The following is an 853,187-nucleotide window of genomic DNA, read 5'->3' on the forward strand; positions in this document are numbered from 1 at the left end:
GAAGAAGGCAAGAATGTCTTTTTGGAGCTTGGTTTCCTCATAACCAATACTTGGGAGACCGAAATTGCGAGGAATGTTCTTATGAACCATCGTCTCAACCTATATACCGATTATGTGCGGAGTTTTGGTAACATAGATGTGGATTGGGAGCTGAATTTCAATTTAAAGGTCAACGACTTTCTGAATGCAAATATTGGTACCCACATCATCTTTGATGATGATATCAAGTTCGACGAGGAAATTGCAGGAGATGGAACCGTGATAGATCCTGGAATATCCCGAATCCAGTTCAAACAGCTACTGGGAGTTGGGTTGCTCTATTCCTTTTAGATTTTACGCCCCGTTAATTTATCATGGATGTGCACTGCTGCACTATCGGATAAGCTGGCTACAAAACAACTGGTGTCCAGTAGTATTTTATAGATTGACGTATCCGTGTTCCTGTAGTTTTCAGGTAAGCTTTTGATGAGCAATCGATCGTAATTGGTATCGCTCCCCTTCTTCACATTGATCAGGGCCGTGGTGTAGATATCCAATAAGTCCGAAATGATTCGGTATCCGGCCAATTCTTTATCGATCACCTCGGTGGATTGATAAATTTTCTCCACACTCAATTTAATGATGTCTTCCACCTGTGCCGTATATTTACCCCTATCGAGCAACGATGCATCGAACTCGCCCTTCAGAATTTTTTCTTCGTTCTTCACAAAAACGTCCACTGCATCGCCTATCAGGGTACTAATGGCAAGCGCCCTCAAATAGCTCAATCGGTCACTTGAGGTGGTCATTGCATTGTATTTTTTGGTATTGATATTGTCCTTTACCAAATTGATGAGATATTCCAAGGCATACTCTTCAGGTATCAACCCTAAATTGATACCATCTTCAAAATCGATGATGGTATAGCAAATATCATCCGCCGCCTCGACCAAATAGGTCAATGGATGTCTCAAAAACCCCGTTTCCGGATGATTCGGGTTGGGCAATAAGCCAATTTCTTCCACGAGTTCATTGAAAAACCCCTTTTCGGATTGAAAAAAGCCAAATTTTTTATCGGCAATGTTCTTGGAAGGCTTCTTGGGCAAGGACCCCTTCGGGTATTTGATAAACGCGCCCAAAGTGGCATAACTTAACCGTAATCCACCCGGCACCCCTTCCCTGGATTCGGTCAAAAGCTTGAAACCGTTGGCATTGCCTTCGAAATCGATAAGGTCTTGGTATTCTTCTGGAGTCAAGGCATCTTCGTAAAATTTCCCTTTACCTTGTTTAAAATAATTGCCAATGGCCTTTTCCCCACTGTGCCCAAATGGAGGATTGCCAATATCGTGTGCCAATGCAGCAGCGGCCACGATAGCTCCAAAATCGTTAAAATGATGTCCATGGACCTCGGACAAAAACGGATATTTGGTCAAAATCTGTTGCCCGGCGATACGTCCAAGACTTCTTCCTACAACCGATACTTCCATACTATGGGTCAAACGAGTATGCACAAAGTTCTTCTGCGAACCTAAGGCAATGGGCATGGGAAACACTTGTGTCTTGTCCTGCAAACTTCTAAAAGCTGACGAAAAAACTATCCGGTCGTAGTCCACCTCGAACCCTAATCGGGTCTCATTTTGTTCCTTTCGTAGTCGTTTTCCGGTATCCCCGTGACGTTTTAAAGAAAGTAATTGCTCCCAGTTCATTGGCCATTGATTTGCAGCGAAGATATATCAAAAGATGAACCTATGTCCAACCCATGGAAAATATTGATATTTTTGACGCCGTATTTGGTAACATTTTGTTAACCTTATTGCGGATTTATAATGGCATTTTTGTCATATTTCTGAAAGAATGGGTGAGAATATCTACATTTTTATGGTCATTGCCTTAGGTGTTTTGGCAATTACTGATTTGGTTGTCGGTGTTAGTAATGATGCTGTCAACTTTTTAAACTCCGCTTTAGGGTCTAAGGCAATCTCTTTTAAAACAATAATGATTGTTGCTAGTATCGGAATTGCTTTTGGTGCAATGTCTTCAAGCGGCATGATGGAAGTTGCAAGAAAAGGAATTTTTAATCCCTCAGAGTTTGTATTCGCCGAAATCATCATCATTTTTATGGCCGTGATGATTACCGATGTTTTGTTGTTGGACTTTTTCAACACCTTGGGAATGCCTACTTCGACCACTGTGTCCATTGTTTTTGAATTACTTGGGGCTGCCGTGGCCATTGCTTTGGTAAAAGTAGCCAATGATGGTGGAGGGATTGATGCCCTGGGAAGTTATATCAATACCGGGAAAGCAACTGAGATTATTCTTGGAATATTGCTTTCTGTGGCAATAGCTTTCACTATTGGGGCGTTTGTACAATTTTTATCTCGATTGCTCATTTCTTTTAAGTTTCAAGAACAACCTAAATGGATAGGTTCGATTTTTGGTGGTTTGGCCATTACTGCCATTATCTATTTTATCTTGGTAAAAGGCTTAAAGAGTGCTGAATTCTTGAATGGTGCGATAACAGAATATGCCGCAACAAAAACCGAGCTCTTTCTTTTGGCAAATTTTGTTTTATGGGCCTTGGTTTCTTGGGTTCTGACTGCAATTTTCAATAAAAATATTTATCGGATCATCATCGTTCTGGGCACTTTTGCTTTGGCCATGGCCTTTGCTGGAAACGACTTGGTAAACTTCATTGGTGTCCCAATTGCCGCATTGCAATCATTCCAAGATTGGCATGCATCTGGAGTGGCAGCAACTGACTATTCTATGGGCGGATTGGCTGAAGCCGTGCGAACCCCGACCTATTTATTACTTATTTCCGGTTTAATCATGATTGTTACCCTGTGGCTTTCCACCAAGGCACGATATGTAACCGAAACAGAGATTAACCTTGCCCGTGAAGGCGATGGCGAAGAACGGTTCCAACCAAATTACTTGTCACGTCAAATTGTCAAGTTCTCCATTACGGCTTTTGACAATATCTCCAATGTATTTCCAGTTAGTACAAGAGAAAAATTGAATGTACGGTTTACAAGGTCCACTAACTATGTCCCAAAAGGAAAAACACAAGACCAACCCGCATTTGATATGGTCCGTGCTTCCGTAAACTTGATGGTGGCGAGTGTGCTTATCTCCATTGCCACTTCCATGAAACTACCTTTGTCCACCACCTATGTAACCTTCATGGTGGCCATGGGAAGTTCTTTGGCTGATAGAGCATGGGGCTCCGAAAGTGCGGTGTACAGGGTTGCAGGTGTGCTCAATGTTATTGGCGGTTGGTTTTTTACTGCAATCTGCGCATTTGTTTCTGCAGCTACAATCGCATATCTGATTCACCTTGGTGGATTAATTGCCCTTGTCATCCTTTTATTGATAGCTGGTGTTCTTATTACCAGAAACTATCTCAACCATTCCAGAAAAAAAGAAGAAAACAAAGCAGAAGATAGCCTAAGAAAAGCCGAAAGTTCTTCCATTCAAGGTGTAATTGAAGAGAGTGCGGCCAACATTGCCAATGTGATAAAGCGTAGCAACCGTATTTACTCCAATTCCATACAAGGGTTGTCCAAACACGACCTCGACTTCTTGAAAAAGAACAAAAAGCAGAGCAAAAAGCTTTCAAACGAAATTGATGGGTTAAGAAATGATACTTTTTACTTTATCAAGAATTTAGAAGAAGCCCATATCGGTGCCAGTAATTTCTATATCAATATTATGGACCTCCTAACGGATATGTCCCAGTCTTTGGAATATATCGGGAAGGTCAGCTACAACCATGTGAACAACAATCACAAAAAATTAAAATACAATCAAATCAAGGAGCTTAAGGAAATTGATCTAAAACTGGAAGCTATTTTTGAAGTTACCGAAAAGGCTTTTGCTGAAAGATCGTTTGACCAAATCGGCACAATCCTTGCCACCAAAGGAGAGCTGAACGAACTCGTTTCGCAAAAAATAAACAAACAAGTTTCCAGAACAAGAACCGAGGAATCAAGTCCAAAGAACACTACTTTGTATTTCTCTCTCTTGTTGGAAAGTCGCGATTTGATTACATCTATGATGGATCTTCTGGAACTTTATTACGCCGAGCATGACAGTTCGGTCTCCCCAGCCACTATCGAAAAAAATTAGATGCCCCCACCATCCAAAGCAAGGATTGACAGATTGGATTGTTCAACGGCAGTATCCTATCTGTAAAAATTCATTTCGTCCATATACTTCCATACCGAATACGGGAGCAATGGGCGAACATTTTTACCCGCTTTGTGCGCTTTTCGTATGAAGGTGGATGATATTTCCATGACGGGTGCATCCACTTTTGTGATTTTTGGGTGCCCTTGAAATTGATGTTCTATTTTACCATCTGAAATTCGTGGGTACACATGGATGGAATAGTGCTCCAAAATGGTCTCATAATTTTTCCATTTATGGAAACCCTTCAAGTTATCCTCCCCCATGATGAGTGAAAATCGATGGTCCTTACCATATTTATCATCCAAATGGGCCAAGGTATTGGAGGTGTAGTTGGGTTGGGGCAAATCGAACTCGATTTTGCTCGGTTTCAACTTGGGATAGTCCTGTACTGCTTCGAATACCATCTGATAGCGATGATTGTCGTCCAAGAGCGATTGCTTTGCCTTAAATGGACTTTGTGGGGTAATGACGAACCAAACCTCATCCAAATCGGAAAACTCCACCAAATGGTTCGCTATGACCAAATGGCCTATGTGTATCGGGTTGAAGGTCCCAAAAAAGAGCCCTACCTTTTTCATATTTCAATCTTCTTTTTGGGGTATCTGGGCCCCAACGAAATCGGCGACCAATTTATGGGCCTCGTCCAAGGCAATATCGAGGTCGTAATTTTTGATGATTTCATCAAACTGTGGAGCGGTGGCCAATTCCACGGATGCCTTGGCAATCCTCATGTTTATTTTATCATCGCTCTCGGTACTTCTCTTCTTCAGTCTGATTTTTAACTCATCCACACTGGGGGGCTTTACAAAAACGGCCAATGTTTTATCGGGAAACTTCCTTTTGATGCGTAGTCCTCCTGAAACATCAATATCAAAAATCACATTTTTGCCTTCTGCCCAGAGCCGTTCCACCTCGCTCTTTAAAGTGCCATAAAAATTATCCCTGTACACTTCTTCCCATTCCAGAAAGTCACCGTCCTTGATATGTCGTTTAAACTGGGAAACGGACATAAAATAATAATTGACCCCATTTTTTTCCTTTCCCCTACGTGGGCGTGAGGTGGCCGATATGGAGAAGGCCAAATTCAGTTCAGGCTGGTCCAGCAAGTGTTTGACAATAGTGGTTTTACCACTGCCCGAAGGTGCTGAGAAAATAATGAGTTTACCACCTTCTGTCATAGCACATTGAGCATTTGTTCCTTGATCTTTTCCAATTCATCCTTCATCTGCACTACCAATTGCTGCATGGGTGCATAATTGGCCTTGGAACCAATGGTGTTGATCTCCCTCCCTATTTCTTGGGAAATGAACCCCAGTTTCTTTCCGTTTGATTCGGTCGAATTCAAAGTGGTTTCAAAATATTTTAGGTGATTGGCCAAACGCACTTTTTCTTCGGTAATGTCATATTTCTCCAAATAATAGATGAGTTCTTGTTCAAACCTATTGGCGTCCAGTTCCACTTTCAAGTCAGCAACTGCTTTTTCCAAGCGCTCGCGAACCATGCCCAAACGTTCTGGGTCCATGGCCTTCACCGCTTCCAAAAGTTTGTTCAAATTATTCAGCCTAGCCACAAAATCCTCCTCCAAAACTTTTCCTTCTTCATTCCGGAACTCGACTATTTTGGCAAGGGCCTCGTTCAAGGCATCTGTGATTGCCTTGTACTCCTCTTCATTTACTTCGTCCTTGTCGGTTTTAAGGGTGTCGGGCATCCGCAGGGCCATTTCCAGCAACTTGATATCGTCTCCTTTGGCAATTTCCGCCAACTGTTCCATGTAGTTTTTTACCACTCCAGTGTTTACCTCTGCCGTGGTCTCTTCCCCTGTTATTTCCACATAAAGATTAAAATCCACCTTTCCCCTATTCAAGGCACCTGCAATCATTTTACGAAGTTCAAGTTCTTTTTCCCTATAAAATTGGGGAAGTCTGGCATTGATATCCAAATTCTTGCTATTGAGTGATTTCAACTCAATGGTAATTTTCTTGGAGGGAAGCTGCACTACGTGCTTCCCAAAGCCTGTCATGGATTGAATCATATAGGTATGGTAAATTTTGCCAAAGGTAACCAAAATAGGTTTCTGGCCCCAAGGGGATTTCTATTTCCGAATTGGGCAAAGAGAACTAATCCAGCTCCCTTACCCAAATATTTCTATAACTGACCCGACTGTTGTCGCCATGATCCTGAAGTCTAAGTGGTCCTTTGCCATGTGGTGGGTTTTTTGGCCAACCGATATATGGCGTAGTACCTTTGATCTCCACATGGTCTTGAATCAATACGCCATTGTGAATCACTGTCAAGGTTCCCGATTTCACTTTTTGACCTTTTTCGAACTCGGGTGCATGATAAATAATATCGTATGTATTCCACTGGCCTGTGGGCACTGAGGCCATGGCCAAGGGCACGTGTTGCTTGTAAATGGACCCTACCTGTCCATTGACGTAGGTGTCGTTATCGTTATTGTCCAACACCTGAACTTCGTACATACCGTTCAAGAACACACCGCTATTGGCCCTATGCTGCCCTTCTTGCTGAACTTCGGCTGGCGATTTCCACTCAATATGAAGCTGAACGCTCCCAAAATCCTGTTTGGTCTGGATATCGCCGGTCCTGTTCTTCACGGTCATACTACCATCCTTGTTCAAGGTCCATTTAGCAGCTGTACTATCCGCGGTATTGATCCAATTATCCAGGGAAGTACCATCAAAAAGGACAATGGCATCACTTGGTGGTGCTCCATCTTCGCCCGGGGTCACTTTTGGTGGCACGGGTTTGTAAAACTCGGTTTGTTCCGGCTTGGTGGGTTCAACTTCCTGGGCGGATATAAATCCGACGAAAAGTAGAGACAAAGCCAATAGTTTGCTTGTTAATTTTGACATGCTACAATTCTTTTATTTTAATGTTTCTGAAGGCTACCACGTTGCCATGATCTTGCAATCCAATCTTACCGGTTTTAAAAGCGGCAAAGTCTTCCCAATCGGCAAATTTTGAATTGGCCACCAACGCTTCCCATTCAGGTCCTTGTACGGGGAACTCCACTATTTTGGTGCCGTTCAAAACCACATGGCCTTCGTTCGTTTTATGATTGATCATCAATTCGACCGAATTCCATTCTCCTGCGGGCTTCACTACATTTTCTGATGGAGGGATGATATCGTACAAAGAACCTGCTAAACGGTCTTCCCCATTTTTCGCATCAGGATGCCTTTCATCATCCAATACTTGGATTTCAGGTCCTGTGATGTAGGGCTGTCCGTATTTTTCATCTTCTTTTACCGCCCAAAAGAAACCACTGTTTCCGCCTTCGGCAATTTTCCAATCCATGGTAAGCACAAAGTCGGTAAACTCTTCATCCGTTACCAAGTTGTAATTGGCACCTTCGGGTCTTTCTTCCGGTGGGTAAAGTACCATGGCCCCATCTTCGAGTTTCCAAGGCTCTGTTACCTCTCCGCCATTGTACATGTGCCAGCCATCAAAGCTTGTTCCGTCGAATAGAGTTGTCCACTCATCAGCAGAAGACTTTGGCGTTTCAGGAGCTTCTGCTTCCATACCCGACATTGGGTCGGAGTCAACGTCTCCCTTATTTTCTTTTGGTTTGTCTTTACATGCAAATGCAATGGCAAGAGCTACGAATAACAATGGTTTTCTCATAATCCCAATATATTTTTTAGTCTTTGTTTGTCAATATCCGCACCGGCAAAATCATCGAAGGTTTTGGTGGTTGCTTCTATAATGTGGTCTTGAATGAATTTGGCTCCTTCGCGAGCGCCTTGTTCTGGACTTTTGATGCAGCATTCCCATTCCATTACGGCCCAAACATCACATCCGTATTGGGTCAGTTTGGAGAAGATGGTCTTAAAGTCTATTTGTCCATCTCCCAAGGAACGGTATCTCCCTGCTCTATCCCCCCAATCGTTATAGCCTCCAAAAGCTCCTTTTTTACCTGTTGGATTGAATTCGGAATCTTTTACATGGAACGATTTGATGAATTCGTGGTAAAAATCGATGTATTCGATGTAATCCAATTGTTGCAACACAAAGTGGCTTGGGTCGTAAAGGATGTTCACCCTTTTGTGATTGCCCGTTGCTGCCAAAAAGCGCTCGAAGGTATCGCCATCATGAAGATCCTCGCCAGGGTGAATTTCGTAGCACACATCGACTCCTTCTTCATCAAAATGGTTGAGAATGGGCATCCAACGTTTCGCCAATTCCTCAAAACCCATCTCCACCAAACCAGCAGGACGTTGTGGCCATGGGTGGGCGGTATGCCAAAGCAGGGAACCCGAAAATGTAGCGTGTGCGTTCAGTCCTAATCTACGGCTGGCGGTTGCGGCTTTTTTCACAGTTTCCATGGCCCATTTGGTACGCTCCTTTGGTTTTCCGTGCAGTGCTTCGGGCGCAAAGTTGTCAAACATAATATCGTAAGCAGGATGTACTGCCACCAATTGTCCTTGTAAGTGCGTGGACAGTTCCGTGATTTCCAAGCCATAGGAATTGACTTTTCCTTTAAGCTCATCGCAATAATCCTGACTTTCCGCCGCCTTGTCCAAATCTATGAGAAAGGATTCCCAGGTGGGTATCTGAATTCCCTTGTATCCTAGGTCCGAGGCCCATTTACACATTCCGTCCAAGGTGTTGAACGGAGCTTGACTGTCCACAAATTGTGCTAAGAACACTGCAGGTCCTTTAATTGTCTTCATTATATTTAATTTTAAGAAATTAGGAAATCCCAATTAAATTGGGATTTATCTTCTATATTTAAGAAAAAAACTATGCTATTTTTATGTCTCATGTGGTAAGATATAAATATAGCGATTCGTTAACAATTAATACAGCTTAGAGTTTTTTTTTAAATACTACTTATGGAAAATGCTTCTGCCCGAAATCTGTGGGGCGATTTTTTGGATGCCCATTTAGAGTTTGCATCTGAAGATGCGCCCAAAGTCATTCATTTTTGTGACAATGAAAAAGATGCCGATCTATGTGCCAATTTGGTCTGCAAAGAAACCAAAAGGGCTACCAGCCATTCTTTACAAGGATTACAACTACGCAATGAAGCTTTGCCCAAAATCGGGGATTTTTACGTGGTTACCGATTGGGAGGGCAATGCCAAATGTGTCATACGTACCACCGCGGTAAAACTACTCCCCTATTTTAGCGTTCGGAACGAGCATGCCCGTTTGGAAGGGGAGGGCGACAAAAGCCTGGAACATTGGAAAAAAACACATTGGGATTACTATACCCGTGAACTTGCCAAGTTTGGAAAAAGCCCCAAGGAAAGTATGATCGTAGTCTTCGAAGAGTTCGAGATGCTTCATAAAAAATAATGGCCGCCCATGGGCGGCCATTATTTCTACTTTTTAGGGCTTTGGATTAGTCCATATCAACCCAAACGTTCCCTTGTTTGTGTGAAGCTACGGTGTTCTCTATAAAGTTAAGACCACGTACCCCATCCATCATGGTTGGGAACTCCCCACTGTTGTATTCCTCGCCTCGAATGGCTCGAGCCACACCCAAATAAATATTGGCCATGGAGTCAAAAATACCTTCTGGGTGTCCTGGAGGTAACTTGGTCCCATCCAAAGACAAATCTGAATTATATTCGTGACCTGGTTTATACACCTGTAATGGTTCCGGGTCATTCAACCTGTAGAGGTAATTGGGGTTCTCTTGTTCCCATTTTAACCCTCCTTTTTGACCGTAAATGGCAATGGTAAGATTGTTCTCTTCCCCTGTGGCCACTTGACTGGCCCTGATAACACCTTTTACGTTCTTGTCCATACGGATAAGGGCAGTACCGTCCATATCCATCACATTGTCGTCGTACATATAATTGAAATCGCACAACAAAGACTGTACTTGCAAGCCTGTTGTATACTCGACCATATTAAAGGCGTGCACCCCAATATCTCCCATACAGGAACTGATACCCGCTTTTTTAGGGTCTAGTCTCCACACGGTTCCTCTCTTTTCCTTATCGTGAATAATGGGATTCATCCAACCTTGATAATATTGGGCATCTACTTTGTGTACTTTTCCGATGGCCCCCTCTTTGATCATCTCACGCATTTGACGCACCATGGGGTACCCCGTATAGGTATGGGTAACGGCAAAGACGGTTCCCGCCTTTTTAAGAGATTCCTGAAGAATTTTGGCTTCTTCGTAGGTTGTGGTCATTGGCTTTTCACAGATGACATGAAAACCATTGTCCAACAACTTTTTGGCCATTGGAAAGTGTAAAAAGTTTGGTGTAAGGATGGAACACACCTGAATACGCTCGTCCTCTGGAAGCTTCATTTCCTCCTCGACCAGAGTATCAAAATCCTTATAGATACGGTTGGTCGGAATGTCAATTTCCTCTGCGAAAGCAACACTGTCTTCATATTCCGGAGTAAATACGGCCCCAACAATTTCATAATTATCATTAATGAAGGATGCTACCCTGTGCAAAACCCCGATAAGGGAATCGCCACCTCCTCCAAGTATTCCAAGTCTAATTTTTTTAGGCATTTTCTTTTGTTTTATTTTCTCTAATTATACTACTTCTTCTGCGGTGTGACCTTGGGGCACTCTTCGCTCTTCCAGCTTTTTCCGTAATAGGAACAGAATGGAGAACAGAATCAGTACCGCCAACGGGAAGAACATCATTTTTCCCAAAGTTGCTTTTCCTGCAGCCAGTTCCGCTACTTCATCCGCTAATCCGGATGCAACAGCTGTTTCCTTGGCAGAGTCCAACCATCCACCGATCACAGGTTGCCAAATAGCGGTGGAGAACATTCCTGCACCACCGACCAAGGACATTCCCAGTGCACCCGTCTTCGGAAGATACTCCGAGGTAAACCCGATCATGGTAGGCCAAAAATAACAAACTCCCAAGGCAAAAAGAATGGCAGCCAAATAAATCATCGATCCTTCGGCAACACTCATACTGTAAACTGCTGCGGTGGTGATCAAGGCAGACATGACCAGTACCCCAATTGGGTTTAGCCTATGCACAATGGGCCCTGCAAAATATCGGCCTATGGCCATAATACCGGTTACCATGGCCAACACCAACATTGGGCTTGCTCCCGAATTACCCAAAATACGCTCTACCCATTGCTGTGGTCCAAATTCGGATATCGCAGTCAAGGTCATACACACCATGATAAAAATGAACAAGGGATCGGCAAGGCCTTTGATGTTCTTGGTGGTGTCGGTTTCGATATGCTCGCTTTCGGGAAACTGTTGCTTAAAGAACATATATCCGTAAATAAGTGTTGGTATCAACATTATCGCGATCTGCAATTGCCATCCCATTCCAAAATCCGTCATGAACTTGGAGATAAGCGAACCAATCACAATACCGCCAGGGAACCACACGTGGAACCTGTTCAGCATAGCTGTACGGTTCTTGGTGAACATATCGGCGATCATAGGATTACAGGCTGCTTCAACCGAACCATTGGCAAAGCCAATAAAGAACGTGGATATGATCAAGGTCCAAAATCCGCCTGCCATAATGGTCATGACCAACCCGATAACGTGACACACAAATGCCGTTACCATGAGTTTACGTGCTCCAATTTTATTGTAGAGCAAGCCCCCAAAGATCATGGCGATCGGGAATCCAAAAAAGCCCATACTGTTTATCCAACCCAATTGTTGGTTGGAGAGCATAAATTCCTCGCCCAACTGGGTCAATATACCCGCTCTGATGGCAAAGGTCATGGATGTAACCACCAACGAAATACAGGCTGCTACAAATAGCTGATTCTTGTTTACGTTTTTCATGTTTGTTTCGGTTAATTTTTGGTTGTATCTATAATTTTTATGTCACTCTTTCTGAATTTTAATTCCAAAGTTGAACCATTCAACGACCGATCATGTGCGTATCGGTATTCAATGAATCATGATTTATACTCTATTTTCTCATTTTTGAATATCAGCGCAAACAGGATAAATACCACTGCTGCAAATACTGCCGGATAAATCCAGATGCTTTCCCAAGCATGGGCACCGTCTTCCATGGTCAGGGAATCGGTAATTTGTCCTGCAATCCAGAAACCGATCAACATCCCCACTCCATAGGTCGCCAAGGTAATCAAACCTTGAGCTGCACTTTTGTACTTCTCCCCTGCTTTGGTATCGGTATAAATCTGCCCGGAAACGAAAAAGAAATCATAACAGATGCCGTGCAATGCTATTCCAATGATCAACATAAACGATAATTCATCGGCATTACCATAAGCAAACAAAAGGTAACGAACCGTCCAGGCCAACATACCCACCAATATCGTCTTCTTAAACCCGAATCTGGTAAAAAAGAAAGGCAGTGCCAATATAAAAAGTGCTTCGGAAACTTGCCCTATTGCCATTTTTCCCGTTGGATTCGCCAATCCTATTTCTGCCAAAAACGGGTTGGCATTTTGATAATAAAAAGCCAACGGAATACAGATCAATACCGACGAGATAAAGAACACCAAAAAGTTTTTATCCTTTAAAAGCTTCAATGCATCCAGCCCCAACATATCTGAAATGGTCACTTTTTCACTTTTATCCACTTTTGGTGGTGTTTTTGGCAAGGTAAAGCTGAACAGCCCCAAAATTGCGGAGGCTATCCCGGCCATCAAGAATGTGTTCTTGAGCATTCCCGCTTCCAAAGCCTCCGGCGAATCCCAAACAAAGAGATAGCTGATCACAAGTCCGGCAATAATCCATCCAATGGTCCCGAACACGCGAATGTTGGAAAACTCTTTTGCCGGGTCCTTCATTTGATTGAACGAAATGGAATTTACCAAAGCCAATGTCGGCATATACAAAATCATGTAACCCAATACGTAGGGGTAGAAGGCGACGAAATCCTCTGATTGATACATTTGGTACATCAAAAATGCGCCAATTAAATGTAGCACACCTAAAATTCGTTCGGCATTAAAATATCTATCGGCGATCAATCCTATGATAAATGGGGCTATAATCGCTCCCCACGATTGTGTGGAAAAAGCCATTGACGATTGCCCTGCCGTTGCTTCAAGATTGCTCCCCAGAAACGTTCCAAGGGTAACAAACCAACCTCCCCAGATAAAAAACTCGAGGAACATCATAAAGGATAGTTGGAATTTGGTTTTAGTATTCATGTTGGTATTTAAAAATTAGTAATTATCGTTTGTAATGCACATAATCCAAAGGTTCGGGCACAATCCCAACATTTCTCAACTCCATCATAATTTGCCCTCTATGGTGCGTGGAATGATTTATGATATGGAAAAGAATATCCTCCAATTTATTTGAAAAGTTCTTTCCCGTACTGTTGGTATACTCCACGCGGCGATCAAAAGTATCCGTGTTGGATATAACTTCAAAGGAAGTCCGTTGATTTTCGTAATGAATATCCTCCCATAAGCCTGTATCGTGCAGGTCCCAGACACCAAATTCTGCTGGCCTCTCCTGAATCCTTTGGTTCCAAATATGATGGGCATTGAGTATATGACTAAAAAGTCTAATGCAGTTGTCCGGAACATGGTCCAGACCACTGCATTGTTCAATTATTTTTTTGTTACAATGGAAATTGTAATCGAAGAGCTGTTGTAAAAATCCCTTCATCTACCCATTCATATTTTATTTTTGGACTACTCCAATACTTTTTCCAAAAGTTCCTTGGTTGCCAAGATTCCTTCTTCTTCACTAAGTTCGGAGCCTTCATATTCCACACCTACAAAACCCTCGTATCCGGAATCCAGCACAATGTCCATAATTCTTGGATAATCCACTCGGGTCTCGTAGCCCTCTTCATCAAAACCATAGGATTTGGCACTTACTCCCTTAGCGTAGGGCATCAATTCCTCAACACCTTTATATCTGTCATATTCTTCCAAACATTTGGATGAATAATAATCCCCCTCTTCTCTTTTGATACAGAAATTACCAAAATCGGGCAAAGTACCACAATTATCCATTCCCACTTTCTCCATAACCTCAGCCAACAGTTGTGCATTGGAAGAAGGCCCACCGTGGTTTTCCACAATGATGTTGATGTTTTTATCCTTGGCGTATGTGGCCAATTGGGTAAGTCCTGCTACAGATGCAGGTATCCATACTTCTGGCTCCATGCTTCCGTTGAGGTTAACACGGATAGAGTGACAGCCCAATGCTGCGGCTGCATCAACCCACTTGTAATGGTTTTCAACTGCTTTTGTCCTTTCCGCTTCATCAGAAACGGCAATATCCCCTTGGCCATCCACCATGATCAACAGGTTCGTAAGTCCATATTTTTCGCTTTCGGCCTTACTTTTTTCCACCCAGTTGTTCATCGCTTCTTCGGAAAAATCCGCTGCCTGCAATTCCTTGTAATATAGTGCGCTCACGTACTCAAGACCTTCGAAACCCCATTCGCTTGCTTTTTCTGCAAACGTATACGGGTCTACGCCTTCTTCAAAAATCATTTTATGGATGGACCATTGCGCCAAAGAAAGTTTAATGTCCGGTTTGGTCGCTTCAACAGCCACCTCTTCTGTGATATTTTCTTCGGCCGAATCCTTCTTTGTGTTCTGTTTACAGGAATAAATCCCCAAAAAAGCCACTAAAATAAGTGTGGCGATACTTTTCTGTGCTAAACTACTTCTGCTCATATTTTTATGTTGGTTAATTTCGTGCGGAATCCAAAAACTACAACGTTATAGTGCTGAATTCTCAATAAACATAGGGATTAAATGTAGAAAATTAATTTAATAATTAATACATTTAGCAAATAAACAATCCGAATAAATGAGTAAATTTTATTACAATCAGGAGCAGGAATCCTATGATGCCATCGTGGTGGGTACGGGTATCAGCGGTGGTTGGGCTGCCAAGGAATTGTGTGAAAACGGTCTCAAGACCTTGGTCTTGGAACGTGGGCCCATGGTAAAACACCGTGAAGACTATCCTACAGCCAATAAGGACCCTTGGGATTTTCCGCATGGGGGAAGAGCAACCCGAGAAGACATTAAGAAACAAGAAAAACAATCCAGAACAGGTTATACCACTGGAGCGGCTTCCAAGCATTGGTTCGTGAATGATTTGGAACACCCTTACAACGAAACCAAGCGTTTTGATTGGATGAGGGGATATCATGTTGGTGGACGTTCCATTATGTGGGGTAGACATAGCTACCGATGGAGCGATATTGATTTTACCGCCAACAAAAATGAAGGTATCGCAGTGGACTGGCCAGTACGCTATAAAGACATTGCACCTTGGTACGATAAAGTGGAAAGCTACATCGGGGTATCCGGTGAAAATTTGGGCTTACCACAATTACCCGATGGGCAATTTGAACCCATGATGGAGTTGAACTGCGTGGAAGACCACGTAAGAGGAAAGGTCGCCGAACATTTTGGTGGGCGTGTAATTACTGCCGGTAGGGTAGCACACATCAACAGTGACAAGAAATTTGAAGGTGACGGACGTGTACGTTGCCAATTTAGGAACCGTTGTATTAGAGGATGTCCTTTCGGAGCATACTTCAGTAGTGTTTCCTCTACATTGCCAGCTGCCGAAGCTACTGGAAACATGACACTTCGACCTGATTCCATTGTGCATGAGATAATATACGACCCAAACACCAAAAAAGCTACAGGTGTCAAGGTTATCGATAGGGAAACCAATGAAGAATTCGAATTTAAGGCCAAAGTGATTTTCCTTTGTGCCTCAGCCATTGCATCCACTTCCATTTTGATGCAGTCCAAATCCGATAGATTCCCTGATGGATTAGGAAACGATTCCGGAGAACTGGGCCACAATGTGATGGACCACCACTTCTTGGTTGGTGCATCCGGCAAGTTTGAAGGATATGAGGACAAATACTACAAGGGTAGGAAACCAAACGGAGTGTACATCCCAAGATTTAGAAACCTTGGTGGAGACTCCAATATGAAGGATTTTGTTCGTGGGTACGGTTACCAAGGTGGTGCCAACAGGGGCAATTACGAAGAAATGGTTGCCGAGGCTGCTTATGGAAAAGCTTACAAGGATGCCATGATGACCCCAGGGGGATGGAACATGAGCATCAACGCTTTTGGAGAAACACTTCCATACCACGAGAACAAAATGACCTTGGATTACGACAAAAAAGACAAGTGGGGCCTACCTACAGTGACTTTTGACGCCGAAATCGGAGAGAACGAGTACAATATGCGTAAAGATATGCAAGAGCAAGCTGTTCAAATGCTTGAAAAAGCAGGAGCCAAAGATGTCACTGCTTTTGATGCACCATACGCACTTGGGCTTGGAATCCATGAAATGGGTACCGCCCGTATGGGATTTGACCCTAAAACTTCCGTGGTCAATGGCAATAACCAAGTACACGGATGTAAGAACGTATATGTTACCGATGGTGCCTTTATGACCTCTGCAAGCTGTGTCAACCCATCGTTGACGTACATGGCCTTTACTGCAAGAGCAGCCAACCACGCCGCTCAAGAACTTAAAAAAGGAAATATATAATGGAAAGAAGATCAGCACTTAAAAATATGGGGTTGGCTTTCGGTTATGCCGTGGCCACGCCAACGTTATTGTCTTTATTGCAGAGCTGTAAGGACAAACCAGCTTATGCCGAATGGACTCCAAGTTTCCTAAGTAAAGAACAAGGATATGCCTTGGCACAGACCTTGGACGTCATCCTTCCAAAAACGGATACACCATCCGCTACGGAAATGAATGTCCATACTTTTATCGATGCCTATTTGGATGAAGTCATGCCTTTGGAGCAAAGGGATTTCGTGGTCATGAAAATGAACAAGTTCTACGATAAGGTTCTTGCCGATTCTGGCAAGGAATCCTTAATGGATATTGAAGCAGCGGACATAGAGCCTGCCTTGCAAACCTATCTCAGAAAGCGTTCGGACGAAGAGGAAGAAGCACATTCAGAAGCCATTATGAACTATATGGAAGCCATCATGAAAGAAGGCCAAGGTAGTTTGGACGATGATATTGCACGTTTCTCCTTTGCCAACGATTTAAGGGATTTGGGCACATGGGCCTATAAATCATCGGAATATATCGGTGAGGAAGTATTGGCCTACGCACCGATTCCAGGCGAGTACATTCCTTGTGGCGACTTGGAAACATTGACCGGTGGAAAAGCATGGTCCTTGTAAGCCATACAGCGCTATAAAATTCAAAAACCTCCATTGAATGGAGGTTTTTTTATATCCTTTATTTTAAGAAAAATACCCCGGAATGTTCTTTTGTGGGGTGAACTTGTCCGAGGTATTAAATCAATAAACACTATCACACGTACTGATATTCAGTACAAAAGAACTGCATCAATGGAAACAAATCTTTGCAGTCGTGCAGTAATTCCCTGCTTTTTTCAAAATGGATTCAAGCAATACCGAATCCAATTCAACAGCAACAGTAAACTTTGAAATCTGCGTTGGCAAAGATTTAAAAACCAAGCCATATTTTAAAGAGCCACTTTATAAAACAGCCATAAAGTTTTTAACATAAAATGTTGACATCTAGATATGGATGATAAATTGTGAAGTAGTGGGTATGGGATACATTAAATAAAAAGGCCAGGTAAATCCTTTACCTGGCCTCGCTTTTATGATGAACTGGCCAATTGACCAAAATATTACCAAAGAGTACGGCCTCTTCAATTGGGCCTTTATATAATCCTTCTTTGTTATAGGTAGTTCCCCCGAAACCTAAAATCAAATCCAGATTATGGGCCTAACCGAAGATGAATTGTGCAAGCGGTTTATACAATCAAAAGATTGGTTGCTGTGGCCGTACAATTATTTGGTAATACAAAATTTCCATGAACACTTGGTTGTTGCCACTTATTTCGTTGCAACCACCTTATTCCAGTCCGAACTTAGTTCGGCATTATTCTTTTCTGACACTGCTGCAAAAACCAAAGCCACAATTAAAATCAGAAACAATACTGCACATTTTCTCATTCCCTAAGGTTTTTATAACCGTCAAATTTTTGACAAGCCGAATATAATTAACATAAATCCTGAAATATGGCCTCTATGTATAAACTGTTCCTTTTTATGTATAATTGGATTTTCGGTTTTTAAAATTTGTAGGTGTTTTCTTAATTTATTTTACTTTAACCTTAAAAAAAGAAGCGGTTTTCCCCTTGATTTCCCTTTTTTTACCAGTTATACGCACTACGCATCCATTAACACATAATTTTAGTACTATGTGAAGAATAATTCTAAATTTGATATAACCTATATTATTCTATGCTAGAAGCAGTAATAGTTGACGACGAAATCAAGGCCCTTCAGAGTTTGAGCTGGGAACTTACCAACTTGAGCGATGAGGTGGATATCATTGCATCTTTCACAGATGCACGAGAGGCCTTGAATTATCTGGAGCAGAACACTCCAGATTGCTTGTTCTTGGATATTGAGATGCCTGCAATGGATGGGTTTCAGTTTATAAAAAACCTCAAGAACAAGGATTTCCCCGTTGTGATCACCACTGCTTACAATCAATACGCACTGCAAGCCTTGAAGAATGAGGCCATTGACTATCTTTTAAAACCCATTGATTCCGATGACCTTGAAGAAACCATTGTCAAAATAAAAAAATTCAATGCCAAAAATTTGACGGTCAATCGTCTGGAAAAAATCCTTCTCAACTTCAATGCAGAATCCCAGAGCAAAAAAATAACCATCAATACCGATGGCAAACTGGTCTTCCTGAACAGCGACGATATTTTGTACGCTGAGTCCGATGGCAACTACAGCACCATATTCCTGACCGATGGGCAAAAAATACTTCTTACCAAAAAACTGAAGGAAGTAAACACCCTTTTACCCGAAAACAGTTTCTTTAGAATCCACAATTCCTATATCATCAATCTCAACAAAATAAAGGAGTTTCTTAAAACCGATGGTTACGTGGTTTTGGAATCCAATCATAAAATCCCAGTTTCCCGGCAAAAAAAATCCGATTTTTTGGATATGCTTTAATACCGTTATGTTCCCGTGCCTATCGTAAAGTTCCATCACATCGAAAACCTGCATCGAGTACAAAGAACTACTCTGCTTATGCTGTTTTTGTTTTCGTTCTTTGGTACATTGACCGCACAGGAAATCCCCAAAGAGTTTCAGGAAAAGGCGGAAACCATTGTCCAACTTCAACCCCGCACCTATGGGGCTCTTGACAATGAACTATATTCGGAAAAAGGAGACACCACACTGTTGCGATACTTCGTGAATCTGAGCAGGGAACATGATTATTTGGAGGGGCAGGCTTTTGCCCTGAACCAATTGGGAATGAAATATAGGAACATTTCGCAATATGAAAAAGCTGTAGCGCTGCACGAAAATGCTCTTGCAATTTCCGAGGAAGCCAACAATACCGGGTTTAGGATTCTTAGTCTTAATATGTTAGGCGTGGTCTACCGGCGCACGGATGCCATAAAGACCGCAATAGACTATCATCAAAGAGCACTGGAACTTTCAGAACAGATAGAGAATCCATCACATCACATTAAAAGGAGCATCAATGTTGCCTTAAACGGTATTGGAAACCTTTATCAAACCCTAGAACAATATGATCTGGCCATATTGCAGTTCCGCAGAGCCCTTAAACTGGAAGAGGAGCTTGGCAACAAACTAGGATTGGCCATCAACCACCAAAATATTGGGCATTGTCTCGAAGAGAAAGGGGATTTGGAAGCTGCTCTCGAGAACTATCGAAAATCCTTGGCCTACAACGAGGAAATCGACTCGGACATTGGGAGATTGATCTGCAAAAACAGTCTTGCACAGATTTATCTTAAACAAGATATGCCTTACCTTGCCCTAGTGCTCTTAGAGCCTCTCCACGCTGAATCGAAAAAAATAGGAGATCTTTCCATGTCCTCAGTGATATATATCAATACGGGTTGGGCACATACCAAATTGGGCAATTACGACGAAGCAAAAAGCTTTATACAGGAAGGGCTGCAAATGGCCCAAAACAGAAACATGCCCAGCAATATTTTGTATGCCTACGAGAAAATGTCAGGCCTGGAAAACGCCAAAGGTGATTTCAAACAAGCCTATGAGTATTACAAAAAGGCGGATGAGTATGACAAGGAAATCTCCAGTGCCACCAACTTGCGGTACATGAACGATATTATTGTCAAATATGAAAACGACAAAAAAAACAACCAGATTGCCGTACTTGCCAAAGAAAATGAAATCGTACGTTTAAGGCTAAAAAAGAATCAAACCACATTATTGGTAAGTGCATTGATCGTAGGCTTGATATCTTCCATTCTTTATATTCTTTACCGACAGTACCAGAGCAAAAATGAAAAAAGGGTACTCACATTGGAGCAACAGATGTTGCGCAGCCAAATGAACCCACATTTCCTGTTCAATTCCCTGAACTCCATCAAGCTTTATATTATCAACAACGAGCAAAAAAATGCCGTTCATTACCTCAATAAATTTTCCAAATTGGTAAGGAAGATTTTGGAGGCTTCGTCCCAGAAGGAAATTCCCTTATCTGAAGAACTTGGGACCATGGAACTTTATATGAATATTGAAAACATACGGTTTTCCAACGAAATAGATTTTAAGATCGAGGTCGAAGAAGACATCAACATAGACAACATCAAAATTCCATCCCTAACTCTGCAACCCTTTTTGGAAAATTCCTTGTGGCATGGTCTATCCCCAAAGGACGGCGAAAAGAAGATTCAGATAAACGTTAAACACAAAGACAGAGGGCACGTCACCATTGAAATCGTGGACAATGGTGTCGGTAGAACAATGGCCGAGGTGAACAAAGAGAACCGGGTACTAAAGAAAAAATCCTTGGGTATTCGCATTACCAAGGAGCGACTGGCGAATTTTGCCAAGGATTACCAGAACAAATTCGATGTGGATATTTTGGACCTGTTCGATGAAAATGGAGATCCAAACGGTACCAAAGTCATCTTGGATATTCCTACGGTTTAGTGTTTTCCGCTGCCACTTCTTCCAATTCCCTATACCAATCTTCCCCAAATTTTTTGATGAGGGCATCCTTCACAAACTTATAGATCGGCACCTTTAGCTCTTCTCCCAACGCACAGGCTGGATCACATATCTCCCATTTGTGATAGTTTACCGCAGTGAACTCGGTATATTCCCGTGTCCGTATGGGGTAGAGGTAGCAAGAAATGGGTTTTTTCCATTTGGTGGCACCCGCTTCGTAGGCTGCTTCCAATCCACACTTGGCTATGCCATCATCGGAAAATATCACATAGGCACACTCGTTGTTGTTTACCAAAGGGGTTTCCCATTCGCCGTCCTCGCCTTTCACAAAAGTACCCTGTTCCTCTATCGCCGCAATTCCCTCGGCACGTAAAAAAGGTTTTACGTCTTGATAGATATTTAGCAGCTTGTCGGTCTCGGAATCCTCCAATGGGGCCCCATACTCCCCTCCCACACAACACGCTCCTTTGCACGCATTTAGGTTGCATACAAAATCGTTCTGCAATATTTCCTCGGACACAATGGTTTTTCCTATCTGAAACATAGTCGACCCTTAGTTTTTGGGCAAAGGTAGTTCAAAACAAAAAATTTGATGATTTCTAAACATTTTATGTAGTCCAAAAGTCATTTTTAGCCGTAAATTTGCCGTCCGAAAAAATAAGGGTATGAATTTTAACTTTAAAGAAATAGCCACCGCTGGAATGGTATTGTTTGCCGTAATAGACATCTTGGGCAGTATCCCGATTATTCTATCGCTTCGCAACAAAGTGGGGCACGTACAATCCGAAAAGGCCTCCATTGTGGCCATTTCAATCATGATCGCATTCCTATTTGTCGGGGAAAGTATCCTTTCGCTGATTGGCATCGATGTGAACTCGTTCGCCGTTGCAGGTGCTTTTATCATATTCTTCTTGGCCATTGAAATGATCTTGGGGATATCGCTTTACAAAGACGATGAACCCGAAACCGCCTCCATCGTGCCCATTGCATTTCCGTTGATCGCGGGAGCAGGTACCTTAACATCCATCTTATCGCTTAGGGCGGAATATCATGTGGAGAACATTATCGTGGCCATTATTATAAACGTTATCTTTGTGTACATCGTGCTTAAGTCAAGTGCCCGAATTGAACGGATTTTGGGTAAAAACGGACTCAACATCATACGAAAAGTATTTGGTGTGATTCTGATGGCCATCGCTGTCAAGCTTTTTGCGACCAATGTGAATGAACTGCTACAGCACGGTGCTTAACCATACAACCATGAACAAGACCTTTGCTATAGTTTTGATTATTTTGGCGTTGGCGCTCATTGCCTACAACGTGACCCTGGTCGACTTCGAAAACCCACTACAGGGCGATAGCACCATTGCGTTGATCGGGATAGTTGCTTCTTTGTGTGCCATTGTCCTTATGCTGATTTTCATGACCTCCAAAAAGATTGATAAAAAGCTGAAGAAATAGATCAAGGTTTTATTTCAACCGCTCCCAACTGGGATTGGTCTATCTCAGCTTGATCCAAGGCTTTTACCCTTTTCAGCATGGCATCATAATCCCCCTTGATCTGTGCAGATAGGTTTGGCGAATACAATTGTTCAGCTATATTGGCCTTTAGATAGGCTTTTATCTTATCCTCGTAAGCGTAGAAATCCAACTTTACCTTGCGGTTGAGCACAAATTCAATGAACTTGTCGAAAAGAATGTCATCCACGTGGAATTCGTCCAAAAATTCGTTTTGGGTGTAACCATCATACAATGTCCTGTCCTCCTCCAAGTGCTCAAAAACAAAACGGGCGAAGAACTGATACGTATCGTCCATACTTTCAATCGCCTCTTCTTGGTTACTTCCTATAGGAACAAAAACATCGGGGATAATACCACCTCCCCCATAAACCACTTTGCCCTTTGGGGTAACAAACTTTAACGAGTCGGCCACCTTAATACTGTCAGCAGAGGTAAGTTCTCCACTGGCATAGCGCTCCATGAACCTTTTATAATAATCATGGTTGCCATCTTTGTACGATTTTTGGATGGATCGTCCAGTTGGAGTGTAGTATCTCGATACGGTCAACCTGACCGCGGAACCATCGCCTAGATCCATTTCGCGTTGCACCAATCCTTTTCCGAAGGAACGGCGACCTACAATGGTCCCTATATCGTTGTCCTGCAATGCCCCAGCAATGATTTCACTGGCCGAGGCGGATCGTTCATTGATTAAAACGTAGACAGGTTTGTCTTCAAAATCCCCTTTTTTGGTAGCATAGGCTTTTTTGATCCGTCCTTTTTTGTTCTTGGTAAAGAGAATCAGTTTGTCATCTGACAAAAACTCATCTGCCAATTTTTCGGCAATGCCCAAATAGCCCCCGGGATTGTCCCTAAGGTCCAATGTCAATTTTTCCGCTCCCCTCAGTTTTAATTTTCGAAGGGCATCCTTGAACTCCTCAAAAGTGGATTCGGCAAAACGGTTGATCTTGATGTAGCCCATATCCTTGGTAAGCATATAATAGGCATCCACACTCCGGATCGGAACGCGGTCGCGGACCACGGGGACATCCATCATTTTGTTCTCGGTCTTTCTGAAAACCTTCAATTTGACCTTGGTGCCTATTTTACCCTTAAGGGTGGATACCACGTCATCGTTGGCGATTCTTCTGCCAAAAAGTGTGTCATTGTCGGCCATAAGAATCCTGTCTCCAGGCTTAATGCCACTGATGTAACTGGGCCCATTTTTGATAGTTCTTATAACCGTGATCGTATCGTTGTACATGTAAAAACTTACCCCGATACCAGCGAAGTCGCCTTTCATGCTTTCAGCAACATCCTTCATTTCATCCTTTGGAATATATACTGAGTGCGGATCCAGTTTTCCCAAAATATTGTTCACGGTAACATCCACGATGCTATCTGTGTCCACATCGTCCACATATTCATAGTCGATATAGTCAATAAGCCGATTGAGTTTGTCCTTTTTGGAATTGGTGGAAAAGAGTTTCTCGGGGGAATCGTTAAAATGAAGTTTCCCTCCTATAAATATGCCGATGGCCACCGCGAAAGCAAGTAGGGCAGGCCAAATATATCCTTTGATCTTTTTCATATAGCAATATGGTTTTAAACCATTTCTTCCAACACGGGCATATGGACGATTTCAACTCCTGCCCGTTCCAGAAACTTTATTCCAGAGTCGTCTTTGTACGCACTCTGGTATACCACACGTTTTATGCCAGCTTGGTGAACAAGCTTGCTGCACTCCCTACATGGCGATAGGGTAATATACAAGGTAGCACCCTCACAGGATTGGGTGGAAGAAGCAACTTTTAAGATAGCATTCGCTTCTGCGTGGAGCACATACCACTTGGTGTATCCCTCATCATCCTCACAAAAGTTCTCAAATCCAGTTGGCGTTCCGTTGTAGCCATCGGATATGATCATTCTATCCTTGACGATGATAGCCCCCACCTGCCTTCTTTTACAATACGAAAGTTTGCCCCATTCTTGGGCCATCCGCAAGTAAGCTTTATCGTATTTTTCCTGTTTGCTCGCCTTCATAAATGCAAAAACACTGATAATTAAATAAATATACCTGCTTTGAGAGACCCTTACAACCTTATTCGATAAATTTTAACGGAAGGGCCTACATTGGGAACGTAGCAATGAGCAAGGGTATTGTAATGGCGATGATCAAAATTGAGGCGGCCGCAATAAAAATGGGACGTTTTACCTTCAATAAGTTCAAAACCACATAAGCAATGCTCAAAACCACTAAGATGACGGTCACCTGAGATAACTCTATTCCTGTTGCAAAACCCAATAAAGGCGTGATTTTATCCTCCTCTTCGGCCATCAACATCTTAAAATAATTGGAAAAGCCGAATCCGTGAATCAATCCAAAGAATGCAGTGGCCAAAACATGGAGAAAAATACCAACATCCAATGCCTCCTTGTACACATAGGCAAAATTAAACAGGGCCGTGAGCAAAATGGTCACAGGAATCAAAAACTCAATCAATCCAACATCCACCGTGGCAACCTCGTAAACCGATAAGGCCAGGGAAGTACAGTGCGCAATGGTAAAAATAGTGGCCAAAAGCAGCACACGCTTCCAATGCTTGAAAGTAAACGGAACCGCCAAGGCCGATAGAAACAAAATATGGTCGTAGGCCCCAAAGTCCAATACGTGATCAAGTCCCAGTTTGATGTAGAATAAAAACTCTTGCATAATTTATTGATTTAAGATAAACCTCTTTCTTTTTGAATGGTCTCGTATGCTTTCTGTACCTCTTTGAATTTTTCCTCGGCCCCATTTCTGATAGCTTCATTTTCAGTGACCACTCGATCGGGGTGGTATTTTTTGGCCATTTTCCTGTAGGCCTTTTTTACCTCTTCGTCAGTAGCGGTCTTCTCGATTTCCAAAATCTTGTACGAGTTGTCCGTGGATTTGATGAACATCGCCATGATACTTTCGAAATCGTGTTGATTCACTCGAAAATACCCCGCAATCTCCCGTAGTTTTTGAATTTCCGCCTTGCTTACCTGCCCATCCGATTGCGCAATACCGAACAAAAAGTGAAGCATTTGCAAACGCACCTCATAACGGGTACGTTGTACCATAAAATTACAGATGCGCTGCGTGGATATCTCCCGCTTTTTTATAACATCATTGAACGTCCTAAAAATAGCATTTGCCTTTTCCTTACCATAAGTGCTCAAAAAATATTGTCGCACATAATCCAGCTCCCTTTGGTTCACATGCCCATCCGCTTTGATAATAATGGAGCAAAGGGATAGCAAGTTCAACTCAAAATCGGCCGGGGACACCGATTGCCGGGTCACGTTTTCGAATACCGATCTTGATCGATTACCGGAACCTCCAAAATTATCTAAAAAGGTCCCCACGATAAACCCTAAAACCGCTCCGGGAAATCTAAATAAAAAATAACCGAGAAAAGCGGCTATCCACTTGATCATACTTCAAAAATTAAAGGGCAAATATAGGGGTTTGATAGGTAAACAAAGCTTTAAGCAATGTTAAGGGTAATGAAAAAACCCCAACAATACCCTATCTTTGTACCATAATCAAAAAGAAGTCTATGTATCCAGAAGAATTGGTAAAACCTATGCGCGAAGACTTGGCCGGTGCCGGGTTTGAAGAACTACATACAAGCGAAGCTGTTGAAAATGCTCTAAAAAAGGACGGAACCACCTTGGTAGTGGTAAACTCTGTCTGTGGCTGTGCAGCGGCAAATGCTAGGCCAGCTGCCAAATTGAGCCTACAAAACAGCAAAACCCCAAATAACTTGGTAACCGTTTTTGCAGGTGTGGACATGGAAGCTGTGGAAACTGCAAGAAACCACATGGTTCCCTTCCCTCCTTCTTCTCCAAGCATGGCCTTGTTCAAAGACGGGGAGTTGGTCCACATGATCGAAAGACACCATATTGAAGGTAGACCTGCAGAACTTATTGCTGAGAACTTGATGGAAGCCTACAACGAGTTTTGCTAAATCAAGCAAATTAAAATATCTAATACGCCACCCCTAAAGGGTGGTTTTTTTATTTTTACGGTAACACTTAAACATGTAAGCGTGCAAAAAATCATATCGTATCCACTGACCGTAATTTTCTTTTTGCTCTTTGGTTTGGTCCTGGTCATTTTCCACCCTATACAATGGATTTGCCTTAAAGTGTTCGGGTACAATGCACACAAAAAAAGTGTTTCCATCCTAAACTGGTTCATTATGCGATGTACCAATGTACTCGGAACACGGTACAGTTTCACGAACAAACAAAATATTCCGATCAACAGACCGCTCATCATCGTTACCAACCACCAAAGCATGTACGATATACCTCCAATAATTTGGTATATGCGCAAGTTCCACCCCAAGTTTGTGAGCAAAATCGAGTTGGGAAAGGGCATACCGAGTGTGTCTTTCAACCTAAGGCATGGCGGTTCCGCTCTGATTGACAGAAAAGACCCGAAACAATCCATCGCCGAGCTTCAAAAGTTGGCCAAATACATTGATGCAAACAACCGTAGTGCCGTTATTTTTCCGGAAGGTACCCGAAGCAGGGACGGAGTACCCAAACCGTTTAGGACCACGGGCCTTAAAGTGATGCTTAAAAATGCACCTTCCGCTTTGATCGTACCCATCAGTATTAACAATTCATGGAAGTTGTTACGTTATGGTAAATTTCCGATGGGGTTGGGGTCCCATGTTACATTTGAGGTACATCCACCCATGGAAAACAAGGGAAACGCTGATGAACTCATTGCCCAAATAGAAAACCAAATTGTTGCTGGGGTCAATACTAAGTAATGAAAGAATACCAATTGGTACAAAATACGATCGATTTTGTAAAGGAAAAACTCCAAAATGCGGAAGGTGGACATGATTGGTTCCATATTGAACGTGTTTTCAACACCTCCAACTTACTTCTGAATCACGAGGAGGGGAATACACTGGTAGTACAATTGGCTGCGCTGCTTCATGATATTGCTGACCCTAAATTTTATGATGGGGATGAAAGCGTGGGACCAAAAACAGCAAGAAACTTTCTTGTCTCCCAATCCGTGGATGAAAAGATCATCGAACATGTGGTAAGCATCATCAAGCACATGTCCTTTAAAAATAGTTTGGAAACGGAAGGAACAAAATTCACATCCAAGGAACTTCAAATTGTACAGGATGCCGACCGTTTGGATGCGATTGGAGCCATTGGTATTGCAAGAGCTTTCAACTACGGAGGTTTTAAAAACAGGGAACTACACAATCCGGATGTTCCGCCCAACCTCAACATGACCAAAGAGGAATACAAAAAATCCACAGCTCCCACCATCAATCATTTTTACGAAAAACTATTGTTGCTCAAGGATAAAATGAACACCAAAACCGGTAAAAAATTGGCGGAAGAACGCCATCAGTTTATGCTGGACTACCTCGATCAATTCTATAAAGAGTGGAACGGAGCTGAATAATCCCTAGGATTTCTCTGCCCCTTTTTTGTATCTTGGGAACTCACATAAAAATCAAACTAAACAAGATGCAAAGAAGAAAGTTCATCAAAAATACCGCAGCTGCTTCGGCTGCATTTTCCATTGTCCCGAGCCATGTGATGGGCAAAACCCATGTCCCTCCAAGTGATACCTTGTATGTGGCAGGTTTTGGTGTTGGTGGAAGAGGAAATGCCGTAATAAATGGCTTAAACGATACAGGGAAGGTAAAATTTGTGGCATTCTGCGACGTAGATGACCGTCGCGCCCAACAAACCTACGAGCAATTCCCCGATGTAAAACGGTTTAAGGATTTTAGAAAGGTTTTTGATGCACATTTAAACGATATCGATGCCATTGCCGTAGCGAGTCCAGATCATACACACGCTACCATCTCCCTACCCTTTATGCGAGAGAAAAAACACGCTTACGTGGAAAAACCATTGACCCACAATATTTATGAGGCCCGTTTGATGACCCAAGTGGCAAAAGAACAGGGAATCGTGACCCAAATGGGAAATCAGGGAGCTTCCAGCGATGGTAGTCGAATAGCCCGCGAATGGGTAGAATCCGGCATTATTGGAAAGGTTCATACCATAGATTGTTGGACCAACCGACCTGTATGGCCACAAGGTGTTCCCCTACCCACGAAAAAAGACAGAATTCCTAGAGGGTTGGATTGGGACCTTTGGTTGGGCCCTGCAAAAATGAGGGACTATAACGATGCCTATCTGCCATTTAAATGGAGAGGTTTCTGGGACTTCGGAACTGGAGCATTGGGAGATATGGGATGCCACATCATGGAAACACCTTTCAGTGTGCTTGATCTAGGATATCCCAAAGAAGCCGAAGCTAGTTGTACCACGGTCTGGGTAGATGATTTTGTTGAGGCCGATTACAGTCACTCCTGCCCCCCATCTTCCAAAATCCATTTGAAGTTTGAGCATGAAGAGCATGGTGATATCGCTTTAAACTGGTACGATGGTGGGATCAAGCCTGATCTTCCAGACGAATTGAAAGATGATGAAACTATTGGCGATTCCGGTGGAGGAAGTGTGATTTATGGCGATAAAGGTATTTTGGTATGCGATACGTATTCCAGAAATGCAAGATTGCTACCTTCCGAAATGATGGATCTATACAAATCCCCTGCTCCCAAATATGATAGAGTGCCCGGTGGAATCGATGGGCACTTTGCCAATTTTGTGGATGGTTGCCAAAACGGTACGCCTACCTCCTCCAACTTTGAAAAAGCGGGAAGACTGACAGAAACCGTACTTATGGGGAATTTGGCTGTCAAAGCATACCAATACAAAGAATTGCAGGAAGGCAAAACTCCACGGGATTGGAACCCTTACAACTCGCCTGGAAGAAGAAAACTGTTCTGGGATGGCGATAATATGAAAATTACCAATTACGAGAAAGCCAACGAATGGGTAACCCGTGATTACCGCGAAGGCTGGGAATTGAAATAAACAAAACACAAATATCAATGCTGAAAATGGCCCGTTTTGGGCCATTTTCTTTTTTGTCATTCTGAGCGAAGCGAAGAATCTTTTCAACGTTGTAGGGTTAGACACCAATTCCCCCAAATACATTTCCAAGCCAAGGGATTCTTCTATCATTGTGCTCCCTCAGAATGACAAATGCTGGAAAAGTTGAAAATCATATCAAAAATTATCCAGAATCAACAAAGAAACAACCCAATACGTAATACCTGAACTACCAAATCATTGTCCAATTGAGGCTAGAACAATTTCATCTGCCCATCCTTGTATTGCCCATGAAGTTCCATGTTCAGGCTTGGAAAACTTTTATCACTAAAGTATCGTTTCCTGGCAATTTGAGCCATTTCGTGTATTTGTTCGGCTATTTTTCCTTCTCCCCTCGTCCTTGTGCCAAACCTACTATCATTTACTGTTCCCCCGTGGCAATCCTGAATCTGGTGCAGTACTTTTTCCGCCCTTTCAGGCATGGTTTTTTTAATCCAGTCCGAAAAGATTTGTCCTATGGCCCCATTGAGTCGTACCACGGTCAGCCCAAAAGAGAGAGCTCCATGGTCGGCCACGGTCTTGGCCAACGGCAACAATTCGTGGGAGTTTATTCCTGGTATCATGGGGGCCAACATTGCATTTACAGGAATACTGTTTTCGGATAATACCTGGATTGTTTTCAGTCTTTTTTTGATGGATGCCGTTCTGGGTTCCAGCGTTCGTCTTGTTTTTTCTGACAAAGAAGTGACCGATATGTTGACACCGACCAATTGATGCTTGTTCAGTTCCTTCAAAATGTCCAAATCACGCAACACCAATGCATTTTTTGTAATGATGCCCACTGGATGTCGGTATTTTAAAAATACTTCGAGGCATTTTCGGGTTATCTCAAACTTTTGTTCTGCGGGCTGGTAACAATCCGTGTTTCCCGATAATACAATGGTCCGTGCCTTCCATTTTTTTTGCCTGATTTTCGCCTCCAAAAGTTCTGGAGCTGATTTTTTGACCAATATCCGTCGTTCAAAATCCAAGCCTGCGCTATAGCCCCAATATTCGTGGGTGTTTCTTGCATAGCAATAAATGCATCCATGCTCGCACCCTTGGTAGGGATTCATGGAATAGCCCATTCCCACATCTGGACTGTCCACTTTGTTGACGATGGTCTTAGGAAAAATGGGGATGTACTGTGTTTTGTTGCTTTCCGCTTCTTCTCCTTCCAATCTACAGAATTCCAAAAAATCATCACGCATTTCAAACTGGTGCTGCAAAAATCGATTGCTGGTGTTTTTCTGCGCTCCTCTTCCCTTTAAAAATTTTCTGGATGACATATATTGGATTTATTCCAAATATATGGATTATTTCCTTTAACTAAATATGGTTGTATAGATGATTAGCTGCAAAAGGACTGATGCGAATAGCACAAATCAGCGTAGAAATCCCTGGTCATTTCGAACCGAACAACGGAAGTGCAAGACGTCTGAAGCATCTAAGAGATTTCTCGTCGCAAGCCCACTCGAAATGACAACGCCAACCTGTTATTCTGAATGTAGTGAAGCATCATTTCAACGTTGTAGGGTTAACACGAGTTTCACGGATTTCCTCAAATCTTTTACTTCAACCATTATTAATATGGTTGCTGAGCGTGGTCGAAGCGCAACACTGAAATAAAAAAGCCGAGCTTACGCCCGGCTTTTTCCATCTTTGGTCAGGTGCCCCAAGGGGAAATATCCTTTACTATTCCAAACCAAAATAGGCTGCCACAGCATGGTAATCATTGACGTCCACCCCAGCAGCTTTGAGTTCGCTTAACACATTTTCTTGGGGGCTCTTTAAATTTAGATTTAATACCTGGGTTCCTTTCTCAATAGCTACAATCATCAAAGATTCTAATTCACCCTCTGGGACAAAATATGAGCTGTCATCCGCTTTATTAAAAAATCCAATTGTCACATCTGCATTATTTTGGCCAGCCTTAAATTGAAGTGTTGTAAATTGAAGGTTGCCTCGGTAATTACCGGGAACAAAATTATATAAGGAAAACTGATCATCCTTTATATAAAAAAGAAATGCATAGTCCTGTGGATTGGAAACTACATCAAGGATATCAAAATTTATGGTGTTGCCTGAAAACCCTTGGAGATTCAATACATAATAAAAAACATTGGCGTTACCATCCTGCCCGTCTGCCCCATCTTGTCCATCAACTCCATCTTGCCCATCTACACCATCTTGTCCGTCAGCTCCATCTTGTCCATCCACTCCTTGGCAGTCCAAACTATCATAGTTGCCATCCTCGTTGACGTCTTCTTTCTCGTCGCCAATTCCATTCCCGTTCAAATCCCAACAGCTAACGCCATCAGCGCCATCGGCCCCGTTGACACCATCTACCCCATCAAGCCCCGGAATTCCGTCAACACCATCCGTTCCATCCTCTCCAGAACAGGATACCAACATTGCTCCCATGCACATTACGGCCATAACCGTTATTCTAATTGTTTTCATATTATTATGGTTTTATGTTATCATCAAAATCCTAATGTATAAAAGTGCCATGACAGTTTCGGGGCCCAATTGACCTATACTAACTATGGATTGACGGATACAGGAAATGAATTGATGAGCTCAAGGAGTAGAAAGTATATTACCTTGCTTTTTCATTGTTCTTGCATTCTGAACAAAAGTGAAGGACCTCTTCAACGTTGTAAGGTTAGACATGAATTTCACGGATTTCCTGAATCTTTTACTTCTGCCATAATTCCGTGTGGTTGCTGAGCGTGGTCGAAGTGCAACATGGAAATAAAAAAGCCGAGCTTACGCCCGGCTTTCTCCGTCTTTGGTCAGGTGCCCCAAGGGGGAAATATCCTTTACTATTCCAAACCAAAATAAGCTGCCACAGCATAATAGTCACTGGTGTCTATTCCAGCATCTTTTAGTTCACTTATTACGCTTTCTTGTGCACTTTTGTTTCCTTGACTACTAAATTCAATAGACACTACTCTAAATTGTGTAAATGTTCCTTGTGGGACATCCCATGCTGAATCATCAGAAGTATTGTAAAAAAACACATTAACATCCGCATTATTTTCATTGGCATACACCCTAGAATATCTAGTATTATTCCCAAGTGGACCAGGAACAGAGTACCATAGATCATCAAAACCATTGTTGACCTCCAAATAATACAGAAAAGCATAGGAATTCATCTCCTCTTGGGATAATCCTAAGTTTACTGTAAAATCAGTTCCTGCAAAATCGGTAATCAGAAAATCAATCTTTTCTACATTCGCATTGCCATTTTGACCATTTTGGCCACTGGCACCTTGACAATCCAAGGCATCTACAACTCCATCCAAATTGATGTCCTCATTGTTTTCGTCTACCGTAATGTCACCAACACCGTTACCATTCAAGTCCCAACAGCTAATGCCATCAGCACCATCGGCACCATCATTGCCATCAGCACCGTCTACGCCATTTATTCCATCCGTGCCATCTTCACCGGGAATTCCTTGTTCCCCATCAGATCCAGAGCAGGAAGCCAATGTAATTGCCATTGCCAAGATGGCCATGCTAAATAATTTCAAATTTTTCATAAATTTTTGTTTTAATTAGGGTTATTAATGGCTCAAAAATAAGGTGGGCAAATGAGGTAATTCGACCCTAATTAACGTAGAGGTGCTGCCACTTGATGAATACCCTATTTGAATTGATAGCAAAAATAATTTGTAGGAATATTCTTTCTTTTTGTTGTTTAAATCAAGAGTGGAAAAGAGTGTCAAATAGAATTATCGTCGCAAGCTCACTCGAAATGACATTACATTTTTTATCATTCCATGCGGATATAGAACGTAGCAGAATCAAGACGTAAAATCCTTTGTAGTGTATGTTGCTTCGATTCCGCTCAGCAACCCGATATTCACTTATGAATTTGATATTCGAAATAACTTCTACATGCAATCAAACAATGAACAAAAAAACTGGTCATTTTGAACCGACCAACGGGAGTGTGGGAACTCTATAAGTATGTTATGGGTTTCGTCAGTCGCTATTCCATCAGAATGACAAGCATTGCTCAATGAGCGATAAACAGTTCACAACAATCAATTGTCCAACGTCTTGACTCTTGCCCCTTGATGCCTCCAAAATGGTTCTCGACCACCCTTTCGACTGCGCTCAGGGTAACAGCTCGAACTGACACATATACCAATCCAACAACATACAATGTACCGTAATCAATAAAGCAGAGTCACGGCTCTTGATTCTTTTTCTTATTTAAAGTCGACCTTTACCAGCTGTTTTCTACTTCCGTGTTTGGCATAGAAAAGCATTTTATCGTCAGCCTCATCTTTAAGGGGTTTGGAGACCATCAATGGTAATCTGGCTTCTTGTTGGTCAATTACTTTTTCATAATCCATTGCCCCATTTTCATCCAAGGAAATCATGAACACATTTCGGTTTCTACTGAATCCTTGCTTAAATATCAAGCGTTCGTTGTTGATCAACTGTGGCTGTTCGGAGGAAGTGCAGATAAAAAAGTAGGTGTTTCCATTTTTGCAGTACGAACTGTAGGATGCATAGGCGCCATCTCCTCGTGTAACTTCGGTCTTATTGATGTTTCTTGCCCATTTCAAATCGCCGTTAATGCCAAGTTTAACGCTGACGATATCATTATAATGATATCGTTCGACCTTTAGAGCATCTCCTGCACCAGTAACTTCCATTCCTGATGTAACAAAATATTCCTCTGCATTGAACAAAATATCTTTATCATCGGTAACCTCAACTCCTTTAAACACCAAATTTTTGATGTCCTTATCTTCTTCACGGCCAAATTTATCGTCCATGAACTGTTGTGAAAACCCATTGTACTTTTGTGCCTCAATATCCATGGTATTGGGGTTTACATCAAAATAGGCGACCCCATTGTACCGATTATCCTTTCTATCCGCATAAAAACCCACACAGACCAGTTTGTCCTGAACCAAGACTGGATACAATGCTTCGGGATACTTGCCCGGGTCCACAAAAGACTGTGATTTGTTTCCGTTTTGGGATACCTTGATCAGCTCGTACTGGAACTTTCTTTCATCCACACGAAAACGTCTCTTTTTAAAATAGGCCTTCCCCACAATGTATGCTGTTTGCAGGTCAGATGAGAATGCAACATTTTCAAAGGCATAGTTTTTCTCCTCGATTTCATCGGAAAAATCGTATTCAAATTTTTTATTGAGGGCAGTATCGAACATGTGGATCATGTGCTTGTTGCTCTTTCCTCTTTTGTGATGCGTACTGATCACAAACCCTTTTTTTTCTTCATCAAAAAGGATGGCAGTCGTAAATCCACGAGAAAAATCACGGTTATAGTAATTCTTGCCTACGGGATCCCTTACCTCTTCGGAAGCAATGGAAAGCAGTTTTTTCTCCTTGAAGTCAAAATCGATAATTGGGCTGGTATGCACCCAATACTCATATTCTTGTTTATTGGGGTTGTAATTTAGGAACAAGAGGTTCAATTGACCGTTCTTTAGAAACCCTTTAACAAAGTCCAGCCCCCTGAGTTTGTAATTGTATTCGGAAACCAGTTCCAGATCACTATTGTATTTTTCTATAAGGTAACCTTTGGGTTTAAGTACCAACCCCTGGTAATAGGCCCGTACCAAAACGTAGCCCCCGGAATCGTCCTCATCGATGGCAACTAGATTGGAATAGCGGTACCTATCGCGGTATTTTTCTCCAAAATCGTAGGAAACGGGCATTTTTTGGCTGTTCACGGCCATGCCCATGAGCACAAAGCTAAATAGAAGAAGTAGGTTTTTTTTCATGATCTGGCTTGGTTAGGCCAATGGTCATGATCCAGGGAAATCTGCTTTGCGTTTTTCCAAAAATGAGGAGGTGCCTTCTTTAAAGTCGTCCGTACCAAAGCAACTGCCAAAAGCATCAATCTCCACCGAATAGCCATCAGCGTCATACTTAAAACCAGCATTTACCGCTTTTATTGCGTATTTTATGGCCACAGTGGAATTATTCGATATCCTGCTCGCTATTTTCATGCAAAATGGCAACAATTCTTCGGAGGATACTACGTGGTTTACCAATCCATACCCAAAAGCCTTGTCTGAATCGATCATACCAGCAGTCATGATCATTTCCATGGCACGGCCCTTGCCCACCAATTGTGGCAAACGTTGTGTGCCGCCATATCCCGGGATGACACCCAAGGATACTTCGGGCAAACCCATTCGGGCATTGCTACTGGCCACTCTAAAATGGCAGGCCATGGCCAATTCCAAACCTCCGCCAAGGGCAAAACCATTAATGGCCGCAATAACGGGAGTGGACAGGTCTTCCACAAAATCGAACAGGTTCTGCTGACCCGCAGCCGCCAACTGACGGCCTTCTTTTACCGAAAAATCGGCAAATTCTGAAATATCGGCGCCGGCAACAAAGGCTTTTTCCCCTTTTCCGGTAATGATGATCACTTTGGTTTCCTCATCCTCATCCAACTCCTTGAATGCCACATGAAGTTCCTCTATGGTTCTTTTGTTGAGCGCATTGAGCTTTTTGGGTCGGTTTATGGTTATGGTGGCCAAATTGTTCTCTTCTTCAATGTAGATGTTCTCGAAATCCATGTATACTGATGTTTGAGACGGTATCTTAATTGTCCGCCATTGTTTTTTTCTGTTCCTTGGGGAATTGAATGCAAAAAACCGTCCCCTTTCCTACTTGGGAAGTAAAGTTAATGGTTCCGCCGTAGTTTTCCACAATGTTCTTTACCATTCCCAATCCGAGTCCCGTTCCGCTGGACTTGGTAGTGAATTTAGGTTCAAAAATCCGATTCTTATATTCGTCGGCAATGCCCGTTCCATTGTCGGCAATGGAAATTTTCACTTGATCGCCCACCGTTGCAACACTGACCAGAATCCTTGGGGATTCCACATCGGGTACCGCCTGAATGGCATTTTTAACCAAATTGGTAATGACGCGAATCAGTTGTGTACGATCCAGTTTGGCCACGATTTCCTCTTCATCGGCAATAAAATGGATGTAATCCTCCTGGAAAATCTCCAATGCCAATCTTACCACTTTGACCACGTTCAAGGTCTCATTTTGTTGTGCGGGCATATCCGCAAAACTGGAGAAGGCCGTGGCAATATTGCTCATAGTGTCTATCTGTTGGATCAAAGTCTTGGAGAACTCCCTTACTTTATCCTGGATGTCAGGGTCGTTGGGGTCGAACTTACGCTCAAAACTCTGTACCGAAAGCCGCAAAGGTGTCAACGGGTTTTTGATTTCGTGTGCCACCTGTTTGGCCATCTCACGCCATGCCTGTTCCCTTTCACTACGGGCCAATTTCACGGCACTTTCCTCCAGTTCATCGATCATACGGTTGTACGAATCCACTAATTTACCGATCTCCTCCCCAGGGCTCTCCAAATAAATTTTCTCATTCTGACGGGTCAAGTTGGTCCTATTGATCTTGTCCGATATGGTCTGGAGGGACCTTGTAATGTATTTTGAGATGAAATATGCCAGAATAATGGCAATGATCAACATCAACACATATACCATCCCCAACCTGAAGAGGAACTCCTTCAATTCCATATTATTGAAAGTGTTGTCCTCAAAATAGGGAAGGTTCATAATCCCAATGGGCTTGAACTTGAGATCGTGGATATAGGTATAGGTGGACTGATAATTATCTCCTGCCGCCCTTTTTTCCTCAACAAAACGTGTCTCCCCACTTTCCCTCAAAAAATTCAGCACTTCAGCATCCAAACAAGTGGCAATGGCATTGGATTCAAACGTGGGTCGAGAGCTTTTTATCAAATTGCCCTCAAGGTCATAAATATTGAAATTGACATTTTGAATATTGGCTATCTCATAAATTTCCTCACTGAAGATCAAATGAAGGTTTTCGGTGCTTATGGGATAGGTGGTCTCCTTGAGTGTGTAATTGATGCTTTTCATCAATTGCTCTTCCTTTCGCTCCAACCTCTCGTTGTGGTAATCGTTTCCTTGCTCCTTGTATTGGTAGACCGTTACCCCTGCAATCAGGACAGATGCCAGTACCACCAAGGTAATCATGGCAACGAATATGCGTGATCGTAAGGAAAGTTTTCTTAACAAGCTCACTTGATTTAACGCTAAATTTAAGCAATTATCAAGCCAAACAAGAGGCAAATGCAAGAGACAAGTTCAAATCCAAATGAAAAGTGTGCCCGTATTTTCCCTGATTATTGGACTTGTGCTTGGTTTTGAGTTTATTAAGCATTGGGGTTCCTATCACGCACCTTTTTGTACCATCGAATGCCCAACATCAACAAAATCATCAGGACAAACATGCCCACAATGCCGTAAATCCAATTGAAAGCACTTTTGAGGACCACCAAGAATACCACCGCAAATAGGATAATGGTGGCCACCTCGTTCCACATCCGCATAAACTTTGAAGTGTACCTTACCTCATCGCACTGCAATTGCTTAAAAATCTGATGGCATTTGAAATGATACCCAAAAAGCAACAGTACAAAGACCAGCTTTACATGCATCCAAGGTTGTTGCAACCATCCGGGCATCAAAATCAACAGCCAAATAGCTGTCAGCGTGCACAAAATCGCTGATGGCCAAGTGATGATGTACCACAATCGTTTCGTCATCAACTTTAGTTGATCGGAGAGGATTTCCTTATCGGGAGATGGTTTCTGCCAAGCCTCGATATGGTAAATAAAGAGTCTAGGGATATAGAATAAACCTGCAAACCAGGTTACCACAAATATCAGGTGCAATGATTTTATGTACGGGTACAGCAATTGCTCGGTTTTTACGTGTTACATCCAAATGGCAACAATACCATTCGCTAAAAGTTCGGCATTAAAATTACGTATTTCTGCATTGACTGCGCTTTCGTATCCAGTACTATTCTTCAATGCTCAAATAATCCAATTTAAGTTGGTTGAACTCTTCGTTGAATGCTGAAACCTCCTTGTCCACCAAACTATCGAATGCACTCAATTGTGCATTTATTTTCCTGGACATTTCATTTTTAACCGCAATATCCTGATCGGTCGGCGGGAAATCATCAATGGAAACCAAGCTGTTCAGATGCGCCAACTTGTTGGTCAACTTAATCGGGAAGTTCAATGGGTCTTGACCGCTTCTGTTTTTGGTCTGATACAATTCCTTCTCAATGGACCGAAATTCCTTCTTCATCTTTTTGGCCTTCTCCACCAAAGCTTTTGTAGTTTCATCATCCTTGTACTTTTTGATGAATTCATCCAACTTGCCATTGACAGCCCTTATTTTTTTGATGGACTGGTGTGCCCTGTCCACTGTTTCGTTTACTTCGGTAATGAAATCGTATTGCTTCTGCATATCTGCCACGGAAACCTCGGCCCTTGGATCGGGAAGAATGGTAAACTCCTCGGTTTGGTCGCTTCCGTTAACATTCAAACTGACCTTGTAGGTTCCCGGTACGGCTTTAGGACCGCTCAGATTGGCCCACCAAAGAATCATGCCCTTTAATCTTTCGGCTCTTTTTCCGCGAGTGTTCCACACATAAGTGTTGCCTCCTTTTTTGACTTCCAGTTTTTTGTCCTTATCCTTGGCATAAGTACTGTAGGTTGCCAAAGTATCCCCGTTCATTTTGGTATAGGTCAAGGCTATGCTGTCCTTTTCGGTGAAATCTTTCAGATAAAAATGGGTTATGACCCCGTTGGCCAAGTTTTTACCTTCCGTTTTTGACGGCCTACTGGCTGCTCTACCCTTGGTTCTGTAACTATCCCTCGGTTTGTACAAAATGGCATCCGCTGATTTCTTGGCATCATCCAATTGGTGCAATACGGTAAGATCATCGATTACCCAAACACTTCTACCCTGTGTGGCCACGATCAAGTTATCATCTTTAATGGCCAAATCGGTAATGGGCACTATCGGCAAGTTCAACTGAAACTTCTCCCAATGGACCCCATCATTGAAAGATATGTACATTCCTGTCTCGGTCCCTGCATAGAGCAAACCTTTTCTTTTCGGATCTTCCCTTACCACACGGGTAAAGTGTTCATCTTCGATTCCGCTGGTAATTTTAGTCCACGATTTTCCATAATCAGTGGTTTTGTACAGGTATGGAGAAAAATCTCCCAACTTATAGCGAGTAGCTGCAATGTAGCAGGTTCCTTCATCAAAAGCTGAGGGTTCTATACTGTTGATCATGTTCCACTCAGGTATGTTCGGAGGGGTTACATTTTCCCAAGTCTGACCCCCATCCTTTGTCACATGGATAAGTCCGTCATCGCTACCTACCCAAAGTAATCCTTCTTTCAAGGGACTTTCATTGGCCGCGAAAATGGTACAGTAATATTCCACACTGGTATTATCCTGTGTAATGGGCCCTCCACTGGACACCAATTTATCGGGGTCGTTGCGGGTAAGGTCACTACTCAATAATTCCCAACTTTGACCCTCGTTGGTGGTCATGTGCACATGGTTTGAGAACGTGTACAATTTATTGGGGTCGTGCTTGCTGAACATTATGGGGAAATTCCACTGGAAACGGTACTTCATCCCCTCGGCGCCATAACCCATAGGGTTATCTGGCCAAACGTTGACTGCCCTAGTGGTTTTATTGGCGTGGTTCACACGGGTCAATAATCCACCATAACTACCTCCGTACACGATATCATCATTGGTTGGGTCCACCGCAATATGTGCCGACTCGCCTCCCGCAGTGGACTCCCAATCATCCTCTCCTATGGAACCATCATCACTTCTATAATTGATTCTCAGGGTAGAATTATCTTGCTGGGCCACATAAATACGGTACGGGAAAGCATTATCCGTGGTTACCCTATAAAATTGGGCAGTGGGTTGGTTGTTCATGGTACTCCACGTTTCCCCTCCATCGTAGGTTACTTGTGCTCCACCATCATCGGCCATGACCATACGATTGGAGTCCTCCGGCGCAATCCATAGATCGTGATGGTCCCCGTGAGGAGCATTATCGGATGTAAAGGTTTTTCCTCCATCGGTACTTTTGTGGTAACGAACATTCAGAACATATACCACATCCTCATCGTTGGTGTCAGCATAGACCCTTGTGTAATACCAAGCACGTTGTCTCAAGTTTCTATCACTATTGACCAAGGACCATGTTTTACCTGCATCTTCCGAACGGTACAAACCTCCTTTGTCCTTGTTTTCGACCATGGCCCAAATCCTATTGCTGTTTTGAGGCGAAACAGCCACACCGATTATCCCCAAAGTATCGGTTGCGAAGCCTTTATTTTTGGAAATCTCCGTCCACGTTTCTCCGCTATCGGTACTTTTCCAAAGCGCAGAACCTTCGCCACCACTACTTAAACTATAGGGTGTACGTTGTATTCTCCATGTGGAAGCATATAGAATCCTTGGGTTGTTTGGGTCAAAGGTCAAATCAACAGCTCCAGCCATATCGTTGGCATAAAGCACTTTTTTCCATGTCTCACCACCATCGGTACTTTTATAGACCCCTCTTTCAGTAGTAGGTTTATACAAATTTCCCATTACTGCTGCATACACAATGTTGTAGTCCTTGGGATGGATTCGCATTCGGGAAATGTGACGGCTTTTATCCAAGCCCAACGATTTCCAGGTTTTTCCCGCATCCTCGGTTTTCCAAACACCATAGCCTGACGAAACATTACCACGAACCGTCTGTTCACCTCCTCCTACGTAAATCACATTATGGTCGCTTTGTGCCACCTCCACAGCTCCGATACTTCCTCCAAAATACCCATCTGAGATATTTTCCCAACTACGGCCGCCATCTTCAGTTCTCCAAACACCACCACCTGTGGCGCCAGAATAATACAGGTTCGGTTCTCCGGGCACCCCGGTAACGGTTCCGGAACGGCCACCACGAAATGGACCGATCAATCGATACTCCAAACTTGAATAAAGCTCTTCGGAATATTCAGGTACGCTTTGTTTTTTGTTTCTGCGCTGAGAGTGAATTGGGCTTACGGACAACGATACGGCAAGAAGGATCAAACCTATCTTGAAAAAGCAAGTCTTCATTTTTAAAGTGTTGAGTTAGTCGTCCTTAAAAGTAGTGAAAAAAGGCACAAAAAAAGTTGTCCAATATTTTGTACTTTAACCCATCGGATAAAACTCAAAAACTAAACCATGCTCAAATTTTTTAAGCTCGCTATCTTGATTTTGGCCATAGCAGCTTGTAAAGACCAATCAAACAAAAAAGAAGAAACCACAACTGCCGAGCCCAAAAAAAACCAATCCGAATGGACTTACCTTTTTGATGGCACCAGTTTGGAAGGATGGCGCGGTTATAACATGGATTCCCTCCCTCCAGGATGGACCATAAAAGACAATGTCCTCACTTTTGACACTGAGCTGGGGCTGGAACAAAATTACACAGGCGGAAGAGATATCATTTATGGGGCTGAGGAGTTCGATAATTTTGAACTCTATGTGGAATGGAAAGTACCAGAAGGGGCCAACAGTGGAATTTTTTATCATGTGAAAGAAGGTTATGACGGTCCTCCCGTAGTGGCACCCGAATATCAAATCATCGATGATGAGAACTACGCCGACATCCACGATTTGACAGCTTACAACTCACAGTTTGGGGCCGAGCACCCGGAATTGCTTCAGGATTGGCAGAAAACAGGTGCCGATTATGCCATGCATACCGCGGATGAATCACAAAAGCAATTGAATCCGGTCGGCGAATGGAACTCCTCAAAAATCGTCTTTACCCCCGAAAAGGTGGAGCACTGGCTCAACGGCAAAAAATTATTGGAATTCGTGCCATGGTCAGACAATTGGAAGGCCAAAAAGAATTCAGGGAAATGGGACAGTGCCCCTGATTACGGAAAATTTAAAACAGGCTACATTGCTCTGCAAGATCATGCGAGCCCGATTTGGTTCAGAAACATAAAAATTAAAAAACTATAACCTCCAGACCATGAACAAAAGAGAATTTATCAAGAAAAGTAGTGTGGGAGCACTCGGAATTATGTTTGCCCCTTCCATTTTAAAAGCAGGATTCCCAAAGGACAAACTTAGAACGGCCCACATTGGGGTCGGAAATATGGGAATGGAGGATCTAAAGGCTGTTTCGTCACACGGAGCCGTGGAAGTCGTTGCACTCTGTGATGTGGATGCCATCAACCTATCAGCAGCGCATAAAATGCATCCAGGGGCTCGTATCTTTTTTGATTACCGAGCCATGTTGGAAGAAATGGGGGACGAAATCGATGCAGTCATTGTTTCCACGCCAGATCATACACATGCGCCTGCTTCCTTGATGGCGATGAACATGGACAAACCTGTGTACTGTCAAAAACCGTTGACCCACTACGTTTCCGAATCCAGGGAAATGAAAAAGTTGGCCGCCGAGAAGGGCTTGGTCACGCAAATGGGCATACAAGTGCATTCATTTTATGATTACAAATTGGCTACCCTTTTGATTCAATCCGGCATTATCGGAAAAGTACATACCGTACATGCATGGTCTCCCAAAAACTGGGGGTACGATGGCCCATTGCCCGAAGGCGAAGACGCTGTTCCAGACCAATTGGATTGGAACCTTTGGTTGGGAACATCCAAAAAACGTCCTTATAAAAAAGACATGTACCACCCCGGTAACTGGAGAAAATTGATGGATTACGGCTGTGGTACCTTGGGCGATATGGGCGTCCATATTTTCGATACTCCCTACAATGCATTGGAACTTGATGTCCCTAGAACCATTATGACGGAGTGTCGACCCACAAACGGATTTGGTTTCCCTGAAAAAAATACCGTCACTTATGAATTCCCCGGCACCAAATACACGGGCAAATCCCTAAAATGGATTTGGTATGATGGCCCTGGTGCGCCCGAAATGCATGAAGACCTTATGTTGCCAGGTATGCAAATGAAGAAGGACAAAAAGGCGAGCAAAAAAGATGAAAACAGCATTTCCTTGGATGCGGGCGTAGCCGGAGAAAATGAATTGCCGGAACAGGGCGCTATGTTCGTCGGCACCAAAGGACGTTTGCTCCTGCCCCACTTCATGCAATTGCCAAAGAAAATACGAAAAGGGAAATATGTGGATATTTCCGAAGAAATAGCCAAGGTTTCCGAAGAGCACAATTTGGGAGAACCCATTCGTAATTATGCAACGGAAGGTCCAAAACATTACCACCAATTCGTGGACGCTTGTCTTGGGAAGGATACTACAACCGCTCCTTTTGATTATGCAGCCAGGTTGACAGAAACCATTCTATTGGGTACCATCGCAGGACGTTTTCCCGGGGAAACCTTGCATTGGGATGCCGAGACTGCTAAGTTCAAAGAGGAGAAGGCCAATAAATATTTGGCTGGGGACTACCGTGATTTTTAACCATTTTCCATGTCATCCAACCAAGAGTATTGGCTAAGTGGCCCCATTCCCGATGTACCTGCATTGTTGCAACCAGCGGCCCATGCCTTGTTGCAATCGGTACGGGAGGTAAAACAATATCTATTGGGTTTTCCGGAAGAAAAGCTCTGGGAAAAACCATTTGGAAGGGCTTCGGTGGGGTTTCATTTAAGGCACATAACAGGCGTTTTAGATCGTATGCTGACTTATTCCGACAAGAAAGCATTGACTTCCGAACAATTTGACTTTTTGAAGAATGAAGGCAATGGAAAAAATGCTCCATCATCCAAAGCATTGATAACTGATTTTGAAACAAAGGTACATCAGGCCTTGGAGTATTTTAAAAATACGCCCGAAGCCATACTCGCAGAAGAACGTTTTGTGGGTCGAAAAAAGTTGCCCTCAACAGTCATAGGATTGCTTTTTCATGCTGCCGAGCATAGTCAACGCCATGTGGGCCAGTTGTTGGTTACAGCAAGTGCCTTAAAAGAATCAACGTAGCAATTTTTGCTTGAAATCATAACTATAGTAATCCATTACATTAAATCATGATCAAACCAACCTGCAACCTTCTTTATCTTTTCTTCTTATTCCCACTATTGATGCTATCACAAAATCGACTTAGAGACCATGGTGTTCAGATTGGCGTACTGCAACCAGGTAAATTCAATGCCATTACAGATGTCCCCGGAGTTCAAGTAGGGCATTTGACCCTGATCAAGGATGAAAATATCCGAACCGGGGTCACTTCGATCCTACCCCACTCTGGAAACATCTTTCAAGAGAAGGTGCCCGCAGCCATTTATGTTGGCAATGGTTTTGGAAAATTGACCGGGTACACTCAAGTAAAGGAACTGGGCAATTTGGAAACGCCTATCATCTTGACCAACACCTTGAGTGTTCCCACGGCGGCAAATGCACTTATCGGTTACACCCTCAATCAACCTGAAAATGAAAATGTCCGCTCTGTAAATGCGATGGTCGGCGAAACCAACGATGGCTACCTCAACGATATTCGAGGCCGTCATGTCACAGAAAAAGATGTGCTTCAAGCCATTGAAAACGTAACATCGGGCCCTGTTACTGAGGGTAATGTTGGAGCTGGAACGGGAACCATTTGTTTTGGTTTCAAAGGAGGTATTGGGACATCTTCCAGGGTTTTGCCTAAAAAATCGGGAGGTTATACCGTAGGCGTATTGGTACAGACCAATTTTGGAGGCGTTTTGCAAGTAGCCGGTGTGGAAGTCGGCAAAAAACTGGGACACTATTCCAACAGTTTTAAATATTCCCCCGATGGTTCCTGTATGATGGCCGTGCTTACCGATGCACCATTGGATGCCAGGAATCTGGAACGTTTGGCCAAGCGGGCCATGTTGGGACTTTCTCGTACAGGTGGCATTGCAAGCAATGGTAGTGGGGACTATGTCATCGCTGTTTCCACGGCTGAGGCGTGTCGAGTTCCTTATCAAAGTGATGACCCAATTCAAACCCATCCGACTTTGAGAAATGGGGCCATGACCCCTTTGTTCCTTGCTACCATCGAAGCCACAGAAGAGGCTATTCTGAATTCCCTTTTTGCAGGAGAAACCATGATTGGACGGGATGGACACAAAATCGAGGCACTTCCAAAGGAAAAAGTATTGGAAATGTTGAAAGAGGCAGGGAAAATCGACTAATCAAACACCAACTGTAACAATACAGTGTCATTTCACACTAATCTAACGGAAGTAATCTTCTTTTTTTATAAATTAAGCATCAGATAAACTAAAAACACTACCATGGATATTTTTGGGAAAATAAAGGAAAAACTCAGTAATGAATTTATCGACATTGTTGAGTGGCTCGACTACACTGACGACACTATCGCTTACCGCTTCGAACGGTATCAAAATGAAATAAAAAACGGTGCCAAACTAATTGTTCGCGAAGGGCAGACCGCCGTTTTTATCAACGAAGGGCAATTGGCTGATGTTTTTGAACCGGGCACTTATGACCTTACCACCCAGAACCTTCCCATCTTAGCTACTCTTAAGGGGTGGAAATATGGGTTTAACTCTCCCTTTAAGGCTGAAGTTTACTTTGTGAACACACACCTGTTTACCGATGAAAAATGGGGAACCAAAAGTCCCATCACATTAAGTGATGACCGCTTTGGACTTGTGGAAATAAGAGCGTTCGGGACATACGCCTTCAAAATTTCCGATGCAGGTAAGTTCATCAAAGACATTGTTGGGACAGACAGCAACTTTACCAACTTTGAAATCAACGAACACCTAAAAAGTTTGATTGCTACACGATTCACAAATACAGTTGGCCAAGCCAATTTGCCCATTGAGCTCTATGCTGCCAACACCACAGAACTTTCGGATACCTGCCGTGAAGTAATGTCGCCTGAGTTCGAAACTGTTGGGATATCCTTGGAGAAATTCTATATCGAGAACGTATCCATGCCAGAAGATCTTAAAAAGGAAATCTTCGAGTATAGCCGCATCGATAAACTTGACTTGGACAAATTGACCAAATTCAAAACAGCCAAAGCCATCGAAGCTGCCGCCCAGAACGAAGGCGGAACTGCTGGCGCCGGAATGGGTATGGGAATGGGATTTGTATTGGCCCAACAAATGGGGGGTATGATGGGTGGAACCCCTCAAACTGCTCCACAACAAGCGGCTCAACCTGTTGGCGGTGCAGTACCTCCCCCAATGCCTACCCAGACCATGTATTATTATGCCACGAATGGAACACAACATGGCCCGGTAACCTTCGAGCAAATGCAATCCTTGTTTGCTTCGCGAACCATCAACCGTGACAGTCTGGTTTGGAAACAGGGTATGTCCGCATGGGCGGCATTGAAAGAAGTGGAAGAATTGAAATCGTTCTTGGGAGGCAACACCCCACCGCCATTACCAGCGGAGTAATCATATTCACTGTCATTCTGAGCGTAGCGAAGAATCTATTCTTTTCATGATTGTGAGATACTTCACTTCGTTCAGTATGACCTTCAAAACAGTATACATCCTGTCATTCCTGTAAAAACAGGAATCCAAACACGATGAGATTTTCGCCTTTGCGGAAATGAAATTATGGAAGAGCAAACAATCCAAAAGACCGAACTCAAAAAAGCCTGTGCCAATTGTGGGGCAGAACTTAAATACAAGCCTGGCACCACTAGCATTAGTTGTGAATACTGTGGTCACCAAGAGACCATTGCCGTAGACGAAAATGGGTTCAAGGAATTGGAACTGTATCCTTTTCTTAAGGAAATGGGCGCACAAAAACACAGCGAGGAAATTTCCATGCTGCATTGCAAAAATTGCGGTGCCGACCAACATGTGGAAGAAAACTACAAGTCGCTCCATTGTGTATATTGTGGCCAACCTTTAGTGATAGAGGACGCCTATAAAGAAAATTGGATCTTACCCGGTGCGGTATTGCCTTTCCAAATTGATCAAAAGAAATCTTTTCTCATTTTTAAAAACTGGGTAAAGCGGTTGTGGTTTGCCCCGAACAACTTAAAAAAGGCTGCTCTGGATCCTCAATTTACCAAAGGACTGTATTTGCCCTACTGGACTTTTGATGCGCAACTATACGCCTCGTACATCGGTCAACGGGGCGAATATTATTACGAAACACGAAGGGTTCGCAATTCAAAGGGTAAAATGGTAACCCAACGAGTTAGGAAGACAAGATGGTATCCAGCATCGGGACAAGTTTCAGGCTTTGTGGACGATACATTGATCAAAGCTTCCCACCAAAAAGAAGGACGGATTCCGGGCAAAATCGCCTTCTGGGACTTACAAAAACTCCAGCCTTTCAGCAGTGGCTTTCTATCTGGTTTTGTCACGGAAAAATATACCATTCCATTACAGGACGGACACCTTCACTCCAAAGAAGTGGCCAGGGGGATAGCTGATACTTGGTGCCGACGAGACATAGGTGGGGACACGCAGCGCGTGACCAGTATGGACATGAAATTGAGCGAGGAGACCTTCAAGCATATCTTATTGCCCGTATATGTGAGTGCTTATCGATACAATGGCAAGGAATACAACTTTTTTATCAATGGGGAAAACGGGCAAATCTCTGGAAGTCGTCCATATAGTTTTTGGAAAATCTTCTTTACCGTAGTAGCTGTGCTTGCGGTAATTGCAGTGATTGTTTTTCTATCAAAAAAATAAAAGATTCTTACAGGTCTTCCAAACAACAACTTCAATTTATATGTCATACTGAGGAGTCGGAAAAGACGCCGAAGTATCTCTTACCCAGTCTAGAGATTCTTCATCCCGATAGCTATCGGGACCGATAACATCACTCAAACACCAAACAAACAGGATTGGGCAGTTTGGCCTCATTGAAAAAAGCCGAAACAATTGTAATGTAATCTACACATATTTTGTAAGTTAGGGTGTCTCTTCACACTAACCTCTTTTTATGAAAAAATTTTTTCTTCTAGCCATTTTGGTGTTTTCAATATTAATATGTTCTGCCCAAAAAGATTCTATTTCAATTCAAGAATTAACAATCATTCAACTTGAAGACGAGATTAATGACTTAAATAGAACATTACAAAACAGCAATGAGCATATAAAAGATCTTCTTATTGAAAATGAGAAATTGAGCAATTCCAATTTTGACAAAGTTGATAATAGACTTACCAATTTTATTTGGTTAATCTCTGTTGTGGGTAGTCTTGCAATAACTTTTTTAACCTTTTTTGGTTGGAAATATTTATCTAACTCCATAAGTAACTTCTTTACGGAAAGAGCACAAGAATTATCAGATGCTAAGTTGAATAAAATAGTTACCGAAAAATGGATACGGGAACAGGTTGAAAAAAAGTCAGAGCAACCTATAAAAAAAGCTATTGAAGCTTTACAGCTGGATTTTGTAAGTATTAGTGAGCAGTTGATAAATGATGAGAAATCTAAATGGGAAAAACATCACGAAATAGCAAAAAAATCAGCGGAAGAAATTCAAAAATTAAAAGATTCTTTAGGATTTGAAGAAAAGTCGGACAACGTAAGCAAAGAAAAAATAAAAGAAGCAGCTAATACCCCTAAAGAGACAAAAGATTTTAATTGGGAAGATTGGTATTGGCAAGGTAGAAATCAAACCGAAGAAAATGACATAAAAGGAGCAATAAACTCTTTTCTTAAAGCATTAGAAAAAGAACCTGGAAATTATTTAAATTATACTTGGCTTGGATATTTAAATATATTAAATGAAGAATATACCCAAGCTCTAAAATTTTTGGACATAGGTATTAAATTAGGAGCAAAACATGAGTCTGTTTGGAACAATCGGGGTTATTGTTATCTTAATTTAAAAAAATTCACAAATGCAATTGAAGATTTTAATAATGCATTAAAAATTAACCCTAACTATGCGAACTCATACTGTCATAGATCATATGCAAACTTTCAATTGGGAAATAACGAAACGGCATTAGCCGATGCAAATAAAGCTATAGAATTAAACTCCAATTATGGTAATGCCCACTACAATTTAGGTTTAATATTTGCAGCCTCAAACAAAAATGATATGGCTTGCTTGTCATGGAAAAAAGCTCTAAAACTTGGTTTTGAAAAAGCTCAAGAAAAACTAAATGAATTTTGTAATTCAAAAGATTAATTTAAAAACACCAAACAAACAGGATTGGGCAGTTCGGTCTCATTCAAAAAAGATAGGGTTCCATTTTCCACATCCCTTTTAAAAACGCCAATATTACTCGTCTTTTTATTGGCGACCAACAAGAATTCGCCCGTAGGGTCCATGGAAAAGTTTCTGGGCCAATCCCCGTGAACCGATTCCCTTCCCACCAACTCCAATTGGCCCGAGTCTCCATCCACTGCAAAAATCACTATAGTGTTTTCCCCACGATTGGAACCATACAGAAATTTGCCATCTGGGGATAAATGAAGATCCGCACAAAAGCTTTCCCCTTCAAAATCAGCAGCCAAGGTTGGAACCACCTGAACTTCTTGGTAATTCCCATTCTCAACCCGTTCAAAAACGGAAATGGTACTGTTCAATTCATTGATGACGTATGACAATTGACCATTCTTACCAAAGGTAAAATGGCGTGGGCCCGCCCCATCTTCAAACGGTATTGAACTTTGTTCGGCAGGAACAAACTCCCCATCCTTTAGACTATATCGTTTGATCGCATCCAATCCCAAATCCGTAACCATGAGTCCGTCAGCATTGAACTGTGCCATGTGCGCATGGGATGTTTTCATGGAATCCAGCGGTTTATGGTCTATGATTTGTGGGTTTTCGGCTAGGGAACCATCATCATTCAGGGAAAAAATGGAAACATTGCCGCCCGTATAGTTGGCAACGGCCAAATGGCCATCTCCTGAAAGTGAAACATGGCAGGGGTGCACTCCTTGGGTTCCCATACTGTTTTGAAGCTCCAATACATCCTTGTTCAAACTGAAAGCGGTGACACCTCCTCCCAAGCTATCAAAATCAGACGTTTCCTGAACGGCATAGAGGTTCCTTTTGTCTTCCGAAATAGCCAAATAGGAGGGATTGGTCAATTTGGCGGCTAGTTTTTGATTGGAAAGCTCTCCAGTATTCGTATCAAAAGTGTAGGTGTAAATACCTTCACTATCGCCATCGGTATACGTTCCAACAAATAGGGTGTACATGGATTTTTCTTCTGGTTTTTCTGCACAGGCTATTACTAATACAGCAGCTATGCCCGCTAGGATAATTTTTTTCATGGATGTTTAGTTAGGCCACCCAAATTAATCATTCTAAATCAAAGAAAGTGATATTTACGACAGTTCGGACTTGATTTCCTTTTGAAGGAAAAAACCTGTGACAATCGTGGATAGCACATCCGCAATGCAAAATGAAAGCCACACCCCGATTTCCCCCATAAAATTGGGCAGAACCAAAATCAATGGGATAAAAAAGAATCCTTGACGGGTCAAGGTCAGCAACAAGGCGGGAATGGCTTTGCCAATGGCCTGAAAATAAGCGGCACCTATCAATTGTATGGCAATAATCGGAGTCGCGGCAAATACCAAGCGCATGGCCAAAGGTATGTGCTCCAGTACAAAGTTATTCGCTACCATCTCTTCAGAGGACAATCCCGGACGATCGCTCAAAAACAAGGAGGCTATTTCCGAAGGAAAAACCATCAGTACCACAAAGACAACGGTGGCGACCAAGGCCGCATATTTGATGGCAGTATAAATGGATTCCTTTACCCTATCGTACTTTACCGCTCCATAATTGTAGCCCGCTATGGGTAAAAATCCTTGTGTGACCCCAAAAACGGGGAACAGGGCAAACATCAACATTCTACCGATAATGGCATACACCGCCACCATGGCCTCCCCTCCCAAATTGAACAATATATTGTTCATCAACAAATATGTAGTGCTGGTCACCGCTTGTCGGGCCAAGGTCACGAATCCCAATGAACCGATTTCCCGAAGAATGGAACGGTCCAATCCAAAATGGGAAACATCAATCTTTAATTCCGAATTTTTGGACAGAAAAAAATAAAATACATAAAAGAAACAGAGCAAATAGCCCACCGTGGTGGCCCAAGCGGCTCCGTGCATGCCCCAATCAAACACATAGATAAAAATATAGTCCATGAGCAGGTTGCCTATGGAAGGTATGATCATAGCTACCATGGCAAATCTCGGTTTGCCTTCAGCACGAATCACGGAATTCCCCATCATACAGAGGGCCAAGAAAGGAACCCCGTACAAAATGATGGTATAGTAAATTTTTGCGGGTTCAAAAATGGAACCCTTGCCGCCAAAGGCTGGGATCAAACTGTCTACGTAGTAAAGCCCAAGGACCACCATGGTAATGGTAACCAATAAGGTCAAAGTGATCTGGTTCCCGAAGGTCTTGAGTGCCTTTTCGCGATTATTCGCCCCTAGCGCTCTTGATATGATACTGGAACCACCGATACCAATGGCCATTCCCAAGGCAGCGATAAAAAAGGAAACGGGAAGCACTACGTTGATTGCAGCAATGGCGATGGAACCTATCCAGTTCCCTACAAAAATGGAATCCACCAGAACGTTCAGGGACATGACCAAAATACCTATTGAAGCGGGTACGGCCTGTTTGACCAGTAATTTTCCAATGGGTTCTTCCCCAAGTTCATCAGAGGTGATTTTGGCCATGCCAACGGGTATTCTTAGGGTTTTCTATTAAAGTGAACGGTAAATCTAGTTCAAAGCTACAACGCATTCACCAAATTACCTTTGTTCTCTTTTAGTTTTTCGGCAATACTGTCCCAGAGCTCAATTCTATATTGAAGTGCCTGCTTGCTGTATTTCAACACATCGTCCCATTTTTGCTTATCGGAACCGCAAAGTGCCTTGATCATGCGCAATGCCAAGGGACCGTGCTCATCACCGTCCAATTCAATGTGCCTTTTGAGGTAGTATTCCAGTTTTTTGTAGTTACTCGGTCCATTTTCACCCGACTGCTCGATGATGCCCAGAAACATATCGGGAATCAGGTCTTCGCGACCAAAGGTAAAGGCAGCCGCGATCAGGTGGGGTTGTTGGCTGTTGATGACATCAAAAGTGAACTCAAGAAAATTCTTTTCGGCCTGATTGAGTTGGGCAGCTTCAATTTGGGTTGAAATGGTCTTTACATCAGTGAAAGATGAAATGATGGCTTCAACTTTTTGAGTATCTCCTTGTACTTCTTCCATGGCATCCAAGTACATTTCAAAATGACTTTTTGCTTTTCCATTTTCGTTGAAATCGCTCTCTTCTTCCAACACAATCTCATTGATGAAACGGGCCACAGAGGTATCGTTGGCCGGATGCCAAGGCAAGCCCACGCAAGTAAGGTGCTGCTGTAAGGCTTTTAAGAGCGACATAAAGTCCCAAACCGCGTAGACATGACTCTCCATAAAGATCTTAATGTCATCAACCGACTCCAATTGGGCGTACAGTGGGTGGTTCTTGAGTTGTTCGCGCAGGGGTTGAAGCTCTTGCTCCAAGTTTTCAATTTTCATAGCAATTCTTTTGTTCTCTTCTTTTTACGGAATTTATCGGATGTTGGTTTCGGGCAAAGCATCTTTTTCTTCCCATTCCTTGATCCATTTGGCCATAAGTTCGGCCCAATCGTCACGATCGTTCAAACATGGAATGTGGATGTAATCTCCACCTCCTGCTTCTTGGAACTGTTCTTTCCCTTCCATGGCGATTTCTTCCAACGTCTCCAAACAGTCACTGACAAATGCTGGGGTAATCACGGCCAATCTTTTGACACCTTCTTCTCCCAGTCTCTCAAATTCCTTATCCGTAAAGGGTTGTAACCAGGGGTCGCTTCCCAATCTGGATTGAAAAGAGGTACTTACCTTGTCCTCTGGCAAGTTCAGTTCTTTTTTTACCAGTTCGGTGGTATCATAGCATTGGTGTCTATAACAAGTGTGATGCGCAACGGAGTTGGTCTTGCAGCACTGCCCGTTCAACTGGCAATGGAACTTGGTCGGATCCGATTTTCTGATATGCCTTTCAGGAACTCCGTGATAGGAAAAAAGGACATGGTCGTAATCAAAACCCTTGAGACCTTCGGCAATACTGGCCGACAGTATCTTGATATAATCAGGGTTACTGTAAAATGCGGGCAATGTCGTTACCTGCATTTCGGGAAAATCCTGTTGCTGTACCTCAAGTGCCTTTACCACGACGGTTTCATAGGATGACATGGCATAATGCGGATACAAGGGAACCAAGAACACCTCATCAACTCCTTTCTTCTTTAATTCTTGCAGCCCTTCTTTAATGGACATGGAACCATATCGCATTCCGAGGGCTATGGGGAGGTCCGTATGTTTTTGCACTTTTCCCATGAATCTTTCGGAAAGTACGATCAACGGGGAGCCTTCTTCCCACCAAATTTTGGAATAGGCCTCAGCCGATTTTTTGGGGCGTGTGTTCAAGATGATTCCGCGAACGATGATGTTCCTTAAAACGGGATTCACATCGATGACGCGTTCATCCATCAAAAATTCATCCAAATACGGCTTTACGTCCTTTGCGGTAGGACTATCCGGCGAACCCAAATTGACCAATAAAACTCCTTTTTTCACGGCTTTTTTGTTTAGGCCGCTAAAATACAACACGAAGTGGACTTCACCTTTTGCATATCAAAATACTTTCTTATGATGAAATAATGTTTTTCGATTTTGTTTGACCGATTTTCCGTCCTTGGGCATTTCTGTCTTATTTTTGGGATATGGAGTCCTTTTACGACAATGTTTCCAAAGAATCCCTCATCTATCTAGGCATAGCTTTACTAGTTCTGATCGTTCTGTATTGGGGCACTTCGGTTTTGCTCAGGCGTTTGGGCAAAAATCCAAAATACCTCTTGCCCAAAAGTGCCTTTAAACGGTTGGCCACGCCACTGATATTGATTTTTGTTTCGGTCCTCCTTAGAATGAAGGCCCTGCGTGATATTTTGAATCTGGAGGATGCTGGTTTCTGGTTCAGAAAAGCGAGTACCGTTCTTTTCATTTTTTCCATGGCATGGGTAATGATCGCTTTGCTCAAGATCATTAAAAAAATTGTCATCAGCAATTATGACATTGGGGTTGAAGACAACTTAAAAGCCCGAAAGGTCTATACCCAATTTACCATACTGGAGCGTATTTTTATCTTCATCATCATTTTGCTTGGCGTAGGTTTTATATTGATGAGCTTTGAGGAGATCCGCGAAGTGGGCATTAGTATTTTTGCCTCTGCAGGTGTGGCGGGAATCATCATCGGCTTTTCTGCCCAGCAATTTATTGGCACTATCTTGGCGGGTATTCAAATTGCTATAGCCCAGCCCATTAAACTGGATGATGTTGTGATCGTGGAAGGCGAATGGGGTCGAATTGAGGAAATTACCCTGACCTACGTGGTGGTAAGCATTTGGGACAAAAGACGCTTGATCGTACCTACCCCTTATTTTATAAACCAACCTTTCCAGAACTGGACCAAGACCTCTTCGGAACTCATGGGAACCGTATTCTTATATGTGGACTACAATGTTCCTTTTGATAAAATACGGGAAGAGCAAACACGTATTTTGCAGCATACCGATCTCTGGGACGGAAAGGTGGATGTGGTCCAAGTTACGGACACTAAACCCAATTATGTGGAGATAAGAAGCTTGGTCAGTGCCAAGGATTCCCCTACGGCATGGGATTTACGGGTGCACGTCCGCGAAAAACTGATTGTATTTCTACAGGAAAATTACCCTGAGAGCGTTGCGAGAACCACCCGATTGACGGTTGAACGTAAAAATGAAATTAGTGATGAAGAATAAGATAGTAGCAGTTTTTTTGGTTTTGGCAACCTATACCTCTGCCCAACAAATCACATGTTCCCCAGAGGACAAATCCCTTTTTGAGGTCAAAATCGCCGATTTGGAACGCACAAAAGGCACCAGCTTGGGCGACACCATCGCCTTGGTAGGTCAATCCTTCCTGGGGACTCCTTATGTGGAAAAAACCCTTGAAGTTGGCGATACAGAAACCTTGGTCATTAACTTTGGTGGCTTGGACTGCACCACCTTTGTGGAAAATGTTTTGGCCTTTAGCTTGATGCTGCAAAACCAACAGAAGGATTTTGAAAATTTTACCGGAAACCTAGAAACCGTTCGGTATAGAAATGGGAATTTAAACGGATATCCATCTCGTTTGCACTACTTTACAGAATGGATTCGCAACAACGAGAAAAAAGGATTGGTAAAGGACATTACTTCCGAACTGGGTGGTGTGGAGCTGGAAAAACCCATTAATTTTATGGGCACGCACCGTAATTTATATCCTTTTTTGGCCAGCGATGAAAATTATGAGGCCATGCTCTCCGTGGAAAAAGAAATTGCCAAAGAAACACTTTGTTATTTGCCACAGGACCAAATTGAAAGCAAAGAACAACTCATCAAATCAGGGGATATTCTCGCCTTGGCGACTTCCATAAAAGGCTTGGATGTGACCCACACGGGAATCGCCATCCATCAACCTGACGGAAGGTTGCATTTATTACATGCTTCAAGCAAAAACGGCGAGGTCGAAATTTCCGAACTGCCCTTGTCGGATTACCTCAAAAATATCAAAAGTAATATTGGGATTATTGTCGCGAGGCCAACTTTACTCTCTTTTTAAACACCATTCAATGGCACCCAAAAGGTGTTGACGGAACATGGGTTCATCATAAGAATCCTTGGTATGGCCTCCTCCAGTGTAAAAAGCCCTTCCGCCATCAAACTCGTGATACCAAGCTATCGGGTGGTTGGAGCCGTTGGTTCCACCTTCGTAGCTGCTTTCATCCAAATTGAGCAAAACGGTTACATCTGGATTTAATTTTTTGTAATTGTACCATTCATCTGTTCTTGCCCAGGAGTCGTTCAGGTGTTCTGTGGACGGATGCGATTTGTCCATAACAGCAATGGTTGCTTTTCGGACATTGGGATCATTGGGGTGGGAATCAAAATAACCGCCTACCAATCTTCCATACCAAGCCCAGTCATATTCGGTGTCGGCAGCAGCGTGGACACCCAAGAAAGCCCCTCCTCCTTTAATGTAGGATTCGAATGCACTTTGCTGCGCGTTGTTCAAAACATCCATCGTCGTGTTCAAAAAAACAACGAGTTTGTAGTTGTTCAGGTTTTGGGCGGTAAAGTCTTCGCTGGATTCTGTTTGCAAAGCAACAAATCCATTTTGTCTGCCCAGTTCCCTCAAGGTCTGTACTCCTTTTTCAATGGATTTATGCCTCCAACCCTCTGTTTTGGTAAATACCATTACCAACTCGGGCATTTTTACATTTTCATTTTCCGATGTAGGTTCCTCTTGTGCAAAAGCACCAATTACAAAGCAAAAAACAAGTAGCAGGACAGTGAATCTCATAGTCATGATTTTATACGTTTGAAGTTAAATATTTTTTAGGTGTGGTGCCGAACTTCTTTTTAAAAGATGCTATAAAATGACTGGCTGTACTGTACCCCACTTTTAAACCGACTTCGTTGACATTGTGCTTCCCTGTTTCCAACATTTTACGGGCGTATTCCATTTTATAATCGAACAGAAATCCAAACACGGAATCCCCATAGATTTGTTTAAAACCCTCCTTTAATTTTTTCAGGCTCAGCCCCACTTCTTGTGATAGTTCGGCCAAGGTTGGTGGTTCGGCCATCCGGGAAATCATGATTTCTTTCGCCATTCGGATACGTCGTACATTATCTTCATCGGCCAAATAAGGACATTGCTCCAAATCGGCATCCTCCGTTTTGTTGAAATAGAGGGAAATCAGTTCATATACCTTTCCTTTGAGATACAGCTTTTTAATGGACGGATGCAAATTGTAGTTCATCAACTGGCTCAGAACCACTGCAGTTGCCGGAGATACCATTTCTTGAGAATAGTACTTTTTCTCCTTATTTTCCTCACTTAAGAATGGGATATAATCCGCTTCATCGGAGAACAAAGAGTGGAATTTCCTGATGGTCATTACCACCGAGAGCAACCAGGACCCATGTGAGACCACTAAATCGAGTGGTAAATCCTTTTGGGTATTATAAAGCAACAAAGAGTTTTCTTCGTTTACCTCCAAATAGTAATTGCCCTCATTAAAATTGAACTTTGACTTGCCCTTCAAACAAAAATGGAATTGAATGTAGGAACTATCAATATCCCTTTCTATAAGCTTTGGTTCTTTGGTATCGTTTTGGATTTTGAGGATGTAAATCCCGTCTTCGACCAAAATTTCATCATACGAACCGCTAGCGATATTTTTCATGCTGGTTTTCAATGTGATTCTGTTTTTCAATTAATTTAGAATCGCTCTAAATTACATTGTTCATTATCAAATTTATCAATAATACCAATGCTTTACGTCATTTTTTTCAAAAATAAACCATAAAATAACACCCGTGGTTATTTATAGTTCCGCTAGCGTTATTTTTTGACCTACAACCCTGTTATTTTTGTGCTACGATTTATATCCTTTATGAGGGACTACCATATTTCAAAACATAATTCCTTCTATGCCGTTGGGTTGAGTTACAAGAAGGCGGATGCAGAGGTTAGAGGAAAGTTCAGTCTGGATGTTCCTGCCATTGACCATATTTTGGGCAAGGCCAAGGAAATCGGAATTGATGGCTTGCTTGCCATTTCCACTTGCAACAGAACCGAACTTTACGGTTTTGCACAGCATCCTTACCAGCTTATCAAACTCCTTTGCGACGAGACCCACGGAACTGTTGAAGAATTTCAGGAAGTGGCCTACGTTTACAAAAACCATGATGCCATCTCGCATATGTTCAAAGTAGGCACTGGTCTCGATAGCCAAATATTAGGCGATTTTGAAATCATCAGCCAAATCAAGCAAGGGTTTTATCGTGCAAAGAAACACGATATGGCCAATCCATTCTTGGAACGGTTGTGCAATTCCGTGATTCAGGCCAGCAAGCGCATCAAAAATGAAACAGAATTGTCCTCGGGTGCCACATCGGTGGCATTTGCCTCGGTCAAATACATTCTTGACAATGTCGATGATATTTCCAACAAGAACATTTTATTGTTCGGAACGGGTAAAATTGGAAGGAACACCTGTGAAAACTTGGTAAAGCATTCCAACAATTCACACATAACGTTAATCAACAGAACACGGGAAAAAGCGGAGGATATTGCAGGTAAATTTCAATTGACCGTTAAGGATTATGGCGACCTTCAGACCGAAATCCGAAAAGCGGATATACTTGTGGTAGCCACTGGAGCACAATTGCCAACCGTTTCCAAAGCATTGATCTATCCTAAAAAACCATTATTGGTATTGGACCTGTCCGTGCCCAAAAATGTATCCGATGATGTGAAGGAACTGGATAATGTGACCTTGGTGCATTTGGATCAACTCTCCCAGATTACGGATGAGACCTTGGCCAAAAGAAAAGAATACGTTCCCAAAGCGGAAGCCATCATAGAAAAAGTAAAAAAGGATTTCCTAAAATGGCTGGAAACCCGCAAGTTTGCCCCTGTTATCAATGCACTTAAGGACAAACTGAATACGATGAAGACCGAGGAAATCGATTTTCAGACCAAAAAAAATGAAGGTTTCGACCAAATTCAAGCCGAAATCATCTCCGATAGGATCATTCAAAAAATCACCAAGCAGTTTGCCAACCACTTAAAGAGCAACGAAGTCGATACCGATGATAGTCTGGAACTGATCCAAAAAGTATTTCAGCTAGAACTACACTCCAAATGAGCAAAATAATCCGCATTGGAACCCGCGACAGCGAATTGGCGCTGTGGCAAGCCACCACCGTTCAACAAAAGCTGGAAGCACTCGGGTTCGACACCATTTTAGTACCGACCAAATCCATGGGGGACCAAGTGTTGGACAAGCCACTGTACGAGCTAGGAGTTACGGGAATATTTACCAAGACCTTGGACGTTGCTTTGCTCAAAGGGGACATTGATATTGCGGTACATTCCATGAAAGATGTGCCTACCCAATTACCCAAGGGAATTGTGCAAGTAGCCGTTTTGGAACGCGCCATTACCCATGATATATTGGTCCATAAAGGTGCTGGCTTTTTAAATTCTGATGGGCCGGCAACCATTGCTACGGGAAGTTTACGGCGAAAAGCCCAATGGTTGAACAAATACACCAATCACAAAGTGGTGGACCTTAGGGGAAATGTAAACACCCGTCTCCTAAAACTCATTGAAAATGATTGGCAAGGAGCCATTTTTGCCCAGGCAGGATTGGAACGCATCAAATTATTGCCCAAGGATGCCATTCAACTGGACTGGATGATTCCAGCTCCAGCGCAAGGTGCCATGCTCGTGGTGGCTAAAGAGGAAGATGATTATACCAATGAAGCTCTTGGCAAACTAAACCATCCCGAAACCGAATTGGCTACAACCATTGAGCGTGAATTTCTACGCACCCTGGAAGGTGGTTGCACTGCGCCAATAGGCGCCTTGGCCCAAATTAAGGACGAAACCGTGTGTTTTGAAGGCGTTGTTTTCTCTTTGGATGGTAAACAGAAAATCGATATTAAAAAACAAGTAAAGCTTTCCGATGCCAAAGGCCTTGGAAAAACCTGCGCCGAAGAAGTATTGCAAAAAGGAGGCGACAAATTGATGCAAGAGATCAGAAATGAAAACAGTACTGTCCACTAAAATGCTGAGTCCGTCCCAAAAAGAGCTATTTCTGAATTCTGGTTTGGGATTGGTGGAGTACGATGCCCTAAAAATTGAACTGTTGGATGTAAAAATCCCGTTCAATTACAGCAACTATATTTTTACCAGCAAAAATGGAGTAAAAGCATTTTTAAATCAGGCAAATGAATTGGATCTGTCCAAATACAATGCTTTTTGTGTTGGAGAAAAGACAAAATCCCTTTTGGAAGAAAATGGAGTAAAAGTGGTAGAAATGGCCGAAAATGCATCAGAATTGGCAGAAATCATTGCAAAAAACCATCAAAACGAGTCTTTCTTGTTTCTTTGTGGCAACAAAAGAAGGGATGAACTTCCTGATACTTTGGCAGAAAATAACGTTTGGTATAAAGAGCTGGAGGTGTACCGAACCCTTTTAAACCCAAAGGCGTTTCAAAGAGATTTTGATGGTATCCTGTTCTTTAGTCCTAGTGGTATTAGAAGTTATCTTTTGGAAAACACTTTAGGGAACAGCACATTGTTCTGTATTGGGGAAACCACGGCCAATGAAGCAAAAAAACATTCAAAAAATAGTATTGTAGCCAACAAACCGACCGTGGAAAACGTGTTGGTACAGGCGATAAAAGAAATGTTATTCCGCACTTGATGCGGAATCCAAAAGGAATTTAAAAAATTCCTGTATTCACAGGAATGACAAATTAAAATTTATGATAAAAAACGACTTGTTCCTAAAAGCATTAAAAGGCGAAACCGTTGAACGTCCTCCCGTATGGATGATGCGACAAGCAGGACGCTATTTGCCTGAGTTTATGGAACTCCGTAAAAAATACGATTTCTTTACCCGTTGCCAAACCCCAGAATTGGCTTCGGAAATTACCGTACAGCCCATTCGCCGATATGGTATGGATGCCGCTATTTTGTTCAGCGACATTTTGGTAATTCCACAAGCCATGGATATCGAGGTGCAGATGAAGCCCAATTTTGGTCCTTATTTGCCCAACCCTATTCGTTCGCAAGCGGATTTGGACAAAGTAATCGTGCCCGATATTCAGGACACGTTGGGTTATGTGATGGACGCGATAACCTTGACCAAGGAAAAATTGGATGGCGAAGTTCCCTTGATCGGGTTTGCAGGTTCTCCGTGGACACTCCTTTGTTATTGCGTGGAAGGACAAGGCAGCAAGAGTTTTGACAAGGCCAGAGGTTTTTGTTTTACCCAACCCAAGGTTGCTCACGAATTGCTTCAAAAAATAACGGATACCACTATTGCTTATCTAAAAGCCAAGGTTAAGGCTGGTGTGAATGCCGTACAGATTTTTGATTCCTGGGGCGGAATGCTTTCACCTCTAGATTACCAGGAATTTTCTTGGAAATACATTCAGCAAATCGTGGATGCATTAAAAGACGAAGCTCCAGTAATCGTTTTTGGAAAAGGATGTTGGTTTGCGTTGAAAGAGATGGCAAACTCGGGAGCTTCGGCCGTCGGGGTTGACTGGACGTGTTCTGCTCAAAACGCACGGTATTTAACAGGGGGCAATGTTACCCTTCAAGGCAACTTTGATCCAGCTCGCTTGCTTTCTCCACCCGAGAAAATCAAGGAAATGGTCACACAAATGATTCGTGATTTTGGTAAGGACAAATATATCGTGAACCTAGGCCACGGTATTTTACCCAATATTCCTGTGGAGAATGCCAAAGCATTTATAGATGCGGTAAAAGATTATAAGGAGTGAACCTTATTGCAATAGCAAAACGGGTCGATTTTAAAAATATACTGAAAGGTGTATTTGTTGGATTGAGCCGGCCCCACTTTATTTTGCCCACCATCAAGGCGACCAAGGATTGCATAGCCATATCGACCAAAAACTATGGCAAGCAGCACCATAAAAATGGTCCAGCGAATGCTTTCAGGCACGCATTATGGAATTATATGATTGCCAAAAGATGTTTTCCTTGGAACAGAGATGAAGAAACAGCTTTGGCTTGGGCAAAAAAAGTAACTGATTGGCACGAGGATTCATTTCCGAATAAAGAGCTGCCCAAGAAAATGGATTTGCACAACAATGAAGTGGGACGCTTCATCTTTGCCCAAAACACGGAAAAATCTGAGCAGGAAATCGTTGGACTATTGAAGAAAATGGCATTGAAATCCATCAAAATTAATGAAGACACAACACTTTCTGAATTTAAAAACCGAATGGTACATATTTTAGAACAATGAAAGATAAGTTTTACCAATACATTCAACAATTACAAGATACCATTACCTCCAAATTGGAAGAATTGGACGGAACTGCCAAGTTTCAACAAGATTTTTGGGAACGCGAAGAAGGTGGGGGCGGTAGAACCCGTGTTATCGAAAATGGTTCCGTTTTTGAAAAAGGCGGAGTAAACATTTCCAAAGTTCATGGACCTTTGCCAAAAAGTATGCAGAACTATTTTGGAGTGGAAGATGTTGATTTCTTTGCTTGTGGCCTCAGTTTAGTAATCCACCCCAAAAGTCCGATGGTTCCCACAGTGCACGCCAATTGGCGTTATTTTGAAATGTACGACAAGGAGGGCAACATTGTGGATCAATGGTTCGGAGGCGGGCAAGATCTTACCCCTTATTATTTGTTCGATGAGGATGCCACCCATTTTCATGCAGTTTGCAAAAAAGCCTGTGATACCCACAACCCAGCATTTTACCCTGTCTACAAAAAGAAATGTGACGAATATTTCTGGAATGCCCACCGGAACGAAGCTCGTGGCGTAGGTGGACTGTTCTTCGATTATTGCAAAGCAACCAAAGAAACCAGTATGGAAGATTGGTATAATTTTGTGACCGAGGTTGGGAATAGTTTTTTGGATGCCTACGCTCCCATCGTTGAAAAAAGAAAAGGCCTTCCCTATTCCCAAGAACAACGGGATTGGCAAGAAATCCGTCGAGGCCGTTACGTGGAATTCAATCTAGTACACGATAAGGGCACCCTTTTTGGACTTAAAACCAACGGGCGTATCGAAAGTATTTTGATGAGTCTTCCTCCCCACGTACAATGGCGATATGACCATCATCCCGAAAAAGGAAGCGAAGAAGAGAAACTGATAACAGTACTGCAGAGCCCTAAAAATTGGGTTTAATCCGTAGCTTTGTCCTCAAACCAAATCGATGAGACAGAAAATTTATCAAATAGATGCGTTCACCAACCAGACCTTTGGCGGAAATCCTGCTGCGGTCTGTATTTTGGATTCTTGGTTAAGTCCCGAACTGATGCAAAAAATTGCGCAGGAGAACAATCTTGCGGAAACCGCCTTTGCAGTAAAAAAAGACGGGCTTTATGAAATACGATGGTTTACTCCAGAAGTGGAAGTGGATCTTTGCGGGCACGCCACCCTGGCAACAGCCTTTGTTCTGTTCCATTTTTATGAGCTTGAAAAAGATACCGTTCAGTTTTATTCAAGCCGAAGTGGTCATCTAACCGTTGCGAAGGCCGATAATGGCTGGTTGACCATGGATTTCCCGACGGACAACTTGGTGGCAATTCAAAATATTGAAGAGCTGGACACTGCAATTGGGCAAACTCCAATAAAAACACTGAAAGGCAAAACCGATTATATGATGGTCTACAGCTCCCAGAAAGAAATTGAAGCCATTGAACCCAATCATCATTTATTGGCACAATTGGATGTTCGTGGGGTAATCGTAACCGCACTAGGGGATGAAGTGGATTTTGTTTCCCGCTTTTTTGCTCCTGCCTGTGGCATTCCAGAAGACCCTGTGACCGGTTCCGCCCACACCTCATTATCGCCTTATTGGAGCGAAGTATTGGATAAAACCAAAATGACAGCCAAACAGCTTTCCAAAAGAGGGGGTGATTTGGTCTGTGAATATTTGGGCGAGCGTGTTAAAATTTCAGGGAAAGCCGTGCTTTATCTCACAGGAGAAATTGATATTTAACATTAGCGATAAGTCTTAAGCAATAAGCTCTAAGCTATGGGAAACTATAAGAATTACAAGGTCTGGGAAAAATCACATCAACTTGTCTTTAAAATTTATGGGTTGACCAAGAATTTTCCAAAATCGGAACAGTACAATCTGATTTCCCAGATGAATAGAGCTTCTATCTCTATTCCAACAAATATTGCCGAAGGATGTGGTCGCGAAACTCAAAAAGAATTTATTCGATTTTTGTATATCGCTTCAGGATCTGCCCACGAATTGGATTATCTTTTACTTTTGGCCTCCGACTTGGGTTATATTGAATCGGAAATATCCAAAACCGTTATTTCAGAAATAGATGAGATCAAGAAAATACTAGCAGCATTGATCAACACCATAAAAACATCACTAAAAACTTAAAAGAAACGGCTTGAAGCTTAAGGCTTACAGCTTAAAACAAAAAACATGTATCCATTAATACGAAACAGAAGACTTCGCGCATCCGAATCCATCAGGAGATTGGTTCGGGAAACCACCTTGACCCCGGATGACTTTTTGGTGCCCCTATTTGTTACTGAAGGTAAAGGGGTAAAAAAAGAAATCCCTTCCATGCCCAATTATTATAACTTGAGTCTGGACCTGCTCGAAAAGGAGGTGAAAGAACTTTGGAAAATGGGACTTTGTTCCGTTTTGCTTTTTGCCAAAGTGGAAGACGAGTTGAAAGATAATAAAGGTACTGAAGCCTTGAATCCCGATGGTTTGATGCAACGTGCCATAAAAACCGTGAAAAATGCCTGTCCACAGATGTTGGTAATGACAGATGTTGCCATGGATCCCTTTTCATCTTATGGACACGATGGCATTGTCGCCGAAGGTCAAATCCTGAATGATGAATCTGCAGAGATATTGGCCGAAATGAGCGTATCCCACGCCAAGGCAGGTGCAGATTTCGTGGCGCCAAGCGATATGATGGACGGTAGAATCCTGACCATTCGCGAAGCCTTGGAAGATGAAGGATTCACCAATACAGGGATTATGGCCTATTCCGCTAAATATGCGAGTGCTTTTTACGGTCCGTTCCGAGATGCATTGGATTCCGCACCCGTTGATATCGCCAATGTACCAAAAGACAAGAAGACCTACCAAATGGATTATGCCAATCGGTATGAAGCTATCAAGGAAACCCAAATGGACATAGATGAAGGAGCCGATATCGTAATGGTAAAACCTGGATTGTGCTATTTGGACATTGTTCGGGAAATCAGGAACGATGTGGATGTTCCCGTTGCCGTATATCAGGTTTCTGGGGAATATGCCATGGTAAAAGCTGCTGCCGAAAAAGGTTGGTTGGACCACGATGCCGTAATGCTCGAGCAATTGACTGCCATTAAAAGAGCAGGTGCCGATATCATTGCCAGTTATTTTGCGAAGGATTTTGTAAGAAATATTTTATAATATTGTAAAAAACAGCAAATGACAGCGGTAATTGGAATTCTAAACAAAAATGCTATTGCTATCGCTGCGGATTCAGCAGTAACCGTGTCTGGAAGTAACGGCAGAAAGATTTATAATACAGCAAATAAAATTTTTACACTATCCAAATTTGAACCTGTTTCAATCATTGTTTACAGTTCCGCTAACTTTATCTCTACACCTTGGGAAATTATAATTAAAATTTACAGGAATGAACTTGGAAAGAAATCTTTCCCTCACTTAAAAGATTACTCAGAGGATTTTTTCCGGTTTCTCAAGGAAAAAAACTTTTTTGCCACTGAAGAAACCATTTCACATTATATAAAATCTTTGATTTTTTCAGCATTTGACATCATGAAACAGCACTCACTTGATGAATGTTTTGAGTCAGAAACTGATTTGATTTCTTTAACCCCCGAACAAAGAATTGAGTTATTTAGGAAAACTCTTATAAAGGTTATTGATGATGAAATTGAAGAAATGAAAGAAGAGGAGCAGTTAGCAGATTTTAAATCTTTAACAAAAAAAAGGTTCAGGGAAATCATCAAATCCGATGTTTATGAGATCATAGAGGAGGATTTCCCTGAATTTGACACACCAGAAATAAAAAAAATATTTATATCTATGCTTTTCTATTATTACAAAAGTAAATCCTTTCGAAGTCAATGGTCAGGACTAGTTTTTGCCGGATATGGAAAGGATGAAATATTTCCAAATGCAATTAGCACTAAAGTTTCAGATGTATTTGATGGAAAACTAAGGTTCCATACAGAGGGAATAGAGGAAATAGATGACGGAAACGACGGGTCTATTATGCCATTCGCACAAAGAGATGTAATTGACACTTTAATTACTGGTGTAAGTCCAGAAATCAATCAAACTTTATTTTCTACTTTCAATAAATTTTTAAGTGGTTATAATAATCATATAATTTCCATTTTAGAAAAAACTAATCCAGAACTATCAAAAAAATTACAAGAAATTGACATTGATAATATCTGCCAGCAATTGTTGCATGAAATTGATGAAGTCAAAGAAGTAAAGCATATACGACCAACGGTAAATACGGTTTCTATTCTTTCTAAAGAAGATTTAGCTGAAATGGCCGAAAGTTTGATATATTTGACCTATCTTAAAAGAAGAATCAGTTCAGACGAAGAATCAGTTGGTGGACCAGTTGATGTTGCATTGATTTCAAAAGGAGACGGTTTTATATGGATTAAGAGAAAGCATTATTTCGAAGAAAAATACAATCCTCAGTTCAATAAAAACTATTTCAACACATAAAAGAAAAAATGGTTCCAAAAAGTAAATCTAAGATTCAATATGACGTGCTCTCTTCCGCTTTTCTAAAAGAACTCTCAAAAAAGAAAAGTGCTAGTTCAAAGGAAAAGAGCCAAATAAACGTTGATACAGAATCAGACAAGATAGCAGAGATTATTGCTAAAAAGTTGTTAGACTCTGTCGAAAAAAAAGTTGGATTTTAAACTAGTTCAACAATTCTAATAATATATATTCAGAGGTCTCTTCAAAAGAGACCTTTTTATTTTCTTAGAACTAAAAAGTACTTTATGAGCCGTATTATTTTATCTCTTTTCTTTTTTGTTATCCTAACCAAAGTTGGTCTAGCCCAACGGGAGCTTATCCACGCCTACCCTTCCAAATTGGGGTTCGATGAGGACTTCATCAACCAAAAAGTGGATTCCATTATGGAGATGGGCATCGATAGTCTGGCATTCCCTGGAGCGCAACTCTTGGTCGCCAAGAACGACACCATAATTTTCCATAAAGCATACGGTTTCCATACCTACGATAGCATTCAGCCCGTAGCTTTGAACGATATGTACGACTTGGCCTCAGTCACCAAAATTTCCGGGCCGTTGCCAGCTTTGATTAAGTTGGTGGACGAAGGCAAACTTGACCTGGACAAACCCTTCAGTACTTATTGGAAACCTTGGAAAAAAAGAAAAGACAAAAAAGACCTGACACTCCGGGAAATTCTGGCGCATCAAGCAGGTTTGATTCCATACATCGTCTTTTTACAGAAAGTGCTTCGGAAAAATGGCAAGATCAAAAAGAGGTTTGTTCACCTTTCATCCAACAAAAGATTTCAAGGGCAAGTATACGATGGACTCTACATCAACAATCGTTTTGAACGGAAAATGAACCGGATCATCAACCGATCCAAAGTCTCGGGTGAAAAGAAATACAAATACTCTGGACTCACTTTTCTGATTTTCCCCAGTTTGATCGAGCAGCTCACAGGAACCGATTATCAAACCTATTTGGATGAAAATTTCTATCAACCTTTAGGTTGTCATACTCTTGGATATCTCCCCAAGGAAAACCATTATGTGAATGCCATTGTTCCCACCGAAGTGGATTCTCTTTTTAGAAAAACCTTGGTAAAGGGTTGGGTACACGACGAAAATGCATCACTTAAGGGAGGTGTTTCTGGCAATGCAGGTTTGTTCGGCACAGCGGATGACTTGGCCAAGTTGATGCTCTTTTATCAAAATTTTGGCAATGTGGATGGCCAACAGCTTATTTCAGCAAAGACCGTAAAAGAATTTACCGAAGTGCAATATCCCGAAAACGAAAACCGCCGGGGATTAGGGTTTGACAAACCCTTGCTTGACAACCCAGAACTTCCGTTAGAGGAAGCCTATCCTTCCCCTTTGGCGAGCCCCAAAAGTTTTGGACATTCCGGTTTTACAGGAACCTTTGTATGGGCGGACCCAGAAAAAAAGCTCACTTTTATTTTTCTATCCAACCGAGTGTATCCGTCAAGGGACCATCGACAACTTTATGGTTTGAATATTCGAACGGCACTACAAGATGTCTTTTATCAGGCGGAAGGGTTATAGCTTGACTAGGGTTTCCAAAGGTTAAGAAATAGAGAAATTTCCTTCAAAACATCCCATTGCTTTATATTATTCTTTACATTTAAATGTTCCCCTAGTCATTTTAATCTTAAAACCTTTTGGATATGGATTTGACCAAGGCAATTATCTCCTCGATTTTTTTCATAGGCTGTTTTACAATTACAGCCCAAAATATCAACGGGGTGGTTATTGATTCAGAAACAAAAAAACCGCTAAAGGGTGTCAATATTTATCTCAAAAACAGTTCTGTCGGAACCGAAAGCGATGATGATGGTAAATGGTTTTTGGAAAATACCATAACGAAAGGTCCAATTCTATTCACACACTTGGGATACCATACATCCAGTTATGATCTAAAAGAATTTCTCGACAAACAAAGGGACACTATTTTCCTTATCCCAAAAGAGGAGCAGTTGGATGAGGTCAAAGTTGCTGGCCGCAGAAAGATGCGCGACAAAATCAAGGTGGAAAAACTTGCCCCAATGCATTATGCACTGACAGGTTTTGGGAGCACCATAGTTGATGGAAAAATTTATGTGATCGGAGGGGACCAATCCATAAACAATGATGATTTTAGAAAAGGTTTCGAACAACTTAGCGAGATGGATCCATCGCAGTTTTCAGACCCAATGGTATTTGCAAAAATGGCTCTGTCCCAAAGCACTTCCTGGGAATCCTATTCAGATAAGCTTCAGATTTATAATATTTCAAAGGATAGTTGGATTAAATCAAACACCGAGTTTTCAAAAAGGGCATACCACAGTATCGTTCCACTTAATGGAAAAATATACGTGATTGGAGGTAAGACTATTTCCGATAACGGTCTGTTTGAATATTTGGCCAATACCATAGACGTCTACGATATTGCCAAGGACACGGTCCTTGTGGACTATGTGAATCCACATCAAGCATCTAGCCCTTTGGGCATTGCCTATGGCAATGATATCTTGTTGATCGGCGGTTCCACAAAAATGACCAAAAATGACAAAAAGACATTTACCAACAAAATGCACTTTTACAACGTCACTTCGGGAAACTGGTACGAACTCGACAATATGCCTGTAGGTCTTGAAACCGATGGTGCTCTTGTGAACAACAAACTATATATAGCGGTCAATGACAAAAATGATAGAAAAATTCTTCATCAATTTGACCTTATCAATGGAAAATGGAAAAAACTGGAAGAATTGGAACTTTCTTTCGAAAACGCAAAATTCACTCAAGGAAATGGAATCCTTTATATCTATCAAAAGGAAATACTTTTCACTTACGACCCTAAATATGGGGAGTTGAAAAAGTATTTTTTAAGTGTGGATGCTGAAAACCCCAACATCCATTATTACAAAAACCATATTTATATATTGGGCGGAAAACAATCAAGGGATTTCTCTGACAAGACATCCAATGAAGTTTTTCGTATTGACCTTAAGGAATTACAATATACGAGACCTGTATCGACCACTACCCTTTGATTTGGTTGACAGAAATTTTTAATTGTTCCTTTTACGCATAGCATTATATTTTCTTAATCGCTATCTTGCTGATTCAGAATCATTCTATGGGACTACTGATATTTTATGCCCTTATTTCCATTTTCTTTTCATTTCTATGCTCCATTTTGGAGGCGGTGCTATTGAGTATTACCCCCACCTTTATCAATGTGAAAAAGCAAGAGGGGAAAGATTATGCCGCCACATTGGAAACCCTTAAAAAGGACGTTGACAAGCCACTGATCGCCATCCTTACCTTGAACACCATCGCTCATACCGTTGGTGCCATTTTGGTAGGGGTACAGGCAAAAGTTGCCTATGCTGAACTATATGGGAGCACGGAACGGGCCATTTTTGGTTTTACCTTGACCGAAGACCTTATGGTGGGAATCGTTTCAACCTTGATGACGATATTGATCCTAGTAGCTTCAGAGATCATCCCCAAGACCATAGGTGCCACTTTTTGGAAGCAGTTGGCCAACTTTACCAGCAAAGCATTGAACATTATGGTATTCATCCTAAAATGGACGGGGCTGTTATGGCTATTACAACTGTTCACCAAACTTGTTGGTGCCAAAGGAGAACACGGAAGCGTATTGAGCCGTGAAGATTTTAGCGCTATGACGGAAATTGCTCACGAGGAAGGTGTATTCAAGGAATCGGAATCCAAGATGATCAAAAACCTGCTCTATTTTGATGAAATACTGGCACGGGATGTAATGACACCAAGAACCGTAATGAAAGTGGCTTCTGAAGATATGCCCATTAAAGAATTTTTTGAAAAAAACAGACCCTTGCGCTTTTCCAGAATTCCATTGTACAAGGACCGGATGGACAACATTACTGGTTTCTTTCTAAAAGACGAACTATTGGAAGCCATCATCAATAAAAAGGGGAACGAAACCTTGGCCACTATCCGAAGGGAGTTATTGGTAACCAACAGAAGTAAATCCATAAACGACCTTTTCAAAAAATTTGTTCAGAAAAGAGAACACATTTCTTTGGTTGTCGACGAGTATGGATCAGTAAGCGGGTTGGTCACTATGGAAGATGTGATCGAAACCTTGCTCGGGTTCGAGATCATGGATGAAAGTGACAACGTGGAAGACCTTCAAAAGCTGGCTAGAAAGAACTGGCATGCCCGAGCAAAGCGATTGGGAATTATTGAAGATGAAGATGAAGTAGAGTGATGGAAATAGCTTACATACAGACACCTATAGGAACTGCGGAATTAAAAGGCGATGAATCTGGCCTCTCCTCCATTACTGTATTGGACAACAAAAAACCAAACGGTACAATTCCTGTGGTCCTAAAAGAAGCCGTTGAGCAATTTCAAGAATATTTTAATGGAAACCGAACGGTATTTGACCTTAAATTGAATCCATCTGGTACCGATTTCCAGAAGAGGGTCTGGGATGCCCTTTTAAAAATACCTTTTGGAAAAACCATTTCTTATTTGGAACTTTCCAAACAACTCGGTGACGTAAAGGCCATTCGTGCAGTAGCCTCGGCCAATGGCAAAAATCCACTTTGGATTGTGGTTCCCTGTCATCGTGTAATAGGAACCAACGGAGACCTCACAGGATATGCAGGTGGACTGCATAGAAAAAAATGGTTATTGGAACACGAGAGTCCTGCAAAGCAGACGACTCTTTTTTAATTGGCTACCATGCTTTATAAACTTAACCTGGAGCATATCCTTTTTTTGGATATCGAGACCGTACCCCAACAACAACATTTCTCCGATTTGGATGAAACCACCCAGCTTTTATGGGAACAAAAAACGCAATACCAGCGCAAAGACGAATTCACGCCCAAAGAATTTTATGATCGTGCGGGCATTTGGGCAGAGTTCGGTAAAATTATCTGCATCTCCGTAGGCTATTTTAAAATGAAAGGGGATGTAAGAACCTTTCGGGTCACTTCCTTTTCTGGAGACGAAACCCACATCCTAAAACAGTTCAAACAACTGCTTCAAGATCATTTTAGCCACGTAAAGCACCTTTTGTGCGCCCACAATGGCAAGGAGTTCGATTTCTCCTATATCGCCCGAAGAATGATCATAAACGGTATCAATTTGCCCTACAAACTAGATCTTTTCGGAAAAAAACCATGGGAAGTCCCCCATTTGGATACGATGGAACTATGGAAGTTCGGCGATTATAAACATTACACTTCCTTGAAACTCTTGGCCCATGTGCTCGGAATCCCATCTCCCAAAGAAGATATGGATGGCAGCATGGTAAAGGATGTGTTCTACAAGGAAAAGGATATCGATAGAATCATTACCTATTGCGAACTGGATGTAGTGACCACCGCCCAAGTTTTCTTGCGATTGCGAAATGAGGAACTTCTGAACAACGATGAAATTAAAAAAGTGTGAATTCAGATATCAGTAGTCAGAGAATGGTCACTTAGCGGAGTCGAAGCGACACGACGCCTTACCTGGCATTTGATTAGATAAGCCCCTATTCCTGCCGTGTTTAAATTGAACCCAAAAGCTTTGATTCCGTTAAAAACCTTCCATTTTCCCGATTGTTTGTTGCAGATTACCGTTCAACAGCACACAAAAATAGAGTGACCGTTCTGTTGTCATTAATTTCGATGAGTGGTCATGTTCAACTTACTATATTGCTTATTGAACCGGCACCAATTCCACGGATAATCGAACTTTCTCTGAAGATGTCCGAAATCTGATGTCTTGGTTCTCGACTGCGCTCGAACTGACACTGAACAAATTGTAATTCTGAACATCCCGATAACTATTCGGGATGAAAAAACCATTGATTATCGAAAGATTGAAACATTGGCACGAATTACACGAATTGACCCGAACTCTCTCTTGTCATTCCTGCGAAAGCTGGAATCCACTTTAAAGCCCAATGGATTCCACATCAGAATGACATCAAGCATTAGTTTTTATAAAATTTCGTGCTCTTGATGCCTCCATAATCCTGAACCACCAATACATACAATCCGGAAGCTAGTGAGGATACATTGATTGAACCTTCGGTCTTACCCTTTTTAATGGTGTTTCCAGATGTGCTCACGATGGAGAATTCGGCATCTTTGGACAACTCAGCATTTACATTTAAATAATCAACAGCAGGATTTGGATAAACTGATATGTTCAGTTCCTGTGGCACGGACATCGGAGCATTTTGAATCAATACGGTTTCCGCTCCGTTGAACTCGAATTCAATGGTTTCCGAAAACTCCGATACTGCATTCTCGGTACAAATGGAACGCACACGGGCTTCGTACACTTTGCCTACTTCCAAGGCAGCAAGCTCAAAAGTGTTCTCCCAAATCAACTCGCTTTGCCAGCCATCCACATCAATACTTTTATACTGCACTTCGAACAAGGTTTCTTCAGCTTCTTCCCATGAAAGGACAGTGCTCTCACTTGATGTATTTTCCAAGCCCAAACCAGAAGGGGCTTCAATGGAACAATTGGAGATCTGGGCGCCGGAAACTATCAACGAAAAATCCTGAAATCCATTTTTCAAGCTACCCTTATGCGAAATGGTAATTGTATAGACCCCTCTTGCATTCTCTACCTCTACGCGCTCAAAGGGATCAACTTTGTTGTCGCCCTTGGTTGCAGCGTTATTCACTTTGGCGGGATTCAGTTTCCAAGGGAAATGGGTTTCATCATTCTTAGTGATTCTAATATCCAAATCATTCACCAAAGCAGCTTTTGTACTGTTAAGGTCTCCTCGGTTCACATATTCGGATTCCGGGTCCGTCCAAGAAATGGATGCCATCAAAGGTTCATTTTCCATGGCCATTACGGTAATGGAGTAGGTTTCCCCTTCGGATAATGCTTCTTCATTGACCAAAGTGGTATATTCCTTATTTTGAAGTACTTCTGCCGCAGATTTTGCATTCATCACACCCCAACCCATTTTATAATCAGGCCCTTTGGCATCCACATCATCGGCAGTATGAAGCGCAAGCCCCTTTAAGGTGGCCGCTTTCATATAAGAACCGAAGAGCTCTTCGTGATACTGTTGCAACAACAAAAGGGATCCCGTAACCCCGGGAGCGGCCATGGAAGTTCCAGCAGAAACCTGATAACTGCTATTGGTAGCAGAGCTAGTGGAAAGAATATCCCCTCCATCTCCGGCAAGGTCCGGTTTTACACGCCCATCATCCACTGGGCCAAAACTACTGTACCCGGCCACCGACGCTTTTATCAAATCCCCATTGCCATCAATCTCCGTAATGGCTCCGGCAATGGTCAATCCGTTTTTTGTGGTGGTAAAGCCCAATAACAAATCAAACCCATCAGCGGTTTTGCCAAAATTCGGGGCTTCGTTATCATAAGATTTCTGGGCATTACCTGCAGCGGTCACCATCAGATAGTAAGGTGCGTTGTACATGATCCTGTCCCAATCTTGGGTAACCTTGATATACGAACCAAAATACCAATCGGGTACCCTGTCGGACAATATCCCATAGGAATGGTTGCTCAACAAAAGTCCATTGGCCGCAGCTTCGGCAACTTCAATTTTATCTCTGCTCCAATCGTGGGTCAAGGCTTGGGCTCCATATGCAACACCTCTGGCATTGGGTTCCACACCAGCGGAAATAAGGTTTCCCGTAACCAAAGTGGCATGCAAGCTTACCTCGTCCCCATTATCAGCATTTTTAGCACGGGCATCAAACTCTTGATGGGAAGATAGCGCAACACCGGAATCCCAAACACCAACTTCCATGTTGGCTCCCGTTAAGCCTAAATTCAATAGCCCTTTATCATAAAGTGTATGCGCCCTTGAAGTTTGTGATGCAGGGTCGCTAAGTGTGGTATAGTACAGTGGTGTACCGTCTGTACCGATATCCTTTAATGCTATTTGGGCACCATTGTTCTTCTGCTCTGTAGCCTTAAGCCCCTTGGACTTTATCAAATTACCTATTTGTTTGAGTTTGGATTGGTGCTCCATTTCCATTTGGGAAATAAAAGTGGACATTTTCCCTTGATCGTAGGAAAAACGAATTCGGTCTTTTGCATTTTGGGACTGGGCATGGACGGAAATCGCTCCTAAAAGCGAAACTAAAATGGAGAAGATCACTCCCTTGGCCCCTAAAGGAAATCTGTAGTCCATAATTAAGTTTAGGTAAGATTTGGACTACGAATATATAATTAGATGTAGTATTTATCGATAAAATTCCTACTTTATTCGATGAAATACATAGTGTATTACCTCTTTCTGTTGTGAAAATCCACTTTTATGTGGTGTAACTTTTTTCGTACAATTAAGATTTGTTTTCATCCAAAACAATATAAACGGGAAAGTGGTCGCTATAGCCACCCAAATATTTACTCCCCGCAAAGGTTCTGAATGGATTTCCCTTGTATCTTCCTTTCCATTCTTTTAGAAAACGAGGTGAGAATATCTTGGCCTTTACAAAACTATGAGTACCTACCTCAAAGTTCAAAAAACTGTGGGAGAGCAATATTTGGTCAAACAAACTCCATTCCCCCCTATAATTGGCACTTCCGGATACAGGGGACAATAGTTTTTTCATGGGATTGATGAATCTTCCGGTCTCCATAATTGTTTTTATACTTTCCGAATTGGGGTCATCGTTGAAATCGCCCATAATGATGATATTCGAGTTGTTCCCTTGGATTATTTCAATTTTTTGAAGGATAGTTTCCGCAGCCTTGATACGTTTATAACTGGTTTCTTCGGCCCTCTCCCTTCGGGATGGCCAATGGTTTACAAAAACATGGATTTCTTCTTGATGCAACTTGCCGTGTACGTACAAGATATCACGGGTAAGGTCCCTGTCCCCATTGGTGTTCTGTACCAACAAGGGAATGGTCTCGGCATCCAGCACGGAGAAGTGCTGTTTATCATAGATCAGTGCCGTGTCAATGCCTCGTTCATCTGGTGAATCAAAATGAATCACATCATAATCAAAATCCCGTAGTTTTTTGGTCTCCAACAGGTTTTCGATCACACCCTTGTTCTCCACTTCGGCCATACCCACCAAAACCGGGGGATACTCACTATCCTCCAATCCTATTTTCGATATTGCCCTGGAGATTTTCTTGACCTTCTTCCAAAACTTTGATTTATTCCATCTTCTAAAGCCCTTGGGAGTAAAATCATCATCCAGCAAATATGGATCGTTCTTCGTATCAAAAAAATTTTCGAGATTATAAAAGGCTATCGTATACCTATTTCCCTTTTTCTGCAAGATATCTGTTTCTTTAATAGTTCAATAGAAATGCCAAAGTACAAAAACAGCTTCCAAAACATTGTGTAGATTTGTACTTTAAACCCATTTGATGTTAGAAAATAAGTCAATAAACTATGAGAAGGTGGTACTCATTGGTGTAATGAACCAATACCAGAACGAGGACAAGGTAAAGGAGTACTTGGATGAGCTTGAATTTTTGACATACACTGCCGGTGGCGAAGTTGAAGAAAAATTTGTGCAACGGATAGATGTGCCCAATCCCAAAACCTATATCGGTAGTGGGAAAATGGAAGAGGTACGCAAATATGTGAAGGAGAACGAAATCGGATCCGTTATTTTTGATGATGAACTCTCCCCTGCACAGCAGAACAATATTGAAAAGCTGCTACGCTGCAAAGTACTGGACAGGACCAGCCTTATTCTGGACATATTTGCCCAAAGGGCAAAGACGAGTTATGCAAGAACACAGGTGGAACTCGCCCAATACGAATACCTATTGCCCAGATTGACCGGTCTGTGGACCCACTTGGAAAGGCAGCGAGGGGGTATTGGAATGCGTGGCCCCGGTGAGACGGAAATTGAAACGGATAGACGTATTGTTCGTGACCGAATTGCTTTGCTCAAAAAGAAACTTGCCAAAATAGACCGTCAAATGGAAACCCAACGGGGCAATCGCGGCTCTTTGGTCCGTGTAGCTTTGGTCGGGTATACCAATGTGGGGAAATCCACTTTGATGAACGTCATCAGTAAGAGTGATGTATTTGCGGAAAACAAGCTTTTTGCCACCTTGGACACCACCGTACGAAAAGTGGTCTTGGGCAACCTTCCTTTTTTGTTGAGTGACACAGTAGGATTCATCAGGAAACTGCCCACCCAATTGGTGGAAAGTTTTAAAAGTACCTTGGACGAGGTTCGCGAAGCTGACCTATTGCTTCATGTAGTGGATATTTCACATCCCAATTTCGAAGAGCATATCGACTCGGTAAATAAAATCCTGGATGAAATCGAAAGCAAGGATAAACCTTGCATCATGGTCTTCAACAAAATAGATCAGTACATTCCGGAAACCATCGATGAGGACGACTTGGTAACAGAACGCACAAAAGCGCATTTCACATTGGAGGAGTGGAAAAAAACGTATTTCAACAAACTTGGGGACAAAGCGCTATTTATCTCTGCCTTGAACAAGGAAAACATTGACGAATTTAGAAAGCGTGTGTACGATGCCGTACGTGACATTCATGTAACCCGCTTTCCGTACAACAACTTTTTGTACCCAGAGCATTTGGATGAGTACTAGACCTTTCCAATTTCTTCGGTAAACTGCAAACACCTATTCCGTTCACAACATATTTGGACCAGTTCACAACAAAAGTTTAGGGAGTGACCACAGATGACCTACTTTCACACTGTTTTTAAGTCATTTTAGTGTCAAACGCAGATCTTATGGATCTTAACCTACTTAGACCATGGTCTTAAAAACACAGAAAAACATTTTTCACCCCACAAAAAAGCCCTCGATAATGAGGGCTTTTTTTGTAGACTTCATTCGCTTCTTAAAACTTATAGCTCAATCCCAAGGTCCAGTACGTTTGTAGTTCATTATCAATCGTATCGAACGTAGCATCAGGGTTTGGAGTTGGCGCATTGTTCACAATGTAGTTCAAGGTTTCCTGCTTGTTGTTCCGCAGCCCAAAATCGAATCCAACACCTATCATTTTCCATAAGGTATAGCTAAAAGAGTTGGTCCAGGTCCAGTTGCTCAAGTCACTGCTCTCATAACTCTGGAACATGGAAAGATTACTTTTAAAGCTAACGGAACCTATTTGCTTGGTATAATCTGCAACAATCTTAGCACCCAATGATGATTCAAAGATGGTATCTTCGCTACTGAACACGAAATTGTAGTTGAGCGGATGCATTACAACCACCAAATCTGGAATGGGCGTCCACGTAGCACCTACACCAAGATCAAGATAACCTGGATCGTTAAAGTTGCTCAATATAGTGGTTCGATATTCCGCCAAGGCTGAAATAGCAAACTTCTCGCTCAGTTTTCTACCATACAATGATGATATATTGAAAACATCTGTAGCTTGACGAAAGCTATCATCATCGGTTGGGTCATCTTTATCGTCCAGTTTGACCCAAGACAGGTTGAGATTGGCCGCATTTCTCCAGAAAAACTTTTCTTCTTGAAGATTGGCAAAAGCATTTACGGTAAATCCGATATTCCCTGATGAGTTGTTGGGTATTCCCTGTGCAAACCAGTTATTGAACTGGGATACACTCCCACCAATGGTTCCGAACGCACCGATTTTCCAACCTGGCAAAGCATCCAGTTTTGCTTGAAGCGCATCAACCCTTTTTTGAATGGCAGCAATGGAATCCTTTTTGGGGGCGATTTGTGCCTTGAGTTCTTCCCCGGTCTGTGCCATGGCTGACGATAGGGCAAAGAAAGCCATAGCGGCAAAAAGTAGTTTTTTCATAGTATGGAGTTTACTGTTTAGAACCGCAAAAGTAAGAAATGTCACGTCTTTTTATAATCGAACAAACAATTTAGAGCCCACAAGCGATAAATATTAAACATAACCACCCACCAGACCACTGCCTACTGACATACTGCCTACTGACCAGTCCATCTTTTACCAAAAAAATTCCCACGCCCCTCCGCTCAGCTCGAAATGACAATGATTATTGTTCATTAAAAATAGCCATCCGTCAACCCAAACGGGGCATCCGTCAGATCGTGCACCGAACTCTTCCCGAAAATCGGCACCTTGTACCATTCAATTTAAAAATTAAAGACTATGAATCTTAAAAAATTAGCCCTTTCGCTCTTTGCCGTGGCCGCTCTCTGGTCATGTTCCAAGGACGACGGGCCCAGTACGCCAACAACAAAAGCCCCGACCATAACAAGCTTTAGCCCCACATCGGGGCCCGTGGGCACCGTGGTCACCGTCAACGGGACCAATTTCAGCACCACCGCGGCCTCCAATACCGTGAAGATCGGCAACACCGCGGCGACAGTGGCATCGTCGCCAACGGCCACCAAGCTTACCATCACCGTGCCCGAGGGGGCCACCACCGGCAAGATAAGTGTTACCGTGGATGGTGATACCGCCACGAGCAGCAACGACTTTACTGTGGCCCAAACCGTGAACGAAGCTCCAACGGCAGAGGATAAACAACTGTTCACCGTGGCCGAGAACATCAGCGACACCGATGAAATAGGACTGGTGGCCGCCACCGACCCCGAAGGGGACGATCTGACCTTCAGCATCGCCACCAACGACAATGACCTGTTCGAGATAACGGCTACGGGATTGATCACTCTGGCCGATGGAAAGGCATTGGATTTTGAGACCGCCACCGAGCACAACATTACCGTGACTGTGAGCGACGGCACCAACCAGATACAGGCGGAAGTGACCATCCAAGTGACCAACGTGATCGAGAGCATGGCCGAAGACCCTGCCTCCTTTGTCACCACCTGGAACGCCGAAGCGGGAAAACAGGTAAGGATAGGCCTGGCAGAAGGTAACAATTTTGACTTTGACTTTACCGTGGACTGGGGCGATGGCACCGTGGAGGACATTACCATAGATGCGGGTCTCATTTCCCATATCTACGAAGCTGATGGCACCTATACCGTGGCCATACAGGGAAGCTTTCCTGGGTTGATCATGCAAGAAGAGCTTGGGGCCACACCTCTATTTTTGGCAAGTATAGAGCAATGGGGGAACATCCAATGGAAAACCATGTATTCCACATTTTATGCTTGTGCCAACATGGTCTATAACGCCACCGATGTGCCCGACCTCTCCAATGTAACGGATATGACCTCCATGTTTTCTTATGCCAGTTCTTTCAATGGGGATATTGGCAACTGGGACACCAGCAATGTAACGGATATGGGAGATTTGTTCTATGGGGCTACCTCTTTCAATGGGGACATCAGTGGTTGGGACACCAGTAATGTAACGGATATGGGCTATATGTTCCATGGGGTATCCTCTTTTAATGGGGACATCAGTGGCTGGGACACCAGCAATGTGACGGATATGAACCGCATGTTCTATGGGGCTAGCTCTTTCAATGGGGACATTAGCGGCTGGGACACCAGCAATGTGACAACTATGAGCAATATGTTCTACAACGCCGTGAATTTCAACCAGGATATATCCACTTGGGACACCAGCAATGTGACGAATATGTTCGGCATGTTCGGCGAGGCTGTAAGCTTTAACCAGGATATCTCCACTTGGGACACCAGCAATGTGACCGCTATGTATAAAATGTTCTTTAATGCAAGCTCCTTTGACCAAGATCTGGGGTCCTGGAATATAGGAAGCGTGCTGGGCGCAGGTATAGATGACATGTACCAAATGTTGAACAACAGTGGCATGTCCCCTCAAAGCCTGAACGCCACGCTCATTGGTTGGCACAATTTTGTACAACAGAACAATGGACCCAATAATATTGAACTGGGGCTCGAAGGGCTCACCGCCTGTGGGACGGATTCCTTCCAAGCTGCCTTTTCACTGGATGTGAATTACGGCTGGGACATCATTGGGGCAACCTTTGAGGAAACCTGCAATTGATCTTTTAATAAATTAAAATCCCAATATTTTACCACCGGAAGGCCATAATGTCTTTCGGTGGTTTTTTTATAACTAACTACCACCTATCATTTAACAGAACCATTACCTGGATTAGATTCTTCGCTTTGCCCAGAATGACAGTGACAAGACCTTCTGTCTTCAAAAAAACATTAAAGTCAATCCGAGAAATTCGTATCAACGCAGTTAACAATGACACCCACCGACCACTGCCTACTGCCTACTGCCTACTGCCTACTGCCTACTAAAACTACTTCTTTCTTTTAAAAATAGGCACCGAAGAACAGGCTTCGCCGTACATTACGCTTTTGGCTACTTGTTGAATTTTTGCCACAGCCATTATGTAAGCGTTTTCAGGAACAGGTTTATTGGAACACCCTTTTATGATTACAGGTTTATCGGTAAAATCGGTTACGTTCAATTGTTCCAAAATTGTCTGATAGAGAGCGGTTTCGAGATTATCCAAGTTTCCCTGTACCACTTTTTTGGCATACGGTTGCAGTTTGGAAGCAATCAGCATAAACGCCCAACCGGGTACTATGGCATCCGAAGAACATTGAAGCGCCACGTAAGCATCCTGATAAGTTGACCAATCATGCTCATCAACATAGGCACGAAACTCCTTTTCACGCAAGATAAAACCTTCATACAGCCAATCTTTGATGTCCAATACCTTCCGTTCCCCTTTTGGATAATAATCCTCTAGGTCGAAGGTCATCAATTTGCTTTGCGCTACTCTGTTTATGATTTCATCTTCCATCTTGTCATTCCCGCGAAGGCGGGAATCCATTTATATACTTTTAATATATGCAACGATGCTTCGACTCCTCTCAGCATCCGTGAAGTGAATTAACTAAAACACCCCTGAAGTCCCCTCAAGGGGACAATTTAAAGAAGTCCCAATTCCAGTTTCGCCTCTTCGCTCATGAGTTCTTGGGTCCACGGGGGATCAAAAGTGATTTCCACTTCCACATCCTTCAGCAGATCAATGGACTTTACTTTTTCCTCTACCTCCACGGGCAAAGTTTCGGCCACGGGACAATTGGGCGATGTAAGGGTCATTAAAATCTTTACTTCGTATTCCTCGTTCACAAATACATCGTAAATCAATCCCAACTCGTAAATATCCACGGGAATCTCCGGATCATAAATGGTCTTGAGCACCTTTACGATTTTTTCTCCCAGTTCTTGTGTATCTATGGTAGTTTCTTCGCTCATTGTTTCTATTTTAACTGTGTTTGATAAGCAACTGCATACAATTTCAATTGCTTGATCATGCTTACCAATCCATTGGCCCGTGTCGGTGATAAATGTTCCTTTAGACCAATTTCATCGATAAAGTCAACATCCGCATCAATAATATCCTGTGGTTTTTGGTTGCTAAAAGCCCTTACCAAAATTGCTATGATGCCCTTTGTGATAATGGCATCACTATCCGCGGTAAATACCAATTTGTCTCCATCAAGTTCGGCATGCACCCATACCTTGCTTTGGCAACCTTTTATCAGGTTGTCATCGGTTTTGTATTGTTCTTCTATCAACGGAAGTGATTTTCCAAGTTCTATCATGTACTCGTAGCGTTGCATCCAGTCGTCGAACATGGAGAATTCGTCTATTATATCTTCCTGTATTTCTTTTATGGTCATGCGATGGTTTTGTTCAAAAGTACAACTCGATGGGTTGCCATTCAAGTCTTTATGATAAAGATAACGGTTCTGCTATAGCAACATATTCCGTGCGCGTTTTACGCCCTCAACCAACTTGTCCACCTCTTCCTTGGTGTTATAAAAACTAAAACTGGCCCTTACTGTTCCCGGTATCTTGTAAAAATCCATAATGGGCTGGGCACAATGGTGTCCGGTTCTAACAGCAATGCCCAATTTGTCCACAATGGTTCCAATGTCGTAGGGGTGAACCCCTTCAATATTAAAGGATATCACTGAAGTTTTGTGCGCAGCGGTTCCGTAGATCTTTAAGCCATCAATGGCCAACAATTGCTCTGTGGCGTATTGCATCAGCTCATCCTCGTACTGGGCAATGGCCCCAAAACCGATACTGTTCATATAATCCAATGCTGCTCCAAAGGCAATGCCCCCACAAATATTGGGCGTTCCCGCTTCAAACTTATGGGGCAAATCGGCATAGGTGGTCTTTTCAAAGGTTACCTCGGCAATCATTTCGCCACCGCCTTGATAAGGTGGTAACTTTTTGAGCCACTCCTCCTTGCCATACAACATTCCAACCCCTGTTGGTCCACACATTTTATGGGCGGAAACGGTATAAAAATCCACGTCCAAGGCTTGCAAATCAGGTTTGACGTGCGCCGCGGCCTGTGCTCCATCAATCAATACGGCCGCCCCAACTTTATGGGCGGCTTGGATGATTTCCGCTATCGGGTTGATGGTTCCCAATGCATTGGAAACGTGGTTGCAAAAGACCAACTTTGTCTTATCCGACAGTAAATTGTGGTATTCTTCCATTACCAACTCCCCTTCCAGGTTCATTGGAATCACTTTAAGAACTGCTCCCGTACGTTCACACAACATTTGCCAAGGCACGATATTGGAGTGATGCTCCATGGCAGAGACCAAAATCTCATCTCCCTTCTTTAAAAAGGAAGTGAAACCGGTTGCCACCAAATTGATGCTTTGCGTAGTCCCCGAAGTAAAAATCACCTCGTGGGAATGGGCAATGTTAAAGTGTTTTTGGATTTTTTCACGTGCCACTTCGTAAGCATCGGTCGCCTCTTGTGACAAGGTATGTACCCCACGATGGATATTGGCATTATAGCCTTGGTAATAATCAACAATGGTATCGATTACCTGCTGTGGTGTCTGCGAGGTGGCTGCATTGTCCAAATACACCAAAGGCTGCCCATTGACCTCTCTTTGGAGGATGGGAAAATCCTTTCTAATGGCCTGTATGTCCAAAGTGGTCTCTATCATTTTCTAAATTTGAGGAAAAGGTCGGATTATAAGTCAAACCCCATGCGTACACCCAGTTTTTCGGCAATGATCTTATTGATTCGTGCCTTTAACTCGGGAATACGAACACTCTCCAACACATTATTGGCAAAAGCATACATCATCAAAGCCTTCGCTTCTTTCTTTGGAATTCCCCTTGATCTTAGGTAGAACAAGGCCTCTTCATCCAACTGACCAATGGTACATCCGTGCGAACATTTTACATCATCCGCAAAAATCTCCAATTGTGGTTTTGAGTTGATGGTCGACCTATCGCTCAACAAAATATTGTTGTTCTGCTGAAAGGCATCCGTTTTCTGGGCGATCTTGTCCACAATGATCTTACCATTGAACACCCCTGTGGAACTATCCCCGAATATACCTTTGTAATCTTGATGGCTCTCGCAATTGGGCTGTGCATGGTGTACCAATGTGTGATGGTCCACATGCTGTTTGTCGCCCAAAATGGTTACACCTTTCAGGGTAGAGTCGATACGCTCTCCATTCTGATAGAAGTTCAGGTTGTTACGGATGAGTTTCCCTCCCAAAGAGAAAGTATGCACCCTTACGACGCTGCTGTTCTTTTGTGAAATATAGGTGTTGTCCACCAATGAAGCGGTCGGCTCATCGTTCTGGACTTTGTAGTAGTCCACAATGGCATCCTTTCCTGCAAAAATCTCCGTGACAGAGTTTGTGAAGACTTCGTTGCCAGTCAAACTTTGATGACGTTCTATGATCTGAACCTCGGCATTGTCCTCGGCAACAATCAAGTTACGTGGCTGCAACATCAAGGCTGCCTCATTGCCTGTGGCCAAATGTAAAATTTGGATAGGCTTTTTGGGCATTTTGTTCTTTGGAATGTAGATATAGGCTCCTTCCTTACTGAAAGCTGTGTTCAATGAGGTCAACGACTCGTCTTTAGAGGCCACTTTATTGAAATAAACTTCAATTACTTGCTTGAACATCGGCTTACTGAAGGCAGAACTCATCAAACAGATATCTACACCATCGTGTGTTGTCTCAGACAGATAAGAACTGTATACCCCATCAACAAATACAATTTTATAGGTGTCTATCTCGTGAAGAAAGTACTTCTTCACATCTTTATATTCCAAAGTGGTCTCTTGCTTTGGAAAGATACTGAAATCGACCTTTTGAAGGCCTCTCAAAGAGGTATATTTCCATGCTTCATCCTTTTTGGTGGGAAATCCCTTGGTCTCGAAATTCTTAATGGCATTGGATCTTTCCTCATGTACTGGATGATCTAAATCCAAACCATCTTCAAAAGCCAAAAAAGAGGAGACTAATTTTTCCTTTAAATCCATATTTTTTCAGTTTTCAGTCATCAGTTTTCAGTGTGAAGTTTTCTGAACTCTGACATCTGAAGTCTTACATCTAATTTATACCGCAGCTTCTTCTTTTAACCAATCGTATCCTTTTTCTTCCAATTCCAAAGCCAATTCCTTGGTTCCGGATTTCACGATTTTTCCATTGTACAACACGTGTACAAAATCAGGGACGATATATTCCAACAATCGCTGGTAGTGCGTGATCACGATAATGGCGTTGTCCTTGCTGCGCAACTTGTTCACACCATTGGCCACGATGCGTAGTGCATCGATATCCAAACCAGAATCGGTCTCGTCCAATATGGCCAATTTAGGCTCCAACATTGCCATTTGAAAGATTTCGTTACGTTTCTTTTCACCTCCAGAGAAACCTTCGTTCAAGGAACGTGAAAGGAATTTTCTATCGATTTCCAACATTTCTGACTTCTCACGAATCTTTTTAAGCATTTCGTTGGCCGGCATATCCTCCAAACCTTGTGCTTTTCTGGATTCGTTGATAGCAGTCTTCATAAAGTTGGTCACCGATACCCCTGGAATCTCAACTGGGTATTGGAAAGACAAGAATACTCCTTTGTGGGCTCTTTCCTCTGGGGAAAGGTCTTCCAAATCTTCTCCTTCCAGGAGAATGTTTCCTTCTCCCACTTCAAATTCTTCTTGACCCGCGATCACTTCCGCCAAGGTACTTTTACCTGAACCGTTGGGGCCCATAATGGCGTGCACCTCTCCCGCATTCACTTTTAGGTCGATTCCCTTAAGGATTTCTTTATCTTCTACGCTTGCGTGTAAATTTTTGATTTCTAGCATGCTATTCTTCTTCAAATATTATTTTATGATGGTCATTTATTATCCTACGGAGCCTTCCAAACTGATTTCCAACAATTTTTGGGCCTCCACCGCAAATTCCATTGGGAGTTTGTTCAACACTTCCTTGCTAAATCCGTTCACGATCAATGCAATTGCCTTTTCAGTGTCAATTCCTCTTTGGTTACAATAGAAAATCTGGTCCTCACCGATCTTACTGGTGGTAGCCTCATGTTCTATCTGCGCGGTCTTGTTCTTGACTTCGATGTAGGGAAACGTGTGCGCTCCACAACGGTTGCCCATCAACAGGGAATCACATTGCGAAAAGTTCCTTGCATTCTCCGCTCGGCTGTTCACCTGCACCAATCCGCGGTAGCTATTTTGCGATTGACCTGCAGAAATACCTTTGGAAATAATGGTACTCTTGGTGTTCTTGCCCAAATGAATCATTTTGGTCCCCGTATCTGCCTGCTGAAAATTGTTGGTCACGGCAATGGAATAAAACTCACCTATGGAGTGATCTCCTTTCAATATACATGAAGGATATTTCCAAGTTACCGCTGAACCGGTCTCTACTTGGGTCCAAGAGATTTTCGCATTCTTTTCGCAAAGACCGCGCTTGGTCACAAAGTTGAAAACCCCTCCTTTACCTTCATCATTACCTGGGTACCAATTCTGAACTGTTGAGTATTTGATTTCTGCATCATCGAGTGCGATCAACTCCACAACAGCGGCGTGCAATTGGTTTTCATCACGTGATGGGGCGGTACAACCTTCCAAATAACTTACATAACTTCCTTCGTCGGCAACCACCAAGGTTCTTTCGAACTGGCCGGTTCCGGCTTGGTTGATACGGAAGTACGTTGATAGCTCCATTGGACATCTGACTCCTTTTGGGATATAACAGAACGAACCATCGGAAAATACAGCTGAGTTCAAGGCCGCATAAAAGTTATCTTTTTGAGGCACTACAGTCCCCAAATATTTTTTTACCAACTCCGGATGCTCCTGAATCGCTTCGGAGATGGAACAGAAAATAATGCCTTTTTCTGCCAATGTCTTTTTAAATGTTGTTGCCACCGAAACGGAATCCATCACGATATCAACAGCAACACCTGCCAACTTTTTCTGCTCGTCCACTGAGATTCCCAACTTTTTGAAGGTTTCCAATAATTCTGGATCTACTTCATCCAAGCTATTGTACTTGGGTTTTTTGTTTGGGGCAGAATAATAGGAAATATCTTGAAAGTCAGGCTTATTGTAGGTCACATTGGCCCATTCCGGTTCTTCCATTTCTTTCCAAGCACGAAAGGCTTCCAATCGCCATTCCGTCATCCAATCAGGCTCCTCCTTCTTTTTGGAAATGGCAATAACAATATCCTCGTTCAACCCTTTGGGCAGGGTGTCCGATTCAATGTCGGTATAGAAACCATACTCGTATTCCTTGGTCTCCAGTTCTTTTTTTAATTCTTCCTCTGTATAAGCCATATATTGTCTCAGTTAAAAGTTAAAAAGTCAAAGGCTGCTTCGCTTTTTAACATACTTGATATAATTTGCAAGCTGTCTTGAAATATTGATTACCTGCTTTTTGTAATCAACCAACTCTTCAGCTTTAAAATATCCAATCTCTTCCATTAAGTTAAAAAGATTTCTGATTTCTCCGGCCGAACCTTTAGAGAAATAAAGGAATCTTATCAACTCTTTATCTGTTTCCCTTTCAAACCCTTCAGAAATATTGTTCGAAATTGAAATAGTTGCTCTTCTTACTTGGTCAACCATCGCAAAATCTTCTTTCAAAGGACTTTTCTTTAATAAATTATAGACATGGGCAGTGAACTTCACAGTTGTTTTATATACTTCCAAGTCTTCAAAAGAGCTATACATTTTTACTTTTTTAATACTTAGCTCTTTATCTCATTTTATAATGAAAAACTTTCCCCGCATCCACAGGTTCTTTGGGCATTGGGATTATTAAAAACAAACCCCTTTCCGTTCAAACCTCCAGAATATTCCAATGTGGTGCCCACCAAATACAAAAAACTCCTCTTATCCACGATGATTCTCACATCGTTATCTTCAAAAACCTTGTCTGTATCTCCTGCAGTATTGTCAAAAGTCAATTCATAAGACAATCCACTACACCCTCCACTCTTTACGCCAACACGCACATAATCCGTGGCCGCATCAAAACCTTCCTCTGTCATGAGCGACACCACTTTGTGCCTTGCTGACTCCGAAACCTTAATCATCTTACTTGTATTTAATCTAAATAGCCCACAAATATACAGTATAAGTAGGGTTTTACCATAGCAACTAACATTAATATAACGAATGATTCCATAGGTGTTTCCTATGGAAATTTGGGTCAATTTAACCCTAAGGCCTATCAAGCGTGTATTTGCAAGAAATTGTCATGGCTTTTGGCATTGTTTCTTTCAAAAAAATTTTATGTTCCATCCGACACTAGAATTTACGATTATCCTCGTTATTTTTGCAAAATGCTAGAAGACAAGAATCAAGAACGTACCTCGTTGGAAGAATTGGGCGAATTTGGCCTAATCGAACATCTTACCAAAAACTTTGAACTCAATCAACCATCATCCATAATTGGCGTAGGCGATGATGCGGCCGTGATGGACTACAATGGCAAAAAAACTGTTGTTTCCACGGATATGTTGGTAGAGGGCGTTCATTTTGATTTGAGCTATATGCCCCTGAAGCATTTGGGGTACAAATCGGTAATGGTAAACCTTTCCGATATTTATGCCATGAACGCCATGGCCACTCAGGTTACGGTTTCCTTGGCCATTTCCAACAGGTTTCCTTTGGAAGCGCTAGAAGAATTTTACGAAGGTGTTGCCCTGGCCTGCAAATTGTATAATGTTGATCTGGTCGGTGGAGACACCACCTCTTCCACCAGAGGAATGATCGTTAGCGTAACGGCAATCGGTGCTGCGGATGAAAACGAAATCGTTTACCGAAACGGAAGTAAACCAAACGATCTATTGGTGGTAACCGGTGATTTGGGCGGCGCCTATCTCGGCCTTCAAGTGCTGGAACGTGAAAAAGAGGTTTTTAAAGTCAACCCGAACAGTCAACCTGATCTTGAACCCTATTCCTATATCGTGGAGCGTCAGTTAAAACCTGAGGCCCGTAAAGACATTGTTGAATTACTCAAAAAATTGGAGGTAAAGCCCACTTCCATGATCGACATCAGCGACGGCCTTTCTTCTGAAGTGATTCATTTGTGCAAGCACAGTGATGTTGGCTGCAACGTTTTTGAAGAGAAAATCCCCTTGGACCCCACGGTGATTTCTGCTTCCGAGGAATTTAAAATGGACAGTACCATGATCGCCTTGAGTGGTGGTGAAGATTATGAGTTGTTGTTTACCATCGATCAGGCAGATTTTCCAAAAATAAAAGGGAATCCCAACCTAACGGTAATAGGTCACATGACGGAAAAGAATGAAGGTATTCACTTGATCACCAGAGCAGAAAGCAAAATACCGATCGCAGCCCAAGGATGGAACTCGTTCAACAAATAAAAAATCCCGAAAATCAAGGGCATCCCTACATCATGGCATTGGGGCACGCAACCATTAGCAGCAGGCAATTACTTAAGTTTCCGGGATAAGATTTGGGCTTTTCCTAAAATAAAAAAGGGCTATGCCACTTGGTGCACTACCCTACTTTTCCTTTTCCTGTACATGTCCTCCAATGTACTGTTGATCTCTTGCATTTGCGGAGTCAATGCGGAAAGCTTGCCACTGACATCCGTTGTGACTTCTTTTTGGCAATGAATGCATTTGTACTCTTTAATGTGCTGGGTCACTTTTTTGGAAACCACATAATGGTGCCCGAACAAGCTACAGAAGAAAGAAGAAAATTTGTTGCCATGTTGCGTAGTAGTTGTTTTCATAAGTTGGTGGTGTTTGGAAAAAGCAATGGTTTACGAAATGGGGCTTCGAAAAATGCTTAAATTGGTTCGTAGTTTTTTGTTATATGAAATGATTTTTAGAGGTTCATCTTTGTTATAGGAACGGATGTTGATAACTTTTTATTTTATGATCACATCGATAAAGTATTTTTTTCGATGAAATACCATAAAATCGATAAAAAGCCATCTTTTTCCGCTCAAAAACGCTTTTGTAATATACCATATTGAAAACAAATTATCAACAACCCACGAACAAAAAATCGTTAACTGTTACAGCATTTGCTCTTTTTTCACTCTTTTTTGGGGCGGGAAACCTGATTCTTCCACCTTTATTGGGCTTTAAATCGGGCAATTTATGGTGGTTGGTCGCCTTGGGATTCTGCGTCTCGGGAGTATTGATCCCCATTTTAGGGATTGTTGCGCATGCCAAATTACAGGGCACCTTGTTCGATTTTGCAAAAAAAGTATCCCCCTTATTCAGTGTGGTCTACTGCTATTTGATATACGCCATTGCCATTGCATTGCCATCTCCACGGACAGCATCGGTAACACACGAAATGGCCATACAGCCCTTTTGGGATTCCTCATCACTACTTACCAGTCTCGTTTATTTTTTGTTGGTATTCGTATTTGCCATCAACCGAACCAAGGTTTTGGATGCATTGGGCAAGCTTTTGACTCCCGGTATCCTCATCATTTTGTTGATGATGATATTGACCGCTGTTCTTACCATGGATTTTGACTTTATTCCTTCTGAAATGAGCCAACCTTTTAGCTCGGGTATTTTGGAGGGGTACCAAACTTTTGATGCCATTGGCGCTGTTGTAGTGGGGGCGGTAATCATCATATCCATCAACTTAAAAGAGAAAACCGCCACCTTTGAAGAAAAACGAAGGCTTATTGGAAAAGCCGGGCTTTGGGCAGGAATCGGTTTGTTTTTGGTATATGGAGGCTTGATTCTTACTGGGGCATTATATATGGATGCATTTGATAGTGAAATCTCAAGAACAGCCCTTCTACGGGGTATAAGCACAAAAACATTGGGGCAAACGGCCAATCTTTTGCTCAGCGTTCTGGTAAGTTTGGCCTGCTTTACCACCGCTGTTGGAATTGTGACGGGTACTTCGGATTTTATAAAGGGCAGGTTCAACAATTCCATTCTAGCCTATCGCATCACCGCTTTTTTAGGGTGCTTATTGGGGGTTCTCGTGGGGCAGTTTGATGTAGGCTACATCATTACCGTAGCAGTTCCTTCACTGATGTTTATCTATCCAATTACCATCATTTTGATTTTACTGAATGTTGTGCCCGATAATTGGAGTGCTCCAAAAGTGTTCCAACGTGTGGTCGGAGTGACCATTCTATTCAGCATACCGGATTTTTTGGGAAGTGTGGGGCTGGGTGGACACATTTTACCATACTTGGATTGGATTCCGTTGAGCCAGCACCAAATGGGGTGGGTGTTGCCTGCACTGATCACATTCGTTTTTTCCAATGCTTTCAATCGAAACTTTTAATCGTTAGTCACAAGCTGTCTCCCAATAATCAAATCTATTCTGAACATTGTCTGCCTCAACTGTTGAGAGTCCCTGTTTTAGATTCTCTCGCCATTCAGCCCATGTGTGCCCCATAACATTCTCAATTTCTTTTAAGGTAAAATCTGCATGATGTGATTCAAATACTGGGTTAGATTCATTTGCTCCATTGTCATCTCCTCCAGGGTGCAGCAAGTCTTTTACGATATATGTAGTGTAATTGGGCCTATTGGGAAATACGCAGTCCGTCCAATCCAATAAAAATCCATGTTCCTTAGGATAAACTTCTTTTATAAGCTCTATTTCAATACCATTTGCCCAACTTTCTCCAACAACCCTTTCCAGATTCTTCCATTTGAGTTGTTTGTCCATGTAGAAAAGATTTCTCTGTGAAGCATGTCCAAATTCATGAATTACAGTACTGTATAACCTATTATGGTTTTTATCAAAGTCCTCCCCATATATCCATTTTTTCTCACCATCCAATTTATACTTCGCAAAAACTGAAATTGCATGGGGAGCATTTTCATAAAAATGAGCCGCATATCCAAGTATGGAAGCTTTTTTATGGGCCCTGATCCACATCCTGTCGTTTCCAGGTTTATTATGCATAGGTCTGGTAATTCCATAATTCTCACCATAATATGAGTGATAGGCAGCTCTATGTATCTGTGCATAAAAGGATTGTATGCTCCCATTGATCAAACTGTCCCATTCACCCTCTTTTTTAGGACCAAAATACCACGCTCTGGTCACACTGGAACCTTTGATGATGTACCATTCATGGTTGGACCATCTTACGCTGTAGTTTACCTTTTTCTTGAAATCTTTTTTCACACGGAATACTCCATGCTCATCCGTAATGCCCCAAGACCACTTAAGGCCCCTTCTGGCCATTACCTGTACCCCTTTTACAGGTACGGCCATTCCATCTGTAGGCTCCCCTTGTGCATGGTCGACGACCCTGATTCGGCCTTCGGGCCTCCATTTTTTCGATGTCTTGCTTAATTCATTCGAAGATTTGCCCGCCGCAATATTTTCAGCCACTAATTCCAAATCATCGGCTAAATCAGGAGGTATGGTTCTATCTTCATCGGGCATATAAAGCTCCTCGATGATTTCATAAGGGATAGATGAAGGGAACGCATAGTCATCATCAACCACGGTGTATAAAGGACTTGGTGTTTCCAAAGGCAGTGATCTATCTCTGTAGCTGTCATTTTCATCTGTTGTTGGTTCAAATTCATAGTGCAGGGGAAAACCAAACAAATCCAAGTTTTCATCATATCTGGCCAGTTCTGATATTTGATTTTTGTTTTTGGGCAAAAAACGGATGTAGAGTTTATTTACTTTGACAGGATTCTCCATTCCTGGATAAAGGTCTCGTCCCTGTAGCTCCTCCCATGCCTTTTGCATATTCTCCATGGTCTGAGGAATATTCATCTTACGGCCAAGGGTTATCGAACCTTCATAATCAATAGCGGAAATAGGTTCTTCTTCATTGACCAAACATGATTGACTTCCATCCAAATCATAGTCGAAATAAGCTTGCGCTTCTTCTGTATTTTCGAGCTCCTCGTTCAAGATTTCGCTGTCACAGGAAATAAACCCCAGCACACTGATTATCAATACAAATCCCTTTGAAGATGTTTTCCAACTTTTCATTTTCTGATATTGTTATCGATTTATTGACTATCGAAACTCAGAAAATTATTCATCATAATGTTCAATGAATTGACCAATACAGGTAATTTGGGCATGGATGGCCCTTTTCAATTGACGGAGGACAATTAAACCATACCATTTATGGCTTTTTAAAACTGCAAAAGATAAAATGCTGTGTGGTTCCAAATGGTGTTGTGTGCTCCTCAGTTTTGCATTCCATCTTCTCAAAATCCTGGAATGTTGTTTCCATGGTTTCCTCATTGTACTGTTTGATGTCCAGCCCACTACATTTTTTGGGTCCGTTTTTAGAGAAGGTCCCCAAAACCATATAGCCCGTTACCGCTTTTTTGGTCAAATCAACATAGGTCTGAATCTGTTCGGATTCCGTCAAAAAGTGAAATGCCGCACGATCATGCCAAACATCATAAGTTCCATCTGGGTTAAAATCGATGATATCGCTTTCGACCCACTTCACTTTTTGGGCCTTGCTCCCAAGTCTTGCCTTGGCCCGCTCGATGGCATTGCTCGAAATATCGAGCACAGTAATATCCTCAAACCCTTCGTCGAGCAGAAAATCCACCAATTTACTATCGCCGCCACCTACATCAATAATTTTGGCAGTTTTCTCCAGTTCCAAAGAATGAATAAAATCCAGAGAGGTCCGCGGAACTTCCTGCGTCCAACTTACCTCATCCGGATTTTTGGTACTGTAAACGGTTTCCCAATGGTTTTTTCTGTCCAACACTTTTCAATTAATAGAGAATCAAATCAAAAAAGGCATATCCCGCCCCTTCAACCTGAGTATATTCCACGGCTTTATCATTCGTTTTTAAGTCTTCCTCAAAAGGTTCCACCACTTCGTTACTGATTAATGGGTCTTGGGTTCCCCTTACCATAAAATGTGGAATTACCCTTTCTCCTAGATTTGGAACATGTGCTACGGGCGATACCGCAACAAAATAGCCTTGTCCCATATCGTGAATCACACTTAAATTGTCCACCAAGTCACTTTCCACAAAAGTGGCCCCAACGAACATATCTTTGTCCAAGGTTATCTTCATGGTCGGAGTAAAGTTTTCCACGCTGGTAGTGTTCCACATGCTATCCTTATGCGCTTACGTGTTTCGTTTGAAGTATTAAAGTTAGCGTATTTTCTTGGTCACAACAACAGATTTCATGGCCATTTCAGCTATATCCCGCGTGATTTTGGTGGGGGAGTTGCAATCACAATTACTCAATCCGATCACATAAATATCCTCTTTTGGCAAATATACCCCCATGGATTTATATCCAAAAATCGACCCGCCATGTTCAAAGCTCTTGGTGCCATTCAACGTTTTAACATGCCATCCATAGCCATAATCGGTTTGTCCCCCATTGTTCAACATATAATTGGTAAAGGCCTTGTTTGTGGTTTCCTTGCTGAGTAACTCATGGTTTTTGATTGCTTCCCACCATTTGAACATATCGTCCACAGTGGACATCAAAGAGCCAGATGCAAAGGGTATGGAATAACTGATATGCCTAGAGTTGATATATGCCTCCCTTTTATGGTAGCCTGAAGCCCTATTGGGTACCACTCTTGAATGGCTTGCATAATATGATGACGACATTCCCAATTTTTCAAAAATCCGCTGAACCACAAAATCGGCATAGCTCATACCTGAAGCTTTTTCAATGATGTAGCCCAAAATGAAATAACCCGAATTGTTGTATTTGAATTGTTCCCCCGGGTCGAAGTCCATGGGTTCGTTCTTAAAAAAATCGATTACCTCCAAGGGATCCATATCATTGTCAGCAATGGCATTGAGTCCTTTTACACTTGTAAAGTTTTTTATTCCCGAAGTATGGTTCAACAAGTGGTGGATGGTAATCACATTGCCCTGCGTCGGATAATCGGGGATGTATTTGGTTATTTCATCATCCAAGCGCAACTTTCCTTCTTCCATCAACATTAAAATGGAAACAGCGGTAAACTGTTTGGTCATGGAACCAATCTCGAAGACATGATTGGTCTCCATGGGCACTTGAAGTTCGATATTGGCCAGCCCAAAAGCCTTTTTATAAATGATGTCCCCTTTTTTGGCCACCAGGAAAACGGCTCCTGGTCCGTTTTTGGTAAATTTCTCTTCAAGCTTATTGTTTATTTGGGATGATAGGTCCTGTGCATTCAACGATAATTGAGACCCTATTGAAATAGTCACTAAGAGGAACCTCAATAGTCCCTTACAAAATTTGGTTTTCATTTTTACCTTACGTTTTTTGATTTGTAAGGTATGACGACACTTTATCGGAACAGGTTACATTGCTTACAAAAAATCATTGACCATAAGATCGATCTTGTCGCTTAACTCGGCAACGCCCAAGGCGGTCCAAAAAATAAGGAGTGCCAAAACAATCTTGATCCAAAGTGGAATGACCACTCCTGTTTTTCGACTCAAATAATCGGTCACTGGATTGAAAAAAACCAATGAGGAGAGCATTACAAAAATGCCATAACCTGGATCGTTTCCCCAAAATGTATTGATGAGGCCTATGGTCAGAACCAGAAAAGCAAAAAACCAGCCTGCTATTCTCATTGTTTTTCAAACTTTAAATTGGTTACCCTTCCCGCATCAAACTCAAAGCCCGATACTTCATCACTGCTCCTATTAAACCGAAGCCTATATCCCTCTGCTTCAAAAACATCGACACCTTTAACCATCATCACTTTGGGGTCAGCGTTGGCAATTATAAGTTTTAAGGAATCATCGTCACGATAAATTTTATAGGTGGTGTCCAGTTCGTCACTATAAAATTCGCCTACGTAGGCTTTCAAATCAATATTGGACAAATCAAACTCTTGTGTTCTACTGATTTCTTCCTCTTCTGGTTCGGATTCCTTTTTCCCGTGCTGGGTTTCTTTCAGTTTGTCCTTTAGAAAGATGTCCGCCACCTGGTAGGCCTTGCTGGATGGATCGGCATCCGCCCTGTTGGCCAGTATGATCACAGAGAATTCTTCGTCCGGAAAACGAAGCAACTGTGCACGATAACCGGCCAATGAGCCAGCATGATGAACCGTTCGCAAACCCTTGTAGGTATCGTTGTGCAGTGCGAAGGCATACCCAGCACTCTCGCCATTGTTCAAAACCCCTTCCTTGTGCATTTTATTGATGATGTCCTGCCCGCCTTTTCCCAAAATGTTGTGATAAAAATTTTGATCCCACAGATACAGGTCCTCTATACTGGAATATACCCCTCCGGACCCCACAAGGTCGAATCGCATGATCAAATTGTCAAATCCAATGCCATTGCTCTTTTTACGGTAACTGAACACCCGGTTTTTGACCAAGTCCAAATTATTGTCATAGAATTGGGTATGCTCCATTCCCAATGGCCCAAAGATGTTATTGGCTGCAAATTCCTTTATGGTTCGGCCCGATGCTTTTTCGATGATCATGGCCAGCATAAAGTAGCACGAATTACTATAGAGATATTTTTCCCCAGGGGTAAAGTTGAGCTCTTTTTGATTTTTGATCAGTTCATACACCTCATCCACATCCGAATTGTCCAAATAATCCCTACCCTTCAAGTACATTAATGTCAGGTAGTCACGAACTCCACTCGTATGATGGATAAAGTGCCTGATTGTAAGCGGTGCTCCGTACTCGGGAAAGTCTGGCAAGTATTTTTGAATCTTGTCATCCAGATTCAATTTTCCTTGCTCTTCCAATAAAAGGACACAAAATGTTACAAACTGCTTGGAAACAGAGCCAATGTAAAAAACGGACGAAGGTGTAATGGGTAGGTCGTGCTCCAAATCAGCACTGCCATAGCCCTTGGCATAGACCAGCTTGCCATCTTCCACAATTCCCAAAGCTGCACCAGGGACCTGCATGTCCCATTCAGCAAAAATGTTGTCCACATCTTGGTCCTCCGCTATTTGGGAAAAGGACAAATAAGCAACTGAACAACACAGGAAAAGAAATACTTTTTTCATAAGAATTGTTTGTAAGTCCTGTGAAGTTCGCTGTTTTAGCGGCAATAAGCAAATAAACAATTGACAACCAAAGGATTTGCATTTATTCCAACATCGCCACAACCCTTGCCGGTGCCCCAGAAGCACCCACTATCTTTAGTGGGAATACGGCAACTTTGAATCCAGAGTACGGCAATGCATCCAGATTGACCAATTGTTCCATGTGGCAATACTCTTTTTCCCGACCAACCAAATGGGCTTCCCAAAAATATTCCGAGTTGCCACTTTCCTTGGCCTTCTTCAACATATAGGGCAAGGGCAGATCCCAGCCCCAAGAGTCGATTCCCATCACTTTTATGCCCTTATCAATAAGCCATTCCGTGGCAGCGGCGCTCATTCCCGTACCTTTTTTGTGAAAGTCCTTGGTGCCATTGTATTTATCCCTTCCCGTTTTGATCAGAACAATCATTCCAGGTTCTAGGTCCAACCCATTTTCATCCAAAAAAGACTGTATGTCAGCAATGGTAATGGGGTCAAAATCCTGTTTGTGGTTCATATCGATCACAATACCGTCGCCAAAACACCAATCCAACGGAACTTCGTCTATGGTTTTGGATTTTTTGCCATTTGTGGTCGGGGAATAGTGCCAAGGCGCATCAATATGTGTGGTGGCATGAACACCCATTTTTTGAATGGTGTCGTCTGCCCATCCATTGAATCCCTTTGGAAAAAGTTTGAACGGCAGCCCCATGGCACGTAAAAGCCATTTTGACTTGCGGTGCGGTTTATGCTTGATTTTGACTTTCATGAACCAAGGGTCGGCCTTATTGAACCGAATAGGCTTGGAGAGATCTACGATTTTCATTTGTTTTTTGATTGATGATGAATGATTGACGTTTGGGGGCCCTGTCCGGTTTATTCCGAGCCCCGCTTCTTCTTATTGTAGTAATATATGGCATAGGCGATTCCTGCCAATACCACAAAAGGGAGATAACTCCCGATGACAACGCCTATTCCATAGGCACTATCAGGAGCTTCCTCCATCTTTTTTTCAATGTTTGATTGTTGGATCAACCAAATTAGGTTCATATTGTTCCTTTTTTGTCATGTTGAGCAGAACGAGGTATTTCTGCCTCGACTGCGTTCGATAAAACAATTTACTTGTTCATTAACTCCTCTATCTCTTCAATTTCGATAGGAATGTTGTGCATCAAATTGAATGGTTCCCCTTTTTCTTGGATGACAACATCATCTTCCAAACGGATGCCCATTCCTTCTGCTGGAATGTAAATCCCGGGCTCCACGGTAAATACCATGTTGGCTTTCATCGGGGTTTTCAATTCGCCATAATCGTGGGTATTCAATCCAATGTGATGACTGGTTCCGTGCATGAAGTACTTTTTGTATGCCGGCCAATCTGGGTTTTCGTTTTGTACATCGGCTTTGTCCAATAAGCCCAGACCTATCAACTCGGAAGTCATCAATTTACCCACTTCTTTATGGAATTCGGCCCAAATGGTTCCGGGCACCAACATTTTGGTGGCCTCGTTCTTAACCCGAAGCACCGCACTGTAGACCTCCTTCTGTCTATCGGTAAATCTTCCGTTTGCAGGAATGGTACGTGTCATATCACTGGAATAATTAGCATACTCAGCGGCAAGGTCCAACAATATCATGTCCCCGTCTTTCACTTCTTGATTGTTTTCCAAATAGTGAAGTACGTTGGCATTGTTTCCTGCTGCAATAATAGGAGAATATGCAAAACCCTTGGAGCGGTTGCGAACAAATTCGTGCAAAAATTCCGCTTCAATTTCGTGTTCCCAAACACCAGGTTTTACAAACCCCAATATTCTTCTGAACCCTTTTTCCGTGATGTCGCATGCGGTTTGCATCAATTCAATTTCCTCGGGTTCTTTTACTCCACGAATGTTCTGCAAAATTGGGTTGCTCTTGGCCCATTGGTGGGCTGGATACTCCTTTTTGCACTTTTCAATAAACCGAGCTTCGCGGGTCTGCGTTTCCACAGCTTGGCGGTAATGCTCATTGGTATTGAAATATATGGTATCCGCCTCGGTCATCAAATCAAAAAATATTTTATCGAAATCGGTAAGCCAACACACAGTTTCAATACCCGATACTTCGGTCGCTTTTTCCTTGGTAAGCTTTGCTCCTTCCCAAACGGCAATATGGTCGTTGGTTTCCCTTACAAATAGAATTTCCCTGTGCTTTGGGTCCATGGCATCTGGAAACAACAATAAAATTGTCTCTTCCTGATCCGCACCGCTCAAGTAAAAAATGTCACGGTCCTGTTCAAATGGCAAGGTACTATCAGCGCCTATGGGGTAAATATCATTGGAATTGAAAACCGCAATACTCTTCGGCCTCATTTGGCCCATGAATTTTTTACGGTTTTTAACAAAAAGGTTGCTGTCTATTTGAGCGTATTTCATAAGTGTGATTTGATTTGTTCAAATGTAGGTAATTGCGTTACCGAAGACAAATTCTTACCTTCCATATCAAATTGAAAAAATGCAGCTCAACCTAAGCATCCCTGCGCTTCTATTCCCCGCCATCTCTTTGACCATGTTGGCCTACAATGCCCGGTATTTGGCCATAGCGGCATTGATCAGGCAATTGCACAAACAGTTCGAGGAAACTTCAGCACAACCTTTAAAGGAACAGATCAATCAACTACGAACACGCTTGGGCATCATCAAAAACATGCAGGCTTCTGCCATTATAAGTTTTTTGCTCGCGGCCGTGACCATGTTCTTGATCTATGTGGAAATGCGTGTTTGGGCCAATGTCATTTTTGGTGTTAGCCTCGTTTTTTTGATGATTTCCTTGATACTCTCCCTTTTGGAAGTGCAACTATCCACCAAAGCGCTTGGAATCCAATTGAAGAACATGGAGAAATAATCAGTTATTAAAACAACTAATGTAGGAATACTTCTTTTTGGCTGAAATGTGAAAAATCGGCCGTCAATTGAAAAGGCCTTTGTACCAATTCTAAAAGGGCATTGGTAAAACAGCCTCAAATAGAACGAACTCTTGCCTCTACTTTTGATGTATAGAATTGATTCATCAAACAGATAGAAGACATGCAGCGCGTTCAGAATTTAGAGTTTTTTAAACATATTAGAGAGATACGGGAATACGAATTTGGAATTTTTTACTTTTTTGATGGGTTGGTCATTTCTGAAATGAACGAAGGCGAGATCTTCAATTGGACCATTGCTGAAAAGATAATAGAAGTTGCTTACGAAGTCCTCGGTCAAGACAAACCCATAGCCTACATCAGCAATCGCATTCACAACTATTCCGTAGTGCCCACCGATTGGCTGAAGTTTTACAAACATCGGCACCAATTGGAGTTTTACTCCATAGTCGCATACAACAATAGTGGATTGGCCAGTGTAGTTTTGGAACGCATGTTCTTCAGAAATAAGATCAGACAGTTCTCCAATCTGGAAAACGCCATCAAATGGAGCTTGGCCAAAATCAATGAAAAAAAAATCAATCGCTCTGCCTAAGACTACCTGCTTCGGTTATTTTCTGTTTCTCCTCCCATTTTTTTCCACAAATTGAACAATGCTTTTGGCAACGTTTACCCCAGTGGCCGCTTCAATGCCTTTAAGTCCAGGGGATGCATTTACCTCAATCAACAAAGGGCCATTTTTGGAACGAATCAAATCCACCCCGGCCACACCAAGTCCCAAATGCTTGGTTGCATTGATGGCCATAAATTTTTCCCTTGGTGTCAGTTGCACCTTTTGGGTTTCCGCTCCACGGTGCACATTGGATCTAAAATCGTCAAGGCCACTTGTACGCTTCATACTGGCCACTATTTTATTGTCCACAACAACAATCCTAAGGTCTTCACCATTGGCCTCCTCGATATATTCCTGCAGCAAAATACTGGTGTTCATATTATATAAAGTGTCTATTACGGATTTTGCGGACTTCTTGCTTTCCGCCAGAATGACCCCTTTGCCCTGGGTGCCCTCCTGTAGTTTAATGATCACAGGTGCACCGCCCAAAAGTTCTATCTGATCTTCAACATTGTTGGGGTTGATGGAAAACACGGTTTTGGGAACGGAAATCCCTTTTTTGGACATCAGCTGCAGTGTAGAGACCTTATTCCTGGCCCGAATGATTCCCAACGACTTTGCCGTGCTGAAAATATGGTTCATTTCAAACTGCTTCACTATGGCAGCACCATGCCTAGTGACAGTAGTGCCAATTCTTGGGACAATGGCGTCAAACTCATCCGTAATGTTCTCTGTTCCGTAAAAAATTTGTGGTTTGTCCCCACCCAGTTGTACCGAGCATTTCGTATGGTCGATATGCTCCACATAATGGCCCGCTTTTTCAAATTCCTCGGCAATCCTAAAGGTGGAATACACATTAAGGCTTACGGAAAGAATGGCAATGTCCATGTTATTTGCATTGATTTGAAAATCAATCGTAATATCGGTTAAAATTCCCAAAATCAAATCCTGAAGGATTAAATCCCAGTAGCTTAAAATGAGTCTAAATAACCATGTTTACAATGTTGAAAGCTTGTTAAAAACTCATCCGTGCCGTAAATTTGTGTAAAAACTAACTTCTAATGAGTTTGATAAAATCTTCGTTGGCCCGAAAATATGTCATGGCCCTATCGGGTCTTTTTTTGGTCACATTTTTGATTCTTCACGTGGCCATCAATTTGGCCTCGGTATTTTCTCCCGATTTTTTTAATGAAGCATCCCATTTTATGGGCTACAACCCAATAATCCAGTTCTTGATGCAGCCCATCTTGATCATTGGTGTGATTGTACACTTTGTTATGGGCTTTGTTTTGGAAATCCAGAACAAAAAAGCCAGGGATGTAAGCTATGTTAAGTACAAAGGTAGCGCCAATGCGCCTTGGGTATCCAGAAACATGATCTACTCAGGTCTAGTGATCCTTGCTTTCTTGGCATTGCACTTCTACGATTTTTGGGTACACGAAATGGCCTACAAATATGTTGAAGCCAATCCAGAGGACCCAACACGTTACTATTATGAAACGGTAGAGAAATTTGCTCCTTTTTGGAGGACCATTCTTTACGTGGTTTCCTTTGTGTTGCTAAGCTTGCACTTGTGGCACGGCTTCGCTTCATCGTTCCAATCCATGGGTGTGAACAACAAGTACACCGCCGGATTCAAAAAATTTGCTAAAATATTCGCGGTAGTGGTACCCTTGGCATTTGCATTTATCGCCATATACCACCACCTTAACCCAATAACACATTAAGCATGGGCATATTGGACTCTAAAATTCCATCTGGGCCGTTGGCCGACAAATGGACCAAGCATAAAAACGACATCAATCTGGTTAACCCTGCCAACAAAAGGAACATCGACATCATCGTTGTAGGTACAGGTCTTGCTGGAGGTGCCGCTGCAGCTACTTTGGCCGAGTTGGGTTACAATGTAAAAACATTCTGTTATCAAGATTCACCACGTAGGGCGCACTCCATTGCTGCCCAAGGGGGGATCAATGCAGCAAAAAACTATCAAGGAGATGGCGATAGTAACTACCGTCTCTTTTACGATACCATAAAAGGTGGGGACTACCGTTCCCGAGAAGGTAACGTTTACCGATTGGCCGAGGTCTCAGGCAACATTATCGACCAATGTGTGGCACAAGGGGTTCCCTTTGCCCGCGAGTATGGCGGTATGTTGGACAACCGTTCTTTTGGTGGGGTATTGGTATCCAGAACCTTTTATGCGAAAGGACAAACTGGACAACAATTGTTGCTCGGTGCCTATTCTGCCATGAACCGTCAAATCAACCGTGGTAAGATCCAAGCCTACAACCGTCACGAAATGATGGATTTGGTTTTGGTCGACGGCAAAGCAAGAGGTATCATCGCCAGGGATTTGGTCAGTGGAGAGATTGAAAGACATAGTGCACACGCAGTGGTTTTGGCAACTGGAGGGTATGGAAACGTATTCTTCCTTTCCACCAATGCCATGGGAAGTAATGTAATGGCCGCTTGGAGAGCACACCGCAAGGGGGCTTTCTTCGCCAATCCATGTTTTACCCAGATCCACCCAACATGTATTCCCGTTTCAGGTGACCATCAATCCAAATTGACATTGATGTCCGAGTCGCTTAGAAACGATGGACGTATTTGGGTGCCCAAGAAAAAAGAAGATGCCATAGCCATCCGTGAAGGTAAATTGAAACCAACGGAACTCGCCGAGGAAGACAGGGATTACTATTTGGAAAGAAGGTATCCTGCCTTTGGTAACCTAGTGCCCCGTGATGTGGCATCCAGAGCAGCAAAGGAACGTTGTGATGCTGGTTTTGGAGTAAACAAGACCGGTGAAGCCGTATTCTTGGACTTCGCATCTGCCATTGAACGTTACGGAAAGGAAAAGGCCTTGACCTCTGGACTTAAAAACCCTGACAAAGCGACGATTACCAAACTCGGTGAAGAGGTAGTAGAGGCCAAGTACGGAAACCTTTTCCAGATGTACGAAAAAATCGTAGATCAGAATCCGTATAAAACCCCAATGATGATTTATCCTGCGGTACACTACACCATGGGAGGCCTTTGGGTGGATTACAACCTGCAGACCACAATTCCAGGATGTTACTCGGCTGGTGAGGCCAACTTTAGCGACCACGGCGCCAACCGTTTGGGAGCTTCCGCTTTGATGCAAGGTCTGGCCGACGGATATTTTGTGTTGCCGTACACTATTGGTGATTACTTATCCGATGATATTAGAACAGGGGCCATTCCAACAGACTCCAAGGAGTTTGATGAAGCCGAACAACAGGTTCGTGATAGAATGGAAAAACTGATGGGCGGTTCTGGAATCCATTCCGTGGATTACTATCATAAGAAACTGGGCAAGATCATGTGGAACAAATGTGGTATGGCCCGTAACGAAAAAGAACTGAAAGAAGCCATCAAAGAGATTTCCGATCTTAGAAAAGATTTCTGGGAGAACGTGAAAGTTCCTGGAACCATCGATTCCAAAAACCAAGAGCTGGAAAAAGCGGGACGTGTTGCCGATTTCTTGGAATTGGGCGAACTTTTTGCAAAAGATGCCTTGCACAGAAACGAGTCTTGTGGCGGACATTTCCGTGAAGAGTACCAAACAGAAGAAGGCGAGGCACTCCGTGATGACGAGAACTTTAAATATGTGGCCGCTTGGGAATACAAGGGCGAGCCCAAAGATGCCGAATTGCACAAAGAGGATTTGGTATACGAGAATATTGAACTGAAGACAAGATCCTACAAATAAGAAACTATGAAATTATATCTAAAAATATGGCGTCAAAAAGACGCATCCACACCAGGAAAAATAGTTGATTATACCCTTGACGGGGTAGAAGGTGATATGTCTTTCTTGGAGATGCTGGACATCTTGAATGAAGAATTGGTCTCCAAAGGAGAAGAGCCTGTGGAATTTGACCACGATTGTAGAGAAGGTATCTGCGGAACTTGTTCCCTGCAAATCAACGGGGAACCTCACGGTCCCGACAGATTGGTGACCACTTGCCAGTTGCACATGCGCAAGTTCAACGATGGGGATACCATCGTGATTGAGCCTTTCCGTGCCAAAGCATTCCCCGTGATCAAGGATTTGATCGTGGATCGAAGCGCTTTTGACAGGATTCAGCAAGCTGGGGGATATATTTCCGTAAACACATCTGGTAACACGATTGATGCCAACACCATTCCAATCAACAAATACGATGCGGACGAAGCCATGGACGCTGCTACTTGTATTGGTTGTGGCGCCTGTGTGGCCGCTTGTAAAAATGCAAGTGCCATGTTGTTCACTTCTGCCAAGGTTTCTCAATTTGCCTTGTTGCCCCAAGGACAAGTGGAAGCTACAGAGCGTGTACAAAATATGGTTCGCCAAATGGATCTGGAAGGTTTTGGTAACTGTACCAATACTGGAGCTTGTGAAGTGGAATGCCCCAAAGGTATTTCCTTGACCAATATCGCTCGAATGAACCGTGAGTACTTATCCGCTACATGTAAAGGATAAACATTATAACATTTCGATTTACAAAGCCCAAATTCCAAGAGGAGTTTGGGTTTTTTGTTATCTTACGGTATGCCCAAAGAATATCCGAAAAAACGCATAAAAGTACCTCGGTTCAATGAGGAATCAGGTTTTTACACCACGCCGGAGCGTTCCAAGATCATGGGAAAGATTCGTGGCAAGAACACCAAGCCAGAACTCGCCTTTAGAAAAGCGTTGTGGCAATCGGGCTACAGATATCGCATCGACTATAAAAAGCTCATAGGAAGGCCTGATATTGCATTAAAAAAGTACAAAACCGTCATATTTATTGATGGGGAATTCTGGCATGGCCACAATTGGGAGGAACGCAAACATAGGATAAAGAGCAACCGTGAGTTCTGGATTCCCAAAATCGAACGTAACATACAACGGGATCAAGAGGTAAACCAAACATTAAAGGAAGAAGGATACAAAGTATTCCGTTTCTGGGAAACAGAGGTGAAAAAAGATTTGGATGAATGTTTGGAACGGGTGTTGACCCATCTCAATGCCGTCAAATCTGCTTTTTCACAATCGTGAAGACTTGTATCACATCATCCAGAGGCAACTCAAAGTCTTTGAATTCCGGGGATGTATTCAAATTGTGACACTGTAGCGCCTTATCCTCTTTATTGTACCCTGTAAGTCGTTTACAAATAATTCTGTCGGCACAAACCAATATATAGGATTGGTTCCAATGGGTTTCATTGTGACGTGTCAAGGATTCTTTTTTGATTTCCAACCCAAGTACATACGTCTTATTCGGAATGGCAGCTGCACTATTATCGTTCATGGAATCGCCAGAAACCTCGAAGATACGATGTGGTTCATCTGTCAAAAAATCAATGATAAACCCCCCCTGAAAGGGATTGATGAGACTATCCTTCTGTAGGCCTTGAATATATTTTTGATGCCACTCGACCAATACCAAGGGTGCCATCACGAGATACTTTCCATGCTCCAATGGGTAAAAAACACTGCCATGTTTGGTAAAAGGTTGCCGTTTGGTGTAGGCCTCCCCCATATCGTTGACCTCGTGCATGTACAACTCGGCAATGGTAAGTCCAAAGTATTCGGCAATCTTGGTAAGGTTTTTTATGGGAATATTGGCATCCTTGCGCTCATAAAGCTGAATCGTGCGTAAACTGACCCCAATTTCTTTGCCCAATTGTGATTGGCTGATATTATTTTTTCTTCTTAATTGCTTTATTATATACATTTATTTCTATATTGTGTAATATTGTTACGCAATATGCGCTCAACGCAGCAATTCATCTAGTTTTCTGTAATTGGGTTACAAGCCAAATATAGAAAATAGGATTTGACCCCGACATATAATTATTTTAAACACGAATTATATATGGGATCTATTAAAGGCCTTGGGCCATTTTTAAAAAGTGAATTGATCTTCAAAGAAGAGGATTACGGAAAGCCAATAAACGAAAGACTCTCCGAGGTACTGCGAAGAAACACTTCCAAAAACGATTTTGCCAATATTGCCATACAGAGCAATGTGAGTTTTTCCACCATCAGGGATGTGGTTTACCGCACCAATAGTTTAACCAAGCTGAACGCAAATGCCATTTCACTATTGGTCCATGCCGCTTTCGAGAATTCTTTTGCTTACAAATTGCAGGCCGAAGGTGATATTCTGTATTTGGGGAACTTATTAAAGTTGTAAAATATTGGTTGCTCGGCCTTACTACAAAAAAAAGAGCCTAACAAAACGTTGGCTCCATATTTTTCAGGGGGATGTCTACTAATCTATAGCATAAAAAGCTTCTTGATCAAAAGCATAAAACCTGTGAAAAAATCGTTTTTGTAAACTTGAACATTCTCGTCCATCGTAGTGTTTGATTTTAGTGCCATGGTTAATTTGGTTTGCGGTGTTAATTTGGGTAAAAATTTCGATATAACCAAATATATAATCGATGAATGGCAATTTAAAACTATTGTTGTGTAATGCCATATTTATGTTGTAAAAATGGCGCAAATATTTATCAAATATTCATTTCGGGAATGTCTCCCTCCACCACTAATTTACCTTCGGTAGCTTCCTGAATTTCTTCAACGGATACCCCAGGCGCCCTTTCCAATAATTTGAATCCATCTTTCGTAACTTCCAGCACGGCAAGGTTGGTCACAATTTTGGTCACACAGCCTACTCCGGTCAGTGGCAAGGTACATCGCTTCAACAATTTCGATTGTCCTGCTCTATTGGTATGCATCATGGCCACGATGATATTCTCAGCGGATGCCACCAAGTCCATGGCACCTCCCATCCCTTTTACCATCTTTCCCGGAATCTTCCAGTTAGCGATATCGCCATTCTGTGCAACTTCCATTGCCCCTAGGATGGTCAAATCCACATGTTGGCCCCTAATCATGGAAAAACTCAGAGCGGAGTCAAAAAAAGAGGCTCCTGGCAAGGTGGTTATGGTTTGTTTGCCTGCATTGATGATGTCGGCATCCTCTTCTCCTTCAAATGGGAAAGGCCCCATACCCAACACTCCGTTCTCACTCTGAAATTCCACACTTATATCATCACGGACAAAATTGGCCACCAAAGTAGGTATCCCAATCCCAAGGTTAACGTAGTATCCGTCCCTGACCTCTTGTGCAATGCGTTTTGCTATTCCGTTTTTATCTAACATAATTTGAAAATATCTTAATTGTTCAATTAGACAATTTTACCTTTTTGCTTGTCGAAATGATTTTTGATATGATTAAAATAATTGACCTAAGCTCACTTATCAAGCTATCATTTGGAGATGGATAGTGGATAGAATCTTTACATAAATCCAACCAATATTCCAATTCATTAGCTTCTTTGGCTGCTATTTTGAATTTATGAATAAAGTCTGCCAAACTTTCTGCATTTTGTTTATCGTTTCTCATCTTCAAATTACAGCATTGAATAATTATTTAATGGGCTCTTACTGTTCTTTGCTCAATTCGTTTCTCAAATGTGTCCCCTTGGAAAATACGTTGCACAAATATGCCGGGAATATGTATCTCATTGGGGGCCAAACTACCTGCTGGCAGAAGCTCCTCTACCTCGGCCACGGTAATGGTGGCAGCCCCACACATGCACGGATTGAAATTCCTTGCTGTGCCTTTGAAGATCAAGTTGCCCGCTTCATCCCCCTTCCATGCCTTTACAAAAGCATAATCGGCCTTGAAAGCTGGTTCCAACACATACATTTTCCCATCGAATTCACGGGTCTCTTTTCCTTCGGCCACCTCGGTCCCATAACCTGCAGGTGTGTAAAAGGCGGGGAATCCTGCTTGTGCCGCTCTACATTTCTCCGCAAGCGTTCCTTGCGGTGTGAGTTCCACTTCGAGTTCTCCGCTCAGCATTTGACGTTCAAACTCATCATTTTCACCCACGTAGGAGGAAATCATTTTCTTGATTTGATGTTTCTGTAAAAGTAGCCCCAGACCAAAATCATCGACCCCGGCATTGTTGGATATACAGGTAATATCCTTAATGCCCAATCGCACCAATTCGGCGATGGCGTTTTCAGGTATTCCACATAGGCCAAACCCGCCCAGCATGAAGGTCATGCCATCTTCGACACCTTTTAAAGCTTCGGCAACATTGGCAACTGTTTTGTTGATCATAGAATTCTTATTTATTTTCCCTGAAATTACGATTTAAATAAAAAAGCCCCAAGCAAATTTAGATATGCTTGGGGCTTTATTTCATTAAAATGGGTTCCTTCTAGAAATCCAAATCGTCCAAATCGTCTTCGGTATCAATTTGCTCCTCTTCTTTATCTTGCTGCTTGGAACAATCCACATTGATGGAGAGTTCCTCTGGTTCTTCAAAAGCATCCTGGGAAATACCTAGTTCCTCATTGGCATAGTTCTTTTTCATATAGACGGCCCAAATGGGCAATGCCATTGCCGCTCCTTGTCCATAAGCCAGACGGTTAAAGTGGATGGACCTATCCTCGCCTCCTACCCAGACTCCAGTCACTAAGTTGGGCACCATACCCATAAACCACCCATCACTTTGGTTCTGGGTAGTTCCTGTTTTCCCCGCTATTGGGTTATTGAGTTCGTAAGGATATCCAGTAATAATCTCTTTATACACCGTATTGTTAACTCCATAGGTATGCCTTAGTCTCCCACCGGAACCATATTGTGTCACCCCTTCCAAAAGGTTGACCATGGCATAGGCCACATCTTTACTGAGCACATCCTTTGTCTCGGGCGTATATTCGTAAAGTACGGTTCCATTTTTATCCTCTATACGGGTAACCATTACGGGTTTTACATAAACGCCTTGGTTGGCATACGTTCCAAAAGCACCCACCATTTCATAAACACTTACATCGGGCGTACCCAATGCAATGGATGGCACTTCTGGAATTTCTTTGGTAATGCCCATGTTCTTGGCTATTGAGGCCACCGATCCAGGGCCTACCCTATCAATGAGTTGTGCCGTTATGGTATTTACCGAATTGGCCAAGGCATTTTTCAAGGTCATATCTTCCCCGGAATACTTTCCGTCCGAGTTCTTTGGGCACCATGCAGCCATGTTTCCATGTTTTCCAGGTTCAATACAATATTGGTTGTCCGGAAGGGTGTAACATGGCGAATAGCGAAGCTGATCGATGGCAGCGGCATACACAAAGGGCTTGAACAAGGAGCCTGCCTGTCTTGAGCCTTGTATCACATTGTCATATTGGAAATGTTTGTAATCCACACCTCCCACCCATGCTTTTACATGGCCTGTTTGGGGCTCCATGGACATCATGGCGGTTCGCAGGAAGGTTTTGTAGTACCTAATGGAGTCCATCGGGGTCATTATGGTATCCTTATCATAAGAATCGCTGTTCCAATCAAAAACGGTCATTTCCGCCTTCTCATGGAAGGTTGTCTCGATTTCTTTTTCGGACAATCCCTCTCGTTTTAAGTGGCGCCATCTTGCCGATCGTCTCATGGCCCTATCCATAATGGTATCAATAGCTCCCCTGCTCACATCCAGGAATGGAGCGGTTGGGTTGCGATCGGGTGTATTTTGATGAAAGAATTCCGCTTGAAGGTTCTTCATGTGCTCCTGCACGGCTTCTTCCGCATTTGCCTGCATTCTTGCATCTATGGTCGTGTAGACCTTTAATCCATCCAAATAAATATTGTATTTCTCGCCATCGGGTTTCGGATTGTCGCTTGCCCAGTTATTCAACCAACGCTGCATGTACATCCTAAAATAAGTGGCCAGTCCTTCATTGTGCAGTTCTGGACTGTAATTTAAGTTCAAGTCCAATGTTTGGAGTGAGTCTTTTTCCTTTTCGGAAATGTAACCGTATTTAGCCATTTGTGATAGGACAACGTCCCTCCGGCTTTTAGTGCCCACAGGGTTTCGATGTGGTCTGGGGTTGTACAGGGAAGAGTTTTTGAACATTCCGACAAGCATTGCGGCTTCTTCCGTTCTAAGCTCCATCGGTTCTTTGCCAAAGTATACCCTAGCTGCCGATCTAATTCCATCTGCATTGTTCCCAAAGTCATAGATGTTGAAGTACATCGCCATGATCTCCTCTTTGGTATAGTTTCGCTCCAATCGGACAGCAATGACCCATTCCTTTACTTTTTGAAGAATTGCATTGGTAGTACTTTCCTTGTCCCTGACCCCAATAAAAAGCTGTCTTGCCAACTGTTGGGAAATGGTACTGGCACCCCCTTTTGTCCCTAAAAAAGCCAAGGCTCTTGCGAATCCACGGGCATCGATACCGGAATGGTCATAATATCTTACATCTTCGGTGGCCACCAAAGCATCGACCAAGTTTTGAGGAAGGTCACCGTACGCTACTGGGGTACGGTTGTCATCCAAATAATATTTACCCAAGGTCTCTCCATCGGAAGAAATTATCTCTGTGGCCAAATTGGTGCTTGGGTTTTCCAAGCGTTCAAAAGTGGGCATCTCTCCAAAGACCCCCCATGAGGCCAAAAGAAAAATGAGAACGGCAGAAAGAACTCCTGCTCCGAATAAAATCCAAAACCACTTAATGAAAGGGAAAAAATTCTGCTGCTGTTTTTTTTGACGCTTCTTTGCCATTATAATTTGGGTGCTTTTTCTATTTCCAAACCAACATCCGTTACTCCTTCAAGAATATGAAGGCCTTCCACATCGCCATTTTTGCGCATGGCATGGGAAATGTTCACTTTATATACGCCGGAATCCGGAAAATCGATGTTTTCTTTGAACCAAAGTTTATTTTCCTTAACGCTTCCCATTCCTTTTCCCAACCATTCGCCATTGGATTCCGCCATTCTGTATTCCAGTGTATCCTTAACGGTATTTCCGCTTGGATATTCCATCTCGGTAATCAGGAATAAATTGCTAAAGGCAAACGTATCATCGTTTCTGATATTGATGAACAGATTGTAGGCCTGGGTAGAATCCAGTTCAGAGAATTGGAAGTCGATTCCTTGGTCCATCTCCCACTTTCCTTCCTTGATGGGCCGGTAGTCGGAATAAACCAACAACTCATTGCAGGATGATAGGGCAAGTACTGCAATCAGTGGCAACAAAAATTTATTTCGCATTGGAAGATGCTTTAGGTTTTGGTTTTCTGCGCTTTTTCTTTCTGCGCTTTTTCTTTTTGGGCCTATCAAAACGGGTAAGACTATCTTGGCCCACTACATTTTCAAAAGTCGTTTTTTCCTCGATAACATTGTCTGCCGCATATTCTTCAAGACTTGCCACTTTTTGGTTCTTCTGGTTCAACTCTAAAATCTCAAGAACCTGGTCCTTGGTCAACGCATGCCAGTTTGCTGGTTCATCCTTATAGGAGAACCAGAGTGTTTCTTTAAAAATATCCGCTTTTTGGCAGAATGCAATCCCTTTTTGAGTCTTTAGCTTGCTATCGGATGGTGGGAAGTTTTTCAACGCCTCCAGATACATATCCAATTCGTAGTTGAGGCAACATTTGAGCTTTCCACATTGTCCTGCCAATTTCTGTGGGTTCAGAGCTAATTGCTGATAACGGGCGGATGCAGTACTCACGGACCTAAAATCCGTCAACCAAGTGGAACAGCAGAGTTCCCGACCACAAGAGCCTATTCCGCCCAATCGCTGGGCTTCTTGTCGGTAGCCTATTTGTCGCATTTCAATACGGATGCCAAATGCCTTGGCCATATCCTTGATGAGCTGCCTAAAATCAACTCGTTCATCAGCAGTATAATAAAATGTGGCCTTGGATCCATCCCCTTGGAATTCCACATCGCTCAACTTCATTTCAAGTCTTAACGAGATGGCAATTTCCCTGGAACGTTTTTTTATCTCCTCTTCCCTATTTCTGCATTTTTGCCAAATATCGATGTCCCTTTGTGTGGCTTTTCTGTAGATTTTAGGAATGGTCTTATCTTCAGGAGACACTTTCTTGTGTTTCATCTGGATTCTTACCAATTCCCCTGTCAGGGTAACCACGCCCACATCATGACCGGATTTGGCCTGGGTGGCCACAACATCGCCAATGGACAATGTAAGGTTCTCCGTATTTCTAAAAAATTCCTTTCTACTGTTTTTGAAACGTACCTCAACACAATCAAAGGGTTTTTGATCGTTGGGCAACGACATATTGGAAAGCCAATCAAAGACTGTCAGCTTATTACAACCATCAGTGCCGCAAGTACCATTGTTCTTGCAACCACGCGGTTGTCCATCCTTGCCGGTTGAACAACTGCTACACGCCATATTTAATATCTTGATTGAGGTGTCAATAAAACGTTGTCAGTTGGATTACAGCCAAATCTACTTCAAGCACTGAGAAATTTAAAACACATCTCGACTGCGCTCGATATGACATGAAATTTCTTCCCATCCGTTTCAACAACCTCAATAGGGTTCATAAAAATTACTAATTGTAAATATAGTACAATTTGTTGCAGTAGTGAAATGCTACTTCTTGTATTTCAACACGGGGGAACGTCCTTTTTTGAATATTTTGTTGCTAGCTCCCTTGCCTTTACGCAAACGTTTTTGTTCTTCGTAGGGCAATGCATGTACCTCCATGCAATCCACAGAGCAGCAATTGTTCATTTTTTCGGCGCACTCCTCACATTGAATAAACAACAAATGACAGGCTTCGTTGGCACAATTTACATGAGTATCGCAAGGTTTGCCACATTGATGGCAATGCGCGATCACTTCATCCGAAATGCGTTCGCCCCTTCTATGGTCAAAAACAAAGTTTTTCCCCAGGAATTTATTTTCCAATTGCTTTTCGCGGACTTGCCTGGTGTATTCTATGATGCCACCTTCCAACTGGTAGACATTTTTAAAGCCTTTGTGTTTATAGTATGCACTGGCTTTTTCACAACGGATGCCTCCCGTACAGTACATGACCAATTTTTTATCTTCCTTGTGCTCTGCCAAGTCTTGTTCAATAATGTCGAGAGAATCACGAAACGTGTCCACATCGGGCGTAACGGCATTCTTAAAATGCCCTATCTCACTTTCGTAGTGGTTTCGCATATCCACCAGAACGGTGTTCTCATCCTCAATAAGTTCATTAAATTGTTCTGCCCCTACGTGGATTCCTTTGTTGGTCACATCAAAGGTGGCATCGTTCAAGCCATCGGCCACAATCTTGTTGCGGACCTTCACTTTCAACTTTAAAAATGATTTATTGTCCTGTTCAATAGCAATGTTCAACCGAACATTTTCCAAAAATGAAATGCTGTCCAAGTGCTCCTTAAAAACCTTGAAGTTATCCGCAGGAACCGAAAGCTGCGCATTGATGCCTTCATGGGCTACGTAAATCCGACCTAGAACTTCCATACCGTTCCAGGTCAAGAAGAGATGGTTCCTCAAAATTTGAGGGTTGCCTATGTGTGCATATTTGTAGAAAGAGATGGTAAGCCGATCTTTACCGGCCTCCTCAATAAGCGCCTCCCTTTCTTTTGCACTCAATGTATTGTACAGTTGCATGCTATACCTAATTAAGTTAAAGAATGGTTCTTGAAAATGTGGTGCAAAGATAAAAATTAAAGGGAGAGCAAATCAAAAGGGCCTGTTAATGGCCCCTTGATCCACTATTCTTTTTCACAGCTATTATTTTCTCCCTCCTAGCAATTGTGAACTGTAGCCAGTTCTATATAGATGAGTTAGTACACTTAAGATGTATTGTTATTAAAAAGGTTGCGTGCCCTTTTTTTCATGTGGAAAGAAATGGTATTTTAGCCTTCCTAACAATTTTAACCATGAGCAAAGAGAAAGAAGCAAAATTAAAGGCCCTTAAACTTACATTGGACAAGTTGGACAAAACCTATGGAAAAGGGGCTGTCATGAAAATGGGTGACAGTGTTGTTGAAGATGTAGAGGTCATTCCTTCCGGCTCGTTGGGATTGGATATTGCTTTAGGTGTGGGGGGTTACCCCAAAGGAAGGGTTGTGGAAATTTACGGTCCGGAATCGTCCGGTAAAACCACATTGACCCTGCACGCGATTGCCGAAGCTCAAAAAGCCGGCGGTATTGCTGCATTTATTGATGCGGAACATGCTTTCGACCGTTTTTATGCCAAAAAATTAGGGGTTGATATCGACAACTTGATCATTTCACAGCCCGATCACGGTGAGCAGGCCCTGGAAATTGCCGACAACCTGATTCGCTCCGGAGCCATCGATATCGTAATCGTGGATTCCGTGGCAGCCCTGACCCCAAAAAGTGAAATCGAAGGGGAAATGGGCGATTCCAAAATGGGATTGCACGCCAGGTTGATGTCACAGGCTTTGCGAAAACTGACATCCACGATCAGCAAAACAAAATGTACCGTGATTTTCATTAACCAGTTGCGGGAAAAAATCGGGGTCATGTTCGGTAACCCTGAAACAACAACTGGTGGTAATGCCCTAAAATTCTACGCATCCGTTCGATTGGACATTAGGCGTTCCACTCAAATTAAAAGTACCGATGGCGAAGTACAGGGAAACAAGACCCGCGTCAAAGTTGTGAAAAACAAGGTGGCACCCCCTTTTAAAACAGCCGAGTTCGACATTATGTACGGGGAAGGAATCTCCAAGATCGGGGAAATCCTTGATTTGGGTGTAGCCTACGAAATCGTCAAGAAAAGCGGTTCTTGGTTCAGTTATGGCGACACTAAATTGGGACAAGGACGGGATGCCGTGAAATCATTGCTGATGGACAACCCCGAACTGGCCGAAGAATTGGAAGACAAGATCAAAGAGGCCATTGCTGCGGTAAGTGCATAATACTTTTATCGATTTTTTTGGGAGATTAACTTTTAGTTGTGATGATTCCACGCAACCCTTGTGTATACTGTACATCTAGGGAGTAAAAGGATTATTATGAAAAAAGTGCTAATGCCCTTTATTTTTATTGTGGCATGCTCATGGTTCATTTCATGTGAAGTGGACGATGATTCCCCAAATTTTTACTTTGCCGCCCTGACCACGGTCGAGGCTGATATGCCTGAATCTTTTGAATATGGGAAAACTTACGACATTGACGTAACCTACCTTAGACCTAATGGCTGCACCTTTTTTGAAGGGTTCGATGTGACACAAACCACAGAGACAGGCCGCGATGTTGTGGTAATAGGGTCTGTACTAACGGATGAAGACCGAGTATGCACAGAAATGGCAGAGGAAGTTGTGGCCAACCTGAAGTTTAAGGTAATTTATAAGGACGATTATACATTTAGATTTTATGCAGGGGATGATGCCGATGGCAACGCCACTTTCTTGGAATACACTGTCCCCTTGGTAGAGGAAACACCAACAAATTAAATGGCAACAATCCAAAATTGACCAACATTTGGATCTTGATGAATTGATACATAACTGTCAGAAGGGAAACCGACAGGCCCAAGCTGAACTATACCGGAGATATTCCGGTATTCTTTTCGGTATGTGCCTCAAGTATTCCCGGAACAAAACTGAGGCGGAAGACAATCTGCATGACAGTTTTATGACCATATTCGACAAGGTCGATCAATTTGGTTTCAAGGGGTCTTTTGAAGGTTGGATCAAGAGGATAACAGTAAACACAGTCCTCCAGAAATACAGAAAAGACCAACATCTCAACCTTGTTTCGGAAAACACCGAAGATGAAGTAGAGGTGGATACCGAAGATGTGGATATCAGTCTACCCACCCTTTTGGGATACATTCAAGAACTGCCACATAAATATAGGTTGACGTTCAACCTTTATGTATTGGACGGCTACAGTCATAAGGAAATCAGTGAGATGTTGGGGACATCCACTGGCACCTCAAAATCCAATTTGGCAAGGGCAAAAGCCATTTTGAGGGATAAAATAGAAAAAACCAAAATCAACATTGCTTAAATAAATCAATGATGGGGAAAAAGAATTTAGAGCAATTGTTCAAAGAAAGTTTTCAGGACTTTCAGGAAGTTCCGGACGAAAAAGTCTGGAACTCCATTGAAGCTTCTTTGGACAAAAAGAAACAAAAAAAGCGGGCCATACCCATTTGGTGGAGCCTTGGGGGTGTCGCCGCTGCCTTGGTGCTACTGCTGATGGTCATCAATCCATTTGCTGAGCAACCCGTGGAAGAACAGATCATCACGGACACGGAAAACAGTGCACTTCCCGAAGCGCCGAACAAATCGGAAGAAAGGGACAGCGATGATTTCAATGGTTCCGCAATCACTTCAGAAAAACAAAAAGGGGGATTGGCAAATACGACCAACGATGAAAACGCAGAGAAAACAAACCATCAGACCACAGGAAAAAACCTAGGCGTTAAGAGTGCATCAATGGTTGCTGAAAATGCTGCTTCCAGTTCAAACAGAGATGGTTCAGTTACAGCGATGGCACAGGCTGAAAACAGTCGTTCAAACGATGCTGAAGCGCTTACCAACAACAAAGATGCTGCAAACAACAGTGCCGTTGCAGTGACAATGAATCCCAATGAGACAAAACCTGTTCAAAGTCAATCAAACATATCATCCGAAATCAATGATGAACAAGTTGCTGAACATACCGAAGAAAAAGATGAAGATAAAAAGCAGTCCATTTACGATGCGATAAAAGAGCAGAACGAAATCGAGGAGGCCATTGCCGAAAACAAATCGGGCAAATGGTCCGTTGGTCCATCTTTGGCACCCGTATATTTTGATGCATCCGGAGACGGTTCCCCCGTTGGTCCTGACTTTTCCTCCAACTCAAAATCGGGACAACTTAATCTAAGTTACGGCCTTACCGTCGCTTATGAAGTGGGTAAAAAAGTGAAAATCCGTTCGGGGGTACATCGCGTAAACTATGGATACGACACCAATGATGTCCTGTTCTCCTCTACCCTTCGAGCCGCTGCAACCGATAAATTGGCAAACATCGACTATGGCCCAACCTCAGAATCCATTGTGGTACAAAGCAAGGAAAATCCCAAAAACCAAGCTGCTTTCGATTCCAAAGAGATCGCCCTGAGCGAGGCGCCCACTCTTGACGGCAAAATGGTCCAGCAACTCGGCTATATCGAGGTTCCTTTGGAAGTAAACTATGCGATTTTGGACAAAAAATTCGGAGTCGACCTCATTGGCGGGGTAAGTTCTCTGTTTCTTGTGGACAATTCGGTCCTCTTGGAATCCAATGAACTGGTTACCGAAATGGGCGAGGCGAACAACATAAACTCATTGAATTTTAGTGCAAACTTTGGTATGGGACTCAATTATCAATTCAGTCCAAAAATCAGATTCAATGTGGAACCTGTATTTAAATATCAACTGAATACTTTCTCCAATGTGTCAGGTAATTTCAGGCCATATTCCATTGGGGTGTACAGTGGATTCAGCTTTAAATTCTAAGGTTTTAAGAAGTTGGTTAGGAAGATTGCTCCTTTAAAGCAATCAATTGAGCGCTCTACTAAAATGGGGCGCTTTTTTTATCTCACTATAACATTCACATATTTTTCTTACTTTAAACGCTTGAATACTAACCAACTTATTGATACCGTGAAACATGAGCAATTTGAGGACATTCTCATTTACTTTTCCAAATCACTTATGGGAAAGGAAAACGAAGAAGACATCCTGTGGGACCTAGCCAAAAATTGCATCTCCAAATTGGGGTTTGTCGATTGTGTCATCTATCTGGTCGACCATCCTAAGCAAGTGTTGGTACAGAAAGCGGCCTATGGTCCAAAAAATCCAAGAGACTTTAAACTGCACAATCCCGTGAACATTGCCATCGGAGATGGAATAACCGGATGTGTGGCTAAAACAGGAAAGCCGGAATTGGTAATGGACACCTCACTAGACCCGAGATATATCTTGGATGATGACAATAGGCTTTCCGAAATATGTGTCCCCATAGTCTACGAGGATGTCCTTTACGGAGTAATTGATTGCGAGCATCCCGAAAAAGGATTTTTTACCGCCCGCCACCTTAAAATGCTTTCGGCCATTGCTTCCATTTGCGCCATAAAAATCAAAAGCGTCAGGGACAACAAAGAACTCATTGAAAAACAGGACAAGCTTTTCCAACTAAGGGAGGAAATGTTGGGACTGAAATTAAAAACCCTTAACTCGCAGCTCAACCCCCATTTTGTGTTCAATTCCTTGAATGCCATCCAATATTTCATAACCACACAGAACACCAAACTGGCATTGGATTATTTTTCCACTTTCAGTAGGTTGGTCCGTTTCTATTTGAAGCAATTGGGAAAAGACACTGTTTCGCTTTACAATGAAATAGATATGCTCCATTGGTACTTGAAACTTCAAAAGTTGCGGTACGACGATTCTTTTGAATACTCCATTTCCATAGAAAAGAAAAGCGGAGACCTTAAAGAGATCACAATCCCCTCGTTCGTAATTCTCCTTGTCTTTGAAAATCTGGTCGAGCAATCCAACATCAACAAAGTGATCGATCAACATTTCAACATTGATATAGCTACCTCTGAAAAAAAAGTGGTTTTAAAAATACAGTATCATTGCAAGAGTATGGAGCAAACCACACCTCCAAAAAACGATTATCGCAATGAAATCATGAAATGGCAAGATCAGGTGGAACTGCTCAATACGGTCAAAGGATATCAAATTACCCACAATACCACCAGTGCAAATAATGATGGTGTAAACATCAAAAGCATTGTTCTAGAGCTTCCCAATCTTGCCTAGAAAGTGCTTTCCTAAGAATTCATGTCTTTCAGGATTACTTGCCTAACCTCCTCCCGTAAGGTCGACGTGTCGGAAGCACTCAATATCCCAGTTTCAAAAAAAGGATGAACTATTGCCCGTATTCTTCCAGGCCCGCCGCTAAAAAAAGTGAAGGAAAATCGCTTTTTATTATCCAAAAAAGTCATGGGCACCACGGGGATTTTATGTGCTATCGCCATTTTAAACGCTCCATCCTTGAACTTGTCCAAGATCACATCCTCTTCAGGGACACCTCCTTCCGGAAAAATACAAATGCTCAGGCCTTGATCCAACCTTCTCTGGGCACGCCGATACACTCCTGTTCTACTGCGAACACTGTCCCTATCCACCATGATACAGACCCGCTTATAGAAAAATCCAAAAATGGGGATTTTTACCAGTTCTTTTTTACCCACGAACACAAATGGATTTTTGCTCAAATGAAGCATCAGCATAATATCGAGCATACTCGTGTGGTTGGCCACCAACATATAGCTCTTACCCTTTTCCATACGTTGTTCACGAACAACCACCGGAACACAGCCCATGCCATACAAAATGGGGCGGGCCCATAGATTTCGGGCCAACCAAAAAAATTGAGGATAGGTTTTTTCGGAAATGGTCAGCAGGAGCAAAAACGGAAAAAACAAAAGAATGGGAACGGTGACCAAAATATAGAACCAAACCCTGTACAACAAATGCCCCGCATTTCTGATCACTCCATTCATGTGTCAAAAGTAGAATTTTTGAATATCTTTATAGGACTAACCATTAAAACTTAGGATATGGGAATTTTATATGCTTTATTGATTGGCGCCCTCGCTGGATGGCTGGCTGGCAAAATTATGAAAGGTGGTGGGTTTGGAGCCCTCATAAACATTATTTTGGGAATTGTTGGAGGTGCTGTCGGCAATTGGTTGTTCTCCACACTGGGAATCCATGTGGGTTCCGGCATTGTTGGAGACCTCATAACCGGCGTTATTGGTGCCGTAGTGATTCTATTCATTGCAGGGCTCTTCAAAAAATAAACCCTGATTAAATCAATTTTATATGAAGCGGCATTGGCCGCTTTTTTTATACGTAAGGGATGCTTACTTTTACGGGCAAAAATTTAGCATGGCCCGAATTCTGACCGGAATACAAAGTACAGGAACACCACACTTGGGGAATATTTTGGGTGCCATTGCACCAGCCATTGAAATGGCCGAAGACCCCAAAAACGATTCCTTCCTGTTTATCGCCGATATGCACTCGCTTACCCAAATCAAGGATGGGGAACTGTTACGGAACAATACCTACGCCATAGCCGCTGCTTGGATGGCCTTTGGACTGGATATTGAAAAAACAGTTTTTTACAGACAGAGCGATATTCCACAAACTGCGGAATTGGCCTGGTACCTCAGTTGCTTTTTCCCCTATCAAAGATTGACCTTGGCCCACTCCTTTAAGGATAAGGCCGACAGGTTGGAGGACGTAAATGCGGGTTTGTTTACCTACCCTATGTTGATGGCAGCCGATATTTTGTTGTACGATGCCGATATTGTCCCCGTAGGGAAAGATCAGCTACAACATTTGGAAATGACCCGAGATGTGGCCTCCCGATTCCACAATCAAATGGGTGAAACTTTTGTGATGCCCGAAGCCAAAGTACATGAGCAGACCATGTACGTGCCTGGAACCGATGGCGAAAAAATGAGCAAAAGCCGTGGCAACCTCATCAATTTGTTCCAAACGGACAAAAAGTTACGCAAGCAGATAATGGGGATTGTAACGGACAGTACGCCAATGGAAGAACCAAAAGACCCGAGCAAGGACAATGTATTTGCCCTCTATAAACTTTTGGCTTCCCCGGAACAAGTGGAGGAAATGAGCGCCAACTATTTGGCAGGAAATTACGGCTACGGTCATGCCAAACAGGCATTGTACGAGCTTATTTTGGAAAAGTTCGAGGAGCCTCGTGAAAAGTTCGAATACTACATGAACCATAAGAACGAAGTGGACGAAGCCTTGGCCTTTGGTGCCCAAAAAGCCCGTAAAGTGGCCGATGGGGTCCTGACTAGGGTTCGAGAGAAGTTGGGGTATTAATTAGGCTCGACAATCCACAAATCCAATGTTTCATATTCTGGCTGCTCCATAACAAACATAGCTGAAAGTTTAACATATTTAGTCGTAACCTCTTTTATAAAATATACCGAGCCTTTACCCTGAACACTTAAGGTAGGAGCTGATTTGAACACAGGTAAGCTTTCATTATTAACTGTTTCCATCTGGTCAAAATAGAAAGTAACATCCCCTTCTTTCTGATGATAGTGTTTAAGTCCTTTAACAATGAAAATCTTCGATGTATATCTTAATGCTTCCTGCGTTTTTGCAACTTTATTGTTTATTATAGCAAACTCTCTTTTAACATCATTTAGGTTTTCTATAGATTGTCCCTCTTTAGATTTCAAAGAATCCAGTGATTTTGTGTATTCCGCCACTTTTGTTTCAAAATCAATCGTTTCTTTTCTTAAAGCTTCTATTTCGTCCTCTAAATCTGATTTGTATTCAGTCTTTATTTCATTCAAAGATGCAGCACCTAAAAAAGTCCCAACAAAAAGCAAAATTGCTGCAACCGCCTCTATAACCCTAAGTTCAAATTTGAGTTCGAAAAAACGTTTGTCAAAACTATTTCTGTTTCTGGTAATTGGACTTTTTTGAATCCTATAAAGAAATACCACATCCAAAATCAACAATACCAACACTATGATTAAAAGAACATTTGTAAAGACTTGCATAATGATGATTTTCAAAGCAAGGTACAATTTATTGACTTATCCCTTCGCACTTTGTCGGGTTTGGGGCTTTTTACCTTCCTAATTAAACCTACTGTAGAATCATCAGAAACAACTAGTTTGTCAATTTTAGTTTAGAACCTCGATTTTTTGTGGCACCTTCCCGTTGAACTACCCTTAAAAACAGAGTGACTGTTCTGTTATCATACAATGGGATAAACGGTTGTTTTCCAATGTTGCAATTCGTTTAGTTGTAAAGCTTAATGGATAAGTAGCATCTTGTCATTCTGAATCTGAGTGAAACGAGGATGAAGAATCTCAATGTTAATGGCATTGCTGAGATACTTCGCTCCACTCAGCATGACAAACACTAAAAAAGGTGTCATTCTGAAGACGAACAACGTGAGGATGAAGAATCTCGCATTAATTTTGACCTTTGTTCGAGATACTTCGCTTTGCTCAGTATGACAAAATCATTTAAAAAGAAACCCTTCCTCTAAAAAATCCAAATTTGGGTTAACCGACTTAATCAATTTTAGTTTTTTGGCCCTAACCCATCCTTTTATTTCTTTTTCACGCGCAATTGCTTCTTGAATCCATCCATATTCCTCATAGTATAGTAAATGCTTGCACTTATATTTTGCAGTAAATGTCTTTCTTCCCTTTTCTATATTATCAATATGCTCAACTAATCTTCGAGCTAAATCGTTCGTAACCCCAGTATATAAAACGGTTTTGTTTTTATTTGTTATTATGTAGACATAATGTTTGTTCATCAATCGATTGTGTTTCTTAGAGATACTTGGCTTTGCTCAGTATGACAAACAAATTCTCAAAGCCCACATTTGTCATTCTGAGGCGGAACAACGTGGAGCTGAAGAATCCATAATTCCTAATGAATTGAGTCGAGATGCTTCCCTTCACTCAGTATGACAATGCTTACACCGCCTCGAACATTTTACCGGGCAGGGGTCGGATCACACCCTTCATTTCCATGTTCAATAAAGTGGACGACACCTTAAAAATGGGCAAATTACACTCCAAAGCTACGGTATCCAACAACTGTTTGCCGTTTAACTGCAAGTACGAGTAGATTGACTGTTCTGTTTCATCCAACTCGACGAACAGCTGTTTTTGTACCATTTTCTCCTTTTTTTCCTCTTCTATTTCCCATCCCAAAAGGTAAATCAGCTCTGCTGCTGATGTCAATAAATGTGCTTTTTGGTATTTGATCAGGTCGTTGCAGCCTTTACTCCACTTATCGGTCGCCCTACCTGGAACAGCGAACACATCACGATGGTAGCCATGAGCCAAATCCGCTGTGACCAAACTACCCCCCTTCTCGGCTGATTCGATTACAATGGTAGCTTCGCTCATTCCGGCAATAATACGGTTGCGCTTTAGGAAATTCTCACGGTTGGGCTGGCTCGAACTCCAAAATTCGGTCATGAACCCTCCGTTTTCCTCAATCTTGGATTGGTATTTGGCATGAACCTTCGGATAAATTTGATTGAGCCCGTGCGCCATACAGGCAATGGTCTGCAACCCCTGGTCCATAGCCGCTTTTTGGACCGCCATATCCACGCCGTACGCCAATCCACTAACGATAACAGGGTTCAAGGGCGCCAATTCTTCAATAAATCGATGGCAAAACGCAGTACCATAGTTGGTAACATTTCTTGTTCCAACAACACTGATCACTTTTTGATGCTGTAAGTTGATATTTCCCCGTTGGAACAATAAAATGGGCCCATCGACACAATGCTTCAAACGGGCCGGATAATCCTCATCCATAAAATAAGAGAAGGAAATGTCTTCTTTGGACAGAAACTCGAACTCCTTTTGGGCCTCTTCCAGATAGATAGCATCAAATAGACCTTTCAAAGTCATCTTTCCAATGCCATCGATTTTTAAAAGGTGGGGCAGTTTGTCCTCGAAAACAGCTTTTGGACCACCACAGTGGGCAATTAATTTTTTTGCAGTGACATCCCCGATATTCGGGATATTTTGCAGTCGCAAAGCCGCAATAATTTCAGGTTCAGTCATTTGATTTGGGATCAAAGTTGTCCACAAAATACAGATTTTCAAATGTTAATAAAAAGTTATCCAGCATATTTTGTACTGTCCCTTTTTTTACAATATTTGTGGTCATGCGGATAGATTCATACATAGAAAAATTGTTGTTCGATTACAACTGTGTTGTGGTACCTGGTTTTGGCGCTTTTTTGGCCCATGGTAAATCCGCAGAAATTGATTTGGCGACCAACACCCTAGCACCTCCAAGCAAGACCATTTCCTTTAATGCCCAGCTTTCCAAGAATGATGGTTTATTGGTGTCCCATATTTCCAAAGAGAAGAATTTGGGGTATGAGGAGATGCTCCGGGAAGTGGAAAACATGGTCCAAGATTGGAATAACAAGCTGGCCCAAGGGGAAAGCATTGAGCTTTTTGGCATTGGAAAATTGTGGCACAACAGCGAGCAACGTATTCAATTTCAGCCTGAGGAAAAAATCAATTTTCTAACATCTTCCTTTGGACTCTCCACATTTGCCGCCACACCCATACAGCGTGAAGTTATCAAAGTGGAAGTGGAAGAAATGGAAGAGCGCATTCCATTCATCATCACACCGGAGAAAAGGGAACAAACTTCCTTTAGGCCTTGGCTAAAATATGCTGCGGTGATTTTATTGGCGGTTTCTTTGGGCGTGACCTCGTATCGCACCTATGGTGATCTTCAACAAAAGGAAGTGGCCGCACAACAAGATGCACAGGAAGAGGTGTCCCGCTTGATTCAGGAAGCCACCTTTTTTGAAAGTGCTCCATTGGAACTTCCCGCCATCAACATTAAGGTAACCAAAAAACAATTGGGCAAACACCATATTATTGCAGGCGCTTTCCGCGAAGAACTAAACGCTGACAAAAAAGTGAACCAACTTAAACAAAAGGGGTACAATGCTTTTTATTTGGGCGTGAACAAATATGGGCTTCATCAAGTGGCCTATGATAGTTTTGACGACCCCAAGGAGGCACTTGTCTTTTTAAGAAAGGTAAAAGCCGAGGATTCAAGGGATGCCTGGATGCTTTCCGAGAAATAATCCGCTTTCCTTTAAAACCATTACACACTTCAATATCTTTGCGCAAAATTTTAAGGTATGCGCGCTAAAACTCCTAGTGAATCCCGCACGGTTATGACCGATTTGGTCTTGCCAAGTGAAACCAACCCCCTCAACAATCTTTTTGGTGGGGAGCTTCTCGCCCGTATGGATCGAGCCGCCAGTATTTCGGCCCGTAGGCACAGCCGACGTATTACTGTGACCGCTTCGGTGAACCACGTAGCCTTTAACCGAGCTGTTCCGCTGGGTAGTGTCGTGACCGTTGAAGCATCAGTTTCCAGAGCATTTAAAACATCCATGGAGATTTTCATCGATGTTTGGATTGAAGATCGCTTTACCCGTGAGCGCACCAAGGCAAACGAGGCCATTTATACCTTTGTTGCGGTGGATGATACTGGAAAACCTACCGAAGTACCTCCATTGGAGCCTGAATCCGACTTGGAAAAGGAACGCTATGCCGCTGCTCTTCGGAGAAAGCAGCTAAGTTTAGTGCTGGCAGGTAAAATGAAGCCCAGCGACGCTACGGAGCTTAAGGCGCTTTTTACTTCCTAGTTTATTAAAAATCAAAATTATCAGGGTCGGGGCCAAATCGTTTGTTCCTTTCCAATCCATCGAGCAGTTGAACATCCTCTTCGGAAAGTTCAAAATCGAAAAGGTCGGAGTTAGCGATGATGCGTTCTTCTTTGGATGATTTTGGAATGGTGACCACTCCTTTTTGAAGATCCCATCGCAATACGATCTGGGCAATGCTCTTGTTGTATTTGGAGGCCAAATCCCTCATGATATCCAAATCAAAGATATTTCCCTGCATCAATGGGGACCACGCTTCGTATTGAATGCCTTTGGAGTTGCAGAAATCAATCAAACTCTGTTGCACCAAATACGGATGAAATTCCATTTGGTTGACCATCGGCACAATTTCTGCCGAGGTCAATAGTTCTTCCAAATGATGCTGCAAAAAATTGCTCACTCCAATGGCTCGGACCCTTTTTTCCTTGTACAATTTTTCGAGGGCCTTCCAGGTTTCCTTCGAAATTTCGCCTTTTGGCCAATGCACGAGGTACAAGTCCAGGTAATCGGTTCCCAAACGGTCCAAACTGGCATCAAATGCTTTGAGGGTGGAGTCATAACCTTGATCGGTGTTCCAGACCTTGCTCGTTAAAAAAACATCCTTTCGGTCCACATTACTTTCGCGAATCCCTGTACCCACACCTTCCTCATTATCATAAATAGCGGCAGTATCAATGTGGCGATAACCATGGTTTAATGCCGCTTTTACCGCGTTGATCACTTCGCTACCATCTTCTGATTGATACACGCCCAATCCAAAATAGGGCATCTGGACCCCATTGTGCAATTCAAAGGAGCCTTGTAAATCTGTTATTTTCTGCATAGTAATTAGAGTTGATAGATCCAATCTTCAGGGTTCAAGCGATTGGAGTCCTTATAAAGATAGAACTTCAATTTGGTAGTGCCGTCCAACCGATTGGTGTTGATGTCTCCCAACACCTCTTTGGCGACTACTTTATCCCCCTTTTTCACGTACAGATTGGAAAGGTTATAGTACGTGCTTATGTAGTTTCCGTGTTTTATTTGCACTCCTTTGTTCCCTCCTGGAACAGATAGTATGGCGATGACTTCACCTTCAAAGATGGCTCTAGCCTTGCTGCCCGCATCAGTGGTAATGGTAACCCCGTTGTTTCGGTGCTTTATGCCAGGGTACAATTTATCCGCATACACCCCATATCCCTGACTTTTCACTCCTTTTTCCACAGGCCAAATCAATCTTCCTTTGTTGGAAGTGAAATTATCGGCCAACAATCTGGTTTCGGGTGTCATTGCAAATGTAGCGCTGCTGATGGACTTTCCCGAACTTTTGTTGGAACTGGCAATAGCACTCTTGATCATTCTTTCTATCTCACGATCAATTTTACGGGCTTCTTTTTGCTTTTCGGCAATTGCGGCGGTGTATTTTGCCTCGTTCTGCTTTATGCTCGTTAAAAGGCTTCTTTGGGATTCGATTTCCTTGGACAGTTCGGCTTTGGCTTTTTGATTTTCTGCAATCAACTGGTCCTTTTCTTTACGTTGTCGAACCATATCCTGATTCAAGGTCTTGAGTTCTTCCGTTTTTTTGACGATTCCTTCTCCCTGCTTTTTCCGGTGTTTTGCATATTGTTGCATATACTGCAACCTTTTATAAGCCTGATAAAAGTTTTCGGCTGATAGCAAGAACATCAATCGATTACTCTGGGATTTGTTCTGATAGGTTTTTTGAATGAGTTCCGCATAATCCTCTTTCAGGATCTTTAAATCCTCCCGGAGTTTACTAATGTTTCTGATGTTGACATTGATCTGTCTGTTAAGCAAATTGGACTGTTGATTAGTGACCCTAATCAATTCTTGGCGAACATTTATCTTCTTGTCCAAGGCTTCCATTTGATCCAAAACGGAACCTTTTTCTTTGCGTTCAGCAAAAAGCAATCTATTGATTTCCTTGATTTCTTCTTGGAGTCGTTCCCTTTTGGCCTCGAGCACCTTCTGCTCACTTGTTTGGGCATAGGACTCTACTGAAGTGAAAAATATAACTATCAGACAATAAATAAAATATGAAATTTTACCTTTCATATTACTTTAATGTAATTTTATCATATCCCTTGGGCACTTTGTAAGGGAAATTCATGGGTTTGTTCAGTTCCAAGTTACGAAAACTTAAATCTATCGTGGTTAAACCCCCAGCCTCTTCGGCAACGATTTTCACTTCATCTGGCAGTACGTTTCCTGAAATATCCTGATAGGTATATTTTGCCATTAATTGTCTGGCATTTTCAGGCTGGGCTATTTCCTGAGTTGCAATTTTAAAGTTTTTGGGCTCTAGTTGAAATAATATCTTGAACAAATCCCTAGCTTTTTTTGGCTTTAATTGATACGTGCCATTGTATACTTCCGAGTTGAATTTTTCCTTTCTCAAATCCAATACGGCATTCCCCAGAAGAAGGTTCTGTACTTTTTCAAAATCGAGTTCCGTTCCGAGCAAGTCGCTCAAATAACTGAAGTCACCATCGAAATATTCATTTTGAAGCTTGTTGTAGAAGGATACTTTGTTCGGGGTAATATGGACCTTTACCACACCAAGCGGTGCGCTCATCCAGATGACCTTATCCTTTTCCATACGAAGGCTCACATTCACACCTTGCGAATCGTCCCCGTTGGCATAATCGATTTTAACCCGCCCTCTCAAGGTTTTAAACTTGGGCTGATTGGAGTAATGCGCATTGATGATGTTCTTTGCGGACAGTTTTGAATTCACCTCTCCCCCCGTAATGGACTTGGTACTTTTACAAGCCCCAAGGGTAAGGAGGAAAGCTATCAGCATGACAATTCTTTTTATGTTTTTATATAGGCTCATTATAATCCTGAATTGATTTTGTTCAAATATTCGTTCGCTTTTTGGGTGTTCCCGATTTGGGAATACCCTTCGGAAAGCTGTTGGTATATTTTATTCTCTAAATTATCATCATCCAAAAGATAATCAAGCCCGCTTTCCAAAACCTCAATGCCCTTGTTGGGATTTCCCGTATTGATTAAAGCAGTTCCGTAGGCATAATAAAAATAGGGCTGTAAAGGATAGGAATCCAACGCTTCCAGGGAATCGCCCAATAGCTTTTTAAAGTCTGAAGCCGTGATTAACTGCTCCATTTGATCCTTTAGTTGGGCCACAGGGTCGTCCAAATCCACTTCCCTCTCAACAATCGGGGCAATTTCAGGCTGCTTATCCTTTTTAAGGGAGTCGCTTATCTTACGGGTCAAGTCCGATTTCAATTGGGAATTCTCTAAATCATCCAGCACTCTTGAAGCTTCTCCGTACTTTTTCATTTTGAAAAGAGAAACGGCCATGTTCTGTTGTAGCTTTGTGTTCTCGTAAGGTATTCGTTGTTTAATGTTTTCTATGGGGCTTCCTTGCTTGTCCAAAATGGTCAGTAAATTGTCCAAATACCAATAGTCGGTTGGTTCCGATAGCAAGGCTTCAATGGCATAGTCTTGGGCCTGTACATATTTTTTGTCCAACATATAGGCTTTGGCCAGTTCATAGTCCAAAACACTATTATTGGGTTCCAGCTGTTTGCATTTCAGGAACAAATCCACAGCCCTATCATAGTTCTGGATGCCTTTTTGCTTTAATGCTTCAAAGAAATTTTCTTGAAACTCATCGGTATATTCCTCCAGATAGACATCGGCGCTCTGCTGTTCTTCTTGGGCATAGGTGTCGTAATGCATCATAAATGATGCTCCCAAAACCATCCAAACAAGAAGTTTCTTTTTCATATTAACATCCTAAGTCCCCATCAAACTAAAAATCCATTCTAAAGTTATTCCAAAACAGAATAATCTCCAATACTAATGGTCTCAAAATTACCATTGTACACTACATGGTTGCCAATCATGGCATTATCCAAGTTGGCATTGCTGATCTTACTATTGCTCTGGATCAGGCTGTTTTTTACCGTTGAGTTTTCTAAAACGGTGTTCGCACCAACGGATACATAAGGTCCAACCGTTGTGTTTTTGAGTACCACATTCTCCCCAATAAAACAGGGCTCAACAATATTGGCATTTTCCTGCTTTACGGAATCGGCGATCATTTGTTCCCCTTCTTTTTCCAAAAAGCCCAGCATACGCTGATTGGTCTCAACGGTAACATTTTTGTTGCCACAATCCATCCACTCGTCCACTTTACCTGGAACAAATTTCATGCCCTTTTGCATCATGCGTTTGATGCCATCATTGATTTGGTATTCACCACCGTGCTTGATATCGTTATCCAGTACGTGCTGGAGTTCATTTTTGAGTACTCCAACGTCTTTGAAGTAGTAAATGCCGATGACAGCTAAATCTGATACATACTCCTGTGGTTTTTCGACCAACTCAACGATTTCATTTCCCTCGTTCAATTGAACCACTCCATAGGCTTCTGGACACTCCACTTGCTTTACCCAAATAACGCTATCAGCAGATTTGTCCAAATCAAAATCCGCACGGATCAAGGTATCGGCGTAAGCGATTACCGCAGGTCCGCTCAAGGACTCTTTGGCGCTCATAATGGCATGACCTGTTCCAAGCGGTTTATCTTGTCTGTATATGGATCCTTTGGCTCCCAGTTCGTCGGCCAGTTCCAATAGGCTTTCCACAACATCATCTCCAAAAAAGGCGGGGTCGCCCAGAATAAAAGCGACTTCTTCGATAGGTTCTCCCAAGACCTTGGCTATATCGCTTACCAGTCGGTGCACGATTGGCTTGCCCGCAACGGGAATCAATGGTTTTGGAATTGTCAAAGTATGTGGTCTTAGACGGGAGCCTCTTCCCGCCATTGGAACGATTATTTTCATAGGAGTGCCCGCGGAAGCGGGTATCTTTTATTTGTTAGACTTTTATTTCAAAGAGATTCCTGCCTTCTCAGGAATTTATTTTACTTCGTGCCGGTACTTCCAAACCCGCCTTCGCCCCTATCGGTTTCCGAAAGGGTCTCCACCTCTTTCCATTCGGCACGCTCATGCTTGGCGATGACCATTTGGGCAATGCGCTCGCCATTTTCCACGGTAAAATCCTCATTGGACAGATTGACCAAGATCACCCCTACGTTTCCACGGTAATCGGCATCTATGGTGCCAGGCGCGTTCAGTACCGTAATCCCTTTTTTGGCTGCCAATCCGCTCCGTGGTCGCACTTGTGCTTCGTAACCCACGGGAAGTTCCATAAACAATCCTGTGGGGACAATGGCCCTTTCCAAGGGTTTCAATGTTATGGGTGATTCCAAATCCGCCCTTAAATCCATCCCCGCCGAAGCAAGGGTTTCATAATGTGGCAACTTATGGCCTGATTTGTTGATGATCTTAATTTTCACGCTTTATAAATATGCTTCTTAATTTATCTCCTTCCATCTTATACACTAACCCCAAAAATAACAAAAACAGTATGCTGCCAGCTATTAAATTTCTATTAAAAACATAGAACGAAAATATCGAAAACACGAGTGATACGGATAGATAGAACACAATCTTCCGCATATTATAGGGTACAGGGTAGTATTTTTTCCCGAAATGATAGGACAATAGCATCATGCTGCCATAGGCTGCCAAAGTGGCCAGGGCCGATGCCATATATCCAATCTTCGGAATCAAACTTATGTTTATGACCAGTGTGATGATGGCCCCTACTGATGAAATGTATGCTCCGAACTTGGTTCGGTCCGTTACCTTGTACCAGACGGACAGATTGTGGTAGATACCCAAGCAGAAACTGGCCAAAAGTATGATGGGAACCACGTCCAAGGCTTCCCAAAATGCTTGGTCGCGGACCAATAATTTCTTCAAAGGATCGATAAACACCATCACACCCAAGAAGATTAAACTGCCCATAATCACAAAATAATTGGTGACCTGTGCATAGGCTTTTTTGGGGTTCTCTGTGTTCGCATGACTGAAAAAGAACGGTTCTACCCCTAATCGGAAGGCAGTGCCGAACAATGTCATGAATACCGCCAGTTTATAGCAGGCTGAATATTTCCCTATTTCCGCCTTGGCAATGTCTTCGGGCAATAACCTATCCAGAAGGATACGGTCGAACACCTCGTTGACCGTAAATGCAAGTCCAGCTATCATAATGGGCAAGGAATATTTGAGCATTTCCTTCCACAATTGCTTGTCGAACTTGTATTTGGTATCAAAATAGATGCCACTAATCCAAAGAAAAGCCACGCCGCTAGAAATAACATTGGCGATAAAGACATATTCTATCTGAAAGTCATCTTTATAGATTTCCGACCAGAATGGCTGTCCATTTTCAGCCATTTTTGGCAACAGGGTCAAGAAGAAAATGTTCAGCAGCAAATTGATTGCCACACTGGTCACTTTTACAATAGAATACCGAAGGGGTCGCTCCTTTGCCCGGAGCCAAGCAAAGGGAACTATGGCCAGTGCATCCAAAACCAGAATCAAGATGATGTAGATTATCAATGATTCCTTGACATCAATTATCGAAGCAAACGTCTCTTTGAACATCAGTGCCGCCACAAAGAATATCAGGGAAGACAGTAACAATGACAGCAAAGAAGTTGAAATTACATGCTCTTTATTCTCGTGCTTGTTGAAAAAACGGAAAAAGGCCGTTTCCATACCGTAAGCGAGCACCACATTAAAAATGGCAAACCACGAGAAGATCACTGAAATCTCACCGTAGGTTTCAGGATTCATTACGGAGGTGTACAACGGCACCAATAGAAAAGAGAGCACTCTTGGCAATACCGTGGCCAAACCGTAGATAAACGTTTGTTTAAAAAGCCTCTTTAGTGGATTCAATAGGTGTTGCTTCTTTAAAAACCTTGATTAGGTGCCCACAAGTTACGCAAAAGCCATTAGTAGCTAAACCTTCTTGTCCTAAGAAAAACAAAAAGGCCACCGATGTGGTGCCCTTTATATTAGTTTAGCTATTATTTCACCAGCCCATCACATTATTACTTGTTTTAAAGTAACTTCTTGTTTAATTTCATAATCATCATTGTTCCCCAATGAAAAAAGCACTACACCATATTTATAATTAAATCGCCCTGTAGACCTATAATGGTAAATTAAAAACAGGTTTTTTCCAACCATTAGCGGCGAGGAAAATTTATGATAACTTTCCCATTTCGGGGTTTCTGCTATCAGTTTTATTTCCCTGGAAATATTGGATGTATCGTGTAATCCATCTATCTCCGGTAATTTATCAATTGCCTTGGTCAGATCTTCTTTAGAAAGGTAACTCATCAGGTGTTGATTTTCATGCATATCTTTTACCAATGCATCTCTTGCGAGAGAATCCGCTTTTTTGTAGAACAAGGAGAGCTTGGTAGCTTTGATAATGTTAGAATACCTAGAACTATCTTTCCGTTCAAGTTGTCCACTTTTGATTCTAGCCTCAATTATTCTATTTTTCCAATCCGAAACTAAAGTATCACGTGAAATTATATCTGTAATCAATTCGTAATAGGCCAAATCACCGACTACGTTTTGATGTTGTGCTTTACATGATGTCAAACTAATTGCACTCACTGCCAATAGCAAGAATATCGAAATTTGCAATCTCATAATCAATGATATTTTCATAAGTTTCTTTAAGGTTTTGGTCCATTACAGTCCATGCAATGGAATCATCAAGACCAATCCATGCCATTGCTTCTGCCTGAATCATATTTATATTATATCCCTTATTTGAAGAAAAGCTTTCAATATATTCTGCCATTGTTTCAATCAAATTAGACATAATTTCATGTTGAGTGTAAGCTAATTCGTTCGGAGGGAGCGGACCTCCATTACTTTCTGCAACAACCTTTGACCACTGGTCTGCCAAAATAGAAAAATCAACGTTGGGGTCATCAGGCGCAATGTTCATTTTATCCAATTGATAAAACATCAATGGTCAATGCCATTATCTGTACATTCTTATCCGCCGTTTCTTGGATTGGTTCAAGATTGTGTGCCTCTTCCTTTTGGCAGTTCCAGCCCAAGGGGGTCAATAGCATCACGAAGAGCAGGTTCTTCAATCGTTTCATTACTTGTCAAGTTTTAAGAATTAATAAGACCTGGGAGGTCTAAAAAAATCATCGCAACAAATGGTATACAGCCGTTTTGGACGTACCCTTTTATGCTGCACTCAACAAGTAATGGGGATTTGTACTAGGACTAAACTAATGACTTTAATCCAAATCGCATTGGGGCAAAACCTTAAAAAAACTGGGGTTTTTCCAGAATTGTTTGGAAAATAGGGGGGGAATGAGCTGTAAAACTAACAAAAAAGCCACCGATGCGGTGGCCTTTTAATATTAATGAATGGTTATTTTAACTCTATTTATTTGATTGTATCTTTTGTAAATGGAATATCCCCTATCGTCAATTCTGTTCTGTTGCTTTCCCTGATAATGGATAACATCATCTTCAATTCAGGATTATCCCATATAATAAATAAAGGGTCGTCCCCAATGCCACACTTCTTTAAGGTGCTTTTAGTCTCGGTGGACGTTGTTCCATTAACTTGTATAACCTTTCTTTGGGTTTCAATTTCATGCTTAAGCATTAGATCGGCCTTTCCAAATTCAAGTGCCAAAAACCGATAGAATTCTTCATCCACAACACCTTGAAAATCGGTCATTAACTGTTTTATAACTCCCTCCTCATCGGTCTTTACCAAAATATGTTTCAATGGTTTGGTATAAAACTCCTGCTTGGCACCAGTAATCAAATAGGTAATTGAACCTGAATTACCCACCGAATCAAGCACTTTGAATTCGAAAGGAACATTCAATAGGTTCTTACCTATCATGTTTTCGATTTTCATATTTTGGTAAAACGTATTAAAGCAAAATACTATGGTAAAAAGAAATAAATTTTTCATACCTAAGTACTACAATCAGTTTTATCCCAAACCCAATCTTCTGTATAAGGAGCCAAATTGTTGATTGGAAATGGGGCATTCTTGCTAAAATCTCCTCCTATTGCCTTCATAGCTGATTTGATATTCTTTTCCCATTCATAAATTAGCATATTAGGATTTGACAAAAACCAAGCCTTCGTTACAAGATTAGCCTGATGTAACGCTGTTGCCGTAGCATTCGCAGCTTTACCATTTGTCCAGTATTTAGGCATAGTAAAATATGATTTGGTAATATTGAGATGAAATGAATGAGTAAATGGACCATTATCGTCAATACCCGCTGCTACAAAGATATTTTGAATATTCGACACACCAGCCCCCTTTACCAAACTTCCGTCAGCATATTCAAAACTTTGACAACTCGGGATTAATATTACATCTTCCTCCTCATTAATTGGCAGTAGTGTTTCCTCCTCGGGGCAGTCGGCGCTCTTGCCCGTAAGGGAAAAGGCCTTTAAAATGCCATCTTCCCCATAGTTGCCGAACTTACCCTCCCCGATCTCCACAAAGGGCTCAGTATTGTCACCGTTGCCCCCTCCATTGTCTGGCGCATAGGTGTTCCAATAGTCATAGTAACTGCCGGGGTCGTGGTCGGTTCCATTACCTTGGTTATTGCCCTCTTCGTTGTTGCTATTATTCCCTCCGCCACCTTCGTCTTGATCTCCATTGGTATCCAGTTGCAAACAGGGCTCGGGTTCGCTGCCCATTTTACCGTTCTGGTCCATCTGCAGGCCAAAGGCTTCCAAGCTATATACCTCTATGGTTCCCTTGAACGGTTTTTCCTGTCGTGGGCCCATCACATACTCCCGCCAGTAGTCCTTCTCCACCTCGTAGCGTAGCACAAAGGGCTCTTTTTGTATACCATCGTGGGTCCGTTTGGACACCACATTGTAAAATACGTTGTGTGGCGTACCCGGTACATACATCCGCAGGGAGTATGTGGTATTACCCACCGAGTCCGTAACGGCCAGTACGCGGCTACCGTCCAGCACCGCGTCATCGCCATTGTTCTTTGAGGCCCATTCCACTTTAGAGTTCTGCTGTTCTATGGAGCCCGAGAGGCCCGGTAACTCATCAATGGTCAATGCCTTTAGCAGTACATTTTTATCTTCCGCTTCTTGGATAGGTTCAGGGTAGTTGGTCTCTTCTTTTCCACAATTAAGGGCCAATAGGGCCAATAGCACCATGGGCAGTAGGTTCTTCAGACGTTTCATTGCTTGTCAAGTTTTAAAGTTCATAAGATCTGGGAGATCTAAAAAATCATGGCAACACATCGCATACGGCCACTCTGGCCATACACCTTTATGCTGCACTCAACAAGTAATGGGGATTTGTGTTGGGACTAAACTAACAACTTTATTCGACTTTGCATTGGACGAAAACCTTAAAAAAATCGGGGTTTTTCCGTAATTGCTTTATGCAAACGGGAAAATGGGCTGAAAAAGACACAAAACAAAAAGGCCACCGAATTCGGTGGCCTTTAAATATTGACTAGGCTATGTTTTAGTTGTTCAACGCCTCTGTTATTGAATATTTAGCCTCACTCTTTGGCTCGGCTTAATTGTTCAACGCCTCTGCTCCACCAACAATTTCCAGGATTTCGTTGGTAATCGCTGCCTGACGGGCTTTGTTGTAGGTAAGGGTCAGTTCATCTTTCAACTCACCTGCGTTATCAGTTGCTTTGTGCATGGCTGTCATACGGGCTCCGTGCTCGCTCGCAAAGGAATCCCTGATTGCCTTGAATAATTGTGTCTTCAAGGATTTAGGTATCAATTCCTTTACGATTTCCACTTTGGATGGTTCAAATATGTAATCGGCAGCAATGGCTTCATCTTCCTCTGCTCCAACGATGGGCAAGAACTGTTCGGTCATTACAATTTGCGTAGCTGCATTCTTGAACTTGTTGTACACCAACTCGATTTTATCGTAATCGCCCTTGGTAAACAAACGCATCAGTAGTTCGGCAATCTCAGCAACGTTGTCAAAGGTCAAATCATCATACACTTTGCTCTGGTCACCCAAAATGGTGTGCTTTTTTTTGAGAATGTCGTGTCCTTTCTTACCAATGGTGTAGAAGTCAACTTGCTTGCCTGGGTACGTATTGGACACTAAATTGTTGCTCTGCTTAATGATATTGGAATTGAATCCGCCACAAAGACCTCTATTGGAAGTAATGGCAACCACCAATACCTTGTTTACGGGTCTTTTGTCTGCATACTCGCTTCCCCCGTCTCCTTCCAAACTAGCACTAAGCCCTTGCAGGAGCTCGGTCAGCTTATCGGAATACGGACGCATCGCTGTAATAGCATCCTGAGCCTTTTTCAACTTTGCAGCAGAAACCATTTTCATGGCACTGGTAATCTGCATCGTTGATGAGATGGATGATATCCTGTTACGTATTTCCTTTAGATTCGCCATTGTTTTAAATTATGGGTTATGAGTGCTGAGTTATGAGTTTTTGACTATTGCCACAATGATTCTTATTAACTCTTCACACCTATCCATCAAATCCTTGGGGACTTCTCTGCCAGTCGCTTCTAAAATCTCAAGCCAATACTTTGTTTCGTCAGCTTCTTTTAGGGCAATCCCAAATTTATTTTTAAAATCCTTTGTGCTAACCCCTCTTTGTGCTTCCCTAGTGTTTGCGCCAATACTGGTGCCACTTTTCAACAATTGAGAGGCTATCTCAAAATCCTTTTTAATCTTTAATTCATCACAGTAATGAACAATCTTACAAGCAAACTCGAAACTTTTAATTCTTACAGGACTCGTTTCAAGCTTTCCCATAACCCATCACTCTGAACTCTTAACCTTTGTACTTGCTTGAAAGATCCTTGCAAACAGCAGTCAATGTATCGGTAACCTCATCGGTCAATTTACCGGCTTTAAGCGTATCCAAAACATCTCTGTGCTTGGCGTTCAAGAACTCCAAGTAATCTTTTTCAAATTCTTTTACCTTGTCCACAGGAACATCCCTCAACAAGTTCTTGGAACCTGCAAAGATGATGGCCACCTGATCTTCCACGGTAAATGGATCGTTCTGACCTTGTTTCAAGATCTCCACATTTCTACGACCTTTTTCAATAACGTTCAAGGTAGCAGCATCCAAATCGGAACCGAACTTGGCAAAGGCTTCCAATTCACGGAACTGGGCCTGGTCAAGTTTCAAAGTACCTGCTACTTTCTTCATGGACTTGATCTGCGCAGAACCACCCACACGTGATACGGAGATACCTACGTTAATCGCAGGACGAACCCCTTGGTTGAACAAGTCTTGCTCCAAGAATATCTGACCATCGGTAATGGAAATTACGTTGGTCGGGATATATGCGGAAACATCACCTGCCTGTGTTTCGATAATTGGAAGTGCAGTCAAAGAACCACCACCTTTTACCATGGGTTTCAATGATTCAGGAAGATCGTTCATGTTCTTTGCAATCTCATCGTCCCCGATTACTTTGGCAGCACGCTCCAACAATCTGGAGTGAAGATAGAATACATCCCCAGGGTAAGCCTCACGTCCCGGTGGTCTTCTTAAAAGCAAGGAAACCTCACGGTAAGCAACCGCCTGTTTTGACAAGTCATCATAAATGATCAAGGCTGGACGCCCTGTATCCCTAAAGTACTCACCAATAGCTGCACCTGCAAAAGGAGCATATACCTGCATTGGTGCAGGGTCGGAAGCGTTAGCGGCAACAATGGTTGTATAGGCCAATGCACCTCTTTCTTCCAAGGTCTTGGCGATAGCGGCCACCGTTGATGCTTTCTGACCTACGGCAACGTAGATACAGTAAACCGGTTCACCTGCATCGTAAAATTCTTTTTGGTTAAGGATGGTATCGATACAAACGGTGGTCTTACCTGTTTGCTTATCACCGATTACCAACTCCCTTTGTCCACGACCTACTGGAATCATGGCATCAATTGCCTTGATACCTGTTTGCATAGGTTCGTCAACGGGTTGTCTAAAAATTACACCAGGAGCTTTACGTTCCAAAGGCATTTCGTAGGTTTCGCCAGCGATAGGTCCCTTACCGTCGATTGGTTTACCCAAAGTATCCACCACACGACCAACAATTCCTTCACCAACATTGATGGAAGCAATACGCTCGGTTCTTTTAACAGTTGCGCCTTCCACAATCTCTTTGGATGGGCCCAACAATACAACACCCACGTTGTCTTCCTCCAAGTTAAGAACGATACCTTGCATACCACCCTCGAACTCCACCAATTCCCCGTACTGGGCATTGGAAAGTCCATATACACGGGCAATACCATCACCTACTTGCAATACGGTACCTACTTCATCCAAAGAAGCGGATGCTTCGAAACCTGATAACTGTTTTTTCAAAATTGCTGATACCTCAGCGGCTTTTACTCCTGCCATTTTTATAGACTATTTGTAAATTCTCTTTTTAATCCGTTCAATTTGTTTGCGATGCTAGCATCGTATTGGGTGTCTCCCACCCTTAGCACAAACCCTCCGATGATACTTTCATCGATTTTATTTTCAAGGGTAACCTTGTTTCCGGTTGCCTTGGTGACCGTTTCCAAAATTTTCTTCTCCAAATCTGAAGTCAATGGAACGGCAGTTGTTACGTAAGCTACTTCCTCGCCCTTCAATTTTTCGTGAAGAATGATATACTTATAGGCTACTTCCTGCAACATTGCTATTCGCTTGTTGCTGATCATAGTTTGAAGAAGACCTTTGGTAATCTCGTTTGCACCTTTGAAGATTTCCAACAAGGTGTTCTTTTTAACCTCAGCTTTAATAATGGGGCTCTCCAATACATTTTGAAGCTCCACATTTTCAGCTAGGGTCGCAGCAATTTCGCGCATGTCCTTTTCAACGGCATCAGCCGCTTTCTTTTCAACAGCGAAATCCAAAGTTGCTTTGGCGTATCGTATGGCTGCCCTGTTCTGGTTCATGCCTTAGTTTAATTTGATATCACCCAACATATCGTCAACCAACTTAAGTTGCTTGTCTTTATTGGAAAGTTCTTCTTTGATTACCTTCTCTGCAATTTCCACTGAAAGATTGGCCACTTGCGATTTGATGTCGGCAACCGCAGCTTTTTTCTCAGCTTCGATAGTAGCTTGAGCTTGCTTGATTACCTTATCACCTTCAACTTGGGCTTGTTCCTTGGCTTCAGCAATGATGCTTTCTTTGATTTCTCTAGCTTCTTTCAACAAAGCGTCTCTTTCCACTTTGGCTTCTCTCAAAAGCTTCTCGCTATCTGCAGTAACGTTCTGCATTTCCTTTTTAGCAGCCTCGGCAGCTTCAAGGGCATCTTTTATACCTTCTTCCCTTTTTTCAACGGAATTCATTATAGGTTTCCAAGCATATTTGGCCATGATAAAAATCAATACCAACATGATCAATGTTTGCATCACAAACAAGCCTGGAGAAAAATCGTTTAATAATTGTTCCATAACTAAATTAAATTTTAAAAGGCTGCCGATAGATAACCAACCGTTACCATCGGCAGCTTAATGATTTTGCTTTTTGGATTACTTTCCTAAGAAAAGTGCACCAAATGCCAAACCTTCCAATAGTGCAGCAATGATAATCATCGCTGTCTGAATTTTACCGGTTGCTTCTGGTTGACGTGCAATACCTTCCATTGCACTACCACCAATTTTACCTAATCCGATACCAGCACCGATTACAATCAAACCTGCACCTACTAAATTTGGAACTGTCATAAAAGTCAATTTATATAGTTAAAAATAAACTCAATTTAAATAAAATCCGCTCTTACGTCCTCTGCATCAACCTCTTCGTCATGGTCATGTCCATGGTCGTGTTCGGCCACGGCCATACCGATAAACAATGCAGACAACATAGTAAATATATACGCTTGCAAAAATGCAACCAACAACTCTATAAGAGTTATAAACAAAGAGAGAACGAACGACAACAAACCAGAACCAAATACAGTAAGTTCTGATTTCATTGTTATTAGAATTGCGATAAGGCTCATTACCACAATGTGACCCGCAGAGATGTTCGCGAATAAACGAACCAAGAGTGAGAATGGCTTGATTAGAAATGCTCCCGCAAGTTCAATTATCGCCAAAACCGGACGAATCAAAACAGGAACACCTGGCATCCAAAGCATGTGTTGCCAATAATCCTTATTTCCTTTAAATGTATAAATTACCAATGTAAAAATGGCCAAAGCAGCTGTTACAGCAATCTGACCAGTAACATTAAACCCAAACGGAGTTAGTCCCAAAAGGTTCAAAATCCATATAAAAAAGAAAACTGTTAGGAGGTAGCCCGTAAACTGACGGTATTTTTTACCAATATTCGGTTCGGCAATCTCGTCACGAACATAAATTACCAAAGGCTCCAAAATTCTACCAAAACCAGTTGGAATTTGTTTGCTTTTATATTGCCTGGCCAAACCACCAAACCATACAAACATTAGAATACCAATCAAAAGCATTCCAAAAACACTTTTTGTTATGGAAAAATCCAACACTTTGTGTGCGTTTACCGGATGATGCCCTTCATCAAAAGAAATTTCATCTGCGCCTGAATTCAATTCGTAAATTTTACTGTGAAGCTTCACAAAACGAGTACCACCAGCTTCAACAACCTGATGACCTGAATCATCGTGGTGAAATCTTGAGGACATAAAAGTAACCAAGCCTTCACTGGACCATACAATTACGGGAAGAGGAAAGCCAATATGCTTGCGCTCGCCCTCTGAATTGGTATAGGAAAAAATATGGAAATCGTGAGAATCCTTTATATGGTGCAGAATATAACCCTCCACCTCTTCTTGGGTATTTACTGGACCCTCTTCTTTTTCGTCCGAGGAGGAGTTTGCACTAACCCCGATGGAAAACAATAATATAAACAGTGTGGCTGCTAAATCAATCGATCTTTTAAATACCCGCATTGTAACTATAGAATTTATCCGTTCGTCAAATTCCGCGCAAAGGTAGTATTAAAAAGTCAAAAAATAATTTTTTTTCGAGATTTCATTCCATTCTTTTCAAAAGTTTGCTTAAAAAGTACACTTCACAGGCTAATCCCAAAAAAACAGGCACTAAGAAATGACCCTTATTTATCTCGATTTCAGCCAAATCATCAAAAAAATAACTTTGAAACAGGATTACAAAAAGCACAGGTTTCAACACTAATGTGGACAAATAAATAAAGCCCAACTGATTCTTGAACTTCTTCATTTGGAACAAAATTTTGAACACGGCGACAACCAGCAAAACAAAAGACAATAAAAAAATGTAAGGGTTAAATAAAATACAATTTTCAACAAAGGAATTACAGCCAATTATATACGCGTGCAAAAGATAAATTAAAGTAAACGACAGTATAAAAATTGCTGTCTGTAGAAGACCTCTTCCTCTCATTTGTTCAATTGAATAGCTTGCTTTATTAAAATATACATAGCCATGATTACAGCCACAAAAGTAATTAGTTCCTCTGCAAATGAAAACCCGTACTTATTTTCAACCCAAGAACCCAACAAGTTACCTAAATAAATAGTAGCGCCCATTTGAATGGCGGAACCAGACAAACGGGCGGCTGTATTAATTGCTTTGTTATACTTTTTTTTAGGAGGCTTTTGCTGGCTCATCTTTCTTTGTGGACTGCATTTTTGTGGTGGATGCAGCACCTTTGCCCATGGCACAGGACGCATTGAAGGTCGCCCCTGGCTCCACCGACAATTTGGCCACACTAACGGTACCCTCAATGGTTGCGGACGATTTAAGGGAAAGTAGATCCTTTACCATAAGCTCTCCATTGAACCTTCCTTCGATATCTGCATTCACACACTCCACTTTTCCGTTGATGTAGCCATCCTTTCCTATGACAACCTTGCCGGAAGTGGTCACATTTCCCTCCAATTTACCGTCTATCCTAAAGTCGGCTTCGGAGGTAATATCACCCTTTATTTTCGTGTTCTTTTCAATTCTATTGGGCTGTCCGCCAAATTCATTCATAGGCCGGGGTTTTTTGTTGTCAGAAAACATTGTGTTCTAGGGTTTTGGGGTTAAAATTGCGCTTTGTATGATTCTAAGTTCTTGTGGACTTGGATAATTTTGTAATTGTCTGATAAAACTACAAAATTCTCATCTTTAATAAGGTAGTCCCGATTGTTTTTTATAAGCTCGGCAAAGCCAAGGGCAAAGTCTTTCGATGGAAAGCCATGAACCACTACAAACTCATCCTCCAAGTTATAGATGTCCTTGGAAACAATGTTTTTATAGTTCAGTTCATCGATGGCCTCTACCAAACGATCTCTGAGCTTGGTCGCCTTTTCGTCATTTTTGATCTTGAACGGAAACACCACTTTCCAGTTTCCTGCTCCCGTGGAACCCGTTTCCGGAGAGAATTCCTTAGCCTCCAATTTGGGCAATTGCTCTTCCACTATTTGTTCCGCTTTTTTCCCTTCGGGATTGTTGGGATAGGTAAGTGCCACATAGTTCAAGGCTTCCTTAAAAGGTTCAAATCCTTGCAAACGACCAATGGCGTTTGCTTTTAACATCTCAAACTTGGGAACAATGGGGTCGCCCGTAAATTGGCTGATGTATTCTTCCGATTGGGTAATGACCTGCAAAAACTCTTGTTTTTGGTATTGTTTGAACAAGGCCGCATACCTCGCATCCGGGCTATCGGTATTTCCGTCCAACACCGCTTGCGGGTTCAACAAAATTTCCGCGTAGCGGGTATCAGGATGATTGATAATGATATTTTGTTTCATGTCCATAGCCAAAGGACTTCCAGTTTCCTCGTAAATCTTGTACAGATTGTATTTTGATGGGAGAATCAAGCGTTCCTCGGGATTGGAGGAAAGTACACGTTCCAATTTTGCGGCAGCCAACATATTGTCCTTGAACTTCTCCTTGTAAATCAGCCCCAATTGGTAATTGGCAAAGTTGCGTTCGCCCTTCAAACTGTCAATAACGGCAATATCGGTGGGAACCTGCTCCAAATAATAGTCAACTGAATATTTTTGGTCCTCCGTCAACACCTCTTCGTTGCCTACGATTTCCTCTCCGGTAGCTTCAGAAACCAATGTTTTGGATTTGTTGCTCCAGCGCCAATCGTCTTCCAAGGTTCTGGTGCCCCATCGGGTTCTAAAATCGTTTCTTCCGTGGCCTAGACTCGTAATGTTGTAGAAGTAGAACTTACCCTGGTTTTCCTTCCCTCCTTTGCTGCTCGCAAACGTAGCAAAACCAGCATTGGTGCGTTCCTGTTGCTTCTCGGCCTCGGCTTCTTCTTTACGTTTCATCTCGGCGATATAGTCCTCAAAATAGGCGGTACGCTCAGCAACGGGCATTTGGTACAATGTAATTACACTATCGGCATGCTGAACAATGTCCTCATACTTGATAACATCCTCAAGATTATCCAATCGTTTTTTGATATCGCGATGCTTTCTTGTGTTCTCATTCAGGTTGGTCAGCGTGCTATCGTAGTAAGAACCTGCCATTCTGTACTCGTCCTCATCAAAATAATAATCCGCCAAACTCTGATAGTTCAAGGCGAATAATTTGCGTTCGCCTTGGGTAGCCTGAATAGATTTGTTGAAATAGGCCAAAGCCAAACTGTCCTCCTCGTAGGCCATGTGGTATTGGGCCACCTGTCGATAAATCTTGTCCAAGAAGGGCCTGTTCTCCCGGTTCTCTTCCAAATCGGTAAGGTATTCCAACATCTCCTCCTTGTTGCCCTCGGTAAGTTCGGTGTTCTGGATTTTTTTTAGATGCGCATTGATCATGTACACCCTTGGCGATTTGCGGTTGAGTTCAATGACCTTGTTGTAAGCGTAATTGGCACTATCCTGATGCCCCATCTGGTCGTACAGCTGCCCAATAATGAACAGGTATCTTCCTTTTTCATGGTTCTTTTTGGTATAGGCTTGTGATATTTTCAGCTTTTGAATGGCGGTATCGGGTGCATTCAGGTTGATGTAGCATTGGGCCAAAACTGCATTGGCGTCGGCATATTCTTGATCCTTCAGCTTTTCATATTTGAATAGGCGCTTCAGGTTTTTGATGGCCACTTCGGGATTGTCCAACCGCATATTGGTTTTTTCCCTCCAAATAGTGGCTTCGTTCAACTTGTCGCTCTTACTATATTTTCTGAGGATATAATTGAAGGACTCCAAAGCCGGGATATAACGCTGGTCAAAATAGCGGGACTTCCCGAGCAAAAGGAAGGCTTCATCTATCTGTGGGTTATGCTCTTCATCCTTGATGTCCATGCTGTGCTTTTGGATGGCCTTGGTGGCCTTTTCCTCAGCAATAAGAAAGTTGGGGTTGTTGTCCTCAGAGTCGAGTTTTATCTCATCGGTAACCTTGAGACGTTCCACGGGAAGGATTTCCCAATAGTCATCCCTGTAGTTGGCATTGATTTCTTCCAATCCTTGTTGAAAGGCCAAATTGCCGTTGTACAGGGTGTTGAACTCGGTGTTGAGTGCGTGCCAATTTCGGTTGATGAATTTATCCTTTTGGGTGGAACATGCATTGAATGCAAGTCCTCCCAAAACCATGGCGCCTAAAAATGTATGATGAAGCTTCAAAATTATCGATAATCTTGTGTAACCTTAAACTCAAAAATGAGCAGATTATTATAAGGCTTATCGATAAAATGCATTATTCCTTCATCAAGGCTTCAGTTTTAAGAAAATCGTGTCTCCCAATCCCAACCAATACTTTGATCCGATCACTATTCTGGAGATGGTTTCTTTGATGGGGAGCACATTTTTATATCGGTCCACATTGAGCAAGGCAACCAAACTTTTTGATGACCCATCGAGGATTAATTTTGGTTCGCCCTTGAACATATATTCCTTCAGGAACCCAAAACCACCCTGGCCGGTTCCTTCTGCCAAAGTTAACTGTATCTGACCCGTTTCAATTTTGACCACATCGATATAGGCTTGCTTTTTCAAATCAAAATAAACCGTGAATCCTTCGATTTCTTCGTTGATCAAAGAAAATATTGCTTCATCCAATATCTGGGTTTCCTCAGAGGCAATTGGCCGTTTCTTTTTTAATTCCTCCAATTCCCTTTTGTATTGGTTGATTTGAGATTTAAAATAGCCTGAAGAATCTTCTTTGGAATATGAATCAATATTTCTTTTAAGCCGTTGAATTTTTCGGTGATTCGCATTCTGAAGTTCCAAAAGGCAATCCAGTTCATTCTGGACATATCGTAGCTCGTCTTGAGTATGATGAACTGCCATATAATCCTGACCTCTTTTATTTTCATCAATCTCGAGCAACAGGCGCTGCTTTTCCCATTGATAAAAATCGATCAACAAGTCTAAGTCGCTGGACATGGTTAATGGTTGATGTCCTAAAGTTGGCGATTTTCAGATCAACCTGCAAAGAAAGCCTCAAGTTCCTTCATGGTTTCGGCAGAAGTATGGATATCCTTCACTATTTCGCCTTTGTTGAGCACCACGATACGTTCACAGACTTCGGTAACATGAATCAAATCGTGACTGGAAACCAAAACGGTAACTCCTTCTTTTGCCGCCAAATCTTTGATGATTCCCTTTAATCGGATTTGCGTGGTGGGGTCCAAATTGGCAAACGGTTCATCCAAAATCACCACTTCAGGGTTCCCGATAAAACTGGCCACAATGCCCACTTTCTTTTGGTTTCCTTTGGAAAGATCTCTCAAATACTTTTTTTGGCCCAAGATCTCCCCATGGAAAAAATCATCAAAATTGGACAAGAGTGCATCCACATCGGCTTTGTTCCTGCCACGCAGTTCCCCGATAAAGTAGAAGTATTCTTCGGGTGTAAGGTACCCTATCAAAAAGGTCTCATCAATGAAAGCGGAGGTAAACGGTTTCCAATCCTCGCTTTGGTCCACTTGCACATCCTTGTTGATGATATAGCCAGATGAGGGTTGTATCAAATCCAACAACAGACTGAAAAGGGTTGTCTTTCCCGCTCCGTTGTTCCCTACCAGGCCAAAGCTCTGCCCTTTGGGGATTTCCAGATTATCAATGTTCAAAACGGTGTTCTCACCGTAGGTCTTGGTTAAATTATGAACTGTGATCATGTATTTTTCTGTTAATGGAGGTTATTTCTGTTTGTATGCTTGTAATGTCTTGTATTTCTCTTTCTTGTAAATGCCCTCGATCATGGTGAACACCTTGTCCCTGAAAACGAATCCGAGTAGGCCAAAAACAGCCACAAAAATGTATCCAGCCATGGGGCTGATCAAAAAGTGGCCAATGGCATAAATCCCGATGGGCAATACCAGCTTGGGCAAGGTGAGCAAAAGTGTCTTCGCATTAAAGGCCTGTTTATCGCCAAATGCCTTTTTGTTCGATGTAAGGTCTATCGGGGTTTTCACATAAGCTCCACCCCAAAGCACTAAATAACTGTTGATTCCAATATTATAAATGGCGCCCACCAATACAGCGGCATAGGCCTCCCACCCAAAATAGATGTAAAAAGTGGCCAAAATGGTTGAAATAATGGTCGCTATGATCACCAAATACCATTTTGATGAGAGGTACTCCCTATACTTAATGTTTTGACTCATCATCAAAGGGTAATAGCTACTGTCCCAGCTGGGCACGTACTGCCCAAAACTGAAGAGAAACCCTCCCGTGACGAATATCCCTGCAAAGATTTTCCAGAAAGGCCCATCGTAAACCTCAAGTGCGCCCGTAAAAAAGAGGAGTCCGTAAAAAATAAAAAAGGCCCCTGCAATCACGGCAGAACGCGATCTTTTGTTTCGTTTGATGAGTTTGATGTCGTTCTTCAAAAAAGTCCCCAGGTTCCCGAAGCGGTCCAACCATTCCAGGTTCTCGGTTTTGGCCTCGGTCTGTTTTTTGGCCAATCCGCCATCCAAATACATGTGCTTTTTAAAATAGGCAAAAGCGCCATAATACAATCCTACTAATACCACCCAAGGCACAATTGCTGTCCAGGGTATATCATAGAAAAAGTCGAAAATGGGCTGGGTGTACAGGGTAATATCAAACCATTGGTAATATTGTGATGCTCCCGCCACAATAAACAAGACTGCGAATACATAGAAAACCGTGTTCTGGTTGTTTACCATAACATTGATGAAGTTGTTACAGTAGAACAATGCCATCAACGCCAAATGCCACCCGATTACCTGTAATGGTGGATAGCCCTTGGTAAGCAATACAATACTAAAAGGCACAAAGAAAAACGCATGGGCAATATTGAAAAAGGATATTATCGTTTTTCCCAACGAAAAGTTGACCACCTTGGTTTTGCTGATAGGCAAATACAGCAAGGGCTTTATGTTGGTCACGGGCATTTTCTGAAGCATGTACCTGAATACGAGGTCAAAGGCCAGATAATAGATCATGAACTGGTTGACCACACGCAAAGGGTCGCCTATTTCCATTTCCTCGATAATGAAAAAGGCCCCGACGCCCATTCCCAAGAACATAACGATGAAGTACAGTGCCCCTAAGGCCATCAATATCTTAAACCAGATCTCTGTTTTAAAACTGGCGGACCTAAAAAAAGACTTCCATTGGAGTCCAATAAAATGTTTGAGCATGGTTGGCATTTTTTTAGTTGGTGTCTAATTTATTGGATTTGTTACATAAAGAAATGCTTTTTATTAAAATTGATGCTCAAAAGGAGTGTATTGCTTAATTTTGCTGCAAAATTCCATACATGAGTCATTTTCATGCCTTAAAAATAGCCGCGGTGGATCGATTGACCCCAAATGCCGTGGCCCTTACCTTTGACATTCCTGAAGATTTAAAAGAGGATTACAGCTTTAAAGCGGGACAATACATTACCCTAAAGCACAACTTAAACGGCAAGGAGCTTCGTAGGGCCTATTCCATTTCATCTCCACCATCGTCGGGCAAATTAACGGTGGGAATCAAAAAGATGGAAGGCGGAACCTTTTCCGTGTATGCCAACGAGGAACTAAAAGCCGGTGACACCATGGATGTGATGCTTCCCGAAGGTCGGTTTGTTTTTGATGAAACCTCGCCACAAAAAATAGCGGCCTTTGCTGCTGGAAGTGGGATTACCCCTATCATGAGTATTGCCCAAACTGTTTTGGAGAGTAATGCTGACAGTACCTTTGTGTTGGTGTTCGGAAACCAGTCAGTTGAAGAGACCATGTATTTTAAACAAATCCAAGCCCTTAAAGAGCAATATGGAGAGCGTTTGTTCGTGCAGTACATATACAGTAGGTCCCATGAGGAGGATGCCCTTTTTGGAAGAATAGAGCGATCAACCGTGAACTTTGTGCTCAAGAATAAGTTCAAGGGAACCGAGTTTGATGGTTTCTACCTCTGCGGACCAGAAGAGATGATCGAACAGGTGACCGACACCTTGAAGGACAACGGGGTGTCCAAAGAGAAAATCCATTTTGAGCTTTTTACCAGCGATGATACCGAGGATGAACTTGCCGAAGAACTCGAGGGCAAGACCAAAGTTGAAGTGCTCTTGGATGATGAGACCTTCACTTTTGTGATGGACAAAAAGGAACGGGTTCTAGATGCCGTCCTCAAAGAAAATATCGATGCTCCCTATTCGTGTCAAGGAGGTGTTTGCAGCAGCTGTATTGCCCGCCTTACCGAAGGGAAAGTGGAAATGGTAAAAAATCAGATTCTTACTGATGGTGAAATTGAAGAAGGATTTATTCTTACCTGCCAATCACATCCATTGACCCCAGTAATAAAGGTGGATTACGACGATGTGTAATTGATGATGGGCTACGTCTTGGACAATAGTTTCTCCAAGGCCCTACTACCGTGCTCGTATCCGATATCGAAGGCATTCTTTATCCCTTTTTTGTCCAGCACACCAATGGTGTCCAATTCCCCAGGCTCAATAAAAAGGTCACATTCCTGTAATTTTTCATGGTTGGAGGCATGGATCATTAAACTGGTGACCCTGGCCGTTAGCTGTAATGAATTGCGCAGATCTTTTTTCTGCAAAGGAACGGTTATGGAAACGTTGCTTCCAATAATATAGTCGGTTAGATGGTCTACATATTCCTTTGGAAAGTTGTTCATAATGCCCCCATCGGCATAAAGGACATCTTCTATGTTCACGGGGCTGAAAACAGGGGGCAAAGCAGCAGATGCCAATAACGGCTTAATGAGTTCCCCATCATAAAACACTTTTTCATTTCCCTTCATCAAGTCCGTGGCCACCACAAAAAGGGGGCGCTTCAAACTTTTAAAGCTATTGTCGGGGAAAAAGTTCTTGAAAATACTGACATAGCGTTCCGTATCTATAAATCCAGGTTTGTTGATGGCAAAAAAACTGTACTGGAACAATGGTGTTTCCTTAAAAAAGGTCAGCATTTCATCCACCGTATTATCGTTGGCATACAGCGCGCCGACCAATGCACCGATACTGGTGCCCGCCACCACTTTGGCCTCAATTTGGTGTTCGCGCATGGCCTTGATCAGTCCTATGTGTGCCATTCCGCGAACGCCGCCCCCGGAAAGCACCAAGCCTATGGATTTATCTTCAAGCATTTGTATGGTTATTGTTTCTGACCAAATAAAAGTACCCTTTAGTTTGATCTCATTTTTCAAAGCTAGGCAAAAGCTTTAATAAAGAATACATCCTTTATCATAAGAAATTGTAATCTCTCCCATACTCTTTCGACCTAAATGAATAGTATTTGTTGTATGTTTAGGTAAAACATTAAATTAAAAACATGGCTAAATCATATTACGACCCAGCAGACCTAAGAAAATTTGGAAACATCACGGAATGGAGCGAAGAATTGGGCAATAAGTTTTTTGACTATTACGGAAAGGTTTTCGAAGAAGGTGCGTTGAGTGCCCGAGAAAAATCCTTGATCGCACTAGCGGTTTCACACGTGGTCAAATGTCCGTACTGTATTGATGCCTATACCAAAGATGGCCTGCAGCGAGGCATCACAAAAGAAGAGATGATGGAGGCGGTGCACGCTGGGGCTGCCATAGAAAGTGGAGCAACCTTGGTTCACGGTGTACAGATGATGAACAAGTACGACAAGCTTTCCATGTAAACCAATTTATCAATGACGCAAAGTATACTCACAGACATAAAAAAAGCAGCTAAAAAATCTTTGAAGGCACGGAAAGATGCGCTGGCCAACACCCAAACGCAAATGGAAGTCTTGAACGGGGACCTTTTTGCCGATGGCGAACTGCCGTTTTTTAAGGACAAAATTGCCGAGACGGGGCAGTTTCCGTTGAAGCCCAAAACATTGGAAGTGCTCCAAATCAATGTGGGGTATATGTGCAATCAGGTTTGTGCACACTGCCATGTGGATGCAGGTCCCGATCGAAAGGAAATCATGACGCGGGAAACCATGGGACAATGTCTGGAAGTCATTCGCAACACTGGGGCACACACCTTGGACCTTACCGGCGGTGCGCCCGAAATGAACCCTGATTTTAGATGGTTTGTGGAAGAGGCTTCCAAAGCAGGCATCAAAGATTTTATCGTTCGCTCCAACTTGACCATTATTTTGGCCAATAAAAAGTACCACGACCTGCCAGAGTTTTTTAAAAAGCACAATGTACACGTAGTTTCATCCATGCCGCATTACACACGTGGCAAAACAGACAAACAACGTGGGGATGGTGTTTTCGATAAATCCATAAAAGCCTTGCAAATGCTCAACGAGGTGGGTTATGGGATGCCAGACAGTAATTTGCGCTTGGATTTGGTGTACAATCCCTCAGGAGCGTTTTTGCCTGCCGACCAAGCGGCCATGGAACACGATTTCAAAAAGGCATTGAAAGAAGATTTCGACATTGATTTCCACAATCTATTTGCCATTACCAATTTGCCGATTTCACGCTTTTTGGACTACCTCATCGCTTCGGACAATTATGAGGATTATATGTACTCTTTGGTAGAGGCCTACAATCCTGCCGCGGTGGAAAACGTGATGTGCACCAACACCATATCCGTAAGTTGGGACGGTTGGCTGTACGATTGTGATTTTAACCAAATGCTGGACCTTAAGGTGGCGAGCAAGGTAAAGCACATCAAGCATTACAATGATGATGTGCTGAACAATCGGGATATCATTATCTCGCAGCATTGTTACGGTTGTACGGCAGGGGCAGGCAGTAGTTGCCAGGGAACGGTGGCTTAATTCACTATGGAAGGGAATACGCCTCTTGTACCCATATCCACGACGGTTTCGCCCAACAAGGGCTCATATTTGCCATTGCCATTGCCATCTTCCCATTCAAAACTATTGTTGATGGATATGACGACTTCAATATTAATATCCTCCGAAGGATTTTCAGGAATTACCAAAGCTGTTGGGAATTGTCCCGTAACTACACAAGAGCCTTCGGGTACGGGAGAAGTATCATCGATTGGATTAGGCACCGTGGTCTGAGGAGTTTCTCCTTCAGTAAGCTGTATAAATTGGAATCCTTGGATATCCCCAGAAGTTTCCAACCCAAAATATCCTTGGGCCCTGTTTCCATTTACCGTGACGGTTTGCGTATCGATAACATAACTTCCAATATAGGTGTTGTATCCTAAAAAGGAAGCAACAGCACCGTCCACATCAATATTATCGTCCACGCCTTCGGGCCAATCGGGAATCTCCATTTCAGCACCTTCCAAATTGTAAACGATTTTATACTTCTGATACCCAATAGAACTTCTCAAATATTCGTAAGTGCCTGCGTTAACGTAACTCAAAGGCACACTTATGGTATTTACCTCTTCGTTGAAAAAGATCTCACTGTTGAAGTCTATTGCGGTTTCGCCCCCACTTCCAGTAGTTGCCGTGGAAGAAATGGTCACGCCACTATCGTAGGGTGTAAATTTATCGGGGTACAGACCAATGAAATGCAGTCCCAGAATCTCAAAGTCTGGGTCTTGTGCGGCATTGCCTTCAGGCACCGCTACGGGGTTGCCCAAATTGTCCAATCGTTCGGCATCAACATCCATGATAAAGGTAATGTTCAGTCTTGGGTCTTCTTGGTCTGGGTTAACAACTGGCTCATCGGTGGAGCAGGAAAACATGGTGATTCCGATTAATGCTGAAAAAATCAAGTTTGTCTTTTTCATAGTTTGTTTTTTATGTGATTTGGGTTGAACCTCCATAAAAGGACATGGAAAGTTATGAAAATGATGCGACAACCATTAATAGGTTGCTCAACTATCCAGAAATAGCATCAACTTATCCATTACCTCTTGTGGTTTGATGGTACTCATGGCTTTCTCATACCCTTCGGGCACTTTGTTGCCATACACAGAGGTTGGAATCAAGGGATAGGCTTCTCGGTCGGCCATAAGTGCATTGTCCATGGGCTGTCCGAAGGGATAAAAACCGGCATACGGGTGGGTAACGCCCCAGAGAGTGACCACGGGAATACCGTAATTGGCAGCCATGTGGGCATTGCCACTGTCCATGGACAGCATCACATCCAAATTGGAAATGAGCTGTAATTCTTCAGAAAGATTTAGTTTGCCAGCCATACAAATCGCATTATCGTAGTTATTGGCCAACTCCTCCAACACCTCTACTTCCTTGATCCCTCCACCAAACAATAAAATTTTATACTTGTCGGTATTGTCTAGCTGCTTGATGATTTCTTCCGTGGATTCCAAGGGATACATTTTGCCCTCGTGAGCCGCAAAAGGGGCAATGCCGACCCATTTCTTGGTGTCCTGTTGTACCAAATCCAATACCTTTTCGGAAAGTTGGATTCGGTCAAGTGGTTTGGCAATGGTTAGGTCAATGGGGAAACCTAGTTCTGCAAAAACATCCGCATAGCGCTCGTGGGTCGTCTTTAGTTGCTCAAAAACTTTGTTTTTGGGCCGTGTAAGTGCTTTTTTGTCCTTTCTTCCTTTATCAATTTGGGCAAAAGGGATACGTCCCAACGCAAAGTACTTTTTAAGCACTCGACTGCGTAATACATTATGGAGGTCCGCAACGGCATCAAACTGCAAGGGCTTTAGCTCTTTGTACAGGCGCCATAGTCCCATCAAGCCCTTGTGACGATTTTTAACGTCGGCCACTTTTACTTGTACATCCTCCAATCCATCAAAAATAGGAGCGAACGGTTTTTTGGTAAGAACGGTTAGCTGTATTTCAGGATATTTTTCTGTTAGTGCACGAAGCACGGGGACGGTCATCGCCACATCGCCCATGGCCGATAAGCGAATGGCCAAAATATGGGTATGTTTACCCTTTTTGTCCACGTAACACTGGGTTTAATTCGTCGTCGTTGTACATTTTCATCTGCTTGTAGACTTTCATGTACTTGTTTCCCGCCTCAATATCGGCCAACAATTGGTCAATCGCTGTGGAAAGGTCTTTTTTCTGCTCCAAAAGCACGGCCAACTTCCCGCTGCATTTATCGATGTGTTCTTGAGATGCATCGGTTCGGTTGACCTCTTCTTGCATATGATATATTTTCAAGGCCAAAATGGAAAGTCGGTCGATGGCCCAAGCTGGGCTTTCTGTATTGATGGTGGCATCATCCTTCGCTTGAACCGATTGGTATTTATTCAGAAAATAGCTGTCGATATACTCCACTAAATCCGTACGGTCTTGATTGCTGGCATCGATTTTTCGCTTAAGGTCCAGCGCTGCTTCGGGATCAATTTCGGGGTCACGGATAATGTCCTCGTAGTGCCATTGCACGGTATCTATCCAGTTTTTTCTGTAAAGTAAATGCTCTACTTTATCGGTTGGATAAGGGTTGGTGAATTCTTGGTACACATCGTCCTTGATGTGGTAGGTTTCGATACTTTTCTGAAATATGTTGAAGGCAAAATCGCTGAACATAGCTTAAAATTTGTCCAAAGATATTGCTTTATGGCGTACTTAATTCAAATGGAAGGCAAAAAGCGTACAGGCCAAAACCATACAGCCAATAAGCAACACCTCTTGAAACTTGCGTTTTTTGATGCCCTCGAAATAATTGGTCAAAAAAACCGCTGAGGGGAAAAAAGTGAGCAATACGGGCGAAGCATCGGCCGGGGTAAAGAGTGTAATACACGTTCCCAACAAAAATATCAGGAACACTATGCGAAGTAACAACAACTTTCCCCCACTTACATTTCTAAGCCGGACAAATACGGTCACGGAAACGATAACTGTCAAGATCAGATAAATCAGTGTCTTGATGTTCAGTACTTGAAAAAAAGATTTTGTGGTAAAAAGCCCCAAGGAAAATTGGTAATGGTCTTCAAAAAAATTCAAAGCCCCATTTAGTTTCAGCACAGTGAAGGTAAGCATATATATTGTGGCCATTCCCAAAAAAGGGACCAACCAATTTTTGAGGGTTTTCCGATCGTATACCCCAATCACAAAAAAAACAAGGAGCATAAAGGCCAAGGCCCAATCGTAGAACAAGCTTGCAATGGCAATCAGCAGGGAGGCATCAAAAATTTTGTGTTTTACGCTTCTTGTGGACTTTATGGAAAGTATTCTCCAAAAGGCCAAGAGTAAAAAAAAGTTGGCGAAAATCACATTTTGGAGCACCAATTCATCGGAAAACGACACGATCATCAGAACAAAAAAGAGCATGGCGTAGGAGTTGGATTCCGTTGCCTTTTCCGTTTTCACGATTTGATTGACGATGAAAACAGCGAACAGCATTACCGCGAACAACACCAGTTTTAAAGCAATGACTTGGTTGATTTTCTGCCCGTTAAGTTGAAAAAACACATTGGTGAAATAGAATAGGAACAGGAAGATGGCAAGAACTATATGGTTTATGGGTTTAGTTTTTCCGAAAAAGCTTGAAATCATCCTATCTTTTGCTACTTTTGTAAAGTAAATATAGCCAACATGAGCAAGTTTTTTTACGGTATAGAGGACTTATTTGTAAACTACCTTTTCGCACCATTGGATTTTTTCCGTTTTATGCACAGCTGGTGGGGTTCCAACACCATTAACTGGATTTTTATGATCATCGGTTTTGTGGCGATGGTATATTGGATGGGGCAGCTGAAAATTTTCAACGAAAGTGGCGAGGAAGATAAGAGCATTAGCTCCCACTCTTACCTATAGATCAAATCCTAAATCTTTTCGGTAATACATGCCATCAAAATGGAGCTTTTCCATGTTTTGATAGGATGTTTTCAATGCTTCCTTAAAGTCTTTTCCAAAGGAAGTAACGGCTATGACCCGGCCTCCATTTGTAACCACCTTTCCGTTCGACAGTTTTGTTCCCGCATGAAAAACAATGGAATCTGCAATCCTTTCCGCTCCTGTGATTTCCTTGCCTTTTTCATACGCTTCTGGGTAACCTCCCGATACGGCCATTACCGTAGTTGCTGCTCTTTCGTCAATTTGAAGGTCTATTTGATCTAATGTGCCATTGGCCATTGCCTGTAGCACTTCTACCAAATCACTTTTGAGCCTTGGCATGACCACTTCAGTTTCTGGATCACCCATACGAACGTTGTATTCAATTACCTTGGGCTCATCGCCGACCTTTATCAGTCCGATGAAGATAAAGCCCACATAAGGCAGATTATCCGTTTTAAGTCCCTCTACAGTTGGTTTTACAATTTGACGCTCTATCTTGTCCATAAAGACGGCATCGGCAAAAGGAACGGGGGAAATGGCGCCCATGCCTCCTGTATTGAGTCCAGTGTCGCCCTCGCCTATTCTTTTGTAATCTTTAGCGGTCGGAAGAATTTTATAATTAGTACCATCGGTCAGTACAAAACAGCTCAGCTCTATACCGTCCAAAAACTCTTCGATGACCACCGTGGCACTTGCGTTTCCGAATTTGGAATCGAGCAGCATGGATTTGAGCTCATCCTTGGCTTCTTGCAGATCCTGTAGAATCAAAACGCCTTTACCTGCTGCCAAACCATCGGCCTTGAGTACGTAAGGTGGTTTTAGGGTTTCCAAAAAGGCATAGCCTTTCTCCAGTGTTTCGCTGGTAAAACTTTCGTAAGCAGCTGTTGGAATGTTGTGCCTCATCATAAACTCTTTGGCGAATTCCTTGCTTCCTTCGAGTTCTGCAGCCGCTTTTTTCGGACCGATCACAGGAATGGATTTAAGCTTGGCATCATTCAAGAAAAAATCATGTACCCCATTTACCAAGGGGTCCTCTGGCCCCACCACAACCAACTCGATGTTTTCTTTCAACACCAATTGTTTGATGGCTTGAAAATCATTGACCCCTACCTCAACATTGGTGGCAATCTGTGAAGTCCCTGCATTGCCGGGTGCTACAAATAATTTGGATGTTTTAGGGCTTTCTGAAATTTTCAGGGAAATGGCGTGTTCGCGACCCCCAGCTCCCAGGACCAAGATGTTCATGATTCAATGTTTTGGCAAAAATAACTCAATTCAAATTTAATTCAGGGGTTATTTTCAAATGATCTTCGCTTACTTCTTGGCACAATATCCTACCAAGTCGATCTGGATAGCAATCAACACCTGTAACGTATGGGATAATATAAAAAAGGTCCGATAAACATCGGACCCTTGTAATCTTAAAAACAAAAATTATTTTTTGTTGTGAGTGGTAAAATCCCTGTGCTCTGTTTTTTCGAGTTCTTCTTTGGAAAGCCCTTTAAAGAATTCAAATGTTTTGCGCATACCCTCTTCACGACCCACTTTGGGCTCCCATCCCAAAATCTCTTTGGCTTTGGTAATATCCGGCTGTCGTTGCATGGGATCATCCTTGGGCAAAGGTTTATAAATTATTTTTTGATCGGTTCCTGTTAGCTTGATGATTTCCTCTGCAAAATCCTTGATGGAAATTTCATTCGGGTTACCAATATTGACGGGAAGCGTGTAGTCGCTCATCAACAAGCGATAGATTCCTTCGATTTCATCATCCACAAAACAGAAAGAGCGGGTTTGCGATCCATCTCCAAATACCGTTAAGTCTTCCCCTCGAAGGGCCTGTCCCATAAAAGCGGGTATCACACGGCCATCATTCAGTCGCATTCTGGGTCCGTAGGTATTGAATATCCGAACGATTCTTGTGTCCAACCCATGAAAACGGTGGTATGCCATGGTAATCGATTCTTGAAAACGTTTGGCTTCATCATACACACCTCTTGGACCTATAGTGTTCACATTCCCGTAGTACTCCTCAGTTTGAGGATGCACCAGAGGATCCCCATATATTTCGGAGGTGGATGCAATCATGAAACGGGCATTCTTTTCCTTTGCAAGGCCTAGCAAGTTATGTGTCCCCATTGCCCCCACCTTAAGGGTTTGGATGGGTATTTTAAGATAATCTATCGGGCTTGCCGGCGAGGCAAAGTGAAGTATGTAATCCAGTTCTCCAGGAACATGCACAAAGTTGGTTACATCATGGTTATAGAACGTAAACCGTTCCAATGGAAATAGATGTTCTATGTTCTTAAGGTCCCCTGTGATGAGGTTGTCCATGGCAATGACCTCATGGCCTTCTGCGATAAATCTGTCACAAAGGTGTGACCCAAGAAAACCAGCCGCCCCGGTAATAAGGATTCTTTTCATTTATTTAGATATCAATTGAAGTATTCAACTTCCACAAACATAGCTTATACGCACACAGAATGAAAACTTTTCTAGGCAAGCTACACTAATTTCTCGGCTCAATACGCTTTTTCTTCTCCTTTAATGGCATTTAGGACCGTTTGAACGATGATTTTAAAATCTAGAACCATGGACCAGTTCTCGACATAGAATATGTCATATCTTAATCTATTAAGACCGTCCATGTCCGTTTCTATTCCACCTCTTTCCCCTTTAACTTGGGCCAAACCTGTTATCCCTGGCTTTATAAGGTGCCTAACCATAAACTTATTGTGCTTTTTGGCCAAATCATCTGTTAATTTAAGCGGATGGGGGCGAGGCCCTACCACGGACATCTTTCCAAACAACACATTATAAAATTGGGGCAACTCATCAATACTTGTTCTTCGAATAAACTTTCCAACTTTTGTTACTCTCGTATCATTTCTGGTCGCCCATTTTTTATCTGAATCGGAATTTACGGCCATAGACCGGAATTTATAGCAATAGAAGGGCTTATTGTCTATACCGTTTCTTAACTGTCTAAAGAAAATAGGCCCTTTGCTCTCCAGCCTTATGATGACCGCCATTAAAGGCACCAACCAAGACAGAAGAAATAAAATGACCACTGTTGAAAAAAGGACATCGAAAATACGTTTTGACAAAGCATTGAGCTTTCTATCCAAAGGGGCATCTCTCAAGCTTAAAACCGGAACATATTCATAATATTCAAACTTTAGCTTTGTTGTATAAATAGTATTGTCGGGCACAAACTTTAATCTTTTCAGATTGTTGTCGGCATAATTGATTATTTCCGTTATTTGTTCGTTACGCATTTCGGATATCGAAAAGAATATCTCATCAACATTATTATTTGATATAAACTCAAAGCAAGACTCCAAGCTAAAATCTTTTTCGTCAGTATCGAATTGACCTACGAGCAAATAACCCAGCTCTTTTTTTTCCTTAAATGTGGTAATCAGTCTTTCGGCCCTATTGTTTTTGCCAATCACAACTACTCTTTTGACATTAAACCCGAACCTTTCCCTTAGTGCCATCAAGAGGAAATGAATCAAGAATTTATTGGTTGAAATCACAAAAAAACAAATAAGGAAGTAATACCCAAGGTTAAGCCTGCTGATCAATGGCTGCTTCAAAAAACCAATGTAAGCGTACAACACCAAAAAAAATAAAATGAACTGATAGAAAACGAGGTTAAATATGTGGGTGAACTTATTGTTGTTGTTGATGAGATAAAATTGATTTTTCAATGAAATGATTATCCAAGTCAGGGTTATATAAAAATGGAACAGGATTGGACTTGAAAACAAAGGGTTCATATAATCAAGGGGAAATAAATAAAAAATGAAGTTGATCATAAAAAGATCAAAAAAGATAAACAATCCCTCTAAAAACCTGGTGCCAATATTATTCTCCAACCTGTTCATACTTCTAATGCTATAACAACTTAAGTCTTTCTATCTGAGTGACCAACCTATTCCAAAGACCTAAATAAAATTTTCATTTTCCACTTGAATACTCTGAGTAAACTTGTTCCAATTTTTGAATGGTGTTTTCTATGTTGAGCCCTTTATTGAACAATTGTTGTGAGGCCTTGCCATATCTTTCCCTTACATCTTCATTTTGGTACAATTCAATTACTTTCCCTGCCATTTCCCCATCATCTCCTTGGGATATCAAAAAGCCATTTTGTCCATCGTACACCAAATCCCTATTCCCGTCACAGTCAGTTGCAATAATCGCTTTGGATAATGCCAAGCTCTCGATCATTGCATATGGCATTCCCTCATATCTGGCAGTAGACAAGTAAAGTTGTGCCTTAGATATTATCCCAAAGATTTTTTTTCTTTCCATCCATTTAATAAGGGTAATGTTGCTTTCCAATGCATACTTTTCAATCAAATCGTTTACCTTATCCGTGTTTGGGCTTACAACACCGACCCCCATGACCACCAGATGAATGTCCGGAATCTTGGCCTTTACTTTTTTTATTACTTCCACCATCATTTCAATATTTTTTTGATACGATGGCCGTCCCACTGTGCAAATATATTTTTTTGGCAGATTATATTCATGGATTGCGCTCAAATCAAGGTCCGTTATTGGCTTTATGCAATTATTGAAGACTATTGTATTTTCCTCCGCATAGCCAACTTCTTTTATCCCCCTGATCTGTTCTGAAATAGATGTTGCCAACAAAATGGAGTTGAAATTTTTGAACAGCCTCTCGATGAACAAAAATAATTTTTGTTTTACCCCTCCTTTTTGGCTTAGATAGGAAAATGCATGGGGAGTGTGCAAAACAGTTACCGGGTAGAACAATGATGCGAACCTGCCTATTATCCCTCCCTTTGCGCTATGTGCATGAACAACGTTTGGCTTTTCTTTTTTTAGGATTTTTACAAGTCCCCAAATACATCTAAAATCCTTTATTGGGCTGATTTCTCTTTGTATTGGCAAATAATACTCTTTAATCCTATTCCCATTCTTATCAAGATAATCTTCCCTATTGTCCATTGGGCGGCCATGTACTATTACACTGGAGATTTTGGACGCATCGACATTTTCCGACACAAGTCTTAAATATACTTCAACGCCACCAACGGAATGGAGAACATGTAATACTTTAATCATTTTTGATTTTTTTACCCAAAACAGCAAAACAGGTTGCCAATAAAAACACTCCTACTTGCCTCATCAGCACGTTTTCTACTAAACTAAATACGATAATCAAGAACAAAAGCCACATACTGGGTAAAATGCCTCTATAAGAATATGCATAAACCAGTATTAAGATCAGAACCAGAACAATCCCAATTATTCCGTGCATCAAATATGTATGCAAAAATTGATTGTGGGTATTATACCTGGCCTTAACGAACCATGCTCTCTTATCTTTAATATAAATGGTTTTACCATAACAGTCAACAAGCTTTTCCTGAAGTTCCCTTTCTGTATCCAACCCGATAAAATGACTTTTCCCCCATTCTTTGCCAGCAATCTGAAACGCACAGCGCCATATGGCATACCTTGGTTCATGGATTTTTAATTGGAGCATATAATTGTCAATGGAGCTCGAATTGAGAAAGAACCTCTTTTTAAACCCCTCATTTTTGAGGCCAATTACGGTTAAAACAGATAATGCCATCAACAGAATAAAAATATGTTTGAATGAAATCTTCGATTTTAAATCAACATAGATATTATAAACAAGGAAAACTGTGAGGAACAAAAAAGAGAGCCTTGAGGCCAAGATGAAATTGACTATGAAAATCGCCGCTAACAGCACATATTTCATTTTTAGGTTTGTTTTACACAGCATGTAAACAAAAACTGCCGCTATCATGCTCATAAACCCAAAATATAGCCTCTCAAAAATCAGAAAGCTTTGGGTGTTCCCACCAAACTTATAAAAATTAAACTCTCCATATTGCCAATAATTACTGACAATACCAACAATAACAAACAAGAAGACAACTGCATACGCCAATAAGTATGCCATAAGGAATCTCTTAAAAAACCTCTTCCCGCCGCCCATTAAAATAATCGGTGTGCACAACAGTATGAGATATCTTAAACCTACCTTGTAGTCCTTGGGGGTTTCGGCAAAGACCACAATGTCAATCAACAAAAGAGCAACGATTACAATGGATAATATACTCGTGCGGCTCAGTCGCACATTTATACCTTCTTTTGCCGTGTAATATAAACCACAAGCTATCAACAAAACAAAACATATGTTATTCAAGGCCGTGGAAAATGCCATGCTCAAATAAAATAGGAACACGAGAAAAACCCTTATCTTGTCCAGACCGAACAATCGCTGTGTAAATTTTGTCATCATTTGTTTCCCGCCTTATTGAGCACCACTAGGAAAAAACTGAAAAAAATCCAATACCCAATGACCCTGAACGTGTCAAATTGTACCCACGTAAGACCGAATCCTATAGATGACAGTACCAGTAAGGCATTAAGATTTTCCTGTCCATATAAAACTTTTCCCCTATAGTATAGCAACAAACTTCTTAAAAAAACAACCAATTGAAAAGCCACAAAAGTAATCAATCCAAGTAATCCAGTGTCAACACCCACTCGAATATAGGTGTTATAAACCGGAGGAAAAATTTTCTTGCCTTGGACGAACCTTTCTAATTCAATATTATCCTCTCTAGACCAGTCTGGGTATTTATTGACTACCGTAAACCCCGCTTGTCCAAAACCATGGCCCAACACTGGCTTTTCCTTAAAAGCCTCCAGAGACGCCACATATGTACCTAACCTTGTTTTATTAGATTGAGAGGCTTTGTAATTTTTGACAAAGTTATAGCTGTCCATTCGTTTTTGCACGAACTCACTATTACTCAAATAATAAATCGCAAAGGGCAACATTATTATTGATGTCATTACCACAAATATTATGTTCTTAAGCCTTTTTGAACTTATTCTCCCCTTGGTTTGGTTTAAACCAATGAATGTTGCGAATTGCAATAAGATGATTAAAAGCCCAGATCTGGAATTCGAGAAAATTGCCAGGAACAAAATCATTCCCAAGGGTAAATAATACCGAAGAATTTTTCGAGTATTGGGTTTAACACTGATTATCCAGGGCAATGCTGTAGCCAAGAAGAGACCCAATGAAGGTGGTTCCTTGGTAACTGAGGAGATTCTTTTGTCCCAAGTGTTTTTAACTATTCTAACCAAGGGCATCGAATCAAAAAAATCCAGTACTGCATTGGCAAAAGAAAAACGATAATGGATATAAATCACTTCAAAAAAACCTACTATGAAAACAATGTATACCGCCCAGAGAAATGGTTTTCTTATCCGGCCTACAATATTCGGCGTATCCATAAAATAATTATACAAAACCAAAGTAAGGAAGGGAAAGAAGAACAAAAAGACCAGCACCTGCGACAATAACTTTTGAATTCCTGTTCTAAGTGGATGGGCGTTGTTAAAAATAGATGACAAATTTACCAAAGAACTCAGCCCGATTATGAAAACAAATAGAATAAGCAGCTGTAATTCCAAGGATATCCTTGGAACACGGACTGAGAATCTATTTTTTAAAAAGATGAAAAAAAAAAGGAAAATCAATAAAAAAAGAATATATCCCTCCCTTGAAAATTCGCCCAACGGTAGAACCCCCACCCCATCAAATGGAATAAGGAAAACTGTTAGGAAAAAGAAAAGATATATGATTTTTGATGCTTTGATCTTCAATTTTTCTTGTGATTACGTTAAAAGTCCGCTTTCAGGTTTACAAAACTTGATTTTTCAATATTTATCGATCCAACCCGATAAATCCCTATCTATAAGTTCTTGTAAGTTATATAAATCTTGTGTATAAAGCCTTGAGAGCGATTTTTTTTCTTCTTTGGAAATTTCTATATCCGACAGGTTGATTTTTTGAAGTCTTGACTGCAATTTAATTGCTGCGTTCTTACCTACCATTTTTGTCCCCATCCGTCTCAAAAAGCTGTCCTTGATCAACAAGCTATTCAGAAATTGCCATTTCGCTTTGCCAGAGGCATTTAATTTTAAGTTCTCTTCTGCCTCGATGTATGGAATACCCAAAAAGTCACAGGTTTGGTCCAGAACTTCTTGCGTGTTTTGAATCAAATCCTCAAAAAGGTACACCTTGACCTCAGGGAAATTATCCATATAGCTCTTTACCTGGTCATGGTAAAATCCGCCTTTTTTATATCCCCAAATAAATTCAAACCCTTTTGCGAGTCTTTCCTCTTCCATCATTATCGCCTGCTCTATGGACATTTTTTCCCTGCCGTCCCTAATTAGATGCTTATATGCGGATACGGCCCTGTCAACAGGGTGTCTTAGCACTATGATAATTTTAGGCGCGCCCAAAAGTGATTTTATTTCCGGTATTACCTCTGTGTGATAGAAGAGATTGTCCACACTGGAATCCCCCATACATTTATATTCCTTGGACGTATTGAACAGCCTTTTATAGCTGTCCAGCGAAGATATAACCCTCTTTTTTGTAAAGGCAATATCTCCAGGTCCTTTGTATTTCGCAAATTTTGATGAGAAATATTTGGGTTCTTTAGGGGTTGGCATCAAGACATCCGAATGTTTGTCCAAGTAGTAGTTCAGTGTGGTTGTCCCGGATTTCGCAGCCCCTACAATTAAAAAATTTGGTAAATTCATCTCAGGCCGTTGGTTTAAAAAATATTCCCTTAAAAAACGCACCAACTACTATACTAAAGGCTTTTAGCTTATGGTTTTTTCTGGAAACCGACCGATATAAGTTCCTTGCAAAAAACAAGAACATTAGATTGTACTCGCCAAATTTCCTGTGCATAAACGTTCTGTTCCTGAAACCATATTCCATTTTCCAAAACTCTTTTGGTGTACAGTTTTGGATATTGGTGTTATGGTTGGTAACCGTTTTGTGCACTACTTGACTTTCTTCTACAAAGAGCCCTTTGTATCCCGCTCGGATTATTCTTCTACTATATTCTAGATCATCACACCATATAAAGAAATCCTGATATGGGAGGCCCAGTTTATCCACTATGCGCGCAGGAACCATCATCGATACAAAAGAGCAGGATTTTACGTTGATATATCCTTCATCGCCAAAAAATGCCACCCCATTATCGTTTACCCTTGAAACATCGGGAATGTTCATTTTGTGTGGTGTACCGTCCGTCCAAATAACTTTGCTACAGGTAAAGCCAACATCCTCAACTTTTTTAAAAGGTTCCAAAAGCGGGCCAAGACTGTCCTTTTTGACTATGGAATCATCATCCATGAGCCATATATAGTCATACCCCTGTTCAAAAGCGTATTTTAGCCCAGCCTTAAAACCTCCTGCACCACCTAAGTTTTCTTTCATCAGGTACTCCTCGACCTTTGGGCTTTCTTTACTTAACCCTTGGAGATATTCATGGGTATTGTCGGTACTGGCATTATTTACCACAACAACTTTTTCCAAACTGCCATTTACCTCCAAAAGTGCGTTCAATGTCTCCTTTAAAAGCTCAAGCCTATTATATGTCACAACTACTGCACAAACCCTATCCATCGAATTCCTTTTTAACTGCTACCAGAGCACTGCCTATTACTTGATGCATATCATAATATCTGTATTCCGCCAACCTGCCCCCAAAGATAACATTGCTTTCTGATTCCGCCCTTTTTCTGTAGGCCGTAAAGGTTTTGGAATTTTTGTCGTCATTTATTGGGTAATACGGCTCGTTTAGTGAGTTCCATTCCTGTGGGTACTCTTTGGTTATCACAGTTTTGTCCTGTTTCCCAAATTCAAAATGCTTGTGTTCGATAATTCGAGTGTATGGTGTTTCTTTATCCGTATAGTTTATGACTGCATTTCCTTGGAAATTATCACTGTTCAGCACTGATGATTCAAATCTTAGGCTACGGTATTCCAATCTTCCGTGCTCAAACCCATAGTATTCATCGATTTTTCCGGTAAAGACAACTTTTTTGGCAAGCCTTTCCCAGGCCCCCCTTTCTTTAAAAAAGTCAACACCAACCTTGCATTCAATCCCTGCCAGCAATTTGTCGATCAATTTATTGTATCCCCCTATTGGGATTCCTTGGTATTTGTCCTTGAAATAATTATTGTCAAAGGTAAACCTCACTGGTAAACGTTTGATAATGAATGCTGGCAACTCGGTTGCTGGTCTTCCCCATTGCTTTTCGGTATACTCCTTGATCAAAGCTTCGTATATGTCCCTCCCTACGAGTGACAATGCTTGCTCCTCAAGGTTCTTGGGATTGTCTATATCCAGCTCCTTTATCTGCTCTTCAATCTTCTTTTTGGCTTCCTCTGGGGTTTTTACACCCCACATTTGATAAAAGGTGTTCATGTTAAAGGGCAAATTGTAGAGCTTACCCTTGTAATTGGCCAATGGGGAGTTGGTAAATCTATTGAACTCCACAAAAGAGTTCACATAATCCCAAATTTGCTTGTCATTGGTATGAAAGATGTGTGCTCCATATTTGTGCACGTTTATCCCTTCTATATTTTCACAATGGACATTGCCCCCTAAATGCTCCCTTTTTTCAATTACCAGACATTTTTTTCCTCTTTTGTTCGCTTCATGGGCAAAGACCGACCCAAAAAGGCCAGAACCAACTATTAAATAATCGTACTTTAATTCACTCATTTTAGCCAATGTGATAAATCTCTATTTATTAAATTTTCCAATTCCTTTATATCCTCTCTATACAAAGATTTTAGTCTTTCTTTATCTCTTTCTGGAATTATAGTTTTTGCAATATTTTTCCTAATCATTTTTTGTTTTACCCCTTTTAATGCATTAATGATTTTTTGTGGGGCTAACTCTCTAACAAATTTTGGAAAAACTAGCCTTGAATATATTTTTTGCAAAGAGATATTTTTTGGACTACCAGATACGTTGTATCTATTTTTAAAATCATATTCGATTGGCTTGATTTCCAAAAAATCGGAAATTTCATTTAAAACATTTTGATTGTCTCTTTTAAAATCATCATATATAATAATCTTCACCTTTGAGAAATTCTGTAAGTAAGCCTCAACCTGTTTTAGATAGAATCCAACATCTACATACAACCAAGCCCATTCCCAATTTCTCTCTTTTCTTGAGTTTTCAAGTTCAATGGCCTCTGTGAAGCTTTCCTTTTCCCTTAAGTCTCTTACGAAATGCATATACTGAGAAAATGCCCGTTCAACTGGGTTTCTAAGTATTATAATTATTTTAGGTTCTTTTTGATTGGTAGAGGCATATGACTCTTTTATTTTCTCAATTGAATTCTTATAATAATATAAATAATCCGGAGATACATCTCCTTTTATTTGGTTAGAATTTGCCCTATTAAATAACTTGATATATTCTTCTTCACTTTTAATTATCGACTTGTTCACCAAATAATCTTTAGGGCCTTGAAAGTTCCCATCCATCATAGAAAAATACCTGCATTCTTTTCGTATTGGCATAAATACAGAAGGATGTTGACCCAAGCATCTCGCGATAGTTGATGTTCCTGCTTTAGCTGCGCCGACAATCAAAAAGTTTGGAAATACACTCATTTTTGTTTTGTGGTTTTTATTCCTGGAAGTAACATTATTCCATCTGTTCTCCATATTTTATATGCTCCGTACAAGTTCCAAAACGCCAACGATATTGCTGTACTTAGGGCTGCTCCATTCATTCCATAAATCGGTATAAGAACCAAATTTAACACTATATTGAGTACCAGCGAGACAATCAACATATTTCTAAACAGGACTTGTCTTCCCGTCATATTCAAATAATTGCCCACAGGACCACACATAGCATTGATCATTTGCCCCAGAATTACAATTATCAAAGCATTTTTAGCCAAATGGTAATTGTTTCCGAAAAAACCCAGCAATTGTTCTGCAAAAACAATCGCGATGACCAAAATGGGAAAGGTCAACAAAAAATTTAGATTAACAGCTGTTTTTAATAGTTTCTTTAATTTGGTATGCTCTTTTGATGTATACAGTTCAGAAATACTAGGTGATAACACTGTATTTATGGTCATGAGAACAATATTGATTATAACTGTAATCTTCATTGCTGTACCATAATAGGCTATTATTTCAAACCCTTCATAAAACTTTAAAATAACACTATCGATGCTTTGCATGATCAACAATGACATGGCACTGAACGACATGGGTATTGAAACCCTTAAAATATCCCGATAAGACGTTTTAAATGAGGTTTTATCCATCTTTCTTGTCCCTTTCTTCAATTTTAAATGGATAAATGCCGTGGACACTATTGCGACAATATACAGGGATATGATGTAACCCCAGATGACGTACCTATCCAAATCATTGAAAATAAGAGCCAAAAAAATAATCAGAATCAGCCCAAACCGTAAAATTGACCGTAAGAATTCTGAAAAAAATAGTTTGTTGTATGCCCTGATTACCTGGAAATTCAAAGTCATAATTGCAAAAGGGATCGTCCCGATTATTGAAAAGTCCAGCACTTCTTTGTTCTCTATTACAAATGCTGGCTTTAAAATGAACGAAAACCCAACATAGATCAATAAAAGAACAGCATAGGCCGCAAGAATCAAAAGCGTTGACCTAGTATATAAAATGGACTTGAAATGCCCCTTGCCAGATGAGTCGTACTGTCCTGAAAATTGAAAAAAAGAAGTGTTCATCCCCAATAAAACAATAGTGCCCAGTATAACTATTAAATATGATATATAGTTGTATTTTCCAACCAAAACATCATTTGTAAAGTTTGTTAGCACAAGTAGGCTGCAGAACTGCAGAAATACCCCTGAGACCCTAATAAACAATGATATAATACTGGATTTTACGAACCCTTGCTTTTTTGCTGAAAAAAGTTTTCTTTTTATATCATGAATCATTACACGATCATTCCAGCGGCCACGGTCTCGTTCGTGGCATCATCAATCAAAATAATGCTACCCGTGGTCCTGTTTTCACGGTAAGGATCCACCATCAATGGTTTGGTGGTTCTGATGCGCACCTTGCATATATCATTCATGGACATTTCCACGTCCTCGGCACTGCGATTCAAGGTATTGATGTCGATTTTGTACAACACCTCCTTGATCATGGCTTTTTGCTCGTTAGAGGTGTGCTTTATGGTGTATTTTGCCCTAGGCTTTGCAGGGCTGTTGTTCAACCAGCAGAGCATTACCTCAATATCTTGCTGTGCTTCCGGTTTGTTATTGGAACGAACGATCATGTCGCCTCTACTGATATCAATGTCATCCTCAAGGGTAATGGAAACCGACATTGGGGCGAAAGATTCTTCGACCTCCCCAGAAAAAGTGTCGATAGTTTTAATTTTTGATGTGAAGCCTGAAGGCATTACGGTGACCTCATCGCCTTTTCTCAATACACCGCTTGCCATTCTGCCCGCATAACCGCGATAGTCTCTAAATTCATCGCTTTGGGGCCTCAGAACTGTTTGTACCGGGAATCTGGCGTCCACTTTGTTGATGTCGCTGCTAATGTGCATGGTCTCCAAGGTGTGCAAAAGAGGGGCCCCTTGATACCAATCCATATTTTCCGATCGATTTACCACATTATCCCCCAACAACGCACTTATTGGTATAAACCGAACATCCTTAACCAGCAATTTGGAAGAAAACTCTTCAAACTGGGAAATCACTTTGTTGTATGCCTCTTCCGAAAAATCCACTAGATCCATCTTGTTGATACAGACGATAACGTGTGGTATTTGTAGCAAAGAAGCAATAAAAGCATGCCTCTTGGTCTGCTCGATGACACCGTGTCTTGCATCCACCAAAATAATGGCAGCGTTTGCCGTTGATGCCCCAGTGACCATGTTTCGGGTATATTGTATATGTCCAGGGGTGTCTGCAATGATGAACTTTCGCTTTGGGGTTGTGAAGTAACGATAGGCCACATCAATGGTGATTCCTTGCTCTCTTTCATCACGAAGACCATCGGTGAAAAGCGCCAAATCCACACCTTCGTGACCTTTCTTTTTACTGGTGCTCTCAATAGCTTCCAGTTGATCCTCGAATATTGACTTGGAATCGAATAATAGTCTTCCTATCAGGGTACTTTTCCCATCATCTACACTTCCTGCCGTAGTAAATCTTAATAGCTGATTGTTGTCCAACATATCTCTCTAAAAATATCCTTGTTTTTTTCTGTCTTCCATTGCTGTTTCCGAACGTTTGTCATCGCTTCGATTTCCACGCTCAGTTTGTCTCATAGCCGATACTTCTTGTGCAATTTTCTCTACCGTATCCGCATCCGATTCGATTCCGCCGGTAATGGTAATGTCCCCAAGTGTTCTAAAGCGTATTTTCTTGGTGACCACTTCCTCCCCTTCATCCAACTTTAAGAATTCAGAGTTGGGAATCCATGAGTTACTTCTCCAAACAACTTCACGCTCATGGGCAAAGTAAAGTGATGGTATCTGTATGTTTTCCCGTTTGATATAGTTCCAAACATCCATTTCGGTCCAATTACTTATTGGAAAAACCCGGAAATGCTCTCCTTCGAATTGTTTTCCGTTGAACAAATTCCACAGCTCTGGGCGCTGGTTCTTTGGGTCCCATTGGCCAAAATCGTCACGATGTGAGAAGAAACGTTCCTTGGCACGGGCTTTTTCTTCGTCCCTTCTACCTCCACCTATCGCACAATCCACTTTATTGGATTCAATCGCATCCAACAAGGTGGTTATTTGAAGTGCATTTCTTGTGGCGTTCTTTCCTTTTTCCTCGGCAACCCTTCCTTGGTCGATCGATTCCTGTACAGAACCTACAATAAGTCGTACGCCCAAACTATCGATAAGGTCGTCCCTGAACTTGATAGTTTCCGGAAAGTTGTGTCCCGTGTCCACGTGCATCAAAGCAAATGGTATTTTACTGGGATAAAATGCTTTTCTTGCCAAATGGGTTACCACAATGGAGTCCTTACCTCCAGAAAACAAGATTACCGGGTTTTGGAACTGGGCCCAAACTTCCCTAAGCACAAAAATGGCTTCGGACTCTAGCTCGTCTAAATAGTTTAAATAGTATTTACTCATTACAATTGTAATTTGGGTCGAATCAATTCGTATATTCTGTTAACGGCACCTTCAACGGTCTCTTTCTCCGTTAAAGTGATATCTGGGCGCAAAGGTACTTCATACGGACTGGAAATGCCCGTCATATCCTTTATTTCTCCTTTTCTTGCTTTTTTATAAAGACCTTTTACATCTCTTTTTTCACATTCTTCCAAACTGGTGTTGACAAATACCTCAACATAATTTTCCTCGCCCACGGTTTCTTTGATGAAATTTCGGTCTTTTTCAAAAGGAGCCACAAAAGCCGCCAAAACCACCATTCCCGCATCTACGAAAAGGTTGGCTACCTCTCCTATTCTTCGATTGTTCTCTGAGCGATCTTCAGCCGAAAAACTTAAGTCCTTATTGATTCCCTTGCGTACATTGTCACCGTCAAGAGTATAGGTTTTTATCTTCTCTTCTACCAATTTTTGTTCAAGAGCATTGGCTATAGTGGATTTTCCCGAACCTGAAAGGCCCGTGAAAAATATAAGGAACGAACTATGGCCGTTGGCCTTTCTTCTTTCGTTCATTCCGATTTTATAGTTATGTTTTATGATGTTCTCCTCCATTTTTTTGCTCGTTTTCTTTTATCAAGACCATAGTTGATTTTGTACCATCCTCTTTCATGAAAATAGTACAATATCATTTTTGTAATGACTTCGGCAAATCCGATTTTAAGACCCGTATAGGGGTTTCCTGATATTATCCAGGACAGCACAATGGTATCCAAGGTTCCCAATACACGCCAGGTAATGGTCTTGATGATGTGTCTTTTTCTACTATCACCTATACCAACTTTGACCCAAACCCTTTCATGAAAATAATATAGGGTCATTTTGGTAATGACCTCTGCCAAACCTATCTTAAGTCCGGTAAAAGGATTTCCCGTGATGATCCATGATAGCACAATGGTGTCCAACGTGCCCACCATTCTCCATGTGATGGTCTTGGCCAAGTGCCTTTTATAGGAAACCTTTTGTGTCATTTACCTAACTAAGAAAAATGGGTTTAGTAGGTTTTCCTTATTGTAAGTAAGGTCTTTGCCTGTTTCCCAATTGGTCACTTTCAAGCCAATCGCCGTGCAAATGGCATGGCCGGCAGCCGTATCCCATTCCATAGTGGGGGCTACCCTGGGGTAGATGTCCGCTTTTCCTTCGGCCACGATACAAAACTTTAATGAACTTCCTTTGGAGACAATTTCCACTTCTTTTCCTTCACTTTTTAATCCCTCTATGAACTGTTCCGTCTTTTCATTCATGTGAGATCGACTACCCACGACCTTGGTTATTGAACCACTCTTTTCCGAGGAGAGCAACTGATTTTCTTTATCAAAAAGATTGCTTGGCAATTCTTTTGTGTTACCAACCACTATTTTATATGACTTTCCTTCCTCAACATTGGCGTAATAGAGTTCTTGAGTGACAGGAACATATATTGCCCCTAGAATTGGGGTTTCATTTTTTATCAATGCTATGTTTACCGTAAACTCGCCATTTCTTTTGATGAACTCCTTTGTACCGTCCAAGGGATCTACCATCCAGCAAACATCCCAGTTTTTCCTTTCACTGTAATCAAGGTTCTTCTTCTCCTCACTGATTATGGGAATATCCGTCTTGGTCAAATAGGACATGATTACTTTGTTGGACTCAAGATCGGCACGGGTTAGTGGTGAGTCATCTTTTTTGAATTCGGTTTCAAAATCAGCCGAATCATATATTTCCATGATAACATTTCCAGCATCAATGGAAGCCTCTATGGCAAGGGCAAGTTGTTCTTTTAAATCTATGGGGTTCAATTTTGTGTTTTTTATGTTAGTGTGCTCAAATAGTTTGGCAAGTTCTTATCTTTTTTAGAGAGTAGCAAATCCTCCGTACCGATTAACCACTTTATATTCAGTTCGTGACAATCGAATCGAATGCCTCCTTCAGCTCTTTTGTTATAATGATTGTCGCATTTATACAACACCTTCGCCGATTCGCTCAATGTTAAAAAGCCATGTGCAAAGCCTCTTGGCACAAACAATTGTTTTTTGTCTTTACTGTTGAGCTCCATTGAGAAATATTTTGCAAATGTAGGAGAATCTTTACGTAAATCAACCGCTACATCCTGAATTCTACCCTCTAACACTGAAACCAGCTTGGCCTGGGCATGCTGTCCTTTCTGAAAATGAAGTCCTCTCAACACCCCTTTTTTGGAAAAAGATTGGTTATCCTGTACGAAATTCACTTCACGACCAATGGCTTCACAAAAATCCTTGTGATTATAACTCTCAAAAAAATAGCCTCGATTATCTTCAAAAATTGTTGGCTCTATAATAAAGCATCCTTTTAATTTGGTCTCCGTTGCTTTTATCATGCTTCTTTGTTCAATATGCCCAACAATCTTTCTCCATAACCACTCTTCATCAGGGGTTCGGCCAAATCCTTCAGTTCCTCTTCGGTAATATAGCCCATTTCATAAGCGGCCACCTCTATTGAACCCGTTATCAAGCCCTGACGCTCTTCAATGACCTCCACAAATTGCGATGCCTGCATCAAAGCCTGAAATGTCCCTGTATCCAGCCAAGCAGTTCCCCGATCCAATATACTTACGCTGAGCTTTCCTTTTTTCAAATATTCTTTGTTCACATCGGTAATTTCCAATTCGCCCCGTGCGCTTGGCTTAATGTTTTTGGCTATGGATATTACTTCATTGTCATAAAAATAAATGCCCGGCACCACATAATTGGATTTCGGTTTCTTGGGCTTTTCCTCTATACTGATGGCTTTTCCTTCCTCATCAAACTCTACCACACCATATCGTTGTGGGTCGTTTACCCGATAGGCATAAATAATTCCCCCTTTAGGGTTGTTGTTGGTTTGCAGCAGTTTGGACAAACCTGCACCATAAAAAATATTGTCCCCTAAAATCAAAGCGACCTTGTCCTTTCCAATAAAGTTTGCCCCAATAATAAATGCTTCCGCCAAGCCATTAGGGGATTCTTGGGCCGCATAGGAAAAAGAGCAACCGTATTTTTTTCCATCGCCCAACAGCTCTTTGAAGAGGGGCAGGTCCTTTGGTGTGGAAATAATCAATATTTCATGGATTCCCGCATACATTAAGGTGGACAACGGATAATAAATCATCGGCTTGTCGTAAATGGGCATCAACTGCTTGCTTACCGAAAGGGTAAGTGGGTGCAACCTGCTTCCTGTTCCTCCTGCCAAGATGATTCCTTTCATTTTTTTATGCTTGATATTGCTTTTTATAATATTCCAAATAGTCTCCTGATGTAACATGGTCCAACCATTCCTGATTTTCAAAATACCAATCTATGGTATTTTCGAGACCTTCCTCAAAAGTAACAGAGGGCTTCCAACCCAATTCCTGGTTGATTTTGGTCGCATCAATGGCATACCTTAAATCGTGTCCTGGGCGATCCTTTACAAAGGTTATCAGTTTTTCAGATGCCCCCTCTTGTCTGTTGAGTTTTTTATCCATCAATCGGCACAACAATTTGGTCAAATCGATGTTCTTCCATTCATTAAAACCACCAACATTGTAGGTTTCTCCTTTTTTTCCTTTGTGGAAGATGAGGTCAATGGCCTCTGCATGGTCTTTCACAAATAGCCAGTCCCTAGTATAATTTCCATCGCCATATACGGGCAACGCCTTATTTTGAATGATATTGTTAATGAACAAGGGTATCAACTTCTCTGGGAATTGATTGGGGCCGTAATTATTGGAGCAATTGGAAATCACATAGGGCAAACCATAGGTTTCTCCGTATGCTCTTACAAAATGATCGGAACTCGCTTTTGAGGCAGAATAGGGAGAATTGGGGTCGTATGCTGTTTTTTCGGTAAAAAGCCCCTCTTTGCCCAAACTGCCATAAACTTCATCGGTGCTGATATGATAAAACAAGAAATCTGGGTTGTCCTTGGCAACTTGCAATGAGGCATTCAACAAATTGACCGTACCCAAAACATTGGTGCGCACAAAAGACACAGGGTCGGTAATGGATCGATCCACATGGGATTCTGCGGCCAAATGAATGACGCCATCAAAATGGTTTTGAGAGAAAAGGTCATTCACAAAATCTGCGTCGGCAATGTCCCCTTTAACAAATGAATAATTGGGGGCCTGCTCAATTTCTTTGAGGTTTTCCAAATTACCGGCATAGGTCAACGCATCAAGATTGAGAACTCTGTAGTTACTGTACTTGTTAACAAACTGCCGAACCACATGGGAGCCAATAAAACCGGCTCCTCCCGTGATCAATATATTTTTGAGGGTGTTCTTTTTCATATAAGCTCCCTTAAAATCCCAGTGTCCATTTATTCTGCAAGAACACTGTTCTTTGGCCTCTTGGCGAAAGTACGATAATTCGCATCCAAAACAAGCTTGACCTTATGTTTAAGCCCGTTCTCATCCAGTATCTTCTGGGCAAAATCATACCATGTCATCGGTTCCCCATCGGTAAAATGATATAACCCAAATGGCTTGTTTCCCAATACAATTTCCTTCATAATAAACATTGCCAATCTTTCTGTATTGGTCGGACATCCCTCTTGAGCATCTGTTACATACAAGTCTTCTCCATCCAATGCCTTCCTTAGAATTGTTCTGTAGAAATTATGTCCATATTTTTTGCTGTACAACCAAGATGTACGAATGATATAATGGTTGGGCAGAATCTGTTGAATAAATTTTTCCCCAGCCAACTTGGACTTTCCGTATTCATTGATGGGGTTTGGTGTGTCATCAATGGAGTATGCGCTCTTCTTTTCCCCATCAAAAACATAATCCGTGGAAATATGGATCAGGGTTGTGCCATGCTCCTTGCAAATCTCGGCAAGGTTTTTTACCCCTTCTGCATTGACGGCAAAGGCCTCTTCTGGGTGTTTCTCTGCATTTTCGACATTGGTATACGCAGCACAGTTGATGCAGAAATCATACTGTCCTATACGAAAAGTATCGGCCAACTGTACTGGCTGGGCAATATCCAGCTCTGAAGATGTTTTGAGATCAAAGGAAACTTCGGGAAAATCATGGATATGTTCTTGAAATGTAAGGCCCAATTGGCCTCCGGCTCCAGTTATCAAGATTCGCCCCATAGCATTTTCAGATTCTCCCAAATTATCAACTCACCTCTTAAGAATCAACCTGTTCCTTGTTATAGGATTTCAAATACTTGTTAAGCTCCAACAATGCCAAGAATGCAAATGTGAACACCAACAATAGCACAGGCAGCAAAAATTTATAACTGTTCCAAAAACCTTTTTGTTCAACTCCACGAGTGGGAAAGTCACTTATGACATTTATGATGCTTGATTTGTTGGCTCTTTCCCTATTTAATTGGACCAGCCTTTCCTTGAGCACATCTTTTTCTTGCACCAAGGCAAGTTCCCTACTACTCGACTCCCCAGTTTCTGCCATGTTTATACTGGTGCCCTGCATGGGTTTTTCAGCTTCTTTTACCAAAACCGTTCTGTATAAGCTTTGGAGGGAATCAATCTCCGAGAGCTGGTTTTTATATATATCCTCCTGAAGATCCAAGTTTTCATCATTGATTTTTTTCTGAAGCTTGAAATACTCGTTGACCGCAATAGAATTGATTATGGCCGGTTGTGTTTTTTTGGCGACTCTATTATCAGTGCTTATTACAGAAATTTGATGAAACCTAGCGTCCAATGAATTGAAGTTTTGCAAGTAATTTTCAAAATCAATGGTCTTGACCGTGGTGGTGTCCAATTCCCGGATGAACTCATCAAAGAGTTTCACCTTTTGATTTTCATCAGAATAGGAATCTGTAAAAATCTCTTTTATTGTAGATGCTTCGTGCTCTGTAATATTCAATGCAGTTGCCAGTGCAACAGAATCCTGCGCCTCGGCCAAGTCGTTATAAAAGGCAATGTTGTTGTACAGCTGTTGAACACTGTTGAAGTTTGGCTCCACTACCATTCTGGAGATGTATTTCTCCGGCAAGACCTTATCCAGAATAAAGCCTCCAACACCACCTATGATAATGGCTGCCGCAATCACAATTATGTTCTTTTGAACAAAAAGGAGAAACAACATGATCAAGTGGAAAATCCCCTTAAATATGCTGCCAATGAAATTGAAGAACTTTTGAAAGCCTCTTCCGATCATTTGGAACAACTGTCCCAAATCTATTTCATCTGAATTGTTCTGATTTACTGGTTGGTCTGCCATTACCTTATGAATTGAATAGTTGTTTTAAAATCCTGTCTGTTATTAAATATGTGGGCTTTACCCCTGTTGTCCCCAATCCCCCCGAAGCTAATGTGCTGCCTGTCTCCAAGGGATTGTCCGATGCGTAGTAGGCATATCGTACTTTCACATCTTTTTTGATGCTCTTTCGTATTTGGGATGCGGATTGTATTGCTTTTTGATAATGCACCCCTTCCATTTCCAACCCTATCACATTCCAAGTGGATTCATGGAAAAACTGAAGAATATCCCTATTCTGCAACGATGTCCCCAATACGGTTACCATAGTGCCCTCCATTACTTTTAGTCCATGGCCTTCAAAATCTTTACCGTTAAGCTCGTTTTTAAAAGGATAATTATCCGCTGTTCCCTCAAAGATATGGGCCGATGGAATCATCAAATCGCCCTTGCCCCCTTCCAAAATACCAGCTTTTCCCATAATGGAAACCGAATCCACATTAAGAAAGGTTTTTTCATCTCCTTCTTCCATGGGCTTCAACAACTCGTCTATGGTCTCATATGCTTGTTCTCCAAAGGCATAGTCCATCACAAATATAACTGGTTTTTCTTCCTGTGAAATATCCTCCGGTAACTTATAGCAACAACTTTGTTTGCCGAACTTGGCAGTATCAAAAATCTGAACATCGATGTTGGCCCCAGATTCATCCTCCAGAAAAATCATACCGTTCTTTTCGGCATGGCTTTTTACCTTTTTGTTGAGAGCTTTGTGCTGTACCGAGCCCAATGCTTCATAAATGTCCAAGGAATCGCTGTCTCGGAACTCCTGTGCCAAGGCCTTTTTCGCAAAAAGGGAATTCATCACACTGTGCATATTGGCACTGATAATGTGAAGCGGCCTATGCATTAAATTATGTTGCTTTAGAGTGCTCTTGATTTTATCCGCCCATTTTTCTCCGTGGATGTGATGTCCTAAACGCTCCCTAAGCAGCGGGCTGAACGTAATGGTTCTTTTATTTCCCGTCGTCTCTTCCTCAATGGCCAGTTTACCCAACCAATAGATCACATTTAAAAAGCGATCGGGGTCTTCGGAAGTCTTCAGTTTGTTTTCGATTTCCACCACCTCATCAAAAGTCCTCCCCAAGATATTGGCACAATGTATCAGCGCCACTTCCCTTTCTTCATTGTCCTTTTCCTCGGTAAGCACAAACTCTGTAAGCTTGTCCCAATCGCGAATGGTAGCATTTCCATTATCGACCAATACCCTTCTACAGATCTTGCCCGATTCAACAAACAAAAACGTTAGGTGGGTCAGAATATCATAAATATCGCTCCTGCCCCGAGTGATTTCGATGTTCATCTGCTCATCATCAATTCGGTAGCAGTTTCTTCTACGCTTAGGTGGAACAATGGGCTTCAAATGCGATTTGGCAAAACCTTCATCCGAGGTCAGATTAATGAAACGGCACTCCTCTATGCCCTCGGGCAATCGTTCCAACACATAGATCAGTCCGTTGAGTTCTGCTTTATCTTCGGCAATAGTGCCATAAATTTCGGGCCTGAGCAATAACAAAGCGCTGCGAAGCGCATTCCCGGAAACGCCCGAAGGCTTATAAAATCCGCGGTTAAGCAAATGTCGCATGGTAATGTACAAACGCTCTATCGCATTGGTGGATTCCTGTGCCCTAGTAGTCTGTTTTACTTCTGTTGCCATCATATCTTCTGGCAAAAATAAGTGAATTCCTATGAAAATGAAGCTGTTCCAAGTCAACTAATTTTAAAGGGGTGCAGTCCATCGGCCACTTTACGGTCGTTGGCAAGGCGCTGCACCTTGTTCTGTCCTCCCAATTTTCCGATGGATTTCATGTAATCTTGAAAACCATTTGGTTGAATGCTACTGATTTTTAAAGGCTGAAGAATGTTGCCGTCAATCAAATCAAAATAGTAGCTGTTCTGCTTCTTCATGCTCTCCTCTATGATTTCAGAGAATTTCGCTGGATCAGATGGCGCCCGTTCAAACTCAATGAACCATTCATGATAGGGTAGTTCCCCCTCATCAGGGCTAGTCTGTGGAGCAACGGTAAACTCGTTTACCAAGGCATCCGTCTGCTCCACCGCCAGTCTAAGTGCTTCTTCCACCTCTTTGGCAATCACATGCTCCCCAAAAGCTGAAATAAAGTGCTTTATTCTTCCCGAGACAACAATTTTATAAGGGTTCCTTGAAATAAACCGAACAGTATCTCCTAGGTTGTACCCCCACAATCCAGCATTGGTGGAAATTACCATGGCATAGTCCACATCCAATTCCACATCGGCAATGGTCAATCGTTTAGGGTTTTCATCAAAAAACCCGTCGGCTTTTACAAACTCATAAAATATCCCGGCATCCAAGAGCAAAAGCATCCCCTTCTCCCTTTGGGAGTTTTGATAGGCAAAAAAGCCTTCGCTTGCGGGGAAAAGTTCAATGCTATCCACTTTTCTACCGATCAGGTTTTCAAATTTGGCACGGTATGGCTCGTAATTTACACCTCCGTAGATGAACAATTGGAACCCTTTGAAAAGGTTTCCGACCTTTTTGCCCGTCTTGGCGTGGAGCTTTTCAAAATACATCTGCACCCACGATGGAATCCCGGCAATGACGGTCATGTCTTCGTTTTCTGTCTCCTCAACGATTTTGTCCACTTTGGTCTCCCAATCCTCAATACAATTGGTCTCCCAGCTGGGCAAACGGTTTTTTTGGAGATAATTGGGCACGTAATGTGCGGAAATCCCGGAGAGCCTACCCAATTTAATGCCGTTCTTTTCTTCCAGTTCGGGACTGCCCTGTAAAAAAATCATCCGTCCATCCACAAAATCGGCATTTCCCGTTTCATGGATATAGTTCAGAATTGCATTTCGTGATGCCTCTACCTGATTTTTAATGGATGGTTTGGTAATGGGAATGTATTTGGCTCCCGAAGTGGTCCCAGATGTTTTCGCAAAATAAATGGGTTTCCCCGGCCACAACACATCTGCTTTGCCCCCTATGATTTGCTCAACGTAACCCTTCAGCTCTTCGTAATCCCGAATGGGAACTCGTTCCACAAAATCTTGGTGCGAATTGATTGTCGTGAACTGATGGTCCTTGCCAAAAACAGTGTCCTTGCCCTGAGCAACCAGGTGATTGAAAACCTTTTGTTGGGCTTTCACGGGCTGGTTGACCCACTTCTCGGTCTTTTTGGCTATCCGATTCGCAAATATTTTGGCTGCAAATGCTTTTAAGGACATTTAATTGAAATCAATATAGTTCTGGGGGTTTACGGGCTTTCCTTTTCTCCAAAGCTCAAAATGAAGGTGTGGGCCCGTAGTGAGTTCTCCCGTATTTCCGATAGAGGCAATCACTTCACCTGCTTTGACCAAATCGCCTTGCGACTTGCTCAAGGAGCCATTGTGTTTGTAAACCGATGTTATTCCTTCTTGATGCTCTATGATGATGACATATCCTGTTTCGGTGGTCCATTCAGCAAAGAGCACGGTTCCGTCCGCAATGGATTTTACAGGTGTATCTTTCGGGGCGACCAAATCCACCGCATAGTGTTTGGTCTTTTGGTCGAAACCCTGGGAAACTGTCCCATTCACTGGGGAGAAGAACAAGGTTCCCAAATTCTCCACATCCCTTTCAAAGAGATTGTACTTGTCCTCCAGTTCCACTTCTTCCCGCAATAACAGATCTTGTCGTATTGGGGTTAGGTCAACGGAAGCCGGATCTAATTTATATTGTTCGAACAAAGAATCGCGATTGGTCTGATTGTTCTCAACATCACCCCGCAAAACCTTCCTTACATTGTCAAGGTACCGATTGGTATAATTAAGTACGGTAACCAAAGAATCAGTTTTATAGGTCAGTTCTGTTGCCTGACGCTTCAATTTTGTGGAGGAGTATCCCGGAATGTATTCCCGCAACGGGGTAAAGGCAATGATCAATGTGGTAATGCCTATCAAAACAATAATGAACATGGTTCCGGTAACAAAAACATTAAGCCTGTTGAGCTTAAAGGATATCTTTTCCTCAAAAGTGCTTTCATTAAGAATAACCAAGCGGTACTTGTGCAGTAGCTTGCGTTTTATCTCCTTTCGTTTCTTTTTGTCCTTTGCCATGGTGAACAAAGATAGGCTTAGATTTTAATATGCATGTTAAGCTTTTTAAAAAGCTGAAGAGGATAAGTTCTTAAAAATCATTTTCAAATGCTAATTTTCGTTAATCGAACATTCTCTTCCACATCTTTTTAGTACTTTTACATTTCTAATAAAAGGTTTTGAAGATATGATTGCTCAAACTATATTTCTTGGAATGCTGGGTCCTTGGCAGATTGTTTTGATTGTCGCCGTGGTTGTTTTGCTGTTTGGAGGTAGAAAAATCCCAGAACTTATGAAGGGCCTTGGAAGTGGAATCAAAGAATTTAAGGACGCTACCAAAGAAGACGACAAAATCGAAGGAGAAAGAAACGAGTCAAAATCCTAACTGACTGTTTGTGGCTTGAAACCCGTTGCTTTTCAGTTGGTTTTCGACCAACGACAACAACATTTCAGGTTTCAATGCTGCAAATCCATTCTTTCACAACAAAAAATTATCCCCCCACTTACCATATTCTATTTTAGCAGTTCAAACTAAACTGTTAAGCCCCCTATGCTTAACCTCCAAATGAACACAACCGTTCATTTGTGCAGATGGAGTGGTAATGAAAAGACTGATCTTGCATTTATTCTTCCTATGCTCTATTGGGATGTTTTCCCAAGAGCTTGCCCTGTCCGAGCATGATGGGATGTCTTCCCGTTCCAATAAATTAACTCCATCTGTAGAAAATAGTTCCTCTGATTTCGTAAGACATCTTGATGGGTTGACCGATAAAAAACTGGCACGATACCTTAAAAAAGACGGTGTCGCCGAAAAACTTATCGAAAAAGGTAACGAGTACTTCGACCAAATGTGGTACGCCGAGTCCGCGCGCATTTTTGACATAGTGCTCGAGAAAACCGAAGCGAAGCATACCTTGTCCTTGTTGTCCAAGGCAGGAGATTCCCATTATTACATTGGCAATCTGGAGAAATCATACAAATGGTACAACGAAATCTACCAATCGTACCAAGACAACATGCAGGAGGAAACTTTTTTTAAGTACACCCAAACCCTTAAAGGAACAGGTAAATATCGAAGAGCTGCCGCCCTCACTAAAATTTTACGACAAAAAAGGGATGAGCCTTTGAATGAGCTGGAAAAAATCGACAACAGTACATGGAAAGGCGCTTATACGGTAAAAATCAAAAATTTGGGAATCAATTCCCCTTATTCTGATTTTTCCCCAATGTTCCATAATGGTTCGGACATCGTTTATTCATCCGCAAAGGATTCCTCTATTCTGATCACTAGGAAATATCGTTGGACCAACCAGCCTTTCTTGGATTTATATGTTTCAAAAAGAAAGAATGACGAAGGTGATCTATCCTCCCCGAAAAAATTCTCCAAAACGATCAACACCAAATACCATGAAGCTTCAATGGCTTTCTCGCCAGACCAGAAAACCATTTATTTCACAAGGAACAACTATGGCAAACGACTTAAAAGGGGGAAAAATGGCATCAACCATTTAAAAATTTACCGCTCAAGATTCGTTGGCGGGGAATGGACCAAGGCTGAAGAGCTACCCTTCAATAGCGAAGATTATTCTACAGGCCACCCTGCCGTAAGTAAAGATGGCACAAAAATGTATTTCGTGTCGGATAGACCTGGCGGTTATGGAGAAACAGACATCTATATGGTGGACATTTATGAAAATGGCACGTTCTCCGAGCCTCAAAACCTGGGAAGGACCGTCAACACCACAGCAAAGGAGATGTTTCCTTACATCGCGGAAAATTCGCTTTATTTCTCTTCCAACAGACCATTGGGGTTTGGTGGATTGGATGTGTACAAATCCGATGGCACGGATGGCCAATTCAGTGTTGGGAGCAATATGGGGCAACCTATCAACAGTAACCGTGATGATTTCTCCTATATTATTGATGACAAGGGATTACAGGGTTATTTTGCATCCAACCGGAAAGGCGGTAAAGGAGACGACGATATCTATTCCTTTGCATACACCCTTAACTTGAATACTATTTCGGGTAGTGTCGCTGATCTTGCAACAAGACAACCTATTCCAAACGCAAATATTTCCCTGATCGGAAAGGATGACTCGGTACTAAATACCACTGCTTCCGATTCCACTGGGAATTATACCTTCAAATATCTGAATCCATCCACAGACTACGTGGTGGCAGCAAACAAGGAAGGTTATGCGAGCAATAGTCTATCAGTAAGGACCAAGGATAACGAAGATGTTTCCGTATCACATCTTTTAAAGGAAATCGAGGAAAAAGCCATTGTTGAAGTATTCGAGCCCAAGGATGTTCTTTTCAACTTTGACAGTTTTGAAATTACCTCAAAATCTGCCCGGGAATTGGACAAACTCGTTACTGTATTAAAAGACAATAAAGGGTTATCCCTGAAGATAGCATCCCATACCGATGCTATTGGGCCAAAGGCCTATAACAAATATCTGTCCGAAAAGCGGGCCAAATCCACCAAGGCCTATCTGATTTCGCAAGGTATTGACGAATCCAGAATTGTTAGTGCCATTGGTTACGGAGAAGAGCGATTGCTCAATGACTGTTCAGATGGTCATCCCTGTGTTCCTGCACAACATCATTTGAACAGAAGGTCAGAGCTTATTCTTATATCTGATTAATTCCTTCCTTATTTTATAGGTTTCATAGCATTATAAGTCCAACAGCAACGGACAAAGTGTATTTCATCGATCATTTCCATCGGCTATCCGTTCATGACAATATGCATTTCATCGATCAAAGAAATGGTCTTGCGGATTTTTGCCCTTCGCCATTCTATTTCATCTTTTTTTTATACCGTTCACCTTCTGAATTTAAATTCTCGCCCCACAAATCAAATCTTTGACCTGTCTTTAAACCTTAAATCATACTTATGAAAAAACTACTACTCGTTAAAGAAATTTATATTGAAGGATTCCGCAATTTGGGACACATAATCGTGGAAAAATACTTTAAGATATTCGCCTGGTTCAGCTTTATCATGTTCTTTATAGTGCTTTATGCATTTGTGTACAGAATAGCTACGGGCTTTGCATTTGATTAACCCCCTAAGCTTTAAAGAACAAAAAGGCCCGAACCATAGGTTCGGGCCTTTTTGCTTTATACAAGTTGTGATTAGTCCGAAGCTGGAGTGGGTGGCTCAAAATCCACCGTCTTTAATATGGCCTCCAATTCAAACATATAGTCTCTTTTCGCCTCGGAAGGTGCAAAGGTAAATCCTTCTATTACCATTTTCCGGTTGTTGTCCTTATCGCTGATGATGTAGGTCAAAAATGGGCCTGCCATTGGATAACCATGGATTTCCCAAACCCCTTTTACCTCTGCAGCCTTTTTACCTCCGATTTCTGCAGGGAACACATACGGGGAAAAAGCTTTTTCCGTGATCATATAAGTGTCCTCATAGGGCCCTGGTATATACTTTTGACCAATGGAGTCACGCATTCGAACAATATCCTGTACAAAGGTGGAATCGTTGCTAAAATAATCCCATGGCATTTCGTAAGCGATGATGTTCATGGTGCCCTTCGGTATCTGAATATCCATCCAAACAAAATTATCTTCCCTTTTTCCAACTTTGTACAAGGAGGGTACGTTCAAATGAATTCCAAACTCTTCCTCCAAGGCTTTGTCCTTGCTCAAAGAACGTTCAAATCGTCTTTGGGCCTCAGCAATTTCGTTCGCCCTGAACTCTTTAATGGCCCTGTCGGCCAAAGAATCCAAGTTTTTGACCATTACTTCTTCCGTGGGTCCTGTTACCACGGCCACTTTCTGGGGTTTGGAATATGCATCGTCCTTGATGTGGGCCAAAGAAGTGGAATCCTGTTCCACATAGAGAATGGATCTGGAATGGGTCGTGGTCCCTTTGAACACTTTTGGAGGTACTTGGGTTATAGTGAATTTCGGTTCTATTTGTGGTAGCCCTACAATTTGGGCCGCAAACTCATCCCTGATCTTTTCTCCTACAGGCCCTCTCCAGAGCTCTGTGTCCATAATAACCATTAAGGAGTTAATGCCTCCAGTGGAAGGCGGAAGAAATCTTTCTTTTGAACCTGAATCCTTACAGGCTCCCAATGCCAACATCGCTGTGGCAAACAATAGTGTTCCTAATTTTTTCATCTTGCGCTAAATTTACGAAGAACAATCACACAATTTAAGTTTTGTGCCCGGTTTTAGGTTATTACCACTAATACCATTCCATTCTCGTAAATTTTCTATGGAAATCCCTGGATATTGTCTAGAAATGGTCCAAAGTGAATCGCCGGACCTTACCGTATGAATTTTGGAACCTCCTGCAACTGTGGTGCCAGACCCTTTGGAACTGGTGCTTTTTGCCGTGTTTTTGGCGATGTAGGGTTTTCTTGGAAAAATCGTCAGACGTTGGCCAATGCGAAGGTTATTGCTTCGTAACCCGTTCCATCTTTTAATTTGGCTCACGCCAACGCCATATCGTTCGGCTATCTTACCCAAATAATCCCCGCTCTTTACACGATATCTAATTTGGTCTTGAGCCGTTACCATGTTGGGCAACGGCTTTTCAAGGGAGTCCAATTCCTTTTTTACAAAGGCATATATTTCCGCTTCGTTGGATACAAACTTCCCTATTTTGGAAACCGGTAACCTAAGGGCATAATTCTTTCCTTCAACCTTTGGAATGATGTTCAACTTATAGGCCGGGTTCAACATTTCCAATTCCTCTGTTCCGATATCCACTAACTTGGAAATTTGGTCGAAAGTGATCAGGTTTTTTACATGAACAGTATCGGTTTCAAAGTATGGGCGTTCTGCTTTTTTGTATTGCAACCCGTGCTCTTCCGCATATTCAAAAATGTACATGGTCGCCAAAAAAGCCGGAAGGTATCCTGCTGTTTCACGTGGAAGAAATGGTCGAATGTTCCAATAATTCTCATATCCGCCAGAACGTCGAATGGCCTTGTTCACATTGCCGGGTCCGGAGTTATATGCCGCCAAGGCCAAATCCCAATCCCCGAAAATAGCATAAAGTCTAGAAAGGTATTTGCTAGCAGCTTTGGTCGCCATAATGGGGTCGTGCCTTTCGTCCACATAGCTGCTCACATCCAGTCCGTACATTTTGCCCGTGCTGTACATAAACTGCCAAAGACCTTTTGCTCCGACCCTAGATCTAGCCTTGGGATTCAATGCAGATTCCACAATGGCCAAGTATTTAATTTCCAAGGGGATGTTTTGGTTGTCCAACTCCTGTTCGAACAATGGAAAGTAGAACTGGCTTGCTGTCATCATGCGTTGCATCAAGTCCCTTCTTCTGGTTAAAAAAGACTTGATCACACTTTCCAAAGATGAATTGTAACTGATGTTGAATGGGGTTTTTTCATCCATTCTGGCCAAACGGGCCTTCAAAGTATCGGTGGGCAAATCCACCACAAAAGTAGAATCTTGCTCGGGTCCATTCTGAATCTCCAATAACATATCGCTGAACAGATCGGCATTGCTATGGAGTTCGTTTAGCCAAAGGCTATCGTAACGCCACGCCTCTTCCAAATCACGCAATTTGAACTTTCCGTCCCCTTGGGTTTCCAAGGCCATTAACTGACCATCTATTTTAATGTTGGATACCGAGATAGTTGCTTTTTCCGCTTCTTGAAGCAAAGCGGAATCTTTCTCCTTAATCGGCGCTGCATCCGATTGTTGCGCAATTAAATAAGGAGCTGAGGACAGTATGGCCGCGAAAACAGCTATTTTAATCTTTTGGTTCATTTGGACAAGGTTTGATTTTTGGGGCAAACTAAAATGGCTTTTTTTTCTGAAATAGTAAAGCCCGGAGACAAAAATCTCCATCTTTTAACGTTTCCCCCAATAACTCATAACGTGATACTTAGTCCAATATTGCGGCGATTCCCGGTAAGGTTTTCCCTTCCAAGCTCTCCAACATGGCACCACCCCCTGTGGACACATAGCTTACTTTGTCCTCGAATCCAAATTGCTTTACCGCAGCAACGGAATCCCCACCACCTACAAGGGAGAATGCTCCACCTTGGGTAGATTCGTCGATATAATTGCCCACGGCAATGGTTCCCTTGGCAAAGTTTTCCATCTCAAAAACACCTACGGGACCGTTCCACAAAATCGTTTTTGATGCCAAAATTACTTGCTTGAAGATTTCCAAGGTTTTTGGACCGGCGTCCAACCCTTGCCATCCGTCAGGTATCTTGTCCACATCAACAAACTGGGTGTCAGCACCGTTATCGAAATCGTTGGCCGCCAAAACATCAACAGGTAGATATACTTTTACATTTTTGGCCTCGGCTTGTTTTAGGATATTCAATGCCAATTCCATTTTATCATCCTCACAGATGGAATCCCCTACTTTACCTCCTTTCGCCTTCACAAAAGTGTAGGTCATCCCTCCTCCAATAATAAGGTTGTCAACTTTGTCCAATATGTTTTCAATGATGGTGATCTTGGAAGACACCTTGGCCCCGCCCAAAATAGCGGTTACGGGTTTTTCCCCTGTTTCCATCACTTTATCGATTGCTTTGATCTCTTTGGCCAACAAATACCCAAAGCATTTGTTTTCCGGGAAAAATTTGGCCACAATCGTTGTTGAGGCGTGGGCCCTATGAGCGGTACCAAAAGCATCGTTCACATAAACATCCCCGTGTTTGGACAATTGTTCAGCGAAGGCCTCATCACCAGCCTCCTCCTCTGCATGAAAACGAAGGTTCTCCAACAAAAGCACTTCCCCGCTCTGCAAGCTGGCAACAGCCTCATCAGCTTTTGCTCCCACACAATCCTCTGCAAACTTAACCTGCACCCCAATAACATCGGATACTTTTTCAACAATATGGGATAGGGACATCTCCGGGTTTGCTTTCCCCTTTGGTCTGCCCAAGTGGCTCATCAAAACGGCGGAACCGCCATCTTCCAAGACTTTAAGGATGGTTGGTTTCGCAGCATCAATACGGCTGGTGTCGGTCACATTGAAATCGCCATCCAGCGGCACGTTGAAATCAACTCTGATCAATGCTTTTTTGCCTTCGAAATTAAAATCATCTATTGTTTTCATGTAGTGTGTTCTTTTTTGAGAGCTTCAAATGTAAAGATTTCCTGCTTTTTCCATGGTTGGACAGATCTAATATTTCAAAGTTTCATGCTTTTTAACCATTTCGGTTTGATATGTTAAACCACCATGGGGCCAAGCAGGGGTTCCATGCCATACTTCAGCAGTTAAAAATGTATCTTTGGGATATGCTTTTTAAAAATGTTTTAGGTCTCGAGCACATTAAAAACCACTTGGTGACCACAGCGGAAACAGGTCGGGTGGCCCATGCCCAATTGTTCGTGGGGCCCGAGGGTTCCGGGGTGCTTCCCATGGCCATCGCCTATGCACAGTATCTGCTCTGTGGCAATACGGGCGGCGAAAATGATGGGGAAAATACGGTTTGCAATACCAAATGTAACTCCTTGACCCACCCAGACCTTCATTTTGCCTTTCCCGTTTCCAATTCGGACAAGGTAAAATCGCATGCCGTTAGCAACCATTATTTGGAAGAGTGGAGACAATTTGTGAAGGAACAGCCCTATGGCAACTTGTTTGATTGGTACCGACACATCGGCATTGAAAAAAAGCAGGGCCAAATCGGGGTCGATGAAGCCCAGGACATGGTAAAAAAGCTCTCCTTGAAATCCTACGAAGGGGGTTATAAAGTCCTGATTGTTTGGATGGCCGACAAAATGAACATTTCCGCAGCCAACAAACTGCTAAAACTAATTGAAGAACCGCCCAATAAAACCATATTGCTTCTTTTGGCGGAAGACGAGGAACAGATCATCAATACGATTCGTTCCAGATGTCAAATTTTAAACTTTCCTCCGCTGGCGGAACAGGTCATTACGGATACGCTTTTGATGAAAGGTGTTTCCCAGACCGAAGCATTGACCATTGCCCTTGAGGCAAATGGAAACTTTAACAAAGCTTTGGACCTGCTCAACAAAGACTCCGAAGATTTAGTGTTCGAACGTTGGTTTGTTCAATGGGTTCGCAGCGCTTTTAAAGCAAAGGGTAACAAGGGTGCCATACAAGAACTGATTTTGTGGAGCGAAGAAGTGGCCAAAACAGGTCGTGAAGTACAAAAAAAGTTCCTGAACTATTGCCTTACCATGATGAGACAAGCGCTTTTGCTGAATTACAAGGCGAATGAGCTTGTACATGCCAAAGTACACATGGAGGGGTTTGATTTAAGAAAGTTTGCCCCTTTTGTACATGAGAACAATATTTTGGATATTGTAAAGGAGTTGGAGCAGGCCATTTTTCACGTGGAACGTAACGGAAATTCCAAGTTGATATTCACAGACCTGTCCATTAAGCTCACTAGGCTCTTGCATGCCAAGGCCGCTTAATTTAAATACTGACCATGAACAATTTATTAGCGAACGCAACGGAAATTCTATTGTTGGCGTTTTTGACCATTACATTTTTACAGAGCGGAATAGACAAACTTATGGATTGGAAAGGCAATCTAAGCTGGCTCACCGGTCATTTTTCCAAATCAATTTTCAAGGGAACCGTCCCAGTTCTTCTGAGCATTGTTTTGGTGTTGGAAATGCTTTCAGGAATATTCTCCGGAGTGGGCATATTTGAATTTGCCGTGGATGGAGAAAGCATGTTTGGTTTTTATGGCGCCGTTCTTTCTGCCGTGACCTTATTGATGCTTTTGTTGGGCCAACGTGTTGCCAAAGATTATGTAGGGGCACAGACGATTGTAGTGTATTTGATTCCGACTGTTTTTTTGGTGTATTTGATGCAGTAAAATCCTACCGAACATGATTCTAGAACCTATCCAACGTCCTGAGCTCACCGATAAAACCCAAAGGGCCTACGAGCAATTCGAACGATTGGTCGTTGAAATCAAAAAAAAGAAATTGCCCGAAGAAATCGAGTTGGCCATCAATAAACATATTACACAACTAAATTTGGTTGCGGATACCGGTAAACCATTGCGGAACAAGGTTCGAAAAGAGCAATCCAAAATTGTTGGTATACTAGCTCAGAAACTTAAGGTCGTCCCCATAAGCTATTTCAGAAAAACATGGTTTGTTTTGGGCATGACGATTTTTGGTGTTCCTATAGGTGTGGCATTGGGGTCCAGCCTCGGAAACAATGCATTTTTAGGCATAGGTCTGCCGGCAGGAATGTCTATAGGCCTTGCCCTGGGCACACGAATGGACAACAAGGCCAAGGAAGAGGGCAGACAACTTGACATTGAACTTTAAACGTAACCCATGTTCGGAAAAAAAGCAATCGCACCTTTGGTGCTCATCATCATCAGTTTGGTTTTATTTGTTTTCAATCTCTTTGAATTGAAGAAAAGCAATAATGCTATATGGGGCATGGTCTCCAACGTTTTATTGATTGTGGCCATGATTTTTGTAATGGTCGGTAACAAGAAAAAAACAAAAGAATGATCCTATCTCATCAAAAAAATGAAAAACCAATTACAAAACACGGAAGCTTCTTCTACTAATTCTATTTTAACTGCACAATCAGATTTGCGTAATGGCTATGCCGATGGCTCTTTGGGGGTTTTAGCTTCGGGAATGGTTTGGATGACAGCCGCAATTGTGGCTTTTTTGGTTTCTTCACAAACCGCTATTTGGACCTTGTTTTTTGGCGGTATGCTCATTCATCCTCTGGGGTTGTTAATGGCCAAGCTGTTGGGTGTTCAAGGAAGTCATTCCAAACAAAATCCTTTGGGCAAACTGGTTATGGAGGGAACCATTTTTATGTTGATGTGTATTCCTTTGGCCCTGCTCCTCTCCTTGCAGAACCATGCTTGGTTCTTCCAGGGCATGTTATTGATCATTGGGGGGCGGTATTTAACCTTTACCACCCTGTATGGTATTAAAACCTATTGGATTTTAGGCGGATTGTTGGGCGCTGCGTCCTTTGCCTTGTTTTTTTTGAAGGCGTCTCCCGCCATTTCTGCTCTTTCGGGATCGATTATGGAACTCGGTTTTGGGGTTTTTATGTTTTTTTCATACAAAAAGTCAATCCTAAGGTAACAACGGTTTGGAACAAATCAGACAATATTTTGAATCGGAATTCAGGATCACACCTTCTGATTGGGAGGTTTTTTCATCAAAATTAAGCCGACATGTGTTCCCCAAAAAGAGTAAGCTCCTTCAAATGGGGAAAGTGGAAAACCATCTATCCTTTATCGAAAAAGGCATTGTTCGACTTTACATTCCACTGAAGGATGGGGAACTCACTTTTGGTTTTGTGTTCAGCGGTGCCTTTGTAAGTGCTTATGACTCTTTCCTGACCCAAAAACCGTCCGAATATGTGGTAGAAACGATAACGGATACGGTACTTTGGCGTCTTGGCCATAAAGAGCTTCAGGAGGTGTATGCATCTTCCAACATCGGGAACTTGATAGGAAGAAAGGCCAGCGAGGAGCTTTTCTTGAAAAAATCAAAAAGAGAGCTTTCCCTTTTGCGCGACAGTGCCGAACAACGCTATCTCAACCTTTTTGATGAGCGGCCCGAGCTGCTCCGTGAAATTCCCTTAAAATATATTGCTTCATACATTGGTGTTACACCGCAGGCCTTGAGCCGCATCCGTAGGCGTATTTCTTAACTTGGGTTCATTGACCTGCAAAATGTAAAGTTGGATTTTTGCCCAAAAAAAGATGAAACCTCTCTTTGTGCTCCTTGGGACCTTTGTATTGTCCGCTTTAGTCTTAAAACTCTTTACAAAAGAGTTGAACCTGCAATTGGCTGGTAGAATTGCCATGGCCTGCATGTTGGTGTTCACCGCTATTGGGCATTTTGCCTTTATGGAGGGGATGGCCGCCATGGTTCCCTCTTTTGTTCCCTTTAGGAAAGAGATTGTACTCATAACGGGAATTATGGAAGTTCTGTTTGCCATTGGACTTTTGCTGCCCCAATATCAAAAGCAAACAGCATGGTTGTTGATTGTCTTTTTTATCCTGATTCTTCCCGCGAATATCAAAGCGGCATTGGAAGAAATCAACTATCAAACAGGGCAAATGAACGGCCCAGGGGCCACTTATCTGTGGTTCCGTGTCCCGTTGCAGTTGCTTTTTATCCTTTGGGCCTATGTTACTTCCATTCGATAAAATAAAAAGCCCACTCTAAAGAGTGGGCTTTTTCAATTTATTGGATGTATCGAGTTTAGTTCTCGTACTTATCGTTCAAAATTTTAAGGATTTCATTGGTCAGGTCTTTTGCGTCGTCTCCATAAATTACAGAACCACCATCGCCACCACCCAAAATATAAGTGTAGCCGTTGGCCTTACCATACGCTCTAATCTCTTTTTTAACTTTTCTTACCAAGGTGTCCATTTCGGCTTGGCCTTTTTGCTGTAGTTGTTGCTCTTCTTGTTGCAACTGCTGACCTATTTGTTGTCCTCTTTGCTGTAGTTTAGAATATTCCTCTTGTGCACTTTGTTGTGACATACTCTGTGCCTTTGTTTGGAATTGTTGCAATTCCATTTGGAACGCTTGAGAAATACTGTCCCTTTTTTGGGTTATGGCCTGGGCCTTGTTTTGATATCTGGCATCAACGTCAATTTTTTCTTGATAGTCGTCCATGATCTTAACACTGTCCACATATCCAATCTTGTTTTGCTGACATGCCATTGCTGTGATGGCAATCGCAAGCACTACTAATTTTTTCATCTTTTACTTTTTATCGATGCGCAAAAATAGAAAAGCTTTTGGAATGGGGATCATTAAGTTTATGCGATATGAAAATTGGCCTTTGCCCAACCATAAGATTTTCTTATGGAAAGTTTACAACCATATTAGATTAGATTATTTTGTCGGCACCCATAAACGGCGCGATTTAAGCAGATCTTTTTTGTTTGGTGGGATTGTGTGGCCAGAGGTGGATTAGTCCAACATAGGTGCTGAAAATGGCTTATTTCTTCTTTTTAAGGACGTAAATCAAAGAAGAATGCTCTTTGGTAAAGATGGCCTTGAAGTTGGACCACAATCCAACAAAAAATGCACTGACCAGATAAAGTTTGTTCCCCTTGTATTTTTCTGATAAGATGGAAACGTAAAAAGCATCGAACCACATCGGTTTTATTTTTACCACCTCCATTTGATGTGGAGCAAAAAGTTTGGAAATCGATGTTTTTGAAAAATGCCAAAGATGCCTAGGAACATCAAAAGCAGCCCAATGGGATTTGTAATGCTTCGCGTCATAGGATTTAAAGTTAGGAACGGCAATTACCAAAACGCCATCCTCCTCTAAAAGATTGACCAAGTTTTTGATTTGTTCATCAAGATTGGGCAGATGTTCCAGAACATGCCAAAGCGTTATGGCCTGAAACTTTTGTCTGGATATCTCTTTTAAGCTTGACAAAAGATTTATCCCTTTTTGTTCAGCAAGTTTCCTTGCTTTATCATTTGGCTCTACCCCTGTAACGTTAAACCCAGAATTTTGGGCCGTAATTAAAAAATCCCCTGTTCCCGCACCTAAATCAAGCAACGTTTTGCTGTTATTTAACTGATTATCAACTATTTGAATCTTTTTTTTAAGATTGTTAGTCTTTACTAGTTGATATAATCTGTCCGTAAAGGAAGATTTGGAGTCTGTATGTGAAATATAGTCCTCGCTTTCGTAATAAGGCAATAAGTTTTGGGGTTGCGGTTTGGTTACCAGCATATCCAATTCTTCATCTCGATGTAATTCGAATTGCTCCCCAGAAACAGAAAAATCTTTAGTTTTTAAAAACAACTTCATTATAGTTATCGGTTGCCAAATATTCATTTTTCAATTCCCGAAGATAGGATAAAACCAACTCTCTTGAAATTGAATTTTCAGATATACAATCTTCTTCACTACCACTAAAAACTTCCATGGCAATGTACCAGTTTCCTGTTCGTGACGTATGCACATCATCAAAAACCGGGTCCATATCTGCAGCTTTATTCAAAGCAACATCCAATGCCAACGGAATCAAGTTTATTGTTTTGGTTGGAATTTCGACTTCATAAAATGAAAAGTAAAATGTTTTGCCTTGGACCAAAAACGGAACTTGTACATCCACATAATAATCGTCAAGTTGAAACTTTGTGTTGATGTAATTATAAAATTCATTCGCATCTTTAGGGTCTTCAAAAACAAAAACATTTTTTTTGGGAAGCCCTTTTTTGAATCGCTTTCCTTGGGTCAATTTATAGTCCTTTATATTTGGAGCAATCCTCAGCGGAATACAAGAACTTGAAAAAACCAAAATAAAAATGACAGGTAATATTCGTTTCATCCGGCGTAGTGTTTCGCTTAAAATGAAATCAAAAATTGAGCCATTTATTTATAAATGGAAAACAAAAAACTGTGTTCCACGTGGAACAAGTTCGTCGATTATCTCCCCAAATACACCAAAAGAACACTGATATCTGCAGGGGAAACTCCACTAATTCTAGAGGCATGGGAAATGGTAACTGGTTGAATGGACTCTAACTTTTCACGAGCTTCATAGGACAAAGATTTAAGTTTTGAATAATCAAAATTATCAGGGATTCGAACATTCTCTAAACGCTGTAATTTATCCGCATTAGTCTTTTCCTTTTCGATATAACCAGAATATTTCACTTGGATTTCGGCCTGCTCCAACACCTCGGTATCCAATTCATTTTCCTTAACGAACTCTGAAACGGATTCCAATTGAAGCATATGGTCCATTGTAACTTTTGGTCGAGAAAATACCTTGAACAACTTGTCGGATTGCTTTACCAAAGAGGAGTTTAATGATTCCAAAATGGGGTTGATTTCGTCCGTAGTGAAGCTTGTCCTTTTAAAGAAATCCACAAAATTGTCGGACTTGCTCATCTTCTCCTCCATCCGTTTTAGGCGCTCTTCTTTGGCCAAACCTATATCATGGCCCTTTGGCGTCAATCGCAAATCGGCATTATCCTGTCTTAGCAAAGTCCTATATTCCGCCCTGGAGGTAAACATACGATAAGGCTCCTCTGTGCCTTTTGTGATCAAATCATCGACTAAAACGCCAATATAAGCCTCATCTCTTTTGAGAATAAACGGGTCTTTACCATTGATTTTTAAGTGGGCATTTATGCCTGCCATCAAACCTTGTGAAGCTGCTTCTTCATACCCGGTGGTCCCATTGATTTGACCTGCGAAATACAGGTTGCTTACCAACTTGGTTTCAAGTGTGTGCTTTAATTGCGTTGGTGGAAAGTAGTCATATTCGATGGCATAACCAGGTCTAAAGAACTTCACGTGTTCAAACCCTTTTACGGATTTCAATGCTTTATATTGAACATCCTCGGGCAATGATGTGGAGAAACCATTCACATATACCTCAACCGTATTCCACCCTTCTGGTTCCACAAATATTTGGTGCGAATCCTTGTCCGCAAAACGATTGATTTTATCCTCAATCGACGGACAATATCTCGGACCAATACTCTGAATCCTGCCATTGAACATAGGGGAACGATCGAAGCCTTCTCGAAGTAAATCGTGCACCAATTTACTGGTATGCGTCATATAACAATCACGCTGAGTTTGTAGAATTGGGGTGTTCAAATAAGAGAATTTCTCGGGTTGGTCATCCCCTGGTTGTGGAATCATTTTGGAATAATCCAAAGACCTTCCATCAACCCTTGGCGGAGTTCCTGTTTTCATTCTGCCACTGTCAAAGCCCAATTCAACAAGCTGCTCGGTTATTCCAGTTGCGGCTTTTTCTCCCGCTCTTCCCCCTCCTAATTGTTTCTCTCCGATGTGAATCAAACCATTTAAAAAAGTGCCGTTTGTTAACACTACGGCTTTGGCTCTAATCTCTAATCCAAGGCTGGTTTTAACACCGACCACCCTATCTCCTTCAATCAACAAACCGTTGACCATTTCCTGATAGAAATCTGCATTTGGTGTGTTCTCCAAAGCCATCCGCCATTCCTCTGCAAAACGCATACGGTCGTTTTGTGCTCGTGGACTCCACATGGCGGGGCCTTTTGATTTATTGAGCATCTTAAACTGAATAGCGGACTTATCCGTAACGATTCCGCTGTAGCCCCCAAGCGCATCTATCTCTCGAACAATTTGCCCTTTGGCAATACCTCCCATTGCAGGGTTGCAAGACATCTGCCCGATAGTTTGAAGGTTCATTGTGACCAATAAAGTGCTTGATCCCATGTTGGCAGCAGCAGCAGTTGCTTCAGCTCCAGCATGACCTCCCCCTACAACAATAACATCATATTCCTTTTCAAACATATCTATAGTTCCACGTGGAACATTTTAATCTTTTCTTCTTCTTTTTCCCGCATCAATTTAGCTTCCTCTACACCTTTATCCCCATATCCTGCGAGATGTAATAGGCCATGACTCATTACTCGACGGAGTTCATTTAAGATGTCAACTTTAAACTCCTTGGCATTCTCTTTGACCCGGTCAGTGGATATAAAAATATCCCCTGAAATGGTTTTCCCGTCCGTATAATCGAAAGTGATAATGTCGGTGAAAGTATCGTGATCTAAATACTCCTGGTTGAGCTGCAACAAATATTCATCCGTGCAAAAAATGTAGTCAATTTGACCCGCTACAAATCCTTCAGATTCTATAATCCTAGCTATCCAATCGACATACTCGGATTTGTTATTAATCAACAAGTCGCTTTTAAAATGAAAATCAATCATTGTCGAAATAAACCTTTACCTTCTTTTCAAAATTTTGCCGCAAAGGTAATGCTTGTCTATTTAATATTTCAATGCTATTCCGGTAATCTTGAAGTAGTTCGGGTTTAGTGGTGATTGGATTCGAATACTGATTCTGATTTGTGTTACTTTCACGCTCTTTCTTTTCTCCTTGTTCCATAGAGGCGTTTTCTAGTTTCATCAACTGGTGCTGAATGCTGTTTGCCTTATTTCGAGTACGTTCTGTTATACCATTTTCCAACAATTCATTCTCGAAATCCTCCATTTGCTGAATCAACTTTTTAGCGAGATTCTTATCGGATTCCCGCATCATATCTTCCAACTGCTTTTCTAAATTCTCTCGTAGAAACTGCTGCTCCTTATAAATTTCATACACTTCATTCAGGTCCATCTCACCTAGCCCATTTCCGTTGGATTGACCTCCATCGCCTTGTCCAGAACCTTGCTGACCATTCTCTCCCTTTTCTCCTTCTTCACCATTATCGCCTTGGCCTTGATTTCCTTTCCGGCCTTCTTGCTGACCGCCTTCATTCTCTCCATTTTGCTCTCCTTGTCCTTCTGATGGTTTGCCTTGCTGACCTGACCCATTCATTTTTTCCTGTATGCTCTGTTGACCTTTGATAATGTCCGGCAGCTGAAAATCTTGACCTTTGCCTCCACTACCTTGACCAGGGCTCATATTCTGCTGCATGTTGTCCAAAATATTTGCCAAGAAATCCGCAAGTGAATTGGTGGCATTAATAACATACTGCTGGTACGAGGCTCCTTGATAAATTTGATTCTCAGCAATGCTTTCAAGAGACTTATCAATATTATAATACACCTCCGTGATTTGTTTGTTGACAAATTCAGACAACTCAGCTCTTCTTAATGAAAGTGCAAAAAGACTATCATCGACGTGTTCAAATAAACTTCTGAGATTTTGTTGGTCCTTAACAGTTCTGGAGAATTGAGAAATGTCTACATCGGCACTTTGTATATTATCAAAAAGATTTTCTTGTTTAAAAGAAAAGGTTAGCAAATTATCTAAAATCTGTCGTAGCATTTCGGCATCTTCAGCATCACTTTCACCGCCACCCATGGAACCTGATTTCATGGACTGACTCATTTCTTTCATCTTTTGAGCTGCGGATTTTTGCTTCTTAGAGGCATTGTTTCCTGCTTGTTGTTTCTCCTCGGATTGCGAAGACTCCTCCATACCTTGATGCTTATTGATTTCCTCAAGGGCTTCCTGCTGATCTTGTTTTACCGCATCGGTTTTCTTTTTATCAGTATCTAATGCAATCGGCTTACGAAGCTCTTCATTATCTTTTTCCAACTCCCGTATCTCTTTTTCCAAGTCGTTAAACTCCTCGTTTAACTTTTGTTGTTCCTTATCACTGAAATCCTTACCCAATTTTAATTCTGATAATATTTCTTGCTTCTTTGCCAACTCGGTTAGTTCTTTCGAAATATGCGACGCCTTCTCTGTGACATAGTACCGTTTTGTCAACTCTAAAATCTGCTCCAGGTTGCGTGTGTTTTTCCCTTGGTTTTTACCCAGCTCCTCCAAACGTCTTTGCAGTTCCTCTTTATCGATTTTTTCCGCAATCTTATTAAGCTCTTCAAGCAACTTGGCATTCTTCTTGGCCTCAGCCTCTTGACGCTCCAAACGCTCTTGTAGCATCTTCTTCATTTCGGTATCATCAGTATTTTTATCAATACTTTTATTCAAATCCTGACTGAACTTCTGCATCAACTCTTCTTGCATTTGCTGTTGCTGCAAAAAGTTTTTGATCTGGCTCTTATCCTCAAAACTCAGTGACTTTTCTTCTTTGTGAAGCTTATTTATCTCTGATAGTTTTTCCTCCTGCTCCTTAAAATTCTGCAAAGACTCCCCCATTTTGTTCAAAGTAGAATTTTGAAATTGTAACTCTTTGCTATTCAACTCATTATCATTATAAAGGGCAGCATTAAAAACAGTGCTTTTGGTTACTTTTCCTCCTCTAACACCATCATTATCAACCACTTCGAAAAACAATTTATAACGCTTTCCGGCCTCCAGTGCTAAGCCTGAAGGAAACGTATAATAAAATTGATAAACATTGGTGTTTGGTCGTTCGAGGGATATCCGTTGTACATTGGTCAGGTCATCAGAAGGATAACATACCAACCTGATCTCTTGTAAACCATAATCATCTGCCGCTTGACCCGAATAATAGGATTGATTGGGGTTCAAGGAATCCAAAACCTGATCTACTTGAACAGTGGCCTTCGCATCCTTGATGACATTAAGCCGGTACGCTAATTTTTCAAAATCTTGAACCTTACTATTCGATGTGCTCAACTCGTAATCAAAATCATTGAACAGTCTTTTGGAATTGGAAAATAGATTATTGTCCTTATGAAAGGAAAGCGTTGTATCAGCTGTAATCATTCTGATATTTTCAACGTAGTCCCCTTGAATCTTCCAAGTAACTTTGGTTCCCTCCGGAACCTCGGCGTTGCCTGTTCCGGTAATGGCTTCTGACATTAGATTTAGGTACTTGGGGTATTCCAGTTCCAAAACAAAATCCACTAAGGTCGGTGTTCTATAACTACTGATGGTATAACTTCTAGAATCCCATCCATTAGCAGATAAATAAAAACTAGTTTCCTGAACAGGTGGTTGAAAGGTATATTCATAAAAAGATCCACGATTCTTCATTAAAAGTGCTTCCCCTTTCACAACAATTTCAACATTATCCGGTCGAATATCACCAACGGTCTTTACCTGAATGGTCAAGGCCTCATTGTCCATTACCTCAAGTTCTGTATTCAAAACTTGAAACGTAAATGGAGCAGGTCTTTCATAAGCCATATCGTAATGTATAACCCTTTGGTGCGAATTAAAAAAGGAAACGATATCCCCGGCAATCCAGATAAAGCCAAAAAGTAATACTGGTATAATGATGTACCTCGCATAGGAATAGCTTTCCTTGAAATTCACAGCTTCCGCAAAAGGAACTGGTCCTAAATTCGCAGCACGTTGTTCAATACTGGCCAGTAATAAGTCAGACTTTTGGGTGTTCTCGGAAAGTTCCAACAAATTCAACAATTTGTCATCTACATTGGGAAAATGTTTTCCAATCAATTTAGAAGCAGCTTTGTTGTCAATCCCCTTTCGCATATTGGACAAATACATCAGTGGTACAAGTACGTATCGATACAACAGATATGCCTCCACAACAATAAAAAGAATAAACAACGTCAATCGCCAAGAATTGTCAAGCCATAACACATACTCAAAAGAGGTAATGGCAATCCAAAAAAGGGTGCCTATAGTTAAGAACAAGAAAATTCCTTTTATCAACTGTTTGGTATAAAACCGCTTGATAAACCCTTCTAGTTTGACCAATATATCCTGATATGCGCTCAAAATCCTCTATTGTTATTACCAAAATACCCGATCCAAGGGAAATGGGCGGAAAAATTTTGTTAAACCTTAATCATTACAATCCTAAAAATCAATCAAAAGACAGTCAACAAACGCTTTCCAATTCATTGGCAGCACTGTATCTTTGCGAACTAATTCATCATTGTTATGAGTCAAAAAGTACGAGTTCGATTTGCACCAAGCCCAACGGGACCCCTACATATTGGAGGCCTTCGTACCGCTTTGTTCAACTATTTGTTTGCCAAAAAAAATGATGGCGATTTTGTACTTCGTATCGAGGATACCGACCAAAACCGCTTTGTTGAAGGGGCTGAGGAATATATCATCGAAGCATTGAACTGGTGCGGGATTCCTTTTGATGAAGGGCCTGGAAAAGAAGGCGCCTTTGGTCCGTATAGACAAAGCGAACGTAAACAACTATACAAATCATATGCCTTGGACCTTATTGAAAAAGGTATGGCCTATTACGCTTTTGATACCGCAGAGGCTTTGGACCAGCATAGAAAAGACCACGAGGCAAAAGGGAAAACCTTTATATATAATTGGCACAATCGCTTAAAACTGGCCAACTCACTTTCCCTTTCCGCCGAGGAGGTTAAAAATAAAATAGCCGCCGGGGAGGATTATGTGATTCGATTTAAGTCTCCTGAAAACGAAGAGTTATTGCTCAACGATATCATCCGTGGCGAAATAAAAATAGATACCAACATTCTTGATGATAAAGTATTGTTCAAAAGTGATGGTATGCCCACCTATCATTTGGCCAATATTGTTGATGACCACCTAATGCAGATTACCCATGTCATCCGAGGCGAGGAATGGTTACCTTCCTTAGCGCTGCACACTTTATTGTATAATGCTTTTGGTTGGGATGCTCCAGAATTTGCTCACTTACCCTTGATCATGAAACCTGTGGGAAAAGGAAAATTGAGCAAACGTGATGGCGATAAAGGTGGGTTCCCCGTTTTTCCACTCACGTGGAACCAGTCCGAAGGTTATCGGGAAGCTGGGTTTTTCCCAGAGGCCGTGGTCAATTTTTTAGCATTGTTGGGGTGGAACCCTGGCACAGAGCAAGAAATCTTTAGCTTGGAAGAATTGGTCAACACCTTTACTTTGGAGCGTGTCAACAAATCAGGTGCACGCTTCGACCCCGAAAAAAACAATTGGTACAATCAACAATGGCTGCAAATAAAAACAGATGATGAGCTTACTGAACTGTTTGCCGCTGAACTTATTGCAAAAGGAATTTCCGCAGAGCCGAGCTATATCAAGCAAGTAGTCTCTTCCATAAAGGAACGCGCAACTTTTGTGAAAGATTTCTGGGAACTTTCTGATTACTTCTTTCAAGCTCCTACCTCGTACAATGAAAAGGCGGTCAAAAAACAATGGAAAGAGGGCACACCAGAAATTATGGAAGGTGTTGCAACCGTATTAGAATCCGTTCAAGATTTTGAATCATCAAAAATTGAAGAAATGGTAAAAGCCTGGATTGCAAATAAAGAGCTTTCCTTTGGAAAAGTTATGCCGCCGTTGCGTTTAGTAATTGTTGGCGATATGAAAGGACCACACTTGTTCGATATTATGGCCCTAATTGGTAAAGAGGAAAGTATCAACCGTATTAAAACGGCTATTGCCCAGCTTTAGAAATTGATGGATGTGTAACATTATTTGACGAATGGTTACTAATACATTGGTCAAGTTTCGTAATTTCCATTTCTAACATAAAATCTATAACTATGGGCAACTATCTTTTTATACCTATTGCGTTTGTAGCGCTTATCGTTCTTTTCAAGTTTTTCTTTATCGTAAAACAACAGACGGCCGTCATCATTGAGCGCTTTGGTAGATTCCAGAGTATCCGTAACTCGGGGCTACAAATGAAGATCCCTATTGTAGACCGTATTGCTGGTCGACTGAGTTTAAAAATCCAACAATTGGATGTCATTGTTGAGACCAAAACCTTGGATGACGTATTTGTGAAGTTGAAAGTTTCCGTACAGTATGTGGTAATACGGGAAAAAGTATATGAAGCATTCTACAAATTGGAATACCCTCACGATCAAATCACTTCTTACGTTTTTGATGTGGTACGTGCCGAAGTGCCAAAAATGAAACTGGATGACGTTTTCGTCAAAAAAGATGATATCGCCATTGCGGTTAAAACAGAATTGCAAGATGCCATGTTGGATTATGGTTATGACATCATCAAAACTTTGGTAACGGATATTGATCCCGATGCACAAGTAAAAGCTGCGATGAACCGCATCAATGCTTCGGAACGTGAAAAAATAGCCGCACAATTTGAAGGTGACGCACAACGAATCCTGATCGTTGAAAAAGCTAAAGCAGAGGCAGAAAGCAAAAGATTACAAGGACAGGGTATAGCAGATCAGCGAAGGGAAATTGCCCGTGGTTTGGAAGAGTCCGTAGAAGTACTGAACAAAGTGGGAATCAATTCCCAAGAAGCATCAGCTTTGATCGTGGTCACCCAACACTACGACACACTGCAAGCCATTGGGGAAGAAACAGATACCAACTTGATCCTATTGCCCAATTCGCCACAAGCAGGCAGCGATATGCTGAACAATATGGTGGCCTCCTTTACCGCCAGTAACCAAATTGGTGAGGCCATGAAACGTAAACAGAACGAGAAAGGTTCTGCTGACTCTTAAGACTACTATCCATAAGAGAAAAAGGCTCCCGAAAAGGAGCCTTTTTGTTTTAGTATGAGGACTAAAGCTTCTAGAGTTTGTTCAATAGCTTCTTAGCAATCAAGGAGATGGCTACTTTTTGAATCAAGGGCGCCAATCCGCCAAGAATATTGGTGGGGTATAACTCCTTTTTGGTATTCTGAATCGCCAACTTAACCTTTTCCTCCTCAATCTGTCGCTGCAGCTTTAATATTTTAAGGTTGTCATCAATTTCTTCAAAAGATGTGTATTGTGTCTGAATCATAATTCATCAAAATAAAAATTAGAGAACTTTTTCAAGAGTGGCTTTTCGATTTTTCTTCTCATCAAGTAAAGGACAATACCAACCAGTACATAAAATCCACCTACGATTAAAAATCCTTGTGCCGTGCTGTCCAGCATAGTGCCGAACCAAAAGGCTACACTCAACGAAAGAAACAGTAGGGCCATGGAAACCACCCCCGCTATGAGGAGTACTTTGGTGGCCATGGTTATTCCCTTCATCATAGACCTGAAACTTTGAAGTCTGTAAAAGTCCAAGCTGATCTTAACGTAGGACTTAACACCATCTTCTACATGGTCTATCTGTTCTTTGATTTCTTCGAATGCCATATATTATTTCTGTAATTGGGCGTTCTTTTCTCTAAGATCTTCGAGTTTCTTTTCCAGTGCCACTAAAATATCATCGGCCTTGTAACTCATGTTGGATAGTGTATCCTCAAGCTTTTCCTCAAACTCCTCTTTTTTGGCATCAGCGCTTCTGGAAAATTCCTCTTTGGCTGTAATCAAACTTTTTGAAATATCGTCTTTTGCTTTTACAGCACTTTTCTTGATTTTTTTTCTTGTCTTTTTTCCTTTATCCGGTGCATAAAGAATACCTATTCCCGCTCCCACAACAGCTCCAGTTAATAATGCGGTTAATACGTTTCCAGTGTTATTTGACATAATGTTGTAAATTTTAAATTAGACTTCAGTGAATTAATCAATCGGTCAGATCTTACAAGTGAAGAATTGCCTGTCCCAATCGATTTACTTCAAAATTAAGATAGGTCAAGTACAATGATCGATGCAATTGCTCGAAACCTTGACGCTTTAGATAAATTTTGAGAAAAAATTGAAAATAAGCGCATTTGAGCGCATTTCAACAACGGATTTGGACAATCAATCTAGCCCAATTCATTTTTCGCACACAAGCATCCTAAAGAACCCTGTTTTCATAAGATTCTTCAATGACACAAACTATTAAAATAAGAAAATGTTATGCTACCCCTTTTGCTCTAATTTGGCCCAAGTGTCCCTTAAAGTGACCGTTCTGTTAAACACCAAATTTTCGGGTGTGGAATCTTTGTCCACATTAAAATAACCCAATCGTTGAAATTGCACTTGATCTCCGATTTTCGAATCTTTTAAACTGGGCTCAAGATAACCGGTTACTTTTTGCAAAGAATCCGGGTTAACAAAATCCAGGAAATCTTTATCCTTATGACTATCAGGTGTAGCATCGGTAAAAAGACGATCGTACAATCGTACTTCTGCGGTAATTGCGTGAGGAATGGAAACCCAATGTAATGTTCCCTTCACTTTACGTAAACTTTCCTCGGTACCAGAACCACTTTTACTTTTGGGGTCGTAGGTACATTGTACTTCGGTGATATTTCCATCATCATCCTTGGTACAGCTTTCGGCTTTGATGATGTATCCATTCTTTAAACGAACCTCTCCTCCCAACTTCAGTCTAAAGAATTTTCGGTTAGCCTCTTCACGGAAGTCTTCTTGCTCTATATACAATTCTCTTGAAAAAGGTATCTGTCTGCTTCCGGCTGATTCATCCTCTGGGTTGTTTTCAGCTTCAAGCCACTCCTCTTTCCCCTGTTCATAATTGGTAATGACAACTTTCAAAGGATTAAGAACTCCCATAACACGTGGAGCAATTTTATTGAGATGTTCCCTTACATGGAAATCGAGCAAGGAAACATCAACCACGTTTTCACGCTTGGCAATTCCGATGGTATCAGCAAAATTCCTGATGGACTCTGGAGTAAAGCCCCTTCTTCGCAATCCAGAGATTGTCGGCATTCGGGGGTCGTCCCAACCTGTTACTAATCCCTTTTCCACCAATTGTAACAGTTTACGCTTACTAACCACGGTATGACTCAGGTTCCGGCGAGCAAATTCACGCTGTTTAGGGCGCAATTTGTCAGAAGATACCACTTGGTCCAAAAACCAATTGTACAATTCTCTGTGAGGTAAAAACTCCAGTGTGCACAATGAATGGGAGACTTGTTCTATATAATCACTTTCCCCATGGGTCCAGTCATACATCGGATAAATACACCAATCGGTATTTGTGCGGTGGTGCGCTTTGTGCAACACACGGTACATCACAGGGTCACGCATCAACATATTGGAAGATGCCATATCAATTTTGGCTCGCAATACATGCTCTCCATCCTTAAACTCCCCGCTTTTCATGCCTTCAAAAAGCTTCAAATTCTCTTCAACAGAGCGATTTCTATATGGGCTTTCCTTTCCTGGTTCTGTGGGTGTACCCTTTTGACTGGCAATTTCTTCAGAAGATTGGCTATCGACATAGGCTTTGTCATCCTTGATGAGCATAACGGCCCAGTCGTATAACTGCTGGAAATAATCGGACGCATAGCATTCGGTATCCCATTCAAAACCAAGCCAGCTTACATCTTTCTTTATGGCCTCCACATATTCCTTCTCCTCCTTTGCCGGGTTGGTATCATCAAAACGTAGGTTTACCGGTGCATTATAGCGTAGTCCCAAGCCAAAATTGAGGCAAATGGAACTCGCATGTCCTATATGCAGATATCCATTGGGTTCGGGGGGAAACCTGAACCTCAAGTCCTTTTGGGTATACCCCTCTCTAAGGTCCTCCTCAACAATATGTTCGATAAAATTCAACGATTTAGCTTCTTCTGCCATACCAGTAATTTGATGCGCAAATGTAGTAAAATCCCATGTTGAAAGCTATTTTTCGTGCATCTGTGTATACAAAATAGGCGATTTCACAACACTTTGGGTATAGCCTACAACAATATCTTTCCTTTAGTCGAAAATAGAGACATATTTGTTATTGAATACTATATGCGAAAGAGACGCCTGAACAACGTCTTTTTGAATGAATTACAATTAAGGGGCACAAACTAACAGGGCTATTAAGCCCATAACCTCTTAAAAACTAACGGTGATGAGAAAAAGTAATTCAACGTATAGCATTCTGGTTTTAGCCTTGGCTTTTTTGCTATGGGGCACCATCGGTATGCAAGCGCAAGTGCTATACCAACCGCAGCCAGCTGTCAACCCCAATCTTGGTGGAAATACACCATGGACAGCAGTATGCGCTTCCAACAACTTCAACGAGTACTTTGTAAGCTTTAACTGGGATCCGCCCATGGTGGAAAGCGATAATGAGTTTATCCTTGAACTATCGGATGCTGACGGTTATTTTGCTTCTCCCACCGAACTGGCACGCGTCAGTGATAAAAATGCCGTTTTTGATTTTGAATTTCAGTTTGAACTTCCCTCTGATATTAGGGGGGATAATTTCAAAATGAGAGTTAGAAGTACCTATCCCGCCAAGACCAGTCCAGCTTCGGAGGCTTTTTCCATGTATTTCATCGACCACAATTTACCGTTGTTGATCAGTGAGAATGGAAGCGGAAATATTCCTTCTGGAGGCCTTATCCAAATATGTGGCGGAGGTTCGGTTACCTTGAAGCCACACAATATCCCAAATTCAAGCACTTACATATATAATTGGTACCGCAGTGGAACATTACTGTCTGAAAAATCGGAAAGCATCACCGTTTCCGAACCCGGCATGTACTATGTGGAACTCGATTATGGAGATTGTTCAGGAGCAGCCAATACATTGTCCAACACCATTGAAATTTCAACCGGAACCAGTTCTGGACTAGCCATCAATGGCGCCAACGATGTTGAGATTTGCCCAGGGGAAACCCATTTGTTGGAGGCCAACATCAGCGGGCAAGGTTATACCTATACTTGGTACAAAAACGGAAACATTGTCAATGGCCCAACTGTGGATGCAAGTACATACACAGTAGATGCAGGTACAAGTGGTTTTGAGGGATCTTATGAGGTTGAGATTTCCGGATCAGGAATTTGTGTGGAGCTATCCGACCCTGTAACAGTTACAAGTTCAGGTTCCTACGAGATTACACTGGACAATGAAGAAAATATTGTATTGCTTCCTTCTCAGACCAAAACATTGTCGGTAAGCACTACTGCAACAAGCCCAACATTCCAATGGTTTAAAAATGGGGCCGCTATTACGGATGCCACTAACAACTCATTGACCATCAGTGAAATAGGAGAGTACTATGCTGAAGTGACCGAAAACGGAGGCGCTTGTACCCCTGCACCAATGGCCTCAACAACAACTACTGTTGTTTCCCCGGATTCCTTTGAATTTGTGGTCGACTATGTAACCTCTTATTCATCTTGTGAGAGCACAGATGCTACTTTGAGCCTTACCAAAATCAATGCGGTAAGCGATAATGGAATCAAAACCGATGTTACCGGGGATTTACAAAACTCATTTACTTATCAATGGAAACTGGACGGTACCGATGTAACTGGAGAGAATTCCAAAACCATTACGGTATCAAGTCAAAACGATAACGGAAATTATACACTGATCGGCTCTATTGATGCTTTTGAAGCATCATCCAACAGTTTACAGCTAAAGCTTGCTTCCAACGAAGCACTACAGATAACCACCAACGGTACTGTCCTGTGTGAAGGAGGCGAGGCGATAGTACTTGAAAGTGCTACGGACCTTTCCAACGAATCCTTCCAATGGAAGAAAGACGGAACTGTGGTTGATTCATCAACCCAAAACTTGACCGTGAACGGAACCGGTGTGTATCAACTCGTTATTGTTTCCAACGAATGTCCCATCGTATCGAATGAAATAACCATCAGTGCTTTTGATGAGTCACTATTGGTTCTAGATAAACCCAAAGACCTCATCATCATTGAAGGGGAGACCAAAACCCTTACCGCAAGCGGTGCAGATTCCTATGAGTGGTACGATGCGGGCAACAACCTTATTTCTTCAAGCAATTCCTATGATTTTGCCGAAGAGGGGGAGTACCTGTTGGTTGCCAGTTTTGGAACCTGTACTGTTAGCAAAGTCATCACTGTAACCTACAGGGATATGTTCAACATACCAAACGTTATTACCGCTAATGGCGACGGTATCAACGACCTATGGGTGTTGCCCAACACATATTCCAGAGACCCCAATGTTCTCGTTACCATTTTTAATGAGCGTGGAGAACAAATATTTAGCCAAGCTGGCTATGAAAACAACTGGCCACAGTCCACCACAACTTTCAACAAACAAAGCATGATTTTCTATTACAAAATCACGCGTGGTGGTAATAGCCTGAAACAAGGTACCATCACTGTTATTAAATAAGCAGCAATGCAAATCAACAAACCTCTACTATTACTTGCCGTCTTGCTACTTGCCTTCTCTGGAATGAGAGGACAGGAAGAAGAAGCCTATGTGCCGTATAACGTGCCATCCCAAAACCTATTGAAGTTCAATCGGTTCTTGCTCAACCCTACCTTTTCCACGGTCAGGGAAGACAAGTCATACATCAACCTTTTTCATAGAAACCAATCGGTATCTTTTGATGACAACAATCAGGTTTACTTCTTGAGCTATAGTGGTAGAGTGAGTGATAGAAGCGGTGTTGGTGTTAGTTTGTTTACCAACCGCGAAGGCTTGTTCAACAACTTCGGTGTACACGCCAACTATGCCTATGGAGTGCGTTTGAGCCCAAAGAGTACTTTTACCTTTGGGGCCAACGTAAGTTATTATCAGAGTGCCTTCAATCAGGATAGGGCAAATTCTGTTGAGGTAGATCCATTGTTGAGCACTTTGGAAAGCAGCTCCTTGGTAAGCTTTCAACCTGGTTTCAACCTTTCCATAGGGAAGTTTGATATTGGTGGTTTTGCGGAAAATCTGTTCGATTACAACCTAAAAACCAGCGAATCCGTAACCGATTTCAACGAAAAAACATATTCAGGGCATCTACAATATACCCATCAGTTTGAAAATGGAAGGGGCATTATGGAAAGTGCACGTTTAATGCCTTTGGCAAGAGTGCGCAAGGTGGGCGAAGAAAACATAACCCTTGGAGGAAACTTGATCCTTGACTTGCCCAAATTAGGCTGGGTACAAGCGGGATATGATGATTATTACGGAGCATCCGCAGGGCTTGGTTTCAATCTTACCAAAAACATTTCCTTGGGATATACGGTGGAAAAGGGACTGTCCAACGAATTTGAAAACTTTGGTGTTACCCACGAAATCTCTTTGGCATACTCCTTTACACCCAACCTTACCGAGGATCGTGTAATGCTGGAGAAGGATGATGAAGCATTGGTTTCCAATGATGAGGACGTACCTCAGGATAGCCTCAACATTACTGATAAAGATATTGAAATTGCACAATTGCAAGAGAAGTTGGCAGAAAACGATGCCATACTTGATGAGCTGCTGATGCGTCAAGATTCCATCGAATCCACACGTAAAAAAGACTTGGAGCGTCGCTTTGAGACCGTAATGAAAATGGTAAAGCGCGAAACACGCGGGCAAAACCCAGTATTGGAGGAGAAAGCCAAGCAGGTATACTTTGCCAACATGGATACTGCCGATATCGTGACCCAAAGAAGACAGCCCTTGGCCAACCATGGATTGTCCAATAACACATCCACCAAAAAGGTCATTAAAATCAACGAGGCCAACGATAACACCAAGGCTAGCTATGCATCAAATTCCAAGGCCAAAAAAGACAATACCTACAGATCGGTAAGGAGCAAAAAAGCAACAGGGCTCAAGTCCCATTCCGTGCCCAATGTGGAAAGTGGCCATTACTTGATTGCCAATGTATTCAGAGACACTGATAACCTAAACAATTTTATAGAGAAACTACGTTCACAAGGGATTGAGGCTGATTATTTCCAAAACCCCAAGAACGGACTCAACTACGTGTACATTGGCGACTTCAGTAACAAAAATGAAGCTCTGGATGCCTACCATTCCAAAATGGACGGTGCCTACCAAGGCGATGCCTGGTTAATGAACGTGAACGGCGGGAATTCCCAAATAGCGGGATACACTGGAGAAGTGGACAACAAAGGTTCCAAGTACGGAAACAACCTATTGTCCAAAAATGTAACCAATAACCCCAAAGGGAAACGTCACGTTGTAATCAGTTCACAATCGGGCGAAGGACTTGCTGAAGGGTATTACATTATTGCCAATGTATTCGAAAACTCATCGAGTGCAAAGGAATTTGTTAAAGAGCTGAATTCAAAAGGCTTGCACGCAAGCTACTTTATAAGTCCCCAAGATAAGCACAGGTACGTGTATTTGAAAAAACACGAGACCTGGAACAATGCGTTGACCTCATACTATACCAAATTGAACGCTTCGTATAATGACGAAATGTGGATCATGCGTATAAAACCAAACACAACCATTTAACCTAACCACCATGCTTATGAAAACATCATTACTCCGGTGGGGCACAACTATTTGTATACTTTTATTTTCGTATACAGGTATTGCACAGGTAAAAAACAACTTCGACGTTCGTTACGAAAATGAACTTCGAGGGGACCTAACCTTTATTGCCAATAATATTGTAAACAGAGACGAAGGTGGCGACAACCCTGAGGACCCCTATAATTTAACGGGTTCAAGCTCAGAATACAACGATAGGCTCAACATGCAATATATTGATATTGATGGTGACCCTTCGACCTTTAGTTCCAGTAGTGCAACCCTGGCCGTACCGGACTCAAATTGTTCCTTGGTCAGATATGCTGGTCTATACTGGTCCGCCGTATACAGGGATAACAATAGGAGTAGTGATTTTGATGAAATTAAGTTTAGGGTTCCAGGTGGTTCTTATGTGGACCTTACGGCCGATGAAATCCTATTTGATGGTGATGGTGATGCCGATTTTGGTAACTATGCCCCATACGCTTGTTATAAAGATGTAACTTCAATAATAACCGGACTTGCCAACCCAGATGGCGACTATTTTGTGGCCAATGTTAGGGCCAGTTCCGGAGATAATGTACAGGGTGGTGTATCCGGTGGTTGGTCTTTGGTTGTCGTTTACGAAAACCCGACACTTCCCGGAAAATACATTACCACTTTCGATGGGTACGCAGGTATCAAATCAGGAGAAACCGTAGATATTCCGTTTAGCGGATTTACCACATTGCCAGCCCCCTTTCCAGTAAATGCCAAACTTGGTGTTGCTGCATTGGAGGGTGACAACAGAATATCAGGGGATCGCCTATCCATTCGTGCGGACAGCAATGGCTCTTTCACGACATTATCAAACTCTGCAAATCCTTCAAATAACTTTTTTAACAGTAATATTACCGATGAAGGGGTTATACAAACAAACCGCAACCCAAATAGTGTCAATACATTAGGTTGGGATGTAGACCTTTTCACTATTCCCAACCCGAGTAATTCGGTAATCCCAAACAGTGAAACAGGCGCTACTTTAAGAGCATCATCATCACAAGATAAATACGATATTTTCTTCACTTCATTGGATGTAGAGATCATTGAACCTATAATGAACTTAGTCAAAACAGTGGAGGACATTGGGGGTAATGATATTACTGGACAAGGGGTTAATTTGGGTCAATATTTGGATTATGTCCTTACATTTCAAAATGTAGGTAATGATGACGCCATCAACTACACCATTCGAGATGTTCTTCCAATAAATGTAACCCTGGATGAGTCCAGTATATCGATGCCGGCTGGTGTATCGTACACATATGACCCCGTTACACGGACTGTGTTATTTACAGTGCCTGATAATATTATAGAAGAAGGGGACCCAGCAAGGACCATCCGAATGCGTGTACAGGTAGCTGAAAACTGTTTCGATTTTGTCGACGCCTGTACCGATATCATTCAAAATTTAGCCTATTCAACCTACCAAGGAGCTATCAACTCGGCCCAGATTACCGACGACCCCTCAGTATCTGAATTTAATGGTTGTGGATTTGGTACACCCGGAGCCACAAACTTTCTTTTGGATGACCTAAGTGCCTGTAACTTTACCAGAACCGTTCAACTTTGTGGCGATGATGTGCTCTTGGATGCCGGGGACAACTTTGACAATTACATCTGGTATCGCGACGAGAACGGAAACAATACCATTGATGTTGGTACGGACACCGTAATTACCGACGGTGATTCCGACAACGACCCCAGTACCATGGTGGTTACTGAAATCGGCACCTATATTGTGGACAAGCAAGTGGCCGATCCATGTAAGGATTTTCAAGAAATCATTACGGTTGAATTGTTCGGCTCCGTTCAATCCAACCCTATCACAGCATTGATCAACGATACCTCCAACACCATTGATGGGGCTATTGATTTTTGTCCCAACGATGGTAGTGAGCTTCCAGAAATATTCTTGTGCGGGCTAAACGACACGGAATTAATTCAGATAAACATCCCGGATGCCACAAGTATTGAATGGGAACAATTGGATGAAAACAGCTGTACTGAATCAGATGAGGGTTGTGCCAACACAAATGCAAGCTGTACATGGAACACTGTTGATACCGGAAACGACTTTTTGGCCGAAAATACTGGTCAATACCGATTGGTGATCAACTATCAAAATGGATGTTTCAGTAGGTTCTATTTCAATATCTACAAAAACCCATTAGATCCTCAATACACCTCTAGTGATATTATTTGTGATACCCCAGGTAACATCACGGTAACCAATATGCCATTGACCTATGAGTTCCAACTTGTAGATCAAGCAACAGGAAACATATTGGTGCCTTATGGCCCTAGCCCAAGTTTCAACATCACGAACAACGGTGCGTACATGGTGGAAATGAGACAACAAGGCGTAACCGATGGTTGTGTGTTTGTTTTGGACAACATCGGTATTCTTGAAAGGGATTTCCAGGTGGATGTAGTTCCTCAGGATACAGACTGTAACGGTTTGGGCGAGATTGCCATTTCCGTGCTCAATGTGGAGGCACAATACTATTATGAAATCTCCCAAGGGGGTACTGTAGTGGATACCCATGGACCATCAAACGATAATAATTACACTTTTGAGAATTTAAATGATGGTATCTATGATGTAACGGTTACCACCGATGATGGTTGTGACCATACAGAACAAGTAACGATAAATGATGTAACCGATTTGGCGGTTAGTGCCATAACCACCAAAAACATCGATTGTACGGATGGAATAATTTCGGTAACCGGATCCGGTGGATTCCCAAATCCTGATTACTATTATGCTATTTGGAGCTATAATGGCACAAATCTCTATACTGACATCAGTGATATTCCTGCGACTGCCTACCAAACAACCAGCGATTTCACTTTTGCCAATGGTGAAGAAGGAACATATCAGTTTGTAGTTGTCGATGGAAACAATTGCCATGCATTTTCAAATAGTGTGATTATTTCCATTTCCCCCTCAGTGGAATATACAACTTTGGTGGTTGATGAAGCCTGCTTTGGTGCAGAGGACGGCTCCTTTTCTGTCAACGTAACCAATTCCAATGGCTACATCCTATCCTATACGTTAACTTATCCAGATTCTTCAACAACTTCCAATACATCCGGCACTTTTTCCAATTTGCCTCAAGGGGATTTTTCTTTGACCATAACACAGACACAAGGGTCCATCTCTTGTGATTTTGTTGAAACCTTTACTATTGACGGACCTGATTCTGGAGTAACTGCGGATGCCGTATTGATTCAGGATTATACCTGTTTGCAAGATGGTATCATAGATGCTCAAAATGTTACAGGAGGTACCGCTCCTTACGAATATAGTATTGATGGCGTCACCTTTAATAGTACTTCCACCTTCACAAATCTAACCGATGGAACTTACACCATTACCGTAAGGGATGACAATGGGTGTACTTTTACGGATTCGGTTACCATTGATTCTTTGGACCCTCCAACGGATATTGATTTTTCGGCCACCGACCCACTGTGTCCAACTTTTCTTTCTGATATCACCTTATCTGTAACAGGGGGAGAGCCCGCCCTGGTCTATGAAATAATTTCCCCTGCCGGAAGTGCCATAAACAATGGAAACAACAACACATTTGCCGACTTGGCTCCAGGAACCTATATGTTCAGGGTAACCGATGGCAATGATTGTTTCTATGAAGAAAGCTATACCATCGCGCCAGTAACGGAAATTTCCGTTACCGGACAATTGGTAAGCAATATTACTTGTTTTGGTGATAGTGATGGTGAAATTCAATACACCGTAAACAATTTCAACACGGATTACAATTACACAGTTACTGGTCCGGACAATTTCTCTGGAACAAACGAAACCAACAGTACCATTTCCCTTACCGGGTTGGCCGAAGGAACATACACCATTACCGTTACGGACAATCTTACCAATTGTACGGATACTACCGATGTTACCATAAATGCTCCGCCCTCTGCCCTTGATGCGATACCAACGGTTGTACAACCTACCTGTTTGGCAGATGGTTCAGTGAACATTGTAGCCACAGGCGGATGGGGAAGCTATACCTACGAGATCACTTCCGGTCCTGCCAGTTATACCCTTCCTGCTCCACAGAACAATGGTTTGTTCAGTGGACTGGATATTGATGGACTCTATGAGTTTACCGTTACCGATGCTAATGGATGTGAGTTCACGGATACCTTTACCATAAACGAAGCCGTTGCCCCAGAACTGGAAATTGTTCCCAACGATATTTGTTACGATGACGCCGTGGGATTGACCTTGACAGCCAATGTTATCGCTGGAGGTGATGGAAATTATGAATACAGCTTAAATGGAGGACCATTTGTTACGAACAATGTGTTTTCTGGTCTAACACCAGGAGATTACACGATTGAAGTTAGGGATGGCAACGGATGTACCGATTCCGAATCCTTGACCATTGACCCAGAACTAAGCGTTGTGGCTTCCGCTCCAAACATTACCGCTTGTGGCACAAACACTGATATAACCATTACTGCCGCAGGTGGAGATGGAAATTATGTGTATGCCGTGGTTGCGGATGGAGCTACCCCTGCCGATACGGACTTTGCCCCAACAAACCCTGTTACAGGTGTAGTAGCTGGTAACTATGATGTTTATGTACGTGACAATGGCGGAGCTGCCGGATATTGTGAAGCCTCCTACGACATTACCATTGTCCAAGATGATCCATTGGCTATTTCTGTGACCAATACCGATATTCTATGTAGTGGTGAGTCACAAGCTCAAATTACCATAACAGCAAACGGTGGAGAAGCACCATACACATATAGCATCGATAATGGTGCTACGTATCAGACTTCCAATACATTTTATAATCAGCCAGCTGGTAGTTACAATATTCGCGTAAGGGATGCCAACAATTGTGAAGTAACCGAAATATATTCCATTACAGAGCCCATTACCCTATCGGCTTCTGCTGCGGTTACCGCTTTGGTGGAATGTAACCCTAGCTCAGGTGCTGAAGTACGAATTACCAACGCCATCGGGGGTACCGCTCCTTACGAATATAGTTTTGATGGTGGGTCCACTTATGGGGGCAGCTCCATTGGATATCTTTTGCCTGGAACACATACCCTTTATATAAGGGATGCAAATCTATGTACCTACCCTATGTCGGTTACCATTGATCCAGAACCAACTCCACCAAATGCAACTGCATCCGTGGATTATGAGTGTGATGGCGAAGGAACGATTACGGTAACTCCTGACAGTCCGGATTTTGATTACACCTATGAAATCGATGGTGCGCCAAATACGCCAAACGACTCCAATGTATTTAATGATGTTCCCGTTGGAAACCATACCATAACCGTTAATTATGTTAGTAATTCGGCGCCATCCCCAAGTATTTTACTCTCAGAAAACTTTGGAACAGGACCCAATACCAGTATTTCTGAAATAGATCCCGTTTATTGTTATGAACCACAAGATGGCAGTGCTAGCTTATGTGGTTTTGGTACGGATACCCATATTCAAGATGGGGAGTACTCCGTAACACAAAATATTACCAATCCTTACGGAACTTGGCAAAGTCCCGATGACCATTCAGGCTTGTCCAATGGTAGGTTCTTGGCCATCAATGTGGGTGGAGTAGCTGGTGTAGGTGGTATTGTATATCAAAAAACAGGGGTTGAAGTGATTCCCAACCGGGACATTACCGTATCGCTTTGGGCTTTCAACCTATTACGTAACGGAGAAAGCGGGGGTGATCCGTCCATAGAAATCCAATTGGTAGATGCAGGAGGAACCGTGATTCAAAGTACTACTACTGGAAGTATCCCAAAAAATACCAGTGCCACTGATTGGCACGACTATAACGTTACGCTTAACCCAGGTGCCAATTCCAATTTGGATATCGTAATCCGTACAAACTCTTCCGTAACAGATGGCAATGACATCGCCATAGATGATATCGAAGCGTATCAGATTCCTGAAGTTTGTGGTGGATTCATCACATTGGATGTAAATGTTGAGGACGGCCATGCTTTTGATGGTGCTATCACAGCTTATACAGATTTAACTTGTAACAGTGCCGATGATGGAAGCATTACCTTTGAAGTTGAAAACTTTGATCCTGGAACAGGGTTTACCTATCAAGTGGATAGTGATCCAGTGTCCGGCATCCAAACAGCCAGTCCAATTACTGTTTCCGGTCTTTCGGCAGGAAATCATACCATCACCCTAATTGATTTAAGAGATCCTGCATGTTCCGTAGTGTTGAACCAAACCTTGACACAACCCGATGTGGTTGATGTTACAGCATCCGTCACTACAGAACTTACCTGTACCAATGGTGGAGCAACGGTTACCGCAACAGCAACGGGAGGTACGCCGGTCTATCAATATCAATTGGAGGATACAAGTGCTACGCCCACGATCATTGCAGCATTCCAATCTTCCAATGTGTTCTCTGGTTTACCTGTTGGTGATTACGTAATAAGGACTAGGGATATCAATCTTTGCGAGGATACAACAACCATTACCGTTGATCCTTATGAAATCATTGCGTTTGATTTAACACCAACCGTTTGTTATAGCGGAAACAATGACGGAAACATTCGAGTGGATGTAACCAGTGGAAATGGCAACTATCAGTTCAGTATCAATGGTGGTGCTTGGATGACGCCTACGCCTTCTGATGGTACAACTTATATGTTCAATAATTTAGTTGCAGGCACATACACGGTGGATGTAAGAGATCAATATGGTTGTTCTGTTCAGGATACAGCGACCATCAATCCCGCTTTGACCGCTTCGGCCTTCCTTGACAGTGATTTGACTTGTTTGGCAGATGCCACCATTACCATAACTGCAAACGGAGGTACAGCTCCTTATTCCTATCAATGGTCCAACGATGGAGGAACCACCTATAATTCAACTGGATTCACAGGAAATGTATTCAACACGGATACTGCTGGAACATATATGTTCCAAGTAACTGATGCCGCCGGTTGTACCACAACGACCAATAGTATCATAGTTACGCCAGCTGATCAACCTGTAATAAGCAACGTTATACCTACGGATATTTTATGTAGCGGGGAAAGTACCGGTACTTTGGATGTAGTGATAGACACTTCGGTTGGAGTTCCACCATATACCATTAATGTGGTGGAAACAAGTGGTCCTATCAACTATGGAAGTCAAACCACTGGATTGCCAGCAGGTTCTTATGAAGTAACCATAACTGATGATAAAGGATGTGTTTCGGATCCGTTCCCTGTGATTATTTCTGAACCCACTCCAATAGTCCCAAATGTTACGCACACCAATCTTACTTGTGTTGCATCATCCACCGAGTTGGGAACAATTACCGTGGATGCTTCTGGAGGAACGCCAGACTATATCTATCAGGTATACAACAATGACTTCAGTGTAAATCTTACTTACGACACCTCAACCGGCACCAATGATCATACCTTTACAGGACTCGATTTTGGAGATTACACCATACAAATTACTGATGCCAATGGCTGTCAAAATATTTCCACAGTTACCATTACAACAGGTCCAGATATATTGATAACCACAGTAGGTGCTTCGGGATGTACACCGGGCAGTGGAGAAATGACCGTTGAAGCACAAGCTTCCAATGGAACCTTGGGTATTGGAACATTCTATTTTGCCATTTACCCAGCACCTGCGTTCAACGCTGCCGACCCAGCATGGTTCCCAGAGGACCCACTACCTGCAGCGGACAACACCCATTTGTTTACCGGTCTAACCCCAGGGGTTACCTATACCTTCATTGTATTTGATACCGATACCAATTGTGAGTATATACAGGAAGCAACGGTACCTGTCGCTACAAATTCAACCTTAATATCAACCATAGACGCTTCTACCAACATTACTTGTACAGGAGCAGCCGATGGTACTGTAGGCTTTACCATATCTGGGTATGGAGGAAACAATGTGAATTACGAAATTTTCTATACCAACACCCATACGACAACAGGAATCACCGGGACAATATCGGGAGCTGTTGGAGGTCCGGAAAGCGACACTGCGTCTGGATTGAGTCCAGGAGAGTATTATATTCTTTACGAAGAGGCTGATGGACCCAATGCGGGTTGTGTCATTGCCTCGGATGAATTCCTTATCGAACAAGCGCCGACTTTGCTACAGGTTACTGCAAATTCACCAATAAATGACAATTGTAATCCAAATGCAGGTGTAATTAATGCATCGGCACAGTATGGTATGGCTCCTTATGAGTACCTATACCTACTAGCATCTGACCCTGCACCAACAGCTTCTACCGGAAGTTGGACAAGCAATACAACAGCAAATGTGGATGCGGGTAATTACATTGTCTATGCAAAAGATGCCAACGATTGTATTCAAAGTGATCCCGTTACCGTACTTGAAGACCCAAGCCCGGAAATATCCATTTCCATTGTGGATGAATGTGTGGATGAAGGCTTGTTTGAAGTAATGGTCACATTGGACAATCCAGCTGACGCCATGGCACCTTTCCAAATCAGTGTAAATGGTGCAGCATTCCAAAACTTTACTTTTGATGGAAGCAATCAGTATCTGATTTCCGGATTGAGCTCAGGGTTGGGTCATACTATTGAAGTAAGAGACCTAAACGGTTGTATTGATATCGAAACTTTCGATATACATCCACCACTTGAATTTATAGTGACTCAAACCGTTGATTTGGATTGTGAGCTAGGAGCTGCTGGTAATGCAGAATTGTTGATTGAAGTAATTTCAGGGTCTGGAAATTATGAATATACCATAGATGGACCAGGAATAACTTATGACGTATCCAGAAGTGTTCTGACATCCAATCCATTTACTTGGACAGGTGCTGGTGTGGCAGGAAGCTATGATGTAGTTGTATTCGATATGGGAACAGCACCACCTAACTGTCCCAAAACAATTACTGTGGACGTGCCTGAAGCTACTCAACCTTCTTTTACAACAACTTATACAGATGTAACTTGTAACGGAGATGATGATGGAACCATCACGGTTACTGCGGTTGACAATGGTATAGGACCATATACTTTTGAAATTATTGGTGCATCTGATGGATCAATAAGTGTTCCCATTGCTCCAACAAGCACTACGCCTACCACGGCTACATTTACAGGTCTAGCAGGTTCGGCGGCAGGTATTACTTATGATATAGAGGTCGTCGCAGCCAATAATTGCGATGATATAGAGTCGGTAACCATAACTGAACCCGATCCAATTGACAACATCGATGTGGATGTAGTGGAATTTGCATGTTCCGTAGGCAATAATCCAAACAACGCCAGCATTACTGTGGATACTTCATCCATTACTGGAGGTAGTGGCAACTATGTGACTTACGAATTTATCAACGATGCCGGTTCCGTAGTGGTTCAATCCGGTAGTAATCCTACATACATTGAAACCGATATAAATGGAGGTAACTATACCATCAACGTATATGATGACAACGGTTGTTTGGGAACAACAACAGCGGTTATTGCTCCTTATGATCAAATTACAAATGCCGTAGCAGCCGTTACAAACCCATTGAGCTGTTCTCCAGGTCTGGATGGGGAAATTACCATTACCGTTACATCGACCTTAGGCGACCCATCTCGTTTTGAATACAGTATCGACAACGGTAGTAATTGGCAAAATTCCAATGTATTTGGCAATTTGGATGTTGGAACACACAATTTCCTTGTTCGTCATTTGGATACAGGTTGTGTGGTTTCAACTTCTGAAACCATAACCAACCCCAACACATTCAATATCGATGTGAATGTGGTAAGCAATGTCATCTGTTATGGTACTGCCACTGGCGAAGTAACATTTGAACTTCTGGATGCCACATATATAGGAGGATTTAATTGGACCATTTATGATACCAATGGAACACCTACCAACACAGCTGATGATATTCCTGTAACTAACGGTACTTCAGCTACTACAGGTCCAACCGCCCCTATTTCTTTGCCAGCTGGAAGCTATACCGTTGAGATTTCACAGGATGCATTCCCTGAATGTACCAATGTGGAAGCCTTCAACATTGCGGGACCTAATGCAACAATCACTGGTTCTGCCATTGTTACTGACATTACTTGTGTGGATGACGGTACCATTGAAGTCATCGCTTCTGGTGGATGGGGTGGATACACTTACTATGTGGGCGTTGGTGCTCCTGGTACTTACGTATCAAACCCTATTTTCTCCGGACTTACCGCAGATACTTATGAAGTTTGGGTAAGGGATTCAAGTGGTTGTGAAGAACATATTGATACGATCACTCTTGATGACCCAGACCCTATATCGGCCTTATTGCAAATCAACCAGTCCAACTGTGTGGATTTACAAGGAGAAATCGAAGTAGTCGGTACCATTGGCGGTCAAGGAAGCAACTATATGTATCAATTGATCAAGGATGGAACCAACTTTGGCTCTCCTCAGACCAATACTATTTTCTCTGGATTGGGTGCAGGTTCTTACACCGTTGAAATTACCGATCAGTGGGGCTGTTCCATAACACTTCCAGCTACCTTGGAATTGTACAATGCCATGACGGCAAATGCTACCGTGGATAAAACCATCGATTGTACAATGAATCCAGGAGGGCAAATTACCATCAATGTAACAGGTGGCTCCTCCAACTTGCAATACAGCGTTGAAGATCCATTGGGCAATGTAACCATAGATGCGGACGCGGATGGTGTTTTCACAGGTCTTACAGAACCGGGAGAATACATCTTTACCATTACCGATTTGGATACTTCCGAGCCTTGTACCTATGAAGTACGCCAAACATTGGATGATAAAGTAGATCCAATATTATTGGATGCAACTATTGTGGATGTAAGCTGTGCTGGGGGTAGTGATGGTAGTATCTTGGCCAATCTTGATCCTGCTACGGCCCTAAATCCACCTTACCAATACGAATTGATTGGTTTAGCTGGTGCCCCGAGCAGACCTCTTCAAGATGAACCATTCTTCGAGAATCTTCCCCAAGGAACCTACCAAGTACGTGTGGTTTCTGAAAGGGAGTGTGAGGACATCAAAACCGAAACTGTTGATGAACCCAATCCCCTGGGTGCTACGGCTACGGCTACGGCCTTTGAATGTACTCCAAGCAATTCTGTGGATGAATCGACCATTACAGTAACCCCTAGTGGAGGTACTCCTTTTGCGGGTCCTGATCCTTATCTGTACAGTTTTGAAGGAAACAGTTTCACATCGGACAACACTTTTGATGTCGTGGACGATGGAACCGTTCAAACTATAAATTACATTGTTAGGGATGCCAATGGTTGTGAATATTGGGATAGTGTTGATGTTCAACCTTTGAACACTTTCACATTGGATGCTAATCAAGATTTTGCCATCTCCTGTATCAATCCAGAAAGCGTAATCCTTACCGTTACGGAATCTACCCCTGGCGACACCTATACATTCGAATTATTGCCTACTGGTAATCCTTATGGAAATGTTGTACTTAGTTCTGTCACACCTATTTCCGCAACTTTTGAGTTGACCGAACCTGGCAGTTATACATTCCGTGCCACCAACGATGTCACAGGATGTTACGTAGAGGAAATCTATACAATCGACCCATTCGACACCATTGACGTTGATGCCACAGCTACAGCACCAGCTATGTGCTTTGATGATGCGGGAGAGTTGACCATAGATGTTTCAGGCTATACAGGAGACTACGACTATTATGTTTACAGAACCGATGGTACACTTATCGTATCAGGAAGTGAAAACACTTCTTCTGGTTCACTGGCCATAACCCACCCCGACTTGAGAGGTGGTAACTATTATGTTGAGGTAGAAGCTACTGAAGCTCCTTTCTGTACCGCTACATCTGGTACAGTAACTATAATATCTCCAAGTGCTGAATTGGATTACACACCACAAGAAGTGGCCAATGTTACCTGTACCAATGATCAAGGCGAGATATTGATCAACCCAACAGGAGGCTACGCCCCTTATGATATTGTACTGACCAATACGACCACATCACAAGTTTATACCATGGATGATGTACAAAGCTATGTCTTCACAGGATTATCCGCGGGAGTGTATACCGTAAGGGTTACCGACGATGGGGGTTGCTTTGAAGATAGAGGACTGACCTTGGAAGTACCAGACCCAATCACAGCAGACATTGACGCTGCACCAATCGATCTATTGTGCTATGGAGATGATAGTGCTTCTGTTTGGGCGGACAATGTTGCTGGAGGAAGTGGTTCTTATGCTTACCAATTGAACATTTACGAAGATGATTCTCCAGGCGCTGATATTACTTTCACTTCTGGTGCACAAAGCAGCAACATCTTCAATAATTTGGGTGCTGGAACCTACAGTATTACCGTTACCGATGGTTGGAACTGTAGTGATACAACGGATACCGTGACCATAACGGAACCCACCGAAGTAAGGGCCTCCCTAATTCAGTTGAGCGAAATGACCTGTAATGATGATGCCCAATTGGAATTAACAGCAACAGGAGGTACTGCACCTTATTTCTACAGTACGGATGATATCAATTTCTTTGCCATGGATGGTGGGGATACCCATACTTTCGATGTGGGAGCGGATGAATACCAATACTATGTACGCGATTTCAATGGTTGTGATGCAATACTATCAAACCAGGTAACTGTTGACGAAGTTCCTGAATTGATGCTGGAAATCGATGAGTCCGCAGCCATTATCAACTGTATGGGCGAAGCATCTGCCACCATTATTGCTCAGGCAACAGGTGGATTGGGCAACTATAGTTACGAATTGTTCAGCGATGCAGCCTTGACCAACTTGGTCGATGGCCCACAAACCAATGGAACATTCAGTGGACTACCAGCAGGTGAATATTATGTAAGGGTAACCAGTGAGGACTGTGTAGAGGTATCACCGGTAATTACCATAATAGATCCAGAACCATTGGTAGTGGATAGAGAAGAATTTACAGATATTACATGTTCAGGAATGAACGATGGTACTATTACAGTAGAGGTATCGGGTGGAACAGGTGAAATCCTTTACGCCATTTCACCGAATCTAGATCAGTTTGATACGACGAACACATTTACTGATCTAGAACCCGGTATCTATGATGTAATCGCTCAAGATGTGAACGGATGTTTCATTACTTTCCAATTTGAGATTACACAACCAGAACCCATCGTGGCAGAGGCTGTCAACATCATGGACGAAGTATGTTTTGAAAGTGGTGATGGTTCATTCGAACTACAGATCACTGGAGGAACAGCTCCTTATGAAACAAGCTTGAACTCCAGTGCTGATGGAAACTTTGTGCAAGACCAGTTCTTGTTCCAAGACCTGACCACAGGAACCCATGTGGTATTTATCAGGGATGCCCAAGGCTGTGAAACCAATGTGGTTGTGGAAATTGAACCAGGAGTCAATCTGGGTGCCACAGTAACACCCGTTTATGAGTGCACAGGTAGTGTCCCTGACAATTATTTGGAAATTGTATTGGAGGACGAATCCATAGCAGGTAACCTTATGTACGCCTTGGATTCCACAGACCCAGCGGATATGCTATTATCCGCCGATTTTACCAATATGGTACCTGGTGACCACTATCTTACCATTGCACATGCCAATGGATGTATGACCACCTACGACTTTACCATTGAAGCTTACGAACCTCTTACATTGGTTTTGGAAAACAATATATACAATCAAATAACTGCAATAGCAGCAGGTGGAGTAGAGGATTATACCTTTTATTTCAATGATATCGACAACGGAACCGATAACATATACTACATCAGTGAAACAGGTACGTATACGGTAACTGTTATTGATCAGAACGGTTGTGAAGCTACTGCAGAGATATTCATGGAGTTCATGGATATAGATTTTCCGAACTTTTTCACTCCAGATGGCGACGGTCGCAACGATATATGGATACCTGACAACATTGAAGGGTTCCCAGACGTACTAATTAAGATTTACGATCGTTATGGTAGAGTAGTGGAAGAGATGGCCCGAAACGTTCAAGGTTGGGACGGAAATTACGATGGAAAACCATTGCCAACCGGAGACTACTGGTATGTTGTTCGACTCGAAGGAGAACAAGACAACCGAGAGTTTGTAGGTCACTTTACATTATACAGAAAATAACGCTTAACCTACTATTGCCCCATGTTAAAAAAAGTCTACTCAACTATACTATTATTCTCCTTGGCATTTGTTGTTCAAGGACAAGAGTTGACCGTACCCCAATTATCCCAATACATTGCGGATAATCCATTTTTAATGTCCCCGACCTACGCAGGTATAGGAGACCATATAAAAGTGCGTTTAAACGGCTTGACGCAATGGGTAGGTATAGAAGACGCTCCAGATACCCAGACCTTGGCAGCCGATGCAAGGGTTGGAAATAGATCTGGAGTAGGTATGCTATTATACAATGATAGTAATGGACATACCAGACAAAGAGGAGCAAGGGTATCCTTTGCCCACCACTTGACATTGGACTATTACGAAGATATTTTCCTATCGTTCGGTATTTCCTATAACTTTAATCAGTTTAGGATAGATGTGGAACAATTTGAGGAAAACAACGGTCAATTGCCTACAGATGACAAGGCCACCACAAACCATAACTTTGATCTTGGTGTGCTTTATAGATATAATAAATTCTTTTTCAGTCTAAATGCGGGTAATGTTCTTAATAAGGATTTATCAAATTTTAATACGGACATAATCCGCATAGAACCTAATAAACTAAGGAACTACTATGCTTATACAGGCTATAACTTTTCCAAGAGCAAAAACAGCAAATTGGAAATAGAACCTTCTGTATTTTTTCAATGGTTTGAAAGTGATGGCCGTTCCGTTACCGATTTGAACACCAAGTTCCGTTTTAGGGATTTTGAAGATTATTATTATGTAGGTCTAACCTATCGTTTTTTGAACGACCAATTAGGTGAACCGCTGTACATTGCTCCCATAGCGGGATTCAAAAAAAGTAACTTCTATTTTGGCTATTCCTATCAAGTCATTACCAACGAAATATTAGGTTATAGTACAGGAACCCACGTACTTACCGTGGGAATGGATCTTTTCCAAGGGATAAGTAACTGTAGGTGTATGTATTGAATTAAACTGTTTTACCCTATTTTTGCCCTTTCTTAATACAAGGGTTTTGGGCAAAATCAGGTTAAAGAACATTAGAATACATTCAAACCACGGATGTTTAAAGGAAGAAATGCTCATAGGGAGCGATTATAGGGTAGATCTTGAAATTACCGCTGACCTTTCCCAACCTGCGATTTCCGACCAACTTTCCGAAACTGTGGATTACGTTCATTTAAATAATATAATAAAAGAAGAAATGACAGTGCGTTCCAATTTATTGGAACATGTGGCCAAACGTATCATTGACCGTATATTCAAGGAAATCAATCAAGTGACCGAAGTGGAAGTGGAAGTTTCCAAAATAAATCCACCGATTGGCGGCGATGTAGAGAGTGTTTCGGTAAAACTCAAGAATACCCGTTGAACAGATAATCTTAGAAGACAGATACTTTTATCTTTATTCAAAATTTGCCTACAACAAAAACGGCATTGTGGTCGAATTGGATAGACAAAATCCCGCAAGGATTTTCATGGTGGTTCGAGTCCACCCGATGCCTCAATAATTTTGCTGAATATTTAGACTATCTTTCAAACTGAATATTCGCAAAATATTTTTAGCTTTGCGATCCAATTGGCATCGTGGCCGAGTGGCTAGGCAGAGCTCTGCAAAAGCTTGTACAGCGGTTCGAATCCGCTCGATGCCTCAAAACCCAGTACTATGTGCTGGGTTTTTTGTTTTTACAAATCCTCTATTTTTTCTATTCTTTCTTGAATGTCAAATTTGTCCTTGGGTAAAAATCCCTTGGTGATCAGCACAATCCCACAGATGATTAGCACAATCCCCAAACCTTTTTTTATAAGTACAATACGCTCTTGGGTCAAATAGCGTTTCAATTGTTTGGCCAATAATATCTTCATCAAATCCGTACCAAAATAAACCAACAATACCGTCCCGAAAAAAACCAGCATCCTATCCGGATTGTTCTGTAAACTGGGGCCTACCACAATGATCATCCCCAACCAAAAAGCAAGTACGCCAATGTTGATGAAGTTCAAAAGAAAGCCTTTTACCAACAAACCCAAATAAGTTCCCTTGGTGGCCTTGACATTGGACTTTTTCTTTGCCTTCTTCACAAAAAGGAATATCCCATAAACCAGTAAAATCATTCCTCCGAACACAAAAAGCCCCGGTTCATTGCTCAAATTCTCCAACAACTGAAAACTACTGAAATAAGCAATGAGCAAAAAAACGATATCGGCCAGTATTACCCCTATGTCCAAACTGACCCCCGCCCTAAAGCCTTTGGTGGCACTTGTTTCCAACAAAACAAAGAAAACCGGGCCAATCATAAAGCTCAACAAAAACCCCAAAGGGATGGCAGCTTGGATATCATCAATCATTTTTTACTTTACTCTTTTTATTTTTCCACCAAAAAGGGTGTGTTCGTCCATTGTTTTGGGATCCCCATAGACCAGCACTTCGCCACCGGCCTTCACATTGGCCTTCACATAATTTGAAGCGAATATTTCCGCATTTCCTCCCGCGTTTACGTTAATCGTCGTAAATTTTGTCTTAAAGGTTCGCCCATTGTAAGTACCACCAGTATTGATGATAACATCCTGGGTATTTGAAAATCCACCGGCAAAAATCTCCCCACCGGATACCGCTTTGATCAACAGTTGGTCCACTTCGCAATTGATTTCGAGCTTACCACCCTCTTGGGCCTTAAGTTCCAAAACTTCCTGTACATAGGTATCATCAGATGATATCTTTGCATCTTCATTGACATCGATCACTATCAGTTCTTCTGAATGGTACAGATCCACATAGGTTCTGTATCCACTGAATATTTTAAAGATTTCCATCCGGATTTTCAGGACCCCATCGTTATTGACAATGGCAACATTAGTGGTATTCGCGCCCGTGATTACCGCTTTGTTCTCATTTGATTTGATAAGATTGATGGAAATGCCATCAAACCCCTTGACTTCGGTAAACTTTTGTAGGTTTTGGGTTACGGTTGCATCCTGCGCTTCAATATATTGAAGGGATAGGAACAAAATAACAAACGTAATGACTTTCATGTTATAAAAATTTGGTTCTCAATAGGATAACAAATTTCATTCCAAAATAGTATCAACTCCTTTTACCTATCAACGAAAAATCCAGATGCCGTTTGATCAAATCCGTGTTCTTTACCATCACATAGACTTCATCACCCAACTGGTACATTCTCTTGGTCCGCTCCCCAACTATGGCATACTGACGTTCATCAAACACATAATAGTCATCTTTGATGTCGCGGATACGAACCATGCCCTCACATTTGTTCTCCACAATCTCCACATAAATGCCCCATTCGGTAACCCCTGAAATCACGCCCAAGAACTCTTGATCCTTATGGTCTTCCATGAACTTGATCTGCATGTACTTTATGGAATCCCTTTCAGCATTGGCGGCCAACAATTCCATATCCGAAGAATGTTTGCACTTTTCCTCGTACAAAGTGGCTTTTGGTGTTTTTTCCTTGTCCAGGTAATGCTGGAGTAATCGGTGCACCATGACATCGGGATAACGCCGTATGGGTGAGGTAAAATGCGTGTAATATTCAAACCCCAATCCGTAGTGCCCAATATTCTCTGTGGTATAGATGGCCTTGCTCATACTCCGAATGGCCAAGGTATCCACCAAGTTCTGTTCCTTCTTGCCCTTTACATCCTCCAATAACTGGTTCAAGGACTTATTAATGGTCTTACTGTCCTTGAGATTGATACTATGACCAAATCTGGAAATAACACCGTTCAGGGCCATTAATTTTTCCTCATCGGGCTTGTCGTGCACACGATACACAAATGTTTTCTTTTGCTTGCCTATAAATTCCGCAACCTTTCTATTGGCCAAGAGCATAAACTCCTCGATGAGCTTATTGGCATCCTTGGCTTCCTTGAAATAGACACCCACGGGTTCATTGTCTTCGGACAGATGGAATTTAACCTCAATTTTATCAAAAGAGATGGCCCCCGCATCCATGCGAGCTTGGCGCATGAGCTTGGCCAATCTATCAAAAGTGAGAACTGCCTGAACGATATCATCCGTAACGGAATAAGCCCCTTCCCTAATGGATATGTCCTTCGGTATCTTACCTTGTTCGGTTTCTATGATATGCTGTGCTTCTTCATAGGCAAAGCGCTCGTTGGAATTAATGGCTGTCCTGCCGAACCATTGTTTTACCAATCGAGCCTTATCGTCCATTTCAAAAACAGCGGAAAAGGTATATTTCTCTTCGTTGGGTCTTAGTGAACAGGCCTTGTTGGACAATACTTCGGGCAGCATCGGAACCACACGGTCCACCAAATAAACCGATGTCGCGCGATCGTAAGCTTCATCTTCCAGCACGGTATCTGGCTGTACATAGTGGGAAACATCGGCAATATGAATGCCTATCTCATAGTTTCCGTTCTCCAATCGTTGAAAGGAAAGTGCATCATCAAAATCCTTGGCATCCTTGGGATCGATGGTAAAAGTCAACACATCGCGCATATCCCTACGCTTGGCTATCTCCGATTCTTTGATACTGGTATCCAATGTTTTAGCGAACTGTTCCACTTCATACGGGAATTCGTGCGGCAGACCATACTCAGCCAAAATTGCATGTATCTCGGTATTGTGCTCTCCAGGTCTGCCCAATACTTCCACAATTTCCCCATAAGGGGAATCGGTATCATCGGGCCAATCGCCAAGGTTGACCAATACCTTGTCCCCATCATTTGCTTTCTTCAACTTTTCAGGAGGGATAAATATATCGGTGTACATCCTGGAATCGGTAGGTCGAACAAAGGCAAAGCGCTTTTGTTTATCCACAATACCTACATAAGAAGTCTTTTTACGTTCGAGAACTTTGGAGATTTCCCCCTCCATTTTCTTGCTCTTTCTTCTAGGCCTTATGAATACTTCGACAGTATCGCCATGGAAAGCTTTGTTCAGGTTATTGTTGGCCACAAAAATATCGTCCTCCAATTCATCCACTACTATATAGGCATTACCACTTGTGGTCAAATCCACCTTTCCTGTGTAGTAAGTATATTGGGATGGCTTCTTTTGATACTTGCCCCTATCCACTTCAATAATGCGTTCACTGGCCTTTAGCTGCCCCAAACGTTTGATCAAAAGGTTCCTATCTTGTGTATCGGTAATACCTAATTTAGAAGCTATTTGCTTGTAATTGAAGGTTTTGGATGGTTCTTTTTCCAGTACGGTGAAAATGCCCTTCGTAATTTCATTCTTTCGCTGACTACCAGCCCTCTTCTTTTTCTTTGACATTAACGTCCTTATTTTTTTGAAAAATACGAATTATAATCCTTGACCAACAAGGAAAGGAAGAGTAATCCAAAACAAAATAAACTTTATCAACAATAATCAATATTATCTTTTTTCTTCTTTTTTAAATTTTATTAAAATGATGATTATGATGGATCGTTGAAATGTGGAATAAAATTTTTAGGAAAAAATTGCTTTGAACGATCAAAATATTTTGTTCACAATTTATCAGAACACAAGAAAATTAAGAATCAAAGGATTAGAATTTTTGTCCACGGTTTTTAATAACCGTTATCAACATCAATTTATTGAAAAGTTAATGTGTTTTTAATGTTAATTACCTACAAAAAAGGGTTCATATTGGTTGATTAATTTTTAATGGAATATTATCCCAACATTAAATAATAATTCCTACTGATCGATTTTCTTGAAAAACAAAATTTCATTACCAATAGTTTTCTGTAAATAGTTAACAAAATGGTGGCATTGTTAATTGCTTGTTTTTTAAACCAATGCAAAAATCCACTCGTTTTTATAAACAACATAACATGAAAAGATATTGTACCTTTGTTATGTACCCATTTTAATACAAAACCATGAAAATTGCCATAGGAAATGACCATGCAGGAACCGATTATAAACTTGCCATTATAGGTCTCTTAAAATCCAAGGGAATAGAAGTTGTCAATTATGGAACCGATGGAACCGATAGTGTGGATTATCCAGATTTCACACATCCCGTGGCCAATGATGTGGCCGAAGGAAAGGTTGATTTTGGAATTGTGATTTGTGGTAGTGGCAATGGCGCTACCATGACAATCAATAAACACCAAAACATTCGAGGTGCTCTTTGCTGGAACAAAGAAATAACACAGCTCGCACGAGAACACAACGATGCCAATATTTTAAGTTTGCCCGCTCGCTTTATATCACTTCCCCAGGCATTGGATATGGTGGAAACATTTTTGAACACTGAGTTCCAAGGTGGTAGGCACGAACGCAGAATAGAAAAAATTCCTTGTAGATAAGCCCTATGGGTCATCATCATCACGGACATTCACATTCGCACGCACATTCAGATCTAAAAGGAAGAAACCTTCTTATTTCCATTTTCCTGAACATTGGCATTACCCTGGCCCAAATTATAGGGGGATTGTTATCGGGAAGTCTAGCCTTGTTATCGGATGCCCTTCACAATTTTAGTGATGTACTTTCTTTGGTCATTAGTTATGGCGCCCAAAGATTAGGGAAACGCCAGGCATCCAGTCTTAAAACCTTTGGTTATAAACGTGCCGAAATTTTAGCAGCATTCATAAATGCTGCCACCCTTGTTGTTGTAGCCATTATTTTGATGAAGGAAGCTGTGGAAAGGCTGCTTGATCCACAAGAAATAGCATCCAATCTTGTTATCTGGATGGCTTTGATTGCCATTGCAGGCAACGGATTCAGTGTATTGCTGTTGAAAAAGGATTCCAACCACAATATGAACATGAAATCCGCCTATTTGCATCTACTTACCGATATGATGGCTTCAGTGGCCGTATTGATAGGTGGTGTTCTGATGAAATATTTCCAGATTTACTGGGTAGATGCCTTACTTACCATGATCATTGGTGTTTATTTGATTTATATGGGATATGATTTGTTGAAGGAATCCACCAAGGTATTGATGCTTTTTACACCGAAATCAGTGGTAATTCAAGATATTGTGGAATCCATCTGTACCATAGAACCCGTAAAAAATGTGCACCATGTGCATATTTGGCAACTGAATGAAGAAGAGGTTCACATGGAGGCCCATATCGATTTCAAAAATGATATCCGACTATCGGAATTTGATGAAATCCTTGAAAAAATCGAGGAGCATGTTTACCATAAGCACGGTATCAACCATGTGAACATACAGCCTGAGTTTGATAAATGCGATTCCAAAAGCGTAATAGTACAAGATTAATGCAAGTAACCGTTAAAACTTTTGACGAGCTCTCTACCAATGAGCTCTACCAAATTCTGCGACTCCGTAGCGAGGTTTTTGTGGTGGAACAGGATTGTGTGTATCAAGATGTGGACAACAAGGACCAAAAAGCACTTCATGTGATGGGTGTTAAAGATGGCGTAGTAGTTGCTTATACCAGGGTGTTTAAACCGGGCGATTATTTTAGCAATGTAAGCATAGGCAGGGTAGTGGTAAGCCAAGACCAGCGTAAATATGGATTGGGCAAACGGATAATGAAAGCCTCATTAGCTGCTATTGACCAAAGATTTCCGAATCAACCCATTGAAATTTCCGCACAATCTTATCTATTGAAGTTTTATACGGAACTTGGTTTTACCGCCTTTGGCGAAGAATATTTGGAAGATGGAATTCCCCACCGAAGAATGTTGAAAGAGTAATTTTATGATGTCATGCCGTACCAGATACGGCATCTATCATCCAACAACAATGGATTTCTGCCGGAGTTTATGCTGAGCAAAGTCGAAATGCAGGAACGACAGTATCAAACCAACTTTTTCGCCACACCAATGCGTTCCAAATAGTCCAACTTAAGAACAAGGTTTATAGGTTTTTCCGCTTTGTTCTTCCTGGAAAAAAATAGATATCCTTCAGTTTGGGGATTCAATTTTTCCAACACCAATTTGCCATGTACATCTTGGTTTTCAGTAATGATTTGTTCTAAATATGTTCGGGACAGTCCAGTTTTATCCAATAGGAAAATCAGTTTTTCCCGATTTACAAAAGTGATACTGCATGAAGTGAACATATCCGTTTCGTCCGAATAAATACTGGTAACCAAGGCATAAAAATGGGTCTTTTTGGAAGTATCGAACAACCAACCCTGTTTTTGAATTCCAGCCTTTTGATAAAACAGTTCAAAGGCAAATGTAGGCAAGCTTTCGTTGATGTAATCCAGTTGTGCTTTTTCATCCAGATAAAAACTTTTTCCCGATTGGTTATCCTTTAGGATAAGGTCTATGCCCTGCAACTGCTTCTTAATATGGGAAACACGCTCAAAGCTGTGATGCTTTAGGTGTTTTTTATAGTAAAAATCCAGTAAGGGGGTTAATTGTTTTTCTTTGGATAGATCAGCTTTGAAATTGCTTTTCAAGTTGGGATATTTTCTGGAACAGGGAAGAACCAACCCGTTCCACAATTCCCACAACCAGGGCGTTGCCCATAAAAAAGGCACGTTTGGCATCCGAAATGCCCTCCAACTGTGTGTGATTATCCGGAAACATGTTCAACCGTTCCAATTCTACAGGTAAAAGTCTTCGCAATCCCTTGGAGGTTTGGACCACGTGCTTAAACCGGGATGGGGACTTGCCGCCTTCTCCGGTTATTATAGTTCTGGAAGGTTGAACAAGGGCATCTGGGAAAACCATGCTGCCCTCACTGTAATTGTATTCAAAACCGGCTTTGGTCTTGCGTATTTCTTTTTTGGCACCTTTTAGATATTCCCATTTGGGCAAATCGGCATCATTGATAAAATATTCAGAAGGAATAGATTCTTTTTCAAGAATATCGGAAAGCAAAGTTCTTTTACCATCGTAGGAAGGTGTTGTTTTAAGGGTTGAAACCTTCCCATCTACACAAATACCGGTGTTCAAAAACGGGGAAAGGCCTTTTTCGGCATTGAAATTATTGGATAGGGTTACTAAATCCTCTTCCAAATCAAATTCAACAGGGTCTTGGTTGGTTTGCGCAACAGGAAAGGCATCGCAGAAAGTTCCATCCTTGAGCATCCAGTCTGTTGGATGCGCATTGTGGAGTTTTTGGTACATTTCTGTATCCTTAAAATATGCCAGAAAAAAAACGCGCCTTCGGCGCTGAGGCATTCCATACTCAGCCGCATTGATTACGCGCCATTCCACAGCGTAACCCAAATCCGACAAACTTCGGAGCATCACGGCAAAATCCCTTCCGCGTTGACTCGAAGGAGATTTTAACAGACGATCCACGTTTTCTAAAAAAAGATATTTCGGTTTCGTCTTCTTATGGGACAAAATACGATGGATGGACCACCAGAGCACCCCTTTTTTACCGAGAAGACCTTTGGAATTCTTCAAGGATGTGGCGACGGAATAGTCTTGGCACGGAAAACCGCCCACTAGAATGTCGTGGTCCGGAATTTCTTTGGTTTCCACTGTTTCAATGTTGCTATTGGAATGATTTTCATTACCAAAGCGCGCCTCGTAGACCAAGGATGCATGTTGCATTTTGGTGGAAGGTTCCCATTGGTTGCTCCACACTACTGAATAGTGCCCTGTATTTTCCAATCCCAATCGAAAACCACCCACACCGGCAAAAAGCTCGCACACCTTTAGTTTTTGCATGCCCAAAAATAGGATTTATTCTTTCTTTTTCGATTTTAAATTTGGGGCCCGAAAACGGTTTGGTAAAAAGAGAATACGAACACAGCAGAAAAAATAAAGGCCACGACCATAAATATGATGTTCAGGAAACGGGTAAAGTTTTGGGACTCCAGATTTTCGGTAAAGCGGGATATCGTAGGATCACCGGCAATGTACATAACCCCTATTTGGTCTATTTCTTCGGGTGATTGACCTTCTTCCATCACTTTTTTGTCCGTTCCTTCAACTTTTTGCCCAGTATGGGATTCAAATAAATAGGTAAATCCCACAACGGGATTGTTGTTGATCAATGTTCCGGTATTCTTAAACCCAGTGATTGTTGCCGTAGTGCCAAGCCCGTAAAACAACAAGTTCCAGATTTGGGCCAAGGTTTTACCGTTTATCAGAACACCTATCTTCTGTAAAAGGAAATACATAAGTGTGGTTACGCCGATAAAGATCAGTCCCATTTCCCATACGTTGGAATGCTTAAAAACAGACTCATAACTTTCTGGAGCGTCAAATATTTTCTTCAAAGCCTCTCCCATAAGAACATAACATCCCATTACATAAACAATGGTTTTTAAACTACAGATAATGACAAACACAAAAGAAAACCGACAAACATCTTGAGAAAGAAAAACAGGGTCTTTTGGTTTTCTTGCCACATTTAATCCCACGGGAATTGTTTCATCTTGTTGAAACCTGTTTAAGCTGGGTTTACTGTCCCACACCCTTAATTTTCTATGGATATGATACCCGGAAAAGTTTTCGAACAGCACCAATAGTTCCAAAAGTGGTTTTTTTCCTTTTTTGATGGTTTTGACGGAGATGATGGAAGCATCTTTGGCAATAATGGAACTACTTTTTCGATTTCTCAAAATGCAGAAAGACCGAGAAAAACAATTCTTCATGAGGTTATAAAGCCAAAACAAAACAACAATCCCAATCAAAGTCAGGGTTAAAATCGTGTAGGTCATTTACAAGTTTTTCAGTTAAGTTAACACCTTCCATGGTAACTTATTTGCTAAACTTGACGGTTACTGTATTTGAATTGATAGATACCCTATATGAGTTGGTCGAGAGGTATTTTATTTTAAAATATCAGTATATTTTGTTGCATCGGCCAACAATTCTTTGGCGGTAAGAATAGCCTCATCATGACTTAAATAGTATTTGTAAAGCCCATCACGATAAAAGTACCGGGTTATGATTTCGTCCTCCAGATTCTTTCTGATTTCTTTTTCAAAGGTGTCCAAAGCCTCAATTTTCCCCCTGTTTGCAGTAACCAGGAGGTCTTTGTATTTTTCTTGGACCTCTGCACCCAAAAGAGTGTCATCACTATTGATGGTTTCCTCCAGCACCTTTTCCGTTTTGGTCTGGTAAGAGAAATTCTGGTCTTTGGCATAAGCCTTAAAGCCACTGTAGTCTGCATCGGAAAAGTTAAAGCCATCGACTGAATCAAAACTATGATCATAGAAATATTCCGTTGCAAAGTCAAAGACAATATTATTGGTCTCCAAGGCATCGATAAGTGAGTTGGTCTTCAGGGATTCAATGGTTATATCGGGCATTACACCACCGCCGTCCCATACTTTGCGGCCATTTCTAGTGGTGAATTCATTGAATTTTGTGTTTCGAACCGCATTGCCTTCTTCGTCCCGGTTCCAATAATCCAACGACTGTATACACCTTCCTGATGGAGTGTAATATCTGGAAATGGTCACTTTTAATTGGGTGCCATAAGTCAATTTCAATGGGCGTTGCACCAATCCCTTACCAAAACTTCTGGCCCCGACAATTACGGCACGATCCAAATCCTGCAGTCCTCCTGAAACGATTTCACTGGCCGAGGCACTTTTTCCATTGACTAAAACGACCAACGGAATTTCCTCATCCTCAGGTTTGTTTCTGGTCCTGTATTCCTGATTGAATTTTTTAACCTTGGATTTCGTTGTTACGATCAATTCGCCCTTGGGCACAAAAAGATTGGTAACGTTAATGGCTTCTGATAGGAGTCCTCCGGGGTTTCCACGCAGGTCCAACACCAGTCTTTCCGCACCACGACCTTTAAGGTCCTGCATGGCCGATTTTGTTTGTTTGGAAGCTTTCCTGTTGAACCGGGACAATACAATATATCCTGTTTTGTCGTCGATCATATCATAAAAAGGCACGGCATCCACTTCCACACCTTCACGTGTGATGGTTGTGGTTTTGGTTGCTCCCTGCCTTACAAAAGTAACTTCGACGGAAGAATTATTGGCGCCTTTAAGTAATTCCCCTGCATTATCGTCAAAATCGGCCACCAAGGTCTCCCCGATCTTGATGATCTCATCCCCGGCCTTAAGGCCAGCCTTGTCCGCGGCATATCCTTGATACGGCTCCACCACCACCAATTTGTTCTCGTATGAACGCACCAAGGCACCAATTCCGGAATATTCGCCAGAATTGTTGATTTTGTACGATTCCACATCCTGCTCGTTCAAGAACTGGGTATAGGGATCTAATTCGCCCAACATATTTTTTATGGCAGAATCCATCAGCTCTGCGGGATTGGTCTCGTCTACGTAGTTCATGTTGAGTTCCTTGAACAGGGTGGTAAAGATCTCTATTTGTTTGGCAATCTCGAAAAAGTCGCTTTTAAAACTACTGGCCCCGACCAGAACGGTCAGTGCCAAAACGGGAATCAAAACCTGTTTTTTAATCAATCTTTTCATCGGATTCTTTATTTATAAAGGCATGTAACAGCTTTTTCATGGCTGTATCCACTTCATTGAAAGTTGGTGTCTTCTTGCCAAGGTATAAAAATATGAACGCAAAATTTCCCTCAATGTTGTTAAAAATCAAGGGCTTGTTGAGCCTGTACGCCTCTCGCAGCAACCTTTTGATACGGTTACGGTCCACTGCTGTTTTAAAGCGTTTTTTGGGAGCGACCACTGCAACCCTGACCTCCGTGCCATCATCAAAATGGGTGGGTAGATAAATAAGTTTGATGGGAAATTCTTGAAGGCTTTTACCTTCGGTAAAAAGGGCTTCGAATAGTTTTTTATTGGTAAGCTTCTCTTTTTTGGGGAAGGAAATGTCCCCTTGAGGGGACTTTAGGGCTGTATTTGCTATTTCAGGACCAGACTTTTCACTTTGCATTTCTGATATGACTTCTTTTAAGGTCATCAAAACACTGAACATATTTTTTTTAACCTCACTATCCTGTAACCGAATCAAATGTACACCTACTTTTTCTAGTTGACGCTCTCTTTCTGCATCCTTATCATATTTGAACTCATGGGATATTCCATCAATTTCAATTGCGAGCTGCAATTCATGACAATAAAAATCAACAATATACTCAAGCAGAGGGACTTGTCGATGAAATTGAACCCCCAAAGCCCGCTGTTTTATTTTTTCCCATAGAAGGACCTCAGAAAGCGTACTGTTGTTACGTAGTTGCCTGGCAAACTCTTTCAACTTTGGGTTATATGGAATAATCTTGTTTTTCAATGACTACAAAAGCTAAATATATTAAGAATAATTGGTCAATGAACACCCCTAAGGTCCCCTCAAGGGGACAAGGAAGGGCTTCTTCTTAATGTAAAAGGGCGGCACAAACGGCCGCCCTTGCTTTCTTACAAAGAAAAGGGAACTACTCCTCTTCAGCTTGGTATACGTTGTTTTCCCCATCTACATCGGCCATCAATTGGGATGGATCGATCATAATGGCTTCAACATTTTCCAAAGGCATGTCCAAGGTAAACTCGTACGTTGGGTAAGCCCAAGGCCAATCTTCCAAAACGGTGCGCTTTAGGTTGGGGTAAGGGTTGTCTTTTTCTCCGTACATCATACGCAATGGTACATAGTAAGTTTCTTGTGTTCCATCCTTGCCAACGACCAAAATATCCAATGGCATTGGCATTTCGCCTATGCGCTCCATGGTAACTTTGGTGTTTTCACCATCTGTTTCAACACTTTTAATACCATAATCAATGGTATTGGTGGTCTGTGTCCAATCCGTCAAATACCAGTTAAGCTCCATGCCGGATACTTTCTCTGCTGTTCTTTTGATGTCGTTTGGCACAGGATGCTTGAATTTGAAGTCCTCAAAATATTTATGAATGGTTTCCATGAGCTTATCCTGACCGATTATATAACCCAATTGGGAAAGGAAGATGGACCCTTTGCTGTAAGCGGCAACACCATAGGCAAAATTGGTGGTATATCTGTCTGCATGTGTGGATTGTGGCATTTCCAAACCGGAGTTGACCAAGGCAAAATAACCTCTGTAGGATCCTTGAAAGGGGTTCTCCTTGTTTCTATCCATAATTTCGTTCATGCATAGACTACTTATGAACGAAGTAAAACCTTCATCCATCCATTCATGCTCTGACTCATTGGTGGCCAGTACATGTTGAAACCAAGAGTGGGCCATTTCATGAGCCATTACTCCCACCAAACTCCCAAGTTCACGCCCACCGGTGATCAAGGTGCTCATGGCATACTCCATTCCCCCATCACCTCCTTGAATCACAGAGTATTGATCGTATGGATATTTTCCTACGTTTTTGCTAAAGAACGCCATTGCTTCCGCTGTTTTGGGCTGAAGCTTTTTCCAGTTCTCAATGAAATCAGGGTTGTCCTTGTACAAGAAATGAAGTGTTGGACCATCTTCCATTTCATAAACATCGTGAATGTATTCTGGATCGGCAGCCCACATAAAATCATGTACATTGGGAGCCTTAAAGTGCCAGGTCAATGTTTTTCCCTTTGTCTTTACCTTGGTATCAGGGGCTTCATAGCCATGGCCTATTTCCTGAGGATTTCGAAGGTAACCGGTACCACCAACAGTGTAATCTTTATCCAATGTGAGTTTTACATCAAAGTCGCCCCATACCCCATGGAATTCACGGGCAATATAAGGGTTGGGATGCCATCCTTCAAAATCGTATTCGGAAAGTTTAGGGTACCATTGACTCATGGATAGCGCCACGCCCTCTTTACTGTTTCTACCAGCACGTCTGATTTGTTCAGGAACCTGACCCTCAAATGTCATTTCCAAGGTGGTTTTTCCTCCAGATGGGATAGGTTTGGCCAAGTCTACCACCAAAATGGTACCTTCTTCAGTAAAGGTAACGGGTTGGCCATCTTGGGTAAGGGATTTTGCGTGCAAATATCCTATTTCGGTTTCTGATAGTGACGCAATTCTACTTTTGTCGTCTTCCATCATCCTTTTGTCAGGATCTTTGATGTTCTGTAGCCTTATGTCCATTTCACTTCCGGGTTGGAAGGCATTGTAGTACAAATGATAAAAAACACGGCTCAATTCATCCGGGGAATTATTGGTGTAGACCAATTTTTGGGTACCGGAGTACTGGAATGTTTTTACATCCATTTCCACATCCATGGTATAGTCAACGTGCTGTTGCCAGTATGTATTATTCTGTGCAGTTAAGAAAAAACTGCCTCCAAGAAAAGCGGAGAAAAAGATTGATTTTAAATGCTTCATAGGTTATTTTGAGTTAGTTTCTAAGGTCAATTTACCTTTTGAGATGTTATCTGCTAAAATTAAGGCATTATATGCATTTACCATTTTACCTGACTTGGAAATTTTGTCAAAAGTTGTGGCTTTGGTCTCATCTCCGGCCACAATGACCGATATTTTTGTTCTAAGACCGGACTGCATGATGATATTTTTTACCTGTGAAGCGGATAAATTTGGATGAAAGGAGCGAATCAAAGCAGCCACGCCGGCAACTGCAGGGGCGGCCATTGAGGTTCCACCCTGAAATTCGTATTCGCTATTGGGCATGGAAGAATAAATCTCGGCTCCAGGGGCGAACACATCAACACGTTGATTGCCATAATTGGAGAAAGAGGCCACCATTTCAGAACCATAACTACTGGATAATGCACCAACGGTTATCATATTGTCCACAAACTCGCTATCCCCTTCCATATCGTCGTTGGGGTAATTTTTGTTTTTAGGGTCTTCCAGGTCCTCGCCATCATTACCTGCGGCGTGCACGATCAAAACATCTTTGGATGCGGCATATTTTATGGCTTCGTAAACCCATTCGGCCTTTGGGGAGAAGGATTTTCCAAAACTACAGTTTATTATGGACGCGCCATTGTCTACGGCATATCTAATGCCCAATGCAATGTCTTTGTCATATTCATCTCCATTGGGAACAGCCCTAATGCTCATAATCTCAACATTATTGGCCACACCGTCCATTCCAATGCCGTTATTTCGCTTAGCGGCGATAATTCCAGCTACATGGGTGCCGTGGCTTTCGCTAACCACTTGATTTTTGGGATTTCCGTTTCCATAGGGAACATCAGTAATATCGTAAGGATTATCGCCCACAGGAGCCCTTCCGTTGAAATCTTTGTTGAGGTTGTAATTGGCTTGTTCGGCAAAATACTTGATGCCTTCTTCGAGCTCGTCCAATACTTCTGGAATACTGTCGCCATAAGTGAACATTTGGGTCAAAACGGCAACACTTTGTTCCATTTGTGCGGTCTTGGGCTCGATGGAAAGCAAATCCTCTTTGGTGTAGTTTTCTTTGCCCAGTTCGGTTTTTACCAACTGGTCAGCACCTTTTACCACTTGGAATATTTGCTCGTACTGTTGTTTGTTCTGAACAGCTTCGGGATATTCCTTGTCAAGCAGAAGTCTTGCTTCGGCCCTTTCAGATGCATCCCCGATGTTCAAACGAAGCATTCGAACGTACTCCAATTGCTCGTTGTAAGAATCGCCCAAAAAGTTATAACCGTGGACATCGTCCACATATCCATTGCCGTCATCATCCTTACCATTGTTGGGAATTTCATCGGAATTGGTCCAAAGAACACCTTTTAAATCTTCGTGTTCCAAATCCATGCCCGAATCCAAAACGGCGACTACAACCGTTTTCCCTTTTTTGTTCTGTATGATTTCATTGTAGGCCTTATCCACACTCATACCGGGAATGGTATCTTTAATAAGGTCAAGGTGTCCCCAATGTTTTTTCTCAGCATCGGTTAGTTCAGCAATTTTTAAGGGAACAGCATCAATGTTTTCAACGGGGGTTGAAACCAATGCGGTTGATCCACACCCCATTAAAAAGAGGGCTGCGGATACGGATAGGAATGATAGTTTGTTGTATGTGCGATTCATAGAATGTATTTGTAAAAGAGTGAGGTGTTTTATTGTACTTTGAATAGTTCGTTGTAGGTAAACAATTGATCCAAACGAGCTCCTTTTTCGGTCTGTTTTAATGAACAGATTTGATTGTGGGCATCGTGCTCGAACAATAGCAGCCAATCGTTCTCAACGGCTTTGTTTAAAAATGATTGTTTTTCTTTTAAGGTCAATAATGGGCGGGTATCGTACCCCATCACATACGGAAGTGGGATATGGCCCACGGTAGGAATCAGGTCGGCCACGAAAACCAAGGTCTTGCCTTTGTAGGTTAAATGGGGAAGCATTTGCTTATCGGTATGCCCATCCACAAAGTGGATGCCGAAACCGAGTTCCGAAGTTTCCATAAAGGAGGATTCTTCTCGGTCCACAAAATGAAGCTGACCACTTTCTTGCATGGGCAAAAGGTTTTCCTTTAAAAAAGAGGCTTTTTCCCGTGCATTGGGTTGGGTCGCCCATTCCCAATGGTCTTTGTTCGTCCAGAATTTGGCGTTCTTAAAGGCGGGTTCGTAACCAGTTCGGTCCTTGTTCCACTGAATGCTGCCTCCACAATGGTCGAAATGCAGGTGGGTCAAAAAAACATCGGTAATATCATCTCGATGAAATCCGACATTCTTTAAGGACTTGTCCAAGGAATGGTCGCCCCACAAGTAATAGTAGCTGAAGAATTTCTCGGATTGCTTGTTGCCAAGTCCATTGTCGATTAAAATAAGCCTGTCACCATCCTCTATCAAAAGGCAACGAGCGGCAAGGTCGATCATGTTGTTACTGTCCGCAGGGTTGGTTCTGTTCCAAATGGATTTGGGGACCACACCGAACATGGCGCCCCCATCCAACTTAAAATTACCGGTCTCTATGGGATAAATTGTCATTCTGAAAGTAAAATGGGCTGCAAAATAAGAAAAGCACGACCCAAATGGCGAAAAAATAAAGATATATTGGCCGTATTTTAACAAAAAACGGATGTGTTCCATTAAATCGGTAAAGGTTTCTACCAGTACTGTCTTACCAATCTTGTTGTGAACCAAGGTCTAGAATGATTATCTAAAAGAAAAACAGTAAATTTCCACAAAACTTAGACCATGCTCGAACTTGCTGGAATTATAATTCTTGGCATTATTGCTCAATGGGTGGCTTGGCGGTTTAAACTACCTGCAATTTTACCTTTGATATTGATTGGATTGTTGGTGGGTCCCATCGCCACTTTATATACAGAAGACGGATCAAAACTTATAGAACCTATTTGGAATGGAGAAAAAGGACTTTTTCCAGGTGAAGGATTGTATTACTTTGTGTCCCTGGCCATTAGTGTCATCCTTTTTGAAGGTGGCCTAACGCTAAAAAGGGCCGAAATATCCAATGTAGGCCCAGTGATCACCAAATTGATTACCATAGGAACCATCGTTACCTTTTTCGGAGCGGGTGTGTCGGCACACTATATTTTTGGACTTTCTTGGCAAATTTCCTTTTTGTTTTCCGGTTTGATCATAGTGACCGGACCTACGGTAATCACACCGATTTTAAGGAACATTCCGCTTAAAAAGGACGTGTCCGCTGTATTGAAGTGGGAAGGAATCCTCATTGACCCCATTGGAGCATTGGTCGCGGTATTGGTATTTGAATTCATAAGTGTTGGAGAGGGGCAGGCCTTTACACAAACTGCCCTTGTGGAGTTTGGTAAAATCATTCTGTTCGGGACCACATTTGGATTTACCTTCGCCCACGCACTGGCATTTGCCATAAAAAAGGACTTTATCCCGCACTATTTGCTGAATGTAGTTTCCTTGAGCACCGTGTTGTTGGTTTATGTGGAGTCGGATCTATTTGCCCATGAATCTGGGCTATTGGCCGTTGTGGTCATGGGGATGGTCATGGGAAACATGAACTTGCCCAACCTCAAAGAGCTTCTTTATTTCAAGGAATCGCTCAGCGTTTTGTTGATTTCGATTCTCTTTATCCTTTTGGCGGCCAATATCAACATCAGTGATATGGAACTGATCTATAACTGGAACACCGTTGCCCTTTTTGCCGTCATTGTATTTATTATACGGCCCTTGGGGGTATTCCTCAGTTCGCAGGGTTCCAATTTAAAGTTCAATGAAAAACTCTTTATCGGTTGGGTGGGTCCAAGAGGTATCGTTGCAGCTGGTATTGCATCGCTTTTTGGTTCTAAATTGATGCTCCGCGGCGAGCCCGGAGCGGAGTACATTACCCCTTTGGTCTTTATGATTGTTTTGGGAACCGTTTTGTTGAATGCCACTACCGCACGCTTTTTTGCCAAGCTTGTAGGGGTGTTCTTGAAGAAGTCCGAGGGAATTTTGATAATTGGCGCATCCAAACTATCAAGACTGATCGGTAATTATTTGAGAAAGAACAATAGGCACGTTGTTTTGATAGACAACAACCAAAACAATGTGGATAAAGCCAAAAAACTAGGGCTGGAAGCCATTACGGCCAACATTTTTTCGGATACACTTACCGACAACATCGAGCTGAACGATATGGGGTATCTGATGGCGCTCACGGGTAATTCGGACATCAACAAATTTGCGATAAACAAGTTCCAGAAACAATTCGGGGAAAACGGGGCCTTCCGTTTGGTCAACACCGAGGAGGTAAACGACCCCGAGAACAATCCCAAAGAAGGACTCTTTTCCCACACGGATGATTTTATACAGCTGATGGACACGGTGCGCAAGCATCCAACCATCCACGAAATAGACTTGAAGGACAAAGAGCATTACGACAAGCTTATTGACATTACTTTCCAAGAGCGTGATATCGTACCATTGTTTACCAAATCCCCCAATGGAAGCATCGAGATTATTCCTGCCAACGGCAAGGACTTTACCCCTAAGGGCGAAGGCTACAAATTGGTTTACCTAGGTAAAATCCTAGAGGTTGAGAAAAATGGGGAAAAGTAGAGTAGCGCAAACAGCAAATGAAGGCATATTGCCGATACATCAATTCATATAGGGCATCCGTCAATTGAGGGGTAAGTAAAAGATTGAGTACAAGTATTTTGGTGGCTCATTAACCAACAAATCATTTAAAAGATGAAAAAACTTGTACTTACAGCACTTGTGGCTGCCGCATTAATGACTTCCTGTTCCAAAGACGATGGCCCCAAATGTGAATCATGTACCTCAGAACTTGGAAACAAGTTTGAAATTTGCGACAACGGCGATGGTACTTACGACGCCACTTCAGGTGGTGTTACTGAAACAATTACAGAGGGGGAACTTGAAGGGTTTACCCCTAAACAGGATGTAGAACTTTCTTGTGCTTTAGACTCTGGACAAGACCTTTAAAATATAGCGGCATGTGTTAAAGTGGGTAAACAGGGCTTAGTCATTCAACTTAAGCACGGCCATAAAGGCCTGCTGTGGAATTTCCACATTCCCCACTTGGCGCATGCGCTTTTTTCCTTTTTTCTGCTTTTCCAACAATTTACGCTTACGGGAAATATCCCCGCCATAACATTTGGCCGTAACGTCCTTTCTCAAGGCTTTTATGGTTTCCCTGGAAATAATCTTGGAACCGATCGCTGCTTGGATCGGAATATCGAATTGTTGTCTTGGAATCAGTTCCTTCAATTTCTCGCACATCTTTTTACCGATATGGTAGGCATTGTCAAAATGTACCAAGGCCGATAGGGCATCAACAGGTTGTGCATTCAATAAAATATCCACACGCACCAATTTTGAAGTGCGCATTCCTATTGGGGAATAATCAAACGAGGCATATCCTTTGGAAACGGTTTTTAGGCGATCGTAGAAATCAAAAACGATTTCCGCCAAAGGCATATCAAAGATAAGCTCTACACGCTCAGGGGTCAAATAGGTCTGGTTCACGATCTGCCCTCGTTTTTCAATGCAGAGCGACATTACATTCCCTACAAAATCAGCTTTGGTAATGATGGTCGCTTTTATATATGGCTCTTCGACCCTGTCAATGGTAGAGGGGTCGGGTAAGTCAGATGGATTGTTGACAATAATTGGCTCGGGGTCACCCTTGGTGGTGTAGGCGTGGTAGCTCACGTTGGGCACCGTAGTGATCACGGTCATATCAAATTCGCGCTCCAAACGCTCTTGAATGATCTCCATGTGCAGCATCCCCAAGAATCCGCAACGGAATCCAAAGCCCAAAGCAGCACTGCTCTCGGGCGTGAACACCAAGGAAGCATCATTCAATTGCAATTTCTCCATTGAAGAACGCAAATCTTCAAAATCTTCGGTATCCACAGGGTAGATACCAGCAAAAACCATAGGTTTTACATCCTCGAAACCACCGATTGGATTTTTGGTAGGGTTTGCAGAATCAGTGATGGTATCCCCCACTTTTACTTCGCGAGCATCCTTTATCCCGGTAATCAAATAACCTACATCGCCGGTTGAAATCTTGTTTTTGGGAATTTGGGTCAACTTTAAAGTCCCAATCTCATCCGCGTCATAGGATTTTCCCGTAGCAACGAATTTTATTTTTTGTCCTTTGGCAATCTCCCCATTTACCACCCTAAAATAGGTCTCAACACCTCTAAACGGATTGTAGACGGAGTCAAAAACCAAGGCCTGTAATGACTCGTCACGATTCCCTTTGGGCGGGGGAATACGTTCAATGATGGCGGTTAATATTTCTTCGATTCCAATCCCGGTTTTAGCACTTGCTTGGATTACTTCTTCCGGCTTACACCCCAAAAGGTCCACGATATCATCGGTAACTTCCTCTGGGTTGGCACTTGGAAGATCCACTTTGTTGAGGACAGGAATAATTTCCAAATCATTTTCCAGCGCCAAATAAAGATTGGATATGGTCTGTGCCTGAATGCTCTGAGCGGCATCCACAACCAAAAGAGCACCCTCACAAGCAGCTATGGATCGAGATACTTCATATGAAAAATCAACGTGACCGGGAGTGTCAATCAGGTTAAGTGTGTACGTTTCCCCATTGTGCACATAGTCCATTTGAATGGCATGGCTCTTGATCGTGATGCCACGTTCGCGCTCCAAGTCCATATTGTCGAGCAACTGGTCCTGTTTTTCACGTTCGGTCACCGAGCCGGTAAAATCCAACAAACGGTCTGCCAAGGTACTTTTACCATGGTCTATGTGTGCAATGATGCAAAAATTCCTGATCTTCTCCATATCAACAATAATATACCTTACAAAGGGATATAATCAACTGCAAATATAATTGTTTTAAATACCCGCAAATGGTTTTTATGAATAAGAAAATTGCAGCGCATTCCGCTCAAAAATAATTTCTTAGATTTGATGTTCAACCCAAACCACAGATGAAGAACCTCGCCTCTATTGTTTTATTGGTGTTTTTTGCAATATATGGCATGCAAGCCCAGACCTTTACGATTACCGGAAAGGTGGTGGACGAACAGAATCAGGTAATTCCCTATGCCAATATTTTATTGCTTCAAGCTACGGATTCCACTTTTGTGCAAGGGAGTTCTGCCAACGAAAAGGGCATCTTTGAATTATCTGAGGTAGTACCTGACCTTTATTTGTTACAGGCCAGCTATGTGGGCAGAGGTTCTGAGCCAAGGGCATTGGACATAAAAAACAACATTTCCCTTGGAGCACTTATCATTCCCATGGAAAGCAACGAGTTGGATGAGGTTGTGGTCACTGCTCAGCGACCAAAACTTCAACGATTGCCGGACAGACTTGTCTTTTCGGTCGAAAACACAGTGGTTTCCCAAGGAACATCATGGGATATTCTGAAAAATACGCCAGGGGTCATCGTCAATCAGGATGATCTCTTGATTCGTGGTCAAAATGCGACGGTCTACCTCAACGATAGGAAGGTACAGCTCTCGGGACAAGAGGTTCGGGATTTGCTACAGGGGCTTTCGGGCACCAATATCAAATCCGTAGAGGTAATAGCCAACCCTCCTGCACGATATGATGCCGAAGGTGGCCCGATATTGAACATTGTGACCAGTAGAAACATCATCCCAGGATACAAGGGCAGCATCAACGGAACTTTCACACAGGCTGTTTTTCCAAAATTCAGCGTAGGTACAAGTCATTATTACAAAACGGATAAACTCAACTTGTTTGCCAACTATACCATCAACCCTAAAAAGGAAGTCAATAAAACCAAGAAGGGCATCAATTTCATGGACGAATCCAATGATGTTTTCTCTATTTGGGACACGGATTACAATCAAACGGATAAATCACAATCGCAAAATGCCAGCTTTATCTTGGATTATGATTTTGACGATCGAAACAGCTTGAATGTCACCTCCAATCTGCTCTTTAATCTGGATCAAGAGCAAAGAACCTTGCTGAACAATGAAATAAGGAATGGTCAAGCTCAATTGGATTCCACTTTTACCACGCAGAACAATGCCAATATGGACAACACAAACTTGGCATTCGACCTGTCCTACGTGCACAAATTGAAGAAAGAGGGTGCACAAATCAGGGCCAATGGACACTATACCTACTTTAATGGGGAAATGTTCCAACGGCTGTCCTCTGATTATTTTGATGCCGATGGCACTTTTTTGAGGGATTTTGGATTTGATACCGATTCGGACCAAGAAATCAAAATTTTTACGGGGCAATTGGACTATTCCACCCCAATCGGCAGCGCTTCTTTTGAATCCGGAGCGAAGATTTCATCAATTACTTCGGAAAACACGATGAACTTTTTCAATTTTAATGGGTCCAGCAATACGGTGGATGCATCTCAGTCGGACAGGTATATTTATGATGAGGACGTGTATGCTGCTTATTTGAGTTTTGTGAAAAATTGGGATAAATGGTCCATGAAGCTGGGTGTTCGCGGAGAGCTGACCAAGGCCGAAGGGAACTCCATCACTTTGGGAGAGACCAATACCCAAGACTTTTTTGAACCGTTTCCGTCCGTTTACTTGCTGTATTCGCCATCGGACAAGCATAGCTTTTCTTTTGATTACGGAAGAAACATCAACAGGCCCAAGTATAACGACTTGAATCCTTTCCGATTTTTCTACAATGAAAACGATTATGAGGAAGGAAACCCCGGGCTTCGACCAAGCTTCAGCAACAATTTCAACTTTAATTATACGCTCAACAGCGAATATTTCTTTGATGTGTACTATCGCGACAATGGCAGCAACATTGCCTATTTGGTGTTTCAGGACAACGAAGACCAAACCTTGGTGGAACTCAAACAGAATGTGCTGGAGAGTCAATCCTATGGATTGGATTTTACCTTGAGCAAATCCATTGCTCCGGCCTGGTTTATGTATGCCTATACTTCATTGTTCCATGAGGAGGAGACATATTTGGCCGAAGAAAGCGGAAACGTGCCCTTTACCAACGAAGTGAACGGGGTATATGCTTATTTGGGCAACTATTTGACCTTGTCCAAGGATGGAACCTTCACGGGAGAGATTACGGGAACCTATGTCTCCAAGTTTCTTTTTGGATCGTATGTGTCCGATGAGCAATTCAATTTGACCATTGGTTTGAGAAAGACCATGTTTGATGATAAAATTATCTTATCACTCGCTGCCGAGGATATTTTGGAACAATACGTGCCCACCTATCGTTCACAGTACCTCAATCAGGACAATTTTTACCGAAGACGCCCCGAAACACAGTTTATTCGCTTTGGTTTTACCTATAATTTTGGAAACTTCCGATTGGAGGACAACGAGCGCGGAATAGATAAAAATGAGCGCGATCGACTTCAATCGCAGGACTAGCTTTTTGGTTTTAAGCTATTTTGTACTTTTGCAGTCCAAAAAACCGTAGGATTTGCCAAAAATTGGAAACATAGAACTTCCTGATTTTCCGCTTCTTCTAGCTCCGATGGAAGACGTGAGCGACCCTCCTTTTCGTAAACTGTGCAAGGAGCAGGGCGCCGATGTGGTGTATACCGAGTTTATTTCTTCCGAAGGATTGATCAGGGATGCCGCAAAGAGTGTCATTAAACTGGACATTTATGAAAAAGAGCGCCCCGTGGGCATCCAGATTTTTGGCGCCGAACTGGATTCCATGTTGCAGGCTGTGGATATTGTGGAAGCATCCAACCCTGATATCATCGACATCAATTTTGGCTGTCCCGTTAAAAAGGTGGTCTGCAAAAATGCTGGTGCCGGTATATTGAGGGATATTCCCTTGATGGTAAAGCTTACAGAAGAAATCGTAAAGCGTACCAAGTTGCCCGTGACCGTAAAAACACGATTGGGTTGGGACCAAAATTCCATCAAAATTGTTGAGGTAGCGGAACGCTTGCAGGATGTCGGCATTGAGGCCATCTCCATTCACGGACGTACCCGTGTTCAGATGTACAAGGGTGAGGCTGATTGGAAGCCCATTGCCGAGGTAAAAAACAACCAACGAATGCACATTCCTGTTTTTGGGAACGGCGATGTGGACACCCCCGAAGCGGCAGTAAAAATGCGTGACGAATTCGGATTGGACGGTGCCATGATCGGTAGGGCAAGTATTGGTTACCCTTGGTTTTTCAATGAAGTGAAGCACTACTTCAAAACAGGCGAGCATTTATCGCCTCCCACCATGCAGGAACGCGTAGAGGCCGCCCGCAGACACTTGCAAATGGCCATTGATTGGAAGGGCGAAAAACTGGGTGTTTTTGAAACCAGAAGACACTACACCAACTATTTTAAGGGCATTCCACACTTTAAGGAGTACCGAATGAAAATGGTGACCAGTGATGCTGCTGCGGATGTTTTTGCTGCCTTTGATGAGGTTCAGGAAAAATTTTGGGATTACCAGTTTGCTTAAGCGGAGATTAATTTTTTGCTGATTCGGCTGCTCGCAATTTTTGAAGAGATTAAGCCCAAAACAACTATGGTTCCGATGACAATCAACAAGTTGATCACATTGAATTCCACAGGATAGGCTAAAGATGGTGTGATCTTCAACCACCCGAAAGCCAGCTGGGACCCAATCAACAAAGATCCTATCAACACGCCAATCAGACCGCCAAATGAGGTAACCAAAATACCCTGAATAAAATAGATGTGGCGCAACTCCTTGATGGTCGTACCTAGACTGAAGAGTGTTTTGGAGTTCTGCTGCTTATCCAAGATCATCATGATTATCGCCCCAACAACATTAAAAAGGGCAATGATCAATACCAAGGTAAAAATCAAATAGGTCGCCAAGTTTTCGGTGTTCAGCATACGGTAAAGGGAGGTGTTTTGTTCCCTGCGGGTCAAAACGGATGTTTTTTCGCCCAAAACCTCGACAATGGAGTTTCTGACATCATCTGGGGAGGCATTTCCCATCAATTTAAAATTGATACCAGAGACTTCTGTACTGTCTTTCTGTAACAGGCCTTGTACCACGGGAAGGCGGGCAAATACATATTTTTTATCCAAAGATTCCTCAACGGCAAACACGCCGCTCACGACCAAGGGAAGATCATTATAAGGTTTGGAATTAAATCCTTGTTGCGAAAAGGAACCTTCGCCAGGTTTGGGCACCAAAACCTCCATTGCGGTCCTGTTGTTCATGGGCACGCCCAACAGGTTATATATCCCAAAACCAATAACGCCATTGTAGACATCGGCACCCCAGTTTCCAAAAATGAGGGTGCTGTCCACTCCCGTAACGGCACGGTAATTTTCGTCCACCCCCTTAATGTAGGCAATGGTACTTTTTTCTTTATAGGTAAGGTAGGCCCGTTCTTCCAGTTCCTTAGAAAAATTGGCCAGTCCCTCTATTTCCGAAAGGGCCGATTCTTCATCCGCAGAAAGGGTAAAATGTTTTCCAATAGTTGGCGAAGCCTTCAGGTCTGGATCAAACGTATTGGAAAAGGAAAGGCTGAATGTCTTTAGACCAGCAAAAGCGGATAGCACAATAAAAAGGGCCGCGGAGCCTATCACAATCACTAAAAAAGTAATGAAATTGATGATATTTACCGCATTTTGGCTGCTTTTGGATCGTAAGTAACGCTTTGCGATATAAAGGGGAAAGTTCAAAATCAGGATTTCTTACGTTTGTCGAGCAAGTCCCTGTTCTCGATAGGGTTTTCTTCTCTTTTCAATGATTTTTCAATCCCTTCGATGTACTCCAAGGAATCGTCCAGATAAAAATTGAGTTCAGGTACACGTCTTAACTGGTGCTTGGTACGCTGGGCCAGTTCGTAGCGAATGGCTACTTGGTTCTCTTTGATGCCTTCCAATAGCTTTTTGGCACCCTTGTTCGGAAAAATGCTCACATACACCTTGGCCAAGGATAGATCTACGGTTACGGAAACCTTGGACACGGAGATCAATGTTCCCTTGAGGCCACCATCGGTAGCGGCACGTTGTAAAATGTCGGCCAGGTCTTGTTGAATGATTCCTGCGATTTTTTTCTGTCTTTGTGTTTCCTCCATACTGCAAAAATAAGCGAATTAATGACTAACCTCACTTTATGAACCATTTACAGTGCTTAATTTTGGCAAAAGGTGAACATTAAACGCTTATTATAGCCACTATGGATAAAATTGAACACATCGGAATCGCGGTGGAAAACTTGGAAGCATCCAATACCCTGTTTGAAAAATTGTTGGGCGTGCCCCACTATAAAATTGAAGAAGTGGTCTCGGAAGGGGTAAAGACGTCATTCTTTCAATCGGGCCCCAATAAGATAGAATTGCTGGAGGCGACAAAGCCCGAAAGTCCCATTGCCAAATATTTGGAAAAGAAAGGAGAGGGCATTCATCATATAGCATTTGCGGTGGAGGATATTATTTCGGAAATAGAACGATTAAAGGATGAGGGTTTTGTGGTTTTGAACGAAACCCCAAAAAAAGGAGCGGACAACAAACTGGTGGCATTTTTGCATCCAAAAGGGACCAATGGTGTACTGGTGGAGCTTTGCCAAGAAATAAAAGAGTAGTAGAGCCGTTAAAACCTTGCGCTGAAGAAAAATAAACACTAATATTGCATCCGCAAAATGCGGGTCCTATAGCTCAGCTGGTTAGAGCACCTGACTCATAATCAGGGGGTCCCTGGTTCGAGCCCAGGTGGGACCACGGAAAACCTCTCTAAACGTTTGATTTAGAGGGGTTTTTATCTTTATAGGGGGCAATTTAGGGGGCAATGTTTTGGAACTTTAACTTTTAACGCTTTAGGAAAGTACTGATTATCTTGTTATAGCTTAATTGCTTCCTTTGGAACAATAAACCCCAAGATAAAGCGTTGATTCTGTTAACAATACTGTTAATAACTTGGTTATTAGTAAGAGTTGTCATAGATTTACACTGTCAATACCCAAAGGGTAAAGGACTTGGCTTAGCACTAGTTGCATCGATCGTATTGCCTTAAGATACGTGCCTCACTTACGAAGTGGGGTTTTTTTTGTCTTTAATTTTGGTATTGATTATACCAGTTCTGAAACTTCCTTCTCTCAATTTCATCAACTTTAAAGGCAGTTACTAATTGCAAGCTTTCCGTAATTTCTCTTATAATGACAACATAGTCTTTCTCATAGAGCCAAAAATATCTTTGGTTATGGCCATTTGCATGTGACCGTTCAAAAAATCTTATACGACCATTATCCCTATAATGAACAACAGGTTTTATCCAATGGATTTTATTTGCTCTTTCAGGATCAAAATTTCTTTTACCAGAATGCTTGCTCTCTCGTGTACAAATATGTTCAAAACCTACGGGTTTTCCTCTGAAAAGGGGGTGTCTTGACCTACGATTATCATATACAACCCTAATGTCATCTATATAAATAGGTTCCTCAATAATGTCTTTTTTAAAGACTCCGTACAATTGGTACATTTGGTCGTCTGTTGGAGCATCCAGATCTAAATACTCAAATAAATCTTCAATGAGGTCAAGCTCATGTTCATCATCAAAAAAATCGTGCATGACTTATTCCTTGGTTTGAATTTGAAAATCGAAAATGTTAAACTTCTCTTCAAACGGCGGGGTACCATCATTTAAAAGATAACCAGACCTTTTTTCTAAATATGAAACTATTTCTTTTTTTACTTCAGAAGCACCAACATTTTTGTGCAGTTTTCTAGCCTTGTAAGTTATAGCTCCAATAAAAAAGTCAGCAAGCTGTAAAAATTCATTTTCATCTGAACGAATGTGTTGAAAAAAGTTAAATGGAGATTCACGGTTATATTTATTTTGATATTCTTGGTTAAGCCTCAAATCTAACTTATTCAATCGTTCTTTGCCTCGAGTATCCTTAATATCCAATATTACTTTATGCGGTGACTCTATATAGTTTACATAAGGGTTACGGAGTAATAAATAAACCAATGTGTAGTAAAAAGCATTGTGATCACCTCGATTATATTTTTCATGATCTAGTTGGTTCTTGTTTTTTACCAAAATAGCCCTGAATTGGATATCATTTTCAAAGAAAAAATCAATTAAACTTTTATAAAGATCTATTCTTGAATGGGATAACTTATTCCACTTTATCTCTGTGGGAGATTTATATTTTAGTTTTAGTTTTTTTAAGGAATCCTTATAGGCTTGATAGTTTTTTGAAGCAATCTTTGTGTACCCGATACACATCAAAGGTTGACCATCATTTTCCAAATGGCAACTCTCATCAATGTAAATTGTGTAATCGTAAGGACTTTTCATAAATGGTGGTTTCTACTCCTCAAAATAATCTAAATCAATTTTTTTAATCTCAATTGTATCGGCAATTTGAACACCTAGATTGTACTCAATTGCCAACTCTGACAGTTCTTTTCCGTCAATTAATACAATCTTTTGTTGTTTACTATCCAGCGCTGTTTGTATGGCACTTGACGAAAATCTACTAGTGGTTAAAAACACACCTTTATTCACACCTTGTAAAGCCAAGGAACCGATGAAGTTTCTTATTTCTGGAGAACCTACTGAGTTATTAGTAAATCGTTTTGCTTGAATATATACATTTTCAAGTCCTAATCTGTCTTGGGAAATAATACCATCTATACCTTGGTCTCCTGTTTGTCCTGTATGTGCGGATGAATCTTTGTTAAAGTCACCGTAGCCCATTTTTTGCAATAGTTGAATAACAAATCGCTCAAAATATTGAAACGAATTTTCCTTGAGTTTATCTAATAATTCAGATGCTAATTCATTGTTTAATTGTTCAACTGTTGTTGCTAAAACTTCTTCGGGTGTTTGCTCTTCACTAATTTCCGAAGTCACCGTTTTAGGTTTGCTGTTCCCTTTATTAAAAGTCTTTCGCCATTCTTGATAATCAGGAAATTGCTCTAGCTGCTTCATTCTTAGTTTTTGAGGATTCTTTGCTAAAAAACTTTTCCCAACATCGGTAATTTGGTAAACTCCTCTATCAGGGTATTTTATTAGTCCCGCCTTTTTGAGATAACTTCGCGTCCAACCAACACGGTTTCTAAACAAGCCCATTTGCTTACTTGGAACTTGTATCTTTAAATGTGCTTCAGTAAGATTAAAATGCTTGGAGAGCAGCCGCATTACCTCGTTTAAAGATTTTGGGGCGCCATCTTCCAACAGTTTAAGCATAGGGAGCATTATAGACTGAAAATCTGGAATATCATTTTTTAAATCGCTCATTTACAAAGGTTTTAAGTTATCCATTCTCAACAATCGCAATTTCTTCCTCTGTCAACCCAAAAAGCTGATAGATTAGGTTATCGATTTGATTTTCAAGTTCGGAGGTGTCGGCTGATGAATCCTTGTTTTTAAGCTCTAATATTTTATCTACAGTTATCTCGATTTCTAAAAGCTCACTTTTTGAAGGCTCCTTAACCGGCAATAATTCAATTTTGTATTTTTTCCACCTATTTGTACCCATTCCCGTTGTAGTTCCGATTAAATTAAAATACCACTCCGAAACTTTTGAATTTAAAACAGCCAAAAGGAACTTCAACTTTTTCCCAGTCATTAAAAAAGTGGTTGCCTCCGCATAAAAACCTTTGTCATCAAATGCAAATTTGGGTTTGTCCGAAATTTCACCCCAAACAATTTTGGGCTTTTCAAAATCTTCTAAGTATGCACAATTACGAAGATTTGTCCAATGATCTCCTTGATCATAACGACTCTCAACCTTTGGTAAAAATGTTTTTAAATGTTCATAGATTATTGGATATTCATTTTCTACATCAATTCTTTTTAATCCGCTTGACTTTAATCCATTGTGAGAGTTGATTAAATACACATTTTCAAATTGATAGCTAAATTTTTTCAAATCCCTTCCTCGTAAAATTGGCATTATAATTTCTTCATTGGATGCATCAAGCATTATAAGCTCATCCTTTTTATGTTCATCAATGATAAAAGCCGCATTGTAACCCGTTAAAAATCCCCTGTTAATCTCAACATCAAACTCTTTTAATTGCCTTCCTTGTTTTTCTATTTTTGCTTTAAGTGCTCCTTCTGCCTGATTCCCCACGAACCATTCAGATGTTTCCGGTATTGCAAATTCAAAATGATTGATTTCAAAATAGTCGGATAAAGAGGCCCCCAAAGTGTAATCATTCGATAAGTTTACAACGGAAAAGGGTTCCGTGAGTTTTCTTTTTTGTAAGGTTATTATGTTTGACTCAACCGTGGCCTCTTCAAATATTTGGATATCCTCAATGTTCAAAAGGGAAATAGGTTGAAGGGTTTTCATAAAGTAGGCTTTCAATGATTCACCATAAATAGCCCTGAGCCAAGAATTTGAAGTGATATATGTTAAATACCCCTCATTTTTTAGAATACCCCCTCCTAATTCATAGAAGAGGCAATAGATATCGGCTCCTTTGGAGTAAGTTTCATACCCTGCGTTTGAAAAGTAGTCTGCTTGCTCTTTAATTTTAGACATTGAAAAATATGGTGGGTTGCCTATGACCACATCGAAACCAACATAGTCACCATTATCATTTAAAACTTCAGGAAATTCAAACCGCCATTCAAAAGCATTTTCATAGATGACATTGTTTACAATTTCCTCTTTTTCTAACAGAGCTTTTTCAGCCTTTTGTCGTAGTTTTTTAAGATTGTTCTTATCGACTTTGGTTATATTTTCCCCAAAAGCTTCTAGGTTATTTAGCCTCTCCTGTTCATTGATTACTTTACCTTGAGCTTTTTGGAGCTTGGCAATAAACCTGTTGTCCAGAGTACTCCTAAAATTATTTTTGACCTCGTTGATGATTTGTAAAATTTCGCGCTTTTTCTCTTTTGAGGCCGTGTTTTTATAGTCGGCAACGGCTTTTTTATAATCCAAAAATCCGTAGGGTATTGTTTTGTCCTTAAAAGCTGCTTTTAGATCATCGTGCAAGGCAAATCGGCTTATCAAGGAGTTGCCAGTTTTGATGTTGATGTCAATATTGGGTAACGTCTCCAGCTCGTTATCCCCTTTGTAATAGGCATTCTTGAGCAACTCGATCCATAACCGCAAACGGCATATTTTAACCGAATTGGGGTTAATGTCCACCCCAAAAAGACAGTTTTCTATCAGGGTTTGCTTTTCATGGAAAAGAGCCATTTGAACCCGTTGACTCTCTTTGTTGCCGGGACGGTACTCAAACAGTCCTCCTTCATCATCGGTTATCACTAGTTCATCATTGACGACTTCAACCTCATATTCTTTTAATCGTTTGCCCTCAACATCCTGCAATATTTTAAGGTCGTTCTTAATAGCGATCAGCTCGTTGAGTGCTGAAACCAAAAAATGGCCTGAGCCCACGGCAGGGTCACAGATTTTTAAGCTGTTGATGACGGTGTTTGCTTCATTCCTGTCTTCAATCTTATCATATACATCATCTAGGCCTTTACAGCCCCAGCCTTTTACCTCATTGAATTTTTGGACCACTGCTTTACGAATGGTCTCCTGGCACATATACATGGTGATAAAACCAGGGGTAAAGAACGAACCTTCCTTATAACCATTTATCTTTTCAAAAATGAGCCCAAGTACCGAGGCGTTGATCAGTGTTTTGTTGTCTTCTTGAATATCTTCGGAGCCCTCGCTACTAAAATCGTAAGCATCCAAAAATTCAAATAAATATTCGAGTGTTGAAAGTTCACCTGAACGTTTTTTGCCCTTTTCATCTTTAAGTACGGTTAGAGCAATTATGGGTATAGGCTTATCGTCTCGAAGATTGCTAACAAATATGGTATCATGCTCTATGTCAGTTGGTTCAAAAAGCGATGAATTCAGGTATGGTACTTTATTAAAAAGGGTTTGAGCTTCCTCATTTCGCTCTTCTTGTCTTTTTGCCAGCACTTGAAAGAAAAGACTATCAAGATCATCATAGTCCTTAATCATTTTTAGATTGAGGAAAGCATATTTAGAATCTCCTTTATGGTAGCGAATAAGTTGTGCTTCGAGCAACTTTAAAAAGAGAACTCGATTGACCCAAGTAATAACAAGCTCCAAAGCCACATTAAACAACCGCTCTTCTTTAGTATCTCCATATTTTCTAGGGTTGGGCAATCGGTTAATTTTATCCCGACTATCCAATTGAAGTATGGTGTTCTCCAAAAGGCTTCCTAAGTTTCGTTGCTCTTCCTCGTTTCGTTGAATTAATTTCTTACTGCCTTTTTTGATTTCCGAAAGCCCTATGATATGTAGTAATTCACTATAAAACTTTTTATCAAGGCTATTGCTATCATTTACAAAAGGTTCTTTTAAAAGATGTTGCGGAGAAAGCACCTTTAAAAGGGAAACAAGTTTTTGGTCATCCTTCGGGTCATCATTGCGAACTACTTTTTCGTATTTGCGCAAGTCAAAGTATACAAAAGCCAATGTCTCTTCAAATGCAGTTAAAAAAGGCTTTGCAATTTCATTATAGAAGAAATCGGTGTTTGTGCCGGATAAAATTCCAGCTTCAAAATCTTTGAATTGTTTCACCAAGCTTTTATTGGCCACAAATTTTTTTTCAAAATCATTGGCATCAAAAATGAACCACTCAAAAAGATTAGTGATAATTAGGTTTTTTACTTCTAGGTTTCCATTGGAAATACGTTCCCTTAAAAAGTATAAGAGCAATTCGTGAAACGCTTTTTTGTTGAGATTTTCAACAGAAACCATTTCACTTTTATTTTTTGGATTCTTAGCCTCGATTATTACACCAACTGGGCTATTGGGTTTGGGGCCTATATGGATTACTTGGTCCTTGCGCCCACTTGTGTTAATGAAATGGTTATTGTGATAAAGAGAATCTTTCAGAAACCCTGAAACCAGGTTTTTATGATATTCTTCTGATTCATGCTCATTGGAAAAGTCTAAAACCTTTATCAGGTTTGTTTTAAAAAGTTCTATTTCCTCACGATATGGCTTTACTTTTAAAAAGGCCTTGTTTAACGCCTTTCGCGGTTTAATTGGTTTGGCAATTGAATTCATATTCTATAATTCTTGAAACCTTTTTGAGCTTATAACATTGCCTAGTAAGCTATACGATGCTGCAGCTGCGTTGCGAGCTGAAGGATGATAAAAATCGATGATTTTTGAATTTTTATATCTTCCGATAGTGATGTTGTATCCACTACTTTTCCATTCAACTGTGTCAAATAGTTTATTGCGAAGCTTTCCCCAGGTTAAACCAGTAATGATAATATCAGGTTCAATAATTTCTATTTGTTTAAGCAACCACTCCTTGTTTTGTAACAAGTGTTTTTCCATTTCTGAATAGTTGGATTTTCCACCACCACCAATTTTCTTGACATTCATAAAAGCTACATGAAAAATAACATTTTTAAACCCTTCTTTGTCATGCCACATTAATTCAAATTCAGGAAAATCCTTTAAAATTCCGTAACTCCACTCGGCTAAACGATGTGAAAAAGTATATTTAAGGCCTTCCTTCCACCATTCGCGAAAATCACCAGCTTCCTGTTTGGGGTTATTAGGTTCCTTGGTTAAAAAAAGAATTTTTGTTTTTGCCTTTAAATAGAGATCCTCATTGTTTATACCATCTTTTATAAACTTACCTTGATAATCAGGAGTTTCATTCTCCCATTTTTTAAATAATTGGTTTAACTGTTCTGTTTTGGTCATTTGCTAATCTACATTTTCAAAAAACTTTACAGCATATTTGCAATATTCCATGATGGTATCCTTACAGGTCTCAAACTCTTTTCTACTTCCTAGCCAATTTCTGCATTTTTCCGTGATTTCCTTACCTTCTTTGAGTTCAGAATAAGAGATGCATTTTATATGTTTTGGCGTAACCAAAACAAATAGCGCATTCTCAAATGGGTAATCGCCATAGTTTTCAATATCCTTAATGCTGAGTTTTCCACTTTTTCGGTATTTTACTTCGATGAAGTGGGCCTGCTTGTCTTTAAACACCACAAAGTCGGGCATCTGTCGAATGTTTTTGGAGACATCGCCTCTAACTCCCTTCAACAAATCAGCTATTCCGGGTATAGTGTTTTCCATACCATATTTGTAAACCTGAAAATCTAAGGATATAAAAAGTTGTTCTATGATGGTTTCGGCAATGCGGCCCTTTATTACGCCGGCCACCCATTTATTTCCGTTTTCTTTTTGGTAACAATCGGTACAAAGACCGTTTTTGAACTTGGTGTATTCACCACATTCTATGCAATCTGGCATATTTATTTTGATGGTTTGGTAAACTACCAAAATAGCTATTACACTCCACTTTAACAATTAACCACGATGAGAATTCAGAATTTTCTTATTTAATTCTTGAAAGCATTAATTTTTCTATGGGTCATTTTGCCACTTCTTTTTTCGTAAGTCACATTCATTTTTGAGAAGATTGGGCTTTGGATTGATGGTTCGAGAAGCATTGACCATATTAAGTTCATGTTCTCAAGTACCTTAATATGAGTATCTAAGTTTATTAGACCCGTTTTGTGTTTTAAAATCGGATTATTGTGTGAAACACCCTATATTTGAGATATGGAGACAACGACCAAGAACAACCATTTAGGCAGAAAAATCAGCAGGATTAGGGAACTCCGTGGCATGAAACAGGAGACCTTGGCCGAGGAACTCGGTATAAGCCAACAGGCCGTTTCCAACATTGAGAACTCCGAGAAGGTGGATGATGCCAAGTTGGAGGAAATTGCCAAGGCATTGGGGGTTACAAAGTGGGCTATAGAAAATTTCTCAGACGATGCCGTGTTCAATTACTTCAACTCTTTTAGTGATAATAGTATTAACCAAGGGCCAATTGGTGCTCACAACACATGCAACTTTAATCCATTGGATAAAGTAGTTGAGCTATATGAACGCCTTGTTCAGGCGGAAAAAGATAAGGTTGCCTACTTAGAAAAGCTATTGAATAAATAGTTTTTTGAATTTTGAACCAGTTAATTCTTCTTAGATTATCCTATTGCTTCACAACGAATACGGTGCATCAAGAATATATAGCATAATCTTTAAGATTATATTTTTGAGATTATTTGATTTTTGATGATTTCGTAAGCGTTTCTTTGATCGTATTCAATGCCAGGTCTTAGCAAGGCGTAGATATCCCCGCCGAAATCTGAATCATCTATTTTTTCATCCATATTCAACAGGAACTGTTTTTGTGTTGGTGATTGACCTCTTGAGAAATCCATATAGTGCTTGTATATTGATACTAATTTGTCTGTATCAACTCCCAGTACACTTATTGCATGGTACAAGTCAAATAGATCCCGTCCCTTTCTACGTTGATATAGTGCCCTTAGTTTCGTGGCCAATAACTCCTCAATAGAAAAAGAATTCATGGTACAGCTTCCGGAAAACCATCCGTTCTCCATACTATGTTCCAACTCGGTATAGCCCATGACAGTAAAATGTTCACGAGTGTTGATTTCAATCTTCAACCGCATATTGACAACCGGGGGGATTTCAGATTCAAAGCGATAGGTCGCCGTATTCATGTTGATATTCTGCTTAATGTTCCTTTTGGTTCCCAAAAAGTCAAGCTGCTTTCCAATAGCTTGCAATATGGGCTTTATTGGGCCGTCTTTTATCTGAACCAAATCAATATCCTCGGAATAACGGGCCTGGGGTTTCAAATAGATTTTATGTAAGGCCGTACCGCCACGAAACGCTACATGCTCCTTTAAAAAAGGATCCGAAAACAAAGCCACCAAAGCGCGTTCTATGACTAAGTCTTGTTCCACTTGTGCGTCTGTCGGCCATGGGGCATTTGCTTTCCATTCCGTAATATATCTCCTCGGTATCATGAAAAATCCAGTTCATTATTAATGATCAAGTTCCATTTATCATCCGTGAAACCACATTTGTTCTTTTGGGATAATGATAATGGAGCCGTATTGGTTTTATTTGCCCTCAAAAAAGTAGACAGATCATCTACAAGTTTAGTTTCTGACAACTGCTCCAATAGATAGCCCAATCGCTGTATGGTGGGCAAGGATGATTCCTTGGCAATAGCTAAAATTCTTGACGACTTAAAATTCTCGCTTAGTTCTTCAAGAACCGGAATCACTCTGTTTAATCCTCCTATTTGCTTATGATAATGCACTAAATCAACAGCGGTCAATTCAGGAGTTGAGACCAAGACATATCCGGCATCGGTTTTCTTTTGCTCCAGCCAATCACTCTTCCAAGAGCCCTTGGTAAAAAATTCTAGATGTTGATTTTTGGCCTTTATGTCCCTTAGGGCGGGTTTTTTAATTATAATCTGCGATTGCATCGGCTGTTGGTGTCCTGCGCCATGAAGTGCAGCAGCGGAATATAAACCAAGATAGTATTCCCTATTTAGGAAATTCATCATATCATCCAAATAATAAGTAGTGGGCAATATTCCCTGGTGGGAATATTGAGGAGGGACGATTACATAAAATTCTTTGCGTACCTGGGCAAGTTTGTTTTCCTTTTTTAAACGGTGTAGCTTTTGGGCAATCGCCTTTTCGTTTGGACCAAAGCGTTCCCTAAGTTCTTGCAAACTAACAGCATATCTGCCTTGAGCTTGGATTTCATATAAATAGTCTGAAATATCGTGGCCTATCACCTCAAATCTGTTTGCGTAAATTTATGATAAATGTAGTTAATTGCAAACAAATATTCGCTAAGTCTATTCAGAATTACAGTTTCAGCTTAGATAAAACCCAAATCTTACCTCCAACTTCAGCGCATGGATCCTATCCTATTTTTGCAGTGTTCGGAAAAATAAGCGTCAAGCAAAAATAGGATAGGGCGCTGCTCTACTTTTTGCTGTTATCCTCCAGCCATTTTTGGTAGTGTTCATTTGCTTGTGGGCTTGATTCAAGGAATGCCCCAAAATGTCCCATCGCACTGTCCCGTCCTTTGTTGAATGATGCCTCTTCTTTCTTAGTTATGCTTGATACCTGATAGATTGAAAACCCAAGGACCAATAGGATACACACCAACAATCCCCATGAAAGTTTTATGGCCCAACTGGGCAATAGTATGGATCGCTCTATCTTGTAAAGGATTCTCTGCATCAATCTTTGCTGTTCCTCAATGTTGTTTTTTTGGTTGCTACCGTACTCCTTTAGAAGTGCATTTAATTCGCTGGTATCTGGCTTTAATGGAAAGTTTTTCAAACCTTCATTTGCCTTTTCCAGTCGACCGATGCTCTTTTCAAAGCTGTTGATCTCCTCAGTCAACAGTTCCGCTATTTCATCCAGTTTTGCCATGGCATGTTCTTTAGATTCCTATTCCCGTGTCCCTGACCACCTTGATGGCCAGTTTGATGGATTTCTTTATGATGGTCTTGGTCAAACTTATGGGGACATTTACCGTCCTGCCCAAAAGTTGCATGCTCTTTTCCTTTGCGATTCGCTGTACCATGTCCTTTTCAAAGTTCATTTGACTGGCTATCCTTCCCATGGACATGGAACGGTGCACCTCACTGCCCTTGAGGTTGGTTCCCTTGTACTCAAACCGGAAGCCCTGCAACTGGTTCTGCCTGTTGATGCTCGGGATGACCTTTACATTGTTCTGCTCCATGGATTTGATGTACTGGTCAAAATCTCTTGGCCTGTCCCTGGCCATGACCTTTTCATGTATCCGCTGTATTTCAGATCGGAGCTCCTGCATCCGATACAGTTTTTCCTGCTGCGCCTCCCTTACCGTGGTAAGTTCCATTTGTCTGGCCACCCGCTCGGCCATCTGTTGGCTTCGCTTTCCTATAAAACTGTCATTGTAGGCCTTTCCCTCGAAGCTTATTCGGTTGGCATACAGATGGACGTGCACATGTTCCTTGTCCCTGTGGACAAAGGCAACGGCCTGGTGATCCCGAAGTTTCATTTCCTTTAGGAAGCGCTCGGTCAATTCCTTGAGCTGTTGCGCTTCCAGTTTCTTGCCATCCTCAATGGTGGGACTGAGCACAAAACTCAGTGTATTCTTTTTGCACAGCTCGTTCTGCTCTTGGATCACACGGAACTCCTCTGTAATTTCTTGTGGGGTCTCCCCTGCCAGAAATTGGCTGTGGATGATCTCGGCTTCCTTCTCCTCGTTCATTCCATAGCTCATGGAGGCTGCAGTGTGCGATATGGATTTTCCCATGCCGATCATTTCTTGAAATTTAAAAGGTGTTGTCTAATCTCTTTGGCCAATTGGGCCGTTTCCTCTGCCAATTTGGGGTTCCGTTTTCGGAACATGTTGGTGATCAGCCTGAAATTTCGCTGGTATTTGACCAATAGCTTATAGGCCTCTATCTGTTCATCAGTCATCCGTTCCACAATACGGTCATCGAAGGCTGCACGCCTACAGTACGCACTGATGGACAGACCGCTTTTTCTGGCCTTGACCTTCAGCAGTTTCTTCTCGTAGACCGAGCACCGGAACTGTACGAACTCCTTTTTCATTTTTCCTTCATCTTTTGCGACCTTCGGGAGCAAAAGCAAGATTTGTCATGACAATGACACATCTTGAATTCGTTGCCGAACTTCATCTGCAGTGCTTTTTACCATCCATTCGTTCATATCCTTGAATCCATCATAGAAAAAGGACATATCCTTACTGTTCGGACACCTTTCCAATAAAAGTTCCGTCATTCCCATCCCAGTTCTGTCCCTGTCCAGAAATAACATAACATCTTCATATTCCATGATCTCTGCAACCATTCGTTTTACAAAGGCTGTGGTGTTCAATATCAATAGGTCATGGGTTGTTCCAAGTTTTGGTCTTTGTTCGATAAGGGAGAGCATATCGAACATCCCTTCTACAACGACCAATCCTTTGGAACCGTTCTTGATCAATGAAACATCCTTAGGGGATGTGGATCCCTTCCAATATCTGTTCCGCAGTTCCCATCCCCCGGACCTATTGGGAAGTCCGATGGCAAAATAGTTACGCCATCCGATTTTGTAGTGGACCTCCCTGCAGTGTTTTATTGCGGTCTTGGTCGAAATCTTTCTGGACCGCAGATAGGTCTGCAGGGCCCAGTGTTCGATTTCCTTTTCCTCCATGATTTCAATCGGTTTGTCGTTGTGTTCGGCTTCCTTCATTTTGGGTTGCCAGTGAAAAGAAAAATTGTTCAAGTTCCCCGACAATCGTTCCAAGGCCTCCTTAATCGTACAGTTGTCCATTTTCATGATCAGGTCTATCGTACTTCCGCCCTCAAAAGTCCCAAAGTCTATCCAATAATTTTGTTTTATCGATACCTTGAAAGAGGCTTGGGTCTCCCGTCGGAACGGACTGAGGAACCAAGCTTCTTTTTCCGTTTCCCGGACTGGAAAGTGCCCCAACTTGGCCAGCGTGGACACGATGCAAATGTTGCGGGCTTTTTCGCAGTCCAATCTCTTTTCTTTCATGGTTCTGTTTTTAATCGATTTTTGATGATTTGATGACAAATCTCTGGGAGACCCTATAAAAACTGGTGGTAGCCCCGTCATCATTTTGTCATCGTTTCATCGTTTTTGTTTTTTTATTCATTGTCCCTGTCATCATTTTTTATTTTGATGACAGAATGATGACAAAGTGATGACAGCTTGAACCCTTATAAACACTGGGCTTATATCAATCTGTCATCAAATCATCAAAATTTTGGACCAAAAAATTCTTTTTTATGGTAAAGTACCTACCCTTGGCGTCCTCGATGTTGATTTCACCGTTGGTCCAGATGGTGATCTTTTGGTACTTGTTGGAATTGGGCTGGTTGTCCAGTTTCCAATCATTTTTCAGCAACCGCCTCAGTTGGGTCAGGTCGGTCTTGACCCGTGTGCGGTTGAGTATGTGAAGGGCATCGATGGGACAGAGGTCCACGGAGTCCATCTCGAACTTTTCCATGGCACTGAGCAAAAGGCTGGCCAGTTCCTTCTCCACCCGGTTCCGGTTATTGTTCACCAGTTTCTTTAGGGCAGGGGTATAAATCTGTTTTGGCGTGAACCACATTCGGGTACTTTGCTTTGAACTGTACTCCCTTTTTGAAAGGAAATGTAAAAAAGCGGGCACTTCCTGGCCCAACTTGTCCAAGAAATCGGTGTCCTCCTTTTTTAGGGAAGTTATCTTCCTCACCCAGAACCGTGTCTCATGGGCGTCGATCTTGATAAAACTGTCCTCGTTATTGCTACAGAGGATGAACTTGCCAAAAAATTCCACTTCCCTTTTGTCCTTACCCTTGGCCTCCAGCTTGTTCCGATTGGTCGTGCTCAGGTACTTGATGCGCTCGGTGAGTTCCTCTTTGTTGAACAGTACCTCGTCCACGCATATCAGCAGCTTGTTGGCCCAGTCCGCATTGAACTGGCTTGCAAAGCTGTCATTGGTCAGGTAGGTCAGGTTGTTCCCGAAGATTTCCTTGAGCCATTTTAGAAAGGTACTTTTCCCGGTGTTCCTTTCGATGGAGACCAGACAAAGAATTGGAAGCACCTGCACCGGTCTTTGGTATAGAAGTTTCAGGTAGTCCAGCCCTAGCTCCATTTGGTTCCCGAATATATGGTCCAATAAAGCCTTTGTCCTTTTGATGCTTCCCTCTTTCGGTTCGTGCGCTAAAGGGGAATAGGTGTTGTAGAAACCATGGTGCTCCTTTTTGAAATCAGTATGGCAGGGGATACAGGCAAACCCATCATATTTGGGCACCTTACTAAGATAATCCTTGCCATGATCCTGCTTGATGATATGCTCGTTCCAAGGAACCAGCTGCTCGTTGAAATGTCCGGATATGGTGGGATACTTCACGATTTTATAGAAAGACGTGCCAATGCGGACATATGGAATATTTTTCGACATGACACTCTCATTTTGTTGATACACGACGGAACTTTCCATTTTTTCTCGCGCATTCCAACAGTTCTTTTTTGGAATAGAAAATTGAATTCCCAATTTGGTAATAGGGAATCAAATTCTTTTTCTTCCATTTGATAAGGCACTGTTCAGATCGACCCAAGAATTTAGCAGCTTCCTTTTGGGTTAGACGGTCCTCCTCTGAATGGATCACCGATTCATTGGCGAGATTTGTTCTTTGGAGCCTTTTGATTACCAATTCGATGGTGTTCTCAAGGTCTTTTTTTGTAAAGCCGTATAGAATGGGATTTGACATAGTTTAGAAGATTTTAATGAAACAATCAATTCATCGACTAAACTAGATGTAACATTAGGCTAAATCGGATTGCCTGATGAACCGGGTAAGCGGTTTTTTTGTGTTGAAAATCAGACTTATAAGTTTTGATTTACGTTTGTAGGGGGGGGAGGAGCCTATTGATGGAAGAGTTGACCTCTATTTGCACATTTTTGGGTAATGTTCTTTTAAATTGATACTCTTCCGAAAAGTTCTTTCTCCACGTTTGCCGGGAAAATCCATTACTTTCAGTGAATATTTCCAAGATTCTAGTCAATTTGTGGTGTGAATTCTCTGTTGTTGAACGTTTGATAACGCCTTTGATAATCAAGTACCTTATTAGTGCAATGAAGGTTAAAACTTCATCTTGGGACAATTCGGTGTAGTAAGGATGAAAGATATTTCTCAAATTATATTTGTCAGGGTCATAATCTGAAAACCCAGTATAACAGGCCACAAAATCTTTGGCGTTTAAATTTGGCAAGTATCTTTTACAATAAGAATCAAGAACAAGGGCAAATTGCTTTTGGGTGATTCTACCGTTCAGGATAATCCTATTTTCCAGATTAACGGAAGTGACATTTTGATTTATGTCGATTAACATAGCCTTCAGGCCTTTGGCATCAAGGATTACGCCATTACTGCCAATATTGATGTTTATCGCCAATGCTTTGTGTATCTCATTCATGGAATTTAGAACCGAAGCATCGCTCGCATTTTCCATCGTGATAGCCAATGCTCTTTCCATGGCAATTTGATAACTGAAAAATGAACGAATCCATTGAGATTTATTTTTTTGATTTTTGATTTCACTGTTTAGTCTTTCAAAAGAGAGTTCCGATAACAATCGTCTTTTGAACTTTTTGGAGGAAAGATCTTGGATGAGCGTTCTTGTGATTTTTGGGTACGTTTCAAATGCGCACATATAACTATCAAAGCCCATGTCTTTCTCCCTTATGGATTTAATCAGGTATTTGTGAAACGTCCTTTTTTCTGTTTCGCCCAAAGCTTCATATAGGGACATTGAACAATTGGAGTATTTGACGACATTAAAATCTTTTGGAGCTTTAAGGATACCGCTGAAATAAATAAAAAGAACCCATCCAAAGCTTATGAAAAGGAAGGCCACTATGAATATTTCCAGATTGGCCCCGGGGAAAGTCACCAATTCCCAGAGCGTAATGCCCAAATAGAGTAATAGGGCTATAAAAACTATCGGCAGGGTCAAAAACAAGGTATACTTGTTCTTGGCAAGTACTTTATGGGCAATATAGTCATAGGAAGACGTCATATCATTTAATGTTTTCTTATTGCACGAGATTCCAGGTGTTGTCCATTTCCTTTTGTTTAAAGTCTTCGGCTATATCAACATATCGTTTAAAGGAAGCTTCATCCTTGTGACCGGTAATGTTTCTGACCACCATTTCCTTCATGCCAAGGACCAAACTATTGGTTACAAATGTCTTTCTTGCCGTGTGGCTGGTTATCAGGTCATGTTTGGCCATGGTTTTATCGATTCTTTTTTGCCCTATGTATCTCGTAATAGTGATTTGGGTATTTATTTTGGCTTTTGAACAACACTTTTTTATATACTCATTGAATTTCTGATTTGAAATAGTGGGAAGAGGCTCATAGATTGTTCCCTTGTAGCGTTCCAAAATTTCTAAGGCATATTTGTTCAATGGGATTTTTTGGTCAATGGTCTTTGTTTTTACAATAGTGATTTTCAAATGATCCGAAAAGACATTTGAAGATTTAAGATTCATGATGTCACTAAAGCGTAACCCGGTAAAGCACCCAAAGCAATAAATGTCCCTTATCTGGGAATATCTTTTAGATTTAAAATCGAATCGGTACAAAGCCATCAATTCATCCATCGTAAGATAGATTACCTCAATGTTATCCTCAGTTCTTCGGAATTTTTTAAATTCCAGATTATCGTGATATCCTCGTTCATATGCCCAATTCATAAAGGTTTTAAGTATGGACACCAGTTTTCCGAAGTAATTGTTCAAGGTTTTACGATCCTTGAAGCAATAGTCCCTGAATTTCTCATAGAAGTCCATATTTATATTATCGAAGCGTAATTGGTAGGAAACTTCGTTTTGAAAATCCTTTAAGAATCCTGTCACGGTGTTGTATTTTTTTATGGTGCCATGAGCTTTTATGGTTCGGCTGGTTTCAATGAACTCATCGAAGCTTTCAAAAAATTTTGGAGCCAGTGAATTTGACCCGAATGACCCATCATCCAGTTTCTCTTCTACCAATTCGGCACTAAAAGGGATATTGTTCAAATGGAGGTATCGAAATACGGTAAATACCTTTTCCCTAAACTCATCGAGTTTTTGGTTGAATTCGATATGGTTGTTATAGCCTTCTTTTTGTGTATTGGATTTTATCCGTTGATTTTTCCAATGTCTAGGCAATACTTTTACTCCTGCAATATTTTTTCTGATTCTTATCCCTTTAAAGGTGATTGTTGCCCTGACAGGCAAAGTTCCATCTTTGTTTCGCTTATCGTTTCGTGTGGAAAAGGTTAATTGCATTTAATGGAGATTAGTGATGTTTGTATTGACATTGATTAAATTGATAAAAAGGGGGGCAAAACAGGGGGCAAATAAGCACAAATAAAATGCTAAAATTGATTCACCTTTATTCTTATCAGCCCTTATATAGCATAAGATACGGAATGTTAGGTGATTATAAAACAGCGTAGAAAAAAATTACTCCAGGTGGGACCACTTCTTTTTAAAAAAGCCCGGTAAACATTGTTTACCGGGCCTTTTGTTTTTTAAGGCACTAATGTGTTGTTTTGGTAACAATGAATTGATTTATCAAAGCTTTACGCTCCTATTGAACCAGTATCTAATTCATTCATTATTTTTTGATCTTTTTGATTCCCGCCACAATCGCAATAGGCAAACTATTTTCAGGAGGAGGAATTGGACATGAATATTTAGGGTTGTAAGCGCAATAAGGATTATAAGCTTTATTGAAATCTATGGTTATATGGTCGCTCGTTGGAATTTCCAAGTCAATAAATCTACCCCCCGAATAAGTACTATCTCCATTTGTCAAGTCTGTAAATGGGAGGAATAGATAGTCCCTATACTCTTCGGTTTCCCTTAGTTTGTGGCTTTGGTAGATGTTTAATTTAAATTCCTGATTATTTAATTCAAATGTCGCAACACCATAAATTTCATAAGTGGGGAGTCTACTTGTAGTGGTTTTCATTAAGAAGGGAACTGCATCATCAACCCTTTCAAATTGGGCTTTAACTTTGAAACTTTCATCAATCGGAAAATATTCGTGGCCTTTGAATTTTTTAATATCCTTTTTTGTTAGGGGCGATTCTTCTGGGTTGGAATATTCTTCGTTCAGGTGGTTTTGAAAATCCAGGATTGAATCCTTGTAGGTCTGACCAGTTAGTTTGGAATTAAACATGAATAGCAGAATAATCGAAAATAGTAACTTCATCTTTTTTGGTTTGTTCCCCAATGTAAGATATATCGGCGAAAATTAAGGCAATAATTTATTCATCATCAAAGATCAGACTTAAAATTTGTGTGCGCACCAAAACATTATTTCCTCAAGGGTTTTCCTCAGAACCAAATGTAGTGAAGGATACTGCAAATCTTATATTTTGCCGTTGGATTTTAAGAAAGCCATGATTCAATCCAGACTCAATACGTTGCTTAAAACACTGGAAACCTTCTCTTCATCATAACCTGGCTGGTTATAGATTATTTCTCCTTTTTTGTCAATAATGACAATCGTTGGGCCAGCCTGTACATTTAAAGACGTAGCTAACGGACCTCCCATATACAAACTGGGATAAAGCATATTGGTTTTTGATTTATAGGCTTTCAGTAAATTGAGCGATGCTTCTCCTTCGATGAACTCGACACCGAATATATTCAGACCTTTATTCCCATACTTCGTATGAAGCATATTGATGGATGGAACGGCCTTGACACATGGACCACAATTCCTAAACCAAAACTCCAACAAGACAACTTGCCCCGTTATGTTAAAGGGCTTGATGGTATTGTTACTGCCAATTACGGGAAGTTCAAAATCTTGTCCAATAGGTTCTTGTTTGGAATTATTACCATCAACAGTTTCTTTTTCGGGGGTTTGGAAAAATTCTTCCAATGAGACCCGCTTGTAATCTGGAAGTTCATTCCCTTCCCAGAAATCCTCTGACTTAGTATAATCAAACCTATAATGATCAAACGTTCGAGTTAAATGACCTGTTGGCCCATTTTCTTTAGTCATTCGTTTGGGCAACAAATTGTCCGCGTAGAGGTGTAAAACATAGTTGCTGTCCTTATAACCCTCCTTCTGTGTTATTTTTCGCCTTTCCCAATCAAACCAACCTTCATGTATGGTTATTTTGAATTCAAAATCATTACTTGAAGACTTGTTATCAACTAATTTCACAGTAGTGGAATCGTTTGTCAACACCTCTGCCATAAAATTTCTTATGGGTACAAACGTTAACAAAAGTGGATTGTTGACAAGAGGTTTGTCATTGACCATAACAAGTTGTTTCTTTTTAGAGCTTAGCAGTTGCCTTTTACCATCATACAATAATTTATCCTCATCAGTTCCTAAATAATACCTTGGTGTTTTCAAAAGAGACCCTGACTTCAAATCAAAATAAATAAAATCCTTCTGTGTAAGGTAGGTAACATTGCTCTCTTCCGCTTCCTTGTACGAATCATAGGCAACACTCTGCAATTCCATCATTCGCTCAAAGCTTTTTTCCAAAATTTTGGTGTTCTGTTCGGGGCTTTGGGAAAAAGAAAAGTGATGGAATAGGATGTAAAGGAATACAATTTTTAATTTCATAAGGAACAAATTTTCCACTCCTTTTGGAGGGCGAATAGTTTTTAAAATCATCAAATAGCGGGGAAACTTGTAAGTGAATAGCACATAAGTTACTAAGAAGGATTTGATTAGGTATGGTTTTGGGAATTAATTAAGAACTAACAGTATTCCGAAAAGAGCCTGATTATTTTTGGCCCCCACTCTTTTAATAATTCACTAATTTGCTATAAAGGAGAATCCCATGCTCACGGCCGAACAAAAACTCAAGGAACGCATCAAGGAACTTACCTGCTTGTATGAGGTGACCTCGCTCATTGTCAACTGCGATTACGATGATATGGAAACTGCATTGCTCGGCATAGTGCAATGCTTGGAACGTGCCTGGCAGTTCGATGAGGAAACCTATGTGGAGCTGTCCACTCCAGATTACTTCATCAAAACCGAGGAGAAAGGAGACGCCTATGTGTTTTTGGAGTCGGTCATTACGGTGTTCAACAAACCACAGGGCGAGATAAAAATCGGATACCCTTCCCCAAAGTACCAGCTCAAGGATTTTTTGGAGGAGGAGCAGCTACTATTGGACAATGTTTGCCTTAAAGTGGGCAATCTGTTGGAGCGGAAGGAAATCAAAGAAAAGGAAGAGCACATACGCCGACAAGTGGAGCAATCCGATAGGCTCCGCATCTTGGGTGAAATCACAGCGGGTATCGCCCACGAACTGAACACACCGCTTGCCAACATTCTGGGCTTTACGGAATTGTTAAAGGAACACATCAGCGATGATCCACAAGCCCTCAAGGATTTGGATAAAATCATTGCCAATACCATATTTTCAAGGGAAGTGGTCAAAAAACTGATGTTCTTTGCCTGTGAGATGCCCGAAACACGAGAAGTCATCAATGTGGTTGAGGTAATTGAAGAAGCCATCAATATGTTGCGTACCACTTTGCGCCAAAATGATGTCTCTTGCGAATTTGAACACTCCGAAGAAACCATCGAGTTGCGCATCGATAAAATCCAGTTGACCCAAGTGGTCTTTAACCTGATTGTGAATGCCATTTATTTTGCACCGCCCAAAAGCACCATTTCGGTTTTTCTAACCATCGAAAATAACAATGTCATCCTAAAAATTGCTGACCATGGACCAGGAATCCCAGAGGAATCCGTATCCCATATTTTTGACCCGTTTTTTACCACCAAACCTGTCGGCGAAGGGTCGGGATTGGGTCTTAGTGTGGTGCACGGCATTGTACAGAGTCACCAAGGAAGTATTGAGGTAACCCCAAATACCCCAACAGGCACTATCTTTACATTGCAATTCCCTAAAAAGTAAGCGCTTTGTTGAAAAAGGAGAACATATTGCTCGTTGATGATGATGTCGATATTCTGGAGCTGCTGCAACGGCACCTAAAATCGATGGATTATCACACCTACAAGGCCGTTTCGGTAAAGGAGGCGCTTTACATCCTAAAAGATACGGAGATAGATTTGTTGGTAACCGACATTAATATGCCAGAGATTGACGGGCTGCAGTTGGTTAAATATGTTGCTGAACATTATCCGAACATGCCCAAACTGGTAGTGACGGGATTTCCGTCCGTGGAAGATGCGTCGAGTGTTATCAAACATGGAGCAACGGATTACCTGACCAAGCCTTTTACCAAAAGCGAACTGGAAGTGGCTGTAAAAAAGGCTTTCTCCAGTGAACAATCCAAGGAAACGGTTAAAACTCCGCCAATAAAACCCGTTGCCACCAATGGCGGCTATGCCGATATGATCGGAAGTTCCGAGGCATTCCTAAAAGTTACGGAAATTATAGATCGAGTAAAGGATAACCGGGCCACGGTCTTGGTAGGAGGGGAAAGCGGAACAGGGAAAGAACTGGTAGCACGGGCCATTCATTATTCGGGCAAATTTGCACGGGCGCCTTTTATAGCGGTAAACTGTGGGGCCATTCCCGAGAATTTGCTGGAGGCCGAACTTTTTGGATACGCCAAAGGTGCTTTTACGGGTGCCAATGAAAACCGCGATGGATTTTTCCAAGCGGCACACAAGGGCACCATTTTTTTGGATGAAATTGGAAATGCCACCCTACCCGTTCAAAATAGATTGTTGAGGGTGCTCCAAGAAAAAGAAGTAACCAAAATCGGCTCCCAAAAACCGGAAAAGTTGGATGTTCGGGTCATTGCTGCCACCAACAGTGATTTGGACGAACTGATTCAAAAGAAAACCTTTCGCGAAGACCTGTTCTACCGCCTTTCTGTCGTTACTGTGGAAGTACCACCGCTCAGGGAACGTACTTCGGATATTCCATTGTTGGTGGACAAGTTCATGCAGAAGTACGGTATTGAATACAAGGACCGCTATGTCCGTATCGCTGATGATGCCCTTGACGTATTGAAACGATATTCCTGGCCGGGCAATATCCGAGAGCTGGAAAATGTGGTACAGCGCGCTGTGATCATGTGTGATGGCAAAATCACTTTGGAACACCTTCCAGATGAGTTGAAATACAAAATCGACTTTCCCAAAAAAGGATATAAAACGCTTCAGGAAAAAGAAAAAGAGTACATCCAGGAAGTGCTCCTATCCACACAAGGCAACAAGACCAAAGCTGCCGAAATCTTGGGCATCAATCGAAAAACACTACGGGAAAAACTTAAATAACCACTGGGGTGTTTTGCCCCATCCGGGTAAAAATTACCCAAATCAACTTTTCTTTACTTTAAATAAAACTATTTTAAAATACTGATTATCAAATTATTATAATCATGTTTTGATAATTGTCCTATCAAATGGCATAGGCTTTGCCTTTTCATGGGCAAAATGCTGGGATGCTGAATTTTAGTGCCCCGTCCGTTAAGAACTGGAAATGAAATACGGAAGCCTGATCATGGAAAAAAAGGATTACCTCACACTGAAACGCATACTGAACTTCCATAGGTTCTATGAGGATTATGCCCATAAGGATGCCTTGGAACAGTTAGGCGAAAGAATCGACCAGGCCCTGGTAGAGGATGAGCAGGACATTCCCGACGATGTAGTTCGCCTAAACTCCAAAGTAATAGTGGAATTTGTGCAGGGAGCGATACAAACGTTTCAACTGGTTCCATCGACCCGGGGAAATCTTGAAAAGAACATGATCTCTGTAGTGAGTACCCTTGGGGCCAGCTTGGTTGGATTAGCTGTGGGCGACCACATCCAACTTGGATTTCCATCGGATGTTCAATCCTTCAAGATCGTCGGTGTGGAACAGTCACACCAATTATCGTCCAGTTTTGACCTATAGAAAAGCAAAAGAAAATTAATTGTAAACCCTAATATATATAGTCATGAGAATAATGATTTTAGCAATTCTGTTCGTGGTAGCCACCACAAATATCAACGCACAAAATATAAATCCACAAGATGTAAAAGTTGGGGACGTGCTGGAAATTGGTGATCCAGATGCACCCAAGTTCAAGCATATTGATTTTCCAAGAGCCAACTTCATCATAAAAAAAGGTGGAATTGCCGACTATAAAAGAGTAGTCGGCCGTAAGGTTGTGGTTACCGATGTCAAAGAGAAAAAAGACGGTACTGTTGAGGTCAAAATCAAAATGACAGACGGGAAAAGATTTTTTAACAGCCATCCTGTTGTTAAAGTGGATTTGAAGAATGCACTTGAGTCTGGCGAGTTGAGTGCACTGTAGTTGATTGATGATTTCCGCCCAGCCTCCAGCATTAGGTTTGCTCTAATAGAATGGTTAGCTAATGGCTGGGCGGATACTTTTCCATCACAAATCGAGGTGTAGTCCCCAATATCATTATATAAAAAACAGCAAATGCCAAAGAACATGTCCATAAAGCAGCGAATAAATGCAAGTTTCATTCTTGCAGCTGCTTTTTTATTGGTACTGGCCTCCAACCGATTGAACCAGCGAAATTTTTCCACAGTAGAGCAAAGTGTAAATTCAGTTTTTGAAGATCGCCTGGTGGTTCAGGAATATATTTATAGGCTCAACAATTTGTTTCATAAGAAGGAATTGGCCTTGGCCAAGAATGAGACAAATACAGGGACACTAACCCAATCTTCGGATATTGAGACCATTCTTTCAGATTTTGAAAAAACGGAATTAACGACCAAGGAGTCGAAATATCTGGCCGATTTGAAGAACAGCTACACAGAACTTCAATTCATGGGAGAAAACCTGTCCATCAACAAGGGGGCAGACAGTGCCGAGCTGAAGGATAAAATTTCATCAATGTTGGCTAGGATAAACAATGATCTTGACGAACTTTCCGAAGTTCAACTTTCCGAGGGCCGCCAATTGACCCAACGATCACAACGATCACTTGGAATGAACCAATTATTGTCCACTTTGGAAATTGTGTTTCTGATTATCATAGGAATACTTTTCCTTCTGATTGTTTTTCATCGCGAAGAGCCCAGTATGAAAATGGTGGGGGAAGATTCCTAAAACACTTCCAAGACGGAGTGCTCTTTCCCGTTGAAAACAAAGCACTCTGCTTTTCCCTTTCCCAGCAGCAATCTTGCAATCGGAGCATTGGCCGAAATGCAATAGACCACACTGTCATCTTTTTTGAAAGCACCAGCGGAGATGGCGATAAAATAATCCGCCATACTTGTTTTTACCAAAGAGCCCAAACGTATTTTGTCCGATGGTTTTTCAATATTGATTTTGTTGAGAATGCTTCGGGTGGCATCGAGTTCCTGTAATTGTTGGCCCAATTTCTCTTGTTCCAACTGAACCATGGCCCTTCCCGTTTCGTGCTTGTCACCTGCCGAACTCTTGGTTTCAGAGCCCAGGGATTCTTGGAGTTCATGGCTCTGTTTTTTGAGACGAGCTGTTCGTTCGTCCACTTGTTCCCAACAAAATTCCAAAAGCTCTTTTTTCATGATTTGATTAGGCAAAGGTAAGTCGGAAAACGGTTTCGGTATGTGGAACAGAGCGCACTTGGATGCTGCCACCATGAAGTTGCATCACACGCTTGGAAAGACTCAGACCAATGCCGGTCCCTTCGCTTTTGGTAGTGAAAAAAGGCACGAATATTTCGTCCATCACTTCTGGAGGAATACCCGGCCCATTATCTCGAATGTCTATGAATTTGGAACTGTTATCATCAATGCCCGCGACCATTAGCACCTTTCCACCTTCGGTGGACTCAACTGACTGCAGGGCGTTTTTGCCCAAGTTGATGAGCACTTGGGAAATTTGTTTTTCATCAATATAGAACTCCAAATCCTCTGGTTGGCAAATGGTGGAAAATTCGCTCTCCCCATCAATCAATCGGGCGGACATGAGCACATCGATTTTTTCCAATAGATCCTTACCTTTTACCAAGGATTTATTGGGTTCTGGCACGTGCAACAAACTTCGGTACGACTGTACAAAATCCATAAGGTCCCCTCCTTGCTCCTTAATGACCTCCAACCCTTTCAGGGTATTTTTGATTTGGCTCTCCTCCAATTCTTCCATCGGAGTTATTTTGTCCCCTTTGCGATAATATTTGATAATGGAATCGGAAATGGAGGCAATCGGGGTTATGGTGTTCATAATCTCGTGGGTCAGCACACGGATGAGGCGTACCCAGGATTCGGTTTCTTTTTCATCCAACTCTTTGTGAATATCCTGTACAACGACCAATTGTAATGACTGGCCGTCCAATGTCAAAGGGGTCGACTTCAGGGCCAATTGTGTTTGTTCACGCTCATTGGATAATTGGAAAAGCTTCCGTTGAAAAGGCTTAAAATTTTTAAAGACCTGATACAGGCTTTCATCTACCTGCTTCAATTGTTTGATGTGGTTCAGGGGCGTGTAATCCAGCAATTGTTCCAAAGTTGGGTTGGCGAAAAGGATGTGCCCTTTTTCATTGTAGGTCATGATGCCAATGCTGGCCTGTTTCAAAATTTCCTGATAATATTGTTCCCTGATCTGAAGCTGTAAATGCACCTCTTGAATCAGTCCGTTGACCCGATTGAGACTGCGATTAAGCTCCTTGAAAGATTCAATGGTGACCCCTTCGGGAAAACGAAGCGTGAAATCCTCGTTCTTTATGGCATCGAAAAAATAGGCGATTTTCCGGTTGGTGCGGTTGATATAAGTAATCAGTGAAACCACTTGTGCCACCAAAACAATAGCACAAAGCCCCAAAGTAAAATACCATTTGTAGGCAACGGAAAATGCCAATGCCACGGCGGTAAGGGTTAAAAAAATGACCCTGAGGATAAGTTGGATGTAAAAGTTTCTACTGGCCATGAATTACTTTTTTTTCAACTTGTTGTAAAGGGTTTGGCGGGATATGCCCAATTGTTCGGCGGCAGCACTGTAGTTCCCCTCATTTTGCTCCAAAGCCCTATTGATCATCTGTTGTTCCATTTCGTTAAGGGTCATGGGTTCGCTATCCAAGGATTGCATGGGCTTGGCGTGCAAAAGAAAGTCCGAAGGCTTTAACACATTGCCATCGGAAAGAATAACGGCCCGTTCCATGGTATGCTGTAACTCGCGAACATTCCCTGGCCACGGATACTCCATCAGTTTTTCCTGTGCCGTTTGATTGATGCGCAGGCCCGATTTATCGTATTTATGTGCAAACTTTTTCAAGAAAAAATCGGCAAGCACCAAAATATCCTCATTACGCTCACGCAGTGGAGGCACTTCTATATGTATGGTGTTGATGCGGTATAGCAAATCTTCACGGAACAAGCCATCCGAGACCATTTGCTCCAGATTGCAATTGGTGGCACAGATCAACCGAATGTCCACATCAATAGGTTTGTTGGAACCTACCCGAACCACTGATTTATTTTGGATGGAGGATAACAATTTCGCCTGCATCTGCAAAGAAAGGTTTCCTATTTCATCCAAAAACAAGCTGCCTTGGTGCGCGGCTTCAAATTTGCCCGCCCGATCCTCTTTGGCATCGGTAAATGAACCCTTGGTATGCCCAAAAAGTTCACTTTCGAAGAGGTTTTCGGCGATGGAGCCCATATCCACACCTATAAAAACCTCATTTTTTCGGTTGGAGAGTCGGTGCAGTTCGCGGGCTATCAATTCTTTACCCGTTCCATTTTCACCGGTGATAAGTACATTGACGTCCGTTTTGGCCACTTTGGCCACGAGATTCAAAACAGAGGTCAGCGCCTTGGATTGGCCGATGATATAGTTCCGACCCTCATTGATGACCTGCTTTAAGTTGCTCTCCTTTTTTTTGAGGTTGTGGATTTCCTGCTTGGACTTTCTCAGTTCGTAGGCCGATTTTACCGTGGTCATCAAACGCTCATTGTTCCAGGGTTTCAGTACAAAATCGGAAGCTCCCTGCTTGAGAGCCCTAACGGCCAAGTCCACCGCTCCGTAGGCTGTCATCATGATTACCGATGTGTTGGGAGACCTTTTTTTGATTTCGTTGAGCCAATACAAGCCTTCATTTCCTGTGTTTACCCCAGCGGAAAAGTTCATGTCCAACAGCACGATGTCGATATCCTCCAAATTCGGAAAAGAAGAAATCTGGTTCGGGTTGAAGATGGTTTGAACGCTTTTGTACTCAAATTGCAAAAGAATTTCCAAAGCGCTCAATACGCTCTTGTTATCGTCAACCACTAAAATTTTGGCATCGACCATAAAGCTTTGTATTGAAATTGATGGTCAAAACTAGTAATTGCTCCGACATGTTTTGTTTAACTGTAAAATATTTGGACATTTTTTGTACAAAAATTTTACACCAAATAAAGAAATGTTATAATTTTAAATGTATAACAAGCTGATAATCAGCAAAAAACAATTTTGGCACAAGAATAGAAAGTAGTTTGGCACAGGATAAAACTATGAATCTAAAAATATACATAACAAGCTTACTATTATTGAGTTCCTTCATCGGGATTTCCCAAGAGGTTTGGACGCTGGAAGAATGTGTGGATTACGCCATTGAGCACAACCTTCAGGTAAAGAACACTTCATATAACAATGAATCCAGCAGGGAATCTTACAGACAATCCATTCGAGATTTACTACCATCCGTCAGCGGGTCCACCGACTATACGATTAGATACGGGAGGTCTGCTGATCCTCAGACCAACGATTATGTGAACACGGAATTCTTTAGCAATAACTATTCACTCAATGCCAGTTTGGATTTGTTCCGGGGCTTTCAAAAATTGAATACAATCAGAGCCTCCAAATTTATCTACAAGGCCACCCAAGAAGATATTTTACAGGAAAAGTTTTTGTTGGCTTTTAGGGTAATGAGTGCCTTTTACGACATCAAATTTTACGAAGGATTGGTGGCCAATACCTTGGAACAACTGGAAATTTCACAAGCCAACTACGATTTGGTCGAAAAACAAGTCGAGCTTGGGTTAATGGCGGGGTCAGACTTGTACGAAGCGGAATCCAATCTTTTGGGTGATAAGTTCCTATTGACCCAAAACCGAAACCAATTGGCCAATGCCAAGCTGGTACTTCTGCAAGAAATGAATTTAACCGAAGCATCGGATATCAATATTCAGGAAACTTTGGAGGAAACTTCCATGAATGAAGATGTTACTTTGGATTCCTTGTATCAAAAAGCAAGAGGATTTGTGCCACTTGTCAAATCACAAGAGTACAGGGTAAATGCAGCAAAAAAACAATTACAGGCCACTAGGGGAGACTTGTTCCCATCCTTGTCCCTGTTTGCAGGTTACGGAACCAGCTATTTTGAGACCAATGTGGATGAAAACGGCAATGTTATACCTTTTAAGACGCAATTCAACGACAACCAGTCCAAATTTGTGGGCGCACAATTGAACATTCCAATAAGTAGCGGATGGTCCAACCACTCTAGGGTAAAGCAACAGAAAATCGCATACATGCAGGCCAAGAACAACCTGGAGATTCAGGAGCAGGAGTTATTTCAGTTGTTGCAGCAATTGGTTCAGGACAATCAGGCCCTCATAGCAGAATACGAACAGAGTGCAAAACAAGTGGAATCACAACAATTGGCCTTTACAATCGCACAAAAACGTTATGAAAAAGGATTGATAAATGCGTTGGAACTCTTTCAGGCCAAGAACCTCTATGGGGTGGCACAGAACCAAAATTTGCAGGTAGGTCTTAGGTTGAAAGTCAACCAAAGCACTATGGATTTTTACAGCGGACTGCCCATTTTTAATATCAACTAAAACATACCATGGATATACAATTAGAAAAAAAGAAAGGACTTAAACTCAAACATTACGGCTATATCGCCTTGGGCATATTGCTCTTGTTTGTGGGCTATAAATTAATTTTTGCCAGTTCCATGTCAACCTTTAGAACGGAAAAGGAACGTTTGTCCATTTCCTCGGTAACCGATGGCAAGTTTGATGACTACATTACCATAAATGGTAACGTTGCGCCGATTGCCACTATTTATATGGATGCCTACGAAGGTGGTCGGGTTTCCGAAAAGTTGATAGAGGAAGGTTCCATGGTAAAAAAAGGGGACATTATCCTGAAGTTGGAAAACATGGCCCTCTATGAGCAGATTTTGGCCAGCGAAAGTAACTTGGCGCTTAAGCAGAACGACCTGCGTTCCACCAAGCTCACTTTTGACTCCAGACAGGTGGAAGGAAGAAAATCCTTGGCCACTGCACAATACGATGTGCAACGCTTGAAGCGTGCTTACGAGCAGAACCAAGAGCTTTACGAAGAAGAGTTGGTCTCCAAGGAAACCTATTTGAAGTCCAAGGAAGATTACGAATTGGCGCAAAAACAATACGAAATCGTAAAACTGCAAACAGAACAGGATGATCAATTGCGTGAAACCTCCCTAAAAGGATTGGACACCGACTTGGAACGAATGCAAAAAACATTGTCCATGGTCTATGAACGACTGGATCATTTAAATGTTAGGGCTCCAGCAGATGGCCAATTAGGGTTTTTGGATGCAGAAATCGGTCAGAATATTTCACAAGGACAACGTATAGGACAGATCAACGTGCTTACGGATTTCAAAATTGAAGCCGACATTGACGAACATTACATCGATAGGGTAAAGAGAGACCTCTCCGCTACTTTGGAACGAAATGGCAAAGAGTACAAATTGCGTCTGCGCAAGGTATACCCCGAGGTAAGGAACGGTAGGTTCCGTGTGGATCTGGTTTTTGTGGATGAAAAACCTGAGACCATCCGAGCGGGACAGAGCTACAACATACGGTTGCAATTGGGCGAATCTAACGATGCCCTATTGTTGCCCAAAGGCGGCTTCTTCCAGAGCACTGGCGGACAATGGGTGTTTGTGGTAAGCTCTGATGGCAACGAAGCTATCAAGCGCAATGTGCGATTGGGAAAACAAAATTCAAGATACTATGAGGTCCTTGAAGGGCTTCAGCCAGGAGAACAGGTCATTACCAGTAACTACGACAGTTTTGGTGATGCGGAACGGATTGTATTAAAATAGTCCGGGGAAATGTAACATCAATCAAAAAAGAATAGTCTTTACATAAAAACAACCATCAAAAATGATACAGATAACAGATCTAAAAAAGAGTTTCCGAACAGAAGAGGTCGAGACCTTGGCTTTGAACGGGGTAAATTTAAAAGTGGAAGAAGGCGAGTTTGTTGCCATCATGGGGCCATCCGGATGTGGAAAATCCACTTTGCTGAACATCATCGGAATGCTGGACAACCCCACCGAAGGCAGCTACAATTTTGCAGGGCACGAAGTGGGTGGACTAAAGGAAAGCCAGAGAACCCAGCTGCGGAAAGGGAACCTTGGTTTTGTGTTCCAAAGTTTTAACCTGATCGATGAACTCACGGTTTTTGAAAATGTGGAACTCCCTTTGATCTATCTTAAAATGAACAAGGCCGAGCGCAGGGAAAAGGTGCAAAAAGTGCTGGAGCGCATGAAGATTGCACACCGGGAAAAACACTTTCCACAGCAACTGTCTGGTGGTCAGCAGCAGCGGGTAGCCATTGCACGGGCCGTAGTGACCAACCCAAAATTGATTTTGGCAGATGAGCCGACGGGTAACCTGGATTCCAAAAACGGTATCGAGGTAATGAACCTGTTGACCGAACTCAATCAGGAGGGTACCACCATTGTAATGGTAACACACTCCGACAGGGATTCACATTATGCCCACAGGGTCATCAACCTGTTCGACGGTCAAATTGTGACCGAAAGCCAAAACAAGCCCATGGGAGCCATGGTTTAAGAGTTTATTCATCAATCAAAAATTCCAATATGTTCAAGAACAACCTAAAAGTCGCGTGGAGAAACCTGAAATCGAACAAATTGTTTTCAGGAATCAACATTATTGGACTTTCCATGGGGCTGACCATTGTCATGCTCCTTTTCCTGTTTATTTCACAAGAGAGGAGTTTTGACACCATGTTCCCCAAAAAAGATCGCATCCAACGGGTTTTGCTGAAAACCGATGGTGATTTCGGTTTTGAAACCTGGGCCACGGTACCTCCGGTAACCGCCTTGGCCATGAAGGAAGAGGTGACCAATGTGGAAAGTGCGGCAAGGTTGTTAAAACACAATTTTGGAAGACCCGCATCCTTGCGCATAAACAACCAAAACTTCACCGAAGACTTTTTTTATTGGGTGGACAAGGAGTTGTTGACCATTTTCGATATTGAACTGATAAAGGGGGATGCGACCACAGCTTTGGATAGGCCAGGTACGGTCATTCTTTCTGAAATGGCTGCAAAGACCTATTTCAACCGGGAAAATCCGATCGGCCAAACTATTCTGGTTGATAACAATCGTGAACTTGAGGTAACCGGGGTATACAAGGATTTTCCGGAAAACAGCACGCTTGATGCCGACATCATGGCTTCCAGCAATGGATACTGGTTCTACGACCGAAAATCTTGGAGCAATGCCAGTTTTGAAACCTATTGCCTCTTGAAGGACAACGTTTCGGTGGATGCCACCCAAACACAGATAGACCAAATGTTGGAGGCGAATGTTACAAAAGAAAGTAGATGGTATTCCTTCGGTTTACAGCCATTGGGCAAAGTGCACCTGTATTCTGCCTCTTACGGAAATTCGTATTCGTCCCGCATTGGCGATATCAATGAAGTGCGCAACCTGACCTATTTGGCCATTTTGATTCTTTTGATTGCATGTATCAACTATATGAACCTTACCACGGCACGTTCCCAGAAGCGTTCCAAGGAGGTGGGCATCAGCAAAACCTTGGGAGCCTCTTCAGAGTCTTTAGTGGGTCGGTTTTATGTGGAAACCGGATTGATCACGGCCATTTCCATTGTTTTGGGAGTCGCATTGACGATGTTGTTACTGCCCAGCTTTAATGGTTTAACCGATCAACATCTGACCATGGAGCTGTTGCTCAACCCAACCTTTGTGTTGGCTGCATTGGGGGTTTGGCTTGTAACTACTTTGTTTTCTGGATTGTACCCTTCCATGTATCTGTCCAGATTTCTGCCCAAAGAAATCCTATCCCCTTCTTTAAAGCAGGGAAAAGGCAATGTCATGATCCGAAAAGGTTTAGTGGTAATGCAGTTTGCCGCCTCTACCGCATTGATCGTAGGCGTGATGATTATCTACCAGCAAACCCAATACATTCAAAACAAAAACCTTGGTTTTGTCGCCGATAACGTGATGGCCATTTCCATTGGTGGATTGCGAGGCAATGAAAATCGCAACGCTTTGGAGCAAGAATTCAAAAACCTCTCAGAAGTTACCGCAGTATCCATGGCCCAAGGATATCCCGGTATGGATGTAAGTGGACGGACCATTCGAAAAAATGACACGGAAGAAAATGGTCTGAACATTCAAACCAATGTGACCGATGCAGGTGTTGTGGACGCCCTTAAGCTACATCTATTGGCGGGCAGTAGCTTGCCCAAGTTCAAAAGTGAAAAGGATACATTGGTGGAAGTTGTGTTGAACAAAAAGGCCATCGATTATTTAGGGCTTTCCCCAGAACAAGCGATTGGAAAAGAAGTTTATATGGATTTTCCCTGTACAATAGTAGGGGTGGTAGACGATTTCAATTACGAATCCTTGCACCAACCTATTGGAGCCTATGCATTCCATAACAGCCCTAGTGAGGGCAAGTCCTTCATGCTGGTCCGTTTCAAGTCTGGGAATTTGGCCAATACGGTTGCCGACCTGAAAAGTACCTTCACCAGAATTGTTCCCAATCTAGATTTCAACTATTCTTTTTTAGATCAAAATATTGCAAGAATGTACGCTCGGGAAAAGCGGGCGGGACAAATCAGCATTGTGTTCTGTATACTGGCCATTTTTGTAGCAGCACTGGGTCTTTTTGGTTTGGCAGCCTATACAGCAGAACAACGTAGAAAGGAAATAGGTATCCGGAAAGTGCTTGGGGCATCTGTTGCCAAAATCAGCCAAATGCTTTCCATGGATTTTGCCAAGTTGGTGCTTATTGCTTTGCTCTTAGGATTCCCATTGGCCTACTTATCCATGGAAAATTGGCTCGAAGGATTTGCTTATAGAATCGAGATCCAATGGTGGGTATTCGCTTTGGCCGGATGCATTGCTTTGGGCATAGCGCTTATAACGGTCAGTTTTCAATCTATCAGGGCAGCATTGGCCAACCCGACAAAAAGCCTGAGAACAGAATAAATCAATCAAAAAACCATCAATCATGTTTAAGAATTATCTAAAAATTGCCTGGCGGAACCTCTGGAAAAATAAGAGCTACAGCTTGCTAAATATTTTCGGACTGACTATTGGGGTTACATGTGCCGCCATGATCTTGCTTTGGGTAGAGGATGAGGTAGGGTACGATAAAAATTTTGCCAAACAGGATGTGGTGTATTATGTACCTACCAATCAGCAGTACGATGGCGAGTGGAGAACCTTTTTTGAGGCCACTCCTGGTCCGTTGGCAGAGGTTTTGAAAGCAGAAGTTCCCGGTATTGTAGGTGCAGCTAGAACAAAAGGCGCAGATCTTTTATTTAGGGCCAATGAAATATCGATCAATAAGAACGGAAGATTTGCAGACCCTGATTTTTTGAGCATGTTCAGCTTAACGTTTCTAGAAGGAGACCTGGAAACCGCTTTCAATGAGGTGGATGCCATCATCATTTCACAAGAAACTGCAAAGCAATTATTTGGGGAAAATTCTTCTGCCATTGGTAAAGTGGTTAGAATAAATAATGAAACCAATTATACGATTTCGGGGGTATACGAAGATCTACCGAATAACGTAACCTATAGTTTTGATTGGGTAGCTCCGTTTGAACGATTCGCAAAAGGGAAGGATTGGATGAAGGAATATGGAGCTAATTTTTCTGACACTTTTGTGGAACTATCTCCTGAAGCGAGTTTCGATGTTGTCAATCAGAAAGTGAAGCAAATACTTCCCGAAAAGACGGAAGACGATGAAACCGTTGCTTTTTTGTTCTCAATGAAAGATTGGCATTTAAGGTCCACTTTTGAGGGAGGAAAAAATGTAGGAGGCCAAATTACCTACGTTCGGCTGTTCAGCCTTATCGCGATCATCATTTTGTTGATCGCCTGTATCAACTTCATGAACTTGGCGACTGCCCGTAGCGAAAAACGGGCCAATGAGGTTGGAGTGCGAAAAGTATTGGGGTCTGGTAGAAAGGGATTGATTTCCCAATTTATGGCAGAAGCCGTAATAACCGCTACCATCTCCACTTTAGTGAGCGTATTGCTTTTAAAATTACTGGTGCCGCAATTCAATATGTTGATCGACAAGCAATTGGAGCTACGTGTTTTAGACCCCGTTCATTTACTTGCCCTAGTAGGCATTACGTTGGTCTGTGGTATCGTTGCCGGGTGGTATCCCGCCTTCTATTTGTCCTCTTTTAGGCCAGTGGAGGTGCTAAAAGGGGTACGAATGACAAAAGGAAGTGCAATGTTTATTAGAAAAGGATTGGTAGCCGCCCAATTTGTGGTTTCCATTGTATTTATCATCAGTACCATTATCGTTTACCAACAGATACAGCATGTAAAAGCACGCGATTTAGGTTATGATAAGGAAAACCTGGTCAAAATACCAGTGACTGGGGATATGATCAAAAATTTCATTCCCATTGAAGAGGATATGAAGGCATCGGGAAAGATAGAAAGCATCGGACTTAATAATTCCGACATCCTTTCCGGAGGAAACAATACATCGGGGTTAGAATGGCAAGGGGGAGTAGATACCGAAAATGTTTTGGTCTCGGTCAGAAATATTACATCCGATTTTTTCAATACCGCAGGAATGGAAATTATTGAAGGAAGGGGTTTTAGTAAAAATCCCGCCCAAGATAGTACCAACATCATCGTAACCGAATCTTTTGCAAAATTGATGGGAAGCGGCAGTGCCATTGGCAAAACGGTGGAAGAGGACTATCCCGTAATCGGGGTGGTAAAAGATTATTTATATGACGATATGTATGGATCCAGTGACCCTGTCATTTTTTTTAACGACCCAAGCGAAGCCCGTTTTATGTATGTGAAGGCCAAATCGGGTATCGCAACGGCAACGGCATTGGCCGCTATGGAGGCATCGCTGAAAAAGTTCAATCCTGCGTTTCCTTTTGAATATGAATTTGTGGACGATGCGTATGATACCAAGTTTAAGAGCGAGAAACTAATAGGAAGCCTTTCCCAGATTTTTGCAGTGCTCGCCATACTCATTTCCTGCTTGGGATTGTTCGGGCTGTCGGCCTTTACCGCAGACCAACGAAGAAAGGAAATAGGTGTCCGTAAGGTATTGGGATCTAGTATTACCGGAATTGTTGGCCTGCTGTCCAAAGATTTTATGCGATTGGTCCTTATGGCCATTGTCATTGCCATTCCAATCGCGTGGTTCTTTATGCAGAATTGGCTGGAGGGCTATGCCTATCGAATTTCCATAAATGCCTGGGCCTTTGTGATAGCAGGGGGCATTGCCATAGTCATAGCCATGTTGACCATTAGTTTTCAGGCAATTAATGCAGCTAGTGTAAATCCGGTAAAAAGTTTACGTTCAGAATAAATCAATCAAAAAACCATCAATCATGTTTAAGAATTATCTAAAAATTGCTTGGCGGAACCTTACCAAGAACAAGGGGTATACTATTATCAATGTGGGCGGTCTTGCACTAGGGATGGCCGTAACCTTGATTATCGGCCTATGGATTAAAGACGAGCTTTCCCATAACAGTTATTTCTCCCAAAAAGACCAAATAGCACAAATCTACCAGTCCCAGACTTTCAATGGAGAAACAGGAACAGGGCCGGCCATACCCCGCCCCCTTGAAATGGCGTTTAGGGAGGGGTATATGGATAATTTCAAGCATTTGGTCATGTCGTCCTGGACTACGCCCCAGTATCTTAAATACAAAGAAACCAGCATTTCACGGGAAGGAAATTTTATGCAGCGAGGGGCTCCAGATATGTTTGACCTCAATATTTTGAAAGGAGAAAAGGATGGCATTCGGGAAATCAATTCCATTATGTTGTCTGAATCCACTGCCAATGCTTTGTTTGGAAATGAAGATCCCATTGGCAAAACCATAGAGGTCAACAGTCAATATAACATGATGGTAACTGCTGTCTTTGAAGACCTCCCTTTCAATACCTCTTTTAGCGATACTGATTATTTGATGCCTTGGGACAAGTATGTTTCCGTGAATGAATGGATTAAAAATGCGGAAGACCAATGGGGAAACAATTCGTTTCAAATGTTTGTCCAAATTGCGGACAATACCACGATGGAAGGTGTTACGGACAAGATCAAGGAAGTAAAGAAAGAGCTCAACGAAGAAACGGTGGAATTCAACCCCCAGCTTTTCCTTTTGCCCATGGAAGACTGGCATTTGCGTTCTCGATTCGAGAATGGCAAGCAAGTAGGGGGAAGAATCAAATATGTTTGGCTTTTTGGGATAATCGGAGCATTTGTACTGTTGTTGGCGTGTATCAACTTCATGAACTTGAGTACAGCACGCTCGGAAAAAAGGGCAAAGGAAGTTGGTATCAGAAAATCCATTGGATCTCAGCGAAGCCAATTGATCAATCAATTTTTAGGGGAATCTTTTGTCGTGGTTTTGTTGGCCTTTGTGATTGCAATATTTATTGTGGTTTTGTCTCTGAACGGATTCAATGAATTGGCCAGAAAAGAGATGGAATTTCCGTGGTTGTCCCTTGGATTTTGGGGTGCATCCTTGGTTTTTATATTGATTACGGCCCTATTGGCAGGCAGTTATCCTGCACTTTATCTGTCCTCGTTTAGGCCGGTCGATGTATTGAAAGGCACCTTTAAAGCCGGAAAGCACTCTGGATTGCCCCGTAAGATTTTGGTAGTGGTTCAGTTTACCGTTTCCGTGGCCTTTATCATAGGTACTGTAATCGTGATGCAGCAAATCAACCATGCAAAAAGCAGACCTATAGGTTATGATAAGGAAGGTTTGGTGCAAGTGCCCACCATGAGCAAGGATTTTACGGGAAAATTTGAGTTGATGCGGGAAGAATTCATCAATTCCGGAGCTATTACTGAAATGTCCACTTCCAGTGCGCCTACTACCCGAATTTGGTCGAACCGAAGCGGGTTTGACTGGGAGGGCAAGCCCGAAGGATTCCAAGAAGATCTCGCTTGGACCGAAGTGTCGCCAGAATATGCCCAAAGCCTCAATTTGAAAATTGTCACCGGAAGAGACTTTTCGCGGGAATTCGCCTCTGAATCCACAGCAGTGCTCTTAAATGAAACCGCAGTAAAATACATGGGCCTCAAAGACCCTGTGGGCAAGTTCATAACGGACACCGATACGGAAGACCCCTTTGAACCGATGAAGATCATTGGCGTGGTACAGGATATGATTGCTCAATCCCCCTACGAACCTGTTAAACAAGGGATGTATGTGTTTGATAAGAACAGTAATGGATCTTACTACAACATGAGATTGAACCCAAACCAAAGTGCCAGCCAAAATATAGCGATAATCGAAAGGGTTTTTAAGGAGCATTTCCCCAATATCCCATTCCAGTACGATTTTGTGGATGAAGAATACGGTAAAAAGTTTGCCTCCGAGGTTCGTATTGGCAGACTATCGGGAATTTTCACGGTTCTTGCCATTTTGATCAGTTGTCTGGGCCTTTTTGGACTTACTTCTTTCGTGGCCGAGCAGAGAACCAAGGAAATAGGGGTGCGAAAAGTGTTGGGTGCTTCGGTGTTCAATGTTTGGAACATGCTCTCCAAGGACTTCTTAAAACTGGTGGTTATTTCCTGTTTTATAGCGGTGCCCATCGCCTATTATGTGATGAACGGTTGGTTACAGGAGTACCCGTACCGTGTGATTTTGAAATGGTGGATTTTTGCCCTGGCCATGATGGGAGCCTTGGCCGTTACCATTTTGACAGTGAGTTTTCAGGCAATCAGGGCAGCAAAATCCAACCCTGCCCGTAGTTTGAGAACGGAATAGATCAAACAGAAAAACGAAAACCATGTTTAAGAACAACATCAAAATAGCCTGGAGAAGCCTTAAAAAACAGCCATTCTTCACATTTCTCAACATCTTTGGATTAGCTATCGGAATGGCTGGAGGGCTTTTGCTGGGGCTTTATATTTATGACGACCTGAGCCACGACAAAATGTTTACCGATGCCGATCGTATCTACCGAATCAATTCGGATATGAAATTCGGGGGGGCTGCACAAAGATCGGCAGAAGTATCGGCACCTATGGCCCAAGCCATGGTTACCGACATACCAGAAGTGGAAATGGCCACAAGGTTCAGGAGCATAGGGAGTGTTTTCATTCGGCCACAAGATGTGATGGACAATGTAAGGGAACCCCATATATCCTATGCCGACTCCACTTTTTTCAAGATGTTCGGCATTGAGTTGTTGTATGGTGATGAACGTACGGCATTGGTGGAACCCAACACCTTGGTAATGACGAGAACGGCTGCTGAAAAACATTTTCCCGTAGATGAAGCCGTGGGGCAAACCCTAGTTATCAACGACCAAGAGGTGTTTACCGTTACGGGAGTAATGGAGGACCTTCCCAAAAACTCAATTTTTAAGGACAGGCCCCTTTTCCTTTCCATGTCAGGGTATGAAGATGCACAGCTTGCCGAATGGGGAAACCATAATTACTTCACATTTGTGAAGTTGGTTCCAGGCACTTCAGGCTCGGATATTCAAGCTGAAATGCAATCCATGGTAGGGAAATATCTCATTCCGTATGCGCAAAGATTCTTTCCAGGCATTACCGAACAACAATTTTTGGATTCGGGGAATTATGTGAACTATTCCACCATTCCGTTGACCGATATTCATTTACATTCAAAAAGAAGTCCGGAATTCAGTGTAGTGAGCGACATTAAAAACGTATACATTCTTGGGGCGATAGCCATTATTCTGTTGGTGTTGGCCAGTGTGAACTTTATGAACCTGTCCACGGCCCACTCCCTGAAACGATCAAAGGAAGTCGGGATTCGAAAAACGTTGGGCTCCCAGCGTAGTGGATTGATCGGACAGTTTTTGACGGAATCTGGCTTGATTGCCATGGGGTCTTTGGTTTTTGCATTGATCATAGCATCGATCGCCATGCCCTTTTACAACGATTTGGCGGGCAAGGAACTCTCCATACCCTATTCAAACCCCTTCTTTTGGTTGATTTTGTTGGTTGCTGCCTTGATTCTAGGTTTGTTTTCTGGAAGCTACCCAGCGTTTTTTATGTCACGTTTTGTGGCGGCAAAAGTGTTGAAGGGACAAGGAGACAATGCCATCGGTGGTGGTAGGGTTAGAAATGCCTTGGTCATATTTCAATTCAGTATATCGGTGTTTTTGATCATGGGTACGTTGACCGTATTTCAGCAACTTCGCTTTATTCAAGGCAAGGACCTTGGATATGGGAAAAACCAAGTGTTGATCATTGGCGGGGTAAATTCACTTGAAGGAAAAAGGCAATCGTTCAAAGATGCTGTGGTTCGAATAAGTCAAGTGAACAACGCAACGTTAAGTAGCTATTTACCTACGCCATCATCACGAAGCAGCGGAACGTATTTGCTGGCAGAAGATCGTAGCCAAGAAAAATCCATCAATATGCAGCAATGGGCGGTGGACGAAGATTACCTATCCACAATTGATCTAACCTTGATTTCAGGAAGGGCTTTTGACTTGGATAGGTTCGCTACGGATTCATCGGCCGTAATCATAAACGAAAAGGCCGTGGCCATTTTGGGAAAAACCCCAGAAAGTGTGATCGGGACCCAATTTGTGGGCCATTTGGATGATGGGGGAAACTTATCCACTGTAATCGGTGTGGTAAAAAACTTCCATTACGAAACACTCAGGGATGAGGTTGGGGCATTGGCCCTTTTCCACGGAGGGGAATATGCAAGTAATTTGGCCATTAAACTAAATGGGGGAAATGTTGCGCAAACCGTGGCAGAAATAGAGAGCATTTGGAGAGAGATGGCGCCCACACAGCCTTTTGACCATTATTTCATGGATGACTCCTTCAACACAAGCTATGAGGCCGAACAGCGTTTGGGGCAGATTTTTATGATTTTTACCCTGTTGTCCATCATAATTGCTTGTTTGGGACTGTTGGGCCTTGCCACATTCAACGCACAGAAGCGTGTCAAGGAAATAGGCGTTCGCAAGGTACTGGGTGCTGGTGTTGGGCAAATAGTCTACCGATTGTCCGTTGATTTTTTAAAGCTTGTGGGACTTGCAGTGATCATTGCATTGCCATTGGGTTGGTATGCGATGGATAGATGGTTGCAGGATTTCTCCTATCGAATCGACATTCCTTGGTGGATTTTCGCATTATCGGCATTGTTGGCGGTGGGAGTTGCTCTCTTGACGGTAAGTTATCAAAGTATAAAAGCGGCCATTGTAAATCCGGTCAAAAGCCTACGAACGGAATAGATCAACCCAATCAAAAAAACGAACCATGTTGTTGAACAACCTTAAAATAGCTTGGAGAAGCATTCTGAAGAACAAACTTTTTTCCTTGATCAATGTCATTGGGCTTTCCATTGGTCTCTGTTCGGCCTTGGTCATTGGGGCCATAATTTATTTTGATTTTTCCTTTGACACCTTTCACAAGGATAAGGATAGAATCTATAGGGTAACCTCGCTTTTTAAGTCAGATGGGGATGAATTTCCCAACAGGGGGGTGGCCGTTCCATTGATGCGCACTTTCAGGGAAGGCATTCCAGGAGTGGAGCTCACGGCACCTTTTATGAACACCAGTTTTTCCAAGATAGAGAACAAAAAGCAGGACTTACTTTTTAAAGATGGAAGCGATGCTATTTTAGCTGATGATGCTTACTTTCAATTGTTTGATTACGAGTGGTTGGCCGGGGACAAGCAAACCGCGCTATCCGAACCGGCACAGGTAGTGCTGTCCCAGAAGAACGCCGAAAAGTATTTCCCTCACAAAAACTTGACGGATATCGTTGGGAGCACATTGCTCTACAACGATTCCATAAATGTAAAGGTAACCGGTGTTGTAGCTGATTTTGAAAAAAACACTGACCTCAAGTTCAATGAGTTCATGTCCCTTTCCTCGGCCAAAATGTTTGATGAGAAAGACATTGCCACCTACGACCAATGGAATAGCACAAGTTCTGGAGATCAGTTGTTTTTAAGGGTCAAGGATGAGTCAAGTGTCGCTGGAATCCAATCTCGGTTGGATGCCTTGGCCAAGGAGCATAAAAACCCGGCTCCTTGGGCCGCCAATAGCGAAAGATTATTCCAACTCCAAGCACTATCGGACATACATTTTGGAGGCGAACACGGGGATTATCCTTTTAACAACTCGGATCATGTGGCCAGCAAGAAGGTTTTGAAGAGTCTTGCTTTTGTTGCATTGTTCCTCTTATTGCTCGGTTGTGCCAACTTTATCAATTTGAATTCCGCACAAGCATTGACAAGAGCCAAGGAGATAGGAATTCGCAAAACCTTGGGAAGTTCTAAAAAGCAAGTGGTGCGGCAATTTTTGGGAGAAACCATCATTTTAACCACAATAGCCACTATGTTGTCGCTTCTAATGGCACCATTTTTACTGCGCCAGTTTGCAGATTTCCTGCCACAGGGAATAGACTTGTCTGTTCTGTACAGCACCGAAGGAATCATCGGGATTTTGATTTTAGTGGTTTTGGTAAGTCTGTTGTCCGGATTCTATCCAGCTTTTGTGTTGTCCAAATTCAGGCCGGCCACCGTTTTAAAAGGGCAATTCACCAAAGGGGACAAAGGTGTGCGACTTCGCAAAACCTTAACCGTGTTTCAGTTTGTTGTGGCTCAGGTTTTTGTGATAGCAACTCTGTTGGTGGCCAAACAACTGCATTTTGTGATGAATTCCGATATGGGCATAAATACCGAGACCGTGGCCTATGTTAGGACTCCTTGGAGAGATGCATCGAAAGTAAAGAAAGAAAGATTGTTCTCTCAAATAAAGAACATTGAAGGTCTTTCCAATGTGAGCAAGGGAGGTAGCCCGCCTGCATCCAATAGTATGTCCTCAACGATGCTAAGTTATTTTAAGGATGGCAACGAAACACATCAAGAAACCGAAATATTGATGGGGGACACCACTTATCTTAAAACATACGGAATTCCTTTACTTGCAGGCAGGGAACGAATGAATGATAGCATTGATGAGTACGTTGTCAATGAAACTTTCGCTAGGGCCATTGGTTTCCAAGACCCAAAAGAGGTGGTGGGAACCGTTGTTAAACTAGACACGCTTCAAATTCCCATTGTGGGGTTGATGCGGGATTTTAACCAAAGATCTTTGCGTTCAGATATAAAGCCATTGGTCATAAAAGGACATTATAATGGTAGGAGCTTTAGCAATATCCATTTTGACTTGGGCAAGAATCCCGAACAATGGGCAAAGTCCATTGATGCGGTGGAACAAGCTTTGGCCTTGGTTTATCCTGATGATGAATTGGAAGTCCAGTTTATGGATGAAATGGTGGAAGGCTTTTACCAAAGGGAAAAAAGTACCGTACAGCTTTTAAAGTGGGCCACGGGTTTAGCCATCCTGATCAGTTGTATGGGCCTCATGGGCTTGGTGGTCTATACTACCGAGCGTAGGGTCAAGGAGATAGGAGTCCGTAAAGTACTGGGTGCCAATCTCACACAATTGAACCTTTTACTATGTAAGGAGTTTTTGATCTTGGTGGGGATAGCCTTTGCCATAGCCGTGCCCATTTCATGGTACCTGATTCAAGAATGGATGCAGGAATTTGCCTATAAAACATCACTGAGTTGGTGGGTATTCATGGCGAGCGGAACAGGAATGGTACTGGTTGCTTTGGCCGTAATAGGGGCCAGAACCTACAAAACAGCCAATATAAATCCAGTCGAAAGCCTAAGGAATGAATAAACATTGAGTCATGATGAACTTTTTAAAATTGGCATTTCGAAGATTGTTCCGAAAAGGGGAACATGCCCTTACCAGAATCGTATCCTTGACGGCCGGATTGGCTTTTGGAATATTGCTTCTGTCCGAGGTACTGTACTATTTTAGTTACGATAGTTTTTATCCAAATGCGGACAGGATATATTTAGTTCATGAAAACTTCAATATGGATAAATCCTCCAACGAACTGGAGAGTTATCCGAGGGTCAGTGGTGCCATTGCTCCGGGACTTAAAGCAGAGGTGCCTGGCATTGAGGCAGCCACCCGTCTCAACCCCTTGGGAGACCATATGATCTATACCGATGATTTCAACAGCTACGATGCCAAGGTATCATTGGCTGATGAGCATTTATTCGATGTGCTCCCAGTTCCCATGATAAGCGGAAACCCTGAAGAAATTTTAAAAAGCCCAATGACCTGTATGGTATCTCAAGAGATTGCGGAAAACATGGGGGGTAATGTTATGGGAAAGGTCATTGGCATCAGAGCTTACCCAGATAAAAAACTGACCATTGCAGGTGTATTTGAGACCTTGCCCGAGAATACCAACTATGAGTACGATGTATTGATATCCATGGTGTCCACTGATCAATTTACATGGGATGGAACCGAAAATTGGATGGGAAACGATAGGTATTATGCTTGCGTAAAATTAAGTCCGGGGGTAACTCCGTCAGATTTGGCCCCAGCAGTACGGGCCATGCAGGTAAAGCATCAGGACATTGAAAAGCTGGAAGAAGAACATCAAGGAATCGTACTTCAGTATTCGTTCAAACCTATCAAAGAGATAAAAGTGGACGATGTAAAGGATATGATTCTGATCCTGGCCACCATAGCACTTTCGGTTTTGTTTGTTTCATTGATGAACTACATTTTGTTGACCATGGGAACCTTGATTGCCAGGGCAAAGAGTTCCGCCATACATAAAACCTGTGGTGCGGACACCAAAAACCTGCAACGAATGATTCTTTCCGAGACCGTTGTTGTTTTTGCAATCTCAATAGTAGGGGCACTACTGTTGATATGGGGCTTAAGGCCATTGGCAGAGGCCCAATGGGGGCATGACCTAACCTCTGTTTTGAACCCATACGTGATTGCTCCCCTGGTTTTGCTGATACTTTTCCTTGTGTTCGTCACAAGTTATTTCCCAGGTCGATTCTATTCACGTATCCCTGTGGCTACGGCGTTTAGAAGCTATCAACAGAAAAAAAGTAAATGGAAGTTGGTTCTTTTATCTTTTCAGTTTGTAGGAGCCACATTTATACTTACCGTTTTGGTATTTGTTACACTTCAGTACAACAACATGAAGAATGCCGATCATGGATATACCGCGGAGGGAGTATATTACACATCCACCGAGGGAATGGATGGCAATAAGATTGGAATGGTGTTGAACGAGCTTCGGGCTATGCCAGACATTGAAATGGTCGGTCTTGGGGACGACGACCCCGTAAGTGGCGCTTCGGGAAACAATGTGCTCTCACAAGACGGTAAAAGGGAGTTGTTCAATGTGGCTGATTTTTATGAAGTGGACAGTAACTATTTATCCATTTTGGGCATCCATGTGGATGAAGGAGAAAGCTTTTCCAGCAATCAAGCGGTTCCCAATGATGTGGTTATAAGCAAAAGAGGGGCAGAGCTGCTCAAATTGAACAATGGATGGACCGATGGTGTTGTAGGAAAGCAAATTACCTTGACCCAACACGGGAGCACAACCATCCGGGGTGTGTTTCCAGATTTTGTGATCCAATCGATTTCTGATCCCGATTTGAGGCCCTCCGTATTTTTTTATCAGACCGAGGAAAAGTTTGAAGAGCTCAAAATCGAAGACCCTTCCACTCGATTCAATATTATGATAAAGACAAGCAATGGAGCTCAAGAGGGTATCATGGACAGGATAAGGGCCGTCGTCAATTTAGGCTTCCCTCATGAGGATGCAGTGGTCAAGAGTCTTGAGACGGAACAATTGAATGCGTACCAAGGGCAAAAGGGCTTCCGAAACGCCATGATCATTGGTAACGCCATCATTTTGTTGGTTACCATTATCGGCCTGTTGGGGTATACGTTCAACGAATCAACACGTCGTAGAAAAGAATTGGCCATAAGAAGGATTAGCGGGGCCACACTATCGGACATATTGAAATCATTTATCTCTGATTTGGAATACGTTGCAGTTCCAGCAGTTGTGTTAGGGCTGTTGGGGGCATGGCTTACATTGGACAAATGGATGCAGAATTTTGCCTTTAAAATGAATTTGCATTGGGGCATTTTTGCCGTATGCAGTCTATTTATATTGTTTATGATAGCCGTGATTGCGACCATAAACTATACCCGAACCGCAAACCGCAATCCTGTGGATGCACTTCGGCAAGAATAAAAAGGAATTCATCAATCAAAAGACATGACCTATGTTCAAAAACTATTTGAAAATCGCTTGGAGAAACCTGATTAAGAACAAGGTTTTTAGCATTGCCAACATTGTGGGGCTGACCTGTGCATTTGCGGTGGCTATTTTATTGTCAATGACAGCCTTGTTCGAACTGTCTTTTGATCAGTTCCATGAAAATAAAGACACCGCGTATCAAGTTTACCTTACTAGCCAAACCCCTAGGGGTGCTGAAACGAGCACTTCCAACCCTGTTCCATTGGCAGGGGCACTGGAGGAAGAGGTGTCGGGAGTAAAACGAATCACACGTGCCTTGAGTGAAGACGCACTGGTTTCATATAAGGAAAAAGACTTGGACCTGGATGCAGAATATGTGGATGCGGAATTCTTCAACATATTTACCTTTCCTGGTATTAATGGGAATACGAACAATCCATTGCCATCAAAAAATACGGTTTCCATTACTGAAGAAACCGCAACAAAAATATTTGGAAACACCGATGTGGTCGGAGAGGTCATTCAGATTAGGATAGGAAACGAAGAGCGTCCTTTTACAATTGCGGCCATATTGGAGAACACTCCCGCCAATAGCAGTATTGATTTTGATATTGTGATTCCGTTTGAGAACCACCCAGAATACGAGTCCAATAAAGATGTGTGGAATTCTCAATTTCATCCCGTTTACCTTCAGTTGGAAGAAGGAGTGACCACCAAACAGTTCGAGGAGAATACAAGGGATTTTGCCAACCTTCACTATGAGGGGAGCATAGAAAGTGATAAAAGGGATGGAGCACTGCCCGATGGAAACGGTCAGTACAAGCAGTTCCACCTCTTGTCCATTACCAACATGCATTTTGCATCTTACAAAGCAGGTAAGGCGGATGTAGCTCGTACGTTTCCCTACATCATTCTTGGGGTGGCGTTGGTCATCCTATTTATCGTTTGCGCCAACTTCATCAACATGAACATTGCCTTGAGCGAAAAAAGATTGAAGGAGATTGGAATGAGAAAGACCCTTGGAGCTGTAAAAAAACAACTGTTCTTTCAGTTCTGGATGGAAAGTGTGATCGTTTTCCTTATTGCCATAGGTTTGGGACTTATGGCTAGTAATTTGCTCATAGACCCGTTCAAGACCCTTTTCAATACCAAGGCCACCTTTGCCGATGTAACCCAACCAGAAATAATAGCACTATTTGTCACAACGGTCTTTGTCATTACCCTGATTGCAGGGGGGTATCCTGCATTGCTTTTGAGCAAGTTGAGTACACTTCGGGCATTAAAAGGCAAGCTCGACCTTGGCAAAAACCGATTGCGCAATGGACTAATCGTGCTTCAGTTTGTGATTGCCATTGTTTTGATCACCGGAACTATGGTTCTACACGGCCAAATTGAATTTTTGCGCAACAAGGACTTGGGGTACAATAAGGAGCAAGTAGTATCCATTCCCTTGAATGGGAAAAAAAATAGTTACAGTGTTGTGGCTCTACTACGTGACGAGCTCAAGAACAACCCTGATATCATAAGCATATCCGGTGCGGACAATAATTTAGGGCGTGGTAGGGACGGTAGTCTTTCCAGTAGTAGAATGGGATTTGATTATAAGGAGAGAGGGGTTTTTACATACACTATCACTGTGGACCACGATTATGCAAAGACTTTAGACTTGGAGTTGGTTTCTGGGCGTATGTTCGATAGGGATTTTGCCATTGACAGTCTTAGCTTGGTCATCAATGAAACCATGGCAAAGCAGCTTGGGGAAGAAGACCCACTTTCCATACGTATTCCCATGGGTGACAATGTAACCTACTCCGTGGTCGGAGTGGTAAAGGATTATAATTTTCAAGAAGTCAGCAAGAAGATACAACCACTCACTCTCTTTATGAACAAAGATTGGGACTTGTATTATGCTTATGTGAAAATTGCTCCGAACAATCCCGCACAATCATTTGATGCCATAAAAAGTGTTTGGGAAAAAATTGAGCCGCAAGCCGAATTTTTGGGCTCTTTTTTGGATGAAAATGTAGACCGTACATTCAGGAGGGAAAAAACCATGGCCACCATTATAACCAGTGGAAGCGTTTTGGGTATCATTTTGAGCTGTTTGGGGCTTTTTGCCATATCAATGCTCGTGGTTGCCCAGCGTACCAAGGAAATAGGGGTGCGAAAAGTGGTAGGTGCCAGCGTATCCTCAGTGGCACTGTTGCTTACCAAGGATTTTTTAAAGTTGGTGGGCTTTGCCTTTATCATTGCCACGCCCATTGCATGGTACTTTTTAAACGAATGGATACAGAACTATGCATCACATGTTCCCCTCAGCCCTTTATTTTTTGTTGCCGCAGGGTTAACCGCTTGCTTGATTGCCTTTATTACAGTGGGTTCACGTACCGTAAAAGCAGCATCGGCAAACCCTGTAAAAAGTTTACGAACCGAATAAACCAACCATCATGTTAAAAAAACACCTGATTACAGCCCTCCGACAGTTACAGCGAAAGCGATTGTTCACGGCATTGAACATTTTTGGGCTGGCAATTGGAATCAGTGTATGTTGGGGCATCTATAGGATTGTTTCATATGAATACAGTTACGATCAAAACCTTGCCCAAAAAGAAAATATCTATCGTGTTGTTTCAGGTTTCATTTTTGATGAAAAAGAAGATTATAATGGCGGGGCCTCTAAGCCATTGTACCAAGGTATTCGGGAACAAATGGACGGATTGGAACACGTGGTGCCGGTATTCGAAAAATCCTACCAGAATGTTGAGGTAAAAAAACCTTCGGGCAACATCTTAAATTTTGGGGAACAACGAAATATTGCCGCCATTGATTCGGCCTATTTCAAAATGCTAAACTACCATTGGTTGGCAGGAACTGAATCATCTTTCTTTGACAATCCCAATAGCGTAGTATTGACAGAAAGTAGGGCAAAACAATACTTTCCAGGCAAGGCTCCGAACGAAATTTTGGACCGGACCATTATCTATTACGGGTATCGTGACACTATTCCCAAAACGGTGACAGGTGTTGTGGCCGATTTTGAACAACCCTCTGAGTTTACCACAAAGGAATTTTTTCCCTTGGAACACATTGCATATAATTTGAACACCTGGACCAATACCAATGGTTCGGATAGGCTCTATCTTCAATTGAATGAGGCTTCAAGCCCCGCGATCATCGCCAAGCAGGTGGATGCCATTATCCAACAAAAAACCAAAGAGTGGAGGGTCGAATCTGAAAGCACGTTTGAATTTAATCGATGGATCGAATTGTTGCCCTTAAGTGAATCCCATTTTTCCACGCATATTAGTGAAGGGAAAATAAGAAAAGCCAATAAACCTGTACTATATGGGTTAATGGGGATGGCCCTTTTCTTACTGCTCTTGGCATGTGTCAACTACATAAATTTAAGCATTGCGGGCATACCACAAAGGGCCAAGGAAATTGGAGTCCGAAAAACCCTGGGGGGGAATAAATTCCAGTTGATAAGCCAATTTTTATTGGAAACCTTGGTAACCACCCTTTTGGCCGCGATCTTGTCCATGATCTTGATCAAATTGGATTTTTGGTTGTTGAGAGGGATTATTCCACCAGAAATTTCACCTTTTACGGAAGTCTTGGAGTTTGTCCTTTTTATATCCGCCATAAGTATTTTGATTGCATTTCTGGCCGGTTTGTACCCCGGCTGGTTGATTGCTCGGGTAAATGCCATCAATGTCTTCAGGAATACTTCCTTGCGCACCAAAAACAACAAAGGTTTCAACCTACAAAAAGCACTTATTGTATTTCAGTTTGTCATTGCTTTGGTATTCATTACTTCTTCTTTGGTCATTGGAAAACAACTGCACTACTCCCTTACTTCTGATATGGGTTTTGATAAGGATGCCGTTGTTTTGGCACCTATTCCCTTTAAATATATTTTGGACGACAACTACAACGGAAAACAATTTGCCTTATATGAAGAGCTCAAAGCCATATCCGGCATCCAAAGTATTTCCTTGGGAGAGGCTCCATTGGAAGGAGGACATTCTTCAAGCCAATATGAGTATGCTGAAGATGGAAATCCCACCATCAATCGACAAGTATCCCGGAAGTGGGTGGACACCTCATATCTCGATTTATACAACCTAAAGTTGTTGGCTGGAAGAAATCTCCATTCTTCCGAAAAACCTAAAGAATTTGTAATCAATGAAACGGCCGTCAAAGCATTTGGTTTTGACTCTCCTCAAGACGCTTTGGGCAAACTCATTGGCCAAAAAGGGGAAAAAATGCCTATTGTAGGCGTTGTAAATGATTTTCACATGCGGGATTTCTATTCCACGATAGATCCCATGGCCTTTCAAATGGAAAAAGATAATCTGTACAATTTCAATATCAAATTGGCAGGCAATAGTGCCGAATGGTCGACCACTTTAAAGAAAATTGAACAAAAATGGTATCAATTTTACCCTTCGGATAGTTTTTCCTATACCTTTTATGACGATTCCATAGCGCAATTATACCAACAGGAACAACAATTGGCGACCTTGGTGAATTTAGCGACTATTATTGCCATATTCATTAGTTGTTTGGGGTTATTTGGACTAGCGGTCCTTACTGCATTCCAACGAACCAAAGAGATTGGTATCCGAAAAGTGATGGGGGCCTCCGTAGAGGGTATTGTTGGATTGCTTTCCAAAGAGTATATCTTTTTGGTAACCCTTGCACTGGTGATTGCATCGCCTATTGCGTGGTTTTTTATGGACAAATGGCTTCAAAAATTTGCCTATCGCATAGAAATTGAGTGGTGGATGTTTGTGGCTGCTGGATTTTCGGCCTTGGCGATTGCCTTATTGACCGTAAGCACACAGGCCATAAAGGCGGCCATTGCCACCCCTGTACAAAGCTTAAGAGACGAATAAAAGCTGAGAAAATCAATTAAACAGTATAACATGATTGGAATAAAATCTTTCTTAAGGCACCTTTCAAGGAATAAAATGTATACCAGTGTTACCGTTCTTGGATTTGCACTGTCTTTGACTTTTGTGCTCATTCTTGGCATATACATCCAGAATGAACTTTCCGTAGATGATTTCCATGAAAATAAGGACAGAATCTATAGGCTTGAGAATGAAACAGTTGATTTTTCCCCTCCCATTGCGACTGATTTAGCTGATATCTACCCTGAAATTGAAGATTTCACAAGGGTTTATAATGCATCTGGAAGAATTTCCAGGTCGGGAGGGCAAAAAGTAAAGTTTGACTATTTAGGTGTTGACCCTGGTTTTTTCAATATGTTTTCCTTCCCTTTGATTCAGGGAGATTCCAAACTGGTACTTCAAACCGAGGATGAGATTGTTTTGTCCAGGAATAAGGCCGTACAAATATTCGGCTCAGTAACAGGAGCTATGGGCCAAAACATTTTTATTGAAGGGAACAATAAATTTACAGTCACGGGTGTGATGGAAAATTTCCCTGACAACACCCATTTTACCCAGCAGGATGCCTTGGTAAATCTTGGAGCGTTCAAAAAAGTATACGCTTTTGAAGATATAATGGAGGAATATGGCTGGTGTTCGCTCAGCATCTACCTCATGGCGAAGTCCAATACGGATCTTCCGGCAAAAGCACCTGAAATATTGGAAAATTTCAAGAAGAATTTTTGGCTTTACCAAGAAGGATGGGCAAAATCAGTGGTAATGACCCCTTTACCGCAGCTTTATTTTAGCAATAAGATAGGAAATGGCACAAAATCCAATAGTAAAACCATGATTTTGGTGCTTTCAGGGATTGTATTCATCATCCTTTTGTTGGCTATAGGGAATTATATCAACCTCACTATTGCACAAGCCACTTTCAGAGGGAAAGAAGTAGCTGTAAAAAAATTGTTGGGAGGCTCAAAAAGACAGTTGGTACGTCAGTTGGTCGTAGAATCCTTTGTACTCTGCTTTTCGGCATTTTTCATAGCGTTTTTATGGGCAATAATGCTGGAACCTGTACTTGATACCATGCTGGACACCAAGCTTGAAATTCATCAGGCATTGACAGGGACCAATATGTTGATGGCTTTTGCACTACTAGTTTCGATAGGGTTCATTTCAGGAATTATTCCCGCAATCAAAATATCTAGATTTAAGCCCATCCAAGTGGTAAAGGGAGAATTGCGTACCAGGTCAAAAAGCATTTACTCCAAGGCGTTTATCACTTTTCAATACACAGTGGCCATTGCTTTATTGGCCAGTAGTTGGATTATTCTTAAACAGACGAATTATTTAAGAGATAAGGATTTGGGATTTGACAAGGACAACATTGTCCAAATGGAATATTTGGGAGACACCAAACAGAAAGAGACCATAAAGGGCGAACTTTTGAAGATCCCCGGTGTAAAGGATGTGTCCATTACTTGGCAAAGTCCATTGAGTGGAGGAAGTAACCAAACGTTTGACAGTAATGGGAAATCGGTGAGCTTTCAGGAATTTGCGGTGGATTCATCTTTTTATGATGTTTTCAGCATTAAGGTTGCTCCTACAGAAGTGGCGTATACCCCAAATGGAGTGGTTTTGAATGAGGCCGCTTTAAAGGAATTGGGCATGACGAACAATCCAGTTTCGTATCAAATGGGAGATCGGGAAATACCTGTTTTGGGTGTAGTAAAGGATTTCAACTTTAAACAATTAAGGGACAATGTCGGTCCTTTGATGATCAGGCAACAAAACCCCGGACAATTTGCAGATAATGTTTTTTTAAAACTGGACGGCAAGGGGGCAATCAATACAATCAGTCAAATAAAAACCACGTATTCCAACATTATCGGAAATGTGGAGTTTGATGTCCGATTTGTCGATGAAGCCATATCCCAGTGGTATAAAAAGGAGGAGCGTACAGGAAAAATCATCAGTTATTTTACTGTTTTAGCTGTGATTATCTCTTCTATGGGCATATTGGCGATGGCGACTTTTTACATGCAACAACGTAAAAAGGAAATTGGTGTCAGAAAAGTGAATGGGGCCACTATAGGAAGGGTCATGGCACTTTTGAGCAAAGATTTTATAAAATGGGTAATGTTGGCATTTATCATAGCGGTTCCCGTATCATGGTATGCTATGCATAGATGGCTGCAAAGCTTTGCCTATAAAACCACAATGGATTGGTGGGTATTTGTTTTTGCTGGTATCCTTACGCTATTGATGGCATTGCTCACGGTAAGTTGGCAAAGCTACAAGGCTGCTTCTGCCAATCCTGTTAAAAGTTTGAGGAACGAATAACCGCTTATAAAATGAACCATTTAAAGAAATTTCGAAGTAATCTGTTCATTGTTTCATTGTTGTCTTTGATGTTCAATGCTGTCGTTACCGGACAAGAGACATCGGAAACAAATCTCAAAACCAGGATAGATGAATATGTAAGTCAAAGTGTGGAAAATGGCTACTCAGGGAGCATTTTGGTTGCGAAGAAAGGAGAAATCATACTGTCCAAAGGATATGGCTGGGCAGATAGATTAAAAAAAATACCAAATACGCCATCTACGGTGTTCAATATAGGGTCGGTTACCAAACAATTCACTGCAACGGCGATTTTAAAGCTTCAGGAAGACGGGAAACTCAACGTACAGGATAAGATTTCAAAATATTTTCCAGAAGCCCCGGCCGATAAAAAGGATATTACCATACATCAATTGCTCACCCATACATCTGGCGTATCACCTGGTACAGGAGGTTTCAGGTATGATAAAGCAAGCAAAGAAACATTTTTAAGCGACTTTTTTGCAGCAGAGTTAATGTATTCACCAGGATCAAAGCATACTTATGCCAATGCCAACTACATATTATTGTCAGCTATAATTGAACAGGTCTCACAACAAGACTATGAAACCTTTTTAAGGGAAAGCTTTTGGACTCCTTTGCAAATGCACCATACAGGTTATAAAGGAATATACTTTGACAGTGAGAAACTTGCCCACGGGTACTATTTCCATTATACAGATGGCGAATGGAGAGATTGGGGAACAACCCAAAAATACCTTCCGTACAATGAAGATCATTGGTACAGCATAGGAAAAGGCGATATCTATTCCACGGTTGAAGACCTTTATAAATGGCATTTAGCACTGGAAAAAAATGTAGTACTACGTGTGGAAACAAAAAAATTAATGGAAGAAGCCCATGTTCCAGAGAATGAATCAAAATCATCATTTTATGGTTATGGTTGGGCGATATTCAATTCACAGAACAACTCAAAAATTGTGGCACATAACGGGAGCAACGGCATTTATTTTGCGGATTTCTTGCGATTTGTGGAAGATGATATGGTTGTAATTGCACTATCAAATATTATTTTAAACCAGCAATCAGAAAGTGTGGCGTGGGAACTTGCCAAAATTGTCATGGACTCTGGATACCGACCCAAAACCATTCCAAAAAACAAGTATGAACTGGTTTTTGATTTTATCAGATCTAATAATCCGGAGAATGTGAACCAATTGCCTCAATTTATTGAGGCCAAAACAGGAACCCCGATTAACGACAAAGCACTTTTGAACCGAATTGGATTTAAACAAGTATCGGAAAATAAGGATACAGCATGGGGCATATCTCTTTTAAAGCTCAATGCAAGTCTTTTTCCAGATGATGGAAATCTTTGGGACTCCCTTGGAGAAGGATACTATTTAATAAATGACAAAGACAATGCAATTAAGAGTTTTACAAAAGCAATTGAGCTCAGACCTGAAACCAATTGTTATTGGTGTGAAAACTCAGCACAACGATTAGAGAAATTAAAAAACGAATAAAATGCTATTACAACTCAACAACATATTCAAATGGGTCAACTCGGGAGGCCAACGTATTTTTTTACTGAAGGACATTAACCTGGAAGTCGAAGAAGGAGAATTTATCTCTGTCATGGGGCCATCGGGATCAGGCAAGTCCACTTTGCTCAACGTCATTGGGATGCTGGATACTTTTGATGAAGGGGAATACAATTTTCTGGATGAATCTGTTCATTCCCTCAAAGAAAAACACCGATCCAATCTGTACAAACAATATATTGGTTTTGTATTCCAATCCTATCATTTGCTCGATGAACTTACCGTTAAAGAGAATCTGGAAATGCCCTTGATCTATAAAAAAATAAAAGGCTCGGAGCGTAAGGCCATGGTGGCCGATATGCTGGATCGTTTCAATATTGTGGGCAAGAAAGACCTTTTTCCAGCTCAACTGAGTGGTGGTCAGCAACAGTTGGTAGGCGTGGCGAGAGCCTTGATTGCCAATCCAAAATTGATTTTGGCAGATGAGCCAACGGGCAATCTAAATTCTAAACAGGGCGAGGAGATTATGGAGCTGTTCAAGCAATTAAATGAAGAGGGAGTAACTATCATCCAAGTGACCCACTCCGAGAAAAATGCGGAATACGGCTCTAGAATCATCAATTTATTGGACGGGAGAATGGTTTGATCTTGGGAATTGTTGGGTAATTGAGTTATTAGGTTAGTACTGTTCTGTCATTCTGAACCCGGCGAAGAATCTAAATAGTCATATGTGAACTAATCGGCTAGATCGGCTAATTCCTTGCCCACAAGACTGCCTAGCGCCACGCCCATTCCACCCAAGCGGACCCCGCAGTAAATGGATTCTGAAACTTGTTTGACTATAGGGGATTTTTGGGAACCAACCCCCATGATACCGCTCCATCTACGTTCAATTTTCACGGGATGATCGGGTAGAATCATATTGCGGAGCAATGCCTCCAATTGGTTTTGGATAATCTTCGTTTCTCCGAATGCGGTAGTTTCCTCGGTTTCAAAATCAAGGTTCCTTCCCCCACCGAACAGGATCCTATCATCAATGTTGCGGAAGTAATAATAACCCTCCTCAAAATGGAAGGTGCCTTTAATGTGTAAATTTTTGATGGGCTCTGTAATCAAAACTTGGGCTCGAGCAGGTTTCACCGTTTCTGATTTCAATAATTTCGATGCAAACCCGTTGGTGGCCACAAATACTTTTTTGGATAAAAATTCAAAGTCAGCGGTTTTGATGATTCCCCCTCCATTGGATTCAACTACCTCTTCGACCATAACCCCATTTAAAATGGGTATTTCCATCGACATACACTTTTGAATCAAGGAACGCATCATCTTACCCGTGTCCAATTGTCCTTCCAGCAGGTGTGTGATGTATTTTTTTTGGATATTGGAGAATCCAAATAAATTGGAATTGGAGACAAAAGGCTTTTTGGCAAAAATGGGTTCCATCAAATTATTGAGGTAAGGGACAGATTCCAAGCATTTTTCGTAGAACCCAGGTTTTTCCATAGGAAAAAGTTCGTGACTGCCATGCAGTTGAAAACCGATGGCCTCATCTCCCAACAGACTGCGTAACCTCTGAATGCCATTCCATCTTTTTTGAACGAGTTCCACCACTTCTTCTTCGTTGTGATGCTCTAGGTCTGCTAAAATCTCAGAAACGCTTCCAAAACAAGCAAAACCAGCATTTTTGGTGCTGGCACCTTGTGGCAAACTGCCCTTTTCGAGAATCAAGATGTTGCTTTTGGGGTATTTTTCCTTTAAACTGATGGCACAATTGATTCCAACAATACCACTGCCGATAATGGTAAAATCGACATGGGTAAACCAGCTTTTATGTTCCCAATAACTTAACTCCATAAAAGAAAAACCCCGAATTTATCGGGGCTTTGTTTAATGTTCTTCTTTATACTTTGGATCCATTTCAAAATCCTCCATGAATTTGGTGGTGTAATTGCCTGCCAAATAATCGGGGTGGTCCATCAACTGACGGTGAAACGGAATGGTGGTCTTGATTCCCTCGATAACGAACTCGTCCAAGGCCCTTCTCATTTTATTAATGGCCTCTTCCCTTGTTTGCGCCGTTGTGATCAACTTGGCGATCATGGAATCATAATTTGGCGGAATCATGTAACCGCTGTACACATGGGTGTCCAAACGAACACCATGTCCACCAGGAGTGTGTAGGGTGGTAATCTTTCCTGGAGAAGGCCTGAAATCGTTGTAAGGGTCTTCCGCATTGATACGGCACTCGATGGAGTGCAATTTTGGGAAATAGTTTTTCCCTGAAATTGGAACACCGCCTGCAACCAAAATTTGCTCACGGATCAAATCGTAGTCCACAACCTGTTCGGTAATGGGGTGCTCGACCTGAATACGGGTGTTCATTTCCATAAAATAGAAATTTCGGTGTTTGTCCACCAAAAACTCAATGGTTCCCGCGCCTTCATATTTAATATATTCTGCTGCCTTCACGGCTGCTTTCCCCATATCTTCACGGAGCTTGTCCGTCATAAACGGTGAAGGAGTCTCTTCGGTAAGCTTTTGGTGCCTACGTTGTACTGAGCAATCCCTTTCGGACAAGTGACAGGCTTTGCCATATTGGTCGCCCACAATTTGGATTTCGATATGGCGAGGCTCTTCAATCAGTTTTTCCATGTACATTCCGCCATTTCCAAAAGCTGCAGTCGCTTCCGTTACGGCACTGTTGAAGTTTTTCTCCATTTCGTCCTCGGACCAAATGGCACGCATACCTTTACCACCACCACCGGCGGTAGCCTTGATCATTACGGGATAACCCATTTTTTTGGCTTCCTTTCGGGCATGGTCAACATCCTTAAGCAAACCTTCTGAACCCGGCACCGTTGGGACACCAGCTTTTTTCATGGTCTCTTTAGCAGTTGCTTTGTCCCCCATTTTGTCAATCTGTTCGCCAGAAGCTCCAATGAACTTGATATCATGCTCGGCACAGATTTTTGAGAACTTGGAGTTTTCTGAAAGGAACCCGTATCCTGGGTGAATGGCATCGGCATTGGTGATTTCCGCTGCGGCTATAATATTTGGGATCTTTAAATAGGATTCGCTGCTGGGTGCTGGACCAATACAAACGGCTTCGTCGGCAAAGCGGACGTGAAGACTTTCCTCGTCGGCCTTGGAGTAAACGGCCACGGTTTTAATGCCCATCTCCTTACAGGTCCTTATGATCCGCAGGGCAATTTCGCCCCTATTTGCAATCAATACTTTTTTAAACATAGAACACAATCTTAAGTTAGGAATTCTAAATCTTAAATGGTTTTGGGCAACAGAATGTCATCCAAAATTTATCATTCAAAATTCACTACGATGGGTCTACCAAGAACAATGGCTGGTCAAATTCCACTGGAGACGAATCATCAACCAATATCTTAACAATTTTACCAGAAACTTCGGATTCGATATCGTTGAAAAGTTTCATGGCCTCAATCACACAAAGTACATCTCCTTTATTGATGGAGCTTCCCACCTCCACAAATGGCGGTTTGTCCGGGGATGGTTTTCTATAGAATGTTCCTATGATAGGGGACTTTACTGTGATATATTTTGAATCATCCTCTGCTTTTTTCGCATCAGCGGGTGCTGGTGCTGCAGCTTCCTGTGTGGCAGCTGGCGCTGGAGCGGCAGGAGCTGCTGCGGATGGTTGAGCCATTGGGATTTGTTGAACAATTGTGGTTTCGGGTATGCTGGAGCCAGTGTTTCCCGTTCGAATGGTGATCTTAATGTCCTCCATTTCCAACTTTACCTCGCTGGCACCGGATTTGGCTACAAACTTGATTAAACTTTGAATTTCCTTTACGTCCATGGAATATAATTTTGTTAGTTGTTGATTAAGAATTATAGGCCCATTTCAAATAAATGGAACCCCATGTAAAACCTCCTCCAAAGGCGGCAAAAATTATGTTATCTCCTTTTTTCAACTGCTTTTCGTAATCGTAAAGCAACAAAGGTAACGTGGCGGATGTTGTATTGCCGTATCGATCGATGTTCACCAAGACTTTTTCGGCCTCAAGGCCCATTCTATTGGCAGTGGCATCAATGATACGTTTGTTGGCCTGGTGTGGCGCCAACCATTGTACATCATCTTTGGTCAAGTTGTTTCGCTCCATGATCAATGCGGATACATCGGCCATGTTGGATACGGCAAATTTAAAAACTGATTTACCGTCTTGAAAAACGTAATGCTGTTTGTTCTTTATCGTTTCTTCGGATGCGGGCAAAATAGAGCCGCCAGCATCGATTTTCAAAAATTGACGACCGATACCATCAGAACGCAGGTACTCATCTTGCAAACCCAAACCTTCCTCATTGGGTTCAAAAAGAACAGCCCCAGCACCATCTCCAAAAATAATGCATGTGGTTCTATCGGTATAGTCTATAATGGAGGACATTTTATCGGCTCCGATGACCAATACTTTTTTGTACCTACCTGATTCTATGTAACTGGCCGCGGTGGACATTCCGTACAAAAAGCTGGAACACGCCGCTTGTAAATCATAGGCGAAAGCGTTGACTGCACCAATTTCCGAAGCTACATAAGCCGCAGTGGAAGCGACGGGCATATCAGGGGTGGCAGTGGCAACAAGCACAAAGTCTATTTCGGAAGCATCGATGCCCCTTTTTTGAAGCAGGTCTTCCGCAGCTTTGATGGCCATGTAAGATGTTCCCGCGTTCTCTTCTTTTAAGATTCTTCGTTCCTTGATTCCGGTTCTAGTGGTAATCCATTCATCGTTGGTGTCCACCATGGTTTCCAATACTTTATTGGAAAGAACAAACTCAGGAACATATCCTCCTACAGCTGTTATTGCTGCTGCTGTTTTCTTCATTTTTAGCCTCTCTTTATTGTCAAAAAGATTCAAATTTGACCCAAAAGGTGTGAAAATTAGTCATTTTATATGACTTTACCGTGATAATTGAGCCGATTTTGGGTGTTAACGTGGGTCCATAAAAAAACTCCCGTTAATATATTGAACGGGAGTTACTGTATTATGGGGGATTTGCGGTTAGGCCGCAGTTTCCTCTTCTGTTTTGTCAATCAAAACCTGACCTCTGTAGTACAATTTGCCTTCGTGCCAGTGAGCTCTGTGGAACAAGTGCATTTCACCTGTAGTTGAGTCTTTGGCAATTGTTGGCGCAACAGCTTTGTAGTGGGTTCTTCTTTTGTCCCTTCTGGTTTTTGATATTTTTCTTTTAGGATGTGCCATTATAAACCTATTTATCCGTTAGTAACTTTTTTAAATCATCCCATCTGGGATCTGTTTCTTCTGTTGATTTTGTATTCTCTTTTGGCTGAAGCTCTTCGAGCTTGTCCAAGATGTCCGATTGCAACGTGCCATCTTCAACTCCGGGGTGAACCCTTTTTTGCGGAACGGCCAGCACCAACATTTCGTATACGTACTGTGCAATATTGAATTGGTGCTCTCCATGTGGGATGATCAAGATTTCATCATCCTCATCATTGAACTCTTCGCCAAACTTGACAACTAGTTTTAAATTGGAGTTGATTGGCTGATCAAATGGTTCGCCCGTTAAATCACAATCCACATTTATGGTTCCCTCCGCTTCAATCTGAAGTTCCATCATGGTGCTCATTTTTTCCAAAATGGCATCTATGCGAATGGAAGCTCCATTAAATTCTTGGTAGTCAAAAGATTCAAAGAACGCATCATCAATTTCGTACACAAAGTTATGTTTTCCCAACTTCAGACCTGAAAAAGGGATATTAAACTCTTTCAGCTTCATCATTTCTACACTTAAGGTTTGTGTACCAGCCTTTAAAGGCGGGTGCAAAGATACTACTAATTTACAAAACTGCAATTCTTGCCACAACAAATATCTAAAATGCAGATAACTTTTTACCCTCCTCGCTTAATTTTCTGCTTTTTAAGGGGATTTTCGGTAAGTTCCAGATACTCGGTCCTGTTTTTAAATACTTTAATCGCAGTGAATACGGCTTCTTTAAAAGAACTTTCATCCGCCTTGCCTTTTCCAGCGATTTCATAGGCGGTTCCATGGTCTGGGGATGTTCGCACTTTATCCAGTCCTGCAGTATAGTTTACCCCTTTACCAAAGGAAAGGGTTTTGAACGGGATAAGGCCTTGGTCGTGATAGGCAGCCAAGATGGCGTCAAAATTATGATGGTTGTTGGAGCCGAAAAAACTATCTGCCGAGTAGGGCCCATATACCAAAGTGCCCTTGTCGAACAATTCCTTTATGGTTGGCTTTAGAATTTTATCGTCCTCTTCGCCAATGGTCCCATTGTCTCCGCTATGTGGATTGATACCGAGCAGCGCAATCTTGGGCCTGCGAATACCAAAATCCATTTTCAGGGATTTTTCCATGGTGGCCACTTTGCTGCGAATGAGTTTTGGGGTAATGGCCTTTGCCACATCCTTAACTGCAATATGATCGGTAAGTAAACCGACACGCAATGAATTCGTTACCATGAACATTAGGCTTTCACCTTCTAGTTTTTGGGCAAGGAAGTCCGTATGTCCTGGAAAGGTAAAGTCTTCGGATTGGATATTTTTTTTGTTGATGGGTGCCGTGACCAACACATCGATTTTATCTTCTTTTAGGGCGGTAACGGCCGCTCGCAATGATCGAATGGCAAAATCGCCTCCTTCATTGGTGGCTTGACCGTATTCGATTTTTGGCACTTCTTTCCAAACATTGACAATGTTGACTTTGCCTTCCAAGGCCTGACCGGCATCCCGGACACCGTTGAACTTGATATCGATTCCCAAATCTTTGATTTGTTGGGAAATGGTTTTGTTGGACGCAAATATCACTGGGGTGCAAAACTCCAGCATCCGTGGGTCTTCAAATGTTTTGAGCGCCACCTCACACCCAATGCCATTAATGTCCCCAATGGAGATCCCTAACCTTATTTTTTGCTTTTCCTTCATAAAATGAATGCCGTTATGGCTACTTTTGCATTACAAATCTAGTCAATTAATAAGAGACATGTTCACAGGGATTATTGAGACTTTGGGAAAGGTTGAAAAGCTGGAAAAGGATGGTGGAAATCTTCACATTACCGTTACTTCGGATATTACTTCGGAATTGAAGATAGATCAAAGTGTTTCCCATAATGGGGTATGCCTTACCGTAATTGCCATTGATGATAAGAACTATACGGTAACGGCCATTGAAGAGACCTTGAACAAGACCAATTTAGGCGATCTGAAGGTTGGTGGTATTGTTAATTTGGAACGCGCCATGTTGCTCGGCGCCCGTTTGGATGGACACATTGTTCAAGGACACGTGGACCAAACCGCTGTTTGTAAATCCATTACCGAAAAAGATGGCAGTTGGATCTACACTTTTGAATACGACCCCAAACTCAATAATGTAACCATCGAGAAAGGTTCCATTACCGTGGACGGTGTCAGCTTAACTGTGGTGGGTTCCGAAAAGAACAGCTTTAGTGTGGCCATTATCCCCTATACTCACGAGCATACCCGCTTCCACACCTACAAAGTAGGTGCTACTGTAAACTTGGAGTTTGATGTAGTGGGGAAATATGTTTCCAGATTATTGGAATTGAGGGGTTAAAATCCATCAAAATACATTCCTCATCCCACGCCAAATACGTAAGAGTACAAATGTGGCTATCAATACCAATACAGTGAGCCCAATCGCCAACGGATAATTACCATAAATCCAGTTTCCTGTGGCAAAAAGACATCCGTAGACCAAAATACAACCTACGATCATGGCCAAAACACCTGATGGGACGCTCCATTTGGCATTTTCATCTTCCAGGGAAACGCCCTCTTTCTTTGCCTCGGCATGAATTTTTTTCCACCCAGGGCCCCCTGGTTTTGTGATTTTATAGAAGCGGTAGAGCACTTTGTTTTCCTCTGGTTTGGTCAAAAAGGTAGTGGCCAACCAAAGGACGGTGGTGATCAGCACCACTAATGGAAACTTGCTCCATGTTGGAAACGGTGCTCCTTCTGCCAAAAACAGAGGTTCTTCCAGCTGCCAGAAAATAATCGAAATAATACCAGATGAGAACATGGCGACGATTTCGCTCCATGCATTGATTCGCCACCAGAACCATCGCAACAAAAAGATGAGACCCGTTCCTGCTCCGAACATGATGATGATGTCGAAAAGCTGTGTGGCATTATTGAGTTCCAAGGCAAAAAGACTGCTCAAAACCATCAGAACAACTGTGGAGATCCTTCCCACGTTTACCAATTCTTTTTCCGAAGCATTTTTGTTGACCTGCTGTTTGTAGAAATCATTTACGATATAAGAAGATCCCCAGTTGAGGTGGGTTGAAATGGTCGACATATAGGCGGCACCCAAGGAAGCCATTACCAGACCCAACAAACCCGTGGGCAGCATGGTCAACATGGCGGAATAGGCCAAATCGTTTTTAAGGATATTTTCGGGCACATTGGGAAATGCCTGTTGAATGCTTTCCAAATCGGGGAATACCACAATGGAGGCCAAGGCCACCAAAATCCAAGGCCAAGGTCTTAGCGCATAATGCAATATGTTGAAGAAAAACGTCGCCCCGATGGCGTGGTTTTCATTTTTTGCGGCTAACATACGCTGTGCGATATACCCGCCACCTCCAGGCTCACCTCCAGGGTACCATGCACTCCACCATTGCACGGCCAAGGGTATGATCAATAAGCCTATCAGGGCATCGGTGTCCGAAAAATCGGGAAGGATGGACATTTTTTCCTGCACTTGTGCATTCGCCAAAATATTATCCAATCCACCAACTTCGGGGATGTTTACCAAATAGATCGCAGCTCCAATGGCTCCGCCCATGGCGACAAAAAACAGTAAAAAGTCTGTATAAACCACTCCTCTAAATCCACCAACGGCACTGAAAATCACCGTAATTGTTCCTCCTAGCAGCACAGTTTCCACGGGTTCCAGCCCGAGCATTACCTGTCCAATTTTTATGGCGGCCAAGGTCACGGCCGACATGGCCATCACATTAAAGACCACACCTAAGTACAACGATCGAAATCCACGAAGAAAATGTGCAGGTTTTCCGCCGTACCTTAAATCATAAAACTCCATATCCGTGGCCACGTTGGATTTCCTCCAAAGCTTGGCATACACAAATACGGTAAGCAAACCTGTGAGCAAAAAGGCCCACCAGCCCCAGTTTCCCGAAACGCCATCGGTACGGACGAAGTCCGTGACCAAATTGGGCGTGTCCGTGGAAAAGGTAGTGGCAACCATGGAAAAGCCCAAAAGCCACCAAGGCATGCTACGGCCCGATAAAAAGTATTCTGCGGTGTTTTTTCCTGATTTTTTGGAAACATAGATTCCAATGAAAAGGACTATGGCAAAAAATCCAAAGATGATGGTGTAATCTAAAAGTTCTAGTTTCATTTGTTTAGTTTGGCTGGAGTTAAAGATAGGTTTTTTGGGTTACTTTTGTGAACCAGTAAAAAGTCTTCATGTTTCTTTCCACCTACTCAGATATTTCCGTTGCCGCATGGACCATGGCCGCCACTGCCGTTTTCTTAATGGGGGTCTCGAAAGCGGGGCTTAAGGGGATGTCCATTTTTAATGTGACGCTAATGGCATTGGCATTTGGTTCCAAGGCTTCAACGGGACTTTTTATTCCCCTACTGATCGTGGGCGACACTTTTGCCGTGATTTATTACAACCGACATACGCAATGGAAATATATCATAAGGTTCCTTCCGTGGATGATTCTGGGGATTCTTATTGGGGTTTTGATTGGAAAGGACCTGCCTGAGCGAGAATTTAAGTGGGCCATGGTGGTCGTGATATTCATCAGTTTGGGCATGTTGGTTTTTTGGGACCTCCGAAAATCCAAAAAAGTGCCCACCCATTGGTTGTTTTCGGGTTCCATGGGTGTTTTCTCGGGGATATGTACCATGATCGGGAATTTAGCGGGGGCATTCACCAATATTTTCTTTTTGGCGATGCGTTTGCCCAAAAACGAATTTGTGGGTACCGCTGCATGGTTGTTTTTCATTACAAACCTGTTTAAAATGCCGTTCCATGTTTTTGTTTGGAAAACGATTACAGTGGAAAGCCTTTTGATCAACTTGCGATTGCTCCCAGCCATATTTGTGGGATTGTTTTTGGGCGTTTTCTTGGTAAAGAAAATCAACGAGAAAAATTACAAGCGATTTATATTGATTGTAACCGCAATTGGTGCGGTGGCGATTTTGTTTAGATGAGACTATTATTCTTCAGTTTTAATCTGTCGGATGTAATCATCTTTTTGTTTGGAGATAATCTTACTTCTCATAACTTCTTTGTCATCAAACACTCTGGAAATATTCATCAAGGTTTCTCGATAGTTGTCATTTCCACCCTCATATTTATTGTAAAAGATTCTAATCTGTTTGCAGTTATCCTTTTGCATGATTGTATTCAACAAAATTTGATCTGACAATCCACAAGAAAGGCCATAGACATAAACCTCATAAGGGTTATTTAATTGGGTCTCCAAATCCTTGTAATGGGTACTATTAAAATAATGGGTTGATTTTATATTTTCTAAATAATCATTCCCCAGGCTCTCCAATTTAGAATAATTTTCGCCAGTTTCATTTCCATAACCAAAGATTATAGGAAAATCGTTTAAATCTCCATGGATATGATTTATTGTGTTTTCATTCTCAGCAGACTCCGGAGCATAATCCAATAAATGACTCAAGAATTTTGTATAATTAAAGTTTACAAAGTAATAATGTGTTGGCTTTTCTTTAGTTTCTTCATAAACCTGCAAAGAAGCATCATACTTGAGAACTTTTCCGAAAAAATGCTTTCTATATTTTGAAATTAGTTCATGCCCCTTATTTGTGTTTATCTCAAGAGTTTGTAGGTACTTCAAAAGTTCTTTTTTTAATAACTCAAAATACAAATGAAAGTATTTGACACTTTCCTTTTTGGTTTCTAACAGTCTCTTAAAATATACCTGTTCAATATCCACCCAAGAGTTTTGACCATAGAAAGAAAATAATTCTTCAATAAAACTGTGTTTACATTGGAAGATAAAATGATATGCTGGATGATCTTTGATTTTATCCCTTTCTAAAAGATATTCGCTATAGCTTTTTTTATATTCTATCAATTCTTTTATCCATTGTAAATTTCCAGTACTTACCTCGAGCTTTAATAAATTATTTTCAAAGGAATGAGGATGACTTGAACGTAAAAGACCATGAGATTTCATGGCTTTAGAATGGAGCTCTTTTAGGGCCTCTTGAAAAATCCAATCCAAAAAATGAGAATAGGATGTAGGCATTCCTAATGAACGGTCAAACCCATTTCCAATTAAAATTATTCTGTTCAGTTTTGAGTTCTCGTCCATTTAATACATTTGAAGAATCAAATTACAAAAAAGCCGCATCAATTTGATGCGGCCTTGCTTTATACACTATATAGTTTTGCTATTCAGAAGCTCCTTCGTAAATCGCATTAAAAATCAATTTGTAGGTGCCGCGGGGTTGCGCCCTAAATTGTGGACGGAATGCAAATAAGATGGCCGAACCTTTTCCGTATTTCGCTTTGACCATCGCGGGCTTTTTGGCAATATATCGGTTTTCTCCCATGGCCCAGCCACTCATCAACAAGTCTTTGGCGGCATAGGTGGCGATTACTTCAACTTCGGGTGCGGGGGCATCTTCGATTTCTTCCTTACCGCCTTCGCCTGATTTTCTCTGGCTGTCTATTCTGAAAGCTCTACTCTTGTTGAACGAAACGGCAACAGTATCCTTCATTCCGAAGGCCAAAGGATGGCTTGTGTCCACTCCTGTTTTGATCAAAGATCCTGGAATGAAAAAGCTATTGCTACTCACACCTGCTACGGCATCGCGCAAGGGCAATCCAAATTGTTCAATGACAAAATCGCTGGCTTCATCAAAGGCAATCAATGTTCCTCCATCGTCCACATAGTCACTAAGGGCCACAGAACCTTTTAGCCCGATTCCTCCCGTGAATTTTTCAGGCATGCTCAAATTACTGTGTCCATGTAAAATGGAACTTGGTCTTTGAGATGGAATGATGATGGCATCATACTGGGAGAGATCCTTGGTTTTAATGTCGGCATCGTGCAAGGTATCCAAGTCAAATTCATACTCATCCATTACAAAACGCGTCCACCCTTCATCCATGTTGGCCACCCAAGATTTGTACAGTCCCACTTTGGGCAAATGGATTTTCTTTAACTGAACCTCTGGCTTGGCAGCCAATCCCGTGAATACAAGTCCGTATTCATTGGCCAAGGACTCCATCAATTCCTTGTCGCCCGATACAATGTAAGACCCTGCCGGGAATGTTTCTTTTCCGGCCTTGAACTCGGTCATGCTCTTGTATGCGGTTCCTCCAGCCTTCAAAACCTTGTTGGTGGCGACCACAGAGGCATTGGTGTTTACGCTAAGCGCATATCCAAAAGAACCGTTTCTGTTGACATCGCCTTCGTAGTACTTAACAAGACCAGTGACTTTTTCGGTTGGCGCATTGAATGATTCGGCAATTTTGTCCACATCAATGCCCATTTGCATGGGCAATGTCCATCCGGCTAAGTCATAAGGTGTGTCTGGAGGCCCTCCAGGATATTGAAAACGTGTGGGGTAGTTTTGTTTTTCCATAAGGTCCAACAGATAAGGTCTAAAGGCTTGAGCAGTATATATCACATAAGAACCTTTTTCATATTCCTTACCATTGACCGTAAAGTTTTTGGTCGCTTTTTCAACTTCGATTCCTCCCCTTAGCAGAACGTTAACCAAGTTTACAGCTTCAAAAGAATCCCATTGCTCTTTACTGATGATGTAGGCAAACAAACCTTCGGTCTTACCTTTTTCAACTGCAGATTTGCCCATTTTGTATATGTTGTAGAGGTAGTTGCTCTTGCGGTCAGCTGCAAGGTCCAATGTGGCCCAAGTGGCTGTCAACATATAGTCGAGGGCATCCCTAAAATGGGATTCACCACCTTTCCATGGGTTAGGGTACATTATATCGGTTCCATCGGTCGGAGTTCCTCCTGCAACGGTTTTGGGCAATTTTTCGGGGTCATAGAATCGTGGTGTGGGTGTGGCGTGACCTGTTTCGGTAAGGATGCCAATCATATTGTGGTAATAGGGTACGGTACGTGCTCCACCGTTCCAGAACATGGTATAATAGTTGTCTGCAATGGCTCCTGGCATGTTTTCCATAGAAAAACGCTTGGACATGGCGGAGCCTACCTCGCTAACGCCAGCGGTAATTGCAGGATGGATTTTGGGGTTTACAGGGTCTGCATAGGGGGGGATTGAAATTTTTGTCCATGATGGCGAGGTTTGGTGATGGTTAAAAACAATCTGTGGATACCATTCATTGTACAACATTTTGGTTACATGATAAGTTTCCGGTAAGTTGTTCATAAACCAGTCCCTATTGTTGTCGTGCCCCATATAGTAATGGTAAAGAATCGGGGGGCGTGAGGTTTCATAGGGAGTTCCCAAATTTTTTCGATACCAATCAGTAACAATGTCCAAGCCATCAGGATTCATGTTTGGCATAATCATGGTAATTACATTTTCCCTGATTTTTTTCATTTCAGGGGTTTCCGAAGTAGCCAAGGTATAGGCCATTTCAGGTGTGAACTGTGTTCCTGCCAGTTCGGTGGAGTGAATACCTCCATCTACCCAAACAATGGCCTTTCCCTCTTGGGAGAGTTTAACAGCTTCTTCTTCGTTTACTTGGACACGTGCAAGTTTTGTGCTAATATCTTTCCATTTGCCCAATTCCGCAAGGTTTTTTTCTGTCGAAACAAAAAGAACGTACATTTTTCGTCCCAATACTGTTTCCCCTATTTCAATCATTTTCACTCTGTTGGAAGCCTTATCCAGCTTAATCAGGTAATCTTCAATTTGGGAATAATCGGCCAATTTGTAATCGTCCCCAAGCTTAAATCCAAGCACATCTTCAGGGGAAGGAACAGTTTGTGCTGTGGAAAATGTAGTGCAAGACAAAGACATCACTACAGAGAGCAGCAATGTTTTAAAAGTCATTTTTTTAGAAGTCATTTTTTTGAGTCAGTTATAATTTGATTGAAAATTAAGCATTTGTGGTGAGGTAATTAAATCTGGCTATTGGGAATTATGGCAGCAGAGGTTTTTTTGATGGGGTTGTAATCTGACAGATGAAAAAACAATGGATTCTTATTGACCCCAATCCGGTTTTTTGCGGGATGCCTTTTTCTCTGCCGTTATCTTTTTGGATTTCAACCGTTTTTCCTTGGAAGATTTGGAAGGCTTGGTCGGTTTTCTCTTTTTGGGGACAACAAGTGCATTTTTGAGGGTTTCGAAAAAGCGTTTTACTACTAAATCCTTGTTTCGGTGTTGGCTTCGGGCTTCGTCACATTGAAGAATCAAAGCACCGGCATTGGTCAACCGAGACTGCAATTTTAATTGGATACGTTGTTTTTCCCTGTCTGATAATCCTTCTGAGGCAGGTACATTAAAGGTAAGCTCCACTTTGGAGGAAACCTTGTTCACATGTTGTCCTCCTGCACCGCTGCTACGCATGGCTTTAAACTGTAACTCCCTATGAATTTGTTTTTTGTCCAACCTGAAGCCTTCTGTTGATGGTCTCCAAAGATACATTAAGAAAAATGGTTGTTCCTTTTTCCTGTTTCTTATCGGAATTGAAAAAAACCATGGTGCCGTCTTCTGCAACTCCTTCAATTAAATGATGACTCCCTTTAAAAAAGGAATGGGTTACGGCTACTTTCAATCCGGATGAATCGGAAAATTTGAACTCATGCGGATATACCAAAACGGACCTATCGATTTCGGAATAGGATTTTAAAAGCTTCATGGAAACCTTGTTTACCTGTCCAAACAGCGAAGCGGTGTAATAATCGGGAGGGTTTTTGTAGAGGTCTTGGGTATTCCCATTGGCAATGATCTGTCCCTGTTCCAAAATCAGGGTGCGCTCTGCAAATGGTAACACATCACTGGGGTCGTGACTAGCGTTAAGCACGGTAATACCCTGTTTTTTGAGATATAGAAAGAGATTTCTACGGAGGGAATTCCGCTTAAAATTATCAATATGGCCAAAGGGTTCGTCCAAAAGAAGGATTTCTGGCTCTTGGGCCAATACCCTAGCGAGCGCTACGCGTTGTTGTTGACCACCGCTGAGGTATTTTACCTTGGTCTTGGCGTAGGATTTCATCTCAATCAAATCCAGTAGCTCATTGATGCGTTCTTCGTGGGTTTCGCGATCAAAAACAGAAAGGAACTGCCCTACGTTTTCTTCCACGGATATATATGGCATCAAATCAAAATCCTGTGCCAAATATTTCATGTAGGGTTCGCCTGGAACCAGATTAAAATTGGGGCCAAGCGCTTCCTTATCGTTCCAAAAAACGGAACCTTCTTCCACATGAAGCAATCCATAGATGATTTTTAGCAAGGTGCTCTTTCCTGAGCCACTTTCGCCCATCAAAGCCACATGTTCCCCTGGGGAAACTTCAAAGGAAATGTCCTTTAAAATGGTCTGGTCTTGGTAACCAAAAGAATCTACTTGGACTTTTAACATAAATTTGATTAAAAGCTATTCACAGAGCAATTGAAAATGCCATTCTAAAATTTGACACGAATTCCATAAACCCCCTCGAATCCTTTATATTTTACTACGACTGTCATTCCGTGCTTGGACACGGAATCCATCATACTTATTTTTTCTTGTTTTAAGAAATTGCAACTTGATTTTGCCCATAGGTGGGCAAGTTTAGGTTGACAAACATACTTTCTGGACAGCCCTAATATATCAATCTTTAAACTCTTTGAGGACTGTTTGGTTGGGCAGTTCATCATAACCCATATTGAAAAAGGTAAACCCAAAAATATCCGCGTATTGCTCTATGGTTTTGCTTACGGGTGTACCTGCTCCGTGACCTGCGTTGGTCTCAATACGAATCAAAGTGGGCTGTTCCCCAGCCTGTTTTTCCTGCAGTTCCGCAGCAAACTTAAAGCTGTGTGCAGGGACCACGCGGTCGTCGTGGTCTCCAGTGGTAACCAAGGTCGCAGGGTATGCGGTGCCTTCTTTTACATTATGTACGGGTGAATATCCCTTGATGTAGTTGAACATTTCCTCACTGTCTTCAGAAGTTCCGTAATCGTAGGCCCAACCTGCTCCAGCGGTAAAGGTGTGATAACGGAGCATATCCATTACGCCCACAGCTGGTAACGCAACCTGCATCAGGTCTGGACGCTGGGTCATAGTGGCACCCACCAACAAGCCCCCGTTGGAACCTCCGCGGATGGCGAGATATTCTTTTGAGGTGTATTTATTGTCGATTAGGTATTCTGCAGCTGCGATGAAGTCATCAAACACATTCTGCTTTTGGAGCTTGGTACCGGCAATGTGCCATTTTTTCCCGTATTCCCCGCCTCCTCTAAGGTTAGGAACGGCATATACACCGCCTTGCTCCATCCAAACGGCATTCACGATGCTGAAAGAAGGTGTCAAACTAATATTGAACCCTCCATAGCCATATAGGATGGTTGGGTTTTTACCGTTCAGTTCGGTTCCTTTTTTATAGGTAATGATCATAGGCACTTTTGTGCCGTCTTTTGAGTTGTAGAACACCTGTTTGGATTCGTAATCTTCGGAATTAAAATCAATTTGAGGCTTCCAATATTGCTCGTATTCGCCAGTCTCCACATCGTATTTGTACAACGAACCTGGTGTGTTGTAATTGGTAAAGGAGAAGTAGAATTCCTTGTCCTCCTTTTTACCGCCAAAACCTCCTGCGCTTCCTACGCCGGGTAGTTCCACCTCACGGACCAAATTCCCTTCATAATCATATTGGAGTACTTTGGAAATGGCATCCACCATATATTCGGTAAAGAAATAGCCCCCACCTGTTCCTGCGGTCAACACATTTTCGGTTTCTGGAATCAAATCCTTCCAATTGTCGGGGGTTGGATTGGCCGCATCCACGACCACCACTTTTTTGTTGGGCGCCTCTCGATTGGTAACCATATATAGTGTGGAACCTTCATTATCGATAACGTAGGTGTCAGAATCGGTGTCGTCCAAAATAGTGACCAGCTTGGGGTTCTCTTGGGAAAGGTCCATCATAAACAGTTTGTTCCCTGATGTGGAAACCGAAGCAGATATAAAAAGATACTTCTGGTCTTCGGACACGGAACCGCCCACGTAGCGGTGCTTTTCCTCGGGCGTGCCGCCGAAAATGATCTTATCCTCGGATTGTGGCGTTCCCAATTTATGATAGTACAGTTTGTGCTGGTCCGTTTTTGCGGAAAGTTCGCTTCCTTCGGGTTTATCGTAGCTGGAATAAAAGAAACCCTCGTTTCCTTTCCAAGAGATGCCACTGAACTTGATATCTACCAAGGTGTCCTCCACAATTTCTTTGGATTCGGCATCGATGACAATACCCTTGCGCCAATCGCTTCCTCCTTCCGAGATAAGGTAGGCCGCTTTGGAACAGTCCTTGGTAAAGCTAAGGCCCATTAAGGATGTGGTGCCATCTTCGGAAAAAGTATTGGGGTCCAAGAAGACTTCTTCTTCGCCACCCTCTTTTTTACGGTACACCACGTATTGGTTTTGCAGCCCATTATTTTTGTAATAATAGGTGTAGTTTCCTTCTTTAAAAGGGGAACCCACTTTTTCGTAGTTCCAAAGTTTCTCCAATCTGTTTTTTAGGTCTTCCCGGAAAGGAATCTTGTCCAAATAGCCAAAAGTAACCGCGTTTTGCTTTTTTACCCAAGCTTCGGTCTCCTCGCTTCGGTCGTCTTCCAACCAACGATAGGGGTCAGGGACTTCATTTCCAAAATAATTATCTACGGTGTCAACTTTTTTGGTAGTGGGGTAGTTCACAGTAATGGGCTCTCCTTTTTTAGTGTTTTCCTGACAGGCTGCAAATAAAACCAAAGCAGCCAACAGACTTATGTTTTTCATGTTTTTTCGGATTGATTCCGATAAAAATAGCATAAAAGACACAAACCTATTGGCTGCAATCGATGCTTTAACTAATTTTATGAAATAGCTTCAGAAGTATTCGAAACCAAGTTGTTTTCCACCAAATACTCCGCAATCTGCACAGCGTTGGTAGCAGCCCCTTTTCTTAGGTTGTCCGCAACTATCCACATGTTCAAAGTATTGGGTTGTGTCTCATCCCTGCGGATTCTCCCCACAAAAACATCATCCTTGCCATTGGCAAAAACAGGCATGGGATAGGTGTTGGTTTCAGGATTGTCCTGCACCACTATGCCTGACGTTTCACTTAGCAGTTTTCTGACTTCCGCCAAATCAAAATCGTTGTGGAACTCCACGTTTACTGATTCTGAGTGCCCGCCAGCAGTAGGAATACGTACTGCAGTTGCGGTTACGGAAAATGTGCGGTCGTCCAATATTTTTTGTGGCTCACGGGCCAATTTCATCTCTTCTTTGGTGTATCCATTTTCCAAAAACATATCGCAATGCGGCAATGCATTTCGGTTGATGGGATAAGGATAGGCCATTTCCCCATCGATTCCTGCCGCTTCATTTTCCATTTGTTCAACGGCTTTTACACCTGTGCCGGACACGGACTGGTAGGTAGAAACTACCACGCGCTTCATCTGATATTTTTTGTGCAAGGGGTCCAAGGCCAATACCATTTGAATGGTGGAGCAGTTGGGGTTTGCTATGATTTTGTCTTCAGCAGTCAATTCTGAAGCATTGATTTCAGGCACCACCAATTTTTTGGACGGATCCATACGCCAAGCAGATGAGTTATCGATTACTGTGGTGCCGACTTCAGCAAATTTCGGAGCCCACTCCAAAGAGGTGTCTCCACCTGCAGAGAAAATCGCGATATCGGGTTGAGCGGCAACGGCATCCGCCAAACCGATTACGGTGTGTTCCTCATTTTTATAGGTAAGTTTTTTGCCCACGGAACGCTCCGAGGCAACCAACAATAATTCTGAAATAGGGAAGTTACGTTCTTCCAACACTTTCAACATGACTTCGCCTACCATTCCGGTGGCTCCAACAACTGCTACTTTCATTTTTGATTTATTTCTTGTCGCAAAGGTACTTCAGTCAGCGAGTTAAACAAGCTTTTTCTTTACCAATCAATAAAAAATAACAAAATGTTATAAATAAAACAACCATCAACATGTCAGCGAAACACATTGATGGTTTTTAAATGATTATTGTGGTGTAGCGGCGGTACCAGAAAAATCTAGTACCAACGATTTTATTTTTTCAACAAATCGCGAATCTCTGCCAACAATTCCTCTTGGGTCGGACCCTTTGGAGGTTCTGGGGCGGGCTCCTCTTTTTTCTTCAATTTGTTCACGCCTTTTACAATAAGGAACATAACAAAGGCTACAATGATGAAGTCGATGACATTGGTAAGGAACGATCCGTAGAGAACGGCAATTTCCCCAACAGTTTCACCTGCATCATTCACAGTTCCCTCGTTAATCACATATTTAAGGTCGTTAAAATCAGATTCGAATAACAATCCGATCAACGGAGAAACAATTCCACCGGTAAAAGAAGAAACCACTTCTTTAAAAGCGGCACCCATAACGAAACCTACGGCGATATCCACCAGGTTTCCTTTCATTGCAAAGTCTTTAAACTCTTTTAAAAATCCCATTTTATAGTTAAGTATTGGTTAACAGCAACAAATTAAGTAAAAAAGATAATATTCAAGCTCCGACAGCAACTCTTTTTACACGTTGGGATATGGCTGTCAGAATTTCATAGGAAATGGTATTGGCGGTAGCGGCGAATTTTTCAGCCGATTTCTGATGACCAAAAACGATGACTTCATCCCCTTCTTTGCAATCGATTTCAGTAACATCCACCATGATCATATCCATACAAACGTTGCCCAGAATTGGCGCTTTTTTATTGTTGATGGTCACAAAGCCTTTGCCTTTACCATATTGTCGGCCTATACCATCTGCGTGTCCAATAGGGAGTGTGGCACTTTTGATGGGTTTGTTTGATTTAAAAGCTCGATTATACCCTATGGATTCGTTGGCATCAATTTGATGGATTTGTGAGATAATGGTTTTTAATGTTGCAACAGGCCTTAATTGTGCATCTACCTGCGCTTGGTTGCCATAACCATATAGCCCTATGCCACTGCGGACCATCTCGAACTGAGCTTCTGGGTAATTGATGATGCCCGAAGTGTTCAACATATGTTGCATAGGCTGATAGCTCAACTTATCCATAAGTGCATTGCTCAAATTTTTGAAGGAGTTGATTTGATTCAGGCTAAAGTCACGTTCGTTTACATCTTCTGAAGCCGCCAAATGCGAAAAAGCAGAAATTATTTTGATGCATTCGCTACGCTTGGTTTCTTCAACAATAAAATCCACATCCGTCTCTGAAAATCCCAAACGGTTCAAGCCTGTATTGAATTTAATGTGAACAGGATAATTGGTTTGCTCTTGAGCTTTTGCCGCTTCCAGAAATTGGTTCAGGATATTTCTGGAATATATGCTGGGCTCCAATTGGTTCGTAATCAGATCATCAAAATTGGAAACCAAGGGGTGCAACACCAAAATAGGAAGTTGAATACCCGCTTTACGCAATAAAACCCCTTCGCTGACATAGGCAACTGCTAAATAATCGGCACCCAATTGTTCCAGTTTTTGGGCAATCGTTACCATGTCGCTTCCGTAGGCAAAGGCTTTTACCACGCCTAAAAATTTGGTTTCAGGCTTTATTTTGGAGCGCAAGTAGTTGTAATTGTGTTCCAAGGCAGCAAGGTCCAAGACCAAAGTTGTTTCCCCGACCTTACTCATTGGGTTTTTCCTTTTTGGAAGTTACCTCCTCGGATTCCACATCCATTCCCTTTATTTTTTCGCGTAACATGGCTTTATAAAAAGCTGCTCTGCTCAAAGGCTCATATTCCTCGGTTTCGCCCAGCAATACCAAATTGTCGTTGAGTGATTTTCTAAAACTGTAGTTGGCCAAGTTTCCTGTACGCGTACATACAGCGTGCACCTTGGTCACGTATTCCGCTGTGGCCATCAATGCGGGCATAGGGCCAAAGGGATTGCCCTTGAAGTCCATATCCAGTCCGGCGACCACGACGCGAATGCCCCTATTGGCCAAATCGTTGCAAACGGTTACGATTTCATCATCAAAAAACTGGGCTTCGTCTATACCGATTACATCACAATCGTCCGCCAAAAGTCGAATATTGGCAGCGGCCGGAACGGGAGTGGACCTGATTTCATTGGAGTCATGGGAGACGACCATTTCTTCATGATAGCGGGTATCCACAATGGGTTTGAAGATTTCCACTTTTTGCTTGGCAAATTGGGCGCGCTTTAGCCTTCGGATCAGTTCTTCGGTCTTTCCGGAAAACATGGAACCGCAAATCACTTCAATCCATCCAAACTGTTCCTTAGGGTTGACTGTGTTTTCGAGAAACATACCGTATTTTTGAAAGAAATTGTTTGTTTTCCCGTTATATTGGGACGATCACAAAGCTACTAAAAAATTGCACCCCTGTTTTCAATAAGATTTTAACCTTTTGTTGATAGGGTATTGGTAAAATCATTATATTTTTATAATAAAGAAGAAAAGCTATGATACGGAAATTGAGGGAAGAGTTGATCAAGTTGTCCACAGAAATAATCACTGCAAGAGAGGACACCGATCTTGCGGCACTTTACGAGAGGTCCAAAGAGATTTATGAAAAGTTGGCCGTATTGAAATTCATAGATGAAAAATTGAGCGATGTTGAGGTGGATGTTTCCCAAAATGTGATAGCTTCCAGGTTTGAGAAAATGGCCAATGCCGTTTTGAGTGGAAATACATCCGTACCGGAAAGTAATCCACACCAAGAAGATATTATGACCCCGGGAATGGATACCATTAAGGACATGGTTTCCGAGATGCCATCCAATGCTGATCTGGAAAAGGTGTTTGCTGAATTCGTGGCCAAACCCGATTTCATGAAGAACGATAAGGAAAATGTTACTCCAACGGATAATAGCACTGTGCCTACCCAACAGAAAAAGCCAAAATCCTTGAACGATCGATTGGCAAAAGATTTTCAGGTTGGTCTCAACGATAAATTGGCCTTTGTAAAACATCTGTTCAATAATAGCATGGAGGACTATACTCGAGTACTTTCGCAACTCACTACTATAGATTCGGAAGAACGTTCTGTGGCATTTATTAAGAACATGGTAAAACCTGAGTATAATAATTGGGAGGGCAAAGAAGAGTACGAAGCACGTTTTATGGTGCTCATCCAGAGAAGGTTCGCATAAATCAATTTTTACAATTTTAATTTAACCGCAAGGCCGTAACTTTGGTTTATGGGAAAATTATATCTGGTTCCAACACCAATAGGAAATTTGGAAGACATGACGCTTCGTGCCATTAAAGTGCTCAAGGAAGTGGATGTGGTTTTGGCGGAAGATACCCGGACCAGTGGCAAGCTGCTCAAGTATTACGAAATCAACACTCCTCTGCAGAGCCATCACATGCACAACGAGCACAAACAGGTTGATGGTTTGGTGCAAAAAATGAAAGACGGAACCACCTACGCCCTCATTTCCGATGCTGGTACCCCGGCTATTTCCGATCCAGGATTTTTATTGACCCGCGCTTGTGTTGAAAACGATATTGAAGTGGAGTGTCTGCCTGGAGCAACTGCCTTTGTTCCAGCTCTGGTAAACAGTGGATTGCCCAATGACCGATTTGTTTTTGAAGGTTTTTTACCCGTAAAAAAGGGACGCCAGACACGACTTTTGGAACTTGCCGAAGAAACCCGAACCATGGTTTTTTACGAATCGCCCCACAAACTCCTTAAAACCTTGACACATTTTGCCGAGTATTTTGGGGAAGACAGACCCGTTTCCGTATCCAGGGAATTGACCAAATTGTATGAAGAGACCGTTCGCGGAACTGTTACGGAGGTATTGGAACACTTCAACAATAAAGCACCCAAAGGCGAATTTGTGATTGTGGTCGGTGGACGTAAAGATCAATAATCCTCATCAATAATAAATAATTCTTCCACGGGAAGATTGAACAACCTGCCCATTTTTAATGCCAAGGTAACCGAAGGATTGAATTTATCCTTTTCTATGGCATGAATGGTCTGTCGTGAAACACCTAATTCTTTGGCCAACTCTGCTTGGGTCATATCCAATCGTGCTCTTTCCACTTTTACCAAATTCTTCATGAATGAGCCTCTTTTTTGAAGTAGAATATGACCAAAAACAATATCATGAATAACGATAAAACCATGTCTAAACTGACCTTGTAATCAACGTTGAAAAGATAAATGGCCAGAGCAACCATCAACAATAGAATTACGGTAGACTGATAGGATTGTAACCGAATCAACCGGATATAATCATCTTCAACACTTTCTTTGGACAACATGTAGATCAAAAGACCTATCAATGGCAGAACATTGAAAAAATAAAAAAGTGTTGTTCCCAGTAAATCTTCGAAATAATGATGTGTTCCTTCTGGAGAACCATTGAATCCATCCAAAAAGCCATCCCCTGCTACTAAAAACAAGGAGATAAAGAAAATAAAAAGACCAAGTCGTTTGCCCCAGTTCGGTAGTATTTGAAAATCCATTTGCTAGTATTTTTGTCTAAAAGTAAATAAAACTTTACATTTTTACAAAAATTATTGCTTTTATAGCAAAGTTGGACTCAAACGTTCGTAAATGGTAAATATATAGTTGTTAACTTCAACGTAGCTTAGCGACCCAATAAACAGGATGGATGAACTACTTACTGAAATACGGAACTGTTCCCATTGTGAGGAGCATTTGCCCTTAGGGCCCAGACCCATTGTTGCTGCCCATCCTGATTCAAGAATTGCCATTATTGGGCAGGCACCAGGAACTAAAGTGCACCAAACAGGAGTTCCATGGGATGACCCCAGCGGAAGGCAGCTTAGAAAATGGCTGGGTGTAACGGACGAACAATTTTATAATGAACAGCTTTTCGCCCTGATCCCAATGGGATTTTGTTATCCGGGCAAAGGAAAATCAGGGGATTTGCCACCACGTCCCGAGTGTGCTCCCTTATGGCATAAAGCTTTGATAAGTCAGATGCCGAACTTGACATTGACCATCTTGATAGGTCAATACGCACAAAACTACTATTTGGGTAGTACGATGAAGCGAAACCTGACCGAAACAGTCAAGCACTATCAGGAATATTTGCCCGATTGTTTTGTACTGCCCCATCCATCGCCAAGAAATCGATTTTGGTTGAGCAAAAACCCATGGTTTGATCTAGAGGTACTCCCAGAGTTGAAAAAAAAGATTTTAAATAGCCTGGTTTCTTGAATCTAACCTCTAATATCTCGACCCATCATGCTTCCCTTTTTGCCATCCCACTTCGCCCAAATATTTTTCTGCACTTTCCACGGCCCCATCTTCAATATTTGTACCCATGGAATCGTTCCAGCGGTTGAGGTAACCAAAAAGTGAGATAACCCCCATCATTTCTACGATTTCGCCATCATTCCAATGTTGGCACAGCCGTTTTTTAATATCGGCATTAACCGTATTTGGTACTTGTGAGGCAGCCAAAGCAAAGTCGAGCGCAGCTTTCTCTGCGTCGGAAAAGGCACTGTGGGTCCTATATTCCCAAATGTTGTCCAATTGCTCCTGTTTGGCACCGTAGCGTTCCGCCGCCCTAATGGCATGTGCTTGACAATAGCGGCAGCCCGTGGCATTGCTGCTTACCCAGGCAATCATTCGTTTTAAAGCAGAGGTTACACGGCCCTCATTGGCCATTACCGCTTTGTTAAGGTTGATGAAAGCCTTGGAAATCGCTGGTCTATGCTGCATGGTCAGCACGGAATTGGGACAAAACCCAAGGGTTTCGTTAAAGAACTCGGCCAGTTCTTTGGTTTCCAGATCATGATCTGGGCATAGGGGATCAACTAAAGCCATTATGATATTTAATATTGTATTTTTGGAATCTACAAGAAACAAAAATTAAATTTCATGACAAATCACGTCACTACTACATGGCTGGGTGGAACCACTTTTGAAAGTACAAATCCTTCTGGACATACGATTAAAATTGACACATCTCCAGAGCATGGATGGGGAGGAGAAGGACTACGGCCCAAGGCATTGATGCTTACTTCATTGGCAGGTTGTTCAGGATTGGATGTGGCTTCGCTCATGAAAAAAATGAAACTTGAAGTAGAAGAGTTCAAGATCGAGACCATAGCCAACCTTACGGAGGAGCACCCTAAATATTACGATTCTGCGATTATAGAGTATCATTTTACGGGGGCCAATCTTAAGGAGGACAAACTTAAAAAAGCGGTAGACCTTTCCGTGGAAAAGTATTGTGGTGTTATGGAAATGTTCAGAAAATTTGCCAAATTGGACATTAAGATTTTCTATCACAACAAATAGGCTGAACACAAAGGACAATAACCTCAAGTTCCTTTTTGACGAAATAGGGTTTCTCGTAAATCCTATATTGTATGCCGTAAACATTAAAATTAAAAACAAATGTGGCTAAAAAAGAATGGGTTATATGTGTTATTGGCGATTTCTGTCGTTCTTGCGGTCTTAGGGGTCGCCACTTCTAATTTCATCTTTAAATCGGGTACCGCAGGCATGGGGATAATTATTATCCTAGTGCTTAATATGGGTTTAAAAAAGAGTGCGAAGGATACATGGTGGATTCTTGCGGCATTTTTGTTTTCCATCATAGGGGATTGGTTTTTATCCAATATGAACGGGGACAGTCTTATGTTCGTCAAGGGAATTGCCCTTTTCTTTTTGGCACACGTAGGGTATCTGCTTTATGCCTTGGCCAATGGTCGCATTAAAGAAGTCTTCACGAGTATTTTATTGGCGGCCTATTTGGCATTTTTCTTTCTGGTGCTCTATCCCACCTTTACCGATGTTTCTTTGATGGTCGCATCTTTGGTGTATTTGCTCATCTCCTGTTTTTCTTTGGGAGCGGCCATGGGAATGAAGAGCAATCCAACAGCAAAACGAAGCTTTATTCTGGGTATTGTTCTCATTATTTTTTCTGATACCATTATCGCTTTTAAAGAATTTGTGGACTATCACACCTTCGATTTTCTGATTACACCTACCTACTACCTCGCCCATATTTTCATTACATTTTCACTCATCAAAAGATTTGAAAGCAACGTCCCAACATCAAACTAATACCTAATATGCGCTGGACCATTAAACCAAGACCCGAACAAGAATCCATTGACCAACTTTCCAAAGCCTTGGGGATAGATGATTTGATTGCCCAGTTATTGATTCAGCGCGGAATCACTAATTATGATGAAGCAAAGGCATTCTTCCGACCAGAATTGAATCATTTACATGACCCTTTTTTGATGAAGGGTATGCACAAAGCCGTTGAACGGATTGAGCAAGCCATGGACAATGGGGAAAACATATTGGTTTATGGAGATTATGATGTGGATGGAACCACTTCGGTGGCTTTGATGAGTTCCTATTTATTGGAAACTTACCCGAATGTAGCGACCTATATTCCTGATCGTTATTTGGAGGGATACGGAGTTTCGTTTCAAGGTATCGATTTTGCGGCCGACAATGATATTGGCCTTATGATTGCCTTGGATTGTGGCATCAAGGCCATCGAACAGATAAAATATGCCAAGGAAAAAGGTATTGATGTAATTGTTTGCGATCACCACCGACCAGGGAAAGAATTACCTGAAGCCGTAGCGATTTTGGACCCCAAACAAGAGGATTGTGAATATCCGTACAAGGAACTTTGTGGATGTGGGGTTGGCTTCAAACTGATTCAGGCTCTGGGAGCAAAGCAGGGCAAATCCATCGATGATATCTTGCTTTATCTGGATTTGGTGGCCACCGCCATTGCTGCCGATATTGTTCCAATAACCGGAGAAAACCGAGTGCTGGCCTATTTTGGACTGATGGTCATCAACGAAAACCCGAGAACAGGGATCAAAGCATTGATTGATCAGACCAAAAAAAGGGAACTTACCATTACCGATGTAGTGTTCATCATTGCCCCGCGAATCAATGCAGCAGGACGTATGAAACACGGACAACATGCTGTCGCGTTACTTACCGAGACTAACTTTGCCCAAGCACAACAATTTGCGGCAGAAATTGAACTGTTCAATACCGAACGAAGAAGTTTGGATCAAGAAATCACACAGGAAGCCTTGATTCAAATCCAAGAAAACCAAGAAGAAGATAAGTATACTTCAGTGGTCTATAGCGAAAACTGGCACAAGGGCGTAATAGGCATTGTGGCATCACGATTAACGGAGACCTACTATAGGCCCACACTGGTGTTTACCAAAAGTGGGGATAAATTGGCCGCCTCGGCCCGATCGGTCAAAGGATTCGATATCTACAATGCCCTTGAAGGCTGTTCCGATTGTTTGGAGCAGTTTGGGGGGCACATGTACGCAGCAGGTCTCACGTTATTGGAAGAGCAGTACGAAGCATTCAAAAAACAGTTTGAAAAAGTAGTATCGCAAACCATCGACCCAAAACTGTTGCAGCCCGAAATTTCCGTGGATGCCAAAATTTTAATGCATCAGATTACACCAAAATTAATGCGGATCTTGAAGCAATTTGCCCCGTTTGGCCCGGGAAACATGACCCCAATCTTTATGGCCGAAGGGTTAAAGGATACCGGTTATGCACGTGGCGTTGGGGAAGGTGAAAAACACTTAAAATGCAGTCTCTATCAACCAGGTTCCAATCCCATTGGGGGCATTGGGTTCAATTTAGGTGACAAATTGGATATAGTTAAGGGCATAAAACCATTTGATGCCGTATTTTCGTTGGATGAAAATGAATGGAACGGAACGGTGAGCCTTCAACTAAAACTAAGAGATATTCGCTAGCTATTTATGGACCCCTACGCAGCACTTCGCTATAAGGAATTCAACATGTTTTTACTGGTACGCTTCGCCATGGTATTTGCATGGTCCATGCAGTTTATTGTGATTGAGTGGCAGGTGTATTCGCTAACCAAAGACCCACTTTCGCTTGGTATTATTGGGTTAATGGAAGTCATCCCTGCGGTGAGCATGGCCCTTTTTGCAGGTCACATTGTAGATCAGCGGGAAAAACGAAACCTTTTGGTAACTTGCATTGCGGGATTCTCCGTTATAAGTCTTGGCTTGTTCTTGTTGAGCTGGCCTGGGCTTGAAGAATCATGGGAATCCAAAACCATACTGTATTCTATTTACGCACTAGTATTTTTAGGTGGTTTTGTACGGTCGTTTTTGGGCCCGACCATATTTTCATTGATTGCGTTGATCGTTCCCAAGAAAATATATCCCAATGCCGCTACGTGGAGCAGTTCCACATGGCAATTGGCATCGGTTTTGGGTCCTGCACTGGCAGGATTTTCCATTAGCTGGATTGGAGTGCATTGGAGCATGTGCGTTATTTTCGGGTTTTCTTTATTTGCTTTAATTTTCCTCTTCCAGATTCCCAGAAAGCCTATTTTAAATCCAAAAATCGGTGAACCCGTCTTTCAAAGTCTACGTGATGGACTCAAATTTGTTTTTGGTAATAAGGCCATTTTTGGTGCACTTACTTTGGATATGATTGCCGTGCTTTTTGGTGGAGCCGTAGCGCTGTTGCCCGTTTATGCCCAAGACATTTTGCACGTGGGTTCGGAAGGATTCGGAATTTTACGGGCAGCCCCTGCTGTGGGAGCTTCCATTACCATGTTGGGGTCCACCAGATTTCCTTTGCACAAAAAAGCGGGTAAAAAATTACTGATGGCGGTTTTTGCTTTTGGAATCTGCATTATCGTCTTTGGATTGTCGGAATTGTTTTGGTTATCCGTAATCGCCCTGTTCTTGAGCGGTGCGGTAGATGGAGTTTCCATGATCATACGCCAGACCATCCTGCAATTAAAGACCCCGGATAATATGCGCGGTAGGGTAGCTTCGGTAAACTCCATGTTTGTAGGGTCTTCCAACGAGTTGGGTGCTTTTGAAAGTGGATTGGCCGCTAAATTACTGGGAACGGTGACCGCGGTGGTGTTCGGTGGATGCATGACACTTTTGACTGCGGGCACAACGGCGATTGTATCGCCTACCTTTAGGCGATTGGACCTTCAAAAGGACATTGATGAGCATGAAAAGGAAGATTAGTTTAAAGGGTAACGTGCGTTTGACATAAAGAGGTTATTAATCATTTGGTGATTAATAGGTAGAGCTTAATTGTCAGGTCGAGCGCAGTCGAGACCCTGTTTTTATGACTTCTCGACTGCGCTCGAAGTGACAGTCTACCTTAAAAAGTCCAATATTTACAGACATCAATTTCTTGTTTCAAACTCTTGCAAGCTTAATTTTTCGCCATCAAAAACGGCATAGGTAAAATAAGAAATCCAATCCCCGAGGTTGATATAGGTCGATTTTTCGTTGAGTTTGATTTCCATCGGAAGATGGCGGTGACCAAAAATAAAATGGTCATAGTGTTTATCTTCCAACTTACGTTTGGCATATAAAATCAACCATTCTTTGTCCTCTCCCAAGAATTTGGCATCGGCTTCGCCCGAAATTATCTTGTTGTTCACGGATAAATGTTGTCCCAAACGCACCCCAAAATCAGGATGCAACCATTTAAAAAACCATTTGGCCACAGGATTGGTAAATACCTTTTTCATCCGTTTGAAGCCTTTGTCGTGTGGCCCCAGTCCATCGCCATGACCAATAAAAAAGGAAGTGTCGTTGATTAAAAATTGTTGCGGTTTATGGTATACTGGAATGTTCAGTTCTTCTTCAAAATATCCGTTCATCCAAAGGTCGTGGTTGCCCACAAAATAGGTGATGGCAATTCCCATATCCGATAGTTCGGCCAGTTTGCCCAAGGTGCGCGTAAAGCCTTTGGGAACCACGGTTTTGTATTCGAACCAAAAGTCGAAAAGATCGCCCATTAAAAAAATGGCAGCGGCATCATCCTTGATGGAATCCAACCAAGCCACAAACTTTTTCTCACGGGGCAGACTATCCTTTCGGGTGGGAGCCCCGAGGTGGTTATCGCTAGCGAAATAGACTTTTTTGCCTTTAGGAAGTGAGATATTGTCCAATTGGGTCTACGGAAAAAGTTTATAGATGTCATTTCGTTTTACAAAACGAGACAATATTAGGATATTGTTTTCGTAATAAAAACCAAGTCGGTATGAACCTATTCGCATTCTGAAAGCATTCGGGTGTCCTGTTAGTTTCTTAATGGATTTAAGCTCGTCCAAAACTTTGGCCTCTTTCATTTCAAGAATGATAGGCTTTAACTTTTGCTTTATCTTTTTATCATTAATCTTTCTTAAATCTTTTTCAAGTGATTTATGATATTTGATTTTCATTCATCAAGGATTTTGAAAATGTCATCCTCATCGGTAAAATCTTTGTTATCAGCTTGTTGCATCAAAAGGAGAAGCCCAAGGTCTTCTTTCTCTTCTTCTGATAGCTTTTCGAAACGTTCCAGTTCTTTGTTTTTAACATATTCAACCACGGCCTTTTCCATCAAGGCCTTAACGCTTAGATTTTCAAAAGCGGAAAGCACTTTGAGTTTTACTACCAGTGATTTATCGACTTCAATCAGTTTTTTAACATGTTCCATAAAACTTGGTCTTTCAAATTCTATAGCAACAAATATATAAAATATATACCATATATATTATTTTTTGTAACGTCTATTGCTTCGTATTCTGTTGACCACATATACCACGATTACGAAAAGGGCCAATATGGGGAATAATAAATCAGTCATAACTACTTTTATTTTTTAAACTTTTCCAATGCTTTTTTAGTGTTCGGTGACAGTGCCAATTTTCCGGATGCTTCGGCACGTTCCAGTAATAGGTCGTCCCAATGCTCGGTTCCTTCCCACAACACTTTTTTCATTTCGGCCAGGGCCTCGGGATTATAGGTCGCCAGTTTTTGCAGGTGAATGTCCAGTTCTTTGTCCATTTCGGAAATGGAATCGTACACCTTAGCATAGAGGCCTTGTTCTTTGGCCCAATAGGCATTTTTCCATTCCGTGGGATACAAAGTGAGCTCTGCTAAAGCGGTTTTTCCCATTTTACGTTCCACAGCGGGAGCAATCACAAAGGGACCAATTCCTATGGAAATTTCCGATAGCTTGATGGCCGCATCGACAGTTGCATGTACATAATCGCATGCCGATGCCAATCCGACCCCGCCACCAACGGTTTTCCCTTGCACCCGTCCGATAATCGGTTTGGGACATTTGCGCATGGCATTGATCACATGGGCAAAACCACTGAAAAACTGTTTGCCTTCCTCTACATTGGACACGGCCACCAATTCATCAAAAGAGGCACCTGCACAAAATGCTCTTTCCCCTTCGGATTTCAAGACAATGACGGAAACTTCATCGTTTTCCCCAAGCTTGTCAAATTCCTTGGCGAGACGGGCCAAAAGTTCGGACACAAAGGAGTTGCTGGCGGGATGGCCAAATTCGACCGTAGCAATTCTATTTTCTATTCGGGTGTATAAACTTCCGTTGGTTCTATCTGTTGTCATTAAAGTTGATTATCAGATGTCTTTGAGCACTAAATTAAGGGTTTTGCACCAAGGGCCTGAACTTTCTTCTAAATTTCCAAACCAGGGAGAATCCGCGAATCATCATCCAGACCACAAAAGCGATCCAAATGGCATAAAAGCCCAACCCCAAATACATGCCTAAATAAAGACAGGGGATAAAGCCTAAAAAGGTGGCGGCCAAGAGTACATTTCTCAAGTATTTCATTTCGCCCATCCCTTTGAATATGCCATCAAAAATAAAGGCTAGGGTATTCATGGGCAGTCCAAGAATCACAATGTAAAAGATGCTATAAAAGGTGTTGAGCACGATGTCCTCATTCGAAAACAGGTAACCGATAGGCCGGTAAAAAATAAACCCGAAGCACATGAGGACGAAGCTTACGATCATCCCGTACTTGAATATGGTCTTGGCGAGTTTCCACAACCCATCGTAATCTTCAGCGCCCAAAAGCTTACCTCCCATACTGTTGCCCGCTGCGGCATAGCCATCAATAAAAAATGCGGCGAATAACCAAAGGTTGACGGCTATGGTATGTGCACCGATAAAGCGGTCTCCCAATGTGGTGGCTTCGCGAACCGCCAACATTAAAGCAGCATTGAGGGCCAAGGTCCGTACAAAAAGGTTGAGGCTCATGAAAATCAACCGTTTGATCTCCTTGTTTAACGGAAAGGTCAGTTTTATGCTGATATCTGTCTTCTTTATCAATAAAATGAGAGCCAATATGGCCATAATGGCCTGGGCTATCAAACTGGCCCATGCTGCACCCTCCAAATAAAGAGCCGGAATGAAACCTTCAACTCCATAAACCAAGGCAAAATCCAATATTATATTAAGACCTGCGCCCAGCATGGCAATGACCATCGGGTAAAAGGTGTTCTGCAATCCACGGAAGATGCCAAACACGGCAAAGGTGAACAGCGTGAGGGGGAATCCCCAGACCCGAATGGAATAATAGGAAACACAATACTCCAAAATTTTGCCGGATGCGTTGAAGAGCGAAAAAATCTCCTCGATGACAAAAATGGTGGTGAGCAGTACCACAAGGCTCAAAAGAATGTTGAGGAAAATGGCCTGTGCTGGCATGTTTTTTACTTCGTCAAGTCTTCCAGCACCCAAATACTGGGATATGATGGCAGAAATGGAACTACGTGTTTGACCGAGTACCCAAATAAGCATGGACAAAAAAGAACCAACGATTCCCGCTGCAGCTAAAGACTCCAGTCCATCCACGGGGATGTTGCCCACAATGGCCGTGTCCGTAATGGAAAGGATGGGTTCCGCAATGCCCGAAATGGTAGCGGGAATCGCCAATTTGTTGATGCTCTTAAAATTTACCTGTGTGCTCAAATCGGGCGCAAGTTACAGCACTAATTCATAACAATGAAAAGGATGATTGCTTTGTTTGGGAAAGAAGATATCGCCGAGTTTTTGATATCCTCTTTGCTCGTAAAAATGCTGGTTTCTTTTGTTTTGGGAAAAGGTGTCCAACCGCACCGATACAAATCCGCTTTTCTTGGAATAATTTTCAGCAAAATCCATCATTTGTTGGGCCAGTCCCTTGCCTTGAAGGTCTGGGTGTACTGAAAGACGGTGGATATACGTACTGTTACCATTGGGAGTGAGCCATTGGATGGGTTTGTATTCTTCGTCCATCAATGTGGATATTACGATGGTGCCCTGAATGGAATTGTTTTCTTCCAACACGAAAAGTTCATCACGCTCAATGTCTTTAATAAAGGCTTCTTTGGTGGGGTAGTGCTCGTTCCATTGAAAAATTCCGTTCTCCTGCATTTTTATGGCACAGGCTTGGGTTATGGTCAAGATATCGGGGATTTCAGATATCTTTGCGTGTCTTATCATTGATTCGTTTCAATTTAATTGTAAATTTAAGGTTTAATCGTAATCACCAAACCATGAACAACATACTTGTACCCATTGGAACTTCTCCCAATGCAGCACAAACATTACAATATGCGGTTGACTTTGCTTCGGAATTCGGGGCCAGGATCTACGTTATGGATGTGTTTGCCGTAACCACGGCCGTAGGAAGCTTGGCCAATGTGGAAGAAAAGGTTGCCAAGAGCAGCAAGGAACATTTAAAGGAAGTGATAAACCAAGTGGACACCAAAGGTGTTGAGATAAAAATGGCCACCTATAATGGCGATATTATCGATGGTTTAAAGAGCATTAACAAAGAACTTGGCATTGACTTGATCATTATTGCACCTAGGAGTAATGATATCCAAGAAGAGCTTTATTTGGGGAACACTTCAGGAAGAATCATCAAACAGACTGAAATTCCCACCTTGATCGTTCCCAAAGGAACAACCTTTAAACCAGCGGAAAAGATATTGACCGCTTTTGGGTCTGGAATTTTGAAAAGAAGCAGTATTCTGACCCCATTGATAATGATCAAAAACAAATTCAGATCGGAAGTAAGCCTATTATTGGTAAAAAGACCAGGGTATACCGAGGATGACCTTAAGGTAAACACCGCTTTGATGGATTTAAGCTCTCATTTGACAATTACTGAAAACGGCACCACGTATTTGGGGGTAACAGAGTATTTCCAGAAAGAGCATCCGGACATGCTGTGCGTGTTTCGTAGAAAGCGTGGGTTCTTTAAAAAACTATGGGAAAAGAACACGATACCAAAATCGGAATTCTTTGTAAAGATACCCGTGCTGGTACTCAGCGTTAAAAAAGATTAAGGAAGCGGCGCAATTTTTGATACTTTCGGAAAAAAGTATTTCCTTTGCGCTCTCTTTGGGGGATTAGCTCAGTTGGCTAGAGCGCTTGCCTGGCAGGCAAGAGGCCACCGGTTCGAATCCGGTATTCTCCACTAATGTTTACAAGGGCTTCAAGAGTTTATGACTTTTGAAGCTTTTTTCATTTGCACGCAATTTGCACGCAATTTTGGTTTCAAATTAAACTTAGTTTTTTATGATATAAACTGGTCTGTTTTGATGTTTTTCACTCTTTGGAGTATATTTTGAAAGAGTATCACATCATCTATTACATTCTTAACTTCTTCTTAGCTTTAAAAAGCTATGTCCCATAAAAGGTGAATTTACGAAACCATGAAAGAAACCACAATTGAGACTAACTCTGGGAAAGTAGTAATTATTGGAGAACCGTTCCTTAAATCGCCCGTTGTGAAAGACTGGAGTGAAAAACCAGCAGATTCCTTTAAATTCTTCGGACCAAGAAATCTTTTAAAAAACTTCAAAAAGAAGTTCAATTCTTAGGTGAGCACGAACGACTACAACACTGTGTAAGGTTTAAAAATATTTGAGTAAGGTTTCTAAGAAATATTCCTTTATAACCTATCCGAATCTGGCCAATATTCCTCGTCCAATTTAAGCTCATACTTCTTGAAAAAGAAATGATTGTTTACCATAGGATTTTTGTCATTGTAAAAGAAGGTTTCGGTTAATTGTGCAATAAGTTTTTCCTTCAGTTGCTTTTGGGACAATTTCTCTTTCCTTATCCATAGAAATAATCTTTTTAGAAGATTTTTCTACCTCAGGTTTTTCAACTAATATTCTTCCTTATTCTTTGGGATGTATAACAAATGTTCACCACTGTGGCTGTTCTCCCTTATACACACCTTTCCATTGAAAGGAAAGATTTCAACGGATTCGGCGAGTCCTTTACGAAATAAAAACATTGATGTTTTAAATCTTCACGATGACTATTAAAGAAAAATATGATATTAAAATAGCCTTAATGCCAACTTTTACCGTTTTTGTAGGACTAATTGAATCAGCTTAAAAAATATCAATCTTAAACAAAAAAGTGAGTGTTCCGTTTTTTTATAGTTGATATCATATTACTCCTCCAATATTTTTTTTAAGTATTCAGAGACTTCTTCGCATTCGGGAACAAATATTTTGGTTATAAAAGCCTCATTATCAACTTTGTATTTTTCAAACATCCTTGAACCATTATTTTTTGAATGAGTTACATTGGCAATTCTATCGCAAAACTTTATGAATGAAGCATTTTTGGTCTCTCTGATTCCCTTATAGTATTTGTCATTGGCCCGCTCCTGCCTGGTCCGTCCCTTTTCATTTGTCAAGGCATAAGCAAGTTCAGCAATTGTTTCATTTGTCTCCCTCTTGACATCGTTGTAGGTCTCTCTTGCATCTTCAATAATATCGTGTACCCAACAAGCAGCCAATACATTTTCCCGTTCATCAAATTCTATCAAGTGTATAAATTTCAAAGCTGTTTCAAACACCATGTTTAAATGAAAATCATAATCATGTTCGCCATATTTTTGATTTACACTTTTATGTTTTCTGATAGCGTAGTCTTTTGTTCTTTCCAGTATATCCATAATTGTATGGTCTATTTTTGTCTTTGGAGAATTATGGTCACCTTCTCAAGGAATTCAAAATTTGTTTTAAGAAAAGAGAAAACCCAAATAGTCATTACATTAAAACTTGAGTAAATATCCTGATTCTTTTTCACTTTTTGCTTCCCAAAACCAATGGGAAGATCATTCATATCATTCTCCAACTACTAGTGGATGGAGGCATAGATGTTCTTTCAATCAGGTTTTCATGTTTTGAACCATAGGAGTATATTGATAAATTTCATTAAAAAAGGAATCTCCACAAAAAATCTACCTGGAATATTCTCCTTTCGCATAAGAAGCCAATATGGATGCATTTGGTGTTTTACAATTATTCGGGAAATCGGAGAAATAGATACATTTCGGAATACCTTTTTCAAAGGTGATCCTAACAGTTCCTGGACTGTTGGTTTTGAACCCGTTGTATCTGTAATTTGCGACCAGCTCTGTGGGTCTTCCTCTGGCATTTGTATATTTTTTTACACCGGATACACTGTTTGGAACGTAACGATTGAATGCCCAAGTTTTTGCCTGGTCGTCCACTAGGTCGTCTATCAATCTTTCAAAGTCTTGGTCACCACTTGGCCCTCCTGAATTTTTCATTTTTTCATATTTGCTGCGCTCCTTCATTCGAATTGCCGGCCGGTCCAATGCAAACAATCGCAAATTCTCTTCAAGGCGCTCAATAGAGGGACTGGAACAGGGATTAAGATTGAAGATCATGGTCATATCCGTTGCCAGACCTTTGGCTTTATGGGCCATATCAACGGTATTTCCCATGGCGTTGGGATCGGTCATAATCTCAATAGTAGTCTTTAGTGCGTTTCTGTTCTGTATGTCACGAACGGTCAAATAAGCCCCGTAAAGTTGAGGACGTGCATAGATTCCTGTACCCACGGTTTCCCACTGTACGCATGTCCTATCCGTCTCCACCCCGAAAACATCGGTTTTGACTCGTTCCCTAACGCAAACATCTTCCATAATCTCAACTTTATCATAGGGTAGTGCTTGAGGGCAATGCTTTCCAAAAGCCCTTAGATATTGACTGAATAAAGATAGGAATTCCATGTCCTCCCTGGTCATTTCAATGTTTTCAAAATGCCCCCGAAAGATATAGTCAAAGAACTCTGCATAGTATAATCCTTCTGTATTCAGTTCCATGGAATCGCCGCTCTTTTTAATATTGATTGGATGTTGTTCAATAGGGTAATCAAAGGAACTAAGGAACATAACTATCATTATAAGGACTGAATTTTTTAAATACGTATTTTTCATCGGTTCAAATTTTCTATAGAAGTTTTTAAGGCTCAAAGCAGTACCTATATCTTATCAATTTTTATTAGGTAAAAGGAGTAATTATCCTTCGTGTTTCCCTTTGCCTCGGCCGTTATCATTGCTGATATTTTCTCAACAGGAATTTCCTTTTTAAACAACTTTCCAATTTTTTCCTCGTCTATATTCTCGAGGATTCCATCGGAACAGAGCATAAAGAAATCATTCTCTTGAAGATTTTCGATGGTTTTCACATCTACTTTGGATGGGTTCAGGCCATTGATTGCCCTCGTAATGATATGCCGTTTGGGATGGTTCCTTGCTTCCCGCGGCGTAATCTCTCCCATATCCAACATTGCCTCCACAACTGAATGGTCCTTGGTGCGGTAGAGCACTTCTCCATCACGAATATGGTATATCCTGCTATCACCTAACCAAGCTATCTGCACTTTTCCAACTTGGTCTGATATATACAAAAGACTCAATGTACTTGCCATGCCCTTTGATTCCGGAAAGTTTCTTAAATGTTCACGGAAGGTATTTTCCACAAATTCTAGGGCTTTCGACCAATAGGCTGGATCTTGCACTCCCCTGGAAGGGTTATCTTTGATAAAGGAAGCCATTTCGTTACACACCAGACGGGATGCCAATTCACCTTTGGCTTGGCCACCGACACCGTCACATACCATGAACAGACGGGAATCCTTGGTTGGAATTGCAGGGTATATGGTATCCTCATTTGATTCCCTACTGCCTATTTCATTGCAACGGACCGGTAGTTGAATTTCCATTTTCTTCAATATTTTTTAACAACCCAATCACAGGCTTTTTTATACCCCTTTTCACAAGATCGTTGAAACCAGGTTTTTGCCAGATAGATGTTTTTTCCGGTTCCAAGGCCACTATAGTAACAAGAGGCTAGGTTATACATTCCGACTCGATCACCATTTTTGGCAGACTTTTGATATAGTTCAAAAGCCCGTTTCATGTTTTTAGACCCTCCGAGGCCACTGTCGTACATATAGCCGAGATAACTTTGCGCATTGGCATGATTTCGATCGGCCGCCTTTTGGAACCATTTTTTGGCAGCGTAATAATATTTGCCATTGTAATACATCACCGCCACCCTGTATTGGCTGTGCAAGTCACCATTTTCTGCGGCTTTCAAATACCACGGGGTAGCATTTCCTTTTTTGTCCTTGCCCAACTTGAGGTCGTAATACAGGTCAGCCAATTTTATTTGAGCTTCGAGATGGCCTTTAGTAGCTACATTGAGATACCTTCTTTCGGCTTCCAAATAGTCTACAGGCCCAGCCAAACCCTTTTCAGCCATAGTGCCTAACATGAAGTCTGCAGCTAAAATATCTTGGGCCGCTGATTTGGTAAAAAATTCTTTGGCCTTTTCGTAATCCTTGTTTATTCCTTTTCCTTCATAATATAATCTGCCTAAAGCGTAAAGAGCTGAACCTTGATTTTGACCAGCGGCAAGCTCATAATATTTTATTGCCTTGGGCAGATCTACGGTTCCATCCGCTTCCCCATATTCAAGGATTTTAGCCATCATGTATTGTGAGTTGGCATACCCTTTGTCAGCGGCTTTTTGGTACCAACCTTTTGCATTTTTTATGTCTTTTGTAATACCCCATCCATAATAGTGCAGAAGACCCATATTGTGCATTCCGAACGTATTTCCCTTATCGGCCGCCAATTGGAACCATTTCTTGGCCTCTTGATAATTCTTGTCGGTGAAATATAAAGTGCCCAATTCATTTTGAGCTCCCAAATGTCCTTTATCTGCCGCTTTGGTCAACCATTGTATTGCCTTTATGCGGTCCGTTTTAGCCAATACTCCATTTTTATAGAAAATGCCCAGATTAAATTGGGAAATAATATCCTCGTTCTCAGCAGCGATTGTAAATAGTTCCAAAGCCTTCACAGTATCTTTGGCCACATACTGACCAAACCTGTACATATTTGCCATGCCCCGATATCCAGAATACCTGCCGATGGACGCGCATTTTTCATACCCCTCGAACGCTTCCTTATAATTTTTTTCAGACGTATTGAGGATTGCTAGGTTTTCGATTGCAGCTGGATGGCCCTTACTAGAAGCTTTTTCATAATACAGTTTTGCCTTACTCGCGTCCTTTTCCATAACAAAACCAAAAAAGTGCATTAACCCCCTTAGATTTAGAGCCTCTGGGTTACCATCATCGCTTAGAGTCACAATGCTGTTCTTTGCCTTTCCATAGAATTTTTTGGCCTCGACCGTGTCCATATCCACACCGAGTTCGTTCTGATAGGCCCATCCATGATTAAAGTTCGCCAGGTCATATCCTGCATCAATGGCCATATCCGCATATTCAAAGCCCTTTTCGTAATCGACCTCTGTCCCGTACCCATTTTGATTGAATCTGGAAAGGAAATAAAAGGCTTCTCCGGACCCATAGTCGGAGGCCTTAATAAAGATGTCATAGGCCTCTTTGAATTTGCCTTCTTTATAAAGGTTCCACCCATCTGCCAAAAGCGTATTTATCTTGTTGGAGCGATAAAAAGCGTAGCCCCCGAAGCCCAGTCCCAAAACCAAAAAGAATGTTATCAGGGCAGGCCAGACCTTTTTCCTTTTTCCCCTTTTACCTTTGTCCTTGGATATATTTGAAGGAATAAAAATGGTGCCCTCGCCACCATCGATTTCGTTCACCGCACGTACGAAGCCGGAGACAGAGGAAAATCTATCTATGGCATTTTTCTCAAGACTGGTGCGTAAAATGGCTTTATATTTTTCTGGAACTTCCGAGTAATCCGGTTCTTCACCAATGATACTATCCCTGGTCAGTTCATAGTCCTTACTGCCATGACCAAAAGGTAATTTACCCGTCAACATCTTGTAAAACATGATTCCCAAGGCCCAAACGTCCGTTCGTTCACCGATTTCACCATTCAATCCAAACTTCTTTTTGAAGAACTGCTCAGGGGCCATATAATGGGGTGTTCCTACCCCCTCGGTCATGGACTGTTGGATGGTTTTTTCGGATAGGACATCTTGACTGATACCAAAATCCGTTATTTTGGAAACTCTATTTCCGCCTCTATCCTTGCCGAAAAGAACATTGCCAGGCTTTAAATCCCTATGAATGATACCCTGTCCATGAAGATAATCCACGGCTTGGGCGACTTCCAAAATGATTTTTTCGGAATCCTCTAGGGACAGGCCTTTTTGTATGGCCTGGGCTAAGGTGCCCTCCCCAGCATATTCCATAATAAGAACTGGATAGCTGGCATTTCTTCCCATGGCATCTTTGTGGACAATGTACTCGAGATCATAATAAGTGATCAGATGCGTATGAGAAAGCCCATCAATTTTGGAGAACTCCTGTTCCAGACTGTACTTTTTCTGTCCCGTACTCCCTTGTGTACCCCTGGATACGGCTTCTTTGTAAATCTTTAGTGCCACATACCTGCCTTCGGTATTTAAATCACGTGCCTTGAAAACCTCGGCAAATCCACCTTCCGCGATTAGGTCTTTTTCAGGGTCCCACTCATAATGTGATAGTTTCATAGGTTTTTTGTTGTTTGTTCGGTCGTTTCCTAAATGTACTAAAAATCAATGTTGTTCTTGGATATGAGCCACCATTTTGCATGCCCCATCATGGCCTTGTCCACAAGCTTTGTTGAACCATACCTTCGCCTTGCCCAAGTCTTTCGGAATTTCCACCCCTTCATAGTAGAGGTTGCCCAACGTCACATTTGCATTGGTGTTTCCTATATCCGATGCTTGTTCAAATAGCGGAACGGCTTGCTGGATGTCTTTTGGCACTCCCTGGCCCTTGAGGTGCATGATTCCCAAATTGAATATCGCCGGGGCATATTTCTTTTTTGCCGATTTTTGAAAGTATGCAAAAGCCTTGGAATAGTCCACTTTGACATTTTTCCCAAAATAGTATGTGCAACCCCTTTCAAAAAGGGACTTTCCGCTTTTTGGAAAGAACCAAATCACCGCCAATATTACCATTAATATCCAAAGAGAAAAACCCCATAGCCAATCCGTAAATGGTATTTCGTAAGACGGCATAGGATTCGGGAGACTACCGTTTTCTTGAAAGGATAAAAGTTGTTGGTTATCCAGTGGATAGTACGATCCAAACTTTCCCCTAATGCCCAAAACGTAGCCATCATCCTTTATGTATACTCCCATAAAGAAGAATTGGGAAGTGGTCTTATATCCTAAATAAAGATCTTCCCCATTCGAACCCTTTATGTCTACATCCATAATTTTTTCTATGCGTTCGCTTTTTCCGAAAAGACCCCTGACTCTTTTGGCCATGGCTATGTTTGGAACGAGGGCCATTAAGAATACTATCAAAACAAATTTTTTCATTATTTCAGCTTTTATGGTTATAATTAGAGTTTGATCTACTTACTTTTTTGAAAGCCCATTTCCTGGCTTCTTCCCCAAACCGGGTATGCTCTCCGAGCAAGTCCCTAAAACTGTGCGATTCGAAAAATGCACAACCAGCACAAAACGATACCTCGCTTTCCGAATCATAGAGACCTTTAACGTAAAGTTTCTCCAAATTGGTCAATTTGATAACTTTTTGTTCTTCCAATGCCTCACATAGCACTACCGCCAAATATCTTTTTCCGGTATCATTCGAGAAAAGCAGCTTACGGATCTTTTCATGTTCCGATCTTTTTATGGCCAACTCCATTTCCAAAACCAACTTTGTTGGTCTGCCGAAAAAAGAGCAGTGAAATCCTATGACTGACCGTTGTTCTTGTGCATTTTGGGTATATCCATGTTTCATCCCTGATATTAGGAACCAGAATACGAAGGAAATAATCAATAAAAGTGGGGGTAATTTAAAGCTTATGTAATTTAAGGTCTTCATCTTCTGTTTGGTTCATGTTTACATACATGTATAACCATAAAATGAAAATGTCATCTTTTTTACGACTTCTATTCTTTTATCCGTTCAAAGGGTGAGCTGCATTTTCTGAAAATTCCCAAATAATCAAGGCTTACAGGAATGACCTCATCGCCGTCGGTATTCACCGCGCCCCATTTTTTTTCAAATTTGACCGGGGCCAAACCGTAGGAAAACCTTTTGGCTTCCCAGTACCTTAGAGGAACTACCTCATCCCCATCACTATTTATAAAGCCTCCAAGGGAATTGACAACGAAAGCAAACCCGTCTTTAAAACCATGAGTCATAGAAAACTTGAATGGTATGACCTCGATTCCTTCTGAATTGATGAAACCATATTTGTTACTGAATTGAACCGCTGCCAGGCCTTCAGAAAAAGCTTGGGGTTCATTGAGCACATAATGGAATGGGGATTCCTCATTATATTTAAATTCAGTAATGGGATTTCCTTGGGAATCAAGATATCCCCAATATTTATCTTTCGCCACGGCAACCCTGCCCTCAGAAAATATACTGGCATGCTCATATTTGCCAGGAATTGTTTCATTGCCCCTCTTGTCTATAAAACCATAACCGTTTCCAAATTCTACACGGGCCAAACCTTCTGAAAATTCCGAGGCATCGGTATACTTTAAAGAAATGATCTCGTTACCTATTTTGTCGATGTAGCCCCATTTCCCATTTAATTCGACTTCGGCCAAACCTTCTTGAAATTCGTAGGTAGTGCTATACTTTGGGGGTATGACCATTTCGCCAAGTTTATTGATGTATCCCCATTTTCCATTTGTTTTGACCGCGGCCAGACCTTCTGAAAACCCATAAATTTCTTCAAATTTACTTACGTCGATTTCTTCTCCATCTGTATTTGCTATGAAGGACTTCTCTTCTAGTTTTAACTTGACAAAACCATCATTAAAAAAATTATAGGAACCATCTATGTCAAAAATGGGAGGAATCACGAATTCTCCCACAGTATTTATGAAGCCGCATTTTTCTCCAAGCACTACCTTCGCTAAGCCTTCATAAAAACCAAAGGCCCTATCAAATTGGAGCGGTATTTCAAAATCGCACGCTTTATTGATATATCCCCATTTTCCGCGAACGAGAGCCGGGGCAAGGATTTTGTCTCTTTTTTCCATTCCCATTTATCTTTCTTCGTAAACTACTGTTTTTATGGGTTCCCTTGTTATAAAAAGTCGTGCCAATCTGTTCGTGGTAATATCAACGGTAACTAAGGGCGTCGCATCTTTTGCATCTTCATCCAAAGCATAAATTTGACTGTCCTGGACCAGGTAATAGTAATATCGTCCAGCTTCTTCCACACGGTATACCATTGCCTTTTCCAAATCCAGATCGGCTTGGATTATAAGTTCCAACTGCCGTTCTTCTTTATTGAAAAAATATGTTTGTTCTCCACTATTGTCATTATCAAACCTAACCAACAATTCCGATAGGACAGTTGAAGCATTTTGGACGCCAACAATGTTCACGGTTACCTCTTCTTGGGATGGAACTGATTTAATGGGTCTATTGAAAAGTGTATTCACCCCCTTGTTGTTGCGCTTTGCATCAACCTTTATCAACGGTAACCTCCGTTTTGTTTTTTCCAGATCATAGTAGTCGTTTTTATACTTAAGAAAATAGCCAGATTCCTTGTTCTTTAAAATCCTAAGGGACAGGGCTTCCAATTTCCCCATCAATGGACGACCGTACAATTTGAAAACACCGTCATGAAAAGTATAGGAAAGGGACCTAGAGGATTGATATTTTCTTACCGCTCTGCTTGGAAGGGTTTTGTAACCACCAATAGCCAATTGTACCTCGCTCTCTGTGTTGGGATTTTGAACACTGTCGTGTTTTTGTAAACCATCGGTATTCTCTCGATTGACCAGATTGTCATTATCCTGCACTCTATCAATATCTGGCTTATCCAGCTTATTTTCTTCGACCAGTTTTCCCTCATCCAGATCAAAAATGGAATCGGTCTTCATTGTGGATGTTGTATCCACGTCCACCACGGTGGGTTCGGTGTTTGATGTTGAAGGGCCGTACTGATTGAACAGTAAAATGGCCCCACCGATTATCAAACAGGCTGCTATTGCCCAACTATAAATGAAAAGTCTTCGATATCTTCCGTTTGGTCGGTCTGAAGTTGGAGTTTCTTGGTTTTCTTGATACTCTTTATAGTACTTTCGTAAGCGGTTCTTTAATTCTGCCTTTTCTTTCTTGGTTATTCCCTCATATATTTTTTCATAGACCCTTACCTCTTTGGCAAAATCGGGATTGTGGTGCATTAATTCCTCTACCTCATCTTTTTCCGATGGGGCCAGTGTACCTCGAAGGTATTTGTCTATCAATGCTATGTACTTTAATTCCTCTATCATTTTACTGTTCTAAAGCGATTATGTCCTCGTACGAAATGCTGGACCTTAGCTTTTTGAGACATCTTAATTTTTGCTGGCTTGCCGACCTGGCGCTTGAATAGTTGAACCTTTCGGCGATATCCTCCATGCGCATGCCAAAAAAAATAGCGGTTTCCAGAAGGGATTTGCACGGTTCCCCCAAGCGTGACATGGCCCTGCCCAAATAATCCTTTAATCTGGGCCCTGGGTGGGTAACCTCATAGATCAGTTCTTCTTCAAACTTGCTTTCAAAACCATTGGCTTCCCTAGGTTGTTCGTGGCGCTTTCTTCGGTTGAGTTGGTTGAGCCACTGTCTTTTAGAAATTTCAAACAGGTATGTGCTTATTTTACTTCTTTGCTCGTATTTTCCCGACATGACATTCTTGTAAAAGACGATTATCGCTTCTTGGAACACATCGAGGGCATCTTCCTCGTCCCCATTGTTTCTGCAAATCCAGCTTTTTACCATCCCCAAATGGGCATATAACTGCCCAAGGCATTCCTCGTTACCTGATTTTAGCTGGCGTAAAAGTTCGTGGTCAGTCATTTAGTCAAAAGGCTTTCTTAAAAACTTATTTCAAGTAGGTCTTCTATGGGCACATTGAACCTATACCCCTCTATAAGTACCTGTGCCTCCCCCAAAATAACAAAATTCACTTTTTGATCGGTCAGCCAAGAGAATTTCATTTGTTTCAACAAGTCCAGATTGTTAAAAGTAACCTGTAAAGGAATTATTTGTGACCCCATGGGTTTCTGATCATATGGTTCTTCCAACGTCCAATGTGCTACGGATTCTTTAGCCTTATCCAGATAAAAGCCCAGCTCCAAACTATCGATTTGATATGCAATGGGCATTTGGTTGATGGCCTCCATTTCGAGTCTGAGTTGCGTTTTTCTTAAAGAAGGTAGCTTGTCACTGGATATGGAGCGTAACTTAAAATTTTTACCATAGTCCAAGTTTTGCTCAATCTGGGTCAGAATAGCTTGTTTGGTATTAAGATGAATTTGGTCATCCAATCCTATACTGAAAGAGTTCAACATAAAGCTGACCTTTCCGTTTCCCTTGAGCTCAAAAGTCGAAGAGTCCGAGGTAAGCAGTTCGGGATAAAATGTGCTTAACCTTTTTAGGCTTATTTTGCAGCTTACAGGGATTCCTATGGTATCATTTGCATTTAGCGCAATCTGTTCCTTTAAGAATCCATTGCCCACCAACGAGTCCCTATAGTAGATTTCCATACTGGATTGGCGCAATTTTGTCCTGACATTGTTTGGGTTGTAAACAATGTAGTCCATCCCTACCATAAGGGTGTCATTTTTGGAATTCAAAATGGCAATGTTGTCGATGGCCACGAATTCCGGTCTCTTGGCACATGAGATAATGACAGAAAGGACGGCAAACAGGACTGTTGCCTTTATTTCGGTTGTTATTTTCATAGGGCATCCTTCTTTTTAAGTGATACGAAAATCAGCAGGTAAAAAAGCATGCTGAGAATGGCGATGGCCAGAAGGTTCCTATCAAACCCATCAAAGAGACTTCCTATCAATTTTCCTTGGTCCACCAGTTTTTCATTATAAAGGTCCAATATTCGAAGGGCTGAGGAGGGGGCATCCCGTACCCCGTTGGCAGGAGGGGGCAGTGCCACTGTAGCAATTACGGATTGTGTGGTATCGACAGTGCCTTCCAAATTCGGGGATACTTTGTCCTGTACCCGTGCCAATCCCTCGGTGCCCCATCTTCCCAGAGTGAAAAAACTCAACAGTTCCACAAGGGTATTGTTTATTTTGGTCATTACCCCTGCCAACATAATCTGTGGCATCAATGCAATGGGTACCACTGTCATCACCTTTTCTGTATTGTTGAAGGTCGCTGAGAGCCAAAGCCCTATGAGTGACGCCGAAACGGAGATATAGAACATGAATGCCGCGCTTCCCCAAAACGAGCGAAGAAATATCTCTTCAAAGTCGGGGTGGGAATTCCATTTAAAGTTAACATACACAATGCCCACAAAAATCAAGGTCTGAATCAGTGCGATGAGCGCAAGAACCGCCCATTTGGAAAGAATATATGTATTGATGGCCAAATTGAACATGCGCTCCCTTTTGTAAATGGGGAGTTCCCCGACAATTTCCTTGGCGGCATTACTGACTCCGAACCAAATCCCTGAAATGGCCATCAAGAACAGCACCCCTACCTGGAACTTGTCAAAGACCAAACAAACAAGCCCCCCTATAATAACAGGTTGTGCCAAGAGAAGTCCGAGGTTCTCCCTGTCGTTGACCTTGATTCTGAAATACCTGGAAATCAGCCAGAACAATTGCAGCCAATGGGAGTCTTTCCGCTCTTTTTTGATTTCCTGGTTAATCGTCCTAGGCACACTTTGCTTGGGCGGTTTTTGATAAAACTTACCAACCACCTCGAAATCGCTCATTTTGCTGTAAACCTCTACAATATTGCCCACTTCAAAATGGGCTGTCAATAAATCCGCTGATCCTTTAAAGACCAAATGCCCCTGTACTCCCAGAAATATGACCTCATCCACATAACTGAGGTCTTCTGGTTTGTGAGTGACCATGACTATAGTAGTCCCATTGTGTGCCAATTCTTTTAAGCTGGTCAAGAAACCCTCTATAGTTTCAGGATCCAGTGGAGAGGTGGGTTCATCCAAAAAGAGGATAGTAGGTTCGGTCAAAAGTTCCACGGCAATGGAGACACGCTTGCGTTGACCGCCAGATAGACTACCTACTTTTATAGTCCGAATATCTTTCTCTTTGTCTTGGTCCAGATTTAGATCGGAGATTACCTTGTCTATTCTTTCATTGATTTCTTCATTGGTCGTATCATCCGGCAAACGCAATTTGGCGGCATAGAACAAGGTCTTGTAAACGGTCAGTTCCCTATGGACAATATCATCCTGTGGTACGTATCCTATCTTTTTTTTGATTAAGCCAAAATTTTCTGTCAGCGAAAGTCCATGAATCAGTACTTCCCCAGAAGTGGCGGGATTCTCCCCATTGAGACATTTTAATAAAGTTGATTTTCCGCAACCTGAGGGACCCATCAATGCCACGAACTTGGATTGATGGATATCCAGTGACATATCTTGGAGCCCGATTTTGTTGTTCGGGTATTTTTTTTGTATGGCACGGGCCATAATGGCACTTTTGATTTTTCTTAGGTCTCTGGGACCGTTACCAAGTGTTATGCTGTAAAAGGATATGGTGATAGTATCACTGTCGTTCAGCTTTGTCTTGGTCTTTACTTCTTTTCCGTTTAGATAGGTCTTATTGGTAGACCCTAGGTCCTCAACCCAAAAACTTCCCTGGGAATATGACAGCAGGGCATGTTCACGGGTCACCGTAGGGTCTTCCAAAACAAGGTCATTACTTTTTTGGCGTCCAACTTTTAAAATCCCTTTCGCCATTATTTTTTGTTTGAAATCGAATGGACCTTGTCTTTCAATTTCTTCTTGTTCCTTTTTTTTGGTAGGTTTTTCAGTGGAAAGGTAAAAGGTTAAAGAAGCGATATTGACCATGTCCCCTGGTTTCAAACTTGACCAAACATTAGGCTGCAGGCGTTTTTCATTCACCTTGGTACCATTGGCACTCTCCAAGTCGATGATAAAGACCCCTTCTGATCTTCGTTCAATTTGGGCATGCTCCCGGGAGACCCTTCTACCGTCCACTTCAATCTCCGCACCGTGTCCATTTCTTCCAATGGTCAGCTTTTTCCCCGGCTCAAGGGGTATCGACCGTGTATTGTAAATTAAATACATCTCTTTTATCTATTGTTGTCTATATAGGAGTGTATGCAGTTCTTTCTATGTTCTGCAAAGGGGTGTGTCGAAGTAAGCTTTCTTAGCAAATCCTGTTTTTCATATCGCTCCAATTTTTTGAAAAAATCCGCAAATCGGTTAACATTGTAACCTGCGGCCTTGGCAAGCTCAAAGCCGACTTTGTCGGCCTCATATTCGTCAATTTGATCAAAGGGCGGGGCCAGTGTTCTGTTGATTTTACTGGCTATTTCCGCAAAACCGTCCATTCGGGTCATATCCCCTAGATCAGTGGAGAGTGTGAGCTTGGTCACTTTACGCTGGGTGTGCAATCGGTCCTCGTGGGCAACTTCATGACCAATGATGAAGGCCAGTTCGTCATAGGAATCCACAAAGTCCAATAGTCCGGTGGTGATGTAGAGATAGCCACCAAGAGTGGCGAAAGCATTGATTTCATCCGATTTAAGTATGCTCAATTTGTAGTTTACCCCTTTACGGGAAACGTTCTTTGAGATTTCTTGTAGGATTTCCTCGACCTTTTCCCTGGCAAAATGGGTGTTGTCCAATTGGCCCAACAAGACGTATCGGCTGTAAATTTCCCTGCCGATGGAGCTTTTGGAATTACTGCTGATATAGAGTGCAAAATCAAGCCAATTGTTCTCCGCCTGTTTCAATAGAAAGGCGGGGCCATCAAATGCATGGCCACAGTTGTTCAACAAGGCTGCATCTTCAACTTTGGAGGTGTAGACGGCTATAGCTTCGTCAAGTTTATCCAAGGGCAGTTCCTGTGCACCGGACCATTTAAAAAGGAGAATGACTAGAAGAGTGGAAAGGGTTGGTTTCATCTTGTTTTTATGGTATATAACCAAATGTAGCAAATGTCATCTTTTAAGTGGAAAATTTCCCTATAAATCTTTGCTACAGACACTTGACAACCACTGCTTGGTCACTTTGGATTCCTCCTCCGAAGGTCTTCTGTTGCCTTTGCCCAAGCACTGTACCAATATGCGGAACTTTGGACTTATCTCGATTGTAATGACCCTGTTTCCATTCTTTTTCAGGGAGAAAATTGCCGAAGTGCCCGAGGCGCACCTTCCTGCATAGGTTCCCACACAATGACGCATAATCCGTCCTTCTTCATACAATTGTTTGCCGTTGGTCAGTTCCACAAAATCCCATGTATTGTCCTTCCCGTCCGTAAAGGTCCAATCCCAATAATGCCCCTCCCATTGGTATCCTATCCATGAGGGCAAGTATCGGGAGGCCAAATATTCCTCGCTGGCCGCGAGCACGTTATTTACCGTCCTCCCCTTCCATGTAAATTCCGCTTCATTACCATTACGAGTCGCTTCAGTATATCGATGAAGAGCCCAATCAATTATTAGGTTGCTTTCCTCGTCGCTTATTGACTCTCGGTTCCTAATCAACCATATCACCGTGTTTTTCCAAAATCTGTGATAAGGCTCATCGGACGTCCGTTCCGTCGGGTCAATCACCAGTGAACGACTGTACATTATGCGCATGAAGTCCTGTTGGTTCCCTCCCAACCTTCGTATTTCTGCATAGAGACATGATTCCATGGGGTAATCGGTGTTGGGTGCGTCTTTAAGAAAGTGCTGGAATTTATTGGAAATATTCCATCCAAAGTATTCTGACGCCTTCTTAAGACTTCCACCTTGTCCAATAATCAAGTACCAGCATATCCACTTGAAGGGAATGTAGTCTCTTCCAAAGCCGCCATTGTGATTTGGGAACCATTGTTCATTGAGAAAACTGGGCACATCGTATGCTGTGAAAAGGTGATCAAGGATGTGTGCTCCGCTTTCCGGTGTCCAAGATTCAGGACCTCTCAACCAAAAAGGGGACAACAAACTGCACCACTTTGCAATAAACTCCCCATGTTCTGGGCCTACCGCCTTTCTGATTATTTCAATATTTGATAGATCACCAATCGCTTTTCGTAGGTATTCCACGGTCTTGTCCATAGTGTCTGGTAGATTATTTAAATCCTTAAAATAGGAGTGCAGTCTTTCCTCGATTTGGTTTCCCGGCACCAAAGTCTTTTGAAGTTCTTGTAGACGTGAATCCCAAGGCAGCATATCACCGATGTTTAACTTCTGAACCGTCCTTTCCTGGCTGATGACCTTCTCGTACACCCTTTGATAATTGTATTCGCAGATATCCTCTTGGCTTCCCATGCCAATGTCGCTATAATAGCAATCAACACAACAGTGGAAACCGGGAATATAACCATTCAAAGCGGCCAAAGGGTCCCTTAGGTTGTTCCAGTACATATCATGGACATGGCCTCCAGATTTGTCTAAATGGTATTGTTCCAGTTCTTGCTCCAAAGAAGTCTGGGAATTCTTCAATTCATAAAATCGTTGCCAACGCCAGTTGTGGGGTTTTTTGTAAAACTTACGGCCCATTTTGGAATGCTTTTGATTATCCTCTAGTAGTATATAACTAAAATAAGGGAATATCATCATTAAAGTTTGTTTGTAAGCAGATTGAATGAAATTTATTGGTTTAACAGTTTTCTTAGCCGTATTTTAAATCCAGTGTTTAAAGGGATGGTTTGTTTTTTTGTTTTCATTGAGTTACCCGTTTTAATTGATATTCATGAGTATCACAATAAGAAAGAATTTTAGAACAGTTTTTCCCAGAAATGTTTAGCTTTCTATCAGAGGCATTAAAACTTGAAATAAACAAACACAAAAATCCACCTCTTCTATAGCACCAGTTTTCAACTTCTGCTAGTCTTAATTGTTGATAACCCCAATTTCTTCTATTCAACCACCTATTTGCCCATATTAAAAATAGCTTGATTTGGTATCAAATAAAACCAAATAAATCTAAGGATTCATCAATGCTATTTAATCTGAACTATTTTGATGTAAAAAACAGTAAATCAGATATTTGTGAATAAAATATGTCGTCCAATCTTACTTTTCCCTAATCCTCTCTTTATCTTTATCCAAAGAATTCTTCAAAAGAAAACAAAAGCGCTTTTGTTCATTTTTAATCTATAAAAAGAAACAAAATGGACAATTTTTTGATACTCGAACGGCTCGACCGTTTGGAAAGGCTAATGATAGCCAACAAAGAGGTGCTCACATTTGATGAGGCCTGTGATTACACCGGCATATCAAGAAGCTATCTGTACAAGCTTACCGCTGCGGGGCATATCCCGCACTCCAAGCCCAATGGAAAACTGATATTCTTTGAAAGGGAAAAGATAGTCAGTTGGTTGCTACAGAACCAACGTAAGCCATTGCCGGAAAGCGATACGATTGTGGATTCAAATCCTTAGCCACGGAATCATTTTTAAATTATTTGTGGATTCACCAAAAGTGGAAGTAATCACAAAATTCCAAAAAGCACCAATATGGAAACAGTACCATACATAAGGGTCGGGACCACTTTTTACAAGTTGGTCAGGGTTCCGACCATTTCCGGACATTTCAACGAGCAGCTGGTCCCTTGGAACGAGCATATCATCAAGCAGGACCATGGCAAGGACTATCTGGGCAAGGTGCCCAAATATGATGGGTTCGCCTGTATTCCCTGCCATGTGGATTTTAAAAAGGAGCACCATGGTTTCTACAACACCTATTCCCCATTGTCGCACCAACCGAAAGAGGGAAGCATCAAAAGGACACGGGCCTTTTTGGGGCATATCTTCGGCAACCAGCTGGAGCTGGGATTGGACTATCTGAAACTCCTGTACCAAAGACCGGTGCAGGTGCTCCCCATCCTCTGTCTGGTCTCCACGGAAAGGAACACCGGGAAAAGCACGTTCCTCAAATGGCTCAAGGAAATCTTTGGAAACAACCTTACCTATCTGACCAATGACAGCTTTGCAAGCCAATTCAATGCGGACTGGGCCAACAAGCTGCTGATATGCGTTGACGAGGTATTGTTCAACAAAGAGGAGCTTACTGAGCGCATCAAATATCTGAGCACCACCAACCGGAACAAACTGGAGGCCAAGGGAAAGGACAAACGGGAAGTGGAGTTCTTCGGGAAGTTCATCCTCTGTAGTAATAACGAGGACAGTTTTATCAAGATCGATGCCCATGAGACCAGGTTCTGGGTTAGGAAGATTCCTTCACTTAAAAGGGAGGACACCGATTTCTTGGACCAGTTGTCCAAGGAAGTGCCCGCTTTTTTGGATTTCCTGTCAAAAAGGGAATACAGCACAAAACAAAGAACCCGAATGTGGTTCACGCCCAAACAGGTTTATACCACAGCACTGAAGAAACTGGTGAACAATAACCGGAACAGGGTGGAGAAGGAACTGGCCAGCCTATTGCTCAGTGCCATGGAAAAGTTCGAGATGGACTATGTGGACCTTTGTCCCATCGATGCCCTGCACATGCTCAACCGCACACGGGTCAAGACCGACCTTACCCAACTGAGGCGGTTGCTGAAAAATGATTGGAAACTGGACAACCAGCCCAATTCCAATAAGTACCAAAAGATTACCATCTGGAACACCGGTGAGATCAACATCGAGGACGCCAAGGGAAGGTACTTTACCATAAAAAAGAATTTTTTGGTCCAAAATTTTGATGATTTGATGACAGATTGATATAAGCCCAGTGTTTATAAGGGTTCAGGCTGTCATCACTTTTTCATCATTCTGTCATCAAAATAAAAAATGATGACAGGGACAATGAAGAAAAAAACAAAAGTGATGAAACGATGACAAAGTGATGACGGGGGAACAACCAGTATTTACAGGGTCTCCCAGAGATTTGTCATCAAATCATCAAAAATCGATTAAAAACAGAACCATGAAAGAAAAGAGAATGGACTGCGAAAAAGCCCGCAACATTGACATCGTTTCCTCGCTGGCCAAGTCGGGGCACTTTCCAGTCCGGAAAACGGAAAAAGAAGCTTGGTTCCTCAGCCCGTTCCGGAGCGAGACCCAAGCCTCTTTCAAGGTATCATTGAAGAAAAACTATTGGATAGACTTCGGGACCTTCGAAGGGGGCAGTACCATAGACCTGGTCATGAAAATGGAGAACTGTTCCGTAAGGGAGGCATTGGAGCGTTTGTCCGGAAATATGGACCATTTTTCTTTTCACCGGCGGCCGAATCCAACCAAAACTGAACATAAGGCCAATCCTATTGAAATCATCGAGGTAAAGGAAATCGAACACCGGGCCCTACAAAACTATCTGAGCTCCAGAAAGATCTCGACCAAGACCGCAAGAAAACTTTGCAAGGAAATCCATTATCGAATAGGTGGTCGAAAATACTTTGCCATCGGACTCAGGAACAGGTCGGGAGGCTGGGAGCTGCGAAACAGATATTGGAAAGGGTCCACATCGCCAAAGGATGTTTCGATGATCGGGAAGAGATTCAAGAAATTGGCCATTACAGAAGGTGTGTTCGATATGCTTACCCTATTGGAGCTGATGCCAGAAATCGGGAACGGCCATGACCTTTTGATATTGAACACCACGGCCTTTGTAAAACGGATGACCACAGAGATAGGGGAATATGAAAATGTGGAGCTGTTTCTTGATAGGGACAAAACGGGACTGGGGATGACGGAACTGTTATTGGAAAAGTGCCCGAACAGCAGGGATATGTCATTTCTCTATGAGGATTTTAAGGACATGAACGAATGGAAGGTAAAAAGCGCGAAGGATGAAGTTCGGCAACGAATTCAAGATGTGTCATTGTCATGACAAATCTTGCTTTTGCTCCCGAAGGTCGCAAAAGATGATGGAAAAATGAAGAAAGAGTTCGTCCAGTTCCGGTGCTCGGTCTACGAGAAGAAACTGCTGAAGATCAAGGCCCGGAAGAGCGGTCTTTCCCTCAGTGAGTACTGCCGCCGTGCGGCCTTCGAAGACCGGATAGTGGAGCGGATGACGGACGAACAGATAGAGGCCTATAAACTATTGGTCAAATACCAGCGGAACTTCAAATTAATCACGAACATGTTCCGGAAGCGGAACCCCAAGTTGGCAGAGGAAACTGCTCAACTGGCCAAAGAGATACGACAACACCTTTTAAATTTTAAGAAATGATTGGCATGGGCAAATCCATATCGCACACTGCAGCCTCGATGAGCTATGGGATGAACCAGGAGAAAGGATCGGAGATTGTCCACAGCCAATATCTGGCCGGGGAGACCCCTCGGGAGATTACCGAGGAGTTCAAGGTCATCCAAGAGCAGAACGAACTGTGCCGGAAGAACACGCTGAGCTTTGTGCTGAGTCCCACCATTGAGGACGGGAGGAAACTGGAAAGGGAACAGCTCAAGGAAATGACCGAAAGGTTCCTTAAGGAAATGAACCTCAAGCAGCATCAGGCCGTTGCCTTTGTCCATAGGGACAAGGAACATGTGCATGTCCACCTGTATGCCAACCGGATAAACTTTCAGGGGAAGGCCTATAACGACAGTTTTATCGGGAAGCGTAGCCAACAAGTAGCGGAGCGGGTGGCCAAACAAATGGACCTGACCACGGTAAGGGAGGTACAGCAGGAAAAACTCTACCGGATGCAACATGTCCGCTCTGAAATACAGAAGATCCATGAAAAGGTCATGGCCAGAGAGCGGCCAAGGGACTTTGACCAGTACATCAAGTCCATGGAGCAGAACAATGTAAAGGTCATCCCGAGCATCAACAGGCAGAACCAATTGCAGGGTTTCCGTTTTGAGCATAAGGGAACCAATCTCAAGGGAAGCGAGGTGCACCGGTCCATGTCCTTGGGCCGGATTGCCCGTCAAATGAACTTTGAAAGGAACATGGCACAACGAATCGCCAAGGACAAGAGCATGCAGCTTTTGGGCAGGACAGTGAATATCCCGACAAGTTTGACTCAGACCATCATAAAGAAAACCATAAAATTGGCCATAAAAGTGGTCAGGGACACTGGAATAGGAATCTAAATACAACAACATGGCAAAACTGGATGAAATAGCGGAACTGTTGACCGAGGAGATCAACGGCTTTGAGAAGAGCATCGGCCGATTGGAAAAGATTAATGAGGATTTCAAAAACCTTCCACTAAGGCCAGATACCAGCGAATTAAATGCGCTTCTAAAAGAGTATGGCAACAACCAAAATAACAATATTCAGGAACAACAAAGACTGATGGAAAGGATTCTTCATAAAGTAGAGCGGTCCGTTCTCTTGCCCAGTTGGGCCATAAAACTTACTTGGGGGTTGTTGGTCACTGTCCTGTTGGTCCTTGGTTTTTCCATCTATCAGGTATCAAGGATTTCCAAGAAAGAAGAAGTTGCATATACCAAAGGACGGGATAGTGCCGTGGAACATTACGGGACGTTCCTTGATGGGAGCCCAGAGGCAAAGGAACTCTACCAAAAATGGCTGGAGGATAATGGCAAAAAGTAGGACAGCGCCCTATCCTATTTTTGTTCAACGCTTATCTTCCCGAACGCTGCAAAAATAGGCCAGGAACCATGCGCTGAAGTTTTGAGTAAGGATTTGGGACTAGGAAGGGTTAAGGCTACAGTTTAACCAACTTCTGATTATAATTGTCTAGTATATTATTCGGTAGGGACTTCAGATATATTTGAGTAGTTGATAGTCGATTATGGCCAAGCATTGAAGAAATAGCTTGTAAGGGAACGTCCTGCAGCATAGCTTGGGTTGCAAAACTATGACGAGATACATATGAAGTCAACCGCTGTTCTATCTTGCATTTTATTGCAATTTCTTTAAGTCCTTTATTATATCTCTTCCGTGCCCATAAGACGTCTTTATATTGAAGTTCAAATGTGGCTCTTTTAATTATTGGAAATATAAACTCAGACCTCTCTTTATCCCTAAGATAAAACGAGAGGATTTCCTTTAACTGAGGCGTAATGTTAATATCATACGGTTTTGATGTTTTTTTTCTTTGGAATTTAATTCGGTTGTCAATGATATTTTGAACCCTTAAAAAAGCCAAGTCCATAAAGGAAATACCATAAAGCATGTAAGAGGCAAGGAAATAATTTCTATAGTGAAACAGACTATCCGTTTCTTCTAGTTTTAAAAGCATAATTGATTTGATGCTTTTAATGTCCAGCGCTCTTTTTTCTGTAGGAGTAGTTTTAATCCTATAATGTGTAAAAGGATAAGCATCTCTAGAAACAACATCAGACTTAATGGCCTTGTTAAAGACAGCTTTGATTGTTCTCATATACGTCGATAGGCTGTTAACAGAATTGCCTTTGGAAAAGTGCCAGTTCTCAAATCTTTTGAGAAAATCATAATTGATTTCATTGAATTTGATATCATTTCCATTAGCGAATTTCTCCAACACCTTAATTACCGCGTAATATGTGTTTGCATTACCATAACGTTCAGCTGCTTTTAACTCTTCGACAATATCCTCGCTAAACTGAAAAAATGAATCTAATGATGCGGTTTTTACAATTTTCTTCTTAAGCTGCAAAATGGATAAAAAGTTGAGCTCGTCCTTTTCGTTCAGGTCATTAATTATGTCGACCGCTCTCGTCTTTTCTTTTAAGAGTTGATTATTTAGTTTACTAACTGATGAAGTGCCTTTGAACGCTCTCTTAACTTTCTCATTTTTATTATCCCAAAATTCCTTTTTTATAGATAGACCTAAGCTTATGGAAGTTGTTTTTCGAAAATGAGTTAATCGCAAAATTATAGGGTAGGAGGCATCTTTTTTCTTCCTACGCGTATCCAAAGAGAGTTTTATATTGGTATTCATCCTAATCAAAGATAAAAAAATTTGCACGCAATTTGCACGCAAATAGATGGTTTTAATTGAAATCAAATAAACACAAAATTTTTTAAAACACTGAAAAACAAATGAATATGTATTTTTTTGATTCGATATAGTATAGTAATCCTCTTTCTGGCAGGCAAGAGGCCACCGGTTCGAATCCGGTATTCTCCACAAAAATTGTAAAAGCACCTCATGGACGGGGTGCTTTTTATTTGTAGCATTCTAGAAAAAAACTTAGCAGATCACTTCTTTTTACAAAAAAGAAGTGTAAAATAATTTTTTAGATGCTTGAGGTGTTCGGCTGTAAGGTCTTTTCCCTTGTACCCTTTGGATATTATAAAAGCTCCTTCAAAAATTACCAGTATATGGTCTGCTAAGGATTGAACATCTATTTCCATTTGAGGCTCATATTCCTTAAGGACATTATTGATCAACTTTTCCATAGTTTTCCTCCAAGTCAACAGGGTGTCCGTTATTTGGTCTAGAATATCTTGGTCAAATTGGTTGGGCTCATAAAGGTAAGACGCATAAAGGCAACTGTAGGGGTCGCCAAGGCCGGACATCATATTTATAAATTCTTGAATAAACTGTAAAAGGCGACTTAAAGAATCTCCATTTAGGCCCTCAGTTTTTGTTAAGGCCGCGTTCATGTGATGAATGTCCTCCAAGGCAAATTCCTCTATCAATGCTTTAGCCAAGGCGTTTTTGGTTTTAAAATGATAAAAGAAGGCACCTTTTGTTATACCAGCTTTTTCCAAAATCTGATCAATACTCGTGCCCGAGAATCCGTTCTGAAATACTAAGTCCTTGGACTCGGCCAAGATTTTATCACGAGTTGGTTTTCCACTTCTTGCCATATGTTAAAAGTAGAAAAACTAAACAAACTAGTTGGTATGTTTGTGAAAAATTTTATATTTGCACCAACTAGTCTGTTATAATAAAATTATAACCATCAAAAAACGAATCAATTATGAAAAATTTTATTTTACAATTACCGACTCCCTTTGAGTTGATTTTCAACCCTATTTCCTACATTATTTTCGGAATGTATGGAGTTTTAATGCTATGGGAAGCCATTTTGCCAGCAAGGAAACTACCACATGTAAAATTTTGGAAACTACGAGGCATCATAGCCTTTGTGTTTTTCTTTTTCCTTTCTTCCTATCTACCCATTATATGGGATGGGTATTTTGCCGAGTATCAAATCTTTGACCTTACTGGTTTGGGTACAGGTTGGGGAGCATTTGTGGGTGTAATGGTCTATGAATTTGGGGAATATGTATGGCATAGAACCATGCACAACAGTAATTTCCTTTGGAGAAGTATGCATCAGATGCACCATAGTGCAGAGCGTTTGGACAGCTATGGCGCGTTTTACTTTAGTCCATTGGACATGGTCGGATGGATTATCCTTAGCAGTATCTGTCTTGTACTTGTAGCTGGTTTTACACCGGAAGCTTCCACTTTAATAATTTTAATAACAACATTTCTAAGTATTTTTCAGCATGCCAATATTAAAACCCTAACATGGATTGGCTATTTGATACAACGTCCGGAATCCCATACCATACACCATGCAAAGGGGGTGCACGCCCATAATTACGCTGGAATAGCGTTATATGATATCCTTTTTGGAACTTTTAAAAATCCTAAGGAATACACGCACGAAACAGGTTTTTATCACGGAGCTTCTGCAAAAGTGAAGGAAATGCTTCTTTTTAAGGACATTTCAAAAAAAGTGAAATAGGACTAATGTTTTTTGGCGTTTTGAATGTCAGGTCAACAACTATGCTTCAAGCATAAAAAATAGAAAGGGGCAGCTAGGATATTAGTGTATGAAAACGTATATTTTTAGATAGATGAAGAGATTTTTCACCATAATCGTTATCACACTTTTATCTGGACAAGTATTTGGACAAGTTTTAAATACGACAAATATGGCAACCATTAATGGCATTGAAATGCATTATGAGGTCCGCGGCAAAGGAGAGCCGTTGCTGCTTCTTCATGGTTGGACCCAATCGTCCCGGTTTTGGGAAGATTATATTCCAGAATTTGCTAAGCACTTTCAGGTATATGCCTTAGACCTTAGAGGGCATGGTAAAACCTCGGCGTTAACACCCGAATTTACCATAGAAAAATCTTCCGAGGATATTTTGGCACTTTTGGAGTATTTGAACTTGGAAAGTGTAAAAGCAATCGGGTTAAGTTTTGGAGGGCTCACACTGCTTGAATTGGCGAAGAGTAATCCTGAAAAGATAGCATCTATGATTCTAATTGGGGCTTCACATAACTATAATGGAGCTGACAACAATATGGATGACTCATTTTCCTATGAAAACCTGCCGGATGCATTCAAGGAAGAGCTTAAATTGAACCATCAAAATGATGAGGTAAAAATCAAGGCATTGTTCGATCCAAACTTGAACTATCAAATCAATCTTGGTAAAGAAGCTTTAGAGGATATACATGCCAAAACATTGATAATAAATGGGGATAGGGATGAAATTTTAGGGATTGACCCTGCAGTTACACTTCATGAAAGCTTGCCGAATTCAGAATTATGGATTGTTCCAGGAACCGGGCATATTGCCATCGTGGAGCTTAATAAAAACAGTTTTATCACGAAGAGCATTCAATTTTTAAAACAATGAGTAAACCCTTGAAACGGTAGTTTTTTTAATTACTGTTGAGACAAGTTATCCATTAAAATCACAAAAGCACCTCAGGAACGGGGTGCTTTTTTATTTGGCTTTACCATTAAAAATCTTACCAAATTTCTCTGGAAGTTCATCAGTAATGCGGATGATTTCATTGGTAAACGGATGTTCAAACTCTAGTGAATAGGCATGCAAGTACGGGCCCTTGCCTCTTAAAATCAAGCCTTCCAAGGAATAGTCTTTATCCCCGAGGATGGGATGCCCCAAACTGTGAAGATGTTTACGCAATTGATGTCTTCTGCCCGTTTTGGGGTGTAATTCCACCAAATTCAGCGTGCCAAATCGCTCTGAGGTAACAGATTCCTTTACTTGGTAGTTGGATTGTGATGGTTTCCCATCGATATCGGAATTTATAGTTTCACTTGGTTCCATGTTGCCAATGGCGACCGCATAATAGGTTTTGAAAATGAGCTTATCCTCAAACATTCGGTTCAAAGCACGGATGCTGCTATTGGTCTTGCCCACCAAAACAATACCCGTAGTGGCATAATCCAAACGGTGGACAGGTTGAGGAGTTACAGCATCTGATAGCGAACTGGTTTGTAGGTTTTGCGGCAAAGCATTGGCAATGGTCTTGAACTTGTTGCCACTCACTTCGATGCCAGCAGGTTTATGGATGGCAGCCAGATATTCATCTTCAAATAATACGTTGAGTGGAAAATGGAATTGCTTTTTAGGCTTTGTTTCCTTTGGAATCGACAATTTTATTTCCTCTCCGCCTTTGATTAGGGTTGCCGTGGTGGCAATGGCTCCATTGACAGTGATATACTTTTTCTTAAGGGCTTTTTTGAGGGCTGATTTGGTGGGAATCGTCTCAAAAACACCCACACCATATTCCTGTAACCGTTGGGCAGGAATGTTTTTGGGGACGATATGGGTTTCGGTAGCTTCGATATATAAGATAATTGCGTAAAAGTACCATTTTTGAAAAAAGTCATTAATGGGTTACATACAAACATTAACCATCCTTTAGGATGGATTTTTTGTATTTGGCCCATGCTTTTTTGAACTTTACTTCAAAACAAAATCAACATGAAATTAGAAGGAAAAGTAGCATACATCACAGGAGGAACCAAGGGTATCGGATACGGTATTGCCGAATGCTTATTGGAGCAGGGCATGAAAGTCGCCATTAGTGGACGAAGCCAAGAAAGTGCCGATGCCGCTGTAAAAAGCCTTAACAATTCGGACAAGGTGTTGGGATTGGTGTCCGATGTATCCAAGTTGGAGGATGAGAGGAAGGCCGTGGCCGACATTCTTGATAAATGGGGACAATTGGATGTGGTAATGGCCAACGCAGGCGTTGGCCATTTTGCCCCGATTGATGAATTGGAGGATGAGAAATGGCATCAGATGATCGATACCAACCTCAATGGGGTGTACCACACACTAAAAGCATCCGTGGATGCCTTGAAAAAATCTGAAGGCTACTATATGACTTTGGCCAGTTTGGCGGGAACCAACTTTTTCCCAACAGCAGCGGGTTATAATGCGACCAAGTTTGGCGTGGTCGGTTTTACCCAGGCAGCTATGTTGGATTTGAGACGGTACAACATTAAAGTTACCACCATTATGCCCGGTTCCGTGGCAAGTCATTTTAATGATCATGAACCATCGGAAAAAGATGCTTGGAAAATCCAGCCTGAGGATATCGGTAAATTGGTCATCGATTTGCTTACGATGCACCCACGTACTTTACCAAGTAAAATCGAAGTGCGTCCCACACGTCCCGATTTAAAGTAATTAATCAACTTTTTCAGTCAGTGGAACTGTAGGATTGCATATTTCATTGATTAATCGGAACAGATAACTTTCAAAGGTTGCAAGGGTATCCGTATGTATTCGGGTATCCTTGTCCTCTGAAAACGGGAACAATCCCTTGCCTAAATGTTTAAATGAAACAATTCCCGCCTTTACATCGCTTACACCATGTTTTTTGGAATATAGGTAGGCGTAACAGAGCAATTGGAAGGCCTTGCTCTTATCATAATCCATAATGATTGTTTCCCAATCGGTTATTTTCACGTTTTTGGGCTCTACCTTGCCCGTTTTGTAGTCAATAATACGAACGGTCCCGTCAAATTCGTCCACGCGGTCCAAAGTTCCCTTTAGTTTGATGGGAAAACCAAGCCCGGGAACTGTAATGAATTCTTCATAGCGTTCCTCCAGCGCCAATATTTTAATTTTATGACGCTTGAGCTGTTGGAATTCATCGTTCAAAAAGTTGTTGAGATATTTTAGGATGACATTGTAGACCAAAAGAAACTTTCCTTTGGAAACATTGACTCCGGAAAGGTTTTTGGTAAAATGATGTTGCACCACCTCGGGCACTTGCTTTTTTAGGGTTTTGATGTGTTCTTCCGTCAATACTTGATCAATGAGTGGGGTATAAAGTTGTTCCAAACTATCATGAATGATGGTCCCGAAGGTATTGGCCGCAATATTCTCTTCCACTTCTTCCAAATCATTGATCTTAAGAATGTTTCTGGTGTAAAAATCAATTGGATTCCTGATGTAATTGGTCAATGAGGTTGGTGAGAAACCGTTTTGGGCAAATGCTTTCAAGTCTTCCATGAACTGCCCATCCTTTTCAATCTGGATGAGTGGTTTGGGATCAATGGAAATTTTAGGAGTTGCAATGGTGTGCGTAATATTATTTTTTAGGTTCTTATCGGTCAGCAACTGTGTGATCAATCGACTTTTTTCCCCACCCTCCAGTACATCGGGTTCGGTGTTGTAGGTAATGTAAATGTTCTTTGCTCTTTGAATCAGCCTATAAAAGTGATACACATAGATGGCATCTTTTTCTTTGTAGGTGGGCAGACCATAATCCCGTTTTACATCAAAAGGAATAAAGGAATTGTTGGATTTTCCCGAAGGAAGGATTCCCTCGTTCACGCAGGTAATGATAACGGTTTCAAAATCGAGATTTCGGCTCTCTAGCATCCCCATGATTTGAAAGCCTGTCAATGGCTGGCCAATAAAATCCAAGGTTTCCATATTGGCCAATTCTTTGAACAGGTTTTTGATGGATTTCAGTTCTCTCATAAAGTCCACCTTGTCCAAATATTGCCCAAGTTGGTTGAAAAGGGCATAGAATCGATACAGATATTCCAGTTCCAGTGCATTTTTCTCTTCTTGATAGATGGTTTTCAAGCGTTCAATGAGCAACAGACAGTTATTTATCCAGTCCATTGGAGTTAGAGTCTCCTTTGGAAAAATGATGGACAGTAATTTTTTTGCTTTTGGGTATTTTTCGAGCTTCTCTGAGTTGATGTAAAGCAAGTTGCCCTCCTTGATATCCTTCGACATTCTTTGTGCAAAGTCACCTTGATCTTTGTTGGACAGGGTCAAGGTATAGGGGTTGGATATAAACTCCAATACCCGTTTAAAAAACCAACCTTGCTCAGAAACATTTAAGTGCAGTTCCAATAAATTCACAAAAAAGGAATACAGTACCGTTTTGTTCAACGGCATTCCCATAGTAATGTTGACTTCGGGAATTGTACTGGGAACGGCATTGAGCATCGGATTCAGTAGGGTTTCATCTGCTAGGACCAAGGCGGTTTTTGTCAGGTCAATATCTTCTTTCTCACCGATTTCTTGCAACAATTGCCCCACATATTTGGTCTGTGAGATACTTTTGGGAACACCTGTTATTCTGATGTCTTTATTGTGGAGAAAATTATCCTGTGCTTCTATGTTGTGCCCGTGCTTGTAGTAGGGCCAATTGTATAGGTACTCCCTTATAAACAAGCCTGCATCATGAATGGAGTCGTTCAAAAAATAGGAATCGATGTCCCAGTAGATATGTGAGTTGCCCTGCTCCAGATAATGTTGAATAATAGTGGATTCCGCAGCATTCAGGGCATTAAAACCAACAAATACGATGGGGGTCTGGCAAATCTCTTTACAATTTCCGTTTTGAATTGCTTTGACGGCTTCACGTTGAATCAGTCCTTGGTAGCCTCTTTTTTGCTCAAGTAGGGATTTATAAAAGCTGGTGTAGATGGTTTCGAGGTTCTTCCAGAGTTGAAGATAATTCTCGACCAGTTCCGATTTTTCATTGCTGGATGACCAATGGTTGATTTCCTTGATGGCGGATAGGTAATTCAGGATATTGGTTGCGGGAATCAGATAGCCATCAATTTCGTTGAAGTCCTGTAATAAAGTTTGCCCCCAATTGATAAAGGATGCAAAATCATCTGATTCCTCAATTTGTGATTCTTTGTACACTTTAAAGAGTTGGAGCAACAAATCAATGTTCGATGCCTGATTCAAATCGGATAGGTTTCCGATAAACTCCTGAATGGAGAGCACTTCTGGACTGAATATGTTCTTCTCCAGCCTATTGGCGATGTGTTTTTTTAAGAAGGTTCCCGACCGTTTACTGGGTAGCACAAAAGTACACTGGGTAAAATCCAGTTGTTTGGCGTGGAGGTCATCCAGTACATATTCAAGGAAAGTATCATGCATGGATTAAAAATAAAAAAGGCCCCGCATTTGCGGGGCCTTTTTCTAGAAAACTTTGTTTCTAATTATTTTACCAAGTTGATTTCAACTCGTCTGTTTTGCGCTCTACCAGCTCTTGTGTTGTTAGTTGCGATTGGCTTAGCCTCACCGTAACCGATAGCGGATAGTCTGCTTGAACTGATTCCTTTGTCGATCAAGAAATCTCTAACAGAGTTAGCTCTTTCTTCAGAAAGTTTTTGGTTCAAACTTTCGCTACCTACGCTGTCAGTGTGACCTTCTACAGTAAACTTAGCAGTAGGATACTCGTTCAAGATCTGGATGATGTCAACCATTACAGAAGTGGATTCTGCTTTGATGGAAGATTTACCAGTGTCGAACAAGATAGTTCTAGCGTAGTCGTTCAATTGTTTTTGAACTTCCTCAGTTACTTCAGGACAACCGTTGTTAGCAACAGTACCGGCAACATCTGGACATTGATCGTCTTTGTCAAGAACTCCGTCTCCGTCAGAATCTGGCCAAGGGCATCCGTTGTTTTCAGCAGGACCAGCTTCGTTAGGACACTCATCATCTTTATCAGCAACACCGTCGCCGTCAGCATCAGGACAACCAGCTAGTGCAGGAAGACCTGGAGTTTCTGGACAAGCGTCATCTTTATCGGCAACACCGTCACCGTCAGAATCAGGACATCCGTTCATTTCTTTGGAACCAGCTTCGTTAGGACAAGCATCTTTAGCATCTTCGATACCGTCACCGTCAGAATCAGGACATCCGTTGAATGCTTCCAAACCAGCTACTTCTGGACAAGCATCGTCTTTGTCGTAGATTCCATCACCATCAGTGTCAGTACCACCAAATTTGATGCTGATACCGGCCAAATGTTGGAAGTGAGAAACCAAGTAATCTTCGAAAGCGTGCTTATACTGAGTTTGAAGTGTCAAACCAAGGTTGTCTGAGAACCAAAAGTTAAGACCTACACCACCGTTTACGGTTCCAGCTCCGATTTCATCAATCCAAGTGTAACCACCGCCTACTTCTACGAAAGGATCTACAACGGTATTTTTAAGGATGTTGTATTTAATGGTACCATCTATAGCATAGTGAGAAAAGTCATCAACAGACATATCTCCTATTTTTTCGATTCTATTCAAAGAACCTCTTGCTCCTACAGAAAAACCATCTCCAACGTACTTGGAAACAGAAACGTAAGAAACCGATGGTAAAATGTTCCAGTGATCGGATACATTGAAATACTCGTCGAACAAAGTTGTGCTAGAGTAAGGATTGTCACTATCGTTAGTAGGATAAGCGTCTATTGCATTCACCCCTATGCTAACCTGCCAGGGATTATTTTCGTCTTGCGCTTGTATGCTGTTGATCCCTACAAATACAAGAGCAACAACCAATAATTTGCTAAGATGTTTCATGCTCAAAATTTTAAGTTTAAGTGTTTATCAGCAGCAAATGTAAGTTGTTAAGACTTATTAACAAAATCTAAATTTCTTTTTTTTTGACTCATTTGCCAGAAGAATTGCTGCATTTCATCGATTTTAGATGACCTTCAACGATTTCCCCACCTTTATAAAGGCATTAATCGCATGATCCAAGTGTTCTTTTTCATGTGCTGCGGAAAGCTGTACCCTGATTCTTGCTTTGTCTTTTGGAACCACAGGATAGAAGAATCCAATCACATAAATCCCTTCGTCCAATAGCATATCGGCCATATTTTGGCTCAATTTAGCATCGTAGAGCATAACTGGAACTATGGCGGAATCCCCGTCAATAATGTCAAAACCGGCGGCTTTCATTCCTTTTTTGAAATATTCCGTGTTGCTTTGGAGCTTGTCCCGCAACGATGTGTCTGTGTCCAGCATTTCAAACACCTTAATCGAAGCCCCGACAATGGCTGGCGCCAATGAATTGGAGAATAAATATGGTCTAGAGCGTTGGCGAAGTATCTCGATGATTTCTTTTTTGCCCGTAGTATAACCACCCATGGCCCCGCCCAAAGCTTTGCCGAGTGTACCGGTAATGATGTCGATACGGTCCATTACCCCTTTTTCTTCCAAGGTGCCACGACCTGTTTCGCCAATAAAGCCTGCGGCATGGCATTCATCTATCATGACCATGGCATCGTATTTGTCCGCTAGGTCACATATTTTGTCCAAAGGAGCTACAAGTCCGTCCATAGAGAAAACACCATCGGTCACGATTATTTTAAAACGAGCGCCATCGGCATTGCTTTGTTTCAGTTTTTCTTCCAGATCAGCCATATCGTTGTTGGCATACCTGTATCGCTTGGCCTTGCACAAACGTACTCCATCTATAATGGAAGCGTGGTTCAGGGAATCGGAGATAATGGCATCTTCTGAGGTGAGCAAGGGTTCAAAAACACCACCGTTGGCATCAAAAGCAGCAGCATATAATATGGTATCCTCTGTACCGTAGAAATCGGCGATTTTCTGTTCCAGTTCTTTATGAATATCCTGGGTTCCACAGATGAATCTTACCGAGGACATCCCAAAACCGTGGGTGTCCATCGTGTCTTTTGCAGCTTGGATGACATCTGGATGGGAGGATAGGCCCAAATAATTGTTCGCACAAAAATTGATGACTTCCTCGCCCGTGGAGATTTTTATGACAGCTCCTTGTGGAGAAGTAATGATCCGTTCTTTCTTAAATAGGCCAGCTTCTTCTATTTCCTTCAACTCTTTGGCCAAATGTTCTTTAATTTTTCCGTACATATCTTTGATTTAACTTTACCCTTTTTGCATTTTTATAAAATTCGTCATTTCGAGTGGATTTCACGACAGCATGAGTGAAATTTGTATCGAGAAGAAGAATTTTATTTCAAAAGGTTCTCGATATAATTTTTCGTTCCTCAAAATCACTCGAACTGACGCCTTGAACTTTTATGTTCAAAAAAACAACAGCTTAACTTTACACAAAAATAGGGTCTATTTCTTGGTCAATATAAACAATGACCGATTGTTTGATTTTATAATCCATTTCTCTTAAAATATCCGCGTAGTTGGCAATCTGCTCTTTGTGCTTGGGCGATGGTTTTCCTGTTTTGTAGTCAATAATAGTGGCTTCGTTTCCTGAGATAACGATTCTATCGGGGCGAAGCGAATGTCCGTTCGTTGTCAGGATTTCCCTTTCATTCAATATGTGAAGATTATCCAAGAACAAATCCTTCAATTTTGGATGGTTCACAACGGCCATGATTTTTTGTTTGATGTCACTTGCGGCCTTTTGAGGAAAATGTCCTGCTATCTCCAGACGTTCCAAAACGGTATCAATGTCGGTTATGGTTTCAATTTGGCTCAAGGCAAAGTGGATCACATTTCCCATTTCAATGGCCTCCATCCGTTCATCGTCCCACATGCGACCTGATTTTGTGGAAATGGTAAACCCAGTATCCCCTTTGGGTCTAGTGATGTAGGAAATATAATTTTCTGTTGACTTGGAAGGAGAGGTTTCCATTTTCTTTGATGGAAATGTTCCGATGATATGCGCTCCAGTTTCATTTTTGGGAATGTTCTTTTGCTGCATGTACCATTGAAAAAGACCAGAGTAGGATGAAGCATCCTCGATGGAAGCGACATCTTTCTTAGGGGTTTCGGTAATTACAAAGAGTCCTTTTACGGGACGGGTAAGGGCCACGTAGAGCACGTTCATCGAATCCAACAAGGTCTTTTGCTCTTCTGCCACATATTTTTCTTTGGCAATCTCGTTGTATTCCAACATATCCTTATTGTTGTTGATCAAGAACTCATCCAGCCCCAAACCTTCATCATTGGTGGTGGCTGGTACCCAAGCCTTCTTTTTCTTTCGTTTGTCGTCCAGAACGGCATTCGCAAAAGGGAAAATCACAAAAGGAAACTCTAGCCCCTTGGCTTTGTGGATGGTCATGATTTTTACAGCATCCACTCCATCGGGTGCGGCAATGGACAGGGATTCTTTTTTTACCTCCCAATAATCAAGGAAGGCATAAACACTGGGCCCTTCCCTTTTTTCCAGATCGAGCACTTCGTCCATCAAAAAGGAAATATGTGCCACGGAACCTTGGTAAAGCTCAAATTGTACAATGGCGGTTTCCAGTATGGTCAATACAGGCTCTCCTTTTAACCCATTTATGTTGAAATTGTATTCGAAGGCCAAGAACGTTTCAATGTTATCTAAGTTTTTACTGATGAAGTTGTGCTTGCCATTTTCGTCAGGGGACAGATACATTAATATATGGTATGCCGCCTCTCGGTCTTTTGCGTTCTCAAAAATCCGGAGCATTGATATCAAAAAAATGACTTTCTCATTCTTTGCCAGCAAAAGTGCATCCGAAGAAATTATGGGGATGTTCTGCTGCGCTAAAAAATCCGCCAACAACATTCCTTTTCTATTGTCGCGCACCAGCACGCAGATATCCGAATAAGCGTGATTTTCCGAAACAATGGTTTGGATGGATTTCAAGGTTTCTTCACAATAGACTTCATCCTTGTTTTCCAGATCGGCATCCAAAAAGGACATTTGAATGAAGCCTCCAGGCTTGTTGTTGGTTTTTTGATGGGAATCGTTTAAAAATAGATTTCGATAATCTTCATTGGCAAGCACAGGAGCCGTTTCTGTAAAGAAGCTATTGTTAAAGTTGACGATTTCGTCAAAACTGCGCCAATTCGTATCCAACGAACGAACACTTGGTTCCACAACAAATGGGTGCGATTTTCCATTGATCAGGTTCAAGAACTGTTCTGCACGTCCTCCGCGCCAGCGATAAATGGCCTGTTTTACATCGCCCACCAAAAACAGGGAACCGCGTTCGTGTTTTTCATCTTCGCTTTCCAAGGCATTGCCAATAAGCGGCACCAAGTTTTCCCATTGCATTTTGGAAGTATCCTGGAACTCATCAATAAAATAATGACGGTATTTTTCGCCCATCCGTTCATAAATGAACGGTACAGGTTGATTCTTGATTTCTTTGGAGAGAATCGCATTTAGAGAAGAAATGGGGATAATGTCCCTGTCCAGCTCAATATTTTTGATTTCCTTGGCGATTTCGTTCAAGACTGTCATCGGCACTATATTGCCATACATATTTTGGAGATAGCTGTGTCGATAAGCAAGACGTTTTATAGTGAGATACTTTTCCAAAATGATCGCGGCCAATTGGGTTACGTCTCTTTTGTCGGTTGCTTTGAGCAACTTACCTTCCGCCAGATTGGGTTCCAAGGTTTTGGCGGCATATAATTTTTTTGGGTTGAGTTCACCATCCATCATTTTTTTAAAATGATTGGGCAAAGTTTGTCTAGGAAAATCACTAGGCTCAAATCCCTGTTGCTGTATTTCTTGGAGCACATTTTGAGCCATTTGTATAACTTTTTCCTCAATGACTTTGCTTTCTGATGCTATCCGTTTTTGGATGTCTTGAAAGTCTCCGATGGATTTTTCACGTAGAGGCTCCAAATGTTCCGAGTGATTTTCTTGAAAAAGTAGCTCTCCAATTTGTTTTAGGTCATAAGCGATGTTCCAGCTTTTGTCATCATCGATTTTTTCGAGCGAAAAGGCAATCAGGACCTCCGTGAGTTTTTCGTCGTTGCCGGCACGTTCCAGCAATCTTCCCACGGCTTCTTCCAACAATAGGTCTAGATTGAGTTCCACCTCAAAATTTTGGGAAAGGTGGAGGTCGCGGGCAAAGGTTTTTATGATTTTGTGGTTGAACTTGTCAATTGTCGAAATCTCAAAAAAGGAATAATTATGAAGAATCCGTTTTAAAATGAGTTGGGATCGTTGCCGAAGTTTTTCCTCGGTAAGGGATAGCTCAAGACAAAGGGATTCGAACAAACTTTTCTGCTTTTCGGGAACCTGATCATGGCCAAAGGCGAACAAGTTGTCCAATATCCGGCTCTTCATTTCGTCCACCGCCTTATTGGTAAATGTAATGGCCAGGATTTGGCGGAATTTTACCGCAGCATCGTTGGAAAGCAATAGTTTGAGGTATGCTTTTGCAAGGGCATAGGTCTTGCCCGAACCTGCGGATGCGCTGTATATTTTAAAATTGGAGCCCTCCAAAAACCTTTTTCCTGCAAAATAAGGATTCCTTACCTGATGTTAACATGGTTTTAGCGGAATATAAATGTTAAAACCCCTATTTTTACGTAAATTGATTAATAACCTAAAAAAAGAGAATATTATGGCTTTTGAGTTACCTAAATTACCGTATGCATACGATGCATTGGAACCTCATATAGATGCTAGGACCATGGAAATCCACCATACCAAGCACCACAACGGCTATACCACTAAGTTGAATGCCGCTATCGATGGAACAGATTTGGACGGAAAAGGAATTGAGGATATTCTTTCCAATTTGGATATGTCCAATGCCGCTGTCAGAAACAACGGTGGTGGATTTTTTAACCATAGCCTTTTTTGGGAAGTGATGTCTCCAAACGGTGGAGGAACTCCATCCGGTGAGTTGGCTTCCGCAATCGATGAGGCTTTTGGTTCTTTTGATGCTTTCAAAGAGAAATTTTCAGCGGCCGCCGCCACCCAGTTTGGGTCAGGTTGGGCTTGGTTGTGTGTAAATAAAGGAGGTAAATTGGAGGTTTGCTCCACGCCAAACCAAGACAACCCCATTATGCCAGGAGTAACCTGCGAAGGACAACCTATTTTAGGATTGGATGTTTGGGAGCATGCGTACTATTTGAACTATCAGAACAAGCGACCAGAATACATCGATGCATTCTTCAATGTGATCAATTGGGACAAGGTTGCCGAAAATTATGCTGCTAAAAAATAGAGTGGTATTTAAGATAATCAAAAAGCCGTTCACTCTAGTGAACGGCTTTTTTGTGTTCAATTTTTTAAAATAGAAAAGGGCGAGGAAGCCCTCGCCCTTTTCGTCCCAAATCTTACCATAAACTTAACCTACTTATGCTATGGCGGGACTAAAATACTGGTATTGTGCAAAATAACAAAGGGTTTTAAAAAATATTTTACGTTTTTGAAGAAAAAGAAAACGTGCAGTTCATCGATAAAACGGATAAAACCTTGGTAGTCAAATATAAAGAAGGCGGAGCATGCTCCGCCTTCTTTCCCCAAATCTTACCATGAACTTAACCTACTTATGCTATGGTTCTCCAAATGTAAGCCAAGCATGGTTTGTAGGCCTAAGCTTTTAGATGAAACTCCCTTTAATTGGTTGAAGTGTTCAATGGGGGCCCTGAATTGATAAATGTCAAGAAAGTTGTGCTTTTTTGATGGTTTAGGGAAAGTGCAGAAAATAAAAAAGGTGGAATAGCTTCCACCTTTTTTGCCCCAAATCTTACCATGAACTTAACCTACTTATGCTATGGCAAGTACTAAAGTAGGATTGCGGGTTGCTGTACGTATAAAAACCCGCCATACTGCTAGTTTCATCGATAAAACGCACAGATTGCGCTCTTTTTCTATGTTATTGATTAATAAGCTCTTTCGTTCTTACCTTCAAAAAAGTTGATAAAAGCCTTGTTGACCACCCTGTTACCTCCAGGTGTTGGATAATTTCCTGTGAAATACCAGTCACCCAAATTTTTAGGACAAGCACTGTGTAGTCCTTCAATGGTTTGATAGATGATCTCCACTTCTGCATTGATCCCTTCGGGGCTCAATATTTCGCCAATCTTTTTGGAAATCTGCTTGGCAGAGAACGGGGCATAAAACTCCTTCACGTAGTTCACTGCTTCTTTATTGGATGCACCCACCTGAGTGAGGCACTTCTCATAGATTTCCTTGACCAAATGGGTGGTTCCGTGGTCTTCATGAAGGGCCAAAGCGGCCTTAAATGCTACAAAGTCTTCCAGTCTGGCCATATCGATACCGTAACAATCCGGATAACGAATCTGCGGAGCAGAGGAAACCACTACTATTTTCTTGGGGGACAATCTGTCCAAGATTTTAAGGATACTTCGTTTCAATGTAGTTCCGCGAACAATACTATCATCGATAATAACCAAGTTGTCCGTAGGTTTTACCGAACCATAAGAAATATCGTAAACGTGTGTTACCAAATCATCACGACTGCTATCTTGCGTGATAAATGTTCTCAGCTTTGCATCTTTAATGGCGACCTTTTCAATACGTGGTCGAATATTCAATATTTTATGAAGTTCTTCTGCCTTCATATTGGAACCCAAGGCCAAAATCTGCTCCTCTTTTTTCTTGTTGAGGTAATTCTGGGCCTCTTTAACCATTCCAAAGAACGATGTTTCCGCTGTGTTGGGGATATAAGAGAATACGGTGTTCTCCAAATCGTTGTCGATGGACTTCAATATTTCGGGAAATACGAGTTTCCCCAATTTTTTTCTTTCCTGATAGATTTCCTTGTCACTGCCACGGGAAAAATAGATGCGTTCAAAGGAACAAGCCTTACGTTCCGTTGGCTCCAATATCTTTTTGAGGTCCATGGAACCACTTTTCTTGACGATTACGGCATGTCCAGGGTCCAGTTCATGCACATCATCAAAATTGACATTGAAGACGGTTTGAATCACAGGGCGTTCCGATGCTACGACGACTACTTCATCATCCTTATAATAATAAGCGGGTCGTATGCCTGCGGGGTCACGCATTACAAAGGCATCCCCATGTCCGATAAGTCCGCTCATGGCATAGCCACCATCCCAGTTTTTTGAAGCTTTCCTCAAAATCTTGGCTACGTTCAGTCGCTCTGCAATCAAGGCAGAAGCTTCTCTTTTGGTATATCCTTCTTTTTTGATCTGTTTGTAGAGCTTGGCCACGGCATCATCCAAAAAGTGACCGATTTTTTCCATTACGGTTACCGTGTCCGCTTTTTCCTTGGGATGCTGTCCCAGTTCCACCAAGTTGCCAAAGAGTTCATCAACATTGGTCATGTTAAAGTTTCCTGCAACGATAAGATTACGGTGCATCCAGTTGTTCTGTCTCAAAAAAGGGTGTACGCTCTCTATGCTGTTTTTTCCGAAGGTACCGTAACGAACATGCCCCATTAAAAGTTCTCCGATGTAGGGAATGTTCTTTTTTTGCCAAGCCACATCGTGTTCGTGCTCCGGATTTTCCGCCAAGGCCGTGTTGATACGGTTGTTTATCTGGGCAAAAATATCCTGAATGGGCTGTTGTTGGGCAGATCGTACACGGCTCATGTACCTCTCTCCAGGCTCCATGTCCATTTTTATGCTGGCAAAGCCCGCACCATCCTGTCCGCGGTTGTGTTGCTTTTCCATCATCAAATACATCTTGTTTACACCGTAGAAAGCCGTACCGTACTTTTCTTTGTAGTATTCCAGAGGTTTAAGCAAACGGATCAACGATATTCCGCATTCGTGCTTAATGGGATCACTCATAACAAACCAAATAAAAAAGCCCCGAAATTTTCAGGGCAAACATTTATGTTAATTCAATATTGAACTGCGTCAATTCTTTAAACTGTACCAAGCGGGCCTCGACCTCGCTCTTTTTTAAATCCACCATCCGTTCGGTTCCAAAACGTTCCACACAGAACGATGCCAAATTGGATCCATGGATAATGGCGTTTTTCATGCTTTCGAAAGAAATGTTTTCTGCCTCTGTCAGATATCCTGCAAAACCTCCGGCAAAGGTATCTCCTGCACCTGTCGGATCAAAAACTTCTTCCAAAGGAAGAGCGGGCGCAAAGAAAATATTGTCTTTATGGAACAAAAGTGCTCCATGCTCCCCTTTTTTGATGACCACATATTTAGGGCCCATTTCCTGGATCTTGGCGGCAGCTTTCACCAAAGAATATTCGTTGGTCATCTGTCGCGCCTCTTCATCGTTAATGGTAATGACATCGATTTTGGAAATGACCGCCATCAATTCATCCCATGTATTGTCCATCCAAAAATTCATGGTATCCAAAACTATAAGTTTTGGTCGTTTTTCCATCTGATTGATTACACTCAGTTGGATGTTGGGGTGAAGGTTACCGAGCATTACAATATCTGCCTCGGTATAATCGTTGGGCACAACGGGGTTAAAATCGGCCAAGGTATTCAGTTCTGTGGCCAAAGTATCCCTGGAATTCAGGTCGTTATGGTACTTTCCTTCCCAAAAGAAGGTTTTTCCTCCTTTTACCACTTCAACCCCCGAAAGATCAATGTCCTTGTTTTTTAAAATATCCATGTAAGATTCCGGAAAATCATCTCCCACTACGGATACAATCGCGGAGTCAATTTTAAACTGTGAAGCTGCCAAACCGATAAAGGTTCCAGCGCCCCCCAATATTCTTCCTGTTTTCCCGAACGGTGTTTCAATGGCATCGAAAGCCATGGTTCCCACGATCAGTAATTTGCCCATTCCCTAATTTTTGCTGCAAATATACGGTATGGTTGTGCCAATTATCAAAAAATGGGTGTTTTGTTCGTGAAACGGATTATTTTCTTCCGAAATCAGCAGGAATTTCGCCCCAAGCTTTGGTCTCCCATTTTACGATGGGAGTATTGAACCGATTCTTTTTGAGCCACTCTTCGGCACGTTCGATCAGTTCAAAAAGTTGGGCGTTTTTAGCTGTTTTGTTCAGTTTGGTGCCACATTTTTTCTTTCGCACCCATCCGATGGCGATTCTCGAATCTGAATAGAGGATGCGGTCACTTTTTTGTTGTTTCAAGAAAGCGAGACCATGGACCAGTGCCAAAAATTCCCCAACATTGCTCGTACCCTGCTCGAAAGGACCTTGATGGAAAAGAACTCGCTTGGTTTTGGTATCCACACCGCGATATTCCATTTTTCCCGGATTTCCGCTGGACGCAGCGTCCACGGCGATGGAGTTGTAGTTGGGGTCCCCAATTTTGAGGAGCTCTTCTGGAGTGAGTTCCTTTTTGCCTTTGGATTTGCCCTTATACTCCAAATAGTTGCTGTTGAAGGCTTTTTTTGCTTCTTCAAAAGTGGCGAACGATTTGTATTGTGCCCCTTTTACCCCATCAATTTGAGCCTTGCAATCTGCCCAGGACTCAAAAATACCAGGGTGCTTGCCTTTCCAAACCACATAAAACTTCTTTTTTTTGGCCATTAGGACAGCAGTTTTTCTATCACTTTCGGAAAATGCTCATATTCCAGTTGGTGCACTTTTTGGGCAATGGTATTGGCATCGTCCGAAGACTCCACTAAAGTTGTGGCTTGAAAGATGATGGCGCCCTCATCATAATTTTCGTTTACATAATGTATGGTAATGCCCGTTTCGGTCTCATTATTATCTTTCACGGCTTGGTGCACTCTTTCCCCATACATGCCTTTTCCTCCATATTTTGGCAATAGGGCAGGATGAATATTGATGATTTTATCTGGAAATGCTTCGATGAGGTTGGATGGAATCTTCCATAGAAATCCAGCAAGTACGATGAGGTCAGTCTGTAAGCCCTTAAGAAACTGTACCACGGCATCGGAATCTTTAAAAGCAGCCTTGTTGAAATAGAAGGCGGGAACGTGGAGTCGGTCACAACGCTCGAGCACTTTTGCCGAACTCTTATTGGTAAGTACCGCGGATACTGTTATGTTGGATTTCTGACGAAAAAAGGAAATAATATTTTCTGCATTGGATCCGCTTCCCGAGGCGAAGATTACAATTCGTTTCATTCGTTAGGAATTCATATGATTTTGGACTAAATTACGTCGGCTAAAGTAAGATACAGTAATTAAAGATGTTTAATTTGGAGCACATTTTATCGTCAAATAGTGTATTTAATCCAAAGTTTTATATTTTTGCCAACGATTTAAATTTTTAAAACCACAATAATTATGTCAGACATTGCATCAAGAGTAAAGGCTATCATCGTTGATAAACTAGGTGTAGATGAAAATGAAGTAGTTGCAGAAGCTAGCTTTACCAACGACTTAGGAGCGGATTCCTTGGACACTGTTGAACTTATCATGGAGTTTGAGAAAGAATTTGATATTCAGATACCAGATGACCAAGCAGAGAACATTGCCACTGTTGGTCAGGCCATTAGCTACATTGAAGAAGCTAAGTAATTATATGATATATCGCTAAAGATTATAAATTATCCATGTGGTTATTATCACATGGATAATTTTTTTTATAATTTACGTCTAAAGGGTAAAAAAATAGTTCAATGCAGTTAAAGCGAGTTGTGGTTACCGGAATGGGAGCGTTAACGCCCATAGGTAACAATTTGGAAGCTTATTGGGAAGGACTACGGACCGGTAAGAGCGGTTCTGCCCCCATTACTTATTTCGATACCGAAAAATTTAAAACAAAGTTTGCTTGCGAGCTCAAGGGTTACGATCCTTCCGATTTTTTTGACCGCAAGGAAGCCAGAAAACTCGACAGGTTCGCCCAATATGCCTTGGTGTCTTCAGACGAAGCCATTGCAGACTCTGGGATTGACCTGGACGTTGTAGACAAGTTTAGGGTAGGCGTTATATGGGGTGCAGGAATAGGCGGATTGGAAACTTTTCAAAATGAGGTGATCAACTATGCCAATGGCGATGGTACACCGCGTTTCAATCCATTCTTTATTCCTAAAATGATCGCAGATATCGCGCCTGGTAACATTTCCATCAAACATGGATTTATGGGACCAAACTATACCACAGTTTCTGCTTGTGCCTCTTCGGCCAATGCCATGATCGATGCGCTTAACTATATTAGGTTAGGTCATTGTGATGTTGTTGTTACCGGTGGTAGTGAGGCAGCTGTAACTATTGCAGGTATGGGCGGATTTAACGCCATGCATGCACTTTCTACCAGAAACGAAAGTCCTGAAACCGCTTCCAGACCATTTGATGCTACCCGAGATGGGTTTGTATTGGGTGAAGGTGGAGGTGCACTTATACTTGAAGAGTATGAGCACGCCAAAGCTAGAGGAGCTAAGATATACGCAGAAGTTTTGGGCGGGGGGCTATCCAGTGATGCCCACCACATGACCGCACCGCATCCTGAAGGGATTGGGGTGGTTAAGGTTATGGAAAACTGCTTACAGAACGCTGGGCTAAAGCCAGAAGATGTTGATGCTATTAACACTCACGGAACTTCAACACCGCTTGGGGATGTTGCTGAGCTAAAAGCAATTTCCAAAGTATTCGGTGAGCATGCCAAAAATATCAATATCAACTCAACCAAGTCCATGACCGGACATTTGTTGGGTGCGGCAGGAGCCATTGAGGCTATTGCATCTATTTTGGCAATGGAGCACAATTTAGTACCTCCTACCATTAACCATAGTGTTGTTGATGAGCAAATCGATTCATCGCTAAACTTGACCTTGAACAAGGCCCAAGAGCGTGAGGTAAAGGTAGCTATGAGCAATACATTTGGCTTTGGAGGACACAATGCTTGTGTCTTATTCAAAAAAATAGGGTAGTTTTGTAACATGAAACTTACTTCCAAAATATTCAATTCCCATCCGAGCACGGATGGGGATTTTTTTTTGGGAATGAAAAGAATTCTTGGGTTTAAGCCCAAGAACTTGGAAATCTTTAAAACAGCATTCCTGCATAGGTCCATGAATAAAAAGGACGATAAGGGAAACCCGGTCAACTACGAACGTTTGGAATTTTTGGGTGACTCCATGCTTGGAACCATCATCTCTAAATATTTATACAACGAAGTCCCGGAAGGGGATGAGGGCTACTTGACTAAAATGCGCTCCAAGGTGGTCAGTCGAAAGCACTTGAACGAACTAGGCAAGGATTTGGGACTGTTGAAGTATGTGGAAAGTAGGATTCCCAAAGAACATTTCGGGGAAAATATTCATGGGAATGTATTTGAAGCCCTAGTGGGAGCAATCTATCTGGATAGGGGCTATGCCTACTGTGAAAAGTTTATTGATGAGCGCGTGATAGAACCCTATGTGGACATAGAGCAGCTCGAGGGCAAGGTCATCAGTTACAAAAGTTTAGTGATCGAATGGTGCCAAAAAGAGAAAAAATCCTTCAATTACAATGTGTACGAGGACACTGGCAATGATGAGCTGAAACATTTTGCCGTAAAACTTACCATTGGGGACAGAATGCTTGCTAAAGCAAGAGCCACATCCAAGAAAAAAGCAGAGGAAAAGGCATCCAAACGAGCCTATTTTGCATTGCAGAACAGGATTGAAAACAAGTAACTTTAAATAATGGTAAACTCAAACGTTTTCGCTTGTTTTTAGAAGTGTATTGTTATGTATTAACTAGGCATTCAATGGGATTAAGCCTATATTTACCGTTCGTGTTATGGGCATGTTAACAACGCATAAGATATCGGCAGACCTCTACGATGATGGTTTTTCTCTTATCGCCATACACAGTAACCTGGAAGATTATGCCATTACCTATGCCATAAACTCCATCTGTGGGCTATACTTAAAACGCATGGAAAAAGACCTGCACCTTGATGATCGTATGTCTTTTTCAGTGTTCGATTGGGACGATGAGATAAACGATGAGTATTGGACACTTATTTCGAACAAGTGCGAAGTTGAGGAAGAGATCCCTTCATTGGGACTGTTTGAAAACAATATTTCCAAGAGAACCGATTACTTGGTAAGAGAACGTAAAGAAGTTGATTATTTTTTGAAAGTGGATGCAGCAGATGAAACGATGTTTTCCCATAAAATAAAATCCATAAACCAGATTGCCAAGGTAATTACTGCATATCCATTGGACACGCAAAACTTAAAATCAAAAAGAAATTTAATCTTTTAACAATGCCAACTAGAAAGAAGACTAAAATTGTAGCGACCCTGGGACCCGCCACCAGTAAAAAGGAAGTTCTAAAGGAAATGATCCTGGCAGGTGTAGATGTTTTTAGAATTAATTTTTCCCACGCTGCTTACGAAGATGTTGCCGAACGAATCAAAATGATAAGGGAGCTCAATGAGGAGTTGGAAATCAACACAGCCATACTTGCCGATTTACAAGGCCCTAAATTAAGAGTTGGGGTAATGGGCGGCGAAGCCATAGTTTCCCCAGGTGATGAAGTTACTTTTGTTACAGGCGAGCCTTTCGAGGGAACGGCCGAAAGAGTATACATGAACTACCAAAGTTTTCCAAAGGATGTAAAAGCTGGAGAGCGTATTTTGCTTGATGATGGCAAGCTTATTTTTGAAGTGAAATCCACCAATGGAGAGGATGAAGTAGTAGCTACAGTAATTCAAGGCGGTCCCTTAAAATCCAAAAAAGGGGTAAACCTGCCCAATACGGATATTTCTTTACCAGCTCTTACCAAAAAAGACATCAAGGATGCCATTTTTGCCATTGGGCAAGATGTGGACTGGATTGCATTGTCGTTTGTGCGCCACGCACAAGATTTGTACGACCTTCATAATTTGATCAAGGAGCACACAGAACATAAAATCCCTGTGATTTCCAAAATTGAAAAGCCGGAAGCACTGGAAAATATCGATGAAATTGTAAAGGCTTCGGACGGACTTATGGTGGCCCGTGGAGACTTGGGTGTGGAGATTCCTGCACAAGAAGTTCCATTGGTTCAGAAAAAATTGGTATTGAGTGCCAAAAAAGGTAGAATTCCAGTAATTATTGCCACTCAGATGATGGAGACCATGATCACCAGCTTAACACCCACCCGTGCCGAGGTAAATGATGTGGCCAATTCCGTAATGGACGGTGCCGATGCCGTAATGCTTTCTGGGGAAACTTCTGTTGGGAATTATCCAGTTCAGGTAATCGAAAAAATGGCAAGCATTGTAACCAGTGTTGAAAATTCCAGCTTGATCAAGGTCCCCCAGAACCCACCACATATTCGCACCAAAAGATATATTACCAAGTCAGTATGTTATCATGCGGCCCTAATGGCCAATGAAATCTCGGCAAAAGCCATTTCCACATTGACCAATAGTGGCTACACGGCTTTCCAGATATCAGCTTGGAGACCTGCTGCGCACATCCTTGTATTTACATCCAACAAAAGGATATTGACCCAGTTGAACCTATTGTGGGGCGTAAAAGCATTCTATTACGATAAGTTCGTGTCAACTGACCAAACCATTGAAGATGTGAACCAAATCGCCTGTAAAAAAGGTTTCTTGGAAGTAGGGGATATGCTGATTAGTTTGGCGGCTATGCCGATTAAAGAAAAAGGAATGGTAAATACCTTGCGTGTAACCGAAATAGAGAGCTGTAATTTCTAACAGTCTTACATACATGAATATCCAAAAGGCGTACATTTTTGATGTACGCCTTTTTTATTGGACACCAATTTCTTGCATCACGGTCCTTGGTATTGTAAGTATGTTTAATGAAATAGGACTAATTCTTAAGCAACCAAGCAATTAATCCATGAGACACGAGTACAAAGATTCCAGGTTAGGGGCCATTTTAGGGTTTACGGATAATATCAAAAGAGACGCAGAACGATTCTCCGTAACCTCCAAGACCATCAAATTTTTGTGGAACAGGAACAATTGCCCACTTACCATTCAGATAGATGGAATGGATTTGGAATTGATGCCAGATCAAATTATAACCGTCACTTACCTTCAGCATGTTTCTTATGTTGAAACCCATTTGCCTCTTTCGGCCATACTTTTCAACAGGGAATTTTATTGTATATCCGATCATGACAGCGAGGTTTCTTGTAACGGAATCCTGTTTTTTGGAACGCAGGACATCCCAATCATTACCATTGTACAAGAACAATTGAACAAGTTCAATCTGTTGCACGATATGTTCATTGAAGAGTTTTCCACGCCGGACAATATCCAAGGCGATATGCTTCAAATGCTCCTAAAAAGGTTGATCATCATGAGCACGCGCTTGGCAAAAGAACAATTGATCGTAAAAACACTCGGTAACGAACAAATAGATACCATCCGAAGATTCAACTTTTTGGTGGATATGCATTTTAAGACAAAACGAAAGGTGGGGGATTATGCCGATTTGTTGCACAAGTCGCCCAAGACACTTTCCAACCTTTTTGCGATTTACAACCAGAAATCCCCTCAACAGATTATTCTGGAACGAATTGCCTTGGAGGCAAAACGACTCATCAATTTTACCGATAAGCAAAATCAGGAAATAGCCTTTGAACTCGGCTTTAACGACCCCGCCCATTTTAGTCGCTTTTTTAAGAAAATGACCCAAATGACCCCATCGGAATACCGTGAAAACCTGTTTTTGGTGGCCTAAGGGAAAATTCGTCAAGCCGTCGGGAAATCCTTCCTAACACCCACTCTTCTTTTCGGAGCATCTTTGCCCTGTAATTAAAAAACAGATAAAAGATGAAACCCACGGAAAAATCCATTTTCAATCTCATTGAGATTTTTAGAACATCACAGAAAACCGATGCACAAACCGTAACGGTTTCGGAACACTGTGAGCAAAAGTACCATCATGATTTCTATTGTGATGCGGAACAGCCCTTTGTACAGACGTATTAATCCATTAAAAACAATTCATATTAAAAATTACAATTATGAGCACAATCAATGTACCTAAAAGAGAAGAAGTAAGTGTGGCCAATCAGGCTATTTTTGACAACTTGGAAAAAGCGGTGGGCTTTGTTCCCAACCTTTTCGCCACCTATGCCCATTCAGAAAATGCCTTGGGCAATTATTTAGGCCTTTCCAATGCCAAAACCTCATTGAAGGCCAAGGAAAAAGAAGTCGTCAATTTGGCCGTGAGCCAAGTGAACAATTGTATCTATTGTTTATCCGCACACACTGCCATTGGAAAAATGAACGGTTTTACGGATGAGCAGATTTTGGAATTGAGAGCGGGAAAAGCCTCGTTTGACGATAAACTGGATGCTTTGGCGAGATTGGCCAAAAACATTACCGAGAACAGAGGTGCAACAGACGAACAAGTGTTGGCTGATTTCTTTGCAGCCGGATGGACCAAGGAAAACCTCATTGATACTATCGTTTTAGTGGGAGATAAAACTATCTCCAACTACGTACACAGCACTACAAAAGTCCCTGTGGATTTCCCAGTGGCACAACCCTTGGAAGCTGTAGAAGCCTAACGAAAATTTAGATAATAAATATCAACATCGTTGATATGAATGTCACATCGAGCGTAGTCGAGGTGTTTTGTCAAAACAAGGCATAAATAGTTCTCGACTGCCCTCGAACTGACATTTTCTCTTATTTCAACTCCACATCATGGTATAGTGCAGGGGCAATACTTTTGGCCATAAAAATGGGCCAGTCGTTTTTGAATAAATGGCTCTCCGTAACGGCACTTTCATACAAAAGATAGAGTCCTCCCGATATTTTTTCCGTTTCCGCTTTGGACAAATTGGAAATGTTATCGCCCACGACCTCCCCTAAATTAAGGAGCAGTTCCTTTTTCTGTTGCTGAATCATGTTAAGAATCGTGGTTTGGTCCAGGGACAATTCCCCTAATGTCTTAAGTCCCCAACACCCTTGAAAATTCTCTTCGAGGTACATGTCCCGTAACAAATCAAAAATGGCCAACAATTGGTTTCTGCTTTCATTTCTTTGATCAACATAGCCCTTAAGCCTGTCCATAAAAGCACTGTGCCGCTGATTCAGATAAGCCACACAAATATCCTCCTTGGATTTAAAATGGCTGTACAGCGTAGCTTTTGCTATATCGCATTTGTTTATGATTTCGTTGACCCCCGTTGAATTATATCCTTGGGAATAAAAAAGATCTCCCGCTGAGGATATGATGTGCTCGTGCAATTCGTTTCGTTGCATAAAATCAGTAAGAATAGAGTTAATGGTGGTCGATGGTATTACAAAGTAATAAAGAAATATTGGCCCGAGCAATTAAACCGATACCTAGGAGAAAATAAAATCCACTTTTTTAGATAACAATGGGGTGTTTTTTTTGAGAGGAAAGCTTTTTCTTAAGCTAACTGTTTAAAATAGCGTTTGTTGCAAACAATTTCCTATATTGTAATATTCATTTTATCAATCAAATTAAAACACTACCTAAATGAAAAAGTTACTTCTGGCCTCTATTGTGGCCCTTTTGTCCTGTTCCATGGGTTTTGGACAAGGATTTCAGTTTAAAGCAGATGACATTGACATCGATTACAAAAAGTACACCCTTAAAAACGGACTTACGCTCTTGGTACATGAGGATCATAAAGCTCCCATTGCTGCGGTGAACGTTTGGTACCATGTAGGGTCTAAAAACGAAAAGCCAGGAAAAAGTGGTTTTGCCCATCTTTTTGAACATTTGATGTTCAACGGAAGTGAAAACTACAACACCGATTATTTCCAAGCTTTGGAAAGCATCGGGGGAACCGACCTTAATGGAACCACGAACAATGATCGGACCAACTATTTTCAGAATGTACCTGTTTCCGCCTTGGACCAAGTCCTATTTTTGGAATCCGACCGGATGGGGCATTTGTTGGGTGCCATCGATCAGGGAAAATTGGACGAGCAGCGAGGTGTTGTTCAAAACGAGAAGAGACAAGGGGAAAACCAGCCTTACGGGATGCAATGGGATTACTTGACCAAGGCCATGTACCCTAAAGGACATCCGTATTCCTGGACCGTTATTGGAGAAATGGAAGATTTGAACGCAGCCTCATTGGAAGACGTGCAGGAGTGGTTCAAATCCTATTATGGTGCTGCCAATGCGGTAGTTGCCGTGGCAGGGGATATTGATGCAGAGGAAGTGCATCAAAAAGTGATCAAGTATTTTGGGGACATACCTTCGGGCCCAACAGTGGAACGGCAAGAGGTAAACATTCCCAATAAGATTTACGATTCGCGTCAAGAATACCAAGACCGTGTTCCTGAGACCAGAATCCTATTTGCTTGGAACACACCACCATTTGGTGCACAAGAAGACCTTCACTTTGATTTGATTTCCGCTATCCTGAGCAGTGGAAAGAACTCAAGATTGTACCAAAAATTCATTTACCAAGATCAATCGGCCAGTGCTGCAGTCTCTTTTCAATCATCCAGTGAAATCGCAAGTCAGTTCATCACGTATTTGAATGTGAAACAAGGGGAGGATCCAGCAAAACTGGAAAAAGAGTTGGAGGCCGAAATCGAGAAGTTTATTAAAGAAGGTCCCACAGCGGATGAACTCAAAAGGGTAAAGGCCAATTACTTTGCCAATTTCATCAAAGGTTTGGAACGAATTGGTGGATTCGGTGGAGTTTCGGACATACTCGCTTCCAATCAAACATATCATGGAGATGCATCCTACTACAAAACACAGTTGGAATATGTGGAAGAAGCTACAGCCGAAGACTTGAGGAGAACAGCAGAAAAATGGCTTAGCAAGGGGAAACATGTCTTGATTTGCCGACCATTTCCCGAATATGATATCGTTGAATCCTCCGTAGACAGAAGCAAGTTGCCAGAACTAGGGGCGCCAAAAAGTTCAAAATTTCCGGAGCTTCAGCGTATGCAGCTATCCAACGGACTCGATGTGGTATTGGCACAACGAAAAGGCGTACCTACGGTAATCATCAATCTGGTTGCGGATGCAGGATACAAGACCGACTATCTGTCCAGCCCTGGAACAGCCAGTTTGGCCATGAATTTGATGGATGAAGGGACCAAGGATATGACCTCCTTGGAAATAAATGAACAACTTCAATTGTTGGGGGCATCTTTGAGCACTTTCTCAAGTCAAGATGAATCCAATGTGTACATGAGTACCTTAAAACCAAGCTTGGATGCCAGTTTGGATTTGTTCATGGATGTTCTGCTCAACCCTGTGTTTCCTCAAAAAGAGTTTGATAGGCTGCAAAAAGAGCAAATCAACAATATAAAACAAGAGAAGTCCCAACCTATTGGCATGGCACTTCGGGTAATGAACAAATATCTTTACGGCGAAGACCATCCATATAGTAACCCTTATACTGGAACGGGTTATGAGGATACGGTTTCAAAATTGACTAGGGAAGATGTGGTCGATTTCTACAATACGTGGTTCAAGCCCAACAATTCCACCTTGATCGTTACAGGAGACGTGGAGATGAGCGAGTTGAAATCCAAGTTGGAGAAAACATTGGCCAAATGGAAGCGGGGCGATGTGCCCACCATTACATTCAACGAACCCAAGACCAATTCCAAGAACACATTGTATTTAATGAACCGACCAGAGTCCCAACAATCGGTGATTTTGGCTGGACATTTGACCGAAAAATATGGAGATGTTTCCGAGATAGCCTTGGAGCAGATGGTGAACATTCTTGGCGGAGATTTTACTTCGCGGATCAATATGAATTTAAGGGAAGATAAACACTGGTCCTATGGGGCGGGAGGATTTGTTCTGGGTTCCAAAGAAGAACGTCCATTCATTGTTTATGCACCTGTACAAACCGATAAAACAGCCGAATCGGTAACGGAAATTAGAAAGGAAGTATCAGAATTCACTTCCACAAGGCCCGCAACCAGTGAAGAACTGGAGAAAGTAAAGACCAATCAAGTGCTGAAGCTTCCTGGTCAATGGGAAACCAATAGTTCCGTAAACAGTTCGGTAAGGAATCTGATTCGATATGATTTGCCGGACGATTACTATCAAAAATATGATCAGAACGTAAGAAACCTTTCCGTGGATGATATCAGAAAAGTGAGCAACGAAGTGGTAAAGCCAGAAAAGGTAAACTGGTTTATGGTAGGGGATAGAGCCAAGATCATCAACAAGTTGGATGAACTTGGTTTTGATAATATCATAGAAATCGATGCCGATGGTAATCCCAAAAAGCCTGTGGTGGAATCCGTGGACACGGATATCAAAAATTAGTTGAAGAGGTTGTCTGAAGCATTTAAAAGTGTTGACTTTGTCAGTTCGAGCGCAGTCGAGAACGTTTATTGGGTTTCGACTGCGCTCAACCTGACAGATACAAAGCTATCAGACAACCTTTTTTTTAAAAATCAAATTTGAGCTGAACCAGCACGGATTCCTTTTCAGGTTGTTCCTTTTTCTTTTCCGTGTTGAGGTTGGCCAACGAAATACCCAATAGCCTAACCGAATTTTCCAAAGAGGATTGGTACAAAAGTTCTTTGGCCGTTTCCAAAATCAAATCTTTGCTGGCAATAAAATAGGGGAGGGTCTTACTTCGGGTTTGTAATGTAAAGTCACTGTATTTAATCTTCAAAGTGACTGTTTTTCCTGCAATTTTCGATTTTTGAAGTCTTCTTTCCAGTTCGCTGGAAATGTTTTCCAATTTCTCGAGCATGAAGATTTCACTGCTCAGGTTTTCAAAAAATGTACGCTCAGCACCGACGGATTTTGGAATGCGATGAGGCTTTACACTGCTTAAATGGATTCCTCTTACCACATTATAATAATGGCCCCCACTCTTTCCAAAATGCTGATTGAGGAACTCCAATGACTTTTCTTTGAGGTCTTTCCCCGTAAAAATTCCCAAACGGTACATCTTTTCGGCTGTGACCTTGCCCACACCATAGAATTTTCGAATGTCCAAGTTTTCCAAAAATTCGATGACTTCCTCCGGGTTGACCGTTTTCTGTCCATTGGGTTTATTGTAGTCGCTGGCGACCTTGGCGATAAACTTGTTTATGGATATTCCTGCGGAAGCTGTCAAACCGGTTTTTTCAACTATTTTTTGCCGGATTTCTTTCGCGATCAAGGTTGCTGATGGGTTCCCTTTTTTGTTTTCCGTCACGTCCAGATAGGCCTCGTCCAAGGAAAGGGGTTCCACCAAGTCGGTGTATTCAAAAAAAATACTCCGAATCAGTTTGGAGACTTCTTTGTAGCGATCAAAGCGGGGTTTTACAAATATGAGATCGGGACAATTTCTGCGAGCAATGGTACCTGCCATGGCACTTCGCACCCCAAACTTTCGTGCCTCGTAGCTTGCAGCGGAGACCACGCCGCGTTTGGATCCTCCCCCAACGGCAATTGGCTTCCCTTTCAGCTCTGGGTTATCATGCTGTTCCACGGACGCGTAAAAGGCATCCATGTCCACATGAATAATTTTTCTTAGGGGAAAATCAAAGTCCATTTTCAAATTTAGGGTATATTTAGTTTGATGGAACATTTGGAAATAGAACGAAAGTTTTTGGTCAATTCGGACGGATATAAACAAAAAGCGACATCCCAGACTCGGATAGTACAGGGATTCTTGAACACGGATCCAGACAGAACCGTTAGGGTAAGGATAAAAGGGGAGAAAGGCTTTTTGACCGTGAAGGGGGCCAGTAATGAATCGGGTACCACACGATTTGAATGGGAAACCGAAATCAGTGCATCCGAAGCAACGAATTTGATTGATCTGTGTGAGGCAGGGATTTTGGAAAAAATACGGTTTGAGGTGCCTTTTGGAAACCATGTATTTGAAGTGGATGAGTTTTTGGGCGAAAACAAGGGGCTTGTACTGGCAGAAGTTGAACTCAAACACGAAGAAGAACGTTTTGAAAAACCAGATTGGCTGGGCCAGGAAGTTACGGGCCAAGTGGAATATTATAATTCCCAATTAAGCAAAAAACCATTCAAGACGTGGTAGAACAATCAAAAAAAACTGGTTTGATCATCAATGTGTTGATTGCCATCAGTGCTGTTTTAGCCATGACCATGGAGTTTTTTGGCCATAGAACAGTTTATATGGTCTTTAAACCGTTGACTACCATTCTGGTTATTTCCCTGTTGTTCATTATTCCCCAAAAGCAGCATACTAAATTCAAAAGTATCATGATTAGTGCGCTGTTGTTTTGTTTGATGGGAGACATACTTTTGTTGTTTTCTGCTTATTTTGTGTTTGGACTCGCCGCTTTTTTGGTAGCGCATATCCTATTTGTAATTGGTTTTATACAACTAAAAGGATTTAACGGAAGTTGGGCTGCTTTCATCATTTTATATGGAATTGGCACTGCACTTTTCTTTTGGCTAAGGCCCGGTTTGGGTCAATTTATGATCCCTGTAGCGGCTTATGTGGTGGTCATTTGCTTTATGGCGTGGCAGGGAATCGGACTTTTCCTAAAGGAAAAACGAACTGAGTTTCTTTGGATAGCCATAGCCGTTCTACTTTTTATGTTTTCGGATACCATGATTGCTATTAGCAAGTTCAAATCGGATTTTGACTATTCCAGTATTATTATTTTAGGCACGTATTGGTTAAGCATCGGATTGATTGCCAATGCAGCCAGAAACATCATTTTAAAAACAGATGTTAGGGAAGAAAAACAATCTGTATAAAAAATGACCACCTGATCTTTAAAAACCAGGTGGTCATCATGCAGTTGATTTTATTAAAAAATTAGGCAGCTTTTTCCGTGGCTGCAGAATTTATTTCATGATCTATTAATTTTTGCTCGGACCACTTTTTTTTACTCACACCGCTGATCAATGGAATCGTAAATCCAACAGCTAGAAGCACAACGGCTATCATAAAAATATTGAATGGGTTCATAAAGAACGATCCGCTGTTCAACGTTGCCAAAATCAGCATGGTTGACAAAGGAAAGGACAATGCCAGAATGGCCACACCAAAGTCGCTGCTAAAGGTCTTCTTTTTGGATTTTTTGTCCATTTCCATACTGTCCACGGCAGCTATATGGGCATAAGGCCAAAAGCTACAGGCACTCAAACCAAAAGCGATGGTCAACAATATTTCGTTCCTTGCTTCAATTCCGGTCAAGGTCACAAAAATTCCTGATATCAATAGTACGAGCCCTGCTCGGGTACATAACAGTGAGAAAATCTGGAAAAATTGTTTCCTTTTGATCTTTACGGCCAATCCTATGAACAACAACACCAAAGGTGTCATAATCAAGCTGAGTTTTTCAAGTGTTTCGCTCATAAAGAAAGGTAAGGAGTCCATGTGCAATCCAAACGCCAATAAAATCAAGGCTGCTCCGATAAATACATTTACCGGCTCTGAAATCATGGCCTTGATCAAGGGTTTCAACTTGGTTCCGCCATTTCTTTTTTCGTTGGATTGAAGGCTGTAATGCCAGTTCATCGCCACCAAGTACAAAAAGAACAGTACAAAGACCTTGTTTCCCAAATCTGACATGGCTGCTTTGGCCAAATACTCATCTCCCAAAAATTCCAATATAAATGGAAAAGAAGAAAGGCCCGGTGCCAAGGAGGGAACCAACAACTTAGCAGTTCTGTACTCCGGTGTTCCTTTGCCAATACCCATAAGGGGCAATATAAATGGCATGGCAAAAAACAACAGTAGGTTGAGCCCAAGCGCCAACAAGGGCAATATTAATAGATGCAACTCTACCTTTACGCCCAACAATGCAATAAAAATCGTTGCGGGCAAAGCTAGGTTGAGAATTACTTTTTTTATTCCCGTAATCTCTTCCTTGGACTTAAACTTTACTTTAAGTAAAACCCCAATGAAGATGAAAAAAAGGAATACAATGGTTTTTTGAATTCCGATATCCACTATACCAACACTTTATTGAGTGCAGCGGTAAATGTTTTCATTTCGTCCATGGTTCCCATACTGACACGACACCAGTTTTGGTCCATAAACTGGAAAGCACGAACCCCTACCTTTAATTCGGTCATTTGCTCTAAAAATGCCCTACCTTCCATTTCAATAGGGAAAATGATGAAACTTGTAGAAGAAGGCACATACGAAGTGATGCCGAGTTTTTCCAGGCTTTCGTAAACATAATCCCTGCATTCTGCATTGAGGCTACGGGATTTCTCTATAAATGCATCATCGTCCATTGCGGCCATAGCAGCATATATGGACGGCAAAGAGATTCCCATGCCTCCACGAGTGATTTTTTGTATTCTTCCCAAGGTCTCTTCCAAGGCAACAATATATCCGACACGCAGACCTGCCATACCGTGTATTTTGGAGAATGTTCTGGCAATGATTACATCTTTTCCTTGTTCCACTAGAGAAACCATACTCTTTTTAGCGCCATCATCCAAGAACCATAGGTAGGCTTCATCGACAAAAACAGGAACTTTTTCTGAAACTCTAGAGCAGAAATCCACAAGCTCCTCATGGTCTGTCATTGAACCTGTTGGGTTGTTGGGGTTACAGATGTATACCAGTTTTGTTTCGTCGTCAATAGCCTCTTCCATGGCCTTGAGGTCATGCGACCAATCATCTTTCAATGGAACGGGCTTCCAAGTAGCTCCTACGGATTCAGCCACCCTGATAAGTGACATGTATGCTGGGTCGGCGGAAACAACATTGCCTCCGTTCATAAAGAAGACCATGGCTGTTTTTTCCAATAGGTCGGAAGAACCGGGCCCCATCATTATGTTTTTGCTCTTTACACCTTCAAAATCCGCAATCTTTCCAATCAACTGGTAGAGTTCTCTCCAAGCGTACCGGTTTCCTCCAGCAGCTGAATTTTTAAAGGCTTCCAGGGCCATTGGAGATGGTCCGTATGGATTTTCGTTGGCATTCAGTTTTGCTGCCAATTCCGGCAGTGCATCTTCAGGCTTTGGCAAATATTCTTTAAAGAAAGGACTGTAAACCGCATTTCCCTCGGCATCCAAGGTCAATGGAGCTTTTGGTGTTTCAGCCAATCCTATGTACGGCAATGCCATTGCACCACCTGCGGTAAGTACGCTTTTTCTTATCCAATCGCGTCTGTTGATGTTAGTTGTAGTTCCCATTGGTTTTTTTGTTTTAGAAGAATTTAAAAATACGCGATCGTTTTCCTAAAAACAATGGTAAAAACGTAAAAATCAACCTCTTAAGAACAGATGTGTTAAAATTGACAAGGGTTTTTTGATAAATTGTCAAGAAAAGTTGCTATTGCAAAGGACTTTTTTGAAGATATTCCAACGTGAGAATGCCGCGTAGGTTGTTGATAATGATATGCTCCAACAATTCGTGGATGCTGTATTCGTCAAATAAATTGGCCTTTGAATACACGGTTTCTTCCATTCGGGACAAAAAAAGTGAGCAGACCAACTCCACATTCACGTTACTTCTAACCTGATTGAGTTGCTGTGCTTTTTGTAATAATGGACATACAACATCCCAAACAATGTCGTGCTTTAGTTGGGAATAAACTTCATAGGCTTTGGGGTAATATTTGTTGAGTCCATGAAGAAAAGCAGGGTTGATCTCCTGAAAAGCGATCAACCCTTGCTTGTAAATGTATATTATTGTGATAAGTGGCTGTTCTTCATTGTGGTTGCTGAGCATATAGTTGTCGATATTGGCACGGATTTTACCGAAATAATAGGATAAACTTTTCTTGACCAATTCTTCTTTACTACTAAAATGCTTGTAGAGGGTTTTTTTGGAGATACCGAGGTTTTTGGCCAATTCATCCATGGAGAACCGCTTACTTCCAAATTTGGTAAAGTTCTCTATGGCATAGACCAGTATATCGTTTTTACGCTCTACCATTTTTTTATTTCCAACCTCCACCCAATGCTCGGTACAATTCCACTATAGCACTCAGTTGTGCATATTGGGAATCCACATAGTTCAGTTCGGAACTCAATGCATTTTGTCGAGCGGTCAACACTTCCAAATAGTTGGCCAGACCGTTGTTCAACAATTCTTCGGAATAATCCTCGGCTGTTGCATAAGCTTCCAACTCCTTGGAGCGGGCTTCCATTTTTTGGGTTTCTGCATCGTAAGTGTAAAGCGCATCGCTAACTTCCCTTCCGGCCGTAAGCAAAGCTTGTTTATAGTTCAGGAAGGCCTGTTGTTGTTGTGCTTTGGCGACTTCCATCTGGGTGCGTAGCCGCCTTCCATTGAATATAGGTTGGGTCAAAGAGCCAACCAAGCTGGAAAAGAGTGAACTGGCATCCAACCAATTGTCAAATTCCAAGCTTTGAAATCCTCCTGAAGCGGATAAACTCAATGATGGGTACAGACTGCTTTTAGCCACGTTGGTCAATTCAAAAGCATTGATAAGACTGTATTCTGCCTGCATCACGTCAGGGCGGTTCGCCAATAACAGATAAGGAACACCCGTGCGCAATTCCGTGTCAATGGCCTGATTGTCCAAACTTCCCCGTTGAATTTTTTGTGGAGCTTTACCCAAGAGGATGCTAAAAGCATTTTCCAACAGCTTGATATTGTTTTCAAGGTCGATCACGATGATTTCCGTTGTATGGACTTGGGCTTCCGTTTGCTTCACGGCAACTTCGGTTACTTGTCCTGCGTCTTTTAGCGCAACCGTCGTCTCCAAACTGTTCTTTCTGGCTTCCAAGGTTTGTTTGGAAACTTCCAGCTGTTTGTCCAAAGCCAACAATTGATAATAGGTGGAGGCAATGCTAGCGATCAAGTTGGTTTTTACTGCTTGATGGGCAGAAACACTCTGCAAATATGAAGCACCAAAAGCTCGTTTATTGCTTCTGATCTTACCCCAAACATCGGCTTCCCACGAAAGACTGCCAGATAATTCGTATTGTTCCAAAGCACTGGTAAAAAAGCTACCAAACTGACTGTTTTGGGAGTTTTTGGTCCTCGTGAAACTAGCCGTGCCCGAAAGCGTAGGGTAGTAACCAGCCTTACCTTGTTTTACGTAAGCTTCAGCGGCCACGACATTTTGTAGCGCAATACGGATGTCTATGTTGTTCTCCAGACCTTGTTCAATGTAGGATTTCAATTGCTCGTCATTGAATAGGTCCCTCCAGGATACATCGGCCATGGAAACGCTGTCCTGTGGCAAATTATCGGTTCGGTAGAGATTTTCTGTCTCTACTTCTGGTCTTGAGTAGTTTTTGGCCACGAAGCACGATTGCAACAAAAGTGGCGCTGTAAGTACCAAGAGCAGTTTATATGTGGATTTTATTTTCATGGATGATATACTTTGTCTGATCAAAGGATAATTAGGCATTGTCAATATGTTGAAGTTCTTCGGGCTTGCCGGAAATACGTTCCTGCAAGGCTTGGAACACTACAAACAGTACGGGTATGATAAATACACCGAGTATGGTTCCCACTAACATTCCCCCTACGGCACTTACACCGATGGATTGGTTTCCGATGGCCCCGATTCCTGAGGAAAGTGCCAATGGCAACAGACCAAAGATGAATGCGAAGGATGTCATCAAAATAGGTCGAAGCCTTGCACGTGCACCGTCCGCTGCGGCATCAAACAATGAGAGTCCTGCCCGTCGACGTTGCAATGCAAACTCCACGATCAAAATGGCGTTTTTGGCCAACAGACCAATCAACATGATCAGTGCAATCTGGAAGTAAATGTTGTTCTGCAAACCAGCTACGTTGATAAAAAGAATGGCTCCTGCGATACCAAAAGGTAAAGACAGCAATATGGAAAGGGGTAAAATATAACTTTCATATTGTGCACTCAGCAGAAAGTAAACAAAGACCAAGCTCAAGATAAAAATGAGAATGGTCTGAGACCCAGCATTACTTTCTTCCCTTGTCAATCCGGAATAATCGTAGGTATAGGAGTTCGGCAACACCTGTGCCGCTACTTCTTCAATCGCTGTAATGGCATCACCTGTACTGTACCCTGGATTGGGCACACCGGTAATGCTCACGGAGCTCAATAGGTTGAATCGCTGTACCACTTCCGGCCCATATATTTTCTTGAGGTCCACAAATTGACTTACCGCAACAGACTCCCCGTTGGCATTTCTAACAAAAATATGGTTCAAGGAGTTTTCGTTGGCACGGTCTTCAGGTTTGGCCTGAATCATTACACGGTATTGCTTCCCAAATTTGTTGAAGTCGGTTGCATATATACCTCCAAAATAGCCCTGAAGTGCGTTGAATATGTCGGTTGCGGTCAACCCGGCCATTTTTACTTTTTCCATGTCGATGTCCAAGTCGTACTGAGGGAAACCGGGATCGAACTGGGAAATGGCATATTGGATTTCGGGTCGAGCATTTAAGGCTCCCAAAAACTGATTCTTCACATCGTTGATGGAGTTCCAGTCTTCTCCCGTTTTGCTCTGAAGCTGCACTTCGAAACCAGAACTTGTACCAAACCCTTGAATACTCGGCGGTGTAAAGTAAATGATCTGTGCATCATTGAAACCTGCTGTGATTCCGTATAGTTTCTGCATGGTTGCATTTACCGATAGGGAATCGGCATCCCTCTCGCTCCAGTCTTTCAATTTCATTATGGAGAAAGCATAAGATCCAGCACTTACCCGGTTCAGCAAACTGAAACCTGCCACACTCATCCTGGCATCGATTACATCTATGGATTCATAAATGGAATCCAACTTCATGATGGTCTCCTCCGTTTTTTCAATGGTGGTGCCAGGAGGCATGCTCACATTGGCAAAGATCATCCCACGGTCCTCATCGGGTACAAACCCGGATGGTGTGGAACGGAATAGGAATATAGCTATGGCACTAAAGCCCAATAGGAGTGCAAGGGTTATCCATTTACGTTTTACCAAGATACCAATGGTGTTGGTGTACTTATTGGTCATTGCTGTAAAACCAACGTTGAAAGCCCTAAAGAATCGGGCCAAGAAATTCTTCTTTTTCCCTTTTTCATGGTCATGTGGCTTTAAGAACAATGCCGCCAACGCGGGACTCAAGGTCAAAGCGTTTATGGCCGAGATCAAAATGGCCACGGCCAAGGTAATACCAAACTGTTGGTAGAATACTCCCGAGGAACCTTGAATAAAGGAAACGGGGATAAATACCGCTGACATGACCAAGGTAATGGAGATAATGGCTCCCGAAATTTCGCTCATCGCGTTCTTGGTGGCGGTTTTTGCCGAATCTGCACCTTCTTCCAATTTGGCATGTACGGCCTCGACCACCACGATGGCGTCATCCACCACAATACCAATGGCCAAGATCATGGCGAAAAGCGTTAACATGTTGATGGAATAGCCGAACAATTGCAGGAAGAAAAAGGTACCTACAATGGCCACGGGTACTGCAATAGCTGGAATTAACGTGGACCTGAAATCCTGAAGGAACAGGAACACCACAATAAATACCAGGATAAATGCTTCAATTAATGTTTGTACCACATGATCTATGGAGGCGTCCAGGAAATCTTTGGAGTTAAACGGAATTACATAATCCAATCCCGCGGGGAAATCAGCTTTGGATTCTTCCAAAATTGCTTCGATCTCATCAATGATCTCTTTCGCATTGGATCCTGAAGTTTGATAAACCCCCACAGCAACACCGGGGTTTCCCATACCAGAGTTTTTCCTTACGTAGCTCAATGCCCCCAATTCAATTTCGGCCACATCTTTTAGGCGAAGGAAACCACCATCATCCGTTGTTCTAAGGATAATGTTCTCGTATTCTTTTACTTCGGATAAACGCCCTTTGTATTTCATTACGTATTCAAAAATACCATCCGCGTTCTCCCCGATTTTACCTGTTGCCGCTTCGGTATTTTGCTCACGCAATGCAGCTTGAATATCGGCAGGTACCAAATCATAGGCGGCCATTTTATCGGGAGAGATCCAGATTCGCATGGAATAATCCTTGGATCCAAACACATTTACGTTACCAACCCCTTTAATTCGTTGTAATTGGGGAACAAGATTGATTTTGGCATAGTTTTCCACAAATATGGCATCGTAATCCTCATTTTCGGAGAAAATGGAGAAAAACAGAAGGCCACTGTTTTGTGCTTTTTGGGTGGTAACCCCTGTGTTTATAACTTCTTGTGGCAACAAGCTATTGGCCCTTGCCACCCTGTTCTGTACGTTTACCGCCGCAATATCGGGGTCAACACCAAGCTCAAAAAACACACTGATGTTGGCCGTACCATCGTTACTGGCGGAGGAGGTCATGTAGGTCATACCCTCCACACCGTTGATTTGCTCTTCCAGTGGAATAACCACACTTTTAAGTACCGTCTCAGCGTTGGCACCAGTGTAGTTGGCGTTTACCTGCACCGTTGGCGGGGCAATCTCGGGGTACTGTTCTACGGGTAATGTACTCAGCCCTAGAATACCCAAAATCACAATGATTACGGATATTACTGTGGAGAGTACAGGACGATCTATAAATTTCTGGAACATATATAATTCGTTCTATAAGTGATTGATGGTAATTATTGTTTTACTGGATTAATGGTTTGTCCATCCTTCAGTTTGGATACACCTTCGGTAACAATGGTGCTTCCTTCTTCCAAACCTTCCTCTACGACGAATTCCTTATCGGTTTGGGCCACGATGTTCAAGGGAACGGTTTTTACCGTATTGTCATCATTCAGTACATAAACCATTTTAGTGCCCTGCAAGTCCACCGTTACAAATTGTGAGATGACAAAGACCTTCTCATAGGTAGAAGGGACCTTTATGGTTCCAGTACTTCCAGAACTCAACAGCAAATTGGGATTGTCAAAATCTGCCCTTAGGGTTACACTTCCTGTTGTTGGGTTGATGATATTGTTCACCATGGCGATTTTTCCTTTTTTGGGATACGTCTCGCCATTGATCATTACCAATTCCACTTCGGGCGTATTTTCAGATGAAACTGTAGAGCCATTATCGGTCATCTCGCTTTTCATTTCCAAAAGTTCCTTTTCGGTCATGGAAAAATAGGCGCGAATACCGGTTATATCGGAAACCACGGTCAATGGTTCGTCCATGGTACTGCTGACCAAAGCCCCTACTTTGTAGGGAATCTCGCCGATGTACCCATTTACGGGACTAATAATATTGGAGTAGCCAATGTTCGCCGCAATACTGCTATAGTTGCTTTTGGCCTGTTCCAATTGGGCTTTTGCAGTTTCCAATTGTACTTCGCTGATGATGTTTTTTTCCACAAGTGGGACAAGTTTATCCACTTCTACCTGAGCAACGTTAACCGCAGCCTTGGCCGCTTCCGCATCCTGTGAAAGGGTTTGTGTTTCCAGTTTGAACAACAATTGGCCTTTTTTTATCTTTTGGCCCTCTTCCACATAAATGTTTTGGACAAAGCCCGAAACTTTGGGCCAAATTTCCACATTCTGTTTTCCTTGAATGTTGGTGGAATACGAATTGTATATAGTGATGTCCTGCTTTTCCAAAGTGTTTACTTTAAGGGAAGGGGCTTGGGGTCCCGCAACAGCTTGCTGCTGATTTTTGCCCCCACAAGATAAGATCAATAGTGCGCCTGTTGATACTAAGATTGATTTGATTGTTTTCATGTACGAACTTCCTTTGTTACGTTTATGGTTGTTGGAGTGATTACTCTTTTAAAATTGATTCTAGTTTATCGATGGATTTTTTTAAGATCTTTTCGTTCTCGTTGACGTAGTCCAGATAGATTTGTGTCCTTACCTGTCCTTCTTCATACTTTTTTGGGCTGTATTTTTTATGATATCCCATTACCAACGTGATAATGTGCTTTTCAGTTTCAATTCGGTTCAGGCTTTCTTGAAGCTTGGAGAGAAAAAAGGTCTTCTTCTTAGCCGTTTTAAAGTACCTTCTTCTATCCCCCGGTTTTGTGAAATAGGTAATTACCCCCATATTCATCAATAGGTTCAATGATGTGGAAGTGGAACTTTTGCTGGCCCCTCGTTTTTCCAAACAGTCCTCAAAGGTTAGTCCGTCTTGGTCCGTTAAGATTAAAATGGCATAAATACGGGATGCCAGTGGAGGTAGGTTATGTTCCTGCTCCAAATGCACCCCTAAGATTTCAATGATTTCTTCCTTCGAATATTCCATATAATGGATTTTGAAGGCGCAAAGATAAAATTGGTTCGGAACAAACCGAACCAATAGAACTTAAATATTTGTTAAAAGGAAGTTGTTGCCATGAAAATATCCATTAACCTTCAGAAAGAACACCCTCCTTATCTATGATAGGGATGTTGGTAAGGTGTTTTTCCGAAATGGAATGTTTGGGAAATAGGAATCTTTTTTCAAAGAGTTTGTTCTCTGCAAAAAAGGTAACAAAGAATTCATTGTTGAGCGCCAGTACTTCTTCTTGTAGAAACTCAATTTTTTTAAAGGACTTTGGCTCAACAACCCCAATACCATGTCGCATCGTGGAGGTCTTTTTGTTATCATCAAATCCTTTGGAAACCACAATGGTCATTTCAATGGCATCCGCTCTATTGTTGATGAGGTAGGCATTCCAATCTTTGGATAGAAATTCATCGTTCCACTCACGAATTACTGCTACATGGACATCCTTGGCTACGGGAATTTCAATATCCTTTTTCATGATATGGGTTACAATGCGCTTTTGAACTGTTCCAAGAAGCGGACATCATTCTCGCTGAGCAAGCGGATGTCGGAAATTTGATGAAGCAGAAGAGCAATACGGTCTATCCCCATACCAAAGGCAAATCCGGAATACACTTCAGGATCTATGCCGCAATTCTTCAGTACGTTGGGGTCTACCATGCCACAGCCCATAATTTCCAGCCATCCCGTACCCTTGGTCATACGGTAATCGGTCTCTGTTTCAAGGCCCCAGTACACATCAACTTCCGCACTTGGTTCCGTAAAAGGAAAGTAGGATGGACGCAATCTAATCTTTGACTTGCCAAACATTTCGGAAGTGAAATACTGCAGGGTCTGCTTCAAATCCGCGAAGGATACATTCTTGTCCACGTACAAGCCTTCCACTTGATGGAAAAAGCAGTGCGAGCGGGCAGAAATGGCCTCGTTTCTATATACCCTTCCAGGAGAAATGGTCCTGATGGGCGGTTTATTGGCCTCCATATAGCGCACTTGTACCGACGAGGTGTGTGTGCGCAAAAGGATATCTGGGTCCGTTTGGATGAAAAACGTATCCTGCATATCCCTCGCAGGATGGTACTCAGGAAGGTTCAATGCTGTAAAGTTGTGCCAGTCATCCTCCACCTCGGGTCCTTCGGATACGTTGAAGCCAATTCTGGAGAAAATATCTATGATTTGGTTTTTCACAATTGAAATGGGGTGGCGGGACCCAATTTCTACCGGTTCCCCGGGACGAGTCAAATCGCCGTACTTGCCAACTGCTTCAGATTGGCTCTCCAGAGCTTCCTTAAGTTCGTTGACTTTGTCGGTGGCAGCATTTTTCAATTGATTGACAACTTTGCCAAAATCTTTCTTCTGCTCGTTGGGCACGTTCTTGAATTCGGCAAAGAAACTGTTCAAAAGCCCCTTTTTTCCCAAATACTTGATTCGGAAAGCTTCAATTTCTTCTGTAGAGTTCGAAGTGAATTTTTCTACTTCGGCAATGTGTTCCTTTATGGTATCAATCATGATTGCTTACGCTATTGGCGGACAAATTTAGCAAATTGTCCTTGAATATATAGGCAATTAGAAAATGTACTGCGATTCCGCCCAACAAATGCCAAAGCCAATGGGTGCCCATGGGGAAGAAATTTTGATGGAGGTCAATGCTTCTGAAGAAAATGGCAATCGCAAAAATCATGAAGGCCGTAATGACCAAACCTATATTTTCCCCCTTGGTTTTTATCAAATACCACGTGATGGGAATGAGAATGGTCGCTGCGGTAATCACATATCCAAGAGAGATTCTCAATCCTACAGGGATGGGAAGAATCCGAAGTAAAAAGGAAGCTCCGAGCAGTATGATGATCCAAGTTATTCGTTGCCACCAAGAGTTGACGAGCTTAAAAATAAAATAGATGACCAAGGCTGCACAGAGCAACATGATGGGCATCCAATCCAAACGAAGCCAAAACTCATGGCTACGTGTAGCATGGTAAACCGTACCACCCACATAGCTGATTCCTATAATGGGAAGTACCCAAGCTAAAAATCGATGTTGTCTTGGATTTCGATATACCTTGATGCCCCAATAAATAATCAACACCAGAAAAATAAGGTTACTGAATGTGTTGAATGGCTCTATTGGAAACCTGCCTTCCATGGTTTCCAAATAAATAGGACCTGAATCTTTAGGAAATTCTTGAAAGAGCATCAAAAAAAGCGTTATTCATGATGGTTTAAATTTTTATCCACCCAATCCAAGCACGATTTAAAGTTTTTGAAAATATGTTCTTCGGGGATGAGATCAGGGATAATGTCGATACGTTCCAACATGTATCGGGGTTGATCTAAAATATTGACCAAAATTATTTGAATGTCTTTTCGCTTTAAATCCTGCAATACATCTTCCATGGCATAAAGCCCCGTTTGGTCCATGTACTGCATTCTGCCCATTCGAATGATCACTGTGGAGGCATTTTCGGGGATTTGAGAGGCCAGTTGTTGAAATTCGTTTGTGGAACCGAAGAACAAGGGTCCCTTGATGTGTTTTATAAAAACCTCTTCCTTGATTTTTTGAGGAATATTTTTCTCATCGGACCAGGGCTCTTCACGTAGTGCCCTCACATTCGAGCGCTGTGCGGTAAGGTCCCCGATTTTCTTCATGAACATCAAAGAAGCGATGACCAAGCCGATTCCGACAGCATATACCAAGTTCCAAATGGATGACAACACCATTACCACCAACATGATAATGACCTCTGAACTCAATTTTATAGGCCCCAATTTCATGTCTTTGGGCAAGTGTGGAATGGCTTTTAAACCTCTGTAATCCATCACACCGATACCAACGGTTACCAAAATACCCGCCAGTACAGCGGCCGGTATCTGTGATGCTACGGGACCCAAAGCGAGCAGAATAATGAGCAAAAGCACGCCGGCAATCATCCCGGACAACCTTGTTTTTCCTCCAGAGTTTATGTTCACCACCGTTCTGATAGTGGCCCCTGCACCGGGAAGTCCCCCAAAAATAGCTGCAATACTGTTTCCAATGCCCTGGCCTATCAATTCTTTATTGGGTTTGTGTTTGGTCTGGGTCATATTGTCCGCAACTACAGAGGTAAGCAATGAGTCAATGGCACCAAGCAATGCCAAGGTAAATGCGGTAAAAATATAGGGTGTGACAACATCAAGTTCGAAGGCTGTAAAAATCTCCAAGTTGGGAATGGGCAATCCGCTGGGGATTTGTTCAATGGGTCTGTAGTCCAATCCAAATCCGAAAGCCAACCCGGAAACAAGTATCAAGGCAACCAATGTACTGGGGATTGCCGTAGTAATTCGTTTAAAACCGTAAATAATGATAATGGTTGCCAAGGCCAAGGCCAATTCGAGCCAATTAATGTTTTTAAGAGCTCTGGGCAATACCTTAAATGTTCCTATGACCCCAGATGCTTCTTTGGAAGCCAAGGTGGCCGCTTCCTTGATCATATCAGCGTCAGTAATTTTTTCGGCACGTTTGATGGTTTCCGCAAAGTCCTCCAAAACCAAAATCCCTTCCCCAGCTTCTTCCTGTAATATATTCTCCAAGATTCCTTCTTCGGCCTCGGGCATAAATTGATTGACGTAAGCTTCATCCTCTTTTGGGTAGTACCCCACGGCCGGTAATATTTGGGTAACTAGAATAATGACCCCGATAGCGGTCATAAAACCGGAAACTACAGGATATGGAATGTACTTTATGTATTTTCCCATGTTCAATAGGCCCAAACCAATCTGCATGATTCCAGCCAATAGAAAAACAGTGAGAATAGCGGGAAGTGCCTTGTTGATGTCTCCATCATTAATGGCTATGATTCCAGCAATGACCACCATGCTCACGGCTGTCATTGGAGCTGTGGGACCCGATATTTGGGTATTGGTCCCTCCAAAAAGGGCAGCAAAAAAACTGATGAAAATGGCGCCGTACAATCCAGCACTTGGGCCCAACCCAGAACTTACACCAAAGGCAAGGGCCAAAGGCAATGCCACAATACCCGCGGTAATCCCTCCAAATAAATCTCCTCTCAGATGTTTGAACATGGTTAAGGCTGTATTTATACCGCCTGAATATAACAATTTTAGAAACACAAAAAGCCGATGAGAATGTTCGCCGGCTTTTATTTACATTAAGTTATAATTTGTTATAAGAAAGTTACTTTGCCATCGGAGATGTCGTACATGGCACCGACTATGGCAATTTCGCCGTTATCTTCCATTTCTTTGAGGACCTCACTTTGATTTCTGATGTTTTCCAAGGTCATTTCAACGTTTTTGAGGGAGACCGCATCCACAAACTCCAAGTTTTTGGAGTTTCGCAACGATTTGTCCTTGGGCTCTTCCACGGCTGCCACAGCAGGTTCAATCTTGTTGATCAATGCCGTAAGGTTGCCCAAGCGTGCATGGTCGCATGCTCCTTTTACAGCTCCACAGCTAGTATGTCCGAGGACCACTACAGTCTTTGTCCCTGCCAATTTACAGGCAAATTCCATACTTCCCAAGATATCTTCGTTTACAAAGTTCCCTGCAATTCTAATGCTAAAGATGTCACCCAAGCCTTGGTCAAAAACAAGCTCGGCAGAAACCCTTGAATCGATACAACTCAAAATGGTCGCAAAGGGAAATTGACCATCCTTGGTATCGTTTACTTGTTCCAAAAGGTTTCTATTCGCTTTTAGGTTTTGCTGAAAACGCTGGTTGCCCTCCTTTAAAAATTGGATGGCCTTTTCAGGCGTCATCGTTGATTGCGTTTCTCTTGTGTGTGCTTTCATAGCTATATTTTATGCCGATTTTTTCGGTCTTAGATTAAAGAATTCGATGTAACTATCCGGATTTTCGACTTCGCCTTTTTCCGAAATGATTTTAATGTCAATGTTCCTGCTCTTCGCTTTACTTGAAAAATCTTCAAGGATTTCCACGATGTCATTATCAAGAAAACGTGTTTTCCTAACATCCAATTCAAGATAGGAATTCTCAGGAAGACTGTCCAACTCTTTCAGGATAGCACCTTTGTTGAAAAAGGTAACTTCTTCCGCAAGGGTCATTTTAATTTTATGGGCCCCATTACTTTTATCTTCGATGTGCAAAAAGTGGGAGTTCTGGTAACTTTTGATGAGAACAACCACAATACCCACACCAAGACCTAAACTAATTCCGACCAAAAGGTCCGTGAACACAATGCCTACCACAGTTACCATAAAAGGGACAAATTGTTTCCAACCTGATTGGTACATGGTTTTGAACAGACTTGGCTTTGCAAGTTTGTACCCCACAATAAATAGTATGGCCGCCAATACGGATAATGGAATCATGTTGAGCAAGGTAGGAATTAAAATAACCGAACCTAAAAGGAAGAATCCGTGAATGATCGCTGATGCTTTCGTTTTACCCCCGGATTGGATATTGGCCGAACTTCGAACAATTACCTGGGTAACGGGAAGTCCCCCAACCAAACCAGAAAGCATATTTCCGACTCCTTGGGCCCTAAGTTCACGATTGGTGGGCGTTGTTCTTTTTTCAGGGTCCAATTTATCCGTTGCCTCCACACAGAGCAATGTTTCTAAACTGGCCACTAAAGCAATCGTAAAAGCTGTTACCCAGACTTCTGGATTGGATATGGCAGAGAAATTTGGAAAACTGAAAAAGCCCATGAACGATTCAAAACTGTCCGGAACAGGAACCTTTACCAAATGATCCGAAGAAATGCCCCAAGTGCCATTACCCTGAGTAAAGGAATAGTATACGATACCAATGACCACAGCGACCAAAGGTCCCTGTATAAGCTCAAAGATCTTGGATTTTTTCGTTAACACCTGACCCCACAGAATAAGGATGGCCAAGGCAACAACGGCAATCAGGGTTGCTCCCGGGCTTATGAAATTAATGGAGTTGATAATTTCACTAAAGGTATTTTCCCCATCCACTTGAAAGAAGGCCCAATCACCTTCTGGGTCAGAATCATACCCAAAAAAATGTGGTATCTGTTTTAAAATGATGATGATACCGATACCGGTGAGCATACCTTTAATTACAGACGATGGAAAATAATAGGCGATAATTCCAGCCTTCAGAAATCCGAAGATAAGTTGGATAATACCACCCAAAACTACAGCTACAAGAAAGTTTTGGTATCCTCCCAAGGTGCCGATTGCCGTTAAAACTATGGCAGCAAGTCCCGCAGCAGGGCCACTTACCCCAATATGGGAACCACTCAGTGCACCTACAACGATTCCCCCGATTATACCTGCGATAAGTCCCGAAAACAAGGGAGCTCCACTGGCCAGGGCAATACCCAAACATAGCGGTAATGCCACAAAAAAGACCACAATACTGGCAGGCAAGTCATTTTTTATATACTTGAACATATTTATAAAGTAAGATTAGTCCTCTACATTAATAAACTTTTGGTAGAAGACGATTAAAACTTGATTTAAACAATGAATGTGAGTGTTAAACCAGTTTTCGGGGAGGGGGGTCCAAGGTTTCAAGGGTAAACTCCAATACAGCAAATATATAACCTGATGTACTGTCACTTTTTTCTTGATGGTGGGATGGGTTAGTGGCAAAGAAGCTTTTTGACAAAAAATATTTGGCATCAAAAGTGTTACTGTTTGATGTGTCGTGGGTATTGTTTTCTTCTTCGGATGAACCAAGAATAATGGCAGTACTGTATTCCTGTCCCAAAAGGGGAATAAAGGATGATGTCAATAAAATTGATATCATCATGATGGAAATAAAAGGTATCGCCAGTATTCGCATTATCAAATGATTGTCACAAAATTAAAGTAAGGTGTAGACTTATTCGTTTAAAATACTAAAAATCTTTCAATGATTTAATGTTATCTCCCAACAACCACCCAGTTTGACCGTCGGCAATACGGATTCTTCTCCAATCATCAAGCTCGTCCAAAATGTTCACTTTGGTGCCTTCGTGAATGGTAAATACGGTGTTGCTGTTCGTGTTTGGCTCCGAGTTAACGCTCACTTCCTTTGCAAACACGATGGCAGGGGCATCTCTCTTATACTGTTGATGGTTGAGGTAAGCCAACAAAACGCAAACCACACATAGGGTAAGGGATAACATACTGGTAATAAAGGCAGCCCTTTTCTGGTCAGCGGGTCTAAGAAAGTAATAGGCCATATATGCCAACACAAACAAAAAGACCAATGCTATGGCCAAGTAAGCCCATTGATCGGATGAAAACATACCGACAATCGAATTATATATGCGGGATAACTCGGTTTTCGGCATTTCCTCAATGGCGTCAAGCCTCATATTTTGGGCAAAACGCAAATTGTTCTTGATTTCCTCATTGTTCGGACTCAAAAGCAAAGCTTTTTCGTAATAATAAATACTGGGTCCTATGGAATTGAGTTTGTAGTGGCAATTGCCCAAATTAAAGTAAAGAGAGGCGGAATGTTCGCCATTATCCAGAATCTGTTCATAGTTTTCGATGGCAGCGGAGTATTCACCTTTATTGTAAAGCTCCGTAGCTTCATTGAACAGCGTCTCGTTTTGGGCAAAACCAAAAGAGAGGCTAAGAAAACAAACCAAAAAGGTCATCTTTTTTATGCTCATAAATGTTTGTCCAAATTAGAGATTACTTCACTTGCTTTTTCATAGTCCTGCTGCATCTGTACATTGGAGAACGGACTGTAACGTGCCATTTCACAACTGGTCAACAACCCAATAAATCCTTCAATATCTTCTTTTCCAACATGCTTTTCGGATAGGATACTTGTGATTTTATCCTTGCTGAACTCCGATGTTTCTATGTGCAATTTGGCCTTCAGGTAGTTGTGCAAGCCTTTTTCCAAGGCAACATAAAAGGCTTCCTTGTTGCCCAGTTCTTTTTTGGCGGTGGACAGATACTTTCTGGCCAGTTTGTTCGCTTTTTTAATCTTGTTGCCGACCACGTCGCTTGCAATCGCCTCTCTTTTCTTGAAGGCGAAAATGGCTATTGGAATCAGCAATAGTGGAGCGAACAATAGGATGAAAAACAAGTTGGAACCAAAGAAACGATCTACTCCGATAGCATTCAGGTTCGGATTTATGTTGATGAAATGGAATTGCTCCCCTGTTGGCACCACGGCTTGTTTGTTTGTAGCAGTAGTGGCATTTGTAGCACTGCTTGTGGGCCCTTCGATTACTTCAATATTGATTTCTTCCGACTTGATGGTCTCATAGCTGCCCGTGTTGGGGTTAAAGTAGCTAAAGGAAATGCTGGGAATGGGGTATTTTCCTCTATAGGACGGAACAATAGTGTAATTGTTCGATACCTTTCCTTCCATACCCGAGCTGTAGGTGTTGATGGATTCCTCATATTCGGGATCATATACCTCCAACGAACTTGGCAATTCTGGTTCTGGAAGTTGGAACAGTTTTAAGTTTCCTTTTCCTGAAACCTCTACCTTGGCCTGGAGCGATTCAGATGCATTCAATTGGGTTTTGCTGGTGGTCACGGAAAAGTCAAAGTCCCCGACCGCACCACTAAAATCCACAGGTTTTCCCGATTCGGGCAATGGTTTTACGTTGATGGTTCTTTTTCCGGCGGAAACGGTCTTACTGGTCTGGGTATAAATTCGACCACCGAAAAAGTCCCGACGGTTAGTGGGGACATCCACAAATATTTCCAGGGAGAGCGGTTCAATGTCCAACTGACCTGATTTTTGAGGGTAGAGCACCACTCGTTTCAAGACTACGTAGCGGTATGGTTTGCCTTGATACGTTCCGTTTTGTGCCGTGTGCTTGGTCACTGGAATATCCTGGCTCCAAAAATTATTATAGGTGGGATTGTCCAGTGGGCGGTAATTTGTCACACTGATGTTGGGACTCACATAAAGCTTATAAATGACTGTTACGGCTTCATTGAGGTAAGGATTTCCTTTGGAAACCTCTGCTACCAGATGAAGGCTTTCATCCGCAACATCGTCCACGGTTTTCTCTGAATTGGGTTTGTCCACCGCAGCCGTGACCTCAACTTTTTGTGGCGTTGTTTTATAGGTCTGGCCATCAATTTCGATAGTGGCTTGGTTGATGGTAAAACTACCTCTTGCCGTCGGTTTTAGAATATAGGAATAGGTTTTGGAATAGCTACGTTTTCCATTTACCCAAGATGAAGCAATGGATTGGGATGGTCCCATTACCACATTGAACCCTTCAAATTGGGGTGGCTTGAAGTTGTCGCCATCCTTGTTCATGGTAAAATCCACCCTAAGGCGCTCGTTGATTCCCAATTCCTCTTTGCTCAGGTTCATTGTGAACTCAATCCCTTCGGTTTCGTCTTGGGCGTGGGAATGCAGCCCCAATAGCAGGAACATTCCCAAAAAAAGCAATATGTTGCCTTTCAACAGTTTCATTACCAGTCCTTCTCGTTTTTAACTTTCTTGCCGCGAACTTTTCGGGCCTCCATTTTTTCCTGCACTTTTTTCTCCTCGTTCTGCATGGCCTCTAGCAAATTCTGAATTTGCTGCTCAGATAATTGATTGGGTCTTGGCTGCTGTTTTTTATCTTCAGGCTGGTCTCCTTCATTGGGCTTTTTCTCCTGCTCCTTTTTCTTGTCGCCATCTCCCTCTTGGTTTTCCTTGGGTTTATCTTCCCCATTATCGCCCTTGTCGCCTTTATCTTTGTTTTCGTCTTCTTTTTGCTCGCCTTCGTCTTTCTTTTCGTTATCCCCTCCCTCGTTGTTCTGATCTTGGTTTTTGTCCTTGTCCTCGTTTTCTTGGTCTTTTTTGTCCTGATTGTCCTGATTCTGGTCGTTCTTTTGCTCGTCCTGCTGTTTTTCGAGCATTTTCTTGGCCAAGGCAAGGTTGTAACGGGTCTCGTCGTCGTTGGGATTTTTTCTAAGGGCTTGCTTGTAGGCTTCTACAGCCTGTTTGTAATCTTTCTGCTTCATAAACACATTGCCCATATTATGAAAGGCCTTGTGTTTTTCTCCTTTGTCCTCTGTGGCATCTCCAGCTTCCTTGAATCGTCCAAAGGCTTCTCCAAAACTTTCCCTGTTGTAGTAGGCGTTTCCAAGGTTAAATCTTGCAGCAGCATTTTTATTGCTCTTGGATATGGCTCTTCTGTAGTCGGCCTCCGCAGTTACAAAATCGTTGGAGGTCAACTTGTCATTGGCCTCGTAGGTTATGTTCGTGGAGGTTTGCAATGCTTTCTCCGCTTCTTTGTTCGCTTTTTCGGTAATGTCGTCCTGGGCTTGGACCACGCCAAAACATAGCAATAGTCCAAACATCAACTTAATCTTGCTCATCATCGTGCTCATTAAAAAGATTCAGTTTTTTCAACCATTGTGTTTTTCTATCCAAAACGAAGATGTCCAAAAATAGAAATAAAAAACCAGCGGCAAGGAACCATTGAAATTGGTCCTTGTACTCTGCAAATTGCTTGGCTTCAAACTCTGTTTTGTCCATTCGGTTCAGTTCCTCTTTGATGTATTCCACGGCATTTTCCGTATTGGAACCATCAATATAATCTCCATTGCCCCTGTCGGCAATCTCTGTCAATACGTTTTCATTAAGTTTGGTAATGACCACCTCACCTTCATTATCTTTCTTCAAGCTCTCCACGATTCCATTGCGTTTGATGGGAATCGGAGCTCCTTTGGCCTTACCTACCCCGATCGTATACACTCGAATACCATTTTGCGTGGCTTTTTCAACGGCGTTGATGGTAGAGTTTTCGGAGTGGTCTTCCCCATCGGAAACAATAAAAAGCACTCTGTTCGTCTGTTGGGAATCATCATAATAGGTGCTTGCCAAATCTATGGCTGCATTGATGGCGGTTCCTTGTGACGAGAGCATATCGGTGTTCATGCTCTGCAAGAACATTTTTGCCGCACCGTAATCCGTGGTAATGGGCAATTGTGGATATGCTTGTCCTGCGTAGGCGATTATCCCGATTCGGTCACTGGCCAATTGGTTGATGATTTCCGAAACTATTCGTTTGGATTTTTCAAGGCGGTTCGGAGCGATATCCTCTGCCAACATACTTTTGGAAACATCAATGGCGAATACAATATCCACACCTTCGCGTTTCACGGTTTCCAGTTTTGTGCCGATTTTTGGATTTACCAATCCCAACACCAAAAACGTGAGTCCTCCCAATAAAAATATCAGTTTAAGGGTTGACTTGAAGTTGGATTTGTTGGGTGCCAGACGCTTCAACAGGGTTGAATCGGCAAAACGCTTTTGTGTTTTTTTCTTCCAGATTTGAAGAAAAAAGAACGCTAGGGCCATAACTGGAATTATGGCCAAGAGGTAGAAATATATTTTTTCGTCAAACTGAATCATTCGTTAAATAAAACTTTTAAAGATGGAATTTCGCAATCCCCATTCCAACAACAATAAAATTCCTGCCAGGAAAATCAATGGCCTGAATTTTTCCTCGTATTTGTAATATTTGAATTCCTCTATTTCTGTCTTTTCCAACTTGTTGATCTCATCATAAATGGCTTCCAAAGATTCGTTGTCAGTGGCACGGAAGTATTTTCCGCCGGTCACTTCTGCGATTTCTTTTAGCAATTCTTCATCGATCTCCACTTGTCGCATTCCATATCTATAGGAGCCATCTCTATGGTAGCCAATGGGGGACAATGCGTTTCCGTTAGTGCCCAGACCAATGGTGTATGTCTTGATCCCAAATTCAACCGCTAGGTCAGCAGCGGTTCTAGGTTCAATAAAGCCAGAATTATTGACACCGTCCGTTAAAAGAATGATAACTTTACTGATTGCCTTACTTTCTTTTAAGCGGTTTACTGATGTGGCCAGTCCCATTCCTATGGCCGTTCCGTCCTCCAACACGCCATAAGTTATTTCCTCCAATGCGTTCAATACAATGGCCTTATCGCTGGTAATTGGGGTTTTTGTATAGCTTTCGGCCGCATAGCTCACCAAGCCGATACGGTCGTTCGGGCGACCTTCGATAAAGCTGGCCGCCACTTCTTTCAACGCGGTCAATCGGTTCGGCTTTAGGTCACGTGCCAACATACTGGAAGATACATCGATGGCCATCACAATATCGATGCCTTTAGTGGTTTTTGTCCGTGTTGAAATATCTTCAGTTTGAGGTCGTGCCAATGCCGTGATGATAGCTGCCAATGCCAACAATCGGATTCCGAACAGCACTGGTTTTAATTTTGATGCCCAACTCTTCACGGTAAACCCCTTGATGCTGGATATGCGCAGGGAGGCCATTTCATTTTTTCGCTTGAAAAAATACCATAGCAAAGCCAACGGCAACATCAGCAGCAGCCAGAAAAACTCAGGATTTGCAAATTCTATATTCTCAAACATTTATACTTGTGTTTTTACGTCAAGACTTCCTAAAATCCGTTCCACGATCTGTTCCGCATATTCATCGTCTTCCTCCCATGTGATCACCACTTGCTGGACAAAACCCTTGCCCCCAAAAGTGAGAATATTGTACTTGGCCCTTTTGGAGTCTCCATTGGGTCGTTCCAGCATTCCAGTGCCATAGGTTTTCATTCCCTTCACTCCGGATTGTGTCACAAACTCTTCTTGTTTGGTAATGATATTTTTAAGGCCCAATTGTTCAAAATTGGACAGGGTAGAACCAATTACCGCTTCAAATTGAGGCTCTTCTTTTTGTTCTTTAAAGGTGATGGAACTTGTGCTGACGGAAAAAATGCCGACATAGCTTCCATAGGAAAATGCCTGAAGTTCTTTGATGAGTTCTTCTGTTTCTTTGGGCAGCTCCAACTCTTGGCGTACCAAAACCTCCGGAGTTTCTATCTGAACTGGAGGGAAACCGTACGAACTGGCCACCCACTCACTCTCCAACAGATCCTTGGTAGGGTAGCCGAAAACGGTATCTCTAACCTTTTTGGTCCCAAAATAAATGGTGGACCCAATACCGCCCAAAACAATGATTCCTGCAAAAATTGCTGCGGCCCAGTAGATTCTTTTTCGTTGTTTTTTTCTCGCGAGTTCTTCCAGATATTCCTCATCCAACAACAAATCCTCCTCGGTAGGCTCTGGAAGCCCTTCGTGGGTTTTGGTCACGATTTCCTCGACCAATTTCCTGTCTTGTTCGGCAACGGTTGTGGCTGGTTTGTTTTTGGCGAACTTTACCAAATCGGCCGTTTGTAATATTTTTTGAAATTGTTCAAGGGTGTCATCTTCCAATTTTAGTTCGCCGGCATCACGTAACATTTCCAATTTGGTAATGAGCTCCGAGGTAGTACTCTCCATGGCTGTTACGTGCACATCTTCTTCCAAGTAGGATCGAACAATATCGGTAAGTTCGGAATAGTACTGCTTGTACTCATCCTGAATGAGATATTTGGAATTCTCAAGTTTTTTCAGTTCCATCAACGCTCGGTCATAGGGTGGGAGCAAGGCCACTTTTTCTTCCTCGGTCAATGGTTTTTTCCTCAAAAAGAACCAATAGACCAATCCGCCGACCACAATCAGCCCTAAAAGTATCCAAAGTGCGGTAAGCCACATATCAGCAGTACTACGTTCCACCTCGATAAGAGGTTTGATGTCGTACATCTTTTGTTTGGTGGTGTCCACGACCACATCGGCCACCTTCACTTGGAAGGAATCCGTGAAAAAAGGCTGCTCATTGATGGCGATTCGCTGCGGTGGAATGGTATACGCTCCACTATCAAATTGTGTGAGCGAATATATTTTTTGAAGAATGAGCTTATTGTCATTTTTAAGGGTATCGGACATTATGGCCTCTACGGTTTCAAGCGGGGAGAAGGTTTGTCCTTCGGGAAAGAAAACAATATCGGTCGAATCTGTTTCAACGGTAATTTTGTATTGGATCTGTTCCCCAATTTTAATGGCAAGGGTGTCTACTTTTGCAGAAACTTTGGGTCCTGTTTGCGAAAAACCGACAGTTGGCAGAAGCATCAGTAACAATAAAGTGCCCAAAATGAATTGGACTCTTTTTATGTTAATTGTTTTATGTTGACCGTTCTTTCTCATTATCCTCTTCGTTTAAAATAGCCCAACAGCTTTTTCACATAACTTTCGTCCGCCCGACAATTGATCACACCAGATCCTGATTTATTGAAAGAATTGGTAAAATACTCTACCTTCTCTTGATAGTGTTTGCCATAAGCCACTCTTACCTGTTTGGATTGGGTGTTTACCAATTGAATCTCGCCCGTTTCGGCATCCTGCATTTGCACCATGCCCAAATTTGGGATGGTTTCCTCACGTTCATCATAAACCCGTATTCCCGTTACATCGTGTTTATTGCCCACAATGCGAAGGGTGTTGTCGTAGTCATCCGCGATAAAATCCGAAAGCACAAAAACAATGGCTTTTTTCTTCATCACGTTGGTCAGGAACTTCAAGGCTTCTGCAAGATTGGTTTCGCTGCTTTTTGGGTGGAATTCCAGCAATTCCCTGATGATTCGGAGTACGTGGCTTTTTCCTTTTTTGGGCGGGATAAAAAGCTCTACCTCATCGGAAAACAAAATCACACCTACCTTATCGTTGTTCTGAAGCGCAGAAAAGGCTAGTGTAGCGGAAATCTCGGTAATGATTTCTTTTTTGAACTGGTTGGAAGTGCCGAAAAGTTCCGACCCACTCACATCCACCATCAGCATCATTGTAAGTTCACGCTCTTCTTCAAAAACCTTTACATAGGGTTCGTTATAGCGTGCGGTCACGTTCCAGTCAATGCTTCGTACGTCATCACCAAATTGATACTGGCGTACTTCACTGAACGTCATTCCCCGACCTTTGAACGTAGAGTGGTATTCCCCACCAAAAATATGGTCGGAAAGACGTCGGGTCTTGATTTCAATTTTACGTACTTTCTTTAGTAGTTCCTTTGTATCCATTTGGTTCAAAAAAAATAGGTTTTCGGGTTGGTTAAAGTATTGCTACTTATTCCGATAAACATTGAACCGCTAAGGCACTTCTACCTCGTTTACAATCTTGTTGATGATTTCTTCGGAAGTAATATTTTCTGCCTCGGCCTCGTAAGTGATCCCGATTCTGTGACGTAGTACATCGTGCACTACGGCCCTTACGTCTTCGGGAACCACATAACCTCTTCGTTTGATGAACGCGTAGCACTTGGATGCATTGGCCAAGTTGATGCTACCCCTTGGAGAGGCACCAAAACTGATCAATGGCTTCAAGTTTTCCAAATTGTATTTTTCTGGATATCGCGTAGCGAAAATGAGGTCGAGTATATATTTTTCAATTTTTTCGTCCATATAAACCTCACGGACGGTTTCTTGAGCCCTTAGGATTTGCTCCAGAGAGACTACTGGTTTAATAGGCTCTGTTTCACCCTTGAGATTTTGACGAATGATAAGCTGCTCCTCGTTGAGTTTTGGATAATCGATTACCGTTTTCAGCATGAATCGGTCAACCTGAGCTTCAGGAAGCGGGTACGTTCCTTCTTGTTCCACGGGGTTTTGTGTGGCCATTACCAAAAAAGGTTTATCCAGAATAAAGGTTTCATCACCAATGGTTACCTGCTTTTCCTGCATGGCCTCCAAAAGTGCGGACTGAACTTTCGCAGGTGCCCTGTTGATTTCATCTGCCAAGACAAAATTGGCAAAAATGGGTCCTTTTTTAATGGAGAAATCGTTCTCTTTGATGTTGTAGATCAGCGTACCGATAACGTCGGCAGGCAATAGATCGGGAGTAAACTGTATTCTGCTAAAACTGCCCTTTACAGCTTTTGCCAAGGTGTTGATGGCCAAGGTTTTTGCTAGCCCGGGGACACCTTCGAGCAAAATATGTCCTTTTCCCAAAAGGCCGATGAGCAATCGTTCTACCATGTGCGTCTGTCCCACTATCGCTTTGTTCATTTCAACCGTCAAAAGGTCAATAAAAGCGCTTTCTTGGGCAATTTTCTCATTCACAGCACTAATATCAATAGTAGTGTTTTCTTCCATCTATTTACTTTTGTTGTTTGGTGTTAAGGTCGGTGTTTTCACTAAGGTGTGCAAAATGAAAATTTATTTAAAACCTACCTGTTAATTAATGGTTAAAAAAAACGCTAAACCCCTAGTTTTATGAAGGATTTAAGGGTTTAATTTTATACTTTCAGCGTATATGGAACAGACAACGAAATTTTCCCGCATTATATCGGGAGCGATGACTTGGGGAAGCTGGGGGAAAAAACTTTCCAAAAAAGAAATGGTTGAATTGATGCACCATAGCATCGAATGTGGCCTTACTACTTTTGATCATGCCGATATTTACGGCAGCTATTCGACGGAGCGTGATTTTGGAACGGCCTTCGGGGATAGTGGAATTAAAAGGGAGGACATACAGCTGATTACGAAATGTGGTATTCAATTGACCAGGGGAAGGGACAACAAGATCAATCATTATCAATACGACAAGGATTACATTGTTTGGTCGGCGGAAGAGTCATTGAAAAAATTGAAGACGGATTATTTAGATTTTTTCTTAATGCACAGGCCAAGTCCGTTAATGCAACCCGAAGAGATGGCCGAAGCTGCACGACTTTTATTGCAAAGTGGCAAGATCAAACAATTTGGGGTGTCGAATTTTACGACTTCCCAAGTGGCCATGTTGGAAAATGTTGTCCCTGTTGAAGGAAACCAAGTCGAATTTTCCCTAACACACCACGACCCGATGTACGATGGCACTTTTGATGATTGCATAGCCAACAAAAGAATGGCAATGGCCTGGAGTCCGTTGGGGAGCTTTTTTAGAGAAACCGATGAACAGGTGGAGCGTATTAAAGAAGCCATGGCTCCCCTAATGGAAAAGTACAATGCTGATGAAAGCCAGTTGCTATTGGCCTGGATTTTAAAACACCCCGCAATGGTACATCCTGTAATCGGAACTACAAACAAAGAAAGAATTAAACAATCGGCTGCAGCCGCAAAAATAGATTTGGAACTTCAGGATTGGTTTACCCTTTTGGTGGCAAGCCAAGGACATGAAGTACCATAATAAAAAATAAAGATGTCAAAAACTGTACTGATAACTGGAGCAACCAGTGGAATTGGAAAGGCAACTGCCGAACTTTTTGCAAAGCAAGGCTTTAATTTGATTCTCTGCGGTCGCAGACAGGAACGTTTGGAACAACTCAAAAACGAGTTGGGGCGTGACACAGCTATTTTCATCCTTAATTTTGATGTGAGGAATCGTGAAGATGTATTCTCGGCCATAGAAAGTTTGCCCAAGGAGTTTTCTACGATAGACATCTTGATCAACAATGCCGGCAATGCCCATGGTTTGGACCCCATTGATAAGGGCAGCCCAGATGATTGGGATGCTATGTTGGACATCAACGTAAAAGGATTGCTGTATATGTCCAAGGCCATCATCCCAAAAATGGTGGAAAACAAGTCAGGACATATCATCAATATTGGTTCCACGGCCGGTAAGGAAGTTTATCCCAATGGAAATGTGTATTGTGCCAGCAAACATGCTGTGGATGCCATTAATCAAGGAATGCGGATAGATTTGAATGCGTATGGCATTCGAGTGGGTGCGGTAAACCCGGGCTTGGTGGAAACAGAATTCAGCGATGTTCGGTTTAAGGGAGATTCGGAAAGGGCATCGAATGTTTACAAAGGCTTTCAACCCTTAAAACCCGAGGACATTGCGGACATTATTCTGTTCGTGGTCACCCGACCCTACCACGTGAACATTGCCGACCTTGTGGTGATGCCCACCGCTCAGGCCAGCAGTACAATTGTTAATAAAAACAATTAAGTGTTGCGGGTTTTGTGTTGAAAGTTTAAAATAGCAATTTATGAATGGATTTGAGGAACTGGATGTTTGGAAACTGGCAAGAGAAATTTGTAATGAGGTCTGGATACTAATTGAAAGTACTTCTCTGGGTAATGATTACAGTCTCAAGAACCAAATGAATGCTTCTTCTGGGTCAATTATGGATAATATTGCAGAAGGATTTGAGCGAAACGGAAATCGTGAACTCATTCAGTTTTTAAGTATTGCAAAAGCTTCTTGTGGAGAATTGAGGTCTCAATTGTACCGATGTTTAGATAGGGAACATATAACAAAAACACAATTCGATAATATTTGTTCCAAAACTATCACGGAAGGAAAAAAGATAGGTGCATTTATGTCTTATCTCAAAAAATCGGAGAGAAAAGGAGCAAAATATGATTAAATCTCGCAACACACATCTCAAATCTCGCAACCTTTAGTTATGATCAATAAACGCCTACTCGTAAAAAACTTATTGGCCCACAACGACGAGAATAGTTTTTACGACAAAAAGCGTTTTATATCCATAGGAGAAAAGGAAGGCAAGGCCAAATTCTTAAAGCATGTCTGCGCTCTGGCCAACAGCAACCCCACAAACAATTCCTTTATCGTGATCGGTGTGGAGGATGAGGACAGCAAAATTGTTGGCGTTGACTTTTTTGATGACAGCAAAATCCAGAATCTCGTCAACGCCTATTTGGACAATCCACCACTGATTTCTTATGAAAACATTCCCTTTCCCCATTTGCCCGAAGGCAAGGTGGTTGGGTTGGTCACTATCAGGTCCAACGGTAAAGTCTGCGCCCTGCGAAAGAACATTTGGAAGTACTACGGAGGGGCGGTTTTTTTTCGTGAGGGAAGCATTAGTTTACCCAAAGCTTTTGATATTGAACTAAAGGATATCAATTCCGAAAAAGTGGCCACCATTGAGCAGCACGCTCGGAACAATATCGAATACACGCTGGATGCCGTAATCAATTTCTTCAATACCAGACACCCCGACTTAACAAGTGACTATAAAGTCTTCAAAGAGCAATTTGTTGTTTGTTGGGCGGGCAATAAAAAGAAGGTCAAGGGTAAGGTCTATTACTCCAGAGTGGATATTGAACTCATCAATGAACAGGTGAAATTGTTCTATTCCGCTTTGGACGAAATCACGATTGATTACGATGATGATTCCTTTAAAACCTTGGAATATGTGCAATTGGGATTAGGGTCTCAGCAAAAATACTATCCATTGGAGGAAATGACGATTACATTTTCTGACAATGGCAAATATACCATCAACAGTAAACTAATATTCGAACCTCCACAATTTGATAAAAAAACACTGTATCACGTGTACAACACCAATAATGCGTTGCTCAAAAAACTCGAAAACCGTATTCCATTGACGGATTCGGAGCATACTGATATGACCCATCTCCCAGCAACCTATCTCATATGCTATCTCAATGGATTTGAAGAGGCAAAAGATAAAATGGACGGAGCCAGGCAACTATTAAAGGCTTACGACAGCCATGTTTACCAATCCCTTAAAGAATCCCAAAGAATTTTACGTAAGGTAAGATACGCCTAGGACTTCATTAACCATAACATTTGATAGGGTTTAACCTCTAAAAGGGCGCTGTTCAAAATCACTTTTTCATCAGACACTAGATCCAGTGGTTCCCCTTTACTGAAGTACCCCAGTTTTTTGATCCAATTACTGTCGATGACCTGAGCATTTTCATCAAAATTGCAGATTACCAACAAACTTTGATCGCCTTGTGCTCTTTCAAAAGAAAAAACATGATCGTTCCCCGTATGGTACAGCTCAAGATTGTTTCGATCAGCAAAAACCTCGTTTTGCTTTCTTATTTTGATAAGTTTTTGAAGCGCATGGAATATTCGGGATTGGGGCGAGACCTTGTCGTTTAAATTTGAAATGGTTTCCCAATCATGCATGGGGCGGTTTACCCATCTACTATCCCCTTTTTTGGATGTATCATTTTGAAAGGAATAATCGTTGAGTGTGCCAATTTCGTCGCCAGCATAGATCAATGGAATACCTCCAAAGGCCAATGTGATGCCATGCAGCATAATAATTTTACGCACCGACTCTTCCAATAAGTTTTCATCTTTACTTTTGATGGCCTTCTCAAGTCCCAATAAAGAAGCAGCGCTTCCTGTAATACGCCCATCCCCAGTTTTTGGGTTGTACATAAAAAGCATTCCCATCGCAGGTGTCCAATCCAACCGTTGGCAATAGTAGTCCAGCAAGAATTTTCGGTGCATTTCGGGATTCCATCCCAGTTCTTGGATGAGGTGGTTTTCGTACCCCAATCCAATATCATCATGACAACGGATGTAATTGATCCAAGTACAATCTTTGGGTTTGGAAGGTACGTTCATCAGACTCTTGTAGAGCAATTGCGTTTTTTTTGTAGCAATGGAATTCCATAAAAGTGCCATTAAAGATGCGTTATAAGCCACTTCGCATTCATTCCCCTCCTTTTCTTCTTTCCCAAAATATTTTACAATATCAGTAGGGGCCACAATGGCTTCAGCCAAAAGAATGGAGCCCGGGGCCACCACTTGCATACACATTCGGAACAGTGAGATAAGGTTGTGGGCTTCGGGCAGGTTTTGCGATATGGTCCCTATTTTTTTCCAAAGGAAGGCAAGCGCATCAAAACGGACTACGTCTACCCCCATATCCGTTAGCTTCACCAAGTTGGTAAGCATTTCCAAAAATACTTCGGGATTGGTGTAGTTAAGGTCCCATTGATAGCTGTTGAACACCGTCATTACCCATTTTTCCATTTCGGGGATATAGGTAAAATTGCCTGGCGAGGTTTCGGGAAAAACTTCGGGCAGGATTTTTTCAAATTCGGCTGGGATGGTGAAATCCTCATAGATATAGTAGTAACCTTGGTATTTTTTATCCCCTTTTTTGGCTTTTTTGGCCCAAGAAAATTCGTTGGAGGTGTGATTGACCACAAAATCGAGCATCAAATAGATGCCGTTTTTGCGGAATGCCGTGGTCAATTGCAGTAAATCATCTTTAGAGCCATATTTTTTGTCCACCTCCAAATAATTGTTCACTGCATATCCACCATCATTTTCCCCTTTTGGCCTCGTAGTGATGGGCATGAGGTGCAAAAAGTTGACCCCTAGTTTTTTGAAGTAGGGTATTTTGTCTTGCAGCCCTTTCAAGTCTTTGTTGAAATGTTCAACATAGAGCTGCATACCCACTAGCTTTTCGGACTGGTACCAATTTCCCGATTGTAATCGAATCAAATCCTGTTCCCGCAATACTTCGGGCCTCTCCAAAAACAACTTGGGAAGTAATTTCAATAGTTTTTGGAAATGTTTTTCATGATGATCTTCGGAATAAAGGGAAAAGAATTGCTTCTGGATCAAAGTAAGATTGGTGGCCAAACGTTGATCAAAGAGTTCTTGGTCATTTTTCCCTTTTTGGGAAATAAGCCTGTGTAATTTCGCTTGGTTCATTTAATTTTCTAGCTGTTCTTTTGTGGGCAGGGCTACGATAGCACCATAATTTGTAGTAGTTATGGCACCCGCCTTGTTGGCCGTGGCGACCATGTTTTCAACGAGTGAGAAATCCTCGAATATAGGTTCAAAATTGCCCAAGTCCGAAATTTGGTACAACAGACACCCTATAAAAGCATCTCCGGCTCCCGTGGTATCAACGGGAGTTACTTTCACGCTCGGAATCACTTTTTTGGTGCCGTTCATGCTCAGTAAAGTACCGTCTTTGCCTAAAGTCACTGTAATGATTTTAGTTCCTGCCTTGTGCAGTACGTCGCAGGCTTCATGTAAATCTTCTTTTCCAGAGATGAGTTGCGCTTCTTCCATACTGAACTTGCATAGATGGGATTTTTCCACAAATGGCATGCATTTTTTTATGAAGGTTTCCTCATCATCTTTCCAAAGGTCAATCCTGAAATTGGGGTCAAAACTGATGAACATTTCCTTGGTAAGGCCATCAAAAAGATATTTGGCGTATGTCTTTTCCAAAGGCCCACCCAAAAGTGCCGTGGCAGCTCCCAAATGAAGGATGTTCCCTGGAAGGTTCTTCCGTAGATTCGGATTGTATTTCAATTCCTTGTCCGCACCTCTGCTAAAAACAAAGTCGCGCTCCCCATCTTCCGAGAGCGAAACAAAGGCAAGTGTGGTAAAGGTGTCCGATAATTGGGTCAGCGAAATGTCAACTCCTTCGTTCTTCAGAGTATCCAAAAGGAATTTCCCGAACGGATCATCGCCAACACATCCAATAAACACCCCGTTACTACCCAGTTTGGAAATGGCACAGGCAACATTGGCGGGGGCACCGCCTGCTTTTTTGGTAAACTCGTTGGCTTTTGTCAGGTCGCTTCCTTGCCGTTCAGCAACAAAATCTATCAACACCTCACCAATACAGTAAACTTTTTTCATATTGTTTTCGGAATATTCTAAGGTACATAGAAAAATATACCTTGTCCAAAAAACAGTTAGGTTTATTTGAATTCTAAGTTAAATACGTGATAAAGCAGCTATGATTTTTCACAAGCCAATCATTTGTGTGTAATATTGCCAAAAACTTTTTTATGCGAACACTTGTTGTGGGCGACATTCATTCAGGAGTACGGGCGTTGGAACAATTAATGACGAAGGTAAAGGTTACTCCGAACGATCATATTGTTTTTTTGGGAGATTATGTCGATGCCTGGAGCACAGCGGTAGAGACCATCGATTTTTTGATTCAACTTAAAGATGAATACAAATGCACTTTTATCCGAGGAAACCACGATGAACTTTGTAGGGCTTGGCTCGTAGATCAAAAAGAGAATCCACAATGGTTGGCGCATGGCGGTACAGCAACCAGAGCATCCTATTTAAATGCGGATAGGGACAAATGGGACATACACCTTAAGTTTTATGAGGAATTGAAAAACTACTATTTGGCGGAGGATAACCGCTTATACCTTCATGCAGGATATACCAATCTCAAGGGCATTGACTATGAATATTTTGAGCAATCCTTTTATTGGGACCGAACCTTATGGGAACTGGCAAGGGCACTAGATCCAAGTTTGGAGCCCACGGACCCCAAGTTTCCCAAAAGACTGACTCACTACAAGGAAGTCTTTATCGGCCACACACCATTGTCCAAGAATGAGTTTGTGCATCCACAGAACAAGGCCAATGTTTGGAATGTGGATACCGGAGCGGCCTTTAAGGGCGGGTTGACCATGTTGGACGTGGAAACCAAAGAGTATTGGCAAAGTGATCCTGTGCATACATTTTATCCTGGAGAAAGAGGAAGAAATTAGTCACAATTCATTATTTTATAGAGACCTTTGTAAAAACCCCGTACTATGTCTATTAAGAATGTAAGATTGGAAGTAATGCAGGCGATTGAACCCAAAGTAGAAGGGTTTATCAACGAATTTCTAATACCGACGGAAAAAATATGGCAGCCCACAGATTTTTTGCCAGATTCCCAAAGTGATAATTTTTTTGATGAAGTGGAGAAAATCCGAGGTGAAGCCAAGGAACTTGGTTATGATTTTTGGGTCACCCTTGTGGCAGATACCATTACGGAGGAAGCTCTGCCGACCTATGAATCTTGGCTGATGGATGTGGAGGGCATAGATCAGCATAGCGGTAAGGACAATGGTTGGAGCAAATGGGTGCGTGCCTGGACCGCTGAGGAAAATCGCCATGGCGATGTCTTGAACAAGTATCTGTACCTGTCGGGCCGCGTGAATATGCGCGAGATAGAGATTACCACACAGCACTTGATATCCGATGGATTTGACATTGGAACGGACAGAGATCCTTACAAAAACTTCGTATACACCACTTTTCAGGAACTGGCCACAAATATTTCACATAAAAGGGTGGGCAAAATGGCCAAGAAGAAAGGCAATCCGCTTTTGGCAAAGATGTGCACCATTATCGCTGGCGACGAGATGAGACACCATCTAGCATATCGGGAATTTGTAAAGACCATATTAGGGCAAGACCCGGACGGAATGGTTTTGGCCTTTGCCGATATGATGAAGAAAAAAATTGTGATGCCGGCCCATTTTTTACGTGAATCGGGCGGAACTATTGGCGAAGCCTTTGAGCAGTTTTCCAATTGCGCACAACGCTTAGGCGTGTATACTTCACAGGATTATATCGATATTCTGAAAAAACTGAATGATTATTGGGACATTGGAAACCTTAGGGGACTTTCCGACCAAGCGGATAAAGCCAGAGTATATTTGATGAAGCTTCCGGAAAGGTTACAGCGAATATCCGAGCGCATGAAATTTTCGCAAGAGCAGTACACTTTTAAGTGGGTGGAGGCCAACGGAATGTTATAGAAAGACCAGTCGGTCTATCAAATTAATATTTGCCGGCACGGTGTTTTTCTTGCCATTCAAATAGTTGTTCCCAATGCCCTTCGTAGGCCATTTTAGCTTGCATGGGCCATGAAGCTGGGTCGTGGATACGATACCTTTTTCCGCCAGAATCGAGTATATCTTGGCACTTATCTGCTGAGGTTTCCGATAGGTCTTTCCAAGTTTTAATACCGAAATTGTGGAAGAGCCCTTCAATTTTTGGACCAATACCTTCCACTAGTTTTAAGTCGTTTTCCTTGATGGTTTTCCCAAAAGCGGCCTTGGCCCCTGTAGCATCAAACGAGAAAGATGCATGCTCCGAAGGCTTTAAATCCTTATCAATTTTTAGCTGTCCGGTTTTCGTGGTGTATGAATCGAGTCGTTTTCGACAAGTTTCCAAATCGGATTTTAATTTGGCATTTTTTATTTCAAGGGAATTGATCTCAAAGGATTTTTCTTGCAGGGAAGGTGTGTCGGATTTTCCAAAAAAATAGCCAAGAACCCCAGAAATGATTCCTGTGATGGCCAATACAATCCAATACCACATTGTTGAACCTATCCAATCCATGATCAATATAAAATGAGTTGTAAGAACTTCTCATTTAAAATATTAAAAAAATCTTAAAAAACCTTGGATTTGACCATCAAAAATTGCGTGATAATGAAGAAAAGAGAATTTGTAGGAAAAATCAAAATCGGGAAATGAAGCAAAAGGCGCCAACCATACAGTTTTTTTGACCACTTGTAAGATACCATTTAATTTCTTGATGAAATATTTGGAAATTCAGGCCAAATATTAGGTAAAGAACCCTATTTCTCCCGACAAAGTTCCGGCATTGGAATAGGGTTTAATGTTAAGTTTGAGTTAGTTAAGTTGGTTTTAAAGACTGCCCATTTAGATTGAACCCTAAATGGGCGGCTTTTTTATGTTATAAATCGAACTTGATACCTTGTGCAAGTGGAAGTTCCGTAGTGTAATTTATGGTGTTGGTTTGCCTCCTCATGTAGACCTTCCATGCATCGGAACCACTTTCTCTACCACCACCAGTTTCTTTTTCTCCACCAAAGGCCCCGCCAATCTCGGCTCCTGAAGTACCAATGTTCACGTTGGCAATACCGCAGTCAGAACCTTCAACGGAAAGGAAGCGCTCGGCTTCACGCAGGTTGTTGGTCATTATGGCCGATGACAGGCCTTGTCTTACCCCGTTTTGCATATCCAAGGCGTTCTGTAGGTCCCCACTATACTTCAAAATATAAAGCACAGGCCCAAAAGTTTCGTGTTGAACAATTTCGAAGTGATTTTCTGCTTCGGCAATGGCAGGTTTTACGTAGCAACCACTCTCATAGCCTTCGCCTTCGAGCACACCACCTTCAACCAAAACTTTTCCACCTTCGGCCTCAACTTTTTCGAGGGCACTCAGGTAATTCTTTACCGCATCTTTATCGATTAGTGGTCCAACATGGTTGTTTTCATCCAAAGGATTTCCAATACGTATTTGTTTGTAAGCATCCACAATGGCATTTTTGACCTTGTCGTACACATCTTCATGGACAATCAGCCTACGTGTGGAGGTACATCGTTGTCCACAGGTCCCCACAGCACCAAAGACGGCACCGATTACAGTGTTTTTTATATTGGCATCAGGAGTAACGATGATAGCGTTGTTGCCTCCAAGTTCCAGTAGGGTTTTTCCAAGGCGCCCTGCCACGGTTTTGGCCACTATTTTTCCCATTCGGGTAGAGCCAGTTGCCGAAATCAATGGAATGCGTTCGTCCTTGGTCATGAACCCACCGACGTTGTAGTCTCCCGTGATCAAACAAGAAATTCCTTCAGGTGCACCATTTTCGGAGAATACACGAGCCGCAATATTTTGGCAGGCTACCGAGGTCATCGGTGTTTTTTCCGAACCTTTCCAAATACACGCATCGCCACATACCCAGGCCAGGGCTGTGTTCCATGACCAAACTGCGACAGGGAAGTTAAATGCGGAAATAACACCTACTACACCAAGGGGATGGTATTGTTCGTACATTCTATGTCCAGGACGTTCACTGTGCATGGTAAGTCCGTGCAATTGTCGTGATAGACCTACGGCAAAATCACAGATGTCTATCATTTCCTGTACCTCGCCCAAGCCTTCCTGATAGCTTTTGCCCATTTCGTAGGACACCAATTTGCCCAGAGGTTCCTTTAATCTGCGCAGCTCATCATTGAATTTTCGAACGATTTCTCCACGTTGTGGAGCGGGCATGGTCCTCCATTCTTTAAAACCTTGTTGAGCTGTATTGATGACTTTCTCGTAATCCTCACGGGTAGTGGTCTTCACTTTTCCGATCAAAGCACCATCAACAGGTGAGTACGATTCAATGATTTCTCCTTTGGAAAACCAGTTTTTCCCAGTGGAAGTACCATTGTTTATTTCGTTTAAGCCTAATTCTTTTAAGGCTTCTTCTATTCCAAAAGCAGTAGCTGTTTTTGACATTTATAACTTATTATGGATGAATTGTTATATTTTCACAAAAATACAAATAATCTTCAAGCCAATAAGCGGTTTACAGGAATTGATGGACCAGCAGCAGAAGAATTCCAATCAGTGCGGGAAGTGCCTGAACCCAAAATATTTTTTTTGAAGCGGTCATTGCGCCATATATACCTGCTACAGCTACACAACCCAAAAAGAACAAGCCCACATAAATTTGCCATGCATCATCTTGAATGATCAGGGACCAAATCAGTCCTGCCGCTAAAAAACCATTGTACAGACCCTGGTTGGCAGCCAGTGTTTTTGTGGGTTCGAACAAATCTTCCTTAAGGGTTCGGAACACTTTTTTTGCTTTGGTGGTCCATGCGAACATCTCCAACCACAAAAAATAGATGTGGAGCAATGCCACAATCCCAATGATGATTTTTGAGAAAAGTAGTATCATTCTTCTTTGGCTACAAAACGTTCGTCAACCGGCATAACGGTTCCACAATTGTTACAGGTTCGCAATTTTTCCGAACCGTAAAAGTGCTTAAAATGACCCAAGAAATCCTTCTCGATATCATTCAATTTAAAGTAAACTTCGTACAATTTATGGTTACAGTTGTCGCAAAACCAAAGCAATCCATCTTCAGCGTCAAGATGTGCCCTTTTACGCTCGATGACCAATCCTATGGAGCCCTCTTGGCGGGCAGGGGAATGCGGTACCTTGGCGGGATGAAGGTACATATCGCCAGGTCCAAGCTTCATGGTCCTTTTTTGGCCATCTTCTTGAATGTGAACCTCTATGTTGCCCTCCAATTGATAAAAAAGCTCTTCGGTCTCGTTGTAATGGTAGTCTTTTCGAGCATTGGGCCCTGCCACGATCATTACAATATAATCGCCGGACTCTTTGTACAAGTTCTTATTGCCAACCGGTGGTTTTAAGGTGTCTCGGTTTTCCTCAATCCATTTATTTAGGTTGAAAGGTGCCTGTATTGCCATGTTCAAAGATTTTACGAAAGGTAAAAAAAACCTCGCTGGCAACATAGCGATTAACAAAAAAGACCCGCCAACAGGCGAGTCTTCTTATAATATTTTTTTGTCAATTAGTCCACTTTAATAAAAATCTGAGTGTAGTAAGGTCTACCTTGTTTGTCCAATTGTACGCTAAGTGTTGTATGGGTAAAGTCTCCCTCCATAGCTTCTTTGTGAGATGTACTGTTGAGCCAACCTTCCAAGGTTTTTTCCGCGGAAGTATAATATCTAGCTACATTTTCAGATATGCTGATTGCATTGGTTTCTTCGGCAATCTTTTCTGCGCGGGATTGAAAATTATCGTGACTTAGACTGTTTTTGGAAATCATATAGTCGTTGTGCTCTTCAGCATATTTGTATGATGTACCACTATTTTCCAGCAAAGAAAGACCCTTTGAAGCTCTGTGGTTATTTACAAGGGCCATTACTTCACTTTCCATCTCTACTGGATCTATGATGATTTTTTCATTTCCCAGAGTAGCTTCGGCATAGTCTTGCTCCTCTTCTTGAATGGATGATGTGCTGCAATTACTTAAGGCAATAACAAGCACCATGACCAGCAACGTGCCATATAATTTTTTCATTTTCGGGGTGTTTTCCGGGAGTGTTCTAAGTTCCCAAGTGTTCTCGTTGCTAAACTAAAAGAGACACAATTCTTTTCCATGAAATTTCCATGTTAGGACAGATTATCACGTTGAAATGCAGTATGTTGGGCTGAACGGCAGGTATTAAGAAGAATCCAATTCCGTTTATCGAAAAAAACGTACCGTTTAAATAATATCCTCTCTGGCTTCAATTTCTTCAGAGGGAACGGTTTCTTCATCATCAAACACATAGGAGAACACTAAATCCCCTATTTCCTTAATGGGCTCGTAGAAAACGGATTGTTCTTTGGTTTCCTCGTTGATGAGTCCTAAAGGAGAGGCAAGTTTTTCAAAGAAAATGAGGAATGCGCCCAAGATTACGGCAACCTTTAGTGCTCCAAAAATGCCACCAGCGATTTTGTTCAATAGTCCGAGCATGGCAAAGTCGGCAATCTTGGTCAGGAATTTTCCGGCCAAGTTTACTACAATGATAATGGCAAAGAAAGTAATCAGAAATGCGGCGATTTTTAGATATTGGTCGCTCCAATCAAACCGCTCGGCAAGATAATCGCCCGTGATATACGAAAAATGGATGGCACCGTATATTCCAGCGATTAGGGCGATCAAGGAAGCCAACTCAACAAAAAGGCCGTTTTTCAAGCCTTTGTAAAGGCCCCAGACCAAAAGAATACCGATGATAATATCCAAAAAGCTCATACAAGGGTTTTAACAAATATAGAATATTGATTTGTACCTTTGGTACTCATATCAAATCACATGTCAAGAGACGAACAATTAAAGGAACGATGGGAATTTTTGGTGGAGAAACTCTCCGCACAATTTTCTGATGGTGACCCGCTGGAATTAGACGGAATTGTCTATTTGGTCGGGGTTCAGGAATTGGGCAATTTTCATCGAAAATTTAAAAAGGACGAAAAGGTCAATTTGATGCATATTGCCATCTGTAGGCTATTGGAGCCTTATGGATACTATGACTTTGATTTTTTTGATGACGATGGGTGGCCACATTATACCGTGAAAGAACAACTACCACCTCTTAAGGCAGGAGAGCAATCCATTTTAATGAAGGAAGCCTTGGTCAATTATTTCTTGGAAAAAGAGTACATTATCTAAATGGGACTTAAAAAACCGTACTATGCCGTAATTTTTACCAGCCTCAGAACCGAGGGCGACCAGGGTTATGCTAAAATGGCGGAAGAAATGGAGACTTTGGCCCAAAAGCAATCCGGTTTTTTGGATATTGAAAGTGCCAGGGATGGCGTGGGTATAACGGTAAGCTATTGGGAAAGTTTGGAAGCCATTGCCGACTGGAAAGCCAATATGGACCATAAACAGGCACAGAAAAATGGAATAAAAACTTGGTACTCCTGGTACAAGGTCAGGATTTGCAAGGTGGAACGCGAATACGAATTCAATAAATAGAAACATGGGCGAGAACATTGCTTTTTCCAACGTAGATAGAAAGAACAAACTGCAAAAAGCCACCAAGACTGCTTATGACTTAGTGGTAATTGGCGGGGGAATCACGGGAGCTGGTATTGCTTTGGATGCATCTTCTCGCGGGATGAAGGTGTTATTGTTGGAAAAAGGTGATTTTGCTTCGGGCACCAGTAGCAAATCCACTAAATTGATTCATGGCGGTCTACGCTACTTGAAGCAGTTCGATTTTTGGTTGGTGAAAGAAGTAGGTTCTGAAAGGGCCATCGTACATAAATTAGCGCCACATCTGGTAATTCCAGAAAAAATGTTGCTTCCGCTCATCGAGGGCGGTTCCTATGGGAAATGGTTGACGTCCATCGGTTTGAAGGTGTACGATATTTTGGCACAGGTTTCCGGGGATGATAAACGACAGATGCTGGAGAAAAAAGAGGCGATGAAACTGGAGCCCCTTTTGCCAAAAAAGATATTGAACGGAGCTGGCTACTACGCTGAGTATAGAACCGATGACGCCCGATTGACCTTGGAAAACCTGAAGACCAGTCTTCAATTTGGCACTGAGATTTTCAATTATACCAGGGTTACCGATTTTATTTACAAGGATGAAAAAATAGTAGGAGTCAAGTTCACGGACGAGGTGTCTGGAGATGAATACAGTGCTGCATCAAAATATGTGATCAATGCTGCTGGACCTTGGGTGGACGAACTTAGAAGTGTGAACCAGTCCAAAAAAGGCAAGCGATTGCATTTGACCAAGGGAGTTCATTTGGTGTTTCCAAAGGAAAAACTCCCTGTGAAGCAATCTGTGTATTTTGATATCCCCGACGGTCGGATGATGTTCGCCATACCACGAGGGAAGGTAACCTACATTGGCACTACAGACACCAATTACAATTCAGATAAGGACCATGTGACCACCGAACTTGCTGATGCCATTTATCTGATTTCGGCAGTCAACAATATGTTCCCTGACATTGAATTGGAGCTGGATGATATTATTTCCTCTTGGGCTGGACTACGCCCGTTGATTCATGAAGAGGGGAAATCAGCTTCAGAACTATCACGGAAGGATGAAATCTTTACTTCTGATACGGGATTGGTCAGTATTGCGGGCGGAAAGTTGACGGGATACAGAAAGATGGCCGAGCGTACCGTAAACCGTATTGCCAAAAAAATGGAGGAAGACCACAATGCAAAATTGGGGCATTGCACTACGGACAAAATTCCACTTTGTGGAAATGACTTTAAAAAGTTCAAACACGTCAAAAAATATATTTCCAAATTGCAAGAGCAACTCCAATCGGATGGGTTTTCCAAATATGATGCCTGGTATTTGGCAACTACGTATGGTAAGCAGACCGAATCCATTTTGGAACTATATGCCAAGATAAAGGGAGACAAACCCAAAGAGCGAATGATCAAGGCTGAAGCTCAATTTGCCATAGCTTACGAAATGGCATTGAACCCACTGGACTTTTTTATTAGAAGAACAGGCCGGCTTTATTTTGATATCGACAGCGTTCGAAAATACAAAGCTGTTGTTTTTGAGGAATTCCAGAAGGCTTACAACTACTCCACAGAAGAAATGGAGGCTTTTTCCACGGAATTGGATGTCCAATTAAAAGAACATTCCGATTTTTCGTTGGAAAGAGGTTAAAAACAACCTGTTATATATTTTTTCTTTACCAAAACCCGTCAATTCGAGTGAAATCCGTCGGATTTTGTATCGAGAATTGGGTTTTGTCGATTTCCAGTTCTCGATACGTTTTTTCTTTCAAAAACAACCCAAAATTATCAATCCGTCAATTCAAGACCACTATCCGTCAATCCAAAAGAAGCATCCATGGATTTTGAGGATTTTGAAAGATAAGTTTTACATAGCTTCACATCAATCTTAATTCCGTTAACAAAAGCCTACGTTATGCGATTTTATCAAATTAAACCTACTATTGCTTTTACAATCTTTTTTAGAATCGGAGCATTTGTTTTGGGTATATTATTAGTTTCATGTGAAAAAGAAGAAGAACAAAGTTTACTTTTAGAACAAAACCAATCCATTTCTTTACTTTTTGACAAGACAGGTATTGAAAAGGCTGAATTAAAGGAAAAATTAGCCTACAAGAATTATCATCTTACAAACTTGATGGAAGAGACACTTCTGATTTACCCAAATTTTGATGAACTGTCAGTTGAGAAATCAAATAAAATGGGGGTTTTGGGTACTTTATATTTTAAGGATTTACTGAGAGAAACATTGGAGGGTAAAGGGGAAAGAGAGTGTTGAATGATAGTGTACAGCTTTCATTACAAGCATTTGTTGAATTGGAGGGTGAATCTTGGTATCCATACGTACATAAAATTAAAGAAGGAAGGGGAAATGAACCATTGATTCTGATTAATAGCTACGACCCAGATACCAAAAAAGAAATTGTTCAAGGATATAAATTGAATACTACTGGTCAATTGAAACTCAAGTATCAGGATTTGTCAGAAGAAGACATTTTTGGACCTAACCCAATTCCAGAAGCAATAGGAAATAATGTTTTTGTACTGGGGATATCTCCAGAAGATCAGGAGTATATTATACCAGATCCGATACAAGGTTTTGAAGATGGAGAAGGGACTTCGCTTGGTGGGGGTGGAAGTGGAAACGTTCCCGAGGATCTCCAAATTCAAAAAATTAAGATTAAGGACAAAAAAGAGTCTTGGATAGAAAAAGCTGATGTTTATATCTATGGTTATGCAATGTCAGGTAATCCTAATTTTTTTGAACCTTTGGGATATTTTTGGGGAGACAGGGTAACTATAGATGGAGCCCAAATCCGAAATAATCCTGAGTATAAGCTAGGTAAATTCTCCAATAGCGACGTTAACAACGGAACTTTTAAAACCATTAACAAACATATAGTAAATAGGAGTGAATCATGCGGCCTATTTATTTCATACATTATTTATGAATACGATGGGTTTCCTGCACCATTGAAATCTGTTTATTTTAATCGCCCAGATGGGAGTAGTGCAAAGATTAGTTACAGATCATATAACCAAAAATACATTTCGACACAAGTTCGAGGATGTGATGTATTTGAGTATGACAACTTCTTTGTTTTGAATGGATTTGGGAATGTCATTGAGAATTCTGTTGTCGAATACCATTTCAGTCCTTCGTATTAGGTAAATTAATTTCAAATGAAAACACGCGCTCTCTTATTTCTTTTACTGCTCCCACTATATCTCACAGCGCAAAACAATTTGAGAGAGAGAAACTTCTTTCTCAATTTGGGTGCTGAATTCAGAATCACACCCATTCACAAATCAGGTGACCAAGCAATCGCTTCAAATTTTATTAATACCGATTTGCAAAATTCAGGTCCGGCAATTAATGTTGGCCTCGACTATTATTTACTACAAAATTTTAGCGTAGGGTTTAAAACTTCCATTCGCTATGATTCGATAACAATTAAGGTTGATGAAACTGATCCTGGAAGTGGGATGAACTACGAAACAGGAAGGGGACTAATGTTTGGTTATCATTTTAATTTGAACTATCACTTTCAAATTTTTAATAAAGGAGATTTGTTGGTCAATGCAGGTCTTAGCTTGCTCAATCGAAATAGTGAATATGTGCGTACCAAATCTATCTTCAATGCAGAAGGGGAGGTCGTCGATTCAACTACCTCTTCAGATAACTATAATTTAAACGCTAATAAAATTTCTATTGGTTACGGAAAAGGCAGGTCTAAAATAATGATGGGGATTTACATATCTCGAAACACAAAATATTTTGAAGAAAAGACAGCGTTTATTATACCATTTATATGTTATGGCTTTGATATTGTCAAGTTCTAAAATCACAAATTAATCCAACTTCTCCGTTAGCTTTTCAAACACCTTTTTGGGATTCTTGTTTTTGTAAAGGACTTGATATACTGCATTTATGATGGGCGTTTTGGACTTCTTTTGCAGTTTCTCCATAAGGTCGTGTGCACTTTGGGTCGCGTAGTATCCTTCGGCGACCATGTTCATTTCCATCATCGCGCTTTTAACCGTGTAGCCCTTACCAATCATGTTCCCGAACATGCGGTTTCTACTGAAAACGGAATAGCCCGTTACCAACAAGTCGCCCAAATAAGCAGAAGCGTTTATGTTGCGCTTCATTTTATACACGCGATCAATAAAACGTTTCATCTCACGGATGGCGTTGCTCATCAGCACACTTTGGAAATTGTCTCCGTAGCCAAGTCCGTGTGCAATGCCTGCGGCAATGGCATAAATGTTTTTCAGCATAGCTGCATATTCCGTACCGATAATATCGTCGGAAATTTTGGTGCGGATGTAGTCACTCTTTAAATGTTTGGCCACCATTTTGGCCTTGTCCGCATCGGCACAGGCAATGGTAAGGTAAGATAATCGCTCCAAGGCCACCTCTTCGGCATGGCACGGTCCTGTAATAACACCAATATTCTCAAAAGGAATCTCATATTTCTCATTAAAATGTTCCCCAACAATCCTTCCGCTTTCGGGAACAATACCCTTTATGGCAGAAAAAATGATTTTATCGGTCAAAGAAGCAGTCAAATTCTGTAATTCCCTATCCAAAAAAGCAGAAGGGATGGCAAAAATAAGCACATCGGACGCTTCGACCACTTCGTTAATGTCATGGCTCATTACAAGTTGATTCGCATCAAACTCCACAGAACTCAAATAGTTGGGATTGTGCCATTCTTTTTTAATGTGACGAATTGCGGAATCGCTTCGCATATACCAATTGACCTGGTCTAAATTTTCGGTCAACATCTTCACAATGGCGGTTCCCCAACTTCCACCTCCAAATACTCCAAACGTAAGTTTGTCTTCCATGCATCCAAATTAGTGTGTAAAGCTAAAGAATAAATTTATCAGCTTATTATTAATTGATTATCAAAGAGTTAAAAAACATGGCATAGTGCTTGGTCTACGTAAAGAGAACTTTAAAGCCTCGATTATGAAAAATAGAAAACTACTCTTTGGAATTTTGTTCATTGGTCTTTTGGCCAGTTCTTGTTACACTGAGGTTATTGTGGAAGATGATTTGATTACGGAGCCACCGATCAATATCGCCTTGGTCTTGGAATCGCACGACCTTTGGTACGTGGATATCAACGAAACGCGAGGAAACGGCGAAGTTCCCTTTTTACAGCGAGCGTTTACCATTTCTTTTGATAGGGGAATCGTATACGCCAACAACAACCTTTCCGGCCTGGGCAAAACAGGTAACGGATTGGGTATTGATGTGGGTGCCTACGCGACCTACAGTGGTCAAGTGGAAATAGATCACGATGTGGACGGTCTTTGGTTATTGGAAGTGGTAGCTTTGGATTATAATACGTTGGAAATCTACGATTCCCGTTCCAATACTTCCTATATCTTGGAAGGCTATCAAAGAAACAACTTTGATTACGACTTCGTGTTCTACGATAACATCCACTATTTTTTGCAGGAATATCAGGTTTGGGAGAAAACCTATACCAGCGAGATGGGTGCCCTTAACGAATTTGATGAAGAAAATTATCTGCAATTTTCTGGTGATGGAGGTGGTTATTTCAGGTCTTCTGTGGATGCGCAGGGTATACCGCTGTCCAACTTGCAGTGGGATTACGAAGGCGATTATGAAGTATATGATGTAGCGAATGATGCTTCCCTGAAAACTTTAACACTCGATTATGACTATTTGGGCAATGATTATTTTGAGCTGTACGTTATCAATGATAGCAACATAGAGTTGTACCATGTATCCAGCGGAACGGTGTATGAATTTACAGGAAGAGGATATATTCAATATTTGAAATCAAGCGACGGAACAGGTAAAAAACGTTCAAAGACCAACAACCCTGTAATGAACGTTACCCGTCAACGAGATATGTAAGGAAGAACAATTTTGTTCGACTATACAGACAGTTTTTTTGGTTGGTTATTTAGTTAAGAACCGCCCTGGGCAGTCACGCTCGGGGCGGTTCTTTTTTTAACGGTTTCTATTTTTATAATCCGATGGATTTTCCCCACTTATCTTTTTGAACGTTCTATTAAAATAGGATAAGCTCTCAAAGCCACATTCGTAACAGGTTTCGCCAATGTTTCTACCGGTCAACAATAAGCGTTTGGCCTGCGTAATGCGGTATTGGTTCAAGAAATTGGTAAAAGTGCTACCAGTGCTCTTTTTGAAATACCTACAAAAAGCCTCTTTCCCCAAATTGATGGATGCCGCGATATCTTCCAAGGCTATTTTTCTGGAATAGTGCTCATCAATATAGGAGTATACTTTTTGTAAACGTTCCTGCTGCTTATTGGCCCTATCATTAATAATTGGATTAGTGTGCAAGAGTTCAAACTCATCACTCTTTGCTAAAAGTTTGAGCAACTGTAAAATTTTAAGGAATTGCTCAAATCGGGTCATCCCTTGTAATTGTTTCATAGCGGCCCCCACAGTATCCTTGGTTTGCCCATAAAATGCAATTCCATGCTGCGAGTTATCCAATAGCTCATACACATCTTCCAATTCCTCGATTTCTGTAAAAACCTTCTCCTTGAACGATTCGCTTATGTGCAAAACTTCTTTGTGGTATTCTGTTTTGATGCCGTAATCAAAATTCAAATGGGGAATATTGGAACCGATCAAAACGAGGTCGCTTCCCTTAAAATTGGAGATATGCCTCCCCACATGTCGCTTTCCGTTCGCACCCTCGATATAGACCAACTCAAACTCTGGATGAAAATGCCAAAAAAAGAGGTCGTTCAACTTGGGATTGTGCAATAAATGGAAGGAACTTTTATCGTTGGGTTGTATGTTTTCAAGTTGAATTTTCATTGTATTGCTCAATTATTTATAAAAATAATCATTAAAAGTCAAAATAGTTCAAATATTGGTCAATGTTAGGGTGGAAACCACAGAACAGCTCCCATAGATTTGGGGTATAGAATTTTGCAACTAAAAAAACAGAAATACAATGCAGCAAAAAATGGAAATGGCCAATAAGGCCCACGAAGCAATTCCCGGAAACCCCTCTACGGCCACAAGTAGTAAAACAAAACTCAATGATAGATCCAATGGGAAACCGTTACGCGTGCTCTCCGGAGAGGACTGGGCGTTTTGGATAGAAAATGGATATATCGTAATCAAAAATGCCGTTCCAAAGGAACAGGCCAAGGCAACTGCCGATTTTTTATGGGAATTTGATGAAAAAGACCCAAATGACCCAGAAACCTGGTATGCTCCTCCCCGTGCAGAAATGAAAATGAAAGAGCTCACGGGAACTGGAATGGTAGAAGTATATAACAATCAACATTTATGGAACAACAGACAAACAGAAAAAGTATACGAAGCCTTTGTGGACATTTGGGGAACGGAAAAGTTATGGGTGACCATAGATCGCGCCAACTTGAACATGCCACAACGCCCGGGAGAGAACAAAAAAGGATTCATCCATTGGGACTACGATCCAGAGACCAGACCTCAAAATGTTCAGGGTGTGCTGGCCCTTGCCGATCAAACCGATGAGAACATGGGCGGATTTCAATGCGTACCTTGGTTGTACCGAAATTATGATACTTGGAAGCTGACCCAGCCCGAAGATCGTGATCATTTTCAGCCCGATGTAACGGGATTGGAAGACAAAATCGTAAAGGTAAAACTGGAAGCAGGAGACCTTCTGATTTTTAACAGCACCCAGCCCCATGGTATTCGTCCAAACAAATCAGGGGACAAGGTTCGGATTGCACAATACATTTCCATGATGCCCGCCGAGGAGGAGAATGAAGAAATGCGAGAATGGCGCATCAATTCTTGGAAAAATAGGGTAGCTCCAGAAGGCTATGCTTTTCCCGGAGACCCGAGAAATTGGGAACAGACCAAATACGATACCGCCAAATTAAGTCCGCTTGGAGAAAAGTTATTGGGACTGACTAACTGGTAGATTATCAAATCCTTAAAAATTTTCGTGCGATTAGGGTCTTGCATTTAATAATGCTACTTTTGCGCGCTTCAAGAAAGAAGCCATGAAAAAGTATCTCAACCTTTTTGATTTTTCACAAAAAGTAAACTATCGCACAGAAATTTTATCGGGCTTAACCGTTGCGCTTGCCTTGGTGCCTGAAGCCATAGCATTTGCCTTTATCGCAGGCCTTTCTCCATTGACCGGTTTGTATGCGGCATTTGTAATGGGGCTGGTCACTTCAATTTTGGGAGGTAGGCCAGGAATGATTTCTGGAGCTACTGGAGCCGTGGCGGTTGTCATTGTTACATTGGCACAGCAATATGGAGTGGAATATGTTTTTGCCACCGTGATTCTTGCAGGGATTTTACAAATGTTGGCAGGTGTATTACGACTCGGAAAATTGATGCGTTTGGTACCCCACCCCGTTATTTTCGGATTTGTGAACGGGTTGGCCGTAATCATATTCATGTCGCAGATGAGCCAGTTTAAGACAGTAGACGGTGAATGGTTGAGTGGAAGTACACTTTACATTTTCTTGGGATTGGTGTTGTTGACCATGGTGGTTATTTGGGGACTTCCCAAATTGACCAAGGTAATTCCCGCATCCTTGGCAGCCATTCTTTTGGTATTCGGCATTGTGTTTTTCTTTGGATTGGACACACGGACCATTGGGGATATCGCTTCCATTCAAGGAACATTTCCTCCTTTTCATATTCCCGACCTTCCTTTTACATGGGAAACCTTGCAGATTATATTCCCATTTGCCGCAATTATGGCGGGTGTTGGTCTGATTGAAAGTTTGTTGACCCTGAACATTGTGGACGAGATTACAGAAACAAGGGGTCGTGGCAACAAAGAAGCTGTTGCGCAGGGAACGGCGAACATCCTATCTGGATTTTTCTCAGGGATGGGTGGTTGTGCCATGATCGGGCAAAGTTTGATCAACACTTCCAATGGGGCAAGGGCGAGACTTTCTGGGATTTTTGCCGCTTTGATGTTATTGGTGTTCATCATGTTTGGTTCCAGCCTGATTGAAAAAGTGCCCATGGCGGCACTTACAGGACTGATGATCATGGTGGCTTTGGGAACCTTTGAATGGGCAAGCTTAAAAACCTTCCGTCGTATGCCAAAATCCGATGTATTGGTGATGGTATTGGTGACCTTGGTAACCGTATTCCTTCACAATCTGGCCTTGGCTGTGTTGGTGGGCGTTATTATTTCCGCCTTGGTATTTGCTTGGGACAATGCAAAACGCATCCGGGCTAGAAAGAGCATTGATGACGAAGGGGTAAAGCATTATGAAATTTATGGTCCATTATTCTTTGGGAGCACCACATTATTTGCTGAAAAGTTTGATGTATTGAACGACCCCGAAGAAGTGGTCATTGATTTTGCGGAAAGTAGGTTGGTTGATATGTCCGCCATTGAGGCCGTGAACAAAATCACGGAGCGCTACCGAAAAGTGGGCAAAAAAGTACACTTGAAGCATTTGAGCCGTGACTGTCGACGATTGCTGGCCAATGCCGACGATATTATCGAAGTGAACGTATTGGAAGATCCAACCTATAAGGTTGTGGTGGATAACTAGAGATTATTTACGGGTCTTTCCTAAAAATACATTCACATTGGGATTCTGCGGGTTGCCGCTGGCACGGCGCATCAAAACAATTTGACCTGTGTGATGGATGCAGTCCGAAATCATACCATTGATCATGTTCCAATAGGGAAACTCGGATGTCTTATCTCCTTGTTGAAATACGATGATGAGCTCCTGAAGGGTATCCATATCTTTACCAAGTACCAAATCGCTTGCCTGTTTTAAATTGTTCAAGGTCAGTTTTCGTAATTCCTCAAAGGAATAATCAGGAGGCCCACCTGGTCGGATGATGGTTTCTCCTTTGTTGGTCATTAAAATGGATTGCGATAAGCTATAAATGTGGGTAAGGGTTTGCATTGCCGCACGTCCTTCCTCTGAAGGTCGGTAGGCCAAATCCTTTTCGGTAAGTCCTTCGGTGGCCCAATAATAACGGAACCCCAATCCGTCAATCATTCTCGAGACCACATTGCCCGAAGCATAGTTTGAAGGGTAATCGGGTATTTCTTTATACGGAAGTTCCATTTCTTGGGCTTGTAGGTTTACTTGAAGCATCAAAATAAGGAGAATGGAAGCAAACTGAAAAGGAAAACGATATTTCATAAAAACTGAATTGGAATACAAAGATAGTTTTAATCGCATTCAGATTTGGTCAAAGGCATGGATGAGGTAAAATTGATGGTTTCCTTATCCTTAAATGCCGTGCCGGTTTCATCCAGTTCTCCATAACCTTCAACAAGTTGATCATCTTTGAATACAAAGGCAATTTCTCTGGAACTTTCCACGCCTTCAGACTTAAAAGTGTAGTTTCCTATGAGCACACTATCGTTTAAAATGCCAGAAAATGTCCCGGAATTGGCATCCTTCTCTTTGAGGGCATAATCGAGTTGACCCATCACGGAATCGTTGATTTGAGTAATTTCCATAACCACTTTGCTTCCGTTCGCATCATAAGTATAGCATCCAACTTCTAAACTATGCACTGGAACTTCTACAATAATATCTTCAGTGGTTTCCTCCGTCGTTCTCGTCTCTTTTTCTTTGGTTTTGCAGCTAACTACTGCAAATATTAGCAGCAAGGTTATTGTTGATTTTTTCATGATCAATCAATTTTTTTGAACACCAATAAATTCTCTTCCGATTCATTGGAGAGATACAGCCTGTTATTTTCAACATTGTATGTGGCACTGCCCTGAAGCGCAGTCAGGAACTCGGTTTCTTTGTCCATACTGGGACAGGCCATTCTGGTAGACGCAATTTGTGTAAAACGAAGGACATCTTGTTCGTAAAAAAGACTTCCCGTCATTCTGTTGCACCCAGAAAAACCAGAAAAACGATTGTTGTTGATATTGACCTCCATATTGGGAACATCCTTTCCGTTAAAATCTTCCTTAGAAACGGAAGAGCCTTTCATTTCTTCCAACACCCAAATATCGTGTAAGCGGTAGTCGGTAATGTATGATCCACAGCCCTCATAAACAGTGGTTTCATCTCCGCCAGTTGTTTTATAGGAAACCGTTACTGTATATGGAAACACCTCGCCTGACATGGCATTGGTGCATTCTTTATGCGCGATAATAATATCCAAAAGCGTTGCTTCTGTTTGGATACGGTACATGCTAATATTGGAGTCTTGGGCTTTTATGGGATTGGTAGGTGGTGTTTGGATGGTGTCTTCCATGGTCTGAAGGACCACTCTGTTATCATAAATTTTGAGTCCCCAAAACGGTTCGGTGCCCGTGGCCTTAAAATAGCTGCCATCAATGTTCATGGCAATGGGTTCCATTTCTCGTTTTTTTTCTTCAGTTTGAATGGTATCCGATGTAATTTCTTCTGATGCCTCCTCAGATGCTTCTTCCTTCTTTTTTTCAACGCAGCCGAAAAACAGCAATATGGCAAAGCTTAGGATGAGTGAACTCTTCATGGGGTTACTTTTTTGAATCGCATCATGGGTATTTCCCCTGTCAAAAGATTGAGTTTCCCATCTTCAAAGGAGTAGCCATCTATTTTCTTCATCATTTCCAAGAATTGACGCTCACTGCCTCCACAAAACATCATGGTTGTGGGCCCAGGTTCTCCAAAAGAAATAGAGTTGTTATCAAGAGTGTAATCAGCAGAATATCCATTGCAACTATCGGTTCCGGATACTTTGCCCGATTCTTTATTAAAAGTGATCTGCGGTTTTTTTTCTGGAAAGAGGCCTTCAAAGGCAATACGGGGCCCAGATATGTATTCGAGTTCCCAAGTGGGACCGGAAAGCGCTTCCGCACTCGATTTTTCTCCCCCGCAGGATTCTACCAGCAGGATGACGGAAAAAAACAGGATGATAGAGGTTTTCATTTTATAGAAGTTAATGGTTAATATTCTAGTAAAATACTAAAAAAATGAATGACCTCCTCAATCCATTGGATTGTTAAATTGCTAAATAATGTTTGCTTTATTGGCTTCTTTTGCTCCAGACTTCATAAATGGGACTTCCTTTGCTACTTAAACCGGAGTGGTGCCAATCGCCATCTTTCAATTCATAATTAAATTCCAAACTTGCACCCACTCTGGAATCGTCCCTGGAAAAGAAACCGATGTTTTCAGTGTATTTACCATCAATTGTGGTGTAGGTGCCTCCGCCAGTTCCCATAAATTCCTTGGTTTCTGTATTGTAAGCAATCCACTGAAAACGAGTTCCCGATAATATTTTCATGGTCTTTCGTGGCCCAGAGGTATCGCGTTTAACGATTTTGCCATCACGCTTTCTGCCCGATATCAACCAAGCACCAAAAAGGTCGCCTGGTGTTCCGTTGTCAATTCGGGACCATGTCGTTTGCCCCAATTCGAGCGTGCCGTTTTTTACGGTATAGGACTTGGATTGGGTTTCCCCAACGATTTCAGGGTTTTTTGTTGAAAATTCGTAAGAGAATTCGATAGCCCCTCCGTTTAGTATGTAGTTGCCCCCATTGGTTGCCACAAATTTTCCATTGGCTTTTTGAAAAATAGCTTCGGAAAAAAAGCCACCGGTAAAAGTAAGGGTATGTTTCAGTTGGACTCCTTCCTCGTTGGACGCCAAGGTGGTCCAAGCGCCTTGAAGATCTTGACCGTGCAAAAATGGAGTTAATAGCAAACAAAAGGTAATCAGTACATTTTTCATGTGCTAAAGTTTGCTATTAAGATAAAAAAAAGCTGCTGTTTTGTTGCAAAACAGCAGCCCTTACATATAATAGAGTTGGTTCGTTAGAGTGTCCTCAAGTACTCAGCTACATCTCTGGCTTCATCCTCGCTCAAATTTTGGTTGAGCATAATGGCGTTGTTGTACTCTTTCAACAAAGCTTTGGCAATGGGGTCTTCTTTCAACATGCCGTCAGGGTTCAAAATCATGTTCATTACCCATTCTGGGCTTCTCCTGTCATAAACTCCTTTTAACGCGGGACCTATCATACGTTGGTCTACCATGTGACAGGCAACACAAATGGATTCAAATTGTGCTTTGCCACGTGCCACCATTTCATCGTTGATTTCTGCTGGGAATTCCAAATCCGATATAGGGCCAACACCTTTGTTGTCCATATCCACGGGAACACCTTCTTTGGCTTCCGTTTTGGTGTCTTCCGTTTTGGTGCGGCTCACTTCAAAACCATCTTTCTTTTCTTCCTTTTTACCGCCGCAACTTGCTATCATGGCACCCAAGGCCAAGACCAAGACCATTACAATTTTTTTCATTCTGATTCTATTGAAGTTTGTTTGTGTAATCCAAGGTACTAAGATAGGTAATTAGGCACTAATAATCCGAGTGTTTTTTGTTTTGTCCATCACATAGGGTCTGCAAAAGGCCAATTTATAAGGAATCGAAAAAGCTCAAAGCTTTTTTTTCGGTGTAGGTGATGTTGTTCTTCCCCCAGAATCCTACATGGCCACCGTGGTTAGGGGTTTCCAAATACAATTGTGGGTTTTCGTCCGTTTCTTTTATGGGATAGCATTCAGAACCCAAAAAGGAATCATCCTTTGCGTTGATAATTAAACTGGGCACTTTAATGTTGGGTAAAAATTGCAGTGAACTGGATTTTTCATAATAGTCCAATGCATCCTTAAAATGGTGTGCCTTACTTGTATAGATATCATCAAAATCCTTGAGCGTTTTGATTTTCTTGATGTTGGCATCGTTGATTTTCTCAGGAAACAATTGTTGTTTTTGTCGGAGTTTACCCAATAGATTTCCTTTGAACCTTATGGCATACAATATGTTTTTTGGACTGAGCAGTTGTTTGCAGGAATCGTGGAGGTTACAGGGTACGGATACCGCAACGGCGCCTTTCAGTTCCTTTGGAACATCGTTGCCTTCGCCCAAATATTTCAGTAGTAGATTGCCTCCCAAACTAAATCCTTTCAAATAAATCTCAGAGTACTTCCTAGTGTTTAAAATATGATCAAGAACTTCAATCAAATCCTCAGTGGCTCCTGAATGATAGGAGCGGTACATGTTGTTGGGTTCTCCACTGCAACCACGGTAGTTCACTGCGCAAGTGTCGTAACCATTTTGATTCAGGATTTTGGCACTTCCCGTAATGTACGGGCGTTGGGCATCTCCTTCAAGTCCGTGGAGCAATACGACCAGTTTCTGGGTCGGAGTGAATGAATCGCTCCAGTCCAAATCCAAAAAATCACCATCGGAAAGATGAATGCGCTCCCGCTTCTGAACTACTCCATTGACCGATCGGATAATACCCGAATAAATCGTGGCAAAGTGACCATTTCTGAAAAGAAAAGGAGGAGCATAGTTGGAAACAACTTGGGGCATTTGCTATTCCTTTGGGTAGGTTTTTAAAAGATTTGCCTGTTCTTCTACCGCTGTTTTGAACCCTTCTTTTAAATGGTCAACGAGTTCGGATACGGGCAATACATCATCAATGGTGGTCACACCTTGGCCAGCGGACCAAATGGTTTTCCATGCTTTGGCTTCGGTATCGAGTTCCTTGCCAAAATCTATTTTTGTGTCTTTTTTTAAATCCTCTTCCGTAATGCCCGCTGCTTGCAGACTCGCTGCTAAAAAGTTGGCGTGTACTCCCGAAATGGCTGCAGTATAAACCACATCGCTAGCACCTGCATCAATGATCATTTTACGGTATTCTTCGGTGGCTTTGCTTTCTTCCGTGTTGATGAAACGCGTGCCCATATAGGCTAGGTCAGCTCCCATTTGCATGGCAGAAGCGACATCCCTTCCCGTACTGATGCATCCCGATAAAATAAGGGTCTTGTCAAAGAATTTTTTTACTTCCGCTATCAAGCTCATCGGGTTGATGGTCCCTCCATGTCCGCCTGCTCCAGCCGACACCAGAATAAGTCCATCCACACCGGCTTCAGCTGCTTTTTCGGCATGGCGCTTCTTGATGATGTCATGAAATACCAACCCACCGTAGCTATGAATGGCATCCACAACCTGGCTCACAGCACCAAGTGAAGTGATGACCAAGGGAACTTGATGTTTGATGCACAGTTTTACATCGGCCTCCAACCTTGGATTGGTGGGGTGCACTACCAAATTGACTCCAAATGGTGCCGCTTTTTTACCGGTTTCCTCTTCAAAATCCTGTAATTCCGATTTAATTTGAATGAGCCATTCCTCAAAACCTTCACTGGTACGTTGGTTTAGAGCGGGAAAGGTGCCCACTATTCCGTTTTTGCAACATTCCACCACTAATTTTGGTCCCGAAATCAAGAACATGGGGGCGGTAATTACAGGAAGCGATAGATTTTTGATGAATTCAGCTTTTTGGCTCATGGGTCTCGTGTTAAACTATGCTTAAAAATAGGAACAATTCTTCATCCTTATTGGAATCAGTTTTCAAAACTATGGTATTTTTACAATTATTATGCATGCATAACAAAATAACCCACTATGTTTTTTAAAGAATTTGAGATCAGATGGAGCGATACGGACGCTAATCGGCACTTGGCTAACTCGGCCTATATAAATTTCATGAGCCACACCCGAATGGCGTATTTGGGTTTGATCGGCTTTAACCAGAAGAGCATGTCCAAGCACAATATTGGCCCGGTCGTGTTTTACGAGCACGTATATTATTTCAAAGAAGCTTTCCCGGGCATGCCCGTAAAAGTATCGTTGGAGTTTGTAGGGATGAGCAAGGATGGGATGTTCTTTGAGTTCCGTCACAACTTTTACGACCACAATGGAAAGAACTTTGCCCGTTGCGAGATGATGGGCGCTTGGATCGATTTGAAAAAAAGAAAACTTACAGGTTTGCCCGATGAATTCCTTCAAGTTTTTGAATCCATGGAAAAATCAGAAGACTTCAAGGTATTGACCAAAGAGGACACCCGTAGGTATGTTCAGGTGCCGAAGGATATCGAGATTCCATAAATTCTTCAGCCTCGTGGATAACCGAACCAGCTCGGGGAAATCGTGATCAATTTTCCCGAGATGATTTCATCCAGCCAACGCTCGTACCAATCCAAAAAATCCGTGTCCTCGGAAAACTTTGGTGGTGATAGTTCGCCTCTATCTAAATTAATGATCATGCCTTTATAGGGCCCGTTCAAAACCAAGGCATGGATAAAAGAACACCCTTGCGAACCTATGGGCAATATGCCGCCATAGAGGTTCCCGTTCAATTCCTCATAATCTTCGTCTGGGATGTCGTCCTCATAAAGGGGCTCTAATTTTTTGTCCCATTCTTTTTCGGAGATATTGGGATGTAGTACGCACCTTTTTTTTAAATGATTTTCAACATTGCGATGAATCAAGTCATCCAGATGCTGCCCAAAAGGGTAGATCCCAAAAAAAGGTCCTGCTCCGGAGCATAAATAAGATCTTCCGCCATTGCCTATGTGCAGCAAAAAGGATTTATAGCAATCGGGTAATTGGACTCCATAGTTTTTTTCGAATGCATCAATATCCGAAATGGCCAATGGGGGATTGATCTCATATCGATGGTTACCTGCTCCAAACACTTTATAGAGTTCGTCAAACTCTTTTGCCTGCTGAAGTTTCTTTTTTATGCGGTGGATTTGTGGTATATAATTTGTCATAGTTGTCCTTTTGAAAAGGAAAGCTACACAATCAAACAGTTAAAATTCAGGGTAAATTGATGGATGACCCTTTCCTTTTGACGGAAGCAGGGTTTAAATCAATATTGAGAAATCCGCTTTGGTTTTTTGCTGGCCAAATACACGCCTACCAATACAAATGCCATTGCGGCCATCTTGACCATCGTTAATTCGTCTTTTCCGGCAAACAATGCGAAAAGAATGCCAACCAAAGGTTGCATGTACACAAAAGCTCCCACAGATGAAGCTTTGAGCTGTGTTAGCGCAAAAATATTGAACAAATAGGTCAAAAAAGTGGTCCCTATGACCACAAATGCCACGGAACCATAAGCCCAAAGGGGCATAGTGGACCATTGTATTTCCAATGCTTCGGGAAGTGTCAATGGTAGATTGATGACCACTCCTATGGTAAACAACCATTTCATTAGGGTAAAGGGATGATACTTTTCAATCAGTTTTTTAACAACCACGAGATAAGCACCATAGGAAGAGGCATTTATAATGAACAAAAAATTTCCCAAAGGTATGTTAGGTGCATTTTGACGTGCTTCCGCCCCAAAAAGAATGAGCCCGACCGCACCCACAAATCCTAAAAAAATGCCCAAGCCTTTGTTCAAGGTAATTTTCTCTTTCAAAAAAAGGGCTGAGATGATCACTACGATTATAGGAGTGATCGTTACCAATACAGCGCTATTGATGGGGGTGGAAAGTTGCAGTCCCTTAAAAAACGAAAGCATATTTATGGACATGCCCAATAGGGCACATACCAACATCCGGCCCCAATCTCTTTTCTCAATTTTTTCCTTGGGACCAAAAAGGGAGATGAACCAGAAAAGAAGTGCAGCCCCAACAACCCGAAGAAAAATAAACCCAAAGGGTTTAACATGCGTGGGCATGACCCCTTTGGCCAAGGTATGATTAATACCGTAAATTACGGTGGCGCCAATAGCGGCCAAAATGGCCAGGGTTCTTTTGCTCATCAATGTAGGGCTTCCTTGGCAGCTTCTACCGTTTTTTTGGAGTTTCCGACAAAAATCTCACCATCCACTACAACCACAGGCCTTTTTAAAAAGGTGTAATGTTCCAAAATCAAGTCTTTGTAATCATTTTCGGAGAGGTCTTTTTCGTGAAGCCCTCTTTGACGGAAAAGCATGGCCCTTCTACTGAACAAGGATTCATAGCTTCCGTTGAGTTCCGCCATTTGTTCCAATTGTTCAGGTGTGATGGCTTCGGATTTTATTTCCTGCAATTCCACGCCGTCCAAAGGCTCGAGTTCTTTTAGGATACGTTTACAAGTGGAGCAACTGCCCAAATGGTATATTTTTTTCATAGGTATAATGTTGGTTAGGCAAAGGAAACCAAAATTCCATCAAAACACATTACGAACATGTAAATTCAACAGCATTTAAGGGAGGTGTTTGTTTTTGTGGTTTGATATAATCCGATTAAAGGAAAGTTGTTTCAGTTTTTAGGGCTAGTTTTATAAAGAGAACTAAGGGTAACATTTTTAAGCTTATGGATAAGACATTCGACATTCTTCTTAAAAACAGAAAGATACTTCACGATTTTTTGCAGAATACGCCCAAAGAGGATTTGTTCAGAATCCCAGATGGTTTCAATAACAATATATGGTGGAACATTGCCCATGTGGTGGTAACCCCCCAGTTGTTGATGTACAAATTAAGCGGTCTGGATTTTACCATTGAGGAGGAATTGATCAATAAGTACAAAAAAGGGACTTTTCCCGAAGGGGAACCTTCAAATCAGGAGATGGAAAAAATATTGGCCTACCTTTTTAGTACCGTGAAGCACATTCAGCTCGATTATGGGCATGGAAAATTCAAGAACTTTCAGGAATATATGACCACTCCTAAAATCGGATTGAGCAGTCCGGAAGATGCTTTGTCCTTCAATGTTTTTCATGAAGGGCTACATCTAGGGGCCATCCTGGCATTGAAAAAGGCCCTGGCACAAGCATAGCTTTTTTGGGCGAGGGATAACTTTCTTCTGCTTCTGTCAAAATATTCATGGGAAAATCTAACCCAGTGAAAATCAATTATATTTGTCGGTAAATTATATTAAGAACCCAAATCTTAATCAAAATGAAACACTACCATTTATGCTGTGGGGTACTGCTGCTACTCCTTATTTTCTCTTTTCAAAAAGGATTTTCACAAAGAGGGAACTTGTCCTTGGGCATGGTACCCACATACAAAGCCGACGGTTACGGTCTACAGTTCAATGCAAACCATTACCATAGTACCACGGATTATGTTCAAGTATCCTTGGCAGCCACTTTTTCCAAGGAAAACCCTGATTCTGGAGTGGAATTCCCGTATGATGATTACTTGTTGGGAATAGGATATTTTACCACTATTTTGACTTCTCCCAAGCGGGGCATCTTCTTTTATTTTGGTGGAGGGCCATCCGTAGGGTACAAATACATTAACGATGGCGAGACCGATTTTCCTTTTGATGCACCTGAGGAAGCGGAAAGTAGTTTTATTTATGGAGGATATGCCTCTTTTGAGATGGACTTTTTTATTTCCGATCGGTTTTCCCTGATAGTGCCCATTAACGGTCACTACCATTTTAATAGCGACCTTAATGATTCCACATTGTTATTGGGCGCAGGGCTTCGGTATTACTTCAGATAGTGTCGAGCTTAAATTTTGACCTTTCGTTTGAGGTATGGGTTGATTTCTTGATATGGCAAGATCAACTCAATGGGTCCATCAGCATAGGAAGCCACTTCGTATTGGTTGTAGACCAACTTTAAACCCTCGGTGGTATACCCAATATTGTTGGGTAGGTGAAAGGAATCACTCTCGAACATAAAACCCGTATCGTTGATGTTGGCATCCTGCGGGATTTTCTCCTGTTCGCGAAACTTGGCCTCGGCGTATTCCTCAAATCCTTCCAAATCATCAAAAAGGTCCCAGTTGTCCAATTCCGTCCCCTGTTTTTTATCAAAATTGAGATAGGAAGTGGAAGCATAGCCATGAGCACCACCTGTAAAAGAATAGGAATTCATCAATATGGTAATGATGTTCCCATCTTCATAAATTACCTTGCCGTCTATTTCGGCTTCCCATTTTACTTCGTCGGGGAATTTTGCGATTACCTCTTTATAACTTTCGGTAAAGGATTGTAATGCCTTCTCCGCGCTATCAATGTTCTCATCTTCGGTAAATGATAAAATACTGATGATTTCTTCCCGCAATGAGCGATTAATGGCTTCGGAAATGGGGGAGCTGTCCAATGCATTGGGGATGTTGATGTCGATTCTGGGACAATCTTCACAAATTTCCCCCTGTAATTGAACGGGTTCAAAAGTAAGTTTGTTCTCAGTTTCGCAACCTAGCAAGAAGACTGAAAACAAAATGGAGGCAAGGTATCTTTTCATGGATCGAGGTTTTGGGTCATCAAAAATAATACTTCGGAAAGATAACGATACATTTGTATGAAGATAGTTTCAGTATGGGCAAAAAAGAGTTAAAATTCAATAGTAAAGCAATTCACGGAGGTCAGCAACCTGATGTGGCTTATGGAGCTGTAATGCCACCCATATATCAGACCTCCACATACGCACAGCCTACTCCAGGTGGGCATAAAGGTTATGAATATTCCAGGGGAGCAAACCCAACCAGAACGGCCTTGGAAAATGCAGTGGCCAGTTTGGAAAATGGGAAATTCGGGATGGCTTTTGGGAGTGGAATGGCCGCGATAGATGCTGTGATGAAATTGTTGGTTCTAGGGGATGAGGTCATCTGTACCCGCGACCTTTATGGGGGCAGCTACCGACTTTTTAAGGGCGTGTATGAAAAATATGGAATCAAGTTTCGGTTTTCGGAGATGGTGGATATGCAGGAACTGACTTCGCAAATCAACGAAAACACCAAGTTGGTCTGGGTGGAAACACCGACCAACCCCATGATGAATATTATAGATATAGAAGTGGTATCCAAAATCACAAAGGCCCATAATGTATTGTTGGCAGTGGACAATACGTTTGCCACGCCATATTTGCAGAGACCATTGGATTTGGGGGCGGATATCATCATGCATTCCGCTACCAAATATTTGGCAGGCCATAGCGATGTGGTGGTAGGTGCCTTGGTGGTAAAGGACCAAGAATTGGCCGATCAATTGTATTTTATCCAGAAGTCCAGCGGCGGTATTTGTGGACCCATGGACAGTTTTTTGACCCTTCGAGGAATAAAAACGCTTCATGTTCGTATGCAACGACACTGCGAAAATGGGGGATCCATCGCCAAATATTTGGAGAATCATGCTAAAATCGATAAAGTATATTGGCCCGGCTTTGCCCACCATCCGAACCATGAAGTAGCCAAAAAACAGATGAGCGGTTTTGGCGGTATGATTTCTTTTGTGCCCAAGGGAGGAAGCTATGAGGATGCCATAAAAATTGTGGAGAACCTTCAAATATTTACCCTAGCTGAATCGTTAGGAGGTGTCGAAAGTTTGGTGGGGCACCCAGCGAGTATGTCGCACGGCAGTATTCCAAAAGAAGAACGTGAGAAAAATGGCGTAGTTGATGCGCTCATCAGGCTAAGTGTGGGCATTGAGGACGTGGAAGATTTGATTGCCGACCTCGAACAGGCACTTAATTAATTTTTTTGAAAAATTTATAAAAAATAAATATTCAAATTATTGAAATAATATAATTTTGCCCCCAAATTCATAATTCAATAAAATATTACTTTTCACTAGCGGAAAGACAATTAATTTTTAACCCAGATATGGAAGAAAGAATAGAAGATAAAATAAAAGTGTTCATGGATGAGGTGATCTCCAGGAATGGTCATGAGCCCGAATTCATCCAAGCTGTACAAGAAGTCGCGGAAACCGTGATTCCTTATATTGTTCAGCACGATATCTATCACGGAAAGAACATTCTTTTAAGAATGGTGGAGCCAGAACGATTGATTTCGTTCCGTGTGGCTTGGATAGATGACGATGGAGAAATCCATGTGAACCGTGGTTACCGCGTGCAAATGAACTCTGCCATTGGGCCCTACAAAGGTGGACTTCGTTTTCACCCAACGGTTAATGCCAGTGTACTTAAATTCTTGGCATTTGAGCAAGTATTCAAAAATAGTTTGACCACGCTGCCCATGGGGGGCGGTAAAGGGGGTTCCGATTTTGATCCTAAAGGAAAATCGGACGATGAGATCATGCGTTTTTGCCACGCCTTTATGACGGAACTTTGTAGACACATTGGTCCAAACACGGATATTCCAGCTGGGGATATCGGAGTAGGTGCCCGTGAAATTGGCTTCCTGTTTGGTATGTACAAAAAGATACGTAACGAATTTACCGGAGTGTTAACTGGTAAAGGACGTTCCTGGGGCGGTTCTTTGATTCGCCCTGAAGCTACTGGATACGGTGCGGTTTACTTCGCAGATAGCATGTTAAAGACCCAAAACGAGACATTTGAAGGGAAGAATGTTGTAATTTCAGGTTCTGGAAACGTGGCCCAATACGCAGCAGAGAAAGTATTGCAACTTGGAGGCAAGGTGTTGACGCTTTCTGATTCTGGGGGATATATCCACGACAAAGATGGAATCGATACCGAGAAGTTGGCCTATGTGATGGATTTGAAAAATAACAAGCGCGGAAGAATTTCAGAATACGCAGATAAATACCCATCAGCAGAATACCATAAAGGGGAGACTCCTTGGAAGGTTGCTTGTGATATCGCATTGCCATGTGCCACTCAAAACGAATTGGACGGAGACGACGCTGCAGCATTGATAAAGAATGGATGTATTGCGGTGGCAGAGGGAGCTAACATGCCTTCTACGCCAGAAGCAATCCATGCGTTCCACGATGCCAAGATATTGTTTGCACCAGGTAAAGCTTCAAACGCAGGTGGTGTGGCCACTTCTGGATTGGAGATGTCCCAAAACTCACTTCGAATCAGTTGGACTAGGGAGGAAGTGGACAATAGATTAAAAGGCATTATGTCCGATATCCATGATTCCTGTCTTGAATATGGCGATGAAGACGGATATTGCAACTACGTGAAAGGAGCCAATATTGCTGGCTTTGTAAAGGTTGCAGACGCTATGTTGGCCCAAGGAGTTATATAACATAAACCATCGAGAATGGTTTTTGGTTGGCAGTTACCGGAAGGAGTGATTACATTTACACTTCTGGTAACTGCTTTTTTATTAGCCCATGCAAATCACTACAAAGGCCATAGTACTCTCTTCCATAAAATATGGGGACACCAGCCTTATTGTTAGGGCTTTTACCCAATCCGATGGGGTAAAGTCGTATTTGCTGAAAGGAGTGCTTGCCTCTAAAAAAGCCAAGATTAGGCCTGCGTATTTTCTTCCGTTGATGCAATTGGAAATTGTGGCCAACCATAAGAACAAAGGAACTTTGGAAAGCATCAGGGATGTTAAGGTGGCCATGCCCTACCAAACCCTGCACACTGATGTGATAAAGAACAGTGTGGTTCTTTTTTTGGCGGAGATGTTGGGCAATGGCATTCAGGAGCAAGAACAGGACGAAAGCTTGTTCAATTACTTGAAATATGCGCTCCATTGGATGGATATTCATCCATTATCCCCAAATTTTCACATCTTATTTTTACTGAATTTGACCAAGTATCTGGGCTTTTATCCCGATACATCATACCAAAATTCGCCATTTTTTGATTTGTTGGAGGGTGGCTTTTGTAAAACGCCTTCACTTAATCCATTGATTCAGAGTGAAAACCTGGAAAGTTTTAAGAAATTTTTGGGCATGGATTTTGAGGCATTACAGACGATACAACTAACTAAGTCGAACAGGCGGGAACTCTTAAAAACGGTAATCCAATATTTTAGTTTGCATGTGCATGGATTTCGGGAGCCAAAGTCTCTCGCCGTATTAAATGCGGTATTTACTTAAAAATGCAAAACCTAAAACCAACCTTAATCCTAATCTCCTTTTTATTTACCCTGACATTTTATGCCCAAGAAATAACCGTGTTGGATGCTGATACTGGAATTCCTGTGGACAATATCGCCATATACAATAAAGACCAGTCCAAGACCACTATCACAGATGCCAATGGTAAAAGTGAGCTTGATATTTTCTTGCCCAAAGAGAAAATTACCTTTAAGCATATCAGTTATGAACCATTTATATCGACAAAATCCCAAATTGAGAAACGTGGAAATCGAGTATACCTGCATTTAAAAACCGAAGAGCTTCAAGAAGTGGTCATGTCCGTTTCCAAATGGGAGCAACAAAAAAAGCACATCCCCCAAAAAATTGAAACTTTTGATGCCCGAAGCATAGCTTTTGCAAATCCACAGACCTCGGCAGACCTTTTACAGAATAGTGGAAAAGTGTTTGTGCAAAAAAGTCAATTGGGAGGGGGTAGTCCCATGATCAGGGGGTTTGCGACCAATCGAATTTTGTTGTCCGTGGACGGGGTTCGAATGAACAATGCGATCTTCCGGGGAGGGAACCTTCAGAATGTGATATCCATAGATCCGTTTACCATCAAAAAAACAGAAGTAACCTTTGGCCCGGGTTCTGTTATTTATGGCAGTGATGCCATAGGTGGCGTGATGAACTTCTACACTCAAACCCCCCACTTCTCCTATGCGGACAGTTTGGCTTTTTCTGGAAATGTGAATTATAGATTTGCATCGGCCAACAATGAGAGTACTGCGCATTTGGATTTTAATTTTGGAAAACAGAAATGGGCTTCGTACACCAGTTTTACCTATAACAATTTTGATGACCTGAAGATGGGCGAGCATGGGCCCGAATCGTATTTACGGCCCAATCATGTGATTCGAGAGAACGGCACCGATGTTTTGGTATCGAACGATGACCCCAAAAAACAGGTAAGTTCCGGCTATGACCAAATCAATTTCCTTCAAAAGTTTACCTACAAGCCCAATAGTATGTGGAACTACGATTTGGGGTTGTATTATTCCGAAACTTCTAATTATCCAAGGTATGACAGATTGATCAGGCCTAGCAGGGATGGGGATGGACTCCGTTCTGCTGAATGGTACTACGGTCCCCAAAAATGGTTCATGGGTAACGTTCAAATCACTCAAAAAGGAAAAAACAAGTTCTACGATGGGGTAAAATTGACCACGGCCTATCAGTTTTTTGAAGAAAGTCGACACGATCGGGGATTTCAGGATGTGGAGTTGTATTCAACTCGTGAAAAAGTGGATGCATTATCGGTAAACTTGGATTTTGAGAACAAAAAAATAGGAGATCTTAATTTGTACTACGGCGCCGAATATATTTTCAACAAGGTCAATTCCAAAGGAAGCATGCAAAACATTGAAACCGATGAGGTGGTGGAAACAGCTTCCAGATATCCTGATGGGGCCACTTGGCAAACCTTTGCGGGCTACATCAATGGAGAGTATCAATTGAAACCGAATCTTTCCTTGTTGTCAGGAATTCGTTATAGTCAAGTATGGGTGGATGCCACATTCGACACTACCTTTTATCCCTTTCCTTTTGATGAAGCTGACATAATTACTGGAGCACTTACAGGAAGTTTGGGGATAAGCTGGTTCCCAAGGTCCGATTTGCAGGTCACTTTGAATGGTTCCACAGGCTTTAGGGCACCGAATATTGATGATATCGGGAAGATATTTGATTCCGAACCAGGCTCCGTTGTAGTGCCCAATCCCGATTTAGAACCTGAGTATGCATACAATGGGGAGTTGGGCATCAGGAAAAACTTCAACGATGTTGTGGTTCTAAAAGGTGCTGCTTACTACACTTATCTGGTTGATGCCTTGGTAAGAAGGGATTTTGCCTTCGGAGGTCAAACAGAAATTGACTACAATGGCGAGCCCAGTAATGTACAGGCCATTCAGAATGCGGCCAAGGCCTATGTGTATGGATTTGAGTTTGGGTTGGAGACCTATTTTACCGAGAACCTGTCACTGAATACCAATCTAACATTAACTGAAGGTGTCGAGGAGGATGACGATGGTACAGATAGTCCATCACGCCATGCCGCACCAACCTTTGGTGATTTACATTTGATTTGGGAAGACCAAAAACTAAAAGCGGATCTGTTCATCAATTACAACGGAGAAGTCAGTAATGATGATTTGGCACTTTCCGAGCAGGGGAAAACGTATATGTATGCCAGCGATGTCAACGGAAATCCGTATTCGCCATCGTGGTACACTCTGAATTTTAGGTCGCAGTACCAGATTACCAATGCGATAAAAGCATCTGTGAGTCTGGAAAATATGACCAACCAGCGTTACCGAATGTACTCTTCTGGTATTGTAGCCCCGGGAACCAATCTGGTTTTGGGATTGGGATACGCATTTTAAAGATAAAGGCTCGGAAATTTCCGAGCCTCCTTTTTTATTGGGATTTTGTCCTGAGTTCGGGTAGGGCTACATGCTATCAATAGCTTTTTTTGCAGCTTCCTTTATATCCTCACCAGTCTTTTTTGCAGCATCCATGGTTTCTTCGCCGGCTTTTTTAATGCTGTCCAGCGCCTTTTCGCCTATTTCTTTGGCTTCTTCACCAGCTTTTTCCATGGCGTCAGCGGCGTCTTTAGCGGCGTTTTCCAGATCATCGCCAACCTCTTCCATGGTCTTGGCAGCTTCTTCAGTAGCCTCCTCTGTTTTGTCTTTTGCATCCCTGCAAGAAGTCATCACAGACATCGATAAGGTCAGTGCAATGGCAGTAAACAATACTTTTTTCATAATACAAATGGTTAAGTGTTAATGATTTTGAAGATAATGAAAATAATGTAAACTGGATATTGTCTGCTTATCATATTTAGGTTAAGGGAATTATGCAAATTCTAATGCTGAAAGGAAGGGTATAATTCCATCTAAATTTATAATTTTGCAAACTTGAATTCTACTAGAAGAAGCAGTATATGAAGTTTGCGGAGTATAAGGGATTGGATTTGCCAAAAGTATCTGAGAACATTCTTGACTTTTGGAAGGACAAAAAGATTTTTGAAAAAAGCGTTTCCACACGGGAAGGCAAGGAGAGCTATGTGTTTTACGAAGGCCCCCCATCCGCAAACGGAATGCCCGGAATTCATCATGTGATGGCGCGTACCATCAAAGATATCTTCCCAAGGTATAAAACCATGAAGGGGTTTCAGGTAAAAAGAAAAGCTGGTTGGGATACCCACGGTTTGCCTGTGGAAATCGGTGTGGAGAAGGAACTCGGTATTACCAAAGAGGATATTGGAAAGAAAATATCGGTTGAGGATTACAACGCAGCCTGTAAAAAAGCGGTAATGCGCTACACGGATGTTTGGAATGAAATGACCGAGAAAGTTGGGTACTGGGTGGATATGGACGATCCGTACATTACCTACAAACCAAAGTACATGGAATCCGTTTGGTGGTTGCTCAAGCAGATTTACGATAAAGGACTTATATATAAAGGCTATACCATACAGCCCTATTCGCCAAAGGCGGGCACGGGGTTGAGTTCTCATGAGCTGAATCAACCAGGGACTTACCAAGATGTGACAGACACTACGGTTACCGCACAGTTTAAAGCCAAAACCGAATCACTTCCGAATTTCTTGAAAAACGTGGAAGGTGATGTCCACTTTTTGGCATGGACGACCACGCCTTGGACGCTTCCATCGAACACGGCTTTGACCGTTGGTCCAAAGATTGAGTATGTATTGGTAAGATCATACAACCAATATACGTTTGAGCCAATCAACGTAATTGTGGCGAAAAACTTGGTCAACTACAATTTTTCTGGAAAATTTTCCAAAGTTGAAACTGAGGAAGAATTGAAGTCATTCCAAGAAGGAGATAAAAAGATTCCGTATTTGGTTGGAGAATCTTTCATGGGAAAAGACTTGGTCGGCATCCAGTACGAACAATTGATCGACTACGTACAGCCTTACCAAAATCCCGAAAATGCCTTCAGGGTAATTGGCGGTGATTTTGTAACTACCGAAGATGGTACCGGCATTGTACATACAGCGCCCACCTTTGGTGCGGATGATGCCTTGGTGGCAAAGCAAGCTACACCCGAGGTTCCGCCTATGTTGGTTTTGGACGAAAATGACAACCCGGTTCCATTGGTGGATCTTCAAGGGAAGTTCAGACCTGAAATGAAAGAGTTTGGCGGTAAGTACGTAAAGAACGAATATTACGATGAGGGTGGGGCTCCCGAAAAGTCGATTGATGTAGAGATTGCCATCAAACTAAAAATTGAGAACAAGGCCTTTAAGGTCGAAAAGTACGTCCACAGCTATCCAAATTGCTGGCGTACGGATAAACCTATCCTATATTACCCATTGAACTCCTGGTTCATCAAGGTGACCGATGTCAAAGACCGTATGTTCGAGTTGAACCAGACCATCAACTGGAAACCAAAATCCACTGGAGAAGGTCGTTTTGGCAATTGGTTGGCCAATGCTAATGATTGGAACCTTTCCCGATCTAGATACTGGGGGATTCCATTGCCTATTTGGCGTACCGAAGATGGAAAAGAGGAATTGATGATAGGTTCCGTGGAAGAGCTGACGTCAGAAATGTCCAAAGCTGTTGAAGCCGGAATGATGGAGAAGGGTGTATTCGAGGATTTTGTGGTTGGCGATATGAGTGAGGAGAACTACGATAAGATCGACCTGCACAAAAATATTGTGGATGGTATTACCTTGGTTTCCCCATCGGGACAACCCATGAAGCGTGAGGCCGACCTGATCGATGTTTGGTTCGATAGTGGTTCCATGCCCTACGCGCAATGGCACTATCCGTTCGAAAACAAGGAATTGATAGATGATGGAGTGGCGTTTCCTGCCAATTTTATTGCCGAAGGTGTGGATCAGACCCGTGGGTGGTTCTATACCCTCCATGCCATCGCCACTATGGTTTTTGATAGCATTGCCTATAAAAATGTGGTTTCCAACGGGCTTGTTTTGGACAAGGAAGGTAAAAAAATGTCCAAACGATTGGGCAATGCGGTAGACCCTTTTGAAGTGTTGCCGGAGCACGGTCCCGATGCCACACGTTGGTACATGATTTCCAATGCCAATCCTTGGGACAATCTTAAGTTTGATATAGAAGGAGTGGTTGAAGTAAAACGAAAGTTCTTCGGAACGCTCTACAATACGTACTCCTTCATGGCGCTTTATGCCAATATTGATGAGTTTGATTACTCTGAAGCCGATATTCCTTTGAAAGAAAGGCCAGAGATCGACCAGTGGATATTGTCCGAACTCCATACATTGATCAAAAATGTGGACGAAGCGTATGGCGATTACGAAGCTACCCGTGCTGCGCGTATGATTTCCGATTACGTTCAGGAAAACCTGAGTAACTGGTACGTTCGTTTGTGTAGAAGACGTTTCTGGAAGGGGGATTATGGAACGGATAAGATTTCAGCATACCAAACCCTATACACCTGCTTGTCCACGGTGGCCAAATTATCCGCGCCGATTGCTCCTTTCTTTATGGATCAATTGTACAGGGACTTGGACGCTACCACAAAAAAAGAAGGTTTTGAAAGTGTGCACTTGTCCGAGTTCCCGGTTTTTGACGCCAATATGGTAAACAAGGATTTGGAGCGCAAGATGCAATTGGCACAGAAAATTTCTTCTTTAGTGCTTTCCATCCGTCAAAAGGAGAAAATAAAGGTGCGTCAACCGCTTCAAAAAATCATGATTCCAGTTTTGGACGATCAACAAAAAAACGACATCGATGCCGTTTCCGATTTGGTCAAATCCGAAGTGAACGTGAAGGAGATAGAAATGTTGGATGATGCTTCGGGAGTATTGGTAAAACAAATAAAACCCAACTTTAAGGTGTTGGGCCCGAAATTTGGTAAGGATATGAAAACGATTGCCGCCGAGGTATCAAAATTGGGCCAAGAAGACATACAAAAAATTGAAAGAGAGGGAGAATTATTGCTGCAGTTGGAAAATAAAACCGTTAATTTACAGTTAACCGATGTAGACATCAGCTCCCAAGATATCGAGGGCTGGTTGGTGGCAAGCTCAGGCCCATTGACGGTAGCTCTTGACGTAACCATAGATGAAACCCTACGAAAAGAGGGGATTGCGAGAGAGCTTGTGAACCGAATCCAAAATTTGAGAAAGGAATCAGGATTTGAAGTAACAGATAAGATTGACATTAAAATATTGAAAGATGGGCTAGTGGAGAATGCAGTTTCCAGTAACGAGGATTATATCAAAACGGAAACCTTGACCGCTGAGCTCAACTTTGAAGAGAAACTTGAAGATGGTGTTGCAATAGCCTTTGATGAGGTGAACACAAAATTGTTTATTCAAAAACATTAAGAAAATGGCAGAAGATTCAAAAGTAAGATATTCCGATGCGGACCTTGCTGAATTCAGAACCTTGATTGAGGAAAAAATAGATAAGGCCAAGAAACATTTGGACCTTTTAAAGAGTTCTTACATGAACGATGGTAACAATGGTACGGATGATACCTCACCAACGTTCAAGGCTTTCGAGGAAGGTTCGGAGACTATGAGCAAGGAGGCGAACACGCAGTTGGCCATCCGTCAGGAGAAGTTTATCCGTGACCTTAAAAATGCTTTGTTGCGTATAGAGAACAAAACGTACGGTATCTGCAGAGTAACCGGAAAGCTTATCAACAAGGAGCGTTTAAAGCTTGTGCCCCATGCTACTTTGAGCATCGAGGCGAAGAACATGCAGAAATAATTGAAACGCCTTTGGGCGTTTTTTCTTTATGAGGGTGTTGTTGTTTTTGTTCGTTTTTTTTGCGCTTGTGCATGTTCACGCGCAAAAATTGGTTAAGAAGGCCTTTATTGGCCCCCGAACGGAAACGATTCAGATTGATGCCCAATATTGCTACCGAATTGATTTAAAGACGGCTCCGACCGATGAGGTCCATGTCTCCGCAAGTATGGAAGGGGAATATGCCAAGGATTTATTGATTTCCATAGAGCAAAACGGAACCACCGCATTGATAAGTGCGGACTTCCAACCTCTTTTTGTAAACCCAAACGATAAACTCAGTGCGCACAAAGTGGTTTCCATAGCCTTGGAAATCACTGTGCCTGAATATAAAAATGTTGATGTTTTTGGAACCAATACCAATCTGTACGCCACAGGAATATACGAGGATTTGAATGTGACTTTGTCGGACGGGCGCTGTACTTTGGAAAATGTTGCGGAATCCGTGCAGGTAACCACTCAAAAAGGGGATATTTTACTGACCGTCCCCAGTGGTGCCATCGATGCAGAGAGTGCCTATGGAAATGTGAAAAAGGAAGCCATACCTTTTGGGTACAATCAATTTGTTCTGAAGACGATAGAAGGTGATATCTTCCTGACCAAAACAAAATAATATCCATATTTTTGCAATCCTTTTAGTAAAAGCATGAATTTAAAAAAGTCCCTTATTGTCATCATACTGATCCTACTGGTGGACCAGATAAGTAAAATCTATATCAAAACCAGTTTTATCTTGGGCGAGTCCCATGATGTGTTCGGTTGGTTCAAAATTCTTTTTATTGAGAACGAGGGTGCTGCTTGGGGCACGAAATTGAGTGACTTGTTGCCCATTTCCGAGCCCGTAGGAAAATTGATTTTGACCATTTTCCGAATTTTCGCTGTTTTCGGTATTGGATATTGGTTGTGGGACATTATTAGAAAACAATCTTCCCGAACATTGATTTTGGCCGTTTCGCTGATTTTTGCTGGAGCCGTTGGGAACATTATCGATTCTGTTTTCTATGGGATTATTTTTGATCACAGCAACGGGCAAGTTGCCACACTGTTCGCAGATGAAGCTTATGGCAGCTTATTTCATGGCAAGGTAGTGGATATGTTATACTTTCCTTTAGTGGATACCACTTGGCCCGATTGGGTTCCTTCTGTTGGAGGTCAACGTTTTCGTTTTTTTGAACCGGTGTTCAATATTGCCGATACTGCAATAAGCACGGGAGTTGGTATTTTGATTGTATTCAACAAAAAGGCATTTCCAAAACAAGAGGAAAAGAAAGAGGAAGTTGCCGATCAGAATGCATAAACCTTTTCCGGGGTTACGCAATAATCCAATCTTACATCATTCTCATTTACATCGGAAATGGGTTCGTCTTCGACAGTAAAGAAAGACAGTCCAATTTTAACGATTTCTTTTTTGCATTTGTTTAGAAGGGTGTCATAAAACCCTTTACCGTAACCCACACGATTGCCTAAACTATCAAAAGCTAGAAGGGGTACAAAAACCACATCGATTTTGTTTTCAGGGATTTCTATGCCGTCCATAGGTTCGGGAACGCCCCAGGCACTTTTCTTTAAAGAGGTATTATCGGTAAGCAAATAATTTTCCATGGAGATGTTACCGGCAACTTTGGGAACCACCACATTTTTGTCCTTGCCCTGTAACAAGGTAATAATGGGCAAGGTATCGACTTCACTTTTTTCTTCTATGCTCAGAAAAATATGGTAATAAAAAAAATCCCAGATTGGGATTTGGAGTAAACTGTTGGCTAAGACCAAACTTAAATCCAAGACTTGTTCAGGAGAAACTTCAGTTCTCAGATTCTTATACTTTTTTCTTAATTCATGTTTCAACATTAAACTGTTGAAGATTTTGGGGTTGTTTTGGGGCGATTGACTATTATTCTCCTTTGTTGGTTGCAACAGAGAAAAAGATTTTGAAGAAAAGCATCAAAATCAAGTACATTCCCAAAACGATGATGTAGTTTTCCATAGGATTGTAATTATATGGTTAAATGTAAGTAAAACATTTGAAAAATTAACCATGAAATGCACTTTTTATCGATGAAATGCACGTTTTTTAGCAACAGTTTAACAATTTGGACTGATTCCCAATAGGTTGACTATGGGTTTTCCATATTTTTTTTGTGGAAAAACCCCAGTTTGAAAAAAAGTTAAAATTTTAAATGTAAAATTCTGATTTTGTGGTCTCTTGAGCAATCTGTCATCTGAAACCGATAACACGTCAAGGCAAACCAGTAATTGATCAAGTTTAACAACAATCACGACAATTAAAGTATAAATTTGTTATAAAGTCAAAACCAGTTCATTTTTCGGAGCTACCTATGTCCAAATCATCTTCATTAAAAGTACAATTAAGTGCACTTCCCAATAACCCGGGTGTGTATCAGTTCTATGATGCGGATGGAAAGATTCTGTATGTGGGCAAGGCCAAAAACTTGAAGAAACGGGTTTCATCCTATTTCAATAAAAAACAGGAATATGGAAAAACGCGGGTGCTGGTCAAAAAAATTGACTCCATAAAGCATATTGTGGTGCCCACAGAGTCGGATGCCCTTTTGCTGGAAAACAATCTCATCAAAAAACTGTTGCCCCGATACAACGTTTTGCTCAAAGACGATAAATCCTATCCATGGATCTGTATCAAAAACGAAAGGTTCCCTAGAGTGTTTTCCACCCGAAAGTTGATCAAGGACGGCTCTGAATATTTTGGCCCCTATACCAGTATGAAAACGGTACGGACACTCTTGGATTTGATCAAAAGCTTGTACCCGCTACGTACCTGTAACTACGATCTGTCCGAAGAAAAAATCGAGGCTGGAAAGTACAAAGTATGTCTTGACTATCATTTGGGCAATTGTTTGGGGCCTTGCGAAGGGTTTCAAACAGAGAAAGAGTACCATGACCAGATAGAGGATATCAGGCAGATCGTCAAAGGAAATTTGAAAAACTCCATACAGACCTTTAAGCAACAAATGAAGGATTATGCTGATGAGATGGCGTTTGAAAAAGCACAACGGGTAAAGGATAAGATCGAAGTCCTTGAGAATTATCAGGCAAAATCCACAGTGGTAAATCCAAAAATCAACAATGTGGATGTCTTCACGATCATTTCCGATGAGACATACGGCTATGTCAATTTTTTACAGATCTCCCATGGGGCCATAATCAGGTCGCACACTTTGGAAATCAAGAAAAAGCTGGATGAAACGGATGAGGAATTGCTGCAATTGGGTATCACTGAGATTCGGCAACGGTTCAACTCAAAATCAAAAGAAGTCTATTTGCCATTCCCAGTCACTGTTGATGGGGACTTAAAGGTCACCTTGCCCAAACTGGGCGACAAACGTAGGATTTTGGATCTATCGGAACGTAACGCCAGATTTTATAGGCAAGACAGATTGAAGCAAATCAAAATAACTGACCCAGACCGCCATACCAAACGGATCATGGGCCAAATGAAATCCGACCTGCGCCTGTCCGTGGAACCACGGCATATAGAATGTTTTGACAACTCCAACATACAGGGGAGCAATCCGGTTGCCGCCTGCGTTGTTTTTAAGGATGGAAAACCATCCAAAAAGGATTATCGCCATTTCAACATAAAAACCGTGGAGGGGCCAGATGATTTTGCCAGCATGGAGGAAGTGGTATTCAGAAGGTATAAAAGATTGCTCAACGAAGAGGAGCCCTTGCCCCAACTTATTGTAATCGATGGGGGGAAGGGCCAATTATCATCGGCCTTGAAAAGTTTGGAGGTTTTGGGATTGCGTGGAAAAATCGCCATTATTGGCATAGCCAAACGTTTGGAGGAGATTTATTTTCCAGATGACCCAGTGCCATTGTATTTGGACAAAAGGTCGGAAACCTTGAAAATAATACAACAACTCCGGAATGAAGCACACCGTTTTGGAATTACCCACCACAGGAACAAGAGGAGTAAAGGAGCCATTGGTTCGGAATTGGTGGATATTGATGGGATTGGGGAGAAAACCGCTCAACAATTGTTGAAAAGCTTTAAATCGGTAAAGCGAATCAAAGAAGCATCATTGGAAACTTTGACGGCATCCGTAGGGGAGTCCAAAGCAAAGAAAATTTATAAAACCTTTCACAAGTAAACCATGCGAAACAAGGCGGCCATTCTAACACTTCTATTTGCCTTTCTGGGCATGACGTTATTTGCCCAAAACACTTCAGAGGGCAAACCACCAAAGGTGGGGTTGGTTCTGAGTGGTGGGGGTGCGAAGGGTTTGGCCCATATTGGAGCGTTGAAGATAATCGAGGAAGCCGGGATAAAAGTGGACTACATAGGAGGGACAAGTATGGGTGCCATTGTCGGGGCCTTGTATGCGTCTGGCTATTCCTCGCAGCAATTGGACTCCATTTTCAGGAGCACCGATTTTACCAACTTGATTCAGGATAATGTGCCCCGAAGTGCCAAAACCTTTTATGAAAAAGAGGATTCGGAGCGTTATGCACTATCCCTGCCGTTCGAAAACTTTAAAGTATCCTTCCCACAGGCGATTTCTGGTGGACAAAACATTTACAATTTATTGGTGCAATTGCTTTTCCATGTAAAAGATGTAGAGGATTTCAGAAAATTGCCCACACCTTTTCTATGTGTGGCCACCAATGTGGAAACAGGGGAGGAAGTTTTGTTGGACAAAGGATATTTGCCTGAAGCCATTGTGGCAAGTGGGACATTTCCTTCGCTTTTTGAGCCTGCGGAAATAGATGGGCAAATTTTGATAGATGGGGGCGTGGTCAACAATTATCCCATAAATCAAGTAAAGGCCATGGGCGCCGATATTATTATCGGGGTGGATGTGCAACATGATCTGGCCACAAGGGAATCCCTTTCTTCGGCCACGGAAATATTGCTGCAGATCAACAACTATCGTACGGTAAACGATATGAAGAAAAAGTCCAAAGAAACGGATATCTATATCAGACCGGATATTGATGAGTTCTCTGTCATTGCTTTTGATAAAGGAAAGCAAATCGTAAAGAGTGGGGAAGAGGCCGCTCAGAATAAGTTAGATGAACTGAAGCAAATCGCCAAGAGTCAAAAAGTATCGCCAAAGCCAAGGAAGAGGGTTGAAATAGCCGATAGTTTGACCGTCAACCGGATGATAATCGAGGGTAACGATCAGTATACCAGAGGTTACATCAAAGGTAAGTTGCGGTTCGATTTGGCGGAAAAAATCTCTTTTGATGACCTAAGGCAAGGGATGAGCAATCTTTCGGCCACTGGGAACTTCAAGGCCATCCGATATGATTTGATATCGAATGGATTGGGCACGGATTTGATTTTAAAGCTTAAGGAAAACCCCACCAAAATGTTCATCAAAATGTCGGCGCATTATGATGATCTTTATAAAAGCGCAGCACTCATCAACCTTACCAAAAAGAACTTTTTAATGAAGGATGATGTGGCTTCCTTTGATTTTATTTTGGGTGACCACATTAGGTACAACATGCAGTATTATTTGGATAAGGGTTATTATTGGAGCTTCGGCGTCAACTCAAAACTGACCGATTTTGATGCGGAAACCGATTTTTCCCTGATAAAAGGAAATTTCAATGTTCTCAACGACCCCAATATCCAAAGAATCAATATCGATGTGACCGATTTTACCAATCAGGTGTATCTACAAACTGTATTGCAGGAAGAGTTCGCTTTTACCATTGGAGCGGAACATAAATTCCTGAATTATAGCACCCGGACGTTAAATAAAGTGGACCAGGACCCAGAAACGGAAACTTCAACTTCCAACCAACGCACCACTTTTGAAAACTCCAATTACTTTAGTGCTTACTCCCAAATAAAACTGGATACCTACGACGATAAATATTTCCCGACGAAGGGGCTTTTATTCGATGGGGACTTCCATTTCTACGTGCTTTCATCTGATTTCAACAATAATTTTAGTCAGTTTGCCGTGGGTAAGGCAAAATTGGGGGGGACCATGTCACTGTTGCCTGGTTTGAGCTTACAGTTGGAAACAGAAGGAGGAGTGAAATTGGGGACTTCCCCGGTCACTTCTTTTGATTTTATTTTGGGAGGTTTCGGCAACGACTTTGTAAATAATTTTGTGCCCTTCTTTGGCTATGATTTCCTTAGTCTTCCCGGCAATAGTTTTATTAAAGGCTACGGTAGACTAGATTACGAATTTACCTACAAACACCATTTTTTGTTCTCGGCCAATTATGCCAACATCGCTGATGATCTTTTTAGAACGGGCGATTGGTTCAAAGAACCCGATTTTTCCGGATACGGAGTAGGTTATGGTTTTGAATCTTTTTTGGGTCCCATCCAAGTGTATTACTCTTGGTCTCCCGAGTTGTCGGAAAGCAATGTTTTCTTTAGTGTGGGGTATTGGTTCTGATGAAAATCACTTGGTCAAACAGGTCGATTATCTTAATAATTTGTCAAAAAAACGGGTAAAACCAATCAATATCATAGGTGTTTAGTTAAAGTCCGTTAAAAACACTTTTTCCTACAAAACCTTGCCGTATCTTTGGCCCACATAAGGGGTGGTTCCCTTATAACTTTAAGTATTGGTTTTTCATAATTTAAAGTTTGGTTGGTTATTTAGGAAAAGCCCAGTCTCGAGACTGGGCTTTTTTTTGTTTATACTATTTTGGAATAAGTTTTGTTTAAGTATATGTGAACAGTGTAGCCCCTAAAGTGATTTTACTAATTTTATAATCATAAAATTGCAGATGAAAAAAATACTGATACCTACATTATTGCTTCTTTTGGCAATGCCTGTTATGGGTCAAAGTTCACGCCCGGCTTTTAAATCTGGGGAGTGGTTGAAATTTAGGATTCATTACGGCATCCTAAATGCAAGCTATGCCACTTTGCACCTTACTTCCGAAACCTTGGATGATGTACCTGTTTATCATGTAGTGGGAAAAGGCAAAACCACAGGTTTTGCTAGTATTTTCTTTAAGGTTGATGATACATACGAAAGTTATTTTGACCGTGAGCATGGCAAACCCTATAAGTTTATCCGAAAAATTGATGAAGGTGGATATACCAAGGATATAGAAATAGAATTTGACTATGGTAAGGAGAAGGCACAGCTAATGGATAATAAAAATGGCACAAAACAAGACTTTTCCATCCATGACGAAATACAGGATTTGATTTCCGCATCTTACTATTTAAGGAGCAATTATAACCTTGAAGAATTTGAAGTGGGAGACTCCATAAACCTTGACATGCTTTTTGATGATGATGGGGTTTTTAAATTTCAGTTAAAATATTTGGGAAAAGATATCCTCAGGACCAAGTTTGGAAAGGTGGAATGTCTTAAATTTAGACCTTTGGTTCAGTCCGGTCGTGTTTTTAAGGAAAAAGAGAGCCTTACCCTATGGGTTTCCAACGATTGGAACAAAATACCCATCCGCATAAAAGCCAATTTGGCTGTAGGTTCCTTAAAAGCCGATCTTGATGGTTATAATGGATTAAAGAACCAGTTTAAAATAATAATGAAATAGTATTAATGGATAAGGATGCAAAAATCGCTTCCCAAATCAATAAGCTAGAGGAAAAGTACAAAAACTCGGGACAGGACCTAAGTTCTTATTTGGATGGACTTCTTTATGAAAGGTATTTAACGTATTGGGATTACATCCATCTGGATACTTTGCTCAGTCTTCAGGTTCCCAGAACCCATTTCCCGGATGAAGAGATTTTCATCATGTACCACCAGATTACCGAGCTTTATTTTAAACTTATCCTTCATGAAGAAAAGCAAATTGTTGAGGATAGATCCCAGGATGTTGCATTCTTCATTGAAAAAGTCCGAAGAATCAATAGTTATTTCAAGGCACTCATATCATCGTTCAGTATTATGATCAAGGGAATGGAACGCGAGCAGTTCCTGCGTTATCGAATGGCCTTGCTTCCCGCTAGTGGATTCCAATCAGCACAGTATAGAATGATAGAGTTCTATGCCACTCCTTTGGAAAATATGGTGCATCCTTCTGAACGGGATCAATTTTCATCGGAGAACAGCATTGAAGAACTGTTTGAGCATGTTTATTGGAAAAAAGGCGCTACTGATTTGGCCACAGGCGAAAAGACCTTGACATTAAAACAGTTTGAGGTAAGATATACGCCAAGACTTTTACGGATAGCCAACCAAGTGAAGAACAGTACTATATATCAGAAATATCTTCAGCTTCCCGATTCATCCAGAAACAATGAAGAGCTGATTTTAGCGTTAAAAGAGTTAGATTTGAACGCCAATGTAAATTGGCCATTGATGCACATGGGATCAGCGTACAGATATTTGGCAAAGGAAGGCAAGGATGTGGAAGCGACTGGAGGTACCAATTGGAAGGAGTATTTGCCACCAAGTTTCCAGAAAATAATTTTTTTCCCAACTTTGCATACCAAAGAAGAGTTGGATACATGGGGCAAGCAATGGGTGGACCATGTTTTCAATCCAGATAAACAAGAATACAAGGAATAGAAGAACGATGCGGAAAATTATTGGGGCAATTGTGGTGCTGGCCGTACTGGCATCATGCAAGCAAACAAAAGAACCGGTTGAAGAAGTAGCAAAAGTGGAAGTCATTGAAAAGCTTCCAAAATTGCATTATGGATTTAATCTTGATGAATTCAATGTAGTTCACGATACCGTTCGTAATGGGGACAGTTTCGGTGAACTCATGCTCAAGAACAAAGTGGATTATCCCAAAATCGCCGCTATTTCAGAAAATTTCCGGGATACCTTTGATGTCCGAAAGATTATGGTGGGCAAGCCATATCTCATTCTTAAATCCAAGGATACTTCCGAGGTGGCCGAGGTATTCATCTACCAAAACGACAAAATCAACTACACTGTAGTGGATCTTCGCGATTCAACTAAAGCCTATAAGAGCAAGAAAAAAGTAACATTGGTAGAGCGTGAGATAGGAGGAATTATCGATCATAGTTTGTCCATGTCCATTGATACTTTGGGAGTGGATTACAACCTAACCTTTGCGCTTTCCGATATATATGCATGGACCATCGATTTTGGACGATTGGACAAAGGAGACAAATTCAAGGTGGTTTTTGATGAGCGCTATATCAATGACAGTATTTATGCGGGTATTGGAGCTGTAAAAGCAGCATATTTTGAGCATAAAGGGAAAACCATTTATGCATTTCCATATATGTCGGATGCTACCCATAATATATTGGAGTATTTTGATCAAGAGGCCAATAATCTGCGAAGCACCTTTTTACGGGCGCCGGTTAAATTCCAGTATCGATTGTCGTCTCGTTATAACCTAAGAAGAAGGATTGCCTATTACGGTAATAAGGTAAGACCCCATAGAGGAACTGATTTTGCCGCTCCAATAGGAACGCCCATTGTTGCTACTGCGGATGGTACGGTAACCGAATCGACACGCAGGGGCGGAAATGGGAAATACGTTAAAATCAAGCACAATGGTACTTACAGCACACAATACCTACACATGAAGGCTCAAAATGTTAAGCGTGGGGACTTTGTGCGCCAAGGTGATGTAATAGGCTGGATCGGTATGACGGGAAATACCGGAGGCCCTCACGTTTGTTATCGTTTTTGGAAGAATGGAAGACAAGTGGACCCATTCAAAGAAGAACTTCCCGCAGCAGAACCTATTGCAGATTCATTGCGCACCGATTATTTAGCATACATTCAACCGTTGCGTGATCAATTGGATTGCATCGAATTAACAGAGCCAACACCTGCAGAGCCCGAAGAAACCTTAATATCATATACCCAGTAATGGCACTACCCACAATCAACCCTACTACAACAGAAGCCTGGAAAAAACTTCAAGAACATTACCAAGAGACCAAAGATGTACATCTAAGGGAGCTGTTTTCTAAAGAGGAAGGCCGTGGTAAAAAGTTATCCATTCTTTGGAACGATTTTTTGGTGGACTATTCAAAGAATAGAATTACCGATGAAACGTTGAAGTTGTTGTTGGAGTTGGCTGAGGAGATTGACTTAAAAGCGGCCATGAAAAGTTATTTTGGTGGAGAACTCATCAACCAGACCGAAGGTAGAGCCGTATTGCACACTGCCTTGCGTGCCAAAAAAGATGACAAGGTTTTGGTGGACGGAGTCAATATCGTTGATGAGGTCTTTGAAGTAAAGGAAAAAATCAAAACTTTTTCTGAAGCCGTTATTTCTGGGGAAAGAAAAGGGCATACGGGCAAGGCATTTACCGATATCGTGAATATTGGTATTGGCGGGTCGGATTTGGGGCCAGTAATGGTCACTGAAGCCTTGAAGTTTTATCAAAATGACCTAAAAACCCATTTTGTAAGCAATGTTGATGGTGATTTGGTACACGAAGTGATAAAGGGACTTGACCCAGAGACAACCTTGTTTGTTATAGTATCAAAATCGTTTACCACACAGGAAACGTTGTCCAATGCATTGACCATTAAAAAGTGGTTTTTGAAAAGTGCATCAGAAAAAGATGTGGCCGACCACTTCGTGGCAGTGTCCACCAACTTGGAAAAAATCAAGGAATTTGGTATTGCAAATGACAATGTGTTCCCGATGTGGGATTGGGTAGGTGGTAGATTCTCCCTGTGGAGTGCTGTTGGATTGTCCATAGCACTTTCCGTAGGTTACGAAAACTTCGATGCCCTTTTGGATGGGGCCCATGAAATGGACGTCCATTTTAAAGAAACCCGGTTCGATGATAACATACCTGTGATATTGGGTCTCATCAGTGTTTGGTACAATAACTTTTATAAGGCAGAGACCGAAGCGATCATTCCCTATACACAATACCTGCACCGTTTTTCGGCATATTTGCAACAAGGTATTATGGAGAGTAACGGAAAAAGTGTGGACAGAGCAGGAAATAGGGTTGGTCATGAAACCGGTACCATTATATGGGGAGAGCCAGGGACCAATTCGCAGCACGCCTTTTTCCAATTGATACACCAAGGCACCAAACTGATTCCAACAGACTTTATCGGATACAAGAAATCACTGCACGGCGATATGGACCTTCACAATAAATTGATGGCAAACTTTTTTGCCCAGACCGAAGCTTTGATGAACGGTAAAACAGCAGATGAGGTAAAACAAGAATTGGAATCTCAAGGATTATCGGGCGAGGAACTGGAGAAATTGCTTCCTTTTAAAATCTTTGAAGGAAACAAGCCCACTAACACGATATTAATCGATAAACTGATCCCTAAAAGTTTGGGCGCGTTGATTGCACTTTACGAACACAAGATATTTGTTCAAGGTGTGGTTTGGAACATCTTTAGTTACGATCAATGGGGCGTGGAATTAGGGAAGCAATTGGCCAAAAACATTTTGTCCGATATTGAGAATTCAGATATTGGTAAACACGACAGCTCCACATTGAACCTTTTGCATTTTTTTAAGGAGTAAATTGCCATCTGCTCAAAACCTTATAAAATCTCCAAACAATTGTTTCTCAGATAATTTGATTTGTTAATTTAGTGTTAAGTATATTTGCTTGATTTTAACTTTGGCTTAATCGCAGAGTGTCAAAAATGGATCACATTTGCAGGGCTAATTAAACACTTAAACACTGAATTAAATGAAAAGAATCTACTTGGCTATTGCGGCTATTTTTGTTTCCGCGATGGCATTTTCACAAGGAACTCTTACTGGTACGGTTACCGATGGTGATATGGGCGGACCACTACCAGGAGCTACCGTAATGGTAAAAGGAACATCCAATGGAACATCCACTGATTTTGATGGTAACTTTACTTTGGAAGTAAGCCAAAGTTCAGGTACACTAGTGGTATCATACATTGGATTTTTGAAGCAAGAAGTCGCTTTCTCTTCCACAGGCAATGTGGGTACTATTGTACTAATGCCAGATGCTGAACAACTAGGTGAGGTTGTTGTTACTGGGGTAATGGATATTGCAAAAGACAGGGAAACCCCTGTTGCTGTATCTACCATTACATCAACAGAAATCGTTGAGAAATTGGGTTCTCAGGAATTTCCAGAAATTTTGAAATCAACACCTTCTATCTATGTAACAAAACAGGGTGGTGGTTTTGGAGACGCCAGGATCAACGTTCGTGGTTTTGACCAAAGAAATACAGCGGTTATGATTAACGGTGTACCTGTAAACGATATGGAAAACGGATGGGTTTACTGGAGTAACTGGGCTGGTCTTTCTGATGTAACTTCTGCTATGCAGGTACAAAGGGGTCTTGGTTCATCCAAATTGGCCATCTCTTCTGTGGGTGGTACCATCAACATTTTAACTAAGGCTGCCGACAATAAAGAGGGTGGTGCAATTGCTGCTACAGTTGGTAACAACGATTATTTAAAAACTACTGTGTCTTACAACACTGGTTTGATGGAAAATGGACTTTCAGTTAGTGCCATGTTCGGTCGTGCTGCTGGTGACGGATATGTTCAAGGTACTCCTTTTGAATCTTACAACTACTTTGTAGCTTTGGGATACAGACCTAACGATAAGCATGATTTCCAATTTATGGTAACCGGTGCTCCTCAGCAACACTACCAAAGAGGTTATGCTGAATCTATCTCCAACTATATTGCTTACGGTAACAATGGTGTAGATCCTAACATCCGTTATAACTCTGATTACGGATACAGAAATGGAAAAGAAGATACCTTCTCAGGTAACTTTTACCATAAACCAAAAGCTATGATCAACTGGGATTGGAAAATCTCTGATAAATCTACTTTGTCTTCAGTAGTATATGCTTCCCTAGGTCGTGGTGGTTCTATCGGCTCTATTGGTAGAATCAATGGAGGTCAATCCTATTATGGGCAATTCAAAGACGCTAACGGACATGTTCGTTTTGATGATATCGTAGCTTGGAACAGTGGTGCCAATGTTCCTGATTTTGGTGCGCCAAGAGAAGGATTTACAGGTACAAATGACCCAGCTTATCAAGGTCCTTTCTTAGGAATGTTTGTAAATGGTAATTCTAACAGTTATGGTCATGTAGATGAATATGGATTTACACGGGGATCTGAAAACGGTATCTCTCAACGTTCTTCTATGAACTCTCACAACTGGTATGGAACTATTATTAACTTCCATAACGACGTAAATGAAAATTGGTCATTCGATTTAGGTGTTGATGCCAGAACATATAAAGGTATCCACTACAGAAGGTTGGTGGACCTTATGGGTGCCGATGTGTATGTTGATAACGATGACGCCAATAATATTTACAACTTTACTACAGATACCTATGCTCCAACAATTGGAAATATCTGGAATGTATTCAAGAATGTTGATGACGAAACCAAAATTGATTACTATAATGATGGTAAGGTACAATGGTTGGGAGCTTTTGGTCAGGTTGAGTACAAAACCGACAAAATTTCTGCCTTTCTTCAAGGAGGTATTTCCAACCAGGGATTCAAAAGAATCGATTACTTCACTTATCTAGATTCAGATCCCGAGCAAGAAACGGATTGGATTAATATTGTTGGAGGAAACATTAAAGGAGGGTTAAACTACAACATCGACGAAAAACACAATGTGTTCGCTAATGCAGGTTACTATCTTAAGCAACCCATCTTTGATGCTATCTTCTTGAACTATAGAAATGACATTAATGATGACTACCAAAACGAGAAAATCCTTGGACTGGAAGTAGGATATGGCTTCAGAAGCCAGTACTTCAGTGGAAATGTTAACTTGTACAGAACTTCTTGGAGTGATCGATTCTTATCTGAGAGTGTTAATGTAACTGATGGGGATGGTAACTTGACATTCCAAGGAACGGCAAATTACGACGGTATTGAGCAGGTGCATATGGGAGTGGAAGTTGATTTCACTGCACGCCCATCACACTGGTTGACTTTCACAGGTATGTTATCTTTGGGTGATTGGCAATATGCTGGTAATCCTCAAGCAGATGTATTTGATGACGGACAAAATAAAGTTGGAGAAGTATCGATGATTTTAGATGGGGTAAAAGTGGACGATGCAGCTCAAACTACCTTGAGATTGGGTGCTACCGTAGAGCCTGTGGAAAACTTGTTCTTCGATGCAAGCTGGTATCATGCTGCTGACCTTTACGCTCAGTTCGACATTGTTAATTTCCAAGATGAGGATCCAGCTGATGGACAACCAGATGGTGGAGATTTCCAATTGAAATTGCCAGCATACGATTTGATCGATATGGGTCTTTCTTACAAAATGGCTTTGGGTAAAGAAAAAAGCAAGTACTTGAACTTAAGATTGAACGTAAACAACGTATTCAACGAAGTGTACATTTCTGAATCAACTTCCAATAACGAAGCTGAAGCAGGAGATGAAACTTGGAACGGAGTCAATGTATCTAACAACGTATTCTGGGGCTTCGGAAGAACTTGGAACTTTGGTCTACGTTATAGATTCTAATAGAATCTAGAAAAGATACAATTAAAAGCCCCTCGCACAAGCGAGGGGCTTTTTTTATGTTTAAAATTCCGTATTTTTAGACCATACAAACTTTACCTAATGGAAATCATCAAGAACCTACACTCTTATTTGGCCTACGTGGTGCTGGCCGTTTTAGTAATCGCCGTAGTCAATGCCATAGCAGGCTGGTTGGGCAAGAAGGACTTTACCTTACAAAAAGACCTTCGTATAAGCTTGTTCGCACTTATTCTTAGTCATATTCAATTATTGGTAGGGCTTATTCTTTATTTTATATCAGGTAATGGGTTTAAAGCCATACAAACCTTGGGAATGAGTGGACTGAACGCTCCTGCGCGTTTATTGGCCGTGGAACACCCGTTTATCAATATTATCGCTTTGGTGTTGATTACCATTGGGTGGTCACGTCACAAAAAATTGATGGAAGCCACTAAAAAGTTCAAGACCATTTCCATTTTCTACGGACTCGGATTATTGCTTATTTTGAGCCGCATTCCATGGGGGCAGTGGTTCGCTTAAAAAAATTGTAATGTCATTCCTGCGAAAGCAGGAATCTATTTTTCGTTTACTTCGCTTTTTTTCAATAAAAACAAATACGCAGGAAAGTGGTCACTGTACCCTGCTGTATACGTACCGCCCGAATACGTTCGTAGCGGATAACCTTTAAACCGGCCTTCATTTGTTCGGATAAATTGGGGTGCAAAAATTCCCGCTTTCCAGAAAGATAATGTAGTTCGGTCTTCGGTCATTATATTGGCAGTAAAGAATAGTTGGTCGAACAAGTTCCATTTGTCCTGGTACGCCAAGGAACCCACACCTTTTTTAAACATGGCTTCCATCGGATTAAATAGTCCCAAACTATCCAATTGGCCTTTTTTGCCTTTTGTTTTCAGTATTTTTTTCAAACTGTCATCAATGGGGTCATCGTTCAGGTCGCCCATAGCAATGATCTTTGCATCAACATTTAGTTCTTGGATAGAATCTATGATGCGCTTGTTCAACAAAGCAGCACGTACACGTAAAGGTTGACTTTTCGCTGCTCCTCCCCTTCGCGAAGGCCAGTGGTTCACAATAAAATAGATGCTTTCACGATCTATGGTGCCACCCACAACCAATTGGTCACGGGTATATTCCCGCTCCCCCATATCATCAAACAACAAAAGCCGATGACTCTTAAACGAAGATGGGATAAACGAAGCTTTTTTATAGAGCAGGGCCACATCAATCCCTCGTTCATCAGGCGAATCAAAATGAATGATTCCATAATCCTTCTCCTGTAAATTCGGGTGTTGCACTAAATCTTCGAGCACATCCAGATTTTCAACCTCGCAAAGGCCGACAATATCCGGAGATGTTTTGGAAGTTCCAGCACCAATTTGGGAAATAACTTTGGACAGGTTTTCCACCTTTTGTAAATAGCGTTCCTTCGTCCAATGATAACGTCCTTCGGGAGTACGGTCATCATCAAAAGTGAGGGTGTCGTTTACCGTATCGAAGAGGTTTTCACAGTTGTAAAAAGCAATCGTTCTTAAGGTGTACGTCTTGGACTTTTGTCCATAAAGTGAGGTCGATATTAATACAAGTAGGCATATTAATAATCGCATTTTATTTTGATTTTGTAGCTAAAATAAGTACAATTGTTCGCTTTTTCACAGTTTGTACAGCAATAACAACCCCTTTTTTCTTAATTAACCTACAATAAGCTATGAGGCTAGCCATAGTATTGGCCATGCTTTGTTGTAAATCGCTGTATGCACAACAAAGTACTCGAATTACAGGGCAATTGATGGAAAAGGGTTCAAACGTGCCCATTTCGAATGCAAAAATCATTCTGGGAAACACTTCTCAAGAATTCCCAACAAACAACAAAGGCGGGTTTGAAATCAATTTAGCACAAACTGGAGAGCAAATGCTCCATTTTTCTGCGTTGGATTTTATTTCGAAGCGGTTTTCGGTCTATTTGGATGGAAATACGATTGATTTGGGAATAATTTATTTGGAAAGGGATATTGCCCACGAACAAACAGATAATTTGATTTCGCTTACCGATGGGGACCTATCCGACGATTTTGAATCCGTTTCCAGTTCCATGGGATTGTTGCAATCCACTAGGGATATATTTCTGAACCGTGCTGCATTTGATTTTGGCCAGGCCTTTTTTAAGGTCAGAGGCTACGATTCACGAAATGGCCAAGTATTGATGAATGGTGTGCCCATGAACAAATTTTTTGATGGGAGGCCGCAATGGAATAATTGGGGCGGGCTGAATGATGTGGTCCGAAATCAAGAATTTACCAATAGCCTAACATTGAACCCATATACGTTCGGTGGGATTTTGGGCAATACCAACATCAACACCCGACCTTCAGGATTCCGCCCGGGTCTACGATTGTCCTCATCATTTTCCAACCGAACCTATCGCGGTAGGTTGATGGCCACTTACAATTCGGGAGAAAAGCCAAGTGGATTGGCATACTCTGTATCCGCTTCGCGTCGATGGGCCAAAGAAGGTTTTGTGGAAGGGACATTGTACGATGCCTATTCTTTTTTCGGAGCAGTGGAATATCAGTTCAACGAGCAAAACAGCATCACGTTTACCTCACTATTGGCTCGTAACCGACGGGGGCGCTCTTCTGCTTTAACCGAAGAGGTTTTTGATTTGATGGGAGGTCAATACAACCCGTATTGGGGAAAGCAAGACGATAAAATTCGTAATTCAAGGGAGCGTGAGATTTTTGAACCCTTGTTTCTCTTGAACTACGCATTGAACAAGAAAAAAATCAATTGGAATGTTGGACTTGCCTATCAAACAGGGATTAATTCCAGAAGCAGACTGGGCTACTACAATGCCCCGAATCCCGACCCAACGTATTACCGTTATATGCCCAGTTATCACATCAACAGTTCTATTGGAGCGGACTTTATCAATGCAAATCTGGCAAAAGAAGCTTTTTTGGGAAACCCTCAATTGGATTGGGAACTACTTTATACAGCAAACAGCAACAATGGCGAAAAAGCAGCTTATTTACTTTATGATGATATTGCCCAAAAGACGACCATTTCGAGTGCTACCAGCTTTAATTATACATTGAGTGATTTCATTGAACTTGGCTTTGGAGGGAATTACAAGACCACGACATCCGAGAACTATGCAGAAATTTTGGATCTATTGGGGGCCACCTACCACGAGGATATGGACACCTTCTCCAATACTTTGAACCATGTTGATGGAGAACTACAGAAAACCGAGGGCGAAAAATTCAATTACAATTACAATTTGGATGCATCCCAAATGGAAGGGTTTACCCAACTAAAATTCGCCTCTAAAAAGTGGGATGGTTTTGTATCGGCTTCGTATTCCAATTTTAATGTCCAAAGAGATGGTCTCTTCAAAAACGGGCGCTATTTGGAAAACTCCTTTGGAGCAAGCGAGAAAATAGCATTCTCCAATTTGGGCTACAAAGGGGGATTTACTTATTTCTTGACAGGAAGACATTGGTTCACAGCAAATGCAGCGATGGTGGAAAGACCGCCCATCATTCAGAATATATTCATCAACCCGAGAGAAAACAATGAAACGGTTCCCGAGCTTCAGAAGGAAATAGTGAGTAGTGTGGATTTGAGCTATTTTGTCCGTTTGCCCAGCTTAACTGGACGAATCAGTGCGTTTTACACAAGATTCCAGCATACCACGGATATCAATTTCTTTTTTGTGGATTCAGGCTTGGGTTCCGATTTTGTTCAGGAAGTGATTACAGATTTGGACAGACTTCACAAAGGCATCGAGTTTGGGTTTGAGTACGAAGCATCATCTACGGTAAAATTGACCGCTGCAGGAAATGTGGGGCATTATGTATACGCCAGCGACCCATCTGTCCAAATCAATTTTGATACGGCAGATGCCGAAGAAGACCTTATTGCTCCCGAAGGAAATATAGATCTGGGCATCGCAACCCTCAAGGGTTTAAAACTGGCCCAGGGACCCCAGACCGCACTTGCATTGGGAGTATCCTACAGAGCCCCAAAGTATTGGTGGATTAGTGGTACGACTAATTTTCTCACCAATAATTACAGCAATCTTTCGACTATCACAAGAACTTCCAGTTTTTTGATAGACCCTGAAACGGGCGAGCCTTTTCCAGATGATTCGGAAGAGAGTGTTGCCAAATTGCTAAAGCAAAATAAACTGGACGACATCTATTTGTTGAATCTGGTTGGGGGAAAATCATGGTTGGTTGATGGGAAGTATATCAGCTTTTTTGCAAGTATCAACAACGTTTTTGATACGGTTTTCCGCACCGGCGGCTATGAGCAGAGCAGGAACGGAAATTTTGGGCAGTTGAAACAGGATAACCTGAGCGGTTCGCCCTCCTTTGCCCCAAAATATTGGTACAGCTATGGAAGAACCTATTTCTTGAATTTGGCCATTAGCTTTTAAAACCTACTTATGAAAAAATTGATTTTTAAAATTATTGGAACTGTCATCTTGATATTCCTTTTATGTTGTGTTGATGGAAGGGAATTTGATGAAATTGGCGGGAATTGTGAGACCGATATGGTGGCCAATATCACTTTTGCAGAGTTGGATTCCTTGGTGCAAGATGAAGTGATTCAAATTCAAGAGGATTTGATTTTGGAAGGCTATGTAATCTCTTCTGACCGAGCAGGGAATTTTTTTGGTGTGCTTTACCTGCAAGATGCGTTGAGCAATCCATCCATGGGGATTCAATTGGAAATGGATTTGAGGGAATCACATTTGCTTTTTCCAGTTGGGAGTAGAGTGCTGTTAAAGCTAAACGAGCTTTATCTGGGCAAAAGAGGAAGCAATATTCGAATCGGAAGTGTTTTTTCTTCCTTTGGAAACCTTTCCATTGGAAGATTGCCCTCGGGAAAAGTTATCGACCATTTTTTTGTGTCGTGCGATGGAGGAGGGATTCCCAATCCTGAAGTTGCAACCATTCCCGAAATGGACAGCCTCCCATCAAACATATTGGTACAATTGGAAAATGTTGAGTTTGCTGAAGAAATTTTAGGCGAAACCTATGCCGTTGCCCAAGAAGAGACGGAAAGAAAGCTGATGGATTGCGAAGAAAATGAGATTGTACTGATAAACAGTGGCTATGCCGATTTCCAATCCGAACCACTTCCCAAAACGAACGGAACGCTAACCGCCATTCTAACCAAGGATGGGGATATACCCCAATTATTGATTAGAACGTTGGAAGACGTAAACTTTACCGAAGAGCGTTGCCCAGAGATTATTACCGAGTTCACTTCCACCCAAATATTTATATCGGAATTGGCCGACCCGGACAACAACTCAAAAGCCAGGTTTGTGGAACTGTATAATTCCGCATTGGCGCCCTTGGATTTGAACCTATGGACCCTCCGAAGATATACCAACGATAATACTGAAATAAGTTCCACTATTGATTTGTCAGGATTGATTATTGATGCTGGGAGTACATTGGTCATTTCCCCCAATGCGGAAGAATTTGAATTGGTGTATGGTTTTCCACCAGATTTGGGTGTTGGCACTAATAGCCCTGCAGATTCCAATGGAGATGACAATCTGGAATTGGTTGACCCTTTCGGAAAAGTAATCGATGTGTTTGGTATTATTGGAGAGGATGGTTCAGGAACCAATCATGAGTTTGAAGATGGTAGGGCTTTTCGCACTCTAGGTGTTATACAAGGGAGTGCGGACTACAATTTTAATGAATGGACCATTTTTAATGACACAGGAGAGAATGGCACCATTAATTTACCGCAACAAGCCCCACAGGACTTTACCCCCGGTAAACGGGAATAGATAAACATCTTGCAGCATAACCCCAATAACATTTTATAATTATTTGACATGAAAAAAATCTTTATTGCGGTGACTTTATGTTGTAACCTTGCTAACATAAGTGCCCAAGAATTTTCTTTTGATCAAAAAGAACGATTAGATCGTTGGGGTCTTAACTATGCCTATTTAATTGAACAAAGCGAAGCCAATGAACAACAACTTTGGGAAATTTTAGATATTGACCGTAAGCGAAAGAACAATCTTATTATGGGAAGTACTTTTGCAGGTTTGGGTCTGGTAATGCTTGCTGGAGGCAGTTTAATTTTTTCTCAGGATAGTGGTTGCGATGATGCACATATTTGTGAAAACACAGGCCAAGTTATTGTTGGAGGAGGGTTAATGGCGTTGGGGACATTTGAAGTGGGCGTATCCCTGCCTTTGTTTCTATCATCCTTAAAACGCAAGAAAAAACGGAATAAAATGGTTAGGGAATTGAATTTGAAATACGGAATACAATCTCAGTTGGAATAAAAAAAGCCCCTTTTAAAAGGGGCTTAAATCTATTTATTGGTTTGGGCTTAAAATTCTTTGTACTTAAATTTTTGTCCACCTACAGAAGCATCGGCCATAAGACCAGCTTTTGGAAGCGCAAAAACGGCTACGCCATCCTTATATTTGGCCTCAAAGGCAATGCCTGACTTTAAGGCTACTGCGGAGGTTTCTGCAGCAAACTGGAACTTTTCTGTTTTAAAACGTTGCAGGTCCACATCAGTCTCAAAGAAAATCACCTCAATAATGGCTTGTCCACCAGCTTGCAAGCCGATGTTCAATTTTTTAAGGTCGGCCATTCCAACGGCATTACCATTTTCGTAAACCACACCGTTTCCCGAAGCACCACCGATAATAAAGCCCCCTTTGCCAACATTGGGAAAAATAACATACCCTGCGGATTCATCAAAGAAGCGCTTCAAACTAGGGCTTGTTTCCAATAATGTCGTTTTGGCCTTTTCGGCATCACCCATAATTTTTCTGTCTTTTTTACTCTGTGCGAATACACTTGTTCCTAGTAATAATACAGCGATTACCAGGATGGATTTTATCGTTTTCATATTATTTGTTTTTTGTGTTCATCCAAAGTTAGAAAACCTAGTCGCTGATTTTAGGATGTGCTTTCCCAATAATTGTTAATAAAAGCATATGGGTTAAGATTTCTCTATATCGAATCAATACTCAATAGATAACAACTATGTTTTAATAGTATTTTAATATCAGTTCTCTATATTAAAAATTATCATTTTCGTATTTTTAAGATGACTAAAAATCTAATTTTAAACAAAATACTATCATGAGTAAAGAAATGGCAAACGGGGCAGATGCAAGTCAATGCCCATTTTTGAGCGAAGTTGCCGGTGGAGGTACACAAAACGAAGATTGGTGGCCCAACCGACTTAAGTTGGAACTTTTGAGCCAACATTCAGAAAAATCAAATCCACTTGGAGAAGATTTCAACTACGCAGAAGAGTTCAAGAAGCTCGATTACGCAGCACTTAAACAGGATTTATTGGACGTTATGACCGATTCACAAGATTGGTGGCCAGCAGACTTTGGTAGTTATGCAGGGTTGTTTATTCGCATGGCATGGCACAGTGCAGGAACCTATCGTGTGCAAGATGGCCGTGGAGGCGGTGGACGTGGGCAACAACGTTTTGCTCCACTTAACTCTTGGCCAGATAACGTGAGTTTGGACAAGGCACGTCGTTTGTTGTGGCCCATCAAACAAAAATACGGTCAGAAAATATCTTGGGCAGACCTTATCATATTGGCTGGGAACGTAGCACTGGAGTCCACAGGATTCAAAACCTTTGGTTTTGCAGGAGGCCGTGAAGATGTTTGGGAACCGGACCAAGATGTGTATTGGGGTAACGAAACCGAATGGTTGGCTACGAGTGATACACCAAACAGCCGTTATCAGCATAATAAAGAAGAACGTGAAATAGAAAATCCTTTGGCCGCAGTGCAAATGGGATTGATTTACGTAAACCCAGAAGGGCCAGATGGCAACCCTGACCCAGTAGCCGCAGCACACGACATTCGCGAAACTTTTGAGCGTATGGCGATGAACGATGAAGAAACCGTAGCATTGATTGCTGGTGGACACACCATTGGTAAAACACACGGTAATGGAGATGGCGAAAAAGTAATGATGGATGCAGATCCAGAAGCAGCAGATTTGGCATCACAAGGCTTTGGCTGGGAAAATAAAAATGGTACAGGAAAAGGTTCTGATGCCTTTACTTCTGGATTGGAAGTAATTTGGACCTCCACCCCGGTAAAATGGAGCAATGATTTCTTTAAGTTCTTGTTCGAATATGAGTGGGAATTGACCAAATCCCCAGCAGGTGCACACCAATGGGTAGCTTCAAATGCGGAGGCTGTTATTCCAGACCCTTTTGGTGGACCCAACAGAAAACCTACGATGTTAACTACTGACCTATCGTTGCGTTTTGATCCCGCTTACGAGAAAATTTCACGTAAATTTTATGAAGACCCTGAAGCTTTTGCCGATGCCTACGCCCGTGCATGGTATAAGCTGACACACCGTGATATGGGGCCGTTGTCCCGTTACCTTGGACCAGAGGTGCCTAAGGAAGAATTGATTTGGCAAGATCCAATTCCTGAGGTGGACTATACTTTGGTGGATGCTTCCGACGTAAAAGCATTGAAAGCAAAAGTATTGGATGCTGGTCTTTCGGTTTCTGATTTGGTTTATACAGCTTGGTCATCTGCAGCCACTTTCCGTGGTGGGGATAAGCGTGGTGGAGCCAATGGTGCCCGTATCAACTTGGAGCCAATGAAAAGTTGGGAAGTAAATAAAGGGACCGATAAAACCATCAAGGTTCTTGAGGACATCAAAGATGAATTCAATAGCAACGCCGGTGGTGGAAAGAAAATCTCCTTGGCGGATATGATCGTTTTGGCAGGTAGTGCCGCTGTTGAAAAGGCGGCCAGTGATGCGGGCGTGCCTACAGAAGTACCCTTTACCCCCGGCAGAAACGATGCAACTCAAGAGCAGACCGAAATTGATTCCGTTGATTATTTGAACACTCCTTATGACGGGTTCCGAAATTATGTGGTCAAAGGAGTAAAAGTGCCTGCAGAGCATTTGTTGGTGGATAAGGCGCAATTGTTGACGCTTACCACTCCAGAAATGACAGCCCTAGTAGGTGGTTTGCGTGTGCTTGGAGCCAACTTTGATGGTTCAAGACATGGAGTATTTACCGATAACATTGGTGTATTGAGCAATGATTTCTTTGTGAACTTGCTGGATATGTCCACCGAATGGAAGGCTGCCAATGAGGAAAAGTCACTTTATGAAGGCGTTGACCGTAAGACAGGTGATTTTAAATGGTCTGGTACACGAGTGGATTTGGTATTCGGTTCCAATTCCATCTTACGTGCTCTTGCAGAAGTATATGCAGAGTCAGGATCAGAAGCAAAATTTGTAAAAGATTTTGTTGCTGCATGGACCAAGGTAATGAATCTAGACCGTTTTGATCTGGATTAATTCAAACGAAAAAAAGAAAAAGAAAATTAACATCAAAGGCTGCCATGACCTATTCAGGTTGTGGCAGTTTTTTTATAACTTTCACATAGCTATGAATACTAAAGAAGAATTCTTCAACCAAATACGCAACGGGAACTCAGAAGCCGTGGAGATCCTTTTGCAAAACAATCCGAATTTTTTGGAAGCCAAGGACCAAAGAGGCTCTACCCCTCTTTTATTGGCAGCTTATTATGGTCATGATGATATCGTTTCATTTCTGTTGGACAAAGGGGCGCAAGTGGATGCTCTGGATGGTTCGGGGAATACCGCACTCATGGGAGTGTGTTTCAAAGGATTTGCCGACATTGCCGAGAAGTTGATCAATGCCGGGGCCAATGTCAGCCAAAAAAATGCCATGGGAGCCACTTGCCTCATCTATGCCGTAACCTTTAACCGGAAAGATATTGCCGAACTACTTTTGATGCACGGAGCAGATGCATCCGTTAAAGATGCCAGAGGAAAAACAGCTATGGGCTTGGCACTTGAACAAGGAAATGCCGAACTGGAAGAACTCTTAAAAAAATATTAGATGTCCATAACCTTGAATATTGCTTTGATTCAAACCGATTTGTACTGGGAAGATCCAGTTGGCAACCGAGAAATGTTTGAACAAAAAACAGCAAGCATCCCAGATGATGTGGATGTGATCATATTGCCCGAAATGTTCACAACGGGGTTTACTATGAAGCCGGAAAACATTAATTCCACGGAAGGACATAAAACTGTAGAATGGATGCTACAAAAGGCGAAAGAAAAGGATGCTGCTATCATAGGAAGTATTATTTCACAAGAAGAAAACAACTTTTATAATAGGTTGTGGTTTGTTCAGCCTGATGGAGGCATGTCAACATACGATAAGAGGCATACATTTACTTTAGCAGGGGAAGACAAAGTTTATTCAAGAGGGGAGAAAAAAATTATTGAATACTTTAGAGGGTTTAGTTTTTATCCATTAATCTGTTATGACTTGAGGTTTCCAGTTTGGTCTAGAAATGCGGAAAATTACGATGTCTTGATCTATGTGGCCAATTGGCCCAAGAAAAGAATAGATGCCTGGGATACGCTCCTAAAAGCCAGGGCCATCGAAAATATGGCTTATTGTGTTGGTGTTAACCGAATAGGTAAGGATGGTTTGGATTTTGAATATCCAGGGCATTCCGCAGTCTATGATGTGTTGGGGGAGCCATTGGCTTTTTCAGAAAATGAAGATATCCTATACGCTACCTTGAGCAAAGATCACATTGAGTCGAACCGAAAAAAACTAAGGTTTTTGGAAGACAGGGACCAATTTAGTTTGATAGGATAAAGGTTTCTTCCTTTTCCCAGTTGGCCCTGATTTCAATTGTTCCAGGATAATAGCTGATTTCTTCCGGCTGTCTTTTTTCAAGAAAGTTACCCGTATCCAATTGGCCATTTCCGTTTTCATCAAAAATTACACGGGCCACATAATTACCTGGGTCCAAATAGCTGAATTCAAATACCTGGGATTCGGAAGCTGCGATTTCCCGCTGCACCTCCCCTTTTTCGTTGGTAAGCTGAACAATGACAGGATAAGTGACATTACCGCCCAAAATCATACGTAAATTACCATAATCCGCATAGCTGCCGGTAGATAAATTATAGGCCAATGTATCGTTTTCCACTCCGAAGAAATCCGTAATGGCCCCTGGCAAGAACGAAAAGGAATATTTTTGGTTCGGTTCCACCTCAAAATCGAAATCCACTTTGTTTTGTACCGTGTCCAACGCATAGGTGTACGTCGCGGGAATGGAATCACTGACCATTAGTGAAATATGGGTGGTATCCAATTCAGAAATGGGTGTATTTGTAAGCACACTAAAAGTGTCCTCAAAATTGAACTTCCCGCTTACGGAGGTGGAAACCGTCAAGGAATCCATGGGCAAATCCCGCATTTTGACCGTAAAAGTGTCTATTGTTAGAGTTTTGTCATTTCTAACCATAAAAACGATGGAATCCAAATCGGCCGGGGTCATCCAATAATTTAAAGTGTCCTTGTTTCGTTCTTTCAATATTTTGGTGTCAACCGAATCGGGCAGTGATGTCATAGGTTCAATGACCATATCCCGATGATCGCCCTGATATCCGAAAATAATTTTATTCTTGGCCACCAAACTCGGTACCGTAGCCTTGTAATTGAGTTCTTCACGAAACAGGTTCAGTCCATAAATGGAATCCGTTGGCAGGGTAATGGTATCTTCTATAAATCCGATTTTGTCTTGCCCTTGGTCGAACATATTGTTTTTGTTCACATCCTTTAGTCCGAACAAGGCATATTTTCCTGCTTTAAGATTTTTCAATTCAAAAAAGGGAAGACTGTCGCCGGTATTCGAAATATATAATGGGGGTTCCTTGTAAATGGTGGAATCCGTATAAGTGCTGTCAATCTCGTATAGCATGACACTAATGAACTCATCCGCTTTTCTATTTATGGCATCTTTTACCGCCCCGGTAAGGGTAAGGGAGTCCAGATAATCCCCTGTCGAGAATACGTAGCTCAAAAAGCTGTTCGGGTTCCCCTCATTGTTGTCCACGATACTTTGTCCAAAATTGATGGTGTACGTAGTGTTTTCCCGAAGGGTGTCCTTGATGATGACTTCTATATATTTGCTGGCAGATCCCATCGGTGTTATCTCAGCTGGGTATTTAAAAGGAGGGGAAACCACCAATTGGTTTTGCACGTCCTCCAATTTAATGAGTTCATCAAAATAGAGACGTATTTTCTTGGCTTTGAAATTGGTGGTGAAGTTTTCGGGGTCGGTTCGTAAAAGTTCCGGGGGTGTGATATCCTTTGGTCCTCCACTTGGGGAACCTCGTTTGGCACATTGCCACATAGCAAGGGCAATAAAAGTGAAAAAAAGAAGTCCAAACAGTTTTTTTAAGTACACCATGCCTAAAAATAATGTGGAACAAAGAAACAACTAATTTGAGAACTGGGGCACCGCATTAATAAATTTTAACCCTCCGAAGCCATGGCTATACTCAGTACGTAAACTACAATGTTTTTTTGTTGGAGAAGTGTTTGTGCACACGATTCTATGGTTGCCCCGGTAGTGATGACATCGTCCACCAAGAGTACATGCTTAAAATTTTGGCTGTATGAGGCATCGAGTTCAAAAGCATCTTTGGAGCTTTCCCAACGCCCTTGCCTACCTTTTTTGGTTTGGGTTTTGGTGTTTATGGTCTTGATCAACCAATCATCACAATATTCCGCCCCAATATTCTGTGCAATGGTTTTGGCAAATAAAGCCACTTGGTTGTAGCCACGCTTTTTAAGTTTTTTTGGGTGTAACGGGACAGGGATTACTGCATCAATATGGGAAAGGTGTCCTTTTTCACGTAAATGCGCACCACACCATTCACCTAAAAAACCTCCAATCTCTTCTTGGTTTTTATATTTCATCCAATGCAACAAATTTTTTACCAGGCCATTTTTTGGAAAAAAAACGAAAGATGCAGCCTTTTTTATCGGAATTCTACCATAAAATATACGGTCCACTGCATTTTCTTCCAGGTAGTTATGATCGGTGAGTGGCACATCATGTCGACAAACGGCACACAAAATGTGTTCTCCACTAAATAATTGGGTATTACATCCAAAACATACCCTTGGCAATAGGATGTTGTTAATCTCGTTTATTATCTTAGCCAACCTTTTTGGTATCAAATCTTATACATATTTAGCGTAGTCTGTCAACCTCATGAACTCCCAAGATAACACTTTCAACTACAAAATTATCTTTGCCGCCATGGCCGCGGCCATAGTTGGGATTCTTATTGCTTTTTATTACAGCTATGCACAGTCCAAAAACCAAATGATTTTTTTGGAGGAGGAGAAGTCTCTTTTGGTAAAGGATTTAACATTGATGCGGGCCGAGGTCGACCGTTTATCCGGATTGAATGAGGTCAATGAAATCGAGTTGCAAACCTCTCGTTTCAGGGTACAACAATTGCTGGATTCGGTTGGGAGGCTAAACTTCAGTATTACCAAATTAAAGGAGACCAGAAAGGAGCTCCGTAAATTGGAATTGCGTTTTGACAGCCTTAAACTCAAGAACAACTTTTTGCGCTATAACAATAGTTTGTTGGCCAGCAAGTATGATGAAACCATCAAACAGCTCGAAGAACTGCGAGGAAGGGCCAATAGTATGGAACGGACAGAATCCTTATTGCGCGAGACCAACAAGGAGCTTACCCGTGAGTTACGTATCAAAAGCTACCTAAGATTGCAGGATGCAGAAGGAAGCGGATTCAGGTTACGGGCAGGAAGGCCCATCAAAACCAACAAAGCTTCTGTTATTGAAAAATTAAGGGGGTGTGTCACTATTCTCAGTGATGCAGATTCGGGTGGAGATATTAAAGTGCTCTATTTGCAATTTTTGGACCCCAATATGTCCATAATCGAAGATAATGCCAATACCATTTCGGTAAGCGGAAATACCTACAGCAAAAAAGTGGAGATTGTGTACACAGGAAAGGAAATCAGTATTTGTGACGCCATTACCGTTCCTGAAGGCTCTTTGGCTGAGGGAATTTACACTTTGAATGTATTCGAGGACGAAAGATTGTTGGCTTCCACCGAATTTCAGTTGAAATAGCATACTACTTTTTGGGTAAAACTCTATTTTTGCCCAATGGCAAATCAGGAAGACATTTTTAAGAAGGTTATCTCCCACGCAAAGGAATACGGATATGTATTTCAATCCAGTGAGATTTATGATGGTCTCAGTGCTGTATATGATTACGGTCAGAACGGTGCCGAGCTAAAAAAGAACATTCGCGAATATTGGTGGAAAGCCATGGTGCAGCTCAATGAGAACATCGTGGGCATCGATGCCGCCATATTCATGCATCCCACCACTTGGAAGGCCTCTGGCCACGTGGATGCGTTCAACGACCCGTTGATAGATAACAAGGATTCCAAAAAAAGATACCGAGCTGATGTTTTGATCGAAGACTATGTGGCCAAGATTGAAGCCAAAATCGAAAAAGAGGTTAAAAAAGCGGAAAAACGCTTTGGCGATAGTTTTGATAAGGAGCAATTTCTTGCGACCAATAATAGGGTAATAGGCTATCAGGAGAAAGCCGATTCCATTCTAAAAAGAATGGGAAAATCCCTCGAGAATGAAGATTTGGCCGATGTAAAAGCCTTGATTGAGGAATTGGAGATTGCCTGCCCACTTTCAGGTTCTAAAAATTGGACAGATGTAAAGCAGTTCAACCTGATGTTCGGCACCAAACTTGGAGCTTCTGCCGATAGTGCCATGGACCTGTACCTTCGTCCTGAGACCGCCCAAGGTATATTTGTCAACTTTTTGAACGTACAAAAAACAGGAAGGATGAAAATTCCGTTTGGAATTGCCCAAACAGGAAAGGCCTTCCGTAACGAGATTGTAGCCCGTCAGTTTATCTTCCGTATGCGGGAATTTGAACAGATGGAGATGCAATTCTTTATAAAGCCGGGCACCCAACTGGAGTGGTACGAAGCCTGGAAGGAAAAACGTATGAAATGGCACCTTTCCCTTGGAATGGGAGAGGACAACTACCGTTTCCACGACCATGAAAAATTGGCCCACTACGCTGATGCCGCCGCTGATATCGAGTTTAGGTTCCCGTTCGGTTTCAAGGAACTGGAAGGAATCCATTCCCGTACCGATTTCGATTTGGGCAAGCATGAGGAATACTCAGGTAAAAAACTCCAATATTTTGACCACGAGGAAAACAAGAGCTACACTCCTTATGTATTGGAAACTTCCATAGGATTGGACCGTATGTTCTTGGCCGTTTTCTCCAACTCATTGCAAGAAGAGGAACTGGAAAATGGTACCACACGAACTGTACTCAAGATTCCAGCTGTATTGGCACCCAACAAAGTAGCCGTTCTTCCATTGTTGAAAAGAGACGGACTTCCCGAAGTCGCCCAGAAATTGGTGGACGAGCTCAAATGGGATTTCAACGTGGAATATGATGAAAAGGATGCCGTAGGGCGTCGCTACCGTCGTCAGGATGCGGCAGGAACGCCATTTTGTGTTACCGTGGACCATCAAACCTTGGAAGACGATACCGTGACCATTCGTCATAGGGATACCATGGACCAAAAGCGTGTGAAACTTTCAGAAGTGAAAGACATCATCTCCAAAGAAGTGGATATGCGTTACTGGTTGCAGAAAATCTAAGGATTAAAACAAGCCCGTAATTTCTCCATCATCGTTAATGTCGATGCCTTCGGAGGCAGGATGAGCTGGTAATCCGGGCATACGCATAATGTTGCCCGTTATCGGAATCAAGAAGCCGGCACCAACGGCAATTTCTATTTCCCGTACCGTGATGATAAAATCCTTGGGTCTTCCCAATAATTTAGGGTTGTCCGACAGGGATTTTTGGGTTTTTGCAATACAAACGGGTAATTGGTCCAACCCGAGATCAGTGATTTTTCTGAGGTCGGCCTTGGCTTTAGAAGTATAGTCCACGTATTCCGCACCATAAATTTCGGTGGCGATGGTCGCTATTTTGTCTTTTACACTGGATTTCCAATCATAAAGCGGCTTGAATTCGGAAGTGCCAGATTCGACTATCTCAATTACTTTTTTTGCCAAATCTTCTGCGCCTTCGCCCCCTTTGGCCCAAACATTGGCTATGGCAACGCGAATGCCTTTGGAAGCTGCAAATTCTAGAATTACTTCGATTTCTTCATCCGTATCCGATACAAATTTATTGATGGCTATCACGGGCACTACTTTGAACTTCGCAATGTTCTCCAAATGCTTTTCCAAATTGGGAAGTCCCTTTTTCAAAGCATCCACATTGGGTTTGGTCAATGATTTTAAATCTGCCCCTCCATGATATTTCAATGCCCGAATCGTAGTGGTGAGCACAACAGCTTTTGGTTTCAGTTGGGCACTCTGGCATTTGATATCGAAGAATTTTTCGGCACCCAAATCAAATCCGAAGCCGGCTTCGGTAACGGTGTAATCCGATTGTGACATTCCCATCAAGGTGGCGATTACCGAATTGGTTCCTTGTGCAATGTTCGCAAAAGGGCCACCGTGAATAATGGCCGGGTTGCCCTCAATGGTCTGCACCAAATTGGGTTTTATGGCATCTTTTAACAGGGCGGCCATGGCGCCTTCGGCCTTCAAATCTTTCGCATATATGGGTTTTTTATCGTAGGTATAGCCCACAAAAATATTTCCCAGCCGTTTTTTGAGGTCGCTTAAGCCATCAGCCAAACAAAGAATGGCCATGATTTCCGAAGCAGCCGTAATATCAAAACCGGTTTCCCTGGGTACACCCGAAGTGGTACCGCCCAACCCTACAATTACATGACGAAGGGAACGGTCGTTCATATCCATTACCCGTTTCCAACCTATGGTTCTGGGATCTAGGCGTACGGAATTGGTCTTGCTCTGAATGTTGTTGTCGATTATGGCCGATAAGAGGTTATGTGCTTTTTCAATGGCCGCAAAATCGCCTGTAAAATGTAGATTGATGTCCTCCATGGGCAATACTTGGGAATAACCACCGCCCGTGGCACCACCCTTGATTCCAAAAATGGGACCTAATGAAGGTTCACGTAACACCACTGTGCATTTTTTGCCCAAACGGTTCAATCCTTCAGAAAGTCCAATGGACATGGTGGTTTTTCCCTCCCCAGCTGGAGTAGGGGAAATTGCAGAGACCAAAATAAGGTTGCTTTCTTGTGCTTTTTTACGATTTATGGCCTTTAAGGGAAGCTTTGCTTTGTATTTTCCGAACATTTCAATGTGTTCTGAATCAATTCCAAATTTTTCCGCAATGGCGGATATGTGTTTCAACTGAACACCTTTGGCAATCTGTAAATCGGTCATAGTCTTGTTTTTATGCGCAAGGGAAACCCAAATCTTTCCCAAATTAACATACAAGATACTATAATCGGGACACAAAAACCATGACATTTGTGGCACTGAAAAGAATCATTCCACCCGTCTGCCTTCTGTGGTAAAAGATAGGCCTTGTTGTCCTGACGTGGAAATCATTACACCTTCAAAATAAGGTTCATGTAAGGTAGGTTTTATGGACCATTGAAAAAGGAAGTTGGCACCTGTTCCGCCCGATCGGTCTTTTTCATCAATCACGATTTCCACGGTTTCCATGGGCTTGATGTAGATGGGCTCATCAAAATAGGTTCTGATGGGGTTGCCCTTTGTATCAAAATATTCGGCCTTTTGGATGTAAATGGTATCCTTCAGGTTGGTATTGCGCATGCTTATGGTGCTGGTAAGATTATGCGTTCGGTGTTCTGTTTCACTGTAAATCTCGGAATACACGGAAAGATAGGAGGTGCCGTTCAACAGGGAATCCTGTTCGGATATGTTGGCTATTCTATTGCTCCAGTTTACAGGGTCAATGGAACTTACTTCTTCCTTTGTTTTTTCGGTGCAGGAAAAAATCAGCAATAAAAAAATAAAGGGAACCCAGTTTCTCATCATAAGCTTTGCAATAGGATAACTAAGATACGGATTAGTTGTAAATATCCAGAGCATCAATTATTTTGAAGGGACTAGGCTCTCAGCTTCAAAATCCAGAGTAGCGAAGTTCTAGATAAATTACGGTAATGGGAAATTGTATCCCTAATTCATCCCATACAATGCCTTACCTGCTTCCTCATATTTATCGCCTTCGTTCCAAAACAATTTCTCCGAGCTGTTGGCAATCAATCTGCCACTGTATACATAGCCTTGGTAGAATTTTAAAAGGTAGTCGTAATCCAAACTATCGGCTTCGTCGTCGGCTTGGTGGTAGTACTTCATGATTTCTTCATCAAAACTATGGAAGCCAGTGGAATAGGTCGGGGCGGGAATTCCTTTTCTAGCAAAGCTAACATTGTCGCTACGGTCAAAAAGTCCCTGTTCCGGTGCTGGGTCCCCAATGGCCTTAAGGCCAAATGTTCCTGCGCCTTTGATGATCAATTCTTTTGCTGAGGTTCGTTCCAAACCGATTATGGTGGCCAAAGAGGTGTCGTTATAGCCTCCGCCATCGGTATTGAAGCAATAAGAGACTTGATTTAGAGGAATCAAAGGATGGTCTGCGTAGTACCGACTTCCCAATAATCCTTTTTCCTCCGCTGTGAACAAAATAAACAGTGCGGAACGCTTGGTGGGATACGTCCTGAGGTTTTCCAACATGGAAAGTACAGCGGTAACACCAATGTTATTATCACGAGCCCCGTTGTAAATGGAATCTCCTTCAGCATTGGGTTGCCCAATGCCCACATGATCATAATGCGCAGAGTAGATGACATATTCATTTTTGAGGGAGGGATCGGAGCCTTCGATAACTCCCACTACATTTTGGGTGTCCAAATACTTTTTGGATTGACCGTCGGATTTGATGGTGACCGGTATGGTTTCTCCCTTTTTTAGGTCTGGCCTGTTTTTATTCATATTGACCCACACGCTGAAAAATGAATCATCTTCTGTTCCATCGGATTCTTCTTTTATAGTTGTTCCAGAACCGGAATAGTGTTTTACCCTGCTCCAAAGGTCTTCCTCAAAATCAACCAGTTCAATCAAGCCCAAGGCTCCATTTTGTTGAGCGAGTTCTACTTTTTTTGACCTACTCCTGAACATGTCGTTCGGAGTGGCATCTTCGCCACTTCCGGCTAGTACGACTACGACCTTTCCTGAAATATCGGTACTTGCAAAATCATCTTCTGAGCCATACTCCAAAAACACGGCTTCTGCCGATTGGTCAATGGCGGGCATGGAAAAAGGGGCTGTCAACGGAAAACTTACCCCATTTAAGGTAAGGTCCAAAACGCTTGGGGGTCTGGATTGCTCCAATTGAAATTTTTGATAATAGGAATTATCCTCAGAAACAGGTTTTGCCCCAAATTTATGTAGTTGGTTGGCCAAATAGCTGGCCGCTATTTTGTTGCCTCTTGTGCCAGCTTCACGACCTTCCAGAAGATCATCCGATAGGAACTTGATATGGCTTTCAATGGTATTCTTGTTGACTGTGGCGGCTGCCTTTTCTTTGTCTGATTGGGCAAAGCTTAGGAAAGAGAAAAGGATGGAGGCAAAAGTAAATAATAGTTGTTTTTTCATTTTTTTGAAGTGTTTATAGGGCAGGCAATCGTGTTCGTTCGTTGGCAGAAAAAGAATCATAATTCACTCAAATATAATATTTAAACTTAAGTAGTCTTATGTCCAATATCCGGGATGCAGCTATTTTTTTGTGATAGGTATCCAGAACTCTTCCTCGGATTCAGGATGTTCTCCCTTATAGTTGTCTCCCATAAGTGCAAAATAGGGTCGGCTATCCATTTCATATTCCGAATTGGGTAGCCATTCGCCATACATATATCTGAAAGCTTTCATGGCTTCACTGGGTTTCCCTTTGTAGGGGAACACGGCATACAATCCTTCGGGAATGGTCAAGCTTTCCATGCCCACAGGTATTTCTTCTATTATGGAAACAGCAATGGCCGCCCATTTTTCAAATTGTCTTGTGGGGTCAAAATTTTGAAAAAAAGTAGTGGTGGGATAGATTTCCACCGCGTAGCTATCATTGTTGATGACATGATTGATTTCTTTTTTACGGGGAGAAAAACTTTGCCATAGTTCAAAGGTATTGTTGTCTGCAAAGGAGGTGATTGATTTTTTCCCAACCAATAGGGTGGTAGGCAAGGTTTGTATTCTTGGGGTCATCAAGCTTTATTTATGTTTTGCATTTTCTTCAACTCTAAACCTAACGATTTCTTCAATGAGGTCAAGAGGTAAGGGTTGGTCCAATGGAAATTGCACCGAGCCTTTTCCCTGTTTGTATTTGGAAAGCTCTTTTTGAAATGCTTCGTGTCCAGAAGGTGTCGCATAAAAACCGATATGATTTTTATATCCTGCAAAGTATACCAAAGGTTTTCCGTTGGTTTTGTAACCTGGCATGCCATAAGCCATTTGTTCGATGGCCTTTGGTGCTGTTTTTTTAATGATAGCCCTTACTTTTTGAAGTTGTTGTTGAACTTCCTTTGGAAACTTGGAAATATATTGGTCTATTTCGTTCATGATTAGACAGTTTGTATTTTAAAGATAGCCCATACTACTATGAAGCGTGTTAAAAAACATAGTTTAATTGCAGTCCGCCAAAATAATTGCGTCCATTGCCCGGATAATAATATCTGGGCTGTGCACCGCCAAATCCAGTGGCGTTGATCAATACGGACTGGGCGTAGTGGGTATCAAAAATATTGTTGATGCCGGCATTAAGTCCCAAACCAATATGTGATGACAGCGATGTTCGTAGTCCCAATTTGGCATGGAACACATTAAAGGAATCACTGCTTATGGAATTGGCATCCGTCATCGGAATTTCGTCCACGAACTGATGGGTCAAGTTCAATTGCAGGCCATTGGAATGTCTAAAATCGATTCCCGAGCTCAATAGATTCTTTGGAACACCTGTAAGCGGATTGCCCGAGTAATCGTTGTCGTCATCCACAAATTCCACAAAGCTGTGGTTGTTCAAGGTATAGCTGAGATAGGGTAAAAAAGTGACCGAAGGGGATAATCTTCCCCTGTAATGCAAGTCGAGTTCCAGGCCTTGATGCCTCGTTTTGCCCGCATTTCTCCCGATATACTGGTCCTCCCCGACCCGTTGTGCTACCAAAAGGTTTTTCACGTCCATTCGATACACAGCAATACTTGCTGAAAGCCTTTTCTGGAACGGTGTCCATTCGGTGCCCAATTCATAGTTTGTTCCCGTTTCTTGGGCAATATCTGGATTGATGATGCCATCCGGGGTCAGTGTCTCCTCCAAACTGGGATTGGAAAACCCTCTGCTGATATTTGCGTAGAACTTACCTTGTTGCCATTGGTAATTGAACCCAAGGTTCGAAAGCAATATGGCATTAAAATTTCGTTTGGCCGAAGCATTGAATTCCCCTTGGTTGAACAGATCCCTAAAATCATAATGGGTCTTGTTCCAGTTGATACCCATCTGAGTAGAAAAGTTTGCTGTAATGGGGTAGGTCAGTGTTCCAAAAAGGTTGAACTGCCTACGGAATTCCGTGTTGTCACTGAGCTGGGCTCCTCTCAAGCTGCCATTGCCGTTATTTTCTTCGTACAGATTCTCAAAAGTGCCCCAATGGTATTCGTCCCTGTAGAACTCTCCACCAAAGGTGAAATCCGCTTTCCCCCAAGTTCCGGCGAAACGAGTGCGAAAACCGTAGCCATTGGTAAACTCGTCCAAAATATTGAAAGGACGTGGCTCATAATGGTCTAAATATGTATGGAAGACGCTGGAGGTATTCTGTAGGTGTTCGGAAAACAGATAGGTGTGCGACAAGCCCGTCAAAATATATTTGTTGGCCTCGTACCCTTGAGCAGCCAACCAGTTTGATGCTGCACGCGTAGGATCTTCTTCAAAATCGGTCTGGTTAATGGAACTTGGAATTTGAGCCGTATAATCGATATAATTTACTAAAAGCGCCATACTGCTTTTTTTTCCTGTTCGGAACTGCGTGTTCAGTAGTAATCCATCACGTTGGAACTGGCTGTTTTGTCGGAAGCCATCGGTTTCCAAGTGGTTGTAACTCAAACTCAGATTAAAACCATCTTCCGAATGAGAAAAAGCAAGGTTGTCCTTGAGCATGTTGTATGAACCCATCGAGAATGAATTGATAAGCTGGGTTTTGTCTTGAACAGAAGCTTTGGTTTCCAATAAAATGGCCCCACCAAGATTGGAGCCAAAGGCTGTGGCCTTTGGGCCTTTGATAATTTCCACAGCACCCAGGTTCTCAAAATCGTAGGCCTCAATAGTGGAGGATCCGGTGCCATTGGTTACGGGAATACCGTTGAAATACATGCGGAGCTTATTGGTACCATAGGGCGTTCTGGAACCGATTCCCCGAACGGTTATCCGATTGGTATTGATGGCTCCAGATAAAATGTACACTCCCGAAACCTGGTTAATGGCCGAGGGAATGTCCGTAGGATTGAACCGCTCAAAAGTCTGACCTGCTATTTTTGATGAAGAGGTAATTCCCGTTGTTTTTTTGGGTATGGCTTCTTGGGTGAGTACCACTTCGTCCAATTGGGTTATGGAATCTTTGGGAGTAATTTGTGCCAGAACAATCGTGGGCAATATGCTAAAAAAGACAACTAAGACTTTCATCAGATGCGAATTGCAAGATTTATTTTTTGAGCTTAACTGTTTTGCCTGTTTTGGCACTTTTTCGTGCAGCATCCAAGATTTCGACCACGGTCAAATTATTTTCCAGTGCGGTAAGGTCTTCAGGATTTAATTTGATGGAACCGCGAACCACAGCGACCAATAGTGAGAATGGGTCATTATGGGGATAGGGCCGCTCCTCCAAAGTTGTAATCTCTTCTTCGTAGCCATCGTAGCCTTCTGCGATTCTAACCCGAAGGGTATTTCTGTTATCCGAGTAAATTGCTCCGGTCAATCCGTAAAGTTCCATGTCCTTTCTGCCAATGGGCCAGTTCCATGAAGGTTGTAAAACACCTTGGCAATCATCATAGGTAAGGATGATTACTGCATCATCATCCACCTTCGGATTATTCTCCGTCTGGAGTTGTTGGGTTACCGCAGTAACGGTATTCGGTTTTTTGCCTTTTAGGAGCCATGTCATCAAATTGGCCCCATAACAGCCAAAATCCGTAATGGCACCACCTCCATTCAGTACAGGATCTTGGAGCCATTCCAAAAATTCTTCATTTACACCAATTTTCACTGGCCCTCTATGGCCATCACGAACAATTACTTTTCGTAGTGCTCCAATTTTTCCATTGTCCAAAAGGTTTTTTGCCCGATGATTGGTAGGGTACCATGTGGTTTCGTAATTGGTGAGCAAATGTATGTTGTGTACTTCGGCCAGGGCTTTCATTTTTTTGGCATGTTGCATGTTAACGGCCAAAGGTTTTTCCACCATTACATGTATTCCTTTTGGTGCGCAGATTTGGACCACTTCCAAATGATCATATATGTTGCCAAAAGCGGTCACTGCTTCTGGTTGGGTGGCAGTAATCATTTCTTCCAAACTGTTGTAGACCAAATCCATGGAAAACCCATGTTGATCTGCATATTTTTGAGCAAGCTCGTGATTGGGTTCGGCAATGCCCACAATTTTTATATCTCCAATGTTTTCACGCCCCAAAATGGAATGTACATGGGTATGTGTAAGCCCTGCAATACCAATTTTAAGAGGGTCGGACTGTCCAAAAAGGTATGTGTTCGCAAAAAACAAACAGGTCAAAAAGAAAAAGGCTGATTGTGCCATACGGATCATGGGGATTTATAATGCTCTAAAAATAATAACTAATTGTCAAGTTCGTCCAACAAAGTGTCCGTATCCATGATGGTTGCAAATTCGCCCTTTAAATTCGCCAATTCTGCATGAAATATAACATCTGCAGGGTATTTATTGCCATCGTATCCTATTTTATCAAAAGCCGCGGTGGCATCAGAAACCAAAACAACATTGAAACCGAGGTTGGAGGCCATCCGTACCGATGTGGAAATGCAGTGTTCAATGGTCAATCCTGCAATTACCAGATCGGTAATGTTTTGTGCTTTTAAACTGATCTCCAAATCTGTTCCGATAAAGGCACTGTTTACATTCTTTTCGAATACAGGTTCGTTGATCAAGGGTTTCACGGCTGGATGAAATTCATTTCCCATTTTGTGGGGATATAGTGGGGAATCAATATTAGTGGAATTGTGTTTTACGTGGAAAACGGGCAGTTGCCTCTCTCTGAAAAACTGCAATAACCTACCACAATTTTTTTCCGCTTCAGGATTGTTCCGTTCTGTGCCATAAAAAGCTACTTCCTGAAGTCCGATTTGGATGTCTATCAGAACAAGTGCGATCATGAGGATGAATTTTGACCTAAAATTACAGGAAAACATCAAGAAAGAACATTTTGATTCTTTTCATCGATGTATCCATTGGCAAATTCAATTTTAGGGAGCCACTTACAATAGCTATTTTTGAACAAATTTGAGCACATGAAAATCGCATCATACAATGTAAACGGAATACGCGCTGCAATGAACAAGGGATTTGTAGATTGGTTGCAGACAGTTTCCCCAGATATCATTTGTCTACAAGAAACCAAGGCCATGGAAGAGCAAGTGGATACAAAACTATTTGAGGAAGCAGGCTACCCTTTCCACTATTGGTTCAGTGCCCAGAAAAAAGGATACAGCGGTGTGGCCTTACTTTGTAAGAGTGAACCCGACCATATTGAATTCGGTACTGGGATAGATTACATGGACCATGAGGGGAGAAACATCCGTGCCGATTTTGGAGACCTTTCGATAATGAGCATGTATTTGCCCTCCGGCACCAATATGGACCGACTGGATTTTAAATTGACCTACATGGCCGATTTTCAAAAGTATTCGGAAGAACTTAGAAAAGAACGCCCCAATCTTATTGTTTGTGGGGATTACAATATCTGTCATGAAGCCATAGACATCCACGATCCTGTTCGAAACAAGAATGTATCTGGATTTTTGCCCGTGGAACGCGAATGGATTGGCAACTTTATGAAAAGTGGCTTTATAGATAGTTTCCGACACTTTAACAAAGAACCGGACAACTATACTTGGTGGAGCTATAGGGCCAATGCAAGGGCCAACAACAAAGGATGGCGTTTGGATTATGGTATGGTGGCCGAGCCTTTGGAAGATAGATTAAAGCGTTCCGTGATTTTGTCTGAGGCAAAACACAGCGACCATTGCCCGATTTTATTGGAGGTCGAAAAATAACATTGGCATAAAGACTGATGTTTTTGTTTCAGTACTTTTAACCATCCTAAACTGCAAAAGATGAAATACACTAGAATTCCACATACCGATATCCGTATATCCAAAATTTGTTTGGGTACCATGACCTGGGGTCGTCAGAACAATGAGGATGAAGCCCACGAACAAATGGACTATGCATTGGACCAAGGTGTGAACTTTTTTGATACGGCCGAATTATATCCGGTACCTGCCAAGAAGGAGCTCTATGCGGTAACTGAAGAGCTTATTGGAAACTGGTTCAAAAAAACCGGAAACCGGGACAAAGTGGTGCTGGCATCAAAAATAGCTGGACCTGGACATGCAGCAAAGCATATTCGCAATACTGGTTTTAGTCGCGAATCCATTATCAGTGCAGTGGATGGCAGCTTAAAGCGGTTACAAACGGATTACATTGACCTATACCAACTCCACTGGCCAGAGCGAAACACCAATTATTTTGGCCAAAGGGGATATAATGCCTATGTTGTTGATGTTTGGGATGATACTATCCACCAAGTATTGGAAACACTTCGCGATTTGATCGCCGAAGGCAAGATTAGACACGTAGGGTTGTCCAATGAAACACCGTGGGGAACCATGCGTTTTTTGGAAGAAAGTAAAGTACATCAATCTTTGCCCCGAATGATGACGATACAAAATCCTTACAACCTTTTGAACCGATTGTTCGAGGTTGGACTTTCCGAGATTTCCATGCGGGAGCAAATAGGTTTGCTGGCTTATTCGCCACTTGGTTTCGGGGTCTTGAGCGGAAAATACCTTACTGAAGTTCCACCAAGAAAAGCTAGGGTAACCTTGTTCCCAAATTATAGTAGATATAGTGGCGATACAGCTGTTGCAGCGACTGAAAAATATGCGCAATTGGCAAAGGAACACGGTTTGAGCATGGCACAAATGGCTTTGGCCTTCGTAAATACCAGACCTTTCTTGACAAGTAATATTATTGGCGCAACCAGTATGGAGCAGCTAAAGGAAAATATCGACAGCATAAATGTGAATCTTTCCGATGAGGTGTTGGAAGGCATCGAGGAAATTCACAAAGCTATTCCGAATCCTGCGCCATAATTATTCCAAAGCGTAAGCCCGGTACTCATCACCAGAGGCGGTACCCATTTTGCCCCCACCGCACGAAATCACCACATATTGTTTGCCATCAACTTGGTAAGTGATTGGTGTGGCATACCCTCCTGCGGGCAGTTGGTCTTCCCAAAGTCGTTCCCCCGTTTTCATATGGAACGCACGTATTTTTTCATCCTTGGTAGCTGCAATAAAGAGCACACCACCTTTGGTGACAACGGGCCCTCCATAATTTTCAAGCCCAGAAACGGGAATATTCGGGTCCTGTAAACTTTCTTCATGCCCCAAAGGAACAGTCCATAAATATTCGCCCGTATTGAGGTCGATTGCATTCAAGGTTCCCCATGGCGGTTTTACCACAGGATAACCTCTGTCGTCTTTGAATCTTGCAAAACTGGCCACGGAATAGGGAACGTCCACTTTTAATTTTTCTACGCGGTGGTCTTTAGCTTTTTCGATATCCATTAAAAAGTCGGTAATGGCATTGGTTTCTTCTTCGGAAAGATTTGGCATGCCCGGCATGGCGCCACGACCTTTTTGGATAATTGTTTTTATGGAGTCGATTTCCAATCGCAACTTCACATTTTGAAGCTCAGGGATTCCGTTCAAGCCTTGCAAATCACCACCATGGCATCGGGCACAGTGAATTTGCGCCAAACTTTGACCCATGCTCGAACCTTCTGCATTGCCACCAACTTCTTTCATTTTAATGATCCATGCCATTTCGTTGGCATTCACGTACATTACACCATCTCGTGGGTCGAGTGCTGCCCCGCCCCATTCAGCACCGCCATCGGCCCCTGGGAACAGGATTACCCCGGTAGTATCCATGGGTACAAATTGTCCTTGTGATGTAATCGATTTGAATTTTTCCAGTACGGTGGGAGCATTATCGGTTTCGTTCCCGGTTACCAAATCATCAACAAAAGCAGTTCGGTCTGGAGCATATAAATCCTCCTCTGTTAAAATCTGACGTGCAAACGGCGCAGGTTTTTGGGGTAAGGGCTGTGTTTCAAATGCTTTTTCCCCAAGTAATGTTGAGTTTGGATAAGTTTTTTCCTCGATAGGGAATAAGGGTTCTCCAGTGATTCGGTTAAATACGAATACATGACCGCTTTTTGTGACTTGTGCCACGGCAGGAATGGTCTGCCCGTCCCTCACAATGTCCACCAAGTTGGGAGGTGCAGGTAAATCCCGATCCCAAATATCGTGGTGCACCATTTGAAAATGCCAAATTCGCTCCCCAGTATTGGCATTCAACGCCAATAGGGAATTTGCGAACAGATTGGATCCTTCGCGATCGCCCCCATACCAATCAAAAGCTGCGGAACCTGTGGGAATGTATACAATACCTTCCTCATTGTCCAATGCCATGCCTGGCCAGCTATTGGCGCCGCCCACTTTTTTGTATGCTTCGGCAGGCCAAGTATCATAACCAAACTCCCCTGGTTGTGGTATGGTATGGAATATCCATAAAATTTCGCCTGTGAGCACATCGTAGGCTCGAATGTGACCTGGGGAGGAACCAGGACCTTCGCCCACACGAGTGCCTTGAATCAATATGTTTTGAAAAACTGCCCCTGGTGTATTGGAGACTACTGATAATTTGCTTGGGTCCCTGCCCAGACCATCCCGAAGGTCAGTATTCCCGTTGTCGCCAAAATCATCAATGGGTTGGCCCGTTTCAATATTGATGGCATAGAGTTTTGGTCCTGATGAGAAAAAAATACGACTGGGCACCGTGCCATCAGATTTCCAATAATTCAATCCTCGGTTGAGCCCTAAACCTGATTCATCCTTTGTTTTTGGCGAAAATTTCCAGATTTCCTCTCCTGTTTTGGCATTGATGGCGAACAATTCAATGGCCGCATTTACCCCATAAAGCACATTCTCAACCATTAAAGGACTTGTCTGTATCTGTGTAGTTCTTCCTTCTTGTAGTCCTCCACTCTTATAGCTCCAAGCCAGTTTTAATTGTGAGACATTCGTGGTGTCAATTTGGTTGAGGTTGGAAAAATGTGTTCGTTCGGGGTCGCCCAAATAATGTTCCCATGTGGTAAAATAGACCTTGTCTGTATTAGTTGGATTTGAATCGCTACAGGAAATGAGAATGGATAGGGGAATTAGGAGAAAAAATCGTTTCATGTGCAGTTTGAATGTTCTTTAATTGAATATTAGTAATCAATCATGATGCCTTGTCTCTTCGAGCGCAGTCGAGAAGTTTTTGGAACCAACGTCTTAAAAATGAGGTCTCGACTGCGCTCGACCTGACAACCTGTTGTTTATGGGCAATCAGAATTTTAAATATAGAAAGAAACAGTTAAAAACAGATTTATCCGAAGAGATGGGCGACAACATCTTCAATCTTGGATACTTTTTGAATCTGGATGCCAGACTGTTTCAATCCAATTTTATTGTTTTTAGAAACAAAGATTTTGGAGAAGCCCAGTTTTTCGGCTTCAAGAATACGCTGGTCCACGCGTTGTACAGGCCTGATCTCTCCCGCAAGTCCAACTTCTGCAGCAAAACAAACGCCTTTTTCAATGGCGATGTCCGAATTACTCGAAAGGATGGCGGCCATAACGGCCAAATCAATGGCAGGGTCATCCACGGAAATCCCACCTGTGATATTGAGGAAAACATCCTTTGCCCCCAATTTAAAACCTGCGCGTTTTTCCAAAACGGCCAATAGCATGTTCAATCGTTTGGCATTGAATCCTGTGGCGGATCGCTGAGGGGTTCCATAAACAGCAGTGCTTACCAAAGCTTGAATCTCAATCAATAAGGGCCGCATACCTTCCACCGTTGCAGCGATGGCCGTACCGCTGAGGTCTTCGTCGTTTTTGGAGATCAACACTTCCGATGGATTGTTCACTTCACGGAGGCCGCTTCCCTGCATTTCGTAGATGCCCAGTTCAGCAGTTGACCCGAATCGGTTTTTAAGGGAACGGAGAATACGGTATACATAATTACGGTCGCCTTCAAATTGGAGAACAGTATCTACCATATGCTCTAAAATCTTGGGGCCTGCAATGGTGCCATCCTTGGTAATGTGCCCTACCAAAATAACGGGGGTGTGGCTTTCCTTGGCAAATTTGATGAGCTCTGCCGTGCATTCGCGAATTTGGGAAATGCTCCCCGCTGCGGATTCGATATAATCGGTGTGCAGGGTCTGAATGGAATCGATGACGACCAAATCGGGCTCGATGGTCGAAACTTGCTGAAAAATATTCTGTGTTTTGGTCTCGGTAAGGATGTAGCAGTTTTCGCTATTGGGCTGAATGCGGTCGGCGCGCATTTTTATCTGCCGTTGACTTTCCTCTCCCGATACATAAAGTATTTTGTAGGGCAGTTTTAGCGCAATCTGAAGCAACAAGGTACTTTTTCCGATACCCGGTTCGCCGCCCAACAAAGTCAATGATCCTGGGACGAGCCCACCCCCCAACACACGGTTGAATTCTTGGTCCAAGGTGTCCAAACGAAGCTCTTTTTCTTGTGTGATTTCCGAAACCCGTAGGGGCTTATTGGCTTGCTTGGCCACCTTATCGGCCTTCCAACTTTTTTTATCCTCTTTCTGGACAACTTCTTCAACAATGGTGTTCCATTCCTTGCACGAGGAACATTGCCCTACCCACTTTGGGAATTGGGCTCCACAGTTTTGACAAAAAAATGCTGTTTTGGTCTTGGCCATTCAAACTAAATGAGGGGCCTAAAGATATGGATTTAGATGATGGATTGGATATTTGGATGGTTAGATAGTTAGATTTTTAGAAAGGAAATTATCTAACCATCCAATAATCTAAGAATCATTCCTGCTAGTACCCGAAATCTGCTTTAAGCGCATCAATTTTTTCGAGGGCCATATCCTTGGTCAAAAAGTCGATTTCCTCTAATTGGAAAGCTTTTTCGAAGGTTTTGAATGCTTTTTTGGGTTCTCCGATAAACTCGTAGTATTCTGCTTCAAAATAAAAACCCATCATGGTGTCTGGAAATTCCTTTTTGCAAAGGTCTGCCAAAGGTTCCAGGGACTCATAGTCTTCTTTTTTAAGACAGGCAGCATAAATCGCCATAATATCGTTGAGTTCCACGGGCTTTTCAAATCCGAACAGGTCTTCTATGGTTTGGTATCGATTCTCCAAATAACTGAAAACGGGTTCTTCGGATGTCAAAATATCGGATTTGTATTCGGCTGGTGTGATTGGTCTGTAAATGCTGAATACATTATCAAAAGCTTTGCTTATCCCATAGGCCGCAATAGAGGTATGGTCGGCCTTTTCATATTCATCAAAAAAGTAATGCAAGGATTCTTTTGTAATCGAGTTGATGCTATGGTTCATTTGAAGGACACGCTGTCTATCGTCCGTCGGCTGTTTTTCCACGATCAAATTATAAAAAATGGTCTGATCCAGTTCGGACAAACGAGCGGGAACCCTACTTTCCATTTCGGTGGCCAATACTGGGGAAATACTGATGTAGGAATTAAAAAACGAGCGATCCTTGAACAGGAAATAGTTGCCAAAATTGGCTGTGATATCGTACCCCACGAACATTTTAAAAGGTGCAATGTTGTAGCTGGTTGCTAAATAGGGAATGAGTTCGGTGCCCAAAAATTCGTAGAACATTTTTCCTTTTTCGGTCGGTAATCCTGAGATGTCTTCATAGTCGCAATCTTCCCAGCGAAGATCGTTCTGCAATTGATGAACACCAACCACGATGGCTTCGGGCATACGGTCGAACTTACTTTGGAATTTTACATTGGCCACTACAAGGTCGAACAAATATTCGGCATCCAAAACCACGATCAACGGATATGATTTTTCTTCGGTGTAGTCTTCGGGAAAATAGTAGGAGACATCCCTTCGCTCTTGCAGTTTGAAGGATTCAAAAATCTCCTTTGTCACTTGAGCGCTTAGGTTCAAGCACGTAAAGCCTATCAGTAGAAATAGACATTTTTTCATTGGTTAAGATTTAGGCGGCTGGGGCTTACCGATTTCTATTCAATAACGGTAATACGATAAAGGATATTGTGCCGAAAACAACGACCATCAAAGTTTGGGCGATCCACATGATCCATCCGAATGCATCCCCGGAAACGGAACTGATGCCATAAATGCCCAATGCAGCACTTACCGCTATGGGATAAAGACCAATTCCGCCATTGGTGGTGGACATGGCGAAGGCTCCGGCCACAAAGGCGACCAATAACTCACCCAAGGATAAAGGAATAGTTTCTTCCACGGTGTATTTTATGACCCAAAACATACCAAAATAGGCTGCCCAGATGAATAGCGTATGGAGAATAAAGGGCCATTTGTTCTTCATTTTGAAAAGGCTGAGTACGCCATCTTGCAATCCGTTGAGGAATCCTTTCAGTTTTAATGCCAAAGGCGATTTGGATTTACGGATGATATAGGATCCCAAAAAGAGTCCGACAATGCCGACAAGCAATATTCCGATGGCACCGATGATATTCACGCCTCTTTCTTCCAAAAATCCAAGTATAAAATCGGTTTGTAGCACTAGGGTAGTCATAATGATGGCCAAAAGCATCAAAAGATCGATGACCCTTTCGGTGACAATGGTTCCAAACCCTTTTTCAAAAGGGACTTTCTCGTAGGTAGTAAGTGCGGTAGCCCTTAATATTTCACCTGAACGGGGTATTCCCAAGTTAGCGAAATAGGAAATGAGTACAATAAATATGGTGTTGACGGTTTTGGGGCGGTATCCCATGGGTTCCAATAAATATTTCCAGCGTATGGCCCGTGAAATATGGCTCAGAATACCAATGATTATGGAGATAGTCACCCAAAAAGGGCTCGCATTGGAAATGTAATGGATGATCTGTTTTCGTTCTTCTGGTGTGGTGGAGTTGTAGGAGTACCAAACCAAAAACAGCCCAAAGGCAATGGGTATAAATATTTTAAGGAATTTTTTAAGGGATTTGCCCAAAATTTACTTGAGTAGATTGGTCTCCTCGTTGGGGAACACCAATGCTGGATTAAATGTTTTTGCCTCTTCGATATCCATCCAAGCGTAGGTGATCAGAATCAATACGTCTCCCACGGCCACTTTTCTGGCTGCGGCACCGTTCAGGGTCAGCTCTCCAGAATTTCGAGGGCCAGGAATAGCGTAAGTTTCCAATCGCTCACCATTGTTGTTGTTCACGATCTGCACTTTTTCGCCCCTAATGATGTTGGCGGCATCCATAAGATCTTCATCTATGGTAATGCTACCTATATAGTTAAGGTCTGCTCCGGTAACTTTTACTCGGTGTATTTTAGATTTTACGACTTCTACTTGCATGGTGCAAAATTATCAATTCAATCTTAGATTATCAATTAAGCGTACGCCATCTGCGTAAACGGCAATAAACGCCCTATATTTTTGATTGTCCTGTATTTTTAAAGCTGGAGTCAATGTGTTCTCGTCCGCGATTTCGAAATACTCCAGATCAAACAAAGGGTGTTGCTCAAACTCGGATTTTACCGAATCCTTTATATTAATAGCACTTTTCGTGCCAAATTCAGCTTTGGCAGCTTGTAGCGTATTGTGGATGAAACCAGCCTTTTCACGGGTATTTTTTGATAGTCTTTCGTTACGGGAACTCATGGCGAGACCGTGTGGCTCTCTTTCAATGGGGCATCCGATAATGGCGTAGGGCAGGTTCTTGACTTCGGCCATTTTTCGGATAATCTGCAATTGTTGAAAATCTTTTTCTCCAAAATAGGCTTTATCGGGAGCTACGGTTCTGAGCAAAAGCTCTACTATAGTACCGACACCATCAAAATGACCAGTTCTGAATTCCCCTTCCATTACTTTGTCCAAACCATCAAACTCATAGGATTCGGACTTAAGATTTCCCTCATAAATTTCATCGACCGTGGGAGCAAAGACAACGATATTGTCGGATGTCTGTTTCAATAGTTCGACGTCCTTCTCAAAAGTGCGCGGATATTTTTCAAGATCGTCCTTTTTGTCGAATTGTGTCGGATTCACAAAAATGCTGACAACGACCAAGTCATTTTCCGAAAGTGCTTTTTTTACCAAAGAAATATGACCGGCATGAAGCGCCCCCATTGTGGGCACAAGACCAATGGTGCGGTCTTTTTTACGCTCTTCCGAAGTAAAGGCATTGAGTTCTTTTTTAAGGTCGAATATCTTCATATACAGGTACAAAAGGGTGCAAAAATACTATAAATACTGCTAATCAGCATAATTTTTGTATTTTTGCAGCTATGTTTTTCAGATAAACAAAAGAAAGTGTTTATGAATGGTAAAAAGGTATTGTTTGTATCTTCTGAATTAGTTCCCTACCTCCCAGAGAATCCTGTTTCCTTAATGTCGTACGAAGCGCCAAGAATGGTGAACAGCAACGGTGGGCAAATCCGCATTTTTATGCCAAGGTATGGAAACATCAACGAAAGGAGGCATCAATTACATGAGGTAATACGTTTATCGGGTATGAACTTGGTGATCAATGACATGGATATGCCCTTGATCATAAAAGTGGCATCCATTCCAAAGGAGCGAATCCAAGTCTATTTTATAGACAACGATGAATACTTCAAAAGAAAGGCCACGTTTGCCGATGCTGATGGAAACCTGTTTCCAGACAATGACGAACGTGCCATTTTCTTTGCCAAAGGTGTGGTGGAGACAGTTAAGAAATTGAATTGGTCCCCAGATATCATCCACGTACACGGTTGGATGGCTTCCATAGTGCCACTATATCTTCGGAAATACTATGCGGATGAGCCATTGTTTTCCGAAAGTAAAATAGTTACATCCGTATATGGTAAGGATTTTGAGGGCGAACTGGATAATACCATGATAGACAAAATTGCTTTCGATGGTATTGACAAAGAGGAAATTTCTTCACTTGCCCAGCCCGAGTATAATAATTTGTTAAAGGTTGCCGTAGATCATTCCGATGCCGTTATTTTAGCCGCGGAGGATTTGTCCGATGACCTTAAAAGCCATATCGATAATCTTTCCGTACCAGTATTGCCCTACGTTTCGCTTCAGGAAGCGGAAGAGGCATACATAAATTTCTATAATACAGAGGTTTTAAAATAGATTGAATGAGATTTTCCAAGATTTTCAAGGTTTCAGCACTGGTTGGGACTTTGTTTTTACTAATCGCCTCTTGTGAAGACGAATTGGACACCATAGGTGAAGGTGTTATTTCAGGAGAGCCCTTTACGACCGGCAAAGTGGAGTACGATGTTTTTGCCTATAACAAGAGCATTACCGCTGTGCAGACCAATAGACTTCCATTGTATCAATTGGGAACCTTTAACGACCCTGTTTACGGACAAAGGAAGGCAAGCATTATTTCGCAACTTGTATTGCAAACTGCCTCTCCGACATTTGGAGACATCAGTCAGACCAGTGAAGATGAGGCGGATAATGATCAAGAGAATGAAACGGTAAAGGAGGTTATGTTGCATATTCCGTTTCAAACGGCTCCTTCGCCAGATTTGGATGGTGATGGTATTCCCGATGCGTTTGAAAGTGATGATGATGCCACTGACCCAAATTCTGACTTGGATGGCGACGGTGTTTCCGATATTCAGGAACAAGCGATTGGATCTAATCCGTACGACTCCAGTGAAGACGGTACGGGAGCTGATTTTGTGGCCAATAGTTACCCGAATAAGTATGATTTGGACAGCATTTATGGCTATGTGGGTGAAGATCAGACTTTTAATTTAGTCGTCTCAAGGTCAAATTATTTTCTGCGAGGACTGGACCCCAACTCCAATTTTGAAGAGGCACAGGAATACTACTCCAATCAAGATTTTTCCAGTTTTATCGGAGAGACACTTTTTAATGGAGAAGTTACCATAGATAATGAAGAACTATTGTTTCGGGATAATGAAGACGACCCGGAAACAGAGGACGTTGATGAATCCGAAGAAATAACCAGTAGATTGGCCCCGGGCATTTATGTTCCCTTGAACAATGCATTTTTTCAAGAAAACATCCTGGACAAAGAAGGGCAGTCCGAATTGTTGACTCAATCCAATTTTAGGAATTTTCTACGGGGAATCCATTTGTCAGGGACAAATGCGGATGAGTTGATGTTCTTGCTGGATTTGACAGAGGCCAGCATTACCATCACTTATGAATATGATGATTACGATTCCGAGGCTGAGGAAATTGTAACTGCTGAAAAGGATTTTGTATTGGGCTTTTTGTCAGGAGATTTCCAATCTGGAATTTCGGGGAATGCGGTCAATGTTTTTGAAAATGAAATGTTTCCAAACCCAGATATAGCAAATGCTCTTGACAATGGGGAAAATGCTTCCAGAATATATGCAAAAGGAGGGCAAACACTTGCAGAAATAAGGTTGTTTGATGAAATGGAAAATGGGGGCTCCAATATCATTAACCAAATCAAGCAAAACAATTGGGTGATCAACGAAGCCAATTTGGTGTTTTATGTAGATCAAGAAGCATTGGGTGGATCTGTAGTTGAGCCGCCTAGGCTTTATTTGTATAATGCGGAAACAAATTTGCCCTTGTACGATGCTTCCAATGAGCCCATAAGTGCAAGTTCTGGGGCCAATTCATTGAGATATTATCCCAATCATGATGGCATATTGGAAAAGGAAAACGATTTGGGTGTAAAGTATACCATTCGTATCACAGAGCATATCAATGATATAATTGTCAGGGACTCCGCAAATGCCAAATTGGGATTGACATTGACCCCAAATATCAGTCTTACGGCAGCTCGAGAAGCGATTGGGGCAGATATGCAAGGAGTGGACTACCCAATAGGTGCGGCCATAAGTCCACTGGGAACCATATTATATGGTAGTAATGTGGCAGAAGGAGAGGAAGGGAATAAGTTGAAATTGGAGATTTCTTACACCGAGGCCAACTAATTACCTTTGATTTGTCGTGGATTTTTGAACGTTTATCGTTTTAGGGAACCATAACTACCCATTTTAACGTATACCCTTTAAATTTGATGACCAAACCCCCAAATGGTTATTAATTAAATAAAAGCTTATGTGTGGAATAGTTGGTTACATTGGTCATAGAGATGCTTATCCAGTTATAATCAAAGGTCTTCAGAGACTAGAGTACAGAGGGTACGATAGTGCGGGAGTTACCTTGTTCGATGGAGAGAACATCCACTTGGCCAAAACAAAGGGCAAAGTTGAAGATCTAAAATACAAAGCAGAGACATCCATACCCACTAAAGGAAAGTTAGGTCTGGGACACACACGATGGGCCACCCATGGTGTGCCAAATGATGTGAATTCCCATCCCCATTATTCAAACTCGGGTGATTTAGTGATTATCCATAATGGAATCATAGAGAATTATGGATCCATCAAACAAGCCCTCATAAAAAGAGGATACACATTTGAGTCCGATACGGATACCGAAGTGCTTATAAATCTCATTGAAGAAGTCAAGAAAAAAGAAGGGGTAAAACTGGGCCATGCAGTTCAGATTGCTTTGAACCAAGTGGTGGGGGCCTATGCCATTGCGGTTTTCGACAAGAATAAACCCGACGAAATCGTGGTAGCCAAACTGGGTAGCCCACTTGCCATAGGAATAGGGGAAAACGAGTACTTTATTGCTTCTGATGCCTCACCGTTTATAGAATTCACAAACAATGCCGTTTATCTGGAAGATGAGGAAATGGCCATTGTAAGGATCGGCAAGGAAATCAAGCTTAGAAAAATCAAGGATGATTCCATTGCCTACCCTAATATTTTGGAACTTCAGCTCAACCTCGAAGAAATTGAAAAAGGAGGTTATGACCATTTTATGCTCAAGGAAATCTATGAGCAGCCAAAAGCTATCCAGGATACGTATAGGGGGCGTTTGCTCGCGGACAAGGGAATAGTCAAAATGTCCGGTATTGATCAGAATCTTGAAAAATTCCTCAATGCCAATAGAATCATTATCGTGGCTTGTGGTACTTCGTGGCATGCGGGCTTGGTGGCCGAATATATTTTTGAGGACATGGCCAGAATTCCTGTTGAGGTGGAATATGCCTCGGAATTCAGGTACCGTAACCCTGTAATTACCGAAAAAGATGTACTGATAGCCATCTCGCAATCCGGGGAAACCGCTGATACCTTGGCGGCCATTAAGTTGGCAAAAGAAAAAGGAGCGTTCGTCTTTGGCGTGTGTAATGTGGTAGGTTCCTCGATCGCAAGGGAAACCCACGCAGGGGCATATACCCACGCAGGACCGGAAATCGGAGTGGCTTCGACCAAGGCATTTACCACTCAGATTACGGTATTGACCTTGATTGCTCTAAAATTGGCACAAGAAAAAGGGACATTGTCCCAGTCCAAATACCATGAATATTTGGCAGAACTGGAAGCCGTGCCCACAAAAGTGGAGAAGGCATTATTGTCCAATGCATTGGTGGAGGAGATATCCGAAACCTATAAAGATTCCTCCAACTGTCTATATTTAGGTAGAGGGTACAATTTCCCAGTTGCTTTGGAAGGGGCGTTGAAATTAAAAGAAATCAGTTATATCCATGCTGAAGGCTACCCAGCCGCAGAGATGAAGCATGGTCCCATTGCCTTGATCGATGAGCACATGCCGGTTGTGGTCATTGCCACCAAAAAAGGACATTACGAAAAAGTAGTGAGCAACATCCAAGAAATCAAATCCCGAAAAGGGAGGATTATTGCCATTGTTACCGAGGGGGATAAAGCAGTTAAGGAACTTGCGGACCACGTAATTGAAGTTCCGGAAACTTCAGAAGGTCTTTCTCCGTTACTTACAACCATTCCATTACAATTGCTATCATACCATATAGCGGTAATGAGGGGGTGTAATGTGGACCAGCCAAGAAACTTGGCAAAATCCGTCACGGTGGAGTAAAAAAGAACAAACCATACAATTTGAATTAAAAAGGCGCTGTTTTCAGTGCCTTTTTTATTGATAAAGTAGATTTGAACACTTTTTTTTGCCAAAAAAGTATTATGCATGCATAATTTTTTTCAAATTTGTATAATCGGAATAAAAAAAAATGTATCTTCCCGATTGATACTTAACATGCACAAAAACTAAATTAACTCTAATCCATAGCAAATGAAAAAACTTATGTTTGTTTCCCTGATGCTTTTGTGTTTGGCAACTTATGGTCAAACCACTGTACAGGGAAAGGTAGTTGATGAAAACAATGAGCCTATACCGGGAGCCAATGTGGTCTTGGTGGGTAAAGCAGAAGGAACCACTACGGACTTTGATGGAAATTTTGCCTTTAATACTGATGAAGACCCCCCTTTTCAGCTTGAATTTTCCAGTATTGGTTTTTCGAATTTCATAGCGAATGTCACATCAAACAACCAAACGCTCACCATTACACTTTCGGAAGTTAATACATTGTTGGACGAAATTGTGATCTCGGCGTCTAGGACACCGGAACGAATTTTTGAATCTCCTGTATCCGTTGAAAGATTTGGGCTAAGGGAAATTAAAAATACCACGGCTGAATCCTTTTACGGCGGCCTTCAAAACTTAAAGGGAGTGGATATCAACACCAACAGTTTAACGTTCCAATCCATAAATACCAGGGGTTTTGCAACCTTTGCCAATAATAGGTTCTTACAATTGGTGGATGGTATGGACAATACCGCACCTGGACTCAACTTTGTATTGGGTAACCTTGTGGGGATGTCCGAATTGGACGTGCAGAGCGTGGAGATTCTACCAGGAGCCTCTTCCGCCTTGTACGGTGCCGGTGCTTTTAACGGTATTCTGTTCATGACCAGCAAAAACCCATTCGACTTCCAAGGAATAAGTGCTTACGCCAAGGGCGGGGTAACCACCCAGGATGCTGCAGGCAGCAATTTTTATAAAGATTTTGGAGTGCGTGCCGCCCATGCCTTTAGCGATAAGTTGGCTGTTAAGGCCAACCTTTCTGTTCTGACAGGAGAAGATTGGCATGCCAATAGCCGAGCGGATTTGAACAATCCCGGAGCTGACCGTTCCAATCCAGCTTATGATGGGCTTAACGTTTATGGCGATGAAGTATCCACAGTATTGGATTTTGATGCTGCGGCAGGTTTCCCAACAGGTACCGTAGGTTCGGCATTAATTTCTAGAACTGGATACGATGAAGCAGACTTGGCGAATTATAATGCGGAAAGTGTAAAAGCTGATTTTGCATTGCATATCAGACCTTTTGCTGATGACTTGGAGGTAGTATTAAACAGTAGAATCGGAAGAGGTACCACCATTTATCAAGGAGCCAACCGATATGCCGTAGCAGGGTTTACCATGCAACAGCACAAACTGGAAATTAAAAACGACAATTTCTTTGTAAGAGGATATATCGTTTCGGAAAACTCTGGGGATGCTTATGATACCCGCTTTGCAGCCATTAATGTGAACAGGGCTTGGAAGTCTGATAGGCAATGGTTTACGGATTATGCATCGGCTTATATCCCAACGTACTTAGGGGGTATCCAAGGAGCTGGACTTACTCCTGACCAAGCTTCCGCCCAAGCGCACATTGCAGGTAGACAAGCTGCCGATCAAGGAAGATTGATCCCAGGAACAAATGCTTTTCAAAATACATTTAACAAGGTGATCAATGATGGGGATTTGACCACAGGAGCAAAATTCATTGATAAAACCAAGTTCCGTCACGTAAACGGTAATTACAACATTGCCCACCTGATTGATGATTGGGCCGATATCCAAATTGGAGGCTCGTTCAGGGAATACGAATTGAACTCCCAAGGAACCATTTTTACAGATATAGACGGCCCTATCAAATACAATGAGTACGGAGCCTATCTTCAAGTTCAAAAAAAGTTCTTGGACGATCGTTTAAAATTCACAGGTTCGGCCCGTTATGATAAAAACGAGTTTTTTGATGGATTCCTTTCGCCAAGGGTTTCTTTTGCCTATACTTTGGGTGAAAAAAGAAACCATAATCTTAGGGTTTCAGTGCAGCAAGGATTTAGAAACCCAACAACGCAGGATTTGTTCATTGGTTTGAATGCAGGTTCTGCAATATTGGTAGGTTCGGCACCATCAAACTTGGATAGGGATGTAAGAACATTTAATGTAAGTGAGGCAGGTCAGGAAGAATATGGACAACCTGCTACCGTTGAGCTCGTTGGTCGTGAAGCCTACGAAAATGCCTATTCCGTTAGTTCTTTGCAAGCAGGGGCACCAGAGGTAGTGAATACCCCGCTTTTAAAACCAGAGGAAATTATTGCTTACGAAGCAGGCTATCGAGGCCAAGTAGGTAAGTTTACCATTGATTTGAGCGGATATTATAATAGTTATTCCGACTTTTTGGCCAATACCACCACTGCCGTTCCTTTTTATGGTGAAGCAGGAGATGGAGGCTTATCTTTGGCTGCTATCCAAAATGGAGATTACCAAGTGTATCAAACCTATACCAATTCTGAGGCAGATATTAACTCCTATGGAGGTACCATTGGTGTGGATACAAAACTTGGAAACTTTGATCTAGGGGTAAACTATACATTTGCCGAATTGGATATCGATGAAGGTAAGTACCCAGACCTAAGAACCAATTTCAACACACCCAAGCACAAGGTAAAAGCATCTTTTGGGAACGCGGAGCTATTCAAAAACTTTGGATTTAACGTAAATTACCGTTGGAGTGATAGCTATTACTGGGAAGCCTCTTTTGCGGATGGTGATATTCCCGCATATACTGTGTTGGATGCCCAAATCAACTATTCGGTTCCATCCATCAAATCAGTTTTCAAACTGGGTGGATCTAATCTGTTGGGCGATGAATACTACACGGCAATCGGTACGGGACTTATTGGTTCCATATACTATTTGTCTTGGAGCATAAACCCTTAAACAACAGTAAAAAAGAAAAAGAAAAGGCGTTGGTTTGTCCAACGCCTTTTTTATTGAAAAAAAAAGCTGAAATCGGTTTCTGAATAAGAATGTAAAAGCATATCTTTGCAGCCGAAAAAATAGCGGTTAATTGCCGCGTATTCAATTATAAATAAACATACTAATGTCTAAAGTAACAGGTAAGGTTGCCCAAATTATAGGCCCGGTCATTGATGTTGAGTTTGAATCAGGGGTAGAGATCCCAAGAATTTACGACTCCCTTGAAATCGCAAAAGCTGATGGCTCAAGATTGGTTTTGGAAGTACAATCACATATTGGTGAGAATACCGTAAGGACCATTTCCATGGACTCTACCGATGGATTGAGCAGAGGTGTGGAAGCCGTAGCTACCGGAAATCCAATTCAAATGCCAATCGGGGAAGATGTTTACGGACGTCTTTTCAATGTGATTGGGGATGCCATTGATGGTTTGGAGGAACTGCCTAAAACTGGAGACAATGGACTTCCAATACACAGGGAAGCACCAAAATTCGAGGACCTTTCAACATCCACGGAAGTACTTTTCACAGGGATCAAGGTAATCGATCTTATCGAACCTTACGCAAAGGGAGGTAAGATTGGATTGTTCGGTGGTGCCGGTGTGGGTAAAACCGTATTGATTCAGGAATTGATCAACAACATTGCAAAAGGTCACGGTGGTTTGTCCGTGTTCGCAGGTGTTGGGGAGCGTACTCGTGAAGGAAACGATTTGCTTCGTGAGATGTTGGAATCCGGTATTATCAAATACGGGGACGATTTCTTGCACTCCATGGAAGAAGGAGGATGGGATTTGTCCAAAGTGGATAAAAAGGCAATGAAGGAATCCAAGGCAACCTTTGTGTTCGGTCAGATGAACGAGCCTCCAGGAGCACGTGCACGTGTGGCATTGTCCGGATTGACCATTGCAGAATATTTCCGTGATGGATCTGGAGAAGGGCAAGGAAAAGACGTTCTTTTCTTTGTGGATAACATTTTCCGTTTTACCCAAGCAGGTTCAGAGGTGTCCGCACTATTGGGACGTATGCCTTCCGCTGTGGGTTACCAACCAACATTGGCTACGGAAATGGGGGCCATGCAGGAAAGGATTACATCAACAAAAAGAGGTTCCATTACATCAGTACAGGCGGTTTACGTACCTGCGGATGACTTGACGGACCCTGCACCAGCGACAACATTTGCTCACTTGGATGCCACTACCGTACTTTCCCGTAAAATTGCCGAGTTGGGTATCTATCCAGCAGTGGATCCTTTGGATTCCACTTCCAGGATTTTGACTCCTGAGATTTTGGGTAAAGAACATTACGATTGTGCGCAGCGCGTAAAAGAGTTGTTGCAACGTTATAAAGAGCTTCAGGATATTATCGCCATCTTGGGTATGGAAGAGCTTTCTGAAGAAGATAAATTGGCCGTAGGTAGAGCAAGACGTGTACAGCGTTTCTTGTCCCAACCCTTCCACGTAGCCGAGCAGTTTACAGGTATTCCTGGGGTGTTGGTTGATATTAAAGAGACCATCAAAGGATTTAACATGATTATGGACGGTGAACTAGATCACTTGCCAGAATCTGCCTTCAACCTTAAAGGTACCATCGAGGAAGCTATCGAGGCTGGAGAGAAAATGTTGGCTGAAGCATAAAACAGAATTGGGATTTTAGTATTGAGTAGTTAGATATCTCAATACTCCTATCTCACATTTCAATACAAATAAATATGTATTTAGAAATAGTATCACCCGAAGCTACTTTATTCTCTGGCGACGTAACCTCGGTTACCGTACCTGGAGTAAATGGCGAGTTCCAGATGTTGGAAAACCACGCACCCATTGTTTCTTTGTTGCAAAGTGGGAACGTAAAGGTTAAAGGTAACATTACCATTGATGAGGATTTTGCTGATAAATTTTCCAAAGGAAACAATGGCGAGACAGTTTTGGCAATCTCAAGTGGAACTGTGGAGATGAAAGACAACAAAGTAATCGTACTGGCCGATTAAAATAAATGAATTCATTCACAAAAAAGCCGCTCGATCGAGCGGCTTTTTTTATTGAGATATTCGAAAATAAGAAGAGGCCAAAATAAAGGAATCATATTTCGAATGTTAATATGGAATTTTAATGGGCACATTTTTTTCTTGGAGCGATAAAAATCAATAACTTGTAGGAAAGAATTCTTGATTTGCGCCTTATTTTCAAGCATTTGCTAATCAAGAGTAGTTGAAACTAACTCTGGTTAATCACTTATTTTTGATATGAAAAACCTTTTCTTCTTTTTAGTTGTTGCTATTCTCCCCTTGGCTGTCGTGGCCCAAAACATTACTCCTGATGTTGTGCGTACTGTGGATGTCAATCTGCAGGTCCAAAAAAATAGGGGCGAAGTTTACGACACATATGTGGGTGTGGATGGTTCGCCATATATGAATGATGATTTTATGCCAGCCATGTTGTATCCTGATGAAAAACTCTATTTGGCCAGATACAATGCCAAAGATGATGAAATTGAGGTGCAACTCGCAGAAGATAAAATTTTGGTATTGGACAATTCCAGAAGGGATTACAAGATGGTTTTTAGAGATAGTGACCTTACGTACACCACGCTGTACAACCAAGGAGAGAAAATGTCAGGTTTTTATGTTGAAGTGGTAACAACTGATAGAATATCCGTATACAAGAAGCAAACAAAACGTTTCGTTGAAGGAAGAGAGGCCGTGGATAATTTTTCAAAAAACAAGGACGCCTATTTTACCGAGGCGAGTGAAACGTTTTATATACAGATGAAAGAAGATGGACCAATCCAGGAAATGCCGACAAAGCGTAAAAAGTTTTCAAAGTTATTTGATTCAAAAGAGGATGAAATCGATGACTACATAAAGGACAATGATATCGATCTTGAAGAGGAAAGCGGTATCAAAAAGGTAGTTGGGTTTATTATTACAAGTAAATGATGTGCCATTCCTTTTTATCTGAATGATACACTGACAGTGTTTTGAACCCTATCGCTGCATGTGCATCCAAGACCTCTTATTTTTTCCATCCACTTCAGTGACAATGGTATCGAACCCCACGGGTAGTTTCCTTTTCATGGTTTGATACAGCTTTCGGAAGATACCTTGGCCCCGATGACTTTTGGCTACGCAGATTTGGCCCATTACCATATAGCGGACATTATCATTTAGTGCGGTTTCGATTTCCTTGAACATGGGGCGAAGTACTTCAATATCCTCAGCGAATTTTGGGTGCATGCACAGGGCGTAACCCACAACCTGTCCATCATCAATAGCTATGATGTGTCCACATACCTCGTTCATGGATTTGAGGACGTCCAAGGTATGTTCCACAGTCACAAAACCTTCTTTTGTGCTTTCCTCTTGGCTTATGTTTTTGGGTAAGTTGAGCTGCTGAAGAGTCAGAATCTGTTCTAGCTCTTTTAAAGAATCGACTTGTTTGTAAACGATCATTTACTTCATCTTAAGCCACTCTTTTCGCTGTTCAAGCATTTTTTCGGATGGTTTTTCATCTTTGTCCTCCATTAAACTAAAGGAATAGTCTGGGCTGGGCGTCAAAACCAGTTCAGTGGTTTTTTCCTTTCCGTATCTTGTATATTTTACTTGTAATGGTTCTCCTAAATTGAATTGCTTCAAGTAATCATCAAAAGATTGGTCTTTCACAAAAGTTTTGTCGTTGATACTCAAAATTACATCCCCGTTGTCCAGACCGGCTTCGTATGCAGGACTGCCCATTTTTGTGTTTCTGAGAATCCTATAACCTGAGTTATCCCTGCTCATCGAGACATACGAACCAAAGTATGGTGCAGTTTCAGGTTGTTCCAGAACCACGCCTACTGACTCCATGAGTGTTTTGTAATCGGGCATGTCGCTTTTGTGGATATAGCTGTTGAAAAACTGGTCGCCAAAAGATTTTCCTGCGTATTCGTTCAAAGCACCGTGAAGATTTTCAATCGTATATGGGGTTTCGGCCTTGCCATATTTTTTCCAGACGTATTTCATGAAATCATCCAAATTCAGCCCATTTTCACGAAGGGATAGATCCAAAGCCAAGCCTAAAACACTTCCGTAGGAATAATAGGAAATAAACATATTCTCACGGTTAACAGGATCCACTGAGGTAGCCGCATCCACAAAAGGTGCTTGAAAACTCATTTCGATCGGGTTGAAAAATTGTCGTGCAGGGGAGTTCCAAACATAATTGAACGTTCCGGCCAATCCCTCAACATAAGATTTTGGTGTGGAGAGCCCAGCTCTGCATAAAATCAAACCCGTGTAGTAGCTTGTAAATCCTTCGGCAAACCAAAGCGCCCCGCTCATGTTGGCTTCTTCAAAATCAAAAGGCTCCAAAGTTTTTGGACGAATACGCTCTACGTTCCAAGAATGGAAAAACTCGTGGGATACGGTCCCAATATTACGTTCCATACCGCCATCAGCCAAGCTTCGGGTACTCGTCACTACGGTTGAGTTTCGGTGTTCCATGCCATCGCCCGAGGCATTGGGGATATAGCAGGCAAGAAAAGTGTAACTTCCATAATCGTAATCCGGCAACTCGCCATAGACTTCTTTTTCAGCCAGAACTACTTTCTTTACCTTTTCAAAATATTCGTCAGCTTCTTCCTCAGTTCCGTTGTGATGCAGTGCAAGGTTGACGGTCTTGCCATCCACTTCAAAAGAGCGTAGCATGTAATTGCTGATCTCGGTAGGGCTATCCATAAAATAATATAGGTTCGGCGCCGAATAAGTGGTGCCAGACACCAAAGGAAGCTGTGTTGCCACTTTCCAATCCAAATCTTCACGAACATCAAAGGTCACTTCAATTTTGCGCTCGCTCAATTCAGGCGAGAACATAAAAGTTGCAGGAATGTTCAAGTGGGCATGCGTTTCATCCACTTGGGAATAGGTGCCCCCACCGCGGTTGGCAAACAAAATATATTTGATGTTGATGGTGCCATCGTGTCCGTTAACCTCCCAAGCATAAGGATTGGGACGGGTAACAATCAAAGGGTTACCTTTGCTGTCCGTAGCTTGAAATCCATAAACGTTTTTTGCAAATTCGTGAAGGGCGTATCGTCCAGGGGAGGTTCTGCTCATCCGAAACTCCACGGTGTCCGAAGTTACATCTGGAAAAGTAGCTTCAATGATTGCCTCGTGATGAACGGCATTGTCAAAAGAAATAGAATAGGTATTGGTCTGGGCAGTCATCACTAGCCCAGTGAATAGCGCTAAAATGGAAAGGGTAAATTTCATTTTCGAGTTAGGTTTAAGATGCACTAAGATACTGTTTAATCACCGTAAGTGCTACATTTGTGCCATGGAGGAATTTTTCAAAAAGCTGTCTGATAAGTTGTCGCATCGATTGGAAAACAACGCATTACGAAGTCTTTCCCAATCAAAGCCACTTATCGACTTTTCTTCCAACGACTATTTGGGCATGGCCAGAAACGGAGAATTGGAACAAAATGCCTTGAAATTGCTTAAAAAATATATGGAAACATGAAAAGGGAGTTTCATACATTGGGCACTTTTGAGTTTCCGGCCGATGCTGTTGTGATTAAAGCCAAGCTGGAAGCTGAAGGAATTCCTGTGTTCTTGAAAGATGAGAACACCATAAACTCCTATTCCATGGTCAGTAATGCGATGGGAGGTGTTAGGCTCCAGGTGTATTCCAGTGATATGGAAAGAGCCAAACAGATTTTTGATGAAGTCAGAAGTTATGCCACGGATGATTCAGGAAACCCGATTGTGTGTCCGAATTGCAAAGCAACACGGTCGGAAATCTATTATTCTCGCAAGAACCTTTTCTTTAAGTTGTTTCCATTTTTTGAGTCGACCAAATACAGGTGCATGCAATGCAACTTTATTACAAGACCCGCTCAATGAATTATTTGTTATAGGAATTTCATTGGGAGTAGAAAAAAAGGTCGTTTCGGCCATTGTGGTGGAATCATTCTAAGCGTTGGTAAATAAGTCCTCTTCCCACAGTAGCCTCCAACTTGTAATGCTTTTCTAGGTAAGCATCGATATAGGAGTTATAATCCACCAATTTTTTATCAAAGATTTTCTTGCCATTTCGAGCCACCAAGGTTTTGGGCTGGATAACCTCCATAATATATTTAAGTTCTTCAATCCCTGTTTTTCTAGGATTGCCCAAATCGGAAAACAATTCATCACGGGTAATGTTACTAGGGTGGGTGGCGGCTTTGGTAGGAGGTGTTTCGTCCAAAACCCAATACCCGATATGGTACTCGGTAAAGAAAATAGTATTGGTCTCCAGATTATGGTCTTGAATGTATCTGGGCACATCAATGCCTTCGCCATTGTAAAAAGAGCCCTTTTTTATTTTGTTGGAAACAATGTTCATGTACTCCAAATAGGATTCCATAGGAATAAGCAAGAGCAAAGCAATGAAGAGAGGTTTGTAAGATTTTTTCAACTTGGGAAGTTTACCGAAGGCGATACCCATGGGAATCAAAATAAAGGGGTAGAGCTGAATCAAATAATGCCCATTGACCTTCCCCGTTTGCATAAAGGAAAGCAGAATACCAATGATGACAACGGTCAGCAATTGTGATTCCCTCGATTTAAAATCAATGATTTTGTACACAAAACCAACAATCAAAAGTCCAAGAACAATGAAAACAAAGGGCAATGTTTTTACAGGAGAGTGATATTTGCCACCAGCATAGGCCAAGGGTGCTTCAAAAATGGATTCCCACCAAACATACAAGCTGTCCTGAAGATAATAGGGAAATGCGGTTAGAAAAACGGTAATTGCGATGCCAATCCCCATAAAAAACAAATTTAGGATGCTCTTGGATAACTTGTCCTTTGAAAAACCCTCCGATAAAAAGTAGATACCCAAAGTCAAAACGGGGTAGGCCATATTCAACTTGGACATAATGGAAAGACCAAACAATAGTCCAGCCAATAAAAACCATTGCCATTGGCTCTTATAAATCACAATATATATACCTGCGACAAAAAAAAGCGTACAGATATGCTCCGACATTACCCCTTGCAGGCTACCAAACAAGCTTTGGAAAAAGACACAAAAAATAGCGGACCAAAATGCAATTTTTTTGGAAGTGATTTTTGTGGCGATACCATAGGTGAACAAACTGGTAATGGCCACCATTACGGCTCCAAAAAAGCGAATGGCAAAAAAGCTTTTTCCAAATAGTTTGATGATGATGGCAAAATACAGAAAGGTAATCGGTGGTTTAAGGTCCCAAAGTTGGGTGTAGGGCAAATGTCCGTTTACCCAAGACTGTCCCATCAGGATGAAAGTGCTCTCGTCACGATCCACATAATCCCTAAAAAAGAATGGAAAGCGGATAAAAACCGAGACCACCACCAAAACAAAAAGGACGGTTTTCCAGTCCAGATCTTGATATTCCAGGGAACGTAATTTTTTAAGCACAGCGGTATTCAGCTTTTTGGTCATTACTTATCATCATTGCAATATAGATAAATTTGAATGGTTAAACAGCCACCAACTGTAGGTACGCTTGTTTTAACTTTTCAATTACGATTTTAAGTTCTTCCTCGTTTAAATTCCCATAACCAAAACGTATGGCGCAGTTATTTTTATCTTGAAAGAGAATGGTTTTTGGCAAGAACAAATCTAGTTTTTCAGCTTCTTCGGCCAGTTTTAACAAGGATATGGGTCTTTTAAATCGCAACCACAGGGCAAGTCCTCCAGAAGGTATTTGCCAATCAAGTATGTTGTCAAAATGTTCTTTTAAAAAAGCGCATAAAGCATCCCTACGTTGTTTGTAGGTTACGATATTTTTTTTCTTGAGCCGGTATATTTCACCTTCGGATATCAGTTCAGAGAGCATTTGCTCCTGTATCAGGTCTCCTTGGGTATCCAATAATTGCAAGTAATTATTGGCTTCGGTAATTACCTGTTCTGGCGCCACCACAAACCCAGTATGAAAACTTGGAAATAAAGACTGTCCCAGTTTACCTAAGTAAATAATATTCCCATGGGCATCTGCACATGCCATGGGCAACATGGAAGACCCTTCAAACTGAAAATCATGGTCAAAATCGTCCTCAATTATGGCAATACCATGGATTTTGGCCAATTCCAATAATTGCAATCTTCTTTTGGTGCTCAATGTTGTGGTTGTAGGATAGTCCCTGTTGGAGCAAACATAGATACAACGAATGTGCTCATGTATAAAATACTTCTTTATATAACCAATATCCAATCCCTCATCATCTACAGGTACTGTTTTTATTTTTGCCCCAGCTTGTTGAAATATCATGTTGGCCACATAATTACTTAGTTGTCCAACCAGTACAAAATCACCTGGATTAATTAATACCTGCGAAACAATGTACAGGCTCATTTCCGTACTGCGGGTATTCAATAAATTGGTTGGCTTTATATGGAAGCCCCTGGTGGCATTTAAGTAGTTGCAGAGTTGCGTGCTAAAAACGGAAGGAATCAAGGCACTGGTTCTATTCCATTTGTTGATCAAAGGCTTTCGTTTCATTGCAGCGCTATACCATCTGGAAAATTGGTGCACGGGATGTAATCTTAAATCGGGCTTCCCATCACTTATGGAATATTTGGCAGTGGTCTCCTCTTTGGTAGATGCTAGATTAAAGGATTGTTGGAACGGGAATCCCGGAATTTTTGGATACTCATAAACTTGGTTGATATGTTGTGCGCTTGCCTTTATCTTTACTTTGGAATCTTCTGGAACAACCACAAAAGTTCCCTTGTTGGGTATGATGCTTACCCAACCTTGCGAGGCCAATTCATCATAGATGGCCACAGCTGTATTGCGATGAACGTTCAATAACTTACTTAAAACACGTGTTCCAGGCAACTTACTGCCTTTTTCCAAATAACCACGTTGAATGGCGTTCATGATTTGCTGAGCCACCTGTACATATGCAGGCTGAACAATAGACTTGTCTATAGATACTAGCTGGACCAATAAATCAAAAACCGGACTATTCATTGTTTTAAAACTGGACTAGTTTAATCGTCCGGAAAGTTAGGACTTTTGCAGCATAAAATAAATTGACTTTAAAACTTACCTTTTACAAGCTTACATAATGAAGAAATCAGTTTTATTTTCTGCGATTTTACTGGTCGGTGCTTTTCAGTTAAAAGCCCAACATGACGATGCTGCTATGAAGGTAGATTCGTTAAGCGAAGTGGTGGTGACCGCAAACCGAATTAACCTTCCTTTCAAGGAAAATTCAAGAACCATTAATATTATCACTTCCAATGATATTGAAAACAGTGCAGCTATAAATGTGGCAGATTTGCTACAACAAGTTGCGGGTGTGGATATTAGAAGACGTGGTACTGGAGGTAGCCAAGCAGATCTGTATATAAGAGGCGGCGGGTTTGACCAAACCTTATTGTTGATAGATGGCGTTAAGATGGACGATGCGCAAACGGGGCACCATACCATGAACGCTGCTTTGCCATTAGAGGTTATAGAAAGAATAGAAATTATAAAAGGTCCGGCAGCGCGGGTTTTTGGACAAAATGCATTTGCTGGTGCGATTAATATCATTACCAAGAAGAATTTGGATAATTCGGTTTCCTTAAATGTAGAAGCGGGTTCTTTTGGACAAATAAACGGCAGTGTAACTGCTGGCATTGATAAGGAAAACTCGACACATATAATACATGTGGGAAGGATGACATCTGAAGGTTATAGAAACAACTCAGATTACGACAACGGTAATTATTACTTGAAAAGCATTTTCAATAAAAACCTACAGCCTATAGAAATGACGGCTACTTTTTTGGAGCGTAATTTTGGTGCTGAGAATTTTTATACCACCAATCCTACATTTCATGAGTACGAAGAAACCCAAAATAGCCTATTGGCCTTTTCAACCACCTTTAAACAAAACAAGTTAAAAATACAGCCAAGAATCTATTGGAAACGCAATCAAGACTTGTTTCTCTTGAGGCGAAATGAACCAAGTTTTTACAGAAACATGCATATTTCCAATAAGATTGGGGTAGAGACCAATGCATCTTACGCCTCTAAATTGGGAATTACAGGATTTGGAGTAGAGTTTTCTAAAATATACCTTAGAAGTAACAACTTGGGTAACCGAAACCGTTCCATGTCCAATGTGTTTTTAGAGCACCGTTTTAGTATTGCAGACAATAAGTTGGATATTACCCCAGGTGTAGCGCTAACGTATTTTTCTGACTTTAAGTTTAAAGCATTTCCTGGATTGGATATAGGTTATAACCTTACCAATACTTTTAAAGTATATGGTAATGTTGGTTATACCTACCGCATACCAACCTATACAGATTTGTTCTATAACGATCCAGTTACCAGTGGCAACCCAGATTTGGAGCCAGAAGAAGCCTTTGCGCAGGAATTGGGCTTAAAATACATCACTCCTGAATTTAACGCCAGCGTTGCTGTTTTTAACAGAGATGCAGACAATCTAATAGACTATATTAGAAATGATGTTTCCGAAGATGTATTTGTAGCTACAAATATTACAGAAGTAAATACCAAAGGTTTGGAGTTGGATGCTGCTTATAATTTTAAGTTCAAAGACTTTACGCAAACTTTAAGTGTAGGCTATGCGTTTTTGGATGATAATATTTTAGATCAAAACGAAGAATTGTCCCGTTACTCGTTAAACACGCTAAAACACCAATATACCACACGCTTAAGCATGCAATTGTTCAAAAATGTACGCCAGAATATAATTTATAAGTATGCAGAACGTACTACGGGACAAACCTATAATGTTTGGGATGCATCGCTGGCGGTAAAAGTAAAACAGGCGGAGTTTACCATTACAGCAAGTAATATTTTCGATGCAGATTACATAGAGTCCGGCTTTATACCTATGCCACCGAGTAATGTGCTATTTGGTTTGCAATATAGTTTTAAATAGAAAGAACCGAAGCTGCCGTGGAGAAAGGTAAATTGGTGCCCAAATAGTAGTTTTCGAAATCATTTCAAAACGTTTTATTAATTTAGCTGTTTCAAATTCCTTGAAATTTTGAAGCTGAATCTTGAACAGATACCTCGGGAAAAGACCCTTACCAAAAAGGAGTTTATCCAAAAATATTTCAAGCCCCAAAAGCCTGTCGTAATCGAATGCTTTATTGAGGATTGGCCTGCGTATTCCAAATGGAACTTGGATTATATGAAGGAGGTTGCAGGGGGCAAGGAAGTGCCTTTGTATGACGATCGCCCCGTAAAGCACGATGAAGGTTTCAATGAACCACATGCCAAAATGAAAATGACGGACTATGTGGAGCTTCTTAAGAGCGGTCCTACCAAGTACCGTATCTTTCTTTGGAACATTTTAAAGGAAGTTCCCGAGCTGCAAAAGGATTTTTCGTACCCGGATTTTGGTCTTCGATTGATGAAAGGCCTTCCCATGCTATTTTTTGGCGGACAGGATTCCCACACCTTTATGCACTACGACATCGATTTGGCCAATATTTTCCATTTTCATTTTGAAGGAAAGAAACAGTGCATTCTTTTTTCACAGGACGAGACCAAATTTTTGTACAAGATTCCCCATTCGCTAATTACACGTGAAGATATCGACTTTGCAGACCCTGATTTGGAAAAATGGCCAGCATTACAGTATGCAAAAGGCCATGTTGCACAGTTGGAGCATGGAAACGTTCTTTATATACCCGAAGGATATTGGCATCACATGAAGTACATTACCCCTGGATTTTCCATGAGTTTACGAGCCATTGCCAGAAAACCCAAAAACTTGGGAAAGGCGGTTTACAACATTTTTGTGATGCGGCATTTTGATAACCTGATGCGTAGACTCAAAGGACAGGAATGGATTGATTGGAAAAATGAAAAGGCGGTGGAACGGACACAGAAACTATTGCTGCCGGATTGATGCTATTTGATAAGTTCATTCGTTTTTTCATATACCAAATGACTCTCCCAGCCACGGTATAGCAGATAATCCGCTAGTTTCTTTTTTTTCTTGAAGAGGTTCTTCTCTTTTATTTGGGCCATCCGTTTTTTTGCGAGCTCATCAAAAGTTGTTAGGTAATCCTCATTTTGTATTTCTGCCAATGCACTTTTAATGTTGTAAGCGGAGATATCACGGAACTTTAACTCTCTGATGATTCTGTTCGCTCCCCACTTTTTAATATTGAATTTACCTCGGGCAAACGCTTTGGCGAAGCGCTCTTCGTTGAGATAGTTCTCTTGGATGAGGTGTCCCAGTATGTGGTCTATCGCTTCAGGAATCATGTTCATACGCTTCAGTTTTCCCACCACTTCCTTGTGGCAACGTTCTTGGTAGGCACAGTAACGCTCCATCCTTTTGGTTGCTTCGGTAAGGGTGTGGCTTTTGGTGTGATTCATATTCCAAATGTACATAAAACAAAAAAGCGACCCCATTTCTGGAGTCGCTTCTTATTAGGGTCGTATTGTTTTGCCGTCTTTGTCCTTAAAACGATATTCAAGGTACTTGTAGGCATCCCTGGGTTGAACTTTAACCCACTTTTTATAGGTTTTGAACCACTTGGAACGAATGGATGGGAATCCTTTGGTAAGATAAGCCGCAATAAACGGGTGTATGTTCAGTACAATTCCGTTGTTTGTGCGCCCTGGTTTAAGGATTCGCTCCAAATCTGCCTGAATCTTATCGATCAAGACAATGGGAGCTTCCACTTCGGCACCCGATACATTCGGGTTTTCCTCACTGGTTTTGATGTTCATTTCGGGACGGACACGTTGTCTGGTAATTTGAACAAGCCCAAATTTACTGGGCGGCAAAATTTTGTGTTTTGCCCGATCGTCCTTCATTTCGTCCCTAAGGTGGTCAAACAATTTACGCCTGTGGTCACCTTTGGTCATGTCAATGAAATCTACCACGATGATTCCACCCATATCGCGCAAACGTAATTGCCTTGCAATTTCGGTAGCGGCCAATAGGTTGACTTCAAGTGCGGTATCTTCTTGGTTTTTCGCCTTGTTGGAACGATTACCACTGTTTACATCGATAACGTGCAAAGCTTCAGTGTGTTCAATAACAAGATAAGCCCCACGGCTCATGGATGCTGTTCGGCCAAACGAGGTCTTGATTTGTCGCTCTATCCCGAATTTTTCAAAAATCGGGGCCGAACCGGTGTACAACTTTACAATGGACTCTTTTTGCGGAGCAATTTCGTGCAAATAGTCCTTGATTTGGTTGTAGAGTGTTTCTTCATCAACATGAATTCCAGTAAAGGAATCGTTGAATACATCCCTAAGGATGGATGATGCCCTGTTCAATTCCACCAAAACTTTGGATGGATGGGGCGCTTTGTGCAATTTTTTGCACATGTTTGTCCATTTGGAAAACAAGTTCTGAAGATCTTTATCCAGTTCTGCAACCTTTTTGCCTTCTGCTACGGTACGTATGATGACTCCAAATCCTTTGGGCTTAATACTTTTTACAAGCCTGATAAGTCTGTCCTTTTCCTCTTTGCTCGCTATTTTTTGTGATACCGAGACTCTATCGGAAAAAGGTACCATGACCAGAAAGCGCCCGGCTATGGAAAGCTCGGAGCTGATTCTAGGTCCCTTGGTTGAGATGGGTTCTTTTACTATTTGTACCAGTAGTGACTGATTGGCTTTCAACACGTCGTTGATGCTGCCATTCTTGTCAATATCTTTTTCAAATGGAAAATTTCTAAGGGAATAATCTTTGAGTTTCCCTGTTCTAGCTTGTTTAATGAATTTCAACATGGAAGACAGTTGCGGGCCCAGGTCGTGGTAGTGCAGGAACGCATCTTTTTCATAACCTACATTGACAAATGCTGCATTGAGGCCTGTAACGGGTTTTCTAATCTTGGCTAGGAAGATATCCCCTACGGAAAAGTTATTATTGTCTTCTTCTTTGTGTAATTCTACTAATTTTCCATCCTTTAGTAAGGCAAAATCGACTGCATCTGGTGTAGATCTTACGATTAATTCTCTATTCACCTGAATCGATTTTTATTTATCCCACATGAATTTTGGGATAAATGATTAAACAATATATGGAATCGGTTATTTTTCGAACCGATTGAAATTCGTTTCTTGAATCTCTATGTCAAAGAACGTGATTGGGTAAAACGAAAAAGTAGTTGAAACAACTACTTTTTCTTGTGTCGGTTAGCTCTTCTGCGCTTCTTACGCTTGTGCGTAGCTACCTTATGTCTTTTTCTTTTCTTTCCACTCGGCATATGCTCTTGCTTTAGTGTTGTTAATTATATTATTTTACTTGTACATTAGTCTTTACGCCTTCCACAAAAACTTTGGCGGGCTTGAATGCAGGGATATTGTGTGCGGGAATTTTAATGGTAGTGTTCTTAGAGATATTCCTACCTGTTTTTTCCGCTCTGGTCTTAATGATAAAGCTACCAAAGCCTCTTAAATAAACATTATCACCATTCTCCAAGGATGATTTCACCTCTTCCATAAAGGATTCCACTGTCGCTTGCACATCTCCTTTTTCAATACCTAGTTTCTCCGAGATCCTAGTTACAATATCTGCTTTCGTCATTTTGTATTATTAATTTTCTAATTTTTTTCGGCTTGCAAATATAAACATTATAATTAATCTTTCCCTTTAACCCTTTAATTTTAAGTATATAAACTGATACATTTGAGCTTTATTACTTTCATTGATGAGTTTTGCCCCAAAAATCTTGAATTGGTACCATGAACATCAGCGTGATCTCCCGTGGAGGGAAACGCGTGATCCCTACAAAGTTTGGCTGTCGGAAATTATTCTGCAACAAACCCGTGTTGCTCAGGGAATGCCCTATTATTTAAAGTTTGTGGAAGCTTTTCCCACGGTGTATGACCTAGCGGATGCCCCCGAGGAGCAGGTGCTCAAATTGTGGCAAGGGCTTGGGTATTATTCCCGAGCACGCAATTTGCACGCCACAGCCAAAATGGTGGTAAATGATTTTGATGGAGAGTTCCCTAAGACCTACAAAGAGTTAAAATCGTTAAAAGGAGTGGGCGATTACACTGCAAGTGCCATCGCATCTTTCTGTTTTGATGTACCAGAACCTGTGGTGGATGGGAATGTCTACCGTGTTTTGTCTAGATATTTTGGGGTTGATATACCCATCAATAGCACACAGGGCATCAAATATTTTAAGGAACTTGCCCGTGAAGTGATGGATGCGGAGAACATCAGGGATTACAACCAAGGGATCATGGAGTATGGTGCGGTGCAATGCGCACCCAAAAAACCGTATTGTTTGTTGTGCCCGCTCCAAGAAAGTTGTGTGGCATTCCAAGAGAACAAGGTAGACCAACTTCCTGTAAAGTTGAACAAAACAAAGGTGCGTAACCGTTACTTTAATTATATGGTGTTGCTGGATGATGATGGAAATACTATTTTGGAACAACGAACAGGAAAGGGTATTTGGCAGAATTTATATCAGTTCCCACTTATTGAATCGGAAAAACAGCTTCAGGCCGAAGAATTGAGGCCCTTGATCCATAAAAAAGATGTAGTTCCCGAAACACAATCCATATCATTATATAATAAGGAACCCATTGTGCACAAACTATCACACCAACATTTGCACACCCGATTTTGGATCTTAAAAACTTCTGATATATTGGAGGAGGGAACCCCATGGAAAGAAATTGGTGGTTTTCCTGTACCAGTTTTGATAGCAGATTTTATCAAGACATTGAAAATTTAGTACTTTTGATTAATTAAGAGAGATATGAGCGGAACATTGAACAAGGTAATGCTGATCGGGCATTTGGGAGACGAAGTTAAAATGCACTATTTTGAGGGCGGAAACTGTATCGGTAGATTCCCTTTGGCCACCAACGAAACCTATACCAACAGGCAAACGGGCGAAAGGGTGACCAATACGGATTGGCATAATATCGTGGTGCGCAACAAGGCTGCTGAAATTTGTGAGAAGTACCTCAGTAAGGGAGATAAGGTATATGTCGAGGGTCGCTTAAAGAACAGGCAATGGCAAGGGGAAGATGGGAACATGAGATATACCACCGAAGTGCACGTGCAGGACTTTACCTTTTTGAGCACCAAGAAGGAGAGTATGGCCAATTCGCAATCATCGGGTTCATCGTCCGCCAATTACCAAGAACCATCGAAGGCTGAGAGCCCTGCTGCACCTATCGACAATACGGAAGAAGAGGATGACGACCTACCATTCTAAAATAAAAGACTAAAAAAGCAATATTAAATTGGATCCCGAGCCCCATTGTTTGGCATTTTATCTTACCACTTTTAGTGGAATCTTCACTTTAAAAATTGTTGTGCTAGTGCTTCTTTTGGCTTGCTCCGCCATGATTTCGGCAGCAGAGGTGGCTCTTTTTGGCCTTTCCCAGACCGACGTGAACGAAATGAACGAGAACGATTCTTCACGCAGCAAGTTGATTGTGGAATTACTGGATAAGCCCCAGAAGTTGCTCGCAACCATTCTTATCACCAACAATGCCATCAATATTGGAATTGTACTCCTGTTCAGTTCCATCGGCAATACAATTTTTGAGGGAATCGACGGAACCTTCCGCTTTTTGTTGGAAGTTGTTGTGGCTACCTTTTTGATTTTGATGTTCGGGGAAATTCTCCCGAAGATATATGCCAATAGAAACCGAGTACAGTTTTCACACTTTATGGCGGTCCCGTTGAAGGGCCTGAACTATTTGTTTTCCCCTTTAAGTTCCCCGATGCGTGCAGTAACCCTGTTTATGGAGGATAAATTGGGGAAGAAAAAATCCAATCTGAGCATCAACCATCTTTCTCAAGCCCTTGAATTGGCCTCTGAAGGAGACACCACTAAGGAGGAACAAAAAATTTTGGAAGGCATTGTGACCTTTGGAAACACGGATACCAAACAGGTAATGCGACCTCGGATAGATATTTTTGCGGTGAACGAAAAAATGAAGTTTCCAGAGGTGTTGCAGGAGATAAAAAGGAACGGATATTCCAGAATTCCTGTTTTCTCTGAAAATATGGATAATGTTTTGGGCGTTCTCTACGTGAAAGACCTTTTACCTTATATTGATAGGAAGAGTTTCAATTGGATGTCGCTCATCCGTGAGCCTTATTTTGTGCCGGAAAACAAGAAATTGGATGATTTGCTGTTGGAATTTCAGGACAAGAAGAATCACTTGGCCGTTGTGGTGGATGAGTATGGCGGTACTTCGGGAATTGTCACCTTGGAGGACATTATCGAAGAAATCGTTGGCGATATCAGCGACGAATTTGATGATGAGGACTTGATCTTCTCCAAATTGGACGACCACAATTATGTGTTTGATGGCAAAACCGCGTTAAAGGATTTCTATCGTGTAGTTAAGATTGATGAAGAAGATGAGTTTGAGAGTCAAAAAGGAGAATCGGAGACGATTGCTGGATTCGTCCTGGAAATTTCAGGGAGCTTCCCTAAAATAGGAGAGAAGGTCTTGTTCAAGGACTACCAATTTATCGTGGAGAGTATGGACAAGAAAAGATTGAAACGCATAAAAGTAACATTGCCCCATGAAGCATAGGATTTTATTTTTCGTTATTGCAGCAACCCTTTTTGTAAGTTGTAAAGATGAGGTATTGCCCAAGCCCAAGGCCATGTTGCGATTGGATTACCCTGCAGCTGAGTATACAACGGCAGGCTCGGATTGTGTGTACACTTTTGATCAAAACATTTTATCCATTAATAAAGAGGGTAAGGATTGTTCCATGATATTGGACTATCCTATGATGAACGGTTCCATTTACCTCACATACAAACCTGTTCATGGGAATTTGGATACGCTGCTAGTGGATGCACAAAAGCTATCTTACGAGCATGTGGTAAAAGCTGACAACATAGCAGAGCAACCCTTTATCAACCAAGAAGATGGTGTTTACGGGATGTTCTACGAAGTAAGTGGAAATGCAGCGTCGCAATCACAGTTTTATGTGACCGATAGTATCAATCACTTTGTTACGGGCTCTTTATACTTCTACGCCAAACCTAATTACGATTCCATTCTTCCTGCGGCCATGTACTTGCAGAACGATATCCGGAGAATTATGGAAAGTTTACGGTGGAACGAATAATTATTGGACCGTATCCTTGGCAAGGAGGGCTTCAGCTCTTGCGATACTCCCGTTGATTTTTTCCTTGACCACTTTTACTTTTTCTTCCTCTTCATCCAGCCATTGCTGTTTTTCTTCGGAAAGTTCCTTGCCTTCCAATATTTCTTCATGATTGAAACGGTCGCCAAATTCTTTCATCCAATCCATCATTGCCGTGTTGGCTTCCTGAAGGTCTTTCATGGCCACTTCATATTGTTGTCCGATTTCTGTGGAATCCACTTTAGGCTTTAGTTCCCCGACCAATTTGCCGATAGTGCCCATTTTGGGCATTACCTCATCATGAATTGCCATCACTTTTTCCATTTGGGCAGATTCTTCGGTGGTTTTCTTTTCTTCCTTACAGGAGAAACCTAAAAACAAAACGGTACATAAAAGGGTATACAATATTTTCTTCATGGTCATTGATTTGATTACAAAAATAACGATAAGCAAAACACCATCGTATAATAATAATTTAATATCTGTTAATGGATGATTATTTGGGCACCAAAAGTATCACGATGGAGAAGCCTTTTAAGTGACCTTTGTCACAAAACAGTATTTTTGATAGGCTTAAATTTGTGGTTTCAACTTGCGAGGTATAGCTAATTGAAGAATACACTCATTACATATATATGGAGAACAGGTTTCTCTTGGCTCTTTATTAGTTTGATACTAATGAGCAATCTACGTTTTTCGTCAATGTACGTGTATTATAGTTTGGATAGGGAAGGGTTCATAGAAAAACTTTGCGAGAACAAGGACAAACCAGAACTTAATTGTAATGGAAAATGTATGTTGGCGCAAATGCTCCGAGCACAAGCGGAGGATGATGAACCCATGCCCTTAATCGGGTGGGAAGAGGTTTTGGTATTCTTCATGGACTTGCCCGTCTATAACGTACCAACTGATGGTAAGGAAACCCACACTGCATTCCATTACAAGAACTCCTATTCTTATCACTTTAACGATACGCTCATCAAACCCCCGATGATTTAAGATATACTACTGATAGCGGCAAAAACCCATTGCCGAATATGTATAATCTTAAAATATAACATCAAAAATGAATAAAAGTACGATGGCAAAACTTTGTGTTTTGCTTTTTGGGACCACGGTGTCCTATGCGCAAGTTTCTACTGCGCAAGACTCTCTCACAAAACGACCCGTGCAATTGGATGAGGTGCTGGTAGAGGGAAAACAAAAAACAGACCCTGTTTTTTCAACTTTTAAGAGTGAACCGGAAAAGAAGATAGTCCAATCCAAGAATGTGGCCGACCTTTTTAAGGATATTAATGGGTTCAATTTGATCAAGCGTGGGAACTATGCCATAGATCCATCTTTCCGAGCCTCACAATACGAACAATTGAATGTGCAATTCAATGGGGGCACCAAGGTAATGCACGCTTGCCCTAACCGAATGGACCCTATTACCACCCATGTGATTCCGGAAGAGATAGAACGCGTGGAAGTGGTCAAGGGCCCTTATACCTTTAGATATGGGCCCACCTTTGGTGGCATCGTGAACTTGGTGACCCAAGAAGTGGAAAAACAGGAGAAAGGCTACCATGGCAAAGTAAATTTTGGAGGGGAGAACAATGGAAATGCCATTACCAGTTTTGCCAATGTAAAGTATGTGGGGGAGCAATTTGATGCCAATATCAATTTTGGATTCCGTGATTTTGGCAATTACGAAGATGGAGATGGCAATGAAGTTCCTTCCTCCTTCAAAAGCACCGATTATGGTGTTCAAGTGGGCTATAATCCAACGGATAATCAAAGGATTCAGGTGGGGTTCAGACAGTCTTTTGGACGGGATGTACTCCATGCAGGATTGCCAATGGATACTGAAGAGGACAATAGCAATGTCCTTTCCGTGGATTATAAGTTGGACAATATCTCCGATGGACTAAAAACATTGAGTGCAAAGGTATATCGTTCCAAGGTTGACCATATAATGACCAATGAGCTGAGGCCCACCTTTATGATGATGGAAGCTGTTTCCGCAGTGGATGCCACTACCCTTGGCGGAAGAGTGGAGCTGGAATGGCTGCCTATCACGAATTTTAAACTGTATACAGGGATTGATGCATTTTCAGTGGGAAGGACGGGAAACAGGACCCGTTTGGTAAAACGAAACATGATGACAGGAGAACCATTGCCCATGCCCATGGAATTTGTGGATGAGGTTTGGCAAGATTCGCAAATTGATGACTATGGAGCATTTGTGGAAGGAAAATACCCATTGTCGGAAAAGTTTTTGTTGAATGTTGGGGCAAGGTACGACAGGGTACAATCAAAAATTGATGCCCCAGCTGATGATTTTGTTGCTGAATACCCAGATTTGGACACCCGTACCGAACATAATTTTAGTACAACAGCATCAATTAAATACATGGCCACATCAAATCTATTGTTTGAATTGGCTTATGGTAGGGGAGTTCGTTCCGCCAATATGATCGAGCGTTTCATCAACCATTTTACCGTAGGTCAAGATCCATACGAATATGTGGGCAACCCCTATTTGGATGCTGAGGTGAACAATCAGTTTGAGTTGGGCGTGAAGGCAAATGCAAATTTTGATGGCTATGCTGTCAATAGGTTGGATTATGGGGCATCTGTGTATTATTCCATATATGATAATTATATAGTTCCTGTGATCGACCCATCGTTGGACAAAAAATACATGCCGATGGCAGAGCCCACCGAAGTCAAAAGATTCACAAATCTGGACGAAGCCTACAAAACGGGGTTCGAAATTTTTGGGGAATTGACATTTTTGAAGGATTTTGCCTTCAAAACGGAACTGTCCTATGTGTATGCCAAAAATCGGGATTTGGATGAATCGCTTCCGTTGACCCCGCCCTTGGTAACACGGTTTAACTTGCGATTTGAACGGGAGAAAATTTGGGCTAGAGCCGCCTACACCATTACATCCGAACAATCGGATATAGCACCTTCCTTTGGAGAACAGACCACTGATGGTTACGGTGTGGTGGATTTAAGTTTTGGGGCAAAACCCTTTGAACATTTGACGGTTGGTATTGCGGCATCAAACATTTTTGACGTTGCTTACAACAATCACTTGAATTTTTCCTTTGTGAACCAAGCAGATTATGGTCGGGTGCCTATCAATGACCCGGGCAGGAACCTATCGGCATTTATCCAATACAGTTTTTGAGGAACAGTGAAACAATAAAAAAGGCGCTCATTTGGAGCGCCTTTTTCTTTATAAAGAATCTTTTTATTTAAAATCCGATGCATCAACACCTTCGTTTACCTTGATATCTTTCACAATAAACTCCATATTCTGGGGTCCCATGCTTTGCATCAAGATAAATGGGAATTGAATGCCGGATACTTCTTGGTAATCTCCGTAACCAATGGTACTGGTCATTTGTTGACCATTGACTTCTTGAGTGATGACCTCTTGCACCTTAAGTCCGGTTTCCACATCATAGAAAGCGGTTTTGCCGTCGCTTATTTTCAATTTATAGGCCTTTTTGTCGCCCACAGGCTCAACGCCTTCCAAAGAAACATCGCCAGCAACCAAGTAGTTTAGTTCTGGGAAAGCGGCGGATTCTTCCTTGATTTTTGCAATTTCTTCAGGAGAAAGGTCTTTTCGCTGACCTTGCATCACCATATAACCAGAATCGCCATCCAATACCTGCTTTTGCATGGAATTGCCCTGTACTTTGATATTTTGCATGAACTGATCTTGGGAGGTCTTCTTCATCTCAAGCTCCAATTTCATCCCTTGCATTTCGGATTCGGCCATCATGGAATAGGAATCCACACTTTCAAGTTTTGATTTTCCTCCGATAGCTTCAATATAATTTTCCAAAACGGTAGTGGCATCCATACCCTCGGGCACGGCTGCATTGTAATCTGGTTTTTCCGTTTTATTGGCATACTTGTCGTAATAAAGTACGGGGACATTTTTACCGTTAAAGCTCACTTTTTCCAAGTTTTCCAAAACATCACTCCCTTTTCCTGTTACCACTACACGGGCATTGGAAGTGGAAAAATGTTTTTTGGCGGCTTTTTGGACATCTTCTTTCGTTATGGCATCAATTCGCTCCAGATACGTTTCATAAAAATCCTTTGGAAGATCTTCTGTCTCTATGTTTAGTGCATAATTGGCAACGGTCTCCGGTTTTTCGAGTGCCATCACAAAGCTACCTGCATATTTTGCCTTGGCATTGGCCAATTCCTCATCGGATACAGGTTCTGAAGTCATTTTGTCGATTTCCTTCAAAATCTCGACCACGGAACTATCGGTAACCGCATTTCTGACTTGGGCATAGGCATTGAATCGCATTGGGCTGAATTTGTTGGCCCTGATGCCAGAATATGAGCCGTAGGTATACCCTTTGTCCTCTCTTAAATTCTTGAACAAACGCGCCTGTGAGCCACCGCCCAATATTCTGTTGGCCATTAGGGCTTCCAAATAATCCTCATCCTTCATTTTCAAGTGCGTGATGTTTTCCACAGCTACCTCGGATTGTACAGCGTTGGGCACATCAACAAAGTTGATTTGTGTGTACTGTACGTCTTTAGGGTCCGAATAACTGAAGGATGGTGGTGCGGCTTTGGACCAAGGCGTAAAGGCTTCGGTAACCAATTCCTCAACAGTTTCAAAGTCTACATCCCCGATCACGACCAAATAGGCATTGGCGGGAACAAAATATGATCTGTAGAATTGCTCCACATCCACAAGCGTGACATTGTTGACGGTTTCCTTGGTCATAAATTCACCATACGGATGGTTTTTGCCGTAGGCCAAAGCTGCTTGTACCCTGTTTGCAATAGCGGAAACATCTTTTTCTTCCGATTTGATCCCTGTTATGATTTTCTCCTTTTCCTTATCGAATTCTTCTTGAAGAAAATTTGGGTTCAGTGCTGCATCTGCCATCAATTCCAAAATACGAGGGAAATATTTGGACAAGGAGCTGGCAAAGGCACTTTGCTCACCAATGTAGATGTTGGCGCCCAAGAAATCCACCTCTTCGTAAAATTCATCTTTGGGAATGTTTTTGGATCCTTTGCCCAACATGCTTCCTGTTAGGGTGGACACCCCAGCTTTGTCCCCTTCCAAAATGGGTGGGTTGTCAATGGAAAGCTGAATACGGACCCTGGGCAATTTGTGGTTTTCCACAACAAGCACCTTCAAACCATTTTTGAGTTCGAAGCGAGCGGGCTCCTTTAAGTTTATTTTTGGGGCCGGTCCTGGTTCTGGAGGGGTACTCCTGTCTATTTGTGCGTATGTGGCTGTCATAAACAAGGACAGCACAGCTAAAATCAAATACTTTTTCATTTTAATTAGCGTCTTTTTGTTCTGGTAAATACTCCAGCTCCACGCGCTGGTTTACCTTCAAATATTTTTTTGCCACTTCCATGATTTCTTCTCGGGTAATGGAACGATAAATGTCTATTTCCGTATTGATGAGGTTGGTGTCATCTTTCAACATATAGTTTTCGGCCAAAGAGTTGGCTATACCTTCCACACTGCTGTTAGCGTTCACAAATTGGTTTTCGAATTTGTTCTGAAGCTTTTGGTAATCTTTTTCGGAAATCAGATCCATTTGAAGCTTCAAAATCTCTTCGTCGATTTCTTTTTTGATATCCTGAATGGAATTGTCGCCAACGGGAAGCCCTCCTACAATGTACGAACTATAATCTTCCGCATCAATTGGAACTGAAAGTATCTGTAAGGCCATTTTTTTCTCGTACACCAATTTCTTGTATAGTTTAGAGCTTTCTCCACTACTCAAATATGTGGATATCATATTGATGACATAAGCATCTCTTTGCCCTTGTCCAGGTGTTCTGTACGCCAACAGAATGGCAGGAATCTGAATGTTGGGGTCGTAATATTTGGCAAACTTTGTCTCGGTAATTGGATCTTCCTTGGCATTGGGTCTTTTTATTTCAGCCCCTCTAGGGATAGGCCCAAAATAATCCTCGATCATTTTTTTGGTCTTTTCAGTCTCAAAATCGCCTGCTACCACGAGTACGCCATTGTTGGGTACGTAATAGGTTTTGTTGAATTTTTTAAAGTCATCCAAAGTGGCACTGGCCAAATGATCCAATGAACCGATAACACCCCATCGATAGGGATGTTTGGTATAAAGATTTTTCAAGATTTGCTCAAAAAATGCACCGTAAGGGGCATTGTCGGTCCTGAGTCTTCTTTCCTCTTGAACCACTTCTTTTTGGGTGTCCACCCCCACTTGCCCAATGATCGGATGCATCAAACGTTCCGATTCGAGCCAAAGACCGACCTCTAAGCTATTGGAAGGGAACACTTCATAATAATACGTGCGATCCAAAAAGGTGTTGGCGTTGTTTCTTCCACCATTCGCGGCGGTAATTTGGTCCCACTCGCCCCGCTCAATATTTTTGGTGCCTTCGAACAACAAATGTTCAAAAAAGTGGGCAAAACCTGTTTTGTCAGGGTCTTCATCCTTAGATCCCACATGATACATGACCGATGTGGTCACTACTGGGGCACCATTATCCTGATGTAGGATGACATGGAGCCCATTGTCTAGGTCATACTCTTCAAAAACCACCTCCTGTGCAGAAAGCAGGCTTACTCCAAAGAGCATTGTTAATGCAGAAAACAAATGTTTTTTCATTGTAAATAGTTAGTATTTAAAAATTGATGTTGCTACGAGGTTGGTATTGATTTTCCGATTGATGTTACGCTAAATATAGAATATTTTCAGAAGGCAAGTAAATTCCAAACCAGTCTTTAGGGTCGAAGAGTGGGATAATTCGCAAACATTCAGTAAATTATACAAAGAATCCAAAAAAAGATAACATGAGAAAATTAACCCTTCCCATTCGTTTCGGGATAGTGACCAGTGCTATACTGATTGCGTATTTTTTGATTTTGGCCTTAATGGGAAAACATACCAATGTTTTCTACAGTCTTTTTAATGGTGTGATCACAGGTTTTGGAATCTATGAGACCATCAAGTACACTAAGTTGAGACAGGGCAAGGCTTTTAGTTACGGAAATGGGTTTACCGCGGGCATAACCACTGGTTTTATTGCTACCTTGCTGTTTACTATCTTTTTTGCCTTTTATGCAACGGAATTGGACAGTACTTTTCTCGATGAACTCTCTACGGTTTGGTCCAACGACTACAAGAATTTCCAAGGAATTGTTTTTTTCACAGTGGCCATCATGGGGTTTGCCACAACCTTGGTTTTGACCCTTTCGTTTATGCAACTTTTCAAAACGAGCAACAACTCCAAAAAAATAATGGGTTAAATCAAAGAGGAATACTTGTAGATTAAGGATTTAGCAGTATATTTGCACCCGCTAATTTTGATAAAGCGCAGTAATTTTAATCTAATTAACGCATTATGTACGCAATTGTAGAGATGGCAGGGCAGCAATTCAAAGTTGCAAAAGACCAAAAAGTGTACGTCCACCGTTTGCAGGAAGATGAAGGTAAAAAAGTTACTTTCGATAAAGTTCTCCTTTTGGAAGATGGTGGCAACGTAACCGTTGGCGCCCCGGTCATAGAAGGTGCGGCTGTTGAAGCCAAAGTTGTAAAACACCTTAAAGGAGATAAGGTAATCGTCTTCAAAAAGAAAAGACGTAAAGGTTACCGCAAGAAAAACGGTCACAGACAATATTTGACTGAAATCGTTGTTGAAGGTATTGTAGCCAAAGGTGCCAAAAAAGCGGCTCCTGCAAAAGCTAAAGAAGAAGCAAAACCTGCTGCAGAACCTAAAAAGGCAGAGAAAAAAGCGGAAGCTCCTAAAAAAGAAGCTCCAAAAGCAGCTGAGGATCTGAGTTCCAAAACTGTTGCAGAATTGAAGGAAATGGCGAAAGCCAAGGAAATTACCGGTTACTCTTCCATGAAGAAAGCCGAGTTGATCGAAGCGTTAAGCAAATAAGAAAAGAACTAAAATTTATATATCATGGCTCACAAGAAAGGTGTAGGTAGTTCAAAAAACGGTAGAGAATCAGAATCGAAACGCTTAGGTGTTAAGATTTTTGGTGGTCAGTCAGCAGTTGCTGGTAACATTATTGTAAGACAGCGTGGTACCAAGCACAATGCCGGCGACAATGTATACGCAGGAAAAGACCATACCTTGCACGCCAAGGTAGATGGTATTGTTAAGTTTGAAAAGAAAGTTGGTGGTAAATCCTTTGTTTCCATCGAGCCTTTCGAAGCTTAATAAGTAACGATAATATTTGAAAAAGGCCCCGCATTGCGGGGCCTTTTTTGTTTGTAATCATTTTTTAATGGTTTCATAACCTAATGATGATGTTGGAGTGAGAGTGAAAAGCTTTCTTAAACTTTTGCTTTATCCATTATGTACACCATCAAAAAGGTTTTCGGATATGTATTCCTTCTTTTGCTGATTTTCGTGATTCCCATCAGAATCCATGGTCAACAAACCAATGACTTTTTGAAGGTAGGAAAAGCCAACGAAGTATATCATAGGCTTCAAAAACAGCTGGAAACCGCTAAGGAGCATCAGGAAAACTCCAAGCAAATTGCAAATGCCTACCTTGACCTTGGTGAGTACTATCATGCCCTTGCCCTTTATACAGAGGCCATAGCACAATACAATTTTGCTTTGGAGGAGTTGGAGTCCAATTTACAGGACCCACTATATATCACGCTCAACAACAATATTGGCAAAGTATATCTCTCCCTCAACAATTTTGAACTCGCAGAACAGCATTTTGAGGAAACCAGACTGGCTTCGGAAAAACTGAAGGATGATAAAGGTTTGGCGGTTTCCCTGAGTCTATTGGGGGCGAGTCACGAAAAACAAGCTGAATATGAAGATGCGCTTCAAGACCAAAGACGAAGCCTTGAACTATTTCAAAAACTGGACGATGATTTTGGTGTTGCCATTACCAATGAAAACATCGGAAGTATTTATGAGGATTTGGAGGAATTTGGTCTAGCGTACGAATACTTCAAAAAAGCCTATGATTATCTCCAAGGGTCACGAACTACGGAAGAAATCAACGTGCTGAACAATCTTGGTGACTCATTTCGGAAACGGGGCAACTATCGACCTGCACTGGAGTATACCACAAAAGCAACGGAACTGGCCAAGGAATTGAACGACCTCCATCAATTGGAAAGTGCCTATAAAGATCTTTCCAAAAACTACGCCTTTATGGGCGATTACGAGCTGGCCCATGCCCACTTGCTATTGGCCGAGGAATACAACAGCGAGATGCTCAAAGCGCAGAACAGTGACCAATTGAATGTACTGCAAACCATTTACGAAACCAACAAAAAGGAAGCGGAAATACAATTGTTGAAAGAGCAGAACAAGGTAAGTGTGGCCAATCAAAACCTGCTTTGGGTGGCCTTGTTTGCCATAGCGGCTATTTTCATCATCCTGTATTATTATTTGGGAAAGAAACGAAAAGCCAAGTTGAAAATTCAGGAATATAAGCAGCGGATGCTCAAAGCGGAGCTCGAAAAGAAAGAGATTGAAGAGAAAAATCTACAAAGGGAAATTCAGCTTAAGGCATCGTCGCTTTCCCGTTATAGCCTCCACTTATCCCAGAAGAATAAGATTTTACTGGATATGTCCAATACCCTTCGCAACATGGTATCCCGAAAGCATATGAATACTTCGGCCAAAATGAAAGAGTTGGTAAAGGAGATTGATTTTAACCTGAAACAGGAACAGGAATGGGATGAGTTCATGACTTTTTTCAAGGAAATCCATCCCGAATTCATCAAAAAGCTTTCAGCCTTATCTGAAAATTCACTTTCCCCAGCAGAACTGCGTTTGGGCATGTTGCTACGGTTAAATCTTTCATCCAAGGAAATTGCCTCCATTTTGCGGGTGACCCCAGATAGTGTTCGGGTGGCAAGATACCGACTGCGAAAAAAATTGCCCATCGACCAAAAAGAAGAGTTGGTAAACTTTATGATTGAACTTTAGGTCCTTATCGCCCCACTTTTTTAGAAAAGGTTATCCCAATGTAAAAAAACTGTAATTGTTGCCCTCTTGTTTCTGTTGATTTTCACTTTTGTTTCCTTTTTGTTTCCATTTAATTCAAATCATAACGAGTTGATATACATAGTTTTGGATAGCATTCTAACGTAAACCAAAATGAAATTGATGAACCTAAAAAAACTAGTTTTTGTAACGCTGTTTCTGGTGCTCGGAACGGCAATGGGCCAAGCACAATCAGGAAATATTCAAGGGACAATTACCGATGAGAACGGTATCTACGTTCCCGGTGCCAATGTGTATATCGAATCTTTGGTAAAGGGAGCCATTTCCAACTTTGATGGCAAATTCACTTTAGTGGGCATTCCTGAAGGAAGTTATACATTGAAAGTAACCTATATGGGTTATTCCGATGTTGAGCAAGAAGTAAATGTAAGTGCTGGAGAAACCACTCCCGTGAGCATAGTGCTCGTATCCTCCAATGTGGAATTGGATGAAGTGCAGGTAAGTGCTTACGGCTTAAGTGGTCAGTCCAAAGCACTGAACACGCAAAAAAATAACATGAACATTACCAATGTGGTGTCCACCGACCAGATCGGTAAATTTCCCGATGCCAATATCGGTGATGCCGTAAAACGCATCCCAGGAATCACTATGCAAGTGGATCAGGGTGAGGCACGTAATATAATTGTTCGTGGTCTTTCGCCTCAATTGAATTCCGTTACCTTGAACGGTAGCCGGATTCCTTCTGCGGAATCCGATAACAGAAATGTTCAGATGGACCTTATTCCTTCGGATATGATCCAGACCATTGAAGTGAACAAGGCCGTAACCCCGGATATGGATGCCGATGCATTGGGTGGTTCCGTAAACTTGGTCACCAGAACCGCTCCTCAAGGGTTTCGTGTTTCCACCACGGCAGGATCGGGAGTGAACTTCATTACCAATAAAAGAATATTGAACGGTTCATTTTTGATAGGTGACCGTACCAACGATGGTAAATTCGGATGGATGCTTTCCGCTACCATCAACGATAATGACTTTGGTTCCGATAACATCGAAGCAGAGTGGGATAACGAATTTGAGTACAACACAGGAGTCGAAGATGAAGAAGGAGAGCCCATTTTGGAAGAAACCGAAGTGAATCCGTATACTAACGTTACCGAACAGCGTACCTATTTGGTGCAAAGGGTAAGAAGAAGCTTTTCCGCCAATTTGGATTATCAAATCAACCCAAATAACAACATCTATCTAAAAACCATGTACAACTGGAGGGATGATCGAGAGAACAGGTTTCGATTGGAGCAGGAAATTTTGGATGGAGAAGATATCGAAGTAGGTGATTTTGCCTTGAACAATGGAACTTTGACCCGTTTCCCTGTGGAAGTCAAAAGACAGTCCAAAGGGGGAATTGCAGGTGGAAGGAACAACAATGCCCGTTTGGAAGACCAGCGTATGCAGAACTACACCTTGGGAGGTAACCACTTGTTTGGTTCTTTAAAGGTGGACTGGATGGCAGCTTATGCTAAGGCATCCGAAGAACGTTTGAACGAACGCTATGCCGAGTACGAGACTGAGTATATCATCAATAACGATAACAGTAATCCGAAATACCCGATTATGACGGCCGCTGATCCTAATGACTTCAGCAATTTAAGTGGTTTTGAATTCGGCGAAATCACCAATGAAAACCAATATACCGAAGAAGAAGATGTGAACTTCTTTGTGAACTTTGAGCTTCCTGCAGACTTTTTTGGGAATGGTGGAACTTTGAAATTTGGAGCACGGGGAAGATTTAAATCCAAATTGAGAAACAACGATTTCTTCGAATATGATTTGGAGGACATGTACCCAACCTTGGCCGATGTTCCCGTAAAATCCTATACGGATCCCGACTTTTTGGCCGGAGAAAAATATCAGGCCGGTACTTTTGCCAGCGAAGAGTGGTTGGGTGCTTTGGATTTGAACACTTCCAACGGAGAAGCTGTGGAAGATGAATACCTTCCGGGGAACTTTGACATCAAGGAAGATGTTTGGGCAGGTTATGCCATGGTAAACCAAAAATTGACAGATAAGTTAAGTGTTCTAGCAGGTCTTCGAGTGGAAAATACCAAACTGGAAACAGAAGGAAACCGAGTTGTTTACATTGAAGAAGATGAGGATGCTGGAATCGAGGAAGGGATTGAGGTACAAGCGGTTTCCGATGAGAACTCCTATACCAATGTTTTGCCAGGGATTCACTTTAAATATGATTTGAACAACAGTACCGTGCTACGATTTGCGTGGACCAACACCTTGGCACGTCCCAATTATGAGGATATGATTCCAAGGGCCGAAATCATTTACGAAGATAGTGAAGTGGTAGTGGGCAACCCAGACTTGGACCCAACAACATCCATGAACTTCGATTTAAATGCCGAGCACTATTTTGAGAGCGTGGGGATTGTATCAGGAGGTGTTTTCTATAAAGAAATTGATGATTTCATCTATACCTTCATTACCGAGGCACCAAACGATGCTTATGGTGCAGGAACAGAAGGATATGATGTGTTCCAGCCGTTGAACGGCGATTCCGCTTCCATTTTTGGGGCAGAAGTATCTTTCCAGAGACAATTGGATTTCTTGCCAGGCTTCGCTAGAAACTTTAGCATCTATTTAAATTACACCTATTTATCTTCAAGTGCTGATGGCATCCGTAACGAAGATGGTGATGAACGTACCGATTTGGATTTGCCGAACACGGCTCCAAATATGTTCAACGGATCTTTAGGTTATGCAGATAAAAGGTTCAGTGCAAGATTATCCGCCAACTTCTCCGATTCCTATATCGATGAAATAGGGGGCAACGCCTTTGAAGATAGATACTACGACACACAATTCTTCTTGGATTTCAATGCGAGCTATGCCATCAACAGCAATTTGAGGTTATATGCTGATGTGAACAACATCACTAACCAACCCTTACGTTATTTCCAAGGAGTGAAAGACAGAACACAGCAAATGGAGTTCTATGATATCCGATTTACCTTTGGATTGAAGTACGACTTGTTTAAAAAGTAATTTCAGGTAGTATATTTATATACGGTGTCATATCGAGTACCTGCCTTTTATGGTAGGTACTTGGGACTGACATTTCCTATCTTAACATTCAATATGAGAAAAATATATATCCCAATTTTAACTGTCCTGGTCATGGTGTCCTGTGAACAAGGGAGTAAACAGCCAGCCATAGCGCCAGATGTAATCACAGAAAAAACACCTAACGATACCGATGACCCCGCCATTTGGATCAACCCTGACGATGCATCAAAAAGTATCGTGTTTGGAACGGACAAAGAAACCAACGGAGGTATTTATGCCTTTGACCTTGATGGGAAGATCATAGCCGAGAAATCCATCAAAAACATCCAAAGACCCAACAACGTGGATTTGGAATATGGATTCCAATTGAACGATTCCGTTGCTGTTGATGTGATTGCATTTACGGAAAGGGAAAAGCAGCAGATCAGACTATTCTCCGTACCCGATATGAAACCACTTGATGGAGGAGGTTTCCCGGTTTTTGAAGATGAATCGAATGTAGAGCAACGTTTGGCCATGGGAATCAGTTTGTACAAATCCCCAAAGGATTCATCCGTATACGCCATTGTGGGTAGAAAGGTTGGACCAAGCGGTTCTTATTTATATCAATATAAATTTGAATCCGACAGCACAGGAGTTTCGGCCAATTTGGTGCGCAAATTCGGAAGTTTTACAGGCGGTAAGGAAATTGAGGCCATTGCTGTGGATAATGAACTAGGCTACGTCTACTATTCCGATGAAGGGGAATGCGTCAAAAAATACTATGCGGAACCAAGCATGGGCGATGAGGAATTGGCCTGCTTTGGTGGAGAGAAGTTTTTGGAAGATATAGAAGGTATTGCCATTGCCAGATATCCGAATGGAGAAGGTTACATTATTGTATCCGACCAGCAACGGGGTCAGTTCAATATTTTTTCCAGAAAGGACAACAGCTTCATAAAAGCGGTAAACCTATCCACATTGGAAACCGATGGTTGTGATGTGGTTACCGTTCCATTGAACGATACATTTCCAAACGGTCTTTTCACTGCGATGAACGACGAAAAGAACTTCTATTTTTACGATTTGGACAAATTGGGTCTAAAAGAGGACTAAATTCTTTTAGATAGGTCTTCAACTAGCTATATTTAAGGGAATAACCGTACAAAATGCCCTATAAATATACCATAGACCAAAAAGTATATTCATTTCCCGATCTGAAGTCGGTATTGGCCAAGGCTAGCCCTTTTAGAACGGGAGATGCCCTTGCGGGCTTGGCTGCGGAGGATAATATGGAACGTATTGCGGCTCAATATGCCCTCAGCGAAATCCCACTCAAGGATTTTTTAAATGAAACCATGATCCCTTACGAAAAGGATGAGGTGACTCGTTTGATTTTGGACACGCACGATTATAACGCTTTCCAAGAGATTTCAGGGTTTACCGTCGGAGATTTGCGCAATTGGTTATTGATGCACGAAGTGGATGCCAAAAAACTACAATCCGTTTCCCGAGGACTTACGCCAGAAATGGTGGCAGCAGTTTCCAAACTGATGCGCAACCAAGATTTGATTGCGATAGCTCAAAAATGTGAGGTCATCACACGTTTTCGAAATACCCTTGGAAAAAAGGGAAACCTTTCCGTTCGCTTGCAACCCAATCATCCTGCCGATAATCTACAGGGTATTGCGGCCAGTATCGTGGATGGCCTTTTGTATGGTAGTGGCGATGCGGTTATCGGAATAAATCCAGTAACCGATAGCGTGGATGTTGTGGGCAATCAACTCCAAATGATGGATGAAATCCGACAACGATTCGACATTCCCACCCAAATTTGTGTCCTTTGTCACTTGACAACCTCACTGGAATTATTGCACAAAGCACCGATAGACCTCGTATTTCAATCCATTGGAGGTACGGAAAAGACCAATGCATCCTTCGGGATCAATATTTCCATGCTTCAAGAAGCTTACGAAGGAACATTGGAACTGAATCGGGGCACGGTAGGTCAAAATGTAATGTATTTTGAAACAGGTCAAGGCTCCTCACTTTCTGCAGATGCCCATTGGAACGTGGACCAACAAACATGTGAGGCAAGAGCCTATGCTTTGGCGCGGCAGTTTAATCCATTGTTGGTAAATTCCGTGGTTGGATTCATAGGTCCCGAATATTTGTATGATGGCAAACAAATTACCCGTGCAGGTTTGGAAGATCATTTTTGTGGAAAATTGATGGGACTTCCCATGGGTGTGGATGTATGCTATACAAACCATGCCGAGGCAGACCAAGATGATATGGATAATTTGTTGACCCTTTTGGGTGTTGCGGGATGTAATTTTATCATGGGCGTTCCAGGTTCGGACGATGTGATGCTGAACTATCAATCCACCTCATTTCATGATGCGTTGTACGTGAGAAAAGTGTTGGACAAAAAACCTGCTCCGGAGTTTGAAGCGTGGTTGCAAACTATAGGGATTTTGGATGACAAAGGGCAGCGCAGGACCATTGAAGCATCCCATAAACTATTAAAGGCGTTGTGATGAAACCAGAGAAGACCAATTCCATCCAACAGGATGCTTGGGGGAATTTAAAGAATTTTACCAATGCCCGAATAGCTTTGGGCAGTACAGGGAACAGTATTCCTTTGGAAGAGGTTTTGCAATTTAGGTTCGCCCATGCCAAGGCCAAGGATGCGATTGTATCGGTTTTGGATAATGATAAGCTGAAAAGCCAAATACAAAAAATGGGATTTTCTGTTTGGGAGGCGCAAAGCAAAGTCAATAATAGGGATGAGTACTTGAAACGTCCCGATTTAGGCAGAAAACTCAATGAATCGTCAGAAAAGTTATTGAAAGAAGCTCAAGAAGCATTCGATATTGTTGTTGTGGTTGCTGATGGACTATCGGCAAATGCCGTAAATACGAACATACTCCCACTCTTAAAAGAAATAATACCCAAACTGAAGGGATATAAAGTTGGTTTTGTGCTTGCTACTATGGCCCGTGTAGCTCTCGGCGATCCAATAGGGGCTGCGCTAAACTCAAAATTTGTGGTCACATGCATAGGTGAACGCCCCGGACTTTCCTCCCCTGAAAGTATGGGGATTTACACTACCTACGCACCAAAGTTGGGATTGACGGATGAGCGAAGGAACTGTATTTCCAACATTCACAAAAATGGGTTGGACAGCAAACAAGCTGCTTCACTCCTGTTTTACTTGATCAAACAATCGTTTGCGAAGCAAATCAGTGGGGTGGACATCAAAATAGACGTAAAGGAACTTTTGCACTAAAAGTTCAGTTTTCGTTTTCTAGCTGTAATTGCCCAAGTATCCACTTTTTCCCCATTTTCGATGACCGAAACTTCATCGTGCAGGTTAATGGTTGGGCAAATGTGATAGGGAATGCCATAAAATACATCCCCGACTTTATATTGTTCCCACTCATTTACCTTGATTACACCATGTTCTTCACTTTGTGAAAGCAGCTCGTAGCCTTCAAGGTTCAAGAATTTTACCCTTTTGTCAATCGGGTTTTCCGCAGCAACTGATTTATGCCCTAGGTCCACGGTTATGATTCCCTCGGTGGGCTTGGAGATGATTCGGGTGACCAAAAGTGCGGCATGCTTAAATCGCTGCTCCGTTAACTTTTCGCCATAGCCCCAGTCCCAAAGCACGCAAGTCCCTGGACTGGTGATTCTGTGGTTCTCTTTAAGGTGTGATGTAAAAGAAGGCGTACCGCCACAAATCATTTGGGCATCTGGAAATTTTTCCTGTACTGCTTTAAAATAGGTGGTCACCACGTCCAGGCTTTTTTCGATTTTGGTGTTTCTTTCGGAAAAATCGGGGTCGCGCAAATGACCATCGTATACGTGAAAACCTTTAAAGCTTAATCCCTTGCAGGTATTTAGGAATGCCATAAGATCATCCAGTCCACTTCCTATCTTGATCCCAGACCGGTCCATTCCATTGTTGATATCAACATAAATATCGATGGTCAATCCGGCAGCCAAAGCTTTTTGATTCAAAAGTTCAGCACTGTCATCGTTATCCAAAATGGTGGAAAACTGTGTGTTGGGAAAGTGCTTTACCAGATTGATAAAGCGGTCGATTTTTGGTCCTACCAATTGGTGGGCGATCAATACCGAGGAGGCTCCCGCTTCGGCAGCAATCTCAGCTTCGGAAATGGTGGAAGATTTGAAGTTGGAGATTCCTGCAGCCAATAACTGTTCCATTACCTTGGGCATTTTATTGGTTTTGATGTGGGGCATCAACCGTTCTGTTTTGCCATCAACCAGTGAAATCATCTCCTTGATATTGAATGTAAGATGCTCCAAATACAATGCAATGGATGGTGAGTCCACGGTTTCGATATTTTGAATGGTATACCAATTGTTTTCCATGACATGTTTTTTTGAGTGGATAAAGGTAGTGATCACAATGGGATGGGGCACGTTTTTCATGGACCAAAAATGAAATGCATAGAGGGAAGGCAAGTAGCCAATGAAAATCTTTTGTAGCTTTAATAACATTAACTATAAATCTTATATCATGAAAAAAGCAATTATTTCTTCATTACTGGCCTGCTCAATTTTGTTTACCAGCTGTTTGGGTTCTTTCAGGGCCTTCAACAATTTGAAAGATTGGAACCAAGGACTTACAGATAGCAAATTTTTGGATAACTTAATTTTTTGGGGATTGAACATTGTTCCCGTCTACGGATTGTTTTTTCTTGGGGATGCCATTATTTTCAACGTAATCGAGTTTTGGTCAGGTTCCAACCCCATTGCTATGAAGGATGGCGAATCCGAAATCCAAATGGTGGAGCACGATGGCAATACTTTTGAGATGGTCGCCACTAAGAACAGAATACAGGTAACTGTAGTGGAAGGTCCCAAAAAAGGCAAGAAAATCGATTTGGTGTATAAGCCGGATGAAAAGTCTTGGAATGCAGTACGCCCGAATGGAGAAATCATTAAACTATCCTCTTTTGAAGAAGGCTTCTACATTGTTTACATGCCCAATGGGGAAGAAGTGAAAATCGACCCAATGAGCACAAGGGAAGAAGGATTGGCCCTTTTGCAACAGAACAGAACATTTGATTATGTGGAAGCAGAAACGCTTTTAGCCGAATAATAAAAAGCTTCTTTGAAAAGAAAAAACCCCATGAAGCATTACGGTCATGGGGTTTTTTCATATTATATATGGAATCTTAATATCTGTAGTACTCAGGTTTAAAGGGTCCATCAACTTGTACACCGATATAATCAGCTTGCTCTTGGTTCAGCTCCGTCAACTCGGCACCCAAACGGGACAAGTGCAACTTGGCTACTTTTTCATCTAAATGCTTTGGAAGCATGTACACTTCGTTGGCATATTTGTCATTATGGTTCCAAAGCTCTATTTGGGCCAAGGTCTGGTTGGTAAACGAGTTGCTCATCACAAAACTTGGATGTCCTGTGGCACAACCAAGGTTGACCAATCTTCCTTCGGCCAAAATCACTATGTCCTTGCCATCAATGGTGTATTTGTCCACTTGTGGCTTAATTTCGTCCTTGGTGTCACCATAGTTCCCATTCAACCAGGCCATATCGATTTCATTGTCAAAATGTCCAATGTTACAAACAATGGCTTTGTCCTTCAAGGCTCTGAAATGCTCCTTACGGATAATGTCCTTATTCCCTGTTGTGGTAATAACAATATCGGCATTGGGTACTACGGTTTCCAATTTTTTCACTTCAAACCCGTCCATACAGGCCTGTAGTGCACAAATAGGGTCAATTTCGGTAACGGTAACAATGGCCCCAGCTCCACGGAATGAAGCTGCAGTACCTTTTCCAACATCACCATAACCCGCAACAACCACACGCTTGCCTGCTAGCATGGTATCCGTAGCTCTGCGAATGGCATCAACAGCACTTTCACGACACCCATATTTGTTGTCGAACTTGGACTTGGTCACGGAATCGTTCACGTTGATGGCAGGCATGGGCAATGTTCCTTTCTTCATTCTTTCGTACAAACGGTGTACTCCTGTGGTGGTTTCTTCAGAAAGACCTTTTACACCTCCAGCCAATTCAGGATACTGGTCCAAAACCATGTTGGTAAGGTCGCCACCATCATCCAAGATCATGTTCAATGGTTGTCTGTCCTCTCCAAAAAACAAGGTTTGCTCAATACACCAATCAAATTCCTCTTCGGTCATCCCTTTCCACGCATAAACTGGAATACCGGCTGCTGCTATTGCTGCCGCAGCATGGTCCTGAGTGGAAAAGATGTTACAAGAACTCCAGGTCACTTCAGCGCCAAGGGTTACCAAGGTTTCAATCAACACTGCGGTCTGGATGGTCATGTGAAGACAACCGGCAATCCTAGCACCTTTTAGAGGCTGTTGGCTTCCATATTCTTCACGCAAGGCCATTAGCCCTGGCATTTCTGCTTCTGCAAGCTCAATTTCTTTCCTTCCCCAATCTGCAAGAGAGATATCTTTCACTTTATAAGGAACATATGGAATTGTCTTTGTGCTCATACTTTTTATAAATTTACTTTTGTAGCTTCGCTTAAATCGTGCGACAAAGATACGAATTCACTTAACTTTTGCTCATGCCCGTTTACAAAACAATAACAGTTTCCCCCACTACCCAGGCATACATCTGGAAGGTAACCGAGCCAGAGGCTGAACTTTCTAAGGATGTGGAGCTTACGGAGCATTGTCAAAATCGTATGGATGGCATGAAATCCGAGGCACACCGAAGAGCTTTTTTAAGTATCCGCCACCTTATGGCAAAGGCAGGCTATGTGGATCACGACCTGTATTATGATGATTTTGGGAAACCCCACCTCAAGGATGGAAAATATATCTCCATCACTCACTCACACAATTTCACGGGAATCATCATTAGTGAAACCGATGAGGTAGGTATCGATATTGAGATGCAACGAGATAAAATACTGAGGATTGCCCACAAATTCACGCCTATTCAAGAATACAAAACCTTGGCCAATTCTGAAGCGTTGATGCGAAAATTGACCATAGTATGGGGAGCCAAGGAATCCCTTTACAAAATTTATGCACAGCAAGGGCTGAGCTTTTTAAGGCATATCAACGTAATGGACTTTACTTTTGAGGATACCCGAACCGTGGCCGAGATACTGTACAGGGGTCAAAAATCCCATTACGAAATCGAATTTTTGGAGTTTGAAGGTTTTACCTGTGTATATGCTCTCAAAATGATGGGAGGATGATGAATCCTTTTTGTAGTTTTACGTCCTAAATCCGCAATCTCAATGAAAATATCCGTTGAACTGACTTTATCCCCTCTTCAGGATAATTTTGAAGCACCTATCATTGCTTTTATAAAAAAGCTGCGTGATTCGGGACTTACCGTTTTGGAGAATCCGCTGAGTACCCAGGTCTTTGGTGATTATGACAAGGTAATGGAATTGCTCAATTCCGAAATCAAAGAAAGTTTTGAGAATTTGGACCATGTGGTGTTGACCATGAAGGTGGTAAAATCCGACCGAAGCGAGTATGAACCTCATTTTTGATTTTTTCCTCGGGCCTTATGAAGACCGAGAACTATCCCTGATCATTCTTGAAGCCACGGCTTTTTTCTTTGGAATAGCCAGTGTGGTCTATGCCAAAAAGGAAGATATTTTGGTCTATCCTACGGGTTTGGTGGCCACGGTAATAACCACTTACATTTTTCTAGTGGACCAACTTTATGGAGATATGATGATGAACTTCTACTATTCCATTATGAGTATTTACGGATGGTGGAACTGGGCCAGACGAAAGAACAACAGGGAATTGGTGGTGAACATAACCAGGACCAATACCAAGGAGAAATGGGTGGGATTCGGTTTTTTCCTGTTGACCATGTTGGTCACGTATGGTGTTTACAAAGGATTTGGTGCGGAAATAGGTGCCACCAATTACGTAGATATATTCACTTCAGGCATTTTCTTCACGGGAATGTGGTATATGGCCAATAAAAAACTCGAAAATTGGACCCTTTGGATATTGGGTGATTTAATAACCGTACCTTTGTATGCCTATAGAGGATGGGGTATGTTCTCTTTGCAATACCTCATTTTTACTGTTCTAGCGATACAGGGATATCTAGCATGGAAGAAAAACTTGGCCAAGAGCCCACAAACCTCATAAAAGTTGTCCTTTTTGGACCTGAATCCACGGGCAAGACCACATTGTCCAAACAACTGGCGGAACATTTCAAAACCGAATGGGTGCCCGAATATGCTCGAGAATACCTTCAAGATAAATGGGACAGGGAACAAAAAACCTGTGAACCCCACGATTTGTTGCCCATTGCGTACGGACAAATGCGATTGGAGAACCAATTGGCAAAAAAAGCCAATAGAGTACTTATCTGTGACACTGACCTTTTGGAGACCAAAGTGTACTCTGAAGCCTATTACGACAGTACCTGTGATCCACTTATAGAAAAATATGCCGGGAAAAACACCTACGATCTATACTTTTTGACATACATTGATACCCCTTGGGTAGCGGACGATCTTAGGGACAAACCCGATGAAAGAGAACGAATGTTTGTACATTTCAAGGAAGCTTTGGAGAAAAATAACAGGAAATTCATTAATTTAAGAGGGGATAAAGCGTCAAGGCTTTCCATAGCAGTAGAACACATAGAAAAACTTCTCCAAAAACATGATCGAATTAAGTCCTAAAGACTTGGAACAACTGGATTCCAAAGGAATTTCCAAAGAAAAAGTAGCAAACCAAATACAAACATTTAAAGAAGGCATCCCATTTGTGCAACTCTCACAGGCCGCGGTAGTGGGCAATGGCATACTTCGGTTCTCAGAAAAGGAACAGCTGGACCTGCTTCAATATTTTGAGGATAATAGAAAAGATCTCGAATTATTAAAATTTGTGCCTGCCTCAGGTGCCGCATCACGGATGTTCAAGGCAATGTTCAATTTTCTTGACAGTTATGACCCATCAGAAGAAAAACTATCAGAATATATAGAACGTACTGGGGATACCGATGCGAAAAAGTTCACGGAGAACCTTTCTGACTTTCCTTTTCATGAATTGATCATGTCCAGAATAGAGGGCAAAGCCTCCAGTAAGGATGAAGAAGCCTATCTTTTTGTAAAGGAAATGTTGTCGGAAGAAGGGCTTAACTATGGGTTTTACCCTAAGGGACTTTTGCCTTTCCATAAATATGAAATAGGCACGGCAACCCCGTTCGAGGAACATTTAAAAGAAGCTGTGCTCTATGCCAAAACAAAGGGTAAAGCAAACCTTCATTTTACCGTATCGGAGCAGCATGATGAGATGTTTGCCAAGGAAGAAGCGACGGTGGGCCCAAAGATTTCAAAGAAAACGGATACCAATTTCGATGTGTCTTACTCCAATCAAAAACCATCCACCGATACCATTGCGGTGGATATGGAGAACAAGCCATTCAAAAACAGCGATGGTTCCATTTTGTTCCGTCCCGGTGGACATGGGGCACTGATCGAAAACCTGAACGATCAGGATGCCGATATCATTTTCATCAAGAACATAGACAATGTGGTGGTCGATAAAAATTTGGAGACCGTGTCCAATAGCAAAAAAATGTTGGCGGGCGTTCTTAAAAAAGTCCAGGATAAAGCTTTTGCCTATGCCAAACTTTTAGAGGGCGACGTGTCTATTGAAAAAGCCGATGAGATTAAGGCATTTTTGGAAAAAGACCTCAATGTGCGGATGCCCATTAATTATGATGATTTAAGTGTGGCAGAGCAAAAAGCTGTGATCAAGGATAGAATCAACCGGCCCATCCGTATTTGTGGGATGGTAAAGAACGAAGGGGAACCTGGAGGAGGTCCTTTTTGGATCAAGGATGCCAATGGAAGCATTTCCCTTCAAATAATTGAGTCCGCCCAGATTGATATGGATGATAAGGGCCAAGCTGCAATTTTGCAGAATGCAACGCATTTTAACCCCGTGGATTTGGTATGTGGGGTTCGAGACCACAAAGGGAAAAAATTTAATTTGTTGGATTTTGTGGATTCCAAACAAGGTTTCATCACAGGGAAAACCAAAGAAGGAAAGGAGTTGAAGGCATTGGAGCTGCCAGGTTTGTGGAACGGTGCCATGGCTTTTTGGAACACTATTTTTGTAGAGGTGCCTTTGGTGACCTTTAACCCAGTGAAAACAGTGAACGATCTTTTAAAGCCCACGCACCAAGCGTAAATATTTAAAAAACAATGAATTAAACCCGTTACAAAAAAAGTGGCGGGTTTTTTTGTGTCAAGATGTGACCTCCCTTAAAAAAGAGTGTCTAAAAGGTATAGTCAAAACTGTTATTCGATGACATGATTAAATTTTGATGATCCTTACGGGTTGTCGCAACTAGGTTGGTTGATTTGGCGAGAAGGCCGTGCACTCTGTACGGCTTTCTTTTCATAGGATTCGGAAACAGTGGGCAACAACGTAAATATATATGTTATATAAAATAGTCTTGTTCTTTAATCTGGTATCGTTGGCATTGGCCTTGTATATATTGATATCGTACATTAAAAACAAAAATAAGAACAAGAACATGAAGAATCAGGATGATGCTATATAAACACTATCCATGTATTATCCATTTCTGCCAATCTGTACCATGGTCTTTTTTCCTTGTGACCATTAATTGGCAATAATGAGAGGCTGCTTCGGCAGCCTTTCTTGTATAAAATTTACACACCCTGTTTACAGGATTACACACTTTTACCCAATCATTTAAAATGACATAAAAATTAAGTGCTTGATATATAGGTTTTTGCGTGTGCTTGAGTAAAAAAGAATGGAATGGCATTATGTTTTCAGTTAGATAAGCAAGTTTAACAATTAAAATCATATACCATGAAAAATTTAGCTTTAGCAACAGTATTGTCATTTGTAGGAATAACAGCATTTGCCAATGTTGAAACTCCAGAATTGGAAACAAACAACGCCATAGAGATCGTAGTAGGGGATTTTGAGGAAATCGATGTATCTGACCTTCCTTCCGCAGTAACTACTGCAGTAGAAGAGAATTATCCTACTGCTAAAATCGCTAAGGCCTACAAAAACGATGAAGACCAATATAAATTGGATCTTACCCTTGAAGACGGCACTACAGGAACTGTTTATGCCGATGCTGAGGGGAACTGGATTGACATGTAATTAGTTTTATCGCCCCACGGTAGTTAGTTTGGTTTGAAAAGGGCTGCATTTGCAGCCCTTTTTTTGTGATAATTTTATCAAAAACATATAATCTCCAGAGAGGTATGGGCCGTATATTAGATAACTGAGATATGCCCAAAATCCTAATCATTGAAGACGATACGGCGTTCTGTCAAATGCTTCAAAAGTTTTTGACCAAGAATGATTTTGTCGTGTCCATAAGCTATTCCATTAAGGAGGCCGAAGAGCTTCTTGCAAAATCCACTTTTGATATAATTTTGTCAGATGTAAGATTGCCCAAAGGGAACGGTGTGACCTTGCTTCCTCAAGTAAAGCGTGACTCACCAGCGACACAAGTGATTTTAATGACGGGCTATGCCGAGGTGAAAACTGCCGTAAATGCAATTAAAAAAGGTGCTTTTGACTATATTTCAAAGCCTTTTACCCCAGAGCAAATACTTTCCGTGATCAAAGATGCGTTGAACGCCAAAGTGATGGAACCGAAAGCTTCCCGCCACAGTTCAAAATCAAATAATAGACAAGAAAAGCAAGCCGGTTTTTTAAAAGGACAAGGGGAAAAATCAAAAAAACTCGAGCAGTATGTGGAATTGGTTGCCCCTACCAATATGTCCGTTTTGCTCACAGGCGAAAGTGGTACTGGAAAAGAAGTGACCGCCAATGCCATTCATCAAGCCAGTAAAAGAAGAGATCAGCCATTTGTTGCAGTGGATTGTGGAGCCATACCCAAGGAAATTGCCACCAGCGAGTTCTTTGGGCATGTAAAGGGCAGTTTCACAGGGGCGATAGATGATAAAAAAGGACATTTTGAAACGGCCAACGGAGGAACACTCTTTTTGGATGAGGTGGGCAATCTCTCCTATGAGCATCAGGTACAATTGCTCAGGGCCATTCAAGAGCGTAAAATAAAACGTGTGGGCAGTACAAAGGAAATTGAACTGGACATTCGAATCATAGCCGCTACCAACGAAAATCTTTCAGATGCGGCCGAAGAGGGAGAGTTTAGGGAAGATTTGTACCACCGTCTGAATGAATTTTCCATTGAAGTACCTTCCTTAAGGGATAGACAAGATGATATTTTGTTGTTTGCCGATTACTTCTTGGCCAAGGCAAATTCAGAATTGGACAAGAACATATTGGAGTTTTCAGATGAGACCAAAAGAATACTCCAAGATTATGATTGGCCAGGGAACCTGAGGGAAATGAAGAATGTGATCAAAAGAGCTGCTCTTTTTTCTGAAACGGAAACCATGTTTCCAAACGCTTTGGCCGAAGAGGTAATAGAAGGGGCTAATAAACACGAAAAAGCCAATTTTTCTAAATCTGACTATGAGAAGGAGCTGATTTTGAGAGCCTTAAAGCAAACCAATTTCAATAAAAGTAAAGCAGCAAAATTACTTCAGATTACGCGAAAGACACTTTACAACAAAATCAATCAATATCAATTGAATGTTTAGCTAAATATTGTTGGATCTCACTTTCCAGCTTGCTCACAACCACCTTTAGTTCCGAAAGGATATGGAATGCTTTTTCTCCTTTGGCATTATCGGAAATGTTTTCCAAAAGCACCAATAAGGAGATGGCACCTTGTACTTCCATTTGCCGGAACATGGGCAACATTTTATGGGAGGTTGCTCGGATATCATTGTAATCTTTATTGCCAACGGCCGAAAACATGAATTCAAGACTCTTGTTTGTATTCTCCAAAAAGACTTTCAAAACTTCCTGAACAGCACTTGGGTCATCCAAAAAAGGTGAAATATTGCTGAGGGTGAACACGGAAGAATCCGAAGTGGGTATACCATTGGACAGGGTCTTCTTTACCGTCGGTTTCAAGGCCTTTAGCAGGGATTTGGCTGTAAATGGTTTTTGCAGAACATCGGAAAAACCTGAATCCAAGTATTCACTTTTATTGCCGATCTGTTGTCCGGTCATGGCAATAACGGGTTTCTTGTATCCCATGCCTTGGATGGATTTTAGAACAGAGAAACCATTTGCGGAGGGCATTTGAATATCCGTAAGAACAACATCGAATTGGTGGATTTTTGATAGGTCAAAATCATCAAGGCTTGTAAAAGTCGATGTTTTGATGTTGTTTACTTTACAAAGTTCCAGGATAAGGCCGAGCATGTTCTCATCATCATCAAAGACCAAAACGTTGAGTTCCTCTTGTCTGGGAGCAATTTCTTTGGTATCATTTTCATCCGTTTCCGTTTTAGAAAACTCGATGGGAACCTGAACAGTGAAAGTGCTGCCCTTCCCAACCTGACTCTTCAAACTCAAGGAGCCACCCAACAATTTGGTCAACTTTCTGGAAATAGTGAGGCCAAGTCCATATCCAATCTGCTTTTTGTTGGTGGTTTCCCCTGCTTGTATAAACTCTTGGAAGATGGTTTCCTGTTTTTCAACCGGTATTCCCTTACCTGTGTCCTCTATATCTATCCTGGTCCAGATATCCTTTCCTTTTTCCATTGTTTTTGCTGAAACTTTCACATGGCCGGATTCTGTGAACTTAAATGCATTCCCAATGATGTTGGTAAGTATTTGGCGTATTCTAAAAGGATCGTTTTTGATAGGTGTTTTCAAATCTTCGGCTATTTCCAATTGTAGTACAACCTCTTTTTTTGATGGTATTTCTTCGAAATCAACAGCGATTTCCTCTATTAATCGATAAAGGGAGAACGATACGTTGTCCAACTTGATTTTTCCTGCTTCAAGTTTTGAATAATCCAAAAGGTCGGTTACTAAACTATCCACATAGCCCGAAGAGGACTTGATTTTCTTCAGATAGTTCAATTGTTTGGTATTCAAACCGCTTTCCTCGATTAAGTCGGAATACCCACTAATGGTATTTAGGGGCGTTCTTAGGTCGTGACTTACGGTTGAGATGAGCTGTTCTCTACTTTTTAAAAGTGATTCAGCATACTTTTTAGCTTTTTCAAGTTGTTCCCGGTATTGTTGTACTTTCCAGTAATCTTTTGATATCATCAGTGTAAACACAATTACAACTATGAGTCCTAGAATAACCGCTCCTGCAGCCAATCTTGAGCTTTTTTTAAGGGCCCGTTCTTGCTGAAGGTTGTCCAAATAGGCATTTTGGGCCATTTCCTGTTCAAAGTCGGATAAAATACCCCGCATTTTTTGTGATAGTTCAAGGTCGGTCCTGTAAATCTGAAGCTCTTTTTGAAGTACAGTGCGTTCTGTGGTGGCAGTCTCTGTTTTGGCCCTCTCTAAGATGGACTTGGAAATCGCTAAGATAGAGTCGATATTGTTGGCATCCGTATTTCCATGGGAATTCGGGATGTTCTTATTGAGCAGTGCCACATATTCTTTAATTGATTCCTGTGCCTCTGGGGACAATTGATGAAAGTTAGGCGCAAATGTTTCAGGTGTAATTCGCCCCATATCCACTTCCATTTCGTGAAAAGTATCCAAAACCGAATCCAACGAAGCACTTTTTTCATTTTGCACCTTCAGTTTACGCAGTTCGGCATTATTGAAAACCTTTTGTTTTAATAACTCTTGTACACTGTCCAATTTACCGTTGTTGGTTTGAGCAAGTGGTTTCAGGGAGTCGATGAAGCTGTTTATGGAGTCCACTTTTCTCGCATAGGATTTTAAATCCTGGGGCTTTTTGGTCTGCAAGGCCAATTTTGAAAGGTTTTCAGCGTCGTACAGTTGTGTGAGCAATCTGTTGGTTTTCAGTAGTTTTTGGTTGCTATCCCCTTGGTTTTTTACAGAAGCATAGCTTTTGAACTCATTATAGATGAAAAATGCAGCAAGAACGGCCAAAATACCAAGGACAGCATAGCTTAGTATGATTTTAAGGGTAAATCTATTTTTTGATTTAGGGTCCATACCCTTATATACGCAGGCCGTTAGGGGGCACAGTTGTTATCAAAAGTTAAATTTCCCGTTTGTATTTTATGAAAATCAATAATCGCATCTTACATTTGCGGCATCTCAAAGGGGTGCTTTTTACCAAAAAGGCTGAGATTATACCCAAAGAACCTGGGCGGGTAATGCTGCCAAGGGAATGCGCAAGCTGTGCATCTTGGAATTTCTATGTTTCTTTTAGAAACAACAATCAATTATTAACAAAGAATAATGACCCCTTTTATTCGTAACATTTTTACGAATGAAACTCTATTCAATTATTCAAAAAAGAGCCTTTTCCGGCTCATTGCGACCGACGCAAAACAACCATCGGAATTACATTAAAAAGGCATGTGCCACAATGGCTCTTTTTGGCTTTGTGTTGACCGCCAGTGCCCAAGAGGAAATCATTGACAGTCTTGAGGGGAAAAAAGTGGTGTTGGATGAAGTATTGGTACAGGCCGTTAGGGTAACCAAAGATTTCCCCATTACTTTTTCCGATTTGGACAAAGTGGAACTGGCCCCGCGTAACTTGGGACAGGACGTACCCATCTTGATGAACTTTATGCCAGCTGTGGTCACGACCTCAGATGCTGGTGCCGGTGTAGGTTACACGAGCATTCGAGTTCGTGGTAGCGATGCCACAAGGGTAAATGTGACCATCAACGGTGTTCCCTACAACGACGCTGAATCACAGGGAACTTTTTGGGTGAACATGCCCGATTTTGCTTCCTCCACACAAAGTTTGCAGTTGCAGCGTGGTGTGGGAACTTCCACCAATGGTGCGGGAGCCTTCGGGGCAAGTTTGAACATGCTCACGGATGCCTTTTCAAAAGAAGCTTATGCTCGAATTTCATCTTCCGTGGGAAGCTTCAATACCTTGAGGAACAATGTGAAGTTCAGTACAGGATTGATGAATGACCATTTTGAATTTTCTGGACGATTGTCACGGGTTACTTCAGATGGTTATGTGGACAGGGCAGCTTCAGAATTGGATGGCTATTTCCTCCAAGGTGTTTACAATGATGACAATACTTTGATCAAAGCTTTGCTTTTTGGCGGGCACGAAGTTACCTATCAAGCGTGGAACGGAATTACAGCAGACCAATTGGAAGATAACCGTACATATAATTCCGCAGGAGAGTATACCGGTAATAATGGCAATACCCAATACTACGATAATGAGGTCGACGATTACAAGCAAGACCACTTTCAATTGCACTGGTACGAAACCTGGAGTTCCGATTGGGATACCCATTTGGCGGTGCACTACACCCCTGGTCGAGGCTTCTTTGAGCAATATAGGGAGGATGACGATTTTGCAACCTATGGTCTGGAGCCTATCACGGTAAATGGTGATTTGGTGGAGACCACAGATTTGATACGCCGCAGATGGTTGGACAATGATTTTTACGGAACCATTTTTTCAGCAACGTATAACAGCGACAACTTGGAACTGATTATGGGAGGTGGTTATAACGAGTACAAAGGAGATCATTTCGGTGAGATTATCTGGGCCGAGTATGCCAGCAACAGCGAAATCAGGGACAGATATTATGATGATACCTCCACCAAAACGGATTTCAACGTATACACCAAGGCCAATTATAAGTTGACTGACCAATGGTCTCTATTTGGGGATGTGCAATACCGTGGCGTTACCTACGAGGCCAACGGTAATGATACAGGTCTGGTGGATGATTCATTCAACTTTTTTAACCCAAAAGCTGGGGTCACGTTTGATTTGAACCGCAACAACAATTTTTATTTCTCATATGCAAGGGCCAACAGGGAACCTAATCGCAACGATTACGAAAGTGGAAGCCCAAAACCTGAAAAGCTCAACGATTTTGAATTGGGATGGCGATATGTTTCCCCGAGTTTTCAGTTGAATACCAATGTGTATTACATGCGCTATAAAGATCAGTTGGTCTTGACAGGGGAATTGAACGATGTGGGTGCTCCGCTACGATCCAATGTAGGGGACAGTTACCGATTGGGTCTCGAAATCGAAGCGAATATCGACATTTCAAATTCGTTCCGATGGAGACCAAATATCGCCTTGAGCGATAACAAAAATCTTGATTTCTATTTTGAAAGGGACGGGATCCTTCAAGATTTGGGGAATACAAACATAGCCTATTCACCAGAATTGATTGCTGGCAATATCATTTCCTATATGCCCAATGCCAACTTTCAAGTGTCGTTGCTGTCCAAATTTGTGGGTAAACAATATATGGGGAACATCGATTCCGAGACTTCCGTTTTGGATAGTTATACACAGACTGATTTCAATATTCAGTACACCATCAATATGAACTCTTTTATAAAGAGTATTGAATTATCAGGTCTGGTAAATAACATTTTTGATTCGGACATTGTCTCCAACGGATATTTCTACACCTTTGATGATGATTATTCCAATCCAGGAACCATTACGACAATCGAAGGTGCTGGATACTACCCGCAAGCTGGAATCAATTTTTTGATAGGGGCAACAGTTAATTTTTGATGATACTCAGATAAGGGTTCTGTGTTAATCGCAGGACCCTTGATGTATCAATTGGAAATTATAACAGAGTTCCCGCTTTGGGTGGCCCTATAAGGAAGAAGGCCATAATATCTATTTCCATCATCTGGCGTATTCCATAACTGTCCAGTAGTAAGTTCATAGGTATAGTCTTCGCAACTACAGACCACATTTTGCCCATCAATCGACATGGTGGAACAATTGTTGGGGGCGTGATTGGGACAACTGGCTTCCCAAGCCATAAAACCCGATCCGGTATTGATGACAAACGCCCCGCGAGTGCCTACACCGGTATTCCCCACATAAATTGGATTCAAAGGGTATTGTAGGTCGTTATATAACGGAAGGTTCAAATTAAGCTCAAATCGAAAACTGGCGTCGGGCAAGTAGGGATTTCCATAGGAGGTATCCGAGCTGCAAGACAAAATAAGCGCCAGAATCACAATGGCCCAGAAGTGCTTCATAGTCAATGTTTGAATACGTTTCTTGGACAAAGTTGATGAAAATTTACCTATATTTGCGTTAAATCCTCGCAAAAATACCATGCAGGTCATTGGTATAGTTGAGGATTTTTCTATTTGTAGCGAAAGAGCACATTGGGGAAATTTTTTGATTTTCTTCAATGCCCCTTTGTATTAAAAATTAACGATATGAGCAAAGTTTCTTACTATACACCCGAAGGATTAAAGAAGTTAAGGGACGAATTGAATCACTTAAAAGATGTGGAGCGCCCCAAAGCCTCCCAGGCCATTGCCGAAGCAAGGGACAAAGGCGATCTTTCCGAGAACGCAGAATATGACGCGGCCAAAGAAGCCCAAGGTCTGTTGGAAATGAAAATTTCCAAAATGGAGGAAACCCTGGCCAATGCCCGTTTGATTGATGAATCGCAATTGGATACGTCCAAAATCTTGGTGCTTTCCACCGTCAAACTTAAAAATCAGGCCAATGGTATGGAAATGAAATATACCTTGGTGGCAGAAAGTGAGGCAGACCTTAAAACAGGTAAGATTTCCGTGACATCCCCCATTGGAAAAGGATTATTGGGAAAAGAAGTTGGCGATGTGGCTGAGATCAAGGTGCCCAACGGAACCCTGAAATTTGAAATTTTAGAGATCACACGAGAGTAACAGTAACTAAATTGGTTATATTTAATCCCGTTGAAAAACGGGATTTTTTATTTTAAAACCGAATCAAAATGGCCAGTATATTCACTAAAATCATCAATGGGGACATACCTTCATACAAAATTGCAGAGGATGATGACAACTATGCTTTTTTGGACATCAACCCAAATTCCAAAGGACATACCTTGTGCGTTCCAAAAAAAGAGGTGGATAAGATCATGGACCTTGATGAGGAATCTTATACAAAACTGATGGCTTTTTCAAGAAAAGTGGGACTTGCCATAGAAAAGGCTGTGCCCTGTAAACGTGTGGGAATGTCGGTAATAGGATTGGAAGTGCCCCATGTGCATGTACATCTTATACCACTTCAAAGTATGGCCAATGCCACATTTCAGCATAAGGAAGAATTGACCAAAGAGGAGTTCGAAAGTGTTGCCGAACAAATCCGGTCCTGTCTTAATTAAAGCCTTCTAGGTAAAAATACACACCAGCCGCCACCAAACATAGTATCAAAACAAGAATAATAAAGAAAAGCATCGTAAACCGTACGGCAGTTCTGTCCGGTTTAACTAGTTTATTGTAGTATTCAAAAACCCGCTCAATATCGGGTGTCCAGTCCACAGGATAAATGATCGATCTGCATTTTTTACATTTTATTTCATTGGTGACCACACCTGTGATCCTGTGGTACAGTGCGTTAAAAGTGTGTTTTTGGTAAAACGTAATCTTAAGTTCCTGATTAAAACATTTAGGGCAGTTGTTGGTAATATCAGCTTCTTGGATTACAAGTTGTTTTTCCTTGGCCATAATTCCATTTTATAGTGCTCGTAGGGAAATCTGCATGATAGTTCCTTCTTTACTGGACGAAAATACTTTAATTTTTCCTTTATGGTACTCCTCAACGATTCTTTTTACCAACGAAAGCCCTAATCCCCAGCCTCTTTGTTTGGATGTGACCCCCGGATTGAAAATGTTTTGAAAATCACTTTTGTGTATGCCGTGGCCGGTATCCGATACCAGAATATGGATGTTTTGTCCCTTTTTTTCAATTTGGATGGCAATGTTGCCCTTGCCCTTCATGGCATCGATACCATTTTTAACAAGGTTTTCAATGCTCCAGTTGTACAAGGGAGGGTTCATCAGAACACGGGCCTCCTCAACATTGGAGCTAAAGGAAAAATGTACCAATTTGGAACTGCGTTGCTTTAGGTAGTCGTAAGCTTTTTTGGTTTCGGCCACGATATCGTGTTCCCGTAATTCGGGAACCGAGCCAATTTTTGAAAAGCGCTCTGTAATGGTTTGCAAACGGTCAATGTCCTTTGCGATCTCTTGGGTGACTTCGGGGTTGATGTTCTCCGATTTCAACAGTTCGTTCCATCCCAAAAGAGAGGTAAGGGGCGTGCCTATTTGATGTGCCGTTTCCTTGGCCATGCCTGCCCAGAGCTTGTTCTGTTCCGATGCCTTGTTGGTACGGAAGAAAAAGAAGATCACTGCTCCGAACAAGAAAATAATCAATAGTAGTGCCAGTGGATAATATTTTAATTTATTCAATACTTCGGAGTTGCCGTAGTATAAGGTTTCCAATAGTTCCTCTTCCTGTATGATTTCTATGGGGTCGTTTTCATTCCTGAACTGCGCGATTTTTTTTTGGATGTATGCGCTGTCCGCAACTTTGTCTTCGGGAATGTTGTGGGTTTTGTACGATCCCTCTTCGTTAACCAAGATCATGGGGGTCGAGGTGTTGTTGCCCAGCACTTTTAGGGTAAGGTTGCCCAGTTCCTGATCTACTGAGGATTGAATCAGTTCCAACTGGGCCGTGGCCCATATTTCCATTTTAAGGCGTTCCTCCTCTTTGAATTTTTTAAAAAAACTATTGGTGTTCCATAAAATAAGACTCACAATGATGAATGCCGAAATCAGCATTATAATATTGGAAGTTTTCCTTTTTGGACTAAAGTTCATTGGCGGTCAAATTCTTTTTAAAGATAGGTAATTGGAAAACATGTTGATAGTTAGTTGAAATAACGGATGCCATTGGATTTCATTTTATGTACTTTTGATTTTCAACAAAAATTAACATTGCATGGAAGTTCAGGGAAGAATCAAAATGATAGATGAAACCAAAACATACGGTAACAACGGTTTCAGAAAAAGAGAGGTGGTCGTAACTACCGAAGAACAATATCCACAACATATATTGGTTGAGTTTGTGCAGGATAAATGCGATTTGCTGAATAACTACAGCGTAGGGCAAATGGTAAAGATCAGCATCAATTTAAGAGGAAGGGAATGGGTTAACCCTCAAGGAGAGACCAAATATTTTAATTCCATCCAGGGATGGAGAATCGAGAACCTGCAGTCCGAACCTGCTGCGGACAATATGCCTCCCGTTCCACCAATGGAAGCTTTTGAGCCTGCGGACGACCTTAACGAGGAAGATCATGATGATTTGCCTTTTTAATTGAGCTGAGCAGCATATAGAAATAGAATTAACAAAGAAAATCCGAACTTAAAGTTCGGATTTTCTTGTTTTAAACCGGATTTGTATTTTTAGGAAAAATTATCATTGCAACACACACCTTTACATTTTTTGAACAAGAAACTGGAGTTTCCTCCTGTAGATACCGCTAGTGAAGATGGTTTACTAGCTGTAGGGGGCGATTTATCTCCTGAAAGATTGTTGTTGGCCTACAAAAATGGCATTTTCCCTTGGTTCAATGATGATTCCTTGATTCTTTGGTGGGCACCGGACCCGCGGATGATTCTACATCCCAATAAAGTCAAGGTTTCCAAAAGCATGCGAAAAGTGATTCGCGATGGTGCTTTTACCCTAACCAAGAACACGTGCTTTGAACAGGTAATGGACTATTGCGCCCAGATTGAGCGAAAAGGCCAGGACGGCACATGGATAACGCCGGAAATGAAGACAGCCTATATGAACTTGTACAAAAAAGGGCATGCGAAGTCATTCGAAGTTTGGGAAGATGGTGAACTCGTAGGTGGATTGTACGGTGTTGATTTGGGCCATGTTTTCTGCGGAGAGAGCATGTTCAGTTTACGGCCAAATGCATCGAAATTCGCATTCATAGAAATGGCGCGGGAATTTGGGGAAAAAGGATACAAAATCATCGATTGCCAAGTCCATACCGATCATTTGGAGAGCATGGGTGCTGAACTCATTCCACGAAAAGACTTTTTAGAGATCTTACAACGATAATTGCACGCTTGTCAATATGAAAAGAATGTTTTGTGGCAGGTTGGAGTTATAATCTTCCATTCTATATTCCATTCCCATTTGAAATTTGACCCCTACATTTAGTTGCCAACCTATCTGTGCAGAAAGTCTTGTGTCATACTGTGGGGCATTGTCTTTGGCCACACTCAAAAGATTTTCAAAACTGCCCACAAAATAGGGTTCCCCAAGGTCTACTTCTTCGCCCATTAAAGGGAAGTCCATGGCAAAGCGATAACGAAATCTGTGAATGGTAAGCGAGTTGGTAATGCGTTCCTCGGTTCGTACCCTGTGTCCAAAACGTACAGCCAAGGGCTTATGGGTAATGTTGTACTGTTGGGTAAGTCGCAGTTCATTTTCCTTGTGCTCAAAATTGCTTCTGAATCTGTACTGGATTCCCAAGGCAATACTTTGGTTGTCCCTTATTTTAAGTTTGGAAAAGTGGGCAAGATCCAACTGCCTTCCTTTTAAGGTAAGTTCCTCATCATCATAGATGTAATTTCGGTTGGCCACGGAAAAATTGTGTGAGTACGTACCAGCGACCCTGTAATTGACGGCAATTTGTGGTTGCCAATAACCAGTAAGGTTTTCTTGGGCGTGAACGTTGCCCATCAATAATAAAAGGAAAAAAAATGGAAACCACTTAGTAGAGTACATGGTCATAACTTGGTGGGAAAGATTTGCGAAGACGTATCAGTTGCCCTTCTGAGTCGAAAAGGGCTTCATATTCTTGGAACTCTTTGTCTTTTTTGGCAGAAAACACCAATTCGTACTTTACTTCAGGTAAGATCAGGTTTTGAAAAGCATTGTGTAAGGTTTCTTCTGTGGTCTGCCCCTCTTGAATGGAATATTGTTGCTGCATTTTTTTTACCCGGGGCTTTGCATGATTTTTCTCGAGGTAATACATGATGGAGGCCCAAGTATCATTTGGAATGTCCCTTTCCTTTATTTTGAATTCCACATCTTCCAAAGAACCATTTTTGTTGAACTCCACGCTGTAGTGCAACCTTCCTTTTTTAAACTTTGCCTCGAAAGTTTTTTTGGCGCTGTCCGTTTCTTGGTAAAAACGTACCCTTTTGGCATCTTCCAAATAATCCTGAATCAGCGAATAGGATTTGTTTGGAAACTCATCTTTGTCTATTCGGGATTCCCGCTCGTACTTGTTTTGCGCATGGGATATCTGCACAATGCCAAGAAGCAATAAAAGAATGAGATTACACTTCATGGTACCTAAAACAGTTCACTTCGTGATCGTTTACCATGCCCGTCGCTTGCATATGGGCGTAAATTACTGTGCTTCCCACAAACTTGAATCCTCTTTTTTTCAAATCTTTGCTGATGGTATCCGATAATGCTGTTGTGGCCGGAGCATTTTTATAGTTTGCCCATTCATTTTTGATGGGTTCATTATCCACAAAGCCCCAAATATATTTGCTAAAGCTGCTAAATTCTTTCTGAATTTCCATAAATGCTTTTGCGTTGGAAACCGTAGCGTTTACTTTTAATTTGTTTCTGATGATGCCAGGGTCTTGCAAGAGCATGTTAATCTTGGATTGATCGTAGTTGGCAATCTTTTTATAGTCAAAATGATCAAATGCCTTCCTGAAATTTTCACGTTTTCTTAATACGGTAATCCAGCTCAGGCCTGCCTGGAAGGTCTCCAAAATCAAAAATTCGAATAAGGTGGCATCGTCCTTTACGGGAACGCCCCATTCCTCGTCGTGATAGGCCTCGTAAAGGGTGTCGCCTACGCACCACCCACATCTGTGTTTGTCCATAACCATCCGTTTTGCATCAAAAATAAGGGAAAAACACAAGAGTTAATTGAAAGTTAAAGTGTTACAGTTTAATAGTAATACTTTTATATTCGCGAGATTGAGTTTTAAAAGTGGTGTAAAATGGATTTATTGATGCAATCCCTTAAAATAGGAGTGAACGAAAAGCTTTATATAAAAGACCCCGAGTCTTCGACCTTGGGCAAGAACATTGTTGAGCAAAGTATCTTGATGATCGATGAAATGGGGTTTGAAGGTTTCACATTTAAGAAATTGGGTGTGGAAATCAATTCCAATGAAAGTTCCATTTATCGCTATTTTGAGAATAAACATAAGCTGTTGCTCTATTTGGCCACTTGGTATTGGGGGTGGATGGAATACCGCATGGTGTTTGCCACAAATGGTATCTCCGACCCTATGAAAAAATTGGAAAAGGGAGTTGAGATTCTTACTCAAAATGTGGAGGAGGACAGTTCCATAACGCATGTGAACGAAGTGGTCTTGAATAGGCTCATCATCAATGAATATTCAAAATCCTATTTGGTCAAAGAAATCAACCAAGAAAGCAAGGATGGCTATTTTGTCGTCTGCAAAAGATTGGTCAACCGTTTGAGTGATATGATTTCGGCTGTGGACGAAAACTATGCCTATCCCATAAGCTTGGCCAGCAATGTGCTGGAGGGTTCATTGCATCAGCATTTTTTAAAAACACATTTCCCAACACTTACAAACTGTAACGAAAAAGTTACCCCTACGGAATTTTTTACGGATCTCATATTCCGGACACTAAATAAAAAAGAGAATGGCTAAACCAATACTTACAGCATGGCAACGGCTTATGGGGCTGCTTGCCTTGGATAAAAAAGACATTTTTCAAATATTCTACTACGCCATTTTTGCGGGATTGGTCAATCTGTCCCTTCCTTTGGGAATACAGGCCATAATCAATCTTATACAAGGGGCCAGGGTAAGTACATCATGGATTGTTTTGGTGGTATTGGTTACCCTTGGGGTAGCGTTTGTCGGTGTGCTCCAGTTGATGCAGATACGGATTATTGAGAACCTCCAACAGAAAATTTTCACAAGGTCCTCGTTTGAGTTTGCCTATCGTTTTCCAAAAATAAAAATGAGCGAACTCCGGTATTATTACCCCCCAGAGTTGGCCAACCGCTTTTTTGATACCCTTACCGTGCAAAAATCCTTGTCCAAGATTTTGATCGATTTTCCCGCGGCATTGTTGCAGATAGTGTTTGGTTTGTTACTACTTTCTTTTTATCATCCATTCTTTATTATTTATGGGTTATTGCTGCTCTTGCTCATATACATTGTGTTCAAGTTTACGGCGCAAAGAGGATTGGATACCAGTCTGGACGAGTCAAAAATCAAATATAAGGTGGCACATTGGGTGCAGGAAATTGCCCGTTCCATCATCAGTTTCAAACTTTCGGGAAAAACTTCCCATGCCTTGGACAAAAACGACACCTTGGTCGATGAGTATTTGGAGGCTAGGGAAAGTCACTTTAGGGTCTTGGTACTGCAATTCATCCAAATGATTGGCTTTAAGGTCTTGGTTACAGCAGGCTTGTTGTTGATTGGCGGTCTGTTGGTCTTGGATCAGCAGATGAACATAGGTCAGTTTGTAGCTGCTGAAATCATCATTTTATTGGTCATCAGTTCAGTTGAAAAAATGATTTTGGGCCTTGAAACGGTTTATGATCTTTTGACTTCCTTGGAAAAAATGGGTCAGGTGGTGGATAAGGAACTGGAACCCCAAACCGGGGAGACGCCATTCAAGGAGGACGAAGGTTTGATTGTGGAGCTCGAGGATATCGTTTACAAAGTTCCAGGACTGGAAAAGAAGATCATAGACCATTTGTCGCTCACTATTAAACCGGACACCAAGTTGTTGGTGCAAGGAAAAAGTGGTTCGGGAAGATCCACACTTTTACGGATGATGGCGGGCATTCTTGAGCCTGATGAAGGAAAAATCTACGTGAACAATGTATCGCTCCAGGGTGTGAAATTGAGTCAATACAGATCATATCTGGGGCATTCCCTTAACGAGGAATATCCATTCGAGGGAACCCTGCTGGACAATATCACTTTTGGTAACAAGGACATTCCCATGGAAGATGTGTATTGGGCCTTGGAAAAAGTAAGTCTTACAGAATTTGTGAAAGAACAGCCCCAAGGTCTGAAAACCATCCTATATCCCGAAGGGAAAAAAATCCCTGATTTCATTTCCAGAAAAATAGTGTTGGCCCGAAGTATTGTGACAAGACCTAAACTCATGATTCTTAAAGATCCCTTGGAGCAATATGATGAGGAGGGCACAGAACGGATGATGGATTTCTTGACCGACCCAGCCAATGGATGGGCTTTGGTGGTAGTCAGTGAAAACCCAAAATGGACAAGTCGCTGCAATCAAGTCATTCGGATGGAAAAAGGTAGATTGATCAACGTAAAATAAAGTTCATGCTCAATATTTCTTCAAATAATAAATTGAACGATAAAGTAGACCTTACAGGTTACGAGGCGGGCAAAAAGGTCTTCCACAAAAGGCACTATAAGCAATTCAATCGCTTTTTGGCGGCTTTTTCCATCATTGTGCTTTTCATGATGTTTCTCCCATGGACCCAGAACATTTCCGGTAGAGGATATCTTACTACTTTGACCCCCGATCAGAGACCGCAAACCATCCAATCACCGATTCCTGGGCGTATCGAGAAGTGGTTTGTTAGGGAAGGGGATTATGTCGAAAAAGGTGATACTATTCTGCATATCTCAGAGGTAAAAAGTGAGTATTTCGACCCCGATCTAGTAGAACGCACCGGACAGCAAATTAAGGCCAAATCGATGTCCGTAACATCATACCAAGAAAAGGTAAAAGCCTTGACCCAGCAAATAAGTGCCCTGCGACAAGAGCGTGGACTAAAGTTGGAACAGGCCAGAAACAAACTGGTACAGTCCGAGTTAAAGGTTAAAAGCGATAGTATTGATCTTGAAGCGGCGAAGACCAACATCACAATTGCCGAACGCCAGTATGATCGTACAGAAAAACTGCAACAGGAAGGATTGAAGGCCGTGACCGATGTAGAAGAAAAGCGGTTGAAGTTACAGGAGACCCAAGCAAAACTCATAAGTCAAGAGAACAAATTGTTGAGCAGTAAAAACGATGTCATCAATGCGCAAGTGGAGATCAACAGGGTGCAAGCAGCGTATACCGATAAGATTTCCAAAGCGCAGAGCGACCTCTATTCGGCCCAGTCCAATCAGTTTGACTCCGAAGCACAGGTCACCAAACTGGAGAACCAGTACACCAATTACGAGATGAGGAGCAATATGACCTACATACGAGCTCCCCAAAATGGATATATTACAAAGGCCATTAAGTCTGGAATAGGTGAAACCTTCAAAGAAGGAGCACAATTGGTAGGTATAATGCCCTCGGATTATGATATAGCCGTGGAAACCTATGTAGACCCGATAGATCTTCCATTGATCCATTTGGACGAAAAAGTGCGTATCCAGTTCGATGGTTGGCCCGCTATCGTATTCAGTGGTTGGCCCAATGTTTCCTACGGAACATTTGGAGGTAAAGTGGTCGCTATTGAAACGTTCATCAGTCCCAATGGGAAGTATCGTGTGTTGTTGGCCCCAGATGAGGAAGAAGCGCCATGGCCCAAAGATCTTCGTGTAGGTTCCGGCGCAAGTACCATGGCTTTATTGGAAGATGTTCCAATTTGGTTCGAGTTGTGGCGACAATTGAACGGTTTCCCACCGAATTATTATCAACCCCAAAACACCAGTGCAAATGCTGCGAAGAAATAGAAGCCTGCTTTTATTTTGTACCCTCTTTTTCTTTTCTGTGAACCTGTTTTACGCACAGCAAGATTCCTTGGTGCTCGGGTTTAAAGAGTATTTGGGTTATGTGAAAAAATACCATCCCGTTGCCAAACAGGCCCAGTTGAACATAGCCATGGGTCAGGCCAACTTGATGAAGGCGCGGGGAGGTTTTGATCCTAAAGTGGAAGTGGATTACGATAGGAAAGAGTTTAAAGGAACCGAATATTGGGACCGACTGAACGCCACCTTCAAGATTCCGACATGGTTCGGTATTGAATTGAAAGGAAATTTTCAGCAGAATGAAGGCTATTATCTGAACCCCGATGAAACCTTGCCCGAAGATGGCCTCTACAGTGCGGGGGTGTCCATGTCCATTTTGCAGGGATTTTGGATCAATGAGCGCATGGCCACCCTGCGAAAGGCCAAATTGTTCAGGGAGCAGACCAAGGCCAATCAGGATTTACAGGTCAACCAAGTATTGTACAACGCTTCGCTTGCCTACTTTGATTGGTTAAAAGCATACAGGGATGCCGAGGTGTACAAGGATTTTTTGGATAATGCCGAAATTCGTTTTCAGGGAATCAAGGAAAGTGCCCTTGCAGGCGACATTGCAATGATTGATACCGTAGAAGCAAAAATTGCCGTTCGGAATAGGGATTTAGGGTATCAGCAGGCAAAAGTAAAACTGATGAAAAAGTCACTGGAGCTCAGCAATTTTTTATGGATTGAGGACGTGCCCGTGGAGCTTCAACCAGGCATACAACCCAATATGGAACCAGAGATGGACATCAACACAACTTTGGAAATAGAGGGTGTGCCCTTGGACAGTTTCAATTTGGAAACCCATCCTAAACTAATGTCCTTGGACTATAAAATTGAAGGGTTGACAGTGGACAAACGTTTAAAAGCGAATAAACTACTGCCCAAACTCAAGGCAGAATACAATTTTGTCACAGAAACCCCCGAGTTGATGAATTCCTTTGTTACCGAAAACTACAAGGCAGGATTGAGTTTTCAAATGCCCATATTCCTTCGGAAGGAGCGTGGGGATTTAAAACTGGCGAAGTTCAAGCTCAGGGATGCGGAATACGAAAGGGACAATGCCCAAGTGGAAATACAGAACAAGGTCATCGCTATTTATAACGAACTGGATTCCTTCACTGAACAGAACCAATTGATTGCCAATATCGTAAAAGATTACACAACGATGTTGCAAGCTGAGGAGCGAAAGTTCAGTTTTGGGGAGAGCTCCCTCTTCTTGATCAATTCCAGGGAAAGCAAACTCATTGATGCCTACCTGAAACAGAACGACATACAGAACAAGTATTTTTATACTAAGGCCATGCTGTTCAAGAGTTTGGCCATCAACCCAAAAACATTGTAAGGAAAAGGTTGTAAAAACAACCAATGACAAAAGTCACCTAATAGGAAGATTGTCCGCGGTACTTTTGCAAAAACATTTTTTATGGAAGTATTGGAGCAAAATAGATTGGAAATAGTTCAGGAGTACATTGAAAAAGCGATGGATTATCCAAGATACAGTGAGTTGGTGCGTCAACTTGCCAAAACTGGTAAGACCACTGGACCCAATCAGTCCGAAGTTATGGTCAACTATACCAAATTAGGCGACCGACGAATGGCTCGTTGGGAGAAAACTTTCAAGATTCCCGAGGATATTCAACAAAAATTGGAATCTCTGGAAAAGGATTTGGTGTTTTTGGCACTAACGGAAAGTTGGTGTGGGGATGCGGCTGCCAGTTTGCCCATCATCAACAAAGTGGCCGAAACAAGTCCAAATATTGCTCTAAAAGTTGTTCTGCGGGACGAAAGTGTTGATTTGATGGATACGTTCCTTACCAACGGTGCCCGTTCCATTCCCAAAGTCATTGTTTTGGACAAAACCAAAAACGAAATTGTAGGAGAGTGGGGGCCAAGACCAAGCATTGCCACCCAAATGGTGGAAGATTGTAAAAGAGAGCATGGAAAATTGACCGATGAGTTCAAACAAGAACTTCAGGTTTGGTATAATAAAAATAAAGGCGAAAATATTCTGGAGGATATCTTGGAATTACTTGCTCTGGAATAGATAGGTGATCGTTCCGATTTGCGATGCCTTGGAATCTGAGTTGAAACGTGCCTTTAATGCATAGGCAATGGCATTGTCCACCAAACATCCGTTACTGGTTCCAGAGCTTTTATCATTAAAAGTGGCTTCGGTTACATAGCCATTGCTGTCCACGGTTATATTCACAACGACTTTTCCCCCCTCAATACAGGTGTAAATCGGAGGAGGAAGATGGTATGCGTTTCTATCCACCAAAGAGTAGGAAATGGAGGTGCGCTTATCTTTTAGGTAATCGGTAAACTCTTCTTTTTGGGCATCACGTTCGCCCAATTTTTCCTTTTTCTCATCACGTTGGGCACGTAATTGTTTCAATTGCTCTTCAAAAGCGGAATTATCGGCATATTCCCCGGTTTCACTGCTCAAGGCTCTTTCTTCCATGAGCTCTTCCAAAGTTTTTAGAGGTTCTGGATTCCCCACACTGGGTTTTGCAGTTTGATTGACTGCCATGTGGCTTTTAATGGGATCGTTGGCGGCTTGCATTTCCTCCAATCGTTGCTCTTCCTCTTCGAGAAGTTCTTCGATATCCTCATCGGCCAAGCTCATTTCAATGACATACTCATCCTCTTGTATGCCCCCTAAGTGAATATTGAAAAGCAATAAAATCACTATGGACATAGCGAAGAAAGTGATCAAAAGTGATAACTGGCTCTTATTTAAGTTCATGGTTTTACTATAACCGCTTTTTTGCAAAAATATTTTATCCCAACCAGCCTAGGTCGAAGCGTTTACTTCAAGCTTTTCCTTGAAATCATTGGGACTTGTAGCATTATTTACGTTGTAATCCCCTATTTTGGTTCTCCGGAGCTTGGATAGATAGCCTCCAGAGTCCAAAACTTTACCAAAATCGTGCGCCAGGGAACGGATATAGGTTCCTTTACTGCACACCACCCGAAAATCCACTTCGGGAAGTTCGATTCGGGTAATCTCGAACTCTAAAATTTCTATTTTTCGTGATTTTACTTCGACTTGTTTCCCCTCACGGGCCAGTTCATATAATCGCTTACCATCTTTTTTTAAGGCTGAAAAAATAGGAGGCACCTGATCAATTTCACCAAAGAATTGTGTTGTGGCTTCTTTGATGGATGCATCTGTAATATGTTCAGTGGGAAAGGTCTCGTTCACTTCGGTCTCCAAATCGTATGATGGCGTAGTGGCGCCCAGTGTGAAAGTACCCGTGTATTCTTTTACCTGTCCTTGAAGCTCTGGGATTTTTTTAGTGAATTTCCCCGTGCAGATAATCAGCAGGCCTGTGGCCAAAGGATCTAATGTACCCGCATGACCGATTTTTATCTTTTTAAGGCCGAATTTTTTACGAATGGCCCATTTCAAAGCGTTCACTGCTTGGAAGGAAGTCCATTCCAGTGGTTTATCGATCAATAGAATCTGACCGCTTAAAAAATCTTCTTTGGTGTTCAAAAACTCGGGGTTTGTGGCAAATATACTGATCTATCCCCAAATGCTCCATGCAAGAGCGATGATGCCTACGATCAAACAGTAAATGGCAAAATAGGTAAGCTTGCTTTGGCGTACCAATTTGATCATCCAAGTACAAGCGGCAAGTCCAGCGATAAAAGCGGCGACAAATCCTGCGCCCATGGCCACGGCTTGGTCACCATGAAAAGAAATCTCACCACCCATCAAATCTTTGGCCACTTTTCCCAAAATCAGTGGAACCACCATCAAAAAAGAGAAACGGGCCGATTTTGTTTTGTCAACTCCCAAAAGTACGGCGGCGGAAATAGTTGCCCCACTTCGGGAAATCCCGGGCAGAATGGCAACCGCCTGCGCCATTCCAATGGCAAAAGCACTACGGAAGGATACATTTTTATCAGTGGTTTTGGCTAAATCTGCCAAATAGAGCAGAAATGCTGTGATCACCAACATAATACCAACAATGACGATGGCACCATCAAAAAACACTTCAATAAAGTCATTTAAAAAAAGTCCTACCAAAGCGGCAGGAATCATGGAGATAATGATTTTTAAGGAAAATTGGGTTTCCTCGTTCCATTTAAATTGAAACAGGCCCTTCAAAATTTCAAAAACATCTTTTCGGAACACCACGAGGGTACTTAATGCGGTCGCAAAGTGTAGCACTACGGTGAACAATAAACTTTCTTCGGGAACGGCTTGTGCTCCCAAAATGGCTTTTCCCAATTCTAAGTGACCGCTGGAGGAAACAGGTAAAAACTCGGTCAATCCCTGAATGATTCCAAGGATGATGGCATCGATCAATTCCAATTATTCCTTATTTTTCTTGTGAGGATTCAACAATATGGCGTACACCTGAATGCCAAGACCGATAAGAATCAAGGTCGGTGCAAGGCGGATTCTTCTAAAATTGTATATCTCAGGATTGAATACTTCAGGGTCGTCGCTTCCACCACCACTCATCAAAATAAACCCAAGGGCAATAAAGGCAATACCTATAAATAGAAAGAGGTAGTTTTTCTTTTGGAAGACAAACTCTTTGGTAGGTTTTTGACCGTTCTTGTTTTTCTTGCTCATGCTGCAAATTTAGTAATAAAGATCGTCCGTTCTCAGGTTTAGAAAGCGTTGTGTCGCAAAATGGGTGCTGGCCCATGAAATAATGACGCCCAAACCAAATACACTAACGAACAAAATGATGAGAACAATATAATCTTGCAAAAGATTCAGTTCTGGGAAATTTTTGTTGATATAATAGACCAAAACGCCCAGTCCAATCAAGGCGACTACCGCTCCGACCATACCTAGTTTAATGTTCGTCCATATAAAAGGTCTTCGAATAAAAGTCTTGGTAGCGCCCACCATCTGCATGGTTTTAATAATGAACCTTTTGGAATAAATGGACAGTCGGATAGAGCTGTTAATCAACAAAACAGCGATGACCGTAAAAATGGCACTGGCCACCAATATCCATAGGCTGATTTTTCGGGCATTGTTGTTCAATAAAGAAATCAAAGGTTTGTCATAACTGACTTCGTCCACGTAGGCTTTGGCTGCCAAGTCTTCTGCAATCCCATCAATTTGTTGTGGCGAGACAAAATCGGCCTTCAAATGCACATCAATGGAATTTTTTAATGGATTGTAGCCCAAAAACTCTTCAAAATTTTCGCCAATATCCTCACTATATTGCTCTGCTGCATCTTCTTTGGAAATATATTCGGCCGACTTGGTGTACTCCGCAAGGGCCAAACTTTTCTGCAACTGATCTATTTCCACAGGTTTTGCGCCGTCCTTCAAAAACACCGAAATGGTGATCTGCTCCTTAAAATGGTCCGCTAATTTTTTGGTATTGAGGACCAATAGGCCCAAAACACCCAAAAGAAACAAGACCAGGGCAATGCTCAAAGCCACGGAAAAGTAGGAGGAAATCAGTTTTCGACGCTGATATCGTTCAATATATTGGCTCATAGAATATGAATCAGTACGTAAAAATAGAAAAGTAAATTGTATTTAGGGGATTAAACCTATTTTTGCACACGAAAATAGATTCAAAATTTTGTCATTTCGAGTCCTTAATAGAAGGGCGAGAAATCTTTTTTTGTTTGAAGACATCTCGACTGCGCTCGATGTGACATGAATTGACCATGAAATACGAATGATGAATTACGATTTCCAAAAGATTGAAAAGTATTGGCAGGATTACTGGCGAAAGAACCAAACTTTTAAGGCATCCAACGATTCCGATAAACCTAAATTTTATGCATTATCGATGTTCCCTTATCCCTCCGGGGCGGGCTTGCACGTAGGGCACCCGCTGGGCTACATTGCCACGGATATCTATTCGCGTTATAAAAGACATAAAGGGTTCAATGTGTTGCACCCCATGGGCTACGATTCCTTCGGATTGCCAGCGGAGCAATATGCGATTCAAACAGGGCAACACCCAGCCATTACTACGGAAAACAACATTAACAGGTACCGTGAGCAATTGGACCAACTTGGTTTTTCTTTTGATTGGAGTCGTGAAGTGCGTACCTCCAACCCACAATATTATAAATGGACGCAATGGATATTTATTCAATTGTTCAATGCGTGGTACAACAAGAAATCGGATAAAGCAGAAAACATTTCGAGTTTGATCGCCATTTTTGAAAAAGAAGGAAATACCGATGTCGAAGCTGCTTGCGATGATGATACACCAAGTTTTGATACTGTAACTTGGAACGGCTATTCAGAAAAGGAAAAGCAGGAAATCCTTTTAAAATACAGATTGACCTATTTGGCGGATACCGAAGTAAACTGGTGTCCAGCTTTGGGAACTGTTTTGGCCAACGATGAAATCGTGAACGGAGTTTCCGAGCGCGGAGGTCACCCCGTAGTCCGTAAAAAAATGACGCAATGGAGTATGCGTATTACAGCATACGCGCAGCGTTTGTTGGACGGGTTGGACAAAATTGATTGGCCACAGCCCCTTAAAGATTCCCAGACCAACTGGATTGGACGTTCCGTTGGGGCATCGGTTACATTTAATGTGAAAATGGATGAGATGCTGAAACAAGTTCAGCATGACGATGTCACTTCGAGCGCAGTCGAGAAGCCTTACGAGATTGAAGTCTTCACTACCCGCCCTGATACCATTTTCGGAGTAAGTTTTATGACCTTGGCTCCAGAGCACGAATTGGTGGCCAAGATTACGACCCCAGAACAAAAGGTCGAGGTCGATGCGTACGTAGAAGCTACGGCAAAGCGTTCCGAACGTGACCGTATGGCGGATGTAAAAACCATTTCCGGGGTGTTTACGGGAGCTTATGCAGAGCATCCCTTTACCAAGGAACCTATTCCTATTTGGATTGGAGACTACGTATTGGCCAGTTATGGAACAGGTGCAGTAATGGCCGTGCCCTGTGGAGATCAACGTGATTACGATTTCGCCAAACATTATAATATAGATATCCCCAACATTTTTGAAGGGGTCGATATTTCTGAAGAGGCTTTTGCTGATAAGGAAACTACGGTAATAGCCAATTCCGATTTTCTAAACGGATTGCCGTATAAAAAGGCGATGAAGAAAATCATTGCTGAATTGGAAAGGATTGGACATGGCGAAGGAAAAGTGAATTACCGTTTGCGCGATGCCGTATTCAGCCGTCAGCGGTACTGGGGAGAGCCATTTCCTGTATATTATGTGGATGGTATGCCGCAGATGATCGATTTGGAGCATTTGCCTTTGCAATTGCCCGAAGTGGAAAAATACCTTCCGACCGAAACAGGCGAGCCACCATTGGGCAATGCCACCGAATGGGCTTGGGACCGCCTCAAGGCGGAAGTAGTTAGCAATGATCTTATAGATAATGTCAATATATTCCCATTAGAGTTGAACACCATGCCAGGTTGGGCAGGAAGTTCCCAATACTTTAATAGGTATATGGATCCACGCAATGACGAAGCTATATTTTCTCCTGAAGCCATCAACTATTGGCAAGATGTAGATCTATATATCGGAGGTAGCGAGCACGCTACGGGCCACTTGTTGTATTCCCGTTTTTGGCAGAAGTTTATGTTTGACATGGGTTATGTGCCCAAAGACGAGTTTGCCCAAAAGTTGATCAACCAAGGAATGATTACGGGAGAGAGTGCTTTTATATATAGAGCAGAAACATTTGTGGTATATAATGATGGAAAAGGAAAAGTAAAAGATATTCCTATAGAAGAAATTAATAATGATGGATATCTCTTGTCATATTCTTACATAAAGAATTCTGATATTCATCACTCTAGTTATGGAACATTTATAAATAATGAAGAGCTAGAAAAAAGATTCACTAAAGAATTAAGAGAAAAATTTGCCTCGAAAGTACTTAATGAAGATGAGTTGGTTTATGAGGAATATTTAAGTGACTATGAAAATTTGTATGTTACGGCCATTTATTTTTATAAACTTCATGTTGATGTAAGCTATTTAGTGGGAGTATCCAACGAATTGGATGTTGATAAGTTTAAAAACAGTAAGATGTATTCAGATACTTCTTCTTTGAAGTTGATTTGTGACGAAGATGGAAAGTACATTGTAGGCCGCGAAGTGGAAAAAATGTCCAAATCCAAATACAATGTCGTCAACCCGGATGCCATTTGTGAGGAGTACGGGGCAGATTCCCTTCGTTTGTACGAAATGTTCTTGGGCCCCTTGGAGCAATCCAAGCCTTGGAACACGGCAGGTATTACGGGAGTGCATTCCTTCTTAAAGAAACTTTGGAGGCTCTACTCCCCCCTTGAGGGGGGCGAGGGGGGTGTAGAACCCACCGCCGATAATCTAAAAACCTTGCACAAGACCATCAAAAAAGTGGAGGAAGATATCGAGAATTTCTCGTTCAATACTTCGGTTTCCACCTTTATGATCTGTGTCAACGAGTTGACATCACAAAAATGTACCAGCAAAGCTATTTTGGAACCTTTGGCTATTTTAGTGTCGCCCTATGCGCCTCATATTGCTGAAGAGCTTTGGAGTCGTTTGGGCAATACAGCTTCTATTGCAGAAGCACCTTTCCCAAAGTTTGAGGAAAAGTATTTGGTGGAGAGCAGTAAGGAATATCCGATATCTTTCAATGGTAAAATGCGCTTTAAGTTGGAGATGCCATTGGATATGAGCAAGGAAGATATCGAGGCCGCTGTTTTGGCTCACGAAAAAACACAGGCCCAATTGGAGGGAAGAACTCCGAAAAAGGTAATCGTGGTCCCTGGAAAGATTGTGAATATCGTAGGATAGTTCCAAAATCCATTTAGCCGTTATTCTGAACTAGTTTCGGAATCTCATCAGATTTTTATGAGAACCTAAAACAGGTTCAGGTTGACGAAAGCCTTGTTTTACGATAAAATCGATACGAATATTATAGGAATACCCCTTAAAAGCATGCCAATTGGCATGCTTTTTTATTTTTATCAAGTACTACCCCTAAAAAAATAGGGGTATGATATAAATAAAAGATATAAAAATGATTATACCCCTTAATAAATGGGGTATAAATGTTAAAATATGGTTATTTTGACTAGTTACCCCTACTTTTTATCGAGTATTTGTGTTTTTATTTAAAAATTTTGTTCAAATTTGGACCCAGAAACCATTAAACGCAACATTATGACTGTTGGGATACCTAAAGAAATCAAGAACAACGAAAGCCGGGTCGGCATGACGCCCTCCGGAGTATTTGAATTGGTAAAGAACAACCACACCGTATATGTGCAATCGGGCGCAGGTGAGGGCAGTGGTTTTTTTAATCAGGATTACCAACAGGCTGGGGCCACTATTTTGGATACCATTGGTCAGGTGTATGCCATGAGCGATATGATCGTAAAGGTCAAGGAACCCATCGCTGAGGAATATAATTTGATTCAGGAAGGACAGATTGTTTTTACCTATTTCCATTTTGCATCGAGCGAGGCTCTGACCAGGGCCATGATCAAAAGCAAAGCCATTTGTATAGCCTATGAAACGGTGGAAGACGAAGATGGAACTTTGCCGCTACTGACCCCAATGTCCGAAGTTGCTGGAAGAATGGCAATTCAACAAGGAGCCAAGTATTTGGAAAAACCTGTAAAAGGAAAAGGAGTGCTGTTGGGAGGAGTCCCCGGAGTATCCCCAGGACGGGTTTTGGTGCTTGGAGCGGGCACAGTGGGTATTCAGGCTGCTAAAATGGCAGCAGGATTGGGTGCCCAAGTAACCATTTTGGATGTGAACATGAAACGTCTCAGATATGTGAACGACATTATGCCCAGCCATGTAGTGACTGGTTTTTCCAATGAGTTCAACATCAGAAAACATATAAAAACAAATGATTTAATTATCGGTGGAGTTCTGTTAAAAGGAGCAAAGGCCCCTAACTTGATTACAAGGGACATGCTCAAGGATATGCATCCAGGAACCGTTATTGTAGATGTAGCGGTTGATCAAGGCGGATGTGTGGAAACCACCAAGCCAACAACCCATGAGGACCCCGTTTATATTATAGATGACGTGGTTCATTACTGTGTAGCCAATATGCCAGGGGCAGTGCCTTATACTTCTACTGTTGCCTTGACGAATGTAACACTGCCCTATGTGCTAAAATTGGCCAACATGGGATGGCGTAGTGCCTGTAAACTGGATAGATCCTTGGAAAAAGGATTGAACGTAGTTGAAGGCGAGGTGGTTTATAAGGAAATTGCCGAAACTTTTCAGCTAGAGCCAGTGTTGGTTTAAGAAACTAACATTTTGACAGTAAAAGAGCCCTGCCATTATTTGGCGGGGTTTTTGCTTTTATGTGGTATATTTATATAGGTAAAAAAGATAAAACTATGATGACATATTATATATTGATTGGTGGAATCGCCCTGGTCAGCTGGCTAGTGAGCAACAAATTGAAAAGTAAGTTCAAGAAATATTCCAAGGTACATTTGCGAAATGGCATGAGCGGTGCAGAAATCGCTCAGAAAATGTTGGATGATCATGGCATCCGCGATGTCAAGGTAATTTCCACTCCCGGCATGTTGACGGACCATTACAATCCTAAAAATAAAACCGTGAACCTTAGTGAAGGCGTATACAACCAACGAAACGCTTCAGCAGCAGCAGTAGCGGCACACGAATGTGGGCACGCCGTACAGCATGCACAAGCCTATGAGTGGTTGACCATGCGTTCCAAATTGGTTCCTGTAGTAAGTGTCACTTCTGGAATGTCCACTTGGGTGGTGTTTGGTGGTATTATGCTGATGGCAGCAACAGGTGTTGCTGGTGGTATCGGTTTTTATATTGCGGTGGCCGGATTGATCATGATGGGCTTCGCGACACTGTTCAGTTTTATTACACTGCCAGTTGAGTACGATGCCAGTAAGCGGGCGTTGGTCTGGCTAAAACAGAAGAACATGGTGACCCAAGAAGAGTATTCCGGTGCGGAAGATGCACTGAAATGGGCGGCGAGAACCTATTTGGTGGCAGCTTTGGGTGCATTGGCTTCCCTATTGTATTGGGCGCTTCAAGTATTTGGGGGAAGAGATTGATAATATTGTAAAGCAATAACATAATAAGAAAAGGGGCCAAACGGCCCCTTTTCTTATTATGTTATTAAAATGGGATTACTCGATCCAATTGGCGACATGAGTGTCAATCATTTGGAGGCCAACGCCTTCGGTGCCGGTAACTTCGATCATGTCCAAAATGTCCCTAATGGTGTTCTCTTCTTCAACTTGCTCTAGAACAAACCAATCCAAGAATTTTTCAGTGGCAAGGTCACCAAGCTCTCTTGATTTCATTACAATATTGTGAATGGATTTCGTCACTTTTACCTCATGCTCCAAAGTGGATTCAAAAACATCCACAATGGATGAATAATCATGGTTTATGTTTGTCACTTCTGGCGAAATCGGATTTCCTCCGGTATCCACTAAAAAGTTGAAAATCTTCATCATGTGCTCACGTTCCTCTTCTGCCTGTTTAAAGAAAAATTTAGCACTGGTAAAAAAGCCGTTCTGCTCGCACCAAGAGGCCATGGCCAAATAGGTGGCAGAGGCATGGGCTTCCATTTTTATCTGTCCGTTGAGCAAATCCATGGATTCCACTTTAATGCTCATACTTTGTCTTGCAATGTCTTTCATAGTGTGTATTCTAATGTGATTGTACCATAAAGTTACAGAATTTAATCTGTTTTAGATATGGACACCAATAATTTAGAAACCAATTAAGACTGGATAAAAGTAAGTTGATGTTAAATAAGAGCTCCAGCTCTGGCAGAGAGTCCTAGTGCCACAAAACCGTTATCGATAAGTGTTTTAAGGTCAAGCACTTCCAGTGTATTAAGAATAAATAGATGTTCTTTATTGCAAAGCATCAAAACTTCAAAGCCATGGGAATTCAAATCACTATCAAAATGGTCTTCTATGGAGATGGACATTATTTTGTGTCGAAGGGATAGTAGCTCGCATAGGGAAATGCGAACCATTTTCTGTCCAAAATCAATATAATATCGGCGTTCGGCTGTGGATTGATAGAGAGTATAATATGTGGATTTGAATACTACATTCATGGGGTCAAATGTAATATTTATTTAGATTGAATACAAATATTAGATCTGTATTTGACGATCAATTTGTTGGTTCAGTGAAATAAAGGTTTCTGTACGCGAGACCCCTTCGATTTGCTGGATTTTTTTGTTGAGTACTTGCATTAAATGCTCGTTGTCCCTACAAAGTACTTTTATGAGGATGGACCAATTTCCCGTGGTGTAATGGCATTCCAAAACTTCTGGAATTTCTTCCAATTGTTTTACCGCTCTTGGGTTCGTCATGGCCTTATCCAGATAAATACCAATATACGCCATGGTGGAATACCCCAAAACCTTGGGATTGATAACAAACTTTGACCCAGCAATAAGCCCAGAGCTTTCCAATTTGCGCAACCTTTGATGGATGGCTGCTCCGGAGATACCAATGTTTCTGGCAATTTCAAGGATAGGTTTGCGTGCATCCTCCATAAGGTATCTTAGGATTTTCTTGTCAATCCCATCAACTTTAACTGAATTGTTATTGTTTTTCACAGTTTTGATTTTGATTTGAAGTTAAAGGTATTGAAAAAAATACCAAAAACTAACTGGCAACAGAATCGGGGTTATAGCCAAGGTAGGGCACTTCATATTCCTTAAACCGGATGCCATTGGCCTTGAGCTCATCCAGAATGGGTTTGTACACTTCTTTATTGATTGGAATTTGAACCCCTGGAGTGGTTATCTTACCGTTCAAGATTTGTAATGTGGCCATGGCAACAGGTAACCCTACCGTTTTGGACATGGCTGTGTAGGTGCGGTTTTCTCCGATAACCACCATGTTGGCATCTATTTGTTTCTTTTCTCCGTTTAATTCGTAGCCAAACTTGTGGTACATCACGATCATATCCTTTTCATGCTCTTTCAATGTCCAACTTTCTTCTAAAATATATTGGAGCATTTGGGCTGGTGTTGCATTTTTCAGGGGAATCCTCTTGGTGGGGTCGAAGAGGTTCAGTTCCAACAGTTTCCCCCACATAATATCGTCTTGGTCTATTTTGAGGTAATGTCTCAATTTCAATTCCACTGAATCCGTTGGCGAATAGGGCAGAAATAGATTCACAAATTCACGGTACGACATTCCTTCGGAATTTTCAATCGTATAACTGTCATCCGTCATTCCGAGAATCACGAACATTTGCCATGCTTTGGAAAAACCGACTCTTCGCATGGTGCCTCTATATAAGGTCAAGGCATCCTGCAAGCCGTATGCTTCGCGATACTTTAAAGAATCCCTATTGGCATAAACTTCAAATGAGCCAAAATCCTCTATTTCTAAAAACTCAGTTCTTCTAAAAAGTTTTTGGTAGGGAATGTATTTGTATGTGCCTTCTTGAATGAACTTGGCTGCTCCACCTTGACCGGCCAACACTACATTTCTCGGGTTCCAAGTAAATTTATAATTCCACAGGTTGGTATCGCTTTCGGGAGCGACCAAGCCACCGGTAAAAGATTCGAACAATAGCATTTTGCCACCCGCTCCCCTGATTCTATCAATTACTTCCATGGCACTCATGTGATCGATACCTGGGTCTAGGCCTATCTCGTTCATAAAAACAAGACCTTTTTCTTTTGCCGCAGCATCCAAAGCCCTTAGTTCATCACTGATGTATGAAGCTGTAATGAAATGCTTTTCAAATTCGATGCAATCATGGGCAACATTGATGTGCATTCTGGCCGGAAGCATGGAAACCACGATGGAAGCCTCGGAAATGGCTTTTTTTCTTTCTTGTTCATTAAAAATATCCAATTCGAACACTGTGCAGTTGGGATGCTTGGCAAAATCATCGGGGATATTCTCGGGGTGGAGGTCTCCGATATTGATATGTGTATTTTCTTCGTCTGACTTCTTAAGGAAATAATTTAGAAGGTATGAGGTTGATTTACCTGCTCCAACAACTAAAATAGTACGGACCATGTGTTTTGTTTACTTTTGAATTGAACAATCACTAAGGTATTAAAATGTTATATTTTTAAAAAAATAGCCTATAAAAGTTATGAACAGAACAATTTTACTGATTGGGGTGGTAATGGGTATGTTGGCGATCATACTCGGTGCATTTGGGGCACATGGATTGGAAAAATTAGTGGATACCGAAGCGGTCGCTACTTTTGAAACAGGGGTCCGATATCAAATGTACCATGCTTTGCTCCTTCTTTTTTTGGGAGTATGGAATGGAATGGAAACAAAGACAAAAAGAACGGTTTTTGTTCTGGTGCTTTTAGGTGTGATACTGTTCTCGTTTTCCATTTATTTGTTGGCATTGAACAGTTTAACTTCTTTTGATTTTAAGATTATTGGATTTTTAACACCCATTGGAGGAGTTTTGATGATTTTGGGCTGGGCAGTTTTGGGCTTCAAAATTTTGAAGACAAAAAAGGGGTGATAATCCAGTTATTCCCTTCTTTTGGTGGTATAGTAGCCAAAAACCCAACCTTCTTGACCATTGAAGTTGATCTTGTACCAGCGATCGGTAACATCATGCATTTTTTCCAATGATTCTCCTTGGGCTATGATATGGCAAATATCCCCTTTCTCAACTTGGAATAGCACCTCTCCATTTATATTCGGTTCGTTTCTAACATTGGCCAAATCGGTTTTTATGCCCAATTTATTGGAAGATAGGTTCTCAAAGGAGTCAAGTCCTTCAATATAAAAGGCTTCGCCCCCATCTTCACTCCCATCGGATAGCCTAACTTTTAAATATTCCTTATCATCTTCAGTCTTTTCTTTTTCGTTTAGATACTCCACCGTTTCTCCAAAATAAATCGTGGTAAGGTATTTGGTGTCTTTTCTTCCGGGTTTATCGCGTAAACCCACCTTTGGCCATAAACAAATGGCTGTTGACACTTCATCAGAATTTAAATCTGTTGATTCCGAAATACTGGAGTCGTTGGATGATCCGGTTTTCTTTTCTGACTGGGAATTGCACCCCACATTTAAAAATAGAACGGCACAGATCAAGCCAAGACCTTTTACAATTTGCATATCTGAAAATATTTTGGGCGGAAATATATAGGAAACATTCAGGAAATGATTCCCCCAATTGATGAATGGGCGCTTTGAATTGACGAAAACGGTAGGAACATGATGGAATAGTTGATATTGAACATCTTCAACTGTACTCGATTTCAATATTATTGGATTTTTAACATCAATATGAGATGTTTTGATAATCGTCGTGTGGATTTATTTGGGATATCACATTTTAAACCAAAAAGTAATCGATTAAGCTGGTTTTAAAAGGACAAAAACTGAATATTTTCTAGTTTTGTAGCAACATAAAAACAAAACTATGAAGGATTCTGCCTCAGTTACGAAAACGATTTCGTTAAATGAATACGGAATAAACCATGACAACATCCATTACCAACTGTCCCCGGATGAACTCCAGGATATTACCATTGCGAAGGGAATGGGCAAGGAGGCCTCTTCGGGAGCTTTAGCGGTCAATACCGGGGAATTCACGGGCAGATCGCCCAAGGACCGTTTCATCGTGAAGGACGATATCACTTCCGATAAAGTTTGGTGGGGCGATATCAACATCCCTTTCGAGAGCGACAAGTTCGATGCACTGTATGACAAGGTCTTCGCTTATCTCAATGAAAAGGAACTGTATGTAAGGGACTGCTATGCCTGCGCAGAACCGGATTACAAACTCAACATTCGGGTAATCAATGAATACCCTTGGTCCAATATGTTCGCCTATAATATGTTCCTCCGACCGACGGAAGAAGAACTGAAGGACTTTGACCCCGAGTGGACGGTAGTGAACGCCCCGGGTTTCATGGCAGACCCGAAAGTAGATGGGACAAGGCAGCACAACTTCGCTATCCTTAACTTTAGTAGGAAGATTGCCCTGATCGGAGGTACGGGCTATACCGGTGAGATTAAGAAGGGGATATTCTCCGCGCTCAACTTCATCCTTCCCGTGTACAAGAGCACACTGCCCATGCACTGCTCCGCAAATGTAGGGGAATCAGGGGACACGGCAATATTCTTTGGGTTATCGGGGACAGGGAAGACCACTTTGTCCACCGACCCTGACCGAAAGCTTATCGGGGACGACGAGCACGGCTGGACACCCGGGAACACCGTGTTCAACTTCGAGGGCGGTTGCTACGCCAAGGTAATCGACCTTTCCCAAGAAAAGGAACCAGAGATTTACGGTGCCATCAAGAAAGGGGCGATATTGGAAAACGTAATCATGGATGGGAATGGAGTAGTTGATTTCGCGGATACCTCCATAACCCAGAACACAAGGGTAAGTTACCCCATACACCATATCGATAATATCCAACAGCCATCGATAGGAGAGAATGTGAAGAACATTTTCTTTCTTACCGCTGATGCCTTCGGGGTGCTACCCCCCATTTCCAAGTTGACTCCGGCCCAGGCCGCCTACCATTTCATTTCGGGCTATACGGCCAAGGTGGCTGGCACAGAAGCGGGTGTCGTGGAGCCGCAACCCTCGTTCTCGGCCTGTTTTGGGGCACCTTTTATGCCATTGCACCCTGCAAAATACGCCGAGATGTTAAGCCGTAAGATGAAAGAGTCTGGAGTGGACGTATGGTTGGTGAACACGGGTTGGACCGGAGGCCCCTATGGAGTGGGTACCCGCATGAAGCTACAATACACCCGTGCCATGATCAGTGCGGCACTGAGCGGGGAATTGGGACTGTACAATTACGAAAACTACCATATCCACTCCGTGTTCGGTGTGGCACAGCCAAGGGAGTGTCCCGGAGTACCTACCAAAGTGTTGAGCCCAAGGGCGACCTGGAACGATGACGAGGCCTATTACAAAACGGCCTTCAAGCTTACGAATGCCTTTAGGGAGAATTTCAAGAAGTTCGAGGAATATGCAAGCGAGGAAATCCGAAGGGGAGGGCCACAGCGTTATGCTTTCTAGACAATAAAAAAGCCCCGTCCATCGACGGGGCTCTTTGTTTTATGGATACCGGTTCGTTTTTTTATTTGTTGACGCTGGTAATATATTTCTGTAATGCCATGGTCATGGATGGAGTTTCTGGCGTTGGAGCCTGAATGTCTATCCGAAGACCTGCATTGGTTGCTGCTTTAACTGTACTGTTCCCGAAAACCGCAATTCTAGTATTGTTCTGCTCAAAATCGGGGAAGTTCTTCATAAGGGATTCGATACCGGAAGGACTAAAGAAAACCAAAATGTCATAGTACACATTCCTAAGGTCCGAAAGGTCGCTGATTACCGTTTTGTAGAAGATGCCACGAGTCCAATTTACCCCAACTTCATCCAACAATTGTGGAACTACAGGTTTCAATGAATCAGAGGATGGCAATAGGAATTTTTCATCCTTGTACTTTTTGATCAAGGGAGTTAACTCGTTAAAAGTTCTTTTCCCAACATAGATCTTTCTTTTTCTGTACACCACATATTTCTGTAGATAATAGGCTACGGCCTCTGACTGACAAAAATATTTCATGGAATCTGGAACTTTAAAGCGCATCTCGTCAGCAATTCTGAAGAAATGATCCACAGCGTTTCTACTGGTCAGGATAATTGCCGAAAAGTTGTTCAAGTCGATTTTTTGCTGCCTAACATCTTTGGCCTCGACCCCTTCTACATGGATGAAAGGAATGAAATCAACTTTAACTTTCTCTTTTTCAATTAATCTTGAGTAGGGTGAGTTTTCGACTTTGGGTTCTGGTTGGGAAACCAAAATTGTTTTTACTTTCATAAGTTTTCAACCTTTTAAATAGCTTCCAATTAACACCAAGGGCGCAATTTCGAGTGTGCAAAGGTACAAAATAAAATACATAAAATACGGAAACAGTGCTTTTTGATGGTTCTTCAGCAGCTTTGTTATACCGATGCCATATATGAGGAGAATCATTGAAATGGTCGCATATATTACTGTTTTTGAGCCTGTTGAGATGTATATCAATAATATATTGGCAAAGGAAATTACTATACTGCCGTAATTGAGGTAGGAAATTTTACTGAAAACTAGGCTTCCAATAAGATTTAAACTATTGAAAACAAGCCCTGTAAGCATTTGAACCAAGAACTTTACCAGCTCGAACAGGGTCAATGTGCCCAAGATCATAAAATAGGTGGCAATGTTCTTTTCGTAAGGTATGAGTTCGAAAGTATTCGATACCAAAAAGATGAATAATGACAGGTTGATGAGTTGGAACAAGGTCAGTAAGAGATGAAACCAATGCGAGAATTGTCCTTTTTTATTATGGAGCAGAATGTACTTGTCATTAAATGGAAGGATGATAAAGTTTAAAAACTTCTTGTGGTACAGGTATTTACCAAGAGCCAAAACAACCAAAGCCATGAATAACGTCAGTGTCATCCAATCCAAGGAAGTGATTGTTTTTTCAATGGGTTCCATTACTCTATTTTGATGGGTTTGCCGTTGAGTCCGGGGGGCAGGTTGTTTTCTGCGATCCCGATTCTAAAATACGATGGATTTTCCATTTTGGACAAAGGAAGTTCAAAGGTATAGCTAATGGTATCCTTTGATTTCAACAGGGATTCTTGTGGAGATATGGAATTCACTTTCAAAGGGCGCATTTGCTTTACCTGCTTGTGCTCGTTGGAGTAAGAAATGGTGTATTTCAATTGTTTCAAAGGAACATCGAATGAGTATGGATTGTATACCTTTAACGAATACTTGATGCCAGTCTCGGGTTTTTCCACAATACACTTCAATTTTCGGTACGATTGGAAATCGTCAATGTAAATCCCATGAAAAACCGTACTGTCCAAATGCATATAGGAAATGTCGCCACTTTTTCTGTATTTGGAAACAAACATGACCTTTTTACCGCGCATTTGTTCTTCGGAATCATCAATGGAGTACTGGTTTTTCCGATACATGTAAGTGTTCAGTGAAATAGCGGGGATACCCGAGTAGAATTCATACATGGAAGCACGTCTGTAGGAGTTTTCAAAAAGAATGGGTACACCTTCCGATTTGGTTTTGAGTTCGTTGACCCATTCTTTGTTACCATGGGTCTCGAAATACATTGGGAACAAGGGGTGATAAATCATCCATGCCCTAGCGTACATCAAAAGCACCAAACTTACGATGCCTATTCGGTACATCCATTTTCTACTTTTGGAGTTTTCCAACAGATGGTTAAAGGCGATTATCGCCAGAGGGATTGTAATCACTATGGCCCATTGTGCTTGTACCCTTCGGTTGAAACTGGAGATGAAAAAGAAAATCAACACTCCGTAAACCAAATAAACCAATGCTTTGGAAAACTTATCCGTAACCTTGAACTTAAAGAGTGAGTCATAAATCCAATAAAATAAAAGGCCGATAATCGCAACAATGTTCAAAAAGTAGCCCAAGGTAAATTCATCAAAGGAGTAGGCCTGATTGGGACGCTCGTACAAATGGAATGTTATCGATACAAAATCGTTTTGATAGAGCCACACAAAGTGTGGAGTGTAACAAATCAAGGCCAAAATCACGGACAACCATGCCTTTTTATTGAAAACGAGCTTGTAGTTGGATGCGAACACGAACAGGATTACCAATACAGCATGGTACTTACTGTACATCAAAGCCGCCATGACCAACCCAAGGCCAATTGTTGTGATGGTATCTTCAACTTTCAGGAAGCGCTTGTACAACCATAGGAAAAGCGCTGTGAAAAATAAGAGGGATGTATCGGGCAGGGTTAGAAAACCATAGGCATTCATCAAGGTAAAAGAGAACACCAAGAGGAAAAAATGAATCACATAATCCTTCTTCTTGGGATTATCGATCAATAACCATAGTAGGATGTAAGTGCCCGCCGAAAGCACGCAACTCATGAGCCTTACCCCAAGTTCGCCATCAAAGAGCAAACTACTGAGTTTGATCAAAAAGGCAACCATGGACGGATGGTCAAAATACCCCCAGGCCATATTTTGGGCATAGTACCAGTAATAAGCTTCATCATAGATAAGCTCAGTAAAGGAAGCTTGTAAAAGATTGAGTGCAAAAAGAACCGCTAAAAGGATAAAGAAAAGCCTAGGAAACTTTTGAGACATCAAAATGTGATTTTAGATGGGCAAAGTTACAAATATTGGTCAAGTCCCATTTCAACTAGTTGTCAGTTACTTGCACGGGCAAGCTAGAAAACCGTATTTTTGACATTCTAATCCAGTGCGAATGGCAGACGGCTTGGTCATCATACCCACATTCAATGAAATTGAGAATATCGAGGCCATTGTTAAAACGGTTTTCGACCTTAAAAAGGATTTCCATGTACTCGTGGTAGATGATAACTCTCCCGATGGTACCGCGGATTCTGTACGAACCTTACAGAAAGAATTTCCAGAACGGCTTTTTTTGGAAGTCCGAAAGGAAAAATCTGGTTTGGGAACAGCATACATCCACGGGTTCAAGTGGGCATTGGAAAAAGGCTACGAATACATTTTTGAGATGGATGCCGATTTTTCGCACCGACCGGCCGACCTGTCCCGTTTGCATCGGGCATGTCTCAATGGAGCCGATGTGGCCGTAGGCTCCCGCTACAAGAAAGGGGTAAATGTGGTCAACTGGCCTTTGGCCAGGATCTTACTTTCCTACGGGGCATCGTTCTATGTGAAATTGATCACGGGCATGAAAGTGCACGACCCCACGGCAGGGTTTGTCTGTTACAAAAGAAAAGTGCTGGAAACCATCAATCTGGATAGGGTCCGTTTTATTGGGTACGCCTTCCAGATAGAAATGAAATACAGGGCCTATCTCAAAAAATTCAAGATCGAGGAAGTCTCGATTATTTTCACTGATAGGGTAAACGGAAAGTCAAAGATGAATTCCGCCATCATCAGGGAAGCCATTTTTGGAGTGATAGCCATGAAGTTTAGGAGTATATTTTTTAAAAAGAGCTTTTAGTTATGTCAAAAATTCTGTTGAAGAATGCCAAAATAGTCAATGAGAACAGCATTTTTGAATCCGATGTGCTACTGGAAGGTGATTTCATCGCTAGAATCGATACTGGTATCTCCGATGCCCATGCCAAGGTCATTGATTTGGAAGGGGATTTATTGTTGCCGGGGGTCATAGACGACCAGGTACATTTCAGGGAACCGGGATTGACCCATAAAGGAACGATTGCCACCGAGAGTAGGGCGGCGATAGCTGGCGGCATAACCACTTTTATGGAGCAGCCAAACACCATTCCGCAGACAACCACCATTGAAAAATTAGAAGAGAAATTTGCCATTGCCGCGAAGGACTCATCGGCAAACTATTCCTTCCTTTTTGGAGGGACCAACGATAATTTAGAAGAACTGAAACGACTGGACAAAAATGCTTGCTCCGGCGTCAAATTGTTCTTGGGCTCATCCACGGGAAATATGTTGGTGGATGATGAAGAAGTATTGGAAAAAATATTCAGTAATACCGAAATGGTGATTTCCGCACATTGTGAGGACGAGGGCACCATCAGGGCCAATTTGGCCAAATACAAAGAGATGTACGGAGACGATATTCCAATAGCCATGCACCCCATGATCCGGAGTGCGGAGGCGTGCTATCTGTCCTCATCAAAGGCAATTGCCCTTGCCAAGAAAACCGGGGCAAGGTTGCATGTGTTCCATGTGTCCACGGGAATTGAAACCGATTTGTTCACAAATCAGATTCCGTTGGAAGAAAAGAAAATCACTGCTGAGGTATGCATCCATCATTTGTGGTTTTCCGATGAGGATTATGCCCAAAAAGGAACACATATCAAATGGAATCCCGCCGTTAAGACAAAAAACGACAGGGAAAAACTTTGGAAAGCCCTTCTGGATGACCGCATTGATGTAGTGGCCACCGACCATGCGCCGCATACCCTCGAAGAAAAAGATAACCCATACACCAAAGCCCCTTCGGGCGGCCCATTGGTGCAGCATGCTTTGTTGGCCATGTTGCAGAAGGAAAAGGAAGGTGCCATCGGTTTGGAAAAAATGGTTGAAAAAATGTGCCACAATCCTGCAAAATTGTTTGGTATTGACCGTCGAGGATTCATCCGTGAAGGATATTATGCAGACTTGGTTCAAGTCAACCGGAATTCCAAAAACGAGGTTAAAAAAGATAATCTTTTCTATAAATGTGGATGGTCTCCCTTTGAAGGTGTTACTTTTGATTCCGAAGTAAAACGAACTTTTGTAAATGGGTTGTTGGCCTATGAAAATGGCTCGTTCAGTACAGCGAAGAATGCCAAGAGGCTCACATTTAACCGTTAAGAGATGAAATATACCATAACACTTTTTTTGGGTTTGATGTTGTTGGCGGCCTGTGCAGAAAAGGTAGTAGAGGAGCCTGAAAACTTGATTCCCAAAGAGAAAATGACCGAAATTCTTTATGATCTCGCCATTTTGAACGCCTCTAAATCGGGAGCAAGGAGTAAGTTCACTTCCTCTGGTATCGATGTAATGGAATTTCTTTACGAAAAATACGATATAGATAGTACCCAGTTTTCACAAAGCGACCTTTATTATGCTTCACTTCCATTGGAATACCAATCTATTTATGAGGATGTGGAAGATAGAATACAGGTAAAAAAGGACACCATGGAGGCTAGGGGCGAGCGTAGAAATGACAGTATTCGTGCTGCAAACCTCAAACGTCAGGATTCCATCAAGGCCGCAAGGGAAAAAGTTGATTCAAGTAGCGTTAAGGCTGTTGAATAAATTTTTCGCAGCAGAATTCAATGCTTTTATCCAAATCCCCAAATGTGAAGTCAAGCTCGGATTTTATCTTTTTACTGTTATATATTTTTTGATGATATAGCCCTTTGGCAACAGCTTTGGACAATTTCCTTCTTTTGCCAAACACATTGCTGCGAACCCAATCCCAACGCCAAAAGCACTCGAGCATAAATTTTGAAACCTCTTTGGTTGGGGGAGTTATGCCCAGTTCAGGAGCAATTTTCTGTAACAATTCTTCGTAGGTCATGTTTTGGTTGACCAAAATAAAGCGTTCCGTTTGGATACTGGAATCCATCAGTTGGGTCATAGCATGGATTACATCATTGATCGTAACAAACCCGGTTCCCCCAGGAATAAAATATTTTTTCCCTTTTGAAGCATAGGTGAAAAAGCTTCCACTGCCCGATTTCCAAAAACCAGGTCCAATGACTACGCCAGGATTGATGATCACAATGGGGAGTCCTTCTTGTGAGCCGCGCCAGACCTCCAGTTCAGCATTATATTTTGTAATTCCATATACATTGGCCTTGGCTTCGTTCCATTCGTTTTCCTCTGTTACCTTTTGTTGTTTGATGCTGGGACCAATGGCCGCAATGGAACTCACATAACACAGTTTTTTAATGCCATACTTTAGAGAGAGGTTCACGATGTTGGCGGTGCCTTCCACATTGGTGTGTTCCAGGATTTTAAAATCTTTTGGGTCAAAGGAAATCAGCGCGGCACAATGGTATACTTGATCAACACCTTCAAAAAGGGGATCCAGCCCGCCTATATCAGTGATATCGGCTTTTACCCAATCGATTTGATCCATCAAAACGGATGGATTGTCTGTATAATAGCCAAAAACTTGGTGGACTTTTTCCATGGACGCTTCGGTCCTATAATTGCTTCTGACGGTCTTTCCATTGTTGATTAAATGGAAAAGTAAATGGGAACCGATCAGTCCAGTGCCTCCTGTAACCAAAATCATAAGGTAAAAGTACCTATTTGTGGTGGAAAAATTGAGCGAAATGCCAACTTCATTTTATATTTGCAGCTATTCCAAAAAACTGATCATGACGAAGAATTTTGTTCAAGAATTGCAATGGAGGGGAATGGTACACGATGTGATGCCAGGAGCCGAGGAACACCTTATGGAAGAAATGCGCGCCGCTTATGTTGGGATAGACCCTACGGCGGATTCTCTTCATATTGGCCATTTGGTAGGTGTTATGATGCTCAAACATTTTCAGTTGGCCGGCCACAAGCCCTATGCTTTGGTCGGAGGCGCAACGGGGATGATCGGAGACCCATCGGGCAAATCCGCGGAGCGAAATTTGTTGGATGAAAAAACACTTCGACACAATGAGGATGCCCTAAAAGAGCAATTGAGTCGTTTTTTGGATTTTGAAAGTGGGGAGGACAATGCTGCGGTACTTGTCAATAATTACGATTGGATGAAGAACTTTTCGTTCTTGGAGTTCATCCGTGATGTTGGCAAGCACATTACCGTCAACTACATGATGGCGAAGGATTCCGTGAAAAAACGTCTTTCTTCGGATGCCAAGGAAGGAATGTCCTTTACCGAGTTTACCTATCAGTTGGTCCAGGGGTATGATTTTCTGTACCTCTACCAAAACCATGATTGTACGTTGCAAATGGGCGGTAGCGACCAGTGGGGAAACATTACAACGGGCACGGAACTTATCCGAAGAATCGGCGGGGGGAAAGGCTTTGCCCTTACTTGTCCATTGATTACCAAAGCGGATGGTACCAAATTCGGAAAAACCGAAGGTGGGAACGTTTGGTTGGATGCTGAAAGAACGTCTCCCTATAAGTTTTACCAATATTGGTTGAACACTTCCGATGAAGATGCCGAGAAATACATCAAAATCTTCACGTTTTTGACTCAGCAGGAGATTGAGGGTCTGGTAGCTGAACATAAAGAAGCACCTCACATGAGGGCATTGCAAAAGAGATTGGCGGAAGAAGTTACCGTGATGGTACATTCCCAAGAAGATTTGGACAATGCCATCAAAGCGAGTAACATCCTTTTTGGGAAATCCACTTCGGATGATTTAAAACAACTTGATGAAAAGACATTTTTGGATGTTTTTGACGGGGTTCCCCAAGCAACGGTGGGCAAAGAAGAACTTGAGCCCGGTTTGGATATGATCGGGGCATTGGCGGCCAAAACGGAGTTTTTAGGTTCCAATGGGGAAGCCAGAAGGGAATTGAAGCAAAACTCCATTTCCGTGAACAAGGGAAAAGTGAAAGAGGATTACTTGATAACTGCTTCAGACTTGATCAATGATAAATTTGTGCTGCTTCAACGAGGCAAAAAGAACTATTTTGTACTCGTAGTGGAGTAGTTTACAGCACCATCAAATTACAGCCTCTGATATCGGAGTCATCAAAACGGCCCAACACCTCAAAAGTTCCGTTTGGATGGGTTTTCCCTAAATCTTGTGTGGCTATGAATGAGCAGGAATACAGGTTGGCCAAATCGATAACATTGATGCCGCCCGTTTTTCCGTTAGGCTGTATGGTCAAAGGGTCCTCGGTGTCACGTGTGATGATTTTCATCCAAGGTGGGGTTTGGAATGTACCGTTGCCTTTGGAATATCCTTGTGACAAAAGTTCCGTCATCCCATATTCTGAATAAATTTTATGAACACCCAGCCCTTTTTTCAAAATCATGTGCAGTTCTTCACGGATAAGCTCTTTACGCCGTCCTTTCATGCCGCCAGTTTCCATTACAATGGTATTTTTTAAGGATAAAGGAAATTGCTCGGCCAAGTCCAAAAGTGCAAAGGAAACCCCGATGAGCAAGGTTTTGGTACCTTTTTGTTCCAATTCCTGCAGTTTTTGATGGAGTTCTTCAAGATTGTGAAGATAAAACCCACTATTGGGGTGTTGGGATTTTTCAATAAGGCTGTTGACCATGTAAATCAATGATGAACCCTCTCTCTCTAAATATGATGGCAATAGTGCCAGCACACAGAATTCTTCAGGTTTACCATAGAATAGTCCAAATGCCTTAAGGAAACTTTCTTCATACAGTTTAATATCGGGGACCAAATGTTTGCTTGTGGTGCTTTGGGTGGTTCCACTACTGGTAAAAATGGTTTGCGGCTCCTGTTGACTCGAAACCACTTGGTGTGTTTTAAAAAATGATATGGGCAAAAAGGGGATTTCCAGATGGTGGGAAACATTTTTAGGGGATTTTTTCAAGTGGCCGCAAAAACCCTTGTAAACCTTGTTGTTTTCATACTGAAACCTAAAAACATCCAGTGCCACTGTGTCAAATTCACCAGCATTGGCGATGTTGAAAATCCGATGGGTATCAATCTGCTTCATTTGGTTCCAAAAGTACCCAAAAATAAAAAAGCCCTTCGTGAAAAGGGCCTTTAAAATGTGGGGTTATTTATTTTACTTGACGACGAGTTTTCGCGTCATTGTTTTTTTGCGTTCAGTCACTTGGAGCACATAAACGCCTGGAACCAATCTGGAAATGTCCAGTGTATTGGTGGTGATTCTTTTTGTGAGAACGGCTTCTCCAAACACATCATATACCTTAATGTCTTTGGTTCCGTTGGTCTCTGTGGTAATATATACTTCACTCCCATAAACAGGATTGGGGTACATTTTAAAACCCTTGAGCTGTTGTGCCGGTTCATTGTTAATTGTCACTAGGTCTTGACCGAAAGAAAGTAATGGTATAGCCATAAGTAAAACAAAGTAGATTTTCTTCATATAAGCTGATTTGGGGTATATGTGCAATATAAAAGTAGATAAACAGGGAAAAGTTGACCATTTTATGTTGTGAAAACACTAAAACGGGTTGTAAAGCGTTGAATGCTGTGGTTTAGATGTATGAAAAGCAAGGAAAAATGGAGTGAACTACTTCACAATGAGCTTTCTAGTGGCAACCTTGTTTTTTTCAAAAACCCTTAGAATGTAGACCCCTTTAGTGAGTTCGGAAAGGTTGAGTTCCTTTCCAATAATGGTGGTTTGGAGCACTTGTGTGCCCAACACATCAAAAACAAGGATTTTCTTGGGGGAGTTTTCCGCAGTCTCAATGTAGACCTTACCTTGAGTAACAGGGTTGGGATAGAGCTTAAACCCGTCAATATCCGCACTGGAACTGGCGTTTTCCTGAGAAAACCCAAGTGAACAGACAAATAAAAAAATGACGAGGTAAAAGTGCTTCATACGTTAATGGATACAAACGGTATGCCACAAATATATAAAAATAGTGATGCGATTGTTGAACCATTTGACGATTAGGGGGTTACTTTTCGATGAAATGCAACCTATTACAAGAAACCATAAAATAAAAATGGCGGATATGCTTACCCGCCATTTTAATATTCAAACGCTCGGTTTTTATTATTTTAAATCTAAATAGTCTATCATTTGGTTATAATCCCTTACATCTAGCTCATTACGTGTTAACCCAGATATTTTGGAAGGTCTTACCGCAATGATATTGAGTTCCTTGAATTTCAAATTATTTCCGTAGGGCATAGAGCTATCAAATTTTTCAGCATGGAGAACAAGGGTCAAACCATTGCTTCTGGAATAATAAGTCTTTAGATTTTTTCCAATCTGCACATTTGGAACAGGAAGCCAAGTTTTAGATTCCGCTTCAGCGGATTTATAGAACGGGAATAGTAATAATGGCTCAGTATTGGATAAACCATAGTCATTTTCTGGAATAACCAACTCCAAGCTTAAACTATCTCTAAGGGTATTTTCGCCAAGAGCGATTAGGGCTGCGTCAGCCTTTACCATGCTTTGTTGTGTTTCTGGGTTCCCATTAAAGGAACTCTCATCGTTTGAGCATGATATAAACAATATGATTAAGCTAATTGAGAATATATTTGATATGAAGGATTTTGTTTTCATGTTATGGGTTTTGTTTTCTTATGACAGAGTTATATTTGTTGAGTCTTTTTAGTTGATTGCAAAACGTAGAGCGAATACATTATTATTTTCATTGGATTCGTCGTTGTCATCATCATCGTCAACTCGAATCAGCAACCAAAAATTACCACTGACACTGTTAAAATCGTATGTAAAAAGTGTGACAGAGGAATAATCTCCACTGTTTGTACCGAGTGACCCAATGTTGGATGTTTTTATTCGCGTATCTGAATTACTTTCAAAAGTGTTATTTGCAGAAATATAATACCCAACTGTAGTGGAAGTAGATGAGGCATTGCCAAGGTTTTGGACTAATACATCAATATTTGCCATTCCACTGGGATTATTTAAGTAGTGTCTGTCTGTTCCAACTTGGCTAAAATAATTATCACAGCCAAAGCAATCGCTATTAATTACGGAGCCATTTAAATTGATGGACAGATCTGGTTCTCCTGGACATCCATCATTGGAAGCTGGACCAGATTCATTGGGGCAATCGTCCTCGCTGTCAGGTATACCGTCACCATCTGAATCGGGATTGGGGTAGGTGTACGTGTAAGTTTCTGTAAGACCTGCATACTCTACTTTTAACGTGAACACTTGACCAGCGCTGGTTGAAAATGATTGGGTTGAATAGCTATACCAAGATTTGAGCACATAGTTGCTGTAATTTATGTTCTCATCACCTTCACGATTCCATCTAATTAGAGTGATTTTATTGGTGGATAAGGTATTGTTTCCTTTGTAAACGGTCAATTTAATTTCATTATATCCATAAGTGGAATAGGTATAATCTCCCCTTATTTCAAATTCGAAATCAAATCTGGTATTTGATGGAAAGGTTTGATTAATAGATTCGTTGATTTTAAAATCTTTTACATCTATTGTTTGTGAAAAGGAGAATGTTACTGCAAAGAGTAATAACAAAGTAATTTTTTTCATAATGGTAGTGTTTTATTTTGATTTAAAAATATAAGAAAAAGACTACTATATGATTACCTGATTATTAATGAATAGTAAACAAAAAGCCCCCGTTGATACGGGGGCTCTTAATATTATGAAACCTAATCTTGATTAGTTAGCCCAATCAAAAATTGTTACGTCTACAGTGGCAGCTGCATCGTAAACCAAAGCAGGATCGGCATCTGCCCCTTCAATTTGAACATTGGCCAAAGGTCCACTGTCACTCATCAATACGGAAGTATCGTAACCAGACAAAGAAAGCCCCGTGATAGTTGCACCGGATTCCTTTTTGAACTGAAGAGCAACCAAATCAGTTGATCCAGGAGTTGGGTCTGGATCTGCTACTGTGGATACAGCAGTTAAGTTAACCAAGCTTGGGTTTTCGTTGGCACCGTCGGCCTCGACTACAGTGGAGAAGCCAGCAGTGTGCAATACGTATGCGTTGGTCAAGGTACCGTTCCATCCTTCTGTCCAGTCGATGGCATCGTCCTCGTTGTTTTCCAAGTAGAAGTTGGAAGCGGAAACCGTTCCACCGAAGAACTCCACACCGTCATCCGTACCATTCTTGATGGCTACGTTATCAATATAAGTTTCAGAACCTACAGCATAAAGTGTAAGCCCGTTGTATTGGGACTCAGAATCGATTTGAGCACCAGCATAGTTGATGATCAAGTATTCGATGCTACCAGAATCATCGTCATCTTCGGTACCACCGTAGATAATGCCTCCAACTTCTGCAGTGGCGTCCACACCTTCTGTAGTGGTGGCGTTACCAGCAATTACCAATCCACCCCAGTCACCAGGAGTTTCATTGGAAGAAGTCATTACAACTGGATTGACAGCTGTACCTTGCACATTGATTGTACCACCTTTCTGAACTACGATGTAAGTTTCCGTTTCGTCACCTTCCTCAACATCAGCAATAATGGTTGTGCCAGCAGGGATGTTCAAGGTAGCTCCGTCTTCAATACTGAAAGACTTATTCAAGTAATAAGTAATATCAGCATCCAATGTAAGCGTTGAAGACATAGAACCTGTCAAAGTAGCCGATTGTGCTTCAGCGTTTCCAGTTGCCCAAGCAAAATCATCGATGTTTACTGAAGCAACAGCTTCATAAGTCAAATTAGGATCAGCATCTGCACCTTCGATTTGAACATTGGCCAAAGGACCAGCATCGCTCATCAAAACAGAAGTATCATATCCTTGCAAAGAAAGACCTGTGATGGTCGCACCAGATTCTTTTTTGAACTGAAGAGCAGTACCTCCTACTGTGGAAACAGCAGTCAAGTTAACCAAGCTTGGGTTTTCGTTGGCACCGTCTGCCTCAACAACAGTGGAGAAGCCAGCAGTGTGCAAAACGTATGCGTTGGTCAAGGTGCCGTTCCATCCTTCTGTCCAGTCGATGGCATCGTCCTCGTTGTTTTCCAAGTAGAAGTTGGAAGCGGAAACCGTTCCACCAAAGAACTCCACACCGTCGTCAGTACCGTTCAAGATAGCCACATTGCTAATGGATGTTCCAGAACCAACGGCATAAAGCGTAAGACCATTGTACTGGGATTCGGAGTCGATTTGAGCACCGGCAAAGTTAAGAATCAAGTACTCGATGCTACCAGAATCGTCAGCATCGTTGGTACCACCGTAGATAATTCCACCCACTTCAGCAGTTGCATCCACACCTTCGGTAGTGGTTGCGTCTCCAGCGATAACCAATCCACCCCAGTCACCTGGCTCTTCATTGGAAGAAGTCATCACAACAGGGTCGGCGGCAGTACCTTGAATATCGATCATAGCTCCTTTTTGGATGACTATGTAAGTTTCTGTTTCATCACCTTCCTCAACATCGGCAACAATTCTTGTTCCGGCAGGGATGGTCAATGTAGCACCTTCCTCAACGCTGAAAGTTCCTTCCAAGAAATAATCCACAGCAGGATCAAGGGTCAAATCTGATGTAAGAGAACCTGTTAGCTTGCTCTCCTCGATTACGATGGCAGAGTTTACCCATCCGAACATTTCTACGTCCACTGTTGCTTCTCCAACATAAGAAAGATTGGGATCAGCATCTTCACCTTCGATTTGAACATTGGCCAAAGGACCAGCATCGCTCATCAAAACAGAAGTCTCATATCCGTTCAAGGAAAGACCTGTGATGGTCGCACCAGATTCTTTTTTGAACTGAAGAGCAACCCCATCCACTGAGGAAACAGCGGTCAAGTTAACCAAACTTGGGTTGTTGTTGGCACCATCGGCCTCAACCACAGTTGAGAAACCAGCAGTGTGAACTACGTAAGAGTTGGTCAAAGTACCACTCCATCCTTCTGTCCAGTCGATGGCATCGTCTTCGTTGTTTTCCAAGTAGAAGTTAGAAGCGGAAACAGTTCCACCAAAGAACTCCACACCGTCATCAGTACCGTTCAAGATGGCAACATTGCTAATGGATGTTCCAGAACCAACGGCGTAAAGTGTAAGACCATTGTATTGGGATTCAGAATCGATTTGAGCACCTGCATAGTTGATGATCAAGTAATCAATGCTACCGGAGTTGTCGGCATCGTCAGTTCCACCATAAATGATACCACCAACCTCTGCAGTTGCATCCACACCTTCGGTAGTGGTTGCGTTACCAGCAAGGATTAAACCACCCCAATCACCGGGCTCCTCATTGGCAGAAGTCAAGATTACAGGGTTACCTTCTGTACCTTGGATATCTATCATACCACCTTTTTGCACTACAATATAAGTTTCTGTCTCATCACCGGATTCGACTTCTGCGGTAATCGTAGTCCCAGCGGGAATGGTCAAAGTTGCGCCGGATTCAATGCTCAAGGAACCTTCAAGGATATAAGTTTCAGAAGCATCCAATTCAGTGTCTTCAGTAATAGAACCGGTCAATGTGGTAGCGGTAGGCTCACAAGCGTCACAGGAACCTCCACAGTCAACACCAGTTTCATCACCGTTTTGGATGCCATCGCTACAAGTAGCTTCTTCTGGTGGGGTAGGGTCATTATCGTCACCACTACAGCTGGTGAAAACCAGTGCCAATGTGGCTAGTGATAACATTGAAATTTTCAAAATTTTCGTTTTCATAAAGAAAGTGATTTAGATTAATTATTAGACTATTGTATTGATTAGCATTAAAAAGTGTATTTAAGACCTAGGCTAAATGTTCTGCCTAGTGTATAGGATCGGACTACATCAGTAATGGTCTCCCTTTGTGGGGCGTCTGGCCCTAGGCGCACATCCCTGTCATCAGAGAAGGCCTCCAGTTCAGCTCTACTTTCTGAAGTCAAATATTCAATGGTCTGCTCGATTTTAGGATTGAGCAAGTTTTGACCGGAAAGTGAAACTTGGAAGTTTTGCCCAAATTGCTTGCTGATTTTTGAGTTCAATACCACAAACCCTTTTTCCAGGATGGCATCATTGTAACGGGTGTCCCAGTCTTCTTGTGCACGGGCAAAACCCATCGCGAAAATCTTGTCCGAAGCAAAGCTTGCTGAAACGTTAGCTACCCAATCATTGGAAGTTTCTAGGTTTAAACTACTGTTCATAATCCAATCAGAAGCACCTTGTAAAGGAGCATTTTTATTCGTTCCATAACGGAAGGTCTCAATAATGGCCCCTTCGTCTGTAGTTCTTTCGATCAAATCCTGTTCGTGCCACATTCTACTCGCATTCAACACCAAGCTTAATGTAGGTCCCATTGGATTACCATCTTCATTGTTCATTTGAGGTGTAATGATGTCTACTTTTGATTCAAGCTCAATTCCATAAATAGTAGCTTTATCCCCTGTGTTTCTAAAAGTGAACAAAGCACCATCGGAACCACGTGCACGTACTTTGTTGATAGGGTCCTCGATGTTTTTATAGAACAAGGATGCGGAAATCAACTGGCCTCTTGTAGGGAAGAATTCCCATTTAAGGTCGAAATTGTTGGAAAATGATGCCTCAAGAGCAAATTCGCCAACAGTACCAAATACTTGCTGTCCTGTTGGAGAGATATAGCGGAAAGGTGCAATTTCCTTAAATTCGGGAAGCGTGATACTACGGCTAGCAGCAAAGCGCAAAGCATGTTCATCATTTAAGGAATACTTGACGTTCAAACTTGGATATACATTGGAATAATCACGGGAAATAGTTCCAACATCACCACCAGGGGCATTGGTCACATCATAGTTAACAACGATTTCATCTTGCTGAAACCTAAGTCCGGCATTGAAATTCCATTTTCCAAAACCAACGTTGAAAAGAGCAAATCCTGCCATGGATTCGTACTCACCTGTATATTCATCCTTTACTTCCCCATCTTCATTGTTTTGGAAAGAAAGGATTTCCAAAATATTATTGTTGAAATTGGCATCGGTAAAAATTTGATCCAATTCATCCAAAGATGTAGAGCTAGGTCTATTATCGTCTACATTGGAAACACCATAGAAACTAGATTCAAAATCCCTGGTCTTTTTCCTGTAGTTAACTCCAAGGTCGATGTAAAACCTTTTGTTTTCTTCATCGATGATTTTAAGTCTGTCCTTGATAAGGCCATTGTATTCCTCATCATCAATGATTTGTGAAAGCTTTCTGGATTCGAAAGCACTGTTCTCATAAAGGAAAGCCTCAACAGGGTCAGTTGTAAAGTTGATAATATTACGAATCCTGTTGGGCTCATCGGCATTAAGTCTGTTGTAGCTCACTGCCCAGTCCAGTACATTTTTCTCGCCAAATTTATGGTTACCAATCAACTGGGTAACGAACAAACGGGTCTGCTTGGTATTCTGATCTCTCAAAAAGTCAGAGAAGTTTCCCAATGTTTCTTCCTGAATATTACCAAATCCATTTCTACCCGCTTCGGACACCACATCTTTTAATGTGTTTACAAAAAGGGTCACGGATTTAACAATGTTTTTGTCATCTTGGTAGGTAAGGTCCAACATGGCATTGTTGATGTGCTCCGTTTCCCATTGTTGAAAGTCTGTAATGGAATCCGTAACAGTAACTTGGTCATAAACCAAAAACTCGCCAGGACTATAATATTTATGGGATTTTGAGTTTGACAATGTACCAAACACCTTGAACTTGTTGTCGAAAAAGGATTTTCCACCACTAATATTGACACCCATGTTCATTGGGGTATCCACTGTGCTGGCATCCCAAGATTGATTGGTTATCTGGCTTAAAATGTCAATATCAGTATCATAAAAACCCAATGAAGTGTCCTCGTAGTTGGCTGATACTTTGTATCCTTCACCATCAGAACCGTCGCCAACGGCATTCGTGTTGGCTCCAATGGAAACACCAACTTCCAATTCCCCAGTGCCAGAAAGTTCTCGGGAGGCAATATTTATATTACCTGAAGCTTGGTCTGCAGAAGTGGCAGCAGAGTAGGTTTTACTAATGCTCACATTTTGAATTACCCTGGTTGGAAACAAGCCAAGGTCTATGTTCTTTTTCTCAATGTCATCAGATGGGATAGGAAGGCCGTTAAAAGTAGTGGTCAAATATCTGTCACCAAGACCACGAACAAAAACATCTCCAGAAGCTTCACTTTCCGTAACGCCGGAAATTTTTGTGGCCGCTGATTTAACGTCGGAGATACCCAGGTTCCCCAATTCTACTGCTCCGATACTTTCCTTGATTTCTATTGCTCGTTTTTGGTCGAGAAGAAGTGCGGTTTCCGAATCTTTTCTGGCAACGGTCGTTACCACAACTTCATCCAGTGCCATCCCTTGCCCTGCGCTCATAGGAACATCCACGCTGGTTACTTTTCCAGCTTCAACTACTATATTCGGTATCTCCACGGTCTCATACCCCAAATAGCTGTAAACTATTGTGTAGGTGCCCGGTGCAACCCCGGAAATCTCATAAAGACCATCAAAATCGGAAGTTGTTCCTATTGTTGTGCCTTTAATGACCACATTGGCAAATGCAAGCGGTTCATTATTGTATTCTTGGTCGGTAAGTTTACCGACGATGCTACCCGTGGACTGTTGGGCGCTGACCAGTGATGTTGCCGCCAAGGCAAAAATCATTAAAAAATATTTCATTATCAGGTATATATTTGGCGCAAAGAACGCCACAGGTTGTAAAAGCCGTGTTAGTTGTATGTTAAGAGTTTATTTCAGTTCTGTTACAATAATGTTACTAGATTAAATGAATGTTAAGCGTTAATCCCGTAAGTGTATTATCTTTACATTTGGGCGATTAACACAGAAATACCATCCCATGAAAAACAAGGACATTAAGATTCTATTGGTAGACGATGAACCTGATATTCTGGAAATTATAAGCTACAACCTCTCTTCCGAAGGCTACGAAGTATTCACGGCAAAAAATGGAGCGGAAGGTGTGGCCAAAGCCAAAAAGAAGAGCCCACATCTTATCATTATGGATGTGATGATGCCAGAAATGGATGGTATCGAAGCATGTGAAATGATTAGAAATACCCCTGGATTGGACAATACTATAATTGCCTTTTTGACAGCTCGAGGTGAAGATTATTCACAAGTGGCAGGATTCGATGCCGGAGCTGACGATTACATTACTAAACCCATTAAGCCAAAAGTTCTGGTCAGTAAAGTGAAAGCTTTGCTGAGAAGGTTGAAGGACGATAAAAAAGAAGTGGAGGATATTGTCAAGGTCGGGGACATCGTCATTAACCGTGAGGAGTATAAAATCGTGAACGATGGCGAGGAGATGGTATTGCCCAGAAAGGAATTTGAACTATTGTCCCTATTGACTTCCAAGCCCAACAAGGTTTTCAAGCGGGAAGTGATTCTGGACAAAGTTTGGGGTAACGAAGTGGTTGTTGGTGGTAGAACCATTGATGTCCACATTAGAAAATTACGTGAAAAAATCGGAGACCACCACTTTAAAACCGTTAAGGGCGTGGGGTATAAGTTTGTGCTTTAATGGCCATTAAACTAAAGAAATCATACAAATTTGCACTACGGTCTTCTTTGGTTATTACCATTTTGATCACGGCGGTATTTGTAGGGTTTCACATGGATGTGGACCATATGGATTGGCCACATACCCTGCTTTTTGCCCTGATATGTTTTACCATTTGCTTCGCCATTATCCAGATTCGGGTGGAGCGCTTCATATATAGGCGAATCAAAAGGATTTATGATGATGTCTCCCTCTTGGAGTCTTCATCTTTTTCCTCCAAGCCCGTGACCACGGATATGAGAACTTTGGTGGAGGAAATTGAAAAATTTGCCGAAGGGAAGAAGATAGAGATCGATACCCTGAAAATACGGGAAGAATATCGAAAGGATTTCTTGGGAAACGTATCACACGAATTAAAAACACCGCTCTTTACAGTGCAAGGTTACATCCTTACCCTACTGGATGGTGCCATGAAGGACAAAAAACTTCGAAAAAAATATCTGCAACGTGCCAATAAAGGGGTGGAGCGCCTTATTTATATTGTAAAGGACCTTGACTTGATCACCAAACTTGAAGCCGGCGAATTAAAGTTGGAACGGGAGGACTTTGATATCATTGAGCTCATCCAAAACACCTTTGAGCTTTTGGAGATGAAGGCTGCTAAAAAGGAAATCTCCCTCACTTTTGATATGGAGTATCCCAATCCAGTTTATGTCAATGGTGATAAGGAGAAAATACAGCAAGTCATAAGTAACCTATTGGTTAACTCCATTAAATACGGTTTGCCAAAAGGAACCACCGAGGTAAGTGTGGAAAATCTTATCAAGAACAAAGTGATTGTCCGGGTTACGGATAATGGCGGAGGAATTCAAAAACAGCACATTCCACGTCTTTTTGAACGTTTTTATCGTGTGGACCAAAGTGGAAGCCGGAACGAAGGAGGCTCAGGCCTTGGACTATCCATTGTGAAACATATCGTAGAGGCCCACGGCGAAAAAATCTATGTGGAAAGTGAGGTCGATGTAGGTTCCGAGTTTTCCTTTACATTGGAAAAAGCTTCCACACCACCGGTTTCGGAGAAAACTTCGAACAAGGAGACAAAATCCACCCTGGATTCAAATTGAGTTAATCCATCAAAGTCCTTTATTTTGAATAAATCTTGTACTTTGAAGTCTTCCTGCGAGCTATAAGGTACTAGACCTTGTTTTTGCATCCGTTTGGCCAGATACTCCTGTTCGTATTGACCTGGTGTTGGGATGAAAAATGCTTTTTTCTCAAGTTTGGCCAGGTCCATGACAGTGGTGTATCCCGATCTACAAAGGACTTTTTCACTTTGGTTCAAGGCCTTTTCCAATTCGTTGGACTTCATAAAGTTGTAATGCAGGATTTTTCCTTTTGACGTCTGGATTTCTTCCTGGACCTGTTCATCCTCGATTTTGCCCTTCACAAAAAGAATGTTTCCTTCAAACTCCTGTAATTCCTCCAATAACTTTTCCTCCAGCATGGTCCGTTGTGGTTCAGGACCGGAGAGCAAAACCATCAAATCATTGATAATTGGCGTTTCTTTTTTTTCAAATCGGCTCAAAGGGCCTAAATAAGCAATGTCCAATTTGGATTTTTTCAAATGTCCCAGTTTTCCCGTCAAATTCGGTTTTTCTTTCACATCGGGAACCCAACAGGCATCAAACTTTTTTATGATTTTTTGATGTGCTTTGGAGCTCATCCAAGTCGTGTTGCCCGAAAGTACGTTGAGTTGATGGGTAATGAACACGCAAGGCACCTTTTTGTAGTAGGCACCCAATCGATTGTCGGAAATGATTCCGTCCAGTCCATGCTCTTTGACCAAACGCTTCACGGCTTTCTTTTCCTTCGCAATGGCTTTGAGCACCTTGGGGGAATCCCAGATCATTTTTATTTTGAAATTCCTTCCCTTTTCGGCATAAGAAATCTTGTAAGAAGGCAATTCAAAAGCAGGTAATTCCGGAAACTCTTTTTTGAGCAAGGATAGGGCCACCCCATCTGATGCAATAAACGGTTGGTGTCCGTGCCGCAATAATTCATGAATTATGGGGATGCACCTAGTGGAATGTCCCAGCCCCCAGTTCAATGGGGCGACCAGAATACGTTTGGAAGAATTCATAACAACAAAAGAACAAAATGCGATTTGCTTTTAGATTTCCTTAGTTTTGCCAAATCATTAATTTTTTGCTCAATCAATAGTAAAGTGGGAAGTAAGAACAAGCTCAAAAGGTTCAAAGACAACGAAACATTTGCAAATGTGATCCAGCCTACACGGGAGGATGTTTTGGAAGGATTCAAGTATAAGGGCAACTGGGCCTCTTTTTTTGGAAATGATAATCCCATAGTATTGGAGCTAGGTTGTGGCAAGGGGGAGTATACTGTTGGGCTTGCACAAATTAATCCAGACAAAAACCATATCGGAATTGATATAAAGGGAGCACGGTTTTGGCGAGGTGCAAAAACAGCACTGGAGGAAAAATTGGACAACGTAGCTTTTTTGCGAACCCAGATTGAATTGGTCGATCATCTTTTTGGTAAAGGAGAGGTCAGTGAAATTTGGATCACATTTCCCGATCCACAGATAAAGTACAAACGAACCAAGCACCGAATGACGAATCCCGTATTTTTGGAGCGTTACAAAAAAATCCTCAAGCCCGGCGGGTTGATCAATCTAAAGACCGATAGTGAGTACATGCATGGCTATACCTTGGGGCTTTTACAGGGTTTGGGACATGAAATTTTATACGCCAATCACGATGTGTACAAAAATGAAGGAGCTCCTTCAGAAGTTCTCGAAATTCAGACTTTCTATGAAAATCAGTATCTTGAAAACGGAAAACCAATTACCTACATCCAATTTAGGATCAACTAACCAATGACCCACGTACTCATTCTCTTTTTCGCCACATTCTCCGCAGCCTTTATGGCTACCGTGCCACCAGGTTTGCTCAATATGAATGCAGCCAAAGTTAGTGTGGAAAAAGGGAAATTAAATGGAGTGATCTTTAGTTTGGGTGTTTCCAGCACCATTATGGTGCAGGCATACATTGCGGTATATATTTCCAAGTTTTTACATCGAAATCCAGAAGTGGTCGACGTATTGTTCAAGATTGCTGTGGCTGTCTTTGCCTTTTTTGCGATTTATTTTTTCATGATGGCCAAGCGGAATAAAAAACAAACCATCAAGGAAGTCAACTTGAGCAAGAAAAACAGTTTTTTCAAAGGGGTTTTGTTGGCCGCCCTCAATTTATTGACCATTCCCTATTACAGTGGTTTGAATGCCATGTGGAATGAGGCCGGTTGGATAAAGTTTGAAGCCAAGGACATTACCACTTTTGTAGTGGCGGCAGGGGCAGGTACCTTCTCCGTTTTGTATCTCTACACCTTTTATTTTGATAAGTTGGAAACGAAGAGCGACCGTTTTTCCAAAAACTCCAACTATATTTTGAGCGCTTTGATGTTCTTGTTACTGATTATTACCCTGATTCGAATTATGTACCGCTAAGATGGAGAAAAACTTCTTTGACAAAGTGTACGAAGTGGCCAAACAGATTCCGTATGGCAGAGTGACATCTTACGGTGCCATTGCCAAATATTTGGGGGCAGCCCGAAGTGCCCGAATGGTAGGTTGGGCCATGAACAATTCCTTGGCCAAGGAAGTCCCTGCACATCGTGTGGTCAACCGGGTGGGTGTGCTGACGGGCAAGCATCATTTTGATGGTTCCAACATCATGCAACAGCTTCTCGAAAATGAAGGTATCCCCGTCAAGGGTAACCAGATTGTTGATTTCCAGAAATATTTTTGGGACCCAGCCGTGGAACTTTGATCAATACCCTGGCGGATGCAGTTCATCAAAAGAGGTGTTGTCCTGAAATGCTTTTGCCAACAATAGAATACTTTCCTCATCGTACAAATTGCCCACAAATGTCATGCTGGTAGGGTGACTTTTATCATCCAGACCCGTAGGAACCGAAATTACCGGGTGTCCGGTCAGGTTCGTGGCCATTAATTGGCTATTGCCGAAGGTGGGGGAAATCAAAACATCGTAATCCTTCATCAAATCGTGCATTTTTTGGATGAGCAGCTGTCGCTGTCTGTTGGCCTGAATATACTCCACCGCGGGAATGAATCTACTTTGTCTTAGGGAGTTGGCCCGGGAACGTTGACTTTGTTCCACCATCATATCCACATCTCTTGAACGAACAAGTTCATCGAAAAAAGCTCCTGCTTCCGCTCTCAAGATAATATCGAAACCACGATAGGGTACATCTTTGGGCATTTCCACTGCGGTGGGTTCAATACCCATTTCCTCTAGGGATTTGAGTGCATTTCTGAGATTGTCGCCAGTTAAGGTGGTATCCTTTTCAATGTCTTTTTTCAAATAGGCTACCCTAAGGTTTTTGATGTTCTTTTTCCAGTTCACACCAAATGGAAGGTCAACGGTGGTCAGGTCATTTTTGTCTCTTCCCTGAATGGCCTCAAAAACAATGGCACAGTCCTCTGCATTTCGTCCCAACGGACCTACTTTGTCCATGGACCAGCTCAGGCTCATTACCCCATGGCGACTTACTCTACCATAAGTTGGGCGTAGACCGGTAACCCCGTTTCGTGTGCTTGGTGAAGTTATGGATCCCAAGGTTTCCGTACCCAAAGCAAATGGCACAAGGCCTGCTGATGTTGCCGAACCTGACCCTGCCGAGGAACCACTGGCTCCTTGCGTGGTGTCCCACGGATTTTTTGTTTTCCCCCCGAACCACACATCGCCTCGGGCCAGAGCCCCGGATACCAATTTGGCCACTAAAATGGCTCCCGAATCCTCAAGTTTTTTAACAACGGTTGCAGTTTCATTGATTACCTGGTCTTTGTATGGAAGAGCTCCCCAAGTGGTGGGGTATCCTGGAACCGCCATCAAATCCTTGGTGCCGTAGGGAATACCATGCAGAATGCCACGGTATTTTCCATTTTTGATGTCTTCGTCGGCTCGTTTCGCCTGTTCCAATGCCAAGCTATCGGTAATGGTGATGCTGCATTGCAATAGAGGTTGATATTTTTTGAGTCTGGCCAAGAAGAATTTCGTCAGCTCTGTGGAAGTGATTTTCTGGTTTTTAATGAGTGAGGCCAATTGAGGAATCGTGTAAAAGGCCAATAAATCGTATGGTTCCGGTATTTCTACATTGTTTGGAATGTCCCACTCAGTGCCATTCTGTTGCTCGGTCATGGTAAAGCCAAATGGAGTTGGGTCAAAACGGACGGCAGGGAAAACATTGTTTCCCAAGGGGTATTTACGTAATGAATCAAAGCCACTACGATTTCGTTTTAAATAGGGATAAAGGGTGTCAATGTCTTTATTGGCAAAATGAAGTCCAATCAATTTTTCTGACTTTTTCACATCTCGCTTTGTGAAAGAATTTTTATTGGTGGAACATGCGAGCCATGTCAACGATATAAACAATAGGACAAATTGAAGGATTCTGGTTTTTGGCAGCATATTGGTCGATGGTTTCAAATAGCAGCTTCTAAGCTACATTTTTTTCAAAAAAAGGAGTGCAAAAAAGCCCTCTGTTTTGTGTTGGTTAAAGCTGTTTATTCCATTCTCCTTAATCCAAAATGTGATTTTTCTGAAATTCAACAGTACAACTTCTTAATCTAACGCCAACACCGTATCTTTGTAGTTTAGAACCAGTTCAAACTATTGGTTTAAAAAATTTGATTCATGAAGTTGAAAAAGACAGATATTCTTAAGGCATTGGAAAAAATCTCCGCACCCGGTGAAGGCCAAAACTTGGTAGAAAGTGGTGCAGTGACCAATGTTCAGGTTTTCGGTGATGAGGTTGAAGTGGATGTTACAATAAAAAACCCAAGTCTTCAAGCAAAGAAGAAGACCGAGGTGGAAATATTGAAGTGTATCCATAGAGAGGTATATGAAAAAGCAAAAATAAAAGTCAACCTCAAGGTTGATGCTCCCGAAAAGCCTAAGGTAAACCAAATAAAAGGGAACCCGATTCCAGGAATTCAAAATATCATAGCCGTTGCTTCAGGTAAAGGTGGTGTTGGTAAATCTACCGTTACGGCGAACTTGGCCGTGACCTTGGCCAAGATGGGCTTTAAAGTGGGATTGTTGGATACGGACATCTATGGTCCGTCCATGCCCATAATGTTCGACGTGGCCACGGAAAAACCTTTGTCCATCAACGTAGAAGGTAAGGCCAAGATGAAACCCATCGAAAACTACGGGGTCAAATTGCTTTCCATTGGATTTTTTACTGAGCCTAACCAAGCTGTGATTTGGAGGGGCCCCATGGCCGCAAAGGCATTGAACCAAATGATTTTTGATGCACATTGGGGAGAATTGGATTTCCTGTTGTTGGACCTCCCGCCCGGGACCGGGGACATTCATTTGAGCATTATGCAATCCCTGCCCGTAACAGGTGCGGTAGTGGTAAGTACGCCACAGGAAATCGCTTTGGCCGACGCCCGAAAGGGAGTCGCTATGTTCCAGCAAGAGGCCATTAATGTGCCTGTATTGGGAATCGTGGAGAATATGGCGTATTTTACACCTGCGGAGCTACCGGATAACAAGTATTATATTTTTGGAGAGAACGGAGCAAAAAACCTATCAGAGGATTTGGGAGTTCCATTTTTGGGACAAATTCCGTTGGTACAGAGCATCAGGGAGGCAGGTGACGTAGGAAGGCCAGCTGCTTTGCAGACAGCGACCCCTACCGAGGAAGCCTTCGAAGAGCTTACAAAGAGTGTGGTTCAGGAGTTGGTAAGAAGAAATACTGACCTTCCCCCGACCGAAGCAATAAAAATCACAACAATGGCTGGTTGTTCCGCTGTTAAAAAGAAATGAGCATGACAACAATGACATCAGAAGAAACAAGAAGCAATGTGGAAAAGGCACTGGAAGAAATACGTCCGTTTTTGCAGAGCGACGGAGGAGACATTACCTTGATCTCCATCGAAGACAATACCGTAACGGTACGTTTGGAAGGGAACTGCATTGGATGCAGTGTCAACCAAATGACCTTGAAGAGTGGGGTGGAAATGACCATTAAAAAGTACGCTCCCCAAATCGAAGAGGTTGTCAATATCTCCTAACTGATTTAAATCATGAATCTTTTTTTGGGCAAGCAGTAAGTTGCGTGCCAAAACCTTAAGTATATGATCAAAACAGATATTTTGATAATTGGAGCGGGACCTACGGGTCTCTTCGCTGTTTTTGAAGCAGGCCTTTTGCAGCTCAAATGTCATCTGATCGATGCATTGCCACAAGCAGGTGGTCAATGTTCCGAAATATATCCGAAGAAACCCATTTATGATATTCCCGGATATCCCGAAGTATTGGCGGGCGATTTGGTGGATAACCTCATGGAACAGATAAAACCGTTCCAGCCAGGTTTTACCTTGGGCGAACGTGCCGAGACCATTGAAAAATTGGACGATGGGTCATTTATCGTAACCACCAATAAAGGGACCAAACATCATGCTCCCGTGGTGGCCATTGCTGGTGGTCTGGGAAGTTTTGAGCCCAGAAAACCATTATTGGAGAATTTGGGAAAATACGAGGACAATGGAGTGGCCTATATGATCAAAGAGCCAGAAATCTATCGAGATAAAAAAGTGTTGATTGCTGGTGGCGGTGATTCCGCTTTGGATTGGTCCATCTTTTTGGCAGATGTTGCCAAGGAAGTGACCTTGGTGCACCGTAGAAATGAATTCAGGGGTGCTTTGGATTCGGTGGAGAAAGTACAGCAGCTCAAGAATGAGGGCAAGATCAATTTGATAACGCCCGCTGAGGTAGTTGCGCTAAAAGGCGAAGACCAATTGGAGAAAGTAACTGTCAAGAACACCTCCACTTCTGAAGAAACCGATGTGGAAGTCGATAACTTTATTCCATTGTTCGGATTGTCGCCCAAATTGGGCCCGATTGCCAATTGGGGACTCGAAATAGAGAAAAATGCCATCAAGGTGGACAATACCTACGATTACCAGACCAATATTCCAGGAATCTACGCCATTGGAGATGTCAATACCTATCCAGGGAAGCTGAAATTGATTCTTTGCGGGTTCCACGAAGCTACGTTGATGTGCCAAAGTGCCTATCAAAAGATATTCCCCGATAAAAAATATGTGATGAAATACACTACTGTTGGCGGAGTAACAGGATTTGACGGAAGTAAAAAAGAAGCGCCGAAGGCTGTGGTTAAGGCAATAGATTAATTATTAAGTATAAATGTCCCCTTGAGGGGACTTTTAGGGGTGTCCCTAGAAAGATTATGAGTGATATAAAGCTAAAGATAACCGACCGAGAAGGCGTTTCACATGAGGTTGATGCCCCTACCGATATGAACATGAACCTTATGGAGGTTGTGCGATCCTATGAACTTGCTCCAGAGGGAACCATAGGAATTTGTGGTGGAATGGCGATGTGCGCCTCTTGTCAATGCTATGTGCAGTCAGACCATCAACTTCCTGAAAAGTCGGATGACGAAGAAGCCATGTTGGCCGAAGCATTTTTCGTAAAAGACAACAGCCGTTTGGGTTGCCAAATCCATATTACCGAAGATTTGGACGGACTGGAAGTGGAACTGGCTCCAGAAGAAGCTTAAATTCTAGCCTGATAGGTAAACAAATTGAAATATCTTCCTTCGGAAGCTATCAATTTTTCGTGGGTGCCCTGTTCCAAGATATGGCCGTTTTCAATCACTAAAATTTGGTCCGCTTTTCGGATGGTGCTCAGTCGGTGCGCAATGACAAAAGTGGTCCTGCCTTTGGTCAGTTCGCCCAAACTTTTCTGAATCAGCGCTTCGGATTCCGTGTCCAAACTTGAAGTGGCCTCGTCCAAAATCAAGATTTTAGGGTCTGCCAAAATAGCTCGTGCAATGGCAATTCGTTGACGTTGACCTCCTGAGAGTTTTACGCCACGCTCCCCGATCAAGGTATCCAAGCCTTTGTCAAATCGGTCCGTGAATTCATCCACATAGGCAGCTTGTACCGCTTCTAATAATTGTTCTTCGCTGGCATCAGGTCTTGGAAAAAGTATGTTTTCTCTGATAGTGCCCTCGAACAAGAAGTCATCTTGCAGCACAACGCCAAGATGTTTACGAAAGCTTTTCAAATTAACCTTGGAGAGGTCTTCTCCGTCGATGGTAATGGTTCCTGAATCAGGGTTTAAAAAACTGGCGGCCAAACCTGCAATAGTGGATTTTCCCGAACCCGAACTGCCGACCAAGGCAACAACCTGCCCAGGTTCCACATCAAAACTGATATTGTGCAGTACCTCTTTATCTTCTTCATAAGAAAAGGAAACATCGGAAAATGACATGCGACCCACAACTTTGTCCAAAATAATGGTACGGTTTTCCTCATCGGATTCTTCTTCCAAGTTCATCAATTCCTCTGTTCTATCCAGACCGGCCAAGGCTTCTGTCAATTGACTTCCCACGCTGCTCATTTGAACGATAGGGGCGATCATAAGGCCCAACAATACTGTAAATTCCACAAATTCACCTACGGTAAGGGTGTCATGGATAATTTTATAGCCACCAAATCCCATAACGCTTGTGGTCGCCACACCCAGCAAAAATGTAGAGGAACTCGTCATGAAAGCGGTGGTCGTCAAACTCTTTTTTACATTTTGATAAAGGCGTTCCACACCTACTTCAAAAACTTCTTCCTCCTGCCGCTCGGCATTGAAACCTTTGATCACGCGTATGCCTCCCAAGGTTTCTGTCAATCTACCTTTTACTTCGGCATTGATTTTTCCGCGATTCCTGAAAATGGGACGGATGATTTTAAAGGCTTTGAGTGCAATGATGGCAAAAACAGTCAATGGGATAAAAGTAAAAAGCGTCATGAATACGCTGATTTCCATCAGCAATATCAGGGAAACCACCGCTGTAATGATGCCACCCACCAATTGTACCAAACCGGTTCCGATGAGGTTGCGAACCCCTTCGACATCCGACATGATTCTGGATACCAAAGCTCCTGATTTGGCATTGTCAAAAAAACGAACGGGCAATGCCAATACTTTTTTCTGTACCTGTGCCCGTAGCTCAGAAATCAGGTATTGCGCCTGAACGCTTAAAATTTTGGTCAGTAAAAACGAAGTGACGGCTTGCACTAGAATCGCTAGCATAACACCAGCGACCAAGTACTTCAGCATATCCATATCCTTTTTTACGATAACGTCATCAATCAGATATTTGGAGGCAATGGGTGCAACAAAACTTGCCGCTTTGCTGATGGCAATCAATAAAAGTCCCAAAAAAACGAGTTTCCGTTTGGGCCAAATAATGGTTTTAAATGCGGTAAGGATGCTTACTTTTTTATCGGGCATAACAATTTATAGAAAGAGCCTGCAATTTACGGCAAATTAAAAGGATGTAGAATTGGTTGGTTTGGAACACGAAAAGATTACAAACACTATATTTAAGTGCTTGAATTATAAAAACAGGTATGCTAAAAGCGGGATGGGTCGGTTTTTTGTTTTTGATATGCTGGTTGTGCACGGCACAGCAAGAGTATCCAAAGTTGACCGAAATCGTTACTGACAATGCCCGGATTTTTTCGCAACCACAACTTGAAGGTCTTCGCACCAAACTATACCGTTTGGAATCGGAGACCACCAATCAATTGGTGATTTTGACCATTGATGAACTGGGGAACGAAACCATTGAGGAATACGCTTTGGAAGTTTTCAACCAAAATAGGCTGGGACAAGAAGGCAAGGACAACGGGATTCTGATTCTTTTCTCGAAACTGGACAGGGAAGTTCGGATTGAGGTAGGCTATGGTCTGGAACCCTACATTACCGATGCCGTTGCTTCACGCATCATTAGGGATACGATGATCCCAAGGTTCAAGGAGGAAGATTATTTTGGTGGATTGGACGCTGCCACGAACCAGATCATTGAATTTTTGAACAATCCCGATGCTTTGGAAGAATTCAAAGCGGAAATAGAATCCGAAAGTAGAATGCCATGGTGGCTGTTGGGAATCATAGGTTTGTTCTTGATGATGTTCGTTGCTGCTGGCGGATTTATTTTTTACAAAGGCTATACTACCTTGATTGAGATATTCCGTGGGGTGTTCATTGGTAAACTGGCTGTGATTCGTGGTGTTTTTATGGCTTCTTTTATGATGTTTCCTTTGGTTTTTGGATTGGTCTTTATGGGGATGCCGGTTTTTTTCATGTCACTATTGCTTGGTTTTGATGATGAGTTGAGCGGACTGGTCAAAGATTTTACATGGGTTTTATTTGTGGTTGTGGCCTTTATGGTCCTCACTATTGTGTTGGTGTTCAAGAAAATGAAGGACAAAGGGGATGAAGATGTGAAACTGTCATTTTTTAAATCCGATAAGGATTATATGAGCAAAACCTTTTCTTCTTCGGGAACGAACTCCTTTGGTTCTGGATCTAGCAGTGGTTCGTCCAGTAGCTTTTCTGGAGGAGGTGGTAGTTCTGGTGGCGGTGGTGCCAGCGGAAGTTGGTAATTGTTTCCGATTTACCGTATTTTCACAAAAACTAACTAAACCATCCCCGATATGAGAATTACAATCCTTGCAACGCTTTTTTTGTTTATTTCCTGTTCAGAAAACCCACAAACCGAGGTGGAACGATGGGAAGCACAAGCTGAAAACATTACCATTATACGAGACGATTTTGGTGTACCCCATATTTATGGAAAAACGGATGCGGATGCAGTATTTGGATTGCTTTATGCACAATGTGAGGATGACTTTAACCGTGTGGAACAAAATTATATGTGGGCCACAGGGCGTTTGGCCGAAGTTGAGGGGGAGGGTGCCTTGTACAGTGATTTACGTGCCAAACTTTTTATGACGGAAGAAGAGGCCAAGGCTAATTATGAAAACAGTCCTGAATGGCTAAGGGAACTCTGTGATGCCTTTGCCGATGGAATCAATTATTACCTGTACACCCATCCAGAGGTCGAACCCAAATTATTGACCCATTTTGAGCCTTGGATGCCGATGTATTTCAGTGAAGGGTCTATCGGGGGGGATATCGAGCGCATATCCACTCGAAAAATCAAAAGTTTTTACGAAAGTGGCATGGAATTGCCCGAGATGGAAGCGCTTCAACTCAAAAAAGAGGAAGAAATGGCCGAACCTCAAGGCTCCAATGGTATTGCTATTTCTGGGAACTTGACGGAATCTGGTAATGCGATGCTTTTGATCAACCCCCATACTTCATTTTATTTTAGGGGGGAGGTTCATGTGGTAAGCGAAGAAGGGTTGAATGCCTATGGTGCTGTGACTTGGGGTCAGTTTTTTGTGTATCAGGGATTCAATGAGAAAACGGGTTGGATGCATACTTCGACCTACACCGATGTGATGGATGAGTTCAAGGAGACCATCGTTAAAAATAATGGAAAACTGTTTTATCAGTATGGAGAGGAATTACGACCTGTGGATTCCAGTTCGGTGACCTTAACCTATAAGGATGGGGAAAGTATGAAGCAGAAGACATTCCCGATGTACAGAACGCATCACGGACCCATTACCCATCAGGTGGATGATCAATGGACGGCTTCCGCCATGATGTGGGAACCCGTAAAGGCATTGGAGCAATCCTATATCCGAACCAAACAAGACGGCTATGACGGTTTTAGGGAGATGATGGATATCCGAACCAATTCATCCAACAATACCGTTTATGCCGATGCAGAAGGGAACATTGCCTATTTCCATGGGAATTTTGTTCCCAAACGCGATACCATTTTTGATTATACCGAGCCAGTGGACGGCAGCGATCCCAAAACCGATTGGCAGGGACTGCATACCGTGGATGAGAATATTTTGGTGCTGAACCCGGAAAACGGATGGATTCAAAACTGTAACTCCACACCCTATACTTCTGCATTGGAGTTCAGCCCAAAGCGTGAAAATTACCCCAAATATATGTCGAGGGACCAAGAAAATTTTAGAGGTGTCCATGCCATTGGGCTGTTGACGGGTCGAAGCGGATATACTTTGGATGGCCTTATTGAAATGGCCCATGACCCTTATTTGCCAGCCTTTAAGGCATTGATTCCTGGATTGGTGAAGGCGTATGATGAAAACCCAAATCCTGAATTGGGAGAGGCTATCGAAGTGTTACGCAATTGGGATTATACCACTTCAGAGGAGTCCATTGCCATGACTTTGGCTCACTATTACGGCACCTTGTGTTATTCCAAAGCCGAAAGGCCAGAAGGTATGTATTCCATGCAGTGGGTGGAATATTGGGGGGATGCTTGGGACGATCAAAAAAAATTAAGTTTCCTAAAGGAAACTATGGAGAGATTGGAGTCCGATTTCGGTATTTGGAAAATGCCGTGGGGCGAGGTCAATCGCTACCAGCGTTTAAATGGGGACATTCGTCAAGCTTTTAATGATGATAAACCAAGTATTCCCATTGGATTTGCCAGTGGAAGATGGGGTGCCTTGGCTGCTTATGGAGCTCGTTATTCCAACAATACCAAAAAGATTTATGGTACACGGGGCAACAGTTTTGTAGCTGCTGTGGAATTTGGGGATAAGGTAAAAGCAAAAACCATGTTGGCGGGTGGTCAGAGCGGAGACCCTGGATCACCACATTTTAATAATCAAGCGCAACGCTACGCCGATATGGAATTCAAAGATGCTGCATATTACAAGAAAGATGTGCTAAAACGAGCGGAAGTGACCTATTCGCCAGGAGAGAAGTACTGAGTATGAATTTAGTTGCTTTTTTCTAGTTCGCTATCCTCTTCCTTAACAATAATGAGGCTGGCTTTGGAACCTGTGGACAAATTCCAGCGGTTGTTGTGGATGACTACGCCTTTATCATCAGTTACCACAACCTGTGCTGTATTTGGGCCAGAAGAACCTTGGTTGAGGGCTTCGAATTCCACACGGTTAAAGCCTTTTACCAAATCCAAGTTAATGCCTTTAAAGGACCCGGATAAAAGTAGGTTGTATTCCACGACTTCTCCGTTCACATAGATTTTGATGCGGTCACCATCCACATATTCGTGGTCTCGGGCCACAATGCCCACAAACTTGGCGGTAGTTTTAAAATCGCCTAAATATTGGTCGCCAAAATGTTCGTTGGCTCCTTTTTCCCTTTTTTCCTTCACTTTAGGGTCGATGACCATATCGTGACCGGCCTGTAATAGTTCCCGGTCCGGTAACATTTTAACACCGGGTTCTTGATTTTTGGAGATAAGGTTTTCATCGAGCACAGAAGGCATGCGAAGCAAAGTTCCCTGATTACTTGCCTTTACATCGAGATTGTTTTTCTCGCCAATCTTCAACGGTCGGGTTGTGGGCATATCACCCTGGGCGAACATGGGCAATGCAAAAAGAACAGCTCCCCAAACAATATAAATTTTCTTTTTCATGGCAAGATGGGTCATAATCCAATTATAAATTTAGCAAATACCTTGCCATCAGTATTATAAATATGAGTTAAATCGATAATCTACATACTTTTCTTTCTCTTTGGTTTTAGTCCAAAAAGCGGATGCAGTACGGGAATGCGTAAAATAACCAAGTCATAGATCAACCAGCTGATGCCAAATGTGCCCAAAACCAAGATGAATGCTTTTGGCACAAAGCCCCAACTCAAGTCCATCAAATAGTAGGCAATTGAAATAGTGACCGTCTGGTGTAAAATATAGAAGGGGTAAACCGCCCTGTTCGCATAGGCCAAACCTTTACTGGGCTTGTTGAGGTATTGGGCCGCATAGGCAAAGAGCACCAATATCCAGGACCAAAGATTGACCACTTTCAAAAAAGCTTCAGTAAAATGAATGACATAGCTATCTTCAAAAAATAACCAAATAATCAATTGACCTGAAAATCCAATGATGCCCAATGCAAGTGCTTTTTGCTTCACTTTGGAGACCGTTTGCCAAAATACATCTCCCGTGGCTATCAATATAAAACCATAAAAGAAAAGGATAATGCTGAATATGAAATTGAACCAATCATCGACCAAGGCGTGGGTCACTGGAAAAAAAGGTTCGATCAGTGATTCTACAAAGTAGAGCGGAATCACAAATGCATAGATTCCCCAGGTTTTTTGAATCAAGCGTTTGATCCACTCGATAAAACGGGTTTGATGACTCCTCAGATAAACAAATAATGGGGCCAAGACCCATGAAAAAGTCAAAAGATATGGCAAAAACCAAAGATGATGCCAGCTGAGATTGCCTTCGGGGTAGACTCCATCAAATGCAATCGTGGTAAAATATTCCCAATATGAACCTGAAAATTGTCCTTCTACCAAACGTTCAAAATATACTTGTGGGGGTACAATCAAGATCATACCTGCTACCAAGGGAATCCCCAAACGAAGGAAGCGTTCCCACACAAATCGGCCCATACTTCTCTTGCCCAAAGCATAATAGGTTCCCATGCCCGAAATCACAAAAAGTATGGGCAAGCGCCATTGGTTCAGGAACAACATGGGCCAACGAAGCCAGTCGTAAATCACATTGTTTTTGAGGTGCCAGCCCCAGGGCACAAAAAACATTCCTACGTGATAAAAAATAAGTAGCCCAAATACAATTACACGGAGCCAATCCAAATCGTAACGCCTAATAGTGGTCTTCATCTTAAAAATTTTTTCCAAAGATGAAAAGTGCCGGTGTAATAAGGTTGTTTTTTGGTTCGGGAAACGTCCAGAATTGCAATTATGGAGAAATTACACTTTTTTTTGTTTCATAAATGCGGAGGGGGATTGCCCAGTATGCTTCTTAAATGCATTGTAAAAGGCTGATTTTGAACTGAATCCGACCGATTGACCAATGGCTTCCACAGTTAGCTGTTTGAATTCATCATCCAACAATCTTTTTTGTGCCAAAGCAATGCGTTTCTGGTTGATATAGTCATTGAAATTGGTCCCGGTTTCGGAATTGATGAGTTTGGAAACGGTATTGCCATTGGTGCCTAACTGCTCAGCCACTTTTTTTAGACTGATTTCCTGTTGGGAATAATACTGGGATTCGGAGATAAAACTTTCAATGGTTTCAAATTGAATGGAATTACCGGCAAGGGTCTCGTATTTGTCCGCAATCCATGATTTTTCAAAAAAGCGTGATTCCGAAAGAATAAAGAATGATGTGAAAAAGATGGTAACGGTCTGCATCATGCCAATGATATGATCTCCACCGTCATCATCATAATTCAGGTAAATGAAAAGTAGGGTCAGCATCAGCACAAAAAAGAAAACAACCGTGTTTCTGGAGAAAATGTACTTGTCCACTTTGATGTTTTTGGAAGAGGTCCACCCTTTTTTTCTGGTTTTTATGACCAGCAATAGGGATAAAATGAGATAAAAGGCAAAACTGAACAACACGAGCCACCTAAATTGGTCTTTGATATAGTGATAGGAAAAATCAATACCGTCGGGCACATCCACAAAACCTAGATTTCGGTGGTATGCACTCAAATAGGCATTGAGTTTAACTTCAACCGGACTCATGTAATAATTAAATTGGGAAATCACGTAGAGCAGGGGAAGCACAAAATGGGGCCAGAACTTTTTAAAAGTAATAGGCTTTCATTCCAATAAGGTGTACAGGAAAAAATAAAGTGTTGGTGTGATCAATAGTACCAAAAACTCTGTGGAATCGTTGAAGTGGATCATATATTTCATGAGTCCCGTGTAGCAGAGGTATACATCCAAAAAAACCAAGCATTGCACTAAAAGTGACCATCCGAACAGATTGATGGCCGATTTCCGCTTTGCCCTTAAAAAAATGACAAAGGCCAGAAAAAACCCTTGGACTATGCCCAATAGCATAATGTGCGACGAAAGGTCGTGCCGAATCGGGATTTGATCAAATATAACCTTTACATCATCCATGTTAAGGGAGTAAATTGTATCTTGGAGACAAAGTAAAATCGAAAATTACCAATCTTTTTTTAATCAACCCGACCAAAATGAAAAAGAGACAGTTCCTTCGCTATATGGGCAACGCCGCCATGGCCGCCCCTTTATTGCCGTTTACCCTTGAGAATTCTTCAAAAACCGTAGCACCATATCCGGATAGGGACAGCGAGGCATTTTGGGAACGAATACGGGAAGATTATAGGTTGAAACCCGATTACATCAATTTGGAAAGCGGGTACTACAACATTGTTCCCACTCCCATTCTGAACAAATATATGGAGCACGTAGCGCACGTAAATTATGAAGGCTCTTATTATATGCGTACCGTGCAATGGGACAATAAGAAAAAGGCAGCGGCCCGTGTGGCCGAATTGGTCAATTGTTCGGAGAAGGAATTGGTGATAACCCGAAATACCACGGAATCCTTGGATACGATCATTGGTGGTTTCCCTTGGGAAAAAGGGGATGAAGCCGTTTTCGCCGTTCAGGATTATGGAGCTATGCAAGTACATTTTCATCAAATGGAAGATCGTTACGGAATTGTCTGCAAAAAAGTGTCCTTGCCCAATCACCCCAAATCGGATGAAGAAATCGTATCGCTCTACGAATCACAGATCTCACCCAAAACCAGAATGTTGATGGTATGCCATATGGTGAATGTCACGGGTCAAATTCTGCCCATTCGAAAAATATGTGATATGGCGCATTCGCACGGTGTTGAGGTAATGGTGGACGGTGCCCATTGTGTGGGACACATAAAGGTTGACTTGGCCGAGTTGGACTGTGATTACTATGGATCCAGTTTGCACAAATGGCTTTGTGCCCCTTTAGGGGCGGGGATGCTTTATGTGGCCGAAAAGAATATTCCCAAGATATGGCCCTTATTGGCCGAGCATGAAAAGGATAAGACCAAAATACGGAGGCTGAACCATACGGGAACCCATCCCGTGCATACCGATCTGACCATAACCGATTCCGTGGATTATCTTGAAATGATAGGTATGGAACGTAAGGAAGACCGCATGCGCTATTTACAGCGTTATTGGAGCGATCAATTGCGGAACGTGGAAAATGTGGTCATCAATACTCCGATTGAACCGCACAGGAGTTGTGGAATTGCCAATGTGGGGCTCACAAACATGAAGCCGAGCGAAATGGCCAAAACCTTGTTGGATGAGTTCAACGTATGGACGGTGGCCATAGATTTCGAAAACGTGCATGGATGCCGAATCACACCTAATGTATTTACCACAACGGAGGAGTTGGATCAGTTTGTGGATGCTATCAAGACCATGGCGAAACGAGTTTAGTGGTCGATGTAATCCTGAAGTTTCTCCGGGCCCTCCAATAATACCCGTACAATTTGGAGAGTACCATCGGGTTTGGTGTCAATATGCCATTTGATAAGGGATATGAGACCTTTTTCAATCTCGATACCTGTGATGCTTCTTGGGTGGACACAACTACCATCATTAAAAAAAGGAATTTGGCCTGGCTCGGGAAAGCGCGGTCTATGCGTATGCCCGGCCAAGGTAACGAGCAAGTCTTTTTTCAATATCCATCGTTTGATTCTTTTTTCGATACGGATGAGCTCCTTGTAATTTTTGGCAGGACTTGTAGGGTCGGCAATACCGACCACCTGTAGCGGCTTCCATAAAACTCGAACCAAAAATCTGCCAATCCGCCAACATACGTAGTTCCACCAATCAGCTTGGTGGCCATGAACACAGAAAATCTCCTGTCCTGTGTCCGAATGCTTTAAAACAAGTGCTTCGTGGTAGGTAATATCCTCAAAAAGTTCTTTGTCAGAACCATCGATGGGTTCAAAATAATGAGAAAGATGTTCATCCACATAATTGGGGTCACGGTACACCATATCGTGATTGCCCCAGAGCATGTGCAACCGTTTTTCCAAATGGAACCTTCGTAGTAGTTGGTACACATTTTTATGCGCCTCAAAAATGGACTCAAAACCGATGTTTTCCCAAAGTTCGTCCCCGTCTCCAAGTTCAATATAGGTAAAGCCCTCCCGATAGTAATGGTTGAGTGCATGGAAGTAGATGTTCCGATTGTTGGCAAAATCATCGGCAAAACTGTTATCGCCACGGTGACAGTCACTAAAAAAAATGAATTTGGAATCCTCATCGAACGGAATCGTTATGGCGTTTTTGTAAGCTCTGTCTAATCGGGTCGAAGAGGACATGTAAAAGTTTTTGCTAAATATCCTTAAAAAAGGTAATTCGTCAATAAAGATATCCATTAAAAGGAATGCATTTTTACTTTTTGTAACTTTGCCTTCAAAACCACGACTAATTTGGGTATGAAGCATGACCTCAATTCGGAGAGCCCTTTGGTTCAGTTGGTAAGTTTCAATAAATTGTTGGAACATTACGATGAACAATTGGGAAGTTCCAATCCACACATTGCCGAAAGGGCAAAATATGTATTGGATACGCAGGCCCCGTACCCAGTATTAAGGGATGGTTTTACCGATTTGTCCTTGTTGGATAAGCACAAGGATGTGATTCGTGTGATTTTGGAGGATTCCTTTTCTCCAATTTTGACGAAAAACGAGATTAAAACGGCATCGACTCCTTTTGAGAATCTGGTGTTCAATTCTTCAGAGCGGTTTCGTCAGATATTAAAAGATGCAGGCGAGGATTTTGACTTGGCGATAACCAATATCCCCAGGGAGTTTGGCTACATAATGCGATGTGCCGTTATCCTTCAGTTTTATTACGGTTATAAATTGGATTTTAAACGTCCTTTCTTTTACGATATTCCAGATACCAACGGGGTAATGCGCAGGTACCGTATTTTGTACAATGCGGATTTTATGGAAATCATCCCTACCGAAAAGGCGAGGGAACTTACCCAAGATGATGTGGACGAGTTGTTGGACAATTTCTACGATTTGGATATTTGGAAGGAGAAGATTCCGCCAAATAGCTTTGTTGCCAAAGGCTTTGTTATTTCCAACATGTTCGATGTAACTTCGGAGCATTCCGTATCGGAAATCAAATCAACCTTGATCGGTCGTGCCCAAAGAGGCAAAGAGACCTTTATGGAAAGTTTTGAGGACACCTTTAGGTCGTTCTTTAACCTGAACGATATCAAAGTTGGTTTCTCTGGATATGACTCCGATGCCAATCACTTCTTTAAAATATATGGTAAGGGGATGGAAAGTTATATCCTGAATGGTAAGGATATGGAGGAATGTGATTCCATGTTCTGCAACCATACCCATGGAAAATTGTTCAAGGAGAACAAGTACTTCGCCATCTCCAATGTGGAAAAATATTTTGAAGGGTCGAATGGGAAGACCCAACCCTACAAAAGTTTGATGGAGCAGGGTATTAAGAGTGCTATTTTGGCCCCTATTGCTGTTAACGGAAACCTATTGGGGGTTCTCGAACTGGTATCGGGCAAGATAAATGAGCTCAATAGCGTTAATGCGAACAAGTTGGATGATGTGATGCCATACATTATCGCTGCAGTGATGCGAACCATTGAGGAAGAAGAGAATTTAATAGATGCTGTGATCCAGCATGAGTGTACCTCAGTGCATCCATCCGTTTATTGGAAGTTCCAAGAAGAGGCCAAACGTTTTATGAAGGACGAGTTGGCCGGGAACGAACCTGTGTTCAAAGAAGTCGTTTTCAAGGATGTATACCCCTTGTATGGTCAGATTGATATCAAGGATTCGGCAAAAGAACGAAACTTGGCCATCCAAAGGGATTTAATGATTCAACTTTCAGAGATCAATGATGTTCTCGAAATCGCCTTTAAAAAATATAAACTCCCCATTTATGAGGAGTTGATGTTCAGGGTCAATAATTATTTGAGCGAGGTAAAAGAGGCATTGTTCACACATACTGAACAAGCTGTTTTTGATTTTGTGAAGGAAGAAGTGGATCCTGTTTTCAGTCACCTTCAAAAAGAAGATGAAGAAATTGCCGGATTGCTCGAAAAATACAATCAAAAAATAGATAAGGCCACCGAAAGCTATTATGATCATCGTAGAAATTACGACAATAGCGTTATGGAGGCCAACATGAAGCTTGCCGCTCTGCTTGATAAAAGACAGGAGGAGGCACAGGAAATGTTCCCGCATTATTTTGAACGCTACAAAACCGATGGTGTAGAGCACAATATGTACATTGGAAGCTCCATTACAAAGGACCGTGAGTTTAGCGAACTGTTCTTGAGCAACTTGAGGTTGTGGCAGCTTCAGGTAATGTGCGAAATGGAGAACAAATACTATAGCCTTAAGCCCCATTTGTCCGTAAAATTGGATGTGGCATCATTGGTTTTGGTATACAGCACTTCTTTGGCCATCAGATTTAGAATGGACGAGAAGCGTTTTGATGTGGACGGAACCTACAATGCCAGATATGAGGTCATTAAAAAACGTATCGATAAATCATTCATCAAGGGGACCAACGAGCGACTTACCCAAAAGGGTAAATTGGCCATTGTGTACTCCCAACGCAAGGATGAAAAAGAGTATATGCGATACATCAGTTTCCTCAAGGCTAAAGGATATTTCACCAACAATATCGAAATTGTGGAACTGGAAGGCGTTCAAGGTGTATCTGGGCTGAAAGCTATCAGGGCCGAGATTCTTTATCAAAAGGACAAGAAATCTGAGCGTACCTACACCTACGATGATCTGATGGAGGAGTTGAGCGCTTAAATCAAAAAACCAATCGTTCGGGACCAAAGAAACGGAAGGCAATTCCAAAAGCGATTACCGAAATTATAATGCCCAACATAAAAATGTTGTAGGTAATACGCAGTATCTTATATTTTCTGTTCAGAACAATCCCCAAGTAATATAGGTCTTTGGTAAGGGAGGAATACACGTAATCCTTATCCTTTACCAGTTCTTCCACTGCTGATTGGTATTCTTCCAAGCCCATTTGGTGAAAATTACCAAAGAACAAGAGATTGACCCTTCTCTTTTCCACATCTTCCCTAGTGAATTTACCACTTGTAATATTAGGCCTTGTTGCCAAAACGGACAAGACCATGGAGGCAACACTGAACAAAATCAAAATCAAGGTGGGATAGATCATGTAGGAGTTGGAGGGGTTGTCCAATTTGGTAAGTAAGTTGGCCAGTACCAAGGAGATGATGATGGCGTTTACCGATAGCAATATATTTGCTTTGGTATCGGCAATATCACTCAGCTTAAGGTGATTCCTCAAAGTAACCCGATACAAAGTTTGGACGCTTCTGTCCGGGCTCTCACTTTTATATTTTGCTTTTAAAGCCTCTTTTTTGGCAATCTTTTTCTCGGCCTTTTTCTCCTTAAGGAGCTTTTTTAAATTCTGCTGTTTGCCCTCTTCCCAATTTTCTTTAGCATAATCCGTATAAAAGTGATGCTTTGTACGGAACATTTTAATGTTTTTGTCGCGCCACTCCTTGGCCGAATAATCGGCTACCCCTAGGGCTTTGAGCTCTTCTTTTAGGAAATCGGTGGTTTCCCAGTAGCTTTTTTGGGCAAAATGGGATATGTCGGCATCCCGGATGATTCCCTCCATAAGGTTGGAAGGCTCGTTGCACATTTTGGTAACCATGATCAAAGAACATACCTGTTCAATCCCTTCGGGATCGTAGCCGTTCTTACCCAAAAAATCCTTGGCTATTGCGCAACTGCTCTCTTCGTGGTCTTCCCAACCTTTTGTGTGTCCAACGTCATGCAACCAAGCAGCCAACAATAACCTTTCGTTTTCAACGGCATCAAGGTTGTAATAATTGAGCAATTCTTTAGTACTTTTGACTACTCTTTGGGTATGTCGCAAGTTGTGATACAAGAACCTTGGGTCGAGCTCTTCCGTTAATAGTTCAGAAACAAAGTGTTTAGTTTTTTCAACAATTTCCGACATAGTTCCTAATTAAGACATCCAAATTACAAAATTTTGGAATCAACCTCATGTATATGAAGAAACATTACTTCCTACTCTTTTTGATGGTCTCGGCCATAGGTTGTGCAACCTATGAGACCAAATATGCGGAGCCTTTTTCTGCGCATGCCAACATACAGGAAAAAGAGGTTGAACACACCTTTTATTTGATTGGTGATGCAGGTAAATCCCCCATGGGCGATTTAAATCCAACATTGAAAGCCTTTAAAAAAGTGTTGGACCAAGCCGATGCTAATAGTACCGCGATTTTTTTAGGAGACAACATTTATCCTGCTGGATTTGTGGACAAAGACGATGATTTGGAGGCCTATGAACGTTCCCAGCATTATTTGAACGCACAATTGACCACGTTGGAGAATTTCAAAGGACAAAAACTTTTTATTCCGGGCAATCACGACTGGTATGCCGATGGCCTTAAAGGTCTTAAACGGGAAGAGGAATACGTGGAGGATGTGTTGGGCAATAACGATGCCTTTCAGCCCGAAAATGGCTGCCCCATTGAGGAAATAGAGATTAGCGACAAGGTCATGGTCGTTGCCATTGATACGGAATGGTACATCGTAAATTGGGACAAGCATCCTACCATGAACGACGAGTGTGAAATCAAGACCAGAAGTCGCTTTTTTGAGGAATTGGAGAGTATTATCAAAAAGAACAGGGATAAAACAATCATTTTTGCCATGCACCATCCCATGTTTTCCTATGGCTCGCACGGGGGTCAATTTTCTTTCAAACAGGGCATCTATCCCAATGGTGGCAAAGTTCCCATGCCCATTTTAGGTTCAGCCATCAATCTGCTGAGGAAAACCTCGGGCGCCACTTCGGAGGATTTGTCCAACAAAAGGTACAATGAACTCAAGAACCGGATTGTGACCCTTTCCCAGTATTCGGACAAAATAATTTTCGCATCAGGTCACGAACACACCCTTCAGTACATCGAGGAGTTTGGGAAGCCGCAAATTGTTAGTGGTTCAGGGGCAAAAACGGGTTCCACCCGACTGCTGAACGGAAGTAAATTTTCCACGGGAAGAAACGGGTATGCCATTCTAAAGGTATATACTGATGGATCTTCGCAGGTGGATTTCTTTGGTGCTGATGCCAATTCAACGGTGCTATTGTATCAAACAGAAGTGCTGCCGCCTAACAGGCCCAATAAAAAGTTGGAATTGTCCGATGATTTTCCTCCATATAAAATGGCATCCATTTATGAACCAGAGGAAATCGACAAAAGCGGTTTTCATAAATTGTTGTGGGGAGAGCGATACAGAAAATATTATGGAACCAAGGTAAAAGCACCCACAGTACTGCTCGATACACTATTTGGTGGATTGACGGTCGTTCGCAAAGGTGGAGGGAATCAATCCAACTCGTTGCGGTTGGCCGATAAGGACGGTAGGGAATACGTGATGAGGGGCATGCGGAAAAGCGCGGAACGATACCTCCAGGCGATTGCTTTTCAGGAACAGTACATTATTGGAAAATTCGAGGACACCTACACCGAAAAATTGTTGTTGGACCTATACACAGGAGCACATCCGTATGCGCCCTTTACCATTGATAGACTTTCCGATGCCCTTGGGATGTACCATACCAACCCTAAACTCTACTATGTGCCAAAGCAATCCGTTTTGGGCGATTACAGCAAAGAATTCGGCAATGGATTGTATATGATCGAGGAACATGTTTCCGATGATCACGATAATCTGGAAAGCTTCGGGTACACCAAGAAAATTGAAAGTACGTATGACCTTATGGAGAAACTTCGTGAAGATGAGGAGTACAGTATTGATCAAAAAGAATATGTAAAGGCCCGTTTGTTCGATATTTTGATTGGGGATTGGGACAGGCACGTAGACCAATGGCGATGGGCCGAATTTGAAATGCAGAATGGGAACAAGGTTTACAAGCCCATTGCGCGAGATAGAGATCAGGTGTTTTCCCGCTGGGGCGATGGTCTCATCATGAATTTTGGATCAAGAGCAGTTCCTGCCCTCCGTATTTTTGAAGGTTTTCACGAAAAAGTCAGAAGTGTGAAAGGACTGACATCATCACCACGGACCTTTGCATTGGATATGGCGCTATTATCTGAAACCGATATGCAAATGTGGGTCGATCAGGCTGAGTTTATCCAACAAAATCTGAACGGGGACATCATTGATGAGGCATTTTTGGCCTTTCCGAAAGAGGTAAGGGACGAAACCGTGACCGAGATCAAGAACATACTTTTGGCCCGAAAGGAAAATTTGGTTGAGACAGCACGGGAATATTATGCCGTGCTGAACAAATACAGTGTGATCACTGGAACGGACAAGGACGATTATTTCAATATAGTTTCACTTCCGAATGGTCATGTTGAGGTAAGGGCGTATCGAATCAAAGGAGGGGAATACACGGATTTATTTTTCAATAAGGTATATAGTCCTGACCATACCAAAGAAATTTGGATCTATGGTCTGGACGATGATGATGTTTTTGAAGCCAATACGGCAACATCCAAAATAAAAGTACGTATTGCTGGAGGCCAGAACAATGATGTTTACAAAACATCGAAAGATTCCAAAAAGTTGTTGATGTATGATTTTAAAACCAAGAAAAACACTTTGGATGAGGCTTATGGAGGAAAAATCAGGTTGGTTAATGATTACAACACCAACACTTACGAGTTTTTAAATATAAAGGGAAGCAACAATCAAATATTGCCCACCATCGGGTTCAATCCAGATGATGGTGTCCGAATCGGATTGACAAATACGTATACGTTTAACGGTTTTAGAAAAAATCCATTCACGCAACAGCATACGGTAAATGCTGCCTATTATTTTGCTACGGATGGTTTTGATTTGGGGTACCGAGGGGAATTCGCCCATGTTTTCAATAGAGTGAATTTGGAACTGCATGCGAGGTTCACTAGTCCTAATTTTACCCAAAACTTTTTTGGTTTTGGGAACGAAACGGTCAACAATGATGACGAAGAACCCTTGGGGTTGGACTATAACCGAGTTCGCATCCGTACCTTGAAGTTTGCCCCTTCATTGGTATGGCGAGGCTTTTTTGGGTCTAAGGTAAGATTGGGAGTCGCCTATGAGAATATTGAGATTGAGGAAACAGAAAACAGGTTCATCAATGAATTTTATCTGGAGAACGGCGAAGAAAACCATTTGAGTTTTTTCGGGGTCGATGGCGAATACAGCTATTCCAATACCGATAACGAAGCCTTTCCCACTTTGGGAATGGCATTCGGTTTAGAAGGTGGTTTTAAAACCAATCTCGACGAATCGTCAAGGTCATTTGGATATGTTGTTCCATCATTTTCTTTGGACCATAAACTTACAGCAGATGGCAGATTGGTACTTGCTACTAAGTTCAAAGGACATTTTATCATTGGCAATGGCTATGAATTCTATCAAGCGGCCAGTATTGGAGGTAATAATGGGCTGAGAGGTTTCCGCTTTCAAAGATTTGCAGGGAAAACGGCCTATTTTCAAAACACGGACCTTAGATATAGCTTTAGAGGTGTAAAAACAGGATTAATGCCGGTTACCCCTGGAATTTATGGAGGGTTCGATTATGGTCGTGTCTGGTACCCTGGGGAGGATTCCGATACATGGCACAACTCCTATGGAGGAGGGTTCTTCCTGAACGGTGCAGATGTGCTTTCCGCCAATTTTGGATTGTTCAATAGTGTGGATGGGGTACGCTTTGCCTTTGGGCTCGGCTTCGGATTCTAATCCAGTTTCAACTCGTAAAGTTTTCGGCCTCCGTGATTGTTCTCTTCATCTGCAATCAGAAGTGTATTGTTATTATAAAAGCAAATAGATTCAATCTGTGTGCCCGTTTGTAGGTCAATAATCTTGATGGATGATTTGGTAAAGTCGGGAGTGCTGAAATCCGTAAGTAAAAAAGCAAAGCCGTAACTCAATAAGGCAATGGTTTTGCCATCAGGGGAAATGTCGACACTTGTTACGGAACAATGGTCTTGGTCTCCACAGAGGAATAAAGCCCCCAAGAACTCAGCTTCGTATTCCCCTTCCTTGTCCGGTACGCGATATATCAAGGTTTTTCCAGAATAAGGCCTGGTACGGTTTTTTGTGAAGATGTATAGGTGGTCATTGAGGTGGAAAAAGCCTTCGGTATCAAAATACAGGCTGTCTTTTTTGGGCGGGAAATCTTTTTGTTGCGGATATGTGAATTCGATTTTATAGGCATTGGGCTCTTTTTTGCCCATTTCATCATGGGGCACTTTGTAGATGACCAAATCCTCACGGGCATTTTTGTTGTTACCAAAATCACCAATGTATAGATTCCCTTCTGTATCCACGGTCAAATCTTCCCAATCCCTGTTTTTGGCATGGTCAATCTTTAGTGATTTTTTGATATTCCCGTCTTTATCGACCTTATAAATTTGCCCTTTGTTGCCGCTATCTTCAATTACCCATATATTACCATTCGGCGTAACTTCCAATCCTGATACTTCTTTAAGTTTGGAAGGAAACTTACCCAACTGGTCCAAGTTGCCCGTGTAGGTTTTCTGGGCACAAGCCTGTGCCATAACTAGCAGAAAAACAAGGGCGAGTTTATTCATGGGTCTCTTTTATGGGCATGAATATCTCTGTGGTCCATTCCAGTTCATTTCCACCTACATGAGGATTGTTAAAGAACACTTCGATAGGTTTTTTCTCAATGGGTATGTCGTTCTTCTTGGCATAATCGATTATCGCATACCAAGCACGGTCGGATGTAATATAATTTCCGTGGTAAACAGCCTTTATGGCATTTTTACTGAAAATGCGTTTGTACTCAATGTCTGGGTGGTTTGGAAGTTTTTCGGAACGGATTATGGGGTTGCAAAAATTATAGGAAAGGCTATTGTTCTCCAAATCCCAATCCAATACTTCCACGAATGGAGGCCCGTTCAATTGAACCCCGTTATCAGCAAGAACACCATCCAGAAAGTTATAGTTGGCCATCATGCCCTTGGCTTTGTTCTCGGGAGTGGTTTTTATTTGGACGCACGCACAGAATGAAGAGAATATTTCAGCTTCTCCTTCAATCGAATAGTTGAATCCTTCCAAATGTTCGTTCAGAAAACTGTTGAAATTCAAAAGTCGTTTTCGGGAACCTTTCTCAAAATCGGTATCTGAAAAAGGTACAGATAACCTATTGTTGATTGAATTGTCAACATCTTTGATGTTTACTTGAACCTCACACAGGGAGTCGTGGACCTGATCAATTTTCCATTCATACACGTAAACGGAATCGTTTACCAAAATGGTTTGTTTGAAATGGCTCGGACTTATGTAATCCACAGGAACTACGGAATCAAAGCCATGGTTCCATGCCTTTACCGTTTCAAAAATGGTTCCAGGAATTGCTTTTGCCTTAAAATTGACCTGATAATCCTGGGGTTTTAAAAATAGGTACCACAAAACTGCCCCTACCACAATGGCAAGGATTATTGAAATAATCTTCCTCATAATTAAGGAGCAAAAATACGGATTAGCCTTTTGTCATATCCAATTTGTCCACTATAAATTTGCCAAGATCTCTACCTTGTTTGATTCCAACCTCAATGGCCGCACGGTAATGGATGCCACCATACATTCGGCTTAATGCAGCCTCGTCGGAGGCTTGGTTGAAAGAAGTAAAGGAACGAACGGGCAGGCCATAAGCTACTTCAGTATCATCATCAAAGGCAAAGTTGTCTCCAAAAATGTCCGTAAGCGCTATGGCCGCTGCACCGGATACTACGCTGTGTCCGCTAGTGTATTCCGGGAACGGGGGCGTTTGTAGTACAGGCTCCCAACTATCGTCGATATATTCATTGATGACCGTTTCCGGACGAATGAGGTTACTTCTATATTTTTCGTCCCAGCAGCTTATGAAAGCGTCGGCAATCGCAATGGATGTTTTGGTATAGGCATACACAGTTTTGGCAAAATCGGCATCTGTTTTTCTAGCGGCTATTTTGGTAATACCGATCCAATGTGCACCTGGGGTTATCTTCTTGGTGGCGAACATCAGGTGGCCACGGGTTACGGAAACATAAGGGTTGCAGTCCCAAAACTGGGCAATCGCTATTTCATCAGACTTATCGCCTTTGCCGATCATACTCTTTCTCACTTCGTAAACTTCCATCACTTCTTGGAAAAATTTGGAATCCTTCTCCAAGGAAAATTCTGGTGGTGGAATGGGTTTGAACTGTTGCGCAGAGTCAATGGCAAATGGACGTATTTTTTCCCAGTGAGGTTCTATACCGTTCATATAGGCAGGGGGAGTGGGCTGCCAACGAGAGGGGTCTTCGGAATCCACAGAGAATTTGGGCATGGTACGCGTTTCCTTGTAGTTGTCCTTGTTCATCCATTCCCCAACAAAGTTGGCCACTTCCGTTCCGTATTCCTTGCTGGCAATAAAAACGGTTTCATTTTTATCCTTCCAGATGGTGTATAGACTGTCGCGGAAGCTTTCCATCCTTTCTTCGGAGAAGATAAGTCTTTTGCTGATGTCCATGTGGGCGATCAAGGCAGCCATTTCGTAGTTGATGTTCTCACTATTTTTAGGGTCTGGAATGTTTTTTAAACCAGTTACCTGCCCTGCCAAGGATTTGTATTCATCGTTTTTCTTGGCTACAACTTCGTATGCCGCAATGTTGGAGTATGCAAATATTCTACTGGCCACTGGTGGCGAGAATATATCGTGAATCATGATTTCCACCACCTTGTCAACAGATGCATGGAATTCCTCTGGGGAGACTTCTACGGGTTCCTGTTTTTTCTGACATGATGCCAAAACCAACATTAGAGCTGCGATTAAACTTATTCTTTTTTTCATGGCCTTGCGATTAATCATTGATTTTATAGACTTGTGCTTTATCGTTGTTGAACACTGCCAACAAATATTTTTGATTGTTTAATATGATTGTTTTTAAGTGTCGAATTGATTTTTTTGTGAAATCCAATCCCAATTGGTTACCCAAAATAATGCTGCCATCACTTTTGATAAGGGCCCCTGGAAACGAATCCAACCTACCGTGATAAGGCTTTACCCCAAAATAGTTTCCTCCAATCAACACCTCTGTATTCCCATCATCATCAAAATCATCTACCAGAAATGACATAATCGGGGATACTTGGAGTTCATTTTTAAATGGGACAAAAACAAAGGTACCATTATCATTTCTTAAATATCCAGATTTCAGAGTGTTGACCTCCATTAAAGTGGATGCATCCAATACATCCTTTCCGAATATTTCTTCCATGGTATCTCCAGCAAAGGATTTATAGGTGGTATATTTCTTTTTAAGGAATACCATTTGTGAGGCCAATCCGTCCAATGTTTCAAGAGGGTAGTACTTGCCATTTTTTTCCATGGCCGTCACTGTCTCGGTCTGACCGTTATTATCAAAATCATTGAAATATAGTTTCATGGGATGTTCCTCGGAAGCTTTGAACTTGGAATTGGTGCCCCAGTTTCCAAGAAGGTAGTCCATGTCACCATCCCCATCAATATCAAAGGCTTCAATGGCTTGCCAGAGTCCAGGTATGTTGACCTGTTCCACTTCAGTGAAAGAACTGTTTTGGTATTTTAAAAACTTGGGAGACATCCATTCCCCTACCAAAATAAGGTCGGGGTTGCCATCTCCATCAAAATCACTCCAGATGGCGTCGGTTACCATTCCTTTGGAAAAGGCTTCAAAATCTTTCCTCTCTTTGAAAGTTCCCTTGTCATTTTCCAACAAATAGGAATTGGCTGGAGCCCCGAACTTGGCTGTAATGGTGTGTCCGCCAATAAAAACATCCAAATCCCCATCGCCATCAAAATCAAAAGGTTTGATGACAGAGGAGTTCTGATAGTATTCGGGTAGTTTTGAACTTACAAATGCAGTATCCTGCTGAATATAATAGGCATCCAATAAAGGGTCGGATTTTCCAAAAAAGTCACCGCCTCCAGATGTAGTGATCAAATCATTCTTTCCATCACTGTTAAAGTCCGCAATGGCTGCCGAAACATTTTCCTGAATGGAATCTTTTTGAATACTAACAAATCGTTGGTTGACAAAATTGGAATCTTGTTGCACATAGATTTGTGAAGGCCCATATTTTGATCCTCCAAAGAAAATATCCTCCTTGCCATCGCCATTCATATCACCAACTGCAAAAGCAGGTCCTCTATCCGAAATTTGATAGGGAATCAATTTTTCGCGGTTAAAGTCCGTATAGTTGTCTTCCACATGGGTAAAATCCAGACCAAGATTGTTCTCGATGGGGCTGAACAATGTTTTTTTCACTTTGTGTAAAGAACTGTAATCAAAGGGTTCTGTATTTGTTGGCTTTATGGTAAGTGTTTGGTTTACTGGAACATTTTGTAATACCTGAAAGGTCTTGTCCGGCCAAACTATTTTTATGGAATCTACCACTGCTACATCACTAAAACCAAAATGTATCATTGGCTCTGAGGATGCCTGAAAGCCACGTGTAGGGAACAGTTCCTTGAACTGAAGTCCTCCATTGACATACGAATATACCTTAGTGCCAATGCCAAAGGTGTTCTTGCCAGTGTAATTGAACTTTAACTTTAGATAATTGCTTTTGTCGTTTGTTTTATTGATGTAGAGGGAAGCTGGTTGATCGATATTGTTGGTCACCACATCCAAATCGCCATCACCATCGAGGTCGCCCATGGCCGTTGCACCGGATATCAAGGTGTCTTTCGTAATCCATTTTTCGGACATGTCCTGAAAATGAAGTTCCTTACCTCCTTTAAAAACATAGTTGTGCACACTTCCGGAAGGCATTAAGTCCAATGCTTGCTGGTCTACAAGTTTGGTGTTGTCGATTTTACTTTTGATTTGGTCGCTTGAAACAAACTTGATGAAATCCAAATCATTGGGTCTTTTTGGAATTCCGTTGGAAATAAATACATCTTGATGTCCATCTTGATCATAATCCCCAAAAAGACCACTCCAGCTCCAATCGGTGGCGGCAATACCGCTCATCAAAGCTGTTTCCATGAAATTACCATCGGGCTGGTTTACAAAAAGCATGTTGCGTGTAAACTGATAATGGTACCCAAAACGGTCTATTCGCATCTTTTGGGTTTGGATATTGTCATCTCCCTCAGAGGATTTCAGGGCCACTTCGTCTTCGGGCAGCATATCCAACGAGAGAAAATCGGGTCTACCATCGTTGTTGATGTCGGCCACATCGTTGCCCATGGAGAACCGGGTGGTGTGGCCAAAATATTTTTTCAAGCTTTCGGTAAAGGTCCCGTCTCCATTATTGAGGTAGTAATAATCGTCTTCGTGAAAATCGTTGCCCACATAGATATCGGGGTATCCATCTTGATTGAAGTCGGCGATGGCCAAACCGAGTCCATAACCGTTTACGCCCCCATAAATACCTGCCTCTTCACTCACATCGGTAAATTTTCCATTATCGTTGCGCAATAGTTTGTCCCCAGTTTCATAGCTGCGTTCATACCTTAGATCAAACCGTCCAAAGGAATTTTGGGTGTGTACGGCGTGGTTGAGCAGGTACAGGTCGAGGTCGCCATCCAAGTCATAATCGAAAAAGGTTGCATTGGAACTGTACGAGTCAAAATCCAGTCCGTATTTGGCGGCACTTTCAGTAAAGGTATTGTCGCCGTTATTGATATATAGTTCGTTAAAGCCATTGAACCCATTGATGCCGACCACTGCACAAACGTAGATGTCCAATAGACCGTCCCCATTCACATCGGCCATGGTAACTCCAGTGTTCCATGTGCTGTTTCCCTCAATCCCCGCTGAACTGGAGATATCTTCAAATTTAAGATTGCCTTTGTTGAGGTACAATTTGTTTTTTACTTGGTTTCCGGTAAAAATGATGTCAGGTAAACCATCGTTATTGATATCGCCAATGGAGACACCACCACCGTTGTAAAAGTAGAGGTAGTCCAAAATACTCAAGTCTTTTGAAGAGGTAAGTGTATTGGTAAAATCCACGCCTGTTTCCTTAGGGGCAGGATTTTCAAAAAGACTTCCTTCCTTTTTACATGAAACAACGAGGGTTGTTGCCAGTAATGTGATTAGAAACCTATTCATTTAGGGCAAAAATCTTTGGTTTGTTGTTGTTTACAGCTGCAATAACATAAACGTTACCGTTTTTGTCCTTGAACTGCTTTAAATATTTCACTTCATCCCTAACCTTGAAGCCGCTGGTCTCGTAATCTTGCCAAGTGAAGCCCAAATTGCCGTCACCCAATAGTAAGTTTCCCTGACTGGCATCCAGTCGGGAGAACTGAGGCTTAAACTCAAAGTTGTTCCCGGCCATGATCAAATCCAAGTTGCCATCCTTGTTGACATCGGTACAAGTGATGTCGCATACGCAGGAAAGTTGTACCCGGGGAGGTAGATTTTTAATGGTAAACTTCCCTCCGCCTTCGTTGATGGCAATTACCGATGCAGAGGTTTCCGATTTTTTGACAATGGATTTCTCCATCACTTCTTTTGGGAAAAGTTGATGTATGGTGCGGTGGGCATAATCCGATGCTTTTAGGTTTTGCTTTTTGAGTAACGGCAGTTGCTCGGTAAGTTCCCTTTTCTGATGTATTGGATAATCGCCACCGTTTTCTTGCATGGTCACGATTTGCTCAATGGTTCCGTTGTTATCATAATCATTGATATACATTTTCATTGGGGCGTATGCTGTTGGTTTGTAGTGGAGGTTTAAACCTTGGTTGCCCAATATCAGGTCTTGGTCGCCATCTCCATCCAAATCTGCAGCCTCCACAGTATTCCACCAACCATACAGACTGTCCAAAGAACTGGTCATTTTCGATAATCTTCGGCCTGTGCTCTTATAAATTTTTGGGGTGTCCCATTCTGCAGTGACAATAAGGTCTTTTTTTCCATCCCCGTCCATATCTTCCCATTTGGAGTCGGTTACCATTCCGGCATCCTTGAGATCGTACCCCAATCTTTCCGTAACGTTGTTGAAGGTCCCATTGCCTGTATTTTCCAGTAAAAGATGGTCGGGAGATACACCATATACACCCACTACGCTACGGGAGCCAATGAAAAGGTCCATATCGCCATCGTTGTCATAGTCATGGGGAGCAATGGTGGAAATATTCTTAAATGTTGAAGGCAGTTCGTTTTCCGATTTTGAAAAGGTTCCGTTGCCATCATTGAGATATAGTCGAGCTTTGTAACCCCGTTGTTGGGTTACATCATTTCCTCCTGACCCCACAACCAAATCCAAGTCGCCATCGCCGTCGGCATCAAAAAATGCTGCAGCAACATCCTCATGGTTCTTGTCTTCGTCAAAAGCCGTTGATTTTTGTTGGGCTACTTTTCCATTCCCTCTGTGAAGATAAATGGTTCCTGATTGGCCTTTGGCCCCACCAATAAAGAAATCTTCGTTACCATCTCCATCCACATCGGCAACTGCCAAGGAGGGTCCTTCTTGTGAAAGTTTGTGGGAGATGAGTCCTTCGTAATCAAAATCGTTGTAATTATCTTCTTTATGTTCGGTAATCGGGTTGTTGTCCAACTCTTTCAGGAATGATTTTTTAGCTTCTTTCTTTGGAATTGAATAGGTATCCGTAGCATTGGTATAATCCATGCTCAATACTTGGTTGACCTTCACGTTTTCCAATTTTTGTGTTTTTTCATCGGGCCATATAATCCTGATGGAATCCAATTGTTTTGATTTGCCCAGCCCAAATGTCATATCGTATTGCACAGAGGATTGGAACCCTCTTGATGGAATCAATTCTTGATTCACGATGTTGCCATCGAAATAGATTTTGGCGAGGGTACCTACCGCAAAAGGGTTGCTTTTTGGCCCTTTGAACTTCAGTTGAATGTAATTGTTGCTCAACTGGGATTCGGTGTTGTTTTTATAGATAAAAGCTGTTGTGTTTACGTTGTTGATTACCAGATCTAGGTCACCATCGTTGTCCAAATCGGCGTAGGCGGCACCGTTAGAGCGAGAGGGAAGTTCAAACCCCCATTCTTTGTTTGCATTTTTAAAGGAAATATCCCCATTGTTCTTATAGGCGTAATTGGGCTGTGGTTTTATCGGCATTTTACTGATAATGGAATCTATGGATTCCTTTTTTCCAGTCAATGCCATTTTTTGGACGATTTCGTTGGCAAAAAAGTCCACGAAGTCCAAGTCGGTAAGATCATGATTGATACCATTGGTGATAAAAATATCTTTGAGGCCATCGTTGTCCATATCAAACATAAGCCCTGCCCAGCTCCAGTCCGTGGCATCGATGCCACTGTAGTAAGCCACTTCGGAGAATGTTCCATTTCCATTGTTGAGTTGCAATGTGTTTTGGATGTACTGCTGTCCGAAATCTTTGTTCTGTTTTAAGTTAAAAACATTGTAGCCTTCAAATTCCATTACGGATTTTACCCGGTGTTCTTCCTCGGGCAACATATCGGTAATGAAAATATCGTTGTGTCCATCGTTATTGATATCGGCAATATCGATTCCCATAGCGGAGAGGCTCAAGTGGGAGGTCCACTCTTTGATTTCTTCATTGAATGTTCCATCTCTTTGATTGATATAGAGGTAGTCTCTTTCATAAAAATCGTTGGATACGTAGATGTCTGGATAAAGGTCACCGTTAAAGTCGGTAACCAAAACACCAAGTCCAAAACCGATCAGGCTTCCATAAATTCCAGCTTCTTCACTTACGTCCACGAATTTACCATTGTCATTACGTAACAGCATATCCCCAACTCCTTTGAAAATATCGGGCACACCTTCCCAATCTTGTGCTCTAACTTCACGCTGTTCTGCATAGCCAAGGCTACTTACGGGAATGTTGCTGTTGTTTAGGATATATACATCCAGATCTCCGTCTTTGTCATAATCAAAAAAGGAGGCGTGTGTAGTAAAACCGGTCTTTGCCAGATTGTATTCTTCGGCTTTTTCAGTAAAGGTTAAATCTCCATTGTTGATGTAAAGATCATTGTCGTGGTTGTTGCCTTCCATGTTGCCAGCATTGGAGACATAGATGTCCAAAAGTCCATCGTGATTGATGTCAACCATAACAACACCTGTGGACCAAGGCTTGTTTCCCAGTACACCTGCTTTTTCGGAAATGTCCTCAAACTTCATATTGCCTTTATTGAGATATAAGCGATTGGGTTCCATATTTCCAGTCAAATAAATATCCTGAAGTCCATCATTGTTGATATCTCCTATGGCCACACCTCCACCGTTGTAGAAGTTACGGTACTTAAAGATGTTGAAATTTTTCTGGTTTTGTACTTTGTTGATGAAGGAAACGCCTGTTTCTTCAGGTTGCAATAGTGTGAAAAGCGTTTCAGGGCTTTCTTCTTTTTTTGATTGAGCACCTTCTTTATTATTACATGCGGCTAGGCCTATCAGTAGAAGGCTTGCAGAAATATATTTCAGTTTCATTTAATGTTCTGTTTTTTGACCAAAAAAGTGGGGATTTCATTGTTCGTCGTTAAGATGAACCCTTCTTTCCCAATAATATTTATTTTTTCATTTTTTCTGGCTGCACCGGAAATCACCAAGTTTTGTTTTCCAACTTATATTGCCATATTCATCATTCTTCCAATAAAAATCCGTGTGACGCATCCAATCTACCAAGTTGGGTGCTTATCTCAAAATTATTGCCCGCCATTAATATTTCATTAATCGTTTCTTTATTGTTTTTTGCCTTTTGGGTAAAATAGAAATGCCGCCCTGTGATGGTGGGCGGCATTTGTCTTAAAAACAGCTTGAACTTTATGCTTAGTAACCTGGGTTTTGAACTAGGTTGGGATTGGATAAAAGTGCTGTTGCAGGAATTGGGAATAGATTCATATTCTCATCTCCGCTAACTTCTTTAAGGCCCCATGGTGCAGTAAATTGCCCAAATCTTACCAAATCATTTCTTCTCCAGAACTCTATGAACAGTTCACGGGCTCTTTCTTCAAGAAGGGTTTGTTCGGTAACACTTGCTAAATCAGGGGTGTCTTCTCTTAGACCTCTCAAATCATTAACCATACTTGTTGGGTCTCCGCCCATACGCATCATTGCTTCTGCTTTCATCAAATGTGCATCTGCATATCTGAATATGATTTGGTGTTGCCTATATGAATTTACCTGATCTTCCTCATCGGTAGGGTCATAAGGGTGGTATTTGATAACCCGAACTCCCTCAGCTTCACCGTTACCTACAAGTGAAGGAAATTCTTTTTGGAATACCAAAGGCTGGTTTTGTCTGTTGGTCAATGGGGTTCCATCTTCATTATACTGTAGATCAATGAGGAAACCATAACCAATACCTAAATTTTGGTCATTTGCCGTAGCGGCATCAGGAACATATCCTCTTCTTTCTTCTTGTCCATCCCCTACATAGTTAGTATTCGGGTCGCCTTCGAAAAGATCGTAGAACTCCGCCAATGTGGAAAATCCATTCCAACCACCACCTGTGTTGTCAGGAGCATTTTGGTTGTAGTGTAAAGTGTTCCAAATTCTGGCTCCCAAATCACTTCTCAAAAATAGAATGGTTTCAGTATCGTCAGTTGGCTCAAAAATCTGGAAATAACCCTCCTGGACATCAAAACCACTTGCGTTGATTTCGTCTACCAAATCAATTACATTTTGCATGTCTGCATTGTCAGCAGAACCAGTTCCTTTATATACATGACCGTTCAGATAGAGTTTGGCCAAAAGGAACTTGGCAGCCTCTTGAGTGGCTGTGCCCACATTTGCAACACCTGGGCTAACGGAAGGCAATCCTTGGATAGCCTCGGTCAGGTCTGTTTCTATAAAGCTGTAAGCTTCTGGTCTAGTAAGTACGGTAGGATTGATTTCCGGACCTTCATCCACTCCTCTAAAAGGAATAGAACCATAAAGATCCATAACAAAGAACATATTGAATGCTCTTAGGAATTTTGCTTGAGCAACAATACTGTTTTCCGCACTTGGTGTTTCAATGATTTCAGAGGCCCTAAAAATATTCTCATTTAGATTGTTCCAGGCATTTTTAATAAATAAATGATCTGGAGTCCATGTGTGCGTGTGTAACTGTCTCCACACTCCATTATCTCCCCAGTCTGTGCCTCTTGTGGGAATCAGCAGTTCATCTGAAGTAACCTCCGATAATGCGTACATGTTTTCTTGGGTTGCAAAATCTCCTCCAACTTCGTTGTACAAATCGTTCAATGCGCTGGCAGGATTAGAAACCCCAGTAAATCCAGAGTCTCCTGTTCCTTCACTTATTATGGAATCTGTTCCCTCTATTTCCAAATCGGTACAAGAATAAGTAAGACCTAGTATAAAGAGTGAAGCAAAAACAAATTTTTTATATGTTTCTAGTTTCATGCTTATTTTTTTAAAAAGTTACACTAAAGCCAAATGTATATGTTCTTGGCCTTGGGAATGATGAGTAATCGATACCGGCAATTGGAAGACCGTTCAAAAGGTCTGCCGAAGCTGGAGTAACACTTACTTCAGGATCCAAACCACTGTAATCTGTAATTACGAACAGGTTCTGACCTGTAAGGCTCAACCTCATGGTTTTGAAAAGCCCGTCGCCCGAGAGTGGTACGTTATATCCGATGGATGCAGTCTGTAATCTAACAAAATCCCCCTTTTCCAAGAATCTTGTGGATACTGAAGCTTCTGCAAAGCGACTTTCTTGACCTGCCAAGTCCACTACATCTTTTATAACATTGTTTCCACTTCCAATGGCACCTGCTGTAAAGAAGGCATTGGCCGTGTTGTTGTATATGTAGTTTCCGAATTGTCCAGTAAAATACAAAGACGCATCCCAGTTTTTATAGTTTGCCGAAGTAGAGAAACCCCCGGTAATGTCTGGAAGGGCACTTTTCCCAACAAATTTTTGGTTATCCGTACCACCTTCGTGAACCGGGTTTCCGTTTTCATCAAATCCAGTGAATTCCCTTAGATAGAAAGAGTAAAGTGGCTGGCCTGTTTGCAAACGTTGTGCAAATGCATTTGAAAGACCGGCACCTCTAATTGTACCTGCAGGAATGGCACCTTCAAAATCTTGAATTTCGTTTTTGTTGTATGCCATATTGAAACCGGCTGTCCAGAAAAAGTCCTCTCCTTGCAAAATATCGTAGTTAAGCGAGAACTCCACACCTTGGTTCAAGACCATGGCATCCAAGTTTTGGAAGAAAAATGGCTGTGGAGATGGCTGTGCTGCCTCAACACTAAGCAATAGGTCTCTGGTTTCTTTTCGATATACATCGACACTACCGTTTAAGCGATCGTTACCAAAACCAAAGTCAATACCAACACCATATTGTGTTGTTTCTTCCCATTTAAGGTCGGGATTTGCAAAATCAACCGTTTCCGTACCTGGCACATTCACGGCACCACCATCACCAACACTTCCATCAGAATATCTTTCCCTTCTCACATATCTACCATAACCAATACCATCTTGGTTACCCGTGATACCATAACTCAGCCTTAATTTAAGGGTTGATACGGCATCGCCGATAAAATCTTCTTCATTGATTTTCCATGCAAATGCTGCAGAAGGGAAAATACCGTACTTATTATTTTCCCCAAAACGTGAAGATCCGTCCGCTCTAACTGTTGCTGTGAACAAGTATTTGTCGGCTATGGTATAATTTACTCTTCCAAAGAAAGATTGAAGTTCGTCCGTATAATCAAAAGTGTCAGCAAATAGAGCTCTAACGGCAACACCGGAAGTTTCTCCAAGAAAGTCTGTCTCAGGTGTAGGGAACAAACGATTCACAAATAGACCTGCAGGATTGCCAGGTACATCAAAGGAATATCCATATTGCTGGTATTCTCCTGTAATCATGGATTCCAAAGTAGTTGCCGAACTTGCTAAGTCTTTGGGCATTTGGTTTAGGTCTGTTGATGAGTAACCCCAACCTTCAATATTTCTTCCTCTTGTGTTAAAATCTTGGTAGGAGAAACCAACCAAGGCATCTAGATTGGAATTGTCAAATTCTTTAGTGTAGTTCAATGTTGCTTCCAATAACCTGTTTTCATTAATCAAGTCGTTCAATGCTCCTCTACCATTGTTGCCGGCACCTCTCGCAACGTTGAAAGAGTTAGCTGTTAAGGAAGCTTCTCTTTTTGAATCGGATTTATCGTAACCAACAGTGATTTTTCCTGTCAAATCACTTGTGAAATCGTACTCGGCAGAGAGATTGACCAAAATACGGTCTGTATAGGTCATACTTTGCCAGTTGGTTAACAGGTTCAAAGGGTTTATCCTGTCCCCAGGATTGAATTCTGGATTGGCAGGCCAAGTTGGGTTCGCTGCATAAGCGGCCCCAAGCATGTCACCAGTGGAACCAGCACTACCACTCAATGGTGGAGCTTCATCATTGACCCTTGAGAGTGTACCTTGTAGATTAAGGCGCAGTTTATCTTCAAATAGACGCTGGGTGGCATTAAGTCTTCCAGTAATCCTTTCTTGAGAAGATTTTTCTATAACCCCGAATTGTTTTCCATAATTGAAAGTGGCCCTAACATTACCAGAACCGTAGTTTTGGGAATAAGCCAAGTTGTTGTTTGTTGAAGCTGTGGAACGGGTAACTAAATCTTGCCAATCCGTATCGGCACCAGCATTGATTGCTGTTCCTCCAAAAGCATCAACAGCGGAAAGGAATTCCGATGCGTTCAACAGATCGTAACTATTGGAAGGAGTTGAATAACTCAAATCAGAAGAGTACTCCCAAGAACCGCCTCTTGCTCCAGTTTTTCCACTTTTTGTAGTAATTATAACAACACCATTTGCACCCCTAGAACCATAAATTGCTGTAGCAGAAGCATCTTTCAAGATACTCATGCTCTCTATGTCATTTGGGTTAAGGAAACTTAGAGGGTTTCTTGCAGAACTGGAACCAACACCAATATTGGTGCCTTCTGAGGAAGTGTCCCCTGAAGGTAATGGCACTCCATCAACTACAAAAAGAGGGTTGTTGTTAGATCGAACCGAAGATGTACCCCTAATTCTAATGGCAACTCCAGAACCTGGCTCACCACTACCTTGAGAAATCTGAACACCGGCAGTCTTACCTTGTATCAATTGTTCCGGAGAGGAAATAACCCCACCATTGAAATCTTCAGAGGTTACTGCCGCAACCGAACCGGTTGCATCTTTAACAGTAGTTTGTCCGTAACCTATAATCACTACCTCGTCCAATGCTTGCGCATCTTCTTCCAAGGTTACATTAATGGTGGATTGTCCATTAACTGAAATTTCTTGGGTTTTGTACCCAATGTAGCTGAAAACCAAGGTCGCGGCATCCCCAATATCATTAAGGGTGTAGTTGCCATCAAAATCGGTCTGCGTACCATTGGTAGTACCTTTTACCAATACGCTTGCTCCTGGCAAAGGCCCGTTTGCATCCGAAACGGTACCCGATACTGTCTGAGCTTTCGCCAACCCAAAGCATAAAAATGCCCCGAGCAATAGAAAGCTTCTTAGTAGCGTAATCTTCATAAATAATTAATTTTAAGTTTAGTTAATTTTAATTCAAGTGTTAAACATATATAAAAAAAAGGTTAATCAAAATTTAAGTATATTGTAAAATAACACGAAAACGGTTTCGTGTTAATAACTTTGAAATGTGAAAGTGTGGCAAAACTCCAGTCGTTAGTTTGTTGTAATCTCAAAAAAGAGATTGAGAATTGTTAATTCAATAATGCACCCACTAATATAAGGAATTTATTTTTTGATTAAGATTTTTCTTATCAGGGCAGTTACGCCTACTTTTGTTAAATAAATAAATATGTACTATAGCTTGTACCATAATTGAGTAATTTTCAACGCCAAATCAGTTAGCCAAAAATATTTGATCATTGAAAGCCAAGATTACCTTAAAAGACATAGCCCGTGAACTCGAGGTGTCCATTTCCACCGTTTCCAAAGCACTCAAAAATAGTGAGGAGATAAGTAGGGATACCAAAGAGAAGGTACAGGCCTTTGCAAAACTCTACAACTACAAGCCGAACAATATTGCGATAAGCCTAAAGAACAAGCGAACCAAAAACATTGGGGTTGTTATTCCCGATATCGTCCACCATTTTTTTACGACCGTAATTCGTGGCATTGAAAAATACGCCAATGCACGTGGTTATAATGTTATAGTTTGTCTTTCCGAAGAATCTTTTGACAAGGAAGTCATCAATATGGAGATGTTGGCCAATGGGAGTATTGATGGATTTATCATGTCCCTTTCCTCGGAAACACAACAAAAGGGAGACTACAATCATTTAAAGGAAGTAACAGAACAGGGTATTCCCGTAGTACTTTTTGATAGGATTACCCAAGAGGTGGAGTGCGATAAAGTGATCATCGACGATGAACTTGGGGCCTATCGAGCCACTAAGAAGTTCATCGACCAAGGCAAAAAACGAATAGCACTCATCACTACCGATGATTATTTAAGCGTAAGCAAGGCACGAACCAAAGGTTACAGAAAAGCACTGGAGGAGAGCTCTCTTGGTATCGATGAATCCAAGATATTGAAAATGCCTTCCATGGAAATGGACGAGGAGGTCATAAAAACCTTCCTGGATTCCAAGAATCCAGATGCGGTTTTGTGCGTAAACGAAATCTTTGCAGTGTGCGGCATGCGTTGGGTGCAGAAAAAAGGGTTGAGAATCCCAGAGGATATAGCTTTTATTGGTTTTACGGATGGTGTTTTGTCCAAATATGCCAATCCAAGCCTTACCGTTGTGGCACAACATGGGGAGAAAATGGGGGAGGAGTCGGCAAAAATGCTGATAGATAAGGTAGAAAGCGAAGCTGAGGAAGAAACCTATCAAACAAAAATATTGGAACCCACTTTAGTGATCAGGGATTCCATAGCACATTGATCTAATTGGCAAACCGATTTTCAAATGAGAACAATTCATGGCCTTGTTTTATTCCTAACCATTGTCGTACTAACTTCGTGTAAAGATAAACCCGACCAAAAGCCTACCCCTCGACCTATGAAAAAGAAAGAAGTAGTCTATCAGGTATTTACCCGCCTTTTTGGAAACACCAATACCACCAACAAGCCATGGGGCACCATTGAGGAAAACGGAGTGGGCAAGTTTGCTGATTTTTCAAATAAAGCCTTGACCGAGATCAAAGATTTGGGCGTTACCCATATTTGGTATACGGGAGTGCCACATCACGCAGTTATTCGCGATTATACGGACCAAGGGATTTCCAACGATGACCCAGATGTGGTAAAAGGAAGAGCAGGCTCGCCATATGCAGTTAAGGATTACTATAACGTCAATCCCGATTTGGCCACCGCCCCATCCAAACGACTGGAAGAGTTCAAGCAATTGATTAAAAGAACCCACGATGCAGGTCTAAAAATAATCATCGACATTGTTCCCAACCATGTCGCAAGAAATTATGAAGGAAAGACAAATCCCGAAGGAGTCGAGGATTTTGGAGCTTCAGATGATACATCCAAGGAATATGATGTCAACAATAATTTTTACTACATCCCGGGCGAAGCCTTCAAAGTCCCGGAATGGCAAGATGGATATTTGCCTTTGGGAGGGGATGAAAATAGGTTGGTGGATTCAAAATTCAAAGAGATTCCCGCTAAATGGACAGGCAACGGCTCCCGATTGGCCCAACCCCATTTTAACGATTGGTACGAAACGGTAAAGATCAATTACGGGATTCGTCCCGATGGCACCAAGGACTTTGAGGAATTGCCCGAAGCATACCGCCAAAAAGATCATAAAGCCCATTACGAATTTTGGAAAGATAAAACCCTGCCCGATTCATGGCACAAGTTTAAGGATATTACCCAATATTGGTTGGATTTTGGCGTGGATGGATTCCGTTTTGATATGGCCGAAATGGTGCCCGTGGAATTTTGGAGCTATCTCAACTCCAATATCAAAATGAAAAATCCCGATGCTTTCCTTTTGGCCGAGGTATACAATCCAAGTTTGTACCGGGACTACATCCATCAAGGCAAAATGGATTATTTGTATGATAAGGTAGAGCTGTACGATAGCATAAAGCACATCATGAAGGGATACGGTTGGACGGATCATATTCCCGTAGTGCAAAAAGGGATGGCCGATATAGAGCACCATATGTTGCATTTTTTGGAAAACCACGACGAGCAACGTATTGCCAGTCCCGATTTTGTGGGGAACGCCCAATTGGGCAAACCCGCCATGGTGGTATCCGCTACCCTCAGTACGTCACCTACTATGATCTATTTTGGACAAGAGGTTGGCGAATCAGGGGCTGAGGATGCAGGTTTTGGTAAACCGACACGGACGTCAATTTTTGATTATATCGGGGTGCCACATCATCAGCGATGGGTCAATAACAAAAAGTTTGATGGTGGACAATTGTCCGAAGAAGAGAAAAGCTTAAGGGATTTCTATAAGCGCCTCTTGAATTTCACTATAAATAGTGAAGCGTTAATGGGCGAGTATCAGGAAATCCACTTTCACAATAAGGATAACACAGATGGCTATGATCACCGAGTACTTTCCTATGTTCGCTGGAGTGAAAATGAAAAACTGATCATCATCTCTAATTTTGATGAACATAAAAGTTATTACTTCGATTTTAAAATACCCGGAGATGTGATTGCCAAATGGGAGTTGACTGATGGTGATTATCCCTTGACCGAAGTACTCTACGGAGAAATAAAAAAGAAACTCCTCGTAAGCGATGGACAGGGACACATCCAAGTGGAATTAGAGCCTTTGCAATCCTATATATATAAGGTAAAGGAATAGGTGCAGGTTTGTTTAAAAGGGAATTGGATTCTTTTTGATAAAGATTTCTTCATGGGATGTTGAATATTTTATTCAATTGCAAATTGTATTTTAACCATCAAATCAAATCCAAATGAAGAAAAGCGTACTTGTAGCTCTTGCCGCAGCTCTACTTTTAACTAGTTGTAATATGGAAAAATCAAAACCATTGGTTGTTGGACATAGGGGGGCAATGGGACACGAAACCGAGAACACTTTGGCATCAATTGAAAAAGCCATGGAACTCGGTGTGGATATGATCGAGATCGATGTGTTCAAAATAAAGAGTGGGGAAATTGTTGTTTTTCACGATGGTAAAGTGGATAGGCTTACCGATTCCCAAGGGGATATAGAAGGATATGATTTGGACAGTTTAAAACAACTTACCTTACAAGGTAATCACAAAATACCCGAACTGGCAGAAGTACTTGACTTGATGGACAACAAAGTCCAACTCAATATAGAGTTGAAAGGAGCCGGAACCGCGGAAAAAGTCAATCAAATAATGGACGAATACACCAAAGACCATGGGTGGTCTCTGGACAACTTTGTCATTTCCAGTTTTAAATGGGATGAACTTAAGGACATGAGAGGAGCCAACAAGGATATAAAGATTGCCGTGTTGACCTCTGATGACCCACTTGGGGCCATAGAAGTTGCTAAAGAGCTGGACGCAGTTGCTATAAACCCAAACTACAAAACACTTACCAAGGAGAACACGGCAAAAATCCAGTCAGAAGGATTAAAAGTATATACATGGACGGTTAATGAGCCCGAAGACATCCAAAAAATGATGGAGTTCGGGGTCGATGGCATTATTACCAATTATCCGGAACGTGTGAAGTAATGTTCGATGTTATAATCGTAGGGGGCGGTGCAGCGGGATTTTATGCGGCAATTCAAATTGCAGAGCTAGCACCCGATATGAAGGTTGCCATTTTTGAACGTGGCAAAACCGTACTTTCCAAAGTAAAGGTTTCAGGTGGGGGGCGTTGCAACGTGACCCATGGTGAATTTATGCCGAAAGAATTGGCAACGAATTATCCCCGGGGCGAAAAGGAACTTCTTGGCCCATTCCATAAATACGCCCCAATGGATGTCATGACCTTTTTTGAAGAAAGGGGAGTGCCACTGAAAATTGAGGAAGATGGACGCGTATTTCCAAAAAGCGATTCTTCACAAAGCATTATAGACTGTTTAGTGAGCGAAGCACACCGACTTGGGATTCAAGTGCTGAAAAATAGTTCCGTAAAGGCAATCAATACATTGGATGATGGCTGGCAGGTAACCACTATGAACAAACACTATCAGGCCAAAAAATTATTGCTTACTACCGGCAGTAATCCCAAAATCTGGCAACAACTGGAAAATCTGGGTCATAAAATAGTATCGCCCGTACCTTCCTTGTTCACATTCAATATCAACGACAAAAGAATTCAGGGCATCCAAGGGATAAGTACGTATGCAACCGTTGAGGTTTTGCCAAAAAAAACTTTCAACACGAATAAAAAAGATCTGAACCTTAGAAGTAAATTAAAAGATGAGTCTTTGCTTTATTCGGATGGTCCACTTTTGATAACGCATTGGGGATTAAGCGGTCCTGCTGTTTTAAAGCTATCTGCTTGGGGGGCGAATATTTTACATGATTTTAATTATTCGTTTAGAATCAAGGTGAATTGGTTGCCTGATTACAGCACGGAATCCATGGAGGCTTACCTCAAGGAATTGAAAGAAGTAGAAGCCAAAAAAACTGTTGTGCGCACGAATGTGACCGAACTCCCAAAACGTTTATGGATGCGCTTGGTTGAAGCGGCTAATATAACGGCAGATGAACGCTGGGCCGACATTAATAAAGAGCAGTTACAAGCATTGGCCGAACAATTGACGGCTTCATCATTTAAAGTGGAAGGCAAGAGTACATTCAAAGAAGAATTCGTTACCGCTGGAGGGGTTGATTTAAAAGAAATCAATTTTAAGACTTTCGAAAGCAAACTGCATCCCAATCTCTACTTTGCAGGAGAAATCATCAATGTGGATGCCATCACAGGCGGATTTAATTTTCAAAATGCATGGACAGGAGCATATATTGCCGCCCAAGCCATTGTTTCCTAAAAATTATTGCAAGGCCAAAGCAACCCATGCGGCTATTGAGGCACCCAATATAGGCCCTACAACAGGAATCCAAGCATAGCTCCAACCGTTGGAACCCTTATTCTTTAAGGGCAAAAGTGCGTGCACGATTCGTGGCCCCAAATCTCTAGCAGGGTTAATAGCATAACCCGTAGTACCACCCAAAGATAATCCAATGCCCCACACGATTAATGAAACTGGAAGTGCCCCCAAGGAACCAAGTCCAATAATTGCATCGTCGGTGGAAAGTACCGCATCCGTAAAGTATAGTACCGAAAACACCAAAACAAACGTGCCCAAGATTTCAGAGAATAGATTTATGAACGTGTTCGGGATGGCAGGTGCCGTACAAAAAACCCCTCTTTTGGTGCCTCCGTCTTCAGTTGCATTAAAATGATCCTTGTTCACAAGCCAAATGCAAAATGCAGCGAACATGGCGCCGATAAACTGGGCCAAAACATAACTGGGTACCTGGCTCCATGGAAATTCGCCCGCTACGGCCAATCCAATGCTAACAGCAGGATTGATATGTGCACCGCTGTATGGGCCAGCGACTACAACGCCGGTATACACGGCAAAAGCCCAGCCCGTAGTGATCACGATCCAGCCAGAGCCGTTACCATAGGTTTTTTGTAGGGAAACATTGGCATTTACACCAATTCCTAGTACCATCAACAAAAAAGTACCTACAATTTCAGATACAAAAGGAGTCATATAAAGGGAGTGTTAGTGTTTATGATATTTTGAAAATCAGGGGTTCTCTGTCCAGAATTCCAACGCTTTTATGGCCTTGTACCAACTTTTAATGCCTTCTTCAATGGCTTCTCGTTCTACGGTTGGATTAAAATGCACATCGGTTTGCCAAATATCTTGGATTTCTTCCGGGCTTTCCCAGTAGCCAACGGCCAATCCAGCTAAATATGCGGCTCCCATCACGGTGGTTTCCACAATCTTTGGTCGTACCGTAACAGTATTCAATACATCAGCTTGGAACTGCATTAGCATATCGTTCACGGTCGCACCTCCATCAACTCGAAGCTCTTTTATGGAGATGCCAGAATCTGCTTCCATTGCTTTAAGGATATCCATGGTCTGATAGGCAATTGATTCCAAAGCAGCACGGGCAATATGTGCATCAGTACTACCTCGCGTGAGTCCAAAGATTGTTCCTTGTGCTTTTTGATTCCAATGGGGAGCCCCCAAACCTGCAAAAGCGGGAACAAAAACAACGCCTTCGGTACTATCCACCGAACTTGCAAGTTTTTCCACTTCAGCAGAGGTTTTTATGATATTAAGGCTATCCCGCAGCCATTGCACCACAGCACCTGCGATAAAAATACTTCCTTCGAGCGCATAGTGGGTCTTTCCGTTGATTTTCCAAGCGACTGTGGTCAGTAGGTTGTTGTCGGACACTATTGGTTTTTCCCCAATGTTCATTAGCATAAAACAACCTGTGCCATAGGTGTTTTTAACCATGCCTTTTTTGGTGCACATCTGCCCAAACAAAGCCGCTTGTTGATCTCCCGCGATACCAGCGATCGGTATTGGGGTAGCGAATAAATTAGGGGAGGTATGGCCATAGACTTCACTGGATTGTTTTACTTCGGGGAGCATGCTTTTTGGAATGGTCAACAATTCCAGAAGCTCATCGTCCCAATCCATGGTGTTGATGTTGAACAGCATGGAGCGGCAGGCATTGGTCACATCCGTTATGTGAAGTCCTCCATCCGTCATTTTCCATATAAGCCATGAATCGATGGTGCCCATTACCAAATTACCTGCTTCAGCTTTCTCTCTTGCGCCCTCTACATTGTCCAAAATCCATTTTACCTTGGTTCCGGAGAAATAAGAATCGATGACCAATCCTGTTTTTTTGCGAATCATATCGGACTTGCCTTCTTTCTTCAACTCATCGCAATAATCGGCTGTACGTTTATCTTGCCAAACAATGGCATTGTAAATGGGTTCACTGGTATTCCTGTCCCACACCACAACCGTTTCTCGCTGGTTGGTAATGCCAATAGCTGCCATTTGTGCTGCTTTCAAACCTTTTTTACTTACGGCTTCTGCGGCCATTCCTGCTTGGGTCGACCATATTTCGTCCGGGTCGTGTTCCACCCAGCCTGGTTTGGGAAATATTTGTGTGAATTCTTTTTGGGCGACGGAGATAATGGCTCCCTTTTTATCAAAGACCACGGCACGGGAACTGGTAGTGCCTTGGTCCAAGGCAAGGATATATTGATTCATTTTGTTAATTTAAGTGCGTTTGAATTTACTAAAATTAATTTGGGTGTGGAATCCATCAGTATGGGGAATACATATATTGCATTGCTTCGGGGAATTAATGTAAGTGGTCAAAAGAAGATTAAAATGGCTGAGTTGAGGCATGTTTTGGAGGATAGTGGCCTAAAAAACGTAAAAACTTATATCCAAAGTGGAAATATTGTTTTTGATAGTGAACAGGCTGATAAAAAAATACTTCAGGAAAAAATTACAGCTACCATTCGCCAGGATTTTGGATTTGATGTGCCGACCTTGGTAATCAATGGAGGTGGTGTGAAATCAATTTTGGAGGCCAATCCTTTTTCTGATGAGGCGGAGGAAAACAAATTGTACTATGTTTTGCTGAAAAGCCATCCAAAGGAGGAACTGGTCAAGCAGTTCAATACGCTTCAATTTGAGCATGAAGGGTTTCATATTTCAAATGCCTGCGTGTACCTATTCTGCAAAAATGGTTATGGCAAAGCAAAACTCAACAACAATCTCATTGAAAAAAAGCTGGGAGTGGAAGCCACCACTCGAAATCAAAAAACAATGTTGAAATTGTTGGAAATGACTTTGGGTTAGAGGTTGAGTTCCCAGATTTTATAATTGAGTGCAGCGGCAAATCCAACCCACAGCACATAGGGAACAAGCAGTAATGCGGCAGGTTTACTGATGACCCTGAACCATTTTATGGTAAGGATGATCATGGTCAACAAAGCTAAAATAACCACCATGCCGGCAAAGGGATTTTTCAGTCCGAAAAAAACAATGCTCCACAAGGCATTGAGCAACAACTGGAACACAAAATGGTACAATGCCGTTTTGACCCAAATATGATGATAGCCTTTGGACCAAACAATTCCAGCCGCAATGCCCATCAAAATGTACAATGCCGTCCAAACGGGGGCAAAAAGATAATTCGGAGGGGTAAACGATGGTTTACTCAATGTAACATACCAATCGTTGACGGAGCTTTGGGTCGCAATGCTGGACAAAAATCCAATAACAAGGCATACCAAAACACTTATGGCTATGTAAACGATTCTTTTTTTCATGGTTGGTGCAACTTCGACTAAAATAAGAATTTATTTCAATCCGATTTCCAGTAAGTTTGCCGCTGCTTATATTTGTTCAAACTTCCACGCTCAATGACGGAAAATGATTTTTTGCCCGGGGCTTATCAAAAAATGCCCGAAAACGGCAAGGTAACTTGGAAAGCACCCAGCAATATCGCTCTTGTGAAATATTGGGGAAAACGACCCGTACAGATTCCTGCCAACCCATCCATAAGTTTTACGTTGGACAGTTGTGCGACCACCACTTCCGTTGCTTTTGAGAAAAAGGATGCCATCGATGGCTTTTCCTTTGATTTACTGTTCGAAGGGCAGCCCAAAGAGGACTTTAAACCCAAAATCCGAACTTTTTTGGAGCGGATTGAGAAATATGTGCCTTTTTTGAAGGAGTACCATTTCACGATTGAAACGTCCAATTCTTTTCCGCACAGCAGCGGTATTGCGTCATCGGCAAGTGGAATGGCAGCCCTGTCGATGTGCTTGATGGATATTGAAAAACAACTGAATCCCATCATTGATGAATCCTTGTTCCATGCTAAAGCATCCTATTTGGCTCGATTGGGGTCGGGAAGTGCATGTCGAAGTATCAAGGGGAACTTGGTTCAATGGGGGGCGCACGAGAATATTCCCAACAGTTCCGATTTGTATGGTATTGAATATCCGTTTGAGATAAATCCCGTCTTTAAAAGTTATTGCGATACGATTTTGTTGGTGCACAAAGGGCAAAAACAGGTCAGTAGTACGGTGGGGCACCAATTGATGCACGGACACCCTTATGCCGAAAACCGATTTCAACAGGCATTTGACAATCTGGACAAACTAAAAACCATTTTGGCCGAGGGCAATCTGGAGGAATTCATCAAACTGGTGGAAAGTGAGGCACTGACCTTGCATGCCATGATGATGACCAGTATGCCCTATTTTATACTGATGAAACCCGATACATTGGAAATCATCAATAAAATTTGGGAATACCGCGAAGCAACCAAAACACCTGTGTGCTTTACCCTCGATGCTGGGGCCAATGTGCATTTGTTGTACCCGTCATCCGTCAAGGAAAACGTATTGGATTTTATAAAGGATGAATTGGCCGAACATTGCGAGAACGGTCAATATATTCATGATCAGGTAGGGTCGGGGACAATTAAAATAAACGGTTAAAAATGAACAGCTAAGCTGTTTTTTTACGTTCTTTGCCAAGATTTTAGACCATGGGAACAGGTTTTTAAAGATAAAATTGGTTTGTTTATCGAATTTTATCAAAAATTAAACAAAATTTGTTTGTATCTTAGTAGTATATATGAAAGGTCCATTATTTTATTCCAAGATTTTATTGTTCGGTGAGTACGGCATTATCAAAGACTCCAAAGGACTTTCAATACCCTATAATTTTTTCAAAGGGGCACTCAAAAGGGACAAGAACGATTCCGAAATGGCCCAAGCATCGAACAAAAGCCTGAAGGCTTTTGCTGAATATTTGAAAAATCTTGAACTCGAAGAGCCTAGCTTGGTTTCTTTTGATATCGAAGCTTTGGAAAAAGATGTTGCGAACGGAATGTATTTTGACAGTTCCATTCCGCAAGGCTATGGTATTGGGAGTAGTGGCGCATTGGTAGCTGCCATTTACGACCGCTACGCAATGGATAAAATCACGGTTCTGGAAAACCTGACCCGGGAAAAATTACTTCGGTTGAAGGAGATTTTTGGGAAAATGGAGTCTTTCTTCCACGGTAGATCCTCAGGATTGGATCCATTGAACAGCTACTTGAGCTTACCGATTCTAATCAATTCCAAAGACAATATCGAATCCACCAGTATTCCTTCACAAAACATGAAGGGAAAAGGTGCTGTTTTCTTGTTGGACAGTGGTATGACGGGAGAAACCGCACCAATGGTGCAACTGTTCATGGAAAACATGAAGCAGGAAGGTTTTCGTAATATGGTAAAGAATCAGTTTGTGAAGCATACAGATGCCTGCGTAGAGGATTTTTTGAATGGCAATGTAAAATCGTTGTTCGGCAACTTGAAGCAACTTTCGCATGTGGTCTTCGACCACTTCAAACCAATGATTCCGTCCAAATTCCACCAATTGTGGCAAAAAGGAATCGAGACCAACGATTACTACCTTAAACTCTGTGGTTCTGGTGGTGGTGGATATATTTTGGGCTTTACCCAAGATTTGGAAAAGGCCAAAAAAGCACTCAAAGGCCATAATTTGGAGGTAGTGTACAACTTCTAAAAGCAAATACATGCTTAGTAGAAAAAACAAACTCTTGCTGTTTAAGCTGTTGAGTCTGTTTTCTGTGGTCAGAGGTTACAATATTCTTGTGATTACCTTGGCGCAGTACTTGGCCTCGATTTATATATTGGCACCCCACATTCCCTTGCAGCATGTAATATTGGATTTGAACCTTTTTCTTATTGTTACCGCTTCGGCACTCACGATAGCGAGCGGGTACATCATCAATAATTTTTACGATGCCGAAAAGGATCTGATCAACAAGCCCACAAAAAGCATGTTGGACCGTTTGGTAAGTCAGCGTTTTAAATTGACGACCTATTTTATCCTCAATTTTTTGACTGTTTTCGCTGCGAGTTATATTTCGTTCAAGGCAGTACTGTTTTTCTCTGCCTATATTTTTGGTATTTGGATTTACTCACACAAACTCAAGCGCATACCTTTTGTGGGCAACTTGGTATCGGCTACTTTGGCCATTGCCCCATTTTTTGTGGTGTTTGTGTATTATCAGAATTTCCAGACCGTGATTTTTGTGCACGCCCTTTTCCTGTTCTTGTTGATTTTGGCCCGCGAAATGATAAAGGATTTGGAGAATATGGCAGGCGATATGGCGCAGAATTATAAGACCATACCCATTATTTACGGTCCCAATGTGTCAAAATCCATAATCACTTTTTTGATTGGACTGACCTTGGTTCCCGCACTGTTGCTCATCAAATCGTTCGATGTAGGGTATATGTACCTTTATTTTATGGCTTGTATTGTCTTGTTGATTTTGTTCCTCGTGCTATTATGGAAGGCTAAGGGGAAAAAACACTATGTATGGCTGCACAACATCATCAAATTCATTATTGTGGCGGGGGTTTTCAGCATTCTTTTGATTGATGTGGATGTGGTACTGAATCGAATTTTGTAATTCTTTGTTCTTTAGGTTTTTTGGAACTTAAAAAGAGTACATTTGCAAAAAATTCGACTGATGGCGAAATCAGACAATAGCAAGGGCAAAAGGCCTTCCAAAAACCTCAAGGGCGGGGATAGAAAGAAACCGTTCGATAAAAAATTTTCCTCAAAACCTAAGCAGAGCGCGCCACGGAAAAAATCCAATCCGGATGAGATTCGATTGAACCGCTATATTGCCAATGCGGGCATTTGTTCCCGAAGGGAAGCGGATACCTATATCGCTGCAGGGAATGTTACGGTAAACGGAAAAACCGTGACCGAAATGGGCTACAAGGTAAAACGTTCCGATGATGTCCGTTTTGATGGGAAACGGCTCAACTTGGAAAAGAAGGAGTACATTTTGCTCAACAAACCCAAGAACTTCATTACCACTACGAGTGATGAAAAGGGACGCCGCACCGTGATGGAACTGATTTCAAGCGCTTCGAACAACCGTTTGTTGCCCGTTGGCCGTTTGGATAGGAATACGACTGGATTGCTGCTTTTTACCAACGATGGTGACTTGACCAAAAAGCTGACGCATCCCAAGCACAATGTGCGCAAGATTTACCACGTGCATTTGGACAATAACCTAAGTTTGGGCGACCTCCATAAAATCGAAGCAGGTCTGGAACTTGAGGATGGGCCCATTTCCGTGGACAGCATTAGCTATATCCAAGGAGCTCCAAAACGTGAGATTGGGGTGGAGATCCATAGTGGGCGTAACCGTATAGTGCGACGTATTTTTGAACATTTGGGCTATAATGTGACCAAATTGGACCGTGTGATTTTCGCTGGATTGACCAAAAAGGATTTGCCACGCGGCCACTGGAGACACTTGACTGAGCAAGAGGTCATCAATTTGAAGATGATAAAGTAAGGCAGTACTTTTCTATTTCATATCCAGATGAATCCCATCCAGAAGAACATCAAGTAAGCCTTCCCAATCCATAATCGCCCACAAAATGGGAAAAATAAAAAGCAAGTAAGCAATTGCACAGTTCAACCGATTCTTCTTTATGAAGATGATAACCAAGTATACAAGGATATAGTATAGAAACAGAATGCCAAAGGCAACACTGAACATGGGCATGAACCCACCCATAAAAAGTGTTGCAATACTGCCTATGCAAAGTAGTACCAGTACAACTTTGGTTACATTTTTCAGTTTATCCATCGATGATGTCAAGAAATTAGGTTCGACAAGTAACTAAGTTCTATAATTTATTTCGAAGGATGGGTCTGGAATTGATGAATGCCCTTTTTGGATTGATGGATTTCAATTACCTGTTAAACCAATACGTAAACTTGATCGTCAACGACCACAGATTTCCTTCAAGCGGGGATAATTGCTCATTGTTGTTAAATACAAGGAACAGGTCAGAAGCAGGGGCATAGCGCCATTGCAATCGGGAGTTGATGCCAAAATTGTTGCTCTGTTCGTTGTATTGGAACAGCGTATTCCAAAACAGCTTGTTGGTAAAGGTAATGTCAGCCTCAGTGCCCACCAGCCAAAAATCCGTGGTGTACCATGGTTCGGGCAAATCCAGGTTATTGTAACTCAGCCTGGCGCCCAAACTCACGTAGGGTTGAAAACGATAGCCCAATTCCGCATTGATATTGGAACGGTATCCCCCCGAAAAATAGCGCCCCAATCGGGAAGTCAAGTTGTAGGTAAACAAATTTTTGGGCCGTGAATTGTATGAAATATAAACCCCGTTCCAATGGTGGCGTGTACCTGCCGCTAGTTCCTCTTGGCCCGTGTTCGTAGGGTCAAACGGAGCCAATAGCTGCACATATTCGTTAAAAACATCGAGACTCAAAGAGCTACGGTCCAGAAAATTCAAGGCATACCCAACAATGGATACGTAGTCCGTGGAGTTCATGCTCGGGTCGAAGTAGTAAAAGCCCTTGTATTGGGGTCCATGGCTCACTATTTTTTCACTTGCAGGCAGGAACAGATACCCTACCGAACCTTCCAGTTTAATGTAATTGTTCCGTGGCACAAAACCCACTTCGGAGGTAAAGTTTTCAGATATATATTCTTGTTGAACGCGCCAGCTCCACTTTCGACTGCTATAAGCTAAATGGGCACCTTGAGCCATTCCGTTATAGGAGGAATCAGGACCGAAGGATTTCAACATGAACATCTTCCCGTTGTATTTGTTGTCCGTCGAGGCCAAATTGTATTCCAATCCAAGGTTTCTATTGAATTTGGTGTATTCCGATTTCAAATCATCGGTCAACGCATTGTAATCCAACGACTCCTTGTTCACGAACATTAAACCTATATTGGAGCGTGAAAACACTTTTTGCTGCAACGAAAGCACTGCAAAGTTTTGACTGGGCAGGCCTGTTTCGTCTATTTTATCGGTTTGCATGTCCATCAAACCCAAACGGAGATTTCTATTCAAGTTTCCGCTTACACGGGCACCAGCGATGATAGGCACACCCAATCCAATTCTACGTGAAAAGAACGGACGGATTTCATCGTACCCAAAATTGGCAAAGAGGTCGGCATTTTCAAGGAAAAACTGTCGTCTTTCCGGGAAAAAGAGTTCAAACCGGGTCAAATTGGCTACTTGGCGGTCAGCTTCCGCTTGCGAGAAATCGGGGTTGATGGTCAGGTCCAAATTCAAGGAAGAAGTAAGCCCCAACTTTACATCTCCACCTACCTTAAACTCATTATCGTAGGTAATATCCTCGATGCTCGAATTGCCCACTGTTCCCAGTACATAGGGAATAATGGAATAATTGAGTCCTTGTTTTGGCGGTGGGTTGTCCCAGACCATAGTGCCGGTGTAGGCCAAAGAGGCTGTTGGGAATTGCCTTGGTATAGGCGTCCAACTCGATTTTTCATTGGTGCTCAAATCCAGTCTGGAAAAATTCACGCCCCATTCGGTAACATCTTTTTCATAACGGATGGATTTAAACGGGATGGCCATTTCCACCACCCATTTATCCTCATGATTCCGTACTTCGGATACCCATTTGCTATCCCAATTGAGGTCAATACTGCCTCCGTTGGACATGGTACCGTCCCATTGGGCACCATAGGCGTTTGCCCCAAAACTAAACCCTGTGGTCTGGTTATTGAACGGGTCCATGAACAACAGGAAATTGTCGTTGCCTCCAAAGGAGAAATCCCTTCGGAGCGATTCCACCACATAGGTGTTTCCGGGTGTTTTGAAAAAGGTGGCCAAGAGATAGAGTTGCCGTTCGTCGTAGGCCATTTTCACTTCCGAGGGTTGTGTGGCCTTTCGGTCGTCCATGGGCAACACCATAAAAAAGTCCTTGGCAGGTTCTGCTTTTTGCCAAGTGGCCTCGTTCCCCTTACCATCTATGGTAAGAGTTTCATTGGTTTTATACAGGTGTATCTTGTAATCGGCATTTGCCTTTTGGGCATGGGAAAATGCACAAAAGAGCATAGCAATGGCTATGGAAACGGGGGTTGAAAAGTGTCGGTTGATCATTGTTCGTTTAGTATGGTAAATGTAATAATTTACCTTGAATTTTAACAATGAATCAAAATGAGTGTGGTTAAAACATCAAATATTTGGATTTTGTGAAAATTATTGCTTTTTGAATGGGGTGTTGGCAGAGGCTTTGGTGTTGTACTTATAGGTAGTGTTCAACTGTCAATCTATGGTTGTTAATTGTCATCAGTTGATTTTGTTTTTATTCATGAATTTTTCAACCATCACTTTTTGATTGATTATTAATTGTAATCCAAACATTATAATCAGTTTGCTGCCGATTTTATAGATGTGATCTGTAATAATCAATGATATCGATTGATGACTGAAACAAGTTCAGCTATTTTTTCTGGTCAAATCCCATTGGGAATTGACTAATGCTTTTTATGGATTGACGGATTTTACATCTCCCCCATATCCTCAAACAAAGTCCATTCGTTTGGGTCGAGCACAATGGAATCAGGTTGGTCTATGCTTTCAATTTGGATGTTCTGGTTCCGTTGGTCCACTTCAATGGTTTTGATGGTCAGTTTGCCATCTTTTACCACTCCTATTTCCAAAGGAAATTGGAAAACATGGTGGTCTTGTACTTGCTGTATGTTGAGGTTGATGTTTCCATTGCTGTGATTCCAGCCCCATTTGATTTGTGGATGGCCCTTCACAAACAGCCATTGCTCAAAAAAGGATTCCAAATCCTCGCCCGATGTCTCTTCCATCACATGTCGAAAATCGTCCGTAAGCACATTGCTGTTCTGGTAAGTGGCGTAATAGTTTTGGATGCCCTCCCAAAATATACCATCGCCCAATCGATGACGGAGCATGTTCAACACCCAACCTCCTTTTTGATAGGTATTGGTGCTCAATACTTTCATTGGGTCCTTAATGCTGAGGTCGACAATGGGTGCAGGATTTTTTCTGTAATAATCAAAGATTTCTTTTTTGTCGATGGCCAGTTCCTCTTTTCGGCGCTCATCGCCATATTCACTTTCGAGGTAAAGGATACTAAAGTAAGTGGCAAATCCTTCACTCAACCACACATGGTTCCAACTTTTCTCTGTAGCGGAATTCCCAAACCATTGATGGGCGATTTCGTGTGCAATCAAGGGTTCCACCGTTTTGTTGCCCGTTACCGAATTTTCAAAATATGCGATGGTCCCCGCATTTTCCAATCCGCCCCATTGGGTCTTGGCCTGCATATTGGCCAATTTGGCATAGGAATAAGGTCCGATATGTCCGATGAAATATTCAAGCACATTTCCAGCCACGGTATAATCGCCAAAGCCCTCCAATCGATTTTGAGGATACACCCATGCGGAAACCTCAATATCATCAACCATGCCCACCAATCTAGAGGCGAACTGGGTAACGCCAATGGTCATTACCTTCGTGGCCACAGGAGCAGGTTCGTTGTAAATAGTGATTTTATAACCGTTTTCCAGATTACTTTCCTCCACTTTTTTGCCTGTTGCCACCACATCGTAGTGGTCGGGGGCGGTAATTTGAAATTCCACGCTCGCCTTGTCGTACGGATGGTCCACGGATGGCAACCAATGTCTCGCCAAGTTGGGCCAGTTGTCGCCAAAAAAGGAGCGCTTGCCAAATTTTGTGGTAGCGATGACCAAGCCCCTTTCGGGAACCCCTTGGAATTTGATGGTATAGGTCTGGATGGAATCCGCCGATGCCTTCGGAACAATATTTATTTTGTTGTTGGCATAGGTGTAATCCGCCTTGGAACCATTTTCCAAAACACTGGTCACTTCCATTCCAAACTTACCCGATTTTTCAATGAGGTCCAATGCAAAAGGCACCGCATTTTCCTTAAATTGGACGGTAACCTGTGTTTCCCCTTTGATCTCGTTGGATGCATCATTCAAGTGAAGTGCAAAAACATAATTTTGAATATCGATCGATTCATTTTTTTCGTAGATATCCTGAGCTATGGAAAAATGGAGTAGACCAAGAAAAAGAAATACGCTGAGTGTGATTTTGGTTGACATAAATTCGAGTTGAAAGCTGATGGGTTAAATTTTCAGCCTAATTTATCCAATTTATGCCAAAACTTTTTCCATTTTTTCTTTTATCTGCTCCAAACACAGATTGCCCAAGCTACCTTCGTGGGTATGGTCAATGTCCCGTTTCGGTTTAAAATTGCCATTTTCTATGGCCTTGCCCATGGTTTTATAGGCATCACGGAAGGGCATTCCACTTTTTACGAGTTCGTTCAAGGTGTCCACACTAAAGAGGTAATCATATTTGGGGTCGTCCAAAATGGATTTGTTCACTTTGATCTCCTTTAGGCTGAAGGTCATCATTTCCAAACAGGCGTGCATGTCTTGCAATGCTGGAACAATTACTTCCTTTACCAGTTGAAGGTCCCTGTGATAGCCACTGGGTAAATTGTTCATGATCATGATCAATTGATTGGGTACTGCTTGAATCTTATTGCACTTGGCCCTGATCAATTCGAACACATCAGGATTTTTCTTATGCGGCATAATGCTGCTTCCCGTGGTCAATTCATTGGGGAATGAGATAAAATCAAAATTCTGACTCATGTACAAGCAAATGTCCATTGCCATTTTGGATAGGGTAGCGGCCACGCTCGAAATTCCGAAAGCAGTGGCTTTTTCCACTTTTCCACGCCCCATTTGAGCGGCCACTACATTGTATTTTTGTGTGGCAAACTCCATTTCAGTAGTGGTAAAACTTCTATCAATGGGGAAGGAGCTTCCATAACCTGCTGCACTTCCCAAGGGGTTTTGGTCAGTAACTTTATGAGCGGCCTGTACAAAGTATAGATCGTCCACCAAACTCTCGGCATAAGCTGAAAACCATAGCCCAAATGAGGACGGCATGGCTATTTGCAAATGCGTATACCCAGGCAGCAACACATTTTTGTACTTGTCTGCGAGTTTCATCAATAGATCAAACAGGGTTTTTACCTGACCCTTGATTTCGGTCAACTCATCTTTAAGGTACAATTGCATGGCTACCAAAACCTGATCGTTTCTGGAACGGGCTGAATGGATTTTTTTACCCGTATCCCCTAATTTTTCGGTCAGCAGAAACTCAATTTTGGAGTGCATGTCCTCAAAATCATCCTCAATGGTAAACGTTCCCTTTTCAATGTCCTTGGCGATGACATCCAAAGCCTTTACAAGGTCTTTGGCCTCATCTTCGGAAATCAATCCCACTTTGCCCAGCATTTTGGCGTGTGCCTTAGAGGCGATAACGTCATATTTTGCCAATACCAAATCCAATTCTCGGTCGTTGCCTACGGTAAAATGGTCTATTTTTTTATCGGTACTGAATCCTTTGTCCCAGAGTTTCATAGTTTTTCTTTTGTCATTCCCATGAAGATGGGAATCATGTTAATTCATTCTCGACTGCGCTCGAACTGACAGGTTATTGTAAAAATCCCGTTAGGGTTTTAATGTAAATGTCTATGCCTTCCTCTATTTCGTTCACAAAAATAAATTCGTTGGCCGAGTGAGATCGTGTACTGTCACCAGGCCCCAATTTTACCGATTGGCAAGTCAGAGCAGCTTGATCGGACAAGGTTGGCGAACCATAGGTTTTTCTTCCAAGGGCCAATCCGCTTTTAACCAGATCATGATCAGGGTCAATGCAGGATGAATTCAAACGCAAGGAGCGAGGCGTCATTTTGCAAGGTGCTTCTTTTTGAAGGATATCGGCAATTTCCTGATTGCTGTAACAATCGTTCACTCGCACGTCGATTACCAAATCCACATGGCCGGGCACTACGTTGTGCTGGTTTCCTGCACTGATTTGAGTCGTGGTCAGTTTTACTTCACCAAGCGCATCTGAAACTTTATCAAAAGAGTAATCCTTGAGCCATTGTAAAACCTCAATGGTGTTGTAAATGGCATTGTTGTCGTTGGGATGTGCCGCGTGCGAGGGAGTTCCATCGACCACAGCGTCAAAGACCACCAACCCTTTTTCCGCAATGGCCAAGTCCATCAAGGTGGGTTCGCCCACAATGGCCACATCAATTTTTGGTAGAATGGGAAGTAAGGCCCTGATGCTTTTCTCTCCTGCATCTTCTTCTTCTCCCGTGGCAGCCATAATAATGTTGTGGTTCAGGTCTTCTTTTTCATAAAAATGAACGAAGGTGGCCAGTAGGGATACCAAACAGCCGCCTGCATCATTGCTGCCTAATCCGTACAGCTTTCCATCCTCTACATGGGCGTCAAAAGGGTCTTTGGTGTAGGCACTGTTTGGTTTCACGGTATCATGATGGGAATTGAGCAATAGGCTTGGTTTGCTTTCATCAAAATGCTTGTTGAATGCGTATATGTTGTTGTGCTGTCTTTGGGTCTCTATCCCAAAACCCTGCAGAAATGCCTCTATGGCATTACCTGTTTTGTCCTCTTCACCAGAAAAGGAGGGTGTGCCAATAAGTTTTTTCAGCAGTTCAATGGCTTTTTCAGTCAGTATGTCTTGGTTTACTTTCATAAGGTCAATGTCGTATATTCTGAATTGTCTGCCTCGAGCATTTCGGTGTTCCCTACGCAAACTTTGGATACTTTGTTGCGGAGGGCATAAAAACAATTGTGCATTTTTGGAAGCATACCGTCTGCAATGATGCCATAGGCCAAAAGTTCATCATAGCCATTCGAATCGATATGTTGAATCACTGAGTTTTCATCCTCAACATTTTGAAGCACGCCTTTTTTCTCGAAGCAATAATATAGTGTGGTCTCGAACTGTTCGGACATGGCAATGGCCAATTCAGCCGCAATGGTATCGGCGTTGGTATTCAACATTTGTCCTTTTCCATCGTGGGTAAGGGCACAAAAAATAGGTGTGAATCCAGCCTGTAATAGTTTGAAAACCCCGTAGGTGTTTACCATATCCACATCGCCCACAAAGCCAAAGTCAACATTTTTTTTAGGTCTTTTGTGTGCTCGAATGGCATCCGCATCTGCACCGCTCATTCCAATGGCATCGGTTCCCAAAGCCTGTAATTTTGCCACTATTTTTTTACTGTACAATCCTCCGTAGACCATTATTGCAATATCCAGGGTTTCGGCATTGGTAATTCGTCTACCATTGACCATTTTGGATTCCACGCCCATTTGATTGGCCAATTCTGTGGCTTTTTTGCCTCCCCCATGGACCAAAATTTTGTTGCCGTCCATTTTAGAGAACAGTTCCAATACTCGTTTGCACCCTTCAACATCCTCAATGAGGTTGCCGCCTATTTTGACTACGGATAATTTTTGTTTCATCTGTTTCTGTGTTATTTATATATGTGTCAGATGTCGTTCACATTTTAAGGTTGGGTTGGTAGGACAATTATAATTCATTTCACATATTTTCCAGTAATTTTTTCAATACAATTTGAGCTGAAAACACCCTGTTTTTGGCCTGTTCCACTACCAAGGATTGTTCACTGTCCAACACCACATCCTCTACGATCATGTTTCTTCGAACAGGGAGGCAGTGCATGAATTTGGCTTTGCCTAGTTTCTTTTTTGTAATGGTCCAACTTTTGTCTTTGTTCAAGACCTTGCCATAGTCGGAATAGCTGCTCCAGTTTTTCACGTATACGAAATCAGCATCTTCCAATGCTTTATCTTGGTCGTATTCTATCTGACATCCTTCGGTCAATTCTGGATTGAGTTCATATCCTTCGGGATGTGTGACCACAAAATCGGCATCCTGCAATTTCATCATCTGTATAAATGAATTGGCCACAGCATGCGGCAAAGCTTTGGGATGTGGAGCCCAGGACAAAACCACTTTTGGTTTTTTCTTGGTTTCGTTTTCCTTTAAGGTAATGGCATCTGCCAATGCTTGAAGGGGGTGTCCCACTGAACTTTCCATGTTCACCACTGGAATTGTGGCATACTTGGCAAATCCGTTGAGGACTTCTTCCGCTTCGTCTTTTTCTTTATCCACCAAATCGGCAAAAGCTCGTATGGCAATAATGTCAGCGTACTGGGAGACCACTTGTGCGGCCTCTTTGATATGCTCCGAAGTGCCTTGGTCCATTACGGTTCCATTACCATATTCCAGCGCCCAGCCTTCGTTTCCAAAGTTCATGATCATAACTTCCATACCAAGGTTCATGGCAGCCTTTTGTGTACTTAAACGGGTTCTGAGGCTATTGTTGAAAAACAATAGGCATATGGTTTTCCGCTTGCCCAAATCTTCAAACTGGTAAGGGTCTTTTTTTAGGATTATTGCTTCATCTACCCAATCGGGTAGGGATTCTATGTCGTTTACAGATAGATAATGCTTCATGATAATGCTTTTTTCAGCGCTTCAAAAAATAGGTCGATGTCTTCTTTTGTGATGTTCAAGGCAGGTAAAAACCGCAATAACTTCTTGTTTTTGGCACTTCCTGTGAACATATGTTGTTCCACAATCATTTTTTTACGTAGGTCGGCGACCTCAAAATCAAATTCCAGTCCGATCATCAATCCTTTGCCTTTTACTTTTTTGATTTCAGGAATTTCAGCTGCTTTCTCCTTAAAATAAGCTCCAAGCGTTGCGACATTCGCGATTAAGTTTTCCTCTTCCAATACTTCCAGTACCGCCAAGCTTGCAGCACAGGCCAAATGGTTTCCACCAAAAGTGGTTCCCAAAAGCCCGTATGATGGTTTAAATGACTCGTGAATCAATATGCCGCCCACTGGGAAACCGTTGCCCATGCCTTTGGCAATGGAAATAATGTCGGGTTCGATACCGTGATGCTGGAAAGCAAAGAATTTACCGCTTCGGCCATAGCCAGATTGCACTTCATCGGCAATGAGCACAACATTGTTCTCCTTGCATTTTTTGGCTATGAATTGAAAGAACTCGGTGGTAGGTTCATCCAAACCGCCCACTCCCTGAATGGCTTCCAAGATAACGGCACAATACTCGTCACTTTCAATGGTTTCTTGAAAAGCCTCCATGTCGTTCAATGCCAAAAAAGTGACCTCTTGTTGTTTATTGATGGGTGCATTAATGCTCGGATTGTCCGTTGCAGCTACAGCAGCAGAGGTTCTTCCGTGAAAACTATTGGTAAAAGCAATGACTTTTGATTTTCCAGTGTGAAAAGAGGCCATTTTTAACGCATTTTCGTTGGCCTCAGCTCCTGAATTGCACATAAAAAGGTCATAATCTTCACAGCTGGAAAGCTTGCCCAGTTTTTGAGCCAATTCCTGTTGGAGGGGGTTTTGAACCGAGTTGCTGTAAAATGCCATTTGGTCCAGTTGCTCCTTGATTCGTTTTACATAATGTGGATGCGTGTGTCCGATGGATATTACGGCATGGCCACCATAAAAATCCAAATATTTTTTCCCTTTGTCGTCCCAGACTTCAATGCCTTTGGCTTTTATCGGGGTAACGTCATATAGCGGGTATACGTCGAATAATTTCATTTTTATCCTTTTCTTATTTCGCTAATTTTCTCAAATGAGGAAACTATTCCCCTGATCAGTGATGAACTCAATCCTTGGTGTTCCATCTCGTTCAAACCTTCAATGGTGCATCCTTTCGGTGTGGTCACTCGGTCAATTTCTTCTTCGGGATGGCTGCCGGATTCAATCAAAAGACTAGCAGCTCCGTTGCAGGTATGCATGGCCAGTTCTTGTGCTTCTTTGGCATCAAACCCCAATTGAATGGCCCCTTGGGTCGTAGCACGAATTAGTCGCATCCAAAAAGCAATTCCACTGGCACATATTACGGTGGCGGCCTGCATTTGGTCTTCTGGAATTTCCATGGTATGGCCCATGCGGTTAAAAATGGCTTTCGCCAAATCCACACGTTTTTTACCAAGTTCATTACTGCAAATACAGGTCATGGATTTCCCTACAGAAATTGCCGTGTTTGGCATACTTCGGATGATATATTTGTCCGACCCGATGATTTCCTCGATTCTGGGTATTTTGAAACCCGTAATGGTACTGATGACCACATGTTTCTCGGTCAATAGGTCTTTGGTCTCCTGTAATATGGATGCAAAATGACCTGGCTGTACTGCAAAAATCAGGATATCCGAATTTTTGACCGCTTCCTGATTGTCGGAAGTAACGGTTACATTTCCATATTTCTCAAACTCCTGAATGGATTTGATGTTCCGTTTGGTAAGGTACATGGTGGTGGCTCCATTGCTATGCAAAATGCCCTTTGCAATGGCCAATCCTAAATTCCCTGCTCCTATAATGGCTATTTTCATGGTTTTTTAGTTTTGTCATCTCGAGCGCAGTCGAGAGATGTTTTAAGGTTTTTGCATGTGCTCTCGCATCTCGACTGCGCTCGATGTGACAGCTCTACCTGATATTATATTAAAATACTCCTGCTTTTAATAACAGACCTTCGGTTTCAGGGAAGCCGAACATCAAATTCATGTTCTGTACTGCTTGTCCCGATGCCCCTTTCAATAAATTGTCGATGGCCGAAGTTACCAAAAGAAGGTCGTCGTGCTTATGCAAATGAATATGGCATTGGTTAGTGTTCACTACTTGTTTTAGGTGCAATGCTTCTTCCGATATATGGGTAAAAGCAGCATCTTTATAAAAATCTTGGTACAACTGTTTTGCTTCCTCCAAAGTCCCATTAAATTTGGTGTAGGCAGTAGCCAAGATTCCTCTTGTGAAGTTGCCACGATTCGGTAAGAACATCAATTTTCCCACAGACTTCCCGTAGGAATTCAAGCTTTCGCCTATTTCCCCCAAATGTTGGTGCGTAAAAGGCTTGTACCACGATACATTGTTGTTCCTCCAGCTAAAATGTGAGGTAGCGGATAGGCCGACACCGGCTCCGGTACTACCCGTAACAGCATTGATATGGACATCATTACCCAGTAAACCTGCTTTTGCCAAAGGCAGCAATGCTAATTGGATGGCTGTAGCAAAACAACCAGGATTCGCAATGGCCTCTGCAGATTGAATAGCAGACTTGTTCAATTCAGGAAGTCCATATATAAATCTTTGACCGTTAAAAATAGCATCTGCTTGTAATCTGAAATCGTTGCTGAGATCAATGATTTTTGTTGATGCCGAAAATTTGTTCTCGTTCAAAAATGAGGTGGAATTACCGTGTCCCAGACAAAGAAAAACCACATCAACCTCTGGATTTACCTCTCCAGAAAACTTCAATTTCGTTTGTCCCAACAAATCTTGATGGGCAGAAGTAATGGGTTTGCCCGCTCTTGTGGTGCTGAACACAAAGTCAATCTCGGTTTTAGGATGATTGAGCAAAAGCCTGATCAGCTCTCCACCTGTGTACCCTGAACCCCCTATGATTCCTGCCTTGATCATGAATCTTGGTTTACGTGGTTTGCAATTTTCCCTGAGTTGGACAAAATTTTGATGAAACCCTTGGCATCATCAGCGGTCCAACCTTTGTTCATTTCTCCATAGCTTCCAAAGGAAGCATTCATCAAATCATGTTTGGAAGAAATTCCGTTCAACTCGAATCGGTATGGATGCAAAGTGACGAAAACATCGCCCGAAACATGTTTCTGGGTGTCGGTCAAAAAGACCTCGATGTTTCGCATTACTTCATCCAAATAGTTTCCTTCGTGCAAGAGCATACCATAAAAATTGCCCATTTGTTCTTTTTGGTATTGCTGCCATTTGCTCAAAGTGTGTTTTTCCAACAAATGGTGCGCTTTTATAATAATCAGTGGGGCAGCGGCTTCAAAACCTACCCTACCTTTAATTCCAATAATAGTATCGCCCACGTGGATATCCCTGCCAATGGCATATTTGGATGCGATTTCGGATAATTTTTCAATATTGGCCACAGGGGAGTCCTGTTCGCCGTCCAATGCGACCAATTCCCCATTTTTAAAGGTCAATTTCAACTCCTTGGACAGTTCTTTTTCCAACTGGCTCGGGTAGGCGCTTTCGGGTAATGATAGATGGGAGGTCAAGGTCTCGTCGCCCCCGACGGATGTTCCCCACAAACCTCTGTTTACTGAGTATTTTGCTTTTTCCCAAGGGTAATCGATACCGTTTTGTTGTAAATATTCGATTTCTTCTTCCCTAGCCAATTTTTTATCCCTGATTGGCGTGATGATTTTGATTTCCGGGGCCAAGATTTGGAAGATCATGTCAAATCTAACTTGATCATTGCCTGCGCCGGTACTGCCATGGGCAATATATTTGGCGCCTATTTTTTTGGCATGGTTCACTATCTCAATAGCTTGGACGATTCTTTCGGCACTCACGGAAAGGGGATAGGTGTTGTTTCGGAGCACATTTCCATAGATGAGGTACTTGACCACTTTGTCATAAAATGTGGCAACGGCATCGATAGAGGTATAAGTGGTGGCTCCCAAGGTTAGGGCTTTTTCTTCTATTTCCTCGATTTCAGCTTTGCTGAACCCTCCAGTGTTCACACTTACCGCATGCACTTCAAAACCTTCTTCCTGCGATAGATATTTGGCACAGTATGAAGTATCCAATCCGCCACTATAGGCTATTACTAATTTTTCCATCTTTCTTTTAGTTTGTCATTCCTGCGAAAGCAGGAATCCATTTAATGTCTTAGTTTTTAAGTATTCTCAATAGTTTGACTGCTCCTTCGACTACGCTCAGGATGACAGCTCGAACTGATAATTATTTGTCCTTCTTTTTGAGAAAAAGGCTTTCTTTTATGCTTTTTAGCCTTTTGAAGGCTTTTTTGTTGATTTTTTCAGGTGCTTGTTTTTGTGCTTTTGGGTCGTGCAACATTCCTGTACAGAGACACATTTTCCTGTCGGTACGTGTTAGAATGTCAAAATTCTTGCAGGTCTGACAGCCTTTCCAGAACTCGGGGTCATCCGTAAGTTCGGAAAAGGTAACGGGTTTGTAGCCCAGCTCGTAGTTCATTTTCATTACGGCGAGGCCTGTAGTGATGCCAAAAATCTTGGCATCGGGGAATTTTTTTCGTGATAGATCAAAAACCGCTTTTTTGATTTTCTTGGCGAGTCCTTGATTTCTGTAATCGGGATGTACGATCAATCCAGAGTTGGCCACAAAGTCCTTGTTTCCCCAGACCTCGATATAGCAGAACCCAGCAAATTTATCACCGTCCAGAGCAATGATGGCGTTTCCATTCTGAAGGCGTTTTATGATGTATTCGGGCGTACGTCTGGCAATACCTGTACCTCGAACTTTGGCCGATTCGGTAATGGTATCACTAATGATCTTTGCGTATTTGAAATGTGATTCGTTAGCAACAATAATTTCCATTGCAAGCGATTGTTCTGTAATAATTGAAAAAATGTATTTGAAAGTTTTGCGGAAATGGACTCACCTATTTCCAATAGATATGATGCACCCTTACGGGCGACGACGGCGGGGAGTAAATGGACTGATAGGAGCAGCGATGCTCAAAGTGGATAATATGTACAGTTGTCCTTTCATTCTGGAGCTAATGTACAAATTAATTCGAATTGTACTAAAGTTGCGATTACTTTTTGAAGAAATATAACTTTTTTGGCCTGCTTCCTATCATTTCATAAATAAAAAAGCCGATTACCAAAATGTATTCAATGGCAAGCAACCATAAATTCTCTTTGTAGTCAGGATTTGAATAGGTGTAGTAGCTCAGAACAACCGTGCAGGACCAGACCAATGGGAACCTATAATCCGTGAAGATGGCAAAGCCCAATAGGAATACCACGTACCACGGATGGACGGTACTGGAGAGAAAATAATAACAGGCCATGGCAAAAACCATGGATGTGATTACGCTTTCCAGTTTTTGGCTTTTCCTAAGGAAAGCAAGTAGCAATACGACAATGATTACCACTTTTTGAATTATAGAGCCGTAGGAATCGATCAATTCCCAGGGCTTGGCTTCGTAATAAGTTACAGCAATCTTCTTTACCACATTGTAAATGCTGGCATTGAACTCAAAGTTGGAGAACCATAGCCCAACGGTATCGGAATAATTATCGATAAAAACCGGAGAGTAAAACGGGAGCAGCAATGCAGCGCACCCGAAAACAACCAAAGCGTAAAAAGCAGCACTCTTTTTAAACCCGAAGTATTTTAAAAAAAGTGGCAGGAACATCAGGGGCATCAGTTTTACCATAATGGATATGGAATAAAGAGGTGTTGCCCACAACCATTTGTTTTTTGATATGAGATATAATGCCCAAATGAAGAAAAAGAGCATTACGCCTTCAAAGTGCAGATTTCCCGTGAGTTCGATAATGACCAAGGGATTCAAAAAGTACCAAAAGGCCAAATGATTGGCCTTGTTCAGGTTTTGTAACAGCTTTCTGCCAAAATAAAGCACGCCCAAATCGGCAAGGATTACCATCAATCGCATGGCAATGGTGGAGCCAAATACGCTTCCTCCGCCCAAAATGGTTGCGAGTGCAAAAAGTATTTGGTTGACGGGCGGGTAGTTACTGTAATGCCTAGCATTGAGATTGGTCATTCCTTCATACAGTTCCATCATACTAGGAAATGATACCGTGCCCTGTTCCATGATTTGGTCAGGCGTGTACAAATACGGATTGATACCATTTTTGATGAGTTCGCCATCCCAAATAAAACGGTAAAAATCTTGTGAGAGGTTAGGTGCGGCAATCAGAAATACCAATCTAAAGAGGACTCCAATGACCAATAGGAACTTAAAGTTCCATTTTTCGAACTGGATAATTTTGAAAGTAAGGTAAAATAACGCTCCAAAGAGCATGAACAACTTTACAAAATCGGTGCGTACCAAGTTGTAAGCGAAGCTCCAGTAGAACAAAATACAAGCGACAGCAAATAGTATCGGGTATCTGTGCAGTCGCCAGTAAGATTGCATGGTGGTGGTTTATGCCTTGGAAGTTAAGGATTTAAAGAATACAAATCCAAAACCTAGGAACAACATTAAGTGGAATGGGAACAATCCATAGTCGTTCAGTGGTATGGCACTGTACATTCCAAAAAGGAAATAAATCATCAGGGCAAACTCCAGAATCATGTTGGGCGATAATTTGTTGGTCAAATATTTATTGCCTTTCCAGGTATCCTTGATACTGTTGATGTTGAACTTTGGAGTTCGTACAAATTCACTTCGTTTACCCAAATGTCCTTCCAATACCGCCACGGTGTTGTGCAAAGAAAAGCCCAATGCTACGGAGAAAAAGGTAAAGAAGAGTTTAATGTAGTCCACAAAATTGTCAAAACTACTCCCCTGAATACTCTTGTAGGTAAACCAATAACAAACAAACAGGATAATAGTACTCAAAATAAAGAAGCTTGTCACTTCGAATACCCAACCTAAATGGCCATAGGTGTTTTTGATGTAGAGCATGGGAATGCTCAACAAGGCCACCGTGAACACACACAGGAACATGGAACTGTTCAAGAGGTGCATTACCCCATGGAATTTGGTTTTGAACGGTATGTTTTTGGCCGTAATAACACTCATTACGGTTTTCCTAAAGTTTTCGGCCCCACCTTTGTTCCAACGGAACTGCTGTGAACGAGCAGCACTGATTACTACAGGAAGCTCTGCCGGGGTTTCCACATCTTCCAAATACTTGAACTTCCAGTTTTTCAATTGGGCACGGTAGCTCAAATCCAAATCTTCGGTCAGTGTATCGCCTTCCCAGTTTCCTGCATCTAGGATACATTGCTTTCTCCAGATACCTGCTGTACCGTTGAAGTTGATGAAGTGTCCCTTTGAATTTCTTCCTACTTGTTCCAAGGTAAAGTGGGCATCCAATGCAAAGGCCTGGATACGGGTCAAAGTGGAATAATCTCGGTTGATATGTCCCCAGCGGGTCTGTACCACACCGATTTCTTCATCCTTAAAATAGGGAACGGTCTTTTTCAACCAATCGCCTTCGGGCAGAAAGTCAGCATCAAAAATGGCGATGAAATCCCCCTTGGCGATTTCGAGTCCTTCTTTGAGGGCTCCGGCTTTAAAGCCTTTTCTGTTTTCCCTGCGGATGTGCTGTATGTCCAATCCAGTTTCCTGAAGTTCTTGAACCCTGCGGGCCGTTTCAGCAACAGAATCATCAGTAGAGTCATCCAATACCTGGATTTCCAATTTACTCTTTGGGTATTCTATTTTTGCAATGTTGTCCAACAAGCGCTCCATTACATATTCTTCGTTGTAGATGGGAAGCTGAATGGTCACAAATGGAATTTCCTTGGGGTCGAGAAGGTTAAATTTTGGCGCTTCTTCATTTCGTTTTTTGTAACCTAGGTAGTTGATCAATAGATTTAACTGCGCAAGGCTATAGAAGAAAATCAAAAGTAAGGCTGTACTGTAAATAGCAATGATGATGTAAGCGATAGCAAGTCCCATTATTTTAAACTGTATTTAAAGATCCAACCCAATATTTTTATGCCAGCAAATATAGTACCTTTTACCGTACCAGAAACTTTTGAGACGCCAATTCTTCGTTTGTAACGTACTGGTACTTCGATATATGACATTTTTTTTCTTAAAATTTTTAACTGCATTTCCACCGTCCAGCCATAAGTGGTGTCCTGCATTTTCAATTCTTTGAGCTTTTCATATTTTATCGCCCTAAAAGGTCCCAAATCCGTAAATTTTGACCTGAAAAACAATCGCATTAGGAATGTGGCCAAATTGTTTCCAAAAACTTGTTGTGGAGTCATGGAACCATGTTCGCGAAGTGATTTTTTTCGCGCTCCGATCACAAAATCAATGTCATTTTCCAAAATTGGGGCGACAATCTTATCCAATTCTTCTGGATAATCTGAATAGTCTCCGTCGATAAATACGATAATATCGGGTGTTTTGGATTGTTCGGATATGTAATTTAATCCTTTTAAACAGGCAAACCCATAGCCCTTGCGGTTTTCAGAGATAACAGTGGCGCCCGCTTTTTTTGCATTGGCCACGGTATCATCCGACGAACCGTTGTCGACCACCACGATTTCGGATACGTGATCGGGAATTTCCGAGACCACCAAACCAATGGAATCTCCTTCGTTGATTGCTGGGATAATGACTTTGATATCCGCCATTGGCTGGGAATCAATTTTAGTTAGTGTTAGTAGTTGCCAAAACTAAAATTTTCCACGGATATCTGACTGGGAATATTCAAAAAAGAAAGCCTGCCTATTTTTCGTTGACAAGTGTCATTAGATCCACATCGTTGCCCAACAGTACTTGGTTGCTATCTATTCTACCTTTCAAAGGACCATTCTCCAATTTGAGTACACCTCGGGGGCATACGGCCGAGCAGATACCACAACCAACACAGCTGGCCCTTACAATGTTCTCACCTTTCTGGGCGTAGGCACGTACATCGATGCCCATCTCACAATACGTGGAGCAGTTACCGCATGAAATGCACTGCCCGCCATTGGTTGTAATCCTGAATCGGGAGAACAGTTTTTGTTGAAAACCTAGTATGGCGGCCATGGGACAGCCGAACCTACACCATACCCTACTCCCAAAAATGGGATAGAAGCCCGTTCCTATAACGCCAGAAAAAATACTTCCTATTAAAAAGGAATACGATTTACGAAGTGTCCCTGACTTAAATAAAAATACTTCGCCATCACCACTAAAAAAGTGGAATCCGATAAGGGCTATGATGATTACAAAGTAACCAATGGCTCCGTACTGTGCATCTTTTTGGAGTTGTTTGCGTTTAAAAATCATTACCCAGCCAAATACCAAGGTGAGCAAAGTGGCTACCCCGATAAGAAAAGTGCTTTTCGTCAGCCAATATTTACTGGTATCCGTTCCTAAATAAGAATAGATAACGGCGGTGGTCATCAAAGTCACAAATACTACTACGCTGTGCACCACCCAGCGTTCCACTTTCCAAGCAAATGTGGACTTATCGCTCAACTGCCTAAAGGAATCCCCGGCAGTTTCGGCCAAACCACCACATCCACAGACCCAAGAGCAGTACCATCTTTTACCATATTTATAGGTGAGTATTGGGGTGATGACAAAAATGGATAGGATACCAAAAATCAACAATCCAAAACCAATCTCGCCCGAACTTAGAAACATTTTGATACGATACCCTTCAAAATTGTAATAGTTGAGTGGCCAAATATTCTTGAGGTCATAATAAGGTAAACTTCCTCCATCCAAAATTTTGTGGCCATTCAAACGTGCCATCAATTCCGGGATGATGAACGCAAAGCCGGTTTGGAAGAACATAACGCTCAAAGTGCGCAATCTTTCGTATCGGTTGTGACGATATTTCCAAAGGAACTTGATGCCAAAGACCAAAATGGCAACAGTGTAAAGGGTGCCGTAAACGAACCATTGACTTGCGGGGTTGCCGTTCAAAAATTCACTGAGCGGGTCAAAAAGCGCTATTACATCTTTATTGTCCCCATCGTTGACCAAGCCAAGGTATTCAGGATAGAAATAGAGTACAACATAAAAACCTGTAAGGGCCAAACCAGCTACCCATCCCCATAATCCACGACTGGAAATAGATTTAAACCAAACTCCATCGTTTTTTATTCCCGGTATTTTTTTGGAATAGGCATCCCACGAAAACCAAATGGTTCCAATGCTAATGGCCGATAACGACAAGGTCAACCATAGGGCCTTATTTGGAAAACTGACATTAAAAACGGCCAAAAGCAGAATGCCCAGACCAGAGGTTCCCATGAATACGGCCATTTTTTGACCAAGGCTCAAACTTTTTGGTGGTTCGCCTGTGAGGGCCATATTTTTATTGTAAGTGCTCATAACTCTAGCTTAAGCAATCTGGAAGATGCGTTTAAGGTTTTTCTTTTTCAGGTTGATGGATTTTCCAAAATCCGAATTGTATTTGGATACGATTTGCGATTCAAAATTTGTATAAAATTCAGGATCAAAATTGGTGTCTCTGAGATGCTCCATTACAAAATCAATAGTTCTTTTTTCGCTGAGCCATCTGTCAAAAACTTCGTGTCGCAAACGTATTCCAAAGGTGTTGATGCCCAATACGGTTTCGGAATCCTTATCAAATGCTACGGTAATACAGATTTTTTCTTTGGGATGTCTCCAATGAAAATGGATTTCGGTTTCTTTTTTTCTTCTTTCTGAGAATACCCAACCATAAGTCTGATACTCAATATCCAGAAATTTGGCGGAGTTGAACCAATGTCCTGGTTGGTATTCCATTCGGTTGCCGCAAATGGTCTGGGCAAGGGTTTCGCCCATCATTCTGCCCGTATACCAAACGGCTTCGATGGGACGCCGATTTCCAATGGCTTCGTGCTGTTCCGCACAATCGCCGATGGCATATGCATCCATAATATTGGTCTCTAAAAACCGATTTACCTTTACGCCACGACCCAACTCGATCTCCGAATCTTCCAAGAAATCCACATTGGGAGCTACACCAGCGGTCAATCCTACCAAATTACAATCGATTTCTTCACCAGTTTCTTCGACAACAATGGATTTTACCTTTCCATTTTCGTCTGGTTTGATTTCTTTTAGTGAAGACCCCAAACGAAGGTCGATATGATGTTCGCGAATATGCTCGTTGATCATCTCTGATTCGCCAGAGGGCAAAACGCTGTTCCAAAAGCTGGATTCCCGGACCAAAAAAGTTACGGGGATATCCCGGGTTCTGAGCATTTCGGCCAATTCGATACCGATAAGCCCACCACCGATGATCACGGCTCGCTTACATACTTTGCTGTTTGGTGCATTTTCTTCCAACAATTCTAGGTCCTGCTTGGAGTAAAGTCCTTGTACGCCATCCAAATCCTGCCCTGGCCATCCAAATTTATTGGGTTTCGACCCTGAGGCAATAATAAGTTTATCGTAGCTGAGGTTTGGTGCACCATCAATTTGAAGTGATTTTTCTTGGGTGTTTACCTTGGTAACATACCCTCTTACCAAATCTATTCGGTTCTTTTTCCAGAAGTGGTTTTCGTAGGGTTGGGTGTGCTCAAATTTCATGTGGCCCATATACACATACATCAAGGCCGTTCTGGAGAAAAAGTATTCAGATTCTGCTGAAACTATAGTGATTTTTTTGTCGGAAAGCTTTCGAATGTGCCGTGCAGCCGTAACACCTGCAATTCCATTTCCAATGATGACAATGTGCTCCATGGGTTGGGTTTGATTGTTTTATGTGTCGAGTTTTACGGGTAGAACTTAACAGTAAGATGAAAATTAATAAGAATTTAGTAGCTAATAGCTGTTTTAAAATGATTATTTTAGAAGGATTCACAACCATTATGAAGAAGCTGATTTTTTTATGGGTGCTTGTTTTTATCTCTTGTTCCAGTAGCAAGTTTGACAAAGTCAATGGTGTCAGTTTTGTCTCGTCCAGAGAGGAAGTGGCCCAGCGTCACATTGATCCGGTTCTTGATGTTCAGGCCAACTATGCCGCCATAATGCCTTTTGGGTTTATTCGGGATTTGGATTCTCCAGAGCTGGTATTCAATACGGATAGGCAATGGTTCGGGGAGCGTAGGGAAGGTGCTGAACAGTACATAGAAAAATTACATCAAAATGGGGTAAGTGTGATGGTAAAACCCCAAATTTGGATTTTTGATGGACAATTCACAGGCAATATGAAGATGCCTTCGGAAGAGGATTGGAAAAAACTGGAGGGTTCCTATGAAGAATTCATTTTGTTGTACGCAAAAATGGCAGAAGAGACCCAAAGCGATATTTTTTGTATTGGGACGGAGTTGAAGACTTTTATCAATGAGCGACCTGAGTTCTGGAACGACCTAATTCAAAAAGTAAGAGCGGTTTATATGGGTAAGATCACCTATGCTGCCAATTGGGACGAATATGCAAAAACACCATTTTGGTCGGAGTTGGATTATATTGGCGTGAACGCTTATTTCCCGTTATGCGAAAAGCAGCAACCCACTATTGAAACACTTACCCAGGGGTGGCAGCCTTGGAAGACCAAAATGCGCGAACTCGCAAAACAAGAGGAGAGGCCCATTTTATTTACCGAATTTGGATACCGAAGCATGGATTTTACCGGCAAAAAACCCTGGTTGGTGGACCGTAACCAAATGGATGTGAACCTCAAGGCACAAGCCGATGCCACACAAGTGCTATTTGATGAATTTTGGAGTGAGGATTGGTTTGCGGGAGGATTTGTTTGGAAGTGGTTTATGCAGCACGATAAGGTCGGAGGCCAAGATGACAACCGTTTCACGCCACAGAACAAACCTGCGGAATCCGTAATTAGAAGGCAATATGCCCAGGTCAGAAGATCAAGTCGTTAAGGGTGCAAAAGAATTTGTGGGAATTTTTATCCTAAATCGCAACCAACCTTGGCGTTTTTTTCCCATATTTGTAGCACATCCCACCCAAAAACATACAGAAATGAAATCACGATTGACCCTTCTTTTTTGGGTAGGGGCCTGCACATTCCTTTTTGGACAGGAGACCAAGTACTACAATGTGGTTGCAGAGCAAGGGGACGGCATTTTTTCCCTGCTGCGCAAACAAGGATTGGACCCTGCCAAACACTACGGGGAATTTTTAGAACTGAATTCAGACAAAATAAAGGAAGGGACCGCCTTAAAACTAGGCGAAAAATACAAAATACCCTATGCTGACGATTCCTTTAAAAAGAAAGGGGTTTTGGTAGAAGCGGTAAAAGATGCCGAAGCACCCATTTTTGATGAAGAACTGGCGAAGATGTCGCTTAAAAGCGATAGATTAAAGGATGCTGTGTATTATCTAATTGCTGAGAATGGTTCAGAAACTGATGAAGGTTTTGTGGCGGATGTTTCACAGCGAATTGCCGGGGAGTTAATGATGAATGGTGCCCAAGTCTATGTTATGGGAGATGAAATCATGGAAGATATAGAAGCTGAAAGTGAATCTACCGAGAATGCCATGGGAGATTATGTCAAAGTCATCAACAAAAGATATATACAGAATACAGGAAAATACCAACGGGTGTTGTTCATCCGGGCTGAAAATGTAACGGGGTCTGGTAATATGGATGTAGCCGTTTACCATTATAACAAAAGCACCCAAGGTCAGCGCTTTGCAGAGAATATTCAGCATGTATTTAAGGAGAACAGTGTTTCGAGTACAACCATTGATGAAACCAGTTTTATATTTGAGGATAAGAGCAATCTTTATCTAGCCCGTAATATTCTTCCCGCAATCAGCCTACTAACCATAGAAAACACGACCAATACTTCAAAAAGTAAGATATCACTCAAACCAAACAAAAAAGAGTTTGCCAACCTGGTCAGCAATGGCATTATTAATGATTATGTTGATTTAGAATTTGATAATTAAATGGGATCTTTTCAGTTTGCTATAGTATTGGGTGTTTTGTCTTTGGTTCAGGTTACGGTCTGGGCTCAAGAGGAATACCCCAAAGTAATTGCCCAAGAAGGGGATGGGATCTATACGTTGTTGAGAAGGCATGGAGTTAGTCCGACCAAGTATTACAACGATTTTGTGGAATTGAACAATGAGGACTTGGGAGAAGACGAATCCCTGATTTTAGGCAAGCACTACATTTTGCCTGATACATTGGCGATAAACAAGGTTGAAGTGGTGGAAGAGGGGATTACCTATTCCATTTTCGGGGATGATTTTAAAAAAGTGGATACCGCTAGCAACCGTTTGGATAATACAGTTTATTATCTGATTTCAGGACACGGTGGTCCCGATCCAGGGGCCGTGGAAAAGTACCATGGAAAAATGATCGCTGAGGACGAATATGCCTATGATGTTACCCTTCGATTGGCCCGCGAGCTTATATCACATGGCGCCGAGGTACATATCATTGTCCAAGATGCCAATGACGGTATCAGGGATAGTAAAGTATTGGAATTGGATACTGATGAAACGGTACTTTCAAGAACCATTCCCTTGAGTCAATTGGAGCGTTTAAAACAACGTACCAAAGCCGTGAATGACCTATATGCTGAGAATTCAGGGAAATATCAACGCTTATTGGTCACTCATGTGGATAGTAGGGGCGAAGGCACCAATATCGATGTGTTCTTTTATCATCACGAAAAAAGCACCAATGGGAAAAAGTTGGCGGAAAGCATCCACCAGACCTTCTTTAGGAAATACAAAAAATTCCAGCCCAACCGATTGTACAATGGCACTTTTATGGAGCGTAGCAGTTTGTATGTGGTAAAAAACACCCTTCCTGCCATGGCCTACATTGAAATTGGCAATATCAGAAATAAAAAGGACCAGCGTAGAATCCTGAATCCCGATAACCGACAGGCATTGGCCAAGTGGATTTCCGAGGGAATCCTATTGGATTATGAATCTTCCAAAGAAGCCATTGCCAAATAAAGTGTTAGCAACATCCGCCACCATTGTAGTGGTAGGTGCTTTCACTTATATAGATTTCATCCGAAGCGCTTGCCAAAGCTGCCGCTGTTTTATCGCATACCGCCAAGGGTTGGTTTTGTTGTAGCACATGACCTTTCTGGTCATCAAAATATGCTTCGTTACCAAAATAGATGGCTGTTTTCCCTGTAAAAACGCAGGGCCCGTCTTCGGGTATCGGGTCTTTTATGGCCGCTATTTCAATGGATTCTATATGAATGAGCTCGTTTGTGGGGTAATGGTTCGGCGATAACACCCTGTACGATCGTTTACCTCTAATTTCAATGGTTCCGAAACCAGCATCTGTCAGTACTTTGACGTACTCCTTCAAAGGAATACTGCCGCTCAGGCATTGTGCCCTCAATCTATCATCATTACGGAGCTCATCACTCATGGGTTGTTCACAAATAGGGTCGCTCATTACCAATCTTCCGTGGGGCTTCAAAACACGGTACATTTCGGAAACTGCTTTTTTGAGATCCTCTATTTTAAAAATATTGAAGAGACAGTTTTGGGCGGCCACATCGATACTTTCATCGGCGACAGGAAGATGTAATGCATCTCCTTTTACCAAGTTGACATATTCACTGTTGAACCAATCGTTTTCTTCTTCGGCTATTTTAAAGTTTTTCCGCGAAGCTTCTAACATTTCATCCACGGAATCCACGCCAACAACCCCACCTTTTTGTCTGGAAAAATAGGAGAATTGTAGCAACTCCATTCCACCGCCTACACCAACGTAGAGAATCTTAGGGTCGTTTACCAAATCTTGTGCGGAAACCGTGCTTCCACAACCGTAGTTCATCTCCTGCATGATTTTGGGGATGGACAGTCCCGGGAATTGCCAAATGGGATTGGTGGTGCAGCAAAGTCCAACATCCGGGGTCAATGCAGCATCTTTGTATAGGTCTTGAGTGGCGTCTAAATAGCTCATAGTTCTTTGATCAGTTCTTTGAATAGTTTAATCATTTTAGGTTCCGTTTGCCCTGCAATCTTCAGAATCTCCTGAACTTCAACTGGTTCCAGGTTGTCGGGGTCGCATTCATCGGTTAAAACGGATACCGCTATAATGGGTAGTCGTAAATGATTGGCAACAATTACTTCGGGAACCGTACTCATTCCTACGGCATCGGCCCCCATGATCTTGAGCATTCGGTATTCTGCCTTGGTTTCCAGTTGTGGGCCAACTACAGAGGCATACACTCCTTTTTTCAAAGAGATATTTTCCCGAGCAGCTATGGCTTCCACTTTTTTGCGCATTTCTGGATTGTAGGGTTCGCTCATGTCCACAAATCTGTCCCCAAATTCCGCAACATTTTTAAAGGCCAATGGCGACCCACCCTGCAGGTTGATATGATCTTCGATCAACATAATATCCCCTTTTTTAAAGTCAAGGTTGATGGCTCCCGCGGCATTGGACACGAACAATTTTTTGATGCCCAATTGATGCATTACGCGTATGGGATATGTGATATCCAGAAAATCGTATCCTTCATACAAATGGAAACGCCCCTGCATGACCACGGCTTTTTTGCCTTCAATGGTGCCATAGATCAATTTTCCCATGTGGAATTCCACTGTGGCCAATGGAAAGTAAGGAATGTGATTGTAGTGGGCTTCGATCGGATTTTCTATATTTTCTACCAATTGACCTAGCCCAGTACCGAGCACGATACCAATTTCAGGAGTTTCAAAACCTCGTTTTTTTAAGTATTCAACGGACTCCGCAATCTGTTTTATTGTCATTCTTTTATATGTTTTAAAAATGGCGCAAAGGCCTCAATATCTTTAATGTCCTCGTAATGGTCGACATCGTTTTTTTCGCTCAAAAGTGAGACCTTTTCGTTTTTTATATCCGATAGAGTATCACCAAGGACGGTATTTGTGCCCCAATCCTTGTTTTGGAACAATTCCTTTTTTAAAGATTTCATCCCCAAAAGATAGTAACCGCCATCCTCTGCGGGTCCTACAACAAAATTGTGGTCTTTTAATTGGGAAAAAGCTTCCTCCATATCGGATTGGTTCAAGTGGAACATATCGCTTCCAATGATGATGATATGCTCAAAACCTGCTTGGAACCCTTCTTTGAAAGCGTTCATCATCCGTGCGCCCAAATCGCTCCCGGATTGAAGCTTTTTTTGGTACACTTTGTTGTCCCAAATGTCATCTTTCCAAATCTCTTCGGAATAATAGACCCATTTTTCGACCTTTAAATCCTTGGTGAACGATACGGTTTTGTCCAGCAAAAATTTATAGATGTCCAAAGCTGTTCGATTACCCACTTTAGCGGCCAATCGGGTCTTGCATTTACCAAGTTCGGGGTTACGGGTAAGAATTAAAAGTAGGTTTTTGCTCAATTGCTTTGTTTTGGTAACGAACACTTTTAAGGTGTTGGTCAACAAGACAATCCAATACTTACTTTCTATTTTGTTGTAAAGACTGGGTCATCTTTTGTTCATCTACCCAAATATACTACCATAATGATTTTCTGCATGGGCAAAAACCGACTTTTTGGTGTGGGAGAATAAAAATCAGAAGAAAGCTTTAGGAAATTTTGAAGAGGTAACCGGGCAAGTGTTTTCTGAGTTTGTCAAAAGAGATGGGTTTGGTAAAGTAGTCGTTCATACCTACGCCCTTGGCCTCGTCAATGGCTTCCTTTGTCACATCTGCGGAAAGGCCTATGATTCCGATTGTCCTATTGAACTTTCTGATTTCTTTGGTGGCTCTCAGACCATCCATTTTTGGCATGTGGATATCCATGAATACCAAATGGTAGTCATTTCTTTTGACGGCTTCAATGGCCTCAACCCCATTGGAGACCGAATCGGAATGTACCCCCAAATTTTCTAGGGTTTTTTTCAGTACCATTACATTTACCCTATTGTCATCCACTATTAAAACATTACAGCCACTTAGGTCAATCGATTCTTGACCCGTGTTTTTGATGGTACTGCTGCCATCCGAAATAGGGAATTTTAGTGACAAATGAAATTCAGTTCCTACGCTTTCTTGACTTGTCACATCAATTTTTCCACCGAGGAGCTCCACAAGCTTGTAGGTAATGTACAATCCAAGTCCGCTACCTTCATGGCGTTTGGCTTTTCCGGCCTCTACTTGGGTAAAGCGGTCAAAGATGGTCTTTAGTTTATCTTTTGGGATACCTATTCCAGAATCTTTAATGGTAATGGCAATCGAAAGTTCGTTGTCCACAACAATCTCTTTGTAAGAGATGGTAATTCCTCCTTTTTCGGTAAATTTTAGGGAGTTTCGTAAAATATTGGTTATGATTTGACCGTATTTGCCGATATCCCCAACGGCTTCAACATGGCTTTGTCCTGTTTGGTTCAAATCAATATATAAGCCTTTTTCTTCTGCGGTTCGCCGATAAATGCTGATAATGTTTTTTAGTTCCTCCAAAGGAGAAAAAATATCTTTTCTAAAGGTTGTTTTGCCCGATTCTATTTTGTCGATTTCAAGGATGTCGTTCACTAGAAGGAGCAGTTTTTTGGAGGAAATGTCCATGAGGGAAAGATATTCTTGCAGGGAGCTCTGTATTTCCGAAAGCCTTAAAACTTCTATGAATCCAATAATGGCATTTAAAGGAGTCCTTATTTCATGGCTCATATTGGATATGAACTCTGTTTTTGACTTGGATGCCTTCTCAGCCCTCAACTGTTCTGTTTTCAATGATGTGTTGAGGTCTTTTAGTTTTAGATTGGTATCGTTTAAGTCCTTGTTCTTTTTTCTGGAGGATCTGTAAAAATATATCAGGGAACTGGTAAGGAAAGAGAGCAAGAGCCCAAATGCCAAATAAATGTAGGTCGATTGTTTTCTTTCGGCCATGAAGTTGAGGTGTGATGGCATTAAAGAGAATCTCCATTTTTGGCCATCGAGTGCGTCTACCTCAAAAGTTGTGGTAAAAATAAATTCTTTTCCGATCTCGCTTGTTCTTGGGTTGTTTTTGGAGTAAAATATGGTTCCGTTTTCGTCCTCTACTTGAATTGCATATTTATCCAAATCGGCAACCAATTCATCAAAGGGTACCGTAAAATCCATGCCCGCTGTAACCGAACCCTTGAAGGTGCCGTTAAAGTAAACGGGCGCATCCACTAGAAATGCACTGCCTCCTTGGTGCAGTTTTGTCCATGGTGTAATATTGGTGGTTGAATCCCTTGCGTGTTTTCTCCATTCAGGATGTCTGGGATGTTTGGTCAGGTCCAGACCAACGGCCGCCTTGTTTCCTTCCAAAGGAGTCACTTTTTTAATGATCATGGAGCTGTCCAACCATTCCACAAACCTAAAGGATGGATTTTGTTCCAGAATGAGGCCGGCATCCCTTTCCCAATAGTCAAAGTACGACCCATTGGTCATTTCAATTCGATGTTTCAGGTTCTCCAGGGATTTGATGTCATACTTTACCAAGGAGAAGAATTCCTTTGCCCTCAGGCTTCCAGTGTTTTGAATCTCACTAACATAATTTGATTTGAGGGTGTCAAGGGAATTGTTCCACAAAACGAATACGATGACAATAAGGACAGTAAATATTGCCAATGGAAATATCAATTCTCTTTTTGAGGATATCAACCGCATACTAAGTATTTAAATCGGGGACTTATTAATAATACTTTTCCAACTCATCAGTCCAAAAACAATGAACATTTTATTTCTTTCTGTGGCCACTAAAGGCGTAAGAAAATACATCAGTCAAAAATATCAAACATATTTAATGAAAAAAAATTGTGTTTAACGTTCTGTTTTTGTGGTAAAAACAAGTCGAAAATTTTCACAAACAAATCAGCTCTGATCAATATCAGTTTTTTTGAATGGTTTCCGTATGATCTTTGTCATAAATATCGGGGTATGGGCATTACACACCACCAGTTGCAAAAAATGGCTTTGCAGATTGATGAAGTCGTTGATATGATTCAGTATCAAAATATTGATGAGAACCTCTTGTCTCAGGAAATATGCCCTACCTACAGGGAAAGTGCCAAAAATCTGATGCACTATGCCGCCTTCCGAAGTTTTGATGCCCGCAAGATGCAAAATGGGCTAAAACAGTTGGGCTTGACCCGTTTGGCAAATGCCGAAGGCAATATTCTGGGAAGCTTGATCAATCTGAAAATTATTCTGCACAGTTTGCTTGGTGGGGCTCCCGATTTGAAGAAGTACAAATTCTTGTCCATCGGAGAAGGTTCCGAGTTGTTAAAGAAACATACCGATGAACTCTTCGGAGAAAACGCCAAACAGCGCAGGGTGAGGATTATGGTCACGCAGCCAACGGAAGCTGCCGCAGATTACGATATGGTTTTGGATATGGTCAGGAATGGTATGGACTGTGCCAGAGTCAATTGTGCCCACGATGGTCCAGAAGTATGGAAGGCCATCATAGATAATGTGAGAAGGGCGGCCAATGAATGTTCCACTACGGTTAAGGTGGCGATGGATTTGGCAGGCTCTAAGGTAAGGACGGGAAGGATTCCTTTGGATAATCGCAAAAAGAGGAAAAGCGGCTCAAAAAAGAAAGGGAAGCCTTTTATTCTTTTGAACAAAGGGGATGACCTTATCGTTTCCGGTAAGGAAAATGACGAGGCCCATCCCGAATATGATAAAAGTGGAACTTTGGTGAAACCAGCAAGAATCGGTTGTGTTCCGCCCCAGATAATCGGACGTGTCGAAAAAGGAGCCCCTATTTTATTTGATGATGGTAAAATCGAGGGAGAAATCATTGAAACGGGTTCGGATTCCTTTCAAGTGAAAATTACACGTGCCCAACCAGGAGGTGCCAAGCTGAAGGGAGAAAAGGGAATCAACTTACCAACTTTGGATTTGGGCATTTCGGGCTTGACAGAAAAGGATAGGGAGGACCTAAAGTTTGTGGTCAAGCACGCCGACATGGTCAACTATTCCTATGTGAATGATGAAAAGGACGTGGACGATCTTCTTTTGGAATTGAAAAAATTGGGAGCGGATGAAGAATTGGGGGTCATTTTAAAAATAGAGACCAATTTGGCCTATAAGAATTTGATCGGCATTTTGGTAACTGCCATGCAACGGAAACATTTGGGCATTATGATCGCCCGTGGTGATTTGGCTCTTGAAGTGGGTTGGAAAAATATGGGCATGGTCCAGGAAGGGATTTTGTCCTTTTGCAGTGCCGCCCATATTCCCGTAGTTTGGGCTACCCAAGTTCTGGAGGGATTGGCCAAAAAAGGTATACCGTCCCGATCGGAGATCACGGATATTACCTCTTCCGTACAAGCGGAATGTGTAATGTTGAACAAAGGACCACATATTAACGAGGCCATTGCTTTTTTGGATGAGGTATTGTTCAGTGTGGAGAATTCCCATCATAAAAAAGAAGTACTGCTCCCAAGAATGGAATGGAAATAAAAAAAGGGCTCCTGGTCAGGAGCCCTATGGAGATACATTTGTAACTATGGTAGTTTCTGATTGATGTGTTAGTGTTTAGTATAGTTAACTAATGTATAGATAGATGCTACTTAAAAGGGAGTAAACGGATAGTGCGATTACAGCGTACCAGAATAGGTATCCTAGTTTTGCTTCTATAGTGTTCATTTTTTCTGGGTGTTTGTTATTTAGTTGAGTTATAACTTACACCCCTAAATTACCTAAATGATGCCCCTGTACAAGTCATATTTTTATTGGTTGCAATAATTGGGACATAACTGGTTGTAAAAGTTATGTAAATGGAAAAGTGCTGTTTTGGGAAATAAAAACACTGGCAAATAATACTTTATTTGCTTTATAAAAAGGTGCTCATGGTATGGTGTGGAAACAGGGGAAGCAAAATAAGTTTAGAAGGATGTTGGATTTTTATGAAAGAATCAACACCCTTCCAAAAAAGTATGTCATTGAAGAAATTAAACCAAAGGTGTACCTTTAAGGCGCTTTTCTATTTTTCGCTTTTTAGCGGTAATGTTCTTCATGGTTTCCATTAATTTGGAATCCTTGGTTTTTTTATAAATCTCATTAATGGAAAGTATCAAGCTTTTAGCTTCCCTTGAGGCCTTAACCCTATCGCTGGTCGACATGTGGCTCATTGGCCTTTTTTCGAACTCTTCCGCCTTCTCTAGTAACTCCTGGGTCATTTTTTATTTTTAAAATTATTCGTAATCGGCTAAATATAAGAGTTAGTTTGATATTTTCTGCCTATGAAACCATTTGATTTTCATATTTATGAAAACATTAAGAAGTCGATTGCTTGAAGTGCTAGAAAAATCTAAATAAAAATCAATATTGGGGTTAATCAGTTGATAATGCGCTATTACCATTTGCTTCAGGAAGCATGGTCATAGCGTTGAAAAAGCATTCACAATGTTAAATTAATGTATCTTTATTGTAAAATAATTATTATTTGAACTATTTTTGAGGAAAATTAGCACTTGGAAATCATCTGGAAAAATATAGAGGGAAAGAGCACCTTGAACCACGAACGCAGCATCAATTTGGAATATGCCGTGCGACTTCAGGTGGTAAAGATACTGATAAATGAGGCAGAACACCTCATGGATTACCTTTCTTTGGTGGTTATGGAAATAAATCCTTCAAACGGGCATGTATCCGTTCATCAAGAAACCCCAGAGCCTCTTTTTTCCAAAATCTCCAATAACTTGGAACAGCCAAAGACCAAGGAAAACGCCAAGATATCCTCCCCTTTGTTGGCCGCGGTGAACGTTTAAGATCATTTAAGTCAATCTAAAAATGGATTGAGTGAATCCCGACTGTTGGATAGGGGTAATTTTACACAAAAGTTACTCAATATGGCAATAATCGGAAATATCATTAAAGGCGTTATTGAGGCCAGAGAAGTCTTGAGCAAAGAAACGAGTCCCGTGGAAGAACAGCAGAAGGTCTTGGAAGAACTGTTGGAAAAGGCCAAGGACACCCAGTTTGGGAAACACTATGATTTTGCGTCCATCCTGATGTCCGATAATGTTCCAAAAGCATTTTCCGAAACCATACCCTATCACGATTACAAAAAAACAACGGAAGAATGGTGGAGTAAAACCATAGAGGGCGAACCCGATGTCGCTTGGCCCGGAAGTCCTGATTTTTTTGCACTTTCATCGGGTACTACGGGTAAAAAATCCAAAAGGATCCCCGTAACGAAGGATATGTTGGATTCGATAACCCGTGCAGGAAGACACCAAGTATATGCCATGAGCAATTTTGATATGCCCGCGGATTTTTTTGAAAAGGAAATCATGATGTTGGGAAGTTCCACCAATTTGCAGGAACGCGATGGAAAAAAAGAGGGAGAAATCAGTGGGATAAGTGCCAGCAATATTCCTTTTTGGTTTAAAAAGTATTACAAGCCGGGTGATCAAATCGCTAAAATCGATGATTGGGATGAGCGGGTACTATCCATAGCAAAGAATGCCAAAAGCTGGGATATTGGCGCCTTGAGCGGTATCCCTTCTTGGATGGAACTCATGCTGAAAAAGGTTATCGACTATCATAATGTGGACAACATTCACAAGATATGGCCCAATTTGCAAGTGTACACTTCAGGTGGGGTGGCATTTGACCCATACGAGAAGAGTTTCAATGCCTTATTGGACCATCCCATTCAAATTATTGATACCTATTTGGCGTCCGAAGGTTTTTTTGCCTGTCAAAATAGACCAGGGACCACTGCTATGAAACTGATTACGGACAATGGTATTTACTTTGAGTTTGTACCGTTTGAACCACAATATGTCAACCAAGATGGGTCGTTGACGGATGATGCACCTTCCATAACTTTAAATGAGGTAGAGGAAGATGTGGATTACGTTCTGATTATTTCAACGGTATCCGGAGCTTGGCGATATATTATTGGTGACACCATTGCCTTTACCGATGTGGACCGGGCTGAAATTAAGATCACAGGGAGGACCAAGTTTTTCTTGAACACGGTTGGTTCCCAACTTTCGGTAAACAAGTTGAACGATGCCGTGAAGCATTTGGAAGAAGAGCTGAATATAAAGGTGCCTGAATATACCCTTTGCGCCAAGCGTTTTGATGATGGGTTCTATCACACGTGGTATTTGGGTTCCGATAGCCAATTGGATGAAGAAAAAACGGGAAATGTCCTGGACAGTTATTTAAAAGAAGCCAATAAAAACTACAAAGTGGCCCGAAGCAAAGCTTTGGAAGGAGTAAAAGTAAACTTTGTGCCCCAGCAAATGTTCGCGGATTGGAACGGGGCCAACAAGAAGAAAGGCGGTCAGGTCAAAATGGAGCGTGTTATGGGCGAAGAACGCTTTGAGGAATGGGAAGAATTTGTTTCCCAGCACTCATAAAAGGCCATTGTCATTTAGGGAATCCTGTTCTTTTACCATTTCCATGATTTCATCTGGAGATAGGTAATATTGCTTGATTCGGGCTTTATACGTATCATCGATTTCCGAATGGTTGAGTATAAACCGTTTGGTCTTCAAAATGTGGTTGGACATACCGCGAGATACTGCAAAGGAGTCGGCTGCACGTTCGGCTTTTTTCACGAATTCCTTCAATAAAACATATCGAATACCAAATCCTATGAGGTTAAGGTTGCCGCGTTGTTGGTAGTCCATCACATGGCCGAGTTCGTGCCCGATCCATCCGATCAACACATCTCGGGGCACATCCGCTGTTTTAAATTCCGCTCCGGATATTTTGAACTTTTCACTGATCAGAATCACGTAGCTACGCTTGTTCTTGGGCTTTATAAGTCCGCTCCAGGTGGGCTGTGCCTGCATTACCGATTTTTTGATGTTCTTTTTGAACTTAAATTCAATAGGGATTCCTTCGAGTTCTGGAAAATGCCCCAAGGCAATTCCCACTTCTTCTTTTATGCTTTTTGGTATCGTGGTTTTGGGCTCTTTCAAAATAAGGACAGCTAAAAATACAGTTATGATGGTTGGAATAAGTAGTTTTAGTTTTCTTTTCAAAATTAAGGGGTTGAAAAAAGGGCAAATCATGATTTGCCCTTTTATATGTGATCATACTTTGTTTAGAACTGGTACCGTAGTCCAAGGGCGATGTCCAAGTCCAAGTCGTCCGAATAATTGTCGTTGAAACCAATTTCGGGTCTCATGTCCAGCGAAATCAACAAAGGGAAATCAAAGTCGTATTCGATACCAATATCACCTGCTATAAGTGCAAAGGCTCCATCATTGTCCCCGGCATCAAAAGATCCTACTCCGCCACCGGCACCTACATACCAATTAAATCCTCCGTCAATCGGCATTACCCATTGGTACAAGCCTACCAGCTTAAAGGCCTCTACATTATCGGAATCTCTCCAGCCAAGGTCAAATTCCAGTCTATTGTTTTCTTGCAGATAACGCTGATAGGAGATTTCCCCTCCAAATCCGTCGTTATCGCCCACTCTTATACCCAATGCGTTTTTTGATATGCTCTGGGCACTCATGGTTGTTGCTCCGATTAAAAATAGAATCAAAATTAAATTTTTCATGATAGTTATATTTTGATATAAAGGTAGTTTTGAAGAGGGATTGACTTGCCTCGATACAATTAATGATTGATGCAAATACAAGACATGTTTGCGCTTAGAGCAGCGGCTTTAAAAACTTGAACAGCCCTTCCAAAAAGCGTAACCAAATCGTTCGGTTTTGATAGCGTTCCAAAGTCATGGGGTCCGATTTTTCGCAGATTTTATCGAACTCTTGTGTCATTTCCGTATTGATGGCTTTGTTGTACACTAAAACATTCGTCTCGTAGTTGAGCTCAAAACTCCGAATGTCAAAATTGCCAGAGCCAATGGAGACCAGATCATCATCAACGATCATGATCTTGCTATGGGCAAAATCGTCGCGCAGGTAAATATTGATTCCTACCTGCAACAATTCCTCAAAATGCGAAAACATGGCGAACTTGGCCGCTTTGGAATCGGATTTTTTAGGTACCAGAAGACTTATTTCCACGCCTTCGAGCGCTGTGATTTTCAAACTTTGCAAAAAAGCTTCGCCTGGCACAAAATAAGGGTTTGCAATACGAATGCTTCGTTTGGCCTGGTTCATCATGCCAATATATTGCTGCATTATGGTGGGGTGCTTGGAATCGGGCCCTCCTGCCACCACTTGTGCATCAACGTCTCCCGCTGGTGCTTGCTCTATAAGGTAGTCGGATAAGCGAAAATCCTCCTTGTTGCTCGCAAAAAAGTAATCTTTCAAGAATACCAAGTGCAGGTCGTTTACGATGGGTCCTTCCAATTTTAAATGGACATCTTTCCATTTGCCAAGGCCGTTTTTATGCTTTATGTACTTATCGGAAATATTCACTCCGCCCGTAAAGGCCATGTTGTTGTCGATGATGACGATCTTGCGGTGGTTCCTAAAGTTGAGGGAGAACAAAAGGTTTTTGAGCCGGATGGGCATTATAGGATATATTTTTACCCCAATATCCTGAAATTGTTTTCGGGGCTGTCCGCGCAATTTGTAGCTCCCCAAGGAGTCATAGAGGATTCGGATTTCCACCCCTTCTTTAATTTTACGCTCAAAAAGTTCGAGCATTTTGTCCAAGAGGTCGCCCCTTTCCAAAATATAGTACTGCACATGGATGAACTTTTGGGCTTCCTCCATGGCTTTAAAAAGTACGTTGAAGGTCTCGCCACCATCTTGGAGCGCGGTTACGTTATTGCCTGATTTTGCCGTGGTATTGGAATTGGCTTTAATTAATCGGTTCAGCCTTTCTTTTCGGATATCGTCATCAAAATGGGCCCAAAATTTCTCTTGGGCGGAAATTTTTGGGTATGTGTATTGGTTTCTTTTTTCAAACTCTTTGGAGTTGAAGAATTTGAACTTTCTGCGGTTCATTCCAAAAAGATAGTAGAGTACAACTCCCAAGATCGGTAGGGTAATAATGGCCAAGGCCCAACTGATGGAACGCGATGGTCTTCTTCCGTGGTAGATAATGGCTCCGATGGCCCAAACGGAGGTCAGAATGTATAGTAAGGTAAAGAAGGTCTTCAAAAACTGGTGGTGTTTATATCTTCTAAGGTAAGAACGAATATTGGTATGCCAACCCTTTAGGGTTGGATTTGCGGGGGGCAATAAAAAACTCTGGCAATTTGCCAGAGTTTTTCAGTATTTGCCAATGGTTGTTTTATTGAGGATTGTCGTCTGTGGCATCCTCTACTTCGTCTTCAACTTCTTCGGCCGCATCTTCTACGCCATCTCCAACATCTTCTGCTGTTTCTTCAATGCCTTCTCCGACATCCTCCGCAGCTTCTTCAACTTCTTCAATGGCTTCTTCGGCCTTATCTTCTTTAGTTTCTCTGCAACTGGTCATACTCAAGGTAAGTGCCATTGCTATGAACATTGTAAATAAACTTATTGACTTTCTCATGGGTTCTCTATTTTTAGGTTAATGATTCTTTTAGATGGTGCGTATGTGATTTATAATTTTTTTCTTCCGGTTATCAGTGAAATGATAAACAATACAATGAATATGAAGAATAGGATTTTGGCTATACTCGCTGCTCCTGCGGCAATTCCACCAAATCCGAATATACCGGCAACAATGGCCAAAATTATAAAGGTAACTGTCCAGCGTAACATATATAGTAGTGTTTAAATTAATGCCTGATCAACTATTAATCAGTACATTACAAATGTCGCTCACTTTCTTGGTGAAGCTTGCCGTTTTCCGTTTATATGTTAACTCAAAAGAAAATTCGGTGTATTCCATTGATCAGTGCACCTTTCATCAGTGGTCCGGAAATTGTGTATGGGCAAATAATGGCTCAACTTCGGTATTGGAGGTCAAGTTTTTCAAAAAGAATTCGTTGGACATGCGTTTGGCCTCCAACTTTGTTTTTTTGGGGTTTTGGATGATTTCCTTTAAGTCATCCATATTGGAATTTTTGTTCAGCCATAGGGCAGCGTGTTCTTTGGGGACTATGACGGGGGCAAGATGACTGATGTTGTGATAGCTGGAGACAAAGGGCTCGGTTTTGCTTACTGTTATTGCAGTGCACAAGAAGCCATCGTTCAATATATTATAGGTGCCCGCCAAATAAAATGGTTTGTTGGATGCCTGATGAATGTAGTAACTACAGGTATTGCCATTTTCCAGTAGATGGGTGTAAAAACCCGTTACGATAACCAAACAGCGCCTTTTTTTAAAGGATTCCTGCATCCAAGCTATGCTTTCCAGTTCTACCATCTGTACGTTCAAGGTGTTGGCATTGTCTTGAAAAATATGCCAGTCTTCCTTAAAGTCTTGGGGCATGAGCCCCCAGATGGCAAAGGTTATTTCGTTTTGGTTTTCCATGGTGACCACACCAAGGTTGGTCTCATGGAAACCGTTGATAATGGGGTTTGGTCTGAATAGGTTTGGATACCTGAAGGGAATGCCAAACTCCTTTTCTATCACATCTCTTTCCGCTTCATTTGAAAGTTTGTAGATCATAAGCTCCGTGAATATTTCATACAAGTAACTTGAAAACATTAGAACAGGTTGACTCAAACCAATTTAATCGTGTTGCTTTTGATAAACTTTTTATAAAAGTGGGGCAAAGAAACCGTTCATTGTTGCCCAAAAAAGAACAAAGCCTATCTTTATTGGATTGATAATTGATCGATTGAAAAAACGACACCATATTTTCTAAATGATAAAAATCAAAGTTGAGGCCCAGGATACGGCTGAATCAGTAGAGCAGATCAAGAATGTGATCGGGGGCGAAATATCGGAAAGGTGGGGACAGCACACTTTGAGTGTTTCCAATGACAAGGCCAATGGGAATATCCGTTTCATTACGTTTGAGTGGGGAGTGAGCTTGTTGGAACTGGATATTACTTTTTTTGATGAGGTATTGATCGAGGTGGATACGTCAGACTTTAACCCTATTAGCTTTTATTACTGTTTGGAAGGCTATTGCGGCCATAAATTCGGTTACCAGTCCGAGGAAGAGATTAAGATCATGGAGCAGTTCCAATCCGTGATCCTGACCAATAGGGATGGTGGTGTAATGCATCGCTATTTTCCCAAGGACATCAAAATCTCACAGAGCGTCATACAAGTGAGAAGAAAGCCTTTTTTGCGAAAAAGATTGAACCAGGGCGAGGAACTCAACAAGCAGTTGTACAGAGTGTTTTTGGATACCGACCACAAAAAGGTGTTTGCCTATTATGGGTCCTACAATCTTAAGATTGCCGAGGTAATGGGGGAAATAAAGAAAGTCAAGGCAAAGGGAATGGTTCGTATTATGATGATCGAGGGGTTTGTGTACCAAATCCTTTCCATGCACATGATACAGCACAATAAGGAGGTGCGGAACAAAAGGCCCCAGACCAGTTTGCTGAAACGGGAATTGAAAACGATCCGTAGCTATGCCAAAAAGATAGAGAAGAACATCGCCAAGGATTTTTCCTTGGAGGAGATTTCGGCAGAAACAGGGTTGACCCAAGCCAAGCTGCAAGAGGGGTTCAAATTGCTGTACAATAAAACGGTAACGGAATACATACGGCATGCCCGATTGGAACTGGCCCGCGATTACATTGCCACCACCGAAATGAACATATCCGAAGTGGTCTACTCCATTGGATTTACCAGTAGGAGCTATTTTTCCAAGATCTTTAAGGAGAAATACGGCTTGAGCCCGAGTGAATTCAAAAACAGCAAGAAAAACGCCCAAGTGGTGGGCTAGGGATCACAAGCACCTTACCAACCCTGCGGATTTGCCGCAACGGGGCGTAGCCGTTCCAGATGGCAAATATCCTGGTACTGATGCGTTACCTCCACACGGAGTGATGGGTCCGGGGCATCTATCCTAAAGGATAGCTGTAGTTTTTCTTCATCCACGTACAGCCTGCCATGGTCCAAGGGGCGGAGCAGGGACAGCATTTCCATATTGTGGCACTGCTCAACACCGGGCAAGCGGAATTGAAAGGAAAAACGGAACACCAGATTGTCCAGTACCGTTAGTTCGGCTACATCTTTGCAAGCTGTTTTTTGAAGGATAATACGGCTCTGGCGCCGTTGCAGGTGGTTCAGGAATTGCCCGTTTTGATGATTGCGAATTTCAAGGGTCGCAAAAGTGACCTGCAGTGGTGCAGGGGAGCTTTGGTGGAGGAAGTTGGTAAAAGTGGATGAAATGGGAAGTGATGGCATGGTAGGTTATTTTAATGAATGGGATTCCTCAAATTTACGCAAAATGACGTTTACGTCATTAATTTCGACATACAAAATTTTGACATTGCTGTCGTATGATGGACAACGACGACCAAAATGTTGATTTTTTAAAGGACTTAGCTGGCCGGATTAAGGGCTTGAGAGAAGCTAAAAATCTTACCCAAGAAGACGCCTACAATGATACTGGAATTCATTTTGGACGAATTGAAACTGGCAAATGGGACCCAAAGTTCAGCACCATCAAAAGAATCGCCACTTATTTTAATTTGAGCATCACTGAGTTTTTTGCTGAGGGATTTGATGAATAGAATGCTATCATCTCACTTGCTGAACAAAAAGCATGTCAGTTTTATTCTTAATTTGGGTGTGTAGGGATATTTGTGTTTTACATTTCTAGTCATAAGCTCGGAAGTATTATTAAGAACTATTGATTTTAAAGAATTTCTTTATAAACTTAAAATCATCCATCCACTATTTAAGTTTTTTCCTTTTTTCTTAATTTAGAGGCTGCACTAATTAAAATGTTATGCAAAACTTCAAAGCAGGAAATTATGTCAGTCAGGGAACTTTCAACAGTTTTATTCCTGAAGTGATTAATCGAAATTGGACTCTAGATGATATGGAGGTCATAGAGTTGTTAAGCCAAGCTGATAGACAGCTAGGAAGACTGGATATGTACTCTGAACATACTCCGAACATAGATCTTTTCATATCTATGCATATTCTAAAGGAGGCAACAAAGTCAAGTAAAATAGAAGGCACAAAAACCAATATAGAAGAAGCTCTACAGGATAAAGAAGAGATAGCAGAAGAGGAGAGAGATGATTGGGAGGAAGTTCAGAACTATATTAAAGCATTGAATAAAGCTATTGAATCTCTAGATGAATTACCATTATCTTCGAGATTAATAAGGTTAGCCCATAAAGTTCTTCTACAAGGAGTTCGAGGAAAACATAAAATACCAGGGCAATTCAGAACTAGTCAAAATTGGATTGGCGGTGCCTCAATTGCTGATGCAACATTCATTCCTCCTCCGCATACTGAAGTTCCACGTTTAATGGGAGATTTGGAGAAGTTTTCCCACAACACTGAAATAAGGCTGCCACATCTATTGAAAATTGCTCTTATTCACTACCAGTTTGAAACAATACATCCCTTTTTGGATGGTAACGGTCGAGTTGGGCGTCTCTTGATTACTCTTTATCTTGTAGAGAAAGGCATTTTAAAGAAACCAATCTTATACTTATCTGATTTTTTTGAAAGAAATAGGCAATTGTATTATGATAATTTGATGAAAGTCAGGACTACTAATGATATTAAACAATGGTTTAAGTTTTTTCTGGTGGGTGTTATAGAAACCGCAAGGGGGAGTATCGAGACTTTTAACAATATTATGAAGTTGCAAAAAGAGGTTGATTTGAAAATTCAAGGACTTGGTGCAAGAACAAGCAATGCTCGAGCAGTTGTAAGTAAACTCTATCTTCGACCGCTTATCAATGTCCAAAAGGTAGCGGACCTTACAGACCTTTCCCTTCCATCAGCGTATAAACTAGTTAATGAATTGGAACAACTTGGTATTCTAAAAGAAATAACAGGTGCTAAAAGGGGCAAACAATATTGGTTCGAAGAATACATCAATTTATTTAAATAATAAATATTTTCCAATAAAGAACTGAGTTGAAAAACAAAAAACCCACAAACATAGTTTGCGGGTTTTTTTGTGGTACCTCCAGGAATCGAACCAGGGACACACGGATTTTCAGTCCGTTGCTCTACCAACTGAGCTAAGGTACCAAGCTTTATTAAGCGGGTGCAAATATAATTTCAAAATTAGGATATACAAACAAAAACCCGAAAAAAAGCCCCTGATTTTTTCCAATTCCCGATCTTTGTACTATGAATCTGGTCATCGATATAGGCAATACACGCATCAAATACGCTGTTTTCCAGAACAGAAGGATGATCTACGACCATAGCTTTGGGTCGGGCCTGTTCCTTTCCAAGATCAAGGAACTCTTTGAGCAGTACCCGCGCATCAACAATGCGATCATATCCTCCGTAGGTAAACTGGACCGCAAGGAAAGGGATGTGGTGGCCCTTTTTTGCAAAGTGCACGTGCTTAGCAGTGCATCCAAAGTCCCATTCAAGAACAGCTACGCTACACCGAGCACCTTGGGGGTGGATAGGTTGGCCCTCGCCGCTGCGGCCTATTCCCAAAACCCACGGGGCAACACCTTGGTCATCGATGCCGGTACCTGCATTACCTACGAAATGGTGAACAATGCAGGCGAATATGTTGGGGGCGCCATTTCCCCGGGCATCCAAATGCGGTACAATGCCATGCACAACCAAACGGCGGGCCTGCCCCAACTGGCTCCCGATGAACTTTTGGATTTCATAGGCAACTCCACCGAATCCTGCATGCACAGTGGTGTGATCAATGGTGTGGCCCAGGAAGTGGACGGGGTAATCAATCAATATCGATCTCGTTTTCAACATTTAACAGTTATTTTAACAGGCGGAGACTCCCATTTTTTTGCCAAAAGGCTAAAAAACACCATATTTGCGAACTCCAAATTTCTCTTGGAGGGGCTAAATTGCCTACTGGAATACAACACAAACTGAATGATTAAAAAAATTCTGATCGCTTTTTTTTGCGTGACAGCCCATGGTTTGTTCGCGCAAAATGGAACCATTTCGCCATATTCTTATTTTGGAATCGGCGACCACAGGGACAACGGAAGTGTGGATAATCAAATGATGGGAGGAATAAGTATGTATGGGGATAGTATCCATATCAACCTATCCAATCCAGCGGCATACTCCAAACTAAGATTAACTGCATACACTGCTGGAATTTCCCATAAACAGTACAGACTCAAGAGCTGGAGCGAAGAGCAAAACACCTCCGTTACCAATTTGGATTATCTGGCCATAGGCTTTCCCTTGGCTAAAAAGGTAGGTTTTGGTTTTGGTGTGATGCCCTATTCATCCGTGGGATATGATCTTAATTCCACCTCCGTCAATAGTGGGGGGGCGGAAGTAACCAACTTTTTTTCTGGAGAAGGCGGACTTAACAGATTGTATGCCTCTCTTGGTTTTGAACTTGCCAAGAACCTTAGTTTGGGAGTGACGGCCAATTTCAATTTCGGGACATTGGAATATGAAAGAATTCAGGGTGTGGAAGGAGTGCAATTTGGAACGTTGGATAATCGTGAATCCAAAATAAATGGGTATGACTTCAAGTATGCGTTAAACTACACGCCCCAAATAAATGATAAGTACACCCTATACACATCTGTATTGGTAAACACGCAGGGCAACTTGGTTTCCAAGAACAAGCAAACCTTTGGTTCTTTTTCCCTGTCAAGCGGCAACAATGTCGAAGTGGTCGAAGTGAACCTCGATGCATCCAACCTAAGAAATACGGAATTAAAGATCCCCACAAGAACAACAGTGGGCCTTGGTTTTGGGGAAAATAGAAAATGGTTTTTAGGTGCGGAGTACAGTTTTCAACAGATGGATGATTTTGAAAATGCCTTCCTTGGATTGGAAAACGTAACATATTCCAATGCCAGCACCTATGCCTTTGGCGGATACTGGGTGCCTGATTACCGTTCGCTTTCAGGCTATTTCAATCGTATTACCTACCGTGCGGGATTACGGTATGATGTAAGTGGAATGACGGTCAACAGCAAGGAAATAAACAATTTTGGCATAACTTTTGGATTAGGTTTACCGATGGGGGGAACTTTCTCAAATCTTAACCTAGGTTTTGAATTGGGGAGAAGAGGGACAACCGATATGAACCTGATTGAGGAAAGTTATTTCAAAATAAATTTGGGCTTATCGTTAAATGCAAGTTGGTTTCAGAAAACAAAAATAAATTGATGGCCCTTTTTTTTGATAAATTGATAAATAACCACCCATATAAGGTCCTGTGAGAGGATTTTTTAATGAAAATTTGTACTTTAACAGCTTTAAAATTAGTAAGATGAAAAAGAGACACTACTTAACAATGATAATGGTCACTATGTTGACGGGATTAAGTATGGCCCAAGCACAGAACCCCGAGTGTATGACCAATCTGTCTATTTATGCAGAGCACGTAAAGGTTAAAAATTATGATGCAGCTTATGAGCCATGGAAAATGGTTTACGAAAGTTGCCCGGATATCAATAAGGCAAATTTCTCCTACGGAGAAAGAATCTTGAAATCCAAAATAGATAACTCAACCGGAGCCGATAAAGATGGCTATATCCAAGATTTATTGGCATTGTATGATAATAGTTTGAAATATTTCCCATCAAATTACCCCGCAGCCGGAGTGGCCATTGACAAGGCATTGTTGTTGTTTGACAATAAAATGGCTTCTGATGAAGAGATTTTTAGCATGTTGGACAAGGCCTTCCAAGAGGATCGCGCCAACTTTAAGAATCCAAAGGCACTTTACCTTTACTTCTCAAGCCTGGTTGATTTGCACGATGCCGGTAAAAAGGACCTTCAGGATGTTTTTGAGACTTATGATGATGTAACTGGGAAAATTGAAGAAGAAAATAAAGAGCTGACAGGTATTGTTACCAAACTTCTTCCAAAGGATTCGTTGGGCACTTTGACCAGCAAGGAAAAGAGAATGTTTAAGGTTGCTAGTGTGAATTCTGAAAATTACGGTAAAATAGCAAGCAGTATAGATTCCAAATTGGGAGCGCTTGCAGATTGTGACAACCTTATTCCACTGTACGAAAAAAACTTTGAAGAAAGAAAGGGTGATGTAAAATGGGTAAAGGGAGCCGTAGGAAGAATGTTCTCCAAAGAGTGTACCGACGACCCTATGTTTAGAAAATTGTTCGAAGCCCAGTTGGCCTTAGACCCATCTGCCGATGCATATATGTATGGAGGGGTACTTAAGCAGAAATCAGGGGATTTGAACGGAGCCCTTGCTGATTTTAACAAAGCAGTGGAATTGGAAACCGATTCTTACAGGAAATCCGATATCCTTTATAAAATTGCCACTACTGTAAGGAATAGCAGCAAGTCTCAAGCCAGAAGCTACGCGCTCAAGGCCATCGATGCCAATCCAGCAAATGGGAAAGCTTATTTGTTGATAGCTACGCTTTATGGAAATAGTGCCAACGCATGTGGTAGTACTCCGTTCGAAAAAAGAGCAATCTATTGGAAAGCTGCTGCCATGGCAAGAAAAGCAGCAACTGTAGATCCTGCTTTGAGAGGTCGTGCAAGCCAGCTTGCTGCCAACTACGATGCCAAAGCTCCAACCAAAGAAATGATCTTTAGCTCAGGAAAAGCGGGTCAAACCATTTCTTTCAGCTGTTGGGTAGGTGGTAGTGTTACCGTACCTAATTTATAGTGAAGAAAACATCTGAACATATTTTGAATAGATTTGCCACGGTTTTTGCCGTGGCAATCCTTTTTATGTCCTGTGGTGACGACTACGAAAGAGTGGGGGAAGAGGCCGTAAAACCCTTGTTTCCACAAGGAATCGCCCAAAATTTCACATTGACCTACACCGAGACCGTTAAGTCATTGGGTGCCCAGGATTCCGCAACTTCTCGGGTAATAGCCGTACTTAAAAGTCCGTTGTCGGAGGATTTTGATAATCAAAGATTTAAGTTCAAGACCTTTCCCGAAGGCCTTCAGGTTGATTTTTACGATGATGAGGGCAAAAAAAGCGTGGTGGTATCGGATTATGCAATTTATTATTCCCAAACTAATTTGATAGATTTGCAGGGAAATGTGGTCATTGAAACACATGACGGTAAAAAACTGGAAACCGATCAATTATACGTTGATAGAAAGAACAATTGGATTTTTACCGAAGCCACCTTCAAATACACCAATCCAGAAGATGCAACCGTAATGGATGGCGAAGGAATGGATTTCAATACAGACTTTACTTTTTTCAAGGCCCATAAGACCTACGGATTAATGACGATAAAAGAAGAAGAATAGGATGATCAAGATTTTACGATACACAGAATACCTTTACTTGGCCGTTGCCGCAATTTCCATTTATAAGATCGCCACACTTTGGAGCATAAATCCAAAGGATACCTACATTTTTATCTTCTTTGCCGTGGTGTCCATTGCCATGTTCGTTTTCAGAAGAAGATATCGGAAGCGTTTTGAACAGCGAAAAAAGGATAATCAACAATAACATTGGACTCCTCTGTAGTAATCATAGTTCTTTCGCTGCTGTTTTCAGCATTTTTTTCAGGAATGGAGATCGCCTTCGTTTCCGCCAATAAGATTCATATTGAAATAGAGAAAAAGCAAGAAGGTTTCTTGGCCAAAGTACTCACTTTGCTCACGGATAAACCCTCAAAATTTATTGCCACCATGCTCATAGGCAATAATATCGCTTTGGTCATCTATGGCCTTTTTATGGGCGACATGCTCATGGAGTGGTTCCAAACGCTATTGCCAACAAGCCATCAGTTTTTGAACGCGCTTTTGACGGATTTTAGTTTACTGTCACAAACGGTTATTTCAACCTTGGTAATTCTATTGACCGCCGAATTTTTGCCCAAGGTGCTTTTCCAAATATATTCCAATGCCCTCATCAAGGTTTTTGCGGTGCCCGCTTATTTCTTTTACCTTTTATTCTCTTTCATATCATGGTTTGTGATCAAAGTGTCGGATTTTATTTTGAAGGTATTTTTCAAGACCGATGGAGATGAGGTGCAGCTATCTTTCACTAAACTGGAATTGGGGGACTACATCAACGAGCAAATGGAAACCGTGGAAGAAGAGGACGATGTGGATTCCGAGATTCAGATTTTCCAGAACGCCTTGGAGTTCTCAACCGTGAAAGCACGCGAAGTAATGGTGCCGCGCACCGAAATTACCGCTGTAGATCTAACCGAAACTCCAAAAAACCTGACCAAGCTGTTTACCGAAACAGGCTATTCCAAAATTCTGATTTTCAAGGAAAGCATTGATGAGATCATAGGGTATGTGCATTCCTATGAACTCTTCAAAAAGCCGAAGACCATCAAAAGTATATTGCTTCCCGTGGAATTTGTTCCCGAGACCATGCTCATTCAGGATATTTTGAACGTACTGACCAAAAAACGTAAAAGCATGGCGGTGGTTTTGGATGAATATGGAGGAACTTCCGGTATTTTGACAGTGGAGGACATTATCGAGGAACTTTTTGGAGAGATTGAAGATGAGCACGATTCCACCGACCTGTATGAAGAACAGCTAAGCGAGAACGAGTACAAGTTCTCGGCACGAATGGAGGTGGATTACATCAATGAAAATTATAAACTGGAGCTTCCAGAAGGGGAGGAATATGAAACCTTGGGGGGATTGATCGTAAATCAAACAGGAGAGATTCCCGAACAGGATTCAGAAGTGACCATGGACAATTTTACCTTCAAAATATTGGAGGTGTCCAATACCAAAATAGACTTGGTAAGTGTACACGTTCATACTGATGACTAACCCATTGTGGATTATGTTTTTGCTTTTTCACAATAAACACTCGGTTCGAGTGCGAAGCGTATCGAGAACAAGTGTTTTTAGGGTAAAAAATCGTATTCTCGACACAATTTTTCACTACTTCGCATTGAAAAACCACTCGAATTGACGATTAGTGTCCAATAATGCACTACAGGCTGAAGATTAATAATTTCCGCCCCTTTTTTAGCTTTCCTATTTGAAAAGAAAGTGGTATTTTCGCCCACTGAATTTAAAGAAAACAAGCAGTAAAATGGCAATATTAGAGAATATTAGAAAACGGACAACAGTTCTTATTCTAATCATTGGTTTGGCGTTGTTCGCATTTGTGATATCAGGAGTGTTCAGCAGCAACAATTTTTCCGGTGGAAAAGTAGGCTCCTCGGTTGCAGAGGTAAATGGAGAGAATATTCCCATCGATGAGTTCCGAGCTCAAGTAGAAACAGCTTCCAGAAGATACGGGCCAAGCGTTACCTCTACCCAGTTGGTGAACATGGTGTACGATCAAGAGGTAAGAAAAACCATTTTGAACCAGCAGTTCGAAGATTTGGGGATTGATGTGGAAAGCGATCAGATCATTGAATTTGTGAGAACATCCGGCTATGCCCAGATTCCGGATTTTCAGGATGAGAACGGAGTGTTCAACGAGCAAGTCTTTAAAAGTGCCATTGCCGATTGGAGAGCCAACGACCCTTTGCGTTACGATGCTTGGTTGCAAGATGAAGCATCCATTATTCAAGCAGCCAAAGAACGTATGTACTTCAACTTGGTAAAAGGAGGGGTTACTGCTACCCTTGCCGAAGGAGAAATGAACTACGACATGGCCAACGATAAAGTGGACATGCAGTACGTTCGTATCCCTTACACTTCAATTCCGGACAGTACCATTGAAGTTTCCAAAAGTGATATCGAATCCTATATCAACGATCACAAAGCCTTGTTCGAGCAAGACAAAGCCCGTGATATCCGTTTTGTATATTTTGAAGAAAAACCATCTGCTGAGGATGAGAACAATGTAAAATCGGAAATTACCGCATTGCTTGATGATTCAGTGGAATATTCAGAAGCAAAGGATGCCAACGATACCATTCTCGGTTTTGGAAATACCACCGATATGGCCGCGTTCTTGGACAGACATTCCGACACCAAATTCGATACCATTTACAAAGCCAAGAAAGACCTTCCTTCCGTAGTTGCCGATACTTTGATGGCAATGGGCGTAGGGGAAATCTACGGTCCATATAAAGACGGTGACGCTTACAAAGTATCCAAGGTCATGGACAGAAAGGAAAATGGAACGGTAAAAGCAAGCCATATTTTGATTACTTGGGAAGGTGCAGAGCGTGCTAACCCATCCATTACCAGAACCAAAGAAGAAGCAGAGGCCGAAGCAAATAGATTGTTGGCGGAAGCCAGAAAAGAAGACGTTATTTTCAGTGCATTAGCGCGAGATAATTCAGATGGACCATCCGCGCCACGTGGAGGAGACCTTGGGTATTTCCAAGAAGGGGTAATGGCCGATGAGTTCAACGATTTCTGTTTTGGAAACCCAACAGGTACCGTTGGATTGGTGGAAACCCAATTTGGATACCACGTCATCAAAGTTGATGATAAGCAAGATGTGATACAGGTGGCTACCTTGTCAAGGGAAATCGAGCCATCTGAAGAAACCATCAATACATTGTTTACCAATGCCACCAAATATGAAATGGCGGTTATGGACGCAGAGCCCGAAGATTTTGGGGATATTGCCAGGGAAAGCAACTACACAGTCCGTCCCGTGAACAAAATCAAGGAAATGGAAGAGAACCTTCCAGGTCTTGGTTCCCAGCGTAGCATTGTGCAATGGGCGTTCAACGATGATACCAGCGTAGGTGATATTAGACGTTTTAATGCAAACAATGGTTATGCCGTGGTACAATTGACCAAGAAGTACAAGAAGGGACTAATGGCGCCTGAGGATGCTTCTGCAACAGCATTGCCGGCCATTAGAAAGGAACTTAAAGCAGAGCAAATCATTGCGGCCAACAAAGGAAAGGCCATGGATGTCATCGCTTCTGATAATAATGTGAGCCAAACTACTGCATCTGCGCTTACCTTGTCATCGCCGACCTTGCCCGGAGCCGGTAGAGAACCTTTGGTTGTTGGAACCGCATTCGCAATGGAGCAGGATCAAACTTCCGATTTGATCGAAGGAAACACGGGCGTGTTCATGATCAAGGTTACCAATAAAACCGAAGCTGCCGATGTGGAAAACTACAGCACCTATGCACAAAATTTGCAAACAAGTGCTGCCACAAGGGTAAATGGTGCGGTTTACAACGCTTTGAAGGACAAAGCTGAAATAGAAGATAAAAGAGCTATATTCTACTAGGATTTAGCTATAGAGATATTGAAAAAGCCTCCCAGTCGGGAGGCTTTTTTGTTGATTTTTTTCTGTCACTTATTTACTTTCGGCTTCGTCCCACTTCATTTTATAGCAGATATGTGTGATTTTTCCTTTGGAGTTCACGGTAACTTCAAAACCTTGTTTGGAACGGAAATACGCATCACGGAGGAAGTACCATTTACCGTTTTTAAAGAAGAACTCTCTTTTGTCCGGTTTCCATTCGGCAATGGGGTAGATATAATCCAAAAGTGCTTGAAAGTGTGGAGCTGAGTCTTTGTTGAGAATAAAGTCATCGCGAATATAACTGGTCAGTTTGGGTAAGTCGGTATTGGTTTTAATATGCTCAAACCGATTTACCTCTTGCCCGTTATCAATTACAATAAACTCATTGACTTGCTTTTCCTTTTCCCCATAAATGTTTTCAGTTTCCTGTGTGATATGGAACACATCATACTTCAAAATACTTTTTACCGATTCGGAAGTGATCTTGGTGTAAAGTGAGGTGCAGCTTTTGTTTAAAAAATTGTCAAGTCTTAGGGTTTCGTCTATATGATCTTGGCAAAATGCAGAAGAAATGGAAAGTAGAAAAAGACCAGCCAATGACTTGCTAACTATGTTTTTACGAATTTGGGACATTTTGGTTGTGCATAGATGAACAATCCCAAACTTAAGGTAAATGTCATATCTGAGTAGGAACGATCTGATGAATACCCTATATCAATTTACGAATGAGGCAAATGAATGTAAATAAAAAAGATAATACCCTTCAAAGAATCATTCTGGAATAGGGAATTACCGTATCGTATCCTTTCGATTTAAAATAGGAAATGCTCTTTTCGTCCCCAGTGGCCAATACAAAATCGCCACCCCAAGCGCCAAGGCTTTTTACCATTCCAAAATAATCAGGAAAAAGACGTTGCTTTACAGGTTCTATTTTTAGAATATGGGAAAACAAGGTTTCGTGCTCTTCCATCAGATATTCAAAATCTGCCAGAGTAGGGGTCTGTATCATTTTTCGGGTAATACTTGAAACTTGCTTAACCAGCTCGGATTTGTCAAACTGTTGTTTTCTATAATTGGCTATGGCCTCTTTGCTACTTTGTTTTTGATTGAGGTGAACAAAATAGAGGGAGTCCTTGAAAATTGGATTGAAATCTATCTCTTTGATTTTTGGCTCTCCATCAACCAGTTGATATGTGATAGGTGAGTTATACTGTGCACAGGCAATATCGTAACCGCTACCCCCAAAGGCATTCCATAAAAGTTGGTAAGCATCTACACGTGCCCATTGCGCCAAATTGTTTATAAGGGTGGAAGAAGTTCCAAGACCCCACGATTTTGGGAAAGTAAGATGGGTCGATACCTGGAAACCATCACTATCCGTCAGTAATAATGGGTTTTGGACATTAGCTTCCAAAAGTAAAGATGTCAAGGTTTTGGCCATGGTTTCATCTGAAGAGGAAACCACATTTAAATTGGTAAGGTCAAACTTCGCAGAGAACCAGACTTTATCATTTTCATCAAAACTGGTCCACTCCAAAAAACCTGATTTGGTCGGAGTTACATGTAGCGATTGCCCATAGCTGGTGCGGATGGCCAAGCCCAAAGCTCCATCCAAAATAGCATACTCGCCAGATAACAATAACTTGCCGTTGCTGTAAAACCCCTTTTCCATTATTTTGATTTAATTCTTTCAAAAGCCTCTTTTACCGAGGCATTGGTTACGGTCTGGTCTTTAAAATAATTGACCAATTGTTTCTTTTCAGTTTCGTTAGCTCCCAGTTGGTTCAACATGTTCAACAAGTGCATCTTCATGTGTCCTTTTTGGATGCCCGTAGTGACCAAGCTACGAACTGCGGCAAAATTCTGTGCCAATCCGGCAACGGCAACAATTTGCATCAATTCTTTTGCTGATGGATTTTGAAGGATTTCCAAAGCCAATTTTACCAATGGGTGCAAGGTGGTCAATCCACCAACGGTTCCGAGAGCGAGGGGAACCTCGATCCAAAACTTGAAAACACCGTCCTCGATTTTGGCATGTGTGAGGCTGGAATATTGGCCATCTTTGGCGGCAAAGGCATGCACCCCTGCTTCCACTGCTCTAAAATCATTTCCCGTGGCAAGTACGACCGCATCGATTCCGTTCATGATGCCCTTGTTGTGGGTGACCGCTCGGTAGGGTTCTGCCTTGGCAATGTTCACGGCCTGAACAAATTTTTCAGCAAATTCCATGGCAGGCATATCCGCATTGCCCAAGTCTGAAATGGAACAGCTTACTTCTGCCTTTACCAAACAATCGGGCACATAGTTGGATAAAATGCTCATCACTATCTCGATGTTTTTTTCTTCTTTCGTAAAAGCATCAAAAACAAGTGCCTGTTCCTTCAATGTCTTTGCAAATTGTTCCAAACAGGAGTTGATGAAATTCGCTCCCATGGCATCCAAGGTCTCAAACGTACAATGGAGTTGATGGTAATCTTCAATTTTGTCCGTTACATCCCTTAATTCAATGTTGTTGATGCCCCCGCCCCGTTTTTCCATGTTCTGGGTAATGGATGCAACACTTTTAAGCAATTCTGGTTTGGCAGAAACAAAGAAATTGGAAAGCCTTTCTTTATCGCCTTTATATATAAAGTGTACCTGACCTACTTTTTCAGTACCAATGATCTCGGCTTTAAAACCACCTCGTTCCAACCAAAACTTCGCCGACTTGCTTGCTGCAGCCACCACCGAACTTTCCTCTATGGCCATGGGTACGGCATAGAGCTCACCATTGATTTTAAAATTTGGTGCTATGGCAAAGGGCAAATAGTAATTGGAAATGGTATTCTCGATAAACTCATCGTGGAGTTTTTGTACTTTGGGGTCCGTGTTCCAATACTGTTCCAAAAGCTGCTTGGTGCCCTTGGGGTTCTTGGTACAATTGGTGGCTATCCAATCAATTTTTTGGGTTTTGGTAAGTTTGGAAAATCCTTCAACGGGAGTGTTCATAAAGCTGGGTTAAAGCATTCAAATATACGGATATTGACCATTTAGGTAAGTCTCGCATTGATTTTGAAACCGAAGCAATGCTTCAAAGGTTAAAATTTGTTGCAAACGCAACATCAAAATTTATTTTTCCGATAAATATTAGTAAACTTGAGAGTTTTTAATCAATTTTCACCTTCATGAACAAACAGTCTTTTCTATTCCTATCCCTTTTGGGAGCTGTTACTTTTTCCACAGCACAAAGACTGAGCGAACGCTCCTATATTGATGAAAACCGAACAGGTATCTGGGGATGGAGCTATGGAGGTTTTATGCCCACCAATTATATCTTGAAGGGCAACGTTACCTTTGAAATGGCCATTGCCGTGCGAATGGTGGAAGCCTTGGTACAGGCCAACAAACAGTTTGAATGGGCCATTTATCCTGATAAAAACCATGGGATTTACGGAGGAAATACCAGTTTGCACCTCTACACCAAATTGACCAAAACTTCATTAAAGAAAACTTATAACCAAACAATAAATTTATGTCAGCAGTAACCAAACCAGCCCACAAAAGAGAATTATTTGGTCATCCAGTAGGATTGTATGTATTGTTCTTTACCGAAATGTGGGAGCGATTTTCCTACTACGGAATGCGTGCCCTGCTTACCCTGTACATGACTGCAGAAACGTTGAAAAGTGACCCGCAAAGTGGTCTGGGATGGACAACTACCGAAGCTTTGGCGCTCTATGGCTGGTACACCATGTTGGTTTATGTAATGAGTATCCCTGGAGGATTTTTGGCCGATAGGTACCTTGGACAGAAAAAAGCAGTGACCATCGGGGCCGTTCTACTGACCATTGGGCACGGAGTCTTGGCCATTGACTACTTATGGGCCTATTACACTGGTTTGGGCTTCGTAATCCTGGGTGTTGGAATGCTTAAACCCAATATATCAACCATGGTGGGGGGATTATATAAACAAAATGACATCCGAAGGGATAAAGGCTTTAGTATTTTTTACGTAGGAATAAACCTAGGGTCGTTTCTAGCATCCATTACCGTGGGTATCGTAGCGGCGGTTTATGGTTGGCATTATGGCTTTGGCCTTGCTGGGATAGGAATGTTCGTGGGCTTGTTGGTATACCTCTACGGACAACGGTTTTTGGTCCATGTGGGGAACCAGCCAACTATGGAGGAAAAAGCCTCTGACATAAGTTTGGGACAATTGTTTTCGCAATTGCTCAAATCCCCATTGCAATTGACCGTAGTGGGAGTTCTTATGGCGTATTCCATTTATGCAGGATTTACATACGATGGCCCCGACAATTGGGGATATGGTATGCTATTTATCTTTTTGTCATTGATTACAGGGATGATGATGATGATCTACAAAAACTTGAATGGACAAGTGGAAAAGGACAGGTACGTTGTACTGCTCATTTCACTTTTGATGGTAATTGTTTTCTGGGGGAGTTTTGAGCAGATGGGAGGCCTTATGAATTTATATGCCCAAGAAAAGACCAATAGAATGTTCATGGGATGGGAAGTGCCTGCAGCATGGTTTCAAGCAGCAAATGCAGGATTTATTATCCTTTTTGCCGTAGCGGTGGCAAATTTCTGGGCGAGAAGAAAACTAAAAGGTAAAGAAGCCACCTCTTTGTTTAAAATGGCAACAGGGGTTATCATCATGGGAGTGGGATTTGTCTACATGGTTTTTGCCTCTTTGCAATATGAAAGTTCAGGCTCTTCAGCTATGTACTGGTTGGTGTTGACCTATCTCTTTCATACCATTGGAGAGTTGTGCCTTTCCCCAGTATCATTGTCATTCTTTACAAAATTGGCCCCGGCAAGGTACATGGCCTTGATGATGGGGGTATACTGGGCCGCCACAGGTTTAGGAAACAAAGTTGCAGGAATCGTTGGTGAAAGCTCGGTTCAGGCAGGGGAACTAAAAGTGTTCGGGGGACTGTTCATTTTTGCCGTACTTTTCGGGACATTGGTATTGTTCCTTTTGAAACCATTGAAGCGATTGACGCACGGTGCCGAAGACAACGAAACTGAGATTTCAGCAGAAGATGAGGTCGAAACTATCGAAAGAGGTTAATCCTTCTTCAAACTAAAAACATAATATCCCTTTTCGCCTGTGTAATGGAAAGGGATTTTCTTTTGGGTACAGGTCGCTTTCCATGCGTTGTTCAAACTAGGGTAATTGCTTCCGTCAACCAATACTTTTTTGGGTTTGATGGAATCCAGAACTCGTTCAAGATTGATTTCTGGCGATTGCGTGAGCAGCAGGTAATCCAAATGTTCTTCCAAAGGAAGAATGCCCAGACTATCCACAACAAACAGTTTTTTGTTACCGATACGGTAACTGTTTTGCAATGCCGATGTATTTATTTTTTGAATCCGTTCAGCTATGGTGTAATCGGTTGCGATACTTCCAATGTTGGAGCTGTCCGAAGTGATTATGGAAAGTGAATCGCCCAATCGATGCAACAAAATCGTATTTCTATTCCGATGTGCCAAAATAATGGTTTCCTTTTGATGAGCCCGAACTTGGTTCCAGATGATCCAACTTTGAAAGACAATCAAACCTCCAAAGAATACCAAAGCCGATTTCCATTTGGGTTTGGATAGAAAGATCACCAAAGCTATGATAATAAGATAGCCCAATATCATCTGGATGGAATCAAAAGGGATATTTTTGATGACAAAACCTTCCTGCCGGGCGATCCATCCAATAATGAAGTTCATCAGATGGATGATACTGTTGAAACCATCGACCAAAAATTGGGGCAAGTAATCAATCAAAGCCAATAGGATGACCAAGATTCCAAAACCCAAAATCAATCCTAAAAATGGAACTATGAGTAGGTTGGAAATAAAGAACAAGGCCGGAAACTGATGAAAATAGAACAAACTGACGGGCAAGACACCCAATTGGGCAGCAACACTTACCGATAGCAATTGCCACGTTTTACGAACAATGATATTTTCGGGGAACCAGAACTTTTGCAATTTTGGGTAGATCCAAACAATGGCGAACACGGCGGCATAACTCATCTGGAAACCCACTTGAAACAAAAACAAAGGTTTAACCAGTAAAATAAACAACATGGAAAGTGCAATAATATTGAATGAGTTTGTGGGCCGGTTCAGATAAAGCGCATAGGCCACGAAGGAGAACATGGTCACCGCACGGACAATGGAAGGGGATAGCCCTGCCACAAAAGCATAACTCCAAAGTAGCAAAACAACCAAGATGAGCTTGATGGTTTTACCTCTAGGTAAACGTTCCAATGGAGACAAAAGAAACTCCAAAATGAACAGGATAATCCCCACGTGAAGCCCAGATACGGCCAAAATATGGACCGCTCCTGCATTTTTATAGTTGTTGTAGGTATTCTCGGAAATATCGTCCCGTTTTCCCAAAAGCAAAGCTTGGATAACAGCGAGTTCTTCCAATCCAAAGTTTTTTTCTTCTAGTTTGGAGATGATATGCTCCCTAAAGTTTGAGGCGGCACCGAACAAGGTTTTTGGAGCACGCTCTTTTTTTACAATGGCAGCATAATTGGTGCTGACCTGATGTCGGATTCCTTGTTTTTCGAGATAACTTTTGTAATTGAATTGGTGTGGGTTTAATGCTCGCCGAATACCTACCGGTTTTACATAAATTAAAAACTCATCGTCTACCTCTAATTGCTTAACCATTGAATCCACTGAAATATTCAATAGCATTTTTCCAAATGCTTGCTCATCATCCGTAGTAATGATTTGGGTAATATATCTGTTGGAGAAAGTGTTGGGCTTGAGTACCTCCCTCACTTTTAAGTGCCACACTTTTTCTTGGTTGAGGTCCTTTTTTGAGTAATGATCGGGCATACCATTGCCCATGGAAATCCCAACAACGAACACACCCAAGCATAGCGTGATGAGTGAAGTGACCACTTCGAAATACGGGAACCCTGTTCTTCGTTGCGTTTTACCGACCCAATAGAGAATCGGTATCAGAACAAGCATGGTTAGTAGGGGCAAAAGTGGAGCTACATCAAAATAAAAGCCGATAATGATGCCCAGAATAACCCACAATGTGAGTTTTATGGACACAAAATTAAGTTGACGCACCTTACAGGATGCGCATGGCCTTTACAAAAGCGCTGTTCCAGTACCCTTCCCGTAATGAGGATACCAGCACGCCGCGTGAGGTTGTGGCGTGAATAAACTTGATGTCGTTTCCGTCCACATCGACCACTAATCCCACATGGTTGATGCGCCTACCCGTTTTACTGGTCTTAAAAAAGAGTAAGTCCCCTTTTTCCACATCGTTTACCCTTATTTTGTTGCCTTCCATGGCCATTTGGTAGGAAGTTCTGGGAAACATAATGTCGTTTTCCTTTAAGGAAACATAGACCAGGCCGGAGCAATCCATGCCTCTTTTGGTGGTTCCCCCGTATTTGTAACGGGTTCCTGAAAAAGTCAATGCGGTGGAAATAACTTCGTTTGCCTTAGCATTTTTACGCCCCTCCTTTTTGGATTTTCGTTTAGGGGAAGTGTCGGTGGTGGACCCCTCTACCGTAACGGTTCGGGTCTTGCTGTAGGTGCGTCGTTTTTTACCGGGTCCGCAAGCGGAAATGGTAAAAAGCAACAGTAAGATTATGGTTTTTCGTAACATCCAAGAATAGATTTACTTTCTTGGAAGATAAAACTACGCATTTTTCACAATTAATTGGGCCGCCATTTGACTAGCTCCTTTTCCACCTAATTTTTCCTTGAGCATTTTGTAGTCGGATAACATGCGTTCCCGTTCGGCTCCACCCACTATTTTGGAAAGCTCATCTTTAAGGTTTGTTGTGGTCAAATCATTCTGAATCAGTTCTTTGACTACTTCCTTATCCATGATGAGGTTTACCAAGGAAATATAATCCAACGTGATGATGCGCTTCGCGATTTGATAGGAAATCCAATTTCCTTTGTAGCACACCACTTGAGGGATGCCAAAAAGAGCGGTTTCCAAAGTGGCCGTTCCACTAGTGACCATCGCGGCATGGGAATGCTTTAACAGCGTGTAGGTTTTATTGGAAACATACTCCACTTTGTCTCCTTTAAGAAATGGGGAGTAAAACTCATCAGGAAGACTGGGAGCCCCAGCTATCACGAATTGGTAATCGGGAAAATCTTTTTTTACCGAAAGCATCACGTCCAACATTTTTTGAACCTCTTGTTTTCGGCTTCCGGGTAACAAAGCGATTATTGGTTTTTCTGGGTCTAAATTGTTTTCTTCACGAAATGTTCCATTATCCTGAAGCGGAGTGTTCTCAATTGCGTCAATAAGGGGGTGCCCAACAAACTGAACAGGAAAGCCATGTTTTTTCTCGTAAAACTCCTTTTCAAAAGGCAAGATGACGTACATGTTGTCAATGTCCCGCTTTATTTTTTTGATTCTTCCCTCCCTAGATGCCCAAATCTGGGGAGAAATGTAATAGTTGGTTTTGAAACCGTTTGCTTTGGCCCACTTTGCGATTCTAAGGTTGAAACCCGAGAAATCAATGAAAATAATTTGATCGGGATTGAACTTTTGGATATCATCCTTGCAATAAGCAATGTTTTTGAAGATAGTGGGAATGTTCATCAGTACCTCCAAGAAACCCATAAAGGCCATATCCTTGTAGTGTTTGGCCAGTTCGCCGCCAGCTTGTTGCATCAAGTCGCCGCCCCAACAACGTATCTCCGCTGAGGCATCCTCTTTTTTAAGCGCCTTTATCAAATTGGACCCATGCAGGTCTCCCGATGCTTCACCAGCTATGATGTAATATTTCATAGACTTCTAAACTAAGCCATTACCTTATATAGTAATATCACCAAAGCCGTAACCAAAGTTGCTAGCATAACACCCTTGGCACGTTGGTCTCTCTTTATTCGTAAAAACCCGAAAAATGCCACTAAGTTCAAGATGGCGCCCAATGCCAACAGGCTACCAATATGCCCTTGCTCTATAGCTGCATTAAAGGTTTCAATGATGCCCAAATCGGAAAATAGCAGAATGTAAATCAAGGTCCCAAAGGTATTTGCAATGATTCCCACTATAAATCCTATGATGATTTCTTTCCTATTGTTCATTTAAGTTCCAGTTGTTTATTTGTGGTATGGCATGGTGAGCTGTGAGGTCAAATTGTGTGGGTACTACCGAAATATAGCCTTGTGCCAAAGCCCATTCGTCAGTGTCCTCGCCTTTGTCCAGAAGTTCAAATTCTCCTGTTAGCCAATAATAATTTTTTCCTGAAGGACTTGTTCTTTTATCAAATTCTTCTTTCCAATTGCCGCGTGCCTGTCTGCATATTTTCACGCCTTTTGGTGCTGTTTCCGTTTTGGGAATATTCACATTCAATACGGTGCCCTTTGGAATCCCGTTGGTCAAGGCTTCGGAAACAATATTTTTGATGGCCCCCAAAGTAGGTTCAAAATTGGCATCCCATGAGTAATCGCACAGTGAGAACCCAATGGCTGGAATACCTTCGATGCCTGCCTCAATGGCAGCGCTCATGGTTCCCGAATAAATCACGTTGATGGATGAATTGGATCCATGGTTGATGCCGCTCACACAAATATCAGGTTTACGGTCCAGAATTACCCGAAGTGCCAATTTTACACAATCCGCAGGAGTTCCGCTACAGCTATACTCGCTCGGAGCACCTTCTTTATGGTCTACGACCACCTTTTTGGAAAACAGGGTGCTGTCCACCGTAATAGCGTGTCCCATGCCACTTTGTGGGCTGTCCGGTGCCACCACAACTACATTCCCAAGCTCTTTCATAGTGCGTATCAATGCCCTGAGTCCGGGAGCTGTGATGCCATCATCATTGGTGACCAAAATAAGTGGTTTTTCCATGTAGGATAATTTAAGCCATAAAAATACGTTTTTCATAAGGATATGAAGCTTTCACCGTTTAACAAAAAATTAAATGCAGCGGAAAGGACTGGCACGGTTTTTTCTGTATATTAGGGAATTCATACAATTAGAAACGACGGATGACGCAATGAAGATTTGACGGTATGAGGTCAGATTATTTCGCTCCAGAAAAATCATATTATGAAAAAGAACTTTATTTTGGCACTTTTGGTTATTCTTGTTGCAGTAGCCTCCTGCAGTTTTACCAATAAGTCTTTTGATAACGACGACAAGGATAAATTTTTATTGGAATTGATTTCCTACGTATTGGAAAGAGGACATTATGAGCCCAAAGAAGTAAACGACAGCTTCAGTTCCAATGTTTTTGACGATTTCATCGAGGTCATCGATCCCACCAAAAGGTACTTCTTGGAAAGTGATATCAGGGAATTTGAAAAATACAGGTTCATGATCGATGATGAGATCAGAAACACTGATATTGAATTTTTCAACATCGTATACCAACGTTTGATGGTACGTATGGAAGAGGCCAAGGAAATCTACAAAGAAGTCCTCTCCACCCCTTTTGACTACACCATTGATGAAACCATTGAAATCGATTACGACAATCAAGAGTTTGCTGCCAACAAAAAAGAGCTTAAGGAGCGTTGGAGAAAACAATTAAAGTACAATACGTTGGCAGGTTTTGAGAATAAGATTGAAAACAAGTGGCGTGCATCTATAGCAGAGTCGGGAGGGTCTCCCCAAGACGATGATGCCCTTGTGAATATTTCATACAACGAGATTCCAGGCAATATAGATAAGATACTCACAGAGGAAGAAGCCAGAGAGGTCACAAAAAATACCTTGGACGAATTCTTCGATTTCGTGGATGATTTGGAGCGTGAAGATTGGTTTGTTCAGTATTTGAACACCATTGTGGAAGAATTTGATCCACACACCTTCTATTTTGCCCCCGAGGAAAAGGAAAAATTCGACATTGGCATGTCAGGTAAGTTTGAAGGTATCGGAGCCAGATTGCAGAAGAAGCCTGAAGGAGCCAAAATCGTTGAGATTATTTCCGGAGGTCCCGTTTGGAGAGACCAGAGCCTTGAGGTTGGAGATCAAATACTCAAAGTCGGGCAAGAAGGAGAAGAGCCCATCAATATTGTGGGAATGCGATTGGAAGATGCCATTAAATTGATCAAGGGTCCAGAAGGAACCATTGTGGATCTAACGGTGAGAAAAGTGGACGGAACCATCGAAACAGTTTCCATTACCCGGGATGTAGTGGAACTGGAGGAATCCTACGCAAAATCCGCCACCATTGATACAGGCAATGAAAAATACGGTTTGATCAATCTTCCTAAATTCTATGTGGATTTTGAAGATTATGCCGAAAGAAATGCCGCCACAGACGTTGCCAAGGAATTGGAGCGCCTTAAAGAAGCAGGAGCAGAAGGAATCATATTGGATTTGCGTGATAATGGGGGAGGGTCATTGAAAACCGTTGTGGAAATGGCAGGATTGTTCATAAAAGATGGTCCTATCGTTCAAGTGCGTTCCTCAGGTCAGCGCAAAGAAGTGCACGAGGACAAGGATGAGCGGATTCAATGGGATGGTCCATTGGTGATTTTGGTAAACGAGCTTTCCGCATCAGCATCTGAAATATTGGCCGCTGCCATGCAGGATTATAAGAGAGCGGTAATTATTGGAAGTAAGCAAACCTTTGGAAAAGGAACCGTTCAAAATGTGATTCCTTTGGATAACATTGTTCGTGGAAACGACCATGGGGATTTGGGAGCCATTAAATTGACCACTCAAAAATTCTATAGAATCAATGGAGGTTCCACCCAGTTGGAAGGTGTGAAAAGTGATATCGTGGTTCCAGACAGGTATAGCTATATAGATTTGGGTGAACGCGATCAACAAAATCCATTGGGTTGGGATAAAATCACACCTGCGGATTATAGGGTTTGGGATGGATACATCGATTTTGATGAAGCTGTGAAAAGCAGTAAGGAACGTATGGCAAAAAATGAGCAGATAAAGCTTATTGAAGAAAATGCCAAATGGCTTAAGGAGCAGCAAGATGAAAACTTGATTTCCCTTAAATACGATGCTTACGTGAGCAAGGAAAAAGAAGCGAAAAAGCGTTCGGAAAAATTCAAGAGTTTAAGGGATTACGATTCCAGACTTACTTTTAGCTCTTTGCAATATGAGAAAGAGCTCTTCACTCAGGATTCCATACTTAGGGAAAAGAGGGATAGATGGCACAAAGATTTGGCGCGTGACATTTATGTGGAAGAAGCTGTGAACGTACTGAAAGACCTTCACAAGAACAATATCAAGAAAAAAGAGAACGAATTGGCTAGTGTTAAAGGGTAGTCATATTAATCGTATATTTAAAAGGCCAACTCAATTGAGTTGGCCTTTTTTTATGAAACTTTGGCTGATGAATTTCGAACAAGTGTGAAATCAAATGAAGAATAGGACAATTTATGCCCTGCTCATGGTGCTGTGTATTATAGGTTTTTGGGTGTTCGATAATTTTTATACACCTGCCACGTATTCCAATGCCAAAGAACCGAATATTAACCTGATTGGGTCCAACTTTTTACCAAGCTCCACAACGGGAGAAATCGTGAAGCACAACTACTATGCGCTTTCTTATAGTGAAGCCCATGAACAGGCAGAGTGGGTAGCATATACCCTCAAAAAAGAGCATTTGACTTATGATGATAGGGAACGTCCCTATTTTATCGAGGATCCCCAAGTAAGTACAAAATCTGCTGATTGGCGAAACTATAGAGGTTCGGGATACGATAGGGGACATTTGCTCCCTGCTGGAGATAGGAGGTTTTCGGAACAGGCCTACAACGAAACGTTTTACACAAGCAACATAAGTCCGCAGGACAAGTATTTTAATGCCGGTATTTGGAACCGTTTGGAGCAGAAAGTGCGTTATTGGTGCAAAAAATATGGAGAGGTAATGGTGGTAACGGGAGGTGTGCTGGAAAATAATTTGATTGAGATTGGCGACGAAGATGTGGATGTCCCCCACTTTTTTTACAAAATAGTGATGAGGGGAAATGGCGATAATGCCAAGGTCGTCGCATTTTTGATTCCTGCAAAGGAAAGTCAAAAAGCACTTCAAAGCTTTGTGGTCTCCATTGACGAAATCGAGGAGAAAACAGGCATTGATTTTTTTGAGAAACAGCCTAAGGTCTGGCAGTTGGAAATTGAATCCAAAGTGGATACCGGTGGATGGAAATTCTAAATACCGTCCTTCAAGCGGTTGGAGTCCAGTTTCAGGAAAATGAACAACAACATCGTGAAGAAAATCAACCCGGAACCCCCATAGCTAAAAAAGGGCAAGGGAACCCCAATGGTGGGCAATAGCCCAATGACCATTCCGATATTGATGAAATAGTGGAACACAAGAATCGAAATCGCCCCGTAGCCGTACATGCGGCTAAAGTCACTTTTTTGTCGTTCCGCGATATAAATCAGCCGTAAAAAGAACAGGGAAAATAACAGAATTACGGCCGAAGTACCCAAAAAACCCCACTCTTCGCCCACAGAACTGAAAATATAATCCGTGTGTTGTTCAGGTACAAAATCCCCTTTGGTCCGTGTGCCCTCCATAAACCCTTTTCCGGCAAACCCACCCGATTCAATGGCTTTTTCAGATTGATAGGTGTTGTAACCAATGGTTTTTCGGATTTCATCGAGTTTCTCTTCATCTTTTTCCAAACTCAACCACAAGGCAAAGCGATCTCTATGTCTTTGTTCAAAAACGTTTTCAAAAACAAAGTTCACGGATAGGGAAAAGAGTATGGAAACAACGATTACTCCCAAAACGGGAGCTATAGGGATTTTCACAGAAGCTTTTTTGAAGGTGTAGATCAATAAAGTCAGTATGATCAGTCCAATCGCAACCCAAACAGTCCCGAACATCAACGTTGTGGCAAACAGTACCACAGCAAATATCAGGATGCCTAAATAATAAATCGGAAACCCCTCTCTGAACAGCACAAAAAAGAGTGAAAAATAGATGAGTGAACTCCCAGGATCGGGCTGTGGCAATATCAATATAGCAGGCAACAGGATAATGGCCACGGCGTATAATTGATGCTTTCCCGTTCGTATATCGGTTTGGATATCGCTTAAGAACTTGGCAAGTGCCAAGGAAGTCCCCACTTTGGCCAACTCAGATGGCTGAAGGTTGAAGAAACCAAGGTCGTACCAAGAAGTTGCCCCTGCTATCGTTTTTCCAAAGACGAACAAGCCCAAGAGCAAGACAATGGAAACAATGTAAAATATGGAGGCGAAGCGTTCAAAGAAGTGCGATTCCACAAACAGCACGAAAATAATGCCCAATGCCGCAAGACCTATGAAAAAAAGCTGCTTCCCATACAAAGTGGAAAAATCAAAAATGGAAGTACTGGTCTCGCCTACAGAGGTGGAGTAAATATTGAGCCATCCGATAAATACCAAAAGTGCATAGAGGATGACGCTGATCCAATCCAACCTTCCAAAAGGCCCTTTACCAGACATATTCGTTTATTTCGAAAGGTTCGTCACTATACGGTTTGGCATATTCGTGTTCCAAAGTTTTTTCCAGCATACGTTTTTCCAAATCTTTACGGGTAATCTCGCCTTTAATGTATTTTTCAATCAAAAGAGAGGCGATGTGGCCCGCATAGCGTGCTCCGTAGTAGCCATTTTCAATATACACGGCCAGGGCTATTTGAGGGTTTTCAACAGGGGCAAAAGCGACAAAAACAGAATGGTCCGTCAATTGCATCCGTTCCCCATCAATACGGATATAATTCTCCACTGTGCCCGTTTTTCCAGCAATATCAATCCCTGGGATTTTCACCCATCTGGCCGTACCGTAATTATACACATTGGCCATGCCTTCTATTACAGGGTCAAAATGCTTTCTGTCAATGGTGGTATAGCGTGGTTCAGTGTATTTCGGGTCGATTTTCCCGTTATTTCCTATACTTTTGATCACATGGGGTGTGTAAAAATACCCGCGGTTGGCAATGGCAGCCGTCATATTGGCCAATTGTAACGGTGTGGCTGCAATTTCTCCCTGCCCTATGGAGTTGGATATGATGGTGGATGCTGCCCATCTACCATCTCCATACCATTTGTCGTAATAAGCCACATCTGGAATCCTTCCAGGTGCACCCGTAGGAAGGTCGGTGCCTAGATAATCTCCGAGGCCAAAACTTTTCATGTGTTTTTCCCAAACATCCATGCCTTCGTCGGTGGTCTCATATTTGTCAAAAATCTTTCGAAATACCCCGGCGAAATAAGCATTACAAGACTCGTATATTCCAGAGTTCAAATCCCTGATGCCGCCACCACAATGACATCCTCTAAGTGTGTTTCCGACGTAAAACCCATGATAACACCTGATTCTGGTCGAGGGGTCAATAACCCCTTCTTGTAAACCTATCAAAGCATTTAATGTCTTAAAAGGAGATCCGGGGGAGGGCTGTGCCAAAATAGAACGGTCCCAAGTGGGTTTGGATATGGTATCGTAATGCAGCTTGCTGTAGTTTTTGGATCGTTGTCTACCCACCAAAAGAGCAGGGTCGTAGGTAGGCCCGGAGATCATGGTCAATATCTCGCCGGTTTTGGGTTCAATGGCCACAATGCCACCTCGTTTGCCGTGCATCAATTTTTCTCCGTACTCTTGGAGGGTTTTGTCCAAGGTAATCTGGATTTCCTTGCCTTGTTGGGGCAGGGTATCCAGTTTTCCATCCTTGTATGGGCCAATATCTCGATTAAAACGGTCTTTTTGAATATGTTTGACGCCTTTACGACCCCTTAATGTTTCTTCATATTGTTTTTCAATGCCCGTGCGTCCCTTCAATTCCCCGGCAACGTAGTACGGATTGTTTTTAAGGTCCCATTCGTTTACCTCACTGATATATCCGAGCACATTTGCCGCACTTTTGGTGTTGTAGTAGCGCAATGATCGTTTTTGAATATAGAAGCCCGTAAAATGGCGCATTTTTTCCTGAAGCTTTGCGTAGTCTTCCTTGGAAAGCTGGGGTACCAAAACCGAAGGCAGTCTGGGGGAATACTGTCTCGCTTTTTCCATTTTGGAAAGGAACTCAGGTTTTTCGATTCCCAAAAGGGTACAGAATTCCAAGGTGTCCAATGGTTTTACCTCCCTTGGGATGACCATAACGTCGTATGCAGGTTGATTACCCACCAAGAGCTTGCCATCCCTGTCATAAATGTAACCTCTTTCAGGGTAGTCGTAGACTTTTTTTATGGCAGGGTCATCCAAAATTTGATCAGGGGAAAACCGAAACAATTGCAAATAGGATAACCTACCTATGAAGGTAAAACCTATAAGTACAACTACGGATGAAAGCAATAATTTTTTCATGACCAACCTATCTTCTTGGATGCGACATATATACCAACGATAAAAACTACGTTTTTATTCGCTTTTTGGACTAAAAAGTGAACTGAATAATACACAAAGTATCAAAGTTACAATACCTGTGGCAAAAACTTTTTTCAAAATTAATAGGATATGGGCGATACTTAAAATTTCAAACGAAAAGAATATGAGATGATGTATAAGGACAAGTAAGGCCAAAAACGTGATACGCTGTACCTTGGTCGTGTTCTTAAAACTGAAGCTTTGGAAGTCATAATTCACCCCAAAACAAAACCGCATAATGGCGGGACGTGCATATGCAATGGTTGTCGATGCCAAAGCATTTAGAGCAAGTGTATCTGAGAAAATATCAATGACAAGCCCCAATGAAAAAGCCGTAAGCATAAAAATAGCACGATTCCCTTTGATGGGATACCAGTAAAAGAAAATCACATACACAAATGGATTGATAAAACCCAAAAAGTTCAGGTTGTTGAAAATCAAAACCTGTGTGATGACCAACAAAACAAAACGCAAAATATTTATGATCAGGGTGTTGTTCATTCTATGGTTCTGGATTCTAGTTCCTCGATTTCCTCTTTGTCCTTATTTTCGATCAGGTATACATTTTTGATGTTGGCCATGTCCGAAAACAGCTCCACATCAATGTTGTAAAAACTCTTGGCATCATCCAGGTCGTACTTTTTGATGATTCCTATGGGAACATTTTCTGGAAAAATGCTGGACATGCCTCCAGTAACAATGGTATCGCCCACAACTAAGGGTACCAATCGGGGAATATCAATAAGTTGTACAGCAGTATAGTCTTTTGTGTCCCAAATCAAAGAACCAAAGTATTGCGTGCCCTTTATTTTGGCATTGATGTTGGATTTGGTATTGAGAACACTTTGTACCGTGGCAAAATTGTTGGATACATTTTCCACAATCCCCAAAATACCATCCGTGGTGATCACCCCCATATCTTGATGCACCCCGTCTTTTACTCCTTTGTCAATTAAGATATAATTTCGAGGGGAGGTGAAACTGTTCTTGATGAGCTTGGCATCTAGAACTTGGTAGACGGCCAAAGAGGAATTCAAGGGGTCAATACTATCGTATTGGGCGTTGAAAAGCATTTTCCGCAACTGCTGATTTTCCTCTACCAATCTTTTGTTCTCCTCTTGCAAGCTAAAATACGAGGATACATCAGAACCAGCACCATAAATGCTGCCCGTGACCCATCTGGATGAATTAAAAAATTTGGATTGATGGTAGGAATGCGACCGAATCGTCATCACCAATGAGATAAACGCGAAAAACGCATACAAAAATGCATTTCGATAGCGTAAAACAAAATTGATAATGCGTTGCATGCAATCGTATCGTTAAGAAGGTTTTTCAACTCCTTGAAGGTAATGGAACTGCAAGGAATACAGCCCTATTTTATTAAAATACTTTTATAGCGTTCCAAGTTCTTCAGTGCAATACCTGTACCTCGAACAACTGCTCTCAAAGGATCTTCGGCAATATATACGGGCAAATCGGTTTTTTGGGAAAGTCTTCTGTCCAGTCCTCGTAGCATGGAACCACCACCTGCCAAGTAAATACCTGTGTTGTAAATATCGGCGGCAAGTTCTGGTGGCGTTTGGGACAAGGTTTCCATAACCGCATCCTCAACCCGCAAAATACTTTTGTCCAAGGCCTTAGCGATTTCCCGGTAGGAAACCTGTACCTGTTTTGGTTTACCTGTCAAAAGATCACGCCCTTGGATGGATTTATCCTCTGGTGGGGATTTTAAATCCTCAGTTGCGGAACCGATTTCAATTTTAATGGCTTCTGCTGTAGTTTCACCCACATACAAATTGTGTTGTGTGCGCATGTAATAAATAATATCGTTGGTAAAAACATCACCCGCGATTTTCACGGATTTGTCACAAACGATACCTCCAAGTGCGATGACCGCAATCTCCGTGGTACCACCACCTATGTCCACGATCATGTTTCCTTTGGGTTGCATAATGTCCAGACCGATGCCGATGGCAGCGGCCATAGGCTCGTGAATCAAGTATACCTCTTTACCATTAACACGTTCTGCAGACTCACGTACCGCACGCATTTCCACTTCGGTAATCCCAGATGGAATACAAATGACCATCCGAAGCGCTGGCGGAAACCACTTTTTCTTGAGCGCTGGAATATTTTTGATGAACATACTGATCATCTTTTCCGAAGCATCAAAGTCTGCGATTACTCCGTCTTTCAACGGGCGTATGGTCTTGATGTTTTCATGGGTTTTCCCCTGCATCATATTGGCTTCGCGGCCCACCGCGATTATTTTCCCCGATACACGGTCCCTTGCCACAATGGAAGGGCTGTCCACAACCACTTTGTCCAAGTGGATGATCAGGGTATTTGCAGTACCGAGGTCAATGGCTATTTCCTCGGTCATGAAATCAAAAAATCCCATAAAAATCGTCTGTTTTTCGGATTAACGGTAAAAATTATCGGCTAATGTACTAAAATTAATGTTTAAAATGCCGTGTACCTGTCATCACCATGGCCATTCCATTTTCGTTGCAATAATCAATGCTCAATTGGTCTTTGATGGAGCCTCCTGGCTGGATTACACTTTTAATGCCAGCTTTGTCCGCAATCTCCACACAGTCAGGGAATGGGAAGAACGCATCACTGGCCATAACGGCACCGTTCAAATCAAATTCAAAAGACTTGGCCTTATGGATGGCTTGGTTCAAGGCATCAACACGTGAAGTTTGTCCTGTTCCGCTAGCGCACAATTGTTTGTTCTTGGCCAAAACAATGGTGTTGCTTTTGGTGTGCTTGCACAATTTGGAAGCAAAAAGCAAATCTTCAATTTCTTTTGGTGTAGCTTGTTTTTCGGTAACAGGGGTCAAATCTGCTTTAGCATCGGTTTTGGAATCTTTATCCTGAACCAAAACACCGTTCAAACAAGTTCTTACCAAAGTTTCTGGCAATTCAATTTCGTTTTGAATCAAAATGATTCTATTCTTTTTGCCCTTCAAGATTTCCAAAGCCTCATCGGAATAGCTGGGAGCAATTACCACTTCGCAGAACAGTTTGTGGATTTCCTCTGCAGTGGGCTTGTCAATTTCAACATTGGAAATCAAAATACCGCCAAATGCCGAAACAGGGTCACCGGCCAATGCATCCACATAGGCTTGATGGATAGAGCTTCGAGTTGCCAATCCACACGCATTGTTGTGTTTTAAAATGGCAAAGGTAGGGTCGTCATTTTTAAATTCGCCCATTAGGTTTACTGCAGCATCAACATCCAAAAGATTGTTGTAGGATAGCTCCTTCCCATGAAGTTTTGAGAACATGGCATCAAAATCGCCAAAGAAGAACCCTTTTTGGTGTGGGTTTTCGCCATAGCGCAATACTTGACCTTTGGTCTCGCTGATTTTTAAAACAGCTTCTTCATGGTTTTGGTTGAAGTAATTGAAGATGGCCGTATCGTAATGTGATGAAATATTAAAGGCCTTGGTGGCAAAACGTTTGCGATCTTCTAAGGTCGTGGTTCCGTTTCCTTTGGAAATCACGTTCAAAAAGTCTTCGTAATCCTCCATGGATGATACGCAAAGCACATCCTTGAAGTTTTTGGCGGCAGCCCTGATTAGGGAAATACCACCGATATCGATTTTTTCGATTATATCTTGTTCCGATGCACCGCTGGCAACGGTTTTTTCAAAAGGGTAAAGGTCTACAATCACAATGTCCAACTGTGGAATGTCGAATTCCTTCATTTGGGACACATCATTGTCATTGTCCTGTCTGTTCAAAATACCACCAAAAACCTTGGGGTGCAATGTTTTTACACGACCGCCCAAAATGGATGGGTAGCTGGTCACATCTTCAACAGGTACCACATCGATACCAAGGTCGCGGATGAATTTTTCGGTTCCCCCTGTAGAATAAAGGGTTACTCCTAGTTTATCCAATTTTTTTACAATAGGTTCCAATCCGTCTTTGTGGAAAACGGAAATCAATGCAGCGGAGGCTTTTTTGGCAGTACTCATTTCTATCTTAAAAATCAATTTCTTAAGCGTACAAAAGTACTTGATCTGTCCCTAAAAAGCAGTACGGGTTATCAACAAAATGGGAGAAGTTTTACAGAATTTTGGCCACCTCGGCATTGATGAATTCCAAAAAGCGCTCATCTTCTTCCGTAAATGGATCAGGCGTGTTGGAATCGATATCGATTTGGCCCACATTTTCCCCATTCACAAACAAGGGAACCACAATCTCTGCTTTTACAGTTATACTACACGCAATGTAGTTATCTTGAGCGGCCACATCGGGTACCACAAAGTTCTCGTTGCTCACGGCAACCTGTCCGCAAATGCCCTTTCCAAAAGGAATGATGGTATGATCGGTGGGAGCGCCTGCATAAGGTCCCAGTTTCAATTCCTCTTTGTTGCCATTTTTAAAATAGAACCCGACCCAATCGTAATGATCCACATTGCTGCGCAATAGTTCACAGATTTCGCCCAAACGGGTATCCACTGATTTGGTTTCATCGGTTACGATTTCGAGTACCTTGGGTTCCAAAGATTTTAGCATGAGGTAATTTTTTTGCAAAGGTATTGAATCATGGATTTGTACGATAAAAGAAATCAAACTTACAGGTCTAAAAAAGAATAAACTTTTGTTAAGTCCAGCGCTTCAGTTCGATATTTTGTAATTTTGTTCTTCAATGAAACAGTTTTTTCATCAAATAGTATCCTCACTGATGGCCCTTTTGGTCTTGGCTTCCACGGTTTCATGGACGGTGGACAAGCATTTTTGTATGGGCCGTGTAATGGATATTTCCTTCTTTTCCCATGCTGAAGATTGTGGCATGGAAGCAGGATTGGCATTGATGGAGAATGATGATTTGAAGAAAAGTTGCTGTGCAGATGAATCCTTTACCATGCAAGGGCAAGATGACCTTAACCTTGCTTGGCAAGATTTGGATTTGGAACATCAAATGTTCTTGGTCGCCTTCACAAGTACTTATGTTGATATTTTTGTTCCGTTGGAGAAATGTCCTGTTCCTAACGAACAATATCCACCACCTAAACTGGTCAAAGACATTCACGTTCTCGACCAAGTCTTTTTAATTTGATTTTTTGAATTAGAACCGTTGACCTGTTTCAAGCATGATTCGGGCGCACCTATTTATTTTCAAATATTTCTAATTCAATTTTATCATATTAAATGAAATCATTTCTAATCATATTATGTTGTCTTCCATTTTTGGCGAGTGCCCAAGATACCATTCAAGGTATGGTAATGGAAGCCAATCCAGATAACAAACACCTTGGTTTGCCAGGAGCCAATGTTTACTGGCAAGGTTCCCCGATTGGAACCATGACCAAGGAGGATGGGACCTTTTCGATTCCATACTCAAAAGAATACAATAAACTAATTATAAGTTTTGTGGGGTTCCAAACAGATACCCTCACTATTGATCAACCTAAAATGGTGCATCATTGGTTGCAACCATCCAATGAGTTGGATGAGGTTGTGGTAAAACAGAAAAAAGAGGCCGTCCAAAAGACTTTCTTTTTGGCCCAAAACGTAGTAACCGTCAATAGTGCGGAATTGTTAAAGGCAGCTTGCTGCAACCTTTCCGAAAGTTTTGAGACCAATCCGGCGATTGATGTCAATTTCAATGACGCCTTAACAGGGACCAAGCGCATCGAAATGCTTGGTCTTACCAGTCCTTATCTGTTGATTACACAAGAAAACATTCCTATGGTTCGTGGGGCTTCGCAAGCCTTTGGGCTCACGTTTACCCCTGGCACATGGGTTGAAAGCATACAAATAACCAAAGGAGCGGGTAGCGTGGTGAACGGTTATGAAAGTATCTCTGGACAAATCAATACAGAACTTCAAAAACCACTTACCGATGTGCCGCTTTTTGTGAATGGCTATGCAAACCTAAATGGGAGGTTGGAATTGAACACTCATTTTAACACTAAGCTGACTGATGAATGGAGCACAGGTCTATATATCCATGGCAACCGCAGGGATTCGGAAGTGGATAACAACAATGATGGTTTTTTGGACAATCCATTGGCCAACCAAATCAATGTAATGAATCGTTGGCAATATCAGAATCCAGAGAAAGGTTGGGTAAGTTTTTTCAATGTACGTTATTTAAATGATGAAAAGCAAGTGGGTGAGAGTGGGTTCAATCCCGAAACGGATAGGTTTACCACAAATGCTTGGGGCAGTGAAATAAACACGGAACGTTTTGATGGTTCCGTTAAGCTGGGTTATGTATTTCCCAATTTACCTTTCCAAAGTTTTGGTTTCCAGGCATCCTATAGTCATCATGCGCAAGATTCGTACTTTGGGTTCAATACCTATGACATTGACCATGAAAGCATCTACTCCAATCTTTTATTTAATTCAATCATTGGGAATACAAAGCATAAGTTTAAAACCGGGATATCCTTTGCTTATGATGGATACGATGAGTTGGTCAACGGAACAATCTTTACAAGATCGGATAGGTCTGCAGGGGCATTTTTTGAATACAGTTATACCAATTTGGAAAAATTGAGCTTTACGGCAGGTGCCCGTTTCGACACCCACAACCGATTGGGGAATTTCTTTACGCCTCGATTGCACGTTCGCTACACGCCCTGGGAAAATGGAAGTTTCCGTGGCTCTTTTGGATTGGGAAGAAGAGCGGCCAATATTTTTGCCGAAAACCAACGAATGTTTGCTTCTTCAAGAACTATACAGTTAAATGGCAATGGAGGGAATATCTATGGTTTCGATGCCGAAAAAGCAATAAATTATGGGGTCAGTTTTATTCAAAAGTTCAAATGGTTTGATAGACCCGGGGATTTCAGTATTGATTTTTACCGTACCGATTTCGAGAATCAGGTAGTGGTGGATTGGGAAAATCCAAGGGAAATTGTTTTTTCCAATTTGGATGGAGATAGTTATGCCAATAGCTTACAGGTGGAACTTAACCATAGGGTTTTACCCAATGTGGAAGTAAGGGCCGCTTATAAATTTTATGATGTAAAAACTGAGTATCAAACTGGTCTGCTCCAAAAGCCGTTGCAAGCAAGGCATCGATTTTTTACCAATGTGGGGTATAACACCCAACCTAAGGAAAATGGAGCGCAATGGCGATTCGATTATACTTTCAATTTGTTGGGTGAGCAACGTCTGCCAAGTACAGGTGCCAATCCTCTGGAATATCAATTGGGTGAATTTGCAGATGGGTATAGTTTGATGAATGCCCAAGTGACCAAAGTGTTCTCCAACAAGTTCGAAGTTTATTTGGGCGGGGAGAATTTGACTAATTTTAGACAATATGACGCCGTTTTAGGCGCGGATGACCCTTTTGGCGATTACTTTGATACCACAATCGTTTACGCGCCAATATTTGGAAGAATGCTCTACATGGGCTTTAGATTTAAAATTTAATTTATAAAAATTCATATCATGATGAAAAGAATAGCAATACTAGCAGTTATGTTCGTTTCCGTTGTGGGAATGGCACAGGACAAGAACAAGAAAACGACCTTTGAGGTTGATGGCAAGTGCGAAATGTGCAAAATGCGCATTGAAAAGGCAGCTTTGGGGGTAACAGGGGTCAAGTATGCCAGTTGGGACATTCCGACACATCAATTATCCTTGGTAGTGGACGAAAGAAAAGCAAACTCTATGCAGATTAAATCCGCCATTGCGGCTGTTGGGCACGATACCAAGGAGCTAAAAGCCACCCAAGAAGCGTATGATGCCGTGCATCCGTGCTGCAAATACAGAGAAGACAATACGGATGACAGCACTACCCATAAAAACGACAATCCCTAATGAAGCATACGTATCTCATTACAGGAATGACTTGTGGTGGTTGTGCTTCTTCAGTAGAAGAGCAACTTGCCAAAGTAGAGGGAGTGCGAAAGGTAGACGTGGATTTGGAAAAGGCGGAGGCGACCATTTCAATGAATAATCATGTGTCCTTACAGGATTTCAGGGCGGCATTGTCGGATAAGTACTCCATCAGCATGAAAACCGAAGAAGCGGTACCTCAGGATTTGCCTGTCCAGCAATCCAAATGGAAACAGCTGAAACCTTTATTTTTGATTTTCGGTTATTTATTCGTCGCTGCTTTTTTATTGAACTTTAAAGATTGGGGTTATTCCAATGCCATGCTGGATTTTATGGGGCTTTTTTATATCGTGTTCAGCTTCTTCAAGTTTTTGGATCTCAAAGGTTTTCCGGAAAGTTTTAGGATGTATGATCCATTGGCGAAGACAGTCCCGTTTTATGGGAAGGTTTATCCATTTTTGGAGTTGGCATTGGGCCTGCTCTTTTTGATGAGGTTCCAAATAACCTTGGCATTGATTTTAACGATTGTTATTTTAGGGATTACCACATTTGGGGTCATCAAGTCCTTGCTGGATAAAAAAAGTATTCGTTGTGCGTGTTTGGGAACCGCACTAAACCTGCCAATGACCGAGGCAACATTTATTGAGAATGCCATCATGTTGATCATGGCTTTTGTTATGCTATTTCAATTTTAGTTAATCTTTAGCCAAATAAAATCTACGGATTCAAATCTGAAATACATTTACTTCAGTTTTTAAATTATTGACTGATGAAACAAGCAAAGTCAAACGGAAAGTCATCTCCTGCAAAAGTTGTAAAGCCTGTTGCCAAGAAGACTGCCCAAGCTACTGGTAAGAAGAAGTAATTTGGTCTTAGGTTCTCGAAGAGAACCGCACAACAAAAAAAGAAAACGCCCCGATTTGCATCGGGGCGTTCCTATTTTATTGGGATGATATCTTACATCATGCCTGGCATTCCACCACCACCTCCCATTGGAGGCATTGCAGGGGCATCTTCCTTAATATCGGTCAATGCACATTCGGTGGTCAAGATCATTCCTGCAACCGATGCAGCATTTTCCAAGGCAATACGGGTTACTTTCTTGGGATCGATAATACCGGTTTTAAGCATATCCACATATTGGTCGGACTTGGCATCGTAACCGAAGTCTTTTTTGCCTTCCAATACTTTGGCGATAACCACGGAACCTTCACCACCTGCATTTTCTACGATGGTACGTAAAGGAGCTTCAATGGCTTTGGCCACGATCTGTACACCTGTTGTTTCATCCAAAGAATCGGTTGCCAATTTCTCAAGAACTTTTTTGGCTCTTACCAAGGCAACACCACCACCGGCAACAATACCTTCTTCAACGGCGGCACGGGTTGCGTGCAAGGCATCGTCCACGCGGTCTTTCTTTTCTTTCATTTCCACTTCGGAAGCGGCACCAACGTAAAGAACGGCAACACCACCGGCCAATTTGGCCAAACGTTCCTGAAGCTTTTCTTTGTCGTAATCAGATGTTGTCGTCTCGATTTGAGCTTTGATCTGGTTTACTCTGGCTTTAATGTCGTCTGCATTTCCGTTACCGTTAACAATGGTGGTATTGTCCTTGTCAATGGTTACGGTCTCAGCAGTGCCCAACATATCCAAAGAAGCATTTTCCAATGAGAAACCTCTTTCTTCAGAGATTACGGTACCACCGGTCAAGATAGCGATGTCTTCCAACATAGCTTTTCTTCTATCGCCAAAACCAGGGGCTTTTACGGCGGCAATCTTAAGACCACCTCTCAATTTGTTCACTACCAATGTAGCAAGTGCTTGTCCTTCAACATCTTCGGCAATGATCAATAGAGGTCTGCCGGATTGTGCCACTGGCTCAAGGATAGGAAGTATTTCCTGTAAGTTGGAGATTTTCTTGTCAAAAAGAAGGATGTATGGATTCTCCAAATCGGCTATCATCTTATCGGTATCGGTAACAAAGTATGGAGAAAGGTATCCTCTATCAAACTGCATACCTTCAACAACGTCAACATAGGTATCAGTACCTTTTGCTTCTTCAACTGTGATAACTCCTTCTTTACCTACTTTGGTAAAAGCTGTGGCGATAAGATCACCGATAGCTTCATCGTTGTTAGCGGAGATGGAAGCTACTTGCTTGATTTTATCGGAATTGTTGCCCACTTCTTTGGTTTGTTTTTCCAAGTCGGCCACCAAAGCTTCCACGGCTTTGTCGATTCCGCGTTTCAAATCCATGGGATTTGCACCTGCGGCAACGTTTTTAAGACCTTCTTTTACGATAGCCTGGGCCAAAACAGTTGCGGTAGTGGTACCGTCACCTGCTTGGTCGTTGGTTTTGGAAGCAACTTCCTTTACCATTTGTGCGCCCATATCCTCAAGGGCGTCTTCCAATTCGATTTCTTTTGCAACAGATACACCATCTTTGGTTACTTGCGGAGCTCCGAAGGACTTGCTGATGATAACGTTTCTACCTTTTGGCCCCAAGGTTACCTTAACGGCCTCGGCCAATTTATCAACGCCTCTTTTCAGACCGTCACGTGCATCTATATCAAACTTAATATCTTTTGCCATTTTGTTTTCTCGTTTTATCATTCCTGTACTTCGACTATGCTCAGCATAAACTCCGCCAGGAAAATTAGGTTATACTTTTGAGTTTTTGATGGATTCCCACTTTTGCGGGAATGACATATTGGTTACACTATTGCCAAAATATCGCTTTCGCGCATCATCAAATAGTCGGTGCCATCGAACTTAAGTTCGGTACCGGCATATTTTCCATAAAGAACGGTATCACCTTCTTTAACGGTAACTTTTTCGTCCTTGGTTCCGGGTCCAACGGCCACAACGGTTCCTTTTTGTGGTTTTTCTTTTGCGTTGTCCGGAATGATGATACCGGAGGCAGTTTTGGTTTCGGCCTGTAGAGGCTCGATCAAAACCCTGTCTGCCAATGGTTTGATATTTACTTTAGCCATATTTTTAATTTTTAGGTGTTTGTTTTAAAAATTCTGTATCTAAAAGGCAGAAATTGTGCCATTGCCCAAAAACTGACATTCTGGAAAACAAAAATGCCAGCTTGTCATTTCAAGCTGGCATTTTTCAATGCTTTGTCACTTTTTTATTATCCAATAGTGTCTACTGGACTTGTAGTGTCTGCTGGTGGAAGTTGTTCCGGTACTTCTTCTGGAACCGTTTCAGGTACCTCTGTGTCGTCACCTTGAAGTAGTTTGGAATCTGCTTGGCTATAGTTTCCTTTTAAAGAAACATTGGAAAGCAATATCAAAACAATCAATAGGGTGGCAAGGGTCCAAGTACTCTTATCCAAAAAGTCCCCCGTCTTCTTTACTCCTCCAACAACTTGGTTTCCACTTCCTCCGAAGGATGAAGATAACCCACCACCTTTAGGGTTTTGGACCATAATGACCAAAATCAACAAAAGGCACACGATAATAATCAATACCAAAAAAATTGCAAACGTGCTCATATCTTTAAACTTAATCTTTTTCTTTCTGCAGCTTCTTCACCGCCTGAATTTGGTCTGCAAAGAAACCACTTTTTTCTGGATATTTCAAACTCAATATTTTAAACGCTTGAATGGCTTTTTTGTACTTTTTTTGCTCAAGGTAAACCTTGGCCAAAGTCTCTGTCATCAACTCGTTCTTATCGATTTTTGTCGACTCTTTTATATTGACTTTTGGGTTGGTTTCCTTTGGAACTATCTTGGGGTTGTTCTCGATGAACTTGTCCAAGAGCTCAAACTTTTTCTTCCGCTCCAGTTCTTCCATGGTATCCACATCTGGGGTGTCCTTGGGTTCTTCGGTATGGGAAGTCAATTGAAGCCATTCTGTAAAGGAATGTTTTTCTTTTTTTGTGAATGGAATCGGCTTGCCAAGGTTTAGATCGGTATCCGATTCTTTTTTGGGCTCCTGCTTCTTCTCAACTTGCTTTTCAGGTGTTCGCGATTCGAAAAGTTCTGGGTTGAGAATTTGTTCGGCATCGTTCAGATTTTGAGGCAGTGCAGGCTCATTGGATTCCGAAAGCATACTTGCCGCATTGGGGTTGGGCTGAATTTCTTCCGAAACGGCCTCTTGGTCTTCCAATTTTGATCCCCTGCCTGCAATGGCATCCGCAATATTGTTCTGGATGAATTCTTTTGATGTGATGTAATCAAAAAGAACATCTCTGTCCGCCGTATGGGCGGCGGTTACCTTTAAAGCACTGTTGTACTTATAGCTGTCCAGATTTTTGAGTCCCTTTAAATGCAAGGCGCGAGCGGCCTGAAAATAGGGGTATTCCTCAATAATGCCTTCCAGTTCCCTGGTTTGATTGGGAGATAGGATGGTATTTGAGTTTTGAAGAATATGTATAAAATCCGAAACGTTCATATACTATTACCAATTTCCCAGAGAGGCATTGAAAATATCCTGGGTAAGTCGTTCAAAAATCTCTTCATGGGCCGCTGCCTGTACCGAAGGTAGGGACGCTGCGGCATCAAAATCATAAAAGAAGGAAAATCTTCTTTCAAAATCGGCATCTTCCTTTGTTGTATTGTAGAACCGAACATTCACGCTCATTGTCAGTCGGTTTTGCGCCGTTCTTTGGTCTGAGGTAGCCGTCATGGGTACCACTTTGTACTCCACGATTTCTCCTTCATACAGCAAATCCCCATTGCTACCTGTCAAGGACAAGCTGGTAAGATTGTTGATCATATCCTGCAGTGCCAAGGTAAAATCCCGACCTAATCCAGGTACGATTACGGAGCCGGGCGTTTGATCGGCATAGTTCTGGAAAAAGTTGACCTGGAAACTTTCCGCGGCTCCGATATCGGCACCGGAAAAGTTGTAGGCCCCACAACTTTGCAGGAAAAGGACGAGTCCAAGCAATCCAACCTTTATACCATTTTTTTTCATCATTGTATTCAAACTTTTAATCTTGATTAAAGATCGTACTGTTTTATTTTTCTGTAGAGCGTTCTTTCAGAAATACCGAGCTCGGCAGCTGCGGCTTTGCGTTTTCCTTTGTTTCGTTCCAAGGACTTTTTGATCAATTCGATTTCCTTTTCCTGTAAAGATAGGGTTTCTTCCTCTTCGATTTCCTCTGCAAAATGATATCTATCCTCTGGAGGTTGCTGCAATGGGGCGGGTGTTGTTGGTTCCAAAACGGGCTCTGGCAAATGCAATAGTTCGGCAGGGGTTTCTTCGTGCTCTATATCTTCTTCTTGCTCTTGGTTGCCATAAATTTTTCGGATCAGCCCCTCATTTTCCCGTTGTACTTTGTTGGAATCATTGTCCTTTAAAAGTTCCAAGGTCAATTTTTTAAGGTCGTTCAAATCACTCTTCATGTCAAAGAGCACTTTGTACAAGATTTCGCGTTCATTGCTGAAATCCCCTTCTTTTTTGGCCTGTCCAATAACCGCGGGCAAATTGGAGCCGCTTGAATCGGGCAGGTAACTATTGAGGGTTGCTGCGGAAATGCTCCGTTCTTCTTCAAGCACGGAAATTTGTTCTGCAATATTCCGCAATTGACGAATATTTCCGGGCCAACGGTACCTTAGCAATAATTGGATGGCGTCATCTTCTAAACGAATAGTGGGCATTTTATATTTCTGTCCAAAATCCGAAGCAAATTTTCTGAATAACAAGTGGACGTCTTCCTGTCTATCCCGAAGGGGGGGCAAATGGATCTCCACTGTGCTCAACCTGTAGTATAGGTCTTCCCTAAATTTCTCCTTTTCGATGGCCTCGAACATATTAATGTTTGTGGCGGCCACAATCCTCACATCTGTTTTTTGTACCTGTGACGATCCCACTTTGAGGAATTCGCCATTTTCCAACACACGTAGCAATCGAACTTGGGTGGTCAACGGAAGTTCACCGACCTCGTCCAAAAAAATGGTGCCGCCATCGGCCACTTCAAAATAACCGCTACGCGTTTGTGTGGCACCGGTAAAGGCCCCTTTTTCGTGTCCGAACAGCTCACTGTCTATGGTCCCTTCTGGAATGGCACCACAGTTTACGGCAATGTATTTGGCGTGTTTTCGGTGGGAGAGTGAGTGTATGATCTTGGGAATGGATTCCTTCCCCACACCACTTTCCCCTGTCACCAAAACAGAAATATCCGTTGGTGCTACTTGTATGGCCTTTTCTATGGCACGGTTGAGCTTGACGTCGTTTCCGATAAGTTCGAACCGTTGTTTTATGGATTGAACATTCTCCATGTATTAATTGTTCTTTGAATATTCAATGGCTTCCCCGATAAGGGTGGCCGAGGTGCATTCGTTAATTTTTACGTTGACAAAATCGCCCACTTTGTAGTTTTCCTTTGGAAAAACAACAACAGTATTCTGCGAATTCCTACCCATCCAGTGGGCATCCGACTTTTTGGAAGTACCCTCGATAAGGACTTCCTCGATTTTGTCCAAATGTTGTTGGGTGCGATAATGACTATGCTCTTGTTGTAGTTCAATGATTTCCGTAAGACGTCTTTTTTTGGTGGACTCTGGAATGTCGTCCTCCATTTTACGTTCGGCCAATGTTCCGGGTCTTTCAGAATAGGCGAACATAAAACCGAAATCATATTTTACGTATTCCATCAAACTTAAGGTATCCTGATGGTCTTCTTCCGTTTCCGTTGGAAATCCGGTAATCATATCCTGACTGATAGCGCAATCGGGAATTATTTTTTTGATGTTATCGATCAATTCAAAATATTCCTCACGGGTATGCAGGCGGTTCATCGCCTTTAAAATACGGTTGCTTCCACTTTGCACGGGCAGGTGGATGTATTTGCAAATGTTTTGGTATTTGGCCATGGCCTCGATAACATCCAAAGTCATGTCCTGCGGGTTGGATGTGGAAAAACGGATGCGCATCTTGGGCTGTGCCTGTGCTACGAGTTCCAATAGTCCGGCAAAGTTTACGGAAGTGGCTTTTTGCATGTCCGTAGCTTTGTCAAAATCTTTTTTCAATCCACCGCCATACCAAAGGTAACTGTCCACATTTTGGCCTAGCAGCGTGATTTCCTTAAATCCTCTTTCCCAAAGGTCGTTCACTTCTTCCAAAATGGATTGTGGGTCGCGGCTACGTTCCCTTCCCCGGGTAAAGGGGACTACGCAGAACGTACACATATTGTCGCATCCTCTAGTGATGGAAACAAAAGCGGAGACTCCGTTGGTGTTCAATCGGACGGGTGCTACATCGCCGTAGGTCTCATCTTTGGAGAGGATAACGTTCACGGCATTTCTACCTTCATCGATTTCTTGGATGAGGTTGGGCAGGTCTTTGTAGGCATCGGGGCCTACTACCATATCCACGATTTTTTCCTCTTCCAAGAACTTGCTCTTCAGCCGTTCGGCCATACACCCCAATACACCAACTTTCATATTGGGCTTGGTTCTTTTGACGGCATTGAACTTCTCCAAACGTTTGCGAACGGTTTGTTCGGCCTTTTCCCGAATGGAACAGGTGTTTACCAAGACCAAATCGGCATCGTCCAAGTTTTGGGTGGTATTGAAACCTTCTTTGGCCAAAATGGATGCTACGATTTCGCTATCGGAAAAATTCATTTGGCAGCCATAGCTTTCTATGTACAACTTTCTGCCGTTGTTTTCATTGTTTTCCAGCGACAAGGTGCTTCCCTGTTGGCTTTCATCTATTATTTTTTCCACGCTCTTTTCCTCTATCATAAATGTTTCAATGGGGAGCAAAGATAGTGCTTATTACAATTTAGTGACAATATGGCAGTATTTTTTAATAATATATTGCGATATTCCTTGTTAGTGTTACCTTCAAACATGAAACATAACCTAAATAAAAAATGAATTTCACCAATCTTTCCGAAAGAATCCAACAGAGTGCACCAGTAGAGTTTGGAACTGTGTTCAACAATTCCGTGGAACTGTTCAAAAAAGTTTGGCTACAAGGATTTCTTACGCTTGTGTTGACCTTTGTGAGCATTTCACCTTTTTATTTATTGATATACCTGCCCATGATAGCTGTGGGCATTAGTGATCCAGATGCGTTTGAAAACAATGAGTTGCCCCCGGCCATCGGAGGTATAATGATATTGATCATGCCGATATTTATGACTGCCGTGATGATGGTCGGTATTTGTTTGAATGCCGCTTTTTTGCGGATTTGCAGAAAGTATGACCTCAATGAATCTGGAAAGGACGATTATTTCTACTACTTCAAAAAAGAATATTTGGTCAAGGCCCTGATTCTCTCTTTGATAATGACGGGCCTGTCCTTGTTGGGATTATTGACCTGCGGATTGGGAATCATTTATTTGGTGGTGCCCATGTCCTTATTTCCTGCCTTTTTTGCCTTTGATAAGGAACTTTCCGCCATGGAAATCGTAAAAGCTGGTTTTGCGCTGGGTAACAAAAACTGGTTGATGATATTTCTTCTGGTCATCGTGGCCGGATTGGTGTCACAACTCGGTGTAATCCTATGCTTGGTCGGGGTTTTGTTCACGGCCATGTTCAGTAAAATCCCAATCTACTTTATATATAAGGATGCTGTGGGCATTTCCATGGATGTGTAATTTTTTGGTGGCCTTTGCGCAACGGTATTGTCTTGATAGCATCTAAATAATTAAAAAGCAAGCTACTATGAAAGCCAAGGCCATTTTATTTTTATGCATCAATTTTTTACTCATCACTTCTTGTTCCGACGATGATTCCAACGGTACATCTGAAGAGTATTTAGTGGCTCGTCCACTAACCATGAGCAGAGCGGAATTTGCCAATAGTGTGGATATAATCGCACCACGTCCCATGGATGAATCGGGAAAAGTATATACTTATGGGGATTACATTTTCATCAACGATACATATAAAGGTGTACATGTTATAGATAACAGTAACCCCAGCCAGCCCGTAAAGGTGGCTTTTATCCAAATCCCGGGAAATGTGGATATTTCGGTTAAGAATGATTATTTGTTTGCCGACAGTTTAATGGATTTGGTGGTACTGGATATTTCCGACCTTGACAATATCACAATAGTGAATCGGTTGGAAAATGTTTTGCAAAGCTATGTGGCCGCTCCTTTTGAGGCGGACTTGGTCGATTACGGTGATTATGGCTACGGTTCCGACGAAATTTTGATTGGTTGGGAAGTGGTTTCAGAACGCTTAACGGAAGAGCAATATCAATCGCGTTTTGGGGATTATGGTATTGCCTTCGCCGAAGTAGCGAATGATGCCAATGTGGGAACAGGACAAGGAGGATCGTTGGCAAGGTTTAAAATTGTGGAAGATTATTTGTATGCCGTAGATAGTCACAATATCAACATTTTCAATATATCGGATTTGGACAATCCCCAAGTTTTGGATGATGTACAAGCAGGTTTTGATATTGAAACCATCTTTAATCAAGACAACTATTTGTTCTTGGGGAGTATGCGCGGCATGTATATATATGACATAACCTCTCCGGCAACCCCAACTTTGGTTTCAGAGTTTCAACATGGGACCGCATGTGACCCTGTTGTGGTCGATGGGGATTATGCCTACGTTACCTTAAGGGGAGGAAATATGTGCGGAGCTACGGAAAGCGGATTGTTCATTGTCGACATTTCGGATATTGAAAACCCCGAACTTGCCATCTCATATCCTATGGACGGACCTTATGGTTTGGGAATCAAGGATGAAAAAATATTTATCTGTGATGGGGACTCAGGTCTCAAAGTGTATGATAAAACAGATATAAATGACTTGAAAGAGTTAAATCACTTTGAAGATATCGTTACGTTTGATGTAATTCCCATGGAAAACCATTTAATCATGGTCGGTGATGAAACCCTGTATCAATATGAGTATCTAAACAACAGTATTAAGCTCATTAGCCAAATAGGTCTTGAGTAATGGCATGGAAAATCAGTTTTTATATCCCACTTTTAGTGGGATATTTTTTTATTGGGATAGGGGTAAAACCCTAAAATCGAAAAATTGATATACTTTTGTTGTCACAAAACCCAGTGCATGCCAAAGAATTTAGTTATTGTAGAGTCCCCCGCCAAAGCAAAGACCATTGAACGATTTCTAGGAAAAGAATTTCAAGTAGAGTCAAGTTTTGGGCACATTGCCGACCTTCCCTCAAAAGAGCTCGGTGTTGATGTGGAGAACGATTTTAAGCCAAAATATACCGTGGATAAGGAGAAGAAGGCCTTGGTAAAAAAACTCAAGGACTTGGCAAAAAAAGCGGAAATCATTTGGTTGGCAAGTGATGAGGACCGAGAAGGGGAAGCCATATCTTGGCACTTGGCCGAAGAATTGGGCTTGGACAAAAGCAAAACCAAACGAATTGTATTCAACTCCATTACCAAATCGGCCATCCAAAAGGCGATTGAGAACCCAAGGGACATCAACTACAATTTGGTCAATGCGCAACAGGCACGTAGGGTGTTGGACCGATTGGTGGGTTATGAACTATCACCGGTACTTTGGAAGAAAATAAAGCCGGGACTTTCAGCGGGTAGGGTGCAATCTGTAGCAGTGCGCTTGATTGTGGAACGGGAGCGCGAGATTGAAGGATTTACCCCAGAGGCCTCATTTCGTATCAAAGCGGAATTCAAAACAGATGGTGGCAACGTATTTGCTGCCAAACTGAACAAAACATTTCCCACAAAGGAGACAGCTGAGAAATTTTTGAAAGAGAATATCGGGGCGGATTTTTCGGTGTCCGATTTGGCCCAAAAGCCAGCAAAGAAATCACCAGCTGCACCTTTTACAACATCCACATTACAGCAGGAAGCATCAAGAAAACTATATTTTTCGGTAAGTCGAACCATGCAGGTAGCGCAACGATTGTATGAGGCGGGCCTCATAACCTATATGAGAACGGATAGTGTCAATCTGTCCAACGAAGCGATTGCAGCGGCAAAAGATGCCATTCTGGACAACTATGGCGAAAAGTACAGTCAAACCAGAAACTTCACGGGCAAATCCAAAGGAGCACAAGAAGCTCACGAGGCCATTCGCCCAACCGATATGAAATTACAGTCGCCCCAATTGGAGCGCGACCAAGCAAAATTATACGAATTGATTTGGAAACGTACCTTGGCTTCGCAGATGAGCGATGCCCAGTTGGAACGTACCAATGTGAAAATAAAAGCGAGCACCCATAACGAAGAATTCTCTGCAAACGGGGAAGTGGTAAAGTTCGATGGTTTCCTTAAAGTGTATCTGGAAGGAACCGATGATGAAGATGGCGAGGAGCAAGAAGGAATGTTGCCAGCCATGAATGTAGGGGAGCCGCTTCAAAATGTTTTTATTTCCGCTACCGAAAGATTCACACGACCACCGTATAGATATTCCGAAGCCTCTTTGGTGAAAAAATTGGAAGAACTGGGCATAGGTAGACCATCTACATACGCACCGACCATATCAACCATCCAGAACAGGGGATATGTGGAAAAAGGAACGGTTGAAGGAGCCGAACGAAAATATGTGCAGTTGGTGCTTGAAGAAGGCAAGGTTTCCGATAAACAACTGACCGAAACGGTCGGTTCTGAAAAAGGGAAAATTGTTCCTACGGACATCGGGATGATCGTAAACGACTTTTTGGTAACCCACTTCACTAGAATTTTGGATTATAACTTTACGGCCCAAGTAGAGGAGGATTTTGATGAAATCGCTTCAGGTAATGAAGATTGGCAAGAAATGATGAAAAATTTCTATGAAGATTTTCATCCGAACGTATTGGAAGTTGAGGAGAATGCCGAACGTGCCAGTGGAGAGCGGGTGCTGGGTACCGACCCAAAATCAGGTAGGCAAGTATCCGTAAGGTTAGGCCGTTTTGGCCCGATGGTGCAAATTGGTACCGTGGACGATGAAGAAAAACCAGAGTTCGCCAGTTTGTTGCCGGACCAGTCCATAGGCACCATCACTTTTGAAGAAGCCATGACACTTTTTGAACTCCCAAGAAAATTGGGTGTGTACGAAGGCGAGGAAGTAGAGGCCAATGTGGGTCGCTACGGACCTTATGTCCGCTTCGGAAAAAAATTCATATCCCTTGCCAAGGGCGAAAGTGCTTTTGATGTGGATATGGACCGAGCCATAGAGCTGATCATAGAAAAGCAAAAGGCCGATGCACCGATTGCTACCTACGAAGGAAAAGACGTTACCAAAGGTAAAGGTAGGTTCGGACCATTCATCAAATGGGACGGTATGTTCATTAATGTGAACAAGAAATATGATTTTGACAATCTTTCCGAAGGGGATATCGCTGAATTGATCGAGGCCAAAAAGAAGAAAGAAGCAGAAAAGCTCATTCAGGAATGGCCCGAAGAAAAAATCAGGATAGAAAAAGCCCGTTGGGGAAGACACAATATAATAAAAGGTAGGGTAAAGGTGGAGCTCTCCAAGGATGTGGATGCCACAAAGATCACTTTGGAAGAAGCACAGGCCCTACTGGAAAAGAAATCACCAAAGAAAAAAGCCAAGACAAAAGCAAAAGCTAAGAAATAGTATGAATAAGGTAAGAATCATTGGACTACTAATCCTGTTAGCCGGAATTGTTATTCGCCTTGTCCTTAAAAATGATACTATGGATTTTATTTCAGGACTCTTAGTTGGACTCGGAATAGGACTGATCATAGTTGGGAGAATCGGGGGAATAAGTATGAAGAAATAATATTCCTATTTTAGAATTGATTCAGATTTCGGAATTGAATCTAAACAATATCATAAAGTTCAAATAAAAGATGGCATTTGATTTTCTGGTTCCGGTAAAGGACAAGGTATTGGCACATTCCGAATTGTTGCCAGAACAAGCATTGGGAAAAAACGTCCACATGCATACGGAAAAGGATGGGCTTCCAGTATTTGCCCATGCCGATGTAGCCATATTCGGTGTATTGGAATCCAGAAATGCTTTTGAGAAAAAACCGGAAAAATTGGATTTGGACGAAGTCCGAATCCAGTTGTACCGTTTAATGATGGGCAACTGGAACTCCACCATCATCGATATAGGTAATGTGGAGGAAGGAGATACCGTCGAGGACACCTATTTTGTGGTAAAGGAGATCGTGGCTGGACTACTCGAGGAAAATATCATACCCATAGTATTGGGTCTTACCCAGGACATTACTTTCCCTACCTATCGTGCTTTTGACAAAATAAAGAATATGGTGAATCTTGTCTCCATCGATAGTCGTTTCGACTTTGGTGAGGACGATGAATTGATTTCGTCACATTCTTATATGAGTAAGATCATTACCGATAAACCCAATAATCTCTTCAACTTTTCCAATATAGGATACCAAAGTTATTTCAATGCCCAAGAAGAAAAGGATTTGATGGAGCGTCTTTTTTTTGATGCTTATCGATTGGGTGAGATAGCGGCCAACATAGAATTGGCGGAACCCGTATTGCGCAGTAGTGATATTGTAAGTTTGGATCTACGGGCAATCCGTGCCTGCGAAATGGGGATGTCGAGAAATTTTTCCCCCAACGGTTTTACAGGCAGGGAGATATGTGCCATTGCCCGTTATGCAGGTATTAGCGATAAAGTGTCCCTTTTTGGCATCTATGAAGGGGAAAACTCCCATCAGGCCTTTCAAATGATAGCACAGATCATTTGGTATTTTATAGAAGGACTGAGTTATAGAATAAAAGAATACCCAAGCTCTAAGAGCGAAGACTTCACAAAGTTTACTGTACCCACGGACACGGAGGAATTGATCTTCTTTAAAAGCCATGTCACGGAAAGATGGTGGGTAGAAGTACCAACAATTTTAGCTGAACATACTAAAACAAATTCGGTGGCGTTATTACCTTGCACCGAAGAGGACTATTTGGATGCTTGCAACCAGAACATTCCTGAAAGGTGGTTCAAAGCCTATAGAAAGGGCTTGAACTAAATAAATTAAATTTTGATCATTAATTGTTTTTACACAATAATTCATTCAAAAATCAGTTTTGAGAGTAATGAATGTGTGTAGCACAGTTATTTAAATCTTGAATCGAACAATTTAACCTAAAGTATGAGAAAGCTATTCTTTTCATCTCTAGCACTTGTTTTTTTGCTTACCAGTTGTGGCTCTAAATCAAGGTCAAAAGGTGAACTAGTTGGGGTCCAGGGAAAAAAATGGCATCCAGAAAAACCCTATGGAATGGAACTGATTCCCCAAGGCGCCTTTGTTATGGGTAAAGCCGAAGAGGATCAGGCAAAAGTATTGAACGCTCCCACAAGAACGGTTACCGTTCGTTCCTTTTATATGGACGATACGGAGATCACCAATAGTGAGTACCGTCAGTTTGTGGAGTGGGTCAAGGATTCCATTGTAAGAACCAGATTGGCCATTTTGGCCGACGAGTTGGGCATAAGTCCAGAGGATGAAGGTATCGGCGAGTACGCCTTTAAGGATACCGATACCACTGAACTTTCCGTTTATGATAAGTACATGCTCGACAATTATGCCGGTATGGGTGATAATTATTATGAAGGCAGGGCCTTGAACAAAGATGTTGACCTGGTATGGGACACTTCGGAATATCCAGATGAGTACTATGCCGAGGTAATGGACTCCATGTATCTTCCAGAAGAGGAGAGCTACAATGGATTGAGAAGCATCGATGTCACAAAAATCAAATACAAGTACAGCTGGATGGATATCGAAGCTGCTGCCAGAGCAAGATCGGGCAGTAGAAAAGACTTCATCAAACAAGAAGAACTGGAAATTTATCCAGATACCACTGTATGGATTCGAGATTTTGAATACAGCTACAACGAGCCAATGCACAACGATTACTTCTGGCACGATGCCTACAGCGACTATCCTGTGGTTGGAGTAAACTGGATGCAGGCCAAGGCTTTCTGTAACTGGAGAACAAAATTCAAGAACGACGATCAGAAAAGTCGTGGAAAACAATTTGTGAACCAGTTTAGGTTGCCGACCGAAGCAGAGTGGGAATATGCTGCCAGAGGCGGAATTGAAGGAGGTACATATCCTTGGGGTGGTCCGTATGTGATCAGTGATACAGGATGTTTTATGGCCAACTTTAAACCGCAACGCGGGGATTACGCAGCCGATGCAGCTCTTTATACCGTAGAAGCAAAATCCTTTGAACCAAACGAGTACAACTTGTACAATATGGCAGGTAACGTTGCAGAATGGACCAACTCCAGCTTTGACGCAGGAGCATACGAATACCTATCCACGATGAACCCAAATATCGGTTCCCAGGACAATCAACGTAAAGTTATCCGTGGAGGTTCATGGAAAGATGTAGCCTACTTCCTTCAGGTAAGTACCAGGGATTACGAATATCAAGATTCCGCAAGAAGTTACATCGGATTCAGAACGGTACAGGATTACATGGGTGAAGAAGAGGGCAACAGCAGCAGCGGACTATAAAAACAACACGAGAGAACATTATATAAATCACAAGTAAGAGTAGTAACCAAATACTTATTTTTTATATAACTTAATTAAAACTAGAATTATGGCGCAGTCAAAATCAACAAAAAAGCTGTTTAACATGGCCTACGGGCTTGGAGCATCGGTAGTAATTATTGGTGCATTGTTCAAGATCCTTCACTGGGAGTTCGGACCACTTACAGGTGGGCTTCTTCTTGCAGTTGGACTTATTACTGAAGCATTGATCTTTGCTATCTCTGCATTTGAACCAGTGGATGACGAATACGATTGGTCCTTGGTGTACCCAGAATTGGCCGGTGGTCAACAATCAGGTTCCAAAAAACAAGAAGCTAAAGATGCCCAAGAAGCTGAGGGTCTTCTTTCCAAGAAATTGGACAACCTTCTTAAAGAAGCTAAAATCGATTCTGAGCTTTTCTCCAATTTGGGTGAAAGTATCAAGAGTTTTGAAGGTGCCGCCAAGAATATCACTCCTACAACAGATGCTATCCAACACACTAAAAAATACTCTGAGGAATTGTCTCACGCTGCAGCTCAAATGGAATCTTTGAACAGCTTGTACAAAGTACAGTTGGAAAGCGCTAGCAGACAAGCTTCCATCAACGAGGAGGTAGTTCAGAATGCAGGTGCATTGAAAGACCAAATGGAGTCTTTGGCCACAAACCTATCTTCTTTGAATGGAGTATACGGTGGTATGCTTACAGCCATGGGTGGAAAAAACTAATTAGAGGTTTTTGATCAACAGAAAACCAAACCAAATCAAATTAATTATTAAATCTAATTAGAAAAACATGGCAGGAGGAAAACAAACACCACGTCAGAAGATGATCAACCTTATGTACTTGATCTTCATCGCGATGTTGGCCCTTAATATGAGCAAGGAAGTACTTGCCGCTTTCGGACTTATGAACGAAAAGTTGGAAACTTCCAATACAAACATGGACGCCAATAATGCCAGCTTCTTTGCAAGCTTGGAGACCAAAGCTTCTGAAAACTCAGAAGAGTATGGCGAACTTTACGAAGATGCTCAGAAGATCAAAGAACTTTCGGATAGCTACTACAGCTATTTGGAAGGATTGAAGAAAGAAATGACCGCAGACTTGGAAGATGACAAAGATTATGTGGTTATGGACAAGTCTGATTATTTGGACCAAAAATTCTTTCAGGGCGACAATTTGGGCCCAGAAGGTAAAAAATTCATGGATCAGATCAATAATTACCGTGAAGGTGTGGTCAACGCTTTGCCGGAAGGCGAGTTCGAATCTTTGAAATCTGCAGTTAAAGCACGTTTTGCAACCAGTGATGGTAAAAAAGACGATGGCAAGGTTGAGAAAAGAGATGGTACACGTCAAGATTGGATCAACTACCATTATGAAGGATTTCCTTTGGTAGCCTCTTTAACTAAGATGACCCAGTTACAGGCAGATATCAAAACTACCGAGCAAGAGGTGTTGAAAACCCTTTTGGAAGGTGAGTTGACTGAAGCTGTTTCCTTGACCAACTTTGCAAGTTCATTGTCCGCTCCAAAAACGGCTTACTATGCAGGAGAAAAATATGATGGTAAGGTTATTGTCAGCAAAACTGATAAGACTTCCACTCCAGTAAAAGCTGAATTGACTTTGGACGGAAGACCATTGACAGAAGGTAAGGACTACGAATTGGAAGCAGGTGGTATCAAAATGTTGATCAGTGCCGGTACTCCAGGTGACCATACCATTAAAGGTACAATGACATTTATGCAAGATGGTGAAGAGGTGCCAGTGGAAGTAAACAATACTTTTGCCACAATCTCTATGCCTAATGCAGCGGTTATTTCTGCCGATAAGATGAACGTGGTGTATCGTGGTGTTGCCAACCCAATGACCATCTCTATTCCTGGTATTCCAGACAACAAAGTATCTGCATCAGCTCCAGGTTTGAGCAGAAGAAGCGGAAGCCAGTATATTATGAATCCAGGTACAGGTAGGTCGGTTACCATTACAGCTTCAGGTACATTGCCTGATGGTAAAGGAATCCGTACTTCGTCTGAATTCCGTATCAAGGATATTCCAAGACCGAGCGGTACTGTTCGTGGAGAGTCAGGTAGCATTAAAATGCCAAAGAACAATCTTGAGATTGCAACGGTAAGCGCTATGTTGGAAGACTTTGATTTTGACTTGAATCTTGCAGTAAGCCAGTTTAAGTTCAAAGTGCCGGGTCAACCTACAGTAGTTGTAAACGGAAACAAATTGGATAGCAGAGCTAAATCTGTATTGAAAAGAGCAGGTAGAGGTGAGTCTGTCCAGATATTCGATATCCAAGCTTACATCACAAACAACAAGAGCTACAAGTTGAAAAAAGTATCTCCTGTAGTGGTTGAGCTTACTAATTAAGAAGTATAAAAAAGTATACAAGTGATCATGAATTGGAAAAACGCATTGTTAATTGGATTGTTGGGCATATTGCCAGTATCAATCATGGCGCAGGCAAATATTTTGAATGCCAAGTTGCCCGAAGATATAGGTAAGAAAACCCAAGCTCAGATAGAACATGATGCTGATGAACCTTTGGAATACGGTTATGTGGATGATAGGGATATCCTTTGGTCCAAGACCGTATGGGAAATCATTGATCTTGACGAGCGAGTGAACTTTCCATTGTATTACCCAACCGATACCATAGGTATTGGAAAGGATAGGAGGTCACTGTACCACGTTTTGATGAAGAACATCAGAAATGGGAACCTTACCGAGGTTTATACAGATTCCTACTTTACCGAAAAGAGAAAGTTGGAAGACCTTTCGGCTACTTTGAGCAAAGTGGATACCACCGATTTAGGGTACGAGCAAGTAAATGCAGGTGAGCAGGTTTCCCCGGAGTTTATCAACAAAAGGGATCTTACCGCCGCCGATATTGAAGAGTTTCGTATCAAAGGAATCTGGTATTTTGACAAGCGCCAAGGTGAGCTCAAGTATCGCTTATTGGGTATTGCACCAGTTGCCCCCGACGTTAACTTCATCGATGATGAGTCAATCGACCCGGGACAGAACAAAGTGGAATTGTTCTGGGTATGGTACCCTGCGGCAAGGCAGATTTTGCACGATGCCAAGGTGTACAACCAGCGTAACTCGGCAAGACCAATCTCCTTTGACATGTTGTTGAACGCGCGTCGATTCAACGGTGTGATCTACAAAGAGGAGAACGTTCACGAAGATCGTGAAATAAGCGATTACATTTTTGATAATGCATTGTTCCAGCTCTTGGAAGCTCAACGAATCAAAGAGCATATAAGAGACAGGGAGCAAGATATGTGGGCATATTAATGAAGCATGGTTTTTTCGACCCTTTCGTCGTGGAAAACCAAAAGCTGAATTGATCCCGAAGAATTTCGGGATTCCACAAAAACATATTTCCAATTCAATATAGCAAAACGCCGCACCTAGTGCGGCGTTTTTTTGCATTAAACTAAAGCTTGAATGAACGAATGATCAATCAGATGTCTAATTTTGCAGTATGTTGGATTATATAGTAGTAGGTCTTGGTTTGGCAGGGATTTCCTTTTGCGAGGTATTGGAGGAAGAAGGTAAATCCTTTAAAGTGATTACCGATGGGTCGCAACAAGCATCCCAAGTGGCAGGCGGCTTGTACAATCCCGTGATCTTGAAACGGTTTACCATGGCTTGGAAAGCCAAACAGCAGTTGGAAGGAGCCAAGCCATTTTATCAAAGTTTAGAGAATAAATTGGGGTTGAAATTGGATTATGAACTCCCCGTGTTCCGAAAATTTGCTTCGATTGAAGAACAGAACCTATGGTTTGAGGCTGCAGACCGTCCAGATTTGGATTATTTCCTGTCAACCAAATTGCTTTCGAACAAAAACCCTGCGATTGATGCACCACATGGCTTTGGGGAGGTAAAATATACAGGTAGAATAGATACAGGGACTTTGGTCCACTCTTATAAAAATTATCTACAGCGTACAGATTTGCTTTTGGGAGAATCCCTTGATTTTGACGAATTGTCAATATCGACGGAAAGCATTGCTTACAAATCCATTACAGCTAAAAATATAGTTTTTGCCTGTGGATATGGTCTCAAGCAAAATCCGTATTTCGGGTATCTGCCCCTGAATGGGACCAAAGGGGAATTACTGGTTATCCATGCACCTGATTACAAAGAGGAAAACGTCATCAAATCATCTGTTTTTACCATTCCTATGGCAAATGACAGGTATCTGGTTGGGGCAACCTATAAGTGGAAGGACAAGACCAATGAACCTACTGAAGCGTCCAAGAATGAACTCTTGGAAAAATTAAGGACCTTTCTAAAATGTGATTTCGAAGTTATGGACCACGTAGCAGGTATTCGACCAACCGTTGTTGACCGCCGACCTTTAGTAGGAAGGCATCCAGCGCATCAAAACTTATATGTGCTAAACGGATTTGGTTCCAGAGGAGTACTGATCGGACCGTATGCTTCCAAGCAATTATTTGATCACATAGAAAAACAATCCGAGCTGGACCCAGAAATGGACATCCAACGATTTACCAAAAAATACTATTTCAATTAACCCTTTACCGTTTCGTGCTTTTTCACCGAAGTAGGGTCGTACTTCACGAAAAAGTTGATCCAAATATTTCTGGACAGCCGTATGATGACGGGCATAAACACCACCAAAGTGCCCACGATGGCAATAAAAGTAGTCGGTAGCGAAGCACCAAGGAACAAAAACGAAATTACAAAAGCCGCAACCGCAAAGGCAATACCCACCGCATAGCTTACGTACATGGCCCCATAAAAAAACGATGGCTCAATCTTGTATTTTAAACCACAATGGGAACATCTCTCGTTCATGCTGAAAATTTTGGAAAGCACATAGGGATTGGATTTCTCATACATGCTCTCCTCTTGGCATCTTGGACAGTTTCCTGTTAAAATGCTGTACATTTTGGTTCCTTTTTTTAACATTTGCAGGGCTTTTATGCAAAAGTATAAATTCGCCAACTAAAGTTTTGTAATTAAGGTCACATAAAAATGCTAAATGTTCATAATCTTTCCGTAGCCTTTGGAGGGGAATATCTGTTCGAGGAAATATCGTTTCGTCTCAATGGTGGGGATCGAGTAGGTCTCATTGGAAAGAATGGGGCGGGGAAATCCACGATGCTCAAGCTTTTGGCCAAGGAAATGCCCTTGGACGAAGGAGCCATAGCCACCGAGAAGAACATTAAGATCGGGTTCTTAAAGCAGGATATTGATTTTGAAGAAGGACGGACCGTATTGGAAGAATCCTATCAGGCATTTTCAGAGATCAAGGAGATGGAGCTGAAGCTCGATGAGATCAACACGGCACTGGCGGAGCGGACCGATTACGAAAGTGACGGCTACCATCAACTGATGGTGGATTTGAACGATGTTACCCACCGCTATGAAATATTGGGTGGTTACAATTACCAAGGCGATACGGAGAAGGTGCTTCTTGGATTGGGTTTTAAGCGGGAAGACTTCAATAAACTTACCGATACATTTTCAGGCGGGTGGCGCATGCGTATCGAATTGGCCAAACTATTATTGCAAAACAATGATGTCCTGTTGCTGGATGAGCCGACCAACCACTTGGATATCGAATCCATTATTTGGTTGGAACAATTCCTTCGGAACTTTACGGGGGCCGTGGTGATTGTATCCCACGATAAAATGTTTTTGGATAATGTGACCAACCGTACCATCGAGATTTCCTTGGGAAGGATTTACGATTACAATAAACCTTACTCACAGTTCTTGGTTCACCGAAAGGAGATAAAAGAGCAACAGCTCAGTGCCCAAAAGAACCAAGAAAAACAGATTCAACAGACCGAACGACTCATAGAAAAGTTCAGGGCAAAGTCCAGCAAGGCCTCCATGGCGCAATCCTTGATCAAAAAGCTGGATAAAATGGATCGTATTGAGGTGGATGAAGAAGACAATAGTGTGATGAACCTTCGTTTTCCAGTTTCCGTTAACCCAGGTAAGGTAGTGGCAGAATTGAATAGTATTTCCAAAAGCTATGGGCCTAAAAAAGTGTTGGAAGACATCGATTTGATGGTGGACCGTGGTAGTAAAACGGCTTTTGTAGGACAAAATGGACAGGGGAAGACCACCTTGGCCAAGATCATTGTTGGAGAGCTGGACTATCAAGGGGACTTGAAAATTGGCCACAATGTACAATTGGGCTACTTTGCCCAAAACCAAGCCGAATATCTGGATGGGAACAAAACCATCCTAGATACCATGATCGATGCCGCCAATGAAAAGAACCGTAGTAGTGTTAGGGATATTTTGGGCTCCTTTTTGTTCAGGGGAGATGACGTGGACAAATACGTGAAAGTATTGTCCGGAGGGGAACGGAACCGTTTGGCCTTGGCCAAGATGCTCTTACAACCCTTTAATGTGCTGGTAATGGATGAGCCTACGAACCACTTGGACATTAAATCCAAAAATGTGTTGAAGCAGGCCCTACAAAATTTTGAGGGAACATTGATCTTGGTTTCCCACGATCGTGATTTTCTTCAGGGGTTGACGGATATGGTATATGAGTTCAAGGACGGAGGTATCAAGGAATATTTGGGGGATATCGATTTTTACTTGGAGCAGCGAAAGGTGGAGGATTTTCGAAGTGTGGAAAAAGGTGACCAAAAGAAAGAGAAAAAAGCACAGGAAAAACCCAAGGAAAACGATTATCAGACTCAGAAGAAACAAAAATCCTTGAAAAACAAGCTCAGTGGAGTGGAAAAAAGGATTTCCCAATTGGAAAAGGAAATTGCCAATATTGACCACGACCTATTGATGGACTATGATGCCACCATTGCGAAACCCAATTTTTTTGATAATTACGAGGGCAAAAAGAAGGATTTGGAGTCTTTGATGGAGGACTGGGAGGAATTGTCTCACGAACTGGAAGCGCTGGATTAGAGGATATTCCAATTGCTTACCACATTTTTTAGCTAATTCACAACATATAAAGGGGTATTCATCGATTATTCTTGTAGGATGTTTCGTATTTTCATTACTTTGTAGGTAAATTCCTTACAATTAAATAAGTAATAAATGATTCGAGTAGCTATTTTTCTCTTTTACCTGTTGTTTTCTACTGGCATTTCTTTCGCCAGTGGACAGGTGTCCCTCAAAGAAAAAGCTGCGTTGGTTGATTTGTACAACAATACCAATGGAAGCGAATGGAATTCTTCTTGGGATTTAACAGCTCCAGTGAACACTTGGAAAGGCGTGAAAATAGAAAAAGGCCATGTGGTTGGTCTAACGCTCTTTATGAACAATTTAGAGGGTACACTTCCAGAAAGCATTGGGGATTTAAAACATTTGAGCGAGCTGAACCTGGCTTTCAATCAGATTACCGGTGTGCTCCCGAAGGACATCGTAAAACTTGAGAAATTAAAAGTTTTCCGTTTGGAGATGAACCGAATCAAAGGAGCTATACCAAGCGGTGTGGGAAATTTTGAAAAGTTGGAAGTATTCTCCATGTTCAACAATTTTTTGACCGGGCCAATCCCAGAAAGCTTTGGTAAGCTTAAAAACTTAAAGGAGCTTAATTTATCCAGCAATAATATAAAGGGCGCCATACCCAAATCACTTGGAAATCTCTCTAACCTGGAGGCATTGGGTCTTTTCGAAAATAAATTGGAGGGACAAATACCAGCCGAAATAGGGAATTTGGTGCAACTAAAGGAATTGGTGTTGTCCAACAACCAATTGGGTGGGGAGATACCTGCCGAATTCGGGCAGTTGGCAAGCTTAAAAATATTACAACTTCAAAATAACAGATTCAATTCTTTCAATGCTTTGCATAGCATGGATTCCAAACAGTTCTTGGTTTTGGATACGGACGATAGAACCTTGAATCCGAAATTCAATGATATTCAAATTGATCGCACTCGAATGGCAGATACCAAATTCGAGGACGAAAACGAAAACGAGTAGTTAGTTATTACTTTAGTTTGTTTGGTATGGGGATGCCGTTTGGGGTCCCCTTTTTGCATTTGGCCAAGTTCAAAATGCATTTTATGATATATTTAACCTTTGAAAAAAATGTAGGGAATAGATTTGCAGTGACTAAACCAACTAACGGATGCGGAAGCTTATAATATCGGCGGTTGCCGGAGGTGTTATCATACTGGCCTCTATCTATGTTGCTGGACTGATTGCAGATAGCAAAGACAACAGACGACCACCCTCTCAAAAGATAGTGAAAACCGTTTTTGTGGACACGGTAAAGAATACCACTGTGCCAATTATGGTTCCCGCCAACGGTAACCTTGTGGCCAAAAAGCGCGTGGAACTCTATTCTGAGGTACAAGGCGTATTTAGGCCTGGAAGTAAATTGTTCAGGACAGGGCAGGGATACACTGCCGGGCAGACCCTTATCAGAATAGATGCCAGTGAGTACTATGCCTCGGTGCAATCGGCCAAAAGCAACCTCTATAATTTACTCACTTCCATTATGCCCGACCTACGGTTGGATTACCCAGAAATCTATCCGAAGTGGCAAGCATATCTCAATGGTTTTGATTTGGAGAAAACCACTCCGGAACTTCCTAAGTTGGAATCGGAGAAAGAAAAGTTCTTCATTACGGGTAGAGAAATCATCACAACGTACTATAATGTGAAGAATCTGGAGCAACGCTTGTCCAAATACACCATAACTGCACCATTTACAGGAGTGTTGACCGAAGCTTTGGTCACCGAGGGAACTTTAGTAAGATCTGGTCAAAAACTGGGAGAATTCATCGATACTGGATTGTACGAATTGGAAGTGTCCGTAAGTAAAACCTATGGAGACTTTTTACGTGTGGGCAGAAAAGTGGAGTTGTCCAACCTTGAAAAAACACAAACTTACATGGGCGAAGTGACCCGTGTGAACAGTCGGGTGGACCAAAATTCGCAGACCATAACCGTTTACATCGAGGTAAGTGGCGATAACTTAAAAGAAGGGCTATACCTAGAAGCCAATCTAGAGGCCAAAGAAGAGCCAGATGCCATCGAGATCAATCGTTCCCTATTGTTGGAAAACAACCAAATTTTTGTGGTAAGGGACTCCATTTTGGATTTAATGGATGTAAACCCCATTTTCTTTACGGACAAGACCGTGGTGCTCAAGGATGTACCTGATGGAGAAGTAATCATAGCCAAACCAATGACCGGTGCCTATGCCGGTATGTTGGTAAGGACGTTTGATGAAAGTAAACCCTAAAAGCCCACGGCCATGAGAAAAATCATCTCGTATTTTATTAAATACCACATGGCAGTAAATGTCTTTATTTTGGCATTTCTTGTTTTTGGGATTGTGGGAATTTTGTCACTCAAATCATCTTTCTTCCCGCTTAATGAAGCTCGGAACATTACCATAACCATTACTTATCCGGGAGCCTCCCCTCAAGAAGTCGAGGAAGGCATCGTACTGAAAATCGAGGATAATCTCAAGGGTTTGGAAGGAGTCGAAAGGGTTACTTCCACATCGCGGGAAAACAGTGGCACCATCAATGTGGAGATCGAGAAGGAAAGAAATGTGGACTTCATGCTGTTGGAGGTCAAAAATGCCGTGGACAGGGTCCCCACCTTTCCTACGGGTATGGAACCTCTTATTGTTGCCAAGCAAGAACCGGTACGGCCCACCATTAGTTTTGCCGTAAGTGGAAAGGACATTCCTTTGGCCACTTTAAAACAGATTGGCCGGCAGATAGAAAATGATCTTAGGGCCATTGACGGAATCTCACAGATTCAAATTGCAGGATATCCTGATGAGGAAATCGAAATTGCAGTTGATGAAAACAGCCTTTTAGCTTATAACTTATCTTTTACAGATGTGGCCCAAGCCGTCTCCAATGCCAATATTTTGGTAACGGGAGGTAACATCAAAACCATTACCGAGGAATACCTGATTCGAGCCAATAACCGTTCGTACTACGGCGATGAACTCTCCAATATTGTAATCAGGGGGGATGCTGCAGGGCGAACCATTAGGTTGAAGGATGTTGCCACCATTAGGGACAGGTTTTCCGAAACACCAAACGCTTCCTATTTTAACGGGGAATTGGCAGTAAATATTACCATTACCAGTACCAATACTGAAGATTTGATGGGTTCAGCCGAAAATGTAAGGCAGTACATTCAGGAATTCAACGAAAAATATACCAATGTGCGGTTGGATGTCATCGATGACCGATCCACTACATTGACCCAACGTACCCAACTTTTGACCGAAAACGCCATTGTGGGTATGATTTTGGTCTTGGTCTTTTTATCACTGTTTTTGAATACCCGCTTGGCCTTTTGGGTGGCCTTCGGACTTCCCATCGCATTTTTGGGGATGTTTGTGTTTGCCCCCATGTTCAACGTAACCATTAACGTGCTATCCTTATTCGGGATGATCATCGTTATCGGTATTCTGGTGGATGATGGAATCGTGATCGCAGAAAATATTTATCAACATTATGAAGATGGAAAATCGCCCGTAAAAGCAGCTTTGGACGGGACCATGGAGGTAATACCGCCAATTATTTCGGCAATTATCACCACAGTTCTGGCTTTTTCCATTTTCTTGTTCTTGGATAGCCGTATCGGGGAATTCTTTAGCGAGGTCTCCGTAATCGTAATTTTGACCTTGGTGGTGTCCTTGGTGGAGGCATTGATCATCCTACCAGCTCACTTGGCACACTCCAAAGCACTACATCCGCAGAATGACAAACCCAAGACGGGCATAGGCAAAGTTTTTGCAGAACTACGTATCATCAATAAAATGGGTGATAGGCTCATGAACTTTATGCGGGATAATTGGTACAGTCCGGCACTTAAATTCATGATGAATTATAAGATATTGACCTTTGCCCTGTTCTTTATGGCCTTAGCACTTACCTTGGGGTCTATTGGGGGAGGAATTATTCGAACCTCATTTTTTCCACGAGTGGCCAGTGACCAAGTATCCATTGAGCTTACCATGCCCAATGGCACCAACGAAATAGTCACGGACTCGATCATCAGCCTGATTCAGGACAAGGCACATATCGTAAACGAAGAACTTACTGATCAGTATCTACAAGGTATGGACAAAATGCTGTTTGTGAATATGATCAAAAACTTGGGTCCTGGTTCATCCACGGCTACTTTGCAGATCAACTTACTACCAGGGGAAGAACGCCCGGATGGTATACGTGCCGATATGGTCACTACCCGACTTCGTGAGCTTGTAGGACCGGTAATCGGTGTTGAAAGTTTGATCTATGGTTCAGGTGGGAATTTTGGGGGAAACCCGGTTTCCGTATCCCTTTTAGGAAACAATATTACTGAGCTAAAGGCGGCCAAAGAAGAGCTGAAACAAGCCATGGAAAGCAATGCCAACTTAAAGGATGTAATGGACAATGATCCAGCGGGAATCAAGGAAATCCGTTTGGAGCTGAAAGAGAATGCTTATTTGCTCGGGTTGGACCTGAGAACAGTGATGAACCAAGTTCGGGGAGGGTTCTTTGGGGCGCAAGCACAACGTTTTCAACGCGGACAAGATGAGATTCGAGTTTGGGTTCGATATGAAAGAGAGAATAGATCATCCATTTCCGATTTGGACGAAATGCGGATTCTGGCCCCCAGCGGTGATAGGATTCCGTTGAAAGAAATAGCAACATATTCCATTGAAAGAGGAGATGTGGCCATCAACCACTTGGAAGGTAGAAGGGAAATACAAGTATCTTCGGATTTGACTGACCCGGAAACCACAAGTGGAACCGATGCCATGCTTTGGATACGTAATGAAGTAATGCCGGATATCTTGGCAAAGTACCCATCCATAAGCCCATCTTACGAAGGCCAAAACAGAGAGGCCAATAAATTGTTTGGGTCTTTAAATTTTGTAGGCCCTATTGTGCTGTTCCTCATATTTATAACCATCGCTTTCACGTTTAGGAGTATCAGTCAGCCATTGTTATTGATTTTTATGGTACCCTTTAGCTTAACGGCCGTAGCTTGGGGGCATTGGTTGCACGGATTCCCTATCAACATCCTTTCCATGTTGGGGATCATAGCATTGATAGGGATTATGGTAAACGATGGGCTTGTGCTGATAGGTAAGTTCAATATTAACTTGCGGAGTGGGATGACTTTCGATGATGCCCTGTATGAAGCAGGTCGTTCCCGTTTCAGGGCCATATTCCTGACCTCCGTTACCACCATCGCAGGTTTGGCACCATTGCTTTTGGAAAAGAGCCGTCAAGCCCAATTCCTTAAACCTATGGCGATTTCCATTGCGTATGGAATTGCTTTTGCCACTGTTTTGACCTTGTTGATGCTTCCTTTGCTACTTTCCTTTGGAAATAATGTGAAAGTGGCCGCGAAAAAATTGTGGACAGGGGAAGAAGTTACACCGGAAGAGGTGGAGAGAGCCATTCGTGAGCAACACGAAGAGGAAGAAATGCAAGCTGATAGTTTTGATCATCTGAATGGCACCGCTAACCAAAATGGATCACAAGACTCAGAAGAAACCTCAAAAGTTGTAGAAGAGACCAGATAATGAAAAGCATTTTTTATACACTACCCCTGATTTTATTGTTTTTTGCTCCATTGGCCCATGCCCAAGATCAAGTCCTTTCCAAAGAGGAGGCCATTGAAATGGTGTTGGAGGGCAATTTGGATATTCAGGTGGCCCGCAATACCAAGGTAATCGATGATAACAATGCCAATATTCTTAATTCGGGATATTTGCCTTCGGTAACAGGAAATGCCAGTGGAAGTATAGATAAACAGAATTCCGAAGGTGTTTTGGCCAGTGGGGATACCCGTACCGCGGAAGGTGCGGAAACCAGAAGGTACAGCGCCTCTGTGGATGTAAATTATACCCTGTTCGATGGTTTGGGGAGGTATTACAACTATAAGAGCTTTCAAGAAAGGTCGGAACAATCCGAGCTAGAGGTCAGGCAGACTATCGAGAACACTATTTTACAGTTGTTTACCGTCTATTACGAAGCGGCCCGACTTACCGAGAATACAGCAACCTTGGAACAGGCTTTGGAAATCTCCAAGGACAGGTTCAAAAGAGCACAATACCAATTCGAATATGGACAAAATACAGGGCTGGATGTCCTGAATGCGGAAGTCGATATCAACACGGACAGTATTAACTTGTTGAACTCCAGACAGGAACTCAGGAATACCATGAGGGACTTGAATTTGATTCTTAACCGCGATCTATCAGCACAGTTTGCCACCGATACCACCGTTGCATTTGTTCCTGGGCTCCAAATGGAGAATATGTACAATGAGGCCCAAATGAACAATGTAAGGCTTCAGATCGTGGAAAAGGACATCAATATGGGGCTCAATGATATCAGAGTGGCCAAAAGCGGATATTTGCCGACAATTGGCCTTACCGGAACGTACGGATGGAACGAGTCCAACAATAACAGTCCATTGGCATTTACTTTGCAAAACACATCCACTGGGGTCACGGGAACCGTTAATCTTACATGGAACCTGTTTGATGGTGGAACTACCATAACGGGAATCAAGAACGCCAAAATCGCCTATAAAAACCAGGAGATAGCTAAAAAGCAGATACAATTGGAGGTGGAACGGGACATCCGCAATGCTTGGGACAGTTATACCAATGCCTTGTACGTCCTCGAGGTACAGGAGAAAAACCTGCAGACCAATCAGAACAACTTTAAACGTACTGATGAGCGGTATAAGATGGGACAGGTAACTTCCATAGAATTTCGTCAGGCCCAATTGAACTTATTGAACGCCGAATTGGCCAAAAGCCAGGCCAAATACAATGCCAAGTTGGCCGAACTCCAGATGCTTCAAGTTAGCGGTCAGCTGCTCAATGTGGAATTTTAGGCCATGTACGAGCATTTTTTCCAATGTCCGTACTGTTGGGAGGAAATTTCCTTTTTGTTGGATAGTTCCGTGCCGCAACAAACTTATGTGGAAGATTGTGAGGTGTGCTGTAATCCCATCGAGGCTACGGCCAAATTCAATAATCAAGAACTTGTTTTTTTTGAGATAAGGGAATTGGGGCAGTGATATTCTTACTGATAGATCCTGACATAATCAATTTCAAAGATGTCTTCCGTAAAGTTCACTGGTACATTACCGCCCAGATTTCCACCTATGGCTAGGTTGAGGATGAGGTAATGTTCGTGGTTGAACGGTTTGTTGCTGCCATTTTGAAATTCATGGACCAAAGTATCGTCCACATAGGTCTTAATACTATCGCTGTTCCACTCCATGGAGTAAATATGGTATTCGGAAGAAGCGTTTACAACAGCTATCTCTCCTCCCTCATCATTGTAGACTTCCGTATTTAAGTCTCCCCAATGAAAATGGGAAATGGTGCTGTTTTTGTCCCAGCCCGTTTGTTCCATAATGTCAATTTCGCCACATAAAGGCCATCCAACGCTGCCATATTGGTCCCCAAAATAATTGCCTGTTTCGTTGATATTGGTGCCCAAAGTCCAAATAGCCGGCCAAGTGCCCGCTGTGCCCGGGAGTTTGGCTCTTACTTCCACCCGCCCGTAGGTAAAGGCGAATTTTGTATTCAATCTGACCGAAGTATATTCTTTTGTACTTCCGTTGTACGAATATTGTTCTTTGATGGCTTTGATCTTCAATGTTCCGTCGCTTACATGGGAATTATCTTCCTTGTCGGTATAGTGCTGTAATTCATCATTGTGCCAGCTACCATTGTTCGGTGGAATTACCTGATAATGCCATTTTTGATCATCGGGTCTGCCAGCGATGTCAAATTCATCGGAAAAAGCAAGCTTGTTGTAACTGGTGCCAGACTTTTTGTTTTTTGAATCTGTATTTGGACGGGTCAACCCAATAAAAATCAATAATAAAATAAGTGTTCTCAAAAGCTAAGGTTTCAATAATCAATTAAAACTAGTGAACAAAAAGAACATTTGAAAAATTCTGATCTAATGGAAAAGAGATAATGTAGCTGTTATGAATGTATGGGCTCTTCTTTATTCTTTTTTTCTTTTCTGTTTCTCCGTATAAAGAATGGCCATTCCAACTAAAGCCCCGATACAAGCCAAAACGCCCCCCACAACACTTGCATAATTGAATCCGAGCCCAAAAACCATGGGTAAGCCACCAAAATAAGCTCCTGAAGCATTTCCCATATTGAAAGCACTTTGGTTCATGGAAGAGCCCAATTTTTCCGCTCCTTTTGCAGCTTTTATTATGGCAATCTGAATTGGTGCTGAAATAGTGAAGGTAATGACGCCTATGATAAAGCTGAGTATATAAATGGCAATACTGTTGCTTGCAAAAATGGAGTTTAAAAGAAGTATCGTAGTCATACCAAGCATACTTATGACCACGGATTTTACAGGATTGAAGATTTCTACCATTCTGGCTCCCAAAAAATTACCAAAAAACATACCGACTCCTGCAACAATCATAATGTACCCAACATTTGCTTCGGGTAGTTTGGTCACATTGATGGCCAGTGGTGCAATATAACTGTACCATGCGAAAAAACCTCCAGTACCTACCGTGGTCAACACAATCAAGGCCCATAATTTTTTGTTTTTTATGCCAGCTGTGGGGCTTTCCGATCGCGAATTGTCCGCCTCTTCCAATTCTTCTTTGGGCATCCAAAAATATAAGCTGCACAGTGTGGCGATTCCTGCTATGCCCACTAACATAAAGGAATAGCCCCAATGCAGTTCTTGGCCAATGTAAGTGCCCAAAGGAACCCCTAAAATATTAGCCACCGTTAGACCGGAAAACATGATGGCCATGGCTTGGGCGGCTTTGTCCGGTTTGGCCAAATAACCCGATACAACAGCACCAATTCCAAAAAAGGCCCCGTGAGGCATTCCAGATAGAAAACGGAACAACATCATTACCCAGTAATTAGGTGAAAAAGCGGATAGGGTATTAAAAACCGTAAACCATAACATGAGGAACAACAATGTTCTCTTAGGGTTCAAGTTGTTGGCAATGCGAGCCATTGTAGGAGCTCCTATGACAACACCAAGGGCATAAATGGCGATAAAATGACCGGCTTTAGGAATGGATATATCCAAGGAATCGGCAATGTTGGGAAGAATTCCCATGATGACGAACTCGGTAAGACCTATGCCAAAACCACCTATGGCGAGAGATAAAAGGGCTTTTTTATTGGGGTAATTTGAAGTGTTGCTCAAGTTGATTTCCTTAAGATGCAAAGGTAAGGTCTATTGCAATAACGAAATGCAAGTATATTTACTTTATTCTATTTGAAATTATCAATGGAGAAGAAAAAAACAGCCTTGAAGTTTGGACTAATTCAAATACATTCAAAAAATGAAACAAATACTTTTGAAAAGATATTTTGGGTTCAAGGCTGTTATGAGGATTACTTTTCACATGCTCTAAAAGTACATGGGCGGGACGTTTTTTTCGGAAATCCTCAACTACCAGTACCATTCCCGATGTATAAGAACCGATTTTAGGAAAAAGCAAAAGACCCGCTCCAACGGAAACGGGCCTTTCTATTGAACAGTAGATAAAAATCAATTGATACAGGGAGACGGATTTGGCCCAAATGGACCCAATACTTCGCCTTCCGGAGTTTCAATAGTATAAACGTGTTCTTCTTCATAGGAGCCACTGGTATAGGAGATTACCAGTGAACCTGTTCCTTCTGGCACATCCACATTGAACGTCGCTGTATCCCCGGCAGTAAAGGTGTAGTCTGTGGCCACACCATCAATTTCGAAGGTAACAAAGGCTCCGTCCCAACCATCACCGTACAGATCCTGCATATCGATTACCCAGGTTCCGGGTATGGTAGTTCCCGAGATAGGGGAGCACTTCACTAGAACAATGAAGTTAAAGGCTTGTAATTGCTCGGGCTGCCCAGTTACGGTGGCACTATAGTTTTCAACGGTGGTCTCTGTACCATCAATCCCTGTGGACTTGCCCAAAAACCGAATAAAATCCCCTCCCGAGATGTCATCCACGGTTATGCCCAAGGCACTTGCGATATCGGTATAAGGAATGGAAATGTCACTTGGAAACTCCATTACGGTTGTTAATGGCACGGTGTCGGAAGAAACTCCTCCCGATTCCAAGGTTACGCTCAAATCCCAAGAGGCAACATTGTCGCTCGGGTCGTCAACGGTTCCTGTGAGACTGGAAGCGGCCAAATCGCCCTTGGCCACAATCGTCTCCTCCAATAGGATTCTCACATAAGGAGCAGCTGAATCTTCCAGTTCGAACACATTAAGTGGGTTTTTGTCGTTGTCCTCACAGGCGGCAATACCCAATGTAAGCAGGATAATGCCCAATATATATTTAAAGTTACTTTTCATCTGTATTTGTTTTTATAGTTAAATCAATCAACGAATCCATCGGGGTTGGTGTCCCAGAATACAGGAGTACTAGGTGCACTTTTCTGTGTAATGTTCGTATTGCTGTCCGCTGCCGTCTGCGAATACCACATTGACCTTAGGAAGGGTCCTGGATCATTGGTGGTAAATGCAGGGGTAAGGTTGTCTGGTTGACCTGTTCTACGGTAGGTATTGTACGCTTCGATTCCATTGCACCACAAGGCTATGAAGTATTGCTCCACAATGATGCGAAGTTTATCGGTATTGTCTCCTGCATCGTAATTGGTCAAGATTTCCGCCACATGGTTGTCGATTGCCGTTGAGGTTGCTTCGTACCCTGAGCCACTTGCCAGAGGTGCTCCAAAATCAACTACTTTGCTTATCGATTGTCTGATTCCTGTTTCGAGATAGTCCCGGGCATTTCCAGTGGTGTTTAAGGTCAATGCTGCTTCGGCCAACATGAAATAGGTATAGGATGACATCAAAATAGGGGAGATGCCCGCACCCACGTATCCTTCATTTATGGCTCCTGAGCCTGATACATTCCTAAAGGAATTATCATCAAAAGGACCTCCTACGGGATATGTGCCATGTAATGTCCTAAAAGCATCATCTGGTGGGATACCGTCATCATCCAAATGGTTTCTTCCCCAATATCCGCTCAAACCATTGGTGGCCGGAACCAAACAATAGGGTTCGGATGAATCCCACCAGGCGGGCAAGGATATTTCGGTAACACATTCTTTGGTAACCACATCAGCTCCTGAAAAATCTTCCTGTTGCCTGTAGAAGTAATAACGTATTCTTGGGTCGGGCTCACTGTACTGATTGGCCATTAAGTTCATGTAATAGTTACAGGTGTAAAAGTCCGAACTTGGACCTGCACCATCATAGTTGGCATCAAAATAAGGATGTCTACTATCCGGGGAGGCGTTGTTGGTGCCCCACTGAAAGAAGAAATCATCCGAAGCATCCAAAATCAACTGGTTTCCATTGATCAACTCGTTGATACGAGAGGTGGATACCGATGCCCCAAAACCATCCGCACTGGCCAAACGTGTTTGTAGGTACAGCTTCAAACGCATGGTGTTGGCTACTTTTCTCCATTGGCCTTCATTGCCATCGTAAAAAAGATCATTGGATGGAAGTGCGGTTTCATCCTTGTTCAAATTGGCTATGGCATCGACCAAAAGTTGATCTGCCGCTTGATAAATGGAGGCTCCGGAATCCACAGTGGGGTTGAGTATTCCTTCCCCTCCCAAAGCCGCTTCGGAATAAGGTACATCTCCGAAGAAGTCCACCATCGACATCATAATGTATGCTTCCAAAATCTGACCAATGGCGATATGAGTGAATTGCCCCGCTTCTTCTGCCAAGGGATTCATGGTTCTGATATCGATCAATGCCCTGGCATAAACATTGTCCCAAACCCTATCGAAATCGGAAGGGTCATAGCTTTCACGATAGGTTGGCCCAAAACCGTGTTGCATTCTTACGGGTTCCATTCCAAATTGACTCAGACCGTTTTCGGCACGACCTTCCTCACCCGAATGAATTTGCGCTGTCATCAGCTGTATTTGGTTCAGAAAGAAATCAACACTCGCCTGCGATGGGTTCAGTGCATTGGGGCTCTCCACTACATCCAAGGATGTGGTCTCACAGCCCAACATAACTGTCAGTGCAGCGATTACAAGACTTAGTATATTTGATATTTTTTTCATAATATATTTTTTGATTCTGTTAGCTGCTTTTAAAATGATGCTCTTACGGTAAGTCCATATCTTCTTGTGGATGGTCCAGTAAAGAAATCAATCCCTTGCCCGTTGCCCACACCTGTACTGGAGGAGTTGGTATCGTACCGAACATCATCTGGGAAGTTCACTGCTTTGTACCATAGGTTGGAACCAGATAGTGTTAGGGATAAGCTGCCAAAAGGCGTTTTCTCCAGCATTTTCTTTGGGATGGAATATCCCAAAGAGGCTTCCTGTAAACGGATGGTCGTACCATCAAATACATTTACTTCGTTGATTCCTCCTCCAAAGAAGGTGTTGAATCCGAACTCGGTGGATGAAATGGCCACGTTGTTTGGTGTGCCATCTCCAAACACACCAGGCAAAATGTAGTTGGATTCCCTGTGGATGGGGTCATCGGCATCGACCACTCCACGACCAATCAATCCTGCTGTGGTTACCGAGTACACATCACCGCCATGACGATACTGCAGATTTGCGGAAAGGGTAAAGTTTTTGAATGTGATGGTTGGAATCAATGCCGTGGTCCAATCTGGGTTTGGATCACCGATTTCAGTGATATTGTTGTCCACCAAATAACGACCATTTGGGCCTACAACTTTATTTCCGTCGTCATCTCTTTGGATGGTGCTACCCAACAATACACCGAAGGGCCTTCCTTCCACAGCGTAATTTGCTGCTTCGCCCGACACCGCAAATGTCAAAAGAATATTATTGGTGCCTTCCGCCAAGTCGGTTACCGTGGTCTCACTTGCAGTGAAGTTTCCAGCTAGATTAAAACCGATACCAGCTTCGCTTTCCCTGAAAATGCTCAGGTCGTAATCAGCTTCGATACCTTTGGTCTCTACCTCGCCAATGTTCACAAAAGTGGAGCGGAAACCTGTGGAGCTATCCAAGGTACGGTTGGTAATCAGGTCTGTAGTGGATTTAGTGTACAAACTCACATTGAAATTGAGCCTGTTGAACAACTTAGTGTCCAAGCCAATTTCCAATTCCTGAACTCTTTCTGGAGATAGGTCGCGGTTACCGAGTACATCGGATACTGTATTTCCAGATACTACATTACCATTGAAGTCGACAAAGGTCCTAGCGCCCAAAGAAAGCACATCCCTTGTGTTGAAAGGGGTGGGGAACCCTGCGGAGGAACCATAACCTAGCCTGAGTTTTGCATAATTGAGCACATTGCCCTGCAATGCTGGGAATGCGGTTGTGGGGATGAACGATAAACTGGCCCCGGGGTAGAATAAGGAGTTGTTCTCCCTCTCTAATGTAGAGGACCAATCGTTTCTTCCCACAACATTGAGGTAAAGTAAATCTTTATAGGAAAGGGTGGCATCCAGATAGATTCCGACCAAGTTTTCCTCGAAATTTTGATTGAGGTCAATTCCGGAGAAGGAGTTGATGGATGATGGCGTAGTAAAGTTAAAGTGTTCCAATACACCAAAAACCAATTGTCCCTGACTTTCTATACCATCCTGTGCGTAAGTGTCTCTACGGCTGTTAGCTCCCAAAGTGGCCGTGAGGTTCAAATCGTCGGACAGATTTTTATCTGCACTTAGAATCAAATCATGGTTCCAAATGGAGTTTCTTACCGAGGTCGTCCTCAAAATACCCAAGGTGGGTCCATCGATACCACCTCTGTTCTGTCCGTAGGAACTTAACTCGGTATAGGTATCCAAACCGACACGATAGGTAAGGTTCATCCAATCGTTAATGGCATAGCTCATGGAAACATTTCCTGTGAATCGGTCGGTTTCCTGAGCGGTTTTTGAATTGGCCACGGTCCAATACGGGTTTTGGATGTCGTTTCCTGAACGGTAATAAAGGCTTCTGCCATCCACTGCTTGATAAGGAATATTCGATAGATCGACATTTCTCGGCGTATATAGAACGTCGCCAAAAATGGCAGAACCGTCAAAGGCGGCCCCGCTACCGGTACTTACGGCGTTTGGGGGGGATTTATACCCTGTTCGTGCAAAATTGAATACACCCGATACGGTAAAGTTGTTGGATAAAGTGGCATTCCCTCCCAAGCTAAAGTTGTTTCGCATCAATCTGTTGCCCGGGGTAACACCAATATCTTCGGTACGTCCATAATTGGCATTGAAATTCACTTTTTCCGAACCGCCGCGAACGTTTACCGAGGTGCTGTACACATATCCTGTTCTAAAGAACTCCTCAACACCATTGTAGGGTTTGTATGGATATTCAAAATTCAACAGGTCTTCGTAACCTGCAATCAGGGAAGGGTCTGCTATATAGTTGAAAGGGTGTTGCGTAAGAGCCACTCCATTGGGACCAGTGCGTATAAATTGTGGTGCTGTGGCTATACCATCATCATCGGTACGATCGAATCGTGGCCCCCAGTTACTGAAGAAAAAACCGAATCCTTGATGAAATCCACTTCCGTAATTATCCTGGTATTTTGGAAGTACCGCATTTGACATAAATACGGATTGTGTGACGGATACCTCGGTTTTGGAAGGAGTATCGCCAGAGGCTGAACCTTTGGTGGTAATCAAGATTACCCCGTTCCTGCCTCGGTTACCATAGAGTACCGTTGCACTCAATCCCTTCAATACACTTACACTTTCTATATTGTTTGGGTCAAGATCCAAAAATCGACTGGACTCGGTGTTACCATCCAAAAAGTTGGTCTGTGTATTTGTTCCTGAATCAAAAGGAATACCATCCACAATGAATAAGGGTTGGTTGGATTGTGTGGCAGAAGTATAACCGCGAATAATGATGTTGGTACCGGAACCGGACATCCCGTTGTTCGAGGTAATGTTCACTCCGGCAACTTTTCCGTTCAATACACGGGCCACATCAGCTTCCGGTCTGGATTCCACTTTATCGGATTCCACTGTGGTTACCGAATATCCCAGAGAGCGTTTTTCCCTTACAATACCCTGTGCGGTTACCACTACTTCTTCCAATTGGGAAGCATCTTCCTGCATTTGCACGTTAATGGTGTTCGATGCACCGATACTTATTTCTTGTGTTCTTTGCCCCAAATAGGAAAATACGAGTACATCTCCCTCATTGGCTTCAATGACGTAGTTGCCATCAAAATCGGATTGCGTACCTCTTACAGTACCCTGGACCACAATGTTCACACCGGGCAAGGGGACCCCGTCTTGGTCGGTCACCGTTCCGGTGACCGTTTTTTCTTGAGCATGGGCAAATGCCATTGATAGACACATGGCCACCAGCGCTCCAAACAGTTTCTTTACTTTCATACGAATACAGTTTTGTTAGTAATTTGAAATGAGTTAGAGCAACTGAGAAAGGTGGACGGCACTAGGAAGATGATAGCTAATTCAAACATACTTCTGGGAAGTGAACAAAACTCAATGGATTTTGTCTTTTTAAGAAGTAGAACCTCTCACCGTCCTACCTTTACAATTGCGTAACAAATCAACCTATAAGCACGGCGGGTCAGGTACTTTTTAAACGGCGAGAACCTTAAATAAAGGGATGCCCATAGGGAAGTACGGTTTTTAACACATTGGGATGGATATGGTAACTTTTTGATAACGGCACATAAAAAAACCTCCTGGATTTCCAGAAGGTTTTGCGAGAATAGCTCTAAACGATTTAATGGGTGCTGCTATGCCATGCGTATTTCGTGTTGCCTGTCGAAACCGATATTTGCAGCAGTTCGATAATCGTTGGGGCTAAGCCCGGTAATTTTCTTGAAGGCACTGTAAAAGCTGTTCTTGCTATTGAACCCAACTTCGTACATAATGGCCTTCACGCTCAATGTGGAGTCAGATACCAAAAGATGTGTGGCCTCTTTTATCCTGTGCTCGTTCAAAAAAGAGTAGAAATTTTTAGAGAAATAAGTGTTGATCACTTGGGACACCTTGTATCTATTGTCATCGATATGTTCTGAAAGACTATCGAGACAGATGGTGTTGTTCCTGTAGATCTTGTCCTCCTCAAAAGCTTTTTTGATTTTGCTCCGAATGATCAAGGCTTCTTCTTCTGTTAGTCCGGACTTCTTGTACTTTTCATGACTGTTCAAGGGGTGGGAGGTCCGGTTCTCCTGCCCCATGTACTTGAAAACGATTTGCTTTAGTAGCCGTTTCATAGTGATTGATGATTTTGATTGATGACCACTAGTTAGCTATAAAACAAATGTTTTTAGGTGTTCCCGATAAGAATTTACCCTTGATTTAGATGGTTGAGGTATTGGCTGGGAGTAAGTTGGGTATCCTTCTTAAAAGCTTTGTTGAAGGACACCTTATTATTGTAGCCTACCTCGTAGGCAATATCTATAATGTTGAGCTCATTCTCTTTTTTCAAAAGCTCTTTGGCTTCTTGAATACGGTGTGAATTGACAAACTCCCTAAAACTCATATTGAAATGCTCATTGATGAGTTGGGAAGCATTGTGCCGTGTGGTATCCAATTTTTCTGCGACCATATCCAAATTGATATCGTTTTTTCGGTACAGTTTCTCTTTTTGAAAGAGGTCGGTAAGTTCTTTTTTCAGTTCTTGGGACAAACTATCGGTTAATCCGGATTTTACATATTTGGGAAACAATCGATTGGTATAAGCGTAGCGTCCACTGAATACATCGGGTTGTACATTGGCGGCGTACCCCACGTACAATACCATGGCACTCATCAAAACAATGGGGGTGTAGAGCAATACTCCGCTGTCTATACCTGCGATGAGTGAGGAACCATATATCATGTAGAACACTACATAGCTTACATGGATCAAGTAGATGTTTTTTTGCCAAACCTGGGTTTTTTTACCCAAACCTGCTTTGTTCTTGGTTAAAATCGAATGGACAAAAAAGGCATAAACCCCTAGGGAAATTGTTTTTAGGGAAACAATCAATAATAATTTGGTCGAAGTCTCGGGATTAGGTCCTTCCTCCAACTGTTGCAGCATTTGATTGACTTTGTAAGAACCTGAAAAACCATATACCGTGAATATGAGATAGATGGCGAGAATTAGCGTTGGCAAAAAGTGCCACAGATCATTTTGGGAAAGGTCCGTTGATTTGGAAACCCGTTTAAAATAAAGGAAAAGCAAGGGGCCGTACAAAAATGAGGACCAAGTGGTCATTAAGTAAGTATGTGGGAACTCAAACACGTAATTGGTCTGGTCCACGCATATATTTAGAATGAACAAAGAATGAATGAAAACAAAAGCAGCTATGAGTATGCTGGCCTGTTTGTCAATTTTTTTGTTGATCAGAAGTAGAAAGGAGACATAGAATCCGATCAGGGAGACAAAAAAGTAAAAAACCGACCAAAGAGTGATTTTAGGCAATACAGACCCGGATAATTTACTGAAATTCGTATCGTTTCGGATACCGTCAAAATCTTCGTGCAAAAGAAAAGTCGGCTGAAAATCTATTTTAAAATAATCGTAAATGTAGGCAACGGATTCCTCTGGAGCATCCAAAGCTGCTTCACTGAGTGCCAGCTTTTTTAAAATGTGGATTTTTTGTTCTTTATCGGTTACATCAAGGTTCTTTTTATATAAGGGCACAGCTTCTTCAAAACGATGAATATTGAAGTAATAGTCGGCCCAATCCAAAGAATCCTTAAAAGTTTCAGCAGTGGGCACTGGAAAACCTCCATAACCACTGTTTGTGGTAATGCCATAGGCAAACGTAAGGTTTAGCCATAGAAAGAGTAAGACAATATAGTTGGTGAATTGTCTCATTTTTGATTGATGATGAATTAGGTATTAACAATTTATGAATTTAAGTCGTTAAAATTGTTAACAAACTATTAAAGTAGGTAAGCCCCGATAAAAGTTTACTTCTTGGGAAAGTCAGTGAAATGGGTCGTTTGGGGATGGAACATAAAAAAAGCCGACAAAATCTTGTCGGCTTTTTTCGATTGAGTAGTAGCGGGGACTGGACTCGAACCAGCGACCTTCGGGTTATGAGCCCGACGAGCTACCTACTGCTCTACCCCGCGGTTTTATAACTTTTTAACTGACAGTTAGTTAATATTTGCTCTGATTTCATCAATTGCCTGCTCCGTATGCGTTTCCGTATGCGTACAGGACAACAAAAATACCACAAATAGTTGGAATTCAAAAGAGTTTTAGGGTCATTAAATAAACAGCTTGACATTGATTATGGATTTGACTAGGTTTTGTTAATCTGGAAAAGCAATAAGAATGTTGACAACTTGTAACTTTATGCATACAAAGTATTGGTAGTATATATAAGAAAAGGTTTTATTACTGAATTCGTGTAAATCTCCAACCATGAGTGGACCGGACTTGGTCTAAAGATAAGTGATGGTTTTGTTATCTTCAAGGCTAGCCTTGAAGATGGATTCATTAACCTTTTAAATCACTTAAAATGGCAAAGAAGAAGAACACGGAATCAATCGTAAAGGACATCAAGAGAAAGACAAGGCGGAAGTTCTCCGTAGAGGAAAAGATCATTTGTCAATGAACACCAGATAGTGGTGCTGTTTTTTCCCAGTCCCATACAAAAGGCCGTTACCGGGAATGAACGTTTTGTTTTTTCCTATGATAGGGAAGAGACTGGACATCTTGGTCTGTTGCAACGAATGGATGGGGTGGATAGCAATCTTTTGGTCATCACCACCGACGGAAAGATGTATGCCCATATCATTTCATATACAGCGTCCCTTCCCAAGATGAACTACTTTATTAATGAAGGGGAACAATAGGGATAAAGGGTAATGCCAGGAAATGACAGCTTGACAAATGCTCCAACCCTTATAAGGGACTATCTAAGCTGCTTCTGGATAGAGTACCTAAGAATTTGGGTACTGTGCGCAGCGGTGGAATTCGACTTCGATTGGAGGAATTGGTCTACCATTGGGGTGAGGTGTACCTGCTTGTAGGTATTGGAAATCGTTCCGATATCGATTCTCAAATGAAGCGCTTGGACATCCTTCGGGTCAATGGCAGTATGAGGCGAAAGGCCTCCTCCTATTAGGGAATTTACCTTGAGCCAATATATTCAAGTGCCAAGTCTACCTTGATTCATTGTGGGAAGGAGACGAGGTTGGTGTATGTGCTGCCCAAATTTGTATTGGGGAAAGGGGAATCACTAAAGCTGGTTCTTGAGGAAGTGGGAGGGAACAGGCGAGTGGTCCTTGTGAAGTAGTTGGTCATGCGAAATTTTGTAAAAAAAATCAAATCAGGATGGATATGGGTGCAATTAGAAAGCCGATAATTGTTTTTCAAGGTCGTACCTGAAGTGATTTAGTTTTTTACTAAGTGTTTCGACCATGGGTTTTTCCCGGTTTTTCAGGTCTTCCTGGGTACTTTTTTGTTAATTTAAGGATAGGGGGGTGGCTTTGGTCGTTCGCATATTCGATATCTTTGGAATATAGTATCTTAAACACTATATATGTATTCAAAGCACAAATGTCATGGCCTTAATTTATCTTATGGTCAGGACGACTTTAAATTGAAAACTTTTTGCTTAATCGTTCTGTTTCTTTCAATGGGTCAGTTGCTTGCCCAAGCCCAAGTGCAGCAAAGGCCAAAGGTGGCTTTGGTGCTTAGTGGAGGCGGAGCAAAGGGATTGGCCCACATTCCCCTTTTACAGGCACTGGATTCCTTGGGAATCGTTCCGGACATTGTAATCGGAAATAGTATGGGCAGTATTGTTGGGGGGCTTTATGCAATGGGCTATTCCGGTGATAGCATCTCTCGGATTGCCCAAAATGCGGATTGGGATAAGCTCATGGGCGGCACCATTTCTATGCGGAATGTAGGTGTGGAAGAAAAAAGTGAATTCAATCGCTATCTGGTCAATTTTGACCAACAAAATGGTAAAATAAAAATGAGTCCCTATATCCTTAACGATCATTATCTTAGGGTGTTTTTATCGGATTTGACCTATCCCGTAAATAACATTACCGATTTTGATGACTTACCCATTTCATTTCGTGCAGTGGCCACAGATATCGTGAACGGGAAAGAGGTGATTTTGGACCGTGGCAGTCTTACTCAGGCATTGAGGTCCAGCATGTCCATACCCGGTGTGTTTTATCCGGTTCCTTATAAGAACACCTTATTGGTGGATGGGGGGGTGCTCAACAATTTTCCGGCAAATATAGCTCATGAAATGGGTGCGGATATCATTATCGGTAGCGATGTTGGAGGGGGGATGGAACCCAAAGAGAAATTAAACGATATTATGGTGCTTCTTTTTCAAACGGGAATGTTACACAGTAATCTGCGTAATCCAGAGAACAGGGCATTCTGCGATATCCTTTTGGACCACGTTCCAAATCTCACATATTCAACTGGTGATTTTAACGATAGTGATGCCATTTATGAAGAGGGTAAAATTGCTACGCTCACCAATATCGATGGACTGTCGGCACTAGCTAAACGATTGAAACCATTCCATCATGAAAGACCGCATCTGCCCAAAGTGAAGGATAGTATAGTGCTTGATACCATTATTTATAAACGGATCAGTAAGGAGAATATGGCTTTAGTTGAGGCCCGGACCGAACTGGTCGCGCATGAGAAATATGCAAAGAAGGACATACTTGATCGGCTCGACCGTGCCGTGGGGACCACTCTTTTCAGCCATATAACTTTTGATTCGTACCAAGGAAAAAAATCAGGCCTTGTTCTTAGTGGATTTGAACGATCCAAAAATATCGTAAAGGGATCGCTGCATTATGATAGCTATAATGGTGTGGGAATTATTCTGAACCTTACCGGTCGGAATATCCTGGGCCAGGCTTCACGTACTCTTATGACCTTGGATATAGCGGAAGAACCTCGATTTAGATTACAGCACCAAAAGAACTTTGGATGGAGAAAAAATTGGTGGTGGCGCTCCGAGGCCTATGGCCAATTTACAGAAGAAAGTATCTTTATTGAGGGACAGGATGTGGACAAATTCCGCTATCGACATTTTATCTTCGATAACCAGCTCAATTTAAACATAACTCCTTTACGAAGCTATTTCGGAATTGGGGTGAAATATCAAAATGATTATCTGACACCCAGGGTGGACCCCGAAATTGAAGATAACCCCTATGGTGTGGAAGAGTCCAAATTCAATACCATAGAACTTTCGACCCATTATGTATACAATAGCTTGGATACCCCGTTTTATGCAACCTTTGGGTCATATTTCAGAGGTAGGTTGAGTCGTTCATTGTACAGCAGTGCCAATGCATTATTCTACAGACCGGATGCTCCGGACTTCAAAGGGGAGACCAATCTATATAGTAAACTGGAGATGCGGTTTGAAAAAAGGATGTTGATGAATGAAAGGTTGACTACCATTTTGGGCCTCTCCGGGGGATTATTGTGGGAGGACAAGGATGACGGTGAAGACATTTCCGCCAATGATTATGGAATCGGTGCGGCCTACTTCCTTGGCGGTGCCCAAGAACAGCACAGTCCAAGAAATTACGTAATGCCGGGTCTGAAGGAGGGAGAGCTCATCACGAATCAATTTATAAAAGTTAATGTTGGGATCCAATACAAGCTCTTTGGCAAAACGTATATCACACCCCATTTGAATCTGGCAGTTGTAGGTTTTGGAGAGGTCGACACATTTCTACAGAACATTTTTTCAAACAATAACAATTGGGATGACCGACTGGAAACCAGTATGGTGATGTCCTCGGGTGTCATCTTTTCGAACAATTCCCTGTTGGGACCAATAGATATTGATATTTCCTGGATCAATGGTGTCGACAAAATAAGAATGTTTTTAGGGGTAGGCTATCGTTTTAATATTTCCGACTAAAGGCCGGCTTTTCGGAGGAGATGGGCAATAATATTTTTATTTGGTTTCCAAATGTCAGGGTACGTGCAAGAATATGGATTTTTGAATGTCTTACGCTGTGGGGATTTGTTGATATTGGTATATGGGCACCGAAAAATTCAATTCAGAATTCCATGAAGATGTATAGTACCATGAAATGTTCGGCTACATACTTTTCTTCCATTGCTAAATCCTGCATCATGTGAGTTTGGTCTTTTAGGCAGAGGTATTGTTGCCTAGATTGCATTGTTTTATGGTCCACTATATTTTTTGTCGGGGATTTGGACATATGGTTGGGGAACAGAACCGTTACCGAGTTCTTCCAAGGGAAGAAGGTTGTTGGGTTCTATAATCGATTGTTATGATATTCCCTGGTCCGAAAAGTGGACCGTTTGGAAGTCTTGCGTGCCAAAAGATGGGCATCCTATCAGGAAATCCCCTTGGAGCCCGTCCATGGGTATGGTGTTCCTATTGGGTTCAGGGATAAGGAGATGGTCCGATTTGTCCATACGCCTTCTCCCGCAATCCTTCCAAGACCTTGGAAGAAAATGTAAGAGGAGCCTATTGCCCAGATTCGTTGAGATGCATTATTTTGGAGTAGGGGACATCTGGTATACGGGACATAAATAATTGGGTTGTTGTTTAAATCGGTTATTTGGAGGTCACACGTCCTATTTGAATGCTGAAAAAGAAAGACGGGTTGAATTTATAAAAATCCAACCCGGTCAGACATTTTATGAGGAGATACACGGAGAATCAGAACATTCTGTCCTTGTTCCAGTTGCCCACCATTTCAACAAGGTTATAGCCTGTTACGGGTTTTCCCCTGAAAGTTCCGGTAATATTGCATAAGCCTTCGTATTTAGGTAAAATGTCAGAAGGTACCTCCTGTTCTTTTTTGATTGCCCTTACGATCAGTTCAGCCTCCAGTTCGGGTATCTTGACGACCCAATTGGTCGGATAGCGTTGCCCCATAGGGCTTATCCAGAACTCGCTTGCAGATTCGGCAAGAGGTTCGACATTTGCAACGATATGGGAACCATCCGGTTCTGCCATGGTCACCCAGCTGGATTGCTTTCCATAAAGATAGATATCCCATAAACCCAATACATCTCCGTTATCGAGTGTAAGGTTCATCCATGTCCAGTACATGTCCTGTTCCTGAAAGGTTCCTTTCATTGGCTTTTCTTTGTTTCCAAAGAAATCATGGCGCCAGAACCATTGCCTGTCATACCATGTTTTGCCAAAAACCTTATGTGTCTCGCCGTTGAAGTTTAAAGTGCCACTGCCCAGTCCTTTGGTTACAGAGTATTGCCCTGTGGGAATATTGCCCACAAAATTAAAGACCCCGGTCCCGCCGTTGTAAATAACCTCACCGGGAAATTGCATGTCGAGTTCCACCGAACCCCAGTCGAAATTGGCAGAGGCCTTGATGGCGTGCAAATCCCCACTTATTTTGCTATTCGGCATTTCAATGTACATGCTGTCTGTTTCGTATGTTACCTCTTCCTCCGAATGTATGATCTCATCACTTTTAAAGGTCCCATTATCGATATCGAACACATTGAAAATACTCAGAAATTTTCGTGGAACCCCAGCAGGTGCCGGTACTTCGAGTTGGTGGATAAGAATGTTGAATTTTCTGCCTTCTTCTGTTTCAACATCGGCAATGGCAAAGAAGGAATTGGTGCCCATCTCGGGTTTAAAGGCCAAATCACGTTCGGCGTCTATCAAATGGGGGATACTTAATTTTCTTGAACCTGTTTTCATTTTTAATGCTTTTAAAGGGTTATGCTCAAAAGTAAAATGCCCAAGTCCCCCTTTTTTTGACATATATCAAAAAAAAGTATTGACCCTGATCCTGCTCAATGTTTCTTGGGTGATGTTCAAAAGATTGGCAATGTGTTGAAGGCTTACCCTTTGAAGAATCTCCGGATACCTTTCGACTAGTATCTTATATTTATTGGAAGCCGTGTTTTCCATGATCCTTATTTTTTCTTCAAGAAAGATGCAATATTCCTCGGCTACTTTTCTTCTGTAAGTTTCCATTTCCGGGTATTTTTCATAGAGCACTGTCAAATCCTTGTTGGGAATGAGTTCAATCGTCGAGTGTTCCAGGAATTGGGCGTTGTCAATGGCCGGTTGATTAAAGAAAACACTGGCGGTGGAACCAAAAATGATGTTTTCCAAAATGATGGAAGTGTTTTTCTCTTTCCCATTTTTATGATAAAATGTCCTCAAGCATCCTTTTGTTATCAAATAAACACTATCGGGAAACTGATTTTCCCTGTATAAAAAATCCCCCTTTCTTTTATGGAGCACTCTTATTTTTGATGAAATTTCCCTTTCTATTTCCAGGGGAACGGGTTTCAATTCATTGAATTTTTTGATAAAGCTTGTCATATCCGGTTGTATATATTTATGGCTCGATCCTCGAAGTTGCCATAAGTTCAATTTTTTATAAAAAAACTCTTTTTTTGAATTTGAAAATGTATCCCTGTTGTTCCATTTGAAATGAATTCGCCATCTGTGTCCGGTTCATGTCGGCAACAGAGGATTCCTTTTGAACGTAAAGTAAAGGGTCTTTTTTGTTTATCGGTTTATTTCACGATCTGATCATGGATAGCCATGACCTCTGTTTACAAGGATCACTTTACAATTTTAGCTTTGAATGTATAAAATAGTCCTTTTTACCGTTAAGGAAAAACCACCTTTTTTAGTGACGGTCCAAGAACTCCGTTCAATGCCCTACCCATTGTCCGGTCACTGGACTTGCCTGTTTCGGTGATTGTGTGGTCTTTCCCATACCTTGCCCCACATGGGTCTCGGTACATCGACTTTTTTCAGGGCTCTAAATTTATGGATAGGACCGGGCATTGATACCATTTGACGAAAAAGGCGCAGCCTACCTGATGAGTACTGCGCCTTATCGCAAATTAAACAAACAAACTAATTCAAATCTTTTCTTCTTTTTGCATCAGAAACTATCCATGTGGATACTTGCTTTTCAAATAATCGATGAGACCTAGTGATGGGGCATCCCCAATGTTAAGGATAGGTTTCACGGTAAATTGAATTTGGTTCAAAAACATAATGGTTGAGGGGGAAGCAAAAAGTAATATTGGACATTGGTTTATTGCGCATTAGGTTTCAAACCGCACTTTAATGGTATTTTTTTATGTTCATTTAAGTCGGCTTTCCCATTTATTATCAATGTACTTCCAAGAGATGCTATCATTTTTCACCCGTATGACCATAAACCCTTCTTCATCATAATGTATACCATCACCCCGATCATCTTTCCTTCTCCAGCTAGGCCTTCCGGCAACGGACCCGCCCGTGATGAAACGTGTCCTGTTCTGAAGGTTGATGTCTTCAACCCAGTGCATATGGCCCTGTAGGACCAATCTCAAATCATGCTTATGGAACAGCTTTAAAATCTCATCCCTATTATGAATCCAAAGTTCGTTGGGTACTTCTTTGATCTTGTTTTTTGGGTACCGTTGATTGTAAGTTGAAATAAGGGGGATGTGGGTGGATATGACTATTGGTGTATTGACATCCAATTGGGAGATGTCTTTTTTTAACCATTCGAGCTGCTCATCATCAATTAAACCAATATATTTTTGATTCTTTTCTTCGATGGAGCACAATGATATAAAATGCCATCCCTTGTGGTCGAAGGAATAAAATCTTTTTCCCAAATAACGCTCATACATTCCATATTTATAATCTGGATGATCTTTTTGGATATCACTTTCCTTATAAATCCCAAACAATTCATGGTTACCAATGGTGTTATGGACAGGTACATTGAACTGTTTTATAGTATTGCTATAGGTGTGGAACAATGAGTCTGAGCGATTGAAATTGCCCCTAAGTACATCATACACCAAATCGCCCCCGGTAATCACAAAATCAATATTGAGTTTGTTGACCGTATCGATCACTTTTTGAAAGGCTTCCTGTGCCCCATGTTCGGGTTGCAGGTGGATATCGGTCACAAAGACAAAGGAAAAATCCTCTTGATCTTTATAAGTTGTGGCGGTTGGCGCAGTGTTTTGGGCATTAATGCCCAATTCAACAAATAGCAGTACTGATAAAAATAGGGCTCTCATGGTTCTACTCTTTTTTTCTTTGAAGATATTTGATTCTATCCGCTTCATAGCTTTTGACCAGTTCCCTATCATAGCGCTTTTCAAAATCCTTGGTGGGAACGAGGGATTCAGCGGGTAGGTTCGGAACTTCTTCAAACTGCAATTCACCATTTGATCTTTTGGTGATGGTAAACGCATCATATACATCACCCAAAACCGTTTTGGATACGTATTTCAATTGGTTTTCGGAAACATGTATTTCCTGATACAGTTGCATTGTGGTACCAGCACGCTCGATCCAATCACTGAACTGTATCGCATTTTGATAGGGACCGGCAACGGACACTGCATAGATTGGAAAATCAGCTCCCATCCTACCCCTTGCGTAGAGATGTTCATGTCCGGTCAATACCATTGGTACCTTATATTTCTCCAACAGTGCCTTGATTTCAGGGAAACGGATATCGGGATTGCGATTTCTTGCCAAACCCGCCATGGCGTGATGAAATGTCACGAATATCCAATCCCCATCGAACTCCTTGAGGACCTTTTCCAACCACACATAGGTTTCCTGTTGCTGGGCAGCTGTTATTTTGGCCGAAGTGTCCAATGAGATGATCCTGATATTGTTATAATCCACATAATAGGTTTGTTCCTCCTGTCCTTTGGGACCATTTTTAGGGAAGGCGAAGTTAAGGTTCCAAAGGGGTGTGATCTCTTTGGTCTCTTTGGCCACCCATGTATGCTCATGGTTCCCTGGTGTGGCCATAATAGGGATATTTTGAAAGGCCCATCCCCCAGCAGGGAAAAATTCATTCCAATTTTCGGTGTTCAGACCTCCCCTATGGATCAAGTCTCCGGCAAAGAGCATAAACTTAGCATCCGGGTTGGCCAAAACCGCTTGTCGCAAGGTTCTGCTTCCCAAGGAGTGGATGTAGCGCTGTACATCACCAAAATATAAAAACTTGAACGGTTCGTTCTGTCCCGTAGCTGTTTTAAATTCTGACCACTCAGACCATAGGTCCTTATTGCCAACACGATAAGAATACGGGGTATTCGGCTTTAAATTCTGAAGATTTACCGAATGATAGTACCATATCCCATCCTCTGATGTATATGATCGGGAAATGGCTTGTACTTTTTTTATGTGCTCTTCAAAAAAAGGAGAGGCTGTGGCTTCCACATATTCAATATAACCTTTTGGTTCATCGGCTCGCGTCCTCCATGTGACCGCTTGACTGGTTTCTGGGGCAGTCTCCCATGACAGTTTGATATGATGGGGCAACTGTTCCAAAAGACTGTTGTTCTCTTTTATCTGTCCTTGACAATGGAAGGCAAGGATTAAAAACGGGATCACTAAAGCAATGCTTTTTTTCATTCTACTATGGGATTAAAAGCCCCTACCTCTATAAGCAAGTAGGGGCATTTGTACTTTAGAAGCCCGGATTTTGAGGCATCTCTTTCTCTAAATTGGAATCTATGACAGACTGTGGAATGGGAAGTAATATATCACGCTTCGGGTCAATGGTACTTGATCCGTGGTTGTTGTACTTCATGGTACGTTCGGCCCATTTGCCGGTTCGCAATAGGGTATACCTTCTGGGCTCTTCGGCCATCAGTTCCCGGGCACGTTCATCCAGTATAAAATCAATGTCAATATCACTTACCGTAATATTGGAAGCATGGCTTCTTGCCCTGAGGATGTTGATGGTATTGGCCGCAGCTCCTACATCCCCCAACTTAAATTCCGCCTCGGCTTTGAGCAGATAGGTGTCGGCGGCCCGAAGATAGATCTGATCGTAAAACGATTCCCTGTTCCCAATGGGATCCACGGGGTCGGCCCAGTCATATTTTCTGCTGAAGGGCCATTCCTCAATACCGTTATGGTCATCGGTGATATCCTCACTCCAATCCAAATAGATTTTATCCCCATAGTTTTTACCCTCGGGTAGGTTGTCGGCCGGGTAGGGGGCATTTCCTGCCGCGTCCCGGTAAGTGAAGGATTTTCGAATGGCATATTCAGAAAAGCGATCATCATTGGGGTCATCAAAATTGTCCAAGGCCCATTTGGTCAAGGAAGAGCGGCCATTTCCATACCCGCCCCGGTCAGCAGTAACGGTCAAGTCCAGGTCACCACTCCTATACCTCGAGGTATGGTGCATTGCCATAATGGGATATTCCCCGCCACCAAGGACATTGTTCTTAAACTGGAAAACCCACAAGGCTTCTGAATTTCCTTCTTCACGATTGGTGTTCCCGGCCTTGAACATATCCATAAAGGCAATACCTGCCTGATCCACTTGCACGCCATAACGTTCGGTGATAAGGGCATAGGCGGGGTTGTTGACCACTTTGTTCGCCCAGAACAGTGTACTGTCCGGTTTGTTCAATGTCAGATAGAGTTCCGCAAGATAGTGTTGCACTGCTCCTTTGGTGATTCTTCCGGTCAAGGAGCCCTCTTCAGGGATGATGGGTTCAGCAAAGAGAAGGTCTTTGACAACCTGCTGGCGTACCTCATTTACAGGGGTCCTTTCCCAATCTGTTCTGATGATTCCATCGCTTGATGGATTCAGGTTCAGTGGAACATCGCCCCAAAGATACGATAGATGGCGGTAGGCGAATGCCCTTGCTACCCTTGCTTCGGCAAGGATCAGGTTCCTGTTCTCAGTTTCACTCAATTCATTGCCACTCCAATCGATATCCTCCCTTTCCTCGACATTTTTTATGATTTCATTGGACGAGTTGACAATTTCATATAGCCATAGAAAGACTCCTTCATATACATCATAATCCGGCCTGTTTCTGGCAGTCCAATCCACCGATACCCGAGAGACCCCGTTGCCGCTGTGGTTGGCGGCAAACATATCGGTGCCGGACATGGTCACATCCGTTATAAGGGAAGAACTGGCATTCAATCCTTCCCGTTCATAGCGCATTAGGGAATAAAGACCATTTATTCCCGCTTCCAGCCCAGATAGATCAGAGTACAAATTCTCTGCATAAATCACATTGGGCGGATTTTCGTTCAACAGATCGTCACTGCAGCTGCTTATAAGCAATATTGAGCTTACAAGGCATGTTATTAGTTTTTTCATTTTGTATTTTTTTCTTAAAATTCTAGTGTTAAACCAAAGGTGATCTCACGTTGGAGCGGTAGAATCCCGGCTTGGCTACTTGGGAGTTCCAGTTCCGGATCTCCGGCCGTCCAATCCGTAATGGTGAGCAGGTTTCTACCGGATGCAAACAATTGAAGTTTTTCCAATTTTATTTTCGACAGAACCTTTTTGGGAAAATTATAGGAGACCGTAATGTCCTTCAACCTGACAAAACTGGCATCCTCATAGATGGAACCCCCCTTTACCTGATCATTGTTCCTGAAATATTCATTGGTGGGATTGTCCGGGGTCCACCAGTTCTTTTTTAGGACATTTCGTCTAATTTCAGCAGCGGTATTGTCCCTCAACAGGTTGTTGTGCCTGGTTGCCCCGTGGGATCCTATAAAAAATACTTCCAAACCAAAGTTCTTATACTGAAATGCATTGCTCAATCCCCAAGTGTATTTAGGGTCTCTCTGCCCAATGATCTGGCGGTCCTTGTCATCCAGCACCCCATTATTGTCCACATCCTCTATCTTGGCATCACCGGGGACCCTGTCATATACAGCGGCCTCTTCCTCTTCCCCCAATTGCCAGACCCCGATCATCTTTTGGTCAAAGTTGACACGTATGGGTTCACCCACGAACCAGGCATTGGCCAAATCATTGATTTCTGACCCGTCTTCCTGTAGATAACCATATAGGGAAACTATCTTATTTTTGTTGGTGGCAAAGTTTCCCGATATCTTCCAATTGAAGTCTTGGGTCACCCAGGGGACAACGGATAGGGATAGTTCCAGTCCCCGGGTTTGTGTTTCGCCGATGTTCTGGGTCACTTGGTTTATTCCATGAACGGATGAGATGGTCCTGTTCAACAATAGATCGGAGGTGTTGGTCTCATACAGGTTCAGATCACCGAAGACCCTGTTGTTGAAAAGTCCAAAATCCAATCCCAAATTATAGGTTTCACTGGACTCCCATCCCAAATCCTTATCACCAATGACACTTGGAACATAACCTACCAAGGATTGTTCGCCGGACAAGGTGTTCCTGTCCCGCAACCTGGTGATCGATGAATAGGGATCGACTGCTTGGTTTCCATTGATGCCCCACGATAACCTTAGTTTTAATTGGTTTATGGTGGTCGAATTTTCCAAGAAAGGTTCCCTCGAAATGTTCCAGCCCAAGGCGACTGAGGGAAAAACACCCCATTTGTTATCCGGTCCAAAACCGGAAAAACCATCCCGTCTTCCGGTCAAGGTCAACAAATAGGTGTTGTTGAACGAATAATTAAGTCGCAACATTTGTGAAATGAGCGCGGTACGTTGGTAGTCGTTTTGGGATTCTATGGAAGAGGCTTGGGAAATTCCAAAATAGGTGAATTCGTCATTGGGAAAATTGATTGCCGTGAGTTCCTCAAAATACTGTTCGTTCTCTTCATAGCTATAGACCCCGGTAAGAAAAACATTGTGCTTGCCAAACTCTTTGTTGAAGGTCAGGATGTTCTCGACTACATTGTTTTTAAATTCCGTACTGGAAAGATATGCCTGGCCGGAGTTGGCTATACCTACCACCGTGTTGCTCCCGGCATAGGTTTTCCGTTCGGACCATCTTCTTCGTATCCCCGTGTTCAATCTATAATTAAGTCCTTTCAAAAATGGGAAGGTTACATTGATATAGTTGTTTGATACGATTTGATTGGAATAATCCTCATCCTTATAATTTTCGGCCTCCAGGGGGTTTTCATCTGGAAATTCAGGCCATGGGAATAGATTGATGTCCCCATTTTCATCAAAAGGGTTGGCCAGAAGGGGGTTGATCTCAAAAACTGCTTCGTAATCAATATTGTATCCGCCCCGATCATCATAGGTAAACTGGCTTCGGGTCCCAAAATCCAACCATTCCGTAATCTTGGTATCGATGTTCACCCTCCCCGAGATTCTTTGGTACTGATCTGTCACGGAAAGACCTTTTACATCCAAGAAATTGCCTCCAATGTAGTATTTGGTGTTGTCATTTCCGCCGGTCAGGGAAACGTTATGGGACTGGGTGTAACCGGTTCTTAGGGACAGATCTATCCAATCCGTTTCCAGTCCAGCCTCATAATTGGCGATTTCAGTGTCCGTCAATAATTCTGCATTACGGGTGGACTTGAAATCATAAAATTCCCTGCCTGTCAAGAAAACCGGAAGATTGATGGGCTCTTGAATCCCAAATTTTCCTTGATAACTGATTTTGGCCTTCCCGGTTTTGCCTGCTTTGGTTGTTATCAGAATAACGCCGTTGGAACCCCTGGATCCATAAATGGCGGATGCGGATGCATCCTTCAAAACTTCCATTGAGGCAATGTCATTGACACTGATATCGTTCAAATCCCCATAATAGGGGACGCCGTCCAATACGATGAGAGGGTCGTTGCTTGCCAAAATGGAGTTGCGCCCCCTTACAATAATGGTTTGCTCCCCTACGGCCCCAGCAGTTGTTTGACGGATGGTGACCCCTGGTAGGGCACCCTGTAGCACCTGTGCAATATTTCTGTTGGGAACCAGATCCAATCGTTCTTGGGCCACGGAGGTGACCGATCCGGTGACATCGCTCTTTTTCTGGGTACCATATCCTACGACCACCACTTCATCCAATTTAGCGTTATCGGGAAGTAGTTTTACATTGATGGTCGTTTGATTCCCCACTTCGATTTCTTGGGTCACATACCCAACAAATGAGAATAGTAGTATTGCATCGAGGCCATCAAGGGACAAGGAATAGTTGCCGTCAAAATCAGTGGTGGTACCCCGAGTGGTTCCTTTTACGGCAACAGTGGTGCCCAAAAGCGGCGTTCCAAGTTCATCAACTACTTTCCCTGTAATGGTGTATTGGATGATTTTGGTTTCGATACTCGGCTTACCCATAATGGGTAGGTCCTTTTTTTCTGTTAGGAATATTTGTCGATCAATAATGTTATATAAGGTTGAGGTATTCCCAAAGACTGTTTCCAAAACCTTCTCTATCAACTCCTCCTTTACGTTGATCGTTACTTGGCGATTTAGGTCGACGGCCTTTACTTTATAGACAAACCTGAATTCAGTGCTGTTTTCAATGTTATCAATAAGTTGTTCGACAGAGACATTGCTTAAATTCAACGTAAGTTTGGTTCGCTGTCCATAAGAAGTGTTCGCCTGCATTGTTAGCAGGGCAACGAACATGAACAGTGCACTAAGTTTCATTTTTAAATCAAATTTCAATAAGGGGTAGGGGCTTCTTGTATGGGTAAGAAGTTTTTTCATACTTTTATAGTGTTAAATGTGGTTGTTCCTCTAATGATCACTGTAACCCAATCGGGAAATGTGCGACCATTTTCCGATTTTTTTATTTCTTAAGGTTTGAAGAAATAAACCAGTGATTTTCTGTATTGGTAAAGTTTGGTTTCTATCTCATTGGCAATGTTGTTTTTAAGTTGTCAGTAAATAGTTATTTGGTTTTTATCGATTTCAAATTCAATGCCATAAGTGGCTTTTAAATTTTCCAGGACTTTGATGAGGGGTTCATTTGTGAAGCTGGCATTGAATTTCTCCAATGACAATTTGTTATTGTTATTGATGATGACCACGGCATAATGCCTTTCCAACTTTTTAAGGATGTTCTGGAATGTCATGTTCCTAAACACCAGGTCGCCTTCCATCCAAGATGTATAAATCCCGGTGAGCACTTCCCTTGTATCAAAATCATGGGTCTTTTTGTTGTAACTTCCTTTAAAACCTGGTTTTAGCAGTATGGAACCCAAACCATGGGTAGCACCCCTCAATTGTACGGAACCTTCAACTAAGACTACATCCGCCGTTTCGTCTTCCGGATAGGCATTGACGTTGAATTTTGTCCCGAGCACTTGTATGTTTAAGTTGTCCGCATTCACAATAAAGGGATGGGCAGAATCTTTTTGGACCTCCAAGAACACTTCTCCGGTCAGGAAGACACGTCGTTTCATGCCCTGTAAAAATTTGACAGGGTATTTAAGGGAGGAACCGGAGTTTAAGCGGGCTTTGGTACCATCGGACAATAGAAGGTTGAATTTTTTGCCATAGGGAACCCTAAGGGTGTTGTACACCAATTCTTCGGAATCGGCTTCATTATCGTACACCAACTGATTTCCGTTCTGGTTCGCGATAATGTTCCCTTCCGTATTCTTTATGTTGATCGTGGCACCTTCCGAGATGAGTTTTGTACTCCCGTTTTCCATTTCTAAGGTAATGGAGTTTTCCCTTGGACCAAGAGGAACATTACTGCCCGTACGTATAAAAATTGTCTTGAAGAAATAACCTGAGCCCAACAGCAGGATTCCAATGGCTGCATATTTAAGAATTTCTTTTGTCCACAACCTTCTTTTGTCCTCTTTGTCCATTTCCTTATGGATATTATCCAAAATGACTTTTTTTTGATCATCGGACCCCAAAGAACCCTCTACTTCTTCACCATCGTTCTTTTGAAAGCTGTTGTAATATCGCAAAAGAATTTTTTCTTCTTCGTGAGTGGTTTTTCCCGATAAGTGTTTTTCTATAAGATGTAAGAATTGTTCTTTATCCATTTTTATGCAATGATGCGCACCTTTTTTGTGCACTTTACTATATAGTGTCCCAAAACTTGTAGACCCCCGGGTCAATGACCCATTTTTTTGAAAAAAGTTATTTCCAAATTGCTCTCGACCCGTAAAAATGTTGAAAAGGTATTCTACTGCTATGGGAGTGATGGTCAAACAAGCAGCAATGTTGGCAAGAAGAATAAACTTAGAAAACCGCCCATGGATGTCCTTAGTACAAAAAGCGCTTTGGTGATATGGTCCTCTACCGTTTTTGGGGAGATGTTCAATCTACTGGAAATTTCTTTGTGGCTCAATTGCTCCTCCCTGCTCATTTTATAGACTACACGGCATTTTTCGGGAAGCTTTTCGACTATGGCGTCAACCTTTTGTACAAGTTCCTTGTAAAGTACTTCGCTTTCCGGATTTTCATAGGTACAGCGCTGTTCCAGATTTTCAAAAAGTACCGACCTTAAATTTTTTCGGTTTTTTCGAAACTGGTTGAAAACCTGATATCGGACGCATGAAAAAAGATATCTTTCCAAGGAAACTTTGATTTCAAGGTTTTTTCTGTTTTTCCATATACCGACAAAAATATCCTGGACAATCTCTTCGCAGATTTTTTTGTCCTTCAAAATAGTAAAGGCAGACCTGTATAGGGGTTGCCAATAAGTATTGAATATTTTATTGAACGCATGTTTGTCGTCTTGCTTCAATAGCAGGAGGGACAACTTATCGTTTTCAGGACTGGAATTGGTCACCTTGGTTGAATTGGTATCCAAATCTATTCAAATAACATGTTGTTATCTGGGCTTAATTTTTAAGTAATTGTTAAGGATGGCTGCTTTTCCCATAAAATTGTACCATTGGATCAAGAACCCCTTTTTCCTTCCCCAAAAGGATATGGGAGACCGATTAACCTAATAAGGTTTTTGGCTATGTACCGCCGAGCAATAGGGGGTATACTGTATTGGCCTTTTTGATTAAGGGAGCACGTGGGTGGTATGTAACGGATTTGGCCAATGGGCGTAAGTTGCTCTGATAATCGATCGTATGTTATCAGAACAGAATGCTCATGTGGGTAAGCCGTAATGACCAATAGGGTCCCAAGGATTTTGGGTCATGGCCCAAGAGGATCCCGACTTTATGGCTATTGCCAATGATAGGATCGTTCCATATTGGCCTATTTCTCTTCTCCAGTGGGGGGTAGTTCAGTTATCAGGAATTTTTTGATGTTGTTTTCTGTATTTTGACTATATACATGGAATAATTGTCTTTTGTCACACCTTTGGCCTTGTTCACTATATATGATTTGATTTTTTCAACGGAAGCTTGTTCTGTACAGCTCAAGGCGATTATTTCATCGTTGATTGTCTCTAAAATACCATCGGTGCAAAGAAAGAAGAAATCATTTTTCTTGATATCAGTGATGATTTTCTGATCAATTCTTGTGGGATAGGTTCCGTTGACGGCCCTGGTAATAATATTTCGTTTGGGATGGGTCAAGGCCTCCTCTTCGGTAATTTCCCCCATTTCCACCATTCCCTGCACTATACTGTGATCTTTTGTTTGATAAAGGATTTGGCCATCCCGGATGTGGTATGCCCTACTGTCCCCAACCCAACCGATCAATGCCTTTTCATCCTCATCTGAGATTTTCAAAAAAGTGAGCGTAGTGGCCATGCCCTTCGCTTCGGGATGGGTTTCGAGATATGTGCCCAAATTTTGTTCGACACTTTGCAGGGCCAAAGGTAAATATGTTTCATCTTCAATATCCTCCATTGGATTTTCAGAGAGATACTTGGAAAATCCTTGACAGGTCAAGGAAGAGGCCACTTCGCCCTTGGCCTGCCCCCCAACACCATCACATACCATGAACAAACGGGAATCCTCTGTTGGTGTCACGGGGTATATGGCATCCTCGTTTGACTCCCTTAGGCCTATTTCATTACAATGCACTGGTAGGTGGATCTTCATTTTCTTCAATATCGTTTAGCGATAATATCACAGGCATTTTTATACCCCTTCTCACAGGATTTTTGGTACCAAGTTTTTGCCAAATAGGTGTTTTTGACCGTTCCAATGCCACTATGGTAGCAAGAGGCCAGATTGTACATGCCGACACTATCCCCATTGGTTGCGGACTTCTTATATAGTTCAAATGCCTTGTCTAAGTTTTTCGGACCTCCTAGGCCCCTGTCGTACATATAGCCGAGATAACTTTGGGCACTGGCATGATTTCGGTCAGCCGCTATTTGGAACCATTTTTTGGCAGCATAATAATATTTTCCTTTGTAATACATCACGGCCACTCTATATTGGCTGTGCAGGTCCCCTTGTTCTGCTGCTTTCAAATACCACTGTGTAGCCTTTGCTTTTTTGTCCTTGCCCAACTTAAGGTTGTAATAAAGATCGCCCAATTTTTTTTGGGCCTGGAGTTGCCCTTTGGTCGCTGCCTTGAGATACTTTCTTTCGGCTTCCAGATAATCTACCGGTCCAGCTGCCCCGGTTTCCGCCATGTAGCCCAACATATAGTCCGCAGTACTCATGTCTTGGGCCGCTGCCCTGACAAAAAAATCCTTGGCCTTGATGAGATCCTTCTTTTTTCCTTTACCGTCATAATGCAATCTACCCAAAGCGTACAAAGCGGAACTTTGATTTTGTTTTGCTGCAAGCTCATAGTATACTATCGCTTCCGATACGTTCGGGTTCCCATCCGCTTCCCCGTACTCAAGGATCTTTCCGGTCATGTATTGGGAATTTGCATATCCTTTATCAGCGGCCCGTTGGTACCAATCTTTGGCAAGTTTTACATCCTTTTCCACACCCCATCCATCATAGTACAAAAGACCCATATTGTGCATACCAAAGGTGTTTCCTTTATCAGCGGCCAATTGGAACCAGTTTTTGGCCTCTAGGTAGTTCTTCTCATTGAAATATAAAGTGCCCAATTCATTTTGAGCCCCCAAATGTCCTTTATCGGCAGCTTTGGTCAACCACTGAACCGACTTTATACGATCTTTTTTGGCCAATACACCATTTTTATAGAATATCCCTAAGTTGAACTGGGACAGGAGGTCACCGTTCTCGGCAGCAATTGTATATTGTTCCAGGGCCTTAACGGTATCCCTGGGGACGTATTGACCGAACCTGTACATGTTGGCCATGCCCCGATATCCCGAATACCTTCCGATGGACGTGCATTTCTCATATCCTTCAAATGCTTCCTTATAGTTCTTTTCTGATACATTGAGGATCGCCAGGTTTTCGATGGCCGCAGGGTGGCCTTTGCTGGAGGCTTTTTCATAGTACAGTTTTGCCTTGCTTGCGTCCTTTTCCATTACATAGCCGAAATAGTGCATCAATCCCCTTAGGTTGTTTGCCTCTGGGTTGCCGTCATCACTCAAGGCCACAATGCTGCTCTTTGCCTTTTCATAGAATTTCTTGGCCTGGACCGTGTCCCTGTCCACACCAAGATTGTTTTGATAGGCCCATCCATGGTTAAAGTTTGCCAGGTCATATCCATCATCAATGGCCCTATCGGCATATTCAAACCCTTTTTGATAATCCACATCGGTTCCATAACCATTTTGGTTGAACCTTGACAGAAAATAAAAGGCCTCCCCGGATCCATAGCCTGATGCTTTTTCATAGGCCTCATAAGCTTCTTTGAACTTCCCTTCTTTGTAAAGGCTCCAGCCGTCTGCCAACAACACATTTATCTTGGTGGAGCGATAAAAGGCATATCCCCCATATCCGGCACCCAAGATCAAAACAGTGGCCAACAAAACGGGCCAGGCTTTTTTCTTCTTTTTGGGCTTGGGTTGTGGTGCGGAAAATTGTGTTTCATTTCCTCCCAAGAACACGGTGCCACTTTCATTGCTTTCCCCATTCACTTCGCGGATGAAATCGGAAACGGAGGCATACCTATCCGAAGCATTTTTCTGCAAACAAGTCTTTATGCAATTCTTAAATCTTTCGGGCACCCCGGAATAATTGGGCTCTTCCCCAACGATACCATCCCGAATGAGTTCATAGTCCTTCTTGTCATGTCCAAAAGGCAACTTTCCGGTCAATATTTTGTAGAACATGATGCCAAGGGCCCAGATATCGGTACGCTCACTGATATCCCCATTCAGTCCGAATTTCTTTTTAAAGAATTGCTCCGGAGCCATGTAGTGAGGTGTTCCCACACCTTCGGTCATGGACTGTTGTATGGTCTTGTCGGATAGAATATCCTGACTGATCCCAAAATCGGTCACCTTTGAAACGATGTTCCCCTTTCGGTCTTTTGAAAACAGTACATTTCCAGGTTTTAAATCCCTGTGGACAATGCCCTGTTTGTGGAGATAATCCACCGCTTGGGCCACTTCCACAATAATGTTCTTCCCTTCTTCCAAAGAGAGCTTTCGGTGTATCGCTTGGCCCAAGGTTCCTTCACCGGCATACTCTATGATCAACACAGGGTAATTCACGTTTCTGCCCATGGCATCCGTGTGGGTGATATATTCCAGACCATAATAGGTGATAAGATGGGTATGTGACAGCCCATCTATTTTGGAAAACTCCTGTTCCAAGCTGTATTTTTTCTGTCCAGTGCTCCCGGATGTACCTCTTGAAACAGCTTCTTTATAGATTTTGAGGGCCACATATCTTCCTTCGGCATTGAGGTCCTTGGCCCTGAACACTTCGGCGAACCCGCCCTCAGCTATAAGGTCTTTTTCTGGATCCCACTGGTAATGTGATAGTTTCATAATGGTCAGTGTAGTCGAATTTGGTTACTGTTTGGTGTTGATTTTAATTAACTGGCCTGTTGTATATGGGTCACCATTTTGCAGGCATCGGCATGTCCCTGATCACAGGCCTTTTTGTACCAAGCCTCGGCGCTGCCAAGGTCTTTGGTTACTTCACTGCCATTGTAATAGAGGTTTCCCAGTGTTACATTGGCATCAACATATCCTAGTTTGGAGGCTTTTTTCAGAAATTCCATGGCCTTGTCCACATTCTTCTCGGTACCCTGGGCCGAGAGATGCATGACCCCAAGGTTGAACACGGCCGGACCATATTCTTTTTTGGCCGATTTTTCAAAATAGCGCATGGCCTTTGGGTAATTTACCGGAGTGTTCTTGCCGAAATAATATTTACATCCTCGTGCAAAAAGGGCTTCTTTATTCTTTGGGAAGAACCAAATTATGGCCAGAACGGCAAGCAGTATCCATAGGGCATATCCCCATAGCCATTCAGTGAATTCTATTTTATAGGGTGGAAGGGGAGTGGGCAAAGCTCCGCTGGCCTGAAATTTTTTTATCTGCTCTTCATCCAGGTCATAATAGGTATTGATACTTCCTTTTACCCCCAAAACATAACCATCGTCCGTCATGTAGGCCCCCATAAAAATGTACAGGGAAGTTGTTTTGTGGGCAAGATAAAGGTCTTCGCCATTGGCACCTTTAATATCGACGTCAGTAATTTTATGGATTCGTTCGCTTTTTCCAAAAAGTCCTCCGATACGTCTTGCAGATGCAAGGTTGGGAACCAAGGAAAGCAAGGCGATCAGTAGTAGTAATTTTTTCATTTTGTGATGAAGTGTTAAGGTTGAAAGTAATGATATATCTTCTTGTACCTGAACCTATTCGACAGTTAGCATTAAAAATAGGTATATGAAACTTTTTATGCCAACATTTTTAGACCTTGGTGTCAAATATGTTTTGGATTTATGAAATAGCCATATCGTGACTGGGTTATTTACGGATTATTCAGCCTTGGTTGGCAGTCTAACCGCAATGTTGTTTTCTCCCATGGAGGTTACCTGAAAAGGCCCCCTTACATTTTCGGATAACTCTTGCCAAATGCTCCCCACTTTTTCAACGGTTTCCTTGGCACCTTCAATGGTGCTGTCAATACCCTCCACCGTTTGGTCAATGTCTTTGCTGGTTTTCTGGACAGTTTGGTCCACTTGATCTACTTGTTCCGCAGTCTTAGCGATTGTTCCCCGGTCTCTTCTTTTAGTGATTTCTGAACTTTGGGCGCTTACAAAACCGCAAAACAAGCTAATAAGAATAATGGTGTGTACTTTTTTGGATGTCATTTTTAATCGTTTTGGTTATACTTTCTATGGGTATATAACCGCAGATTGGCGATGTCATCTTTTTTTGATGATTTTTTCTAAAAAATTATTTCGTAAACACCTTTCGGAAAGGATGGCCGGTCCATGAACATACGGGTTTCATTGTTTTTGGTGAAATCGATTTCTTCTAGTGAGGTGGTTTCAGTAGTGTCAATGTTTAGGGGATAGAGCTCATTTTTATGAATAAGGTAATAAGAGTTCCCTTCGCTTTTTGAAACAACCATGACCGTAATGGAATCAATATCCATATTGGCATTAATGACCAACTGTTTTTTTTCATTCTGTTCCAAAAAGAAATAATTTTTATCCATGGATGAGTTCTCCGAAACCGATACGGTAAAACCGGAATAGGGCTGCGAATTTGCAATGAGGGGCATTACTTTCACTTGCACGCTCTCATCCTGTATTCCCCCAAAAGTGTAACTTGTCTGGACTTCTTCCAATGGATTTATGGTCGATGAAATGGCCAGATTGAACAATTTATCCCCATATTTTAAGTAATAGTTGCCTTTTTGATCTTTACCCATTTGTAATTGAAGGCCTGAAATCCCTGAATCCCCATATAAGACCAGTTCTTGGCCATTAAAAGTGTGGGTGAGCGATGAGGGCTGCCTAACCTGACGTATGGATTCCGATGGAAGTGATTTTCCATTGGAGAAAGCAAATTGTGTTTCGTCTTGCGGGCTGCCATCCAATTCATCTTCTGGCAGTTCTTCTTTCTCTGTAACTTGTATATTGTTCTTTTTCAAAACGAGGCTATCCGCTGGCTGCGTTCGAACAGAATCCACACCGACCACATTGGGGGCGTCGTTACTAAGGGGACCATCACCCTTTGATTTAAAGACATAGAAAAGTGTTCCCAAAACAATGCATGCTGCCGCGGCACCACTGTAAATAATCAGTCTGCGGTACAGACCTTTTGGCTTTTGCTCTCCAGACGCCCTATATTCGGCATACAAAAGGTCTAGCTTGGCCCTTAGTTTTTGGTCCTCCTTTGATTCAATGCCCGTGTAGATCTTTTTATATACCTCAAGCTCCTTTGCAAATTCTTTGTCTTCAGCTAACAGTCGTTCCACCTCACTTTTTTCATCGTCATTAAGATGGCCGGTCAGGTGTTTGTCAATCAAATCAATATGTCTCAATTCTTCCCTCATGGCTATTTTAAACGGATTATGACATCATAGGAGACTTCGCCCCTTAGCTTTTGAAGACACCGTAATTTCTGTTGGCTGGCGGAACGGGCACTGGAGTAATTGAATCTTTTGGCTATGTCCTCCATGCGCATCCCCAAAAATATGGTTGCCTCCAAAACAGATTTACAGGGTTCCCCGACCTTTGCTAGAGCTTTTTCAAGGTATTCCCGGAGGTTTGGGCCCTTTCGGGTGATTTCTGGGTTTATGGATTCATGGTCTCTTTGAGAGATGCCTACCTCACTCTGCCGGTTTTCATATTTTTTTCTTCGATTGAGCTGGTTGAGCCACTGTCGCTTTGAAATTTCGAACAGATAGGTGCTTATTTTGCTTCGGAGTTCATAGTTCCCTGCCATTACATTTTTATAGAACACGATGATGGCTTCCTGAAAAACATCCAAAGCGTCATCTTCATTACCGTTATTCTGTTCCACCCAACTTTTTACCATGCCGATGTGCTGGTACAGTTGCTGCAGACAATTCTCGTTTCCTTTCTTTAATTGATCTATCAGTTCTTGGTCGGTCATCAAGGTTTTTCTGAAATGGCTATAATCCTATTTCCACACGGTCCTTTATGGGCACATTGAATTCGTACTCCTGAATTTTTATTTGGGCCTCGCCTAAAATAGTGAAATTCGCTTTTTGGTCGGTCAGCCAAGAGAACTTCATCTGTTTTAAAATATCAAAATTGCTCAAGGTAACATCAATGGGAATAGTAGTGGATTTTAGTGCTTCTTGGTAAAATGGTTCATCCATGGTCCACTCCGCCACTTTCCCTTTGTTTTCATCCAAATAGAATTCAAGTTTCATGGTATTGATGGTATAGGCAATAGGCAATCTGTTCAGGGTCTCAACACCTAATTTTAACCGGGTTTTGCTCAGTGAGGGCAATTTATTGCTGGAAATGGACCGAATTTTAAAATTATTGCCGTAATCCAAATTTTTGCTGATTTCCTCCAAAATGGCCTTTTTGGTGTTCAGATGTATCTTGTCATCCAGTGCAATGGTGAAGGAATTCAGCAGAAAGCTCACCTTTCCATTGCCCTTGAGGGCGAATTCGGTGGAATCTGATGCCAATAATTCAGGATAAAAGGCATTAAGATTTTTGAGTGCTATTTCGCAGGTTACCGGTATTCGTATGGTATCATTGGCTGCCAGACTCATCTGTTCGTTTAAAAATCCCTTTCCCACCAAAGAATCCTTATAAAAAATCTCCATGCTGGATTGCCTCAGTTTTGTTTTTACATTGTTGGGGTTGTATACAATGTAATCCAATCCCACCACCAATGCATCTTCCGTGAGTCCTTTAATGGTAACATGGTCTATGGCAACAAATTCTGGTTTTTTGCTGCATGAGGTAAAAAAAAGAAGTGCTCCAAATACTAGGGTTATTTTTTTCATAGTGTCGGGTTTAAATACTGTCCTTCTTTTTAAGTGAAACATAGATCAAGACATAAAACATAACATTGAGTGCTACGATGACCACCACGTTCATATCAAAACTGTTGAAGACATCACCGATCAACGTTCCTTCATCCACCAATTTTTCATTGTACAGGTCGAGAAGTTGCACTGCTGAGGTTGAGGCGGTCTGCGTACCCACTTCGGGTGCGGGCAGTGGAACAGTGGTCAAAACAGCCTGAACCGTGTCTGGATTGAATTCAGAGGCGGGGGAGGCATCGTCCTGTAATCGGGCAAAGCCCTCGGTGCCCCATCGGCCCAAAGTGAAAAAGCTCAAGATTTCCACCAAGGTATTGTTGATTTTTGTCATTACCCCGGCCAACATAATCTGTGGCATCAATGCAATGGGCACTACGGTCATTACTTTCTCTGTGGTATTGAAGGCAGATGAAAGCCACAATCCAATCAGGGAGGCAGAAACCGAAATATAGAACATGAACAGCATGCTCTGGCCAAAAGGCCGTAGGTACACTTCTTCAAAACCTTCAAAAGTGTTCAATTTGAAATTGAGGTAGATGATACTCACAAACAATATGGTCTGCACCAGGGCAATCAAGGAAAGTACCAACCATTTGGAAAGAATATAGGTGTTGATATTAAGGTTGAACATACGCTCCCTTTTGTATACCGTAAGCTCACCTACAATCTCCTTTGCAGCATTGCTTACCCCAAACCAAACAGCAGAAATGGCCATCAAGAACATGACCCCAATCTGAAATTTGTTGAATACCAAGCAGACCAATCCCGCAATGATTACGGGTTGTGCCAATAACAAGGCCAAATTTTCCTTGTCATTGAGTTTGATGTTGAAATATCTTGAAACCAACCAATACAATTGCAGCCAGTACGAGTCTGGCTTTTCTTTTTTTACGTCGGGGTTATTAACGGCCTTATACCCAACTTTGCTGGGCTTTTGGTAATAGGAGGTTACCGTGCCGATATCACTCATTTTACTATAGACCTCCACAATGTTTTGGGCTTCAAAATGGGAAGTCAATAGGTTGGCCGGGCCTTGAAATACCAAATGCCCTTGAACGCCCAAAAATATAGCCTGGTCCACATAGTTGAGGTCTTCGGGTTTGTGGGTCACCATTACAATTGTAGTTCCCGAATGGGCCAACTTTTTAAGACTCTTCAGAAAACTTTCAATGGTCTCGGGATCTAGTGGAGAAGTGGGTTCATCCAAAAACAGAATAGTGGGCTCGGTCAAAAGTTCCACCGCAATGGACACGCGTTTGCGCTGTCCACCAGAGAGATTCCCCACTTTTATGGTCCTGATGTCCTTTTCCTTATCTTGGTCCAAATTTAGGTCGTTGATGACCTTATCAATCCTTTGGTTGATCTCTGAAACGGCTGTATCATCGGGTAAGCGGAGCTTTGCTGCGTAGAACAAGGTCTTGTATACCGTCAATTCCTTATGGATGATATCATCTTGGGGAACATAGCCGATTTTTTTCTTGATCAGACTAAAGTTGTCTGCCAATGAAAGTCCGTGAATGAACACTTCTCCAGAAGTAGCCGGATTTTCACCGTTCAAACATTTCAACAAGGTGGATTTTCCACAACCCGAGGGGCCCATCAATGCCACAAAAGTGGAATGGGGAATGTTCAGGGACATATCCTGCAATCCAATCTTGTTGTTGGGATATTCTTTCTGAATGGCCAATGCCTTTATGGCACTACGTTCTTTACGGAGATCCTTAGCCCCATTCTTAAGGGTAATGCTGTAAAATGAAATGGTGACCGTATCGCTGTCCTTGAACTTGGCCTTGGATTTTAACTCCTTTCCATTGAGATAGGTCTTATTGGTGGAACCCAGGTCCTCGATCCAAAATTCACCCTGCGAATAGGAAATTATGGCGTGTTCCCGGGTCACCGTGGGATCGTCCAGAACAATGTCATTATTTTCCAAGCGGCCAATTTTATAAGCACCTTTGGAAACGATTTTTTGTTTGAATCCGTTGAACTCCTTTTGGGATTCTGAGGGTTTTGGAACCTTTTCTTTTTGGTTTTCAGTAACTACTTGCAGCTTTTGCGATGCAATAGTGAAAATCTCGTCAGGTGGAATCTTGACCCATGTATTTGGGGCTATCGGCTGTTCTTTGACCATGGTCCCATTGGAGCTTTCAAGGTCCATGATGTAGATTCCGTCCGTCCTGGCTTCAATTTGGGCATGTTTTCTCGAAGCAAGTCTACTGTCTATCTCAACTTGGGCGCCATGACCTTTTCTTCCAATCGTAACAATTTCATTTTTAGACAGGGGAACAGACTGTCCGTTGCAGATGAGGTGCATTTCCGGTATCATTTTATTGGTCGATATAGGATTGGATGCATTTTTTACGATGTTCCGCAAAAGGATGCGTGGAAGTCAATTTTTTTATGAGGTCTTGCTTTTGATAGCGTTCCAATTTCCTGAAGAAATCCGCAAATCGGTTCACATCATATCCAGCCGCTTGGGCCAATTCAAACCCGACCTTGTCGGCCTCATATTCATCAATTTGATCAAAGGGGGGCGAAAAGGTCCTATTGATCTTATTGGCAATATCGGTAAAGCCTTCCATACGGGTCATTCCCTCAAGGTCTGTGGAGAGCGTGAGTTTTGTTACTTTCCTTTGGGTGTGGAGTTTGTCCTCATGGGCCACTTCATGTCCTATGATGAACGCCAATTCATCATAAGAATCAACGAAATTGAGCAAGCCCGTGGTAATGTATAGGTAACCGCCCAAAGTGGCAAAAGCATTTATTTCCTCGGATTTAAGGATGCTTATTCGGTAGGATACATCGTTTCGGGACACATTTTTAACGATACGTTGAAGTATTTCCTCTACCTTTGGTTTGGCAAAATGGTTGTTGTCCAATTGGCCAAGGGCAACATACCTGTTATACATATCCCTTCCAATATTTTTTTTGGAATCACTGGAGATGTTCAGTGCAAAGTCCAACCAATTGTTCTCCACCTGTTTGTAAAAAAAAGCGGGTCCATCAAGGGCATGGCCACAATCTTGGAGAACAGTGGCATGTTCTATTTTTGTCGTGTAATCAGAAAGGGCCTCTTCCAATTTTTCAACGGAGATTTCCTGTGCCAAAGAAATTTGTAAGAAGCAACAGAAGAAAATGGACGATAATGCGTGTCTCATGATGTTTTTTAGTGTATATAACCAAAAATAACAAATGTCATCTTTTTGTAGGGCAATCATTGATTTTCTGTTGCTTTTTTACCATGGAAAAGTTCAAACGGCTATGGAAGGCTTTCAAAAGTTTAAAAAGCCATTGTTCATTTTTGAAGAAACCACTGATCATTTCATCATAAAAAGTTTTATCGATGATTGGTATGTTTTACATATTGCAGAAGGTGCAAGGGCAAAATGAATGACTTTTCCAATCCTGCAAGGTCTTCCCCTTAAAAATGGAGCCAATGGACAGGGTAATGTGGGAGTGTCAGGGCCTTTGAATTTCTTGTTGGCCATGGATGCGTTGAAACCCGAACACTCTTCCCAATTTGTAGATGTCATTGAGCTGGGCAGAGCGTCCGGTTCGGTCATCGATTTTCATTTACACCATGGTTTTATTCTTTCGACCCCCTAGGTGGGGCAGCGTATATTTAATAGACCGGTATTGATTCGATGAGAAACCGGCCATAGGTGGGAATCGATACTTTTTTATTCCGGAATTTTCATTCAAGCATAGCATCAGCCAAGTAATCATAAATGGCATATTGGGACCTGATGGGTCTTTCCCCCTTTTTTATGGGATGGTATAGGTTCATATTGTCCCCTGGAGCGACCCTTCTTGCCTTGACATTGTCAGAAAATTGTAGGGCAAGGATTTGTTTTAGTTCATTGAATACATTTGAATCTAGGATAGGGGTGATGACCTCAATCCTTCTATCAAGGTTGCGGGGCATCCAGTCCGCACTGCCCATAAACATTTTCTCGTCTCCGGCATTATGGAAAAGGAATACCCTTCCATGCTCCAAAAACCTGTCGACGATACTTCTTACCACTATGTTTTCGCTCAAATTGGGCACCTCGGGCACTAAACAGCAAAATCCCCGAACCAGAAGATGGACCCGAACGCCGGCTTTACTGGCCCTATATAGCCAATCGATCATATTCTTATCTTCAAGACTGTTCATTTTTAGGGTTATGCCCGCAGGAAAACCGTTCAGGGCATTTTCAATTTCTTTCAGCACTAAATGTTCAAATGTAAGTCTACTATTATATGGGGAAGCCAAAAGGTGGTTTAATTTTGGAACCAAGACTTTTCGTTTTAGGACTAGAAATACTTGGTCAAGGTCGTTCGTGATCCCACTATGGGCCGTAAACAATCCATGGTCGCAATAAATTCGGGCGGTTTTTGCATTAAAGTTACCTGTTCCGATATAGGCATATGCTTTGGATTTACCATTTTCCCTTCGCTTGATCAAAAGTATTTTTGAATGGACCTTTACATTGGGGAAACTATAAAATACAGTGCCGCCCTCCTTTTCGAAAACCTGTCCCCAGCCAATGTTGTTTTCTTCATCAAAACGTGCCTTGGCTTCAACGAAGACAGTCACTTCTTTTCCATTTCTGATGGCCTTTAGTAGGGCAGAGGTCAGTTCGGAATCCTTGGCTATTCGGTATAGGGATATTTGGATGGAGTGGACATTGGGGTCGGTGGCGGCCTGTTGAAGCCATTTTTCCACATATGAAAAGCTCTGGTACGGAAAATGTAGTATTCGGTCTTTGTCCGCTATCAATTGGAAGTAGTCATCGGAGTCCTCAAAGGCTCTGTGGACAATTGGGGGCATTGGGTCATTAAAAAACTCTTTCCGGTTTCCATAGTAAGCCGTAAAATTAAAAAAGTCGCTAAAATTGTGATGCCCTCCACCTTTTACCAAGTCTATTTTGTCCAGTCCCAATTGTTCTTCCAAAAGATGTTGGACATGTTTTGGCATGGACCCCTCAAAAAGAAGGCGCGTGGGTTGTCCATCCTGTCTTTTTTGGAGCGCATCGTAAATTCGTTGAATCCACTCTCCTTGATAGTCATCGTCCAAATAGAGTTCCGCATCCCTTGAAACCTTGATATTGTACATCCCTAAAATGCTCTTGTTGGGGAAAAAGAAAGAAGCGTTGAGTTTTAGGACATCTTCAAAAAAAGCATAGGATACAATACCATCTTTGGATGGGATTTTTATAAACCTGTCCCATTTCTGTTTATCCACGGAAACAAATGCCAGCTTGGTGGGTTTGTCCAGCAAAATGGCAAGATACAGTTGACCATCCATAAAATTGTCGATTTTAAGATCCGTACCCTTTAACAGGTTGAGTCCGGGCTTTATTTCCTCTTTGAAAAGCAAGTTTAAATAGGAACGGTGGGCGTCATCATATTCTGATATTTCAAGGATTTGAATGTTATTTTTGTTAAGCTCCGGTAGAATGGAATCCCTATATATCCTGCCAAATTCTTCCTGTAGGAAATGGACCCTTTCAAGAATGTGCCGAAGGGTCTTTTTTGGTTTTATCCCCAAGGGACTTCTCATGGATTTATCGACTTTTCCAATCTGTCGAAGCTTGGATACCCTTACCTTAAAAAATTCATCAAGGTTGGATGAAAAGATGGCAAGGAACTTTACGCGTTCCAAGATAGGGTTGGATGTATCCTTGGCTTCCTGCAATACACGTTGGTTGAAATTTAACCAATCTACGTCGCGATTATTGTATCTAAACCCTGATTCCAACCACAATTTTTCCATTGATTAAAAATAATTGAGGTTCACCAACATGTGATTAAATTAATGTTAATTTGAAGTGGAGTGAAGATCGGCTAAGAACGGGCTTGGGGATTTTTCAAAAGACAAGTGCCTATCAAGCCCATTGGAAGGATAACTTGATGTTCGTGCCATTTTACTGTAATGGCGGAAAACCCAACGAAAGGTACTAACGGAAGCTGAACTGTAAACGGGATGGGAAAGGAACTCAAATCACATCGTTTGGAGCGGACAAGAATTCTTTATAAATACTTTGAAAGCGCTGAAAAAAAGGAGGTATTTCCACAAAGCACAAAGATTCCATACGATTTTTAATCGTTTTGGGATTGATGGTTTGGCCACTGTTTTTAATACAGGAACACAAGGGGAACGTCGGTCAACAAAACACAACCAGTGTGCCGACGGGGCTTTACTTGTGCTCCTGATTAAACATACTTTTATTAAATGATGGTCAATCCACCGTCCACTACCACTTCGGACCCAACCATATACGAAGATTCATCGCTTGCCAAGAACAAGGCAACATTGGCTATTTCCTCCGCTTCACCAAACCGTTTTGTGGGTATTCCCTGTACGGCCTGCTGATATGCATCTGCATTATCGACCAAAGCCTGGTTCATCGGCGTCCTAAAAATTCCTGGATGTATGGAGTTGACACGTATATTGTGCTCTATCAATTCGGCGGCCGCTTGCATGGTAAGTGCTCTGACACCTCCTTTGGAAGTTGCATACCCTGGGTCTCCACCCGGCAGGGCAACTGTAGCGCCTACAGTGGATGACATGTTAATGATGGAGCCGCCCTTTCGTTACATCATTGCAGGTGCAACAGCCTTGATTCCCAGGTATTGGCTATTCAGGTTGACGTCCATTATTTTTTTAAATGTATCATAATCGCTTTCCATAAAAGAGGAATAACTAGCTATGCCCGCATTATTTACCAGGATATCAATTCCGCCAAATTCGGTGGTGGTTTTTTCCACAACTTTTTGCCAATCATATGGGGAAGTGACATTGAGTGTCGCATATATGGCTATGCCACCGTCCTGTATGATTTGTTCCGCAACCTGTTTTAGATTTTCTTCGTTGATATCGGTAAGCACTATTTTTGCACCTTCCTTGGCAAATAATTTGGCGTCCACTGCCCCAAATCCACTGGCCGCCCCGGTAATGATGGCCACTTTGTTTTCTAAACGTTTCATTTTTGTTTACTGTTCTTTAGGTTTCTATTTTTAATCACACTCACCCTCAGGCGTACACGATTGGCCTTCAATAATGTCCATTGGACCTTCCATGTTGTTCTCCCTCCATTCAGCAAAGGTTTTTTCCAGAGTCTCCAAGAAAGTTTCAGGTTCTTTTGCACCTGATATGGCCAGCTTTTTATTGAAAACAAAATAAGGCACTCCCCTGACACCCGCTAGCTGGGCCTCATAAAGGTCCGTCTGTACGTCATCCGCATAGTGGTTGTTTTCCAGGGCAAGCTTTACCTTGTCTCCGTCCAAGCCTATGGCCTCGCCCAATTTAACGAGCGTAGGAATATTGTCAAGGTTTTTACCCTCCACGAAGTATGCTCGGAAGAGTTGTTCTTCGGCCTCATCCTGTTTGCCATTCCCTTTGGCATAATGGGCAAAACGATGTGCATTGATGGTATTGGCCGGGATGGCTTGGTCAAGGCGGTAGTCCAGACCTATATCCTTGGCTATTTGGCTCACATGGTGGTTCATGGAACGGGCCTGTTCAATGCTCACTCCTTTTTCCTTTGCCAGAAACTGGTCAAGTTTTACGTTGGCATCTGTTTTGAGCCCTGGCATTAATTGGAAACTTTTCCATTCTACCTTGACCTTGTCCCTTTGGGGGAATTGTTCCAAGGCCGCCTCAAATTTTCGTTTGCCGATATAACAAAACGGACACATCACATCACTCCAGATTTCTACTTGCATCATAGTTTTATATATTTAAATTCATCAATGGTGGTCCATGGTGGGACCGTTGTTCCTTGAATATTTGGTGGGTTTAAAATACCCCCCCCCTTTTTTTTATCCGAGGAAATCCAATAGTAGTTTCAATAGTTCTTCGGGTTTTTCCTCGGCTGGGAAATGTCCCGAATCGGCAATGATCGCGGATTGGACGTTCTCAGCAAGGTTACGCCATTCATGTTCTACCAGGGGGCCACTGGCCAACGCACCAGCGAATGTGAATACCGGCATGGTCAATTTGGTGGATATCATTTCACGTATTTGTGGAATGGTTTCGTCAATACTTCGATAGTATTCAAAACTTGCTTTTAAAGTGCCGGGTTTTCTGCGCAACAATTCAATGTAGAAATCGCGTGCATATTTCGGTATGGCATCGGGTGTTCCACTTTTGGACTCAAATTGATACCCAAAATAGATGTCTTCCTTGCCTTCTACCAATCGTTCGTTCACTTCAAGGGCTCGGTTGAAATTGAAATGCCAAAGGAAATCGCTTAGACCACGTTCATCTGCAATCAGGGGAGGTGAAGGGGAAGCCCCGGGGATTATGGCCTCACCAACGGCAAGTTTGAGGATTCTCTCCGGGTGCATGGAAGCCATCGCGTAACCCACTATGACGGCAAGGTCATGTCCTACGAATTTGAATTTATCATATCCTAAAACATCCATCAACCTGAACATGTCATTGGCCAAGGATTTTGCATCAAAACCTTTATCTGGCCTACTCGAAAGACCAAAACCGCGTGGATCGACCGCTATCACGGTATAGCGTTCGCTCAAGGGGAGCATTAAATCACGCCAGGCATACCAGTTCTGGGGCCAACCGGCGTGCAACAGCAAAGGCTCGCCCTTACCGCCGATTACAGCATGGATCTTTATATCACCTGTGTCAACGACCATACTCTTGAAAACTTTCTGAAATCCTTTGGGCAGACGCGGAACGTTGCCTACGGAGCCATATTCATCGGTGGTCGTACCTTCTCCGAATGTTTGATTTTTTCCATTTTTTTGCTTTTATAATTGTCTAAAATTACCAAAGTAATTACTTTTGTACAAGTACCTACATAAAAGTTAGGTACTTACTTAAAAGTAAAAATTAAGGATAGCGATGGATTATAGCCCAAAAAAAATTGATATATCTGATGAAAAGTGCCCGGTAAAGGCAACATTGTCGATATTGGGGGGGAAATGGACCTTGATTATTTTGTACCAGATAAACAATAGGGTCATACGGTATGGTGAATTGAAAAGGTCTATTCCTGGGATTTCGGAAAAAATGCTCATCCAAAGTCTGAATCAACTGATTGAGCACGGATTGGTCGACAAAAAGGCCTATCCTGAAATTCCTCCAAGGGTCGAATACAGTTTGACCGAAATTGGCTTTAAATCTTTGCCGATCATTGATAAGTTGGAGGAATTTGGCAGGGAAAACCTTATATGAGTATGCTCTAGGGCCATAAGTGTCGATACGTTTGGAAAGTTTTATGTACAGTTTGGAAGTGTAGAGCGCCAAAGATGGATTGATCATCGGGCATTTGTTTCGTGCATCGACCCGAAAGTGGGGAAGTCTTGGAGAAAAAGAAACCTTTCCAAAAATGGGGTTTACCACCATAATGATAACGGGTTTGGCAAATGGAACATATTCCGATGAACCTTACTATGTGATAAAAACACCCTGATTTGAAACACTGAAAGATCAGGGTGCAGGTTGTTGTAGAGACCTATGAAAAGGTCCTTTGTGCAACACCATAAATCAAATGAATTTGCATTTCCATATGATATGGGGCCTACCACCGGGAAAAGAACGGGCTATTGCTTTTGATATTCGGCATTGATGTCAAGATACACCTCTTCACCCAACATTGGTGCCGGGTATGCCGTACCTACGCCAAAATCAGAACGTTTAATGGTCCCCGACAATTTGATGCCTGCTGTCGGTTTTTTGGTCTGCGGATTCTCGACGGTCCCCCTATACCACATGTCAAGGCTTATCTTTTTGGTTTTGCCCTTTATGGTAAGGTCCCCTTCCAGTTTGTATCTACCGGTCCCGAGACTTTTGATTCCGGTACTCTTAAAAGTTATCAGCGGGTATTGTTCCGCCTCAAAGAAATCCGGCCCCTTTAGATGGTCATCCCTATAGCTGTTGTTCGTGTTGATGGATGCCACTTGAATCACCGCTTCAACTTGGGCATCACTAAAATCCTCTTTTGAACTCTTAATGGTCGCTTCAACGTCATTGAAGGTTCCCGAAATGTCGGATATGCCCAAATGCGTGATGCTGAACCTCAATTGGGAGTGGGGAGGGTCCAATGTCCAAAATTGCTGTTCGGTAAATGCCGTCAAGGTCAGCAATGCAACCAAGGAAAGTAATAATCCGTTTTTTTTCATTGTGTTATTGTTTTAAAAGGTTCGGTTATACGTCTTTATATTAGGATTACGGTCTATTTTTTCGCACGGATTGAATAATAGGTCCTTGGTTCTTTGGGTTCCTCGGCCTGTTTGATTAAAAAATCAGCCACATCGGCTCGGCTTATTTCACCCACTTCGATACCTTCGAACAAGCTGTTTTCAACATGATAGTTTTCGGTCAAAGGTCCGTCCAGCAAGAGACCGGGACGGACGATGATCCAGTTCATATTTGAGTTTTCAATGATTTCTTCCATTACGGTCTTGTCGGCATATACGTCCTTTAGGACTGTTTCCATCATTTGCCTTACTGGTTGCGGTACATAGTGCATACTTTCTCCGGCACCAAATCCGGTCACGAAAACAAAAGGGATGTCAAAAGCTTTTTCAGCTTGGATATCGACCAATAGTTTTGCGAAATCGGAAAACAATGTGGTAGCTTTGGTGCTGGTACCCGTTCCCAAGGTCACAATGACCGCATCGGCACCTTCCATGGCATGGAGCAAGTCGGTTTTGTTCGTGGCGTTACCTGAAATGGACAGGAAATCCGTATGGTCCATTGTTATCTCTGAACGGGAGAGGGTCTTTACCTTGTGGTTTCGGTCCAATGCCCTTTTTATGGTTTCCAGGCCTATGCCTGCGGATGCTCCTATTATGGTAATGTTCATTTTTTGTTTTTTTAGATTAATAAACAGTTTCTAAATACGCTTTTAATGTGGTTGGCTTTCTACCCAGCAAATTTTCTAGATCGGTACTGGTGACGTCCAGTTCCCCTTGCTTCTGCGCCACGGAAAAACTTGATAAGATGTCTATTCCTTCGGAGGGAACCCCTGCACTTATAAGGGTTTGTGTGAACTCATCGACAGTTGGGGAGTGGTATTGGATGGTTTTGCCCGTAATCTCTGAAAGATAGTTGGCCACTTGGTCATATCCGAAGGCTTCAACATTGGTGAAATCATACATTTTGTTTCTGTGGAGCGCCGGTTCAACAAGTATGTTTGCGGTGGCCTCGGCATATTCTGAACGCAATGCCACACTTATCTTTCCATTTCCTGCGGGCAAATATATGATCCCTGTTTCCATCACCTTTTCGCCTATAAAAGATGGGATAAAGTCCATGTACAGGTTATTTTTAAGGACCGTAAAGGCAAGTCCACTTTCCTTCAACCATTTTTCTGTCAGCAAATGCGAATGGGCCAAAAGTCCCAACGGGGAGGTATCGGTTTCGTTCCTGCGCTGAAAGCTTGTATACACGATATGTTGGATGCCAGCACTTTTAGCGGCCCTAACGACATTCTCGTGTTGATGGAGACGGGTGGATATTTCCGTGCCAGAAATAAAGAGAAGGGTGTCCGCTCCCTCAAAGGCATCCACCAATGATTCGTAATCCGAATAATCCCCGACTTTTATATGAACGCCCTTGCTTCTTAAGTCTTCTGCTTTTTCCAAATCCCTGACAAGGGCGGAAATTTGATGGGCCTTGATTCCTTTTTGTAAAAGGGAATGTATGACCGTACTTCCATAGTGCCCTGTGGCACCTGTTATAAGTATCATATTTGTTTGAATGAAATTATATATAGATTACATTTGTTTCGCAAAGTAACCAATAATAGTTTATATAAGTTACTTATTAATAAAAGAGAATGGGAAATTGTGGTAACAAAAAGGTAACCAAACATGAAAGTCAACAATGAGATTTATGATTGTCCCGTGACGGCAACCCTTGAGGTCATTGGAGGTAAATGGAAGCCGATTATTTTGTATGTGCTCATGTCGGGGACCAAGCGATTTGGGGCATTGTCGGTCAGGATTCCGACCATTTCCAGAAAAGTACTTACCGAGCAATTAAGGGAGTTGGAATCGGACGGCCTATTGATCAGGAGACAATATAAGGAAATCCCCCCGAGGGTCGAATACACCCTGACCCCGGAAGGACAGAGCCTGTGGTCCGTATTTAACGAAATGGCAATTTGGGGAAACAACAATAGGAGAGTAAGCCAAAAGTAGTCTGAAACACCCAAAAGGATGCCAGGCCGCATCTGGACCTTTGGTTTATTTGTTTTCACGATCTGGTCCCGACTATGGGGGAATACCTTGATTGGGACGGTGCCATTGCAAAAACACGCACAGGCCTTTCACATGTATAAAAATCTGTTGATAAACTTTACATGTCCAGGCACAAAGTCAAGTTATGGCCTTATTTTTTGGCTTTGATAGGCTTTCTTTGGTTTTTTGTCCATGTGCTTCCAACGTTTGTGGGTCCATAGATAATATTCTGGAGCTTCTTTAATGGATTCCTCCACCATTTTGAGGAAGGATTTGGTAAGTTCGAACTTATCCATTTCTTTGGGATGCTCCGTTATCAACTTAAAGGTTCCGTGATAATGGCCACGCTTTACTTTGTTGACCTTTAAATAGACCGCAGGCAATTCAAATTTTTTGCACAGTGTTTCAGCTCCGGTGTGGGCAGGAACAGTGATGCCCATAAAGGGCGTCCATAACAAAGCTTTTTTCACCATAGGTGATTGATCGCTCAAAATCCCGTACATACCCAACTTGCCATCACGTTTGTTTTGGGCCACGATGCCCCAGGTGTCCTTGGTGCTGATCAAGGTAGTTCCAAATTTTTGGCGGATATTACGGACCAGTCTATCGAAATATTTGTTCCCGACTTTCTGGTAAATCGCATATCCCTTGGAAGCAATGTGCCTGTCCAGGGCAATTACCCATTCCCAACTGGCATAATGGGGAAATATGAGCATGACACTTTTGTTTTTGGCCTCAAGGCGGTGCAGCACCTCTAAATGGGAGAAGGTAAACCGTTTTTGAAGTTGTTTGTTGGAAATACCTATGGTCTTGATCATTTCCAAGAACATGTCGCACATGTGCCTGTAGAACTTCTTTTCAATATACAGCCGTTGTTCTTCTGACTTTTCCGGAAAAACAAGAGCCAAGTTATTTCGAACTACACTTTTACGGTATCCTATTGCATAATACATAAGAAGGTAGATGCCATCGGATATAAAGTAGATGATTTTAAAGGGAACTTTGGAAATCAGCCAGAGCCATGGATAGACAAGGATGTATACTGCAAGTTGCATCGATTGTTATTGGAACAAATATAATGGATATCCTTGATTAAATTACCAGTTTGGGTGTAATTAGGTCGTTTATACTTTCAAAAAAATCAAGGTGCGTCTTTATGGGGAGCAAAGATAACAGGCGCGGGAAGAGCACCTATCCCTATTGATGGTACACTATGATGTGTAAGTGTCCCCCCTGCTGTTTTTAAGAGGGGTACGGCAAACCACGTCCATCATCTTCAGTAACATTGTGCACCGGTTTTTTTAGGTGAATCATTTGATTAAATCAAATATTTAATTTATATCTTTGGAATGAATGAAGGATATACATGGTAACTAAACTGGTTGACACTGAGGAAAAAATCAAAATAGCTGCGAGGAAGATATTTACTCAAAAAGGCTACGCGGCAACTCGGACCAGGGATATAGCGGAAGAAGCGGATATCAATCTTTCCCTCCTAAATTATTATTTCCGAAGTAAGGAAAAGCTTTTTAATATTATTATGATTGAAAAGCTGCAGGAATTCTTTGGGGTTATTTCCCCGATCATTACGGATTTCAGGTTGTCGCTGGAGGAAAAAGTCGAAAAAATTGTTGAGAATTATATCGAAATGATTCTCAAAAACCCGGATTTGCCAATTTTTGTTCTCAGTGAAATTCGACATAACCCCAAAAATTTCGGAATAAAAATGGGTGTACTGCACTTGCTGAGTAATTCCTCCCTAGTGGTTCAAATCGCCGAAAAAAACAGTAAAGTGGATCCAATTCATTTTTTGCTGAACATTTTGGGGATGTCGATTTTTCCTTTTATTTCAAAACCCATAATGATGGCAGGTGGGTTATTTGATGAAGAAAAGTTCAAAAGTTTAATGGAAGAACGGAAAAGACTTATACCTATTTGGATAAAGGCCACTTTGGAAACATAAAAAATTTGCCTATATGTTGGTCAATTGATTAAATCAAAATATCGATATGAAATGAAATGGAGTAAACTGTTTGTATGCGTTACATTTTCAACAAGTTTTTTTGGATTTTCCCAATCCGTTAAAACCTTGAGACTAGATGAATGCTATAGATTGGCAGAAGCGAATTACCCGCTTATCAAACAATATGCGCTTATTGAAAATGTGTCAGACTATAAAGCAGAGAATGTTCTGAGGGATGGATTGCCCAAAGTTGCCGTCAATGGTCAAGCGACCTATCAATCGGATGTCACTGCAATTCCTATTGAGGTTCCCGGTATGGATAAGCCGACAATCGATAATGACCAGTATAAACTATATGTGGAAATCGACCAAACCATCTATCAAGGCAATAAAATCAATAAGGAGTCCAAGATAGTTGATGCCCAAAGGGAAATAGACAAGGGGAGGTTGGCTATTGAAGTGTATGGAATCAAAAAAAAGGTGAGTCAGTTGTTTTTTGGGATTTTGTTGATCAACGAACAAATACAACAGAATGCCCTGCTTGCCGAGGATATTGAAAAGGCAATTGAAAGAATTAGGGTCGGTATTGATAATGGTACGGCCATAGAAAGCGATTTCTACGCGTTAAATGCCAATCTACTTTCGACCAAACAAAGGGACACTGAACTCTTGTTACAGAAAAATGCACATTATGAAATGTTGGGCGTATATATCAATGAAAAGATCGATGACAATACGATTTTGATAAAGCCCGGACAGATTGAAAGTGGAAATACCTTGATCAACCGTCCTGAATTGGACGTGATCGATAGCCAAATACGGCTATTTGACCTACAATCCAAGTTGCTTACATCCAAAGTGTCGCCCAAACTCTCGTTTTTTGCCCAAGGAGGATATGGGAAACCAGCATTAAACATGCTCAGTAATGAATTTGATTCCTATTTCATGGGAGGTGCCCGTTTTCAATGGTCCCTGTTCAATTTCTACACGAATAAAAATGAAAAGAAAATAATTGGATTGGAAAAACAAAAGCTATCAGTACAGAAAGAAACCTTTTTGTTCCATACCAATCTTGAACTTACCAATCAAAATTCAGAAGTTGAAAAATACCGACAACTTTTGGCCATGGATGATGAAATAATAGAAATGTACTCCAAAATCAAGGAAGCATCCTTGTTTAAATTGTCCAATGGTACCATCGATGTCAACGACTATTTACGTGATGTGAACCAAGAAAGCCGGGCCATTCAGAATAAATTGCTACACGAGCTAAAACTCTTAATGATATTGGAAGAATCAAAAATTACCCAAGGAATCAAATACTAAACCATGAAACAAAATCAATTAGCAATCATTGTATTATTTTTTCTGTTCCTATCGTGTCATGACAAAAGTGGCGAATATGATGCTTCAGGGACATTTGAAGCAATTGAGGTCAAAATTTCATCGGAAGCCAATGGAGTTATCAAAAGGCTTTCCATGGATGAAGGGGAGACATTGGAGATAGGCCAATATTTGGGTTATATAGATAGCACCCAACTTTACTTGCAAAAACAACAGTTGCAGGCTAAAATAAACGTACTTCTTGCAAAAAAACCAAACATAGCCGTACAACTTTCATCACTGGAGGAGCAGTTAAGGCAGGCAAAAAGAGAACAACAAAGGGTACAAAATTTAGTCTCAGGGAAAGCTGCCCCCCAAAAAATGCTTGATGATGCCAATTCACAGGTTGATATAATCCAAAATAAGATCAAAGCACAAAAGTCGACCTTATCCATTAACACGGCCAGTCTGGTAAACGAAACGGAACCATTGCAAGTTCAGATCAGACAACTGAACGATAAGCTGGAAAAATGTAAGATCATTGCTAAAGTCAAAGGTACCGTGCTGTCAAAGTATATCGAAGAAAATGAAATTGTATCGGAGGGATTGCCCTTGTACACTATTGCAAACTTGGATACCTTAACGCTCCGTGCGTACATTACCGGTAACCAATTGCCACAATTAAAGATCAATCAAAAATTAAGCGTATTGGTGGACAATGGATCGGAGGGCTACAAAAATTATGAAGGTATTTTGGAGTGGATCAGTGATAAGGCGGAATTTACACCCAAAACCATCCAAACAAAAGACGAGCGTGCCAATTTAGTATATGCCATGAAGGTCCGGGTGGCCAATGATGGTTATCTCAAAATAGGAATGTACGGCGAGGTAAAATTTTAATCATGCATAGTGTTGTTGTTGAAAACCTAAGGAAGCAATATAAAGAGAATGTTGCCGTGGACGATGCTTCATTTAAAGTAAATGAAGGTGAAACATTTGGGCTTATCGGTCCTGACGGATCTGGAAAAACCAGTATTTTTAGGATGTTGGCAACCTTATTGGTCCCAGATGGGGGAGAAGCACATGTATGTGGATGGGATGTGGTAAAAAATTACAAGGAAATTAGAAAAAGTGTAGGGTACATGCCAGGTACCTTTTCCCTATATCAGGACCTGACGGTGGAGGAAAACCTCCATTTCTTCGCAACGATATTCAATACCACAATTACGGAAAATTATAGTCTGATCAAAGATATATATGTCCAACTGGAGCCCTTTAAAAACAGGAGGTCAGGAAATTTGTCCGGTGGTATGAAGCAAAAACTGGCACTATGTTGTGCGTTGATACACCGACCGGAAGTTTTATTTCTGGACGAACCCACAACCGGGGTGGATACTGTCTCCAGAAAAGAATTTTGGGAAATGCTGAAAAAGTTGAAAAAGGAGGGGATTACAATTTTGGTGTCAACCCCCTATATGGATGAGGCCACACTTTGTGAAAGGATAGGTTTGATACAAAAGGGTCGGTTATTGTCGATAGATCCCCCTCAAGTCATCATTGAAAAATATCCTAAGGCCTTGTATGCCATAAAATCACATAACATGATCGAATTGCTGTCCGCATTGCGAGAACTACCCTTGATAGGGTCGGTTCATTCTTTTGGTGAGCATCATCATATTACAATAGTAGATAGAACATTGACCTTGTTGGACATAAGGGCTACTTTGGAAAAAGAATTACCGTACCCTTTTCAAATAGACAAAATCGAGCCTTCAGTGGAAGATTGCTTTATTCAATTAATGGAAAAATAGATGTCATATGGAGAAAGAAAAGGTTATATCGGTTAGTGGACTGACAAAAAAATTTGGGGATTTTACGGCTGTTAATGGGATAACCTTTGATGTTTACAAAGGTGAAATATTTGGATTTCTGGGGGCAAACGGCGCTGGTAAGACAACAGCTATGAGAATGTTGTGCGGCCTGCTGAGCCCAACATCGGGGGATGCAACTGTTGCTGGTTTTGACTTGTACAAACAGACCGAAAAGATAAAAACCAAAATAGGGTATATGAGTCAAAAATTTTCACTCTATGAAGACTTAACGGTAAAAGAGAACATCACTTTTTATGGAGGGATCTATGGTTTGGGCAACCGTGAACTAAAATTCCAGTCCAAACGGTTGATCGAATCATTGGGTTTGCAATCTGAGGCGAATCAGCTTGTCGGTTCCCTGCCTTTGGGCTGGAAACAAAAACTGGCGTTCTCGGTTGCTGTTATCCATAAACCTTCCATCGTGTTTTTGGATGAACCCACAGGCGGGGTGGACCCGATAACGCGACGTCAGTTCTGGGATTTGATATACGAGGCCGTGAAAAATGACATCACGGTTTTTGTCACAACCCATTATATGGACGAAGCAGAATATTGTAATCGAATTTCCATGATGGTGGACGGGGATATAGCTGCTTTGGACAGCCCTTCAAATTTAAAGCAAGGGCATGGGGTGGACAGCATGGATGAAGTCTTCTATAACTTGGCTCGCACGGCAAAAAGAAAATCAGATTAGGTGAAACGGTTTGTAACATTTGTGAGAAAGGAGTTTTATCATGTGTTCAGGGACAACAAAACCTTGCTTTTACTGTTCGGCCTACCGGTGGCGCAAATAGTATTGTTTGGCTTTGCACTGACCAATGAGATCAAGAACTCAAAAATTGTGGTAGCCGATCATGCTAGGGACGAAGTGTCGTTTCAAATTATCGAAAAATTGTCCGCATCCCGGTATTTTGAAATTGAAAGCACTTTACTCAACAATGCGGAAATAGAAGAGTATTTTAAAAGAGGCGATATAAAACTGGCGGTTGTTTTTCCCAATAAGTTACAACAGGAACTTTCTAGTGACCATGTATCCCAAATACAGGTAATTGCTGATGCTACAGATCCCAATACAGCATCGACCTTGACCTCTTACGTTTCATCGATAATCAATGATTACCAACAGGATTTGAACATCTCGCTGGGTTTTCCAGTTCAAATTGTTCCCGAAGTGCGCATGCTCTATAATCCCAATCTCAAAGGGACCACCAACTTTGTTCCCGGTGTCATGGCATTGGTCCTTTTATTGGTGTGTGTGCTTATGACCTCGGTTTCCATAGTCAAGGAAAAGGAAAAAGGGACCATGGAACTACTATTGGTTTCCCCCATGCAACCCTTTGTCATTATAATTTCAAAAGCCATACCCTATTTCTTTCTATCCTTGATCAATCTTACAGTCATAGTCATTATGAGTGTGTTTCTTTTGGGTATGCCCTTGAAAGGAAGTGTGGTTTTGTTATATACCATGAGCAGTATTTTTATTTTATGTGCCCTCTCGCTTGGTTTGTTAATTTCCAATAGTACAAATTCCCAACAAGCTGCCATGTTGATATCCCTTATGGGAATGATGCTTCCCACCGTGCTTTTTTCCGGTTTTATGTTTCCATTGGAAAATATGCCCTTGCCACTTCAATGGTTCGCGAACATAGTTCCTTCCAAATGGTATTACAATATGGTCAAAGCCATAATGATCAAAGGGGTAGGTATCACTGCAATCTGGAAAGAAGCAACCATTTTAATGGGCATGACGATTGTTTTATTGATCATAAGTTTCAAGAAATTTAAGATAAGGATGTCATGAGAACATTGCGATTTTTATTGGTAAAGGAATTCAAGCAGATTTTTAGGAACCGGACTTTGTTGCCCATGATCTTTTTAATGCCCCTGATACAATTGTTGATTTTGCCTTTGGCGGCAGATTACGAAATAAAAAATATCAATGTATATGTTGTCGACCACGATAAGTCCACCTTTTCCAGAGATCTGATTTCCATGATTATCTCTTCCGGTTATTTTAAACTCGTCGACTACGATTCATCCTATAAAAGAGCACTTTCTGAAGTTGAAAGGAATAAGGCGGATTTAATACTTGAAATCCCAAATGATTTCGAAAGAAATTTAAACAGGGACAGGGTGCAAAAGGTTTTTATCGCCATAAATGCAATAAATGGTACAAAAGCGGGTCTGGGGGGGAGCTATTTAAGTACTATCCTTAAAGAGTTCAATAAAAATATTGTGATGGAATTGGACCACTCCTTTGATGGGAAAAAAGCATTGAAAAGAATTGATGTTGTCAACTCCAATTGGTTCAATCCATATTTAGACTATAAAACATTCATGGTTCCTGCCATACTTGTAATCCTTGTTACTATGATAGGTGCTTATATGTGTAGCCTGAACATTGTTAAGGAAAAGGAGATTGGGACCATTGAACAGATCAATGTGACGCCAATAAAAAAACATGTTTATGTTCTGGGCAAACTTATACCATTTTGGATAATTGGGATGGGCGTTTTTAGTATTGGGTTTTTTGTAATTTCCTGGGGGGTGTATGGCATAGTGCCAATTGGAAACATCCTTTTGCTCTATGGTTATTTGGCTTTGTACCTAGTAGCACTCCTTGGCTTTGGTCTTTTAGTTTCAACATATGCCGAAAACCAGCAGCAAGCTATGTCGGTCGCCTTCTTTTTTGTTATGATCTTTATTTTGATGAGTGGTCTTTTTACACCCATAGAGTCAATGCCCGAATGGGCAAAGTGGATAGCCAAGGGTAATCCTGTGACTTATTTTATCGAAGTTATGCGTATGGTTGTTCTTAAAGGAAGCGGTTATAGACACATACAAAACCACTTTTTGATCATGATGGGTTTTGCTGTTGTTTTGAATTTTTGGGCAATAGCCAATTACAGGAAGACATCTTAAGGAGTGTACACTTAGATGGGTTGGAAAGATGCGTTGTTTGTAATGGTTCTTTCTGGTGTACTCTGGTCTTGGTTCATTGTATTTAAGATATTGGATTTTCCTACTGGTTAAAGAGTGGTGTTGTTGTTTTCACTGGAGTATTTGCAGGATCAGGAAGCTATCCGCCTGGTCACATGGTTATGCTACAATGGCCTTTGCTCTCAATCTTTTTAACCCACGCAATTTTTCTTTCCGGGGTGCCCATTGAATTGGGTTGGGGATGAACTTCAACTTATCAGTGGAGGCGAGAGCCTATGTGCATTATGGACTTACTTGTAAAGTCCATCACGGACCCCTTTAAAGATTTCGATATTGATTGGGGGTTTGGCAGGTTGCCTTTTTGAAAAATGTTCCAAAAAAGGAAGGGTTGGCAAAATTCAGCTCATCCGCGATCTGGGCTATGGTCATGTCCGATCCCTTCAAAAGGGATTTGGCCGCCATGATTACCATGTCATTTATAAGTTTGGACGCTGAATGCCCACTGACTTCCTTTATGACCTTGGAAAAATACTTTGGTGTTATGAACAACTCACCTGCATAAAACTGTATGGACCGTTCAATTTTGTAATGTTTGAACAATAGGGAAATGAACTTTGTATAGATTTCTTCCTTACGACTGAAATGCTCCTTTTCATTGGAAGTGGCACTCACGGCATTGATCTGCAAGATTCGATATACGATTGTAAATACCAGATTTTTGACGATATCTTCCTTGTAAATATCGTTTCCATTGATTTGTTTCACAACCAACTTATGGAACATGAGCAGGTCTTCAAAATCTGCTCTAGGGGTTTTAAGACATTGCCCCTTTCCAAGGTCATTGGCAATGCTCCCTAATTCTTGGTTCAGCTTAAGGTTGGAAATGTAATCAAAGGTGAAAAAAAGAAATTCGGCTTCAAGTTCTTCTTGCTCCTTGATTTGAAGAATATTGTTTGGAAGTACAATCAAAAGGCTGTTTTTATCCAGTGTATATTCATTCAGGTTGAGCAGTATCCTCCCATGGCCCCTTACACATAATATGAATGCGATGCCCTCCACAATATGGGGGTAGTTAAAATCAAAGTTATGGTCCTGTACCGTGGATGGCTTTATCGACACGGCAAGCCCCTTGTTCTCCGAGATTGTGCCAACATTGATCTGTCTGGCAAAATTTTGAAGTGAAATCTTATTGTAACCGTTTTCCATATCACCTTTTCTCTATGGGCGAAGTAAGTAATAAAAAGCGATATTTTGAACAGTAAAGGGGCAATATCGGTTTTATATGATCTATTTATTATGACAATTTTTGCCGCTTGGAGGAACGCAAACATTTCAACCCTATGAATACAAATGCCATTTACAGGATCAAATTTATCGTTTTAGTTGCCGTTTTTGTCGCAACTTCTTGTAATACAAAAGATACGAAAAAGGAAGAGAACAAGGCCGTGTTTGTGAAAACACTCGGTATATCGGCGGATAGCGCGATAACCGCCCAGGAATATATCGGTACGATGGAAGGCCTGAACACGGTTGATATCAGTTTTTTAGTTGCGGGAAATATTGAACAGATGTATGTTAGGGAAGGGGAAAAAGTGGCCAAAGGCTTGCCTTTGGCCAAATTGGATGCATCATCTTTCAAGAGTGCACATGAACTGGCATTGGCGGCCTACGAGCAAGCGGAGGATGCCTACGAAAGAATGTCCGCGATGTACCAAAGAAACAGTATTCCCGAAATACAATATGTGGATGTCAAAACAAAATTGGAGCAGGCAAGGGCAAGCGAGGCCATTGCCAAAAAAAATCTTCGTGATGGCACTTTGAAAGCACCCTTTTCCGGTATTATCGGTACCCGTTATCTTGAGCCGGGCGCAGGGGTGTTGCCGAATACCCCGGTATATAATGTAATGGACTTGACCCAAGTTATGGCAAGGATACCCATTCCTGAAGGGGAAATATCCAATATTAATGTCGGTGATTCTTGTAAACTGAAAATTTCGGCCTTGGACAATGCAATGTTTTTTGGCTCGGTAACGGAAAAGGGTATTGCCGCAAATCCGGTTTCGCATACCTATGATATCAAGGTCAATGTTGACAATTCTGAAGGTAAGATCATGCCCGGTATGGTCTGCAGGGCATATTTAGGCCAGGATGAAGCGGCCGACCGGATCGTTGTTCCCATTAAATCGGTTCAGGTAGCATATTCGGGAAAAAGATTTGTATGGGTCAAAAGCAAGGAAGGCAGGGCCGTATACCAACAAGTGGAGTTGGGGGGGCTTTTTGAAAATGGGGTGCAGGTAATCAGCGGGTTGAAGGTTGGGGACGAACTGATCGTTGAAGGTTACCAAAACATCAGTGAGGGAGCGTTGGTAACCGTTAAAAATTAAAAAAGGGATCCTATGAAAGAACATAAAGGCCCCATAGCCTTGGCTATGAAGTACAACAAAATTGTTTTGCTCCTTACCGGAATACTTGTCATTTGTGGAGTGTTCGCCCTATATAAAATGCCCAAGCAAGAGTTTCCGGTGTTTACCATTCGGCAAGGGGTGGTGGTCGCGGTATACCCGGGGGCGACCTCTGGGGAAGTAGAGGAACAGGTGGCAAAACCACTCGAAAGATTCCTGTTCACCTACAAGGAGGTCAAAAAATCAAAAACCTATTCCAAATCCAGGGACGGGGTGGTATACGTCTTTGTTGAACTTAATGATGAGGTCAACAATAAAGATGAGGTGTGGTCCAAGATCAAGCACGGGCTGTCCAGTTTCAAGGCCCAACTGCCCTCCGGGGTGCTGGCTTTGATCGCCAATGATGATTTTGGGGATACATCGGCCCTACTGATCGCTCTGGAATCCAATACCAAAACCTATAGACAATTGCAGGATTACCTCGAAAATCTTGAGGATAGGCTGCGTAGAGTCGAGTCCGTATCGAATCTTAGAAGGTATGGTCTACAAAACGAACAGTTAAGTATCTACGTGGATAAGGAAAAAATAGCCAGTTATGGCATCAATATCTATTCCTTGTACCAAACGCTGCTTTCCAAGGGGATGATCGGTCCCTCCGGGACAATTGACAATGATGAAATGGTGGTCCCCATTCATATCACACGCCCTTTTAACTCTGAAAGGGATATGGAGGAACAGATTGTGTATTCCGATCCGCAGGGAAACAACATACGGCTAAAAGATGTGGCGCAGCTGGTCCGGGAATACCCAAAGGCTACGAGCTATACCATTAATAATGGCAATAAAAGCCTGATACTTTCCAGTGAAATGAGGGAAGGATATAACATTGTGGAATATGGAAAGGACGTAAATGAGGTTTTAGAGGAATTTGAAAGGACACTTCCCGATGACGTGAAAATTTTTCGTATCGCCGATCAGCCCAAAGTTGTGGAGGCATCCATAAACACATTTCTCGAAGAGCTGGGAATAGCCATCCTAGCAGTGATTTTGGTGACCATGGTGTTACTTCCTATCAGAGTAGCTGGGGTAGCGGCATCCACAATTCCGATAACCATTTTCATTTCTTTGGCACTGATGTTCGCTTTTGGCATTGAGTTGAATACGGTTACATTGGCCGCATTGGTCGTGGTGCTTGGGATGATTGTGGACAATTCCATAGTCATTGTGGACAGTTATCTGGAAAAAATTGATGAGGGCATACCCCGTCATGATGCCGCTATTGAGAGTGCACAGGAATACTTTAAAGCAATTTTCTCTGCGACCCTTGCCATAGGCATTACCTTTTTTCCATTCTTGGTGACCTTTACCGGTCAGCTCTTCGATTTTGTAAAGGCCTTCCCTTGGACCATTTTGATCACATTGGGGATTTCCTTGATTGTTGCGGTTTTCCTTGTCCCTTACCTCCAGTATGTTTTTGTGACCAAGGGTCTCCATAAAACGACGGATGGAGACAAGCAGAAAAAGAGTATTTTGGACCACGTCCAATCTTCTTATGACAAAACCTTGCGAACGGTCTTCAGTTATCCATTGGTATCAATGGGTCTCGGGGTACTTTTCATAGTATTGGGGGTTTTCATGTTCGCCAAGCTTCCCTTAAAACTTATGCCCATAGCCGAGCGAAATCAATTTGCCGTGGAAATATATCTGCCACAGGGAAATTCGCTCCAGCAAACGGAGGAGGTGGCCCATGCCATGGGGCAATTGCTGCAACAGGATGGGCGGGTGACCTCCCTTACTACTTTCATGGGAACGGGATCCCCCCGTTTCCATACCACCTATGCCCCAAAGATTGGAGGTCCTAATTTTGCACAGTTCATTGTCAATACCGAATCAAGTGAGGCCACCGTCGAGATGCTGGATGAATATTCGGAAAAATATGCCAATTACTATCCCAATGCCTTTGTGAAATTTAAACAAATGGACTACCAAGCTGGGGTTGATGCCGATGTTGAAGTACGATTGAGCGGTGACAATATCGGTGACCTAAAAGCAATAGCGGATAAAATTCAAGCAGAGGCGAATTCTTGGGATGAACCGATACGGGTCTATACGAACTATGAAGAAATCCTTCCCGATATCACAGTGGCCCTCGACCCCATTGAATCCAATCGTTTAGGGGTCTCAGAGGGGATATTGGGGGTTGGGTTGGCTTCACGCTTTGGTGGTGTGCCCATAACAACGGTATGGGAAGGTGATTATCAATTGCCTGTCGTGCTGAAATCAAAATGGGAAGGCCATAAGGACCCATTGGCGGGCGATGTGGAAAATGAATATGTTTCTGGTCTGTTTTCCCCGGCCATTCCTTTGCGACAAATCGCTAACGTTGGTACGGGTTGGAATGAAGGACAGATCGTACGGCGAAACGGGGTGCGTACCCTTTCTGTATATATAGATCTTAAAAGAGGCTTTAAGATAGACCCCATTCAACTGCGCACAGAGGAACTCATGGATGGGTTACAGGCAGAAATCACGGACAGGAACATTGCGGTTGCCTATGGGGGAACCAAGGAAGACACTATGGAAACCTTGCCGAAAATAGCAAGTGGTCTATTGATCTCTGTGGGCATCATATTCTTTATTTTGGTTTTCCACTTTAAAAAAATCAAGCTTGCATCCTTGGTATTCGCCTCGACTTCATTCAGTTTCATTGGAGCCGCTTTGGGTTTGATGGTGATGGACATGGCTTTCAGTGTTACCTCGGTTCTTGGGCTTGTCAGTCTGATCGGGATCATAGTCCGTAATGGGATCATCATGTACGACTATGTGGAGGAATTAAGGGCAAAAGGCAATCTGTCGGTCAAAGAAGCTTGTTTGAAGGCGGGCGAAAGAAGGATGAGACCTATCCTTTTGACCTCGATGGCCGCTTCGATGGGGGTCATCCCCATGATCATCAGCCAAAGCCCTTTGTGGGCACCAATGGGTACTGTCATTTTCTTTGGCACACTGGTATCCATGTTATTCATCCTGACCATGCTTCCACTTATATATTGGCTAGCGTATAGGAAAGAGGACAAGGAACACCAAGGGATGGCCGTGGCACAATAAATCAATTCTAAAATGAGAGGAAATTTTATATTCATGAAGTGTTTTGTTTTTCTTGTTCTGGGATTGGGCTCAATGCTCAACCTAAACGGACAGATGCGACTGACCTTGGAGGAAAGTAAAGCGATGGCCCTGGAAAATAATGGGAACGTAAAAAACAGTAGATTGGAATTGGACGCAGCATGGGAGACCAAAAAGGAGGCCTTTACCAATTACTTTCCAAAAATAAGTGCCAGTGCGTTCGGGATGAAGGCTATGGACCCATTATTGGAAATAGGGATGAAAGGTGGGGATTTGCCCGTATATGATGGAACCCCGGCAAATCTGGCCAACCCATTACAGTACGCCTATATGCCCGATGTCAATATAGGGTTGTTCAATCAGATGGCCTTGGGAATTGTAAACATACAACAGCCATTGTATGCCGGAAGCAAGATAAAGACAGGCAATCGTCTGGCTGAACTCAATATTGAGGTTAAGGAAATGCAACGGAAACTTTCAGAGAATGATATCATACTAAAGACCGAACAACAATATTGGCAAGTGATCGTCATTCAGGAAAAGCAAAAAACCGTTGACAGTTACCTTGACTTTTTGGACAGGCTCCATAATCAGGTGAACAATGCCTATGAGAATGGGCTTACCATCAGAAACGATCTTTTGAAGGTGAGCATCAAACAGCAGGAACTGAAGGTCACCAAAATACAGTTGGAGAATGGAAAGAAGCTGGCCCTTATGCAGTTATGTCAGACCATAGGATTGGAATATCGACCTACACTCCTATTGGAGGGGAACTTGGAAGAGCTTTCCTTGCCGGACAGCTATTACATCCCAACGGGGGATGCTTTGCCAAATAGGGCCGAATACCAGTTACTCGAAAAGTCCGTTGATGCAACCGGACTTCAAAAGAAAATGCAAAACGGCAATTATCTGCCCACATTGGGCGTAGGAATTTCAGGATATTACTTAGATCAGCTGGAAAGTGGTGTAGATGGCACTTTCAATGGTTTGGCGTTTGCCTCATTGACAATCCCCATTTCGGATTGGTGGGGCGGTAATCACAAGCTGAAGGAGTTAAGGATACGTGAATCCATGGCCAAGAACAACTTGGAAGAAAACAAGGGCCTGCTTCGCCTGCAGATGGAGAAAGCTTGGGTGGACCTGAACGAGGCATATGATAAAATACAGTTGACGAAAAGCATATTGGAGCAGACAACCGAAAACCTTAGGGTCAACCAAGACAGTTATGACAATGGATTGATCCAGCTATCCGATCTATTGGAGGCCCGTGCGCTGAAGGCGGAGACGGAGGACAAACTTATAGAGGCAAAAAACCGGTACAAACTGGCCGTGACCGATTATCTGCTTCTAACGGCCAGGTAGTCATTAAAAAGATTATGATTAAATTGTAACCTATCCATAAAACTGAATTTTATGTTTTCACACTTCATCACAATCTGGTTTTTGTTGAGTGCTGTCAGCCATAAACCCTCGGAAGGCAGGGTTCTTTATTTTGATATCTATATGAAAGACTCCATGGTGGGCACCCTAAGGGCGGCCATAGATCCGATGGGGCCACAGACACAATATTCCAGTGATACCTCGGTCAAAGTGAAGGTGCTCAAAAAGCTCAAGGTCGACTATGAATACTTGGTCACCTACGAGGATGGTTACCTCTTTGAATCGAATGTTGATGTTTTGGTCAATGAAAAACCACATGCGGAAGCTTATACGAAATGGAACGGTACGGAATACAGGATAATTAAGAATGGCAAAAAGGAACTATCTTTTAACGACAAGGTACCTTATTCCACTATTCTGCTCTTTTTCAGGGAACCTGCCGGGATCGAACATTGTTATTCTGAAATGGATGGCAGCATCAACACCATCATCCCATTGGGTAACCATAGCTATAAAAAAATCAATTCAAAGGGAAGGGAGAATATCTACAGTTACCAAGACGGTAAGCTGAAAAGTGCTTCAATAAGTGGTCTTGTGGCATTCACTATCATGGCTAGGGATTGAACTGGTTGGAAATGTACAAGAACAGAAAATAAAGATAGTAGTTATGGATATTGGTCTGGTACTTTCAGGAGGTGGCATGAGGGGTGTGGCGCACATTGGGGCGATAAAGGCGATGGAGGAATTCGGCATAGTTCCCACCCATATTTCGGGCACCAGTGCAGGCGCGGTAGTCGGGGCCCTGTATGCCAACAACATTGGTTGGGAGGGAATTCTGGATTTCTTTAGGACAACACAGATTTTTCAAGGTGGAAAATATGCAAAGGGAAAACCTGGGTTTATTGATAGTGAAAAGTTCTATAAGGAATTTATAAAAATGCTGCCCGAAGATGATTTTATGGCCTTGGACAAGAAATTGTTCGTAACGGCCACCGATGTTGTAAATGGAACACCGTCCATCTTTGAAGAGGGAGAGCTCATAAGACCCATATTGGCGTCGGCGTCCTTCCCAGGGATGTTTACCCCTACCAAAGTCAACGACCATCTCTATGTTGATGGAGGTATTTTGAACAACTTTCCAGTGGAACCCTTGTTGCTCCTTTGTGATCGAATAATAGGCGTATACGTAAACCCATTGAAAAAAATAAGTACGAAAGACCTCAAACATTCCTATAATGTGTTGGAGAGATCTTATAAGATTAAAATGGCCTATGATTCCATTGAAAAGTTTAAGCATTGTGATTTGGTCGTCCATCCTGATAGACTTGATGGATATAGCACCTTTCAAAAACAAGGTATTGATGAGGTTTTTGAAATTGGATATACAAACACCAAGGAACTGTTGCTGAAATCCAGTTTTTATGGTACACAGGAACCTTGAATTGAACTGGCTTTTTACCAGAGGTTTTTTTATAAGCTACTGTTTTTGTATTATGTTGTTCGGGAAAGGCAATACCATTTTGGGTCAAGAACAGTCCGATTAAAAATTTGGGTTGGAATGTTTAAAAATTCCTGCTTCCTCTTCTGGGTTTTAGGAATGCAATAAAAATGATGTTTAAATGAGCTTTGCTGTTTTTTACCGGCAAGTATTTTGATTTCGGGCAAAGGCTTCTTGGTGTTACCATATCCGGCCAAAGACAATCGTGGATCGAATAAAAGCCACTTGTCGCAATCGTTGATGGTGATGGAATCAATAGGATGGGGAAGGTCAAGGTTCAGTCATAAATATGATATTCCTTTCGAGCGTACCGCCCTGTGAAGGGTAGACGTTGAGATTCTCAACAATGAAAAAGCATATACCAAGGCCTCAATGGAATGGAAAGCTCCAAAATATTGGATTGTACAAAACGGAAAAAGTAACACCTCGTCAAGGATGCTATCGTGTATTCCACAATTCTTTCGTATTTTGAAAATGTAAACTTGGATTTCGGTTACCCGGTTAAGGACGGGAATTTCAATGAATTTTTTTTGGGATATGACTACAGAAAATAAATTGGAAGGGGATGGGGGTTTTATTGCCGTGAAAGCGGTATCCTGATAAAAAGGGCGAACAATGGAAGGCCCAAAGAGTCGCGGATGACAGTAGGAAAATAGGCTTTCCTTCGGTGTATGGTGGAAAAAATGCATATGTAGCTATGGAAGTAGCATTGATTTTATATTTACTTCTTACGATGGCGACGGCCATTAGGCTGTTGGTCTATGGGGCAAGACCGACCAAAACACTGGCATGGCTGCTCGCCATTTTTGCACTTCCTGTAAGTGGCATTCTTCTGTACCTGGCCTTTGGGCGAAACAGGAAAAAGAACAAATTCTTCAAATTGAAGAAGACCAAGGCCGTTTCCGAATATTTGGCAAAGGTGGAAACCTACTATGAGAATGCACATATCGAAGCCCCTGTATCTGTCAAGGACCATATCAAATTGGTAAAGGCAATTACCAAAAGTTCAAGCTCCATACCGCTCATGGGCAATCGGTTGACGCCGTTAAAAGATGGCCCTTTAACATTTGATACTATTTTTGATGCCATTGAAACTGCCGAAAAATTCATCCATATCCAATATTACATCTTTGAGGAAGGGGAACTGGCAGATAGGTTCCTTTCAATCCTCGAGCGCAAGGCAAGGGAAGGCGTGCAGGTACACTTTATATATGATGGGGTGGGAAGCAGGGCCCTATCGAAAAAATACATAGCATCGTTAAAACGGGCCGGAATCAAGGTATATGGGTTTTTGCCGATGCGTTTGGGCAGTTTACTTTCATCCATCAACTACCGCAATCACAGAAAAATTGTGATTGTTGATGGTCTGATTGCCTTTACAGGAGGAATCAATGTATCGGACAAATATATCAAAGGTGACCCGGCTCTGGGAGTTTGGCATGATATGCACCTACAATTGGAAGGGCCCATTGTAAATGGCCTTCAGGCAGTATTTGCGGTAGATTGGAGCTTTGTGAGCAGTACCGATGACATGTTGACCCCAAAGTATTTGTCGACCCCACCCGATATGGGCAACTCGGTGGCCCAGATCATTGCCAGTGGACCGGACTCCGATTTTGCCGCAATCCACCATCTCTATTTTTCAATCATCAATATGGCTAAAAAATATGTGTATATAACCAATCCCTATATCATCCCAGGAGATGCCCTGATGGAAGCATTGCGGGTTGCGGCCCTTGGTGGGGTTGATATCAGGCTGCTGGTGCCCGAAGCTTCGGATAGTGCTGTGGTAAAATGGGGAGTGCGTTCCTATTTTGAGGACCTGTTGGAGGTAGGAGCCAAGATTTTTCTGTTTCAGGATGGCTTTTTGCACAGTAAGGTCATCGTCTGTGATGACCAGGTGACCACTATCGGGACCGCAAATTTGGATATTAGGAGTTTTGAACAAAACTACGAGGTGAACGTTCTGGTCTATGAAAGGGAATTTTCGGAAAAGCTGAGAGATGATTTTTTGGAGGATTGTAAAAAAAGCATTCAAGTCGATTATCAGGAATACCTTAAAAGACCGAAGATGGATCGTTTAAAGGAAGGGATGGCCAAAGTGTTCAGCCCAGTCCTGTGACCAATAGAATAGCATATATGAAAAAAAACATGAACATCGGGTTGGTTTTATCAGGGGGCGGTACCCGTGGAGTAGCACATATAGGTGCCATTAAGGCCATGGAGGAACATGGTATATTCCCTACCCATATTTCGGGTACAAGTGCTGGTGCCGTAGTTGGCGCTTTTTATGCAAGTGGGGTAGAATTGACCCAAATATTGGATTTCTTCAAGACGATTCCCATCTTCCACCCGCAAAAATATGCCAGAGGAAAACCTGGGTTCATCGACACGGAAAAGTTCTATCCCGATTTCAAAAAGCTGCTCCCAGAGGATAACTTCAGGGCCCTCAAAAAAAAGTTGTTCATAACAGGGACCAATGTCATGGAGGGCACGTTGAAGATTTTTGACTCCGGCGAGGTCATCCGCCCCATATTGGCCTCGGCATCCTTCCCCGGGGTTTTTACCCCGACCAGGATTGGAATGTCGTATTATGTGGATGGTGGTGTATTGAACAATTTTCCCATAGAACCCTTGCGGTTATCCTGTGATAGGATTTTGGGGATATATGTAAACCCCCTGAAAAAAATTGGGACAAAGGATTTGAACAGCGCCTATAGCGTACTGGAAAGATCATATAAAATAAAGATGGCGGCAGATTCCATCCAAAAATTCAAGGAGTGTGATCTGGTGGTCCATCCAGAGGAACTCAGCAAGTATAGCACCTTCAACATGAAAGACTTGGAAGTGATTTTCGATATAGGCTATGCCAAAACAAAAAAAGTGCTCGAAGAATCCGGGTTTGCCATGGATTGAGTCAAACCCAGGTCCTTTACGCCCGGGACCATGATCAGTGGTTCCTGTTTCGTATCATGGATATCACAATCCCGACTCCCAGCACAAAGGAAATCAGAAACCCCACAAACCCCAGCAGTGGAACACCGTATACCTTTGGGGGCATGTCAGCCAATACCAAAATTGAGGAACCGATCGATAGGGCCGAAATGATCAAGGCCAGCACCAAACGGTCCAACGAAGTCTTTATCTCCATCAGGCCGTCCACTTGGTGGTGTATGATAAGGGCATTTTTCTTTATTTTTTGGATCAGGTCCATGATTTCCCCGGGCATTTCCGTCCAGGTTTCCGTAATGTTCCTGAAATTTTTGAGCCCTTTAAGGATTCGGTATTTTGGGGAAATCCGCTTTTGTACGATTTGCGAGGCGTATGGGCGCATAAGCTCAAGAATGTTCAAGTCCGGATCCAGTTTTCTGCCGATACCCTCGATAAGTACGATACCCTTGATCAAGAGGTATACATGTTGTGGAAATTCCATTCCATTTTTTCGGAAAATCGCTTTCAGCTTTTTTGTAATAGAAGCTATGTCAAGGCTTTTCAGGGAAGATTGATCGATCAACCCGAACATGTCATGGATATCACGTTCCAATTGTCTGTCATTTTCTATGGAATGCTCCAGTGACATCTTCTTGATGGTGGTAATCAGGGCGGACGCGTTTTTTTGGACAAGGTATTGCGTAAAATCCTCAATTAGTTCCTTGTCCGGGGGGGACATCGTCCCCATGATCCCAAAATCGATAAAGGATATCTGACCGTTATAGGTCACCAGTATGTTGCCCGGATGCGGATCGGCATGGAAATACCCATGTTCGAGAACCTGTTGCATATACAGGTCGTATCCGACACGGGCCACCATTTTGGGATCGAAACCCGCTTGGAGCAAATGCCCTACATTCGACACCTTTATACCTTCGATATATTCCAAACATAGGATATTATTGTTGGATAACTCCCTATAGGTCTTATGTACATAGATGTCTTCATTTCCCCGAAAATCCCTTGTAAAGCGCTCGACGTTGTCTATTTCCTGTAAAAATGAGAGCTCACGGTTGATGGACTGTTCAAAGGTCTCGACCATGTTCAAAAGTCCTATCTTCTTTATTTCGTCGTTATGGTTTCCCAACATTCTGGCCAAGTCCTTCATGATCAAAAGGTCTGCCGCTATGATTTCTTCTATACCAGTTCTCTTTATTTTCAAGATGACCCATTCGCCGTTCAGCAATTGTGCCTTGAATACCTGGGATATGGAGGCCGAGGCAAAAGGGATATTCTCGATGATATGGAAGTAATCGGCAGGGTCTATACCAAGCTCATTGGTAATCTTTTCATGGACATCCAATGGTTCTTGGGCCACATCGCTCTGAAGTTTTTTTAGCTCGTCTGTCATGGCAATGGGAAGTACATCGTCCCTGTCACTGAAGAGTTGTCCCAATTTAACATAGGCAGGCCCCAGTTCCTCCACGGCCATTCGGATACGCTCGTAGACTGAACAAGAAAGGATTTTGTCCGATGTTTTGTTTTTCCCAGTCGATTTCAGCGGGACCCATTTTCCAATGTTGTACCGGGCCATGGTATCCTCGAAACCGTACTTGGCCAAGATGTTCACCACCTTTACGGTTCTTTTTAGTTTTCTTGAATTTTCCTTCATTTTTTTATCTATAGGTTGGTCTTGGATACTTTTAAGGGATGTGCCGATACAGTATCGTTCGTTCTAATCCTTTTGGCCCGTAGCCCGTCCTATCAGTTGCCCTGGCTTTAGTCACGGTTGAATATTCCATATTCCGATCATAAAAGAAAGCAACATCATGCCCAGAATCGGGGTGATCGGCAAATAGGTTCCGATAAGGACTCCCGAAATACCGCTGATCGGTTTCCACGCCCATTCCTTCATTTCCCTTCGATTCGAAACGGCAAAATAAGTATCGGTGGCCCTCAAAACAACGAATGTTGTGGAAAAAACCGGGACCAAGATTAAATATGTTTCAATGGGGACGATTAAAACATATGGGCCCAAAGCTATGAAAACAATCCCTGCGATAAAGGGGAGGAGCCTATATCTAACTGTGGGCTCTGAATTTTGAAGTAATGCGGTCATGTTCTGTTTGATTTTTAAAGAACTCCTCGAGGTTTACCTCTGGGCAGTTTATTTATAAAAGTGGTTTCATCTTTTTTACAAGTTCGCTAAAAAATAGCTGTTTTGCACTTTTATTTCATTTTCTTTCTTGTTAGCCCGGTAAGCAGTTTCAAAAGTCTTCGGCCGAATAAAGAATAATCGATTTTCGATTCGATCCAGAAAGTCGGAATGGATTTATTATCCTGTCCATAAATCCGTTCAAAATATGTGTCACAAAGGCCACGTGGCCATGACGAGTGGCGTTACGGGATCGCTTGCATTGGCTTACGAAAGCCATTAGGTGCAATTGTTGGGGGGTATACCCCTGCTTTGGGTGGTCACAATGATGCCTTTTTATGGTCGATCCCTGAATAATATAGCGAATAAGCAGCCGTGTCGTAGGACTGTTGGGAAATAAAAGGCACGGCTGCAGGCAGTTCCCCGGCAGAATGATAATGTCCGCAATGGTATTTCTGCTTGAAGAACAGTTCTAGTATGGGTGACTTATGTCACTTTATAAAACATCTTTATCAAGTAACTTTAGGAAAGTAACATTTGAATTAGTAATTATGAAAACATTGGAAAACAAGGTGGCCCTTATTACAGGAGCTGCACAAGGAATAGGTAAAAGTATGGCCCTGCTTTTTGCCGAGAACGGGGCAAAATTGGTAATTACCGATTTGAATGCTGAAGCTGGGGAAAATGTGGTAAACGCGATAGAAAACAACGGAGGTGAAGCTATTTTCGTGAAAGCGGATACGTCAAATCCCGAAGACTCCCGAAAAAGTGTGGATGCGGCTTTGGCAAGATTTGGCAAATTGGATATTGCCGTCAACAATGCGGGTATTGTTGGTCCCGTACAGTCCATCGAGGAATATGATCTCAATGCATGGAACAAGGTATTGTCGATCAATCTATCTGGCGTATTTTATGGAATGAAGTATCAAATACCCGCCATGCTCAAAAACGGAAGTGGCTCCATTATTAATATGTCCTCAATTGTAGGAAGTGCCGGTGCAGCAAATTTTTCTGCGTATGTATCGTCTAAACATGGGGTGATTGGCCTGACCAGAACGGGTGCTTTGGAATATTCCAGTCGAGGAATACGGATAAATGCAGTTGGCCCTGGATACACCGATACTTCCATGATTGATTTTTTAGACAGTGAGCAAAAGGACATAGTCGGTGCTTCGCACCCTATCGGACGTTTGGCAAGGGTTGAGGAAATTGCCGAATTTGTGCTTTGGTTGGCGAGTGATAAAGCTTCTTTTGCCACTGGAACATACTATCCCATAGACGGTGGTTATTTGGCCCAATAAGTGTGTAAGTTAATTGGAGGGGGTTGGGCCTTTCTATGGCCTGACCCTCTTTCATTTTATGACAGTAATTGCACATGGCCCTTTCGGAAACAATGGCTATTATCTTCAAGGATTAACATGCCCTCACGGTTTCAATGGTCTTAAAACTACATTCGGTCATATCGATATTGTGTGTATGATCATCATTCCCATAAATACCCCTTACACCGAAGTGTTTTGTGTCAATATAACCAAAGGGTAGTCAAAAAATCGGTTGCGCATCTAAAGTCTTCGGGACGTATGGCAGGGCCCTTCAAATTATGTGATGGGCTTTCACTGGTTCCTTGGCAAGAGACATCAAGGGAAAGGATCATGCAACCTGTTTCTGACAATGTACATGTCCAAGGCAGTCTTTTTCTTGGGGATATACAAACAATGGCGTGGCGTTTTTTGCTTTTGTCAAGATCGTTTGCGAATTGTGGTCTATCCGCATTCCGATCCATGCTCTTAAAAGTCAATATTTTTATTATTCTGTACTTTAAAATAGTTTGACAATCAATTACGGCACAATTTTATAGTTCGGGCATTCCCTTGGTTTTTGACGTTTTACTCTACTAGCTACATCAGGACTCCTTTTTTTGCCTCAACGGCGGGCGGCAGATTTGTTTCGCCCAACATTTCCCTTAAATCTATTTCAATTACCCTGCAGAGGGACAACATGGGAATATCGTTGGCCATACTGGAAAATGGGTTTTCAGAATAATCCCCTACCAATTCCATGGCAACGTAGACCCATCCTATTAGAGCTACCACCGGAACTGAAAGCCAAAAGCCAAGTTGTCCCACATCCATCATTTCAGGAACCATGCTAAAAGGTAAAAAAGCAATGAATATTCCCACGAAATAACGACTCATATTGGCATACTGCCTAGGTAGCGGGAATTTTTTAATACGTTCGTTCTTGCCTTGCAACCCATATAGCGCGCGCAACACGTTCACCATTTCCATATGGCGGAAGTCATCGATAAGACCATCGTTCCTTAACTGGGTCAAATCCCTTGACTGCTCGTTGACAATCTGGGTTGCCGTATTCACGGCATTTATCAAACGATCGTGCTCACCAGGCTCCAAAAATGTGTTGAGGCTGCTTCGTGTTTCTTCGTCATCAATAAGACCTACTCCAAATTTCCTTTGGTATTCCTTTGCTGCCCTACCAATGTGCCCTGACTGCGCAATATGTTCCCAAGAAGTAGCTACCAATAATTGACTGCGGTGAGCATACAGCCAGGCAATATGTCGATAAACAAGTCTTTTTTTAATGTGCTTTAATTCTTGGTCCGAAACGTCGTCCTTTGTAAACTGATTTGTAACAAAGCCATCGACCATCAAACCCCAGGTGCGACTATCATTGACAATACCGCCCCAAATTTTACGGGCTTCCCATAACCTGTCATAAGACTGGTTGTTTTTGAAGCCTACGTAAAATGCAACTGCCGTACCGATGACCGATACAGGAATCCAAGGTATTTTGAAAGTGATCAGGTTAAAATGGTACAAGGTGGCAATACTGCCCATTAATGGGATAAGCCATAGGAAATGGTGCCCTGTCATTTTCATCAAACGTACAAAGCTTATGTTCTTGGTTACGATCATGGTTTTTAAGCCTTACGGATTTTAACCGTTGGATACAAGTCTCAAGATAGTGTTTTAAGATGGATGTACAATAATAACATGGGACACCTTCAAATGCAATGGTCAAAAGGTTTCCCTGTCCTTCCATTTAGTGGGAATTTGGAAAAAGATAAGGGATTCACCTCTACAAGTAAGGATTATAATTGTACCACTTTGGGAATTTCTGGGGCTACGGGAATTTTGCATGTCTAAAACCATGTGAAAAACCAAGAGCCATAGTTTAATCCTAATGATATATTCTTGCAGACCATATACAGAAAGTGTAATTGAATTGATTGGTGTCTTACCATTCTTCCTTTTGATATCCGGGGTCGTTTTTTCTCAGGGAGCCAGTTTTCTTTTTTTTATTTGGAACCACCACTGCAGGGAAAGGAAAATCCAGAATGGGTTCGGGATGGATACCCTCATTAGCAGGTTGGCCATTCCCATGCCCCCAAAGCCGAAAATGTAGAGAGCTTAAGAAAAGGGATCATGAACGCCAGCGAAAAGGGATTTGTTAAATACTTTGAAGTAAGAAAACATTGACTGGTTAAACATGGCTGATTGATTTTTTTTGTTTTTGGATATAGTATTAAAGTAGGGTGGGTCAAGGTCTATGGGGCCTGAAGTTGTAATATTCAAATGATTGAATGACAACGATTTATTTGTTTTGATATGCATAGGGCGGTAGCTACCTTAAAAGCCTTTTCACAAGAGGAATTACCTCTGTGGCGTATACTTGAATGGCCTCTTTTACGATTTCATGTGGCATGGTCGCTATGGGCATTTGGATGATAAAGCGGTCGATGCCCAATTGTTTTCGCAGTTGTAAAATCTTGTTGGCCACTTCTTGTGGACTCCCTACGAACAACCCTTTTTCCGGAGAACGGGCCTCATCAAAATCACCCCTCGTATAAGGAGGAAATCCACGATCGGCCAATAGATGGTTTCGGTAAAGTTGTATGTAGGGAAAAAAAGTTTCGGCAGTTTCCTTGCTGTCGTTCAACACGAATCCATGCGCTTGTATACTGAACTTTAGGGTATCCGGATCATGCCCACTTTCCTGTGCGGCATAACGATACAATGTTGCATAGTGACCAAAATCGGCAATATTGCCCCCGAGCATGGCCAATACCGCCGGAAGCCCCAATTTACCTGCCTTTATCACGGTGCTTCTCGAACCGCCCAATGCCAGGGATATATCCAACGGTTTTTCCGTACGTGGATAAATACCGAGGTTATCAATGGAACTGCGTGTTTTTCCGCTCCATGTCACATATTCATGGTCCCTGGCCTTTAATAGCAGGTCGAGTCTTTCATCAAACAAAAGATCGTATTGGTCGAGATCGAAACCAAATAGGGGAAATGTCTCGGTGAACGCCCCACGCCCCACCAATAATTCCGCACGTCCTTTGCTGATAGCATCTATGGTTGCAAAATTTTGATAGACACGAATGGGATCGCTCGTGGATAAAACCGTTACGGCGGTTCCCAACGTAATGTGTTTGGTTTTGGCCGCGGCCGCGGCCAAAATGATGGCCGGGGCAGAGGCGGCAAAGTCAGGGCGGTGATGTTCACCGACCCCGTAAAAATCGATTCCCAATTCATCCGCCAGTACGATATCGTCCACTACCTGCCGTATCCGCTCCGCTTGCGATATGGTCTTGCCGGTATGCGGGTCAGGCATCACATCGGCAAAAGTGGAAATCCCAAACTCTAATTTCCTGGCCAAATCACTGCTGGAATTCGGCATTGACCGTAATCTCTACCTCGTCGCTCAGTAAAGGGGCCGGAAACCCGCTACCTATCCCATGATCAGATCGCTTTATGGTCCCAGATAGTTTGAACCCTGCCGTCGGTTTCTTGGTCATTGGGTTTTCGACGGTTCCCCTATAGTTCAAATCCATTTCTACGGTTTTAGTAATACCTTTAGCCGTTAGGTCTCCGGTGAGTTTATACTTTCCGCCTCCTACACTTTTTATACGGGTGCTTTTAAAAGTGATTTCAGGGTATTTCTCCACATCAAAGAAATCGGGACCTTTAAGATGTGCATCCCTGTCTCCAATTCTGGTACTGATAGATCCTACATTAATCGTAGCTTCGACAACGGCATCGCTAAAGTCTTCTTTACTGCTGCTGATGGTCGCCTCAAATTCGTTGAATGTTCCCGAAACATCAGAGATGCCCAAGTGGGTAATGCTGAAACCTAATTCAGAATGCCCTTTATCTGATTTCCAGAGGTTTTGTATGGTGAATGCCGTTAAGGCCAGCATCGATAACATTGATAAAATTAATCCTACTTTTCTCATCTTTATTTATTTTGATCAATTGATTTATTTACATTTTGATGAAGCATCTACTATACTCTATCCATCATCATAAAACTAAAGGTAATGGCAAAAAATACAATACCAGCAAAAAATACCAATAAGCCTAATTTTCTTTTTGGGTTAATCTTACTTGTCCTAAAGAGAAGATACCCCGCCAGAAAATTGAATAAAGCCCAAATAACATTTGTCATTGGTGATGAAAGCCCTATTGTTGGTGGGTCTGCAAAAGGTGTTGGGAATGGGTGCCCCGAAATTCCATTGATGTAATGTGGTGTTGCATTTGTAAAAAATACTCCTGCAAAAAAACCGGCAATATAATGGTACCATTTCATAGGTTTTTCGGATAATGGGCCTGTTTTTGCCATAGTTATAGATTTTTAATTTTCACTTCACATAAAAAATACCTTATACCTTCTTTACAGTACTCAGTTTTTTCATACTAAATATAGGATATAATCAGCAGGGCACCTGCAATGATCGGAAAAATAATGCACCTGGTGACACCATCTGTAGAAATATGGGCCAACGTGGCGGTAACGAGGGTGGGATTGCGGCAGGACAGAGTTCAAACTTTTTGAAGGAAGACATTGAAATTATTATCAATAAGTCATTTCATATTAGAAGTGCTTGATTTTTATTCATCAGTATCCATCCGTTTAAGCACATCTTTTTTCGATATTTTCTAAGGGTATAGTTTACAAAGCCCCATCGATTTATTTAAGAGGGCAGCTTGACAGTTATACTAGTTTTGTAGAAAACCTATCCTAAAGATCGGGGTATCTACAGTAAGGGAATATCTGAAAATTTCCCCAGCCCTATTGTTGTACTTTGTCCATAAATTCTGTTACATCTTCTACCGTAATGGCGCTTTTGTAATCCCATATTCTATTGTGTTGGTTTGTTGGAATAGATTTAAATGTATCTCCAAACAAAACTAGCAATGCGCACGTAATCCAGAAGACAGGCAAGCTAGAGAAAGAATAGATGTCTGGGAAGCCCAATCGATTTTGAAAATTCAATTGATTATAACCCTTCAAAGGTTAAGTTGTACGAACCCATAGAAGAAAATCATCCTTTGTAGGGATCATACGTGCAAGGATTTTTATACACATCTTCCCATATCCTTGTTAATAATAAGTATAGGATACCAACAATTGAAAAAACAATTTTCATGCAGGTCTATTATAAAGCAAACCCAAACCCCGTTTTTAGGGTTTTTTCGTAAGCCGCAATATTGAAGGTGTATAGATAGGGGGCTTTGTGCGCGACCCCGGGCTTGACCTCATTTAAGCGGTTTAGGATGCCGGTGGCCAACATCTTTCGCTGGAAATTCCTTCGGTCGAGTTTTCGGTCGAGTATGGTCTCATAAAGCTTTTGTAGGTCTGGCATCGTAAATTTTTCTGGCAATAGATTATAACCTATGGGATAATGGTTGATCCAGAATCGCAAACTTTGCCAAGCTTCATCAAAAATGTGTCGGTGGTCATGGGCAAGCTCGGGCAAATCGTGGACGTTAAACCATTCGCATTTTTCCGAAAGAATATCAGGAATTGGTTTAACCTTGGAATATTCGACCAGGGCATAATATCCCACGGAAATAAATCGGTCGAACATCCAACTGTCCTTTTTGATCTGTAAATTTTTGAAGAATAGTTCGGGAACCGTAAAGGAAGAACGACTTAATCCACCGAACGTTTGGAACTGGTGCAAAAAAATATCTGTAAGACCTGTTCGTTCCGTTAATATCCTTTTTACGGCTGTTTCCATTTCCTCATCCTTAAGGATAAACCCGCCCGGTAACACCCATGAGTTCAGGTTTTTCATGTTCAAAAGTAAGACCTTCAACTCGTTTTCATGAAAACCGAACACCACGCAGTCAATGGAGATATGGGATAAATAGTGTTTGTGGCCCTGATTGAAAAATTTCTCGATATATTCTTTGTATTCCATCCTTCAAAGGTAAGTAGCTCTTGCATGAAAAATAATTTTTTTATCAAACGGATCGTTGCAATCAATCATTGCGTATATTTAACACAATGAAAAATAATTTTGATTCTAAAATATGATTAAATGATTTTCGGTATGAAATTGACTAATATACGATATAGGTTAGGTAGTGTTGTGTTGGTTGCACTTATGGCAAGCTGTGGCCCAAGGTTCACGGAAGAAAAGAGGGACGGTTTTGTCCTGCTCCACAATGAAGAAGGGAGCACTCTTGGTTATAGCCCGAATTCGGGGGTCGCCATTCTTACCGTTGATCGATTGGCATTTAAGGATTTGAACCAAAATGGGGTATTGGACCCTTACGAGGATTGGCGCCTATCAGAAACCGAAAGGGCCCAAGATCTGGCCACAAAAATGAGTACAGAACAAATAGGTGGATTAATGTTGTACAGTGCGCACCAATCCCTTCCCGGTATGGGCAATCCCTTGTTCGGTCCCGTTACCTATAATGGAAAGCCTTTTCCGGAAAGTGGTGCCGCTGCAAGCGATCTTTCCGATGGGCAGAAGAAATTTTTAAAACAGGACAATCTTCGGCACGTACTGATCACCTCGGTTGAATCGCCAGCCGTTGCGGCCCGATGGAACAACAAGGCACAGGAACTGGTGGAAGGTATCGGGTTGGGGATTCCCATCAATAGCAGTTCGGATCCCAGGCATGGTAGCGATCCCATTGCGGAATACAACGCAGGGGCAGGGGGTAAAATTTCCATGTGGCCGGGGACATTGGGACTTGCTGCAAGTTTTGATCCTGATGTGATGCGGGAGTTTGGAGAAATTGCCTCCAAGGAGTACCGGGCCTTGGGAATTACCACAGCCCTGTCTCCCCAAATAGACCTGGCCACTGAACCACGATGGTCGCGTTTTGACGGTACTATGGGGGAAGACCCAGTTTTGGCAACCGATATGGCAAGGGCCTATGTGGATGGCTTTCAGTCTTCGGACGGTGGCGGTTGGGGCTACCAAAGTGTAAATGCCATGGTAAAGCACTGGCCTGGGGGAGGACCCGAAGAAGGGGGGCGTGATGCCCATTTTGGCTACGGGGCCTATGCGGTATATCCGGGGAACAACCTGAAGGACCATTTAAAACCCTTTACCGAAGGTGCGTTCGCCTTGGAAGGAGCTACCGAAAAAGCTGCGGCCGTTATGCCCTATTACACCATTTCCTATGGACAGGACACAAAGAATGGCGAAAATGTGGGCAATGCTTATAATAAATACCTGATTACCGACCTTCTCAGAAACACCTATGGATATGACGGGGTAGTTTGTTCGGATTGGGCGATTACGTGGGAAGTTTCTTCGGTGCATGAATTCCAGGGAAAGGCTTGGGGAGTCGAGAATATGAGCATAGCGGAAAGGCATTATAAGGCCCTAGAAGCCGGTGTTGACCAGTTTGGGGGCAATAATGACATGAAGCCGGTGGTTGAAGCCTACCAAATGGGAGTGGAGGAACATGGAGAGGAATATATGCGGCAACGGTTCGAAACTTCGGCAGTGCGTTTGTTGAAAAACCTATTTCGGACAGGGTTGTTCGAGAATCCATATTTGGATATTTCTGAAACCGAAAGTATTGTAGGCAATACCCAATTTATGGAGGCCGGTTACAAGGCGCAATTGAAATCCATCGTCATGCTGAAAAACCAGGAAAAGACTTTACCTGTCAATACTGGGAAAAAAGTTTATGTTCCCCAAAGACATGTAGCTGCCAGCACAAACTGGTTCGGTTTTGACACCCCGGAACGCATGGAGAACACTTTTTCCATGGAAGTAGTGGGCAAGTACTTTGAAGTTGTGGACGATCCGAAAGAAGCTGATTTTGCGCTGGTCGGCATAAACAGTCCTGATGGCGGGGTGGGCTATGATATTACCGATAAGGAGAAAGGGGGGAATGGGTACGTTCCCATAGCTTTGCAATATGGATCCTATACGGCTAAGGAAGCTAGGGAAACGAGTTTGGCTGGGGGAAGTCCCTTCGAGGATTTTGCCAATCGTTCGTACAAAGGCAAAACAACAACGGCGGTAAACACAACGGATATGGATTTGGTCAGGGACACCAAAGAAAAAATGGGAAATAAACCCGTCATCGTGGTGGTCAAGGCTTCCAAACCCATGGTCTTTTCTGAAATAGAATCCGCAGCCTCGGCCATTTTGATCAATTTTGGGGTACAGGACCAAGCATTGATGGACATCATTTCAGGAAAAATGGAACCTTCCGCTTTATTGCCTTTTCAAATGCCTAAGGATATGAATACGGTGGAGCTACAATTGGAAGACGTTCCCAGGGATATGAAACCCTATTCCGACTCGCAAGGCCATACCTACGACTTTGGCTTTGGTTTGAACTGGAACGGGGTCATTGCCGATGAACGCACCCAAAAGTATAAATAATCAGGAGATTCAATGACCAAAAGTGCAAACAGTATGCGGTATTTCCCAGTAGAATAGAGTATGACTTCAAAAACGAGCTGGTTCGAACTTTTCGGGGCAATAAAATTTTTGGCGCGGTCTCTTTATTGATAAGAAGCCTGAAGGAAATAAAAAAGGAGATTTCCTGCACTATTTTCAGAAAATAGGCTTAAGTGCCCAAAAAAAATTGTTCAAACCCTTTTCAGGACATTGCAGACGAGGAATGCCAAAGCCAACAAGAGCTTGGTGGCGGCAAGCCCTACTACAAAATAATCCAGAAATTCAGGCTATCCACACGGTGAGCACCAATACGAAGGATTAGATAATTTTTACTAGGAAAGCCTTTGTCGGGATGGAGTTGTTAGGAATTTACATACGTATTTTCGTTATGGGTAATCAGCTTGACGGCTCCTTTTAAGATTTTGACCTTTATTTCTTTAAAATGGCCAATGACTTCGCCATCCAATTGTAACAGCCTTGGTTCTTCAAAAAGAATAGATGCACTATCTCCGTTTAAAACCTTTCCGTTCTGGCTATCATGGAAGCTTTCATCAAATTTTGATAATCCCGCCTTTATCAATGAATTTGCATCTATCTTATTGACAATTACAATTTCAAATATTCCATCCATTGGGTTTCCTGTTACGTTCAAGGGTACCCCTGTACCGTATTTCCTGGAATTACAGATACCCACCATCAGAGCTTTTTCCCTAATTTCTTTTCCATTTATATTCAATGTAACTCCAAATGGAGTCAAATTTTTTAGTTCTTGAAGAAAATATTTTGCATAAGTGGCCATTCCACGATTTTTATCTTTTTCATAGGAATCCACAATTTGTGCATTTATACCAATATCACCTATATGAATGCAATAATGTGCATCATTCACCAACAGCATATCCAGAGATCCAATAACATTGGACAGAATAACATCTTTTAATGCCTTCATTGGTTCTGGATTTACACTTAGCTCTGTAGCCATCCCATTGGCCGAACCCAACGGAATGATTCCCATGGGTATGCAAAAATCCAATAAAGAGATGGAAGTGAACAGCGTAGTTCCATCCCCGCCTACAGATACCACTCTATCAGGCTTGAATGTTTGTACCACCTTTTTTAATTCAATTTGATCATCTTTTCCCGTGGTTTTAAAGATGTGGTGATCAATTCCATATTTCTTGCAAAGGGTTTTTGCCTTTTTAAGGAAGGGTTCCTTATCGACTCCACCCGATATTGGATTTACTACAAATAATAGTTTCATAAAGGTTTTTGATTATGTTTTTGATGATATATCCGATTCCTCTAAATCGTCATCGGCTTTAAAGTATTTTACAGGTATCCCTGTGTTTTTTAAACTTTCTATCCCTTGTTTTTTTGATAAATTAATTTTAGGTTTGGTCTGCCTAATGTAAATCTTAAGTATATTTTTGGGAAAGGCCTTTGCGGTCTCAAAGTATATTTCCATATCACGCTGACTGTCGTCACCAAGCAGGATATATTTTTCTTCGGCTGAGTTTTCTATAAGAAAACGAATTCTATTCATCTTAAAATCTTTTGCTTTTTTGGTGCTCAACAATTTCCAAAGACTCATATAAGGTGTGAGAAAAAGCACTCCTTTTGGCAAGCCGCTATGTTCGATAAAGTTGGTCAAGGTTCCAAAAAGATTGCTTTCACTTTTAGAAACATAGTAGGTGTTGGCTTTCCGTTCTTCAAAAACCTTAAATAGTTTATGGGTAAAGTCAATTGGCTTTCTTTTTTTGGGTGTTTTAAATAAAAGAACGGAAACCCGTTTAAAGAAATCGGCAGTGAACGATTCAATTATGGTATCGTCAATATCGGATATTACACCCAAAGTATTTCCTAGACTTTTATGGGCAATGGGGTAGTTGTGTATGATTCCCAAAGGTCTATTCCTGCCATGTACCATTACATCTATTCCTCTCCGATGCTGGTAATCGGCTATTGTCCAAAAACTTCCGTTCGCATCGGTTTTTGTTTTTGTTGTTACACCATCTGCTATCAACGAAATATTTTTGTTGCTGTAAGGTCTAACAGAATAAGTTTTGGTGATGTTGATTAAATTCCTGAAACTACCCGATTTTCTAGCTACATCATATGGAACATTTGTTAAAAGGACACCCATTATAAGTGTCCTTTTGTCTATAAGTGGCAATGCGGATAGTTGCCAAACAACAGGGGAAGGCCTGGGGGTTCTACCCATAATAGTGTTTATTTTATTGATTTTTCTACCTGCACTATTTTTTTATTTACTTTTTTAAGTTTAAACGACAAGATAATATTCGCCACTCCTGTCACAATGAAAGCTATGGCAGTCCATGCTACAATGGTCACACCCCCAAACAGAGGATTTAAAATAATGAACCATGACAAGGGTACCAAAAGTAGTCCGAAAATAAGATAATAGCCCCAATCCAGTATTTTATATGTTTTCAGTTCGAAGGAAAATCCTATTAATGTAAATGCCCTGAACAGTAACCAGAACCCAACATAAAATGGCAGGATAACCAAAGTCAACCCAAAATTGGATATTAGAATCACACCTAAAATCAATTCCATGATGCCTAATGCGAGTTGCCATCCCCAACCATCAATTTCGTTGCGATTTGTGGTGGCAAACCAAATCTGTAACAAACCTGAAACTATGGCGCTTACCGCAAATAAGACGGAAAGTGACACATAACTCTCCAAGGGATAGGCAAATACAGTCACGCCCAGGACGATGAACACCAATCCCAATATAAGCAGTGCCCACCAGTTTTTAATATCTGTTCTAATTTCTTTTAATGCTGATTTTAAATTTTCCATGATTAACTAATTTTAGTATTGAACCCATTATATACCGGTGTATATTTTGATTTGCAAAGGAAAAATTGCACAACCTACTGTTGTGGTACAAAGAATTAATTCTTGTCAAAATTACTTTTGATCTTCTCTTGGGTTTTGGCCAACCAAGTTTTCAACGTATTTTTTTGTGCTTTCATCTTATCTCGATACTGCTTTTGCTTTTTGTCCCTCTTGTCCCTAAGCTCATCTAACTTGGCCTGGGCATTTTGCTTGGCGTTCCCAACGGCTTTTTTGACATTCTCCTTGGCTTCTTCTATTTCCTTGTCCATTGCATCAAGGTCTGCTTCGATAGCCTTGGAGAGTTCTTCATCAACATCTACACGGGTGATTTCTGCCAAATCTCCAATACTTGAATCAAGCGGGGTTTCCCATTGTTCAAAAATGTGGGCGACCACTACTACTTTACCATTGGGCAAATTGGCAGATACTTTTTCGAGTAGTTCGTCGGTACTCATTGAATTCATAGTGTCAGCGGTCAGACCTGCCAATGAACCAAATGTTCCACCAAGCAAGAACCCATAGGGGCCAAACAAGGCTCCGAGCAAAGCACCTGCGGTGCCACCTACCAGTGTTCCCCCAAGTGAATTGGAAGCATCTTCCTTAAGGGCAATCTTCCCGTCTTCTTCCTTTTTGATAATTACATACTCCGAAAGGTTTAAGTCTTCTTTGTCGTTGAGTTCCTTTAGCGTTTCCAATACTTTGTAAGCATCGTTTTCATTGTTTGTCGAAAGTTGAATGATTTTTTCCATTTCTTTGTTTTTTATGTTGTTCTAATTTCAACAGGATTAAAATTATAGTATTGATAAATTATCGATGTTTTCTTGAACCTATTATTCTCTTATAGCTGTTGGCGTTTAGAAAGACGGGTTGAATTTATAAAAATCCAACCCGGTCAGACATTTTATGAGGAGATACACGGAGAATCAGAACATTCTGTCCTTGTTCCAGTTGCCCACCATTTCAACAAGGTTATAGCCTGTTACGGGTTTTCCCCTGAAAGTTCCGGTAATATTGCATAAGCCTTCGTATTTAGGTAAAATGTCAGAAGGTACCTCCTGTTCTTTTTTGATTGCCCTTACGATCAGTTCAGCCTCCAGTTCGGGTATCTTGACGACCCAATTGGTCGGATAGCGTTGCCCCATAGGGCTTATCCAGAACTCGCTTGCAGATTCGGCAAGAGGTTCGACATTTGCAACGATATGGGAACCATCCGGTTCTGCCATGGTCACCCAGCTGGATTGCTTTCCATAAAGATAGATATCCCATAAACCCAATACATCTCCGTTATCGAGTGTAAGGTTCATCCATGTCCAGTACATGTCCTGTTCCTGAAAGGTTCCTTTCATTGGCTTTTCTTTGTTTCCAAAGAAATCATGGCGCCAGAACCATTGCCTGTCATACCATGTTTTGCCAAAAACCTTATGTGTCTCGCCGTTGAAGTTTAAAGTGCCACTGCCCA

Annotated in this window: 758 protein-coding genes, 5 tRNA genes and 4 pseudogenes (1 of these 767 cut by a window edge); 323 read left to right on the forward strand and 444 right to left on the reverse strand. The window is 42.0% G+C overall.

The genetic code is table 11. The features are described 5' to 3' along the window. Window positions 1-330, forward strand: the end of a protein-coding gene (locus PY092_RS00485; protein ID WP_275613896.1) for a DUF3078 domain-containing protein. The gene continues 729 nt to the left of window position 1, outside the view; the window shows 330 of its 1,059 coding nt (coding positions 730-1,059); its start codon lies beyond the left edge, outside the window; its stop codon occupies window positions 328-330. Here the strand turns inward: PY092_RS00485 and dgt are convergent. After that, on the reverse strand, window positions 327-1,685 hold the full coding sequence (gene dgt / locus PY092_RS00490) for a dGTP triphosphohydrolase (protein ID WP_275613897.1): 1,359 nt from the start codon (window positions 1,683-1,685) through the stop codon (window positions 327-329). The two genes, PY092_RS00485 and dgt, sit on opposite strands and share 4 nt — an antisense overlap. A 148-nt stretch (window positions 1,686-1,833) precedes the next feature. On the opposite strand from dgt, the gene PY092_RS00495 reads away from it, so the two are divergent. After that, entirely contained in the window at window positions 1,834-4,107 is a 2,274-nt protein-coding gene (locus PY092_RS00495) for an inorganic phosphate transporter (protein ID WP_275613898.1), read from the forward strand. A gap of 56 nt (window positions 4,108-4,163) precedes the next feature. Here PY092_RS00495 and nadD read toward each other — a convergent pair whose 3' ends face one another. The 6 genes from nadD to PY092_RS00525 form a co-directional block, all read right to left on the reverse strand. Next, entirely contained in the window at window positions 4,164-4,748 is a 585-nt protein-coding gene (nadD, locus tag PY092_RS00500) for a nicotinate (nicotinamide) nucleotide adenylyltransferase (RefSeq protein ID WP_275613899.1), read from the reverse strand. 3 nt (window positions 4,749-4,751) lie between these two features. Next, window positions 4,752-5,348, reverse strand: a complete 597-nt coding sequence (gene gmk, locus PY092_RS00505) for a guanylate kinase (RefSeq protein WP_275613900.1) — start codon at window positions 5,346-5,348, stop codon at window positions 4,752-4,754. After that, window positions 5,345-6,202 (reverse strand): YicC/YloC family endoribonuclease, encoded by an 858-nt coding sequence (locus PY092_RS00510; RefSeq protein WP_275613901.1) that lies wholly within the window; start codon window positions 6,200-6,202, stop codon window positions 5,345-5,347. Before PY092_RS00510 ends, gmk begins: the two co-directional genes overlap by 4 nt. 85 nt (window positions 6,203-6,287) lie before the next feature. Next, window positions 6,288-7,043, reverse strand: a complete 756-nt coding sequence (locus PY092_RS00515) for a 3-keto-disaccharide hydrolase (RefSeq protein WP_275613902.1) — start codon at window positions 7,041-7,043, stop codon at window positions 6,288-6,290. 1 nt (window position 7,044) lies between these two features. Continuing rightward, window positions 7,045-7,815, reverse strand: a complete 771-nt coding sequence (locus PY092_RS00520) for a 3-keto-disaccharide hydrolase (RefSeq protein ID WP_275613903.1) — start codon at window positions 7,813-7,815, stop codon at window positions 7,045-7,047. After that, complete coding sequence (locus PY092_RS00525) at window positions 7,812-8,864, reverse strand: sugar phosphate isomerase/epimerase family protein (protein ID WP_275613904.1); 1,053 nt, start codon at window positions 8,862-8,864, stop codon at window positions 7,812-7,814. The genes PY092_RS00520 and PY092_RS00525 overlap by 4 nt, the downstream gene beginning before the upstream one ends. Before the next feature lie 162 nt (window positions 8,865-9,026). On the opposite strand from PY092_RS00525, the gene PY092_RS00530 reads away from it, so the two are divergent. Continuing rightward, the gene (locus tag PY092_RS00530; protein WP_275613905.1) at window positions 9,027-9,491 is read left to right on the forward strand and encodes an ASCH domain-containing protein; all 465 of its coding nucleotides are present in this window, start codon (window positions 9,027-9,029) and stop codon (window positions 9,489-9,491) included. A 46-nt stretch (window positions 9,492-9,537) separates the two neighbouring features. Here the strand turns inward: PY092_RS00530 and PY092_RS00535 are convergent, their stop codons facing one another. From PY092_RS00535 to PY092_RS00555, 5 genes are all read right to left on the reverse strand, one after another. Further along, the gene (locus tag PY092_RS00535; protein WP_275613906.1) at window positions 9,538-10,674 is read right to left on the reverse strand and encodes a Gfo/Idh/MocA family protein; all 1,137 of its coding nucleotides are present in this window, start codon (window positions 10,672-10,674) and stop codon (window positions 9,538-9,540) included. Between the two features lie 24 nt (window positions 10,675-10,698). Beyond that, window positions 10,699-11,937 (reverse strand): MFS transporter, encoded by a 1,239-nt coding sequence (locus PY092_RS00540; RefSeq protein ID WP_275613907.1) that lies wholly within the window; start codon window positions 11,935-11,937, stop codon window positions 10,699-10,701. A 116-nt stretch (window positions 11,938-12,053) separates the two neighbouring features. Beyond that, a complete protein-coding gene (locus PY092_RS00545; RefSeq protein ID WP_275613908.1) occupies window positions 12,054-13,283 on the reverse strand; it encodes a nucleoside permease in 1,230 nt (409 codons plus the stop codon). 22 nt (window positions 13,284-13,305) lie between these two features. Further along, complete coding sequence (locus PY092_RS00550; protein WP_275613909.1) at window positions 13,306-13,749, reverse strand: DinB family protein; 444 nt, start codon at window positions 13,747-13,749, stop codon at window positions 13,306-13,308. Window positions 13,750-13,775: 26 nt separating this feature from the next. Next, window positions 13,776-14,774 (reverse strand): sugar phosphate isomerase/epimerase family protein, encoded by a 999-nt coding sequence (locus PY092_RS00555; protein WP_275613910.1) that lies wholly within the window; start codon window positions 14,772-14,774, stop codon window positions 13,776-13,778. 136 nt (window positions 14,775-14,910) lie between these two features. On the opposite strand from PY092_RS00555, the gene PY092_RS00560 reads away from it, so the two are divergent. The 4 genes from PY092_RS00560 to PY092_RS00575 all read left to right on the forward strand — a co-directional run bounded on the left by PY092_RS00560 (window position 14,911) and on the right by PY092_RS00575 (window position 21,098). Continuing rightward, complete coding sequence (locus PY092_RS00560) at window positions 14,911-16,629, forward strand: GMC oxidoreductase (RefSeq protein ID WP_275613911.1); 1,719 nt, start codon at window positions 14,911-14,913, stop codon at window positions 16,627-16,629. Next, window positions 16,629-17,282 (forward strand): gluconate 2-dehydrogenase subunit 3 family protein, encoded by a 654-nt coding sequence (locus PY092_RS00565; protein WP_275613912.1) that lies wholly within the window; start codon window positions 16,629-16,631, stop codon window positions 17,280-17,282. Before PY092_RS00560 ends, PY092_RS00565 begins: the two co-directional genes overlap by 1 nt. Before the next feature lie 1,098 nt (window positions 17,283-18,380). After that, on the forward strand, window positions 18,381-19,115 hold the full coding sequence (locus PY092_RS00570) for a LytR/AlgR family response regulator transcription factor (protein ID WP_275613913.1): 735 nt from the start codon (window positions 18,381-18,383) through the stop codon (window positions 19,113-19,115). Between the two features lie 78 nt (window positions 19,116-19,193). Further along, entirely contained in the window at window positions 19,194-21,098 is a 1,905-nt protein-coding gene (locus PY092_RS00575) for a tetratricopeptide repeat-containing sensor histidine kinase (protein ID WP_275613914.1), read from the forward strand. Here PY092_RS00575 and PY092_RS00580 read toward each other — a convergent pair. After that, a complete protein-coding gene (locus PY092_RS00580; RefSeq protein ID WP_275613915.1) occupies window positions 21,088-21,660 on the reverse strand; it encodes a DUF3109 family protein in 573 nt (190 codons plus the stop codon). The genes PY092_RS00575 and PY092_RS00580 overlap by 11 nt on opposite strands. 121 nt (window positions 21,661-21,781) lie before the next feature. On the opposite strand from PY092_RS00580, the gene PY092_RS00585 reads away from it, so the two are divergent. Both PY092_RS00585 and PY092_RS00590 read left to right on the forward strand, forming a co-directional pair. After that, complete coding sequence (locus tag PY092_RS00585) at window positions 21,782-22,366, forward strand: MarC family protein (RefSeq protein ID WP_275613916.1); 585 nt, start codon at window positions 21,782-21,784, stop codon at window positions 22,364-22,366. A gap of 10 nt (window positions 22,367-22,376) precedes the next feature. Next, window positions 22,377-22,577 (forward strand): hypothetical protein, encoded by a 201-nt coding sequence (locus PY092_RS00590; protein ID WP_275613917.1) that lies wholly within the window; start codon window positions 22,377-22,379, stop codon window positions 22,575-22,577. 1 nt (window position 22,578) lies between these two features. Here the strand turns inward: PY092_RS00590 and PY092_RS00595 are convergent, their stop codons facing one another. The 4 genes from PY092_RS00595 to PY092_RS00610 form a co-directional block, all read right to left on the reverse strand. Further along, window positions 22,579-24,207 carry a S41 family peptidase gene (locus PY092_RS00595; RefSeq protein ID WP_275613918.1) on the reverse strand — a complete coding sequence of 543 codons (1,629 nt, stop codon included), beginning with the start codon at window positions 24,205-24,207 and terminating at the stop codon, window positions 22,579-22,581. A gap of 14 nt (window positions 24,208-24,221) precedes the next feature. Continuing rightward, on the reverse strand, window positions 24,222-24,659 hold the full coding sequence (locus PY092_RS00600) for a deoxycytidylate deaminase (RefSeq protein WP_275613919.1): 438 nt from the start codon (window positions 24,657-24,659) through the stop codon (window positions 24,222-24,224). Between the two features lie 85 nt (window positions 24,660-24,744). Further along, the gene (locus PY092_RS00605) at window positions 24,745-25,329 is read right to left on the reverse strand and encodes a HupE/UreJ family protein (protein ID WP_275613920.1); all 585 of its coding nucleotides are present in this window, start codon (window positions 25,327-25,329) and stop codon (window positions 24,745-24,747) included. An 11-nt stretch (window positions 25,330-25,340) separates the two neighbouring features. After that, on the reverse strand, window positions 25,341-26,078 hold the full coding sequence (locus PY092_RS00610; protein ID WP_275613921.1) for a TerB family tellurite resistance protein: 738 nt from the start codon (window positions 26,076-26,078) through the stop codon (window positions 25,341-25,343). A gap of 122 nt (window positions 26,079-26,200) precedes the next feature. Here PY092_RS00610 and PY092_RS00615 point away from each other — a divergent pair, with 122 nt between their 5' ends. From PY092_RS00615 to PY092_RS00630, 4 genes are all read left to right on the forward strand, one after another. Then, window positions 26,201-26,611 (forward strand): BrxA/BrxB family bacilliredoxin, encoded by a 411-nt coding sequence (locus PY092_RS00615; protein ID WP_275613922.1) that lies wholly within the window; start codon window positions 26,201-26,203, stop codon window positions 26,609-26,611. A gap of 81 nt (window positions 26,612-26,692) precedes the next feature. Next, window positions 26,693-27,427 carry a lysophospholipid acyltransferase family protein gene (locus PY092_RS00620; protein WP_275613923.1) on the forward strand — a complete coding sequence of 245 codons (735 nt, stop codon included), beginning with the start codon at window positions 26,693-26,695 and terminating at the stop codon, window positions 27,425-27,427. Next, window positions 27,427-28,086, forward strand: a complete 660-nt coding sequence (locus tag PY092_RS00625; RefSeq protein WP_275613924.1) for an HD domain-containing protein — start codon at window positions 27,427-27,429, stop codon at window positions 28,084-28,086. Before PY092_RS00620 ends, PY092_RS00625 begins: the two co-directional genes overlap by 1 nt. Window positions 28,087-28,151: 65 nt before the next feature. Next, complete coding sequence (locus PY092_RS00630) at window positions 28,152-29,576, forward strand: Gfo/Idh/MocA family protein (protein WP_275613925.1); 1,425 nt, start codon at window positions 28,152-28,154, stop codon at window positions 29,574-29,576. 272 nt (window positions 29,577-29,848) lie between these two features. Here the strand turns inward: PY092_RS00630 and PY092_RS00635 are convergent, their stop codons facing one another. The 8 genes from PY092_RS00635 to PY092_RS00670 form a co-directional block, all read right to left on the reverse strand. Next, the gene (locus PY092_RS00635; protein ID WP_275613926.1) at window positions 29,849-30,922 is read right to left on the reverse strand and encodes a PA0069 family radical SAM protein; all 1,074 of its coding nucleotides are present in this window, start codon (window positions 30,920-30,922) and stop codon (window positions 29,849-29,851) included. A 406-nt stretch (window positions 30,923-31,328) separates the two neighbouring features. Further along, on the reverse strand, window positions 31,329-32,096 hold the full coding sequence (locus tag PY092_RS00640; protein WP_275613927.1) for a hypothetical protein: 768 nt from the start codon (window positions 32,094-32,096) through the stop codon (window positions 31,329-31,331). 365 nt (window positions 32,097-32,461) lie between these two features. Then, entirely contained in the window at window positions 32,462-33,187 is a 726-nt protein-coding gene (locus PY092_RS00645) for a collagen-like protein (protein ID WP_275613928.1), read from the reverse strand. 675 nt (window positions 33,188-33,862) lie between these two features. Further along, a complete protein-coding gene (locus PY092_RS00650; RefSeq protein WP_275613929.1) occupies window positions 33,863-35,416 on the reverse strand; it encodes a hypothetical protein in 1,554 nt (517 codons plus the stop codon). A 24-nt stretch (window positions 35,417-35,440) separates the two neighbouring features. Beyond that, window positions 35,441-36,223, reverse strand: a complete 783-nt coding sequence (locus PY092_RS00655) for an enoyl-CoA hydratase/isomerase family protein (RefSeq protein ID WP_275613930.1) — start codon at window positions 36,221-36,223, stop codon at window positions 35,441-35,443. A 25-nt stretch (window positions 36,224-36,248) separates the two neighbouring features. After that, complete coding sequence (locus PY092_RS00660) at window positions 36,249-37,679, reverse strand: sensor histidine kinase (RefSeq protein ID WP_275614623.1); 1,431 nt, start codon at window positions 37,677-37,679, stop codon at window positions 36,249-36,251. A gap of 179 nt (window positions 37,680-37,858) precedes the next feature. After that, window positions 37,859-38,404, reverse strand: a complete 546-nt coding sequence (locus PY092_RS00665; RefSeq protein ID WP_275613931.1) for a CopD family protein — start codon at window positions 38,402-38,404, stop codon at window positions 37,859-37,861. A gap of 106 nt (window positions 38,405-38,510) precedes the next feature. Next, window positions 38,511-41,645, reverse strand: coding sequence for a VPS10 domain-containing protein (locus tag PY092_RS00670; RefSeq protein ID WP_275613932.1), 3,135 nt, complete (start codon window positions 41,643-41,645; stop codon window positions 38,511-38,513). Between the two features lie 108 nt (window positions 41,646-41,753). Here PY092_RS00670 and PY092_RS00675 point away from each other — a divergent pair, with 108 nt between their 5' ends. From PY092_RS00675 to PY092_RS00705, 7 genes are all read left to right on the forward strand, one after another. Beyond that, window positions 41,754-42,542 (forward strand): 3-keto-disaccharide hydrolase, encoded by a 789-nt coding sequence (locus PY092_RS00675; protein WP_275613933.1) that lies wholly within the window; start codon window positions 41,754-41,756, stop codon window positions 42,540-42,542. A 10-nt stretch (window positions 42,543-42,552) separates the two neighbouring features. After that, entirely contained in the window at window positions 42,553-43,974 is a 1,422-nt protein-coding gene (locus tag PY092_RS00680; RefSeq protein WP_275613934.1) for a Gfo/Idh/MocA family protein, read from the forward strand. A gap of 9 nt (window positions 43,975-43,983) precedes the next feature. Next, window positions 43,984-44,493, forward strand: coding sequence for a DinB family protein (locus PY092_RS00685; protein WP_275613935.1), 510 nt, complete (start codon window positions 43,984-43,986; stop codon window positions 44,491-44,493). 47 nt (window positions 44,494-44,540) lie between these two features. Beyond that, window positions 44,541-45,668, forward strand: coding sequence for a DmpA family aminopeptidase (locus PY092_RS00690; protein WP_275613936.1), 1,128 nt, complete (start codon window positions 44,541-44,543; stop codon window positions 45,666-45,668). 102 nt (window positions 45,669-45,770) lie between these two features. Continuing rightward, entirely contained in the window at window positions 45,771-46,910 is a 1,140-nt protein-coding gene (locus PY092_RS00695; protein ID WP_275613937.1) for an SPFH domain-containing protein, read from the forward strand. 165 nt (window positions 46,911-47,075) lie between these two features. Beyond that, entirely contained in the window at window positions 47,076-48,170 is a 1,095-nt protein-coding gene (locus PY092_RS00700) for a TFIIB-type zinc ribbon-containing protein (RefSeq protein WP_275613938.1), read from the forward strand. Between the two features lie 253 nt (window positions 48,171-48,423). Further along, window positions 48,424-49,623: a tetratricopeptide repeat protein gene (locus PY092_RS00705; RefSeq protein ID WP_275613939.1), complete on the forward strand. Its 1,200-nt coding sequence runs from the start codon at window positions 48,424-48,426 to the stop codon at window positions 49,621-49,623. Here PY092_RS00705 and PY092_RS00710 read toward each other — a convergent pair. From PY092_RS00710 to hemH, 4 genes are read right to left on the reverse strand one after another with little or no spacing between them, the layout of a single operon-like run. Then, window positions 49,620-50,720, reverse strand: coding sequence for a lactonase family protein (locus PY092_RS00710; protein WP_275613940.1), 1,101 nt, complete (start codon window positions 50,718-50,720; stop codon window positions 49,620-49,622). The genes PY092_RS00705 and PY092_RS00710 overlap by 4 nt on opposite strands. A gap of 54 nt (window positions 50,721-50,774) precedes the next feature. Next, entirely contained in the window at window positions 50,775-52,151 is a 1,377-nt protein-coding gene (locus PY092_RS00715; protein ID WP_275613941.1) for an MATE family efflux transporter, read from the reverse strand. Between the two features lie 56 nt (window positions 52,152-52,207). Then, window positions 52,208-52,999, reverse strand: a complete 792-nt coding sequence (locus tag PY092_RS00720; protein WP_275613942.1) for a DUF3050 domain-containing protein — start codon at window positions 52,997-52,999, stop codon at window positions 52,208-52,210. Window positions 53,000-53,032: 33 nt separating this feature from the next. Continuing rightward, entirely contained in the window at window positions 53,033-54,079 is a 1,047-nt protein-coding gene (gene hemH / locus PY092_RS00725) for a ferrochelatase (RefSeq protein ID WP_275613943.1), read from the reverse strand. Window positions 54,080-54,225: 146 nt separating this feature from the next. On the opposite strand from hemH, the gene PY092_RS00730 reads away from it, so the two are divergent. Both PY092_RS00730 and PY092_RS00735 read left to right on the forward strand, forming a co-directional pair. After that, complete coding sequence (locus PY092_RS00730) at window positions 54,226-55,299, forward strand: mechanosensitive ion channel family protein (protein WP_275613944.1); 1,074 nt, start codon at window positions 54,226-54,228, stop codon at window positions 55,297-55,299. Next, window positions 55,289-56,140, forward strand: coding sequence for an N-acetylmuramoyl-L-alanine amidase-like domain-containing protein (locus PY092_RS00735; RefSeq protein WP_275613945.1), 852 nt, complete (start codon window positions 55,289-55,291; stop codon window positions 56,138-56,140). The genes PY092_RS00730 and PY092_RS00735 overlap by 11 nt, the downstream gene beginning before the upstream one ends. Here the strand turns inward: PY092_RS00735 and PY092_RS00740 are convergent. Both PY092_RS00740 and PY092_RS00745 read right to left on the reverse strand, forming a co-directional pair. Next, window positions 56,126-56,881 carry a ThuA domain-containing protein gene (locus PY092_RS00740; protein ID WP_275613946.1) on the reverse strand — a complete coding sequence of 252 codons (756 nt, stop codon included), beginning with the start codon at window positions 56,879-56,881 and terminating at the stop codon, window positions 56,126-56,128. The two genes, PY092_RS00735 and PY092_RS00740, sit on opposite strands and share 15 nt — an antisense overlap. 10 nt (window positions 56,882-56,891) lie before the next feature. Beyond that, a complete protein-coding gene (locus tag PY092_RS00745) occupies window positions 56,892-57,770 on the reverse strand; it encodes a helix-turn-helix domain-containing protein (RefSeq protein ID WP_275613947.1) in 879 nt (292 codons plus the stop codon). 210 nt (window positions 57,771-57,980) lie between these two features. On the opposite strand from PY092_RS00745, the gene hemA reads away from it, so the two are divergent. The 15 genes from hemA (at window position 57,981) to PY092_RS00820 (ending at window position 72,307) form a co-directional block, all read left to right on the forward strand. Then, on the forward strand, window positions 57,981-59,237 hold the full coding sequence (gene hemA, locus PY092_RS00750; RefSeq protein WP_275614624.1) for a glutamyl-tRNA reductase: 1,257 nt from the start codon (window positions 57,981-57,983) through the stop codon (window positions 59,235-59,237). Next, a complete protein-coding gene (hemC, locus tag PY092_RS00755) occupies window positions 59,234-60,160 on the forward strand; it encodes a hydroxymethylbilane synthase (RefSeq protein WP_275613948.1) in 927 nt (308 codons plus the stop codon). The genes hemA and hemC overlap by 4 nt, the downstream gene beginning before the upstream one ends. Beyond that, a complete protein-coding gene (locus PY092_RS00760) occupies window positions 60,138-60,803 on the forward strand; it encodes a uroporphyrinogen-III synthase (protein WP_275613949.1) in 666 nt (221 codons plus the stop codon). Before hemC ends, PY092_RS00760 begins: the two co-directional genes overlap by 23 nt. Window positions 60,804-60,864: 61 nt before the next feature. Then, window positions 60,865-61,890 carry a uroporphyrinogen decarboxylase gene (gene hemE / locus PY092_RS00765; RefSeq protein WP_275613950.1) on the forward strand — a complete coding sequence of 342 codons (1,026 nt, stop codon included), beginning with the start codon at window positions 60,865-60,867 and terminating at the stop codon, window positions 61,888-61,890. Continuing rightward, entirely contained in the window at window positions 61,887-62,378 is a 492-nt protein-coding gene (locus PY092_RS00770) for a DUF6973 domain-containing protein (RefSeq protein WP_275613951.1), read from the forward strand. The genes hemE and PY092_RS00770 overlap by 4 nt, the downstream gene beginning before the upstream one ends. Next, complete coding sequence (gene hemF / locus PY092_RS00775; RefSeq protein WP_275613952.1) at window positions 62,375-63,277, forward strand: oxygen-dependent coproporphyrinogen oxidase; 903 nt, start codon at window positions 62,375-62,377, stop codon at window positions 63,275-63,277. The genes PY092_RS00770 and hemF overlap by 4 nt, the downstream gene beginning before the upstream one ends. Before the next feature lie 28 nt (window positions 63,278-63,305). Further along, window positions 63,306-64,094, forward strand: a complete 789-nt coding sequence (locus PY092_RS00780; RefSeq protein ID WP_275613953.1) for a PhzF family phenazine biosynthesis protein — start codon at window positions 63,306-63,308, stop codon at window positions 64,092-64,094. Between the two features lie 36 nt (window positions 64,095-64,130). Next, on the forward strand, window positions 64,131-64,496 hold the full coding sequence (locus tag PY092_RS00785; protein WP_275613954.1) for a four helix bundle protein: 366 nt from the start codon (window positions 64,131-64,133) through the stop codon (window positions 64,494-64,496). A 45-nt stretch (window positions 64,497-64,541) separates the two neighbouring features. Further along, window positions 64,542-65,531: a porphobilinogen synthase gene (hemB, locus tag PY092_RS00790; RefSeq protein WP_275613955.1), complete on the forward strand. Its 990-nt coding sequence runs from the start codon at window positions 64,542-64,544 to the stop codon at window positions 65,529-65,531. Between the two features lie 18 nt (window positions 65,532-65,549). Then, window positions 65,550-66,836, forward strand: a complete 1,287-nt coding sequence (locus PY092_RS00795) for a hypothetical protein (RefSeq protein ID WP_275613956.1) — start codon at window positions 65,550-65,552, stop codon at window positions 66,834-66,836. A 284-nt stretch (window positions 66,837-67,120) separates the two neighbouring features. Then, complete coding sequence (locus tag PY092_RS00800) at window positions 67,121-68,416, forward strand: serine hydrolase domain-containing protein (RefSeq protein WP_275613957.1); 1,296 nt, start codon at window positions 67,121-67,123, stop codon at window positions 68,414-68,416. Between the two features lie 122 nt (window positions 68,417-68,538). Continuing rightward, window positions 68,539-69,906, forward strand: coding sequence for a carboxypeptidase-like regulatory domain-containing protein (locus PY092_RS00805; protein ID WP_275613958.1), 1,368 nt, complete (start codon window positions 68,539-68,541; stop codon window positions 69,904-69,906). 86 nt (window positions 69,907-69,992) lie between these two features. Beyond that, window positions 69,993-71,114 carry a CNNM domain-containing protein gene (locus tag PY092_RS00810; protein ID WP_275613959.1) on the forward strand — a complete coding sequence of 374 codons (1,122 nt, stop codon included), beginning with the start codon at window positions 69,993-69,995 and terminating at the stop codon, window positions 71,112-71,114. Next, a complete protein-coding gene (locus PY092_RS00815) occupies window positions 71,114-71,584 on the forward strand; it encodes a methylated-DNA--[protein]-cysteine S-methyltransferase (protein WP_275613960.1) in 471 nt (156 codons plus the stop codon). The genes PY092_RS00810 and PY092_RS00815 overlap by 1 nt, the downstream gene beginning before the upstream one ends. A 9-nt stretch (window positions 71,585-71,593) precedes the next feature. Next, window positions 71,594-72,307: a 3'-5' exonuclease gene (locus PY092_RS00820; RefSeq protein WP_275613961.1), complete on the forward strand. Its 714-nt coding sequence runs from the start codon at window positions 71,594-71,596 to the stop codon at window positions 72,305-72,307. A gap of 529 nt (window positions 72,308-72,836) precedes the next feature. Here PY092_RS00820 and PY092_RS00825 read toward each other — a convergent pair. Next, window positions 72,837-75,032: a S8 family serine peptidase gene (locus tag PY092_RS00825; protein ID WP_275613962.1), complete on the reverse strand. Its 2,196-nt coding sequence runs from the start codon at window positions 75,030-75,032 to the stop codon at window positions 72,837-72,839. 151 nt (window positions 75,033-75,183) lie between these two features. Further along, window positions 75,184-76,134, reverse strand: coding sequence for an endonuclease/exonuclease/phosphatase family protein (locus PY092_RS00830; protein WP_275613963.1), 951 nt, complete (start codon window positions 76,132-76,134; stop codon window positions 75,184-75,186). 91 nt (window positions 76,135-76,225) lie between these two features. On the opposite strand from PY092_RS00830, the gene hflX reads away from it, so the two are divergent. Next, the gene (gene hflX, locus PY092_RS00835) at window positions 76,226-77,437 is read left to right on the forward strand and encodes a GTPase HflX (RefSeq protein ID WP_275613964.1); all 1,212 of its coding nucleotides are present in this window, start codon (window positions 76,226-76,228) and stop codon (window positions 77,435-77,437) included. Window positions 77,438-77,693: 256 nt separating this feature from the next. Here hflX and PY092_RS00840 read toward each other — a convergent pair whose 3' ends face one another. Further along, window positions 77,694-78,626, reverse strand: coding sequence for a DUF3078 domain-containing protein (locus PY092_RS00840; RefSeq protein WP_275613965.1), 933 nt, complete (start codon window positions 78,624-78,626; stop codon window positions 77,694-77,696). Between the two features lie 321 nt (window positions 78,627-78,947). Here PY092_RS00840 and PY092_RS00845 point away from each other — a divergent pair, with 321 nt between their 5' ends. After that, window positions 78,948-80,741, forward strand: a complete 1,794-nt coding sequence (locus PY092_RS00845) for a BspA family leucine-rich repeat surface protein (protein ID WP_275613966.1) — start codon at window positions 78,948-78,950, stop codon at window positions 80,739-80,741. A 268-nt stretch (window positions 80,742-81,009) separates the two neighbouring features. Here the strand turns inward: PY092_RS00845 and PY092_RS00850 are convergent, their stop codons facing one another. From PY092_RS00850 to PY092_RS00890, 9 genes are all read right to left on the reverse strand, one after another. Further along, complete coding sequence (locus PY092_RS00850) at window positions 81,010-81,519, reverse strand: DUF2480 family protein (RefSeq protein ID WP_275614625.1); 510 nt, start codon at window positions 81,517-81,519, stop codon at window positions 81,010-81,012. A 128-nt stretch (window positions 81,520-81,647) separates the two neighbouring features. After that, on the reverse strand, window positions 81,648-81,977 hold the full coding sequence (locus tag PY092_RS00855) for an iron-sulfur cluster assembly protein (protein ID WP_275613967.1): 330 nt from the start codon (window positions 81,975-81,977) through the stop codon (window positions 81,648-81,650). A gap of 5 nt (window positions 81,978-81,982) precedes the next feature. Then, entirely contained in the window at window positions 81,983-82,405 is a 423-nt protein-coding gene (locus tag PY092_RS00860; RefSeq protein ID WP_275613968.1) for a SufE family protein, read from the reverse strand. A gap of 72 nt (window positions 82,406-82,477) precedes the next feature. After that, entirely contained in the window at window positions 82,478-83,704 is a 1,227-nt protein-coding gene (locus PY092_RS00865) for an aminotransferase class V-fold PLP-dependent enzyme (protein ID WP_275613969.1), read from the reverse strand. A 26-nt stretch (window positions 83,705-83,730) separates the two neighbouring features. After that, window positions 83,731-85,047, reverse strand: coding sequence for a Fe-S cluster assembly protein SufD (gene sufD / locus PY092_RS00870; RefSeq protein ID WP_275613970.1), 1,317 nt, complete (start codon window positions 85,045-85,047; stop codon window positions 83,731-83,733). Between the two features lie 75 nt (window positions 85,048-85,122). After that, entirely contained in the window at window positions 85,123-85,875 is a 753-nt protein-coding gene (gene sufC, locus PY092_RS00875; protein ID WP_275613971.1) for a Fe-S cluster assembly ATPase SufC, read from the reverse strand. A gap of 39 nt (window positions 85,876-85,914) precedes the next feature. Beyond that, window positions 85,915-87,360, reverse strand: coding sequence for a Fe-S cluster assembly protein SufB (gene sufB / locus PY092_RS00880; protein WP_275613972.1), 1,446 nt, complete (start codon window positions 87,358-87,360; stop codon window positions 85,915-85,917). Between the two features lie 27 nt (window positions 87,361-87,387). Further along, a complete protein-coding gene (locus tag PY092_RS00885; protein WP_275613973.1) occupies window positions 87,388-87,756 on the reverse strand; it encodes a four helix bundle protein in 369 nt (122 codons plus the stop codon). Window positions 87,757-87,791: 35 nt separating this feature from the next. Continuing rightward, on the reverse strand, window positions 87,792-88,121 hold the full coding sequence (locus tag PY092_RS00890; protein WP_275613974.1) for a HesB/IscA family protein: 330 nt from the start codon (window positions 88,119-88,121) through the stop codon (window positions 87,792-87,794). 249 nt (window positions 88,122-88,370) lie between these two features. On the opposite strand from PY092_RS00890, the gene thiL reads away from it, so the two are divergent. Next, entirely contained in the window at window positions 88,371-89,417 is a 1,047-nt protein-coding gene (thiL, locus tag PY092_RS00895; protein ID WP_275613975.1) for a thiamine-phosphate kinase, read from the forward strand. A gap of 119 nt (window positions 89,418-89,536) precedes the next feature. On the opposite strand, the gene PY092_RS00900 is transcribed toward thiL, so the two are convergent. Continuing rightward, complete coding sequence (locus PY092_RS00900; RefSeq protein WP_275613976.1) at window positions 89,537-89,791, reverse strand: hypothetical protein; 255 nt, start codon at window positions 89,789-89,791, stop codon at window positions 89,537-89,539. 242 nt (window positions 89,792-90,033) lie between these two features. Between PY092_RS00900 and brnQ the strand changes: the two genes are divergently transcribed. Then, entirely contained in the window at window positions 90,034-91,326 is a 1,293-nt protein-coding gene (gene brnQ, locus PY092_RS00905) for a branched-chain amino acid transport system II carrier protein (RefSeq protein WP_275613977.1), read from the forward strand. Window positions 91,327-91,329: 3 nt separating this feature from the next. On the opposite strand, the gene PY092_RS00910 is transcribed toward brnQ, so the two are convergent. The 9 genes from PY092_RS00910 to PY092_RS00950 form a co-directional block, all read right to left on the reverse strand. Then, window positions 91,330-93,009 (reverse strand): hypothetical protein, encoded by a 1,680-nt coding sequence (locus tag PY092_RS00910; RefSeq protein ID WP_275613978.1) that lies wholly within the window; start codon window positions 93,007-93,009, stop codon window positions 91,330-91,332. Window positions 93,010-93,148: 139 nt separating this feature from the next. Further along, on the reverse strand, window positions 93,149-93,751 hold the full coding sequence (locus tag PY092_RS00915) for a class I SAM-dependent methyltransferase (RefSeq protein ID WP_275613979.1): 603 nt from the start codon (window positions 93,749-93,751) through the stop codon (window positions 93,149-93,151). Between the two features lie 10 nt (window positions 93,752-93,761). Further along, window positions 93,762-94,109: a dienelactone hydrolase family protein gene (locus PY092_RS00920; protein WP_275613980.1), complete on the reverse strand. Its 348-nt coding sequence runs from the start codon at window positions 94,107-94,109 to the stop codon at window positions 93,762-93,764. Between the two features lie 42 nt (window positions 94,110-94,151). Continuing rightward, entirely contained in the window at window positions 94,152-95,255 is a 1,104-nt protein-coding gene (locus PY092_RS00925) for a serine hydrolase domain-containing protein (protein WP_275613981.1), read from the reverse strand. Window positions 95,256-95,318: 63 nt separating this feature from the next. Next, the gene (locus tag PY092_RS00930) at window positions 95,319-95,588 is read right to left on the reverse strand and encodes a hypothetical protein (protein ID WP_275613982.1); all 270 of its coding nucleotides are present in this window, start codon (window positions 95,586-95,588) and stop codon (window positions 95,319-95,321) included. Beyond that, window positions 95,585-96,988, reverse strand: a complete 1,404-nt coding sequence (locus PY092_RS00935; RefSeq protein ID WP_275613983.1) for a serine hydrolase domain-containing protein — start codon at window positions 96,986-96,988, stop codon at window positions 95,585-95,587. The genes PY092_RS00930 and PY092_RS00935 overlap by 4 nt, the downstream gene beginning before the upstream one ends. A gap of 82 nt (window positions 96,989-97,070) precedes the next feature. Continuing rightward, window positions 97,071-97,832, reverse strand: coding sequence for a cyclase family protein (locus tag PY092_RS00940; protein WP_275613984.1), 762 nt, complete (start codon window positions 97,830-97,832; stop codon window positions 97,071-97,073). A 50-nt stretch (window positions 97,833-97,882) separates the two neighbouring features. Next, window positions 97,883-98,056, reverse strand: coding sequence for a hypothetical protein (locus PY092_RS00945; protein WP_275613985.1), 174 nt, complete (start codon window positions 98,054-98,056; stop codon window positions 97,883-97,885). 68 nt (window positions 98,057-98,124) lie between these two features. Then, window positions 98,125-99,417: an aminopeptidase P family protein gene (locus PY092_RS00950; RefSeq protein ID WP_275613986.1), complete on the reverse strand. Its 1,293-nt coding sequence runs from the start codon at window positions 99,415-99,417 to the stop codon at window positions 98,125-98,127. A 79-nt stretch (window positions 99,418-99,496) separates the two neighbouring features. On the opposite strand from PY092_RS00950, the gene PY092_RS00955 reads away from it, so the two are divergent. Then, window positions 99,497-99,886: a DUF2721 domain-containing protein gene (locus PY092_RS00955; protein ID WP_275613987.1), complete on the forward strand. Its 390-nt coding sequence runs from the start codon at window positions 99,497-99,499 to the stop codon at window positions 99,884-99,886. A 182-nt stretch (window positions 99,887-100,068) separates the two neighbouring features. After that, complete coding sequence (locus PY092_RS00960; RefSeq protein WP_275613988.1) at window positions 100,069-100,500, forward strand: hypothetical protein; 432 nt, start codon at window positions 100,069-100,071, stop codon at window positions 100,498-100,500. A 15-nt stretch (window positions 100,501-100,515) separates the two neighbouring features. On the opposite strand, the gene PY092_RS00965 is transcribed toward PY092_RS00960, so the two are convergent. Beyond that, the gene (locus PY092_RS00965) at window positions 100,516-101,406 is read right to left on the reverse strand and encodes a RimK family alpha-L-glutamate ligase (RefSeq protein WP_275613989.1); all 891 of its coding nucleotides are present in this window, start codon (window positions 101,404-101,406) and stop codon (window positions 100,516-100,518) included. Window positions 101,407-101,579: 173 nt separating this feature from the next. On the opposite strand from PY092_RS00965, the gene PY092_RS00970 reads away from it, so the two are divergent. From PY092_RS00970 to PY092_RS00985, 4 genes are all read left to right on the forward strand, one after another. Further along, window positions 101,580-102,245, forward strand: a complete 666-nt coding sequence (locus PY092_RS00970) for a succinate dehydrogenase cytochrome b subunit (RefSeq protein WP_275613990.1) — start codon at window positions 101,580-101,582, stop codon at window positions 102,243-102,245. A 2-nt stretch (window positions 102,246-102,247) separates the two neighbouring features. Continuing rightward, complete coding sequence (locus tag PY092_RS00975; RefSeq protein ID WP_275613991.1) at window positions 102,248-104,251, forward strand: fumarate reductase/succinate dehydrogenase flavoprotein subunit; 2,004 nt, start codon at window positions 102,248-102,250, stop codon at window positions 104,249-104,251. A 6-nt stretch (window positions 104,252-104,257) separates the two neighbouring features. Continuing rightward, window positions 104,258-105,004 (forward strand): succinate dehydrogenase/fumarate reductase iron-sulfur subunit, encoded by a 747-nt coding sequence (locus tag PY092_RS00980; protein ID WP_275613992.1) that lies wholly within the window; start codon window positions 104,258-104,260, stop codon window positions 105,002-105,004. A gap of 69 nt (window positions 105,005-105,073) precedes the next feature. Beyond that, window positions 105,074-105,562, forward strand: a complete 489-nt coding sequence (locus PY092_RS00985) for a very short patch repair endonuclease (RefSeq protein WP_275613993.1) — start codon at window positions 105,074-105,076, stop codon at window positions 105,560-105,562. Here the strand turns inward: PY092_RS00985 and PY092_RS00990 are convergent. Beyond that, a complete protein-coding gene (locus PY092_RS00990) occupies window positions 105,537-106,241 on the reverse strand; it encodes a helix-turn-helix domain-containing protein (protein ID WP_275613994.1) in 705 nt (234 codons plus the stop codon). The genes PY092_RS00985 and PY092_RS00990 overlap by 26 nt on opposite strands. Before the next feature lie 141 nt (window positions 106,242-106,382). Here PY092_RS00990 and PY092_RS00995 point away from each other — a divergent pair, with 141 nt between their 5' ends. Next, window positions 106,383-106,703: a hypothetical protein gene (locus PY092_RS00995; RefSeq protein ID WP_275613995.1), complete on the forward strand. Its 321-nt coding sequence runs from the start codon at window positions 106,383-106,385 to the stop codon at window positions 106,701-106,703. 319 nt (window positions 106,704-107,022) lie between these two features. Here PY092_RS00995 and PY092_RS01000 read toward each other — a convergent pair whose 3' ends face one another. The 7 genes from PY092_RS01000 to trhO form a co-directional block, all read right to left on the reverse strand. Beyond that, window positions 107,023-107,676: a CoA transferase subunit B gene (locus PY092_RS01000; RefSeq protein ID WP_275613996.1), complete on the reverse strand. Its 654-nt coding sequence runs from the start codon at window positions 107,674-107,676 to the stop codon at window positions 107,023-107,025. Window positions 107,677-107,698: 22 nt separating this feature from the next. Next, window positions 107,699-107,920, reverse strand: coding sequence for a four helix bundle protein (locus tag PY092_RS01005; RefSeq protein WP_313790192.1), 222 nt, complete (start codon window positions 107,918-107,920; stop codon window positions 107,699-107,701). A gap of 27 nt (window positions 107,921-107,947) precedes the next feature. Further along, window positions 107,948-108,646, reverse strand: coding sequence for a CoA transferase subunit A (locus PY092_RS01010; protein ID WP_275613997.1), 699 nt, complete (start codon window positions 108,644-108,646; stop codon window positions 107,948-107,950). A 100-nt stretch (window positions 108,647-108,746) separates the two neighbouring features. Continuing rightward, complete coding sequence (locus PY092_RS01015) at window positions 108,747-111,086, reverse strand: penicillin-binding protein 1A (protein WP_275613998.1); 2,340 nt, start codon at window positions 111,084-111,086, stop codon at window positions 108,747-108,749. Beyond that, window positions 111,086-111,577, reverse strand: a complete 492-nt coding sequence (locus PY092_RS01020) for a gliding motility lipoprotein GldH (RefSeq protein WP_275613999.1) — start codon at window positions 111,575-111,577, stop codon at window positions 111,086-111,088. Before PY092_RS01020 ends, PY092_RS01015 begins: the two co-directional genes overlap by 1 nt. Further along, window positions 111,567-112,727, reverse strand: a complete 1,161-nt coding sequence (locus PY092_RS01025; protein WP_275614000.1) for a PSP1 domain-containing protein — start codon at window positions 112,725-112,727, stop codon at window positions 111,567-111,569. Before PY092_RS01025 ends, PY092_RS01020 begins: the two co-directional genes overlap by 11 nt. A gap of 204 nt (window positions 112,728-112,931) precedes the next feature. Further along, window positions 112,932-113,963: an oxygen-dependent tRNA uridine(34) hydroxylase TrhO gene (trhO, locus tag PY092_RS01030; RefSeq protein ID WP_275614001.1), complete on the reverse strand. Its 1,032-nt coding sequence runs from the start codon at window positions 113,961-113,963 to the stop codon at window positions 112,932-112,934. 272 nt (window positions 113,964-114,235) lie between these two features. Here trhO and recA point away from each other — a divergent pair, with 272 nt between their 5' ends. The 5 genes from recA (at window position 114,236) to PY092_RS01055 (ending at window position 119,131) form a co-directional block, all read left to right on the forward strand. Continuing rightward, a complete protein-coding gene (gene recA, locus PY092_RS01035) occupies window positions 114,236-115,243 on the forward strand; it encodes a recombinase RecA (protein WP_275614002.1) in 1,008 nt (335 codons plus the stop codon). A 96-nt stretch (window positions 115,244-115,339) separates the two neighbouring features. Then, on the forward strand, window positions 115,340-115,780 hold the full coding sequence (locus tag PY092_RS01040; protein WP_275614003.1) for a hypothetical protein: 441 nt from the start codon (window positions 115,340-115,342) through the stop codon (window positions 115,778-115,780). A 28-nt stretch (window positions 115,781-115,808) separates the two neighbouring features. Next, a complete protein-coding gene (locus tag PY092_RS01045) occupies window positions 115,809-116,339 on the forward strand; it encodes an RNA polymerase sigma factor (RefSeq protein WP_275614004.1) in 531 nt (176 codons plus the stop codon). Between the two features lie 8 nt (window positions 116,340-116,347). Continuing rightward, window positions 116,348-117,817: an outer membrane beta-barrel protein gene (locus PY092_RS01050; RefSeq protein WP_275614005.1), complete on the forward strand. Its 1,470-nt coding sequence runs from the start codon at window positions 116,348-116,350 to the stop codon at window positions 117,815-117,817. Window positions 117,818-117,964: 147 nt separating this feature from the next. After that, on the forward strand, window positions 117,965-119,131 hold the full coding sequence (locus PY092_RS01055; protein WP_275614006.1) for a histidine kinase: 1,167 nt from the start codon (window positions 117,965-117,967) through the stop codon (window positions 119,129-119,131). Between the two features lie 11 nt (window positions 119,132-119,142). On the opposite strand, the gene PY092_RS01060 is transcribed toward PY092_RS01055, so the two are convergent. Beyond that, a complete protein-coding gene (locus tag PY092_RS01060; RefSeq protein ID WP_275614007.1) occupies window positions 119,143-119,877 on the reverse strand; it encodes a lysophospholipid acyltransferase family protein in 735 nt (244 codons plus the stop codon). A gap of 57 nt (window positions 119,878-119,934) precedes the next feature. On the opposite strand from PY092_RS01060, the gene PY092_RS01065 reads away from it, so the two are divergent. Continuing rightward, on the forward strand, window positions 119,935-120,177 hold the full coding sequence (locus tag PY092_RS01065; RefSeq protein ID WP_275614008.1) for a GlsB/YeaQ/YmgE family stress response membrane protein: 243 nt from the start codon (window positions 119,935-119,937) through the stop codon (window positions 120,175-120,177). Window positions 120,178-120,265: 88 nt separating this feature from the next. Beyond that, on the forward strand, window positions 120,266-121,234 hold the full coding sequence (gene trpS / locus PY092_RS01070; RefSeq protein ID WP_275614009.1) for a tryptophan--tRNA ligase: 969 nt from the start codon (window positions 120,266-120,268) through the stop codon (window positions 121,232-121,234). Here trpS and PY092_RS01075 read toward each other — a convergent pair. The 3 genes from PY092_RS01075 to dprA form a co-directional block, all read right to left on the reverse strand. Then, entirely contained in the window at window positions 121,231-121,941 is a 711-nt protein-coding gene (locus PY092_RS01075) for a hypothetical protein (RefSeq protein WP_275614010.1), read from the reverse strand. The two genes, trpS and PY092_RS01075, sit on opposite strands and share 4 nt — an antisense overlap. Window positions 121,942-122,396: 455 nt before the next feature. Then, window positions 122,397-122,699, reverse strand: a complete 303-nt coding sequence (locus tag PY092_RS01080) for a GIY-YIG nuclease family protein (RefSeq protein WP_275614011.1) — start codon at window positions 122,697-122,699, stop codon at window positions 122,397-122,399. A gap of 163 nt (window positions 122,700-122,862) precedes the next feature. Further along, window positions 122,863-123,969 carry a DNA-processing protein DprA gene (gene dprA / locus PY092_RS01085; RefSeq protein ID WP_275614012.1) on the reverse strand — a complete coding sequence of 369 codons (1,107 nt, stop codon included), beginning with the start codon at window positions 123,967-123,969 and terminating at the stop codon, window positions 122,863-122,865. Window positions 123,970-124,073: 104 nt separating this feature from the next. Here dprA and PY092_RS01090 point away from each other — a divergent pair, with 104 nt between their 5' ends. Then, entirely contained in the window at window positions 124,074-125,018 is a 945-nt protein-coding gene (locus PY092_RS01090; RefSeq protein ID WP_275614013.1) for an HU domain-containing protein, read from the forward strand. A gap of 57 nt (window positions 125,019-125,075) precedes the next feature. Continuing rightward, complete coding sequence (locus tag PY092_RS01095) at window positions 125,076-125,588, forward strand: acyl-CoA thioesterase (protein ID WP_275614014.1); 513 nt, start codon at window positions 125,076-125,078, stop codon at window positions 125,586-125,588. Window positions 125,589-125,592: 4 nt separating this feature from the next. Here PY092_RS01095 and PY092_RS01100 read toward each other — a convergent pair whose 3' ends face one another. The 26 genes and pseudogenes from PY092_RS01100 to PY092_RS01220 all read right to left on the reverse strand — a co-directional run bounded on the left by PY092_RS01100 (window position 125,593) and on the right by PY092_RS01220 (window position 148,044). Next, entirely contained in the window at window positions 125,593-126,429 is an 837-nt protein-coding gene (locus PY092_RS01100) for an aldo/keto reductase (RefSeq protein WP_275614015.1), read from the reverse strand. A gap of 5 nt (window positions 126,430-126,434) precedes the next feature. After that, on the reverse strand, window positions 126,435-127,661 hold the full coding sequence (locus PY092_RS01105; RefSeq protein WP_275614016.1) for a murein hydrolase activator EnvC family protein: 1,227 nt from the start codon (window positions 127,659-127,661) through the stop codon (window positions 126,435-126,437). A 1-nt stretch (window position 127,662) separates the two neighbouring features. After that, entirely contained in the window at window positions 127,663-128,442 is a 780-nt protein-coding gene (lolB1, locus tag PY092_RS01110; protein WP_470300341.1) for a lipoprotein insertase outer membrane protein LolB1, read from the reverse strand. Continuing rightward, a complete protein-coding gene (locus PY092_RS01115; RefSeq protein WP_275614018.1) occupies window positions 128,442-129,359 on the reverse strand; it encodes a tetratricopeptide repeat protein in 918 nt (305 codons plus the stop codon). Before PY092_RS01115 ends, lolB1 begins: the two co-directional genes overlap by 1 nt. Before the next feature lie 44 nt (window positions 129,360-129,403). Beyond that, window positions 129,404-130,420 (reverse strand): sugar phosphate nucleotidyltransferase, encoded by a 1,017-nt coding sequence (locus PY092_RS01120; protein ID WP_275614019.1) that lies wholly within the window; start codon window positions 130,418-130,420, stop codon window positions 129,404-129,406. Window positions 130,421-130,500: 80 nt separating this feature from the next. Beyond that, the gene (gene dut / locus PY092_RS01125) at window positions 130,501-130,935 is read right to left on the reverse strand and encodes a dUTP diphosphatase (RefSeq protein ID WP_275614020.1); all 435 of its coding nucleotides are present in this window, start codon (window positions 130,933-130,935) and stop codon (window positions 130,501-130,503) included. Continuing rightward, entirely contained in the window at window positions 130,925-132,388 is a 1,464-nt protein-coding gene (locus PY092_RS01130; protein ID WP_275614021.1) for a lipopolysaccharide biosynthesis protein, read from the reverse strand. The genes dut and PY092_RS01130 overlap by 11 nt, the downstream gene beginning before the upstream one ends. Window positions 132,389-132,535: 147 nt before the next feature. Next, entirely contained in the window at window positions 132,536-133,174 is a 639-nt protein-coding gene (locus PY092_RS01135) for a hypothetical protein (RefSeq protein ID WP_275614022.1), read from the reverse strand. Further along, window positions 133,107-133,460 (reverse strand): hypothetical protein, encoded by a 354-nt coding sequence (locus tag PY092_RS01140; RefSeq protein WP_275614023.1) that lies wholly within the window; start codon window positions 133,458-133,460, stop codon window positions 133,107-133,109. The genes PY092_RS01135 and PY092_RS01140 overlap by 68 nt, the downstream gene beginning before the upstream one ends. Window position 133,461: 1 nt before the next feature. Next, on the reverse strand, window positions 133,462-133,620 hold the full coding sequence (locus PY092_RS01145; protein WP_275614024.1) for a hypothetical protein: 159 nt from the start codon (window positions 133,618-133,620) through the stop codon (window positions 133,462-133,464). 296 nt (window positions 133,621-133,916) lie between these two features. After that, the gene (locus PY092_RS01150) at window positions 133,917-134,402 is read right to left on the reverse strand and encodes a hypothetical protein (protein WP_275614025.1); all 486 of its coding nucleotides are present in this window, start codon (window positions 134,400-134,402) and stop codon (window positions 133,917-133,919) included. Between the two features lie 59 nt (window positions 134,403-134,461). Further along, complete coding sequence (locus PY092_RS01155; RefSeq protein WP_275614026.1) at window positions 134,462-135,712, reverse strand: hypothetical protein; 1,251 nt, start codon at window positions 135,710-135,712, stop codon at window positions 134,462-134,464. Window positions 135,713-136,055: 343 nt separating this feature from the next. Beyond that, window positions 136,056-136,916 (reverse strand): ATP synthase F1 subunit gamma, encoded by an 861-nt coding sequence (atpG, locus tag PY092_RS01160; protein WP_275614027.1) that lies wholly within the window; start codon window positions 136,914-136,916, stop codon window positions 136,056-136,058. A gap of 30 nt (window positions 136,917-136,946) precedes the next feature. Beyond that, window positions 136,947-137,285: a four helix bundle protein gene (locus tag PY092_RS01165; RefSeq protein WP_275614028.1), complete on the reverse strand. Its 339-nt coding sequence runs from the start codon at window positions 137,283-137,285 to the stop codon at window positions 136,947-136,949. A gap of 19 nt (window positions 137,286-137,304) precedes the next feature. Further along, window positions 137,305-138,885 carry a F0F1 ATP synthase subunit alpha gene (atpA, locus tag PY092_RS01170; protein ID WP_275614029.1) on the reverse strand — a complete coding sequence of 527 codons (1,581 nt, stop codon included), beginning with the start codon at window positions 138,883-138,885 and terminating at the stop codon, window positions 137,305-137,307. A 2-nt stretch (window positions 138,886-138,887) separates the two neighbouring features. Continuing rightward, complete coding sequence (atpH, locus tag PY092_RS01175; RefSeq protein WP_275614030.1) at window positions 138,888-139,427, reverse strand: ATP synthase F1 subunit delta; 540 nt, start codon at window positions 139,425-139,427, stop codon at window positions 138,888-138,890. Window positions 139,428-139,430: 3 nt separating this feature from the next. Continuing rightward, complete coding sequence (locus tag PY092_RS01180) at window positions 139,431-139,931, reverse strand: F0F1 ATP synthase subunit B (protein ID WP_275614031.1); 501 nt, start codon at window positions 139,929-139,931, stop codon at window positions 139,431-139,433. Window positions 139,932-140,009: 78 nt separating this feature from the next. Continuing rightward, on the reverse strand, window positions 140,010-140,204 hold the full coding sequence (atpE, locus tag PY092_RS01185; RefSeq protein ID WP_014032715.1) for an ATP synthase F0 subunit C: 195 nt from the start codon (window positions 140,202-140,204) through the stop codon (window positions 140,010-140,012). A gap of 35 nt (window positions 140,205-140,239) precedes the next feature. Then, window positions 140,240-141,409, reverse strand: coding sequence for a F0F1 ATP synthase subunit A (gene atpB / locus PY092_RS01190; protein ID WP_275614032.1), 1,170 nt, complete (start codon window positions 141,407-141,409; stop codon window positions 140,240-140,242). An 82-nt stretch (window positions 141,410-141,491) separates the two neighbouring features. After that, a complete protein-coding gene (locus PY092_RS19715; protein ID WP_417958134.1) occupies window positions 141,492-141,881 on the reverse strand; it encodes a DUF6168 family protein in 390 nt (129 codons plus the stop codon). Then, window positions 141,878-142,108, reverse strand: coding sequence for an AtpZ/AtpI family protein (locus PY092_RS01195; protein ID WP_275614033.1), 231 nt, complete (start codon window positions 142,106-142,108; stop codon window positions 141,878-141,880). The genes PY092_RS19715 and PY092_RS01195 overlap by 4 nt, the downstream gene beginning before the upstream one ends. Continuing rightward, window positions 142,086-142,505, reverse strand: a complete 420-nt coding sequence (locus PY092_RS01200) for a bactofilin family protein (protein ID WP_275614034.1) — start codon at window positions 142,503-142,505, stop codon at window positions 142,086-142,088. Before PY092_RS01200 ends, PY092_RS01195 begins: the two co-directional genes overlap by 23 nt. A 6-nt stretch (window positions 142,506-142,511) precedes the next feature. Beyond that, window positions 142,512-145,057, reverse strand: a pseudogene (gene porW / locus PY092_RS01205) (type IX secretion system periplasmic lipoprotein PorW/SprE). An 84-nt stretch (window positions 145,058-145,141) separates the two neighbouring features. After that, window positions 145,142-145,819 (reverse strand): hypothetical protein, encoded by a 678-nt coding sequence (locus PY092_RS01210; protein WP_275614035.1) that lies wholly within the window; start codon window positions 145,817-145,819, stop codon window positions 145,142-145,144. 38 nt (window positions 145,820-145,857) lie between these two features. Then, complete coding sequence (locus PY092_RS01215) at window positions 145,858-146,553, reverse strand: ABC transporter ATP-binding protein (protein ID WP_275614036.1); 696 nt, start codon at window positions 146,551-146,553, stop codon at window positions 145,858-145,860. 21 nt (window positions 146,554-146,574) lie between these two features. Beyond that, entirely contained in the window at window positions 146,575-148,044 is a 1,470-nt protein-coding gene (locus tag PY092_RS01220) for a DUF5687 family protein (protein WP_275614037.1), read from the reverse strand. A 119-nt stretch (window positions 148,045-148,163) separates the two neighbouring features. On the opposite strand from PY092_RS01220, the gene PY092_RS01225 reads away from it, so the two are divergent. Then, window positions 148,164-149,210, forward strand: coding sequence for a ferredoxin--NADP reductase (locus PY092_RS01225; RefSeq protein ID WP_275614038.1), 1,047 nt, complete (start codon window positions 148,164-148,166; stop codon window positions 149,208-149,210). Between the two features lie 11 nt (window positions 149,211-149,221). Here the strand turns inward: PY092_RS01225 and PY092_RS01230 are convergent, their stop codons facing one another. Next, the gene (locus PY092_RS01230; protein WP_275614039.1) at window positions 149,222-149,995 is read right to left on the reverse strand and encodes a patatin-like phospholipase family protein; all 774 of its coding nucleotides are present in this window, start codon (window positions 149,993-149,995) and stop codon (window positions 149,222-149,224) included. A gap of 185 nt (window positions 149,996-150,180) precedes the next feature. Here PY092_RS01230 and PY092_RS01235 point away from each other — a divergent pair, with 185 nt between their 5' ends. Both PY092_RS01235 and arsS read left to right on the forward strand, forming a co-directional pair. Continuing rightward, window positions 150,181-150,516: an arsenosugar biosynthesis-associated peroxidase-like protein gene (locus tag PY092_RS01235; protein WP_275614040.1), complete on the forward strand. Its 336-nt coding sequence runs from the start codon at window positions 150,181-150,183 to the stop codon at window positions 150,514-150,516. 12 nt (window positions 150,517-150,528) lie between these two features. Further along, window positions 150,529-151,617, forward strand: coding sequence for an arsenosugar biosynthesis radical SAM (seleno)protein ArsS (arsS, locus tag PY092_RS01240; protein ID WP_275614041.1), 1,089 nt, complete (start codon window positions 150,529-150,531; stop codon window positions 151,615-151,617). Here the strand turns inward: arsS and PY092_RS01245 are convergent. The 4 genes from PY092_RS01245 to PY092_RS01260 all read right to left on the reverse strand — a co-directional run bounded on the left by PY092_RS01245 (window position 151,614) and on the right by PY092_RS01260 (window position 155,247). Beyond that, window positions 151,614-152,552, reverse strand: coding sequence for a hypothetical protein (locus PY092_RS01245; protein ID WP_275614042.1), 939 nt, complete (start codon window positions 152,550-152,552; stop codon window positions 151,614-151,616). The two genes, arsS and PY092_RS01245, sit on opposite strands and share 4 nt — an antisense overlap. An 87-nt stretch (window positions 152,553-152,639) precedes the next feature. Next, a complete protein-coding gene (locus PY092_RS01250) occupies window positions 152,640-153,689 on the reverse strand; it encodes a glycosyltransferase family 9 protein (protein ID WP_275614043.1) in 1,050 nt (349 codons plus the stop codon). Beyond that, window positions 153,673-154,278: a DUF4254 domain-containing protein gene (locus PY092_RS01255; protein ID WP_275614044.1), complete on the reverse strand. Its 606-nt coding sequence runs from the start codon at window positions 154,276-154,278 to the stop codon at window positions 153,673-153,675. The genes PY092_RS01250 and PY092_RS01255 overlap by 17 nt, the downstream gene beginning before the upstream one ends. 39 nt (window positions 154,279-154,317) lie before the next feature. Continuing rightward, window positions 154,318-155,247 carry a DUF6427 family protein gene (locus PY092_RS01260; RefSeq protein ID WP_275614045.1) on the reverse strand — a complete coding sequence of 310 codons (930 nt, stop codon included), beginning with the start codon at window positions 155,245-155,247 and terminating at the stop codon, window positions 154,318-154,320. A gap of 39 nt (window positions 155,248-155,286) precedes the next feature. Here PY092_RS01260 and PY092_RS01265 point away from each other — a divergent pair, with 39 nt between their 5' ends. Then, window positions 155,287-155,508 carry a DUF6341 family protein gene (locus tag PY092_RS01265; protein WP_275614046.1) on the forward strand — a complete coding sequence of 74 codons (222 nt, stop codon included), beginning with the start codon at window positions 155,287-155,289 and terminating at the stop codon, window positions 155,506-155,508. On the opposite strand, the gene purD is transcribed toward PY092_RS01265, so the two are convergent. The 6 genes from purD to PY092_RS01295 all read right to left on the reverse strand — a co-directional run bounded on the left by purD (window position 155,503) and on the right by PY092_RS01295 (window position 162,534). Continuing rightward, a complete protein-coding gene (purD, locus tag PY092_RS01270) occupies window positions 155,503-156,774 on the reverse strand; it encodes a phosphoribosylamine--glycine ligase (protein WP_275614047.1) in 1,272 nt (423 codons plus the stop codon). The genes PY092_RS01265 and purD overlap by 6 nt on opposite strands. A 189-nt stretch (window positions 156,775-156,963) precedes the next feature. Then, a complete protein-coding gene (locus PY092_RS01275) occupies window positions 156,964-157,950 on the reverse strand; it encodes a UDP-glucuronic acid decarboxylase family protein (RefSeq protein ID WP_275614048.1) in 987 nt (328 codons plus the stop codon). A gap of 98 nt (window positions 157,951-158,048) precedes the next feature. Beyond that, the gene (locus PY092_RS01280; RefSeq protein WP_275614049.1) at window positions 158,049-159,416 is read right to left on the reverse strand and encodes an exopolysaccharide biosynthesis polyprenyl glycosylphosphotransferase; all 1,368 of its coding nucleotides are present in this window, start codon (window positions 159,414-159,416) and stop codon (window positions 158,049-158,051) included. A 73-nt stretch (window positions 159,417-159,489) separates the two neighbouring features. Continuing rightward, window positions 159,490-160,623, reverse strand: a complete 1,134-nt coding sequence (locus PY092_RS01285) for a glycosyltransferase (RefSeq protein WP_275614050.1) — start codon at window positions 160,621-160,623, stop codon at window positions 159,490-159,492. Continuing rightward, entirely contained in the window at window positions 160,616-161,755 is a 1,140-nt protein-coding gene (locus PY092_RS01290) for an O-antigen ligase family protein (protein ID WP_275614051.1), read from the reverse strand. The genes PY092_RS01285 and PY092_RS01290 overlap by 8 nt, the downstream gene beginning before the upstream one ends. 74 nt (window positions 161,756-161,829) lie before the next feature. Then, window positions 161,830-162,534 carry an O-antigen ligase family protein gene (locus PY092_RS01295; RefSeq protein WP_275614627.1) on the reverse strand — a complete coding sequence of 235 codons (705 nt, stop codon included), beginning with the start codon at window positions 162,532-162,534 and terminating at the stop codon, window positions 161,830-161,832. 37 nt (window positions 162,535-162,571) lie between these two features. Between PY092_RS01295 and PY092_RS01300 the strand changes: the two genes are divergently transcribed. Beyond that, window positions 162,572-162,742 carry a hypothetical protein gene (locus tag PY092_RS01300; RefSeq protein WP_275614637.1) on the forward strand — a complete coding sequence of 57 codons (171 nt, stop codon included), beginning with the start codon at window positions 162,572-162,574 and terminating at the stop codon, window positions 162,740-162,742. 524 nt (window positions 162,743-163,266) lie between these two features. Here PY092_RS01300 and PY092_RS01305 read toward each other — a convergent pair. Genes PY092_RS01305 through PY092_RS01390 form a run of 18 tightly spaced genes read right to left on the reverse strand, consistent with a single transcriptional unit; the run spans window position 163,267 to window position 180,872 of the window. Beyond that, window positions 163,267-164,160: a sulfotransferase family protein gene (locus PY092_RS01305; protein WP_275614052.1), complete on the reverse strand. Its 894-nt coding sequence runs from the start codon at window positions 164,158-164,160 to the stop codon at window positions 163,267-163,269. Between the two features lies 1 nt (window position 164,161). Then, entirely contained in the window at window positions 164,162-165,040 is an 879-nt protein-coding gene (locus tag PY092_RS01310) for a glycosyltransferase family 2 protein (RefSeq protein ID WP_275614053.1), read from the reverse strand. Continuing rightward, window positions 165,033-166,145: a UDP-galactopyranose mutase gene (gene glf / locus PY092_RS01315; RefSeq protein WP_275614054.1), complete on the reverse strand. Its 1,113-nt coding sequence runs from the start codon at window positions 166,143-166,145 to the stop codon at window positions 165,033-165,035. Before glf ends, PY092_RS01310 begins: the two co-directional genes overlap by 8 nt. Continuing rightward, a complete protein-coding gene (locus PY092_RS01320; protein ID WP_275614055.1) occupies window positions 166,142-167,104 on the reverse strand; it encodes a sulfotransferase domain-containing protein in 963 nt (320 codons plus the stop codon). The genes glf and PY092_RS01320 overlap by 4 nt, the downstream gene beginning before the upstream one ends. Further along, window positions 167,047-168,378: a flippase gene (locus PY092_RS01325; RefSeq protein WP_275614056.1), complete on the reverse strand. Its 1,332-nt coding sequence runs from the start codon at window positions 168,376-168,378 to the stop codon at window positions 167,047-167,049. Before PY092_RS01325 ends, PY092_RS01320 begins: the two co-directional genes overlap by 58 nt. After that, the gene (cysN, locus tag PY092_RS01330; protein WP_275614057.1) at window positions 168,378-169,631 is read right to left on the reverse strand and encodes a sulfate adenylyltransferase subunit CysN; all 1,254 of its coding nucleotides are present in this window, start codon (window positions 169,629-169,631) and stop codon (window positions 168,378-168,380) included. The genes PY092_RS01325 and cysN overlap by 1 nt, the downstream gene beginning before the upstream one ends. Window positions 169,632-169,637: 6 nt before the next feature. Then, window positions 169,638-170,543 (reverse strand): sulfate adenylyltransferase subunit CysD, encoded by a 906-nt coding sequence (gene cysD / locus PY092_RS01335; protein WP_275614058.1) that lies wholly within the window; start codon window positions 170,541-170,543, stop codon window positions 169,638-169,640. Next, window positions 170,543-171,133 carry an adenylyl-sulfate kinase gene (gene cysC, locus PY092_RS01340; protein ID WP_275614059.1) on the reverse strand — a complete coding sequence of 197 codons (591 nt, stop codon included), beginning with the start codon at window positions 171,131-171,133 and terminating at the stop codon, window positions 170,543-170,545. The genes cysD and cysC overlap by 1 nt, the downstream gene beginning before the upstream one ends. Further along, window positions 171,115-171,549, reverse strand: a complete 435-nt coding sequence (locus tag PY092_RS01345; protein WP_275614060.1) for a DUF2061 domain-containing protein — start codon at window positions 171,547-171,549, stop codon at window positions 171,115-171,117. The genes cysC and PY092_RS01345 overlap by 19 nt, the downstream gene beginning before the upstream one ends. Then, window positions 171,550-172,359: a 3'(2'),5'-bisphosphate nucleotidase CysQ gene (cysQ, locus tag PY092_RS01350; protein ID WP_275614061.1), complete on the reverse strand. Its 810-nt coding sequence runs from the start codon at window positions 172,357-172,359 to the stop codon at window positions 171,550-171,552. It abuts the gene before it with no gap. 11 nt (window positions 172,360-172,370) lie between these two features. Then, the gene (rfbC, locus tag PY092_RS01355) at window positions 172,371-172,916 is read right to left on the reverse strand and encodes a dTDP-4-dehydrorhamnose 3,5-epimerase (RefSeq protein ID WP_275614628.1); all 546 of its coding nucleotides are present in this window, start codon (window positions 172,914-172,916) and stop codon (window positions 172,371-172,373) included. Further along, window positions 172,916-173,785, reverse strand: a complete 870-nt coding sequence (gene rfbA / locus PY092_RS01360; protein ID WP_275614062.1) for a glucose-1-phosphate thymidylyltransferase RfbA — start codon at window positions 173,783-173,785, stop codon at window positions 172,916-172,918. Before rfbA ends, rfbC begins: the two co-directional genes overlap by 1 nt. Window positions 173,786-173,789: 4 nt before the next feature. Beyond that, entirely contained in the window at window positions 173,790-174,851 is a 1,062-nt protein-coding gene (gene rfbB / locus PY092_RS01365) for a dTDP-glucose 4,6-dehydratase (protein ID WP_275614063.1), read from the reverse strand. Between the two features lie 29 nt (window positions 174,852-174,880). After that, on the reverse strand, window positions 174,881-175,660 hold the full coding sequence (gene rfbD / locus PY092_RS01370; RefSeq protein WP_275614064.1) for a dTDP-4-dehydrorhamnose reductase: 780 nt from the start codon (window positions 175,658-175,660) through the stop codon (window positions 174,881-174,883). A 37-nt stretch (window positions 175,661-175,697) separates the two neighbouring features. Continuing rightward, a complete protein-coding gene (locus PY092_RS01375) occupies window positions 175,698-176,759 on the reverse strand; it encodes a type 1 periplasmic-binding domain-containing protein (RefSeq protein WP_275614065.1) in 1,062 nt (353 codons plus the stop codon). 4 nt (window positions 176,760-176,763) lie between these two features. Further along, window positions 176,764-178,452: a DUF6909 family protein gene (locus PY092_RS01380; protein ID WP_275614066.1), complete on the reverse strand. Its 1,689-nt coding sequence runs from the start codon at window positions 178,450-178,452 to the stop codon at window positions 176,764-176,766. 50 nt (window positions 178,453-178,502) lie between these two features. After that, a complete protein-coding gene (locus PY092_RS01385; protein ID WP_275614067.1) occupies window positions 178,503-180,002 on the reverse strand; it encodes a GH3 family acyl-acid amido synthetase in 1,500 nt (499 codons plus the stop codon). Beyond that, on the reverse strand, window positions 180,003-180,872 hold the full coding sequence (locus PY092_RS01390; RefSeq protein ID WP_275614068.1) for a M23 family metallopeptidase: 870 nt from the start codon (window positions 180,870-180,872) through the stop codon (window positions 180,003-180,005). Window positions 180,873-181,038: 166 nt separating this feature from the next. On the opposite strand from PY092_RS01390, the gene tatA reads away from it, so the two are divergent. The 3 genes from tatA (at window position 181,039) to PY092_RS01405 (ending at window position 183,924) form a co-directional block, all read left to right on the forward strand. Further along, on the forward strand, window positions 181,039-181,236 hold the full coding sequence (gene tatA, locus PY092_RS01395) for a twin-arginine translocase TatA/TatE family subunit (RefSeq protein ID WP_275614069.1): 198 nt from the start codon (window positions 181,039-181,041) through the stop codon (window positions 181,234-181,236). A gap of 217 nt (window positions 181,237-181,453) precedes the next feature. After that, complete coding sequence (locus tag PY092_RS01400) at window positions 181,454-183,502, forward strand: OmpA family protein (RefSeq protein WP_275614070.1); 2,049 nt, start codon at window positions 181,454-181,456, stop codon at window positions 183,500-183,502. Window positions 183,503-183,753: 251 nt separating this feature from the next. After that, window positions 183,754-183,924 (forward strand): DUF6747 family protein, encoded by a 171-nt coding sequence (locus PY092_RS01405; RefSeq protein WP_275614071.1) that lies wholly within the window; start codon window positions 183,754-183,756, stop codon window positions 183,922-183,924. A 71-nt stretch (window positions 183,925-183,995) separates the two neighbouring features. Here the strand turns inward: PY092_RS01405 and PY092_RS01410 are convergent, their stop codons facing one another. The 3 genes from PY092_RS01410 to PY092_RS01420 form a co-directional block, all read right to left on the reverse strand. Then, window positions 183,996-184,997, reverse strand: coding sequence for a DUF4837 family protein (locus PY092_RS01410; RefSeq protein ID WP_275614072.1), 1,002 nt, complete (start codon window positions 184,995-184,997; stop codon window positions 183,996-183,998). Between the two features lie 12 nt (window positions 184,998-185,009). Next, window positions 185,010-186,614, reverse strand: coding sequence for a lytic transglycosylase domain-containing protein (locus PY092_RS01415; protein ID WP_275614073.1), 1,605 nt, complete (start codon window positions 186,612-186,614; stop codon window positions 185,010-185,012). Between the two features lie 118 nt (window positions 186,615-186,732). Then, window positions 186,733-187,923: a phosphoglycerate kinase gene (locus PY092_RS01420; protein ID WP_275614074.1), complete on the reverse strand. Its 1,191-nt coding sequence runs from the start codon at window positions 187,921-187,923 to the stop codon at window positions 186,733-186,735. Window positions 187,924-188,105: 182 nt separating this feature from the next. Between PY092_RS01420 and PY092_RS01425 the strand changes: the two genes are divergently transcribed. Genes PY092_RS01425 through PY092_RS01455 form a run of 7 tightly spaced genes read left to right on the forward strand, consistent with a single transcriptional unit; the run spans window position 188,106 to window position 191,995 of the window. After that, complete coding sequence (locus PY092_RS01425; RefSeq protein ID WP_275614629.1) at window positions 188,106-189,257, forward strand: DNA polymerase III subunit; 1,152 nt, start codon at window positions 188,106-188,108, stop codon at window positions 189,255-189,257. 14 nt (window positions 189,258-189,271) lie between these two features. After that, window positions 189,272-189,667, forward strand: a complete 396-nt coding sequence (locus PY092_RS01430; RefSeq protein WP_275614075.1) for a DoxX family protein — start codon at window positions 189,272-189,274, stop codon at window positions 189,665-189,667. Between the two features lie 13 nt (window positions 189,668-189,680). Beyond that, the gene (locus tag PY092_RS01435) at window positions 189,681-190,130 is read left to right on the forward strand and encodes a hypothetical protein (protein WP_275614076.1); all 450 of its coding nucleotides are present in this window, start codon (window positions 189,681-189,683) and stop codon (window positions 190,128-190,130) included. A gap of 9 nt (window positions 190,131-190,139) precedes the next feature. After that, entirely contained in the window at window positions 190,140-190,322 is a 183-nt protein-coding gene (locus PY092_RS01440) for a hypothetical protein (RefSeq protein WP_275614077.1), read from the forward strand. An 18-nt stretch (window positions 190,323-190,340) separates the two neighbouring features. Then, window positions 190,341-190,919, forward strand: coding sequence for a DUF7010 family protein (locus PY092_RS01445; RefSeq protein WP_275614078.1), 579 nt, complete (start codon window positions 190,341-190,343; stop codon window positions 190,917-190,919). 7 nt (window positions 190,920-190,926) lie between these two features. Continuing rightward, window positions 190,927-191,493, forward strand: coding sequence for a Crp/Fnr family transcriptional regulator (locus PY092_RS01450; protein WP_275614079.1), 567 nt, complete (start codon window positions 190,927-190,929; stop codon window positions 191,491-191,493). A gap of 52 nt (window positions 191,494-191,545) precedes the next feature. After that, a complete protein-coding gene (locus tag PY092_RS01455) occupies window positions 191,546-191,995 on the forward strand; it encodes a DoxX family protein (RefSeq protein ID WP_275614080.1) in 450 nt (149 codons plus the stop codon). 55 nt (window positions 191,996-192,050) lie between these two features. On the opposite strand, the gene PY092_RS01460 is transcribed toward PY092_RS01455, so the two are convergent. From PY092_RS01460 to PY092_RS01485, 6 genes are all read right to left on the reverse strand, one after another. After that, the gene (locus PY092_RS01460; protein WP_275614081.1) at window positions 192,051-192,557 is read right to left on the reverse strand and encodes an OmpH/Skp family outer membrane protein; all 507 of its coding nucleotides are present in this window, start codon (window positions 192,555-192,557) and stop codon (window positions 192,051-192,053) included. Between the two features lie 241 nt (window positions 192,558-192,798). Beyond that, window positions 192,799-193,629 carry a class I SAM-dependent methyltransferase gene (locus PY092_RS01465; protein WP_275614082.1) on the reverse strand — a complete coding sequence of 277 codons (831 nt, stop codon included), beginning with the start codon at window positions 193,627-193,629 and terminating at the stop codon, window positions 192,799-192,801. Further along, on the reverse strand, window positions 193,607-194,152 hold the full coding sequence (locus PY092_RS01470) for a hypothetical protein (protein ID WP_275614083.1): 546 nt from the start codon (window positions 194,150-194,152) through the stop codon (window positions 193,607-193,609). The genes PY092_RS01465 and PY092_RS01470 overlap by 23 nt, the downstream gene beginning before the upstream one ends. Before the next feature lie 98 nt (window positions 194,153-194,250). Further along, window positions 194,251-196,119: a tRNA uridine-5-carboxymethylaminomethyl(34) synthesis enzyme MnmG gene (gene mnmG / locus PY092_RS01475; RefSeq protein ID WP_275614084.1), complete on the reverse strand. Its 1,869-nt coding sequence runs from the start codon at window positions 196,117-196,119 to the stop codon at window positions 194,251-194,253. Between the two features lie 2 nt (window positions 196,120-196,121). Next, window positions 196,122-196,541 (reverse strand): rRNA maturation RNase YbeY, encoded by a 420-nt coding sequence (gene ybeY / locus PY092_RS01480; protein WP_275614085.1) that lies wholly within the window; start codon window positions 196,539-196,541, stop codon window positions 196,122-196,124. Next, on the reverse strand, window positions 196,534-199,956 hold the full coding sequence (locus PY092_RS01485; RefSeq protein WP_275614086.1) for a hypothetical protein: 3,423 nt from the start codon (window positions 199,954-199,956) through the stop codon (window positions 196,534-196,536). Before PY092_RS01485 ends, ybeY begins: the two co-directional genes overlap by 8 nt. A 165-nt stretch (window positions 199,957-200,121) precedes the next feature. On the opposite strand from PY092_RS01485, the gene gltX reads away from it, so the two are divergent. Continuing rightward, window positions 200,122-201,618, forward strand: coding sequence for a glutamate--tRNA ligase (gene gltX, locus PY092_RS01490; RefSeq protein WP_275614087.1), 1,497 nt, complete (start codon window positions 200,122-200,124; stop codon window positions 201,616-201,618). A 92-nt stretch (window positions 201,619-201,710) separates the two neighbouring features. Beyond that, on the forward strand, window positions 201,711-202,646 hold the full coding sequence (locus tag PY092_RS01495; protein ID WP_275614088.1) for an SPFH domain-containing protein: 936 nt from the start codon (window positions 201,711-201,713) through the stop codon (window positions 202,644-202,646). A 70-nt stretch (window positions 202,647-202,716) separates the two neighbouring features. Here PY092_RS01495 and PY092_RS01500 read toward each other — a convergent pair whose 3' ends face one another. From PY092_RS01500 to PY092_RS01515, 4 genes are all read right to left on the reverse strand, one after another. Next, window positions 202,717-202,929 carry a DUF6327 family protein gene (locus PY092_RS01500; protein ID WP_275614089.1) on the reverse strand — a complete coding sequence of 71 codons (213 nt, stop codon included), beginning with the start codon at window positions 202,927-202,929 and terminating at the stop codon, window positions 202,717-202,719. Beyond that, the gene (locus PY092_RS01505) at window positions 202,926-203,276 is read right to left on the reverse strand and encodes a phage holin family protein (RefSeq protein WP_275614090.1); all 351 of its coding nucleotides are present in this window, start codon (window positions 203,274-203,276) and stop codon (window positions 202,926-202,928) included. The genes PY092_RS01500 and PY092_RS01505 overlap by 4 nt, the downstream gene beginning before the upstream one ends. 3 nt (window positions 203,277-203,279) lie before the next feature. Then, on the reverse strand, window positions 203,280-203,609 hold the full coding sequence (locus PY092_RS01510) for a YtxH domain-containing protein (RefSeq protein WP_275614091.1): 330 nt from the start codon (window positions 203,607-203,609) through the stop codon (window positions 203,280-203,282). A gap of 318 nt (window positions 203,610-203,927) precedes the next feature. Then, window positions 203,928-205,613 (reverse strand): glutamine--tRNA ligase/YqeY domain fusion protein, encoded by a 1,686-nt coding sequence (locus PY092_RS01515; RefSeq protein WP_275614092.1) that lies wholly within the window; start codon window positions 205,611-205,613, stop codon window positions 203,928-203,930. Window positions 205,614-205,878: 265 nt separating this feature from the next. On the opposite strand from PY092_RS01515, the gene PY092_RS01520 reads away from it, so the two are divergent. The 6 genes from PY092_RS01520 (at window position 205,879) to PY092_RS01545 (ending at window position 226,077) form a co-directional block, all read left to right on the forward strand. Beyond that, the gene (locus PY092_RS01520) at window positions 205,879-208,137 is read left to right on the forward strand and encodes a T9SS type B sorting domain-containing protein (RefSeq protein WP_275614093.1); all 2,259 of its coding nucleotides are present in this window, start codon (window positions 205,879-205,881) and stop codon (window positions 208,135-208,137) included. Between the two features lie 6 nt (window positions 208,138-208,143). Continuing rightward, window positions 208,144-210,216: a PorP/SprF family type IX secretion system membrane protein gene (locus tag PY092_RS01525; RefSeq protein WP_275614094.1), complete on the forward strand. Its 2,073-nt coding sequence runs from the start codon at window positions 208,144-208,146 to the stop codon at window positions 210,214-210,216. Between the two features lie 16 nt (window positions 210,217-210,232). Further along, window positions 210,233-224,413: a T9SS type B sorting domain-containing protein gene (locus tag PY092_RS01530; protein ID WP_275614095.1), complete on the forward strand. Its 14,181-nt coding sequence runs from the start codon at window positions 210,233-210,235 to the stop codon at window positions 224,411-224,413. Window positions 224,414-224,434: 21 nt separating this feature from the next. Next, window positions 224,435-225,394: a PorP/SprF family type IX secretion system membrane protein gene (locus tag PY092_RS01535; RefSeq protein ID WP_275614096.1), complete on the forward strand. Its 960-nt coding sequence runs from the start codon at window positions 224,435-224,437 to the stop codon at window positions 225,392-225,394. 46 nt (window positions 225,395-225,440) lie between these two features. Continuing rightward, window positions 225,441-225,797, forward strand: coding sequence for a dihydroneopterin aldolase (gene folB / locus PY092_RS01540; protein ID WP_275614097.1), 357 nt, complete (start codon window positions 225,441-225,443; stop codon window positions 225,795-225,797). 209 nt (window positions 225,798-226,006) lie between these two features. Next, window positions 226,007-226,077: transfer RNA gene (locus tag PY092_RS01545), tRNA-Cys, on the forward strand. Window positions 226,078-226,111: 34 nt separating this feature from the next. Here the strand turns inward: PY092_RS01545 and PY092_RS01550 are convergent. Genes PY092_RS01550 through rnr form a run of 3 tightly spaced genes read right to left on the reverse strand, consistent with a single transcriptional unit; the run spans window position 226,112 to window position 229,694 of the window. Then, entirely contained in the window at window positions 226,112-226,774 is a 663-nt protein-coding gene (locus PY092_RS01550) for a LysE family translocator (RefSeq protein WP_275614098.1), read from the reverse strand. Window positions 226,775-226,777: 3 nt separating this feature from the next. After that, on the reverse strand, window positions 226,778-227,458 hold the full coding sequence (locus tag PY092_RS01555) for a head GIN domain-containing protein (RefSeq protein WP_275614099.1): 681 nt from the start codon (window positions 227,456-227,458) through the stop codon (window positions 226,778-226,780). Between the two features lie 52 nt (window positions 227,459-227,510). After that, entirely contained in the window at window positions 227,511-229,694 is a 2,184-nt protein-coding gene (rnr, locus tag PY092_RS01560; RefSeq protein WP_275614100.1) for a ribonuclease R, read from the reverse strand. A 593-nt stretch (window positions 229,695-230,287) separates the two neighbouring features. Between rnr and rpiB the strand changes: the two genes are divergently transcribed. The 3 genes from rpiB to PY092_RS01575 are packed head-to-tail and all read left to right on the forward strand — an operon-like array spanning window position 230,288 to window position 232,085. Next, entirely contained in the window at window positions 230,288-230,719 is a 432-nt protein-coding gene (gene rpiB / locus PY092_RS01565) for a ribose 5-phosphate isomerase B (protein WP_275614101.1), read from the forward strand. A 5-nt stretch (window positions 230,720-230,724) separates the two neighbouring features. Next, on the forward strand, window positions 230,725-231,645 hold the full coding sequence (locus PY092_RS01570; protein ID WP_275614102.1) for a cation diffusion facilitator family transporter: 921 nt from the start codon (window positions 230,725-230,727) through the stop codon (window positions 231,643-231,645). Continuing rightward, the gene (locus PY092_RS01575) at window positions 231,645-232,085 is read left to right on the forward strand and encodes a GNAT family N-acetyltransferase (RefSeq protein WP_275614103.1); all 441 of its coding nucleotides are present in this window, start codon (window positions 231,645-231,647) and stop codon (window positions 232,083-232,085) included. The genes PY092_RS01570 and PY092_RS01575 overlap by 1 nt, the downstream gene beginning before the upstream one ends. 104 nt (window positions 232,086-232,189) lie before the next feature. On the opposite strand, the gene PY092_RS01580 is transcribed toward PY092_RS01575, so the two are convergent. From PY092_RS01580 to PY092_RS01620, 8 genes are all read right to left on the reverse strand, one after another. Beyond that, window positions 232,190-232,798 (reverse strand): hypothetical protein, encoded by a 609-nt coding sequence (locus PY092_RS01580; RefSeq protein WP_275614104.1) that lies wholly within the window; start codon window positions 232,796-232,798, stop codon window positions 232,190-232,192. Next, on the reverse strand, window positions 232,776-234,023 hold the full coding sequence (gene dcm, locus PY092_RS01585) for a DNA (cytosine-5-)-methyltransferase (RefSeq protein ID WP_275614105.1): 1,248 nt from the start codon (window positions 234,021-234,023) through the stop codon (window positions 232,776-232,778). The genes PY092_RS01580 and dcm overlap by 23 nt, the downstream gene beginning before the upstream one ends. 35 nt (window positions 234,024-234,058) lie before the next feature. Continuing rightward, window positions 234,059-234,922: a hypothetical protein gene (locus tag PY092_RS01590; RefSeq protein WP_275614106.1), complete on the reverse strand. Its 864-nt coding sequence runs from the start codon at window positions 234,920-234,922 to the stop codon at window positions 234,059-234,061. Between the two features lie 210 nt (window positions 234,923-235,132). Then, window positions 235,133-236,758, reverse strand: a complete 1,626-nt coding sequence (locus PY092_RS01595) for a S41 family peptidase (protein ID WP_275614107.1) — start codon at window positions 236,756-236,758, stop codon at window positions 235,133-235,135. Beyond that, window positions 236,742-237,539 (reverse strand): ribonuclease P protein component, encoded by a 798-nt coding sequence (gene rnpA, locus PY092_RS19650; protein ID WP_313790196.1) that lies wholly within the window; start codon window positions 237,537-237,539, stop codon window positions 236,742-236,744. The genes PY092_RS01595 and rnpA overlap by 17 nt, the downstream gene beginning before the upstream one ends. A 142-nt stretch (window positions 237,540-237,681) precedes the next feature. After that, window positions 237,682-239,538, reverse strand: a complete 1,857-nt coding sequence (locus tag PY092_RS01610; RefSeq protein ID WP_275614108.1) for a M1 family metallopeptidase — start codon at window positions 239,536-239,538, stop codon at window positions 237,682-237,684. 3 nt (window positions 239,539-239,541) lie between these two features. After that, a complete protein-coding gene (locus tag PY092_RS01615; protein WP_275614109.1) occupies window positions 239,542-241,191 on the reverse strand; it encodes a S8 family peptidase in 1,650 nt (549 codons plus the stop codon). A gap of 29 nt (window positions 241,192-241,220) precedes the next feature. Next, window positions 241,221-242,087, reverse strand: a complete 867-nt coding sequence (locus tag PY092_RS01620; RefSeq protein ID WP_275614110.1) for an MBL fold metallo-hydrolase — start codon at window positions 242,085-242,087, stop codon at window positions 241,221-241,223. Between the two features lie 210 nt (window positions 242,088-242,297). On the opposite strand from PY092_RS01620, the gene PY092_RS01625 reads away from it, so the two are divergent. Together PY092_RS01625 and PY092_RS01630 are read left to right on the forward strand one after the other, a co-directional pair. Further along, window positions 242,298-244,139, forward strand: coding sequence for a cation:proton antiporter (locus tag PY092_RS01625; protein ID WP_275614111.1), 1,842 nt, complete (start codon window positions 242,298-242,300; stop codon window positions 244,137-244,139). Between the two features lie 132 nt (window positions 244,140-244,271). Then, window positions 244,272-244,526, forward strand: a complete 255-nt coding sequence (locus tag PY092_RS01630) for a hypothetical protein (RefSeq protein WP_275614112.1) — start codon at window positions 244,272-244,274, stop codon at window positions 244,524-244,526. A gap of 36 nt (window positions 244,527-244,562) precedes the next feature. On the opposite strand, the gene lepA is transcribed toward PY092_RS01630, so the two are convergent. Then, a complete protein-coding gene (gene lepA / locus PY092_RS01635; RefSeq protein ID WP_275614113.1) occupies window positions 244,563-246,359 on the reverse strand; it encodes a translation elongation factor 4 in 1,797 nt (598 codons plus the stop codon). Window positions 246,360-246,508: 149 nt separating this feature from the next. Here lepA and PY092_RS01640 point away from each other — a divergent pair, with 149 nt between their 5' ends. Next, entirely contained in the window at window positions 246,509-248,929 is a 2,421-nt protein-coding gene (locus tag PY092_RS01640; RefSeq protein WP_275614114.1) for an outer membrane beta-barrel protein, read from the forward strand. A gap of 52 nt (window positions 248,930-248,981) precedes the next feature. Beyond that, a complete protein-coding gene (gene dusB / locus PY092_RS01645; protein WP_275614115.1) occupies window positions 248,982-249,974 on the forward strand; it encodes a tRNA dihydrouridine synthase DusB in 993 nt (330 codons plus the stop codon). Here the strand turns inward: dusB and PY092_RS01650 are convergent. Next, entirely contained in the window at window positions 249,971-251,176 is a 1,206-nt protein-coding gene (locus PY092_RS01650; protein WP_275614116.1) for an ABC transporter permease, read from the reverse strand. The two genes, dusB and PY092_RS01650, sit on opposite strands and share 4 nt — an antisense overlap. 2 nt (window positions 251,177-251,178) lie before the next feature. Further along, complete coding sequence (gene rbfA, locus PY092_RS01655; protein ID WP_275614117.1) at window positions 251,179-251,574, reverse strand: 30S ribosome-binding factor RbfA; 396 nt, start codon at window positions 251,572-251,574, stop codon at window positions 251,179-251,181. 101 nt (window positions 251,575-251,675) lie between these two features. Here rbfA and mce point away from each other — a divergent pair, with 101 nt between their 5' ends. Together mce and PY092_RS01665 are read left to right on the forward strand one after the other, a co-directional pair. Continuing rightward, window positions 251,676-252,080 (forward strand): methylmalonyl-CoA epimerase, encoded by a 405-nt coding sequence (gene mce, locus PY092_RS01660; protein ID WP_275614118.1) that lies wholly within the window; start codon window positions 251,676-251,678, stop codon window positions 252,078-252,080. Window positions 252,081-252,142: 62 nt separating this feature from the next. Next, a tRNA-Ile gene (locus PY092_RS01665) sits at window positions 252,143-252,216 on the forward strand. A gap of 331 nt (window positions 252,217-252,547) precedes the next feature. On the opposite strand, the gene PY092_RS01670 is transcribed toward PY092_RS01665, so the two are convergent. Genes PY092_RS01670 through PY092_RS01695 form a run of 6 tightly spaced genes read right to left on the reverse strand, consistent with a single transcriptional unit; the run spans window position 252,548 to window position 259,733 of the window. After that, window positions 252,548-253,063, reverse strand: coding sequence for a hypothetical protein (locus PY092_RS01670; RefSeq protein WP_275614119.1), 516 nt, complete (start codon window positions 253,061-253,063; stop codon window positions 252,548-252,550). Window positions 253,064-253,066: 3 nt separating this feature from the next. After that, window positions 253,067-253,798, reverse strand: coding sequence for a DUF3800 domain-containing protein (locus tag PY092_RS01675; protein WP_275614120.1), 732 nt, complete (start codon window positions 253,796-253,798; stop codon window positions 253,067-253,069). A gap of 12 nt (window positions 253,799-253,810) precedes the next feature. Beyond that, window positions 253,811-254,743, reverse strand: coding sequence for a restriction endonuclease (locus PY092_RS01680; protein ID WP_275614121.1), 933 nt, complete (start codon window positions 254,741-254,743; stop codon window positions 253,811-253,813). Between the two features lie 16 nt (window positions 254,744-254,759). Continuing rightward, a complete protein-coding gene (locus PY092_RS01685; RefSeq protein WP_275614122.1) occupies window positions 254,760-258,518 on the reverse strand; it encodes a class I SAM-dependent DNA methyltransferase in 3,759 nt (1,252 codons plus the stop codon). Between the two features lie 3 nt (window positions 258,519-258,521). Continuing rightward, window positions 258,522-259,172, reverse strand: coding sequence for a hypothetical protein (locus PY092_RS01690; protein ID WP_275614123.1), 651 nt, complete (start codon window positions 259,170-259,172; stop codon window positions 258,522-258,524). A gap of 3 nt (window positions 259,173-259,175) precedes the next feature. Beyond that, entirely contained in the window at window positions 259,176-259,733 is a 558-nt protein-coding gene (locus tag PY092_RS01695) for a hypothetical protein (protein WP_275614124.1), read from the reverse strand. 312 nt (window positions 259,734-260,045) lie between these two features. Between PY092_RS01695 and PY092_RS01700 the strand changes: the two genes are divergently transcribed. After that, window positions 260,046-260,438 carry a helix-turn-helix domain-containing protein gene (locus PY092_RS01700; RefSeq protein WP_275614125.1) on the forward strand — a complete coding sequence of 131 codons (393 nt, stop codon included), beginning with the start codon at window positions 260,046-260,048 and terminating at the stop codon, window positions 260,436-260,438. A 95-nt stretch (window positions 260,439-260,533) separates the two neighbouring features. On the opposite strand, the gene PY092_RS01705 is transcribed toward PY092_RS01700, so the two are convergent. From PY092_RS01705 to PY092_RS01760, 12 genes are all read right to left on the reverse strand, one after another. Next, the gene (locus tag PY092_RS01705) at window positions 260,534-261,325 is read right to left on the reverse strand and encodes a nucleotidyl transferase AbiEii/AbiGii toxin family protein (RefSeq protein WP_275614126.1); all 792 of its coding nucleotides are present in this window, start codon (window positions 261,323-261,325) and stop codon (window positions 260,534-260,536) included. Continuing rightward, window positions 261,322-262,113 (reverse strand): type IV toxin-antitoxin system AbiEi family antitoxin domain-containing protein, encoded by a 792-nt coding sequence (locus tag PY092_RS01710; RefSeq protein ID WP_275614127.1) that lies wholly within the window; start codon window positions 262,111-262,113, stop codon window positions 261,322-261,324. Before PY092_RS01710 ends, PY092_RS01705 begins: the two co-directional genes overlap by 4 nt. Before the next feature lie 193 nt (window positions 262,114-262,306). Beyond that, a complete protein-coding gene (locus PY092_RS01715) occupies window positions 262,307-262,762 on the reverse strand; it encodes a DUF6730 family protein (RefSeq protein ID WP_275614128.1) in 456 nt (151 codons plus the stop codon). Window positions 262,763-262,772: 10 nt separating this feature from the next. After that, the gene (locus PY092_RS01720; protein WP_275614129.1) at window positions 262,773-263,633 is read right to left on the reverse strand and encodes a relaxase/mobilization nuclease domain-containing protein; all 861 of its coding nucleotides are present in this window, start codon (window positions 263,631-263,633) and stop codon (window positions 262,773-262,775) included. 5 nt (window positions 263,634-263,638) lie between these two features. Beyond that, window positions 263,639-263,935: a mobilization protein MbpA gene (mbpA, locus tag PY092_RS01725; protein WP_275614130.1), complete on the reverse strand. Its 297-nt coding sequence runs from the start codon at window positions 263,933-263,935 to the stop codon at window positions 263,639-263,641. A gap of 45 nt (window positions 263,936-263,980) precedes the next feature. Continuing rightward, complete coding sequence (locus PY092_RS01730) at window positions 263,981-264,883, reverse strand: toprim domain-containing protein (RefSeq protein WP_275614131.1); 903 nt, start codon at window positions 264,881-264,883, stop codon at window positions 263,981-263,983. A gap of 205 nt (window positions 264,884-265,088) precedes the next feature. Beyond that, complete coding sequence (locus tag PY092_RS01735; RefSeq protein WP_275614132.1) at window positions 265,089-266,297, reverse strand: primase-helicase family protein; 1,209 nt, start codon at window positions 266,295-266,297, stop codon at window positions 265,089-265,091. A 7-nt stretch (window positions 266,298-266,304) separates the two neighbouring features. Next, window positions 266,305-266,607, reverse strand: coding sequence for a helix-turn-helix domain-containing protein (locus PY092_RS01740; RefSeq protein WP_119647448.1), 303 nt, complete (start codon window positions 266,605-266,607; stop codon window positions 266,305-266,307). Between the two features lie 130 nt (window positions 266,608-266,737). After that, window positions 266,738-267,916, reverse strand: a complete 1,179-nt coding sequence (locus PY092_RS01745; protein ID WP_275614133.1) for an ABC transporter permease — start codon at window positions 267,914-267,916, stop codon at window positions 266,738-266,740. A gap of 16 nt (window positions 267,917-267,932) precedes the next feature. Then, window positions 267,933-269,171 carry a site-specific integrase gene (locus PY092_RS01750; RefSeq protein ID WP_275614134.1) on the reverse strand — a complete coding sequence of 413 codons (1,239 nt, stop codon included), beginning with the start codon at window positions 269,169-269,171 and terminating at the stop codon, window positions 267,933-267,935. 331 nt (window positions 269,172-269,502) lie between these two features. Further along, complete coding sequence (locus tag PY092_RS01755) at window positions 269,503-270,102, reverse strand: DUF1684 domain-containing protein (RefSeq protein ID WP_275614135.1); 600 nt, start codon at window positions 270,100-270,102, stop codon at window positions 269,503-269,505. 195 nt (window positions 270,103-270,297) lie between these two features. Then, window positions 270,298-271,479 carry a TlpA family protein disulfide reductase gene (locus PY092_RS01760; protein WP_275614136.1) on the reverse strand — a complete coding sequence of 394 codons (1,182 nt, stop codon included), beginning with the start codon at window positions 271,477-271,479 and terminating at the stop codon, window positions 270,298-270,300. 220 nt (window positions 271,480-271,699) lie between these two features. Here PY092_RS01760 and PY092_RS01765 point away from each other — a divergent pair, with 220 nt between their 5' ends. The 5 genes from PY092_RS01765 to PY092_RS01785 all read left to right on the forward strand — a co-directional run bounded on the left by PY092_RS01765 (window position 271,700) and on the right by PY092_RS01785 (window position 275,918). Further along, window positions 271,700-272,791 carry an ATP-binding protein gene (locus tag PY092_RS01765; RefSeq protein WP_275614137.1) on the forward strand — a complete coding sequence of 364 codons (1,092 nt, stop codon included), beginning with the start codon at window positions 271,700-271,702 and terminating at the stop codon, window positions 272,789-272,791. Between the two features lie 5 nt (window positions 272,792-272,796). Continuing rightward, a complete protein-coding gene (locus PY092_RS01770) occupies window positions 272,797-274,125 on the forward strand; it encodes a sigma-54-dependent transcriptional regulator (protein ID WP_275614138.1) in 1,329 nt (442 codons plus the stop codon). Between the two features lie 205 nt (window positions 274,126-274,330). Next, window positions 274,331-274,747 (forward strand): GreA/GreB family elongation factor, encoded by a 417-nt coding sequence (locus PY092_RS01775; RefSeq protein WP_275614139.1) that lies wholly within the window; start codon window positions 274,331-274,333, stop codon window positions 274,745-274,747. Window positions 274,748-274,790: 43 nt separating this feature from the next. Further along, complete coding sequence (locus tag PY092_RS01780) at window positions 274,791-275,150, forward strand: hypothetical protein (RefSeq protein ID WP_275614140.1); 360 nt, start codon at window positions 274,791-274,793, stop codon at window positions 275,148-275,150. Between the two features lie 132 nt (window positions 275,151-275,282). Next, window positions 275,283-275,918: an MCP four helix bundle domain-containing protein gene (locus PY092_RS01785; protein WP_275614141.1), complete on the forward strand. Its 636-nt coding sequence runs from the start codon at window positions 275,283-275,285 to the stop codon at window positions 275,916-275,918. On the opposite strand, the gene PY092_RS01790 is transcribed toward PY092_RS01785, so the two are convergent. Genes PY092_RS01790 through PY092_RS01800 form a run of 3 tightly spaced genes read right to left on the reverse strand, consistent with a single transcriptional unit; the run spans window position 275,915 to window position 279,080 of the window. Then, entirely contained in the window at window positions 275,915-276,358 is a 444-nt protein-coding gene (locus PY092_RS01790; RefSeq protein WP_275614142.1) for a 3-oxoacyl-ACP synthase, read from the reverse strand. The genes PY092_RS01785 and PY092_RS01790 overlap by 4 nt on opposite strands. Window positions 276,359-276,365: 7 nt before the next feature. Continuing rightward, window positions 276,366-277,718, reverse strand: a complete 1,353-nt coding sequence (locus PY092_RS01795) for a sensor histidine kinase (protein ID WP_275614143.1) — start codon at window positions 277,716-277,718, stop codon at window positions 276,366-276,368. A gap of 3 nt (window positions 277,719-277,721) precedes the next feature. Further along, window positions 277,722-279,080 carry a sigma-54-dependent transcriptional regulator gene (locus PY092_RS01800; RefSeq protein WP_275614144.1) on the reverse strand — a complete coding sequence of 453 codons (1,359 nt, stop codon included), beginning with the start codon at window positions 279,078-279,080 and terminating at the stop codon, window positions 277,722-277,724. A 203-nt stretch (window positions 279,081-279,283) separates the two neighbouring features. Here PY092_RS01800 and PY092_RS01805 point away from each other — a divergent pair, with 203 nt between their 5' ends. The 14 genes from PY092_RS01805 to PY092_RS01870 all read left to right on the forward strand — a co-directional run bounded on the left by PY092_RS01805 (window position 279,284) and on the right by PY092_RS01870 (window position 306,610). Continuing rightward, the gene (locus PY092_RS01805; RefSeq protein ID WP_275614145.1) at window positions 279,284-280,618 is read left to right on the forward strand and encodes a TolC family protein; all 1,335 of its coding nucleotides are present in this window, start codon (window positions 279,284-279,286) and stop codon (window positions 280,616-280,618) included. An 8-nt stretch (window positions 280,619-280,626) separates the two neighbouring features. After that, window positions 280,627-281,877 carry an efflux RND transporter periplasmic adaptor subunit gene (locus tag PY092_RS01810; protein WP_275614146.1) on the forward strand — a complete coding sequence of 417 codons (1,251 nt, stop codon included), beginning with the start codon at window positions 280,627-280,629 and terminating at the stop codon, window positions 281,875-281,877. A 61-nt stretch (window positions 281,878-281,938) separates the two neighbouring features. Then, the gene (locus PY092_RS01815; RefSeq protein WP_275614147.1) at window positions 281,939-282,634 is read left to right on the forward strand and encodes an ABC transporter ATP-binding protein; all 696 of its coding nucleotides are present in this window, start codon (window positions 281,939-281,941) and stop codon (window positions 282,632-282,634) included. 29 nt (window positions 282,635-282,663) lie between these two features. Continuing rightward, window positions 282,664-285,045, forward strand: a complete 2,382-nt coding sequence (locus PY092_RS01820; RefSeq protein WP_275614148.1) for an ABC transporter permease — start codon at window positions 282,664-282,666, stop codon at window positions 285,043-285,045. Between the two features lie 22 nt (window positions 285,046-285,067). After that, a complete protein-coding gene (locus PY092_RS01825) occupies window positions 285,068-287,416 on the forward strand; it encodes an ABC transporter permease (RefSeq protein ID WP_275614149.1) in 2,349 nt (782 codons plus the stop codon). Window positions 287,417-287,438: 22 nt separating this feature from the next. Next, the gene (locus tag PY092_RS01830) at window positions 287,439-289,838 is read left to right on the forward strand and encodes an ABC transporter permease (protein ID WP_275614150.1); all 2,400 of its coding nucleotides are present in this window, start codon (window positions 287,439-287,441) and stop codon (window positions 289,836-289,838) included. 22 nt (window positions 289,839-289,860) lie between these two features. Then, window positions 289,861-292,296 carry an ABC transporter permease gene (locus PY092_RS01835; protein ID WP_275614151.1) on the forward strand — a complete coding sequence of 812 codons (2,436 nt, stop codon included), beginning with the start codon at window positions 289,861-289,863 and terminating at the stop codon, window positions 292,294-292,296. A 25-nt stretch (window positions 292,297-292,321) separates the two neighbouring features. Continuing rightward, window positions 292,322-294,763, forward strand: a complete 2,442-nt coding sequence (locus PY092_RS01840) for an ABC transporter permease (protein WP_275614152.1) — start codon at window positions 292,322-292,324, stop codon at window positions 294,761-294,763. Between the two features lie 10 nt (window positions 294,764-294,773). Further along, window positions 294,774-297,176: an ABC transporter permease gene (locus PY092_RS01845; RefSeq protein WP_275614153.1), complete on the forward strand. Its 2,403-nt coding sequence runs from the start codon at window positions 294,774-294,776 to the stop codon at window positions 297,174-297,176. 31 nt (window positions 297,177-297,207) lie between these two features. Then, window positions 297,208-299,619, forward strand: coding sequence for an ABC transporter permease (locus PY092_RS01850; protein WP_275614154.1), 2,412 nt, complete (start codon window positions 297,208-297,210; stop codon window positions 299,617-299,619). Between the two features lie 10 nt (window positions 299,620-299,629). Beyond that, entirely contained in the window at window positions 299,630-302,080 is a 2,451-nt protein-coding gene (locus PY092_RS01855; protein ID WP_275614155.1) for an ABC transporter permease, read from the forward strand. A gap of 30 nt (window positions 302,081-302,110) precedes the next feature. Continuing rightward, entirely contained in the window at window positions 302,111-304,423 is a 2,313-nt protein-coding gene (locus PY092_RS01860; protein WP_275614156.1) for an FtsX-like permease family protein, read from the forward strand. A gap of 11 nt (window positions 304,424-304,434) precedes the next feature. Beyond that, a complete protein-coding gene (locus PY092_RS01865; protein ID WP_275614157.1) occupies window positions 304,435-305,946 on the forward strand; it encodes a serine hydrolase in 1,512 nt (503 codons plus the stop codon). Between the two features lies 1 nt (window position 305,947). Then, the gene (locus tag PY092_RS01870) at window positions 305,948-306,610 is read left to right on the forward strand and encodes an ABC transporter ATP-binding protein (protein ID WP_275614158.1); all 663 of its coding nucleotides are present in this window, start codon (window positions 305,948-305,950) and stop codon (window positions 306,608-306,610) included. Window positions 306,611-306,699: 89 nt separating this feature from the next. Here PY092_RS01870 and PY092_RS01875 read toward each other — a convergent pair whose 3' ends face one another. From PY092_RS01875 to pdxA, 7 genes are all read right to left on the reverse strand, one after another. Then, window positions 306,700-307,818, reverse strand: coding sequence for an NAD(P)/FAD-dependent oxidoreductase (locus tag PY092_RS01875; protein WP_275614159.1), 1,119 nt, complete (start codon window positions 307,816-307,818; stop codon window positions 306,700-306,702). A gap of 33 nt (window positions 307,819-307,851) precedes the next feature. Next, on the reverse strand, window positions 307,852-309,210 hold the full coding sequence (gene accC, locus PY092_RS01880) for an acetyl-CoA carboxylase biotin carboxylase subunit (protein ID WP_275614160.1): 1,359 nt from the start codon (window positions 309,208-309,210) through the stop codon (window positions 307,852-307,854). Window positions 309,211-309,295: 85 nt separating this feature from the next. Beyond that, the gene (gene accB, locus PY092_RS01885; protein WP_275614161.1) at window positions 309,296-309,796 is read right to left on the reverse strand and encodes an acetyl-CoA carboxylase biotin carboxyl carrier protein; all 501 of its coding nucleotides are present in this window, start codon (window positions 309,794-309,796) and stop codon (window positions 309,296-309,298) included. 25 nt (window positions 309,797-309,821) lie between these two features. Next, on the reverse strand, window positions 309,822-310,817 hold the full coding sequence (locus tag PY092_RS01890; protein WP_275614162.1) for a beta-ketoacyl-ACP synthase III: 996 nt from the start codon (window positions 310,815-310,817) through the stop codon (window positions 309,822-309,824). Window positions 310,818-310,994: 177 nt separating this feature from the next. Next, window positions 310,995-311,195, reverse strand: coding sequence for a 50S ribosomal protein L32 (gene rpmF, locus PY092_RS01895; RefSeq protein ID WP_100816683.1), 201 nt, complete (start codon window positions 311,193-311,195; stop codon window positions 310,995-310,997). Window positions 311,196-311,202: 7 nt separating this feature from the next. Further along, window positions 311,203-311,736 (reverse strand): YceD family protein, encoded by a 534-nt coding sequence (locus PY092_RS01900; RefSeq protein WP_275614163.1) that lies wholly within the window; start codon window positions 311,734-311,736, stop codon window positions 311,203-311,205. A gap of 110 nt (window positions 311,737-311,846) precedes the next feature. Further along, complete coding sequence (gene pdxA / locus PY092_RS01905) at window positions 311,847-312,899, reverse strand: 4-hydroxythreonine-4-phosphate dehydrogenase PdxA (RefSeq protein WP_275614164.1); 1,053 nt, start codon at window positions 312,897-312,899, stop codon at window positions 311,847-311,849. A gap of 58 nt (window positions 312,900-312,957) precedes the next feature. Here pdxA and PY092_RS01910 point away from each other — a divergent pair, with 58 nt between their 5' ends. Beyond that, window positions 312,958-313,548: a riboflavin synthase gene (locus tag PY092_RS01910; protein ID WP_275614165.1), complete on the forward strand. Its 591-nt coding sequence runs from the start codon at window positions 312,958-312,960 to the stop codon at window positions 313,546-313,548. A gap of 6 nt (window positions 313,549-313,554) precedes the next feature. Here PY092_RS01910 and PY092_RS01915 read toward each other — a convergent pair whose 3' ends face one another. Beyond that, a complete protein-coding gene (locus PY092_RS01915) occupies window positions 313,555-315,357 on the reverse strand; it encodes a sodium:solute symporter family protein (protein WP_275614166.1) in 1,803 nt (600 codons plus the stop codon). 68 nt (window positions 315,358-315,425) lie between these two features. Here PY092_RS01915 and PY092_RS01920 point away from each other — a divergent pair, with 68 nt between their 5' ends. Continuing rightward, a complete protein-coding gene (locus tag PY092_RS01920; protein ID WP_275614167.1) occupies window positions 315,426-316,181 on the forward strand; it encodes a sulfite exporter TauE/SafE family protein in 756 nt (251 codons plus the stop codon). 5 nt (window positions 316,182-316,186) lie between these two features. Here PY092_RS01920 and PY092_RS01925 read toward each other — a convergent pair whose 3' ends face one another. The 9 genes from PY092_RS01925 to PY092_RS01965 all read right to left on the reverse strand — a co-directional run bounded on the left by PY092_RS01925 (window position 316,187) and on the right by PY092_RS01965 (window position 327,408). After that, window positions 316,187-317,320 carry an AbiH family protein gene (locus PY092_RS01925; protein ID WP_275614168.1) on the reverse strand — a complete coding sequence of 378 codons (1,134 nt, stop codon included), beginning with the start codon at window positions 317,318-317,320 and terminating at the stop codon, window positions 316,187-316,189. Between the two features lie 79 nt (window positions 317,321-317,399). Then, a complete protein-coding gene (locus PY092_RS01930; RefSeq protein ID WP_275614169.1) occupies window positions 317,400-320,000 on the reverse strand; it encodes a M14 family metallopeptidase in 2,601 nt (866 codons plus the stop codon). Between the two features lie 150 nt (window positions 320,001-320,150). After that, on the reverse strand, window positions 320,151-320,558 hold the full coding sequence (arfB, locus tag PY092_RS01935) for an alternative ribosome rescue aminoacyl-tRNA hydrolase ArfB (RefSeq protein WP_275614170.1): 408 nt from the start codon (window positions 320,556-320,558) through the stop codon (window positions 320,151-320,153). Next, window positions 320,536-321,531 carry an ABC transporter ATP-binding protein gene (locus PY092_RS01940; protein ID WP_275614171.1) on the reverse strand — a complete coding sequence of 332 codons (996 nt, stop codon included), beginning with the start codon at window positions 321,529-321,531 and terminating at the stop codon, window positions 320,536-320,538. The genes arfB and PY092_RS01940 overlap by 23 nt, the downstream gene beginning before the upstream one ends. A gap of 231 nt (window positions 321,532-321,762) precedes the next feature. Beyond that, window positions 321,763-323,919: a prolyl oligopeptidase family serine peptidase gene (locus PY092_RS01945; RefSeq protein WP_275614172.1), complete on the reverse strand. Its 2,157-nt coding sequence runs from the start codon at window positions 323,917-323,919 to the stop codon at window positions 321,763-321,765. Window positions 323,920-323,996: 77 nt separating this feature from the next. Beyond that, window positions 323,997-325,010, reverse strand: coding sequence for an aspartate-semialdehyde dehydrogenase (locus tag PY092_RS01950; RefSeq protein WP_275614173.1), 1,014 nt, complete (start codon window positions 325,008-325,010; stop codon window positions 323,997-323,999). 191 nt (window positions 325,011-325,201) lie between these two features. Next, window positions 325,202-325,609, reverse strand: coding sequence for a large-conductance mechanosensitive channel protein MscL (gene mscL, locus PY092_RS01955; protein WP_275614174.1), 408 nt, complete (start codon window positions 325,607-325,609; stop codon window positions 325,202-325,204). Window positions 325,610-325,661: 52 nt separating this feature from the next. Then, window positions 325,662-326,771, reverse strand: a complete 1,110-nt coding sequence (alr, locus tag PY092_RS01960; protein WP_275614175.1) for an alanine racemase — start codon at window positions 326,769-326,771, stop codon at window positions 325,662-325,664. Continuing rightward, window positions 326,764-327,408, reverse strand: coding sequence for a thymidine kinase (locus PY092_RS01965; RefSeq protein WP_275614176.1), 645 nt, complete (start codon window positions 327,406-327,408; stop codon window positions 326,764-326,766). The genes alr and PY092_RS01965 overlap by 8 nt, the downstream gene beginning before the upstream one ends. 155 nt (window positions 327,409-327,563) lie before the next feature. Between PY092_RS01965 and PY092_RS01970 the strand changes: the two genes are divergently transcribed. After that, window positions 327,564-328,253, forward strand: a complete 690-nt coding sequence (locus tag PY092_RS01970; protein WP_275614177.1) for a hypothetical protein — start codon at window positions 327,564-327,566, stop codon at window positions 328,251-328,253. 48 nt (window positions 328,254-328,301) lie between these two features. After that, window positions 328,302-328,979: a 16S rRNA (cytidine(1402)-2'-O)-methyltransferase gene (rsmI, locus tag PY092_RS01975; protein ID WP_275614178.1), complete on the forward strand. Its 678-nt coding sequence runs from the start codon at window positions 328,302-328,304 to the stop codon at window positions 328,977-328,979. Here the strand turns inward: rsmI and PY092_RS01980 are convergent. Together PY092_RS01980 and PY092_RS01985 are read right to left on the reverse strand one after the other, a co-directional pair. Continuing rightward, entirely contained in the window at window positions 328,973-329,173 is a 201-nt protein-coding gene (locus tag PY092_RS01980; RefSeq protein WP_275614179.1) for a helix-turn-helix transcriptional regulator, read from the reverse strand. The genes rsmI and PY092_RS01980 overlap by 7 nt on opposite strands. After that, window positions 329,170-329,580, reverse strand: coding sequence for a hypothetical protein (locus PY092_RS01985; RefSeq protein ID WP_275614180.1), 411 nt, complete (start codon window positions 329,578-329,580; stop codon window positions 329,170-329,172). Before PY092_RS01985 ends, PY092_RS01980 begins: the two co-directional genes overlap by 4 nt. 145 nt (window positions 329,581-329,725) lie before the next feature. On the opposite strand from PY092_RS01985, the gene PY092_RS01990 reads away from it, so the two are divergent. Beyond that, on the forward strand, window positions 329,726-330,301 hold the full coding sequence (locus PY092_RS01990; protein WP_275614181.1) for a uracil-DNA glycosylase family protein: 576 nt from the start codon (window positions 329,726-329,728) through the stop codon (window positions 330,299-330,301). 9 nt (window positions 330,302-330,310) lie between these two features. Here PY092_RS01990 and PY092_RS01995 read toward each other — a convergent pair whose 3' ends face one another. Next, the gene (locus PY092_RS01995; RefSeq protein ID WP_275614182.1) at window positions 330,311-330,913 is read right to left on the reverse strand and encodes a carboxymuconolactone decarboxylase family protein; all 603 of its coding nucleotides are present in this window, start codon (window positions 330,911-330,913) and stop codon (window positions 330,311-330,313) included. Window positions 330,914-330,967: 54 nt separating this feature from the next. Between PY092_RS01995 and PY092_RS02000 the strand changes: the two genes are divergently transcribed. The 4 genes from PY092_RS02000 (at window position 330,968) to PY092_RS02015 (ending at window position 335,124) form a co-directional block, all read left to right on the forward strand. Further along, the gene (locus PY092_RS02000) at window positions 330,968-331,390 is read left to right on the forward strand and encodes an OsmC family protein (protein ID WP_275614183.1); all 423 of its coding nucleotides are present in this window, start codon (window positions 330,968-330,970) and stop codon (window positions 331,388-331,390) included. Between the two features lie 99 nt (window positions 331,391-331,489). Then, window positions 331,490-332,161, forward strand: a complete 672-nt coding sequence (locus PY092_RS02005) for a lysoplasmalogenase (RefSeq protein ID WP_275614184.1) — start codon at window positions 331,490-331,492, stop codon at window positions 332,159-332,161. 8 nt (window positions 332,162-332,169) lie between these two features. Then, complete coding sequence (gene recJ / locus PY092_RS02010; RefSeq protein WP_275614185.1) at window positions 332,170-333,858, forward strand: single-stranded-DNA-specific exonuclease RecJ; 1,689 nt, start codon at window positions 332,170-332,172, stop codon at window positions 333,856-333,858. Window positions 333,859-333,864: 6 nt separating this feature from the next. Beyond that, window positions 333,865-335,124 carry an MFS transporter gene (locus tag PY092_RS02015; RefSeq protein WP_275614186.1) on the forward strand — a complete coding sequence of 420 codons (1,260 nt, stop codon included), beginning with the start codon at window positions 333,865-333,867 and terminating at the stop codon, window positions 335,122-335,124. A 164-nt stretch (window positions 335,125-335,288) separates the two neighbouring features. Here PY092_RS02015 and PY092_RS02020 read toward each other — a convergent pair whose 3' ends face one another. From PY092_RS02020 to PY092_RS02045, 6 genes are all read right to left on the reverse strand, one after another. Further along, on the reverse strand, window positions 335,289-336,053 hold the full coding sequence (locus PY092_RS02020) for a UDP-2,3-diacylglucosamine diphosphatase (protein WP_417958143.1): 765 nt from the start codon (window positions 336,051-336,053) through the stop codon (window positions 335,289-335,291). Window positions 336,054-336,068: 15 nt separating this feature from the next. After that, window positions 336,069-336,335, reverse strand: coding sequence for a type II toxin-antitoxin system RelE family toxin (locus PY092_RS02025; protein WP_275614188.1), 267 nt, complete (start codon window positions 336,333-336,335; stop codon window positions 336,069-336,071). Then, window positions 336,332-336,592 (reverse strand): hypothetical protein, encoded by a 261-nt coding sequence (locus PY092_RS02030; RefSeq protein WP_275614189.1) that lies wholly within the window; start codon window positions 336,590-336,592, stop codon window positions 336,332-336,334. The genes PY092_RS02025 and PY092_RS02030 overlap by 4 nt, the downstream gene beginning before the upstream one ends. A gap of 158 nt (window positions 336,593-336,750) precedes the next feature. Beyond that, window positions 336,751-337,518: an enoyl-CoA hydratase/isomerase family protein gene (locus tag PY092_RS02035; protein ID WP_275614190.1), complete on the reverse strand. Its 768-nt coding sequence runs from the start codon at window positions 337,516-337,518 to the stop codon at window positions 336,751-336,753. A 34-nt stretch (window positions 337,519-337,552) separates the two neighbouring features. Further along, window positions 337,553-338,887 carry an MATE family efflux transporter gene (locus tag PY092_RS02040; RefSeq protein WP_275614191.1) on the reverse strand — a complete coding sequence of 445 codons (1,335 nt, stop codon included), beginning with the start codon at window positions 338,885-338,887 and terminating at the stop codon, window positions 337,553-337,555. Between the two features lie 12 nt (window positions 338,888-338,899). Beyond that, a complete protein-coding gene (locus tag PY092_RS02045; protein WP_275614192.1) occupies window positions 338,900-339,400 on the reverse strand; it encodes a GNAT family N-acetyltransferase in 501 nt (166 codons plus the stop codon). Between the two features lie 53 nt (window positions 339,401-339,453). Here PY092_RS02045 and PY092_RS02050 point away from each other — a divergent pair, with 53 nt between their 5' ends. The 3 genes from PY092_RS02050 (at window position 339,454) to PY092_RS02060 (ending at window position 340,788) form a co-directional block, all read left to right on the forward strand. Continuing rightward, window positions 339,454-340,251 carry a universal stress protein gene (locus tag PY092_RS02050; RefSeq protein ID WP_275614193.1) on the forward strand — a complete coding sequence of 266 codons (798 nt, stop codon included), beginning with the start codon at window positions 339,454-339,456 and terminating at the stop codon, window positions 340,249-340,251. Window positions 340,252-340,308: 57 nt separating this feature from the next. Then, a tRNA-Ala gene (locus tag PY092_RS02055) sits at window positions 340,309-340,382 on the forward strand. 238 nt (window positions 340,383-340,620) lie between these two features. After that, on the forward strand, window positions 340,621-340,788 hold the full coding sequence (locus PY092_RS02060) for a hypothetical protein (RefSeq protein WP_252080919.1): 168 nt from the start codon (window positions 340,621-340,623) through the stop codon (window positions 340,786-340,788). Between the two features lie 584 nt (window positions 340,789-341,372). Here the strand turns inward: PY092_RS02060 and PY092_RS02065 are convergent. From PY092_RS02065 to PY092_RS02125, 13 genes are all read right to left on the reverse strand, one after another. Continuing rightward, the gene (locus PY092_RS02065) at window positions 341,373-341,882 is read right to left on the reverse strand and encodes a phosphohydrolase (protein ID WP_275614194.1); all 510 of its coding nucleotides are present in this window, start codon (window positions 341,880-341,882) and stop codon (window positions 341,373-341,375) included. 288 nt (window positions 341,883-342,170) lie between these two features. Continuing rightward, window positions 342,171-343,061: a hypothetical protein gene (locus PY092_RS02070; RefSeq protein WP_275614195.1), complete on the reverse strand. Its 891-nt coding sequence runs from the start codon at window positions 343,059-343,061 to the stop codon at window positions 342,171-342,173. A gap of 158 nt (window positions 343,062-343,219) precedes the next feature. Continuing rightward, window positions 343,220-343,963 carry a PP2C family protein-serine/threonine phosphatase gene (locus tag PY092_RS02075; RefSeq protein ID WP_252080914.1) on the reverse strand — a complete coding sequence of 248 codons (744 nt, stop codon included), beginning with the start codon at window positions 343,961-343,963 and terminating at the stop codon, window positions 343,220-343,222. Window positions 343,964-343,968: 5 nt separating this feature from the next. Continuing rightward, complete coding sequence (locus PY092_RS02080) at window positions 343,969-346,731, reverse strand: serine/threonine-protein kinase (protein WP_275614196.1); 2,763 nt, start codon at window positions 346,729-346,731, stop codon at window positions 343,969-343,971. A gap of 45 nt (window positions 346,732-346,776) precedes the next feature. Continuing rightward, window positions 346,777-347,550, reverse strand: a complete 774-nt coding sequence (locus PY092_RS02085) for a tetratricopeptide repeat protein (protein WP_252080911.1) — start codon at window positions 347,548-347,550, stop codon at window positions 346,777-346,779. Window positions 347,551-347,554: 4 nt separating this feature from the next. Then, the gene (locus PY092_RS02090) at window positions 347,555-347,977 is read right to left on the reverse strand and encodes a hypothetical protein (RefSeq protein ID WP_252080910.1); all 423 of its coding nucleotides are present in this window, start codon (window positions 347,975-347,977) and stop codon (window positions 347,555-347,557) included. A 152-nt stretch (window positions 347,978-348,129) separates the two neighbouring features. Next, window positions 348,130-349,236, reverse strand: coding sequence for a WG repeat-containing protein (locus PY092_RS02095; protein WP_275614197.1), 1,107 nt, complete (start codon window positions 349,234-349,236; stop codon window positions 348,130-348,132). Window positions 349,237-349,242: 6 nt separating this feature from the next. Next, window positions 349,243-350,481, reverse strand: coding sequence for a hypothetical protein (locus tag PY092_RS02100; RefSeq protein WP_275614198.1), 1,239 nt, complete (start codon window positions 350,479-350,481; stop codon window positions 349,243-349,245). A gap of 1 nt (window position 350,482) precedes the next feature. Then, on the reverse strand, window positions 350,483-351,046 hold the full coding sequence (locus PY092_RS02105; protein WP_252080907.1) for an RNA polymerase sigma factor: 564 nt from the start codon (window positions 351,044-351,046) through the stop codon (window positions 350,483-350,485). Between the two features lie 17 nt (window positions 351,047-351,063). Further along, complete coding sequence (locus PY092_RS02110; RefSeq protein WP_275614199.1) at window positions 351,064-351,933, reverse strand: hypothetical protein; 870 nt, start codon at window positions 351,931-351,933, stop codon at window positions 351,064-351,066. Continuing rightward, complete coding sequence (locus tag PY092_RS02115; protein ID WP_275614200.1) at window positions 351,930-354,272, reverse strand: FHA domain-containing protein; 2,343 nt, start codon at window positions 354,270-354,272, stop codon at window positions 351,930-351,932. Before PY092_RS02115 ends, PY092_RS02110 begins: the two co-directional genes overlap by 4 nt. A 5-nt stretch (window positions 354,273-354,277) precedes the next feature. Then, complete coding sequence (locus tag PY092_RS02120) at window positions 354,278-355,114, reverse strand: M48 family metallopeptidase (RefSeq protein WP_008183741.1); 837 nt, start codon at window positions 355,112-355,114, stop codon at window positions 354,278-354,280. A 60-nt stretch (window positions 355,115-355,174) separates the two neighbouring features. After that, window positions 355,175-356,698 (reverse strand): PcfJ domain-containing protein, encoded by a 1,524-nt coding sequence (locus PY092_RS02125; protein WP_275614201.1) that lies wholly within the window; start codon window positions 356,696-356,698, stop codon window positions 355,175-355,177. Between the two features lie 614 nt (window positions 356,699-357,312). Here PY092_RS02125 and PY092_RS02130 point away from each other — a divergent pair. From PY092_RS02130 to PY092_RS02155, 6 genes are all read left to right on the forward strand, one after another. Continuing rightward, on the forward strand, window positions 357,313-357,582 hold the full coding sequence (locus PY092_RS02130; protein ID WP_252080903.1) for a helix-turn-helix domain-containing protein: 270 nt from the start codon (window positions 357,313-357,315) through the stop codon (window positions 357,580-357,582). Between the two features lie 75 nt (window positions 357,583-357,657). Continuing rightward, window positions 357,658-358,863 (forward strand): primase-helicase family protein, encoded by a 1,206-nt coding sequence (locus PY092_RS02135; protein WP_275614202.1) that lies wholly within the window; start codon window positions 357,658-357,660, stop codon window positions 358,861-358,863. A gap of 205 nt (window positions 358,864-359,068) precedes the next feature. Further along, window positions 359,069-359,971, forward strand: a complete 903-nt coding sequence (locus PY092_RS02140) for a CHC2 zinc finger domain-containing protein (protein ID WP_275614203.1) — start codon at window positions 359,069-359,071, stop codon at window positions 359,969-359,971. Between the two features lie 45 nt (window positions 359,972-360,016). Beyond that, window positions 360,017-360,313, forward strand: a complete 297-nt coding sequence (gene mbpA, locus PY092_RS02145) for a mobilization protein MbpA (RefSeq protein WP_275614204.1) — start codon at window positions 360,017-360,019, stop codon at window positions 360,311-360,313. A 5-nt stretch (window positions 360,314-360,318) separates the two neighbouring features. After that, window positions 360,319-361,179: a relaxase/mobilization nuclease domain-containing protein gene (locus PY092_RS02150; RefSeq protein WP_275614205.1), complete on the forward strand. Its 861-nt coding sequence runs from the start codon at window positions 360,319-360,321 to the stop codon at window positions 361,177-361,179. A gap of 10 nt (window positions 361,180-361,189) precedes the next feature. Next, window positions 361,190-361,645: a DUF6730 family protein gene (locus PY092_RS02155; protein ID WP_275614206.1), complete on the forward strand. Its 456-nt coding sequence runs from the start codon at window positions 361,190-361,192 to the stop codon at window positions 361,643-361,645. Window positions 361,646-361,760: 115 nt separating this feature from the next. Here PY092_RS02155 and PY092_RS02160 read toward each other — a convergent pair whose 3' ends face one another. Together PY092_RS02160 and PY092_RS02165 are read right to left on the reverse strand one after the other, a co-directional pair. Further along, window positions 361,761-362,978: a site-specific integrase gene (locus tag PY092_RS02160; protein WP_275614207.1), complete on the reverse strand. Its 1,218-nt coding sequence runs from the start codon at window positions 362,976-362,978 to the stop codon at window positions 361,761-361,763. Between the two features lie 260 nt (window positions 362,979-363,238). After that, a complete protein-coding gene (locus PY092_RS02165) occupies window positions 363,239-363,853 on the reverse strand; it encodes a TetR/AcrR family transcriptional regulator (RefSeq protein WP_275614208.1) in 615 nt (204 codons plus the stop codon). Window positions 363,854-363,966: 113 nt separating this feature from the next. Here PY092_RS02165 and PY092_RS02170 point away from each other — a divergent pair, with 113 nt between their 5' ends. Together PY092_RS02170 and PY092_RS02175 are read left to right on the forward strand one after the other, a co-directional pair. Next, the gene (locus PY092_RS02170) at window positions 363,967-364,743 is read left to right on the forward strand and encodes a sterol desaturase family protein (RefSeq protein WP_275614209.1); all 777 of its coding nucleotides are present in this window, start codon (window positions 363,967-363,969) and stop codon (window positions 364,741-364,743) included. A 190-nt stretch (window positions 364,744-364,933) separates the two neighbouring features. Next, window positions 364,934-365,650 carry an alpha/beta fold hydrolase gene (locus PY092_RS02175; protein WP_275614210.1) on the forward strand — a complete coding sequence of 239 codons (717 nt, stop codon included), beginning with the start codon at window positions 364,934-364,936 and terminating at the stop codon, window positions 365,648-365,650. Window positions 365,651-365,740: 90 nt separating this feature from the next. Here PY092_RS02175 and PY092_RS02180 read toward each other — a convergent pair whose 3' ends face one another. Then, window positions 365,741-366,544 (reverse strand): RluA family pseudouridine synthase, encoded by an 804-nt coding sequence (locus PY092_RS02180; RefSeq protein ID WP_275614211.1) that lies wholly within the window; start codon window positions 366,542-366,544, stop codon window positions 365,741-365,743. Between the two features lie 204 nt (window positions 366,545-366,748). Between PY092_RS02180 and PY092_RS02185 the strand changes: the two genes are divergently transcribed. Then, complete coding sequence (locus PY092_RS02185) at window positions 366,749-367,459, forward strand: SDR family oxidoreductase (RefSeq protein ID WP_275614212.1); 711 nt, start codon at window positions 366,749-366,751, stop codon at window positions 367,457-367,459. Here the strand turns inward: PY092_RS02185 and PY092_RS02190 are convergent, their stop codons facing one another. From PY092_RS02190 to PY092_RS02205, 4 genes are all read right to left on the reverse strand, one after another. Further along, complete coding sequence (locus PY092_RS02190) at window positions 367,460-370,192, reverse strand: PD-(D/E)XK nuclease family protein (RefSeq protein WP_275614213.1); 2,733 nt, start codon at window positions 370,190-370,192, stop codon at window positions 367,460-367,462. It abuts the gene before it with no gap. A gap of 62 nt (window positions 370,193-370,254) precedes the next feature. Next, window positions 370,255-371,613 carry an OmpA family protein gene (locus PY092_RS02195; RefSeq protein ID WP_275614214.1) on the reverse strand — a complete coding sequence of 453 codons (1,359 nt, stop codon included), beginning with the start codon at window positions 371,611-371,613 and terminating at the stop codon, window positions 370,255-370,257. A 123-nt stretch (window positions 371,614-371,736) separates the two neighbouring features. Further along, the gene (gene kbl / locus PY092_RS02200; protein ID WP_275614215.1) at window positions 371,737-372,930 is read right to left on the reverse strand and encodes a glycine C-acetyltransferase; all 1,194 of its coding nucleotides are present in this window, start codon (window positions 372,928-372,930) and stop codon (window positions 371,737-371,739) included. Between the two features lie 196 nt (window positions 372,931-373,126). Next, the gene (locus tag PY092_RS02205) at window positions 373,127-376,252 is read right to left on the reverse strand and encodes a UvrD-helicase domain-containing protein (RefSeq protein ID WP_275614216.1); all 3,126 of its coding nucleotides are present in this window, start codon (window positions 376,250-376,252) and stop codon (window positions 373,127-373,129) included. Window positions 376,253-376,373: 121 nt separating this feature from the next. Here PY092_RS02205 and PY092_RS02210 point away from each other — a divergent pair, with 121 nt between their 5' ends. Further along, window positions 376,374-376,982: a superoxide dismutase gene (locus PY092_RS02210; RefSeq protein ID WP_275614217.1), complete on the forward strand. Its 609-nt coding sequence runs from the start codon at window positions 376,374-376,376 to the stop codon at window positions 376,980-376,982. A 661-nt stretch (window positions 376,983-377,643) separates the two neighbouring features. Here PY092_RS02210 and PY092_RS02215 read toward each other — a convergent pair. From PY092_RS02215 to purN, 4 genes are all read right to left on the reverse strand, one after another. Continuing rightward, on the reverse strand, window positions 377,644-379,542 hold the full coding sequence (locus PY092_RS02215) for an amidophosphoribosyltransferase (RefSeq protein ID WP_275614218.1): 1,899 nt from the start codon (window positions 379,540-379,542) through the stop codon (window positions 377,644-377,646). Between the two features lie 43 nt (window positions 379,543-379,585). Beyond that, a complete protein-coding gene (locus tag PY092_RS02220; protein ID WP_275614219.1) occupies window positions 379,586-380,512 on the reverse strand; it encodes a PfkB family carbohydrate kinase in 927 nt (308 codons plus the stop codon). A gap of 76 nt (window positions 380,513-380,588) precedes the next feature. Then, complete coding sequence (locus PY092_RS02225) at window positions 380,589-381,224, reverse strand: ribonuclease H family protein (protein WP_275614220.1); 636 nt, start codon at window positions 381,222-381,224, stop codon at window positions 380,589-380,591. Then, the gene (gene purN / locus PY092_RS02230) at window positions 381,224-381,787 is read right to left on the reverse strand and encodes a phosphoribosylglycinamide formyltransferase (RefSeq protein ID WP_275614221.1); all 564 of its coding nucleotides are present in this window, start codon (window positions 381,785-381,787) and stop codon (window positions 381,224-381,226) included. Before purN ends, PY092_RS02225 begins: the two co-directional genes overlap by 1 nt. A 162-nt stretch (window positions 381,788-381,949) precedes the next feature. Here purN and PY092_RS02235 point away from each other — a divergent pair, with 162 nt between their 5' ends. The 8 genes from PY092_RS02235 to PY092_RS02270 all read left to right on the forward strand — a co-directional run bounded on the left by PY092_RS02235 (window position 381,950) and on the right by PY092_RS02270 (window position 388,136). Further along, window positions 381,950-382,183 (forward strand): acyl carrier protein, encoded by a 234-nt coding sequence (locus PY092_RS02235; RefSeq protein ID WP_009778413.1) that lies wholly within the window; start codon window positions 381,950-381,952, stop codon window positions 382,181-382,183. A 101-nt stretch (window positions 382,184-382,284) separates the two neighbouring features. Next, on the forward strand, window positions 382,285-383,535 hold the full coding sequence (fabF, locus tag PY092_RS02240; protein WP_275614222.1) for a beta-ketoacyl-ACP synthase II: 1,251 nt from the start codon (window positions 382,285-382,287) through the stop codon (window positions 383,533-383,535). Between the two features lie 9 nt (window positions 383,536-383,544). After that, a complete protein-coding gene (gene rnc, locus PY092_RS02245) occupies window positions 383,545-384,282 on the forward strand; it encodes a ribonuclease III (RefSeq protein WP_275614223.1) in 738 nt (245 codons plus the stop codon). A 106-nt stretch (window positions 384,283-384,388) separates the two neighbouring features. Continuing rightward, a complete protein-coding gene (locus tag PY092_RS02250; protein WP_275614224.1) occupies window positions 384,389-384,859 on the forward strand; it encodes an IPExxxVDY family protein in 471 nt (156 codons plus the stop codon). Window positions 384,860-384,861: 2 nt separating this feature from the next. Beyond that, window positions 384,862-386,304, forward strand: a complete 1,443-nt coding sequence (gene pyk / locus PY092_RS02255; RefSeq protein ID WP_275614225.1) for a pyruvate kinase — start codon at window positions 384,862-384,864, stop codon at window positions 386,302-386,304. A gap of 148 nt (window positions 386,305-386,452) precedes the next feature. Beyond that, window positions 386,453-387,301 (forward strand): helix-turn-helix domain-containing protein, encoded by an 849-nt coding sequence (locus PY092_RS02260; RefSeq protein ID WP_275614226.1) that lies wholly within the window; start codon window positions 386,453-386,455, stop codon window positions 387,299-387,301. 92 nt (window positions 387,302-387,393) lie between these two features. Further along, window positions 387,394-387,552, forward strand: coding sequence for a hypothetical protein (locus PY092_RS02265; RefSeq protein WP_275614227.1), 159 nt, complete (start codon window positions 387,394-387,396; stop codon window positions 387,550-387,552). 35 nt (window positions 387,553-387,587) lie between these two features. After that, window positions 387,588-388,136 carry a carboxymuconolactone decarboxylase family protein gene (locus tag PY092_RS02270; protein WP_275614228.1) on the forward strand — a complete coding sequence of 183 codons (549 nt, stop codon included), beginning with the start codon at window positions 387,588-387,590 and terminating at the stop codon, window positions 388,134-388,136. A gap of 121 nt (window positions 388,137-388,257) precedes the next feature. Here PY092_RS02270 and PY092_RS02275 read toward each other — a convergent pair whose 3' ends face one another. Next, a complete protein-coding gene (locus PY092_RS02275) occupies window positions 388,258-388,836 on the reverse strand; it encodes a TetR/AcrR family transcriptional regulator (protein WP_275614229.1) in 579 nt (192 codons plus the stop codon). 241 nt (window positions 388,837-389,077) lie between these two features. On the opposite strand from PY092_RS02275, the gene PY092_RS02280 reads away from it, so the two are divergent. Further along, entirely contained in the window at window positions 389,078-391,858 is a 2,781-nt protein-coding gene (locus tag PY092_RS02280) for a M16 family metallopeptidase (protein ID WP_275614230.1), read from the forward strand. A 124-nt stretch (window positions 391,859-391,982) separates the two neighbouring features. On the opposite strand, the gene dinB is transcribed toward PY092_RS02280, so the two are convergent. Further along, entirely contained in the window at window positions 391,983-393,083 is a 1,101-nt protein-coding gene (gene dinB, locus PY092_RS02285) for a DNA polymerase IV (RefSeq protein WP_275614231.1), read from the reverse strand. Between the two features lie 27 nt (window positions 393,084-393,110). Here dinB and PY092_RS02290 point away from each other — a divergent pair, with 27 nt between their 5' ends. Together PY092_RS02290 and PY092_RS02295 are read left to right on the forward strand one after the other, a co-directional pair. Beyond that, on the forward strand, window positions 393,111-393,584 hold the full coding sequence (locus PY092_RS02290; RefSeq protein ID WP_275614232.1) for a CYTH domain-containing protein: 474 nt from the start codon (window positions 393,111-393,113) through the stop codon (window positions 393,582-393,584). Next, window positions 393,578-394,273, forward strand: coding sequence for a lysoplasmalogenase (locus PY092_RS02295; protein ID WP_275614233.1), 696 nt, complete (start codon window positions 393,578-393,580; stop codon window positions 394,271-394,273). The genes PY092_RS02290 and PY092_RS02295 overlap by 7 nt, the downstream gene beginning before the upstream one ends. Before the next feature lie 61 nt (window positions 394,274-394,334). On the opposite strand, the gene PY092_RS02300 is transcribed toward PY092_RS02295, so the two are convergent. The 22 genes from PY092_RS02300 to PY092_RS02405 all read right to left on the reverse strand — a co-directional run bounded on the left by PY092_RS02300 (window position 394,335) and on the right by PY092_RS02405 (window position 419,562). Then, window positions 394,335-395,474 (reverse strand): AEC family transporter, encoded by a 1,140-nt coding sequence (locus PY092_RS02300; RefSeq protein ID WP_275614234.1) that lies wholly within the window; start codon window positions 395,472-395,474, stop codon window positions 394,335-394,337. Beyond that, window positions 395,474-396,673, reverse strand: coding sequence for a pyridoxal phosphate-dependent aminotransferase (locus tag PY092_RS02305; RefSeq protein ID WP_275614235.1), 1,200 nt, complete (start codon window positions 396,671-396,673; stop codon window positions 395,474-395,476). The genes PY092_RS02300 and PY092_RS02305 overlap by 1 nt, the downstream gene beginning before the upstream one ends. A 139-nt stretch (window positions 396,674-396,812) precedes the next feature. Then, window positions 396,813-397,418, reverse strand: a complete 606-nt coding sequence (locus PY092_RS02310; RefSeq protein ID WP_275614236.1) for a TetR/AcrR family transcriptional regulator — start codon at window positions 397,416-397,418, stop codon at window positions 396,813-396,815. 4 nt (window positions 397,419-397,422) lie between these two features. Then, window positions 397,423-398,823 (reverse strand): efflux transporter outer membrane subunit, encoded by a 1,401-nt coding sequence (locus PY092_RS02315; protein ID WP_275614237.1) that lies wholly within the window; start codon window positions 398,821-398,823, stop codon window positions 397,423-397,425. 31 nt (window positions 398,824-398,854) lie between these two features. Beyond that, window positions 398,855-402,001 (reverse strand): efflux RND transporter permease subunit, encoded by a 3,147-nt coding sequence (locus PY092_RS02320; protein ID WP_275614238.1) that lies wholly within the window; start codon window positions 401,999-402,001, stop codon window positions 398,855-398,857. A 32-nt stretch (window positions 402,002-402,033) separates the two neighbouring features. Then, on the reverse strand, window positions 402,034-403,113 hold the full coding sequence (locus tag PY092_RS02325; protein WP_275614239.1) for an efflux RND transporter periplasmic adaptor subunit: 1,080 nt from the start codon (window positions 403,111-403,113) through the stop codon (window positions 402,034-402,036). A gap of 40 nt (window positions 403,114-403,153) precedes the next feature. Further along, entirely contained in the window at window positions 403,154-403,633 is a 480-nt protein-coding gene (locus PY092_RS02330) for a GbsR/MarR family transcriptional regulator (protein WP_275614240.1), read from the reverse strand. Between the two features lie 103 nt (window positions 403,634-403,736). Continuing rightward, the gene (locus tag PY092_RS02335) at window positions 403,737-404,135 is read right to left on the reverse strand and encodes a hypothetical protein (protein ID WP_275614241.1); all 399 of its coding nucleotides are present in this window, start codon (window positions 404,133-404,135) and stop codon (window positions 403,737-403,739) included. An 8-nt stretch (window positions 404,136-404,143) separates the two neighbouring features. Then, complete coding sequence (gene pheS, locus PY092_RS02340) at window positions 404,144-405,163, reverse strand: phenylalanine--tRNA ligase subunit alpha (protein ID WP_275614242.1); 1,020 nt, start codon at window positions 405,161-405,163, stop codon at window positions 404,144-404,146. Then, complete coding sequence (locus tag PY092_RS02345; RefSeq protein WP_275614243.1) at window positions 405,156-405,848, reverse strand: hypothetical protein; 693 nt, start codon at window positions 405,846-405,848, stop codon at window positions 405,156-405,158. The genes pheS and PY092_RS02345 overlap by 8 nt, the downstream gene beginning before the upstream one ends. 11 nt (window positions 405,849-405,859) lie before the next feature. Further along, entirely contained in the window at window positions 405,860-407,713 is a 1,854-nt protein-coding gene (locus PY092_RS02350; RefSeq protein WP_275614244.1) for a SulP family inorganic anion transporter, read from the reverse strand. A 101-nt stretch (window positions 407,714-407,814) separates the two neighbouring features. After that, window positions 407,815-408,441: a carbonic anhydrase family protein gene (locus PY092_RS02355; RefSeq protein WP_275614245.1), complete on the reverse strand. Its 627-nt coding sequence runs from the start codon at window positions 408,439-408,441 to the stop codon at window positions 407,815-407,817. Window positions 408,442-408,450: 9 nt separating this feature from the next. Then, window positions 408,451-410,034, reverse strand: a complete 1,584-nt coding sequence (locus PY092_RS02360; protein ID WP_275614246.1) for a SulP family inorganic anion transporter — start codon at window positions 410,032-410,034, stop codon at window positions 408,451-408,453. 85 nt (window positions 410,035-410,119) lie between these two features. After that, entirely contained in the window at window positions 410,120-410,428 is a 309-nt protein-coding gene (locus tag PY092_RS02365) for a hypothetical protein (RefSeq protein WP_275614247.1), read from the reverse strand. A gap of 55 nt (window positions 410,429-410,483) precedes the next feature. Further along, entirely contained in the window at window positions 410,484-411,248 is a 765-nt protein-coding gene (locus PY092_RS02370) for an SH3 domain-containing protein (RefSeq protein ID WP_275614248.1), read from the reverse strand. Beyond that, a complete protein-coding gene (locus tag PY092_RS02375; protein WP_275614249.1) occupies window positions 411,245-413,029 on the reverse strand; it encodes a BatD family protein in 1,785 nt (594 codons plus the stop codon). Before PY092_RS02375 ends, PY092_RS02370 begins: the two co-directional genes overlap by 4 nt. Beyond that, on the reverse strand, window positions 413,029-413,904 hold the full coding sequence (locus tag PY092_RS02380) for a tetratricopeptide repeat protein (protein ID WP_417958138.1): 876 nt from the start codon (window positions 413,902-413,904) through the stop codon (window positions 413,029-413,031). Before PY092_RS02380 ends, PY092_RS02375 begins: the two co-directional genes overlap by 1 nt. A 4-nt stretch (window positions 413,905-413,908) precedes the next feature. Then, window positions 413,909-414,961 carry a VWA domain-containing protein gene (locus PY092_RS02385; protein ID WP_275614251.1) on the reverse strand — a complete coding sequence of 351 codons (1,053 nt, stop codon included), beginning with the start codon at window positions 414,959-414,961 and terminating at the stop codon, window positions 413,909-413,911. A gap of 3 nt (window positions 414,962-414,964) precedes the next feature. Then, complete coding sequence (locus PY092_RS02390) at window positions 414,965-415,963, reverse strand: vWA domain-containing protein (protein WP_275614252.1); 999 nt, start codon at window positions 415,961-415,963, stop codon at window positions 414,965-414,967. After that, window positions 415,964-417,625: a BatD family protein gene (locus tag PY092_RS02395; protein ID WP_275614253.1), complete on the reverse strand. Its 1,662-nt coding sequence runs from the start codon at window positions 417,623-417,625 to the stop codon at window positions 415,964-415,966. It lies immediately after the preceding gene. Further along, the gene (locus tag PY092_RS02400; RefSeq protein ID WP_275614254.1) at window positions 417,625-418,491 is read right to left on the reverse strand and encodes a DUF58 domain-containing protein; all 867 of its coding nucleotides are present in this window, start codon (window positions 418,489-418,491) and stop codon (window positions 417,625-417,627) included. Before PY092_RS02400 ends, PY092_RS02395 begins: the two co-directional genes overlap by 1 nt. Before the next feature lie 69 nt (window positions 418,492-418,560). Beyond that, window positions 418,561-419,562: an AAA family ATPase gene (locus tag PY092_RS02405; RefSeq protein WP_275614255.1), complete on the reverse strand. Its 1,002-nt coding sequence runs from the start codon at window positions 419,560-419,562 to the stop codon at window positions 418,561-418,563. 160 nt (window positions 419,563-419,722) lie between these two features. On the opposite strand from PY092_RS02405, the gene PY092_RS02410 reads away from it, so the two are divergent. The 4 genes from PY092_RS02410 to PY092_RS02425 are packed head-to-tail and all read left to right on the forward strand — an operon-like array spanning window position 419,723 to window position 422,960. Next, window positions 419,723-420,595 (forward strand): aldo/keto reductase, encoded by an 873-nt coding sequence (locus PY092_RS02410; protein ID WP_275614256.1) that lies wholly within the window; start codon window positions 419,723-419,725, stop codon window positions 420,593-420,595. Between the two features lie 12 nt (window positions 420,596-420,607). Further along, the gene (locus tag PY092_RS02415) at window positions 420,608-421,363 is read left to right on the forward strand and encodes an SDR family NAD(P)-dependent oxidoreductase (protein WP_275614257.1); all 756 of its coding nucleotides are present in this window, start codon (window positions 420,608-420,610) and stop codon (window positions 421,361-421,363) included. A 40-nt stretch (window positions 421,364-421,403) separates the two neighbouring features. Beyond that, window positions 421,404-421,784 (forward strand): four helix bundle protein, encoded by a 381-nt coding sequence (locus tag PY092_RS02420; protein WP_275614258.1) that lies wholly within the window; start codon window positions 421,404-421,406, stop codon window positions 421,782-421,784. Window positions 421,785-421,823: 39 nt separating this feature from the next. After that, window positions 421,824-422,960, forward strand: coding sequence for an ATP-binding protein (locus PY092_RS02425; protein ID WP_275614259.1), 1,137 nt, complete (start codon window positions 421,824-421,826; stop codon window positions 422,958-422,960). Here PY092_RS02425 and PY092_RS02430 read toward each other — a convergent pair. Then, complete coding sequence (locus PY092_RS02430; protein WP_275614260.1) at window positions 422,957-424,876, reverse strand: alpha-amylase family glycosyl hydrolase; 1,920 nt, start codon at window positions 424,874-424,876, stop codon at window positions 422,957-422,959. The genes PY092_RS02425 and PY092_RS02430 overlap by 4 nt on opposite strands. Then, the gene (locus PY092_RS02435) at window positions 424,877-425,821 is read right to left on the reverse strand and encodes a carbohydrate kinase family protein (protein WP_275614261.1); all 945 of its coding nucleotides are present in this window, start codon (window positions 425,819-425,821) and stop codon (window positions 424,877-424,879) included. It abuts the gene before it with no gap. 152 nt (window positions 425,822-425,973) lie between these two features. Here PY092_RS02435 and PY092_RS02440 point away from each other — a divergent pair, with 152 nt between their 5' ends. Both PY092_RS02440 and PY092_RS02445 read left to right on the forward strand, forming a co-directional pair. After that, a complete protein-coding gene (locus PY092_RS02440) occupies window positions 425,974-426,699 on the forward strand; it encodes a metallophosphoesterase family protein (protein ID WP_275614262.1) in 726 nt (241 codons plus the stop codon). Between the two features lie 45 nt (window positions 426,700-426,744). After that, on the forward strand, window positions 426,745-427,740 hold the full coding sequence (locus PY092_RS02445) for an acyl-ACP desaturase (protein WP_275614263.1): 996 nt from the start codon (window positions 426,745-426,747) through the stop codon (window positions 427,738-427,740). Window positions 427,741-427,762: 22 nt separating this feature from the next. Here PY092_RS02445 and PY092_RS02450 read toward each other — a convergent pair whose 3' ends face one another. The 6 genes from PY092_RS02450 to PY092_RS02475 form a co-directional block, all read right to left on the reverse strand. Next, on the reverse strand, window positions 427,763-428,305 hold the full coding sequence (locus tag PY092_RS02450) for a hypothetical protein (protein ID WP_275614264.1): 543 nt from the start codon (window positions 428,303-428,305) through the stop codon (window positions 427,763-427,765). A gap of 382 nt (window positions 428,306-428,687) precedes the next feature. Beyond that, a complete protein-coding gene (gene amaB / locus PY092_RS02455) occupies window positions 428,688-430,241 on the reverse strand; it encodes an L-piperidine-6-carboxylate dehydrogenase (RefSeq protein WP_275614265.1) in 1,554 nt (517 codons plus the stop codon). 70 nt (window positions 430,242-430,311) lie between these two features. Further along, window positions 430,312-430,686, reverse strand: coding sequence for a DUF1304 domain-containing protein (locus PY092_RS02460; protein ID WP_275614266.1), 375 nt, complete (start codon window positions 430,684-430,686; stop codon window positions 430,312-430,314). Further along, entirely contained in the window at window positions 430,683-431,225 is a 543-nt protein-coding gene (locus tag PY092_RS02465; RefSeq protein ID WP_275614267.1) for a 3-hydroxyanthranilate 3,4-dioxygenase, read from the reverse strand. Before PY092_RS02465 ends, PY092_RS02460 begins: the two co-directional genes overlap by 4 nt. 104 nt (window positions 431,226-431,329) lie before the next feature. Continuing rightward, window positions 431,330-431,842 (reverse strand): CAP domain-containing protein, encoded by a 513-nt coding sequence (locus PY092_RS02470; protein WP_275614268.1) that lies wholly within the window; start codon window positions 431,840-431,842, stop codon window positions 431,330-431,332. 186 nt (window positions 431,843-432,028) lie between these two features. Beyond that, on the reverse strand, window positions 432,029-432,559 hold the full coding sequence (locus PY092_RS02475) for a CvpA family protein (protein WP_275614269.1): 531 nt from the start codon (window positions 432,557-432,559) through the stop codon (window positions 432,029-432,031). 60 nt (window positions 432,560-432,619) lie between these two features. On the opposite strand from PY092_RS02475, the gene PY092_RS02480 reads away from it, so the two are divergent. The 6 genes from PY092_RS02480 (at window position 432,620) to PY092_RS02505 (ending at window position 437,149) form a co-directional block, all read left to right on the forward strand. Then, on the forward strand, window positions 432,620-432,976 hold the full coding sequence (locus PY092_RS02480; RefSeq protein WP_275614270.1) for a hypothetical protein: 357 nt from the start codon (window positions 432,620-432,622) through the stop codon (window positions 432,974-432,976). Further along, the gene (locus PY092_RS02485; protein ID WP_275614271.1) at window positions 432,977-433,285 is read left to right on the forward strand and encodes an antibiotic biosynthesis monooxygenase family protein; all 309 of its coding nucleotides are present in this window, start codon (window positions 432,977-432,979) and stop codon (window positions 433,283-433,285) included. Between the two features lie 4 nt (window positions 433,286-433,289). Beyond that, on the forward strand, window positions 433,290-434,957 hold the full coding sequence (locus PY092_RS02490; protein WP_275614272.1) for a glycerol-3-phosphate dehydrogenase/oxidase: 1,668 nt from the start codon (window positions 433,290-433,292) through the stop codon (window positions 434,955-434,957). A 264-nt stretch (window positions 434,958-435,221) separates the two neighbouring features. Continuing rightward, complete coding sequence (locus PY092_RS02495) at window positions 435,222-435,584, forward strand: hypothetical protein (RefSeq protein WP_275614273.1); 363 nt, start codon at window positions 435,222-435,224, stop codon at window positions 435,582-435,584. Continuing rightward, complete coding sequence (locus tag PY092_RS02500) at window positions 435,581-436,474, forward strand: hypothetical protein (RefSeq protein ID WP_275614274.1); 894 nt, start codon at window positions 435,581-435,583, stop codon at window positions 436,472-436,474. Before PY092_RS02495 ends, PY092_RS02500 begins: the two co-directional genes overlap by 4 nt. A 15-nt stretch (window positions 436,475-436,489) precedes the next feature. Further along, entirely contained in the window at window positions 436,490-437,149 is a 660-nt protein-coding gene (locus tag PY092_RS02505; RefSeq protein ID WP_275614275.1) for a flagellar hook assembly protein FlgD, read from the forward strand. A 9-nt stretch (window positions 437,150-437,158) separates the two neighbouring features. Here PY092_RS02505 and PY092_RS02510 read toward each other — a convergent pair whose 3' ends face one another. Further along, window positions 437,159-438,160 (reverse strand): NAD(P)H-dependent glycerol-3-phosphate dehydrogenase, encoded by a 1,002-nt coding sequence (locus PY092_RS02510; RefSeq protein WP_275614276.1) that lies wholly within the window; start codon window positions 438,158-438,160, stop codon window positions 437,159-437,161. A gap of 124 nt (window positions 438,161-438,284) precedes the next feature. Between PY092_RS02510 and PY092_RS02515 the strand changes: the two genes are divergently transcribed. Further along, complete coding sequence (locus PY092_RS02515) at window positions 438,285-439,205, forward strand: nicotinic acid mononucleotide adenyltransferase (protein WP_275614277.1); 921 nt, start codon at window positions 438,285-438,287, stop codon at window positions 439,203-439,205. Window positions 439,206-439,301: 96 nt separating this feature from the next. On the opposite strand, the gene PY092_RS02520 is transcribed toward PY092_RS02515, so the two are convergent. Continuing rightward, window positions 439,302-440,144: an AraC family transcriptional regulator gene (locus tag PY092_RS02520; protein ID WP_275614278.1), complete on the reverse strand. Its 843-nt coding sequence runs from the start codon at window positions 440,142-440,144 to the stop codon at window positions 439,302-439,304. Between the two features lie 139 nt (window positions 440,145-440,283). On the opposite strand from PY092_RS02520, the gene PY092_RS02525 reads away from it, so the two are divergent. Together PY092_RS02525 and PY092_RS02530 are read left to right on the forward strand one after the other, a co-directional pair. Beyond that, a complete protein-coding gene (locus tag PY092_RS02525) occupies window positions 440,284-441,249 on the forward strand; it encodes a phytanoyl-CoA dioxygenase family protein (RefSeq protein WP_275614279.1) in 966 nt (321 codons plus the stop codon). An 82-nt stretch (window positions 441,250-441,331) separates the two neighbouring features. Next, window positions 441,332-442,858, forward strand: coding sequence for a SulP family inorganic anion transporter (locus tag PY092_RS02530; protein ID WP_275614280.1), 1,527 nt, complete (start codon window positions 441,332-441,334; stop codon window positions 442,856-442,858). A 3-nt stretch (window positions 442,859-442,861) separates the two neighbouring features. On the opposite strand, the gene PY092_RS02535 is transcribed toward PY092_RS02530, so the two are convergent. The 8 genes from PY092_RS02535 to PY092_RS02570 all read right to left on the reverse strand — a co-directional run bounded on the left by PY092_RS02535 (window position 442,862) and on the right by PY092_RS02570 (window position 448,631). Beyond that, a complete protein-coding gene (locus PY092_RS02535) occupies window positions 442,862-443,467 on the reverse strand; it encodes a DinB family protein (protein WP_275614281.1) in 606 nt (201 codons plus the stop codon). 29 nt (window positions 443,468-443,496) lie between these two features. After that, a complete protein-coding gene (locus PY092_RS02540) occupies window positions 443,497-443,964 on the reverse strand; it encodes a hypothetical protein (RefSeq protein WP_275614282.1) in 468 nt (155 codons plus the stop codon). Window positions 443,965-443,966: 2 nt separating this feature from the next. After that, window positions 443,967-444,788 (reverse strand): META domain-containing protein, encoded by an 822-nt coding sequence (locus tag PY092_RS02545; protein WP_275614283.1) that lies wholly within the window; start codon window positions 444,786-444,788, stop codon window positions 443,967-443,969. Then, on the reverse strand, window positions 444,785-445,204 hold the full coding sequence (locus PY092_RS02550; RefSeq protein ID WP_275614284.1) for an META domain-containing protein: 420 nt from the start codon (window positions 445,202-445,204) through the stop codon (window positions 444,785-444,787). The genes PY092_RS02545 and PY092_RS02550 overlap by 4 nt, the downstream gene beginning before the upstream one ends. Before the next feature lie 97 nt (window positions 445,205-445,301). Further along, complete coding sequence (locus tag PY092_RS02555) at window positions 445,302-446,006, reverse strand: membrane or secreted protein (RefSeq protein WP_275614285.1); 705 nt, start codon at window positions 446,004-446,006, stop codon at window positions 445,302-445,304. Between the two features lie 83 nt (window positions 446,007-446,089). Beyond that, the gene (locus tag PY092_RS02560) at window positions 446,090-446,575 is read right to left on the reverse strand and encodes a c-type cytochrome (RefSeq protein ID WP_275614286.1); all 486 of its coding nucleotides are present in this window, start codon (window positions 446,573-446,575) and stop codon (window positions 446,090-446,092) included. Between the two features lie 115 nt (window positions 446,576-446,690). Continuing rightward, the gene (locus PY092_RS02565) at window positions 446,691-447,650 is read right to left on the reverse strand and encodes a YheT family hydrolase (RefSeq protein WP_275614287.1); all 960 of its coding nucleotides are present in this window, start codon (window positions 447,648-447,650) and stop codon (window positions 446,691-446,693) included. Between the two features lie 3 nt (window positions 447,651-447,653). After that, complete coding sequence (locus PY092_RS02570) at window positions 447,654-448,631, reverse strand: NAD(P)H-dependent flavin oxidoreductase (RefSeq protein ID WP_275614288.1); 978 nt, start codon at window positions 448,629-448,631, stop codon at window positions 447,654-447,656. A gap of 117 nt (window positions 448,632-448,748) precedes the next feature. On the opposite strand from PY092_RS02570, the gene PY092_RS02575 reads away from it, so the two are divergent. Next, the gene (locus tag PY092_RS02575) at window positions 448,749-449,231 is read left to right on the forward strand and encodes an acyl-CoA thioesterase (RefSeq protein WP_275614289.1); all 483 of its coding nucleotides are present in this window, start codon (window positions 448,749-448,751) and stop codon (window positions 449,229-449,231) included. 5 nt (window positions 449,232-449,236) lie between these two features. Here PY092_RS02575 and PY092_RS02580 read toward each other — a convergent pair whose 3' ends face one another. The 3 genes from PY092_RS02580 to PY092_RS02590 all read right to left on the reverse strand — a co-directional run bounded on the left by PY092_RS02580 (window position 449,237) and on the right by PY092_RS02590 (window position 451,247). Further along, entirely contained in the window at window positions 449,237-449,899 is a 663-nt protein-coding gene (locus PY092_RS02580; RefSeq protein WP_275614290.1) for an SMI1/KNR4 family protein, read from the reverse strand. 98 nt (window positions 449,900-449,997) lie between these two features. After that, window positions 449,998-450,897, reverse strand: a complete 900-nt coding sequence (locus PY092_RS02585) for a DMT family transporter (protein ID WP_275614291.1) — start codon at window positions 450,895-450,897, stop codon at window positions 449,998-450,000. After that, window positions 450,897-451,247: an arsenate reductase family protein gene (locus tag PY092_RS02590; protein WP_275614292.1), complete on the reverse strand. Its 351-nt coding sequence runs from the start codon at window positions 451,245-451,247 to the stop codon at window positions 450,897-450,899. The genes PY092_RS02585 and PY092_RS02590 overlap by 1 nt, the downstream gene beginning before the upstream one ends. A 185-nt stretch (window positions 451,248-451,432) precedes the next feature. On the opposite strand from PY092_RS02590, the gene PY092_RS02595 reads away from it, so the two are divergent. Further along, entirely contained in the window at window positions 451,433-451,897 is a 465-nt protein-coding gene (locus PY092_RS02595; protein ID WP_275614293.1) for a DinB family protein, read from the forward strand. A gap of 122 nt (window positions 451,898-452,019) precedes the next feature. Continuing rightward, window positions 452,020-452,574 (forward strand): conjugal transfer protein TraO, encoded by a 555-nt coding sequence (locus PY092_RS02600; RefSeq protein ID WP_275614294.1) that lies wholly within the window; start codon window positions 452,020-452,022, stop codon window positions 452,572-452,574. A gap of 8 nt (window positions 452,575-452,582) precedes the next feature. On the opposite strand, the gene PY092_RS02605 is transcribed toward PY092_RS02600, so the two are convergent. Beyond that, a complete protein-coding gene (locus PY092_RS02605) occupies window positions 452,583-453,323 on the reverse strand; it encodes a DUF3298 and DUF4163 domain-containing protein (RefSeq protein WP_275614295.1) in 741 nt (246 codons plus the stop codon). A gap of 74 nt (window positions 453,324-453,397) precedes the next feature. Between PY092_RS02605 and PY092_RS02610 the strand changes: the two genes are divergently transcribed. The 4 genes from PY092_RS02610 to PY092_RS02625 all read left to right on the forward strand — a co-directional run bounded on the left by PY092_RS02610 (window position 453,398) and on the right by PY092_RS02625 (window position 459,264). Then, the gene (locus tag PY092_RS02610) at window positions 453,398-454,552 is read left to right on the forward strand and encodes a trans-sulfuration enzyme family protein (protein WP_275614296.1); all 1,155 of its coding nucleotides are present in this window, start codon (window positions 453,398-453,400) and stop codon (window positions 454,550-454,552) included. A gap of 140 nt (window positions 454,553-454,692) precedes the next feature. Next, a complete protein-coding gene (gene gdhA, locus PY092_RS02615) occupies window positions 454,693-456,033 on the forward strand; it encodes an NADP-specific glutamate dehydrogenase (protein ID WP_417958144.1) in 1,341 nt (446 codons plus the stop codon). An 88-nt stretch (window positions 456,034-456,121) separates the two neighbouring features. Next, a complete protein-coding gene (gene recO / locus PY092_RS02620) occupies window positions 456,122-456,841 on the forward strand; it encodes a DNA repair protein RecO (RefSeq protein WP_275614298.1) in 720 nt (239 codons plus the stop codon). A gap of 2 nt (window positions 456,842-456,843) precedes the next feature. Continuing rightward, window positions 456,844-459,264 carry a TonB-dependent receptor gene (locus PY092_RS02625; protein ID WP_275614299.1) on the forward strand — a complete coding sequence of 807 codons (2,421 nt, stop codon included), beginning with the start codon at window positions 456,844-456,846 and terminating at the stop codon, window positions 459,262-459,264. A gap of 66 nt (window positions 459,265-459,330) precedes the next feature. On the opposite strand, the gene PY092_RS02630 is transcribed toward PY092_RS02625, so the two are convergent. Next, a complete protein-coding gene (locus tag PY092_RS02630; protein WP_275614300.1) occupies window positions 459,331-459,645 on the reverse strand; it encodes a hypothetical protein in 315 nt (104 codons plus the stop codon). A 179-nt stretch (window positions 459,646-459,824) separates the two neighbouring features. Here PY092_RS02630 and ileS point away from each other — a divergent pair, with 179 nt between their 5' ends. The 4 genes from ileS to PY092_RS02650 all read left to right on the forward strand — a co-directional run bounded on the left by ileS (window position 459,825) and on the right by PY092_RS02650 (window position 464,947). Next, window positions 459,825-463,226 carry an isoleucine--tRNA ligase gene (gene ileS / locus PY092_RS02635; protein ID WP_275614301.1) on the forward strand — a complete coding sequence of 1,134 codons (3,402 nt, stop codon included), beginning with the start codon at window positions 459,825-459,827 and terminating at the stop codon, window positions 463,224-463,226. A 4-nt stretch (window positions 463,227-463,230) separates the two neighbouring features. Beyond that, on the forward strand, window positions 463,231-463,614 hold the full coding sequence (locus PY092_RS02640; RefSeq protein WP_275614302.1) for a TraR/DksA family transcriptional regulator: 384 nt from the start codon (window positions 463,231-463,233) through the stop codon (window positions 463,612-463,614). Window positions 463,615-463,702: 88 nt separating this feature from the next. After that, entirely contained in the window at window positions 463,703-464,263 is a 561-nt protein-coding gene (locus PY092_RS02645) for a DUF4097 family beta strand repeat-containing protein (RefSeq protein ID WP_275614303.1), read from the forward strand. A gap of 33 nt (window positions 464,264-464,296) precedes the next feature. After that, window positions 464,297-464,947 carry a lipoprotein signal peptidase gene (locus PY092_RS02650; RefSeq protein ID WP_275614304.1) on the forward strand — a complete coding sequence of 217 codons (651 nt, stop codon included), beginning with the start codon at window positions 464,297-464,299 and terminating at the stop codon, window positions 464,945-464,947. On the opposite strand, the gene PY092_RS02655 is transcribed toward PY092_RS02650, so the two are convergent. Continuing rightward, complete coding sequence (locus PY092_RS02655; protein ID WP_275614305.1) at window positions 464,935-465,498, reverse strand: 5-formyltetrahydrofolate cyclo-ligase; 564 nt, start codon at window positions 465,496-465,498, stop codon at window positions 464,935-464,937. The two genes, PY092_RS02650 and PY092_RS02655, sit on opposite strands and share 13 nt — an antisense overlap. Before the next feature lie 488 nt (window positions 465,499-465,986). Here PY092_RS02655 and uvrC point away from each other — a divergent pair, with 488 nt between their 5' ends. The 8 genes from uvrC to PY092_RS02695 all read left to right on the forward strand — a co-directional run bounded on the left by uvrC (window position 465,987) and on the right by PY092_RS02695 (window position 478,596). Beyond that, window positions 465,987-467,780: an excinuclease ABC subunit UvrC gene (uvrC, locus tag PY092_RS02660; RefSeq protein WP_275614306.1), complete on the forward strand. Its 1,794-nt coding sequence runs from the start codon at window positions 465,987-465,989 to the stop codon at window positions 467,778-467,780. A 3-nt stretch (window positions 467,781-467,783) separates the two neighbouring features. Then, on the forward strand, window positions 467,784-470,051 hold the full coding sequence (locus tag PY092_RS02665; RefSeq protein ID WP_275614307.1) for a patatin-like phospholipase family protein: 2,268 nt from the start codon (window positions 467,784-467,786) through the stop codon (window positions 470,049-470,051). Between the two features lie 337 nt (window positions 470,052-470,388). Further along, window positions 470,389-471,171 carry a DUF3108 domain-containing protein gene (locus PY092_RS02670; protein ID WP_275614308.1) on the forward strand — a complete coding sequence of 261 codons (783 nt, stop codon included), beginning with the start codon at window positions 470,389-470,391 and terminating at the stop codon, window positions 471,169-471,171. 5 nt (window positions 471,172-471,176) lie between these two features. After that, window positions 471,177-472,151, forward strand: a complete 975-nt coding sequence (locus tag PY092_RS02675; RefSeq protein WP_275614309.1) for a tryptophan 2,3-dioxygenase family protein — start codon at window positions 471,177-471,179, stop codon at window positions 472,149-472,151. A 7-nt stretch (window positions 472,152-472,158) separates the two neighbouring features. Beyond that, complete coding sequence (locus PY092_RS02680) at window positions 472,159-473,439, forward strand: peptidoglycan DD-metalloendopeptidase family protein (RefSeq protein ID WP_275614310.1); 1,281 nt, start codon at window positions 472,159-472,161, stop codon at window positions 473,437-473,439. Beyond that, window positions 473,439-475,076 (forward strand): glucose-6-phosphate isomerase, encoded by a 1,638-nt coding sequence (gene pgi / locus PY092_RS02685; protein ID WP_275614311.1) that lies wholly within the window; start codon window positions 473,439-473,441, stop codon window positions 475,074-475,076. The genes PY092_RS02680 and pgi overlap by 1 nt, the downstream gene beginning before the upstream one ends. A 172-nt stretch (window positions 475,077-475,248) precedes the next feature. Continuing rightward, complete coding sequence (locus PY092_RS02690) at window positions 475,249-478,059, forward strand: TonB-dependent receptor (protein ID WP_275614312.1); 2,811 nt, start codon at window positions 475,249-475,251, stop codon at window positions 478,057-478,059. Window positions 478,060-478,158: 99 nt separating this feature from the next. After that, entirely contained in the window at window positions 478,159-478,596 is a 438-nt protein-coding gene (locus PY092_RS02695) for a hypothetical protein (protein WP_275614313.1), read from the forward strand. A gap of 35 nt (window positions 478,597-478,631) precedes the next feature. Here the strand turns inward: PY092_RS02695 and PY092_RS02700 are convergent, their stop codons facing one another. After that, the gene (locus PY092_RS02700) at window positions 478,632-479,681 is read right to left on the reverse strand and encodes an endonuclease/exonuclease/phosphatase family protein (RefSeq protein WP_275614314.1); all 1,050 of its coding nucleotides are present in this window, start codon (window positions 479,679-479,681) and stop codon (window positions 478,632-478,634) included. Between the two features lie 101 nt (window positions 479,682-479,782). Between PY092_RS02700 and PY092_RS02705 the strand changes: the two genes are divergently transcribed. Genes PY092_RS02705 through PY092_RS02715 form a run of 3 tightly spaced genes read left to right on the forward strand, consistent with a single transcriptional unit; the run spans window position 479,783 to window position 484,399 of the window. Next, on the forward strand, window positions 479,783-482,515 hold the full coding sequence (locus PY092_RS02705; RefSeq protein WP_275614315.1) for a TonB-dependent receptor: 2,733 nt from the start codon (window positions 479,783-479,785) through the stop codon (window positions 482,513-482,515). A gap of 9 nt (window positions 482,516-482,524) precedes the next feature. Beyond that, a complete protein-coding gene (locus PY092_RS02710) occupies window positions 482,525-483,889 on the forward strand; it encodes a DUF5689 domain-containing protein (RefSeq protein ID WP_275614316.1) in 1,365 nt (454 codons plus the stop codon). Window positions 483,890-483,937: 48 nt separating this feature from the next. Further along, window positions 483,938-484,399 (forward strand): hypothetical protein, encoded by a 462-nt coding sequence (locus PY092_RS02715; protein WP_275614317.1) that lies wholly within the window; start codon window positions 483,938-483,940, stop codon window positions 484,397-484,399. 47 nt (window positions 484,400-484,446) lie between these two features. Here PY092_RS02715 and PY092_RS02720 read toward each other — a convergent pair whose 3' ends face one another. Further along, the gene (locus PY092_RS02720) at window positions 484,447-484,977 is read right to left on the reverse strand and encodes a lipid-binding SYLF domain-containing protein (protein ID WP_275614318.1); all 531 of its coding nucleotides are present in this window, start codon (window positions 484,975-484,977) and stop codon (window positions 484,447-484,449) included. 236 nt (window positions 484,978-485,213) lie between these two features. Here PY092_RS02720 and katG point away from each other — a divergent pair, with 236 nt between their 5' ends. The 3 genes from katG (at window position 485,214) to PY092_RS02735 (ending at window position 488,778) form a co-directional block, all read left to right on the forward strand. Beyond that, window positions 485,214-487,433 carry a catalase/peroxidase HPI gene (gene katG / locus PY092_RS02725; protein ID WP_417958139.1) on the forward strand — a complete coding sequence of 740 codons (2,220 nt, stop codon included), beginning with the start codon at window positions 485,214-485,216 and terminating at the stop codon, window positions 487,431-487,433. Window positions 487,434-487,524: 91 nt separating this feature from the next. Continuing rightward, the gene (locus PY092_RS02730) at window positions 487,525-488,001 is read left to right on the forward strand and encodes an ankyrin repeat domain-containing protein (RefSeq protein WP_275614319.1); all 477 of its coding nucleotides are present in this window, start codon (window positions 487,525-487,527) and stop codon (window positions 487,999-488,001) included. After that, the gene (locus PY092_RS02735) at window positions 488,002-488,778 is read left to right on the forward strand and encodes a nitrilase family protein (RefSeq protein ID WP_275614320.1); all 777 of its coding nucleotides are present in this window, start codon (window positions 488,002-488,004) and stop codon (window positions 488,776-488,778) included. It begins immediately after the preceding gene. Here PY092_RS02735 and PY092_RS02740 read toward each other — a convergent pair. Continuing rightward, a complete protein-coding gene (locus tag PY092_RS02740) occupies window positions 488,762-490,381 on the reverse strand; it encodes an Ig-like domain-containing protein (protein ID WP_275614321.1) in 1,620 nt (539 codons plus the stop codon). The two genes, PY092_RS02735 and PY092_RS02740, sit on opposite strands and share 17 nt — an antisense overlap. A 65-nt stretch (window positions 490,382-490,446) precedes the next feature. After that, window positions 490,447-490,893: a ComF family protein gene (locus PY092_RS02745; protein ID WP_275614322.1), complete on the reverse strand. Its 447-nt coding sequence runs from the start codon at window positions 490,891-490,893 to the stop codon at window positions 490,447-490,449. Between the two features lie 298 nt (window positions 490,894-491,191). Between PY092_RS02745 and PY092_RS02750 the strand changes: the two genes are divergently transcribed. Next, the gene (locus PY092_RS02750) at window positions 491,192-492,088 is read left to right on the forward strand and encodes a hypothetical protein (RefSeq protein ID WP_275614323.1); all 897 of its coding nucleotides are present in this window, start codon (window positions 491,192-491,194) and stop codon (window positions 492,086-492,088) included. Window positions 492,089-492,124: 36 nt separating this feature from the next. Next, window positions 492,125-493,666: a glycine--tRNA ligase gene (locus PY092_RS02755; RefSeq protein ID WP_275614324.1), complete on the forward strand. Its 1,542-nt coding sequence runs from the start codon at window positions 492,125-492,127 to the stop codon at window positions 493,664-493,666. Between the two features lie 3 nt (window positions 493,667-493,669). On the opposite strand, the gene PY092_RS02760 is transcribed toward PY092_RS02755, so the two are convergent. The 8 genes from PY092_RS02760 to PY092_RS02795 form a co-directional block, all read right to left on the reverse strand. Then, window positions 493,670-495,337, reverse strand: coding sequence for a formate--tetrahydrofolate ligase (locus PY092_RS02760; protein WP_275614325.1), 1,668 nt, complete (start codon window positions 495,335-495,337; stop codon window positions 493,670-493,672). A gap of 105 nt (window positions 495,338-495,442) precedes the next feature. Beyond that, entirely contained in the window at window positions 495,443-495,955 is a 513-nt protein-coding gene (locus tag PY092_RS02765) for a DUF3124 domain-containing protein (protein ID WP_275614632.1), read from the reverse strand. 144 nt (window positions 495,956-496,099) lie between these two features. Beyond that, window positions 496,100-497,575: a M28 family peptidase gene (locus PY092_RS02770; protein ID WP_275614326.1), complete on the reverse strand. Its 1,476-nt coding sequence runs from the start codon at window positions 497,573-497,575 to the stop codon at window positions 496,100-496,102. A 120-nt stretch (window positions 497,576-497,695) separates the two neighbouring features. Next, entirely contained in the window at window positions 497,696-498,178 is a 483-nt protein-coding gene (locus PY092_RS02775) for a GyrI-like domain-containing protein (protein ID WP_275614327.1), read from the reverse strand. Window positions 498,179-498,184: 6 nt separating this feature from the next. Then, window positions 498,185-498,532, reverse strand: a complete 348-nt coding sequence (locus PY092_RS02780) for an iron chaperone (protein WP_275614328.1) — start codon at window positions 498,530-498,532, stop codon at window positions 498,185-498,187. A 49-nt stretch (window positions 498,533-498,581) separates the two neighbouring features. Continuing rightward, window positions 498,582-500,639, reverse strand: a complete 2,058-nt coding sequence (locus tag PY092_RS02785; protein ID WP_275614329.1) for a TonB-dependent receptor family protein — start codon at window positions 500,637-500,639, stop codon at window positions 498,582-498,584. Between the two features lie 19 nt (window positions 500,640-500,658). Next, window positions 500,659-501,765, reverse strand: a complete 1,107-nt coding sequence (locus PY092_RS02790) for a Gfo/Idh/MocA family protein (protein ID WP_275614330.1) — start codon at window positions 501,763-501,765, stop codon at window positions 500,659-500,661. A 38-nt stretch (window positions 501,766-501,803) separates the two neighbouring features. Further along, complete coding sequence (locus PY092_RS02795) at window positions 501,804-502,358, reverse strand: cysteine hydrolase family protein (protein ID WP_275614331.1); 555 nt, start codon at window positions 502,356-502,358, stop codon at window positions 501,804-501,806. 135 nt (window positions 502,359-502,493) lie between these two features. On the opposite strand from PY092_RS02795, the gene PY092_RS02800 reads away from it, so the two are divergent. Together PY092_RS02800 and PY092_RS02805 are read left to right on the forward strand one after the other, a co-directional pair. Then, window positions 502,494-503,258 carry an exodeoxyribonuclease III gene (locus PY092_RS02800; protein WP_275614332.1) on the forward strand — a complete coding sequence of 255 codons (765 nt, stop codon included), beginning with the start codon at window positions 502,494-502,496 and terminating at the stop codon, window positions 503,256-503,258. 60 nt (window positions 503,259-503,318) lie between these two features. Beyond that, the gene (locus tag PY092_RS02805; RefSeq protein WP_275614333.1) at window positions 503,319-504,359 is read left to right on the forward strand and encodes an NADP(H)-dependent aldo-keto reductase; all 1,041 of its coding nucleotides are present in this window, start codon (window positions 503,319-503,321) and stop codon (window positions 504,357-504,359) included. Here PY092_RS02805 and PY092_RS02810 read toward each other — a convergent pair whose 3' ends face one another. The 6 genes from PY092_RS02810 to panC all read right to left on the reverse strand — a co-directional run bounded on the left by PY092_RS02810 (window position 504,360) and on the right by panC (window position 511,535). After that, window positions 504,360-506,516 carry an outer membrane protein assembly factor BamB family protein gene (locus PY092_RS02810; protein ID WP_275614334.1) on the reverse strand — a complete coding sequence of 719 codons (2,157 nt, stop codon included), beginning with the start codon at window positions 506,514-506,516 and terminating at the stop codon, window positions 504,360-504,362. Between the two features lie 187 nt (window positions 506,517-506,703). Then, window positions 506,704-508,062 carry a DNA repair protein RadA gene (gene radA, locus PY092_RS02815; RefSeq protein ID WP_275614335.1) on the reverse strand — a complete coding sequence of 453 codons (1,359 nt, stop codon included), beginning with the start codon at window positions 508,060-508,062 and terminating at the stop codon, window positions 506,704-506,706. Window positions 508,063-508,186: 124 nt separating this feature from the next. Beyond that, window positions 508,187-509,329 (reverse strand): alpha/beta hydrolase, encoded by a 1,143-nt coding sequence (locus PY092_RS02820; RefSeq protein WP_275614336.1) that lies wholly within the window; start codon window positions 509,327-509,329, stop codon window positions 508,187-508,189. Between the two features lie 25 nt (window positions 509,330-509,354). Then, the gene (locus tag PY092_RS02825; RefSeq protein ID WP_275614337.1) at window positions 509,355-510,320 is read right to left on the reverse strand and encodes a lysylphosphatidylglycerol synthase transmembrane domain-containing protein; all 966 of its coding nucleotides are present in this window, start codon (window positions 510,318-510,320) and stop codon (window positions 509,355-509,357) included. A 3-nt stretch (window positions 510,321-510,323) separates the two neighbouring features. Further along, window positions 510,324-510,674 (reverse strand): aspartate 1-decarboxylase, encoded by a 351-nt coding sequence (gene panD / locus PY092_RS02830; RefSeq protein WP_127137328.1) that lies wholly within the window; start codon window positions 510,672-510,674, stop codon window positions 510,324-510,326. A 12-nt stretch (window positions 510,675-510,686) separates the two neighbouring features. Further along, entirely contained in the window at window positions 510,687-511,535 is an 849-nt protein-coding gene (gene panC / locus PY092_RS02835; RefSeq protein ID WP_275614338.1) for a pantoate--beta-alanine ligase, read from the reverse strand. Window positions 511,536-511,637: 102 nt separating this feature from the next. Between panC and PY092_RS02840 the strand changes: the two genes are divergently transcribed. The 7 genes from PY092_RS02840 to PY092_RS02870 all read left to right on the forward strand — a co-directional run bounded on the left by PY092_RS02840 (window position 511,638) and on the right by PY092_RS02870 (window position 522,185). Beyond that, window positions 511,638-512,447: a glycogen/starch synthase gene (locus PY092_RS02840; RefSeq protein WP_275614339.1), complete on the forward strand. Its 810-nt coding sequence runs from the start codon at window positions 511,638-511,640 to the stop codon at window positions 512,445-512,447. A 5-nt stretch (window positions 512,448-512,452) separates the two neighbouring features. Continuing rightward, entirely contained in the window at window positions 512,453-514,264 is a 1,812-nt protein-coding gene (locus PY092_RS02845; protein ID WP_275614340.1) for a DUF4270 family protein, read from the forward strand. A gap of 127 nt (window positions 514,265-514,391) precedes the next feature. Further along, a complete protein-coding gene (gene glmS / locus PY092_RS02850) occupies window positions 514,392-516,239 on the forward strand; it encodes a glutamine--fructose-6-phosphate transaminase (isomerizing) (RefSeq protein ID WP_275614341.1) in 1,848 nt (615 codons plus the stop codon). A gap of 210 nt (window positions 516,240-516,449) precedes the next feature. Then, window positions 516,450-519,212 (forward strand): TonB-dependent receptor, encoded by a 2,763-nt coding sequence (locus PY092_RS02855; protein ID WP_275614342.1) that lies wholly within the window; start codon window positions 516,450-516,452, stop codon window positions 519,210-519,212. 163 nt (window positions 519,213-519,375) lie between these two features. Beyond that, on the forward strand, window positions 519,376-520,884 hold the full coding sequence (gene atpD / locus PY092_RS02860; protein WP_127137322.1) for a F0F1 ATP synthase subunit beta: 1,509 nt from the start codon (window positions 519,376-519,378) through the stop codon (window positions 520,882-520,884). A gap of 74 nt (window positions 520,885-520,958) precedes the next feature. Continuing rightward, window positions 520,959-521,237 (forward strand): F0F1 ATP synthase subunit delta/epsilon, encoded by a 279-nt coding sequence (locus PY092_RS02865; RefSeq protein WP_275614343.1) that lies wholly within the window; start codon window positions 520,959-520,961, stop codon window positions 521,235-521,237. 255 nt (window positions 521,238-521,492) lie between these two features. Continuing rightward, the gene (locus tag PY092_RS02870) at window positions 521,493-522,185 is read left to right on the forward strand and encodes a hypothetical protein (protein ID WP_275614344.1); all 693 of its coding nucleotides are present in this window, start codon (window positions 521,493-521,495) and stop codon (window positions 522,183-522,185) included. A 48-nt stretch (window positions 522,186-522,233) separates the two neighbouring features. Here PY092_RS02870 and PY092_RS02875 read toward each other — a convergent pair whose 3' ends face one another. Both PY092_RS02875 and PY092_RS02880 read right to left on the reverse strand, forming a co-directional pair. Next, on the reverse strand, window positions 522,234-522,698 hold the full coding sequence (locus PY092_RS02875) for a GNAT family N-acetyltransferase (protein ID WP_275614345.1): 465 nt from the start codon (window positions 522,696-522,698) through the stop codon (window positions 522,234-522,236). After that, window positions 522,699-524,495: a M61 family metallopeptidase gene (locus PY092_RS02880; RefSeq protein WP_275614346.1), complete on the reverse strand. Its 1,797-nt coding sequence runs from the start codon at window positions 524,493-524,495 to the stop codon at window positions 522,699-522,701. Window positions 524,496-524,559: 64 nt separating this feature from the next. Between PY092_RS02880 and PY092_RS02885 the strand changes: the two genes are divergently transcribed. Both PY092_RS02885 and PY092_RS02890 read left to right on the forward strand, forming a co-directional pair. After that, entirely contained in the window at window positions 524,560-524,745 is a 186-nt protein-coding gene (locus tag PY092_RS02885; RefSeq protein WP_275614347.1) for a hypothetical protein, read from the forward strand. Then, window positions 524,742-525,128: a putative signal transducing protein gene (locus tag PY092_RS02890; protein WP_275614348.1), complete on the forward strand. Its 387-nt coding sequence runs from the start codon at window positions 524,742-524,744 to the stop codon at window positions 525,126-525,128. Before PY092_RS02885 ends, PY092_RS02890 begins: the two co-directional genes overlap by 4 nt. A gap of 64 nt (window positions 525,129-525,192) precedes the next feature. Here the strand turns inward: PY092_RS02890 and PY092_RS02895 are convergent, their stop codons facing one another. Further along, window positions 525,193-526,692, reverse strand: a complete 1,500-nt coding sequence (locus PY092_RS02895) for an ArnT family glycosyltransferase (RefSeq protein ID WP_275614349.1) — start codon at window positions 526,690-526,692, stop codon at window positions 525,193-525,195. Between the two features lie 37 nt (window positions 526,693-526,729). Further along, window positions 526,730-528,226, reverse strand: coding sequence for an aminotransferase-like domain-containing protein (locus PY092_RS02900; protein WP_275614350.1), 1,497 nt, complete (start codon window positions 528,224-528,226; stop codon window positions 526,730-526,732). A 97-nt stretch (window positions 528,227-528,323) separates the two neighbouring features. On the opposite strand from PY092_RS02900, the gene PY092_RS02905 reads away from it, so the two are divergent. Both PY092_RS02905 and PY092_RS02910 read left to right on the forward strand, forming a co-directional pair. Next, entirely contained in the window at window positions 528,324-530,156 is a 1,833-nt protein-coding gene (locus PY092_RS02905; protein WP_275614351.1) for a TonB-dependent receptor plug domain-containing protein, read from the forward strand. A gap of 108 nt (window positions 530,157-530,264) precedes the next feature. Beyond that, window positions 530,265-531,134, forward strand: a complete 870-nt coding sequence (locus tag PY092_RS02910) for a cupin-like domain-containing protein (RefSeq protein WP_275614352.1) — start codon at window positions 530,265-530,267, stop codon at window positions 531,132-531,134. A 2-nt stretch (window positions 531,135-531,136) separates the two neighbouring features. On the opposite strand, the gene PY092_RS02915 is transcribed toward PY092_RS02910, so the two are convergent. The 3 genes from PY092_RS02915 to PY092_RS02925 form a co-directional block, all read right to left on the reverse strand. Beyond that, a complete protein-coding gene (locus PY092_RS02915; protein ID WP_275614353.1) occupies window positions 531,137-531,610 on the reverse strand; it encodes a regulatory protein RecX in 474 nt (157 codons plus the stop codon). Between the two features lie 54 nt (window positions 531,611-531,664). Further along, the gene (locus tag PY092_RS02920) at window positions 531,665-533,215 is read right to left on the reverse strand and encodes a ribonuclease E/G (protein WP_275614354.1); all 1,551 of its coding nucleotides are present in this window, start codon (window positions 533,213-533,215) and stop codon (window positions 531,665-531,667) included. Window positions 533,216-533,486: 271 nt separating this feature from the next. Then, a complete protein-coding gene (locus PY092_RS02925; RefSeq protein ID WP_014032385.1) occupies window positions 533,487-533,777 on the reverse strand; it encodes an HU family DNA-binding protein in 291 nt (96 codons plus the stop codon). A 124-nt stretch (window positions 533,778-533,901) separates the two neighbouring features. On the opposite strand from PY092_RS02925, the gene mutY reads away from it, so the two are divergent. From mutY to gldD, 4 genes are read left to right on the forward strand one after another with little or no spacing between them, the layout of a single operon-like run. Further along, window positions 533,902-534,939: an A/G-specific adenine glycosylase gene (mutY, locus tag PY092_RS02930; protein WP_275614355.1), complete on the forward strand. Its 1,038-nt coding sequence runs from the start codon at window positions 533,902-533,904 to the stop codon at window positions 534,937-534,939. A 24-nt stretch (window positions 534,940-534,963) separates the two neighbouring features. Then, window positions 534,964-535,428: a single-stranded DNA-binding protein gene (locus tag PY092_RS02935; protein ID WP_275614356.1), complete on the forward strand. Its 465-nt coding sequence runs from the start codon at window positions 534,964-534,966 to the stop codon at window positions 535,426-535,428. Window positions 535,429-535,456: 28 nt separating this feature from the next. Continuing rightward, the gene (locus PY092_RS02940) at window positions 535,457-536,767 is read left to right on the forward strand and encodes a gliding motility-associated protein GldE (RefSeq protein ID WP_275614357.1); all 1,311 of its coding nucleotides are present in this window, start codon (window positions 535,457-535,459) and stop codon (window positions 536,765-536,767) included. After that, complete coding sequence (gene gldD / locus PY092_RS02945) at window positions 536,757-537,314, forward strand: gliding motility lipoprotein GldD (protein ID WP_275614358.1); 558 nt, start codon at window positions 536,757-536,759, stop codon at window positions 537,312-537,314. The genes PY092_RS02940 and gldD overlap by 11 nt, the downstream gene beginning before the upstream one ends. Here gldD and PY092_RS02950 read toward each other — a convergent pair whose 3' ends face one another. Next, window positions 537,315-537,749, reverse strand: coding sequence for a hypothetical protein (locus PY092_RS02950; protein WP_275614359.1), 435 nt, complete (start codon window positions 537,747-537,749; stop codon window positions 537,315-537,317). A 261-nt stretch (window positions 537,750-538,010) separates the two neighbouring features. Here PY092_RS02950 and PY092_RS02955 point away from each other — a divergent pair, with 261 nt between their 5' ends. Together PY092_RS02955 and PY092_RS02960 are read left to right on the forward strand one after the other, a co-directional pair. Then, window positions 538,011-538,331 (forward strand): hypothetical protein, encoded by a 321-nt coding sequence (locus tag PY092_RS02955; protein WP_275614360.1) that lies wholly within the window; start codon window positions 538,011-538,013, stop codon window positions 538,329-538,331. Between the two features lie 67 nt (window positions 538,332-538,398). Next, a complete protein-coding gene (locus tag PY092_RS02960; protein WP_275614361.1) occupies window positions 538,399-540,513 on the forward strand; it encodes a TonB-dependent receptor domain-containing protein in 2,115 nt (704 codons plus the stop codon). A gap of 63 nt (window positions 540,514-540,576) precedes the next feature. Here PY092_RS02960 and PY092_RS02965 read toward each other — a convergent pair whose 3' ends face one another. Together PY092_RS02965 and PY092_RS02970 are read right to left on the reverse strand one after the other, a co-directional pair. After that, window positions 540,577-542,649, reverse strand: a complete 2,073-nt coding sequence (locus PY092_RS02965) for a M16 family metallopeptidase (protein WP_275614362.1) — start codon at window positions 542,647-542,649, stop codon at window positions 540,577-540,579. A gap of 1 nt (window position 542,650) precedes the next feature. Further along, window positions 542,651-543,973: a M16 family metallopeptidase gene (locus tag PY092_RS02970; protein ID WP_275614363.1), complete on the reverse strand. Its 1,323-nt coding sequence runs from the start codon at window positions 543,971-543,973 to the stop codon at window positions 542,651-542,653. 185 nt (window positions 543,974-544,158) lie between these two features. On the opposite strand from PY092_RS02970, the gene PY092_RS02975 reads away from it, so the two are divergent. The 8 genes from PY092_RS02975 to eutC all read left to right on the forward strand — a co-directional run bounded on the left by PY092_RS02975 (window position 544,159) and on the right by eutC (window position 553,641). Continuing rightward, window positions 544,159-544,614 carry a DUF4199 domain-containing protein gene (locus PY092_RS02975; protein ID WP_275614364.1) on the forward strand — a complete coding sequence of 152 codons (456 nt, stop codon included), beginning with the start codon at window positions 544,159-544,161 and terminating at the stop codon, window positions 544,612-544,614. A gap of 95 nt (window positions 544,615-544,709) precedes the next feature. Next, window positions 544,710-545,249, forward strand: coding sequence for a 50S ribosomal protein L21 (gene rplU, locus PY092_RS02980; RefSeq protein ID WP_275614365.1), 540 nt, complete (start codon window positions 544,710-544,712; stop codon window positions 545,247-545,249). Between the two features lie 24 nt (window positions 545,250-545,273). Further along, the gene (rpmA, locus tag PY092_RS02985; protein ID WP_275614366.1) at window positions 545,274-545,534 is read left to right on the forward strand and encodes a 50S ribosomal protein L27; all 261 of its coding nucleotides are present in this window, start codon (window positions 545,274-545,276) and stop codon (window positions 545,532-545,534) included. Between the two features lie 234 nt (window positions 545,535-545,768). Next, entirely contained in the window at window positions 545,769-547,277 is a 1,509-nt protein-coding gene (locus tag PY092_RS02990; RefSeq protein WP_275614367.1) for a tetratricopeptide repeat protein, read from the forward strand. A 171-nt stretch (window positions 547,278-547,448) separates the two neighbouring features. Next, window positions 547,449-550,349, forward strand: coding sequence for a TonB-dependent receptor (locus PY092_RS02995; RefSeq protein ID WP_417958140.1), 2,901 nt, complete (start codon window positions 547,449-547,451; stop codon window positions 550,347-550,349). A gap of 93 nt (window positions 550,350-550,442) precedes the next feature. Continuing rightward, a complete protein-coding gene (locus tag PY092_RS03000) occupies window positions 550,443-551,465 on the forward strand; it encodes a phytase (RefSeq protein WP_275614369.1) in 1,023 nt (340 codons plus the stop codon). A gap of 53 nt (window positions 551,466-551,518) precedes the next feature. After that, window positions 551,519-552,889, forward strand: coding sequence for an ethanolamine ammonia-lyase subunit EutB (locus PY092_RS03005; protein ID WP_275614370.1), 1,371 nt, complete (start codon window positions 551,519-551,521; stop codon window positions 552,887-552,889). After that, the gene (gene eutC, locus PY092_RS03010) at window positions 552,889-553,641 is read left to right on the forward strand and encodes an ethanolamine ammonia-lyase subunit EutC (RefSeq protein WP_275614371.1); all 753 of its coding nucleotides are present in this window, start codon (window positions 552,889-552,891) and stop codon (window positions 553,639-553,641) included. Before PY092_RS03005 ends, eutC begins: the two co-directional genes overlap by 1 nt. Here eutC and PY092_RS03015 read toward each other — a convergent pair. Beyond that, complete coding sequence (locus PY092_RS03015) at window positions 553,638-554,750, reverse strand: D-TA family PLP-dependent enzyme (protein WP_275614372.1); 1,113 nt, start codon at window positions 554,748-554,750, stop codon at window positions 553,638-553,640. The two genes, eutC and PY092_RS03015, sit on opposite strands and share 4 nt — an antisense overlap. Window positions 554,751-554,898: 148 nt before the next feature. Here PY092_RS03015 and PY092_RS03020 point away from each other — a divergent pair, with 148 nt between their 5' ends. Next, entirely contained in the window at window positions 554,899-555,483 is a 585-nt protein-coding gene (locus PY092_RS03020) for a DUF3332 domain-containing protein (RefSeq protein ID WP_275614373.1), read from the forward strand. Window positions 555,484-555,559: 76 nt separating this feature from the next. Here the strand turns inward: PY092_RS03020 and ahcY are convergent, their stop codons facing one another. After that, window positions 555,560-556,876: an adenosylhomocysteinase gene (gene ahcY, locus PY092_RS03025; RefSeq protein ID WP_275614374.1), complete on the reverse strand. Its 1,317-nt coding sequence runs from the start codon at window positions 556,874-556,876 to the stop codon at window positions 555,560-555,562. Window positions 556,877-556,950: 74 nt separating this feature from the next. Between ahcY and PY092_RS03030 the strand changes: the two genes are divergently transcribed. The 7 genes from PY092_RS03030 (at window position 556,951) to PY092_RS03060 (ending at window position 563,004) form a co-directional block, all read left to right on the forward strand. Next, a complete protein-coding gene (locus tag PY092_RS03030; protein WP_275614375.1) occupies window positions 556,951-557,592 on the forward strand; it encodes a 4'-phosphopantetheinyl transferase family protein in 642 nt (213 codons plus the stop codon). Window positions 557,593-557,634: 42 nt separating this feature from the next. After that, window positions 557,635-557,895: a thiamine-binding protein gene (locus PY092_RS03035; protein WP_275614376.1), complete on the forward strand. Its 261-nt coding sequence runs from the start codon at window positions 557,635-557,637 to the stop codon at window positions 557,893-557,895. Then, on the forward strand, window positions 557,879-558,514 hold the full coding sequence (gene pnuC / locus PY092_RS03040; RefSeq protein WP_275614377.1) for a nicotinamide riboside transporter PnuC: 636 nt from the start codon (window positions 557,879-557,881) through the stop codon (window positions 558,512-558,514). Before PY092_RS03035 ends, pnuC begins: the two co-directional genes overlap by 17 nt. After that, a complete protein-coding gene (locus tag PY092_RS03045) occupies window positions 558,475-559,056 on the forward strand; it encodes an ATP-binding protein (protein ID WP_275614378.1) in 582 nt (193 codons plus the stop codon). The genes pnuC and PY092_RS03045 overlap by 40 nt, the downstream gene beginning before the upstream one ends. Beyond that, the gene (locus PY092_RS03050; RefSeq protein ID WP_275614379.1) at window positions 559,037-560,572 is read left to right on the forward strand and encodes a DUF4301 family protein; all 1,536 of its coding nucleotides are present in this window, start codon (window positions 559,037-559,039) and stop codon (window positions 560,570-560,572) included. The genes PY092_RS03045 and PY092_RS03050 overlap by 20 nt, the downstream gene beginning before the upstream one ends. Window positions 560,573-561,226: 654 nt before the next feature. After that, window positions 561,227-561,529, forward strand: a complete 303-nt coding sequence (locus PY092_RS03055) for a hypothetical protein (protein ID WP_275614380.1) — start codon at window positions 561,227-561,229, stop codon at window positions 561,527-561,529. 131 nt (window positions 561,530-561,660) lie between these two features. Beyond that, window positions 561,661-563,004: a sigma-54-dependent transcriptional regulator gene (locus PY092_RS03060; RefSeq protein ID WP_275614381.1), complete on the forward strand. Its 1,344-nt coding sequence runs from the start codon at window positions 561,661-561,663 to the stop codon at window positions 563,002-563,004. Here PY092_RS03060 and PY092_RS03065 read toward each other — a convergent pair. Then, window positions 562,979-565,405 (reverse strand): hybrid sensor histidine kinase/response regulator, encoded by a 2,427-nt coding sequence (locus PY092_RS03065; RefSeq protein WP_275614382.1) that lies wholly within the window; start codon window positions 565,403-565,405, stop codon window positions 562,979-562,981. The genes PY092_RS03060 and PY092_RS03065 overlap by 26 nt on opposite strands. Window positions 565,406-565,685: 280 nt before the next feature. Here PY092_RS03065 and PY092_RS03070 point away from each other — a divergent pair, with 280 nt between their 5' ends. Next, window positions 565,686-567,935, forward strand: a complete 2,250-nt coding sequence (locus PY092_RS03070; protein ID WP_275614383.1) for a TonB-dependent receptor — start codon at window positions 565,686-565,688, stop codon at window positions 567,933-567,935. Between the two features lie 47 nt (window positions 567,936-567,982). On the opposite strand, the gene PY092_RS03075 is transcribed toward PY092_RS03070, so the two are convergent. Next, window positions 567,983-568,417: a Rieske (2Fe-2S) protein gene (locus PY092_RS03075; RefSeq protein WP_275614384.1), complete on the reverse strand. Its 435-nt coding sequence runs from the start codon at window positions 568,415-568,417 to the stop codon at window positions 567,983-567,985. A gap of 186 nt (window positions 568,418-568,603) precedes the next feature. On the opposite strand from PY092_RS03075, the gene greA reads away from it, so the two are divergent. Next, window positions 568,604-569,080, forward strand: a complete 477-nt coding sequence (gene greA, locus PY092_RS03080) for a transcription elongation factor GreA (RefSeq protein ID WP_275614385.1) — start codon at window positions 568,604-568,606, stop codon at window positions 569,078-569,080. A gap of 68 nt (window positions 569,081-569,148) precedes the next feature. Further along, window positions 569,149-569,541, forward strand: a complete 393-nt coding sequence (locus PY092_RS03085) for an HIT family protein (RefSeq protein WP_275614386.1) — start codon at window positions 569,149-569,151, stop codon at window positions 569,539-569,541. Here PY092_RS03085 and PY092_RS03090 read toward each other — a convergent pair. Continuing rightward, a complete protein-coding gene (locus tag PY092_RS03090; RefSeq protein ID WP_275614387.1) occupies window positions 569,534-569,884 on the reverse strand; it encodes a hypothetical protein in 351 nt (116 codons plus the stop codon). The two genes, PY092_RS03085 and PY092_RS03090, sit on opposite strands and share 8 nt — an antisense overlap. Window positions 569,885-569,893: 9 nt before the next feature. Continuing rightward, window positions 569,894-571,039 (reverse strand): sensor histidine kinase, encoded by a 1,146-nt coding sequence (locus PY092_RS03095; protein WP_275614388.1) that lies wholly within the window; start codon window positions 571,037-571,039, stop codon window positions 569,894-569,896. A 121-nt stretch (window positions 571,040-571,160) separates the two neighbouring features. On the opposite strand from PY092_RS03095, the gene PY092_RS03100 reads away from it, so the two are divergent. Next, window positions 571,161-571,538 (forward strand): DUF3127 domain-containing protein, encoded by a 378-nt coding sequence (locus tag PY092_RS03100; protein ID WP_275614389.1) that lies wholly within the window; start codon window positions 571,161-571,163, stop codon window positions 571,536-571,538. A 129-nt stretch (window positions 571,539-571,667) separates the two neighbouring features. Then, entirely contained in the window at window positions 571,668-572,294 is a 627-nt protein-coding gene (aat, locus tag PY092_RS03105) for a leucyl/phenylalanyl-tRNA--protein transferase (protein WP_275614390.1), read from the forward strand. Here aat and PY092_RS03110 read toward each other — a convergent pair. Genes PY092_RS03110 through PY092_RS03120 form a run of 3 tightly spaced genes read right to left on the reverse strand, consistent with a single transcriptional unit; the run spans window position 572,283 to window position 574,087 of the window. Next, the gene (locus PY092_RS03110) at window positions 572,283-572,966 is read right to left on the reverse strand and encodes a DUF2490 domain-containing protein (RefSeq protein WP_275614391.1); all 684 of its coding nucleotides are present in this window, start codon (window positions 572,964-572,966) and stop codon (window positions 572,283-572,285) included. The genes aat and PY092_RS03110 overlap by 12 nt on opposite strands. Next, complete coding sequence (locus tag PY092_RS03115; protein WP_275614392.1) at window positions 572,953-573,534, reverse strand: hypothetical protein; 582 nt, start codon at window positions 573,532-573,534, stop codon at window positions 572,953-572,955. The genes PY092_RS03110 and PY092_RS03115 overlap by 14 nt, the downstream gene beginning before the upstream one ends. Next, window positions 573,524-574,087, reverse strand: a complete 564-nt coding sequence (locus PY092_RS03120; protein ID WP_275614393.1) for a DNA-3-methyladenine glycosylase I — start codon at window positions 574,085-574,087, stop codon at window positions 573,524-573,526. The genes PY092_RS03115 and PY092_RS03120 overlap by 11 nt, the downstream gene beginning before the upstream one ends. Before the next feature lie 120 nt (window positions 574,088-574,207). Here PY092_RS03120 and PY092_RS03125 point away from each other — a divergent pair, with 120 nt between their 5' ends. From PY092_RS03125 to PY092_RS03145, 5 genes are all read left to right on the forward strand, one after another. Beyond that, entirely contained in the window at window positions 574,208-574,894 is a 687-nt protein-coding gene (locus PY092_RS03125; protein WP_275614394.1) for a TetR/AcrR family transcriptional regulator, read from the forward strand. After that, a complete protein-coding gene (locus tag PY092_RS03130) occupies window positions 574,887-576,554 on the forward strand; it encodes a peptidase domain-containing ABC transporter (protein WP_275614395.1) in 1,668 nt (555 codons plus the stop codon). Before PY092_RS03125 ends, PY092_RS03130 begins: the two co-directional genes overlap by 8 nt. Before the next feature lie 5 nt (window positions 576,555-576,559). Beyond that, a complete protein-coding gene (locus tag PY092_RS03135) occupies window positions 576,560-577,915 on the forward strand; it encodes an HlyD family secretion protein (RefSeq protein WP_275614396.1) in 1,356 nt (451 codons plus the stop codon). Further along, on the forward strand, window positions 577,899-579,314 hold the full coding sequence (locus tag PY092_RS03140; RefSeq protein ID WP_275614397.1) for a TolC family protein: 1,416 nt from the start codon (window positions 577,899-577,901) through the stop codon (window positions 579,312-579,314). The genes PY092_RS03135 and PY092_RS03140 overlap by 17 nt, the downstream gene beginning before the upstream one ends. 81 nt (window positions 579,315-579,395) lie before the next feature. Then, a complete protein-coding gene (locus PY092_RS03145; RefSeq protein WP_275614398.1) occupies window positions 579,396-580,016 on the forward strand; it encodes a thioredoxin family protein in 621 nt (206 codons plus the stop codon). Here the strand turns inward: PY092_RS03145 and PY092_RS03150 are convergent. Genes PY092_RS03150 through PY092_RS03170 form a run of 5 tightly spaced genes read right to left on the reverse strand, consistent with a single transcriptional unit; the run spans window position 579,999 to window position 583,451 of the window. Then, window positions 579,999-580,718 (reverse strand): energy transducer TonB, encoded by a 720-nt coding sequence (locus PY092_RS03150; protein WP_275614399.1) that lies wholly within the window; start codon window positions 580,716-580,718, stop codon window positions 579,999-580,001. The two genes, PY092_RS03145 and PY092_RS03150, sit on opposite strands and share 18 nt — an antisense overlap. Before the next feature lie 48 nt (window positions 580,719-580,766). Then, window positions 580,767-581,471, reverse strand: coding sequence for a tRNA pseudouridine(55) synthase TruB (gene truB / locus PY092_RS03155; RefSeq protein ID WP_275614400.1), 705 nt, complete (start codon window positions 581,469-581,471; stop codon window positions 580,767-580,769). Window positions 581,472-581,501: 30 nt separating this feature from the next. After that, window positions 581,502-582,296: an undecaprenyl-diphosphate phosphatase gene (locus PY092_RS03160; RefSeq protein WP_275614401.1), complete on the reverse strand. Its 795-nt coding sequence runs from the start codon at window positions 582,294-582,296 to the stop codon at window positions 581,502-581,504. Then, a complete protein-coding gene (locus PY092_RS03165; RefSeq protein ID WP_275614402.1) occupies window positions 582,297-582,563 on the reverse strand; it encodes a DUF3098 domain-containing protein in 267 nt (88 codons plus the stop codon). A 9-nt stretch (window positions 582,564-582,572) separates the two neighbouring features. Further along, window positions 582,573-583,451 carry a cell division protein FtsX gene (locus PY092_RS03170; protein WP_275614403.1) on the reverse strand — a complete coding sequence of 293 codons (879 nt, stop codon included), beginning with the start codon at window positions 583,449-583,451 and terminating at the stop codon, window positions 582,573-582,575. Between the two features lie 190 nt (window positions 583,452-583,641). On the opposite strand from PY092_RS03170, the gene PY092_RS03175 reads away from it, so the two are divergent. The 3 genes from PY092_RS03175 to PY092_RS03185 all read left to right on the forward strand — a co-directional run bounded on the left by PY092_RS03175 (window position 583,642) and on the right by PY092_RS03185 (window position 589,013). After that, on the forward strand, window positions 583,642-586,746 hold the full coding sequence (locus tag PY092_RS03175; protein ID WP_275614633.1) for a leucine--tRNA ligase: 3,105 nt from the start codon (window positions 583,642-583,644) through the stop codon (window positions 586,744-586,746). A 369-nt stretch (window positions 586,747-587,115) separates the two neighbouring features. Next, window positions 587,116-588,216, forward strand: a complete 1,101-nt coding sequence (ald, locus tag PY092_RS03180; RefSeq protein WP_275614404.1) for an alanine dehydrogenase — start codon at window positions 587,116-587,118, stop codon at window positions 588,214-588,216. A gap of 95 nt (window positions 588,217-588,311) precedes the next feature. Then, window positions 588,312-589,013 carry a zinc metallopeptidase gene (locus PY092_RS03185; protein ID WP_275614405.1) on the forward strand — a complete coding sequence of 234 codons (702 nt, stop codon included), beginning with the start codon at window positions 588,312-588,314 and terminating at the stop codon, window positions 589,011-589,013. 75 nt (window positions 589,014-589,088) lie between these two features. On the opposite strand, the gene PY092_RS03190 is transcribed toward PY092_RS03185, so the two are convergent. The 4 genes from PY092_RS03190 to PY092_RS03205 form a co-directional block, all read right to left on the reverse strand. Continuing rightward, window positions 589,089-589,607 carry a ferritin gene (locus PY092_RS03190; RefSeq protein ID WP_275614406.1) on the reverse strand — a complete coding sequence of 173 codons (519 nt, stop codon included), beginning with the start codon at window positions 589,605-589,607 and terminating at the stop codon, window positions 589,089-589,091. Window positions 589,608-589,717: 110 nt separating this feature from the next. Beyond that, entirely contained in the window at window positions 589,718-590,035 is a 318-nt protein-coding gene (locus tag PY092_RS03195; protein ID WP_275614407.1) for a hypothetical protein, read from the reverse strand. Between the two features lie 39 nt (window positions 590,036-590,074). Beyond that, entirely contained in the window at window positions 590,075-590,545 is a 471-nt protein-coding gene (locus PY092_RS03200; protein ID WP_275614408.1) for an Lrp/AsnC ligand binding domain-containing protein, read from the reverse strand. A gap of 49 nt (window positions 590,546-590,594) precedes the next feature. Beyond that, on the reverse strand, window positions 590,595-591,968 hold the full coding sequence (locus PY092_RS03205) for a saccharopine dehydrogenase family protein (RefSeq protein WP_275614409.1): 1,374 nt from the start codon (window positions 591,966-591,968) through the stop codon (window positions 590,595-590,597). A 79-nt stretch (window positions 591,969-592,047) separates the two neighbouring features. On the opposite strand from PY092_RS03205, the gene PY092_RS03210 reads away from it, so the two are divergent. After that, entirely contained in the window at window positions 592,048-592,437 is a 390-nt protein-coding gene (locus PY092_RS03210; protein ID WP_275614410.1) for a DUF423 domain-containing protein, read from the forward strand. An 8-nt stretch (window positions 592,438-592,445) separates the two neighbouring features. Here the strand turns inward: PY092_RS03210 and PY092_RS03215 are convergent, their stop codons facing one another. Beyond that, window positions 592,446-593,039, reverse strand: a complete 594-nt coding sequence (locus PY092_RS03215; RefSeq protein WP_275614411.1) for an SH3 domain-containing protein — start codon at window positions 593,037-593,039, stop codon at window positions 592,446-592,448. 307 nt (window positions 593,040-593,346) lie between these two features. On the opposite strand from PY092_RS03215, the gene pckA reads away from it, so the two are divergent. Next, the gene (gene pckA, locus PY092_RS03220) at window positions 593,347-594,963 is read left to right on the forward strand and encodes a phosphoenolpyruvate carboxykinase (ATP) (protein WP_275614412.1); all 1,617 of its coding nucleotides are present in this window, start codon (window positions 593,347-593,349) and stop codon (window positions 594,961-594,963) included. 61 nt (window positions 594,964-595,024) lie between these two features. Here the strand turns inward: pckA and PY092_RS03225 are convergent, their stop codons facing one another. Genes PY092_RS03225 through PY092_RS03235 form a run of 3 tightly spaced genes read right to left on the reverse strand, consistent with a single transcriptional unit; the run spans window position 595,025 to window position 598,086 of the window. Then, window positions 595,025-595,768: a uroporphyrinogen-III synthase gene (locus tag PY092_RS03225; RefSeq protein WP_275614413.1), complete on the reverse strand. Its 744-nt coding sequence runs from the start codon at window positions 595,766-595,768 to the stop codon at window positions 595,025-595,027. Window positions 595,769-595,774: 6 nt separating this feature from the next. Then, window positions 595,775-596,431: a DUF4271 domain-containing protein gene (locus tag PY092_RS03230; protein WP_275614414.1), complete on the reverse strand. Its 657-nt coding sequence runs from the start codon at window positions 596,429-596,431 to the stop codon at window positions 595,775-595,777. Next, on the reverse strand, window positions 596,431-598,086 hold the full coding sequence (locus PY092_RS03235; protein ID WP_275614415.1) for an ArnT family glycosyltransferase: 1,656 nt from the start codon (window positions 598,084-598,086) through the stop codon (window positions 596,431-596,433). Before PY092_RS03235 ends, PY092_RS03230 begins: the two co-directional genes overlap by 1 nt. 121 nt (window positions 598,087-598,207) lie before the next feature. Here PY092_RS03235 and PY092_RS03240 point away from each other — a divergent pair, with 121 nt between their 5' ends. From PY092_RS03240 to PY092_RS03250, 3 genes are read left to right on the forward strand one after another with little or no spacing between them, the layout of a single operon-like run. Continuing rightward, on the forward strand, window positions 598,208-598,936 hold the full coding sequence (locus tag PY092_RS03240; RefSeq protein ID WP_275614416.1) for a polyprenol monophosphomannose synthase: 729 nt from the start codon (window positions 598,208-598,210) through the stop codon (window positions 598,934-598,936). Window positions 598,937-598,938: 2 nt separating this feature from the next. After that, the gene (locus PY092_RS03245; protein ID WP_275614417.1) at window positions 598,939-600,273 is read left to right on the forward strand and encodes a dihydroorotase; all 1,335 of its coding nucleotides are present in this window, start codon (window positions 598,939-598,941) and stop codon (window positions 600,271-600,273) included. A gap of 3 nt (window positions 600,274-600,276) precedes the next feature. Continuing rightward, entirely contained in the window at window positions 600,277-600,720 is a 444-nt protein-coding gene (locus PY092_RS03250; protein ID WP_275614418.1) for a DUF4296 domain-containing protein, read from the forward strand. Here the strand turns inward: PY092_RS03250 and PY092_RS03255 are convergent. Beyond that, the gene (locus PY092_RS03255; RefSeq protein WP_275614419.1) at window positions 600,704-601,708 is read right to left on the reverse strand and encodes an NAD-dependent epimerase/dehydratase family protein; all 1,005 of its coding nucleotides are present in this window, start codon (window positions 601,706-601,708) and stop codon (window positions 600,704-600,706) included. The two genes, PY092_RS03250 and PY092_RS03255, sit on opposite strands and share 17 nt — an antisense overlap. Before the next feature lie 85 nt (window positions 601,709-601,793). Here PY092_RS03255 and tyrS point away from each other — a divergent pair, with 85 nt between their 5' ends. Next, on the forward strand, window positions 601,794-603,089 hold the full coding sequence (tyrS, locus tag PY092_RS03260; RefSeq protein ID WP_275614420.1) for a tyrosine--tRNA ligase: 1,296 nt from the start codon (window positions 601,794-601,796) through the stop codon (window positions 603,087-603,089). A 1-nt stretch (window position 603,090) separates the two neighbouring features. Here the strand turns inward: tyrS and PY092_RS03265 are convergent, their stop codons facing one another. From PY092_RS03265 to PY092_RS03295, 7 genes are all read right to left on the reverse strand, one after another. Next, window positions 603,091-604,077, reverse strand: a complete 987-nt coding sequence (locus PY092_RS03265) for a LuxE/PaaK family acyltransferase (RefSeq protein WP_275614421.1) — start codon at window positions 604,075-604,077, stop codon at window positions 603,091-603,093. 72 nt (window positions 604,078-604,149) lie between these two features. Next, window positions 604,150-604,473, reverse strand: a complete 324-nt coding sequence (locus tag PY092_RS03270; RefSeq protein ID WP_275614422.1) for a T9SS type A sorting domain-containing protein — start codon at window positions 604,471-604,473, stop codon at window positions 604,150-604,152. A gap of 147 nt (window positions 604,474-604,620) precedes the next feature. Beyond that, entirely contained in the window at window positions 604,621-604,932 is a 312-nt protein-coding gene (locus PY092_RS03275) for a T9SS type A sorting domain-containing protein (RefSeq protein WP_275614423.1), read from the reverse strand. A 177-nt stretch (window positions 604,933-605,109) separates the two neighbouring features. Then, complete coding sequence (locus PY092_RS03280; protein WP_275614424.1) at window positions 605,110-605,628, reverse strand: hypothetical protein; 519 nt, start codon at window positions 605,626-605,628, stop codon at window positions 605,110-605,112. 48 nt (window positions 605,629-605,676) lie between these two features. Beyond that, entirely contained in the window at window positions 605,677-606,588 is a 912-nt protein-coding gene (locus tag PY092_RS03285; RefSeq protein ID WP_275614425.1) for a CARDB domain-containing protein, read from the reverse strand. 132 nt (window positions 606,589-606,720) lie between these two features. Further along, the gene (locus PY092_RS03290; RefSeq protein ID WP_275614426.1) at window positions 606,721-609,693 is read right to left on the reverse strand and encodes a beta strand repeat-containing protein; all 2,973 of its coding nucleotides are present in this window, start codon (window positions 609,691-609,693) and stop codon (window positions 606,721-606,723) included. Window positions 609,694-609,740: 47 nt separating this feature from the next. Beyond that, window positions 609,741-612,644, reverse strand: a complete 2,904-nt coding sequence (locus tag PY092_RS03295) for a TonB-dependent receptor (protein ID WP_275614427.1) — start codon at window positions 612,642-612,644, stop codon at window positions 609,741-609,743. A 178-nt stretch (window positions 612,645-612,822) separates the two neighbouring features. Between PY092_RS03295 and PY092_RS03300 the strand changes: the two genes are divergently transcribed. Continuing rightward, complete coding sequence (locus tag PY092_RS03300) at window positions 612,823-613,509, forward strand: response regulator transcription factor (RefSeq protein ID WP_275614428.1); 687 nt, start codon at window positions 612,823-612,825, stop codon at window positions 613,507-613,509. Then, on the forward strand, window positions 613,509-614,612 hold the full coding sequence (locus PY092_RS03305; RefSeq protein WP_275614429.1) for a sensor histidine kinase: 1,104 nt from the start codon (window positions 613,509-613,511) through the stop codon (window positions 614,610-614,612). Before PY092_RS03300 ends, PY092_RS03305 begins: the two co-directional genes overlap by 1 nt. A gap of 38 nt (window positions 614,613-614,650) precedes the next feature. Here the strand turns inward: PY092_RS03305 and PY092_RS19655 are convergent. Continuing rightward, window positions 614,651-615,628: pseudogene (locus PY092_RS19655) on the reverse strand (glycosyltransferase); the annotation flags it as partial. 84 nt (window positions 615,629-615,712) lie between these two features. On the opposite strand from PY092_RS19655, the gene trmB reads away from it, so the two are divergent. Genes trmB through PY092_RS03325 form a run of 3 tightly spaced genes read left to right on the forward strand, consistent with a single transcriptional unit; the run spans window position 615,713 to window position 617,336 of the window. Beyond that, a complete protein-coding gene (gene trmB / locus PY092_RS03315; RefSeq protein ID WP_275614430.1) occupies window positions 615,713-616,381 on the forward strand; it encodes a tRNA (guanosine(46)-N7)-methyltransferase TrmB in 669 nt (222 codons plus the stop codon). 3 nt (window positions 616,382-616,384) lie between these two features. Next, window positions 616,385-617,014, forward strand: coding sequence for a LysE family transporter (locus PY092_RS03320; protein ID WP_275614431.1), 630 nt, complete (start codon window positions 616,385-616,387; stop codon window positions 617,012-617,014). 1 nt (window position 617,015) lies between these two features. After that, on the forward strand, window positions 617,016-617,336 hold the full coding sequence (locus tag PY092_RS03325; protein WP_275614432.1) for an MGMT family protein: 321 nt from the start codon (window positions 617,016-617,018) through the stop codon (window positions 617,334-617,336). Here PY092_RS03325 and PY092_RS03330 read toward each other — a convergent pair whose 3' ends face one another. Next, window positions 617,337-618,899, reverse strand: a complete 1,563-nt coding sequence (locus PY092_RS03330; RefSeq protein ID WP_275614433.1) for an amidase — start codon at window positions 618,897-618,899, stop codon at window positions 617,337-617,339. A gap of 324 nt (window positions 618,900-619,223) precedes the next feature. Between PY092_RS03330 and PY092_RS03335 the strand changes: the two genes are divergently transcribed. The 4 genes from PY092_RS03335 to PY092_RS03350 all read left to right on the forward strand — a co-directional run bounded on the left by PY092_RS03335 (window position 619,224) and on the right by PY092_RS03350 (window position 622,122). Beyond that, the gene (locus tag PY092_RS03335) at window positions 619,224-620,363 is read left to right on the forward strand and encodes an Mrp/NBP35 family ATP-binding protein (RefSeq protein WP_275614434.1); all 1,140 of its coding nucleotides are present in this window, start codon (window positions 619,224-619,226) and stop codon (window positions 620,361-620,363) included. Between the two features lie 11 nt (window positions 620,364-620,374). Further along, entirely contained in the window at window positions 620,375-620,611 is a 237-nt protein-coding gene (locus PY092_RS03340; RefSeq protein WP_275614634.1) for a NifU family protein, read from the forward strand. Window positions 620,612-620,674: 63 nt separating this feature from the next. After that, window positions 620,675-621,733 (forward strand): NAD(P)/FAD-dependent oxidoreductase, encoded by a 1,059-nt coding sequence (locus PY092_RS03345; RefSeq protein WP_275614435.1) that lies wholly within the window; start codon window positions 620,675-620,677, stop codon window positions 621,731-621,733. A gap of 56 nt (window positions 621,734-621,789) precedes the next feature. After that, window positions 621,790-622,122, forward strand: a complete 333-nt coding sequence (locus tag PY092_RS03350) for a 2Fe-2S iron-sulfur cluster-binding family protein (RefSeq protein ID WP_275614436.1) — start codon at window positions 621,790-621,792, stop codon at window positions 622,120-622,122. Here PY092_RS03350 and PY092_RS03355 read toward each other — a convergent pair. Beyond that, a complete protein-coding gene (locus PY092_RS03355; protein ID WP_275614437.1) occupies window positions 622,119-623,855 on the reverse strand; it encodes an ABC transporter ATP-binding protein in 1,737 nt (578 codons plus the stop codon). The two genes, PY092_RS03350 and PY092_RS03355, sit on opposite strands and share 4 nt — an antisense overlap. 119 nt (window positions 623,856-623,974) lie before the next feature. Here PY092_RS03355 and PY092_RS03360 point away from each other — a divergent pair, with 119 nt between their 5' ends. Both PY092_RS03360 and PY092_RS03365 read left to right on the forward strand, forming a co-directional pair. Then, window positions 623,975-625,012, forward strand: a complete 1,038-nt coding sequence (locus tag PY092_RS03360) for a TPM domain-containing protein (protein ID WP_275614438.1) — start codon at window positions 623,975-623,977, stop codon at window positions 625,010-625,012. A gap of 51 nt (window positions 625,013-625,063) precedes the next feature. Next, on the forward strand, window positions 625,064-627,232 hold the full coding sequence (locus PY092_RS03365; RefSeq protein WP_275614439.1) for an acylase: 2,169 nt from the start codon (window positions 625,064-625,066) through the stop codon (window positions 627,230-627,232). Between the two features lie 8 nt (window positions 627,233-627,240). Here the strand turns inward: PY092_RS03365 and PY092_RS03370 are convergent, their stop codons facing one another. From PY092_RS03370 to PY092_RS03385, 4 genes are all read right to left on the reverse strand, one after another. Next, window positions 627,241-627,903: a hypothetical protein gene (locus PY092_RS03370; protein WP_275614440.1), complete on the reverse strand. Its 663-nt coding sequence runs from the start codon at window positions 627,901-627,903 to the stop codon at window positions 627,241-627,243. A gap of 80 nt (window positions 627,904-627,983) precedes the next feature. Then, entirely contained in the window at window positions 627,984-629,120 is a 1,137-nt protein-coding gene (locus PY092_RS03375) for an acyltransferase family protein (RefSeq protein WP_275614441.1), read from the reverse strand. A 90-nt stretch (window positions 629,121-629,210) separates the two neighbouring features. Further along, window positions 629,211-629,990: a helix-turn-helix domain-containing protein gene (locus PY092_RS03380; protein WP_275614442.1), complete on the reverse strand. Its 780-nt coding sequence runs from the start codon at window positions 629,988-629,990 to the stop codon at window positions 629,211-629,213. A 78-nt stretch (window positions 629,991-630,068) separates the two neighbouring features. Next, entirely contained in the window at window positions 630,069-630,374 is a 306-nt protein-coding gene (locus tag PY092_RS03385; RefSeq protein ID WP_275614443.1) for a hypothetical protein, read from the reverse strand. Window positions 630,375-630,451: 77 nt separating this feature from the next. Here PY092_RS03385 and PY092_RS03390 point away from each other — a divergent pair, with 77 nt between their 5' ends. Next, the gene (locus PY092_RS03390) at window positions 630,452-631,711 is read left to right on the forward strand and encodes an aminotransferase class V-fold PLP-dependent enzyme (RefSeq protein ID WP_275614444.1); all 1,260 of its coding nucleotides are present in this window, start codon (window positions 630,452-630,454) and stop codon (window positions 631,709-631,711) included. On the opposite strand, the gene PY092_RS03395 is transcribed toward PY092_RS03390, so the two are convergent. Then, window positions 631,708-632,604 (reverse strand): metallophosphoesterase, encoded by an 897-nt coding sequence (locus tag PY092_RS03395; RefSeq protein WP_275614445.1) that lies wholly within the window; start codon window positions 632,602-632,604, stop codon window positions 631,708-631,710. The two genes, PY092_RS03390 and PY092_RS03395, sit on opposite strands and share 4 nt — an antisense overlap. 117 nt (window positions 632,605-632,721) lie before the next feature. On the opposite strand from PY092_RS03395, the gene PY092_RS03400 reads away from it, so the two are divergent. Beyond that, window positions 632,722-635,097 carry a GAF domain-containing protein gene (locus PY092_RS03400; protein WP_275614446.1) on the forward strand — a complete coding sequence of 792 codons (2,376 nt, stop codon included), beginning with the start codon at window positions 632,722-632,724 and terminating at the stop codon, window positions 635,095-635,097. Between the two features lies 1 nt (window position 635,098). Here the strand turns inward: PY092_RS03400 and PY092_RS03405 are convergent, their stop codons facing one another. Next, window positions 635,099-636,292 carry a Pycsar system effector family protein gene (locus tag PY092_RS03405; protein WP_275614447.1) on the reverse strand — a complete coding sequence of 398 codons (1,194 nt, stop codon included), beginning with the start codon at window positions 636,290-636,292 and terminating at the stop codon, window positions 635,099-635,101. Window positions 636,293-636,345: 53 nt separating this feature from the next. On the opposite strand from PY092_RS03405, the gene PY092_RS03410 reads away from it, so the two are divergent. Then, complete coding sequence (locus PY092_RS03410; protein WP_313790200.1) at window positions 636,346-640,059, forward strand: metallophosphoesterase; 3,714 nt, start codon at window positions 636,346-636,348, stop codon at window positions 640,057-640,059. On the opposite strand, the gene PY092_RS03415 is transcribed toward PY092_RS03410, so the two are convergent. The 8 genes from PY092_RS03415 to PY092_RS03450 form a co-directional block, all read right to left on the reverse strand. Then, on the reverse strand, window positions 640,056-640,913 hold the full coding sequence (locus PY092_RS03415; RefSeq protein ID WP_275614449.1) for an NHL repeat-containing protein: 858 nt from the start codon (window positions 640,911-640,913) through the stop codon (window positions 640,056-640,058). The two genes, PY092_RS03410 and PY092_RS03415, sit on opposite strands and share 4 nt — an antisense overlap. After that, the gene (locus PY092_RS03420; protein WP_275614450.1) at window positions 640,906-641,805 is read right to left on the reverse strand and encodes a GyrI-like domain-containing protein; all 900 of its coding nucleotides are present in this window, start codon (window positions 641,803-641,805) and stop codon (window positions 640,906-640,908) included. Before PY092_RS03420 ends, PY092_RS03415 begins: the two co-directional genes overlap by 8 nt. A gap of 22 nt (window positions 641,806-641,827) precedes the next feature. Beyond that, window positions 641,828-643,159, reverse strand: a complete 1,332-nt coding sequence (locus PY092_RS03425; RefSeq protein ID WP_275614451.1) for a vanadium-dependent haloperoxidase — start codon at window positions 643,157-643,159, stop codon at window positions 641,828-641,830. A 10-nt stretch (window positions 643,160-643,169) separates the two neighbouring features. After that, entirely contained in the window at window positions 643,170-646,409 is a 3,240-nt protein-coding gene (locus PY092_RS03430; protein WP_275614452.1) for a VCBS repeat-containing protein, read from the reverse strand. Continuing rightward, entirely contained in the window at window positions 646,402-649,749 is a 3,348-nt protein-coding gene (locus PY092_RS03435) for a VCBS repeat-containing protein (RefSeq protein ID WP_275614453.1), read from the reverse strand. The genes PY092_RS03430 and PY092_RS03435 overlap by 8 nt, the downstream gene beginning before the upstream one ends. A 151-nt stretch (window positions 649,750-649,900) precedes the next feature. Beyond that, entirely contained in the window at window positions 649,901-650,059 is a 159-nt protein-coding gene (locus PY092_RS03440; protein ID WP_275614454.1) for a hypothetical protein, read from the reverse strand. Between the two features lie 29 nt (window positions 650,060-650,088). After that, a complete protein-coding gene (locus PY092_RS03445) occupies window positions 650,089-651,666 on the reverse strand; it encodes a RagB/SusD family nutrient uptake outer membrane protein (protein WP_275614455.1) in 1,578 nt (525 codons plus the stop codon). 10 nt (window positions 651,667-651,676) lie between these two features. Beyond that, window positions 651,677-654,799 (reverse strand): SusC/RagA family TonB-linked outer membrane protein, encoded by a 3,123-nt coding sequence (locus tag PY092_RS03450; RefSeq protein ID WP_275614456.1) that lies wholly within the window; start codon window positions 654,797-654,799, stop codon window positions 651,677-651,679. Between the two features lie 359 nt (window positions 654,800-655,158). Between PY092_RS03450 and PY092_RS03455 the strand changes: the two genes are divergently transcribed. From PY092_RS03455 to PY092_RS03470, 4 genes are all read left to right on the forward strand, one after another. Beyond that, complete coding sequence (locus tag PY092_RS03455) at window positions 655,159-656,178, forward strand: LacI family DNA-binding transcriptional regulator (protein ID WP_275614457.1); 1,020 nt, start codon at window positions 655,159-655,161, stop codon at window positions 656,176-656,178. 24 nt (window positions 656,179-656,202) lie between these two features. Continuing rightward, window positions 656,203-658,074, forward strand: coding sequence for an alpha-amylase family glycosyl hydrolase (locus tag PY092_RS03460; protein WP_275614458.1), 1,872 nt, complete (start codon window positions 656,203-656,205; stop codon window positions 658,072-658,074). A 169-nt stretch (window positions 658,075-658,243) separates the two neighbouring features. Then, window positions 658,244-658,939 carry a glycerophosphodiester phosphodiesterase gene (locus PY092_RS03465; RefSeq protein ID WP_275614459.1) on the forward strand — a complete coding sequence of 232 codons (696 nt, stop codon included), beginning with the start codon at window positions 658,244-658,246 and terminating at the stop codon, window positions 658,937-658,939. After that, on the forward strand, window positions 658,939-660,204 hold the full coding sequence (locus tag PY092_RS03470; protein WP_275614460.1) for a BaiN/RdsA family NAD(P)/FAD-dependent oxidoreductase: 1,266 nt from the start codon (window positions 658,939-658,941) through the stop codon (window positions 660,202-660,204). Before PY092_RS03465 ends, PY092_RS03470 begins: the two co-directional genes overlap by 1 nt. A gap of 3 nt (window positions 660,205-660,207) precedes the next feature. On the opposite strand, the gene PY092_RS03475 is transcribed toward PY092_RS03470, so the two are convergent. After that, on the reverse strand, window positions 660,208-660,936 hold the full coding sequence (locus PY092_RS03475; RefSeq protein WP_275614461.1) for an MIP/aquaporin family protein: 729 nt from the start codon (window positions 660,934-660,936) through the stop codon (window positions 660,208-660,210). A 36-nt stretch (window positions 660,937-660,972) separates the two neighbouring features. Further along, window positions 660,973-662,469 carry a glycerol kinase GlpK gene (gene glpK, locus PY092_RS03480; protein WP_275614462.1) on the reverse strand — a complete coding sequence of 499 codons (1,497 nt, stop codon included), beginning with the start codon at window positions 662,467-662,469 and terminating at the stop codon, window positions 660,973-660,975. 45 nt (window positions 662,470-662,514) lie between these two features. Here glpK and PY092_RS03485 point away from each other — a divergent pair, with 45 nt between their 5' ends. Further along, on the forward strand, window positions 662,515-663,069 hold the full coding sequence (locus tag PY092_RS03485) for a DUF1697 domain-containing protein (protein WP_275614463.1): 555 nt from the start codon (window positions 662,515-662,517) through the stop codon (window positions 663,067-663,069). On the opposite strand, the gene PY092_RS03490 is transcribed toward PY092_RS03485, so the two are convergent. Continuing rightward, window positions 663,066-663,542: a TspO/MBR family protein gene (locus PY092_RS03490; RefSeq protein ID WP_275614464.1), complete on the reverse strand. Its 477-nt coding sequence runs from the start codon at window positions 663,540-663,542 to the stop codon at window positions 663,066-663,068. The two genes, PY092_RS03485 and PY092_RS03490, sit on opposite strands and share 4 nt — an antisense overlap. 93 nt (window positions 663,543-663,635) lie before the next feature. Here PY092_RS03490 and PY092_RS03495 point away from each other — a divergent pair, with 93 nt between their 5' ends. From PY092_RS03495 to PY092_RS03510, 4 genes are all read left to right on the forward strand, one after another. Continuing rightward, a complete protein-coding gene (locus tag PY092_RS03495; RefSeq protein WP_275614465.1) occupies window positions 663,636-664,721 on the forward strand; it encodes a diphosphomevalonate decarboxylase in 1,086 nt (361 codons plus the stop codon). Window positions 664,722-664,860: 139 nt separating this feature from the next. After that, a complete protein-coding gene (locus PY092_RS03500) occupies window positions 664,861-665,799 on the forward strand; it encodes a mevalonate kinase family protein (RefSeq protein ID WP_275614466.1) in 939 nt (312 codons plus the stop codon). A 10-nt stretch (window positions 665,800-665,809) separates the two neighbouring features. Then, window positions 665,810-666,715: a geranylgeranylglycerol-phosphate geranylgeranyltransferase gene (locus tag PY092_RS03505; protein WP_275614467.1), complete on the forward strand. Its 906-nt coding sequence runs from the start codon at window positions 665,810-665,812 to the stop codon at window positions 666,713-666,715. Between the two features lie 60 nt (window positions 666,716-666,775). Then, window positions 666,776-667,618, forward strand: coding sequence for a pseudouridine synthase (locus PY092_RS03510; RefSeq protein WP_275614468.1), 843 nt, complete (start codon window positions 666,776-666,778; stop codon window positions 667,616-667,618). Window positions 667,619-667,630: 12 nt separating this feature from the next. Here PY092_RS03510 and PY092_RS03515 read toward each other — a convergent pair whose 3' ends face one another. The 17 genes from PY092_RS03515 to PY092_RS03595 form a co-directional block, all read right to left on the reverse strand. After that, a complete protein-coding gene (locus tag PY092_RS03515; protein ID WP_275614469.1) occupies window positions 667,631-667,915 on the reverse strand; it encodes a hypothetical protein in 285 nt (94 codons plus the stop codon). A gap of 106 nt (window positions 667,916-668,021) precedes the next feature. Beyond that, on the reverse strand, window positions 668,022-670,211 hold the full coding sequence (locus PY092_RS03520; RefSeq protein ID WP_275614470.1) for a DUF5916 domain-containing protein: 2,190 nt from the start codon (window positions 670,209-670,211) through the stop codon (window positions 668,022-668,024). A gap of 404 nt (window positions 670,212-670,615) precedes the next feature. Further along, on the reverse strand, window positions 670,616-672,211 hold the full coding sequence (locus PY092_RS03525) for a M1 family metallopeptidase (protein ID WP_275614471.1): 1,596 nt from the start codon (window positions 672,209-672,211) through the stop codon (window positions 670,616-670,618). Window positions 672,212-672,262: 51 nt separating this feature from the next. Then, window positions 672,263-673,546: an argininosuccinate lyase gene (gene argH / locus PY092_RS03530; protein ID WP_275614472.1), complete on the reverse strand. Its 1,284-nt coding sequence runs from the start codon at window positions 673,544-673,546 to the stop codon at window positions 672,263-672,265. 73 nt (window positions 673,547-673,619) lie between these two features. Beyond that, window positions 673,620-674,690, reverse strand: a complete 1,071-nt coding sequence (locus PY092_RS03535) for a M20 family metallo-hydrolase (protein ID WP_275614473.1) — start codon at window positions 674,688-674,690, stop codon at window positions 673,620-673,622. Then, window positions 674,687-675,466: an acetylglutamate kinase gene (argB, locus tag PY092_RS03540; RefSeq protein WP_275614474.1), complete on the reverse strand. Its 780-nt coding sequence runs from the start codon at window positions 675,464-675,466 to the stop codon at window positions 674,687-674,689. The genes PY092_RS03535 and argB overlap by 4 nt, the downstream gene beginning before the upstream one ends. 79 nt (window positions 675,467-675,545) lie before the next feature. Beyond that, window positions 675,546-676,484, reverse strand: a complete 939-nt coding sequence (locus tag PY092_RS03545; protein ID WP_275614475.1) for a Rossmann-fold NAD(P)-binding domain-containing protein — start codon at window positions 676,482-676,484, stop codon at window positions 675,546-675,548. Continuing rightward, window positions 676,481-677,608 carry an aspartate aminotransferase family protein gene (locus PY092_RS03550; RefSeq protein ID WP_275614476.1) on the reverse strand — a complete coding sequence of 376 codons (1,128 nt, stop codon included), beginning with the start codon at window positions 677,606-677,608 and terminating at the stop codon, window positions 676,481-676,483. Before PY092_RS03550 ends, PY092_RS03545 begins: the two co-directional genes overlap by 4 nt. Window positions 677,609-677,610: 2 nt before the next feature. After that, window positions 677,611-678,405 carry a pyrroline-5-carboxylate reductase gene (proC, locus tag PY092_RS03555; RefSeq protein ID WP_275614477.1) on the reverse strand — a complete coding sequence of 265 codons (795 nt, stop codon included), beginning with the start codon at window positions 678,403-678,405 and terminating at the stop codon, window positions 677,611-677,613. Between the two features lie 109 nt (window positions 678,406-678,514). Next, entirely contained in the window at window positions 678,515-679,489 is a 975-nt protein-coding gene (gene argC / locus PY092_RS03560) for an N-acetyl-gamma-glutamyl-phosphate reductase (RefSeq protein WP_275614478.1), read from the reverse strand. Further along, window positions 679,486-680,673 (reverse strand): argininosuccinate synthase, encoded by a 1,188-nt coding sequence (argG, locus tag PY092_RS03565; RefSeq protein ID WP_275614479.1) that lies wholly within the window; start codon window positions 680,671-680,673, stop codon window positions 679,486-679,488. Before argG ends, argC begins: the two co-directional genes overlap by 4 nt. A gap of 121 nt (window positions 680,674-680,794) precedes the next feature. Further along, a complete protein-coding gene (locus tag PY092_RS03570) occupies window positions 680,795-681,409 on the reverse strand; it encodes a GNAT family N-acetyltransferase (protein ID WP_275614480.1) in 615 nt (204 codons plus the stop codon). 220 nt (window positions 681,410-681,629) lie between these two features. Continuing rightward, complete coding sequence (mptB, locus tag PY092_RS03575) at window positions 681,630-682,982, reverse strand: polyprenol phosphomannose-dependent alpha 1,6 mannosyltransferase MptB (protein ID WP_275614481.1); 1,353 nt, start codon at window positions 682,980-682,982, stop codon at window positions 681,630-681,632. Window positions 682,983-682,991: 9 nt separating this feature from the next. Continuing rightward, window positions 682,992-684,476, reverse strand: a complete 1,485-nt coding sequence (locus PY092_RS03580; RefSeq protein ID WP_275614482.1) for a cellulose synthase family protein — start codon at window positions 684,474-684,476, stop codon at window positions 682,992-682,994. Next, window positions 684,476-685,165, reverse strand: coding sequence for a glycosyltransferase family 2 protein (locus tag PY092_RS03585; RefSeq protein ID WP_275614483.1), 690 nt, complete (start codon window positions 685,163-685,165; stop codon window positions 684,476-684,478). The genes PY092_RS03580 and PY092_RS03585 overlap by 1 nt, the downstream gene beginning before the upstream one ends. A 94-nt stretch (window positions 685,166-685,259) precedes the next feature. After that, complete coding sequence (locus PY092_RS03590) at window positions 685,260-686,864, reverse strand: 4Fe-4S binding protein (RefSeq protein WP_275614484.1); 1,605 nt, start codon at window positions 686,862-686,864, stop codon at window positions 685,260-685,262. A 9-nt stretch (window positions 686,865-686,873) separates the two neighbouring features. Then, entirely contained in the window at window positions 686,874-688,223 is a 1,350-nt protein-coding gene (locus PY092_RS03595; protein ID WP_275614485.1) for an NAD(P)/FAD-dependent oxidoreductase, read from the reverse strand. Between the two features lie 128 nt (window positions 688,224-688,351). Here PY092_RS03595 and PY092_RS03600 point away from each other — a divergent pair, with 128 nt between their 5' ends. The 3 genes from PY092_RS03600 (at window position 688,352) to PY092_RS03610 (ending at window position 691,421) form a co-directional block, all read left to right on the forward strand. Next, window positions 688,352-689,365 carry a glycoside hydrolase family 113 gene (locus PY092_RS03600; protein WP_275614486.1) on the forward strand — a complete coding sequence of 338 codons (1,014 nt, stop codon included), beginning with the start codon at window positions 688,352-688,354 and terminating at the stop codon, window positions 689,363-689,365. Between the two features lie 100 nt (window positions 689,366-689,465). Continuing rightward, on the forward strand, window positions 689,466-690,398 hold the full coding sequence (locus tag PY092_RS03605; protein WP_275614487.1) for a hypothetical protein: 933 nt from the start codon (window positions 689,466-689,468) through the stop codon (window positions 690,396-690,398). Beyond that, window positions 690,399-691,421, forward strand: coding sequence for an N-acetylmuramoyl-L-alanine amidase family protein (locus PY092_RS03610; RefSeq protein WP_275614488.1), 1,023 nt, complete (start codon window positions 690,399-690,401; stop codon window positions 691,419-691,421). It begins immediately after the preceding gene. A gap of 4 nt (window positions 691,422-691,425) precedes the next feature. Here PY092_RS03610 and arsM read toward each other — a convergent pair whose 3' ends face one another. The 4 genes from arsM to PY092_RS03630 all read right to left on the reverse strand — a co-directional run bounded on the left by arsM (window position 691,426) and on the right by PY092_RS03630 (window position 696,047). Continuing rightward, window positions 691,426-692,391 (reverse strand): arsenosugar biosynthesis arsenite methyltransferase ArsM, encoded by a 966-nt coding sequence (arsM, locus tag PY092_RS03615; RefSeq protein ID WP_275614489.1) that lies wholly within the window; start codon window positions 692,389-692,391, stop codon window positions 691,426-691,428. Further along, entirely contained in the window at window positions 692,388-693,203 is an 816-nt protein-coding gene (locus PY092_RS03620; RefSeq protein ID WP_275614490.1) for a purine-nucleoside phosphorylase, read from the reverse strand. Before PY092_RS03620 ends, arsM begins: the two co-directional genes overlap by 4 nt. Next, on the reverse strand, window positions 693,200-693,814 hold the full coding sequence (locus tag PY092_RS03625) for a TIGR04282 family arsenosugar biosynthesis glycosyltransferase (protein WP_275614491.1): 615 nt from the start codon (window positions 693,812-693,814) through the stop codon (window positions 693,200-693,202). Before PY092_RS03625 ends, PY092_RS03620 begins: the two co-directional genes overlap by 4 nt. A gap of 187 nt (window positions 693,815-694,001) precedes the next feature. Further along, window positions 694,002-696,047: a response regulator gene (locus PY092_RS03630; RefSeq protein WP_275614492.1), complete on the reverse strand. Its 2,046-nt coding sequence runs from the start codon at window positions 696,045-696,047 to the stop codon at window positions 694,002-694,004. A gap of 270 nt (window positions 696,048-696,317) precedes the next feature. Here PY092_RS03630 and PY092_RS03635 point away from each other — a divergent pair, with 270 nt between their 5' ends. Next, window positions 696,318-697,850 carry a pyruvate kinase gene (locus PY092_RS03635; RefSeq protein WP_275614493.1) on the forward strand — a complete coding sequence of 511 codons (1,533 nt, stop codon included), beginning with the start codon at window positions 696,318-696,320 and terminating at the stop codon, window positions 697,848-697,850. 491 nt (window positions 697,851-698,341) lie between these two features. Here PY092_RS03635 and PY092_RS03640 read toward each other — a convergent pair whose 3' ends face one another. Further along, window positions 698,342-698,569: a hypothetical protein gene (locus PY092_RS03640; protein ID WP_275614494.1), complete on the reverse strand. Its 228-nt coding sequence runs from the start codon at window positions 698,567-698,569 to the stop codon at window positions 698,342-698,344. 294 nt (window positions 698,570-698,863) lie between these two features. On the opposite strand from PY092_RS03640, the gene PY092_RS03645 reads away from it, so the two are divergent. After that, complete coding sequence (locus PY092_RS03645) at window positions 698,864-699,160, forward strand: hypothetical protein (RefSeq protein ID WP_275614495.1); 297 nt, start codon at window positions 698,864-698,866, stop codon at window positions 699,158-699,160. An 81-nt stretch (window positions 699,161-699,241) separates the two neighbouring features. Then, window positions 699,242-700,765, forward strand: a complete 1,524-nt coding sequence (locus PY092_RS03650; protein WP_275614496.1) for a GH3 family acyl-acid amido synthetase — start codon at window positions 699,242-699,244, stop codon at window positions 700,763-700,765. On the opposite strand, the gene PY092_RS03655 is transcribed toward PY092_RS03650, so the two are convergent. The 6 genes from PY092_RS03655 to PY092_RS03680 all read right to left on the reverse strand — a co-directional run bounded on the left by PY092_RS03655 (window position 700,760) and on the right by PY092_RS03680 (window position 704,918). Continuing rightward, on the reverse strand, window positions 700,760-701,395 hold the full coding sequence (locus PY092_RS03655) for a hypothetical protein (protein WP_275614497.1): 636 nt from the start codon (window positions 701,393-701,395) through the stop codon (window positions 700,760-700,762). The two genes, PY092_RS03650 and PY092_RS03655, sit on opposite strands and share 6 nt — an antisense overlap. A gap of 62 nt (window positions 701,396-701,457) precedes the next feature. Further along, window positions 701,458-701,922: a hypothetical protein gene (locus tag PY092_RS03660; RefSeq protein ID WP_275614498.1), complete on the reverse strand. Its 465-nt coding sequence runs from the start codon at window positions 701,920-701,922 to the stop codon at window positions 701,458-701,460. A gap of 94 nt (window positions 701,923-702,016) precedes the next feature. Continuing rightward, window positions 702,017-703,438: a cardiolipin synthase gene (gene cls, locus PY092_RS03665; protein ID WP_275614499.1), complete on the reverse strand. Its 1,422-nt coding sequence runs from the start codon at window positions 703,436-703,438 to the stop codon at window positions 702,017-702,019. Window positions 703,439-703,571: 133 nt separating this feature from the next. Continuing rightward, entirely contained in the window at window positions 703,572-703,814 is a 243-nt protein-coding gene (locus PY092_RS03670; protein WP_275614500.1) for a hypothetical protein, read from the reverse strand. A 50-nt stretch (window positions 703,815-703,864) separates the two neighbouring features. Continuing rightward, window positions 703,865-704,026 (reverse strand): DUF1328 family protein, encoded by a 162-nt coding sequence (locus PY092_RS03675; protein WP_119606545.1) that lies wholly within the window; start codon window positions 704,024-704,026, stop codon window positions 703,865-703,867. Window positions 704,027-704,174: 148 nt separating this feature from the next. Then, window positions 704,175-704,918, reverse strand: a complete 744-nt coding sequence (locus PY092_RS03680; RefSeq protein ID WP_275614501.1) for an SOS response-associated peptidase — start codon at window positions 704,916-704,918, stop codon at window positions 704,175-704,177. A 160-nt stretch (window positions 704,919-705,078) separates the two neighbouring features. Here PY092_RS03680 and PY092_RS03685 point away from each other — a divergent pair, with 160 nt between their 5' ends. Further along, complete coding sequence (locus PY092_RS03685; RefSeq protein ID WP_275614502.1) at window positions 705,079-706,116, forward strand: helix-turn-helix domain-containing protein; 1,038 nt, start codon at window positions 705,079-705,081, stop codon at window positions 706,114-706,116. A 14-nt stretch (window positions 706,117-706,130) separates the two neighbouring features. Here PY092_RS03685 and PY092_RS03690 read toward each other — a convergent pair whose 3' ends face one another. Further along, complete coding sequence (locus PY092_RS03690) at window positions 706,131-706,580, reverse strand: hypothetical protein (protein ID WP_275614503.1); 450 nt, start codon at window positions 706,578-706,580, stop codon at window positions 706,131-706,133. A gap of 95 nt (window positions 706,581-706,675) precedes the next feature. On the opposite strand from PY092_RS03690, the gene PY092_RS03695 reads away from it, so the two are divergent. Beyond that, window positions 706,676-706,909, forward strand: a complete 234-nt coding sequence (locus tag PY092_RS03695; protein ID WP_275614504.1) for a helix-turn-helix domain-containing protein — start codon at window positions 706,676-706,678, stop codon at window positions 706,907-706,909. Between the two features lie 218 nt (window positions 706,910-707,127). Next, the gene (locus PY092_RS03700; protein ID WP_275614505.1) at window positions 707,128-708,252 is read left to right on the forward strand and encodes a Fic family protein; all 1,125 of its coding nucleotides are present in this window, start codon (window positions 707,128-707,130) and stop codon (window positions 708,250-708,252) included. Between the two features lie 70 nt (window positions 708,253-708,322). Here PY092_RS03700 and PY092_RS03705 read toward each other — a convergent pair. Then, window positions 708,323-708,395, reverse strand: a tRNA-Phe gene (locus PY092_RS03705). A gap of 102 nt (window positions 708,396-708,497) precedes the next feature. Between PY092_RS03705 and PY092_RS03710 the strand changes: the two genes are divergently transcribed. The 7 genes from PY092_RS03710 (at window position 708,498) to PY092_RS03740 (ending at window position 716,454) form a co-directional block, all read left to right on the forward strand. Beyond that, the gene (locus PY092_RS03710) at window positions 708,498-709,226 is read left to right on the forward strand and encodes a type III pantothenate kinase (protein ID WP_275614506.1); all 729 of its coding nucleotides are present in this window, start codon (window positions 708,498-708,500) and stop codon (window positions 709,224-709,226) included. After that, window positions 709,227-710,492, forward strand: a complete 1,266-nt coding sequence (locus tag PY092_RS03715) for a BamG family beta-barrel-assembly machinery protein (protein WP_275614507.1) — start codon at window positions 709,227-709,229, stop codon at window positions 710,490-710,492. Between the two features lie 103 nt (window positions 710,493-710,595). Continuing rightward, window positions 710,596-711,966 carry a tetratricopeptide repeat protein gene (locus tag PY092_RS03720; RefSeq protein WP_275614508.1) on the forward strand — a complete coding sequence of 457 codons (1,371 nt, stop codon included), beginning with the start codon at window positions 710,596-710,598 and terminating at the stop codon, window positions 711,964-711,966. A gap of 23 nt (window positions 711,967-711,989) precedes the next feature. After that, window positions 711,990-712,568 carry an LPS export ABC transporter periplasmic protein LptC gene (lptC, locus tag PY092_RS03725; protein WP_289623208.1) on the forward strand — a complete coding sequence of 193 codons (579 nt, stop codon included), beginning with the start codon at window positions 711,990-711,992 and terminating at the stop codon, window positions 712,566-712,568. A gap of 1 nt (window position 712,569) precedes the next feature. Next, window positions 712,570-712,773, forward strand: a complete 204-nt coding sequence (locus PY092_RS03730; protein ID WP_119606555.1) for a hypothetical protein — start codon at window positions 712,570-712,572, stop codon at window positions 712,771-712,773. A 2-nt stretch (window positions 712,774-712,775) separates the two neighbouring features. Next, on the forward strand, window positions 712,776-714,065 hold the full coding sequence (locus tag PY092_RS03735) for a hemolysin family protein (RefSeq protein ID WP_275614510.1): 1,290 nt from the start codon (window positions 712,776-712,778) through the stop codon (window positions 714,063-714,065). Between the two features lie 268 nt (window positions 714,066-714,333). Then, entirely contained in the window at window positions 714,334-716,454 is a 2,121-nt protein-coding gene (locus tag PY092_RS03740) for a peptidylprolyl isomerase (protein ID WP_275614511.1), read from the forward strand. 69 nt (window positions 716,455-716,523) lie between these two features. On the opposite strand, the gene PY092_RS03745 is transcribed toward PY092_RS03740, so the two are convergent. The 3 genes from PY092_RS03745 to PY092_RS03755 form a co-directional block, all read right to left on the reverse strand. Then, window positions 716,524-717,105 carry a hypothetical protein gene (locus tag PY092_RS03745; RefSeq protein WP_275614512.1) on the reverse strand — a complete coding sequence of 194 codons (582 nt, stop codon included), beginning with the start codon at window positions 717,103-717,105 and terminating at the stop codon, window positions 716,524-716,526. A 130-nt stretch (window positions 717,106-717,235) separates the two neighbouring features. Continuing rightward, entirely contained in the window at window positions 717,236-718,144 is a 909-nt protein-coding gene (locus tag PY092_RS03750) for a GYDIA family GHMP kinase (RefSeq protein ID WP_275614513.1), read from the reverse strand. Further along, entirely contained in the window at window positions 718,144-719,460 is a 1,317-nt protein-coding gene (locus PY092_RS03755; RefSeq protein ID WP_275614514.1) for a hydroxymethylglutaryl-CoA reductase, degradative, read from the reverse strand. The genes PY092_RS03750 and PY092_RS03755 overlap by 1 nt, the downstream gene beginning before the upstream one ends. A 227-nt stretch (window positions 719,461-719,687) precedes the next feature. Between PY092_RS03755 and PY092_RS03760 the strand changes: the two are divergent. Next, a pseudogene (locus PY092_RS03760) lies at window positions 719,688-719,968 on the forward strand (prolyl oligopeptidase family serine peptidase); the annotation flags it as partial. Between the two features lie 15 nt (window positions 719,969-719,983). Beyond that, window positions 719,984-721,546: a peptide MFS transporter gene (locus PY092_RS03765; RefSeq protein WP_275614515.1), complete on the forward strand. Its 1,563-nt coding sequence runs from the start codon at window positions 719,984-719,986 to the stop codon at window positions 721,544-721,546. Here the strand turns inward: PY092_RS03765 and PY092_RS03770 are convergent. Genes PY092_RS03770 through surE form a run of 5 tightly spaced genes read right to left on the reverse strand, consistent with a single transcriptional unit; the run spans window position 721,543 to window position 726,328 of the window. After that, entirely contained in the window at window positions 721,543-723,549 is a 2,007-nt protein-coding gene (locus PY092_RS03770) for a ComEC/Rec2 family competence protein (RefSeq protein WP_275614516.1), read from the reverse strand. The genes PY092_RS03765 and PY092_RS03770 overlap by 4 nt on opposite strands. 19 nt (window positions 723,550-723,568) lie before the next feature. Further along, window positions 723,569-724,114, reverse strand: a complete 546-nt coding sequence (locus PY092_RS03775; protein ID WP_275614517.1) for a C40 family peptidase — start codon at window positions 724,112-724,114, stop codon at window positions 723,569-723,571. A 33-nt stretch (window positions 724,115-724,147) separates the two neighbouring features. Continuing rightward, entirely contained in the window at window positions 724,148-725,260 is a 1,113-nt protein-coding gene (lpxB, locus tag PY092_RS03780) for a lipid-A-disaccharide synthase (RefSeq protein WP_275614518.1), read from the reverse strand. 11 nt (window positions 725,261-725,271) lie between these two features. Beyond that, entirely contained in the window at window positions 725,272-725,559 is a 288-nt protein-coding gene (locus PY092_RS03785) for a hypothetical protein (protein WP_275614519.1), read from the reverse strand. After that, window positions 725,549-726,328: a 5'/3'-nucleotidase SurE gene (gene surE, locus PY092_RS03790; RefSeq protein ID WP_275614520.1), complete on the reverse strand. Its 780-nt coding sequence runs from the start codon at window positions 726,326-726,328 to the stop codon at window positions 725,549-725,551. Before surE ends, PY092_RS03785 begins: the two co-directional genes overlap by 11 nt. A gap of 201 nt (window positions 726,329-726,529) precedes the next feature. Here surE and PY092_RS03795 point away from each other — a divergent pair, with 201 nt between their 5' ends. Then, a complete protein-coding gene (locus tag PY092_RS03795; RefSeq protein ID WP_275614521.1) occupies window positions 726,530-728,716 on the forward strand; it encodes a carboxy terminal-processing peptidase in 2,187 nt (728 codons plus the stop codon). 94 nt (window positions 728,717-728,810) lie between these two features. Continuing rightward, entirely contained in the window at window positions 728,811-729,608 is a 798-nt protein-coding gene (locus tag PY092_RS03800) for a DNA/RNA non-specific endonuclease (RefSeq protein ID WP_275614522.1), read from the forward strand. Here the strand turns inward: PY092_RS03800 and rodA are convergent. The 7 genes from rodA to PY092_RS03835 form a co-directional block, all read right to left on the reverse strand. Beyond that, complete coding sequence (gene rodA / locus PY092_RS03805; RefSeq protein WP_275614523.1) at window positions 729,605-730,888, reverse strand: rod shape-determining protein RodA; 1,284 nt, start codon at window positions 730,886-730,888, stop codon at window positions 729,605-729,607. The genes PY092_RS03800 and rodA overlap by 4 nt on opposite strands. Beyond that, window positions 730,878-732,746 carry a peptidoglycan D,D-transpeptidase FtsI family protein gene (locus PY092_RS03810; protein ID WP_275614524.1) on the reverse strand — a complete coding sequence of 623 codons (1,869 nt, stop codon included), beginning with the start codon at window positions 732,744-732,746 and terminating at the stop codon, window positions 730,878-730,880. The genes rodA and PY092_RS03810 overlap by 11 nt, the downstream gene beginning before the upstream one ends. A 54-nt stretch (window positions 732,747-732,800) precedes the next feature. Beyond that, window positions 732,801-733,307, reverse strand: coding sequence for a rod shape-determining protein MreD (locus PY092_RS03815; protein ID WP_275614525.1), 507 nt, complete (start codon window positions 733,305-733,307; stop codon window positions 732,801-732,803). Continuing rightward, on the reverse strand, window positions 733,304-734,116 hold the full coding sequence (gene mreC, locus PY092_RS03820) for a rod shape-determining protein MreC (RefSeq protein WP_275614526.1): 813 nt from the start codon (window positions 734,114-734,116) through the stop codon (window positions 733,304-733,306). Before mreC ends, PY092_RS03815 begins: the two co-directional genes overlap by 4 nt. Before the next feature lie 65 nt (window positions 734,117-734,181). After that, the gene (locus tag PY092_RS03825) at window positions 734,182-735,210 is read right to left on the reverse strand and encodes a rod shape-determining protein (RefSeq protein WP_275614527.1); all 1,029 of its coding nucleotides are present in this window, start codon (window positions 735,208-735,210) and stop codon (window positions 734,182-734,184) included. A gap of 55 nt (window positions 735,211-735,265) precedes the next feature. Then, window positions 735,266-736,798 carry a bifunctional phosphoribosylaminoimidazolecarboxamide formyltransferase/IMP cyclohydrolase gene (gene purH, locus PY092_RS03830; protein WP_275614528.1) on the reverse strand — a complete coding sequence of 511 codons (1,533 nt, stop codon included), beginning with the start codon at window positions 736,796-736,798 and terminating at the stop codon, window positions 735,266-735,268. A gap of 91 nt (window positions 736,799-736,889) precedes the next feature. Next, window positions 736,890-737,342, reverse strand: coding sequence for a GAF domain-containing protein (locus PY092_RS03835; protein WP_275614529.1), 453 nt, complete (start codon window positions 737,340-737,342; stop codon window positions 736,890-736,892). 133 nt (window positions 737,343-737,475) lie between these two features. Between PY092_RS03835 and PY092_RS03840 the strand changes: the two genes are divergently transcribed. From PY092_RS03840 to PY092_RS03855, 4 genes are all read left to right on the forward strand, one after another. Continuing rightward, complete coding sequence (locus tag PY092_RS03840; protein WP_275614530.1) at window positions 737,476-737,886, forward strand: HYC_CC_PP family protein; 411 nt, start codon at window positions 737,476-737,478, stop codon at window positions 737,884-737,886. 92 nt (window positions 737,887-737,978) lie between these two features. Further along, window positions 737,979-740,213 (forward strand): TonB-dependent receptor, encoded by a 2,235-nt coding sequence (locus tag PY092_RS03845; protein ID WP_275614531.1) that lies wholly within the window; start codon window positions 737,979-737,981, stop codon window positions 740,211-740,213. 18 nt (window positions 740,214-740,231) lie between these two features. Next, a complete protein-coding gene (locus PY092_RS03850; protein ID WP_275614532.1) occupies window positions 740,232-740,603 on the forward strand; it encodes a heavy-metal-associated domain-containing protein in 372 nt (123 codons plus the stop codon). Beyond that, complete coding sequence (locus tag PY092_RS03855; RefSeq protein ID WP_275614533.1) at window positions 740,603-741,316, forward strand: heavy-metal-associated domain-containing protein; 714 nt, start codon at window positions 740,603-740,605, stop codon at window positions 741,314-741,316. The genes PY092_RS03850 and PY092_RS03855 overlap by 1 nt, the downstream gene beginning before the upstream one ends. Window positions 741,317-741,578: 262 nt before the next feature. Here the strand turns inward: PY092_RS03855 and groL are convergent, their stop codons facing one another. The 7 genes from groL to miaB all read right to left on the reverse strand — a co-directional run bounded on the left by groL (window position 741,579) and on the right by miaB (window position 748,305). Then, complete coding sequence (groL, locus tag PY092_RS03860) at window positions 741,579-743,213, reverse strand: chaperonin GroEL (protein ID WP_275614534.1); 1,635 nt, start codon at window positions 743,211-743,213, stop codon at window positions 741,579-741,581. Window positions 743,214-743,335: 122 nt separating this feature from the next. Beyond that, complete coding sequence (locus PY092_RS03865; RefSeq protein WP_100816345.1) at window positions 743,336-743,614, reverse strand: co-chaperone GroES; 279 nt, start codon at window positions 743,612-743,614, stop codon at window positions 743,336-743,338. 146 nt (window positions 743,615-743,760) lie between these two features. Then, window positions 743,761-744,123 (reverse strand): preprotein translocase subunit SecG, encoded by a 363-nt coding sequence (gene secG, locus PY092_RS03870; RefSeq protein ID WP_275614535.1) that lies wholly within the window; start codon window positions 744,121-744,123, stop codon window positions 743,761-743,763. A gap of 10 nt (window positions 744,124-744,133) precedes the next feature. Beyond that, on the reverse strand, window positions 744,134-745,024 hold the full coding sequence (locus PY092_RS03875) for a hypothetical protein (protein ID WP_275614536.1): 891 nt from the start codon (window positions 745,022-745,024) through the stop codon (window positions 744,134-744,136). A gap of 6 nt (window positions 745,025-745,030) precedes the next feature. Beyond that, on the reverse strand, window positions 745,031-745,549 hold the full coding sequence (locus PY092_RS03880) for an LptE family protein (protein ID WP_275614635.1): 519 nt from the start codon (window positions 745,547-745,549) through the stop codon (window positions 745,031-745,033). Window positions 745,550-745,575: 26 nt separating this feature from the next. Then, complete coding sequence (locus tag PY092_RS03885) at window positions 745,576-746,856, reverse strand: sigma-54 interaction domain-containing protein (protein WP_275614537.1); 1,281 nt, start codon at window positions 746,854-746,856, stop codon at window positions 745,576-745,578. A gap of 3 nt (window positions 746,857-746,859) precedes the next feature. Continuing rightward, complete coding sequence (gene miaB / locus PY092_RS03890; protein WP_275614636.1) at window positions 746,860-748,305, reverse strand: tRNA (N6-isopentenyl adenosine(37)-C2)-methylthiotransferase MiaB; 1,446 nt, start codon at window positions 748,303-748,305, stop codon at window positions 746,860-746,862. A gap of 149 nt (window positions 748,306-748,454) precedes the next feature. Here miaB and PY092_RS03895 point away from each other — a divergent pair, with 149 nt between their 5' ends. The 9 genes from PY092_RS03895 (at window position 748,455) to PY092_RS03935 (ending at window position 760,568) form a co-directional block, all read left to right on the forward strand. Further along, on the forward strand, window positions 748,455-749,183 hold the full coding sequence (locus PY092_RS03895) for a hypothetical protein (protein ID WP_275614538.1): 729 nt from the start codon (window positions 748,455-748,457) through the stop codon (window positions 749,181-749,183). A 67-nt stretch (window positions 749,184-749,250) separates the two neighbouring features. Next, complete coding sequence (locus PY092_RS03900) at window positions 749,251-750,504, forward strand: LVIVD repeat-containing protein (RefSeq protein ID WP_275614539.1); 1,254 nt, start codon at window positions 749,251-749,253, stop codon at window positions 750,502-750,504. A gap of 117 nt (window positions 750,505-750,621) precedes the next feature. Beyond that, entirely contained in the window at window positions 750,622-753,108 is a 2,487-nt protein-coding gene (gene topA, locus PY092_RS03905) for a type I DNA topoisomerase (protein ID WP_275614540.1), read from the forward strand. A gap of 236 nt (window positions 753,109-753,344) precedes the next feature. Further along, the gene (locus PY092_RS03910) at window positions 753,345-754,502 is read left to right on the forward strand and encodes a formimidoylglutamase (RefSeq protein WP_275614541.1); all 1,158 of its coding nucleotides are present in this window, start codon (window positions 753,345-753,347) and stop codon (window positions 754,500-754,502) included. Between the two features lie 123 nt (window positions 754,503-754,625). Next, entirely contained in the window at window positions 754,626-755,999 is a 1,374-nt protein-coding gene (gene porK, locus PY092_RS03915) for a T9SS ring complex lipoprotein PorK/GldK (protein WP_275614542.1), read from the forward strand. 88 nt (window positions 756,000-756,087) lie between these two features. Further along, window positions 756,088-756,744 (forward strand): type IX secretion system motor protein PorL/GldL, encoded by a 657-nt coding sequence (porL, locus tag PY092_RS03920; RefSeq protein ID WP_275614543.1) that lies wholly within the window; start codon window positions 756,088-756,090, stop codon window positions 756,742-756,744. Between the two features lie 67 nt (window positions 756,745-756,811). Next, entirely contained in the window at window positions 756,812-758,392 is a 1,581-nt protein-coding gene (gene porM / locus PY092_RS03925) for a type IX secretion system motor protein PorM/GldM (RefSeq protein WP_275614544.1), read from the forward strand. Between the two features lie 27 nt (window positions 758,393-758,419). Beyond that, a complete protein-coding gene (gene porN / locus PY092_RS03930) occupies window positions 758,420-759,322 on the forward strand; it encodes a type IX secretion system ring subunit PorN/GldN (protein ID WP_275614545.1) in 903 nt (300 codons plus the stop codon). Window positions 759,323-759,512: 190 nt separating this feature from the next. Beyond that, entirely contained in the window at window positions 759,513-760,568 is a 1,056-nt protein-coding gene (locus tag PY092_RS03935; protein ID WP_275614546.1) for an NAD(P)/FAD-dependent oxidoreductase, read from the forward strand. On the opposite strand, the gene PY092_RS03940 is transcribed toward PY092_RS03935, so the two are convergent. Next, on the reverse strand, window positions 760,565-760,966 hold the full coding sequence (locus PY092_RS03940) for a DUF983 domain-containing protein (RefSeq protein WP_275614547.1): 402 nt from the start codon (window positions 760,964-760,966) through the stop codon (window positions 760,565-760,567). The two genes, PY092_RS03935 and PY092_RS03940, sit on opposite strands and share 4 nt — an antisense overlap. A gap of 66 nt (window positions 760,967-761,032) precedes the next feature. On the opposite strand from PY092_RS03940, the gene abc-f reads away from it, so the two are divergent. The 6 genes from abc-f (at window position 761,033) to PY092_RS03970 (ending at window position 770,056) form a co-directional block, all read left to right on the forward strand. Beyond that, a complete protein-coding gene (gene abc-f, locus PY092_RS03945; RefSeq protein WP_275614548.1) occupies window positions 761,033-762,946 on the forward strand; it encodes a ribosomal protection-like ABC-F family protein in 1,914 nt (637 codons plus the stop codon). Between the two features lie 135 nt (window positions 762,947-763,081). Next, the gene (locus tag PY092_RS03950; RefSeq protein WP_275614549.1) at window positions 763,082-763,969 is read left to right on the forward strand and encodes a leucine-rich repeat domain-containing protein; all 888 of its coding nucleotides are present in this window, start codon (window positions 763,082-763,084) and stop codon (window positions 763,967-763,969) included. Between the two features lie 148 nt (window positions 763,970-764,117). Continuing rightward, window positions 764,118-765,239, forward strand: a complete 1,122-nt coding sequence (locus PY092_RS03955; RefSeq protein WP_275614550.1) for an efflux RND transporter periplasmic adaptor subunit — start codon at window positions 764,118-764,120, stop codon at window positions 765,237-765,239. A gap of 12 nt (window positions 765,240-765,251) precedes the next feature. Next, window positions 765,252-768,545 carry an efflux RND transporter permease subunit gene (locus PY092_RS03960; RefSeq protein WP_275614551.1) on the forward strand — a complete coding sequence of 1,098 codons (3,294 nt, stop codon included), beginning with the start codon at window positions 765,252-765,254 and terminating at the stop codon, window positions 768,543-768,545. Next, window positions 768,545-769,870: a TolC family protein gene (locus PY092_RS03965; protein WP_275614552.1), complete on the forward strand. Its 1,326-nt coding sequence runs from the start codon at window positions 768,545-768,547 to the stop codon at window positions 769,868-769,870. The genes PY092_RS03960 and PY092_RS03965 overlap by 1 nt, the downstream gene beginning before the upstream one ends. A gap of 3 nt (window positions 769,871-769,873) precedes the next feature. Next, window positions 769,874-770,056 carry a CPXCG motif-containing cysteine-rich protein gene (locus PY092_RS03970; RefSeq protein ID WP_275614553.1) on the forward strand — a complete coding sequence of 61 codons (183 nt, stop codon included), beginning with the start codon at window positions 769,874-769,876 and terminating at the stop codon, window positions 770,054-770,056. A 5-nt stretch (window positions 770,057-770,061) separates the two neighbouring features. Here PY092_RS03970 and PY092_RS03975 read toward each other — a convergent pair whose 3' ends face one another. The 8 genes from PY092_RS03975 to PY092_RS04010 all read right to left on the reverse strand — a co-directional run bounded on the left by PY092_RS03975 (window position 770,062) and on the right by PY092_RS04010 (window position 781,060). Beyond that, a complete protein-coding gene (locus PY092_RS03975) occupies window positions 770,062-770,889 on the reverse strand; it encodes a glycoside hydrolase family 16 protein (protein WP_275614554.1) in 828 nt (275 codons plus the stop codon). Window positions 770,890-771,000: 111 nt separating this feature from the next. Next, window positions 771,001-772,191, reverse strand: coding sequence for an MFS transporter (locus PY092_RS03980; protein WP_275614555.1), 1,191 nt, complete (start codon window positions 772,189-772,191; stop codon window positions 771,001-771,003). Window positions 772,192-772,539: 348 nt separating this feature from the next. After that, complete coding sequence (locus tag PY092_RS03985; RefSeq protein ID WP_275614556.1) at window positions 772,540-773,340, reverse strand: hypothetical protein; 801 nt, start codon at window positions 773,338-773,340, stop codon at window positions 772,540-772,542. A 23-nt stretch (window positions 773,341-773,363) separates the two neighbouring features. Further along, complete coding sequence (locus PY092_RS03990; RefSeq protein ID WP_275614557.1) at window positions 773,364-775,079, reverse strand: SusD/RagB family nutrient-binding outer membrane lipoprotein; 1,716 nt, start codon at window positions 775,077-775,079, stop codon at window positions 773,364-773,366. A gap of 29 nt (window positions 775,080-775,108) precedes the next feature. Beyond that, window positions 775,109-778,351 (reverse strand): SusC/RagA family TonB-linked outer membrane protein, encoded by a 3,243-nt coding sequence (locus PY092_RS03995; protein ID WP_275614558.1) that lies wholly within the window; start codon window positions 778,349-778,351, stop codon window positions 775,109-775,111. Window positions 778,352-778,722: 371 nt separating this feature from the next. Continuing rightward, the gene (locus tag PY092_RS04000; RefSeq protein ID WP_275614559.1) at window positions 778,723-779,205 is read right to left on the reverse strand and encodes a helix-turn-helix domain-containing protein; all 483 of its coding nucleotides are present in this window, start codon (window positions 779,203-779,205) and stop codon (window positions 778,723-778,725) included. Between the two features lie 74 nt (window positions 779,206-779,279). Further along, window positions 779,280-780,800 carry a helix-turn-helix domain-containing protein gene (locus PY092_RS04005; RefSeq protein ID WP_275614560.1) on the reverse strand — a complete coding sequence of 507 codons (1,521 nt, stop codon included), beginning with the start codon at window positions 780,798-780,800 and terminating at the stop codon, window positions 779,280-779,282. 187 nt (window positions 780,801-780,987) lie between these two features. Next, a tRNA-Met gene (locus PY092_RS04010) sits at window positions 780,988-781,060 on the reverse strand. 501 nt (window positions 781,061-781,561) lie between these two features. Between PY092_RS04010 and PY092_RS04015 the strand changes: the two genes are divergently transcribed. The 4 genes from PY092_RS04015 to PY092_RS04030 all read left to right on the forward strand — a co-directional run bounded on the left by PY092_RS04015 (window position 781,562) and on the right by PY092_RS04030 (window position 785,426). After that, window positions 781,562-781,789, forward strand: coding sequence for a hypothetical protein (locus PY092_RS04015; protein ID WP_275614561.1), 228 nt, complete (start codon window positions 781,562-781,564; stop codon window positions 781,787-781,789). 104 nt (window positions 781,790-781,893) lie between these two features. Continuing rightward, on the forward strand, window positions 781,894-782,061 hold the full coding sequence (locus tag PY092_RS04020) for a hypothetical protein (protein WP_275614562.1): 168 nt from the start codon (window positions 781,894-781,896) through the stop codon (window positions 782,059-782,061). A 513-nt stretch (window positions 782,062-782,574) separates the two neighbouring features. Continuing rightward, complete coding sequence (locus PY092_RS04025) at window positions 782,575-784,854, forward strand: patatin-like phospholipase family protein (protein WP_275614563.1); 2,280 nt, start codon at window positions 782,575-782,577, stop codon at window positions 784,852-784,854. Between the two features lie 401 nt (window positions 784,855-785,255). Then, complete coding sequence (locus PY092_RS04030) at window positions 785,256-785,426, forward strand: hypothetical protein (protein WP_275614564.1); 171 nt, start codon at window positions 785,256-785,258, stop codon at window positions 785,424-785,426. A 202-nt stretch (window positions 785,427-785,628) separates the two neighbouring features. Here the strand turns inward: PY092_RS04030 and PY092_RS04035 are convergent, their stop codons facing one another. From PY092_RS04035 to PY092_RS04115, 17 genes are all read right to left on the reverse strand, one after another. Then, a complete protein-coding gene (locus tag PY092_RS04035; protein ID WP_275614565.1) occupies window positions 785,629-786,642 on the reverse strand; it encodes a lipocalin family protein in 1,014 nt (337 codons plus the stop codon). A 66-nt stretch (window positions 786,643-786,708) separates the two neighbouring features. After that, the gene (locus tag PY092_RS04040; RefSeq protein ID WP_275614566.1) at window positions 786,709-787,275 is read right to left on the reverse strand and encodes a Crp/Fnr family transcriptional regulator; all 567 of its coding nucleotides are present in this window, start codon (window positions 787,273-787,275) and stop codon (window positions 786,709-786,711) included. Window positions 787,276-788,054: 779 nt separating this feature from the next. Next, window positions 788,055-788,990, reverse strand: a complete 936-nt coding sequence (locus PY092_RS04045; RefSeq protein ID WP_275614567.1) for a metallophosphoesterase family protein — start codon at window positions 788,988-788,990, stop codon at window positions 788,055-788,057. Between the two features lie 4 nt (window positions 788,991-788,994). Next, entirely contained in the window at window positions 788,995-790,347 is a 1,353-nt protein-coding gene (locus PY092_RS04050) for a purple acid phosphatase family protein (RefSeq protein ID WP_275614568.1), read from the reverse strand. A gap of 55 nt (window positions 790,348-790,402) precedes the next feature. Further along, on the reverse strand, window positions 790,403-792,064 hold the full coding sequence (locus PY092_RS04055; protein ID WP_275614569.1) for a RagB/SusD family nutrient uptake outer membrane protein: 1,662 nt from the start codon (window positions 792,062-792,064) through the stop codon (window positions 790,403-790,405). A 14-nt stretch (window positions 792,065-792,078) separates the two neighbouring features. Further along, complete coding sequence (locus tag PY092_RS04060) at window positions 792,079-795,288, reverse strand: TonB-dependent receptor (protein WP_275614570.1); 3,210 nt, start codon at window positions 795,286-795,288, stop codon at window positions 792,079-792,081. 233 nt (window positions 795,289-795,521) lie between these two features. Further along, window positions 795,522-796,643 (reverse strand): FecR family protein, encoded by a 1,122-nt coding sequence (locus PY092_RS04065; protein WP_275614571.1) that lies wholly within the window; start codon window positions 796,641-796,643, stop codon window positions 795,522-795,524. Window positions 796,644-796,807: 164 nt separating this feature from the next. Continuing rightward, on the reverse strand, window positions 796,808-797,416 hold the full coding sequence (locus tag PY092_RS04070; RefSeq protein WP_275614572.1) for an RNA polymerase sigma-70 factor: 609 nt from the start codon (window positions 797,414-797,416) through the stop codon (window positions 796,808-796,810). A gap of 436 nt (window positions 797,417-797,852) precedes the next feature. Next, on the reverse strand, window positions 797,853-798,611 hold the full coding sequence (locus tag PY092_RS04075) for a PP2C family protein-serine/threonine phosphatase (protein WP_275614573.1): 759 nt from the start codon (window positions 798,609-798,611) through the stop codon (window positions 797,853-797,855). 5 nt (window positions 798,612-798,616) lie between these two features. Beyond that, the gene (locus tag PY092_RS04080) at window positions 798,617-801,388 is read right to left on the reverse strand and encodes a serine/threonine-protein kinase (protein WP_275614574.1); all 2,772 of its coding nucleotides are present in this window, start codon (window positions 801,386-801,388) and stop codon (window positions 798,617-798,619) included. A 47-nt stretch (window positions 801,389-801,435) separates the two neighbouring features. Next, window positions 801,436-802,209, reverse strand: a complete 774-nt coding sequence (locus tag PY092_RS04085; protein ID WP_275614575.1) for a tetratricopeptide repeat protein — start codon at window positions 802,207-802,209, stop codon at window positions 801,436-801,438. A gap of 177 nt (window positions 802,210-802,386) precedes the next feature. Next, window positions 802,387-802,722: a hypothetical protein gene (locus PY092_RS04090; RefSeq protein WP_275614576.1), complete on the reverse strand. Its 336-nt coding sequence runs from the start codon at window positions 802,720-802,722 to the stop codon at window positions 802,387-802,389. 77 nt (window positions 802,723-802,799) lie between these two features. Beyond that, entirely contained in the window at window positions 802,800-803,915 is a 1,116-nt protein-coding gene (locus PY092_RS04095) for an anti-sigma factor (RefSeq protein ID WP_275614577.1), read from the reverse strand. Between the two features lie 2 nt (window positions 803,916-803,917). Beyond that, window positions 803,918-804,478 (reverse strand): RNA polymerase sigma factor, encoded by a 561-nt coding sequence (locus PY092_RS04100; protein ID WP_275614578.1) that lies wholly within the window; start codon window positions 804,476-804,478, stop codon window positions 803,918-803,920. A 19-nt stretch (window positions 804,479-804,497) separates the two neighbouring features. Beyond that, entirely contained in the window at window positions 804,498-805,352 is an 855-nt protein-coding gene (locus tag PY092_RS04105) for an LEA/WHy family protein (protein WP_275614579.1), read from the reverse strand. A 10-nt stretch (window positions 805,353-805,362) separates the two neighbouring features. Continuing rightward, the gene (locus PY092_RS04110; protein WP_275614580.1) at window positions 805,363-807,705 is read right to left on the reverse strand and encodes an ATP-binding cassette domain-containing protein; all 2,343 of its coding nucleotides are present in this window, start codon (window positions 807,703-807,705) and stop codon (window positions 805,363-805,365) included. Window positions 807,706-807,718: 13 nt separating this feature from the next. Next, window positions 807,719-808,549 (reverse strand): M48 family metallopeptidase, encoded by an 831-nt coding sequence (locus tag PY092_RS04115; protein WP_275614581.1) that lies wholly within the window; start codon window positions 808,547-808,549, stop codon window positions 807,719-807,721. A 232-nt stretch (window positions 808,550-808,781) separates the two neighbouring features. Here PY092_RS04115 and PY092_RS04120 point away from each other — a divergent pair, with 232 nt between their 5' ends. Continuing rightward, a complete protein-coding gene (locus PY092_RS04120) occupies window positions 808,782-808,997 on the forward strand; it encodes a hypothetical protein (protein ID WP_275614582.1) in 216 nt (71 codons plus the stop codon). 88 nt (window positions 808,998-809,085) lie between these two features. On the opposite strand, the gene ppk1 is transcribed toward PY092_RS04120, so the two are convergent. The 4 genes and pseudogenes from ppk1 to PY092_RS04140 all read right to left on the reverse strand — a co-directional run bounded on the left by ppk1 (window position 809,086) and on the right by PY092_RS04140 (window position 814,034). Continuing rightward, complete coding sequence (gene ppk1, locus PY092_RS04125) at window positions 809,086-811,149, reverse strand: polyphosphate kinase 1 (protein WP_275614583.1); 2,064 nt, start codon at window positions 811,147-811,149, stop codon at window positions 809,086-809,088. A 455-nt stretch (window positions 811,150-811,604) separates the two neighbouring features. Continuing rightward, a pseudogene (locus PY092_RS04130) lies at window positions 811,605-812,363 on the reverse strand (SDR family NAD(P)-dependent oxidoreductase). A gap of 30 nt (window positions 812,364-812,393) precedes the next feature. Further along, window positions 812,394-813,104, reverse strand: a complete 711-nt coding sequence (locus PY092_RS04135) for a DsbA family oxidoreductase (RefSeq protein WP_275614584.1) — start codon at window positions 813,102-813,104, stop codon at window positions 812,394-812,396. 93 nt (window positions 813,105-813,197) lie between these two features. Next, on the reverse strand, window positions 813,198-814,034 hold the full coding sequence (locus PY092_RS04140; protein ID WP_275614585.1) for an alpha/beta hydrolase: 837 nt from the start codon (window positions 814,032-814,034) through the stop codon (window positions 813,198-813,200). A 208-nt stretch (window positions 814,035-814,242) separates the two neighbouring features. Here PY092_RS04140 and PY092_RS04145 point away from each other — a divergent pair, with 208 nt between their 5' ends. Further along, window positions 814,243-814,575, forward strand: a complete 333-nt coding sequence (locus PY092_RS04145; protein WP_275614586.1) for a winged helix-turn-helix transcriptional regulator — start codon at window positions 814,243-814,245, stop codon at window positions 814,573-814,575. Window positions 814,576-814,943: 368 nt separating this feature from the next. Here PY092_RS04145 and PY092_RS04150 read toward each other — a convergent pair whose 3' ends face one another. Genes PY092_RS04150 through PY092_RS04160 form a run of 3 tightly spaced genes read right to left on the reverse strand, consistent with a single transcriptional unit; the run spans window position 814,944 to window position 817,094 of the window. Then, window positions 814,944-815,522: a YceI family protein gene (locus tag PY092_RS04150; RefSeq protein WP_275614587.1), complete on the reverse strand. Its 579-nt coding sequence runs from the start codon at window positions 815,520-815,522 to the stop codon at window positions 814,944-814,946. A gap of 53 nt (window positions 815,523-815,575) precedes the next feature. Continuing rightward, window positions 815,576-816,208 (reverse strand): NAD(P)-dependent oxidoreductase, encoded by a 633-nt coding sequence (locus PY092_RS04155; protein ID WP_275614588.1) that lies wholly within the window; start codon window positions 816,206-816,208, stop codon window positions 815,576-815,578. A 16-nt stretch (window positions 816,209-816,224) separates the two neighbouring features. Next, on the reverse strand, window positions 816,225-817,094 hold the full coding sequence (locus tag PY092_RS04160) for an SDR family oxidoreductase (protein ID WP_275614589.1): 870 nt from the start codon (window positions 817,092-817,094) through the stop codon (window positions 816,225-816,227). Between the two features lie 123 nt (window positions 817,095-817,217). On the opposite strand from PY092_RS04160, the gene PY092_RS04165 reads away from it, so the two are divergent. Beyond that, window positions 817,218-817,547, forward strand: a complete 330-nt coding sequence (locus PY092_RS04165; protein WP_275614590.1) for a winged helix-turn-helix transcriptional regulator — start codon at window positions 817,218-817,220, stop codon at window positions 817,545-817,547. 182 nt (window positions 817,548-817,729) lie between these two features. On the opposite strand, the gene PY092_RS04170 is transcribed toward PY092_RS04165, so the two are convergent. Then, window positions 817,730-818,641 (reverse strand): lysophospholipid acyltransferase family protein, encoded by a 912-nt coding sequence (locus tag PY092_RS04170; protein ID WP_275614591.1) that lies wholly within the window; start codon window positions 818,639-818,641, stop codon window positions 817,730-817,732. A 311-nt stretch (window positions 818,642-818,952) separates the two neighbouring features. Here PY092_RS04170 and PY092_RS04175 point away from each other — a divergent pair, with 311 nt between their 5' ends. The 7 genes from PY092_RS04175 (at window position 818,953) to PY092_RS04205 (ending at window position 825,665) form a co-directional block, all read left to right on the forward strand. Next, window positions 818,953-819,549, forward strand: coding sequence for a TetR/AcrR family transcriptional regulator (locus tag PY092_RS04175; protein ID WP_275614592.1), 597 nt, complete (start codon window positions 818,953-818,955; stop codon window positions 819,547-819,549). 126 nt (window positions 819,550-819,675) lie between these two features. Continuing rightward, window positions 819,676-820,875, forward strand: coding sequence for a TolC family protein (locus PY092_RS04180; RefSeq protein WP_275614593.1), 1,200 nt, complete (start codon window positions 819,676-819,678; stop codon window positions 820,873-820,875). A 3-nt stretch (window positions 820,876-820,878) separates the two neighbouring features. Then, window positions 820,879-821,772, forward strand: a complete 894-nt coding sequence (locus PY092_RS04185) for an HlyD family secretion protein (RefSeq protein ID WP_275614594.1) — start codon at window positions 820,879-820,881, stop codon at window positions 821,770-821,772. 2 nt (window positions 821,773-821,774) lie between these two features. Then, the gene (locus PY092_RS04190; RefSeq protein WP_275614595.1) at window positions 821,775-822,683 is read left to right on the forward strand and encodes an ABC transporter ATP-binding protein; all 909 of its coding nucleotides are present in this window, start codon (window positions 821,775-821,777) and stop codon (window positions 822,681-822,683) included. 7 nt (window positions 822,684-822,690) lie between these two features. Further along, window positions 822,691-823,437, forward strand: coding sequence for an ABC transporter ATP-binding protein (locus PY092_RS04195; RefSeq protein WP_275614596.1), 747 nt, complete (start codon window positions 822,691-822,693; stop codon window positions 823,435-823,437). Next, the gene (locus PY092_RS04200) at window positions 823,438-824,544 is read left to right on the forward strand and encodes an ABC transporter permease (protein WP_275614597.1); all 1,107 of its coding nucleotides are present in this window, start codon (window positions 823,438-823,440) and stop codon (window positions 824,542-824,544) included. Continuing rightward, a complete protein-coding gene (locus PY092_RS04205; protein ID WP_275614598.1) occupies window positions 824,541-825,665 on the forward strand; it encodes an ABC transporter permease in 1,125 nt (374 codons plus the stop codon). The genes PY092_RS04200 and PY092_RS04205 overlap by 4 nt, the downstream gene beginning before the upstream one ends. A gap of 336 nt (window positions 825,666-826,001) precedes the next feature. Here the strand turns inward: PY092_RS04205 and PY092_RS04210 are convergent, their stop codons facing one another. Beyond that, the gene (locus PY092_RS04210) at window positions 826,002-826,889 is read right to left on the reverse strand and encodes a helix-turn-helix domain-containing protein (protein WP_275614599.1); all 888 of its coding nucleotides are present in this window, start codon (window positions 826,887-826,889) and stop codon (window positions 826,002-826,004) included. Window positions 826,890-827,023: 134 nt separating this feature from the next. On the opposite strand from PY092_RS04210, the gene PY092_RS04215 reads away from it, so the two are divergent. The 7 genes from PY092_RS04215 (at window position 827,024) to PY092_RS04245 (ending at window position 837,002) form a co-directional block, all read left to right on the forward strand. Next, on the forward strand, window positions 827,024-828,067 hold the full coding sequence (locus tag PY092_RS04215) for an efflux RND transporter periplasmic adaptor subunit (RefSeq protein WP_275614600.1): 1,044 nt from the start codon (window positions 827,024-827,026) through the stop codon (window positions 828,065-828,067). A 12-nt stretch (window positions 828,068-828,079) separates the two neighbouring features. After that, window positions 828,080-831,190 (forward strand): efflux RND transporter permease subunit, encoded by a 3,111-nt coding sequence (locus PY092_RS04220; protein ID WP_275614601.1) that lies wholly within the window; start codon window positions 828,080-828,082, stop codon window positions 831,188-831,190. 33 nt (window positions 831,191-831,223) lie between these two features. Beyond that, on the forward strand, window positions 831,224-832,570 hold the full coding sequence (locus PY092_RS04225; RefSeq protein WP_275614602.1) for a TolC family protein: 1,347 nt from the start codon (window positions 831,224-831,226) through the stop codon (window positions 832,568-832,570). A 51-nt stretch (window positions 832,571-832,621) separates the two neighbouring features. Further along, window positions 832,622-833,212 (forward strand): DUF6134 family protein, encoded by a 591-nt coding sequence (locus tag PY092_RS04230; RefSeq protein WP_275614603.1) that lies wholly within the window; start codon window positions 832,622-832,624, stop codon window positions 833,210-833,212. Window positions 833,213-833,255: 43 nt separating this feature from the next. Continuing rightward, complete coding sequence (locus PY092_RS04235; RefSeq protein ID WP_275614604.1) at window positions 833,256-834,029, forward strand: patatin-like phospholipase family protein; 774 nt, start codon at window positions 833,256-833,258, stop codon at window positions 834,027-834,029. Between the two features lie 754 nt (window positions 834,030-834,783). Continuing rightward, the gene (gene cls / locus PY092_RS04240; protein WP_275614605.1) at window positions 834,784-836,208 is read left to right on the forward strand and encodes a cardiolipin synthase; all 1,425 of its coding nucleotides are present in this window, start codon (window positions 834,784-834,786) and stop codon (window positions 836,206-836,208) included. Between the two features lie 17 nt (window positions 836,209-836,225). Beyond that, on the forward strand, window positions 836,226-837,002 hold the full coding sequence (locus PY092_RS04245; protein ID WP_275614606.1) for a patatin-like phospholipase family protein: 777 nt from the start codon (window positions 836,226-836,228) through the stop codon (window positions 837,000-837,002). Window positions 837,003-837,036: 34 nt separating this feature from the next. Here PY092_RS04245 and PY092_RS04250 read toward each other — a convergent pair whose 3' ends face one another. Together PY092_RS04250 and PY092_RS04255 are read right to left on the reverse strand one after the other, a co-directional pair. Then, window positions 837,037-838,689, reverse strand: a complete 1,653-nt coding sequence (locus tag PY092_RS04250) for an ABC1 kinase family protein (protein WP_275614607.1) — start codon at window positions 838,687-838,689, stop codon at window positions 837,037-837,039. A 111-nt stretch (window positions 838,690-838,800) separates the two neighbouring features. Beyond that, window positions 838,801-839,136, reverse strand: coding sequence for a DUF308 domain-containing protein (locus tag PY092_RS04255; protein WP_275614608.1), 336 nt, complete (start codon window positions 839,134-839,136; stop codon window positions 838,801-838,803). 587 nt (window positions 839,137-839,723) lie between these two features. Here PY092_RS04255 and PY092_RS04260 point away from each other — a divergent pair. Continuing rightward, a complete protein-coding gene (locus PY092_RS04260) occupies window positions 839,724-840,473 on the forward strand; it encodes an SDR family NAD(P)-dependent oxidoreductase (RefSeq protein WP_275614609.1) in 750 nt (249 codons plus the stop codon). A gap of 597 nt (window positions 840,474-841,070) precedes the next feature. On the opposite strand, the gene PY092_RS04265 is transcribed toward PY092_RS04260, so the two are convergent. The 5 genes from PY092_RS04265 to PY092_RS04285 form a co-directional block, all read right to left on the reverse strand. Continuing rightward, the gene (locus PY092_RS04265) at window positions 841,071-842,105 is read right to left on the reverse strand and encodes a bestrophin family protein (protein WP_275614610.1); all 1,035 of its coding nucleotides are present in this window, start codon (window positions 842,103-842,105) and stop codon (window positions 841,071-841,073) included. Window positions 842,106-842,814: 709 nt separating this feature from the next. Next, window positions 842,815-843,876, reverse strand: coding sequence for an LLM class flavin-dependent oxidoreductase (locus PY092_RS04270; protein WP_275614611.1), 1,062 nt, complete (start codon window positions 843,874-843,876; stop codon window positions 842,815-842,817). Next, window positions 843,857-844,432, reverse strand: coding sequence for a YceI family protein (locus PY092_RS04275; RefSeq protein ID WP_275614612.1), 576 nt, complete (start codon window positions 844,430-844,432; stop codon window positions 843,857-843,859). The genes PY092_RS04270 and PY092_RS04275 overlap by 20 nt, the downstream gene beginning before the upstream one ends. Before the next feature lie 50 nt (window positions 844,433-844,482). Continuing rightward, window positions 844,483-844,818: a hypothetical protein gene (locus PY092_RS04280; protein ID WP_275614613.1), complete on the reverse strand. Its 336-nt coding sequence runs from the start codon at window positions 844,816-844,818 to the stop codon at window positions 844,483-844,485. A gap of 817 nt (window positions 844,819-845,635) precedes the next feature. After that, window positions 845,636-846,403, reverse strand: a complete 768-nt coding sequence (locus tag PY092_RS04285) for an NUDIX hydrolase (RefSeq protein ID WP_275614614.1) — start codon at window positions 846,401-846,403, stop codon at window positions 845,636-845,638. 132 nt (window positions 846,404-846,535) lie between these two features. Between PY092_RS04285 and PY092_RS04290 the strand changes: the two genes are divergently transcribed. Continuing rightward, window positions 846,536-848,845: a glycoside hydrolase family 3 protein gene (locus PY092_RS04290; protein ID WP_275614615.1), complete on the forward strand. Its 2,310-nt coding sequence runs from the start codon at window positions 846,536-846,538 to the stop codon at window positions 848,843-848,845. A 379-nt stretch (window positions 848,846-849,224) separates the two neighbouring features. On the opposite strand, the gene PY092_RS04295 is transcribed toward PY092_RS04290, so the two are convergent. The 5 genes from PY092_RS04295 to PY092_RS04315 form a co-directional block, all read right to left on the reverse strand. Continuing rightward, window positions 849,225-850,124 (reverse strand): diacylglycerol/lipid kinase family protein, encoded by a 900-nt coding sequence (locus tag PY092_RS04295; RefSeq protein WP_275614616.1) that lies wholly within the window; start codon window positions 850,122-850,124, stop codon window positions 849,225-849,227. A gap of 12 nt (window positions 850,125-850,136) precedes the next feature. After that, window positions 850,137-851,084 (reverse strand): App1 family protein, encoded by a 948-nt coding sequence (locus tag PY092_RS04300; protein ID WP_275614617.1) that lies wholly within the window; start codon window positions 851,082-851,084, stop codon window positions 850,137-850,139. Window positions 851,085-851,092: 8 nt separating this feature from the next. Next, entirely contained in the window at window positions 851,093-851,689 is a 597-nt protein-coding gene (locus PY092_RS04305; protein WP_275614618.1) for an HdeD family acid-resistance protein, read from the reverse strand. A 95-nt stretch (window positions 851,690-851,784) separates the two neighbouring features. Continuing rightward, a complete protein-coding gene (locus PY092_RS04310; RefSeq protein ID WP_275614619.1) occupies window positions 851,785-852,477 on the reverse strand; it encodes a DUF1269 domain-containing protein in 693 nt (230 codons plus the stop codon). Window positions 852,478-852,651: 174 nt separating this feature from the next. Further along, window positions 852,652-853,187 (reverse strand): lipocalin family protein (locus PY092_RS04315; RefSeq protein ID WP_275614620.1); only part of this gene is annotated, 536 nt, incomplete at its 5' end.

The organism is Flagellimonas yonaguniensis (assembly GCF_029193885.1).
GTDB lineage: Bacteria > Bacteroidota > Bacteroidia > Flavobacteriales > Flavobacteriaceae > Flagellimonas > Flagellimonas yonaguniensis.

Excerpts from the sequence above, each read along its gene's own strand:
- cls (WP_275614605.1), top strand. The coding sequence starts at position 834,784 with ATGGAAGTAGCATTGATTTTATATTTACTTCTTACGATGGCGACGGCC.
- porK (WP_275614542.1), top strand. The coding sequence starts at position 754,626 with ATGAGAAAGCTATTCTTTTCATCTCTAGCACTTGTTTTTTTGCTTACC.
- PY092_RS02900 (WP_275614350.1), bottom strand. The coding sequence starts at position 528,226 with ATGAATAGTCCGGTTTTTGATTTATTGGTCCAGCTAGTATCTATAGAC.
- atpH (WP_275614030.1), bottom strand. The coding sequence starts at position 139,427 with ATGAACCAGAACAGGGCAGCCATACGATACGCCAAAGCAACTTTGGAT.
- PY092_RS00960 (WP_275613988.1), top strand. The coding sequence starts at position 100,069 with ATGCAGCGCGTTCAGAATTTAGAGTTTTTTAAACATATTAGAGAGATA.
- PY092_RS03295 (WP_275614427.1), bottom strand. The coding sequence starts at position 612,644 with ATGAAATATTTTTTAATGATTTTTGCCTTGGCGGCAACATCACTGGTC.
- PY092_RS03710 (WP_275614506.1), top strand. The coding sequence starts at position 708,498 with ATGAATCTGGTCATCGATATAGGCAATACACGCATCAAATACGCTGTT.
- PY092_RS02130 (WP_252080903.1), top strand. The coding sequence starts at position 357,313 with ATGGACAATTTTTTGATACTCGAACGGCTCGACCGTTTGGAAAGGCTA.
- PY092_RS01100 (WP_275614015.1), bottom strand. The coding sequence starts at position 126,429 with ATGCAGAAAATAACAGATTTACAAGGCTCCTTTGAATTGCACAATGGG.
- PY092_RS03185 (WP_275614405.1), top strand. The coding sequence starts at position 588,312 with ATGATGACATATTATATATTGATTGGTGGAATCGCCCTGGTCAGCTGG.
- PY092_RS03460 (WP_275614458.1), top strand. The coding sequence starts at position 656,203 with ATGAGAACAATTCATGGCCTTGTTTTATTCCTAACCATTGTCGTACTA.
- atpA (WP_275614029.1), bottom strand. The coding sequence starts at position 138,885 with ATGGCAGGAGTAAAAGCCGCTGAGGTATCAGCAATTTTGAAAAAACAG.
- PY092_RS03450 (WP_275614456.1), bottom strand. The coding sequence starts at position 654,799 with ATGAAGATTACGCTACTAAGAAGCTTTCTATTGCTCGGGGCATTTTTA.
- katG (WP_417958139.1), top strand. The coding sequence starts at position 485,214 with ATGAGTAAAGAAATGGCAAACGGGGCAGATGCAAGTCAATGCCCATTT.
- PY092_RS00520 (WP_275613903.1), bottom strand. The coding sequence starts at position 7,815 with ATGAGAAAACCATTGTTATTCGTAGCTCTTGCCATTGCATTTGCATGT.
- PY092_RS00985 (WP_275613993.1), top strand. The coding sequence starts at position 105,074 with ATGCCCAAAGAATATCCGAAAAAACGCATAAAAGTACCTCGGTTCAAT.
- PY092_RS01425 (WP_275614629.1), top strand. The coding sequence starts at position 188,106 with ATGCTTTTTAAAAATGTTTTAGGTCTCGAGCACATTAAAAACCACTTG.
- lepA (WP_275614113.1), bottom strand. The coding sequence starts at position 246,359 with ATGGAGAAGATCAGGAATTTTTGCATCATTGCACACATAGACCATGGT.
- PY092_RS02015 (WP_275614186.1), top strand. The coding sequence starts at position 333,865 with ATGGACCCCTACGCAGCACTTCGCTATAAGGAATTCAACATGTTTTTA.
- PY092_RS00825 (WP_275613962.1), bottom strand. The coding sequence starts at position 75,032 with ATGGACTACAGATTTCCTTTAGGGGCCAAGGGAGTGATCTTCTCCATT.
- PY092_RS02375 (WP_275614249.1), bottom strand. The coding sequence starts at position 413,029 with ATGAAACTGTTGAAAGGCAACATATTGCTTTTTTTGGGAATGTTCCTG.
- PY092_RS00710 (WP_275613940.1), bottom strand. The coding sequence starts at position 50,720 with ATGAAAAAAATTATCCTAGCGGGCATAGCTGCTGTATTAGTAATAGCC.
- PY092_RS02565 (WP_275614287.1), bottom strand. The coding sequence starts at position 447,650 with ATGCCCCAAGTTGTTTCCAACTATGCTCCTCCTTTTCTTTTCAGAAAT.
- PY092_RS03600 (WP_275614486.1), top strand. The coding sequence starts at position 688,352 with ATGAAGAAGCTGATTTTTTTATGGGTGCTTGTTTTTATCTCTTGTTCC.
- PY092_RS03430 (WP_275614452.1), bottom strand. The coding sequence starts at position 646,409 with ATGAATAGGTTTCTAATCACATTACTGGCAACAACCCTCGTTGTTTCA.
- PY092_RS03595 (WP_275614485.1), bottom strand. The coding sequence starts at position 688,223 with ATGGAGCACATTGTCATCATTGGAAATGGAATTGCAGGTGTTACGGCT.
- PY092_RS01995 (WP_275614182.1), bottom strand. The coding sequence starts at position 330,913 with ATGGCTTTAGTTGATCCCCTATGCCCAGATCATGATCTGGAAACCAAA.
- PY092_RS03715 (WP_275614507.1), top strand. The coding sequence starts at position 709,227 with ATGATTAAAAAAATTCTGATCGCTTTTTTTTGCGTGACAGCCCATGGT.
- PY092_RS00655 (WP_275613930.1), bottom strand. The coding sequence starts at position 36,223 with ATGGATTTCGAGAACATCTACATTGAAGAAGAGAACAATTTGGCCACC.
- pckA (WP_275614412.1), top strand. The coding sequence starts at position 593,347 with ATGAAGGATTCTGCCTCAGTTACGAAAACGATTTCGTTAAATGAATAC.
- PY092_RS01695 (WP_275614124.1), bottom strand. The coding sequence starts at position 259,733 with ATGCCAGATTGCATAGAATGTGGTGAATACACCAAGTTCAAAAACGGT.
- PY092_RS02505 (WP_275614275.1), top strand. The coding sequence starts at position 436,490 with ATGAAAACACGCGCTCTCTTATTTCTTTTACTGCTCCCACTATATCTC.
- PY092_RS02625 (WP_275614299.1), top strand. The coding sequence starts at position 456,844 with ATGCAAAACCTAAAACCAACCTTAATCCTAATCTCCTTTTTATTTACC.
- PY092_RS04225 (WP_275614602.1), top strand. The coding sequence starts at position 831,224 with ATGAAGTGTTTTGTTTTTCTTGTTCTGGGATTGGGCTCAATGCTCAAC.
- PY092_RS04100 (WP_275614578.1), bottom strand. The coding sequence starts at position 804,478 with ATGACCGACCAAGAACTGATAGATCAATTAAAGAAAGGAAACGAGAAT.
- PY092_RS03765 (WP_275614515.1), top strand. The coding sequence starts at position 719,984 with ATGTCAGCAGTAACCAAACCAGCCCACAAAAGAGAATTATTTGGTCAT.
- PY092_RS04145 (WP_275614586.1), top strand. The coding sequence starts at position 814,243 with ATGGATTATAGCCCAAAAAAAATTGATATATCTGATGAAAAGTGCCCG.
- PY092_RS02890 (WP_275614348.1), top strand. The coding sequence starts at position 524,742 with ATGAAAAGGGAGTTTCATACATTGGGCACTTTTGAGTTTCCGGCCGAT.
- PY092_RS00720 (WP_275613942.1), bottom strand. The coding sequence starts at position 52,999 with ATGAAAATTGAAAACTTGGAGCAAGAGCTTCAACCCCTGCGCGAACAA.
- PY092_RS00740 (WP_275613946.1), bottom strand. The coding sequence starts at position 56,881 with ATGAGATTCACTGTCCTGCTACTTGTTTTTTGCTTTGTAATTGGTGCT.
- PY092_RS01305 (WP_275614052.1), bottom strand. The coding sequence starts at position 164,160 with ATGAATTTACCAAATTTTTTAATTGTAGGGGCTGCGAAATCCGGGACA.
- PY092_RS03685 (WP_275614502.1), top strand. The coding sequence starts at position 705,079 with ATGATAAAAATCAAAGTTGAGGCCCAGGATACGGCTGAATCAGTAGAG.
- PY092_RS01385 (WP_275614067.1), bottom strand. The coding sequence starts at position 180,002 with ATGTCCTTAAAAGCATTTGCAGCCAAAATATTTGCGAATCGGATAGCC.
- PY092_RS02290 (WP_275614232.1), top strand. The coding sequence starts at position 393,111 with ATGGAACATTTGGAAATAGAACGAAAGTTTTTGGTCAATTCGGACGGA.
- PY092_RS02210 (WP_275614217.1), top strand. The coding sequence starts at position 376,374 with ATGGCTTTTGAGTTACCTAAATTACCGTATGCATACGATGCATTGGAA.
- PY092_RS00565 (WP_275613912.1), top strand. The coding sequence starts at position 16,629 with ATGGAAAGAAGATCAGCACTTAAAAATATGGGGTTGGCTTTCGGTTAT.
- PY092_RS01950 (WP_275614173.1), bottom strand. The coding sequence starts at position 325,010 with ATGAAAGTAGCAGTTGTTGGAGCCACCGGAATGGTAGGCGAAGTCATG.
- PY092_RS03635 (WP_275614493.1), top strand. The coding sequence starts at position 696,318 with ATGGGCATTACACACCACCAGTTGCAAAAAATGGCTTTGCAGATTGAT.
- PY092_RS04045 (WP_275614567.1), bottom strand. The coding sequence starts at position 788,990 with ATGAGAGCCCTATTTTTATCAGTACTGCTATTTGTTGAATTGGGCATT.
- PY092_RS00890 (WP_275613974.1), bottom strand. The coding sequence starts at position 88,121 with ATGATTAAGGTTTCGGAGTCAGCAAGGCACAAAGTGGTGTCGCTCATG.
- PY092_RS04265 (WP_275614610.1), bottom strand. The coding sequence starts at position 842,105 with ATGATCGTAACCAAGAACATAAGCTTTGTACGTTTGATGAAAATGACA.
- PY092_RS00745 (WP_275613947.1), bottom strand. The coding sequence starts at position 57,770 with ATGAAAAATATCGCTAGCGGTTCGTATGATGAAATTTTGGTCGAAGAC.
- PY092_RS01285 (WP_275614050.1), bottom strand. The coding sequence starts at position 160,623 with ATGATTAAAGTATTACATGTTCTCCATTCCGTTGGTGGCGTTGAAGTA.
- PY092_RS03265 (WP_275614421.1), bottom strand. The coding sequence starts at position 604,077 with ATGAAGCAGATTGATACCCATCGGATTTTCAACATCGCCAATGCTGGT.
- PY092_RS02330 (WP_275614240.1), bottom strand. The coding sequence starts at position 403,633 with ATGGAATATTCGAAGGAAGAAATCATTGAAATCTTAGGGGTGCATTTG.
- PY092_RS01460 (WP_275614081.1), bottom strand. The coding sequence starts at position 192,557 with ATGAAAAAATTAGTAGTGCTTGCGATTGCCATCACAGCAATGGCATGT.
- PY092_RS00555 (WP_275613910.1), bottom strand. The coding sequence starts at position 14,774 with ATGAGCAGAAGTAGTTTAGCACAGAAAAGTATCGCCACACTTATTTTA.
- lolB1 (WP_470300341.1), bottom strand. The coding sequence starts at position 128,442 with ATGAGCCTATATAAAAACATAAAAAGAATTGTCATGCTGATAGCTTTC.
- PY092_RS00735 (WP_275613945.1), top strand. The coding sequence starts at position 55,289 with ATGAAGAATAAGATAGTAGCAGTTTTTTTGGTTTTGGCAACCTATACC.
- PY092_RS04025 (WP_275614563.1), top strand. The coding sequence starts at position 782,575 with ATGGGTCAGTTGCTTGCCCAAGCCCAAGTGCAGCAAAGGCCAAAGGTG.
- PY092_RS01020 (WP_275613999.1), bottom strand. The coding sequence starts at position 111,577 with ATGCGAAATAAATTTTTGTTGCCACTGATTGCAGTACTTGCCCTATCA.
- PY092_RS02125 (WP_275614201.1), bottom strand. The coding sequence starts at position 356,698 with ATGGGCCGTAAGTTTTACAAAAAACCCCACAACTGGCGTTGGCAACGA.
- glpK (WP_275614462.1), bottom strand. The coding sequence starts at position 662,469 with ATGAATCAATATATCCTTGCCTTGGACCAAGGCACTACCAGTTCCCGT.
- PY092_RS03525 (WP_275614471.1), bottom strand. The coding sequence starts at position 672,211 with ATGTCAACCAAAATCACACTCAGCGTATTTCTTTTTCTTGGTCTACTC.
- PY092_RS04300 (WP_275614617.1), bottom strand. The coding sequence starts at position 851,084 with ATGGGTAGAACCCCCAGGCCTTCCCCTGTTGTTTGGCAACTATCCGCA.
- rpmF (WP_100816683.1), bottom strand. The coding sequence starts at position 311,195 with ATGGCACATCCTAAAAGAAAAATATCAAAAACCAGAAGGGACAAAAGA.
- glmS (WP_275614341.1), top strand. The coding sequence starts at position 514,392 with ATGTGTGGAATAGTTGGTTACATTGGTCATAGAGATGCTTATCCAGTT.
- PY092_RS03070 (WP_275614383.1), top strand. The coding sequence starts at position 565,686 with ATGAAACTCTATTCAATTATTCAAAAAAGAGCCTTTTCCGGCTCATTG.
- PY092_RS00660 (WP_275614623.1), bottom strand. The coding sequence starts at position 37,679 with ATGATTACCTTGGTGGTACTGGCATCTGTCCTGATTGCAGGGGTAACG.
- PY092_RS01575 (WP_275614103.1), top strand. The coding sequence starts at position 231,645 with ATGCAAGTAACCGTTAAAACTTTTGACGAGCTCTCTACCAATGAGCTC.
- porM (WP_275614544.1), top strand. The coding sequence starts at position 756,812 with ATGGCAGGAGGAAAACAAACACCACGTCAGAAGATGATCAACCTTATG.
- PY092_RS01220 (WP_275614037.1), bottom strand. The coding sequence starts at position 148,044 with ATGCTCAAACATTTTATTGGACTCCAATGGAAGTCTTTTTTTAGGTCC.
- PY092_RS01410 (WP_275614072.1), bottom strand. The coding sequence starts at position 184,997 with ATGAAAAAATTAGGAACACTATTGTTTGCCACAGCGATGTTGGCATTG.
- dprA (WP_275614012.1), bottom strand. The coding sequence starts at position 123,969 with ATGACTGAACCTGAAATTATTGCGGCTTTGCGACTGCAAAATATCCCG.
- hflX (WP_275613964.1), top strand. The coding sequence starts at position 76,226 with ATGTTAGAAAATAAGTCAATAAACTATGAGAAGGTGGTACTCATTGGT.
- PY092_RS01530 (WP_275614095.1), top strand. The coding sequence starts at position 210,233 with ATGAAAACATCATTACTCCGGTGGGGCACAACTATTTGTATACTTTTA.
- PY092_RS02115 (WP_275614200.1), bottom strand. The coding sequence starts at position 354,272 with ATGTATTTAATTTACAATACACGGTCGATACCCCTTGAGCCGGGGAAA.
- PY092_RS03470 (WP_275614460.1), top strand. The coding sequence starts at position 658,939 with ATGTTCGATGTTATAATCGTAGGGGGCGGTGCAGCGGGATTTTATGCG.
- PY092_RS03060 (WP_275614381.1), top strand. The coding sequence starts at position 561,661 with ATGCCCAAAATCCTAATCATTGAAGACGATACGGCGTTCTGTCAAATG.
- PY092_RS01050 (WP_275614005.1), top strand. The coding sequence starts at position 116,348 with ATGATGGGGAAAAAGAATTTAGAGCAATTGTTCAAAGAAAGTTTTCAG.
- PY092_RS02190 (WP_275614213.1), bottom strand. The coding sequence starts at position 370,192 with ATGCATGATACTTTCCTTGAATATGTACTGGATGACCTCCACGCCAAA.
- PY092_RS02515 (WP_275614277.1), top strand. The coding sequence starts at position 438,285 with ATGAAAAATAGAAAACTACTCTTTGGAATTTTGTTCATTGGTCTTTTG.
- PY092_RS04065 (WP_275614571.1), bottom strand. The coding sequence starts at position 796,643 with ATGGATAAAGAACAATTCTTACATCTTATAGAAAAACACTTATCGGGA.
- PY092_RS01380 (WP_275614066.1), bottom strand. The coding sequence starts at position 178,452 with ATGATGGCAACAGAAGTAAAACAGACTACTAGGGCACAGGAATCCACC.
- PY092_RS01060 (WP_275614007.1), bottom strand. The coding sequence starts at position 119,877 with ATGAATGGAGTGATCAGAAATGCGGGGCATTTGTTGTACAGGGTTTGG.
- PY092_RS04220 (WP_275614601.1), top strand. The coding sequence starts at position 828,080 with ATGAAAGAACATAAAGGCCCCATAGCCTTGGCTATGAAGTACAACAAA.
- PY092_RS02720 (WP_275614318.1), bottom strand. The coding sequence starts at position 484,977 with ATGAAAACGATAAAATCCATCCTGGTAATCGCTGTATTATTACTAGGA.
- PY092_RS00930 (WP_275613982.1), bottom strand. The coding sequence starts at position 95,588 with ATGAGAATAGCAGGCTGGTTTTTTGCTTTTCTGGTTCTGACCATAGGC.
- PY092_RS03005 (WP_275614370.1), top strand. The coding sequence starts at position 551,519 with ATGCCCTATAAATATACCATAGACCAAAAAGTATATTCATTTCCCGAT.
- PY092_RS03015 (WP_275614372.1), bottom strand. The coding sequence starts at position 554,750 with ATGGAAAACAATTGGTATACCATTCAAAATATCGAAACCGTGGACTCA.
- PY092_RS01415 (WP_275614073.1), bottom strand. The coding sequence starts at position 186,614 with ATGAACCAAAAGATTAAAATAGCTGTTTTCGCGGCCATACTGTCCTCA.
- purD (WP_275614047.1), bottom strand. The coding sequence starts at position 156,774 with ATGAACATCTTGGTCCTGGGAGCTGGGGGTCGCGAACACGCCATTTCC.
- PY092_RS01120 (WP_275614019.1), bottom strand. The coding sequence starts at position 130,420 with ATGAAAATAATCGTTCCAATGGCGGGAAGAGGCTCCCGTCTAAGACCA.
- PY092_RS02215 (WP_275614218.1), bottom strand. The coding sequence starts at position 379,542 with ATGAGTGATCCCATTAAGCACGAATGCGGAATATCGTTGATCCGTTTG.
- PY092_RS00795 (WP_275613956.1), top strand. The coding sequence starts at position 65,550 with ATGACAGCGGTAATTGGAATTCTAAACAAAAATGCTATTGCTATCGCT.
- rfbA (WP_275614062.1), bottom strand. The coding sequence starts at position 173,785 with ATGAAAGGAATCATCTTGGCAGGAGGAACAGGAAGCAGGTTGCACCCA.
- PY092_RS01620 (WP_275614110.1), bottom strand. The coding sequence starts at position 242,087 with ATGACAATTTATCCCATAGAGACCGGTAATTTTAAGTTGGATGGGGGC.
- hemA (WP_275614624.1), top strand. The coding sequence starts at position 57,981 with ATGAGGGACTACCATATTTCAAAACATAATTCCTTCTATGCCGTTGGG.
- PY092_RS02465 (WP_275614267.1), bottom strand. The coding sequence starts at position 431,225 with ATGGCAATACAGGCACCTTTCAACCTAAATAAATGGATTGAGGAAAAC.
- rplU (WP_275614365.1), top strand. The coding sequence starts at position 544,710 with ATGTACGCAATTGTAGAGATGGCAGGGCAGCAATTCAAAGTTGCAAAA.
- PY092_RS02050 (WP_275614193.1), top strand. The coding sequence starts at position 339,454 with ATGAACAACATACTTGTACCCATTGGAACTTCTCCCAATGCAGCACAA.
- kbl (WP_275614215.1), bottom strand. The coding sequence starts at position 372,930 with ATGTACGGAAAAATTAAAGAACATTTGGCCAAAGAGTTGAAGGAAATA.
- PY092_RS01550 (WP_275614098.1), bottom strand. The coding sequence starts at position 226,774 with ATGATTGATGATATCCAAGCTGCCATCCCTTTGGGGTTTTTGTTGAGC.
- PY092_RS03000 (WP_275614369.1), top strand. The coding sequence starts at position 550,443 with ATGAGAAAAATATATATCCCAATTTTAACTGTCCTGGTCATGGTGTCC.
- PY092_RS00920 (WP_275613980.1), bottom strand. The coding sequence starts at position 94,109 with ATGTGGAACACTACCAGCGTGGAAAACTTTACTCCGACCATGAAGATA.
- PY092_RS01095 (WP_275614014.1), top strand. The coding sequence starts at position 125,076 with ATGCGCGCTAAAACTCCTAGTGAATCCCGCACGGTTATGACCGATTTG.
- mptB (WP_275614481.1), bottom strand. The coding sequence starts at position 682,982 with ATGCAATCTTACTGGCGACTGCACAGATACCCGATACTATTTGCTGTC.
- PY092_RS03190 (WP_275614406.1), bottom strand. The coding sequence starts at position 589,607 with ATGAAAGACATTGCAAGACAAAGTATGAGCATTAAAGTGGAATCCATG.
- PY092_RS01375 (WP_275614065.1), bottom strand. The coding sequence starts at position 176,759 with ATGGCAGACCAACCAGTAAATCAGAACAATTCAGATGAAATAGATTTG.
- PY092_RS02545 (WP_275614283.1), bottom strand. The coding sequence starts at position 444,788 with ATGAAGAGTTCACTCATCCTAAGCTTTGCCATATTGCTGTTTTTCGGC.
- PY092_RS02805 (WP_275614333.1), top strand. The coding sequence starts at position 503,319 with ATGAAATACACTAGAATTCCACATACCGATATCCGTATATCCAAAATT.
- PY092_RS03840 (WP_275614530.1), top strand. The coding sequence starts at position 737,476 with ATGAAACAGTTTTTTCATCAAATAGTATCCTCACTGATGGCCCTTTTG.
- PY092_RS02695 (WP_275614313.1), top strand. The coding sequence starts at position 478,159 with ATGGAAATCATCAAGAACCTACACTCTTATTTGGCCTACGTGGTGCTG.
- radA (WP_275614335.1), bottom strand. The coding sequence starts at position 508,062 with ATGGCCAAGACCAAAACAGCATTTTTTTGTCAAAACTGTGGAGCCCAA.
- PY092_RS03580 (WP_275614482.1), bottom strand. The coding sequence starts at position 684,476 with ATGGGACTTGCTATCGCTTACATCATCATTGCTATTTACAGTACAGCC.
- PY092_RS02415 (WP_275614257.1), top strand. The coding sequence starts at position 420,608 with ATGTCAAAAACTGTACTGATAACTGGAGCAACCAGTGGAATTGGAAAG.
- PY092_RS01630 (WP_275614112.1), top strand. The coding sequence starts at position 244,272 with ATGAAAAAACTTGTACTTACAGCACTTGTGGCTGCCGCATTAATGACT.
- PY092_RS02590 (WP_275614292.1), bottom strand. The coding sequence starts at position 451,247 with ATGAAAAAAATATACCATTTGGGCAGTTGCTCCACTTGTAAACGTATC.
- PY092_RS01155 (WP_275614026.1), bottom strand. The coding sequence starts at position 135,712 with ATGAAACGTCTGAAGAACCTACTGCCCATGGTGCTATTGGCCCTATTG.
- pgi (WP_275614311.1), top strand. The coding sequence starts at position 473,439 with ATGGCACTACCCACAATCAACCCTACTACAACAGAAGCCTGGAAAAAA.
- PY092_RS01670 (WP_275614119.1), bottom strand. The coding sequence starts at position 253,063 with ATGCACGATTTTTTTGATGATGAACATGAGCTTGACCTCATTGAAGAT.
- PY092_RS04115 (WP_275614581.1), bottom strand. The coding sequence starts at position 808,549 with ATGAGACACGCATTATCGTCCATTTTCTTCTGTTGCTTCTTACAAATT.
- PY092_RS01985 (WP_275614180.1), bottom strand. The coding sequence starts at position 329,580 with ATGGATTTTCAAATACTACCGAACTGGGGCAAACGACTTGGTCTTTTT.
- PY092_RS02705 (WP_275614315.1), top strand. The coding sequence starts at position 479,783 with ATGAGGCTAGCCATAGTATTGGCCATGCTTTGTTGTAAATCGCTGTAT.
- PY092_RS03900 (WP_275614539.1), top strand. The coding sequence starts at position 749,251 with ATGAAAGCCAAGGCCATTTTATTTTTATGCATCAATTTTTTACTCATC.
- PY092_RS01280 (WP_275614049.1), bottom strand. The coding sequence starts at position 159,416 with ATGAACAGGTTGGAGAATAATATTGGCACCAGGTTTTTAGAGGGATTG.
- PY092_RS03815 (WP_275614525.1), bottom strand. The coding sequence starts at position 733,307 with ATGAACAACACCCTGATCATAAATATTTTGCGTTTTGTTTTGTTGGTC.
- PY092_RS00570 (WP_275613913.1), top strand. The coding sequence starts at position 18,381 with ATGCTAGAAGCAGTAATAGTTGACGACGAAATCAAGGCCCTTCAGAGT.
- PY092_RS00840 (WP_275613965.1), bottom strand. The coding sequence starts at position 78,626 with ATGAAAAAACTACTTTTTGCCGCTATGGCTTTCTTTGCCCTATCGTCA.
- PY092_RS02885 (WP_275614347.1), top strand. The coding sequence starts at position 524,560 with ATGGAGGAATTTTTCAAAAAGCTGTCTGATAAGTTGTCGCATCGATTG.
- PY092_RS03345 (WP_275614435.1), top strand. The coding sequence starts at position 620,675 with ATGATCAAAACAGATATTTTGATAATTGGAGCGGGACCTACGGGTCTC.
- PY092_RS00805 (WP_275613958.1), top strand. The coding sequence starts at position 68,539 with ATGGATTTGACCAAGGCAATTATCTCCTCGATTTTTTTCATAGGCTGT.
- PY092_RS03375 (WP_275614441.1), bottom strand. The coding sequence starts at position 629,120 with ATGAAGACCACTATTAGGCGTTACGATTTGGATTGGCTCCGTGTAATT.
- pyk (WP_275614225.1), top strand. The coding sequence starts at position 384,862 with ATGCCAACTAGAAAGAAGACTAAAATTGTAGCGACCCTGGGACCCGCC.
- PY092_RS02235 (WP_009778413.1), top strand. The coding sequence starts at position 381,950 with ATGTCAGACATTGCATCAAGAGTAAAGGCTATCATCGTTGATAAACTA.
- PY092_RS00990 (WP_275613994.1), bottom strand. The coding sequence starts at position 106,241 with ATGTATATAATAAAGCAATTAAGAAGAAAAAATAATATCAGCCAATCA.
- PY092_RS02800 (WP_275614332.1), top strand. The coding sequence starts at position 502,494 with ATGAAAATCGCATCATACAATGTAAACGGAATACGCGCTGCAATGAAC.
- mnmG (WP_275614084.1), bottom strand. The coding sequence starts at position 196,119 with ATGTTTGAAAAGGAATATGATGTTATTGTTGTAGGGGGAGGTCATGCT.
- PY092_RS02305 (WP_275614235.1), bottom strand. The coding sequence starts at position 396,673 with ATGGGAACTACAACTAACATCAACAGACGCGATTGGATAAGAAAAAGC.
- PY092_RS01065 (WP_275614008.1), top strand. The coding sequence starts at position 119,935 with ATGGGAATTTTATATGCTTTATTGATTGGCGCCCTCGCTGGATGGCTG.
- PY092_RS03425 (WP_275614451.1), bottom strand. The coding sequence starts at position 643,159 with ATGAAAAAAAGAATAAGTTTAATCGCAGCTCTAATGTTGGTTTTGGCA.
- PY092_RS00695 (WP_275613937.1), top strand. The coding sequence starts at position 45,771 with ATGGATATTTTTGGGAAAATAAAGGAAAAACTCAGTAATGAATTTATC.
- PY092_RS01970 (WP_275614177.1), top strand. The coding sequence starts at position 327,564 with ATGATACGGAAATTGAGGGAAGAGTTGATCAAGTTGTCCACAGAAATA.
- PY092_RS02540 (WP_275614282.1), bottom strand. The coding sequence starts at position 443,964 with ATGAAAAAATCAACAATAACCTTGCTGCTAATATTTGCAGTAGTTAGC.
- PY092_RS01420 (WP_275614074.1), bottom strand. The coding sequence starts at position 187,923 with ATGAAAACAATAGATGATTTTAATTTCGAAGGCAAAAAAGCATTGATC.
- PY092_RS00605 (WP_275613920.1), bottom strand. The coding sequence starts at position 25,329 with ATGCAAGAGTTTTTATTCTACATCAAACTGGGACTTGATCACGTATTG.
- pheS (WP_275614242.1), bottom strand. The coding sequence starts at position 405,163 with ATGATTGATACCATAAAGGAACACATTGCCGAAGTAGAAAAATTCACT.
- PY092_RS03410 (WP_313790200.1), top strand. The coding sequence starts at position 636,346 with ATGAAGAAACATTACTTCCTACTCTTTTTGATGGTCTCGGCCATAGGT.
- PY092_RS02075 (WP_252080914.1), bottom strand. The coding sequence starts at position 343,963 with ATGGAAATTCAACTACCGGTCCGTTGCAATGAAATAGGCAGTAGGGAA.
- PY092_RS03395 (WP_275614445.1), bottom strand. The coding sequence starts at position 632,604 with ATGTCCTCTTCGACCCGATTAGACAGAGCTTACAAAAACGCCATAACG.
- cysD (WP_275614058.1), bottom strand. The coding sequence starts at position 170,543 with ATGAGTAAATACTATTTAAACTATTTAGACGAGCTAGAGTCCGAAGCC.
- PY092_RS02085 (WP_252080911.1), bottom strand. The coding sequence starts at position 347,550 with ATGAAAAAATTTGTTTTGATAGTATTCTTAATGGCCCTCGTTCCAAAC.
- PY092_RS01870 (WP_275614158.1), top strand. The coding sequence starts at position 305,948 with ATGCTATTACAACTCAACAACATATTCAAATGGGTCAACTCGGGAGGC.
- pnuC (WP_275614377.1), top strand. The coding sequence starts at position 557,879 with ATGAACCTCATTTTTGATTTTTTCCTCGGGCCTTATGAAGACCGAGAA.
- PY092_RS03755 (WP_275614514.1), bottom strand. The coding sequence starts at position 719,460 with ATGAACACTCCCGTTGAAGGATTTTCCAAACTTACCAAAACCCAAAAA.
- PY092_RS04170 (WP_275614591.1), bottom strand. The coding sequence starts at position 818,641 with ATGCAACTTGCAGTATACATCCTTGTCTATCCATGGCTCTGGCTGATT.
- ahcY (WP_275614374.1), bottom strand. The coding sequence starts at position 556,876 with ATGAGCACAAAGACAATTCCATATGTTCCTTATAAAGTGAAAGATATC.
- PY092_RS02785 (WP_275614329.1), bottom strand. The coding sequence starts at position 500,639 with ATGAAAGTCTTAGTTGTCTTTTTTAGCATATTGCCCACGATTGTTCTG.
- PY092_RS01225 (WP_275614038.1), top strand. The coding sequence starts at position 148,164 with ATGAGTCATTTTCATGCCTTAAAAATAGCCGCGGTGGATCGATTGACC.
- ald (WP_275614404.1), top strand. The coding sequence starts at position 587,116 with ATGACTGTTGGGATACCTAAAGAAATCAAGAACAACGAAAGCCGGGTC.
- PY092_RS02550 (WP_275614284.1), bottom strand. The coding sequence starts at position 445,204 with ATGAAAACCTCTATCATCCTGTTTTTTTCCGTCATCCTGCTGGTAGAA.
- PY092_RS01675 (WP_275614120.1), bottom strand. The coding sequence starts at position 253,798 with ATGAAAAGTCCTTACGATTACACAATTTACATTGATGAGAGTTGCCAT.
- PY092_RS01690 (WP_275614123.1), bottom strand. The coding sequence starts at position 259,172 with ATGACCAAAACAGAACAGTTAAACCAATTATTTAAAAAATGGGAGAAT.
- PY092_RS04090 (WP_275614576.1), bottom strand. The coding sequence starts at position 802,722 with ATGACATCCAAAAAAGTACACACCATTATTCTTATTAGCTTGTTTTGC.
- PY092_RS03135 (WP_275614396.1), top strand. The coding sequence starts at position 576,560 with ATGCTCAATATTTCTTCAAATAATAAATTGAACGATAAAGTAGACCTT.
- PY092_RS01505 (WP_275614090.1), bottom strand. The coding sequence starts at position 203,276 with ATGGCATTCGAAGAAATCAAAGAACAGATAGACCATGTAGAAGATGGT.
- PY092_RS04110 (WP_275614580.1), bottom strand. The coding sequence starts at position 807,705 with ATGCACCTCATCTGCAACGGACAGTCTGTTCCCCTGTCTAAAAATGAA.
- PY092_RS02225 (WP_275614220.1), bottom strand. The coding sequence starts at position 381,224 with ATGGCCAAAAAAAAGAAGTTTTATGTGGTTTGGAAAGGCAAGCACCCT.
- mbpA (WP_275614130.1), bottom strand. The coding sequence starts at position 263,935 with ATGAAAAAGGAGTTCGTACAGTTCCGGTGCTCGGTCTACGAGAAGAAA.
- trpS (WP_275614009.1), top strand. The coding sequence starts at position 120,266 with ATGGCCCGAATTCTGACCGGAATACAAAGTACAGGAACACCACACTTG.
- PY092_RS01210 (WP_275614035.1), bottom strand. The coding sequence starts at position 145,819 with ATGTCCAGCGACTTAGACTTGTTGATCGATTTTTATCAATGGGAAAAG.
- PY092_RS00625 (WP_275613924.1), top strand. The coding sequence starts at position 27,427 with ATGAAAGAATACCAATTGGTACAAAATACGATCGATTTTGTAAAGGAA.
- PY092_RS02960 (WP_275614361.1), top strand. The coding sequence starts at position 538,399 with ATGAATAAAAGTACGATGGCAAAACTTTGTGTTTTGCTTTTTGGGACC.
- PY092_RS01900 (WP_275614163.1), bottom strand. The coding sequence starts at position 311,736 with ATGATGAAGCTGAAAGAGTTTAATATCCCTTTTTCAGGTCTGAAGTTG.
- ppk1 (WP_275614583.1), bottom strand. The coding sequence starts at position 811,149 with ATGGAAAAATTGTGGTTGGAATCAGGGTTTAGATACAATAATCGCGAC.
- surE (WP_275614520.1), bottom strand. The coding sequence starts at position 726,328 with ATGGAAAAACCACTTATTTTGGTCACCAATGATGATGGCATCACAGCT.
- PY092_RS01625 (WP_275614111.1), top strand. The coding sequence starts at position 242,298 with ATGCTCGAACTTGCTGGAATTATAATTCTTGGCATTATTGCTCAATGG.
- PY092_RS02310 (WP_275614236.1), bottom strand. The coding sequence starts at position 397,418 with ATGGTAGAGCGTAAAAACGATATACTGGTCTATGCCATAGAGAACTTT.
- PY092_RS02170 (WP_275614209.1), top strand. The coding sequence starts at position 363,967 with ATGAAAAATTTTATTTTACAATTACCGACTCCCTTTGAGTTGATTTTC.
- PY092_RS00690 (WP_275613936.1), top strand. The coding sequence starts at position 44,541 with ATGATCAAACCAACCTGCAACCTTCTTTATCTTTTCTTCTTATTCCCA.
- PY092_RS01320 (WP_275614055.1), bottom strand. The coding sequence starts at position 167,104 with ATGGAGAACAGATGGAATAATGTTACTTCCAGGAATAAAAACCACAAA.
- rbfA (WP_275614117.1), bottom strand. The coding sequence starts at position 251,574 with ATGGAGGAAACACAAAGACAGAAAAAAATCGCAGGAATCATTCAACAA.
- PY092_RS01015 (WP_275613998.1), bottom strand. The coding sequence starts at position 111,086 with ATGGCAAAGAAGCGTCAAAAAAAACAGCAGCAGAATTTTTTCCCTTTC.
- PY092_RS01525 (WP_275614094.1), top strand. The coding sequence starts at position 208,144 with ATGCAAATCAACAAACCTCTACTATTACTTGCCGTCTTGCTACTTGCC.
- PY092_RS03230 (WP_275614414.1), bottom strand. The coding sequence starts at position 596,431 with ATGGAACCCATTGAAAAAACAATCACTTCCTTGGATTGGATGACACTG.
- PY092_RS03195 (WP_275614407.1), bottom strand. The coding sequence starts at position 590,035 with ATGAATGTAGTATTCAAATCCACATATTATACTCTCTATCAATCCACA.
- PY092_RS02090 (WP_252080910.1), bottom strand. The coding sequence starts at position 347,977 with ATGAAACATGGATATACCCAAAATGCACAAGAACAACGGTCAGTCATA.
- fabF (WP_275614222.1), top strand. The coding sequence starts at position 382,285 with ATGCAGTTAAAGCGAGTTGTGGTTACCGGAATGGGAGCGTTAACGCCC.
- PY092_RS01275 (WP_275614048.1), bottom strand. The coding sequence starts at position 157,950 with ATGAAAAGAATCCTTATTACCGGGGCGGCTGGTTTTCTTGGGTCACAC.
- PY092_RS00635 (WP_275613926.1), bottom strand. The coding sequence starts at position 30,922 with ATGTCATCCAGAAAATTTTTAAAGGGAAGAGGAGCGCAGAAAAACACC.
- PY092_RS02120 (WP_008183741.1), bottom strand. The coding sequence starts at position 355,114 with ATGAAACCAACCCTTTCCACTCTTCTAGTCATTCTCCTTTTTAAATGG.
- PY092_RS02735 (WP_275614320.1), top strand. The coding sequence starts at position 488,002 with ATGTCCATAACCTTGAATATTGCTTTGATTCAAACCGATTTGTACTGG.
- dcm (WP_275614105.1), bottom strand. The coding sequence starts at position 234,023 with ATGCAAAAACTAAAGGTGTGCGAGCTTTTTGCCGGTGTGGGTGGTTTT.
- PY092_RS03240 (WP_275614416.1), top strand. The coding sequence starts at position 598,208 with ATGGCAGACGGCTTGGTCATCATACCCACATTCAATGAAATTGAGAAT.
- PY092_RS03035 (WP_275614376.1), top strand. The coding sequence starts at position 557,635 with ATGAAAATATCCGTTGAACTGACTTTATCCCCTCTTCAGGATAATTTT.
- PY092_RS01730 (WP_275614131.1), bottom strand. The coding sequence starts at position 264,883 with ATGAAAGAAAAGAGATTGGACTGCGAAAAAGCCCGCAACATTTGCATC.
- PY092_RS03605 (WP_275614487.1), top strand. The coding sequence starts at position 689,466 with ATGAAATCACGATTGACCCTTCTTTTTTGGGTAGGGGCCTGCACATTC.
- PY092_RS01855 (WP_275614155.1), top strand. The coding sequence starts at position 299,630 with ATGTTAAAAAAACACCTGATTACAGCCCTCCGACAGTTACAGCGAAAG.
- PY092_RS01915 (WP_275614166.1), bottom strand. The coding sequence starts at position 315,357 with ATGAAACTAGAACTTTTAGATTACACCATCATCTTTGGATTTTTTGCC.
- PY092_RS01845 (WP_275614153.1), top strand. The coding sequence starts at position 294,774 with ATGATGAACTTTTTAAAATTGGCATTTCGAAGATTGTTCCGAAAAGGG.
- PY092_RS03380 (WP_275614442.1), bottom strand. The coding sequence starts at position 629,990 with ATGAGTCCGGTTGAAGTTAAACTCAATGCCTATTTGAGTGCATACCAC.
- PY092_RS03730 (WP_119606555.1), top strand. The coding sequence starts at position 712,570 with ATGATCAAGATTTTACGATACACAGAATACCTTTACTTGGCCGTTGCC.
- PY092_RS02140 (WP_275614203.1), top strand. The coding sequence starts at position 359,069 with ATGAAAGAAAAGAGAATGGACTGCGAAAAAGCCCGCAACATTGACATC.
- PY092_RS02680 (WP_275614310.1), top strand. The coding sequence starts at position 472,159 with ATGCGGAAAATTATTGGGGCAATTGTGGTGCTGGCCGTACTGGCATCA.
- mreC (WP_275614526.1), bottom strand. The coding sequence starts at position 734,116 with ATGCAACGCATTATCAATTTTGTTTTACGCTATCGAAATGCATTTTTG.
- PY092_RS00540 (WP_275613907.1), bottom strand. The coding sequence starts at position 11,937 with ATGAAAAACGTAAACAAGAATCAGCTATTTGTAGCAGCCTGTATTTCG.
- PY092_RS02510 (WP_275614276.1), bottom strand. The coding sequence starts at position 438,160 with ATGGAAGACAAACTTACGTTTGGAGTATTTGGAGGTGGAAGTTGGGGA.
- PY092_RS04005 (WP_275614560.1), bottom strand. The coding sequence starts at position 780,800 with ATGAGACAATTCACCAACTATATTGTCTTACTCTTTCTATGGCTAAAC.
- PY092_RS02025 (WP_275614188.1), bottom strand. The coding sequence starts at position 336,335 with ATGAAAATCAAATATCATAAATCACTTGAAAAAGATTTAAGAAAGATT.
- PY092_RS19715 (WP_417958134.1), bottom strand. The coding sequence starts at position 141,881 with ATGAGAGGAAGAGGTCTTCTACAGACAGCAATTTTTATACTGTCGTTT.
- PY092_RS02425 (WP_275614259.1), top strand. The coding sequence starts at position 421,824 with ATGATCAATAAACGCCTACTCGTAAAAAACTTATTGGCCCACAACGAC.
- PY092_RS01535 (WP_275614096.1), top strand. The coding sequence starts at position 224,435 with ATGTTAAAAAAAGTCTACTCAACTATACTATTATTCTCCTTGGCATTT.
- PY092_RS02155 (WP_275614206.1), top strand. The coding sequence starts at position 361,190 with ATGGCAAAACTGGATGAAATAGCGGAACTGTTGACCGAGGAGATCAAC.
- PY092_RS00845 (WP_275613966.1), top strand. The coding sequence starts at position 78,948 with ATGAATCTTAAAAAATTAGCCCTTTCGCTCTTTGCCGTGGCCGCTCTC.
- PY092_RS04140 (WP_275614585.1), bottom strand. The coding sequence starts at position 814,034 with ATGGTCGTTGACACAGGTGATATAAAGATCCATGCTGTAATCGGCGGT.
- PY092_RS02390 (WP_275614252.1), bottom strand. The coding sequence starts at position 415,963 with ATGTTTGAGAATATAGAATTTGCAAATCCTGAGTTTTTCTGGCTGCTG.
- PY092_RS02320 (WP_275614238.1), bottom strand. The coding sequence starts at position 402,001 with ATGTTCCAGAAATTTATAGATCGTCCTGTACTCTCCACAGTAATATCC.
- PY092_RS00815 (WP_275613960.1), top strand. The coding sequence starts at position 71,114 with ATGGAAATAGCTTACATACAGACACCTATAGGAACTGCGGAATTAAAA.
- PY092_RS02250 (WP_275614224.1), top strand. The coding sequence starts at position 384,389 with ATGGGCATGTTAACAACGCATAAGATATCGGCAGACCTCTACGATGAT.
- PY092_RS01930 (WP_275614169.1), bottom strand. The coding sequence starts at position 320,000 with ATGACTTTTAAAACATTGCTGCTCTCTGTAGTGATGTCTTTGTCTTGC.
- PY092_RS02870 (WP_275614344.1), top strand. The coding sequence starts at position 521,493 with ATGAAAAACCTTTTCTTCTTTTTAGTTGTTGCTATTCTCCCCTTGGCT.
- PY092_RS03620 (WP_275614490.1), bottom strand. The coding sequence starts at position 693,203 with ATGACAATAAAACAGATTGCGGAGTCCGTTGAATACTTAAAAAAACGA.
- PY092_RS03465 (WP_275614459.1), top strand. The coding sequence starts at position 658,244 with ATGGAAAAATCAAAACCATTGGTTGTTGGACATAGGGGGGCAATGGGA.
- PY092_RS01715 (WP_275614128.1), bottom strand. The coding sequence starts at position 262,762 with ATGGCAAAACTGGATGAAATAGCGGAACTGTTGACTGAGGAGATCAAC.
- PY092_RS00810 (WP_275613959.1), top strand. The coding sequence starts at position 69,993 with ATGGGACTACTGATATTTTATGCCCTTATTTCCATTTTCTTTTCATTT.
- PY092_RS01805 (WP_275614145.1), top strand. The coding sequence starts at position 279,284 with ATGAATCTAAAAATATACATAACAAGCTTACTATTATTGAGTTCCTTC.
- PY092_RS01640 (WP_275614114.1), top strand. The coding sequence starts at position 246,509 with ATGAAGAACCTCGCCTCTATTGTTTTATTGGTGTTTTTTGCAATATAT.
- PY092_RS01925 (WP_275614168.1), bottom strand. The coding sequence starts at position 317,320 with ATGGACGAGAACTCAAAACTGAACAGAATAATTTTAATTGGAAATGGG.
- PY092_RS03210 (WP_275614410.1), top strand. The coding sequence starts at position 592,048 with ATGAACAGAACAATTTTACTGATTGGGGTGGTAATGGGTATGTTGGCG.
- PY092_RS01760 (WP_275614136.1), bottom strand. The coding sequence starts at position 271,479 with ATGAAATTAAAAATTGTATTCCTTTACATCCTATTCCATCACTTTTCT.
- PY092_RS00800 (WP_275613957.1), top strand. The coding sequence starts at position 67,121 with ATGAGCCGTATTATTTTATCTCTTTTCTTTTTTGTTATCCTAACCAAA.
- PY092_RS03075 (WP_275614384.1), bottom strand. The coding sequence starts at position 568,417 with ATGAAGCACTTCTGGGCCATTGTGATTCTGGCGCTTATTTTGTCTTGC.
- PY092_RS04155 (WP_275614588.1), bottom strand. The coding sequence starts at position 816,208 with ATGAACATTACCATAATAGGAGCATCCGCAGGCATAGGCCTGGAAACC.
- PY092_RS02670 (WP_275614308.1), top strand. The coding sequence starts at position 470,389 with ATGAAAAAAATACTGATACCTACATTATTGCTTCTTTTGGCAATGCCT.
- PY092_RS01990 (WP_275614181.1), top strand. The coding sequence starts at position 329,726 with ATGGATGAACTACTTACTGAAATACGGAACTGTTCCCATTGTGAGGAG.
- PY092_RS02440 (WP_275614262.1), top strand. The coding sequence starts at position 425,974 with ATGCGAACACTTGTTGTGGGCGACATTCATTCAGGAGTACGGGCGTTG.
- PY092_RS03020 (WP_275614373.1), top strand. The coding sequence starts at position 554,899 with ATGAAAAAAGCAATTATTTCTTCATTACTGGCCTGCTCAATTTTGTTT.
- PY092_RS03660 (WP_275614498.1), bottom strand. The coding sequence starts at position 701,922 with ATGAAAAATTTAATTTTGATTCTATTTTTAATCGGAGCAACAACCATG.
- PY092_RS02530 (WP_275614280.1), top strand. The coding sequence starts at position 441,332 with ATGAAAAAGTATCTCAACCTTTTTGATTTTTCACAAAAAGTAAACTAT.
- atpD (WP_127137322.1), top strand. The coding sequence starts at position 519,376 with ATGTCTAAAGTAACAGGTAAGGTTGCCCAAATTATAGGCCCGGTCATT.
- eutC (WP_275614371.1), top strand. The coding sequence starts at position 552,889 with ATGAAACCAGAGAAGACCAATTCCATCCAACAGGATGCTTGGGGGAAT.
- PY092_RS02370 (WP_275614248.1), bottom strand. The coding sequence starts at position 411,248 with ATGAGCATAAAAAAGATGACCTTTTTGGTTTGTTTTCTTAGCCTCTCT.
- PY092_RS03935 (WP_275614546.1), top strand. The coding sequence starts at position 759,513 with ATGTTGGATTATATAGTAGTAGGTCTTGGTTTGGCAGGGATTTCCTTT.
- PY092_RS01515 (WP_275614092.1), bottom strand. The coding sequence starts at position 205,613 with ATGGCAGAAGAAGCTAAATCGTTGAATTTTATCGAACATATTGTTGAG.
- gldD (WP_275614358.1), top strand. The coding sequence starts at position 536,757 with ATGAAGCATAGGATTTTATTTTTCGTTATTGCAGCAACCCTTTTTGTA.
- PY092_RS03205 (WP_275614409.1), bottom strand. The coding sequence starts at position 591,968 with ATGGTCCGTACTATTTTAGTTGTTGGAGCAGGTAAATCAACCTCATAC.
- PY092_RS04290 (WP_275614615.1), top strand. The coding sequence starts at position 846,536 with ATGAAATTGACTAATATACGATATAGGTTAGGTAGTGTTGTGTTGGTT.
- PY092_RS02655 (WP_275614305.1), bottom strand. The coding sequence starts at position 465,498 with ATGTTGAAACATGAATTAAGAAAAAAGTATAAGAATCTGAGAACTGAA.
- PY092_RS00705 (WP_275613939.1), top strand. The coding sequence starts at position 48,424 with ATGAAAAAATTTTTTCTTCTAGCCATTTTGGTGTTTTCAATATTAATA.
- PY092_RS03590 (WP_275614484.1), bottom strand. The coding sequence starts at position 686,864 with ATGAGCACTTACAATAAAAATATGGCCCTCACAGGCGAACCACCAAAA.
- PY092_RS01780 (WP_275614140.1), top strand. The coding sequence starts at position 274,791 with ATGAGAATAATGATTTTAGCAATTCTGTTCGTGGTAGCCACCACAAAT.
- PY092_RS02150 (WP_275614205.1), top strand. The coding sequence starts at position 360,319 with ATGGGCAAATCCATATCGCACACTGCAGCCTCGATGAGCTATGGGATG.
- PY092_RS03405 (WP_275614447.1), bottom strand. The coding sequence starts at position 636,292 with ATGTCGGAAATTGTTGAAAAAACTAAACACTTTGTTTCTGAACTATTA.
- PY092_RS03545 (WP_275614475.1), bottom strand. The coding sequence starts at position 676,484 with ATGAAGCATTATCTATCTGTAAACGACATAGAATCCCTACCCGATTGG.
- PY092_RS02955 (WP_275614360.1), top strand. The coding sequence starts at position 538,011 with ATGAGCAATCTACGTTTTTCGTCAATGTACGTGTATTATAGTTTGGAT.
- PY092_RS04160 (WP_275614589.1), bottom strand. The coding sequence starts at position 817,094 with ATGATACTTATAACAGGTGCCACAGGGCACTATGGAAGTACGGTCATA.
- PY092_RS01345 (WP_275614060.1), bottom strand. The coding sequence starts at position 171,549 with ATGACACAAAAGGTTTCCTATAAAAGGCACTTGGCCAAGACCATCACA.
- PY092_RS03610 (WP_275614488.1), top strand. The coding sequence starts at position 690,399 with ATGGGATCTTTTCAGTTTGCTATAGTATTGGGTGTTTTGTCTTTGGTT.
- PY092_RS00885 (WP_275613973.1), bottom strand. The coding sequence starts at position 87,756 with ATGTATAGCTCTTTTGAAGACTTGGAAGTATATAAAACAACTGTGAAG.
- PY092_RS03435 (WP_275614453.1), bottom strand. The coding sequence starts at position 649,749 with ATGAAACTGAAATATATTTCTGCAAGCCTTCTACTGATAGGCCTAGCC.
- pdxA (WP_275614164.1), bottom strand. The coding sequence starts at position 312,899 with ATGAAGGAAAAGCAAAAAATAAGGTTAGGGATCTCCATTGGGGACATT.
- PY092_RS01595 (WP_275614107.1), bottom strand. The coding sequence starts at position 236,758 with ATGAAAAGATTGATTAAAAAACAGGTTTTGATTCCCGTTTTGGCACTG.
- PY092_RS02520 (WP_275614278.1), bottom strand. The coding sequence starts at position 440,144 with ATGAAAATTCAACTTGAAAACATACAACCCAACGATAAAAGTTCCTTC.
- PY092_RS04280 (WP_275614613.1), bottom strand. The coding sequence starts at position 844,818 with ATGGCAAAAACAGGCCCATTATCCGAAAAACCTATGAAATGGTACCAT.
- PY092_RS02600 (WP_275614294.1), top strand. The coding sequence starts at position 452,020 with ATGAAACACTACCATTTATGCTGTGGGGTACTGCTGCTACTCCTTATT.
- PY092_RS03845 (WP_275614531.1), top strand. The coding sequence starts at position 737,979 with ATGAAATCATTTCTAATCATATTATGTTGTCTTCCATTTTTGGCGAGT.
- PY092_RS02365 (WP_275614247.1), bottom strand. The coding sequence starts at position 410,428 with ATGCGAATACTGGCGATACCTTTTATTTCCATCATGATGATATCAATT.
- thiL (WP_275613975.1), top strand. The coding sequence starts at position 88,371 with ATGCTAGAAGACAAGAATCAAGAACGTACCTCGTTGGAAGAATTGGGC.
- PY092_RS03300 (WP_275614428.1), top strand. The coding sequence starts at position 612,823 with ATGAAAAACAAGGACATTAAGATTCTATTGGTAGACGATGAACCTGAT.
- PY092_RS02030 (WP_275614189.1), bottom strand. The coding sequence starts at position 336,592 with ATGGAACATGTTAAAAAACTGATTGAAGTCGATAAATCACTGGTAGTA.
- PY092_RS03275 (WP_275614423.1), bottom strand. The coding sequence starts at position 604,932 with ATGAAGCACTTTTACCTCGTCATTTTTTTATTTGTCTGTTCACTTGGG.
- PY092_RS01500 (WP_275614089.1), bottom strand. The coding sequence starts at position 202,929 with ATGATTCAGACACAATACACATCTTTTGAAGAAATTGATGACAACCTT.
- PY092_RS04195 (WP_275614596.1), top strand. The coding sequence starts at position 822,691 with ATGGAGAAAGAAAAGGTTATATCGGTTAGTGGACTGACAAAAAAATTT.
- PY092_RS01705 (WP_275614126.1), bottom strand. The coding sequence starts at position 261,325 with ATGATACCGAGGAGATATATTACGGAATGGAAAGCAAATGCCCCATGG.
- PY092_RS02595 (WP_275614293.1), top strand. The coding sequence starts at position 451,433 with ATGGATAAGACATTCGACATTCTTCTTAAAAACAGAAAGATACTTCAC.
- panC (WP_275614338.1), bottom strand. The coding sequence starts at position 511,535 with ATGAAGATATTCGACCTTAAAAAAGAACTCAATGCCTTTACTTCGGAA.
- PY092_RS03175 (WP_275614633.1), top strand. The coding sequence starts at position 583,642 with ATGAATTACGATTTCCAAAAGATTGAAAAGTATTGGCAGGATTACTGG.
- PY092_RS01570 (WP_275614102.1), top strand. The coding sequence starts at position 230,725 with ATGGGTCATCATCATCACGGACATTCACATTCGCACGCACATTCAGAT.
- rfbD (WP_275614064.1), bottom strand. The coding sequence starts at position 175,660 with ATGGGGCGAATCTTGATAACTGGAGCCGGAGGCCAATTGGGCCTTACA.
- PY092_RS02755 (WP_275614324.1), top strand. The coding sequence starts at position 492,125 with ATGGCAAATCAGGAAGACATTTTTAAGAAGGTTATCTCCCACGCAAAG.
- PY092_RS01080 (WP_275614011.1), bottom strand. The coding sequence starts at position 122,699 with ATGAACAAACATTATGTCTACATAATAACAAATAAAAACAAAACCGTT.
- PY092_RS00865 (WP_275613969.1), bottom strand. The coding sequence starts at position 83,704 with ATGATAGAGACCACTTTGGACATACAGGCCATTAGAAAGGATTTTCCC.
- dgt (WP_275613897.1), bottom strand. The coding sequence starts at position 1,685 with ATGAACTGGGAGCAATTACTTTCTTTAAAACGTCACGGGGATACCGGA.
- PY092_RS02875 (WP_275614345.1), bottom strand. The coding sequence starts at position 522,698 with ATGATCGTTTACAAACAAGTCGATTCTTTAAAAGAGCTAGAACAGATT.
- PY092_RS00610 (WP_275613921.1), bottom strand. The coding sequence starts at position 26,078 with ATGATCAAGTGGATAGCCGCTTTTCTCGGTTATTTTTTATTTAGATTT.
- porN (WP_275614545.1), top strand. The coding sequence starts at position 758,420 with ATGAATTGGAAAAACGCATTGTTAATTGGATTGTTGGGCATATTGCCA.
- atpG (WP_275614027.1), bottom strand. The coding sequence starts at position 136,916 with ATGGCGAATCTAAAGGAAATACGTAACAGGATATCATCCATCTCATCA.
- lpxB (WP_275614518.1), bottom strand. The coding sequence starts at position 725,260 with ATGAAATATTACATCATAGCTGGTGAAGCATCGGGAGACCTGCATGGG.
- PY092_RS01295 (WP_275614627.1), bottom strand. The coding sequence starts at position 162,534 with ATGATTTTGTTCCTGGCAATTTTCTCGAATTCCAGATCTGGGCTTTTA.
- PY092_RS01025 (WP_275614000.1), bottom strand. The coding sequence starts at position 112,727 with ATGGCGTGTAGCAGTTGTTCAACCGGCAAGGATGGACAACCGCGTGGT.
- alr (WP_275614175.1), bottom strand. The coding sequence starts at position 326,771 with ATGAGTAAGGTCGGGGAAACAACTTTGGTCTTGGACCTTGCTGCCTTG.
- PY092_RS02470 (WP_275614268.1), bottom strand. The coding sequence starts at position 431,842 with ATGAAAAAATTATATGGCACGTTGCTGGTCATGGTGCTTGTTATTGCC.
- PY092_RS00550 (WP_275613909.1), bottom strand. The coding sequence starts at position 13,749 with ATGAAGGGATTTTTACAACAGCTCTTCGATTACAATTTCCATTGTAAC.
- PY092_RS03235 (WP_275614415.1), bottom strand. The coding sequence starts at position 598,086 with ATGTCTCAAAAGTTTCCTAGGCTTTTCTTTATCCTTTTAGCGGTTCTT.
- PY092_RS02935 (WP_275614356.1), top strand. The coding sequence starts at position 534,964 with ATGAGCGGAACATTGAACAAGGTAATGCTGATCGGGCATTTGGGAGAC.
- PY092_RS03360 (WP_275614438.1), top strand. The coding sequence starts at position 623,975 with ATGCTAAAAGCGGGATGGGTCGGTTTTTTGTTTTTGATATGCTGGTTG.
- PY092_RS01470 (WP_275614083.1), bottom strand. The coding sequence starts at position 194,152 with ATGAAACGAATATTACCTGTCATTTTTATTTTGGTTTTTTCAAGTTCT.
- PY092_RS02675 (WP_275614309.1), top strand. The coding sequence starts at position 471,177 with ATGGATAAGGATGCAAAAATCGCTTCCCAAATCAATAAGCTAGAGGAA.
- PY092_RS02335 (WP_275614241.1), bottom strand. The coding sequence starts at position 404,135 with ATGAAAAAGGATATTGAAATTCCCGTAGCCAAGGATGTCCATGTAGCA.
- hemB (WP_275613955.1), top strand. The coding sequence starts at position 64,542 with ATGTATCCATTAATACGAAACAGAAGACTTCGCGCATCCGAATCCATC.
- PY092_RS02535 (WP_275614281.1), bottom strand. The coding sequence starts at position 443,467 with ATGAAATATCGTTTTCCTTTTCAGTTTGCTTCCATTCTCCTTATTTTG.
- PY092_RS03290 (WP_275614426.1), bottom strand. The coding sequence starts at position 609,693 with ATGAAAACGAAAATTTTGAAAATTTCAATGTTATCACTAGCCACATTG.
- PY092_RS04255 (WP_275614608.1), bottom strand. The coding sequence starts at position 839,136 with ATGACCGCATTACTTCAAAATTCAGAGCCCACAGTTAGATATAGGCTC.
- PY092_RS04165 (WP_275614590.1), top strand. The coding sequence starts at position 817,218 with ATGAAAGTCAACAATGAGATTTATGATTGTCCCGTGACGGCAACCCTT.
- hemF (WP_275613952.1), top strand. The coding sequence starts at position 62,375 with ATGAAAGATAAGTTTTACCAATACATTCAACAATTACAAGATACCATT.
- atpB (WP_275614032.1), bottom strand. The coding sequence starts at position 141,409 with ATGCGGGTATTTAAAAGATCGATTGATTTAGCAGCCACACTGTTTATA.
- sufC (WP_275613971.1), bottom strand. The coding sequence starts at position 85,875 with ATGCTAGAAATCAAAAATTTACACGCAAGCGTAGAAGATAAAGAAATC.
- PY092_RS03150 (WP_275614399.1), bottom strand. The coding sequence starts at position 580,718 with ATGAACTTAAATAAGAGCCAGTTATCACTTTTGATCACTTTCTTCGCT.
- PY092_RS01255 (WP_275614044.1), bottom strand. The coding sequence starts at position 154,278 with ATGTTCAGCGATTTTGCCTTCAACATATTTCAGAAAAGTATCGAAACC.
- PY092_RS02775 (WP_275614327.1), bottom strand. The coding sequence starts at position 498,178 with ATGACCCCAAGAATACAAACCTTGCCTACCACCCTATTGGTTGGGAAA.
- arsM (WP_275614489.1), bottom strand. The coding sequence starts at position 692,391 with ATGAGCTATTTAGACGCCACTCAAGACCTATACAAAGATGCTGCATTG.
- accC (WP_275614160.1), bottom strand. The coding sequence starts at position 309,210 with ATGTTTAAAAAAGTATTGATTGCAAATAGGGGCGAAATTGCCCTGCGG.
- PY092_RS00670 (WP_275613932.1), bottom strand. The coding sequence starts at position 41,645 with ATGAAGACTTGCTTTTTCAAGATAGGTTTGATCCTTCTTGCCGTATCG.
- PY092_RS03490 (WP_275614464.1), bottom strand. The coding sequence starts at position 663,542 with ATGAAAAAAAGAATCGTTTACATAGCCATAAGTGTTTTGGTATGCCTT.
- PY092_RS03750 (WP_275614513.1), bottom strand. The coding sequence starts at position 718,144 with ATGGAAAAGGGGTTTTACAGCAACGGCAAGTTATTGTTATCTGGCGAG.
- PY092_RS03320 (WP_275614431.1), top strand. The coding sequence starts at position 616,385 with ATGACCCACGTACTCATTCTCTTTTTCGCCACATTCTCCGCAGCCTTT.
- PY092_RS03115 (WP_275614392.1), bottom strand. The coding sequence starts at position 573,534 with ATGAAGTGTAATCTCATTCTTTTATTGCTTCTTGGCATTGTGCAGATA.
- PY092_RS03100 (WP_275614389.1), top strand. The coding sequence starts at position 571,161 with ATGGAAGTTCAGGGAAGAATCAAAATGATAGATGAAACCAAAACATAC.
- PY092_RS02355 (WP_275614245.1), bottom strand. The coding sequence starts at position 408,441 with ATGAAAGCACACACAAGAGAAACGCAATCAACGATGACGCCTGAAAAG.
- PY092_RS03515 (WP_275614469.1), bottom strand. The coding sequence starts at position 667,915 with ATGGATAAACTGAAAAATGTAACCAAAGTTGTACTGGTACTACTTTGC.
- nadD (WP_275613899.1), bottom strand. The coding sequence starts at position 4,748 with ATGAAAAAGGTAGGGCTCTTTTTTGGGACCTTCAACCCGATACACATA.
- PY092_RS03940 (WP_275614547.1), bottom strand. The coding sequence starts at position 760,966 with ATGTTAAAAAAAGGAACCAAAATGTACAGCATTTTAACAGGAAACTGT.
- PY092_RS02175 (WP_275614210.1), top strand. The coding sequence starts at position 364,934 with ATGGCAACCATTAATGGCATTGAAATGCATTATGAGGTCCGCGGCAAA.
- PY092_RS01765 (WP_275614137.1), top strand. The coding sequence starts at position 271,700 with ATGCTCACGGCCGAACAAAAACTCAAGGAACGCATCAAGGAACTTACC.
- PY092_RS02690 (WP_275614312.1), top strand. The coding sequence starts at position 475,249 with ATGAAAAGAATCTACTTGGCTATTGCGGCTATTTTTGTTTCCGCGATG.
- PY092_RS04230 (WP_275614603.1), top strand. The coding sequence starts at position 832,622 with ATGTTTTCACACTTCATCACAATCTGGTTTTTGTTGAGTGCTGTCAGC.
- PY092_RS03570 (WP_275614480.1), bottom strand. The coding sequence starts at position 681,409 with ATGGAAATTATTGTTGCTAACGAATCACATTTCAAATACGCAAAGATC.
- PY092_RS01105 (WP_275614016.1), bottom strand. The coding sequence starts at position 127,661 with ATGAAAGGTAAAATTTCATATTTTATTTATTGTCTGATAGTTATATTT.
- PY092_RS01810 (WP_275614146.1), top strand. The coding sequence starts at position 280,627 with ATGGATATACAATTAGAAAAAAAGAAAGGACTTAAACTCAAACATTAC.
- PY092_RS04075 (WP_275614573.1), bottom strand. The coding sequence starts at position 798,611 with ATGAAGATCCACCTACCAGTGCATTGTAATGAAATAGGCCTAAGGGAG.
- PY092_RS01860 (WP_275614156.1), top strand. The coding sequence starts at position 302,111 with ATGATTGGAATAAAATCTTTCTTAAGGCACCTTTCAAGGAATAAAATG.
- PY092_RS02610 (WP_275614296.1), top strand. The coding sequence starts at position 453,398 with ATGGGCAAAAAAGAGTTAAAATTCAATAGTAAAGCAATTCACGGAGGT.
- PY092_RS00900 (WP_275613976.1), bottom strand. The coding sequence starts at position 89,791 with ATGAAAACAACTACTACGCAACATGGCAACAAATTTTCTTCTTTCTTC.
- PY092_RS01260 (WP_275614045.1), bottom strand. The coding sequence starts at position 155,247 with ATGATTTCAAGCTTTTTCGGAAAAACTAAACCCATAAACCATATAGTT.
- mutY (WP_275614355.1), top strand. The coding sequence starts at position 533,902 with ATGAGTTTTGCCCCAAAAATCTTGAATTGGTACCATGAACATCAGCGT.
- PY092_RS02430 (WP_275614260.1), bottom strand. The coding sequence starts at position 424,876 with ATGAACCAAGCGAAATTACACAGGCTTATTTCCCAAAAAGGGAAAAAT.
- PY092_RS03440 (WP_275614454.1), bottom strand. The coding sequence starts at position 650,059 with ATGCCGCCCACCATCACAGGGCGGCATTTCTATTTTACCCAAAAGGCA.
- purH (WP_275614528.1), bottom strand. The coding sequence starts at position 736,798 with ATGAGTACTGCCAAAAAAGCCTCCGCTGCATTGATTTCCGTTTTCCAC.
- PY092_RS02400 (WP_275614254.1), bottom strand. The coding sequence starts at position 418,491 with ATGGATACAAAGGAACTACTAAAGAAAGTACGTAAAATTGAAATCAAG.
- PY092_RS00530 (WP_275613905.1), top strand. The coding sequence starts at position 9,027 with ATGGAAAATGCTTCTGCCCGAAATCTGTGGGGCGATTTTTTGGATGCC.
- PY092_RS01215 (WP_275614036.1), bottom strand. The coding sequence starts at position 146,553 with ATGATCACAGTTCATAATTTAACCAAGACCTACGGTGAGAACACCGTT.
- PY092_RS01520 (WP_275614093.1), top strand. The coding sequence starts at position 205,879 with ATGAGAAAAAGTAATTCAACGTATAGCATTCTGGTTTTAGCCTTGGCT.
- gltX (WP_275614087.1), top strand. The coding sequence starts at position 200,122 with ATGAGTCAAAAAGTACGAGTTCGATTTGCACCAAGCCCAACGGGACCC.
- PY092_RS03350 (WP_275614436.1), top strand. The coding sequence starts at position 621,790 with ATGAGTGATATAAAGCTAAAGATAACCGACCGAGAAGGCGTTTCACAT.
- PY092_RS01685 (WP_275614122.1), bottom strand. The coding sequence starts at position 258,518 with ATGAATTCAATTGCCAAACCAATTAAACCGCGAAAGGCGTTAAACAAG.
- PY092_RS04040 (WP_275614566.1), bottom strand. The coding sequence starts at position 787,275 with ATGACAAGCTTTATCAAAAAATTCAATGAATTGAAACCCGTTCCCCTG.
- PY092_RS01005 (WP_313790192.1), bottom strand. The coding sequence starts at position 107,920 with ATGAGAAACGATAAACAAAATGCAGAAAGTTTGGCAGACTTTATTCAT.
- PY092_RS01510 (WP_275614091.1), bottom strand. The coding sequence starts at position 203,609 with ATGTCAAATAACACTGGAAACGTATTAACCGCATTATTAACTGGAGCT.
- PY092_RS02405 (WP_275614255.1), bottom strand. The coding sequence starts at position 419,562 with ATGGAAGAAAACACTACTATTGATATTAGTGCTGTGAATGAGAAAATT.
- PY092_RS03670 (WP_275614500.1), bottom strand. The coding sequence starts at position 703,814 with ATGAGAAAGTCAATAAGTTTATTTACAATGTTCATAGCAATGGCACTT.
- PY092_RS01310 (WP_275614053.1), bottom strand. The coding sequence starts at position 165,040 with ATGGATAGGGTTTGTGCAGTAGTTGTGACATATAATAGGCTTGAGCTT.
- PY092_RS02745 (WP_275614322.1), bottom strand. The coding sequence starts at position 490,893 with ATGAAATATAAAAACCAAGAAGAGATTGGAGGTTTTTTAGGTGAATGG.
- PY092_RS02555 (WP_275614285.1), bottom strand. The coding sequence starts at position 446,006 with ATGAAAAATGTACTGATTACCTTTTGTTTGCTATTAACTCCATTTTTG.
- PY092_RS03795 (WP_275614521.1), top strand. The coding sequence starts at position 726,530 with ATGAAAAAGAACTTTATTTTGGCACTTTTGGTTATTCTTGTTGCAGTA.
- PY092_RS03850 (WP_275614532.1), top strand. The coding sequence starts at position 740,232 with ATGATGAAAAGAATAGCAATACTAGCAGTTATGTTCGTTTCCGTTGTG.
- PY092_RS02925 (WP_014032385.1), bottom strand. The coding sequence starts at position 533,777 with ATGACGAAAGCAGATATTGTAACTAGGATCTCGGAGAAACTAGGTATT.
- PY092_RS03800 (WP_275614522.1), top strand. The coding sequence starts at position 728,811 with ATGAAGAATAGGACAATTTATGCCCTGCTCATGGTGCTGTGTATTATA.
- PY092_RS03340 (WP_275614634.1), top strand. The coding sequence starts at position 620,375 with ATGACATCAGAAGAAACAAGAAGCAATGTGGAAAAGGCACTGGAAGAA.
- PY092_RS01455 (WP_275614080.1), top strand. The coding sequence starts at position 191,546 with ATGAAACCTCTCTTTGTGCTCCTTGGGACCTTTGTATTGTCCGCTTTA.
- trhO (WP_275614001.1), bottom strand. The coding sequence starts at position 113,963 with ATGCAACTGTACAATACATTGAGTGCAAAAGAAAGGGAGGCGCTTATT.
- PY092_RS03740 (WP_275614511.1), top strand. The coding sequence starts at position 714,334 with ATGGCAATATTAGAGAATATTAGAAAACGGACAACAGTTCTTATTCTA.
- PY092_RS02260 (WP_275614226.1), top strand. The coding sequence starts at position 386,453 with ATGAGACACGAGTACAAAGATTCCAGGTTAGGGGCCATTTTAGGGTTT.
- sufB (WP_275613972.1), bottom strand. The coding sequence starts at position 87,360 with ATGGCTTATACAGAGGAAGAATTAAAAAAAGAACTGGAGACCAAGGAA.
- PY092_RS03955 (WP_275614550.1), top strand. The coding sequence starts at position 764,118 with ATGCGGAAGCTTATAATATCGGCGGTTGCCGGAGGTGTTATCATACTG.
- PY092_RS03245 (WP_275614417.1), top strand. The coding sequence starts at position 598,939 with ATGTCAAAAATTCTGTTGAAGAATGCCAAAATAGTCAATGAGAACAGC.
- PY092_RS02385 (WP_275614251.1), bottom strand. The coding sequence starts at position 414,961 with ATGATTCAGTTTGACGAAAAAATATATTTCTACCTCTTGGCCATAATT.
- PY092_RS01235 (WP_275614040.1), top strand. The coding sequence starts at position 150,181 with ATGGCTAAATCATATTACGACCCAGCAGACCTAAGAAAATTTGGAAAC.
- PY092_RS02880 (WP_275614346.1), bottom strand. The coding sequence starts at position 524,495 with ATGAAATTTACCCTTTCCATTTTAGCGCTATTCACTGGGCTAGTGATG.
- PY092_RS04210 (WP_275614599.1), bottom strand. The coding sequence starts at position 826,889 with ATGGAAAACGGTTACAATAAGATTTCACTTCAAAATTTTGCCAGACAG.
- PY092_RS03965 (WP_275614552.1), top strand. The coding sequence starts at position 768,545 with ATGAAAAGCATTTTTTATACACTACCCCTGATTTTATTGTTTTTTGCT.
- groL (WP_275614534.1), bottom strand. The coding sequence starts at position 743,213 with ATGGCAAAAGATATTAAGTTTGATATAGATGCACGTGACGGTCTGAAA.
- PY092_RS02905 (WP_275614351.1), top strand. The coding sequence starts at position 528,324 with ATGAAGAAATCAGTTTTATTTTCTGCGATTTTACTGGTCGGTGCTTTT.
- PY092_RS03365 (WP_275614439.1), top strand. The coding sequence starts at position 625,064 with ATGAGAATTACAATCCTTGCAACGCTTTTTTTGTTTATTTCCTGTTCA.
- PY092_RS03145 (WP_275614398.1), top strand. The coding sequence starts at position 579,396 with ATGGAAGTATTGGAGCAAAATAGATTGGAAATAGTTCAGGAGTACATT.
- PY092_RS01165 (WP_275614028.1), bottom strand. The coding sequence starts at position 137,285 with ATGGGAAAGCTTGAAACGAGTCCTGTAAGAATTAAAAGTTTCGAGTTT.
- PY092_RS03255 (WP_275614419.1), bottom strand. The coding sequence starts at position 601,708 with ATGATTTTGGTTACAGGAGGCACTGGACTGATCGGTTCCCATTTACTT.
- cysN (WP_275614057.1), bottom strand. The coding sequence starts at position 169,631 with ATGTTGGACAACAATCAGCTATTAAGATTTACTACGGCAGGAAGTGTA.
- PY092_RS01180 (WP_275614031.1), bottom strand. The coding sequence starts at position 139,931 with ATGGAACAATTATTAAACGATTTTTCTCCAGGCTTGTTTGTGATGCAA.
- PY092_RS01890 (WP_275614162.1), bottom strand. The coding sequence starts at position 310,817 with ATGAAGAAAACAGCAGCAGCAATAACAGCTGTAGGAGGATATGTTCCT.
- PY092_RS01755 (WP_275614135.1), bottom strand. The coding sequence starts at position 270,102 with ATGAAGTTACTATTTTCGATTATTCTGCTATTCATGTTTAATTCCAAA.
- PY092_RS04135 (WP_275614584.1), bottom strand. The coding sequence starts at position 813,104 with ATGATGCAAGTAGAAATCTGGAGTGATGTGATGTGTCCGTTTTGTTAT.
- PY092_RS01825 (WP_275614149.1), top strand. The coding sequence starts at position 285,068 with ATGTTTAAGAATTATCTAAAAATTGCCTGGCGGAACCTCTGGAAAAAT.
- PY092_RS03720 (WP_275614508.1), top strand. The coding sequence starts at position 710,596 with ATGAAAAAGAGACACTACTTAACAATGATAATGGTCACTATGTTGACG.
- PY092_RS01920 (WP_275614167.1), top strand. The coding sequence starts at position 315,426 with ATGTTTCTTTCCACCTACTCAGATATTTCCGTTGCCGCATGGACCATG.
- PY092_RS03550 (WP_275614476.1), bottom strand. The coding sequence starts at position 677,608 with ATGAAATTATTCGACGTATACCCGCTATATGACGTTACCCCGATAAAA.
- PY092_RS03810 (WP_275614524.1), bottom strand. The coding sequence starts at position 732,746 with ATGAAAAAATTATTGCTTTCATCCGTAGTTGTACTTATAGGTTTTACC.
- PY092_RS04310 (WP_275614619.1), bottom strand. The coding sequence starts at position 852,477 with ATGGAAAAAATCATTCAACTTTCGACAAACAATGAAAACGATGCTTAC.
- PY092_RS01140 (WP_275614023.1), bottom strand. The coding sequence starts at position 133,460 with ATGAACATTGCGCCTGATGACCCCAACGTTGATTTTTCTATTTTGGCA.
- PY092_RS02975 (WP_275614364.1), top strand. The coding sequence starts at position 544,159 with ATGAGAAAATTAACCCTTCCCATTCGTTTCGGGATAGTGACCAGTGCT.
- PY092_RS01135 (WP_275614022.1), bottom strand. The coding sequence starts at position 133,174 with ATGAAAATATCATTGATTATGAGATTGCAAATTTCGATATTCTTGCTA.
- PY092_RS00640 (WP_275613927.1), bottom strand. The coding sequence starts at position 32,096 with ATGAAAACAATTAGAATAACGGTTATGGCCGTAATGTGCATGGGAGCA.
- PY092_RS04235 (WP_275614604.1), top strand. The coding sequence starts at position 833,256 with ATGGATATTGGTCTGGTACTTTCAGGAGGTGGCATGAGGGGTGTGGCG.
- PY092_RS01435 (WP_275614076.1), top strand. The coding sequence starts at position 189,681 with ATGATTCTAGAACCTATCCAACGTCCTGAGCTCACCGATAAAACCCAA.
- PY092_RS03885 (WP_275614537.1), bottom strand. The coding sequence starts at position 746,856 with ATGGAGAATGTTCAATCCATAAAACAACGGTTCGAACTTATCGGAAAC.
- PY092_RS02080 (WP_275614196.1), bottom strand. The coding sequence starts at position 346,731 with ATGAAACTATCACATTATGAGTGGGACCCTGAAAAAGACCTAATCGCG.
- cysC (WP_275614059.1), bottom strand. The coding sequence starts at position 171,133 with ATGGAGGAGAACATCATAAAACATAACTATAAAATCGGAATGAACGAA.
- PY092_RS01750 (WP_275614134.1), bottom strand. The coding sequence starts at position 269,171 with ATGCAATTAACCTTTTCCACACGAAACGATAAGCGAAACAAAGATGGA.
- PY092_RS00940 (WP_275613984.1), bottom strand. The coding sequence starts at position 97,832 with ATGAAAATCGTAGATCTCTCCAAGCCTATTCGGTTCAATAAGGCCGAC.
- PY092_RS03895 (WP_275614538.1), top strand. The coding sequence starts at position 748,455 with ATGAATTTCACCAATCTTTCCGAAAGAATCCAACAGAGTGCACCAGTA.
- PY092_RS01245 (WP_275614042.1), bottom strand. The coding sequence starts at position 152,552 with ATGAAAAAGACAAACTTGATTTTTTCAGCATTAATCGGAATCACCATG.
- PY092_RS02765 (WP_275614632.1), bottom strand. The coding sequence starts at position 495,955 with ATGAGAAACTGGGTTCCCTTTATTTTTTTATTGCTGATTTTTTCCTGC.
- mbpA (WP_275614204.1), top strand. The coding sequence starts at position 360,017 with ATGAAGAAAGAGTTCGTCCAGTTCCGGTGCTCGGTCTACGAGAAGAAA.
- PY092_RS01865 (WP_275614157.1), top strand. The coding sequence starts at position 304,435 with ATGAACCATTTAAAGAAATTTCGAAGTAATCTGTTCATTGTTTCATTG.
- PY092_RS03695 (WP_275614504.1), top strand. The coding sequence starts at position 706,676 with ATGATGGACAACGACGACCAAAATGTTGATTTTTTAAAGGACTTAGCT.
- PY092_RS02135 (WP_275614202.1), top strand. The coding sequence starts at position 357,658 with ATGGAAACAGTACCATACATAAGGGTCGGGACCACTTTTTACAAGTTG.
- PY092_RS03500 (WP_275614466.1), top strand. The coding sequence starts at position 664,861 with ATGAAAGGTCCATTATTTTATTCCAAGATTTTATTGTTCGGTGAGTAC.
- PY092_RS00785 (WP_275613954.1), top strand. The coding sequence starts at position 64,131 with ATGGGAAACTATAAGAATTACAAGGTCTGGGAAAAATCACATCAACTT.
- PY092_RS00760 (WP_275613949.1), top strand. The coding sequence starts at position 60,138 with ATGAAAACAGTACTGTCCACTAAAATGCTGAGTCCGTCCCAAAAAGAG.
- PY092_RS01465 (WP_275614082.1), bottom strand. The coding sequence starts at position 193,629 with ATGAAGTTGTTTTTAAAAACTAAAGATTTTTCTGTTTCTGGGGAGCAA.
- tyrS (WP_275614420.1), top strand. The coding sequence starts at position 601,794 with ATGACGAAGAATTTTGTTCAAGAATTGCAATGGAGGGGAATGGTACAC.
- PY092_RS00730 (WP_275613944.1), top strand. The coding sequence starts at position 54,226 with ATGGAGTCCTTTTACGACAATGTTTCCAAAGAATCCCTCATCTATCTA.
- PY092_RS03785 (WP_275614519.1), bottom strand. The coding sequence starts at position 725,559 with ATGAACAATAGGAAAGAAATCATCATAGGATTTATAGTGGGAATCATT.
- dinB (WP_275614231.1), bottom strand. The coding sequence starts at position 393,083 with ATGGACTTTGATTTTCCCCTAAGAAAAATTATTCATGTGGACATGGAT.
- PY092_RS02770 (WP_275614326.1), bottom strand. The coding sequence starts at position 497,575 with ATGAAAAAACAACTATTATTTACTTTTGCCTCCATCCTTTTCTCTTTC.
- PY092_RS02220 (WP_275614219.1), bottom strand. The coding sequence starts at position 380,512 with ATGGGCAAATTACTGATCGTGGGAACCATGGCTTTCGATGCCATTGAA.
- PY092_RS02640 (WP_275614302.1), top strand. The coding sequence starts at position 463,231 with ATGGCAGAAGATTCAAAAGTAAGATATTCCGATGCGGACCTTGCTGAA.
- PY092_RS02865 (WP_275614343.1), top strand. The coding sequence starts at position 520,959 with ATGTATTTAGAAATAGTATCACCCGAAGCTACTTTATTCTCTGGCGAC.
- PY092_RS03910 (WP_275614541.1), top strand. The coding sequence starts at position 753,345 with ATGGCATTTGATTTTCTGGTTCCGGTAAAGGACAAGGTATTGGCACAT.
- PY092_RS01390 (WP_275614068.1), bottom strand. The coding sequence starts at position 180,872 with ATGGCAAAGGACAAAAAGAAACGAAAGGAGATAAAACGCAAGCTACTG.
- PY092_RS04095 (WP_275614577.1), bottom strand. The coding sequence starts at position 803,915 with ATGAGGGAAGAATTGAGACATATTGATTTGATTGACAAACACCTGACC.
- PY092_RS00955 (WP_275613987.1), top strand. The coding sequence starts at position 99,497 with ATGCAGCTCAACCTAAGCATCCCTGCGCTTCTATTCCCCGCCATCTCT.
- PY092_RS02840 (WP_275614339.1), top strand. The coding sequence starts at position 511,638 with ATGAATGGTAAAAAGGTATTGTTTGTATCTTCTGAATTAGTTCCCTAC.
- PY092_RS00925 (WP_275613981.1), bottom strand. The coding sequence starts at position 95,255 with ATGAAAACCAAATTTTGTAAGGGACTATTGAGGTTCCTCTTAGTGACT.
- PY092_RS00700 (WP_275613938.1), top strand. The coding sequence starts at position 47,076 with ATGGAAGAGCAAACAATCCAAAAGACCGAACTCAAAAAAGCCTGTGCC.
- panD (WP_127137328.1), bottom strand. The coding sequence starts at position 510,674 with ATGCAAGTAGAAGTCGTAAAATCTAAAATACACCGAGTAAAAGTTACC.
- PY092_RS01965 (WP_275614176.1), bottom strand. The coding sequence starts at position 327,408 with ATGTTTCTCGAAAACACAGTCAACCCTAAGGAACAGTTTGGATGGATT.
- rnc (WP_275614223.1), top strand. The coding sequence starts at position 383,545 with ATGAAACTTACTTCCAAAATATTCAATTCCCATCCGAGCACGGATGGG.
- PY092_RS01615 (WP_275614109.1), bottom strand. The coding sequence starts at position 241,191 with ATGAATCGCACATACAACAAACTATCATTCCTATCCGTATCCGCAGCC.
- PY092_RS00910 (WP_275613978.1), bottom strand. The coding sequence starts at position 93,009 with ATGAAAAGTTGGAAAACATCTTCAAAGGGATTTGTATTGATAATCAGT.
- PY092_RS01835 (WP_275614151.1), top strand. The coding sequence starts at position 289,861 with ATGTTTAAGAACAACATCAAAATAGCCTGGAGAAGCCTTAAAAAACAG.
- PY092_RS00680 (WP_275613934.1), top strand. The coding sequence starts at position 42,553 with ATGAACAAAAGAGAATTTATCAAGAAAAGTAGTGTGGGAGCACTCGGA.
- PY092_RS01875 (WP_275614159.1), bottom strand. The coding sequence starts at position 307,818 with ATGGAGTTAAGTTATTGGGAACATAAAAGCTGGTTTACCCATGTCGAT.
- PY092_RS02195 (WP_275614214.1), bottom strand. The coding sequence starts at position 371,613 with ATGAAACATCTTAGCAAATTATTGGTTGTTGCTCTTGTATTTGTAGGG.
- PY092_RS02005 (WP_275614184.1), top strand. The coding sequence starts at position 331,490 with ATGTGGCTAAAAAAGAATGGGTTATATGTGTTATTGGCGATTTCTGTC.
- PY092_RS03125 (WP_275614394.1), top strand. The coding sequence starts at position 574,208 with ATGGATTTATTGATGCAATCCCTTAAAATAGGAGTGAACGAAAAGCTT.
- PY092_RS02700 (WP_275614314.1), bottom strand. The coding sequence starts at position 479,681 with ATGCGATTATTAATATGCCTACTTGTATTAATATCGACCTCACTTTAT.
- PY092_RS02160 (WP_275614207.1), bottom strand. The coding sequence starts at position 362,978 with ATGAATACCAATATAAAACTCTCTTTGGATACGCGTAGGAAGAAAAAA.
- PY092_RS00935 (WP_275613983.1), bottom strand. The coding sequence starts at position 96,988 with ATGAAAAAAGTATTTCTTTTCCTGTGTTGTTCAGTTGCTTATTTGTCC.
- PY092_RS02585 (WP_275614291.1), bottom strand. The coding sequence starts at position 450,897 with ATGAGCAAAAGAACCCTGGCCATTTTGGCCGCTATTGGCGCCACCGTA.
- PY092_RS04060 (WP_275614570.1), bottom strand. The coding sequence starts at position 795,288 with ATGAAACTTAGTGCACTGTTCATGTTCGTTGCCCTGCTAACAATGCAG.
- PY092_RS03170 (WP_275614403.1), bottom strand. The coding sequence starts at position 583,451 with ATGAGCCAATATATTGAACGATATCAGCGTCGAAAACTGATTTCCTCC.
- PY092_RS02265 (WP_275614227.1), top strand. The coding sequence starts at position 387,394 with ATGAAACCCACGGAAAAATCCATTTTCAATCTCATTGAGATTTTTAGA.
- PY092_RS03415 (WP_275614449.1), bottom strand. The coding sequence starts at position 640,913 with ATGAATAAACTCGCCCTTGTTTTTCTGCTAGTTATGGCACAGGCTTGT.
- PY092_RS00995 (WP_275613995.1), top strand. The coding sequence starts at position 106,383 with ATGGGATCTATTAAAGGCCTTGGGCCATTTTTAAAAAGTGAATTGATC.
- PY092_RS02895 (WP_275614349.1), bottom strand. The coding sequence starts at position 526,692 with ATGACCAAAAAGCTGAATACCGCTGTGCTTAAAAAATTACGTTCCCTG.
- hemC (WP_275613948.1), top strand. The coding sequence starts at position 59,234 with ATGAGCAAAATAATCCGCATTGGAACCCGCGACAGCGAATTGGCGCTG.
- PY092_RS02395 (WP_275614253.1), bottom strand. The coding sequence starts at position 417,625 with ATGAGAAAGAACGGTCAACATAAAACAATTAACATAAAAAGAGTCCAA.
- PY092_RS03855 (WP_275614533.1), top strand. The coding sequence starts at position 740,603 with ATGAAGCATACGTATCTCATTACAGGAATGACTTGTGGTGGTTGTGCT.
- rodA (WP_275614523.1), bottom strand. The coding sequence starts at position 730,888 with ATGTCTGGTAAAGGGCCTTTTGGAAGGTTGGATTGGATCAGCGTCATC.
- PY092_RS04055 (WP_275614569.1), bottom strand. The coding sequence starts at position 792,064 with ATGAAAAAACTAATAACATGCCTTGTAAGCTCAATATTGCTTATAAGC.
- tatA (WP_275614069.1), top strand. The coding sequence starts at position 181,039 with ATGATTGCTCAAACTATATTTCTTGGAATGCTGGGTCCTTGGCAGATT.
- PY092_RS01910 (WP_275614165.1), top strand. The coding sequence starts at position 312,958 with ATGTTCACAGGGATTATTGAGACTTTGGGAAAGGTTGAAAAGCTGGAA.
- PY092_RS04245 (WP_275614606.1), top strand. The coding sequence starts at position 836,226 with ATGAAAAAAAACATGAACATCGGGTTGGTTTTATCAGGGGGCGGTACC.
- PY092_RS03875 (WP_275614536.1), bottom strand. The coding sequence starts at position 745,024 with ATGAACGTTTCGGATTTTATACATATTCTTCAAAACTCAAATACCATC.
- PY092_RS03990 (WP_275614557.1), bottom strand. The coding sequence starts at position 775,079 with ATGAAAAAAATATCAAATATACTAAGTCTTGTAATCGCTGCACTGACA.
- recO (WP_275614298.1), top strand. The coding sequence starts at position 456,122 with ATGCAAATCACTACAAAGGCCATAGTACTCTCTTCCATAAAATATGGG.
- PY092_RS02560 (WP_275614286.1), bottom strand. The coding sequence starts at position 446,575 with ATGAAAAAAATTGTAATGGTCTTGGTCTTGGCCTTGGGTGCCATGATA.
- PY092_RS03880 (WP_275614635.1), bottom strand. The coding sequence starts at position 745,549 with ATGAAAAAAAATGGTATAAAGGTTGGATTGCTTGGACTCGTCCTTTTC.
- PY092_RS00965 (WP_275613989.1), bottom strand. The coding sequence starts at position 101,406 with ATGGACATTGCCATTCTTTCCGTAAGCCTTAATGTGTATTCCACCTTT.
- PY092_RS01700 (WP_275614125.1), top strand. The coding sequence starts at position 260,046 with ATGGAGACAACGACCAAGAACAACCATTTAGGCAGAAAAATCAGCAGG.
- PY092_RS04250 (WP_275614607.1), bottom strand. The coding sequence starts at position 838,689 with ATGAAGGAAAATTCAAGAAAACTAAAAAGAACCGTAAAGGTGGTGAAC.
- PY092_RS02360 (WP_275614246.1), bottom strand. The coding sequence starts at position 410,034 with ATGTTCAAGTATATAAAAAATGACTTGCCTGCCAGTATTGTGGTCTTT.
- PY092_RS03055 (WP_275614380.1), top strand. The coding sequence starts at position 561,227 with ATGAAAAATTTAGCTTTAGCAACAGTATTGTCATTTGTAGGAATAACA.
- PY092_RS03835 (WP_275614529.1), bottom strand. The coding sequence starts at position 737,342 with ATGCTAAAATCTTTGGAACCCAAGGTACTCGAAATCGTAACCGATGAA.
- PY092_RS03250 (WP_275614418.1), top strand. The coding sequence starts at position 600,277 with ATGAAATATACCATAACACTTTTTTTGGGTTTGATGTTGTTGGCGGCC.
- PY092_RS01555 (WP_275614099.1), bottom strand. The coding sequence starts at position 227,458 with ATGAAAGTCATTACGTTTGTTATTTTGTTCCTATCCCTTCAATATATT.
- PY092_RS00525 (WP_275613904.1), bottom strand. The coding sequence starts at position 8,864 with ATGAAGACAATTAAAGGACCTGCAGTGTTCTTAGCACAATTTGTGGAC.
- PY092_RS01440 (WP_275614077.1), top strand. The coding sequence starts at position 190,140 with ATGTTCGGAAAAAAAGCAATCGCACCTTTGGTGCTCATCATCATCAGT.
- PY092_RS02760 (WP_275614325.1), bottom strand. The coding sequence starts at position 495,337 with ATGACCGATTTACAGATTGCCAAAGGTGTTCAGTTGAAACACATATCC.
- PY092_RS02070 (WP_275614195.1), bottom strand. The coding sequence starts at position 343,061 with ATGGAACTGAATACAGAAGGATTATACTATGCAGAGTTCTTTGACTAT.
- PY092_RS02435 (WP_275614261.1), bottom strand. The coding sequence starts at position 425,821 with ATGAAAAAAGTTTACTGTATTGGTGAGGTGTTGATAGATTTTGTTGCT.
- PY092_RS02270 (WP_275614228.1), top strand. The coding sequence starts at position 387,588 with ATGAGCACAATCAATGTACCTAAAAGAGAAGAAGTAAGTGTGGCCAAT.
- PY092_RS02420 (WP_275614258.1), top strand. The coding sequence starts at position 421,404 with ATGAATGGATTTGAGGAACTGGATGTTTGGAAACTGGCAAGAGAAATT.
- PY092_RS01775 (WP_275614139.1), top strand. The coding sequence starts at position 274,331 with ATGAAATACGGAAGCCTGATCATGGAAAAAAAGGATTACCTCACACTG.
- PY092_RS03700 (WP_275614505.1), top strand. The coding sequence starts at position 707,128 with ATGCAAAACTTCAAAGCAGGAAATTATGTCAGTCAGGGAACTTTCAAC.
- PY092_RS02185 (WP_275614212.1), top strand. The coding sequence starts at position 366,749 with ATGAAATTAGAAGGAAAAGTAGCATACATCACAGGAGGAACCAAGGGT.
- topA (WP_275614540.1), top strand. The coding sequence starts at position 750,622 with ATGCCAAAGAATTTAGTTATTGTAGAGTCCCCCGCCAAAGCAAAGACC.
- PY092_RS03110 (WP_275614391.1), bottom strand. The coding sequence starts at position 572,966 with ATGTACTCTACTAAGTGGTTTCCATTTTTTTTCCTTTTATTATTGATG.
- PY092_RS03335 (WP_275614434.1), top strand. The coding sequence starts at position 619,224 with ATGAAGTTGAAAAAGACAGATATTCTTAAGGCATTGGAAAAAATCTCC.
- PY092_RS03030 (WP_275614375.1), top strand. The coding sequence starts at position 556,951 with ATGCCCGTTTACAAAACAATAACAGTTTCCCCCACTACCCAGGCATAC.
- PY092_RS00495 (WP_275613898.1), top strand. The coding sequence starts at position 1,834 with ATGGGTGAGAATATCTACATTTTTATGGTCATTGCCTTAGGTGTTTTG.
- mscL (WP_275614174.1), bottom strand. The coding sequence starts at position 325,609 with ATGGGATTTTTAAAAGAGTTTAAAGACTTTGCAATGAAAGGAAACCTG.
- PY092_RS02450 (WP_275614264.1), bottom strand. The coding sequence starts at position 428,305 with ATGTGGTATTGGATTGTATTGGCCATCACAGGAATCATTTCTGGGGTT.
- PY092_RS02105 (WP_252080907.1), bottom strand. The coding sequence starts at position 351,046 with ATGACTGACCACGAACTTTTACGCCAGCTAAAATCAGGTAACGAGGAA.
- PY092_RS02475 (WP_275614269.1), bottom strand. The coding sequence starts at position 432,559 with ATGAGCTTTTTGGATATTATCATCGGTATTCTTTTGGTCTGGGGCCTT.
- PY092_RS00600 (WP_275613919.1), bottom strand. The coding sequence starts at position 24,659 with ATGAAGGCGAGCAAACAGGAAAAATACGATAAAGCTTACTTGCGGATG.
- PY092_RS00515 (WP_275613902.1), bottom strand. The coding sequence starts at position 7,043 with ATGTCAAAATTAACAAGCAAACTATTGGCTTTGTCTCTACTTTTCGTC.
- PY092_RS00675 (WP_275613933.1), top strand. The coding sequence starts at position 41,754 with ATGCTCAAATTTTTTAAGCTCGCTATCTTGATTTTGGCCATAGCAGCT.
- PY092_RS04295 (WP_275614616.1), bottom strand. The coding sequence starts at position 850,124 with ATGAAACTATTATTTGTAGTAAATCCAATATCGGGTGGAGTCGATAAG.
- PY092_RS01325 (WP_275614056.1), bottom strand. The coding sequence starts at position 168,378 with ATGATTCATGATATAAAAAGAAAACTTTTTTCAGCAAAAAAGCAAGGG.
- PY092_RS02570 (WP_275614288.1), bottom strand. The coding sequence starts at position 448,631 with ATGAGCCAAAAAGCTGAATTCATCAAAAATCTATCGCTTCCTGTAATT.
- PY092_RS03050 (WP_275614379.1), top strand. The coding sequence starts at position 559,037 with ATGATCGAATTAAGTCCTAAAGACTTGGAACAACTGGATTCCAAAGGA.
- PY092_RS02095 (WP_275614197.1), bottom strand. The coding sequence starts at position 349,236 with ATGGAAAAAAGAGACAAAATCCTTGCCCCGGCTCTCGTTCGCGGAAAA.
- PY092_RS00650 (WP_275613929.1), bottom strand. The coding sequence starts at position 35,416 with ATGAAAAAAAACCTACTTCTTCTATTTAGCTTTGTGCTCATGGGCATG.
- PY092_RS03630 (WP_275614492.1), bottom strand. The coding sequence starts at position 696,047 with ATGCGGTTGATATCCTCAAAAAGAGAATTGATATTTCCATTGGCAATA.
- PY092_RS03225 (WP_275614413.1), bottom strand. The coding sequence starts at position 595,768 with ATGAAAGTAAAAACAATTTTGGTTTCCCAACCAGAACCCAAAGTCGAA.
- PY092_RS00950 (WP_275613986.1), bottom strand. The coding sequence starts at position 99,417 with ATGAAATACGCTCAAATAGACAGCAACCTTTTTGTTAAAAACCGTAAA.
- PY092_RS01850 (WP_275614154.1), top strand. The coding sequence starts at position 297,208 with ATGTTCAAAAACTATTTGAAAATCGCTTGGAGAAACCTGATTAAGAAC.
- PY092_RS00510 (WP_275613901.1), bottom strand. The coding sequence starts at position 6,202 with ATGATTCAATCCATGACAGGCTTTGGGAAGCACGTAGTGCAGCTTCCC.
- PY092_RS03640 (WP_275614494.1), bottom strand. The coding sequence starts at position 698,569 with ATGACCCAGGAGTTACTAGAGAAGGCGGAAGAGTTCGAAAAAAGGCCA.
- PY092_RS02845 (WP_275614340.1), top strand. The coding sequence starts at position 512,453 with ATGAGATTTTCCAAGATTTTCAAGGTTTCAGCACTGGTTGGGACTTTG.
- recJ (WP_275614185.1), top strand. The coding sequence starts at position 332,170 with ATGCGCTGGACCATTAAACCAAGACCCGAACAAGAATCCATTGACCAA.
- PY092_RS01445 (WP_275614078.1), top strand. The coding sequence starts at position 190,341 with ATGAAAAACCAATTACAAAACACGGAAGCTTCTTCTACTAATTCTATT.
- PY092_RS02350 (WP_275614244.1), bottom strand. The coding sequence starts at position 407,713 with ATGTTCAAACATCTGAGAGGAGATTTATTTGGAGGGATTACCGCGGGT.
- PY092_RS00595 (WP_275613918.1), bottom strand. The coding sequence starts at position 24,207 with ATGAAAAAGATCAAAGGATATATTTGGCCTGCCCTACTTGCTTTCGCG.
- PY092_RS03985 (WP_275614556.1), bottom strand. The coding sequence starts at position 773,340 with ATGAAAAGTAACTTTAAATATATATTGGGCATTATCCTGCTTACATTG.
- PY092_RS04105 (WP_275614579.1), bottom strand. The coding sequence starts at position 805,352 with ATGAAAAAAATAACCCTAGTATTTGGAGCACTTCTTTTTTTTACCTCA.
- rsmI (WP_275614178.1), top strand. The coding sequence starts at position 328,302 with ATGGGAAAATTATATCTGGTTCCAACACCAATAGGAAATTTGGAAGAC.
- PY092_RS00860 (WP_275613968.1), bottom strand. The coding sequence starts at position 82,405 with ATGACCATAAAAGAAATACAGGAAGATATAATAGACGAATTCTCCATG.
- PY092_RS02630 (WP_275614300.1), bottom strand. The coding sequence starts at position 459,645 with ATGAAAAAAGTATTGTTTACTGCCATTGCACTGACCTTATCGATGTCT.
- PY092_RS00580 (WP_275613915.1), bottom strand. The coding sequence starts at position 21,660 with ATGTTTCAGATAGGAAAAACCATTGTGTCCGAGGAAATATTGCAGAAC.
- PY092_RS01945 (WP_275614172.1), bottom strand. The coding sequence starts at position 323,919 with ATGAAAAACATAAGTCTGTTGGCTGCTTTGGTTTTATTTGCAGCCTGT.
- PY092_RS03950 (WP_275614549.1), top strand. The coding sequence starts at position 763,082 with ATGATTCGAGTAGCTATTTTTCTCTTTTACCTGTTGTTTTCTACTGGC.
- greA (WP_275614385.1), top strand. The coding sequence starts at position 568,604 with ATGAGCAAAGTTTCTTACTATACACCCGAAGGATTAAAGAAGTTAAGG.
- PY092_RS04185 (WP_275614594.1), top strand. The coding sequence starts at position 820,879 with ATGAAACAAAATCAATTAGCAATCATTGTATTATTTTTTCTGTTCCTA.
- PY092_RS03535 (WP_275614473.1), bottom strand. The coding sequence starts at position 674,690 with ATGAAAGTAAACCAAGACATACTGACTGAAAAAGCCATTGAACTGCTG.
- PY092_RS02280 (WP_275614230.1), top strand. The coding sequence starts at position 389,078 with ATGAAAAAGTTACTTCTGGCCTCTATTGTGGCCCTTTTGTCCTGTTCC.
- PY092_RS02605 (WP_275614295.1), bottom strand. The coding sequence starts at position 453,323 with ATGAAAAGATACCTTGCCTCCATTTTGTTTTCAGTCTTCTTGCTAGGT.
- PY092_RS03325 (WP_275614432.1), top strand. The coding sequence starts at position 617,016 with ATGGAGAAAAACTTCTTTGACAAAGTGTACGAAGTGGCCAAACAGATT.
- PY092_RS04215 (WP_275614600.1), top strand. The coding sequence starts at position 827,024 with ATGAATACAAATGCCATTTACAGGATCAAATTTATCGTTTTAGTTGCC.
- PY092_RS03505 (WP_275614467.1), top strand. The coding sequence starts at position 665,810 with ATGCTTAGTAGAAAAAACAAACTCTTGCTGTTTAAGCTGTTGAGTCTG.
- PY092_RS02575 (WP_275614289.1), top strand. The coding sequence starts at position 448,749 with ATGTTTTTTAAAGAATTTGAGATCAGATGGAGCGATACGGACGCTAAT.
- PY092_RS00575 (WP_275613914.1), top strand. The coding sequence starts at position 19,194 with ATGCTGTTTTTGTTTTCGTTCTTTGGTACATTGACCGCACAGGAAATC.
- PY092_RS02995 (WP_417958140.1), top strand. The coding sequence starts at position 547,449 with ATGAAATTGATGAACCTAAAAAAACTAGTTTTTGTAACGCTGTTTCTG.
- PY092_RS03775 (WP_275614517.1), bottom strand. The coding sequence starts at position 724,114 with ATGTTACGAAAAACCATAATCTTACTGTTGCTTTTTACCATTTCCGCT.
- PY092_RS01980 (WP_275614179.1), bottom strand. The coding sequence starts at position 329,173 with ATGAAGAATTTGGTAAAAGTGGAAAGAGCACGATTGGATATGACCCAA.
- mce (WP_275614118.1), top strand. The coding sequence starts at position 251,676 with ATGGATAAAATTGAACACATCGGAATCGCGGTGGAAAACTTGGAAGCA.
- accB (WP_275614161.1), bottom strand. The coding sequence starts at position 309,796 with ATGGACGTAAAGGAAATTCAAAGTTTAATCAAGTTTGTAGCCAAATCC.
- PY092_RS03970 (WP_275614553.1), top strand. The coding sequence starts at position 769,874 with ATGTACGAGCATTTTTTCCAATGTCCGTACTGTTGGGAGGAAATTTCC.
- PY092_RS00545 (WP_275613908.1), bottom strand. The coding sequence starts at position 13,283 with ATGAATACTAAAACCAAATTCCAACTATCCTTTATGATGTTCCTCGAG.
- argB (WP_275614474.1), bottom strand. The coding sequence starts at position 675,466 with ATGAAACAAAAATTATCCGTAGTCAAAATAGGCGGCAACCTCATTGAG.
- gmk (WP_275613900.1), bottom strand. The coding sequence starts at position 5,348 with ATGACAGAAGGTGGTAAACTCATTATTTTCTCAGCACCTTCGGGCAGT.
- PY092_RS01115 (WP_275614018.1), bottom strand. The coding sequence starts at position 129,359 with ATGAAAAAGAAACTTCTTGTTTGGATGGTTTTGGGAGCATCATTTATG.
- PY092_RS01040 (WP_275614003.1), top strand. The coding sequence starts at position 115,340 with ATGAAAAAAGTGCTAATGCCCTTTATTTTTATTGTGGCATGCTCATGG.
- PY092_RS02780 (WP_275614328.1), bottom strand. The coding sequence starts at position 498,532 with ATGAACGAAATAGACCAATATATTTCCAAGTTTCCAAAGGAAGTTCAA.
- PY092_RS02345 (WP_275614243.1), bottom strand. The coding sequence starts at position 405,848 with ATGCTCTTTCAAGAATTTCCTAAAGATTCAGGTCCTATTTATTTGGAA.
- argH (WP_275614472.1), bottom strand. The coding sequence starts at position 673,546 with ATGAAACTCTGGGACAAAGGATTCAGTACCGATAAAAAAATAGACCAT.
- PY092_RS03090 (WP_275614387.1), bottom strand. The coding sequence starts at position 569,884 with ATGGCCAAGGAAAAACAACTTGTAATCCAAGAAGCTGATATTACCAAC.
- PY092_RS03400 (WP_275614446.1), top strand. The coding sequence starts at position 632,722 with ATGAAGCATGACCTCAATTCGGAGAGCCCTTTGGTTCAGTTGGTAAGT.
- PY092_RS01010 (WP_275613997.1), bottom strand. The coding sequence starts at position 108,646 with ATGATCAACAAAACAGTTGCCAATGTTGCCGAAGCTTTAAAAGGTGTC.
- amaB (WP_275614265.1), bottom strand. The coding sequence starts at position 430,241 with ATGTCAAAAACAGCTACTGCTTTTGGAATAGAAGAAGCCTTAAAAGAA.
- PY092_RS03305 (WP_275614429.1), top strand. The coding sequence starts at position 613,509 with ATGGCCATTAAACTAAAGAAATCATACAAATTTGCACTACGGTCTTCT.
- PY092_RS03390 (WP_275614444.1), top strand. The coding sequence starts at position 630,452 with ATGAAAAAGAGACAGTTCCTTCGCTATATGGGCAACGCCGCCATGGCC.
- PY092_RS03270 (WP_275614422.1), bottom strand. The coding sequence starts at position 604,473 with ATGAAGAAAATCTACTTTGTTTTACTTATGGCTATACCATTACTTTCT.
- PY092_RS01290 (WP_275614051.1), bottom strand. The coding sequence starts at position 161,755 with ATGGCATTTTCCACGGCCTTGAATAACATATGTTTTGTTTTGTTGATA.
- PY092_RS02820 (WP_275614336.1), bottom strand. The coding sequence starts at position 509,329 with ATGAAAAAATGTCTATTTCTACTGATAGGCTTTACGTGCTTGAACCTA.
- PY092_RS01610 (WP_275614108.1), bottom strand. The coding sequence starts at position 239,538 with ATGAAGCATTTAAAATCAATCTTTTTCTCCGCTTTTCTTGGAGGCAGT.
- PY092_RS04190 (WP_275614595.1), top strand. The coding sequence starts at position 821,775 with ATGCATAGTGTTGTTGTTGAAAACCTAAGGAAGCAATATAAAGAGAAT.
- PY092_RS01745 (WP_275614133.1), bottom strand. The coding sequence starts at position 267,916 with ATGACGTCTTCCTATGACTATATTGCCCATAAAGTACTTGCCAAGAAC.
- PY092_RS01200 (WP_275614034.1), bottom strand. The coding sequence starts at position 142,505 with ATGTTTTCTGACAACAAAAAACCCCGGCCTATGAATGAATTTGGCGGA.
- porL (WP_275614543.1), top strand. The coding sequence starts at position 756,088 with ATGGCGCAGTCAAAATCAACAAAAAAGCTGTTTAACATGGCCTACGGG.
- PY092_RS01495 (WP_275614088.1), top strand. The coding sequence starts at position 201,711 with ATGGGCAACTATCTTTTTATACCTATTGCGTTTGTAGCGCTTATCGTT.
- secG (WP_275614535.1), bottom strand. The coding sequence starts at position 744,123 with ATGAGCACGTTTGCAATTTTTTTGGTATTGATTATTATCGTGTGCCTT.
- PY092_RS04150 (WP_275614587.1), bottom strand. The coding sequence starts at position 815,522 with ATGAAAAAAAACGGATTATTACTTTCCTTGGTTGCATTGCTGACCTTG.
- PY092_RS01145 (WP_275614024.1), bottom strand. The coding sequence starts at position 133,620 with ATGAAACGATTGAAGAACCTGCTCTTCGTGATGCTATTGACCCCCTTG.
- PY092_RS02045 (WP_275614192.1), bottom strand. The coding sequence starts at position 339,400 with ATGATAAGACACGCAAAGATATCTGAAATCCCCGATATCTTGACCATA.
- PY092_RS04175 (WP_275614592.1), top strand. The coding sequence starts at position 818,953 with ATGGTAACTAAACTGGTTGACACTGAGGAAAAAATCAAAATAGCTGCG.
- PY092_RS02485 (WP_275614271.1), top strand. The coding sequence starts at position 432,977 with ATGGGACTTAAAAAACCGTACTATGCCGTAATTTTTACCAGCCTCAGA.
- recA (WP_275614002.1), top strand. The coding sequence starts at position 114,236 with ATGAGCAAAGAGAAAGAAGCAAAATTAAAGGCCCTTAAACTTACATTG.
- PY092_RS00630 (WP_275613925.1), top strand. The coding sequence starts at position 28,152 with ATGCAAAGAAGAAAGTTCATCAAAAATACCGCAGCTGCTTCGGCTGCA.
- PY092_RS03960 (WP_275614551.1), top strand. The coding sequence starts at position 765,252 with ATGAGAAAAATCATCTCGTATTTTATTAAATACCACATGGCAGTAAAT.
- PY092_RS01405 (WP_275614071.1), top strand. The coding sequence starts at position 183,754 with ATGAAAAAACTACTACTCGTTAAAGAAATTTATATTGAAGGATTCCGC.
- rnr (WP_275614100.1), bottom strand. The coding sequence starts at position 229,694 with ATGTCAAAGAAAAAGAAGAGGGCTGGTAGTCAGCGAAAGAATGAAATT.
- PY092_RS03865 (WP_100816345.1), bottom strand. The coding sequence starts at position 743,614 with ATGGCTAAAGTAAATATCAAACCATTGGCAGACAGGGTTTTGATCGAG.
- PY092_RS02965 (WP_275614362.1), bottom strand. The coding sequence starts at position 542,649 with ATGAAAAAGTATTTGATTTTAGCTGTGCTGTCCTTGTTTATGACAGCC.
- PY092_RS00535 (WP_275613906.1), bottom strand. The coding sequence starts at position 10,674 with ATGCCTAAAAAAATTAGACTTGGAATACTTGGAGGAGGTGGCGATTCC.
- PY092_RS03065 (WP_275614382.1), bottom strand. The coding sequence starts at position 565,405 with ATGGACCCTAAATCAAAAAATAGATTTACCCTTAAAATCATACTAAGC.
- PY092_RS03420 (WP_275614450.1), bottom strand. The coding sequence starts at position 641,805 with ATGAGGAAGATTATTTCAATAATCCTTGCCATTGTGGTAGGGGCAGTT.
- PY092_RS04305 (WP_275614618.1), bottom strand. The coding sequence starts at position 851,689 with ATGGAAAATTTAAAATCAGCATTAAAAGAAATTAGAACAGATATTAAA.
- PY092_RS02110 (WP_275614199.1), bottom strand. The coding sequence starts at position 351,933 with ATGAAAATAACAACCGAAATAAAGGCAACAGTCCTGTTTGCCGTCCTT.
- PY092_RS02915 (WP_275614353.1), bottom strand. The coding sequence starts at position 531,610 with ATGAATCACACCAAAAGCCACACCCTTACCGAAGCAACCAAAAGGATG.
- purN (WP_275614221.1), bottom strand. The coding sequence starts at position 381,787 with ATGAAACGAATTGTAATCTTCGCCTCGGGAAGCGGATCCAATGCAGAA.
- PY092_RS01790 (WP_275614142.1), bottom strand. The coding sequence starts at position 276,358 with ATGAAAAAAGAGCTTTTGGAATTTTGTTGGGAACAAGTGGACGAACGA.
- PY092_RS03165 (WP_275614402.1), bottom strand. The coding sequence starts at position 582,563 with ATGAGCAAGAAAAACAAGAACGGTCAAAAACCTACCAAAGAGTTTGTC.
- argG (WP_275614479.1), bottom strand. The coding sequence starts at position 680,673 with ATGGAAAAATTAGTAATAGCCTATAGTGGCGGATTGGATACTTCATAC.
- PY092_RS02315 (WP_275614237.1), bottom strand. The coding sequence starts at position 398,823 with ATGAAAATAAAATCCACATATAAACTGCTCTTGGTACTTACAGCGCCA.
- PY092_RS02410 (WP_275614256.1), top strand. The coding sequence starts at position 419,723 with ATGGAACAGACAACGAAATTTTCCCGCATTATATCGGGAGCGATGACT.
- PY092_RS02750 (WP_275614323.1), top strand. The coding sequence starts at position 491,192 with ATGAACTCCCAAGATAACACTTTCAACTACAAAATTATCTTTGCCGCC.
- PY092_RS02855 (WP_275614342.1), top strand. The coding sequence starts at position 516,450 with ATGAAAAAACTTATGTTTGTTTCCCTGATGCTTTTGTGTTTGGCAACT.
- PY092_RS02035 (WP_275614190.1), bottom strand. The coding sequence starts at position 337,518 with ATGACAACAGATAGAACCAACGGAAGTTTATACACCCGAATAGAAAAT.
- PY092_RS01230 (WP_275614039.1), bottom strand. The coding sequence starts at position 149,995 with ATGCTTGAAGATAAATCCATAGGCTTGGTGCTTTCCGGGGGCGGCGTT.
- PY092_RS02165 (WP_275614208.1), bottom strand. The coding sequence starts at position 363,853 with ATGGCAAGAAGTGGAAAACCAACTCGTGATAAAATCTTGGCCGAGTCC.
- PY092_RS04050 (WP_275614568.1), bottom strand. The coding sequence starts at position 790,347 with ATGAAAAAAAGCATTGCTTTAGTGATCCCGTTTTTAATCCTTGCCTTC.
- rpiB (WP_275614101.1), top strand. The coding sequence starts at position 230,288 with ATGAAAATTGCCATAGGAAATGACCATGCAGGAACCGATTATAAACTT.
- PY092_RS02580 (WP_275614290.1), bottom strand. The coding sequence starts at position 449,899 with ATGACAAATTATATACCACAAATCCACCGCATAAAAAAGAAACTTCAG.
- proC (WP_275614477.1), bottom strand. The coding sequence starts at position 678,405 with ATGAAAATAGCCATTATAGGAGCAGGGAATTTAGGATTGGCCATTGCA.
- atpE (WP_014032715.1), bottom strand. The coding sequence starts at position 140,204 with ATGACAGTTCCAAATTTAGTAGGTGCAGGTTTGATTGTAATCGGTGCT.
- PY092_RS02495 (WP_275614273.1), top strand. The coding sequence starts at position 435,222 with ATGCGATTTTATCAAATTAAACCTACTATTGCTTTTACAATCTTTTTT.
- PY092_RS03650 (WP_275614496.1), top strand. The coding sequence starts at position 699,242 with ATGGCAATAATCGGAAATATCATTAAAGGCGTTATTGAGGCCAGAGAA.
- PY092_RS04085 (WP_275614575.1), bottom strand. The coding sequence starts at position 802,209 with ATGAAAAAATTACTACTACTGATCGCCTTGCTTTCCTTGGTTCCCAAC.
- PY092_RS01795 (WP_275614143.1), bottom strand. The coding sequence starts at position 277,718 with ATGGCCAGTAGAAACTTTTACATCCAACTTATCCTCAGGGTCATTTTT.
- PY092_RS03495 (WP_275614465.1), top strand. The coding sequence starts at position 663,636 with ATGACGGAAAATGATTTTTTGCCCGGGGCTTATCAAAAAATGCCCGAA.
- PY092_RS03510 (WP_275614468.1), top strand. The coding sequence starts at position 666,776 with ATGGCGAAATCAGACAATAGCAAGGGCAAAAGGCCTTCCAAAAACCTC.
- PY092_RS01940 (WP_275614171.1), bottom strand. The coding sequence starts at position 321,531 with ATGTTAAAAGTCCAAGTAGATTCTTTTGGTTACCAAGACCAGACCATT.
- PY092_RS02100 (WP_275614198.1), bottom strand. The coding sequence starts at position 350,481 with ATGATAGAGGAATTAAAGTACATAGCATTGATAGACAAATACCTTCGA.
- PY092_RS04275 (WP_275614612.1), bottom strand. The coding sequence starts at position 844,432 with ATGAGAAAAGTAGGATTAATTTTATCAATGTTATCGATGCTGGCCTTA.
- PY092_RS03140 (WP_275614397.1), top strand. The coding sequence starts at position 577,899 with ATGCTGCGAAGAAATAGAAGCCTGCTTTTATTTTGTACCCTCTTTTTC.
- PY092_RS02480 (WP_275614270.1), top strand. The coding sequence starts at position 432,620 with ATGTCAAGAGACGAACAATTAAAGGAACGATGGGAATTTTTGGTGGAG.
- PY092_RS03520 (WP_275614470.1), bottom strand. The coding sequence starts at position 670,211 with ATGATCAACCGACACTTTTCAACCCCCGTTTCCATAGCCATTGCTATG.
- PY092_RS02065 (WP_275614194.1), bottom strand. The coding sequence starts at position 341,882 with ATGGATATACTGGAAAGAACAAAAGACTACGCTATCAGAAAACATAAA.
- PY092_RS03690 (WP_275614503.1), bottom strand. The coding sequence starts at position 706,580 with ATGCCATCACTTCCCATTTCATCCACTTTTACCAACTTCCTCCACCAA.
- PY092_RS03215 (WP_275614411.1), bottom strand. The coding sequence starts at position 593,039 with ATGCAAATTGTAAAAGGTCTTGGCTTGATCTGTGCCGTTCTATTTTTA.
- PY092_RS01090 (WP_275614013.1), top strand. The coding sequence starts at position 124,074 with ATGCGGATAGATTCATACATAGAAAAATTGTTGTTCGATTACAACTGT.
- hemE (WP_275613950.1), top strand. The coding sequence starts at position 60,865 with ATGATAAAAAACGACTTGTTCCTAAAAGCATTAAAAGGCGAAACCGTT.
- PY092_RS02715 (WP_275614317.1), top strand. The coding sequence starts at position 483,938 with ATGAAAAAAATCTTTATTGCGGTGACTTTATGTTGTAACCTTGCTAAC.
- PY092_RS01430 (WP_275614075.1), top strand. The coding sequence starts at position 189,272 with ATGAACAATTTATTAGCGAACGCAACGGAAATTCTATTGTTGGCGTTT.
- PY092_RS01830 (WP_275614150.1), top strand. The coding sequence starts at position 287,439 with ATGTTTAAGAATTATCTAAAAATTGCTTGGCGGAACCTTACCAAGAAC.
- PY092_RS02000 (WP_275614183.1), top strand. The coding sequence starts at position 330,968 with ATGACAAATCACGTCACTACTACATGGCTGGGTGGAACCACTTTTGAA.
- PY092_RS02810 (WP_275614334.1), bottom strand. The coding sequence starts at position 506,516 with ATGAAACGATTTTTTCTCCTAATTCCCCTATCCATTCTCATTTCCTGT.
- PY092_RS01840 (WP_275614152.1), top strand. The coding sequence starts at position 292,322 with ATGTTGTTGAACAACCTTAAAATAGCTTGGAGAAGCATTCTGAAGAAC.
- PY092_RS04035 (WP_275614565.1), bottom strand. The coding sequence starts at position 786,642 with ATGAAAACAGGTTCAAGAAAATTAAGTATCCCCCATTTGATAGACGCC.
- PY092_RS03095 (WP_275614388.1), bottom strand. The coding sequence starts at position 571,039 with ATGAACTTTAGTCCAAAAAGGAAAACTTCCAATATTATAATGCTGATT.
- PY092_RS00560 (WP_275613911.1), top strand. The coding sequence starts at position 14,911 with ATGAGTAAATTTTATTACAATCAGGAGCAGGAATCCTATGATGCCATC.
- PY092_RS02665 (WP_275614307.1), top strand. The coding sequence starts at position 467,784 with ATGCGAAACAAGGCGGCCATTCTAACACTTCTATTTGCCTTTCTGGGC.
- PY092_RS03675 (WP_119606545.1), bottom strand. The coding sequence starts at position 704,026 with ATGTTACGCTGGACAGTTACCTTTATAATTTTGGCCATTGTTGCCGGT.
- PY092_RS03120 (WP_275614393.1), bottom strand. The coding sequence starts at position 574,087 with ATGGACAAACACAGATGTGGGTGGTGCGTAGGCGACACCCTTTACGAG.
- ileS (WP_275614301.1), top strand. The coding sequence starts at position 459,825 with ATGAAGTTTGCGGAGTATAAGGGATTGGATTTGCCAAAAGTATCTGAG.
- PY092_RS00855 (WP_275613967.1), bottom strand. The coding sequence starts at position 81,977 with ATGAGCGAAGAAACTACCATAGATACACAAGAACTGGGAGAAAAAATC.
- PY092_RS03280 (WP_275614424.1), bottom strand. The coding sequence starts at position 605,628 with ATGAAAACAAAATCCTTCATATCAAATATATTCTCAATTAGCTTAATC.
- PY092_RS03355 (WP_275614437.1), bottom strand. The coding sequence starts at position 623,855 with ATGCCCGATAAAAAAGTAAGCATCCTTACCGCATTTAAAACCATTATT.
- PY092_RS00970 (WP_275613990.1), top strand. The coding sequence starts at position 101,580 with ATGAGTTTGATAAAATCTTCGTTGGCCCGAAAATATGTCATGGCCCTA.
- PY092_RS02380 (WP_417958138.1), bottom strand. The coding sequence starts at position 413,904 with ATGTTTGGACTATTGCTATGTTTTGGCGTGGTCCAAGCCCAGGACGAC.
- PY092_RS02790 (WP_275614330.1), bottom strand. The coding sequence starts at position 501,765 with ATGGCACAATCAGCCTTTTTCTTTTTGACCTGTTTGTTTTTTGCGAAC.
- PY092_RS03045 (WP_275614378.1), top strand. The coding sequence starts at position 558,475 with ATGGAAGAAAAACTTGGCCAAGAGCCCACAAACCTCATAAAAGTTGTC.
- ybeY (WP_275614085.1), bottom strand. The coding sequence starts at position 196,541 with ATGATTGATTTTCATTTTAAAAGCGACTTGTTGATTAATAACAAATCC.
- PY092_RS00850 (WP_275614625.1), bottom strand. The coding sequence starts at position 81,519 with ATGGAAGATGAAATCATAAACAGAGTAGCGCAAAGCAAATTGATGACC.
- PY092_RS00945 (WP_275613985.1), bottom strand. The coding sequence starts at position 98,056 with ATGAACCTAATTTGGTTGATCCAACAATCAAACATTGAAAAAAAGATG.
- PY092_RS01720 (WP_275614129.1), bottom strand. The coding sequence starts at position 263,633 with ATGGGAAAATCCATATCGCACACTGCAGCCTCCATGAGCTATGGAATG.
- PY092_RS02650 (WP_275614304.1), top strand. The coding sequence starts at position 464,297 with ATGAATTTAAAAAAGTCCCTTATTGTCATCATACTGATCCTACTGGTG.
- PY092_RS02460 (WP_275614266.1), bottom strand. The coding sequence starts at position 430,686 with ATGATACTACTTTTCTCAAAAATCATCATTGGGATTGTGGCATTGCTC.
- PY092_RS00820 (WP_275613961.1), top strand. The coding sequence starts at position 71,594 with ATGCTTTATAAACTTAACCTGGAGCATATCCTTTTTTTGGATATCGAG.
- PY092_RS03585 (WP_275614483.1), bottom strand. The coding sequence starts at position 685,165 with ATGGCGGATATCAAAGTCATTATCCCAGCAATCAACGAAGGAGATTCC.
- glf (WP_275614054.1), bottom strand. The coding sequence starts at position 166,145 with ATGAGTGAATTAAAGTACGATTATTTAATAGTTGGTTCTGGCCTTTTT.
- PY092_RS01800 (WP_275614144.1), bottom strand. The coding sequence starts at position 279,080 with ATGGTCGATGCCAAAATTTTAGTGGTTGACGATAACAAGAGCGTATTG.
- PY092_RS01265 (WP_275614046.1), top strand. The coding sequence starts at position 155,287 with ATGAGCAAGTTTTTTTACGGTATAGAGGACTTATTTGTAAACTACCTT.
- PY092_RS04285 (WP_275614614.1), bottom strand. The coding sequence starts at position 846,403 with ATGGAATACAAAGAATATATCGAGAAATTTTTCAATCAGGGCCACAAA.
- PY092_RS03475 (WP_275614461.1), bottom strand. The coding sequence starts at position 660,936 with ATGACTCCTTTTGTATCTGAAATTGTAGGTACTTTTTTGTTGATGGTA.
- PY092_RS00715 (WP_275613941.1), bottom strand. The coding sequence starts at position 52,151 with ATGGCCAAAATCACCTCTGATGAACTTGGGGAAGAACCCATTGGAAAA.
- PY092_RS03680 (WP_275614501.1), bottom strand. The coding sequence starts at position 704,918 with ATGTTTTCAAGTTACTTGTATGAAATATTCACGGAGCTTATGATCTAC.
- PY092_RS00980 (WP_275613992.1), top strand. The coding sequence starts at position 104,258 with ATGAAATTATATCTAAAAATATGGCGTCAAAAAGACGCATCCACACCA.
- PY092_RS03445 (WP_275614455.1), bottom strand. The coding sequence starts at position 651,666 with ATGAAACTAGAAACATATAAAAAATTTGTTTTTGCTTCACTCTTTATA.
- PY092_RS03995 (WP_275614558.1), bottom strand. The coding sequence starts at position 778,351 with ATGAAAGTAAAGAAACTGTTTGGAGCGCTGGTGGCCATGTGTCTATCA.
- PY092_RS04120 (WP_275614582.1), top strand. The coding sequence starts at position 808,782 with ATGACTTTTCCAATCCTGCAAGGTCTTCCCCTTAAAAATGGAGCCAAT.
- PY092_RS03370 (WP_275614440.1), bottom strand. The coding sequence starts at position 627,903 with ATGAAAAAGAAAATTTATATTGTTTGGGGAGCTGTTCTTTTTGCATTG.
- PY092_RS01000 (WP_275613996.1), bottom strand. The coding sequence starts at position 107,676 with ATGTTAGATAAAAACGGAATAGCAAAACGCATTGCACAAGAGGTCAGG.
- PY092_RS03085 (WP_275614386.1), top strand. The coding sequence starts at position 569,149 with ATGGCCAGTATATTCACTAAAATCATCAATGGGGACATACCTTCATAC.
- PY092_RS04080 (WP_275614574.1), bottom strand. The coding sequence starts at position 801,388 with ATGAAACTATCACATTACCAGTGGGATCCAGAAAAAGACCTTATAGCT.
- PY092_RS02445 (WP_275614263.1), top strand. The coding sequence starts at position 426,745 with ATGTCTATTAAGAATGTAAGATTGGAAGTAATGCAGGCGATTGAACCC.
- PY092_RS01740 (WP_119647448.1), bottom strand. The coding sequence starts at position 266,607 with ATGTCAAATCCCATTCTATACGGCTTTACAAAAAAAGACCTTGAGAAC.
- PY092_RS00590 (WP_275613917.1), top strand. The coding sequence starts at position 22,377 with ATGAACAAGACCTTTGCTATAGTTTTGATTATTTTGGCGTTGGCGCTC.
- PY092_RS00585 (WP_275613916.1), top strand. The coding sequence starts at position 21,782 with ATGAATTTTAACTTTAAAGAAATAGCCACCGCTGGAATGGTATTGTTT.
- PY092_RS03825 (WP_275614527.1), bottom strand. The coding sequence starts at position 735,210 with ATGGGATTTTTTGATTTCATGACCGAGGAAATAGCCATTGACCTCGGT.
- argC (WP_275614478.1), bottom strand. The coding sequence starts at position 679,489 with ATGATCAAGGCAGGAATCATAGGGGGTTCAGGGTACACAGGTGGAGAG.
- PY092_RS03285 (WP_275614425.1), bottom strand. The coding sequence starts at position 606,588 with ATGAAAAAAATTACTTTGTTATTACTCTTTGCAGTAACATTCTCCTTT.
- PY092_RS03745 (WP_275614512.1), bottom strand. The coding sequence starts at position 717,105 with ATGTCCCAAATTCGTAAAAACATAGTTAGCAAGTCATTGGCTGGTCTT.
- PY092_RS02795 (WP_275614331.1), bottom strand. The coding sequence starts at position 502,358 with ATGATCGCACTTGTTCTGATAGACATCCAAATCGGACTTCAGGAAGTA.
- PY092_RS01400 (WP_275614070.1), top strand. The coding sequence starts at position 181,454 with ATGAAAAGACTGATCTTGCATTTATTCTTCCTATGCTCTATTGGGATG.
- PY092_RS01820 (WP_275614148.1), top strand. The coding sequence starts at position 282,664 with ATGTTCAAGAACAACCTAAAAGTCGCGTGGAGAAACCTGAAATCGAAC.
- PY092_RS02275 (WP_275614229.1), bottom strand. The coding sequence starts at position 388,836 with ATGCAACGAAACGAATTGCACGAGCACATCATATCCTCAGCGGGAGAT.
- PY092_RS00645 (WP_275613928.1), bottom strand. The coding sequence starts at position 33,187 with ATGAAAAATTTGAAATTATTTAGCATGGCCATCTTGGCAATGGCAATT.
- rpmA (WP_275614366.1), top strand. The coding sequence starts at position 545,274 with ATGGCTCACAAGAAAGGTGTAGGTAGTTCAAAAAACGGTAGAGAATCA.
- PY092_RS01735 (WP_275614132.1), bottom strand. The coding sequence starts at position 266,297 with ATGTCGAAAAATATTCCATATGTCCGCATTGGCACGTCTTTCTATAAA.
- arsS (WP_275614041.1), top strand. The coding sequence starts at position 150,529 with ATGACGCAAAGTATACTCACAGACATAAAAAAAGCAGCTAAAAAATCT.
- PY092_RS01815 (WP_275614147.1), top strand. The coding sequence starts at position 281,939 with ATGATACAGATAACAGATCTAAAAAAGAGTTTCCGAACAGAAGAGGTC.
- PY092_RS02490 (WP_275614272.1), top strand. The coding sequence starts at position 433,290 with ATGGGCGAGAACATTGCTTTTTCCAACGTAGATAGAAAGAACAAACTG.
- PY092_RS00615 (WP_275613922.1), top strand. The coding sequence starts at position 26,201 with ATGTATCCAGAAGAATTGGTAAAACCTATGCGCGAAGACTTGGCCGGT.
- abc-f (WP_275614548.1), top strand. The coding sequence starts at position 761,033 with ATGCTAAATGTTCATAATCTTTCCGTAGCCTTTGGAGGGGAATATCTG.
- PY092_RS04260 (WP_275614609.1), top strand. The coding sequence starts at position 839,724 with ATGAAAACATTGGAAAACAAGGTGGCCCTTATTACAGGAGCTGCACAA.
- PY092_RS02525 (WP_275614279.1), top strand. The coding sequence starts at position 440,284 with ATGCAGCAAAAAATGGAAATGGCCAATAAGGCCCACGAAGCAATTCCC.
- sufD (WP_275613970.1), bottom strand. The coding sequence starts at position 85,047 with ATGGATTTAAAGGAAAAATTAGTCTCCTCTTTTTTGGCTTTTGAAGAT.
- PY092_RS00780 (WP_275613953.1), top strand. The coding sequence starts at position 63,306 with ATGAGACAGAAAATTTATCAAATAGATGCGTTCACCAACCAGACCTTT.
- PY092_RS02970 (WP_275614363.1), bottom strand. The coding sequence starts at position 543,973 with ATGAAAAAACATTTGTTTTCTGCATTAACAATGCTCTTTGGAGTAAGC.
- PY092_RS02710 (WP_275614316.1), top strand. The coding sequence starts at position 482,525 with ATGAAAAAATTGATTTTTAAAATTATTGGAACTGTCATCTTGATATTC.
- PY092_RS01680 (WP_275614121.1), bottom strand. The coding sequence starts at position 254,743 with ATGAGCGATTTAAAAAATGATATTCCAGATTTTCAGTCTATAATGCTC.
- PY092_RS02060 (WP_252080919.1), top strand. The coding sequence starts at position 340,621 with ATGAAAGAAACCACAATTGAGACTAACTCTGGGAAAGTAGTAATTATT.
- PY092_RS02325 (WP_275614239.1), bottom strand. The coding sequence starts at position 403,113 with ATGAAAACAATCAAATCAATCTTAGTATCAACAGGCGCACTATTGATC.
- PY092_RS04000 (WP_275614559.1), bottom strand. The coding sequence starts at position 779,205 with ATGAAACGGCTACTAAAGCAAATCGTTTTCAAGTACATGGGGCAGGAG.
- PY092_RS00685 (WP_275613935.1), top strand. The coding sequence starts at position 43,984 with ATGTCATCCAACCAAGAGTATTGGCTAAGTGGCCCCATTCCCGATGTA.
- PY092_RS00975 (WP_275613991.1), top strand. The coding sequence starts at position 102,248 with ATGGGCATATTGGACTCTAAAATTCCATCTGGGCCGTTGGCCGACAAA.
- PY092_RS04205 (WP_275614598.1), top strand. The coding sequence starts at position 824,541 with ATGAGAACATTGCGATTTTTATTGGTAAAGGAATTCAAGCAGATTTTT.
- PY092_RS04270 (WP_275614611.1), bottom strand. The coding sequence starts at position 843,876 with ATGCCGAATTCCAGCAGTGATTTGGCCAGGAAATTAGAGTTTGGGATT.
- PY092_RS03130 (WP_275614395.1), top strand. The coding sequence starts at position 574,887 with ATGGCTAAACCAATACTTACAGCATGGCAACGGCTTATGGGGCTGCTT.
- PY092_RS02740 (WP_275614321.1), bottom strand. The coding sequence starts at position 490,381 with ATGGTGTACTTAAAAAAACTGTTTGGACTTCTTTTTTTCACTTTTATT.
- PY092_RS02950 (WP_275614359.1), bottom strand. The coding sequence starts at position 537,749 with ATGAAGAAAATATTGTATACCCTTTTATGTACCGTTTTGTTTTTAGGT.
- rfbB (WP_275614063.1), bottom strand. The coding sequence starts at position 174,851 with ATGAAAAAGAACACCCTCAAAAATATATTGATCACGGGAGGAGCCGGT.
- PY092_RS02730 (WP_275614319.1), top strand. The coding sequence starts at position 487,525 with ATGAATACTAAAGAAGAATTCTTCAACCAAATACGCAACGGGAACTCA.
- PY092_RS03385 (WP_275614443.1), bottom strand. The coding sequence starts at position 630,374 with ATGGATGATGTAAAGGTTATATTTGATCAAATCCCGATTCGGCACGAC.
- PY092_RS01785 (WP_275614141.1), top strand. The coding sequence starts at position 275,283 with ATGCCAAAGAACATGTCCATAAAGCAGCGAATAAATGCAAGTTTCATT.
- PY092_RS01150 (WP_275614025.1), bottom strand. The coding sequence starts at position 134,402 with ATGAAAATCGAAAACATGATAGGTAAGAACCTATTGAATGTTCCTTTC.
- PY092_RS01195 (WP_275614033.1), bottom strand. The coding sequence starts at position 142,108 with ATGAGCCAGCAAAAGCCTCCTAAAAAAAAGTATAACAAAGCAATTAAT.
- uvrC (WP_275614306.1), top strand. The coding sequence starts at position 465,987 with ATGTCCAAATCATCTTCATTAAAAGTACAATTAAGTGCACTTCCCAAT.